Origin of the sequence: Aestuariibaculum lutulentum (assembly GCF_032926325.1) — a bacterium.
GTDB lineage: Bacteria > Bacteroidota > Bacteroidia > Flavobacteriales > Flavobacteriaceae > Aestuariibaculum > Aestuariibaculum lutulentum.
In genome coordinates this window covers 268,185-1,190,930 of sequence record NZ_CP136709.1, presented here as the reverse complement: position 1 = coordinate 1,190,930, position 922,746 = coordinate 268,185, and the positions used below count along the sequence as shown (strand labels likewise).

The following is a 922,746-nucleotide window of genomic DNA, read 5'->3' as shown; positions in this document are numbered from 1 at the left end:
CCCCGACCATCCGCGTAAAGCAGCTTCGGCCTTAAGGAATGCCACTTCAGCTGCAGTCATTAATTGTACTTTTGAGGTGTGTATATTATCATTAATCATTGAAAATCCTACATAATCGGCTTTTTGAGCAAGCTCATCAGCATATTTAGAAAACAGAGGTAAACCACCACGAATACCTTTTACTGTTCCTGAAACAGTCGTAGGAGCATCGAAATAGGCGTTTGCTCTTCCATCGTTGTAACCCACTAAAAACGATTCCATAGATGCATTCATTCTAATGTCGGCCCAGGCATTATCGAGTGTTGCTAAAGGGTGGTCTAAACTACCGTTAACAAAAAAGCCATCGGTATTTGCACTCATCACACCTAAGGATTGATTTAATGCTTTTTCGCCTTCAAGCTTGGCTTTTGCAGGGTCTACTTTAGAAATTCTAATCGCTAAACGTAGTCTTAAAGAATTTGCAAATTTTACCCATTGTGAGTAATCGCCATCATATGCTAAATCGAAAGCAGAAAATCGTTCACTATCAATATCTGCCATAAGATTTTCAACAGCCATATCTAAATCGGAGAAAAAGGCGTTGTAAGCAGTTTCCTGAGAGTCGTAAATACCTGCTTTTTCAAGGTCACCGAAACTCGTGTAAACTATAGGCCCAAAAACGTCTGATACTCTATGCATAGCCTCAACCTTTAGAATTAAGGCAATGGCATGCAACGTCGGGAATTCTCCTTCGGTTAGTTTTGTAATTCCATCAACATTATTCATAACGTTAGAATATGGTACATTCCAGATAAAATTATTCCATCCGCTAACAAGACTATACGTTGTATTGTTAGCACCTGCAACAAAGGGCCTTGGATTTGTCATATATCCAGAATATACATCAGCATTTAGGTTTTGTTGTAATTGGTAAGACCAGGCAGGGGTATATTGATAAATATTTTCGAAAATTGGTTTGTATTTTGATCCTACGTGTTGAAAATCGACTTCAAGTTGCTCTTGAGTTATATTTCTTTCGTTTACGTTAAATTGTTCTAAATCACTACAAGATGTTGATATAATTCCTGTGGCAACTAAACAAGATAACATGCTTTTTATATTTTTCATTTTCTGTTAAGTTTAGAATGTTAGATTAAGATTCAGACCAACACTTCTAGTTGAAGGAAGTGCTAAAACATCGACTCCTTGTAAGGCATTACCGGTACTAATCGATAAATTCGGGTCGTGCGGAGCATCTTTATAGAAGAAAAACAAGTTGTTTCCAACTATAGAAGCTTTAGCTTTTGATAAGAATGAATTTTCTCCTAATTTGAAATTATACCCAAGTGAAAATTCGGCAAGTCTTACGTTTGTTGCGCTATAAACATATTCTCCTGTGAAACCATTTCTACCAGAAACTTTCCCGTAATATTCTTGAGCCGTCATTGTTGTTGCCGTACCATCTATTTGTACATTAACATTGTTATTTGCTGTTTCTCTGGCAGAGTTATTACTGAATCCTTCAACAATAGCTTCGGTCATGCTCATGGTTTCTCCTCCAAATTTCCCATCAACTAAGAAATCAATTGAAAAGTTTTTAATTGAAAAAGAGTTGTTCCAGCCTAAAGTGAAGTCTGGATTGGCGTTTCCAACTTTTGTTAATCCGTCAATCGTGTTGTCGTCGTTTACCATAACGGCATCGCCTTCAATAATTGGTAAACCTTCATCGTTTCTTCTTACTACTTGGGCGTAGATGTCACCAAATGAACCGCCTTCTACTAAATAAGAACCAAACGTGTTAACGCCTTTTTGGGATAAGGTAAAGAATTCAGGTTCAATTAAACCTTCTAAAACCTGACCGTTATAAATTTTCTCAATTTTATTTTTGTTAGAAGCAAAGTTTATAGAAGTATTCCATGAGATGTTATCGTTTTGAACTGGAATAGCAAAAACTGTAGCTTCAAAACCTTTATTTGAGATTTCACCGGAATTTAAGTAGGCTTGCGGAGCACCTATAATAGCAACAGATGTTGAAAAGGCATAATATTGATCTGAAGTTTTAGTATTATAGTAACCTAAATCGATACCAAATCTGTTATTAGCAAATTTCCATTCGGTACCAATCTCAAAAGATTTTTGTCTTTCAGGTTTAGGTGTTGATCCAGGGAACGGTCTAATAGGTTCGTTTGGATCTACACCACCACCTCCAAATATAATTTGACGTTGTGGGTTAATTTGATCGGCAGCAAACCCATTTCCTACTTCGGCATACGATCCTCTTAATTTTGCAAAAGAGATACTTTCTGGTAATTCAAATATTTCGCTTAATACTCCTGTTAAACCAACTGAAGGGTAAAGGAATGAGTTGTTTTCTTTTGGAAGTGTAGAAGTCCAGTCGTTTCTCGCGGTTAAATCAATAAAGAATTTGTCGTTAAACCCAACGGTTGCACTTGCAAAAACAGAATTAACTCTGGTTTCTAAAGAATTTTGAGTAAAATTAACAGAAGGATTTCCGTTAAAGTTTTGGAAAGCAAATACATTAGCAAATTGTAAACCACCGTTGGTACCTGAGTCTCCAACAAACGATTCGGTAGTTGTTCTTGTTGTACTTGTACCAATAATAGCACTTAAACTTATGGTTTCGTTAAAAGTTGTATTTATGTTTGCGATAAAATCGCCATAGTATTGTGTGAAATCACTAGAGTTATAAATGTATCTACCATTTTCTGGGGCTAAGGTTGCATCGGTTGTTGCATAAATTTTTCTTTCAAATTCATACATCGATTTGTCGTAAGTTCCTCTGGTTTGAAAAGATAACCAGTAGTTAACTTCGTAATTTAAAGATAATGAAGAAATTAATTTTTTATTAGTGTCTTCAGAAGCATTGCGATTAAGGATCCAGTATGGGTTTTGTTCAATGTCTGAAGTTGCTCTAAACCAACGTTGAGACATAATGTTTCTATTCGCATCGTAGCTTTCAAAATCTGAATAGTCTGAAAGTTTTTCAGTGTCAGATTCAAAACCATAAACCCCCACTAATGGGTTGTAGTATAACCCTGAGATTGGTCTGTTTGTAATGTTTTGTGTTGATGCCATTACACTGGCATTCACGGTTAATTTGTCGTCGAAAAGTTTGGCTGTTTCTCGAACATTAAATGTATGTTGTTTTAAATTGTTTTCAGGCAAAATTCCTGAGGCGAAAGAGTTACTGTATGAAAAATAGGTTTGCGCCTTATCTGTTCCTCCGGAAATAGAAAGTGAATTTATATTTGTATATCCAGTGTTAAAAAAGTCGTCATTATTATTCTGAGCTTCATTATTGAATTCCATAGAATAGGCTGCGCTGTCAACAGTTAAATTCGTAGAGAAATCGGTTTTGAAGTTTCCAGAACGTCCTTTCTTGGTGGTAATTAATATAACACCATTAAGTCCGGCACTACCATAAAGTGCAGAAGCAGAAGCTCCTTTCAATACAGTTAACGATTCGATATCGTCTGGGTTAATAAGCGATAAGGCATCACCACCGTCTCTATTTCCTCCGTCAATATCTCCAAAAGATAAAGTAGGTTGACTAGCGGTTGGGTTCGATAAAGGAATACCATCGACCACATATAATGGTTGGTTATTTCCAATAGAAGAATTTCCACGAAGTGTAACCTTTACAGACCCTCCAACTCCAGAGCTACTTCTGGTTATGGAAACACCAGAAACTTTACCCGATAAGCTGTTAATAGGGTTAGTTTGTTTTGATTTGTTTAACTCGTCAGCATTAATGTCTTGTGCTGCGTATGTTAACGATTCGCGGGTTTTTTTAATACCCAAAGCAGTAACTACAACTTCAGCAAGTTGTTCGTTGTCTTCTGCTAATTGCACATTGATAGTGTTTGAATCGGCAACAGTTACCTTTTCAGTTGTCATTCCTAAAAATGAAAAGGTTAATACATCACCGGTTTTTGCCATAATGGTGTATTTTCCATCAAAATCGGTAAGTGTACCGGTAGTTGTGCCTTGAATAATTACGTTACCTCCGGCAATAGGCATGCCGTCTGCTTTTGAGGTAACAATTCCTTTAATTTCCTTTTCCTGAGCAAACAGTTGTATGCTGAAGAATAAGAAGGAAAACAAGAGTGTCGTTTTTAAGTAATACTTCATAATTTGAATTGTTTAGTCTTGTTATTTGCTATCAATGTTATTTATTATAAAAATTGTTTTAAAAAAAAATATCTGAACTACATCATTTTACACACAGAAGACAGATAACTATCGATAAGTGATTTTGCGAATATAAACTCTTAATGAAATTATTGTTAATTAATTATTATATTCTTAAAATTGCTTCACATAGTTTAAGCCTTTTGTCGATTTTTTAATAATAATTTAAACCAATACTCTTGATTAGACTTCAGATAAAGAATACCATTTCACTTAAATATCACGTGCTTTTTTGGTTAGTTTACTTCATGTTTAATGTCGTAAGGTGGGGGAGCTACTTTAATGATTACTGGTATTCTATCAAGTCTAACCTTGTAGAATTTCCTATTCACATCATTGTGGTTTACATAAATATTTACTACCTAATCCCCAGATTAATTTTAAAGCGACGGTATTTAACTTATGTGCTAAGTCTGATTTTTATGTTGGCCATGGTGTATCTGGTAAGAACAGGCTTAAATTATGTTTTAGTGACCAAAGATATTTGGCCTGAGGCTGGTGGTACGGGCGAGTTTATGCAGCTTAATCATATTATAGCCGTTGTATTAGGAGAACTTTATGTGATTGGGTTTGTGTCTGCAATAAAACTGGTTATTGACTGGAGTCTGGAAAAGCGCCGTAATGAAAAGTTGGCAAAGCTTCAATTAAGTACCGAATTGAAATACTTACGAACCCAGATACAACCCCATTTCTTTTTTAATACTTTAAATAATTTATATGCGCTTACATTGAAAAAGTCTGATAGTGCGCCACAAATGGTGATTAAAATATCAGATCTTATGCAATACGTGTTGTATGAAGTGAATAGTTCCAAGGCTGATTTATTAGAGGAAATCAATCATATTAATACCTATATTGATGTCGAACGTTTACGTTTTAATGAGCGTGTAGAATGTGAGATGGATATTATTGGCGATATTGAAGATGTTACCGTGCCACCCTTGCTTTTTTTGACGTTCATCGAAAATTGTTTCAAACACGGATTAAAAGGTTGCGAAAACGTAAGGGTAAACATGAGTTTTGAAGTACTTAATAAAGACTATTTAGAATTTAAACTGTCGAATACTTTTAATGCCAAATCTAGTATAAACAATAATCAAGGTATTGGTATTGCCAATACCAAACGCAGGTTAAGCTTATTGTTTAATAGTGATTATGAGTTTAAAACTATTGTAGAAAACAATGTGTATAACCTGTACTTAAAAATACCTATTCGATGAAAATAAAATGTGTAATCATTGATGATGAAGCCTTGGCTATTGAGGTGATTGAAGATCATTTAAAGAACTTCGATCATATTGAAATTGTCGGAACTTTTACCAATCCTTTGAAAGCCTATGGTGTTTTAGAGCAGGAAAAAATTGATGTGGTTTTCCTCGATATTAATATGCCACAGCTTAACGGTTTTGCATTTATCGAAAATCTCAGCTATAAACCTCACATTGTTATTACAACAGCGTACAGGGAATACGCCGTAAAGAGTTTTGAACTTGATGTTTTAGACTATCTTGTAAAGCCAATTCCTTTTAATCGATTTTTAAAAACCATTAATAAAGTCTATCAGCAGGTATATTTAAATAGTTCTTCATCTGATATAGGATTTCAGCAGGAACCGCATTTATTTTTAAAGGTGGGTAAGAAATTAGTTAAGGTGAATTTGAATGATATTTTATATATAGAAAGCTTAAAAGATTATATTAAAGTCATTACTACTTTGGGTGATTACGTGGTACATAAATCTTTGACGGCGATTTCGGAAGAATTACCACAATCCAATTTTCTGCGTGTGCATCGTTCCTATACCATTTCAATAAATAAAGTAAATTCGGTTGAAGGTAATATGGTAGAAATTTCAAATAGAAAGATTCCTATTGGAAGAAATTATGTGAAAATTACACGAGAACGCATTTTAAATACTGTTGAAGATTCTGAAAATTAAAGTGTTTTAAAATGTCTGCAAGCCAAAGAATTCAATCAGTAGATTTGTTGAGAGGTGTGACCATTGTTGCCATGATTTTAGTTAATAATCCGGGTACTTGGTCTAGTGTTTACGCTCCTTTGTTACATGCCGAATGGCACGGATTAACACCAACCGATCTTGTGTTTCCTTTCTTTTTATTTATTGTGGGAATATCGATTTACTATGCTTATAAAAATAAGAAAGGTAATATTCAGACCTATAAAAAGATTGGTATACGAAGTTTAAAGTTAATAGCTTTAGGGCTTTTTTTAAGGGCATTTATGCCAACGTTTCCTTTTATTCAGAGTTGGGAAAGCTTCCGTTTTATGGGTGTTTTACAGCGTATTGGTATTGTGTTTTTTATTACAGCAGTTTTGTATTTAAATTATAATTGGAAAGTCCTTTTAGGTATTGCACTTGGTATTTTGTTAAGTTATTGGTTGTTATTGGGATTTGTACCATTGCCAAATGGTATGGCTCCAAGCTTTGATAAAGTTGCCAATAATTGGTCGATGTACATTGATTCAATAGTTTTAGGAGGCCACATGTGGAAACCTGATTATGATCCTGAAGGCATATTGGGAACGGTATCAGCAATAGCAACATGTTTACTTGGCGTGCTAATTGGTAAGGTTCTAGATAAACCTATAGAGCGAAAAGCTTCAATATTAGTAGCAATAGGGTTATTGTTTTTGGTTGTAGGTTATGTATTTAGTTTGTGGTTCCCAATAAATAAAGCGTTGTGGAGTAGCAGTTTTGTATTGGTTACCGCTGGCTATGCTACAGTTATTTTGGCAATTATTTATTATATAGTAGATGTGAAACATTGGCATTTTGGTAGAGTTTTCAAAAAGGTTGGTATGAATGCCATAACTATTTATTTTCTATCAGGATTTATAGCAAAAAGTTTTTATTTAATTCCTGTAGGAGAACATTCCAATATTCATTCCTGGTTGTATTCAACGTTTTTTCAATATGATTTTTTAGAGGCTAAATTAGCATCATTATGTTATGCTCTAGTAGTTGTTTTGTTCTATTTAGCGCTAGGAAATTACTTGTATAAAAAAGGTATTTTTATCAAGGTTTAAGGACTGTTTTTCATTTTGTTGTGAATGTTGTAGTGCAAGTCAATTAAATCATTTAAATGTGTATATTTGAGGGAAATGCATGGTTATGATAGTAAACGATTCTAATAGCTTAACTTTTTTTACACCCGAAGCATCAGGCGAACTTGGTGCAATATTTTTTGATACAGGAATTTCTTGTGGATTTCCGGCGCCGGCAGAAGATTTTAGCGAACAACGGTTATCTTTAGATAAAGAGTTGGTTAGAAATAGGGAAACAACCTTTTTTGCCCGTGTTAGTGGACAAAGTATGATAGGAGCAGGATTAGAAGATAACGACTTACTTGTTATTGACCGTAGCCTTGAACCTCAAAATAACCGAATAGCCGTTTGTTTTTTAGACGGTGAATTTACAGTAAAGCGATTACGCGTAGAGCAGGGCGAAGTGTGGTTAAAACCCGAAAACCCAAATTACCCGATTATTAAAATTACAGATGAGAATGAATTTATTATCTGGGGTATCGTCACCAATGTGATTAAGAAAGTGTAACATTCTTCAAAAGATTTATAAAACAAAAAACGCGAAACATTTAGTTTCGCGTTTTTTTATTCTGAATAAAGGAAGGTTTAGTCAACTAAAACAATCACTTTATTATCTTTCATTTCAACAGTACCAGATTTGATTTTTAAGGTTAAAACTTTGTCATCATCATGGTGAGGATTAACTTCAGAATGTAACGCATCAAAAACCAGGTGGCTTTGTGTATGTGTATGAATTTTAATGGTTCCTTCAGTTAAAATAGACACGATTGCGGCGTGGTCATTTAAAATCTGAAACTCACCATTAATACCAGGTAATGCTACAGAATCAACTTCTGAGTTAAATAGGGTAGCTTCTGGTGATACAATTTCTAAATTCATAATGTTTTATAATTTTCTATTGAATATTAAGCTTCAGCTAACATTTTCTCTCCAGCCTCGATTGCTTCTTCAATAGTTCCTTTAAGGTTGAACGCTGCTTCTGGTAAGTGATCTAATTCACCATCCATAATCATGTTAAATCCTTTAATAGTTTCTTTAATATCTACTAACACCCCAGGGATACCAGTAAACTGCTCTGCTACGTGGAATGGTTGAGATAAGAAACGTTGAACACGTCTAGCACGAGATACAGCTAATTTATCTTCTTCAGATAACTCCTCCATACCAAGGATAGCAATAATATCTTGTAATTCTTTGTAACGTTGTAATAACTCTTTTACACGTTGTGCACAGTCGTAGTGCTCTTTTCCTAAAATATCAGCAGTTAAGATACGAGAAGTAGAATCTAATGGATCTACCGCAGGATAAATACCTAACTCGGCAATTTTACGAGATAATACGGTTGTTGCATCTAAGTGGGCGAAAGTTGTAGCAGGCGCCGGGTCAGTTAAATCATCCGCAGGTACGTAAACCGCCTGTACAGATGTAATCGATCCTTTTTTAGTTGAAGTAATACGCTCTTGCATCGCACCCATCTCTGTTGCTAATGTTGGTTGGTAACCTACTGCAGAAGGCATACGACCTAATAATGCAGATACCTCAGAACCAGCTTGTGTAAAACGGAAGATGTTATCTACGAAGAAAAGTACGTCTTTTCCTTGTCCGTCTCCAGCACCATCACGGAAATATTCAGCAATTGTTAAACCAGATAAGGCAACACGTGCACGTGCTCCTGGTGGCTCATTCATTTGTCCGAATACGAATGTTGCTTTAGATTCTTTCATTTTAGATTTATCAACTTTAGATAAATCCCATCCTCCAGCTTCCATAGAGTGCATAAAGTCTTCACCGTAACGGATAATTCCAGACTCTAACATCTCTCTTAAAAGGTCGTTTCCTTCACGAGTTCTCTCACCTACACCAGCAAATACTGATAAACCACCGTGACCTTTTGCAATATTGTTAATTAACTCCTGAATTAATACTGTTTTACCTACACCGGCACCACCAAATAATCCAATTTTACCTCCTTTTGCGTAAGGCTCAATTAAGTCGATTACTTTAATACCTGTAAATAAAACTTCAGTAGAAGTAGATAAATCTTCGAATTTTGGTGCTTCTCTGTGAATTGGTAAACCAGCTTCACCAGCTTTTGGTAAATTTCCAAGACCGTCGATGGCATCACCAATTACATTGAATAAACGTCCGTAAACATCATCTCCAATCGGCATTTGTATAGGTGCTCCAGTTGCAACAACCTCAGTTCCTCTGCTTAAACCATCAGAAGAATCCATAGCAATTGTACGTACGGTGTCTTCACCAATGTGAGACTGTACTTCTAATACTAATGTAGAACCATCAGCTTTCTTAATTTCTAATGAATCATAAATTTTTGGAAGTTCTGAACCAGCTCCAAACTCAACGTCGATAACCGGACCTACTATTTGTGCAACTTTACCTGTAACTTTAGACATTACTTATATGTTTAATATTATGCGTTTTAATTCAATGAAAACACTTCTAGTTTTCGGCTGCAAAGATAATTTTTTTAATTTAAAAAGAAAGTTGTTTTTTCAGGTTTTTTAGAATAAAAAAACACCCTCATTTTGAAGGTGTTAAATTTTATTATTAAAAGTCTTGTTATTGCAGTGTTGGCGAATAATTCGTTGGGTAATTTCCTATATCAACCAATTGTCCTGAATCTACAAAATTGGAATTGTAGGTCGCATCTATAGCTTTCATAAATTCGTTAGCTAAATAAGCATAACCTCTGGCAGTTAAATGCACCCCATCTAAAGAAAAGGCTCCACCAACAACTAAATTAGAGGTTAAAGTATAATCTCCACTTGTTACACCGCCATTTGCCAATTGATTTAGTATAGAATTGGTATCTACCATTGCTAATCCGGCTTGTTGTCTTACATTATCAATAATGGCATTAAAGGTTGAAGTTGCCGTAGCTATTTCTTCTTGTTCTTCAGGTGTTAAAACCCATTTATCGGCTAAAGGAATGGCAACTCCATTAACGGTTTGGGGATTTCCAGGAACAGCTTCGGTACCTATAAACGTTGAAGCCGTTAGCACTAATAAGTCATCGGCAGTTGCCTGTCTCATGCTTACTAAAGCTGGATTTAAACCCGTTAAATCAGTTAAGTATTCATCCATAATAACTACTGCATTGGTTGTGTCAGCTTCAAATGTTATGGTTCTTTTAGCAATTTCAGCATCTGCTGCATCCTGGGTCATTAAACCATTTCCAACGAGATAAGCAAATGCTTGAATAATACCCGCATTGTAAGCACCGTAAGCCGATGTACTATTTAAGTAAGTTGCAGTTGCAGCATCTAATGGAATTGGATTGTGAGGTACTGTTGTAAAGTGTGGAATACTGATCACATCGGGAATATTAGCCACAACACCTTTTGCTCCTTGTGAGGTTAGTGTTGCAATAATAGCTCCGTAAGTTTGAGTAAACCCAACGCCTATAGCGCCATCTAATGGTGTAATTGGATTGCTACCATCTCCTCCAGATAAGGCATAGCCTAAAACATCGTTATTTCCTATCCACAAAGAAAAGAATGTCGGCGATTGTGCCATAGCATCACCCAATACAGTAGCTGAGGTACTCGATGCCATTCGTACAAAATATGGATTGGCTGTCATTGGGTCTGTTAGTAACCCTGAAGGATTTCCTAAGCCATCATATAATAAATGATAGGATTTTGCTCCCGGCACCCCCATATTATTAAATGGCCCTGTTGGATTATTTAATGCTAAATCTGTTGAAACGTTTATAGAACCAATTACAGATTCTAAAGAAGCAGGACCTGAGCCGTTAAAAACTAAACGAGGATCTGCTATTCGGGTACCTCCGTAAGCTAATCCGCCGTAATTATCGTTCATTAAAGGTTGTTTAAATTCACCTCCTCCAGCTAATGCAAATTTTGAAGCCAGGATATTGGGAATTGAATTTTCCTGAGCGGCAATAAACAGAGCGTTATCGGTATAACCAGCCGTAAGTGAATTTCCTAAAGATACATAAGTTGAAAAATCGGCTGTTCCTGAGGTTAATGCCGGAAGAATAACTTCTGCTTCTTCACGGTTAACATCTTCCAAATCGTTACAAGCTGTAAGCCCGGTTGTAATTAATAACAGGGCAATATATTTTAATTTCATGATTTTCATTTTATAAGTTATTAATTACCCACGAAGCGTAGAACATAGACCCGATGTAACCCGTACCAAAGGCGGTATAATATTCTTTGCCTGTTAGGTTTGTTCCTCCTATTTTAAACTGAGATTTTAACTTAGGAACCGTATAACTAATTTGAGCATCTAACACATTAAATTCCGGAATGGCTCCATTTCCGAAGGTTGCTTCCCAATAGTAATCATCACTAAATCTATAAGAGATATTGAATCCTAAGTTTTTAATAACTTCCGGATTACCAAATGAAGCTTTGAATTTATGCTCTGGCGTATTGAAGAACGTAGTGAAGTCTGGATATTTACTTTGATCGAAATCTAATTTAGCATAGGTGTAACTTCCGCTTAAATCGTAATTACCAAAAAGTTTAGTCGATACACTTATAGATGCTCCATATGAATTAACATTAGCAGGCGAATTGGTATATGTGCTATAGGCCTGGAAGTCACTATTCGAAATTGCAGCTACTGATAAGCCTCCATCTCCCACAGTTCCATAGTAAGGAGAAACCACAACTTCTTGTGAAAGGAAGTCTTTGTAAGAGTTGTAATAAGCACTAAAGTCGATTACGAAATTGTTTATTTTTCCACGATAACCAATTTCACCTGAAGTTACTTTTTCAGGTTTAACAAGTTCTGGATTAGAAATTTCTAAAACACTTGGGTCTCCGGTTTCGCCTAATAAGGCAACTGAGCTTGATGTGTAAGAGTTGTTATAAGCGACAGCTCCTGTTTGGGTAATGGTTGCAGGTTGTCCGTACAGAGTTTGGCCTGTGGCGCTAACATTATAGGTTCTTGACCATCGGTCTAAATTCTCTGGTGCCGATCCTACCAAGATGGCACGTCCGGCATCAAGTCCGATGAACAAATCCTGAGTAGTTGGATTTCTAAACCCAGTTTGAACGGAGGCTCTAATGTTGTGGTCTTTATTAATCGTTAAACCTGCTGAAAGTCTTGGAGAATAAAATCCATCGAAAAATTCGGATTTATCATAACGAATAGACCCGGTTAATTTCAGATTTAAGCTTTCATTTAAATCAAAGGCTTTCTGAATTTGGGTGTAAATACCATATTCTGAGTAATCAATTGTTCCGTCGGTGTCAGTATAAATAGTTCCGAAGGAGTTTAAACTGTATTTTCTGTATGAACCACCAACCTGAATTTCAGCCCAGTCTATCAAATGGCTAAAGTTGTAATTGGCATCGGTATGGTAATATTCTGAGGCATCCTGGAATTTTGATCCGGTAGATAAATCAGGGTCATTAATACTTTTGTTAAACGCTGCGATGTATTGTGGAGTTCCAGGAAGGTAACGTCCTGTATCTGCAACAGACCTAGCCATAGCATGTGCCTGTTCTTCGGTAGCGCCACCAAGAGTTGCCTGAACAAAAGTTCCCGCATATTCACCAAACCAGGTTTCATCGTCCTTCCATGCACGGTTAATGTTTATTCCGGTAAATACCATGTCGTAAGAGTCTCCCGCTTTATCGGTTACAACATAGGTTCTAACGAAAAAATTATCGTTTTTAACTTCTAATTTATGTTGTTGTTGAAAGAAACCATCAATATAGTAGCGATTAGTGCCCTGATACAAGGTTGTTCCTGTACCTACTTTTCCAACATACTGAATTTCGAAATCGTTAGCCCAAGGTCTGAAATATAGTCCCCAGTCCGCTTTAACACTCTCAGCATTATAATCGGTCAAATACTTTTCGTTATATCCTGTTCTACTAACATCTACTGAAGGCACAAGGGCATTAGCGCCACTTGGTAAAATACCTAAGCCTTCTAAAGCAACGGCGACTTCTTTTATATTCGTAGAAACTTCATCACCATAAACATTAATACCATCGTAATTTGGATTTAGTCTGGTACCTCCAGGTGTCATTTTATCAGCTTCACTGGTTGCAGCCCAGTCTGTACCTTTTAAATATCCGAAATTCACTTTTGCAGCAAAGTGTTCTGTGAATTTATGAGCAGCTCTAAAACTAACATCAGTATATGGGTTGTCACCTGCGGCTTTTTGCGAAGTGATACCGCGTTTTACTGAAGCACTAATACCGTGGTGTTTAAACGGATTTTTACTTCTCATGAATAAAATACCGTTGAAGGCATTTGCTCCGTAAAGTGCCGAAGAGGCACCAGGAAGTAGCTCAACGCTTTCCACATCAGTTTCAGTCATTCCCACTAAATTTCCTATAGGGAAGTTTAAGGCAGGAGTGGAGTTGTCCATACCGTCTACCAATTGCATAAAGCGGTTGTTGGCAAACGTGGCAAAACCTCTTGTATTAACCGATTTAAAGGTTAAACTATTGGTGTTGATATCAACGCCTTTTAGATTTTCAAGGCCATCATAAAAATCAACAGATGTTGTATTCTTGATATCTCTTAACCCAAAACGCTCCACGGTAACGGGCGATTCAAAAATACGTTCAGGAGTTCGCGATGCTGAAATAACCACTTCATCTAATGAGGTTCCTTCTTTTAATATGAAGGTAATTATTTGCCCGTCTTTTGTTATTTCTTCTGTAGCCGTATCAAAACCAACACTACTGGCCTGTACTTTAAACGGCGGAGTCATATTTACAGTTAAACTGAAATTTCCATCAAAATCACTCACGGTTCCTGTAGAGGTTCCTACAACCACCACGTTCGCTCCTGGAAGCGGAAGGTTGTTATCATCCTTAACAATACCGGAAATTTTTGTTTGTGCATTGGATACAAAACACCATAGCAACAACAAGACAGGGAGAATTGTTTTCATTTAAAATTAGTTAAGTTTTAGTTTAGTAAGACACAAAAATCAATTGCGTATTGATAAAAATATAAAAAATTATGCATGCATAGTATATTTTGCAAAAAAAATCATGAAATTTTATCTATTCCATAATAGCTGTCGGAAAAATATAAAAAAAGCGCCAAAAGTAATTTTATTTTTGGCGCTTTTTATCTAAAATTTTACACTAATTTATAAATTGTTGATTGTCCACGAAATAAAGTATTGTTGCCCGATAAAACCTGTACCCACAGCACTTTGATATTCTTTTCCTCCTAAATTGGTTCCACCAATTTTAAAAATTGATTTTATAGCAGGTATGGTGTAATTTATTTGAGCATCGATAACAGTTCTTGAAGGTATGATGGCGTTGGCTATATTGGCTTGCCATAGGTATTCGTCACTCCAACGTCCGTTAACTTGAAATCCAAAGTTTTTAAAAAGATTGGGATTACCTAATGATAGTTTTACCTTATGTTCAGGGGTGTTGAATCCAGCACTGAAATCCGGATCTGAGGATTGATCGAAGTCGAATTTAGTAAAGTTATAACTTGCGCTTAATTTAAAATCTTTGGCTATTCGTGTTGATAACCCTATAATGGCGCCATAAGAACTGATGTCTGCAGATGAATTTGTATTCAATTGAAATATAGTATAATTTCCTGAAGCTATATCGGCAATACCGCTTAAATCACTAGTTGAACCTGAATTTGGAGTTATGACTACTTTCTCGGCAAGGAAATTGTCGTAATTGTTATAATAAGCACTAAAATCGATATCTACAGGGCCGATTGTACCGCGGTAACCAAGATCGAATGCCTTTACTTTTTCTGGCTCTACAAGCGGGGTTATTCCTGTTTTGTTTACTGGTTCTATGGGAGAAGCGCCTTGCGATGCGGCAAAAGCCAGAAAGGAAGCTAGCGAGTAGGAACCGGAATAGGCATCTCTGGCCGTTAAGTTAGTGTTTGGTAAGTTTCTATCTAGATTAGCTGGAGCACCTCCAACCAAAAGAACATCACCAACATTAAGTCCAATAAAAAGGGATTGCGTATGCGGGTTTCTAAAGCCCGTTTGAAAAGATGCTCTAATATTATGGTTTTTGTTGGCTCCTGCAAAATAAACTAAGGATACTCTGGGCGATAAATTCGCATCAAAAAATTCATTTTTGTCATAGCGAATCGAGGCTGTAACTTTTAATCGGTCATCAGCTAGTTTTTTTATCCCCTGAATATAAGCACCGTATTCATCGTACTTAATTGGACCATCATAATCTGTGAAAATAGTTCCTTGAGAATTCAATGCATACTGTCTGGCAGAACCACCTATTTGTAAATCCACAACATCCTTTAAAAGACTACTAAAGTTATAATTACCTTCAACAACATACATTTTAGAATTGTCTATAAATTTAGAACCAGTATTAACATCTGGATCTGACGTTATTTGATTAAACAGGGTTTTAAATTGGGGGGTTCCTGGTTGTATGGTTACTAATTGATCGGCAGCATTTCTGGAAGCGAAGTGTAATTGCTCCTGAATAGTTGGATCAAATGGATTGCCTCCACTTGCCTGAACTTGAGCCGCTCCTTGAAGGTAAGCACCGGCGTAGGTACCAAACCATTCTTCGGCGCCAACCTTATTCATATTAAGTCCTGTAAAAAACATATCATAAGAATCGCCAGCTTTTTCACTGGTTGTGTACCCTCTTAAAAAGAAATTATCGTTTTTAATTTCCAGTCGATGTTGCTGAATAAAGAAGTTTTTTAGCTGATACCTATTGCCACCCTGAAAAATGGTATTACCTCGACCTAATCTGGAATTCCAGATAATTTCTAAATCGTCAGCAAGAGGTCTGTAATGTAAAGCAAAGTCTGCTTTTAAACTATTGGCATTATAATCTGTTAAATCTTGCTCTCTGTATCCTGTTCTGGCAACATTGTCTTCAGGAACTAGCATAGATGAACCTATAGGGAACAGAAAACCTTCATAAGCTTGAACCAGTTCTTTTAAATTCATTCCCAGGGCAGCACCTAATGAAATTTCATCTCCATATATATTTAATCCGTCATGGGCGGGACTTGATCTAAAGGGGGAAATATTATCAGGTGTACCAACTAGACCTCTAGTATATTCATTATAATCTGTAGCATACCAATCGGTGCCTTTTAAAAATGAAAAGGAAGCTTTTCCGGCAAATTTATCACTGAATTTGTGAGCTGCTCTTATTCCGAAATCTCTGTAAGTGTTGTCGCCTGCTGCGTCTTGCGAAGTAATGCCTTGTTTGTAATAAGCACTAATGCCTTCAAAATTAAAAGGATTTTTACTGGTCATGAATAAAATGCCATTAAATGCATTGGCGCCGTATAAGGCGGAAGAAGCACCCGGGAGTAACTCTACACTGTGTACATCGAGCTCGTTCATACCAACAAGATTCCCCATAACAAAGTTGAGGGCTGGAGAGGCATTATCCATGCCGTCTATGAGTTGTACAAACCGGTTATTTGCGAAAGTTGCAAAACCACGCGTATTAACAGAGTTGAAAGTTAAACTACCATGATTGATATCAACACCTTTTAAATTTTCAAGACTGGTATAGAAATTTGGTGTTGCTGTACTTACTCTAATGTCTGTCGCGTCAAAAATTTCAATAGGCACTGGTGATTCCCGAACACTTTCTGGTTTTCTAGAGCCATAAACGACCGTGTCATCTAGGTCGGTTCCTTCGTCTAATATGAAATTAATAATTTGATTATCATTTAAAACTTGAATTGAAAGAGTTTTGTAACCTATTCGACTCGCTGAAAGATTAAAAGGAGGTGTTATATCCACTGTTAAAATGAAATGACCTTCCGTATCGGTATAGGTTCCATAAATAGAATTTTCAATAATAATATGTGCATCAATAAGTGGTTGGTTATTGGAGTCTACAACCGATCCTGAAATGGTGGTTTGCGCAAGTAATATTGCGCTAAATAGCATAATAAAAAGAGAGATGGTTTTGTTTAGAGTCTTCATAATAGCCGATTTTAGATTTTTACTAAAATTAAGTTTAGGCTATGTATGAGGTGTCCGAAATGATATCTGATAGATAAATTAGTACATGTTTTTAGTTGTTCTGATAAAAAGAAAAGCGCCAAAATTCATTTTGAACTTTGGCGCTTTTTATAATGTGTTCTTATTTTATTTATTCAACAGTAACCGATTTTGCTAAGTTTCTAGGTTGATCTACATTTTTGCCTAGTAATACCGCAATATGGTATGATAAAAGCTGAAGGGGAATAGTCGTTAATAATGGAGATAACGATTCTAAGGTTTCCGGAACTTCAATCACGTGATCGGCAAGGGCTCTTACCTGTTCATCGCCTTCAGTAACAATACCAATAATTTTTCCTTTTCTTGATTTAATCTCCTGAATGTTACTCACTACTTTTTCGTAATGCCCTTTTTTTGTTGCAATGACAATGATTGGCATGTTTTCGTCAATTAAGGCGATTGGACCATGTTTCATTTCGGCTGCCGGATAACCTTCAGCATGTATATATGAAATCTCCTTAAGTTTTAAGGCGCCTTCAAGTGCTACCGGGAAATTGTACCCGCGACCTAAATATAAACAGTTGCGAGAATCTTTATATAAATCTGAAATCTCTCTAATATGAGCATCGGCTTCTAAAGCTTTTTCCACCTTTTTAGGAATCATTTCTAGTTCTAATAAATGCTGACGGAATTCAGAACTACTAATAGTTCCTTTAGCTCTTGCTAACCTTAATGCCATTAGTGTTAATACAGTAATTTGGGTTGTAAAAGCTTTGGTTGAAGCTACTCCAATTTCTGGTCCCGCATGCGTGTAAGCACCTGCATGAGTTTCGCGAGCAATAGAAGATCCAACCACATTACAAACACCAAAAACAAATGCGCCTTTAGACTTGGCAAGTTTTATAGCAGCTAATGTATCGGCAGTTTCACCAGATTGTGAGATGGCGATAACAATATCGTTCTCGTTAATGATGGGATTTCTGTATCTAAACTCTGAAGCATATTCTACTTCAACCGGAATTCTTGCTAAATCTTCAAAAATATATTCAGCAACTAAACCAGCGTGCCACGACGTGCCACAAGCTACAATTATGATTCTGTTAGCATTAAGGAATTTCTTCATGTTATCCTCAACACCTGCCATTTTAATAATAGCTTCGTTTCTTAACAATCTACCCCGATAGGTATCGGTAATGGCTTTAGGTTGCTCGTGAATTTCTTTTAACATGAAATGCTCGTAACCCCCTTTTTCTATTTGCTCAAGATTTAGTTTTAATTCCTGAATATATGGATCGACTAAAGAATCGTCTTTAATTTTTCTGACTTTAATCTCACGATGCAGTCTCACAATAGCCATTTCTTCATCTTCCAGGTAAATGGCGTTTTTAGTGTATTCTAAAAATGGAGAGGCATCGCTGGCGATAAAGAATTCGTCTTCACCAACACCAACCGTTAATGGACTTCCTAATCGCGCAATAACAATTTCATCCGGGTTGTTTTGGTCAAAGACAGCAATAGCGTAAGCTCCGATAACCTGATTTAATGCAATCTGTACTGCCTTACCAAGTTTTACATCTTCTTGCTTTTGAATGTCTTCAATAAGATTGATTAAAACTTCGGTATCAGTATCCGATTTAAAGGTATAGCCTCTGGAGATTAATTCTTTCTTAAGCGATTCGTAATTTTCAATAATTCCGTTATGAATTATCGCCAGATTTCCTGAGTTTGATACATGAGGATGAGAATTGACATCGTTTGGGACACCATGCGTTGCCCAACGCGTATGACCAATTCCAATGTTTCCAAATGTGTTGTTTTCGTTTTTACAACGTTCTTCTAAATCGGAAACTTTCCCTTTTGTTTTAGATATTCTAAGGTTATCACCATCATAAAGCGCTACCCCAGCACTATCGTATCCTCTATATTCAAGGCGTTTTAAGCCTTCAATAATGATAGGATAGGCTTCACGCTTGCCTATATATCCTACAATTCCACACATAAATCTTATTCCTTAGGTTCAGTGAAAAATACTTCTAATTTCATTTTTACAGTTTCAGAAACATTATCGTTCGTTCCGTGTAAAATAGTCCCTCTTGGTGTAATAATGGAAGTAGCTGGCACATTTGTTACTTCGCTACCTTCACTATTTAATATTTTAGCATTTGTGGTTGAGTTTACATTAGTCGATAAAACCAAACCAACTTTCGTATTTGTTGAATCTCTTAATAAAATATTATTCAAATGTTCTGTGATGCGGATTTTGTATTTAGCTTGTCCGTTTTCGTCGTTTTCTCTGCGTTGCCCTAAATGTACAACAATAGAATTGAAAGGATCTGCTGTATTAGAAATTGGATCTACAGAATAGTCAATTAAAGGGATGTTGTTGTTAACATCATAAGCGTATAGGCGATCGTATTTGTGGAAATCTTCATCTCCTCCGGTATTCATACTCTGGTCTTCATAAACGATTAATTGCGCATCGTTAATTAGACGTTGTAAAATATAGTTGCCTCTTTCGTCTTTTTTGTATTCTCCGTTTTCAAGTAAAACTCTGTGGTTGTCAATGAATGTTTTTAAATCTTCATCTGTTGGGAATAAATCTACAACAGCCATGGAGCCTTCTGTACCCTTTAAATATAATTTATCATCCCCTTCTGTTGAGTTGCCATCCGCAAGAGTTTGTAAATTATAGTTGTTGATGAATGTATTTAAACGTTTACCAGAAAAACTAAGAGTATAAGTGCTGTTAGACGTCGTTGTTGTCGCATTATCACCAGTTCCTGTTGTGGTATTATACGAATAGTAAATAACGATATTAGCATCTGAAGAAGCTAAGTTTAGCATAAGCATATGTCCATCAGCAGAGACAGTTTCAGCTTTAAAGTATAATCCTCTGAAATAGTTTTTAAAGGCACTTGCATTTGAAAGCACGTCATTATCTTCTTGATCAATGATGTGTGATTGCCAAAAATCTGTATCTAACTTTACGCGAAACGAAGGCGCTAAATTGGTGCTTGAAGTTACTTCATTATCTTCATCTCTAGTAACCAATAGAATTCTCTTGGCACTTGGTATAAATGAAGGAATTGCTAAGATAGTATCAGTCGTGTATTTATGGTCATCAAAATTAATTGTAGACGATCCGTTTAAAGCAAAATTATCAGTAACATTTATTTCACCATCTGCTTTTGAATAGTAATACTGAACGTCGCCTAGCTCTGCCGTTGGGTCAAAATCTCTTAAGAAATATTCATTTTTAAAAACGGTTAATTTAATAGGAGCTTCGGCATTGCCATATAAAGAGTCGCCAATGGTATATTCGTTTAACCCTTCGTCGTCTAGACCTGTAATTCTGCTGTAGTAAGGAATGGTCATCACTACAGAATCAATAACGGTATCGTCACCAAAATCCGGACTGTAACTAGAAGGTGTAACCTGTGTTACTATACTTGCTGTGGTTTGACCAAAAGCAGGATCGTTAAAAACACCAAGAAGGTTAGATGTTAATCCATCAATTTGTAACGAGTTTAATTTTTTGTTATATGCTAGTATGGGTAAGGACTCTCTATTGGTTTGAAAGTTGGTATTGTCATCTCCAAGTACATCACTTTCTACAGAAGCAAAGTCTTTATCGCAAGCGAAAAAGGATGACATGATTACTGAACAAACTGCACAAAATTTAAGGGCGCTAATGGTCTTTTTCATATATAGTTTTGAAAGAATATTTGGTTACTTATAACACGTGTTCATTAAAGAATGTTGTGTAAGCGGTGCCAAATTCATCTTTTGGTTTGTATTCTAAAGTAGGTTTGTTCGATGCGTCTACATAGGCTTTTAAATCTGCAGGAATTTCCTCAGATCCAATAATAAGCGCATCAGAATAATCAACAGCTACTTTCATTAAATTCACGTACGAAGGCTCTTCAAGCACTTTGATGGCATCTTCGTTAATATTGTCAAATTTAACTTTATTAACCATATCTTCATTTAATGAATTGTTAAAACTTTGGCTGTAAACCGAGGTTACAATCTTACTTTCATTAAATAAAGGCTCATCTTTATAGTACTCTTTCAGATAGATTGGTAATAGGGATGCTAGCCAACCGTGAACGTGAATAATATCTGGAGACCAGTTTAGTTTTTTAACAGTTTCGATAACGCCTTTGGCAAAAAAGATGGCACGTTCGTCGTTGTCAGGAAATAAGTTTCCGTCTTCATCGGTCAACGTTGCTTTTCTTTTAAAATATTCGTCGTTATCAATAAAATACACCTGGATTCGCTCTTTTGGTATCGATGCTACTTTGATAATAAGTGGCATGTCTAAATCGTTAATCACTAAATTGATACCAGAAAGTCTTATAACTTCATGTAATTGATGTCTTCTCTCGTTAATGTTGCCGTATCGTGGCATAAAAATCCTTATTTGCCCACCTTGTTGATTGACTAATCTTGGTGCTTCAAAAGACATTGAAGAAATTTCGGTTTCCGGTAAATAAGGCACTACTTCAGATGATACATACAATATCCTCTTATCTTTCATGTGTTTTTATTTATTGCTTTATAAGTACTTAATTGTGTTAAAAAGGGACTAGCCTAAATAACTTTTATTTTTGGTTTATTGTTAGTGGCCTAAAGCAACAATAATGCGGTATTCCTGCGATTTTAGAAATACAATTTACTTGTTTTAATAGGGCGCTGCTTTTTTTAATTCAAAATAAAAAACACGCAAAAGTACAAAAATTTATGCAGATTGCTTGTAAAATCTTAAGTTTGCACCCGCTAAATTTAAATCGAACCGTGGAAGTTTATTCAGAAAAACAACAAATTACGAAAGTATTAAGTGCTTTTAAAGACCAAAACTTAAGCATTGGTATGGTGCCAACTATGGGAGCCTTACACCAAGGGCATTTGGCATTGGTAGAAAAGGCATTACAGGATAATGACAAGGTTGTTGTTAGTATTTTTGTGAACCCGACACAGTTTGATAATAAAGACGATTTACAGAAATACCCAAGAACATTAGAACGTGATGTAGGACTGTTAGAGGGTGTAAGTAAAGATGATATCTTGGTTTATGCACCAACAGTTGAAGATGTTTACGATGGAAAACTTGAAGCCGAGCATTTTGATTATGACGGATTGGAACATGAAATGGAAGGACGTTTTCGTGATGGACATTTTGATGGCGTTGGAACCATAGTGAAGCGTTTATTTGAAATTGCAAAACCGGATAACGCTTATTTTGGAGAAAAAGATTTTCAGCAGTTACAAATTGTAAAAAAACTGGTTGAAAAATATAATATACCTGTAAATATTGTGGGTTGCGATATTTTCAGAGAAGATTCTGGTTTAGCGATGAGTTCTCGAAATACACGTTTAAAGCCGGAATATCTTGAGGTAGCGCCTTTTATATACAAAACTTTAACAGCTGCCAAAGATCATTTTGGTACAAAAGGTGCTGAAGAGGTGACACAATGGGTTGAAAATGAGTTTAAAAGTCAGGAGTTGTTAGAATTGGAATATTTTATCATCGCCGATGTTGTAACTCTTAAAACCGTAACAGAAAAAGAAAATAACAAACAATACAGAGCGTTTATTGCAGTATATGCAGATGATATCAGACTGATTGACAATATTGCTCTAAATTAATTACCTTTGCCACATGCAAATTCAAGTCGTAAAATCTAAGATTCACAGAGTTAAGTGTACCGGTGCGGAACTTAATTACATTGGTAGTATTACTATTGATGAGGATTTAATGGAAGCTGCCAATATTATACAAGGCGAAAAAGTTCAAATTGTAAATAACGACAATGGTGAGCGTTTGGAAACGTATTGTATTCCTGGTCCTCGTAATAGTGGAGAAATTACCCTTAACGGTGCAGCAGCCCGTAAAGTGGCGGTAGGAGATACGTTAATTCTTATCACTTACGCTATTATGGATTACGAAGAAGCTAAAACCTTTAAGCCTTCTTTAGTATTCCCAGATGAAGCAACAAACTTATTAAAATAAAATATTCAATTATTTGAAGCTGAAGATAACTAAGGTCTTAAAAGTAGTACTTCCTTTATTGTTGGGGGTGTTTTTAGTCTGGTATTCATTATCTAAAGTTTCAATAGATGAAATATTTCAATACCTAAAAGAATCTGATTATGTTTGGATTCTTTTAGGTGTTTTTTTAGGGCTTCTAAGTCATATGTCCAGAGCGTATCGCTGGAGGTTTCAGTTAGATCCCATGGGATATCATGTTCGGTATGCGAATAGTTTTATGGCGGTGTTTGCTACCTATTTAATAAATTATACCATTCCCAGAGCCGGCGAAGTAGCTCGTGCTTCAATTCTTTCAAATTACGAAGACGTCCCGTTCGAAAAAGGGTTTGGAACCATTGTCGCCGAACGTATTGCCGATTTAATTGTTATGATGGGAATCATTGTAATAACCCTTTTTCTACAATTCGATTTTATTTACGGATTTTTTATTGAACGATTAGATCCTGTGAAAATAGGTGGTTTAGCCGTCGTTGGAATTTTAGGGTTACTACTGTTCTTTAATTATTTAAAGCGAAGCGATTCCAAATTTGCTCAAAAAATAAGAACCTTTGTTTCTGGTTTATTGGAAGGTTTACTGAGTATTTTTAAAATGAAGAAAAAGTGGGCTTTCATTTTTCATACCCTGTTTATCTGGGCGATGTACGTGCTCATGTTTTATGTCACGTCGTTTGCAATTCCCGATTTAAAAGGTATTTCTTTAGGAGTTGTTTTAGTAGGTTTTATTTCTGCAAGTTTTAGCATAGCAGCCACAAACGGTGGCATTGGGTCTTACCCATTGGCGGTTTATGCAGCTTTTTCATTATTTGGAATTGCTGAAGAACCTAGTATTGCATTTGGGTGGATTATGTGGGCTTCTCAAACCCTTATGATTATCATTTTTGGAGGTCTTTCATTAATTTATTTACCAATCTACAACCGAAAAAACAAAGGCTAACTCGTTTTGTAGTTGTAGTTTATTTCATAACTTGCCCTAATAAATCTCAAATCATTTTTTATCATGAAATGTATACTTTCTGTTTTAGTGCTGTTAGTTTCATTAAATGTTACGCAGGCTCAGGTAAAATTCGAGAAAATTGAATCGTCAAGATTAGGTGATACCCGTGAAATAAAAATTCAGTTACCTCGAGGTTACGGAAGTGATAAAAATAAAACCTATCCTTTGTTTATCGTTTTTGATGGTGATTATTTGTTTGAAGCAGTTGCAGGAAATACAGATTATTACTCGTATTGGGAAGATATGCCGGAAGCTATTGTTGTAGGTGTTAATCAGTATGGTAAACGTTATGATGATTGCCTGTATTCCGAGCAAAATTCATTACCCATAGAATCTGGAGCAAGTTTCTTTGAATTCGTAGGCATGGAGTTAATTCCTTATATCCAGAATAAGTACAAAATAGGTAATTTTAAAGTGGCTGTAGGTCATGGGGAAACGGCTAATTTTATTAATTACTTTTTATTGAAACCACAACCAATATTCCAAGGGTATATTGCCATGAGTCCGGTTTTAGCTCCGGGTATGATTAAGTATTTACCAGGGCAGTTGAGCAAAACAGCTTCAAAAATATTTTATTATTTGTCGTATACCAATAACGATATAGGTTCTGTAAAAGAGATGGCTAAGGTGTTAAATCAAGACATGTCTACAGTGAATAATAAAAACGTCGTTTATAAATATCAGGGGTTTGAAGGGCCTTCACATTATTCGGCTCCGGCACATGCCTTGCCAAATGCGATTGAAACTATTTTTAGTGTGTATAAGCCAATTAGTAAACAGGAATATCAGGATGTTATTTTAAAATTAGAAGATTCTCCTGTAGCTTATTTAGAAGCAAAATATCAGTCGATTTATGATTTATTCGGAATAAAAAAGCCAATTTTAGTAAACGATTTTAGAGCTATTGCTGCAGCAATAGAAAAGAAGGAAACTTTTGAAGATTTTGAAAGATTAGGCGATTTGGCGCGCGATGCCTATCCTGATACGTTGTTAGGAAACTACTATTTAGCTCGTTTTTATGAAGAAACTGGTGATGCTAAAAAAGCAATGAAAACCTATCAGTCTGCTTATATTTTGGACGAAATAGGAGGGATTACTAAAGATCTAATGGTAGAAAAAGCAGAGGCAATTAAAGCAGATTTTGGATATTAATGGCGAAAGTTAAAACAACGTTTTTTTGTCAGAGTTGTGGCTCACAATATGCTAAGTGGCAGGGGCAATGTAATGCGTGTAAAGAGTGGAATACAATAGTTGAAGAGGTTATTCAAACACCTGAAAAAAGTGACTGGAAATCGCCGAATTCCTCAGTTAAGAAGGCTGCGGTACCTTTACGTGTTAAAGATATCGATTTGTCACAGGAACCTCGATTAGATACAACTGATGAAGAGTTTAACCGTGTGCTTGGTGGAGGTTTAGTTCCGGGGTCGTTAACACTCTTAGGGGGGGAGCCTGGTATTGGAAAGAGTACCTTGCTGCTTCAAATTTCATTAAAATTACCTTATAAAACCCTTTATGTTTCTGGTGAAGAGAGTCAGAAGCAAATTAAAATGCGTGCTGAGCGTATTAATCCGAATAACAATAATTGCTACATTTTAACGGAGACCAAAACGCAGAATATCTTTAAGCAGATTGAAGCTTTAGAGCCCGATGTGGTGATTGTCGATTCTATTCAAACCTTGCACAGCGATTATATAGAATCGTCTTCAGGAAGTATTTCTCAAATTAAAGAGTGTACAACCGAGCTGATTAAATTTGCAAAAGAAACGACAACGCCTGTTATTTTAATTGGTCACATCACGAAAGATGGCAATATCGCAGGACCAAAAATTCTGGAGCACATGGTTGACACGGTGCTTCAGTTTGAAGGCGATCGCAATCATATTTTTAGAATTTTAAGAGCAAATAAAAACCGATTTGGTTCAACCAACGAACTCGGAATATATGAAATGCAGGGTTCGGGATTGCGTGAGGTTACCAATCCATCAGAAATTCTTATTTCCAAAAAAGACGAAGAACTTTCAGGTAATGCAGTCGCTGCTACTTTAGAGGGAATGCGCCCGTTAATGATTGAAGTTCAGGCATTGGTAAGTACGGCGGTTTATGGTACGCCACAGCGTAGTGCAACCGGATTCAATGCTAAGCGATTGAATATGTTACTGGCAGTTTTAGAAAAACGAGCTGGGTTCAGACTTGGGGCTAAAGACGTCTTTTTAAACATCACTGGAGGTATTACAGTAGATGATCCTGCAATTGATTTGGCGGTTGTTGCATCCATTTTATCATCAAACGAAGATGTGGCTCTGGAAAAGGATTTTTGTTTTGCCGCCGAGGTGGGATTATCTGGAGAAATTCGCCCGGTGCAGCGCGTCGAACAACGCATTTTAGAGGCCGAAAAATTAGGATTTTCAACCATTTTTGTATCGAAATACAATAAGATTTCTCTTAAGAATACGGCGATAAAAATTCAAATGATATCAAAAATAGAAGATTTGGTAGGTTTTATTGTTTAATTTACTTCTAATCGGCACGACTATTTTGTCAAAATTCCTTAATTTCGCACCTCGAAATGAAAATTGATAAAATGAGTTCTAAATTCCCTGAATATAAAGGTCTTGACTTGCCAAAAGTAGCAGAAGAAATTCTTAACTATTGGCAGGAAAACAATATTTTTGAAAAGAGTGTTTCTACAAGAGAAAACAACGAATCGTTTGTGTTTTTTGAAGGACCACCTTCAGCAAATGGTCTTCCTGGAATACACCACGTTATGGCGCGTGCCATTAAAGATATTTTCTGTCGTTACAAAACGCAAAAAGGATTTCAGGTAAAACGTAAGGCAGGTTGGGATACACATGGTCTTCCAGTCGAGCTTGGTGTTGAGAAAGAATTAGGAATTACTAAAGAAGATATTGGTAGGACGATTTCTGTTGAAGAATACAATGAAGCATGTCGTAAAGCGGTTATGCGTTATACTGACATCTGGAATGACTTAACAGAAAAAATGGGGTATTGGGTAGATATGGAAGATCCATACATTACCTACAAACCAAAATATATGGAGTCAGTTTGGTGGTTGCTAAAACAGATTTACAGCAAGAACCTGTTGTATAAAGGGTACACGATTCAGCCGTATTCACCAAAAGCGGGGACAGGATTAAGTTCTCACGAGTTGAATCAGCCGGGAACCTATCAGGATGTTACCGATACAACCATTGTTGCACAGTTTAAAACAAAGCAAGAATCGTTACCGGAGTTTTTACAAAATGAAGGCGATATTCATTTCCTAGCCTGGACGACGACACCTTGGACCTTACCAAGTAACACGGCATTAACCGTTGGGCCAAAAATTGAGTACGTTTTAGTTGAAACTTTCAACCAGTATACTTTCGAGCCGGTTAAAGTAGTGTTAGCTAAAAAATTAGTGAGCTATCAGTTTGCTGGAAAATTCAAGCAAGTTGAGGATCAGTCTGAAGTTGCAGCTTACAAAGAAGGTGATAAAAAAATACCATACTACATCGTAAAAGAGTTTGTTGGTAGTGATTTAGTAGGAATTACTTATGAGCAATTATTACCATATGCGTTACCAAACGACAATCCTGAAAATGCGTTTAGAGTTATTTCTGGGGATTTCGTAACTACCGAAGACGGAACAGGTATCGTACATACAGCACCTACTTTTGGTGCCGATGATGCCTTGGTAGCAAAACAAGCTACACCGGAAGTGCCTCCAATGTTGGTGAAAGACGAAAACGGAAACTTAGTGCCGTTAGTAGATTTACAAGGTAAATTCAGACCAGAAATGGGTGAGTATGCTGGTAAATACGTGAAGAATGAGTACTATGCTGATGGTGAAGAACCAGAAAAATCGGTTGACGTAGAAATCGCTATTCAGTTAAAAACAGAAAATAAAGCCTTTAAGGTTGAAAAATATAAACACAGTTACCCGAACTGTTGGAGAACCGATAAACCAATTCTTTATTACCCATTGGATTCTTGGTTTATTAAAGTTACCGATGTTAAAGAACGTATGTTCGAGCTTAACGAAACCATAAACTGGAAACCAAAAGCTACTGGAACAGGTCGTTTTGGAAACTGGTTGGCCAATGCGAACGATTGGAACTTATCGCGTTCACGCTATTGGGGTATTCCGTTACCGATTTGGAGAACCGAAGATGGTAAAGAGGAAATCTGCATCGGATCTGTAGAAGAGTTAAAAGCCGAGATGGCTAAAGCCGTTGAAGCCGGTGTAATGACTGAAGATATTTTCCAGAACTTTGAAGTTGGAAATAATTCTGAAGAAAACTACGCGCAAATCGATTTACATAAAAATATCGTTGATGAAATTGTTCTAGTTTCTTCATCAGGACAGAAAATGTTCCGCGAAAGCGATCTAATCGACGTATGGTTCGATTCTGGTGCGATGCCTTATGCGCAGTGGCATTATCCATTTGAGAATAAAGAATTAATAGATAACGGAACATCGTATCCAGCCGACTTTATTGCTGAAGGGGTAGACCAAACACGTGGTTGGTTCTATACACTTCATGCGATTGGTACTATGGTTTTCGATTCTGTAGCTTATAAAAACGTTGTGTCGAACGGATTGGTATTAGATAAGAACGGACAAAAAATGTCGAAACGTCTTGGTAATGCTGTCGATCCGTTTGAAACCTTAGGAAATTACGGTGCCGATGCGACGCGTTGGTACATGATTAGTAATGCGAATCCTTGGGATAACTTAAAATTCGATTTAGAAGGTGTAGAGGAAGTAAAACGTAAATTCTTCGGAACATTATATAACACGTATTCGTTCTTCACATTATATACAAATCTGGATAACTTCACATACGCTGAAGCCGATATCCCGTTAGAAGAACGTCCGGAAATAGACCGTTGGATTCTTTCAGAATTACATACTTTAATTAAGAAAGTAGATGAGTTCTACGCAGAATACGAACCAACCAGAGCTGCTCGTGCGATTTCAGATTTCACACAGGATTATGTAAGTAACTGGTTTGTACGTTTAAGCAGAAGACGTTTCTGGAAAGGTGATTACGAAAAAGATAAGATTTCGGCGTATCAAACGTTATATACCTGTATGGTAACCATTGCTAAGTTGGGTGCGCCAATTGCACCTTTCTTTATGGATCGTTTGTATTTAGATTTAAATTCTGTAACCAAGAAGGAAGAATTTGACAGTGTTCACTTAGCTGATTTCCCGAAATACGACGAATCGTTTGTTGATAAGTCATTAGAAAGAAAGATGGAAAGTGCTCAAACTATCTCATCTTTAGTGCTTTCGCTAAGAGCTAAAGAGAAGATAAAAGTGCGTCAACCGCTTCAAAAAATCATGATTCCTATCGACAGCGAAACTCAGAAAAATGAGATTTTAGCAGTGGCAGACCTTATAAAGTCTGAGGTTAACGTTAAAGAGATTGAAGTTTTAGAAGATGCATCAGATATTCTGGTAAAAAATATAAAACCAAACTTTAAAGTGTTAGGTCCAAGATTTGGAAAAGACATGAAAGCTGTGGCTCAGTTAGTTAATAACTTTACTGCCGATGATATCAAAAAAATCGAGCAAAATGGTATTTTAGACGTAGATATCAATGGAAAAAGTATTACTTTAGAGCGTGGAGATGTAGAGATAACATCTCAGGATATTGAAGGATGGTTAGTAGCAAATGAAGGGGCTTTAACAGTTGCACTGGATGTTGCCATAACCGACGACTTAAGAAAAGAAGGTATAGCGAGAGAGCTTATTAATCGTATTCAAAACTTAAGAAAAGATTCAGGCTTCGAGCTTACCGACAGAATAGACGTAATCCTTCAGAATGACGAGCAAGTTGCTAATGCTGTAGGTGCGAATATGGCATATATTAAAGCTGAAACATTAGCGAATGAACTCGAGATAATTGATGAATTAGAAAATGGTATAGATGTTGTGTTTGATGATGTAAATACCAAATTGTTTATACAAAAGCATTAAAGTTATGAGTTTAGATTTAAATGTTAGATATTCTGACAAGGATTTAGCGGAGTTCAAAGAACTTATTCAAGAGAAAATTGTTAAAGCACAGCACGATTTGGAGCTTATTAAAAGTGCGTATATGAACGACCATACCAATGGTACCGAAGATACGTCGCCTACTTTTAAAGCTTTTGATGAAGGTAGCGAAGTAATGAGTAAAGAGTCGAATTCGGCTTTAGCAATTCGTCAGGAAAAATTTATTCGCGACTTAAAAAATGCGCTTATTAGAATTGAAAACAAAACATACGGGGTATGTCGTGTTACTGGTAAGTTAATTAATAAAGAGCGTTTAAAATTAGTCCCTCATGCGACCTTAAGTATTGAGGCCAAAAATATGCAACAATAAATCTTAACGTATACAATATTAACGTCCCGGTTTAATTATCGGGGCGTTTTCTTTTATAAAGACACCCCTTTAAGTAACAGCTAAACTATTTATGTCCTTAAAAAAATCAATAGTCTTAATCTTCATTATTTTGCTTGTCGATCAGGTAAGCAAAATTTATATTAAAACACATTTTAAATTACAGGAGAATATTGAGATTTTTAGTTGGTTTCAAATCTATTTTATTGAGAACGACGGGATGGCATGGGGTACAAAAATTAGTGACTTTACTTCCTTTATATCAGAACGCACTGCAAAAATAGCGTTAACCGTTTTTAGAATAGTTGCCATTTTTGGTATTGGTTATTGGCTATACGATGCAACTAAAAAACAAGGGTCTAAAATTTTAATTTTGGCCATAGCACTAATCTTCGCTGGTGCTTTAGGAAATATTTTAGATTCGGTATTTTATGGAGTTTTGTTTGATGATAGTTTTAATCAGGTAGCACAGTTTTTACCCGAAGCCGGCGGTTACGATTCACTTTTACACGGAAAAGTAGTCGATATGCTTTATTTCCCTCTGTTTTCGGTCGATTTACCTGAATGGTTTCCAATTTCAGGAGGAAAACGTTTTAATTTCTTTGAACCTGTATTCAATATTGCCGATGTGGCCATAAGTACGGGTTTTATCATGCTTATTGTTTTTAATAAAAAAGCTTTCCCTAAAAACAATAAATAAGCAAAAAATACGTATATCTACTTATTTAAAAAGTTATAGAGTTTTTTAACTTTATAAATTAATTAATCCAATTTTAAAATCTCTCAACTAAATGAAAGGAAAATCCCTCCTCCTTCTATCATTATTGCTATTATCATATTTCAATGTTTTCTCTCAACATACCTACGACATTGTTTTTCCAAGTACCGATAGAAATCAGAAATGTAAAACGTGTTTTGATGCTTTCAGACAAAAGCCTAAAGAAGTAAAGTTCTCCGTTAAACGCGATGGGGACAAGCTGTTTTTTGAAGTTAACGACAAAGATTGGTTCAATACCTTGTTTGTTAATTCAGGAGATGGTATAGCTGTCGATATTGTTGTAAAGGATCGTTACGCTTGCGCTGAAGAAACTATTGCAAATACTCAATTAAGAGGTTTTTTATTAAAACCTGTTTATGCACAAGCTTTAAAAAGTGGATTAAGGACTTCTGGCGAAAATCGTTTTAGTGTTTTTATTGGAAATATTCCTGAAGGTTTGCTTAATGATGAGATGGAGTTTAATATTTTGTTTTTAAGTAATAGGAACCTGTGTCAGTATTATGTGATTTACGATTTGGAATCTTACGCTTGGGATTTACTGGATATGGGAATGTATCTTGACGATTTAACTTACGATACTAAAAAAATAGAATCGGAAACAGGTGAAGCGTATTCGATACGAAATAAAACCATGAAGTTTATTATCCCGTTTCAAAAGAATAAGTCAAATTATTCTCAAGCCGATATAAAACCCATTTATGACTCGTTGCGATTAACAGATTTTAATATAAAAACTATCGATATTAAAGCTTATTCTTCTATTGAAGGCATTCCGCAACGTAATATCGAATTACAGGAATTGCGCGCCAATAGTATTGTGGCAGCTTTACAAACATTTCAAAAATCGACAATAAAGACAAATGTAACGGCTTCAGAAAACTGGGTGGAGTTTTTTAATGATATTAAAGGAACCAAATACGATTATTTGTCGAATCTTACCAAAAAGGAAGTACGTTCCAAGATTGAAGGTGCGGTTTCCAGAGAGATGGAACCTATTTTGAAAAATCATAGGAAAGCGGTTATTGAACTGGAGTTGGAAAAAAAGGATAAGTATAGTACAGCATCAGCCGACCAATTATTAGCCAAGTTTAATGCTGCAGTTACTGCTAATAATTTAACTGAAGTCGAGGAGTTGCAAAATTCGATTTTCGAGAAAATACGATCTAAAGAAACGTCTTCCGATATTTTAAATAAAATGGAGATCCCACTTCAGGATAAGTTTGTGAAGATTTTTAATAAGAATTCGGCTTATAAATATATGAACGATTTTAGAGAAGCCTTAATCGTTTATGATGAGTTGCAACAGCTTGAAAAGTTAGTGCCAAAAGATGCTGGTGTTAAGTATAATATTATGGCGGTAAAGATTAAGTTATGGCGTTATAATGCTATTGAAATTGATGAGGTATCACTTAAAAATGAAATTAATGCACTTAAAAATTACGGCATCGGTAGCGGACTCATTGCCCGAATGTTGGTTAATTATCACATTATAAAAGCCGAAAATTATATGCGTTCCAGAGATTATGCTAATAAGGATAAAGCGGTTCAGTATATAAATGGTAACTATAAAAAGTTCCCACTTTCAGATTACGATTATTTGAGTTTAGCGCAGTTTTTTAGTTTTTATGCGAATACCGATTTAGCGGTTGAATTGTTAGAACGAAAAGCAAGGAGTATTGATATCGATGAAGACTTATTGTTTTACTATTTGAATTTAACTTTAGTCGATCCCGACTTAACCAAAGATCCTGATTACAGAACGGTATTACTTAATGCAACCAACATGAATAAACAGCGTTTTTGCGAATTGTTTAATGCGGTTGAAAAGGGTGGTGTTACCTTTCAGTTGTTGGAAGATGAGTATTTAAGAAAAAACTATTGCGAAAGTTGTAATAATTAAAACGTGTAAATGTTTTTAGGTGTTACACAATAGTCTAATGTAATGTCGTTGTTGTGAACATCTTGAATTTGAAGTTCGGCATCAAAAAAAGATAATCCTATTTTTATAGTTTCGGGTTTACATTGGCTTAAAAAGCGATCGTAAAATCCTTTGCCGTACCCTACACGATTACCTTTTTGGTCAAAAGCTAAAAGCGGAATAAAGACCACATCAATTTTATTTGCAGCAATTTCAATACCGTCAACAGGTTCGGGTATGTTGTAGCTGTTCTTTTTTATTAATGTGCTATCGGTTAAAAGATAATTAATCATCTCTCCAGTTTTAAAATCACTTTTCGATACGACAATGTGTTTGTCCTTACCGGATAGGATGTTTAAAATAAAATCGGTGTCTACTTCTTTTTGTTCAGATATAGCTAAGAAGATATGATAAAACGAATAGTCCCAAATAGGAAGTTTCAATAGCTTATTGGCAATTTCTAAACTAAGGTCTTCAATATCGTTTACCGATAAATTGTTGCGAAGCAGTTTATAGGTTTTGCGTAAATCCGATTTGAGCATGTTTGAGCTTTTAGCGTTTTAATTTTTTTGAAATATGAAAAAGGGCATCACCTTGATATACGATGGGCGCTTCATTTACATTAATTATAAAGCCTGAATTTGTTGCTTTTACTTCGTGGTTTAATTTGCCGTAAGGATCTGTAATATGTCCTAAAATATCACCTTTCTTTACCTGAGACCCAATAGGGATGGAAGCACGAAACATCCCGGAAAAGCTGGCACGAATCCATCGGCTTTCGTTAATAAATACCGTTTCTTTTTTAGGTTTTGAAGATTTCGATTTCAGATTCAGCATTCCAAAATGACTCAGTAAGCGTTTGGAGCCATTAACGCCTGAATTCGTAACCGATTCATCAATGTGAAACGATTTTCCGCCTTCAAAAAGGAGCATGGGCTTGCCTAATTTATAGCAGGTATTTCTGAACGATTTGTTTAGATTCTTTGAATATAAAACAAACGGAGCTCCAAAAACCTTAGCTAAATCATTTAACTGTTTGTTTTCTTTAGTAATTCGTATTTGCGGAGCATTAAAACGTCCTGAACCTCCCGTATGAAAATCGATAATATAGTCGACATAAGGTACAATCTCATTAATGAGCTTATGAGCAACCCGACTTGCTAATGAACCATCAATGCTTCCGGGGAATACCCGATTTAAATCACGCCCATCGGGGAATTCACGCTTTAAGTTTATAAAACCAAAAACATTAATAACCGGAATACAAATAATGGTACCGCATTTAGGTTTATTAATGCCTTTAGCTATAAGTTGTCTTACAATTTCAACGCCATTAACTTCATCTCCATGGATGCCTGCTGTAAATAATACAACAGGTCCAGGTTTTTTAGCACGTTCAATAATAACAGGAACATTAACCGGTGATGAGGTGTGAAGGTTGGCCACATCAAAATTAACTTCTCTGCTCTCCCCGGGAAAAATGCGGGTGTCGAGAATGGTTAAAATATCCGGTTTAGTAGTGTTCATATAGTTATTTACAGGCGACGATTTCTTTCAATATAGGTAATAATGTTTTTTGCGATATTTTTTCCGGTTGCTGCTTCAATACCTTCAAGACCGGGAGTTGAATTGACTTCTAGTAGTAAAGGACCACGAGCCGATTGTAGCATATCAACACCACAAACAGGTAGTTTAAGTACTTTTGAAGCGTTCATAGCCAGTCGTAATTCGGCTTCGTTTAGTTTTATAATATCGGCTGTTCCGCCACGGTGTAAATTGGAACGAAATTCACCTTCCTTACCTTGACGTTTCATAGCGCCTACAACTTGTCCGTCTACAATTAAAGCACGAATATCGGCACCTTTGGCTTCACCAATAAATTCCTGAACAATAACGCGGGCTTCCAAGCCATTAAAGGCTTCTAAAACCGATTCGGCTGCATTTTTAGTTTCAGCTAAAACCACTCCTAATCCTTGTGTGCCTTCTAGTAATTTTATAATTACCGGTACACCGCCAACATGCTCGATAACTTCTTCAACATCGCGCGAGTAGTTTGTGAAAACAGTTTTAGGCATACCAATCCCGGCTTTACTAAGGCGCTGCAAGCTACGTAATTTATCGCGAGAGCGCTGGATGGCGTCCGATGTGGCAATAGTAAATACCCCCATCATTTCAAATTGACGTACCACAGCACAACCATAAAATGTGATGGATGCCCCAATACGCGGAATTACCGCATCGACATAATCTAAATAACGATCTTTGTAAAATATGGTAGGTTTCTCTTTTTCAATAATGATGTCACATTTTAAAGGGTCAATAATTTCAATTTTATGACCTCTTTTTTCGCCTTCTTCAATAAGTCTTTCTGTTGAGTATAGATTAGGATTTCTAGAAAGAATAACTATGTTCATTTGTTTTTATAATTATAGGAAACATTTTCTAAATCTACATCAACTAAAAATTTGCGTTTTAAAAACTGTCTTCCAATTAATACGGGAAATCTCATGTCGTCGCGTGTGCTTAAAGTTAAGTTAATCTTGTAAGATTTACCAAAAAAGATAACCTCAGATTTAATTTTATATCTGTTTTCTTTAAAGCCGTTGCTGCTTTTTACGTTGGTTCGCGAATACTCGTCGAAAACGATTTCGGTTTTCCCGAAATTTTCATGAACGTCGCTATGAAACGTAACTTTAAGGGTTTTGTTCTCTTCAACAATTTCAGAACAATGAATTGCAGAGGTATAGGCACCCGTATCAACCTTAACATTGATATCGAATAAGCCTAATTTAGGGAAGCTTATAATGTCTGCCCTGCCTATAATTTTTTTGCTCATCTTGAGTTTTTAAATATGGGTGCAATGTACCAAATTAGTCGATTGAAAAATGATTTGCCCATAAAAGTTTGACAGATTTAATATAGTGAATTTTATCAATAAAAAATTAAATAATTACCTTTGAATTGATGGACAAACCTGCTTTAGAAATACAACTAAAAACCCTGCCAGATCAGCCGGGGGTTTATCAGTATTACGATGCTAACGGCACCATTATTTATGTAGGTAAAGCTAAGAATTTAAAGAAACGAGTAAGTTCTTATTTCACTAAAACACATGATAATGGTAAAACAAGAGTGCTTGTAAAGAAAATTGCAAGTATAAAACACATTGTGGTTGAAACTGAGACCGATGCACTGTTGTTGGAAAACAACTTGATTAAAAAGTATCAGCCCAGATATAACGTCATGCTTAAAGACGACAAGTCTTATCCGTGGATCTGTATTAAGAAAGAACGGTTCCCCAGAGTGTTTTCTACCCGTCGTGTGTTTAAAGATGGTAGCGAATATTTCGGACCATACACCAGTATGAAAACCGTTTCGACCTTACTTGATTTAATTAAAGGATTATATTCATTACGTACCTGTAATTACGATTTATCGAAAGCTAAAATTGACGCCGGAAAATATAAAGTCTGTTTAGAATACCATTTAGGAAACTGTAAAGGGCCTTGCGAAGGTTACGAGAGTGAAGACGTTTACCAGGGGCATATTCAGGATATTAAGGAAATTTTAAAAGGAAATTTTAAAGATTCACTCAATCAGTTTCGGGTGCAAATGAATGCCTATGCAGCTGATATGCAGTTTGAAGAAGCGCAACGCATCAAAGAAAAGATTGAAGTTTTAGAGAACTATCAAGCGAAGTCAACTATTGTTAATCCGAAGATTAGTAATGTTGATGTCTTTTCCATTGTTAGTGATGAAGGTTATGGTTATGTTAACTTTTTGCAAATTTCTTATGGATCAATCATTCGTTCGCATACACTGGAAATTAAAAAGAAACTGGACGAAAGTGATTTAGAACTGTTAGAGTTAGCCATTACCGAAATCAGACAACGATTCAATTCAAAATCAAGAGAAATTTATGTGCCATTTGAAGTTGATTTAGGTGATGATATTAAAGTAACGGTTCCTAAACTCGGAGATAAAAAGCATATTCTGGATTTATCGGTTCGCAATGCGAAATATTATCGCATGGAACGTTTTAAACAGATTAAAATTACCGATCCAGACAGGCATGCCAATCGTATTATGGCGCAAATGAAGGCCGATTTACGCTTGCATGAAGAACCCAGACATATTGAATGTTTCGATAACTCGAATATTCAAGGAACAAATTCGGTAGCAGCGTGTGTTGTGTTTAAAAACGGAAAACCAAGCAAAAAGGATTACCGCCATTTTAATATAAAAACAGTTGAGGGTCCCGACGATTTTGCATCGATGGAAGAGGTGGTGTATCGTCGTTACAAACGGTTATTGGATGAAGAGCAACCTTTACCGCAACTTATCATTATTGATGGAGGAAAAGGGCAACTCGGTTCGGCTTTGAAAAGTTTGGATGCTTTAGGTTTGCGTGGAAAAATTGCCATTATAGGTATAGCGAAGCGTTTGGAAGAGCTGTTTTATCCGGGAGATCCGGTGCCTTTGTATCTGGATAAAAAGAGTGAATCGTTGAAAGTTATTCAACAATTGCGAAATGAAGCACACAGGTTTGGAATTGAACATCATAGAAACCGTCGCAGTAAAAATGCATTGAACACAGAACTTGAAACTATTTCTGGGATAGGTGAAAAAACAATCGTAGATTTATTAAAGCATTTCAAATCGGTAAAAAGAGTCGCTAATGCCAAACTTGATGAGTTAGAAGCTGTGGTTGGAACTTCAAGAGCCGAAAAAATATATAACTATTACCATAATAATTAGCTTGAATATGAGATCCAATTTAATAGTGTGCTTTATTTGTATTTGTTTTGCAGGTTTTTCGCAAAACATACAAAACGAAGATGTTAAGGTGGGTTTGGTATTGAGTGGAGGTGGAGCTAAAGGCTTGGCGCATATTGGGGTTTTAAAAGTTTTAGATAGTTTAGGTGTTAAAGTCGATTATGTTGCTGGAACGAGTATGGGAGCGGTTGTTGGAGGGCTTTATGCTTCTGGATATACAGGCAAACAGCTCGATTCCGTTTTCAGAGAAATAGATTTTGACAAGTTGATAAACGACGACATTCCAAGATCGTCAAAGGCTTTTTTTGAGCGTAATAATTCTGAAAAATACGCTGTTTCACTTCCGTTTGAAGATTTTAAAATTAAATTACCTTCGGCATTATCAAGAGGACAGAATACTTATAATTTAATTGCAAAATTAACCTTGCATGCTAACGAAATGGAAGATTTCGATAAGTTGCCAATTCCATTTTTCTGTATTGCCACAAATGTTGAAACAGGTCAGCAGGTTGTTTTAGATCATGGCAATCTGGCGCAGTCGGTTATGGCAAGTGCAGCCTTACCTTCGTTATTTCAACCGGTAACCATTAACGATGAGGTTTTGATAGATGGAGGTGTCGTTAATAATTATCCTATTGACGAGTTGCGAGCTAAGGGTATGGATGTTATTATTGGCGTCGATGTCCAGGATGGACTTGCTAATAGAGACGAGTTAGGCTCAGCCCTTGATGTTTTACTTCAGATTAATAACTTCCGAACCATTCATGATATGAAGGAGAAGGGGAAACAGACCGATGTCTATATTAAACCTAACATCAAGGAATATTCGGTAGTGTCGTTTGATGAAGGTTCAAGTATAATTGAAAATGGAGTTCAGGCAGCCTTGGAGAAACAATTCGATTTAAAAATACTCATTCATAAAAATGCAAAACCTCATAATACTTCAATTGAAATCAAGCCGCAGGATTCTATTGCCATCAAGAGTATTGTAGTTCGTGGAAATGACAAATATACCCGTGCTTATGTTTTAGGAAAGCTAAAGTTGAAAAATAATGAAACCGTTAGTTATGATAAGTTTACTAGGGGAATAAACAATTTAATAGCAAGTGATAATTTTGATTCGTTTGAATATAAATTCAAAAAGCGACCAGGAACGGAAGGTTATGATTTGGTCACTTATTTAAAGGAAACCAAAACAACCACATTTTTAAAGTTAGGGCTGCATTACGATGAATTATATAAAAGTGCGGCGTTAGTAAATTTAACTAAAAAGCGTTTGTTTTTTGATAGTGATTTGGCTTCGTTAGATTTTATTCTGGGTGATAATGTGCGTTATAATTTCGAGTATTTTATCGATAAAGGCTTTTACTGGAGTATTGGCATAAAGTCCAGATTTAATCAGTTTAACAAAAGTATCAATGCTCAATTGCTGTTAGATAACGATTTTATTGTTGAACAAGACCTTAATAAAATAGAAACAAGCTTAGAAGATCAAACCAATCAAATTTATGTGCAAACCCTGTTTAGAAAAGATTTTGCTTTGGGGATGGGGGCAGAACATAAACGTCTTGAAATGAAATCGGAAACGCTATTGGTAGATAATCAGAAAAGAGAGGCTGTTTTTGAAAGCACCGATTATTTAAGTGTTTTTGGAACTTTAAAATTAGACAGTTACGATAATAAATATTTTCCAAAACGAGGATTGTATTTTGATGGCGATTTACACATGTATTTATGGGCTTCAAGTTTTAATGAAAATTTTGAAGATTTCACCATTGCCAAAGCAGATATGGGTTATGCTTTTAGTGTTTCTAAAAAACTGGCGTTTAACATTCAGTCAAGTGGTGGATTTAAAGTAGGAGACAAGTCTACTAAATCTTTAGATTTTGCTTTGGGCGGATACGGAAACAACTTTATAAATAATTTATCGCCGTTTCTTGGTTACGATTTTATTGAGTTAACGGGAAACAGCTTTGTTAAAGCTACTTTTATTGCAAATTTTGAGCTGTTCAAAAAACAGTACATCACATTGGAAGGAAACTTTGCCAATATTGAAGATGATATTTTCGATTCTGGTGAGTGGTTTACACTTCCGGATTATAGTGGTTATGCCTTAGGTTATGCTATCGATACCTTTTTGGGGCCGGTACAGGTTAAATATAGTTATTCACCCGAACTAAAGCACGGGCAATGGTATTTTAATGTTGGTTTTTGGTTTTAAAAACTGATAAATAATTATTATTTGCATCTTTTTTTTGCGATATTTGTAAAGCTATGCAGATATTTTGGCAAGACTTATTACTGTTTTTACACTTCCTCATCAAGAGAAATCCTGAGTGAATGGAGTTTTGTGTCTATGTATTATATGAAGTTTAATTGATTTAAACTTTTACTTTTCTTTTTAACTATAAACTTACAAATAATGCCTTTTTATCATAAATTAGGGAGCATTCCGCATAAGCGTCACACACAGTTTAGAAAACCTGATGGTAGCTTGTATTATGAGCAATTGTTTGGTACTATTGGTTTCGACGGGATGTCTACAAACAGTTATCATGAGCAACGCCCAACTCAGGTAAAAGCTATAAAAAATCAATATAGTGTGGCGCCTAAAATTGCGAAATCTAATAACATTCAATCGTACCGTTTCCGTGGGTTTCAGGTGAAGCCTGAGTCAGACTATTTAGATAGTAGAAAAACAATTTTAGTCAATAAGGATTGCGCCATTATTCTGGCAGCACCACAGCAATCAACTAACGATTACTTTTATAAAAATACTGATGCCGACGAGCTGATATTTATTCATAAAGGCTCAGGTAAACTGCGAACACATTTAGGAAATCTCGATTTCAAGTATGGTGATTATTTATTAATCCCACGAGGAATCATTTATAAAATAGATTTTGATTCTGAAGATAACAGGCTCTTTATCGTCGAGTCGCATCGTCCAATTTATACACCAAAGCGTTATAGAAACTGGTTTGGGCAATTATTAGAGCATTCACCGTTTTGCGAGCGTGATATCAGGCGCCCTGAAGAGTTAGAAACCTACAATGAAACGGGCGACTTTTTAATGAAGGTTAAGAAGCAAGGCGAGATTATCGAAATGGTTTATGCCACCCATCCGTTCGATGTGGTTGGTTATGATGGCTACAATTATCCGTATGCGTTTTCTATTCATGATTTCGAACCCATAACAGGTCGTGTACACCAACCGCCACCGGTACATCAAACTTTTGAAACCGATGCCTTTGTGGTTTGCAGTTTTGTGCCAAGATTGTATGATTATCATCCGCAAGCCATTCCGGCACCATATAATCATAGTAATATTGATAGCGATGAAGTGTTGTATTATGTAGATGGCGATTTTATGAGCCGAAACGATATTGAAGCAGGCCATATTTCATTACATCCGGCTGGTATTCCACATGGTCCGCATCCGGGAGCTACTGAGCGCAGTATTGGTAAAACTGAAACTGAAGAACTGGCCGTTATGGTCGATACGTTTAAACCGCTTATGGTTACCGAAGAAGCTATGAAAATTGCTGACGACGATTATTATAAATCCTGGTTGGAATAAGAATAAAACTAAATTAAACTCATAAACAGAAACATTAAACTAATGAGCAAAGACATTAAATCCGTTGATTACGGTTTAGAAAAAATATTTAAAGGAGCGAAGGATTTTCTTCCGCTTTTAGGAACAGATTATGTCGAATTTTATGTGGGGAATGCCAAACAGGCAGCTCATTTTTACAAAACTGCATTCGGTTTTCAGTCGTATGCTTACAAAGGTTTAGAGACAGGGTCAAGAGAAACTGTGAGTTATGTGTTAAAACAAGACAAAATCAAGTTGGTGCTTACCACGCCACTAAATAGTAAATCGCCAATAAACGACCATATTATAAAGCACGGCGATGGTGTAAAAGTAGTAGCCCTTTGGGTTGATGATGCAAGACAGGCGTATAAGGAAACAACTAGCCGAGGTGCCAAATCTTATATGGAACCTACTGTTGAGACCGATGAATATGGTGAGGTCGTGCGTTCAGGAATTTACACTTATGGTGAAACCGTGCATATGTTTGTCGAACGTAAAAATTATACCGGCACATTTATGCCTGGATTCCGTGAGTGGAAATCAGATTATAATCCGGATTCGGTAGGTTTAAAATACATCGACCATATGGTTGGAAATGTAGGCTGGGGACAAATGAATACCTGGGTAAAATGGTATGAAGATATTATGGGATTTGAAAATTTCTTGTCGTTTGATGATAAACAAATCCATACGGAGTATTCTGCCCTTATGAGTAAGGTGATGAGTAATGGCAACGGACGTATTAAATTCCCGATTAATGAACCGGCCGAAGGCAAGAAAAAATCACAGATTGAAGAGTATCTTGATTTTTATGAAGGTGCAGGTGTGCAGCATATTGCAGTCGCGACCGATGATATTATTAGTACGGTATCAAGTTTGAGAGCGAGAGGTGTAGAGTTCTTATCGACGCCTCCAGAAGCGTATTATGCAGCAGTGCCAGAACGATTACAGGCGCACGACCATCAATTAAGCGAAGATATTGAAACTTTAAAAAGTCTGGGTATCATGATCGATGCCGACGAAGAAGGGTACTTATTACAAATTTTTACTAAACCGGTTGAAGACCGACCAACATTGTTTTTCGAAATTATCCAACGTATGGGTGCTAAAGGTTTCGGAGCAGGAAATTTCAAAGCCTTGTTTGAATCTATAGAGAGAGAACAGGCCAACAGAGGGACGCTTTAATTATAATTTTAAGTTTGATGAAGAGCTATCATTTATTTGATAGCTTTTTTTGTTTTCGGGTGTAACAATTTAACTTAAAGGTCTTCTTAATATTACAGGGCGAACCACTAATTTTTATATTTTTGGAATAGTAATTGTAATTCCATAATTAAAACGCAATAAAAACTTAGTTGAAAAGTTAATTACAAGCACCCGAATCACATGAAAAAAACACTACTTATATTATCCGTTTTACTAACCATGCCGCTCTCATATGCTCAACAGGAGTCTTCCTTTGGCACCGGAGAATGGTTTAAGTTTAAAATGAGTTATAGTGGATTTTTAAAGGCAGGTAACGCGACACTTACGGTTAAAGACGCAAAGATAGATGGTAAGGACGTATATCATGTAGTAGGTAAAGGCTGGACCACCGGAATGATTAAATGGTTCTTTAGAGTAGAAGATCTTTATGAAAGTTACTTCGATAAGGAAGCTATTAAGCCTTATAAATTTATTCGTAAAATAGATGAGGGAGGCCACATAAAAGATATTGAAATTAATTTCGATCAAACTAAGAATAAAGCCCATGTGTTTAATAAAAAACACAATACCAAAAGGGTTTTTGATACGCCTGTGAATGTTCAGGATATGGTATCGACGTATTATTACTTACGTGATAATATCGATATTAAATCCTTAAAAAAAGGTCAGGAAATTAGAACAGATATGTTTTTCGATGAAGAAAACTATGGTTTTAAATTAAAGTATTTAGGTGAAGAAGTTATTGAAACCGATTTTGGGAATGTTCTCGCTTTAAAATTCAGACCATATGTTATGGCAGGTCGCGTGTTTAAAGAGGAAGAAAGTTTAACGCTTTGGGTTTCAAAAGATAAAAATAAAGTACCTTTACGAATCAAAGCAGACCTTGCTGTAGGGTCGTTGAGAGCAGACTTAGAAGCTTACAAAGGCTTGAAACATTCATTTAAAATTATCGCTGGAAAAAACTAGAGACTTTGGATAAAAAAATAACCGATCAACTAAAGGAAAAATATGAGGCAATAGACCAGGATGTCGAAGATTATCTGGAAGGTTTGTTGCAAAGTAAGCCTTTAAGCTATTGGGATTATATTCAAACCGATGCCTTATTAAATCTTCAGGTACAACGCACCACGTTTAAAGATGAAATGGTATTTATCATGTATCATCAGGTAAACGAATTGTTGTTTAAAATGATACTTTGGGAAATCGATCAGGTCGCTAAAACTAAAAAAGTTGAAGCTGATTTCTATACTACAAAAATCATGCGTATTAGTCGCTATTTCGATATGCTAACCTCGTCTTTCAGTATTATGAAAGACGGTATGGATTTAGAGCAGTACAATCAGTTTAGAAAAACCTTAACGCCAGCCAGCGGATTTCAAAGTGCGCAGTACCGAAAAATAGAATTCGCTTCTACTGAATTAATCAATCTAATCGACAAGCGTTTTAGAGATACAATTGACAGAAATTCGTCTTACGAGAATGCTTTTGAGCATTTATACTGGCAGGCAGCAGGAAAAGACTATAAAACAGGTAAAAAGAGTTACACTTTAACAGTTTTTGAAGAAAAATACAAAGACGAATTCATTAGATTTACCAAATTTTATTATAAAAACAATTTATACGCGAAATATAAGGCGCTTCCAAAGGAGGCTCAAGAAAATGAAGCGTTAATAAAAGCCATGCGTCATTACGATTATACCGTTAATATTAAATGGGTTATGGCACATTATAATACAGCAAATCATTATTTAAATATTGGCGGAAAGACCGCCGAAGCAACAGGAGGGAGTGAATGGGTAAAATACATGCACCCGAAATATCAAAAGAGAATATTTTTTCCAGAGTTATGGACAGAGCAAGAAAAAGAAAATTGGGGAACAGATATTTAACAATTATACCGCTATTGGCCTTAGGGTTGGTAAGCTGCAAAGACAAAGAAAAACCGGTAGTAGAGCAAAAAGAGATAGCTATAGTTGAACCAAAAGAACACATAGAGTTCGGATTTAACTTTAACGATTATGTAGTTAAACGCGATACAGTAAAATCGGGAGAGAGTTTTGGCCAGATTTTAGAACGTAATAAAATAGGATACCCTCAAATTTTTCATATCGCTGAAACAGCAAAGGAGACTTACGATATCGCAAGATATCTTCAAAAAGGGAGGCCTTATACGTTACTGTGTTCTAAAGATTCGTTAGAGATTCCTGAAAAGTTTATTTATCAGCCAAGTGTAGAGGAGTATATTGTAGTTAGTTTTAAAGATTCTATTCACGCCTACAAGAGTAAAAAGCCAATAAAGTATGTCGAAAAAGTCTACACAGGTGTTATTAATAGTAACATTTCGCAAACTTTAGATGACGATGGCTTAAGTTTGGTTTTAGCCTATAAAATGTCTGATATTTATGCATGGACTATCGATTTTACAAGACTTCAAAAAGGCGATCGTTTCAAAGTTATTTACACCGATAAGTATATCGATGATACCATTTATGCAGGTATTAATAGGATAAAGGCAGCTTATTTTGAGCATAATAGCGAACCTTTTTATGCTTTTAGATTTAAAACCGATAGCGTTAAAGGGTTAACCGATTTTTATAACGAAGAAGCAAAAACATTACGTCGTGCATTTTTAAAGGCACCGGTTGAGTTTAGCCGCATTTCTTCACGTTATAATTTAAACAGAAGAATCGCTTTGTATGGTAATAAAGTACGTCCGCATAAAGGAACCGATTTTGCTGCGCCAATAGGAACACCAATTGTAGCTACAGCAAATGGAAAGGTTACAAAATCAAGTTATACCGGCGGAAATGGTAATTATGTGAAGATTCGTCATAACAAGGTATACGAAACGCAGTATTTACATATGCAGAAACGTAAGGTAAAACCTGGTGATTATGTGAAACAGGGCGATGTTATTGGTTGGGTAGGTATGACCGGAAATACGTCGGGGCCTCATGTATGTTACCGTTTCTGGAAAAATGGTGTTCAGGTCGATCCGTTCAGACAAAAATTACCTGAAGCAGAACCTATTGCGGACAGTTTAAAAGACAAATATTTAGAGTTTATAAAACCAATAAAATATCAACTTGATAATACAAACTTTAAACCTCAAAAACTTGAGGAAGACGAACTAAAACAACCAGAAATCAGACAAGCAACTTCTTAATTATGGCATTACCAAACATTAATCCAACCGAAACAAAGTCTTGGAAAAAACTTCAAGATCATTTTGAGAACATAAATGATGTGCACATGAAAGATTTGTTTGCTCAGGATGACGAGCGAGCAAATAAGTTCACTATTAAATGGGACGACTTTTATGTCGATTATTCTAAAAACCGAATAACCGAAGAGACTATAAAGTATTTGTTAGAGTTGGCCGATGAGGTAAAATTAAAAGAAGCCATAAACAGTCAGTTTTCAGGAGAAACCATCAATCAAACCGAAGGGCGTGCCGTATTGCACATGGCTCTTCGTGCGCCTCAGTCTGCCGATTTTAAGGTAGATGGTGTAAATGTGATGCCTGAAATTTATGAGGTAAAAAAGAAAATTGAAAAGTTTACTAACGATGTAGTAAACGGACACCTAACGGGGTATACCGGAAAAACGTTTACCGATATTGTTAATATTGGTATTGGGGGGTCAGATTTAGGTCCGGCAATGGTTGTAGATGCGCTTCAGTATTACAAAAATCATTTAACCACACATTTCGTGAGTAATGTGGATGGTGACCATGTAAATGAGGTGATTAAAAAACTGAATCCTGAGACTACTCTTTTTGTAATTGTATCTAAAACCTTTACAACACAGGAAACACTATCAAATGCTAATACCATAAAAACATGGTTTTTAAAATCAGCCGATGAAACGGCGATTGCTCAACATTTCGTTGCTGTATCCACTAATATTACGAATGTAAAAGCTTTCGGAATTGATGAAAATAATATTTTCCCGATGTGGGATTGGGTTGGTGGTCGTTTCTCGCTTTGGAGTGCGGTAGGTTTATCTATTAGTTTATCTATTGGTTATAATAATTTTGAAAACCTGCTGAAAGGTGCTCATAAAATGGATGAGCATTTTAAAAATGAAGATTTCAGCCAAAACATTCCGGTTATTTTAGCTTTAATAAGTGTGTGGTATAACAACTTTTTTAAAGCCGAAAGCGAAGCCATTATTCCGTATTCGCAATATCTAAATCAGTTTGCAACCTATTTGCAGCAAGGTATTATGGAAAGTAATGGTAAAAGTGTTGATAGAAATGGAAATCCGATTGACTACCAAACTGGAACGATTATCTGGGGAGAGCCAGGAACCAATGCGCAGCATGCCTTTTTTCAATTAATACACCAAGGAACTAAATTGATTCCTGCCGATTTTATTGGTTTTACTCATTCGTTACATAATAACAAGGATCACCAGGATAAATTAATTTCTAACTTTTTAGCACAAACCGAAGCTTTGTTAAACGGAAAGACTAAAGAAGAAGTTTTAGCCGAAGGAACTACCGGTAGTTTGGTGCCTTTTAAAGTGTTTGAAGGTAATAAGCCTACAAATACGGTGTTTATTAACAAGTTGTCACCAGAGAGTTTAGGAAAATTAATAGCCATGTACGAGCATAAGATATTTGTACAAGGTATTATCTGGAATATCTTTAGCTATGATCAATTTGGGGTAGAATTAGGTAAACAATTAGCTAATAAAATTTTACATGAATTTAACAATAGTGCGGATTCTAAACATGATTCCTCAACACAGAATTTGTTGAATTATTATAAAGGAAATTCGTAAAACACAAAGAATTTCTCATCATAAATATGAAAACGCGTCAGTATATTTAATACTGGCGCGTTTTTTTTATCAACAATCGTTAAAATAATTAACATATTGGTAATGAATGTTTTCTGATTATCCGTATTTTTATGTCGACTAATTCAAATAATTAATTATGAAAAAAACCACTCAGTTTATAATGCTCGCGGTGGCATTATTATTTACTTCAGTTATTTTGGCACAAACTACAATTAAAGGGGTAGTTGTAGAAGCTGGAATAAACATGCCTCTTCCAGGCGCTAATGTTATAGAAAAGGGGACAACCAACGGAGTTGTGACAGATTTCGATGGAAACTTTACATTAGAAACGGAATCAAGTTCAGGAGAAATTTTAATCACTTATGTGGGGTATACTACAAAAACGATAGCTTTCTCTAAAGGCGGAGATTTAGGCACCATATCTATGGAGTCTAGTCAGGTAGGTTTACAGGAAATTCAAATTATAGCATCTGTAGCTGTAGATAGAAAAACACCTGTGGCTGTGTCTACAATTAAATCGGAAGAGATTTCCTTAAAATTAAGTACTCAGGAGTTCCCTGAAATTTTAAAAGCTACGCCAGGTGTTTATGCAACTCGTGCCGGTGGTGGTTATGGTGATGGTAGAATTAATCTTCGTGGATTTGATTCGGAGAATGTCGCTGTAATGATTAATGGGGTTCCCGTTAATGATATGGAAAACGGAGCTGTATACTGGTCTAACTGGGCTGGTTTAGGAGATGTTACATCGTCTATGCAGGTTCAAAGAGGTTTAGGGGCATCGAAAGTTGCCGTATCTTCCGTTGGTGGTACAATTAATATCATTACTAAATCTACCGATGCAGAACAAGGTGGAAATGTATATTCAAGTATTGGTAATAATGGTTATTTAAAATACGGAATGACCTATTCAACTGGATTAACGGAAAAGGGTTTTGCAGCAACTGTTAGTGCTTCTAAAATTTCTGGTGATGGTTATGTTGATGGAACCGAGTTTTCGGGATATAACTATTTTGTGAGTTTAGCACAACAGTTAAATGAACAACACAGGTTAACATTTACTGCTTTTGGAGCACAGCAAACACATGGTCAGCGTTATAATCGTTCAACAATTGCAGAATTGTTAGATACCGATTCTGGACCTAAAAAGGCCAATAAAGACTGGGGTTATAAAAATGGAGAAGTATACCATCAATCATTTAACTTCTACCATAAGCCACAAATCTCTTTAAATCATTTATGGGAGATTAATGAGAATTCTGCTTTATCTACTGCTTTATACGCATCATTTGGATCAGGGGGTGGTCGTAGAGATGAAGGTTCTAAAATTGGATCTAGCGAATATCGTATTGGAGGTTCAGGCTTACAACCTATAGATTTCGATAGAGTTATTGAAGAAAATATAGCTAACGGAGCAGCTGGTTCTACAGATATTATTTCGTCTTCCAGAAACTCTCATGAATGGTATGGTTTATTGTCAACTTATAAAAATAAAATCAACGATCAGTTAACCATTTCAGGTGGTTTAGATGGACGTTATTATATAGGGTCTCATTGGTACGAAGTTGATGATTTATTAGGTGGACAATTCTTTTTAGATAATGAAACTGATACTTTTGCGTATGGAAAGCCATTACGCGTTGGTGATAAATACAATAAAGATTACGATGGTGTGGTATTGAGAACTGGACTTTTTGGACAGGCAGAATATCAATTAACAGATGCGTTAAATTTCTTCGTTGCTGCTGATATTTCTAACAGCAGTTATAAGCAAAAGGAATTTATGAACAGTGAACTTACAGGAAGTCGTTCTTCAGATTATGTAGACTTCTTAGGCTTTGGTGTAAAAGGTGGTGGTAACTACAATTTAGACATTAATAACAATGTATTCGTAAACATTGGTTACTTCTCAAAAGCCCCATTTTTAGATAATGTATTCTTAGATGAAGATGGTAATGTGCCTAATGCCGATGCAGTAAACGAAAAGGTATTTAGTGCTGAGTTGGGATATGGATACAGAAGTGAAAAGTTATCTGCTAATGTAAATATCTATTATACGAAATGGTTAGATAAGGCTTACAGTGGATCGCTTCAAGGCGCAAACGATGAATTATATTTTTACAATTTATTAGGTATCGATGCTTTACACCAAGGTATTGAGGTAGATTTAAGATATAAATTAACAGATAAATTATCATTTACAGGGATGGCTTCATTAGGAGACTGGAAATGGAAAAGTAATACATCTGCCCAGGTGCAAGATCAAGGTGGTACTGTTATAGATGAAGTTGTTGTAATTGCCGATGGTATTAAAGTGGGTGATGCAGCACAAACAACATTTGCTTTAGGTGCTAAATATAAACTTGCTCCTAAATCTTCAATCTATGCTGATTATAACTTTGCCGGAGATAACTATGCTTCATACGACGTTACAAACAGATCTAGTGCCGATTTACCAGACGTTTGGAAATTACCTGATTTTGGACTTTTCGACCTGGGTTTAACTCATGCTTTTGATATGGGTGGGTTTGAAGCCGTATTAAATGGTAAAATTAATAACGTGTTTAATACTGAATATATTTCTGATGCTAATGATGTTGATGGCACAGCATCTACTGCTCTAGTTTACTATGGTGCAGGAAGAACTTACAGTGTTGGTTTAAAACTTAATTTTTAAAAAGAACGATGAAAAAGATATATTATTTATACACGATATTGTTAGGAGCAATCATGGTTGGTTGTAATCCTATGGAAGATATTCATAATGAAGCTAAATCGGGAGAAACCGGTGTGGTTGAAGAAGTGTCAATTACTTTAACGGACGATGATTATGACGAGTTGGATTTAGCCTACGGAAGTTTCAATTCCGAAGATGAAGCTAAAGAGTTGTTACCAGGCTATTTAGGTGAGCTTTATCCGTATTTATCAGATGGATCTTCAATTACCGTTGCCTATATGCTTTATGTAGGAGCTGCAGAAGGGGTAAGCGATTTGACAGGTTCAGATATTTATGAGTTGTCAAAAACAGATTATGCATCTGCAGGAAGTGATGCTTTTGGGTTTTACCCGAATGTTGATGCAACATCTATGATTCCGGATATTTTAGATGCTCAAATTGCAAGTCCTGAAGAAGGGCAAATAGTTTTAGCAAAATACGACCAATATTTAACCACACCGGAAGTAGGATTAGCCGATGTTGTGGCTTACGATTTTGCCGGAAGCCTTGAGGGGTGGACGCCTGCAGAAGGAGTCGGAAATTATGAAGTTTGGACATCTAATTCCAGTTATGTACAAGGAAATGCTTATGGCAGTGCCGAAGATAATACAGAATGGTTGGTGTCTCCATCTATCGATTTATCAGGAGAAAGCGATTTAAAATTCCAAATTGCACATGCTATAAAATATGCAAGCGATTTATCATTACTTCAAATTTTAGTTTCTACCGATTATTCAGGTGATGTAGCTACGGCGACATGGAATGAAATAAGTTTGGCAACGGCAGCAGGGGTTGACGATTATACAGCCTTATCTGAAGATTACGATTTTTCAGCTTATGACGGACAAACTGTAAATATTGCATTTAAATATTCATCTTTAGGTACAGATGTTGGACGTTGGAGAATATCTGGTTTAGCAATTAAAACCTTAGGTGTTACTGGCGATGCAAACTCTAAAGGAGAGTATTTTATGTATACCAGTGGTGCATGGGAGCTTATGGAAGGTGTTTATTATTTAAGTTCTGAAGATTTCGATTCTATGGGAGAAGGCTCTGGTCAGCCGGGTCAGTATAACAATTTTGGAAGTTCTATTCCTCCAAACAATTATTTACCAACTTTTATGAGCTTAAAGTTTCCTTATGGTCAAGAGGATGAAGAGAAGTTTGTAATTTATGATTATTATTCAAGCTCTAGCGGTGCTCAAAGACGCGGTAACTTATACACAGTAATTGATGGTATTTGGACCGGTGCTGAATCTACTATTGAAACAACATTACAGTTTGGTCTAGAAGACGGTGTTTGGGTTCCAGATAATACTATTCGTTACACATTGGTTCCTTCAGATTATGATTTAATCGTGGAATCATTAAGCAGTAAATATTCAGCAGCGACAACAAGTATGGATAATTATGGAAACTTTGAAAGACGTCCTGGAAATGCTGCAGAATGGACTGATGCTATGATTGCTGAAGCTATGGATTATGTGCTGAATGAATTAGATCCATCGGCGGAGGAAGGTCAAAAATATCTTGTAACTTTTGATATTTATAACGGATCCAGCGGAACTGAAAGCCTGTTGGTTATTAAGACAGATGGTGTTTGGCAACTTCCAACAGAATAATGGGATTTAATCTTAATAAATCTAGAAACCGCTTCATTTGAAGCGGTTTTTTTATGTTTTTAATTAGTACATTTGCTATTCAAAATTTAAAATAAAAAATTCATGTTCTACGAAGTTGTAAAAAGTCTGCACTCTTATTGGGCGTATTTAGTGTTTATTGTTTTAATTATTACGGTTGTAAATGCTATAATTAAAGTAACAGGTAAAAAGGAATACGAAGCAAAAGATTTCAGATTAGCGCTTTTTACATTAATTCTAACACACACTCAATTATTAATCGGTATGATTCTGTATGTGGTTTCGCCAAGATTAGAATTGTGGGGACAATTAGGAGGTGAAGTTATGAAGAATCCTATTGCTCGTTTGTATTTGGTAGAACATCCTTTTGTAAATATTTTGGCCATAGCTGCTATTACTATAGGCTATTCTAAACATAAAAAGAAATTAACGTCTCAGGCTAAGCTAAAACCAATTGCCATTTTTTACTCGATTGGTCTAGTATTACTATTATCAAGAATTCCATGGGATGCTTGGATAGGATAAAAAAACATAAACAAAAAAGGCAGCTATTAGCTGCCTTTTTTGTTTTTTAATCCACTTCTTTTATCACATAAACATATACAGGAAAATGGTCGCTATAACCATCGGTAAATCCACCATTGGCAAAACTGCGTAAGGGATATCCTTTGTACTGCCCCTTATTACCTATTAAATAGTTTTTGTTGAAAATGCCGGCTTTATACAATCGAAAAGAAGAATAATCTTTATCTAATAACGGTTTGGTCATCATGATCTGGTCAAATAAACTCCAGGCATCACGATAAGCTGTAGTTCCTAAACCTTCTTTAAAATAGGTTTCATAAGGATTATAGATGCCTTTTAGTTTTACTTTGTCGCGGTCTTTTTCAGCTTTTAAAACATCTTTTACACTGGCATTGGTAGGGTCGTCGTTTAAATCGCCCATAATAAATACTTTGGCATAAGGGTCAATAACTTGTAGGGAGTCTACCAAATGCTTAGTTAGTTTTGCCGCTGCCACACGTTTAGGTCTGCTTCGTGCTTCACCACCGCTTCGCGATGGCCAGTGATTTACAATAATGCTAATAGGGTCGTCTTCTAATTTTCCGCTAACAACTAATTGATCTCGAGTATAAACGCGTTTTCCATTTTGATCGTCGTAGATTTTTAATTCGTTACTGGTTGATGCTGTTGGTGTAAATAACTTTTTTTGATATAATAAAGCCACATCAATACCTCTGGCATCAGGCGAATGGTAATGAACAATACCGTAATCTTTGTCTATTAGTAAGGAATCGTTAACTAAATCTTCAAGAACCTCACGATTTTCAACTTCTGAAACTCCAATAATTGCTGGAGAATTATGAGTAACTTCATTACCAATATCGGCAATAACCTTCGCCATATTTCTCACTTTTTTCTTATAAACCTCAGAACGATTCGTTTTTAATTCCATCATCGGGCTGGCTTCGTCAAATTTATTCGGATCATTTATGGTGTCAAACAAATTTTCGAGGTTATAAAATGCTATGGTATGGACTTTAAAGTTTTTTTTAGACTGTGCAAAACTTAGGCTTGTTGCCACTAAAATGGAAGTGAAAGTTAAGAGTATAAGTTTGTTCATTACAAAAATGTTACGTTAATGTTATTTTGGCTACAAAGTTCTTATCAAATTTAAATATTAATTAGAAATAATGTAAATTAGTAGGATTAAATTGCTGTTAAATAGCATATTGACTAACTCTTATTATTAAGTATGAAAAAAAAACTACTCATGTCTTTTCTCGGGTTTTTTTCAGTTTTCATCACTTTTGCACAACAAACCATTATTACCGGTAGTGTTAAAGATGGTGTTTCCTTTAATCCTATACCCGATGTAACCATTTCAGTTGAGAAAACAATTTTATCGGCACAAACTGATGCTAAAGGAAAATTTGTTTTTTCGGGTAATGTTCCGCTTGGGGAACAAATGTTAAACGTATCGAAACCCGGATACATCACCAAGAGATTTCCCATTGTTGTAAATGAAAACAGAACGGTCGATCTTTCAGATATCACTCTGGATGTTGACATGACCACTTCCGAAGGGTTATTTACCATTACCTTGTCTGATGACGAATTAAATGATGATACCAGCGGTGCTGATAATATTTCGGGACTGTTAATGTCGTCGTTAGATGTGTTTCAGCGTACGGCAGCTTTTGAATTTAGTTCTTCCTTTTTTAGAGTTCGGGGCTTGGATTCCGATAATGGTTCGGTATTGATTAACGGTGTCGAAATGAATAAAATGTATAACGGAAGGCCGCAATGGAGTAACTGGGGTGGACTAAATGATGTTGTTAGAAATCAGGAATTAACCACAGGTTTAACACCTTCGGCCTATAATTTTGGAGGTGTTTTGGGAACAACAAATATTAATACCAGAGCCACAAATTACAGACCAGGAGGGCAATTAACATATTCGTCATCTAATCGAAGTTATACCAACAGATTGATGGCAAGCTATTCAACTGGCTTAATGGATGGCGGTTGGGCTATGACGGTGATGCTGTCAAGACGCTGGGGTAACGAAGGCTATCAGGATGCTACGTTGTACGATTCTAATTCGCTTTTTGCCTCTATCGAGAAGGTTATTAACGATAAGCACAGTATTAACTTTACATCGATTTATGCGCCAAACCGACGTGGAAAATCGGCACCGAACACCCAGGAGGTTTTCGATTTAAAAGGTATAAAGTACAATGAATACTGGGGCTGGCAAGAAGGAGAAAAACGGAACTCGCGTATTAAAGAAGTAGAAGAGCCTATTTTAATGTTGAATCATTACTGGGATATTTCAAGTAAAACCACGTTAAATACAAATATTGGTTATCAGTTTGGAAAAACTGGAAACAGCCGACTAGATTATGGAGGAACACGTCTTAATGATGATGGTTTTCCTGTTGGAGGAGGCTCTAACCCGAGTCCGGCATATTACCAAAAATTACCAAGTTTTTGGTTAGGATTAGATGATGGACCAAATTATACAAATGCTTATCTCGCTGAACAGGAATTTTTAAACGATGGCCAGATTGACTGGAACAGTTTGTACCAAACCAATTTAGAAAATATCGGGAATTATTCAACTTACGCGCTATACGAAGACCGAAACGATGATAAGCAATGGACATTCAATTCCATTCTAAATTCAGAATTAAATGAAAACATTGTATTAAATGCTTCAGTAAATTATAAGAAACTAAAATCTGAGAACTTTGCTGAAATTATCGATTTATTAGGAGGAAATGGCTTTTTAAATGTCGATTCTTTTGATGGTTTCCAGTTTGATTTACAAAACCCGAACCGTATAGCTATTGAAGGCGAAAAGTTTAAATACAACTATAATCTTTATGCAAATGTGTTATCGGGGTATGCTCAGGCACAGTTTAAATACAATAAAATCGATTTTTATGTAGCGGGAAGCATTTCAAAAACCGATTATCAACGGGAGGGGTTGTATGATAACGAAGCCAATACAGGTATTTCTTTAGGAAAAGGAGAAAAATTAGACTTTATTGGAATAGGAGCTAAAGGTGGATTTACTTATAAATTTACCGGAAAGCATTTGTTTGATGCCAATGCGGGTTATATTACTCGTGCACCATCCTTACGAAACACGTTTTCCAATGCTCGGGTTAATAATAACATTGTGCCTGATATTACGGAAGAAAAGATCACCTCCTTCGATGCGAGTTATATTTTCCGTTCCCCAACGATTAAAGCACGGGTTACCGGATTCTATATTAAAACAGAAGATGCCAACGAAATCTCGTTTTATTATGCCGATGGGGTAACTGGATTTTCTGATAGCTCGGAGTTTGTGAGTGAAATTCTTCAGGGGATTGATAAAAAACATTTAGGAGTTGAAACCGGTATTGAAGCTCAGGTAACACCAACGATTAAATTAAAAGGTGCGGCTTCTATCGGGCAATATACTTACGATAATAACCCTAATTTAATTTTAACAGCCGATGCCGCCACAGCGCCTCAGGGGCCAGCAAGTATGAAAGATTACAAAGTGGCAGGTGGTCCGCAAGGAGCGTATTCTGTTGGGTTTGAATATCGCGATCCGGATTACTGGTGGTTTGGTGCAACTGCAAATTTCTTTACGAATACATATTTGGATATTAGTCCAATAACAAGAACAGCAAACTTTTACACAGATCCGGTAGATGGTATGCCGTTTAACGATTACGATGAAGCTACAGCAAGAGAATTGTTAAAACAAGAACAGTTTGATGACTATTTGGTAGTAAACCTTATAGGGGGTAAATCTTGGAAAATAGACGATTATTATGTTGGGTTCTTTGCTAGTATTGGTAACGTGCTGGATAAAGAATATAAAACAGGTGGTTTTGAACAGGGACGTGCAGCGAATTACAGAGAGTTAAGAGATGATGTTAGTAACTCTACTCGAGTATTCGGACCAAAATACTGGTATGGGCGTGGTGCAAATTATTTCCTTAATCTTTATTTCAGATTTTAAAGTATAAAAACATAAAGTATATGAATTGCAAAGCATTCAAAAAATATAAAAAAAATAATATCATGAAAACGACGACTATATATTTAACTCTGGCACTAAGTTTTGTGCTGGCCTTGACATCCTGTGTGCATGACGACGATTATTCGATACCTAGTGTAGAAGTTGAAGAACCAAATATTAAGGATGAAGACAAGACAACGATTTCTATTGTAAAAGATATGTATGCCGGGGGTCTGGTAGATTTTGGAGAGTCTAATAATGGAGGGAAACTATATATAGAAGGTTATGTGGTATCTAACGATGAAGCCGGTAACTTATATAAAGTATTAATCATTCAGGATAAACCTGAAGATCCGACGGCAGCGATTCAGTTGGATGTTGATGTTACCTCCTTGTATGCCTTATATAAACCGGGGCAAAAAGTTTATATTGTTCTAAATGATCCTGATAGAAAGGATAGTTTAGGTAACAAGTTATCACCTTTAGGTATGGATGAGTTTAATGGTGTTTTACATATTGGAGCGATTGAAGGGACCAGTGTTGGCAGAATTTCTGCTTTTGATTTTAACAAGTATATTATTCGTTCAGCTGAAGTAGCTAACATTGTTCCAAAAGTTATTACCCCATCTGAGTTTAGCGACAATTATATAAACATGTTGGTTCAGATTGATAATATGCAGTTAAGTAGTTCTGAAGTAGGACAGCCGTACGGTAATGCGGATAATACCTTTACAGTTAACAGATATTTAAAAAACTGTGAAGATAATTCACAAACTATTATAAGAAACAGTGGTTTTGCTGATTTTAAAGGCAAACCTTTTCCTGCAGGTCAAGGGTCTATTGTAGCGGTTTTTAGCAAGTATAATTCAGATTATCAGCTGTTCATTCGCGATACCGAGGATGTGATGTTCGATGGAAGCCGTTGCGATCCGTTATTTGAAGATTCTTTTTCTTCCGGAAATTTGAATAAATGGACAACCTACAGTGTTGTTGGAGATCAGGTTTGGTATTACAATACCTTTGGAAATCCAAACGATAGTGCTACCATGTCGGGTTATAGTAGTGGTAACAAAGACAATGAAGATTGGTTAATATCAAAAGCTATTGATTTATCGAGTGTAACTTCAGCAACATTAACGTTCCAGACGGTGAAGCGTTATGCTGGTAATGATATTGAATTGTACATGTGCACAGATTATATGGGCGGCGACCCAACAACCGATGGTACCTGGGTGCAACTAACCGCCGATTTCGATACCAATATAAACAGCTGGTCCTCATGGACCGATTCTGGTGATGTCGATGTATCGGCCGCTGCCGGAGGAAATTTATTTATTGCGTTTAAATATACATCTACCACTTCTGCTTCTTCAACCTATGAAATTGATAATGTTCAGGTGTTTGGTGAATAGTCTGTTGGAGTTTAAATCATAAAAAAAACCGCCTGAAAAGGGCGGTTTTTTTATGTCTTAGTTTTTCTTAAAAATAGCGTATACCGGAAAATGGTCGCTGTAACCACCGTGATATTTAGTGCCTACATACGTTCTGAATGGTGTGCCTTTAAATTTTCCATCAAATTGTTTTAAAAAGTCTTCATCGAAAATATTTGCGGAATAAAATTCTAAGCTATTAGGGGTGTTTTCAAAGAAGTTTGTAGAAATGATAATCTGGTCGAATAAATTCCATTGGCGGCTATGGTACGTTGTTCCGCGGCTATACGAGCGAAGCGTTTCCATAGGGTTGTACAGGTTTTGTGCCTCAACCAACGATTTAATACTTATGCTTGATGGATCGTCGTTAAAATCGCCCATAATAATAAGTTTGGCTTCAGGTTGTACTTGTCTTAATTCATCAATAACTTCACTTAAACGTTTTGATGCCACAATGCGTTTAGGTTCTGTCTCTTTTTCACCTTCACGCCTCGACGACCAGTGATTAACAAGCACCTTAACTGGTAAGCCATCTAATAAACCAGAAACCAGTAAAATGTCTCGGGTATAATCCTGTGAGCCATCATCGTCAAATAAAGTTATGGTATAGGTTTCAGAATTGGAGACTTCAAATACATCTCGATCATAAATTAACGCCACATCAATACCGCGCTCGTCGGGTGAGTTATAATGTACATAACCGTAATTATAATCCTCTAAATGTTTGTATTTAATTAAGGCTTCAATGGCGGTAGCATTTTCAACTTCTGCGATTCCAATTAATGCCGGATGTTTTCCAGTTTCCTTCCGCCCGATATTAGAAATGGCATAACTTAATTTTCGTAGCTTATTTTCGTAACGCTTTGGTGTCCACTTTTTTTTAGAAATGGGTAAAAAATCGTTATCGTTGGTATATTGATCGTCGTAAATATCGAACAGGTTTTCAAGATTGTAAAATGCCGTAGTGTGTAACTCAGGTCTTACTTCAACATCATCAAAATCGGTCATAGTATGCTTTTATTTCGGACTAAAAATATAAAAATTAAAATGGATGCAATTATGTAACTTTGCATATTATTTATAAGTATGTTAGAGAAAAAAGATATAAACTTAGAGAAAGCTGTACTAATTGGTATTGTAACTAAAGATCAGGACGAAGCCAAATCTAAAGAGTATTTAGATGAGCTAGAGTTTTTAACTTATACCGCTGGTGGTGAAGTTGTAAAACGCTTTACCCAGAAAATGGATATGCCAAATTCTAAAACTTTTATTGGTACAGGTAAGATTGAAGATGTTAAAGAGTTTATTGAAGAAAATGATATAGGTACAGCCATTTTTGATGACGAATTATCGGCTGCTCAGGAGCGTAACATTAGTAAAATATTAAATTGCAAGGTATTAGATCGAACCAATTTAATTCTTGATATTTTTGCGCAGCGAGCGCAAACCAGTTATGCCCGTACGCAGGTAGAGTTGGCACAGTGTGAGTATTTATTACCACGTTTAAGAGGTATGTGGACCCACCTTGAGCGTCAAAAAGGGGGTATTGGAATGCGTGGACCTGGTGAAACCGAGATAGAAACCGATAGACGTATTGTTCGTGATAAAATTTCCTTACTTAAAGAACGTATAAAAACCATCGATAAGCAAATGTCTGTGCAACGCGGTAATCGAGGAGCTATGGTACGTGTGGCCCTTGTTGGATATACCAATGTTGGGAAATCGACTTTAATGAATGTAATAAGTAAAAGTGAAGTGTTTGCCGAAAACAAACTGTTCGCCACGCTTGATACGACCGTTAGAAAAGTGGTGATTCAAAATTTACCGTTCTTATTAAGTGATACCGTAGGATTCATTCGTAAGTTACCAACACAGTTGGTAGAGAGTTTTAAAAGTACACTTGATGAGGTTCGTGAAGCCGATTTATTATTACATGTGGTCGATATTTCACATCCTAATTTTGAAGAACATATCGAGTCGGTAAATAAAATTTTAGGAGAGATTGACAGTGTCAATAAGCCTACCATTATGGTGTTTAATAAAATTGATGCCTATAAACCAGAACCATTTGAAAGTGATGATGAGTTTGATATCGAACGCACCAAAAGACACTATTCGCTGGAGGAATGGAAGAAAACCTGGATGAGTAAAATGGGGGAGAATGCCTTATTTATTTCAGCTGTAAATAAAGAAAATTTAGAAGATTTTAAAAAGCGAGTGTATAATGAAGTGCGTGAAATTCATATCACCCGTTTCCCTTATAATAATTTTCTTTACCCTGATTACGACGAAAATATCGATTCCTAACGTATATAATCCAGGAACCCAAAAAGGTTAGATTAATGAAATTACTATTAAAGCGAAAGTGGATTAGATGGGCGGTAATAGTAGGTGTTTCGGTTGTTGGCTTTTTTGCACTTATTTATGCGAGTGTATTTTTAGGTGTTTTTGGAAAGTTGCCAACAAAGGAAGATTTAAGTTCTATTAAACAAGCTGAAGCAACGCAGCTACTTGATAAAGATGGTAAGCTTATCGGCAAGTATTACATTTACGATAGGCAACCATTGGAATTTGAAGATATTCCAAAAAATATAATTGATGCCTTAGTAGCTACTGAAGATGTTCGATTTTATGAGCATGACGGTGTCGATAATGTGAGTTTACTGCGTGTATTCGTTAAGAATATTATTCTTCGGGATAAATCTGCAGGCGGGGGGAGTACCATAACCCTTCAATTGGCTAAAAATTTATTCGGAAGGAAAAATTACGTTGTATTTAGTATGCTCATTAATAAGTTTAAGGAGTCTATTATTGCTAAACGTATCGAGGATATTTATTCTAAAAACGATATCCTCACCATGTATTTAAATACGGTACCCTTTCCTGATAATACCTACGGAATTGAAAGTGCTTCACGAAAGTTTTTCAATAAGCCAGCCATTGATTTAAATTATTCTGAAGCAGCTGCGTTAATAGGAACTTTAAAAGCCACCAGTTATTATAATCCAAGATTACATCGAGACCGCACGAAATCGCGCAGAGATGTGGTGTTTCAGCAAATGTATAAGTATGATTATTTAACAGAAGCCGAAGCCGATTCGTTAACTACTCAGGAACTGGTTTTGAATTACAAATCCTTTAATCACGATGTAGGTCTTGCTCCTTATTTCAGAGAAACTGTAAAAAAGGAACTCAAAGCAATATTAGATACATTGAAGAAACCGGATGGTGAATCTTACGACTTGTATCGCGACGGACTGGTGGTTCATACCACTTTAGATTCCACGATGCAGGCTTTGGCAGAAACGTCCATGACAGAACACTTAACCAGTTTACAGAAAGCTCATGAACTATCGTATGGGAAATATGCACCCTGGAACACAAAGAAAGTCGTTAATGCAGCTATAAAAACCTTACCAGCTTATAAAACGTACAAAGGTAAGGGCTTAACCGATAAGCAGATTCAGGATTCTTTATCGGTAAAACGAAAAACCGAATTGTTCGAATGGAGAGGTGACACCATAAAAAATGTTTCAACTATTGATAGTTTAAAACATTACCTGAAATTTTTAAATACAGGTATGCTATCTATTGAGCCACAAACTGGAGCCATTAGAACCTACATTGGTGGTATTGATTACCGATTTTTTAAATACGATCACGTATCGCAAAGTGAGCGTCAGGTAGGGTCAACCTTTAAGCCATTTGTATATACGGCGGCTATTGAAGACGGCATGAAACCGTGCACTTATTTTTCATTATCGGCTGTGACGTACACCGATTTTGACGATTGGACACCAACCAATGCCGGAATTGATGAAGATGACGACTATTTAAACTATAATCTGGAAACAGCGTTAAGTCAGTCGGTTAATACCATTGCCGTTAAAGTGCTGAATAAAGTGGGTATTGAAAAGGTAATTGAGCAGGCTGCTAAAATGGGTATTCAAAAGGAATTACCAGAAGAACCTTCTTTGGCTTTAGGGGTTGCTGAAATTAATCTGAACGAATTAACCGGAGCTTACGCCAGCTATGTAAACGATAGTAAACCAGTAAAACCGTTTGCGATTACAAAAATAACCGATAAAAACGGACATGTTATTGCAGAGTTTAAACCAGAAATAGCCGAAGAACAAGCCTACAGCGATTACACGCGCGAGGTGATGTTACAAATTATGCAATCGACGGTTAATACCGGAACCGCCACTCGTTTGCGTTCAAGTTATAATCTAACAAACGACATTGCCGGTAAAACGGGAACCACGCAAAATAATAAAGATGGTTGGTTTGTTGGCATTACGCCTAAATTGGTTACAGTAACCTGGGTGGGGAACGATAATCATAGCATTGGGTTTCGAACTACAGGGATTGGTCAGGGTGCCAATTCGGCATTGCCGATTTTTGCCAGGTTTTATCAAAAACTAAATGCTGACTCCAAATTTAATGGAATCACTAAATCGAAGTTTGAAACACCTTCAGATGAAGTTTTACAAGACCTGGATTGTGAACCCGAAAAACGAGATGGCTTTATAAAGCGACTATTTGCTAACAAGAAAAAGGAACGTAAGTTTAAGAGGAAGTAAATAAGGTTACATGTTAAAAAGATCCCAAAGGTAATTCATGATTTTACTTTGAAATCTAACAGGACGCTCGTTATTGGGGTCTTCAAGCCAATAGCCACATACGTCACAAATAACATTGTTTTTATAGGTTACATCTCCTGCCATACCTGAAAGAACGGCTACTTCATTTGCAAAGCCAGGAGCATTGGATGTATTTGTCCATTCAACTTTATCAGTACGAATTTTAGTAGAACAACATCGAGGACACATTTTTAGGTCTTTATTATAGTTTGCTTTAAGGTGCTTTTTATTAATTAGTTGTTCTATTTTATCTTCTGTAAGATTTTTGGTGTAGATATATTCTTTAATTATCTCTTGAGTTGGTTTAGTGTAAGTGCCAATTTTATATTTAACAAAGAAGGCTAACTCAACATCGTCAAGCGTATTAAGAAATTCTATTGTTTTACCCATACTGAATTTTTATTTTTCATTTAATTCTATTATTTCCAAAATTTCGGTCAGTTTATTTATGCTCGTTTTTGAAATTAATCGAAAACCAAACCCTATAAAAATAAATCTTATGAAAAGAAAACCGAATAATAGGATTGGAAGGAAGTTAATTCCTTTTTCCATTCCTTGGGTATATGAAATTATTCCAAATCCAATAAAGGGGTATGATAAAATAATAGAAAACATGACTTTAAAGGCATTATGGATTCTTACTTCGATTTCGCCAGTTTTTCCGTTAAAATTCCCAATTAACACGCAAACCGCGCCACGTCCTATTTCTGAAGAAATAATTTTAAATCCAACTTCATCCACAAGTCCACGAAACGCTTTATTAGTATGGTTTGAAACCAATGTATCTGTAATGTCTGTATTAGATTTTAGATTTTGCATTGAGATTAAATAATCGTTTCTCAATTCTGTTTTAAAAATTTTACTAGGAAATAGTTTCATTAAGTCTATCAGATTTTACGCAAATATGTCTGAATATTTTTTAAAAATACACAAATACTTGTAAAACAAAAGCGACTGCTTTAACAAATAAAACAGTCGCTTTTTTTAAATATTATATGTTCTTGGTTTAGAACTTATAACTTAACCCAAAGGTGTAATAACTTTGTAATTTGTTATCTAAATCGTTAAACCCTGTAGCGGTTGCAGGGTCTTGTGCTAAAGCGTAATCAAGCGCTTCCTGTCTGTTGTTACGTAATCCAAAATCGAAACCAACTCCAATCATTTTCCATAGCGTGTAGCTAAACGAGTTGGTCCAGGTCCAGTTTGAGTAGTCGTTACTCTTATAACTCTGGAACATTGATAAGTTGGTTTTAAAGTTTACAGCACCAAAAGTTCTGGTGTAATCGGCAACAATTTTCGCTCCCAGAGACGATTCGTAAATGGTTTCTCCTTTACTAAACACAAAGTTGTAGTTTAACGGGTGAATAACCACAACTAAATTGTTAATTGGTGTCCAGGTGGCACCAATACCCAAATCTAAATATCCCGGATTGTTGAAGTTGTCTAATAAGGTGGTGCGGTATTCCATTAATCCGGAAGCCGCCAACGATTTGGTAATGTTTCTACCGTAAAGCGACGATATGTTAAACACATCTGTCGTTGGGTCGAAACTACTATCGTCATTCGGGTCGTCTTTATCGTCTAATTTTACCCAGTTTAAGTTCGTGGTCAGGGCATTTCTCCAGAAGAATTTCTCCTGAATTAAATTAGCGTAGGCATTTAAAGTAAAGCCTATATTTCCCGACTGATTGTTTGGTGTGCCTTGTGAATACCAGTTGCTAAAGTTCGAGAGACTTCCCCCAATAGTACCAAAGGCACCTTTTCTCCAGCCCGGTAGGGCATCTATTTTTGCTTGTATGGCTTTAACTTCGGCAGCTAGGGCGTCGGCTTCAGCTTTTTTTTCTTTCTTTTGAGCTTCAAGTTCTTCTTTTGTTTGCGCATTAACTGATATCATACCAATAAATAATGCCAAGAGTAAAAGTGTTTTTTTCATATTGGTTTGTTTATGAATGGAGTATAAATATAATTTTAAATTAAAAGACTTACAACAGATACCGTAAATCATTACGACTTAAGACACCAGTTTTTTACGATGGTCACTTAAAATTATTTGTTTTTATAAAGTGGAACCGAAGAACAGGCCTCACCATACATAATAGACTTTGCAATAGGTTTTAATTTTGAAGCCAGCATGATATAGGCATTTTGTGGTACTGGTTTTTTAGAACAGCCTTTAATGATAATCGGCTTATCAGCGTATTCACTTACCTCTAAATTATTGATGATGTTTTGGTAAACACTGGTTTCTAAATCTTCTAACGAACCAATAACAATATGTTTAGCGAAAGGCTCTAAATGTAAACTGATAAGCATAAAAGCCCAACCCGGAATAATAGCGTCGCTACTGCAGGTTAAAGCCACATAACAGTTTTCGTATTGCGACCAGTTATGTGCAGCAACCTGATCTCTAAAATCTTTTTCACGAAGTACAAAGCCTTCAAAAAGCCAGTCTTTTATATCGAAAACGATACGTGGCCCTTTTGGATAGTAGTCTTCAAGGTCAATGGTTACCAGTTTGCTGTTCGCTACGCGATTTATAATCTCATCTGCCATAATGCAAATTTAAATAAATTAAAAAGAGTTATTGTAATAATTTGTAGGTCTCGACTGCGCTCGACCTGACACTGTTTTTTTATTGATACCCTTCAGCCTGAAGCGAAAATAAATGAGCATATAAATTGTCGTTTCGCATAAGTTCTTCGTGGGTGCCGAGTTCCAGAACTTTGCCGTCTTCTAAAACCAGAATGCGATCGGCTTGTCTTACAGTACTAAAACGGTGTGAAATAATGATGCTGGTTTTGCCTTCGGTAAGGCCAATAAAACGGGTAAACACATCGCTTTCCGCTTTGGCATCTAAGGCAGAAGTTGGTTCATCTAAAATCATCACTTCGGCATTTTTCATATAGGCACGGGCCAAAGCAACCTTTTGCCATTGCCCGCCAGAAAGGTCTTGTCCGTTGGCGAAACGTTTCCCTAATTGCTGATTGTAACCATGTTTTAATTCATTCACCACCGAATCGGCTAAACTTAATTCGGCAGCGTTTTCAATTTTTGTCTGGTTATCCAGTTCATCGATATCCCCAATCGCAATATTTTCTTTAATAGTAAATTCATATCTAAAGAAATCCTGAAAAATCACCCCAAAAAAGGCTTGGTATTCTGCTTTGTTAAATCGGTTAATGTTAATGCCGTCTAACAAAATGTCTCCCGAAGTTGGTTCGTAAAAGCGCAATAACAATTTGGTTAACGTGGTTTTACCGGCGCCATTTTGCCCTACAAAGGCCAATTTTTCTCCAGCTTTAAGGGTGAAATTAATATCCTTTAAAATTTCATGGTCTGAACCGGGATATGAGAAATGCACATTTTTAAATTCGAAACCTTGTTTAATGGTTTTTGGTAGTGGCATGTCTTCTTCGGTTTTCGAGGCTACTGAAATGTCAATAAAATCGAAATAATCTTTTAGGTATAAAGCACTTTCAGAAATTCGTGTGAAACGTGAAAAGAACTCCTGAAGGTTTTTCATTAAACGGTTGAATGACCCTGATAGGAAGGTAAGTTCACCAATAGAAATGGCACCTGAAAGAACACGGTAAATAATAAACACATAAGCGCCATAATAACTTAAAGAACCCAAAACGTTGAATAAAAATCCTAAAGCCGAGCGTTTAACGGCTAAGGTTCGGTTAAGTTCGTAATATTCTTCCGAAAGGTTTTTAAAACGATCAACAATAAAATCGGTTAAACCAAAGAGTTTAATTTCTTTAGCGGTTTTGTCGTTGGCGCCAATAAAACGTAAATAGTCTAACTGGCGGCGTTCGGCAGTCCAGCTTCTGGCCAGAGAGTATTCCTGTTGGCTAAAACGCACTTCGTTAATAAACGACGGAATAATACTCAGGATCAACAGTAAAATTAAATATGGTTCGAAATACACCAATCCGGCGATTAAAGTCGCTATTGATACAGCACTTTGTGCCTGACCAAGCACATTACTCATTAAACCAACACGGCCTGTGGTTTGTGTTCTGGCGCGTTCCAGCTTATCGTAAAATTCAGAATCTTCCAATAAACTAATATTAATTTGATTCGTTTTTTTAATAATGGTTACCGATGTAGCAATATTGTATTCATCACCCAATAGTCCATCGGTTAGCGAAATGGCTCTACTTATTAAATCGGATAAAATAACCAAGGCAAATTCAATAGCAACGTAAGTCCAAAGTTGGGTATAGTCGTTAACATCAAGAGCAATTTGATGTATAATTTCGTCGATAATTAATTTACCAACCCATAAAACAATAACAGGAAGCAGTGCGCCAATAAGTCGACAAAATGCCGAGAGCAGGAATAGTTTTTTATTGACATTCCAGATTTCTTTAAAGAACCTCGGAATGTATGTAAGTGCATTAAAAGACGACTTTAAATTTGTTTTTTTACCGCCGTCTTTTAATGATTTAGGTGTGCGTTTAGCCATCTAAAATTTGTTATTAAAGCATGCCCAATTCTAATTTGGCTTCTTCACTCATTAAATCCTGTGTCCATGGCGGATCGAAAGTGATTTCTACCTCGGCACTATTTACATCGTTTAATGATTTTATTTTTTCTTCAACCTCAAGAGGTAACGTTTCTGCTACAGGACAGTTAGGTGTGGTTAAAGTCATTAAGATTTTAACATCGTAATCTTCATTTACAAAAACATCATAGATTAACCCTAATTCATAGATGTCGACAGGAATTTCCGGGTCATAAATGGTTTTTAAAACGTTAACTATTTTTTCGCCTAAATCGGCAGTGTCAATTGCTTCGCTCATATTTTGAATGTTTAAAGGCTTAGTCGGATTCCGATAAGCGACTTAACGAATATTATTATTTTATTTGTGTCTGGTATGCGATGGCATACATTTTAAGTTGTTTTATCATGCTAACCAAACCGTTGGCTCGGGTAGGTGATAAGTGTTCTTTTAAACCAATTTTGTCTATAAAACTCATATCGGCATCGATAATGTCTTTAGGGTGCTGGTTTGAAAACACACGAATTAAAATAGCAATAATACCTTTGGTGATGATGGCATCACTATCGGCAGTAAATTCTACTTTGTCATCCTGCATTTCGGCATGTACCCAAACTTTACTCTGGCAACCTTTAATAATATTGCTGTCGGTTTTATATTGCTCGTCAATTAGGGGTAGGTCTTTCCCTAAATCAATCATATATTGATAACGTTCTTCCCAATCTTCAAACATTGAGAACTCGTCAATAATTTCATTCTGAATTTCTTCTATAGTCACAATCTCAAATTTTATGTAAAAATACAATAAGAAAATTAGCTATTCAATGTTTTCTGTAATAGATAGTATTTCTTTAACAAGTTGGACGATTTCCTGTGGCGGATTACCATGATCGAACGGCTGACTTTCATAAATCGAATCCTGATAAGTGATTTTAAGTTTTGCGATAGCAGCAGCATCGTACATACGTTTATCTGAAGGGGCTTTTAAATTTGGAATATTGGGAATATCGACAGTTTTTAAGGTGTTGTAAATGGAAGTCCAGTTTTCTTCAGAACAGGGGGTTACTAAAGCTTTGGAGGCTCTGTTTTTTTGAAATGATATTTCTTTTTTATTGATAATGATGTTCTTATATGTACCTCTTGATATTGCTGAATACTCTATAGAAATGGCCTCCTGAATAATGTTTGAATCCTTACAACCATTAAGATTTATGATAACAGATAAAATGACGAGAAATAGTTTCATAACATGATTTTGGTATTTAATAATACAAAAAAGACGCCAAAGTTGGCGTCTTTTATAATTTTATGAGGGTTTTATTTAGTTTCCAAGCATAGATGCTCTTGAGCCTCCATCGGTAAATATAGCACGCATTCTGTTGGTTTGACCATCGGTAAACATATACATACAGGCATCGTCGGTATAATCCATATAATTCATGGTCATATCAGGAGTTTGACAACTAACTGAAGGGTAGGTAGGGCAACCATAGTTGGCACCTCCGGCGCTTGGTGTATCTTCCACAAAATCATCTTGACGACATCTGCCGTCACCCCAGATATGTCTGAGGTTTAAGTAGTGACCAACTTCGTGAGTTGCAGTTCTACCTTCGTTATATGGAGCAGCCTTTCCACCAGGTAAACTTTCATGTAATAAAACAATACCGTCGGTTGCTAAATTCCCTCCAGGGAATTGGGCATATCCTAAAATACCTTCGCCAATATTACAAACCCAGATGTTTAAATGTGTTTCTGGAGTTGTTGGGGGATATGCAGCTTTGACTGCATCATTGGTTCCCCAAGAACTTTTTGGGTCGTCATATCTGTAGGTGCCCGCCAAGGTGAAATGAATGTCAGTTGTGGTAACATCGTTAATGAAGTCCGTAGCTCCACTTGGTAGTTGGTTTGTGTTTTTTGTGTTAAAATCATCATTCAATACTGCGATTTGTGCACTTATCTGCTGATTAGAAACTGCGTTAGCATCTGGCAAAACAATATGTACATATACAGGAATATTGATTGAACCTAAGCCATCTTCAGCAATAGTAACATCAACATCTGTGCTTCCGGTATCTCCACCGCCACCACCAGGATTGGTAGGTTTTCCTTTAGCTGTTAGAAATTTACGGGTATGATACTCAATAGCGTACATTTTTTGCTCTAAACCCGGATTTTCCTGAAGCTGACGGTTAAGGACGTTCATGGTGTAGCAAGGGGTGAGCGTGTTTTTTGAAGTGGCTGATTTTGCCATGGCATCATCAGACTCGGTGTAAACATAAAAATCACTCATGTCAATTTCTTGTTCCTGAGTGAGTTCGTTTTTTTCGCTCTCACAGGCTACAAATAGTAATCCTAAAGCAGCCATGCTTAAAATTAATTTTTTCATTTTTTAAATTTAATTTGAATTAGTCGGCTTTGAAGATAGGACATTTTTAGAGTTTAATCACTCTATAGAGAAAATTATTGTTAATAATTCGACAAAATACATGTTTTTGTTAATTATATAACAAGTATGAAAGAAAATTAGTGTGGTGCTAATTGTTACTGATTTAAAAATCAGTTGAATAAATAAAAAAGAAAATGATTCAGAATTTAAGAAAGCATCATTTTAGCTTTTTTAACAGCAGTAACTAAAGCATCGATTTCTGCTTTGGTGTTATAAAAGGCAAAAGAAGCTCTAACCGTACCCGGAATACTGTAAAAATTCATGATAGGTTGTGCACAGTGGTGACCTGTACGAACTGCAATGCCTAATTTGTCTAAAATGGATCCTACATCGTATGGATGAATACCATCCAGATTAAACGAAATTACAGATGTTTTGTGTTTTGAAGTACCGTAGATGGTTAAGTCTTCTATGGTTGACAATTGTTCGGTCGCGTATTCTAAAAGTTCGTGTTCGTAGGCAGCTATTGTATCGAATCCAATAGCATTCATATAATCAACGGCAGCTCCAAAAGCGATACCACCACAAATATTTGGGGTTCCAGCCTCGAATTTATGAGGTAAATCGGCGTAAGTGGTTTTTTCGAAGGTCACTTCGGCAATCATTTCGCCTCCACCTTGATACGGTGGTAATTTTTTTAACCATGCTTCTTTACCATAAAGCATACCCTGACCTGTTGGGCCACACATTTTATGTGCAGAAGCAACGTAAAAATCAACATCAAGTGCCTGTACGTCGGGTTTGATATGTGGTGTTGATTGTGCACCGTCAATTAAAACAGCAGCGCCAACTAAGTGAGCTTGTTTTATGATATATTCAATAGGATTTATTGTTCCTAAAGCATTAGAAATATGATTGACGAAAACCAGTTTGGTTTTATTTGAAAGCAGATTGTCGAATTCAGGAATCACCAATTCACCATCCTGATTCATTGGGATGACTTTTAAGGTTGCTCCTGTACGTTCACAAAGCATTTGCCACGGCACAATATTACTGTGGTGCTCTAAAGCTGAAACGATAATTTCATCGTCTTTTGTTAATAGTGATGAAAATCCGTTAGCAACTAAATTGATACCATGTGTAGTACCTGATGTGAAAATGATTTCGTGCGCATGTTTAGCATTAAAATGCGCCTGAATCTTTTGTCGGGCCTGCTCGTATTTATCGGTGGCTTCCTGACTTAACGTATGCACACCACGGTGAATGTTGGCATTGTAGTTTGAATAATAATCTACAATCGCATCAATAACCTGTTGAGGTGTTTGCGAAGTTGCAGCATTATCAAAATATACTAAAGGTTTACCGTTTACTTTGCGTGAAAGAATAGGGAAGTCTTTTCGTATGGTTTCTACATTAAACATAGTTGGTGAGTTTAGCCCCGATAGAGGTATTTGTTGAAGCTCTTCCCGACAGGTGTCGGGAAAGCGACTACCGATAGCGGGAAAAACTTCAAAATAATTTTACAGATCGAAACCAATATTAACGCCTAATTTGTTGGCGATAAGCTTGGTGATACGTTGTTTTATTTCTGGAATTTTAACCGAACTTAAAACGTTGTTACTAAACGCGTACATTAAAAGTCCTTTGGCTTCTTTTTCTGGAATACCACGAGAACGCATGTAGAACATTGCACTTTCGTCTAACTGACCAATAGTACAACCGTGAGAACACTTTACATCATCAGCAAAAATTTCTAATTGCGGTTTGGTGTTGATAGTTGCTTTGTCGCTTACCAAAATGTTGTTGTTAGCCTGGAAAGCGTTGGTTTTTTGCGCTTCTTTTTCAACAACAACCTTACCATTAAATACCCCAACTGAGCTATCGTCGAAAATACCTTTGTAATCCTGGTGACTTTCGCAGTTTGGCTCGATATGGTGCACTAAAGTATTGTGGTCTACATGTTGTTTGTCGCCAATAATAGTAACTCCTTTAAGGGTAGAATCGATACGTTCTCCATTCTGGAAGAAGTTTAGATTGTTTCGCGTTAATTTACCACCAAAACTGAAGGTATGTACTGAAGCAATACTTTCACGCTTTTGGTTAATAAACGTGTTATCTATTAATGAAGCGTTAAGATTATCGTTTTGAAGTTTGTAGTAATCAACAATGGCACGTTTGTTAGCAAATACTTCGGTAACGCTGTTGGTTAAAACAGGATTATCGGTTAAGCTTTGGTGACGCTCTATGATTTGTACATGAGAATTCTCGTCAACAACAATTAAGTTACGAGGTTGTAGCATAGTAGCCGCTTCACTTCCTGTAGAAAAATGTACAATTTGAATTGGTTTTTCTACCACTTTGTTTTTTGGAATGTGAATGAAAGCACCTTCGCTTGAAAATGCTGTGTTTAAAGATGTTAAACTGTCTTTGCTCGCTGCTTTGTTAAAGTAATTCTCGATAATCAAACGGTATTTAGGCTTGCTTAATGCCGCAGACATTAAACATACATCCATACCATCGTGCGTAGTTTGCGATAGGTGTGATGAATATTTACCATCGATAAAAACAATTTTATAACTGTCGATATCGTGAATGAAATATTTTTTTACATCGCTATATTCTATAGCAACTTCCTGTTTAGGGAAAATGCTATAGTCTTGTTTTAAAATACTGTTTAAAGAGGTGTATTTCCAGGCTTCGTCTTTTTTAGATGGAAAACCTTGTTCCTCGAATATTTTGATAGCATCGGTTCTAACATCGTGAACGTACGCATCGACATCGACACGGTTTTCGAAGGCTAGAAATGATGATACTAATTTATCTTTTAAATCCATTTGCTCGGTTTATTTAGCGTTCACTTCTTCTTTAATCCAGTCGTAACCTTTCTCTTCTAATTCGTGAGCTAATTCTTTTCCTCCAGATTTAACAATACGTCCGTTGTATAAAACGTGAACGAAATCCGGTACGATATAATCTAATAAACGTTGGTAGTGTGTAATAACTACAACCGCATTATTTTCATTTTTTAATTTATTAACTCCGTTAGCAACAATACGTAACGCATCGATATCTAAGCCAGAGTCAGTTTCATCAAGAATAGCTAATTTAGGATCTAACATAGCCATTTGGAAAATCTCGTTACGTTTCTTTTCACCACCAGAGAACCCTTCGTTTAAAGAACGAGATAAAAATTTGCGATCGATTTCTAAAAGCTCCGATTTCTCACGGATTAATTTTAGCATGTCTTTAGCAGGCATTTCTTCTAATCCCTGAGCTTTACGAGTTTCATTAATAGCTGTTTTCATGAAGTTTGTTACTGAAACTCCAGGAATTTCTACCGGATATTGAAATGATAAGAAGATACCTTTGTGTGCGCGCTCTTCGGCCGCTAATTCGTCAATATCTTCACCATCAAAAATGATGCTACCATCGGTAACTTCGTACTCTTCTTTTCCAGCGATTACAGATGATAAGGTACTTTTTCCAGAACCGTTAGGTCCCATAATAGCGTGTACTTCACCTGGTTTAACTTCAAGGTTAATACCTCTTAAAATCGCTTTATCCTCAACACGAGCGTGTAAATTCTCAATTTTTAACATAACTATTCTTGTCCTAGTTTTACAACATTGTTACTCTCTGGATTGGGTTTAGAAACGTTTAATATTTCAACCACTTCAACTTTATTATCCCAAAGAATTTTATCGTCTTTTTTATTTGTGATTTTTCCTCTTATTTCTACCGGAACCATATCAGTAGGTTCCTGTTTATATTTTTCGGCAAGCTTATTAAGCTCTTTCATTTTATCGGTAATAAATACTCCATAAATATCGGCATGTGTTTGTATTACAGCTGCACCATCGAAATACACAAAGTCACCTTTTAAAAGGGTTAACCCATCACTTTGTTTCGCAGTTCTTTCTGGACTATCGGCTGTGATTGTTTCTTCGGTAGTTTCTGTTTTTTTATCGCTTTTACACGCTGTTAAAACAGAAAGAGTTAACAGTAAAACAAATGTTTTTTTCATGCTATAGAGATTTATCCAACGCTTCCTTCTAAGCTTATTTCTAATAATTTTTGAGCTTCAACCGCGAATTCCATTGGTAACTTATTAAGTACCTCTTTGCTGAATCCGTTTACGATAAGTGCAATCGCTTTTTCGGTATCGATACCACGTTGGTTACAATAGAAAATCTGGTCTTCACCAATTTTACTTGTTGTAGCCTCGTGCTCGATTTGAGCCGTTTTATTTTTAGCTTCGATATACGGAAAGGTATGCGCACCACACTCGTTACCCATTAGTAAACTATCACATTGCGAGAAGTTACGAGCGTTTTCGGCACGACTTGCAATTTGTACCAATCCACGGTATGAGTTTTGTGATTTACCTGCTGAAATACCTTTTGAAATAATAGTAGATTTTGTGTTTTTACCAAGGTGAATCATCTTCGTTCCGGTATCGGCTTGCTGGAAGTTATTGGTTACGGCGATTGAGTAAAACTCCCCAACCGAATTATCACCTTTTAATACACATGAAGGGTATTTCCAGGTTACAGCACTTCCGGTTTCTACTTGAGTCCAAGAGATTTTAGCGTTCTTTTCACATAAACCACGTTTGGTAACGAAGTTGTAAACACCACCTTTACCTTCGGCATTACCAGGGAACCAGTTTTGTACGGTACTGTATTTAATTTCAGCGTCGTCTAAAGCGATAAGCTCAACAACAGCAGCGTGTAATTGGTTTTCATCACGACTTGGTGCTGTACAACCTTCAAGGTAACTTACATAACTGCCTTCATCAGCAATAACCAATGTTCTTTCAAACTGACCAGTTCCGGCTTGATTGATACGGAAGTATGTTGATAATTCCATAGGACATCTAACACCTTTTGGAATGTAACAGAAACTACCATCACTAAATACTGCACTGTTTAAGGCCGCATAGAAGTTATCTGTTTTTGGTACTACAGTTCCGATATATTTTTTTACTAATTCAGGGTGTTCTTTAATAGCCTCAGAAATCGAGCAGAAAATAATACCTTGTTCAGCTAAAGTCTTTTTAAAGGTTGTTGCTACCGATACAGAATCGACAACCACATCCATAGCTACACCAGCTAATTTCTTTTGTTCATCTAAAGAGATACCTAATTTTTCGAAAGTTGCCAGTAATTCTGGATCAACCTCGTCTAAACTATCGTATTTAGGCTTTTTATTTGGTGCTGAATAATACGAAATAGCTTGGAAATCTGGTTTTTCGTAGTGTACGTTAGCCCATTCCGGTTCGGTCATACCTTGCCAGATACGAAAGGCTTCTAAACGCCACTCGGTCATCCATTCCGGCTCCTCTTTTTTTACAGAAATAGCACGTACTATGTCTTCATTTAAACCAACAGGGAATGTTTCAGATTCAATATCGGTGTAAAATCCGTATTCGTATTCTTTAGTCTTAAGTTCTTCTCTTAAATCGTCTTCAGTATATTTACTCATCAGTCTTCAATTATAGATTTAAAGTGAAAAAGATTCACCACAACCACAAGTTCTGTTGGCATTCGGGTTGTTAAATACAAATCCGGTACCGTTTAATCCTCCAGAATATTCCAGAGTCGTTCCTATTAGGTATAAAAAGCTTTTTTTGTCAACAATAATTTGAACACCATTGTCTTCAAAAACTTTATCGTCTTCCACTTTTTCTTTATCAAACTTTAAATCGTAAGATAGCCCAGAACAACCGCCACTTTTTACCCCAACACGAATATAATCGGTAGTCGGGTCAAAGCCATCTTCCTGCATAAGCTCGATAACTTTTTTCTTAGCTGTTTCAGAAACTTTTATCATAATTATCTATATAAAAATATATATTGTCAAAATTGACTGCAAATATACAATATAAGTCGCGGATTACCATAGAGCCTAACATTATATTAGTATATAGTTTTATAGGTTTTTCTTATTGTTTGAAAAATCAGGTGTTTGTTGTATATTTTTAGTTATTAGGCGAATAATTTGAATTTTTATTAGGCTTTTGATATTCCATTATCTAAATAAGCTTCTTATTTTTGCAGCATGATAGAAGATAAAAACCAGCAACGTACAGATTTAAGTACTTTAGGAGAGTTTGGATTGATAGACCACCTGACTAAGAATTTTGTAATTAATCATAAATCGACAGTGAAAGGTATTGGTGATGATGCCGCGGTGCTTGATTTTAAGAAAAAAGTTGTTGTAACAACCGATTTATTAGTTGAAGGCGTACACTTCGATTTAAGTTATATGCCTTTAAAACACTTAGGTTATAAGTCGGTGATTGTGAATCTATCTGATGTGTATGCTATGAATGCTACGGCTACACAAATTACTGTTTCTATTGCAGTTTCGAATCGTTTTCCTTTAGAGGCTTTAGAAGAAATTTATTCAGGTATTGAAACGGCTGCCAAAATTTATAATATTGATGTGATTGGAGGTGATACAACGTCTTCAAATAAGGGCCTTTTAATTTCTGTAACGGCTTTAGGTGAAGTAGAAAATGAGGTATACCGCAGTGGAGCAAAACCTAACGATTTATTAGTGGTTACCGGAGATTTGGGAGCAGCGTACATGGGTTTACAAGTGTTAGAACGTGAAAAGGAGGTGTTTAAAGTTAACCCTAATAATCAACCGGATTTAGATCAGTATACATACTTAATCGAGCGTCAGTTAAAACCTGAAGCTAGAAAGGATATTGTTAAGTTGCTTAACGATTTAGATGTGAAGCCAACATCGATGATTGATATTAGCGACGGCTTGTCTTCTGAAATTATGCATATCTGTAAGCAAAGTAAGGTAGGTTGCGATTTATATGAATCTAAAATTCCTTTAGATCCTCAGGTGATTTCTACATGCGAAGAATTTAATATTGATAGTACTACAGTGGCTCTAAACGGGGGCGAGGATTATGAATTGTTAATGACGATTTCTCAAGACGATTATCCTAAAATTAAAGCAAATCCTAATTTAACCATTATTGGTTATATTACCGAGGAAAGCGCTGGAATGCATCTGGTAACAAGGGCAGAAACTAAAATTTCTATTAAAGCTCAGGGTTGGAAAAACTTTAACGAGTAATTAATTTTTAGGTATTATTTTTTTTTTGAAGCCTGATGTTTTAATTGAGGCGTAGGGAGATGTGTTTAGAGTGTTGTGAACCCTAAATCTTGTCGGAATAAAAAGCAAATTGGAATTCAGGAAGTTAATATACAGAAGAGGCGATAACTTTTCTTTGTTTACGTTCCATTCTTGAGTGGTGAATACGCTCTAAAATAGCGTTGATTTCCTGAAACTTTGGTGTTAATTCAATTAAATTGCCGTTGCTATTTGTTGTTAACTGCTTTTTGCAATGTGAACAGGTGTATTCTTTAACATGATACGTCACTTGCTTAGTTACTTTGTAGTTATGACCGAAAAGACTACAGTACATTTTCGGTATAAATGCTGGGGTGTTTGTAGTTGTTTTCATGATTTTTGTGGTTAATTTGTTGATTTAAACTTAGTTAAAAAAAGCAAACAAACGACAAAATGCTATAAATTTTCGATGAAATGCAATGTGTTAGATGAAAATTCTTTCATATTTTCAATATGAGCCATATGTCCGTCTGGAAATTCAACAACTTTTACATCTCTGTGTTTGGTTTGACTGATTAGGTTATTATAGTCAAGAACAGGGTCTTTTTTACTGATCATCATGAGTTTATCAAATTCATGAGCTTCCAGAATATGTTCCCGGTTTGGTCTTATTTTCATCCCTTCCAGAGCTGCAATAATCCCTTGAAGCGGTGTTAGCAAAGCATTGTCGACAACCTCTTTTATCTTTTCCGCGTATATTTTTCTGTTTTTTGGTCGGAATAAATTATTAACGGCAATCCTTATAAAGGTTCTATGGTTTTGTTTTACCGCTTCAATGGCTCGGTCTCTACCTAATTTCCGTTCAGGGTTGTCTTCTTTAGCTGTAGAATTCATTAAACAAATACCATTTACTCTTTTAGGATGTTTCTCAGCGAATGCTAAAGCTACATAGCCTCCCATAGAATGTCCGATAAATGTTGCTTTTTCAATATTTAAATGATTTAATAACGCTTCTACAGTTTCTGCCATAAGTTCCATAGAATGAACATATCCCAGACATCCGGTTTCACCATGACCTAAAAGGTCTATACAAATTATACGATGCTTTTTTGAAAATTCCGGAAGGAAAGGCTCCCACATGGTTTTGTTTTCTAAAAAGCCGTGAAGTAGAACTACCGCATTACCTGTCCCGTTATCGGTATAGCTTATTGAAGTGTTTTTGTAAACTAAATTCATAAACGGAGTTAAGCTTTAACCTTTTTAATGGCAGCAAAGGCTTTGTCTACAAATTCGTCTTCTACCAATATAGTAAACTCGTTTGTGGTTGAAATCACTTCATATAAAACAATGCCTTCCCAGGCTAAACGTTTAAAGAAGTGATAGTATAAACCTGCGATTTTAGAGTTGTCTTCCGGAAGGTTAACACAAATGGCCGATAACCCTGTTTGCGATGCTAAAAACGTTTCGTTACCTAAACATTCTTTAACAAAGCCATCCAAACTGCTAGAAACAATCAGATTACTTTCGTGAATACCGCGAGTAAAGGTGTAGAATAATTTTGGTTCCTGATTGATGCGCTCTAAAATCTTGGCGTGATTATCAATAATAGTATCAGAATTTTTAACTGTAAAATCGGTTAGGTTCGAGCGTACGGTAATATCTCCCAAATTTTGCATTACCTTTTTCATCTTTACCGAATTGGATAATGTTGTTGGCGGATTATAACGTCTTAAAGCCATCATAATAGCGCCAGGTTTCACGTCTTTCTTTAGCATTTTACTAATAGGTTCGGTGAGCTCGATAGCTAAGGCGCTAAAATTTATTATGTTCCGCGAAAGCGCTTCCTCTAAATAAGGTTGTGTTATTAAAATGTCTTCAACACAGTTTGATACAGTCTTCATGTTAATTATTTAACAATATGTGCAAAAGTAAACATATTTTTTAATAAATATCTTTTTTATAGAAAGGAGTTATAGTTTAGCACTCAAAATAATGAAAATGAAGCTGGTAATAGGAATTTTCAACATAGTGAAATAGTATTTACCAGTAAAGAACACTAAATACATTAAGTATTCATTAATATGAAAGTATTAAAATTTGGAGGGACCTCGGTAGGGTCGGTAGAGAGTATTAGTAATGTGAAAAACATTATTAATGATGGAGATAAGAAAATTGTGGTATTATCGGCAATGTCTGGTACGACCAATCATTTAGTGTCTATAGCCAAGGATATTGAAAAAGGAAATGCAAGTGAAGCGGCTAATAAAGTAAATAGCCTTCATGAAACATATAAAGTAGTTGTAAATAACCTGTTAAATACCAATACAGAATTAAATGCCGATGTTCAGGCTTATGTTTCTGAAGTATTTGCTTTGTTGTTAGGAGCGACTGAAAAAGCCTTTACTCAAGTTTTAGAAAATGAAATTTTAGCACAAGGTGAAATTTTATCAACTTATATGGTAAATGCTTACTTAAAGCAAGAAGGTGTAAGTTCTACTTTATTGCCGGCTTTAAGTTTTATGCGTATTGATGCTGAAAAAGATCCGGATTTAAATTATATAAAATCGCATTTAAAAACGGTTTTAGAAAATGCAGAGGATGCTGAGATTTATATCACTCAAGGATTTATTTGTTTAGATGCTGAAGGTGAAATTTCTAACCTGCAACGCGGCGGAAGCGATTATACTGCGACTATTATTGGAGCAGCTATTATAGCTGAAGAGGTTCAAATCTGGACTGATATCGACGGTATGCATAATAACGACCCGAGATATGTTGAAAATACCAGACCAATTTCAAATTTATCGTTTGATGAGGCGGCTGAGTTAGCATATTTCGGAGCAAAAATATTACACCCACAAACGGTAACGCCGGTAAGAGAAGATAATATTCCGGTGCGTTTAAAGAATACAATGAACCCTGAGGCTCATGGTACTTTAATTAACAACAATCATTCTGAAGTTGGTATTAAAGCTATTGCAGCAAAAGATGGTATCACTGCTATTAAGATTAAATCGGCGCGCATGTTAAATGCTCATGGTTTCTTAAAGAAAGTATTCGAAATATTTGAAGTTTATAAAACGTCAATCGATATGATTACAACTTCAGAAGTTGCTGTGTCGTTAACCATTGATGATGATAAAAACTTAGACAAGATTTTAGTTGAATTAGAAAAAATTGCAACTATTGAGGTCGATAAGGGACAAAGTATCGTATGTTTAGTAGGACACTCTGTGGTGAATCACCACGATACTTATAAGTTGTTCCAGATTTTACAAGATGTAAAAATTAGAATGATTTCATACGGGGGAAGTAACAATAACATTTCTCTATTAATCAATTCTAACGATAAAATAAAAACACTTAGCAAGCTAAACGATTATTTATTTGAATTAGTCACTCTGTAAATTATAATTTTAGTATTGTTAAAAAGGGTCGTTGCAAAACGACCCTTTCTTTTTTTTTATAGTATTTAGATTGATGAATTAACTGTTCATTAAATCTTCAATTTCTTCAACTTCAATCGGGATGTTAGCCATTAAGTTTAATGGTCCTCCTTTCTCTTGAACTACAACATCGTCTTCTAAACGAATTCCGAAACCTTCATCAGGAATGTAAATACCAGGTTCAACAGTAAATACCATATTGGCTTGCATTGGTTCGGTTAAAATACCGTAATCGTGCGTGTCTAATCCCATGTGGTGTGACGTACCATGCATAAAGTATTTTTTATAGGCTGGCCAGTCTGGATTTTCGTTTTGTACATCGGCTTTGTCTAAAAGTCCTAAACCTAATAATTCCGAAGTCATCATTTTACCAACTTCAACATGGTAGTCGGCCCAAATAGTTCCTGGCACAAGTAGTTTTGTAGCTTCGTTTTTAACACGTAATACAGCATTATAAACCGCTTTTTGTCTGTCGTTAAAACGACCGGAAACAGGAATTGTTCGACTTAAATCACTGGCATAGTTTGCATATTCGGCTGCAGTGTCAAATAAAATTAAATCACCGTCTTTACATTGCTGGTTGTTTTCAATGTAGTGTAACACATTGGCATTATTTCCTGCAGCAATAATTGGGGTGTAAGCAAATCCTTTTGAGCGGTTGCGTAAAAATTCGTGAGCCATTTCAGCTTCTATCTCGTATTCCCAAACACCTGGTTTTACAAATCCTAATACCCGACGGAATGCTTTTTCAGTAATATTACAGGCGTTTTGAATTAAGTCAATTTCAATCTGGTGTTTTACCGAACGTAGACGTTGTAAAATTGGATTGCTTTTCGCTACGCTGTGCGCTGGAAAAGTTTCCTTTAACCATTTGTTGAAACGATCTTCACGTGTTTGTGTTTCCACATTCGAGCGGTAGTGTTCGTTAGTGTTTACATAAACCGTATCACACTGTGACATCACTTCTTTGAAAATCTTGTTGAAATCCTGTAACCAGTATACGGTTTTGATTCCTGAAGTTTTAAAAGCCTGTTCTTTATCAAGTTTGGCACCTTCCCAAATAGCAATATGTTCGTTAGTTTCTGTTAAGAATAGTATTTCACGGTGTTTTGGGTTAGGACAATCCGGGAATAAAAGTAAAATACTTGATTCCTGATCGACACCGCTTAAATAAAAAATATTGCGATCCTGTTGAAATGGCATCGTACTATCGGCACCTATAGGGTAAATATCGTTAGAATTGAAAACAGCCAAACTATTCGGTTTCATTTGAGCTGTGAAATTCTTTCTGTTGTGAATAAATAGAGCGTTGTCTATTGGATGATATTTCATGTTCTGGAATATTAGATTTTGTGATTGACACAAAAGTAAAAAAATCAAATGTTAATAAATGTTATAATTGGAAATAAGGTACTTAGGTGTTTAATGGGAAATGAAATAGAAGGTTGATATTTAGGAAATTAAAGAAGTTGTAACATGTAAATTATGTAATCGATTACATAATTGAGTTTCAGTTTTTTTGTGATTCTTCTAAAGCGAATACTAAAGATTTGTTAAAGGAAATACTTAGGAATACTTGTTTAAGGTTTAAAGGGGTTGATTATTAAGGTGTTTTTATGCTGAAAATCTACGTATTTGCTTCTTTAAAACCATTCTAAATACGTAATAAAACAGACCTTAAAACTTGTCTAAATTAGGTGTCCTCATTACATTTGCATCCAGTATTAAACTAACTTCAAAATAATGAGCGGATTTTTTAAATCTTCGATTGGAAGAAAAGTAGCGATGGCATTATCGGCTTTCTTCCTAATGATTTTCTTATTTCAACATTTTGTAATAAACCTTTTATCTGTTTTTAGTGGTGACATCTTCAATGAAGTGTCTCACTTTATGGGAACTAACTGGTTAATTCAATTTGTAATGCAACCAGTTTTAATTTTTGGTGTGGTATTCCACTTTATCATGGGATTCATCTTAGAAATTAAAAACAAAAAAGCACAAGGAGTAGCCTATGCTAAAAATAATGGAGCTGCAAACTCAACTTGGGTTAGTAGAAACATGATTTATAGTGGTTTGGTTATTTTAGCTTTTATCTTACTTCACTTTATCGATTTCTGGTTTCCGGAAATTAACACAAAGTACATTCAAGGCGATTGGTCTGGGGTACACGAAGGTGTTGAAGGGTACAGATATTTCCATGAATTACAGGAGAAATTTGTTAACCCGGCAAGAGTAGCTGCTTACGTAGTTGCGTTTGTGTTTTTAGCATTACACTTGTTACACGGTTTTACATCGGCATTCCAATCTATGGGAGCTACGGCTGGAAGAAAGAAAACATTACAAAACATTGGTAAAGCATATTCAATTATTATCCCAGCAGGATTTGTAATTATTGCGTTATACCATCATTTTAATCATATCCATTAATCTTAGATAATATGGCATTAGATTCAAAAGTACCAAAGGGTCCAATTAAAGATAAATGGACAGAGTATAAAAATCATATTAACCTGGTTAACCCGGCTAACAAACGTCACATCGATGTTATTGTTGTTGGTACTGGTTTAGCAGGAGGATCTGCAGCTGCTACTTTAGCAGAGTTAGGTTATAACGTAAAAGCATTTTGCTACCAGGATTCACCTCGTAGAGCACACTCTATTGCGGCACAAGGTGGTATTAATGCAGCGAAGAACTACCAAGGTGATGGTGACTCAACTTACAGATTATTTTACGATACTGTAAAAGGTGGAGATTACCGTTCTCGTGAGGCTAACGTTTACCGTTTGGCTGAAGTTTCAGCAAATATTATCGACCAATGTGTGGCTCAAGGGGTTCCTTTCGCCCGTGATTATGGTGGATTATTAGATAACCGTTCGTTCGGTGGTGTATTAGTATCACGTACATTCTACGCTAAAGGACAAACTGGTCAGCAGTTACTATTAGGAGCTTACTCGGCAATGAACAGACAAATTGCTCGTGGTAAAATTCAAATGTACAACCGTCACGAAATGCTTGATGTCGTAAAAGTTGATGGTAAAGCACGTGGAATTATTGCTCGTAACTTAATAACCGGAGAAATTGAAAGACATTCAGCGCACGCTGTGGTTATAGCAACAGGAGGATACGGAAATGTTTATTTCTTATCAACTAATGCTATGGGATCTAACGCAACAGCTGCTTGGAAAATACACAAAAAAGGAGCGTATTTCGCAAATCCATGTTATACGCAAATTCACCCAACATGTATTCCACGTTCAGGAGATTATCAGTCTAAATTAACATTAATGTCTGAGTCTTTACGTAACGATGGTCGTATCTGGGTTCCTAAAAACATGGAAGACGTCATGGCTATTCGCGAAGGTCGTAAAAAACCAACCGATTTATCGGAAGACGAAAGAGATTATTATTTAGAGCGTCGTTACCCAGCCTTTGGAAACTTAGTACCTCGTGACGTTGCATCTCGTGCTGCAAAAGAGCGTTGTGATGCAGGTTACGGAGTTAATGCAACTGGTGAAGCAGTTTATTTAGATTTCGCTTCAGCTATCGAGCGTTACGGAAAAGAGCAGGCCAGAATTCAGAATATTGAAAACCCTTCAGCTCAAAAAGTATACGATTTAGGAAAAGCTATCGTAGAAGCAAAATATGGTAACTTATTCCAGATGTATGAGAAAATCGTTGACGAAGATCCATACAAAACACCAATGATGATTTATCCTGCAACACACTATACCATGGGTGGTGTTTGGGTAGACTATAACTTAATGACTACAGTTGATGGTTTATACTGTATTGGTGAGGCAAACTTCTCTGATCACGGTGCTAACCGATTAGGAGCTTCTGCTTTAATGCAAGGTTTAGCAGATGGATATTTCGTATTACCATACACCATTGGAGATTACTTATCAAATGATATTAGAACCGGAAAAATTCCAACGGACACTAAGGAGTTTGATGAAGCAGAAAAAGAAGTTAAAGACAGAATCGATTTCTTCGTAAATAATAAAGGACAACACTCAGTAGACTACTACCACAAGAAATTAGGGCAAATCATGTGGGATAAATGTGGTATGTCTCGTAACGAGCAAGGATTAAAAGAAGCGATGGCTGAAATTAAGGAGTTGCGTGAAGATTTCTGGAAGAATGTAAAAGTTCCTGGAAGTGCTAACGAAATGAATCCTGAATTAGAAAAAGCGGGTCGTGTTGCAGATTTCCTTGAGTTAGGAGAGTTATTTGCTAAAGATGCTTTAAACAGAAACGAGTCTTGTGGAGGTCACTTTAGAGAAGAATCTGTGGAGTTGGATGGTGAGCAAAAAGGAGAAGCTAAACGTAACGATAAAGAGTTTGCTTATGTTGCTGCGTGGGAGTACAAAGGCGAGCCTGCTGATGCTGTTTTACACAAAGAAGAATTAGAGTTTAATGATATAGAACTAAAACAACGTTCGTACAAATAAAAAAGACATTATGAATTTAACACTTAAAATTTGGAGACAAAAAGACTCGAATGCAAAGGGTCAAATGGTCGATTATAAAGTTACTGATATTTCAGAGCATATGTCTTTTTTAGAAATGATGGATGTTTTGAACGAACAACTTATTGCTGGTGGAGAAGAGCCTGTGGCCTTCGATCACGACTGTCGTGAAGGTATCTGTGGGATGTGTTCTATGTACATTAACGGTGAAGCACATGGTCCAGACAGAGGTGTAACAACGTGTCAGTTACACATGCGTATGTTTAAAGATGGTGATACTATTACTATCGAGCCATTTAGAGCTGCTGCATTTCCTGTAATTAAAGATTTAGTTGTAGACCGTACCGCTTTCGATCGTATTCAACATGCAGGAGGTTATATTTCTGTTAATACTTCAGGTAATACTCAGGATGCTAACAATATTCCAATCTCTAAGCATGCTGCCGATGAGGCTATGGATGCTGCGACTTGTATTGGTTGTGGTGCTTGTGTGGCAACTTGTAAAAACTCAAGTGCTATGTTATTCGTTGGTGCTAAAGTTTCTCAGTATGCCTTATTACCTCAAGGTCAGGTTGAAGCTGCCGATCGTGTACGTAACATGGTTGCTCAAATGGATTTAGAAGGTTTTGGTAACTGTACAAATACTGGAGCTTGTGAGATTGAGTGTCCTAAAGGTATTTCTTTAGACAACATCGCAAGAATGAACAGAGAGTTAATGAAAGCGCAATTCTAAAAATTGTTTTTTCAACATATAAATGAAAACCCAGGCTTAGGCTTGGGTTTTTTTGTTTAGCTTTATCAGGTTAATTTTTTGTGATGTATAAACTATTTTGCATAGCTGTAATTTGTTTTTTGTCGTTTGCTGATGGATTTACTCAGACGAAAAGTCAAATTTATGAACCCGCTTTTTTCGAGGAAACGCTGCTGAAGAATGTCGAAAATTTGTCTTCTGATGCTTTTGAAGGACGCAGAACTGGAACGCGAGGCGGAATCAAAGCTAGAAGATATATCATTAATGAATTTCAAAAATTAGGTGTTCAGCCGCTGTTAAAAAGGAAGTATGAACAGTCATTTTCTTTTGATTTTAAGGGGACATTTTATGAAGCAGAAAATGTTTTAGGACTAATAAAAGGTGAAAAGTATCCAGATAAATATATTGTTGTTAGTGCTCATTACGACCATGAAGGTATCAAGCAAGGAGTAATTTATAACGGAGCCGATGATAATGCTTCAGGTGTTGGAGCTTTATTCAGTTTTGCCGAATATTTTAAATATCACGCGCCACAATACTCCATTATTTTAGCGGCTTTTGATGGCGAGGAATTAGGATTGCAAGGGGCGAAATACTTTGTTAATAATTCCAAAGTACCATTAAAAAAAATCGTATTTAACATCAATATGGATATGATAAGCCGTAGTGATAAAAATGAACTTTTTGCTGTTGGAACTTCCCATTATCCGTTTTTAAAAGCGGTAATTAAAGGTCTAAAGACTCCGGAAAACTTTAAACTATCAATGGGACATGACGAAGGAAATTGGAAAGAGGACTGGACCCATGCTTCCGATCATGCACCATTTCATAAACAAGGCATTCCTTTTTTATATTTTGGGGTAGAAGATCACGGCGATTATCATGAACCGACTGACGATTACGAGAATATTCAGCCGGCTTTTTATACTAATGCGGTTAAAGTAATAATATCGGTTTTTGAAAGATTAGATCAAATAAAATTTTAATGCCTACTTTTTAATTGTTACATAAGAAGTTGGCATCCACCACATGTTAACTCCAAAAGCCACAGTTACGATTTCGTAGCCATCTTTAACCTTTTCATTGATTAATTTTTCTGTATCAGCTCTTAGAGTTTCGCTTGACCACATAGTGCTTAGTTTAATAATTCGATGTTCTTTCATTTTAATTTCTTTAATAATTTACAGATATAATATTAGTAGTCTAAAACGACATGTTGTTACAAATTAAAGAAAATTATTACAATTCAATGTAGCTTTTTTAATGAGAATGTCCACCACCTTCTTCGGCTAACAGCATGAATCCTCCTTGAGTTAAAATGGTTTTATTCATTAAATCTTCATGGTTTAAAATTTCAGCATAGGTTTCATTTTCTAAGCCTATATTCAGCTTAACTTTCTTAAAGCTATACGTGCCGTTTTCTTCATGTTCTAAAACCAAAACATATATGGCATCTTCATATTCAATAAGTGCATCTTTTGGTAAGGCTGATTTTTCGACAGATTCACTTATAATGCTGGCTTCAACAAACATACCGACAATAAAGTTAGCCTGTTCTTCATTTAAAATATGAGCATGTACTTTTATTACTCGGTTTTTTTCATCAACCGTAGTGCCTACTAAATGCACTTCGGCCTCAAAAGTTTGTTTGGATGCTTCAGGGATTTTAAAGTTTATTTTTTGTCCTTTTTTAATGTTTAAAATGTCTTTTTCAAACACCGATAATTCTAAATGGATATGGTCTGTATCTATAATTTCCATAATCATATCGGAAGGCGATACGTAAATGCCATTACTAACTTCCACCTTTGTAATATACCCGTTAATAGGAGAATATAAATTAACCGTAGATGTCAATTGGCCTTGTTCAACCGATGCAGGACTTATGTTTAACATGCTTAATTTCTTCTTTAAACCATTGTATTCAGCAAGCGCACTTTTGTATGTACTCTCAGCTTTCAGGAAGTTTTTTTGGGACGTTATATTCTCATCGAACAAACTTTTCTGTCTTGTGTATTCCGATTTTAGATAATTTAATTGTTCAGAAATCTCTAAATACTGTTGTTGTAGTTCAATAAATTCAGGATTCTCCATGCTCACCAACAGTTGTCCTTTTTTAACCTGGTCGCCAATTAAAAGTGGCGTTTTGGTTATGTAACCACCCATAAAACTACTTATTGTAGCCTTGTTATGTGGAGGTACGTCAATTATACCACTTACATTAATAGTGTTGTTAAAGGTGTGTTGTTCTAATTTGCCGAGTTTCATGTTTTCGGTTTCGAACTGTTTTTGTGTTACAGTAAGATGTTCTTCGAGAACCTCTTCAGTAACAGAATTTGTGTTCTTTTCTGAATTTTTACAGGCCATTACCGTGAATAGCGCAATAAGTATATATAAGTTTTTCATCTTTGTTTATTTTACAATAAGGTGGTTAATGGTAATGATGGTTTGGTTGTAATGATTTAAATTTTCCAGATAATTCAATTGAATATCGGTAGCGGTTTCAATACTTTGGATGTACTGAAAGAAATCAATTTCACCTTCCTTGAAACTTCTGTTCGCAGTTTTTATAATTTCTTTAGATAAAGCCTTGCCTTCATTTTCGTAATAATTAATGGACTCGTTGTATTGTTCCAATTGTGATAACAGTTTTTGGTGTTCGGTTTTTAATGTTACCTTGTAATTTTCCTGTTCTGCAACCGAGGCTTCCCGGGCTAATTTAGAAGCTTTTATTTTAGAGGCATTTCCGCTAAAAAGAATAGGGATTTTAATACCGAATTGATAACCAATCATGTTGTCGTTTAAGGAACTGTTGGAACCTTGAAAGTACTCTACACTTAAATCGGGTAACAGGTTTTGTTTTTCTTGTTGATTTAAGGCTGTGTAATAATCGTTATACGAATCGTAATATGCTAAGCCAATATTATCCTCGACAGATATGTTTTGTAATTCCAGTTTTTTAAAATTCGTGTCAATCTCGGGTAATGTATCTACTTGAACCATTTTTTTGAGTTGTTCGTTGGCCGAAGCCACTTCAAGAAGTGATTGCCTGTATTTGGTTTGTAACTGCTTTTGCTTCGATTTGGCACTTATCATTTCCAGGTAATTGGTTTCACCAAGTTCAAAACGGCGTTCGGCAGCTTTCGAAAAATTTTGATACAAGCTATCTAAAAAACGGTAAGATTCAGCTTTATTTTGAGCATAACATAATTGATAATAGGCTATAGAAACATCGCGTTTTAAGGTTTCCAGTTGTATATTATAATTTGTGTTTTGAAGGTTGTATCTGGCTTTGTTTACTTTCTTGTCTGCAAAATACAAGGTTGGGAATTTAAAATCCTGACTCACTCCAAAAACCTTTAACGGAACACCGTTTATCGCCATATTATTTTCGTCGTAGCTGTAATAGATTTGTGTTTTGTCGAAATCAAAAGCACTTCCAATAAGCGCTTTGCTTTCCTCGGTTTTTAGTGACGACGCTTTTAAACCTGCGTTATTTTCAATCGCCAGATTAATGGTTTCATTAAGCGATAAAGGTGCTGTTTGTGCATTCATTTTAAAACAGAATAAAAGAATGACAACCGAAGCGATACCGTTTTTATTCATTTTAATATGTTTTTTTTCTTCAAACCAGGCATAAAGTACAGGTAATACAATTAAGGTTAAAACTGTAGCCGTAATTAATCCGCCAATAACAACTGTGGCTAATGGACGCTGAACTTCGGCACCTGCATTCGGAGAAATAGCCATAGGAAGAAAACCTAAGGCCGCCGCCGAAGCGGTTAATAAAACAGGGCGCAAACGTTCTATAGTACCTCGTTTTATACGTTCTTCAATATCCAGAACACCTTCTTCTTTTAGTTCTTTAAAATGTTCTATTAGTACAATACCATTAAGTACAGCGATACCAAAAAGAGCAATAAACCCAATACCAGCCGAAATACTAAAAGGCATGTCACGAAGCCATAACAGGAAAATCCCTCCAACAGCCGAAAGTGGAATCGCAGAATACACCATGGCAGCTTCTTTTATAGAACCAAAGGCAAAATGTAACATAATGAAAATAAGAATTAATGCCACGGGTACAGCGACCATTAATCGGTTTTTAGCACTTTGCAGGTTTTCAAATTGTCCGCCGTAAGTCACACGGTAGCCCACCGGAAGTTTGACTTTAGTGTCGATTAAATGCTGAACATCATCGACTACCGATTGTAAATCGCGGTTTCTAACATTTATTCCAATTACAATTCTACGTTGGGTATTATCGCGAGATATTTTAGCTGGGCCGGTAGTGTATTTAATATCGGCAAGTTCGCTCAGTGGAATTTTAGCTCCGGTTGGGGTGTCGATGTATAAATTTTGAAGGTTTTCAATATTGGTACGTTTGTTTTTGTCTAATCGAATCACCAAATCGAATCGTTTTTCACCTTCAAAAATATTACCAACAGTGGCGCCTGCAAAGCCCATGGTAATAATTTGATTCACATCGGCAATGTTCAGTCCGTAGCGCGCAATTTTACTTCGGTTAAAATTAACTGTCATTTGCGGAAGACCTTCAACTTTTTCAATAACAATATCCGAAGCGCCTTCAACATCATGAATCAGTGATTTTATTTCGTTGGCTTTTTTTGCTAAAACCGACAAGTCTTCACCGAAAATTTTAATAGCTACATCGGCTCTAACACCGGTAATAAGCTCGTTAAATCGCATTTCGATAGGTTGCGTGAATTCCACTTCCATTCCAGGTATAATACTCAAGGCTTCCTTGAATTTATCGGCCAGTTCATCTTTACTTTCGGCGGAAACCCATTCATCTTTTGGTTTCAATTTGATAATGACATCGCTCTCTTCCATACTCATTGGGTCGGTAGGAACTTCGGCAGCGCCAATTCGGCTCACCACCTGATCGACTTCCGGGAAATTATCTAAAAGTGTTTTTTCAATTTTGGTAGTAATTTCAATAGTTTTTTTAAGAGAGGTTCCGGTTTTTAAAACGGGTTGAATAACAAAATCACCTTCATCTAAAGTGGGCACAAATTCGCCACCCATAGTTGTGAAAATATAAATGCTAGACGCCAAAAGTAAACCGGAAGCTGCAATCACTATTTTTTTGTGTTGCAAAGCCCAGTGAATGGAAGGTTTATAAAATGTGTTAAGACGGTTCATCAATTTCACCGAAATATTCTTCTCACTGTGTTTTACAGGTTTTAAGAACATAGAGGAAATAACCGGAACATAAGTTAAACACAATAACATGGCACCTATTAAAGCAAAGCTGAACGTAAGGGCCATAGGTTTAAACATTTTACCTTCAACGCCACTTAAAGATAGAATAGGAATAAATACAATAAGAATGATGAGTTGTCCGAAAATGGCAGAATTCATCATTTTTGAGGCACTTTTTTGTGTGATTTGATCTATTTTATCTTGTCGGTCATCTTTTGATAACGCGTTAATTTTAGAACTTTGGCTTGTAATTTGGAAGGCTATAAATTCTACAATAATAACCGCACCGTCAATAATAATTCCGAAGTCGATAGCACCCAAACTCATTAGGTTGGCATCGATTCCGAACATATTCATTAAGGAAATGGCAAATAGTAAACACAACGGAATTACGGACGCAACAACAAGGCCCGAACGGAAATTTCCAAGAAGTAAAACCACCACAAAAATTACGATTAGCGATCCTAAAATAAGGTTTTCGGCAACAGTGAATGTGGTTTTTCCAATCAGTTCACTGCGTTCTAAAAATTCATTAATATAAACGCCTTCGGGTAAAGAAGTTTGAATATTGGCAATACGTTCTTTAACGGCTTCAATAACTTGTTTAGAGTTACCGTCTTTAAGCATCATAACTTGCCCAAGCACTTTTTCGCCTTCACCGTTTCCGGTTATGGCTCCAAATCTAGTAGCGCTTCCAAAATCTACAGTCGCAACATTCTTGATATAAATAGGAACACCATCATTTTTAACAACAATGTTTTCAATATCACTTAAAGAATTAACTAAACCTTCTCCACGAATAAAATAGGCTTTATTGCTTTTTTCAATGTAACCACCACCAGCAATACTGTTGTTTTTTTCTAAAGCATTAAAAATATCAAGGTAGCTGATATTCATTGCTTTTAGCTTTTCCGGATTAATGGCAACCTCATATTGTTTTAAGTAACCGCCCCAGGTATTAATTTCAACAACACCCGGAATTCCTGAAAGTTGACGTTTAACAATCCAATCCTGAATGGTTCTTAAATCGGTTGTGCTGTACTGGTCTTTATATTCAGGTTTAACATCCAGAATATATTGATGAATTTCTCCTAAACCGGTGGTGATGGGGCCCATTTCAGGTGAGCCGAAACCTTCCGGGATTTTTTCTGTAGCGGATTTAATTTTTTCGGCAATAAGTTGGCGTGGCAGATAGGTACCCATCTTGTCGTTAAACACAATGGTAACAACTGATAAACCAAATTTTGAAACCGAACGGATTTCTTCAACACCCGGTAAGTTCGCCATCTCCAGCTCTACAGGGTATGTAATAAATTGCTCGACATCCTGAGTAGAGAGGTTGCGAGATGTGGTAATCACCTGCACCTGGTTGTTGGTAATATCTGGTACTGCCCCGATAGGAATTTGCGTTAAGGAGTAAATACCAAAACCGATGATAAATGCGGTAAAAAGTATAACGATTAGCTTATTTTTTAAGCTGAATTTTATAATGTTTTCTAACATAATTCAAAGTAATCAAATAATTAAATAGAGCTATTTTAAACCGAAGTGGTTTAAATAGTTTTAATAATGTCGTTAAAGAATTATGCTAATTTGGGTGGCTGAAAAACAGAAGGTTTTTCGAATAAAGAGACAGGTTCTTTGTAAAAGAAATTTACAGGTTTTTCTATAATTTCAACACGTTTAATATTATATGAAAAGTGCTGAGTAAGTAGAAATGTAGCGTTTAGATGGCACAACAAATGTTGATGCTCTTTAAATGGAAGATTTTTGTGTTCTTCGTGTTTATCGCCATGTGTTGCTACTTCATCACCGTAATGTTCTGATAAAAACTGAAGGAAATTATCGCCATACATTTCTTTGTGATAGCTGGCATGTTCCAATAACGCATTGAACTTTGAAAAATCGTCAAAGTTAATATTGAAACTCTGTATGAGTATCAGAAAGGAATAAACTATACTAATAGCCTGGCTCATAAGTATCGAAATTACAAAAATTATTAATGCTAAATGTTAAGAGTTGCTTAAAAGTAGGCTTTTAGCTGAACTGTTCCAGTGTGAATCGTTTTGCTGGTTTCGGTTTTTCTACCGTAATAGCTAAGGTTTAAATCTAAGAAAGTGGTTAGTTTTTTTTGTGCCAACAAACTCCAGGTAAAGTTTTTTCCGGGTTGTAAACCTTCAAGCATTTGGTAGGCTACAGGTGTGGAGGCACTACCGCTAAAATCGTTGGTTAAAAAGTTGAATTCTCCAATTACTGAACTTTTTTGACTGTTAGCCAGGGTAAAGGATGTGCCGTATTTTGATTGCTTTAAAGTTTCCAGACTACCAATGGTATTTTCCTTGTTGGCATATTGGTAATAAATGTCGAAGCGTGAATTGTCGTTAAATAAATATGAGAGTTTCGGGCTTAGACGTGTTTCATCAAAATTGTAATTTTTACTGATGAAGTTTTCACTTAAACTTTCATTGTTTTCAAAATCAGATTGTAAAGTGATTAACCAGATTTCGGCAATTTTATGATTGAAATTTAACTGATGACTTTTCAGCGCATTTTCAATAAATCCTGTTGATAGAATATTTCTTGTGCGATTTGATAAAAAGGTATACGATGTCGTATAGTGTTGTTTTCCGCGATTGAAAAACAAAATATTTCTTAAGTTAAGCTGAAGGCCTAACTGGTTTTCTTCATCATTTTCAAACGGATTTAAATTAAAGCGATTGCCATCACGCTTCAACTTTCTGTCAATTAAATAACTGGTTTGATTATAAAAATGCGACCAGAATTTTTTAGAAGCATTGTCGCTAACAGCCCATTGCGCTGGGTTAATGGTTACGGTTTGACTTAGCCTATTTTGATGTGTTTTTATATACACGCGATTAGGTAGCAGAACACGAATATATTTGCCCTGATCTTGAAATTGTGCAATCTCAAATTCTTCCAGTTCCTGAATACCATTGTTGTTATAATCGATCCAAGTGTAGGTGCCTTGTCCGGGCTCAACTTCTACATAAGTAAAATCCTGTTGCGGTAAGGTTCCCGAATTGGTTTCAAAAAGGGTGTTCCACAGAATAAGTTGTTTAAATAACTTTTGACTGAATTGCAATCTGGAGTTTATAGATTGTTCATCAGCTATGTCTTCTTCCGCACTTTTTAAGTTTCTGTAATTGGCGTATAATGCCAGATTAGTATTTGTGTTTTGAATGAGTCGGGTGTCTAAGTAAAACGTATTCGATGTATTTACTTTTTGTAATTGATTATTTCTAATACTGTCGTTTACACGATTTTTATAACCTATTTCGGTGAAAACTTTTGTACTGTCACCCACACCAAAAAAAACTTCGTACGATTTAAATTTCTGACTTAAAGGTGTTAGTGAATCGGTTAAAAGTTCACGTTGTTCATTATCTTCAATAGCCATTTTTGTTCCCAGCCAACTCTGTTTCATGCTATAAGTAACACGATTATATGACCTTAAAAATGTTGAGGTACTTAAAGTAGAATTGGCATCTAAAAAACTGGAATACGATCGAATATTGAATTTGTTTAAATTCAGATTTATCTGAGCTAAATGACGGTTTCCATTGAAAAAACCGGAATACCCTAAATGCTCAAACTGGTAATTTATACCTCCTTTTTCTGAGTGAAACAGGTTGATTCCGGAGCTTAATAAATTTTGGTTGTTATAGTTATTTATAATGGTCGTCCCGTTGAGGTCGCTTAAATTCCAATCCCGATTAAATTCGGCATTATACAAACGTTGAATGGTATTGAAGTTTTTTTGAATATAATCGCCATCGGCAAAAACGTTTAAATTCCAAAGACTATCTGTTTTTATAATACTTTGCGTGATTTTAAGTTTTCCGGCGAAGCCATCGTTATTGTTGTCATCCAGATTAGAGAATAAGTTTAAATCTTTTTTGCTTCCGGCGACTTCAAAGGCAATATTTGTTTTTTCGGTAGGGGTGTAACTTCCATTTAAAACTGCAATTTGCAGTTTGGTTGGTGCCACCAGTTGAACAACCGGTTCATAATCGCCTTGTGGAATACCAAGATTAGGTTCTACATATTCGTAAATATTGCTAATGGCATTGGTGCTGCTTAAATTATAATTTCCTTGGTTAGCACCCACCTGAGAAAACGTTACCCGGTATAATTCATCGTCAGGGTTGTTAGAAAACACAAAGGCTTCAACACCATTAATTACTTCTTTACGGTATAAAATGCGGTTATCGTTATAGTTTTCCTGAATTTCCGAGGGCGCTACCATTTGTGTACGGTCGTCTCCGGCTTGCGATAAAATTGTAACCTGTTCTTCCGATAGGTTTTGTTGCAACGGTTGATTTTTAGCATCGTTTTCAGAATAAACCGAAACACCAAGTTTTAGTTTTTTGCTTTCATAGTTACCGCCACCATAAGCGACCAATCTGGAATAATTGCGCTGGCTGTATTGATAATCGACAGTGATTCGCATTTCGGAAGTCATCGGAAATGTAGAGTTGAAAATGATTTCGCCGGCATTATAATCAATAATATAATCTTCATTTTCGCCACGCTTTAAAGCACTTCCATTAACATAAACGGTTTCGCTACCAGAAACAATAAGCACAAACAATTCACCGTTTTGCCCTTGTAGTTTATAAGGTCCCTGGTTACCTTCCTGAGCTGTAAACTGACTGCGGGTAAATTGTCCGCGCACCAAGGCACCAGCAGCAATTAATTGGGTTTGGTTGTCATCATTGCCTAAATTGGCATTTACAAGTAAGCCCTGAACGCGTTTCGAGAAATTAGCAAAGTAGGAGTTGTTATTTTCTAAGTCGATATCTCCCGCACGAATATTCCACTTGTCACTTAATAGTTCAATAAAAATTTGGTCGAATTCATCTAAGCGTTGGCTGTAACCACTTTCCTGAAGCGGAATGTTGGCATCCTGAATTGAGGCACGAAGCGAAATTTTGTCGTTCAGTTTTCCTGAGATTTGTAAATCCAGTTCACTATTTAATACCGAATTTTGGTTGTTACCAACTGTAACGCCCCGGGAAATACTTCCCGAAGTGGTTAAACCGTCAAACGGAATATAATTTTTATTAGTGTTAGGTTGTGATAGCTGGTATAACTTTTGAACGTTATCGGTGTTTTCTACAATAATGTTTTCATCTAACTGTTTGTAAGTCTTGGTTAGAAAATCTGGAAACTTTAAATAATATATGATGACGGAATCTTGGGCTATACTTTTTTTGAAGTGTAACATCGCTTTAGGGAAATCGACCGTATAATAAGAGGTATCAATAATGGAGCCATCTGTTCTTTTTATCGAAAAATGGTTCGGGTTAATACTTACAGAATCGATTTGTATGGAATCTTTTATAGCAACTTTCCTGTTTTTGTAATTCGTGTTTTGTTCTTGAGCCATAACCCAAAAACCAACAAAAAACATAAAAAGGCGTATAGTAGATTTCATTTGATACTTAAACAGTAAATTGTCTAATATATTTTGTTTGAGTTTTTGTTAAATGAACTGCAAAATTGTGGTGTAAAAGTAATGCATTATTTAATTTAGCAGAAATTCGGTAAACTTATTGGCTTTGGTGTTAGTACATTATTTGGTAAATAAGTGATTTATAAAACTTTAAATATAAACATGAAGATAATATCTTATAACGTAAATGGTATTCGAGCGGCAATTAATAAAGGGTTTTTAGACTGGTTAAAAAGTGCCAATCCAGATGTGATTTGCCTTCAGGAAATCAAGGCTTTAAAGGAACAATTAGATTTGAATGTGTTCGATGAATTGGGTTATAAATACAATTATTGGTTTAGTGCAGAAAAGAAGGGTTACAGCGGTGTTGCAATTTTAAGTAAAATTGAACCTAATCATGTCGAGTATGGCACGGGAATTGATTCAATGGATGCCGAAGGTAGAAATCTTAGAGCCGATTTTGACGGTCTTTCGGTAATGAGTTTGTACTTGCCTTCAGGAACGAATGATGCACGTTTAGATCATAAGTTTGAGTATATGGACATGTTTCAGGAGTATATAAATAATCTGAAAAAGGATATTCCTAATCTGGTTATTTGTGGTGATTATAACATTTGTCACGAAGAAATCGATATCCATAACCCAAAAGGATTAAGTAAAGTGTCTGGGTTTTTACCAGCCGAGCGTGAGTGGATTGGAGGTTTCATTAACAATGGATTTATCGATTCGTTCAGACATTTAAATAAAGAAGCGGATAATTACACCTGGTGGAGCTATCGTGCCAATTCCAGAGCCAATAATAAAGGTTGGCGTTTAGATTATGCTATGGTTGCAGAGCCATTACAAGAAAAAATAAAAAGAGCCGTTATACTAAAAGATGCAGTGCACAGTGATCACTGCCCTATTTTAGTTGAAATTGAATCATAGAAGTTAGTTAATAATACAAATCAAACAGAACCAAAACATGATTAAAAAATTTGTTTTAGCCATATTAATCTTATCGCTTTTTGCGTCGTGTGTATCCCCAAATGTGTACAAAGATTTAGAAAATAAATACAATAACTTAAAAAAGGAGAATCGTAAACTGCTTATTGACAACAATACGCTTTTAGAAGATAAAACAGTTTGTGAAAACGAACTTGGTAAACTAAAAGATTCTTATGCGGGTGCGGTTGAACAACGCGACCGTTTACAGAACGACTATAATGCAGCTAAAGCAAATTTAGAAAATTTACAGGCTTCTTATGAAGCTTTAGAGCAAAACAGTTCTAAAGCGATTGCTGCTAATTCACAAAAGAACCGTGAGTTGTTAGCAGAATTAGATGCCAAAGAACAAGCTTTAAATGCTGAAATTGCACGTCTGGCAAAATTAAGAACAGAGTTGGAAGAGCGTTCGGCTCGAGTAGTGGAGCTGGAGCGTTTAATTTCAGAAAAGGAAGAAGCTATGACGGCATTAAAAGATGCTATATCTAAAGCTTTAACCGATTTCGAAGGTAAGGGCTTAACCGTAGAACAACGCGATGGTAAGGTGTATGTATCTATGGAAAACAAATTGTTATTCAACTCAGGAAGTTGGGCAGTTGGTGTCGATGGGCGTCGTGCGGTGCAACAACTTGGTAGTGTACTTGGGCAAAACCCTGATATTGCCGTGTTAATTGAAGGGCATACCGATAACGTACCATATTCTGGAAACGGACCATTAATAGATAACTGGGATTTATCAACCAAACGTGCTACAGCAATCGTAAATATTTTAGCTGAAAACGATGATATTTATCCTGAAAATTTAACTGCAGCTGGTCGAGGTGAGTTCGCACCCGTTGCAAGTAACGAAACGCCTGAAGGTCGAGCTAAAAACAGAAGAATAGAGGTTATTTTAACGCCTAAGTTAGATGAGTTATCAAAGCTTTTAAACGAATAATACAATTATAAGATTAACATAGATTTAAGCCTTTCAGTTTCCGGTAAGCTGAAAGGTTTTTTTATCTTTAATGTTTAAATTTTTAAAAGAATTATTTAGAACAATGAAATATACAACGATACCAAAAACCGATATAGAAGTCAGTAAAATTTGCCTAGGAACCATGACCTGGGGAAACCAAAACACCGAGGCAGAAGGTCATGAGCAACTCGATTATGCTTTAGAGCAAGGGGTTAATTTTATTGATACTGCCGAAATGTATCCTGTTCCAGCAAGTCCGGAAACTCAAGGTGAAACCAGTAGAATTATTGGTAGTTGGTTAAAGAAGAGAAATAATAGAGAGCAAGTCATTATAGCCAGTAAAATCGTTGGCAGACCAAGCGATTATACGGCGCATATTAGAACATCAGGTTTGCAAGCAGATTCTATTGCAGAAGCGGTGGATAATGAATTAAAACGCCTGCAAACCGATTATATTGATGTGTATCAGATTCACTGGCCGGAGCGTGAAACCAATACATTTGGGAAACGCGATTACGTGCATAACGCCAGCGATGAGTGGACCGACAATTTTAACGAAGTTTTACATAAAATGGATGAGCAAATTAAAGCGGGAAAAATTCGTCATGTCGGGTTGTCAAACGAAAAAGCCTGGGGAACGATGCGTTTTCTTGAAGAATCGAAAAGTCATAGTTTGCCAAGAATGCGAACCATTCAAAATGCTTATTCATTATTAAACAGAACTTACGAAGGCGATTTAGCCGAAATATCTATGCGTGAAGATATTGGTTTACTGGCATATTCACCTATGGCATTTGGTGTGCTTTCCGGGAAATATATAAAGGGTACAGCGGCCGATAATGCACGTTTAAAGCTGTTTCCAAGGTTTGCACGTTACAGTAGTGAACAATGTACAGAAGCAACAAAACAATATTTAAAGATAGCTGAAGATAATAATATGACTTTGGCCGAAATGAGTCTGGCGTTTGTAAATCAGCAACCATTTGTTACGAGTAATATTATTGGAGCAACGTCTTTAGAACAGTTAAAGGAGAATATTAATTCTATTAATGTGACATTGAGTGATGCTGTTTTAGAGCAAATAAATGCCGTACATGCTCTTATTCCAAATCCGGCAACATAGAAAATATAAGTTGGCTTTATTCAATATGTTTCCATTTTGAATAACTTTTAAATGGATTAATTTATAATATAGAAAATATATGTAAATTGTTCTGGTTACACGTATTAAATTGATTTAAAATGAAATGGCAAGGTAGAAGACAAAGTTCTAACGTTGACGATCGCAGAGGGCAAGGAAGTTCCAGTGGGGGCGGATTTAATCCATTGTTGCTAAGACCACTTTTTAAACTCCTGTTTTCAAAAGTAGGATTATTTATAATTGGTGGGTTTTTAGTGATTTCTTTTTTAATGGGAAAAAATCCATTAAGCTTGATTGGTCAATTATTGGGTGGTGGTGTTCCAACCGAATCGTCATCGTCGTATCAGCCTACCGCAGAAGATGAAGAATTGGCTCAATTTAGTGCGACGATTTTAGCTAATACAGAAGATGTTTGGAATAAGTTATTAGATAATTACCGAGAGCCTACTTTGGTGTTATTTACGGGTTCGGTATCATCAGCTTGTGGTACAGCATCAAGTGCAACAGGGCCTTTTTATTGTCCTGGTGATGAAAAATTATATATTGATTTAAGTTTTTTTGATGATATGGAGCGTCAGTTAAATGCTCCCGGAGATTTTGCTCAGGCTTATGTTATTGCACACGAAGTAGGGCATCATATTCAAAAAATAATGGGAATTACAGATAAGATGAATCGATTGCGAAGTCAGCTTAGTGAAACAGAGTATAACAAATATTCGGTGCGTTTAGAACTTCAAGCCGATTTCTTAGCCGGTGTCTGGGCTCACCATTCACAGGAAATGACCCGAATGATGGAAACAGGTGATTTGGAAGAGGCTCTTAATGCGGCTAATGCCATTGGCGATGACAGGTTGCAGAAGAATTCGACAGGTAGAGTGGTTCCAGATTCCTTTACTCACGGTACATCGGCACAACGTATGCGATGGTTTAAAAAAGGTTTCGATACTGGAGATTTGTCACAGGGAGATACGTTCAATACGAGCTCTTTGTAGTTTATCTTCATCTTGTATAAATGTTTTAATAAAAAGCTTAGATGTTAGTCTAGGATTTTTATTTATCTAATTAGATATATTAATTATAACTCTCCGAAAACGAAATAGTTAATAAGTTTTATTGCAGATATATGATAAGCTGACAAAAGTTAGTTTTTATAGGAAATTCGATATGTAATTTTGATGATATTAACCATTTCATTTTAATTATGAATACTCGAATTATCTGTTATTTATGTTTTTCTATTATGTTGTTTTCATGTCAAGAAGCAGCTAAAAAGTCTAAAGATCTTGCTCTGAATATACATGAGAAAAGGCACTGGAGTTATTCTGGAGAAACCTCACCTGAACATTGGGAGGAAATTGAAAAGAATTCTTCTTGTGGAGGCGCATTTCAATCGCCAATTAATATTATTCATAGAGATGTCGATTCTTTACAACAAACAAACCTAAAAATACAGTATAACCCAACAACATTTATAAATAAGGTTGAAAATAATGGACATTCCATTCAATTTGATTTTGAGTTAGGAGATTCCATAAATTATAAAAACAAAACCTATTTTTTAAAACAGATTCATTTTCATGAACCTTCTGAGCATAAAATTAACGGGATTGTTTATCCAATAGAAATGCATTTGGTGCATATGAATAGTGATGGAGAAGTTACCGTATTAGGGGTTTTAGGAGAAGAAGGAGAAGGAAGTGTTTTGTTTGAGTTTTTTGAGAGCTTTTTACCAATTAAGGAAGGGGCTTTTAAGGAAATTAATCAGCATGTCGATTTGTCAAGTTTAATGCTAAATGAAAAACAGTATTATTCATATCAGGGGTCTTTAACAACACCCCCATGTACAGAAAATGTAAATTGGATTGTTTTTAAAGAGCCAATAATCCTTTCGGAAGCAGAAGTGTTGAAGCTGAGGTCTAATATGCCTGTTAATAACTACCGTAATGCGCAGCCATTAAACGGAAGAAGAGTTAATTATAATTATTAATTACAATATAAAATAGAATACCCCTGATAGAAATTAGCAGGGGTTTTTATTTGATTACATCTTGTTTTTTTAAGAGTTTTTAGCAATTTTAATGTGGGCTAAATGGTGTTCGCAGTGCCAGGCATAAATACCAATATTGGTTTTTAGGTTTACATAGGATTGAGATTCGGGATGAAAATAGCTTTTGTTTAAATCTGATGCATTTAGGCTGTCCAGTAGCAGCGTCCATCGTTGATGCAAACCCTCTAAAATGATTAGTGAGCTTTCTATTGAAGGATTATTAGCGTCGGGTAATTCCGCCCAGAGATTTTCGTGATATGGCTTTATTGTTGGGGTTTCTTCAGTAAGTGCAAGTTTGCATCTAATAAAGCTATTCATATGACTGTCAGCACAATGATGAACCACTTGCATAATGTTCCATCCGTTGGGTCTGTATGTTTTTTTTAAATCGGATGCACTTAGGTCTTTGACTTCTAATTTAAGTTGTGTTGGGAAATTGCGAATTGTTTTTATCCAGTCCTTTATTTGTGTTTCACTAATGATTTCTTGGGACTTAAACGTCCCTATTGGATATTTTAAGTGCTCGATATTTGTATTCATATTTAGAAATTGTTTAAGTGTTTTTCAAAGCATTTACTTTCTGCTACATTTGTGTATTGTCCGTAATTTGGGATGAGGTGATAACCATTTTTTGAGTAAAGTTTAATGGCTTCTGGCTGTTTAATTCCGGTTTCTAAAATACATGTTTTGTATGCTAATTCAGTGGCCCATTGTTCGAGTTCAGACAATAATTTTGAAGCAATGCCTTGGCTACGGTAATCTTCGGTGGTATACATCCGTTTTATTTCCATAGTAGTCTCGTTATATGGTTTTATAGCTCCGCAAGCCACGGGTGTATTATTGGAGTAAGCGACAACGACATGTTTAATAGAATCTATTTTATTGAACTGTGCATAAAAGGCGTGGTCGTCTCCATCACGTCTTGCTAAATCGGCATCGAGATGTTTGACTAATGCAATAAAATCGTTGTTTATTGAGGTGGTTCTTAATAAGGTAATCATAAAAACGAATTAAGGTAACTAAGATAGTTAATACCTTAGAATTTATCGTGAGAAATGCGTTAGGGATAGTAGTGTAAAGCTCGCAGAGAGTTACGAACGAAGACTTGCAGCGTATAGCCCGACCTGAAGCAGAGCGAAAGGTAACGCCATAATTATAAAAAAAGAAAACCCCAAACTAGAACTAGCAGGGGTTTTAAAAGGTTATTTAACCTGATTACCATCTTTATCGAAAAAGTGATATTCCAGGTATGTGTAAGCATCTCTTGGTAAAATTTTAACCCATTTCTTATGTTCAAAAAACCATTTTGAACGTATAGATGGAAAACCTTTTGTTAAAAAGGCTGCTATAAAAGGATGTGTGTTTAAAGTCAACTTTTTATAGTCTTTTTTTAATAGTTTTTCAAGATCGTGAGTTATTTTAGACACAATTCCTATTGGTGCCTCAACCTCAGAGTCGTTCATAAGTTCATCAGGGTTTTGTTCCCTGGTTTTTATGTTCATTTCTGGGCGTACACGTTGTCTTGTAATTTGTATCAATCCAAATTTACTTGGGGGCAGTATTTTGTGTTTCGCTCTGTCATCTTTCATTTCATCACGGAAATGATTAAAGAGCTTCTGCCTGTTTTCTGCATTAGTCATATCTATAAAGTCGACTACAATAATACCTCCCATATCGCGTAAACGCAGTTGTCGGGCAATTTCGGTAGCGGCTATTAAATTAACCTCTAATGCGGTTTCCTCTTGATTGTTGGCTTTGTTAGAACGATTACCACTGTTTACATCTATAACGTGCAGGGCTTCGGTATGTTCTATTACCAGATAGGCGCCCTTGGCCATAGATACGGTTTTGCCAAACGAGGTTTTAATTTGTCTTTCTATTCCATATTTTTCGAAAATTGGAACATTTGATTGATACTGTTTAACTATTGATTCTTTGTTAGGTGCAATTTCGTGCACGTAATCTTTAATTTTAAAGTAAAGCTCTTCATCATCAACATGAATTGCAGTAAAGGTGTCGTTAAAAATGTCTCGTAAAATAGACGAGGCTTTATTCATTTCACCTAATACTTTACTTGGATGATGGGCTTTGTGTAGCTTTTTGCACATTGCTGTCCAACGACTTAGCAAATTTTGCAAATCTTTATCTAGTTCAGCTACCTTTTTGCCTTGTGCTACCGTACGAACTATAATACCAAATCCGGCAGGAGTAATACTCTTTACCAGACGTTTTAGTCGTTCTTTTTCTTCTTTGTCTTCTATTTTTTGAGAAATAGAAATACGGTTAGAAAAAGGAACTAAAACAATATATCTACCGGCAATAGAAAGCTCTGAGCTTATTCTCGGGCCTTTGGTAGAAATTGGTTCTTTTACTATTTGTACTAATAGCGACTGATTTGATTTTAAGACATCGGCAATTTTACCGTCTTTATCAATATCCTTTTCAAATGGGAAATTTTTTAAAGAAAAATCTTTTAGTTTACCTGTGCTTACACTTTTTGTGAATTTTAGAAGGGAAGGAAGTTTTGGTCCTAAATCATGATAATGCAAAAAAGCATCTTTCTCATAACCTACATTAACAAATGCAGCATTTAGACCAGGAACAGCTTTTCTTATTTTGGCTATAAACACATCACCAACCGAAAAGTTATTACCACCTTCATCTTTCTGTAATTCAATTAGTTTTCCATCTTTTAATAAGGCAAAATCAACATCATCGGAACTAGATCTAATGATCAATTCTTTATCCATTTAGTTAATTTTTATCCATACTTTCTAGGCTATAGTTTATAATTTTCTGTTTTTTTAGCAATATGCTAATAGACTAAAAACCAGTAACTAGAACTTAATTGTACAGATGGATTATACTTAATTTTTTATCTGATGCCAGTAATAGCAACAGATTTCACAGGATTTTTTAAAATCCGTGGAGTTCAGGAAAGGCACAAAATGTACCCACATTCTCTTGAACTCATTTCAAAGAACGTTTTGTTTTGTAAAAACCAAAAAAAGTAGCTGTTAACTACTTTTCTTGACTATTTTTTCTTTTTGTGACGATTAGCGCGTCTACGTTTCTTACGCTTGTGCGTAGCAACCTTATGTCTCTTACGTTTTTTACCACTTGGCATAAATACTGTTTTTTAAATTAATAATTTCTTTTAAATGTTTCGTTGTTATTTAACCTCTACATTAGTTTTAACGCCTTCAACAAATACTTTAGCAGGCTTAAATGCAGGAATGTTGTGAGATGGTATCTTAATAGTAGTGTTTTTAGAGATATTTCTACCTGTTTTCTCAGCTCTTGTTTTGATGATGAAACTTCCAAAACCTCTTAAGTAAACATTATCTCCCGCCTCTAAAGATGATTTTACTTCTTCCATAAATGTTTCAACCGTCGCTTGAACATCACCTTTTTCAATTCCTAATTTCTCAGAAATTTTTGCTACTAAATCAGCCTTCGTCATTTTAATATATTTTTATTAGATTACTATAATTTTAAAAGGGATGCAAATATAGGAATTAAATATTCAATATTTCAAACCTAATTCATTAAAATTTAAGATTATAAACGTTTATTTTTGTTCGCTGTATTTATTTGGTTGATGATATTTTATAAAACTTTAAATAATTGGTATTCAAATAATAAGCGTGAATTACCGTGGCGAAAAACGGCAAATCCCTATTATATTTGGCTATCAGAAATTATTTTACAGCAGACACAAGTTGCGCAAGGACTGCCATATTACAGCGCATTTGTCGCCGAATTTCCGTCTGTTTTCGATTTGGCTAACGCATCCGAAAGCCAGGTGTTAAAATTATGGCAAGGATTAGGATATTATTCCAGAGCTAGGAATTTACATGCAACTGCGAAGTATGTAGCTAACGAATTAAATGGAAAATTTCCGGATAACTATAAAGACTTATTAAAATTAAAAGGTGTTGGCGATTATACAGCCAGTGCTATAGCTTCAATATGTTTTAATGAAGTTGCTGCGGTAGTAGATGGAAATGTTTATCGTGTGCTATCGCGTTATTTCGGTATCGATACTCCTATAAATACTACGAAAGGGAATAAAGAGTTTAAAGCCTTAGCACAGGAGCTTATCGATAAGAAGGATCCGGCAACCTTTAATCAGGCCATTATGGAGTTTGGGGCAATGCACTGTAAACCTAAAAACCCCAATTGTGACACCTGTCCGTTTATTAATAGTTGTATAGCGTATAACAAAAGTGAGGTTGAAAACCTTCCGGTAAAGTTAAAGGCTAATAAAGCCAAGGTTAAACATTTTAATTTTCTGGTTATTCTTTCAGATGATAATCAAACGGTTTTAGAGCAGCGTCAAGGGAAAGGTATTTGGCAAAACCTGTATCAGTTTCCTTTAGTAGAAACTAAAAATGAAGTCGGTTTTACTGAAATGAAAAGCTTAGCAGAAACGCACCAGTTATTAAAAGACAGGTCTTTTGAGTTGTCGTTATATAATAAGGAATCTATTGTACATAAACTTTCTCATCAGCATTTGCATACCAAATTCTGGATTGTAAAGCTTGAAGACGAATTAAAAAGTGGTGTTTCTATTGCTTCTGTAACCGATTATGCAGTACCTATATTAATAGGTAATTTTATAGAGGCTTTTAATTTTTAATTGGGTTATTTATTGCCGGTCGCATTTTTTTGTTAATTTTAAAAAAATGGAAATCGATTCTTAATAATGAAAAGCAATTCTTTAATTTTGCTTTTGTATAAACTATAAACATATATGTCTGGAACTTTAAATAAAGTGATGTTAATTGGTCATTTAGGCGACGAGGTGAAAATGCACTATTTTGAAGGTGGTGGCTGCGTGGGGCGTTTTCCTTTGGCAACAAATGAAACCTACGTTAGCAAACAAACTAACGAGCGTGTAACCAATACAGAGTGGCATAATATTGTAGTTAGAAATAAAGGAGCCGAAATTTGTGAGAAGTATTTAAGCAAAGGGGACAAGGTGTATATTGAAGGTCGTCTGAAAACCAGAAAATGGACTGACGAATCTGGTAACGAGCGTTACTCAACCGAAATTCAATGTACGGACTTTACATTTTTAACCACTAAAAAGGAAAGTGAAGCGCAAATGGGGAGCACCCCAAGTGCAGCACCGCAAGTTTCTAAACCGGTTGAAAGTAAACCTGTTTCCAGCGACCCTATTGAAGACGACGATCTTCCATTTTAAAGAAACGCCAAGTAGCGTTTATGTTTAACTTAAATTTTTGTATTTGGACCCTGAGCCCGCCAGTTTTAGTAGTTTAATAGCAGCAGTTGATTATTCAATTGTATTTGGTTTTGTGTTATTATTTGTACTGCTATGTTGTTCCGCACTTATTTCTGGTGCCGAAGTTGCTATGTTCTCGCTTTCGCGTAGCGATATAGAAAAAGGTTTAGAAGAGAAGTCTAAACGCATTCAAATTATTTCAGATTTATTAGACCGCCCAAAAAAATTATTGGCAACTATTCTTGTGGCCAATAACTTTATCAATATTGCGGTGGTTATTTTATTCGCCTACTTAAGTGGTTTTTTGTTTTCAGGAATAACATCGGCGTTAATTAAGTTTATTATCGAAGTGGTAATCGTAACTTTCTTAATCTTATTATTCGGAGAAATTCTACCGAAAATATATGCCAGTCGTAATAATATAACCTTTGCTGTTTTTATGGCTTATCCGCTAAAGGTTTTAGATGTGTTGTTGTCGCCGTTAAGTTTACCCATGCGAAGTGTTACCTTGGCGATTCATGACAGATTAGGAAAACAAAAATCTAATTTAAGCGTCGATCAATTATCGCAGGCTTTAGAGTTAACCAGTGAAGAAGATACCACAAAAGAAGAACATAAAATACTTAGAGGTATTGTACAGTTTGGAAACACAGATACCAAACAGGTTATGCGCCCTCGAATTGATATTTTTGCTTTAAATATTGAACAAAAATATGCCGATGTTCTAAATGAAATTATTGAAAACGGATATTCTCGTATTCCTGTGTATCAGGATAATATAGATACGATTAAAGGGATTCTTTACGTGAAGGATTTACTGCCTTATATTGACAGAAAACAGTTCGATTGGACAACGCTTCTTCGTGAACCATTTTTTGTTCCTGAAAATAAGAAGCTAGATGATTTAATGACCGAATTTCAGGATAAGAAAGTGCATTTGGCAGTTGTGGTTGATGAATATGGGGGAACCTCCGGTTTAATTTCTTTAGAAGATATTATAGAAGAAATTGTTGGGGATATCAGCGATGAGTTTGATGATGAAGATTTAACCTATTCAAAGCTTGATGACCATAATTATGTGTTTGAAGGCAAAACAGCACTGAAAGATTTTTATAAGATTATTAAAATTGAAGACGAAACTGTTTTTGAAGAAAACAAAGGGGAAGCCGAAACCGTTGCGGGATTTGTGTTAGAGATTTCAAAAAGCTTTCCTAAGTTAAATAGTAAAATAAATTTTAAAAATTTCGTTTTTAAAATTGAAGCTTTAGATAAGAAACGTATAAAGCTTGTAAAATTTACCATTCTAGATGAAGTATAATATTTACTTACTTTTATTTGTATTGCTATGTGTGTCTTGTGGCGAAGATTATGTGCCTAAGCCAAAGGCATTTTTACGATTAGATTACCCTGAACATAAATATAATCAACCGGATTTTACAGGTTTGCCATTTTCGTTTGAAACGAATAAACTGGCAACAGAAGTTAATGTAAAACCCATGAGAGCAGCTACAGAAAGTTATGGGATAGATCTTCAGTATCCTTCTATGAAAGGAACCATATTTGTAACTTATAAATCGATTAATAACGACAGGAAGACTTTAGAAAAGTATCTGGGTGATGCTCAGAAATTGACTTTAGAGCACACCATTAAAGCTGATGAAATTCCTGCATTTCCTTATGAAAATGAAGAACGAAAAGTTTACGGCGTTTTTTCTAAGGTTAAAGGCGATGTAGCTTCGCCGGCACAGTTTTATGTTACCGACAGTGTGAATCACTTTTTAACAGGCTCGTTGTATTTTTATGCCAAACCAAATTACGATTCCATTTTGCCAGCTGCAAACTATCTGGAAAAAGATATTCAACATATTATGGAAACCTTAAGGTGGAAATAAAAAAGCGTCTCGATTTCGAGACGCTTTTTTATATTTCATTTACAAGTAGTTAAGCTTTTTCGGCACAACAAGCTTTTTTACAATCTTTAGCACAAGCAGCTTTTTCTTCTGCAGTTTTGTTAGTACAACACGCTTTAGCACAGTTAGCGTTACATGCTTTTTCAGTTGAAAAACTATTAACAGTTTTCATGTCGCTTACTTTATAAGTGTCGCTAACAAGAGCAACAGTTTCTGTTAAATTTTCGGGAGTAACCATCGCTTCGTTGTATTCAACCATGGCTAATTTTTTGTCGAAATCTACTTTAGCAGATTTAACGCCTTCCATTTTAGCTAGTTTGTTTTCAATTGTTTTAGCGCATCCCATCATGCAAGTCATACCCTCAACGGTAAATTCAGCTTTAGCGTATTTTGCATTTGGGTCTAACTCTTGAGTGCTGGTCGTTGCAACTTCAACAGTTTTTACTTCAGATTCAGCTTTATTTTTACAATTAAAAGCAAGAAGAGATAATAGGGCAATAAAGAATATGTTTTTCATTTTCAATGGTTTTATAAGGGTATTATGAAGCACAAAATTACTAAATAATACGGTTTGTTGGTTTTAGAACTCTAATTTTGTTGTATAAATAAAATGCTGAGTGAAAAGTCAAAATTTAAAATGGGTATATTTATTTGTACTCTCGTTAATCTGGGGAAGTTCTTTTATTTTAATTAAAAAGTCACTTTTGGGATTAACTCCAATGCAACTTGGGGTATTAAGGAACTTAATAACATCATTAATTTTATTAGCATTAGGGTTTAGAGGGCTGAAAAGTGTAACACTCAACGAATGGAAATGGTTAGCGATTTCAGCGTTGGTTGGCTCTTTTATTCCTGCGTTTTTATTCGCTATAGCAGAAACCGAAATTGATAGTGCGGTAACTTCAGTCTTAAATTCTTTGGTGCCTATGCATACCTTTTGGTTAGGTTTGGCCTTTTTTAATATTCCTTCGTCTAAGCGTCAGTTTTTAGGGTTGGTTATCGGGTTTGTTGGTTCTTGTATTTTAATGTTGAATGGGGCAGAACTTAACCCAAATCAAAATTACTGGTATGCAGGTTTTATTTTGCTTTCCGGATTGATGTATGGATTAAATGTGAATATTATAAAACGATATCTTCATAATGTAAAACCTTTAACTATAGCTGCGGGTAATTATACAGTTATCTTTTTTCCGGCCATAATTATGTTGTTTTTTGTGGATTTCTTTTCTGAAAAGACATTTAGAAATCCGGAAATTAAAATGTCTATGGTTTATATTACAACCTTATCGTTTTTTGGAACGGCTATGGCTAAAATTATGTTCAATAAACTGGTTAAAATAAGTACGCCGGTATTCACATCTTCGGTAACCTATGTCATGCCAATCGTTGCTTTAATGTGGGGGTTTCTTGATGGTGAGCGATTTAGTTTAGTTCAGGGTGCAGCTAGTTTTGTTATTCTTTTAGGTGTTTTTTTAGTACACAAACGACAATAACTTTCAGATATTCAGTAGGTAATAATTTGATTTAAATTATTTTTTTTCAGGAATTTTCACGAAATTTAAGAGAATTAATTTTTAGTAAAAATGAAAAAAATAGCTCTTCCTATCCGATTTGGTCTGGTTACCAGTGCCGTTTTAATTGCGTATTTTTTAATTTTGGCTTTGTTTCACAGGCACATTTATCCGGCGTTTAGTTTTTTTAATGCCGTTATTACCGCTTTTGGTATTTACGAAGCCATTAAGCTCACTAAACTAGAAAAACCAGAAGCGTTTTCGTATGGTGAGGGTTTTAAAACCGGACTCATAACTGGTTTTATTGCGGCCATTTTATTTACTTTTTTCTTTTTGTTTTACATTACCGAAATCAATGCCGGATTTTTATCAGAATTATTTAAAGTCCTAAAAGGAGGTTTAGACGCTGATACAGGCTTAGTTACCTTTGTGGTTTTAATCATGGGATTCGCGACAACAGTTATTGCAACTCTGGCAGTTATGCAATTTTTAAAAAATAGTACGCAAACTAAATAAAACGTTTGTAAATTAATTAATTAGCAGTATATTTGCACCCGCCTTATATAAGGTTAGTAGTATTTATAACAAATTTAATTAATAAACGTTACGCTATGTACGCAATTGTAGAGATAGCAGGGCAACAATTCAAAGTTGAAAAAGACCAGAAAGTTTTTGTTAATCGTTTAGCAACAGAAGAAGGTGAAGCAGTATCTTTTGATAATGTACTTCTTTTAAGCGACGGTGACAATGTAACTGTAGGCGCCCCAGCTATAAACGGAGCTCAAGTAGGAGCAAAAGTTTTAAAGCACCTTAAAGGTGATAAAGTAATAGTTTTCAAGAAGAAACGTAGAAAAGGTTACCGTGTAAAAAACGGTCACAGACAAGCTTTAACAGAGATTGTTATTGAAAGTATCGTTGCTTCAGGTGCTAAGCCAGCTGCAAAAGCTGAGAAAAAAGTAGAGGCTCCTAAAGCTGACGCTTCTCAAGACTTAAGCGCTTTAACTGTTGCTGAATTAAGAGAACTAGCGAAAGCAAAAGATATTTCAGGATTTTCTACAATGAAAAAAGCTGAATTAATCGCTGCTTTAAGTTAATAACAAAATAAAATCGAAATAAAATGGCACATAAAAAAGGAGTCGGAAGTTCGAAAAACGGTAGAGAATCAGAATCGAAACGATTAGGTGTTAAGATTTTTGGTGGTCAGGCTGCATTAGCTGGAAACATTATCGTTAGACAAAGAGGTAACACACACCACCCAGGTGAAAATGTTTACCAAGGTAAAGATCATACTTTACACGCTCAAGTTGATGGCGTTGTAAAATTCACTAAAAAGAAAGACAACAAGTCTTACGTTTCTATCGAGCCTTTCGAAGCTTAAGAAACCGTTCTTTTTAAGATATTAAACCCTTTCTGTTTACAGGAAGGGTTTTCGTGTTTAATAATTATAAGTTAATATTAAATACATTTTCAAGTAATATAAGTTATGTTTCTTTAAAGTTTTATTTGGAAACTTGCGATGGTATATTACTTAAAATTACTTTTAACTTCATGTTTTATTATTCTGTCGGTTTTTGGGCAGGCTCAGGATTCAATCACTTCTTTTCAGGTCGATGTAAAATTCACTAATTTAAAGTCGCAATTAAAGGATGCTCGTTTTAAAGAAGATTCTCTAGTAATAGCGACAATTTACACAAAACTTGGGGACTTTTATTTGAATTTAGGTCTCGATAGTGAAGCTGTAAAAGAATACCATTTAGCGCAGGATTATCACAATAACAAAGATACTTTATTTGTATGGCTCAATGCGCGTTTAGCCCAAATTCATCTTGGTTTTAAACAATTTGATGAAGCTAAATCTTTTTTAAAAGAAAGCTTAGAGGTAGCAAATTATCTAGATTATAAAAAAGGATTAGCAAAGGCTAATGCCTTATTAGGAAGTGTTTCTGAAAAGGAGCAGAGATATGATGATGCGTTAAAATATCAAAACACTAGTTTAGAACTCTATCAAACCTTAAAAGACAGCACGGGATTGGCTATAACCAATGAAAATATTGGAAGTATTTATGAAGATCTTGAACAGTATGATGTAGCTTACAGATATTTTTTAAAAGCATTTAATTACGCAAAAAACAGCACTTCAGATACCCGAAACAATATTCTTAACAATCTTGGTGATGCCAATCGTAAATCGGGAATATATGATAAGGCATTGTTTTATACGGAGCAAGCTTTAAGTTTGGCCCTGCAAACTAAAAACGGATCGCAGCAGGAGAGTGCTTTAAAAGATATGGCGCGCACGTATGCCGAAATGGGTGATTTTGAAAAAGCTTACCAATATCTGAGTAATCAAACCGTAGCCAACGAACAGGAATTGAAACGCCACAACGCCGAATTGGTAAGTTCTTTACAGATTTTACATGAAGTAAAGGAACGAGAAAATCAACTTGAGCTTTTAAGTAAACAAAATGAAATAAGTAAGCAAAGGCAACTGGTTATTGTTTTGTTTGCTGTTGCTTTAACTGTTGTATTTTTTGCGATTTTAGTCTATTTTAAAAAGAAAAAGAAACAGGAAAAAACCATTCTTCAATTTAAACAGCAATTATTAAAAGCCGATTTAGAAAAGAAAACTTCAGAAGAAAAAGCATTAAAACGTGAAATCGACATTCAGGTGTCGGCATTAACGAATTACAGTTTAAATCTGGCGCAAAAAAATAAAATGCTTGCTGATGTTTCCAGAACTTTGATTAATGTAAAGGACAGAAATAGCGAGTTTATAAAAAGTAAACTAGAAAGTATGGCGAAAGATATCGATTTTGAACTGTCGCAACAAAACGAATGGAGTGAATTGTTAGGTTTCTTCGGGCAAATTCATCCAGGATTCTTTGATAAATTAAAAGCAGAAGCTATAGAAGAGCTTTCAACTTCCGATTTACGCTTGTGTATGCTTATACGATTAAACTTGTCTTCAAAAGATATGGCATCCATTCTTCATATTACACCCGATAGTGTTCGGATTGCACGTTACCGCATGCGAAAAAAATTACCGCTTCAGCCCAAAGAGAAGTTAGATGTGTTTCTGGCTAATGTATAGTGAAACTTAATGCAATGTTACCTGAATGTTAATGTTGCTTTGTAATATACCCTAGACACGGGAGGTTGTTACGGTTTGTTAACACAGGCTTTAGCTATTTAAAAGAGTTGGTTGGTAGTTTTGCTCCAAGAATTTAACTAAAATAATCAACTCAAAAATGAAACACTATTTAGTTTTTTTAATGCTGCTTGGATTTACTATAAGTAGCTTTTCACAAACCGGAAATATACAAGGGGTTATTACCGACGAAAATGGTATTGCGGTACCAGGAGCCACTGTGGCAGTTCAAGGTTTTAATAAAGGAGCAGTTACCGATTTCGATGGTACGTATACATTAGTAGAAGTACGCGAAGGTCTTCAGAAATTAATTGTTAGCTTTTTAGGTTATGCCAGCGTGGAGAAAGAAGTTACTGTTAAAGCAAACCAGACTGTAGCTTTAAATATTACCATGAGTTCTGAGTCTACCACTTTAGATGAAGTCCTTATTACAGGGTATGGTTTAGGCGGACAGGCCAGAGCATTAAATACGCAAAAGAACAAGCAAAATATTACCAATATCGTGTCTACCGATCAAATTGGAAAGTTCCCGGATGCTAATGTTGGAGATGCTGTAAAACGTATTCCTGGTATTACCATGCAAGTCGATCAAGGGGAGGCGAGAAACATTATTATTCGTGGTTTATCACCACAATTAAACTCTGTAACCTTAAACGGCAGTCGTATTCCTTCGGCTGAAGGTGATAACCGTAATGTTCAAATGGATTTAATTCCATCAGACATGATTCAAAGTATTGAGGTAAATAAAGCGGTAACTCCAGATATGGATGCCGATGCACTTGGTGGTTCGGTAAACTTAATTACCAGAACGTCACCTCAAGGTTTTCGTTTATCGGCAACTGCTGGTTCTGGTGTTAACTTTATTACCGATAAGCGTATTTTAAACGGATCGTTCTTATTAGGAAACCGTTCTAAAAACGATAAATTCGGTTGGATGGTTTCAACATCTATTAACGATAATGACTTCGGAAGTGATAACGTTGAAGCCGAATGGGAAGACGAATTCGAGTTCAATAATGGCGACGAAGACAACTTAGAAGAAGTTGCTGTTAATCCGTATGCTAAAGTATTTGAAATTAGAGAATATTTAGTGCAACGTGTGCGTCGTAGTTTTTCGGCTAACTTCGATTATAAATTAGATCAAAACAACAATTTATACTTCAAGTCAATCTATAACTGGAGAGACGACCGCGAGAACCGTTTCCGTTTAGAAAATGAAATTTTAGATGGGGAAGATATTGGTGCAGACGATTTCACTGTTGATGCTAACGGAAATTTAACCAGTTTTCCTGTTGAAGCGAAACGTCAAACCAAAGGTGGTATTGCTGGCGGACGTAACAAAAATGCACGTCTTGAAGATCAGCGTATGCAAAACTACAGTTTAGGTGGAGATCACTTATTTGGTAGTGTAAAATTAGATTGGATGGCATCTTACTCAAAAGCTTCAGAAGAACGATTAAACGAGCGTTATTTAGAATATGAAAGTGAATACGGTGTAGCATTCAACAATAACGGAGATAAGCCATTATTTACGCCATTAAACGCTGCCGATGCTGATTTTAGCTTATTTGAATTAGATGAAATTACCGAAGAAAATCAGTATACCGAAGAAGAAGATGTTAATTTCTTTGTAAACGTAAAAGCGCCTTTAACTTTGGTTGAAGATCAGGAAGGGTTTTTAAAATTCGGATTTAAAAGTCGTTTGAAAAATAAAAACAGAACCAATGACTTTATGGAATATAGCGATGAAACCGGAGCTTTAGATATTTTAGGTGATATTCCAACCAGAAATTATTCCGATAACGATTTCCTTGCCGGAAGTCAGTATCAAATTGGAAGTTTTGCTTCAGCAGATTATTTAGGAGGTTTAAACCTTTATGATAGTAGCCTTTTTGAAGGTGAAGATCTTCCGGATGAATATTTAACAGCTAACTTCGATGTAAACGAAAATGTTTATGCAGGTTACGCGATGTTAAGTCAGCAGTTTTCAGATAAGTTTACCGTATTGGCGGGTGTGCGTTTAGAGCATACAACCATTGATAGTGAGGGAAATACTTTAGTGTTTAACGAAGATGGTGACTACGACGGCACGCAAATTGTTAAAGATAAAGGCAACTATACAAACCTGTTGCCTGGTGTACATTTAAAATATAATGTGGCCGATAATACGGTGTTGCGTTTTGCATGGACAAACACTTTGGCGCGTCCTAACTATGTAGATTTAGTGCCATACCAGGAAATTAATAATGAAGATGAGGAGATTTATTTTGGTAACTCTGAATTAAACCCAACAACATCGATGAACTTCGATATTATGGCCGAGCAGTATTTTAAATCTGTTGGATTATTATCGGGAGGGGTGTTCTATAAAGATATTCAGGATTTTATCTATACCAATGTTTCTGAAGACGACAATGGATTTGAAGTTTATAAACCATTAAACGGAAACGGTGCAACAGTTTTTGGTGCTGAGGTGTCTTTACAACGTCGTTTAGATTTCTTACCAGGCTTTGCTAAAAACTTTAGTATTTATTTAAACTACACGTATTTAACATCTAATACCGATGGCATTTACAACGAAGATGGCGACGAGCGTACCGATTTAGATTTGCCAAATACAGCACCAAACATGTTTAACGGGTCGTTGGGCTATGCCGATAAACACTTTAGCGTACGTTTATCAGGAAACTTCTCTGATGCTTATGTTGATGAAATTGGTGGTCGTGCTTTCGAAGATCGTTATTACGACAAACAGTTTTTCTTAGACTTCAATGCTAACGTAGCTTTATCTAAACAGTTGAGTTTATATGTAAATTTAAACAACATCACCAACCAACCATTACGTTATTATCAAGGGGTTAAAGGAAGAACCATGCAAATGGAATACTACGAAAAACGCCTGAACTTTGGTTTAAAATACGATTTGTTTAAAAAGAAGTAAGATTAGAATATAAATGAAGAAATTAAAAATAAATTTAGTTTTAGGTGCCGCAGCGTTAATGGTAAGCTGCGGGCCTAAACTACCCGAAATTGTAGCAACAGCAATAACCGAAACTACACCTCATGATACCGACGATCCTGCGATTTGGGTGAACAAAGCCAATCCGGAACAAAGCATTGTGTTCGGAACCGATAAAGATGAGGTTAATGGCGGAGTTTATGCTTTTAACCTTGACGGAAAAATAATTCCAGAAAAGAGTTTAACAGGTGTAAGTTATCCCAATAATGTGGATGTAGAATATGGTTTTAAACTTAATGATTCTACACAAACCGACATTATGATTTTCACCGAAAGAGAAAAGCACCAGGTTCGTGTGTATTCGGTGCCAGACATGACCCCTTTAGATAACGGTGGTTTTAAAGTATTCGCCGATGAAACTGATGTGGAGATGAAACGACCAATGGGCGTTTCAATTTATAAAAATCCGAAAAGTGGAGCTATTTCCTTTTTTGTAAGTCGAAAAGTAGGACCAACCGAAGGGTATTTATATCAATACGAATTGATGTCTGATTCATTAGGTGTAAAAGCGAACTTGCTTAGAAAAGTAGGGACCTTTAGCGGACAAAAAGAAATTGAAGCTATCGCGGTTGATGATGCTTCAGGAACGCTGTATTATTCAGATGAAGGTGTAGGCATTAGAAAATACCATGCCAATCCGGAGCAGGGTAGTGAAGAAGTGAGTCTTTTTGGAGGTGAGCATTTTAAAGCTGATATCGAGGGAATCGCTATTGCAAATTACAATGATAAAGGGTTTTTAGTAGTGTCTAACCAGCAAGCCCACACGTTTAATGTCTTCGATTTAAAGACTAATACGTTTATTAAAGAAATTAATTTAGGAACTGTTGAAACCGATGGTTGCGATGTAACTACTATAGCTTTAGGAGGGAAATATCCTAGCGGATTGTTTGTTTCTATGAGCGACAATAAAACATTTTTATTTCATGACTTAAGTTTGCTTAAGTTAGTTGATTAGTTAGTTTTTTTGAATGTAAAGCCTTCCTTTAAACAGGAAGGCTTTTTTTATTGATTTTTTCGGAAGAATTGATTAATTTAATGCAAGTTAAATGAGTTGTTTCTCTTAAAATTCAAGCTTATGCATCTTCCGTTTAGATCTGAAATCAGAAATTCCCCAAAGCAACAAACCATTAAAATTTATTTAGGTGACGAATCGCTAGATGAAAAGATTAAAAAGCACTTAGAACATTTTAATGAAATCGATTTTATAGAAATAAGAGAAACTGTTGAGCAAAATCGGTCGAATGAAAATATTACGGTATTCCTTAAAGATGATGTAGATATAGTTAAGATGCAAAAGGCAATAGATTCCAGTTTATGGTGGTATTTCGAAGAGGATGTGGTTGATGAATAGTTGCGCAATAGCGATTGCAGCGGCATCCTTTTCTGAGAGGTTGAAATACATTCAGTACGAAGAAAAGATATAGCGGAAAGCGCGGTGCTTTAGTAATTGCCCAAAATAAAAAATCCCAAGCCTTGAAACTTGGGATTTTGTGTATAAAGAGATGCTGAATTTATTTCAGCATGACAAATTTTAATATCTGTAGTGTTCAGGTTTGTAAGGCCCTTCAACAGTTACACCAATGTATTTAGCTTGTTCATCGCTAAGCTCGGTAAGCTCCACACCAATTTTAGCTAAGTGTAATTTGGCAACTTTTTCGTCTAAGTGCTTAGGTAACATGTAAACTTCGTTTCCGTAAGCTTCGGCGTTAGTCCAAAGTTCGATTTGAGCTAAAGTCTGGTTTGTGAATGAGTTACTCATTACAAAACTTGGGTGACCTGTAGCACATCCTAAGTTTACTAAACGACCTTCAGCTAAGATAATTATATCATTCCCATCAACGTTGTATTTATCAACCTGAGGTTTGATTTCTACTTTCGTGTTTCCGTAGTTTTGGTTTAACCAAGCCATTTGGATTTCGTTATCGAAGTGTCCAATGTTACAAACGATGGTTTTATCTTTCATCGCTTTAAAGTGCTCAGCTCTAACGATGTCTTTATTTCCTGTTGTTGTGATGATGATATCAGCATTACCAACAACGGTTTCTAATTTTTTAACTTCGTAACCGTCCATTGCAGCTTGTAAAGCACAGATTGGGTCTATTTCTGTTACAGTAACAATACTTCCTGCACCTTTAAAAGAAGCAGCAGTTCCTTTACCAACATCACCATAACCACAAACCACAACGCGTTTTCCGGCTAGCATCACGTCGGTAGCACGACGAATCGCATCTACTGCACTTTCTTTACATCCGTATTTGTTATCGAATTTCGATTTAGTAACCGAGTCGTTAACGTTAATTGCCGGCATTGGTAATGTTCCGTTTTGTACACGCTCGTAAAGTCTGTGAACTCCTGTGGTTGTTTCTTCAGATAAACCTTTAATTCCAGCAGCTAACTCCGGGTATTTATCTAAAACCATATTGGTTAAATCGCCACCATCATCAAGAATCATATTTAATGGTTGTCTGTCTTCACCAAAGAAAAGGGTTTGCTCGATACACCAATCGAATTCCTCTTCGTTCATGCCTTTCCATGCATAAACAGCAGTTCCCGCAGCAGCAATAGCAGCAGCAGCCTGATCTTGAGTTGAGAAAATATTACAAGAACTCCAGGTTACTTCGGCACCTAAAGCCTGTAACGTTTCAATTAATACAGCCGTTTGAATAGTCATGTGTAAACATCCGGCAATACGAGCACCTTTTAAAGGTTGAGAAGCACCATACTCCTCGCGTAAACTCATTAATCCCGGCATTTCAGCTTCGGCTAATTCTATTTCTTTTCTACCCCAGTCTGCAAGCGACATATCTTTTACTTTATGTGCTACGTAAGGAATTGTTTTTGTACTCATATCAATCTTTGTTTTGTTTTTAAAACTAAACATTCTTGTGGTTAAAACATAAATAGTTAAATTCGCCTGTCAAGAATGTAAAATTGCCTTAGGCGGTGCAAAGATAACCATAACTTTTAGAATATTAAATGCCTCTTTATAAAACCATTACTCCAAATTCACAAACTACTGTTAAAATCTGGAAAATAACAGAGTCGTTTGATGATTTAATGCAGGGATTAACCTTAAAACCAGAAAGTTTGAATCGCGTTTTAGGAATGAAAAGTGAAATGCACCAGCGCGGATTTTTAAGTGTGAGGCATCTTTTAAAGGCTTTCGGATATGATGATTCTGATTTGTTTTATGATGAAAATGGCAAGCCGCATTTAAAAGATGGTAAACAAATATCTATTACGCATTCCTTTAATTTTTCGGCGGTGATTGTTAGTGATGGTATTATTGGAATTGATATTGAAAAACAAAGGAAAAAAATTCAGGTGATTGCTCATAAATTTATTGATTATGAATACAATTATTTAGATGAAAACGCCGAAAATTACATTAATAAGCTTACTATAATTTGGTGTGTTAAAGAATCGCTTTATAAGCTTTTTGCAACACCAGGACTTAGTTTTAAACAACACTGTTTAATGATTCCAGCTTCTGATAATGCCAGCGAAACCATTGCCTGGATTGATTATGAAGATAAAAAATACAGATATAACGTTCAGTTTTTAGAATTTGAAGGTTTTACCTGTGCCTATGCCATGGCTTAAATGAAAACGGTTTATAAAGACATATTCTCGGCTATTGATTCTGGTAAAAAGTTACTTGCCATTTTAATTGATCCTGATAAGTTTGCTGTTGAATCTGTTCCGGAGTTCATTACAAAGGTAAATGCTTCGGTGGCGACGCATATTTTTGTAGGTGGAAGCACCGTTGAAGATGACGCGACTCATATTTTGGTTGAAGCTATAAAAACATACACATCATTACCTGTGGTTTTGTTTCCAGGAGATGTCACGCAAATTACTCCTAAAGCCGATGCCTTGTTGTTTTTAAGTCTCATTTCAGGTAGGAATGCTGATTATCTTATAGGGAAACATGTCGCATCTGTTTCAAGACTTCGGGGTACAAATTTAGAAGTTATCCCAACAGGATATTTGCTTATTGAAAACGGCAAAGAAACCGCTGTACAACGTGTAACAGGAACCAATCCAATACCAAGGATTCAGATTGAAAACATTGTTGATACAGCCAAAGCAGGTGAGCTTCTCGGAATGAAATTAATCTATCTGGAAGCTGGTAGCGGAGCAGTGCATCCGATAACTTCTGAAATTATAACTTCAGTTAAAACTGAATTGAATATACCTTTAATCGTTGGTGGAGGCATTCGAAGCAAAGAACAATTACAATTGGCATACAACTCAGGAGCTGATATGGTTGTTATTGGTACTGCTTTTGAACAAGATGAATTGTTTTTTAATGATTTGTCTAATTAAGATTATTTAATTCTATATTTTTAAATATAACACTTCGGAATAATTAATATTATGAAAATATCAGTAGAACTTACACTAACCCCATTACACGACGATTACGAACCCGCAATTATTCATTTTATAAAAAAATTAAGAGCTTCAAATCTTACAGTTTTAGAAAATCCTTTAAGTACGCAAGTTTATGGTGATTACGATGAGGTGATGCGTGTTTTAACTTTAGAAATTAAAGAAGCATTTGAACTTTTAGAGCGTGGTTTGCTGTATATGAAAATTGTAAAATCTGATCGTCACGATTATGAGCCACATTTTTAATTGGTTGTTTTCGCAATATCAAGGGGTCGAAACTCATTTAATTGTACTTGAATTACTTGGTGTTTTCTTTGGGTTTTTAAGTGTCTGGTATTCCAAGCAGGAAAACATTCTAGTTTATCCAACCGGGATTGTAAGTACCGCGATTTTTGTGTATATTTTATGGGTTTTTAGCCTTTTGGGCGATATGCTAATAAATGCTTATTATTTTTTAATGAGTATTTATGGCTGGTATTACTGGACACGAAAGGATGGAGATAATCACCAAGTTCTTATAACAAAAATGACCAAAAAGGAACATATGTGGAGTGTCGCTATTTTTGTGTTTACCATGTTGTTCGTAGCTGTTGTTTATGTTATTAGCGATAAATTTGATAACTGGACGGCTTATGTTGATACTATTACAACAGCCATATTTTTTGTGGGAATGTGGCTTATGGCTAAAAAGAAATTAGAAAACTGGACGTATTGGATTATCGGTGATATTATTTCGGTGCCTTTGTATTTTTATAAAGGACTCATTTTTACGTCATTTCAATATTTGTTATTTACCGTAATTGCAATATATGGATATAAAGCATGGAGGAAGACTTTAAGCAACAGTCAAGTAGCTGCATAAAAATAGTTTTGTTCGGCCCCGAATCTACAGGGAAAACAACCTTGTCGAGACAATTGGCACGGTATTATAATTCGGTTTGGGTGCCAGAATACGCACGTGAATATTTGCAAAATAAATGGAATAACGAACGTAAAACCTGTGAGCCGGAAGATTTGCTTCCTATAGCTAAAGGACAAATAAAATTAGAAAATAAATTAGCTAAAAAAGTAGACGATATCTTAATCTGTGATACTGATTTGCTGGAAACTAAGGTGTATTCTGAAGCGTATTATTTGGGTTATTGTGACCCAGTTTTAGAAAAATATGCATTGGAAAACACTTACAGTTTATATTTTTTAACTAATATTGATATTCCGTGGGAAGCCGACGATTTGAGGGATAAGCCAAACGACAGGGAGGCAATGTTTGAAGCTTTTCATAATGCTTTAGTGAAGTATAAGCGACCTTTTGTGCTGCTTAGCGGGAGTAAAAAGGAGCGTTTGGAAACAGCAGTAAAGCATATTGATAAACTATTGAAAAAGAAAAATTAATGATTGCAGAAAAAGAGGTGATGTTTACCGATAAGGATATCCGTCAAATTGAAAGTCATGGTCTTACCCAAGATAAAGTTATTGACCAAATTGAGTGTATTAAATCTGGAATGGAGTACTCAAATTTGGTTGAAGCGGCTACCATTAATAAAGGTATTTTAAAGTTTGATAAACAAGGCATGCAGCAATACGTTGATTTGTACAACAGTAAGTTGAATGTTTTAAAAGTCGTGAAATTTGTGCCGGCATCTGGAGCTGCAACCCGAATGTTTAAATTTATCTATCAGTTTTTAAAAGACTATCATGAGGATGAAGAACGTTTGGGGCATTATTTAAAAACACATAAAAACTTTTGGGTGTTTGTTAATGGTTTAGAAAAGTTACCTTTTTTCGAGAATGTTGTTTCTAGAATTTCAAATTATTCTGAATTAGCAGTAGAGGAAAAATATATAGCTTTCGTAAAAGTTATGTTGGCTGATGATGGTTTGAATTGTAGTGCTTGCCCAAAAGGACTGTTGCCGTTTCATAAATATAATGATGAGGTATTAACGGCCTTTCATGAGCATTTGTTAGAGTCTACCTTGTATGCCTCTTCAAATAATATTTCGAATTTGCATTTTACTATTTCTGAAGGACATACTAAAAAATTTCAGAAAGAGTTAGAAAATGTTCAACAAAAGGTACAAGATAAAACCGGGACTAAATTTAACGTCTCGTTTTCTTATCAAAGTAAATCGACCGATACCATCGCCATAAAATCCAATAACGAATTATATCGAACTCCGGAAGGAAATTTATTGTTCAGACCGGCAGGTCATGGGGCGTTGTTAGAGAATTTAAATAGGCTTGACGCAGATTTAATTTTTATAAAAAACATTGATAATATTGTTGTTTTAGAACAAAATAAAAAGCAGAGCGAATATAAAAAGTTGTTGGCAGGTGTTTTGTTAGATGCTCAGGAAAAAGCTTTCCAGTATTTAAATGAATTAGATAAAGAAACGGTTTCGGAAAGAAAATTATTGGAAATAGCTATGTTTTTAACGCATAGAATGAATTTAAGATTAGATGCCGAATTCGATGATTTTAGTTTTAATGAGAAAGTTTCTTATTTATATAAAAAATTAAACCGACCAATTCGTGTTTGTGGAATGGTTAAAAATGAAGGTGAACCTGGAGGAGGACCGTTTTGGGTAAAAGATTCGGAAGGGCATGTGTCTTTACAAATTATAGAGTTTGCTCAAATTAACGTGGAAGATAAATCTCAAAAAGCTATCGTAAAACATGCCACGCATTTTAATCCGACAGATTTGGTTTGTGGAACAAAAGATTATAAGGGCAATAAGTTTAATCTTCACGATTTTGTAGATCCTAAAGCTGCTTTTATAACTATTAAATCTCAAAACGGAACGGATATTAAAGCATTGGAATTACCTGGTTTATGGAATGGAAGTATGGCCGATTGGAATTCTATTTTTGTAGAAGTGCCTTTGTCAACATTTAACCCGGTTAAAACGGTTAACGATTTGTTGAAACCGGCACATCAAGTAGTGTAATGTTTAAAAAAGAAGCTTTAATACAAGAATTAAATTTCAAAGCAATCAGAAGTTCTGGCTCTGGTGGGCAACATGTCAATAAAGTGGCTTCAAAAGTTGAGTTAAGTTTTAGTCTGAATGATTCGCTTGTTTTTGATGATATTCAAAAAAGCAGACTTCAAAACAAACTTCAAAATAGATTGACTAACGATGGGGTTTTAATCCTTCAATGCGCAGAAAGCCGAAGTCAGCATAAAAATAAAGAACTTGTTATAAAGCGTTTTCTTGATATAATGGAAAACGCTTTGATAGTTCAAAAGAAGCGTGTGCCGACTAAAATTCCTAAATCTGTAATTAGAAAACGCATAAAAAGTAAGAGGAATCAGTCTTTAAAAAAGGAAAATAGAAAAAAGCCAGATTTAGACTAAATAATCCGAAATTGCTTATTACCTTTGCGCCGTTCTCATAAAGGGGTGCCTATATCGGCTGAGATCATACCCATTGAACCTAGAACAGGTAATGCTGTTTAGGGAGGCGAAGAATCGCTGTTTGGATAAATTTATTTATCAAATTATTTAATCAAAATTAGTTAAGAATAATAACCTCTTTTTATTCGATTATAAAGTCATAATCGTAATGAAACATTTATTTATTGTTTTAACTACTTTGGTATTAGCTATTCAGGTTAATGCCCAAGAACAACAACAAGATTCAACTCAGGTTGAAAAATTAGATGAAGTTTTGCTCTCTGCAACCCGGGCAAAAGACAAAACTCCGGTAGCCTTCACTAACATATCTAAAGAAGAACTGGAGTCGACCAATTTGGGTCAGGATTTACCTATTTTATTAGACCAGTTGCCATCTGTTGTTACAACTTCTGATGCCGGAGCAGGTGTAGGTTATACAGGAATTAGAGTTCGTGGTACTGATGCAACTCGCGTAAATGTAACCATAAACGGTATTCCGTATAATGATGCTGAAAGTCAGGGGACATTTTGGGTAAATATGCCTGATTTTGTGAGTTCTGTTGAAGATATTCAGTTGCAACGTGGCGTAGGAACCAGTACCAATGGTTCTGGAGCATTTGGAGCAAGTTTAAACTTAAAAACTCTTAATCCTTCAACCGAAGGTTACGCAACAACCACAAATGTAGTAGGATCTTACGGTACACGTAAGCATAATATCAGTTTAGGATCTGGATTAAAAAATGGGTTTTATGCAGAAGGTCGACTATCTAAAATTATGAGTGATGGTTATATTGATCGTGCGTCTTCCGATTTATCATCATATTATGTTGAAGGTGGATTTTTAGATGAAAAAACATCGGTTAAAGCAATCGTTTTTGGAGGAAAAGAAAAAACGTATCAGTCTTGGTATGGTACGCCAGAAGCCGTTGTAAAAGGTGATTTACAAGGTATTCAGGATTTTATCGATAGAAATTATTCTTCGGAAGCTGAAGCTGAAAATCTATTGAATTCAGGCCGTACGTATAACTATTATACTTACGATAACGAGATTGATCATTACGAGCAAACACATTATCAATTGCATGTATCTCATCAGTTTAATACTCATTTTTCAGCAAACCTTTCGGGAAATTATACACGCGGAAATGGGTATTTTGAGCAATATAAAGATGGTGAGGAAGTAGGTGACTATTTTCCTGAAAGTGCCGATGCCAGTGAAGAAGGCGATGTTATTAGACGCCGTTGGTTAGATAACGATTTTTATGCAATCGTGTCTTCTTTCAACTATAAAAAAGATAATCTAAATGTATATTTAGGGGGAGGATATAATAAGTATGATGGCGACCATTTTGGTGAATTAATATGGGATTCGTTTCCGGTTTCTGTGCCAATTCGAACAGATTACTATACTAGTGTAGGAGAGAAAAATGATTACAATGCGTATTTAAAAGCTGAATATACTTTAAATTATACATGGTTTTTATTTGCCGATATACAGTATAGAGGTGTAGATTATAAGTCTAACGGATTGAGTTCAGATTTAATTCCTATAAATGTTTCAGAAACTTATAATTTCTTCAATCCAAAAGCAGGGGTAACATATACTATTGATAATTATAATTCGGTTTACGGGTCGTTGTCTTTAGCGAACAGAGAACCAAATCGCGACGATTTAACAAAGAATCCTGTGTTGCCACAACCAGAACGTTTATACGATTACGAGTTTGGTTATAAGTTAAAAACGCCAAAGTATTACGCGACTGCTAATCTGTATTATATGGATTATAAAGATCAGTTGGTGTTAACGGGCGATTTAGATAATGTTGGAGACCCCATTCGTGAAAATGTAAAGGAGAGTTACAGAGCCGGGATTGAGTTACAGGCGGGTTATAAGTTTTCAGAGATGCTACGAGTTGATGCCAATGCGACCTTCAGTCAAAACAAAATTAAAAATTTCGACTACGTGGTTTACGATGCCCAGTACGACCCGAATACTTGGGAAACCGTGTCTTACGATGCTATTACAACATCTTATGAAGATACCGACATTTCATTTTCACCAAACGTTGTTGCCGGAGGAACTGTTCGTTTTACACCTTTAGAAAATTTAAATCTGGCGTTTATTTCAAAATATGTAGGCAAGCAGTATTTAGATAATACATCTAGCGATAGCAAAAGTATGGATGCCTATTTTGTAAATAATTTTAATGCGACTTTTAAGATACAGCCAAACTGGATTAAAGAAGTAGCTTTTAATCTGTTAGTGAATAATATTTTCGATAACGAATATGTGTCTAATGGATATACTTATAGCTATTATTACAGACCACAAGGAAGTAATGATAATGCGATAACAGAGAATTTCTACTATCCGCAGGCTAAAATTAATTTCCTTTTAGGAATGACTTTAAAGTTTTAATGAAAGAGAAAAATAAGAAAATGAAAACGCTCCTAATCGGGGCGTTTTTTAATTGTTGTATACTCGAATAATATACCCGGAAACTTCAACATTATAACGTAATAAAGGATATTGTCCGGTAGTACCTTCGGCCATGTTTCCTGTTAGAATATCATAGGAGTTGTCATCATTGCAAGTGCATGAAGCAATAATCCCATCAATTGTTAATTTGGAGCAAGTGCTTAAAGCGTGATTAGGGTCCGATAATTCAAAGGCATTATAAATGTCACCTCCAGCATAAAACAATACCACACCATTTATACCATAACCTTCTAAAATCACATAATTCCCCGGTAGTTGAAGTTTGTTGTATTGTGGTAATCGAGTGTCAATAAAGTTGTTTGTGTTAAACTTGTAGTCCGGTAAATAAGGGTTTTTTATAATATCGTCGCTACTGCAAGACACGATTAAAAAAAGGGTAAGAATGTATAAAAGAGGCTTCATAAAATTCGCAAAATATTCTATCGCAATTTACAACAAAAAGGAAATTGAGATAAATATTTTGTATATTTGTTACTCAATCTCGTGAAAACGAGATTTTTTTTATGCAGAAAATCGATAGACATGTTTTCGGCATTTTTAATTATTAAATGAATGAAGTTATGAGTAAAGTATCGTACTATACACCGGAAGGATTAAAGAAATTAAGAGACGAATTAAAACAACTAAAAGATATAGAACGCCCAAAAGCATCACAGGCTATTGCCGATGCCAGAGATAAAGGAGATTTAAGTGAGAATGCAGAATACGACGCTGCGAAAGAAGCTCAAGGTTTATTGGAAATGAAGATTTCTAAACTTGAAGAAGTACTTTCTAATGCCCGTATTATTGATGAGTCGCAATTAGATACCTCTAAAGTTTTGGTATTATCTAAAGTGAAAATAAAAAACCAAACCAACGGTATGGAAGTGGTATATACTTTAGTGGCTGAAAGTGAAGCAAATTTAGCAGCGGGTAAAATTTCTGTAAATTCACCTATAGGTAAAGGATTATTAGGGAAATCCGTTGGTGATGTTGCTGAAATTCAGGTTCCTAATGGCGTTATGAAATTTGATATTATCGAAATTTCAAGATAAATAATAACATAATACAATGTTTTTAAAAGATTCCTGTCTTAACTTAGTCAGGAATCTTTTAAATTTATAATCTCTCATTTTTAATATTATGGCTTCAATTTTTACTAAAATAGTTAACGGAGAAATTCCTTGTTATAAAATTGCTGAGACTGATGAGTTTTTAGCATTTTTAGATGTTAATCCAAATGCTTCAGGACATACACTTTGTATTCCTAAAAAGGAAGTTGATAAAATTTTCGATTTAGATGAAGCGACCTACACGGGATTAATGCAGTTCTCAAGAAATGTAGCGATTGCTATCCAGAAATCTATTCCTTGTAAGCGAGTAGGTGTTACTGTTATTGGTTTAGAAGTGCCTCACGTTCACGTACACTTAATACCATTAACAACCATGGAAGACGCGCGTTTTATTAAAAAAGTATCGCACTCCCAAGAGGAGTTTGAGGCTTTAGCAGAAAAAATTAAGGCAGCTTTATAATACGCTATATATTATAACTGCGGTTATACACAATGCAATAAATACACCTGAAGTAATGGCAAGCCACGTCGCCTTTTTAAAATGTGTCGAGGCTTGTTTAGGGTTAAATCCTCTTTTGTGATATTCAAACACACGCTCAATATCTTCGGTCCATTTTACGGGGTAAATATGCGTATTACAGGTTAAGCAATCCATTTCGTATTTAATATCAGAAGTAATTTTTTTATAGAAGTTGGTTTCTATAAACTTTTGCTTAAAGGTAAGTTTTAAGCCTTCTTTACTGTAACATTCCGGGCAATTGTTGTTAAGATCAACAGCTTTAATTTTGATATAGTGTTCTGTCATAGCCTAAGCGCGTTTAAGAGTTATTTGTATGGTTGTGCCTTTATCTTTTTCAGAGTGTAAAACTTTAATCTTGCCATAATGAAAGTCTTCAATAATACGTTTGGTTAGCGATAAGCCTAATCCCCAGCCACGTTTTTTAGTAGTGTATCCCGGTTCAAAAATCTTATTAAAGTCTTTCTTGGCGATACCTTTTCCGGTATCGGTAACATTAATTTTTACGGTGCTATCAATCTCAACAATCTCAACAATTAGTTTACCTCTGCCTTTCATGGCGTCAATGGCATTTTTAACCAGGTTCTCAATGGCCCAACTGTAAAGTTGTTTGTTCAAATTTACTAAAATGCCACTTTCGGGCATAACAATTTCAAAGTCAATTAGTTTAGAAGCGCGCGCTTTTAAATAATCGTAAGAATCTAGGGTCTCTTTTTTAATATCTGCTAATTCTAAGGTAGGAATTGAACCAATTTTGCTAAAGCGTTCTGTTATAGTTTGTAAGCGGTCTATATCTTTTTCAATTTCAGAGATATAACTGGGATTTACATTTTCAGATTTTAATATTTCTGTCCACCCTATTAAAGAGGATAATGGCGTACCGATTTGATGTGCAGTTTCTTTAGCCATACCCGACCATAGTTTATTTTGAGTTGCATTTTTAGTGCTTCGGTAGAAAAAGAAAATCACAGCGCCAAATAAAAACACAATCAATAATAAAGCTAATGGATAATATTTAAGTTTATTTAAAAGTGGGGAGTTGCCATAGTAAATAGTGCTTGCAATGGAATTCCCTAATTTTACGGGGATGGGGCGGTTTTCTTCAGCAAATTTGGCAATTAATTTTTGTACGTATAGTGAATCCTGAATTTTCGTCTCATCTAAATTTTTGAAACTGTTTAAGCTGCCATCTTCATTAATAACCAGCATAGGTGTAGTTTCGTTGCTGCTCATAATTTTCAGGGTGAGGTCTAGGTTCGTAGCATCGTCATCAGAATTGATAAATTCGGTTTGCGCAAACGACCAGTTTTCCATTTTGGTACGTTCTTCTTCTTTAAAATGTTGAAAAAATTCGTAGGTTTTCCACAAAATCAGGGAAACGATAATAAGAGAAGCGGCTACAATAACCCAGCGTAGTGTATTACTATATTTAGTAAAAATCATGCGTTTTTAATTAGTATCTAATATAATGCAAATCTGTTAATATTATTGTTTAACTTGTTAGTAAATTGGTTTTTAGTTACAATTTAGATTAGTTACATTTGTTGAAACAAAACTAGATGCTGTCTATAGATCCCAAAGAAATAAGAACCAGTTTGTTACATGGTTATTTGTTAAGTGCAGTAGCACCAAGACCTATAGCTTTTGCCAGTACAGTTGATGCCGAAGGGCGTGTAAATTTATCACCATTTAGTTTTTTTAATGTATTTAGCTCTAATCCGCCAATACTTGTTTTTTCACCATCGCGTCGTGTTAAAGACAATACGATAAAGCATACATTAAAAAATATTGAGGCGACTCGCGAGGTGGTTATTAACACCGTTAATTACGATATGGTACATCAAATGTCGTTATCGAGTTCAGATTTTCCTGAAGGCGTTAACGAGTTTGAAAAATCAGGGTTAACCATGTTAAAGTCTGATATTGTTAAACCATTTCGTGTAGCCGAATCGCCGGTGCAAATGGAATGTAAGGTGAACGATATTATCGCTTTGGGAAGCGAAGGTGGCGCCGGGAATTTAATTATCTGTGAGGTTGTAAAACTTCATATTGATGAAGATGTTTTAGATAAAGACGGACACGTTATTCAGGAGAAATTAGATTTGGTTGCCAGAGCCGGAGGGAGTTATTATACCAGAGCAAACAAAGGTTTTTTTGAAATTCCGAAGCCTATTTCAACTGTAGGAATTGGAGTGGATAGTTTTCCGGAGGAGATTAAAAACAGTATGGTTTTAACCGGCAACGATTTGGGAATGTTGGGTAATGTAGAGGGTTTGCCAAGTAATGAAGACGTGACGGCGTTTGTAACCGATTTAGGCGAGCGTTATCCGAATATAAAAACAGCCTCGCACCGTGAAAAACATAAACTGGCTCAAAAGTATTTGAGTTATGGTGATGTTGATAGTGCCTGGAAAATATTATTAAGTTAAGTAAATAAAGTATAAATCTGAATAAATAGTAATACATGGAAGTTCAAGGAAGAATTAAAATGATTGGTGAAACTCAATCTTTTGGAAGTAATGGTTTTAGAAAAAGAGAAGTTGTTGTAACTACTGAAGAGCAGTATCCACAACACATTATGGTTGAGTTCGTACAGGATAAAACTGATTTATTAAACAGTTACCAGGTTGGACAACAGGTAAAAGTTAGTATTAACTTACGTGGTAGAGAATGGGTAAACCCACAAGGAGAAACGAAATATTTCAACACTATTCAAGGGTGGAGAATTGAAGCAGTTCAAGCGGGAGCTTCAGGAGATAATTTACCACCGGTACCTCCAATGGATGCTTTTGAACCGGCAGGAAGTTTAAATGAAGACGATCACGACGATTTACCGTTCTAAGTCGTTGTTATAAATTTTAAGAAACCTCAATATTAAATAATGTTGAGGTTTTTTGTTTTAATAGAAAGACTATGCATTTTTTAACCCAAGACTTATGGTTTCCTGATTATAGCGAAGCCAGTGCTGATGGCTTATTAGCTATTGGAGGAGATTTGTCGGTAGAGCGTTTGTTGTTTGCTTACGAGTACGGTATTTTTCCCTGGTATAGTCAGGATGAGCCCATTTTATGGTGGTCTCCCGACCCGCGTTTTGTGTTGTTTCCTGAAAAATTAAAGGTTTCAAAAAGCATGCGTCAGGTACTTCGTAATAAAAAGTTTAATGTTACCGTTAATAAAGAGTTTAAAACGGTCATGCAATCCTGTTCTAGAATAAAACGAGAAGGACAGGACGAGACTTGGATAACCAACGATATGATTGAAGCCTATGTTAAACTACATAAATTAGGCTATGCAAAGTCGATAGAGGTGTGGCAGGATGATAAACTGGTTGGTGGTTTGTATGGTGTCGATTTAGGTAATGGTGTGTTTTGTGGTGAGAGTATGTTTTCAAAAGTGAGTAATGCCAGTAAGGTTGGGTTTATCACTTTTGTTCAGCATAGTAATTATAAATTAATAGATTGTCAGGTGCATACTAATCATCTCGAAAGTCTTGGAGCAGAAGAAATTTCTAGAGCCGAATTTTTAGAATATTTATAATAAATTCGAGAAGCTGTATTAATAGGTCTTTTAAATGGAAAGGCTTAACGTATTTAAGAAGAAAAAGTAATTTCTGGAGTCGAGGTTAAAGCGTTCTAATCGATATTCAATTCCCGTTTCAAATTTTAGCTGTTTCCCAAAATGCCATCCCAGATATACAGCTGTACGCTGATCGATTTCGGGAGCGTCGGGCTTGCTAAAACTTAATAATCCTTCAAAATAACATAAAACATAAGGCGCTTCAACGCCTTCATTATGTCCGCTAATAGGGAAATTGGCAGAAAATCTATAACGCTGTCTAAAAATAGTTTTCGATTCTAATATCCGTTGTTCTGTTCTAAAGCGGTGACCAAAGCTTATTTTAGCTTTATGTTTTTGGTATTTAAATTGCTGCATAAACCGTAGCTCATCACTCCCAGATTCAAAAACGTCTCGATGTCTGTAATAGAGTCCGACTCCTAAACGATTTGAAGAACTTAAAGAGAAGGTGGACATGTGAAAAATATCTAATTGCTGTTGCTGAAAGCTAAATGTTTTGTTCTCAAACAAAAAATAACGAGAGCGCCCAGTAAAACTTAAGCTATAGTTTTTAGAAACACCATAATTGAGAACAAACGAAGTTTCACCAAGTACCCCTGAATGATCCTGCGCTTTTAAAATGAATGTGTTACAGGAGAGAAAGATACAAAGGAAAACATGTTTTAATTTCATAATCGTTCAATGCAGATCAACTGGTCATTTTTAGTTGAATATGCCAGTTATAGCTTTTAGCAAAGATATTATAACAAAAAGGAAAAATGATATGAAATTTATACTTCATTATATCTAAAACAGTTTATTTCATGGTCGTTAACCATACCGGTGGCTTGCATGTGTGCATAAATAACTGTCGATCCTACAAATTTAAAACCTCGCTTTTTTAAATCTTTACTTAAGGCATCACTAATGGCTGTAGTTGCTGGTGCATTTTTATAATTTTCCAGTTTGTTTTTAATAGGTGTACCTTGCACAAAATCCCAGATATACTTACTAAAACTACCAAATTCATCCTGTACTTTCATAAATGCAAGGGCATTGGTAACAGTTGCTTTTACTTTAAGTTTGTTTCTAATAATGCCGGCATCTTCCAGTAGGCTATCTATTTTATCCTCACCGTAGTTTGCTATCTTCTTATAGTCGAAATTATCAAAAGCTTTTCTGAAGTTTTCTCGTTTTCTTAAAATGGTAATCCAACTTAAACCTGCCTGAAAAGTTTCTAAAATTAAAAATTCAAAAAGAGTTGCATCATCATAAACCGGAACACCCCATTCTTCGTCGTGGTAGGCTTCATACAAGGAATCGCCAACGCACCAGCGACATCTATGTTTTTCGCTCATTGTAATTTTTGTAAGGATTTATGTAAAAGTATGACAAAAATCATTTTAAATGAAGGTATGAGCCTCTAATTTTGCCCAAGATAATAGCATAAACCATGAAGTCAATAATTAAAGATAGTTTAGATCGAAGCATGTCTTATGAGGCATATAGAGATTTAGTAAAACGTTTAGCCGAAGAACATTCCACAACAGGTGCAGAACAAACAAAAGATCAGGCGGATTTCACCAAATTAAATGAAAGACGCATGAAACGTTGGGATAAAACCATAAGAATTCCGGAGGTTTCACAAAAACGAATATCTAAATTTAAGCAGGATATTACCTGGTTGGTTATTGCTGAAAGTTGGTGTGGTGATGCAGCTCATGTTTTGCCAGTGCTTAATAAGATTGCTGAGGTTAATCCGCACATAACCTACAGGGTAGTGCTTCGTGATGAAAATCCAGATCTTATGGATGCCTTTTTATCCAAGGGTGCGCGATCAATTCCTAAAGTTATTATTATTGACGATAATACAGGCGAAGTATTAAGTACGTATGGACCACGACCAAGTGAAGCGACAACTTACGTGCAACGGTTTATTGCTAAAAACGGAAAATTAACTCCTGAATTTAAAGAGGATTTACAACATTGGTATAACAGTGACAAGGGACTAAACATTATTAACGATGTTACCGAAATACTATGTGGATTGGAAGCTAAGGTTTGCCTATAAAATTAAAGGTAATCGTTCCAACTTGAGAAGGTTTTGATGCGTCTTCGCTAAAAGTGGCTTCTCTGGCATATTCTAAAGCGTGTTCTTTCAGGCATTGATTGTCTGAATTCGATGAGCCGTTAATAGAGGCGTCGGTAACCGTGCCTTGAGAATTAACCGTAATATTTACAACAATTTTTCCGCCTACTTCACATAAATAAATTGGGGTAGGCATAAAGTTGTGTGTTCTGTCTTTAAGGGAGTAACTCATGGTACTCTTCTTATTTACGCCTTCACTTTTTTGTTTTTTTAAAAGCTCGCTTACTTTATTAAAGGCAGATAGTTCTTCTTCTTTAATCGCTTTATCTTCTGAAAAATTTTCACCTAAAGCATTCGAATTATCACTTTCTCCTGAATCTGTACTTGTATTTGTTTTTGGAACGTAATCTTCAGGAGGAGCAATGGTTTTAAACGCCTGAGCAAAATGTTTGCTATTATCTGTTTCGTTGAATGCCTGATTAGTTTCCGCTTTACTTCCTTGAAGTTGTTCTAAAGCCTCCAGAACCTTAATTTCTTCTTTGCTTAGTTCTTTTTCGGGTTCCATTTCATAATAGCTTTCAGCTATTTGTTCGCTTTGCTGTTTTAAGTGTAAATTAAAAACAAAAAGGATAACGGTTCCTGTAATAAGAAGCGTAATGAGTAGGGCTTTATGTTGATCTGTTAGGTGCAAATCTGGGTTGTTTTTGGGTGATTCTACTCGAAATATACGTAAAATTACTCAATTTGGTTGTTCAGAGAGCTAATGAAATCTTCAATGCTAACCCCGTTAGTAACATCAAAATCTCCGATTTTCGTACGTCTTAAAGCCGATAGATGGCCACCGGAATTCAAAGCTTTTCCAAAATCGTTGGCTAAAGAACGTATATAGGTTCCTTTGCTGCAAACCACTCTAAAGTCAACTTCTAAGCCTCTAATATTTGTAATTTCAAACTCCGCAATATTAATGTTTCGTGGTTTGATTTCGACCTCTTCACCCGCACGGGCAAATTCATATAAACGCTTACCGTCTTTTTTTAACGCCGAAAAAACAGGAGGATATTGTTCAATATCACCAATAAACTGTTTGGTAGTTTCTTTAATTAAATCTTCGGTAATATGTTCGGTAGGAAAGGTTTTATTAATCTCGGTTTCAAGATCGTATGATGGCGTCGTGCTTCCTAAAACAATGGTACCCGTATATTCTTTAATTTGTGCCTGAAACGAATCGATTTCTTTAGTCATTTTACCGGTACAAATAACTAATAATCCACTGGCTAAAGGGTCTAATGTTCCGGCATGACCAACTTTAATTTTTTTTAGTTTAAAGGCTTGCTTTATTTCCCAGCGCAGTTTGTTAACCACTTGAAACGAGGTCCAGTTTAAAGGTTTATCGATGAGTAAAACTTTACCAGCCTGAAATTCTTCCTGTAAATTCATATTAGCCGTTTAAAATTGAAAATAGAATAGCAATAATACCAACAATAGCACAGTACACTGCAAAGTATGTTAGTTTGCTCTTTTTTACTAAAGCAATCATCCAGGTACAGGCAAATAAACCAGCAACAAAAGCAGTAATAAACCCGATTGATAATGAAGTAATATGTGAGCTGTTGTATGCTAAATCGCCACTTAAAATGTCTTTTGCAATCTTCCCGAAAATTAACGGCACCACCATTAAAAATGAAAAGCGAGCAGCTTTTGTTTTATCGTTACCAAGTAAAACTGAAGTTGATATGGTTGCTCCCGAGCGAGAAATTCCAGGAAGCATCGCGATAGCTTGAGAAACACCTATGATCAATGCGTTCGAGAATGATACCTTTTTGTTAGTGTCTTTAGCTTTGTCGGCAAAGAATAATAATGCAGCAGTTATAATTAGCATACTACCTACTAATAGAATGTTACCTCCAAAAAGAGCTTCTAATTGTTCTTCGAAAAACAGTCCGACAATGACTGCGGGAATCATGGAAACAACAATCTTTGCAACAAATTGTAAATCGTCATTCCATTTAAATTTTAAGGCGCCTTTAATAAGTTCTAGAATGTCTTTTCGAAAAACAACAATAGTACTTAGAGCGGTAGCGAAGTGTAAAACAACAGTGAAAAGCAGACTTTCTTCCGGGACAGATTGATCGCCTAAAATGGCTTTTCCTATTTCTAAATGTCCACTTGACGATACTGGTAAAAATTCGGTAAGCCCTTGAATAATACCAAGAATGATAGCGTTTATTATATCCATGGGGCAAAAATATTAAAATAGCGTTATAATTGGTCGCCAATCATAGAAACTTTAAAAGGATTAATTAGTAATTTGTTCGATAATCGAAATTTAAATATTTTCATGTTTTTCTTTTTCTATGAAAATCATAATCGCGCCGGACAAATTTAAAAACTCACTATCTGCTTTAGATCTTTGTGATGCTGTTGAAGAGAGTATGCTTTCAGTAATGCCAGATGCTGAGATTTTGAAGTTGCCCTTGGCTGATGGAGGAGATGGAACTATTGATATCATTAACTTTTATTTAGGCGGAGAAACCGTAAAGGTTATGGTGCATAATCCGTTTTTTAAATTAATCGAGGCCTCATATTTATATGCTGAACATTCCAAAACAGCCTTTATTGAAATGGCGGAAGCTTCTGGGTATAAGCTTCTGAAAACTGAAGAACTCGATTGTAAACATGCAACCACCTATGGAACAGGTGAATTGATTTTAGACGCAATTAATAAAGGTGCTAAAACTATTATTTTAGGTATTGGAGGAAGTGCAACTAACGACAGTGGTATTGGAATGGCAAAGGCTTTAGGATACCGATTTTTAGATGATTTTGATGAAGGTGTTAAGCCGATAGGAGCAAATTTAAGTCGTATAAAAACAATAGATACATCTCGTGTGAACCCAAAATTAAAGGATGTTGAAATAAAAGTAGCCTGTGACGTTTCGAATCCACTATACGGTAAACATGGTGCTGCACAAGTGTATGCTAAACAAAAGGGAGCTACAAATGAAGACGTTGAACTGTTAGATCAAGGATTGAAAGATTTTTCAAAAATTATAGAAAAAACTTTCAATATAAATCCGCAAAAAGTAGAAGGAGCTGGTGCAGCTGGAGGTATGGGAATCGCTTCAAAAATATTTTTAAATGGCGATTTAAAACCGGGCGTAGAATTAATAAAAGAATTAGCCGATTTCGATAATAAACTTCAGGATGCCGATTGGATTATTACTGGTGAAGGCTGTTTAGATGTTCAAACTTTATCAGGTAAAACAATTCAGGGTGTGTTGTCTTCTGCGAAAGCGAAAAAAATAAAAGTTGCTGCTTTTTGTGGTGATATTCGTTTGTCTGAAAAGGAGATGCAGGGTTTAGGAATAGATTACTCCGATAAGGTTTTAAATTATAGTAAATCGACAGATGATGCTATGAAAAATGCAAAAGACTATGTGAACCAAATGACTAAAATATTTGCTAAAACGCTTCTTGAATAATTACTTTTCAGGGTTTAGTAAAATGGCATACATCTCGATACCAAAACCTAAAAGCACTAGCATAGGTGCTAAACGAATACGTCGCCAATGAAAAATTTCTGGGTTAAAAACATTAGGGTCGTCACTACCACCGCCAGACATTAAAATAAAGCCTAAAGCAATACAAGCCAAACCAATAAACATGAATTTGTAGTTCTTCTTTCCGAAAATAAACTGGCTTTTATTGGTGTCTTTTTGTTTTTCTTCTCCCATAATGTGTTTAAAAGTGTAACGCAAATTAACGTATTTATTTAAAAAATAAACGTTAACAGGTTTATAAATTATCTAATAATAAAGTTCGTCGGTTTTTAAATTCAGGAAACGTTGCGTCGCAAAATGCGTACTTATCCAGGTAATTACAATGCCTAATCCAAATACAAACGCAAATAGTAAAACCACTAAAATCGGGGTGTTAAGTAAGCCTAATTCCGGGAACATTTTGTTAACGTAATACAGAACAATGCCCATGCCTATTAAAGCTATTACCGCACCAATAACACCTAAACGAACACTTTTCCAAACAAACGGACGACGAATAAATTGCTTGGTCGCACCCACCATTTGCATAGTTTTAATGGTAAATCGTTTGGAGTAAACCGATAATCTTATGGAACTGTTAATTAATAATACGGCGATTAAGGTGAATATGCTACTTAATACTAATACCCAGAAGCTTATTTTTTTAACGTTTTCATTCATTAAGTTAACCAAATCGTTATCGTAAGTCACTTCATCAACAAAGTTTTTAGATAAGGCTTCTTCCGAAATTTTTTCTAAATGTTCCGAGGTTACGTAATCGGCTTTAAGATGCACGTCAATGGAGTTTTGTAACGGGTTGTAGCCTACAAAATCCATGAAATCTTCACCGTTTTCAGCCTTCATAAATTCTGCTGCCTGTTCTTTAGAAACATATTCGGTAGACTTTACGTAATCGGCCATAGCCAGACTTTTTTCAAGTTGTTTCGTCTCCACATCTTTCGCCGAATCTTTCAAATAAATGGTAACAACAACCTGTTCTTTAAAGTGATCGGAAACCTTTTTAGCATTAAGAACCAATAAGCCTAATAATCCTAATAAAAATAAAACCAAAGCAATGCTTAAAACTACTGAAAAGTACGATGATATAAGTCTGCGTTTTTGGTGTTTCTCGAAAGATGAACTCATATAAATGTGGGATTAACGACGTAAAAATACTAAAAGTAAAAGGAAAACAATAATTAAATTATTTGCATTCTAATTCTATAACTTTTAAAGATTGAAATTGTTGTTTAAACCTATTAAAAGTTTAGGTTTTCATGGGTTTCAGAATAATGAGGTTGTGGATTTTATTTGGGTTGGCATGGTTGTTGAAAACGTGAAAATAAAATTGAAAAACAAACATTATGAAGAAGAACATTTTAATTTTAGCCTTAGTCACATTTGCTGCATTTTTTAATCAAGCTCAGGCGCAACGTTATAATCAGAGGTATAGTAGTAACAGTAATTATGTTTTTGGACTGAAAGCCGGATTGAATGTATCGTCCTTTCAAGGGGGTAATGATGGTATAGCTCGCAATAGTTTGTTAGGATATCATATAGGTTTAACTGCTGAAAATAGAATCAATAGAAACTTTGCCATTCAACCTGAATTTTTGTTTTCGCGTGTTGGAGGGGAAGAAATGTATTCCGATGGTCTTCTGGCGCGATATTACTTAGATTATATTTCGGTACCGGTAATGGCTAAATTTTATTTGGGCGATCAGTTGAGTTTAGATTTCGGACCTCAATTGGGATTTTTGGTAAAAGACAGAGCGAACTATAGTGACGATTATTACGACTACGATGCGGGTGCCAATACCTTCGATTTAGGTTTTAACTTTGGCTTAAGTTTAAATCTGGATCGTTACTGGTTTGCTCAGGCACGATACAATATTGGAGTAACAAATGCTTTTGATAATCCGGACGCGCAAAACAGTGTATTTCAGTTTTCTATCGGACGTAGATTTTAAGCAGTATTAAAAATAAAGAGGATAAGGTCTAAATTGGTTAGGCCTTATTTTTTTGCGGTTTACTCACCAGATAAACACCAAGAGCAACAAGTCCACAACTTAATATTTTAACCAGATTAATATCTTGCGCATATTGGGTTTTCATAAAAACATAAGCCATGATACTCACCATAATGAAGCTTACCGCAGGTTGTAAATACACATAGCTGCTGGTTACCGATGGCGCTAAATGATTAAGTGCATAAATATTAAAAAAGTAGGCTAGGAACGTTGTGAAAATCACCACATAACCAATAGTTAAGTAGGTGTCTAAATCAAACCCAGCAAAATCAGTTTCTAAAAAGGCGTTAATGCCAAACGGGAAGACATATAAAAATCCGAAGAAGAAAATCCAGCTCACTACGGTCATAGCGTTGTATTTATGCATCAGCGTTTTGGCAAGTACCAGATATAGTCCATAGCTGCAAGCATTTAGTAAAATAAATAAGTTACCTAAAAACGAGCTCGTTCCAACGGCTTTGTTTCCATATAGAATCAATAAAACAGCACCAATAGCACCTAAAGTAATGCCGAGAATTTTATTTTTAGTAATGCGTTCTTTCAGAATAAAATAGCTGAATACTAAAACAATTACCGGTGTTGCCGTGGTAATAATAGAGGCATCAATAGGCGAGGTTAAGTTTATACCGTGAAAAAACAAGGATTGATTTAATGCCCCTCCAAACAGGCCGCAAAGGGCCAAGCGTAAAAAATCTTTCTTTTCAACTTTTTCCTTGACAAATAAGAATTTAATTAACCAGAACAATAAAACACAACAGGCTAAGCGAATAAATACAAAGGCTGTCGGACCAATCTTGTTGGGCATTACGCCTTTTGCAATAATGTAGTTGGCACCGTAAATAATGTTGGCTCCTAATAACGCTAAGTGTGCTTTGGTGGTATCTTTTATCAAGGTCAGATAATTTAAGCTGCGAAATTACAAATACTCTGTAAAATGGAAGCTTAAAGGATTGTTATAATACGAGCTTAAAATTCAATTTTATTAATTGTGTATAAAGGCTTTCTGTTTTCTGAAGAAACCGTAAATTTGCGCTTTTAAAAAGCAGAATTACAATAGGATGAATGCCTGTTGATAGAATAATATATAAGTAGATGAAATACGATTTCAATCAAATCGAGAAGAAGTGGCAAGAATACTGGGCCAAAAATCAAACGTTTAAGGCTGAAAATCATTCAGACAAACCTAAATATTATGTGTTAGATATGTTTCCTTACCCAAGTGGTGCCGGATTGCACGTAGGGCATCCGCTGGGATACATCGCATCAGATATTTATGCGCGTTACAAGCGCCATCAAGGGTTTAATGTATTACATCCGCAGGGGTACGATAGTTTTGGTTTACCGGCTGAGCAGTATGCGATTCAAACAGGGCAACATCCGGCTATTACTACCGAAACGAATATTGCAACTTACCGTCGCCAGTTAGATCAAATAGGTTTTTCATTCGACTGGTCTCGTGAGGTTCGTACGTCTGATCCTAGTTACTATAAATGGACGCAGTGGATTTTCATTCAGTTATTCAACTCTTGGTATAATAACGACGCTGAGAAAGCTGAAGATATTTCAACCTTAATCAACATTTTTGAAGCTGAAGGAAATGCAAACGTTAATGCCGTTTGTGATGATGCTGTTGAGTCGTTTACCGCTGAAGAGTGGAAAGCATTTTCATCGAAAGAACAACAGGAAATTTTATTACAATATCGATTAACGTATTTAGCAGAAACCGAAGTAAACTGGTGTCCTGCTTTAGGAACCGTGTTGGCAAACGACGAGATTGTTAATGGGGTTTCTGAGCGTGGTGGTCATCCGGTGGTTAGAAAGAAAATGACGCAGTGGAGTATGCGTATTTCTGCGTATGCCGAGCGTTTATTACAAGGCTTAAATACCATTGACTGGACCGATTCTTTAAAGGAAAGTCAGCGTAACTGGATTGGAAAATCGGTTGGTGCAGCTGTGACTTTCAACGTCATTGAGAGCGATGCGAAGCAATCTCACACTATTGAAGTCTTCACTACACGTCCTGATACGATTTTTGGGGTTAGTTTTATGACTTTAGCGCCGGAGCACGATTTGGTATCTAAAATTACAACTCTGGAGCAAAAAGCAGAGGTTCAAGCTTACATTGAAGCAACGGCGAAACGTAGCGAACGTGAGCGTATGGCCGATGTAAAAACCATTACAGGTGCTTTTACAGGTGCGTATGCTGAGCATCCATTCACCAAAGAACCAATTCCTGTTTGGATTGGAGATTACGTTCTAGCAGGATACGGAACAGGAGCGGTAATGTCTGTGCCTTGTGGTGATCAGCGTGATTATGATTTCGCGAAGCATTTCAATATTGCCATTCCAAATATTTTTGAAGGTGCCGATATTTCGGAAGAAGCCTTTGCCGATAAAGACAAAACCATTATCGCTAACAGCGACTTTTTAAATGGTTTAAATTATAAAGAAGCAACCAAAACGGTTATTACCGAGTTAGAAAAATTAGGTTGTGGAGAAGGGAAAACCAACTACCGTTTACGTGATGCTGTATTTAGTCGTCAGCGTTATTGGGGTGAGCCATTCCCTGTGTATTATGTAGAGGGGATGCCGCAAATGATTGATGCAGCGCATTTGCCAATTCAATTACCTGAAGTAGAAAAGTATTTACCAACCGAAACTGGTGAGCCGCCATTAGGTAATGCTACGGTTTGGGCCTGGGATACGGTTGAAAACCGCGTAGTAAGTAACGATTTAATTGATAATAACACAATTTTCCCCTTAGAGTTAAATACTATGCCAGGTTGGGCTGGAAGTTCATGGTATTTTAACCGTTATATGGATTCAACCAACACTGAAGCTTTCGCAAGTCAGGAGGCGTTGAATTACTGGAAAGATGTCGATTTATACATCGGTGGAAGCGAGCACGCCACAGGGCACTTATTATATGCGCGTTTCTGGCAAAAGTTCTTATTTGATAAGGGTGTTGTACCAGTTGATGAGTTTGCTAAAAAACTGATTAACCAGGGGATGATTCTTGGGACGAGTGCTTTTGTTCATAAAATAAAGGATACTGGCTTCTATTCTTATGATGAAGGAATAGATGAAGATGTTTTAAGAGAGAAGGATGAATTATTTGATAATATTTTTGAATTTTTGTTAGGTAATTCTGTTATTTCATATGATTTACTGGAAAATAAAAAGGAGTATGATGCTATTGCAGGTCCTAAATATAATTTGAAAGAAGTTGTAAGTGGATTAGATATTGATTTGACTGATTTTGAAAAGAATGGTTTTGATTTGAGTAAAATATCATTTACCACTTATTCAACGCATAGTTCATTAGAATGTGTTAATCTTCAAGATGAATTAGACTTTGAAGAATTTAATTTATGGTCCAGAGAGAATGATATCAAGAGACCGATTTTAAATTCAAAAGGAAAAATTAAAGTTTCTCGCGAAGTTGAAAAAATGTCGAAATCGAAGTATAATGTGGTGAATCCAGACCAGATTTGTATCGATTACGGTGCCGATTCTTTACGTTTATATGAAATGTTCCTTGGGCCGTTAGAGCAATACAAACCTTGGAATACAGCTGGTATTACAGGTGTTCACGGGTTCCTTAAAAAACTTTGGAAACTATATGTAAACGATAACGGATTACGAGTAGACGATAGCGAGCCAAGTAAAGACAGCTTAAAAACACTTCATAAAACAATTAAGAAAGTACAGGAAGATATCGAGAACTTCTCGTTCAATACATCGGTATCAACTTTTATGATTGCGGTTAACGAATTAACAGCAGAAAAATGTACATCGAAAGCTGTTTTAGAGCAGTTATTGGTTTTAATTTCTCCTTACGCGCCTCACATTGCTGAGGAATTATGGAGTCAGTTAGGGCATAATGAATCGATTTCAACGGCAGCATTTCCTAAATTCGACGAGAGTCATTTAGTAGAAAGCAGTAAGAATTACCCAATTTCATTTAATGGTAAAATGCGTTTCACTTTAGAATTACCGTTAGATATGAGTAAGGAAGATATCGAGAAAACCGTATTAGCTCACGAAAAAACTCAGGAGCAATTACAGGGAAGAGCCCCTAAAAAGGTGATTGTTGTACCAGGCAAAATTGTAAATATTGTAGGCTAAATCTTCAGTCTAAAATATTGATTATAAAGTTAAAGCATTGTGCATTTTAATATTGCACAATGCTTTTTTTTGTATCTAACTTTAAATCAGTGGTTTATGTGTTAGTGGTTTGAGTATTTTGATTGAAAAATCCTCAATATAAGCCTACTAAATCGATAGTATTTATTTAATTCATAATTTATTGTTAAAACCATTAATAATAATGTATTTAAAACGGAAATTTGCTGAAAATTACCAAAAGGACTTATTTGGTGTAAATAATTTATAACTAACATTTTAAATAAATTCAAAATGAAAATTGGTGTTCCTATAGAAATTAAAAACAATGAGAACAGAGTAGGTATGACACCTTCAGGTGTATTCGAGCTTACTAAAAGAAACCACGAAGTATTCGTGCAAAAAGATGCAGGTTTTGGTAGTGGATTTCTTGACCAAGATTATATTAAAGCTGGAGCAACTATTCTTGAAACCATTGAAGAGGTTTATGAGATAGCGGATATGATTGTTAAGGTGAAAGAACCTATCGAGAAGGAGTACAGCTTAATTAAGAAAGATCAGGTTGTATTTACTTATTTTCATTTTGCATCAAGTGAAACCCTTACTAAAGCAATGATCGAAAGTAAAGCGGTTTGTATCGCTTACGAAACTGTAGAAGATGCTGACGGGTCTTTACCATTATTAGTTCCAATGTCTGAGGTTGCTGGTAGAATGTCTATCCAACAAGGTGCTAAATATTTAGAGAAACCAATTAAAGGACGTGGAATTTTACTAGGTGGTGTTCCGGGTGTTCCTCCTGCAAATGTATTAGTTTTAGGTGGTGGTATCGTAGGTATCCAGGCAGCTAAAATGGCAGCAGGTTTAGGAGCTAACGTAACTATCATGGATATTAACATGAAGCAATTACGTTACATCTCTGATATCATGCCAGCTAACGTAAATACTGAGTTCTCTAGTGAGTACAACATTAGAAAACACTTACCAGAAACAGATTTAGTTATCGGTGGTGTATTAATTAAAGGAGCAAAAGCGCCTAAATTAATCACTAAAGATATGCTTAAAGATATGCGTCCTGGAACAGTAATCGTTGACGTTGCTGTAGACCAAGGTGGATGTTTTGAAACAACTCACGCAACTACACACCAAGATCCTACTTACATCATTGATGATGTAGTACACTACTGTGTGGCTAACATGCCAGGTGCTGTACCTTACACTTCTACTGTAGCTTTAACTAACGTAACTTTACCTTACGTAATTAGATTAGCTAACGAAGGATGGGAGCAAGCTTGTGCTAACAACGCGTCTTTAGCAAAAGGATTAAATGTTGTTAAAGGAGATATCGTTTATAAAGAAATCGCTGAAGCTTTCGATTTAGAGTTTGTAGCGTCTTAATAAATTATTTTAATAAAGCTTAAAACGGGATATTTAGAAATAGATATCCCGTTTTTTTATGTCCTTATTTTAACAATATTTTGGGTGCTGACAGAATATCATGCCGTTAAAAATGGCGCTATTTTTGTTATATTTAATTGTGAATTTAAATTGAAAACAATGATAGGATATTATATATTAATAGGTGGTATTGCTCTGGTAAGCTGGTTAGTGAGTAATCAGTTAAAACGAAAATTTGAACAATACTCAAAGGTTCAGTTAAGAAATGGGATGACAGGTGCTCAGATAGCTGAGAAAATGTTGGCCGATCATGGTATTACCGATGTTGAGGTTATTTCTACACCAGGTCGTTTAACCGATCATTATAACCCCAAAAATAAAACCGTGAATTTAAGTGAAGCTGTATACCATCAGCGTAATGCCGCAGCGGCAGCCGTAGCGGCTCACGAATGTGGTCATGCTGTGCAACATGCTCAGGCTTATGAGTGGTTGCAAATGCGTTCGGCTTTAGTGCCAATAGTTAGTGTAACTTCAGGAATGTCGCAATGGTTGGTTATTGGAGGTCTGGTTCTTGGTGCAGCTGAAAGTGCAGGCATGGGCTTTTATGTAGCTATTCTTGGTTTGGTTTTTATGGCAGCGGCAACTTTATTTAGCTTTATTACACTGCCTGTGGAATACGATGCAAGTAATCGCGCTTTAGCATGGTTGAAAAATAAAAATATGGTATCTCAGGAAGAGTATGCAGGTTCTGAAGATGCACTTAAATGGGCGGCAAGAACCTATCTTGTAGCAGCAATTGGAGCGTTAGCAAACTTATTATATTGGGGCTTACGCGTATTAGGAGGCTCAAGAGATTAGTTGATACAGAAAAATGTACTGAAACCGAATTTTTACGATTACGTAAGAATTCGGTTTCTTTTTTTATTACATTTATCATCTAACATTAAATAAAAAATAGTTTATGGAAGACATGATTCAAAACAAATTAATGGTCGCCGATTTATCTGAAGCAGATAAGGTCGCATTTTACAAAAAGACGTATTCTCATGTAGCAGGAGGCGTGTTGGCTTTTGTTTTATTTGAATATTTATTGCTTCAAAGTGATACTGTAATAGAATTTATGTTGTCTATGACAGAAGGTTGGCGCTGGTTAATTATGCTTGGCGGATTTATGTTAGTAACCAATTATGCTGAAAGTATGACTTTAAGAACAGCCGATAAAAATATGCAGTATTTAGCCTATGGGGTTTATATATTAGCTGAAGCCTTGATTTTTGTTCCTATTATTTACATTGCTGCGTTTTATATGGAGTCTGGTCCTGAAATATTAAATCAGGCGGCCATAGTTACATTGTGTCTGTTTACAGGGTTGTCGGCTATTGTATTCGTAACTAAAAAAGATTTCTCGTTTTTAAAGGCCGGATTAACGGTCGGATTTTTTATTGCAATAGGTTTAGTTATTGCAGGAAGTCTTTTTGGTTTCAATTTAGGACTTTGGTTTTCGGTAGCTATGTGTGTATTGGCAGCAGGTTCTATTTTATATCAAACATCAAATCTTGTTAATAAATACTCAGACGATCAATACATACCTGCAGCCTTAGGTTTATTTGCTGCGTTAATGCTATTGTTTTGGTACATACTGCGCATTTTTATGTCTAGAGATTAATAAAAACATAAAATAATAATAAAGCCCTGAAGTCATTCGGGGCTTTTTTGTTTCTTTACTTTGAAATCAAATATCTTTCAATAATTACCATGGAATCACCAGAATCTTACTATAAAAAACACCTAGATGTTTATACTTCTGAAACTCAGAAGCATTACCGAAAAATGACAGGGTTAAGCAGTTTGCGCTTACTGGTTTTTCTGTTGAGTGCTGGCGGAATTTATACATTCTTCGCGCAATGGCAGCTGGCACTTGCAATTGGTTTGTTGGGAATTATTGTATTTATTGTTTTGTTGACAAAATATAACGATGTTAAAGCCAAACGAAATTTTAATAAGGCTTTAGCAGAACTCAATGAAGAAGAACTTAAAATTTTATCAGGAGATTTCCACCATCGCAATCAAGGTTTAGAATTTCAAGATCCGAAGCATTTTTACAGTTTAGATATCGATTTATTTGGTCGGGGTTCATTCTTTCAGTTTATGAATAGAACAACAAATAATGAAGGTACTCAAACCTTAGCGAATTTGTTAAAGGCTAATAATATTGAAAATATTGAAGTGCGTCAGAAGGCCATAAAGGAACTTAACGAAAAACCACAATGGCGTCAATATTATTCGGCAACCTCAAGTTTAGTACATGTTGAAACCCCGACAGAGCAAATTATATCGTGGCTTAAAGGCTATGAATCGTTTTTGCCAAAATTTATAAAATGGTTACCGTTGGTATTCACAATTGTAACTTTGGGCTTGGGTATAGGTGCTTTTTTTGAATTTTCATTTGCGGCATATTTGGGATACTGGCTTTTGGTTGGATTAGGTGTAAGTGGTGGCTATTTAAAGAAAATTAATGTGCTGTCGTCCAACACCGATAAGGTAAAAGATACGTTTCGTCAATATGCTTTATTATTGGATTTAGTAGAAAAGGAAACATTTACTTCAGAATTATTAAAAGAAAAACAGCAGCAAATTCAGTTAGGCGAAGAAAAAGCGTCAGCTATTTTTAAAGCATTTTCAAGATCTTTAGATGCATTAGATAATCGAAATAATTTAATTGGTGCTATTTTCGGAAATGGCTATTTCTTGACTGATTTAAAAAATAGTTACCGCATTGAAAAATGGATTGAAAAGTATGGTCATAAAGTAACCGATTGGTTTGAGGTCGTGGCATTTTTTGATGCTTACAATTCCTTAGGAAATTTTGCTTTTAATCATCCTGAATTTGTATTTCCGAAGATTCATGAAAATGGACCAACAATTTTGGCAGAACAGTTAGGGCATCCGTTATTGAATAAAGAAAAACGCGTTGATAGCGATGTAACCATTAATAAAGAGCAGTTTTTTATCGTTACCGGAGCTAATATGGCAGGAAAGAGTACCTTTTTACGAACCATTTCATTGCATATTGTTATGGCAAATGTCGGTTTGCCCGTGTGTGCAAAATCGAGTGCCTATTCGCCAATAAAATTAATTACCAGTATGCGAACCACCGATTCGTTAACAGATGACAGTTCGTATTTCTTTTCAGAATTAACCCGTTTAAAATATATAGTCGATACTATAAAGACTGAACGCTATTTTATTGTTTTAGATGAAATTTTAAAAGGAACCAACAGTACCGATAAAGCGATTGGTTCTAAAAAATTTGTTGAAAAACTGGTGGCTTCCAATGCTACCGGAATTATAGCAACGCATGATTTAAGTTTGTGTGATATAGAACAGGAATTGGAAGCAGTAAAGAACTATTACTTTGATGCAGAAATTATAAACGACGAACTGTATTTCGACTATAAATTAAAAAGCGGTGTTTGCCAGAATATGAACGCCTCTTTTTTATTGAAAAAAATGGAAATTGTTTAGAAAATATAATCGGTATCTCTATGGCGTAAAACGATAAGTTACTATCTTTAGTTTAACTAACAACCACTTATATTATGCAAGATCAAATGAAACTAGCCCTTATTCAATCCGATTTGGTTTGGGAAGATCCGAAAGCGAACCGCAAGCAATTCAAAGAAAAAATTGAAACGATTAAAGGAGAGGTTGATCTTATTGTGCTTCCCGAAATGTTTACCACAGCTTTTACCATGAATGCTGATGCTGTTGCCGAAACTATGGATGGCAAAACGGTGTCCTGGATGCAAAAAGTGGCTCAGGAAACCAATGCGGCGGTGATGGGGAGTATTATTATAGAAGATAATAAATCCTACTATAATAGGTTGTTGTTTGTTGAACCTTCAGGAGATGTAGTGTCATATGATAAACGCCATACGTTTACGTTAGCAGGAGAAGATAAGGTGTTTTCTAAAGGAGATAAAAAAGTTATTATAGAGTATAAAGGCTGGAAAATTTGTCCGCAAGTGTGTTACGATCTGCGTTTTCCTGTTTGGGTAAGAAATGTAGAAGATTACGATGTGTTAATTTATGTTGCCAACTGGCCAAAACCGAGAATTTTTGCCTGGGATACCTTGCTAAAAGCGCGAGCTATAGAGAACATGTGTTACTGCGTTGGGGTAAATCGGGTAGGGCTGGATGATGCACAAAATGAGTATTGCGGAAACTCCGAAGTGTACGACGTGTTGGGGAATGCCATATCTAAATTAAAACCAAACAGAGATATGGTAGATGTGGTAACACTGGAGCGAAACCACATTAATTTCTACCGTAATAAGCTTAAGTTTTTAGAAGATAAAGACGTGTTTACTCTCCAGTAAAATTTAACGTTTCTTCTAATCCCCAATCGGCTCTAATTTCTATTTCTTTAAAGAAGCTTACTTCTTCAGGTTGTAATTTCTTTAAATAGTTTCCGGTATCGAAAATTCCGTTGCCATTACTATCGTGTATAACTCTGATATAAAAGATGCCTGCTGGTAAATTTTCAAAATCAACAGCGCCAGCTTTAGCAACAGCCTGTTCGTATTTAACTTCCCCTTTTTCGGTGGTTAACTGAATAATAACCGGTAATTTGGCGTTAACAAGATTAAAACGCACGTATCCAAATTCTGATGATTTTTTAGTTCTAACCGTGTAGTTAAGCGTATCAGCATTTTTATTCTCGAAAAAGTCGGTTAAAGCTTCAGGGAGAATCTGAATTTTATAGTTGTTATCTTCAGTTTTCTTAAAATCGATAGCATAGGTGTTGTTTAGGCTATCTAATTTTGTAGAGAACTCTACTTTAGCAGAATCCTTATCAATCAAGTTTACTTTTGAGGTGTCAAAATTTACAAAAGGAATGTTTCCTTTAATTTTAAAGATCTCTGAAATGCTATTAGCCGGAATACTTTTTATAATTAAAGAATCTTTATCCTGTGGACGAATTTTAACTGTATAGTCTTTTGAATAATCGGTATTCGACACTTTAAAAATAATAGAATCAACTTCAACCTTAGGTCTGTACCAATAGTTAAGTGTGTCTGTCTTTTCTTCTTTGGTAATGCGGTGTTCAAAGTACGAAGGAACTTCAGAAGCAACATTTATTTTCATTCCTTCAACTTTACCTTCATAACCAAAAGCAATTTTTTGCTGTGCAGCAATAAATGGTCGTGTCGCTTTAAAATCAAGAGTTTCTTTAAATAGTTTTAGGGTATAACTTGAATCTGAAGGTACGGTTATAATATGGTCGTAAAACCCGATTTGATCTGTTTTTTGCTGAAATTTATTATCCCCATTATTGTCTTTAAGCGCCATTAAAAGATATTTCCCTGCTTTTATATTTTCAATGTTGAAAGTCGTTACGCTATCTAAAGTGTTGGTGATATATGTTGGAACTTTGTTATAAACTATGGAATCGTTATACGTCGAGTCTACTTCATAAAGTCCGACATTAATAAAAGTTTCAGGTTTACTTTTTAAAGCATCAATAATGTTTCCTTTTACAGAAAGCGAATCGATATAACTCCCGGTTGAAAACACATAACGATAGTATGGGTATGGGTTACCTTCATTATTATCGGTAATACTATTTCCGAAATTAAAGGCGTAGGTTGTATTGGCTTTTAAGGTGTCTTTAATTTTTATGGTAATGAATTTACTTGCACCACCTTGTGGGGTTACCTCTGGTTGATATTCCATAGGAGGCGAAATAATAAGCTGTTTCTGTAAATCTTTTATTTTGATGTATTCGTCAAAATAAATTTTGATTTCGTTGCTTTTAAAATTGGTAGTATAGTTTTCAGGTGAAGATTTTATAATTTGTGGTGGTGTTTCGTCTTTTGGGCCACCATCAGGAGTTCCACGATTCGCACAGTTAGCCAACACCAAGCCTATTAAGGCCATTAAAATAACATTTGAAAACGTTTTGTTCATTACCTGTCTTAAATTTTTAGCAAACCTACATAATTTTAAAGATATAACGACTAACTGTTTAGGCTATTGCCATGGTGGCAATGCTTATTTTTATATTCTTAGCCTGATTCAAGACGCTAATACAGGCTTCTAACGTTGCACCGGTAGTAATCAAGTCGTCCACCAGTAAAATATGTTTGTTTTCTATGCGTTTGGGATCGTTCAGTTTAAAAAGTTCATTATTGTTATTCCATCGGGCAAACCGTATTTTATTGACTTGAGATGAGGTATTGGTGACTTTTACTAAAACATCATCATGATAATCGCAATGCAACGCTTCAGCAATATGTTGTCCGAATTTTGCAACCTGATTGTAACCGCGCTTTTTTAATTTCTTTTTGTGTAATGGTACTGGAATAACCACATCAATATTTTCATATTGCTTTAGTGTTTTAAGTTCTCCGCCCAACCAATCACCTAAAGTAATTCCAATAGTTTCGTAACCTTTGTATTTTAACCCGTGAATGAGATGCTGAACAGGACCTTTCTTTTCAAATCTGAAAAGGGCCGTAGCGTGTTCAATATTTGCCCTTCCATAAAGTACTTTTTTAACCGTATTGGCATTATCAAAATGGAAATTAGTGACAGGTAAATCGTGTCTGCAGGTTATGCAAATGGTTTCCTCGTTATCATTCAAAGTGTTCAGGCATGCATAGCACACTTTCGGGAATAATAAATTGATAACAGATTGAAACATTGATTGCGAAAAAATGGGTTCTATAAACTTAAACAAAAAATTAATGTATTGCACGCTTAATTTTTAATGAAGAATTCTCTTAGTTAGCAGCGGTTTTTTATTTTTGCAGCATGGCAAATCAAGATGATCAATTTAAAAAAGTAATCTCTCACGCTAAGGAGTATGGTTACGTGTTTCAGAGTAGTGAAATCTACGACGGATTAAGTGCAGTTTACGACTACGCACAAAATGGTGCAGAATTAAAGAAAAACATTCGCGATTATTGGTGGAAAGCCATGGTGCAGATGAATGAAAATATAGTAGGTATTGATGCTGCTATTTTTATGCATCCAACCACATGGAAAGCTTCAGGTCACGTTGATGCCTTTAACGATCCGTTAATTGATAATAAAGATTCTAAAAAGCGTTACCGCGCCGATGTTTTAATTGAAGACTACTGTGCTAAAATTGAAACTAAAATAGATAAAGAAGTTGCTAAAGCGGCAAAACGTTTTGGCGATGCCTTCAGTAAAGAAGAATTTGTTTCTACAAACCCTCGTGTTTTAGGATACCAGGAGCAAATAACTACTATTCTTTCTCGTATGGCAAAATCTTTAGAAAATGAAGATTTGGCCGATGTGAAAGCGTTAATAGAAGAGTTAGAAATTGCCGATCCGTTAACAGGAAGTAAAAACTGGACAGACGTAAAGCAATTCAACTTAATGTTCGGAACCAAGTTAGGCGCTTCAGCAGAGAACGCAATGGACTTATATTTACGTCCAGAAACAGCTCAGGGTATATTCGTAAACTTTTTAAACGTTCAAAAAACCGGACGTATGAAAATACCGTTTGGTATTGCTCAAACTGGTAAAGCATTCAGAAACGAGATTGTTGCAAGACAATTCATTTTTAGAATGCGTGAGTTCGAGCAAATGGAAATGCAATTTTTCATTAAACCAGGAACACAACAGGAGTGGTACGAGCATTGGAAAGATACCAGACTTAAGTGGCACTTAAGTTTAGGAATGGGCGAGGATAACTACCGTTTCCATGACCATGAGAAATTAGCGCATTATGCTGATGCTGCTGCCGATATCGAGTTTAAATTCCCATTCGGATTTAAAGAATTAGAGGGAATTCATTCAAGAACTGATTTCGATTTATCTCAGCATGAAAAATTCTCTGGTAAAAAATTACAGTATTTCGACCCGGAAGAAAATAAAAGCTATGTGCCTTACGTGTTAGAAACCTCAATTGGTTTAGATCGTATGTTCTTAGCTGTTTTCTCTAATTCATTACAAGAAGAAGAATTAGAAAACGGAACAACCAGAACCGTACTTAAATTACCAAGTGTATTAGCGCCTGTAAAAGCAGCGATTTTACCATTGGTAAAGAAAGATGGTTTACCAGAAGTAGCTCGTAAAATTGTAGATGACTTAAAGTGGGATTTCAACGTGGATTACGATGAGAAAGATGCTGTTGGTCGTCGTTACCGTAGACAAGATGCTAACGGAACGCCGTTTTGTATCACTGTAGATCACGATACTTTAGAAGATAACACCGTTACTATTCGTCATAGAGATTCTATGGAGCAGGAGCGTGTTAAAATTGAAGATTTACGCGACATCATTAAGAAAGAAGTTGATGTTCGAAATTGGTTATTAAAAATGAAATAATCTGAAAATACTTCAGAATTTATAAAACAAAAAGCCTGAGTGATTACTCAGGCTTTTTTTGTACCCCATATTAGATGAATTTGTAAGCCGATAGCCCAAGAGTTTTAGTTATTTTTAGCAATCATTTCAATCAAAACAATTTATATAATGAAAATATACAATTTAGTTTTTGCCTTTTGTTTAGCCTTTTTTAATCAGGTCGTGGCACAACATTCCGATTTAGAAACCCAACTTTTCGACCTTCCAGATGTGAGTTTTGAGAAAATTGATACGCCGGAAGGTTACCAATCGGCTTATGTTTTAAAAGTGAAGCAGCCCATCGATCACTCCGATGCATCAAAAGGGTATTTTCAGCAAAAAGTATATTTATCGCATTTAAGTTTTGATGCGCCATCGGTTATTATTACTCAAGGATATACCAAAGCCAAGAATAGTATTTTCGAATTATCTGATATTTTAAAAGCCAACCAAATTGATGTCGAGCATCGTTATTTCGGCGATAGTTCACCTGAAAATATAGATTACGACTATTTGAATTTAAAACAAGCCACGGCCGATTTACACCATATTAGAGAACTTTTAGGAGAAATTTATAAAGGAAAATGGGTAAGTACAGGCGTGAGTAAAGGTGGAGCGACAACTATTTTTTATCGTTATTTTTATCCAAACGATGTTACTGTTAGCGTGCCTTATGTGGCGCCAATTAATAACAGTTTTGAAGATGAGCGTATTTATAAATTTTTCGATACCATAGGTACAGCCAAATGCCGAAATAAAATTGAAAACTTTCAAAAAGATATTTTAAAACATCGCAAAGAAGTTTTGCCTTTACTTGAATTTTATAGTTTAGGGCAAAATGCACATTATACTTACGTTAACGATGAGCAGGCTTTTGAATTATCGGTTTTAGAGTACCCGTTTTCATTCTGGCAATGGGGCTCTGATTGTGACGATATTCCCTCGAAAAATGCGTCCATTGAAGACAAGGTGAAACATTTAATAAAAGTGGCCGATGTGACGTTCTTTTCAGATGAAATCATGAAAAAATACGCGTCACATTATTATCAATCTGCTGAAGAATTTGGGTATTACGGGTACGAAATTGAAGATTTTAAAGGGATGCTGAAAGCCTTACCAAAAGATAAAAATACCCATGCGGCTTTTACTCCAGACCATATGAAAGTCGATTTTAAAGGTGGTGAATTATTAACCGATATTGGGGAATGGTTAGAAACCGAAGGGAATCATTTTATTTATATTTACGGCGGAAACGATACCTGGTCGGCAACAGCTGTGCCTAAAAGTGATGCTGTAGATTCACAATGGTTTGTTTTAAAAGGGAAACACCACGGAAATGCCCGTATTAAAAACTTTACGGCATCGGAAAGAGAACGTTTTAATAAAACAATTAAAGATTGGTTAGGTATAAGCCTAAATTAAATTTGTATTTGTCGGTCTATTTGTTGGTCGAGTGAAATCATGGATTCGGTTCTTAAAACTCCAGGGATGGTTTGTATGCTGTTGTTTAATAAATGCATCAGGTGTGCATTGTCAAGGCATAGTAGCTTTATAAAAATGTTATACCCTCCGGTTGTGTAATGACATTCCAAAACTTCAGGAATGCGTTTTAAGGCTTTTACAATAAACTCATTATTAGTTGCATGGTCTAAATAAATACCCACAAAAGCAAGGGTATTATAGCCTAAAACTTTTGAGTTAAGGATAAACTTTGAACCTGAAATAAGTTTTGCTTTTTCTAACTTTCGTAACCGTTGATGAATAGCGGCTCCAGAAATGCCTACATTTCGTGCAATTTCTAAAATAGGTGTTCGGGCATCGGTAGTTAAAGCTCTTAAAATTTTTTTATCGATACCGTCAATAGTAATGGTTCTGTTTTTTGCTTTCATCCATTTCAGTTTAGAACATAAATGTAATTATTTCGTTTTAAAATGAAATAATAAAGCTGTTTTATATGTTTAAAGGGTTATAGCCGAAATAAGGAACGATTTCTTCATTAAAATGAATACCATGGGCTTCCAGTTCTTTTAAAATAGGAGTGTATACTTCTTTAGTAATAGGTATTTGAACTCCGGGTGTTTTAATTTTTCCATTCAATATAGCTAATGTAGCAATGGCAACTGGTAAGCCAACGGTTTTAGCCATAGCCGTATAGGTTTGATTTTCACCTAAAACAACCATGCTGGAATCTATCTGGTGTTTTTCACCATCTAGTTCATAGCCAAATTTGTGGTACATCACAATCATGTCTTTGTCGTCTTGATCTAAGGTCCAGCTGTCCATTAATATTTTTTGGAGAATCTGGGCAGGTGTTGCTTTTTTCAGTTCTACTTTTTTAGTGTTACTGAAAATGTCTAATTCAACAAGTTTATCCCACATAATATCATCCTGATCAATTTTTAATTGATGACGAAGTTTTAATTCTACCGAATCGGTTGGGCTGTAAGGTAAAAAGGCGTTTATAAAATCACGATAGCTCATATGTTCACTGTCGTCTATCGTGTAGCTGTCATCGGTCATTCCTAAGGCTACAAAAATATTCCAGGCACGACTAAAACCAACCCGGCGAATGGTGCCTCGGTATAAGGTTTTAATGTCATTTAAACCATAAACACTTTGATATTTTAAGGAATCGCGGTTGGCGTAAACTTCAAATCGACCGTAATTTTCAATATCAATAAATTCGGTACGTCTAAATAATCGATTATAAGGAATATATTTATAGGTGCCTTCCTGAAGAAATTTTGCAGCACCACCTTGACCGGCAGTTACCACATTTCTGGGGTTCCAGGTAAACTTATAGTTCCAAAGATTATTGTCGCTTTCCGGAGCGACTAAGCCGCCGGTGAAGGATTCAAATAAAATCATTTTTCCACCTTTAGCACGAATACGATCAATGACCTGCATGGCACTCATATGGTCAATACCAGGATCTACTCCAATTTCATTCATGAAAATCAGACCTTTCTGCTTAACTTCATTATCTAAAGCCTGCATTTCAGGGCTGATGTAAGAAGCCGTTACCATATTTTTATTCATTTTAATGCAGTCTTTGGCAACCTCTATATGAAAACGTGCCGGAAGCATGGAAATAACAATGTCTGCATTTTCTATGGCTTCTTTGCGAGCTACTTCATTGAAAATATCTAACTCAATTATGTCGACATTTTTATGAGAACCGACTATGTTTTTTGCAAGTTCGGTGTTTAAATCGCCTATGGTAATGTGGATGTTTTCAACTTCCGATTTGTCTAATAAATATTTAAGTAGATAGGAGGTAGATTTACCTAAACCAATGATTAATATGTTTCGCATAATGAGTTTAGTTGAGTAATTTTGTACGGACTAATTTAGTGAATACAAAACGTATTTATTTAAAAAATAGAATTTTGATATGAACAAACGAATATTAATTGCTGGGGCGGTTTTGGGTGCGTTGAGTGTTATTCTTGGTGCTTTTGGTGCTCATGGATTGAAATCTTTGGTTTCTGTTGAAGCCGTAAATACTTTTGAGACAGGTGTACGTTACCAGATGTATCATGCATTTTTATTGCTATTTGTAGGTATTGTCCCAAAAGTGCAAGAAAAGGCCAAAAATATCCTCTTTTATTTAGTGCTCATTGGTGTCATTTTATTTTCAGGTTCTATTTATGCTTTAGCGACAAATACGTTAACCACATTCGACTTTAAAACCATTGGATTTGTAACGCCAATAGGAGGACTTTTCTTAATAAGCTCCTGGGTGTTTTTGATTATTAATTTCGTAAAAAATAATTATTAAAAGAAGTTAAAATCAAGAATAATTAAAAATTATTATACTAGTTTTGTCAAGTAAATAATTTTAAACTAAACTATGGAAAACTATAGTCAAATTACGAAAACGATTTCGTTGGAGAAATATGGAATTAAAAATGCCGATGTAAGGTATCAATTAACACCAGATGAGTTGCATGAAATAGCTATTGAGAAAGGTCAGGCTGTTGAAGCATCTTCAGGAGCTTTGGCTGTTAATACCGGAGAGTTTACAGGACGCTCACCTAAGGACAGATTTATAGTTAAAGATGATGTGACTCGCGATCGCGTATGGTGGGGAGACATTAATATTCCATTTGAAGCAGATAAATTTGATGCTTTATATGATAAAGTAACAGATTATTTATCAAACAAAGAGGTGTTTGTTAGAGATAGCTATGCGTGTGCCGATGAAGATTACAAATTAAATATTCGTGTTATTAACGAGTATTCATGGAGTAATCAGTTTGCTTATAACATGTTTTTAAGACCTACTGAGGAAGAATTAGTTGGTTTCGATCCGGAATGGACGATTGTTAATGCACCAGGTTTTATGGCAAATCCTGAAGTAGATGGTACAAGACAACACAATTTTGCCATTTTAAATTTCACGAGAAAAATTGCATTAATTGGAGGTACGGGGTATACGGGAGAAATTAAAAAGGGAATTTTCTCAGCTCTGAATTTTATTCTTCCGGTTTATAAAAACACGTTGCCAATGCACTGTAGCGCCAATGTTGGAAAAGATGGAGATACAGCTATTTTCTTTGGATTATCGGGTACAGGTAAAACCACATTGTCTACAGATCCTAACCGCAGTTTAATTGGAGATGATGAGCACGGTTGGACCGCTGAAAATACAGTGTTTAATTTTGAAGGTGGTTGTTATGCTAAGGTCATTAACCTGTCGAGAGAGAACGAACCTGAAATTTACGATGCCATTAAAAAAGGAGCCATTCTTGAAAACGTGATTCTTGATGCTGATAAGAATGTCATTTTTGAAGATACCTCTATCACTCAAAATACAAGGGTAAGTTACCCGTTAAACCATATTGAAAATATTCAGGAGCCTTCAATTGGGAAGAACCCTAAAAATATATTCTTTTTAACAGCTGATGCTTTTGGGGTATTGCCTCCAATTTCTAAGTTAACACCGGCTCAGGCCGCTTATCATTTTATTTCGGGTTACACCGCAAAAGTAGCTGGAACAGAAGCTGGAGTTGTAGAGCCTCAGCCATCATTTTCAGCTTGTTTTGGTGCACCATTTATGCCCTTACATCCTGCAAAATATGCAGAGATGTTAAGTGCTAAAATGACAGAATCCGGAGTCAACGTATGGTTAGTAAATACGGGTTGGACAGGTGGTCCTTATGGTGTGGGTACACGCATGAAATTAAAGTATACACGTGCTATGATTAATGCCGTATTAAATGGTGATTTAGGTTTATATAATTACGACGATTACCACATCCATTCAGTGTTTGGTGTGGCACAACCAAGATCTTGTCCGGGAGTGCCAACATCGGTGTTAAGCCCGAGGGCTACCTGGAATGATGATGAGAAATATTATACAACGGCATTTAAACTAAGTAATGCCTTCCGTGAAAACTTCAAAAAATTTGAAGCACATTGCAGCGAAGAAATTCGTCGTGGAGGACCACAACGCTACGCGTTTTAACTTTATCAACTAAACTAAATACCAAAAGAAAAGGGCTGATTTTTAAATCAGCCCTTTTTTATTTGTTTATGAAAAGAATTATTTTCCTTTGTTTACTTTTTCAATGTATTTTTCTAAAGCCATAGTCATAGAAGGCGTTTCAGGAGTTGGTGCCGCAATATCTACACGTAAACCTTTTTCTTCTACAGCTTGAATGGTCGTGTTTCCAAAGACCGCAATTCTAGTATCGTTTTGTTTGAAGTCCGGGAAATTGTGGAATAATGATTCAATTCCTGATGGACTAAAGAATACTAAAATATCATAAAAAACATCAGATAAATCGGAAAGATCACTAATTACAGTCTTGTAGAAAATAGCTTGTTTCCAATCTACTCCTAAAGCATTTAAAGTGTCTGGCACTTCATCTTTCACCTTATCGGTGTTAGGTAATAAAAATTTCTCGTCTTTATATTTTTTAATTAAAGGAGAAAGTTCTGAGAAAGTACGTTTACCTACATAGATTTTACGCTTTCTGTAAACAACATATTTTTGAAGATAAAAAGCAACAGCTTCAGACTGACAAAAATATTTCATAGTATCTGGCACTTTAAAACGCATTTCATCAGCTACTCTAAAGAAATGGTCTACAGCGTTTCTACTGGTTAAAATAATAGCAGTGTATTTGCTTAAATCAACTTTTTGTTGTCTAACTTCCTTAGCAGGAACTCCTTCAACATGTATAAAAGGGCGAAAGTCTATTTTTACTTTTTGTTTCTCAATTAAATCGAAGTAAGGCGAGTTTTCTATTTTAGGTTCTGGTTGAGATACTAAAATGGTTTTCACTTTCATGGGCGCAAGTTGTTAGATTGTCATTTAAAAATAAACACCTTGAACAATATAATATAAGGTGCGATTTCAAGTGCGCAAAGATACAAAATAAAATAAAACAAGTTAGGTTTTATTAAACTTTGATGGGCTTTAAACGAAGTAATTAGTCCCACTACATTGATAATTAATAAAAAGATAATTATAAAATAAATGAAATTTAAACTTGGTGTAAAACTATAAAGTAAAATGGCATTTATGGGTAATAATAACAGGCCTAAATAGTTTTTGTAGGTAATCTTTTGAAACAGATAGAGGTCGGTTAATTTTTCAATTTCAAAAATACTGGCAACCAAACGTTCAATAAGCACTTTTATTAAAAAGAATACAGCAATTCCCGTTGCTAGTTTAATAATGGCATCAGGGTAAATGGTTGTAATGTGTGTCGTTTTAAGGTAAATGATGTAAACAAAAACCGAAACTGAAAGGATTAGATTGAAGAACAATAAGGCCTCAAACTTGTCTAAAAATTTTTGCTCTCGAGCGTAAATTTTCAGGTATTTCGAATTTCCAATAACGTAGGTGAAATCATTAAAACGTTTAGGGGCAATAAGTTTTGTGATGGCTACAGTAATTAGGCCAATAATAATAAAAATAGTGAATAAATCGTTTGATAGCGTTTCCCTAAGCATGTTGTAAAATTATTATAAAAATTTCATAAGAAAAGGTAATTATTAAGGAATATTTAAAATAAATAAACGCGTAATAGTGTACATTTGCTGAAATTAATTTTAAAGTCTCATTAACACCAAAGAATGACAAACGCTATTGTAATCATTCCTACTTACAACGAAATTGAAAATATCGAAGCCATTATTAAAGCGGTGTTTTCTCAATCTAATGGTGTTCATGTTCTTATAGTTGATGATAATTCCCCTGACCTAACCGCCTTAAAGGTGAAAGCACTGCAATCGGAATTTCCTAATCGTTTGTTTTTAGAGCAGCGTAAGGAAAAATCCGGACTGGGTACTGCTTATATTCATGGTTTTAAATGGTGTTTAGAAAGAACATACGAGTATATTTTTGAAATGGATGCCGACTTTTCACATAATCCTGATGATTTGGTGAGATTGTATGCGGCTTGTCATGATGAAGGTGCCGATTTGGCTATCGGTTCACGTTATGTTACCGGTGTAAATGTGGTTAACTGGCCAATGAGTCGTGTATTGATGTCGTATTTTGCATCAAAATATGTGCGTTTTATAACCGGTATGAAAATTCACGACACCACGGCAGGTTTTGTGTGTTATAAAAGGAAGGTTTTAGAAAGCATAGATTTAAATAATATTAAATTTATAGGCTATGCATTTCAAATAGAAATGAAGTTTAAAGCCTATTTAAAGGATTTTAAAATAGCTGAAGTGCCTGTCATTTTTACCGATAGAACACGAGGCGAGTCGAAATTAAGTTCTGGCATAATTTCTGAAGCTATCTTTGGAGTCATCTCAATGAAATTGAAAAGCTTATTTAAGAAGTAGATAAATAATGAAAAAGAAACAAACGTTAATAAAAAACGCTCACATTGTAAACGAAGGAACCATTTTTAATGGGGATATATTGATAGAGGGCGAATATATTAAGGAAATAAGTGACTCTATAAGTGCAAAATCATCCGATGTACATGTTATTGATGCCGAAGGTAAATACTTATTACCTGGTGCAATTGATGATCAGGTGCATTTTAGAGAGCCTGGTTTAACGCATAAGGCAAATATTGAAACCGAATCTAAAGCTGCCATTGCCGGAGGTATCACATCGTTTGTTGAAATGCCAAATACCAATCCGCAAACCACAACAGTTGAAAAGTTAGAAGAAAAATTTGCTATTGCAGCAGAAACATCGTCGGCCAACTATTCATTCATGTTTGGTGGTACTAACGATAACTTAGACGAAATTTTAAAGGTAGATCCAAAAAGTGTTGCCGGATTAAAATTGTTTTTAGGATCTTCAACAGGAAATATGCTGGTGGATAACCCTGAAGTACTTGAGAAAATCTTCAAAAGCACCAATATGGTTATTTCTGTGCATTGTGAAGATGAAGCGACGATTAAGAAAAACTTCCAGGAGCATTTAGATAAATATGGAGAGGATATTCCTGTAAGCTGTCATCCAATCATTAGAAGTGAAGATGCGTGTTATATTTCTTCATCGAAAGCGATAGAATTAGCAAAGAAAACTGGAGCACGTTTACATGTGTTTCATTTATCAACAGGAAAAGAAACTAAGCTATTCAGTAACAAGATTCCTTTAAAGGATAAAAATATAACCGCAGAAGTTTGTGTGCATCACTTGTGGTTTTCTGATGAAGATTACGAGAAAAAAGGAACATTAATCAAGTGGAATCCTGCGGTGAAAACTAAGGAAGATCGCGAACAGTTATGGGAAGCTTTATTAGATGACCGTATTGATGTTATTGCAACAGACCATGCACCACATACTATAGAAGAGAAAAAGAACGTTTATACAAGTGCGCCTTCAGGTGGACCATTAGTGCAACATGCTTTACCGGCCATGTTAGAAATGTATCACCGTGGTAAAATTTCAATAGAAAAAGTGGTTGAAAAAATGTGTCACAACCCGGCAATTTTATTTGAAATTGAAAAACGTGGTTACGTTAAAGAAGGTTATTTTGCCGATTTAGTATTAGTAGATTTGAATAATCCGTGGACGGTTAAGAAAGAAAATATTTTATATAAATGTGGATGGTCTCCATTTGAAGGAACAACGTTTAAGTCCAGAATTACGCATACATTTGTAAATGGTAGTTTAGTGTATCAAAATGCTAAATTCAGTAAAGAAAAAGCGGCTAAGCGTTTAACTTTTAATAGATAATGTTGAAGCAATTCATAACATATTTGGGTGTCATTCTTATTGCGACTTCTTGCGGTAATTTAAGCGGACCTAAAAAACCTGAGAATTTAATTCCGAAGGATAAGATGATTAATATTCTAATTGACGCTCGTTTGGTAGGTTCTGTAAATGGAACTAATAAACGGTTTTTAGAAGATAGAGGATATGATCTGAAAAATTATGTTTTTGAAAAGCATGGCATTGATAGTTTGCAGTTTGCCGAAAGTAACGACTATTATACTTATCACATAAAACAGTATCAGGATATTTTCGATAAAGCCATTGATAGTCTTGATCGTTTAAAAGAAGTTCTGGAAAAGAAACAGGACGAAGAACAAAAAATACGAAGACGTAAAGAGTTGGACTCTATTAGGAAATTAGAGAAAGTAAAAGACTCTTTAATTAATTCTGAAAAAAAGAAAATAGATAAAGAGGAGATAAAAGCTGAAGGTGTTTTAGCTAAACCTCTTTTAGAAAAAGATACCCTACCTCAGTAATTGTAGTATTAACAGCTTTAAATTTAAAATTTAGAGCTGTTTTTATTTTAGAACTGCTGTATTCCTTGTTAGATGATAATGTTGTTGTTAGATGCTTTGTTAATTGTCTGCGTTTTCCTGTCAACACATGTTTTAACCAGTCTAATCGCCATGCCATGCTTAACAGGCTTTTAGAGGCTAGTTTTTCAGGTATTTTGCCGTCTACCGAAGTTGCTAAAGCTTGTAAAAAGTTTTTGTAGTTCCAGGTTTCAGCAACCAAAACAAAACGTTCGTTTGAGATGTCACTTTTCATAAGCTGTGTCATAATCTCAATAACATCTTTTACATCGACTAATCCAATAGTTCCGGAGGTATAATATTTAATACCGTTTAGTGCTCTTTTAAATAAATTTCCTGTGCCGTATTTCCAGATGCCAGCTCCCAGAATAACTCCGGGATTAACAATAACAGTATTTAAGCCTTCTTGTGTGCCACGCCAGACTTCCATTTCGGCTCCATATTTTGTAATGGCGTAAACATTATTGTCATCTTCAGGATTCCAAACCGTTTCTTCATCAATAACAGCATTATTAATGGGTTTGCCCAAGGTAGCAATAGAGCTTACATAACACAGCTTTTTTATGTTTTTAGACAGGCATATATTAACAAGGTTGGCTGTGCCTTCAATATTGGTTTTTCGGAGAAGCTGATATTTATCGGGTTCGAACGATACAAAAGCAGCACAATGGTAAACATAGTCAATGTTTATAAATGCGTCTTCCAAGGCAGGAATGTCTAAAAGGTCGGCTTTAACCCAATCTATGGAGTTAAACAGGTTATCGTAAGATTCGGTGTAAGTAGAAAACACGTCTTTTACCTGAGCCAATTTAGCTTCAGTTCTGTAAATCGCTCTTACTTTTTCGTTGTTACTTACAAGCTTATAAAGTAAGTGTGAGCCAACTAAACCAGTACCTCCTGTTACTAAAATCATGCAACTAATGTAAAGAATTATTCATTATACTAAAGTAATTCTACATTGATTTTTATCTTTGCCATACTTTTATAAAAAATGAATACGTAATGATAAAGAATTTTGTTGAAGAATTAACTTGGCGTGGAATGATCCAGGATAGTATGCCAGGTACCGAAGAACACTTAATGGAAGCTATGCGTTTGGCATATGTTGGTATCGACCCAACGGCCGATTCGCTTCATATTGGGCATTTGGTAGGTGTTATGGGACTTAAACATTTTCAATTATCAGGACATAAACCCGTAGCACTTGTAGGAGGAGCAACAGGAATGATTGGTGATCCATCTGGTAAGTCTGCAGAACGTAATTTATTAAATGAAGAAACCTTAAGACACAACCAAAATGCGATTAAGGAGCAATTGTCTCGCTTTTTAGATTTTGATAGCGATGCCGAAAATGCTGCTGTTATTGTGAATAACTACGATTGGATGAAAGAGTTCTCATTCTTAGAATTTATTCGCGACGTTGGTAAGCATATTACGGTTAACTATATGATGGCTAAAGATTCAGTTAAAAAACGTTTGTCTTCAGAGTCTTCAGTAGGGATGAGTTTTACAGAGTTTACGTATCAGTTAGTTCAGGGGTATGACTTTTTACACTTATTCCGTGAAAAGAACTGTACCTTACAAATGGGAGGAAGTGACCAGTGGGGTAACATTACTACCGGAACGGAATTAATTCGTCGTGTAGATTCTGGTAAAGGGTATGCATTAACCTGGCCGTTAATTACAAAAGCCGATGGAACGAAGTTTGGTAAGACTGAAGGCGGAAACATTTGGTTAGATGCCGAAAGAACATCACCGTACAAATTTTATCAGTACTGGTTAAACACTAGTGATGTTGATGCTGAAAAATACATTAAGATTTTTACGTTCTTATCTCGCGAAGAGATTGAAGGTTTAATTGAAGAGCACAAACAAGCGCCGCATTTACGTGCTTTACAAAGACGTTTAGCCGAGGAAATCACCATAATGGTGCATTCAAAAGAAGAATTAGATAATGCTATTAAAGCAAGTGAAATTCTTTTCGGACAATCAACAGGAGATGATTTAAAAGGCTTAAGTGCTAAAACCTTTTTAGAAGTTTTTGAAGGTGTACCGTTAACAGAAATTTCAAGAGATGAAATTGAAAACGGATTAGATATTATCGGAGCTTTAGCTGAAAAAGGAGGGTTCTTAAAATCGAATAGTGAAGCCAGACGTGCTTTAAAAGAAAACTCTATTTCAGTTAATAAAGAAAAGGTGAAAGAAGACTACAGTATTACTGCAGATGACTTAATAAATGATAAGTTTGTGCTGCTGCAACGTGGTAAAAAGAATTACTTTGTATTAAGTATCGTATAAAGGAAAAAAGCCTGATGTAAACATCAGGCTTTTTAATTAACCAACCTAAAAATAATTAATCTTTTAGTTTTGCTTTCTCAGCAAGACTTTGGTCGTATATTTTAATTAAAACTTACAGTTATTTTATAAAACCATCAGATTGCACCCTCGAATATCAGAATTGTCAAAACGCCCAATCACTTCAAAAGAATTATCCTCGTAAACTTTACCTAAATCCTGAGTTGCGATAAACGAACAGGAATTAATATTTGCCAGGTCAATGACGTTAATACCACCGGCTTTTCCTTTTGGTAAAATGGTTAAGGCATCTTCGGTGTCACGCGTTAGAATACGCATCCACGGTGGACAATTAAAAATGCCATGTCCCTGAGAATATCCCTGACTTAATAGTTCGGTCATACCGTATTCACTGTGGATAGCATCGATACCAAACCCTTGTTTCAAAATATGATGAAGTTCGGCACGAATTAATTCTTTTCGGCGTCCTTTCATACCTCCGGTTTCCAAAACAATGGTGTTTTTTAATTGAAACTGATGCGCTTCAATTAAATCGAGAAGAGCAAATGAAACTCCGATAAGTAAAATCTTTTTTCCGGAAGCATCTAAGTTAATTAAGGTGTCTTTTAATTCCGAAAGGTTGTTTAAATAAAAGCCGCTTTCAGGGTGTTTAGATTCCTTAATCATGGCATCAACCATGTAAATTAATGAAGAGCCTTCACGTTCCAGATAAGAGGGCAAAAGAGCCAGTACTACATAATCTTCAACTTTGCCGTAAAACGATTCAAAACCTTTAAAAAAGCTGTCTTCATAAATGCTTAAATCTGTAACCAAATGTTTACTGGTTAAACTTCCGGTAGTGCCCGAACTGGTAAATGTGGTTTGAATGTCGGCATCGGAACTTAAAATCTCATGCGATTTAAAAAATTGAATCGGTAGAAAGGGAATGTCGTTTATCGAATTTACATCACCGGGATGAATGTAAAGTAAGTCGCAAAACGATCGATATACCCGATTGTTATTAAACTGAAATTTGAAAACCTCTAAAGCTAAGTTTTCAAATTCCTGATCGGTTTTTATCTTGAAAATGGCTGTTGTATCTATCATATCTAAATTACCTTAGCAAAAGTAGATAAAATAAAAAAGCGCCACCAAATGGCAGCGCTCTTAAATTTATAAAAGACGAAATTATTTAATCACCAATTTACGTGTTGAAACAGCATCATCCTGAGTAATTTTCATGATATAAACACCAGATTTTAGATTTGAAACATCAAGTTTGTTTGAAACAGATTGCTTAATCACTTGTTTACCTAATAAGTCGAAAACTGCGATATCCATTAAAGAAGTACTTTTAGCAGTAACATTTACAAAACCTAATGAGGTTGGGTTAGGGAACATTTTGAAACCAGCAATATCAAAATTTTTGTTTGAAAGAGCTGTTCCGTCATTTTTTGCTCCAGGGGAAAATTGAACAGAATTTGCGACTATTAAAGTATGAAGTACAAAATCTCCTGTAAAATCAGGTTCGCGAGAAATAGATTGGTTATCTCCTCCTTCACCGCCATAAGTATAAGTCACTACAACTACATCACTTGGGTTTTTTAAAGTTACGGTATCTCCACCATTGTTTAAGCCAAGAGCTCCGGAACTTGCTACTTGCGAAAGCCCTGGGATATTAGTAGGTGTACCTCCACCAAAAATTGTTATAAAGCTGTTTGCGGGAAGAATAGTTGAGGCTGGAAAAGTATGTCTCAAGGCAACTCCGTCTTCTAATGTGTAATCCGATAAATCAACGCTAGAAGTTCCATTGTTATATATTTCAACAAACTCATCGTCAGATGTATCTATGATTCCGTCTCCATTAGCATCACCCGTAGCTGCATCTGGATCAGCTAGTATTTCATTAATAATTAGATCTACATCTAAAGGATCACATATTGCTGATGGAATAGTGCCTGATATTGTCGTGCCATCACAATCTCCTCCTGTAATCAATAGATCCCATGAGTCACCTTCTGACAATCCAGAAATTGTTATTGTACCGTCGGTAGTAGTTGAAGGAGAGTCTCCTCCAATAGTTCCTCCTGATGTTGTACTTAAGTTAGAGTTTGATTCTATTCCTGTATAAGGGATTTCAATAATTACGCTGTCATTATCATTCCCTGCTGTATTAGATTGGCAATTGTAAGTTTCTGTACCAAATACTAGGTCACAAGTTCCACAATCAGAAGTTGGTCTTGAGCCAAGTACAGGACAATTGGTAGCATCTAAAATTATATTAGATAATTCCCAACTAGAATATCCATCAACACCATCATCTAAATATTGTATGCCAATAAATACTGTTGTTCCACTTGCTGTTGATAAATTAACAACTATTGAGCCTGCATCGGTAATTGATTGGGCAGTAGTCCAAGATGTTCCGCTTGGACATCCAGAATAAGAATTTGTGTAGTTTATATTTAAATCTGTAGTACCAAAACTTTCCGAAGCATTGAAAGAAAGAGTTAAATCAGTTACTGAAGTTAAGTCTAAAGGTCCAAAGACTAACCATGATTCAACTTCTTCCACACAACCACTTCCACAATATCCATTAACACTATATGTGCCTGATGATTCGGTCCATTCACTTGAAGAACCTGAATTAACGGTTACTGGTACAGATTCGAATTTTTCAGATCCTGTACTTAGGTTAAAACATGAACTTGGAGGAGTAGATTCTATTACTTGATAATCATCAATAATTATGGTTGATGAGCCATCAAAAGTTGCAGATACATCATAAAAACGAAGCCCAAATTCAATTGGACCATCTGCTGTAGCTACATATTGGTAGGTTATTGTTTGCCATTCATTAATTAAGGTTTCATCAGAATATCCTCTGTAATCACCTGCATAAATTCTTACTTGAGATTCATTATCTGTGTGATAAACTTTTACGCTAACATCATAAGTGTTACCATTTGTAACTGTGATTGTTTGTCTAAAGTCAGTATCTCCTTGGGTTGCAGTTGTTAATTCGAAATTGGCAGCATAGGTCCCCTCTGAAACTGTTGTTGTTTCTTGAGTAATGGTGGTGCCTGATTCTGAAGTCCAAGTGTCTAAAGCACCTCCGGTCCAACTTTCAAAATCACCGTTAATAACCACGTTTTGCGCAAAGGAGAGGGAAGTAATTAAAAAAGTAAATAATAAAAAGTAAAGTTTTTTCATGTTACGTAAGATTAATTATACATTAAGATGTAATAAAAATACGTATTATTTATGTAAAAACCTGTAAGTAAGAGTGTTAAAGTTTATTTTTAACGGTGATATAACAATTTGTTTACTTAATTACTAATTTGCGGGTTTCACTTATGCCGTTTTCTGTAATTTTTAGGATGTAAACGCCTTTACTAAACTCTGAGATATTTAATTCTTTGCCGGTAAGTGTTGTAGTAAATATGCGCTTTCCTAAAACATCAAAAAACTCAATTTTCTTTGTTAAGTTTTGTTTTGTGGTAATGTAAATGAAAGTTCTGCCGCTACTAACCGGATTAGGATAAATAGAAAGATTTTCGATAGTTTGTTGAATAGGATTTCCATTAGCACTATTTTGTCCCCAGTTTAATTGGCTGGTAGACAATGCTAAAGAAAGAAGTAGAATTAAAACGTAGTTTTTTTTCATAGGAGCTATTCGATATTGTAAATTTAAGAAATTATTGCAAAAGTGATGCCAAAAAACCGTTAAAGAAACTCGCTTTTGGTCGAAAATTTTAAGATTGTGTAATCTATTTGTTATCTTAGTGTTATTAAATATACGTAGAGTTAACAGTTTTGGTTTAAGTTATATCTTTGATGCAGAAATCAAAAAAGCAGTATTCTACATACTAAATAATATGAACAAAAAAGACATCAAAATTCTACTTGTAGATGATGAACCAGATATTTTAGAAATTGTTGGTTACAACTTATCAAGTGAAGGTTATCAAGTAATTACTGCCGAGAATGGTCAGGAGGGGGTAAAAAAAGCTAAAAAAGAATTACCTCAGTTAATCATTTTAGATGTTATGATGCCGGAAATGGATGGAATCGAGGCTTGTGAGCTTATTAGAAAGCATCCGGATTTACAGAATACACTGGTGGTATTTTTAACAGCCAGAGGCGAAGATTACTCTCAGGTAGCAGGTTTTGATGCCGGTGCCGATGATTATATTACCAAACCAATTAAACCAAAGGTTCTAGTAAGTAAAGTTAAAGCGCTTTTACGTCGATTTAAAGATGAAGAAGCTACCGATACGGTTAAATTAGGTAGTCTGGTAATTAACAGAGATGAATATAAAATTACTTCAAAAGGAAAAGAGATTATTTTGCCTAGAAAAGAATTCGAATTATTATCTTTATTAGCATCAAAGCCAGGAAAGGTGTTTAAACGTGATGAAATTTTAGATACAGTTTGGGGTAATGAAGTGGTAGTTGGCGGACGAACTATTGATGTTCATATTCGTAAATTACGTGAAAAAATTGGTGATGATAGTTTTAAAACCATTAAAGGAGTAGGCTATAAGTTTGTAGATTAATGCAACCAAAATTTAAAAAATCATATAGATTCGCGGTAATTACATCGCTATATATAACAGGTTTTATAACGCTCTTTACGAGTGTTTTTTTATATATTAATAACACCTACAGTTTTGGGTATATATTGCTTTTAGCTTTATGTACTTATGCTTTTTCGTTTCTAATGATTCAGTCAAGGATAGAACGTTTAATCTATAAACGTGTAAAGAAAATTTACGACGATCTAACGCTTTTAGAATCTACCAGTTTAACCAAGCGTACCATCACTACCGATATGCAGACATTAACTGAGGAAATTGATAAGTTTGCACGTGATAAGAAAATAGAAATTGAATCGCTTAAGGTGCGTGAAAATTACCGTAAAGAGTTTTTAGGAAATGTGTCGCACGAGTTAAAGACGCCGTTGTTTACTGTTCAGGGGTATATTTTAACTCTTTTGGATGGTGCGATGGAAGATAAAAACCTTCGTGAAAAATATCTTGAAAGGGCGAGTAAAGGTGTTGAGCGTTTAGGGTATATTATTAAGGATTTAGATATGATTACCAAACTTGAGGTTGGTGATTTAAGTTTAAATATCGAGGTATTTGATATCGTAGAGCTTGTTAAAAGTGTTTTTGATATGTTAGAGATGAAAGCCTCTAAAAAGAAAATTACTTTAACCTTCGATCGGGTTTATAAAGAACCTATTTTCGTTAAGGCTGATAAGGAACGCATTCAACAGGTGGTTGCTAACTTGGTGGTTAATTCCATTAAATACGGAAATGAAAAAGGAACAACCGAAATAAGTATTGAAAACCTGATAAAGAATAAAGTTATTGTTCGCGTTACAGATAATGGAGAAGGGATTGCCAAAATGCATTTACCACGACTGTTTGAGCGTTTCTATCGTGTTGATAAAAGTGGTTCGCGTAAAGAAGGCGGTTCAGGATTGGGACTCTCCATTGTAAAGCATATTATTGAAGCACACGACGAGAAAATCTACGTAGAAAGTGAATTTGGCGTAGGAAGTGAGTTTTCGTTTACTTTAGAAAAGGTTAAATAAACGCTTAAAGTCGGCTTCAAAGTTGAAGGCTGTCAAGCCTTTGAAGTCGGCTATAGTTTCTAATTTGTCCAGTGTAAATTTTTCTTGCTTGCAGCTAGGTACTAAGCCTTCTTCGGTTAAACGCGTGGCTAAATATTCCTGTTCAAATTGCCCCGGTGTCGGAATAAAAAAGGCCTTTTTGTTCAGCTTTGCTAAATCCATAACCGTTGTATAACCTGATCGGGAAATTACCAAAGCACTTTCGTTTATGGTTTTTTCTAATAATTCCGAAGTCATAAAGTTATACACCGTGATGTTGTCGAACTGCCTTTTAGTTTGTTTGGGCTGCATGAGTCCTTTTACGAAAACCACTTTCCCTTGGTAGTTTTTTAGCTCGTAAAGTATTTTGTCTTCAAGAATAGTGCGTTGAGGTTCCGGACCCGATAGTAACACCATTAAATCGTTTTTAAAAGGAATATCCTTTTTTTCAAATCGGCTTAACGGACCAATATATTCTGTTGGTATTTCAAAAGCGTCTACGTGGCCCAGCTTCCCACTTAAATTAACTTTGTCACTTGTGTCTGGTACCCAGCATACATTGAACTTTTTAATGAATTTTTCATGCATTTTTGTGCTAAGCCATGTTGTAGATCCGCTTAATACTTTTAATTGATGTGTAATAAAAACCGATGGCACCGCCTTATTGTAAACACCCAAACGGTTATCTGAAATAATTCCAGAAATGTTATGGTTTTTTACAATGGTTTCAGTCGCTTTTTTCTCATTGTAAATGGCCTGTAATAATCGTGGTGAATCTTTCAGAAGTTTTAATTTAAAGAATTTTCCGTTTTTAGCATAAGTCACATTGTAAGATGGTAATTCAATGTGTGTAAGCTTCGGGAATTCCTTTTTTAACAGCGAAAGGGCAACACCATCGCTGGCAATAATGGGTTCAAAACCATTAGCAGATAAAGCCTTTATAATAGGGATGCATCTTGTGGCATGACCCAAACCCCAGTTTAAGGGTGCGACTAAAATTCGTTTTTTCATTAAAATCAAAGGTATGTATATAAACGCTCTCGTATATTTCCTTAATTTTACCAAATATTTATTTTCTTCTTAATTGAAGGGTATTAATAACACTAAAAATAGTAATTATCTGTGGGAAGCAAGAACAAACTGAGACGATTTAGAGAGAATGAAACTTTTTCGAATGTGTATCAACCAACACGTGACGAATTGGTGAATGAGGAGTATGAATTAAAGGGGAACTGGAATCAAAAAGTTTTTAAAAATGATAACCCATTGGTATTAGAGTTAGGTTGTGGAAAAGGTGAGTATTCAGTAGCTTTAGCACAACGTTATCCTGATAAAAATTTTATAGGAATCGATATTAAAGGCGCGCGTTTTTGGCGTGGTGCTAAAACGGCTGTTGAAAATGGTATTCCTAATGTTGCCTTTTTACGTACACAAATAGAACTTATAGAGTATGCTTTTGGTGAAAATGAAGTGGATGAAATCTGGATTACTTTCCCGGATCCGCAAATAAAATATAAGCGTACCAAGCACCGTATGACGAATGCTGAGTTTTTAGCACGTTATAAGAAGATATTAAAGGAAGACGGTGTAGTAAATTTAAAAACCGATAGCGAATTTATGCACGGTTACACACTAGGTTTGTTACATGGTGCAGGTCACGAAGTATTATATGCTAACCATAATGTTTACAAACAGGAAGGAAGTCCTGAGGAAGTAACCAGTATTCAAACGTTTTACGAATCACAATATTTAGAGCAAAATAAAGCAATTACCTATATTCGATTTAAAATTAAGTAGTTGTGAATATTACGGTTATCTTTTTTTTAGGCTTAATTATTTCGTTGGTGGGCGTGATTCCGCCAGGTTTGCTTAATATGACAGCTGCGAAAATTAGCCTTAAGGAAGGGCATACACGGGGTATCATGTTTTCGGTAGGGGTTTGTGTCATTGTTTTGGTACAAACCTACATTGCTTCAGTGTTTGCTCAATATTTAAGTAAGCATACCGATGTGGTTGATATTCTTCAGCGTGTGGCTTTTGTAATTTTCGTGTTAATAACCATTTACTTTTTGTTTGTCGCGAAAAAAGATCCAAAGGAAGTGGCAGAGATTGAAATGCGAAGCAAACGCAGTCGCTTTTTTCAGGGTATGTTTATGTCGGTAATCAATGTATTTCCAATTCCTTATCAGGCGTACATGACTATTACTCTGGCTTCTGTAGGTTGGTTAACTTTCGATCAGATTGATATTCTGACTTATGTCATTGGAACGGGGATGGGGACTTTTGTGATGCTGTATATCTACATGTTTTTCTTCGATAAAATAAAGGATAAACCTATTACCTCTCAAAAAAGTATGAACTATTTGATTGGCGGCATTACGGGAATTATTTCCATAGTAACACTAATCAACATTATTAAAGAGTTGTAATATGAAGCCTGAAACCCTGAATTTTTTCGACAAAGTTTATGAGGTTGCCAGACAAATTCCATACGGTAGAGTAACTAGTTACGGAGCGATAGCAACCTTTCTTGGTGCGGTCAGAAGTGCTAGAATGGTTGGTTATGCCATGAATGGTTCTGCAGGAAAAGATGTCCCGGCTCATCGCGTAGTGAATAGAAAGGGACTGTTAACAGGGAAACAACATTTTGATGGCACCAATTTAATGCAACAACTTTTGGAAAGCGAAGGCATAAAAGTGATTGATAATCAAATTCAGGATTTTGAAGAGGTATTTTGGAATCCTTCAGAAGAGTTGTAATTCTTCAATATAACCACTTGTTTAACAGATAAAATGAGGTTTTATTCAGAATTCATCGTATAATCATTAAATAAAATTCATCCATAAATCATTTCAATACCTTAGGCTTTATATTCTGAACAATTCACAGTATATTTGTAGCCTTAGAATAAATCTAAATAGAGCATGAAGCTTAATAAAAAAGACATACTTAAAGCATTAGAATCTATAACAGTACCTGGCGAAGGACAAAACATGGTTGAAAGCGGCGCAGTAACCAATGTTGTTGTTTTTGGTGATGAGGTTGTTGTAGATATCACGATAAAAAATCCGAGTTTACAAGCTAAAAAACGTACCGAGGTGGATATTTTAAAAACCATTCACGAACAGGTTTACGAAAAAGCTAAAATTAAGGTGAATGTAAAGGTTGATGCACCGGAAAAGCCTAAAGCAAATGTTATAAAAGGAAACCCTATTCCGGGAATTCAGAACATTGTAGCTGTAGCTTCTGGAAAAGGAGGAGTAGGGAAATCTACAGTAACGGCAAATTTAGCGGTAACTCTTGCTAAAATGGGCTTTAAAGTTGGGGTTTTAGATGCCGATATTTATGGGCCATCTATTCCAATTATGTTCGATGTCGAAGCAGGAAGACCTTTAGCTGTAAATGTCGATGGAAAATCGAAAATGAAGCCTATTGAAAATTACGGCGTAAAAGTATTATCTATCGGATTCTTTACACAACCTAATCAGGCGGTAGTTTGGCGAGGACCAATGGCAGCAAAAGCGTTAAATCAAATGATTTTTGATGCACATTGGGGAGAATTAGATTTCTTATTACTGGATTTACCTCCGGGAACAGGGGATATTCACCTAAGCATTATGCAGTCGTTACCAATTACGGGTGCGGTTGTAGTAAGTACGCCTCAAAATGTAGCTTTAGCCGATGCTAAAAAGGGAGTAGCTATGTTCCAACAGGAAAGCATCAGCGTTCCTGTATTAGGAATTATTGAGAATATGGCTTATTTTACACCTGAAGAGTTGCCTAATAATAAATATTATATCTTTGGTCAGGAAGGTGCTAAAAATTTAGCTGAAGATTTAGAGGTGCCGTTTTTAGGAGAATTACCATTGGTACAAAGTATTCGTGAAGCTGGTGATGTAGGTCGTCCGGCAGCGTTACAAACGGCAACACCTTTAGAAAAAGCTTTTGAAAAAATCACACAAAATGTGGTTCAGGAAGTAGTAAAGCGTAATGAAGATTTACCACCTACAGAAGCAATTAAAATAACAACGATGGCTGGATGTTCAGCAGTTAAAACTAAATAAATGACATCAGAAGAAGTTAGACTTAATGTCGAGAAAGCGTTAGAAGAGATTCGTCCATTTTTACAAAGTGATGGAGGCGATATTTCTTTGTTATCTATTGAAGATAACGATACACTGGTAAAAGTTCAGTTGCAAGGTGCTTGTGTGGGCTGTAGTGTAAATCAAATGACTTTAAAATCGGGTGTGGAAATGACTATTAAAAAGCACGTTCCGCAGATTGAAAGAGTAGTCAATATTGCGGTTTAATTGAAGAGTTTCATAGAAAACGTTCAATTATAGCTCCATTTATATAATAAAGGAATAGAAAAAAATAAAGAATTTTAGTAATTCTTTATTTTTTTTGTTTTTCCTATCAAATTAATAGGGAAAAGATTTGCAAATTAATTTTAAGCATTACATTTGCACAAATAATTTTTCGGTTTTTATTAGAGAAAGAAGATGAGCGACATTAATATAAAAATAACAGATAGAGATGGTGTAACACATGATGTAGTAGCACCAACAGATATGGCCATGAATTTAATGGAAGTTGTCCGCAGCTACGAATTAGCTCCGGAAGGGACTATTGGAATTTGTGGTGGTATGGCTATGTGTGCCTCTTGTCAATGTTATGTACTTAGCGATACAGAATTGCCTGAAATGAGCGATGATGAGGAAGCTATGTTGTCTGAAGCTTTCGATGTTAAAGATAATAGCCGCTTAGGTTGCCAGATTCAAATGACACCGGAAATGGATGGTCTTGAAGTGGAATTAGCTCCTGAAAGTTAATTTTTATTTATTCTAAATAAATTCTATATTTGCCCTCGTGAATTTAGAGATAAATATAAATACAGGCTACCAGATTAAGCACCTTACGTTTTGTAAGTATGAGTTAATTACTCCTAACAAAACCATTAGCTTAAGTTTTCCGCAAGTTTTGGAATTACGCCGTAAAATAAACGGATTAACAACTTATAGTTCGCTGACTAGAATTGTTAATAACGAGAATTTTGTATTACTTTTTGTAGCCGGTAAAGAACATTTAGTCTTTTTAGAAATTCCTCAATTATTGGAATTAAAGGAGGAATTAGACTTACTTTTTCACACACCTTCCTTCGTTTTAGCATAAAATTTTAAGCTTATTTAGACTTTTTTTAAATTTTATGCATTCGTTTTAACGTTTTCATTTTATTGTAACTTTGTGTAAAAGCGCAATTATGAACACAATAGTTAGAAAACAAATGTCTATTCACCCGGACGTGATGGACTTATTAAATAATCAAATAGCGATGGAAATGAAAGCTTCTGCTTCATATCTGGCTATGGCATCTTGGTGCGATCAACGGGAATTGTTAAATAGTAAAGCTCTTTTTTACAAGCAAGCCGAAGAAGAAAGAGAACATGCTATGAAGATTTTCGAATTTATAAATGATAATGGAGGTGCTGCTATTTCGCCTAATGTTACCAATGTAAATAATGATTTTGAAAGCCTTATCTCTATTTACGAAACGGCATTAGAACAAGAAATAAGCGTAACACAATCCATTTTTAAAATATTTAAAGCTGCGAGAAATGCTGATGATTTTATAACTGAAGTATTTTTACAATGGTTTATTTCTGAACAAGCCGAAGAGGAAGATACGTTTAGAAGTATCTTAGATATTTTTGGACTAATGGAAGGGATGCCATTAAAGATGATTGATGAAAGAATTCTAACGGAATAGTTCAATACAATTCTAAAACATAAAAAACGCTTCTTTTTAAAGGAGCGTTTTTTATGTTTATAACTTACATAGCGGGAGGAATTGGCGCAGGAACCACATTTTCAACAGCTGGTAGACTTTTTAAGTACGTGAAAATCGCCCTGATGTCTTCATCGTTAAGTTTGGCAAAATCCTGCCATGGCATTGGTGGTAACAGCATTCTGCCACCATCCAGACCTTTTGATTTACCTTCACGTATAGCTTTGAAAAATTGCGCTTCACTCCATGTGCCAATACCACTTGCATCAGGTGTTAAATTAGCCGCAAAAGATGTGCCCCAAGGACCGGTTGTAGATGTTAATCCCATAGAGAAGAGTGCGTAACCTTTAGCGGTTTCCTTATCATATGGAGGCAAGACTTCATCGGACGGGTGACCTGATAGTAAACGATTAGAATCTGGAACAGGGCCATGATCTGTCATAACCTTTGGTGAGTGACAATGGTGGCATCCTCCTAAATCGACAAGGTATTCGCCACGTTCAACAAGATTAATAGGTTCTTGCTCTATGGTTTCAACTTCCATTTCTGTCGTTTTTTTCTCGGTACGAGAATTACAGGAGTAAGCGAGCATGCTCACTACGGCGAATAGTAAAATTTTTGATTTCATAGTTTAAAAGTTGGTTGGTGATTATAGTAAAGTTAGTGAAATTACTAATGTGTTAAACAATAGTAAATCAATAAGTTGAGTGTGAAATTTAGATTGTCAGTTATTTGTAAGAGTAGTCTGTTAGTTTTCTTGGCCCTTCAAGAACAACACGAACAATTTGAAGAACACCATCGTCATTGGTGTCGACAAGCCATTTTATTAGGCTGATGTTACCGTTTTCAATTTCAATACCAGTAATGCATCTTGGATGTACACAGCTGCCATCGTTGAAGAATGGAATGTCTCCTGGTTCCGGAAATCGTGGTCTGTGGGTATGTCCTGCTATAGTAATACGATTATTATTTTCTGTAATCCACTTTTTTGTTCGACGTTCAACTTTAATGAGCTCTTTGTGATTTTTTGCGGGACGGGTGGGATCTGAAATACCTATAACATTAAGTGGTTTCCATAGGATGCGAACTAAAAACCGACTCCATTTCCAGAAGGTGTAATTCCAAGGGTCGGCTTGATGGCCATGAGTTAAAAATAATTCCTGCCCGGTTTTAATATGTTTTAGAACAATACCTTCGTGGTATTTTAAATCGTTAAGCAGGGGTTTGTCATCTCCTGCTTCGGCATCAAAATACGTCTCTAAATGTTTTTTAACATAATTCGGGTTCCTGTAAACCATATCGTGGTTACCCCATATCATATGCAGACGTTGTTGCTCATGAAATTGCTTCATCAACATATATACATTTTTATGGGCTTCGAAAATAGGTTCGAAAGACAGGTTTTCCCAGAGTTCGTCGCCGTCGCCTAGTTCGCAATACTGAAAGCTTTGGGCAAAATAATGTTTTAAAGCATGAAAGTATATGTTGCGGTTATTTGCAAAGTCGTCGGCAAAGCTATTATCGCCTCGATGGCAGTCACTAAAAAGAATAAACTTACTATCATCATCGAAGTTGATGATTTTAGCTTTGTTATAGGCATTGTCTAATCTTTTTTTACTTGAAAACATTACAGTAAATGTAAATAAAAAAGTGTTTCAATACATATTGAAACACTTTTTCAAGTTAATTAATAATTAGTTGGTTTGTTATTTTCTGAACAGAGGATCTGCTCCTATGGTTCCCATTAAACTGTTTAAATAAGAATCGTTACTTGCATGGTAAAGTTTATCCTTTATTTGTTGCAGTTTTTCTAAAATGTTTAGTTCTTTAACCAGTACTATATTATGGTCAATAGAGGCAAAATTTGTGAGATATGTTTGTTGTTTTTGGTAAAAGGCGATGTCTTTCTTTTGTTTTAATTTCAAACGTTCCAAATACCAATCGCTTTTTATAACATAATCTCTTTCGAAATATTTTCTAAGTTCAGGATTGCTGATTTCTTTTCCTTCGTAGGTACCATAAGCCATGATATGTAGTAATATTTTTAATGGCGGTATGGCAGCTTCAATACTACCGTCTTCAAAATAGCGAAGCGCTACTTTTTTCTGAGCTTCAACAATATTATTAATACCATCTACATAATCTTCCATGCCTTGTAATTCTGGTTTCAGCATTCTTTCATCAAATACAATATTAGGTTCGTCAAACAATCGGTTTAAACATCTTAATGAGAATTGTTTGGTAATTCGATAACCTAATCGGCTGGCTAACACTTTTTGTCCGTTATATTCAAAATCATCAATTTTCTCAAGAGCGCCATCATTAATTAAGAAATTAGGATCGCGATCCTGAGGTTCTAGTCTGGCCCAGATTTCAGGAATTAAAATACTGATGTCGTGGTCGACTTTATTCTCGGCACCTACATAACCTGCGGCTGTACTAAAGGCATTAGATTCAGTTAAAATATGCGAAAGCAGAGCATTGTTTAAATCTGAGGTAGGCGTAAGCATGTTAAAAGGCCCTTTTGTTAAGGCGCCCTCAGAACCTGCTCCTGTTGTAGAAGGTGATTTTCCTGTAAGACTGCAAATGAAATCCATAAACAATTCAGGAGTTTCCTGATAGTGAATAGGGTTGTATACTGCCAAAGGACGAATGCCAGCTTTTTTATCGACAGGATTGTTTCGTCTGCCTGGTAAAACGGCATTAACAACATTAATAACCGGATCTTCAGATTTAATTTTACGATATAGACGAACTCCGATTTCACCTAAATAGCTTTCCTCGGTTTCATTGATAAATTTGTTATATTCTAGATAACGCGGATTTTTAGTAGGTTCGCCATCAACAATTCTTGTATGTGAAGGTAGTACGAAGTATTCTTCATCATTCTCGCTGTTCACAATACTTAAAACCAGGTCTTTTACAGGTTGTGTATACTTGTCGAAATTTATGGTGTCTTCATATATTTCAATAGCGTCCTTTTTTGTTAAAAGTTCGTAGTTTGTGAGGAAGGTATTTGGTGAAACAATATCGCGTTCGGCGTTTTCATCGTATCCTCTTACAACAGCTTCATCTGGTCTTTGAAACAAATGACTTTCGCAGTTTGCAACAACTTTTAAGCTTTTATTTGTGAATTCCGGGTTTAGGTTTTTAAACTGTTCTTTTGGTAAAGTTATAGTAGCTGAGATGTCGTCTTCCAGCTGAATTTTATGGCAGGCAGAAAAATCAGATCGTAGTTTGTTTAATAACCATTGTCCGTTTTGATTGAACCCAATTCTAACATAACTACCAATAACCGGTGTGTTATGGTATTTTAATCCTGTACCATTTTTACCGTTAATAATATCTACAGATATACAATCTTTCCAATTCAAATCACCATGATCCTGACGGTAAAGCCTTTTTACAAACAGAACCAAAGATCGAATATGTGGTGGAATGTTAGATACAAATTCGTTGTATTCGTCTTTAAACACCGGAAGCGGTGTAAGTAACCTAACGGCCGATCCTAATGTTCGTTTTGAACTTAAAAAGGGCTCGGAAGGCGGTAGGGTTGGGTCGTAATCTTTCCAGCGTTTTGAATAGTCGTATTCAATAATTTCATCAGCTTTTTTAAAATCTTCGTCAATATCAACAATGTTAAAGGTGCTATATGTAATGGCATTTAACATTGATTTTGAAATTTCAGATTTCCCACCTCCGGAAACAGTACAAGGTTTATGACAAAAAATGCCTTCAGGCGCTGTGTTAACAATACGCCACAGAGAGACAGCTTTATGTTTTTCTAACTTAAATTTATTTCCCGTTGGATGAATGTAGGTTTTATAAGGCGATAAAACCAGTTTTTGTTCTGCACCTTTATAATTCCAGGTTATGCTATTGGTATTCGTATTTATATAGGCATTTTCAGGGATGTATATTAAGTTCGGATAATTTTTATCAATGGCATAATTTTCTGGTTTTACATCAATACGATCCCCTAATAGTTTTTTTGTGTCTTTAAATGAAAACTTATTATCTGCTTTGTTAGAAAATGCGGTGCCATCTACAATATCGCCCATTACACCTCTAGGGAAAGCAATGGCTCCACCTGAGTGTTCTTCTTCAACTAAGCCATATAAATTGGCTGAATAACTAATTTGCGTTTTAATTTCTTTTTTTGAATATCCATAATAGTTGTCGGCGATAATTGTTACTACAACGCCACGATCGTCACGACAAGTTACTTTAAAAGCACCACCGTCATTATAGATTTCATTTTCGTTTTTCCAGCACATGCCTTCGCTTCTTTGGCGTTCGGTAGCTTGATCCCAATGTGGCAAGCCAACGTCTTTTTTCTTTAAAGTTTTAAGCTGCGGTGCCAGAATAATACATCCTGTGTGTCCTGTCCAGTGTTCGGTGTCAAGTGCGGCATCATTATGCGCTAGATTAGGATCTCCGGCATTGCCGAAAATGGACTCTACAAAGTCCAGATTGCTCACTAAGCTACCGGGAGCAAAAAATCGAACTTCCATGCTTTTTTGAGCAATAACGCCTTTAACTTCCGGACAAACTGTAGGTCGTAAAAGCAAAGAAACCATAACTTTGGCTTTATCTTCCTGACTCGCAGTAAGCGGTAATGTATTCAGGGCATCAGAAGGTGAAAATGCGGCTTTTAAAAAATGAGCAAACGTAAGTTTAGAAACCTCCTTTTTGTCTAACGGAACCGGTAAATTACTTTCTACTATATGAAAGGTACCTTTGGTAGTTCGTTTATCATGTAACGGATTGTTAAGAATACCTTGTTTTATGCGATACGACTTTACATTCTCACTTGAAAATGAATTTTCGTCGGGAGGTAAACTAATTTCTCTGGCATGTCCTTTTTGATTCAAGACCAAAGTGTCGTTTGGAATTGAAATTGTTTTTATAAAAGGAATGTCTTTTAAATAGTCGTTTATAAAGTCCTGTATTCTTTGATCTACAGGAGCAAGGTGGTTGGATAAGAGTCTTGATTTTTCTTTAAAACCTTGAGTGAAAGCTTTGGTTAGAGACTGAAGTTTAGGGTTGCAAAACTTTTGTGAAGCCCCTTCCTTATCTTTAAATAAAGGTTGTCCTAAAGCGGCCAGTTGTAAGTTGATGTATTGAACAGTGTCTTTTCTACTCTGAAATTGGTTTGAAGAGTTGGTTTTATTGGTTTTCATTATAACTTAAGTAATCAATTGCACGTACTGTGATAGAAATTCAGTCAAACTTACTAAGTTATATTTGGGGGTAATATGATATTTGTCATGCTTTAAGCGTTTTAGATACTTAAAGCATGATTGTTTTATTTAAATGCATTTAGCCCTGTAATATCCAATCCGGTTATAAGAAGGTGAATGTCGTGAGTTCCTTCATAAGTAATAACACTTTCTAAATTCATAGAGTGCCTCATTATTGAATATTCACCTGTTATACCCATACCACCTAACATTTGTCGGGCTTCGCGCGCAATGGTAATAGCCATTTCCACATTGTTACGCTTGGCCATAGATATTTGTGCCGACGTAGCTTTTCCTTCATTACGCAGAACACCTAATCGCCAAGTGAGTAATTGTGCTTTTGTTATTTCTGTAATCATCTCGGCTAATTTCTTTTGTTGTAATTGAAACTGACCAATAGGTTTGCCAAATTGCATGCGTTCTTTACTGTAACGCAAAGCAGTGTCATAGCAATCCATAGCCGCGCCAATAGCACCCCATGCAATACCATATCTTGCCGAATCCAGACAGCCAAGCGGCGCGCCTAATCCGGATTTGTTAGGAAGTATATTTTCTTTAGGAACTTTAACATTATCAAAAATAAGCTCTCCGGTAGCACTGGCCCGAAGCGACCATTTATTATGAGTTTCCGGAGTAGTAAAACCTGCCATACCGCGCTCAACGATTAAACCATGTATACGTCCGCTTTCATCTTTTGCCCAAACGACTGCAATTTGTGCAAAAGGAGCGTTGCTTATCCACATTTTGGCGCCATTAAGTAAATAATGGTCTCCCATATCTTTGAAGTTAGTAACCATGCCTCCCGGATTGCTTCCATGATCAGGCTCGGTAAGACCAAAGCAGCCTATCCATTCACCACTGGCCAGTTTAGGTAGGTATTTTTCACGTTGTGTTTCGTTACCATATTTCCAGATGGGGTACATCACTAAACTCGATTGAACAGAAGCCGTACTGCGCACACCAGAATCACCGCGTTCTATTTCCTGCATAATTAAACCATATGAAATCTGATCTAAACCAGCGCCGCCATATTCAACGGGTATGTAAGGACCAAAGGCACCTATTTCGGCGAGACCATTTATAATTTGTTTTGGGAATTCTGCCTTTTGAGCGTATTCTTCAATTATGGGAGAGACTTCTCGTTTTACCCAGGCTCTGGCAGCATCGCGAACTAATTTATGCTCATCGGTTAATAGCTCGTCTAAGTTGTAATAATCGGGAGCTTCAAATAAATCTGGCTTCATTAAATTTGAGTTTTAAAAGATTTTCAAAAGAAAATTTTTAATGATACGCTTCTTTTTTTAAGAATTTATCATTTTATGCTCTCAAATTTAAATAAATCTAATTTAGATAACTACATTTTTAAGTAGAAATCTTTTGTCAGATTAATATAATCTTCGGTGTATTGGTGGCGCTGTGTTTCAATAGTTAAAACCGATTTTTCTATGGTTTTAGCATTGTCATTGCCAAATGAAAAGTTTAAAAGGCTACGTTTAAAATCAGAATTAGGGTTGCCTTTTACATTCAGAATTTTAGTTGGATATAAATTGTAATTAGAAGCTAGTGCTATAAACTGTTCTTCTTCTTTAAAAGGAATGATGACGCAAAATTCACCGTTTTCAGAAAGTAATTTAGACGCACTTTCAATTAAATGCTCGAAAGGCATAGCATCACTGAATCGCGCTAAATCACGCTGTTCATTTTCAGATTTATAATCTTCAGAATAAAAAGGCGGATTCGATAAAATCAAATCGTATTTATCTTCAATTTCATCTGCAAATTCTTCCAATGAAGCGTGGTAGCAAAATAGGCGGTCTCCCCAGGGCGATTGTTCAAAATTATCAACACATTGTTCATAAGCAAGATCATCAATTTCTAAGGCATCAATAACTTCAGCATAACTACGTTGCGCTAACATTAGAGAAATAATACCCGTACCTGCACCAATGTCTAAAACCGAAAACGGATTGTTTTCTATTGAGGTCCAGGCACCTAAAAGGACACCGTCGGTGCCAACCTTCATGGCGCATTGGTCTTGATTAATAGTAAACTCTTTGAATTTGAATGGCTTATTAGACATGGTGAAATGTTAAAAAATTAAGAAGTAAGCGATTGAAATCGGATAAAATGCAGCCAAAAATACTAAACTGTGTTAAAATAATAAGTTAATTTTTATTTAAGTAGTAATTTTGCTTGTTAAGTGTAGAGTAGACACTCTTGTTTTTTTGGGGTGTTTATAATGAAAAAGAAAAAGATTGTTATGAATTCAGGAAGAGTTTTTTATAAGGTTAATGAGTTGTTGGTGTTTAATAGTGGCGTTGAAAAAGTATATTTAGAGGCTTATGATTCGGTTGAAAATGAAGAGTTAAAAGCTTTTTTTAATGAACGAGCTTTTGAAAGAAATCAGTTTTCGAAGGATTTAAAAACTGAGATGGAAAACATTGAAGATAAGTCGTCACAGCCAGCTGGACTTAGTACTAATTTCTATGAGATTTGGAGAAATTTCAGAAATTTAATTTTAATGGATAATGAAAGCGGACTGCTAAATGAAGTGTACCGTTTAAAGGAAGTAAGTGTTGAAATGTATAACCAATTACTTATGGAACCGAACTTACCATTGTCGGTTTGTAAGCTTTTAGGAAAACAACGCGACAGCATTCAAGCAGCAATGAATACGATGAAACGTGATCTTACTTTAGTTTACTAATTGTAGTTAAGTAAAGTAACTTTAAATAAAAAAGCGCGATCAAATTTAATTTGGTCGCGCTTTTTTATGTTTTCAATATGTTTATTCTAAGTATAAATCAATTAATCCTTCAGGTGTATCGACAAGAATGATTTTATTGTCGCGGTCTACTTTTACAATAAACTCGTCGTTCATAGGGATTAGAATTTCTTTACCGTTGTTTTCTACTTCAAACAAAGCTTGAGCCGTTGTGTCATTTACTGCAACTACTATTCCTACGGTTCCGTAATTTTTGTCCTCCATGGTGTATCCTATAATTTCATGAAAATAGAATTTATTACCATCCAGTTTAGGCAATAAATCAAGGGGTAAATACACTTCGGTTTTAACTAAAGCATCGGCATCTTCTTCTGTTTCTACATCTTCAAACTGTACTCGTAATAAATCGGATTTGTGAAGCTGTGAGTGTTCAATAAAAAACGGAATTAGATTGTGGTTTATGTCGAGGAACATAGCATCTAAGTTCTCGTAAAGCTCCGGTTGATCGGTGTCTAATTTTATTAATAATTCACCTTTAAAACTGTACTTTTTTACAATTTTACCTAAATAAAAGCAGTCTTCTTTTTTCATGACAATTATTTTGTCATCCTGAACTTGTTTCAGGATCTTATAATTTTAAACAGATGTGTATTTTCAAGATTTCCATTTTCATGGAAATAAAAAACTCCGATAGAAGCTATCGGAGTTTAAAAGTATAAAAAAATAGTTTTTTATTCTTCTTCGTTTGAAGCTTCTACTTCTTCAGCTGGAGCTTCTTCAGCAACAGGAGCTTTAGCAGCGATACGAGCTTCGTTTGCAGCTTTCTCAGCTTCTAATGCTTTAGCTTTAGCTTCAGCGTCAGCTTGAGCTAAACCTTCAGTTTTAGCACCAACTTTAGCAGTTTTAGCTTCAACCCATGCTTGGAATTTAGCTTCTGCTTGCTCTTCAGTTAAAGCGCCTTTTCTAACACCACCAGCTAAGTGATTTTTTAATAAAGCTCCTTTGTAAGATAAGATAGCTTTAGCAGTATCGGTTGGTTGTGCACCATTTTGTAACCAAGTTACAGCACCGTCAACATTTAAATCGATAGTTGCAGGGTTAGTGTTTGGATTGTAAGTACCTAATTTTTCTAAGTATTTACCGTCTCTTTTTGCACGCGAATCAGCGGCTACGATCCAATAAAAAGGTTTCCCCTTTTTACCGTGTCTTTGTAATCTAATTTTTACTGGCATAATAATTAATTATTTGAGGTTCTCGACCTCGGTTATTAATGAGGGTGCAAAGATACTACATTTTTTGAAAAAGCAACACTTTATTTGTTTTTTTAAACGGTTGTTTTTCAGTGTGTTTTTAGAATAATAAGCAAACGGGGCTTGGTACATCAAACGAATTTGAATATTTAAGTTTTCCGGTCTTCTTATTTATTGAAAAGATGCTGATATTGTTGGTTCTTCTATTGCCTACTAATAGGAAATTACCTGTTGGGTCTATAGTGAAATTTCTTGGCCAGTCGCCCTCTGTTGAAATGTTTTGGATCTTTTTTAATTTGCCGGTTACATGGTGTCTTTTAAAAACGACTATGGAATTTTCTCCTCTATTTGAGCCGTATAAAAATTGTTCGTCGGGACTTAAGTGAATATCGGCACAGTAGCTTTCTCCTTTAAAGTCATCGTCCAAAGTTGATATGTGTTCAATTAATTTGAAACCATTATTGGTGTTTTTGGCAACCGTTACGGTACTGTTTAATTCGTTAATAATATAGAAGTACTTATGGTCTTTGGTTACTGTGAAATGTCGTGGGCCGGCTTTAGGTTGCATGTTTACAATAGATTCGGTCTTTAGTTTGTAACCGTCACCAACATCGCTTTTTTGATATTTAAAAACGGAGTTTCTACCCAAGTCGGCAACAAATAAATAGTGGTCAATAAATTGTGCAGAATGCGCATGCGATACTTCTTCGTCTGTACTTTGCTTGAAAACCTGTAAGGCTTCAGTGAGACTTCCGTCTGAATTTATATTGAACAAAGCCATGGTACCTCCGCCATAGTTGGAAACAACAAGTTTTGTGCCTTCGTTATTCACGGCAACATGACAGGGGCTGCCGCCGTGGCTGTCAACACTGTTTATAAGTTCTAAATCCTCGTTGTTATTGATCTTAAAAGCTGAAATGATACCGTCGTTTTCCCGGCAGGTGGCGTACAAATAGTTTCTGTCGGGAGAAAAGGCTAAAAATGATGGGCTTTCGGCTTGAGCGATTAGTTTTGTATTGCTTAAAACACCGTGAATAGTATCGAATTGCAGTTTGTAAATGCCTTCGCTATCGCCATCTGTAAAGGTGCCAAGATACATGTTAATGTTTTGCGAATAGCCAGACAATGTGGAAAAAATAATAATAAATAGTGTAAAGTTAAGTTTCATGGTTAGGGTCTTTTAATTTCAAAAATAGGTTTTAAATCAACGTTATTCAAATGAAAATAAATAAGATACACGATTCTTGATTTTGTTGTTTACAACTCGTGATAATTTCGTTTTAATTTGGATGAATTTCTGTGTATTTTTATCCACTAAGATCGGTTTTTGTAACCGGCTTAATCACAATAAATTAAACTTTCAGAATGTACTTAATTTTCGATACAGAAACCACAGGTTTGCCAAAACGATGGGACGCACCCATTACCGATACCGATAACTGGCCACGTTGTATACAAATTGCATGGCAGTTACATGACAGTATGGGGAATTGTATCGATCATCAGGATTATCTGGTGCAACCGGAAGGCTTCAACATTCCTTATGATGCCGAGAAGGTTCATGGGATTTCTACGGAGTTGGCTCAGGAGCAAGGTGTGCCTTTGGTTGAAGTGCTTGAAAAATTTAATGCCGTGTTGGGAAAAACCAAATTCATTGTCGGACAAAATGTAAAGTTCGACTTGAATATTATGGGTGCCGAGTTTGTTCGTGGCGATATGGCAAACATATTGCAGGAACTTCCTGTTTTAGATACCTGTACCGAGCATACTGCAGAATTGTGTCAGATTCCCGGAGGTCGTGGTGGTAAATTTAAGTTGCCTACACTTACCGAGTTACACGAGTTTTTATTCAAACAACCCTTCGCCGAAGCACATAACGCAACAGCCGATGTTGAGGCAACCACGCGTTGTTTTTTGGAGTTAATTCGTTTAGAGGAATTTACAAAGGAAGAATTAGATGTCGAGGACGATTACTTCCAAAACTTTAAAGAGGCCAATCCGAAGGAGATTGAACTTATCGGATTAAAGCACATTAACCTGAAACAGGAAAGTGCTAAAATTCGTGAGCGCATAAAAAAGGCTGAAGGGACTCAGATTTCTTCTGAAGAAATTAAACAAAATATTTCCGATTTAAAGGATGTTGAGTTTGCTCATTTACATAACCACTCACAATTTTCTATTTTACAATCTACCATAAGTATTCCGGCATTGGTGGCCGAAGCAGCAAAGCATAATATGCCTGCCGTTGCGCTTACCGATCACGGAAATATGATGGGAGCCTTTCACTTTGTTAAAGCTGTTAGTGCACATAACAAATCGGCGCAGGCTAAAATTGCCGAAGCGCAGGAAAAAGGAGAAACCACAAACGTAAAAGAGATTAAACCGATTATTGGTTGTGAGTTTTTCGTTTGTGAAGATCATAAAGATAAAACCAGAAAAGACAATGGGTATCAGGTGGTCTTACTGGCGAAAAATAAAAATGGCTATCATAATATGGCCAAGTTATCGTCGCATGCCTTTGTTGACGGATTTTATTATGTACCGCGTATTGATAAAAAACTAATTGAGCAGTACAAGGAAGATATCATGGTACTTACCGGAAATTTATATGGTGAGGTGCCAAGTAAAGTCTTGAATGTTGGTGAAAATCAGGCCGAGGAAGCTTTGCTTTGGTGGAAAGAGCAGTTTGGCGACGATTTGTATATCGAATTGATGCGCCATAATCAGGAAGATGAAAACCGTGTCAATACGGTACTTGTCGATTTTGCTAGAAAACATGATATCAAGTTAATTGCTACGAATAATACATACTATTGCGAGAAAGATGATGCCAACGCACACGATATTTTGTTGTGTGTAAAAGATGGTGAAAAGCAGTCGACGCCAATTGGTCGTGGTCGAGGGTATCGTTATGGTATGCCAAATCAGGAGTATTATTTTAAGTCTTCGGAAGAAATGAAGACTATTTTTAAGGATATCCCTGATGCGATTAGTAATATTCAGGAAGTGATTGATAAGGTTGAATCTTTCGAGCTGGCTCGTGATGTCTTACTTCCTGCCTTCGGAATTCCTGATGAATTTAAGCATGATGAAGATTTAGTTGATGGAGGTAAGCGAGGAGAAAATGCTTATTTACGTCATTTAACTTACGAAGGTGCTAAAAAACGTTACGGCGAACCGTTAAGTGAAGAAGTTACCGAACGTCTGGATTTCGAATTGTCGGTAATTGAAAATACAGGGTATCCGGGGTACTTCTTAATTGTTGAAGATTTTATCCGTGAAGCCCGAAATATGGATGTGTCGGTAGGGCCGGGGCGTGGTTCGGCTGCGGGTTCGGTAGTGGCCTACTGTTTGTGGATTACCAATATAGACCCGATGAAGTACGATCTCCTTTTTGAGCGTTTCTTAAATCCAGATCGTATAAGCATGCCCGATATCGATATTGACTTTGATGATGAAGGTCGAAGTCGCGTTATGGATTATGTTATCAAGAAATACGGTGCCAATCAGGTAGCGCAAATTATTACCTACGGTACCATGGCTGCGAAGTCGTCTATCCGAGATACGGCGCGTGTACTGGACTTACCATTATTTGACGCCGATAGGATTGCGAAGTTGATTCCGAATATGTCTAAGCTTAACAAGATTTTTGCTTTAGATGAAAAAGGTTTAGCAGATAAATTCAGAGCTGAAGAATTAGAAAAAGTCAATGAACTTTTAAATATTGCCGATGGTGAAGGTTTAGATTCCGAAACCGTAAATCTGGCAAAAGTATTGGAAGGTTCGGTGCGTAATACAGGTATTCACGCCTGTGGGGTAATTATCACACCCGACGATATTACCAAGTTCGTTCCGGTTTCGGTGGCAAAAGACTCCGATTTGTATGTTACCCAGTTTGATAACTCGGTAGTAGAGGAGGCAGGACTGCTAAAAATGGATTTCCTGGGGTTAAAAACATTAACCCTGATTAAGGATACGGTTAAGATTGTAAAGGCGAAGCACGGTATTGTTTTAGATCCGGAAAATTTCCCTTTAGATGACGAAGAAACCTATGCATTATTTCAAAGAGGAGAAACGGTTGGAGTGTTCCAATACGAGTCACCCGGGATGCAAAAACACCTTCGCGATTTAAAGCCAACGGTATTCGAAGATTTAATTGCGATGAATGCCTTGTATCGTCCGGGACCAATGGAATACATTCCTTCTTTCGTTAGAAGAAAACATGGTGATGAGGAAATTGAGTACGATTTACCAGCGATGGAAGAATACTTGAAGGAAACTTATGGTATTACCGTGTATCAGGAGCAGGTAATGCTTCTATCTCAAAAGTTAGCGGACTTTACAAAAGGTGAAGCCGATATGCTTCGTAAGGCGATGGGTAAAAAGCAGATCGCCGTACTGGATAAAATGAAACCTAAGTTTATCGATCAGGCAAGTGCTAATGGTCATGATGCCAAGGTACTTGAAAAAGTATGGAAAGACTGGGAAGCCTTTGCGAGTTACGCCTTCAATAAATCGCACTCGACGTGTTATGCCTGGATTGCTTATCAAACCGCATATTTAAAGGCGCATTATCCTGCTGAATATATGGCGGCCGTACTGTCCAACAATATGAACGATATTAAGCAGGTAACCTTCTTTATGGAAGAATGTAAACGTATGAAACTAGATGTATTGGGGCCAGATGTAAACGAATCGTTTTACAAGTTCTCGGTAAATAAAGATAATGCGGTGCGTTTCGGGATGGGAGCTATTAAAGGTGTTGGTCATGGTGCGGTAATGACTATTGTTGAAAACAGAAAGAAAGACGGACATTATAAATCTATTTTCGATTTTGCTAAACGTATTGATTTGCGTGCGGCGAATAAAAAGGCCTTTGAAAACCTTGCGTTAGCAGGAGGTTTCGATTGTTTTGGTAAGACGCACAGAGCGCAGTATTTTCACGATGAAGGAGATGGGATTACCTTTTTAGAAAAAGCCATTAAATACGGAAGTAAACACCAGGAGAATGAAAACTCGGCGCAGGTAAGTTTGTTTGGGGAAGCTAGTGAAGTGCAGATAGAAGAGCCACAAGTGCCACCATGTGAAGAGTGGGGAACTATGGAGAAGTTGGCTAAAGAGCGCGAAGTTGTTGGTATTTACATTTCGGGACATCCACTGGATGATTTCAGAATAGAGATGAAAACCTTCTGTAATGCCAATTTAAGTTTCTTTAATACATTAGAACCTTATGTGAATCGCGAACTCGTGTTTGGTGGTGTGGTTACCGATGTGCAACACCGCGTTAGCAAGCAGGGGAAAGGCTGGGCGATGTTTACCGTTGAAGATTACACCGATAGTTATGAATTCAGAATCTTTGGCGAAGAATATTTAAAATTCAGGCATTTCCTGATGCATAACAATTTTGTGTTTGTTAAAACTTTTGTCAGAGAAGGCTGGGTAAATAAAGATACCGGAAAGAAAAGTGAACCACGTTTACAATTCAATAACTTTCAACTGCTGCATGATGTGATGGAGAGTTATGCTAAAAAGTTGTCGATTCAACTAGAGATTGGCGATTTAAAGGAAAGTACCATTTTAAGATTGAAAGAATTAATTGATATGCATCCTGGAAACCAAAGCTTGAATTTTGTGGTTTACGATAATAAAGAGCAAATAAAATTACATATGCCAAGCCGACGCCAGAAAGTAAAAGTGTGTCAGGAATTAATCAGCGAGCTTGAAAGTGAGCATGTTAAATTTAAATTGAATTAATTTGTGATTTTTTTCAAATAATAGGGTAGGAATTTTTAATCGGTTCCTGTTATACTATATATCACCATTTCGTGTTATACATAACAAAAATACCTATTATGAAAAAAGTAAAAATTTTATTAGCATTAGTAAGTTTAGGCTTTGTAGCCTGTAACAACGACAGCGAAACTACCAACGACAACTTAGCGACTTCAGAAAGCGTAAATTCCGAAATTGTTATTGAAGATGTAGAATCTGTTTTAGATAATATTTCTATCTATTCAGATGCTTCTTTTGGTGTTTCGTCAGTGTCTAAAACATCAACATTTGGTAAAGGTGATCACCGCGGTGAATCGCAATACTTTAATGATTGTGTAGACGTGACCGTAGAATTAGTAGATGAAACACTTACAACAACAATTGTATTTAATGGTGAGTGTGAAGACCACGATGGTAACGTTATTACCGGAACCATTACTAAAGTAAGATCTATTTCTGATGCAGGTAAGGAAAGAACAATCACTTTTCAGGATTTATCAATTAATGGTTATTTAGTTAACGGTACACAAACCTATAGCTATGTAATAGCAAACGTTAACGGAAATCCAGAGTTCACCAGTACCATTGATATTAGTATTGTAACCGATGAAGGCACCATTTCTAAAGTGGGAACAAAAACTGTTGAAATTACAGCAGGAGGCGATACCTATTCTTGTTTTGATGATGAAAAAACTATTACCGGATCTTCAACATTCACTGATGCTTCAGGAGCAACATTTACTGTAGAAATTACAACAGCTCTTGTTAAGCCTGTAGATTGCCGCTTTATTGCTTCAGGCGTTAAGACCTATACAACTGCAGAAGGAACAATTACTGTAGATTATGGTGATGGTACTTGCGATGATGTAGCAACAAAAACAGATGTGGAAGGTAATGTTACTGAAATTACCTTAGGAAGAAAAAGACATCACTAATTTTATTTAAAGATTAAAATAGATAAAAGCTTTCGCAAAATGCGGAGGCTTTTTTTGTTGCCTGTAAAAAAGTAAGAAGGTTGTTATGAGTATAAAACGTAAAAAAATCTTAAAATAAGCTTAAACAATCGAGTTATAAATAAAACAAATTGTTACTTTGTAAGCTTTAGGAGTTTTTTTGACTAATTTTGTAACATTAAAATAGTATTACAATTAAAACATAAATATTATGGCATTAGAAATAACAGATGCAACGTTTGAAGAAACGGTATTAAAAAGTGATAAACCAGTTATGGTTGATTTTTGGGCTGCTTGGTGTGGACCATGTAGAATGGTAGGACCAATCATCGAGCAAATTAGCGAAGAGTACGAAGGTAAAGCGGTAGTAGGAAAAGTTGATGTTGATGCTAACCAAGAATTTGCTGCTAAATACGGTGTTCGTAATATTCCAACAGTATTAGTATTCCAAAACGGAGAAGTAGTAGGAAGACAAGTAGGTGTAGCGCCTAAAAACGCTTATACCGATGCGATCGATTCGCTTTTATAGTCTGTAAAACATAAAGATTATGTAAAAAGGTTTGCTAGTAATAGCAAACCTTTTTTATTTTAGATACATCTTTTAAATAGAATAAGAGTTAAAAATGAATTTACAAAACGAACTTAATAAAGCTGAAGGTTTTAAAAACTTAGAATTGCTGGCAAAGCAAGTGGTTGAAGGATTTATTGCCGGAATGCATAAAAGTCCGTTTCATGGGTTTTCGGCCGAGTTTGCCGAACATAAAATATATAATCAAGGCGAAAGTACACGTCATATCGATTGGAAACTCTTTGCGAAAACAGATAAGTTATATACCAAATGTTACGACGATGAAACCAATTTAAGGTGTCATATTATTATCGATAACAGTAGTTCGATGCACTACCCGAGTATGAGTAATTTTTCCATTGATCATTTAAATAAAATAGCATTTTCAGCTTTGGCTTCGGCTTCTTTAATGGGAATCTTAAAAAAGCAACGTGATGCTGTAGGTTTAAGTGTTTATAGTGATGCTTACGACTATTATGCTCCAGAAAAGGGTAGCGAGCGTCATCATCAAATGTTATTAAGTCAGTTGTCTAATATGGTTACTCAAAAGCCTGTAAACAGACAGACAGATACCTATACTTATTTGCATCAAATCGCTGAAAAAATACACCGACGTTCGTTAATATTCCTATTTACTGATATGTTTCAGGCTATGGATGACCCTAATAAGTTGTTTGAAGCGCTTCGCCATTTAAAATACAATAAACATGAAGTTATTTTGTTTCATGTTTTCGATAAAGAAAAAGAGTTGTTATTCGATTTCGATAATAAGCCCAAACGCTTCGTAGATGTTGAAACCGGTGAGTTTATAAATTTATATGCCGATACTATTAAGCACAATTATAATGAAGCTGTAAGTGCATTTTTTAAAGATGTTCAATATAATTGTTTGAAATACAATATTAAATATGTTGAGGTTGATGTGAATAGTGATTTCAATAATATACTTTTAACTTATATGGTTGAACGGAAAAAGTTCGCTTAGATAAAAAACAGAAAAAAACTTAAAAAAATGTTTGCGGTAAACAAAAAGGGGTGTATATTTGCAACCGCAATACAGCAACGGTCTGGTAGTTCAGTTGGTTAGAATGTCGCCCTGTCACGGCGAAGGTCGCGGGTTCGAGTCCCGTCCAGACCGCAAAATTGCAGAGAAGCTCTAAGTGATTAGGGCTTTTTTTGGCACTATAAAGAAGTTGTGTTGTCCCAATGTAAATTGGGAGTAGTAGTGATTACCAAAGTTTTTTGGTGTTCCAATGAAAGGCTTTCCTTTTTTCTTAACAGAAAATCGGGATGCTTTTTTGTTTTAGATTAAATCCTTCCAAATTTTTAATCTCTTTCTGAATTTTTTTGGCAAACATAAGTAAATGAATATTGGTGAAGATATCATTACTACAGGGTTGATTACGTTCTCAAATATTATTTTGAAAGCATTATTTGTCCATTTGGAGATTAATATTGAAAGACCTGTCCCTATTATGCAGAATAGGATTAGAAAAGCAATGTAGTATAATAATATTTTAAATAATTCCTTCATTAATAATTATTGAGGATACAATTTAAATGCTTGGTTTTAAAGTAAAAAGGACATCCCTTTTTATGGTGTATTCCAATTATAAACGAATTAGGTTGTTATCTGTTATAAAAGTGTTATTTGTTAGTGTCAGGAATTTGAATAGTCTTTTGTTTTTCTAACATTCAGTGTTTTGCTTAATGCTAGAAAAAAAATCAAAAAATATTATTATATATTAAAAAGTATTGTATATTTGCACCCGCAATACGCAACGGTCTGGTAGTTCAGTTGGTTAGAATGTCGCCCTGTCACGGCGAAGGTCGCGGGTTCGAGTCCCGTCCAGACCGCAAAATTGCAAAAGCCCTTAGAAATAAGGGCTTTTTTTATGCTCTAAAGTGAACAAAAATTTTGGTAAATTATCTTATGACATCTTATGTCGTAAACCAACATGGATTTCTACCGTAAATTTGTAATGTAAAAACGTAGTAAAAAGTTTTTCATAAGTTGGTTTGGTTAGTTTAAAGCTACAGGTAAGCGTATTAGGGTGCTTTACTGTAGCTTTTTTATTATAGTAATTTTTTTATTTCATATATTGCTGTGTAATCATTCAAATCAACCTTTTTATGAAATTTAAGCTATTAACCAATAAATTAATTCCTTTAGCTCTTTTAGCCTTAACAGTTTCAACATTACAATATTGTAAATCTTCAAAAGAAACAACAGTAAAACAGGAAGAGCCTGCTGTGAGTTACGCTAAGCATATTGCTCCTGTTATGGAGCGCAGCTGTACACCTTGCCATTTTCCGGAAAACGGTAAAAAGAAGTATTTAGATACTTATGGTGCTGTAAAGAATAATATTGAGGATATAATAACTCGTGTGGAGTTACCTGTTACAGAAAAAAAATATATGCCTTTTAAAAGTAAGAAGCCGGCTTTAACTTCTGAAGAAATTACCATGTTAAAACAATGGGTTGCTAGTGGTTTTTCAGAATAGTTAATAATGGAAATAAATTATAGAATATAGAGCTCTTAGAATAGGAGCTTTTTTTGTGCAATAGAATTAAGTGAATAATTATTAAAAAGATGATGACATCTTATGTCGTAAACCAACATGGATTTCTAACGTAAATTTGTAATGTAAAAACGTAGTAAAAAGTTTTTTCATAAGTTGGTTTGGTTAGTTTAAGGCTACAGTAAGCGTATTAGGGTGCTACTGTGGCCTTTCTTCATTTTAAAGCGTTTTGTCGCACTTGTCTATTTAAACCAATTTCTTGAATTAATGTTTTCCCATATAAACACAACTACACTTTTTTAATGGCTTTTTTATGGATATAATAAAGGGAATGGGGACTAAAAGAATGATGACATCTTATGTCGTAAATTACCATGGATTTCTAACGTAAATTTGTAGTGTAAAAACGTAGTAAAAGTTTTTTCATAGTTGGTTTGGTTAGTTTAAGGCTGCAGTTTGGTATTGAAGGGTGCTACTGTGGCCTTTCTTCGTTTTGCGATAAATTATTCCAGTTTAGAAAAGAATTCTTCAAAGCTACCTTCCATAAATCGAGGAGGATGATCTAAATTTAATTCGTTTTGTAATTCTTTATCTTCCCATAAAATGTTAAACCCTATTTGTAAATTTAAATCGTAGGTATCGTCACGTTCTGTGTACGATGACATAATATAGTTTTTGTTTTCAATATTTTTAAAAAACCTAAAAAACTGGGCCATAACATAAAAAAGAGAGTCGTTACAGTCACCCGTTATGTCATATCTAAAGAAAATGGGTTGTTCTAAATTTTTATAATTTGTTAAATCGTTTGATCTTAATTGCTTTACGTTAATCTCCTTGTTTTTAAGTTTTAAATACGTCTCTTTTTTTAAGGGGAGTACTATACTGTGTCCGGCGTAGTAGCCACTTTTTCCTGTAAAAACAAAATTAAGTTCCGGTAGTAACCTTATAGCCTCTTTTATTAATTCATGATTTAGGAAGGTGTCATCTTTTTTCTGAGAATCAATAAAGTGTTCTAAGTATTTAATGTCGAAATCAAAATCTATGGTTCTTAAGTTGTTCGAAACGACATTAATTTGATCGAGATACCATTCTAATTTAGGTAAGTCGTTGGTTTGAGCTGAAAGTGAATATTTTCGGGTTTTAAAGTCGTAAAATGTCGGGATGGGTACAGCAGCATTTAAATTATGAATAAGCTGATAGGGCATAAGCGTGTTTAATACGATATCTTCTTCTTTTTCAGACTTGATTAATGTTAAGTCTTTTTCCCAGCGCTGAACCGTTCTTAAATCGACATTTAATTCAGATGCAAAATCAGATTGCGATAAATTGTAAAACTCCCTGTAATCTGTAAAAAGTTCACCTATGGAATTATATTTTTTCATGCTTATGAGTTAGTTATAAGGTAAATATAATTAAAATGATTGGTTGCAGACATCTTGTGTCGTATTCTAAAACGTATACCCTTATTAATTTTGCTTAAGAAAACAGGATATAACAAAACATGTTACTTTTTAAGTTGAAAGAATTAGAGTGTGCTTTTGAAAAGCAATTACGACCAGATGAAAAAATGAAGAAGGCTGTAAGTGCTTTAAAAATGCTGTTTTTGAAAATTGATTATAAAAATGAAATTCTACCGGAATTTTCTTTTGAAAAAGTGGTTGAAGTTTTAGAAGATGTTAATGGTAGAGAACTCACAGGTCGACAAAAACTTGTAGTAAAACATATCATGTTTTACGGGGATTGATTAATAGCAAGTTTAGATTGATTCTTTGAAGGAGCAGTACGAAAGTGCTGCTCTTTTCTTTTTAATACATACTTGATTTTCACCGGACATGCAATGTCGTAAAGTAATCTGTAAAGTGAGCGTATCTTTGTTATGTAATTAGAGCAAAGCACTACAATAGTTCTAATTACAGTTTTTCATATTTAATATTTTTTTGGTTAGTTTAATGGTTAATAAAGGTTGCTCAGTCCGAGTAACCTTTATTCTTTTTTAATCGTAACCTTAAATTTGCTTGCTATTTAGTAACTCATCAATAATAGCTTCTACACCTTCTTCAGAATTACTTTTAGTTTGAAAACGCGCTATTTTTTTAACATCGTTGTGTGCATTTTGCATAGCATAGCTAAAGTAGGCAAGCCCTAACATTTGTAAATCATTATTGTAATCACCAAAAACCATGGTTTCCTCTTCTGTAATACCTAATTGCTGTTGAAGAATTTTTAATGCGTAGGCTTTGTTGGCTTCAATATGTGAAATGTCTAACCAGTTTTGACCCGAAACAATAACCTGAAGTTTGCTGCTTAAGGCTTCAGCTTGTGGTAGAATGTAATGTTCTGAAGATTCGTTGTGATATACCGCAATTTTTAAAAACACGTCGTCTGTAACTTGTGTAAGATCTTCTACAATTCTGTATTCGGCATAATATGCTTCAAATTTTGAAATAAAATCGGGATTTGAAGTTTCTATATATGCTGCCTTTCTTCCGCATAACACAATATTAGCGCCATCTACCTGACGTAATAGGCTTACCGAAGTTTCAATATCTTCAGGAGTAAGTTGAAGTAAAATGTGCTCTTCACTATTGTATTTCATAATGCCGCCGTTTTCAGCAATAATTGAAATATCATCTTTAATAAGATTAAGCTTGTCTAAAATACTTTGGTATTGGCGACCGCTGGCAGCAACAAAATGAATGTTTTGCTTTTTTAGTTCGTTAAACTGATTAAAAAAACGATTGCTAACCTGGTTTTCTGGATTTAATAGAGTGCCGTCCATATCAGACACCACCAATTTTACTTGAGATAAATTCATAGACAATTTTAAAGGGTAAAAATACAATTATTTAATTCCTAATATGTTAATTATGCATTAAACTCCGTATTTTTGGGTGGTTTTTATGAAATCTATTTTTTTTGAATTGGTATTTTGAAAAATCTATTTTTGTAAATTGCGTAAACTAAATTTTATTCTTTAACACCCCTATGGTAACATTAAAACAATTGGCAAAAGAGTTGAATGTTTCAATTTCAACAGTTTCTAAAGCATTAAATAATAGTGAAGAAATTGGAGAAGAAACTGTAAGACGTGTTAAAGAACTTGCCGAACTTTATAATTATAAGCCTAACAAAGTAGCTTTAAGTTTAAAGCAAAATAAAACTAAAACTATTGGGGTTATTATTCCTGATATTTTAAATCACTTTTTAGCCAAAGTGCTTTTTGGAATTGAGCGTGAAGCTGCAAAATACGGTTATAATATTATTACATGTATTTCAAATGAATCGCTTGATAAAGAAAAGGAGAGTATGCAATTCTTAGCTAATGGTAGCGTTGATGGTTTTATACTGTCATTAGCCGAAGAAACTCAAATGAAAAATGAAGTGGAGCATTTTAAAAAAACCATGGCTCAAGGGTTACCAATTGTCATGTTTGATCGCGTTGCGCATGATGTGATGTGTGATAAGGTTATAGTTGATGATTTTGAAGCGATATATAATGCTACAAAGAACTTACAAGCCAAGAAGCGTAAAAACATTGCATTTATAAGTAGTATTGATGGTTTAAGTGTTGGGAAGCTTCGTGAACGTGGTTATAATAAGGCTATTTTAGAGCAGCAAGCCGCTAAGCCGTTGGTATTAAAGATTAAAAAGAAAGACGATAATCAAAAGAAAATCTATGGGTTTTTAAAGAAAAACCCGGGAATAGATGCTGTTGTCGCTGCCGATAGTTCTTCTGGTGTTATAGCAATAAATGCTGCTATTAATTTAGGTTTAAAAGTACCTAAAGACATTTCTGTTATTGGTTTTTCCAGCAAGGCAGATTCTAACTTAACATTTCCGAGATTAACGACTATTAGACAACATGCAAAGGAAATAGGAGCGAATGCGGCACAATTGTTAATTAATAGGCTTCAAAGCAAGGTGTTAGAGGAAGATGTTAAAACTATTATCGTGAAAACCAGCATTGTAAAGTGCAAATCTACCGTTTAAAAACACATACTTTACTTACAAAAGTGTTTTTTGTCGATAAAATAATACATTTTATCGATTATTTTGTTTTTGTTCTTACTCTTTATTATACTTTTGAGTAAGCGCATAAATCATTATACCCTCAGATTTATAAAGTGCTTGATTAATCCATTTTTAAGTTGGCCTGAAAAGGTTAACGATTCCCTCAAAAAAAGTAGTATATACCCATATGGTTATTGTATCCATTTGGTTTTAAATTAATTATTCCATTATTCCCTCAGCTAGAATTTCGAGTTTATCGAGATTGTGGTTTATGTTTTGTATTTAAAAATTTAGAGAAATAATAAAATAATTAACCTTAAAATCAAATATTATGAAAGCCCTTAGAATTACCTTTATCGCTGCAGCAATTTTCGCAACCTTAACTTCATGTACTAAACAAGATTTAAATGAAGATGATGTACTTATAGATGCAGCAAATGATATTACTATAGAGAAGCCAATTACTGGTGGAGGAATTGACGATTAATTCTTTCCTACCTGATATAAAATTTCAAACTCTTTGCTTTTGGTAAAGAGTTTTTTTATTGGTGTAAATTCAAAAATTATAAATACATTTGAAAGAATGCCGGTTAAACCAATATTTATTGAAATTACTATTTAAAATACTCTTCACTTTAAGTGTTGCCTTTTCGTATGGGCAAAGCGTAAATAATTTGAATAAAATTGACTCTATTAAAAAAAGTGTTTCAAACTTTAAAATTAATGATTCTACGTTATTAGCTAATGCACATTTTAATATTGGGGAGCTATACAGATACAGTTTCATTGGAGATAGTGCTTATTATCATTATCATCAGGCTCAAAAAATTTTTACAATTCAAAATGAAGATTACAAGCTAGCTAAAACGTTATACGGTCTAGCTGTAGTGTTAAAAAATGAAAAGGATTTAACGGCTAGTGAATTAGTTTCAATTCAAGCCATTACCATATTAGAATCATTAAAGCAAACCAATGATGTTAAGGAAACCAAGGCATTTTTGCTTAATAATTTAGGTTTGGTTTTTGGCGAGTTAGAACAATACGAAGAATCTATTTATTATTATAGTCAAGCTATAAGTTTAAAAGAAGAATTAAAGGGCGATTACAGAAGTAGCATTTATTTTTCAAAAAATAATTTAGCCTTATCTTATAAAAAATCAGGTAAATATAAAATGGCATTACAGCTGTATGATGAAATTTTATCAAATGAAGATTTCATTAAGGAGTTGATAAGCACACAACCTGATAGATATGCTCTAATTCTCGATAATTATGCCCATTCCTTGTACTTGTCAAAAGAGTATAGTGAATTGCCTGATTTGTACTTTAAAGCCTTGCATATAACAGATAGCGTTAATCTTAAAGGGTATAATTCTATTTCTATAAATCAGCATTTGGCTGAATTTTATAAAAATAAAAATAGTATGAATTTAGCCCGATATTATGCTAATCAGGCTAAAGATATTGCAGAACAGTATCATAACGATGAGTTGTTAAGTTCTTTGTTGCTGTTGTCTCAAATCGAAACAGGGGAAAAAGCGGCAAATTATTTAAAGTCGTATATCAAGTTAAGCGATAGTTTACAAAAGAACGAAAGAGGATTAAGGAATAAATTTGCAAGAATTCAGTTTGAGACAGAACAGATTGAACGTGAAAATGTTCAGATTGCAAAAGAACGCATGTGGTTGTTTGTCATATCTATAACTCTAATAATAACTTCATTTTTATTGTATTTGGTTATTGCCCAGCGCAATAAAAACAGACGCTTACAACTTGTTCAAAAGCAGCAGGAAGCTAATGAAGAAATTTATAACCTGATGCTTTCTCAAAATGAAAAAATAGAAGAGGCAAGAGCTTTAGAGAAAAAACGGATTTCTCAAGAGTTGCATGATGGGGTATTAGGACGCTTATTTGGTACGCGATTAAGTCTGGATAGTTTGAACTTTAACAATACACCAGAGGCCGTGATGACCCGAGGTCAATATATCGATGAGTTAAAAAATATAGAACAGGATATTAGAAAGGTTTCTCATGAATTAAATACCGATTTTGTTTCTGGGTCTGGATTCATAGATATCATTAAAACTTTAGTAGAAACTCAAACTCTTCTGTATAAACTGGATTATAAATTAGATCATGATAGTGTAATTGATTGGGATGAGCTTTCCAACAAAACTAAAATTCACATTTACAGAATTGTTCAGGAGTCACTTCATAACATCTATAAGCATGCTAATGCGACTTGTGTTGATATTAGCTTTACATTAAAAAATAATGTAATTTGCCTAGAAATTAAAGATGATGGTTCAGGATTCGATGTAAATAAATTGAAATCTGGAATTGGATTGAAAAACATGAGATCCAGAATTAATGATATTAACGGAACCATAGACATATCATCTGAAAAAAATAAAGGAACACAAGTAATTATAGAAGTCCCCATAGCTTAAAATTAAAATGAATACCGAAAAAATTAGAATATTAATGATTGACGATCACCCGATGATTATTGAAGGGTATCAAAACACGATTCTTTTTACAAAAAAAGAGCATCAGGAGTTGAGCATTGATATTGCGAATAATTGCGATGAAGCAGTAAAATTAATGGATAAATCTATTCAACAGGATAATCCATATAATTTATTGTTTGTCGATATTAGTTTGCCACCATCTTCTGATGGTAAAATGACCAGTGGTGAAGATTTGGCCATATATGCACGTGAAATATTACCCAAAGCCAAAGTTATTATCCTTACCATGTTTAATGAATCGTTTAGAATTCATAATATTATAAAAACCATTAATCCCGAAGGGTTTTTAATAAAAAGTGACCTAACTTCCAGTGAATTAGCCAGCGCATTTCAAGCCGTTCTGCATAATCCGCCATTTTACAGCGGTACGGTAAATAGTTACATCAGAAAAGTTGATTCCAGTGATATTGTAATTGATGAGAAGAATAGAAAAATTCTTCATTTACTATCACAAGGGGTTAAAACAAAAAACCTGGCGCCTCATTTAGATATATCGTTAAGTGCTGTTGAAAAGCGAAAAAAACAACTTCGTGAAATCTTTGATGTTCAGGATGGGCAGGATGAAACACTTATTGAAGAAGCACGAAAAAGAGGTTTTGTGTAGGAAAAAGATTTTACTTTAGGTTAACATATGTTAAAATTCGATTAAAATCAACTTTTTAAAAATCTTATGAAACCTTAATTTTTAACAGATTACGGTATTTTTTTGTTGCTATGTACGGGTTTCCCGCAGCTAGAAATAAAAAGTAATACTTAAATTTGTCTCATCAACACTTCAAAAAATTAATTAATCCCTCAATTTTTTTGTTGATAATAGCAATTTACAGGCCCTGTGGAGGTGAGAGACCCACAGGGCTTCTTCTTTTGTTAAAAAGTTGAAGGGGATTATTCTAACGAGTATTTTAAGCTTTTAATCTATATAAGTACTTTGAAACCAAAAAAATTGTACATTTCAGTTTTAATAAAATCCTCGGTGAAATGCATGTGAGGAGTTAAAAGGAGAAAAGTTTGATTTCGGAGTAAGTTTCGGAAACTTAAATCTCGATTATCGAGTAAAATCTATGAGGCTAATTAGTGTGTTTTTAATTTTTTCATTGGTCGTGTCTTGCGACTATTTTAATGTGAAAAAAACATCTTCTGAAGCTATTTTAAAAGAGGAATTAAAAACCTTTAACTGGAACGATGTTGATGAATATCCGTCATTTTCAGTTTGTGATTCACTCGTGTCTAATAGTGAAAAGCAGGCGTGTTTTTCAGAGGTGTTAACGTCTCATATTTTAGGTTTTTTACAACGTGAAATGATTATTGTAACTAAAGATGTTAACGACACGATTAACCTAGAATTTAAATTATCAGAACAAGGCGCATTAACTTTAGTTGATGCTAAAATTGATAGTTTAACTATTGCCGAAATCCCCAATTTACAACAGTTAATTTCACAAAGTTTAGACTCTTTACCTAAAATATTTCCTGCAAGTAAACATGGTCAGCAGGTAAAAACGGCATTCAATTTACCAATCATTATAAACGTAGAATAATTTACCTTTTAAACGTTCGTCCTTTCCATTGGTAGGTTGAAACCATTGAAGCCATTGCAACATAAACACTGAAAAGTGGATAAACAAGAAATCCGAAGATGTAAAATTTAATCACATGCTTCTGATTAAAAAACTGGGCACTTTTGTTAATCAAATATAAATCGATACTGAATTTAATCATCAGCATATAAATTAAAGTTTTAGAAGTTATAAACCCAAAAAAAGTGAGAAGGGAAGCTATTACAATTAGTAAGTTAGCTGACAAAACAATACTTCCAGTGAGTTTGCTAAACCAGTTGTTGTATTTGCTGGTTTTTGCTGCCCATCGTATGCGCTGCGAGATTAAGCTGTTCCATGTGGTTTGTGCATTGGTGCTAACAATAGCAGTTTCACTTTTTAAGTAGTGAACGGTGTTAGTATTGTGTTTTATGGCTTTTTCTAAAAGGAAAATATCATCGCCACTTGCAGTTTGTGTATTGCTTTCAAAACCATTTACCGCGTTGAATAAATGTTTGGCGTAGGCGAAGTTTGCGCCGTTACACAAAAACGGTTTGTTTATGCCAAAACCGCCAATGGTAGCGCCTTGTAAACTCAATAAATCTAAAATTTGGAAGGTGTTTAAAAAGTTGTTTTCGGGCATATATTTTACGGGAGCAACAATGCAATCCACATGGTTTTTCAGAATAAATGCATTAAAAGTGTCTAACCATAATTCGGGTAGAATACAGTCGGCGTCGGTGGTGATGATCCAATTATAATTTGCTTCTTTAATGGCAGTGGTAATAGCGTCTTTTTTAGGCGAAGAACTTAGTCTGTTATTATTTAAAATGTTAATTGAAGCAGAAGAGGATTTCATGAATTCTTTAATAATGTTAACGGAATCATCTTCCGAAGCGTCATCAACTAAAAGGATTTCAAATAAATTGGTCGGATATTGTAGTTGCTTGATGGATTCCAGTAATTTAGGCAGGTTTTTAGCTTCATTTCTAAACGGTATAACTACAGAAAATGAGGTACTCGGAGCGATATTCTGACTCTTAAAATGATTTACTTTATTAAATCCGACAGCAAAACTTCCAATTAGAATAACATAAATTAAGATAATGAAAAATGAAATTATGGTCATGCTGAAACAGGTGATTTAGGCCATTTAAAATTCAAAACAAAGTAACTCCCAATAAGGCTTGGTAAAGCAAAATTAAGCAACCACATTATAGTTGTTGTATAAATAATGAGAATAGGGTCTATTGATAAAAATGAAAACAGATATACAGCAATACTTCCTTTAATAGCAAAGTCGAACACAGCTATTGATGGGATTACTGAAGCTAATAAATACATAGATGAAATACCCATCATCGCATTAAGGTAACTTATATCTGTATTTAAAGTTAAAAGTAAAAAGTAAAACTGAAAGGAAAAGACAAGGTATCGTGTAATTGAGAAACAAAACGATAAACCAATTTTAGATTTTGGGTAGGTTTGTATAAAATTCAGTAGTTTATTAATCCTGATGTTTTTTTTGAGGTCTGTTTTATTGAGTAAAAAATAAGCTGAAAGGATGAGAGAGGTAAATACTAAAACTCCCATAGAGAGTTTTGTGTGGTTAAGTTCTAAATGGAAATTTTTAGAGAAAAACAGGAGTCCTGCAATTCCAAAAATAATAGTAGCTATTAGTTGTAAAAGGTTGTGTAAACCATTGATGGAAACAATTTTTGAGATTTCCGTTTTGTTATAGAATAAGGCTTTTGCTCCATATTCGCCAATGCGATTCGGTGTAAATAACGACACTGTTAAGCTACCTAAACTTTGTGTTGTCGCTTCAAAAAAAGAAATTGGTTTTAAAGGTTTAATAAGTGTTTGCCATTTTAAAATTTCGAGAAACCAATTTAGGGTAGTTAATAAAAGCAGAATAGTAGTAGGTTTCCAAGAAAACAGTTCAGGTTTTGACGTCAGCTCTAAAAATTTAGAAAATACTAATGTATTGTTAGTACTCAACTTGAAGTAGATAAAACAAAATGCAGCAATAACAAGGCTTAATTTAATAAGCACAAAAAAGAATTGTTTAGTTTTGTATGGCAACGCGTACATATGTTGCAAATTAAATCAATAATCGCGTATGATTTTATTTTTAAGCAGTAATAAGCGCTTAACTCCATTTTTTATCTTTCTTTTTTGTGTGTTTTCGGGGTTTTCACAAAACGATACAAGTACGCTAAAAGGACAAATAGCATTAGGTGTTAATAATCCATCGAGTGATGGTTTTGTTTCTGGTTTCGAAGGGAAGTCGTTAAACTTACCTACAGTAAATCTGGGTTTGCAATATATGTTTTCTCCAAATATAGGAGCTAAGTTGGATTATGGGTTCAGTAGAATGGCGAACGACAGTGATGCTCAGGAATTCAAATTAAATTATTCACGCATTAATCTGCAAGGCGTTTATAATCTGTCTAATATTATTTATATATCTAACAGAACTGGAATATTTGTACATGCGGGACCTGGTTATTCCATGGTAAAACCTTTGAATAATTACGGAGAAAATAAAACGTCTTATTTAAACGCAATGGCTGGTTTGGAGATTCATTACGGACTTTCAGATACCATGTCGTTGTATTTTGATACATCATATATTCACGGGTTTGCAAAAGAATTTAATCCGGTTTCAGAAGGTTACGGTTCTTTTAACGGCAATGTACTAACCTTTACTGTGGGACTTTCGTTATCTTTAAGTGGATGCTATTACTGTAATTAATATGCCTAAGGAAAGAATTATTTTAGGAATCGACCCAGGAACTACGGTTATGGGTTTTGGATTGATAAAAGTTGTTGGGAAAACTATGTCTTTTTTGCAGTTAAATGAGCTCGATTTAAAAAAATACGACGATCATTATTTAAAACTGAAACTTATTTTTGAACGTACCATTGAATTGATTGACACACATCACCCTGATGAAATAGCCATTGAAGCGCCTTTCTTTGGGAAGAACGTGCAAAGTATGCTGAAATTGGGGCGAGCGCAAGGTGTTGCAATGGCGGCTGGTTTAAGTCGCGAAGTACCTATTACAGAATACTCGCCGAAGAAAATTAAAATGGCAATTACAGGAAACGGGAATGCCAGTAAGGAACAGGTGGCAAAAATGTTGCAAAGTCTGTTAGGCTTGAAAACGCTTCCTAAAAATTTAGATGCGACCGATGGTTTAGCGGCTGCGGTTTGTCATTTTTATAATGATGGTCGTGTAGAGGTAGGAAAAAGTTATTCGGGTTGGGCGAGTTTTGTAAAACAAAACGAAGATCGCGTAAAAAAATAGTTTTACATGCTTTACAGATTTTCTGAAAGGCATTGCTAATAGATCACTTAAAACATGAGTGGAATATATATTCACATACCATTTTGTAAGCAGGCTTGCCATTATTGCGATTTTTACTTCTCAATATCTTTAAAGAAGAAGCCGGAATTGGTTTCCTGTTTAATTAAAGAATTGGAACTTAGAAAAGCTGAGTTTCAAGATCAGGTGGTTCAAACCATTTATTTTGGAGGTGGAACACCTTCATTGTTGAATAGCGAGGAGTTACAATCGATAATTCAAGCTGTATATTTAAATTATAAAGTTGTAAGTGACCCTGAAATTACTTTAGAATCTAATCCGGATGATTTAACGGCTGATGGAGCTGATGTACTTACTGTTTTTAAAAGCTATAAAGCTATAGGAATCAATAGACTTTCTATTGGTATTCAATCGTTTTTTGAAAGAGATTTGAAGTTGATGAACCGAGCACATAATGCATTAGAGGCAAAAGCGTGTTTAGAAGTCGCTACACAATATTTCGATAATATTTCACTTGATTTAATTTATGGTATTCCGGGATTAAGTCATGAAGACTGGATGGAGAACATTGATACGGCGTTATCGTTTAATATTCCGCATATTTCCAGTTATGCTTTAACGGTAGAGCCTAAAACAGCACTTGATGTTTTTATCGAAAAAGGAAAAGTACAAGCACCTGACGATGCTGTAGCACAGGAGCAATTTCATATGTTAATTGAAAAGCTGGAAGCAGCCGGTTTTGTACATTACGAGTTGTCTAATTTTGGGAAACCTGAGTTTTTTAGTAAAAATAATACAGCTTATTGGCAAGGGAAACGATATATAGGAATTGGTCCATCGGCACATTCGTTTGATGGTAAATCCAGAAGCTGGAATGTGAAAAACAATTCAAAATACATTCAGGCTATTGAAAAAGGGGAGTTGCCAATGGAAGTTGAAACTTTAACTAAAACAGATCAGTATAACGAATATGTTATGACGGGTTTGCGCACCATTTGGGGCGTGTCTTTAGAAAAAGTAGCTCAAGATTTTGGTGAGACTTACAGAACTTATATTTTAAAGCAGTCTGAAAAACATAGAAATCAACAATTGTTGTATATTGAAGATAATAAACTAATCGTCACAAAAAAGGGAAAGTTTTTAAGTGACGGTATTGCTTCAGATTTATTTAAAATAGACTAAAAATATGCTTGCAACCATTCAATATAATTCCAGAAAATTACAAATAGATCTAACCAAACCGCTTGATATTTCTATAGCCATTCGGTCGGGTCAGGAGAATGTAAATGCCTGGTATATTGGAAATCCTGAAATTGAACCGGTTGTGATTGAAGAAGAAGATTGGGTTGGGAGTGTAGTAAAGGGTTCGGCGGTTAATTTTAATACAATTATCTTCAATCCGCATGCGCATGGTACGCATACCGAATGTGTTGGGCATATTACTGAAACAGTTTATTCTGTCAATAAAAATCTAAAGCAATTTTTCTTTTTAGCTGAAGTAATTACCGTAGCACCTGAAAAGTTAGACGATGATTTTGTAATATCTAAAAAGCAAATTCAATTCGCCTTAGGGAATAAAAAACGAGATGCTGTGGTAATTCGCACTATACCTAATTTAAAAGAGAAGCTCACAAAACGGTATTCTAAAACTAATCCTACCTATCTATTGGAGGAAGCGGCTATATATCTTCGGGAAAAAGGCATCAAGCATTTGCTTATCGATTTACCAAGTGTCGATAAAGAAAGAGATGAAGGTAAGTTGTTGTCTCATAATGCCTTTTGGAATACTCAAGGTAAGTTGCGTTTAGATGCCACGATTACCGAATTTATTTATGTGCCCAATAAGGTAAAAGATGGCGAGTATATGTTAAATTTACAAATAGCATCTTTTGAAAACGATGCCACACCAAGTAAACCGGTTTTATACAAAATTATAGAGTAATGGATATTCTTTTTGGTTTAATATTAGGCGGACTTATCACGATGGCGGTGGTTACCTATTTAAAAATTCAGGCACAGAAAAAACGTGTGAATTCACAATCGGTAATCTTACTTGATAAGATTAAAAAAGTCTATAAATTCATAACTGTTGAAGGCGATTTTGCCGAGATTTACCATTACGAGGATGTTAAGGAGCGCTTCTTAAAACTTATTTCAAGTACCAAAAAAGCTTTGGTTATTGTTAATGCCAAAGCACACGTAGGTTTCGATTTTTCTAAAGTTATTCTGGAAGCCGATACTAAAAATAAAACCATAATTATTCATAAGTTTCCGCAACCAGAGGTGTTGACTATTGAAACAAATTTAAACTACTATGATAAAAAGGATGGTATGTTTAACAAGTTTGCAGCATCCGATTTAACCGAACTTCATAACGATGCCAAGAAACATATTTTAGATAAAATACCCGAGAGCGGATTATTTAATGCCGCGCAGCAGGAAGCTTTGGAAGCGATTTCACTTATAGAAAATATAGTGCAAACCATTGGCTGGAGTTTAGATTATAACGCTTTAAAAATAGAAGAGCAAATCAAATCAAAAGCTATAGAATGAACATCGAGCAAATACGAGATTACTGCTTAAAAAAGAAAGGAACAACCGAAGAATTTCCTTTTAATCCTGATACTTTAGTTTTTAAGGTGCTGGGAAAAATGTATGCGCTTATTGCTCTCGATCGATGGGAAACCGGAGAGAAGGCTATTAATTTGAAATGCGACCCGGAATATGCACTAGAACTACGTGCAGAATATGAGAATATCGATTCGGGTTACCATATGAGTAAGACGCATTGGAATACCGTTAAACTTCATGATGCTGAGATTTCATCCTCATTGTTATTGACCCTTATAGACCATTCTTACGAGATGGTTGTAAAAGGAATGCCTAAAAAATTAAAAGAGCAATTAAATTAAATAATTGATTGTTAATAAATTAATTTTTGTAAATTAGTAATGTTATTTCACTACCCTCTTGGAAATAATAATAGCAAAAATTAAATTTTACTTCCCCAAATTTTTTTACCCCAGGTTTTCAATTGCCCCGATTAAAGATTTAGTATTTAACGTTCAAAACTAATATACTAACCTTAATTAATTACAATTATGAAAACAACTAATCAACTATTAGCAGCAATGCTAACTTTGCTATTATTATTCAGTATATCTTCAGTCTTAGCTCAAGACGATTCACGCCCTATGTATATTACAGTAACGAAGGCCCACTGGAATATGGACAAGGAAGATTTTGATATGGATACCTGGAAGTCTGTAGAAAAGGAATATCTGGAAAAAGTTATCAAAAAAAATGATTTACGTGTGGCATCATCGGTGTATTTACATCAAATGACACCAGATAACAGTGAAATCCTGTTTGTAAATGTTTACAAAACCTGGGAAGATATAGTAAAAGCCAATGAAAAAGATGGTGAATTAGCTGAAGCAGCGTGGCCTGATAAAGACGCTAGAGAGGCTTTCTTTCAAAAGCAAAGGGCATATTATTCGCCAATTCATTCGGATGAGATTTATTATACCATGCCTTTAGCTAAGTATATTCCGGAGAACAACAAGAAGGATTTAATTCTTTATGTAAGAACCACACATTGGGCTTTTCCAAAAGATTATGATGGTGATGAAATTGAAGCTTTAATGAAAGAAAACTTCGAAGTATTTATTAAAGATAATGCATTAATTAAAGGGTATTATCCACACAGACACGCCTGGGGAAGTGATTCTTCTCAAATGGTGGAAGCCTTCTTTTTAGATTCCTTAGGTGATTTGGATAAAATGTTCGATGGTTTTACAGAAATGGCTAAGAAAAAATGGCCTAATGAGGCAGACCGTAAAGCACGTGGTAAAAAGATAGATAAGTATTTTACACCTGTACATGGTGATGCCGTATATAAGTTAGTAGCAGAGTTATCAAAATAGGTAGCTTAATTAGTGGGAAGAGGCATCTAATTTAGATGCCTTTTCTTTTGTAGCTTGCGGATGCTTTAATTTAGGCGTATTATTGCAATCTTAAAATACAAATTATGAGTATACTACAAACGTTAAAAGACAGAAGCAATAACACTTGCGAAATATGTAAATCGGATAAAGGATTAAGTCAATATACCTTGCCACCCTCATTAAATGAAAGTGTTGATAACAGTTTGTTGGTTTGTGGTACCTGTTTAAGTCAGATTGAAGGCGAAACAGAAATGGATGCTAACCACTGGCGTTGTTTAAATGACAGTATGTGGAGTGAGTTCGTGGCTGTGCAAATTTTATCATGGAGAATGTTACAACGTTTAAGAGGTGAAGGATGGCCTAAAGACTTACTGGATATGATGTATTTAGATGATGAAGCTTTAGCTTTAGCACGTGCAACAGGTGAAGATAAAGACGAAAGTGAAAAAGTAATACACCGCGATGTAAATGGTGTTATTTTAGAAAACGGTGATTCGGTTGTTTTAGTTAAAGATTTAAAAGTAAAAGGATCGAGCATGGTCGCGAAACAAGGAACGGCAGTTAGAAACATTCGTTTAGATCGCGACAATGCAGAATATATTGAAGGAAAGGTTGACGGACAGCAAATCGTAATTATTACGAAATACGTTAAGAAAACCTAATAAGATAGTTTTAAGCAGAGGTATCGGCGATAATTTTCCATTCGCCGTTTATCTTCTTAAATACCAACATAAAAAATCCGCTGGCATTACCTACTTCACGTTTTAAGTGAAATTCACCCAATACATAATAGGCGTCATCAGTAATTTTAGAGATATCATTTATTTTAAAACTTAATTTACCCGTGTGGTCTTTGCTCGGGTACGCTTTTTTGTAACGCTTTAAAGTATTCTCCCATCCATAGGTAACACCATTACTCCCGTAGAATTTAAGAGAGTCACTTTTCCAGTAGCCTTCCATAAATTCTTCAATGTTATTTTTAGACCACGCCAAACGTTGCGCCTTTAAAACCGCCTGAATGTCATTAATGTCTTTTTCTTCATTATTTTGAGAAAATACGGTGCAGGCACACATCAGGCAAAGTAAAAGAATAAGTTTTTTCATAATATTATAGTTACGCTTCTATGGGAGTTGTTGTAAAAATAAACAAACTCACTTAAAATTAGTATTTAACTACAATATATTCTTTTGTTGGTTGAAAAAGGCATCGGCTTGTAATTGGAGTAATTCTCTTGCTTTTTTACGTTTATAATTGTATAATTCGTCTTCTTGTTCAATGTCTTTATATACACGATCGTTAATAGCGAATTCAGTTTTCAGCAAGGCTTCCCGCTGATTTTTGTTTTGAAGTACATGTGTTTTGATGGCAGTTTCTTCATTTTCCAGTTTAAAATCGTAAGCGCCTTTTGGAGATAGTAGCTTCGCGAAAATAGGGGAGGTTTCAATGGCTAAAAACAACAGGAAAATAAAGAAAGACGGCAACCAAGGTAATTTATTTAAGGCGTCAACTCTAGCCATGAGTCCGTCGAAATTTGAAATGACAGGTTGTGATGTTGTTACCTGATTGTCGTAATCGCTTTTTAAATTGGCTATTTCAGATTCAATAGCTTTAATTTTTTCAGCATTATCAGTTTTCAGTTGTTGCAATTCGGCTAAAGCAGCGTCGTGTTTGTCGCGTTTCTCTTTATAAACAGGTCCTTTGCCTAATAGTTTTGTTCCAGCTGTACCTTCGGCTTCAGAAATATAGGTGTCGTAAAGCGCATTAACTTCGGTTTCTTTAGTTGTAATTTCATTTTGTAGACTAGAAATTGAGGCTTCCAGTTCTTTAATTTGAGGGGCGTATTGTTCTGCAATCTGGTTTTTGTTTGCTAGTGTAAATTCATTTTTTTGTTCTAAAAGTACACGGTCTATTTCCTTTTCAAAAATCTTAAGTTCTAAAGGTTTTGATATCACAACGGCGATGATAACTGCCAAAAGGATTCGTGGAGATGCCTGAATTACTTCATCTGCAAAATTCCCTGTCTTTTTAATGGTCGAAACTATATAGCGGTCCAGATTAAAAATGAGTAATCCCCAGATGAGTCCGAAGAACACAGCGGTGTAGTAATTGTCAAATACGGCGTATAAGGCATAGCTCGCCGCGATAAAAGCCATTAGTGCTGTAAAGAAAACTGTGGCACCTATCCCGGCATATTTGTTTTGTTCGCCTTTAGAGCAGGAGTTTAAAATATCTGTGTCTGAACCCGAGCAAATAATGAAGAATTGCTTTAACATAATGATTGATGATTTTGATTGATAATCTATAAAACGTTAAAAGCAAGATTTTGTTACATAATTATGAGTTTAATTGTTGGTTTCTAATTTATTATGTGAAATTGAATACAGGATATAGAGGTTGGTTATACACTATTATTAAGGACTTAAAATGTTTATTAAGCTTTTTATGGTATATGTTTTACCTATTTCTCGATCTTACGCTTTCAATAATTACGGTTGCCAGAATAAGCGAGCCCCCTAAAAAGGTGTTTAGCGTTGGTGTTTCGTTTAAAAAGAAGAAGGCAAGAATAATTCCGAAAATAGGCTGAATACTATTAATTATGCTTGCGGTGCTAACGGTAAAATGTTTTAAACTGTTCACTAACATAGAATGTCCAACAGCAGTGGTAATTAAACCAAGAAAAAGGATATAAGGAAACTGTTCTTTTAGTCCGTTGCTTTCTAAGATAAATAAAGCTGGCGATAAAATTAAACCGACCACCAAGCTTTGATAAAACATAACACTGGAGCCATTGTATTTGGCGGTTAGTTTTTTAGATAGAATATTACGTAAGGCATAAAATACGGCTGATAGTAATCCGAAAAGGACGCCTTTTAACAGGGAACTTTCTAAGTTAAATTCTGGAGCCAGAATGTAAAGCCCTAACAATACTAAGACACCTAAAATAATGTAAAACGGATCAAATTTTGTTTTAATAAATAAAGGCTCTAAAAACGCCGTTAAAATCGGGAAGGTGAATAAGGATAACATCCCTAGTGCTACATTCGAAAGTTTTAAGGCTAAGAAATAGGTAATCCAGTGACCACCCATGAGTAAAGCACTTATAATTACCGTGACAACATCGGTTTTAGAATTTAGTTTAAGATTGAATTTTTTATAGTTGCAAAACGCAAATAATGCAACACCGGCAATAATACAACGCCACCAGATAATTACCGGAATGGGTAAATCGATATACTTTCCTAAAGCACCCGATGTACTTATAAAAAAAGTAGCTAAAGTAAGTTGAATAAGGTGGTTAGAGTGTTGGTTTTTCATAAAGTAGTGCTTGTCGTGTTAGCGATTGAAGCTAACTACCATGTAGTGCGTAAAGCGCGACCCAGTGGTGTTTTAATCAAAACACCACTGGGTAACACCCTGAATATTATTTAGATAATTCTGTGAAATATTTGTAGAATAACGGAATGGTTTCAATGCCTTTTAAATAATTGAATACACCAAAATGCTCGTTAGGCGAGTGAATGGCGTCGCTGTCTAAACCAAAGCCCATTAGTATAATTTTGCTGTCTAATTCTTTTTCGAAAAGCGCTACAATTGGAATACTTCCGCCACCGCGTTGTGGAATTGGAGCTTTTCCAAAAGTATCGGTATATGCTTTTGCAGCGGCCTGATAACCAATATTATCGGTTGGCGTTACATACCCTTGTCCGCCGTGATGAGGTTTAACTTTAACTTTAACGGCTTTAGGCGCAATACTTTCGAAATGGTTTTTAAACAATTCTGTGATTTCTTCCCATTCCTGACCAGGAACTAAACGCATAGATATTTTAGCGTATGCTTTGCTGGCAATAACAGTTTTGGCACCTTCGCCAATATAACCACCCCAAATACCGTTAACATCTAGAGTTGGACGGATGGAATTACGCTCGTTGGTCGTGTATCCAGCTTCGCCATAAACATCATCGATATCTAATGCTTTTTTGTAGTCGTCTAAGCTGAACGGAGCTTTTGCCATTTCGGCACGCTCGTCTTGAGATAATTCTTCTACTTTATCGTAAAATCCAGGAATGGTAATATGATTATTTTCGTCATGTAAAGACGCAATCATTTTAGTAAGCACATTAATTGGATTCGCTACAGCGCCACCGTATAAACCAGAGTGTAAATCGCGGTTAGGTCCTGTAACTTCAACTTCAACGTAGCTTAAACCTCTTAGCCCTGTCGTGATTGATGGTGTGTCTTTAGCAATCATTCCGGTATCTGAAATAAGAATAACATCGTTGCTTAGTTTTTCACGATTTTCTTTAACGAAAGTTGATAAGTTAACACTGCCAACTTCTTCTTCACCTTCAATCATGAATTTTACGTTACAAGGTAACTGGTCTGTAGAAGTCATAAACTCTAAAGCCTTAACGTGCATGTACATTTGGCCTTTATCGTCGCAAGCGCCACGAGCAAAAATGGCTCCTTCAGGATGAAGTTCTGTTGTTTTAATTACTGGCTCAAAAGGTGCAGAGTCCCATAATTCTAATGGATCTGCTGGTTGTACATCATAATGTCCGTATACTAAAACAGTAGGTAAGTCGTTATTGATTATTTTTTCACCGTAAACAATAGGGTAACCTGCCGTCGGACAAATTTCTACAGTATCGCAACCAGCTTGTTCAAGACGTTCTTTTACAGCTTCAGCAGTTCTTAAAACGTCTGCCTTATAAGCAGAATCGGCGCTTATAGAAGGAATTTTTAAAAGCTCAACAAGTTCAGATAGAAATCTGTCTTTATTTTTTTCTATATAAGAAGTGGTGTTTTTCATAGAGTTATGCAAATTTTGATACAAAAGTATAAAAAAAAGAATGTTTTTTTTTGAGATAGGTGTTTGCAATTTCAAAATCTTGTTTATATTTGCAACCTCTTTGCGGGCGTGGTGGAATTGGTAGACACGCTAGACTTAGGATCTAGTGCCGCGAGGTGTGGGAGTTCGAGTCTCCCCGCCCGCACAACAAAGGGTAAGCTTCTCAATTTTGAGGAGCTTTTTTTATTTTTAGACCTTTTATTTCTTCTCAAATTATTATATAATTTTTGGTTTATCATTTTTTTTGTTGAAGCTTACTGTGTGAGATATCAAGTAAGGTAGTTCTGTGAATATTAAACAAATCAAGCTATTGTAAGATTTTAATTTATTAAATTTATGAAAGTCATAACTTTAATACATTATATTATGGGAAAAGGTAGTGGAGCCGTTTTAGGTTTTTTAGTAGGAACAGCCGTTGGAACCGTTTTAGGTGTTTTATTTGCTCCGGATAAAGGCACAGTAACTCGAAAAAAAATTGTAGATGAAGCGCAGAGTGTAAAAGACAAAATGTCTGAGAATATACATGAAACTGCTGAAAATATCTCGAATACCGTTAAGCAAAAACAAGCTTCGTTAGAAGATGAGTTAGAACAACTCATGTCTAACGCAAGTTACAAAGCTGATGATGCCATCAGTTTACTGGAAAAAAAATTAGCCGAACTTAAAGCTAAAAATAAAAAGTATCAAAAATCGTAATATGAAAATTTTAGATGCATTGAACGTGAAAGCTCAAGATACCTTTCAGCATGGCGACGAGTATTTAAAGTCTTCAGAAAAATATATTAAACTTAAGATTTTTGAGCAGTTGTCGTTAACCTTAAGTTTTTTGATTAAATTTTTTATTATTCTGGGTTTGGGTTTTGCGGGTCTGTTTTTCGTTTCTGTAGCTGGTGCAATAGCCTTAGGAGAATGGTTAAATAGCATGCCTTTAGCGTGTTTAATTATCGGAATTACGCTTATTTTGTTAATGGGGTTGGCTTTCGCGTTTAGGCGACGAATTGACAACACGGTAATTAGTAACGTATCAGATAATTTTTTTAATTCAGATAAAGATGAAAAGGAAATATAACAATATAGAAGAAGTACGGTTCGATTTAAAAGTACACGCTTTAGAGCGGCAAATCGCACTCGAAAAAATGAAACAAAGTGGCTATGAGTTGAAAGAAGTTATAAGTATGCCTTCTAATTTAGTGTCTTCAGTTTTTTCTAATAAATATGTGAAAATTTTGGCCTTGATTAGGTTGTTAAGAAAAGTGTTTTAAAAAGTCGAGATCAAGTTCTATTCTATTTCAAAATTAAATAGGATAATAATTTGCGGTATAATATTATTAAATTTAATTATGTTTGTGTTCGAACACAGTTAAAAAATAATTAATACTTACTATCAATGCGTTACTTACTTTGTTTGTTTTTTGTAACACTTTTAAGTGCTTCCGAAAAGAACAAAACTTTTACAGCTTCAGAGGTTACCTTATTGCCTAAACCTTTAAATGTGGTGCTGGGAAAATCTTCATTTTCGATTAAAAAAAGTATAAAGATTTCTTTTGAAAATTATGATCAAAAACAAACAGCTAACTACTTAAGCAATTTGTTAAAATCTAAAACAGGGAATCAATCTAAACTAGTTGAAGGTCGAAAAGCAGATATTGAATTTAAAAAAGACAATACGCTTCAAGATGAAGCATACACTTTATTAGTGACTCCAGAAACTATTATAATAAAGTCAAATAGTAGAGCAGGGGCATTTTACGCTGTTCAGACATTGAATCAATTACTGTCGGAAGGTGGTGGAGAAGGTGAAGATAAGGTTAAGTGGTTAATTCCTTCTATTGAAGTTAGAGACGCACCGCGATTTAAATGGCGTGCCTATATGTTAGATGAAGCGCGTTACTTTCATGGTGAAGCTTTTGTGAAACAAATGCTTGACCAAATGGCGGCTTTAAAAATGAATGTGTTTCACTGGCATTTAACCGATGATGCCGGATGGCGAATAGAAATAAAAAAATACCCTTTATTAACAAAAGTAGGAGCTTTTAGAACCGATAGCGAAATAGAAACATGGAAAAGTGGTAAAACCTCGGGTGAGCCTCACGGAGGGTTTTATACGCAAGAGCAAATAAGGGATATTGTGGCTTATGCTGCTGAGAGAAATATTAAAATTGTACCGGAATTTGAAATGCCAGGACATTCCAGTGCGGCTATTGCAGCATATACATGGTTAGGAACTAAAGGAGAAGATATTGATGTGCCGGTTAAGTTTGGACGTCATTATGATAATTATGATGTTTCAAAACCAGAGACCATTCAGTTTGTTAAAGATGTTTTGTTAGAATTATTTGATTTATTTCCGTCGGATGTTATTCATATTGGTGGAGATGAAGTGCCTTATGAAGTTTGGGAAAAGTCTTCAAGAGTACAACAATACATGAAAGAACATGGCATTAACACACCTGCCGATTTGCAAATCGATTTTGTTAATAAGATTTCGATATTTATGCAGGAGCACGGTAGAAGAATGATGGGATGGAATGAGATTATGGGTAAAAAACTGCACTTTGATTTTGAAGAGAAAAAGGATGATGAGGAAGCGGAAACTGAGTTGGCTAAGAATGTCGTGGTGCATTTCTGGAAAGGAGATATAAATCTTTTAACCGAGGCAGCAAGTAAAGGTTACGGCATAGTTAATTCTTGGCATAAATTTACTTACCTGGATTATAAGTATAAAGGTATTCCTTTAGAAAAGGCTTATCGTTTTAATCCGATTCCGGAAGGACTGGATGAAAAATATCATAAAAATATTTACGGATTAGGTTGTCAGATGTGGAGTGAATGGACGCCTACAAATAAAGATATAGAATATCAAACTTTTCCAAGAATAGCCGCTTATGCAGAGGTAGGTTGGACAGCTTTAGAAAATAAAGACTTTGAAAGTTTTAAAATAGCACTTACTGAAGTTAAAAAAGGATGGGATGCTTTAGGAATTAATAGTTATAAAATCGAATAAAAACCAAAGTTGTAAAGGAAATAAAAAGGGTTTTAATACCTTTGAAAGGTTGTCTGTATTTTAGCAAATTATGTTTTACAGTCAACCTTTTTTAGCTTATATATTTTTAGGTGTTATTTGAGTTTTAAATAATTGTATTGGTTTAATATTCTGTTAAGGTAATTTTTAAACCTTTTGTCATTACAATTTGCTTGATGAGATTAACAAATCACTCAATAATTTATATATTTACAGACTAATCTTTGAAAATAATGCTTTTTTTTAGTGATAATGTTAATTTAGGTAGTGAGTAATCCCTAAATTAATTATTTTTGCGTAATCGATTACGTTAGAATTTTTAGCTTAAACGATTAACTAAACTGAACGCTTTGTTTTTTAATAGATTAAAGCCTAAAATTATAAAGGATTTTTACTAAAGGAAACAAATTAATATAAGACAATGAATTTATTTAATTTAAAAGGAAAAAGAGCACTTATTACAGGAGGTACTCATGGTTTAGGAATGGCTATGGCCGATGGACTTGCAAGTGCTGGTGCCGAGCTTGTTATAACGGGAACAACCCCATCTAAGATGGAAGACGCTCTAAATCACTACAGAGGTCAAGGGTTTACTGCTTCAGGATATTTATTTGACGTTACAAACGAAGAAGATGCTAAAAAGCATATGGATATTATCGCAAAAGAAATTGGTGATATTCATATTTTGGTTAATAATGCCGGAATTATTAAAAGAGAGTTGGCAATTACTATGCCGGTTGAAGATTTCAGACGTGTAATAGATGTGGATTTGGTAGGACCTTTTATTATGTCGCAGTTGGTTGCTAAGCAAATGATTGAGCGTAAAGAAGGAAAAATTATCAATATCTGCTCTATGATGAGTGAACTTGGTAGAAATAGCGTTTCTGCTTATGCAGCAGCAAAAGGCGGCTTAAAAATGTTAACCCAAAACTTAGCTACCGAGTGGGCTAAGCACAATATACAAGTAAATGGTATTGGACCTGGTTATTTTGCAACCAGTCAAACAGAACCTATTCGTGTTGATGGTCACCCATTCAATGAATTTATTATAAACAGGACCCCTGCTGCACGTTGGGGAGATCCTGAAGATTTAGCTGGAGCAGCTATCTTTTTAGCTTCTAAGGCTAGTGATTTTGTAAACGGCCAGGTCGTTTATGTTGATGGTGGTATTCTTGCTACTATTGGAAAGCCATCAAACGAAGACTAAATAAAAGACAAATTATTATTAAGAAATTAAAATGAGCAAAACATTCATTCACGACAATTTTCTATTAGAAAATAAGTATGCTGAAGAGTTATACCACGAGTACTCAAAAAATCAGCCTATTATCGATTATCACAATCACCTGCCACCACAACAAATAGCAGAGGATAAGACGTTTAACAATATTACAAATGTTTGGATTAATGGCGACCATTACAAATGGAGAGCTATGCGAACTTTAGGTGTAAACGAAAAGTTTATAACTGGAGACGGTTCAGATAAAGACAAGTTTTTAAACTGGGCTAAAACGGTACCTTACACCATGCGTAATCCTTTATACCACTGGACGCATTTAGAGTTAACGAGATATTTTGGTATCACCGATTTATTAAGTGAAAAAACAGCTGAAAAAGTATGGGATCAAACTCAGGAGCAGTTAACTTCAGGAAGTTACAGCTGTCGTCAGTTATTAAATAAGGTAAATGCAGAGGTTGTTTGTACTACAGAAGATCCTATCGATACTTTAGAGCATCATCAAGCTTTGGCTAAGTCTGATTATAACGTAAAGGTAAGTACGGCATTCCGTCCTGATAAAGCTATTTTAATCAATGCCGACGGGTACAATGAGTATGTAAACGCCTTAGGTAAATCGGCTGAAGTTGAAATCAATTCTTATGATGATTTACTTAGCGCTTTAAGAAAGCGTATTGAATATTTTAATGCAAACGGGTGTTCTTTATGTGACCACGGATTAGATCAAATCTATTTCGAAGCTTATACTGAAGCTGAAGTTAAAGCCATTTTTGCGAAGAAAAGAGAAGGAAAAGATCTAACAAACGAGGAAGCATTAAAATTCCAAAGTGCTATTTTAGTATATTTATGTGAAACCTACCATGAATTTGGATGGGTACAACAATTTCACTTAGGAGCTTTAAGAAACAATAACGCACGTATGCACCGCATTCTAGGTCCTGATACTGGTTGGGATTCTATTGGTGATTATCCGCAAGCACAAAAATTATCTGCATTCTTAAATGCTTTAGATAGTAAAGATAAATTAACTAAAACGATTATTTATAACTTAAACCCTGCCGATAATGAAGTTATGGCAACCATGATTGGTAACTTTAACGATGGTAGTGTAAGAGGTAAGGTGCAGTTTGGTTCCGGATGGTGGTTCTTAGACCAGAAAGACGGGATGACAAAACAGTTAAACGCTTTATCTAATATGGGATTAATTAGTTGTTTTGTTGGTATGTTAACAGATTCAAGAAGTTTCTTATCATTCCCAAGACACGAATATTTCAGACGTATTTTATGTAATCTTTTAGGAGATGAAATACAACGCGGCGAATTACCAAACGATATGGAATGGATTGGTAAAATGGTTTCGGATATCAGTTATTTCAATGCAAAAGAATATTTCAAATTTTAAATAGAATTAAGAGCTTTAAGCTAAATAAGTTCAAATGAAAATTTTAAATTTATTTAAATACCAAATAAACTAATTTATTATGAATGAAAACACAAAAGTAAAAGCAACGAAGTATAGATGGACCATCTGCGGACTTCTATTCATGGCAACCACCATAAATTATTTAGACAGGCAAGTACTTTCCCTAACATGGAAAGATTTTATAGCTCCTGAATTTAACTGGACTAACAACGATTATGGAAACATAACGGCGTTATTCTCTATTTTTTATGCCATTTCTTTAATATTCGCAGGTCGTTTTGTTGATATTTTAGATACCAAAAAAGGATTTTTATGGGCTATCGGAGTTTGGTCTGTTGGTGCTTGTTTGCATGCTTTTGCAGGTATTGCTACTTCTGGATATATAACAGGACATTGGTTTGTAGGTTTTGAAGAAGCAAAGGAAATTATTGGTACAATTAACGATACAGGTTTAGTAATTTCTGTAAGTGTAACCTTGTTTATTTTTGCTCGATTTGTTTTAGCATTAGGTGAAGCAGGAAACTTTCCGGCAGCTATTAAAACAACCGCAGAATATTTCCCGAAGAAAGACCGTGCGTTCTCAACAAGTATTTTTAATGCAGGAGCAACAGTAGGTGCTTTAGCTGCGCCAATTTCAATTCCTTTTATTGCTGAAGCTTATGGTTGGGAAATGGCCTTTATTATTATTGGTGCTTTAGGTTTTGTATGGATGGGCTTCTGGGTGTTTATGTATGATAAACCAGAGAAAAGTAAACATGTAAATGCAGCCGAGTTAGAATATATTCAGCAAGATGATCTTGAGGATAGTAAAATTGAAGGTTATGTTCCTGAAAACACAAAGAAAATATCGTTAGCAGATTGTTTCAAATACAAACAAACCTGGGCTTTTGCTTTTGGTAAATTTATGACCGATGGTGTTTGGTGGTTTTTCTTATTCTGGACACCGGCGTATTTAAGTTCGGTTTATGGCATGGATTCTACCGAAGCAGCCTTCCCGTTATTTATTTTATACGCCATAACACTACTTTCAATTATCGGGGGGTGGTTACCAACGTATTTCGTTGAGAAAAAAGGAATGAATCCTTATGCGGGTAGAATGAGAGCGATGTTAATTTTTGCATTTTTTCCATTATTAGCTTTAGTTGCTCAGCCTCTAGGACATTACACTTACTGGATTCCTGTTATCATTATTGGTATAGCTGGTGCAGCTCACCAGGCTTGGTCTGCGAACATTTTTACAACAGTAGGAGATATGTTCCCTAAAAAAGCCATTGCAACCGTTACCGGAATTGGTGGTTTAGCTGGTGGTATTGGTTCAACTCTTATTAATAAAGGATCTGGTCTTTTATTCGATTTTAGTGCTAATACCAATATGTCTTTCTTTGGATTTAAAGGCATAGAAGCAGGATATTTTATCATTTTCTCAATATGTGCTGTTTGTTACTTAATAGGGTGGAGTGTAATGAAAACATTGGTTCCAAAATACAGCCCTATTACAGATATGTAACAAATAATTTCAATGAATAATTATTAATTAAATATGTCAACAATAAAAAAATTAAATAGAGCAAACGTTGGACTTGAAGAAAAACGTCCGATTAAAATAGTACAGTTTGGTGAAGGAAACTTTTTAAGAGCCTTCATCGGTTACGCGATTCAAGAGTTGAATAAGAAAGCAGATTTTAATGCCGGAATTGCCGTTGTACAACCTATCGACAGAGGTTTAGTAAACATGCTAAACGATCAGGATGGACTATATACGCTTTTCATGAAGGGTATTAAAAAAGGTGAAGAAATTCAGGAAGTTGAATTAATCGATAATATTGTAAAAGGGGTAGATCCTTACGCTAATTTTGGTGAGTATTTAAGTTTAGCAAAAGAAGAGACGTTAGAATTTATCATTTCTAATACTACTGAAGCTGGTATTGCTTACGTTGAAAGCGATACTGCCGAAATGCAACCACCAAGTTCTTTCCCAGCTAAGTTAACAGTACTTTTACACGAAAGATTTAAGCACTTTAATGGAGATGCAAGCAAAGGATTAACTATTATTCCTTGTGAGTTAATCAATCACAACTCAGAAACCTTAAAAGAAATCATTTTAAAATACATCGCCGATTGGAATTTAGGTGACGATTTTAAAAACTGGATTTTAGAGCATAATGCTTTCCACAGTACCTTAGTAGATAGAATTGTACCAGGATATCCAAAAGATGAAATTGAAGCATACAATGGACAGTTAGATTATGCAGATAATTTAATTGTAGCTGCAGAGGTATTCCTATTGTGGGTTATTGAAGGTGGAGACGATTTAAAAGCGAAATTACCATTCGATAAAACCAATCTTGATGTTAAGATTGTAGACGATATGCAACCTTACCGCACGCGTAAAGTACGTATCTTAAACGGAGCGCATACAGCAATGGTACCGTTCTCTTACTTATACGGAAACAGAACTGTAAAGCAATCTGTTGATAACGACTTTACTGGTGAGTTTATTAACAAAGCCGTTTTCAACGAAATTATCGATACTTTAGAAATGGATCGCGAGGAGTTAAATAGCTTCGCTGAAGAGATTTTCGATCGTTTTAGAAATCCATTCATTATTCATAACTTATCAAGCATTGCTTTAAATTCAATTTCTAAATTTACAGTACGTGTATTGCCAAGTTTATTAGGGTATGTAGATGTTCACGGAAAAGTGCCAGCAAACTTAACATTTGCATTTGCATCTTTAATTCGTTTCTATAAAGGTTCTTGGAATGGAGAAGAATTACCAGTACAGGATAGTGCAGATATCGTAGCTAAATTTGCTGAAATCTGGAAATCTAACGATTATACTCAGGTGGCAAACGATGTATTGTCTATTGAAGAATACTGGGGACAAGATTTAACAAAAGTTGAAAATTTAACTAATGCTGTTGCTTTAGCTTTAGAAGAAATTGAAGCTAACGGTATTGAAGCTGGTTACGCAAATTACAGCGCGAAACTTTAATTATTAAAAGTTAACGAAATACATTTTTTAAAATGCAAAAGAAAATCATAAAAGTAAATGCGCCCGATAATGTTGCGGTAGCATTGGTGGATTTAAAGGCTGGAGACGTTGTTTCTTTTGAAGGAGAAGATATAAAAGTACTTTCAGATACAAAATCGAAGCACAAAATTGCTTTACAACGTTTTGAGCCGGGAGACCGTATCATCATGTATAGCGTATTAGTAGGTTCGGCGAATGGCGTTATTGAAAAAGGTGATGTATTAACCACCGAAAACGTAAAACACCAAAGCGAGAAAGTATCAGGAAGAACAGAAACTGTTCAGTGGACAGCTCCTAACGTAGAGAAATGGCAGGATAAATCCTTTATGGGGTATCACCGCGAAGATGGGCAGGTAGGAACAGAAAATGTATGGTTGTTTTTCCCATTAGTATTTTGCGAAAACCGTAACATTGAAATCTTAAAAGACGTTTTTGAACGCGAACTTTTAAAACAAAAGGTGAACCCTCACCAGATGTTATTACGTTCTCTAGTTAGTGGGAGCGATGAATCTGCTGTTGCAGAACAGTCAACCGATGTTTTCGATAATATCGATGTGAAATTCATTACGCACCCGGGTGGTTGTGGAGGTATCCGTCAGGATTCTGAGAGCTTAGCGAAGTTATTAGCAGGGTATGTGAATAACCCGAACGTTGCTGGATGTACCGTATTAAGTTTAGGGTGTCAAAACCTTCAAATTAGTGTGTTCAAAGAAGCTTTAGATGCTATTAACCCAAATTTAAACAAACCTGTTTTAATTTACGAACAGCAACAAATGGGTACGGTAGATGAGATGTTAACAGCGATTGTTAAAGATTCTTTTGAAGCCATTAAAGAAGCCAATAAAATTGAACGTCAGCCAGCACCGTTATCGAAATTAAGAGTTGGTTTAGAATGTGGTGGATCTGATGGTTTCTCTGGTATTTCTGCAAACCCGACTTTAGGAGCGGTTTCAGATTTATTAGTAGCCCTTAACGGAACTGCAGTTTTAGCTGAATTCCCTGAATTATGTGGTGTTGAGCAGGAATTAGTAAACCGTTGTGTTGATGATGCCGATGGAGAGAAGTTCTTAGACTTAATGAAAGCTTACGAGAAATCGGTTGTTGATGCTGGTTCAGGTTTCGATATGAATCCGTCGCCAGGTAACATTAAAGATGGTTTAATTACCGATGCTATGAAATCGGCTGGAGCAGCTAAAAAAGGAGGAACTTCTCCTGTAAAAGACGTTTTAGATTACGGAGAATATATTTCTAAGCCTGGATTAAACTTATTGTGTACGCCTGGAAATGATGTAGAGAGTACAACAGGTCTTGTGGGTTCTGGAGCTAATGTGGTATTATTCACTACAGGTTTAGGAACGCCAACAGGTAACCCAATTGCTCCAATCATTAAAGTGTCATCTAACACTGAGTTAAAGGAAAAAATGCCGGATATTATCGATATTGAAACCGGAGCCGTTATTCGTGGTGAAAAGACCATTGATGAAATGGCAGAAGAGATGTTAGATTTCATCATTGAAGTTGCCAGCGGAAGAATTCAAACAAAAGCCAAATTATTAAATCAAAACGATTTTATTCCTTGGCGAAGAGGAGTATCTTTGTAATGGATATTTTAAATTTATAAACCATAAAAAAGCCACACTTTAAGTGTGGCTTTTTTATGGTTAATAAGGATTTTAGATAATTAAGCTTTGTCTGGTATCTGAGTTTTAAGTGATGATTTTCTAACGATAAGTTCCGGTGTTAGTACCACTTGTTTTTCAGACTTTATACGTTTATCATTATTAACTTCTTCTAAAAATACCTGAGCAGTAAGACGCCCCATTTCTATTGGAGACTGATCTACTGATGTAATAGAGAGTTCCATAAATCGGGTAAACGGCTCATTACTGAAACCAACAACACTAATATCTTCCGGAATTCTTAAGCCATGTGCCTTAATTTCCTGGATAGCACCTAATGCTGTAAAGTCACTTGAAGAGAACACTGCATCTGGCCTCTGTTTTATTTCCAATAATTTCTTCATCGTTTTTCTGCCTTCCAGTACCTTACTGTGAGTTTCTATAACCAAACTTTCATCAAAGTCAAGTCCACTATCTAAAATAGCCTGTTTATACCCTAGATAACGATTTTTAAAAATTAAAATTGATCGGTCGTTAGACAAATGTGCTATGCGTTTATAGCCTTGATCGATTAAATGTTTAGTTGCATCATATGCTCCTTTAAAATCGTCTATTGTTACCGAACTGATACCTTTAAGATCTTTTTTTCTATCGAAAAATATAAGAGGTACATTTTTTTTGATAAGGGCATTAAAACTATCATCATTTCCATTTTGTGCATTAGAAATAGACATTAAAATACCATCAACCTGAGCATTTAGTAGAGAATTGATGTTTTCTGTTTCTAAATCCTTTTGATCATGTGTTTGACAAATGATAACATGATAGCCTTGCGGGTAAAGTTCTTCTTCGATTCCCCTGATGACTGATGCAAAGAAGTTGCTATCTATACGAGGCACAATAACCCCAACATTATAGCTTTTTCCACTTTTTAGGGCCTGAGCAAGTTTGTTTTGCTCATAGTTCATTTCTTTTGCAGTTTCGCTAACTAATTTACGAGTGGCCTCGCTTATTTTTGAATTCCCATTTAAAGCTCTCGATACTGTAGCGGCAGTTATGTTAAGCCTTTTTGCTATATCGTAAATGGTGGTCTTTTTCTTCATGCACTTATTTGGTTGAGTTGGTAAAAGTACACTAAATAATAGTGTTTGTGGTGGTTATGTTTATTTTGACTGGCAGAAGTACAAGTATGTGCTTTAGATTTTTAAGCTAAGAGCTTTCTTTATGGTTTGTGAATATTATCAATTTATTAAGGTTTTAGATTAATATTTGTTTAGTTGGTATTATATTATGTAGTTTTTTTAGAATTTGTTGCAATATATAAATATTTTTCTATTTTTGTGTAATCGATTGCAAATTTAATTTAAAAATTTTGCCTGTAGGATTATTGATTAATTAAAATTGATTTTAAAGATGATTTTCTAATTATAAGTTCAGGAGCCAGAATGACTTGCTTTTCGGATTTAATCTTTGCGCTGTTTTGTACTTCATCTAAAAATACATTAGCAGCAATGCGTCCCATTTCCAAGGGTGATTGGTCTACAGATGTAATAGAAAGTTCCATGAACTGAGAAAAAGGTTCGTTACTAAAACCTGTAACACAAATATCTTCCGGGATTCTTAAGTCATTACCTTTAATTTCTTTAATAGCTCCAAGTGCCGAAAAATCGCAGGAGGCAAAAATACCATCTGGTCTTTGGTTCAGATTTAGTAGTTTTTGTGCGCTTTTTCGGGCTTCATCCACTTTACTTACCGTTTCAACAACTAAACGGTCATCAAATTCTAAACCTGCATCTAAAATAGCTTGTTTGTAGCCTAAAAAACGATTCTGGAAAATTTCTAAAGATCTGTCGTTACAAAGGTGAGCTATACGTTTACAGCCTTGTTCAACGAGGTGTTGCGTGGCTAAATAAGCGCCTTTAAAGTCATCTATAGTCACTGAACTTACTCCTTTGATATCTTTTTTTCTGTCGAAAAAAATGAGAGGCACATGTTTTTTTAATAAGTTTTTAAATGTTGTATTATTTTCAATATTTGAATTAGAAATCGACATTAAAATGCCATCAACCTGGGCGTTTAATAAAGAGGTAATGTTTTCAATTTCTAAATTCTCCTGATCATGAGTTTGACAAATAATTACATGATACCCTTTTGGGTATAATTCTTCTTCTATGCCTCTAATAACCGATGCAAAAAAGTTACTATTTATGTAAGGTACAATAACACCAACATTAAAACTTTTACCACTTTTTAGAGCCTGAGCAAGTTTGTTTTGCTCATAGTTCATTTTTTTTGCAGTTTCGATAATCAATTCTTTTGTCGCTTCTTTTACCCTAGGACTATCATTTAATGCTCTCGATACAGTGGCAGCAGTAATATTTAGTTCTTTAGCTATATCGTATATGGTTGTTTTTTTTGGCATGATTTCATGTGGATATACTAGCAAAGTATATTTTTAAAAATGACCTTAATATCATTAACTTTAATTATTTAATGATATTAAGGTCATTTTATTTATTCTTTATTTTTCAGCAAAGTAAAAACTTCTTTCATATTTAACTATTGTTTTTTTAATTTTTGAAATTCTTCTTGAGATATAGTAAAAACGGTTCCGTGTCTTGTGCCTTTAGGAAATTCGATTTTATCTGAAATATCTTCCCAGTGTTTTAAATCAGTTGATTGCACAGCACCGTATTTATGATCGGTATATTTGTCGAAATAAACCACCCATTTTCCATCAATATTTATGGCTGTTGGACCTTCTGCCCAATATTTTCCTGTGATTGGAGCGCTGGCTTCTGAATAATTACCATCTAGTTTGTTGCTAAACGCTACTTTTAAGTTCTTTTGAATTGGCTTTTTGGTTTCGTCTTTTAAGAACATCACGAATTTATCATCAATAACTTTTTTAATGGTCCCATCGATTACATTAAATCCTGGTTCGTAAAACAGCTTTGTAGGTGTGAATGTTTCAAAATCTTTTGTTTTCGTGAAATACATCCTGTGATTATAACCATTGTCTTCGGTAGATTGCGTTTCTGGAAATTTGCCAATAATGGTTGTCGCCCAATATATGATGTATTCTTTAGTTTTATTGTTATATGTTATTTCTGGAGCCCAGGTATTTCTGGCGCCTTCTTCGTGAGCCATTACAGGAATGAATTTTTGCTCAGACCAGTTAATTAAATCCTTTGAAGAGGCGTAACCAATACCTTTATCGGTCCAGCTTACCGTCCAGACCATATGGAAAAGTCCGTCACCACCTCTTATAATACAAGGGTCGCGCATCAATTTATCTTTTCCGACTTCGGGGGTTAAGAACGATTGGTCGTTTTTAAGTGATTGCCATTTATAGCCGTTTTCACTATAAGCCAGATGTAAGCCATCTTCTCCATTTCCTTTAAAATACGAAAACATATAAACCGGTTTTTCAGTAATAAATTTGTTATGTCTCAACCAGTTTTCGCAAGCTTCCGGCCATTGGGTGTGTGTACCTATTCTGCCTAAACCAAAACCGTGACCACCGTCTTCGTAAATATGCATTTCCGCAGGAACTTTATGTTCTTTTAAAGCCATATAATAGTTGATGCTGTTTTCAACCGGAACAGCACCGTCGTTGGTGGCGTGAATTAAAATGGTAGGAGGGGTGTTTTCGTTAACCTGTTTTTCGTTTGAATATTTTTCAATCAATGCTTTTGTAGCATTTTTGCCTAATAAGTTTACTTTAGAACCATTATGTGTAATGTCATCTTCCATAGAAATAACCGGGTAAATAAGCATAGAAAAATCTGGTCGCGCACTAATATCATCAGCTTTATAAACTTTTTCGTTAAAATGGGTAGACGCTGTTGAAGCTAAATGTCCACCAGCAGAAAAGCCTATAATGCCTATTTTATTAACATCAAGATGCCATTTATCTGCATTTCTGCGTAAGGTTCTAATCGCTTCTTGGGCGTCCTGCAAAGGGCCAATTGTTTTTTCTTTCATAATGGCATCACTCGGTAAACGATATTTTAATACAAAGGCCGAAATGCCTAAGGAATTTAACCATTCGGCAATTTTATCACCTTCTTTTATATGCGCTAAAACACTGTAACCACCACCTGGACAAATAATCACCGCTGGATTTTCTGGATTTGTATTTCCAACCAAAAATGGTTTGAGGGTCGGAATAGAAACTAAACGAATAGCATTGGGATTTCCGTTTGAATCTAATCGAAATTCTTCTTTATAATCTTTATTATCGATAGCGTTAGGAATGTTATCCCATAGTGGAATTTCATTATTTTGAGCATTGATCTTAATAATTATTGCGGAAAGTAGAAGCGTAATTAAGTAGTTAAGTTTAACCATTATTTTTATTTTCAATTCATTACTTCATTCTATAAATTTCGGCACCAGCTAAAAGAAAACAACCTAAACCATAATCTTCAAAATCTGGTACTTTGGTGTACGATAAAGGCATGCCATCTTTAGGTTCTTTTCCAGTAGATTGCAAATAACCAAGGAATCCGTTGTCGTTTAAAGCTTCATGAATAATACCATTCCAACCTTTTTCAATTACAGGCAAATACTTGTCTTTGCTTAAAATACCATTGTTAACCCCGTAGGCCATGCCGTAAATAAATAAGGCAGTCCCAGAAGTTTCTTTACCTCCAAAATGTGAAGGATCGTGTAAACTTACATTCCAAAAACCATCGTTACGCTGAATAGGTACTAAAGCTTCGGCCATAGCTTTTAAATCTTTTATGTATTGATCGCGGTGAGGCGCATCTTCCGGGATGATGGATAATACTTTTGCTAAAGCACCAATAACCCAGCCGTTACCACGACTCCAGTAGCAGTCTTCGCCATTAGGTTCGGTGTATGGCGGATCGAAATCGGCATCGCGCCACCAAAGGCCATCTTTAGGATTGTAAAGGCCGTTGTCGCCATGTTTATCTCTGGTGTACATATACATTTCGTACATTTTTTCGAAATAGCGTGTATCATTTTCTAAAACACCTAATTTAGCAAACACCGGCATGCCCATTTGTATAGCATCAATCCAAGACCAGTCGTCCAATTGAGGGGTATTCATAAGCATGTTTATACAAGCCTTCGTGTTTCTTAATTTTTTAGAATCGGGTTCTAAATTGTATAAATCAATATAGGTTTGCGCTGCGCAATAATCATCGGCATTGCGGTTGGCATTACCATTTCTAAAACCCCAGTCATGGAATTCTGCCCAGTCGTAAGCATATTTGTAATAGGCTTCGTCAGGGTATATTTCGTATAAGGCCATTAATCCTTCGTAATATACGCCACGTGTCCAGATGTTACTAGGACGTTCTTTATTTGTGATAATCGTTTTACCTACATCCTGCCATTTTTCCATAAAGTATTTGTTGGCAAGTTGCATGTCTTCCAAGACTTCTTTTTTGTTGAAAGGTTGCTGAGCAAAACTTAATCCTGAAATTAATAGTCCTAAACTGAATGATATAAAAAGCTTTTTCATAAGATAAATGTTATTGTAATGTCTTTGTTAGTGGTGTTAAGGTTACAGGACCTAAAAGTCCGGAAGGCATCGGATTCCATAATGTGGCATCAAATTTTTGATAATCTTTATTTACCATGTTAATCTCGTAAAAGATTTTCCATTCTTCGCCTCTTAATTCTTTAGCGCGAATTCTGTTTGCAGGCAAATTGGTGACTTTTATTTTTAATTCGTTGTTTCCTTTTTTCAATTTGCCTAATTGAATATTGAAAGGCGCCGACCAGACATCTCCAATATATTTGCCATTTAACCAGACTTTGGCACTTTCGCGAACATCTCCTAAGTTTAGTTTCCAGTTATCTGCATCAATATCAGGAGTATTAAATTGAATTGTGTAAGAAGCTGTTCCTGAAAAAGCTTCAGCTTCGGGACTTAAAGTCGTCCAGGATTGTAATGAATCTATTGTTGTAGAAGCAGGAAGTTGTGGTCCACCTTTTTCAAAGTTGATAGTCCAAGAACCATTTAAAGGAATAGCTTCCGCAGAAGCGTTAAAATAATTCCAGTCGTTTTGAGACTTGCTGTTTTCGCTTTTAAGAATGTAAGATTTACCAGGCTCAATTTGAAGTTTTACAAGCGTTTGGTTCTCTTCTTTTTTAACGATAGCATTTCCAACATTGCGCGTTAAAGGATCTAAAATAATGACTTCTTTGTTGCCAATAGCAATTGGAAGGAAATCGTCTATAGTTTTAGATGTATGATTTACCAGATAGTAAATCTTTTCACCATCAATATCTCTTCTAATAAATTTCAACCCGCTTTCAACTAAGGTTTCAGGGTTTACATTTGCTGCTTTTAAATCTCTATATAAATCTGATGTCGTTTCAAATTCGTATTGGTTTTCAGAAATTAAATCTGATAAAATTTTGTTCTGGTTTTCAAAGTCATGAAATCCAGGAACCGATTCCGGCAAGCCTTCAAAAATTATATGTGCACCGGCTTGTTTTAACTCAAGTAGTTTTTTTAAGGTTTCAAGTGGCATAAACTCAGAATCCGGAACCACTATCGATTTATAAGTTCCGCCAGGTAATACAATCGAGCCATCTTTAACCGAAGCTTCAGCAATAAATTGATCGGAAATAAAATCGGTGTTATAACCTTTAGCCATTAAACTTTTACAGGTTTCATAAAATGGTGTGTCGTGAAGCCATTCGTCTAATGAGTGAATTTTAAACTGAAAGAATAAAGAGTTTTTTAAGTTTTTGCCCCAGGTATCGTAAATAGGCCAGTACAATAAAGTTTCGTTGTCCGGTTGCCCCGATTGCAGTATGGATTGACAATTAGCTATATATGAAAAAAGTGATGGTACATCTTCCCAAATGGTATTATTTGGGTTAAAGTTAACCGAAGCATAGAATTTCCATCCCGGCCAGGCTGCACGTTCCGGTGAGTACGTGGAACCATGCAAAAATACGTGGTTGATACCGTTAAGCATTAAATCTTCAACTTCGGGTTTACATTGTGATAAGGCTGTTTTAAAATGGTCGCGTAACCAGGTGAAGGTTTCCGATGAGGTTAATGGTTTTCCGGCAATATGCGCTGCCGATGATGAGAATTTTAACATTACCGGATCGGCATCGCCTTCACGTATGTCTTCTAATTCACGTCTGAAGCTAGGAATATCGTAAGGCATAGAGCCAAATGTTTCACATTCCGGAATATCGGCTGAAGCATATAAATCGATAAGATTTCCAGGAGAACCATGCGCTTGCAATTTTGTTTTATATTGTTTTGAATTTGCCCAGTCTGTCCACGGAACATTGAATTTATTTAGTAATAAATCTGATAAGGTTTCTCTGTAATCACTTTTAATACGGTTGCTAATATCGTTATCGGTAGTGTCTAGCAATTGTTGTAAATGTGGTAATAAATCGTAACCACGACGCGTTTTAAATGCATCAAAGAATTGAGGTGTAAATGTTGTGCCGTAAACCTCGTAACTATCATTAAAAATAGCACGAATTTTTCCGTCGAATCCAGTTAAAGCTTCATTAAAAGGTACGACGTATTCGTTTAGAGCATCGGTAGAGTAGTGGTCTAAGGTATAACCTTTACCGCCCGGTGCAGCTCGCTTAACCTGTTGGCGTGTTTTTCCGCTAAATACTGCATAAATCGTGTAATCGGAGTTGGTTGCTTGCCAGTTTAGCTTTTCGTTTTCTAGTTTGTCTGTTATCTCGGTTGCATTTCCATCAGTATCAAAAGTAATAACATGCAATAGCCTTGCTAACATGTGTTGTTTTTCATCCTTAGGTTTGATGGTTGTATTGATAGTTGCGCCTTTTTTTACTTCGTATTTTTCAACTAAAAGTTGGGTTGCAGCATGTTCAGGCGTGACTTGTGGTCCACCATAAGGCCATCCTGTTCCTAAAACCATATCGACACCCATATTCAAACTATCGGCTATATGAATGGTATAATCCAGAATATCCATGTATTTGGGAGACAGGAAGTCTATGAAATTTTCTTCTTCGCCTTTAACACCGTAAATAGGCGTGATTTCTACACCACCTAATCCTGCTTTTTCAAAAGCTATTAAGTGCGATTTAATGTTTGGTTTATCGACCGCACTTCCCATCCACCACCAGCGTGTCCAGGGTTTTGTGGTGTTGGTTTGCTCTGGCCATGGCGATTTTGAATCGGTGTCGAGTTCTTTACAATTAACAAGCGTAACGCAAGCTAATAGAAATAATATATATGAGTGTTGAATTTTCATTTAAAAGAATTGAATATATTTAGTTTAATGTTGATGTTTTGCGATATCGACAGCGTAAATTTGTGCACTTCCTTCGAAGTTAGCTCTAAAGATAATTTGTTTTCCGTCAGGAGAAAAATGCACATTTGGTTCTAAATCGTAGTTATGGTTTTTCATGTTCACTAGTTTTTCAGAAACTAAACTGTCTCCTTTTGGTGTAAAATGGTATAACCACATGCCGTCTTTAGCACGCGCTACTTGACCAGAATCTCCGCCATCGCCAGCAAATGTTTTCTGGTCGGGTGAAATGTTGTAATGAATGGACCATTCGTCTCGTTTTAATCCGTAGCGAGTTTCTTTTCCCGTTGCTAAATATTTGCCAGCAAGGTAAAATGTAACGCTTCTCGGAATTTGTAAATCGAACCAAATGGTTTTTCCGTCTGGGCTAAAAAATTCGTGTCCTGCAATTTCGCGATCCACGGTTCTTTTGTGAATTAATGCCGTGTCTTTCGTTTTAATATTGATGTTCCAAATTCTATTAACTTTATGCCACGGCCCTTCGTGACAATACATTAACAAATCTGGGTTAGTTGGTGAAAACTGAATGTGATTTAACCAGGCATTTTCAGAATAGATGTTACTTAAAGCTTTAGTGTTTACGTTAATAGTGACTAAACTACGTTCCAGTTTGGCTTCGTAAATCTTATCGAAATAACTGGATTTTTTAGGGTTCTTTTTAAAGATGTCGTTTTCTTCTTTGGTAATTAAAGCACCACCGAGTAGGGTTTCATCGGCATTTAAAGTAGTAACCGACCCAATAACGTCATCACTGAATTTATAAATAAATTCGGTTTCGTGTGTGTCGATATGCGTGGCAAATACACTGTCTTTTATCATGTAAAAGACTTTTCGGGTTTTCGAACCTAAAATTTCACCGCGTTTGCTTCCGTTTTTGTGGGTGATTTGCTGAACTTCTTTAGTATTCAAATTGACGGTGAAAAACTGATTTCCAATTTCAGAAGAACCGGAAAAAATCATTAAATCTTCAGTCCCGTCTTCCGATTTTAAAAACGGGTTATTATGAAAGTAAAAACTTCGGTTGTCTCCTATTCTGTCTATTAGTTTTTCGACTTTATGACCAGTAATAGAATCGATCCAGATTTTTGCAACAGAACTTGCTTTGCCTGTTTCTATCACTGGAATTTGGTTTTCCGCTTTTGAATTATTCGATTTACATGAAACAGAAATAATTAGTAAAAGGGTTAATAAATATGTTAAAGGTCTCATTGGTTTAGTTTTAGTTGAAGGCGTATGTTTTATGTTTTCATTTGTAATTAATCAATTATTAGTTTTCCATGAAATTAATTACATTTTCATGTATGTGTTTCTCTTTTAGAATATTTTCTACCGAAACATTGTTTAAGAAAATATTCTCAATTGGAAGTTCAGCCTGACCAAATATTTTTGATAAATATTCGGTTTCTGTAGCCGATACATTTTTGAGATGCACGTCGCTAATAGGAGTTAGTTTCCTTTCTATGGTTGGAACTAAATCACGCCATTGATAGAGTACATCGGTTTCAATTCCTAAAACACCTTTTGAAATTTTACCGGCTTTAATGTTTTCAACAAAAACGTTTTTTACATAACCACCACGGCGTTCATTGGTTTTTATAAAGACTAAATGAAACATTTTAGCGCCATCATTTACGTTACAGTTGTCTACAAAAACATTCTCGATACCTCCAGAAAGTTCACTGCCTATGGCTACCAATTGATGTCCGTTTTTCATGGTGCAATTGCGCATAACAATGTTTTTTGAAGGTGTATTTAAGCGCCAGGCATCCTGATTTCTACCAGATTTAATCGCAATAGCATCGTCTCCTTGATCGAATACGCAGTTTTCAATTAATACGTTTTCACTCATTTCTGGGTCTACACCATCGTTATTATGTCCGTGAGCGTACACATTTAAATTTCTTATTACTACATCTTTTGAAAGATAAGGGTGAATGGTCCAAAACGGACTGTTTTCAATAGAAACACCTTCCAGTAAAATGTTTTCACTTCTATTGAATTGAATAAACTGCGGTCGGAAATGTGCGGTGTCATTTACCATTTGACGCTCCTCAACAGGCTTGTTATAAGACGCCAGATTGTAAAGTTGTTTTAAACTATTCATATGTGGCTCGGGACGAGGAAACCAGGTTTTCCAGACATCCATTTTAGCCTTTAACTTTCCCTCACCGGTAATGGCTATATTTTTACATTTATAAGCATAAATTAAAGGAGAATAATTATAACATTCCATACCTTCCCAAGTCGTATGAACCGCTGGAAGATAATCTTCAGGGGCTTCAGAAAATAATAAAACAGCATCTTTATTTAAATGCAGATTAACGTTGCTTTTTAAATGTATAGTTTTTGTTAACCATTCGCCTTTAGGAATAACTACAACGCCTCCTCCAATTTCATTAGCCTTACTTATAGCTTCAGAAATGGCTTTGGTGTTTATTTCTTTGTTGCCCTTAACAGCTCCGAAAGTTGTGATGTCAAATTGTTTGGAATGGTTAAAATCAGGGATTTCAATTGGAGGCATTGAAAACGGTGTTTCAACAATAACAGTTGTTGTTTGAATTTTATTATTGGGTTTGCTACATGAAACACATGAAATGAAAAGACTTATTAAAATACCCTTTAATATCTTCATAATTAGTGGTGTTTTTAGTTTAGTTGGATGTTAAAGGTATTTTTTAGGTTTATAAATAGTATCCTGTAGCGTCCTGTTTCTTTAAGTTTTTAGATTTAAAATAATTAAAGAAAATGCTTTTAAAATTATAGTTATTACTGGTGTTTACGGTGATTTATAGAATGGATCAATGATTCTTTTTGTAAAAATACAGGTAAGCACAGGATGCTTTAACAAGAATTTAAGATTTAATTTGGAGTGCCGGTTAGATGAAAAGAAGTGTTTTTTTTCATTAAACGAATTAAACAACTAAACTAAATAACATATGAAAAACAAATTAACTCATTTATTGAGTTTACTTGTGTTTACTCTTATGTATACAACAAGTTATGCTCAAGAAAAGACAGTTTCAGGAACTGTTACAGATCAATCCAACTTGCCACTTCCCGGAGTTAATGTCCTTGTAAAAGGAGCCAGTCGGGGAACCACTACAGACTTCGATGGGAATTTTAATATTTCTGTTTCTTCAGGAGAAACTCTGGTATTTTCTTATGTCGGGTTTAAAAGTGCCGAACAGGTTGTTGGAAGTGAAAGTGTGTATAATATATCATTAGAAACCGATAATGCTCAGCTTGATGAAGTTGTGGTTGTTGGATATGGTACGCAGAAAAAAACGAGTATTACCGGTGCAGTAGCTTCATTTTCAGCTGAGGGGTTAGATGAAAGACCTTTAGTTAGAATGGATCAGGCTTTAGTAGGTCAGTTGGCTGGGGTTCGCGTTAAACAAACCAGTGGTGTGCCAGGAGCAGGTTTTACGATTCAAGTAAGAGGATCCGGATCTATTAATGCTAGTAATGAACCTTTGTACGTTGTGGATGGGTTTCCTTTGGATACTGATGGTCAGCCATCAAATTTAAATCCTAATGATATTGAATCTATCCAGGTTTTAAAGGATGCATCTTCAACAGCTATTTATGGATCCAGAGGTTCAAATGGTGTTGTTTTAATTACTACTAAAAGAGGGAAATCAGGAAAGCCAAAAATTAGTTTTAATACCTATGCAGGATGGAATGAAACTGTAAAAAAATTAGATGTACTTTCTGCTGAAGAGTGGGTAGAGCGAGCCATAGAGCATCAAAATTATGCTTATGTTAGAAATTATGGAAATCAAGGAGCAACATCAAGTGATACTAACGACCAAAGACGTGCTATTTTAGGGTTAGGTCCAGATGATATTAATACTGCTTATATGTACGATGAACGTTGGTTAATGCCGGGACATCCTGGTCTTGATTATGTTGATTGGCAAGATCTTTATTTTAGAAAAGGATTAGTTCAAAGTTATCAGTTATCTGCAACGGGAGGAAACGATAAAGCACGTTATTATATATCAGGAGATTATTCAGATCAGGAAGGTATAGCTATTGGTGTGAATAATGAAAGATTTAATTTAAGGGCAAATGTTGAGGTTTCTCCTTCTGAAAATTTAAAATTTGGAATTAATTTAGCTCCTTCTTTCGGAACTATTGATGATCCAGGAGTTGAAGGAAAAGATGCAATTACTCATATTATTGTTGGGATGACCCCTGTTGTTGAATCTTCGGTAGGAGCTTTATACACTAATACAGGTGATTTCACTAGATATGCATGGGCTGGAAGTAGAGTGAGCCCTCTTGCAGAAGCGACGTTTAATAAAAGAACAACTAAGAGATTCAGAAATCTTGCTACAGTATTTTTAGAATATGAATTTTTAAAAGGTTTAAAGTATAAAGGAACCATAAATTCAGATCTTCAAATGAATACAACAAACAGGTTTACTCCATCCTGGATTACAAGAAATAGAACTGCTTCTGGTTCTAAAACGGGAGATACGAGAACATCTTTCGTTACAGAGCATACTTTAAATTATGTAAAGTCATTTGGAAACCATAACTTAAATGCTTTAGCAGGGTATTCTTATAATGAATTTAATTTTGAAGATTATTCTATTAGTGCTACTGGATTCCCATCAGATGATATCGAAACTTTAAATGTAGCATCTACAACAAGTGGATCAACCTCAAAAAGTAAAAACACTTTAATATCGTATTTTGGTAGGTTGCAGTACGATTATAATGAAAAATACTTCTTTCAGGCAACTTTAAGACGAGATGGATCTTCGAGATTTGGTGATAATACAAAATTTGGTACATTCCCTTCACTTTCTGCGGGATGGCGTATTACAGAGGAAGACTTTATGAAAGACAACGGCATTTTTAATGAGTTAAAGTTAAGAGGTAGCTGGGGACTTTCAGGAAATAATAATATTGGAAATTACGAATCTATTGCAAACTTAAGTAATACCAATTATAGTTTTGGAGGTTCATTTGCAAGTGGTCAATCACCATCAAATTTTGCAAACCCTGATTTAAGTTGGGAAAAATCAGAATCAATCAATATAGGTTTAGATATTGGATTATTTAATAGTAGAATTTTTACTTCATTAGAATATTATACGAAAAGAAATACTGATTTATTATTAAGCATTCCAGTACCAACATCAAGTGGTTTTGGCACGGCACTTACAAATATTGGAGAAGTGTTAAACAAAGGTTGGGAAGTTGAATTAACTACAAGAAATTTAGTAGGAGGTGATTTTACGTGGACAACAAGTGCCAATTTAAGTCATAACACCAACGAAGTAAAACAATTGGGGCCAAACAACACACCAATATTAGGTGGATCATGGGATATTACTCATAATATCTTAGAAGTAGGTAAGCCTATGTATACCTTATTCTTAGTTCAACAGGATGGATTGCTTACAACAGAAGATATTAATAATGGAGTACCTATGTATGGAAATCAGGAAGCTGGTGATCCTAAGTATGTAGATCAAAATGGAGATGGTGTTATTACAGCCGATGATAGAACCTATTCAGGACACCCGGATCCAAGTTATGTTTGGGGTATTACAAATACGTTTAAATACAAAGGATTTGATTTATCTGTGCAACTGCAGGGGCAATGGGGTGGTAAAATCTATTCAACATTTGGTCGTGCCATGTACAGAACGGGTATGGGAATACCAGATAATACTTTAGGGTTAGCCAGAGATCGCTATATCTGGCAGGAAGGAGCTATTGTAACTGAGGCAGATTTGGCAGGAAAAACTCGTAAGTCGCCTTCTAGTTTCGGAAGAATTAAAAATACCGATTGGCTTTATGATAACGATTACTGGAGAGTAAGAAACATTAGTTTGGGATATGATTTAGGTTCACAAATACAATCAGAGTTAATATCTGGGGCAAGAATATACTTCACTATGGAAAACTGGTTCGGAGGAGATAAGTATGATGGAGGATTTAACCCAGAAGCTGTGAACAATAGTGGAGACGACTATGGAGCGTTCCCGTTATCAAGATCTATCATCCTTGGTCTTAATCTTAACTTTTAGAAACAAAAAATTACACATATGAAAAAATATATATTACTAAGTCTTTTGTCAGTATTGGTATTTAGTGCTTGTGAAAGTGAGTTAGATCAGGCGCCTTTATCAAACAGAAGTGCTGCAGACTTTTATGAAAATGAAACAGATTTCGAACAAGCCATTGTAGGAGTTTACAATGCTATAAAATACCATTCTTCTGCTCAGTTTTATTTGTCAGAAGTGCGATCAGATAATGTTTACATCGCTGGATTAGCCGGGGTACGTGATTGGATTCCAGTAACTAATTTTTCCAGAACACTGGTAACGAATCCTATAGTTCGAGATGCGTGGAATGATCCTTATGTTGGAATACTTAGAGCAAATACAGTCTTAGGGCAATTAAACGATAATGTAGTTCCAGATCAAACAACAAGAGAAAGAATGGAAGGAGAAGTAAAGTTTTTAAGAGCTTTTTTCTATTTCGATTTAGTTAGATTTTTTGGAGGAGTTCCTTTAATTGATAAAATAATTACACCAAGCGAAGCTCTAGAAATTTCACGTGCTACCCCTCAGGAGGTATATGATTTAATTGTAGCAGATTTAGAAAGTGCGATTAGTTTATTACCAACAACTCCTCCGCAAGCAGGAAGACCATCCTCTGTAGTAGCTAAAGCTTTATTAGGAAAAGTGTATTTAACCATGTCAGGTCCAACTTATAGTATCGAAGGCCCAGGCTTGGGAGTAGATATGACGTCTCAGGCTTTAACGCTTTTTAATGATGTTATTTCAAGCGGACAATTTGGAGATGTAACGGATTATGCGACCATTTTTAATACAACGTCAGAGAATAATAAGGATATCGTTTTTGCAATTCAGAACATCAATGATGGTGTTGGTGGCGATAGAGGAATTGGAACCATTTTGCCAACGTTAATGTATCATGAAGCTTGGGCAAGAGTTCATTTACCATTTGCAGGTGGTAGCCCTAGTGATGGTATTGTTACACCTTCAAATGAATTATTAAATGCTTATGAAAGTGCCGATGTAAGAGATGATTATTCAATTTTAAGAAGCTGGGTAGACGATACAGGAGGCTTGAGTAACGATGCCATGATTGTTAAGTATTTAGATTTAGATGCAGATGATGAGCCGATAAGCTCTTTACTTCCTGTAGATCGTTTTAACTGGGGTGTCGATTTCCCTGTTATCCGTTACACCGATGTGTTAATGATGAAAGCAGAGATTCTTTTAAAAAGTGGTCCGAGTCAGCAAGTAGACGATATCGTAAACGATGTGAGAGCTAGGGCTGGATTAGGAACTGTTTCAAATGTTGATTTAGATGATCTTCTGGAAGAGAGAAGAAAAGAATTCTTTGGAGAAGGATTAAGATTTCATGATTTAGTTAGAACAGGTAAGGTGATAGATATAATCAATGCGTGGGAGGATGTTGATGATACAGCTGGAGTTATGAATCCAATGGAGGCTAACTTTATTATCTACCCTATAAACCAAAGTCAATTAGAAGTGAAACCAGGTTTGTATGAACAGAACCCAGGTTATAATTAAAGAGTTAGTTTGTTTAATATGTTTAAAGGCGCTGCAGTTTATTATTGTGGCGCTTTTTTATTTTACAGTATAGCACAGGATACTATTTAGTTTCCAATAAAATATCTTTATTGTCCAACTAACTTTTTAAACATAATTAATATTCATGAGTATTAGGTTATTACCATTTGCCTTACTGAGTTGCGCTTTTCTTTTGTTTACCTCTTGTAAAAACAAATCAGATCAAAAGGAGATTATAGAGAAAACGGATAAAGGACTTAACATTTTAGTCATTATCGCCGATGATGCTGGGTGGAACGACGTCGGGTATAACGGCTCTGAAATCCATACACCTAATATTGATAGTTTGGCTAATAAAGGAGTAAAACTTAACAGATTTTATGCCAACCCAACCTGTTCGCCATCACGCGTATCGTTGTTAACAGGAATGCCTTCCAGTCGTATTGGTATTGTTGCTCCTATTAGCGGCAAAAGCAATAAAACCCTGCCCGATTCGATTACGACTTTACCTCAGGCTTTAAAAAGGAAAAATTATCAGAATGCTCTATTCGGAAAATGGCATTTAGGTTTAGATATTTCTAACGGACCAAATGCTTTTGGTTTCGATTATTCTTATGGGTTTTTACATGGGCAAATCGATCAATACACACACCGTTATAAAAACGGAGATGCCAGTTGGTATCGAAACGATAAAATGATTGAAGAAGAAGGTCACACCACCGATTTAGTGACTAAAGAAGCCATCGAGTGGTTGACCAAAAAACGAGATACAGCTAAGAATTTCTACATACAATTGGCTTATAGTGCACCGCATTTTCCCTTACAGGAAGAAGAAAAATGGAAGCAACCTTATTACAAAACCATAAAAGATAGTAGTCGCGTGGACTTTGCTGCTGCCATGACACATATGGATGATGCCATTGGGAAGGTTCTGGAAACCTTAAAAGTACAACATCTGGAAGAAAATACATTGGTGCTTTTTATAAGTGATAACGGCGCTATGGAAAACTGGTATCCAACCTTTCAGTATGACGGAAAGTTTAATAAAGGCAACGATGTTTTAGGAAGCAATTTCCCATTGCGTGATTGGAAAACTTCAAATTACGAAGGCGCCATTCGTGTACCTGCGATAGCTTGTTTTAAAGGGAAGTTACAGCCTGAAGAGAATTCAAATTATATAGCGATTAGTGATGTTATGCCAACAGTTTTAAGTATGATAGGAGAAGACATTCCACAGTATGTAGAAGGTAAAAATGTTTGGCCGTCTATTGAAAATAGTGAAGTTGAAACTATTCACGATATTTATGTACGAGGTCATATTCAGGAAAGTTTAATTCATAAGCCTTGGAAAATGATTAGAAATCGTCATAAAGATGGTTCACCGGCTATATATCAACTTTATAATATTGAAACTGACCCTGAAGAAAAACATAATTTGATAGATGAGGAAAATGAAATTGCTGAAACGATGAAAGAGTTGCTTCAAAACCAGTTTAAAAAAGACGACAAGACGGTAAACGTCGAACTAAAATAGATTCTTATTCATGAAATTCAAATTACTTTACTTCATTCTATTGTTAATTCTTTTTTCAGCATGTAGAACTCAAAAAGCGAAAACAAATCAAACCAACATCGCCGATAAACCCTTATATCGAGACCCGGTTTTTGATGGTGCAGCCGATCCTTCTATTTTATGGAATGAAAATGATAAAGTTTGGTACATGTATTATACCAATCGTCGTGCAAAAGATTCAACGCTAAGCGGCGTGGCTTGGGTACACGGTACTAAAATTGGTATAGCCGAATCTAAAGATGGTGCCCACTGGACGTACAAAGGTACTTGCAATATCGATTACGACATTGAAAACGTGACCCATTGGGCACCCGATGTTTTAGAGCATGATGGCGTTTATCACATGTATTTAACCATTGTTCCGGGTATTTTTGAAGGCTGGTATCATCCGCGTTACATTGTGCATTTAACTAGTCAAAACATGGTAGACTGGGCATTTCAGTCTAAGTTGGAACTGGCTTCCGAACGTTGCATCGATGCCGATGTTTTTCAATTGCCAAACGGGACCTGGCGTATGTATTATAATAATGAGAATGATGGAAAATCGATTTATTATGCCGATAGTGACGATTTATACCATTGGGTAGACAGCGGTAAAAAAGTTGTTAAAGATCGGGGAGAAGGGCCAAATGTTTTCCGTTGGAAAGACAAAAACTGGATGGTTAATGATGCCTGGCGTGGTCTGGGTGTGTATTGGTCTGATGATTTTGAGCAATGGAACCGCCAAAAAAATAATATTTTACAAGTTCCGGGAACCGGAGCAGATGATAAAGTTATAGGAGGACACCCCGATATTGTGGTGAGTGGCGATAAGGCGTATGTGTTTTATTTTACCCATCCCGGTCGTACGCCTGAAAATAAAGGAAAAGACTCGTATAACACCAGACGGACTTCTATTCAAGTGGCTGAATTAAAATATGTAGATGGTGAAATTGTTTGCAATCGTAATCAACCTGTTCAGATTAATTTAAATATTAGATAGTCAATTAAAATGAAAAAAACCATTAGAAATGCCTTCAAAATGAAATTGAAACCGGGTTTTGAAGCCGAATATAAAAAGCGTCATGATGAGATTTGGCCGGAACTTTCAGAGTTACTTTCAGAGACAGGAATTGAGGATTACAGTATTTTTTTAGATGAAGAAACCTTAACCCTTTTTGCGGTTCAAAAAATTAGTGAAGATTTCGATCACGATTTGTTACCTAATCACCCTATTGTAAAAAAGTGGTGGGCATATATGGCGGACATAATGGATACAAATCCTGATAATTCTCCGGTAGCCATAGCATTAAAAGAAGTTTTTCATTTAGATTAGTAGTTTTAAATAATTTCTCATGCGTTTCTCATATTTCATTTTTTCATTCGTTACTTTATTTACACTTCAATTTTCCGGTCAAAATAGAAAGGTAATAGATTTAAAAGAAGACTGGAAATTCTCTAAAGGAAATATTCAAGCAGCTTCTCAAAAAGGCTTCGACGATACGAAATGGGAAACGGTAAATGTTCCGCACGACTGGGCAATTTACGGTCCGTTTGATAAGGAAATCGATAAGCAAACTGTTGCTATTGAACAAAACGGAGAAAAAATACCAACAGAAAAAACCGGTCGCACAGGAGCTTTACCGTATATAGGTGATGGCTGGTATCGCAAAACATTCAAACTTTCCGATGTTAATGAAAATCAAAAAGTATTATTAACTTTTGATGGAGCTATGAGTCAGCCTAAAGTTTATGTGAACGGCAAGAAAGTAGGTGAGTGGAATTATGGCTATAATTATTTTTATTTCGATATCACAGATGTTCTTGAAGAAGATAATGTTTTAGCCGTGCATTTATCAAATCAGGGTGAATCTTCCCGGTGGTATCCAGGAGCTGGATTGTACAGAAAAGTACAACTGATTGTAAAAAATAAAGAAAGCATCAATCATTGGGGAACGTTTATCACGACACCTTTGGTTTTTGAAGATGTTGCTAAAGTAAATGTGAAAACCAATGTAACAGGAAGCGATTTAAAGTTAGTGACGACTGTTTTTGATGCCGATGGAAATCAGGTGGTTTCAAATCAAACAATCACTTTGTTTGATAATCAATTTGAACAAAACATTCCGGTAAGCAATCCTAAATTATGGAGTCCGGAGTCACCATATTTGTACACGGCTGTTTTAAAGTTGTATAAGGATGAAAAGTTAATCGATGAGGTGTCGACTAAATTTGGTATTCGAACCATGGCTTACGAAGCGAATAAAGGCTTTAGTTTAAATGGTAAAGTCCGAAAGTTTAAGGGTGTTTGTCTGCATCATGATTTAGGCCCTCTTGGAGCAGCAATAAATAGATCAGCTTTGCGAAGACAACTTCGTATTTTAAAAGATATGGGGGTTGATGCCATTAGAAGTTCGCATAATATGCCGTCGCTGGAACAATTGGAATTATGTGATGAAATGGGCTTTATGTTTTTAGCTGAAAGTTTTGACGAATGGGCTAAAGCAAAAGTGAAAAATGGCTATCATCAGTTTTTTGAAGCTGATGTGGAGAAGGATTTAGTAAACTTGATTCATGCCACGCGTAATCATCCGTGTATTGTGATGTGGAGTTCAGGAAACGAAGTACCTGATCAGTTTGGTGCCGAAGGTGTAAAACGCGCGAAGCGCTTACAGGATATTTTTCATCGCGAAGATCCTACACGTCCGGTAACCGTTGGTATGGATCGCGTTGCACAAACCATGAAATCTGGTTTTGGAGCTTTGTTGGATGTGCCAGGATTAAACTATCGTCTGCATTTGTATGAAGAAGCTTTTGAGATGTTTCCACAAGGATTTATTTTGGGGTCTGAAACGGCTTCAACTGTGAGTTCAAGAGGGGTTTATAAGTTTCCGGTTGAAAAGGCAAGCATGAAACAATACAACGATTTTCAATGTTCATCTTACGATTTAGAATACTGTAGCTGGTCTAATGTTCCGGATGACGATTTTGTGCTTCAGGATGATAAACCCTGGGTCATCGGGGAGTTTGTTTGGACAGGTTTTGATTATTTAGGAGAGCCAACACCTTACGATGATAAATGGCCGTCGCGAAGTTCGTATTTCGGAATTAATGATTTGGCAGGACTACCTAAAGACCGTTTTTATTTATACCGTAGCCGATGGAATACAGAAGATGAAACCCTTCATGTTTTACCCCACTGGAACTGGGAAGGACGCGAAGGCGAAACCACTCCGGTATTTGTGTACACGAGTTATAACAGCGCCGAATTATTTGTAAACGGAAAAAGCATGGGGATTCAGAAAAAAAATAATGAAACCCCTCAAAACCGTTACCGTTTAATGTGGATGGATGTTAATTATGAACCAGGAACACTTAAAGTTGTGGCTTTCGATGATCATGGAAATCTATCTGAAGAAAAGGAGATTCATACAGCAGGAACTGCTTATAAAATAGTTCTGGAACCAGAAGAACAAAAGATAAAAGCTAATGGTGAAGATTTAGCTTTTGTTAGAGTTTCTGTAGTTGATAAAAACGGAATTCCTTGCCCTACAGCTACTAATCAATTAGAATTTAAAGTATCAGGAAAAGGAACTTATCACGCCGCTTGTAATGGTGATGCCACTTCGCTAGAGTTATTCCATTTACCTACAATGAAGCTGTTTAGTGGTAAATTAGTAGTACTTGTGCAAACCACGAAAGAAGCTGGAGATATTAAGTTAAAAGTGAGTGGTAAGGGATTGAAAACAGGACATGTAACTATACAATCTGTAATTCCGTAATTAAAAAATGAAGTATTTATTCTATTTTTTATTTCTTTTTTGTTTGAGTAATATTTATGCTCAGAGTGACTCTTTCAAGATTGAATGTTTTGAAAAGATGGAGGAAAATGATAATAGTTTAGATTCTGTAATTGTAAGGATATGTAAATTTCGCAATCATCTGTTTAAATCAATTGGAGAGCCTGATTATAAAGGTCGTTATTCTTATCAATATGAATTGTTTAGGATTGATAAGAAAGATACTTTGAGAGTTAATAATTTGAGTTTTTTTAATGAAAATAGTCTGGAATTAGAACAGTTATTAAATGATAAACTTAAAACTGAATTTCAAGCAGATTCTGAAATTTTCGAGCTTAAGAGTTGTTTAGAGCAAATTAATTTTCGGTATTTTAAATTAAACGAATTCGGAATATCGTTTTTAGATGATAATCACATGCAATTTATTATCAATTATGGGGTTGGAGGCGCATGTTTTAATATGAATTTAGGAATGGTAATTATGTCAATCAGGGAGGTTGAAAAGTATATAAAATAAAATGCTCCGATATAATCGAAGCATTTTTATTACTTGTGAAATTAAAATAGATTATTCAAAATAAATATAACTTCTTAATCCAAGGGTTCTAGATTTTTTAAAGAGTTCAGCTACGGTTTTAGCTGTAAATGTAGCGCCTTCCAAATTAGTGTGAGTATGGTCTTGAGGGAAAAAAGTTTTTACATACCCTTTTCCTAAAGCTTCGTATTTTGTGGCTACAATATCATTTAAATCGAAAAACGGTACATGTTCAGCTTCAGCAACTTCTTTAGCCCATTTTACATAGCTATCGGTACGCCTTTCAGCTTTACCGTTTGGCCATTCGTTACGTGGTGTTAGGCTTAAAATAATTGGTTTCGCACCTTTTTCCCGGGTGTCTTTAATCATCTTTTTTAAATACCAACCGTAGGTATGTACGGTTTCAAGTCCGGTGCTGTCTCGCATTACTTCCTGTGTTTCGTCTCCAATACCTTTTAAAGACCCTCTAAATTTCTTTTTATCAATATTTCCGGCATCATTATGTCCAAATTGAATAACAACATAATCACCTTCCTGAAATTCACTTTTTGCAGAATCCCATAGACCTTCGTAAATAAACGTTCTTGTGCTTCGTCCGCCACGCGCTTTGTTAATCACATTGACTTGCGTTGTATCGCAAAATTGCAGAAAAGGCACGCCCCAACCAATGGTATTCGGGTTGCTGCTGCTTGCCATAGTAGAATCTCCAATTAAGAAGATGTTTTTCTTTTTTGGAAGAACAACCTTAACATCACTAAGGATATAATTTTTGATGGAATTATCGGTTTGTTTTAATTCATTAATAATGATGGAAGCTGCCATGGCGGCTCCTCTTGCCGAAGGATGGGTATGGTCGCGTTTGTAGAAATAAGTTCCTGTCACTTTATTTTCGCCAAAACCTTCAAGCTTTTTAGCCATTTTTTCATTTAAATTAATGAATGTAGCTCCTGTTTTTTCTGCAATTTGTTTTGCCCATAAGCCATAAGACTTGTCGTTTCTAGGTACTTTACCATTATGCCAGTCATTTCTTGGAATTGGTGACATGATTATAGGAATAGCTCCTTTAGCTTGCGTTTCCTTAACCACTTTTTCTATATACCAGCCGTAAGAGTGAACAATTTCATGTTCTCCGGTAATCATATTGGTTATTTCTTCGGTTTCATCACCAATACCTTTTATAGTTCCACGGGCTCTAATGGTGTCATTAACGGGACCGTTATCATTATGTCCGAACTGAATCATCACATAATCGCCACGTTTCAGTTGTTTTTGAACAGAATCCCAAAGACCTAAATTTTGAAAAGTACGGCTACTGGTTCCTCCTAAGGCATGGTTTTCAACGTTAACTTTAGTGCTGTCTAAAAACTGACCAATAAAATCGCCCCAACCCCAAAGGCCGCCAGAGCCATCACCGCGACCATTTTTTACTGTAGAATCTCCAACGGTATAAACAGTAGGTTTTATATTGTTTTGCTGTGCACAAGAGGTTAGTGAGATGCACAGGCATAATAGTGTTAATAACTTAATTTTTTTCATTATGTTTTATTTAGTTGTCGGATCTAAAATCGAACCATAAAGTCATTGGAATCCCTTCGTCGCCACTTTTTATTCTAATATTGGTTGGCTGACTTTCAGGTCCCTGTTGTTCTAGAGGTTTAAAAGCACGCATTCCCGGGATTTCATACATAAATGAAATGTTTCCTGCCGGGAATTTCGGTTGCGGGGATACTTGAGAAACCGCATGTTTTGGTAAATCAGGTGTGAATAATCTGAAAAAGAGTTTATCATTTTCACTAAAGAATTTATAATCACCATGATTGGTTTTAAGGTTTCCACCAATGAAATTCGCATGGTAACCTTTAAATTCGGGATATACCAGGTTTTCAAAACTTTCACCTGTAACAGTGGTGTTGTAATCTTTCTCCCAAAGTCCCATAGTGGTTCCTTTAATTCGGTTTTTCCAAACGTGGTAAGGACCATTACCCATCCATTTCATACTTTCAACACCTTCTTCAGGAAAATCGAAAGAAACGCCAAACTGGTCGATAGCTCCTTCAAAAAAAGCACCATCGAAACCGCTGTTTCTTCCTGCATTTTTAAGGAATATGAAATCTAATTTTAAACGTCCATCGTTAAACAATGTCCAGGTTGCAGTTTCAATTCCGCCGGCATATTTAAAAATACAAATAGCAGCGTCTTTAGTTTGATTTATAGACGCGTCTTCAACTTCAGCTTTCATACCAATAGGTTTTGGTCCGTTTTTAAATGGCACATCACCTTTTTTATTTTTAATACTGATAATTTGTCCGGTTTTAGCATCGAGTTTCAGTGAAAGTTCTTTACTTGATAAAGTGATTTCGGTGCTTGTTTTTTCAGCTTTAGCTTCCTTTTTAATATCATTTTTTACAATGAGCTTGTTGGCTAAATACGATGCTTTGTGAATTGGCCACGACCAGGTGTAAATGTCTCGGCCATGTTTGTCGGTTGCTGAAATTTCCAGCCAATCGCCTTCAAAAAAGTTTGTTGGTAAATCAAAATGAAGGGTTCTGGTTTCTCCTGGTGCTATACTTTCAATGTTTATTGGTTTTGAAGCTATAACTTCAGATTTATTACTGGTGTATAAAATGTTGTTATTCACTTTTAAAACACGATACTCTAACTTGCAGGTGTTTAGGTTTGTGTAGATATAATCGTTAGTCACCAAGAAAGAACCGTCGAATTTTTGAGTAATCTGTTTTGGTGAAAATTGAATAGGAGACCAAACCTCTTTTACGGTAAAGAAACTCCCTTCTTTTTCTCGGTGAGGCCCTAAAACACCATCGGCAGCTAAATTTCCTTTAGAATCAAATTTTTGGTCTCCTGCCCAGTCGGTGCGTAAAACGGCTTCATCGAGCATAGCCCACATGAAACCTCCTGCGAATAACGGACTTTGTTTGTAGCGTGTCCAGAAATCTTCCAGTCCGGCACCAATACCGTTGTCGTAAGTACCATGCATAAATTCGGTTGGAAAAAATACATTTTCACCATTATTAAAGCGGTGCATTCCCGTTAAATATGTTGGGTAGTGATGTGTATCCCAACCACCGAAATCAGACCAAGGGTGAATAACGATACGTTTTTGAGGGTCGTATTCATGGAAAACATAATCAATCGCGGTGTTCCAACCACCTTCGTTACCATGATCCCAGATAATTACAGAAGGATGATTAACATCGCGCTGAACAGTTTCTTTTATAAGTTGCGTTCCGGTTTTGGTATCGTAACCATTTTGCCATCCGGCAACTTCGTTTAACACAAATAAACCAAGCGAATCACAAACTTCAAGGAAATGCGTGTCCGGGGGATAATGCCCGCGAACGGCATTCATATTCATGTCTTTAATTAAGTTCACATCTAAAATGCTAATGGCTTTATCGGTGCTTCGGCCAGATTCCGGCCAAATGGTATGGCGGTTAATGCCCTTCATGATAATCTTTTTGCCATTAACGTAAATACCGTCTTTTTTAAGAAATTCCAAAGTTCTGAAACCGATTTTGGTTTTTGAAGTATGAAGAGTTTTTCCACTGACTTTCAACTCCAAAGTTAAGGTGTACATGTTAGGCGATTCCGGATCCCACGTTTTTACATTATCCCACTTTGCTGAAATAGTTTGATGGTTGTTATCATTTTTCAGCGGAATTGAAATGGTTTTGAAAGATTCATCACTTCCAATCGGGCTTATTGACGCTTCAATTTTAGCGTTCTTCGGAAGATTAATAAGATCTAAATCCGCGTTAAGCGAACCATCCATTTTAGCATCAACAGCAACGTGTTCAATATACGATTTTGGAGAAACTTCTAACCAAACCGGTCTGTAAATACCGCCAAATAACCACCAGTCGGTTTTGCGTTCTGCGTTATTAACCGAATTATTGCTGGAGTGTTTAGACACATGAACTTCTAGCAAGTTGTCTGCACCATATTTTACCAGTGACGTGATATCGTATTTAAACTCATAAAACCCACCTTGGTGAATATCTCCAGCCGATGTTCCGTTAATTTTAACTTCGGTATCGGTCATGGCGCCACCAAAAACAATAGTTATATTCTGATTTTTATACGTTTCAGGAATACTGAACGTGTATTTGTAAAAGCCTTCTTCTTTGCTTGGTTCGTCTTGTTCTAGTTCTTTATACCAGCGGCCATAAGTGTATTCGCCAAAACCTTCCAGTTCCCAGTTTGAAGGCACATTCATAGTAGTCCAGTTGTTACTATTATGCCCATCGGTACACATAAACTCCCATTTTACAGGGTGTTTAAAATCTGTTCCTGAAAGGTAGATTTTTTGGGTTTCCTGTGCGTGACCGCAGAAAGCGATTGCAAATAGAGTAAAAAGTTTGTGTAAGGTATTTATTCTCATTTTGTTTAGTGGCGTTGATATTTTGTTAGCGTTTTTAAATAAAACGCATCTTGTAAATGTACTTTATACATTTATGAGAACTATCCTGCGGTATCATGTTTAAAATGCAGGATCATTTTAGTTTTATTTAATTGCCATCTGGTTTTTCAATCTCAAATCGGGTACTCATCGGCAAAGTCCAATTGCTAATCAGGTCAGGGGTTTTAGGGTTATACTCTGGAATATTAGGTCTTAGGAATTTTACCAAATCTAAGTTTAAATCTTTAATGCCCTGAACCACACATTTCGCAATTTCATTAGCGCCAAAACTATTAAAATGGGTATTATCTTGCAACTTTTTAGATTGCCCCGGAAAAGTATTGGCAGGATACTGCACAAAAGCATGTCTAGAAGATTCATCACCCCATGCTTCATACATATCTGTTGTCATTTTGGTAATATCAATAAGAGGAACGTTCAAATTTTTAGCAACTTTTCGCATGGCATGTGGAAAATGGCCATGTGTTTCTTTTAAAGACCCATCTGTGTTGAATGCTCTGCGCTGAGTTGGTGTACATAAAATAGGAATGCCGCCTTTTTCATGGGTTTTGGTAATGTATTCTTTTAAGTAGTTGGAATACGATTGCCATGGACCAATACCTTCTCCTTTTTGTTTTTCATCGTTATGTGCAAATTCTATAAACAGATAATCGCCCGGTTTCATAAGAGATAAAATTTTATCTAAACGTTTTACACCTTTAAAGCCGCTTAAAGTAGAACCCGACTCTGCATAGTTAGCAATAACGGCTTGGTCAGAAACGTAGTTTGTGAAAAATTGTCCCCATGATGCCCAAGGTTCTACATCCTGATCTGTTACTGTAGAATCACCTGCAAGGAAAATAGTCGTAATATTAGGGACAGAAGTAATGTTTAGACTTTGAATAGCTGGAGAACCAGAAAATTCCAAGGTTAATTTATCATCCCAGTTTAGTTGATTTTTATCACGGTCTTTAATGCGTATGGAGTTATGTTCATCTATTTTAGGTGTTCTTACATTTACCATAAAGGAATAATGAATAGTGTCTTTTTTGTTGATTTTGGATTCTTTTAGCATTAATCGTCTAGATTCTGCTTTTACAGTAGTTTCAGAGCATTTTTTATCGCCTAAAACCAAATCGATTTTATAAAATCCTTCGGGTAGTTTTACCGAAAAGTAAACAGAACTTTTAGAAGTTATAGCTTGCTTAGTAAATTTAATATTTTCGTCTGTGTCAAAATCAAAACCATAACCAGTCGTTTCAGCGTAAGCAATGGCTTCAGTTATGTTTATTGTGTTTAAAGCTTTGCTATTTGTTCCGAAGTTAAAAGACTTATTGAGATTAGATTGTGCAGTAACATAAAGTGTTGTTACTAAAAACAGAAGGTTTAGTAAGTTAGTTTTGTGGTGAATCATTAAAAATATTTTTTGACTAAAATATTAGTCTTATCGTAAAGATCCATCATGTACTATTCTGAAAACGAATCTTTTTAGACAGAATTTCGTTCAATATATTCAAAAACGTTTTTTACTTTTTCCTTTTTATCATTCAAAACAAGATAAGCAGCTGTCTCTCCCATAGCTTTAAAATGCGTGCTAACCACATTAATTCCTAAAAGATCTTTAAGCGGCGTATCGTTGTAAGAAATAATGCCTATATCTTCACCTAAAGTTAGATTTTTGGCTCGTACCTGACGTACTAAATTTACTAAGTCGTGCTCTTCAATAATGATGTAGGTATCTCGACTATCCAAATCCATATCATCATAAATTTCATTTAAAATCTCAAAATCAAAATTAAACTTCGAACAGAATTTTCTAAAGCCATGAACAATACGTTGTGGATAGGGATACACCGATTTTGAAGGGTATACCAATACGAGTTTATCGTATTTCTTTAATTTATCGACTCCTTTTTTTAAGGCTTCGTAAATATCCTCCTGAAAATCCTGATAAACGGCGCCGTAATTACCTTTAATTTCCAGTTTGTTGTTGTCTAAAATAATAAGCTTGTCTTTTGGCACCTTGTTTAAAACATCCTGAACCATATTGGTAGCACTAATGTGGTTAGAATCATCTGTTTTAAAGTGAGGCATGATCACATAATAATCGTAAGCACCAAGGTTACGCTCCAGGGTTTTAGCAAAGATGGTTTCTTCACAGTGGTAGACCGACAAGGTAACAATACTGTTCATGCCTAGGCTGTTTACAAAAGAATTGTATATCATCATTTTGTATGAGCTTAGTTTGTTAATCATGAAGAAGATTTGCTTTTTAGAAATCAAATCTGTTTTTGCGGTGTAATAGCCTTTTCCCTTTACGGAGATAATAACCTTTTGTTCTTTTAGTTGTTTATAGGCTTTCTCGACGGTATCGCGAGATAGATAGCAGGATTCACTAAGTTCATTGATAGAAGGGATTTTTTCTCCAACTTTTAATTTACCCTTTGAAATATCATTAATAATGGAATCGACAATTTGCTTGTACTTTGGTACACGAGACGATTCATTAATTTTTATTTCAATTTGTTGAGACATAAAATGAATTGCTATAAATTAAAACTCTGTTTGAAAGGGTTGATAGCAAAATTAGCATAAAAATATAATTGAAGTAGTGTTCTGCCGGGTTTTTTAAGGATTTACAAGGTTTTGTGTTTATATATTATGAAGTTCAAAAAGATAGTAAATCATAAGTTATAAAATATGCAAGAATAATTTCGTGTAAGTACAGGACACTAAACTTTTTGTAATCGATTATATTTACGTTTCACAACTTAACTAAACTATGAACCACATTACACTTAAAGGGCTTATTTTATTAAGCATCTTCACTATTTCCTGTCGTCAAAATGAAACATCTGAAAATAAGGAATTAACGTCTTCAGAAAGCTTTATTCCTGATTGGATAAATAAGGTAGGAGCCACATCTTTTGAGAATAAAAAGGAACTATTTTATGTTAATGATTATGGGGCAATTAATGATGGCGAAACACTAAACACTCAAGCCATCCAAAAAACTATTGATGCTTGTGCTCAAGCCGGTGGAGGTATAGTAACGTTTAAACCCGGTGAATACTTATCTGGTTCTGTTTTTATTAAAAGTGGAATAGATTTTATCGTACCAAAAGGTGCTATCATAAAAGGAAGCGAAAATATTAAGGATTACAAAGAAATTGATACGCGTGTAGCTGGTATTGAAATGGTCTGGCCGGCAGCTTTAATCAATATTGAAAATGAGAGTAATGTTGTTCTTGGAGGTGAAGGTGTTATCGATGGACAAGGAAAAGTGTTCTGGGATTACTACTGGGATTTAAGAAAAAATGATTACGAACCCCGAGGGCTAAGATGGATAGTCGATTACGATGCCAAACGCCCGCGAACTGTATTGGTTCAAAATTCTAAAAATGTATTTGTAAAAGATTTGAATTTACAACGCGCCGGATTCTGGACGGTTCAGGTGTTGTATTCTGAATATATTACCGTTGATGGATTGAAAATTAGAAATAATATCGGAGGTCATGGCCCAAGTACCGATGGCATTGATATCGATTCGTCAAAATGGATTTTAGTGCAGAATTGTGATATTGATTGTAATGATGATAATTTTTGTTTAAAAGCAGGTCGCGACTGGGACGGACAACGTGTTAATAAGCCAACCGAATATGTAGTGATTAAAGATTGTATTGCCCGACAAGGAGCCGGATTGTTTACTTTAGGTAGTGAAACCTCAGGAAGTATCCGTCATGTATATGTTTCCAACATAAAAGGTTTGGGAACAAAGAATGGATTGAATATTAAGTCGGCAACTAATAGAGGTGGTACTGTTGAAGATATTTATTTAGAGCATATTAAAATGGATAGTGTTCGTACCTTTATGCAAGTAGGTATGAACTGGAATCCTAATTACAGCTATTCAAAATTACCTGAAGGATTCAATAAGGATTCGATACCAGAGCACTGGAAAAAAATGTTAGAAAAAGTAGATCCGGAAAAAGGAATACCAACTTTTAGAAATATTACTTTAAATGATATTCATGTTGAGGGTGCAGGAACTGCAATCAACGTTAATGGTTTAGACCAGTCAGTAATTGATAATATCACCTTGAATAATGTATTTATTCAGGCACAAAAGGCAGGCAAAATTAGTTACAGTTCGAATTGGACAATTAATAACGTGAAAATTATGGCTGATGGAGGGGCGCATATTGAATTAGAAAATACGACAAGCATAGATTTACCACCTTCGGTTTATCAGGCAAATCAGGAATAATTTCAACTAAACCAAAACCAGGTAAGACATTAAATGAATGTATTCAAATCTAAAATAATCCATATTGGTTTATGTTTTTTTGTTGGTGTATTAAGTCAATTATCAGCTCAAGAAAATAGTAGTTACCAATCAACCTCAAGAAAAATTCACTATCTCCCTGAAGGTGAAAATTTCATCTTAAAAAATGGAACCAGAAAATTTAACAGGGCCCTCTATGGAACCAACACAGGTTTTAGGGTAGAGGCAGGCGATTTGCCGGAGTTTGCCATGTATATGCCAGGTATGGGAGGTAATTTTAGATTAGGAATTATTTCAGAAACATCCGGTAAGTGGCTTACCGAAAGCGATTTTATTGTTTCAAAATATATTCCGGGCACTATGATTTATGAAGTTCGAGATGAATGGCTTCATAATGGAATAATTAAATTAGAAGTTGCTGCTCATGCGGAAAATGAAGGCATGTTGCTTAAAGTTGAAACTGAAAATATTCCTGAAAGCATACAATTGGTTTGGGCATTTGGAGGAGCAACTGGAAAAAAGTTTCATCGTGATGGCGATATAGGAGCCGATCCTGAATATGTATTTTATATGCATCCGGAGTATTGCATTAATAATCAGTATGAATTTAAAGATGATGCTTTTTTATTGCATTACGGTTCTGAAAGCAACAAGCAGAAAACGGGTAATAACAGAACAATTACAGGTTATTTTCCAGAGTCAGAAGTAAAACTTGTTGAGGCCAATTTAAGCGCAAATCCTAAAGAGTTATGGCAATCTTCAGTAAAAGAATTACCGGTTATTGTTGGTCGCATGCCTTTAAAAAAGAGCAATACTTTATATTGGAAACTGGAGAATGATTCGGTAATAACCAAAACAAGCCAAAAACAAATTGCAACAGCTTTTATTGAAGCTTTAAATAAAGTTGAACAGTTACGTTCGCGAGTAATTTTAAAAACGCCGGATCCATTCATTAACACCCTTGGCGGGGCTTTAGCAGTTGCAGCTGACGGTATTTGGGAAGCTCCAGCCTATTTGCACGGCGCAGTGGCCTGGCGTATGCATTTAAATGCCTGGCGGGGTGCTTATGTAGCGAATCCGTTGGGGTGGCACGATCGAGCGAAATTACATTTTGAAAGCTATGGAAATTCGCAGGTTTTAGAGCCGGAAACAGGTCCTGTGGTCCTAGATAGTTCCAGAAATTTCGCCAGACAAAAAGAGGTATTGGGCACAGCGATGTTCAGTCGCGGTTATATAAGTCGTAGACCAAATAATAATACCATAGCACACCATTACGATATGAATTCGGTGTTTATAAATCAGTTGTTACGCGGTTATCAATGGACGGGCGATTTAGATTTTATGAGGAAAATGTGGCAGGTAGTTCAGCGTCATTTGGCTTGGGAAAAACGAAATTTTGATGCCGATGGCGACGGACTTTACGATGCCTATGCCACAATTTGGGCAAGCGATGCTTTGCAATATATGGGCGGCGGCGTTACGTATGCATCGGCTTATAATTATTCGGCAAATTTGTTGGCGGCGAGTATTGCCAAACTTTTAGGAGAAGATGAAACCGCTTATATCACTGAAGCAAAGCATATAAAACAGGCGATAGATAAAAAGTTATGGGTTTCTGAAAAGGGCGTTTTTGCCGAATATAAAGATTTATTAGGAAATCAATTGCTTCATGATTATCCGGGTATCTGGACCATTTATCATGGTTTAGATGAAGGTATTGCCAATGAGTTTCAGTCTTACCAATCCTTGCGTTATATCGATACTGAAATTCCGCATATTCCCGTAAAAGCTGAAGGCTTACCCCAAACCGATTTAGAATTGATTTCAACTACCAATTGGCAACCATATACGTGGTCTGTTAACAATGTGGCTTTGGCGGAAAATTTACATGCTGCATTAGCATATTGGCAGGGAGGAAGATATGAAGAAGCATATAAGCTTTGGGAAAGTGCCTTAATTGAAAGCATGTATCTTGGGGCTTCACCAGGTGGATTTCAACAATTATCGTATTACGATGCTATTCGAGGTGAATTATATCGCGATTTTGCTGATCCTATAGGTATGGCAGCACGTTCGTTAGTGGAAGGCTTGTTTGGAATAAATCCTGACGCTATTCAAAATACCCTGTTTATAAAACCGGGACTTCCAAAGTCTTGGGATAATGCGTCTTTACAAATTCCGGATATCAGTATAGATTTTGAGAAAAAAGATGAGGTCTCTGAGTTTAAAATCGATTCCAAGTTTGTTAAAGAAATGAAATTGAATTTGGAAGTTAATGTTTATAACTCAGGTGTAGAATATGTTGAAATTAATGGAGAGAAGCTTGATTGGAAATTTAATGAAAATGCTATTGGAACACCTAAATTAATCATTGAAAGTCCGCACCAAAAAAGTTATCACATAAAAATTAAATGGAAATTAGGTACTTTGGAACAACCTGTTTTTGAGTTCTCAGGAAAGCAGGGTGATATTAAATTGTTTAAAACTGAAACAGTAGAAATCCTTCAGATATTTAATCCGCAGCAGGCCATTTCAGAAGTGAGTAAAAGTCAACATCAGTTAAAGTTTAAAATTGAATCAGAAGAAGGCAATATAACTTTATTTGTTCAATTAAAACAAAACGACCTCGTTTGGTGGCAACCTGTTCATTTGAATGTTTCTAAGAATGAAACTGAATCCAGATTCCAGAATTGGGATGAAAAATTTTCTAAAGACACCAATTTTGAAACGATAGATTTACAGAGTGTTTTCAACAGCAAAGTGACTGATGTTTTTGAGGAGAAATATTTAAGTCCACGACCTACATCGCCTACGTTACAGTTACCAACACAGGGTATAGGTAATTGGTGTTATCCGTACATAAAACCGGAAATTGATGATTCAGGTTTGCGTAAAAATGCAGGCGAAAACAACACGATTATTAGTCCGCAAAATATTCCGTTTAAAACGCCTTCCGAATCAAAACTTAACAATATTGCTTTTGTGTCTCAATGGGATAATTTTCCAAAACACATTGAAATTCCGCTTAGCGGACAAGCTTCTCATGCCTATTTTATGATGGCCGGAACCACCAACCCGATGCAAAGCCGATTTACAAATGGAGAAGTGATTGTAAATTATACCGATGGCACTTCGGAAACTCTTCCTTTAAAAAATCCTGAAAATTGGTGGCCTATTGAGCAGGATTATTTTGTAGATGGATTAGCTTTTACAACCGATGCGCCTAAGCCTCCGCGAGTGTATTTTAAAACCGGAGATATAACCAGTGATTTTAAAGATTTTACCCCAATAAAGGGGTTTAGTGATTATGGAGTAGATGGCGGGGCAGGAACCATTTTAGATTTTCCTTTAGATGATTCTAAGACTTTAAAAAGCTTAGAATTGAAAGCTGTTGCCAACGATGTTGTTATTGGGTTAATGAGTGTCACTTTAATACGTTAATAGAATGAAAAGGAAGGAGTTTATAGCGACAGGTATTTTAGCGTCTTTAGGAAGTTGCCTTACTGCGTTTGGAGATGATTTAAAATGGTTGAATCAGGAACCCAAATTATCAGATTTTGAAAAGCGTTTGTCTCCGGTTGGCAGAGCCTTAGAGTTCGAAGATTATTACGTTTGGTGCAACAGCCCTATTGAAGCACCAGACGGTAAAATTCATGTGTTTTTTTCTCGATGGCCAAAAGCTAAAAGTATGAGCGGCTGGACACATGCGTCGGAAATTGCACATGCGGTCGCCGATAAACCAGAAGGGCCGTATACGTATGTAAGTACGGTTTTAGCCCCACGTGGCGAAGGATTTTGGGATGCTACAACGTGCCATAACCCTAGTGTTCATTTTGTAGATGGTAAGTATGCCCTTTTTTTTATGGGGAATTCTAATGGAAAGTTAGATACTCAACGCATTGGTTTGGCTACTGCCGATTCGCTTTATGGACCCTGGAAAAGACCAGATGAACCGCTTTTGTTGCCTGGAAAGGAAGGTGAGTGGGATGACCATTGTACTACCAATCCATCATTTTTTAAACATCCAAATGGAGAATATTGGCTATATTATAAATCTTTTGATACGGAAGGCTATATTCATCCTAAGTTTAAAATTAGAGGCAACAGAAAATATGGATTAGCCATTTCTAAATCGCTTGAAGGACCTTATGAGAAATATGAAGGAAATCCAGTTATAGATTTTCATACTATGGGCAATAATGAACAATGCGAAGATGCTTTTACTTGGTATGATGGAAATATGTTTCATATGCTGGCTCGAGATTTAGGTGTGTATGGTATTGATAAGGGACTTTATATGAGTTCTCGAGATGGAAAAGTTTGGTCTGAACCTGAAATTGGCTATCAGGAATTAAGTAAATATATTCAGCAACCACCAGCTCCAAAACATTTAAATCGTTATGGAAGGGCTGAGCGTCCGCAAGTATTATTTCAAAATGGGAAACCAACTTATTTGTTTACGGCTTCACAGGGCGGGAAATATGAAACAGCTTCAGCTTTTATTTTTAAAATCAACTAAACTAAAATATAAAATGAAAAAACGCAACTGGATTTACCTCTTAACTTTTGTTTGCGGAATAATGTGTTCATGTAAAGAAAAAGCGGAGTCTTTAAAAGAAAAAATAGACCGTAAGGCGGTAGTAGCAAGGCATAATGTTAAAATAACCAAAGTAGATACTTTGGGATCTTTAAACGTTGGAAATGGAGAGTTTGCCTTTACGGTAGATGTTACAGGATTGCAGTCTTTTCCAGAATATTATCAAAACGGTGTGCCTTTAGGAACGCAATCAGAGTGGGGGTGGCACACGTTCCCAAATACTGAAAACTATGGGTTTAATGAAACGTTAAAAGGCTACAATTTTAACGGAAATCCGGATGCGCTTTATGCAATCCAAAATAGAGAAGATGAGCGTAAGAATGATGCTGCCGATTATTTCAGAGCAAACCCTCATCGTTTACAGTTAGGGAATGTAGGTCTGGAAATATTAAAGTCTGATGGAACTTTAGCTTTTCCAGAAGATTTAAAAGATATCAATCAGGAGTTGAATTTATGGGAAGGGAAAATTGAGAGCCAGTTTAACATTGAAGGCATTCCGGTTAAAGTGATAACTTATGGTGATTCAGAAAAAGATGCCATTGCTGCTAAAGTAGAGTCTCCTTTGGTTAATGAAGGCAGAATTAAATTGAAATTCAGATTTCCGTATCCAACTAACGAATTTTCCGATCGAGGAACGAATTACGAACATAACGATTTACATGAAACCACAGTAAAAAAAGAGTCTGATAAGAGTTTTACATTTAGCAGAAAGTTAGATAATGATGTCTATTCGGTGCAGGCTTCCTTAAATGCAGAAGGAAGTGTAACTGAGGTGGCTCCCCATTATTTTACCATTCAACCACAAGCTGAAGATAGTTTTGAGGTAGCTGTTGAGTTTAGTTCGGAAGAGCCAAAAGAGACTTTGAATTTTACTGAAGTTGAAACGCATAGTCTTGCGGCTTGGGAGACATTTTGGCAATCGGGTGGTGCGGTTGATTTTTCGGAGTGCACCGATCCAAGAGCTTTTGAAATTGAGCGACGCGTAGTACTTTCACAATATTTAACGCGCTCGCAATGTGCGGGGCATTATCCGGTTCAGGAAACAGGGTTAACCTATAACAGTTGGTTTGGGAAACCACATATGGAAATGTATTGGTGGCACAGTGCGCATTATCCCTTATGGGGAAGAACTGAATTTTTGGAGAAAAGCATAGGCTGGTATTTTGATGCTTATGATAAAGCCAAACTTATTGCTGAACGACAAGGTTATAAAGGCGTGCGTTGGCAAAAAATGACCGATCATAATGCTGATGAAGCGCCGTCTAATGTCGGGTCGTTTTTAATTTGGCAACAGCCGCATGTGATTTATCTTGCTGAGTTGATTTATAGAAATAATCCAACAAATGAAAACTTAGAGAAATATCAAAAATTGATATTTTCTACAGCCGATTTTATGGCGTCGTACCCGAATTACGATAAGGAAAACGACCGCTATATTTTAGGAAAAGGGGTTATTCCTGCTCAGGAATGCTTTAATAAAATGGAAACTTACAATCCACCTTTTGAACTGTCGTATTGGAAGTGGGCTTTAGAAAAAGCACAACAATGGCGTGAACGTTTAGATATGGGAAGAGACCCGGAATGGCAAAAAGTAATTGATAAATTATCGCCATTGGCTCAAAGTGAAGATGTATATCTTGCAGCCGAAAGCGTACCAAATTCCTATTCAGCAACAAGCGAACATACCATCGATCATCCAGCTGTTTTAGGGGCTTTAGGGTTTGTACCGGATACGGGTTTTGTTGATGCTTCGATTATGAATAAAACCTTCGATATGGTTGATGACGTTTGGCACTGGGACCATACCTGGGGTTGGGATTTTCCTCTGGAAGCCATGACAGCAACCAGACTTAACAGACCGGAAGATGCTATAAAAGCGTTGCTGAGAGATGAAGTAACCAATACATATTTGCCGGGTGGACATAATTACCAAACACCAAGATTAACTTTGTATTTGCCTGGCAATGGCGGTGTTCTTTCGGCAGTTGCATTAATGTGTGCTGGTTATGACGGGAATACGGTTGAAAATCCTGGGTTTCCAAAGAACGGGAAATGGAACGTAAAATGGGAGGGGTTACAGCCCATGTTTTAAAATGGATTATTTAATTTAAACGATACACACATGCACTTTATTCGGAGTACGTGTGATTTGTATATAAGAACTATAATTTTGTAAATACAATTGAAGCCCAGGAATTGGTTATACTGATGAAGATTCCAATGGAATTTCTATAACACTTACAGAAAGTTCTAGTTAAAAATTTTTTATTAATTATATTTATTATTTAATATTGTGTAATCGATTGTATTTGATTGTCAACCAAACTAAATAAGCCACATATTAATGAGAAAACTAAAGAGACTATTAGTTTTGTCTTTAGGATTTTTTGCCCTAAACGCATGTAGTAGTGACAGCGAAGCTGTAGATGAGAATAAAACTATTTTTGTAACATCTGTAATAGTTAACGGAAGTGATATTACCGATGGTCAAGCTAAACAATTTACCACCGTTGTTTTACCCAACAATGCTACCAACAGAACGGTAACCTGGTCAGTATCTGATGAATCTATCGCTTTAATTTCTGACAATGGTATTTTAACACCACTTGACAATGGTACAGTTCAGATTACTGCTACAGCCAATGATGATTCTGGCTTATCTGCACAAAAAACGGTTAAAATTTCGGGCGTAGCTGGTCCGGTTGTATTAGTTGAAAGCATTAGCATTTCAGGTAGTGATATTACCGATGGTCAGGCAAAACAATTTTCCGTTACTGTATTACCAAATGACGCAACTAATAAAGTTGTTGTCTGGTCTGTTTCCGACACTTCAATGGCTGAAATTAATATAGAAGGGCTTCTTACGCCTAAAAAAAACGGAACGGTTAATGTAATAGCTACAGCCATTGATGGTAGTGGTATTAAAGGAGAACTAAATGTAAATATTTCTGGAGTTTCAATAAAAATAGCAAAAGCTGAAAATGTCCTGTTATTTCAACGTAATAATGGAGGATGGCCAAAATACCATAATGATTTTTCTGGATATGATAGAGAACAAACGTCTGCGGATTTAACAGAAGCATCTAAGAAAGACAAAGTAGATACAACCATTGATAATAACCATACGATAGGCGAAATAAGAATATTATTAAATGCTTACCAAGCCTCTGCTAATAACGACTATTTGGAAGCTGCAGTAAGAGGTATTGATTGGGTTTTTGAGGCGCAATATGAGAACGGTGGATGGCCTCAGGTTTATCCGTTAGAATCAGGGTATAGTAGATATATTACCTATAATGACAATGCTATGGGTAATGTAATGAATTTAATGCGTGATATCTTCCTAGAGCAAAATAATCTGGATTTAATCGATAATAGTTACATCAGTAAAGCACAAACCGCTTTCGATAAAGGTATTGATGTTATTTTACAAAGTCAGGTGGTTATAAACGGAATAAAAACGGCATGGTGCGCCCAACATGATGCGGTGACCCTAAAACCAAAGATGGCGAGATCTTATGAATTGGCATCAAATAGCGGGTCGGAGTCTGTTGGCGTTGTAAAATTACTTATGACTTTAGAAAGTCCATCAGCGGAAGTTATTAACGCCATCAATGGTGCGGTAGCCTGGTTTGAATCAGTTAAAATTGTTGGTTATGCTTTACAGGATGTAAATGGCGATAAAGTTTTAGTTGAATCTCCGGGAAACGTGATGTGGGCAAGATTCTACACCTTAGATGATTACACAGGAGATCAGTATGAATCCATGTTTAATGCATTCAATCCTAACGAGCCATTTTTCTGCAGTAGAGATACGGATCCTCAAGGAGGTGGCCCAAGAAAAACAATCGCTGAGATATCATATGAAAGAAGGAATGGTTATGCCTGGTATGGTACCTGGGCAAAAAATTTAATAAGTACAGAATATAGTGCTTGGAAAGCGAAGCACGGTATTTAAGTTTTGTTTGAGTTAGTCAAAAAAAAAAGTCGCTTTGTAAAAAGCGACTTTTTTATAAAAATTACTTTTCAAAGGCACCTATATCAGGAGCAGTACCTGTAAAATCTAATCCAACATTTACTCCGGCGTCAATTAAATCACTTCCGGTAGTAAGTTTCATAAAGTCCATATTTGGTAAACTTCCATCGGCATTTCTAGCTGTCGATAATAGGTCCATATTAAGACTAACAAAATCTGATGCATCGGTGGTGATACCATTTTGCCAACTGTTGTTTGTAATGTCTGTTGTTGTTGCATTCAGGCTATCGCCATTGGTACCATCTAAACTTACTGTGTTTTTTATGGTTAAGGAATTTGCAATATTAGTGCTGCTGAAACTTATATTTCTACCATTACTGTAAGCAGAGCAGTTGTAAAGCGTGATATCTCCTCTGTTACTATTATGGTCGAATCCGTCTACAACATTACCTGCGGCTATACAGTTTTTGTAGATAGCATTATGTTTTAGTAATTTATCATCACTACCTCCGGTTTTAAAACCGTTACCATCTCCAGCTCCAACAGAACCGTCTTTTAATATACCATTTTTAAATGCCCAACAGTTGGTGTAGGTAGTTGTTATATTATCGTTTCCTCTTAGGTAACCATCCCAACCATCGTCAAGATTTTGCCAAGCACGACATCCTATAAATTTATTAGCTGTTCCTGCATCTAATTTACAGGCAAAACCATCAGCATTTTCTAATGTAGAATCGGCGTTGTAGAATGAATCACAATTTAATATGGTGTTGTTTGAAGCACCGTTACCTAATTGTAATCCTGTATCCGAGTTTTCACTGAATGTACAGAATTCAATTAGGTTATTATTGCCTTCAATATACATACCGTTGTCTCCTGCTTTGTAAACATCTATACCATAAATGTACCAGAAAGATCCACTAAGTTGTATACCTCGGTTTGAAGAGCTTTCAGTCATTGCCGAAAAATCAAATTTGGGTCTGGTTACATCGTCAGGATGTGCTAATAAAGAAATTTCATTACCATAGCTTCCGCTATTTGTTAACTCAATTGTCGAACTGAAAGCGTAATCCCCTCCGTGAACATAAATTTTTTGTCCCGGTGCAGCAATAGCTACAGCATCAAGTAGTTCCTGTGCTGTACTTACAATAGTTCCTTCTAAGGCATTCGAATCGGCATCACCTGTTTTAAAGGTGTAGGTGGTGCTTATTGAAGTGTTAATACCATCGCTTACTTCAATATGCCAATAGTAAACTTTATCTTGTTCAACGTCGATTTCTATTGAAGTTTCTGTAATGTCTTTCCAGGCTTCAAGGGGTTCTTGTTTTCCATCAACGGTATCAGCATATACTGTAAAGGTTAAGTCATCACCATCGGTATCGGTGGTCGGACTTTCCCATGTAAGAGTAACTTTTCCATCTTCCGGTTTAACAGTAGCGCCTGAAAGCGGACTAACCAGTGTAGCAGGGATTGGCACGTTGTTTTCTTCTCCATCGGCAGCTAAATAGAATTTCCAAACTTCAGATTCAGTAACTTTATTTCCTGAATTTCTTGAGGTTACTTGCCAAACGTATGGGTACCCCCTTAACAGTTTAACTGTTGTTGAGGTTTCGGTTAAACCAATATTAAGAGTTGTATTACGTGTAATTAAATTGGTGATGGTAAGATTGTACTTTTCTGTATCGCTTGCCGGTTCCCAACTAAAGGTTACATCAGCTTTATCGTCAATAATATCACCAACTTCACATTCCTGATTGTTTAAAGGAAGTGATAATGCTGCTTCTCCAGGGGTACTTGTATAGGTTTTGCTAACCTCATCATCAGAACAGGAGGTTAGTAAACCAATGGTTGTTAAAACCATTAATATTTTAAAACTAAATATATTTTTTATGCTTTTCATCGTTGATTATTCTTTAATGATTTTAACTGATTTTTTAACGGTTTTACCATCTAAAGACAGAAGGTATGATCCTGATTTCATCATCGAAATATTAAGTTCTATAACTCTGTTTGAAGGGATGCTTTCAGATTTAGAAAGAAGATTTCTTCCGGTAATATCAAACAATCCAACATTTACCGAGTCGTCTGTTCCTCCTACATAAATTTGAATATAACCACGTGTAGGGTTAGGATATGCCGAAATGCTTTCTGAAACGAATATTTGTTCGAAGAATTTTCCTTGACAAACTTCATCTGTTGTTACAGCAACGGTATTGGTTCCTGAAGTAAGTTCAAGAACAATTTCAGATTTACTGGTTGATGTTGTTTTTCCATTATGTTCGATATGGTATACAGAGGCTCCGGACATCGTTAAAGTGATTGTGTTATTATCATGGTTAACGACTGAATAGGTGGTGAGTGGCTCCGGACCATTAAGGGTTACGTTGAAACATTGCTCGTAATCGTCTATACCTTCTATGGTTATACAAATTGTGTATGTTCCGCTTCCTAATTCAGAAACTCGTTGTGCAAAATCGTTAGAAGATGAAAGTGTCATAGTATAGTTTGCACTTCCGGTTATATTAACATTATAAGTGTAGTTGGTATTAGCTGCACTAACACTTATAGAACCGTTATTTCCACCATTACAGGTTGAAGCCGTAGTAACAATGCTATAATTATCGGCAGGAAGTTCAAAGACTTCACAACCAAAGACATCGATGTTAGCCCCTTCAGTTGAATTAGGACAGTTATCTTCGCTATCTACTAAACCATCACCGTCGCTATCGTCGCAAACATCGCCAATACCATCGTTATCCATGTCAGCTTGATCAGGATTGTAGGTGTCTATACAGTTATCAACAGCGTCGGCAACACCGTCGTTATCGCTATCTTCATTTTCAATTAACGTCGGGATTGGGTCCCAGTCATCATTTCCTTTGGTAAAATTAAAAGTTGTGATTTCGGTACCGTCGGTTAAAGTAGAGGAGCTTAAAATTGTAGACCATGATGCGCGATTAGCACTGTTGTCTTCTCCAGATTTTTCAATGCTTCCGTATTCGTACATTAAAGCCGATTCGCCTCCTAAAGTATTTCTCCAGCCTTCAGCATCAATTAAAGATTTTCCCTCGAAGCCATTAAAAGTTGAGACATCGATATTGGTTTTATAAAAAACAACTTCACTGGTGGTGGCTTGCCAAGGTCTTCCAAAGTATCCTGGTTTCGCACCTTGTGAAGAAGCCGTATTTATGCCCGGAATGGTTGAAATGACGTTGCATTCGTACATTAAGAACCCTCTTCCGCTTCCTTGTTGAGCAGCAGTAATGTATGCGGCGTCGCTACTCACATCACTTGTGTTTAATACAAAATCTGATTGGTAGAATACAGCAGTCATTCCTCCAAAAATGTAATCTACTGCACCCATGTATGCGCCTTTGTAAGCTACAACACGTGAATTGGAGCCACCATAGAAAGAATCTTGTCTTCCAACAATGCGACATTTGTTTAAAATAACTTGGTCGGCACCATTAGCAATACCTATGGCTGCAGCGCGTTCAACAAAACTGCGATCCTGAACATTAGTATTACCGTAATCCGTTGGTCTAACACCTTTGTTTCCGTTGCCTAATTCAACGATATCTTCTGATTCTTTTTTAGAAATATATTGGTTAAAGGAGTTTTCAATAATAATATCTTCAGCAATAAATCCTGTACTTTTTACAACTAAAGTTGCATTCCAGTATGATGCATTGGTGGTTCCTGAAACATTAGTGTATAACTGGTAACCATTTTCTTTGTTAACAGCTAAAGCTTCAGCATTCCATTTATTATCGGTTCCTTGACTAAAGTAGTTGTATCCATAACCGTAATACGATGTGATTCTAACCGCATTGTCATCGATATCAACACCTTTGTTTTTTAGTGCAATACTTGGTTCAGGTGAAGCGTTTTTAAGGGAGATATTTGGATTATCTATAACCACCATTTCTTCGTAATTTCCTGCATCTATTAATACGGTAACACGTTCGTTATTCGGACGATCCATTCTGGCAATGGCATTAAGTGCACCATTAATAGTTTGGTAATCTTTATCAACTCCAACTCGTAATTCTGGATTGTAATCTACAACTGGTACAACCTGAATGTTGGTGATGTAGGTCGTAGCTAAAATTGCGATAGTTGCCGTTCCTGCTGAGGTTCCTGTATATTTATATTCTACAGATTCAAACTGAGAGGTGCTGCCACTACTTGTTGTAATAGCGGTTCCGCCATCAATAGAGAAGTTAGCTGCATAATAATAGGTTACAATCATTTTTTCACCAAATTGAAGAGGCACGTTAATTTCTCCTCCGGCCGTACATGATAAATGCCCTTTTGCCCTTTCATTTTTTATTGTGCCCGCTGTTCCAGTAAACGATAACCCTTTATAAAATAAAGTACTTGTAGTGATGTCCGCATCGTTAAAAGGCCAGTTGCTAACTGGGTTAAATGTTAATGTCTTGGTTTGAGCGGCATCATTAATTTCTAAGTTAGAGGTTAATGCAAGCTCTATAGGGTATTCATCTAATCCTGAAGTTGAAATGGCATACACACCGTTTCTTAAAGTTACTGTGCTCACATCATTAAATGTATAACTGTAACCAGTTTCGTTTAAGTTTTCAAAAGATATGGAAAGTTTAGATTTTTGGTCGGCATCTAAACCAGGCGTTTCTACGGTAACGGCATAGGTTGGTTTGGCCTCAAAAGCAATGTCTTGGGCTGAATCACTTGCAGGAATGGTGACTGTGTTTAAAGGAATAAAATAGTCATTAACGCCTTCAGCAGTAATCGTGTATTCTAAATTAGCTTCAAGTTGTACAGTGTAGGTAGCTGCATTGGTATCAATATTTACTTGAGGAGTAAAAACAGTATTAGCATTTGGGTCTGGTGTAAATGTTAGATTAAGACTAGTTATGTTTGAATCTAAACCAGTGATTGCTCCGGTTACGTTATATAAATCTACTTTTTGAATTGAAATATTGTATGCGGTTGTAGATTCATCAATACTTAAACTCGTGCCATTAGAAATAATGTAGCCGTTGGCATTAGCTAAACTCATCTCGTACGTGTATCCTACAGGTAAATCAAGCTGATAATTGCCATTGTTTACCAACGTTTCCCAGGTTTTTCCTGCCTCGTTAGTGAATAGAATGCTATAGCCAGAAGGAATATCGGTCGCCATTGAAGTGTCTACGGCACCCGATAGAGATAAGTAAGTAGCATCTTTACGAACAATATGATAATAGCTTGGTTTATCTGCTGAATCATAAATATGATAGGTTCCTGCAGCTTTAGCAACAAAGTTGATTTCTGTAAGTGTTCCTGGTAAGTCAACAATGTCATTTTGGGCAGACGGATCCGGAACATATTCAAAATGAAGTTTTCCACTTCCATTTTGTGATAAGCCCCAAATAGTAAGTTCGTCGTCTTCGCTAAGTGCTATACTTAAATAGCGACCCGTAGCACCTGTGGCATTAACGTAAATTCTTCCAGTGTATTCACTAACTCCAGATAAGTTTTCATCGTATCGACTTAAGTTGGTATTAGAGGTTCTTAATCGGTCCGATGAGCCGCCTACCCAACTGAGTACACCAGCTGTAAAAGATGGTAATGTTACACCAGCTGTTCCTGGATTAATGGAAGCATCATACCAGGCATTAATAGCGTCTTCGGTAAGTTTGTTGTTGTATTGTGAGTCATCAAGCTGTACGGCTCCAAAATCCCATACATCCGGTAATCCGTTTGAAGGATTGATAGCGGCTGCATTTTCAATAGTTAAACCATGAAGATAGATTTCGGCAGTTGGAAAGTTTGTACTTTTTAAAGTTGCAGTAATTTTTCCAGCTGGTCCTGTATATGAAAAACTCGAGGCAAAAGCATCAGAAATGCCTATGTTTTGGGCGGCAATACTACCTAAAACATTGGAGTCTGCGTCGGTAAATTCAAAAACAGCATCAGTGGCACTTCCGTAGATATCAACAATAAAGCTAATGGTAGCATTACCTGCCACAACCATATCGAATGAATTCCCCGGAAAAGCAACCAATCCATGTGTGGCATCATGAAATCCGAATTTAGAACTTTCGGTAGTTGTATTACTGTTAATGGTAACAATACCGTCGCTGGTTACAAACGTAGAGTACCGTAGAGACGAATATGAAGTTTGCGGTATTTCAGACCCATCTGCAAAATTATATGTGTATAATGTGCCAGGCTCGGCTGTAACAGAAGAACTGTTATCTGATATTGTTATCTGGAATGACGTTGGGTTGCTGGCTTGGTCTGTAAAATTCAGAGTTAAAATATCACCTGAAATAGTAGCTGATGCAATATCTCCTGTAACAGCAGGAGTATATGATGAAAGTTCCTGACCAGCCAGATTGATTAATACAGAAGCAGCTTCGTTTGTAGCACTAATAACGGTACCCTCATTTAACGTAATAGTGGCATTACTACCATCATCTATACCAGAGGTAAAGCCAATTTCAGTCCCATTAATAGTTACGGTTCCTGATTTTTGTACCCATGGTGTTAATGAGACTTCATAAGGTACAGGAGAAATTTCTATATAAGGAAGATAGCTTGTACTTCCTGTATTTGTTAATGTTACAGTACCCGCAGTGCCCACGTAAAGAAAGTCTACCCATGGCCCTCCATCTGCTCCTTGTGGGTAAGTTGTTGCGGTTTGATGAGGTTGTGACGATATGTCGAAAGTTCCTGTGCTACTGGTAGCGGTTATAGTTCCTCCTGAATATTGATCTCCTGCTAATCTGATATAACTGTTTCCAGAAACTTGTAAAGTAATCATATTACCATCTTTAAATTGAATGCCGTGTTGCGTACCATGATATGCATATGCGTTGCAGCAGCCAGCATCAATTTTAAATAAGCCTAATTCATATACATTACCAGGGTAGGTGCTCGGTATGATACTTTCATCTCTTAAATCGAATTTATAAGCGATGTTTTTTTCGGCAGTAGGGAAGTCCTTGCCAAGTTGTACAGGAATCACTTCAATACTTGGTAAATACGTGTCGTTACCGGTCCCTGCAATTGTCTTGAAATTTAAGGTTGCAGCTGGGCCAGAATAAACAAAATCATAGGTGTCTGATTTGTCATTAACAACTTTTGTGACTTGTTCACCTAAGTCTCCTGTTGTAACGGCTGTTCCTACCATATTTAGGCCTGAATATTGAGAGCCCAAAAAGCGAATGGTGCAACTGCCATCAACATTAATGCTAATCTCGTTACCTAATTTTAGATCCAATCCGTAGGAGGTGCCATGATAAATATAAGTACCACCTAAAGTAAGCTTTCCATCAGCACTTGTTTGGTTGGTTATTATAGTTCCATCAGTGAAGTCGTAAGTGACGGAGTTTGTAATTTGCCCATGAGCCATAAAGGCAGCACAAAGCAATGAAATAACAAAAATAAAGGATAGTTTTTGTTTCATGTCTCATTTAGTTTAGTTGTGGTTTGTTGGTGAAAATTAATTTAGTTCGTCAATTAAGTAAGAATGGTCTTGTTAAGATATAGGAGAGTGCCTTGCATCTTCTACATATTAAATTGATATAAGAAATTCTAAAACTGTAATCGATTGCATAAATGTATGAAAAAATATGGTTTTAACAAATTTTAAATTCTGCTTTTTGTCAGGATTGAATAGATTAAGAGGTTCGTTTTTAGGTTGTTAATTTAATACAACGATCTCTTGAGTTGATTCAAGTATAAACTGAATTAGTTCAAAACTTTATTCAAGAAATTAACGGTATAGTTGAGTGCGGTTTCAAACCAAGGGTTTACCAACCAAAAGGAGTGGGGACTGCCTGGTAAGGTATGGGTTTCGTTATAAATATTATGCTGGTTCAGGATATGAAGCATATCGTCTCTTCCAGCGTGAAATCTAGGATGTGAACTGTTTATAAAAAGTGTAGGAGGGGTGTTCTTTCCAATATATTCTAAAGGAGAGGCTTCTTTCCAAAGGTTGAAATTTTCATCTTTTTCACCATTTAACCAAATACCAGCCATGGAGTGTTTTCCGGGTTTTGATTCGGCGGCAGCTTCAGGATGAATAAATGACACAACACCATCGATATTCACAATAGCCTGTACTTCATTTGAAATTTTAGAATTTGAATGATACAATGAAGCATTGGGCGTCACACCAATAAGCGTTGCTAGCTGTGCCCCAGCTGATGTTCCTAGAACTACAATTTTATCAGGGTTAATGTGATACTTTTTTGCATGTTTTTTAACCCATATAATGGCATCTTTTAAATCATTAACAGCTGCAGGATAAGGAGCTTCAAAACCTAAACGGTAGCTTACGGGAATACCAACATAACCATTTAAAGTCAGGTGCTGCCCCATAATACGCTGATTTTCCTTACTGCCTACCAGCCAGCCACCACCGTGAATGAGTAAAACAGCCGGATAGGTTTCTTTTTTATTATTAGATTTTGGTCTGTATACATCCAGCTTTAATTTTGAAGTCTCTGTTTTTTTATAGGTTACATTTTCACAATAAACGACATCGTTAGAAATCAAAGGCGTTATTGGTGTAATATCCGGATAATCCTTTTTTAGTTTTACAAATGTATTCTCTATGTTGTATGGTTTATAATCCTCTTTTTTTTGAGCCATTGAATTAAATACAACCAAAAGAAATAAGATGCTAAATAAAACAGAAGACTTCATCCGATTTAATTTTTAATATGAAACTCGTACACTTTTCCTTTTTTAGTTGGAATATCATACATGTGATATGTAGCTAATTCCAATGGCTTTATTTCGGCTTCCTCAGAAATTAAAGGCTGCTTAATATATGGTGTCTGGTAGAACGAATTCGGGTTTTCACCAGTAGCGATAGTTAATTCATTACCATCATCATTCACCAGAGTTTCAGTGGTTCTTAATCTTAGATTACCTCCTAATGTAGATGTGATTTTAACCGATTCTACACGATTAGCATTCCAGGTCAAATCGACTTCAAATCCGCCTCTTGCTTTCAAACCTTTTGCGTGGCCTTCACTCCAGTTATCAGGTAGTGCAGGTAACAGGTGTAATGCTTCATCGTGCGATTGGATAAGCATTTCTGCAATTCCGGCGGTGCAACCAAAGTTTCCATCAATTTGAAATGGAGGATGCGCATCAAAAAGATTTGGGTATGTGCCTCCTGATTCCGTACCATCTTCCACCAAAGTAAGCTGCGTTTTAATGAGTTGGTAAGCGCGGTTTCCGTTAAGCATACGCGCCCAAAAATTCACTTTCCAACCCATAGACCATCCCGTTGAAATATCCCCTCTAAACTCTAAAGTTTGTTCGGCGGCTTTAAATAAATCTGGATTTTTAAATGGCGAGATTTGAGCAGAAGGGTGCAGGCCATATAGATGCGAAATGTGACGGTGTTTATCTCCAGGTCTATCCCAGTCTTTTATCCATTCCTGTAACTGTCCGTATTTGCCAATTTGCATAGGAGGTAGTTGCGCTTTCATAACTTTAAGCGAATCTGTAAATTCGGAATCAATTTCTAATACTTCCGAAGCTTTTATAGTATTATTAAACACATCAAAAACCAACTGATTATCCATAGTGGTCCCATAGGTAATGCCGACACCTCCCATGTATTTGTTTTCAGGAGACATAGATGGTGCAACCACTAACCAGTCATTTTCCGGTTCGCGTTGTAATACATCTACATAAAATTGGGCATTCGATTTTAAAATTGGATAGTATTTTTCCAAAAACTTTTTATCGCCTGTAAATAAATAATGTTGCCATAAATGCTGACTTAACCAAGCGCCTCCCATTGGCCAAAAACCATAAAATCCGCCATCAATCATGCCCGTTACACGCCAGATATCTGTATTGTGGTGCATATTCCAACCTTTAGCATGATACATTTTTTGAGCACTTTCCTGTCCGGTAACGGCTAAATCTTCTAACATGGAGAATAGAGGTTCATGGAGCTCAGACAAGTTGGTTACTTCGGCGGGCCAATAGTTCATTTCAGTATTAATATTAACCGTGTATTTGCTGTCCCATGGGGGAGACAAACGGTCGTTCCAGATACCCTGTAAGTTTGCAGGTTGTCCACCTGGTCTTGAACTTGAAATTAAAAGGTAGCGTCCAAATTGGAAATATAGAGAGACTAATGACAAATCTTCCTGTGTGGCAAATTGTTCAAGACGTTTGTTTGTCGGAATAGAATCGTTAACCTGTTCGCTTAATTTAAGTGATACACGATGAAACAGATTCTGATAATCTTCAATATGATCTTCCTTCAAGTCTTTGAAGCTTTTCTTTGTGCTTTTTTCTAAGTAGTTGTTAGCTATTTTATCTGGAAGATTGCTAAGGTCTTTATAGTTTTTAAAGTTTGTTCCGATGCTTACTAATAAAGTTACTTCATCTGCATTTTTAATGCTTAATGTGTTTTCGTTGGTAATAAGATCGCCTCCCGTAAGTTTAGGATAAACCAAAGTAGAGAACTTTATTTTTCCCGTTTTATTTTCGTAATCACCTCCCGTTCCGGTTAATTTTAAAGCGCCATTTTCAGTTTTTACAATATGTGTGTTTTGAGGAGAATTTAAACCTAAACTAAAGTTTAGTTGTTTTGGCTTATCGGCGGTTAAGTGAATAACCATAACCTGGTCAGGAAAAGACACAAAGTACTCTCTTTTAAAGTTTACGCCATTAGAGGTGTAACTTACTGAGGAAACAGCATTTTCAATATCTAAATCTCGTCTGTAGTTTGTTGGGTTATTTAGATTGTTAAACGTGATGTTTAAATTACCAACGGTTTGATAAGGAACACCATAATTATTGTCCTCTGGAGTGCTTTTTGGAAATACTTCAAGCGCGGATTCTTGAGCTTCTTCATATTTACCGTCAAAAAGTAACTTTCTAATGTTTTCAACATCCTGATAGTAATCTTTCGTTATGTTATTTCCGGGTTCTCCGGCCCAAACCGTTTCTTCATTAAGTTTTATTCTATCGTTTTCAATACCACCAAATAGCATACCGCCAATTCTACCATTTCCAATAGGTAAAGCTTCATTCCAATTGTTTGCCGGCTTGTCGTACCAAAGTATATTTTCCGACGGTTTAGTAATCGCTACTTCAGTATTACAAGACATAAAACAGGAAAAGGTTAATAAACCTATACATGTTTTAAAAATGTAGTTTTTAGCTATAGTCATCATCGTTTAGTGTTGTTGTTATTTTATAAATTCCATTTCTTTCAACCATTTGGTTGAAATGGTTTTCCATTCATCGGTTAAGTCCGAGGCGTTATAAATGCCAATACTATGGCCGCCTTTCGGAAAAATATGAAGGGAGCCTTTTACATTGTTTTTTAACATGGCCTGGTAAAACAGAATGCTATTCATAGGGTTTACGGCTTCATCGTTTTGGGCGTGAAATAAAATGGTTGGCGGTGTGTTAGCTGTAACCTGATGCTCGTTAGAATAATAATGAATGTTTATCCATGTGCAGTGTTTTCCTAAAAAATTGGTTTTACTACCTTCATGAGTATAGGTCTCTAAACTGATAACCGGAGAGACTAATACCATAAAATTAGGAATAAATCTTTCGTTATCCATGTCGTCGCCAATTGCGGAGAAATCGGTAATGTGTGTCGCAATGGTTGAAGCCAAATGACCTCCAGCCGAAGATCCAAAAATGCCCACCTTATTAGAATCTAAATTCCATTCTTTGGCATTATGACGAATGATTTTCATGGCGCGTTGAGCATCCTGTACAGGACCTTGTTCACTAACAATTAAGTCCGGCGAATTTGGTAAGCGGTACAATAAAACAAAAGCCGTAATACCTTGTGTATTATACCATTTCGCTAGCTGTATACCTCCAAGATTATAAGTTAATTTTTGATAGCCACCAGATGGCAGAATTAAAACACTAGTACCGTTTTGTTCTTCCTTTGGCGGGAAAAACATGAGAAGTTTAGGTTCTGAAACCTGAGTAATGCGTTCACGTTCTTCTATGTGTTCTAAGGTTAATCCTTTAGAATTGGGCATTTTGCCTTTTGGCCATAAATTCATGCTTTCCTGTGCATAAATCATACAACTCGTTAATAAAACACAGTAAAAAAACATTCTTTTTTTCATTTCAATTATTTTAGTTTTACAGCTTTTTTATCTACTTCTTTCCCTTGAATTATTTGCTGTACTGGGTTTGATATATTGTTTTTGTTAAACTGAATTTTTTCAGTTTTATTACCTAATATTTTTATGTTAGACTGGCTTTCTGAAAACGACAAACCTTCCACATTTATATTTTTACTGTTGTAGATGGTTAGTGCGTAATCTTTTGATGCTTTTACAGTAACATTTTTTAAATTGATACCGTCTGAGTCTATGGCAGTAATCCCCTTTTTAGTTTCGAAAACAGCGTTTTCAATCGATACATTTTTAAGATTCATTTCAGGTAATCCCATAAAAAATACGGCAGTTTCAGAATCTGAAACCTTAATGTTTTTCATGAATATATTTCTGAACGAAGGTGTTTCTTCGGTTACAGGAACCAGGGTTTCATCGCGTTTTTCATCGTCGGCATTCTGGTCTTCTTCAAGAACAGGAGAGTTGCCGCCATAAAACATGTTGAAGCGGATGGCTTCTGTTGGAATATGCATCATATCGATATTGGAAATATAAATGTTTTCCACAATACCACCACGACCACGTGTGCTTTTAAAACGCAGCCCAACATCGGTTCCTAAAAAAGTACAATAAGACACATGAACATTTTTTACACCGCCAGACATTTCACTTCCAATAACAAATCCGCCGTGTGCGTGATACACCACATTGTTTTTAACAATAACATTTTCGGTTGGTATGCCACGGTCGCGCCCATCTTTATCTTTACCTGATTTAAAGCAAATAGCATCGTCGCCAACATCAAAAGTATTATTGTAAATTAACACATTCTTGCACGATTCTAAATCTAAACCATCTCCGTTTTGGGAATACCAAGGGTTTCTAACCTTTAGGTTTCTAATAATTAAATCTTCGCTCATTAACGGATGAATATTCCATACAGGTGAATTTTGAAACGTTGGTCCGTCAAGAAGGATACGTTTACTATTTACTAAACTTACCATTACAGGACGTAAATAATCTTTAATAGATTGAAATTCGGCATCGTTGATTAAATCCGGAACATTAAAGTTTGTAGTCCCCTCATAACCTTTTCGAGCGCCTTCCGAAGGAAACCAAATACGTTTGTCTTTTGAAAGCACACCACCAGAATTCACAAGTTTTTTCCATTGGCTTTCGGTCATTTTTGAAGCTTTAACCGGGCGCCAGGCATCTCCACTTCCGTCAATAATACCTTCGCCAGTAATGGCAATATTTTCAACATTATTTGCGGTGATAGGGGAGATGCATCTTACCGTTTCAAGGCCTTCAAAACTCGTTTTTACAAGTGGGAAATCGTCGAAATTTTTGCTAAAAACAATTACGGCTCCGGTTTCTAAATGCAAGTTAACGTTACTTTTAAAAATAATAGGTCCTGTAAGCCAAATACCTCGTGGTACAATTACCGAACCTCCTCCGTTGTTATTAACTGTACTTATAGCTTCTTCAAAAGCTTTGGTGTTTTTTGTAATCCCATCATTAACAGCTCCGAAATTAGCGATGTTAACACTGTAATCTGGAAATTGAGTTGTTTTTACTTTTGGCATATTAAATTCTATGCCGTTGTAAATGTTTTGCTCTGTAATTGTATTGGCCTGTTGTGCTTTTAAAAGGGAAGCACAAAAAAGGGTTAAACAAATTAACCCTTTTTTAGTTATTGATAAGTTTATCATTATTTGGTAATATTGAAATAATCGACATCGGCATAACCACCGCGTTTTGCTTCTTGCGTACTTATACTAAACAGACCTACTTTTGCGCCTATCCATTTACCTTCTCTAGCCTTAAAAGGCTTGCCAATTTTTTTGAATTTCTTACCATTTTCAGAATAGTAAAACTGGCATGTACTATCTGGTCCTGATACTTCAACTTTAAAATAGGCGTAATTGGATTTGATACGGTTTTGGTCGTTAACCTTTTCCTCACTGCCTTTAACCGCATTGATAGCTTCAGTTTGTTTTATGAAAAATCCTTTTTCGTCGTGAGAAATGCTAAGGGTAGCATAATCCATTCCCATAACAATTAAACCAGCCGTTTTTCCGCTTTCGGCTTCTTCGGGGTGCAGTGTAATTTTAGTTTCAGCTGAAAAATCGGGAGCAGGAAATTTTTGAAGTAACAGGTTTGGAACCATCCATAAATTTGGTTCGTTTTCAGGGACTTTAATAGAGAACAACCTTAAGTAGTCGTTACCAGGTAATTTAGCATGCCAAACCACATTATTGTTCGCACTCCATTGCCATTGCAAACCAATATTAAAGCCAGTAAAATCATCGGTTTCCACAGGGGTTTCAATAGGGTAGGTTTTGCCAACGTTTGGTTTTTTATAAGACATTACCGGTTCGCCAATACCATTACCGTCTAAGTCTTTCCCCATAACCGGCCAGTCGTTTTCCCAAGTCATAGGTTGCAGGTGAACAATTCGACCTACAGGGCCAACATCCTGAAAGTGGTAAAACCAGGATTCTCCATCAGGCGTATCAACCCATGCACCTTGATGCGGGCCGTTAATCTCAGTTTTTCCTTGTTCTAAAACTACTTTTTCCTCGTAAGGGCCATAAATGTTTTTCGAGCGTAGCACCAATTGCCATCCCGTAGCTACACCACCAGCTGGAGCAAAAATATAATAATAGCCGTTGCGTTTATAAAATTTAGATCCTTCTACGGTGTCATGGTTTTCATGACCATCGAACACATGAATACCAGGATCCAGTACTTTTGTACCTTCAGGATTCATTTTGTTAACGGATAACAAACTTTTCACTCCGGCACGACTTCCCGCGTAAGCGTGAACCAAATAGGCATCACCATTATCATCGAAAAGCGGACAGGCATCAATTAAACCTTTGCCTTCCATAACCAGCACAGGGTCGTGCCATTTGCCATACGGATCTTTGGTTTTAACCATGTAAATTCCGAAATCGGGGTCGCCCCAATAGATATAAATTTCACCTTTATGATAGCGAATAGAAGGCGCCCAAACACCATTGCCATGTTGCGGAATGCTGAAGGTGTCCAGTGGTACTTGCAGTGGTAAAGCATGGTTTATTAATTTCCAGTTTACCATGTCTTTGGAATGCAAAATTGGTAAACCCGGCGTGGCGTTAAAGCTGGAGGCGGTCATAAAATAATCGTCTCCAACTCTTACCACATCCGGATCTGAATAATCAGAATATATTATTGGATTTTTATAAGTACCATCGCCATTATCGGCAACCCAGACCTGAGAAACGTAAGGTTTTTCGGTTTGTGCTAACAGTAGCGATGCCCAAAATAAAGAAACTGCTATTATGGGTAGTTTCATTAAAATTAGTTTAGGTTATTGGCTTATTTGTTTAGTTCTAAGCTGGCCATGATAAATGGTCCAGTTCCTTTAGGGTCGTTGGCACGGATTTTTTCACCTATATAATATTCAAACGAACCATCGCGGTAAGGGTTTCCTCCTAATCCAGCAACTGCACAACATTGGTTTAAATTAACTACACCGTTTTCATCAACAGTAACTAGATTTTCTAAAAGTCCGTTATAAGCTTTGTTCGCAATCTCTAAATATTTTTCCGGTAAGTAGCCTTTATGTGCACCCTTCGCGAATGTATAGGTAAACATCGCTGTTCCTGTTGCTTCTAAATAGTTGCCTTCTCTGTCTCCTTGGTCAAGCACTTGCCACCATAATCCAGATTCATCCTGAACTTTAGTTACAGCTTCAGCATATTGATTTAAGTATTTGATTATTTTTTCGCGTCCTGGATGATTTTCAGGTAAAAGATCTAACACATCAACCATGGCCATACCGTACCATCCCATACCACGAGACCAGAAATGTTGTGAGTTCCCTGTTTCTTTGTTTGCCCATTGTTGTTCTTTGCTTTCGTCCCAACCATGGTATAAAAGACCACTTTTTTCATCACGACTATGTTTTTGAATTAAATCGAATTGAAGTACCACATGGTTATAGATTTCTTCTTTTTTTGCTTCATCCTGAATGTAATCGTTAGCGTATTTTGTATGGAAAGGCTCCGCCATATAAAGTCCGTCTAACCACATTTGGTATGGATAGATTTTTTTATGCCAGTAACCACCATCAGAAGTTGTTGGTTGCGATTCTAACTGACTATCTAAAGTTTCCATTGCTTTTAAGAAACGCTCTTCTTTCGTAATTGGGTATAAGAACAGTAAAACATCACCAGACTTAATCATGTCCAGATTTTGTTTTTCAAGACTGTAGGTGTCGATGGTTCCAGTACTATCGATTAAAGTATCGGCATAATCGTAAATGTAATCGTAGTATTCTTGTTTTTGTGTAGCTTCATATACACGTGCACAAGCGCTTAAAACCAAACCAGGAGTATACGTCCATCGAGCACGAGTGGCGAAGTCTAATTTGGTAGCTTCCGGAAAACGGTGAATTTCAGAAAGCATCATACGTTCAGACCATTTTAGATTTTCAGGAACTATTTTTTCAACAGTTGCTGTAGCTTCTTCTTGAGAGGTTTCTTTTTTTGCATCTTTACAAGAGGTGGCTGATAAGCCTAATGCTAATGTAAAAAGCGCAATGTATTTTGTTGTTTTCATGATAATTATTTTATCGAATTTGTGGTGTTTAATGCCGCTAATTTGCTGTCTAAATCTTTTACGAAATCTTCTTCGGTTTTAATACCGTTTAGTTCTTGTTCCCAGGCAGCTAAAAAGTAATAGGTAACTGTTTCGGTTGTTGGCTTGAAGATAACCAAGTGTTCGTAATCCCCTTTTTTCTGTTCGACAACTTCATTTAATTTGTAGAATAAAGCCATACCTAATTTATCGGCTGGTTCGGCCAAAGTTTGAACGCCATAAGTTGCAATGTATGCCCAAGTTTCACCTTCTTTTTTATGGAAATTTACATTATGGTCTACAATTCCTGTACATAGGCCTTCGATAGCTTTTGATGGTGTTAATTCGGCTTTTGTGTATCGGTCTTCAGGGTAGATGGTTAACTTCGATTTTAAATCGATGTTGTCTTTTCCTGATTCCCAACCTGTGTACATAATATCAATAGTTGAGTTAGTATCTGAATTTGTAATTTTAGCCTTCGTATCCTGTACTTTTTGGAAATGTACCATTGTGTCGGCCATAACGCGACCATAACCACCAATACCCATAGATTTTCCTGCTTTTAAAATATCTTGGCCCCAAGGCGCATCATGGTGATAAGAATCAAATCCATCCTGACCAACATAAGGTAATACTAAAGAATCTGTTTTTTTTCCATAAATGTCAATAGCATTTCGCCAGTCTAAATATAAACGGTAGCCTACCTGTGCGTTTTCCCAACCCGGTCCTTCGTAACGGATATACCACGTGTGGTCGGTGTGCTGTTCAGGAAGTTGCAGTTCAGCTACATTTTTAAAAGAAGTACCTCCTTTATATTCTTCATGCCCGTTTGGTCCATCAACCCATGTCCCGCCTTGTGCAATTGAAATTTCAGCATATGTTTTAGGTATTGATTTTACTTCAGTTACGACCTCTTTTTCATTTTTTTGTTGAGATTTGTTTTCTTTACAAGAGATAAGGCTTAATAAGACAATTGGTAAAATTGCTATTTTTTTCATGATTGGATGTTGTTTGAATGATTTAATATTGTTCACCATTTATGGTTGTGTTTTCAAAGATAACAGGTTCTGAGAATTCAACCGAAAGCGGCGTTTTTGCATTTTTAATATGAACATTTTTAAGTGACACATTTTTGATAGCCATTTCTTCTTCACGTCCTTTGATTAAAATACCGTATTTACCACTGTTTTCAACAGTGATGTTTTCTAAATGAATGTTATTTACTTTTGGCATAAATTCACCTTCCTGATTAGCATAAATTGCGTAGTGAAGATTAATTCTTAATAAAGCTTCTTTTACCTGACCCACCTGAATGTCTTTTACGAACAGGTTTTCAACAAAGCCACCACGTAGTGTATTGGTTTTTATACGTACGGCACGATCTAAATTAGGGCTATCCATTTTACAATTTCTGGCATAAACATTTCTAACACCAGCTGAAATTTCACTACCTAAAACCACACCACCGTGACCATCTTTCATGTAGCAATTTTCTATGACAATATTTTCACTAGGAATGTTTACGCGTCTACCATCGTTATTTCTTCCGGCCTTAATGGCAATACAATCATCACCCGTATCGAAAGTACAATTGGTGATATGAACATTTTTAGAATATTCTGGGTCGCAACCATCGTTATTTGGTCCGTGGCTGCTAACCGTAACACCATCAATGCGAACATAATCACTTTTTAACGGGTGAATAACCCAAAATGGAGCATTAGTAATGGTTACACCTTCAAGCAATACATTTTTACATTCAAAAGGTTCAAAAAACGTAGGACGTAAGTGGTGACCTTTACCAAAAACACGTTCAGAAACAGGTGTTTGTTTGTCGTTCATTTCACGTAAAGAAGGTAAATTGATAGAATCATGTTGTTTGGGAGCACCTTCAACCCAACCATAAGAATCTTTACCACACCAGGGCCACCAATTGGTATTGCTGGCTTGCCCGTTAAGTACACCTTTACCAGTCACCGCAATGTTATTTTGTTTATAAGCACGAATAAGAGGGGAGTAGTTCATAAGTTCTACACCTTCGTAGGATGTATGAACAACCGGTAGGTAATCGTCATGGTTAGTTGAAAACAGTACGTTAGCACCTTCTTCTAAATGTAAATTTACATTGCTTTTTAAAACAATTGGTCCGGTTAAAAAATCGCCGGCCGGAATAATTACTTTGCCACCACCTAATTGACTACAGCTGTCAATTGCTGATTTAATAGCATCAGAATTTAATGTTGTACCGTCAGGAACAGCTCCAAAATCTAGGATATTAAAGGTTCGATCCGGAAAATCTAAAACTTTAATGCTTTCAACAATTTTATCCGCAGCTGCAAAAGCATCGGGTTGTATTTTTTCTTCTTGTTTAGGTTTTTCTTTACACGAGTTAAACGTTAAAGCAACTAATGAAAAAGATATTAAAGCATAACGCTTTAAATGGTTACGTGTAATTTTCATATGATTTTTAATTTAGTTGTAATCGATTGTTAAAAATACTAAAGAAGTCTTGGTTGACATAATTAATATTGAATTATCAAATGTTAAAATTGATAAAATTTTGTTTTTAAATAGCTTATAGTTTAGGCTTCCAATCGTCATTCCCTCTTAAAACATTATCTAAACTGAATACTTCAGCTTCTTTTTTAGAAAGTTGTTTAGCCCATGTTACTCGTTTTGATGATGCTCCTGGTCCGGTAGAACCGTATTCGGCATAAAACGTGGTTTGTTCTGCTTGAGGTTTTCCCCAGTTGTGCCAGCCTTCAGTTTTAATATGTTTATCCATATAACAATCAATCCAAACGGTTTTGGCATAGTCGCGCCAGGGTCTTCCTAAATAAAAGGTGTTTTCTTGAGCGCTTCCTGTTATTTTACAATTTTTGAATACAAATCCGTAAGCAGTGTCTTCATTGGTTGAAGCAGCTGTTACGTAACCGGAATTTTTACAGAAAATTTCGCAATTGTCGAAATAAGCTGTAGACCAGCCAAAAATAAAATCAACAGTACCTTCAATATAGCAGTCTTTGTAATACTGTCTGCTATTGTTTCCATGGCAATATAGGGTGTCCTGATTTCCTAAAAAACGACAATTGTTAAATATGACCTTGTCGCCATCAACTCTTACGGCTACAGCTTGACCAACAGGACCGGCACTATTTTCGAAAGTTATGTTTTCAGCTTTAAAATTATCACCAAAAATGAAAAAGGACGTTGACCCAGTAGTACCCATTTCTTCTCCAAAGCTGTTGTGTTTTTGGGCAAAGTCGTCGTAGGTTAAAATGGTTTTGAACTTATCTTCACCTACAAAAGTGATATTTGTTTTTGAAGCTGGAAGTACCAATTTTTCTTTATAAATTCCGTTTTTTATAAAAATTCGGGTTTCATTTTTTCTAAAGTCGGGCACTGCGTTAATTGCAGCCTGTACAGTAGAGAAATCACCATTGTTATTAGCGTCTACGACAAAATGAAAGTATTTACCATTAATTAGATTTTTTTTTTTTTTTGCAAACCCATTAACTAATGAATTTGCATAAACTTCAATATTGGTAAAACTTTTATCGAGTGTAAAAAGGTTACTGTCGTTTAGATTTGGATTTAGTTTGTTTTCCTTTTCCCAATCGTCAGGCATACCATCTTCATCGGTATCTGTTTTTGGAGTTCCTAATTTTAATTCTGGCCATCCACCAACATTGTCTTGCGAATCTATGATACCATTCTTATAATTCGCACTGCCTTCACGGGTATTATGAATAATTCTGGCATCTACAGCATCTCTTGAAAGACTGTTTCCTGCTTTTTTAAGAACTTCTTCATAAGCTTCTTTAGCACTTTGAGTGGAAGTATTATCAGCAATATCGATTTCAGAATCTTGTTTTGTTTCTAATGGATTATCACACTGAACACCACCATTCCAGTTATTGTTGGAAACGGCATCAAATCCTTCCACATAATTCCCATCAACATAGAATTTTCCGTAAGGTTCAGAAGGGTTTATTATTCTATCTTGTTTCGATTTAGGTGTGGCAGGCCCAGATTTAAAGTAGTTGTTAACTACGTTGTATGTGCCTTTTTCGCCACCGTAAATATTGTTTTCTCCCCAGTTGTAAATGACATTGTTTCTAAAGTCAACAAATTCATTTTTTGAATTTTCAGTTGTCGAAGAACCACTAAATCTAGGGTTTCTACTATTGTTAGAGGCTATTAAGTTGTGATGAAAGGAAGCATTTACGCCACCCCAGATTCCGCCATATCCGTGAGCTCCTTTATGATGCACAGAATTATTTAAAGCTTCAGAAATGATACAGTATTGTAATGTGAAATTTGAATTGTTATAAAAGGAAGCATTTTCATCGGTTGCCCAACTTACAGAGCAGTGATCTATGATAACGTTGTTGGCATCTCGACAGCCTAAGGCATCGCCTTCAACTTTTTCAGCATCGCCCATTCTGAATCTTAAATACCGAATAATAACATTGTCTGCTTTTACTGTAAATGGATAGCCTTTTATGGTAATGCCATCACCGGGAGCGGTTTGTCCTAAAATGCTTAGGTCACCTCTGTTAACATCTAAATCTGATTTTAATTCAATAGTTCCAGAAACCGCAAAGACAATAATTCGAGGTCCTTTTTTAAGAATTCCTTTTCTTAAACTACCTTCTCCGTCATCGTTTAAATTCGTTACAGTATAAACCAATCCACCCCGACCACCTGAGGCATATTTGCCAAATCCTTCAGCGGAAGGGAAGGCTAATTCCTGAGCATGAGATAGGAATGTGATAAATAGAATAAGCGTAAATATGAGTTTGCTTTTTTGAAACATGTTATAAAGTTCATTAATTTATTTTAAATACATACAGAGTATTGTGGTTTTAACAAAAAGAGGTACGTAAAATACATACCTCTTTTTATTTTTATTAAATGTTAACATTGTTATTTATTACTGTCTCCATCTAGGGTCTCCAACCTGATTATCTAATAATGTTTGGTTTGAAATCGTAAAGTCACCAGAAGCAGCGTTTGCGAAACCTGGATCTAATGTGGTATACGATGTTGTAGCATCATAAATGGTTTGAGCGACATCGTAAAAACCAGGAGCATTAAAATAATTATTATTATCAAACTCAGGAGCAGCGTCTGTTCTACTTTGATTAGAATAGTATGCGGTAGTTTCGGCAAACAAATTGTTTCTCGCTATGATTTCATTAGTTTGGAATCTTACATACATGATTCTGTCTGTTGTATCAGAGCACTTATATAAAGTGCAATTTTCTAGTAAAACGTTACAAACTAACCCGCTTTGAGTTGATGTACCTGCATCGTCAATTCTAAAGAAATCTCTTCCAGGAGCACAGTTGTTAAATGTACTCGTGTTTACATTAACATTAAATACATCAGAATTTCTAAAATCGATAAAATCTCCACCACTAGTAAGAATGTTGGTAACAATACAATTTTCAACAGTTATAGTTTGTAGAATGGCATCGGTTACATTTCCCGCAAGAAATGAGCGATCGTAATCATGAATGACGCATCCACTAACTAAAAGGGAATTATAATTTCCGGCAGCGGAATAACGTACAACATCTGTTAATTCTGTTGCGGTATCACCAGTTAAATCCAGATCGATTAAGCTTACATCGGCTGCACCTGTTTCAATAGAGAAACTTACTTTTAACTGTGGTTTGAAATCTGTTCTTAAGCCTTGAATAGTGATAGATTTATCTAAAGTAATTCTTCCTATTTGTGCAGTGTAATCACCTTGTTCTAATAATAAAATATCACCAGAAGCAGCATCGGCAATCATTTGGAATAAATCGTCGTCTGGGGTAACCAGTGTATTGTCACCAATATCGATTCCTGTTGTGAATTCTGAAGTACCTCTAATTTTTGTATTATTATATAAAGTAGCTGTGTAATCAGTTTCAGATGTTAATCCTGTTATAGTTGCTACACCATTTGTTTTTTCTTCCGAAGTTATATCGTATTGAATATCTCCAGGTTGAAGAATAATATGGGTAACATTTAAACCGGCTTCCCAGCGAAGGGTTGCTTGAAGAGCTTCAATATCACCAGCTTCTGAAGGCAACATAATTTGCTCGGTTAGTGTAGTCACCTCGGTAAGGGACCATTTTGAATCTTGAAGATTTCTTGAGCTAACTGCTTTTACTCTAATGGAGTATAAAGTTTCACCTTCTAATCGTATTTGTACAGGAAGTTCTTCCGCAGAAACATCCTGACTTTTAAAAATAGTATTAAAGTCCGGATCATCAGCACTAAACTCAACAACGTAATGATCGATGTTATCATCTGTAGTCCAGTTTAATTCTGCTGTAGTTTGATTTCTAACTCTCGCAGTTAAGGCAACAGGAGCAAACTCTCTGTTTACATCCAGTTCTTCGATTAAATCTTCGTTGTACCCACAGTTATAGACGGTAAGCGCAACAAGCAAAGTAACCATTAATGTTTTTACTATATGTGTGTTTTTCATAATTCTAAAATGTTTAGGTGAAAATCTAGTAGTCGTAATCGTTTACTAACTGACCATTACTGTTATCTATAAAGATTTGCCATATTGGCCAGAACTGTCTGTCGTCTGGGTCAATACCTTCTTTAAATAATGAGTTAATCTCATCGTCATCTAAACCACTATCCCATGCTTTAGAAGAATATTCACTTCCCGGATCGGTAGTTTCTCCTCTGTTTAAACCGTAGATATCTAATGTTTCGTTATCATCTTGGTATTTGTAGTATAAGGTAGTTGGTACATCAGCGTAATCACCTTGTCTTAATTGTAAATCGGTCATTTTGGTTTTAGCTTCTCTTAGTTTATCACCAAGTAAGCCCCAACGAATAAGTGCTTGTTTACGCTGCATTTCTCCTGTAAATTCAAATAAATGTTCGTCAACTATAGCGTTAAACATGGATTGTTTAGTTGTTAGGCTATTTACATAGCTATCAACTTTTTCGGCCTGATCAGCACTATTGAATGCTCTCATTCGAAGTTCTTTAAGATAAGGTGCAGCAGCAGCAGCTCCATCTAATTCATTTGCGGCTTCGGCTGCCATTAAAAGTACTTCGGCGTAGCGCATATACATGAAGTTTACACCATCATCGTTCGTAGATGTTACATAGCGCTTCATCCATTCGTAACGATATTTTCCAAAGTACCAGGTATCTATTCCGACTAATTCTTGTTGAGAAATACTATTAACAGCAGTACCCCATTGGTAAGGCACACAGCTTATGTCTCTACGTGTATCGGCTTCATCAAAATCATAAAAAACGGTTGGTAATGGACCGGCAATTCCTCCTCTTGCTTGACCTGTATATTGGTCTACGCTTCGGTGTCTTACAGCAAAAGAGAAAAGGACACGACCACGACCATCAGCAAATGGTATTTGCCAAAGCGCTTCTCCTCCGGCGTTTATATCTTCTTCGTTTAGTTTTCTCCAAACAGTTTCGAAGGTAGATTCTAATTTTACAGTACCACTGTTAATAACGTCATTACATTCATTTAGTGCTAGACGATACATTTTAGATACTGAAAGATCAGGATCAGTACTTCTTCGAACACCGTCGTTAGGATATTGTTGGAAGCCACTTGCGGCTAACGCTAAGCGTGCTCTAAGTCCTTTAATAAAAGCTTTGTTTACATTTTCAACACTTGAGGTGGTTGAAGCTTCGTTCGGCCAAGGAACTAAAGTAGCGGCTTCACCTAAATCGGCTATTAATTGTTTATAAATAAGGTCTCGACTTGATTTAGCGATGTAAAGTGTTTCTGAGTTAATAGGTTCAAATCGAGCAGGAACATCACCCCATGCTTTAATTAAATCGGCGTAATAAACGGCTCTTAAAGTAAGGGCTTCACCTAAAAGCTGCCCTAATTCTGTACCTGGTTCTGGGTCACCATAGGTGCGAATACCGCGAATACATATATTGGCGCGCTCGATACCGGTATACATCATGGCCCAGGAACTGTTATCACGATTCATTTGATCGTTATTTGGTTTGGTATCGTATATCATTAGTTCACCTTGTGAGCTACCTACTTCATCAGAACTGTAATTCCATTCTGTATCTGTATTAAAACCGTAAAATGGAATATGACGACCTCTGTAAGAGTTGGTTTGCCCCATTGGTTCTAGAATACCATCAACTGCCCCACGCGCTAATCCTGCATTTGAAAAAATAAGGGATTCGTCTAAGGTTGATTGTGCTGGTGCATCTAAAAAATCTGACTCAATTTCCTGACAAGAAAATGATACTCCAGCTACTATTATTCCAAGTATTATTTTGATATATTTCATTTTTCTAAACAATTTTTAATTAAAAATTAAGGTTTAACCCAAAAACAAATTGTCTGCTTCTAGGATATGGAGAATAGTCTACACCTGGAGTTAAAGGTGTTTTTCTTCTGGTTGAAACCTCTGGGTCTAATCCTGAGTAGTCTGTAATAATGAAAACGTTATTAGCAGTAGCGTAAAATCTTAAATTTGAAATACCTATTTGAGACATATACTTTTCTGGTACTGTATAGCCTAAAGTCAGGGTGTTTAATCTTAAGAAAGAAGCATCTTCAACAGCCCAGTCACTAAATACATATCTAGACATGTACGGAGACCACATAGATGTATTAGCATTAAGAGCTTCAAGTTCTACTGGGTCGGTTACTAATGTGCCTGTTTCTGCATTTAAATTAGTCCATCGTTTTCCATCAGCCATTATAGAGCTTAAGTTTCTATACTGAGCATTATTGTTTGAAGTTGTAAATTCTATTTTATTGGCATTGTAAACATCATTTCCAACACTAAAGTTAAATGCAGCAGATAAATCGAACCCATAAGCACGAGCATTAAGTGTAAAACCTCCAGTGAAATCAGGTAGAGCATTTCCAATAATGGTTTGATCATCAGCAGTAACTTCACCATCATCATTAAGATCTTTTAATTTCATCATACCAGGAACAGCACCACCAAGCCATGAATTTTCTGTAACACCTGTTTTTAAGGTGTATTCTCCAGAGGCAGTGTCGTAATCGAAGTCTGAAACTTCGTAGCGACCATCACTTTTAAACCCGTACATAGCTCCTAAGGATTCTCCTACGTTAATAACATAGTCATTACCTATTTGTGTCGATGCCCAGTTGGTGTTAATTCCAAAATCGTCCATAATTCCTAAAGAGTTGATTTTGTTTCTATTCATACCACCGTTAATTGAGAAGTCTAAACCAAAATTAGGTTTGTCGACTGCAATTACACTTAAAGAGCCTTCAAAACCAGTGTTTTGGGTTTCTCCCATATTGCGATATTGTGATTCGTATCCTGTCCCAGGTACTGGAAAGTTAATAAGTAAATCTTCAGTAACATTTTTATAAACTTCTAAGGAACCTGTAAAACGGCTTTTAAATAAGCTAAAATCTAAACCGATATTTTGGGTTACTGTAGTTTCCCATTTCAAATCTGGATTGGCTAAAGTGTTTGATGTTCTCCAGTAGTTCGATACATTATTAATGTAGGTTGTATTTGAAGATTGGAAAGTTTGAACTGTTTGACCTGCAGGAATATTGTTGTTTCCGGCTTCACCATAACTTAATCTTATTTTAAGTGTATTAATCCAATCTGTGTCTTTTAAGAAGTTTTCTTCAGAAATTTTCCATGCAAAGGCAGCTGAAGGGAAGTACCCCCAATGGTTATTTCCTAAAAATTTACTCGATCCATCAGCACGGTATGTAGCTGTAAATAAATAACGGTTTTTAAAGTCATAATTTACACGTCCAAAGAAAGATAGTAATTTGTCATTTGGAGCATATGAGTTATCTACAAAAATAGGGGTTCCTTGAGATGTTAATTTTTTTGACGTATTGAAATCAAAGAAATCAGGAAAACCTTGAACTTCGTTAGTAAGTGTGTTGGTTTCTGTGATAATCATTTCTTCTCCAACTAATACTTTTAAACTATGATCTTCACTTAAGATCTTTTTAAAATCATAATTTAAAGTGTTGGCATTTCTAAATCTAACTTGTTTTTCATCTTCCCATTTTAAAGAAGGTAATCCTTGATTTTCAGCAGAAGGTCTATTGCTTGCGTAATATGTAGAGCGGCCAAAAAATCTGTAATCTAAGTCGTTTCTATTATCTAAACCTAAATCCATTTTGTATTTAAGGTTGTCTATAATTTCCCAGCCAAAACTCCCTACCATATTGAAGTTTTTTCTAAGTTTTTGTCTTTGATTGTCATCAACTGCAACAAAAGGATTTACTAAATAGCTAGATAAAGCCTCATCAGTATCGTCGGTTGTTAAACCTGGAAGTGGGATAGGTGAGTATCCTACACTGTGTCTCAATCTGGCATCAGCAGATGAAATTTCGTCCTGTTCGTTTGCCCCGCCACCATTAATTTCTGTGTCAGAATAACGTAAGGTGAAAGTTAAATCTACTTTATCACTAGGAGCACTTTTTAAAGATAGCGCTAAGTTATTTCTTTTAAAATCAGAACCTAACATAATCGCTTTTTCATCGTAAAGGGTGTAGCTAAAATTGAAATTAAGCTTTTCAGTACCTCCACGAACTGCTAAGTTACGATTTTGTACTTCTCCCATCTGACCATAAATTTGCTTTTGCCAGTTGTTACCTTTCATACCTATATATTGGTCGTAGTCTTGCCATTGACCAAAATATTTTTCGTAAGATTCAGCAGGGTCATCACTTCCATTATTTCTAAGAAGAGCATATTCGTATTGCCATTTTACAAAATCTTCAGGTGAAAGTACATCAATAGTGTTAGCTATTTTCTTTACACCATAAAACATATTAAAGTTGGCCGAAATTTTACCGTCTTTACCACTTTTAGTGGTAATAATGATAACACCATTAGCACCACGGGAACCATAGATGGCAGTTGAAGATGCGTCTTTTAAAACAGTTATGTTTTCAATATCGGAAGAAGAAACATCACTCATACTGTTAACAGGGAATCCATCTACAATTATTAAGGGAGAACTGTCTTGAGTAATAGATCCACCTCCACGAACACGAATATTAACTTCGGCATCAGGAGATCCTTCAGAAGCTGTTACTTGAACACCAGCAAGTCTACCAGTTAAGGCCTCAGCAACGCTTGCAATAGGTTGTTTTTCTAAGGTTTCACCCCCAATAGTTACAACCGAACCAGTTAAGTCCGATTTTTTAGCTGTACCATAACCAACTACAATTACTTCGTCTAAAGATTCTAAACTAGGTTGAAGTGTTATGTTGACGGTTTTTTTGTTATTTAAATTAATTTCTTGTTTTTCATAACCGACATACGAAAAGACAAGAATTGAGTTAGGACTTTCTACACTTAAGGAGAAATTCCCATCGAAATCGGTAGAGGTTCCATTACTTGTCCCTTTTACAATTACTGTAACTCCGGGAAGAGGACCTCCAAATTCGCCACCATCAGTTACAGTTCCGCTTACAGTAATAGATTGTGCATATATTACTCCGGAGAAAAGTAAAAAAACACCAAAAATTAAGCCTAAACGGCCTGTTTTATGCGGCGGTGTTTTTCTTCTCGCATTGAGTAAGAAAAATTCATGATCAAAAAATGCATAGTTTGCCATAGATAGTTTGTTTAATTGTTTATTAAAAGAGTGTTTAGTTTTTTAAAGAGGAAGAGGGGATAATTCATTAAGTCATAATTAGTTTGTTTTAGTTGTTGTTTTAATCAATCGCTCTTTTTTTGGTTAGAAAAAAGAGGTGGTGAAATTTCTAAGAAGCAGCTGTAAATACTAGGTTTTACTGAAGCTTACAGCGAATATTAGAACTTTATAATGTAATCGATTGCCTCAAATATAATTATTATTTTTTTCTCGGCAAATTATTATGAAATATTTAATCAATAGACTTTTAATTTGATGTATGGTAATATTTTTAATATAAAAATGAATAGTTGGTAATTCAAGTCTTTTTTAAGGATGTTTTATTTGAAAGCTTCTTGTTTATTGGCTTTTCAGTAGCCTTTAAGGTTGATTTTCTTTGTAGTTTATTGATTTTATGGTTTTTAGTTTTATTTTTTTTGTAAAAAAAGTTGGATGAATTAAAAAAAAGTGTAATTTTAGAACAATCGATTACATATTATTTTAACAATTAAACTAAATAACCATTTAACATGAAAAAACAATTACTTTTTAGTGCAATTCTGGGAATTGCTTTTTCTTTAACAACTTCCGCTCAAAAGGTTTGGGATTTGGCTAATGATACTACAAACTGGCCTGTGAGTGCGGGGATAACAGCGGCAGGAGGTCCTGTCGTAGTTGATAATTTGGCGATATATCCACATAGTTCGAGTGATAACATGGCCCAAATAGAATCGAGTTCTTCATCTTTTACGGATGGATTCACTGGAGCAAATAGATTTAAAACTAATGGAAGTGGAGGCGTAGATCCGTCTAACGGAGAATATTTGCCTTCTGTACGATATTTAAAATTTTCTGTTTTAGGGGCATGTACCATAAAAGTGTGGTGTAGAAGTGGAGGATCAAGTGCTCGTAGTTTATATATTACAGATGGGACATCACTAATAGCTGAACAAGCTGCGACTGACAGTAGTACTTATTATATTTTAGAGGGTAGTTATACTGGTGGAGCTGGTTCTATTTACATCTTTGGTTCTAATAACTTTAGCTTGTATAAAATTGAAGTAACAGCAAATATAGGAACTACAACTCTAAGTTTAGACAATGCATCTCCAGTTTCAACTAATTTAAAAGCTATTGGAAGTAAGGTTTATGTGTCTAATGTAATCTCTAAAACAGATATCAATATTTATAGCTTAACAGGGGCTTTGGTGAAAAGTATTTCAACAACCAGTGACATGAATTTTGATTTTAGATCAGGGTTATATATAGCAACTATAAAGACTAGTGAAGGGGAAAAGACTATGAGAATTTTCGTTAAATAGTTTGTCTTTTTATAGTAAAAAAAGGGTGTGCGATTTTCGCATACCCTTTTTGTTTTTAGTGTCTATAACAATTTTAATTTTGAAGTAATACTAGAATAATTGAGCTTGCTTTTTTAATGTAAAATTCTTAACTTGAAGAACTTATTTTTTAAAATTTATAAAATTGACCGCCGTTCAAAAATGTTTATCGATTGTTTTTAATTGAATACATTAGCTCTTTAATTTCTATACTATTGAAGAAATTATATTAAACTAAATTATAAATTAAACTATTTACTAAAATGAAAAAAAAATTACTATTATCCATTTTTTCAATATCTATTTTATCTGCAGTTTCGCAGGCGCAAATTAAATATTGGGATTTTGGAGCAAAAGAATTAGGAACAGGGTATGACAACATGATGCCCGTTAATTATTTAAATGCCTTTGCCAATTACAACAGACAGCTTGATTGGGTTGATGCAGGGGACAATGTTGTAACAAATTATGCAGATGGTGTAAAGTATAAAGCAAAAGTTGGTTTTGATTTAGAAGATGGTGAGAGTGCTGAGTCTTTATACTGGAAGTTTGGTACAAATTTTAGTGTTTATGCTGATTATTCGGGTAGTGCTCGTTTTCAAGTAACTTCAAAAGGATCTTCGCCAACACCTCCAGGTGGTACTTTACTAAGTGGAGGGAGTTTGTATACAAAACCTCAAATGATGCCCGACCTGGATGGTTCTGTAGATCTTGTGTTTAAAAGAGATAGTAATAGTGACAGAATTTTAACTGTAAATACAGGGGTTACACGTTTTGATGAGCGTACAGATATGCCTGATGGCATGGATGGAACCTTGTATCCTGGATGTTTACAATACACTACACCTGGAGAAAAGCGTTATAATAGAAGTGGAGGTAGAGGTCTTTTAATAAATCTGGAAGCAGGTCAATGGGTAACTGTTGTAGGTTCAGGACAATATGTAGATATTAATGGAGATGGAACTCAGGGATTTAGTACAGGTTACATTAAATTCGAAACTTTTGGAGGTACTGGAACGCCTGTAGATATTGATGATTGGGGAGATGGTACAGGGAGTGCTACTGGACCTATCGATGGATCAGATACAGGAGATGAAGCGGTTCGTGTAATGCAGTTTCAAGCGATTGATGCGGGAACTTATAGTCTTTCAAACAGAGGTGGTACGTTACGTATTTATAGAGTGTATCTAGGTAAAGTAGATGCTTCTTTAGGGGCTGGATTACAGACTAGAATTTTTGAAAATGGAGTATATGCTAGAACACTTTCTACAAAAGATAAAGTTTTAAAAGTATCTACAGATGTTCAAGCTAGAGGAAATAGAATTTATGTGTCTAATGTAATTTCTAAAACTGAAATTAATATCTACAGTATTACAGGAGCTTTAATTAAATCTGTTTCTACAAAAGAAGATATGGATTTCTCTTTCAGATCAGGTCTTTACATTGCAACAGTAAAAACAGCAGAAGGACAAAAATCAGTTAAATTATTAGTGAAATAAAATAATCTATTTAATAAATAGTAAACTAAAGGGATGTGCAATTGCACATCCCTTTTTGTTTATAATAGTACAGAGTTTAACAGTCCTGTTATGTGTTTTTCTGTGGTTTATGAAATTGTTCATCGTTCAAAAATATTATCAAAATATTAATAATTTAATAATATTGTGTAAAACGAATTAAATGTTCGTCAATTAAACTAAACTATTTATGCAAAAACGATTTTCGGGTGTGGTGGTTCCTATGATTACACCTCTAAATAAAGATTTAACGGTTGATTTAGGTTCTGTGTCTAAATTGATGAAATTATTTAGTCAAAACAATATACATCCATTAGTTTTAGGTACAACAGGTGAATCTTCTTCTGTTAACGAAATGGAGAGTTTAAGATTGTTGGATGCTGCAGTTGAAGCAAAGACTAAAACGCAATGTATTTATGCTGGTTTAGTGGGTAATCAAGTAGATGATGTTGTTCATAGAGGTAATAAATATATAGAGTTAGGTGCTGATTGCGTGGTTGCAACCTTGCCATCATACTATGGTTTAAGTTCTAAACAAATGATATTGTTTTATAAAACACTTGCTGATAATATTTCTGGACCTGTTATGATGTATAATATTAAGGCAACAACCCAAATGTCAATTCCTTTAGACGTAATAGAGGAGTTATCTGAACACCCTAATATCTGGGGCTTAAAGGATTCAGAGCGTGATGAGAAGCGATTAGAGACTTGTGTTGATTGCTATAAGAATAATGAAAATTTCTCCTTTTTCTGCGGATGGGGTGCTCAGGGAGCAAGTAGTTTAAAGTTAGGTGCAGATGGTATTGTGCCTAGTACTGGTAATTATGTGCCAGAAATGTATAATAATCTATATAAAGCGGCTCTTGATAATGATTGGGAAACTTGTTTGAACTGGCAAAAAGAAACAGATCGCGTTGCTTTGGAATATCAAAAGGATAAAACCTTAGGAGAGTCCTTAGCTTTTTTAAAGTTGCTCATGAGTAAAAAGGGCTTGTGTAATAAAACCATGATGCCACCATTAACCGAGGTGGAATAATTAAACTAACTAAACAAGACTAAACTATTATGTTAAACATTCATTGGGTTGATTACTTAATTGTAATTATATCTGTTCTGTTCACTTTAGGAGCGGGTTTTTATTTTGCGAATCGACAAAAGAGTTCAGATCAGTATTTTTCAGGAAGTAAAACGATACCAGCATGGGCTATAGGTATATCTATTTTTGCAACACTTATAAGTAGTGTAACATTTTTAGCTTATCCTGCAGCAGCCTATAAATCGAATTGGATTTTATTAGTTCAGGGGTTGATGGTACCAATTGTACTTATAGGTTTAATTTGGGTTATTGTTCCGCTGTTTAGAAAGGTGATTCGATTAAGTACTTATGAGTATTTTGAAAGACGTTTTAGTGTGTTTGCTAGGATGTATAGTTCCTTGGCTTTTATTCTAACCCATTTTTCTAAAATGGGAACGGTACTTTATCTTGTTAGTTTGGCGCTTGCAACATTAACAGGTTATAATGTTGTTTTGTTTATTGTTTTTTTAACTATTGTTGTCATTTTTTTAACCTTACTAGGAGGGATAGAAGCTGTTATTTGGATGGATGTCATTCAGGGGTTTTTGTTAATCGGAGGAGGGTTATTTTGTGCCGGCATTTTATTGTTCGGTTCAGAGCAAGATGCTGGATATATGCTGAGTGAAGCCATAACAATGAAAAAAATTGATTTTGGGCCTTATAACTTTAGCTTTTCAGAGCTTACTTTTTGGGTCATGGTTATAAATGGCGTATTTTATGCATTGCAGAAGTATGGAACAGATCAAACTATAGTACAACGGTATTTAGCTGCTAAAAGTGATAAGGATGCAAAAAAAGCGGCTTATATAGGAGTGTTAGGAAGTGTACCGGTTTGGGGGTTATTTATGCTAATCGGGTCCTTGTTATTTGTATATTACAATGCAGGACTAGGACATAATTTGCCGGAAGGAATCACAACCGATCAGGTGTTTACCTATTTCATAGGGACAAAACTACCGGTGGGAGCTGTAGGGTTAGTTTTGGCTGCATTAATAGCGGCTGCCGTTTCAAGTCTGGATTCAGATATGAATTGTCTGGCAGCTATTGGGGTTGAAGATTTTTATCAGCGATTTAACCCGAATTGTACCGATAGGCAACGCTTAATTGTTGGAAGGTTGCTTGTGTTGTTTTCAGGTTTAGCCACAGCGGGTGTTGCATTACTTTATGTGGCCTGGGAAGGACAAGGTGTATTAGGTGTGGTGTTTAAGCTGTATGCTATTTTTTCTGCTGGTATAGTGGGGATATTTATGTTAGGGTTGTTTTCTAAAAGAGCCAATAAGCAAGGGTTGCATCTAGGGATTTATACCTGTATACTGTTTACAGCTTATGCTATTTTAACAACTACAGAAATTGATGGCAAATTAATACTGGATTTAGGAAAATATAATTTCCCTCATCATAAATATATGCTAGGAGTTTATAGTCACCTTATCGTTTTAGTGATAGGGTATTTTGCGAGTTTGTTATTTAAATCAGATGATGCAGCAGATGAACTAACCATATTTGGTTATTTTAAATTAAAAGAGAAAAGTAACGTTTAAAGAGGATGGATTCAATTACTTTATTACAGCCACAGAAAATCATATTTGGGAGTGGGTCTTTAAAAAAGCTTGTCGAAGATAGAAATATAGAAAAGTCACAACGTATTCTGTTTTTAGTGGCACCACCATTGTTGGGGGTTGTGAAATCTGTAGTAGAAGAACTGACTGCTAATAGCAAGAAGGTTTATCTTGCAGAGTACAAATTTTTAGGGGAACCGACATTTTCACAATTCAATACCTTACTGGAAGAGAACAAATCTTTAAATCCGGATTGTATTGTTGGTGTTGGGGGTGGAAGTGTGTTGGATTGTGCTAAATTATTGGCGGCACTTTTAAAAAATGATCAGAAGTTAGAAGATGTTGTTGGGATAGGTTTTCTTAAAGAGAGAGTGCTAAATTTAATATGTATTCCAACAACTTCCGGAACAGGAAGTGAGGTCTCTCCAAATGCGATATTATTAAATGAAGCATCTCAGGCCAAAAGTGGTATTATTAGCCCGTATTTAGTGCCTGATGCATGTTACCTCGATCCTGCTTTAACCATTAGTTTACCACCTAAACTAACAGCCGAAACAGGAATAGATGCCTTATCACATTGTATCGAAGCATACACCAATAAATTTGCTCATCCAACGGTGGATGTTTATGCTTTAAAGGGGATCGAATTAATAGCTGCAAATATTGAAAAGGCTTATTTAAATGGGAATGATATTCAAGCGCGTTCTGCATTATTACTAGGTTCAATGTATGGAGGGCTTTGTTTAGGTCCGGTAAATACTTCAGCTGTACATGCCCTTTCTTATGGGTTGGGAGGTAAGTTTCATGTGCCTCACGGACTTTCAAATGCTATTTTAATGCCAGAAGTACTTCGGTATAATTTATCGGCGAGTCCCAAGCGACACGCAGAGGTAGCTCGAGCATTAGGGATAACTATAAAGGGGACAGATGAAGCCATATCCTTGGCTGGAATTGAAAAAATAGAAGCCATATCAAGAGTGTGTAATATACCACTGAGACTAACCGAGATAGGTGTTAATGAAGTTGTGATTCCAGAGTTGGCAGATATTGCGATGAAAGTAACAAGATTATTGAAAAATAATCCGAGAGAGGTTACGAGAACTGATGCCATAAACATTTATAAAAAATTACTTTAAAATATGAAACCTAAAGTAGGAATATCCATGGGAGATCCGGCAGGAATAGGACCGGAAATCATTATTAAAACCTTAGAATTAAAGGATGTTTATGAGCGTTGTTATCCTTTAGTTGTTGGTGATGCTAAAACGATGGATAGAGAGGTAAAAGCATTAAAATCATCTTTGAAAATCAATACTATTAAAAACGTTCAGGATGCTAAATTTGAGCATGGGACCATTGATGTTTATGATTTAGAAAATGTAGATATTGAAAAATTAAAACCAGGAGTAGTTTCTGCTATGGCAGGTAAGGCCGCTTTTGAAGCCGTTGTGAAGAACATTGCTTTGGCTTTAGATGGAGATATAGATGCAACAGTAACGGCTCCAATAAATAAAGAGTCTATTCATAAAGCTGGCCATAAGTATTCAGGGCATACCGAAATTTATGCGGATTATACTGATACAAAAAAGTATGCTATGCTTTTAGCTGATGAGAATTTCAGAGTGATTCATGCAAGTACGCACGTTTCGTTAAGGCAAGCTTGTGATTTATGTAAAAAAGAACGTGTTTTTGAAGTGATTACTTTATTGCATGATGCATGTAAAAATTTTGGAATTAAAAATCCTAGGATTGCAGTTGCCGGATTGAATCCCCATGCAGGAGAAAATCAATTGTTTGGAGACGAAGAGGTCAAAGAAATAATTCCAGCCATCGAGGAAGCTAATAGCAAGGGATATCATGTAGAGGGACCATTTCCGCCAGATACCATGTTTGTTAAAGCTGTACAAGGAAAGTTCGATGGGTGTGTGGCTATGTATCATGACCAGGGACATATTCCTTTCAAGCTGGAAGGCTTTAAATGGGATAATGAAAAAGGAACAATGAAGAGTGTAAAAGGCGTGAATATAACTTTAGGGTTACCAATCATTCGAACTTCGGTAGATCATGGAACAGCTTTTGAAATTGCAGGACAAGGTATCGCTTCTGCCGATGCCATGCTAGTAGCTATTGATTATGCCATAGTCATGGCTAAAAATAGGGTGTAGTATGATAACTGTAATTGCAGATGATTTCACCGGTGCAGCAGAGATTGCTGGTATTTGCCTTAGGTACGGTATTGATGTTGCTTTCGGAATTGATGTTGTTCCTGAAAACAATGCTTTAATCTCTGTAATAGCTACGGATTCACGTTCATTATCAGAAGATGAAGCTTATAATATTCATTTGCAATTAGTAAGTAAAGTTCTGAAAAGGAACTCAAATCAAATGATATTTAAAAAATGCGATTCTGTACTTCGTGGTCATATTTTAGTAGAGTTAAAGGCAACGATGAAAGCTACAGAAAAGAATAAGGTTATTTTACAACCGGCAAACCCAACGGGAGGACGTTTTATAGAGAAAGGAGTTTATTATGTAGAAGGTATAGAAATAGGAAAAACGGGGTTTGTTAATGATCCGGATTTTCCTGCTAAGACTTCTTCTGTTAAAGAATTACTTTTAAATAGAACTAAAAATCATGCTTTTAAAGCTGATAATATTCATTTGGAGGGATTCAATGATTTGGAATCTGATGGTATTTATATTTCAGATTGTAATTGTGAATCAGATTTAATAAAAGCGTTAGAGTATTTTGAAAAATCAACTTGCTTAGTAGCGGGGAGTGCTGCTTTTTTTGAACAATTTTTAATTAAAAATCAGTTAAGTCTTAAAAATAATTCAAAATCACATCAAGAATCCTTTGAAAATTATTTCCTTGTCTCAGGAAGTATACATCCAAATAGCGTAAAATTTGCTAGTGAGTTAAAGCAAAAAGGGTGTCCGGTATTACTGTTTCCTGATTATTTTCTGGAAAAGGAACTTGAAGAAAATCGTTTTAAAAGTTGGATATCCCTTATAGAAAAAGAGTTGGATTCAGTTGGAAAGGCGGTATTAAGGGTTTCAAATCAGGTGGTTAAATTTGAGAATAGTTCCTTGTTGTTAAAACAGAGATTATCTAGGGTTGTAAAGGAAGTTATAAACAGAACCAGAGTTGAAGAAATTTTTATCGAAGGAGGAGCAACCGCTTACAATATTTTAAAAACACTAGGATGGAATGAGTTTGTTCCACTTACAGAGCTGAGTCCTGGAGTTGTTAGGCTAAAAAAAAAGAATGAAGAAGTGTATATAACCGTAAAGCCAGGGAGTTATCAATGGCCCAAAGGGTTGTTACAATAATTAAGAATTGAAAAATAAATGATAAATTTAAAAGGAATTGCTTGGAATCATACACGTGGTTTTACCTCTGTAGTCGCCACAGCACAACGATTTGAAGAATTATATCCTGATGTTAGAATTACCTGGGAGAAGCGTTCATTGCAGGCCTTTGCCGATGCTCCACTGGACGTGTTAACAAGTGAGTATGATTTGTTAATCATGGATAATCCTCATGTGTCGATAGCTGCAAGAGATCAGGTGTTATTACCTTTCGATGATTATTTGAGTCAGGAATTTTTAAAGGAATTGGCCGATAATAGTGTGGGTAAGTCGAACGCGAGTTACAATGTAGATGGAAAACAATGGACCTTGGCAACCGATGCAGCAACACCAATAGCGACTTGGAGAGAAGATTTAATGTTGAAAAAAGGCTTAGACGTTCCCAAAACTTATGAGCAACTTATTGAACTCGCAAAAACAGGAGTAGTAGGTTTTGCTTCAATACCAATCGATACTTTAATGCATCATTATATGTTTTGTATTGCTTTGGGAGCCAATGTTTTTGAAAGTAAAACAGAAGCAGCACCCAGACAGATTATGATTGAAGCCATTAAGATGTACAGAGATTTAGTTAGTTTGATTCCTGCATATTGTTTGGAAATGAATCCTATTAAAATGGCAGAACACATGACGCAAACCAATGAGATTGTTTATAGTCCATTTAATTACGGGTATTCGAATTATTCAAAAAAGAATTATGCAGAGCATAACCTAAAGGCAGGAGGGTTAGTTACCTTTAATGGAAAAAGGTTACGGTCTACTTTAGGAGGAGCAGGTATAGCCGTATCGGCAACAACGAAACATGCTGAAGCCGCTATGAAATATGCTGAATTTTTAGCATCAGAGAAAATACAGTCAGGACTTTATTTTGAATTTGGTGGACAACCAGGACATAGAAAATCATGGTTAAATGAAGATGTAAATGCACAGTGTAAAGACTTTTTTAAAGATACTTTACAAACTTTAGATGAAGCTACTATGCGTCCGCAGTATTATGGCTATATGCATTTTCAGGATGAAGCCAGTCCGGTAATTCACGATGCGGTTACCGGAAAAGTAGCGGTTGAAAGCGCTGTAGATAAAATGAATGAAATTTATAGAGAATCACTAACACATTAATATTTTAATAAAGTGAAACCATTAGAAGGTTTGTTAGTATTAGAGTTTGCCCAGTTTTTAGCAGGACCATCGGCAGGATTAAAATTAGCCGATTTGGGCGCTCGTGTGATTAAAATTGAGCGTCCTGTAAAAGGAGAAGCTTGTCGTCAATTAAGTATTAAAGATCTTTTTGTTGATGAAAGCAGTTTGCTATTTCATACTATAAACAGAAATAAAGAATCTTATGCCGCTAATTTAAAAGATTCAGAAGATTTAGAACAGGTTAAAAAGTTAATAGCAAAATCAGATATTATCACCCATAATTTTAGACCTGGAGTTATGGATAAAATTGGTTTAACATTTCAAGATGTTCTCGCTATTAATCCTAAAATTATTTATGGTGTTATTACTGGCTATGGAGATAAGGGGCCGTGGGCTAATAAACCGGGACAAGATTTATTGGTGCAATCGCTTTCAGGTTTAACTTGGTTGAGTGGAAAAAGTATGCAAGGGCCTGTGCCATTTGGATTAGCTGTAGCCGATTTAATGTGTGGAAATCATTTTGTTCAAGGGATTTTAGCGGCATTACTTAAGCGAGCTAAAACCGGGAAAGGAGTTTTGGTAGAGGTGAGTTTGTTGGAGTCTATTTTAGATGTTCAGTTTGAAGCACTAACAATCTTTTTAAATAATGGAGGTGTTTTGGCCGATCGCGGAAATGTTCGAGGTAGTGCACATGCCTTTTTAAGTGCGCCATACGGTATCTATGAAACTCAGGATGGCTATTTGGCTTTAGCAATGGGAGATTTGAATTTTATGGCAAAGGTTTTAGATGTCGATTTAGGTGAATATGCCGAAAAGAAAACCTGGTTTAAAGAACGAGCGGCTATTCGAGAAATTTTAAGTGAAAAAATAATAACAAAAGATTCAGGTTATTGGATTGAGATCTTAAGAAGTAATGGACTGTGGTGTGAAAAAGTATTAGATTATAATCAGTTGAACAATAAGGCCTTTATGGGAGAACTTAAATTGAAACAGGAAGTGAAAAATGCAGAAGGAGAAACACTGATAACCACAAGGAGTCCTATTCAAATTGATGGACACATATTTACATCTGCAAAAGCAGCACCTAAAGTAGGTGAAGATAATGAAGCGATTTGTAACCAATTTTTAAATAATTAAATGAAGCCGTTAGAAGATTATTTAATAATAGACTTTAGCCAGTTTTTATCAGGCCCATCAGCTAGTTTGCGATTGGCAGATATGGGGGCTCGGGTTATTAAAGTAGAAAAACCACTTACTGGTGATATCTGTCGAAGTATGTATACTTCAGATTTGATTATGAATGGAGAATCATCCATTTTTCATACGATAAATAGAAATAAAGAATCCTTTGCGGCTGATTTAAAACATCCTGAAGATTTAAACCATATAAAAACGTTAATCACTAAAGCTGATGTGGTTATGCATAATTTTAGACCTGGCGTTATGGAACGTATAGGTTTAAGTTATGATGATGTGAAAGTACTAAATCCTAATGTGGTTTATGCCGAGATTTCAGGCTATGGGTTGCACCCGGAGTTGGTTGGTAATCCCGGTCAGGATTTATTATTACAGTCATTAACCGCACTTACATGGTTAACAGGAAATGCCGATGATGGTCCCGTTCCTATGGGTTTATCTATTGTAGATATGTTAGCCGGAGCCCATTTGGCTCAAGGTATTTTAGCTGCATTATACAAGAAAGCCATTCAAAACACGGGAGCCTTAGTGCAGGTGAGTATGTTGGAATCTGCTATCGATTTTCAGTTCGAAACCATTACAACATATTTTAATGACGGAGGCGAGTTGCCGGAAAGAACAAAAAGTAATAATGCACATGCGTATTTAGGGGCGCCTTATGGTATTTACAAAACAAAGAATGGCTATTTGGCTTTGGCTATGGGATCTATTCCTGTTTTGGCTGAGCTTTTAAGCTGTGAAGCTCTATTACAATTTCCGGAAAATAAATTTAGCCTTAGAGATGAGATTAAAACGGTTTTAGCGAATCATTTAGAAACACAGAATACATCGTATTGGTTGAACATTTTAGAGCCTGCGGATATCTGGTGTGCTGGTGTTTTGAACTATCAGGAATTGTTTGAAGAAGATGGATTTAAAGTCTTGGATTTTGTACAGAAAGTAACCATGGGAGATGGGTATTCTTATGATACAACGCGGTGTCCGATAAAAATTGATGGAGAGCTTTTAAAGTCAGATAAAGGGTCGCCTAAATTAGGTGAGCACACCGATAAAATTTTAAAAGAATTCATAGGTAATGGATAAAATAAGGATAGCTGTTCGGAAATTTGAGCCTTTTGAAACGACATTACAAAAACTATGGGATAGGTTTTGTAAATCTCGTAATATTAAAATAGAGGCTGAAATGATTCCGTTAGAGCTTCATGATTTATATGATGAAACATTAACAAAAAACGGATTACAAAATGGCAGTTGGGATATAGCCCATCTTAATACCGATTGGATTTTTGATGCCGTTAATGCTGGTGCTGTTGAAAACTTGTCAGCGTTTATAAAGGAGCAAGCTCCAGATAATTTTCCGGAAGGATGGCATGAGTCTTTATTACATCTTCAGCAAATAAATGAAGGTGTCTATGGGCTTCCGTTTCATGATGGTCCTGAATGTTTGATTTTTAGAAGAGATTTGTTTCAAAATGAAGCTGAGCAAAAGGAATTTAAAAAGCAGTATGGATATGATTTAAAGCCACCAAAAACTTGGCATCAGTTTGTGCAAATGGCTCAATTTTTCAATCGACCAGAGGAAAATCTGTATGGTTGTGTTTTTGCAAATTACCCAGATGGACACAATATGGTGTTTGATTTCTGTTTGCAGTTATGGACAAGAGGAGGGGCGCTTGTAGGTGACGAAAATAAGATAAATATCAATCAACCAGAAGCTATTAAGGCTTTAGATTTTTATAGAGCAATTGTTAACAATGAGACAACAACGCATCCTAAATCAAAAGAATTTGGTTCGGTAGAAGCAGGAATGGCTTTCGCTAAAGGAGAAGCCGCAATGGCTATCAATTGGTTTGGATTTGCCTCGATGTGCGAGGTTATAAAAGAATCGAAAGTTAAAGGTAAAGTTGATATTACCGAATTACCACATGATAGTAATTATAGTTCAGCATCCTTAAATGTCTATTGGCTATATACGATTGGCACGGGAAGTAATAATAAAAAATTAGCCTATGATTTTCTTCGGTTTGCAACCTCCGTTGAAAGTGATAAATTATTAACCAATGAAGGAGGTATTGGTTGTAGAAAATCAACTTGGAATGATTCTGATATCAATAAAATCATACCTTATTATCATAAATTGGGAATGTTGCATGAAAATGCATTAACATTACCTCAGACCCCTATTTGGCCTAAGGTAGCAGAACTTATAGATCAAATGGTTCTTAAGGCTATTAATGAAAACACCGCATCAAAATTATTATTAGAAGAAACACAAAAAAAGATTAACGAAATTACTAAAGAATGAATGTTACCTATAAACCATTATTGCCAGAAACAGAACAGCCTATTGTTATAATTGGAGCTAGTGGTATTGTTAAAGATGCACATTTGCCGGCTTATAAGATGGCCGGTTTTAAAGTATTCGGTATAACCAATAGAACGATTTCTAAAGCTCATACAATGGCTGAAGATCATGGTATAGAACATGTTTTTGATACGGTAGCTGATTGTGTTAAACATGCGCCCAAAAATGCGGTTTATGATATCACAGTCCTTCCAGACCAGTATGTTGAAATTTTAGAACAATTACCCGATGGGGCTGCTGTTTTGATTCAAAAGCCAATGGGTAACGATTACAAACAAGCCAAAGAGATCGTAGAGGTTTGTGAACGAAAAAAATTGGTTGCCGCTATAAATTTTCAGTTACGTTTTGCTTCATTTGTTAGCGCAGCAAGAAGCATTATCGATCAGGGGCTAATTGGCGATTTGTATGATTTAGAGTTTAAAATAACAGTGCAAACACCTTGGGAATTATTTCCGGTTATAAAACAACACCCACGTTTAGAAATTTTATTTCATAGTGTTCATTATATAGACTGTATTCGTTCGTTTTTAGGAGAACCTAAGCGTGTTATGGCAAGAACATGGAAACACCCTTTAAAGGATTTATCTTCATGTCGATCAACTATTATTTTAGATTATGGAGATACCATGAGTGTTAAAATAAATACCGATCATGATCATGATTTTGGAACAGATCATCAGGAAAGCTATATAAAATGGGAAGGAACAAAAGGTGCTATTAAGGCAAAAATGGGACTGTTAAAGAATTATCCTGATGGATTGCCGGATGAGTTTCACTATATCATAACAGAAGAAAGAAACCCTAATGAATGGAAAACACTTGATTTAGAAGGATCCTGGTTTCCGGAAGCTTTTGTTGGGACCATGTCTAATTTAATGCGATTTAAAGAAGGTTCTGATGACGTATTGCATACAAGTGTTCAGGATGTTTTAGGCACAATGAAAGTGGTGGAAGCTTGTTATCAAAGTAATAATGAAGGTGGCGTGCCATTAAATCAAATAGATTAAAATAAAAAATATAAATAAACTTACTATTATAAATTACAATGTATTTTAAATCAACATTTTTTGAAGATTATCAATTAAACGATAAACGTATTACTTTGGGCAGAACGATTACGGAAACCGATTTTGTGGTACATGCCGGTCATACTGGAGATTTTTTTCCGCATCATATGGATGAAGAATGGTGTAGAACTCAACCTTTTGGTCAACGTATTGCGCATGGAACCATGATTTTTAGTATTGGTATTGGTTTAACAGCTTCAGAAATAAACCCTGAGGCTTTTTCAAAAGGTTATGACCGTATGCGATTTGTTAAGCCTGTTCATATTGGAGATACTATTCATTCCGAGGTTACTATTTCTGATAAAGGAGATTCCAAACATCCAAATATGGGCACTGTTACCGAACATGTTGAAATCATAAACCAAAAAGGAGAAGTGGTGTTGGTTTGTGATCATTTGTTGCTGGTGAAAAAGAAATCTTAAAATTTAATCATCTAATCGTCAGGCATAATTTAAGCTTGATAAAACAATTTAAAATATAATGAGTGCACCTAATTCTTTACTAGGAACATTACTTCATGCAGTTGGAGGAATATCGGCATCGAGTTGTTATCTGCCCAGTACAAAAACTAAAGGCTGGTCGTGGAATACGTTTTGGTTAGCCCAATCTATTTTTGCGTGGTTTATAGTACCAACTTTATTGGCGTGGATAACTGTACCTGATTTTTTTAACATCTTATCTGAAGCTCCTTCGAAATCTTTTTGGATGGCACTTCTTTTGGGTGGAGTTTATGGTTTTGGAGGGATGTCTTTTGGGAAAGCAATTAATTATATAGGTTATTCGTTAACTTATACTTTAGCTATAGGTATTTCTGCAGTGGTTGGGACTATAATGCCACTGGTTGTTTTTGGTGGCTTAGACGATTTCTTTAATAAGCCTGGAGGAAGCATTGTGTTATTAGGAATGATACTATCTGTAGTAGGAGTATTTATTTGTGGATGGGCTGGTTTTAAAAAGGAAAAGGATTTAGATGCAGACAAACTAAACAAGGCCGGCTTTAATATGATGTTAGGTTTGGTGTTGAGTATTATTGCAGGAGTTTTATCGGGTGTGTTTAATTTGTCGTTAGAATACGGTCAACCTATTGCAGATATGGCTGCAGAACACGGAGCAGGTCAATTTGAGGGGAATGCTAAGTTAGTAGTATCTACGTTTGGATGTTTTCTGGTAAACTTTGTCTGGTATATTGTGGTGGGTTTTAAACAAAAAACGTTAGTTGAATTTCGACCTAGTAAAGAAAATAAAAACTCAAAAACCAGACTTATTAAGAATTGGTTGCTGTCCTCTTTAACAGGAATGCTGTGGTGTTTTCAGTTTTTCTTTTATGGGTTGGGTCACGTTAAAATGGGAGATTATCAATTTGCAAGTTGGGTGTTACACATGTCGATGCTTATTTTCTTTAGTTATATTGTAGGCGTTATTATGAAGGAATGGAAAGGTGTTAAAAAAGAGACTTATACAATTTTAATTATTGGGTTAGTCGTGTTAATTTTATCGTTTTGTGTGACTAGTTATGGTAGTTATTAATTTTAACGCTTTTTATTTGAAGACAGCGTTTATTTTAAATAACTTTGGTAATCGATTGCATTTTGTCGATAGTAAAAAAATAATAATCAATAATTGATAATAAACTAAACTAAATAAGTAAAAATGATTAATAAATTTACAAGTAAATGCAGAACTAAAGTTATCTGTCTGCTTTTATTTATTTCTATGATGGGTTATGCCCAAAATCCAGTTGTTAAAATAGATTTCGATCAGTCAGGTAGGTCTGAGTCAGAGGTTAATCAGGTTGGATATACCCCTTGGGTAATTTCAGGAGTAACAACTAGCAGTAAAACAGAGAATGGAGTTACTTTTACCGTTACAAAAGCTGGAAGTTTTGGAGATGTTATAGGTTCTAATTGGTATAAGGCAGGTATTCAGGCTAGTGATGATGGTAAATTGGTTAACGATGGACTTACAGTTAGAGATGGTACAGCAAATCAGGGAGGACAAATTGAATTTCGCATTAGCGGATTAGAAACAGGAACTCATACGTTATTGGCCTTTTTAAATGCTGTAGATAGTGGAGATACAAATACATTTAGTCCCATCGATATCTCAATAGATGGAAATTTAGTTGAAGATGATGTAATACCAACAGTTCGAGCAACAAATTCAGTAGAAGCAAAATCTGTGTATTTAACGTTCGAGGCTACAGAGGGTAATGATGTAGTTATTTTATTTGCTGCTGAAACTTCGGGAAGCGAAAATATAAAGAATGTGATGCTAAACGGATTTGAGTTGAATACGCCTAATATATTTTATCAGGCTACAAATCCTATTCCTGCAGACAATAATGAGCATGTTGAGTTAAATTCAGGAGGTGTGTTGTTAGAATGGACACCGGCTGCAAGTGCAGTAAATCAATATGTTTATTTTGGAACAGATGAACTGGCCGTTGATGAAGCAGATACAAGTTCATCTGAATATAAAGGAAATCAGGATAATACGAATAACAATTATCAGGTCAATAGCTTATATACAGGAGACACCTATTATTGGAGAATAGATCAGGAAACTTCTGAGGGTGAGATAACCAAGGGTAATGTATGGCGTTTTAGACCAGCACAATTGGCTTTTCCAGGAGCAGAAGGTTATGGTCGTTTTGCTCGTGGAGGACGTGGCGGAAAGGTCGTTTTAGTTACTAATTTAAATGATAGTGGTTCTGGTAGTTTAAGAGAAGCTGTTACAAATGATATAGGTCCAAGAACTATTGTTTTCAATGTTTCTGGGATTATTGAATTGCAGTCAAGATTAGTTTGTAATTCTCCATACGTAACTATAGCCGGACAAACTGCACCAGGAAAAGGGATTACCATTAAGGCTGCTCCTTTTGGTATTACAGGTGATGATAATGTTGTGCAAAACATTAGAGTAAGATTAGGAGGAGGACAAACCTATGATGGAATGGGGCTTACAGGTGCTAATCATAGTATAATAGATCATTGTTCTATTAGTTGGACAATAGATGAAGCATTTAGTTCACGAGGAGCTCATAATATTACTCTTCAGCGTACATTAATTTCGGAAGCTTTAAACGCAGCTGGACATCAAAATTATCCGGTAGGAACAGAGCATGGTTATGCTGCTTCTATTGGAGGTGATGTAGGGAGTTTTCATCATAATTTATTAGCTCATAATTACGGAAGAAACTGGAGTTTAGCAGGAGGGCTTGACGGAGATGGTTATTATTCTGGATTGCTAGATATAACGAACAATGTCGTATACAACTGGGGTGGTAGAACAACCGATGGAGGAACGAAAGAATTAAATTTTGTTGGGAATTACTATAAACCTGGTCCAGGTATGCAACTGGAAAGGTATGCATTAACTGTAGATCATGAGAATGTTGGAATGGGAATGCAAAGAGCTTATTTTGCAGGTAATGTGATGCCAGGATATTTTGATGAATCGAATCAAGACTATGGAAGAAGATCAAGAGATTCTAATGGGGCTGTTACTGAATATGAAACGTTTGTTGATACACCTTTTTTCCCTTCTTATGTAACAACACAGTCAGCAGACTTAGCTTATAAAATGGTGCTTTCAGATGTTGGTTGTACACAACCGGTTTTTGATGATCATGATATTAGAATGATTAATGAAACACTTAACGGGACATATTCGGTAACTGGTAGCTATACAGGAAAGAAAGGCTTTCCAGACGATGAAGCCGATGCAGGAGGGTATGAGAATTACCCGGTTATTACAAGAGCTGCCGATTGGGATTCTGATGGTGATGGGTTACCAAATTGGTGGGAAACCATTATAGGAACAAATATTAACTCGCCGTCGGGTGATTTCTCAGATGCTAATTCAGATGATAATTCGGATGGATATACTAATCTGGATTACTATTTGCAATGGATGTCTTTACCACATTTCAGTACAGAGACAGGAGAAGCAATTAGCGTTAATCTACAGGAGCTATCTAGAGGATTCACAAATAATCCAACCTATCAGGTGTTTAATGAAGAAAATGGGAATGCAAATTTAGCAGGTAATATAGTTCAGTTTACTCCTGGAGCTAATGGTTTTGCTTCATTTGATTTTAGAGTAACAGATTCAGATGGAGACAGTATGACCCGTACTGTTAATATGGTGAATGGATACGATTTAACATTAACTACTGAAATAAAAAAGCTAAGTGACGTTAAAATTTGGCCAATACCAAATAGAGGAACATTTTATGTGAACACGGGACAACGAGACGAAAACACGGAATATAAACTATTTGATATTTTAGGAAGAGAAGTTTCTAGAGGAATAATTAATGTGAATGAAACCAAGGAAATTAACCTCAATGCAAAAGGAGTATTTGTTGTTAAATTATATGAGCCTTCAGGGAAAAGAGTTTTACATACCCAAAAGCTGATTGTTAGATAAAATTTAATGTATAAATAAGAAAGAAAAGACAAGTGTAACGCTTTTTATTTAAGTAGTTAGTACTTGTCTTTTTTTATTAAGAAAATTTAAAAGCGTCAAGGAATAGTTAAATTAAATCTAATGAATTGTATAGTTTATCTTTTAATTATAGTAATTTCAAAAACAATAGTATATACTCAAATTGGCAGTAGGAATATTACCTTATTACCTTATGAAAATGCTAAAGTAGAGAATATTAAATATAATACACCTAAAAAGAAGCAAGAGCCTAAAGATCCTTATAATATGGTGGTTGCAAAAGACGGTACGGGCGATTTTACCACAATTCAGGAAGCTATGTATGCAGCAAAATCTTTTCCTTATGAGCGTGTAGTTATCAATGTTAAAAATGGTGTGTATAACGAGAAAGTACATATTTATTCATGGAACACCCATGTGTCTTTAATTGGGGAAAGCAAAGAGGGAACCATAATTACCTTTGATGATTATTTTAAGAAGATTGATTTAGGAAGAAATAGCACGTTTCACACGTCAACTTTACTTGTAGAGGGCGACGATTTTATTGCAAAAAACCTTACTGTTAAAAATACAGCTGGAGCAGTTGGGCAGGCCATTGCACTTTCTGTAAACGCAAATAGATGTTATTTCGAAAATTGTGCGTTCATAGGAAATCAGGATACGGTTTATACGGCTGGAGAAGGTTTTAAGCAGTATTTTAAAAACTGTTATATCGAAGGCACAACCGATTTTATTTTTGGTGAAGCTACAGTACTTTTTGAAGATTGCCAGATTCATAATAAATCCAATTCCTATATCACAGCGGCTTCAACACCCAAAGGTCAGAATTATGGATACGTATTTAAAAACTGTAATCTTACAGCCGATAGTAATGTGACTGAAGTTTATCTGGGAAGACCCTGGCGATTTTATGCTAAAACGGTTTTCATTAATTGCAAAATGGGAAAGCATATCAGAGCAGAAGGTTGGCATAACTGGAAAAAGGCTGAAGCTGAAAAATTTTCATTTTACGCAGAATATAATTGTTCAGGAGAAGGGTATAAACCGGAGAGTCGTGTGCCTTGGTCACATCAGTTAAAAAAATCGCAGGCAAAAAAATATACTAAAGAAAACATCTTAAAATCAACAACTAAATGGTATCAAAACCTATAAAAGCATTAAGAATAAATATGAAACGTATATTGAATTTAAATCTAATTATTCTATTGTTAATAACGTCGAGTTGTATGGCGCAAACCACAATTTATATGATTGGCGATTCAACTATGGCAAATAAAAAGAATCCTGAAACCAATCCCGAGCATGGTTGGGGACAAGTCTTACCAAATTATGTAGCAGATGGGGTTCTTGTAGATAACAGAGCCGTTAATGGTAGAAGTAGTCGCAGTTTTATAGGTGAGGGTCGTTGGGATTCTGTGTTGGAGACATTAAAGGCAGGTGACTTTGTATTTATTCAGTTTGGACATAACGATCAAAAGTTTAAATCGCCAGACCGATATACTAATCCGCATACAACATACCGCCATAATTTAATTAAGTTCGTTGAAGAAACACGATCAAAAGGCGCAACACCTATTTTGTTTTCTTCTATTGTAAGACGAAATTTCAATGAACATGGAACATTGATTGATACGCATGGTGAATATCCGCTGGAAACGCGTTTGGTGGCTTTGGAGTATAATGTTCCGTTTGTAGATTTACAATATTTCACAGAACATTTAGAGGAGACTTATGGTGTTGAAGGCTCTAAAAAGTTACATCTTCATTTTGAGCCGGGAGAAAATCCATTTTATAAAGATGGTAAACATGATGATACTCATTTATCTAATTTGGGAGCAAACGAGGTTGCTAAACTGGCCGTTGCAGAATTAAAAAAGAAAGCACCTAGTATGGTGAAATATCTAAAATAATTTCATTGAAGTGAAAGTAACGAAAGTGGTTGATTTTAGAGGTTAACTACTTTTTTTTCTTCATTACTTTTTAAAGCAGCTTCTATGATTTTTATAACGATCATGCCATCTTCTGGAGTTACAGGAACGGCTTTGTTATTTCTAATAGCATCGAAAATACCATTGTAATAAATCATGTAATTTCCTATGGCCGTAGGAATGTGTTCTTTTATGATTTTACCATCTTTTTCGGTGTGTAAAAGTCCGCGTTCAGTTTCAGGTTCTATTCCCCAATGATTACTATTCGGTTTTTTTTCAGCTTGTAAATCTTTTTCCTGTACGTCAGCTCTGCTTTTAATAAAAGATCCTTTTCTACCATGTAAAATACTTCCCGGTAAAGGTTCGCGAACAAAGTAACTGGATTTTAAAATAACTCGATATGTAGGGTAGAAAAGCTTGACGTCGAAATAATCACCAACCTTAGAATTGGGTCGGTAAATGTCTAAGTCCGCAAAAAGAGCTTCGGGCATTCCAAAAAGCTGTAGGGCTTGATCGATTAAATGGGATCCTAAATCGTATAGACTACCAACACCGGCAGTTGGTGTTTCTTTATGGGTTTTATAACTAAGCTGTGGATCGAAACGGTCGAAATGAAATTCAGCTTCAACCAACTCTCCAATTAAATTTTCAGAAAGTACCTGCTTTATCGTTAAAAAGTCACTATCGTAGCGTCTGTTATGGTATACAGATAGTGTAACGTTTTTCTCTTGAGCTAAATTAATAAGCTCTTCCGCCTCTGTAACAGTCGTGGTGAATGGTTTTTCAACTACAATGTGTTTGCCCGCTTCAATAACTTTTTTAGCAAATTCAAAATGTGTGACGTTAGGGGTGTTTACAACAACCAATTCAATATTGTCATCAGACAACATGGCTTCCAAAGATTTAAATGTTTTTATATTCGGATAATGCTTTTCAGCTTCGTTCTTAGTGCGTTCAAATACACCATAAAAATTGAAGTTGGGATTTGTCGAAATGAATGGTGCATGAAACACATGGCCACTCATGCCGTAAGAGCATAAAGCTGTATTGATAGGTTGCATAGAGTTGTTTTTATAAAAATAAGTATTGAAGATTAGAATGTTATCATAAACTGAGAAATTTTATAAAATATAAATGGGGTACAGAATTTCTGTACCCCATTTCAGTCAAAACGAATCAATTAGGATTCAATTAACTAAACTAAATTAAACAAGTGATTTTTGTATCTATTTATAAGCTTCATTTTGAGTAATTATATTGGGGTTTTGGTTGATTACTAAAAAAGGTATAGGTAGTAATAATTCATCATCAGTAATTGTGATGTTTTTACTGCTGTTCTTTATTACTGTAAGAGCTCTTCCTGTTCTTATTAAATCAAACCAACGATGAAACTCACAAGCAAGTTCTACTTGTCTTTCGTGTTCTAAAGCAAGATCGATTGTATTATATTCAATAGGGTATTCGGCAGTTCCATATGCAGGTAATCCGACACGATTACGAACTTCGTTCATGTATTTAGGGTCAGAAGTAGCTTCGGTTAACATTAGAAGAACGTCAGCATAACGAAGAATGATAAAGTTGTTATCTGAAGCTTCTCTTAATCCGGTGACAGGAGCATCTATATCTTGCCATTTAATAGGGAATTTTACATCCACAGTTGAGCCGTTAGCGGTTTGATACCCATCTTGAATAGAAATGTCTCTTCGAGGATCACTAGTTTCGTATGCATTCCACAAATCATCTGTGATTTGATTAAACCCTCCTCCCCAAGCTGTCACAACACGATTGTCAACAGGTGAGAACATAGCCCAGTATAGACTGTACGGATTAGAAAGACCTCCTTTATATTGAACTTCAAATATAGAGGAAGCGCTATTTTTTTTAGTTAAATCCCATAAATCGGCATAAGGTACCAAGCTAAATTTACCATAAACTTTTAATAAAGCTTCTTCAGCTTTAATGTTGTCTCCCAATGTTAAATATACCTTGCCAAGTAAAGTGTTTGCTGCTTCCTGACTCGCCGCACCTGCAAATCGTTCGTTGGTTTTTGCAGGTAAATTTTCTACAGCATAATTTAAGTCGTCAACAATTTGATTATAAACTAATTCTTGAGAAGTTCGTGCTTGTGCGTAAGCTTCGTCAATACTTAATGGGGTAGTTACTAAAGGTATATCTCCCCAAGCTCGAACCATATCAAAATAATATAAAGCACGGAGAAACTTAGCTTCTCCTACTAATGCATTACGGCTAGAAAAATCAAGCTTTTCTGCATTGGATATAATGTTGTTAATAATATAAATAGCTTCATAGTAATTGTTCCAAAAATTTAAGACTAACTCATTGTCTATAGACATAGTATGTAATTCAAAGCTTTCATAGTCTTGTATTCTTCCTGCAGCATTGTCACTATAGGCGTTATCGGACATTAGTTCGCCATAGAAAGAAGGTAAACTTTCTGGACCATAATTTATGTAAAGAGAATTATAAGCAGACCACAGAGCAACTTCTATATCTTCTTGAGATTTATAAAAATTTTCTTCGTTAGCATTTGAAAGCGGCGCCTTGTCTAAAAAATCATCACTACACCCTAATAGAAGTATATGACAAAAAAGTATTATATATATGTTTTTCATTATGTTATTTTTTTAAATGATTAATGTAAATGTTAGAAATTAACATTTATTCCAAATGTTGATGTGAAAGGATTTGGATAAGCTCCATAATCGAAACCAACCATCAAACCAGATTGATAAGTACTCCCTTCTGGATCAAAACCTGAATAATCGGAGAAAACATATACATTTTCCATGTTAACATACAGTTTTACATTGGTTAACTTCATTTTTTCTACTAATTTTTGAGGTAAACTATATCCTAAACGAATATTTTGTATACGAACAAATGATCCATCTTCAACCCAATAGCTCGATCCAAAATCGCGAACAGTAGTTGGCAGCATACGAGGTTTAGGAATCATACCGTTTCCAGGTTCGGCTTCAGATTTCCAATAGTTGTTTACAACCGAGTACATATTACGGTTACCACCCCCAACTCCAGATTTTAGATATCGGGCGTTATGGTTAAGAATTTCGTTGCCTTGAGAGCCTCGTAATAAAACCGAAAGATCAAATCCGGCGTAAGAAAAATTGTTGGTTAGCCCCCATTGAAAGTCTGCTTGATTATTTCCAAGGTAAGTACGATCATTAGAGTCAATTTGTCCATCATTATTAACGTCTCTTACTTTAGGATCTCCAGGTTCACTTCCAGGCCATACTGGATACGAGTTACTATCTAACTCTTCTTGAGACATAATAACACCATCAATTACATAGCCATAATACATTCCAATTGGTTCACCAACAGCTGTTCGAGATGTCATGCTACTTACATTAATGTCTATAGGCGCGTTGTTTGCACCAAGTTTTAGTACTTTATTACGATTTGCAAAAATATTAAAGTCGGAACTCCATTTAAATGCATTATCAATGTTACGAGTATTTAGGTTTATCTCAAACCCTTTGTTTTCAAGTTCTCCTATATTGGTCAAAGTAGAAGAGAATCCGGAAAGAATTGGTATAGGTACATTAAGTAATAAATCTTTTGTTTTTGAATAATAGATGTCGCCAGAAAACCTTATGCGTCCATTGAACATACTGAAATCTAAACCAAAGTTTGTTTGTCCGGTTTTTTCCCATTTTAAATTCTTGTCAGCAAAGTTTGTAGTGTAAATACCTTGGTTTACGGTGCCTGAACTTACGTATGAGTTGTATCCTAATACACCAATTGAACCATAATTTGGAATTTGATTATTACCTGTTACACCGTAACTTAATCTGGCTTTTAGGTTATTAACCCAAGTTAAATTTTCAAAGAAAGGTTCTTCAGAAATACGCCAAGCGAAAGATCCTGAAGGGAAATATCCCCATCTGCTATTAGCTCCAAAACGAGAAGAACCATCGGCACGTATTGCTGCTGAAGCTAGGTATTTTCCTTTGTATGAATAATTGGCGCGAGTTAAATAGGAAACTAGAGACCATTCTTCTGAAAATGTTTCGCCATTATTTACAACTCCAGCATTTAAAGTATGTACTAAATCATTTGGGAAATTAGAAGCAGACATACTACTTGTGTCTAAACGTTGCTCTTGAGCAGAATATCCAGCTAATACATTTAAATTATGATTTTCGTTGAATACTTTGTTGTAGGTTAAAGTGGTTTCTGAAATCCAGTTATTTGATTGCAGGGTTTTGAAATTGGCTTGTGCTGGTACCCAACCAGAATACCCCCAGTTTTGGCCTTCATTCCAGTAGAAATTATGTACGGTGTTTTCTATATTGGAACTTACTGAAGTTTTTAGGGTTAAGTCTTTTAGAACATCCCATTCTAAATAAGAGTTAACGGTAGAAACATTTGTGATTTTTTCCGTAGTAGCTTCTCTTGTAAGAGAATAAGGATGCCAGAGTTGAAAACCGTATTTAGCAAACGTATTCCAGATTGAATTAGGATCTTTAAAACCAAGACTACCTGTTTCAACATATAAAGGGAAAAAAGGGTTGCTTTGCAATGCTAAACTCACCACATCACTTTTTCCGCCTGTACCATAAGGAGCTTCTTTTACTCGGCTAAGTCCAACATTTACACCCATACGGATTTTGTCATTAAACTGATGCTTAATATTAGATCTAAGATTTATTCTGTCGTAAGTATTACTATCAACAACACCTTCAGAATCTAAATATCCTATCGAAGCCATGAATTGTGTGTTTTCACTACCGCCAGAAGCTGATAGTTGAAAATTACTGCTTTTTGCAGTTCTGAATACAACATCCTGCCAGTCTGTTCCATTGCCAATACGAGCTAACCATTCAGGATCTGAGAACTCTGCAGGAACAGTTATATTCAAACCTCTAGTAGCTGAGGGATTATCAGCTACAATTGTTGCCCATGAATTGTTTCTTGCAGCTGAGTTGAATTCAATAAATTCAGAGGCATTCATCATGTCGGTTTTACGATTAACATGTGAAAAGCCAGACTCAAAAGTTGTATTAATTTTGGTTTTGCCTGCTTTCCCCTGTTTCGTGGTAATAATGACAACTCCATTAGCTCCTCTTGAACCATAAATTGCAGCGGAAGATGCGTCTTTTAATATGTCAATAGATTCAATGTCGTTTGGGTTGATAAAGTTTAAAGGGTTTCGATTATAACTTAAATTACTTCCAGAACTGATTCCTGTTCCTGTTGAATTAGTTGTGTTGTCTTCTAGAGGAATTCCATCGATAACGTAGAGAGGAGTAGTACCAGCATTTATAGATGATGCACCGCGTATTTTTATTGTAGGAGCGAGTCCTGGAGCACCTTGTGATTGTGTAATTTGAACTCCAGAAGTTTGACCTGCAAGTGATTGTAGTACATTGCTGTTTGATCTTTCCTCTATTTTTTGAGCACCAATGGAAACTACCGATCCTGTTAAATCACTTTTACGCATGGTTCCGTAACCAACAACCACAACTTCATCTAAGCTAGCAGCGTTTTCTTCTAAGACGATAGTTAAGTTTTTTGCTGAAGAAACTTTTATTTCTTTGGTAACGAAACCCATATAAGAAATTACAAGAGTTGCATTTGGGTTGGATACATCAATGGTAAATTCACCATCAAAATTGGTTTGAGTTCCGTTGGAGGTTCCTTTTTCAATAATGTTTGTACCAGGAAGTGGTTGACCATTAGAATCTGTTACAGAGCCTGTAATAGTTTGCTGGCTTATCTTTGAACAGATAATAGGTGTTTTAAATGAGAAATTAGTTTTTTCTGAATTTAAAGTTTCTGCATTTGAAGTTAAGGCTGTAGCACATGCAAAGACTAAAGAGAACTTCGTTTTTAAGGTAATCTTAGGAATGAATTTTTTAATATCCGTCCTGTGGCGTTTTTTTTTCATATTTAATAGTTTAATTGTTTTATTGGTATAGTTGATTACTTCTGGTTAGAAGATTTTAGAATTTATTTTTAAGGAATAATGGATTGTATTAGATTTTCAAGTTGATAAGAGGGAATACCAAGGTGAATTTTAGTATTCCCAGCTCAACTTTAGAAATAAATTATTATAATTTATTTCAATTAACTAAACTAAATTAAACAAGTAATTTAATAACCTGGATTTTGAGGGTAATCTCCAGAATCCAGGGCTATAGCAGATAGTGGTATAGGTCTTAAAATTTTATAGTTTCCATCAGAACTCAAGAAAGGGTCAACACCTCCATCGACAAGGGTTTTGATATCAGGATTTCTTAATTTGGTGTATTCCATTAATTTTCGTGTACGTTTTAAATCTAACCAGCGCATGCCTTCTCCAGCTAGTTCACGGGCTCTTTCTTCTAAAATAAAATCTAAATCAACATTACTAACAGAATCAGCGCCAGCTCGCTGTCTCACAGTATTGACTCTTGCTAAGGCATTTCCTGGGTTATTAGACTGTAAATAAGCCTCTGCTGCTATCAAGTAAGTTTCACCCAATCTTGCTAAGTAGATATCGTGTGTGTATTGCACTGAAGATGTTTGAACTCTATCAAATTTTCTTAATGAGGGATAATCTGTTTGATTTAACCCATCCCACCAGTGTGGATCTATAGGTGAGATAATTGTATTTGATCTGTTGTTAGGGTCTTCAGCTATCCATGCAGCCACTCCTGCAATTTGAGCTGCAGTTCTTGGGTAGTAATATTGAACAGGTGTATTACTAGGGTCTAATAACCATCCAGAGTAAGGTGTTGTTTTAATATTTAAGAATGTACCTTCAAATCGCTTATCATTATCATCAAATAGAGTGAATAGATATTCTGTTGGGTGTAATGTGTTTTTTTTGTTTACGCCATCATCTGATCCTTGCACTAATGGACCCCAAGGATAATCCCAATTATGAGATACCTCTCCAGATTGTGATTTATTATATTGAATGGACCATAAAATTTCTTCATTATTATCATTTTGATAGTCAAACAACTGATTAAAAGATAGATTTAAAGATTGTCCTCCAATTGCAGCATCAGCTAGAGTTGCAGCTTCTGTAAAGTCTGAGGTTGAGCCGAATGTTTCATAGCCTCTGGTTAGATAAACCTTGGCTAAAATATGTTGAGCGGCTCTTTTTGTTAGTCTTCCAAAGTTAGATGGACTTGGAGGTAAATCGTTAATAGCGACTGTTAATTCATCAATAATAAATTCATATACATCACTAGATGCAGCGCGTTCAAAATGTGTTATAGGGCTATCTACCAAATCTGTTACTAATGAAGTGTCTCCGAATTCTTGAACTAGTAAAAAATAATAATAAGCTCTAATAACTTTAAGTTCAGCTATTCTGCTAGGTAGACTTGAAAAATTTTCAGTTTCATTAGCATAGTGTAAAGCGAGATTTGTTATTTGAATGCTTTTATAAAGATTGCTGAATAAGGTTTCGACAGCACCTTCACTTGGGGTTAAGGTTTGATAAGAGGCTAATCCTAACGGAACTTCTTGGTGGGCTGCAAAAAACAAGTCTGTGCCAGCGCAAAACATATATGGAGTTGGTTGATACACATCTCTTAAAGTAGCATATGCTGAATTAACTAAGCCTTCAAAACCTGTTTCTGTATTGTAAAAATTTTCGGCGGTTGTGTTTCCTAAGTTTTCCTCGTCTAAATATCCAGAACAGTTAAATAATATTAAACTTGAAATGGCCGTATATATATATAATTTTATTTTTTTCATGATCTTAAAATTTAATATTAACACCTAATTGATAGATTGAATATCCTGTATTATTGGCATCGGCACTCCAAGCCATACCTGCACCAGCCCATTCAGGATCAAATCCGTCATATTTTGTAAATGTAAATGGGTTTAAGGCATTTACGTAAAGGCGTAGATGTGATAGTCCTATTTTGGATAATGCATTTGAGTCAAAATTATATCCTAAGGTTATGTTTTGTACTCTAACAAAAGAGGCGTCTTTGTTAAATCCAGGATAGCCATAAGCTCCTGCATCCTCTCCCCAATACTGTCCTTGGTAACTTGCTTGAGGGTAGGAGTTTGAGTATCTAGATCCAGTTATAGGGTTGTCTCTTCTGTAGTAAGGCACATCTAAAATAACTTTGCTGTTAAAGTCTGTAAATTCTGTATGGAAAGGACTATACGTTAAAATCCCTTGTTTAGTGTAAACAGTGGCAGAAAGATCCCAGTTTTTATAGCTAAAAGTCGTTGAGAATGTGCCAATCCAATCAGGTGCAGGAGAACCTAAAACTTTCATGTCATTATTAATATCGATACTTCCGTCACCATTTAAATCTTTAACTTTAGCTGTTCCTTCCATAGATTGTAAATCTTCAGGAGCTAACTCATCTTTTTGCCAAACACCATCAAATACCATGGCATAAACAACGTTTACAGGTTGTCCTATAAACCATCTGTTAGGAACGTCGTCTTCTTTTCCTCCATATAAATCAACAATTTCATTGTTGTTTTTTGAAAAGATGAAATTGGTTTCCCATTTAAAGTCTTGGGTGTTAATGTTTACTGTTTTTAATTGAAACTCTATTCCTTTATTACTGATTGATGCAATATTATCCAGCATAGAAGCCCATCCTGTAGGCATTGCTAATTTGCGTTCTAAGATGGCGTCTTTAGATAGTCTGTCATAAAGGTTTATTTCTCCAGAAACTCTATTGTTAAATAAACCAAAGTCTAATCCAAAGTTCCATTCTCTGGTACGTTCCCATGTCAAATCTGAATTAGCTAAAGAACCAGGAACAAATCCATTGGCAGTTTGACCGTCCCAATCGTAATATTTTTGAGTAGATAGTGACGATTGTGTATCATAGGGATCAATAGGGCCATAACTTCCTGTATATCCATAACTTAATCTAGCTTTTAAATTGTTGACGTTAGAAGCATTACTGAAAAAAGACTCTTTATCTAATTTCCAAGCAACTGCTGCAGAAGGGAAAGAAGTCCACTTATTTCCTTCAGCAAGTCTAGATGCTCCATCGTATCTCATAGTGGCAGTAAATAGGTATTTGTCTTTAAACGAGTAGTTTAAACGATTCGTAAGCGATAAGATGGTACTTTTAGTAAATCCGGTTGCAGCATCTCGCTGAGGAGCACTTTGTACGTTGTAAAATAAAGATTTGAAAGGCACATCTCTACCATAGGCATAGGTGTTTTCATATCGATCGAAAGTAGCAGATTGGATAAAATCATACGATAGATTATGATCTCCAAATTGTTTAGTATAATTTAACTGGTTATCCCACACATAAGATAGTCTGTTGTTAGTCCAAAATCTGGCGATACTAATTGACCTTGTAGCTAATCGGTCTTTATATTCTCCTTCACGTTGTATTCTAGCATTTGGAGAAAATGTAGATTTTAAGGTTAACCCTTTGATAGGGTTGAACTTAAGGTAGAAGTTAGAAATGATATTATATTGTTCTACGTTCCAGGCTGAGTTACCGTTTAAAAATGTATAAGGACTCACATTTCCTGAAATTCCAATCATTGGAGATTGAATGATATTACCATCTAAATCAAATCCAGGGGCAAAAGTAGGCATTCTATAAAGCTGTTGAACGTAGTCTTGTCTAGATGTTAATTCTTGTTCTGAAAATGCTAAATTAATATTTGCTCCTATAGAGAAAAAATTATTGACTTTAGCATCTACGCTAGCTTTAAAATTGTATTTTTCAAAAGATTGCCCTTTGATGTTTCCATTATCTCCCTGGTATCCAAAGCCAACAACATAATTTGTGTTTTCGTTGCCTCCATTAGCAGAGATAAAATGGTTTTGTTGCGTGCTAGATTTTAGAAAGGCGTCTAACCAATCAGTACCATTTCTGTTAGCTAAGTTTTCTTCCCAGTAGTTAGTTCCGTCTTCTAAAATTATTTCCGGAAAGCCATAGGTTGGAGAGTTTACAATGGTATTTCCTTGGACAAGATCTCTTGCAACTTGTCTGTCTCTTTGCCATGTAACACTTTCATCGTAAGAATTCAAGAAATCTGGCATGTTAGCGATGTCTCTTATACCTACATACCCAGAGTATGATATTGAGGGTTTTCTATTTTTGAAACCTTCTCCAGTTTTAGTGGTAACAATTACAACACCGTTTGAACCTCTTGATCCATAAATCGCAGTAGAAGAGGCGTCTTTAAGAATGTCTATTCTTTGAATGTCTTGAGGGTTTAAGAAATCTATACTTTCGGTCATGATACCATCTACAACATAAAGCGGTTGTTGCTGTGAAAAGGAATTGGTTCCACGAATAGTGATGTCAAATCCAGCGCCCACAGTTCCTGTTTTTTGTGAGATATTAACCCCGGCTGCATTTGCTTGCAGCGCCTGCATTGGGCTTGTTGCTCCAAGTTTATTAATGGTTTCACTATCAATAGAAACAACAGAACCGGTAACATCACTTTTTTTAATTTCACCATAACCAACAATTACGACTTCGTCTAAAGCAGCAGCGTCTTCCTGTAGTGTAACCGATATGTTTTGTGATGATGATACTTGAATTTCTTGTGTTACAAAACCCATATAAGAAATGACTAAGGTAGAGCTTGCTTTTGAAATTTCTAATGAGAAATTACCATCAAAATCTGATTGAGTTCCGTTAGATGTACCTTTTTCAAGAATATTTGCACCCGGAAGCGGTTGGTTGTTTGCATCTACAATGTTCCCAGATACAGAAAGCTCTTGAGGGATGTTTTCTGTTTTAGATTTAGTAATTGTTTCTGCGGATTCTTGGTTTTTACCTTTAAGTATTATTTGAGTATCTAGGATTTCAAACGACGTAGAAGAGTTTCTAAATAAATCACTCAAAACATTTTCAATTTTGGCATTTTCAACCTTTATAGATACTTTTCGGTCGAGGTTTACAGATTTAGTATTGTAAATAAAGCGATACTCTGTAGTGATTTCAATTTTTTCAATAATTTGTAAAACGCTTGCATTTTCTGCATTCAATGTTATAGTCTGTGTATAACTTGTGTTTGCTAACATAGTCAAACATGATGCTAACATAAACAAAGCTGTCAGTCGCATTTTTAATTTATGTTTTAGGGAGACTTTTTTGTTGTTAAGTTTTTCCATATTTCGATGTTTAGTTGGTAAAATATTTTTTAAATCACATGATGTGTTCACAATGTGGTGGTACTCTTGTTTAATAAAAGTGTGGTGTGCTTTTTTAAATTGTTTAGTTCATTTTTGGTGAAGTTTAAATTAGTTGATATAGATGATGTTATTTTTTACCGTGTAATTGATATCAAAGCTTTTATTGAAATAGTTTAAAATATTTTCAATGGGTTCGTCTTTAAAACTCGCATTGAAAGTTTCCTGATTCAATTGCTTATTCTGCACGATTATTTTAATGTCGAAATGACGTTCCAGTTTTTTAACAATATTTTGGAAGGTCATGTTTCTAAAGAATAACTGACCTTGCATCCAAGAGGTGTAAACGCTTGTGTTGACTTGTTCTGTCTCGATGTTTGTGTTTGTACGATTAAAAGTGCCTTTGTCTCCTGGTTTTAGGCGTGTTTTGTTTTTTTGGTCGTTGGATTCTTCAAACATTTCAACAGCCCCTTCAACTAAAACGACATTAGTTATTGTGTCTTCGGTATATGCCGAAACATTAAAAGCAGTTCCTAATACTTTAATATCGAGATTTTGAGCATTAACGATAAAAGGATGTTTAGGATCTTTTGTTACCGAAAAAAAGGCTTCACCGGTTAAATAGACTTCACGACTTTTTCCTTTAATAAATTTGACAGGATATTTTAAGCTAGTACCCGCGTTTAAATGTACGGTAGTGCCATCTGATAATTTTAGTTGAAAGTGTTTACCGTAAGGAATAGTTAAGGTGTTGTAAACCAATTTTTCCTCAGCAGTTCCTGAATAAATTAACTGACCTTGGTTTTGGGAAGTGATAATGTTACCATTGGTATCTTTAATTTCGGTAGTGCCATCTTCGTTGATGTATTTTATACTTCCGTTGTCTAATTGAAGTGTAATTTGGTTAGTTGGTAAAGTGGTTCTATCTGTTGAATAAGTTACTATAAAATAATATCCGACAGATATAAAAAGAATAATAGCTGCAGCATATTTTAATACGTTTTGAGGTTTAAGCCATCTAATGTGATTAATAGGTTTGGTTGAATTGGTAATCGGGTTTTTAAGATTTGATAAGATTTTTTCCCACGCTTTGGTTGTATTTACCTGTTCGTTAAATTGTATTTGTTGTGAAATCTTATGTGCTTTTAAGAGGTCTGTAAAAAAGGTTTTGTTTTCCTTCGAGATATTTAGCCATTGCTCTAATTCATTAAACTCCTTTTGACTCATTTCTTTTGAAATGTATTTTGAGATGAGCAGTTCTATATGTTTGTTTTTGTTTTTCATGTTTTAGTTTCATCTATTCTATATTGATGAAAATATGTGTTATATTAACTATATAAGAAAACACGAAAAATGGGTGACAAAAAAATAAATTTTTTATTGAAGGAGAAGTAAAACGATAATGCTTAAAGAGCTTCGAAGTTGTTTTAAAGCTCTTGAATAGTGTGTTTTTACCGTATTAACAGATATGCCAAATAAATCCGCAACTTCTTTATATTTTAAGTTTTGGAGAACAATGGCTTCAAATACTTTTTTGCTTTTTTCAGGTAAAGCCTCTATTTCTTTTTGAAGTTTTTGTTTTTCTGTGGTCATGGAAACTATTTCGAATTCCGTATCAAAAATTAAGTTGTTAACCTGCTCTTCGATATCTTCGAAATAGTATTTGTTTTTTTGTTTAACCGCTAAAATGGAATTGTTTTTTACGGCTTTAAAAAGGTAAGGTGATATTGCATTTTCAAATTTCAAATAAAGTTTGTCATCCCATATTTTAACAAATAAATCTTGGACAACATCTTCGGCTAAATCAAAAGAATTACAATATTTTAATGCATAAGAGCTTAGTGGAATATAATACAAATCAAATAAATCTTTAAAAGCACTCGAATGGCCTTGCTTAAGTTGTTCAAGTAGTTTTAAGTCGTTTTTTTGCATATACCTCATTAAGAATTGTTATCTTATAGAGGCTAATATTGAGAAATTAACAATAACAGACTGTAAATTTTAAACGATGGTCAATTTTGTAAATGTTTTGCTAATTGGTAACCTTGTTTAAGAAATTACTTCTTTTTATATTTTCCGGGACTAATACCTATACGTTGAGAAAAGGTGGATGTAAAATGTTGAAGAGACGAAAATCCGCAGGCAAAAGCAATTTCAGACATGGTCATGTCGTTTTCTTCTTCAATTAAATCTATGGCTTTTTGTATTTTTAAATTAATGATGAAGCTGTTAGGAGGGTAACCGGTAAGGTTTTTTACTTCGTAAGTAAATTTCGTTTTTCCCATTCCAAATTGATATGCTAATTCATCAATTATCCATTTCTTACTTAAATCACTGTGGATAACTTGAGTCAGTTGATCTATAAATGTATCTTCTCGATGCGATTTTTGTTTTCTAAGATATAAATGGCGATGAATATCTATAAATAGGTTTTCAATAATATTGCCAACCATAATTTCGTAGCCTTCTTCCTGATTTGTTAGTTCCTTTTCAAGGTCAACAAAGTATTTTTTAAAAATCTTGGCCTTTTTTATAACGAACTCTTTGTCGTTTGCTAATAGAGTGCCGAAACTTTCCTGAAAATCTGCAGGTAGTTTTGTCCATTTACCAAGCTTTAAAGGTATTTTATCTGTATAAACTTCGGGTTTGATGACCAACCAGTTTATTTGGCCAATATCCATTTTCCCTGTCGGGCTCCCATTTAATTGCCAGGGAGCAGAAATAGATAAGTTATCGGGTAATAATTCAATTTCTTTATCATCAATAACCCAGTTGTATTTTCCGCTATGTACAAAATGGATTTCAATACCGTCATTAAGGTGAGGCAACATGTTTTCGTCCATTTTGACTTTCGAAAATTTCATGCTTCCAAAATGTCTTATATAAGGTAGTTTAGCTAATGGGCCTAAATTTTCATCGTACCACCAAACACCTTGATTTCCCGTTTTGTTTTTTTTGCTTGAATTTTCCAATACCTGTGACGTTAATTGATTAGTAATTAATGTAATGTCTGTTATGTGAACTTAGTTGGTTATTGATAATGTCCTTAAAATAGACTTATAAAATTGACCATCGTTTAAAAATAGCATTTTATTTTTGTTAAAATGACAATATTGCTACGTTTATACTAATTTCGTAGTTAGTCTTTTTTGAACGTTGTAAATATAATGTTTTAAAAATCAGATAAAAACATAAAAATCGATTGCAAAAATACAAACTTTCTTAAATGTTGAAGTTTGTATTTTTTGAAATCAGGAAAGGAAATTAGTAACCAACAAAGCTGTAAAAAATGTTGAAAACACGAATGAAATTGAATTTGAAAAATAGCAAAATCTTAATCTTAGTTATAGCTTTTTTAACCGTTTATTCTGTTAATGCTACCGAATTATGGGTAAGTAATACGGGTAAAGATTCAAATCCAGGAACTAAAGAACAGCCATTAGCAACGTTAAATATGGCCTTGAGGAAGGTGCGAGATTTACGTAGGTTAAATAATCCTGAGGTTAAAGAAGGTGCTCGAATTATTTTGATGGATGGCGTGTTTAGTTTGGAAGAACCGGTTTTTATTCGTCCTGAAGATGCCGGGACTGCCGAAAGTCCGACAATTATTGAAGCAGCAAAAAATGCAATTCCCGTGTTAAGTGGAGGTATGCAAATCTCTAATTGGGAAAAGGCTGAAGCGATAAACGGATTGTCAGCCGGAACGGTTTGGGTGGCTGATGCCCCTAAAAAAGCAGGTTCGGTTTTAAATTACAGACAGCTTTGGGTTAACGGAAATAAAGCAACAAGAGCAAAAAGTACGAAAGGCGATAAAATGGATCGCATTTTGTCTTGGGATAAAACTTCTGAAACTTGCTGGATTCCTTATAACGATAAATCGGTTGTTTTCGAACCGGGTATGGAAATGTTTATTATGCAGTGGTGGGCGATAGCTACGCTTCGTATTAAAGATATGGAGGTAAAAGGCGACAGCGCTAAATTGTATTTCGAGCAACCTGAAAGCCGCATTCAAAGCGAACACCCTTGGCCAGCACCTTGGATTTCTGAAAAAACAGGAAATTCGGCTTACTTTTTAAATAACGCATTGTGTTTGCTAGATGAACCAGGTGAATGGTATTTAGACCGTTTAAGAGGTAAGATTTATTATTATCCAAAACCTGGAGAAGATATGAATTCGGCTAAGGTTATGGCGCCGGTTTTAGAAAGTTTAGTAGAAGTAAAAGGAACTGTTGATACACCTGTTAAATATGTGTATTTTAAAAATATAGCCTTCGAATATAGTAATTGGTTACGTCCGTCAGAGCAAGGTCATGTGCCTTTGCAAGCCGGAATGTATATGTTGGATGCTTATAAATTGAAAGAGCCAGGAACACCAGATAAAGCCGGTTTAGAAAATCAGGCGTGGCTGGGCAGACCAAGAGCAGCCGTTGAGGTGAATTTTGCTAATAATATTTTGTTTGATGGTTGTACTTTTCAGCATTTGGCTTCAACCGGTTTAGACTTGCATAAAGGAACGAACAACAATACGGTTCAAGGTAATTTGTTTAAAGATATTGGCGGAAGTGCCATAAATCTGGGTGTGTTTTCAGATGAAGCTTTCGAAACGCATTTGCCTTACAATCCTTCGGATGAAAGAGAGGTTTGCTCAAACGAAACCGTAATCGATAATCTTATTACAGATGTAACTAATGAAGACTGGGGCTGCGTAGGTATTAGTGCTGGTTTTGTTAAAAATATTACGATTGCGCATAACGAGATTAGTGATGTTGCTTATACCGGAATTGGTTTAGGCTGGGGCTGGACAAAAACCGTTAATGCCATGCGTAATAATAAAGTGATTGCGAATAAAATTCACCATTACGGAAAGCATTTGTACGATACTGCCGGAATCTACACGCTATCGGCTCAGCCAGAAAGTGTGATTGAAGAAAATTACGTTTACGACATTTATTTCAACCCTTACGCTCACGATCCGTACCACTGGTTTTATTTGTATACCGATGAAGGCTCTGCGTATTTCGATGTTAAAAATAACTGGGTTCCGGCTGAAAAATTTCTTCAAAACGCCAACGGACCAGATAATGTTTGGGAGAACAATAATGCTTACGTAGATGAAAGTGTTAAAACCAATGCTGGTATTCGCGAGCCTTATAAAGCCTTATTAAAAGAGGTTGTGGTGGATGAAAATTGGCCTATGCAGGAGATTCCTCATTTTGCTGCCGTAGAACTAATAGGAAAAGGGTTCGATGCTGAAACAATTAAAAAAATAGCCAAAACCAATGGGGTGATTGATGCGCAATTGTATCAATGGAAAAAGCACTCGGTTTTATATGCTAAAATGAATCATATTGAATATTTAAAGCAGCAACTGGCATTAGAATATCCGAAAGCTGAAATTAAAACATACGATACGCCAGTTTATGATTTTAACAAGTTTGAGAGATGTGAGGATACGGCGATGGTAGCAGAATGGGATCATATTTTATTAACCGCCAATTTGGTTGATGATGTAAAACTTCAGGAAGAATATTTAGAGTATCACGATACGCAGTTTGAAAAATGGCCAGAAGTGGCTCAGGGTTTTTGTAACGCCAATTTTCAGCAGTTGCAAGTCTTTAAAAACGGGCGACAGTTAATGCTGGTTATCAGTATTCCGAAAGGAGCCGATTTGGATGAGTTAAATCCAAAAACAACAGAAAACAATCCACGTGTAGACGAGTGGAATGAAATAATGAAACGATACCAAACAGGAATTAAAGGAACCAAATCTGGTGAGACCTGGGTGTTTTTAAAAAAATTAAACGAATAATCAACATGTTAAGAATTGCAATTCTAGGTCTAGGAGAAGGACGCAGCACCATGTCGGCTGCATTGGAAAGTAAAAAATTAGAGTTAGTTACTATTTGTGATAAGAATGAAGAGCTGTGTAGGCAAAGAGCAACAGAATTCGATTTTAAAAATTATACAACAGAATACGACGATTTATTAAACGATGAATCGATTGATATTATAGCAATTTACACGCCCGATTATTTGCATGCCGAGCATGTGAAGCAGGCTTTATTAGCTGGAAAACACGTGGTGTGTACAAAGCCATTTATCGACGATTTGTCGAAAGCAAACGAGTTGCTTGAAATTAGTGAGCGTACTGGTAAAAAGGTGTTTGTTGGTCAGAGTTCAAGGTTTTTCGAGCCAATGAAACGCCAGCATAAAGATTTCACCGAAGGTGTTATTGGTGATTTAATAACTATCGAAGCACACTACCATGCAGATCACCGCTGGTTCTTGGAGAAAGGCTGGGCACTTTTAGATTCTTTCAAATGGTTGTATGGTGGATTAAGTCATCCGGTCGATTTCATTAGATGGTATTTGCCAAATATTGAAGAGGTAATGGGCTATGGTATGATCAGTAGCAATGCCAAGAAAGCCGGATTGAAAAACGAAGATACCATGCACTTTATTTTTAAAGCTCAAGATGGTCGTGTGGCTCGCGTAAGTGGTGTGTATACTTCACCAACGCAACCAACAAAACGCGATAGTGGTATGAGTTGTATTTTAAGAGGAACGGAAGGTGCGAGTCAGGCCGATTATCATGAATTGCGTTATTCGGTAACCACTAAAGAAGGTGAAGAAAAAATTATTCACTGGGGAGATGAGAAACTGAAGTATTACTTCAGATTTTCGGGACAAACTCACCATGCCGGAGAATATCAAAACTACTTGGAATATTTTGTAGATAGTATTGAGCAAGGATTTACGGCCTACCCAGACATGAAAGAAGGTATTGGAACGGTTGCCTTGTTAATTGCCATGGACAGAACGTTAAAAACGGGAGTTCCTGTTAAAATTTCTGATATTTTAGCAGAGTATAATCTTGTTAAATCAGAGGCTGTTTAATTATGGGGCAAATCAGTAGTTTTTTAGAACCAATAGACTATGGGGTTATCATAGGGTACCTTATTCTTTTAGTTGGTTTCGGATATTATATTTCATTCATAAAAAATAAAAAAACAGATGCCAGTTACTTTGTAGCTGGTAATACTTTGGGGTGGACCAGTATAGGTCTTAATATGTGGGGAACCAATGTGGGGCCTTCAATGCTAATTGCTTCAGCGAGTATTGGTTTTACAACAGGAATTGTAGCAGGTAATTTTGCCTGGTATGCTTTTGTGTTCATACTGTTACTGGCTGTGGTGTTTTCACCGCGTTATCTTGGGGCAAACGTCGTTACATTACCTGAATTTATGGGGAAACGCTTTGGCGATTCCACAAGAAATATTTTAGCATGGTACACGTTAATTACCATTCTAATTTCGTGGTTATCTTTAACCTTATTCGCAGGAGGTATTTTGGTGCAACAGCTGTTAGATATGCCAATGTATTTATCGGTAATTTTAATGGTAATTTTATCTGGATTCTTTGCTGCAGCAGGTGGACTTAAAGCCATTGCTTATACCAATGTATTTCAAATGCTATTGCTTATAGGTGTTTCTCTTTTATTAGTGATCTTAGGAATTAATAAAGCCGGTGGAATAGAACATATTTATAACAGTACGCCAGGTTCGTACTGGAATTTGTTTTTACCAGCCGATGATAGTAATTATCCATGGACGGCAATCATATTAGGGTATCCTATTATGGGAGTGTGGTTCTGGTGTACCGATCAATCTATGGTGCAATCCATCTTAGGAGCAAAAAATTTAAAACAGGGACAATTGGGTGCTAACTTTATTGGTTGGCTAAAGATATTAGATGTGCCCTTATTCATTTTGCCGGGTATTGTATGTTTTGTGTTATTCCCGGAATTACAAAATCCTGATGAAGCCTATATGACTATGGTAACGCAGCTATTTCCTGTAGGATTAAGAGGGTTGATTATAGTGGTATTAATCGCGGCATTAATCAGTACCATTGGCTCGGCATTAAACTCGTTAAGTACCGTGTTTACTATGGATGTATACGTTAAGAAATACAGACCAGATGCATCACAGAAAAGAATAGTTAAAACCGGTCGATTAGTTACCTTATTCGGGTCGATTTTAGCAGTTTTAATCACCCTGGCTATCAACAGTATCAAAGGGTTGAATCTTTTCGATATTTTTCAATCTATTTTAGGATTTATTGCGCCTCCAATGTCTGTAGTATTTCTTTTTGGAGTTTTATGGAAAAAAACCAGTACAAAAGCTGTAAATTTAGTGTTGACTTTAGGAACAGTACTTAGTCTTGGTGTTGGGGTACTGTATTTATGGGTGTTCCCAAATGGTGAATATCCGTGGCCTCACTTTTTACTGTTGTCTTTTTACATATTTGTAGCCCTTTGTGTTATGGTTGTGGCTATTTCATTAGCCGATAAAACCGTTCAGGAAAATCATGATGAGTTATTAACCATCAATCCAAAGGCACGACCAGATAAACAGGTGAAATTGTTGTGGGTACTGTTAACCATTGTAATGGTTTTGTTATACATCTTTTTCAACGGTCATTAAACCAAGATGAATTGGGTTTCCAGTTCACTAAAAATATAAACAACTAACATGTATTATAAGTCGTTAACGTCAAAAATTATATGTTCATTATTAGTGCTTTTCATTTCGGGAAGCACTTTGTCAGCTCAAGAAACTACTGCCGAAGAAGCGACCTGGATATGGTATCCTGGCGATTTTGAGGTTTGGTTAAGCAATAAAATGCAGGTAAGACGTACAGAGCGTGAAGCTGTTTTTCCACCGCTTTGGCAATATTACAGTCCGTATGCTTTGGTAACGTTTCAAACCGAAGTGGATATTCCTGAAGAAGATGAAGTGAAAATCTTTTCAGAAGGTCCTTTTCAGTTAATAGTCGATGGTGCTCAAATCCACGGACAGCCAAAATTGATAACAATTCCATCAGGAAAGCATAAAATATCTTTAAAAGTTTACAATCAGGAAGTATTGCCGGCCATTTTTATTGACGGAACATATGTGAACTCTAATGCGAGTTGGCAGGTAACAAACGAAGATAAATTATGGATTGATGAAGCCGGAAATGCACAACAATCAGGAACACCGTGGGTACCTGTAGGATCATGGAATTTTAATACACCGGAAGAAAAACCTTCAGAATTCCGTTTAGCCACCGAACCTTGGAATGCAAAAAGTACAGAGAAAATTGAAGGAGGCGAATTAGTAGATTTCGGAAAAGAAACCTTCGGTTACATTCAAATTCACGGTTTAAAAGGAAAAGGAAAGTTAGCCATGTATTACGGCGAATCTCGTGAAGAAGCTTTAGATTCTGCCAAGTGTGAAACTTTAGACCACTTGTCTTTCGACGGAAAACAAGCCGAAATCTACACACTTGAAGGTTCAAAAGCTTTTAGATATGTTCAGGTGCAGGCTGATGCAGGCGTAAAATACGATTCCATTTCTATGCTTTACGAATATTTACCGTTAGACTATCGCGGTAGCTTCAAATCGTCTGATGAATTACTGAATCAAATCTGGGATGTATCGGCATACACCATGCATTTAACCTCTCGTGAGTTTTTTATCGATGGCATTAAACGCGACCGCTGGGTGTGGTCTGGTGATGCTTATCAGAGTTATTTAATGAATTATTATTTATTCTTCGACTCGCCTTCTGTAGAACGTACATTATTAGCACTTCGCGGAAAGGATCCTGTCACGGCTCATATTAATACTATTATGGATTATTCGTTGTACTGGTTCGTGGGTATTTACGATTACTATTTATATACCGGCGACACGAAATTCATTCAGACGTTTTATCCTCGCATGAAATCCTTAATGGATTTCTGTTTAGAAAGACGAAACGACAACGGATTTCTGGAGCCTTTAGAAGGCGATTGGGTGTTTATAGACTGGGCAGATGGTTTACCTAAAACGGGAGAAACCAGTTTCGAACAAATGTTATTGGCAAGAAGTTTAGAGGCTATGGCGGTTAGTGCTGAAATTGCAGGCCAACAGGACGATTTTAAAAAGTATCAAACCCTTTCGGAAGAGTTAAAAGCGAAGTTGTTTGATGTCTTCTGGGATGAAGAGCAAGGCGTCATGAAACACCAACGTGTTGATGGGGAAATGCAGGATATGGTTACACGTTATGCTAATATGTTTGGTATATTCTTTAACTATTTCGATGAATCTCAAAAACAAAGTGTTAAAGATAAAGTCTTGTTGAATGACGATATTCTTCAAATCACAACCCCATACATGCGTTTTTATGAATTGGAAGCGCTTTGTGCTATGGGAGAACAAGAATTTGTTTTGGATGAAATCCGTGATTACTGGGGTGGTATGCTAGACCTTGGAGCAACATCGTTCTGGGAAAAGTACGACCCAAATCAAAGTGGTGAGGAGCACTTAGAAATGTATGGTAGACCTTACGGAAAAAGCCTTTGTCATGCTTGGGGAGCAAGCCCAATATATTTGTTCGGTAGATATTATTTGGGTGTGGAGCCTACGGCAGCAGGATATGAAACCTATACGGTGAAGCCTAATTTAGGCGGACTGAAATGGATGGAAGGTAAAGTGCCTACGCCAAACGGAACGGTAGACCTTTACTGTAGCACACGTGAGATAAACGTAAAAGCTTCAGAAGGTGAAGGAACTCTAATTATTGAAAGTAAAAGTAAACCTTCAACAAATGTGGGAGAGGTGAAATCGTTAAGTAAAAATAAATATCAGTTAACGATTAAACCTAACACTCAATATTCAATCAAATACAAAGCACTATAATTCTCTATAATGATTAAATTTATTAACAAGTTATCTTTTGTTTTGGCTTTAGCTGGATTTTCGGCTGTAGCACAAAACACCGAAATTCAATATTTATCTGGTACAGGATATCAAGACACGAAAGAATGGGAATTTAAAATTTCCGATGGACGCAAAAGTGGCGAATGGTCTACTATTAATGTGCCTTCTGTTTGGGAACAGGAAGGTTTTGGAAAATATCAGTATGGTATTCGTTTCTACGGAAAGCCATTTCCCGAAGGTATTGCAGATGAAGTAGGTGAGTATAAATACAAGTTCACCGTGCCTAAAGCATGGGAAAACAAAATCATAAAAATAGTTTTCGATGGCTCCATGACCGATACAAAAGTGCGTGTCAACGGGCGTTCGGCGAGTGATGATATACATCAAGGTGCGTTCTACAGATTCAAATACGATATCACCGATTTATTAAAATTCGGAAAAGAAAACGTACTGGAAGTTACCGTTAGCAAGGAATCGAAAAACGCGAGTGTAAACCTTGCAGAAAGACGTGCCGATTACTGGAACTTCGGTGGGATTTTCCGTCCGGTATTCTTAGAAGCGCTTCCAGCAACACATATCGATTATACATCTTTAAAAGCGGAAGCCGACGGAAGCTTTGAAGCAAATGTGTTTTTAGGAAAAGCAGGTCAAAATGTATCTGCTGAAATTACCATTTTAGATGAAAGAGGTAAAAAAGTAGGCTCTACTATGAAAGCTGAAGCCGTTAATGGCGCCGATAAATTGCATTTAGCTGGTCAGTTTGAAAATGTAAAACAATGGACAGCCGAAACACCTAATCTTTACACGGCTGAAATCAAGTTGTTAAAAGACGGTAAAGTGGTTCACGAAATTAAAGAAACCATTGGTTTCAGAACCATTGAAATTAGAAAAGGCGATGGAATCTACGTTAACGGACAACGTGTGTTAATGAAAGGGGTAAATCGTCACAGTTTCTGGCCGGAATCAGGGAGAACTTTAAACACCGAATTAAACTATGCCGATGTACGTTTAATTAAAGAAATGAACATGAACGCCGTACGTTTATCACACTATCCTCCAGATCCAGATTTCTTAAAAGCCTGTGATGAGTTAGGGTTGTATGTTATGAATGAACTTGGCGGATGGCACGGGCATTACGACGATGCTGTTGGTAAAAAGTTAGTAAAGGAAATGGTAACCCGGGATTTAAATCACCCGAGTATCATTTTCTGGTCTAATGGAAATGAAGGAGGCTGGAATACCAATTTAGATGACCAATTCGATATCTGGGACTTACAAAAACGTCCGGTATTGCATCCACAACAAGAACATAATGGTGTTGAAACCATGCATTACCGTTCTTACGGAGAGACTTTAGAGTATTTTAGAGATGATAATATTTTCATGCCAACCGAATACCTTCACGGATTATACGATGGTGGTCACGGTGCTGGTTTTGACGATTACTGGGAAGTGATGCGCAAGCACCCAAGAAGTGGTGGTGGTTACCTTTGGGTTTTTGCAGACGAAGGTATAGCGCGTACAGATCAAGATGGTCGTATTGATAACCAGGGTAACTATGGTGCCGATGGTATTGTTGGACCTCATCATGAAAAAGAAGGTAGCTTCTTTACGGTAAAAGAAGTGTGGTCGCCGGTTATGATTATGAATAAACCGGAATTGCCAAATGATTTCGATGGTACATTCTCAATTGAAAACCGTTACGATTTTACCAATTCAAACACTTGTACATTCGAATACGAATTAGTGAAATTTACCTCGCCATTAAACGGAAAATCAGAGCGTAAAACGGTTAACAAAGGCACGATTAAAGCGCCGAGTATTGAACCTCACGGAAAAGGGGAGTTAAAAGTAAACTTACCAGGTAACTGGAAAGATGCTGATGTGTTATATGTAAAAGCAACGAATGCTAATGGTGAAGAATTATGGACTTGGGATTTCACATGGGAAAAAGAAAGTGAAGCTAAAGTATCAGCTTCAGGAAACGTAGATTTAAATGAATCTAATGAGTTTTATACGGTTTCTGCTTCAGGAACAGTTGTTAAATTCGATAAAACTTCTGGGAAATTAGTTGAAGTTAAACAAAACGGAAGCACCATCAGTTTAGCTAACGGACCAAAAATTATTATGGCACGCCGTGGTGATCGTACGTTAGACGGAACTGTAAATCCTGAATTCTTAAAAGGAGAAGATCGTATTTATAAAGAATTTGCTTGTATTGATGAAGAAGTAAACTGTTCTGAAAACTTGTTAAACATTTCAGCTAAAGAAGAGGATGGAAAAGTTGTTGTTGAAGCCAATTATCACGGTATTCTTCAAAAAGTAGTTTGGACAGTTGATGCATCAGGATTAATTCAGTTAGATTACGAATACGAGTATAATGGTGTTGTTGATTTAGCAGGTGTGTATTTCGATTATCCGGAAGAAAAAATGCAACATAAAAAATGGTTAGGTGATGGGCCTTACCGTGTTTGGCAAAACCGTTTAAAAGGAACCACTTTAGATATCTGGGAAAACGATTATAACGATCCAATTCCGGGTGAGTCATTTAACTATCCTGAGTTTAAAGGCTATTTCAATAACTGGCAGTGGGCTGAGTTTACTACAGAAGAAGGTAAAATATATATCGAAAACAAAGGAACCGATACATACTTAGGGGTGTATTCACCTCGCGATGGTCGTGATGCTTTATTATACACGATTCCAAATACAGGAATTGCCCTGTTAGATGTAATTCCTCCAGCGAGGAATAAAGTAAATGCAACCGATTTATGTGGGCCATCATCACAACCAAAATGGTTAAGCGGACTACAAAAACGTACGGTTTATTTAAAGTTTGAAAAGTAACATAAAACGTCATTATGAGGAGTGAGGAACGAACGCAAAAGTAGTCTCATTCAAAGCGTTGAGATTGCTTCATTCCAGAAAAGGGATTCAAAATGACATACAAATAAAAAGTGAAAATGAAATCAAAAGGTATTTTACAATTTGCTGCAATAATCGGTATTCTGGTTTCAGTAATTTCCTGTGTTTCAAAACCCGAAAAGTTGAAGAAACGCGAGATTACCGATGCTGTAATGGAAGAGATTTATAACGAAATTAAAACACCATACAAATATGGTATGGTTATGGTTCCAACTGATAATTCATATAAAATGGATTGTCCGAGTATCTATAGAAAAGATAGCAAATGGTACATGACGTATTTAATTTTTGAAGGTCGTGGTTACGAAACCTGGCTAGCGGAAAGTGATGATTTATTACACTGGAATCACTTAGGAAAAGTCATGTCGTTTTCAAAAGATACCACCGAATGGGACGTGAATCAAAAAGCAGGATATATTGCGTTACAAGACCCAACCTGGGGTGGTTCTTATGCCTGGGAACCTTACGATGGTAAATACTGGGTAAGTTATTTTGGAGGAAATACAACAGGTTACGAAGCTGGAATTCTATCTATGGGAATGGCTTACGCCGATGAATTGCCAACCAAGCCTAAAGAATTTATACGTTTACCAGAACCTGTTCTTAGACCGAATGACGATAAGGCCAGATGGTGGGATAACAGCACCATGTATAAAAGCTCAGTGATTCGAGATGTAGAAAAAGAAACAGGTCATGAATTTATCATGTATTACAATGCCCGTGGCGATAGTATTAATCCGGCGAAAGGTGCTGAGCGTATTGCGATGGCAGTTTCAGACGATATGAAAAACTGGAAACGTTACGGAGATGCGCCGTTAATTAATCACCACAGAGGAATTTCGGGTGATGCTTATATTCAACGTATTAACGATACCTGGGTGATGTTTTATTTTGGTGCCTTCTGGACCGGTTGGGATCAGGGTGCTTTTAACCGTTTCGCGGTGTCTAACGATTTAATTCACTGGAAAGACTGGGAAGGTGAAGATTTAGTTAATTCAACCGAGCCTTACGACGATATGTTTGCACATAAATCTTTTGTAGTGAAACATGATGGCGTTGTGTATCATTATTACTGTGCGGTGAATAAAGCCGGACAACGAGGTATTGCTTTAGCAACGTCTAAAGATATTGGAACAAGCGATTTACATTTTGTGGCACCACCAAATGAAGAAAATAAAGCTGAATAACGATGTGTCACCCTGAATTGTCTCACTGAGCGGAGTCGAAGTGTATTTCAGGGTCTCATTAAGTTAGGTTACAAATTTCAAGAAGCCGAAATAAATTCGGCATGATAAAAAAGATGTATCGATGAGGAAAAGAATTAGTGTCATATTGTTTTTAATAAGTAGCACTTGGTTTGCTCAGGCACAAACAGTAACAGGAGAGCCAGCAGGAATTCCTGAAATTCCAAAAAAGTATAGCTACACACCATGGGAAGATCCATTGGTAACCAGTATAAACCGTCAACCGGCAAGGGCGACGGCTTATTCGTATAAAACGGTTGAAGATGCTTTAGAAGGCAACCGCGAGAAAAGCCGATTGGTCATGCTTAACGGCGAATGGGATTTTAAATATTCAGTGAATTTAGATCAGGCGCCAAAAGATTTTTATAAAACCGAAGTTAAAGGTTGGCATAAAATAGAAGTACCTTCTAATTGGGAATTAAAAGGCTACGACATTCCTATTTATAAAAGTGCCGTATACCCATTTAGACCGGTGAATCCGCCGTACGTGCCGAAAGATACCAATGGCATTGGTTCATATCAACATAAATTTAAGGTCCCTAAAGACTGGCAAAAAGATATGACAGTTACGCTTCATTTTGGAGGCGTAAGTTCTGCTTTTCAAGTGTGGTTAAATGGTGAGTTTTTGGGTTATGGCGAAGATAGTTTCTTGCCTTCAGAATTTAATATTTCACCTTACTTAAAAGAAGGCGACAATGTATTGTCGGTTCAGGTGATGCGTTACAGCGATGGTGCGTATTTAGAAGATCAGGATCACTGGCGCATGAGCGGTATTCAGCGTGACGTTTTTATCATGGCTGAACCTAAATTACGCATTCAGGATTTCTTCTATCAAACAAAACTCGATAAGCAATATAAAGATGCAGTGTTTCAATTGCGCCCGAAACTGGAAAATCTTACTGGCGATACCATTAGAAAAGCGAGTTTCGAGTTTCAGTTGTATAACGATAAAAACGAAGCCCTTTTTGAAAAACCTGTGGATACCTTAGCGATAGATATGCTTAACGAAAGTTATCCGCGTTTAGATAATGTGCGTTTTGGTTTATTCGAAAGAAAAATTGAAAATCCGAAGAAATGGAGTTCTGAAGATCCTAATCTGTACACGTTGGTCATGACCTTAAAAGATGATAACGGTACAATTACCGAAGTAAAATCTTGTAAAGTCGGCTTCCGTTCCATTGAATTTTCAAAAGAAAACGGCAAAATGCTCATTAACGGTAAGGAAACTTACATATACGGTGTGAATCGTCACGACCATCATCCGGTGCGAGGTAAAGCCTTAACACGTGCTGATATTGAGGAAGATGTTAAAACGATTAAGCAGTTTAATTTTAATACCATTCGAACAAGTCACTATCCAAACGACCCGTATTTCTACGAATTATGCGACGAATATGGAATTATGGTGATGGATGAAGCTAATCTGGAAACTCATGGTATTGGCGGGCAGTTAAGTAACGATGCCCGATGGACGCACGCTTTTGTAGAGCGTATGAGCCGCATGGTAGAGCGCGATAAAAATCACCCAAGTGTTATTATCTGGAGTTTGGGTAATGAATCTGGGAAAGGGCCTAACCACGCAACAATGGCTGCCTGGACACGCGATTTCGATATTACCAGACCAATACATTACGAGCCAGCACAGGGAAATCCAAAGCTGGATGGTTACATCGATGAACGCGACCCAAGATATCCAGCGACAAACGACCACTCACACCGATTTGAAAATCCGCAGGACGATTGGTATGTCGATATGGTAAGTCGTTTTTATCCGGGAGTGTATACGCCTGAATTTTTACTACAGAATAAGTCGGATATGAGACCAATATTATTTGTGGAATATTCACACTCTATGGGGAATTCAACAGGTAATATGAAAGAATTCTGGGACGAGTTTAGACGCTTGCCAAGAATGATTGGTGGTTGTATCTGGGATTATAAAGATCAGGGCTTATTAAAAGTTGATGAAAACACCGGACAGGAATTTTATGCCTACGGTGGCGATTTTGGTGAAGTACGTCACGATGGTAATTTCTGTATCAATGGTATTGTTGCTTCCGATGGACGACCAAAAGCAGCCATGTACGAAAACAAGTGGGTGTATCAACCAGTGACTTCAAGTTTTAAAGGACATCATCAATTAAAAGTGAAAAACCGACGAGCAGAAAAATCACTGGACGATTTAATTCCCGTGTTAAAGATATTGTTAAATGGGAAAGTTTTTAAAGAAGTGGTTTTAGAACCTTTTAATCTGAAAGCAGGTGATAGTACTGTTTTAGATTTGCGTAAATACGTGCCTATGTTTAAAACGAATGCAGAAATTCTTCTTGAGATTGAGTTTCAACTTTCGGAAGATACACCATGGGCTAAAAAAGGATTTGTAGTAGCAAAAGATCAATTCGATCCTAAACAATTAAGAGACAAATCGTATTTGTTTTCTAAAGAAAAAGGAAGTGTTTCAGCTGAAGAAAATAATAACGACATAGAAGTTTCAGGGGGAAATTTCAACATTAAATTTAATAAAGAAAACGGGGCTTTAGGTTCGTATGTGTTTAATAACGAAGAACAGGTGTTTGCCCCATTGCTACCAAATTTCACTCGTCCGTTTACCGATAACGACACTAAAGGATGGAAACCGCATAAAGTATTAAAACAGTGGTATGATAACAAACCAGTTTTAACTTCCGTGAAAACGGAACAATCAGGAAATGATGTGGTTGTTATTTCAAATTACGAGATGATTAAAGATAGCGCAAGTGTTTCTGTAACTTATAATATTAAACCGTCTGGATTAATTAAAGTGGATTATAAACTTAGCGCTTCAACCGATTTGCCGAATATTCCAAAAGTGGGTATGCAAATGGGTATAAAAGATGATTTCAGACAAATTTCTTGGTACGGAAAAGGCGAATTGGAAAATTATATCGATCGTAACTATGGCTTTTTTGTAGAGCGTTACAGTCTGCCTTTAGAGGATTTTATGGAACCATATGTTAGACCGCAGGAAAATGGTAACAGAACCGATGTACGTTGGATGGCGGGCACAACATCAACTAAAAATGAAGGGCTATTGATCGTTGCAAATCATCAACCTTTAAGTATGAGTGTTTGGCCGTATACCGAAGAGAATATCAATGCTGCAAAACATACTTACGATTTAATAGAATCGGGATATTTAACCATTAATATCGATTTAATTCAAATGGGTATAGGTGGTAACGATAGCTGGTCGCCGGTTAGTGCGCCATTGAAAAAATATCAAATTCCGTCGAAAGATTACGAGTATAGTTTCTTTGTGTTGCCTTTTAAAGGGAAAGACGGATTAAACAAAACATTAGAGAAATTTCAGTATTAATGACCTTATCTTTTAAACATATTTGCCTGATTCTGGTGCTGCTTTTAGTGTCTTGTAAAGAACAAGAACCGCAAAATCTATCTTATTTTGAACCAACCGAAGATTCTTCTAAACCTTGGGTGTATTGGTATTGGATGCGTAGCGCCTATTCTAAAGAAGGTATTACAGCCGATTTAGAAGCGATGAAACAAGCGGGTATTCGAGGTGCTTATTTAATGACGATCAAAGGACCGGATGAAGAGCCTTTAATGAATCCGCCAGTGGTGCAATTGAGTAAAGAGTTCTGGGATTTAGTACGTTGGGCTTTACAGGAAGCCGACCGATTAGGTTTGAAAATTGCCTTTCACCCGGCAGACGGCTTTGCAGTTGCGGGAGGTCCTTGGATTACCCCGGAATTATCCATGCAAAAAGTAATTTGGTCAGACACAATCGTGAGTTCAGAACAAACTAAAGGAATAAAATTACCACTTCCGAAGCATTACAAAGATTATTATCAGGACATTGCCACGTTCGCGATACCTGTTGATAAGGTGTTTAAAACATCGGTTGATATTCAACCTAAAATCACAACTACTTTAGAAGGTGTCGACGCTTCATTTTTAAGTGATAATTCAACTGAACAAACGCAATTCAGATTAGGAGAGCCGGGCTATATTCAATATGAATTTGAAACGCCTTTTGATTGTAAATCGCTTCAGGTTGAAACGCGTGGAAATAATTATCAGGCGCACCGCATGATTGTTCTAGTGAGCAACGACGGCAAAACCTTTAAAAGTCTTGGTCGTTTGGAAACGCCGCGTTCGGGATGGCAGGATACGGATGCGTTTTATACGCACAGCCTTTCCGCGAAAGCGAAATATTTCCGGTTTGTTTACAATCCTGAAGACTCAGAACCGGGAGCTGAAGATATTGATATGGCCAAATGGAATTCACCATTTAAGGTTACAAAAATTATTCTTTCTGAAGAACCGTTGATTGATAATTACCAGGGGAAATCGGGTGCCGTTTGGCGTTTAAGTTCTAGAAATACCGAAGCTCAAATTCCACAATCAGATTGTATGAGAACCAGCGACATCGTGAATGTCTCGGAATTTATTGATGTTAATGGTGTTTTAAACTGGGAAGCGCCAAAAGGAAACTGGCGCATTATACGTTTTGGACACACATCAACCGGACATGAAAATGCAACTGCCGGTGGTGGTCGTGGTCTGGAAGTCGATAAATTTAATAAAGAAGCGGTTCAGTTTCAGTTAGACCATTGGTATGGCGAAATGCGTCGTACTGCAGGTGAAGATCAGGCTTCGAAAGTGGTTGAAATTCTTCATATGGACAGCTGGGAATGTGGTAGCCAGAACTGGTCGCCGGTGTTCAGAGATGAGTTTAAAACCCGTCGCGGTTACGATATCGTTCAATATTTACCGGTTATGGCCGGAATTCCGCTGGATAATATTGAAAAATCGGAACAAATCCTTTACGATATTAGAAAAACCATTGCCGAATTAACGGCTGATAATTTCTTCGGAACTTTAAAAGAAGAAGCGATAAAAACGGGTGTGAAGTTCAGTACTGAAAATGTAGCGCCAACCATGACAAGTGATGGCTTGTTACATTTTAAATATGTCGATTATCCGAGTGGTGAATTTTGGTTTAGAAGCCCCACACACGATAAACCAAACGATATGCTCGATGCGATTAATGGCGGACATATTTACGGTCGCGATATTATTCAGGCGGAAGCTTTTACGCAATTGCGAATGGATTGGGATGAGCATCCAAGGAATTTAAAAACCATGGCCGATAGAAATTATGCTTTGGGTATTAATCGCTTTTTCTACCACGTGTTTATGCATAATCCGTGGTTAGATAGAAAACCAGGTATGACTTTAGATCCTATCGGAACATTTTTTCAACGTGATCAAACTTGGTGGGAACCAGGAAGTGCTTTTTTTGAGTATTGTAAAAATGTTCAGTTTCAGCTTCAAAAAGGACAACCAGTAATCGATTTTGCGGTGTTTACTGGGGAAGATATTCCATCACGTTCGGTATTGCCGGATCGTTTGGTGCCGTTTATGCCGAATATTTTTGGGGAAGAGCGTGTGGCTTCCGAAGCTATCCGACTAAAAAATGAAGGGCAACCAACGGCGAGAATGCCGAAAGAAGTAAAATATACCAAAAACAGCACCGATTTATCGAAATGGGTGAATGCTTTAAACGGTTATAAATACGATTCGTTTAACAGCGATGTGTTGTTAAATGCTGAAGTGAAAAATGGTCAAGTCGTTTTTAAAGATGCTTTAACTTATAACTTCTTGGTTTTTCCAGACCACCGAAAAATGATGCCGAGTAATATTATGTCATTACAGGTGGCTCAAAAATTAGTTAATTTGGTAAAAGCCGGAGCGACTATTTTGGTGGGAGAAAAACCAGATGAAAAGGCAGAATTAATGACTAGTCAAACTGAATGGCAAGGTTTAGTAGATGAGCTTTGGTCAGGTAACGGAGAAAAACAATGGGATTTAGGAAAAGGAAAAGTGATTCAATTGCCATATTTGGGAGCTACGTTTTCAGAATTAGGTGTTACGCCTAATGTTTTGGTTGATAAAGATATCGCCTGGACGCAGCGTCAATCTGTTGATGAATCGATTTATTTCTTGTCAAATCAATTGGAAGAGACACGTGATTTAGATGTGTCGTTTAGAATCAGTGGAAAAATTCCGGTGTTATATCATCCAATTTCAGATGAAACGGTGGTGTTAGAAAACTGGACGGTTGAAAACGGTAGAACCATTGTGCCTTTACAATTTCAACCAAACGAAGCGTATTTTATCATTTTTGAAGATGAAACCGATAAAAAGGCATCAACGGGAACGCCAAACTGGGAAAGTTTTAAAACCGTTGAAACTTTAAATGAAGATTGGACGCTTCAGTTTGATGCAGCTTACAACGGACCTTCAGAGGCTCTTCAAATTAATCAATTATTCGACTGGACAACTTCAGCTAATGATAGTATTAAATTTTATTCAGGAACGGCGACATACACGAAAACATTCAATTGGAATGAAAGTAAGTCTAACGATTTTTGGTTGCAGTTTGATGAGGTTAATTGCATTGCTGAGGTGATTTTAAACGACAGACCTTGTGGTGTTGTCTGGACGTATCCTTTTAGAATAAATATTTCTGAAGCCTTAAAAACAGGAGAGAATACGTTGACTGTAAAAGTTACAAACACCTGGGCTAACCGATTAATTGGCGATGAGAAATTACCAAAAGACCAACGCCTAACATGGACAACGGCGCCATTTAGACTCGATGATACCATGATGGTGAAATCTGGCCTATTGGGAGAAATAAAAATTATTAAGAAAAACTAAATAATTACGAATATGTCAGACTGAGCTTGTCGAAGTCTTGAGTCTAAAATGAATATTCATAAAAACTAAACGTAATTCATGAAAAATAAAATAGTATTAGTAATAGCTTGTGTTTTTAGCGTATTCACTTTGCAAGCCCAAATAAAATTACCGGCATTGTTTTCAGATCATATGATGTTGCAACAACAGGGCATTGCGCCTATTTGGGGCTGGGCTTCGAAAAATGAAAGTTTAAAAATTACCACGTCGTGGGATAATAAAGTTTACGAGGTAAAAGCTGATAAAACCGGAAAATGGAAAACCAGTTTGCAAACTCCTGCGGCAGGCGGGCCGTATACGATTTCTGTTTCTAACGGAAGTGAAACTAAAACGGTTAACAATGTGTTGATAGGTGAAGTTTGGTTGTGTTCTGGGCAGTCTAATATGGAAATGCCTTTAAAAGGTTTTCCTGGTCAGCCAGTGCAAGGCGGTAATGAAGCGATTGTGCATTCAAACAATAAAAATATTCATTTTATAACTGTACCACGAGCAACAGTTCTAGAGCCAAAACAAGATTTTGAAGGGGGATGGCAAGTGGCTTCACCAAAAACGACTGGCGATTTTAGTGCAACAGCCTGGTATTTCGGATCCTTATTACAAGACGTTTTAGATGTGCCTGTGGGTATGATTGTAGTGTCGTATGGCGGTTCGAATGTTGAAGCATGGATGAACGAAGAAATGCTTAAAGATTTCGATTTAGCTTTAGAATTGCCAAAAAATGAAAGTGATTTAAAAAGTAATCCTAACCGTGTGCCAACAACCTTATTTAACGGGATGTTGTCGCCTGTAATTGGTTATGGTATTAAAGGCGCGATCTGGTATCAGGGGGAATCGAATTACGAACGTTCGTTTCAGTATAAAGATCTATTTAAAAAAATGGTAACGTCATGGCGCGAATTATGGAATCAGGGTGAGTTCCCATTCTATTTTGCACAAATTGCACCATTTGACTATGCACGTTTTCATCCGAATGATAATAAAGAGGAATACAATTCGGCTTACTTAAGAGAAGCACAGTTAAAGGCTTCAATAGAAATTCCTAATTCAGGAATGGCGGTTTTATTAGATGTTGGTGAGTTTGGAAATATTCATCCGGCACAAAAAAATAAGGGCGGAGAACGTCTGGCATATCAGGCATTAGCCAAAACTTATGGGTTTGAAGGTTTCGAGTTTGAAAGTCCGGAGTTTAATGCTATGGAAGTTAAAGGAAGTACAGTAACCGTGTCGTTTAATAATGTACCGAACGGCGTAACGTCTTACGACAAAGAAGTAGTTGGTTTCGAAATTGCAGGAGAGAATAAAGTGTTCTATCCGGCGCAAGCGGTTTTAAGAAGAAAGTCGGTATTGTTATCGTCTCCGCAAGTTGAAAAACCAGTTGCTGTTCGATACTTATTTAAAGATTTCACTAAAGCTGAAATTTTCAGTACCGGTGGTTTACCAATGTCTTCGTTTAGAACCGATAATTGGTAGTTAAAAATACGCTTCGACAGGCTCAGCGTGACATCTTGTTCTGTTTTACTATTGTCAGACTGAGCTAGTCGAAGTCTATTTTGAAGTAATTAAATTCAATTAATAAAAAGGAAAGTGCTATTAACACTAAAAAAAATCAGTTCATTAAGTTTGTTTTTTCTGATGTTCTTTTCAGTAAAGGCGCAAATCCCCACGCTTGAAAATTACAATCAAGTGTGGACAACCCAGAGTAAAAACGCATCAGAATCTATGCCTTTAGGCGGCGGTGATATTGGCGTGAATGTTTGGGTAGAACAGGGGAATTTATATTTCTATTTTTCCAAAAGTGGTACCTTCGACGAGCATAATACGTTGTTGAAATTAGGGCGTGTAAAAGTTGAATTAACACCTAATCCGTTTAAAAATGATGAAGATTTTCATCAGGAATTGAATTTGAAGGATGGCTATGTTGCCGTGTCACAAAACAATACTGAAGTCAAATTGTGGGTCGATGTGTTCAGCCCGGTGATACATGTTGATGTAAAAAGTAAAGACGCTTTAACCATGCAAGCGTCGTACGAAAGCTGGCGTTATAAAAATCGAAAAGTAGAAGGCCGTGCGAATAATGCCAACTCTTACAAATGGGCACCGCAAGGCGATATTATGACATTCAAAGATTCTATTTCGTTTGAAGATAATACCATTCAGTTTTATCATAAAAACAGAGAATATACCGTGTTTGATGTTGCGGTGAAGCAGCAAAAAATGGAATCGGTTAAAGAAGAGATGATGAACCCTTTAAAACACCTTACGTTTGGGGGTGTTATGAAGGGAGCGAATATGAAATCGAAAGGCGTTTACACAGGTAAATATGTGAATATCGATTTTCAGGGTTATAGTCTGGTAAGCAGAAAGCCGAGTAAAAAGCACCGTTTAGAAGTGTATTTACATACGGTTCAAAATGAAGATATTTCAGTTTGGAAACAGGAAGTACAAAACTTATTAACTTCATACAAACCCAAAGAAAAGGAATCGAAACTTTGGTGGAACAATTTCTGGAATCGCAGTTTTATTTATACAAAAACCGATAACAAAGCACAGAAAGATTCTGTTTATCAAATAGGGCAGAATTATCAGTTGTTTCGCTATATGCTAGGTTGTAATGCTTACGGAAAATACCCAACAAAATTCAACGGTGGTTTGTTTACTTACGACCCAGTGTACATTAAGGAAGATCATACTTTTACGCCCGATTTTAGAAATTGGGGCGGCGGAACCATGACACAACAAAATCAGCGTTTGGTGTACTTTCCTATGTTGAAAAGTGGCGATTTTGATATGATGGTGTCGCAGTTAGATTATTATTTGACCCTTCAAAAAAATGCCGAATTACGTAGCAAAGTCTATTGGAATCATAACGGCGCAGCGTTTACCGAACAATTAGAAAATTTTGGCTTGCCAAATCCAGCTGAGTACGACTGGAAACGTCCAGCAGATTACGATCCGGGACTGCAATACAACGCTTGGTTAGAATACCAATGGGATACGGTTTTTGAGTTCTGTAAAATGATGCTCGAGCAAAAGGAATACGCCAATATCGATATTAAAAAGTATAATAATTTTATATTAAGTTGTCTGCGCTTTTTCGATGAACATTATCAGTATTTGGCAAAAAAACGCGGACGAAAAGCTTTAGACGGTAACGGGCATTTGGTACTGTTTCCGGGTTCGGCGGTTGAAACCTATAAAATGGCGAATAATGCCAATAGTACGATTTCAGCATTAAAAGTGATAAGTGAAAAATTATTAAAGCTGTCTTCAAACGATTTATCTTCAGAAGACGTTGAATATCTAAATGCGTTTCAAACGCGTATTCCGCCTTTAAATTTCAGAGAAATAGACAATAAAAAAGTATTGTCGCCTGCCAAAACCTGGGAACGTATAAATAACACCGAAGCTGCACAATTGTATCCTGTCTATCCATGGAAATTATACAGCATTGGGCAACCCGATTTAGAGGTAGCGCAGAATACTTATAAGCTCGATGAAGATTTAATAAAATTCCGAAGTCATGTAGGTTGGAAGCAGACCAATATCATGGCAGCCAGACTTGGTTTAACCGATGAAGCTTCAAAATACACCTTGTTAAAAATGGCAAATGCCGAACCACGATTTCCAACATTCTGGGGGCCTGGTTTCGATTGGGTGCCAGACCACAATTGGGGCGGTTCGGGTATGATTGGTATGCAGGAAATGCTCATGCAGGAAGTCAACGGGAAAATTTTACTATTTCCGGCATGGCCAAAAGACTGGGATGTACATTTTAAATTGCATGCCACGCAAAACACCACGGTAGAGGTAAAGCTTGAAAATGGTCGCGTAGATATTATAAAAGTGGTTCCAGAAAACAGGAGAAACGATATTCAAAATCTTTTAGATTTTACATTAACCGAAAAATTAAACTTAAACTAAAAATGAAAAAACTAAAATACACATTAGGCAATTTGTTGCTTTTAGCAGCAGTGCTTTTTAATGTGCAATGTCAACCTGATAAAAAAGTCGAAAAGCAAACGGTGAAAGTTGATTTCGATTTCTCAGGCAGACGCTTATCTGAGGTTCATGATCCGTTGTATAAAGAATGGGTGATTAATGAAGGAACTTTAGATGAGAAAAATTTTGAAGAAGTTACTGTAAAACTGCAAGGCAATTTTAAGTCTAATTGGGTTAAAATTGGCATGAGTGCGCCGCATTATGCGCAATTGGTAAGTGACGGTTTAATTTCAAATGAACCAGTTGAAGTTGTTATTTCAGGATTAAAACCGGGAAAGCATAGCTTATTAACCTTTCATAATACCTTCGACAAACTTGAAAATAAAGGGATATCGAATCTTAAAATATCTGTAAATGGCCAAGTGGTTGAAACGATAACCCCAAGTAACCGTGCGTTTTCAAAAGTTGATGCTGGTACAGCCTATTTAAAGTTTATTGCCGAAGCTAATAAGGATGTTGTTGTTCGTTTTGAAAGTGAAAATAATTCGGATGCATCGGAAATAGTGATTAACGGATTTGAAATTGATACCCCGGATATTAAAAAGCAAGCCAATACGCCTTATCCGGAAAATTTAGATGAACATGTTGTGGTTGAAAATGATTTGCAATTACAATGGCAATCACCAAAAGGCACAAAGTCGTATCAATTATATTTCGGAGATAATAAAGATGCCGTTTTAAATGCTGATGAATCTTCGGAATTATTTAAAGGTCAATTAACGACCAATAGTTATGAAGTTGGTGATTTATACAGCATGAGCACCTATTACTGGCGTGTTGATGCGATTGATGCGAATGGCGATATTACCCAAGGTAATGTTTGGGCATTCAGACCGGCACAATTGGCGTTTCCGGGAGCCGAAGGTTACGGACGTTTTGCTATTGGTGGCCGTGGAGGAAAAGTAGTAGAAGTTACCAACTTAAACGACGATGGTCTTGGAAGTTTCCGCGAAGCGGTAACACAAGATATTGGTCCGAGAACTATAGTGTTTAATGTTTCTGGAAATATTAAATTGAAATCTCGTTTAGTTATCAGTCATCCATATATAACTGTAGCAGGGCAAACCGCCCCTGGCGATGGTATTACTATAAGTAGAGCACCTGTTGGTTTAACTGGTGATGAAGGTATTGTTCGTTTTTTACGAGTGCGTTTAGGGTCTGGAACAACCTTTGATGGTATGGGACTTACCGGAGCAAACAATAGTATAATTGATCATTGTTCTATTAGTTGGACTATTGATGAATCGTTTAGTTCTCGTGGAGCGCATCATATTACACTGCAACGCACCTTAATTTCAGAAGCTTTAAACGTTGCTGGTCATGATAAATATGAAGCTGGTAAAATGCATGGTTACGCAGCGACTATTGGCGGCGATATAGGTAGTTTTCATCATAATTTATTAGCGCATAATTACGGAAGAAACTGGAGTATGGGAGGCGGATTAAACGGAGATGGATATTATTCAGGGCGTTTAGATATCCGCAATAATGTGGTGTATAACTGGGGGCACCGCACAACCGATGGTGGAGCTAATGAAGTTAATTTTGTTAATAACTACTATAAGCCTGGAGCAGCCACCGATATTTTTGTGGCTTTAACCGCCGATCACGAAGGTGTTGGAAAAGGAAGTCAGCGTTATTATTTTGAAGGTAATGTGATGCCTGGATATTTTGATGAAAACAGTCAGGAAAAAGGAAGACGTTCGCGTATTAAAAACAATGAAATAGTCGATTACGAAACCTTCGTTGATGAGCCGTTTTTTGAATCGTTCGTAAACACGCAATCAGCTAAAGCAGCTTATAAAAACGTGTTGTCCGATGTTGGCGCTATGCAACCGTATTTCGATAGACATGACCAACGAATTATTGATGAAACCCTAAAAGGAACCTATAGTTTTAAAGGAAGTAAAAGTGGGTTGCCGGGTATGATTGATACCGAACTCGATGCTGGCGGATTCCCAGATTATGGTAATGAAACCAGAACTGCCGATTGGGACACTGATCACGATGGTTTACCAAACTGGTGGGAGAACGCTAAAGGTTTCAATGTGAATTCAGTAGCAGGAGATTTTTCAGAAGCAAATAATGATGAAAATAAAGATGGCTTTACAGAATTAGAGCAATATCTTAACTGGATGGCACAACCGCATTATTTTATATCTAAAAACGAAACCTTAGAATTCAATGCAACCGATTATTTTAAAGGTTACGAAAACAAACCAGAATTTGGGTTTTCTCAAGTGATTAATGGTGAAGTCCAATTGGAAGATAGAAAAATTATTTTTACTCCTTTAGATAAAGGTTTCGCTTCATTCATTATTTCAGTGAAAGATGCCGATGGCGATTCGATGATACGATTGATAAATGTATTTGTGAAATAAAACATATTAACAAATGAAAAATAAAATAGTTTTACTCGGTTTATTTGCAGCGAGTGCTTTGTCTTTTTCTCAGGACAAAGGTTTGGTGGCAAACGCCGATAGTCCGCATACAAAATTGCATAGTGTGAATTTACATGATGTGCAATGGACAGGCGGATTTTGGAAAGAACAGTATGATGTTGGTGTTAATAACACGTTACCCTACATGTGGGATTTGTATCATAACGATTCCATTACCCATGCCTATGCCAATTTTAAAATTGCAGCAGGTTTAGAAAAAGGAAAACACAGCGGGCCTTCATTTCACGATGGCGATTTTTATAAAATTTTGGAAGGTATGGCAGCAGCATATGCTGTGACGCAAGATCCGGAATTGGATCAGGAAATGGATATTGCTATTGCCATGTTTGCAAAAGCTCAACGACAAGATGGTTATATTAATACGCCGGTTTTAATTGAAGAACGTTGGGGGACATTAGGGCCTGAAGAATTACAGAAGCAATTAGGTTTCGAGAAGTATAACATGGGGCATTTAATGACCGCCGCTTGTGTGCATTATCGAGCCACAGGAAAAACAAATTTTATGGAGGTAGCTAAAGGTGTTGCCGATTTTTTATACGATTTTTATAAAAAAGCATCGCCGGAATTAGCGCGAAATGCTATTTGTCCGTCGCACTATATGGGCATTGTTGAAATGTACCGCACGGTGAAAGATCCCCGTTATTTAGAGTTAGCTAATAACCTGATTGATATTCGCGGCACAACTGATGATGGTACAGACGATAATCAGGATCGTGTGCCATTTAGGGAGCAGACCACAGCTATGGGACATGCCGTAAGAGCCAATTACTTATATGCCGGTGTAGCCGATTTGTATGCTGAAACAGGCGAAGAAAAATTACTTGAAAATTTGGAGTCAATCTGGGAAGATGTGGTCTATAGAAAAATGTATATCACAGGTGCCTGTGGCGCGTTGTACGATGGCACTTCTCCTGACGGAACTGCTTACGATCCGGCAGTAGTTCAAAAAATACATCAGGCTTATGGGCGTCCGTTTCAATTACCAAATGCAACAGCGCATAACGAAACCTGTGCGAACATAGGTAATGTACTTTGGAACTGGCGTATGTTACAAATTACTGGCGATGCCAAGTATGCCGATATTGTTGAGTTGGCACTTTACAACAGCGTATTGTCTGGCGTTAGTTTAGAAGGGACTGAGTTTTGTTATAATAATCCGTTAAATGTATCGGAAGATTTACCATTTCAACAGCGTTGGGGAAGTAAGCGAGAAGGCTATATTGCCTTATCAAATTGTTGTGCTCCCAATGTAACACGTACACTGTCGGAAATTGGAAATTATGCTTATAATTTATCAGAAGATGGTTTATATGTGAACCTTTTCGGAAGTAATCATTTAACCACCGTAACATCAAAAGGAGAAAAATTAGAGATTGAACAGGAAACCAATTACCCTTGGGAGGGAAAAGTGACTTTAAAAATAAGCAAAGCCCCTAAAAAAGACTTTTCAATTTTTGTTAGAATTCCAGGATGGAGTCAAAATGCTGAAATAAAAATAAACGGCGTTGCCTTTACAGGAAAAATCGCTTCAGAAAGTTATGCAGTATTAACTCAAAAATGGAAAAAAGGCGATGTTATCGAATTAAATCTGCCTATGCATGTCGAATTAATGCAAGCCAATCCTTTGGTTGAAGAAACTAAAAATCAGGTAGCAGTAAAGCGTGGTCCTCTGGTATATTGCTTAGAATCTGATGACTTATCTGAAAAAGCCGAAATTAATTCCATTGTTTTGGATGTTAATTCAGATTTCGGTGTCAAAAAAGTAAATATCAATTCAAGAGAAGTTGTTGGTATTTCCGCGAAAGCTTTTGTTGAAAATGATGATTGGAAGAATACATTGTATCGTCCTATTTCAAAAGATAAAATGAAAATGGATATCACTTTAATTCCATATTATGCTTGGGGAAATCGTAAAAAGGAAGAAATGACAGTTTGGTTGCCATACTGATAAAGTTTACAAGGAAGTATAATCTTTAATTAATTAACGAAAAAGGCTAAAAATATATGTTTTTAGCCTTTTTCCTTTTATCTTTATTGGGTTTCATTTAAAGGCTATGCCTAGCAATAGAAATGCTTCAAATTTAATGTATTGATATAATTGACAGGACTTGTTGAAAATTACCATAACCTTGTAATTTTAGTAGTCGAACAATGCATAATCAGACGGGTTTAGTGTTGTTAAACGCCTTCGAGCGGTGAATTTCATAAAAATTGAAATTGAAATTTTACAGTTTTCTTTTTTCTCAATTATTCAGAGGTGGTTATAAGAGCTTATTTTAAAGGTGATTATTGGGTGATGTCATTAAATGCATAAAAAATGATTTACAAAATCGGTCGCAGTTCAAAATTAACAACAAATATTTGTTAAATTCACAATATTAGTACCTTGTTACTTAGGACATGTAAGTAATATTTTATAATTTAAACGAACTAAACAATTTAAACTAAACAAACAAGTATGAAAAAGACATTTACTAAGGTATTTATCTTGTTTTTTTTCTGTCTTAGTCTATCTGTTTTTGCACAAGGAACGAGTGGGAAAATAACTGTTTCTGGCGAGGTGGTAGATGCGACGGGTATTCCTTTGCCGGGAGTTAATGTGATAGAGAAAAATACGACGAATGGCGTTGTTACAGACTTTGATGGAAAATATGAAATTAAAGTAGGAGAAGAAAGCATCCTAGTATTCTCCTTTGTAGGGATGAAAAAAACTGAGATTTCTGTAAAAGGAAGAAGTGACTTTAATGTTACTCTTCAAGAAGACACAGCAACTTTAGATGAAGTTGTAGTTGTTGGTTATGGAACTCAGAAGCGTGAAGCAGTTACAGGTTCTGTGGCTACGGTAAAGATGTCAGATATTGAGGATTTGCCAGTTGGAAATATTGGTTCAGCACTTGTTGGACGCGTGCTTGGGGTTGGTGTTTCAGGAGGAGAATCAAGACCTGGTACTTCAGCTCAATTGCAACTACGTAATCCGCCTACGGGAAACAATATTAGGGCAAAAGATAGATTGTCAACAGCGCCATTATATGTAATAGATGGGGTTGTTCAAATTGACCCTAATACAGGTCTAAGTGATTCTACTCAATTTGATAATTTAGACGCTTCGGAGGTAGAAAGTATTTCCTTTTTAAAAGATGCTTCTGCCGCTATTTATGGTTCAAGAGCCGCACAAGGGGTGGTTTTGGTTACCACCAAAAGAGGGAAGAAGGGACCTGCTAGGTTTTCTTATAGCGGAAATTTTTCCGTGTCAGATGAAACGTATCGAACTAAAATGTTGAATGCTTACGATTTTGCCAAAGTGTGGAATATTATGAATGGTCCGAATGGGCATGATCATACCTATCAAGGGTCTACATATAATTATGCAGATCCAGTATTTAGCTCATATTTTTTCTCAGAAAACGAATTAGAGCATTTTAAGACGTCTAGTTATGATGCTTTGGATCAATATTGGGGTTCTGCCGGAACACAACGTCATAATCTTAATGTTTCTGGAGGTAGTGACGATGCTACATATTTTGGTGGAATATCTTATTTTACTCAAGATGGTAATTTAGGAACCTTAAATTATGATCGCTGGTCGTTTAGAGCAGGAACTAATATGAATTTAGGAAAAGGGTTTAAGGCAGGTTTTCAGGTGTCAGGATATTTTACCGATGAGAGTAAAACCACCAGTAAAATTGGGAGTGAAAATAATGAAAACGACTTTAGACAATTGCAAAATAGAGCACCTTTTTTACCTATGTATATTAATGGCTTTCCAACAGTTCAACCTGGAGCAGGAGCCAATGACGCCTTGGTAGGATATCATTATGGGGAAATACAGCGGTTACAAAATTTAGCTGAAAGTACAGATAATAATGTAACTGTTAACTTAGATGTAGAATATGAAGTGCCATTTATTCCTGGTTTGAAATTAAAAGCTAATTATGTGCGTCAAGCCGGTGGAGCAAGAGGAAATCAGGCTGGTACTAAATTTAGTTTGTATGATTTTTTTGGAGCAGGTCAACTTACAGCGGATCAGCCCCAAACGTATGTGTATTACGAAAGCGGTTCAGGACCCTTAGGAATTAATGAGTTAAAAATGGTTACGAATTCAGATGGAGATATTGTACCTGCTATTTATTTAGTAGAAAACGGAGATCGTTTATTAATTGATAATTATAGTAGAGGTAGTGAACAAATTCGATTTCAATCAACTTACGAAAGGGATTTTGGAAAACATAATATATCGGCATTATTTGCTATTGAAAGATCGGAAAGATATGAAACGCAAGAGCGTATTATAAAATTTGGTGTTCCTGAATATGCCGACGGGATGATTTGGCAAACAACGGGTAGTTTTGATGTGAATAATACTTATAACTGGAGGTATGAATCAGGTGATTTGGGGGCAATAGGAAGGTTGAATTATAATTATGACGGAAAGTATTATGCTGAGTTTTTATTTAGATCGGATGTTTCTGCAAAGTTTGCACCTGAGAATTATTGGGGGAATTTTTATTCTTTGTCAGGGGGCTGGATTCTCTCAAGGGAGGATTTTTTTAAATCGAATACTATAGATTATTTAAAACTAAGAGCATCTGTTGGTTCTGTTGGTAAAGATGATACAAGAGCCTGGGAATGGCGACAAAATTTTAGTACTCAACCTACTGGAGGTGTAGTTTTTGGAGGAGATTCTAATGTGTCAGCTGGTTTGTCTCCAGATCGAATTGCAAACCCAGATGTGCGTTGGGGTAGAGAACTTAAAACAAATTTTGGTATTGAAGCCCGCTTTTTGGATGATAGATTATCAACAACTATAGAATCCTTCTACAATATGGGGACAGAATTGTTGATTAATTTAAACTCAGGCGTTCCGTTTACAGTAGGAGGGGCTGCTGCATCTTCAAATTATGGTAAAGCAAATGCTTGGGGTACAGAGCTTTCAATAGGGTGGAGTGATACCATAGGAAAGGACTTTACTTATGCTACAACATTCAATATAGTGTCTTATAATTCAGAAATAGTTCAGGGTAATTTTGATAATCCAGCTAACTGGTTTCCTTGGACTACTAACCAACCAGGTTCACCAGATAGGGGAACTTGGGGTTACGATTATTTGGGGATGTTTAAAACTCAGGACGATATTGATAAGTATATTGCAGATAGTGGTGTAACTTCTGTATTTGGTACTCCTGTATCTGAATTAAGACCAGGTATGCTATATTATAGGGATGTTAGAGGTGCTTGGGATTCAGAGACCAGAACATTTGCAGAGAAGGATGGTATAATAGATATTAATGATCAAGTACAATTAAAAAAACGTGCGAAAGGGCCACAGGGTTTTTCTACTGCTATAAGATTAGGATATAAAGGTTTAAGTTTAAATACTGTACTTACAGTAGGTTGGGGAGGTTATAATGAAGTAGGTAGTGCTAAATCATCATTCAATTCAAATACAATTACTGGAAATTATGAAAATCGACCAGCGTTTTGGGCAAATATGTATGATCCGATTTTGAATCCTACAGGAACAATTCCTAATCTTTCATATGATAATAGAGCTATTAATACTGTTAGTTCTAAATATTGGCAGGTAAGTAGTTTTAGTTTGTTAATGAGGAATATAAATATTGGTTATGCTTTACCTAAGTCGATAACAGAAAAAGTAGGTGTAAATAGCTTTAGATTAAATTTAGTGGCTATGAATCCATTTATATTATTTAATCCATATAAAGACTATGGATTGACACCATATGGATCGTATAATAATTATCCAGTGTTAAAAACCTATTCTTTAGGGGTAAATATTGGTTTTTAACTAAAAAAAAGAAAGCATGAAAAATTTAAGCATAAAGAATCTAGCATTATTTTTAGCTGCGACTGTTATTGTTGGTTGTAGCACAGATTTTATAGAAGAAAAAAAGAATTATCAAAAAGTAGATGTTGAAATATATCAATATGAGCCATTAGCTATAAATTATGTTGATTATTTATATAATTTATTTTCACCCAGCGGTAGTGTAAATATGGCTATGTGGTCTAAGGCTGCAGTAGATAATTCTGATGTGCCTGGAAATGGAAATTCAACCATTTTTGTTAAAGCTACAGATGAGGTTGCTGGTGAGGTGGATTTGAATAAAGAATGGGCAGATATTTCACCGTTAAATGCACATTGTTTGAAATCCTTAGGTCAGCCAATTAGAACCAATCCTCAAAATGATGCCTGGACAAGAATACGCTATTGTAATTTGTATATAAATAACATTGATCAATACTCTAAGTTAGAAGAGGATTTTGAAAATCAAATTTTAGGGCAAATATATTTTTGGCGCGCATGGCAATATTTCGATTTGGTAAGATTATATGGAGGAATTCCAATTGTTTTAGAAGAACAAGCGTTAGCGGCAGAGGATCCAAGCAATCAAACACCTAGAAGTAGTGCGGCAGAAGTGATTGACCAAATTGTTGCAGATTTAGAGAAGTCACAAACACTATTGGAAAATGCAAGACCTTATGAGGATGCTGATGCAGGAAGAATTACAGCAGCAGCGGCTGCAGCTTTAAAGGGGCGTGTGTTATTAACCTGGGCAAGTCCTTTATTTAATAGAAATGATGATCAGTCAAGATGGCAGCGAGCCTATGATGCCAATTTAGAAGCCTATAATGTATGTTTAGCTTCAGGGAAAGGACTTAATCCAGATTGGCAAAATATGTGGTTTGATGACAATGGTATGGAGTCTGTATTTGGGTACGGTTTTAATGATTTTACTAATTCTTCTGGGGGTACGGTTAAAAATAATTATACCGAATATCAGACAAGATCGTATGATCAGGGTGGTAATAATTATTTAACAAATGGGTTGTCTCCAACAAAGAATATAGTTGATGCATTTCCAATGGCAGATGGTACACCTTATGATCCATCTGGAAATTTAAACCATTTTTATAGAGATAGAGATCCACGTTTTTATTACACGTTCGCTTATAATGGGGCAATTTGGCCTTACTCTGGAAATAGCAATTATAGAAACTGGACTTACTATTGGTACCCAATTGGAGCAGGGGAAGGTAGACCTAAAATTGCAACAAATGTACAACAGAATTCAACGGGTATATATTTAAGGAAATTTACAAACGGCAATTCTTCAAATACCAATAACTTTAGAAATAGTGGTGCGGACTACATGGATATTCGTTTTGCTGAGGTGGTGTTGAATCTGGCTGAATCGGCTATTGGTATAAATAGTTTGTCTGAAGGAAAAGGTTATATTGAAAAAATAAGAGAGAGAGCTGGAGTGACTAATGCCGATGGACATTATGGCTTGGCTTCTGTTTCGTCTAGAGATGAACATTTTGCTGCGGTGATTAATGAACGAAAAGTAGAATTTGCCTATGAAAATAAGCGTTTTTTTGATCTTCGTCGCTGGATGTTATATAATGATGATTTCGGAACGTGCACAAGATTAAATCAAACACCTATAGAAGGAAGTAGAAGGCAGGGGTATTATACTTACGTTAAAACAGATCCTGATAATTACTATGTTGGTATACCTGATCCCCTTAAAGGTAGTTCAGCGTCAATTATCAACAGAGACACGACAACATATCCGTCTGGTGTAAGTAATTATGATGAATTTGTTGATTATTTGTATGACAATCATTTTGAAGTAGTTGTTAGGGATAATGGTATTGAAAGTCCTGAGACTTTTGCCTTTAAATGGTATAATGAGTATTACTTTTTTGGGATTTATCAAAACTTGTTAAATTCAACACCTTATTTGCAACAGACTCAAGGTTGGGGTGGATCATTTATTGGTTATAATTAGTTAAATTATAAACTGAAAATCAAAAAAAGGAGTGAATTGTAATTACAATTCACTCCTTTTTTTTGTATGCTATATTGCAGGATTTTTAAAAAATATGTAATAATGGTTGTTAAAATTGTGTAATTCACAATTAATGGTTTATAAAATTGATCGTTGTTCAAAATTGGCACAGTTATATCGTTTAATTTCCAAACTTAGCACAGGATTTATTGGGGGGTATTACAGCCTCTGTATTTTCTTAAAAAAAATGTTATAAACTAAATAAATGAGTATGAAAAGGAAAATTGAAAATCTTATTATTGTGTTGGTTTTCAGTTTGGTTAATCTATTGGGTTATGCTCAAGAGACCAATGCAAAAAAAACTGTCACAGGAGTCGTGGTAGATGCAACAGGTATACCCTTACCAGGTGTTAATGTTGTAGAAAAAGGGACAACTAACGGTGTGGTAACCAATTTTGATGGAGAATTTGATATTTCTGTTTCTGAAGACGGATTTATTGTTCTGTCTTTTGTTGGAATGAAAACAACGGAATTGTCTGTTAAGGGGCAATCTGAATTTAGTATTACTCTAGAAGAAGATACCGCATCATTAGATGAGGTGGTAATTGTTGGTTATGGCGCTCAAAAAAGAGAAAATTTAACAGGAGCTATCGCAACAATTAAACCAAATGAAGTACAGGATTTACCTGTTTCTAATTTAGCCGAGGCTTTAGTAGGACAAGTACCAGGTATGTCCATTTCTGGAGGAGGAGCTCGTCCGGGAGAATCGGCATCTATTCAAATTCGTCAAACGTATGGTTTTTCTAAGGATGGAAGTACTACTATACCTCTTGTTGTAATCGATGACATGGTTCAGGTTGATCCAGAGTCGGGTAAGCCAACTTTAGAGACTTTCAACCGTTTAGATCCTTCAGAAATTGAAAGTATTACGGTGTTAAAGGATGGCTCGGCTGCCATTTATGGTTCTCGTGCTTCACAAGGAGCAATTGTTGTAAAAACAAAGCGAGGTAAAGAAGGAAAAACACAGTTTAGCTACAATAGCCAGTTTGCTATTAACGATGCGGTAAGCCATAGTAAAACGATGAGTGCTTACGAATTTGGATTGTTCAATAATAGATTTTTAAGAACTGCAATCAGAGACAATAATGGCGCTAATCTTTTTTCAACAGATGAGTTAGAAGAAATGAAATCATTAAACTACGATTGGTTAGATGAAGCTTGGTCTTCTGCTGTTCAACAAAGACATTCATTAAATGTTAGTGGAGGAACTGAAAAGGCTACATATTTTGCAGGTGCAACATACTTTACACAAGGTGCTAATTTAGGAAACCAAGATTTCGATAAATGGAACTTCCGTACAGGTGTTAATGCAAAAATCACAAGTAATTTAGATTTGTCGGCATCTATATCAGGTAATACAGGTTCTATAGAAAAATCGTTCACAAAGTCGGTAACTTTAAATGATGGAAGTTATGGCTCAAGAACAAGTGGCGAGCAAGCCGATTATGGTGTGCTATTACATATGCCAAAGTACGTACCTTGGGATACAACTGTTAATGGTGAAACTTACTGGATGTCACCTTTCCCAAGAACAGATGGGAATTTAAGAGGAACAGCCAATACCAATAGTACCATTGCTGGCTGGAATTACTTCGCAACTTTAGATAATGGTTCTAAACAAATTGAAGAAGACAATACTTTTAATGTTAATTTGTCATTAAATTATAAAGTGCCTTTTATTGAAGGTTTATCTTTAAAAGGGACATTCTCTAGAAATGAAATGTCTTCTTATACAGAGCAGATACAATTGCCTTATACGTTAGCTAGAAATAAAATCTTTAATACTCAGGGAAATCATTTGGCAAGTGCAGCTGATGATGACGATTATGATATTCAAGAGAATAGACAACGTACACGTGTATACTACGGGAATTACAGAAGCCGAAGCACGCAGTCTAACTTTTTTATGAATTACGTAAAAGATTTTGGCGATCACGATATTAGTGCCATGGTGGGTATGGAGCGTTCTGAAAGTGATTGGAAAAGTACACGTTTAGCTTACGAAGGTACATCTGCAGATTATCTTGGAACATTTGAAACAGCTGGTGAGATAACAGGTAATTCTACCGCTTATAAGGGAGAATCTGGGGTGTTGTCTTATTTAGGGCGAATCAATTATAGCTATAAAGATAAGTACTTATTACAGTTGTTATTCCGTAGTGATGCGTCAACCAAATTTGCACCAGAAAATTATTGGGGCTTTTTCCCGTCTGCTCAAGTAGGTTGGATTACATCTAGAGAAGATTGGTTTCAAGAGGCTTTACCTTGGGTAGATTATTTAAAAGTTCGTTACTCTATAGGTAAAACAGGAAACGATAATGTTTTAGCATGGCGTTGGAAGCAATTATATGGTTTAGGTGCTCAAAGTGGTTTCCAATTTGGATCAGATGGAGGTGTTTTAGGAGGTGGATTAACCCCTGAAGTAAACCCTAACAGAAATGTGGGATGGGATGCTAATCTAAAACAAAACTTAGGATTCGATGTTAATGTTTTAGAAAATAGATTAAAAGTTACAGCCGATTTTTATTATGACAGAACAAAGGATATGTTAACGGTTATGTCTTCAGCTATTGGGGTTCCTATTTCCGTTGGTGGAGGGTTTGCAGAGCAAAATTACGCAGCAATCGATACTTGGGGATCTGAATTTAGTGTAAACTGGAATGATAAGTTAGATTCTGGCGATTTTAGTTATAATGTCGATGTTAATTTTGGTTTCTCAGGAAATGAAGTTAAAAAATATATTGATCCAGGTATAAAACATCCTTCGCAAAATCAAAGAAGAGAAGGTGTCTCTTTATTTATGCCTGTTTGGGGATTTAAAACCTGGAAAGGGACTTCAACTGGTGATGGTATTTTACGAACAGATGAAGATATTACCAATTATTGGAATTATTTGGAAGGTCTTGCAAGTGATGCTGGAGTGGATCCGAAGTACTTAGACATTACTTCTAAAGATGGATTACGTAAAGGTATGTTAGCATATCAGGATGTTGCTGGCTTTTTTGATACAAATGATGGGTCACAAGCAGGTCGTGACGGGCGAATAACAAAAGAAGAAGATTATGTTAAGTTAGCTGACAATAGCAGAACTTATGGTTTTACAACAAATATTAGATTAAATTACAAAAGTCTTTATTTAAGATCTCAAATTAGTACATCTTGGGGTGGTGCTCGTTTTATAGATTTAATAAAACAAGGAACATCTTCTGCTCACAACATGTGGTCGCATGAAAGTTACTGGACCGATATGTACGACGAGGTTGATAATGTTGATGGAAAGTATCCTAATTTATGGTTTTATGATCAATCAGCTTTAGGTACTAATTCAGATTTCTGGCAATTAAATACTTTCCGTTGTTTTGTTAGAAATTTAACAGTTGGATACGATGTGCCTAAGGATATTTTAGAACCTGTTAATCTTCAAAAAGTATCTATAGGTATAACAGGTAATAATCTATGGGATTTCTATAATCCTTATCCAGATAAGTACAGAAATATGTACGATTCATCATACGAAAGATATCCAACTCTTAGAACATGGACAGTAAACTTAAGTGTGTCATTCTAAATAAATAAGAATTATGAAAATGAGAATAAATACATACATAGCATGGGCACTTTTATTAATTGTAAGTGTGTCATGTAGTGACGATTTTTTAGAAGAAAAAGGCGTTTATGGAAAATATGACGATTCGTTTTACGAAAGTGAAGAACGTGTAGATTGGTACATTAATAATGTTTATTATGACTTTTTTGGTTCATATACAAACCCTTTATCTACCGTTGTAGGAGCTTATAGCCAAACCAATTCTCGATTAACCGAGGAAATAGGGGGTATGCAAGATCTTATTAATTCAACAATAACATTAACAACAGCTAATGAAGGTTCTGGATATTATGGAACCAAATTAGAAGCTAAGGTTAAAAATGAGCCTTATCATAGAATTAGAGATATTAACGCTTTTTTAGAAGAAGTTGATGTAAAAGGCGCAAGTTTAGATGAAGATTATCGTGCAACTGCTAAAGGGCAAATGTACTATTTACGTGCCATTCAGTATTTCGAATTAATGCGTGTATATGGTGGTGTACCAATTGTAACATCTGTACAAGCAGCAAGTTCTACTGATGAATCTATAAAATTACCGAGAGCTAGCGTATCTCAAATGGTAGATCAAATTATAGAAGATCTTGATATGGCTGCGAGTTTATTACCAGGTAACTGGCCTCCATCAGATTATGGGCGTTTTACAAGAGGAGCGGCTCTAGCTCAAAAAGCAAGAGTATTATTAACTTATGCAAGTCCACTTTTCAATACGTCCTGGGATTCAAACAATGAACGCTGGCAAGCCGCATTACAGGCAGGTTTAGCCGCAGAGGTTCAATTAACAGAAGATGGTTACGGGTTATATGGTAACTCTGCTAAAGATTGGCAGGATATGTTTTTAATAGATAACTCGTTCTGTTCAGAGGCTATTACCGTACAATTACTAGGCAGTGGTAATAGTTCGAATATAATGAATAATACATGGGAAAACAGTGTTCGTTTGGCTAGTCAATTAGGAAGTGGAGGATTAGCAGCACCTAAAGAAATGATCGATTTATTTCCAATGGCAGATGGTTCAAAACCTACAACTGCTAATGGATATGATGAATTTTTATTCTTTGTAAATCGAGATCCAAGATTTTATAGAACGTTTTCTTTTTCAGGAAATAAATGGGGATATAAAGACAATGAAGATAATGCTGTTTGGGCTTACCGTTGGTTAGGCTTAGATGATAATGGTGTTCAGAGAGCTTATTTTAGTGACAATAACCAAGTGTCGAGCCCTGCCTTTGTTAGAAAAATGTCAGACATTGAAGAAAGCGAAGATAATTTCCAAAATTCAGGAACCGATATTTTTGAATATAGATATGCCGAATTACTATTAAATATAGCAGAAGCTTATGCGGGAGTTGGCGATTTACCAAACTGTGTAGCTTATTTAGGCAAAGTCAGAAATCGAGTAGGAATTCCATCTACTAATAACTACGGTATTGGAACATTAGCAGATAAATTTGAAGCCTTTAAGGCGTGTCTGTACGAACGTCAAGTAGAGTTAGCGTACGAAGGAAAACGTTTCTGGGATGTACAACGTTGGATGCTGTATAATGATGATGCTTCAGTCAATAATACAACTTGTGCTACGTTGGGACTTGACCGTATAAATGGAACAAAACGTACAGGTAATTATTTACAGTTTAAAGGAGGGGTAGTTACTTCAGAAGATCCTTTGGCTTCAGTACGACAAGGTGTTGTGGTAGATCCTGATGCTTCCGATTTTGATACACAGATTCAAACATTAGCAGGTATTTATACTGATAATTTTATGTTGGCCGATTTAGAAACACCACTTGATAATATTAATAATGTTGAAGCTAAAATAGATTGGAAACAAAATTACTATATTATGGGGTTAAAATCAGATGTTTTAAGTCTTAATCCTTGGCTTGAGCAAACCATAGGTTGGAAAGATACTTCCGATAATTTTGGAACTTTCAATTATCAAGAATAATTTGTATATTTAAGATTCTGAGATACTTGTATAAATCCTACAAATGAAAGCTTTGAAAATACCTGTGTTATTAAAAAAATACAGGTATTTTTTTTAGATGCAATTAAACCTTTATATAATATAAGTGTCTAAAAAACACATAACCTTTGAGTACAATATTGTAAAAAAATAACAAAGCCAATAGACGATGAAAAAGAGTAATATTATGATAATAGCTTTATCTCTGTTAGTAGGAAATGCTTATGCGCAATATCCTAAACTTACAGATGATGATAAAGCCAAAGAAGAAGCTATAAAAGCCGAAGCCTATAAGCATTCTGATGAAGCTTGGGAAAAGGCAAAAATTATAGTTCAAAAAGAAGCCAGAGAAGGTAAACCTTATATTCCGTGGGCGGGTAGACCAACCGATTTGCCACAAGCAGAAATTCCTGCTTTCCCAGGAGCTGAAGGTGGAGGTATGTACACGTATGGTGGTCGTGGAGGTGAAGTTTACACCGTAACAAGTCTTGCCGATGATGGGCCTGGATCTTTACGTGAGGCCTGTGAAAAAGGTGGAGCAAGAACTATTGTTTTTAATGTAGCAGGGATTATTAAACTAGAAACGCCTTTAATTATTCGCGCGCCATATATCACTATTGCTGGGCAAACAGCACCAGGTGATGGTATTTGTGTGGCAGGTGAGTCAGTATGGATTGATACCCACGATGTAATTATTCGTCATATGCGTTTTCGTAGAGGAGAGACCTTTGTGGGGCGTCGTGATGATGCAATCGGAGGAAATCCTGTCGGAAATATTATGTTAGATCACATCTCTGCAACTTGGGGATTAGATGAAAATATGTCTATTTACCGTCATATGTATAGTCCGGGTGCCGATTATAAGGATGAAAAGAAACCAACTGTAAATATTACTATTCAAAACTCTTTATTCGGTGAAGCTTTAGATACATATAACCATGCGTTTGGTAGTACTTTAGGAGGTGAAAACTGTTCGTTTATGAGAAATATGTGGGCGAACAATGCGGGTAGAAATCCTTCAATTGGATGGAATGGTATCTTCAATTTTGTAAATAATGTGATGTTTAACTGGGTACACCGTTCTATTGATGGTGGAGATTACACAGCAAAATACAACATCATTAACAACTACTACAAACCAGGACCGTTAACACCAAAAGATGAACCGATAAGTTACCGTATTTTAAAACCAGAAGCGGGTAGAAGTAAGTTAGATACTATGGTTTACGGTCGTGCATATGTAAAAGGAAATATTGTAGAAAATAATGCAAAAATTACTGCAGATAACTGGGCAGGTGGTGTGCAAATTGAAGGTAAAGATGGTGAGCTTTTAGATTACCAGGGAGCAAAACCATATTTCGATTATATGAATGCCAGTAGACCATTCCCGATGCCTTGGTTTCGTGAAATTATGGATGCTGATAAAGCCTTTGATTACGTAACAGAACACGTTGGGGCAACGCTTCCTATTCGTGATGTTGTAGATCAAAGAATTGTTAGAACGGTTAAGACAGGAAAACCTGAATATGTTGAAGGTTTAGACCCAGATTCGTTTTATCAATTCAAACACCGTCGTTTAGCAAAAGATTCATATAAACACGGTATCATTACCGATATCGCTCAGGTAGGTGGTTACCCTGAATACAAAGGAATACCTTATGTTGATACCGATAAAGATGGTATGCCAGATGCTTGGGAGAAAAAATACGGATTAAATCCAAATGACTATTCTGATGCTAAAGGAGATTTAAATAAAGATGGTTACACTAACATTGAGTCTTACATCAACGGCATTAATCCTAAGAAAAAAGCAGATTGGAAAGATCTTAAAAACAATAAAGAAACATTAACGGAGCCTTTATTAAAATAGGCTTCGTTACTTCTTAAAAAGTTCAAAAAAATTAAACTAAAAACATATGTTGATTAAACGATTAAGCATTGGAGTATTGTTTGTTGCATTAGCTTTTGGAACAGCATCTGCTCAACAATATCTAGATCCGGAATATATTAAAGTGACTAAGGAACGTGGGGCTAAAATAGTTGATGGATTAGAGTTAAATGATCCGGCTAAAGAAGAAGCTGTTACTGAAATTATCGCGAAGCAATATCAGAATTTAAGCAAGCTTCAAGACGAGCGCGACGCTAAAATTGAAGACGTTAAAAAGAGCGACTTAGCAAAAGACAAGCAAGATAAAAAGATTGAAAAAGCGAAAGCTAAATCAGAAAAATCAATAGATAAATTACATAAATCTTATGTGAAGCAATTGTCATCTCAGTTAACCGAAGAGCAAGTTGACGGGGTTAAAGATGGCATGACTTACGGTGTGTTACCAAAAACCTACAAAGCGTTTCTTGAAATGATTCCTACTTTATCAAAAGAAGAGCAGGATTACATTTATAACAATCTTAAGGAAGCGAGAGAGCATGCCATGGACGGTGGTTCTTCAAAAGAAAAACACGCTTGGTTTGGTAAATACAAAGGAAGAATAAACAATTATTTATCAGCTAGAGGCTACGACCTTGAAAAGGAGCGTGATGGATGGTACCAACGCATTGAAGAAGCAAAGAAAAAGTAATTTTTTTCTTTAAATATTAAACCAAAAACTAAATATCAATATGTATAGCATAACTAAAAATAAGGCACTAAAATATGCACTTACAGTAGTGTCTTTTTGTTCGCTGGTTCAAACGGCACGGGCACAGTATCCTGACATCCCTCATGAACTTCAGGCAAAAACCGATTCTGTTTTAGCTTTAGAAGAAAAAAGACTCAACGATATTTGGCAGAAAAATTATCACATTATTGAATCTGAAGCTAAACAAGGAAAGCCTTATATTCCTTGGGCTGCTTATCCGGCAGATTTAGTTCAGGCCGAAATTCCTGCATTCCCGGGAGCCCAAGGTGGAGGTGCTTTCACGCAAGGTGGCCGCGGAGGAAAAGTATTTGTGGTTACCAGTTTAGCCGATAGCGGACCTGGAACCTTACGTGAAGCTTTAGAAGCCGTGGGGTCAAGAACCGTTGTGTTTAATGTGGCTGGAATCATTCAGTTAGAAAAACCTATCAGCGTTCGTGCGCCTTATATTACAATTGCCGGACAAACTGCACCTGGCGATGGTATTTGTGTTGCTGGTGAATCTATCCTTTTAGATACACACGATATTATTATCCGTTATATGCGTTTCCGTCGTGGTGCTACCGATGTCACTCGTAGAGATGATGGTTTAGGAGGAAATGTTATAGGAAATGTTATTGTTGATCACTGTTCGGTGAGCTGGGGATTAGACGAAAATATTTCATTGTACAGACACCAGTTTCAAGCGAATGAAAAGTCGAAATTAGAAAAATTACCAGCCGTAAACGTAACCATTCAAAATACCATTTCATCGGAAGGTTTAGATACGTATAACCACGCATTTGGTAGTACTATTGGTGGGTTAAATAGCACATTTATTCGTAACTTGTGGGCTAATAATATTTCCAGAAATCCTTCAATTGGTATGTATGGTAGTTTCAACTTTGTTAACAATGTATTATTTAACTGGTGGAACCGCTCTTTAGATGGTGGAGATTACCGATCTATGTTCAATATCGTTAACAACTATTTCAAACCAGGACCAATAACCCCTACCGATGAGCCTATCCGTTACAGAATTTTAAAACCAGAATCTGGGTATAAAGTGCCAAAAGGTTATGGGCGTGCTTATGTAGCTGGTAATATCACAGAAGGTTCACCGGAAGTGACAAAAAACAACTGGAAAGGTGGTATTCAATTAGAAAATCGTTCGTTAGATGAGGCTCAGGAAGATTTAGAATTCATTAAACAAGACAAACCATTCCCAATGGCGCATATAACTATAATGGAAGCTGATGAAGCTTACGAATATGTGTTAGACCATGTTGGGGCAACATTGCCAAAACGTGATGCGGTTGACGAGCGTGTGATTAAAACCGTTAGGACTGGAAAAGTTGAATACAAAGATGGTCTTGAAAATACCATTGGAAAAGAATTTATTAAAAGACGTTTACCTGCCGATTCTTATAAAAAAGGTATCATCACACATCCTGATCAGGTAGGTGGTTATCCGGAGTACAAAGGGAAAGCTTATAAAGATTCAGATGGTGATGGTATCTCAGATAAATGGGAGAAAAAATATGGTTTAAATCCGAAGGATCCTTCTGATGCAAATCAGGATTTAAACGGTGATGGATATACAAATATTGAAAAATACATTAACGGTATCGACCCGACTAAAAAAGTAGATTGGACAAAATCTGAAAATAACGGCGATACCTTATCAGAACGATTATTACAATAAAATAGCAGATTCATAATGAGTTTTATTGGGTTAAAAAATACAGGGCTTTATCTTCAGGGTAAAGTCCTTTTGTCGAGTTTAGCGATATGTTTAGTGTCTAATGTTGCAGTTGCTCAGGCGTCTTTTCCAGATATCATAAAAGATAAAAATGGAAAGGTGCAGCATGTTGCCGATAGCTTAGGGAATCAGATTCCTGATTTCTCTTATGCAGGTTATATGGCTTCTGAAAAGGCGATTCCAACCGTTGATGCTAAAATTTTTGTGCCTAATCAAACTGAAGATGCTACCAAAACCATTCAGGCAGCGATTGATTACGTGAGTCAGTTAAAGCCTGATGCTAACGGTTTCCGTGGAGCCGTACTTTTAGATAAAGGTACTTTTAAACTTAACGGAACTCTATACTTAAAAACATCAGGTGTTGTGCTTCGCGGAAGCGGAAATGAAGACAACGAAACCGTATTGTTAGGAACCGGTTTAAAACGTGAAGCTTTAGTGAGTGTTTTAGGAGAAGATCACCGAATCTATGCTGATACTTTAGCATTCAAAACAACATATACACCCCTTGGATCTCTAAAAATTCAATTACAGAATACTTCAAAATTAAAAGCTTCAGACGATATTGTTATCCGCCAGCCTTTAACCGATAAATGGATTAAGACTTTAGGCATGGATTTCTTTGGTGCTGAAACTGGTTGGATAGGATGGAAATCCCGCGATTTCGATATCACCTGGAACCTTGTTGTAAAACAAATTAATGGTAGCGAGGTGACTTTAAATGCACCGCTAACCATGACTTTAGATGATACCTACGGAAAACCGGAAGTTATAAAATATAGCTGGACAGGTCGAATTGAAAACGTAGGTGTCGAAAATATTAACATGCAGTCAACCTTCAATCCGGCGAATGAGAAGGACGAAGAACACCGCTGGTTTGGTATTAGTTTGGCGAATGTAAAAAATGCCTGGGTACGTCAGGTAAACTTTAAGCATTTTGCAGGTGGAGCCGTAACCATTTTAAAAACAGCACAACAAATCACTGTTGAAGATTGTATCGCTACCGAACCTGTTTCAGAAATTGCAGCTTTTAGAAGGCATACATTTTACACAGAAGGACAACAAACCTTATTTCAGCGTTGTTATTCCGAATACGGATATAACGATTTTGCTGTTGGAGGTTTAGGAACTACCGGACCAAATGCTTTCGTGCAATGCCATTCGTATTTGCCATACAGTAACAGTGGTGCTATTGGATCTTGGGCAACAGGTGTATTGTTCGATGTGTCTTATGTAGATGGTGAAGGCATTAATTACAACAATAGAGAACAAACTGGTCGTGGTGCTGGCTGGACGGCAGCTAACAGTGTGTTTTGGGAAACTTCAGCTTCAAAAATATTAAATTATAGTCCGCCAACAGCACAGAATTGGGCATTTGGTGTCTGGGGAGGCATTATGGGCGGAAATGGGTATTGGAAAGATGTAAATAACCATATTACGCCAAGAAGTTTATTCTATGCGCAGTTAGAAAATCGTTTAGAAAAACTGCCAATGAATCCGTTTGTATACGATATGGGTTCAGAGCCAACCTCAAGTCCGACGGTAGATGAAGCTCAGGTGTTAACTCAGGAGGCTTTAATTCCGGTAATGAGCATGCCGCAATGGATTCAACAATCTTCAGAAGCCAATCCGATTCCGGTAGATGCTTCAAAATTAAAATCGGTAACCGATTTAAAATTAAAATCTGTAGATAAAACTTCAGAAAATGGCATTGTAAAAATCATCAATGGAAAACTAACCTTTAACGGGAAATTTATTGCAGGAAATCAACAAATGGTTGAATGGTGGCGTGGTAGTTTACGTAATCATGATTTAAATAATTCAAGACCTCATGTGACCCGTTTTGTTCCGGGAAGAACAGGAACAGGTTTTACCGACAATTTAAATGAGGTTGTTGATTACTTTAATCAGAATAACATTATTGCTTTAGAGCACAACTATGGTTTATGGTACGAACGTCGTATGGATGACCATGAGCGTACACGCAGAATAGATGCCGATGTGTGGCCACCGTTTTACGAACAGCCTTTTGCAAGAACAGGAGAAGGATTAGCTTGGGATCAATTAAGTAAATATGATTTAACAAAATTCAACGATTGGTACTGGAATCGCTTAGACCGCTTTGCAGATTTAGCAGAAGCTAACGGACAGTTATTAATCAACCAGCAGTATTTTCAACATAACATCATAGAAGCAGGGGCACACTGGTCGAGTTCGCCTTGGCGTTCAATTAACAACGTAAACGGAACAGGATTCCCTGAACCACCACCTTATGCAGGCGATAAGCGTATTTTTATGGCGGAACAATTCTACGATGTCACCAATGAAAACCGAAGAAAACTTCACGAAGGATTTATTAGAAAATCTTTAGAAAACTTCGCCGATAACAGTAATGTTATTCAGTTTACAAGTGCTGAATATACCGGACCACTTCATTTCATGGAATTCTGGTTGGATGAAGTTAAAAAATGGGAACACGAAACCGGAAAAACCGGTATTATAGGATTAAGCGCGACTAAAGATGTTCAGGATGCTATTTTAAAAGATGCATCCAGAGTTAATATTGTCGACTTAATTGATATCCGTTACTGGCATTACAGACAAGACGGAACAGCTTATGCTCCCGAAGGTGGTAAAAATTTAGCACCACGTCAGCATGCACGTAAAATGAAAACCGGTAAGGAAACCGAAGCACAAATTTATCGTGCGGTTCGTGAGTATCGTGAAGCCTACCCAGATAAAGTGGTGTTGTATTCTACAATGGCTTCACCTCGATTTGGTTGGCCTGTACTTATGGCTGGGGGGTCGTTGCCAAATATTCCATTTATAAATATCGATGGGTTTTATCAGGATTTAATCAACATGACTGTTAATAAAACGCAGGATTTAAATAGTGATATCTGGTCTTTAGAAGATGCTGGAAAAGCATATTTATTTTATCTAAGACATATTGAAACCGTAGAAATTGACTTAACCAGTTACAGCGGAAAGTTTGACGTGTTCTGGATCGATTCCGGTAACGGCGAAGTTATTTCAACAACCAATATAAAAGGTAAATCGAGGTACCAGTTAAAAAAGCCACAAACCAACAAAGCAGAATTAGTAGTTTACATTAGAAAGAAATAATTATTTATAAAAGATGAAAAAGCGAACAACAAAACTATTTAGGGGGTTATCTATTTTAGGAATGATAGCAGTCATGATTTCTTGTAAAGGAAATCAGGAAAAGAAAGTAGTAGAGGAAGAACTTATTGCCGAAGTAGGCATGCCAAACATTCAAGTTTCAGAAAATGGACATTATTTTCAAACCGAAGACGGAAAACCGTTTTTCTATTTAGGAGATACAGGTTGGTTAGCTTTTAACAAATTGAATAGAGAGGAATTAGGTGTTTACTTCAAAGACCGCAAGGACAAAGGGTATAACGTTATTCAAATCATGACCATTCATTCGTTAAATGCGGCGAACGTGTATGGTGATTCGGCTTTAGTAAAGAAAGACTTATCGAAACCCTTAGTAACAGAAGGGAACGATTTCAATAATGATGCCGCTTATGATTTTTGGGATCATGTTGATTATGCTTTAGATGTGGCTAAAGAAAACGATTTGTACTTAGGCATGGTGCCAATCTGGGGTTCTCCGGTTACTGCCGGAGAAGTAAGTATTGACCAGGCTAAGGCTTATGCTAATTTTTTGGCAGAACGTTTTCAAGATCGCGATAACATTATTTGGTTAGTTGGTGGAGATACTTTTGGTAATGAAAATACAGAATTGTGGAACGCCATAGGAAGTATCTTAAAAGCTAAAAATCCAAAGCGCATGGTAACTTTCCATCCTCGTGGTCGTACCGATTCCTCTGATGATTTTCATAACGAAAGCTGGTTAGATTTTAATATGTTCCAATCAGGTCACCGTCGTTACGATCAAGATGATACCGAGCGTAATTACGGCGAAGACAACTACAAATTTGTTAATGTCGATTTCAACTTAAAACCAACAAAACCAACCTTAGATGGGGAGCCTTCATACGAAGGTATTCCTCAAGGGTTACACGATACCTTACAACCACATTGGAAAGCTAAAGACCTACGTCGTTACGGTTATTGGTCTGTTTTTGCAGGTGCAGCAGGATTCACCTACGGAAACAACCACATCATGCAAATGCATGCCAATCACAAAATTCCTGAAGCTTACGGAAGTAAAACCTATTGGGTTGATGCTTTAAACGATCCGGGAGCAGGACAAATGGTTCATTTAAAAGATTTAATGCTGAAATTTGATTATTTCAACCGTGTTCCAGATGAAACTTTAGTGGCTAATCAAGGTGAGAAATACAATTATATTTCGGCAACTCGTGGTAACAATTACGCGTTGTTTTACACCTACACCGGACGAACTATTAAAGCAAATATGGGTGTTATTGAAGGTGCTGAAGTAGAAGCATCTTGGTTTAACCCATCAACGGGAGAAACTACCTCTGCTGGTACGTATAAAAATGAAGGTGTTTTAGATTTTGATGCACCAGGAGAATCACAGGAAGGAAACGATTGGGTATTGGTTTTAACTTCTAAAAAATAGCAATGTATCATGAAGAAATTAGTTTTAATATTAGCTGTATTTACAGCATTTACCTCATTAAGCTGGGCGAATAATGGCTGGTTTAATATTTTAGAACATGGCGGAAACAACAAAGGCGAATTATGTACGGAGGCCATTCAAGGGGCTATCGATAAAGCTTCAGAATTTGGCGGAGGTACTGTTTATTTCCCTGCCGGGGAATATTTAACAGGACCTCTTACTTTAAAAAGCAATATTGTTTTACACGTTGAAGCTGGAGCCTTAGTGAAGTTTTCAACCAATTTTGACCACTATTTACCATTCGTAGAAGTACGTTGGGAAGGTACCGTAATTCAAACCTTCAAACCACTTTTACATGCTCGCGATGCCAAAAATATTACCATTACTGGTCGTGGAACTATCGATGGTCAAGGACGTGCCTGGTGGGAAGAAATCTGGCGTATTGAGTCGGCTAAGGAAAAGTTAGAACCTACCAAATATCAAAAAATGACAGAGGAAGCTAACGGGCATATTCAAACGGCCGATTATTACAAACGTACCAGAAGTTACCTGTTTCACCGTCCGCCATTATTTCAGGCGTTTAAATGTGAAGATATAACTATCGAAGGGGTAACTATTCAAAATTCACCATTCTGGACGATTAATCCGGCGTTTTGTAATAACATTACTATAGATAATGTATCAATTTACAATCCGTATTCACCAAACACCGATGGAATAAACCCGACCTCATGTAGTAATGTGCGCATTTCAAACAGCCATATAAGTGTGGGTGACGATTGTATTACGATTAAATCTGGTCGTGATGCCGATGGTAGAAAATGGGCGACTCCAACCGAGAACGTTACCATTACAAACTGTACCATGTTAAGTGGTCACGGTGGTGTGGTTATTGGTAGTGAAATGTCAGGAAGCATCAAAAAAATTACCATTTCAAACTGTGTCTTCGATGGAACCGATAGAGGAATCCGTTTAAAAGCGGCCCGAGGTCGTGGAGGTGTTGTTGAAGATATTCGTGTGTCGAATGTGGTTATGAATAACATCCAAAAAGAAGCGTTCATGTTCAACTTATTTTATGATAAAAATACGGTTGAAGAACCAGTAACCGAACGTACGCCAATTTTTAGAAATATTCATATTAGTGGTGTAATAGCGACCAACGTAAATACGGCAGGTCGCGTCATTGGTATTCCTGAAATGCCAATTCATAATTTATCATTTACAAACATTAATATTCAGGCAGAGCAAGGCTTTTCAGTAACCACAGCTCGCGATATTGAATTTCACGATGTAAAAGTGAACACTACTATTGGTTCTGCTTTTAAAGTTGAGGAGTCTAGTAATATTATTTTAGATCATGTATCCACACAAACACCATTAAAAGATACGCCTGTTGTGAAATTGAATAATGTATCGAATGTATTGTTGAATAACAACTTCCCTATGCAACCAACCGATGTATACGTTGAAGTTGATGGGAAGGATACGAAAAGTGTATTCTTAAAAAATAATGTTTTTGAAAACGTTAAAACACCTTTAAAAACAGGTAAGGAATTAAAAGTAAAAATCAAAGTCGATTAATCGGCAGTAATTATAATAGCTCATGCCTGAATTTTTAGGTATGAGCTTACAACTAAAACTAAAAGATGCAAAAATTACTAATAATACTGCTTTTAGCTACGGTATTTAATTGTGCTCCTAAAAAGGATATTTATCTGTTTACGTCGTTTAGAGAACCAGCAACCGAAGGTTTGTATTTAGCATATAGCGAAGACGGTTATCATTGGAAAGACCTTAAAGGGCCGTACTTAAACCCAGAAGCTGGAGATAGTAAAATTATGCGTGATCCTTCAATTGTTCGTGGAAAGGATGATACTTATCACATGGTTTGGACTACCGACTGGAAAGGTGGCAATGGTTTTGGTTATGCCAGCTCAAAAGATTTAATCAACTGGAGTGAACAGCAATACATTCCGGTAATGAAACATGAACCAACGGTTGTTAATGTTTGGGCACCTGAAATTTTTTATGATGACGATCAAGATCAGTACATCATTATCTGGGCATCGACCATTCCGTATCGTTTTGAAAAAGGTATTGAAGAAGAAACTAACAATCACCGTATGTATTATGTAACCACTAAAGATTTTAAAACCTTTTCAGATACGAAGTTGTTTTTAGATCCAGGGTTTAGCGTTATAGATTGTGTGATTGTGAAGAAAGGTAAAGACGATTATGCTTTAATTATAAAAGATAATACCAGACCAAGACGCGATATTGAAGTTGGTTTTGGAACCTCACCAATCGGACCATTTACAGACATTACGGAGCCATTTTCAGGACATTTATCAGAAGGGCCAACCGTTTTAAAATTAAAAAATGAGTGGTTGATTTACTACGATAATTACGGAGAGAAAAATTATAAAGCCGTAAAGACTTCAGATTTTAAAACCTTTGAAGATGTGTCATCAGAAATCAGCTTACCAGAAGGACACAAACACGGAACCATTACAACTATTTCTCAAAAAGTATTGAATGGTTTAATTGAAGAAAAGAATAAAAAATAAAAATTAGTGTCATGCTGAATATATTTCAGCATCTCATAAAATAGAAAATAAACACATGAAGCGTAATATATTTTTAGCAGTGGCCTTGTTGTTAGCAGGAGGAACGGCAACCTTTTCTGCACAGCAAGACACCATACGTTATGTAGGGAACACATTATCGAATGTCGATTATCATCATGGACAATTGCCTCTAGCTGTTGGCGTGCATGCCACGCAAATTATGCGTGCCAGCCGTGAGCACCCAGAGAAAGCCGATGGTTTTGGTTGGACGTATAATCACGCCACCAATATGGCATATTGGAATGGTAAGTTTTACTTAAATTATTTAAGTGACCCTGTGGGGGAGCATATTCCGCCAAGTCAAACCTTATTAATGCATTCTGAAGATGGTGACAACTGGAGTTTTCCGGAAGTCGTTTTTCCTATTTATAAAATCCCTGATGGTTATACGAAGGAAGGTGTAGAAGGTGTGGCTAAAAATTTAACGGCGACCATGCACCAGCGCATGGGCTTTTTTACCTCGTCGGATAATCGCTTTTTTACTTTAGCGTTTTACGGCGTTTCTATGGATGAAAAAGATAGTCCGAACGACGGAAAAGGGATTGGTCGTGTGATTCGCGAAATTTACAAAGACGGTAGTTTAGGACCTGTTTATTTTATTCGTTATAACCACGGATGGAATGAATCCAATACCAACTTTCCATTCTATAAAAAGAGTAAAGACAGAGGTTTCAAAAAGGCTTGCGAAGAATTATTATCGCAACCATTACAAATGCAGCAATGGGTTGAAGAGGCCGATAGAGACGATCCTTTAATTCCGCTTCAAAAACAATACAAAGCCTTTAGCTATTATCATTTACCAAACGGAAATGTGGTAGGGTTATGGAAACATGCTTTAACCTCAATAAGTAAAGATGGCGGGAAAACCTGGGAATACACGCCTTTAAGAGCACCTGGTTTTGTTAATAGCAATGCTAAAATTTGGGGTCAAAAAACAACAGACAGACGATATGCAACCGTTTATAATCCTTCAGAGTACCGTTGGCCATTAGCCATTTCAACCAGTGATGATGGTTTAAATTATACCGATTTATTATTGGTTCACGGTGAAATTACACCAATGCGTTATGGTGGAAATTATAAGTCGTATGGTCCTCAGTATGTTCGCGGTATTACTGAAAATAACGGAACACCTGACGATGGTAAATTATGGGTGAGTTATAGTGTGAACAAAGAAGATATATGGGTAGCTTCGGTTCCGGTACCTGTTAAAAGTTCTGTTGATAGCGATGTAAACGACGTGTTTAACAACTTAGAAGACGGTAAAGAATTAGATCTTTGGAATGTTTATAATTTATCCTGGGCTTCCGCCGAAATTGAAAAAGCAAATAACCAAAAAACATTAACGCTTCGCGACCACGATCCGTTTGATTATGCGCGTGTTGATCGTGTGATTCCGTTTGCTCAAAAAATGAAAGCTGAATTTACAGTAACACCAGAGCAAAACGATCACGGATTATTACAGGTTGAATTTCAGAATAAAACCGGATTGCCATCTATTCGTTTAGTTTTTGATAACGATGGAATTTTAAAAACCAAAGCAGGATCGCGTTTCAGAACCATTTCAAAATACGAAGCTGGAAAAACCTATACGGTTAAAGTTATTTTAGATGCGACTTCGCGATCGTATACAGTAAGTGTTAACGGGGGTGAAGCATCACGCCAGATATTTTATGCACCGGCCGATGGTATCGAGCGTATCATGTTCCGTACTGGTGAGCAACGTCATTTCCCAAATCCGGATACACCTGCCGATAGAGAAGATTACGACGATTTACCAAATACCGGTTTACCAATTAAAGAAGCGGTATTTCACATACAATCATTAATTACTAAAAAGCAATAAGGTGAAGGTATTAAAAGCTATAGTTTTATTTGTTTTGGTGTTTATAGCCTGTAAACCATCAAACAATGCATCCGTATTTTTGTCTGATTTAACCTGTGAAATGGCTGAAAACCCATTGGCAGTTGAATCGACTACACCACGATTGAGCTGGCAGATTAAGGCTCCGGAATTACGCAATGTAACTCAACAGGCTTATCAGGTTTTAGTGGCGTCTTCTGAAGAAAATTTAAAAAATAATGTAGCCGATATCTGGGATAGCGGAAAGGTAGATTCAGATCAAAGTCAGTTGGTAACCATAGCAAAACCCTTAAATGCTGAAACGAAATATTATTGGAAAGTAAAAGTTTGGGCTAACAATAATAAGACAACCGATTGGAGTCCTACGTCATTTTTTAGAACTGTGCCTGAAGCTTCAAGTTTAAATCCATCATGGATTGGTGCAGTTAAAAAGGCTGATAGCCATTTACCGGAAGGTAGACATTATCATACGGCAGTTATTAAAAGATCCAGACGCGATAGCATCATTAATGCATCCGATTCTTTAGCGCGTAAAAGTATCATGCTTCGCAAGCCTTTCAATGTTGATAAAGCTATTAAAGAGGCTGTGGTTTACGTATCTGGACTTGGGCATTACGAGTTAAGTATTAACGGTAAGAAAATCGGAAATAGTGAATTTGCGCCGCTATGGACAGATTACGATAAAACCGTAAATTATAATACGTATGAAATTCCTTCAGAGTCCTTAAATAAAGGCGAAAATGTTGTAGGGGTATTATTAGGAAACGGGATGTACAATACGGTACAGGGGCGCTATACCAAGTTTTTTGTGAGTTTTGGGCCTCCGACTTTATTCTTTAAAATGGAGTTGACTTTTGAAGATGGTTCTGAAACTATTCTAAATTCAGATGAAACATGGAAATATAGTCTAAGCCCGATTACTTATAACGGGATGTTTGGTGGCGAAGATTACGACGCGAATTTAGAACAAAAGGGATGGAACACGTCAAATTTCGATGCTTCTAACTGGAATCCGGTTGTTATTCAGGAAGCACCAAAAGGCGAATTGAAAGCTCAGATTGCGCCGCCTATTACTGTTCAAAAACAATACGACGTTAAAGAATTTAATGAAGTTGCTCCAAACACCTATGTGTTTAACATGGGGCAAAACTTGTCTGGTTTTCCAACTATTTCTGTACAAGGAAAACAGGGGCAAACCGTTCGTGTTTGGGTTGGTGAAGGTTTAAAAGAAGATGGCACTATCAGTCAGGGACGTTCAGGAAAACCTTATTATTACGATTATACGCTGAAGGGTGAAGGGACTGAAACCTGGCAGCCTAAATTTAGTTATTATGGCTATCAGTATATTCAAATTGAAAACATCAATTATAAAGAAGCCAAAGTGGATAGTTTACCTACTTTGGTCGATTTAAAATCAAATTTTATATATAATTCGGCAGGGGAAATTGGGTCGTTCGAAAGTTCAAATGAGATTTTCAATAAAGCTCATGAATTGATTAACAATGCTATAAAAAGTAACTTTCAAGCCGTATTAACCGATTGTCCGCATCGTGAAAAATTAGGTTGGTTGGAAGAGGCGCACCTTAACGGACCAGGCTTAATGTTTAATTACAATATGAAAGCTTATTTCCCAACCATCATGCGAAATATTGAAGATGCGCAACGTGATAATGGTTTAATACCAACTATCGCACCAGAATATGTGGTGTTTGGTGGCGATTTTACCGATTCACCGGAATGGGGTGCATCAGGAGTTATTTTACCCTGGATGTATTACGAGTATTATGGAGACGATTCCTTAATTCGTGAGTACTACGACGTGATGAAAAAGTACGTCGATTACCTAACAAGTACATCCGATAATTACATTGTGTCTCATGGTTTAGGTGATTGGTACGATTATGGTGAGCATGCTGCCGGCTACTCTAAAAACAGCCCGATAGCTTTATCGGCGACAAGTCACTACTACTATGCGGCGTACTTGTTTGCAAAAGCAGCTAAGCATTTGAATAAAACCGAAGATATTGCGAAATATGAAGCCTTAACTCAGGATATTAAAACGGCTTATAATAATGAGTTTTTCAATTTAGAAACCAAGCAATACGGCACGGGGAGTCAGTTTAGTAATGCCGTTTCTGTGTTTATGGATATTGTTGAGCCACAGTATAAGCAAGCGGTGATGGATAATTTATTGGCTGATATCAAAAACAGAGGCTACCGCTTAACAACGGGTGATGTTGGTAACAGATATTTGTTTGAAGCCTTGGCAAGAAATGGTGAAAATGAAGCCATGTACAAAATGAATAACCACTACGATACTCCTGGTTATGGATTCCAGATAAAATTCGGATTAACGACATTAACCGAGCAATGGGATCCAAGAAAAGGGAATTCATGGAACCATTTCATGATGGGACAAATTGAAGAATGGTTTTATACCAGTTTAGCTGGAATTACACCAGATATGGAGCATCCAGGATTTAAACATTTCTTTATCGAACCGGAAATTGTAGGTGATATGACCTTTGTAAAGGCAAGTTACGAGTCACTTTACGGAACGATTGTTTCAGAATGGCATGTGTCAGATGATTCGATTACTTTTAAAGTAGAAGTACCTGCAAATACCACTGCAACCATTACGTTACCGGTAGATATGTCAATGCACATTCAAGTGAACGGAAAGGATTTTGAAAAGTCGAATGTAGAGCATAACAGACCAACTTATTTAGTCGGTTCTGGGGTGTATAATATAGTTTGCAAAAAATAATGATGAAATTAAAAAACATAGCGTTTGTTCTGTTTTTTGTAGCATGTTTCATGTTGCCGAAAGGGCATGCGCAAACCTCTGATACTAATTTTAAACAAGCTTTAACCGAAATGGTAAAAACCATTCAAACGGTTTTTCATATTGAAATTATAGATAACGATGGATTGTTAAAAGATAAAGAACTTGATTATGGCCAATGGAAAATTGATGCCACCAATCTTGAAGTGACTTTCGCCAATGTGTTGAGTCCGTTTAACCTGTCTGCTGTAAAGCAAAATAATGGAACCTATAAAATTAAGCCGTTTCAATACCATAAGTTAACTGAAGAAAAAGGGGCGGAGCGTCTTCAGTATTTAGCTTCGTTGTATTCAGATTTAAAATCTTGGGAAGGTCGTAAAGTCGAATTAAAAGCCTGTATGTTTTCAGCTTTTGGGTTGGATAAAGCTCCCGCCATGCCTAATTCCAAACCCATCCTAACAAAAAAGCGAAAGTATAAAGGTTACACGGTTGAAAACATTGGTTTAGAAATATTACCGGGAGTTTACGCTACCGGGTCGATTTACAAGCCAAATCCTATGCCCAAAAAGGCGGCCGTAGTTGTGTCGCCTAACGGACATTTTGGTGATGGTCGTTTCCGCGAAAGTGAGCAAATACGTTGTGCCATGTTGGCTAAAATGGGTGCCATTGTAGTGAATTACGATTTGTTTGCCTGGGATGAATCTCAGTTGCAATTCGATTCAAAATATCATAGAAACAGTATAGCCTCAACCGTTCAGGTACTAACAGGCATGCGTTTGTTAGATTATGTGTCTACTTTAAAACAGGCCGATATGTCTCGTGTGGGTGTTACCGGAGGTTCAGGTGGTGGTTCGCAAACGGTATTTTTAGCGGCGCTTGACGATAGAATTACCGTATCGGTGCCTGTGGTTATGGTATCGTCGTATCATTCGGGTGGTTGTCCTTGTGAAAGTGGTCGTGGGATTCATTTATGCGGTAACGGAACGAATAATGTTGAAATCGCAGCCATGGCTGCACCAAAACCACAATTGTTAGTTTCAGATGGTGGTGACTGGACCAATCATACACCTGAATTGGAGTATCCTTTTGTTCAACGTATTTATGAATTTTACGGGAAAAACCATTTGGTTGAAAATGCACATTTTCCAAAAGAAGGGCATAATTACAAGGAGTCAAAGCGTATGGCGATGTACCCGTTTATGGCGAAACATTTGAAATTGAATTTGAAAAAAGTATCCGATAAAAACGGAGGCATTAATGAATCAACGGTAACTGTTGAACCTTATGAAAACCTTTATGTGTTTGGAAATAACCCTGAAAACTTACCAAAAAACGCCATAAAAGATATTGAAGCATTATATGAATTGTTTGGAGAAAAAAATGAAAGAGTTTATGAATCGAAATAATATAATATTAAAAAGTTTTGTGTTGGTTTTCCTTTTTGGAATGCTAAAAGTGTCGGCACAAAATGAATTGAAACTTTGGTACGATAAGCCAGCCGAAATCTGGAACGAAGCTTTGCCATTAGGGAATGGCCGTTTAGGTGCCATGGTTTTTGGAGACCCTGCGGTTGAGCGTTTACAGTTAAACGAAGAGACCATTTGGGCAGGTTCGCCAAACAGTAATGCACACGAAAAAGCGTTGGTGGCTTTGCCAAAAGTACGTCAGTTAATTTTTGAAGGCCGCTATAAAGAAGCTCAGGATTTAGCAACATCCGATATCCGTTCTCAAACCAATAACGGAATGCCGTATCAGACTTTCGGAAGTGTGTATGTATCATTTCCGGGCCATCAGAATTATACCAATTATTATCGCGATTTAAATATTGAAAACGCTACGGCTAAAGTCAATTATACGGTGGATGGTGTTGAGTATACGCGTGAAATTTTAACCGCGTTTCAAGATGACGTTATTGTGGTTAAGTTATCGGCAAACAAACCGGGTATGATTACCTTCAATACCTTTATGAATAGTCCGTTTGATAAAACCTTAACAACGACTGAAGATGATCAAATCACTTTAGCCGGAGAAACAAGTACGGTTGAAGGCACCAGAGGAAAAGTGAAGTTTCAGGGGCGCATGACTGCCAAGCATGATGGCGGACAGGTTTCAGTTAAAAATGGTATCATTAGCGTTGAAAAGGCAAATGAAGTAACGCTTTACATTTCTATCGCGACCAATTTTGTAAACTACAAAGATATTTCAGCTGATTATATCGCGAAAAGCAAAGGGCTTTTAGATCAAGCCATTACTAAAGATTTTCAAACTATTAAAGATGCACATGTAAAATACTACCAGAAGTTTTTTAATCGTATGTCTTTAGATTTAGGAAAAAGTCATGTTGATAACGACCCGACTGAAATCAGGATTAAGAAATTCGACAGTCAGTTCGACCCGGAATTGGCGGCGTTATATTTTCAATTTGGACGTTATTTGTTAATATCATGTTCACAACCAGGAGGACAACCAGCAAACTTGCAGGGTATCTGGAACGATATGTTATTTCCGCCATGGGAAAGTAAATACACCATGAACATTAATGCCGAAATGAATTATTGGCCTTCGGAATTAACGAACCTTTCTGAAATGCACGAGCCGTTTATTCAGCTGGCAAGAGAAGTTGCTGAAACTGGTAAAGAAACTGCAAAAATAATGTACAACGCTAACGGTTGGGTATTGCACCACAATACTGATATCTGGCGTATAACAGGACCAATCGATATGGCGGCATCGGGTATGTGGCCAACGGGTGGAGCGTGGTTATGTCAGGATTTATGGGAGCGTTATTTGTACACGGGAGATACCGAGTATTTAAAGGAGATTTTCCCGATTATGAAAGGCGCAGCGCAGTTCTTTTTAGATTTCATGATTACCGATCCGAATTCTGGATATTTAGTTATTGTGCCTTCAAACTCGCCTGAAAACACCCATGGTGGTGAAGATGGAAAATCGACTATTACTGCAGGAACGACTATGGATAATCAGTTAATTTTCGATTTGTTTACAAATATTATGCGTGCCACCGATATTCTTTCGGAAGATAAAGGGTTTGCTAAAGAACTTCAAATAGCTTTAGATAAAATGGCACCAATGCAAATTGGACAACATGGTCAATTACAGGAATGGCTAATCGATTGGGATGACCCGGAAGATAATCACCGTCACGTATCACATTTATACGGATTATTTCCAAGTAATCAAATTTCACCAATTAGAACACCAGAATTATTTCAAGCGGCTAAAACCTCATTAGAGTTCAGAGGCGACGAATCTACAGGTTGGTCTATGGGCTGGAAAGTAAATTTATGGGCGCGTTTGTTAGATGGTGACCATGCCTACAAGTTATTACAAGATCAGTTACACTTAGTAACACCTGAACAAAGAAAAGGCGGAGGAACCTATCCGAATATGTTAGACGCACACCAGCCATTCCAGATTGATGGAAACTTTGGTTGTACTGCTGGTATTGTCGAAATGTTGATGCAAAGTCACGAAGGCGCTATTCAATTATTACCAGCCTTACCTTCCGTTTGGAAAGAGGGGGCAATAAAAGGTTTAAAAACCAGAGGTGGTTACGAATTGGATATGAACTGGAAAAAAAACAAAGTTTCAGAATTAAAAATTACAGCATCAAAAGATGGTAATTGCCGATTACGTTTAGAATCGCCTTTACGAGGAGCGGGTTTAAGCAAAGCGAAAGGCAAAAATGATAATCCGTTCTTTTATGAAGTAATGGTTAAAGAACCGATTGTTAATAATTCGGCAAAACTGGAAAAGTTAAAACTTCCGAAATATTACGAATACGATGTACCGATGAAAGCCGGAGAAACCTATACATTTTACGGTAAATAAAATATAGACAAATGAACATGAACAAGATAAAATCTTTATTACTGGTATTACCTGTTTTAATCGCAGGGTGTAAATCTTCAGAGCCGGTTTCAGAAGTAAAAACTACGGAGTCAAAAACGGTGTTACAGGCTGATGATTTTAAACATTACGTTGATTATTTCAACCGAATGGAAAAAGAAAATATTGCCAAGGCTGTGCCAAATGATAGTGCCTGGTCATGGATGAAAACCAATATTCCGCTGTTTGAATGTCCTCAGGATAATTTTGAAGAAATGTACTATTTCCGTTGGTGGAGTTTGCGTAAGCACATTACTGACACACCTGTAGGTTATGCGATTACCGAGTTTTTGGTAGACCGTTCGTATGCCGATAAGTATAATTTAATTGCCTGTGCTCTAGGACATCATATTTATGAATTCCGTTGGGCTCACGATCCGAAATATATCGAGCAGAATGTACATGTTTGGTATCGAGGAAATGAGGGTAAACCCATGGGGAAATTGCATAAATTTAGTAGCTGGACGGCCGATGCTTTATACAATATGTATCTGGTAAATAAAGATGAATATTATCTTTTAGACATGTATCCAGATATGGTAGCCGATTATGCGGCCTGGGAAAATGAACGTCAAAACCCTAACGGTTTGTTTTGGCAGCACGATGTTAAAGATGGTATGGAAGAATCGTTAAGTGGTGGGCGTCGTGTGCAAAATATGCGTCCAACTATTAATAGTTATATGTATGCTAATGCTAAGGCCTTATCAACTATGGCAAGAATGAAAGGCGATAGTGAGCAATCGGTGTATTTCGATAAAAAAGCGAAGACTTTAAAAGGTTTGGTTGAAACTAAACTTTGGAATACCGACCATGAGTTTTTTGAAACTTTAACCGAAAAAGATACCTCTTCACAAGTTCGTGAAGCTATCGGGTTTATTCCTTGGTATTTCAATTTGCCATCAGAAAATAAAGGTTTTGAAGTGGCCTGGGAACAGGTTAAAGACGAAGGAGGTTTTTTAGCACCTTATGGATTAACAACTGCCGAACGCAGACATCCGCGATTCAGAACACACGGTACAGGAACCTGTGAGTGGGATGGTGCAGTTTGGCCATTTGCATCGGCGCAAACCTTAACTGCTATGGCGAATCTTTTAAATAATTACAATCAGGAAGTTGTTGGTAAAGTCGATTATTTCACTCAAATGAATTTATATGTGGAGTCGCAATACCACAGAGGGCGTCCTTATATCGGAGAGTATTTAGATGAAGTTACCGGATACTGGTTAATGGGAGACCGCGAGCGTAGTTATTATTACAACCATTCAACATTTAACGATTTAATGATTACCGGTTTGGTTGGTTTACGTCCGCGTGCCGATGAAAAAATTGAAGTAAATCCGTTAATTCCGCAAGATAAATGGGATTGGTTTTGTTTAGATAACGTGTTATATCACGGTGATATTATTACCATCCTTTGGGATAAAACCGGAGAAAAATACCATAAAGGTCAAGGACTAAGAGTATTTAGAAACGGAAAAGAAGTGGCATCTTCAAGTAAGTTGGAGAAGGTGATTTCTGAATAAATCCAACATTTGTTAACCTGAACTGTCACCCTGAGCGGAGTCGAAGGGTATTTCAGGTTCACATTAGCAAAGAACTAATTATTATATCTGAAAGAAATGCAAATTCTAAAAAAGATAGAATCAAATAGAATTCAAAAAGCGTTTTCATTGGCATTAGCCTTTTTAATTTCATTGTCGGCTTTGGCTCAAAATGAAATTAAGTTGAATAATCTTCAATGCGAAATGCTAACCAATCCGTTAGGGATTGATGTGGTACAACCTCGATTAAGCTGGCAATTAGATACAGATGCATTTCAGGTACAACAAACTGCATATCATATTTTAGTAGCGTCGTCACCTGAAAAGTTAGCCAATAATGAAGCTGATTTATGGGATAGCGGAAAAGTAAATAGCGATACCACTGTAAATATTCAATATACAGGAAAACGCTTAAATAGTAAAGATGAAGCTTTTTGGAAAGTAAAAGTATCGACGAATAAAGGAGAAAGTAACTGGAGTGAAACAGCATTGTGGAGTATGGGAATTTTAACCTATGCCGAATGGAAATCAACACGATGGATAGGCTACAACCAATTATTTCCAGGAGATAGCGTAAGTCAGTTTGCAAAATTGTCAGCGCGCTATATTAGAAAACCCATCAACTTAAAAAGCAAGGTTAAAAATGCCAAGGTTTACATTATGGGAATGGGCTTATATGAGTTCTATATTAATGGTGAAAAAATTGGCGACCAGGTATTAGCACCGGTGCCTACCGATTATACTCAAAATGTAAAATATAATGTATTCGATGTAACGTCTCAGTTACAGGAAGGAGATAATGTGTTAGGAACCATTTTAGGAAACGGACGCTTTTTTGCGATGCGTCAGGAATACAAACCATATAAAATTAAAAGTTTTGGTTTTCCAAAAATGGCATTGCAGTTAGATGTGGAATATGAAGACGGTAGCAAAGAAACCATTAAAACCGATGAAAGCTGGAAATTTACACCATACGGACCAATTAGAAGCAATAATGAATATGATGGTGAAGTGTATGATGCGCGAAAGGAAATGCCAAACTGGAACAACGTTGGGTTTGATGATAGCGATTGGCTAAACATGATGTGGGTTCAAGAACCTGGCGGATTCTTCGAAGCACAAATGACACCCAACATGAAAATCATGGATGCCGTAAAACCGGTTTCTATTTCAGCAACTAACAGAGGAACTTATATTCTGGATATGGGACAGAATATGGTGGGCTGGTTACAAATAAAAGTGAAGGGTAATCGTGGCGATAAAATCACAATGAAATTTGCCGAGTCTTTACAGGACGATGGTTCACTTTACATTGCCAACCTACGTGATGCCCGAACTACTGATGAATACATTTTAAAAGGGGACGGCGAAGAAGTCTGGGAGCCAACATTCGTCTTTCATGGGTTTAGATTTGTAGAACTTACAGGCTTTAAATCGAAGCCATCTTTAGATCAGTTTTTAGGAAAAGTGGTTTACGATAACATGGAAACTACGGGAACGTTCGAGTGTTCTAACGAAACCATGAATCAGATTTTTAAAAATGCGTTTTGGGGCATTAGCGGAAATTACAAAGGCATGCCTATCGATTGTCCGCAACGTAACGAACGCCAACCATGGTTGGGCGATCGTACCACAGGCGCTTATGGCGAGAGTTTTATTTTCGACAATCAAACGCTTTATGCAAAATGGCTGGACGATATAAAATATTCACAAACTTTAGATGGTGGTATTCCAGATGTAGCACCTGCATTCTGGCGTTATTACGGTGATGGGGTAACCTGGCAAGGTGCTTACATGAAAGTAGCCGATATGTTATACACGCAGTTTGGAGATGAGAAAGTGATTAAAGATCATTATCCGTTTATGAAAAAATGGTTGTTGTATATGGAAGCCAATTATCTGAAAGATGATTTAATGACCAAAGATAAATACGGCGATTGGTGTGTGCCACCGGAATCTTTGGAAATTATCCGTTCCAGCGATCCAACGCGTTTAACCGATGGCGAATTGTTGTCGAGTGCGTTTTATTATCACTTGCTTCAAATCATGAAAAAGTTCGCGAAAATTGAAGGTAACAGTGATGCCGATATACCATATTACGATGATTTAGCCGAACGTATTAAAAGAGCATTCAATGCGAAGTATTTCAACAGAGAAAATTATAGCTATGCCAATAATACAGTAACCGCAAATGTGTTGCCTTTAGCTTTCGATATGGTTCCTGATGGATTAGCAGATAAGGTTTTTGAAAACATGGTATATCAAATTGAAGTGGTTAAAGAAGGTCATATTAGTACCGGGGTTGTAGGAACGCAGTTTTTAATGCGAACCTTAACCAATTTCGGTCGTGGCGATTTAGCCTTTAAACTGGCATCGAATAAAACCTACCCAAGCTGGGGCTACATGGTTGAAAACGGCGCAACTACCATTTGGGAATTGTGGAATGGTAATACAGCCGACCCAAAAATGAATTCTCAAAACCATGTGATGCTCTTGGGGGATTTAATGATTTGGTATTACGAAAACATGGCAGGCATTAAGAGCAATCCTGAAAAGCCTGGCTTTAAAGAAATCATCATGAAACCCGATTTTAAAGCTGGGTTAAGTTATGTAAACGCATCTTATAAGTCGATTCACGGAGAGATTAAAAGTCACTGGAAATTAAACAGAAATAAGCTTCATTGGGAAGTGACGGTGCCTGCAAATACTTCGGCCAAAGTGTATGTGCCAACCACCGATGCTTCAAAAGTGACGCTTAATGGGAAAAAAATAGATTCTGAAATATATCAATCAGAAAATGACAAGATAGTTTTAGGGCTCGAATCAGGAACTTATACCATTTCAGCGAAGCTTTAAAAAAGAGAAAACCAATTGAATAATAGATAAAAGAGATAAAATGAAAAAGTTTCAAATAGCTATGGTGCTTTTAGGAAGCATCTTTTTAGGGAGTTGTAAACAACCTGTTGAAAAGAAAATAGCTTTAGAAGATAAAACCTGGCGTGAAGGTATTGTTGTCGATGAGTTTATTTACGATAAAGCACCATACCTGTCTGCACATGCCGCAACTATTGTTGAAAATACCGATGGAGAATTGGTCGCGTCTTGGTTTGGAGGAACACACGAACGTAACCCTGATGTTTGTATTTACGTAAGTAAGCGTAAAAACGGGAAATGGACAGAAGCTGTTGAAGTAGCTAACGGAGTGCAAAATGACACCTTACGTTACCCAACTTGGAACCCTGTGTTGTATCAAATTCCAGGAGGCGATTTATTGTTATTTTACAAAATCGGGCCACATCCTTCAACCTGGTGGGGTATGTTAAAACGTTCTTCAGATGGTGGTGAAACCTGGTCTGAAGCCGAAAAATTGCCGGAAGGTTTTTTAGGGCCAATTAAAAACAAACCAGAATTATTAGATAATGGTAACTTGTTATTACCGTCTAGTATTGAAGGCGACAGTGGTTGGCATTTACGAATGGAATCAACATCAGATTTCGGGAAAACATGGAATATGCAGGATACCTTGCCAAAAGGACCAAATGATATTAACGCTATTCAGCCAAGTATTTTATTTCATGACAATGGAAAATTACAGCAAATAGGAAGAACGAAAAACAGTCATTTGTTTACAACCTGGTCTGAAGATAACGGTCAAACCTGGTCGCCTTTAGAGTTGTTAAATATGCCAAATAACAATTCAGGTACCGACGCGGTTACTATGAAAAACGGTGAGCATGCTTTAATTTACAACCATGTTTGGCCAAATAAAGACATGTTTAAAAGCTACAGAAGTCCATTAAATATTGCAACGTCAAAAGATGGTGTAAACTGGGACGCCGCTTTGGTTTTAGAAGATTCTAAAATCAGTCAGTATTCATACCCGTCAATTATTCAGGGATCCGATGGTATGTTACATTGTGTGTATACATGGAGACGTCAAAAAATTAAATATGTAAAAATTGATCCGTCACAGCTGGTAACTTTTCCAATTGTTGATGGTGTTTGGCCGGGTCCAACAAAGGAGCGTTACGAAGTTGCCGTTTGTGACTGGATGATTTTAAAACGTCAGAAATTAGGCGAATTCGAACGTGCTAAAGAAATTGGTGCTGATGCCGTTGAAATGGATATGGGCGGTTTAGGAGACCGTGAAACTTTCGATAGCAAATTTGTTAATGGCGATACCGCAAGCGTAAGGGTTTGGAATGAAAAAATGGCTGAAACCGGTGTGCGTATCAGTTCTATTGCCATGTCTGGATTCTACGGGCAATCGTTTGCCGAGCGTCCAACGTATAAAAAAATGGTGACCGATTGTATTGAAGTGATGAAAACCTTCGATGTACAAGTGGCTTATTTACCGTTAGGAACGAAATGCGATTTGGTAAAATATCCGGAATTGCGTCCAGCTATTGTTGAGCGTTTACGTTGGGCAGGTGAGCAGGTCGATAAGATTAACGGGATTATTGCTGTTGAAACATCGTTATCAGCCGAAGAAGAAAAGAAATTGTTAGAAGAAGTTGGTAACAGAAATATTAAAATTGCCTTCAATTTCGCTAATGCCATTAAAAACGGACGGGATATTTCAAAGGAATTAAAAACGCTTGGTCGCGATAATATTGGAGAAATTCATGCTTCGAATACCGATGGGCATTGGATTGAAAACGACCCGGCAATCGATCTTCCGAAGATAAAAGAAACGCTTGATAACATGCATTGGAAAGGTTGGTTAATTGTAGAGCGTTCTCGCGATACTACCGATGTTCATAACGTGGTGAAAAACTACGGAGCGAATGTCGCATACCTTAAAAAAGTGTTTCAGGGTGAATAAAAAATAAGATGAAGTATTTAAGTTTAGGTTTTCTTTTTCTGGTAGTATGCTGTGCTAAAACCAAGCATGTGGTTATTGTGGGCGATTTGGATTCGCCAAGATTGGCTTACGCTATGGATAAGCTTTCAGGCGTATTACTGGAGAATAATTACCATGTAACCATTTCCGATAGATTGCCCGAAAATAATACCGATAGAACCATTATTATTGGTGAAAAAGAAAGTGAAAACTGGAACTTAAATACTTCAGATTTAAATATTGATGATTCAAGCCTTATTAAAAAGGAAGGCTTTAAAATTACGACATCTGCACAGGTAACCTATATTGAAGGTACGGATGCTTCAGGTGTTTTATACGGCACTTTGGATTTGGTAGATCGAATTTCAGAAACCAAAGTATTACCAGATAGTATTAATAAAAAAGATGCTCCGGAAATGGTATTACGAGGTACTGTTATTGGCATTCAAAAACCAGAATATTTGCCGGGAAGAACAGTTTACGAATACCCCTATACACCAGAAAATTTCCCTTGGTTTTACGATAAAGACCTTTGGATTGAGTATCTGGATATGATGGTCGATAACCGTTTTAATTCACTTTATCTGTGGAATGGCCATCCGTTTGCGTCGTTAGTCAAGTTAGACGATTATCCGTTTGCGGTTGAGGTTAGTGACGAAGATTTTAAAAAGAACGAGGAGATTTTCAAATTCGTTACCGAAGAAGCCAATAAGCGTGGCATTTGGGTCATTCAAATGTTTTATAATATTCTGGTATCAAAACCATTTGCTGAACATTACGGAATAAAAACTCAGGAACGTTCAAGACCTATCACTCCGCTTTTAGCTGATTATACGAGAAAATCGATTGCGGCTTTTATTGAAAAATATCCGAACGTTGGTTTGTTAACTACCTTGGGTGAAGCCATGAACACCGTTGATGACGATGTTGAATGGTTTACAAAAGTGATTATTCCAGGGGTTCAGGACGGTTTACAGGTTATTGGCGAAACTAACGAGCCACCCATCATTCTTCGTGGTCACGATACCGATGCCCCTTTGGTTATGGAAAAAGCATTGCCGCTGTATAAGAATCTGTATACCATGAACAAATACAACGGCGAATCGTTAACCACTTACGAACCTCGCGGTCCATGGGCAGAAACCCATAGAAAGTTAAGCGAAGCGGGGTCAACGCATATTTCGAACGTACATATTTTAGCAAATTTAGAACCTTTCCGATATGGTTCACCAGACTTTATTCAGAAAAGTGTAAAAGCCATGCACAATGTTCATGGCGCTAATGCGCTGCACTTATTTCCGCAGACCTCGTATTGGGATTGGCCGTATGCCCCTGATAATACCGAACCGCGTTTACTGGAAATGGAACGCGACTGGATTTGGTACAAAGCCTGGGCGCGCTATGCTTGGAATAGTCAGCGTGATAGAACCGAAGAAATCGGTTTTTGGCAAGATCAGTTAAGTCAGAAATATGGTGTAGGTTCAGGAGCAGGTATATTAAAAGCTTATGAGGAAGCTGGTGAAATTGCACCTAAAACCTTACGCCGATTTGGAATTACCGAAGGTAACCGACAAACCTTATTATTGGGCATGTTCGCAAGTCAGTTAGTAAATCCATATAAATATCGTGTGTATCCCGGATTTTACGAATCTTGTGGTCCCAAAGGTGAAATTCTTCTGGAATACGCTAAAAAGGAATGGGAAGGCGAGCCACATATTGGAGAAACACCGCTTCAAATCATCAACGAGATTGTCAATCACGGTAAAGCGGCGGTTAAGGCTATTGATGCTGCAGCACCTCATGTTACTAAGGATGTTACCGAATTCAACCGCTTAAAAAATGATATCTATTGCTACAACTTGTTTGCTAATGTCTTTTCAGAAAAGGTAAAAGCAGCCCTGTTGATATTGCGTTATAGTTATTCAAATACTATTGAAGATTTAGACAAGGCCTTGCCACATTTAGAAAGAAGTGTTGCTTATTATCAGGAGTTGGTCAACAGAACAAAAGATACGTATTTATACGCCAATAGTATGCAAACCGAACTGCGCCGAATTCCTATTAGAGGTAACGATGGCAAAAATAAAACATGGGAAGAGTTGTTGCCACATTTTGAAAAGGAGCTCGAGGTATTTAAGCATAATATTGAAATGTTAAAATCAGATAATGCTGGAGAAATTATAAAAACGTTCAAGACGTTAGAGCCTGTTAAAGTCGATATTCTAAATAAAGACGCTACCCGTTTTTCATTAAAAAAAGGACAAAAAGTTTATACCGATAATGAAGCTGAAATAGATGAGGTTGCTAAAGAATTAAGACACCTGTCGGGCGTGAAATTTTCAGATAAAGACCAACAGGAAAACGGCAGCGTTTTACATTTTAAAACAGACAAAGCTGTTAAAATTTTGGTGGGGTATTTCAGTACCAACAGTTTTACTGTTTTAGCACCGCCAACTTTAGAAACCAATGCGCAAGCCAACAACAGGGGGCAAGCCGATATTAAAATAGCCAATGCCATGTTGGTTTCTGGATTATATCCGGTAAATATTTATAGTTATCGTTATGAACCTGGTGAACATAAATTGAAGTTAGGAAAAGGACGTGTTCTAGTTTTAGGATTTATCGACGGAAACGAAAAAATCGTAATTCACGATGCAGGTATTACCAATAAAGAAGAAGGTAAAGCCATAGATTGGTTATTTTATTAACAAGACACGTCTTGTCACCCTGAACTTGTTTCAGAGTCTCTAAATTTAGAATTTTATTAGAATCATTGTTTGATGAAAAAGTTACAATACATAGTTTTAGCAAGCATTTTAATGTTTATATCTTGTGGAAAAGATGTGAAGGTTGATGCTGTTCGAAAAGAAATTAGTTTAAACGATAATTGGTACACGATTCATTTAGATAGTTTGAATCAGTCGGAAGCCGATTTTGTTAAAAACATAAATATTAACGACAATTGGAAAGCTGTTTCTGTGCCGCACAACTGGGATCAGTATTATGGTTTCCGTCGTATGAAACATGGTAATTTACACGGTACAGCCTGGTATTATAAAACCTTAAAATTAAATGCTGAAGACCAAGGAAAACAACACTTTTTGTTTTTCGAAGGCGTAGGCTCGTATGCGACCGTTTGGGTAAATGGCAAAGAAGTGGGCGCTCACAAAGGCGGACGAACCACCTTTACTCTAGATATTACCGATGTGGTTGATTTTAATACTGAAAACAACATTGTAGTGAAAGCGGCACATCCGGCATTTATTGCCGATTTACCTTGGGTTTGTGGTGGCTGTTCGGGAGAATGGGGTTTTTCAGAAGGTTCACAACCAATGGGAATATTTAGACCCGTATCTTTAGTGGTTACCGATAAATTGCGTATTGAACCTTTCGGGGTTCATGTGTGGAATGATGCATCAACTAATAAAGAAAACGCTTTACTTCATACAACTACAGAGGTTAAAAATTATAGCGATTCAGCAAAGAAAATCACTGTTGAAAATATGTTGTTAGATACTAACGGAAAACAGGTTGTTTCAGTGAAAACTGATGTTGAAAATGTTTCCGGTTTAAAGGAAATTAAACAAACCTTGCCAGAGTTTTCAAATCCTAAATTATGGTCGCCTGAAGATCCGTATTTGTATCAACTGGTCACTAAAGTTTACGAAAATGGCGATTTAAAAGATGCATTATCCACACCATATGGAATTCGTTGGGTAAGTTGGCCAATTAATCGTGAAAGCGATGATAATCGTTTCTTCTTAAATGATGAACCAATTTTTATTAACGGTACTTGTGAATACGAGCACCTTATTGGCAGAAGTCATTCGTTTTCAGATAAAGATGTAAAAGCCAGAATCGGACAAATTAAAGCCGCTGGTTATAATGCCTTCCGTGAAGGTCACCAGCCACATAATTTAAGATATCAGCAACATTTAGATGAAGATGGTATTTTATTCTGGAGTCAATTTTCAGCGCATATCTGGTATGATACCCCTGAGTTTAAAGAAAATTTTAAAACCTTATTAAAGGAATGGATTAAAGAACGTCGAAACAATCCGTCGGTGGTGATGTGGGGCTTACAAAATGAAAGCACCATTCCGAAGGATTTTGCAGAAGAATGTACGCAAATTATCCGGGAATTAGACCCAACTGCAACGCAGCGTTTAGTAACGACCTGTAACGGAGGGGAAGGTAGTGACTGGAACGTGATTCAAAACTGGTCGGGAACCTACGGCGGCGATCCTTATAATTACGGTAAAGAAATGACCGAACATTTATTAAATGGAGAGTATGGTGCCTGGCGTTCTGCCGATTTACATACTGAAGGCGAATTCAATCAAAAAGGTGAATTAAGCGAAAATCGTTTTTCACAATTGATGGAAATTAAGGTTGCTGAAGCCGAATCGGTGAGCGATAAAATCGTAGGGCAATACCATTGGTTATTATATTCTCACGAAAATCCGGGGCGTTCGCAAAACGGTGAAGGGTATCGCGATATCGATAAAGTTGGCCCAGTTAATTATAAAGGGATTTTCACTATTTGGGGTGAACCTTTAGATGCATTTTATATGTACCGTGCTAATTATGTGTCTAACAAAAAAGAGCCGATGGTGTACATCGTTTCGCATTCGTGGCCGACCCGTTGGAATGAAGGCGGAACAAAAAATGGTATCGATGTGTATTCAAATTGTGATGAAGTGGAATTGTTTAATGATGTTGATGAAGTATCTTTAGGAAAACTAAAAAATACGGGATTAGGCAAACATTTTCAGTTTAATAATGTCGATGTTAAATACAATATATTGTACGTTGTTGGTTATGTTGATGGACAACCTGTTGCTAAAGATTATATCGTATTGAATAATTTACCAGAAGCACCACATTTTGATGCCTTGGTGAGCGAAACAAACGATATTTTAAAACCAGCCGAAGGTTTTAATTACTTATATCGTGTGAATAGCGGTGGAGCAGATTATACCGATACTTTCGGAAATGCCTGGTTAGCCGATGTGCATAAAACCGATGAAAATTCATGGGGCTCGTTATCATGGACCGATACTTTTGAAAACCTTCCGGCGTATTATGCGAGTCAGCGTACCACTTACGACCCGATTGCAGGAACGCAAGACTGGAGGTTATTTCAGGATTTTAGATATGGAGCCGATAAGTTACGTTACGAATTCCCTGTGCCAGATGGCGAATATCAGGTAGAATTGTATTTTAATGAGGCTTGGTACGGTACTGGAGGCGGTATGGATTGCGAAGATTGGCGCGTTTTTGATATCGCAATTAACAATAATATTGTTGAAAAGAATTTAGATATCTGGAAAACTGTTGGTCATGATGCGGCTTTGAAAAAAGTATATTCAGCAAAAAGTGACAATGGAAAATTAATCATTTCATTCCCGAATGTCGCTTCCGGTGAGGCGGTAATTTCGGCTATAGCTATTGCTTCAAAAGACTATAATGTAAATCCGGCAAACCCTTCCGATAAGAATATTTTAAATCTTTCAGCGAATACAGATGTTGAAGTATCAACCTGGCTAAATATTACCGATAAACAGTTTGTAAATTCAAAGGTTAGTTTTACCAAATTGCCTTCCGAAGTTTATGGGGCCGATTATTTAAAATTCCCGATTTCAGAAGAAAATAAAACTGTTTCAGGACATTTTACCTTGAAGACCGATGCCACGATTTACGCGTTTGTAAATTCAGAAATAAAACAATTAGAAGGCTATGAAGCGATGGAAGAATCTGCTGAAAATAGTTTAAATCAAACTTTCATCGTTTATAAGCGAGTAGCTAAGAAAGGTGAAAATATTGCCTTTAGTTCGGAAGAAGGAATAGCAACCATAGCCGTTGTGCCAACCTACTCCATGGAAGAGAAAGACGACCGAGTAATTGTAAAACTGGAAGCCGAAAGCGATGCTCAAACTACAGGGTCGGGCGTTAAAAAAGCATTCTTTAAGAAAAGTGATTACATAGAGTTTACCGAAAACACAAAAAACAGTATTACTTTTACAGTCACGCCGGGCGTTGCCAATATTTATTTGATGCGTTTCAGGTATATGAATATGACCGAAGGACCATTAAAAGTGCGGTTAAAAATTGAAGATGCTAACGGTATTTTATTGCGAAATGACGATATCGAATTTCCTGTTAGAAACGATAAATGGAAGGTTTTAAACACCACATCGGGCGGGTATATTAATGCTGGAACCTATAAAATTCAGTTAGAATCAGACAATATGAAAGGACTTCGAATTGAATCCTTTGAATTTCAATAAAAGCGATTATTAATTACGAGTATAGATAATGAACAAGACATTAAACCAAACAAAAATCTTTAGTCTGTTGCTGTTAGTCAGCTTAATTTTTTCATGTAGTAAAACCGAAGAAATTGTTGAAAGAGATGTGCGTATTGTTGAAGATTTTAATTTCAACTGGAATTTTAAATTAGGAGATGTTCCTGAAGCGACTCAAGCCAATTTTAATACTACCGATTGGAGAACACTTAACTTGCCACACGACTGGAGTATTGAAGGCGAATTTAGTGAAGATAATCCGGCAAAACCAGAAGGTGGTGCGTTGCCAACAGGAACAGGTTGGTACAGAAAAACATTCACTTTGCCAGCAGATTGGAATGGCAAATCGGTTTCTGTTGAGTTTGATGGCGTGTACAGAAATAGTGAGGTTTGGATTAATGGGCATTATTTAGGTAAACGTCCGTATGGTTACATTTCTTTCGCTTATAATCTGACCGATTATTTAAATTTTGGAACAAAGGAAAATGTCATTGCCGTTAAAGTCGATAATAGTGAACAGCCAAATTCGCGTTGGTATACCGGTTCTGGAATTTACAGAAATGTACGTTTAGTAGCTACCGAAAATTTATATGTTGACCACTGGGGAACCTATGTTACGACTCCTAAAGTATTAAAGGATAAAGCAACGGTTGCATTCGAAACCACGATTAAAAACGATAGCACGTCAAAACGAGTGTTTAAATTGGTAAATACCGTTTTAGATGCCGATAATTTAGAAGTTGCCGTTTCAGAGAAAATAGATAGTATTCAACCACATACATCTTATGTCACTAGACAACAAATGGAAGTTGTAAATCCTGTATTGTGGAGTGTTGAAAACCCGTATTTGTATACCGTGAAAACAAAAATTTATGAAGGTGAGAACTTAGTGGATAATTACGAAACGCCACTGGGTATTCGTTATTTCAGCTTCAATGCTAAAAAAGGCTTTTCATTAAACGGCGTTCCAACTAAAATTCATGGTGTTTGTTTGCATCACGATAACGGCGCTTTGGGAGCAGTTGCAAATAAATCGGCTATAAAAAGAAAACTTCAAATCATGAAAGATATGGGGGTGAATGCCATTCGTGTGGCGCACAATCCGTCGTCTTTAGAGTTATTACAATTATGTGATGAAATGGGACTGATTGTTCAGGTTGAAGCTTTCGATGTTTGGAAAAAACGTAAAGTGAAATTTGATTACAATGTAGAATGGGACGAATGGTATAAACGCGATTTACAGGATGTAATTCGTCGCGACCGTAACAACCCGTCGGTGATGATGTGGAGTATTGGTAACGAAATTCGCGAGCAGTTTGATAGCACAGGAATCGCGATGACTAAAGATTTAGTGAAAATTGTTAAAAGTTTAGACCAGACCAGACCAGTAACCTGTGCCTTAACAGAAAATATTCCTGAGAAAAATTTTATCTATCAGTCAGGTGCTTTAGATCTTTTAGGATTTAATTACAAACATGAAGATTACGGTACTTTCCCTGAAAATTTTAAAGGTCAAAAAATAATAGCTTCCGAAAGTGTATCGGCTTTAGAAACACGTGGTCATTACGATGCCACCTCGTCGGAAATTAAATTCTGGCCTCCGGCTCATAACGAACCGTTTGATGGTAATGACGATTATACAGTTTCAGCTTACGATAATGTAGCGGCTTACTGGGGAACTACCCACGAAGAAAACTGGAAAACCGTTAAGAAATTAGACTATATCGCAGGAACATTTATTTGGACAGGTTTCGATTATATTGGCGAGCCTATTCCGTATCCGTATCCGGCGCGTAGTTCATATTTCGGAATTGTCGATTTAGCAGGTTTACCAAAAGATGTGTATTACATGTACCAAAGTGAATGGAGCGATAAAACTGTATTACACGTTTTACCACACTGGAACTGGAATGCAGGTCAGGAAGTTGATGTTTGGGCCTATTATAATAACGCTGATGAGGTAGAACTTTTTGTAAACGGAACATCGCAAGGCGTAAAGTCTAAACAAGATGAAGAGTTGCATGTATCTTGGAAGGTGAACTACGAACCAGGAACCATTAAAGTCGTATCTCGAAAAGCCGGACAAGTGGTTTTAGAGAAAGAAGTACATACGGCAGGGACTGCTTCGCAATTAGCTTTAGAGGCTGATAAAAAAGCGATTTCAAACGATAATTACGATTTAGTTTATGTAACTGTGAGTGTGAATGATGAGGAAGGTAACTTATCTCCAAGAGCCAATAACCTCATTCAGTTTGAAGTTACAGGTGGTGGAAAAATAGTAGGTGTTGATAACGGTTATCAGGCGAGTTTAGAATCATTTAAAGCCAACTACCGTAAAGCGTATAACGGAAAATGTGTGGTTATTATTCAATCGAATGGTAAAGCAGAAAATATTCAGTTAAAAGCCACTTCTGAAGGCTTAAAAGAGGTATCTGTTCAAATTGATGTAGAATAAAAATAAATATTAAAAATAATGAAACTTCATTTACTTGATAGGAGTACACCAAGCGACACGTCGTTTACGGCTAAAGTACATGAAGATTCTAATTTTTTAAAACTTTGGCATTACCATCCCGAGCTGGAACTGGTCGTTATTTTAAAAAGCAACGGCAATTGTTTTGTTGGGGATGGTATTGAAAAGTTTGAACCCGGCGATGTGTTTTTAATAGGAAAGAACACACCTCACATGTGGCTGAATCAGGAGGCCTATTTCGCAGACGATTCAGAGTTGGTTGCCAAGTCCATAGCTATTCACTTTAAAAAGGATTTTTTAGGAGAACATTTTTTTGAAACCCCCGAGATGCATCATCTGTCTGAGTTGTTTGATAGAGCGCGTTTTGGTATCAAGTTTTTAAATCTAAAAGGAGAACTCATAGAAACGGTTCAAAACATGTTAAATCTTAACGGATTTCATAAAACCATTGCGTTTTTAAATATCCTGAATAAGCTTTCAAGTCATAAAAACTTTAAGCTATTGGCAAGTTCGGGATATATGAAAACCTTTAAAGTAAAAACGAATAAAACACTCGATAAGGTATATGCCTATATCTTTAAGAATTTCAATAGAGATATTTCTTTAGATGAAGTCGCTAAGATTGCCAATATGAATGCGACGGCGTTTAGCCGATTGTTCAAACGTGTTAATGGTAAGCCATTTTCACGTTATGTATCCGAAATCCGAATTGGGTATGCCTGTAAGTTGTTGTTGGAGCAGAAGGTGAATATTTCTCAGGTTTGTTATGAAGTAGGATTCAATAATATTTCAAATTTTAACCGACAATTTAAAATTGTAATGGACTGTAATCCATCAGAATATATAAAACAACATGTTAATTCTTATCAAGAGAATGAACTGGTTTAGAGGTATATTTATTGCTTTTAAATCAACTTGGTGAGATTTTAAGCAAAAATAATATCATGTTTAGTCATGATTTAGGAAGATTTGATGATTTAATATTTATAGTATTGCAATTATTAATCTTATTTATAAATGATAGGAAATAGACAAGAAATACTAAAAATACATGCGAAAGATAATGTATTAGTGGCTTTAACCGATTTGGTAAAAGGCACCGAACTTTCGTTTGAAAATCAATCATACACGTTGGTAGATGCTATTCCTGCCAAACATAAATTTTCAACCGAAAACTTTAAGGTTGGCGATCCAATTTACATGTATGGCGTTTTAGTAGGAAGAGCTAAAATCGATATCCCTGAAGGTGGGCTTATTACTACCGAAAATTTAGAACATGACACCGAGCATTACAGTGCCGACCATGTTGTTGAAAAAGTACAATGGCAGGCACCCGATATTTCAAAGTTTAAGAATAAAACCTTTTTAGGATATCATAGGACTAATGGAACCGTTGGAACTGAAAATAATTGGTTAATCATTCCTTTGGTATTTTGTCAGAACAGAAATGTTGAGGTGTTAAAAAGTGCCTTAGTCGATAAATTAGGTTTTGGTAAACAACAGCATTTAGGTTTAAATGTCGATACTTTAATTGAAACCTATAAATCAGGTGGTTCAGTTGAAGCCATTTTAGAACAAGATATTTTAAAGGAAGCTGACGAGGTTTATAAAAACCCATTATTCCCAAATGTAGATGGTATTCGGTTTTTAACCCACGATGGAGGTTGCGGCGGCTCAACATCTGATGCTATTGCTTTATGTCATTTGTTGGCCGGTTATATCAACAATCCGAATGTGGCTGGAGCAACAGTCTTAAGTTTAGGATGTCAGCATGCACAGTCTAAAATTTTACAGGATGCCTTAAGTAAAATGGCACCAAATAACGATAAGCCGGTATATTTTTTAGAGCAGCAGCACATGAATTCTGAAAAAGAATTATTGGCTGAAGCTGTAAAGAAAACCTTTGTCGGATTAATCGAAGCAAATAAAGTCGAGCGTCAACCAGCGACATTAGATAAATTGGTTATCGGTCTGGAATGTGGAGGTTCTGATGGGTTTTCAGGTATTTCAGCGAATCCTGTTTTAGGTTATGTGTCCGATTTATTAGTCGGACTTGGAGGTGCAACTGTTTTAGCTGAGTTTCCGGAGTTGAACGGAGTAGAACAGGAATTAATCAATAGATGTCAGTCGAAAGAGAAAGCCGATAAGTTTTCAAATATCATGGCTGTTTATAATGAAAAGGCGACGTTGTTAGGCGGCGGATTTTCAGCAAATCCTTCACCAGGAAATATAAAAGATGGATTAATCACCGACGCGATAAAGTCGGCAGGTGCTGCAAAAAAAGGCGGAACATCGCCAGTTGAAGACGTTTTAGATTATACTGAACAAGTGGTTAAACCGGGACTGAATTTGTTATGTACACCGGGTAACGATGTTGAGTCGACTACCGGATTGGCAGGTTCAGGAACCAATATTATTTTATTTACAACTGGTTTGGGAACGCCAACAGGAAACCCGATTACACCAGTGATTAAAGTGTCGTCAAACACAAAATTATTCAATAGAATGAACGATATCATCGATTTTAACACAGGAGGTGTTATTGATGGCGAAGCGACTATTGAAGAAACAGGTGAACAATTACTGGAATTTGTAATAGAAGTTGCCAGTGGAAAACAGGTTAAAGCAAGAAAATTAGAACAGAACGATTTCATTCCTTGGAAACGAGGAATGTCGTTATAGAGAAAAGAGAGTTAGTATAATTAAGTATTCAGAAATAATGAACTATATAGTTTGCGAAGAACCAACAAAATTCGCGTTAAAAGAAAAAGAACAACCGGTTCGCGAGGCGAATCAGGCGTTAATTAAAATTCACCGCGTTGGAATTTGCGGTACCGATTTGCATGCCTATTCAGGAAATCAGGCATTTTTTACTTATCCTAGAATTTTGGGTCACGAGTTGGCTGCAGAAGTTTTAGAGGTTGGAGAAAACAATCAGAACTTAAAAGTAGGCGATAAGGTTATCGTTATGCCTTATGTAAGCTGTGGAGAATGTATTGCCTGTAGAAAAGGAAAAACCAACTGTTGTAGTAATATAAAGGTTTTAGGTGTTCATGCCGACGGCGGAATGCAGGAAGTTGTAGCGGTAAGAACCGATTTATTAATTCCGGCAAATACCTTGTCTTATGAAGAAATGGCTATCGTAGAGCCTTTAGCTATTGGAGCACATGCCATTCGTAGAGCCGATGTTGAAGCTGGTGAATTTATAGTAGTTGTTGGTTGTGGACCAATCGGAATTGGTTTAATGAAACTGGCACAAATTAAAGGTGCTGAAGTGATTGCTATCGATGTTGACGAGTCGCGTTTAGCGTTTGTAAAAAATGAAATTGGTGTAAAACATGTGGTGAAAGTTTCAGAAACAGCAGCCGAAGAAGTGTCTAAAATTACCAATGGCGACTTAGCTACTGCGGTTTTCGATTGTACAGGAAACAAACGCGCGCTTGAAGGTGGTATTGCTTACATGTCTCATGGCGGACGTTACGTATTGGTAGGACTTTCAAAAGGCGAGTTGGTGTTTAGTCACCCGGGAATTCACGCTAAAGAGTCTACGATTATGTGTAGTAGAAATGCGACTTTAGAAGATTTTCAATTTGTTATTGATAACCTTCCGCAGTTTCCGACAGATAAATTTGTAACTCATCAGGTACCTTATACCGAAATGATTGCTAACTTCGATTCTTGGCTAGATCCAAAGAACGGGGTGATTAAAGCGATGGTTAATTTTAGTGCAGAGTAAATTCGTAATCCTGAGAAAAACATAAAACAGATGAAATTTAGTTTAAAAAACAAAACAGCTATTGTTACCGGAGGCGGAAGCGGGATAGGTAAAGCTATTTCTAAAACATTAGCTGGTCAAGGCGCTTTTGTTCATATTTTAGAATTGAATGTTGAAAATGCCGAAGTGACTAAAGCCGAGATCGAAGCCGATGGCGGAAAAGCAGCGGTACACCAATGTAATGTGGTAAATCAAGCCGACGTTGTTGAAGTCATTAATAAAATTGCTGAAGAAAGCGGACTTGATATTTTAATAAATAATGCAGGAATCGCACATATTGGTAATGTTGAAAACACACCAGAGGCCGATTTAGATCGCGTGTATAGTGTGAATGTAAAAGGTGTTTATAACTGTATTTTTGCATCGGTTCCTCACATGAAAGCTAAAGGTGGTGTGATTATTAATATGGCATCAATTGCATCGTCTGTAGGACTAAACGATCGTTTTGCTTACTCGATGTCTAAAGGAGCGGCGTTAACCATGACCTATTCGGTGGCTAAAGATTATATTAACGACGGTATTCGTTGTAACTGTATTTCTCCAGCACGTGTGCATACGCCATTTGTTGATGGTTTCTTAAAAAATAATTATCCGGGAAGAGAAGCTGAAATGTTTGAAAAACTTTCAAAAACGCAGCCAATCGGTCGTATGGGTAAACCTCAGGAGATTGCAGATTTAGCACTGTTTTTATGTTCAGATGAAGCATCATTTATCACAGGAACAGATTTTCCAATAGATGGTGGATTTATAAAGTTAAACGGATAAAACTAATAAACTATAAAAGATGAAATTAATACGATTTGGAGAAGCTGGTAAAGAAAAACCAGGAGTTCAATTACCAGACGGAAAAAAAATAGATGTATCAGCTTTCGCTGAAGATTATACGGAACGCTTTTTCGAAACTAACGGATTAGCGCGTTTAGAGGAATGGTTAAAAATTAATCAGTCGAAATGTGAGGTAGTTGAAGAAGATGTTAGATTGGGGTCACCAATTTGCCGCCCTTCAAAGTTAGTTTGTATCGGACTAAATTATGCAAAACACGCCGCTGAAGCAGGTATGAAAATCCCAAGTGAGCCTGTATTGTTTTTCAAATCAACAACAGCTATTGTTGGTCCTAACGACGACGTTATCATTCCTAAAGGCAGTGAAAAAACCGACTGGGAAGTAGAGTTAGCTGTGGTTATTGGTAAAAAAGCCTCTTATATTTCACAAGACGAGGTTATGGACCATATCGCTGGTTATGTGTTGCATAACGATATAAGTGAGCGTGCTTTCCAGATTGAAAAAGAAGGACAATGGTGTAAAGGAAAGGGTTGCGATACGTTTGCGCCGCTTGGACCATTCTTAGCAACTAAAGACGAAATTAAAGATCCGAATAACTTACACTTATGGCTAAAGTTAAATGGTGAAATGATGCAGGATAGTTCTACTTCAGATTTTATTTTCAATATTCAGGAGTCGATTAGTTATATCAGTCAGTTTATGACGTTATTACCAGGTGATGTGATTTCAACAGGAACGCCATTCGGTGTTGGTTTAGGTTTAACGCCTCCACTTTATTTAAAGCCTGGCGATGTTATGGAATTAGGTATTGAAGGCTTAGGAGTATCAAAACAAAACGTTATCGCATACCCAGGAAAATGATTATAGATAGTCATCAACATTTTTGGAAATACGAACCCGTAAAACATGCATGGATTGATGATAACATGGCTGTAATTCGTAAGGACTTTATGCCTTCCGATTTACAGTCTGTTTATCAGGAAAATGGTGTTGACGGTTGTGTGGCGGTTCAAGCCGATCAAACCCTTGAAGAAACCGACTTTTTACTTCAACTTTCAAAAGACAACAGTTTTATAAAAGGCGTTGTAGGTTGGGTAGATTTACGAGCCGATAATTTAGAAACGACACTGGAAAAATACAGCGAAGCCAATAAATTAAAAGGGTTCAGACATGTGGTTCAGGGCGAACCGGATCATAATTTTTTGTTACGCCCTGATTTTTTAAGAGGTATTGAGGTGCTTCAGAAAAGGAATTATACTTACGATATTTTAATTTTTCCGCATCAATTAGGGGCTGCTTTAGAATTTGTAAAGCGTTTTCCTAAAATGAATTTCGTTATCGATCATATCGCGAAACCTTATATTAAAGATGGTTTTTACGATGGTTGGGCTGCTTTAATGACGGAAATAGCAAAGTATGAAAACGTGTATTGTAAAATGTCTGGGATCATTACGGAAGCCGATTATAATACCTGGACGCCTGAGCAAATTCATCCATACATGGAGTTGGTTTTAGAAGTTTTTGGTCCAAATCGTGTGATGTATGGTTCAGACTGGCCAGTGTGTTTGGTAGCAGGCAACTACACAAAAGTAAAAGAATTAACAACAAATTTTATTGCAACATTAAGTGCCTGTGAGCAACAGCAAATTATGGGGACTAATGCGGTAAAATTTTATAAACTATAAGACATGGATTTACATTTAAAAGACAAAGTAGTTGTAGTTACTGGTGCTGCCGGAGTTAAAGGTAGTATTGGTGAAACTATTGTTCAGCGTTTAGCTGATGAAGGCGCTATTCCAGTGATTGTTTGTAGAAACGATCGTGGTTTTGGTTACGAAAAGGAATTACAGGAACGTGGTGTCGATTCAATTTTTGTGAAAACCGATTTAACCGATCCTGTTCAAATTGAAGCGGCAGTAAAAACCATTGCTGAAAAATACGGACGAATTGATGCTCTGATTAACAACGTTGGGGTTAATGACGGTGCAGGATTAGATGCGTCAATCGACGATTTTATGTGGTCGTTGAAACTAAATTTAGTTAGTTTCTTTGCAATGACGAAGTATTGTTTACCATACATTAAAGCGTCTAAAGGAAATATCTTAAATATCGGTTCTAAAGTTGGAATGACGGGACAAGGTGGAACATCGGGTTACGCAGCTTCAAAAGGAGGCGTACTTGGTTTAACACGCGAGTGGGCTGTCGATTTAATTAAAGAAAACATCCGTGTAAACGCGATTATTATTGCAGAAAGCTGGACACCGGCTTACGACACCTGGATTAAAACTCTTGAAAACGGTGAGGAGAAATTGCAGTCTATCGTGAAGAAGATTCCTTTAGAACACCGTATGACAACGCCTGAAGAAATTGCAGATACCTGTTTGTTTACCATTTCAGACAGATCGTCGCATACTACAGGACAATTCATTTTTGTAGATGGTGGTTATGTTCACTTAGACCGATCGTTATTAACCGAATAATTAAAAATTCAACAAAACTAAATAAGACATTATGGCTAAAGTACCAGTGGTAGCGAAAACTGTTATCGTTCCGTTTATATTAATTACTTCTTTATTTGCCCTTTGGGGATTTGCAAACGATATTACAAACCCCATGGTTTCAGCATTTAAAAAAGTATTAGAACTCGATAATTTTAAGGCTTCTCTGGTTCAAATGGCATTTTATGGCGGGTATTTTACCATGGCGCTTCCCGCGGCAATTTTCGTAAATAAATATTCTTATAAGAAAGGTGTTTTATTGGGGTTAGCACTGTACGCGATTGGAGCACTTTTGTTTTATCCGGCAGCCGAATTTGAAGCTTTTGGATTCTTCTTAGCTGCGCTTTATATTTTAACTTTCGGATTGGCGTTTTTAGAAACCACTGCGAATCCGTATATTCTTTCTATGGGAGCGGAGGAAACAGCTACCCAGCGTTTAAATCTGGCACAGGCGTTTAACCCAATGGGAGCGTTAGGCGGATTAATTGTAGCTCAAAAGTTTATTTTAGGTTCGCTTCAATCAGATGATTTAAATGCTGATGGAACTTCGGTTTTTGAAACTTTAAATGAAGCTTCCAAGTCAGTGATTAGAACTGCCGATTTACAGGTTATTCGTAATCCGTATGTATTATTAGGTGTGGTTGTTATTGGCTTTTTTATTCTGATTGCCATGATGAAAATGCCTCAAAATAAAGAGCAGGAAACCAAAGTGTCTGTAGTCGGTTCTATAAAACGTTTATTTTCTTCAAAGAAGTTTGTTTGGGGTGTTATTGCCCAAGCGTTTTATGTGGGTGCACAAATCATGTGCTGGACATACTTGTACCAATATGCGGAGTCTATCGGTATCGATAATCAATCGGCAGTGACTTATGGTATAAGTGCCTTAGTGATATTTTTGACCGGTAGATGGGTTGGTACAGCCCTTTTAAAATATATTAACAGTGGAAGGCTGTTGTTTTATTTTTCAATAGGTGCATTGATTTGTACTTTAACTACAATTTTTGTTCCCGGCATGATCGGACTTTACGCTTTAGTTGGTATTTCATTCTTCATGTCAATAATGTTCCCAACCATTTATGGTATTGCGCTTGAAGGACAAGGTGAAGATGCTAAGTTTGGTGCAGCCTTTTTAGTTATGGCTATTGTTGGTGGAGCTTTAATGCCTACGTTACAAGGCTTAATTTTAGATATGGGTGGCGTTGGTTATACTGATATTAAAATTTTAGGCGTACCTGAAGTTAATTTTTCATTCATATTGCCAGCTTCATGTTTCCTCATTATTGGTTATTATGGTATAATGGTATATAAAAAGAATTTTTAAAAGATGAAAACAAAACGATACGCACTCGCCTGTGATTTAAAGGATAATCCTGAATTAATAGCTGAATATATTAAGCTTCACAAAAACGTATGGCCTGAAATATTAGAAAGTATAAAGGCAGCCGGTATAGAGGACATGGAAATCTTCAATATTGAAAATAGATTGTTCATGATTATGGAAGTGAACGATGATTTTTCTTTCGATAAGAAAGCAGAAATGGATATAAATAATCCAAAAGTTCAGGAATGGGAAAATTTTATGTGGAAATTTCAGCAGGAATTACCTATGGCAAAACCCGGTGAAAAATGGATGCTTCTCGATAGTATTTTCAAGCTTTAACAGAATTTTACTTTAATAAGTTTCAAATAAAATTTTAGTTTTTTTAAAAACTCGTCAAAAATTTTATAAGTGTTTATAGTACACTTATAAAATAAATGTTATATATTTGTGAATATCAAATTCTAATGCGTTTAAAATAGGCTTTAGGTAAAATGTTTTTTTATTTTTGCACAATTATTTTAAATGCGTTCAACAAACTAAGACGTTGACTATTAAATTAACTAAATTAAAATGAACAAAAAATTAGATCAGCAGGCAGCAGATAATATCAGAGCATTGGCTGTAGCGATGGTAGAAAAAGCAAATTCAGGACACCCTGGAGGACCAATGGGAGGTGCAGATTTCATGCACATTCTTTATTCAGAGTTCTTTAACTTCGATCCAACCGATATGGAGTGGCCGTTTAGAGACCGCTTTTTCATGGATGCAGGGCACTTATCTACATTAATGTATGCTCAGTATTATCTATTAGGGAATTATGCAAAGGATGATGTAGCTAATTTTAGACAATGGGGTTCTATTACACCAGGTCACCCAGAGGTAGATGTTAAAAGAGGTATTGAAAATACATCTGGACCATTAGGTCAGGGACACACTATGGGAGTTGGAGCTGCAATCGCTGCTAAATTTTTACAGGCACGATTTGGAGACTGGATGAACCACAAAATCTACGGATTTATTTCAGATGGTGGTATTCAGGAAGAGATTTCTCAAGGTGCTGGTCGTATTGCAGGTCACTTAGGATTAAGTAATTTTATCATGTTCTTCGATTCTAACGATATTCAGCTATCAACTTCAACAGATGAGGTAACAACTGAAGATACTGCAATGAAATATGAAGCTTGGGGATGGAAAGTTGTAACCATCGATGGTCACAACCACGACGAAATTCGTAAAGCATTACAAGATGCTAACGCTGAAACAGAAAAACCAACCTTAATTATCGGTAAAACGATTATGGGTAAAGGTTGTGTAGCTGCCGATGGTAGTATGTTTGAAGGTCACTGTGAATTACACGGTCAGCCAATCGGACACACAGGTGCAGATTATGCTAAAACCATGGAAAATTTAGGTGCAGATACAGAAAAACCGTTTGATATTTATCCGGAAGTTGAAGCATTCTACAAAGATATTCTTGCTCAAAAAACAGCTCAGGCAGCAGAGAAAAAAGCTGAAATTAACGCTTGGAGATCTGCAAATCCTGCATTAGCTGAAAAATTAGATTTCTTCTTCTCTGGTCAATTGCCAGAATTAGATTTCTCGGCAATCGAGCAAAAACCAGGTGTAGCTTCTCGTGTGGCATCTTCAACAGTTTTAGGTTATTTAGCTGAAAACGTTGAAAACATGATTGTGTCTTCTGCCGATTTATCAAATTCAGATAAAACAGATGGTTTCTTAAAGAAATCACACGCACTTAAAAAAGGTGATTTCTCTGGAGGATTCTTGCAAGCAGGTGTTGCCGAGTTAACTATGGCATCTATCGCTAACGGTATTGCATTACACGGTGGTATTATTCCTGTTGTGGCAACCTTCTTCGTATTCTCAGATTACATGAAGCCAGCCATTCGTTTAAGTGGTATCCAAGAATTACCAGTTAAGTATGTTTGGACGCACGATGCGTTCCGAGTAGGAGAGGATGGTCCAACACACCAGCCAATCGAGCAGGAAGCTCAAATTCGTTTATTAGAAAAGCTTAAAAACCACAGCGGAAAACCAAGTTTCTTAGCGTTACGTCCTGCTGATGCTGCCGAGACTTCTGTAGCTTGGAAAATGGCTTTAGAAAATACAACGACACCTTCAGGTTTAATCTTATCGAGACAAAACATTAAAGATGTTCCGGCACAGGGAGATTCAAGATATAACGAAGCTTTAGCTGCTGAAAAAGGTGGATATTTAGTGAAAGAAGTTGAAAATCCAGACGTAGTATTAATCGCTAACGGATCGGAAGTGTCAACTTTAGTAGCTGCTGCTGAAATTTTAGAAAACGAAAACGGATTAAAAGTGAATATTGCTTCAGTAATTTCAGAAGGGGTATTCAGACTTCAATCTAAAGAGTACCAAAACAGCGTGATTCCTAAAAACAAACCATTGTTTGGTTTAACAGCTGGTTTACCGGTAAACTTAGAAGGTTTAGTAGGTGATGCAGGTAAAGTATTCGGATTAGATCACTTCGGATATTCTGCCCCTGCAGGTGTTCTTGATGAGAAATTCGGATTTACAGGACCACAGGTAAGCCAACAGGTTTTAGAGTATTTAAAAGCATATAACAACTAATAAAATAGGATATAAAATGAAATTTTTTATTGATACAGCAAACCTAGACGAAATTGCAGAAGCACAGGCTTTAGGGGTATTAGATGGTGTTACAACTAACCCATCTTTAATGGCGAAGGAAGGCATTACTGGTGAAGCAAATATTTTAGCACACTACCAAAAGATATGTGATATTGTTGATGGTGATGTTAGTGCTGAGGTAATTTCTACAGACTTTGAAGGAATGGTAAAAGAAGGAGAGGCTTTAGCTGCTCTTCACCCACAAATCGTGGTTAAATTACCTTTAATTGCTGATGGTATTAAAGCATGTAAATATTTTTCAGATAAAGGCATCAGAACAAATGTAACATTAGTATTCTCTGCGGGGCAAGCATTATTAGCTGCTAAAGCAGGAGCAACTTATGTATCTCCTTTCTTAGGGCGTTTAGATGATATCTCTACTGATGGATTAAACTTAATCGCTGAAATCAGACAGATTTACGATAACTACGGTTTCGAAACACAAATTTTATCGGCTTCAATCCGTCACACAATGCACGTTATCGACTGTGCTAAAATTGGTAGTGATGTGATGACAGGACCTTTATCGTCTATTACAGGATTATTAAAACACCCTTTAACAGATATCGGTTTAGCTAAGTTCTTAGAGGATTACAAAAAAGGAAATCAATAATAGTAAGACTAATTTGTTGTGAATAAGATATTGGAACAAAAACAACAAATTAAGCTCGCTGTAGATTGTATCATTTTCGGGTTTAATAACAACAGGCTGGAGTTACTTCTGGTACATCGTGGTTTTGAACCCGAAAAAGGTAAATGGTCTTTAATTGGTGGTTTTGTTGGTAACGATGAAGATATTGACGATGCTGCTAATCGTGTTCTGTATGATTTATCCGGATTAGAGAATATCTATATGGAACAGGTAAGAACATTTGGTAAGGCAGATAGAGACCCTTCAGGGCGCGTAGTATCTACCACGTATAGTGCGATGATTTTAAAATCGGAGTATAACGAGGAACGTGTAGGTAAATACGATGCTAAGTGGTTTCCAATTGAAGAATTACCAGAGCTTATTTTCGATCACAGTGAGATGGTAGGATCCGCAATTCGACGTTTAAGACGTCGTGTTAGAAATTTCCCGATAGCGTTTAATTTATTACCGGCTAAATTTACTTTACCGCAGTTACAGATGCTGTATGAAGGTATTTTAAGTGAGCAACTTGATAAAAGAAACTTCAGAAGGAAAGTATCACAGATGAATTACTTGGTTAGATTAGAAGAAAAAGACATGTCTGAATCCAGAAAAGGTGCTTATTTCTATCAGTTTGACGAAGAACTTTATAACAAAGAATTGAATTTCAATTTATAACACAAAAAAAATAACTTTTAATAAGTTATTTTTTTTGACTAAATTTTTAAAAGTGTGAGTGTTACACTTTTAAAATAAATGTTATATTGCAATGCTTATTTCTTTAGAAAAGAAGAATAATTAAAATTGTTATATTCATATTATGAATAATGTAAAATACACCATAGGAATGGACTTCGGGTCAGATTCGGTTAGAGCGTTAATTGTTAACACAGTTACCGGTGAAGAGTTGGCTACAGCAGTTCATTATTATGCACGATGGAAAGAAGGGAAATATTGCGTTCCATCGGAAAGTCAGTTTAGACAACATCCCTTAGATTATGTTGAAGGTATAGAGGCTACCATTAAATCGGTAGTAGCTCAGGTTAGTGAAGATGTTGTAAATAACATTGTAGGTATTGGAGTAGATACAACAGGTTCTACGCCAGTAGCTGTTGATAAAACTGGTACGCCATTAGCATTGTTGGAAGGTTTTGAAGAAAACCCGAATGCGATGTTCGTACTTTGGAAAGATCACACAGGAATTAAAGAAGCAGACGAAATTAATGCCCTTTGTGCAAAATGGGATATTGATTATTCTAAATATGAAGGCGGAATCTATTCTTCAGAGTGGTTTTGGTCTAAAATATTACACATTTCAAGAGCAGATAAGGCCGTTCATGAAGCAGCCTATTCATGGGTAGAACATTGTGATTGGGTTCCGTTTTTATTAACGGGAGGAGACGATGTAACACAAATGAAACGTAGCCGTTGTGCTGCCGGTCATAAAGCCTTATGGCATGAGTCTTTCGGCGGATTACCACCAAACGATTTCTTTGTAGCTTTAGATCCTGTTTTAGATGGATTAACCGATAGATTGTTTAAAGATACCTACACCTCTGATGTCTCAGTTGGAACACTTTCAGAAGAGTGGACAAACCGTTTAGGGTTACCTGCCAATGTAGAAGTTGCTGTTGGAGCTTTCGATTGTCATATGGGAGCTGTTGGGGTGAATATTGAACCTTACCACTTAACAAAAGTGATGGGAACGTCTACCTGTGATATCGTGGTAACACCAATGCAGGATGAAGAACATTTGGTAAAAGGTATTTGCGGACAAGTAGATGGTTCTGTTATTCCAGGTATGTTAGGTCTTGAGGCTGGTCAGTCAGCTTTTGGAGATATTTACGCATGGTATGAGCGTTTAATTGCCTGGCCAATTAAAGAACTTATTGGTGGTACAAATTTAATTTCAGAAGAAGTTAAAGCACAATTAGTTGAAGAAGCTTTAGGAAACATTTTACCAAAATTAAGCGAAGCTGCGGCAAAAGAACCAATTGGTGCTTCAGGTGAGTTGGCTTTAGATTGGATGAATGGTAGAAGAACGCCAGATGCAAATCAGAACTTAAAAGGTGTGATTTCAGGAATTAACTTAGGAAGTACATCTCCAAAAGTATTCAGAGCATTAGTAGAAGCATCTTGTTTCGGTGCTAAAAAAATTGCCGATCGATTCGTTGAAGAAGGTATCGCTATTAACGGTGTAATTGCTATTGGGGGTATCTCTAAAAAATCAGATTTAGTGATGCAAATCATGGCCGACGTTTTAGATGCACCAATAAAAGTAGCTAAGTCAGAGCAGGCTTGTGCTTTAGGTGCTTCAGTATTTGGAGCTGTTGCTGCTGGAGTTCATGCTAATACAGAAGCAGCTATGGATGCAATGGCAAGTCCGTTTGAGAAAGTGTATGAGCCAATTCAAGAAAATGTTGAGGCTTATAAAAAAGTATATAACGACTATAGTGAACTATGTGTTGCTATGGAAAACCACATAATGAAAAAATAAGATTATGAGTAGCTATAAATCATTAAAAGAAGAAGCTTACGAAGCAAATATGCAGCTTCCGGAGTTAGGCTTAGTGCTATTTACATTTGGTAATGCCAGTGCTGTAGATCGTGATAAAGGCGTTTTTGCTATTAAACCAAGTGGTGTACCATATTCGGAATTAAAACCTGAAGATATGGTGATTTGTGACTTCGATGCTAAGATTGTTGAAGGATCTATGCGACCGTCTTCAGATACTAAAACACATGCCGTTTTATATAAAGAGTGGGATAAAATTGGAGGTGTAGTACATACACACTCAACCTATGGTACTGCTTGGGCTCAGGCTATCAAGGATATTCCGATTTTTGGAACCACACATGCCGATCATCTAATTTCTGATATTCCATGTGCTCCGCCAATGAAAGATGAGTATATTGCGGGTGATTATGAGCACATGACAGGGTATCAAATTATAGATTGTATTAATGAGCGTAATTTAGATTACAACGAAGTAGGTATGATACTTGTTGGAAATCACGCGCCGTTTACTTGGGGTGCGACAGCGGCAAAAGCAGTATATAATAGCGCCGTTTGTGAAGAAGTAGCAAGAATGGCTTACTTAACCTTGCAAATTAACCCTAATGCAGCTATTTTAAAAGATGCCTTGAAGAAAAAGCATTTTGAACGTAAACACGGAAAAGATGCTTATTATGGTCAGGGGTGCTAATGGCGTAATAATTTCTAATAACTAAAACTAAATAAACTATTATGAGTATTTTATCTTTTGTCGCTTTTACTTTGTTGGTTGCTGTAATTGCATGGTGGTCAACAAGAAAAACAGATGAGAATTCATCTGATGGGTATTTCTTAGGAGGAAGGAGTCTTACAGGGCCTGTAATTGCAGGGTCGCTATTACTTACTAACTTATCAACAGAACAAATTGTGGGAATGAATGGTGTGTCGTTTAGAGACGGTATTCCAATTATGGCTTACGAAGTTGTAGCAGCCATTGCAATGGTGTTCACAGCGTTTGTTTTATTACCTAAGTACCTTAAAAGTGGTATTGCAACCATTCCTCAGTTTTTGGAAAACCGTTACGGTAAGAGCACAAAAACAATTGTCTCATTATTATTCTTGTTAGGGTATGCTATCTCAATGCTTCCTACAGTATTGTACTCTGGGGCATTAGCTATTAATACCATGTTTGATATTCCTGAAATGTTAGGAATGGATCCGGAACCAGCATTATGGGTTACGGTTTGGGCTATCGGTATTATTGGTAGTATCTATGCGATTTTCGGTGGATTAAAAGCGGTAGCTGTATCCGATTCTATTAATGCCGTAGGTTTAATCATAGGAGGGTCGTTAATTCCAATTTTCGGTTTAATGAAAATCGGCGATGGAAGTGTTTTTCAAGGTTTAAAAACATTAACAACAACATTACCTGAGAAATTTAATATTATTGGTGGACCAGATTCTGATGTACCCTTCGCAACCTTATTTACAGGCATGTTAATTGTAAATTTCTACTATTGGGGGACCAATCAGGCTATTATTCAAAGAGCCTTAGGAGCTAAAAACTTAAAAGAAGGTCAGAAAGGATTATTATTAGCTGCATTCATTAAAATTTTAGGACCATTTATCGTAGTACTTCCAGGTATTATTGCATTTTATTTATTTAATGGAGACTTAGCAAATGCCGATGAAGCTTATCCAATGGTGGTAAAAGCGGTATTACCGGTAGCATTTATCGGGTTCTTTGCAGCTGTACTTTTCGGTGCGATTTTAAGTTCTTTCAATAGTGCCTTAAACAGTTCGGTTACTTTATTCGGTTTAGATTTCTATAAAGAATATATCAACCACGATGCTTCAGAAAGACAAGTGGTAAAAGCCGGTAAAATCTTCGGAATTGTTTTAGCTGTATTCTCTATGGCAATTGCGCCATTATTATATGGTGTTGAAGGTGGAATTTTCACGTATTTACAAGAGTTAAACGGAACACACAGTGTGCCAATTTTAGCTATTATTTTAGTTGGAATCTTTTCGAAGAGAGTATCAGGAAAGGCGGCCAACATATCGATCTTATTTAGTGTGGTAACATACTTAACAACTTTATACGTTATTAAGCCAGATATTAGTTTCTTACACTTAATGGGTATTTTGTTTGTATTGACAGTAATCATCATGTACGTAGTAAGTTCTTTTATACCAAGAGAAACAGACTACAATCAGGAGTATACAAAACAAGTGGATATTACGCCTTGGCAGTATTTAAAGCCAGTTGGTTTTGCTGTTGTTGCGGCTGTGATAGCGCTTTACATTTATTTATCATAACAATTAACAAAAACTATTTTTTATAAATAATGATTAATTTTAAACAAGGCGAAGTTTGGTTTGTAACAGGAAGTCAACACCTGTACGGACCTGAAACCTTAAAACAGGTTGCTGAACATTCACAAGAAATTGCAAATGCCTATACGGCAAATGCTGAGATTCCGGTAAATGTAGTTTTTAAGCCAACAGTTAAGACGGCAGATGAGATTCACGCGATTTGCAAAGCTGCAAATAACGATGATAACTGTATTGGTATTATTACTTGGATGCATACGTTCTCTCCGGCAAAAATGTGGATTGCTGGTTTAACGGCTTTACAAAAACCATTTTTGCACTTACATACGCAGTTTAATAGAGATATTCCTTGGGGAACTATCGATATGGACTTTATGAACTTAAACCAATCGGCACATGGTGGCCGTGAGTTCGGGTTCTTAGTATCGCGTTTACGTAAAAACCGTAAAGTGGTTGTAGGTCACTGGAAAAATGAAAAAGTTATCAAACAAGTAGCAGACTGGTGTCGTGTGGCTAATGCCGTAGCAGATAGCCGTCGTATGAAAGTGGCTCGTTTTGGTGATAACATGCGTCAGGTTGCTGTAACCGATGGAAACAAAGTATCAGCTCAAATTAAATTTGGATACGAAGTTAACGGTTACGGAATTGGAGATTTAGTAGATTTCGTTGATCAAATTACCGATGCACAAGTAGACCGTTTAGTACAAGAGTACGACGATACTTATGTAATGGCTCAAAAAATTAAAGCTGATGGCGCGATGCGTCAATCGTTAAGAGATGCGGCTAAAATTGAGCTAGGTATGCGTGCATTCTTAGAGAACGGTGGGTATTCTGCATTCACTGATACATTCGAAGATTTACACGGTATGAAACAATTACCAGGTATCGCAACGCAGCGTTTAATGGCAAGCGGTTACGGTTTTGGTGGCGAAGGCGACTGGAAAACGTCTGCTTTAGTGCGTACTATGAAAGTTATGGGAGCTGGTCTTGAAGGTGGTAACAGTTTCATGGAAGACTACACGTACCACTTCGATCCAGAAAATACGACGTGTTTAGGATCACACATGTTAGAAATCTGTCCTACAATTGCTAAAGGCGATGTGTCTTGCGAGATTCACCCGTTAGGAATCGGTGGAAAAGAAGATCCTGTTCGTTTAGTATTCAACAGTGCAGCTGGTAAAGCTTTAAATGCTTCTGTTGTTGATATGGGTAACCGTTTCAGAATGTTAGTAAACAAAGTTGAAGCTGTTGAAATTAAAGACGAAATGCCTAACTTACCAGTAGCTCGCGTGCTTTGGGATGCGAAACCAGATTTACAAACAGCTGCTGCTGCTTGGATTCATGCTGGTGGTGCCCACCATACATGTTACAGTCAGAATATATCTGCAGAGTCCCTAGAAGATTATGCTGATATTATGGATATTGAATTCTTATTAATCGATGAGAAAACCGATTTATACAGATTTAAGCAAGAGTTACGTTGGAATGACGCAGCTTATGCAATAAACAAAGGATTCTAATAAAAATAGAATTTTTGAAAATAAAAAAAGCCACTAGGAGTTTAAATCTTAGTGGCTTTGTTTTTTTTGTATGTCTTTACCAAAACAGACTATACAATACCGTTAGAATAATTAAAATTGCAAAGGCGCCAACATTAAAAAGTGGTGACGTTTGAAATAGTTGTTTTGTTAGTTTTATGCCTTTAGCGTCATCTTGACCGTTATGTTCTAAGTAACTCACCAAAACAATTATTAACATGGTTAATAATGCGGTAATACCCATTTGATGCATCCATGGTTCTAAACCAGGGATAGGTAAAAATTTTAAACCTAAAGCGATTGGTATAGATGAAAGGGCTCCAAATATGGCTGCTTTATTTGTTGTTTTTTTCCAAAATAGTCCGAGAATAAATACCGCTAAAATTCCTGGGCTTACAATACCTGTATATTCTTGAATAAACTGGAATGCCTGATCGATTCCTCCTAATAAAGGTGCCATTATTACACCAATAAGTAAAGCTATAGCTGCGGTTATACGTCCAACATTAACCGTGGTTTTATCGTTGGCATTTTTATTAATGTATTGTTTGTAAATATCCATTGTAAAAATGGTAGCGGTAGAATTAAGCATAGAAGCTAACGAGGAAACTACAGCTGCAGCTAAGGCTGCAAATGCCACACCTTTAAGTCCAGTGGGTAAAAATTGTAGTAACCAAGGGTAGGCTTTATCAGCCTGGGTTTCACTTGGCATATTCATTTGGGCTAGATCTCCCAAATTCGACATAATCTCAGGGTCATTAACCATAACATACGCTGCTATACCAGGAATAACCACAATTAATGGAATTATTATTTTAAGAAATGCTGCTAAAAGAATTCCTTTTTGCGATTCTCTAAGTGATTTCGCAGCCAATGTACGTTGAATAATATACTGGTTGAATCCCCAGTAATAAATATTGGCAACCCATAATCCGCCAATTAATACCCATATTCCAGGCAAATCCAGATAGTTGGAGTTTACACTACCATCGGAATTAAATTCATCAAGAACCATATGAAATTTTTCCGGAGCAGCTTCAACAACCTTTGAAAAGCCTACTAAAATGCCTTCCCCATTAGAAACCGTATTTAAAGCTAGATAGGTAGTAATTAGACCTCCTAAAACCAAGAAAACTACTTGTATGACATCGGTCCAGGCTACAGCCGATAAACCACCGTATAGCGAATAGGCAGCTGCAAAAAGGGCTAGCCCAATAATGGCATACATCATATCAATACCCATTATTGTTTCGATGGCTAAGCCTCCTAAGTATAAAACAGATGCTAAGTTTACAAATATGTAGAGAGCAATCCAAAATACAGCTAATATGGTTTTTAGGTTCGTAGAGAATCGTTTTTCAACAAATTCTGGAATTGTGTAAAGACCTTTTTCGATGAAAATGGGCAGAAAATATTTTCCTACAATAATAAGTGTTAGGGCTGCCATCCACTCGTAGGAAGCTATGGCAATACCAACGGCAAATCCAGAGCCAGACATGCCAATAAACTGTTCCGCAGAAATATTTGCAGCAATAAGTGATGTACCAATGGCCCACCAAGGTAGCGATTTACTTGCTAAAAAATAGTCTTCTGCATTTTTTTGATGTTCGCCTTTGTCTCGCGATACCCATAGGCCTACACCTAAAATTAATATGGCATATGCTATAAATACAGCATAGTCCCATGTTTCAAATCCTGATGTCATATTGATTTTTTAGTTTAATTAAGGATAAAATAAAGTTGGTTTTTGTAGTTGAAATATAGGGTTTTAAATTCAAATTCTCTTTTAATTTCTCTGTAAATAATGAGGAATTATTTTACATACAGGCAAAAGGATTTTTGGTAGATGATTTTATGCTTTTTTACCTGTGAACCTCTCAAAAAAATGAAAAAAATCCAATTTTAATAGATTATGTCTTGCATTTAGTAAAACGTACAGCTTTTTCCTTTGGTATAATTCAATGAATAATAGTAAGGAAGCTCTAGTTCTATCGACTATTCTTTAACTTTGTGAAGCATTAATATTAAAGAAACAAAACAAGCCTATGTTGACTTGGAAAGACATTATAAATTTTGCGGTTAATGGTAACCCAGAACCAGATACTCGAGTTGAAAAAACAGAAGAAGCATGGAAGGAGCAATTAACACCTGAACAATATAGAATTACACGCCATAAAGGTACCGAAGCGCCACACACCGGAGCGCTTTGTTTATCTTATGAAGAAGGGAAATATAATTGTGTATGTTGCGATACGCCGTTATTCGATTCTACGATTAAGTTTAGTTCAGGAACAGGGTGGCCAAGTTTCACACAACCTATTAAATCCAATGCTGTTAAATATGAAAAAGATGTGTCATTCGGAATGGTTCGCGTAGAAATTATGTGTAATACCTGCGATGCACATTTAGGTCATGTATTTCCAGATGGACCGGAACCAAGTGGATTGCGTTACTGCGTAAATTCCGAATCATTAACATTACAAACCGTAGAAGAATCAAATTAATGGGAAATAAAGCATTACAATTAATGACTGTTGGTGGAGGTTGCTTCTGGTGTGTCGAAGCTGTTTTTAATGAAATAAAAGGTGTTGAAAAGGTTGTGTCGGGCTATACCGGTGGAACAGCTCCAGGAAAACCAACATATCGCGAAGTGTGTTCAGGGTTAACCGGTCACGCTGAAGTGGTTCAAATTACGTTTGATGCAAATATGGTATCATATCAAGATTTATTACTTGTGTTTATGACGAGTCATGATCCGACCACTTTAAACCGCCAAGGAGCCGATGTTGGGACACAATACCGTTCAGTGATTTATTTTCATAACGATTTGCAAAAGGATATGGCTGAAGTTGTTGTTGAAGAAATGGCGCCATATTATGATAATTCTATTGTAACAGAAATTAGTCCGTTAGGTGTTTTTTATGAAGCAGAGGATTATCATCAAAATTACTACGCTAACAATCAGGAACAAATGTATTGTAGTGCCGTAATTACACCTAAACTGGTGAAGCTTAGGAAAATCCATGCCGAAAAATTAAAATAAGAATGAACCTTAAAATAGATAATACATTCATAAATAGTTTACCTGCCGATGCGATACAGGAAAATTCAAGGCGTCAGGTAGAACAGGCGTGCTATTCGTTTGTTGCACCAAAACAGACAGCTAACCCAAAGTTACTTCATGTGTCTGAGGCGATGTTGGATAACCTGGGTTTGTCAAAAACGGATGTTGAAAGCGACACGTTTTTAAAGGTGTTCACAGGTAATGAAATCTATCAAAATACAAAACCTTATGCCATGTGCTACGGCGGACATCAGTTTGGTAGCTGGGCAGGGCAATTAGGTGACGGGCGAGCCATTAATTTATTTGAGGTTAATCATAATAATCAACGTTGGGCCGTTCAGCTAAAAGGAGCAGGAGAGACACCGTATTCCAGAACAGCTGATGGATTAGCGGTCTTGCGTTCATCTATTCGAGAGTATCTTTGTAGCGAAGCGATGCATTATCTGGGCGTACCAACTACTCGTGCTTTGTCTTTAGCTTTGTCAGGCGATCAGGTTATGCGAGATATGTTGTATAATGGTAATTCCGCTTACGAAAAAGGAGCCATTGTTACGCGTGTTTCACCAAGTTTTTTACGTTTTGGTAACTTCGAAATTTTTGCTGCTCGACAAGATGTTGATAACTTAAAGAAATTAGTTGATTTTACCATAAAAGAGCATTATCCAGACTTAGGTGAACCAGGTAAAGAAACCTATCTGGCTTTCTTTAAAGAAGTAACGAATCGTACGTTGGAAATGATTATTCACTGGCAACGTGTAGGTTTTGTTCATGGGGTTATGAATACCGATAATATGTCTATTTTAGGATTAACCATAGATTACGGACCTTATGGTTGGTTGGAAGGCTTCGATTATGGCTGGACGCCAAATACAACCGATAGAGAGCATAAGCGCTATCGCTACGGTAATCAACCCAACATCGGTCTTTGGAATCTCTTTAAGCTGGCAAATGCATTGTATCCATTAATTGAAGAAGCAGAACCTTTGGAAGCTATTTTAGATGCTTACAAAATAGATTTTGATAAGAAATCTTTTGAAATGATGCGAAGCAAACTTGGATTAGAAAATGAAGATGTTTTCGATAAATCATTAATTCAGGATCTCGAAGATAATCTGTTGTTGTTAGAAACCGATATGACCATTTTCTTTAGAAACCTGGGGCTGTTTAAAAAAGAAAATTATCTGGAAGGTACCCGATTGGTTGAGCAAGCTTTTTATGCGCCTTCAGAATTAACCGGTGAAGTTATTAATAAATGGCAGGCATGGTTTCAACGTTATGCAGACCGATTACAACAGGAATCTTTATCTGATGAAGAGCGTCAGGTAAAAATGAATAAGATAAATCCCAAATACGTACTCCGAAATTATATGGCACAACTGGCTATCGATGCCGCCAATAATGGAGATTATAAATTAATAGACGAGTTGTTTCAGCTGTTAAAACAGCCTTATGACGAACAACCAAGTCAGGAAAAATGGTTTGTGAAACGCCCAGAATGGGCAAGGCACAAAGTTGGCTGTTCTATGTTATCCTGTAGTTCTTAATTTTGTAACTTTGCTGCATCTGTAAAAGCTATGATAGATATCAACGAAAATACACCATCGCCTTTCGATTTGCGAATAAGTTTCAATAAACTTATTGAGCATTATGAGCGCTTAGCAACAAGCGAAGACGAATTTATTGCTTCAAAAGCCCGTAAAGTTTTAGAGGTACAGGAACCGTATCCTATTTTAAGAGATGGTTTCAGTGATCCTGATTATTTTGAAACTTATAAAAAGGAAATTAAACTTATTTTACAGGATTCGTTTAGTGAAGTGTTAAGCAATAATGAAATTAAAACAGCATCAATGCCTTTTAAAGATGTTGTGTTTAATGCGTCAAATCGATTTAAAAAAATAATTGAAGAAGCAGGCGAAGGTTTTGAGTTGAAAATGAAAAATATGCCTGAGAATGATATTTATATCATGTCTTGTGCGGTTATTTTAAATGCGTGTTACGGGTATAATTTAAATTTTAAGCGTCCTATTTTATACGAAATACCGGATGCTGAAGGGATTATGCGTTTTTATAAAATTGCGTATAATGCCGATTTCATAGAAATTATTCCTACCGAAAATGCACCTAAAATTACTCAGGATGACTTTAATGAGTTAATCGATAATTTTAAAGATATTGAACTTTGGAAAACGAAGTTCCCACCAAAGAGTTACCTGTTTAAAGGTTTTGTGATTTCGAACATGTTCGATGTCACCGATGATCAGTCGATATCGAATATGAAGTCTACTTTAATAGCCGAAAGTAAACATGAAAGCAAACAGTTTATGGGCGAATTTCAGTCTATATTTCAGTCGCTTTTAGGGATTAAGGATTTACAGGTTGGTTTTTCGATTTACAATAAAACAGATGATAGTTTCGACTGTGTTCACGAGCAGGGCATAGAAAGTTTTTTATTAAAAGATATAGAAGAGTCGCCTTGTAAAACGGTATTGTGTGAGGCTTCTTATAAAGCATTAATTAATAAAAATACCTCATATTCTATTTCAGATGTCGACAAGTATTACGAGATGTCTAAAGGGAAGGTTGCTCAATTTAGAATACTAAAGGAGCAGGGCATTAAGAGTGCTATTTTTGCGCCTATTTCAGATAAAAATGAATTGTTAGGTATTTTAGAGATCGTTTCGAAAACCCCTAAAATTCTAAATAGCGTTAATGCGAATAAGCTGGTAGATGTGATGCCGTTTATTTTATCGGCTGTAAAGCGTTCTAAGCGTGAATATGAAAATTTAATCGAGGCAGTTATTCAGCAGGAATGTACTTCAATTCATAGTAGTGTAAGCTGGAAATTTGAAAATGCAGCACGTCAGTTTTTAAAGGATAAACAAGAGGTTGGTAATAATGCTGTGTTTAGTAAAATTAGCTTTCAAAATGTGTATCCGTTATTCGGACAAATAGATGTTAAAGGTTCTTCAGAAGTAAGAAATCTGGCGACTAAACGCGATTTAGAACTTCAGTTAACATTGGTGAATAGTATTATTCATGATGTACTTGCAGAAGAAACACTACCCATTTACGGACAATTAAAATTTCAAATAGATAGTTATAGAAAACAGCTTAATGAAGATTTTAAAGTAGATAGCGAACAGCAGATAGCTAATTTCCTTAAACAGGAAATAGAGCCGTTGTTTAAGTTTTTTATGGCTAAAAAGGAGATGTATCGCGAAACGATAGAAGATTATTTTAGTAAGATAGATCCGAATCTAAACGTAGTGTATCATTACCGAAAGGATTTCGATAAAACCATTGCGCTTATCAATAAAAATATGGCTTCTGTTCTGGATGAAAAGCAGAAAGATGCTCAGCAAATGTATCCGCATTACTTCGAACGTTTTAAAACCGATGGGGTAGAGCATAACATGTACATTGGTGAAGCTATTACCAAAGAAGAAAGTTTTAATACTATATATCTGTATAATTTAAGGTTATGGCAGTTACAGGTGATGTGTGAAATGGAGAATGATTATTACCAAAACCGTCATAAGTATCCGGTGCAGTTAGATGTTGCTTCCATGATTTTGGTGTTTAATCAGCCGTTAACCATTAGTTTTAGAATGGATGAAAAACAGTTTGATGTTGATGGGACTTACAATGCACGTTACGAGGTAGTTAAAAAGCGTGTAGATAAAGCCGTTATTAAAGGTACAGGAAAACGTGTTACCGAAAAAGGTAAAATAACCATTATCTACTCTCAAAAAGCAGATGAAATAGAATATTTAGAATATATTAAATTCCTTCAGCATAAAAAGTTATTAAATAATGAAGTTGAAATTGTTGAATTGGAAGACCTACAGGGCGTTACCGGTGTAAAAGCCATTCGTGTAGGGATCTTATACCAACAGGAGGAAAATGCCAAAGAATTTTATTCGTACGACGATTTAATGAAAACTATCAAGGCTTAGCGAAACAACAATTACTTTAATTCATTAGTTTAAACGAAATAGCGAAAGCTAATACTGATACAATAATGCCTATCATAAAGCAAGAGTAGGTAATACGTAAAATACGGTATTTGCGGTCAAGTACTTTTCCTAAGAAGTATAAGTCTTTGGTTAAAGCTGTGTATAAATAGTCTTTGTCTTTTAAAAGCTCACTAATAGCCCATTCAAACTCGTTTAATTCCATTTTATGGAAGTTTCCAAAGAAGGCTAAATTTACATTTTTGTTAGCAACGTCTTCTTTTGAAAACTGGCCACGTGTTACATTTGGTCGGGTCGCGATAATAGATAAAACCATAGAAATAACACTCGAAGTTGTAAATATGGCGGTAGGTATAATTAAATAAGCGTTACTCGGATTATCTAATTTTGAAAACAGATTAGATAACACCAACGAAATAATAATGGCATTTACCGAAAGCAGAATGTTGGCTTTAGTATCGGCAATATCGCTCAATTTAATATGGTTTCTTAAAGCAACACGATAAAAGGTTTGAATACCGCGCTCCGGGCTTTCACTTTTGTATTGCGCTTTGTATCTGGCTTTAAGCTTTTCTTTGTTTAATTGATCTTTTAATTTTTTCTTTTGCTTAATAAGCTTACTTAAATTCTCTTCTTTTTGTTTTTGCCAGTTTTGTAAAGCGTAATCGGTGTAAAACTCGTGTTTTTTAGTTAATACTTTAATGTTTTCATCCAACCATTCTGAAGTTGAATAGTTTTTTACACCTTGAATTTCAAGTTCTTTCCTTAAAAATTCACTGGCTTCATCAAAATAAGGTTTGCCAAAGTGTGATGAGTCGGCATCTCGAATAATTTTTTCTAATTCGGTTGTTGGTTTGCCTTCAAATTTGGTCGCCAGGATACAATTACTAATAGCTTCAATGGTAGACTGATTAACCTGATTTTCTTTCAAAAATTCGGTCGCAATTTTTACACTTTCTTCTTCATGATTTTCTCTGGAATTAATATAACCCGTATCATGAAGTAAGGCAGCTAACTGTAGCATTTCAGCGTCTTCCTGACTAATATCTGAATTTGATATGATTTCTCGAAGGCTTCTTAAAACACGTTCGGTATGTGTAAGGTTATGATATAAAAAGGTCTGGTCTAATTGCGATTTAAACAAATTAAAAACAAACGATTCGGTGGTTTCTATTAATTGCGACATAAATACTCTTGAATTTACACGGGTACAAATTACTAAATAAAACTAAAAGAGATGTAATTTTACTTGATAATCGAGGATGCATAAAGCCTTCGGTGCGTTCTTAAATTAATGTTTTTCCATTAAAAAATCTTCTTAACTTAATTAAGCGAAGTTTAGTTATCTTTAAAGAGATGTGATTTTACGGGTTTTATAACCTAGAGTATCACAAATTAGTACCTTTATAGTTTAAAAATAACCTTAATGAAGTTATACGTTTCAACCATTTCAGTTTTAGTGAGTTTCACTATTTTAACAGCCTGTGCTACAAAAAAGGCACAGTATAAAAGTGATAATTCTGCGCAGTTGGCTTTTCCTGAGAAAGAGGTTGAAACTAGGTTTTACTTGATTGGAGACGGTGGATTAGTATATAATAATGAAGCTTCGTCAGCTGTTAAAGCCTTTCAGAATTTTATAAAAGGGAAGAAAACAGAGAATGATTATGTGCTTTTTTTAGGTGATAATATCTATCCGGCCGGAATGCCCAAAAAGGATGAAAAGGGAAGGGCAGAAGCCGAACAAAGTTTGAATGTTCAAGTGCTGGCGGTTGAAGGGTTTCAAGGGGAAACTATTTTTATTCCTGGAAATCACGATTGGTATGCCAACCGACTTGTAGGATTAAAAGAGGAAGAAAAATATATAGAAAAGGCCTTAGGTAAAAATACGTTCTTACCCGCAAATGGTTGTCCTTTGGAAAGTATTGAGGTTAGCGATAAGGTACAATTAATTATTATAGATACCCAATGGTATCTTGAAAACTGGAATAAAAATCCAACGATAAACGACGATTGTGAAATAAAAACTGAAGCGCTCTTTTTCGATGAGTTAGAAGGTGAAATCAAAAAGGGACAGGGAAAAACGATAGTGATTGCCATGCACCATCCTATGTTCTCAAATGGAGCCCACGGTGGTGAATTTGCAGCAGCAAAACATTTGTTTCCTACTCAAAAGCCAATTCCACTTCCGGGGTTGGCGTCTTTGGCAGTACAGTTACGAGCACAGGGAGGAGTCTCTCCTCAAGATCGCTACAACAAACGGTATAACCAATTGATGCAGCGCATAGAAACCATGTCTATAAATAACGGAAACATTGTATTTGTTTCTGGGCATGAGCATACCTTACAGTACATAGAGCATGACGATATAAAACAAATTATTTCCGGAGCGGGTTCAAAAGAGTCTTATGCTGCATTAGGCGATGACGGATTGTTCTCTTACGGAAAACTGGGTTTTGCCGTGTATACTGTTTTTAAGGATGGAAGTAGTCATGTGCAATTTTATTCATCAGAAGGAGGGACTGCCCAATTATTGTATCAAAAGGAAGTGTATCCAACTTACAAACCACTTGATGTGTCCGATTTAGAAGAGCATTTTCCGCAAACACTTGATGTTTCAGTTTATACCGAAGAAGAAACCAATCGTTCCGAAGCGTTTAAAACTTTCTGGGGAGACCATTATCGCGATTTATACAGTACAAAAATCAAGGCGCGCGTAGCAACTTTAGATACCCTTTACGGCGGATTGGAAATTGTTAGAAAAGGCGGAGGACACCAAACCCGGTCCTTGCGTTTAAAAACCAAAGACGGTCGTCAGTTTAATATGCGTGCTCTTAAAAAGAGTGCGACACAATATCTACAAGCCGTCTTGTTTAAAGATATTTATATTGAAAACGATTTTAAGCAAACCGAAGTAGAAGAGCTTATTTTAGACTTTTATACTGCGGCTCATCCTTATACATTTACAATTATTCCGGAGCTTTCAAAAGCAGCAAAGGTGTATCATACCGAACCAGAACTGTATTACATTCCAAAACATAAATATTTAGGTGATTTTAACGATGAATACGGTGACGAGTTGTATTTAATTGAAGAACGTCCAGAGGAAAATCAGGCGTATAAAGAGAGTTTTGGTTATGCCGCTGATATTGAAAGTTCTCACGATATTATTGCTAAAATTAGAAAAGACGAAAAATATAAAATTGATGAAGAAGCTTACATAAGAGCACGTTTATTCGATATGCTTATAGGCGATTGGGATAGGCATCAGGACCAATGGCGTTGGGCACAATTTAATCAGGAAAATGGTGATAAATTATACAGACCAATTCCGAGAGATCGCGATCAGGCATTTTCAAATTTTGATGGCGGATTATTAACACTTTTGAAAAAAATAAGTAATCCGGTTAAACAGCTTCAGGTTTACGATGCCGAACTGAAAGATATAAAGTGGGTAAACAGTGCTGGAATTCGTTTAGATCGTGTATTGATTCAGAATGCAAAAGAAGATTTATGGTTACAGCAAGCTGAATTTCTTCAGAAACACATTACTGATGAAGTTATAGAAAAAGCTTTTGAAGATGTACCTGATGAAGTAAAAAATGAGCAACTTCAGGACATCAAAGCCAAATTAAAAGGAAGACGTGGAAATCTTAAAGATATTGCCAGTCGCTATTATGTCTATTTAAACGAGTTGGTAGTTATAACAGCAACAGATAAAGACGATTATATTGAAGTACAGCGCGTTGAAGATTATAAAACCAAAGTGGTCATATCTCGTATTAAAAATGGTAAAAAAGGAGAGGTTCTTGTCGATAGAACCTTCGATAGAAATATAACCAAAGAACTTTGGATTTACGGTCTGGATGATAAAGATGTTTTTGAAGTTTCAGGAGAAGGAAAGCATCCTATTTTTACGCGGTTAATTGGCGGACAAAATAACGATATCTATATCATAAAAAACGGAAATCGTATTAAGGTTTACGACCATAAGAGCAAGAAAAACACCATTGAAAAAAATAATGGCGCCGGAATCAATTTTACAGATATTTATAACCTGAATCTTTTCGATTTTGAAAAAGGCATTACCAGAACCAATTTTATAGCCCCCGGTATTGGTTATAATCCAGACGATGGAATGAAATTAGGTGTGTCCTTTACAAAAACTACTAAAGGATTTAAACGGAATCCATTTTCAACACAGCACCGTTTTAGAGCAGGTTATTACTTTGCTACCGAAGGTTATGATATTCGTTACAACGGACAATTTGCAAATGTTCTTGGAGAGTGGAATTTAGCGGTTGGAGGTGTGTTTGCAAGTGAAAATTTCACCAATAACTTCTTTGGTTATGGCAATGAGACCCAAAATAATGATGACGATTTGGGCTTAGATTACAACCGGGTGAAAACCGGAATTTATGGTTTCGATATTGGGTTGTTAAAAACTACTAATTACGGGAGTGCTTTTGGAGTAAAATTAATGTTTGAAGGCATAGAAATTCAAGATACACCTAACCGATTTATTTCAGAGTTTGAACCACTTATCAATCTTGATTTTTACGAAAGACGTTTTTTCGCAGGAGCGGAAGTAAATTACAGTTACAACAGTTTTGATAAACAGTTAAACCCTTTGCGAGGTATGACGTTTTTAGCTGAAGTTGGCGGAAAAACCGAACTTAAGGAATCAACCTTTACCTATGGTTATATCAATTCAAATTTAGGGTTTTATAATGCGCTATCGGTAAATAAAAAATGGGTTTTGAAGACAGATGCCAGAACACAATTTCGTTTTGGTGACGACTTAATTTTTTATCAGGCAGCCAACATTGGAGGTGAAAACGGATTTAGAGGTTATCGCACGCAGCGTTTTACAGGTCGTAATTCGTTTATTGGTAGTGCCGATTTGCGATATAGCTTTAATTCGTTTAAAACCGGATTTGTACCGTTGCAAATTGGCGTATTTGCAGGTGGCGATGTAGGTCGTGTTTGGTTGCGTGGTGATTATTCAGATAAATGGCATAACGATTACGGTGGTGGTTTTTGGGTAGCCGCTGCAGAAACCGTTTCGGCAACATTTAATCTGTTTAACGGAGAAGATGGTATGCGTTTTTCTTTCGGTTTTGGGATGAAGTTTTAATAGATAAAATTAGTAGGTATTCGTCCGAACAGAGGTGAGAAGTGAACTCTTATTTATTCAGCTCAAAGCTATAAATGTTACTGCCTAAATCGTCGTTACTTTCATCGGTAATCAGAATAGTATTGTTGTCTTCAAAACAAACGCCTTCTTTTTGAGAATCGTGCTCAAAAGGTAGTTTTGTTAGTTTTCCTCCAAAGAAATTATCGTCGGTGAAATTGGTTAATATCCAGACTTTTTCATGGTTAAGTAAAACCACGGTTTTGCCATCATCACTTATGTCTGCCGATGTGATTTGGTTGTTTTTTCCGTTAAGGTTAAATTCGGTCAAAATTTCAGCGGTATGTTTTCCTATGATGTTTGGCACTTTTATTAGAATAGCTTTTCCCGGTTCTTTGCTAAATAAATAGAAGAAATCGTTGTAAAAAAACATAGCTTCAAAGTCTTTAGGACTTTCGCCTTTAGGAAGTTTAAACTTTATCACTTCAGCTGTGGTTTCGTCTTCAATTATTTCCGGATTAGATATTTTTAAGATGCTCAACCATTTTCGGTTTTTATCGTTGTTTCCAATATCGCCAATATACAGATTTCCTTCATTGTCGGTCGTTAAATCTTCCCAATCCATGTTATTGGCATTTTTAACGTCGATGTCTTTTACAATGTAACCTTTGTCGTTTAAGCCATATACATTGTTGCGGTTTCCAGCGTCTTCAATCACCCAGATTAAATCGGAATTGGTGGTAATTTCGTTTCCTGAAACTTCTTTTAATTCGTTAGGAATATCGGCTACAACAGTAAGTTTTCCGGTGCTACAAGCAATAAATAAGAAAGAGAAAAAAAGGATATATTGAATTCTTAAGGGCATGATTAATGATTTTCGGCAAAATTAAGTATTTAAAAAATATGGTCGGCTTATTTTCATTTATTAGATTTATAGATTCATTAGAAAAACGAGCGCATGACAACGGTTAATCAGTTAATAGATCTTATAAAATTAGGAAAAACAGGAGATACTACTTTTGTTGGTAACAGTGTAACGATTGGAAGTCCGCATGTGTTTGGTGGTCAGGTTTTGGCGCAGGCCATTAATGCCGCAAGCAGAACAGGTGTAAACGATAGAATTCTACATTCTATGCATGCTTATTTCTTAGAAGCGGGGGATTTAACAAAACCCATTGAATATAATGTAAGCATTGTCCGCGATGGTGGAAGTTTTTCGGTTCGTCGGGTTACAGCCGCTCAGGAAGGCACGACCATTTTTATTTTGTCAGCATCCTTTCATAAGGAAGAGGAAGGTTATAATCATCAAATAGATATGCCGGAAGGTATAAAACAGCCGGAAGAATTACTAAGCTGGACTGATATGCTCGATCAGTTTGGTGATGCCATTCCATCTCGTACCAAAAGTTTTATTGAAGTCGAGCGACCAATAGAGTTTAAGCCGGTGGAAGTGGTGAATCCGTTTAATAAAGAAGATTTGCCCTCTTTTACCCATGTTTGGTTTAAACTAAACGGGGATGCCACATCCTTAGATCATGCCACAAAGCAACAAATTTTAACCTACATATCAGACTATAATATTCTGGCAGCAGCCATGAACCGTCATGCCAGTAAAGCACATTATGGGAATACTCAAACGGCCAGTTTAGATCACTCGATGTGGTATTTTAGAGATTTCGATTTCGATGACTGGATGCTGTATTCTATAGAGTCGCCCAATACATCAAATGCTCGAGGTTTTGCACGAGGTAATATTTTTACCCGAGACGGCAAGCTTGTAGCGTCTGTAACTCAGGAAGGTTTAATGCGACCAATTAAAAAGAAATAATGAATTACAAAGGTTTAAAAGTGGGACATCGAGGCGCTTTGGCATATGTAGCAGAAAACACTATCGAGTCGATACAAAAAGCATTGAGTTTTAATGTTGATGGTATTGAAATCGATGTGCATGGATGTGCTTCGGGAGAATTGGTTGTGTTTCACGATTTTACTTTAGATAGAATGACCAATGGCACAGGTGAAATTGGTAAACGGACTTTAAAAGAACTTAAAGAAATTAATGTTAACGAACATTATAAAATACCAACACTTGAAGAAGTTCTGGATTTAATAAACAAAACTTGCTTGTTGAATATTGAATTAAAAGGAAAACACACTGCAGCTAAAACCTGTGACATAATTGAAACTTATGTTAATGAGAAAGGCTGGAAGTATTCCGATTTTATCGTGTCCAGTTTTCAGCATCACGAGTTGGAAGATGTTTATAAACTGAATAAGCAAATTCCGTTGGCAGTTTTAACGAAAGCCAATGTTGCTGAAGCTATTGAATTTGCTGAAACTATTAATTCAAAAATTATTCATCCCAATTTTGCTTTATTAACTCGCGAGAACGTTAATTTTGCCCAATCAAAAGGGTATAAAGTAAATACGTGGACGGTTAATGATGAAGAAACTATAGCCAGAATGAAAAGTTATGGTGTAGATGGTATCATTTCCGACTATCCAGATAGAATATGAAGCAATACGATGTTATTATAGTTGGCGGTGGTGCAGCTGGTTTTTTTGCGGCAATCAACATTGCGGAGCAGAATCCGGAGTTAAAAGTCGTTATTTTAGAAAAGGCAAAAGAAGGACTTCAAAAGGTGAAAATATCTGGTGGTGGTCGCTGTAATGTGACGCATGCCGAATTTATTCCGCAGGAATTAATAAAGAATTACCCGCGTGGTGAGAAGGAACTTTTAGGACCTTTCCATCAGTTTATGACAGGTGATACTATTGAATGGTTTGAAAAACGCGGCGTGCCTTTAAAAATTGAAGATGACGGACGTATGTTTCCGGAGTCGAATTCTTCACAAACTATTATCGATTGTTTTTTAAATGAAGCTAAAAAGCATCAGGTTGAGATATTGTACAGTCAGAATGTTTCAGATATTCAACCTTTAGATGAAGGATTTGAGATTCATACCAAAGACGAAATGTTTCAGTGTGAAACCTTGTTAATTGCAACCGGAAGCAGTGTGAAATTCTGGAAACTTCTTGAGAATTTAGGGCATGCCATTTCGCAACCCGTTCCGTCGTTATTTACGTTCAATATAAACGATAGCCGTATAAAAGATATTCCAGGAGTTGTGGCTTCGCATGTTGAGGTTTCGGTTTTAGGAACCAATTTGTATAGCGAAGGTCCATTGTTAATTACGCATTGGGGAATGAGTGCACCGTCTATTTTAAAGTTGTCGGCCTTTGGTGCGGTGGAGCTGGCTAAGCTGGATTATAAATTTCAAATAGAAATTAATTTTATCAGACAGTCGTTCGAAGATTGTCTGGAAGAATTAAAAGTTTTGAAACAGGATTTGGCTAAGAAAACTGTGTTCAAATCGACACAATTCGATTTGCCAAAACGCTTATGGCATCAGTTGGTGTTGGCATCTAATATGGATGAAGAAACCCGTTGGGCCGAATTAAATAAACAACAATTAGAAGCGTTGGCTGGTCAGTTAATCAAAGCCGTTTTTAATGTAGACGGAAAAAGCACCTTTAAAGATGAATTTGTAACCGCTGGTGGTGTCGATTTAAAGGAAATTAACTTTAAAACTTTTGAAAGCCGAATTCATAAAAATCTGTTTTTTGCTGGAGAAGTATTAAACATAGATGCCGTAACTGGCGGATTTAACTTTCAAAATGCCTGGACAGGCGCGTATATTGCTTCAAAGGCTATAGCAAAATGAAACCCTACATCGCATTACTTCGAGGGATAAACGTTAGCGGTCAAAAGAAAATTCCGATGGCAGATTTACGTAAGTTACTCACTGAAGAAGGATTTAATAATGTTAAAACCTATATTCAAAGTGGTAATTTGGTGTTTCTGTCGGGTTTAAATGATGAAAAAACAATTGCAGAAACTATTTCAAAAGCCATTTTAAAGCAATTCGGTTTCGATGTTTCTGTTTTGGTGAAAACTCCTGAGAATTTTCAAACTATTTTCGAAGCGAGTCCGTTCTCCGAAGAAGTATTAAAGAAAAGCTATTTTATGTTGTTGTTTGATGAGCCAAATGCTGAATTAGTTAAAGGAATTCAGAAATTAAGTGCTTCCGAAGAACAATTCACTATTACCGAAAATTGTATTTATTTCTTCAGTTCAAACGGATATGGTAAAACGAAATTCAATAATAATTTTTTCGAGCGTAAATTAAACGTCATAGCAACGGCAAGAAATTATAATACTATGCTAAAGTTGTTATCTTTGTCGGCAGAATATTAAGACATGACCGAAGCACAATTTATTCCTCAAACATATACAGAAACAGTAGCTCAGGGTAAGGTAACCTGGGAGTCGCCAAGTAATATTGCCTTAGTGAAATACTGGGGGAAGAAGAAAAATCAGATTCCGGAAAATCCATCTATCAGTTTTACGCTTAATAACTGTAAAACCATAACGACGTTAACTTTTGAAAAAAAGGATGACGCGTCCGATTTTGATTTTGAAGTGTATTTAGATGGCGAAAAAAAAGATGATTTTAAGCCTAAAATTGAAACTTTTTTTAAGCGCGTTGAAGCGTATGTGCCCTTTTTAAAGGATTATAAATTTGTAGTTGAAACACGAAATACATTTCCGCACAGTTCGGGGATTGCTTCGTCTGCAAGTGGGATGAGTGCCATGGCTTTGTGTTTAATGAGTATTGAAAAACAGTTGGTTTTAGAAGAACTTTCAGAAGAATATTTCAATCAAAAAGCATCGTTTTTAGCCCGTTTAGGTTCAGGAAGTGCTTGTAGAAGTATTGAAGGCGATTTAATTGTTTGGGGTGAAAACGAAGTTGTTGAAGGAAGTAGTGATTTGTTTGGTGTGAAATATCCGTATGCTGTTCATGAGAATTTTAAGGAGTATCAAGATACCATTCTGTTGGTTGATAAAGGCGAAAAGCAGGTGAGTAGCACGGTTGGTCATAATTTAATGTTTAAACATCCGTATGCACAAAACCGATTTGCTCAGGCCCATGATAATTTGGAAAAGCTAAAGCCTATTTTAGAGTCCGGTGATCTGGATGCGTTTATCAGCTTGATTGAAAGTGAGGCCTTAACGCTTCATGCCATGATGATGACCAGTATGCCATATTTTATTTTAATGAAACCAAATACTCTGGAAATTATTAATAAAATCTGGGCGTTTAGGAATGAAACTGGGGCGCATATTGGGTTTACTTTAGATGCCGGAGCAAATGTACATGTGTTATACCCGAAACAGGAATCTGAGCAAATCCTTGAATTTATTAAGAACGAGTTAGTTGCATATTGTCAAAACGAGCAATATATTTGCGACCAGATAGGTTTCGGTGCGAAACAAGTACAATAAATATTCTTATCTTTGTATAAAATATTGGTTTTAAGCGCTTAGCTAATTGAATATAACTTATGAAAGGACCTCTTTTTTACTCGAAAATTTTACTTTTTGGTGAGTATGGAATCATCAAAGACTCCAAAGGTTTATCTATTCCTTATAATTTTTATAATGGGGCGCTGAAAGTTTCAGAGAACCCTACCGAAGAGGCTATTCAATCGAATAAAAGCTTAAAGCGTTTCGCTGATTATTTAGAAACCATTAATCCTGAATTAGTAACCTTCGATATTGAAGCTTTAAAGAAAGATGTTGAAGAAGGTATGTACTTCGATTCTTCTATTCCTCAAGGGTATGGTGTAGGAAGTAGTGGGGCTTTAGTAGCTGCTATTTATTATAACTATGCTCAGGATAAAATAACGGTTTTAGAAAATCTAACTCGTGAAAAACTGTTACAACTTAAAACCATTTTTTCTGAAATGGAGTCGTTTTTCCACGGTAAATCATCAGGGTTAGATCCGTTAAACAGTTATTTAAGTATTCCAATTTTAATCAATTCTAAAGATAATATTGAAGCGACTGGAATTCCGTCGCAAAAACCAGATGGTAAAGGCGCCGTATTTTTATTAGATAGTGGTATTGTTGGTGAAACCGCACCAATGATTAGTATTTTTATGGAAAACATGAAACAGGAAGGTTTCCGTAGTATGCTTAAAGATCAGTTTATAAAACATACCGATGCCTGCGTTGATGATTTCTTAAAAGGCGATGTGAAATCCTTATTTCAAAATACAAAGCAGTTATCTAAAGTGGTGTTAAGTCATTTTAAACCCATGATTCCAAAACAATTTCACGGGCTTTGGAAAAAAGGCCTGGAGACTAACGATTACTATCTTAAACTTTGTGGTTCTGGTGGTGGTGGCTATATTTTAGGGTTTACCGAAGATATTGAAAAAGCCAAATTAGCTCTATCTGAATATAAATTAGAGGTTGTTTATAACTTCTAAAACTTCTGTCATTCTGAAACTTTTCAGAATCTCATAAACATTTTACCCTATGCTTAACCGAAGACAGAAACATATTTTAATTAAATTTTTTAGTATGTTTTCTGTGGTTCGTGGTTACAACATTCTTATTGTTGTTATCGCGCAGTATTTAGCGAGTATTTATATTTTAGGAAATCATTTACCGGTAAAGTCGGTGGTTTTTGATTTAAATTTATTCATGCTGGTAATGGCTAGTGGGATGACCATTGCAGGGGGGTATATTATTAATAATTTTTACGATTCGGAGAAAGATTTAATCAACAGGCCACAAAAATCCATGCTAGATAGGTTGGTGAGTCAGAATACGAAGCTTTCGTTGTATTTTGTTCTTAATTTTCTGGCTGTTATTCTGGCGAGTTATGTGTCGTTTAGAGCAGTCGTGTTCTTTTCGGTGTATATTTTCGGTATCTGGTTTTATTCACATAAACTTAAGAAGTTGCCATTCGTTGGGAATTTAACATCGGCAATTCTAACCATCACGCCATTTTTTATCATTTTCATTTATTATAAAAATTTCGAGCATGTCATATTTGTACACGCCATGTTTTTGTTTTTAATGATTTCAATGCGTGAGCTCACCAAAGACCTGGAAAATATAAAGGGCGATATGGCACAGGATTATAAAACGATTCCAATAGTCTACGGCGAGAAAGCTTCAAAAGTAATGTTGACTATTCTTGGCGTTCTAACCGTGATTCCTGCGTATTTGTTAATAGATAAATTTCATGTGGGGAAGATGAGTTATTTCTTTTATGCGAGTATCTTTCTTTTAGTCGTGTTTCAGTTTTTACTCTGGAAATCAAATAGTAAATTACAGTATTTAATACTTCATAATATTTTAAAATTCATTATTCTCGCTGGTGTTTTTAGTATTCCACTTATTGATATTTCGCTGGTTTTGAATAAAATTACATTAATGCGTTAGGCAACGAATTATAGATTATCTTTGCACAAAATAATTAGTAAGCAATGAGCAGAAATCAAGGGACAAATAGAAAAGGAAAACCTTCAGGAAGAGGGCAGCAAAGTGGTGCAAAAAAGAACAGCAGCCGAGGTGTTGCTAATTCAAACACAAAAAGCTTTGCAAGAGGAAATGCACCTGTAAAAAAGACAAGCTCAAATCAAAAAGCATCGAATCCGGACGAGATTCGTTTAAATAAATATGTCGCTAATTCTGGTATGTGTTCTCGAAGAGAAGCCGATGTACACATTGCTACCGGTCTTGTTACTGTAAATGGCGTTGTGGTTACCGAAATGGGATACAAAGTAAAGCCAGGAGACGAAGTACGTTACGATGGTTCTCGCATTAACCCTGAGAAAAAAGCCTATGTTTTATTAAATAAACCTAAAGGATTTGCAACAACAACAAGTGAGGGTAAAGGTAGAACCGTGATGGATTTAGTTGCTAACGCAACGAGTTCAAGAATTAAGCCTATTGGTCGTTTAGGACGTAACTCGAAAGGCTTAATCTTATTTACAAACGATGAAACGATTGTTAATAAGTTTACAAATTCTAAGAACGGTGTGCCTCGTTTATTCCATATTGAATTAAGTAAAAATTTAAAGTTAGAAGACTTAAAGAAGATTCAAGCAGGAATAAAAGTTGAAGATAAATTAATCACTGTAGAAGAGATTAGCTATATCGAAGGAGCTTCTAAAAAAGAGGTAGGTTTAAAAATTAAAAATACCGGAAATAATATCATCCGTACTATTTTTGAACACCTGAATTATGATATTGTAAGTTTAGATTGTGTAGCTATTGCACATTTAACGAAAAAGGATATACCTAGAGGTCACTGGAAGCATTTAACAGAGCAGGAACTGAACAGTTTAAAAATGCTTTAAGAAGTAAATACCAGTGCCAAAAAATATAAAGACCGGTGAATTTTTATACGCTGGTCTTTTTTTTGATTAATACTAAGGAGTTTTGTAGTAAAAACTACAAGAGATAAAAGTGTCTGAAGGCAGTATAGGAGCGGAATGTCCCGTGTTTACTGGTTGAAAAAAATATTCAAAAAAAATATTCAAAAGAGTTTGAAATTCATTTTTTTGTAGTTCATTTGTAACTTATTTAGCTGAACAATTGAAATCTGTTTTTATGTTCGGGCTTTTGAACAATAGGGAGTCATTTTCAAGAGCAGCTTATAGATTAAGTAACCGAATTTTAGAGCTAGCTTCCGCATGTTATGTTTTTTTAAGCCAACATTTGTTTGGCTTTATTCCTACGACCCATCCTCAACTACAAGTTTGATATATTTTATTTGATATTAACTTAATAATGAATTATATTATAATTCTCATTTTTAAATATTTAAAATAAAATAATGAATACCAAATACATAGATTTAATTAATCAAACTTTCGATTTTCCACAAGAAGAATTTAAACTGGAAGAAAAGCACTTACAGTTTCATGATATAGATTTAATGGCGTTAGTAGAAGAGTATGGTGCGCCTTTAAAGTTTACTTATTTACCGCAAATTTCAAATAATATTAACAAGGCAAAAGGGTGGTTTAAAAAAGCTTTAAAAAACAATAAATACAAAGGAAAATACCATTATTGCTATTGTACAAAAAGTTCACATTTTAAGCACGTATTAAACGAAGCTTTAAAGAATGATATTCACATAGAAACATCATCAGCATTTGATATTGATATAGTTGAAAACCTTAAAAAGGAAGGTAAAATTACCGATGAAACTTATGTGATTAGTAATGGTTTTAAGCGTTCACAATATGTAACTAACATTGCGAGGCTTATAAATAATGGTCATAAAAATGCGATTCCAATTATTGATAATTACGAAGAATTAGATTTATTGTCTCAGGAAATTGAAGGTAAATTTAACGTAGGTATTCGTATAGCATCAGAGGAAGAGCCAAAGTTCGAGTTTTATACCTCAAGATTAGGTATTGGATATAAAAACATCGTTCCGTTTTATAAAAATCAAATCCAGGGAAATAAAAAGGTAAAACTTAAAATGTTACACTTTTTTATTAACACAGGTATTCGCGATAACGCTTATTATTGGAACGAGTTACATAAATGTTTAAAAGTTTACACGAGTCTTAAAAAGATTTGTCCGTCGTTAGATAGTTTAAATATTGGAGGAGGTTTCCCAATTAAAAATTCATTAGCATTTGAATTTGATTACGAATATATGGTTGATGAAATTATCAATCAGATTAAATTAGCTTGTGAAGATGAAGAAGTTCCAGTACCACATATTTTTACTGAGTTTGGTAGTTTTACTGTTGGAGAAAGTGGTGGAGCTATTTACGAAGTGTTGTACCAAAAGCAACAAAACGACCGTGAAAAGTGGAATATGATTAATTCATCGTTCATTACCACACTTCCTGATACCTGGGCTATTAACAAGCGTTTCATTTTATTGCCAATTAACCGTTGGCATGAAAGTTATGAGCGTGTGTTATTAGGAGGTCTAACCTGTGATAGTGACGATTATTACAACAGTGAACAGCATATGAATGCTATTTACCTGCCGAAGTATAACAAAGAAAAACCTTTGTATCTTGGTTTCTTCAATACAGGAGCATACCAGGAAACGATTGGTGGTTTTGGTGGCTTACAGCACTGTTTAATTCCGTCGCCAAAGCATATTTTAATTGATAGAGATGAAGATGGAAACATCACAACATCATTATTTAGTGAACAACAAAAAAGTGAAGATCTGCTTAAAATCTTAGGTTACGAGAACTAAAGCATAAACGAATAAGAAATGCGTATTTATTGAATTAAGGTTTTAGAATGAATACAAATTTCAGAATTGTTTAAAAGCAAGATTGTATTATAAAAGGTTAAGTTATAAATTTATACATGTAGATTTAGGATGTGATTATCTGAGATTCTACAAAAACAATATTAAAGAGTTAAGAAAATGAGTACTAAAGGACCAATTTCACAATTTATAGAAAAAAATTATTTACACTTTAACGCAGCTGCTTTAGTAGATGCCGCAAAGGGTTATGAAACACACTTGTTAGAAGGAGGTAAAATGATGGTGACCTTGGCGGGTGCAATGAGTACTGCCGAGTTAGGAAAGTCGTTAGCTGAAATGATTCGTCAAGATAAAGTTCATATCATCTCTTGTACAGGGGCAAATCTTGAAGAAGATATCATGAATTTAGTAGCGCACAATTCTTATAAACGTGTGCCAAATTACCGTGATTTATCGCCACAGGAAGAGTGGGATTTATTAGAAAACCACTATAATCGTGTTACAGATACTTGTATTCCGGAAGAGGAGGCATTTAGAAGATTACAATCACATTTATACGATATCTGGAATAAAGCCGATAAATCTGGAGAGCGTTATTTTCCACATGAATTCATGTATCAAATGTTAAATTCAGGCGTTTTAGAGCAATACTACGAGATTGATCCTAAAGATTCTTGGATGATTGCTGCTGCCGAGAAAAATTTACCAATTGTTGTTCCAGGATGGGAAGACAGTACTATGGGTAACATTTTTGCATCATACTGTATTAAAGGCGAATTTAAAGCTTCAACCATGAAAAGTGGTATTGAATACATGATGTGGTTAGCCGACTGGTATCCAAAAAATTCTTCAGGAAAAGGCGTAGGGTTTTTTCAAATTGGAGGAGGTATTGCTGGAGATTTCCCAATTTGTGTGGTGCCAATGCTATACCAGGATATGGAAATGCATGACGTACCTTTCTGGAGTTATTTCTGCCAGATTAGTGACTCTACAACAAGTTACGGTTCTTATTCTGGAGCAGTACCAAACGAAAAAATTACATGGGGTAAATTAGATATCGACACCCCTAAATTTATAATAGAAAGTGATGCAACTATTGTTGCTCCGTTAATTTTTGCATATTTGTTAGATCAATAATATAACCAACCCTTAAAAAATAAAATGTTACGTAGAATTGTAGATTACAAAAAGTTGAATCAGGATATTTTAAATCTTCTTGTAGAGAAGTTTCCTGATGGATATGATGACACCGATGTGATTTCATTTAGAAATGCTCAAAATGAAATTATAGAGGCGGTTGAGGTGCGTACCGATGATACTATTTATTTAGTAAAAGTTGGTAAACGTCTTGTACAGGCAATGGAAGACTTTGGTGATGATGACAACGACGGAAATGATACTGACGTTGATTTTGAAAGCGTAAAAGTTGAAGATGGAGAAGGAGACGACGACGATGACGATGATTCGGCTAACGATGTGGCTGATGACGAAGAAGAAGATGATGACGACGATAACGAATAAATTATTGTAGTATAAAATGAGAACAGCTGTTTTTAAGTCTTACAAAAAAGGGTATTATACTTTTTGGTTTGAAAATGGAGAGGAATTGGTGTTCGAAGAAGTACATCCAAGAGTGCTAAAACAATACGATTTAAAGAACGATAAAAGTTATATAGATCAGGAATTTAAAATAACTTTTGTTGAAGATTTTGAAGATGACGATGAAGAAATTAGTATTTATAGAATTGAAAGTTTAAAACCAATTCAATAATTTCAAGTCATTAAAAAGTCAAAACTTATATTAAAAGTCTGTCGTTTATTTTTCGGCAGACTTTTTTAGTTTTAAAGGTTTATTTAAAATGACTTCCCAAATATAAACGGTATACACAATAAGGTATTCCAAGGCAATAATCCACAAGTTTTCAATATTGTTGGTATTGGCATAAGCCAAATAGCTTAAAATAATAACAAAGCTCCATACTAAAGGAAATTTATAATTTGTAAATACCGATAATATTAAAAGCGTGGCAATATACCACGGGTGCACAGTTGTTGCCGTAAAAAGGTAAAAGCTCAGCGCAAATAGCATACTTATTATTAGTTGTTGTATTGATTTATTATTTCTGAAGTATGTTAAAATCAAAATGAAAAGAATAACCAAAACTGGAATAAATGTCCCAATGACGCCGATTTCATTATAGCCTCTAAACATATATCCAATAGCTCGAGCTATATAATACAAACTGGCATTAAATTCGAAGCGTTGAAACCATAGACCAACGGTTTGTGCATAGTTGTTAACAAAATCTGTTGAGTAGAACGGTAGAAAACTCGTCATGGTTATTAAAAGGACCAATGCATAATACGTCATTAATTTTATTAATCCTTTACTTTTAGAAGTATCTCTTTTAATAAACCATTGAAATAATAAAGGTAAAAACATTAAAGGGATAAGCTTTGTAGAAACCGATAATGCAAAAACAACTGCCGACAGCATCCATTTACCTTTTTGGAGTAGATACAAACTCCAGATTAAAAGGAAAATCATGATGCCTTCAAAATGTAGATTTCCTGTTAATTCTATTATTATAAAAGGGTTTAGTACGTACAAAAAGATGTTATGAACAGGAATGTTAATAACCTTTAAAAGTTTCTTTCCAAAGTGTAAGGTTCCAAAATCAGCAGCAATAATAAGTAGACGCATTACAACAACAGAGCCTAAAATATTCGTTTTAGCAAATAGGGCAGCAATTAAAAAACACAACTGATTTAATGGCGGGTAATTGGTTAAATGACTGGCATTGAGCTCGCCCATGCCATGAAATAATTCTTCAGCTTGTGCTACAGGGTATTCATGACTGTTAATAAACGATTCTACTGTAAATAAGTAAGGGTTATAGCCTTCTAATAGCATCCGGCCATCCCATATAAATCGATAAAAATCCTGAGAAAGATTAGGAATAGCCAGAATAAATAAGGCTCGGAAGCCAAAGGATATTAGCGTTAATAAACCAATGTTTTCTTTGTAAACTTGTATAAGTTTATAAAACAGAATAAATAATGTGCTATAAAGTAAAATCAGCAAATTGTAATCTGTTCTTTTTGAATAATATGCAAATACAAAAAACAAAATCGTTGAAGCTAGAACGAACAGAAATCCGCTTTTTCTATAATTCGTAAATTGTAAGTTATTCAGCATAGTTCAAATATAATATCATTTTCGGTGTCCTATAGGTCTAAAAACATTCAACTTCCTTAATTTTTTGCTTCATTTTTTTACAGACATTTTAATAGAATTGCCTTAATAAAGTCAATTAGCTAATTCTTTGAATGAAAGGATTTTTTTGGAAATAAAAAACTTAAATTTATGTGAGTCCGTAACAGTTCTTAGTTGACGTTTAGAGGCTTAATCCCTAACCAAAAGAAAGATTGATATGAAGCAAAAAGGACCTGAAGCACAACGATTGCATACCGAAGATAATTATAGAAAGTGGAAACAATGGGGGCCGTATTTAGCGGAAAGGCAATGGGGAACCGTTCGAGAAGATTATAGTTTGTATGGAGAATCCTGGGAGTTTATAGATCATGATAAAGCGAGGAGTAATGCGTTTCGTTGGGGAGAAGAAGGTATTGGTGGCTTTTGTGATTCACGTGAAATTTTATGCATGGCACCTGCCTTTTGGAATGGTAAAGACCCTATTTTAAAGGAGCGTTTATTCGGGTTAACCAATAATCAGGGAAATCATGGCGAAGATGTTAAAGAGCTTTATTTTCATCAGGTATCTACACCAACACATTCATATAACAAATATCTTTATAAGTACCCTCATAATGCATTTCCATATAGTGACTTGGTGGATAGAAATCGTAGAAGTCGTGACGAAGCGGAATATGAAATTCTTGATACCGGCTGTTTTAAGAATAATGCGTATTTCGATTGCTATATTGAATATGCCAAGGCTGATGTAGATGGTATTTTGCTAAAAGTTACGGTTGTAAATCGAGGAGAGAAGGCTGCAGACATTCATGTTTTACCACACCTTTGGTATCGAAATTTCTGGAAGCATAACAAACGTTTTGAGCGCCCAAGTATGAGGTTGTCTACCTCGCAAGACGAAACAGTTATTGCGAGAAGTGTTAGAAATGGGCGTTATTATTTTTATCATGAAGGCGGCGAACAGTTGTTCTGTGAAAATGAGACTAATAATAAACGAATTTACAATGTGCCTAACGATGTCGATTATGTGAAAGACGGAATAAATAATCATGTTATTAATGGTGAGGCATCTGTAAATCCAGATAAAACAGGATCTAAACTAGCCATTTGGTATAAGTTTAGTTTAAAACCTGGTGAGGAACGAAGTGTGAAGGTCAGACTGAGTAAAGATAAAATGGAATCTCCTTTTCAGGGTTTTGATGACATTTTTTTACAACGATTACAAGAATGTGAAGCCTTCTATAATGAGACAATAGAAGCTCATGTTCCGGAGACACATCAAAAGGTCGCTAAAGCTGCTTTTTCAGGATTATTATGGACCAAACAGTTTTATTACTACGATGTGTTTAAATGGTTATTTGGAGGTCCAGGAGAGCCTAAACCCGATAGAATAAACCTAAGAAATTACAGTTGGCAGCATTTAACCAACAGGCATGTTATTTCTATGCCTGATAAATGGGAATATCCTTGGTATGCGGCTTGGGATTTGGCGTTTCATATGGCATCGTTTGTTGAAATAGACCCGTATTTTGCTAAAGAGCAATTGCAATTGGTACTTCAGGAAAATTATATGCATCCCAACGGACAAATTCCGGCTTACGAATGGAATTTTAGTGACGTAAACCCACCCGTACACTCTTGGGCAGTTTGGCAGGTTTACGAAAAAGATAAAGAATATACCGGAAAGGGAGATACCAAATTTTTGGAGACTGTGTTTCAAAAATTACTTATAAATTTCACCTGGTGGGTTAATCAAAAGGATAAAAACGGTATCGACTTATTTGAGGGAGGATTCTTGGGATTAGATAATATTGGTGTTTTCGACCGTAATCATATGCCTCCTGGAATTACCAGAATGCAGCAAGCCGATGCAACAAGCTGGATGGCTATGTTTACTTTAAACATGCTGCGAATGTCTTTAGAATTGGCTAAAACCAACAAAATATATGAGGAAGTAGCAGCTAAGTTTTTCAGACACTTTTTAAATATAGCGTGGGCCATGCATCATATTGGTCAAAAAGATATATCGCTTTGGGACGATGAAGATAATTTCTATTACGACGTTGTTGAAATGGAATCTGGTGCAACCGAACGATTAAAAGTAAGATCGCTGGTAGGTGTTATTCCTATGTTTGCTGTAGAAATTATGCATGAAGATTTGTTTGAAGAGTTGAAAAAGTTTCGACGTAAAGCCAATGAGATTATCAGAACGCGTCCGGATTTGGCTTCGTTGATTTCTAATTTAGATCACACCAACGAGGAAGGTAATTACCTGTTTGCAATAATGAGAGGATTCAGGTTGGAGCATTTATTAAAGCGTTTATTGGATGAAGATGAATTTCTTTCTGATTATGGTATTCGGTCACTTTCAAAATATCATGAAAAACATCCGTTTGTGTTTTTATACCATGGTCATCATCAAATTCAGTATGAACCCGGTGAAAGCCGATCGAATATGTTTGGTGGTAATTCTAACTGGCGCGGCCCAATTTGGATGCCATTAAATTATATGATTATTCAATCGCTTAGAAAGTATTATAAATTTTATGGAGATAAATACACCTATGAATTTCCAACAGGTTCAGGAAATAAATTAACACTAAAGCAAATAGCGAATGAATTAACTAAAAGATTGGTAAAGCTTTTTGAACGTAATGAAGATGGAAAATATCAATACCATTCTGATGATGAAAATCATATGTTCGCAAAAGAAGAACATTTTAAAAGCGAGCATTTGTTTTATGAGTTTTTCGATGGCGATACCGGAAAAGGGTTAGGAGCTTCTCATCAAACAGGCTGGACAGCTTTAATAGCTAACTTAATAATGGAAATGGATGAAGATTAAATCAATTGAAACTTTTGAATAATAAAAAAGGCTCGCTATTACTTAGCAAGCCTTTTTTTATGGTTTTATCTTGAACCCTCTTAATTATACTTTAGAGGTTAATGATTTAATAAATACATATCCAAATCCTACGAATAACATTAAGTGGAAAGGGAATAGTCCGAAGTCTCCACCTTGGTTTCCTACGATGAAAGCGCTGTACATTCCAAATCCGAAATAAAGCATAAGTAAACCTTCAAAGACAACGTGAATTGAAATCGTTTTCTTAAGGTACTTGTTTTTCTTCCAGCTGTCTTTTAGTGTATTGATGTTGAACTTTGGCGTACGTACAAATTCACTTTTCTTACCCCAGTGACCTTCTAATACAGCAATTGAGTTGTGTAAAGAAAAGCCCATAGCTATTGAGAAGAATACAAAGAACATACCTATGTATCTAATGAAATTCTTTATACCACCACCATACGTGTTCTTATACATAAACCAGTAACATACAAAGAAAATAATGGTACTAATCACAAAGAAACTCATCACGTAGAAGTAAGGTTTTAAATGCGTGTACTCATTTTTAATATATAACATCGGGATACTTAAAATACCAACGATTAATACGTTTAAGAACATCGTGCTGTTTAAAAGGTGTAATAAACCATGAAGTTTGGTTTTAGCAGAAATGTTTTCGCTTTTTAATACACGCCAAAGCATTTTTCTAAAGTTTTCAGCACCACCCTTGTTCCATCTAAATTGTTGAGAACGTGCAGCACTTATTACTACTGGTAATTCGGCAGGAGTTTTAACATCTTCTAAATACTTAAATTTCCAGTTTTTTAACTGTGCACGGTAACTTAAATCTAAATCTTCCGTTAAGGTATCGCCTTCCCAGTTTCCGGCATCAAGAATACATTCTTTACGCCATACACCAGCCGTACCGTTAAAGTTAATGAAGTGTCCTTTAGAGTTTCTTCCAACTTGTTCTAAAGTAAAGTGAGCATCTAAAGCAAACGCCTGAATTTTTGTTAATAACGAATAGTTACGGTTTAAGTGCCCCCAGCGGGTTTGTACAACACCAATGTTTTCGTCTTTAAAAAACGGAATAGTACGTTTTAACCAGTCTGTTTCAGGTAAGAAGTCCGAATCGAAAATGGCAATAAATTCACCTTTGGCGATTGTAAGACCTTCTTTTAAGGCTCCGGCTTTAAAACCAGTTCTGTTAGTTCTGGTAATGTGCTGAATATCTAATCCTGTTGCTTGCAGTTTTTCAACATGCTCGCGAGTAGATTCTACTGTTTCGTCGGTTGAATCGTCAAGGACTTGAATTTCAAGTTTGTCCTTTGGATAATCGATTTTAGCAATATTATCTAATAAACGCTCCATAACGTACATTTCGTTATAAACCGGTAATTGGATGGTGACGAATGGCACTTCGTCTGAATTCGATAAATCGAACGTCTCACAACTTTCTTTACATCGCTTTGATGACAGATAGTTGAAAAGAAGATTTAATTGCGCTAAAGCATACATAAAGATTAGCAGTAGTGCAACACTATAAATAATGATAACTGTTGTTTCTAAAATCATTTCTTAATACTATATTTAAAAATCCAACCTAAGATTTTAATGCCTGCAAATATACTACCTTTTATGGTTCCTGAAACTTTTGAGACACCAATTCTATTTCTATAATTTACAGGTATTTCTGTGTACGATAATTCTTGCTGCAAAGCCTTTAGTTGCATCTCTATAGTCCAACCGTAAGTCTTGTCTATCATGTTTAAATTCAATAGTTTATCATATTTAATAGCGCGAAAAGGTCCCAGATCGGTATACTTCGCAGAAAAGAATAAAGCCATCAGGTTTGTGGCCAACCAGTTGCCAAAAATTTGCGGTCCTGTCATGGACCCGGGTTCACGTAGATTTTTTACGCGAGAACCAATAACAAAGTCTACATTTTTTTCGATAATAGGCTGCACTATTTTGGTTAATTCTTCTGGGTAATCGCTATAGTCTCCATCCAAAAATACAATAATATTTGGTTTTTCAATCTTATTTTCAATGTATTGCATGCCTTTCAAGCAGGCATAGCCGTAACCCCTGTTGTTTTCGGTTAACACGGTGGCGCCAGCATTTTTTGCATTCATCTCAGTAAGATCAGTGGAGTTATTGCTAACAACAATAATTTCATCAACAATATCAGGAATGTCATTAATAACTTTTGCAATGGAATCTGCCTCGTTGTAGGCAGGAATGATAACGTTAATTATGGTCATATTGGGTGAAATACAAAGAGAAAATATGATTTAGTTTTAATTTGTTTGGTGCTGCTGAAGATATTCTTTTTGCTGGGCAGGAACAATATGCTTGTCAAAATACCAAGACGACCATTTTTCTAAAGAAAGAAAAATACCAATACCTAAAATTATTATGATTAGGGTAACTAAAATTAAATTTTTTCTTTTACGTTTTGGGTCAATAGAACATTGGTTTTGTTTTTTTCTAAACATAAAAATGCCATAAACACCTATTAGGACTGCGATGACACGTAAAATCCAAGAGCCTAACCCAACCGAGCCATCTTCAGCATAAAAAAAATCGGCAAACGATATGGCATAAATGCCTCCCATTAGCCCAAACATAAATAAAACTGCAGGTGCAACACAGCATAAAATGCCGGCAATACCTGCTGATGCAGCAAATTTAAAAGCCCATTTAAAAATATTAGGTTCTTGATTTTTGGTTTTTAATTCGCTCATAATTTTTTTCAATTTGTCATATAATGCATGGCTACCTTTCAAAAAAAGGTTTAATAAACATTTATGTTAATTAAATATAGCATTATTTTTCAGGTATGAAATGTTTTATAATTATAGGTTTAATGGTTTTGCTGAGTAGTTGCGATATAACTTCCAATGCAAACAAAAAGATTAATGGTGTTAGTTTTGTTGCATCGAGAGATTCAATAAACAACGGACATATAAAACCGGTTCTTGAACTTCATGCAAATTATGTCGCAATAATGCCTTTTGGGTTTATACGTAATTTAGAGCACCCTCGGATTACGTACAATTCAAATAGACAATGGTTTGGTGAAACCAAAGAAGGAGTAGAGCAGTATGTAAATGCTTTTAAAGCCAAGCAATTTCGGGTGATGGTGAAACCTCAAATATGGGTAAGTCGAGGCGAATTTACCGGAAAAATAAAAATGAGTTCTGAAGAAGCCTGGAAAGAACTTGAAGAAACTTATTCGAATTTTATTTTAGATTTTGCTAAAGTAGCTGAAGAGACAAAAGTTGAATTATTTTGTATAGGCACCGAACTTGAAACCTTTATAGACCATCGTCCTGAATTCTGGTTCGAATTGATTAAACATATTAGAGAAATTTATTCAGGGAAATTAACCTATGCCGCCAATTGGAATGAATATAATAGGACTCCGTTTTGGAATGCGTTAGATTATATTGGAATTGATGCTTATTTTCCTGTAAGTGATTTGCTGACGCCTACAGTTGAAGATTGCAAACAAGGTTGGACAAACTATAAAGCTGATTTAGAAATGTTTTCAGAAAATTTAAGGAAACCCATTTTGTTTACCGAGTTTGGTTACCGAAGTGTAGATTATGCAGGGAAACGTCCTTGGGAATCCGATAGACAAATGAATACCGTTAATTTGGAAGCCCAATTAAATGCAACACAAGCTTTATTTGAAACCTGTTGGGATGAAAACTGGTTTGCGGGCGGTTTTCTCTGGAAGTGGCATCATAAACATGAAACATCAGGAGGAAGTGAGAATTTTATGTTTACACCACAAAATAAACCCGTTGAGGTTTTTATTAAAGATTGGTACGCTCGTTATTAATTTTTTAGCGCTTGTTTTGTGTATTCATGAAATCTTCAATTTTAACTTAAAATAACTTTTCATTCTTATTAGTTTTAAGGGAATCTCTTAGTTTTGCATAAAAAAGAAAGCATGAGTACATATGCCATTGGTGATATTCACGGAGGTTTTAAAGCTTTAATTCAGGTATTAAATCAATTAGAAGTTAAAGAGGAGGATACTTTAATTTTTATGGGCGATTATGTTGATGGTTGGAGTGAGTCCGCTCAAATTATCGAGTTTTTAATCGATTTATCTGAAAAAATAAACTGTGTTTTTATCAAGGGAAATCATGATGTGTGGTGCGAAGACTGGTTGAAATCCGATTACGTGAATCCGACCTGGTATATTCATGGTGGAAAGGAAACCATGGACAGTTACGCTACTTTTTCAAAGGAGGAAAAACTACTGCATCATGAATTCTTTAAAGCCATGCCTTGGTATCATATAGATGATGAGAACAGGTTGTTCATTCATGCCGGATTTACTTCAATGCATGGGGTGAGTAAGGAGCCAATGGTTAGTAGTTTTTCAACAGATCGAACACTTTGGGAAATGGCTTTAGGTCTGGATAAAAGCATCGATGAGAATTCATCAAGATACCCAAATAGGTTAAAGCATTACAACGAAATTTTTATCGGGCATACTCCAACCATAAACTTTGGATCGTTTGAACCTATGAATGCGGCCAATGTATGGAATATTGATACCGGTGCTGCTTTTTTCGGACGCATTACCTGTATGAATGTAGAAACCAAAGCTTATGTTCAAAGCGATATTGTTAAAGATCTGTATCCTGGCGAAAAAGGACGAAACAGAGGATAATTATTCCATGATTTTAAAATCTTTGATAGCCTGATTGGGTTCAATAACGTTGTAACCCGCCCAGAAATCTGGATCATATTTGGGTAAATAGGTTGGTTTTACTTTTGGGTTTTCCTTAAAATTATTGAATTTGCTTTCAGATATCATTTGGGTTTCAAAAATAACAAGAACCTGTTTCGATGAACTTGAAAGGATGAAATGAATATCTGAAACCAGTTCGTTTTGTTTTCTTCGGCCTTGGGTGTTTTTATTCTTTTCAACAATTTTTAAAGGTCTTTTAATGCCTATATTATGACCTTGTATGTTTTCAGCAAATCTTAAAGTATAACTATGGTCTTCATTTTTACCATAAATTAAAGTGCCTTCTTTTTTATATTCTTTGATTGAAATACCAAGTAAACTAAAGTCTCTTAAATCTTTTACATTTCTGTAATCAACACGAACCACAGCAAAATCATCGGTATTAATATATAGAATGCCTTGATAATCGGCACCACGCTTAGGTGTGAAACTTATTTTATAAACAAAATCGTCGTTCAAAAAAGCATAATCTAAAAGCTGAAATTCATATTTGCTGGATTTATGGATGAAGTTGAGGTCGCTTTTTTCGGAAATAAAGCTTTTATTAATTAAGTTGGATATAGCTTGCTTATTGCTCATAAAAAAGAGTTCTTTTCGAGTGTTTTCATCTGTTTCCTGCTCGTCGAGCAATGCCTTGGATTGTTTAGCTTCTTCAGTTTCAAAAAACGAAGAGTCTATACTTTCCTTGGTACCAAACCAACCCGATTTTATTTTTATATACGAATCCCGTTTTATGTGTTTTTGAGCGATATCTTTAAGTTTGGTTTCAAAACTTTTTAAATTGATTTCGGTGTCTTTATTATATAATTTTGAGGCTTTAATGACTTCGAGTTTCTGAGAATGGCTATAGTTGTTAGTATATAGATTGCCTAAAAGTTCGGTATGGTAGTCGTTGTTTTTTGGAAGTGATTGAATCACACTGTCAATAAAGGCCTGATTAAGTTCTGGAATACTACTTTTTTCAATATCAATCTCCTGTTTCTGCATTTTTGTATTGAAAGACGTTCTCGAAAACAGCGTATTTTTGGAAATATCTGTACTATAATTTTGTAGCAGGTTATCTTTTACTTTATCAATGATTTCTTCTGCAGTGTAATGTTTGTTGGAAACCAGCACTTCATCTAATTCAATGGATTTAGGATGAAGCAAAACAATACTGTCTTTAAATGTTTTTAACGGAATAATTTTGCTTTCGTAACCTAAACACTGAATAGTTAAATCGATTTGGTCTGTACTGTTGAGATTAATTTGGAATTCACCATATTCATTACTTATGACACCAAAATTGTTGGTAGTTGAAATGGTTGCAAATGGAATGGGGCTTTTTGAAATGGAATCTAAAATAGTGGCCTTAATAGTTTCCTGGGCAGTTACAGAAAAATGAAGCCATAAAAAGCAAAAAAAGAAGGTGTAGGTGAGTTTCATAGTATTGCTGTTTACTATAAAAATAGACGATTCACCGTTTATAATGTAATAATCAGTTGATTATTTTTTATTTAGGGGGTACAATTCCTGATTTAAAAAATCTTTTGGGAAGTCTTCGTCACCTTCAAAACCTAGTTCAATATCGCGACCGTTGTATGGTATATGAGCCGTTTTAAACAGGTAATCCCAAATGCTTAAAGTGATGCCGTAGTTAATACCATATTTAACTTGTTTAGGTAAATCTTTAACATGATGCCAGATGTGCATTTTCGGATTGTTTAAAAGGTATTTTAATGGGCCGTAGTTCCAACCCAGATTGGCATGATTTAAATGCCCGATGGTAATATTGAAAAAGTGGATGATTGCTACATCCTGAGCGTCGAAACCACCAATAATTGCCATAGGGATATAAAGTAGTGATTTATAAACTACAGGTTCCATCCAGTGGTAGCGTAAATGTGCTGCAAAGCCCATCTCTTTAACAGAGTGATGTACTTTATGAAAGTTCCAAAGTAAGGGAACACGATGTAAAAGTCTATGCGTATTCCACTGAATAAAATCGCCAACAATAAAGAAGATAAATAGGCCTAACACTTTTGGAAGGGCATCAACATCAAAAAGTTGGAAGCTGGAAATGCTTAATCCAAGAACAGATAAGAAATCGTTAAAAAACTGAGCCGCTGTATTCGATAAAGCAATGAGTACGATTAAATTCAGAAGAAAAAAGTTGAAAAACATATAAAAGGTATCCAACCAAAAGTCTTTTCTAAATATGGATTGTTGTTTTCGCCACGGGAAAATAATTTCTAAAAGCCAAACCGCTAACGAAATAAAAATGAGACCATAGAAGTAATTGTCCCAATGGTTAATGGTAATTAATTCGTGCTTTAGGTAATTCCAGTAACCGGTGTAAGACTTTTGTATTATTTCTATATATTTATCCATAGCGACTAAACTAAACGTAAAAATAAGACATTATGAGGACATTAAATAGCCTTTTGGCTGAGTATTCCGAAAGCCATCAAACAGCATACAATAAACGGATTCATTATGTATGCGTACCTGCCATTTTCTTTTCAATTGTTGGTTTGTTGGCTTGTATCCCAATAGGAAATTTGTTTGCAGATTTCAACCCTGAATGGATAAAATCTTATTTGCATTTCGGGACTTTAGGAATTTTATTGGTGATGTTCTATTATTTGAAATTGTCTTTTAAATTGTTTGTTGTCATGCTTCTGTTTTCTGTTTTGGTACTTTTTGGAATTCAGGTTGTAGATGGTTTTGGTATTGCTCCTTTATGGGTGATTATGTTAATTGTTTTTGCCATAGCATGGGTGTTTCAGTTTATTGGTCACAAGCATGAAGGAAATAAACCTTCCTTTTTAAAAGAACTTCAGTTTTTATTAATTGGCCCAGCGTGGACACTGAGCCATATTTTTAAATTTTAAAACGGAAAATTAACAGCAGCCACCACCATCGTAATGGTAGGTAGATTTACTTATAAAGATGTCATCTCGGTTTAAAGACGCCAGAGCATTGGCTGTTTTGTCGCATATAGCTAAAGGTTGATTTTTTAGGAGAATATGCCCTTTTTTATCATTAAAATAACCGCTTTCACCAAAGTATATAGCAGCTTTTCCTGTAAATACACATGGACCATCTTCAGGCATTGGGTCTTTAATAGCTGCCACTTCTATAGATTCAATGTATATAAGTTCGTCGGTTGCGTAATTTTTTGGGTCAAGAATTCGGTAAGGCTTTCTGGCGCGAATTTCAATGGTTCCAAAACCGGCATCAGTAAGCATTTTAATATAATCGTTAATTGGCAGGCTTCCACTTAGACAAAGAGCTCGTAATCTTTCGTCGTTTCGAAGGATGTCGTTCATAGGCTGTTCGCAAGTTGGGTCACTCATAACTAAACGTCCGTGAGGTTTTAACACACGGTACATTTCTGAGATGGCTTTTTTTAAATCTTCAGCTTTAAAAATATTAAAGAGACAATTCTGAGCTGCAACATCAATAGAATTATCTTCAACAGGAAGGCTTAAGGCATCTCCTTTTTTAAGGTCGATAAATTCACTTTTAAACCATGGGTTTATAGTTTCGGCTACCTTAAAATTTTTTCTTGATGCTTCCAGCATTTCATCTACCACATCAATTCCAATAACACCACCAATCTCACGGTTAAAATAGGAAAACTGTAAAAGTTCCATACCACCACCAACACCCACATAAAGCATTTTAGGGTTGTTGGTTAAATCGCGAGCATGAACTGTACTGCCACAACCATAATTCATTTCCTGCATAATCTTCGGGATTTTTAATCCAGGCAGCTCCCAAATGGGGTTAGTGGTGCAACATAAACCAACATCTGGTGTTAGAGCAGCTTCTTTGTAAACATTGTGGGTGGTTTCAAGGTAACTCATTTGGTGTATTAATTTTTAATAAAAGTTAGGTCGGGATGCCGATGTAAAAATAACAGTGAAGTTCATCAAATTTATAATGGATAACATCTTTTTTTTCGGTCATCTCGTAAATACAGGGTCGGGTTTGCAATTTCATGTCATTCATCGAATAACTCAAAGGAAAAGCAATATGAGTTGTTGTTGTGACGTTTTAAATAACCTAAAATTGCTAATTTCGCCAGCCCTAAATTTATTAATATTTAACTGAAAAGTATGAAAAAGATTTTTTTGAGTTTATGTTCAATGGTGTTTGTTTTATCTGCATTTGCCCAAAAATATGGAGGCAGTCCATGGGTTTTTGAAGCAGGAATTAATGCGGTAAATGTGTATTCGGTGGGAGAGGATGCGCCCCAAGGTCCGTTTTTAGATGAGTTCTTTAATGTTAACGATCACTGGAATATTGGTTTACCAACTGTTAAGGTTGCCAGATACATAAATGATGATGTTTTTGTAAGTGTAAGAGCCTCTTTTAATAAATTAAGAAAATGGGGTGAATTTACAGGTGATTCTCGAGTTGAAGTTGATAAATTGACTTATTTAGGCTTCGATGCCATGATCAATACAAATATCAATAACCTGTTTGATTCTGAAAAAGTAGAGCCTTTTGCTGGTTTAGGTTTAGGATATACTTGGATTCAGGAAGGAGAGTATAATATGCTTTCGGCAGCTAACGGAACTGATGATTTAGTTGGCGCTGCAACTATCAATGCAAGTGTAGGTTTAAAATACTGGTTTTCTGAAACCATTGGTTTAAGTTGGGAAACCACTTACAAGCATTCGTTTGAAGATTATTTAACTAAACACTGGCAACACAGTTTAGGTATTATTTTCAAGATTGAGGATTGTACGTGTTACTAATTTTTAGATATAAAAAAGAAAGGCTTGGTGAAAACCAAGCCTTTCTTTTTTGAGTTATATGTTGAAGTTTATAACGACTTAATAAGATCACGGAATAAGGTAATCATGTTAGGTTCAGCTTTTTTAGCCATTTCAATAATTTCGGTAATGTCAACAGGTTGTAAGTTGTCAGGGTCACACTCATCGGTTAAAACAGATACAGCAGCTACTTTTAATTTTAAGTGGTTTGCAACAATGACTTCAGGAACAGTACTCATTCCCACTGCATCTGCACCAATAATTTTCAGCATACGGTATTCGGCTCTGGTTTCCAATTGCGGACCTAAAACACTGGCATAAACACCTTCGTGTAAAGTAATGCCATGATTTTTTGCAATGGTTTTAAATTTCGAGTTAATCTCGCTACTGTACGGGGCACTCATATCTACAAAGCGCTCACCTAAATGTTCAACACCTTTAAAAGCTAATGGCGAATCACCCTGAAGGTTAATATGGTCGTCGAGAAGCATTAATTCACCTTTTTTAAAGTTGGTGTTAATTGCACCAGCAGCATTAGAAACTAATAGGGTATTTATCCCCAATTTTTCCATAATACGAACCGGGAACGTGACGTCTGGTAAGCTATAGCCCTCGTATAAATGGAAGCGCCCTTGCATAACCATAACCTTTTTCCCTTCTAAAACGCCATAAATTAATTTACCTTTATGAAATTCTACGGTAGCAGTCGGGAAGTTTGGAATGTGGTTATAGCTAACCTCGTGCAAAATTTCAATTTCATTAACAAGCTGGCCAAGACCTGTTCCCAGAATAATACCTATTTCAGGATTGTCGAAGCCTTTGCCTTTTAAGTAATCTGTAGTTTCGTTTATTATCTTAATCATTGGGTGTAATACGGTTTTAATTCTTGATAGTCTTCAATATCTTCAAAGGTATCAATATCGTTTAACTCTTGTAATATGTAAACGTTGTTGTTTTGTAAATTTTCTAAAGTATCCTTTAAAACGGTTTCGGTTCCCCAGTTTTTATTCTTGAAAACTTCTGAATTTAAACGTGTCATTCCTAACAGATAGTATCCGCCATCCTTTGCTGGACCAATAACATAATCGCTATTATTTAATTGGAGAAACGCGTCGTTTATAATATCGGCATTTAAATCTAATACATCGCTTCCTACAATAACAATTTTGTGGTAATCTAAGCTGAAAAGTTCGGTGAAAGCGTGTTGCATACGTTCTCCTAAATCGTTGCCGGTTTGTAGTTTCTTTTTAAAAATGTCTGAGTTCCATAAATCATCCTTCATGATGTTTTCAGAATAGAAAACAAATTTGTCGACAGATAATTTTTCAGTGACTGAAGCGGTATGTTTTAGCAGGTGTTTGTAAATGTTAAGAGCCGCTTCGTTACCAATGGTTTTAGCAAGTCGCGTTTTGCATTTGCCTAATTCCGGATTGCGGGTAAAAATAATTAAAGCCTTTTTCGATGTTGGAAAATGAAAATCAAACGTCATGTCGTTATCATCATCTTGTCCTTTTTTGTTTAAAAATGCCATGTTTTTGTGAATTAAGCGACAGTGCCCTGGCAACTGCTTCCAGCGCCAGCCGTACAACCGTAACAATGTTGAGAAATAACAATGTCGCGCCCTTCTAATAAGTTTTCGTTGTATTCTGAAATGTGTTTAGCTATACTATTTACAGGAAGTTCCAGCATTTGATTGAAATCGCAATCGTATAAATAACCATCCCAACTTACTGAAATCGTGTTGGTGCACATCACATTTTTAACTGCATTCGGATTAAAAGCCTCAACCAAAGCATACATATAATCTTCATAATTTTCAGAAGCAATTAAATAATCTAAAAACCGACTAATAGGTAAATTGGTTAAAGCGAATAGATTGTGAAAGTGAATACCAAAGTCTTCAAACAAGGCTTTTTTGAAATCTTTTTCCATGGCTGCTTGATTGCCCGGTAAAAATGCCCCCGACGGATTATAAACTAAATCTAATTTTAGGTTGCTGTCTGGTATGCCGTAACCAACATCATTCAGCATTTTTAAAGCTTTTAGAGAAGCATCAAAAACACCATCACCACGTTGTTTGTCGGTTTTCCCTTTGGTCCAGTGTGGCATCGAACTTACCACATGAACATTATGATTTTTAAAAAATTCTGGTAAATCGTTATATTTTTTATTGGCGGTAATGATGGTAAGATTCGATCGAACAATAAAATCTTTAATACCAGCTTTTGAAGCTTCATCTACAAACCAACGGAAATTAGGATTCATTTCAGGAGCACCTCCAGTTAAATCTAAAGTGTGAGCTCCTGTTTTTTTAATCGCTTCTAAGCATTGAAGCATGGTATCCTTACTCATAATCTCTTTTCGATCTGGACCGGCATCAACATGGCAATGACTACAGGTTTGGTTGCACATGTAGCCTACATTAATTTGTAAAATTTCAAGCTTTTTTGCTTTTAAAGGAAACTGATTGGTTTCTGAAATTTTAGCTTTAAAGGTTGGTAATTCGCCTTGTTGGAAAATACCATTAGATAGGATTTCAACCTGCCTTTTTGCGTTAGCTAAGTCACTTTCTCGCTTGTGAAGGGATTTAATCATAAATACTAAGTTCTTTTACACTTTAAGAAAAGATGTAAGTTGTATTACATGTCCAGTTTATTCACTTTGTTCATCATTTGAACGCCGTGTACTAATGAAGCACCACCACGAATAGCAGCAGCCACGTGTAAAGCTTCCATCATTTCTTCTTTGGTAATTCCACGCTGTAAACCGTCACCGGTATAAGCATCAATGCAATAAGGGCACTGAATAGTATGAGAAACGGCTAAGGCGATTAAAGATTTTTCGCGTTCGGTTAACGCGCCTTCTTCAAAGACTTTGCCGTAGTACTCGAAAAATTTAGCGCCAAGTTCTTCATTCCATTCCGATATTTTTCCGAATTTCTTTAAATCGGCTGGGTCGTAATATGTTTTTTGCATGATTCTTTTTTGTTTAAAGATAGAAATCTACAGTTTTAAAGTCGAAAGGTTTTAAAATTCTTAACAAAAAAAGTCCATTATTCACAATGGAAATAACGGACTTAAAAACATTTCGGTTTTTTGATCTAGAAATTGAAAAGTGGAACTTAATTTTTAGTGATACTTCTTGAGATAACAATTTTTTGAATCTCAGAAGTGCCTTCGTAAATCTGAGTAATTTTAGCGTCACGCATTAAGCGTTCTACATGATAATCTTTTACGAAACCATTGCCTCCAAATATCTGAACGGCTTCTGTAGTATGCTGCATAGCTGTTTTTGAGGCCTGTAATTTAGCCACAGCACTAGAAACGTCGTAATTAGCACCCTGGTCCTTATCCCAGGCAGCGCGCATGACTAAGTAACGAGCAGCTTCAATATCAGAATACATATCGGCTAATTTAAAAGCAATAGCTTGATGGTTGCAAATTTCGGTACCAAAAGCTTTACGCTCTTTTGAATATTTTAAAGCCAGTTCGTAAGCACCGGAGGCTATTCCTATGGCTTGTGCTGCAATTCCAATTCGTCCGCCAGAAAGCGTTTTCATAGCGAAACGAAATCCAGAACCATCATCGCCAATGCGATTTTCTTTAGGTACTTTCACATCGTTAAACTGAAGGGTGTGCGTATCGCTTCCACGGATGCCTAATTTGTTTTCTTTCGGTCCAATATGGAAGCCTTCCATGCCTTTTTCAACAATAAAGACGTTAATGCCATGAGAACCTTTGTCTCTGTCGGTTTGTGCAATAACCAGATAAACATCGGCGCGCCCACCATTGGTAATCCAGTTTTTTGTTCCGTTTAAAATATAGTGGTCGCCTTTATCTATAGCTGTTGTTTTTTGAGAGGTTGCATCACTTCCGGCTTCAGGTTCACTTAAACAAAAAGCACCAACGAATTCGCCGGTGGCCAGTTTTGTTAAATATTTTTGTTTTTGTTCTTCGGTACCATAGGCTTCTAAACCATAGCAAACTAAAGAATTATTAACCGAAACAATAACCGAAGCCGAAGCGTCAATTTTAGAAAGCTCTTCCATAATAAGAACATATGAAATGGTATCCATGCCACTTCCGCCGTATTTCGGGTCTACCATGATGCCTAAAAATCCAAGGTCGCCCATTTTTTTAACGAGTTCATCAGGAAAGTGTTGTTTTTCATCACGTTCAATAACACCGGGAAGCAATTCGTTTTGAGCAAAATCGCGAGCGGCATCCCGTATCATTTTATGTTCTTCGGAAAGATTAAAATTCATAATTCTTAGTTATTTTGTTTATTTGGTAAAAAATATACACAAATATAGCTTTTTAATGATAATTTATTAAAAACCATTCTTATTTTTGTTGGGTATGGCAAAAAATAAATTTAAGGTAATAGGTGTGATGTCGGGAACATCGTTAGATGGTATCGATTTGGTTTATGTAATTTTTGAAAAAGGAAAGCAATGGCAGTTTGATATTGTTTATAGTGAAACTGTTGCGTATCCTAAATTTTGGGAGGAGCAATTGACAGGTTTGGTTGCCAATACTTTTGAAGAATTAAAAGTTATAGATGTCGCGTATACCAAATATATTACAGGTGTAATAGGTGACTTTATTAAAAAGTATAATTTAAATGATATTGATGCGGTGTGTTCGCACGGGCATACGGCGTTACATCAGCCGGAAAAGAAGTTAACTTACCAAATTGGAAATTTACAGATGCTTGCTGAGGTTTTAGGGCAAAAAGTCGTTTGTGATTTTAGAGTTCAGGATGTAGAATATGGAGGGCAAGGAGCGCCTTTGGTCCCGATAGGGGATAAGCTATTGTTTTCTGATTACGATTTCTGTTTGAACTTGGGTGGTTTCGCCAATATCTCAACAGATGAAAACGATAAGCGTATTGCTTACGACATCTGTCCGGTAAATATTGTTTTGAATCACTATGTAAAGCAATTAGGATTTGATTATGATGATTCTGGTACTATCGCAGCTTCGGGATCTGTCAATGCAGAATTGTTAGATAAGTTGAATGCTTTAGGATTTTATAAGGAAGCATACCCCAAAAGCCTGGGCTTAGAATGGGTGAAAGTAAATATTTTTCCTTTAATCGATGCTTTTCAACTTGAAATTAAAGATATTCTATCCACGTTTGTTGAACATATTGCCATACAGTTGGCAGCTGAAATTAATAAAAAGGAACTGGCTTCGGTGTATGTTACAGGAGGTGGCGTTTACAATGCCTATCTAATAGAAAGACTAAAGCATTATACAAATAATACTATTTTAATACCTGAAAATGCCATAGTGGAATTTAAAGAAGCTTTAATTTTTGGGTTCTTGGGAGTACTTAAACTTCGTAATGAAAATAACTGTCTTCAAAGTGTAACCGGAGCAAATAGAGACCATAGTTCCGGCAAAATCTACCTTCCTGAAAAATAATCTAAAATTAATCTGTTAGGATTTTTAGTTTTATATATTTGTGGATTAATAATTTTAAACTGTTTAAAAATGACTCAATTATAGCTACGCTTTAGTTTATTATCCATGGAATGTATATCAATCAAAACTTAGCTAAAACGAATCAATTTTTAAATATCAACAATGAAAGAATTATTAAAAAAATACGAAAATAAAACTCCCGAAATTATATTCAACTGGAAAGATTCAGAAACCGAAGCCGAAGGCTGGGTAGTGATTAATTCGCTGCGTGGTGGTGCTGCCGGTGGAGGAACCAGAATGCGATTAGGCCTTGACGTAAACGAGGTGTTGTCTTTGGCAAAAACCATGGAAATTAAGTTTACAGTGTCTGGTCCGGCAATTGGAGGTGCAAAGTCTGGAATAAATTTCGATCCTAAAGATCCTAGAAAAAAAGGCGTTTTAGAGCGTTGGTATAAAGTGGTATCCCCGTTACTTAAAAGTTACTATGGTACCGGAGGCGATTTAAATGTAGACGAGATTCATGAAGTAATTCCAATTACCGAAGAAAGTGGCGTTTGGCACCCGCAGGAAGGTGTTTTTAACGGACATTTTAAACCAACCGAAGCTGATAAAATTAATCGAATAGGTCAGTTACGTCAAGGTGTTATAAAAGTAATTGAAAATCCACAGTATTCACCGGACGTTTTGAGGAAATATACCGTTGCAGATATGATTACAGGTTTTGGTGTGGCTGAAGCTGTAAGACATTACTACAATATTTACGGCGGAGAGGTACAGGGTAAACGTGTTGTAATTCAGGGGTTTGGTAATGTTGGGGCGGCGGCTGCATATTATTTAGCTCAAATGGGTGCAAAAGTGGTTGGAATTATCGATATTGCAGGCGGTTTAATTAATGAGGAAGGATTTACGTTTGAGGAGATTAAGGCCTTATTTCTTGCGAAAAAGGGCAACACTTTAGAGAGCGATAATTTAATTCCTTTTGAGGAAATCAACGATGAAATTTGGGGTATTCAAGCCGAAATTTTCGCGCCATGTGCTGCATCTCGATTAATAACAGAAAGTCAGATTAATCAATTAATAGATAGTGGTCTTGAAGTGGTGTCGTGCGGTGCTAATGTGCCGTTTGCTGACAAGGAAATTTTCTTTGGACCAATTATGGAACATACCGATAATAAGGTGAGTTTAATTCCCGATTTTATTTCAAACTGTGGTATGGCACGTGTATTTGCATATTTTATGGAACGCCGTGTACAAATGACAGATGATGCGATATTTAATGATACATCAAATAAAATTAAAGAAGCAATAGAAAACGTATATAGTAAAAACAAAGATAAAACCGGTGTGAGTGCCACGGCATATGAAATCGCACTCAGCCAACTTGTGTAATTTTTAAATTTTTTATGGAAACAGCGATTATTTTAGTATTTGTATTAGGCTATTTGGCCATTACTCTTGAACATAACTTAAAAATAGATAAACTTATCCCGGCATTAGTAATGATGGCTATTTGTTGGGCTTTAATATCTTTAGGTTTAGATAGCTTTCCAAATTGGTTCGATTCTGCCAAACATGCCTTGTTAGATGGTTTTGGCGATTTTGGTCATGATGAGAAGCTTCACCTAATGGAAGAAACTTTATTACATCATTTAGGTAAAACAGCAGAAATCTTAGTATTCCTTTTAGGTGCTATGACTATTGTTGAAATTATTGATTATTTCGATGGTTTTTCAACAATTAAAAGCTTTGTTAAGACAAAGAAAAAGAGTAAAATTTTATGGATTTTCTCAATTTTAGCTTTCGTATTATCTGCAATCATCGATAACTTAACAGCAACAATTGTTTTAATTTCAATTCTTCAGAAAATAGTTAAAGAAAGAGATATTCGTATTTGGTATGCTGGTTTAATTATTATTGCAGCTAACGCGGGTGGTGCTTGGTCTCCAATTGGAGACGTTACTACAACCATGTTATGGATTGGTAAAAAAGTATCTTCAGATCATTTATTTGTTTATCTTTTTATTCCATCATTTTTATGTATGGCAGTGCCTTCTTTTATCGCGTCATTCCTGCCAGTATTTAAAGGTAATTTAGAAATAGAAGAGGATGAAGACGATAAACCAAAGTCGAAGTATAGTGCAACGATGTTATATTTAGGTTTAGGTGCTATTGTGTTTGTGCCTGTATTTAAAATGGTAACGCATTTACCTCCATACGTAGGTATGATGTTATCTTTAGGAGTAGTAGCTGTTTTTGCTGAAATATACAGCAGTTCAAAATTCAGTATGACTGAGTTTGGAGCCGAGGAGAGTGATGCACATGCACACCATAGTCCGGTTCACCATTCATTATCAAAAATTGAGTTGCCTAGTATTTTATTCTTCTTAGGTATTTTAATGGCTGTTGCAGCTTTAGAATCTTTGGGGATTTTATTCAATTTCGCAGGTGCATTACAAGATACCATGCCAATGTTAGGAACTGAAATTCACGTAGGTGAAGGAGTTTCAGATTTAGTGGTGTTATTATTAGGAGTAGGTTCTGCAGTTATTGACAACGTACCATTAGTTGCTGCGTCTTTAGGGATGTTCCACGAACCGATGGATAATGAATTATGGCACTTTATAGCTTATGCTGCTGGAACCGGAGGAAGTATGTTGATTATTGGATCGGCGGCTGGAGTTGTAGCTATGGGAATGGAAAAAATTGACTTTTTCTGGTACTTTAAAAAGATTTCTTGGTTAGCTTTAATAGGGTTTCTGGTAGGTGCAGCTGCATTTATGGTTACCAGAACATTATTCTAACATACTTTATTTAGAAAATTAACGTTATACAATTGCCCAAAACTTAATTATATGCTTAACACTTTATTACAAAACACTCAAGAAGGCGCCGAGTTATTAACCGATGAGGTGCCTGTTGAAAAAACACTCTCTATTATTGAGCTTATCAGTAGTGGGGGAGTTGCTGGTCAAGTAATTATTCTACTTTTGTTTGTGTTGCTCGTTGCAGCGATTTACATTTATTTCGAGCGTTTGTTTGCTATTAAGGCAGCCGCTAAAATAGATGCAAATTTTATGAATCAGATTAAAGACCATGTAACGCATGGTAAAATTGATTCAGCACAACTGTTATGTGCTCAGGCCAATTCGCCGGTATCAAGATTAATCAATAAAGGAATTTCAAGAATTGGAAAACCACTTGCCGACATTAATACAGCTATTGAAAACGCTGGTCGATTAGAGGTTTACAGTTTAGAGAAAAACGTAAGTGTGCTTGCAACCATTTCAGGAGCAGCACCAATGATTGGTTTCTTAGGAACGGTTATTGGTATGATCTTATCTATCTTCGAGATTGCTAACTCAGGTGGTCAAATCGATATTAAACTGTTAGCTGATGGTTTATATACAGCGATGACAACTACGGTAGCAGGTTTAATTGTTGGTATTGTCGCTTATATGGCTTACAATCACCTGGTAGTTAAAACGGACAAAGTGGTGTACCAGATGGAAGCACACTCGGTAGAGTTTTTAGATCATTTAAATGAGCCTATTTAATGAATTTAAAAGGAAGAAATAAAGTTACGCCAGAGTTCAGTATGGCATCAATGACAGATATTGTATTCCTGTTATTGATATTTTTCATGTTGGCCTCTACTTTAGTAACAACTAATGCTATTGATATTTTATTACCAAAAGCGAGTGGTAAAACGGAGAATAAAAAATCAATTGCTGTTAGTATCAAGAAAGATTTAACCTATTATATAGACCAAAAACGTGTTGGTGAAAGTGTATTGGAAAACGAATTGTTAGCCTTACTGTCTTCAGAAGAAAAACCAACCATTGTTTTAAGAGCTGAGAAATCGGTTCCTGTGGAAAATGTAGTAAAGGTTATGGATATTGCGAATAGAAACAAGTTTAAAGTTATTCTGGCGGTAAGACCAAATAACTAAGGTTTCTAAAACTCGATAACACTTAATTGTCGAGGAGACTTATAAAAGAAATGTCTATGGTTTGTAGACTTTAAAATCATGGACATTTCTTCTTTTTAATACATTAAAAAAAGATATTAAAATTAACTGATGAAATATTTCGAAACCAAGCACGAAAAAGATTCAGCAAAGTTAACAGTTTTAATTACTGTTATCCTTTTGTTATTGTTGTTTGTTGTAGGAGCTCCTTATATGGATCCGCCTGAGGAATATGGTGTTGCAGTTAATTTTGGAACTACCGATTTCGGTTCAGGCCAGGTTCAACCATTAAAACCTATAAAATCTGAACCAAACGAAATTAATCGTCCAACAGAACCTGAAGTTACTAAAACTGAACCAACAAAAGCCGCTGTGGCAAAAGAAGAAGTTTTAACGGCTGATAATGCTGAAGAAATAGCTATCAAGAAGCAAAAGGAAGCAGAAGCTAAGGCGCAAGCTGAAGCCGATGCCAAGGCAAAAGCAGAAGCAGAGCGTGTTGCAAAGGAAAAGCGTGAGCAGGAAGAAAAGAAAAGAAAGCTCGATGCGTTAATTGGTGGGGTTAGTAAATCTGAAGGAACAGCAACAGGAGGAGAAGGAGACGACAATAAAGCAGGCGATAAAGGTCAGCTTGATGGCGATCCGTATGCTCCAAGTTATTTTGGATCTGGAGGATCAGGAAGTGGTGGTGTAGGCTACGGGTTAAATGGAAGAGGAAAAGCTAGTTTTAAAACCTACACACAAGATTGTAATGAATCTGGCATGGTTATCGTTGAAATTGTTGTTAACCAAAATGGTAATGTTATTGAAGCTAAACCAGGAGCGAGAGGAACGACTAATACCGCAGCTTGTTTACTGGAACCAGCAAGAAAAATTGCCTTATCTCATAAATGGCAAGCAGACTCTAATGCGCCTACAAGGCAAATAGGGTATGTAAAAGTAAACTTCAAATTAGGTCAGTAATATCATGACATATCAAGATACAATCAATTGGATGTTTACCCAACTACCAATGTATCAGCGCCAGGGCCAGTCGGCTTTTAAAAAAGACTTATCGAATACCATTAAACTGGTTGAAAAGTTAAATCATCCGGAACAGAATTTTAAATCTATTCATGTGGCTGGGACCAACGGAAAAGGTTCTACAAGTCATATGCTAGCTTCTATTTTACAGGAAGCAGGCTATAAAGTTGGGTTGTACACATCTCCGCATTTAAAGGACTTTAGAGAGCGTATTAAAATTAATGGTAACGTGGTTGGCGAATCATTTGTTATTGATTTTATTGAAGAAAACAAACCATTTTTAGAAAGCAATCAGTTGTCCTTTTTTGAAATGACTGTTGGTATGGCTTTCGATTATTTTTCGAAGGAGCAGGTAGACATTGCGGTCGTTGAAGTGGGTATGGGCGGACGATTAGATTCTACTAATGTCGTTACTCCGGAAGTTTCGGTGATTACCAATATAGGTTTAGATCATACACAGTTTTTGGGAAACACACTTGATGCCATTGCTTTCGAAAAAGGAGGGATAATAAAGCCGCATGTTCCTGTAGTAATAGGAGAAACGCAAAAGGAGACTACAGCTGTTTTTGCAATGTTAGCTCAGGAAAATCAATCTGAAATTATTTTTGCAGATCAACAACCGTCAAAAACATACGTTTCAGATTTAATTGGAGATTACCAGTCGAAGAACATAGTAACTGTTCAGCAAGCTATAAAACAATTACAGTTAAAAGGTTTTAATATTTCAGAAACACACATTACTGAAGGATTTAAACATGTTGTTGATAATACGGGCCTATTAGGGCGTTGGCAAACCTTGCGAACAGAACCTAAAGTCGTTTGTGATACCGGGCATAATCGAGACGGACTTACTTACGTGATGAAACAACTATCAAAAGAAACTTTTGATGCTTTGCATATTGTTTTTGGAGTGGTAAATGATAAAGATATTAGTTCCATTATCGATTTACTACCTAAAAAAGCTGAGTATTATTTTTGTAAACCAGATATTCCTCGTGGTTTAGATGCCGAAGTTTTAATGAATACTTTCGCTCAGCATAATTTGAAAGGTCAAACATATGGTTCTGTTAATGAAGCGTATAAGTCGGCTTTAAAAAATGCCGGAGAAAACGATTTTGTTTTTATTGGGGGAAGCACTTTTGTTGTTGCCGAAATAATTTAAATTTTTACAAAAAATGTTTTTGTAGAATCAAAAACTAGCTTATATTTGCACACCTAATTGAAGGGCGCGTAGCTCAGTTGGTTCAGAGCACTTGGTTTACACCCAAGGGGTCAGGGGTTCGAATCCCTTCGCGCCCACAAAAGTTCAAAATACCTGATATAAGAATCAGGTTTTTTAATGACATATTGTGAGGCTAATTTCAATTGGAAATTTACTCAAACCCGAAAATATTCGGGCGCGTAGCTCAGTTGGTTCAGAGCACTTGGTTTACACCCAAGGGGTCAGGGGTTCGAATCCCTTCGCGCCCACAAAAGTTTAAAGCTTAAATAATAATTAAGTTTTAATGACATATTGAAAGATTAATTTCACTTAGAAATTATCTAAAAACCCGAAAATATTCGGGCGCGTAGCTCAGTTGGTTCAGAGCACTTGGTTTACACCCAAGGGGTCAGGGGTTCGAATCCCTTCGCGCCCACAGGAAAAATCCTAAAGTATAATATACTTTAGGATTTTTTATTTTATACCATTTTTTATTTGTAGTTCGCTTATATCTTACCATTCAGCATATTTTTAATACATTTAGAACAACACATAAATTGCTATTATGGATTTAAATGAAATTAAAGGGGTTTACAAAGAAGTGTTCCGGTGTTACGAACATCCTTCTTTAGAAGAGCATATTCAAAAAATTATAGAGTTAGATGAGTATCTTCCTTATAGTTCTACATTTTTCTGTATTACCAATACTCGAGATCTTACTTTTGAATATGTTAGTAAAAATATGACTGCTTGTTTAGGATTGGATAAAAATTTATTCGATTCTCAAGGTATGCGGTATTTTTGGGCGAGAATGCATCCTGATGATGTTGAGCAATGGCTTCAGGCGTTAAATGAGTTAATGAAATTTACATTAAGTGAAATAGCTTTGGAAGATAGAAGTAAGATGAGTTATACCTGGAACTATCGTTTAATGAACGGAGATGGCATTTATATGAATATAGTGCAAAATACCACGCCTATTGAGTTTGATCTTGCTAATAAGCCTATAATTGGTTTAGCGCATTATACTGTATTGGCTCCGGAAATTAAAATGAGTATATGTGCTACGGCTAAGAAATTGAATGATAAAAATGAGTATGAAACGGTATACTTTAACAACTTTTCTCAAAAGTTATTAACAGATGCAGTAAGTAATCGAGAACGCGATATTATTAGATTATTGGTACTGAATTATTCCAGTAAAGAAATAGCAGAGAAGCTAAATATAAGTTCCAATACAGTTGATACTCACCGTCGTAATATTTTGAAAAAATTCAATATTTCTTCCACAGGAGAGCTCATCGGAATTATAAAAATGAATAATAATATCATTTAAAAGTTATTTTTAACACTACTTATAGTTGAAAATACTCAAATTGAGTATTGTTCTACAATCGATAAAGTGCAATCTTTGCTAAGCTATTAATTAATTCTTAGGGAGAGTTAAGTAAATACGTGCCTGTTATATTTATATATTTCAGGCACTTTTTATATCTGATTATAATAAGTCCAGTATTCTTTCCATAGCCATACCTCTGGAGCCTTTTATTAAAAGCGTACTGTTGAATAAATCTGAAATGTTCATTTTAGATTTAAAGTCTTCAAAGGATTGGAATTTTAACAGGTTTTCAACAGTGGTTTCAGTGTTAAAGAAATTTTCTCCAATAACAATTACCTTGTCAATGTTAAGAGATGTTGATAACTTAACAATGTTTTGATGTTCTTCTTTAGCTTCCTGGCCAAGTTCAAACATATCTCCAATAATGGCTATTTTATTAGTATCCTTTAGTTTATCAAAATTGGTAAGTGCTGCTAGCATACTTGTTGGATTTGCATTGTATGCATCCAGTATGATTTTACAGGTACCTTTGTTAATAACCTGTGAACGATTATTGGTTGGAGAGTAGTTTTCAATTGCAGATTTTATATCATTATCTTCAACTTCAAAGTAATTTGCAATGGTGATTGCGGCAGCAATATTATTGAAGTTATAAGCACCTATTAGCTGACTTTGAATGGTTAAACTGTTATAATTAAGCTTAACGTTGGGCTGTGCTTCAATAAAATTGATAGTGACATTGAATTCGTTCGTGTCTCCAAAAACGATTCTGTTAGTATTTGCTGTTTTTTCTAGTTGAATAGAGTCATTACCGTTAACAAATATGGTTTTGTTGTTTGAAATGAGATAGTCGAACATTTCACTTTTTCCTTTAATGACACCTTCTACACTGCCAAAACCTTCTAAATGGGCTTTTCCGAAGTTGGTGATATAGCCATAATCGGGTTGGGCAATAGCACAAAGCATTTCAATTTCTTTTAGGTGATTTGCTCCCATTTCAACAATGCCTATTTCGGTTTCGCTGTTCATGGATAAAAGCGTTAATGGCACTCCAATATGATTGTTTAAATTACCAACCGTTGCTGTTGTTTTAAATTTTTTAGACAGCGTTGCGTTAATTAATTCTTTAGTTGTGGTCTTGCCATTGCTACCTGTTAAAGCGATGATAGGAAGTTTTAAATAATTTCTATGATATGTTGCTAAGTTTTGCAGGGTTTCAAGAACATTATCAACAAGAATGGTGTGTGTAGATGTGTTGAATGCTTCTTCATCTATAACACAATATTTAGCTCCATTTTTTAGTGCTTGTTCTGCGTAAGTATTACCATTGAAGTTTTCACCTTTTAAAGCAAAAAACATGTCGTCATGGTCAATTTTGCGGGTGTCGGTACTTACTTTGTGACATTCTAAGAAAAGACTGTGTAATTGTGCGATTTTCAATGGAGAAATTGTTTTTTAAATTGAAAATTAAAAGTATTAAAAAAGTCCTAACTGTGGGTTAGGACTTTTAATATTATTTCAACAAGTTGTTTAACTAGTTTTTGGTTTTGAATTTTTGTTGAGATTTTGAACCTACTCTCGACATAGCACATCTAAACCCGATGTAATCTGTTGCCATATCTTGCGGGTAGTAACGACGTTGAGAAGGGTCTAACCAGTATTCTCTGTCTTTCCAAGAACCTCCTTTGTAAACTCTAACTTCGTCATTAATTAAAGACGTTCTGTTATTAGATTTATCGTATTCTCTAACAATATTACCTAATGAATCTCTTGTTACAACATTTTTAGGAGAGTTGTACATTTTTCTTGTAAGGGCATCTGGATTTTCTTCGCCCTCTTCGTCGTTAAAGCTCTCGAAATAACGAGAAGATCTTCTATCACCGTCTCTGTAGTTTACCTGATTACTCTTGTCGAAATTCGTACGTAAATAGGTCTCATTTTCATCAACAGGAACTTGTAAAATTTCACCCGGAAGGTTTCTTGCAATAATTTTTCCGTTAGAAAGTGTATCGTAAACAATATCTTCAGGAGTAACTACTTTTACAGTACCATCATCGTTTAATGCGTTTTTAGTATATACGTTACCGCGGTAGTAGTTGAAATCGTTGAATTCATCATCAACAATTGGACGGTAAACATCGGCAACCCATTCTGCTACGTTACCAGCCATATCATATAAACCGTAATCGTTAGGCTCGTAAGATTTTACAGCGTTAGTGATATCTGCTCGGTCATCAGACCATCCTGCGATTCCACCGTAATCACCTTTTCCTTGTTTAAAGTTAGCTAACTGATCACCACGGTATTTACGTTTTCCGTTACGAGTGTATTGTCCGTCCCATGGATATTTTTTACGTCCACGGTATAAGTTATAACTTCTAATTTCACTTAAACCTAAAGCAGCATATTCCCACTCTGTTTCAGTAGGGAGTCTGTACTTCGGTGTAATAAGTCCGGTTTCTCTTGTTGCATAGATGTTAGTTTCATTGCCTTCAGCATCCGTTCTGGCGTATCTATTTCTTCCTTGATTAGGGTTGATTACTTCTTCATTACCACCATACGTTAAAGTAGGAGAATTGATGTAAGTATCTGTATTAAACGTGGCATCAGCACCAACATCGGTAATTTTAGCATCACGTTTTAAGTAACCAGCTTGTTCTAAGTTGTATTCGTTAACACGATCTGTACGCCAGTTAGCGAACTCAACAGCTTGAATCCAGCTAACACCAACTACAGGATACTCACCATAAGCCGGGTGACGCAAGTAGTTGTCTGTCATAACTTCGTTATACCCTAAACGATTTCTCCAAACTAAGGTGTCTGGTAAAGCTCCGTGATAAATGGCTCTGAAGTTTTCATCTGAAGGTGGATAAACGCGTTTAATCCAATCTAAATACTCCATATACATGGCATTAGTAACCTCAGTTTCATCCATATAGAACGATTGAACGTGTTGCTGGTTTGGCGTATTGTTCCAATCGTGCATTACGTCGTCCTGTACTCGTCCTTTGGTAAAGGTACCTCCTTCAATAAAAACTAAACCAGGAGAAGTTTCCTGTTCTTTAAAGTCTGTATTGTATTGAAAACCTCCTTCACGTGAGTTGATTTGCCATCCCGTAGCTCTAGAAGTGTTCTTCGAGCTCGATGATTTTTTACAACTAGTTATGGTCGCGGTTAGGGCTAAAACTAGTAAAACCTTGAATGCTACTACTTTTTTCATATTCATACGTTTAAGTAAGCTAATAATATTTTTGGTGATGCAATATAAGAATTAAACCTAACAATGCAAGCTCTTTTTTACATTTTACCCAAAAAAATGTGCATTTCAACCTATTTTTTGGTTCTTACATCGATGTTTTTGAGGTTTTTCGATCTTATTTTGTGTTTTATTAACGTGTGTATTGCTAAATTATTATTGTATTTTTGAATCAGTTTTTAAAATTGTAGGCTATAGTCATACTATATAAGGGTTATTCACGTTATTTTTAGCAATGAAAGAGAAAATTTTACTCGTCTTATTATTTATATGTGTTTTTGCTTTTGGGCAACAAAAACAGTTTACCATTACATGGGAATCTTCTAAAAAGATTTCCAGTGATACCTATTCTATAGAACTTCCTGGTTTTAACGATGAAAATTTTAGTTATGATTTTTCAGAAGGGTTACAGTTTGTTTCGCAGTGGGTTACTTCTGGAGTAGTTAATGAATCTTCTGTTGCTGTTAGTAATGTGGTATATGCCTCGATTTCAAAACAGGAATTCAAAGATTTAGATGAGTCAACTATTCCATCAAAATTAAAATTTAGTTTAAAAAATGCAATAGCTCGAGATAAACGTTTTGTGCTTTTTCAAATATCACCTATAATAAAGGATACGAACGGAACCTATAAAAAGGTTATGTCTTTTCAAATTAATTATACACTTGGAGTCAGTACTTCGAGAACTAATGTATCTAGTAAGACTTATGCAACTAAAGCCAGAACTAATTCGGTGCTTAGTAGTGGAGAATGGTATAAGTTTTATGTTGATACAACAGGGGTGTTTAAACTGTCGAAAAGTTTTTTGCAACGCTTGGGGGTAAATGTTAATAGTGTCGATCCAAGAACAATAAAGTTATATGGTAACGGAGGACGAATGATTCCGTATTCTAATGCAGAACCTTATCCTTTCGATGTTCAGGAGAATGCCATAAAGTTTGTAGGGGAAGAAGATGGCGTGTTTGATAGTAACGATCATATCTTGTTTTATGCCCAAGGACCTCGTATGTATAATTCTGAAAGTAATACCAATATTAATTGTTATACCGATAAGACTTATTATTATATAAATGTAAGTTCTGGCTCAGGAAAACGCATTCAGCCTTTTACCCAACCAACAGGAACCGTCGATATGGTTATTAATACCTATCAGGATTATAAATTCTATGAAAAGGACGAACATAATATTGCATTTTTAGGGCGTCGTTGGTTTGGTGATCGTTTTGATGTGGATAATAGTAAAACGTATTCGTTTGAATTTCCTGATTTAGTAACGACCGAGCCGGTTACTTTAAAAGTTTATGTTGCGGCAACATCAGGTTCTATGAGTTCTATGGCACTTACAGTGAATGGATCTCTTATCACTACTATGAATTTAAGTGGAGCAAGTTCGCCGACTTTAGCAAGTGGTGCATCATATTTTAATGATATTACGGTGAATTCTTCTACCTTAAATGTGGGTCTTAATTATAATAATCAAGGCAACCCGAGTGCTGTTGGGTATTTAGATTATATTTCTGTTGAAGCGACTCGAGCACTTAAATTCTATAATAAACAGTTTCAATTTAAAAACGATGTGGTAGCATCAGCTTCGGGAATTGGAGAATATCAAATTAGTGATGCTTCCGGGATTTCAGAAATTTGGGATGTGACCGATATATTTAATGTGTTAAACTATGAGCATGCTGAACAAGCATCTACGTTAAGCTTTACTACAACATTAGGTGAATTAAGAAACTATGTAGCTGTAACAGCAAGTAATTTTTATGAGCCTAAATATGACACAAATACAACAGTAAGTAACCAGAATATTAAAGGAACTGTTTTTCGAAATAGTTTTGGGGAGGAGCAGGATGTAGATTATATTATTGTTTCACCAAATAATATGTTAAGTCAGGCTAATCGCCTAGCACAGATAAATGCAAATCAATATGGTTTGAATGTTAAGGTGTTTGGTTTAGATGAAATATATAATGAATTCAGTACAGGGAATCCGGATATAGGTGCCATAAGAAATCTGGTGAAGTATGTTTACGATAACCCTGTTAATCCTGGAGGTGAAATAAAATACCTGTGTTTATTTGGAGATGGCTCTTTCGATTATAAAGATAGAATTCCTAATAATACGAATATTGTACCATCATGGCATTCCTATAATAGTTTCAACTTGACTAATTCGTATATCTCAGATGATTTTTATGGGATGATGAATGAAAATGAAGGAACGATGTTAACAAGTGATAAACTTGATATTGCAGTTGGAAGGATTATTGCCGATAACCCTCAACAAGCAAAAGAACTTGTAGATAAAATAGAATCGTACTATTCGAAAGAAGCTTACGGAAGCTGGCGAAATAACTTTGTAGTTGTTTCAGATGATGTCGACCAAGATTGGGAAGGCATTTTGCAGTCTACTACCGACAATCTTGGTAATATGGTAACCGAAGCCAAGCCTTTTATGAATATAGTGAAAATTCATAGCGACGCGTTTAAGCAGGAGACTTCGGCAGGAGGTGAGCGTTATCCTCAAGCTAATACAGAGTTTTTAAATGCTATTGATAATGGGGCTTTAGTAATTAATTATTTTGGACATGGTGGTGAAGATGGTTTAGCGCAGGAACGTATTTTAACCAAACCGAATATTGAATCTTTCAGAAATTATAATAAACTCAATTGTTTTGTAACGGTAACTTGTGAGTTTACAAAGTTCGATAATCCATACAGGCAAACAGCAGGCGAATTTACCTATTGGAATAAAGAAGCAGGAGCTATTGGTTTAATCACGACAACCCGACAAATATTTGTGAGTTTTGCTATCGCTTTTAATAATGTTTTGGGGCAATATCTTTTCTCTTTTAGCGATAATGATACTTATGGTGATTTTGAATATCCGTCTATGGCAGAAGCCTTGAGACTGACAAAAAATGACCCGACGTTGTCAGGGCAAAGTCAGCGTCGTTTAATATTTTTCATTGGAGATCCGGCTATGAAATTAGCTTTCGCTAAACCAAATATTAGTTTAACTAAAATTAATGATGTGCCGATTACTCAGGCGACAGATACTTTAAAAGCCTTGAGTTATGTTAAATTGGCCGGAGAAGTAACCGATTTGTCAGGAAACATACTTTCTAATTATAACGGTGTGCTGTCTACGACTATTTATGATAAGGACATTGATAGACAAACTTTAGCTAATGATGGAACCACATTGAACGGACAATTAGTCAAGTTAAATTTTAAAACCTTAGGTGAAGTTATTTTTAGAGGTCAGGCATCTGTGACTAACGGTCAATTCGAATTCGATTTTATTGTACCAAAGGATATTGGTATTCCTGTTGGTTCAGGTAAGGTGAGTTTTTATTCAGAAAATGGCGCGCTGTTAGAAGATCAGACAGGTGCGAGTGTTGATATTGTTAAAATTGGTGGTTTAAATGAAGATGCTGAGGAAGATAATATTGGGCCGGTTATAACGCTTTATATGAATGATGAAACCTTTGTTTCAGGAGGAATTACAAACGAATCGCCAACTTTACTGGCTAAATTAGAAGATGCCAACGGTATTAATACGGCGAGTGGCATTGGTCATGATATTGTGGCTATTATTGATGGTGACGAAACGAATCCTTATATATTGAATGATTATTATCAAACCGAGTTGGATGTATATACCAATGGAATAGTGAGTTTTCCGTTCCGTGATTTAGAACCCGGATTACATACCCTGACACTTAAAGCCTGGGATGTGTATAATAATTCTTCAATAGCCGAAATTCAGTTTGTGGTTTACGATCAGGATCAGGAACTGGTAATAGATAATGTCTTAAATTACCCAAATCCATTTGTAAATTACACCGAATTTTGGTTTAATCACAATAGTTCGGCACCTTTAAACGTTTCTATACAGATATTCACGGTTTCAGGAAAATTGGTGAGAACCTTAAATGGTCAAACATCAGGGGGAGGAATTATAAATAGCACGCTTTCAAGAGATATTGTATGGGATGGTCGTGATGACTTTGGAGATAGAATCGGAAAAGGCGTGTACATTTATAAATTAACAGTCCAGTCTGAGCTGTTAAATAAAAAGGTTGAGAAAATAGAGAAACTTGTAATACTCTAATAAAAATATATATTTGTCGAATTAAAATTAACCAATGAAAAACCAATTATTACTTCTTTTAGCGCTAATGTGTGTCTTAAGTGTTAGTGCACAAACAACTATAAGGCCTAATCCAAATGATTCCAGAGTTATAACAACTGGTATGCCATTCACCTTAATTGCTCCAGATGCACGTGCTGCAGGTATGGGTGATATGGGGGTTGCAACTTCAGTAGATGCATTTTCTCAACAATGGAATTCATCTAAGTATGTGTTTTCAGAAACTAAATCTGGAATCTCATTAAGTTATACGCCATATCTTAAGAAATTAGTAAACGATATGGGAATCGCCTATTTGTCGTATTTTAATCGTCTAGATGAACGTAGTGCTTTTGCAGCCAGTTTTAAATACTTCGGACTTGGGGAGATTGAATTTGTGAACAATGAATTTGATCAGCCTGTAATTCAAAAACCAAATGAATTAGCATTCGACGTATCTTATGCTTTAAGATTAAGTGATCAATATGCCATGTCGGTAGCTATGCGTTATTTATTATCAGATTTAAGACTGAATTATGATAATAGTGATGCCAGTGCAGCGAGTTCTTTTGGTGTTGATATTTCTGGATACTATCAAAGTGAAGAAGAGGTTTATTCAGATTTTAACGGACGATGGAGAGCTGGTTGGGCAATACAGAATATCGGACCAAAATTTAAATATGATGATGGTGGAGCAGATAATTTTCAACCAACAAACTTACGTTTAGGAGGTGGTTTCGATTTCATTTTCGATCAGTATAATAAATTAGGGGTTACTCTGGAGGTGGCTAAACTTTTAGTGCCAACGCCCCCTATTATGGGAACTGAATATAATTTTACGGATAATAATAGTAATGGGGTATATGATGAAGGCGTTGATGAGTTAGGAGATCCTGTGTCGTCAGAAAGAAACAATATTATTTACGACGGAAAATCTCAAGATGTAAATTTCTTGTCAGGTATATTCCAGTCATTTGGTGATGCCCCAGGAGGATTTAGTGAAGAGATTAAGGAGTTCACTTGGGCATTAGGAGCTGAATATATGTATCAGGATTCATTTGCATTAAGAGCTGGTTATTTTAATGAGAGTGAAGAAAAAGGTGCTAGAAAATTTATGGCACTTGGGGCTGGATTTAAAGCGAATGTGGTAAACATCGATTTATCATACCTGTTCTCAACAGCAAAAGTTCAGAGTCCTTTAGAAGGAACATTACGTTTTTCGCTGACACTTAATATTGGCTCAGGAACGTATATGGAATATTAAAATATTTTTAAAATTCAGAATAACAAAAAAACTATTGCCAGCAGCAATAGTTTTTTTGCTTGTAATAGTTTCTTAACTTTATTGAAGCGGGGCTGTACTTCGCTGAAGTTGACATAAAGCTTATGAAGGAAATAAAAATAGAAACTGTATTGCAGGTTTACGATACAATAAATGAGTTGCCAAAGGATATTATAAATTTAATGGAAAGGGCGGTTGAAGCAAGGAATAAGGCTTATGCGCCGTATTCTAAGTTTAATGTAGGAGCTGCATTGTTATTAAATAACGGCGAGATAGTCTCGGGTAATAATCAGGAGAATGCGTCTTATCCTTCAGGGCTTTGTGCCGAACGAACCGCCATTTATTATGCGGGAGCCAATTATCCTGAGGCAGCCGTACTAAAAATGGCTATATCGGCCACTTCAATAAATAAACCAACTTTGGAGCCTATTCCGCCCTGTGGCGCTTGCAGGCAGGCAATCGCAGAATATGAGATTAAGCAAAATCAGCCCATTGAAATCTATTTTATGGGTGAAACCGGTAAAGTGGCTATGTCTAAATCTCTCGAGAATTTACTCCCTTTCGTTTTTGATAAATCAGCACTTTAATTTTCTAAAAAGTGCAAATAATAGGCTTGGTTAAACGTTTGAAATTTTAAAAAGTATAACGTTTTTTACGAAATGTTGAAAAAATGACAAAGTTGAGGATCAAGCGTTTTTTTTTTGACATTTTTTTTTACTTTAAGTAGTTTCTGTTTTTGCAATAGCTGTCAATGTATTACTTTTGTATCTCGCTTAAGTAAAACCTAGAAATTAGTCGATGCAAAAAATCACAAAAGAGGTTTACCTCAAATGGTATGAAGACATGTTGTTCTGGAGAAAGTTTGAAGATAAACTAGCTGCAGTTTACATACAACAAAAAGTAAGAGGATTTCTTCACTTATACAATGGTCAAGAAGCAGTGTTAGCAGGAGCTTTACACGCTATGGATTTGACAAAAGATAAAATGATTACTGCTTATAGAAATCACGTTCAACCAATAGGTATGGGAGTAGATCCTAAACGTGTTATGGCAGAGTTATATGGTAAAGGAACCGGAACATCTCAAGGTTTAGGAGGTTCTATGCACATATTTTCTAAAGAACACCGTTTTTATGGTGGTCACGGTATCGTAGGAGGACAAATTCCATTAGGAGCAGGTATTGCTTTTGGAGATAAATATCACGGAAGTGATGCTGTAACACTTTGTTGTTTTGGTGATGGTGCTGCTCGTCAGGGATCACTTCACGAAACATTCAACTTAGCGATGCTTTGGAATTTACCAGTGGTATTCGTTTGTGAAAACAACGGATATGCTATGGGTACTTCAGTAGAGCGTACAGCAAACCATACCGATGTTTGGAAATTAGGTTTAGGTTATGACATGCCTAGTGCTCCGGTTGATGGAATGAATCCTATCAAGGTAGCTGAAGCATTCGATGAGGCAATTCAACGTGCTCGTAAAGGTGGAGGGCCGACGTTCTTAGAGCTTAAAACATACCGTTATAGAGGTCACTCTATGAGTGATGCTCAGCACTACAGAACTAAAGATGAAGTAGAAGAGTACAAAAAAATAGATCCTATTACTCAGGTATTAGATGTTATCCTTGCTGAAGGATATGCTACCGAAGAGGAAATTAAGGTTATCGATAAGCGTGTTAAAGATCGTGTTTCTGAATGTGAGAAATTCGCAGAAGAGTCTCCATGGCCAGAAAAGAGCGTGATGTACGATGTAGTTTACGAACAAGAAGATTATCCATTTATTCAACATAAATTATAAGATATGGCTATAGTAGTAAATATGCCGCGTTTAAGCGATACAATGGAAGAAGGAACTGTTGCAGCTTGGTTAAAAAAAGTTGGTGACAAGGTTGCAGAGGGTGATATTTTAGCTGAAATTGAAACAGATAAAGCCACTATGGAATTTGAATCTTTTAATGAAGGGACATTACTTCATATTGGGGTTCAGGAAGGTGAAACTACTAAGGTAGATGAACTTTTAGCAATTATAGGAGAAGAAGGTGAAGATATTTCTGCACTTTTAAGCGGAGGTTCAGCGCCAGCTGCTCCGGCAAAAGAAGAAGCTCCTGCTATTGCTGAGACTGCTCCTGCAGAAGTTAAAGAAGAAGCTCCTGCTGTTGCTTTACCAGAAGGTGTTATCGTGGTAACGATGCCACGTTTAAGTGATACTATGGAAGAAGGAACCGTTGCTACTTGGTTAAAGAAAGTAGGTGATCAGGTTTCTGAAGGTGATATTTTAGCAGAAATTGAAACAGATAAGGCGACTATGGAGTTCGAATCGTTTCAATCAGGTACTTTATTACACATAGGTTTACAGGAAGGTGAATCTGCAAAAGTAGATTCATTATTAGCTATTATTGGCCCTGCAGGAACTGATGTTTCTGGTGTTGCTGCTAACTTTACTGTTGCTGCTCCTGCTGCAAAAGCAGAAGAAGCTCCTAAAGCTGAAGTTAAAGCAGAAGCCCCTAAAGCTGCTCCTGTGTCAGCTCCGGTAGCTGAGAAACCAGCGAAAAGAGCTGCTACACCTGTTACTGAAAACGGACGTGTATTTGTGTCGCCATTAGCTAAGAAAATTGCTGAAGAAAAAGGTATCAACTTAACTAAAATACAAGGTACTGGTGAAAACGGACGTATTGTGAAATACGATGTTGAGAACTACGAGCCAGCTCAAGGAGCTGCAGCTGTTGGTAAATTTGTACCAGCAGGACAAGAAGATTTTGAAGATGTACCAAACTCGCAAATGCGTAAAGCAATTGCTAAGGCATTAACAAATTCTAAATTCTCTGCACCTCATTATTACCTAAGTGTAGAATTCGATATGGAAAATGCTATGGCATTCCGTGCACAATTCAACACAATTCCAGATACTAAAATATCATTCAACGATATGGTCGTTAAAGCTTGTGCTTTAGCATTAAAACAACATCCGCAAGTAAACTCTCAGTGGTTTGCAGATAAGATGCGTTTAAATAACCATGTTCATATTGGTGTTGCTGTAGCTGTGCCAGACGGATTAGTTGTGCCTGTTGTGAAATTTGCTAACGAGCAAACTTTACCGCAAATTGGTGCTGCTGTTAAAGAATTAGCTGGTAAAGCAAGAAATAAGAAATTAACACCTGCTGAAATGGAAGGTAGTACATTTACTGTTTCTAACTTAGGTATGTTTGGTATCGATACATTTACATCAATTATCAATCAACCAAATTCAGCAATCTTATCTGTTGGTAATATTGTAGAAAAACCTGTGGTTAAAAATGGTCAGATAGTTGTTGGTCACACAATGAAATTATCATTAGCTTGCGATCACAGAACTATTGATGGTGCTACAGGAGCTCAATTCCTTCAAACTTTAAAAGGATATATTGAGAACCCTGTTACAATGTTAGTGTAATCCTTATTCTGAATAATTTAATTCGGAATTTAGTTATATAATATTTAAAAAGCCTGATTCAATTTTGAATCAGGCTTTTTAATTTTTCATTGAAAAGTTATATGTTTTAAACTATTCAGAAGTCACGGGATCTATAATAGTAGAAACCGTACTTATCATATTTGCTGGAAATCCACCCTGTTTTGCATGTTCTTCTACGAGTTCTTTATTTGGAGCTATGTACACACAATAAATTTTATTTTCGGTAACATAACTGTGTACCCAGTTAATTTCAGGACCCAGATTTTGAAGGACCTTGCACGAGGTTTTCGAAATCGATTTTAAGTCTTCAGCAGAAAGTTTACCAGCTCCTGGTATTTCTCTTTCTATAACGTATTTTGGCATAATTTAAAAGGTTTAAAAAGGTTGTTATTTAGCGATAATCATTCCTTTTAAAGACCATAAAACAGCGAGAACATCTTTTTTTGTGTCGTCGTCAATTTTATGTTCGTCTAAGGCAATAAAAATATCATCAATGGCACACATGTACTCCTTAGGGCTTATGTTCATCCCACGGTGAGCTGTTTCCATGTCCCTGCCTTCATATACGGCAGGACCACCACTTCCTGAATTGAAAAAATTGATGCTGTGTTGCACAACCGTTTCAAAGTATTCAGGTCGTTCTTTGTAGGGTAAAAAGCGTGCATTAATATCAGGATTTTCCATATGAATACTAATGGCTCGTCTAACTATGGCTGAAATACCGTCATTTCCGCCTAATCTTTCGTAAAGTGATTTTGACATAATTTTATGGTTTTATGTAGCAAAAGCATCACTAGTAGAATAGAGACAATGAAATGAAAATTAGCTCATTATTTAGGACAATAACATAAGATTTTAAATTTCTAGTAAGTTTCGCCTGAAGTGGAAGGATCGATTACGGTTGAAACTTTTGCAACATAATTTACAGGAAATCCTCCTTTTTCGGCATGCTCTTTTACCAGATCTTTACTTTCTGCAAGATAAACGCAATACATTTTATCTCCAGTAACATAGCTATGAAGCCAAGTAATTTTTGGTCCCATTTTTTTTAGAACTCCACAAGAGGTTTGTGAAGCTGCTTTAAGGTCTTCGGCAGACCATGACTCTAAGTTAGGAATTTCTCGCTCAATAACGTACATACTTTGACTTTTTAATGTCGTATTTTCTCGTAAAGCATCCGGAATTGACTTTTCCTGAGCGAATAATTGAAATGAAGTAAGTGCTAGGGCTAAGAGTAAAACAAATTTAAAAGTTTTCATAATTATTGGTTTTAGGGTTAAATAATTTGGTTACATCTCAAAATTATACCCTTGATATGAAAATTATTTCTACAAATAATTCAAAAATTATAAATTTTAAGTCATTGGTAATTAGCGGTTTGTTTATTATTGAGCGTGTTTTGAAGGGAGAATACCGTATTTGTTTTTGAAACATTTTGAGAAATAAGCTAAGCTGTTAAAACCTGTTTCAAAAGCTATTTCTGAAATGTTGCCTTGTTGGTCATTTATTAATTTTAAGGCTTGATTCAAGCGGTAATCTCTAATAAAAGAGTTAGGAGATTTTCCTGTTAGATTGGTTAGCTTTCTGTAGAGTTGACTTTTACTATAACCTAGATTTTCACTGAAACGATCAATATTAAATTCCGGATTTTGCCAGGAGGTTTCAATTTCATCCGTTAATTGATTCAGAAATTTTTCTTCAGAAGGGGTTAAAACCCGGATTTGTGAACTTTTAGAAATGGAATGTATTTGTACACTTTCGTAAAGGCTTTTCACCTCGTAAGAAACGCTAATGTTTGCATTTACAAAGCTGCACATTCTATTGGTTAACGTAATGGTTTCCTGGAATATTTCAGGTTTGTTGGTTACAGGTTCTCCTGATGCAATACCTATTTTTAAATTCCCCGATGATGTTAAATGATTAGGAATTATATCTGATTCGATTTGAAGTGCACTGTTAATAGCATTAATTACAGATTTAAATGAAACTAAATAAGTAGTGTTATCTTTCTTTACAATATTACCATGACTATTTTCCAATAGTTTCTTTATTTTCCTATTTAAATTTTTAGAAATAGCCTTTAATTCATTGGTTTTATTTAATTGGGTATTAATGTGAATAACCATTAAAATTCGATATGCAGAATCGTTAATTAAATTTAGTTCGGTATTTTTGGTTTTTTCCGGATCTGAAATTCTGCCAAGAAAAGATTCTACAATTGTAGGTTCAACTTCTATGATGGTATTAGGGACATCTCCATGAGCATGTTTGTGCATGCGTGTAATAGCCTCTTTGTTTGGTGCTTCAATAAGGCAAAACACATTTTTACGTTTCTGGTCAAACCAATAGGTAAAACCACGGCAACCATATTCGTGTTCTATTTTTAAGTCTTCCAGATGTATCTCTGCCAACACTTCAGCCGAAACGCTTTCCGAGACATCGTGACGATCCATAAATATAGGCATGATTCAAAATTTTCATACAAATTAATGATTTGCAGTTAGTTATGCAATTCTATTCGATGTAATACAACAATAATAAATACTAAGGTTTAAATTTTAGTGGCATATTGAACTTTTTTATCTTTATCCACAAATTCAAAGAGATGCAAAAAAATGTCATTATAACAGGAACAAGTAGAGGGATTGGTTTTGAATTGGTTCAATTGTTTGCCAAAGCAGGACATAAGGTATTGGCGCTTTCGCGGAATGAAAAACCAATAGCTCATTTAAATCTGGAGAATGTAACGGCATTTTCGTTTGACTTAAGTAATGCTGAATCTTATAAACAAGTTGAAGATTTTATAACTACCAATTGGCAACAAGTGGATGTTTTAATCAACAATGCCGGTATGCTTGTTAATAAACCGTTTTCTGAAATTACAATGAATGATTTTGAAGCGGTTTATAAAACCAATGTTTTTGGTGTTGCTGAATTAACCAGAGTAGTTTTACCTTTTATGAAAGCCAAAAGTCATGCGGTAACTATTAGTTCTATGGGCGGTGTCCAGGGCAGTATGAAGTTTCCCGGATTGGCTGCATATAGTTCAAGTAAAGGTGCTGTAATTACCCTTACAGAATTGTTAGCCGAAGAGTATAAAGAATCTGGAATTTCCTTTAACGTATTAGCTCTTGGAGCCGTACAAACAGAAATGTTAGAAGAAGCTTTTCCTGGTTACCAGGCCTCAACTTCAGCTTTAGAAATGGCAGAATATATTTTCCACTTTTCATTAACCGGACATAAATACTATAACGGTAAAATGTTACAGGTGTCTAATTCTACACCATAGTTTTTTTAATTATTGCCCTTTTTCTATTTTAGCTTATATGAAGAAAATTCTGTCTGTTGTAATTTGTTTTGTTACAATAAATCTACTAGCTCAAGAAATTACATTAACTCATAATGTGGGTAATGTGCCTATAGATACAGGTATGTTTTCGTGTGAAGATAGAGATGAAGGTTGGTCGAAAATTTTTAAATTATCAGATTTTGGAATTGCAGCTAATGAACAGTTTTTAATTAAATCTCTACAAGTGGCTTTAAGTGAATCTAATACAGGAGCCACTTTACAAGTTAGTGTTTATAGTATAGATGATAGTTTTCCAGTGTTTTTTCAATCATTATACCCAAGAACTGTTTTAGGAACCCGTAGTATTGGGATAGCCCCAGAGATTAAGGGATCACCAGAAATTATTCAAAAAGATTTTGATGAACCTATCGTTGTGCCTGCCGGAACAGAAAGAATACTGGTAACAGTTCATAAGAATGTTGATTTTTATAATCCTGAATCTGCTAGGGTTGTAATTGCAGGAACACAGGAAGATTCTGGAGAATCTTGGTACCATGGTTGCGATGAAAATTATGGCTTAACGAAAGTATCTGAACTTAATAACCCAGTTCCAAATGCTAATTTTTATATTAATGTTACTGGTGTAACCTTTAATAATAAGGGTATTGGAGGGACAACAACTTTAAATCATAACACCTGCGATTTTATTGAATATAAAAGAGTGTTTAGCTGTAGCTGGGGTGGAATGAGTTGGTCGAGAGATTTTTATTTGAAAGATTTTGGGATAAGTACTAATGAAGAATATTCTATTAATACTGGTCAAGTTGCTCTTAGTTCAGCTGGGTGGGGAACTGTTTTGGAGTTTAGAATTTTTAAAATAGATGATAATTTTCCTGAATCATTTTCAGAAGCAGATCTGATAGGTAAAAGTCAAACTATAGATATTCCTTATTTTAGTGGGATTAGTCCTAGGCTTTTTAATGTTGAATTTGAAACATCTATAGTTGTACCCAAAGATGTTGAAAGGGTTTTAGTGGAAGTAATTCAGTTACCAAGTTATAGTAGTGGAGCAGCTTTCATTGCTGGTTCAATTGGTGATAGAGGAGTCTCTTGGATAAAATCTTATAGTGGAGGTTGCGTGCCGTTTATGGAATTTAAGGATGCAGAAGCAGAGTTAGGCTATGAAGAGGCTAATTTTTACATTAATGTTACAGGAAGCGTCAATCATGTTACCAATAATTTCGAAATGAATATTTCTAATATTTGTTCAGAGTTTTTAAAAGAATTTAGTGTTGAGAAAAAAGAAGAAATAGCATCAGTAGCTTGGGATTTTGGAGACCCTAATTCAGGCTTAGATAATACATCTACCGATTTATCCCCATTTCATGATTTTTCAGAAGATGGAACGTACACCATAACAGTAACAGTAACTGGAAATAATGGTAATGTTGAAGTATTAAAAGAAACCATCGATGTTAAAGAACCTCCAACAGCTTATGGAATAGATAATATATTTGGCTGTGAAGATGAGGGGAATCCCGGGTTTTCTTCTGATTTTGATGTGTCGAATATTGAATCCTATATATTAGGAGGACAAGTCGATAAAGTAATTACTTATATTGATGGTTCAGGAAACAAGTATAGTACACTACCCAATCCATTTACTAATACCGTTAAAGATAGAGAAACCATATTAGTTCGTGTTTCACATAAAGATAATCCTTGCTGTTATTCTGAAACATCTTTCGATTTTATTGTAAACACCTTGCCAGATTTATCAGTTATAGATGATTTGACTGTTTGTGATGATGATTATGATGGTTTTACCGATTTTAATTTAAAAAAGTTAAAGGAAGATATTATAGGTAGTGAATTTAATATTCAGGTGGAGTTTTATCATCAAAATGGAATGCCAATTGAGAGTGATTTAGAATTTGTAAAAAACACGGTCATTAATCAAGAAGAAATAACTTTTAAAGTTTTAAATACCGATACAAAATGTAGTTCTGAAGCAACGTTTAAATTAATCGTTAACCCGTTACCAATAGCAAATGCTTTAAATGAACTAATAGGTTGTGATGATAATGGCGATGGTATTTCCGAGTATTTTGATACCGCTCAAGTGGAAGAAGAAGCCATAGGAAATCAAACAGGATTTGAAGTCCAGTATTTTGATGCAGACGGAAAACAATTGCCTAGCCCTTTACCAAATCCGTACACAAATACAGTATTTTTTCAAGAGGTTTTAACTGTACGCGTTTTAAATACTACTACCGAGTGTTATGCAGATATGCCATTGCTTTTAAGGACTTCAAATAAACCTCAAATAAATACGCCTTCAGATATTTATGCTTGTGATGAAGAAGGTGGTTTTGGTTATTTTGATTTGAGTGATTTAAAAAATACTGTAATAGGGAATCAAAGTAACTTAAATGTATTTTATTTTGATGAAAATGGAAACGACATAACAATGACAATATCTTCGAACTATAGGAATATAAAACCTTGGTCGCAAAACATTACAGTTAGGGTTGAAAATGCAATTAATAATTTATGTTTTTCAGAAACCAATTTTAATCTGTTTGTAAATGAATTACCAAAAGTTGACTTAGAAGAAAGTTATTTTCTATGTAATCTTGAACCATTTTTAGAATTGTATGTAAAGGAAGTATTTGATAATTATGTATGGAAATATCAAGATGGTACAACGATTTCTTCATCAAACGTTGTAAAATTAGAAAAGGCAGGAAATTATACATTAATAATAGGTGAAAATACAAATGGAATATATTGTGAAAATAGTTATAGTTTTGAGTTAGTACGTTCTGTACTTCCAAAGATAGAGCGTGTTGATTTTGCAGAATTATCCGATCGCAACTATATAGAAATTATAGCTTCAGGTGATGGAGATTTTGAATACTCAATAGACGGTTTAAATTATCAAAACAGTAATTTGTTTAGTAATGTTCAAGGAGGAATTTATTCGGTAACTGTAAAAGATAAGTTAGGCTGTGGAGAAGACTTTAGTTCAGTGACAATTGTCGATTATCCTAAATATTTTACACCTAATAATGATGGTTTTAACGATTTTTGGCAAATAAAAGGAATACCGAATTATCCCAATGCTAAAATCTTTATTTATGATAGGTATGGTAAATTTATTAAACAATTTGGAGCATCAAGTAACGGGTGGGATGGGACGTTTAATGGAAAGAAAATGATGGCAACAGATTACTGGTTCATTGTTAAGTTAGATGAGGAGAATGAATTTAAAGGACATTTTTCGTTAAGAATATAAAAAATGAAAAAATACAAGTGTATTATTTTTGATTGTGATGGTGTTTTGGTCGATACCGAAGTTATAAGTAATCAATTGTTGGTAGATATGGCTAATCGGTATGGAGCTAATATCGATTTAAATTATGCCATGAAATATTTTAAGGGCAGTCATTTTAGGCATTGTTTAGATCTTATTAAAACATTGGTAACAGAGCCTGTTCCTGATAGCTTTGAAAAGGATTATAGAACAGAATTGGATAGACAATTTACCGAATCGGTTCAGCCAATTAAAGGAATAAAGGAGGTTATTAGTCAATTAAATATCCCGTTTTGTGTCGCTTCAAGTGGTACGGTTGAGAAAATTCGATTAAATCTTGGTTTAGTTGGACTTTTAGATGCCTTTGAAGGTAAAATATTTAGCTGTTATACCATTGGAAAATGGAAACCAGAACCCGATGTGTTTTTACTTGCCGCAAAAACTATGGGATTTAAGCCGGAAGATTGTCTGGTAATTGAGGATAGTAAATTAGGTGTTCAAGGCGCTAAAAATGGTGGCTTCGATGTTTTTGGTTATACAGAACATGATTATTATAATGACCTAGAAGGATTAGCAAATCAAACGTTTCAGAGTATGGACGATTTAATCGGAATGATTCTGTAATAGATAAAAAAACCGCGATATCCAATTTTTTATATCGCGGTTTTTTATTCATATTAATTATTTTTTTAATATTATTTTATCAGAAGTTCCTAGTTCTGTATAAATTTTTACTAAGTAACTTCCGGATGTTAAATCATTGACATCTATATTGTTTTCAGTCGATTTAAATGTTTTAACTAACATACCTAACATATTATAAATTTCTATTTTTTCAATTTTGGAATTAACAGAAAAATAAAGCAGATTATCTACAGGGTTAGGATAAAGTTTGAATTTATTAGCTTCAAATTCAGCAGTACCTAATGAGCTGGTTTGATAACTTGCGTAGAATAGGTTGGCAACATCTGTTTTCGAAATAGTGTGTTCGCCTGGTTGTAATGTTATTTCAACAATTCCGGCAGTGGCATTATAATCAACACCATCAATTTTTATTCTTCCTGAAAAATCAGAGTTAAAAACTAAAGTTAAAGTACCTGCAAGGTTAGTTGTAAAGGTGATACTTGTTGCCGATTCTATTTTTAAACATTGCGTTAAGGTGAGCCCGTTATAATTTACAGTACCTTTTGTAGTTGACAAGTTTCCAACAATGGTGTAATAGGTGCTAACCAAACCTGAAATTGTAAAGTTATGAACTTCCTCTCCCGCATTTACAGTTCCTCCTTCTGTAGGTGTTGCTGAATCAGAATTCGATTCAATGTTCCCATCGGCTACCACCCAGTAATAGTAGGTTACATCATTTAAAGCTGTATTATCTGAATAACTTAAAGTGTTGGCGTCGTTAATATCTGTGATTTTAACACGTCCAGTTGGATCAGAATCGGTGTCTCTGAATATTTCATATGCAGAGGCAGTATAATTGTTAACTTGCCAGCTTAATTCTACTAAAGCATCACCAGCATTGGCCGTCAATATTATTTCAGGGTCTGGTCCAGTTTCACCTTGAACAGAAACAAGAGATGAGGAATAATTAGTTAATGCACTTTTTAAAGCCGTATTAACATCATATGAGGTATCATCAACAGCATTGTTAAACGTCCAGCTAAAGTCTCCGTTGTGCATACGTCCTGAATATTGCATTACTTTTGTTTTTGCATCTTCTGGCGTGTCAGGTGTGTAGCTGTACATAACGCCTGTGTTAGTGTCAAAATTGTTGTAGGTATTTGTTCCGTAAGCAGAAGTAACCGTATTGCTTATAGATTCTTCTCTTGTTGAAGCAACATAGGCATCAAAATCTACTGTGGGATTAGGGTAGTTTGTGTCTCCGTAAGGAACAAAACGATTTGCTCCGGTAATATAGTTGTTAAAGGCTTTTATAGTACCTCCATCTTCTTTTGAAAAGGTTGGGTAATTTGCATAATCATTAGTTCCGGTAGATGAATTGTATACATCAGACCCTTGCATGGAGGTTAACATAGGATATTTACAGTTTCTGAAATAATTAGCTTCCACAAATACAGAAGAACCATTGGTAGAACCAACCCCGTATTTAGAGTTTCCATCGTAATAATTATTATAAACATGGGCCGAATAAAAACGCACACGAGGATGACGAGAATCGGAGTGGTCATACCAGTTGTGATGGTAGGTAATATACAATCCATCTGTAGTATCTTCACTTAAACCTAATAAGTTGGATTTACCTGAATCCCAAAAGTGATTATATGAAAACGTTACGTAGGTAGAGCGTTTACAGTCTAAGGCGCCATCTCCTTTAGCTTGGTCGGCATCACCTCCAGCATCACCATAAAAGAAATCTACGTTATGAACCCAGATATAGTCGTTGTCCTGTTGAAGTCCAATATTATCACCTTCACTACTGTTACAGTTCATGGAGCCGATGTTTCTAATTTCAATATTGGTTGCGTTCTTAACGCGTATTCCCCAGCCGTCAGAAACAGCATCGTTTCCAACACCCTCAAAGGTAATATGGCTTGAAGCATTTTGTTTATTTTCAATGACAATATCGCCGTTAAGCATATAGTCGAAATCTGTAATTTGTCCTATTAGTCTAACAATTAAAGGGCGGGTATCATTACCTTTTTTAAAACCATCTAAAATGGTTTGAAGTCCAACACATGGATTACTGTTAGCTCCAGTAACATTCAGTTCAATAGTGTTTTTTGAATTTTCTGTGATGTACAAAATAACAGCATTGTCTTTTGGTGTACCGTCCATTTTATAAGCTCCTGGAACACGATTATTAGAAAAGGCAAAGCCTGTTCGGTCATGAGCTTCTACATTAATAACACCAGTAGATGTAGTTGTGCCTTCCGAACCAGAAATAACAGGAGCAACTTTAAAGGTGTAACTTCCGGCTTTTAAACCCAAAATATCTGCACGAAAATAGCTTCCGTAATTTCGAATAAGCTGATCGTCAATTTTTTGGTCTGTAATACCCTCGCCGCTAAAATACACATTGTAGCTTTCGGCATCAGTTACGGGTTGCCATTTTAGATAGGCTGATTCAAGCCAACCAGCAGATTCATCAATAGTTACTGTTTGAGCAAATCCTAAATTTACCGACAGCAGAAGAGATAAGGAGAAAAGTAATTTTTTCATCATTAATTTAATGTCTTATTAGTTTGTAGTTTAGTTGATTACAAATGAATTAGTGGTTAGTTAATTTTATATTGTAATCGATTACCTTAAATGTATGATTTTTTTTAATATGAATGAAAAAAAAATCAGAAAACCGATGAAATACATTGACTTAAAGTTTTAGATATTGTTTGAGTGCTTTTTTAAGAGGTTTTAAAAACGCTTACTTTTATTAACACTTTAAAATAAAACCCTTATTTTTGTGTATATGCATGAAAAACTTCAAGATTACATTCCGGTAAATGCTATTCCACAAGTTATAAGTCTTTTAAATCATGATGATTTAGTTGTTAAAGTAAAAAAGGAGCGTAAAACCCGTCATGGGGATTACATGAGATTGCCAAACGGCAAGCATCAAATTACCGTAAACTCAAACTTAAATGAATACCGGTTTTTAATAACCTTAATTCATGAGATTGCTCATTTTGAAGCTTACAGGACTTATGGCAGATTGATTAAACCACACGGAATAGAATGGAAGAGAACCTTTCAGCATTTAATGTTACCATTTTTGAATCCTGAAATTTTTCCAGATAGTCTTTTGCCTTTGTTAGCAAGGCATTTTAAAAACCCTAAAGCGTCTAGCGATACTGATGTTAATTTAGCGTTAGCATTAAAACAGTTTGATGAAGCTAACGACAAAACTTATATATTTGAAGTGCCTTTAGGGAGCATATTTAAACTTTACAACGGGCGGGTTTTTAAAATGAGTGGTAAACGAACCAAGCGTTTTGAATGTGTTGAAGTTAAAACCGGACGGTTGTATTTGTTTAATCCAAATGCAGAAGTAGAATTAGTAACCAATAATTAGTTTAAGGTAAATAAAATGTTGAAAAATATATTGGCTTTAAACAAAATCAACATAAATGAATAAAAATTATTATGCCATATTAATGGCAGGAGGAGTAGGATCTAGGTTTTGGCCCGTAAGTACAGAAGAATTTCCAAAGCAGTTTCACGACATGCTGGGAACGGGTGATACCCTTATTCAAAAAACATTTCAACGTTTATCACGATTAATTCCAAAAGAGAATATTTTCATCTTAACCAACGAACGTTATAACGATTTAGTGTTAGAACAGTTACCTGAAGTCAATCAGCGTCAGGTGGTTTTAGAACCAGCCATGCGAAATACAGCTCCATGTATATTATATGCCTCTTTAAAAATTCAGAAAGAGAATCCAGATGCCGTTATGATTGTGGCCCCAAGTGATCACTGGATTGAAGATGAAGCCGCTTTTACTAAAAATGTGGAGCAGGCCTTTAGCTTTTGCGAAAAGCATGATGCCTTGATGACATTAGGTATTCAGCCAACATTTCCAAATACTGGATATGGTTATATCGAATTTGATAAATCTTCAACTGAAGATATAAAATCGGTAAATCAGTTTAGAGAAAAGCCAGATTATGAAACGGCTAAGGCTTTTATAGAGCAAGGGAATTTTTTGTGGAATGCGGGTATCTTTATGTGGAGTGTGAAAAGTGTGGTTGAAGCGTTTAAAAATAATCAGCCGGGCTTATATGCGCATTTCGAAAAAGGTATTGAGACTTATAACACTGAAGCCGAAAAAGCGTTTATTGCTGAAAACTATCCATTAGCAGATAATATTTCGGTGGATTATGCGGTTATGGAAACCTCTAAAAATGTGTATGTAATTGCAGCTGAGTTCGATTGGAATGATTTAGGAACCTGGGGAAGTTTATACGATAAGTTGGGTAAAGACAGTGCTAATAATGCTGTAGTTAATGCCAGAACGCTTACCGAGGATGCTTCAGGGAACATGATTAGAACTAAAAATAATAAAATTGTTGTTGTTGATGGTTTAGAAGATTATATTATTGTAGATAAAGAGGATGTGTTGCTTATTTATCCAAAGGCCAAAGAACAGGATATAAAACAAGTGCTTAAAAAGGTAAAAGATACTTACGGCGAGCAGTACGGATAGGTGTCAAAATAATACAGAATTATAATGGTTCGGTTTTTAATTGAAAAGATTAATAACCGAACCATTTATTTTTTATCTTAGTGTATTACTAGTAATCTCACACCAATGGAAGAAAACAAGTTCAGTTTTTCTGAGGAAGAACAAAAAAAGGAACATATTGTTGATGAACGAAAAGAAGCTGTTAAAAAGGACGCTCAGGGCCTGCTTTTAAGTATTAAACGCTTTTTTAGTGAATTACTCGATTTCCGTGATGATACCGATAGAGAAGCCACGATTCAGGCAATAAAGAACGATATTCCGTTTAAAGGAGCTACGGCTTGGATTTTAGTCTGTTCCATCTTTGTGGCATCTATTGGACTTAATGCGAATTCAACCGCAGTTGTTATTGGTGCCATGTTAATATCGCCGTTAATGGGCCCTATTTTAGGTATTGGTCTTTCGGTATCTATTAATGATATTGATACACTTCGGAAATCATTAGTCAATTTTGGGGTGATGATTGTATTGAGTGTGATTACTGCCTTCCTGTTTTTCTGGTTTTTCCCTTTAAGTGAAGAGTCTTCAGAGCTATTGGCACGCACGCAACCTGATATTCGAGATGTGCTTATCGCATTTTTTGGTGGTTCGGCTTTAATTATTGCCAGAACTAAAAAAGGAACCATTGCATCTGTAATTTTTGGTGTAGCGATTGCTACGGCGTTAATGCCTCCGTTATGTACCGTTGGTTATGGATTGTCTGTCGCTTTCGAACAGGATTTTGCTAAAGGAGGTCGTTATGCTTTGGGAGCGCTTTATCTTTTTATTATCAATACTATTTTTATTGCATTGGCAACCTTTTTAGTGTTGAAGGTTTTAAAATTCCCAATGCTTAAATATGCCAATTCAGCCAGACGCAGACGTATTAGTCGATTTGCGATGACTTTGGCTATTGTAGTAATGATTCCGGCCATTTGGACGTTTATAAACGTTTTGCAGCAAAGTCGTTTTGAAGTAGATGCCCGTAATTTCATTAAAAGGGAATTAGCAGCATTACCTCATGCCGAGTATATTAGAAAAAATGCTTCGTACAGGTATTCTGAAGATAAAAAAGTGCCGTCGGCAATAGAATTAAACACCTTCGGATTAGATGAGGTTCCGGAAAGCACCATTGCTTTATTAAAGGATAGAATGCTACAATATGATGCCTTAAAAAGCAGTAGTTTAATCTTTAATCAGAATAAAAGTAAGAATTTGGATAACCTAAAGTATATGGAACAAATTCGTTACAGAGACTCTATTGATTTACTGGGGCAATCTCAAAAAATTGTATTTCTTGAAAGTAAACTAAAAAGTTTAGAAAAATTAGAACGTTTACAAATTCCGTTTGATGAATTAACTAAGGAAGTGAAAATTCTGTATGATGGTATAGATAAATTATCGTATTCAAGTGTCATTACGTCAAACTTTAATAAAACAGATACCTTATCGGTTATTACAGCGAAGTGGGACACTAAAAAAATAAAGGAAAAGGATATTGCCAGTCAGCAGGAGAAACTTGAAAAATGGCTAAGACAAAAATATAAACTGGATAGTTTAGTTGTAACCCGACAATAGTAGTCGGGTTTATTTTTATGTGAAATTTAAAAGGAATTACTCGTTTTCTTCAATGTACATACGTCTTACTTTTTTAAATAAGTTTGACGAGTAAACAAAGTCTGTTACCGATGCATTATCGGTTTTAAAGATGGTCTCTTTAGAACCTTCCCATTCTTTATAACCATTTTTAAGAAATACGATTTTTTCACCTATTTCCATCACCGAGTTCATATCGTGAGAGTTGATAACTGTAACAATTTTATATTCGTCTGTTATCTCCTGAATTAAATTGTCGATAACTATAGAAGTTTTTGGGTCTAATCCAGAGTTTGGTTCGTCACAAAACAAATATTTAGGGTTATTAACTATGGCACGAGCAATAGCAACACGTTTTTGCATACCTCCGGAAGCTTCACTCGGCATTTTGTTGTGTGCATTTTCAAGTTTTACTCGCTTTAAAACAAAGTTTACGCGATCTTCCATTTCGCTTTTACTTTGCTTGGTAAACATTTTTAGCGGGAACATTACGTTTTGCGCAATGGTCATAGAATCGAATAACGCACTGCCTTGAAATACCATACCTATTTCGGCGCGTAAATCACGTTTTTGAGCATCAGATAATCGAGAAAATATCTTTCCGTCGTAAGCAATAGAACCTTCTTCGTATTCAAAAAGGCCTAATAAGCATTTTAAAAATACAGTTTTACCCGAACCACTTTGCCCAATGATAAGGTTGGTTTTTCCTTGTTCAAAAGTAGTTGTAATACCTTTTAGAATTTCCGTGTCTCCGAACGATTTATGTAAATCTTTAACCTCAATCATTAACTCAATAGCATTTGGGTTAGTAAATAGTTTAATACAATAATAACAACACTGGTCCATACAAACGAGGTTGTACTGGCTTTACCAACTTCAAGAGCGCCACCTTTCATATAATACCCGTAAAACGATGGTATGGTAGCTAAAACAAAAGCAAATACAAAAGTTTTTATAAAGGCGTAAGTAACGTGAAATGGCGTAAAATCGGTTTGTATACCTAGGATATAATCTTCTAGCGATGTAAAGCCTCCAAAAACACCAGCTGCAATTCCGCCTAAAATCCCTAAAAACATACCAATAGCAATTACAAATGGGTAAAGCATTAAGGCTACAGTTTTAGGAAACACAAGGTAGTTTAAAGAGTTAATTCCCATAACTTCTAAAGCATCAATTTGTTCGGTAACACGCATGGTTCCAATACTTGATGTTATGAAAGATCCCACTTTTCCTGCCATAATAATAGAAGTAAACGTAGGAGCAAATTCTAAAATTATAGATTGCCTGGTAGCAAAACCTACAAGGTATTTCGGAATTAAAGGATTGTCAATGTTTAATGCGGTTTGAATAGTAATAACACCACCAACGAAAAATGAAATAAAGGCAACAATACCTAAGGAGCCTATAACTAAATCGTCAACATCTTTAAGTATTAAAGTTTTCATTACCGACCACTTAGTTGGTTTGCGAAACATATTAACAACCATTAAAGAATATGCGCCAATATTGTGTAGATAAGTCATATGCAAATTTAATAGTGCTAAAGTAAAAAAAAGTAACAGGTAATTAACGTTAAATTTAAATTATGATTTCATTTAACGAGTATTTTTGGCATCTTTATAAAAATTTTATCATGAAAAAAATTTCCACTCTTTTATCAGTCGCAATATTTGTAATGGCGTGTAAAGCACAGGAGCAGCCTAAGGTGCCACAAACTACTGAAAAATCGTCTTATTACTTTACGCATAAGCCTAAATTGGTTGTTGGAATTATCGTAGATCAAATGCGTTACGATTACTTAACGCGTTTTTATAACAAATATGGCGAAGGCGGATTTAAACGCATGATGAATGAAGGATTTAACTGCAAGAATAATCATTTTAATTATGTGCCAACAAAAACAGCACCCGGTCATGCTTCTGTATTTTCTGGTACAACACCAAAATATCACGGTATTATAGCTAACGATTGGTATGATAAAGATTTGAAAAAATCGGTGTATTGTGCCGGAGACGAAAGCGTAAATCCGGTAGGAACAACAAGTAGCGCAGGAAAAATGTCGCCACACCGTATGTTAACCACCACGTTCGCAGATGAAAATAGATTGTTTACGCAAATGCGAGGAAAATCAATTGGAGTTTCGGTAAAAGATCGTGGAGCCATTTTACCAGCAGGACATTCAGCGAATGCTGCCTATTGGTTCTACGGAAAAGATCAGGGCGATTTTATTTCAAGTACATATTATATGAACGATTTACCACAGTGGGTAAAAGATTTCAATAAATCTGATGCGGCTGAATCGTATTTAAAGCCTTGGGATACCTATTACAATATTGAAACCTATACCGAAAGCGGAACCGACTTAAACGATTTTGAAGAAGGTTTTGAAGGAAAAGAAACAGCAACTTTTCCATACGATTTAAATGTGTTAAAAGATAAAAACGGCGGATTCGATATTATTAAAGCAACAGCTTACGGAAACAGCATTGTAGCAGATTTTGCCATTGCAGCATTAACCGGAGAACAATTAGGGCAAGATGAGCATACAGATGTGTTAACGGTTAGTTTTTCAAGTACCGATTATGTTGGACATAATTTCGGTGTAAACTCTAAAGAAATTGAAGATACTTACATTCGTTTAGATTTAGATTTAGAACGTTTTTATAAGGCTTTAGATGAAAAAGTGGGTAAAGGAAACTATACGGTGTTCTTAACTGCCGATCATGCAGCAGTTGATGTTCCTGCTTATTTACAAAGCGTGAAAATTCCGGCGGGTTATGTGAATACAAAGGAAGAAAGAGCACAAATGGAAAGCTTTTTACAAAACAAATACGGAGCAAACTTTATTGAGAATATCAGTAATAATCAAATCTTTTTAGACCGTGCTAAAATTGCTGAAATGAATTTAGAGTTAGAAGATGTTCAGGAAACTTTAGTGAATGAAATTATTGGTTACGAGAATATTTACAAAGCGTATTCTGCAACAACTATGAGTACAACCTCGTTCCCAATTGGTCTTGAAGCTTTGTTTCAAAAAGGATACAATCAAAAGCGTTCGGGAGATATCATTTTCGAATACAACGCCGCATATATTTCCTATGGAAGAAAAGGATCTACCCATGGTTCAGGTTTCGATTATGATACCCACGTGCCGTTACTATTCTTTGGAAAGGGTATTAAGCATGGACAAACTTTTGATAAAACCGAAATCACCGATATTGCCCCAACTATGTCTGCTTTGTTAGACATTAGCTTTCCTAACGGCGCTATTATTGGAAAACCTTTAGAATTTGTTTTAGAGTAATTTGAAAAACAAAAGTATATACACGCTATTTACCGTTGTACTTGTTTTAGGTGTTTACGGTTACGAACACTTTTTAAAAGAAGAAGAAAAGGCTGAAACCATAGAGCAAGGGAAAATCGTTAAAACCGAAACTAACGAATATTTTTTGCCAACAAGTACAACGGGACAAATAGTACATCATGATGGGTATTCGTTAAGTTATAATGAAGCCTATGAACAGGCTGAATGGGTAGCTTACGAATTAAAAAAGGCGCATTTATCAAATACAAATTTTAAGCGTCCGTATTTTGAAATTGATGATGCAGTAAAAACTGGTGCGGCAAGTTGGCGCAACTATAAGAATTCAGGTTACGATAAAGGGCATTTATGTCCTGCAGGAGATCGGCGCTACAGTCAGGCGGCACATGATGAAACTTTTTTAACCAGTAATATTACGCCGCAGGAACATCAATTTAATGCTGGTATTTGGAATACTCTGGAACAGAAAGTAAGATATTGGGCTAATAAGTATGATGGTGTGTTTGTGGTTACCGGAGGGGTTTTAGAAAAAGGTTTAAGAACTATCGGAAGTGAACATGTGGCTGTGCCAAATCAGTTTTACAAAGTGTTGATTGATATGAATTCGGGGCAACCTAAAATGATAGCCTTTTTAATGCCGCATAAAGATTCAAACAAACCGTTATATGACTTTGTTGTTTCTGTAGATTCTATAGAAAAGCTTACAGGAATAGACTTCTTTCCAGAACTTGATGATGCTATTGAAAATAAACTGGAAGCCTCAAGCAGTTATAAAAATTGGAGTTTTTAAGGTTGAACAGATTCCGTTTGCTGTCCAAGAATATAAGCACCTCGTCCAGAACTTATACAACATCCAATATGTTCTTCAGGGGTGTTTGAAGTACTACATTCTTGTTGTGCGTTTGCTTCTTTTACCTTTACAATCTTTGGTTTTGATTGTTCTTTAGTGATGAATATAACACCAAAACTAAAAAGGAAAAGGAGTATAAGTCCCAAAGTTTTCATCTTACAAATGCTATTTTGAATATAGGTTCAAATTAATTTTTTTTATGAATAAGCAAAGTGTTAATTTTAACTGAACTTATTCAGCATACCTTTCCATCGCAAGTCGCGAATAAATTGTCCTTCTTCAACGGAAACTAATGGTTCAATATTATTGTGTTTTGCTTTAAAATAGCCAGCCATGTAATCTCTAAATAGCGAAACACTTTTCTTTTTATATGCTAATTTTAGTGCCGAAATTAAAGTAATGGTAAAACCGTAACGCATTTTATACATGGCTTCACCTTGCAAGTATTTTGAGGCTTTATTGTAACTGATTCCGGTAGGTTTTAAATGCTTAACATGTAACGATTCGTCTGTTAAAATTGACCAGCCATAATATTTCGCCAACAGCTCATCTACCGTATCCCAACCCATTGAAGGCTTTAGTTTGCCTATTTGCAGAAAACAGTCTTTGGTATAGGCTTTTAAAGCGCCACGAATGTGATCTTTGTTAGTTAAATTTTCTAAAATCCAATCCCCATTTTTTTCGATATAGCAGAAGCCTGCAGCCATTCCTAACTTAGGGGTGTTTTTAAAATGATTGGCGATTTGCTCTAAATAGTTTTCAGGGAAAATCAGGTCGGCATCGAACTTACAAATAATGTCGTAATCTTCATCTAGAACCTGGTAACCTTTATAAAAGGCATTAATAATTTTAGAACCCGGTAAGTGTTGGTTTGAGGACTGTGAATTTACCAATTGAACCCAATTGTGTTTTGCGGCATAAGATTCTACAATAGCTTGCGTGCCATCGGTAGAATTATCGTTAACAATTACAACCCGTTTAGGGAGTAAGGTTTGTTTGGTTAAAGATTCTAAAGTTAAGCCGATAGAATCCTCTTCGTTATGCGCTGGTATGATGATGTAGAAATTCAAAATTGAAGTTTTAGGTTTTCAAAGTTAAATTCTTTCAGCATAAACAATATAATATCTTGGCGTAAACCAACGAAGCATAGGGCGAATCCCTATTTTTTTTGTTGGATTGGTCCATTTTTGACGGTCAATAATTTTCCATCCGGCTTTTTCCAGTAACCAGTCGAATTGCCAGTCTTCAAATTCATGGTAATGTCTGTCTAGCATATCTGTTTTACTTCTGTATGCTGATGAAAACCATAATTTAAGAGGAACACTAGCTACCAGTTTATCCGCTTTAATAGATTTTAAAACCGTAAAAGGGGATAAGAGATGCTCGAAAATTTCAAAGGCAGTTACGACATCTGCAGATGAATTGTCAATAGTTGAGGTGTCCAGATCTAAATCTTCACCTTTAGTGTTTTCAACAGTGTAGCCTTGTTGCGACATGATTTCAGAAAAGGGATTAACAACCCCTAAATCTAAAATCGTTTCAGAGGTTGATATATGTTTTCTTAGAAATTCCAGTGTATGTTTAAAGCGTTTGTTTGGAAATGTGTTTTCGTACATTTGGCATTTCCGCTTTAGCGGTGTTATTAATATTTGTAAACAATAGCGTTAATATGCATTCCTGCACCAACACTTGCAAATATAATAACATCACCTTTGTTAAGGCTATGGTTTTCTAATTTATTGTTCTTTACCAAATCAAACAGTGTAGGAACCGTAGCAACCGAACTATTACCTAAAGTTTGTATACTCATAGGCATAATATGTTTCGGAATTTCGGTGCGATATAATCGATAAAAGCGTTTTAAAATGGCTTCATCCATTTTTTCATTGGCCTGATGGATGAAAATTTTCTTAACGTCTTTAATGTCGACACCACTGGCATCTAGACAGCTTTGCATAGCTTTAGGAACATTAGTCAGGGCGAATTCGTAAATTTTACGACCATCCATTTTAATGTAACGGGTGTCTTTATCTAAAGCTTGGTTATTTGAATTTCCAAAGTAGAGGAAGTATGCCTCATCATAAGTGAAGCTTGCTGTTTCATGGGCTAAAATACCACCTTCGTCATTGGTAGCTTCAATAATTGTTGCGCCGGCACCATCGGAAAAAATCATAGAATCTCTATCGTGCTTGTCTACGACACGAGATAAGGTTTCCGATCCGATAACCAAACAGCGTTTCGCCATACCGGCTTTTATGAACGCTTGCGCTTGAATAACACCTTCTATCCAACCGGGACAGCCAAAAAGAATATCGTAAGCGATACATTTCGGGTTTTTAATGCGTAAGCTATGTTTAATACGGGAAGCTAAAGAAGGTAAAACATCACTTTGTATGGTACCGTGTTTTACATCACCGAAGTTGTGTGCTACAATAATGTAATCTAAAGTTTCAGGGTCTATTTTCGCATCAGCAATGGCGCGTTCGGCAGCAAAAAATCCTAAATCTGAAGAGTTTAAATGGGGTTTGGCATAACGACGTTCAGCAATGCCTGTAATGGCTTTAAACTTTTCAATAATAACTTCGTTAGGGTGGTTAATAACCGATCCATCGGTGTTAAGAAATTGGTGTTGATGGAAAGCGTCGTTTTTTTCTATAGTATCCGGAATGTAGCTTCCAGAGCCTGTAATTTTAATATTCATAAAAAGAAAATGCCTTTTATTGTAGCAGGTATACCAAGATACAAGCTTTCAATAAAAGGCAAATTCAATTTTAAATTATTTTACGATGTTCAACGCCTGTTTTAAGCTTCAATATAAGCTTCAATAGGCGCACAAGAACAAACTAAATTTCTGTCTCCAAAGGCATCGTCTACACGTCTTACGCTTGGCCAGAATTTATTATCAGCGATATAATCTAATGGGTAAGCAGCAGTTTCTCTTGAATATGGTAAATCCCAGGTATCTGCTGTTAACATAGCTAATGTATGAGGTGCATTTTTCAATACGTTGTTTTTATCATCAGCAGTAGCAGCATCGATTTCTTTTCTGATTGAAATCATAGCATCACAAAAACGATCTAACTCAGCTAAATCTTCAGATTCAGTAGGCTCAATCATTAATGTTCCAGCTACCGGGAATGATACTGTTGGCGCGTGGAAACCGTAGTCCATTAAACGCTTAGCGATATCACCCACTTCAATTCCGTTTTGTTTAAATTCACGACAATCTAAAATCATTTCGTGAGCCGCTCTTCCACATTCTCCTGTATAAAGAATAGGGTAGTGCCCTTCAAAACGAGCTTTCATATAGTTTGCATTCAAAATAGCATGTTCAGTAGCGCTTTTTAATCCTTCAGCACCCATCATGGTGATATAACCATAAGAGATTAAACATACTAAAGCCGATCCGTAAGGCGCCGATGAAATAGCAGTGATAGCTTGCTCACCACCAACGTTTAAGATTGGGTTAGTTGGTAAGAAAGGAACTAATTTTTCATTCACACAAATTGGTCCAACTCCTGGTCCACCACCACCGTGAGGGATAGCAAATGTTTTGTGTAAGTTTAAGTGACAAACGTCAGCTCCAATTGTAGCAGGGTTTGTTAAACCTACTTGAGCATTCATGTTAGCACCATCCATATAAACTAATCCGCCGTTATCGTGGATTAATTGTGTTATTTCAATGATAGATGATTCGTAAACTCCGTGAGTTGAAGGGTACGTTACCATTAAACAAGATAAATCATCTTTGTGTTCAATAGCTTTTGCTCTTAAATCTTCAACATCGATATTTCCTTCTGGAGTTGTTTTAGTAACGATAATTTTCATTCCAGCCATAGCTGCAGAAGCAGGGTTTGTTCCGTGAGCCGATGATGGAATTAAACATACGTTACGGTGTCCTTCACCACGAGACATGTGGTAAGCACGGATAGCCATTAAACCAGCATACTCTCCTTGAGCTCCTGAGTTTGGTTGTAACGTTGTACCAGCAAATCCTGTGATTACGTTTAACTGTTGCTCTAATTTTTTAAGCATAGTAATGTAACCTTCTGCCTGATCAATTGGAGCGAATGGGTGAATGCTGTTCCAGTTTGGCATTGATAATGGCAACATTTCAGAAGCAGCATTTAATTTCATGGTACAAGAACCTAAAGAAATCATTGAGTGATTCAATGATAAATCTTTACGCTCTAATTTTTTGATGTAACGCATCAACTGACTTTCAGAGTGATGGTTATTGAAAACATCATGCGTTAAGAAAGACGATGTTCTTTCTAAAGAAGCTGGTAATTTGCTGGCAGTCGATAATTCAGTAACTGTGAAAGCCTCTTTACCTAATGCTTCAGCAAAAATCGCGATGATTTGGTTGATGTCTTTTATTGAAGTTGTTTCGTTGAATGAGATTGAAATCGTTTCTGCATCTACATAGAAGAAGTTAACTTCGTTTTTTTCAGCAACAGCTTTTACTTTTTGAGCGTCAGCTTTTACTAAAATGGTATCAAAATATGCGGTATTCGTTTGATAAACACCTAATTTATTTAAAGCATCGGCAGTTGTTACAGCCGAAGCGTGCACTTTATTTGCGATGTATTGTAATCCTTTTGGACCGTGGTAAACAGCGTACATACCAGCCATAACAGCTAATAATACCTGAGCAGTACAGATGTTTGAAGTTGCTTTTTCACGTTTAATGTGTTGCTCACGAGTTCCTAAAGCCATACGTAATGCACGGTTTCCGTTGGCATCGATAGAAACACCGATGATACGACCTGGCATAGAACGTTTGTATTCTTCTTTCGTTGCAAAGTAACCTGCGTGAGGTCCACCGTAACCCATTGGTACACCAAAACGTTGTGTAGTACCTACAACAACAGCAGCTCCCATTTCTCCTGGAGAAGTTAATGTAGCTAATGATAAAATATCAGCAGCAACTGCCACTTTAATGTCATTTTCTGCAGCTTTAGCGATAAATGAACTATAGTCGTTTACTTGGCCGTATTTACCAGGATATTGAAGGATAGCACCAAAGAATTCGTTAGAGAAATCGAAAGTTTCGTGGTTTCCAACAACTAATTCAATTCCAACTGGAGTAGAACGCGTTTGTAATATAGATAAAGTCTGTGGTAAAATTTCTTCAGAAACGAAGAATTTATTCACCTTATTTTTCTTTTGGTCACGTGTTCTTACGTCGAACAATAATGACATAGCTTCTGCAGCTGCAGTTCCTTCGTCAAGTAACGAAGCATTTGCAATTTCCATTCCTGATAGTTCTGTAACTACAGTCTGGAAGTTTAAGATAGCCTCTAAACGTCCTTGTGCGATTTCGGCTTGGTAAGGCGTGTAAGCCGTATACCATCCTGGATTTTCGAAGATGTTTCTTTGAATTGCAGCAGGAACGATAGTTGGGTGGTACCCTAAACCGATATACGATTTGAAAACTTTGTTCTTTTTACCTAATTCCATAATATGAGCAGCGTACTCATACTCAGACATAGGTTCATCTAAGTTTAAACCATTTTTTAACTTAATATCATCCGGTAAAGTTTCGTAAATCAACTGGTCTAAAGAGTCCACACCAATAGTTTGTAACATTTGGTTTTGATCCTCTTCTCTAGGCCCAATGTGACGCAATGCGAAAGCGTTTGTATTCATTAAAATTGAATTTTGTTAAATATTCCGCAAAAGTACATAATATTAAGTGTGTTTTCTTGTCTAAAAGGGGGTGTTTTTATTCACAGGCTATTAACTTTAACACTTTGTTTACATTTGTGTTATGAAAGTTTTTAAGCAACTCCTGAATTTCTATATCAATAGTAGTTTTCATGTGGCCTGTGCAGTGGTGGCGTTAACATGGATTACCTTGTTGGAATTTCATTTGATATTAGATAAAAACCTTATCATTTTTGTATTCTTTGCATCGGTTACAGGTTATAATTTTGTAAAGTATTTTGGTATTGCCAGGTTTCATCACAGGGGTTTGTCTAACTGGTTGAAAGCGATACAAATATTGTCCTTTTTTTGCTTCGTGTTGATGTGTTATTATGTGTTGAAACTGAAGTTGGAAACCTTACTTTTTATAGCCGGATTTGGAGTGGTAACGTTCTTTTACGCGATTCCATTTTTGCCCAGAAGATTTTATCTGGACAGTAAACAAAATTTAAGAAATATAGGAGGATTAAAGGTGTACCTAATTGCGTTGGTTTGGACAGGTGTTACCGTATTCTTACCTGTAATTAATAACGATTACGGCATAGATAGCGATGTTATTTTAACAGCTATTCAGCGCTGGATTTTTATTATTGTAATCATGTTACCTTTTGAAATTCGCGATTTAAAATACGATAGCTTAAAGTTGGCTACCATTCCGCAGAAAATAGGGGTACAGCAAACAAAAATTATGGGGATGCTGTTACTTGGCGTTTTTTATATGATGGAGTTTTTTAAAGATAGCATAGCTTCGGGGAGTTTGCTCGTGATGTTTTTAATAAGTGCAATAACTTTGTTTTTTGTGAAGTATGCCGAAGTTAAACAAGGGCCTTATTATTGCTCGTTTTGGGTGGAAGGATTACCCATTTTATGGCTGTTACTTTTACTAATGTTTAACTGATTTCCTGTTCTTTTAAAGCTTTATCGAATTTTGCTTTCAGTGCTTCCTTACACGTTTTGTCCATACATTTAACGTTTGAAGATTTTATAACTTCAGTCAGTTTTTTGTTGTTTTTAGTGTAGTTTCTGCAGCAAGGGCATAGTGCCAGGTGAATGTTTAATTTTAGTTTTTCCCAAAGTGAAGCTTCTTCGTATTGTGCTTTATCGCAAACGTGGTTTGCTTTAAGACAAGGGTTTGTACTGTTATTTTTGCTACTCATATTAAAACCAATTTTCTTTTAAACATTCTGCCATTGCCGTACGTGCTCTGTGAATAATAACCCAAAGGTTAGACGCAGTGATATTGAGTTCATTACAAATAACTTCGGTATCTTGTCCTTCTATAGTTTTCATTCTAAACACCTGAGCTTGCTTTTCAGGTAGTTTACTCAGGCAGTTGTAAATAGCATCACCAAGCTCGGTGTTTTCCATGGCGTCTTCAGCTGTTTTATCGAACGGATCGGCAACGCGCTCTTCCAACCAGTCACCTTCGTCTTCATCGGTGTTGAAGGTCATGCGCACTTCGGCTTGACCTTTATTTGAATTAATCTTGCGGTAGTAATCAATTATTTTTCGCTTTAAAATGGAAATCAGCCAGGTACGCTCGCTCGATTCTCCTTTAAAGTTTTTCATCGATTTTAATCCGGCAAAAAAAGTATCTTGAACTAAATCCTGAGCAACCTCTCTGTCGTTAACACGTGAAATCGTGTAATTGTAGAGGTAATCGGAATATAAATCGATCCACTTATTCGGATTAATTTTATGGTCAGACATTGGTCAGGCTATTTGTTGATGCCTACCAAAAATAGAATAAAAAAATGGATTCTTCTACTTTAAGAAGAAGGAAGTAAATTTAAAGTATAAATAGAAAAAATGGATTTAGGTTTTCGGATTTAAAACGGCATTTTCTTCATCGGTTAATAATCGGGAATGAATAATAAAACGAAGTCCTAAAGGAATTTCCAACGAAAAACTGGCACCTCGGCCTTTTGTGATGTCAACTGTAAGGTGGGTATGTTTCCAATATTCAAACTGGTCTTGATTCATGTAGAAGTTAACGCCTTCTAACGTGCCAAGAAGAATATCGCTTTCATCGAGATACATATCGTCTTTTTCAAAAATCATTGGAGAAGAACCGTCACAACAGCCACCACTTTGATGAAAAATAAGTTCACCATGTTTCGCTTTTAATTGATTAACCACTTTAGCGGCTTCTTCTGTTATTGCAATGCGTTCCATAATAATAGAATTAATGAGAGGCCGAATCGAGCAATAATCCGACCTCTGCATTAAGGTAGTCACCCTATTAAAAAAATCCTAACTTATTTTTATCGTAAGAGATTAACATGTTTTTGGTCTGACGGTAATAATTGAGCATCATCACATGATTTTCACGGCCAAATCCTGATTTTTTGTAACCTCCAAAAGGCGCATGTGCCGGATAGGCATGGTAACAATTTACCCAGACGCGACCTGCTTTTATGGCTCTTGGAATTTGATAGAGTTGATGCGCATCTCGTGTCCAGACACCAGCACCTAAACCGTAAAGTGTGTCGTTGGCAATTTCTAAAGCTTCGGCCTCATCTTTAAATTTTGTAACACAAACTACGGGACCAAAAATTTCTTCCTGAAAGACACGCATTTTGTTATGGCCTTCCAAAATGGTTGGTTTTATATAAAAGCCGTTGGCTAAATTGCCACTAAGTTTATTGGCTTCGCCTCCAGCTAATACTTTTGCGCCTTCTTCAATACCAATTTTTAAATACGATTGAATTTTTTCATATTGGTCATTCGAAGCTTGAGCTCCAACCATGGTATTAACATCGTATGGATTATCCTGAATAATAGCATTGGTTCTGGCAATAACACGTTTCATAAAAGCCTCGTAAATATCTTCCTGAACCAATAAACGCGACGGACAGGTACAAACTTCACCTTGATTAAAAGCGAAAAGTACGGCGCCTTCAATGGCTTTATCCAGATAAGCATCATCGGCATCCATAACGGAATTAAAGAAAATATTGGGCGATTTACCGCCTAATTCCATGGTTACGGGATTTAAGTTTTTCGACGCGTACTGCATGATGAGTTGTCCGGTAGTCGTTTCGCCAGTAAATGCAACTTTATCTACCTTAGAGCTTGAAGCCAGAGGTTTTCCTGCTTCAGGGCCAAACCCATGAACCACGTTAATAACACCCGGAGGAAAAACATCGGCTATCTTTTCCATGAGTAAGGTTGCCGATGACGGTGTTTGTTCAGCAGGTTTTAAAACCACGCAATTTCCTGTTGCTAATGCAGGAGGTAATTTCCAGGATAACATTAACAATGGGAAATTCCATGGGATAATTTGTCCCACAACACCTAAAGGTTCTTTAATATTCATGGACAAGGTGTTGGCATCGAGTTCGGTGGCACTACCTTCTTCTGCGCGGATACAAGCAGCAAAATAACGCCAGTGGTCTACAGATAAAGGCACATCGGCATTTAAGGTTTCGCGTATAGGTTTTCCGTTATCGCAGGTTTCTACCAATGCAAATTCTTCTAAATGTTCCTGAATAATGTCAGCGACTTTATTTAATAACGTAGCACGTTCGGTTGCTGAGGTATTTCCCCATGATTCTTTAGCGGCGTTGGCAGCATCTAAGGCTAATTCTACATCTTCTTTTTGCGAACGTGGGTATTTTGCTATCAAGCTATTGTCTATGGGAGAGGTGTTTTCAAAGTATTCACCAGCAACAGGAGGAACAAATTTTCCGTTTATAAAATTATAATACGTTTCTTTAAATTTAGGTTTAGAATAACTCATTTCTTATTTAGTTTTGTTGTTAAATGTTTAAAAATATGGTTAGTTTTTTAGTTAAAGTTTAGTTTTTATAAAATTATATTGTCATTTTCTTATTATCTTGAACAGAAATATCATTGTTTTGAACATATCTATCATTTCAAATTTTTAAAGCGATTTTTTTGTACTATTGAATATGAGACAGTTATTAAACCACCACAGAAGTCACAGAAAACTATCCACTCTAGTAGAAAATAGAACCACTTATAGCGCAGCATATGCTGAGCTGAATATTTTTGAAACTCATGAATATGCGGAGAAAGTGTCTTTGATTTTCGATTTTCCGGTGATAGCAAGTATGCTTACTGGAAAAAAAGTGATGCATATTGATGGTTTGGAAGCTTTTGAGTTTTTTCCGGGAGAATCGGTGGTGATGCCAACAAGAAAGGAAATGGTGATTGACTTTCCCTTAGCAACGCAAAAAGACCCAACACAATGTTTAGCTCTAGGAATTGATGCCGATAAAATTAATGAGGTGGTTGAAAAGTTTAATTATGAAGTAGCCATTGAAAACGAAAACAATAACTGGGATTTAGATAACAATACCTCGCATTTAACCAATCATCAGGATGTAAATCATTTAATAGAGCGGTTAACATCCACCTTTCTTAATAATAGTAAATCTAAAGATGTGTTGTTGGATTTAATGATTCAGGAGCTAATCATTCGGTTATTACAAACTAAAGCCAAAGCTTTAATTATTGATGATCCGAATCAGGCGTTCAGTGATACCAGAATAGGTACAGTGATTAAATTCATAAAGGAGAATTTAACTAATAAAGATATAACGGTAGACTTGCTCGCTGAGAAAGCGTATATGAGCACGTCGCATTTTCATAAGAAGTTTAAAAACACTTTAGGTGTGTCTCCAATAGATTATATTAATTCTGAAAAAATTAAGTTTTCAAAGAAATTGATAAAGGAAGCTAAAGATTTTAGAATGTCTGAAATTGCCTTTAAATCTGGTTTTAATAACACAAGTTATTTTAACCGACAATTTAAAAAGATGGAGATGATGACGCCGCAGCAGTTTAAAAAAATGATTTCCGCTTAACTGAAGATTGAGTTATTCAATTAAGCGGAAACCTTAGTTTTTATTTTATTAATCCAGCACGTCTAAGTAACGCTTCTGGTTGCGGTTCTTTTCCGCGGAAGCGTTTGTATAAAGTCATAGGATCTTCTGTGCCACCTTGCGATAGTACGTTGTCTTTAAATTTCTGAGCCACTTCTGAACTAAAAATACCTTCTTCTTTAAAATACTCAAAAGCATCGGCATCTAAAACTTCCGCCCATTTATAGCTGTAATATCCAGAACTATATCCTCCTTGGAAAATATGTGAGAATGACGTGCTCATACAGTTTTCTGCAACATCAGGATATAGTTTTGTGTTTTCAAAAGCATTAGTTTCGAAATCTTTTACTGAAGTAATGTGTTCTGGCGAATCACTACCATGCCAGCTCATATCTAATAAACCAAAACTTAATTGGCGTAAGGTTTGCATGCCTTCGTGAAAGGTTGCAGATTCCTTAATTTTTTCAACCAGTTCCATAGGAATGACTTCGCCTGTTTCGTAATGCGTAGCGAATAATTCAAGCGCTTCTTTTTCGTAACACCAGTTTTCCATTACCTGACTTGGCAACTCTACAAAATCCCAGAATACGCTGGTTCCGGAAAGGCTAGGGTAAGTCGTGTTGGCTAACATGCCGTGTAGCGCATGACCAAATTCGTGGAATAAAGTGGTTACCTCGTTAAATGTTAATAACGACGGTTTGCTTTTGGTTGGTTTGGTAAAATTACAAACAATAGAAATATGCGGACGACTGTTTTCGCCATCTTTTACATATTGTGGTTTGTAAGAGGTCATCCATGCACCGTTACGCTTTCCTGGTCTTGGGAAAAAGTCGGCGTAAAGAATAGAAATGTAGTCACCGTTGGTATTAGTTACTTTATAGGTTAGTACATCGTTGTGGTATTTGTCGATGGTATTTATTTCTTCAAATTGTAAACCGAAAAGTTTTTCGGCAACCGTAAACGCACCATTAATAACGTTTTCTAATTTGAAATATGGTTTTAGTTTTTCATCATCTAAATTGAATAATTTCTGTTTCAATTTTTCTGAATAATATGCTGAATCCCATTTTTGAAGCTGATCGATACCATCTAAATCTTTGGCGAATTGTTCAAGATTAGCAAACTCGTCTTGAGCGGCAGGTTTTGCTTTTTCAAGAATATCGTTTAAGAAGGTTTGAACGGTTTCCGGGTTTTTAGCCATACGTTCTTCCAGCACGAAATGTGCATGGGTTTTGTATCCTAAAAGATTCGCGCGCTCATGACGTAATTTTACGATGTTTAAAACAATTTCTTGATTATCTAATTCGTCGTTTTGAAACGATTTTGCGCCAAAGGCAATGGCTATGGTTTTACGTAACTCGCGATTATCGGCGTAAGTCATAAACGGAATATAGCTCGGGTAATCTAAAGTGATTAACCAACCGTCTTTGCCTTTGCTTTCTGCTAACTGAGCAGCAGCTTCTTTAGCGCCTTCAGGTAAACCAGCTAAATCGTCTTCATTTGTAATATGAAGCTCATATTTATTAGTTTCGGCTAAAACATTTTCTCCAAAAGTTAATTTCAGTTTGCTTAACTCTTTATCTATCTCACGTAGCTGTTGCTTTTTATCATCAGTAAGATTGGCACCATTTCTTGAAAAGCTTTTGTATTTTTTATCTAAAAGGGTGGCTTGTTCGGTTGTTAAATCTAATGTGTCCTTTGCATCGTAAACAGCTTTTACGCGTTTAAAAAGCGCATCGTTTAAGGTAATGTCATTACTGAATTCGGATAACAGCGGAGATACTTCCTGTGCTATTTTTTGAATCTCATCGTTAGTCTCAGCAGAATTCAAATTGAAAAAGATACTCGACACACGGTCTAACTGCTCACCAGAAAAATCTAAAACTTCAATGGTATTTTGAAAGGTTGGAGCTTCTGGGTTATTAGTAATGGCGTCTATCTCTGCTTTAGCATTTTCAATGCCTTCTTTTATGGCCGGAAGAAAATCACTATTATTAATTTGTGAAAATGGCGCAGTATTAAAAGGAGTTTGAAATTTTTTTAATAGGATGTTTGTCATTTTAGTAATAAATATGTTAAAACAAAAAATATATTATGCATACATAGTATAATTTTTGTAGATTTGACGCAGTTCAATTGAAAGAGTGACTAACTCAAATGAATTATTCTTAATAGCACTAAACCCCGAATCTCTTCGGGGTTTTTTGATTTATAAGCCTTTTGCTGACTCGTAAACTATTTGCTTTAAGCTTTCTTTGTAGTCTACAATTTTGTTTAAAACCGCTTCGTCTGCAGAACCTATTATTTGAGCTGCTAAGATTCCGGCATTTTTAGCACCGTTTAATGCAACCGTTGCTACAGGTACACCACCGGGCATTTGTAAAATAGATAATACAGAATCCCAACCGTCTATTGAGTTGCTGCTTTTCACAGGAACACCAATAACCGGTAGCGGTGATAAAGATGCGATCATACCAGGTAAGTGGGCTGCACCACCGGCACCAGCGATAATTACTCCAATACCGCGAGTATGGGCATTTTTACCATAGTCGAATAATTTTTCAGGAGTTCTGTGAGCAGACACGATATCTACTTCAACTTCAATATTGAAATCTTTTAAAATGTCTACAGCGTCTTGCATTACCGGCAAATCGCTTTTGCTTCCCATGATGATTCCTACTTTATTCATCTATATTTTAATTTATGTTTTTGTCTTTAAATTTTGATTAAGCGTTTATTCGCTAATCACTTTTATGGTTGATTTTACTTCTTCAGCAATTTTTCGAGCTTGATTGATGTCTTGGTCAACAATAGTAACGTGTCCCATTTTTCTAAATGGACGCGTTTGCTTTTTACCATAAATATGTGGTGTAACACCATCTAAGCCCATAATGGTTGAGATGTTTTCGTAAATCACATTTCCACTATAACCTTCTGCTCCTACCAGATTTACCATAACACCACCAACTTTACTGTCGGTACGTCCAAGAGGTAAATCTAAAATAGCTCTTAAGTGTTGTTCGAACTGAGAGGTGTAGCTCGCTTCAATTGACTGGTGACCTGAGTTGTGAGGTCTTGGAGCCACTTCGTTAATTAAGATCTCGTCGTTATGAGTTTGGAACATTTCAACGGCTAATAAACCAACGTGGTTAAAAGCTTCCGAAGTTTTTAAAGCGACATCAATCGCTTTTTGCGCTACGTCTTCCGGAATTCTTGCAGGACAAATAACGTATTCTACCTGATTGGCTTCAGGGTGAAATTCCATTTCAACTACCGGGAAATTTTTACTTTCTCCAGAAGGTGTGCGAGCCACAATTACTGCAAGTTCATTTTTAAATGGTACTAATTCTTCAGCAATACATTCCACATTTGGTAAACCTTCTAAATCTGAAACCGATTTTACAATTTTCACCCCTTGTCCGTCGTAACCAAACTGAGCTGATTTCCAAACGAAAGGCACAGTTAAACTACCATGGTCGATAGCTTCTTTTACTTCAGAAGTATAAGCAAAACGCGTAAAAGGAGAGGTTGGTAAATTATTGTCTTTATAAAACAATTTTTGTCTCGCCTTGTTTTGAATAGTTCTAAGGGTTTTAGATGCCGGATATACTTTGATACCTTCTTTTTCAAGGGCTTCTAAAGCATCAACGTTAACGTTTTCAATTTCAATAGTTAATACATCAACCTGTTTGCCAAAATTGTAAACGGCATCATAATCCATTAAATCACCTAAATGAAATTCGTTGCTTGCAATTTTACAAGGCGCTTCGTTACTTGAATCTAATACACAAGTATATATGTCAAACTTTCTGGTATCGTTAAGAAGCATTTTACCTAATTGTCCGCCACCAAGAATACCTAGTTTAAAATTTGAAGAAAAATAGTTCATTGTTTATCTTTAAAAATGAAATTAAATTGTCTAACCGACAAAATATGATGCAAAAATACACTTAAATATTAATTAGTATCTAAATCGTAAATCAAAAAATGGTGATTCCTTAATCTATTGATTATCTTTGCACCTTTATTAAAATAAGTTTCAGTGGTAAAGTTACACGACAAATTTTTTAAACCGTTTATTTCTGCCGAAGAAATCGATCGGGCTATGACGCGAATGGCAAGCGAGATAGCGAAAGATATTGGAGATGAAATTCCTGTGTTTATTGGTATTTTAAATGGATCGTTTATGGTAGTAAGCGATTTTGTAAAAAAGTATCAAAAACCATGTGAAGTAACATTTATTAAGTTAGCCTCTTATGAAGGCGTAAAGTCTACAGAAGACATTCAAAGACTTATTGGCTTAACACAAGATTTATCCGGACGTACTGTGGTTATTCTTGAAGATATTATCGATACTGGTAATACTTTAGCCGAGGTACACCGTATTTTTAAGAATGAAAGGGTAAAATCTTTAAAAATTGCCACGTTATTTTACAAACCTGAAGCTTATAAAAAAGATTTCAAACTTCATTACGTAGGTATAGAGATTCCTAATAAATTCATTGTAGGCTATGGATTAGATTACGACGGACTGGGAAGAAACTTACCCGAAATATATCAAATCAAACAAACAGAATACATGACAAATTTAGTGCTATTTGGCCCTCCAGGTGCTGGTAAAGGAACACAAGCAGAATTTTTAAAAGAGAAGTATAAGTTAGTACATATTTCTACTGGCGACGTTTTTAGATACAACATTAAAAACGAAACCGCTTTAGGAATGCTAGCAAAATCATACATCGATAAAGGTGAGTTAGTTCCAGATCAGGTAACTATTGATATGCTTGAAGCTGAAGTAGAAAAAAATACGGATGCTAACGGATTTATCTTCGACGGGTTCCCTCGTACAAGTGCACAGGCTGAAGCATTAGATAAGTTGATGGAAAGCAAAGACTCTGCAATTAGCGCTATGATAGCTCTTGAAGTAGAGGATGAAATTTTAGTAGAGCGTTTAGTAAAAAGAGGTGAAACCAGCGGAAGAGCTGATGATGCCGACGAGTCTATTATTAGAAATAGAATTACTGAGTATTATAACAAAACAGCCATCTTAAAAGATTACTATTCTGCTCAAAATAAATATTTTGGTGTAGATGGTGTAGGATCTATTGAAGAGATTACTCAGCGTTTAAGCAGCGTTATAGATAACTTATAAAATCTTAATCCGTAAGGATTTAAAGCAATAAAAACCATATCTTTAAAGTATTAAGGATATGGTTTTTTTAAAATAGAATTAGCATTTAATAGAAAATCCACTGTGGTGGAAGATTAAAATAAACAACAATGACAGAAGGAAATTTCGTTGATTATGTAAAAATGTATGTGAGCTCGGGTAATGGAGGAAAAGGATCAGCACACTTACATCGCGAAAAATATATAGCTAAAGGTGGACCCGATGGAGGAGACGGTGGTCGTGGAGGTCATGTTATCGTTCGCGGAAAATCAAACCTATGGACCCTTCTGCATTTAAAGTTTAAAAAACACATTCGTGCCGGTCATGGAGAGCATGGTGCTAGTGCACGTAGTTTTGGTGCCGATGGCGAAGATGTGTATATCGACGTGCCATTAGGAACGGTAATTCGTGATACTGAAAGCAATGAAATTCTTTTTGAGATTACCGAAGACGGACAAGAAAAAATATTAGCTCAAGGAGGTAAAGGTGGTTTAGGAAACTGGCATTTTAAAAGTGCTACAAACCAGACACCTCGTTACGCACAACCTGGAATGCCTCTTGAGGAAAAATATGTAACCATGGAGCTTAAGGTGCTTGCCGATGTTGGATTGGTAGGTTTCCCTAATGCAGGTAAGTCAACATTATTGTCTGTGGTAACCTCGGCAAAGCCAAAAATTGCAGATTACGAGTTTACAACCTTGAAACCTAATTTAGGAATCGTAAAATATCGCGATTATCAAACCTTTGTGATGGCTGATATTCCTGGAATTATAGAAGGAGCAGCCGAAGGTCGTGGTTTAGGGCATTACTTTTTACGCCATATTGAACGTAACTCTATTCTATTATTTTTAATTCCAGCCGATGCTGAAGATATTAGAAAACAATACGATATTTTGTTAGACGAATTGCGTCGTTACAATCCTGAAATGCTTGACAAAGAGCGCATCATAGCCATATCAAAATGTGATATGCTGGATGATGAGTTAAAAGCAGAATTAAAGGAGGAATTAGACAACGAATTACCAATACCTTATATGTTTATTTCATCGGTAGCACAGCAAGGTATTCAGGAACTTAAAGACAAGCTTTGGAAAATGTTGAATGATTAATTGATGAATAGTGAGACATCATATCAAAAATATGGTTGAAATAAATAATAGCAAAAGAAGTAAATTCTATGCGTTATTTATTCAACTGTTGATTTTGATATCGATAATCATTTTTTCAATTGAAACCATTCCAGATTTAAAACCGCATACCCGAAAGGTTCTGCATTATGTAGATCTTTTTATTGTAGCAGTTTTTACAATTGAATATTTTCTTAGAATTTATTTAGCCAGACATAAGTTTAAATTTATTTTTAGTTTTTTTGGACTTATAGACTTGCTGGCTATTCTGCCTTTTTATCTTTCTATTGGCGTCGATTTACGTGCTTTAAGAGCATTGCGTTTTCTTAGTGTATTCCGGATATTAAAGCTAATACGTTACAGTAAGGCTATACATCATTTTGTAAGAGCCATTAAGTCGGCGAAGGAAGAAATTTTACTATTTATTTTTGCTACCCTTATTTTAATATTCTTTTCGGCGGTCGGTATTTATTATTTCGAGCATGAACAACAACCTGAATATTTTTCATCTGTATTTGACAGTCTTTGGTGGGCTGTTATTACTTTAACAACCGTTGGGTATGGCGATGTATATCCTATAACGGTTGGTGGACGTATTTTTACCTTTTTTATTTTAATGATAGGCCTTGGAATAATTGCCATTCCGACGGCTATTATTTCTGCGGCACTCACAAAATCAATGGATAGAAAAGGAGAAAAGTAATTTTTTCGTTATTTTGAAGTATCTAAATCTATTCAATAATGAAAACCTTTCTTTCTGCTTTTTTTGTTCTATTTTTAATTTCTTGTGCCTCTGTTCGTGTAAATTTTGATTACGACCAAGAGGCTGATTTTTCAAAATACAAGACTTATAATTATTATGCCGATATGAATACCGGTTTAAGTGAGCTGGACACTAAGCGTTTTCTTGATGCTTTAGATAATCAGTTGTCTCAACAGGGTTATACCTTGGCAAAAGAACCAGATTTCTTTATTGATGTGAGTAGTAATGAATATGAAGAAGGACCAAAAAGTTCTTTTGGTATTGGTTTAGGAGGTACAGGAAGGCATGTTGGTGGTGGCGTATCTATAGGTGTGCCTGTGGGGCAATCTAATATAAACCGACAAATAACATTAGAGTTTGTTGACGAAAATAAAAAACAACTGTTTTGGCAGGCGGTAAGTGAATCTACTTTTAAACCTAACGAAACACCTGAGAGTCGAGAGGCTCTTTTTAATGCGATAGCAGTTAAAATGTTAGCCGAGTTTCCTCCTAAGTAATAATTTTTAGATTATCATAACATTTTAGATTCTTAAATTGATTTTTCGTTTTGTAGCTTTACAAAAATCACTAAAAATAGTTATGAAATCATTACAAGATAAAGTGGCCTTTATAACCGGAGGCACAAAGGGAATAGGATATGGAATTGCACAGTCTTTATTAAACGAAGGTGTAAATGTAGCCATAACAGGAAGGGATTTAGCAACTGCACAAAGAGCGGCTGATGCTTTAAATTCAAATGCTACGCAAGGTGCTAAAGCTATAGGTATTCAGGCCGATGTAAGAAGTTATGAGAGTCAGCACGAAGCCATTCAGCAGGTTTTAGAAACGTTTCATAAAATTGATGTCGTCATTGCTAATGCCGGTATAGGGCATTTTGGAAGTATTGAAGACCTAACTGTAGAGCAGTGGCAGGAAACCATTGATACGAATTTAACAGGTGTATTTTATTCTATAAAATCCAGTATTGAAGCTTTAAAACAATCTCAGGGTTACTTTATTACCATTTCCAGTTTGGCTGGAACGAATTTCTTCGCAAAAGGGTCGGCTTACAATGCCAGTAAATTTGGATTAACAGGGTTTTCGCAATCGGTAATGCTAGATTTGCGTCAGTATGGAATAAAGGTAAGTACTATTATGCCAGGTTCGGTGTCTACCTATTTTAATGGTAATACGCCAGATGAAAGTGATGCCTGGAAAATTCAAATTGAAGATTTAGGTGAAATTGTTGTGGATTTATTGAAGCTAAATCCAAGAACCTTACCGAGTAAAATAGAGGTGCGACCTACCATGCCGCCAAGCAAATAAAAAATGTTTATTATATTAGTAAAAACGCCAACTTCAGGTTGGTGTTTTTATTTGATTCAAAAGAATTATTTTTGTCAAACTAAAATTGTGTAATGCCTCGAATTCTTTTTTTACTTTTCTTTCCGATATTAACAATAGCTCAGGTCGATTCTAAAAAGATCCAAGACCTTTTAGTTCAAGAAAAATTTTTCGAAGCCGAAGAGGTTTTAAATACGTATTTAAAACAACATCCCAATGATATGGAGGCTGTAGAGTTGTTAGGAGATACTTATGGTCATCAAAAAAAATGGGATGAAGCGATGAATAGCTATCAGACTTTAATTGAATTTGATGGCAAGAATGCGAATTATCATTATAAATTTGGTGGTGTATTGGGAATGAAAGCCTTATCGGTTAGCAAAATTCGAGCGTTAACTTTAATTGATGATCTGGAGGAAGCTTTTTTAAAAGCAGCTAAACTAGATCCGAAACATATTGACGCACGTTGGGCTTTGGTTGAATATTATATGAAACTACCCGGTTTTTTAGGAGGAGGTGTTTCAAGTGCTTTACCTTATGCCGAGGAGTTGGAAAAGTTATCAAAAGTAGATGGTTATTTGGCAAAAGGTTTTATATATGAAAATGATAATGAACCTGAGTTAGCCGAGAAGTATTATAAACTGGCGATAACTGAAGGAGGTTCGTTGGTATGTTACGATAAATTAACCAAGTTCTATATTGCCCAAGACGAACCTGAAAAGGCGATTTTAAATCTTAAAGCAGCTTATGAAAGGCATCAGGATGCCGATTTGTTAATTCAAATTAAAGCCTTGGAAAAGCCATAAATTCCAAAAAATTAGAGGATTCTATTACCCTAAAAAAGTAGCAATCCTTATCTTTACAAACTACAAAAGTAACTTATGAACGTACATTTTATAGCCATTGGTGGTTCGGCGATGCATAACCTCGCTTTAGCTTTACATAACAAAGGATATCAGGTAACAGGAAGTGATGATGAGATTTTTGAACCTTCAAAATCACGTTTGGCAAACAAAGGTTTACTGCCGGAAGCGTTTGGTTGGTTTCCAGAAAAAATTACTGAAAGTTTAGATGCTGTTGTTTTAGGAATGCATGCTAAGTCCGATAATCAGGAGTTGTTAAAGGCCCAGGAATTGGGACTTAAAATTTACAGTTATCCGGAGTTTTTATACGAACAATCCAAAAATAAAACGCGTGTAGTTATTGGTGGAAGTCATGGGAAGACTACGATTACATCTATGATTCTTCATGTGATGCATTACCATGATCGTGATGTCGATTATATGGTAGGTGCACAACTGGAAGGTTTCGATGTGATGGTAAAATTAACCGAGGAGAATGATTTTATTGTTCTGGAAGGTGATGAGTATTTAAGTTCACCAATCGACAGACGCCCAAAGTTTCATTTGTATAAACCTAATATAGCTTTGTTAAGTGGAATAGCCTGGGATCATATTAATGTTTTTCCAACCTACGAAAACTATGTAGAGCAGTTCAAGATTTTTGTAGATTCTATTGTTAAAGGCGGAAGTATAAATTATAATGAAGAAGATGCTGAAGTAAAACGTGTTGTTGAAGCTTCTGAAAATCCGATACGCAAGATAGCCTACAATACACCAGAATATACTGTTGAAGATGGCGAAACCTATTTAGAAACTCCTGAGGGTCCAATGCCAATGGAGGTTTTTGGTAAACACAACCTTAACAATCTTGCAGGAGCAAAATGGATTTGTCAACACATGGGTATTGATGAAGATGATTTCTATGAAGCGATTTCAACCTTTAAAGGCGCAAGCAAACGTTTGGAAAAAATAGCCGAAGGGAAAACCAGTGTTGCTTATAAAGATTTTGCCCATTCACCAAGTAAAGTAGAAGCAACAACCAAAGCAGTGAAAGAACAGTATAGTGACAGGCAATTAGTAGCCTGTTTAGAGCTTCACACTTACAGCAGTTTAAATGCTGAATTTTTAAAGGAATATAAAGGTGCTTTAGATGCAGCCGATACAGCAGTTGTATTTTATTCGCCGCATGCGGTAGAAATAAAAAAACTGGATGCTGTTTCACATGATCAAATCGCTCAGGCATTCGAGCGTGACGATTTAATTATTTATACCAATCCGGACGATTTTAAGAATTTTTTATTCTCTCAAAATTTAGAAAACAAAGCCTTATTACTGATGAGTTCTGGTAACTACGGCGGACTTAATTTTGATGAGGTAAAAGCTTTAATAAAATAAATAAATACCTTTTTCTTTAAGACTTAGTATCTTCAAGTGTATTGTTATTTGGCATACTCTTGATGTGTATATCTCTTTGAGGAAAAGGTATTTCTATATTAGCTTCTTTAAAGGCATTATAAACCGCAACAGAAACCTCACTTTTGGTTACTAAACTCACTTCGTAATGCACCCAGCATTGTAGAACAAAATTAAGTGAGTTATCACCAAATTCAAGAAATAATCCACGTGCTGGAGGTGTTTTTAGTACGTTGGGATGCGATGCTCCGGCTTTAGCCAGGATTTCTAAAACCAGATTTGGGTCGGCATCATAAGCGGCGCCAATAAAAATATCAATACGTTTTATGTTATCTGATAGTGTCCAGTTTATAAGATTGTTAGACATTAAATTGTAGTTAGGAACAATTACTTCGGCACCATCAAAGGTTCTTATTTTTGAAGAACGTACACCAATTTTATGCACACGCCCTAATAGGTTGTCGACTTCAACGGTGTCGCCTTGTAAAATGGGTCTTTCGAACACTAAAATCAATCCGGAAACGAAGTTCGAAATTAAGGTTTGCAAACCAAAACCAATACCAATACCCATGGCACCTGCTAATAGATTGAATTTGCTTAAATCCATGCCTAACGACGACAATGCAAACACAAATCCGAAAGCCACAATAAAATAACGAATCACTAAGGAGACAGCTGCGGGTATACCTTTAGGTAATCGTAACGATTTTAAAATGCCTTCACCATCGCCATCATCAATCATAAAAGAAATTAAGGTTGTTAGTAAATATGAAGATGCAAGAATGATAATGAATGATAAAATGGAGCCAATTGTTATGGTTATGGTTCCGAGGCTATAAGGTTCTGAAAGTACATCGGTTAAATAATCTTTTAAAGGCCTGTAAACTTCAATCATATTCAAGAAAAACAGAAACCAAAAAATGAGAACAACGACTCTTAAAATTTTCATCAGTTTAATTTCCAAAGCTAATTTTCTAGAGTGATCAATTACAGCTTTTGAACTAAAATGTCTGTGAATTAAACTGGTTGATATTCCCTCAAGGATTAATAGTAAACTATAGAAAATAACGGTTATTACGCCTATATGGGTACATATTTTAAGAGTGATATCGGTTAGGTTGGTATAGCCTAAAATGTTTGACATAACGGCAATAAAAACCAGAATATAAATGACTGGACTTAATTGAATTAAAAATTTACTAAGCGGATTGACTTTAGAGTCGCTCATTTTGTAAAGTTTTTTGAGTAATAAATAAAGTGCTACTCCGATAAGTGTGGCTTCTAACAGGAGATAAATTCTGTAAACTCCTGGATGAAACCATAAAAATGTTTTTAGCGAATCGATAACATAGAAAAATGTAATAACATAGTATATGTTTTTAAACTGTGTTTTTATTTGTGGTCTAACAACGTACGAAGAGGCAATGATTAACCCTAGAATTAGAAAGCTTTCAAAAAGTTTAGGAGTCCCTGTAAAAAATATATTCCCAAGAAGTAACGATAGAAAAATGAATGTAGCGACCGGATGTTTTAAAATGACATCTTTAGAGATGAGTAAATTAGGGTCGTTTGTTACGAACTCATATTTCTCAAATCCTCGCTTTAAGAAATAAACAATTCCAAATAAGAACAAAATAAGAGCAAAGTAAAGATAAAAAGAGCTTTTGTTTACCTTAATAAAACTAACCAGTTCTTTAAAGCTATCGGAAGCGGTTTCTAAAACTGAGGTATTACTTGATTTTTTAGTTTTTGAAAACGATGTTTTCCATAAGGGTTCATTTCGCAGGTGAAACAAATCGTATGTTTCCGAGGTTTTAAGCGTTAATATTTCCTCCATAATTTCGTTAATCAATTCCACTTTAAAATTGATTTTCGATTCCAGTTTTAACGCTGTATTATTTTCTTCAATAATAGCTTCGTTTACAGTTTCAATGTCTTTTATTAAATCGGTAATACGTGTTAATATTTCCTTTGGAGCTTCTTCGTTTTTAGCATTTTCAAGTGTTAAATCCCATGTTTTATGATGTAATTCTATGGTTTCAAGAAGGCGTGTATTTTTGGATACATAGTTATTAACATCGTCCTCAATACCTGTTAAATAAATTCGGTTTCCATTCCACTTGGTATACAGGTTTTCAATTTTTTGTCTGTTAGGATTTGAGGTTAATACTTTTTGAGTTTGCTCCTGCTGTTTGTCTATATATTCAGCATATGTTGGGTACAGCGAATCCACCCTATGTACAGCTTTATTCGCTTCAAGTTTACGCTCAATAAGTTTTAAATCCTCATTCGTTTTTTGGATATTTTGAATAATGGCCGTTAACGGAATCGCCTTTGGAGCATTAACAATTAAAGAATCAATAGTATTTTCTGAGTCTTGCGCTTGCGAGGAGGTAAAACCAAAACATATCAGAAAAACTGAAAGTATTGTGGTTTTTATTGAAGCCGATGATAAAGTAAAATGCATAAATTTATAGTTGACCTGTGCTATAAATTTATGCATAAAAAGTTAATAAATTAAATGATTTAGGTCTTATAAATTAGCTCAATCAGGATGGTAATATGGGGTAACTGTAATATTATATGTTTATGTAATTTTAAAAGAGCTTTTAAAAAGGTATAAAATGAGTGATTTTCATTTAATTGATTTGTTCTGGTTGTATCAAGTTGATTAAGTAAAAAAATAACAGTAACATTGTAAGTATAATAATATAAGATATGTTAGAAAGGAAAACATTATTGGTTGTTGTGTTACTTTTAATAGTTGCATGTAGTAGTGAAAGCAATAATACATATAAGGCTGATAGTTCTGATATTGAAATCTATTTAACGTCTTTGGGAGTTATTGATAAAGAGTTTTTAAGTGAAGAAAATATATCGGTTTCTAATACCATTAATGTTATAATAGCAGAAGAAGTTGAATTATTATTTGTAGAGGTTTTTCTAGATCAAAAGTTATATAAAACATTTGATAAATCTACTTTTTCCTTTTCAATAGATACCAATCAAATGGATGATGGCATCCATTTACTTTCCATCCGATTCCATACAAATACAGAAGATGTAATAGAAAAATCTGTTAATTTTAAGATAGATAAAACAGGCCCTAAGTTAAAAAAGTCAGAAATTGATAAAATAAATGTTTGTAAAGAAACTTTAATACAACCATTAATTAGTGATGCTTTATCGAATGTAAAAAGTGTAAACGTGTTTTTAGACGATGAGTTAATCGCTCAATTTAATAATGAAACAGAGTATTCAGTTCTATTAAATCCTGAAAACTATAATTTGGGAACAAAATATTTAAAATTTATAATGACAGATGAATTTGAAAACGTTTCAAAAGATTCGTTAGAAGTTGATATTCAAGAAGGACTTTTAAGCATTAATTTTCCTGATAATTTTACAAGAAAGGATACTGATAAGTTTTATGTGATTTTATCTGATTCAGATGGGAATTTTATCGAAAGTCATACCCATTCTGACAAGGCAGAGATCCTTGATTTATGTGTTTCCGAAGTTTTTGATGAAAATAATAGTTATACCCTTAGTTTTGTTGAAGAATTTCAAAGCTCCATTTACCGTTTTTACATATACAGTAATCTTACAAAAGATAATGTTGGAGAAATATTAACATTTAAATCTCGGCCTAATTTTTTAAAAAATTCTATTTTAAATATTGACATTCCTTTTTATCAAAATGGCTACGAGATTAGTGCAAGAGGATTAGGTTATTCAATGATGAAGCAAAATGAAAATAGTATAATGTCAGGCCATTATACTACATCTTACAATGATAATTTAGGCTCCGAAAAAGTATTTGTTAAATATTATAATAAAAATAATTTAAACGATTATAAATGGATATTTTTAGATGATGTACAAAATCGAAATACTTTAAGTATTGAGGATTTTTCAGAAGATAACGTTGACTACAAGACCATTTTAGTTAATAATAACAATTATAATTTAGCACCGTTATTATATATTTATGGGTTTGAAAATGAAGCTCATTATAATACTATTAATGGGCATCAATTGTACGGTGATTATTTAGCAGATGGCATATATAATAGTTATAGATATTTTTATGCGAACATTTTTCACGAAACATTTTATACCCTTACTACAAGTAATTATTCTCATACAAGTAATTATTCTATACAGGGCATTGGGATACCTCCTCAAATTTTGGATGTTCCAGATGATATTGTAACCTGTAACTTTTCAAATAATAAATTGACTTTTTCAGGGTTGCCTGATTACGAAGTAGGGAGGGTTATGTTGAATAATAGAGATGTCGAAAATATTACGGCTATTTGTACTTTTAATGGGAAAGCTAATGAAATTAATTTACCTAAATTACCAGATCATTTGTTCTCTCAAAATGTTAGAGATGTATTTAATTCTTCAAGGCTAAATTTAGCTCAGGCGATGGCGGAAGATTACTCAGATTTTAATTCTTATGAGGATTATTTGTCTAAAGTACTGGTGACTTCAACACCGTTTTACATTTCTTCTGCTCAAAGGCAAAGAGTTTATTTTAATGCAAATGGTATATATAGTTATTTTCCTTTAACAGAGTTTCCTTATAATCAAGCCTTTTAATTTATTTTAAATTTTCTTTAAAAAAATCAATGGTTCTTTGCCAGGCTAAGGTTGCGGCTGCTTCATCGTACCTGGGTGTGGTATTGTTATGAAATCCATGATTTACGCCCGGGTAAATATAGGTTGTATACTCAATGTTATTGGCTTTTAAAGCTGTTTCGTACGCGCCCCATCCCGCGTTAACCCGCGTGTCTAATTCGGCGTACTGAATGAGTAACGGTGCTTTAATATTTGCAGTTTCTTCAGCTGAAGGTTGTCCTCCATAAAACGGTACAGCAGCCGATAAGGTTGGGACTTTAACAGCCATCATATTGGCTATCCAACCTCCAAAACAAAACCCAACCACACCAACTTTTCCATTGCAATCTTTATGATTTTTTAAGTAATGGTAAGCAGCAATAAAATCTTCGAGCATCTCATTTCGGTCACGCTGACGTTGTAAAGCACGACCGTCATCATCATTTCCAGGATAACCACCAAGTGGCGTTAAGGCATCGGGAGCTAAGGAAATAAAATCTTCTAAAGCTGCGCGTCTGCCAACATCTTCGATGTAAGGATTAAGTCCTCGATTTTCATGAACCACAATAATTCCGGGTAGTTTACCTTTAGCTTTTTTTGGTTTTGAAAGTAAGCCTTTAATTGTGCCTCCTCCATTAGGAGATTCATATGTAATATATTCTGAATTTAATTTAGGATCTTGCGGGTCAACCAACAAGGTGTCAATATAATTCGGCGTTATAAAACTTAGAAGGGAAGACACTGTAATACCGCCAACAGCAAAAACCGATAGTTTTTCAACAAACTGGCGTCGGTTTATTTTGTTGTGTGCATAATCGTCATATAAATCGAAAACTTCCTGATTAATATCTTCTTTTTTAAGTGGTTTCATTTTTCTGTTGTCTTATTAATTGATTTTCAGTGGTTCAAATGTTGAAATATAAATTTACAATATTTATATTTACTGTATGCACGAAAAATCAACATCATTTTCTATAAAGAACTGGAGTCAGGACGATCAGCCTCGCGAAAAATTGTTATACAAAGGAAAGTCGGCTTTGAGTGATGCCGAGTTAGTTGCTATTTTAATAGGTTCAGGAAATCGGGAAGAAAGTGCAGTGGCCTTATGTAAACGCATTCTGGCCAGTGTTGATAATAATTTAAGTGCTTTAGGAAAGCTGACGGTGAAACAATTAATGCAATTTAAAGGCATTGGAGAAGCTAAAGCTATTACTATTGCTGCAGCGTTGGAATTAGGACGACGAAGACGAGGTGAGGAGGCTTTAGAAAAAAAGCAAATATCTTCAAGTCTGTCGGTATTTGAGCTTATGCAACCCGTTATTGGAGAATTACAACACGAAGAATTCTGGATTATCTATTTGAATAATTCTAATAAAGTTATTCAAAAGAATCAGTTAAGCAAAGGTGGTATTACCGGAACTTTAGTCGATGTTCGACTTGTACTAAAAACAGCTTTGGAGGTTGGAGCAACAGGGTTAATATTAGCTCACAATCATCCATCGGGAACATTAAAGCCTAGTGAAGCCGACAAGCAAATTACATTAAAGTTAAAAGGGGCAGCACAAAGTTTAGATATTAAAGTGTTAGATCATCTTATTATAACAGAAAATGCATACTTTAGTTTCGCAGACGAGGGAATTCTGTAATTTAGCATAAATACTTCTCGTTATACCATATGCTGTTAGTTTATACCCATAAAATATCACCACGTTTAAAGTATGTTTTTAAGCATATATGTACCCGTATTTTAGGAGTTGAGGTCGATTTCACAACTCAGATAGAAAGCTTCATTGCACATGGTAGTCTAAAAATGTCTTATACCAAACAGCAGTTGGGCAATGAGTTTTTTATAAGAAGCCACGATATTTTATTCGAGCAGGGATTAAGCGATATTGATGTCAATGTACACACCTGGGAAGATACCAAAGGTTTCTTTTCGGCAGGAGATAAAAGTGCGATTCCTTTCGATATTTTTGCGGCTTCATTTTATTTGTTGTCGAGATATGAAGAGTATTTACCGCATGTAAAAGATCAATACGGACGCTTTCTAGCTACAGAAAGTATCGCTTACAAAAACGGATTTTTAGAACAACCGGTGGTTGATATCTGGGCATATAAATTCAGAGATGCGCTTCAAAAACAGTTTGAAGATTTTAAATTTCCAAAACGCGAGTATAGCATCAAACCAATTATAGATGTACCTACAGCTTATCATTTTAAGTTGAAGGGCGTCATGCGCGGTGTTGGCGGGACATTAAAGGAATTATTTCAGCTGAAATTTAAAACACTTTACATCAGGTTTATGGTAATCTTCGGGTTGCAACACGACCCTTACGATACGTTTAAATATATCATCAACAAACAAAAGCAAAGCAATTATAAGTTTTTGTTCTTTTTTTTACTTGGTGATTTTTCAACATTCGACAAAGGCACAAACCCAAACAGTAAACATTTTATTTCTCTAATAAAGCATGTTGCTGATTATTGTTATGTTGGGTTAAAAGCATCTTATTTTGCTCTTGAAAATGCTGAGGTTTTAAAAAAAGAAAAGATGCGTATGGAAGATATTTTAAATGTGCCTTTAAAAGCATCTCGCCAGTCGTTTTCAAAATTAAATCTTCCGGAGTCTTATAGAAACCTAATAGAGTATGAAATTCTGGAAGATTACACTATGGGATATGTAAATTACATGGGATTTCGTGCCGGAACCTGTACACCGTTTTTGTTTTACGATTTAGATTACGAGGTACAGACGCCATTAAAAATTAATTCATATCATGTGATGGATTATACCTTACTTAAACAACATTCGTTATTAGATAAGAAGAAAGCCCTAAATGAAATTATTAAACAGGTTAAACGGGTAAATGGTGAATTTATTCCTGTTTTTCATAATTACACGTTTAGTGATGTCGAGCGTTGGAAAGGCTTTAAAGAATTATTTAATATTGTTTTAGATTCGCCAAATGAAAATTAACGGAATTACAGATATATTTTTCGATTTAGACCATACTTTATGGGATTTTGACAAAAACTCAGAACTCGCTTTTGATAAGATTTTAAAGCTGAACAAGGTTGAAGTCGATTTACAGGAGTTTTTAACACATTACAAAGCGATTAACCTACAATACTGGAAATTGTATCGCGATGAAAAAGTCGATAAGGCTTTTATGCGCTTCGGAAGGTTGAATGATACATTTTCGGCGTTAAATATGGTTGTCGCAGAAGTAATTATTCATCAATTAGCAGAAGATTATATTACCTATTTAACCGATCATAATTTTCTGTTTGAAAACACGGTTGAAATCTTAGAGTACCTATCAGGTCAATATAATTTACATATTCTTTCAAATGGATTTGAAGAGGTTCAGACTAAAAAATTAATGAAGTCTAACATTAGTCACTTTTTTAAAACGGTCACAAATGGAGAAACGGTAGGAGTTAAAAAGCCTAACCCTAAAATTTTTCAACATGCCATAGAAAAGGCAAATACATCAATTGAAAAAAGTATCATGATAGGCGATGGATTTGAAGCCGATATACTTGGTGCTATGAGTATTGGTATGGATGTTATTTATTTTAATGAATTCAATCAGGAAGTAGAAGCTCATATAAAACAGGTAAATCACTTGATAGAGTTGAAAAAGTATTTGTAAATTATAGGGTATGCGATTTTAAGATTTTTTACGTTTCAGAAAATAGAAATAAATAACAAAACGTATATTTACTCAATCATAAAAAAATAATGCTCACAACATTTATAATTTCAAATTAACAGATATTACAACAATGAAAACTAAATTTTTATCACTCTTAATAATGTGTTTAGTGGCGGGTAGTGTGTTTGCTCAGGCAAATTTAAACGCTTATAAATATGTTATCGTTCCTAATAAATACGACTTTCTAAAAGAAAAAGATCAGTATCAGTTAAATTCGCTAACTAAATTCTTATTTGAAAAATACGGATTTAAAGCTTTAATGGAAGGTGAAACTTATCCTGACGATTTAGTTAAAAACCGTTGTTTAGCTTTAAAGTCTGATGCTTTGAAAGATTCAGGTTTGTTTAAAACTAAACTGACAGTTGAATTAAAAGATTGCAATGATGCCGTTGTGTTTACTACAAAGTTAGGGGAGAGCCGTGAAAAAGATTTTAACAGAGCCTACACCGAAGCATTAAGAGATGCGTTTACCGATATTGAGGCTTTAAATTATACCTATCAGCCAAGTGAAGCTATTGCGACTCAAACTACTGTGGCTGCAACAAGTACAGAACAGGAAATTCAACAGTTAAAACAAGAACTTGAAACTTTAAAAGCTAAAGAAGCAGAAAAAGCTGCGGCAGCAACTGTAGTTCCTGTTGTTGCTGTTGAAAAAGTAGAGCAAGTTAAAGATGAAAAGGTTGTTGAAGCCGAAGTAAAAGAAGTAATGAGTAGTGTGTTGTACGCTCAGGAAATTGACAACGGCTATCAGTTGGTAGATGCGACTCCTAAAGTGGTTTACAAAATCACTAAAACGGCTCAACCTAATTTATTTATGGTTAATGGAGAAAATGCCATTATCTATAAAAAGGGAGATGCCTGGATTATTGAGTACAACACTTCAGAAGGTACAAAACAGAAAGAACTTAATATTAAGTTCTAATTCAAATTATAAAATAAAAAAAAGGGAACCAATTGGTTCCCTTTTTTTTATTGGTCTAATACCCGTATTTATCTTTCCATCTCTGTTTTAAAAAGTCACGATGTGCATTTTCTCTCGCATTATTACCTGGGTCGTAAAGTTTTGTGTTTTTAATTTCATCCGGTAAAAACTCCTGAGGTGCAAAGTTGTTTTCGTAATTATGTGCGTACATGTAATTATCACCATAACCCAGCTCTTTCATAAGTTTGGTAGGCGCATTTCTAATATCTAAAGGCACCGATAAATCACCGGTTTGTTTGACCAGTTGCTGCGCTTTACCAATAGCCATATAAGCAGCATTGCTTTTAGGAGAACACGCTAAATAGGTGGCACACTGACTTAAAATAATTCGTGATTCCGGATACCCAATTGTAGATACAGCCTGAAATGTATTATTCGCAATAACTAAAGCTGTTGGGTTGGCATTTCCAATATCTTCACTGGCTGATATTAACAAGCGTCTGGCAATAAATTTTACATCCTCTCCGCCTTCAATCATACGTGCTAACCAATACACAGCACCGTTAGGATCACTACCTCGAATCGATTTAATAAATGCCGAAATAATATCGTAATGCTGGTCCCCGGTTTTATCGTAACGAACGGTGTTGTTTTGAATTTTTTGCAACACGTCGTCATCTGTAATGATAATATTATCCGATTCTTCAGAGTTAACTATCAGTTCAAAAATATTGAGCAGTTTTCTGGCATCTCCACCAGAAAGTTTTAAAAGGGCACTGGTTTCTTTAAGTGTAATGTTCTTTTGAGACAAATAGGTGTCTTCCTTAATGGCACGCTGTAAAAGCGTTTCTAAATCGGTTTTTTCAAAAGGTTTTAAAATATAAACCTGACAGCGCGATAATAGCGCAGAAATAACCTCGAAACTAGGATTTTCGGTAGTCGCCCCAATTAAGGTTACCCAGCCTTTTTCAACAGCTTGTAATAACGAATCTTGTTGCGATTTACTAAATCGATGAATCTCATCAATAAACAAAATTGGGTTTTTCGTTGTAAACAACCCGCCGCTTTGTTTAGCTTTATCAATAACCTCACGAACATCTTTAACACCAGAACTAATAGCACTTAAGGTGTAAAACGGTCGGCCAGATTCCGACGCAATAATATTAGCCAGTGTAGTTTTTCCAATACCCGGAGGTCCCCAAAAAATCATTGAAGGAATCAAGCCTTGTTTAATCTGGTTGGTTAAAACACCATGCTCGCCAACCAGATGAGTCTGGCTAACGTAGTCCTCTAAAGTTTTTGGTCTTAAACGCTCTGCTAATGGTTCATTCATAGCTGTAAAATTAAAGCAATTTTTTAAGTTATTGGCGTGCCCTTGCAAAAAAGCAAAGTTGGTTTTTTCTCTATATATTTTTTGAAATTTCAAAAAAGGATGCCGCTACAATACCTCACGCAAGTTATCTGCCAATTTAGCATTACCGATAAAATTGGTTAACAATTTGCTATATTTAGTCCTATGAAGCAGCATAGACATTTCCACTTTTCAACAAGCGTTATTGCATACCCCATATTTTTTGTGCTTATAATTTGGGTTATGTTTTGGGCAGATGTTCGATTTGGATTGCGACTGAGTAAATTCGGAATTTATCCGCAGACCTTAAAAGGATTAAGAGGTGTTTTGTTTAGTCCGTTTATACATGGAAGCATAAAACATCTTGCTCATAATTCGGTACCCTTACTTGTGCTAAGTTCTGCCTTGTTTTATTTCTATCGGCCAATTGCATGGAAAGTGATTGGTTACGGTATTCTCGTATCGGGATTTTTAACCTGGTTCATAGGCAGACCCTCATATCATATTGGAGCCAGTGGACTCATTTATGTTTTGGTAAGCTTTATATTCTTTAAGGGGGTTTTTGCCAAATACTACCGATTAATTGCTTTATCGCTTTTAGTGGTTTTTCTTTACGGTAGTATGATTTGGTATACCTTGCCTATAGAAAAAGGGATTTCGTGGGAAGGACATCTTGCCGGGTTAATAACAGGTTTATTATTTGCTTTTATTTTTAAAAAGTCTATTGCCAAACCTAAAAAATACGTTTGGGAACAACCCGATTATAACGAAGATGACGATCCGTTTTTAAAACATTTTGATGAAAACGGAAACTTTATAGAAAACCTCGAACCGGAAATAGAGGAGGAGGAATCTATAATAATTCGATACTCATATAAAGAGTATAAAGAGAATGACGATTAGCTTATTTTAAACGTTGTCTTACGGCTTCGTATAAGAAGGCACCACAAGCCACAGAAACATTTAAAGAACCTATTTCTCCTAATAAAGGTAGTTTAGCTTTAGCATCCACAACTTTTAATGTAGACGGATTAATACCACGATCTTCCGATCCCATAATAATGGCACATGGTTCTGTAAAATCTACATCGTAAAGGGTGGCATCAGTTTTTTCGGTTGCCGCAACGACTTTAATACCTGAAGCCTGCATATAGAACACAGCATCTTTAATGTGATCTACTTTACAAATAGGAATTTTAAATACAGCACCAGCACTGGTTTTAATGGTGTCGCCATTTACTGGGGCACCACCTTTTTTCTGAATGATAATACCGTTAACACCAGTACATTCAGCCGTACGGATAATGGCTCCAAAATTACGTACATCACTTAATTGATCCAATAAAAGAAATAAAGGTGTTTTTCCCGATTCGGTTACCTGCAAAACTAAGTCCTCTAAATCGTAAAAAGCGATTGGTGATATTTGTGCAACAGCACCTTGGTGGTTTCCTTTGGTAAGGCGGTTTAATTTTTCAACAGGAACATACGACGAATTAACAGCATTCTTGCGAAGTACAGATTCTAGTTCGGTAAACAAGTCACCTTTTAATCCTTTTTGAAGGAATACTTTATCAATTGTTTCGCCAGCATTTATAGCTTCTATAATGGCTCTGATACCAAATATTTGTGTTTGTTCTTGCATGGCGCAAAGGTATAAAAAAACCACTTCACATTTGAAGTGGTTTTTTAATTACTTTATAACTGTTGAAATTTTAATTGGTGTCAAAATCAGTTGATTCACTAGACCCAAAATCTCCCCCACCAGAAGCCTTTACAGTTCCATCAATAGTAAGGGTATAAGTCCCGTTAGCGGGATAACTTAAACCATCACCATAAACATCTTTGATAGTGAAAGTGTAATCTCTACCAGAACAAAGTGTTATGCTTTCAGTCGCAGAAACTTGCCCATCAGCATAACCTCCTCCAGAAACAACAACACCTCCAAGAGCATCTGTTATTTCCCAAGAGGTTTCACTACCATACCCATCAAAAGTAATAGCTAAAGATCCTGAAACTTCAGTACAGTTTTGAATATATGATACAGTGGTAGAATTACCAACAGAATTTATACCGTCATTTTCAATATCAATAACAAGATTATTAACACCTATCCCTAAATTGTTATCAGATAATGTTACTGCTATAACCCCTTCATTGGTGCCTTTAGGAATAGTAACTGTTGAAGGGACTTCATAGGAACCATCTGCGGCTCCTGAACCATCAACAATTATATTAAAAGTCTTGTCAGAGCCAGCGATACTACCTGTATATACTGTAACATCTAAAGTTGTCGTGCCTCCTACATCAACTCCCGTAGAATAAGCTGTTTTTGCGAAGGTAATATATTTCAGTTCCGGTGGTAAATAAGTGTCTTCACAGTTTTGTAGTGATGCTCCTGTTATAAGCATCATTAATATATATGCTAGTTTTTTCATAATTTAAAATTTAAGTTTATAAAGTACTAGTTATTTTGAGTACTAATAAACGGGTTATTTTGAATTTCTGATTCAGGGATTTCGAATGTCATTCTTTCATCATCATAAGAAATAGGAACCCCTACAAATGACAAGTGATTTGTTCCTCGAGTTCTGGTTTCTTTATTTCTTTTCATAGATAAATAACTTTTTCCTTCCCCCCATAGTTCTATTCTCGTTTGAAGTTTTATTTCGTCTAATAAAGCAGCTCCAGACAAAGCATCTACATAAGAAACGTCTGGTAATCTATGTGTTAAAATGGCTTTTAAGCTAGTTTTAGCATCCCCTTCCGCACCTTCTTTAGCAGAAGCTTCGGCATTTAATAAATACATCTCTGCAACTCTCATATAAATGTAGTCAGCCACAACAGAGGTTGCTGCTCCGAAAGGAACCCTACTGGCGTCATAAAATTTGAAGTTAGGTTGTAGGTATCTAGCTGAAGCTGTATTATCGTAAAATTGGCCTTTTCTTACATCATCAGCAGGGATGGCATCATATAATGCTTTGTCGATAACTTTATAATCGCCATAAGCTGCATAACTATAAGAAAAGTAGTCCATTTGTCCCCACCAAGAAACAAGGTCTAATCCAGAATCTATAGTAATGTCAGCTCCCCACATCCAGCCAGGTGTGTTTACGTCATTAAATCCGCCTAAAACTTCTTCTTCATTCATAAGTGTAAATGCTCCACCTGAAATTATTTCTCCTGTCAAAGTTTTTACTTTATCGTTTTGTCCCATTGCTCCATAGACGTATGCTAAAATACCTTTGGCAACATCTTGATTAATTTCAATTTTGCTGGCTCTTTGATATCCATTTAATAATGATATAGCAGATACCAAATCACCTTCAATTAAGCTGTAAATTTCGGAAGCAAGAATCTTTGGCCCATTTTGATCTAATAAATCATCGTATACAGGTAAAATTTCTTCGCTAGGATCATAAGTTTTTTGAAAGTATTGTGCTAGATAGAAATAAGAATGAGCTCTTATCGCTTTTGCTTGACCCATGATATATTTGTTTTCATCTAAATCAGGAACAATATCATTACCTCCTAATGCATCGATTACTGTGTTTGCAGATCTAATAATACGATAGTAATAACGCCATACCTGATAGTTGTCTGTATATGTATAGTCTTGCGTACATTGATACTCTGTAATACTTGCTCTGTACCAACCATAAGTACTTACGGAAAGAGCCATGTCGCTGGATAACATATCAGCAAAAATATCATAACCTTTTTGACCGAAATCGTCATGTCCGGTGGTGCCTCCAGTGCCTGTTTCAAACATAAGGGCATAAATCCCTGTCATTGTCCCACGAATTACATCTGGATTTTTAGATGCGGCATCTGCAATTTGGTCTGTGTTAATTACTCTAGAAGGTTCTTGTTCTAAAAATTCTTCACTACAGCTATAATTAACAATTAATGATGCTGCAGCTAATGCATATTTTATTATATTTTTCATTGTCATTTTTTTTAAAATTTAACTCGAACACCCATTGTGAATGTTGTTAAAGGAGCATATAATCTACGACCCGTATTACCAGTTTCGCTTGTTGTAGGATTAAATCCTTCACGTGCAGATTTAACAAATAAATTGTCTCCAGATGCCCAAATATTAACACTACTAATTCCAGAATCAGCAAGGAATTTTTGAGGGAAGTTATACCCAATCATAGCGTTGTTTAGTGCTATATAATCGGTTTTTGTTAAAAAACGAGTAGATGTTGCTGTACTGTTTTGATCGTAACCATCAGAAAGCCTAGGAACATTTGTAATATCTCCTGGTTGCATCCATCTATCAGCAATGTCAGAGTGGTAGTTGTTTCCCAGAGTACCAAAACGGTCACTCATTAACTCACCATATTGCGCATCGTACGCCCATCCTCCAATACTATATGTAAATTGTGTTGAGAAAGTCCAATTTTTTAAACTAGCTCCTAATCTAAATGCACCTCTAAGGTCTGGGATAGCACTTTTGTTAACATACACTTGTGTTGCATCAGCATAAGTATGTGTCGTTGTTTTTTTGATGTTTGCATCTGCAACTCTTTTTTCATATTCTACAATCGAGCCTGTTTGGTTAGGTTCGTCTCCATCAACAACAGAAAAATCACCTTCTCCAGAATCTAAAATGCCATTGTCATTTTTGTCATCATAGTATTGGTACCACATAGGACTACCATCCGCAGGATCAACACCAGCCCATTCTCTCATGTAAAAATCGAAAATAGAACGTCCTTCTGAATAACCGTAATAAGTGGCTGAATTATCTAAATATTTAGGGGCACCAGTTGCAGGATCGATAGGCATTGCTGTTAATTTATTAGCTAAGATTTCTCCATTAAAGCCTAAGTTTAATTTGAAATTTTTAGTATCTACTAAATGAGTAGTAAGGTCAAATTCTAAACCTTGATTGGTTAACTCTCCATCGTTTACTTTTATTATAGCAATACCAGCAGAAGGACCTACGCGACGATCGAAAAATTGATCTACCGTACGTTTTTGATAATAATCAATATTTCCATCTAAGAATGTGCCTAAAGAGAATTCAAGTCCGGCCTGGAACATTTTTGATGTTTCCCAAGTTAAATCAGGGTTACCGTTATCAGCAGGTGAAATTGCAATTCCTCCAACGTTAGATGTGTTATATGTGTCATAACCATCATAGTATGAAATTCCATCCTGATCACCGGTAATTCCATAAGAAGTCTTTAACTTTAAGAAAGTTAAGAAATCACTTTTAAGAAAATCTTCATTAGATGCTACCCAGGCAGCTCCAACTGAACCAAACGTTCCCCATTTATCGTTAATAAATCTAGAAGAACCATCTGTACGTATAGATGCTGTTAGGTAATATTTGTCTTTATAATCATAATTGATTTGTGAAAAGTATGATTCTAAAGTTGTTCCTTCGCTAAAGCCACTTGGAGGGCTTAAGTTGAATAAAAAGTTATCTAATTCTAATAAACCATCTACAACAACTAGAGCTTTTGATTGAGATGTTTGCTTTAATGTATATTCTTGAGATTCATGAGCTCCTAAAACTTCAAATGAATGATCCCCAAACTGTTTTTTGTAACGTAGTAATTGTAAAAAGTTACTAGATATTCTTTCGCGGTCTCTGGCAAATAAGCTACCTGGATTCTCACCGGTAGATGAGCCTCCGTAAAAAGGGTTTCCATAATTGTGATAGCGTTCTATAGAATATTGCATTCCATAACGAGTCTCAAAAGTTAAATCCTCAGTGAATTTAATGTTCATTGAAAAATTTCCTGAAACCTCATGTCTTTTAAATCCAACTTTATCATAAGAAGCTGTACCTATAGGGTTTAAACCGTCAGCATTGTTTCTAGCTCTATAACCAGATATATTACCAAAATCGTAAACATATCCACCAAATATTGGGTCGTTTACTAATTGGTAATTATCATCTCTTAAATAAACAGGAAAGATTGGAGCCATTTTATCTGCAAATTCGAATAAGTTTTCAGAACCAACCGTTTGTCCATTATTTTTACTTTCAGCATAAGCATAGCTAATATTGGCTCCAACGTTAAGCCAGTCTTTAATATCTGAATCAAGGTTTAATCTGGAAGTATATCTATCATACCCCGTATTTATAGCATAGCCGTCATCATTTAAATAACCTAAAGAAAAATAGTACTTAGATTTGTCATTTCCGCCTCCCATACGTAAGCTACCTTCATTACGATATCCAGAGTCAAAAGCGGCGTCAGAATATAACATCGGAGTGTAACGTCTGGTTACACCTTCGCGAACTTTATGTGTGGCCGGGTCTATTAATTGACCTGGAGTATCAACATTCCACATATTGTAACCTGGATCTAAATAACCTGCACCAAAAAAATTTGCATTTGTGTAGCTTACAGGATCAGCTTGCCCAGAAATAACAGCTCTATTATATAATCCTTCCCAAGCATAACCAATATATTCTTCAGGAGATTTAATAACGTTATAACGAGGAATTATTTGTGTATTAATACCTGACTTAACTTCTGCCTCAATATAGGTGTCTTTACGAGAACCGTTTTTTGTTGTTATTAAAATAACCCCGTTAGCCCCTCTGGAACCATAGATAGCAGTAGCTGTAGCATCTTTTAATACAGTGGTGCTTTCTATATCTGATGGATTTATGGAGTTAAGTACTCCAGAAGAGTAGGTGTTACCATCAGAATCTCTATCAGATGAAATTAAAGGGACACCATCTACTACGTATAATGGATTACGGTTTCCGTTTACAGAACCAAAACCTCGAATTCTTATTGTAGAAGTCGTTCCTGGTTGTCCGGATGTATTAATAACTGTAACGCCCGCTACCTCACCTGCTAAGGCTTGAGATAAATTGGAAACGTTTTTTATTTCTAAATTTTCACTGGTAACCGTTGTTGCTGTACCAGCAAAAGATTGTTTGGTTGAAGTTCCATAACCTACAATTAAAACTTCTTCTAATTTTGCTGCATCTTCTGTCATGGTTACATTAATTGTATTTGAAGACCCAACCACAATTTCTTGGCTTGTATATCCAACAAAGCTGAATATCAAAGTAGCACCTTGACTTGCTTTAATTGCATAATTACCATCGAAATCTGAAGAAACCCCAGAAGAAGTTCCTTTAACTAAGACTGTAGTTCCAGGTAAAGGTAAACCAGTTTCATCTGATACCGTTCCTGAAATTGTCTTTTCCTGTGCAAAAGATAATTGCACAACAAACGCTAATAGTAGCGTTAGAATTCCACTAAACTTTGTTTTCATTTTATAATTATTTGAATTAGTCAAAACCAAAAATCTTAATAAAATCTTAATAAAACAAGTAAGAAGCTGTTAAAAATCGATATAAATATTTGTCTTTGTTGTTATTGTGGAATATTTTTAAAAAAAAGAAGGTCGAATAAATTAATTTATACGACCTTCTGAGGTTTGTTTTAATTATATTATTACAATCGAACTAATTTTTGTAAAAATTCTCTTGTTGCACCTGCACCTCTGAAGTAACCAACGGTTAATTCAACAATGTGATGACCATCTGGACTTAATGTTCTTTTATTTGTAGTTTCATCACAAGTAACCATTTCGAATTGACCACCAGCACAAGTCATGATTGGTGAACCATTCAATAAGGTGTCTTCACCTTCAGGATCCTGCGGTAAAACAGTTATTACTCCTGTAGCTTCGTCTACTGTAAAATAAAAATCATTATCGTCTGGCCAGAATGCAATTCCTTCGTGTCTGTAAAGACCAGGAGCTATTGCTGCGATTACATAAGTAGATCCTGCATAACTACTTCTGTAAGTTCCAGAGTTCCAGTATTCACCAACTTCGGCTTCATAAGTTCCTGCCAAGGTGTTTGCGTCAAGAGCTTTAACGGTTAAAACAATTTTATTATTCTCAGCTATAGATTCAGTAGATTCTACAATTTCAAGTACAATATCTTTAAAATCAAAAGGAACTAAAGGTTCTGTTAATACTCGAACCGAAGCATTTACAGTTGTCTCTCCAGCAGGAATAGTAAATGTTTTTGTAGGTAATTCAAATTCTACTCCTTCTTGCAATTCAGATTCTGTGCTAGTTGCAAGTGTTAGAACCAAATCTTTATCTAAAGGTACATTTCTTCCTCCATAAAAGGTAATTGGTATTTCATAATCAACTGGAGTGTTTTCAGCATCTTTAATAATGTTAAGTTCGTCTGTAGTGTTAACAAATGTTGCTAAAACAGGACCTTTTCCAAAATCAGTTTCATAGTCGTCTAGTATTTCATTACATGAATTTAAAACAACCATATTGCTAATTAAAGCCAGAACTAAAAATGTTCTTATATGTTTTATATATTTTTTCATCATCAATTTTTTTATTTCCAAAACGGATAGTTAGTAAATACATCGTCACTAGATTGCGCAGGAACATTATCACTATTTCTTGCAATTTCAGAACTAGGATATAATAGTCTTACAGGTCTTGTTCCTGGTGATTCTACAGGAATTGGTAACCCACTAGGGTATCCAGTTCTTGTTAAATCAATCCATGATTCGATAGAAGAAGTTCCATTTAAAGCAACCCATTTTTGAGTAATAATAGCCTCTATTTTATTTGGTGAGTTATCCCAAGAAACGTTTAATATAGGTTGATCGTAGTAATCTTCAGCATCTGTTGTAACACCTAAGTAATCAAATGAAGCTTCAATTGCCGATTCATATAAGTCTCTGGCTACGCTATCGCCACCTGAAATATAACCTCTTACAACTGCCTCGGCTTGGATAAATAGCGCTTCACTTAGAGTCATAACCACTTGATCTTCCTCTGCACTTACTAAAAGACCTGGACCAACTTTAGAAACATCTTCAGAAGTGAATCCGGTACCTGGTAGTGTTGTGATTTGTTGAGTACCCTTAAATGCTCCGCTCGCAGAAGCTGGGGCGTATAAGCGAGATAATCTTGGATCGTTTGTTGTCGTTTCTAAATAAGTAATAGCGTATTCTGAAGCTACAGTATAATCACCTCTACTATTTTGAATTCCTGTTACAGCTGTACGATAATAATCCCAGAAAGGTTGTTGTTTGTTAGCTGAAGAGGAATAACCAGGATTAGCAGCAACATCACCCGTAATGTATCCTCCACCGTTTGCATCAATTGAAGCTATTTGGTTTGTGATATAGCTATCTTGACCAGTATTGCTTAGGCGCACTAACATTCTTAGTTTGATAGTGTTAGCAAATTCAACCCAATGATCCATATCTCCACCATAGATAATATCTTGAGTTCCTGGATCTACGGCATTGTCTGGTGCATTTTGTATTAAATCTACAGCAACAGCTAAATCTTCAATAACAGATTTGTAAACGGTTTCCGCATCATCGTAAGCAGGTGTTGTATTTTCGCCTCTTAAATTAGCTTCAGTATAAGGAACATCACCGTATAAATCTACTAATAATTGATATTGAAATCCTTTGATAATTTTACAAATTGCTTTGTAGTATGAGTAATCTACTGCACCGGTAGCATCCTCATAAGTTTCTACATATGTTAAATCTTTAAAGATACCGGCATATGATGTTTCAAAAATTGTAGTAAAGTCACTTGAAGTGAAATTGTATCTAGAATAAATGGCGTTAGCAGACCAGTTTGAAGGAGTCGACCAGTTTACAACTAAATAGTTCCCTAATGTTGTCATAGTTCTTGCATTTAGCGCAACGAAACTTTGTTGAGCTACTGGCAATGTCAAACTTGGAGTAGAAATAGCAGGATCGTTAGGGTTGTCATTAACGTCTAAGAAATCATCACAACTTACACTTAGAAACGCTAATGCGAACAAGAATATGATTGTTTTTTTCATCTTTATATTTTTCATAATTTTTTTTTTAGAAGGTTGCGTTTATACTTAAACCAAACTGTCTTGTAGGAGCTGTTTGTTGTTGCGTACCAAAACCTACAGCATTACCTGTAGTGTAGTTAAACTCAGGATCTGTATAAACATTATCTTTTGGACGTAGTGTTAATAAGTTTCTACCGTACACTCCTATAGCTAAATTGCTCATTCCAATGGCATCTAAAGTTTTATCTCCAAAATTATAAGACAGAGAAACTTCTCTTAATTTAAGAGTAGTAGCATCAGTTACATAATTTTCTTTTACTTCATTGTAGGCATCCCAGAAAGCATTACCACCACCAGAAGTTAGTCTATTTTCGTTTGCAATGTACCCCCCATTTCCGTCAGAATAAGAGGAATTAGGGAATACAAAAGGTTGTCTGCCTGCAGTAGCACTATGTTTTGTTAAACCTGTAAACTCTAAAGCATCTACTAGGTTATTGTAAAACACATGCCCTGTTCTATACTCTGCAACTGCGTATAAACTAAAGTTTTTAAAACGGAAACTAGTATTCATACCTAAAATATAATCTGGTGTTGTTTTACCTTGGATTTGGTTTTGAGTATCCTGAATAGGATCTCCATCAGCATCAACTATAACACGACCTTCAGGATCTCTAAGATAAGAACTTGTTTTTAATAAAGGGTAAGGTTGACCAACTTGAGCAACAATTTCGGCTCCATAACCCGCACCATCAGCATAGTAAGATCCGATACCAATTTCATCAACACCATCCGCTAACTCAAGTACTTCAGAATGGAAATAAGCATAATTACCACCAATATCCCATTTAATTTTATCGGTTAAAAGAACGGTTGCGTTGAAATCGAACTCAATACCTTTATTTTCAATTTCTCCAACGTTGATTACTGCAGATTCTGCACCAGATGATAAGGCTACATCGATTGGAACAATTTGATCGGTAGAATTAGACTTATAAACAGTAATATTAGAAAGTAATCGGTTGTTAAAGAAACCTAACTCTAAACCAGCTTCTAATGATGCAGTAAACTCGGGGCTTAAGTTAGGCGAAGCCACTCGACTAGCTTGGGTTAAACCAACTGTTGAGCCGTAAGGGAAATTTGCTGGAGCTGAAAAAGTAGATGAAGTTTGGTATGCTCCTGGGTCATTACCTGTCTTAGTATAGTTTAATCTCGCTTTTAAATAATTAATTCCTTTATCAGAAACCATTCCTGGGAAAGCATTTGTTGCTACAAAAGAAAGTCCTGTACCCCAATAGAAAAATGAGTTATTGTCTTGAGGTAAAGAAGAAGACCAGTCATTTCTACCAGTACCAGTAAGATAAAGATAATCTTTAAATCCTAAAGTAGCTTCACCATAAACACCAGTTTTTCTGTAGTTTGAAGTGTATTCGCTTCCGGTTAAATCGCCAGTTCTTGTAGATACATTGTAAAAATCAGGAATAATTAAATCACCACCTGCAACACTTATAGATTTAGAATCTTGTATTCTTACGTTTTGTCCTATAGTTGCTTTTAAGTTAAAATCTTCAGATAAATCTTTATTCATTTTTAAAAGGAAATCTGAGTTTACTCTTGATGAGTTAGAAGAACCATCTGAAGTTTCAGCTCCATAAGGATCTATTTCTGAATATACGTGATCTAAGTGAAATGCGTAAGTAAATGCATCGTATTCTCTTTTAGAGGTAGAAGCACTTCCTGTGTATCCCATTTGTAAAGTAGCTGTTAACCAATCTGTAATGTTATAATCAGCAAAAGCTAATACATTGAACTCATTATAATCAGTTTTATTTCTTCGAGCATCAACAATGAAGTAAGGGTTTTCGTAGAATCTGAAATAAGACACCTCATTTCTTGTAAATTTACCTGTTTGCCAGTTTTTAATTTGATCGAAAGGAATGTGTAGAGGTGTGTTGATAATAGCCCAGTATAAAGGTCTTCCTTGACGACCTGTTCCTACAGTATTACTGTGGTTTCTGTAGAATGATAAGTTACCACCAACATTTAATTTGTTAAGTGATTTGCTAGCTTTTAACCTGAAATTTGTTTGGTTGAAAGCATCTTTAGGAACAGTACCTGTTGTATTTGTTTGGTCAAGAGATATATAGAAAGTACTATCGTCATCCCCACCACTAGCACTAACACCGTGTCTTAGAGATGTTCCTGTAACAAAGAAATTTTTGTAGTGATTTTTAATTGGAGAATAAGGAACTTGCCATACTTCACCATTGTCTAACGTTTCAGAGGCATCTACTAATTGACCATCGAATCTTGGTCCCCAAGCCACATTTTCTAAAGGATACAGTGTCCCATCAGGAAATCCACCAACTCCAAATTGATCCTGTACTTCTGGTAAATAAGAAACATTTTCAAACTGTACTGAACCGTGATATGAAACTTTTAAAGGCCCTTTACCTAATTTAGTAGTTACTACAACCACACCATTAGCTGCCTCAGAACCATAAAGAGCGGCAGCATTTGCTCCTTTTAAAACACTAATATCTTCAATATCGTCTGAGTTAATGCGGTCTAAAACTCCACGTGAAGAAGGGAAACCATCAACAACAATAAGTGCTTGGTTGTTTCCTAATAAAGATCTGTTACCACGTAATACAACTCTGGTATTAGGATTAACACCATTACTAGTTGTGTTAATTTGCATACCTGCAATTTTACCAACCATTGCTGTAGCAACGTTAACAGCTCTGGTTTGAGTAATTTCCTCAGTTTTTAACTGTGATACGGAGTAAGATAATTCTTTAGGGTTTTTCTTAATACCTAAAGCTGTTACTACGACTTCTTCAAGTGCAGCTGCATCTTCTATCAAAGTAACATTAATTGAGTTGGACGAACCAACTACTAAGGATTTAGATGAATACCCAACAAAACTGAAAATAAGGGTAGCCCCTTGACTTGCATCAATCGAGTATTTTCCATCGAAATCGGTTGAAGTACCTGTAGTTGTACCTTTTACTAAGACAGTTGCTCCGGGCAATGGTAATCCAGATTCATCTGAAACCACACCTGAAATTGTCTTTTCCTGTGCAAAAGTTAATTGCACGACAAACGCCAGTAATAGCGTTAGAATTCCACTAAACTTTGTTTTCATTTTAAAATTATTTGAATTAGTCGGGGGCTAAAGTGATAATAAAAAGTTAAAAAAACAATAATTAAAGGTTAAAAATTAATTTTCACTTGTTTAATTAAAGTATTCTAATATTAACTTTTTATAAAAAGGGAATATGATAAAAATTGTACATTTTAATGTCTGTTTTATGGTCTCTATTCAATTTTTATGCTTAGCGGATTTTGATTTTAAAGGGTAAATACGTTTAGATATAAATTTTTTTAATATTTGTTTGGAATGGGAGTTTCAAAAAGTGAAAATTTTATTGTTATTTATTTCTTATGTCATATTTAAAAAAGAAATAATTACAATGTAATGAAATATAGATTGTTGAGAGAAGTTTTTTTCTTTTTACTAAACCATTTGTAAGAATAATATTGTTTTATGTGCTATTGTATAGGTCTATAATTGGTTCTCTATATTTTCAATAAAAAAAAGCTACTCTAGAGTAGCTTTTTTTTATTGAATTTGATTTTTTTTTTAAAATTTGTCGAAAAACAATTTTGTTTCTGCCATATCGCCTCCAATAGCAGTAGAAGCTTCTTGGTAATTATCGCCATTAATGGTTTGTTCAACAATAGGGTAGGTGTATCTGTTAGGGAATCCAGATACAGCTTCTTCTGGTTCGGCCATAGCTGGAAAATCCATTATTCTAATAGATAACCATGCTTCAACACCTCTATTAAATAAAGAAATCCAACGCTGTGTACCTATAACCTCACGCCATGTTTTTGTAGCAGTTAGAGTTGTGTAGTCCACGGTTGGCTGTGCTAAATATGTAGTGGCGTCTGTTGTAGAGCCACCCCATTCAAGAATAGAAGCCGTTATACCAGCAGCGTAATGGTTGGCTGCTGTGTCCCCTGTGGTGTATCCTCTTGCTGCTGCTTCTGCTAATAGAAATTGAACTTCGGAATAAGACATGATTACTCCGGGAGCATTGGCTTTTGCAACTTCTTCGGATAATGGTGAATGACTGGCATAAGATGATGGTGAACCGATATCTCCTCCAACATAATCACCATCTACCGTTTGTAACCATAAAGGTCTTCTTGGGTCATTTAGATTATTTAATATATCGGTAAGTGTAACTGCTGCGACAAAATCGTTACGTCCACTTAAGACTACTTCTTTATGTACAGGGTGTGTGTTTGGAGCAGCTGATAAATATTGCATATTAGCATTTTGATCGCTATTTGTTATTAACCCAGAACTTATAGCGTCTTCAACTGTTGTTTGTGCAAAGCTATTATCAGCATCAGCTAGTACTATCCCCATTCTTAATTTTAGAGAACTGGCAAATCTTTTCCAGCTGGCTACATCCCCATCAAAAATGTTATCTTCTTTGTTAATGAAGCTATCCTTTGTTGTGTCCAAATTATCTATAGCAGTAGTTAATCTTGAGATTAAATCTTTATAAATAGTCATACCATCGTCGTATTTAGGTGATAGTATATCTATATTTAATGCTTCAGAGTAAGGTACATTTCCGAATGTTTCTACTAAATGAGCAAAGGTGTACACTTTTAATATTTCAATAATAGTAAGTTTATTGTCTGTAAATGTAGCTTCCTCGTCACTTAAATAATCGGTTTCAGAAATGATTTTTTCGGCTTCATCGAAATCCTTTAATACATCACGATACATGGCACTCCATAGATTTTCAGGAATGGTACGTGTTACCTGGTCGTAGTTACTTTCATCGGTATATGTTGTTTCCTGGAGAAACTGTGACCAAAGTTTGGTATTATTTTCATTAACCTCCAACGTTGTTATTTGGTCAACCAGAGCTTTTTGAGCACTTGTAAATAAGGATTCTCCAGATACTGAATCGGGATCCTTAATGTTTTTATTCAAGTCTTCTAAGTTGTTTGAGCACGATGCAATAATTATTGCTGTCGCTATTAATATTATTTTTTTCATAGTAAATTTTTAAAATTGTAATTTAACATTAAACCCAAAGTCTCTTGTAGAAGGTAATGAACCTGTTGAGTACCCTTGTAAGTTACCTGCCCCAAGACCAGATTCAGGATCGGCATGAGGTAAGCTTTTGTCAATTATCCATAGGTTAGAGCCTACAAACCCTAGGCTTGCTCCAGTAAAGAAGGTGTTTTTTAATAGACTTTCAGGAAATGTGTAAGTGAGAGTTACTTCTCTTAATTTCACAAATCCCGCATCATAAGAAAATGCTTTGTCGGGTAAACCTCTTCTATAACCAAAAGCGCCATATCTGTTAGCGTTTATTCTAGTTTCATTTACAGAACCATCTGGATTAACACCTTTATTAATAAAACCACCACTATCGGAACCGTAATTGCCAGGTGTTCCGGTTATTGGGTCTCTTACAGGATTTCCAAGGTCGTTAGTAAATGCAGTTTCGGTATATAAACCTGTTGCTAATCCGTAATATTGGTCAAGAGACCAGATGTTACCACCTTTCTGAATATCAATTAAGAAACCTAAAGTAAAATTTTTATAGGTAAAGCGGTTGCTTATACCCATTAACCATTCTGGGTTACTGTCGCCAATAACATTATCGGATGTAGATGTTTTTAAATATTCACCGGAGTCTGGATCAACAAGTCTGGTTTCTGGGCTTGGATTGTCTGGGTCTAGATAAGTGTAGTCAGTTCCGTATATTACACCATAAGGTTCACCAACTTGAGCATTTATGGTTACGCCGCCTTGGAAATCTCCTAATTGTAGTGTTTTTAGACCTTCAGGTAATGCTAGAACTTTGTTACGGTTACGTGTCCAGTTAATATTTATGTTCCAGACAAAATCTTCGGTTTGTATTGGTTTACCATTTAAAGAAAATTCTACCCCTTTGTTCTCAATTTCACCAGCGTTTACTGTTTTGTATAGATAACCTGTAGATTCAGAAACTCGGACATCAACAATTTGGTCGATGGATTTAGAATTGTAGTATGCGAAATCGAAACCAACTCGACTTTTAAAGAAATTCATTTGTAGTCCAAACTCATAACTTTTTGTTCTTTCAGGTTTTAAATCTGGATTACTTTTTGTGTCGTTAACAGATGTGCTGGCTGATCCAAAAGGTGTATTTACATCGTAAAAGTCTTGAAGTCTGTTACGTCCTCTGGCTCCATTACCTACTTCTGCATAATTAGCACTAAACTTACCAAACGATAACCAGTCCTGATCTATAAGTTTACTGAATATGAAACTTCCTGAAACACCAGGGTAATAAAATACACTGTTATCTTCCGGTAATGTTGATACATGGTCTCTACGAATGGTGGCATCTAAAAAGTATGTGTCCATAAATCCGAAGGATAGACTGGCGTAAGTTCCATCTACACCATTTTTCCAAACTGTTTCAACAGGAAGTGCTAATGGGTCTCTTGTGTTTTTAAGAGTGTATAATCCAGGAACGCTAATTCCTCCTTGAGTAGCAGAGGTGAATCGGCTGAACTCAGTTCTATTGATATTAACCCCAAGGATACCTTTAATGTTAAAGTCATCAGTAATATCTTTATCTACATTAAAAAATAAATCATAGTTGGTTTCTGAAGCAAATATGTCTCTTCTTAGATATCCCGAATCAACAGTATTTCTGTTGATACTACCATCTCGTCCTGTTCCGATACCAAAATCGGCGGGTACACTTCCTACCTGACGTCTTTCTTCTTGTAGTTCATTATAAGTATCTGTAGCAATACGGCCTGTAACCGTCAACCATTCAGTTAAATCATAAGTTAGTGACATATTTCCTATAAAGCGATTTCTTTCATCGCTTTGGTAGTTTTCATAGCGAGTCCAATATGGGTTATCCCAATAAATAGGAGTTAAATCGTCAACGTAAGTTGGGTTCCAGGTAACGTTTCTTCTTGTTGCAAAATAAATATCTTTTTGATCTTGTACATCGACATTGGTTTGCCACCATTGTCGCATATTTCCTAGGATATTATCATTGTAACCGGTAGAGTTTCTTCCTAATCCGTTTGTTTTTAAGTAGTTTGCAAACGCAGAAGCATGGAGTTTTTCATTAAACTTATAACTTCCACTCATTGAAAAATTATGTTTATCTATAGAGCTGTTAGGTAGTAACCCCGTTTGGTCAAATTTGGTATAATTTAATCTAAATGTACCATCGTCACTTCCTCTGTCTAATGACACCGAATTGGTTAAGGTTACCGGTGTTTCGAAAAATGAAATAGCACCTCTGTTTCCTGCACTTACCCAAGGAGTTGCTTTACCGTAATTTGGGCTGTCTACATCGAAAGCATCCCATTGATAAACCAGTAGATTTGGATCGAAGGCTGGACCATAAGAAGCGTCTTCGCCTAGCCCCGCAACTAAATCTGGATTTCCGTCACCATCAATATCTTCATAATACCATTGGTCTCCGGGGCCATCATAATATGGTCCATATCCTGCACCATATTGATTTTGGTATTTTGGAAAAGTTGATTTATCTATAGAACCAAAAGTAACCCCTGAACTTACTGTTACTCCAAAACCTTTAGATTTTTTACCTTTTTTGGTTGTAATCATGATGACCCCATTGGCAGCTCTGGATCCGTAAAGTGCAGAAGCGGCAGCTCCTTTTAAAATGTTTATAGATTCGATGTCGTCTGGGTTGATATCTGAGGCGGTGTTACCATAATCATAATTTCCACCACTAGCTTGTTCCTGTCCTCTGGTGTTGGTGTTAATGTTGTTAATGGGAACCCCATCTATAACAAAAAGTGCTTGGTTATCTCCTGTTAAAGAAGTGTTACCTCTAATTAAAACGTTTGTAGAACCTCCCATATTGGTTGTTCGGGCTATTTTAATACCCGATGCCTTACCAGAAAGGTTATTGGTGAAGTTGCTGCTTTGAACAGAAGTAAGCTCATCACCTCTGACTTCCTGTGTAGAGTATCCTAAAGATTTTTTATCTCTAGATATACCAAGAGCTGTTACAACTACCTCTTCAAGAGATTCTGCAGATTCTGATAATTTGATGTCAATGATGTTAGATGTTCCAACTACAATTTCCTGATTGGAATATCCAACATAACTAAAAACCAAGGTTTGACCTTGGCTTGCTGTTATGGAATAATTACCATCAAAATCTGTTGAAGTACCTGTTGTGGTCCCTTTAATTAGGATTGTTGCTCCTGGTAAGGGCATCCCGGTAGGATCTGTTATTTTACCTGATATCGTTTTTTCTTGGGCAAAAGTTAATTGCACAACAAACGCTATCAGTAGCGTTAGAATTCTACTGAACTTTGTTTTCATATTGGTGATTATTTAGGTTAGTACAATGTAATTTCTTAAATTTTTCTTAAAAAAACAATTAAAAATCAACTTAATAAACATGTAATCGATTGCAGTTCAAGGCTTTGAGTTTTGTTTTGATTAAAACATAGCTGTTAAACTTATATGAATTTTAGAATTTGAGAGTTTAAATGAGGTATTCTCATTTTTTCCGTTAGCGTAGTTTAGTTTTAAAAGTCCTGCTTTTGTGAGAATACCGAAGCCGAATCCGAATCCGTAGAGTTTTTCTTTGGTGTCCGTAATTTGATTTTCGTAGTAAGCGAAATCCGTGATAGAATGAATGTAAATCCCATTACTAAGTTGATAACGGTATTCTGTATTTATTACATTAAACAAATTAGCATAAATACTGTTTTCTTCAAAACCTCTAATAGAGTTAATGCCCCCGAAACGCATGAGCTCATTTTCAAGGTAGGTGTCGGAAGATAAAAGGCTGCTATTTATTTTAAAGAATAAAGAGTTTTTTAAATTGATATTTAGAATTTTAAATGCTTCTAAATTGAAAAGAGACTGTTTTTCTGTAGTTTCATTTTGTTTTCTGTTTCCAAAATTAGTTTCTAAATAGAATCGGCTATTTATAGGAAATAGGGAATTGTTTATTTGGTATTTGTTGAATTCGTAGGCAAATGTGTAAAAGTTGGTTTTGTAGTCTGTTAAAGTTGTAGGTAGGTTTGTTGAAAGTAAATTGTTCGATTCTGTAAAGTTAAGTCCAGAATAAATTTTGTGTTTGGGGTTTATTTGGTAGTGCAGTTTTGCCGATTGATTTACGGTGGTGAACGAAGAGTCTTTTTTGAATATTCTTAAAGCTAAGTCAAGTCCAATAGGGGTTTTGAATAAATAAGGTAATGTGATGTTGGCTTCAAAAGTTTTTTGTTCATTTTCATCACTCTTGTATAAAAGTCTTAAGCTTTCACCGTAGTTTAAATTGTTTGTTAGGTTCAAGTTTAAATAACCGTCAAATTGTAGTTGGTTGGTGTCTTCGCTGGTGCCAAAGCCTAAAAATCCATCAAAAGCATTGCTCTTTTCTTTTTCTAAATATAAATATAAAGTGGTGGAGTCTTTAGAAAATAAAACCTCAGGTGATTTGTTTTCACTGGCAAACCTTAAATTATTTAGTTGGGCTGTTTTTTCTTTTATGTCGGTTAGATTAAAAGTTTTTCCGGGTTTAATTTTTAGGTAATATTTTAAATACGACTCCGGGAATTTGTCATATCCTTTAATAATAATATGGTTGAGCTGTCTTTTTTTTAATTCGGTACTAGTTACCAAAGTTCCTTTTAAGGTAGAATTATTTACAATGGATATATCGCTAAGTTTTAGTTGTGAAAACGGATAACCTTTTTCGGTCTGTTTTTGGTTTATGAAATTTAAAGTGTTCTCGATTTGAGAAAATTCAATCGAGAAATATTCTGGGGTGATGTCTTTAGATAAAGGTTTTAAAATATCTTTTTCAATGTTGTTGTAATATATATGTATAAGTCTGTATTTGTTTTTGAGATTGAAAATTGTTGAAAAAGTAGAGTCGTTAATTCTTGAAATTTCATCATGTTCACTTTCTATGTATCCTTGTTTGTAAAGTGTTTTTTGTAAAGTGTCAATTTCCTTTTTTATTGATAAAAAATTAGGATGAGAAGATGTGTAGGTTAAAGAATCTATTTTGGCAGTTTCTACTTTATTGCTTCCGGTAATAGTTAAATGTAAGTTTTGGCTAATCAACTTGGTAGCTAAAACAAAGAAAAAAAGTAATGTGATGATAATTTTTTTTATCACGGTAAATGCAGACGGTTTTTTGTTGTAAATCTAATTGAAAAGGCACAGATAAAATTTAAGATGTAATTTTTTTTTAAATTCTATTGAAAATTAATGATTTAGGATTTGAATTATTAAATTAAATTTCTACCTTTGCAGCCCTCTTAAAAGAGGATTGAATAATTTATATAATATTTATATGCCAACAATTCAACAATTAGTACGAATAGGAAGAGCCAAAATAACCAAGAAGAGTAAATCGGCTGCTTTAGATTCGTGTCCACAAAGACGTGGGGTTTGTACGCGTGTTTACACCACAACGCCTAAGAAACCAAACTCAGCAATGCGTAAAGTTGCAAGGGTAAGGTTAACTAACGGTAATGAGGTGAATGCTTACATCCCAGGTGAAGGTCACAATCTACAAGAGCACTCGATAGTATTGGTTAGAGGTGGAAGGGTAAAAGATTTACCAGGAGTTAGATATCACATCGTTCGTGGTGCTTTAGACACAGCAGGTGTACAAGGTAGAACGCAACGTAGATCTAAGTATGGTGCAAAACGCCCTAAGAAGTAATTTAAAACTTTAAGAAGAAGACATGAGAAAAAGACAAGCGAAAAAAAGGCCGCTTTTACCAGATCCACGTTTTAACGATCAGTTAGTAACGCGTTTTGTTAACATGATGATGTGGGATGGAAAGAAGTCTGTAGCTTTTAAAGTGTTCTATGATGCTATTGATATTGTAGAGTCTAAAAAAACTGACGAAGAGAAAACAGCTTTAGAGACTTGGAAAGATGCTTTATCTAATGTGATGCCTCACGTAGAAGTACGTAGCCGTCGTGTTGGTGGTGCAACGTTCCAAATTCCAATGCAAATCCGTCCAGATCGTAAAGTTTCTACTGCTATGAAGTGGTTAATCGGGTACGCTCGTAAAAGAAACGAAAAATCTATGGCACAACGTTTAGCTTCAGAAATTTTAGCAGCAGCTAAAGAAGAAGGAGCAGCGGTTAAGAAAAGAGTAGATACTCACAAAATGGCGGAAGCTAATAAAGCATTCTCTCACTTTAGATTTTAATAAGAAATGGCAAGAGATTTAAAATTCACAAGAAATATTGGTATTGCTGCTCATATTGATGCTGGAAAAACAACAACAACTGAGCGTATACTTTATTATACTGGAGTTTCTCACAAAATAGGTGAGGTGCACGATGGTGCTGCAACTATGGACTGGATGGAGCAAGAGCAAGAGCGTGGTATTACTATCACATCTGCTGCTACAACTTGTACTTGGCAGTTCCCGTTAGAGAATGGTCAACCAACAGATGAAACTAAAGGTTACCACTTTAACATTATCGATACTCCAGGTCACGTTGACTTTACTGTAGAGGTAAACCGTTCATTACGTGTATTAGATGGTTTAGTATTCTTATTTAGTGCAGTTGATGGTGTTGAGCCACAATCTGAAACTAACTGGAGACTTGCTGATAACTATAAAGTACCACGTATTGGTTTCGTTAACAAGATGGACCGTCAAGGATCTAACTTCTTAGCAGTTTGTCAACAAGTAAAAGATATGTTAAAATCTAACGCGGTGCCAATCGTATTAAACATTGGTGACGAAGCTGATTTTAAAGGTATCGTAGATTTAGTTAAAAACAGAGCTATCGTATGGCATGATGAAACTCAAGGGGCAACTTTTGATGTTATCGAGATTCCAGAAGATATGAAAGAAGAAGCGCGTAAATATCGTGCACTTTTAATCGAGGAGGTAGCTTCTTACGATGAGAACTTATTAGAGAAATTCATGGAAGATGAAGACTCTATTACAGAAGAAGAAGTGCACGCTGCACTTAGAGCTGCTGTAATGGATATGGCTATCATCCCAATGATCTGTGGTTCTTCATTTAAAAATAAAGGTGTACAGTTCTTATTAGATGCTGTATGTCGTTACTTACCTTCACCAGTAGATAGAGATAGTGTAAAAGGTATTAATCCTGATACAGAGGCTGAAGAATCTCGTAAGCCTTCTGTTGATGAGCCTTTCGCTGCATTAGCATTTAAAATTGCTACCGATCCTTTCGTAGGTCGTTTAGCATTCTTCCGTGCTTATTCTGGTCGTTTAGACGCAGGTTCTTATATCTTAAATAACCGTTCAGGTAAAAAAGAGCGTATCTCTCGTATTTACCAAATGCACTCTAACAAACAAAACCCAATCGAGTTTATCGAAGCTGGTGATATTGGAGCTGCTGTAGGATTTAAAGATATCAAGACTGGTGATACTATGTCTGATGAGAAACACCCTATCGTATTAGAGTCTATGGACTTCCCTGATCCGGTAATTGGTATCGCTGTTGAGCCTAAAACTAAGGCAGACGTTGATAAAATGGGTATGGCTTTAGCTAAATTAGCAGAAGAAGATCCAACGTTTACAGTAAGAACAGATGAGGCTTCAGGACAGACTATCATCTCTGGAATGGGTGAGCTTCACTTAGATATTATTGTTGACCGTTTAAAACGTGAGTTTAAAGTAGAGGTTAACCAAGGTCAGCCACAGGTTGAGTACAAAGAGGCCGTTACTGCAAAAGCACAACACAGAGAGGTTTACAAGAAACAATCTGGTGGACGTGGTAAATTCGCTGATATCGTATTTACACTTGAGCCAGCTGAAGAAGGTAAAGATGGTTTAGAATTCGTTTCTGAAATTAAAGGTGGTAACGTTCCTAAAGAATTTATCCCTTCAATCGAGAAAGGATTTAAAGAAGCTATGAAAAATGGTCCGTTAGCAGGATACGAAGTTGATGCTATGAAAGTAACATTAACAGACGGTTCTTACCACGATGTGGATTCGGATCAGTTATCATTCGAATTAGCTGCTAAGTTAGGTTTCAAAGCTGTAGCTAAAGCTGCTAAGGCTGTAATCATGGAACCAATGATGAAACTGGAAGTTATTACTCCAGAAGAAAACATGGGTGACATTGTAGGAGATTTAAATAGAAGAAGAGGTCAAGTAAGTGACATGAGTGATAGAGCAGGAGCTAAAGTTGTTAAAGCTATCGTTCCGTTATCAGAAATGTTTGGTTATGTAACAACATTAAGAACATTATCTTCTGGTCGTGCAACATCTACTATGGAATTTTCACACTATGCTGAAACTCCTTCTAACATTTCAGAAGAAGTAATTAAAGCAGCTAAAGGCGTTGAAGCTTAAAATCTAAGAAAATGAGTCAAAAAATTAGAATAAAATTAAAGTCATACGATCACAATTTAGTAGACAAGTCTGCTGATAAGATTGTAAAAACAGTAAAAAATACTGGAGCTGTAGTAACTGGACCAATTCCATTACCTACTAACAAAAAAATCTTTACTGTTTTACGTTCTCCACACGTAAACAAGAAGTCAAGAGAGCAGTTCCAATTAAGCTCTTACAAGAGATTAATGGATATCTACTCTTCGTCTTCTAAAACAATTGATGCTTTAATGAAACTTGAATTACCAAGTGGAGTTGAAGTAGAGATTAAAGTTTAAGTAGAACAATCGACATGTCCTTAACGACTGGTTAAGGAAAAACGGAAAAATACAATTCAAGGCTGAAACGTATTTTTGGCCTTGAGTTTTTTTAATAACAAATAGTAATAATTAATAAATAATTTAATATGTCTGGGTTAATTGGAAAAAAAATCGGTATGACCAGCATTTTCGATGAAAATGGGAAAAACATTCCATGTACAGTAATCGAAGCGGGTCCATGTATCGTTACCCAAGTCAGAACCACTGAAGTTGACGGGTATGAAGCTCTTCAATTAGGTTTCGATGACGCGACAGAAAAAAGCGCAACTAAAGCTGACTTAGGTCACGCTAAAAAGGCTGGAACTTCTGTAAAGCGTAAAACCGTTGAGTTCAAAGGTTTTGGTGAGGAGTACAAATTAGGTGATGCGATCACTGTAGATCACTTTATTGAAGGAGAGTTCGTTGATATTTCAGGAACTTCTAAAGGTAAAGGATTCCAAGGGGTTGTAAAACGTCACGGTTTTGGTGGTGTAGGTCAAGCGACTCACGGTCAGCACAACCGTTTAAGAGCTCCAGGTTCTATTGGTGCTGCTTCATATCCTGCAAGAGTATTCAAAGGAATGAAAATGGCTGGAAGAACAGGAAATGATCAAGTGAAAGTTGAAAATTTAAGAGTTTTAAAAGTAGTTCCAGAAAAGAACTTACTTGTTGTTAAAGGATGCGTTCCTGGACACAAAAACGCTTATGTAATTATTAGAAAGTAATGGAAGTAGCAGTTTTAGATATAAACGGAAAAGATACTGGAAGAAAGGCAAACCTTTCTAATGAAGTATTTGCTATTGAGCCTAATAATCATGCAGTATATTTGGATGTTAAGCAATACTTAGCAAACCAAAGACAAGGTACTCACAAAGCAAAAGAAAGAGGTGAGATCTCTGGAAGTACTCGTAAGATTAAAAAGCAAAAAGGAACAGGTACTGCTCGTGCGGGTAGCATCAAGTCTGGAGTGTTTAAAGGTGGTGGACGTATGTTTGGTCCAAGACCAAGAAACTATAGCTTCAAACTTAACAAAAACGTTAAACGTTTAGCTCGTAAATCAGCGTTAAGTATCAAAGCAGGAGAGCAATCAGTAGTTGTGTTAGAAGATTTCAACTTCGAAACTCCAAAAACTAAGAACTTCACTGCGGTGCTAAAAGCCTTAAACTTAGAGAATAAAAAATCTTTATTCGTGTTGGGTGCGTCAAATAATAATGTATATTTGTCGTCACGCAATTTACAAGGCTCTGAAGTTATAACTGCTTCAGAATTAAACACTTACAAGATTTTAAATGCGAATCAAGTAGTTGTTTTAGAAGGTGCTTTAGAAGGAATTGAATCAAATTTAAGTAAATAGAAACCATGAATATCTTAATTAAACCTATAATCACAGAGAAAGCGACTGCAGATAGCGAGTTAAGAAACTGCTATACTTTCGCAGTGAACACTAAGGCGAACAAGATAGAAATTAAGAAAGCAGTAGAAGCTGCTTACGGGGTTTCTGTTGAAAAAGTTCGTACTATAAATGTCCGTCCAGAAAGAAGAACTCGTTACACAAAAACAGGTCTTCAACATGGTAAAACAAATGCTGTTAAAAAAGCAATTGTACAACTGGCGGAAGGTGAAATGATTGATTTATACAGTAACATGTAATTAAAGACAAATGTCAGTAAGAAAATTAAAACCAATCACACCAGGGCAGCGTTTTAGAGTAGTAAATGGTTATGACGCCATTACTACTGATAAGCCGGAGAAAAGTTTATTAGCTCCGAAAAAAAGGTCTGGTGGTAGAAACAGTCAAGGAAAAATGACCATGCGCTACATTGGTGGTGGTCATAAAAAGAAGTATCGTATTATCGATTTCAAACGTAACAAAGCTGGAATCCCTGCTGAAGTTAAGTCTATCGAGTACGATCCAAACAGAACCGCTTTTATCGCATTATTGAATTATCAAGATGGCGAGAAAAGATATATCATTGCTCAAAACGGTTTACAAGTAGGTCAAACTGTAGTTTCAGGAGAGAACATCGCTCCGGAAATTGGTAATGCAATGCCTTTAAGTCAAATTCCTTTAGGAACAATTATTTCTTGTGTTGAGTTACGTCCAGGTCAAGGAGCTGTTATGGCTCGTAGTGCTGGTGCATTTGCTCAGTTAATGGCAAGAGATGGTAAATTTGCAACTGTAAAATTACCTTCAGGCGAAACAAGATTAGTTTTAGTAAACTGTTTAGCAACTGTAGGTGCGGTATCTAACTCAGATCACCAATTGTTAGTATCTGGTAAAGCAGGTAGAACAAGATGGTTAGGAAGAAGACCTCGTACTAGACCAGTAGTAATGAACCCGGTTGATCACCCAATGGGAGGTGGTGAAGGACGTGCATCAGGTGGACATCCACGTTCTAGAAACGGTGTTCCAGCTAAAGGTTACAGAACACGTTCTAAAAAGAACCCAACAAATAAGTATATTGTAGAACGTAGAAAGAAATAAGACATGGCAAGATCATTAAAAAAAGGACCTTACGTTCATTATAAATTAGAGAAAAAAGTTGCTGACAATGTTGAGTCTGGCAAGAAAACAGTAATCAAAACTTGGTCTCGTGCTAGTATGATTACTCCAGATTTCGTTGGACAAACAATCGCAGTACACAATGGCCGTCAATTCGTTCCAGTATACGTTACTGAAAACATGGTAGGTCATAAATTAGGAGAATTTTCACCAACACGTTCATTCCGTGGACATGCAGGTGCTAAAAACAAAGGTAAAAAGTAGTAAGCTATGGGAAGTCGTAAAAAACAAATGGCAGACGCTATTAAGGAAGAAAAAAAGCAAGTTGCTTTTGCTAAGCTTAATAATTGTCCTACGTCACCAAGAAAAATGCGCTTAGTAGCCGATTTAGTAAGAGGTGAAAAAGTTGAGAAAGCACTAAACATTTTAAAATTTAGCCAAAAAGAAGCTTCAAACCGTTTAGAGAAATTGTTATTGTCTGCAATTGCAAACTGGCAAGCTAAAAACGAAGATGCAAGCATCGAAGACGCTGAATTATTTGTTAAGGAGATTAGAGTAGATGGTGGATCTATGTTAAAAAGATTACGTCCAGCTCCTCAAGGTCGTGCACACAGAATTAGAAAACGTTCTAACCACGTAACTATCGTTGTTGGAGCTAACAATAACACACAAAGCTAAGATAGAAGTATGGGACAAAAAACAAATCCAATCGGAAATCGCTTAGGTATTATCAGAGGATGGGAATCTAACTGGTACGGAGGTAATGATTACGGAGATAAGCTTGCCGAAGACGATAAAATTAGAAAATACGTTCACGCGCGTTTATCTAAAGCTAGTGTAAGTAGAGTAATTATCGAGCGTACTCTTAAACTTGTAACCGTTACTATCACTACTGCTAGACCTGGTATTATTATCGGTAAAGGTGGACAAGAGGTAGACAAGTTAAAAGAAGAGCTTAAGAAAATTACTGGAAAAGAAGTTCAGATTAACATCTTTGAAATTAAAAGACCTGAACTTGACGCATTCTTAGTAGGATCTAGTATTGCTCGTCAAATTGAGAACAGAATCTCTTACCGTCGTGCAATCAAGATGGCTATTGCTGCTACAATGCGTATGAACGCTGAAGGAATTAAAATCGAGATTAGTGGTCGTTTAAACGGAGCTGAGATGGCACGTTCTGAACACTACAAAGAAGGTCGTATTCCTTTATCAACCTTTAGAGCCGATATTGACTATGCTTTAGTTGAGGCACACACTACTTACGGTAGATTGGGTGTTAAAGTATGGATCATGAAAGGTGAAGTATATGGTAAAAGAGAGCTTTCTCCGCTTGTTGGATTATCTAAGAAGCAAGGAAAAGGCGGAGCGCCAGGACGTGGTGGAAACGCAAAACCTCGTCGTAGAAAGTAATTTTTTATAAAGTAAAGAAAAATGTTACAGCCTAAAAGAACAAAATTTCGTAAGCAAATGAAGGGCCGTATGAAAGGTCTGTCTCAAAGAGGACATCAACTTTCAAACGGAACTTTTGGAATAAAAGCATTAGACTCTGTGTTTATCACATCTCGTCAAATAGAAGCTGCACGTATTGCTGCTACTCGTTACATGAAGAGAGAGGGGCAACTTTGGATTAAAATATTTCCAGACAAGCCTATCACTAAAAAGCCTCTTGAGGTACGTATGGGTAAAGGTAAAGGTGCTGTAGAATATTGGGTAGCAGTAGTTAAGCCAGGAAGAGTATTATTTGAAATTGGAGGGGTGCCATTAGACGTAGCTCAAGAAGCATTACGTTTAGCTGCACAAAAGCTTCCAGTAAAAACTAAGTTTTTAATTGCTCGCGATTACGAAGCATAATTTATTTGATATTATGAAACAATCAGAAATTAAAGAATTATCAGTAGCCGAGTTACAAGAGAAACTTGGTGAAACAAAAAAGAGTTATTCAGACCTAACATTAGCTCATGCAATATCTCCTTTAGAGAATCCAATTCAATTACGTTCATTAAGAAGAACTGTAGCTAGAATTGCGACAGAATTAACTAAAAGAGAATTACAATAATTCTGCTAAAAGATGGAAACAAGAAATTTAAGAAAAGAACGTATAGGAGTTGTTACTAGTAACAAAATGCAGAAGTCTATTGTGGTTTCTGAAGTTAAAAAAGTAAAGCACCCTATGTATGGTAAGTTCGTGTTAAAAACAAAGAAATACGTTGCGCACGATGAGACAAACGATTGTAACGTTGGAGATACTGTAAGAATCATGGAAACAAGACCTTTAAGTAAATCTAAATGTTGGAGATTAGTTGAAATCATAGAAAGAGCTAAATAATTATGGTACAGCAAGAATCAAGATTAAAGGTAGCAGACAACACTGGAGCTAAAGAAGTTTTAGTAATCCGTGTTTTAGGTGGTACAAAAAGAAGATATGCTTCTGTTGGAGATAAAATTGTAGTTTCTGTAAAAGATGCTACTCCTAACGGGAACGTAAAAAAGAAAGCAGTTTCTACTGCGGTTGTTGTACGTACTGTAAAAGAAGTAAGAAGACCAGACGGATCATATATTAGATTCGACGACAACGCATGTGTACTTTTAAATGCTCAAGGAGAGATGAGAGGTACTCGTGTATTTGGTCCTGTTGCTAGAGAGCTTCGTGATAGACAATTCATGAAAATTGTATCATTAGCACCAGAAGTGCTTTAATACATTAAAATTAAGATGACAAAGCTTAAAATAAAAACTGGAGATACTGTAAAAGTAATTGCTGGAGACCACAAAGGTGCTGAAGGTAAAGTACAAAAAGTATTAATAGAAAAGAACAAAGCGATCGTTGAGGGGGTTAACTTGGTTAAGAAACACACTAAACCAAGTGCCCAAAATCCTCAAGGAGGAATCGTTGAAAAAGAGGCTCCTATCCATATTTCAAACTTAGCGTTGTTAACTTCGAAAGGAGAAACAACAAGAGTAGGTTATAAAGTAGAAGGGGATAAAAAAGTAAGATTTTCTAAAAAATCTAATGAAGTATTATAGTTATGGCATATTCACCTAGACTTAAAGAAGAGTATAAAAGCAGAATAATTGCTGCTCTTACAGAAGAATTTGGATATAATAATGTAATGCAAGTTCCTAAACTTAAAAAGATAGTAATATCTAAAGGTGTGGGAGCTGCAGTTGCAGACAAAAAGTTAATTGACTACGCAGTAGAAGAGTTAACAACTATATCTGGACAAAAAGCGGTAGCAACATTATCTAAAAAAGACGTTGCAACGTTTAAATTACGTAAAGGTATGCCAATTGGTGCTAAAGTAACTTTACGTGGAGAGATGATGTATGAGTTTTTAGATCGTTTAGTAACATCTGCTTTACCTCGAGTAAGAGATTTTAACGGAATTAAAGCTACAGGATTTGACGGACGTGGTAACTATAACTTAGGAATCACTGAGCAAATCATTTTCCCAGAGATAAATATTGATAAAGTTAATAGAATCTCAGGAATGGATATTACATTTGTAACATCTGCTGAAACCGATAAGGAAGCAAAATCATTATTAACCGAATTAGGATTACCTTTTAAAAAGAACTAAGTTATGGCTAAAGAATCAATGAAAGCCCGCGAGGTAAAAAGAGCTAAAACAGTAGCAAAGTATGCTGAGAAACGTAAAGCTTTAAAAGAAGCTGGAGATTACGAAGCATTACAGAAGTTACCAAAAAACGCTTCTCCAATTCGTCAACATAATAGATGTAAATTAACAGGAAGACCTAGAGGTTACATGAGAACATTTGGTATCTCTCGTGTAACTTTTAGAGAAATGGCCAACCAAGGTCTTATTCCTGGAGTTAAAAAAGCAAGTTGGTAATATTATTTTAAATAATCAGATTTAAGGTTCGGCCGCCAACGCCGAAAACCGAAATCACAAAATCAATTCATTATGTACACAGATCCAATAGCGGATTTTTTGACAAGAATTAGAAACGCAGTGCGTGCAAACCACAGAGTGGTTGAAATCCCTGCTTCTAATTTAAAGAAAGACATCACTAAAATATTATTCGAGCAAGGATATATTTTAAGTTACAAGTTCGATGATTCTACAGTACAAGGAACTATTAAAATAGCTCTTAAGTACAACAAAGAAACAAAAGAGCCTGTAATCAAGAAGATTGAAAGAGTAAGTAAACCAGGTTTACGTAAGTATGCTAGTTCGAAAGAACTTCCTAGAATTCTTAATGGTTTAGGTATTGCCATCGTTTCTACTTCTCACGGAGTAATGACAGGTAAACAAGCCAAAAGAGATAATGTAGGTGGTGAAGTTTTATGTTACGTTTACTAAAAAGAGAAGAATATGTCAAGAATAGGTAATAACCCAGTAGTAATTCCAAACGGAGTTACCGTTGATGTAAAAGACAACTTAATTACAGTAAAAGGAAAGTTAGGAGAATTAACTCAAACTTTCGAATCTGTAGAAGTTAAAGTTGAAGATTCTAATGTTTTAGTAACACGTTCTTCTGATCTAAAAGCTGAAAGAGCTAAACACGGTCTTTACAGAGCTTTAGTAAACAACATGATTAAAGGTGTTTCTGAAGGTTGGACTAAAGAATTAGAATTAGTAGGTGTAGGTTATAGAGCTAGTAACCAAGGTAACAAACTTGAATTAGCTTTAGGTTTTTCTCATGCTATAGTTATGGACTTAGCTCCAGAAATTAAAGTTGAAACAGTATCTGAAAAAGGGAAGAACCCAATCGTAAAATTAACATCTCACGACAAACAGTTGGTTGGACAAGTAGCTGCGAAAATCCGCGGATTTAGAAAACCAGAACCTTACAAAGGTAAAGGTATCAAGTTTGTTGGTGAAGTATTAAGAAGAAAAGCAGGTAAATCAGCTTAATAATTAAGTTATGGCATTGACAAAACACGAAAGAAGAATAAGAATAAAAAGCAGAATTCGTAAAATTGTTTCTGGAACAGAAGCAAGACCAAGATTAACTGTTTTTAGAAGTAATAAAGAAATTTATGCTCAAATTGTAGATGACGTAACTGGTAAAACTATCAGTGCTGCATCTTCAAGAGACAAAGATATTAGTTCTGTAACAGCTACTAAAGTAGAATTAGCTAAGTTAGTAGGTAAAACAGTTGCTGAGAAAGCTATGAAAGCTGGTGTAGAAACTATCGCTTTTGATAGAGGTGGATATTTATACCATGGTAGAGTAAAATCATTAGCTGAAGGAGCTAGAGAAGCAGGACTTAAATTCTAAAAATTATGTTTCAAAAATATAAAAGCGCAGAGTTAGTAAAACCAGGTGGATTAGATCTTAAAGATCGTTTAGTTGGTGTACAAAGAGTTACCAAAGTAACTAAAGGTGGTAGAGCATTTGGTTTTTCGGCAATCGTAGTAGTAGGTGATGAGCACGGTGTTGTAGGTCAAGGTTTAGGTAAATCTAAAGACGTTGCAACAGCTATCGCTAAAGCTGTAGAAGATGCAAAGAAAAACTTAGTGAGAATTCCTTTAAAAGGAAAAACTTTACCTCACGAGCAAAAAGGTAAATTCGGAGGAGCTAGAGTAAACATTATGCCTGCTGCAGAAGGTACAGGTGTAATTGCCGGTGGTGCTGTAAGAACAGTACTTGAGGCAGTTGGTGTACACGACGTATTATCTAAATCTCAAGGATCATCTAACCCTCACAACGTAGTAAAAGCAACTTTTGATGCTTTATTACAGTTAAGAGATGCTAACACGATTGCTAGAGATAGAGGTATTTCACTTGAACAAGTTTTTAAAGCTTAAAAATTTAAAGAGATGGCAAAAATTAAAGTTACAAAAGTTAAAAGCGCTATTAACAAGCCGCTTAGACAAAAAAGAGTACTTGAGTCTCTTGGATTAAGAAAGATTGGTCAAGTAGTAGAGCATGAAACCACACCAAGTATTCTTGGTATGGTTGCTAAAGTTTCACATTTAGTTTCTGTAGAAGAAGCTTAAAAATATAAACTGAAAAATGGATTTAAGTAATTTAAAACCTGCAGAAGGTTCAGTAAAAAACCAAGGGAAAAGAGTAGGTCGTGGACAAGGTTCTGGAAAAGGTGGTACTGCTACACGTGGTCACAAAGGAGCTAAGTCTCGTTCTGGATACTCTAAGAAAGTAGGATTTGAAGGAGGTCAAATGCCTATTCAAAGACGTGTTCCTAAGTTTGGTTTTACTAATATTAACCGCGTAGAATATCAAGGTATTAACTTAGATACTTTACAACAGTTAGTAGATGATAACAAAGTTACAGATACAGTAGACTTCGAAACTTTATTCTCTAATCGTTTAGCTGGAAAAAATGATCTAGTTAAAATTTTAGGAAGAGGAGAATTAAAAGCTAAGTTAAAAGTATCTGCACACAAATTTACTGCTTCAGCAAAGGCTGCTATCGAAGCTGCAGGAGGTGAAGCTGTAACATTATAAGACCTTATTACAAGTATGAAGTTTATAGAATCGTTAAAGAATGTTTGGAAAATAGAAGAACTAAGAAACAGAATTACCGTTACACTTGGTTTGTTATTAGTTTATCGTTTTGGTACTCAAGTTGTACTTCCTGGTATTGATGCTGCTCAATTAGAGGGCTTAGCAGATAGTACCGACTCAGGTATATTAGGATTACTAAATGCCTTTACTGGAGGTGCATTTGCAAATGCTTCAGTATTCGCTTTGGGTATTATGCCATACATTTCTGCTTCTATTGTGGTTCAGTTAATGGGAATTGCTATTCCTTATTTACAAAAATTACAAAAAGAAGGCGCAAGTGGTCAAAAGAAGATTAATCAAATTACACGTTGGTTAACTATTGCTATATGTTTATTACAGGCTCCAGGTTACCTGGCAAGTTTACCGGCATTAGGGATTCCTACAAGTGCATTTTTATTAGGTCAAGGGCCATTATTCTATTTCTCATCTGTTTCTATCTTAGTAACCGGGTGTATCTTTGCGATGTGGTTAGGAGAAAAAATTACGGATAAAGGTATAGGCAATGGTATTTCACTATTAATTATGGTGGGTATCATTGCTCGTCTACCAGCCGCTTTTCTTCAAAACGCTGCGACTAGATTAGAAGGAAATAACGTGATGTTAATTCTTTTCGAATTAGTACTATGGTTCGCAATTATCTTAGGTGCAATCATGCTTGTTATGGCTGTTAGAAAAATAGCTGTTGAATACGCAAGAAGAACCGCAACTGGTGGCTATGAAAAAAGTGCTGTAGGGTCTAGACAGTATATTCCATTAAAGCTTAACGCTTCTGGAGTAATGCCTATCATATTTGCACAGGCTATCATGTTTGTTCCAGGTTTAATTGGTGGATCTTCTTTATTAAAGGAGACTGCAACCGGAATGTGGTTACAAACAAACTTTGCAGATATCTTTGGTCTTTGGTATAACGTTGTATTTGCATTCTTAATTATTGTATTTACATATTTTTATACTGCAATTACAGTACCAACGAACAAAATGGCTGACGATTTAAAACGCAGCGGAGGTTTTATTCCAGGTATTCGTCCTGGTTCAGAAACTTCAGAATATCTAGATAAGATAATGTCTCAAATTACCTTACCAGGTTCATTATTCTTAGCACTTATAGCTATATTTCCAGCTTTCATTGTTAAGTTAATGGGTGTACAACAAGGATGGGCATTATTCTTTGGTGGTACTTCACTAATCATTTTAGTAGGTGTTGCTATAGATACTATGCAACAGGTAAACTCTTACTTGTTAAATAGACATTATGATGGCTTGATGAAAACAGGTAAAAATAGAAAAGCAGTAGCTTAAATATTATACTATGGCAAAACAGGCAGCAATAGAACAAGACGGAACAATTATTGAAGCATTATCAAATGCGATGTTCCGTGTTGAATTAGAAAATGGTCACATTGTGACAGCACATATCTCTGGTAAAATGCGTATGCACTATATCAAACTTTTACCGGGAGATAAAGTAAAATTAGAAATGAGTCCTTACGATTTGTCTAAGGCTCGCATAACTTATAGATACTAATACGATGAAAGTTAGAGCATCCGTTAAAAAAAGAAGTGCAGATTGTAAAATCGTGCGTAGAAAAGGTAGACTTTACGTGATAAACAAAAAGAATCCTAGATTTAAACAAAGACAAGGTTAAATTGTACATGAGTTATTAGGGCTTAGAAGTTAGATGAGAATCTGTTTGAAATAGAAATGTTTAGGATTCTAACAACTAAAAACTAGCAACTAGAAACTAAAAACAATATGGCAAGAATTGCAGGTGTAGACATACCAAAAAACAAAAGAGGAGTTATCTCTTTAACTTATATCTACGGAATAGGTAGAAGTAGAGCAAAGGAAATATTAGCTCAAGCTAATGTTGACGAAAGTATTAAAGTTCAAGACTGGAACGACGACCAAATCGCTGGTATTCGTGAAGCTGTTGGATCTTTTACTATCGAAGGTGAATTACGTTCTGAGATTCAATTAAACATTAAACGTTTAATGGATATCGGTTGTAACAGAGGAATTCGTCACAGAGCTGGACTTCCATTAAGAGGTCAACGTACTAAGAATAACTCTAGAACAAGAAAAGGTAGAAGAAAAACTGTTGCTAACAAGAAAAAAGCAACTAAATAATTAAAGTCAAGTTAGTATTTAGCTGTTAGATGAATCTGTTTGAAATGTAAAAGTCTAGGATTCTATCACTAACAACTAACAACTAGAAACTAAAATAATATGGCAAAATCAAATACAAAGACTACTAAAAAACGTAAAGTTATAGTAGATTCTGTTGGAGAGGCTCACGTAAATGCTTCTTTTAACAACATCATCATCTCATTAACTAACAAAAAAGGTGACGTAATTTCTTGGTCATCTGCTGGTAAAATGGGATTTAGAGGTTCTAAAAAGAATACTCCTTATGCTGCTCAATTAGCCGCTGAAGATGCTGCAGCTGTAGCTTCAGAAGCTGGGTTAAAGAAAGTAAAAGTATATGTTAAAGGTCCAGGTAATGGTAGAGAATCTGCTATTCGTTCAATCCACAATGCTGGTATCGAAGTAACAGAAATCATCGATGTTACGCCACTACCACACAATGGATGTAGACCTCCAAAACGTAGAAGAGTATAATTTTTACTCAACATATTTTTATAAAGAAATTAATATCAGCTTAATATACAGCTGGTATTAATTTTTTTTATATATTTGCACACCGAAAAAAACAAGTATTAACGAGAGATTAACGATTATCGGAGGATAAGATTTAGACCTTAATCCATAGTCACTCTCAAAAACAATTAGAAATGGCAAGATATACTGGTCCTAAAACTAAAGTAGCTCGTAAATTTGGAGAAGCTATTTTTGGAGACGATAAGTCTTTTGAGAAAAGAAATTACCCTCCTGGGCAACACGGAAACGCTAGAAAGCGTGGAAAAAAATCTGAGTACGCTATCCAGTTAGAGGCTAAGCAAAAAGCGAAGTACACTTACGGAATCTTAGAAAGACAATTTAGAGGTTTATTTAAGAAAGCAAGAGCTGCTCAAGGTATTACAGGTGAGGTTTTATTACAACTTTGTGAATCTAGATTAGATAACGTAGTATACCGTATGGGTATCGCTCCATCTAGAAGTGGTGCTAGACAATTAGTATCTCACAGACACATTACTGTAAATGGTGAGTTAGTAAACATTCCTTCTTACCAATTAAAAGCTGGAGATGTTGTAGCTGTAAGAGAGAAATCTAAATCTTTAGATGTTATCGAAAGATCTTTAGCTAACTCAAGCAACGTTTATGAGTGGATTACTTGGAATGACGATACTAAACAAGGAACTTACGTTTCTGTTCCTGCTAGAATTCAAATTCCAGAAAACATCAACGAGCAATTTATCGTCGAGTTATACTCTAAATAATAAAAATAAATTATTAACAACATTGGTATTTGGCCAAAGGGTTTGTTCGTACTTCTTCAAACTTATAAACCGCGCAACCAAGTAACAATTAAAACGAAGAAAAAAAATGGCAGTATTTAATTTTCAGAAGCCCGACAAAGTAATCATGATTGATTCAACAGATTTTGAAGGGAAATTCGAATTTCGTCCTTTAGAACCTGGATACGGTTTAACAGTTGGTAACGCATTAAGAAGAGTACTTCTTTCTTCATTAGAAGGGTTTGCTATTACTTCTGTTAGAATCGAAAGTGTAGATCATGAGTTTTCAACGATTGCTGGTGTAGTAGAAGATGTTACAGAAATCATCTTAAACTTAAAGCAAGTTCGTTTTAAAAGACAAATTGAAGATATCGACAACGAGTCTGTATCAATTTCAATTTCAGGTCAAGAGCAAATCACTGCTGGAGATTTTCAAAAGTTTATTTCTGGATTCCAAGTGTTAAATACAGAGTTAGTTATCTGTAACTTAGATCCAAAAGTTAACTTTAACATGGAAATTACAATTGAAAAAGGTAGAGGATATGTACCTGCAGAAGAAAATAAAAAAGCTGCTGCGCCAATAGGAACAATCTTTACAGATTCAATTTACACACCAATTAAAAACGTTAAATATAGTATTGAGAACTACCGTGTTGAGCAAAAAACTGACTACGAAAAGTTAGTATTTGAAATCATCACAGACGGTTCTATCACTCCTCAAGATGCATTAACTGAGGCTGCCAAAACGTTAATTCACCACTTCATGTTATTCTCTGATGAGCGTATTACATTAGAAGCCGATGAAATTGCACAAACTGAAACATATGATGAAGAATCATTACATATGAGACAGTTACTTAAAACGAAGTTAATCGATATGGATTTATCGGTTCGTGCACTTAACTGTTTAAAAGCTGCAGAAGTTGATACATTAGGTGACTTAGTATCATTTAACAAAAACGATTTAATGAAATTCAGAAACTTCGGTAAGAAGTCTTTAACAGAGCTTGAAGAGCTTGTTAATGTTAAAGGTTTAAACTTCGGAATGGATTTAAGCAAATACAAATTAGATAAAGATTAATTACTTCATAATTTGCTCCTCAATAGTGGGTTGAAGCAAGATGAAGTTTAAAACCAAAAGTCATGAGACACGGAAAAAAAGTAAATCACTTAGGTAGACAAACTGCACATAGAAAATCTATGTTAGCTAATATGGCTTGTTCTTTAATCGAGCACAAGCGTATTAACACTACTGTTGCTAAAGCTAAAGCTTTAAAACAATTTGTTGAGCCTTTAATTACTAAGTCTAAAGAAGATACAACTCACAACAGACGTGTAGTTATGTCTAGATTAAGACAAAAAGACGCAGTAACAGAATTGTTCAGAGATGTTGCAGCTAAGATTGCAGATCGTCCAGGAGGTTACACAAGAATTATTAAACTTGGTAATCGTTTAGGTGATAACGCTGATATGGCTATGATTGAACTTGTAGATTACAACGAGCTTTACACTGCTGGTAAACCAGAGAAGAAAACAACTCGTAGAAGTAGAAGAGGTGGTTCTAAACCAGCTGCTGCTCCTGCTGTAGAAACTCAAGCTTCAAACGAAGAAGAATAAATGATTGAAAGCATTTTAAATATTAAAGGATAAACTATTTTAGTTTATCCTTTTTTTTGCGCAATTTTGCAAAACTTTTTTAGCGAATACATGAAATATCAAAAAAGACAAAAAGCCATCATTCTTTTAGCAGATGGTACCATTTTTTATGGTAAGGCAGTAGGAAATAAGCAAGGAACGGCGTTCGGTGAAGTATGTTTTAATACTGGTATGACCGGATACCAAGAGATTTTTACAGATCCTTCTTATTTCGGACAAATTATGGTGACTACCAATGCGCACATTGGTAACTACGGAACTAATGCAGAAGAAATTGAATCTGATTCAGTAAAAATCGCTGGGTTAGTAGTTAAAAACTTTAGCTACGAGTATTCAAGAGATGCAGCAGACAGTTCTTTAGAGGAGTTTTTAGATAAAAATAATTTACTAGCTATTTCAGATGTAGATACTAGAGCATTAGTAAGCTACATTAGAGATAATGGTGCTATGAACGCTGTTATTTCAACAGAGGTTGATAACATTGAAGGTTTAAAAAAGCAATTAGCTGAAGTGCCAAATATGGAAGGTTTAGAATTAGCTTCTAAAGTTTCTACAAAAGAGCCGTACTATTTTGGTGATGAAAACGCGACTTATAAAATTGCTGCTTTAGATATCGGAATTAAAAAGAATATCTTAAGAAACTTAGCAAAGCGTGATGCTTATATCAAAGTATTCCCATACAATTCTAAATTTGAAGATTTAGAAGCATTTAATCCAGATGGATATTTCTTATCTAACGGACCTGGAGATCCAGAACCATTAGCAGATGCACAAGAAGTAGCTAAAGAAATTATCAAAAGAAATTTACCATTATTCGGTATCTGTTTAGGACACCAGGTTATTGCATTGGCAAATGGTATTTCTACCTATAAAATGCATAACGGACACAGAGGTATTAACCACCCTGTAAAGAATATGGTAACAGGAAAAGGAGAAGTAACTTCTCAAAACCACGGTTTCGCGGTAAATAGAGAAGAAACTGAAGCACATCCAGATGTAGAGATTACTCATGTACACTTAAATGATAATACCGTTGCAGGTATTGCCATGAAAAGTAAAAATGTATTCTCGGTACAATACCACCCGGAAGCGAGTCCTGGACCACACGATTCATCGTATCTTTTTGATCAGTTTATAGAAAATATCAAAAATAAATAGTATTAAATCCTCAAAAAACATTAAGATTTTTTGAGGATTTTCTTTACTAAAACGTTATAGCGAATATTTTGAATATTTCTTAAAAAACATCTTAAATAAGATAAGATTTAAACGTAAATTTGAATAAATAAAAGATTTAAAAATAACCAATTATGAGTGTAATAATTAATATTCACGCAAGACAAATTCTTGATTCTAGAGGGAATCCTACTGTTGAAGTAGATGTAGTTACTGAAAATGATGTTTTAGGAAGAGCTGCTGTACCATCAGGAGCATCAACAGGAGAACACGAAGCTGTCGAGTTACGCGATGGTGGTAGTGCATATATGGGTAAAGGTGTTTTAAAAGCTGTAGAGAATGTAAACTCTATTATTGCTCCTGAATTATTAGGAGTGTCAGTTTTCGAACAAAACCTTATCGATCAAATTATGATTGATTTAGATGGAACTAAAAACAAATCTAAATTAGGAGCTAATGCTATTTTAGGAGTGTCTTTAGCTGTTGCTAAGGCTGCTGCTGGAGAATTAGGTTTACCATTATACCGTTATGTAGGTGGTGTTTCTGCTAACACATTACCGGTACCAATGATGAATATTATTAATGGAGGTTCTCACAGTGATGCGCCTATCGCATTCCAGGAGTTCATGATTATGCCTGTTAAAGCGAAAAACTTTACACACGCTATGCAAATGGGAACTGAAATTTTCCATAACCTTAAAAAAGTATTACACGACAGAAACTTAAGTACGGCTGTAGGTGATGAAGGTGGATTTGCTCCAACTTTAGACGGAACAGAAGACGCTATCGAGACGATTGCTAAAGCTGTTGAAAATGCTGGATATAAGTTTGGTGAAGAAGTTAAAATCGCTTTAGATTGTGCTTCTGCTGAATTCTACGAAGGTGGTGTTTATAACTACGCTAAATTCGAAGGAGAAACAGGTGTAACCAGAACAAGTAAAGAGCAAGCTGAATACTTAGCAGAATTAGTTTCTAAATACCCAATTATCTCAATCGAAGATGGTATGGATGAAAACGACTGGGAAGGATGGAGCTACTTAACAGAGTTAGTTGGTGATAAAGTACAGTTAGTTGGTGACGATTTATTTGTAACTAACGTAGAACGTTTATCGAGAGGTATCGAAAACGGTATTGCAAATTCAATCCTTATTAAAGTAAACCAGATTGGATCTTTAACAGAAACTATTGCAGCTGTAAACATGGCGAAAAACGCAGGATACACTTCTGTAATGTCTCACCGTTCTGGCGAAACTGAAGATAACACGATTGCCGATTTAGCTGTAGCTTTAAACTGTGGACAAATTAAAACAGGATCTGCATCACGTAGTGATCGTATGGCAAAATACAACCAATTACTTAGAATTGAAGAAGAATTAGGTGATGTTGCTTATTTTCCTCAAGAAAATGCTTTTAAAGTAAAGTAATACAAAGTCATAAAATTTTCAAAAAAAGGCGGTTATTGTTTAATAATCGCCTTTTTTTATACTTAGATTCTAAACAATATGTTAATTGGTGAAATCTTTGGTTTGATCTCCTTTATAAGTAGATAGATATTTATTAAATTAGCGATCCAATAAAATTAAATTAAACAATCATTAAATACATATGGCTAATACTGCTACCATTGAAATAAACGGAGAAAAACATGAATTTCCGTTAATTGAAGGAACAGAGAAAGAAGTTGCAATAGATATTACAAATTTAAGAACAGCGACAAACGGAGTAATAACTATAGACCCGGGATATAAAAATACAGGCGCATGCGAAAGTGGGGTTACTTTTTTAGATGGTGAGCAAGGTATTTTAAGATATAGAGGTTATAGTATTGAAGAATTGGCCGAAAAGGCTGATTTCCTAGAGGTTGCTTATCTTCTAATTTTCGGAGAACTTCCAACAAAAGAACAAAACGAAAAATTTCATAACGATATTAAGGCAGAAGCTGTTGTAGATGAGGATGTAAAGAAAATTGTTGAAACATTCCCAAGATCTGCACACCCAATGGGTGTAATAGCCTCTTTAACGAGTGCGTTAACAGCATTTAATCCATCTTCAGTGAATGTAGATTCAGAAGAAGATATGTACAGGGCTATTGTGAAAATTTTAGGTAAATTCCCTGTTTTAGTAGCATGGACTTTACGTAGAAAGCAAGGCTTACCATTAAATTATGGTAGTGATGAAATTGGTTATGTAGAGAACATCTTAAAAATGATGTTTGAAAAACCTAATCACCCATATGAACAAAATAAAGTTTTAATCAATGCTTTAGATAAATTATTGATTTTACATGCAGATCATGAGCAAAACTGTTCAACTTCTACAGTAAGAATTGTAGGGTCATCGCACGCTGGATTATTTGCTTCTCTTTCAGCTGGTATTTCAGCTCTTTGGGGACCATTACATGGTGGTGCCAATCAAGCGGTTTTAGAAATGCTTGAAGCTATTAAAGCCGATGGTGGAGATACTAAAAAATATATGGCGAAAGCTAAGGATAAAAGCGATCCGTTCCGTTTAATGGGATTCGGACACCGTGTATACAAAAACTTCGATCCAAGAGCTAGAATCATTAAAAAGGCTGCTGATGAAGTGTTAGGAGACTTAGGTGTTCAAGATCCTATTTTAGATATAGCTAAAGGTTTAGAAAAAGAAGCATTAGAAGATACCTATTTTGTAGATAGAAAATTATATCCGAACGTAGATTTCTATTCAGGAATCATCTATAGAGCTATGGGAATCCCAACCGATATGTTTACGGTAATGTTCGCATTAGGTCGTTTACCAGGTTGGATTGCACAATGGAGAGAAATGCGTTTACGTAAAGAACCAATTGGAAGACCAAGACAAATTTATATTGGGGCTACCGAAAGAAAATTTGTTCCAGTAGACGAGAGATAATATTTTTGAAATATTAGTGTATAAAAGAAAGGCTTTATAAGATTTACTTATAAAGCCTTTTTTTATATTTACACCATGCTAAAACTGAATATACAAAACGAAATTTCTAAGCTTAAAGCAGTTGTTCTAGGAACAGCAGAAAGCAACGGCCCTACACCTAAGGTTGAGGAATGCTACGACCCTAAAAGTATCGAACATGTGCTGGCAGGGACCTATCCAAAAGAAGCAGATATGATTCAGGAAATGGATGCTGTTGCCAAAGTTTTTGAGAAGTACGGGGTTCAAGTGTTTCGTCCTGATGTTATTAAGGATTGTAATCAGATATTTTCTCGTGACATTGCTTTTGTTATAGAGGATAAAATGATTCGGGCCAATATATTACCTAATCGCGATAAGGAAGTGCATGCCATAGATTATATCTGGAATCAGGTGGAAGAAGAGAATAGAATTATTCTTTCGGAAGAATGCCATGTTGAAGGTGGCGATGTCATGCCATGGGACGATTATATTTTTGTTGGAACTTACTCAGGTGAGAATTACCCAGATTTAATTACTGCGCGTACCAATATGGATGCCGTTATTGCTCTGCAAGAATTATTTCCGGAAAAGACCGTGAAGTCATTCGAGCTAAGAAAATCTAATACTAATGCTAAGGAGAATGCTTTGCATTTAGACTGTTGTTTTCAACCTTTAGGAAAAGGAAAAGCAATTCTTCATAAAAATGGCTTTTTAATTGATCGGGAATACCAATGGTTGGTTGACTTTTTCGGAGAAGAGAATATATTTGAAATCACGAAAGACGAAATGTATAACATGTATAGCAATGTGTTTTCAATTTCGGAGGATGTGGTAATTTCAGAGAAAAGTTTCACGAGATTAAACGATTGGTTACGAAAAGAAGGCTTTACTGTTGAAGAAGTGCCTTACTCGGAAATTGCTAAACAAGAAGGTTTGTTACGTTGCTCAACGATGCCTTTAATTAGGGAATAATATGTTTACAACTATCCAGACTGCAATCGTTTGGTTCAATGTGAATGGAAATATTTCCTAAGTTGGTTATTTCGCTATGCAGATAGTCTTTTAGTTTATGCGATAAATCATGTCCTTCTTTTACGGTTATATTGCTGTTTACCATGGCATGCAGGTCTACATGATAACGCATACCAGACTTTCTAATGTAGCATTTTTCGGTAGCTAAAATTCCTGGGACTTCAAGCGACTTTTCTCTTATCTCAAGAATTAGGTCGTCGTAAAGATGTTCATCCATTATTTCACCCAAAGCAGGTCTGAAAATCAAATAACTATTGTAAAGGATAAAACCTGAAGCCAGAAGAGCAGCCCAGTCATCGGCAGTTTCATAACCTTCACCAAAAATTAAGGCAATAGAAATACCAATAAAAGCCATGACTGATGTGATAGCATCGCTTCGGTGATGCCAGGCATCAGCCTTAAGTGAAGAACTATGCGTCTCTCTGCTTTTTCTAATGACAATTTGAAACGAGATTTCTTTCCAGATAATAATAGCTCCCAGAACAATTAACGTCCATGGTTTTGGAGTCTTGTGTGGCGTTTGTATATGTTCAATACTTTCGTAGCCAATAATCGTAGCCGAAGTCACTAAAAAAGCCACTACAATAAATGTAATTAAAGGTTCTATCTTTCCGTGCCCATACGGGTGATTGTCATCGGCTGGTTTTTTTGCATATTTAAGTCCAAGTAACACCAGAACAGAAGAAAAGATATCGGTGGTCGATTCAATGGCATCGGCAATTAAAGCATACGAATTACCAAAAACTCCAGCAAGCCCTTTTATTAAGGCTAAACTAGTGTTGCCTATAATGCTGAAATATGTGGTTTTTATGGCAGTTTGTTCGTTGCTCATTTAACTATCTAGACCTCTTTCTTTAATCGAAAAATTTTAATAAAACGAAGTTAATTTTTTTATGGCTAAAATCACGAATCTTCTTTGTTAAATACTAAAACAGATATGTTTTTATACTGTAAATAATTATACTTTTGTATTGAAATTTATAGATATGCAACAGACAACAAATACCATTTTAATGATTCGTCCAATAAACTTCAGGATGAATGAACAGACCGCTGTGAATAACTATTACCAAAAGGTTATTGATAATTTATTACCTCAAACGGTAAACGCAAAAGCACAGGAGGAATTTGATGCTTACGTTGAAAAACTACGTGGTATTGGGTTGAATGTAATTGTTGTTAATGATACTGAGGAATATGATACTCCAGATTCTATTTTCCCAAATAACTGGGTGTCTTTTCATGAAAATGGAACGATTGCCTTATACCCCATGTTTGCAGAAAACAGACGTTTAGAACGTAGAGAAGAGGTTCTTTTGGCTGTTGAAGAAGCCGGTTTTGTTATTCATGATGTTGTAGATTATACCGAAGCTGAAGATGAGGGCGTTTTTTTAGAAGGTACCGGAAGTTTAATTTTAGATCGTGTAAATCGTAAAGCTTACTGTGCGTTATCACCTCGTGCAGATGAAGAGTTGTTTATTGAGTTTTGTGAAGATTTTGAATATTTTCCTGTAATATTTACTGCAAATCAAACGGTAAATGGCGAGCGTAAAGCCATATATCATACTAATGTTATGATGTGTTTAGGAGAAACCTTCGCGGTAGTGTGTTTAAGTAGTATAGACGATAAAAAAGAACGTAAAAATTTATTAACGCATCTAAAATCTGATGGTAAAGAAGTTATTGATATTACCGAAGATCAGGTAAATAATTTTGCTGGTAATATGCTTCAGGTAAAAGGCGATAATGATGAGCCTTATTTGATTATGAGTGCGGCCGCTCATGCCTCGTTAACCGAACAACAAATAAGTAAACTTGAAAAGCATACTAAAATTTTATCAAGTTCTTTAGATACTATTGAAGCTTGTGGTGGAGGAAGTGCGCGTTGTATGATGGCGGAAGTATTCTTGCCTAAAGCTTAATTAATAGGTTTAGATTTTGGTAGTTGAATGTAGAATGTAGTTCCAACATTTAAAGTGCTTTCAACCCAGATTTTACCGTTATTAAGTTCTACAAGTTCTTTGCAGATAGACAGTCCTAATCCAGTGCCTTTTTCGTTGTTGGTGCCTAAAGTGGTGAACGAACTGTTTTTAAATAGTTTGTCCATGTTTTCTTTTGAAATGCCGATGCCAGTATCGGCTACGCTAATAATACAGCTACCATTACTAATGTGGTTATTAACTGTTATGGTGTCTCCTTTTTTACAGAATTTTAGTGCATTGGCCAATAGATTCTGAATAACGATTTCAATCATACTTCTATCGGCATAAGCAAAGTCACGTAAAGAATGGTCTATAAGTTCGATGCCTTTGCTTTCAAGGCGCTGTTCAATAAGTTTTACTTTAGCTTCAAAAACTTCCTGAATATCAAATAATGAAGGTTTTGGGTCTAATGACTGCATTTGAGATTTAGACCAGTTTAGTAAGTTGAAAAGTAGTAAAGAAGCATTATTTGCGTTTTCACTTAATTCTGGAATTAAATTATCGAATTCTTCACGAGTTAATGAACCTTCTTTCATTAAATTGATAAAGCCGTTAATTGAAGATAAAGAGTCTTTTAAGTCGTGAGATATAATAGAGAATAATTTGTCTTTTACATTGTTTACATTTTCCAGATGCTGAGTCTGTTCAGCGAAAGCTTCGTTTTGTAATTGAATTTTAATGTTTTTTTCTTCTAATTCCTGAGTGTATTTTATATTGCTGTTGCGCTTAACGTAAATTAAAATTAAAAATGTTGATACAATGGCTAAGGCAGCTAACAATCCGTAAAGAACAACTTTAAATTTGTTTATACCCGTTTGCGTTTCCTGAACTTGACTTTCAAAGTTATTAACAGGTTCTTGAGTGGTTGTTGAAACCTCTTTGTCAAAATTCGGGTTAAATTCTAAATCGGAAGCTTTAATAGTTTTAATTTCGCTGGAACCTTTTTGTTCTATGTTTTGTTTTAAATCGTAATATTCACGTTGCCAAATGTAAGCTCTGTCAAATCTATGTTTAGTAGAATCCAGATCTTTCATGAGTTTGTAATAGGTTAATAACTCATTGTTGTTACTAATGCTTTTTGCAATTGTACCCGCTTCATAAAGTTGCTGTTCGGCAAGGTTTAATCGGTTTAAGCGCAAGTTTAAGTCTCCTAAACCATTTAAAGCCAGTAGTAAACCGGCTTTATCATTAGAATTTCTGTTTAGTGTTAACCCTTCAAGGAGGTATTGAGAGGCTTTGTCGTAGTCATTGAATTTTAAATATTCCCGACCGAGCTTCGGGTAAACCCTTCCTCGAATGGAGTCGTTATTTTTATTTGTCCGATTGAGGACTGTTTCATAAAATTCTATAGACTTTCGGTATTCTTTATTACTCGAATATAATTCAGCTAATTGTAAGTTGGTTTTTAAAATACCTTCATTATCGTTTAACTGTTCGAGAACATCGAGAGCTTTCAAATTAAATTTTATAGCATAATCTGTGGCTCCGATATTGTAATAAGCTTCAGCTAAATTGGTATAAGCCAGAGATAGATCGGATTTTAGATTTAAACTTTCTAATTCCTTAATAGCAGCTAAACAATATTGTAAACCTTCAGAATAATTGCCTCGTTTAATTTCTAAAAGCCCAATACTATTGTTCACTTTAGCAACGCCCGTAGAATCGTTAAGGTCCTGATAAATAGATTTAGACTTTTTATATCCGTTTATAGCGTTAATATAATCGCCTTTTTGGGCATAGATTAAAGACTTGTAGTAAGTACTTGCAGCAATACCTTTAGTGTAATTTAAACTATTGGATAATTTTTCACTTTCAACTATATACTTTACAGCCTTATCGTAATTTTTGTTGTTATAAAGTAATTCAATGATTTTAAGAGAAGTTTCTACTTTAAGTGAATCCTGTGTTTCGAAAGCCAATTGTATAGAAAGACTATCTAACTCTTGAGTTTGTGAAAAACCAAGCAGTGTAGATATAGTAAGTACAATTAAAGTAATTATTCTCCTCATACAATATTCAAGTTACAAAAATGAATAAAGCAGTAACTAAAGTCATCTTTATTGAGGGAATTAAAGATTTGCTTTATTAAGCTGTAATGTTAATATGTTTGTTTTTTGTTTAGAGTCTAAAAGGGACTTGGATTAATAGCTTTACATAACAAAATTAGAAAATGCTATGTTATAATCTAATTTCTCTGTTTTAATGCCAATATTTTAGATAAAACGACAAGGTGCTATTTTGAAAAACATCGACGAATAGATGAACGGTAAAAATCATGGAAAAACGACGAAATTATCGATGAAATGCACCCGTGTTTATTGGGGTTGTCGAATGTTCTTAGTAAATTATTGTTGTTGAGTTGTTTGGGTAATTTTGAAGCAGGTTTTGATTAAAATTTCGTTAGGCTGAGATAAGCTTAATTTTTAAAGCTATTTTATGAGGAAATGCTTTAAGAAAAGTTTTATCTTTGCTGACCTAAAAAATGACCATAAATGAGCCTTCAACAGACTTTACAAAATCAAGTAAAACAAGCCGTTTTAGCATCTTTTGATGTATCGATTGATACCGTAGAATTTCAAGCAACAAGAAAAGAATTTGCAGGAGATATTACAGTCGTAATTTTCCCAATGTTACGCTATGTAAAAGGAAATCCTGTGCAAATAGGGGAAACTATAGGGAATTACCTTGTTGATAATGTTGAAGAAGTAAAAGCTTTTAATGTCGTTAAAGGGTTTTTAAATGTTGAAATCAGTGATGCTTACTACATGAACTTTTTCAATGGAATAAAGAATGCTACAGATTATGGTTTTGTAACACCAAGTCCGGAAGATAAAGCCATAATGGTTGAGTATTCATCTCCAAATACGAATAAGCCATTACACTTAGGACATATTAGAAACAACCTTTTAGGTTATAGTGTTTCTGAAATTTTAAAAGCTTCTGGAAAGAAAGTTTATAAAACACAAATTATTAACGACCGTGGTATTCATATCTGTAAAAGTATGTTGGCCTGGGAGAAATTTGGTAACGGAGAAACTCCTGAAACGACAGGTTTAAAAGGAGATAAGCTGGTAGGAAACTATTACGTGAAATTCGATCAGGAATATAAAAAGGAAATAGAAACTTTAGTTGCTGAAGGTAAATCACAAGAAGAAGCAAAAAAGGAAGCGCCTTTATTATTGGAAGCTCAAAACATGCTTCGTAAATGGGAATCTGGAGATGAAAAAACAGTTGCTCTTTGGAAAACCATGAACGGATGGGTATATGACGGATTTGCCGAAACTTATACCAACATGGGAGTAGATTTCGATACGTTATATTACGAAAGTAATACCTATTTATTAGGTAAAGAATTTGTTGCTGAGGGGCTTAAATCGGGTGTATTCTTCAAAGAGGAAGATGGCTCGGTGTGGTGTGATTTAACCGAAGAAGGATTAGATAAAAAAATTGTTCAACGCGCCGACGGAACAGCGGTTTACATGACACAGGATATTGGAACGGCAATTCAGCGTATTAAAGATTTTCCTGATGTTGGTGGGATGGTTTACACTGTAGGTAACGAACAGGATTATCACTTTCAGGTATTATTCATCATTCTTAAAAAATTGGGATTTGAATGGGCTAAAAATCTTTACCATTTAAGCTACGGAATGGTAGATTTACCAAGTGGAAAGATGAAGAGTAGAGAAGGAACCGTTGTAGATGCCGATGATTTAATTGATGAAATGGCGACGACAGCCGAAGAAATCTCAGAAGAATTAGGTAAACTTGATGGTTATACTGAAGAAGAGAAAAAGGCATTGTATAAAACGATTGGTTTGGGCGCTTTAAAGTATTACATTCTTAAAGTCGATCCTAAGAAACGTATTTTATTCGATCCTAAGGAATCTATCGATTTTCAAGGGAATACAGGGCCTTTTATTCAATATACTTACGCTAGAATTCAGGCGATTTTAAGAAGAGCAGATTTCGATTATTCTAAAAATTTAACTGTTTCGGAAATTACTTTACATGAAAAGGAAAAGGAACTTTTAAAACAGTTAGAGTTATTTCCGGAAGTGATTCAAAATGCGGCAACACAACATAGTCCGGCTTTAATTGCAAACTATACGTACGATTTAGTAAAAGAGTTTAATTCATTTTACCAGAATGTATCCATTTTAGGCGCGGATAATGATGATGAAAAAATATTTAGAGTTCAGCTTTCTAAACAAGTAGCCAATACTATAAAAAATGCATTTAGTGTTTTAGGAATTCAGGTTCCTGAGCGTATGTAGGTTTTTTAAAATTATAGAAAAGTAATGGGACCAATTTGGTCCCTTTTTTGTTTTACTTAATTAATTTATATAACTGATTATGAGTTTTTTGTATTGATTAGTCATTTTTAGGGGACAAATTCATCAATCTTAAGTTTTTGTTTTGAAAATTATAACTTGTTTGTTTTCTTTAAGTTAAGAAAATATAAAATGAAAGTCGTTCAGAATATTTACAGACAGCATACGTTTTCAGATAAAGGGCAAAATGTACTTATACATCCCATATCCTTATCGGTTTACAATAAAAAGAAAAGAATAAAATTGTACTGGATTTTAGTAACAATAGTATTGTTACTAAATGTAAGAGCCTTAGGGATTTATATAATGGTATTTAAAAAGTAAAAGAATTATTTACCGTACAAAAAGTAATGGTTAGCTAAATCTATGTATTGGCGTTTAGCTTCATTTTCACTTATATTTTTCACCTGAAATAAAGCATTCGTTTTAAATGCATTTATAATGGCTTTTTTACTATTAGGTTTACTATATGAATTAGTTGCCTTTTTGTAATAGGCATAAAGACTTAAAAGCACATCAGCTGGAAACGGATCGGTGTAAGCATTTACACGATCTACAGCATCTTGAAACTCTTTATCTAATTCTTCAGTACTACTCATTGGTTTCTGCAATAATACTTTCTCCACCTCTTACTTTTTGGTTTAATTTTACTTTAATATTGGTGTCTAAGGGTAAAAATAAGTCAACTCTTGAACCAAACTTTATAAAACCAGAATCAGCACCTTGAATAGCGGCATCATCTACTTTTGCGTAGTTAACAATACGTTTAGCTAAAGCACCTGCAATTTGTCTGTAAAGTACTTGTCCGAAAGTTTTGTTTTCAACAACAACCGTAGTACGTTCGTTTTCTTCACTGGCTTTTGGATGCCATGCAACTAAATATTTTCCTGGATGGTATTTGCTAAAAACAACTTTACCGCCAATAGGGTAGCGTGTAACGTGCACATTTATTGGAGACATAAAAACACTTACCTGAAGACGTTTTTCGTTGAAAAACTCTTTTTCAAAAACTTCCTCAATAACTACAACTTTACCATCAACAGGTGATACTACTTGTTTGTCGTTAGGTTTTGTATGTCTTTTTGGGTTTCTGAAAAACTGAAGTATAAGTATTAAAAATACTAAAAGAATTAGCCTTAAAGCCAATTTTAACCATTCAATAGTTACAAAATTATCAACTAATACAGTAGATGAAATTACCAGTATAAACGTAACAATAATTATCTTATAACCCTCTTTATGAAACATAATGTAACAATCTTAAAAATAAATAAATAAACGGGGCAGTAAATATAATGCTATCTAATCGGTCTAATAATCCACCGTGTCCAGGCATAATAACACCACTGTCCTTAACGTTAGCTTGTCTTTTAAATTTAGACTCTACCAAGTCTCCTAAAGTCCCGAAAACACTAATGATAATGCTTAAGACTAGCCAGCTTGTAAAGTTTAAAGTTTCCGCAAAGGTACTAATAAAATAACTTGCTATGCACGAAAAAAATAGTCCGCCCATAAAACCTTCAACAGTTTTTTTCGGAGATATTTTTTCGAAAAGTTTTTGCTTGCCAAAATTCTTTCCAACCAAATATGCGAATGAATCGTTAATCCACACTAAAAGAAAGGATCCCAATAAAATATTAGGGTTATAGGTATCGTGATAGCCGGCTATTAAAATTAAAAATACGAAGGCACTCGACAGATAGAATGTGGTTAGAAGAAATCGTTTAGAGCTGAAAAGGGGTATTGTTTTTTCGGAGAACAAATCTTTAATCAAGAATAGATTCACAAAAATACTAAGTACCATAAGTATCTGCGTGGCTTCATCAAGTCCTTTTGTGTTAATGATTAAATGCCAGTAACCAAAAATGGTATAAAGGATAACGAATATGATATAAGGGACAAAGTTTTTTAATTCAATTAGCTTATTGAATTCGTTCAAGGATATCAAACCAAAAATAAAAAACAGGCCTATTAGTAAATGCTCGAATTGCATGCAAACAAGCAAAAGCAGGACGTAAAGTACGCCGGAAAGTGATCGAGTTAGAATTTCTTTCATTCTATAAATCTTCTAAAAGGAGTAAGTATAAGTTTTTGGCGCTACTACCGTAACTAAGAAAATCTTTTTCGTGACTCGATTTAAAATGTTTTATGGTCGTGATATTTGTTGGTATTTTTTGTTTGTTTTTTGCCTTAATGCCTCTTAAGCCTTCACCTATGTTTTCAACAATTTGACTGGTTGTGGCAAAAACGACAAAATTTTCAGGTAATTCAGGTAATTTCTTTTCGAAAATTTGTTTAGAAGAAATAAGTAAAGAGCCATCGTTGGCAATTAAATTTTCGCAAGTGGTTAAGAAAAAAGAAGCTTCGCTAACTTTATTTGACATCTTAAAACCAAAACTTTTAAATTTTGAAATTAAATGTTCGTCGACGACTAAAGCTGTTTTGTCTTCCCAAGCATTTTCTTCAAGTATACTTTGTAGGTTCTGAAAGATTTCATTCAAATTCTCACAATACAGAAATTTACCACCATTAGCTTTAAAATTTATAGTAAACCTTTCATCTATAGGGAGTTTTATTTCAGGCATGTATTTGCCTCTTTCATCCGACTTTATTTCGTCGTCTGACGTATTAGATTTTGAACCAAAAATTTTTCTAAAAAGACTCATTAGTAAGCTTGCTATTAATACATTGTTTCCTGAGGACAACCAAATATAAAAAATCTTAAATTAACCGTACGGTTAATTTAAGATTTTTGCTAAAAGGTTTATAAAATAAGGCTAGAGCCTATTCTTGTTTTGTTTCAACTTCTTCTTTTACAAACTGACGTTCCCCAAATATTTTTTCAAGATTGTCTTTAAAGATCACTTCTTTTTCGAGAAGAACTGTAGCAAGTTCGGTAAGTTTATCTTTGTTTGCCTCAAGTAATTTAACAGCTCTTTGATATTGGTTTTCAATAATATCTGAAATCTCTTTATCGATCAGCTCTGCTGTTTGTTCACTGTAAGGTTTTGTAAAGCCGTACTCACTTTGTCCTGATGAATCGTAATATGTTAAGTTACCTATTTTATCACTTAAACCGTAAATGGTAACCATGGCTCTGGCTTGTTTGGTAACTTTTTCTAAATCGCTTAAAGCTCCTGTAGAAATTTTACCAAAAATAACTTGCTCGGCAGCACGACCACCTAAAGCAGCACACATTTCATCTAACATTTGCTCCGGACGAACGATTAAACGTTCTTCTGGTAAATACCATGCAGCTCCTAATGAACGTCCACGAGGTACAATTGTAACTTTCACAAGTGGTGCAGCATGCTCTAGCATCCAGCTTACAGTGGCGTGACCAGCTTCGTGGAAAGCAACAGCACGTTTTTCACTTGGTGTAATGATTTTATTTTTCTTTTCTAAACCACCAATAATTCTATCGACAGCGTCAAGGAAATCTTGTTTGTCAACCGATTTTTTACCATTTCTCGCAGCAATTAAAGCAGCTTCGTTACAAACGTTTGCAATATCTGCACCGGAGAATCCTGGAGTTTGTTTCGATAGGAAATCTAAATCTAAATCCTGTGCTTTTTTAAGCGGACGTAAATGCACTTCGAAAATTTCTTTACGCTCACGAATATCCGGAAGGTCTACATAAATCTGTCTGTCAAAACGACCGGCACGCATTAATGCTTTATCAAGGATATCGGCACGGTTGGTTGCTGCTAATACAATAACATTAGTATTAGTTCCAAAACCGTCCATTTCGGTTAATAATTGATTTAAGGTGTTTTCACGCTCGTCGTTACTTCCAGACATGGCATTTTTGCCTCTGGCACGACCAATAGCATCAATCTCATCGATAAAAATAATAGATGGTGATTTTTCTTTAGCCTGCTTAAATAAATCTCTAACACGAGAGGCACCAACACCAACGAACATTTCAACGAAATCAGATCCTGATAACGAGAAGAAAGGTACTTTAGCTTCACCTGCAACAGCTTTAGCTAATAAAGTTTTACCTGTTCCCGGAGGCCCTACTAATAAAGCTCCTTTAGGAATTTTACCTCCTAATGTGGTATATTTTTCAGGGAATTTTAAAAAGTCTACAATTTCCTGTACTTCTTCTTTTGCGCCTTCTAAACCAGCAACGTCTTTAAATGTTGTTTTTACTTCGGTATTCTGGTCGAATAATTTGGCTTTAGATTTTCCAATATTAAAAATTTGTCCGCCTGCACCACCACCGGCACCTCCAGACATACGTCTCATAATGAAAACCCAAACCGCAATTAGTAAAATAAACGGAAGGATACCCATTAACAGGTTTGTCCAGTTATCGTGTTCCTGATCGAATGAGATAACAGGTGAATTAGGAAGATTTTCCTTAGCTTTATCTATGTCGCCTTCAAATTTTTCAAGACTACCAAATTCAAAAGTATAGTTTGGTAACTTCGTTGCCGAGGGGATAAAGCTTGTAGATTTAGAATTTTTGTGAATGTCTTTTTCTAAAGCTTCATCGGTAAGATATACTTTAGCAACATGTGTATTAGTAATCACATCTACTTTTTCTATATCACCTTCTTGTAAATATTTGAAAAAGTCGCTTGGTGTTATTTTTTTACCTTCTTCGTAACCACTGTTTCCAAATAGTTGAAACCCTAAAAAAAGAGCAATTAAAATACCATAAATCCAGTACGGACTGAATTTAGGTTTGTTTTCTTTTGTATTTTTTTTGTTGTTTGCCATACGTTTTAGTAACTCGTTTCTATAACCGTTGTTTTTGCATCACCCCAAAGACTTTCAATGTCATAATATTGTCTGATATGTTTTTGGAACACGTGTACAACAACGTTTACGTAATCGATTAATACCCATTCAGCATTGTCTTCTCCTTCAACATGCCACGGGTTATCCTTAAGTTCTTTGCTTACTTTTTTCTGAACAGAATTTACTATAGCGTTTACTTGCGTATTTGAAGTACCTTCGCAAATTATAAAGTAATCACAAACCGTATTTTCAATTTCTCTTAAATCTAAGATACTAATACTTTGCCCTTTTACATCTTCGATACCACTAATTATAACCGATATCAACTGGTCTGCGCTTATGTTTTTTTTCGCCATTAAATTATTTTGAGTTTATGCAAAGTTATTATTTTTTTATTTCTTTATACCTTAAAAAAGTATTAAGATTTTATCTACTAATAATAACTCTTACATGCATATAATCAAACTTAGTGCCATCGATTCGACAAATACTTATTTGAAGAAACTTTGCGCTGAAATGCCTGTTGAAGATTACACTGCAGTTATTACAGAAAATCAGACTGAAGGTCGAGGGCAAATGGGAAGTGTATGGAGTTCTCAATCGTCAAAAAACCTTACGTTTAGTGTGTTTAAGAGTCTTATGGGTTTTCAGGTTGAGTACCCTTTTTATATTAGTATGGTAGCTTCATTGGCTGTTGTTAAAGCATTAGAAGGGTTTGCGATACCGAAATTGCATGTGAAATGGCCTAACGACATTTTGGCAGAAAATAAAAAGGTTTGTGGCATTTTAATTGAAAATGTATTTAAACAAGGTCAGTATGCCAGTACCGTTATCGGTATGGGCTTGAATGTAAATCAGACTGAATTTGAAAACTTACCCAAGGCTTCATCGCTAAAATTGATTTCAGGACGATCTTTCGATTTAGATGAAATTGCTCATAATATTATAGAGCAACTAAAGTTTTATTTTGAAATTTTAAAGTGCGGGGAGTTAACAATTTTAAAAGAAGAATACGAAAGTTATTTATTTCGAAAAAATAAACCTTCAACATTTAAAGATGCTGAAGGTTCACTATTTTTAGGAATCATTAAATCGGTATCTGATACAGGAATGCTTCAGGTATTGTTAGAAGACGATGTTGTAAAAGAATTCGATTTAAAAACGATTACGTTATTATATTAAATTGATTTCGGAATACTCGTAGCTAACGTTTCAATAAACTTTTTGATAGGGCCTTTAATCATCATGGCCATCATTGGGTTAAAGTCTCCGCTAAATTCAAGTTGTACTTCACTTGAGGTGTCATCAATTTTGTTAATGTTTCCAACAAGTGAAAAATCGATTTTTCCTCCTGCAGCACCTAAAACAATTTTGTTTGGTGGTGTTACTTCTTTTTTCTTTAAGGTAATTTCAGGCATTCCGCTTAAGGCAAAAAGAAAGGTGTCATCACTTAAAACTTCAAATTTACTAATGTTTTCAGGCATTAACGATTCAAAGTTTTTTATGTTTTCTAAAAAGTCAAAGATGTCTTCCGGAGATTTTTCAACTTTAACCTTTGGAGATTCTAAATTCATAGGTTGTTATTTTTTTTGTTGTTGAATAAGTCTAAAAGGACTTATTCGGCATTCCACTCGCTTGGATTAGAATTCCACACAGAAAGTGTTGCTAAATCTTTTTCAGAAATGTAATTGGTTTCCAGGGCTTGCTCTAAAAGCACTTCGTAACTACCAAGTGTTTGTAAAAACACGTTTTCTTTTTCAAAATTTTCGGTAGCGACGTTAAAACCGTAGGTAAAAATAGCAATCATGCCTTTTACGTTAATACCAGCATCTCTTAATGCTTTAACAGCATTTAAACTGCTTTTTCCGGTACTAATTAAATCTTCTACAACAACAACATTCTGGCCACTTTCAATAAAACCTTCAATCTGGTTTTTTCTTCCGTGTCCTTTAGCATCAGGTCTTACATATATAAAAGGAAGTCCTAAATACTCGGCAACAAGCATACCAATACCAATAGCTCCGGTTGCAACACCAGCAATAGCGTCGGGTTTGCCATATTGTTTTTCAATTTGTTTTGCCATGGTTTCGCGAATGTAATTGCGAATTGGCGGAAAAGATAAAATAATACGGTTATCACAGTAAATTGGTGATTTCCATCCAGATGCCCATGTGAAAGGCTCTTTCGGACTAAGTTTTATGGCATTAACCTGTAATAAAACTTCAGCCGTTTTTTTAGCGGTATGTTTATTAAATATCATAGCTGCAAAAATAATCATAAATTTAATTTTTTTATAGGATTACCGTCACAGGAATGAAAAATATTTTTTATGATTGTAATAGGTTGTAACTAAAAATGATATTTTTACCAACAATAACACATTAAGGCAAGGTATGTATAAAATTTTTGTTGGCGATAAACCTATAATTTTAACTACTCAAATAGAGGAGGAAACCAACTTCAAGAATTATTTGCTGGACACTGTAAATATAGGAAAGGTTATTCGGGAACTCAATACGACTAATTTACAGGAAGTCCGCTTAATACATAGAAAGGAAGAAAAGCTTCTGAAGAAATTTTTGAAAAAATTACCTAATGTGGTTGCTGGAGGTGGGAAGGTGTATAATGATGATAACGAAATCTTATTTATATACCGAAACGATAAATGGGATTTACCTAAAGGAAAGGTAGAAGGTGCAGAGACAATCGAAAAAACAGCGATTCGAGAAGTATCGGAAGAAACTGGTGTTGCTGGTTTAGAAATTACAAAACCTTTAGAAACGACTTATCATATATTTAAACGCAACGGTCGTTATAAAATAAAAGTTACCTATTGGTTTGAAATGAAAACCAGTTTTCGAGGTAATCTATATGCACAGGAAGAAGAAGGTATTACAAAAGTAGCCTGGTTGGATTCTAATGAAATTAGTGAGGCACTTCAAAATTCTTATGCGAATATTCAGGCATTAGTAAAATAGTTATAAAATTCAAGAGTTTATAGAGGTTTGTTGATTAAATCTAATTAGATTTGTCTATGGTTTTCTTAGAAAAACCTTGTTGTTATTCTGCATTGACAGCAAATTAATTAAAGCGCTCAGTTATAAAATTTAATATGAAAGGTTATAGGCTTTCGTTTGGAGAAATTATTATTCATAATAATAGTTTAGCCGAAGTTATTGTTGATGAAGGTGAGATTATGTGTGAACTTAAAGTTGATGAGTATCACGATTTTTTACTTAGCAGTTTAGTTGCTCCTTTTAAATTATTAATCAATAAGATTAACTCGTACAGTTATACTTTCGAAGCTCAGAAAATAGTAGGCAATTTAAAGGAAATCGCCGCTATGGCTGTCGTTATTTCTTCACAAGCGGGTTTAATGTCAACTGAAACTTTAATGAGTGTAGGTAATAGTAGCGATTGGAATATTAAGTTGTTTCGAGGTCGAGATGCTGCATTATATTGGTTAGAATCGGTCGATGTTAACGCAAACGTTGTAGTGTTATAGCGCTTAAATAAAGGCCTATCCTGTTGCTTATCTGTTTTTAAGCTGTAAATTTGCACCCTTAAAAACCGACAGAGTATGACAGATTTTATAAGAAAAATCACTCCCAATTCTAAAGATGATATTTTAGCGGGAATTACGGTGTCTTTGGCCATGATTCCGGAAGTCGTTGCATTTGCCTTTGTAGCGCAAATCGACCCGTTAGTAGCACTTTCAGGAGCTTTTATTATTGGCTTAATTACTGCAGTTTTTGGTGGTAGACCAGGATTAATATCTGGTGCAGCCGGTGCTGTTGCTGTTATTTTTGTGCACTTAATTTCTGAAGGACATACTAAAGGGATGCTATTCAATCAGCCCATCGAAAATATGGGATATTTTTATTTACTAGCAGCTGTTATATTAATGGGAATTATTCAAATTCTGGCAGGAGTCTTTAAATTAGGCCGCTTTGTTAGGTTAATTCCGCATCCTGTAATGCTTGGGTTTGTTAACGGTTTAGCTATCGTTATCTTCATGGCGCAGGTGCGTATGTTTTCTCATAAACAATTAAATATTACAGCTGAAGGCGTTAAGGAATACCTTAATATTCCAATGCAGGGCGGAGAACTTTGGACGATGATTGCTCTGGTGGCTTTAACTATGGGAATTATTTGGTTATTGCCTAAAATTACCACTAAACTTCCGGCTGCATTAACGGCTATTTTAGTAACTACAGGTATTGTCGTTTTTGGAGGATTAGATGTAAGCACCGTTGGTTCGTATATTGTTGAAGGTGGCGGAAATGGTTTAAAAGGGGAATTTCCAACGCCTAACTTGGAGTTGTGGCAAAACCTGCCTTTTAATTTAGATACTTTAAAATTCATTTTACCATATGCTTTTTTAGCTGCTTCTGTTGGATTAATCGAGTCTTTAATGACTATGAATTTAGTCGATGAATTAACTGAAACACGAGGAAACGGAAATCGCGAGTGTATTGCTCAAGGAGCTGGAAATATGATTAGCGGATTGTTTGGTGGTACCGGTGGATGTGGTATGATTGGGCAAACCGTTATTAATATTAATGCCGGTGGTCGTGGTAGATTATCAGGTATTATGATGGCGGTGACTTTATTAACCTTTATTTTGTTTACAGATAAATACATTGAGCAAGTACCTATTGCTGCTTTGGTAGGTGTTATGTTTATGATGGTAATCGAAACGTTTGCATGGTCAAGTTTTAGAATTATTAGAAAAATACCAGTTGCCGATGCTGTAGTTTTGGTTATCGTTTCAGCGGTAACCGTTATTTACGATTTGGCTATTGCAGTATTTGTAGGAGTTATTATTTCGGCTTTAGCTTTTGCCTGGGAAAATGCCAAACGCATTCGCGCCAGAAAGCGTATTTCTGACGATGGTAAAACAAAAACTTATGAAATCTGGGGGCCTTTATTCTTCGGGTCAATTACCGCTTTTAATGAAAAGTTTGATGTGAAAAATGACCCGGATGAAGTGATTATCGACTTTGTAGAGTCTCGAGTTAGTGATCATTCTGCTTTAGAAGCGATTTTTAATTTGGTTCAAAAATATGAGGCTGAAGGGAAGACGATAAAACTTAAGCACTTAAGTGAAGATTGTAAAGTGATATTGTATAAGGCTAGTCCTAAATTTAAGGAAGTTATTATTGAAGCAGTTGATGATCCACGTTATCATTTGGCTGAAAATCCAGAGGAATTTCCTAAGCCATTATCAGAATATAAGTTTTTCTAAACTGTTAAAAATAAACAGAAAACGCACATCGAAAGATGTGCGTTTTCTGTTTATGATAATAAAGGATTATAACCGAACACTATCTGGAACAAACTTGGTGTAGTCTCCTTGGTTTTTAATGACATCACGAACTATCGACGACGATATAAATGATGTTTTTGCAGAGGTTAGTAAAAATACCGTTTCAATAGTGGCCATACGTCTGTTGGCATGTGCAATGGCTTTTTCAAATTCAAAATCGGCGGGATTTCGTAAGCCACGAAGGATAAATTCAGCGCCAATCTCATGACAGAAGTCAACCGTTAATCCGGTATAGGTTACTACTTTCACTTTAGGTTCATCAGCAAAGGCTTTTTCAATAAAAGCTTGACGTTCTTCTAAGGAGAACATGTATTTCTTGTCTGAATTAACACCAATGGCAACAATAACTTCATCGAAAAGGGTAACACCTCGTTTAATAATATCGAAGTGACCTAATGTAATGGGGTCGAAAGAACCTGGAAATAAAGCGCGTCTCATTTTAAATACTTTGTATAAAGATAGTTATAAATTATTTTAGCGCTTCTTCAATAGCATTATCAAATAGCTCACTTAAGCTAATTCCAGCAGCAGCAGCCTGCTGAGGTAATATGCTTTCACGTGTTAACCCTGGAATAGTATTCATTTCTAAAAGATGAGGTTCGCCATCTTTAAAAATATATTCACTACGGCTGAACCCCTTCATTTTTAAAATGTCGTAAACTTTTTTTGCAACAGCAGTAACTTTTGTTTCCTGTTCAGGAGTAAGCCTTGCAGGAGTTATTTCTTGGGATTTTCCTAAATATTTGGCTTCATAGTCGAAAAAGTCGTTTTCACTAACAATTTCTGTAATTGGTAAGACTGTGGTTTCACCTTTAAAAGAGATAACACCAACAGAAACTTCGGTACCATCTAAAAACGATTCAATAATAATTTCATCGTCTTCTTTAAAAGCAACAGCTATGGCGTTTTGTAAATCCTCCTTTTTATGCACTTTACTTACTCCAAAGCTACTTCCTGCTTTGTTTGCTTTTACAAAACATGGTAAACCTACTTTTGCAATTATAGCGTCTTCATCAATCGTATCGCCAAGGTTTAGGTAAAATGATTCAGCGGTTTTTATTCCGTAAGGTTTTAAAACGCTTAAACAATCACGCTTGTTGAAGGTTAAACCAGCCTGATACATGTCGCAACTGGTATGTGGAATATTTAGAAGTTTAAAGTAGCCTTGCATAAAACCATCTTCACCAGGTGAGCCATGAATCGCGTTGAACACACAGTCGAAGGTGATTTTTGTATCGTTAACAAGAACAGAAAAATCATTTTTGTTTACCGCAAATTCTTCATTGTTGCCATCAACATAAACCCATTTGTCTTTAAAAATGTGGATTCGGTAGGCGTTGTATTTTTCAGGGTTTAATGTATCGTATACTACATTTCCACTTTTTAATGAGATTTGATATTCACTCGAATAGCCTCCCATAATAATGGCAATATTCTTTTTCATTGAAGTATAAATAGTTAAGTGTAAGTCTAAATATGTATAATAAAACGTATGTATTATTAGTTAAGCTAAAATATCACATAAATTGCAAAAGAAAAAACAGTTCGGTTTTTATATATTTGCCTAATCGAAAATTTTACAAATGAGCCTCATTAAATTTCTAACAAGTAAAGCATTTTTTAAACAAATATTAATAGCTGTTATAGCAGTTTTTGTATTGGTTTATATTATTTTAAAATGGTTAAATGTCACTACTAATCACGGTGAATTTGAAACTGTACCTGAGTTAAAAGGGAAGTCGATTAGTATTGCAGAAATGGAATTGAACGATAATCATTTGGTAATGCAAATTCAGGATTCGGCTAATTACAATCCAGATTACCCAAAGTTTTCAGTTATCGAGCAGGAACCGCCTGCAGGAAGTAAAGTTAAAGAAAACAGAAAAATATATATCACGTTAAATCCATCAGGTTACCGAAAAATTGCAGTGCCTGATTTAAACGAACGTACATTCAGACAAGCTAAACCAACGCTTGAAGCCTTAGGTTTTAAAGTCGGTAAATTAACTTATGTTGATAACATTGCCAAAGATGTGGTTTTAAAAATGCAACATAAGGGAGAAGTATTAAACCCAGGAGATCAGTTGCCTAAAACATCTACAATAGATTTAGTTTTAGGAAATGGTAATAGACCATAAATTATGCAAGATTATACACCAGAGAATTTTGATGAGGAAAGCGAAATGTACGAGCATTTTGCGTTTACGGTAAAGGAGGGACAAAAGCCACTTCGTGTCGATAAGTATTTAATGAATTTTATTGAAAATACAACCAGAAATAAAATTCAGGATGCAGCGAAAGATGGTGGTATTTTTGTGAATGATGTTGCTGTAAAATCGAATTATAAAGTGAAACCCGGCGATAATATTCGCGTTATGTTTGCTCATCCAACCTACGAAAATTTATTGGTAGGAGAGGATATTGATTTAGATGTGGTTTACGAAGATGACGATGTTCTGGTGGTTAACAAACCTGCCGGAATGGTTGTGCATCCGGGACACGGAAATTACTCTGGAACACTTATTAACGCTTTAATTTACAGATTTGATAATCTGCCAAACAATTCCAGCGATCGCCCGGGATTGGTTCACCGTATTGATAAAGACACCAGTGGACTTCTTGTAGTAGCCAAAACTGAAGAGGCTATGACGCATTTGGCGGCTCAATTTGCTGAAAAAACCAGTGAGCGGGAGTATGTGGCTATTGTCTGGGGTAATATTGAAGAAGAGGAAGGTACCGTGGAAGGGAATATAGGTCGTCATCCTAAAAACCGATTACAAAACACCGTGTTCTTAGATGAAGAAGCCGATAAAGGAAAGCCTGCAGTAACGCATTACAAAGTATTAGAGCGTTTAGGTTATGTTACTGTAGTGTCTTGTAAACTGGAAACAGGTCGTACACACCAAATTCGAGTGCACATGAAGCACATTGGTCATACCTTATTTAATGACGAGCGTTATGGAGGTGAAAAAATACTTAAAGGCACTACATTCACAAAATACAAACAGTTTGTTGAAAACTGTTTTAAAGTGTTGCCTCGTCAGGCATTACATGCAAAGACTTTAGGCTTTGAACATCCTCGTACGGGTGAATTTTTAAGATTCGAAGCGCCTGTTCCGCAAGATATGGTAGACTGTATGGAGAAATGGCGCGTCTATGCCAAGCATCAGTCTTTAGAAACAGGTTCGGAAGAGGTTTAAAAATTAATATCAATAAGATCTGTTTATAGTTCTATCATAAATAATTGTTGTTTCTTATTTTTAAAGTAGAGCAGTAGTTGTAAATTTGAATTGAAATTATAAATCCATAATAATAGATTTAAACTGATGAAATTAGTCATATCTCCAGCCAAGTCGCTTGATTTTGAAAGTCAATTACCCACTACAAAAAGTTCAGAAGCTCAATTTTTAAATCAATCAGAGCGTATCAATAAGCTTTTAAAGAAGAAATCGGCAAAAAGCCTGTCTCAGCTTATGAGTATTTCTGATGCTTTGGGGCAGTTAAATTATGAGCGAAATCAGGCATGGGAATTACCGTTTACAACCGATAATGCAAGGCCTGCAGTTTATGCCTTTAATGGTGATGTGTACAAAGGTTTAGATGCTTATGGTATAAAAGAGGATAAATTGGAAAGTCTTCAAAATACTGTGCGTATTCTTTCAGGATTATATGGTTTGTTAAAACCTTTAGACTTGATTCAGCCATATCGTTTAGAAATGGGAACTAAATTTCCTGTGGGAACCAAAAAGAACCTTTACGAATTCTGGAAAAAGGATATTACAAAAGCATTAAATGATGAACTGAAAGATGATGAGTTGTTCTTGAATCTTGCCAGCAACGAATATTTTAAAGCTATCGATAAAAAAGCATTAAAAGTGCCAGTAATTACTGCGAATTTCAAAGATTTAAAAAACGGAGAATATAAAGTCATTTCGTTTTTTGCAAAGGAAGCTCGCGGACTTATGGCGCGTTATGTAGTTGACACCAATGCACAAACCGTAGACGATTTAAAAGGGTTTAATTACGAAGGTTACGGTTTTAGTGAAGCGATGTCTACCGATACCGATTTGGTTTTCATTAGATAAACAATTGTAAGGAAATCCCTTTTTTATTTTGAAATAATCTTTTAATTTAGAGAGGAAAATTAAGGTTGATAACGATTCTTAATTTTCCTCTTTATTATTTTATTTCAATGTTATACTATCTTATTCTGGCCTTTCAGGCATATTGTATTTATCATTTGTTTAAAAATGGAAACGCATACTATTGGGTATTTGTTATCCTGTTTTTACCCGTTGCTGGCTCAATAATTTATTTAGTTACTCAGGTTTACAATAAACGCGATGCAGAAAAAATTCAGGATGGTATTGTATCGATTATCAATCCAACCAAAAAAGTAAAAGATTTAGAGAAACGGCTTCGTTTTTCAGAAACATACCAGAATCGGGTAAATCTTGCCGATGCTTATTTAGCAAACAGAGATTTTTATAGTGCCATAGCACAATATGAAGAAGCTTTAAAAGATAAATCTCAAAATCACTTTTATATCATTACTAAACTTATAGATGCTTATTTTAAAGTTGAAGATTATCATAAAGTTATAGCTTACGCCGAAATGATAAAAGATAAGCATGAGTTCGATAAATCGAGAGCACAGTTTGTATTTGGTTTGGCCCAGGACAAATTGGGGAATTTTGAAGCAGCAGAATCTAGCTTGAAACAAATAGATATTCGATATTCGTTTTATGAAGAACGATTGCAACTGGCTAAACTTTTAATAGAACGTCAAAAGGCTGATGAAGCCAAAGAGATACTTCAGGATATTGTTAACGAATCTCAGAACATGACAGCTCCCAACAAACGCATGTATAGAAATACGGTGAGTGAAGCCACCAAAGTTTTATCTGAAATAGAAGTTTAATAGATGTTATTTGGCAATCGCCTTTTTGTTGATGTCTATTTTAGTCTCAACCGAAGGTTTCTTTTTTATTCGAGGGCGTCTTGCTCCAAAAGTACCTCGGTTAATTTTGCCACGTTTTGTTTTTTTATCCCCTTTTCCCATAAAATTATTTTTTTCGATAATTTATAATACAAAAATTAACCTTAATTTCCAAAGTAGATTTGTATGCAGTTGTAATAAAAGTTTTATTTGTGTGTGATTAGATGTTATATAATGTGTATATTTAATACAGATAATCTGTTGCAAATTAAATTAATACATTAGTCGAGTTACATCTTATGGCAAAATTTAAACCACCTTCCAGTTCGCTTATAGTAGGAGGACTTTTTTTCTTAACTCCCGTATTATTTATTATTCTTTTAGGGTCAAAAGCCATTGCCTTATTAACACCAATAGCAGTTAAAATATCCGAAGCGTTTGGTTTACATTCTGTATTTGGCGGAGCCGCCGTTTTAATTGTATGCGTGTTAATTATTGTTGTAATCTGTTTAATTAGTGGCTATTTTATTCAGCGGGGTGTTTTTAGTAAATGGAGTAATAATATAGAAGAAAAACTCTTTGTGCATTTCCCGTCAATTCAAATTTTAAAATACCGGATGATTGGTGATCAGGAAACGGTAATTAATGAATTTTGGGAGGCCATTATTTTAGAAGAAGAAAAGGATCGATATAATATTGCCTTTATAACAGAACGAACTAATGAATTTATCACACTATTTATTCCTGATGCGCCAAGACTTGATGCGGGAGAGGTGAGGTATGTGCCTAAAGAATCAATAACTTATTATCCGATAAGCATGAAGCAGGCCATGTCTGGTTTATATAGTTTTGGTAAAGGTATGGGGATTGAAAATATTGTTAATAAGAAGTAGTTTATAGCTCTGTTTTTTTTATTGAAAAGTATAACCACTTAAAATGAAATAGTATGAAAAGAATATTACTTTTTTTAAGCTTAGCCCTTTTCGTGTGTACTTGTGTTTTTGCTCAAGAGGAATCATTTGAAGGCGAATCAGAAGAAACATTAAAACACCAGGTTGGCTTTTTGTTGGGACATGCACATGTGCCAAGTGTCTATGCTGAAGGAAAAAAGGAATGGAAAGCATTGCCATCATTTACACTTTACTATAACTATTGGTTGAATGAGAAATGGGCTGTAGGGTTACATACCGATATTATCATAGAGAATTTTGTTGTTGAAAAAAACCTGTCTTCAGAGGAGGGTGAAGCAGCATTTTTAGAAAGAGAAAAGCCGATTGCTCCGGCATTAATGGCGGTTTATAAACCGGGAGAGCATTTTAGTTACTTGTTGGGTGTTGGAGAAGAGTTTGCTAAGGGTGAAAATTTATTTCTAATTCGAGCTGAAGTTGAGTATGCTATTGAGATGCCAAAGGAGTGGGAATTTGAAGTGTCCCTAGGTCATGATTTTAGATGGGATGCATATAATACCATTAATTTAGGATTAGGGGTTTCAAAGAAGTTTTAGTATTTTGGGTAATTATAATATAAAAAAAGCACCTGATTTTGTCAGGTGCTTTTTTTATAGGTGTAAGTCTATTATTTATGATTTTGTAGGGAATAATAAAGTGATTCCTGCGCGAATTCCCCATTCAGCGGCATTACCACTTCCGTAGTGTATTCTTGGTCCTGCAAATATTTGTGTCATTTGCGAACCAAATGAAACGACTTTAGAAGCAACTATATGAAATGTTCCCGAAGTTAAATCGTAATCCCAGTTTTGTGTTAACTCAGTATTAAATGTTAAAGCATATCCTCCGGAGAAGTTTTTAGCAATAAAAGGTTGAAAGAATGTAGCATTAACGTCGGCGCGATCGTCCTTTCCTGCAACCGACCAAATATGATTTATTAGACATCCAACAGTAACGGAATTTATTTGTTTTAATGCTACAGCAGTCGGGCCTAAACCAAATTTTTCAGAACCCAATTCGTCTTTAGTTGCTGTAGGAGCTAAAATTACAGGGCCAACACCCCAGATAAGCCCGCCTTTTGTTGGTGCTTTTGGAGAAAAGAAGCCGCTAACAACCATATCACCTAAGCCGCTTTGTTTTCCGCTATTTCCATTAACATCGCATTGCTTTATGATAGGGATAATGGCACGTCCAATTAAATTCCAGTTTTCGCTTATGCTTATAGGAATGACTGGTTGTACGTTAGTTAAAAACTTTGTTCCGTCGTTTGGACCAACATTTAAATCGTAATTAGCCTGAAAAGGAACGCTAATTAAATTAGCTACAGGATTTTGTAGTTGTTTTGCTAATGCGTCAGCACCATCGCCATCTTGAGCGATTAAGTTTAGTGAGCATAATGAAAATGCAGCAATAGTTAAAATTTGGTAAAGACTTTTCATATGATTTAAAATTAAAAGTGTTTCTGGTTTTTGTAAATGGTTTATTACTAAGGTAATAAAAAAAACGTTGTAAAATGTTAATGTGCAGCCTTCTCCTTTTTTTTACGTTTGTTATAAAACATAATGGTTACAATTTTAGCAGTAAAAGCAACAAAAGAGCCAATGGCCATAAAGGAATAAATCATAGTGAAAATTTTTCCCATAGTTGTTGTTGGGGTAAGGTCGCCGTAGCCAACGGTAGACATAGTCATGACTGAAAAATATAAAGCATCTAAAATATTCCAGTGTTCCGTCTGGTTATAAAAAAGTGTGGCCCCAATTAGTAGAAGGAGGATGGTAAAAAGTAAAAATCTAAACTCGTGGTCGTATTTTACACCTTTGTACAGAATTTTACTTAACCGAAATATATTTACAAAGAAAGCTATCATAGATTTATGAATTAAATTAGAAGTAATACTGACGTATGTTAAATGATAATTACTTTAAATTTAATAAATTATTTTATTGAAATTTGAGGTTTATTCAGGAGGTTTTAGTTTAATCATTTTTAAATTTTTGTTGGGATATTAATATTTTGTAAACTTGTTTTTGTAAGATTTTTTATTTGTTTAAATAGGATTATTCGGAATGATTAAAAGTGTTGTTTTTGAGTGATTTAGTTTTAAGATAAACTTCACAAATTGTCATGATATTCTATATAACTTTGCTAAACTTGCAATAATTTTACATAGAGATAATAAATAAATAAATAAATAAAACAAAGAATGAAGTTAAGTTTTTGTTTTTGAGTGGTTTAAGTCTGTGTAAATTGTTGGAAAAGAACAATAATGAGGGTTTCAGGTATAACGATTCAGTATAACAGTAAGGAGTTCAAAGCTATTTTTGAGCGTCTTTTTCCGTCAATGTATATGTTGGCCTCTCGTATTTTGAAGAGCGAGGAGAAGGGAAAGGATGTTGCTCAAGAGGCTTTTGTGAAACTTTGGCAAAAGGATACTGAAGAATTTGCCAGTGAAAAGGCCCTGCAAGCTTATTTGTATGTTTTGGTAAAAAACGCTTGTATAAGTGTGTTACGAAAAGAGAAAAACATCAGTAATACTTCTCTGGATGAAGGTCTAACAATTGCTCAAAAATCATTTTTAAACGAAATTTTAAGAGAAGAAACTTATAAGCTTCTGCATGAAGCTATAAAAGAATTGTCTCCTCAATCTGAACGCGTTGTTAGATTAACATTAGAAGGATACCGTAACCAAGATATTGCAAATGAGTTGGATATAACTATAAATTCTGTTAAAACTGTGAAAAAAAGAGCTTATAACAGGTTGAGGCAGATGCTTGGTTCTCAGTTTGTTGCTTTTATTTTAGGGAGTTTTATAGAATTCTTTTAGTTTTTTTTAACAAAAGTGTCACTCTCTGCTTAAAATGTTGCGTCCTTATTAATGTACAGCGTTATTCTTTGTTGTAATTATAAGGATATGGATGAAATAAATAAACAATTCGAATATTCGGAGCTTTTAGCGGGTAAAGTTTTAGACTCTTTAACCGATGAACAAAAAGAGGTGTTATACGAATGGGAGCAGCAAGATGAAAATAAAGGAATTGCTGAAGATATTCTTAATGCCTATACCTTTGATGAGTGGCAGGAAAAATTAAAAAGTATTGACACGACGGAGGAGTGGGCGTCTTTTTTAGATCGCATGGAGATCGCTTCCGAAAAACCAGGTAAAGTTTTAAGATTAAAAGCTATTAAGTGGATGTCTGCTGTGGCGGCTGTTTTGGTTGTTGGTTTTTCCGTGTTCACTTTTACAGATTCAAATAATGACCGTTTAAAACCTATAGCAGCTTCTAGTATCGCGCCTGGAACCTCTCATGCAGAACTTGTTTTATCTACTGGAGAAGTTATTGATTTGGAGCAATCAAAAGATAATCAAATTCAAGAGGGAGAAGTTGCTTTAGAAAATGTTAAGGGTATACTTCAATATAAAGATGCTAAGTCCAGAAGACGAGGCGATAATAAAGTAAAAACAAATACATTAAAAGTACCAAGAGGTGCTGAATACCAGTTGGTGTTATCTGATGGAACTAAGGTGTGGCTAAATTCAGATACAGAATTAACTTATACGGTTCCTTTTGTTGGGACCGAGCGTCGTGTGGCTTTAAAAGGAGAGGCCTATTTTGATGTAACACCTAATAAAGAGTTGCCTTTTATAGTAATGACGGGAAATCAGGAAGTTCAGGTTTTAGGAACTGAATTTAACGTTTCAGCCTACAGAGATGATAGTGTTATTACGACTACTCTGGTAGAAGGTAAAGTAGAGGTTACAGATAATATTTCTAGAGATAAAAAATATTTGTTGCCTAATCAACAATCGATTCTAAATAAGCAGACCGATGCTATTAAAAAGCAGGAAGTCGATGCGTATCCATACATTGCCTGGAAAGAAGGGCGTTTCGTATTTAATAACGTAACCTTAGAAGAGTTTTTATATAAAGTGTCGAGGTGGTACGATGTTGAGGTTTACTACGATAACGACAGTTTAAAAAACTTAAGCTTTACAGGAGATCTTCCTAGGTACAGCAATATGACAAGTATCTTAAAAATTATCGAAGCGGAAATGTCTGTGAACATTAAAGTAGAGGATAATAAAAAGATATATGTTTTCAGATAAAATTTTATTAAATTAAGGCTATCAATGAGTTAGCCTTTTTTTGCTTTTGCTTCAAGAGGGAAATTAATTAATTCAACTTAAAAATTGTTATGAGAAGAAAGAGGATTTTACTAACCAACGGTTTTCAGTTTTCGAAGGCCACTAAAAACAATGGTAAAAAATGAGGATATCCATTATTTTAATTTTTAGTGCTGTTTTTACAATTAACGCAGCCACATATTCACAATCAAAACGAGTTAGCTTAAGTTTAACTAATGTTAGTTTTTCGAAATTGTTCGAAGAGATTAGAAAACAAACTGACTACAGTTTTTTCTTCAACGACGAGAAAATTAACGAATTAGCCGATATTTCGGTTAATAAAACTAATGCGCCAGTTGAAGAAATTTTAGATGAGGTTTTAAAAGGAACCGATTTATCATATAAAGTTGTTGATGGCGTTATTGTTATTGTAGAAAATGGTAAAGTTATACCAGTTCAAACGATAACTGTAACAGGAACGGTAATTGATGCCGCAACAAATGAAGCTTTACCAGGAGTTAATGTTTTAGTGAAAAACAGTAAGCTAGGAGTGGTGACCGATTTCGATGGAAATTTTGTAATTAAACTTCCACAGGCATCAACGTTAATAGTTTCTTATCTAGGTTATGCTTCACAAGAGATAGTTGTTGAAGGTTCTGAAACTATAAAAGTAAAACTTGAGCCAGAAATAGAGAATCTTAATGAGGTAATTATTAATACTGGGTATCAAAAGATTGATAAAAGAGAATCTACAAGTGCTATTGCAACTGTAAAAGAAGAAGATTTAAATATAGCAGGAGCTATTAGTGTTGATAAAATGCTTGAGGGTAAAGCGCCTGGTTTACAGATTACTAATTTAAGTTCTACACCTGGTGCTGCAGCTAAAATTAGAATTCGTGGTGGTAGTACTTTCACAGGAAACCAAAGTCCGCTTTGGGTTGTAGATGGTGTTATTTATGAAGACCCAGTGCCACTTTCTGCAGATGAAATTAATAGTTTCGATAATGTTAATATTATTGGTAATGCGTTGTCAGGTATTAACCCATCAGATATTGCTAAAATCGATATTTTAAAAGATGCATCGGCAACAGCAATTTATGGTATAAGAGCTGCTAACGGAGTTATCGTAATTACCACTAAAAGAGGTAAGACCGGAGAACCTTCTTTAACATATTCTGCAAATTTAAGTTTTGTTCAGGCACCTAAATATTCAAATTTTAATTTGATGAATTCTAAAGAACGTATCGATGTATCTAGAGAAATGTATCAAAGAAACCTTGGTTTTGCAAGTAACTATGATAATATTGATCGTTTAGGTTACGAAGGCGCTTTAATGAATTTATGGGATGGCACTTATAATTATCAGGAGTTCCAAAATCAGGTTAATTATTTAGAAACCTTGAACAGTGATTGGTTTGGTGAGTTATATAATAACTCCCTTACCCAAAGACATGCTGTGAGTGTTTCAGGTGGTGGTGATAATATGAAATATTATTTCTCCTTAGGTTACGACGACCAGCAAGGTGATGAGAAAAATGTAGATTTAAACCGTATTACAGCCCGTTCAAATTTAGATATTAACCTAAAAGATAACGTTGTTTTAGGATTAAGAATGAGTGGGTCTGTGCAGAAGGCAACTTATAATCACAACTCAATAAATGCTTTTAATGAAGCGTATTACACCAGTAGAACGATTCCTATTTACAATGAAGATGGCAGTTATTTTTACCAAAGTAGAGCATTGCTAAATGATGCTTACGGAACGGCCTATGGAGGATACAATATTTTAAACGAAATGGATAATTCCGAGAGAAATATCAATAATAAGAGTTTAGATATTGCAGCTTCATTACAATGGGATCTTTCAGATGCGTTTAGATTTACAAGTCAGATAAGTTATAGAAATACAACCAATTTAACTGAAGAGTGGATTACCGAAAATACCTTTTATTCTGCTAAATTAAGAACTTATGATGCTTTTGAGGATTTATTGGATGAACGTGTAGATAGATATTCAACATTACCTTTTGGGGGTGTTTACAGTGGAGGTATGGTTAGTCAGGATAGTTATTCTATTACCAACCAGTTAAATTATAAAACCTATTTAGACGAAGACAATAAGCATAATATTAATTTAAACTTAGGTCAGGAAGCACGTTCAGTGAATTATTGGGGAGCGACAGGTTTCACTGTTCCGGGTTATAACCATTATCAAGGACGTGGATTTATTTCATTACCAAGAGTGGGTGTTACAACAAATGATGATGGCCAGTCTATAATAAATTATGAAGGATATGATTACGATGCGATGATTAACTGGTTAACAACCGATGGTCAATCGGTTTATCCATCAATTACAGATCGTGTTCAAAATACAATGTCTTATTTCGGAATTTTTAGTTACGTATACGATAAGCGTTATGTGTTAAACTTTAATGCACGTAGCGATGGATCTAATACCTTTGGTCAATACGAACGTTATAAGTTTAAACCAGCATGGTCGGCATCTGGACGTTGGAACATTCATAATGAAAAATTTATGGAAAACAGCATGACTATTAATGAGTTAGCTTTAAGAGGGTCTTACGGTGTTAGAGGAACTATGCCAAATGCGAGCCCATATTTAATAATTCAAAATTATGGGAAAAATAACGCAGTATATTATCCAGAAAATACAGCAAGTCTTTCAAGTTTTCCTAATGCTAATTTACGTTGGGAAAAATCTGAGACTGTTAACGTTGGTTTAAACTATAGTTTGTTTGATGGACGAATTAGTGGAGCGTTGGATTATGCTTATTCAAAAAGTACCGACTTATTACAGAATCGTCCAATTTCATTAGTTAATGGATCTACTACACAGTTGTATAATTCAGGTAGTAAATCGGTTAATAGTTTTGAGTTTGCCATTAGAACCGTAAACTTAAAACTTAAAGATTTATCCTGGAGTACAAACTTTAACTTCTCGTACGACAGAGACCGTGTGTTGAGTGGTTTTGAAGAAGGGGTACAGTTTCAGGGATTAACAGTAAATGATTACTTGTCAGGAAGCATTTACAGGGCAGGATTCCCTACAAACGGATTTTTCTCATACCAGTTTGATGGTTTAACAGATGAAGGTTTACCAACGTTTAAACATCTTGTGGAACCAGGTATGACACCAGAGCAGCAATTAGAAGCAGCTTTAGTTTATGAAGGTAGTAGAACACCATTATATTATGGAGGTTTTGGAACACAAATAAAATCTGGAAACTTTACAATATCTGCAAGTTTTACTTATAAGTTGGGGTATAAAACAAGGTTATTAGGTTTGTATAATGGCAATCAGAATTTACCATTACCATACGAAAATATGCATGGAACCTTCGTAAATAGATGGAGACAACCAGGTGATGAGGCATTTACAAATATTCCTACCTTGTCTAATTATAACCAAAGGTTTACGTCAGACGCCTTGGCTGATGGATATAACAATATTTACGTAACTAATTTAGGGCAAGCAGTTCCAGATGGACGAAATGCCTGGTGGATGTACGATAGAAGTGATGCCAGAGTTGTAAGTGCTGATCATATTCGTTTTCAGTCTTTAACTTTGTCTTATAATGTGCCAAGTAAATTAATTGAAGGAACAGGCATAAAGCATTTAAATTTAGGAGTACAGGGAAGTAACTTGTCTTTCTGGGCTTTCGATAGAGATTTAAAAGGTCAAGATCCTGAGCAAGTGTCGGGTGTAGGTTTACCAACTTTACCAAACTATAGTTTAAGTTTAAACATGTCATTCTAAAAAATAAAGCAATGAAAAAAATACTATTTATATTACCTCTAATAACATGTTTTGCTTGTAGCGATTTTTTAGATGAACGCGATCAAGATAAATTAGTTCCGGAACAGCCTGATCATTTTGCAGCGTTGTTATTGCAAGAGTTTAGTTTTAGTTATCCTTTGTTTAAAACTATAGATCATATGACAGATAATGTGGTCGAGAATGCTTTAGCAAGAAGCTCAACTAAACAAGGGGCTAAAACAACATATTCCTGGCAGCGTGAAATTGAAATTGACGAAAACGGAAATGAATTGTCAAATATCAATAATGCTTGGCAAAATACTTATGAAGATATAGCTATAGCAAACTACGTTATAGAACTTATAGATGAAGCATCAGGTGAACAAACCGAAAAGGATTTTGTAAAGGGAGAGGCTTATTTTATTAGAGCGTTATCTTATTTTAATCTGTTAAACTTATATGGTCAACCATTTAATGCCTCTACTGCAGATACCGATTTAGGTGTGCCATTACGACTTAATATTGGTGTTGAAATGGTGTATTCAAGAAATACTGTTGCAGAATGTTATGCACAGGTAGAATCGGATATTTTAATGGCTAATGAGCTTTTTGATTTAAGTGGTATTACAAAAGGAAAATTTCATCCAAGTCAAGCCGCCTGTAATTTGTTAATGTCCAGAGTAAAACTTTATCAGGAAGAGTGGGATGAAGTTATTTCATATGCCGATTTAGCTATTGGTTCAGGAAGTTTAACCAAAATGACATCGACTACACCATTTATAACAGAGACTAATCCTGAAGTGTTATATTCATATTACACTATTGGAAGAGTAGTTTGGGAAAATGCTACGTATGTTGCAAATACAGAATTGATAAATCTTTACGATGATGCTGATATTCGTAAAGAAGCTTATTTTGCTACTTCTGATAATGGTTCTGGTAATGTATTATATATACCAAAGAAATATGATTTAGATGGTTTCTCAACTTTAGGTTTCACTAATTTAAGGATTGGAGAGGCATATTTAAATAGAGCAGAGGCTTACGCTCAAAAAGAAAATTTAACTAATGCTGTTAACGATATTAAAGCATTACACGCAAAACGATACACAAGTACAGCTTCTGTGGTTTACCCAACCAATGTAAGTGAAGTATTGTCGTTTGTGCTAAATGAGCGTAGAAAAGAATTATGTTTCGAAGATCACCACAGATGGTTCGATTTAAGACGTATGGCAAACAGACCTGAAATTAAACATGTATTCACCTTAATAGGAAGTGATGGGGTTAAGACAGGAACAGAAACATTTACGTTACTTTCAGATGATATTAACTATACTTTGCCTATTCCGTTAAAGGAAAGACAGAATAATCCGCTAATTAGAAATAATGAGCGTTATGAGAAGATACCGGTAATTGATGAAGAAGTTATCATCGATTAATTAGGTGTTCACTGTTAACAATTTAAATAAATAATTATGAAAAAATATAGCATTCTATACATCATGTTATCCGCAGTTTTAGCGGTTTCTTGTGATGTAGAAGAAAACTTAAAGCCTTCAAATTTAGATGAAGACCGTGTTGCTTCTCAATTAGATTTAACTATTCCTACAGTTAAAAATCTATATGAAAATTATAATACGGGCGTATTATATGAGTATGACAACGTAATGGATTTTGCATATGAGGCCTCTACAAGTGCGGCAAGTGACAGATGGGGAAGTGTAGAAATTCCTATGTTAAGAACCTTGTTTGAAAACGAAGAGGGACAATTACCTGCAGAAAATGTAGCCGATTATAAAGCCTATACTACAGAGGCTGTAAATTTTTTAAACGATAATGTGTTTAAATATTTTATTGCCGATAGTCGTATAGCAGCAATGATGCCTTACAAGGTATTAATCAGCGAATCCATTTTTAGTGATAATAAACTTCAGGGTGAAGTTGCCCGTGTAATTATCGAGTCAGATTCAAGACAGGTGTCAAGTCCTGAAAACAGCTTAAAAACAGTTTATAATAGCCATTCTATAGTTTTTAACTTAAATCTTGATAATTACGGTACAGCATCAAGAATAGATGCTTTTTCGAAAGATAACTTTTATGTTTTGTTATCCAGAATTATGGGGATGCATAATTTATATGATGAAGTGCCAAGTTCTTTCTCGCTTGGTAAAGATGAGTATTATGGGTTAGAAATGGAACCTGTATTTAGAGAAGAAACAGGAATAGCAGATGAAAAATTGGTTTTTGTAATCGATAAAGATTGGTTTTATGAGAAAGGATTTATAGATGCAAAATACTTCTACGATTCAGAAATTGGTACTATTCAGCAGAATTATGATGAGGATGGTAATTATCTAGGCGTAATTGGTCGTATTTATCATTATAATGCCATAGCACCAAGCGATGAATTTGTGGCAAGTAAAGAGTTAGACGTTCGCTCTTATTTGAATGAAATGATTCATAACAGTAGTGCTGAGATTACGGCATATCCGCAAAATATTCAGGATAATATGAAAATATTATTAGACTTATTTGTTGGATGGGGAGTAGATATGTTAAGTGTGAATCCAGATCTGGAAGTGTTAAATTAAAAACTAAAAATTATATCATGAAAATGAAATATATATATAGCGCAGTATTAGGTTTACTTGGTTTGGCTATGTTTCAGGCTTGCCAAAGCGATCCTGTTTTCCCTGATCCAGGTTTTGAAATAGGAGATCAACGTGTTGAAGTTCGTCGTGATACAGCCGATTATTACGATATCAGTTTTAAAATGAATGTGCCTAATGGTGTAGACCATATTGATTTGTTAGATGCTACAGATTATACATTATTGGACGAAATTGATGAGTTTAACGGTAAAACTAATTTCGATTTTAATTATCGCGTAGATTTAACTGAATTTGAAAAAGATACTGTTTTAAATTACATAATAAAAGTAGTTGATAAAGATGCACGTTCTACCAACCGTGGTATTAGAATAGATGTTAAAGGCTTTTCTTTTCCTGAAATTAGATTGGTTGGTGGTACAAGTATTGCTGTAGCGGCACCGGTTTATAATGTTAGAGGGATTATTTCTACAGGTTTAAACACTATTAGTACAGTAAAAGTTTTATTTGAAGGAGAAGAGCAGTACAGTTTTACGGCCACACCGGAAGATATGCTTTATGAGATGACTCTAAAAACACAAGTATTTGTTGGTGAGTTAGAGGAAGGTCAGGAATATACAATAGAAGTTATTATTACTGATGATAAAGGACAGGAGTCAATTACACCTATAACTGTAAGAAAAAGTGATTTTGTCAAGAAACCAAAATATATTAATTATTCAAATTATCTAGGTTCCCTAATTACAATAACTCCAACTTATGACGATCAGGATAGACTAGTTGTTTTTGATTATACCTTTAGCAATGGAACTAATCATCACAATGAATTTAGCTATAATGAGTTGAATATGGTTGATACTATTAGTTACCGAACTATAAATTCCAGTGGAACCTATTCGCGTATAACTTATACTTATATTAATTATGTAGAAGGAACAACGCAGATTTCAAGTATAGAAGAGCAAATATTCAATACTGATGACAACGGAAATGTTACCTCTATAGGTAGTGTTAACGTAGAGTCTGATGAGTTTGTGTATAATGAAAAGGGTGAAGTGGTTTCTTTCTTTACCAGTTCAAGATGTGAAAATATCGATTACCAAGATCCATTTGGCTTGGGAGAAAGTATTTTTAGCGAGTTCTGGCAGGATGATTCGTATTTAGGTAGTAATACAGTACGAAGACAACATCGTGAGGGTTACGATCCTATATTAATTCCAACTTTTGAAGCAGGACTACCTCCATTTGTAAAATATAACGATATAATGCTAAATGCATTTAACGACTTGTTATGGCATAAATATATTATGACTAAAACAGTACCTACTGATCCAAGTTATTCAAGTAGCTATTTAAGAGAACCGTCGTATACCTACCAGGCAGATGCCGATGGTAATATTACTTCTATCAATAAATTATATAATAAAGGAACAAGTTTTTATTATCAGGCAACAGAAGTTTATTCCTTCTTTTATTAAGTAGGTTTTATAAAAATATAAACTATGAAAGTTAGTGTAAAACACATATTACACTTTCTAAGCATTATTATAATTTCTGCCCATTCTTATGGGCAGAATTTTTTTATGCCAGAAGGTATTACATATAAACAATTACCAAACGGGTTTAGATATTACATTATTCCAAATGGTGAACCAGGGAAAATTGGTCTATATCTGCTATCTGATACTGGTTGTTTTGTAGAGAAAAAGGAAGAGCGTGGCGTAGCACACTTTTTAGAGCATATGGTGTTTAAGGGAAGCAAAAACTACCCTGGTAATGAAACTTCCGAAGCTTTAGAACGTATGGGCTTACGAATTGGGCGGGATTATAACGGCTCTGTAAATGATACCCATACCGAGTACCGTATTTTTATTCCAGAAAATAATGATGCTACTCTAAAAGAAACGCTGCGATTGATGAATGATTGGTGTTTTAATCTTCAAATGGATTCCACCGATTTAGAAGTCGAGAAGAAAGTAGTTATTGAAGAAATTAAACTTAGAAAAGGAGAAGGCACCCCCTTTGTTATTGGAACTTATTTAGAGGGACATAATGGTTTGGGGTCTGAAGAACAGATAAGAAGTGTCACCTCAAAAGATGTTAAAGATTTTTACAATAAGTATTACACTCCAGATCAATTAGCACTTGTTATTTATGGTAAGGTTGATGAGAAAAAGGTTTCAAAGTACATCGATAAATTATATGGTAAACTTGCTCATGCAACTGGTAAAAGCAATAACAAATATTTAGACCTAAGCCAGGAGACAATTGTTAAGGGAGATTACGAAAATAGAAACTCCGAAATGCTGGTTTTAGGGTTTAAAACCAGAGATTTTCCTGTTATCGATTTTGATTCGTATAAAAGGGATTTGATTTATAAAGTGTTTTGCGAAATGCTTCAAAATAGATTAAATCAATTACCTGACTCAAATATTGAGAAAGTTACTGCTAATGTGGCTTATCCGTTTACAGGTAATTTGTGGTTTAATTTCAGGCTTGAGGCCAAAGACAATGCTTCATATAAAACCATGCTTAGCAATTTTAATTATGTTGTTGCGCAGGCAAGACGTTATGGCTTTCTTCAGGAAGAAATAGATTTTTTCGTAGATAAATTATTAAAGCGTTATGAAAGTAATCTTGGTAATCCTGATAATTATTTTGGTGCCGTACAAATGCATTTCTTTAAAGGAGAAATGCCATTATCTACATCAGATAAGGTAAAATACATGCAGGAAATTGCTAATACCATTACCTCTAAAGATTTTACAGAAGTTCTTAAAGGTTTCACAGATTTAAACAAAACCATTTTGTTTGATAAACATGCTAAAGCTTTTGATGCAGCGTTTAATGAAGCTTATATTTTAGGAGCCATTAAGCATATTAACAAAAACACGAAGGTTGCACCTTATAAATTTGCAGAACCATCTAATCAGTTTGAAATAAGAAGTAATGCAAACTTACCTGAAGTTAGAATTCAGAATTTTAATCCTAAATCAATTAAAAAGAAGGTAAAGCTTGGCGATTATCTGTACCTGTTAAAGTATGATAACGGTATTAAAGTTGTTGTGAACTATGCTCCAAATTCAGAAACACAAATAAAAATTGTAAGTAAGCACGGTTTGAATAATATTCCTGAAAAGGATAGAGCTATGTTTAAGTTTGTTGCCGATAATTTTGATGAGTCTTTTGCTGATTATTCAGAAAAAGAAGCCAAAGATTTATGCCGAAGCACTAGAGTATATAAAAGTGTTACTTTTAATAATTACGATTATGAGTTCCAGTTGAAAGGGACTAATAACAACTTTTCAGAATTGGTGAAAATCTTTAACCTTATGGTTAATAATGAAACTTTACCAAAAGGAGACCGTATTTCTGAGAGTTATAAACGTTATTTAAAGCGATCAGGAAATTCTAAAGATGAGTATGCCGATTATGTAAATGAAATTTTAGGAAAAGGCTTAAATGTACCAACAGTTACAGATACAACTATTACTGAAGAAACTGTAAATAGATACTTCGACTATTATTCCATGTTTAAGCGTAGTTTTAGAGATTCATATATTTATGTTGGAGGTGCATTACCTGAGAATGTTGATGAGTTAATTTCAACATATATTGGTACTTTAAAACCAGTTGATTTTAATACATCTGTAAATGAAACCAGACCACCTTTATTGGCAAAATCAAATATTGTAGAGACAATTGACTGGGGGAAAAAGTCTTCAAAATCAAGCTTTATATTTTCAAGTGTAGATAATAAGGCAATTTCGTTTAAAGATAAATTGATTAGTGAAGGTATAGCAGAATATGGTTATAAACGCATGTTTCATATTTTGAGAAAGAAGTATGGTTATATTTATTCTTTAGGAGCCTCTGGATATGCCAATGTATCTCAAAATTTAAATGCAGTTAGTATTCGTTATATTGTGGAGGATCTGGCCAATGTAGAGGCAGCACAAAAGGCAATGCAGGAAGAGGTCTTGCCATCTATGAGTCAAGGTATTTTGACAGACGACCAGGCAATTGGAATTAAGGCCCTTTTGGAAAAAGATTATGTGGCTTCTTTTTACGAAACCAGTCGTGTGAGTTCTGATTATTTAAAATGGGGATTAGATTATGGGAAATTATACACCATGAAGGATTTCCAAAAGATGATTCGTAACATTTCAAAAGAAGATATCGAGCATCACATGAAACGCTTAATCAATCTGGATAAGTATTTTATTCTAATTCAGAATTAAAGCTTACCAATTTGTAATTGCATATTAATCAAGTTTGTAAAAAAATCGAAAAGCTGTTATCTTTATAGGTAACAGCTTTTTTTGTTGTTCTGTCACTCTAAACGGTAAAAAATGCGTCTTAATAATATGTAGCCGGCTTTGGCTATTTCCTAAACTTAATGAAAAAATATGAAAAGAAATGTTTTAACCCTTGCTGTTATCTTCTTAATAGGGTTTTTAAATTTATCTGCACAAGGCATCGAATTTCAACACATATCTTTAGAAGAAGCACTTGAAAAGGCTAAATCTGAAGATAAATTAGTGTTTATTGATTTTTACACCACTTGGTGTGCGCCTTGTAAATCAATGGCAAAAAATGTATTTACCTTGCCGGAAGTTGGTGCAGTATATAACAAAGAATACATAAACATTAAGCTTGATGCCGAAAAGGAAGGATTACCTGCGGCTAAAAAATATTTGGTAAATAGTTACCCTACTTACGTTTATTTAAATTCAAATGGTAATATAGTGTATAAGGAATCAGGAACACGTATGCCTGATGATTTTATTCAATTAGGACGTGATGCTGTAGCTTCAGAAAACAGCCAGTTTAGTCTGGAGAAATTACAGGCTAAATTTCCAAACAAACAGGATGATGCCGATTTTTTAAAAGTTTATTTTACTAAACTCTTAGAGTATGGGCAAAACCCAACTGAAGGGATTAATGCCTGGTTAAAAGTACAGAATGAAATAGAAGAGGCCGATGTAGACATGATGGAGTTTTTGTTAAAGTATAAAGACTATATTTTACTTAATTCTAAAGGAGCAGAAATCTTGATGGCCAATTTCGATGAATACATGGATATCGCAACCAGAAAAGAAGAAGAGGAATTAGAAGTTTTTAAGGAAGTACGTTTAGCAAAAAACACAAGAGATTATGCTTTTCAAACTAAAAACCCTGAGTTGTGGTTAACCTTTATGGAAGCCTTCAATGAATTACCAGAAAAATATAAGAAAAGAGGGAATTACTTAGACTATAAAATAACCTATTATGCGTTACTTAAAGATTCTAAGTCTTATAAAAAAGAGGTTGAAAATTACGTAGATAGCTTAATGGTTGAAAACACTTCAGGTAAAACTAAATCAGGAGCAATTGTCCAGGACCTTAGCAGCAAAGGAGAAGCGTATTTAAAATATGCCGATTCAAAAAGTGATTATAAAAAACTTGAAGGTTGGGTAGAATATGGTTACAAGTTGCAAAGCAGCCCATATTTAATGGATAATCTTACGAGTAATCTCTTTTATAAAAAAGGAAAAACAAAGAAGGCTATAGAGTACAAAGAAAAAGCCTTAGCTAATTGGCCTGCAGACGATAAAAAATTATCGGCTAAAAAGTACGAATTAGAGCAAATGAAAAAAGGTGAATTAATCTAAATACTTCATTGTACAGACTATGATAAACAAAAAAATATTAGTATTCATTCTTTTGCTGATGCCCTTTTTAGGGATTGCACAGGGAATGAATTTCGAACATATAACCTTAGAAGAGGCATTAACCAAAGCTAAAGCCGAAAACAAATTAGTGTTTATCGACTTTTATACGGTTTGGTGTGGCCCTTGTAAAAAAATGGCTCGAGATATATTTCCACTATCAACAGTAGGAGAGATGTATAACAAAAACTTTATAAACTTAAAGTTAGATGCCGAGAAAGAAGGCGAAGCTGTTGCCAAGCAATATAACGTAACAGGGTACCCCACTTTATTGTATTTAGATACAGACGGCAAAGTACTTCTTATGGATACGGCTTACAAACCAGAAGACGTTTTTTTAGATATGGCAGAAAGAGCGATATCATCTATAAATAGTGAGTATAGCTTAGAAAACCTTCAAGACATGTTTGTTGATAAGCAAAACGATGAACAGTTTCTTAAGATGTATATCAAAAAAATGGATGAATTCGGACAGGATATTTCAGTTGGAGTTGATGCTTGGTTAAAAGTGCAAACTGAAATGGACGAGTCGAGCCCTGAGATGTTAAAATATTTGCTTAAAAATTCGAGAAATATTTTAATAGGAGGAAAAGGTGAACAGATTCTTGATGAAAATTACGAAACATTTATGAAACAAGCTTCTTCTTTTGAAGCTAAGATGTTACCAAGAATTAAGACTCAAATTCTTAATGGAACCTTCGATACTGCTGTCCGTAACAAAGACCCTGAGTTAATGAAAACTTATATTGAAGCTTATAAAAGTCAGCCGGAAGATCGTATTCGCGAAGATTATTTAGTCGAAGCAGAATTAATATACTTTGATATGTTAGATGATGATGCATCATATAAAGCCACTGCAGCGAATTATATTAACATGCTTATTACTAAAACCTCAATTGAAGACATTCATCAGGAAGATAAAAAAAGCTATGAAATGTATAAAAAAGCTTATGATAGAGATCCTAAACCTGAAAGAGTATCTATGTTAAATGCTTCAAAAGAAGGGTTAAAAGCTTTAAAACTTCTTAAGGAAATTGACGAAAAAGGTAAAGAATATTTAAAACGTGTAACTTCTAATTCAGAGTATAAAGTTGTTAAAACATGGATTAAGTATGGTTACGAGTTAAAAGCAGATAATTGTTTTACAGACGATCTTAAAGCTGAAATGTATTATAAAAAAGGTAAGACTAAAAAAGCAATTCAGCTTAAAGAAAGGGCCATTAAAAACTGGCCAACTTCTGATAAAAAGTTTGTAAATAAAGCATACGAACTGGAACAAATGAAAAAAGGAGCATCAATTTAAACAACTAAAGACATATTCATGATTACTAAAAAATCAATCTTATATACCTTACTTCTCTTACCTGTTTTAGCAATTGCACAGGGTATCCATTTCGAAAAAGGAAGTTTTCAACAAGCGTTCGATAAAGCAAAAAAAGAAAATAAAGTGTTGTTTGTAGATGGTTACGCCGACTGGTGTGCGCCATGTAAAAAAATGGCAAAAACTGTTTTCATGGAAGAAGAGGTAGGCGCTTATTTCAACGAGCATTTTGTATCCTATAAATTAAACATTGAAAAAGGTAACGGACCAAAACTTAAGGAAAAATACGGAATTCAAGGGCTGCCAAGTTATGTGTTTATAGATGCAAATGATGAGGTGGTATACAGATCATCAAGTGCGATGCCTGCTGAAGAGTTTTTAAGTGAGGCAAAAGCAGCTATGGCTTCAGCTAATAATCCTAACAGTATAGCACGCTTATCAGAACTTTACAATAAAAATAAAGAAGACGAAGCTTTATTAGCAAAATATTTAGATAAGTTATTAGAAGTAAAAACAGATAAAAACTACACAGATATTCTGGAACAGTATTTAAAAGTTCAAACTTCTATTGCAGATTCAAGTCAGGCTATGGTAAACTTATTAGCTAACCATAATAAACAACTTGTGTTTGGAGGAGAGGCAGATCGTATTATTAACGAAAATTTAAAAACCAAGGCTTGGAAAAAGTACGTTAGAAAAGACATTAGAGAAATCTACCAGGGTTTGCCAAAAAAAATGATTACGGCAACCACAGAGTATGCCATTGTTAAACGTGATACAACGTACCTGGAGTTAACTTTTCAAAGAGCAGGTGAAGCTGGTTTTACTGCTAATGATGCGCAAAGAAAACGCATGTATACGTACTATTATTTAAACTCTGGACAAGGCGAAAAATATAAAGCTTTAGTGCATGACGATATAGCAAAATATGTTGCAGCAATAGATAAAGAAGGTTCCAGAACCTTTTATTTAGATTGGTTACAGAAACGAGCAGAAGGTGATCCGGAAGCCTTAAGAATGATTAGACCAAATGCTGTTAAGTATAGCGAGGATCTTTACAGAATGTTAAAAGATTATGTCGGTTTTGTAAATACCGAAGAAGAGAAGAAAGAAGTGTTATCATGGATGGAAGTAGCTTATTATATTCGTCCTAATTCAGCTGAAAACACTAGTAACTATGCCAATATTCTTTATGTTGCTGGAGATAAAAATAAGGCAATAGAAGTTAAGGAGGAGGCCTTTAAATTAGGACAGGAAGAAAACCTTAAAAGATTATCGGCTATTAAAGGAGAATTAGATTTAATGAAGGCAGGCGAAGACATTTTGCTTTAAGCTTTTAAATTTATAGAATTATAAAAAATCAAAAGGCAATATGTTTATTTCAACCATAAACATGTTGCCTTATTTTATTCAAAAACATGCGTAAATTTTTAATATTCATTTTAACAGGATTCATTTCCTTTTTAGGGTTTTCACAAAACACTTTAGATTTAACTCAAGAGGTTCCGTTCGATAAAACGATTCGAACTGGAGTCCTTCCAAACGGATTAACGTATTACATTAAACATAACGAAATACCGAAAGATAAAACCAGTTTTTATTTGTATCAAAACGTAGGTGCTGTTTTAGAAAGTGATAAGCAAAACGGTTTGGCCCACTTTTTAGAGCATATGGCTTTTAACGGAACTACCCATTTTCAGGGGAATTCAGTGATTGACTGGTTAGAAAAAAAGGGAGTGAAGTTTGGTAAAGAAATTAATGCCTATACCTCTACCAACGAGACCGTTTATAATTTAAGTGAAGTGCCTACTGTTAATGAAAAGGTTATTGATTCCTGTTTGTTGATTTTAAGCGAATGGTGTAACGAACTATCATTAACCAATGAAGAAATTGATGCCGAACGTAACGTGATTCAGGAAGAATGGAGACAGCGCTATAATGCTAATTACCGTTTAGAAAAACAACTTAAAGGTGTTAAATATAACAACAGTGTATATTCTAAGCGTGATGCTTTAGGCAGTATGGATGTGGTTAAAAATTTTAAATATAGAGCATTAAGAGATTTTTATCACGATTGGTACCGTACCGACTTGCAGGCAATTGGTATTGTGGGTGATTTTGATGTCGATATCATGGAAGAAAAAGTTAAAGCGTTGTTTTCTAAAATACCAACTATTAAAAATCCTAAGGAACGTAAATATGTAACTATTCCAGATAATGAAAAACCGCTGTATAAAGTCGCTACCGATAAGGAAGTTAAAAATGTAGGATTGACTTTAGAAATCAGACAGTTTTATAGAAAAGATAATTCACTGGCACAGCAAAGAGAAAACTTTGTGCATACCGTTTTTAATAGTTTAATGAATGCGCGTTACAAAGAAGCTATTATGAAAGGTAAAACACCTTTTAAATCGCCTCGTGCATTGTATACCGATTTTGAGAAAAATTACAAGGCCTTTAATTTAAGTCTTTCAGCGAATGAAAGTGAAGTAGAAAATGCCTTTAAAGCAGTATATACCGAATTGCAGCGTGTAGTTCAGCATGGTTTCACTCAAGGTGAAGTCGATCGTTTAAAATCTAAAATGCTTCAGAATAACGACATCTGGTTACAAAGAAGTAAAAACAGTAGCTCCGATAGTTATGCAAAGAGTATTAAAAGTGCGTATTTAGATGGTTTAGCTGTACCAACACATGAGTTTAGTTACAATTTTGCCAAGACTATTATTCCAAGCATTAGCAAAGAAGAAGTATCGGCTTTAGCAAAACAATACTTAACTGAAAAGAACCGTGTATTTACAATTACTGCACCAGAAAAGGAAAATTTACAAGTACCTACGTTGAAACAAATTCAGTCCATTATGGCTGAGGTTGAAAAAAGTAAACTCGAGCCTTACGTCGATCAGTTTCCTGTTGATATGGCTCTATTAGATTCCATTCCTGAAGGTGGAAAAATTATTAGCGAGAAATTAATTAAAGATTTTAAAGCCGTAGAGTGGCAATTGTCTAACGGAGCTAAAGTGGTGTATAAATTCAGTAATGCACAAAAAGGACATCTTGAACTTAATGCCGTTAGTCAAGGAGGTGCTTCTGTGTACGATATTAAAGATATTCCGTCGCTACAGGCAGTAAGTTTGGTAAACAGGTTTGGTATAGGAGATTTAGATCCGTTAACCTACAGTAAGGTCATGGCCGATAATTCAGCAAAATCTAATGTGAGTTTAGAAACCTACAACGAGCGTATTACTGCCAGTGCATCAACTAAAGATATAGAATCGATGTTTCAATTAGTTTACATGCGTTTTGAAACTCCTAGATTTGATGAAGCTGAGTTTAATGAATTGATGACTGGTAATTACAACAGTTTGAACAATGCTGTTCAAAATCCGAATACGGTAATGAGTAATACCTATAAAACATTAGTGGCAAATGGAGATCCAAGATATTTTGAATTTGATAAAGCTTATCTCGATCAAATTAATTTCAATAGAATGAAAGAAATCTATGGTGAGCGATTCAGTAATGCCGGTGATTTTACATTTTATTTAATTGGAGATGTACCTTTCAATACGGTGAAGTCGATGGTTGAAAAATACATCGGTGCTCTTGAGGGTGAAGATGCAAAGGAAACCTATAACGCATTAGATGATTACTTTCCGAAAGGATTAAATAAACATCGTGTTGAGATACCAATGGAAGCGCCAAGAGCCATGGTAGTCATTAAAATGGAAGAGAATGTCGATTACAATCGAGAGACTATTGTACATCACAATATTTTAGGAGATATTCTTAACATTCGTTTTATTGAAAACATTCGTGAAAAAGAAGGTGGTGTATATACTATTTCTGTTAATGCGAGAGATGTGCGTGTACCAACCTCTAAATTAAATATGGATATATCATTTAGTTGCGACCCGAATAATGCCGAACATTTAAATGATTTGGTGTATAATGAATTAAAACAAATTCAAAAGGATGTAAAACAATCCGATTTAGCTAAGGTGGTCGAGAATTTAAAGAAAACCAGACCACTTATGACGCAGTCTAATTCATATTGGATGGCGACTTTAGAAGCCTATTACAATTATGATGAAAACATGATGGCTCCGGAGTATTATGATGCCATTTTAGATAAAGTAACAACCGAAGATATAAAGAAAGCAGCGCAAAACTTTTTTAATAGTGCTAATACTTTAGACATTATTTTTCTTCCTAAAGCTAAATAATTCATACAAAGAAATTTAATAACAAAAGGGAGTGGTTTTTTAAATTACTCCCTTTTTTATTGGGGTTTCAACGACTTTTAGTTTCGTTTCTTTAAGTTGTTGTTTGTTAGATGCTTTCTATTGAAATACTTTTTTTAATTGATAAAATTTATGTTCGAATAAAAACTATCAATCCTGTTTCTGGATTTGGTTTCGCTTTATACGTTTTTTTTGCAGTCAAGATTTAAGATAATTAATCATATAAAAGACGATGAAAAAAACACTATCACTTTCTTTGCTTGTAGCCATATTAATGCTATCGGCATGTCAAAAAGGTAAAGAGCACGATGCTCAGGTAGATGCCAGTTCTGGTGCTACAAAAAGTAAATCAAACAAAGCAGCTACGAGTAACAGCGATTGGTGGCCAAACCAATTAAACTTAGCTATTCTGCGTCAGAATTCTTCATTATCAAACCCGATGCATGAAGACTTCAACTACATCGAAGAATTTAACAGCTTAGATTACGAAGCGCTTAAAAGTGATATTAGAAAAGTGTTAACCGAATCTCAGGATTGGTGGCCAGCAGATTTCGGTCACTACGGAGGTTTATTTATTAGAATGGCATGGCATAGTGCAGGTACGTATCGTTCTGCCGATGGTCGTGGTGGTTCGCGTGCCGGACAACAACGTTTTGCACCGCTTAACAGCTGGCCAGATAATGCTAATTTAGATAAGGCTAGACGTTTAATCTGGCCGATTAAACAGAAATACGGAAATAAAATTTCTTGGGCAGATTTAATGGTGTTAACCGGAAATGTAGCTTTAGAAGATATGGGCTTCGAAACGTTTGGTTTTGCCGGCGGTAGAGAAGACGTTTGGGAACCGGAAATAGATGTGTACTGGGGTGCTGAAAAAGAATGGCTATCTGACGAAAAGCGTTACTCAGGTGATCGCGAGTTAGAAAGACCTTTAGCTGCTGTACAAATGGGATTAATTTATGTAAATCCGGAAGGTCCAAACGGCGTGCCAGATCCTTTATTAGCTGCCGATGATATTCGCGCAACCTTCGGAAGAATGGGAATGAATGAAGAAGAAACCGTTGCTTTAATTGCAGGAGGACACACTTTAGGAAAAGCCCATGGTGCGGCTTCTGCCTCTCACGTAGGAGCAGATCCTGAGTCAGCGGGAATTGAAGAGCAAGGTTTCGGATGGAAAAGCAGCTACAAATCTGGTAAGGGTGCAGACGCTATTACTTCTGGTTTAGAAGTAACATGGACGGCAACACCAACACGTTGGAGTCACCAATTCTTCTTTAGTTTATTTGAAAACGAATGGGAATTAACAAAAAGCCCAGCAGGTGGTCACCAATGGGTCGCTAAAGGAGAACCAAAAATGTTAGTGCCTGATGCTTTCGATCCTGAAAAACACCACAAACCAAGTATGTTTACCACGGATTTATCGTTAAGAATGGATCCAAGTTTCGAGAAAATTTCAAGACGTTTTTATGAGAATCCAGAATTATTTAACGAAGCATTTGCTCGTGCATGGTTTAAGTTAACCCACAGAGACATGGGACCTAAAACTACCTATTTAGGACCTGAAGCTCCAACTGAAGATTTAATCTGGCAAGATCCTATTCCAGCGGTAAATCACGCATTAATTAATGCTAATGATGTAGCTTCACTTAAAGCAAAATTATTAAACTCAGGTTTAACCATTAGTGAAATGGTAACAACGGCTTGGGCATCGGCTTCAACCTACCGTCATTCAGACAGAAGAGGAGGAGCAAACGGTTCAAGAATTAGATTAGCACCACAAAAAGACTGGGAAGTTAACAATCCAGCGCAATTAGCTAAAGTTTTAGCGGTTTATGAAACGATTCAGAATGATTTCAACAGTAAATCTGGAGCTAAAAAAGTATCATTAGCAGATATCATCGTGTTAGCAGGTAATGCAGCAGTAGAAAAAGCAGCAGCTAATGCTGGATACTCTGTAAATGTACCATTCACGCCTGGTCGTATGGATGCTACACAAGAGCAAACTGATGTTGAGTCTTTCGGATTGTTAGAGCCAATGGCTGATGGTTTCAGAAACTATTTAAAAACGCAATACACAATTCCTACGGAAGAGTTATTAATTGATAAAGCACAGTTATTAACACTTACAGCACCAGAAATGACTGTTTTAGTTGGAGGTATGCGTGCTTTAGGAGCAAATTACAACGGTTCTAAACACGGTATTTTCTCTGATGCTACAGATGTGTTAAACAACGATTTCTTCGTGAACTTATTAGATATGAGTACTGAGTGGAAAGCGACTTCAGATACTAAAGAAGAGTTTCAAGGTTTAGACAGAGCAACAGGTGAAGTTAAATATACTGCAACTCGTGCTGATTTAATCTTCGGATCAAATTCAGAATTAAGAGCGCTTGCTGAGTTATATGCAAGTTCAGATTCTAAGGAGAAATTTGTTAAGGATTTCGTTAAGGCCTGGGAGAAAGTTATGAAATTAGATAGATTTGATTTAATCTATAAATAAATCGTTTAATTGTAGTCGATAAAAAAAGCCAGTGCATTTGCACTGGCTTTTTTTTATTTGTTATTCAGCTGAGATGCTTTCTTTTTTCAAGGCTTTATTTGCTGCTTTGAAACTTAATCCAACAAATATTAAAATAACTCCAAAAGTTAAATAATCCCAGTTAGCAGGTAAACGCTTTCTCCCCATTTCTAAAAATAATACGTTTAAAACATTTCCTATGATAAATCCAAACCCGGAAATAAAAAACAACTTATTTAATAGTATTAGCAGCACATTGATTTCTACTTTCTGAGAGTTATCGACTTTGTTTATAAACTTATCTTTTAAGAAGTTGATGATAAGAATAATGGTATAAATTAAAATTACGGTAATAACAAGTTTTACAAAAAGTAGAGAATAGTTATTTAAGATATTACTGCTTAGATTGAATGTTTCCGTGGTTTTCATTAGTTGTATTAAAATTTCATGATTGGTTAAGCCATCTAATATATAATAATTTTAAGATGTGAGAAATATTTGTCTTGTCGAAAGAGAAAACCTATTTCTTAAAAAGACTTTTAATGATATTTATTGGGTAGACTATTTGACTAAAAAGTACAATAAACGAAACCAGATAAATGGCATTAGTTAAATGGTCACTGGTATTGTATTGCATAATGGAAACTCTAAGGCAAATGGATATAATCCAAACGGTAAATATGCCTCCAAATGTTAAAGTTATGTGCAGAATACTTAAGGGTTGACACAAGCATTTTCCGGCTTTATGCATAATCCAGTAACCTAAACCCATAAAAGCAAAAGCAATAGTTATTGATAGAAATAAATGAAAGCGGCTAAAAATGTAATAGGTGTCGTATACATTAAATTGCATAGTATCGTTTCTACTATATGCTGCATTCAATATTATGATAGGGATAGAAATCCAAAATATCAGATAGGGTCTGTCTAATAGTTTGTACAACATGTCAAGTAGGTTTTGGTTTAAGTTAGGGGCGTGTATGATTTTACGCATTCACAAACCAAAAATAGAAAATGCGACAGTATTTTCGTATAGCACGTTAACTTTTTCGTTAAACGGTAGATAGTTAAATCGTTAAGATGTAATTTATAGAATTACTTCTGGTTTTCAACAATGGTACGAAAGGTTAAATTAACTCTGGGTGTTTTAATGAGTTTAGTCGGTGGAAGTCGGTGCAACCAGTGAGTTTGGGTTTCACCTTTCATAATGAGTAAACTACCATGTTCTAAAGCCAATTCAACCTTTTCTTTAGTGTCCTTGTGTTTAAACGCAAATTTACGTTCGGCTCCAAAACTTAGTGAGGCTATGGCACCGTTTTTTTTTAAATCTTTTTCACCATCGCTGTGCCATGCCATGCCTTCGCTGCCATCATGATAGAGGTTAAGCAGGCAGGAATTAAAGGTTTCGCCTGTTTTTTGTTCAATTAGATTTTTTAAGTCTAATAAACTTTTAGTCCAAGGTAAGGCATGTTTGGTGGTATTCGAATACGTGTAAGAGAATGGTTTTTCACCGTACCAGGCCACTTTCCGTTTGGTAATAATTAGTTTTCCGAAGATGATCGCTTCATCGTTACGCCATTCAATTTCATTCAGAAGGTTGTTAAAATAAAAATCTGCCTCTTTTTTATTGAATAACTTTCCATAATAATTAACTGTACCGTCATACGGAAGCCAGTTTTTCAAAGGGTCGATTTCGGGTTCAAAAAGATTCATGTGTTATAAGATTTCCTTTTGATAGAGATTGTAAGTTGAGATTGTTAATGTTTTTTCTCCTACTTTTTTAAATCCTAAACTTTCGTAGTAATTACAAAGTCTAGGGTTTTTAGAATCGGCATCAAGTCTTAAATACTCACATTGCTTCATTTTAGCCTGATGTTCTATGGTGTCGAGAATTAATTTACCAATACCCTGACCGTTATACTCTTCCTTAACTGTTAATGAATGCACATATAAGGCAGACGCTTGCTGTAGGCCCCAGTATAAAATATCTTCATTTAAAATACGAACCATGCCTATTGTAGCATGGTTCGTATTTTTTATAAAGAAATATTCGTTATTGTTAATACCGTCTTTAACCCACTTAATTTTATCTGCCGGTGGATTTTTCCAATATTGCCAATGGTCAATTTTCATTTTAGCAATCTTTTCGGCAGCTTCTTTAAATAATCTTAAAACGGTTGGTAAATCATCGTTATGAATTTGATGAAAAGATAAAGTCATTAAATCTATTATTTCTTATTGCCTTTTCCGGGATTATTTTTTTTGTCGTTTCCTGAGCTGCTTTTAAACTTTTTACCTTTATATTTTACCATATGGTCGTTGTTGTATTTCTGTGGCGAATCGCTATTTAAGTCCAGTTCTATTTTTGCAGCTCTTCCTAAATCGAAACTCGCATAGATAGAAGGGAGCTTAGCACTTACTTGCCACCTGTCTCCACTTAAATAAATATATGAACTCTTTTGAAGATCGTAATAGAAATTACGGTCTGGGAAATATATGTGTCTTGTTTTAGCATTGTAGCCGTGTGCCGGAGCCCATTTTGGTGGCTGGCTGTATCCTTCAAACGAGAAGGAGAGGGTTAAAGCTAAAAAGAAGAAAATTGTAAGTAATCCGTGTTTTGTTTTCATTGTCTGTTAATTTATGGGTTAAAATGATTTTTGTGGTTGTAATACTGCGCTATTACTTTACCTAAACATCTAAATTTGGGGCTTTAAATGAAAAAACTAAGATAATCATTTTAGAAGGATTTTATTAATGCTTCAGGAAATATCAAATTAGTTTATTGTGTTATATACGTACAAAATAACTCTGAACGATGTAATCGAGATATATTTTTGTATCGATACATTTAAAATGAAGTTGTTGTGAAGTATTCGAAAACAGTGGGATGCCTTTACCCAAGAGCACCGGAATGGTAGTGATAATCATCTGGTGTATTAAATCGTCATTTAAAAAACTTTGAATCACTTTACCACCGTCAATATATAATTGATAGTGCCCACGGCTATGTATATAATTCAGGATGTTTTTCAAATCACCTTTTAACAGAAATGCTTTATCCTTATAGATTTCAGGAATCGAATTCAGACTATTACTTAACACAAACACAGGTTTATCGTATGGCCATTCTATGTCAAAACTCATAACAGTTTCAAAGGTGTTTCTACCCATAACCAAAGCATCGATTCCTGTCATAAAAGTCAGGTAACCCATATCGTCCTGATCAGGGTTTGGGATTGATGTTAACCAGTCGATACCATTTTGTTCGTCGGCTATATATCCGTCCAGGCTAGTGGCAATAAATACTTTGTTTTGTTTTTTATCCATCGATCTGTGCTCTTTCAGTTTTTTTATAAATATATTCCATGATAAAGCACATGATTATTATTCCGATGGCAATAACAACACCTGCAAGATTGGATTGGTATTGTTGGCTGATTAAGATAAATAAGGCAATTAGACATAAAATAAAGCCAGCAAACGGAATAACTTTATTTCCATTAATATCTTTTGAAAGTTTATAACCTACAAAATTAACCACACCGAATATAAGCAGAAAACCGACACTTCCAGCAGTTGATATGCTTTCCAGTTTTAACAGGTTTACTAAAACTAAAGTGCTTATAGAGGTAATTAATAACCCTATAGGTTGATTCCAGAATTTTGATAAAAAGTGATGCGGTAATTCGTCGTCTTCAGCAATTTCATAATTCACTCGGCTACCCCCATAAAGCGATGCATTAATTGCAGAAAACGTAGAAATTAATGCCGCTACGGTAATAATACTAAACCCAAGTTTTCCAAGCATAGGTTTTGCTGCTTCGGCTAAAGCATAATCCTGGGCGTCTGCAATTTGTTTAAACGGTAACGAGCCTACTGTTACAAACGCAATAATGATGTATAAAATAATTACAAAAACTACGGAGTAATAATAAGCTTTAGGTATGTTTTTAATGGGATTAACAATGTCTGGTGCTGCATTGGCAATAAGTTCAAAACCTTCGTAGGCTACAAAAATAACCATCCCGCCAGCAAATAATTTGACTGGAGTTTCCCATTCATTTATGGCTAATTGTTCCATGTTAGGGTTTCCGAACAAACCATAAGCACCGATGCCAATAAAACCAAGAAGAATTATTAGTTTTATAATAACTGCATAAGATTCTATTTTTCCAACTATGGTAATGCTGTAATAATTAATTGCTGTCGCAATAACAATAATGGCACTGGCATAAATATGAAAATCGATAGTTTTGTTACCTGTTAACACGATGAGGTTTGGCGCATACGAACCAAATGCCGAAGCGTATAACGATAACATAATAATATAACTAACCCAGAGCAAATTATTCATCGCCCCACTAAAAACTGATTTGCCAAAACCTTGATTAATAAATTTAACGGTTCCACCTTGGTCAGGATAAGATTTTGAAAGGTTTACATAACTATACGAAGTGATTAAGGCTAACAGTCCGGCGAGTAAAAAAGCAACAGGAGTACCACCTTTAGCTAAAGATACAGCTAAACCTAATACTGCGAAAATACCACCTCCTACCATGCCTCCAATACCTATGGAAATAGCTTCCTTAAGTCCAATGCTTGCCTTAGATTTACCCATTAATTACTCGTTAGGGTAAACTTTGTTCCATTCTGTTTTCATGTCAATAATGGTCCACCCACGTCTAAGTGCAACATCCATCCCTTTTTTTAGTGTTCCCATGGCGGTATGTTCATCGTATAAAAACTCACGGTCACTATCGGTATGGTTTACATAAATGAGTAGATGAGGTAGGGGATTGTTAGTATCGCAATATTGCATCATTTCTAAATCTCCATCAGAGTTTCCTCCAATAAGAATAGGTTTTTTGCCAATAAATTTACTGATAGCAAGTACCTTTCCTTCATGATCGTCATTAAAGTCAAATTCTGTATTTTGAGTAATCGTAATTGAATCGCCCTGGATAATCACTTCTCTTTTAAATGTAGAGCCAATGATTTGTTCTTTGGGAATCCCATAGACCTCAGGAGCCCAGGCTCTCATAAATTCCTGACTTCCTCCTGAAACAATGTAGATTTTAAATTGGTGTGCTCGTAAATAATCTAGTAGTTCAAGCATGGGTTGATAAACCAATTCGAGATATGGCTTTTTCATAACCGGATGTTTTGCCGTTGCCAGCCAGTCGGTAACTACACTGTCAAACTGGTCGACATTTTCAGAGGCTTGAGCTGTACCCACCAGTTTAAGGATATCTCCAGTATGAAGGGTTTTGATAGTTTCTAAGTCATCTTCAATAACCGCTTTAAAAGGCATCTCATTAGCCCACTCCGGGTGGTCTTTAGCCAAGCTTTTTATTCTTTCGAAAACAAAAAATATCTGTGAAGGTAAAGGTTGTTCTACCCAAAGGGTGCCATCGTTATCAAAGCAGGCTATGCGATCTTCTGGTTTTACGAAACTATTACTTGTAGAGTCTGAAATGGTTTCAACGAATGTAATAATATCGGTTTTAGAAGTCCCTTCGTTAAATGATGGTAATACATCAATTTTTTCTGTTACTCCAGTTGTTTGCTGGTTTTTGCTTTGTTCTTTACAAGACCAATAAAGATGTGACGTCGTTAATAAAATGAAAAGTAATATGGCATTTTTAGAAAATGATTTCATGACTTTTATAGTTTAGGTATTCTATAAAGATAATAGAAAAATAAGAATTAACCTATACACTTTGAGGACTATACATTGTATACTTGGATTAAGATCTTAATATTTTTTCCATAGACTTTCCTTTAGCCAGTTCATCAATAAGTTTATCTAAATATCTGATTTTTTGCATCAGGGGATCTTCGATATTTTCTACGCGGTAACCACAAATAACTCCGGTGATTTTAGAAACATTAGGGTTAAGCTGAGGAGCTTTATTAAAGAATGTTTCAAAGTCGGTTTTGTTATCTAATATTTCTTGAAACTGTAATGCGTTGTATCCCGTTAACCAAAAAATAATAGTATCAACTTCCGTTTTGGTACGTCCTTTTTTCTCAGCCTTATTTATATAATGTGGGTATACGCTGGAAAAAGCCATAGAGAATATTTTATGCTTGTTCATGGTTTTATCTTTTTTTTGAAGAGTATTTATCGTGTAGACCAATACCATTTAGAATGTTATCGGCACATTTTTCTATGCGGGATAATCTGGTTTTAGACTGCTTAGGTGCTGAAAAAAACAGAATATAACCACGATGTCTTCCAGGTGTTAGCGCTTCGAATGCCGATTTTAAAACCGGATCTTCATTAAATTTTTGTTCTAGCTCTTCGGGTAGTGGTTCCAGTTGTTTCTTAGCAGGAAGGCTTAAACCTTGTTTTTCAATTTCAATGGCTTCAAAAATATAGCTTTTTATATCTGAAGACAGCGATTTCAATTGTGCTAAATTTGTGAATTTTAATAGACGTACAGCTTGTGAGTTTGCTCCTGGAGCTACCAAAAGTCCTTTATTATTACTGAGTAATACACCTTTAAAAAAGTTTAGTGAGCAGTAGTTTTTAAAAGCACTAAGCATAAGGATATTGCTGTTGTTGTAGGTGTAGCAGGGCACGCCCCATTTGCAGGTTTCTGTTAAGCCGCAATCTAAAATAATGGTGCGTAAGGTTTGTAGTTCACTTTCCCAAGTATGGACTTTGCAATCGGCTGTGCCTCCAAGGGAACAGCGACCACAGCCTTCTAAAAAATAGGTTTCTACATTGGTAGTCATCATTATTTGTAGTCTTTAACAATACTAAGATACTAACTTAATAAAAAAGAAAACACCCTAATTAGGGTGTTTCGAATGTATGGTAATAGTTATTTATTTAACGTTTAATTTTAAGGCATCATGATGAAAGGTTTTTATGCCTGTTAATCCATATTTAGATTCTCCCTGCTTTATAACTTGTCCGTTGAGATTGTATTGTTCTAATTCTGTTTTAAATTTTTTGTTAGCTGAGCCAGATTGAATCATATTTCCTATGGCAAGACCTGGGCCGACAACTAATCCTATTGGGGTAGAACTGGTTTGTTCTTCAACACCATACGAATTGGTTGTAGAGGTGTAAAAGTTTAAAGGCGTTAATAATAAGTATAATAAGTAAAGTGGTGTTTGTTGTTTTAATGTTTTAAAGGTCTGTTCTGGTCGTAGAACGTTAACCGCTTCATTATTGGCATAGTTTAATGTTACATCGTCACCAAAAACAATGTCTTTGTCTGAATTGTTGGTAATCTTAAACGAAACTACTTTTACACCTTTTTTAGTTTCCTTTTTAGCGTATTTCTTTTCCAGTAAACTGTATTGATATTCTAACTTAATATTGTTTTTTTCGGTTTGTGAAACATACTTTACAGAAGTAGGATTAATGTTATTATAGCGCGATGCACAGTTTGTTAAGCTTAATGTGGTTAATAGAATTAAGGAAAATTTGAATAATTTCATTTTGAAAGGTTAGTGATTATTATAATGTTGATTTTGTAATTAGACTTTTGTGTTATTTATTTAAAGGAATAGCAACGCCTATGGCCATGGCACCAGAAAACTGTTCTTGATTAAAGTGGTCGTAAAAAAAGAAAGCAAAAGTTGTTTTACGGTCTTTCCCTAGTTCTAAACCTAATGTAATCGGGATATGAAAGCTTAGTCCGCTATGATTAATATCGGTATAAGGGGTGTAGGTTCTGAATTTTCCAATCGATGTTCCAATCCCCAATTCAATAAAAGGAGCGACATAAGGAATAGGAATGGTTAGTCTGGCTTTACCTCCAAGCAAAAGTGCTTTTGTTGAAGAGTTATATATGCTCCGGTTTCCATCTAAATCGGTTGCTTTATTTCCAGTTATAAACAAGCCGGCATAAGGACGTACATCAAACCATTTAGAGGCTTCAAGAACATATTCGCCTTGCGCATAAAATCCTTTAGTTGAAATATCGATGTCGTCGTATGGAATAGTTGAAGCATAGCCAATTTTAGCATCGATAGCCGTAGGTTTAAAAAATTGAGCATGCAATTCTACTGTGGTTATTATAACCAAAAGAGCAAAAAGTCGTTTTTTCATGAGTCGTTTAGTGGTAAGATTGTGTGATGTTTTTCGGACTCAAATATAGATGATATTCTTTCGGAATTAATGAGGGTTTTCCGTAAAATGTTATTGGAAAAACTATTTATCTTTTTAGGTTAATCCCATTCAGAGGTTGGACGTGTAAAGGGTTCAGACAGAAACTTTTCAATGATAGCATTAAAATAGTTTGGATTAGAACCAGGTGTATAATGCGTTTCGCCAGGCATGATGCAAAGTTGGGCTTTTGGGATATTCTGATATATTTCAACTGCATGTTCATTTTTTATAATATCGCTATCTCCATTTACAACCAAAACTGCGGCTTCGATTTGTTGTAGTTCTTCATGAGTGATATTAGGCTGAAACAATACTAATTCATCTAATTGTTTAAATTTTTCCCAGTCTCTGGATTTATCATTTAAAGAAATCATACGCTTTACATAATCTAAATCTTCCCTAACACTTTTTGGTGCCCAGCTGTTAACTGCTGTGGTATCTGGTCGTAAATTAGCGCCCATAGTTATAATTTTTTTAATGTTGGCTTGTCGGTTAATGCCCATTTTTAAACTAATAATACCACCGTCGCTCCATCCAAGAATATTTATAGAATCTAATTTTAAATATCGTACCAAGCCTTCCCAGTCTTTTGTCATCTGGTCATAGGTTAGTGAGTCTGTTTTTAATTCCGATTTTCCTTGGCCTCGGCTGTCGGCAACAATCACATGGTATTTATTTTTAAAATATTCAATCTGGTTTTCCATAGATTTTATGTTCGCACCACAACCATGAATAAGAAGTAATGGTTCTCCAGTGCCATAGGTTTCGTAGTATATATTGGCTCCATTAATTTCAGCAAACTTTCCAGTAGTTGTGTTGTTGCCATAAGGTGTATCGAAATTGGGTTGCATCATGGTTTGAGCATCCATAAAACCCAATGATAGAATTATACATGTAAGGAGCAGTGTTTGAAAAACTTGTTTCATAGATTGACTTCGTTAGTATTAAGCAGTAAGGTAGAAAGGGCTTTACAATATAGGAATAATCTGTTGATTTTAAGCGTGTAAAATTCAGCTCTTAAAGCCTTTTGAAGGTTCTTTTTTTTGTTATTTATCTAATTCTAATTTTAACAAACTATCAATAAACTGCTGTTCGGTGTATTTTTGATCTTTAGGTGAATGACTGTTAGACATGTATAAATACGGGATAGAATCTCCCTGGTAGAAGTAATAGCTATTATCTTCAAATCCACCATTCCAGCGATCTGGAGAAAATATACGAATCTTGTTGCTGAGGTATAAGGATTGGTTTAAGTGTATCACATTTTCATTTGATTTTAATTCTTTACTAAAGAGGTCTGTTTTACTAAAGCGATCCATTGAATTTTCTTTGGCATCGTAAATAATTAAAATATACTCTTTGTCGGTTGTAAAATGAATATCGTTGGTGCCATTCATGTATTTAAAACCAATATAACCACCTATTGATAATATTAATTCTATGATAAAGATGATGTAGTAAGGCGTGCTTTTAATAAAGAATCGATCTAAAACATAGATAGCAAAAATAAAGACTACAATAGGTATAACCATAATGGGATAAAGAATCATCGGACTTTCATATGTGAGTCCGATGTAAATGGATTGTATGGCGATTACGATGCCTAATATGGTAACGATGGTAAATGGGGTAACCGGGTAAAACCAGGATTTGAGTTTTTTTAAAGTTGCCATGATTTCTAAATTTAGTATTCAGTCAACCCCATTTATAAAGGTACGAATTATTATGTCTGCTACCCTCTAAAAAGCGGACTTATTGGGTATAAAAAAACGCCCTGTGTTAGGGCGTTTTTGTTCTTAAGGTTTTACGAGTTTATTGTATGCTTAGAATTAGATTTGTTGGTTTTTGATTGCGAACAACACGTAGTTTAATCTTTCCATTTAGATTTTTGCTGTTGTATTTTTTTAAGAAATCTGCAATATGCTTCACTTTTTCTTCTTCCATTCCAACAATAACATCACCTTCTTTTAATCCGGAATGAATCAGTTTACTATCACTATTTATTTTTAAAACAATTACACCATTCATGTCAAATAATCCTGATGCCGATTGCTCCTCTGGCGTTTCAATATTTTTAAGTGTAGCACCCAGCCATTCTTGAGTTTTACTGTTTGTTTTGTAAATTGATTTAATCTTTAATTGAGGAATATTAGGTTGCTTAGCCAGGGCTTTTAGTTCTGGTTTTTGAACTCCAAACTGATCCATAGGAAAGTTTTTGAAGCCTACTTGTAATGCAATTGAGTTCTGTGACACGTTAAAGTCTCCCTGTCCGGGATTTATAAACATTGGATTACCATAAACACTATGTTTGTCGGTGTAGTTTTGGTTAGCTAAAGCCAAGGAAGTACTATCAGGAAACACATTGTAATCAACTTCTTTTCCCCAGCCTTTAAGGCGAATCGGGAAATGTTTGGTCATAGAAATGTTGTGTTTAAATACGTCTTCACTGTTATCAAACCAAACGTGAGGATGAAATCCGTTATTTACCATGATATTGTTTTCTATCACTCGATAAAAACCTTCACGAAGTTTTATACCTCCGTTTAAACACAGGTTGTTGTATATGTGATAGTTTGAAGAACCATCATCTAAGTCAATATCCCAGCCATGGTCACAGCGAAAACGGTTGTTTCGAATTACAGTCGTATACATCGCGTCCCAGTAGGGCATTTCAGGATTTGCATGTACAAGGCTATCAATAACGTTATAGGTAGGATGCCAGAAACGGTCACGTCCCCAAGAATTAAATGCGCCATGATCACTGGTTTCTAAAACGGTATTAAATACATCGTTGTACTCAATAATATGTCCTCCCCATGTGCCTTCATTAGCATTTATTCCGGCACGCGGTACATCATAGATACTATTATTTTTAATATGAATTTTCATCGACATAGACAATTGTACCCCAGCAACTTGTTTTTCTATTGTGCCTATATCATGAATAAGATTGTTTTCAACAATGCATTTTGAAGGATATAAGTTGTTGGCAGGTCCTTTAATAGTATCTATGTCTTTTGCAGGAACAAATTCCTCATATTTAAAAGAAGGTGAACGTACTGCCGAAGCATCGCCGACAAAACTTATTGCCGAAGCCCCGCAATTATAGATGTGGTTCCCACTGAAATTATTCGACAGGTTATAACCATTCACGAAAATAACATTACCACCAAGGTTAGTAAATGTGCAATCTTCGATGCTGCAATGTTCGGTGCCGTTCATTGTTATAGCCCCACCACGATAAATCGTCCAGTCACTGCGGAGTAAGGGCTCGTACTCTTCCATAAAAGTACGTTTGGCATGTTGAAAGGTAATATCAGAAATAAGAATGTTTTTGACAGGATGTTCTAAACTTCCTTTTATGTCAATCAAGTGTTTTAGAACAGAAACTTCAACTTGGGCAGTATTTAAATCTATTTCTGGTTGAATCCATAAGTAAAGTTTTTTATCTTGTTTGCTATAGTACCATTCATTTTCACTATCTAATTCCTCGAATATATTTTCAACCATGCGCAATTTTTGATGCATGGCAGAGGGGCGATTGTTTTGATGGCCGCCGGTAAGTTGTAGGTCTCCATCCTCAGATATACCGGTAATTTCATAATGGAATCCACCCCATCGTCCGCTGTGCATGGCATGTACAAAACCGCCAATAGGATTACTCCAACCATTTACACGTTCTTTAGAAATAGCATCGGCCGCATGACCTTGCCATGCACCACCTTGTTTATTGTAATTAGGATATCGAGCTAAAATCTGCTGTTTACCATTAATGAAAAGTTGGTTAAATTCAATGTTTTCATTGATCTCGGTTACCCAGATATTATCTTTATAAATACTCCATTTGGTTTTTATAATTTTCGAACCTTTAACATTAACCTTATTAGTGCCTTCTCCAATAATTTCAAGATTATTTAATTCTGGAGTTATGGTTAAAGGTTCAGTTAAGTAATAATCACCAGCTAATAATTTAATAGTAACTTTATCATCAGCACGAGTTTTGGCTGCTTTTGCTAAATCAAGTGCTTTTTGTATAGTTTGTATAGGAGATTGTTTAGAGCCTCGATTAGTGTCATTTCCGTTAGGACTGACGAAAATTTCATTGGGTTGTTTATGACAACTAGTTAAGGTAAGTAGACATAGAATAAATAACGGTGTAATGTGTTTTTTAATCATTTGGTAATATTGCAGTGTGCTGGAGCACATATTTGTTTAGGTGATTTTAATTTGGCACAAGATATCATGTTTTTTACAACTTCAAAATACTTTTATATTTAATAATAGGTATAAAAAAAGCCCTTTTTAGGGCGTTTTTTTATTGTAATTAAGAGTCTTATTTCAACTTGACAAAAACAGGGAGATGATCTGAAACACAAAGTCCGTTGATGCGTCGGTCGTCTATGTGTCGGTAGCGAAGCACTGTGGCGTTTTTGGTAAAAATATAATCGATACGTTTGTTTAACTCAGCCATAGGGTCGAAATTATTAAAGGTACCCAAAGGTCCATAAAACGGACTTGAGGTTGTTTCTAAACCATCGTTCAGTTTTGTTTTTAAGGTTTGTATCGGAGGGCTTTTAGGTTCACTGTTTAAATCGCCCATAACCACCAGCTTTTCTTTAGTAATACCTAATTGTTCAATAGTTTTTAAAATAAGTTTTGAAGATTCTTCCTGAGCTTTAGGACCAATATGGTCAAAATGCGTATTGAATATATAAATAACCTCTCCGGTATTTCTGTTTTTAAATAACCCGTAGGTGCAGATGCGTTCCATAGAAGCATCCCATCCTACAGATATTTGTTCAGGCGTTTCCGAAAGCCAGAACGTATCCTGTTTTAATACGTCGTATTTACTACTATCGTAGAACAACGCTGAATATTCGCCTTTGGTTTTTCCATCGTCGCGCCCAACGCCAATAAAGTCGTAATTTGTCATGTGGTCTTTTATAAAAGTAACCTGATGGTGCAACCCTTCCTGAATACCTAAAAAGTCAGGATGGTAGTAGTCTATTAGTTTCGCGACTTCCGTTTTACGGTATTCCCACCAGTTGGCTTTATCGTTAGCATTGTCGTAACGAATATTAAACGACATTACTGTAGTTTGTGCCTGTATTGCCAAACTTGTAAACACAATGCTTAAAAGAAGGTATTTAAAAGCTGAAAACGTATTGTTTATTTCCATTTTGGATGTTTCTCTAATTCTTTTTCTAAGGTGTTTTTAATGTCTTGCTCGTTGCTGTCAAGGGAATCTAATGCTAACGGATGTTGTTCCAGTTTATCGTTATTGAGATTATAGAAGTTGTTATTAGGGTATAATTTATAATCTAAAGAACGTACGAACTGGTTTCTATACTTACTAACATTTGCTCCCCATTGCGGATCGTAATGCACAAAAGCAGTTTCTCTTGGTTGATACTCTTTGCCAGTTAGCAGCGGATAGAAACTTTTACCATCTGATACAGCTTTCGATTCTGTTAATTCGGCCAGAGTAGGGAAGAAGTCACTGAATTCAATAAGGTGATTGTAAACGGATTTTTCCTTTATTTGTTCCGGCCAGTATACGATAAGTGGTACATGGGTTCCGGCATCAATGGTGTTACCTTTTCCACCAACAATAAGTTCATTGTTAATATGCGATTGAATAGTAGGGTGGGTACCGTTATCACCGGTAAAGATTAAAATAGTGTTATCTGTCAATTTTAACTCTTCCAGTTTATGGGTTATTTTACCGACTATTTTATCGGTATATGCTACCATGTCTTTAAAGTAGGTTGTGTCGTTTTTATAACGGTTTTCTCGGTCATTCCAGGTGTTGGAATCTGGTGTTGGTACAAACGGATCGTGAACTAATACCATAGGGTAATACACAAAAAATGGCTGGTCTTTTTTACGCTCTATAAAATCTAAAATATAATCTGAAAAAATATCAGGGCCATAATCGTCTGCGTTTCGTTTTAGGAATTCACCATTTTGTTCAATTAACGGGTCACTGTATCGGCCACCATCGGCTCTGGTTTTGGTAAGTTGCCATAAACAATACTCGTCGAAACCAAATTTGTTGGGACGGGTATTGTCATTCCAATCGCTAATACTGTCTTTAAAAGATAACCCGTTTAATTGCCATTTGCCGGCAATACAGGTTTCGTATCCTGCATCCTGCATCAGGTTCCCAAAGGTGTATTCCGAATTGTTTAAATGCCCGAAATAATCATAGTTTCGGTAGTTATATTTCCCTGTCATGATTTTTACTCGCGATGGGGTACATAAGGGTTGTGATACACAGTTTCCAAACAACATACCCTTTTCTGCTAATTTATCAATATTAGGCGTGTTATACGAAGTGGAACCGTATGCACTCAGACATTCATAGCCCATATCGTCAACCATAATAAGTACGACATTGGGCTGTTTTTTTTCTTCTTGTTTTACACAGGAAAAACTAAGGGAAGCTAAAAGTAGAAGTAGCGTTTTTTTTATAAGTTTCATCTAATTTGGTTTGCAGTAAATTTGAAATATCGATAAAACTACATATAAAATTTAAATCTCTAGTTAAATTATTATTAGGCGAAATGCTTAGTTAACAATGTTTAGTTCTTTTTCCAATTCTAATTTTCTGGTGTGTAATTGTTTTAACTTTTTACCATCCTGGTATTTTATACTGTAATGGGTAAGAACGCAAATTACGGTGAACACAATGGCTGTAAGTAAAACCAATTCATAATAACTCAGGTTACTAATATCTAAAGCCGATTTACGTCTGCTTAAAGAATGACGATTAGAATATGTAGGTGCCCATAAAGACACTATTATTCCAAATCCTATAACCTTCCAGATGTTTTTTTGAATGAAGTTAGATTCTCTTATTATGGTTTCTATTTTACCATTAACTGCACTCAGCTCTTTTTCTTTGTAATAATGGGGCATGCTAATTAATCGTTTCTGAAAAGCTTAAATCCAAATTTTAATAAAAAATAATCCAGAATACCAATGGGAACATATATGGTTAGTAACCCTGCAAAGGACCCCCAGTCGCCTCCTTGTTGATTTATCATGGCCTTGCTAAAAGCAGTAATGATTAAAGGGATTTTTGGAATTAATGAGATCAGAAGGCTTATGCCTATAAAGATTAATACAACACTTAATAGTTTTTTTAACATGTTCGTTATTATGAAGGTTAAACTACAAATTCTGATAATATATTTTAGCAGATTCTGCTAGTTCTTCCGAGATGTTTGTATCAAAACTAAAAGAGTAAATAACCCATTTATCTTTTGGTTTATAAAACTGAAAAACAAAGCGAATGGGTTGACGGTCGTATTTTGCCATATAGCTCAAGTGTACAAAGCTACTTCCTAAAGATTTACTATTTATTTTTTCATAACCATAATATTCACCAACATAATCAATATTCAAGCCTTCCATTTGGCTTTTTAAATTAGTAATAGCGTCAGCATTTCTCGAAATCCAAGAGTTACTTGAGTATAATTCATCAAGCGCTTTTGAAGCACCTTCTTTTTGAAAGGTGTTAAAAAATACATCTGTCAATTCTTGAGGTGTATTTTGTGCAAATGCAAATGTCATTGATGTTAAGAAAAGTAATGCGCTTAAGTAAGTTTTCATAAATATTGGTTTTTTTGGGTTGTAATTTTTCTCACAATATAAATTGCTTTTTTCGAACTTCAAAACGGAAATCTTAACAAAGTTTAATTCATAAAAAAAACACCCTAAAAGGGTGTTGAGGTTATTCATGTTTTTCATTTTTAGCTTTAATCCAGATGTTCAATAATACGTTTAAGCTTTTGCTGAATCTCGATAGCCACGCTTCCAAGATTTTCATTTTTTACAGCCATCATAGACGCGACCGGATCGACTGCTGCCACTTCAATATCGCCGTGGTCATTCTCCATAACCACGACATTACAGGGCAAGAAGAGCCCTATTTTATCTTCATTACTTAATGCCTGATAGGCGTATGGCGGATTGCAGGCGCCCAGTATGCGGTACTTCTTAAAATCGACATCTAGTTTGTTTTTCAAGGTTTGGGTTATATCTATCTCGGTAAGCACGCCAAAACCTTCTGTTTTTAAGGCGGCCGCTACTTGTTCAATAGCTTTATCGAAGTCTTTTTCTTTTAAAACGGTACTAAAATAATAACTCATAAGTCGCTTAATTTATAGATGGTTATTTGCCTCTATAAGATACTTATTTTTTAACATATATCAAGTCCGATGCTTCAACCGTCATGGAAGGGAGAAGTATTGGAATGTTTTTTCCCTTTTCTTTCAGTTCATTATATTTTTCAAATCCTCTTACAATAACATCGGCCATTTCTAATTGTAGAGCGTCTAATTCATCCTTTTCAAATATTTCGGCATCCTTTTTTTCTAAAAGTTTTTGAATAGGCTTTAATTTATAATTGTTTTTATCAACAGGAGTTAATATAACACTTGCTTTTAATCCTCCTAAGGTTGGTATAACATCAATGATGTATGTTTTTCCACCTAACAGTTCTGCTTCAACAAATGATTTGTTTTCTGATCTTGCCCAAAACAGATGCTTGCCTGGTTCGCATTCATACTTCATATACTTCGAACCATTAAACTTCCCTATGGCTTTTTTGCCGTCAAAGTAAGTGAAGTTTACTAAGCCTCCCAATCCACTTGATCTGGTGAAATAAACTGCTGCCCGCCCTTCAGAAATAGAATCTGTTTGCGAAAATAAAAGAGTGGTCTGTGCCAATAACAATAATAATAAGACGCGTTTCTTCATGAGTTGCTGTTTTAATTGGTTAATGCCTTTAGGGGCGCATACTTTAGTGTTAAGTTAATAAAAAGATAGGTATAAAAACGATAAATTTATTGAGATAAGAATTTTTAAAAAGTAGGCGAGAAAGAGTTATGAGTTAAGGCTATTGTTAATAATAAGCATTAAGTTGTTGGTAAAACCATAAATGGTATTTCTTATGCCACATGGTTTATTTAATAAATCAAGCTAAGGCTTTATTTCGTATCTTTAATAGAATCAAGGCAATAATCCTGATATTACGTTATGGTATTTAGAAAATATATGAGCCGAATTGTTCTTTCTATTGTCATAATTTTGCTTTGGCAATGCAAGGAGAAAGAGAAGGAAGAATTTCGGTTGCTTACTTTTCAGGGTGCAGACATAGGGCATTTTATAGATGTAAAGACTAGTTTTTCTGCTATAGACAGTCTTGGTTATGTTAATCTTTTGACCCGCAATGGCGACTGGCTTAATACAGACGAATTTTTATTCTCTGTTCACAGGGATTTCGAAGATACCCTGCACATCCGTGAATTAGATTCAGTCATGTATATCAATGGAAATTTAGTTGCAATTTCCATCTCAAAAGACAGTCCGTCAATTCCCTTTTTTGATCAACTGACTTCAGAAGACATTTCCCGACTTCGAACCATACAATTTAAGGAGCCTATTGCAGATGCCATTAAACCTTATTTAGAAAACATTGGTCGTATAAATCCTGGGCTTGATATTGTTTTTTTTCCTGAAATAGACTCCGTAAATCTATTAAATAGAGATTTGCGCTGGCTTTCACAATATTTTCAACCAAGAGCCTTACTCTTTCAGAATGAAATAGATTCTGTTTCTGTATCCAGTCTTGCAAATTTCCCTTCCTTAGAAACACTCTTTGTTGGCTTGCCTGTACATGGAGCAGTTTCTTTTCCTCATCTCCCGCATTTAAAAGAAATCATTCTGTATAATGAAGAAGATAGTACTTTTATTGGTGATGCGTTTTTTGCGCAAAATCCTAATATAGAATCTTTAACCATACTTAATGAAAGTGAAGCACATGTAGACTGGACTGCTTTAAATACCTTGAAAAAGCTTCAAAATCTTTATATCGAGTCAGATAGTATAATTCTTAACGATTTATATGTACATCACCCTGATTTGAAAGCTCTGCACCTAGGATTCAATGAGAATAAAGTAGCGTCCATTTCAGATGTTTTTAAGAAAAATAAACTTAAAAGGCTTTCTCTTTATTCAATTGGAGACTCCCTTATGGGGTTAAATTCTAAAGTGGTACCGGATGCTTTTCCTGAACTGGAATCTCTTGAGTTTAAAAATAATGACAGCCTGCTGGATTACAGTGATATTAAAAACTTCAAAAAATTAAAGTATCTCACGGTCTTTGGTAAAGTAGGATTAGATTCAACGCTTTATCATTTAAAGCAGCTTCGTTACCTTTCGCTTTCAGAGGAGTTTTTAAAGGATTCTATCAATGTGGTGAAATTACAGAAGGCATTGCCCAATACGGTTATTGCTCCAAATTCAGGCGCTTGTCTTGGGTCAGGCTGGTTGTTGCTCATCATGCCTCTGGCGGGTCTCTGGTTTTATTTTTTAAAGTCCAAAAAGGTTAGGGGTAATGATTGAAAAGTCTAACAAAGTCTTATTTAAACCCCTTGCTCTTACCGGAACCTTATGGCTTTTTTCGTTGCTTATCAATTTTGAATTTCCTTTAAAAGCAGTTGCCTTATTGGCTTTAATTCTGGCAGGTTACTGGATGAGTGCTATACATAGAGATATTCCAGAGTCTGTTTTTACTCCTGACTTATGGCGTTTTAAGAAATCCCGTAACTGGATTGTTATAGCCTTTGTTTTTTCTTTGGCTCTTTCGGTTTATTCACGAATAGAAGATGGCTTGCCGGCCATACCATCTAAAATAGGCGTATTTGTAATCGTTGCTGTTTTTATAGGTTTTGTAGAAGAAGTTATCTTTAGAGGATTTGTGCAGGGAGCTGCGCAACGATGGAGTCCAACAGGAGCTGTCATACTGGCTTCCGTGTCGCATGCCGGATACAAAGGGCTATTGTTTGTATTCCCTTCGCAACTTCTTAATAATAGCGCTTTAGAGTTATTTGGATATACTTTTCTGGCAGGACTGATTTTGGGTTATTCCCGCAAAGCAACAGGATCGTTATGGCCTGCTATTTTAGCACATTGTTTTTTTGACTTTTGGTTATACATGGAACAATCTTCTGCTCCCTGGTGGGTGTGGTAAATATGTTAGGGTATTTTATTGAACTACTTGGGTTATGTATGCCATGATTATTTGAATTCTGGTTCAATTCAAAAACGAAGTTACGCACAGTTTTTCAGAGTTATTAACAAAAGGAGTTAACCTTTTATTTAATATTTACCAGCTTAAAACTATGCCACACCCAAAGCAAACGATCTTGCAGGGTAGAGAAGTTATGCAACTCGTTAGGTACGCCACGTTCAGACAGGTACATACTGGCTGTGTTGCCTTTGCCTTTTTCGTCGGTCCAGAAGAATACAATATGAACAGAGCGCATAAGTAGTTCAGTAGTTTCAGGCAGCATGGCACTCGTATTCTTGTTTTCAATAGCCAGCATTCGGGCATAGCTTATACCCTTTGGTAAAGATACCGGCGTTAGAGTGATGCCGGTTAAGGTGTCGTGTTGTTTGTCTAAAATGGTTTTTATAAATGTTGTGTTGCAGTAGTTATCGAAGGCTTCTATTGTCGTACATTTTTTTAAGGATAAATTCGTAATACCACCAGCTTCAGAATAGGTGTTTGAAATTAAAGGGTTTCTGAAGGCAAATGCCGTATTTGGGCTATCCTGACCCAGTATTTCCCAGGAAGGTAAGGGTCTAAAAAGGTAGTTGTGTGTTTTGTCGGCATACCAGGGTATGGTATCGTTGTATATATTTTCACGGAAGTCATAATTACCAGTCATAGGAACAATGCAATACCGGTCTTGAATATGGCCGGTGTAGGCCTGTAGTCTGGCTTTTCCTTCGGCGTTATCCAATGGTTTTAAAGACCCCAAAAGGCCCTGAGTGTTTCGTTCAGGTTTTAGCGAGACATAGTAGTCATTACCAGGTTGCAGGATAAGATTTAATTCGATGTATGCATTCTTAATTTTTGTGTGCAGTTTTGTCGTGTCTGTTAGTCTGGTATGAACCCGATACACGTTATTCATTTTAGCTTTTACACAAAATCCGGCATCATCATTAAGTATTACGGCTAACCAGTTATCGGGGAAATCGTCATCCTGTTCTCTCAAAAAATAAATATGCGCAAAAGTGTCGGGGTTCAGGTTTGCAGGACCTGGTGTATAGACCAAAGGTTTTTCCTGTGCTATTAGTATTGGTATAGCAAAAAGGAGAAAGAATATGAGGGTTATATGCGTTGTATTCGGTTTCATATTCGTTGTAAGGCACACTTGAATGCACTACTTTAAATTACGCATTTTTTTGTCAATAAGCTAAAAGGGGGAGGTAATTTGTAATAATAAATCAAGGGATGTTGAGCCATCCTTCATTTAAAAATAATGTTACCATGTCATTTTGGTTTAGGCTTTTCTTAAAGTCAAATACCCGGCAATACCACACAAAAGTGAAGCTGCAAAAATACCTATTTTGGCTTGCAGAATATAGGCTGGATCGGCAAATGCCAGATCTGTTATAAATAAAGACATGGTAAAACCAATACCTGCCAGTAAAGCTGTTCCATAAATTTGCCTCCAGTTAACACCTTCGGGAAGTGTTGCTAATTTTAGTTTTATTAAGATTTTAGAAAAACCGACCACTCCAATAAATTTACCAAACGCCAGGCCAAATATGACACCCAGGCTAACATGACTACCCAAATTATCGAAAAAACTTCCGGAAAACGTTATGCCAGCATTGGCAAGCGCAAATATGGGCATAACCACATAACTAACCAATGGGTGCATACCATGTTCAAGACGTTGAAGCGGAGTCATAGCTCCTTTCGAGTAACGACTTATTTTTTCTAAAATATGAAGCTGGTCTGACGTAATAAGAGAAACATTGTTAGGCGCACTTCTTTCAAACTCATTAGTAAGTTCATTCATTTTTTTAACAAATAAAGTGTCTCCAATTTTAACATTTCCAGGAATTGTAAGAGCTGCAATTACACCAGCAATGGTAGCATGAATTCCAGAGAGCAAAAAAGCCATCCATAAGCCACCAATGCCAACAACTCCATAAAATACAGTGCTTCTCACCCCTAAAATATTAGCTAATAAAAGCACAGCAAAAAAACCGGCCCCTATCAATAGGCTAATTGTGGAAATATCGGAAGTGTAGAAAAAGGCTATAACCAATACTGCTCCCAAATCGTCAACAATAGCCAAAGCCGTTAAGAATATCTTAAGTGATATGGGTACTCTATCTCCTAATAAGTAGAGGATACCTAATGCAAAAGCAATATCTGTTGCCATTGGAATCCCCCATCCATTGGAAGCTTCGCCTGATGAATTCCATAACCAGTATAGTAATGCAGGAACCACCATACCGCCTATGGCTGAAAAAATAGGTAGCATTGCATTTTTAGGTTTCGAAAGTTCGCCAGCCATAATTTCTCTCTTTAATTCTAAACCCACTACAAAAAAGAATATCGACATCAACCCGTCATTAATCCAGTGATGCAAAGATTTAGACACTTTAAAATCACTAAAACCAATAGTAAAGGTATGCTCCCAAAAATGATGGTAAGCATCTTTAAGCGGCGAATTTGCAAGTATTAATGCCAGTATCGCAGATGCAAATAACAGAATGCCACTGGTTGTTGAATTGCTAATAAACCGATTTATTGGAATTAACAAATACTTATCTATGGGATCTAGTCTCATTAAGGCCGTTTTTTATTTTGAAATATTCAATTAAACATGAGTTGGTAAGCATAGTGCTTAACAGCTTATAAGGTCGGGGTACATGAATATCCAATAGGATATCTGGTTTATTAACTAAGATAGTGAAATTGCGAGGATTTTCATCTAGTAAAATGGGATGAATAAACTTTGCATGGTTGTTTACGTTATTTTATTTTTTCCAATGGATTTTTAGGGCAGATATGTTATTTAATTCCAATCGTTCCATTGTCATTTTTTTAAATCCATTTTTAATATAAAAGTTTAAAGGTGAATGATAAAACTCTCCGTTTTTCTTTTTATCTCTGTTATGGTCAATTACCCAACCGTTCAATTCATTCTCTTTTTTTTGTGCAAGCTTCAATATTTTAGTCCCAAGACCCTTGCCCTGAATGCTAGTGTCTAAAATAATTGCAAACCATTTTGCGTTTTCACGTTTAAAGTCAAAATACCAACCCTTAATTTCATGATAAGAATCAATAAGAAGTAAATGAGATTGTTCAGTCAGTTTCTGAAGATATTCATCAAGTTCCTCAATAGACTCGTAAGACAGGTTTTCAGGATATTCATTATTCCACAATTCTAAAACCTGAAGTTTTTCAGATTCAGATAATTTAAAGCGTTCAATGAATTTCATTCGGTCAGGTTTGACTAAACTGTGTTTTAATGCAGTTTATGGTGTATGTTATATTCTTTTTAGTCAATCATTAATTATAAGACTTCTAAATGCTTCCCATTTAATTGGATCTCCATTGATTTGGAATGTCCTAGAGTTTTTACCAATAGCAGTAATTCCCCCAATTCCCGTACCACCTAGGGTCAATAATAAAAACCCAATTCCTGTGAGGGTATCATAATTATCTGCCGATGTTCCTGATGTTCCAATAAGAATCATTGCAGCCCCAGCACCAATTGATGAGCCTATTAATATGTTATGACCTGCAGATCTTTTAGTTTTAATTGAACCTATACTATCAAGAGCGATAGTTATATGATTCTTATTTCTTTTTAATTTTAAATTGAATTTATCTGTCGATAACAACTTCCCTTTCGCTATTTTTTTACCGTTTAAATTGTAAACTCTCAAAAAAGTTTTTGATTTTAGTTCATCCTCTTGAGCTCCTAAACTATAAACCAATGAAAAAGCCAAAATGAGGATTAGATATTTCATGATATTAGTTTTAATCATTCATTCTATTATTTGGTTAGATTAACTTATTACAGAAAACGGTTCGTATAAGGTCTATGATCTCAGAAAATATATCTGATTTTCAGGTTTATTAACTAAGATAGTGAAATTGCGAGGATTTTCCGAGAAGAAAATTAGAAGTCATGAACTTTATGAGGTGTTACAAATCGTTTTTATTTCATTTTATTCCTGGCAATTGGTATAATTATCCCTATTAATATCGCTAAGAAAAATGATGTTCCCCAATCAACTATTGCTCCATTTTTTTCGATTAACAAATTCCATAACAATGTAACTAGGCTTGCCGCCGCAAAGGCAATTAGAAATGCAATCACTACTTTAAAAAACATACCGTTTGTTTTCATACTTGCCGGGTTTAGTTTAGTGAATGTTTACTTTTATATAGCTTTATCATTAGTTATTTAGTGCTTATCATTTTTTGGGTAAAGGTTCTAAATTTCTTCAATGTTATGCTGCATCCTTTCACTCCTTGCAATTGTGCTCTACCTTTGTGATATTAGGTCGAGGCAATCATTCGATTAGCCTGAATGTCAATCTGTATTACGGAAATTTAATTGCGATACTTACAAGGGGCAAAGATTGTGGTTATGTCTTTTACCACGTGTTGTCGTACGCTTTTTTTCTTTTTTTTGATTCGTCTTAAACGTTCTATGTTTTGCTTAACGGATAGTTATTATCATTTTTATTAAGATAATATCCCAATATTATAAACACTGATATCGCACCAAGAATATCTAAAAACATATCTTTTTGTGCATCCCATATATCTCCCTGTGATCCAAGGAAAGCAGCTCCAGAGTTACCTCCTTTTAATACTGCGTAATACATTTCTATTATCTCATATAGAGCACCCCAGAATCCCATAGCAAGAATTCCAAGAATAATAGCAGTCGTTTTATTATTAACCCAACCTTTTCTTAAAAAAAGTTCGGCAATAGGATAGGCAAGAATACCAACTAAAAAATGGCCAACTCTGTCAAAATTATTTCGATCACTTGGAAATAAGAAATCCATATTGAGATTAGCTAATATTTTATTTCCTAAATTGAAGGGAGCTAGTTCAAAAGTGAAATGGCCCCCATATGTATGAAACATGAAGAATAAAGTTATTAAGAAGTATGATAAATTCGAAAACCTAAATTTCTTAAAAGTAAAAACCAAGAGCACTACAGGTACTATAATGGGTAAATTTTCAGCAAACCATACGGCTCTGTCAATTGGGTTTATTGCTAATGCAATAAATTCGATAATGTAGACTAATAATAAAACATATGGTAGATACTGCTTCAGTTTCGTCATATTATAGATGTATTATAGTTTGTTCCGATTTAATTTTCCTTTAAATGTATTTATCCTCCTTTTCTAAAATACACAACAGCCGTTTTGCTTAGGTTTGTTACAAGAAAATCCGATAGGATTCTCAGATTACATAACTAATATAGTGAAATTGCGAGGATTTTTCGAGAAGAAAATCCGATTCAACAAAACTTATATAATACAGGGAAAAGTTTTTATTTTATTTGTTCATACTCTCGAATCCCTATCTTATTATCAATTACATACATATCTGGTCTTCCAATAGCTATACCCATATTTATTCCGCATTTTACAAAATATTCCTGACCTTTTTTAATGTTTATAACTACAGAGTCTTTTGCTTCAGTAACTCCCCAGAAGGTATGTTTACCATAATTTGATGTTCTATATTCAAATTTTTCACCACTACGAACTCTTCCAATTATGGAATCGTTATTAAGTTTAATTTTATATCCGATTAATGAACCATTAAATTTCTTTGGTCTATAAAAATAGACAACCGAATAGTTTACACTGTCAGGTAATCTGGATTTATTTCTCCTTTCATCTTCATTAATTAAATCTATTAGTTTTTCAGTTTGTATATTTCTATACATTTTGGCTTTTATACGATAACATGTACTTTCAAAACCTGGTTTTTTAATTTCAACTAATTGTACCAAATTAGCTCCGGATTTTTTGGCTGTTAGCTTGGCATTTTCAATAACCGTTTCGTATCCACAATCTGTAGAGAACCCAGAATCTCCAATTTTTAAATCACCAACAAATAGTGAGTTTTCTGGAATCTCATCCTCACGACCTAAAAGAAAAACCTGTTCGGTATCTTCTAATTGGGGGAATTTAGTATCGGTTAAGCTACTTCTAATTTTAGGAGAGCATGAATGCAGAAAAAGTGCAATTAATAAAATGATTGGGGTTTTATTCATTTTAAATTTTTAACGTTGATGTATAAGATTAGTTGCGTGTTTAAGCACCTAATTTAACAAATACAAACCGAATAGAAAATCCGCGAGCATTTTCGTAAATAAGCTTGAACTAGCAATTAATTTTATACGGTGTTGTATGCTGTGCTTTTACTCAACTTTAAGGAGAGCAAAATACTTTTAGTTTAGCGTTTACAGTACCTACACTTTGCAAAGTTGAGTGCAATAATAAAGTAGCTTGAATAGCCTCCGCTTTGCCTTTTTCTAATGCCTTAATAAGTTCTTTATATTCTAGAGTTTTTCCTAAAACTAACCATACTTCTTTAGTAGAATTTGGGTTTTGAATTATTTTCTCCAACCTTTCAAGTGTTTCTTTACCTTTAATATTAGGTTTTCTAATTCGTTTGTCTACAACAAGACCTCTACTCTTCCATTTACTATTCCACTTACGAATTCTTTCCTTTGGAAGTTCATTGTAAGAATTTAAATATTTGATATTTTTAGTTGCTTGTGAAGTTACTTCTTGCAATGCTGTAGCAGAATATAATGAACCTGAACCACATTTAGCATGGATAAAAATAACTTTACTTTCAGTTTTCGATTCATATCCGTAAATGACATCTGCCATTTCGGTATTCATATCATCAAAAACAACAATATCCGGAGTTTTAATATGGATTTCTAATTCTGATTTTACACCTAAATCATCTAAAAGTCCAAAAATAGAATCTTGTACCCAGGAACCTCCAGCGTTTCTAGTTGTAGTTTTTCCTTTTTCTGAATTAATTGTATTCAATTCTTTAATTGGAATAATTATATCTCTTAAATTAAAAGTTTCTTCTTTGAAACCTTTACCAAAGTTTGAATGAACTTCATAAAATTCACCATAGGCATATATAACATTTGGTTCTTCAGGAATTATCTTAAAAGATTGTCTAGTGTTTAAGAATTGGGTAATAGTGATGAACTGAACATTGTTGTTCGGTTGATAATATTTGTCTAAATCATCTCCATCTACATGATAAGTTTTCTTTTTTGAATCATATGATAATTGAAGCGTAACACTTATATCATCTGATATCTTTATATTGAATTCAAATTCATTTGCTGAACTACCTTGACTGACTTCTGAACAAACATCTTCGATGACAAGATGCTCATTTTTTTTATACTTAATATCATTAATAGTTAATTCTTCTGTTAGTTTAAAGTCATTAGAAATTTCACCTATATCCAGAAGTATGTGCTTTGGATTAGTTTCTTTGACTGTATTCACTGCTTTAGCATATCTTGCAAAAGTACTTTTCGGGTTCAAACTTGAATCATTCATAATAGTATGAATATTGTTAACCCAATCAACATAATCATCAAGTTCAACCCATTCTGCTCTTTGAGAAACCCTGCCTTTAGATAAACCAACATATCGACTTATATTTTGAGTGATATTAGTATCTTCAATTCCTTTCTCCGTTTCTTTTTTCTTTTTTATAAGTTTTCTATGCTTCCCTGTAGCTGTTGAGACTATTTGAGATTTATCGTCAAGATAAGAGACAGTATTATCAATCGAATTAGCCGATATAGTATGTGCTCTAATACTATTAGTTCCTAAATTAGAGTTTTTTAAGGAAACAGAACTAATCCAAGAATCTTTTTCCTCGTTGAAAAGACGCTTAAAAAAATCCGCTTCTTTTACTTTACCCAAGCCCAAATCTTCTTCTCCAATTGGTAAAAATCCAGTGCTATCAAAATAAGAAAGAACATCATTGAATTCGAAGAAGACTATTAATTCGTTGCCAATGTTAATAGAATAATAGTCATCTAAATATGGAGATAAAGAAATATTTAAACAAAAGTAAACTTGAAGCTTTATTTTATTAAAAGTTAACTCCTCGTAAATATATCGTTTATCATCTTCTTCAAGTTTTTCGGATATAAACTCTTTGAAATTTTCTAAATCAAAATTTTTATGTTTTTGAATGAAATTAGTCCTTAAAGGTATCTTAATACTTTCAGGTAATTTGTTCGAATTAAAATCAAATTTCTTTTTAAAACCATCTAATAGATATTCATAGTCTTCACCAATACCATAAAACTTTTCAAGGATTTTATCTGACATTGGTTTAAAAGAAGATTTATCTAGTTTCTTATCAAATTCCAAATAATTATTCCAAATTTTCTCGTGACGCCCATTACTAAAATCTATTACATAAGCCTTAAATTGTTCATTTGTTTGTGCGACTCTTACTAATCGACCAATTTGCTGAATTAATGCTCTATCATTTTTAAAATCGTCATAAATAGCAAGCATTTTAAATTGGTTGTCATCAATACCTTCCAATAATTTATTCTGGTGAATCCAGATTTTGGCAGAATGTTTTGCTGGTTTTTTAGGTACAGAGCTAACTAAATAGGGTTCTTTTGATGATTTAAAAGTTTCATGAATAGATACTACTTCAATTGATTTATAATCTTTCTTAATTTTATTAGTTAATCTGATTATGGTAGACCTTTGTGAACACCTAATAATAATTTTAGGTGAGTCTTTTGTGAAAGAACCAAATTTAAACTTATAGTGAGCTAATACTTTTTTAAGAAAAGAATCATCATCCTTTTCTCTGTTTTCTGATTTAAATTCTACCTCTCGAAGATATTTATCTTTTATTCCATCTGCATATTTATAAGGAAAGATGAATTTATCCAAAATATCAAAAGGTTTCAGGTCATTTCTAAATGGAGTGGCAGTAAAAAGAATCTTTTTGGACTTAAAACCTCGGATGGTTTGACTCCATGAGTAAGCTGGTTCATAGTGACCTTCATCAAAGATTACCAATTTTATTTCCTTTATCAAACTTTCATAAAGATGAATATTGTTTTTTCTTATCCAATCTAATTTTTGTATTGTTGAAATATAGATGATATCGTCGTAATTTCCTTTATCATCAAGTGGTATTTGGTCTGACAACAAGTCTTTAAATATCTTATTGTTCGGGTTTGCTTTTTTCTTTAAAACGTCTTCAAAAAAATCTTTTTCAACAGCAGATTTTATTTGGTCTGTTAAGGCTATTCTTGGTGTAACTATTATAGTACATTTATCGAATTGTAAATTACATATTGTAGCAATAATTCCAGATTTTCCGCTACCTGTAGGCATATGAATTAAGCAAGCGCCAGATTCTATTGAAGTGAGATATTTTTCCGTCAGTTCAAGTGACTTAATTTGCGGTTTTCTTAAATCTTTTTTTATGTTAGTCCACTTCATTTAATGAATGATTACTTTTTCAGGCATTGGCTACAACTTGTTTATATGCGTTATTATTTGTTTGATAATATCCTAACGAGGTAGGATAACAACATATTTCAGATTTTAAATATAACGCTTATTCTTACATTTTTAAACCGAAGTTACGCACAATTATAACGACTTATTAACAGTTGTGTATAATGTGTATCCCTGTTTAAAAGCATGGTTATTCCACCCATGTTCAGCTAAAGTCGATTTTAAAAATATAACCCTGAGCGAGAGCTGAACAAACCTCGAACAAAACTGCAACAAAACCCCTGTTTTTTTGGCTTCAGTCTCAAATCGTCCCAAACTGTCTCAAATGGTCTCATGCTGTGTTAATGTGTGTCAAATGGTGTCATGGGTTTGTAATTCATTGTGTTGTGTGCTAGTTTCGAACTGTTTAACCCCTAAAAATCATATATCATGGGAAAATTTAGTAAAGGCATCCTTGGAGGGTTCTCCGGAAAAGTAGGAAACGTGGTGGGTGCACGTTGGCGCGGACAAGATATTATGCGCAGTTTACCGCAACGGGGTAATTATGTGCCAACAACGGCACAGCTCGATCAGCGTGTGCGGTTTAAAACGGCTATAGGTTTTGTAACGCCTATAAAAAATGTCTTGTCGTCGTATTATGGAAAACAGCAGGGCGACAAAAGTGCTTTTAATCTGGCTACGGGTTACGTGTTAAAAGAAGCTTTGTTACCCGATGGGTTGGGCGACTATACCATAGATTACCCGAAGGTACTTATTGCCAAAGGTGATTTACGTGGACTGGCGAATGGGGCCGTGGTAGCTGCTGCCAGTCAGGAACTCACCATCACCTGGGATGATAACAGTGGGCAGGGTAATGCCGCCACTACCGACGAGCTGGTGGTAGTCGTGTATTGCGAGGCGCTCGATTTGTTTGAAACAGCTAACCCGGCAGGAACCAGAGACCTTACCACGGTACAAATGCCACTGCCAGCATACTGGGCAGGCCAGCAGGTTCAGGTATGGGCGACTTTCGTAACAGCCGATAAGCAACTGGCTGCGACGAGTACGTTTTTAGGTGCGGTGACGGTATCCTAAGGTGTAAGGCGTATGTCGTGAGACGTGAGTTTTAAATAGTGAGGGGTGTTGTGCTTCTCACTTTTTTTGTGATATGCCTGTTCAAAAGAGATAAACTTTGTCACCCTGAACTTGAATCAGGGTCTAGCTGCAAAGGGGGTATAGATACTGAAATCAAAGATTCAGCGAAGCTAAATAAATTCAGTATGACAGTTGTAGTGGTGTCACCCTGAACTTGATTCAGGGGCTATCCAAAAGGGGTATAGATGCTGAATCAAGTTCAGCATGACAGGGGGATTTTGTCATTCCGAACTTGTTTCGGAATCTATTAGATAAACCACTCTGTGTTTGCTAACTAATGCGGTTATTTTGCTTGGTTCGGGGGCTGGGTTCTGTAGATGCTGAAACAAGTTCAGCATGACAGGATAAATATGATAAACAAATATTGTCATTCCGAACTGGTTTCGGAATCTCCATCTTTAGTTTCCACAGCTACCTACAAATCTTCCCAACGCATATTATGCTGCATCAAATTCAGGGTAAAATACTTCGGGTAGTAGCGCGTGCCTCCCATAGTGGTGTAGGGCAGTTGTTTTTGTTTGCACCAGCGGTACAGGGTGCTTCGACTAATTTTAAAGAAACGTTGTACTTCGTCGGCGGTCATCCAGTGCTCATCTTTAAAGGCACTACTTTTAGGGTGTTCAGGTTTCATAATAGAGGGGTTTGGGTGCTGTTATGTTGACGATTAGGTCATGAATACATGGATTAATAAATTGTAAATCACATAGTTAATAAAAATCTTACAAATAAAAAATACTTACTTCTACGTATTTTTTTAATTCATATTTTACAGATATAAAAAAACACCCGAACCAAAAGGCCGGGTGTTTTGCAATTATTTGTGTGGTAAAGTGATTACTGTCTGGTGTCGCTATTCATAATAGATTCAATGGCTTTGTTAATGTCTAAAGACGCTGAAGCCTGACGAGGCGGGAAGTCTTTAAAAGTCATTAAATGCTCGGTTAACATCCCGATAGCTGGCTGGAATACCCATGATTTTTCCATAATCATATGGAAACCTGTAATGTCGTCGTAATGCTCAAACGGATCTTTTCTTAGGTTAAATAACCTTGGCATGGTGTGTACTACCATATCGTCAAAATAACGCTCTTTAGTAGCAAAGTGCATTTTCCAAGGGCCTACACGCATTGCTGTTAAACCTGATTCGTAGTAGTAAAAGAAATAGTTTCTGGCAGATTCATCTGTTTTACCAGTCCAGTAGTCTAAATTCTGGAAGCCGTCTACATAAACTTTATAAGTCATATCGCCGGCTTTATAGCCTTTCTTTAAGTCGTCTTTAATATTTTCTTTTCCAACGGCAGCCATAACCGTTGGTAATACATCTTCGTGAGCTGAGATACCATTTCTAACTAAACCAGCAGGAATGTTTTTAGGCCAGCGTACCATAAATGGCGAACGTACACCACCTTCGTAAGTGGTCATTTTTTCGCCTCTAAACATCGTTACACCAGCGTGTGGGAAGGTACTTTGTTCCGGGCCGTTATCGGTGGTGTAAATCACAATGGTATTTTCATCGATACCTAAATCTTCCATATAATCTAACAGTTGCCCTACATGCCCGTCATGCTCCATTAAACCAGAACCAAATAAGTCCATATCGGTACTAATAGGTGTGGCAAGGTTTCGAGATGCTTCTTTTAGATGCGTATACACGTGCATACGGCTGGTGGCGTGCCAGATAAAAAACGGCTTTTTAGCATCTTTAGCGCGTTTCATGAAGTCTTTGGTTTTGGCTACCAATTCTTCATCAAAGGTTTCCATACGCTTAGACGTTAATTTACCTATATCGGTAACTTTTTGTTTTCCTATAACGCCAAAACGCGGATCTTCGGTGCTGTCATATTTGTCTGTTGCGTAAGACTCAATAATACCACGAGGTCCGTACTTTTCGTAGAACTCTTTGTTCTTTGGATAATCGGCTTGTTCTTCTTCTTCCGATACATTTAAGTGATACAGATTACCAAAAAATTCATCGAAACCATGAACCGTTGGTAAATGCTCGTTACGGTCACCTAAGTGGTTTTTACCGTACTGAGCTGTCATATAGCCCATTGGTTTTAATAATTCAGCTAACGTAGGGTCTTCTTTTTTAATCCCAAGTGGGTTACCTGGCTGCCCTACCGTAGTTAAACCGGTACGTACTGGTTTTTGTCCGGTAATAAAGGCGGCACGCCCTGCAGTACAACTAGGTTGTGAGTAGTGGTCGGTAAATATGGCACCTTCTTTAGCGATGCGGTCGATATTTGGTGTTGGGTATTGCATACCTAAACTATAGCACCCTAAGGAGTTAGGGGCTACGTCGTCGACCATAATAACTAAAATATTGGGTTTGTCTTGAGCGAGTGCCAATAAAGGTAATACGAATGCTGAAAACAATATTCGTTTAAATAGTGGTTTGGTTTTAATCATAATTATAGAAATTAAAGTTTAATATTTAAGTGTTACTCTATACTTGTAAGATAATGCTTTAAAAATACGTAAAAGAATATTTATCGACAAAGTAAATTAGGCGTCTATTTTGTTAAAATTCAGGATACTTTGTAACCGATTGTATGACCTGATTAGGTTAAAAATGTTGGGTTTTCTTTTAATTATTATGTTTTGCAGGGAGTGAAAACTGATATTAAATAGGTGCTATTAGCAAACAAAAAGGTCTGGATTATATCCAGACCTTTTTAACTTGTTTATGTGTGTTGTGTTACTGATGGCCTTTTTTAACCACAGCATCCATAACGCTGGACATATCGAAACTCTTACCGCCTTGTACCGGAGGGTAGTCGAGTAAAGTTTTAATATGCATATTCATTTGTTCGCCCATAGGTGCCATAAGCCAGGATACTTTTTGCATCAGGTGGCCGTAAGCATCTTCGGTATCGTAACTTTCAAATGGATCCATTCGTAAGTTAAAGATTAATGGTGCTGTTCTGGCTTCGGCGGTGCCATAATAGGTTTCTTTATAGATGAAATGGAATTTCCAAGGGCCCATACGTACGGCATTCAGTTTACTTTCATAATAGTAGTAATACATATCTCTGGCCGATTTATTGGTTTCGCCTTTCCAGTATGGTAAGTTGTTAACCCCGTCGATATATTGTTTTTTCTCTTTCATCATTTTATCGGCAACATTATCTACACCAGCTGCAGCAGCTAAAGAAGTAAACATGTCCATATGTGCCTGAATACCGTTTTTAATTTGGTTAGGCTCAATTACGCCTGGCCATTTTACCATACTTATAACGCGTACACCACCTTCTGTAGTTCCCATTTTTTCACCGCGCCAAGGTGTTGTACCACCATGAGGCCATGCATTGTGTTCTGGTCCGTTATCGGTAGAATACCAGATGATGGTATTTTTATCTAAGCCCTGATCTTTTAACCATTTTAAAATGGTGCCTATGTCGTAATCGTGCTGTAACATACCACTACCATGTACGTCTGCCTCAGAGGTATAGTTTTCTGCAGCATAACGCCATTTGTCATCTAAGCGTGTGTACAAGTGCATTCTTGAGGTGTTTAACCAAACAAAGAATGGTTTCTTATCGTCTTTAGCTTTCTTCATGAATTTTTCTGCCATAGGAATCACTTCTTCAGAATCGAATTCTTTCATGCGCTCCTGAGTTAATGGTCCGGTATCTTCGATACGCTGTTTACCTACTTTACCAAAACGTGGATCATCTGTACTGTCTTCTGAATTGGTTGCCCATGAGTGAATCACACCACGCGTACCAAATTTCTTTTCGTACTCCTCTAAGCTTCCTGAGTAGGCTTTAGCAAAGTTTTGATAATCGCGTTGTTCTGATTCTTCCTGAGTATTTAAATGATAAAGATTTCCATAAAATTCGTCGAAGCCATGTGCTGTTGGAAGGTGCTCGTTACGGTCGCCCAGGTGGTTTTTACCAAAGTGTCCTGTAGCATAGCCTTCTTCTTTTAACACTTCGGCTAAACATGGTGAAGCGGCCTGAAGACCTAAGGCATCACCTGGTTGTCCTACAGTAGTCATACCACTTCTTATAGGGTATTGCCCGGTAATAAACGAAGCTCTACCAGCAGTACAGCTGGGTTGTGCGTAATGATCGGTAAATCGGATACCGTCGTAGCCAATCTGGTCAATGTTAGGTGTGGTATAGCCCATGGTGCCCATACCGTATGCGCTAACGTTTTGCCAGCCAATGTCGTCACCCCAAATAACTAAAATATTGGGTTTGTCCTGAGCGAATACGCCCATAGTCACACTTAAAATTAGTGTAGTAGCAATAGTTTTTAAATTCATAATTTAAAACAAGTTAAAGGTTAATAAATAAATTAAAAAGTGACTAACTTATATTTAAAACCAAAGTGTAGGTTTGTTTTGTTGGTTTTTCCTAAAGATACAAATAATTGTGTAAATAATTGTAAGCTAATGTTTTGTTTGTGTTATGATAACATAAAGTTGAAAAGTCTCCTGTATTTGTTAGTTTAAAATATGCGAATAAAAAAAGGCCCGAGCATTGCCCGGGCTTTTTTATGATTTATAATAAAAGGGTTATTGCTTACCTGCCTGTAAACCTTTCATTAACTCAGAAAAGTCTAGAGTAGCTGCTTTTTGTACAGGCGGATATTCCTGAAGTGATTTAATATGTTCTCCAAGAATTTCCTGAACAGGTTCATTTAAGAATTGTTTTTTTTGTACGATATCGGAACGATCTGTCAGGTTATCAAAACTTTCGTAAGGGTCGAAATGGATATTATACATTATTGGAAACTTTTGTTTTTCATAAGGCGCGTAATAGTTTTCGCTGGTTTCAAAATGTAATTTCCATTGGTTAATTCTTATCGCTCTTATTGTAGATTCGTGATAATAAATGAAATTATTACGCTCACTTTTGTCGCTTTTGCCTAACCAATAATCTAGATTGTTAACCCCATCGATATATTGTTTTTTCTCTTTCATCATTTTATCAGCAACATCTGGCACACCTGCTGCGGCTGCTACGGTTGAAAAGATGTCCATGTGCGATTGAATACCTTTTAGTACTTGTCCTTTAGGGATATGATCCTTCCACATCACCATCATAGGTACACGAACACCACCTTCGTAGGTGGTCATTTTTTCACCTCTAAACGGTGTGGTACCACCATGTAAGCGTGCGCTATGTTCCGGACCGTTATCGGTAGAATAGATAACTATAGTGTTCTCTAAAGCACCCATTTTTTCAAGTTTATCTAACATGTCCCCTATCATCATATCATGCTCCATCATACCGCTGCCATAAAAGTCGTGCTCGGTAGTATGCTCAAGTGCTAAATAGCGGCTCTCAGGTTTTAAATGTGTATACATGTGCATTCTACTTGGGTTAAACCAAACAAAATACGGTTTGTCATCTTTTTGAGCACGTTTAATGAAATCTAAAGAAGCTTCTAGAAACTCTTCGTCTACAGTTTCCATGCGTTCTCTTGAAAGTTGCCCTGTATCTTCAATACGTTGTTTACCAACTTTACCAAAACGCGGATCTTCAGTCGTGTCATCTTTATCTGTAGCCCAGGTATGTAAAACACCGCGGGTACCATATTTTTTAAAGAATTCAGGATCCTGAGGGTAGTCTTTTTGTTGGTATTCTTCCTGAGTGTTTAGGTGATATAAATTTCCGAAGAACTCATCAAAACCATGAACGGTTGGTAAATGCGAATTAAGATCACCTAAATGGTTTTTACCAAATTGCCCTGTGGCGTAACCTTGCTCTTTAAGCACTTCGGCAAGGGTTGGCGATTCCTTTTTCAATCCTAACGGACCACCAGGTCTACCAACGGTGGTCATACCACTTCTAATAGGGTATTGTCCGGTAATTAATGCGGCACGCCCCGCTGTACAGCTTGGTTGCGCGTAGTGCTCTGTAAACATGGCACCTTCTTTAGCAATACGGTCTATATTAGGTGTTGTATAACCCATAACGCCATTGCCATAGGCGCTTACGTTACTCCAACCCACATCATCCGGAAAGATGATTAAAATGTTGGGCTTGTCTTGTGCCAGTGTAACTAACGGTAATACAAATACCGTAAATAGTATTCGTTTAATTAAGTGTTTAGTTTTAATCATAATATGGAAATTAGAGTTTAAAAATCAAGTGTTAATCGTAATTTGTAGACTAATTCTTAAAAATACAAATAAAAATAAATCTAGACAACAGCATATTGATTGTTAAATTGTTAAAGTTTATTGGAGCTTGTTAGGTGAGATGTTCAAACATACATAAGAAAACCCCCGTTTTTATAAATTGTTACAGGCTTCATATTGGTGTTTTTTAAATAAATCCTGTGAAGCCATAAATTAGCTGTACCTTTGTGCCTTAACAAAAGGAGGTGGTCTACAAGAATGCATGTTCATCTCAACAACCCGAAAAGGGTTTACTAAATTATTTTTATGTCATTTACCACCTTAGGCTTATCTGATGCCTTGCTAAAAGCGATTAGCGAAAAAGGATACACAACCCCAAGCCCGATTCAACAAAAAGCCATTCCACCAATATTAGAAGGGCATGATGTGTTGGCTTCGGCACAAACCGGAACCGGTAAAACCGCCGGATTTACGTTACCGTTATTACATACCTTATCGGAAAACCCAAAACAAAAGTTTCGTCCTATTCGTGCCTTAATACTCACACCAACTCGTGAGTTGGCTGCGCAGGTTTACGAGAACGTTAAAGAATACAGTACTTATTTGAATTTGCGGAGTGCCGTTATTTTTGGTGGCGTGAATCAAAAACCACAGGCCGCAACCATCCGTCAGGGTATTGATGTATTGGTGGCTACACCAGGACGTTTGTTAGATTTGCAGCGTCAGGGCTTAGTGTCTTTAAAACGCGTGGAAATTTTTGTGCTTGATGAAGCCGACCGTATGTTGGATATGGGGTTTTTACGCGATATAGAACGCGTCATTAGCATCATGCCTGAAAAGCGCCAGAACTTAATGTTTTCGGCAACCTTTTCACCAGAAATAAAAAAGCTGGCACATGGAATTTTAAGACATCCTGTGCAGGTTGAGGCTACACCCGAGAACACAACAGTCGATGCCATTAACCAAAAGGTATATCGTGTAGCAAAAGGCTTAAAAACCGGACTGCTTACCAAACTGATTGCCGACGGGAACTGGAAACAGGTACTGGTATTTACGCGCACCAAACATGGCGCCAATAAGCTAAGTGAAAAACTGGGGAAAGCAGGGATTACTTCTGCTGCTATTCACGGAAATAAAAGTCAGGGTGCAAGAACTAAAGCCTTGGCTGGATTTAAAAACGGAAGCGTACGCGTACTGGTAGCAACCGATATCGCGGCTCGCGGACTTGATATTCCGTTATTACCTCATGTTATTAATTTTGAGTTGCCTAATGTGTCTGAAGATTATGTGCATCGTATTGGTCGTACCGGTAGAGCAGGAGCCAGCGGTGAAGCTTTATCTTTAGTAAGTGCCGATGAAACCACCTATTTACGTGATATTGAAAAACTGGTAGGGATAAAGTTGCCTGTTGAAATTATGGAAGGTTTTGAACCAGATCCGAATGCCTCAACCAAACCCGAGAAACGTCAGCAAGGGCAACGTGGCAACCGTCAGCCTAAAACAGAAGCAAAGGCCAATGCCGGTAATACCGATAAAAGTCAGGCTCGTGGCAGACGTACGCGGAACAGAAGAAGAAATTAAGAAACCATGGAAGCACAACCCAATAATCCGATGCATGGCGTTAAGCTGGAGCAAATTATTAATGATTTAGTAGCGCATTATGGATGGGAATATATGGGGCATACCATAAACATTAATTGTTTTAAAAGTAACCCAACGGTTAAATCCAGTTTGAAATTTTTAAGACGTACGCCCTGGGCAAGAGCTAAGGTTGAAGCGATGTATTTGAATATGCTGAAACAGAAAAAGCGATAAAAAAATAAAAACCCCATACTATTTAGCATGGGGTTTTTATTTACTTTGAGTTAAAGTTTAGTCTACCTGAATCTGACCAATCTGGTCAATTTCTTCTGCAGTTATATTTTTAGGGTCTGGACCGTAGGCGTTAGAACCTTTTTCGCCTTCAGTAATTAATAAAAATAATAACCAGAAAGTTCCAATAAAAGGAATAAAAGCTACTAGATAATACCATCCGCTTTTACCAATGTCGTGTAAACGTCTAACACTTACAGCAAGGCTAGGTATAATCATTGCTAAAATGTAAATGAAATAAAGCGACAGAAATCCGAGAGCATCAGAAGTTACACTAATAGCAACCGATATAGCGATGAGACCAAACAGAATAAGAGAATTAATCAGTGTAAACATCCAATACTCTTTACGGCGCGCACGACCATCAAAATTTGCGTAATTATCTTTTACGACTTTTAAATACCAATTCATAAAATTTGGGGTTAGTTAATAATACGTTTTGAAAGTAAATATATTCAAATTACCATTTAATATACAACTTATCTGTCGTCATTTGTATTAAAAAACTTTAATTTATGATTGTTGCTCACGTAATTCAATAATGTCGTTAATATAGTCTTTTATGGTTTCGTGGCATTCCTTTTTAGGGTCTTCGCCATATTTGTTGGTTCCGGTTTCTCCAGCCGATACAGCTAGTATAAAGCTATAAACCGGGATGAGTAAAAACCAGCCGGGTTTACCTACATCGTGCATTCGGCGTACACCAACAGCAATAGTTGGGATAGTGACGGCGATTAAGTAAATAATAGGTAACCACATAAAATAGACGAAGTCTGTAAGTTCAACCAGTATACTTGCTATATAAGCAATACTGTACGTAAAGAGTAGATTAAAAGCGAAGAAAATCCAGTAGGCTTTACGACGGGCTCTGCCATGAAAATTGGCGTAATTGTCCAGAATGACTTTTAGATACCATTTCATAATGTTAGGAGTTGGTTAATACATAGATTTGGATTAACAAGATAATCAATTTATTTTTAACTCTATGTATTAACCTTCTTTTATTGTAGTAAAATACACTGAAAGTCTTACGGTTGCTTACGTAATTCGAAGATGTCTTTACGGCGGTCTTTCAGGTTTTTTACGCTACCAAACTGGTTAAGTTCTCGCAGCAAATCGATATCCACATCGGCAATAAGAATCATTTCGGTGTTAGGTGTCGCCTCAGCTTTAATGCCATTGGTAGGGAAGGCAAAATCGCAAGGTGTGAACACCATGGACTGTGCGTATTGAATATCCATATTTTCAACGTTAGGAAGGTTCCCCACGCTACCGGCAATGGCAACATAGCACTCGTTTTCTATAGCGCGTGCCTGAGCACAATGGCGAACGCGCGAGTATCCGTTCTGCGTGTCGGTTAAGAAAGGAACAAACAGGATATCCATACCTTCGTCGGCCAGTAATCGGCTCAACTCCGGAAACTCTGAGTCGTAGCAGATTAATATACCTATTTTACCACAGTCGGTGTCGAAGGTTTGCAGCTTGCTGCCACCTACCATACCCCAAACCTTAGCTTCATCAGGGGTAACGTGTAGTTTTTCGTAACGCTCACTTGTACCATCACGTCGACATAAATAGCCCACATTGTATAGTTTGTCATTGACCATCTCCGGCATACTTCCGGTGATGATGTTAATGTTATAGGAAATGGCAAGTTTTGAAAAGCGACTCACAATTTCGGCCGTATGCTTTGCCAGTTCCCGAATAGCATCGGGTGTAGACATGTGGTTGTTTTCAGCCATTAGCGGAGCATTAAAAAACTCAGGAAATAAAGCGAAATCGCTGCGATACCCGGAAACGGCATCGACAAAAAATTCCGCCTGATGCATCAGCTCATCCAGATCTTTATACAAACGCATCTGCCATTGTATTAAGCCCAGTCGTACAATCTTTTTAATGATGGCGGCCTGCTTGGTTTGCTTTTCATAATAGATGTTATCCCACTCAAGAAGCACTGCATAGTCTTTGGAGTCGGCATCGCCTTCCAGATAATTTTTAATGATTCGTGTCGGGTGAAAGTCGTTCGAGATTTGAAAGTTCAGTACCGGATCGTTAATCTCTTTACTTCGCACTTTTCCAATATATTCTTTCGGACTTAAGGTGTCGGCATATTTTTTATAATTCGGAATACGTCCGCCAAAAGCCAGTCCTCTTAAATTAAGACGTTCACAAAGTTCTTTGCGATAGTCATACAAACGACGGCCTAAACGCAGACCACGAAATTCCGGCTTGATAAATATTTCAATACCATAAATAATATCGCCATTAGGGGTATGGGTATTAAAAGTGTAGTTTCCGGTAATATCCTTATACGTGTGATTGTCGTCAAATTTATCGTAGTCAACAATAATACTTAAAGCACATCCGGCAATCTGGTTATTCACTTTTATAACCACCTGACCTTCGGGAAACATGTCGATAAGTTTCTTAATTTGAAACTCACGCCAATACGCATCGGGCATGGAGGCGTAGGAAGCAATCATGGCTTCTTTCAATTCGTCGTAATCGTCTAAACTCAGGTAGGCTAATTCAATGTTTTCTATCTCTTCCATAAAATTTTAGGTATGCATTAAATAACTAGGTATGCTATGAAATGGTCTTTATTAGTTGATTATAAATCAATCGAAAATGATAATAAAGGCATTCCTTCTGCGTATTTAAAATAAAAATAACAGATGAAATTTAATGAAATTATAGTGAAGAATCAGGACTTTAGCTAAAATTTAATATTAGTCAATAAGATAGGTGAGCTTCATGGTAATCGATGCGGTCTTCTCTTTTGATGCTGTATTGAAAGCACCACCCCAGGAGTAATCTTCGGTAGAGTTTTGTCCTGTAATCTGGAAGATACCCATTTGGGCTGTAGATAATTCTCCCAGTCTGGCGCCTGAATTTTCCGCAATACTTTTTGCGCGAAGTCGGGCATTCTCTGTTGCCTTAGAAACCATTTCTATTTTTAGGTCCTCTAGTTTGGTGTAATAGTAGCGTGGTGCTACCGAATATAACTGAATGCCTTTGTTTAAAAGTTCGGTAACTTCTCTGGATAATTTTTCTACTTTCTCAACATCTTTAGAGTTTATTTGCAATGTCTGGCTTAGTGTATAACCTGTAAATTCCTGTCCCATATATTTGCCTTCTGAAGAGTAGTTCTGTTTCATGTTTTTATTGGTTTCCACAGCGCTAAAAATGATGGCATCTTCGGCAATACCTTTGGACTTAAAATAAGAAACAATAGCTTCCTTGTCTTTTTTGAGGTCGGCGTAGGCTTGTTTTAAATCGGCATTAACCTGTGAAAAACGGGCTTCCCATACAATAAGATCTGAAGTGAAATCTGTTTTACCAAGTCCAGTGACCGAAATGGTTCCGGCTTTTTTATTTCGATTGATTACGGCGTTTCCAAAAATAACGGATGCGATAACGATGGCGATAGCAAAAACAAGGGCACTTAGATGCTTTTTCATGAGAAGGGAATTTATGGTTTATGTGTTTGAATTTAAGTTGACTAACACAATAAACATGCCAACTAATTAAAATAAATAGGAGTATTTGTCCTATTAAATAAAAACCGATAAGATTTTATGTCTTATCGGTTCTTGTTATGTGTATTTTGGTGACATTTTATTGAAGAATGCCGCTTACGAAATCTGGAATAGTGTCTAATTTTTCTGAAGACACATGTTTTATAAATGCGCTTCCAATGATGGCGCCTTTTGCGTAAGTGGTAGCCTGATTGAAGGTTTCGTTGTTGTTAATTCCGAAGCCGACAATTTGTGGGTTCTTCAATTTCATATCAGCTATACGTTTAAAGTAAGCCGTTTGCTCATCTCCAAAGCCTGACTGACTTCCGGTAACGCTGGCGCTACTTACCATGTAGATAAATCCGTTAGAAATTGAATCGATATAACGAATACGTTCTTCGCTGGTTTGTGGTGTAATTAGGAATACATTAACCAATCCGTATGTGTCGAAAATAGCTTTGTACTCATCATGGTACACATCCACTGGTAAATCCGGAATAATTAATCCGTCGATACCTATGGCTTGACATTGTTTACAAAAGGCTTCTACACCATATTGTAACATGGGATTGAAATAGCCCATAATTATTAATGGAATATTCACCGTTTTACGAATATCTTTCAACTGATTAAATAATATTTCGGTAGTCATGCCATTTTTAAGCGCCTGTGTAGAGCTGGCCTGAATGGTAGGTCCATCGGCTAACGGGTCGCTAAATGGTAAACCGATTTCAATTAAATCGACACCGCTTTTTTCTAGGTCTTGAATAATACTTACGGTATCATTTAAATTTGGATAACCGGCTGTAAAATATATAGATATTAACTTTTTATCTTCCTGTAGTTTTTGCTGTAATCTGTTCATAAATTAATTTGTTTTATCATTCCCTTGAAGGAGGGAATCCTTTAAACATACTCTGAAAGGTCTTTCCAATCGGGATTTAATCCATTAATTAGATTTATCTTCCATTGGCGATTCCATTTCTTTATTTGTTTTTCACGTTTAATGGCATTATTAACATATTTAGTTGTTTCAAAATAAACCAGTTTGTGAACATTTTATCTTCCTGTGAATGTTTTTTGACTATTGTTTCTATGTTGTTTTAGAGTAATATTTAATTGTTTTGTACGGCCCACATAAAGAACAGTATGATTTTTATTTGTTAATATGTACACGTAATAAACATCCATAAATATTAAATAGATTTCCGCCTACGCGGAAATAAAAAAACTAAATCTCAAAATAATCGATGTAGTTCTGTAAATCTTTGTCACCACGTCCTGATAAGCTTACCACCACAACGTCGTCTGGTTTAAAGCTTTTTTGTTCGAAGATGGCTAAGGCATGAGAGCTTTCTATAGCAGGGATAATACCTTCTAATTTACAAAGTTCTAATCCTGCATTCATGGCATCATCATCGGTGATGGCCATAAATTCCGCACGTCCGGTTTTACAAAGATGTGCGTGCATTGGTCCAACACCAGGGTAATCTAGACCAGCAGATATTGAATAAGGCTCAGTAATTTGTCCGTCTTTGGTTTGCATCAATAAGGTTTTACAACCGTGAATCACACCTTCTTTACCTAACACCGAAGTCGCAGCACTTTCGCCTGAATCGACTCCGTGACCAGCAGCTTCAACAGCGATAATGTTAACGTCTTCTTCATGTAGAAAGTGATAATAAGTTCCGGCAGCATTACTACCGCCACCAATACAAGCAACCACGTAGTCTGGTTTTTCGCGACCTTCATGTTCTTTTAACTGCCATTTAATTTCTTCTGAAATTACTGCTTGAAAACGGGTAACCATATCCGGATAAGGGTGTGGCCCAATGGCTGAACCAATAATATAATGGGTGTTCACCGGGTTGTTAATCCAGTCGCGAATAGCTTCGTTAGTGGCGTCTTTAAGTGTACGACTACCTGATTTTGCAGGAACCACACTGGCACCCAGCATTTTCATTCTTGCTACGTTTGGTGCTTGTCTGGCAATGTCAATTTCCCCCATATACACAATACATTCCAGTCCCATTAAAGCACAAACCGTAGCAGTAGCCACGCCATGCTGTCCGGCACCGGTTTCAGCAATAATACGAGTTTTACCTAAGCGTTTTGCCATTAGGATTTGCCCGATGGTATTGTTGATTTTGTGTGCACCTGTATGATTCAGATCTTCACGTTTTAAGTATATTTTAGTGTTGTATTTTTCTGAAAGACGCTTGGCGAAATATAAAGGCGAAGGACGCCCCACATAGTCTTTTAACAATTGGTTGAATTCCTCCTGAAACGAAGGCTCAGCCATCACTTTTAAATAATTCTGGCGTAATTCTTCTACATTCGGGTAAAGCATTTCTGGAATAAATGCACCTCCAAATTCGCCGTAGTACCCTTTTTCGTTGACGTTATAGTTCATTTTTTTATTGTCATCCTGAATTTATTTCAGGATCTTTTTATTTTAGTTATTAGTTTATAATAGATTGCGTATCAAGTACGGAATGACAGATTTGTTTTAAATTGTTTTAGTTGTTCAATATCTTTTAATCCGGGTTCTATTTCAAATTTACTGTTTACATCAATAGCATAACAGTATTTTGATGCAGGGCTTAGTTGAAATTTATTTAGTTTTTCAGCTTCTTCAAGACCAATGCCTCCACTTAAAAAGAAGGGTTTGGTTGATGGATAATCGTTTAATACATTCCAATCGAAGGTATAGCCATTGCCTCCCGGAAGTTTTCCTTTGGTGTCAAATAAGAAGTAATCGCAAACTGTTTCGTAAGGTTTTAAAACATCGAAATTGAATTCATCTTTTATGGAAAAGACTTTAATGATTTCTAATGATTTGTCAACCTGAAGGTGTTTCGGGTTCTCTTGATGAGATTCCGAAATAAATTCGGAATGACGACGTCTTAAGGTTTTGCAATATTCCGTAGATTCTTCACCATGTAATTGTACTGCCTGTAAGTCGTATTTTTGAATTTGTTCAAGTACAAACTCTAAAGTTTCATTAACAAAAACACCGGTCTTTTTGATGTTTTTAGAAATGTCAGGCATGGAGGTGTTGAAACATCTTGCTGATTTCTCGTAGAAGATAAAACCAAGGTAATCTGGTTGCAAATCTGCTACCGCCTGAATATTATCCTGATATTTCATACCACAAACTTTTAACTTCATCTTTTTGTCAACCTGAACTTGTTTCAGGTTCTATTTATTTAATTGTTCTATAAATGTTTTAGCACTGTCGCCGGCATTATCAGTTTTCATAAAGTTTTCACCAATTAAGAAACCTTGGTAACCAAATGGTTGTAGCGATTTTATAGCTTCAATATTGCTAATGCCACTTTCTGATACTTTAACGAAATCATCAGGAATCAATGCACTTAATGATTTACTGATATTTAAGCTAACATCGAAAGTTTTTAAGTTACGGTTATTAACACCTAACATATCTAAACTCGGCATGATACTTTTGTTTAGTTCTTCTTCGTTGTGCACTTCTAACAGCACATCAAGATTCAGGCTTTTAGCAAATTCTGAAAACTGCTTGATTTCATCACGTGTTAAGATGGCTGCGATAAGCAGAATCACATCGGCACCATAAGCTTTAGCTTCCAGTAACTGATATTCGTCGATAATGAATTCTTTGCGTAATAATGGTAAATTACAGGAAGCGCGAGCCAGTAGTAAGTCGTCTAGCGAGCCTCCAAAATACTTACCGTCAGTTAAAACAGACATGCCGCAAACACCAGCCTCTTCATACCCTTTAGCAACATCATTAACATTGAGGTTATGGTTGATAACCGATTTAGAAGGCGAACGACGTTTATGTTCAGCTATAATACCAGTGTTGCTGGTTCTTAATTTTTCAGCTAAAGACACTGTTGGTCTTTCGAATAACACCGATTGTTCTAACTGTGAAATCGGAATCAAAGATTTTCTTAAAGCGACTTCGGTTCGTTTATCGGCTGTAATTTTATCTAATATATTCATTACTTACTTAATGCTACTAATTTATCTAAACTCGCTTTGGCTTTTCCAGAGAATAAAGATTCTTTGGCCAATTCAAAACCTTCCTTGTGACCAATTTGTTTGGTGGTTGCAATGGCTAATCCTGCATTGGCGCACACCACATTGTTTTGCTGTTCAGTACCTTTTCCGTTAATGACATTCACAAATATTTTAGCTGCATCTTCGATAGTATCTCCACCGTAAATAGATTCCTGGGTGATTTGAGCAATGCCTAAATCTTCCGGCGTGAACATGGTTTCTTTATTATTTGAAATGACTTTCGTTCCTCCGGTTAAAGAGATTTCATCGTACCCATCTAATGCATGAACCACGCTGTAATTTTTATCTGTACTTTGATATAGATATCCATACAGGCGCAATAATTCCAAATTGAAAACCCCTACCATTTGATTTTTAGGAAACGACGGATTTACCATAGGCCCCAACATATTAAAAAAGGTTTTAACACCTAATTCACGACGAATTGGGGCTACGTTTTTCATGGCCGGGTGGAACAGTGGCGCGTGAAGTACACAAATTCCCGCCTGATCGATACATTTCTTTAAGAAATCTTCATCGTTTGAAAACTTTATGCCCAAGTATTCCATCACATTTGATGACCCGCATGCCGATGATACCCCATAGTTACCATGCTTTGCTACATGAACACCGGCACCGGCTGTTACAAATGAAGCAAGGGTTGAAATATTGAAGGTGTTTTTGCCGTCACCACCAGTACCACATAAATCAATCGCGTTGAATTCTTTTAAATCAATTGGTATACATAATTCTAAAAGGGCATCCCTAAAGCCTTTCAATTCGTCTAAAGTGATGCTACGCATCATATAAACTGTTAGAAATGCCGCAATCTGACTTTGGTTATAATCTCCTTTGGAAATATTAACCAAGACTTGTTTGGCTTCGTCGGTAGAGATGCTTTCGTGATTTATAAGTCTGTTTAAAATGTCTTTCATAATTTAATGTCTTAAATCTTGGTTTAGTTCTCTATCCAGTTTTTAAGTATTTGTTTTCCTTGTGGAGTTAGAACCGATTCCGGATGGTATTGCACACCTTTTACGTCGTAAACTTTATGGCGTAAAGACATGATTTGTCCGTTATGGTCTACAGAGGTGGCTTCTAATACTTCGGGTAAGTTGGCGTTGACAACCCAGGAATGGTAGCGACCGACTTCAATTTCCTTGTCTAAACCTTTAAATAGAATTTCGTCGTCTACCGTTATGTTTACTTTCGTGGCTACACCATGATAAACGTCTTCTAAGTTTTCCAGAGTGCCACCAAAGACTTCTCCAATGGCTTGCTGACCCAAGCACACGCCTAAAATGCTTTTTGTTGGTGCATAGGTTTTAATAATTTGTTTTAATAAACCCGCTTCGTCTGGGATTCCTGGGCCAGGCGATAGTACAATTTTATCGAAGGCTTCAACATCTTCTAAGGTAAGTTTGTCGTTTCGTAAAACGGTAACATCACAGTTTAAATCTTCTAAATAATGTACAAGATTGTAAGTGAAGCTGTCGTAATTATCTATAACTAATACTTTTTTCATTTTTATATAGTCCTGTTTAACAGGTGTTTTTTTGCTTTGTAGTTTATATGGTTTCAGCTAATTCAATGGCCTTTGTTAAAGCGCCTAATTTGTTATACACTTCCTGTAATTCGCTTTCGGCACTTGATTTTGAAACAATTCCAGCTCCTGCACGCCAGTGTAGTTCGTGATTTTTGCTTAAAAAAGTTCTAATCATAATGGCGTGATTAAAATTGCCATTAAAATCCATAAACCCGATGGCGCCACCGTAGAACGATCGGCTTGTTTTTTCGTAATCTTCGATAAGTTGCATAGCGCGATGTTTTGGAGCGCCGCTTAACGTTCCGGCAGGGAAGGTGTCGGCAACGACTTGCATTGTTGGTGTGTTGGTGTGTTTTTTACCGGTGACCTTGCTCACTAAGTGAATAACGTGCGAGAAGAACTGCACCTCACGATAGGTGTTTACGGTTACGCCGCTACCATGACGACTTAAATCGTTTCGGGCTAGGTCTACCAGCATGACGTGTTCTGCATTTTCTTTGTCATCGGCTACTAGTTTTTGAGCCAGTTCGGCATCTTTGGTATCGTTTCCGGTACGCTTAAACGTTCCGGCAATAGGGTGAATTTCGGCTACGCCTTCGCTAACAATAAGTTGCGCTTCGGGCGAACTACCAAATATTTTAAAGTTACCATAATCGAAATAGAATAAATATGGAGACGGATTAATGCTGCGTAAAGCACGGTATACATTAAACTCATCGCCTTTAAATTCCTGAGTAAAACTTTTTGAAAGGACTAACTGAAACACATCACCTCGGGCGCAGTGTTTTTTGGCTAACTCAACGTGTGTTTTATATTCGTCGTCGCTTAAATTGGATGAAATATCTCCGTTTGAAGCAAAGTTGTAAGAAGCAAAGCTTCGTACTTTAATAAGGTGATCGATTTCTTCAATGTTACTTTTGGTATTGTGACAATGCGCAAAAATATAAGCCTCATTTTTATGATGATTAATCGCAATGATATTCTGGTAAACCGCATAATACACATCGGGAATTGTGATGGAATTCTCTTTTTTAGCAATGTCGACATCTTCAAAATAACGTACGGCATCGTAAGCGATATATCCAAAAATACCATTGTTAATAAACTTGAATTCCTCGTCTGAACTTACTTCAAATCGTTTGGTGAACTTATGAATTTCTTCAGCGACATCGGTTGTGTTAGTAATAGCTTCTATAGAATTGCTCCCATCTGGGAAAGTTTGTGAAATAGTTTCGTTTTCTACTTTTATAGAAGCAATCGGGTTAAAACAGATATACGAAAAACTATTATCGTTGGCATGGTAATCACTACTCTCTAGTAATATGCTGTTTGGATATTTGTCTCTTATTTTTAGGTAAATACTAACAGGTGTAATGGTGTCTGCTAGAATTTTTTTGTAATGCGTGTATAAGTTATAAGTTGTCATTTATGCTGAAATTTGTTCAGTGTTTAATTGTTTTTCAATTTTTTTGATACTAAAAAAGGCTTGTCGTGAATGACAAGCCTTTTTCTAATATTTTAATTTAAATATATAAGGGGTCTACTTCACGAACGTAAGTTTGTAAAGCTCCACCACCAAATAGTATTTAAAGTTGTAAACATGTTTTTGTTATTGTTTGCCTCAAATATAGAAATGAAAATAAAATTACACAATACTTCCGGATGATTTTTACATAAAAGATTGTTAAACTGATTTCTAACTACAAAGTATTAATTAATTTTAGGATTCTATTAACAGATTATTAAACCATTTCATTAATAGTTGGTCTAACACATAAATTTTAAATGATGAAATTTAATATTTTACTTGTTGCTTTCTTGCTGATTATAAGTTGTAAATCAGATGGAAGAAAAAACAAAACGGCCTTAGTGGATAACAGGGAAACCGAATTTGTTGTTCAGAAGGAATTTGAATCCGATTTAAAAGTTTATGATTTTGATGGGTTAGAACCATTGCTGAACAAGAAAGACGGGAAAGTACATGTTATAAATTTCTGGGCGACCTGGTGTGTGCCTTGTGTAAAGGAGCTACCTTATTTTGAACAGTTACAAAAAGAATATGCCGATAAGAATGTTGAGGTGTTGTTAGTAAGTTTAGATTTTCCACATCAATACGATACCAAACTGAAACCTTTTATAAAAGAAAGAAAAATAAAATCTGAAGTCGTAGCATTGGATGATGCCGATATGAATACATGGATTCCGAAAGTTAATGAATCATGGTCTGGGTCTATTCCTGCAACGATTATATATAAAGACGATGAGCGCCAGTTCTTTGAACAGTCGTTTACTTTTAAAGAGTTAGAAAACCAAGTTAAACCATTTTTAAATTAATTCCGTATGAAAAAACTAATGAAATTTATGCCGCTTGTACTACTTGTACTTGTTGTTAGTGCGTTTACTGTTAAGAAAACGACTGTTGAACCCGGATACAAAGTAGGGGATATTGCAGAAGATTTTTCCCTTAAAAATATAGATGGAAAGATGGTGTCTTTAGCCGATTATAAAGATGCCAAAGGTTTTATAGTTACGTTTACCTGTAATACCTGTCCGTTTGCAGTAGCTTACGAAGATCGTATTATTGCTTTAGATAAAAAATATGCTTCAAAGGGGTATCCGGTAATTGCTATTATGCCAAACAATACGGATATAAAACCGGGTGATAATTTAGATGCTATGAAAGCACGCGCAAAAGAAAAAGGATTTACGTTTCCGTATTTAATAGATAGTGAGCAAACTGTTTTTCCAAAGTATGGTGCAACCAAAACACCGCATATGTTTGTATTGCAAAAAACAAAAAAAGGAAATGTTGTTAAATACATTGGTGCCATTGACGATAATTATAAAGATGCTGAAGCCGTGACTACAAAATATGTAGAGGACGCCGTTGATGCGTTATTAAAAGGAAAAGAAGTAGAGCAAAAAGAAACTAAGGCTATTGGTTGCTCCATTAAAGTTTAAGTTTGAGAAATATATCGTTTTAATAAGTAAAAATCTAAAGTGTAATACTTTAGATTTTTTTTCGTCTATAACGGTTATAAATATTAATTTTGTGATACACTAAATACATTATAATGGAAGATTTAACACAAGAAGAGTGGGCAGAACAATTAGCTAACGATGATAACGCGGTGGTTTTAGATGTAAGAACCGATGGCGAAGTTGCCGAGGGCGTTATTCCAAATGCTATACATATCGATATTTTTAAAGGGCAAGGATTTATTTATGCACTTGAAGAATTAGATAAGAGCAAAAATTATTATGTGTATTGTCGTTCAGGAAACCGCAGCGGACAGGCGTGTTCTATTATGGAACAACTAGGTTTTGAAAATGCTTACAACCTAGAAGGTGGTATTATGGCCTGGACAGGCGATATTGTTGATTTCAAATAATTAAAAATTAAATACTATGAGACGGATAATTGTTTTAGTAAGTGTAATACTTATCAGTTTTTTTGGCTGTAAAGGATTATCGACTCAGAAGGATATTGCAAATGTCCCGGTATCTTCAGCTATTGAGCTGGTTGATAACACCAGTAAGTTACAACTCATAGATGTAAGAACACCAGAAGAGTATCAGGCAGGGCATCTGGAAGGAGCTGCAAATATTGATTTTTTCTCTGATAGCTTTAGGGCGGAAATTGAAAAATTAGATAAGCATAAGCCAGTACTTGTATACTGTAAATCTGGTGGAAGAAGCAGTAAAAGCGCAGCCATTTTTAAAGAGCTTGGTTTTACTAAAATCTATAACATGGAAGGTGGTATTACCAGTTGGAATGAAGCGGGTTATAAAACCGTTAAGTAGCTGTTTTTTGTTGTTCAACGAGTGGGAGTTCAGTGCTTTATGATTTTATCTTTTTTTTAAGCACTTTAACTTGTTTATTTTTTAACAACCTGTCTTTTTGATAATTTTGAGGTAGTAAAGATGTTACTTTTAGATAGTTGCATCTATTTGTTTAACTCCCTTTTTAATTAGTAAATAAGACTTATGGAAAATGGTTATGTCATTTTAGGTATCATTGCTCTATTATTTCTTTCTATGTATGGGTTCTCTTATTATTCTGTGTTTAAGGAAAGAGCTCAGCAGAAAAAGGAACAGCAATTAGAAGCTGAAGCCGAAGCACAACGCGTAATAAGACGCCAGAAAATGCAAGCGGAAATTGATGCCAGAGTAGAAAAATTCAATAAACGCAAAGAAGAGATTCAACACGAATTAGAGCTTCTTAAAAAAATTAAAGAACAGCAAGTAGGTTAATCTATTTGCTGTTTTTGTTTATAAAGGGTTTATAAAAGTTTCTATATCGGAATCCGATAGTTTGGGATTTGCACCTTCACTTTGAGCAACTAAGGCGCCAACGGCACAGGAAAAATCTATAGCTTCCTGCGGGTGGCTGTTATTTAAAAGTTTGCTAATTAAAGACCCTAAAAAGGAATCGCCTGCGCCTACTGTATCGACGACCTTAATTAAGTAGCCACTATTGTAGAATAACTTGTTATCGTATAATAAGACGGCACCATGTGAGCCTTTGGTAACACAAACATGTTTCGTGTTGGTTTGTTGGGCTACAAACATGAGATTTTGTTCTAGAGAATTGTATTTCGATCCTAAATATTTACTTACTTCAAAAAGTTCGTCATCATTAAACTTAATGAAGTCAGCTTTATTCATTAAATAAATCAAGAGATCTTTAGTATAGTATGGGGGGCGTAAATTAAGATCGAAAATTTTGTATTTGGCAACATCAATTAGTTTATATAACGTGTTTTTCGAGGTGTAATCTCTGGCGACTAAACTACCAAAAACAAAAGCATCGGCATTTTTTACGAGATTTTCGGCATCATAATGTAAATCGATTTTATCCCAGGCACAAGGATATTTTATGTCGTAACTTGCCGAACCTTTTTCATTCAGACTAACATGCACTTCGCTGGTAGGGTATTCTTTAATGGTTTGTATACAGCTTGTGTTTATTTCGTTAGAGTTTAAATACTCTAGTAATTCTTTTCCGGGTACATCATCGCCAATAGCGCTAATCATAGCAACTTTATTGCTAAAGGATTTTAATCGGCTGGCCACGTTTAATGGTGCGCCACCAATTTTTCGATGCTCAGGAAAAACATCCCATAAAATTTCACCATAACAAACAATATTTGCCATATCTATAAAGTAATATTTAAGTCTTCAAAAAATAAAACTACTAAAATAGTATGTAATAACGAAATGATACAGGTGTATTAAATGGCGGTATATACACTACATTAGAATAATGCTCTAGATGGAGTCGTGAAAAGGTTTTTATTACTAAAATATGATAAAGTCATACGCTTTTGCAAAGTTTGCCTACCATAGTTTTTTTAGATTAGTCTATTTTTACTGAAGACAATATTTAAACAGATATGAAAAAACTATTGAAGCGAACTCTAATATTCTTGATGTCTTTAATTTTGGTGTCATGCCTGCAGGTTAAGAATAGTGAAAAACAAAATGTCAATATTAAAACTAGGCAAAAAACATCACCTAATTTAATAGTGATTTTAGCTGACGATTTAGGTTATGCTGATGTTGGTTTTAATGGGTGTAAAGATATTCCAACTCCAAATATTGATAAAATTGCAAATCAAGGGGTTAAGTTTACTAATGGTTATGTAAGTTATGCGGTTTGTGGGCCTAGTCGAGCAGGATTAATAACAGGCCGTTATCAGGATCGGTTTGGGTTTTCAAGAAATCCTTTATTTACTCCTAATGATCCTGAAATGGGTTTGCCTTTAACAGAGGAAACTTTAGCTGAAGCTTTGAAAAAGGCGGATTATAAGTCTGTAGCTTTAGGGAAATGGCATTTGGGAGCTCATGAATCTTTAAAGCCATTGACGCGAGGTTTTGATGATTTTTATGGTTTTTTAACTGGAGGGCATCATTACTTCCCTCAAAAATGGATATTAAATGATGAGTTTGATGTGAAATCTCAGTATGATGCCTATAAAACAAAACTTTTAAGAAATAATCAAAGAGTTGAGGAAAAAGAATATTTAACCGATGCCCTTTCTCGTGAAGCTGTTCACTATATCGATAAACATAAAGATCATCCGTTTTTTATGTACTTGGCATATAATGCACCGCATACGCCACTTCAGGCTACTGAAAAATATTTAAGCAGAGTTGATACCATTCAGGATAAAAAACGGAGAACTTATGCCGCAATGGTTAGTTCTGTAGACGATGGAGTGGGGTTAGTTTTAGACCAGTTGGATGCTTTAAATTTAACGGAAAATACAATTGTTGTATTCTTATCTGATAATGGAGGGCCTGAACCTCACAATGGGTCAGATAATGGTGTTCTAAGAGGGATGAAAAGCGATTTGTTTGAAGGAGGTGTACGAGTACCTTTTGCTATGCAATGGCCTGGAACAATTCCCGCAGGAATGGTATATAATAAACCAGTTATTTCTTTAGATATTTTTGGAACAATAGTTAATCAAACTAAAAAAGAGATTAAAACTAAAAACAAAATTGATGGAGTAGATTTAATTCCTTTTTTATTAGGAAGTAATAAGGGGCTGCCGCATGATTTTCTATTTTGGAGTAAGTTTGATGAGCAAATTTATGCAACGCGTCATGCTAACGGCGATAAATTTTTAGTGAAAGATCAAGATACGATGCTCTTTAATTTGGATGTGGATATTTCTGAAACTGAAAATATAGCAGGAACTAATCCTCTTGCTTTAGATAGCTTAGCAAGAACATTTAATAATTGGAACGCAAAAAATATAGACCCTGTTTTTATGGGGTTATTTCAGGATAAGGAATACAGTGAGTTACATCCAGATCGATTCGAAAGATTGGAATGATACAACAAACAATTAATTTAAAAGTTCTTTAGATTCGGTAACTCTGAAGCATTGTTCTTCGCCTAAACAAAGTGGGTTACCGTGTTTTTCAGACCAAAAACCATCTAACAGATTCTTGTTTATACATCTGTAAGCAACTACGCCTTTGTATGTATTGTAATCGTTGCCTTTATAGTTAAAGTTAATAACCAGGATGTTATCTTTAAAAAAACCAGAGCCTATTTGTTCTTGTTCGTCATTAATTAGCCATTTAGCTTTAATTCTATAATTCATGTCAAGAGACAGGGTAAGGGTGCCGGTATAAGGCGAGGCCTCCTCGTCCTGATTGCTGCCGATAATATTATAAGTGCCTACAAGGTCTTCAATAGTCATTTTACAAAAAGTTTTTCTTGCAAAAATACGTTATTGATTTAAGTAGGAGTTGTAGTTTTCAGAATTTATAATGTCTATAGGTAACAGCAATTCTTCTGTAATTGGTTTGTCAAACAGAAAATGTTCTGCTAACTGACTTAAACCAAGGTAGATTTGTTGTTTTGGATTTTGATGAATCAGAAAATCAATATTACCACTGTTTAAGTAGTTAAGGTTTTTTTCAAGTAAATCGTAACCAATTATTTTGATGGATAAATTTGGGAAGTCTTCCAGCATTTTGGCAACTTTATAAGTTTTGGAAGTTGTAACGAAAATACCAGAAATATTTTTTGAGTTATTTATGGCGTCGTATAAGGTTTTATAGTGATTAGATTCTATTGAATTACAGGTTGTAAGAGTGTAGTCGCTTGTTAAGGAATTTTCGAAATAGTCTCTAAATCCTTTCTCTTTTTGCTGCATAAACGATGCGTTATGAAAAAATTCATCAAGGTGAGCAATAATAATTTCAGAGTCTTTTGGAGTAATCATTTCCATCAGGCGTGCTGCAATACGTCCACTTTGAACTAAGTCCTGACCCACAAAATTGTTAATATCATCAGAACCTATGCGGTTATTTATAATGCTAACCAAAATATTGGCCTCACTATATGTAGATATCGATTTTTTAGCTTCGTTATAAAATAAAGGAGCCATAATTACTGCGTCAGGATTTAGTTTTAAAACCTTAGCATTGACTTCCAGAAAAGATTCGGTATCGGTAGGGTCGAACAAATGTGTGTCAATGGTAATTCCAAGGGATTTATATTCATTGTAAGCCTGGTCTATACCTTTTTTACAAGGTTTCCAATACGGATCAATATCAGGATTTGGCAATAGGGCGCAAATAACATAGTCCTTGTTGTTTTTTAGACTTCTAGCCATTAGGTTGGGTTGATAGTCTATTTCAGCAAGTATTTTATTTACTTTTTCTAAAGCTTTTTCCGATACTTTCCCTCGTTTATGAATAACGCGATCTACAGTTCCTTTTGATACGCCTGCTAATTGAGCAATATCTTTGATGGTATATTTTTTCATTACTACAAATATAATATAAAAGTTGTATTGAATTACAAAAAATGTGCTCGAACACATTTAAAAATGTTGTCGAGCACATTTTTTTGTGGTTTTTCTTTTTTTTGTAAAACTTAATACATACTTTCGCAAAGTTGATAGTTGAAAATGCTTTGAAATGAATTTGAAAAGTGTTGATTTTTAACTATTTGATGACTTGTTTAATGTCTTGAAAATTTAAATGATTAAAACAGATATGGAAAAACCAACGTTAGTAGTTTTAGCGGCAGGAATGGGGAGTCGATATGGAGGCTTGAAGCAGATGGATTCGTTTACTCCGCAGGGAGATACAATTATTGATTTTTCAATTTACGATGCTTTGCAGGCTGGTTTTGGGAAGTTTGTTTTTATTATTAGAAAAAGTTTTGAGGCAGAATTTAAGGAAATCTTTAATAAGAAATTAGAAGGTAAGGCTGAGGTAGCTTATGTTTATCAGGAGTTGGATTGTGTACCTGAAGCTTATGTTAATCCGGAGCGTACAAAACCTTGGGGAACCGGTCATGCTTTGCTAATGGCTAAAGATGCTGTAAAGGAAAATTTTGCCATTATTAATGCTGATGATTTTTACAGTAGAGAGGCTTTTGAGAGTATGGCGAAGGCTTTAAAGGAAACGGATAAGGAATCTTATGACTTCAAGACTATGGCTTATTTGTTGAAAAATACCGTTTCAGATCATGGTTTTGTGTCAAGAGGAGAATGTCAAGTTGATGAAAACGGGTTTTTATTAGATGTGACGGAACGAACCCATATTGAAAAAGTTAATGGAGAGTTGATGCGTAAGGATGATGATGGTGAGTTTGTATCTATAAATCCGGATACTGTAGTTTCTATGAACTTTTGGGGTTTTACACCTAAATGCTTTGAATTTGGAGAGGAGCTATTTTTGCAGTTTTTAGAAGAAAACAAAGCTAATTTAAAGGCGGAATTTTATTTGCCATCCATTGTTAATGAGATTTTGAAGTCAGGTAAAGCAACGGTTGAGGTGTTAAAGTCTGATGCTAAATGGTTTGGTGTTACTTATCAGGAAGATAAGGCTATCGTTCAAAAAGCGATAGAAGAGTTGAAAGAAGCAAATGTCTATCCTGAATATTTATGGTAATATGAATCAGGAATCATTAAAATATATTTTTGATCAATTTCAACATGAAAGTCAGTTCGAATCATTTTCCGAATTGGCTTCAGGGCATATTAATGATACCTATTTAATAAAAACAGAAGATAAACCCTATTATGTGCTTCAGCGCATTAATCATGGTGTTTTTCCTGATGTACCGGGTTTAATTAATAATAAGGTAAGTGTCAGTAATCATTTAAAAATGAAGTTGTCACATTTGCCAAAAGGAGAACAGGAACGTCGTGTTTTGTCTTTCATTTCTACTGTTGAAGGTCAATCATTTTATGAAGATAAGTCAACGGGATACTGGAATTTAACACAATTTATAGATGATAGTGTCACTTTCGAACGAGTTGTAGATGATGAAATTGCGTATGAAGGCGGAAAGTTATTTGGAGAATTTTTAAATCAAACCAGCGATTTTAAAGTGGATGATTTGATAGAAGTGATTCCAAATTTTCATGATATGTCGTTTCGCTATAAACAGTTTGATGAGGCTTTAAAAGGAGCATCTCAACAGCGAAAAGAGGAGGCAATATCTTGCATAGAACTGGTTGAATCGTCAAGAGAAGAAATGCATATTCTTCAAACGTTAAAAGAGTCGGGAGCAGTTCCAACAAGAGTGACGCATAACGATACAAAAATATCAAACGCTTTGTTTGATACAAACAATAAAGGACTTTGCGTTATTGATACCGATACGGTTATGCCTGGAATTATTCATTATGATTTTGGTGATGCAATCAGAACGATTTGTAATACAGCAGCCGAAGATGAACAAGATTTAGATCAGGTGAATTTCAATATTGACTATTATAAATCTTATGTGAAAGGGTTTTTAGAAACGGTAGGGGAATCTTTAACGTCAACCGAATTGGAGTATCTCCCATTAGGAGCTAAAAGCATTATATTTATTATGGGATTAAGGTTTTTAACCGATTTCCTAAACAACGATATTTATTATAAAGCGGCTTACAGTCATCATAATTTAGATCGGGCCAAAAATCAATTTAAACTATTAGAAAGTTATTCAAAGCAGTATGAAGAAGTAAAACAGATTACGAAATTGGCATAACGAACAAATACTAACAAAACGAAAATATTAACTAATAACACACGTATATGGTATCATTAAGTCCATTAGATTACACGTTAATCATCATTTTCTTCTCGTTAACCTTGGGTATCGGGATTTGGGTGTCAAAAAAGTCAGGAAAAAACTCATCAGAATTCTTTTTATCGGGGCGAAGTATGCCATGGTGGTTATTAGGGGTGTCTATGGTAGCCACTACCTTTTCAACCGATACACCTAACTTAGTAACCGATATTGTAAGAACACACGGTGTGTCAGGAAACTGGGTTTGGTGGGCCTTTTTGCTTACCGGATTATTAACGGTGTTTGTGTATGCAAAGCTGTGGCGTAAATCTAATGTAAATACCGATTTAGAGTTTTATGAATTACGCTACGGCGGAAAGCCAGCCTCGTTCTTAAGAAAGTTCAGAGCGGTGTATTTAGGGGTGATTTTTAATGTCATTACCATGTCGGCAGTAACCTTGGCAGCCATCAAGATTGGTGGAATTATGTTAGGTTTAGAGCCTTGGCAGACCGTAATTAGTGCTGGAATCATTACGGTGACTTTTAGTGCACTTGGTGGTTTTAAAGGTGTTATTTATACCGATTTCTTATTGTTTTTCGTGGCGATGGGTGGTGCGATTGGTGCTGCATATTATTTAGTGAACCTGCCGGAAGTAGGTGGTGTTGCGGCTTTAATTACTAATGAGCATGTTGCTGATAAACTATCTATACTTCCTGATTTTAGTGATACAGAATCTTTAATAACCTTATTAATAATTCCATTAGCGGTACAGTGGTGGAGCTCGTGGTATCCTGGTGCAGAGCCAGGTGGTGGTGGTTACATCGCACAGCGTATGTTAGCGGCTAAAGATGAGAATCATGCTATTGGAGCAACATTCTTTTTTAATATCATGCATTATGCTTTACGTCCTTGGCCATGGATTTTAGTAGCCTTGGCATCGTTAGTGGTGTTCCCGGATTTAGCAAGTATTCAAGAGGCGTTTCCTAGTATTGCAGATGATAAATTAGGTCACGATTTAGCCTATTCAGCTATGTTGACCAAATTACCTAGTGGGTTATTAGGATTGGTTTTAGCATCATTAATTGCAGCATATATGAGTACCATTTCAACGCAGTTAAACTGGGGGTCATCATATATTGTTTTCGATTTTTATAAAGAACAAATCAACCCGGAAGCTTCAGAAAAGCGTCTGGTAGCCGTAGGTAGAATATCAACAATTGTATTAATGGTATTTAGTGCATTGTTAGCGTTGTTGCTTCAAAATGCATTGCAACTATTCGAGGTATTATTAGTATTTGGTGCAGGTACAGGACTTATTTTTATTTTACGTTGGTTCTGGTGGCGTATAAACGCTTGGAGTGAAATAGCAGCGATGTTTGCTTCAGGAATCATTTCAATCATTTTAAAATTAACACCTGCGGGAGCATTTTTCTTTGCTAAAGAAACTGGAGTGTTTGCAAGTTATTTGGAATATCCTTTTGTAGTGTTGATAACCACCGTTATTTGGTTAGTGGCAACGTATATGACTCAGCCAGAAAGTAAAGCGGTATTACAAAGTTTTTATAAAAAGATTCAACCAGGAGGACCAGGATGGTCTCTTGTGTTAAGTGAAGCTGAAGCAGATGGTGTGGTTTTAGAAGATAACAAACAACCTTGGTCAGTGCCTGCAGGTATTATGGCTATGGTGTTAGGATGTGCCTTAATCTACAGTGCCATGTTCGCTACAGGATACTGGATTTACGGAAAAACAACATTGGCGCTCGTAATGACTATTATCGCTCTAATATCAGGAGTATTATTAGTGCGCATTTGGAAAAAGATTAAAGCAAACATATTGTAAGGATTAAACTAGATTAAAAAGGAGATAGGTTATGATTAAAAGTAGTGCAGATAAGGCCACAGGTTTTGAAAAACGTTTTGAAAACGCAGATACTGTAGTTTTTGAAGATTCGTTAGCAGCATCGAAAGCAGTAGCAAAAGAAATAGCAGAGCTTATAAAACAAAAGCAATCGAAAAATGAAAATTGTATTTTGGGATTAGCAACAGGATCAACCCCAAAGGGTTTGTATGCTGAACTGGTACGATTACACAAAGAGGAGGGCTTAAGTTTTAAGAATGTAATCAGTTTTAATCTTGATGAGTATTATCCGATGGAGCCGGATTCAGTGTTTAGTTATGTCCGCTTCATGAAGGAATTACTGTTTAATCAGGTTGATATGTTACCTGAGAATATTCATATTCCAGATGGTACCTTATCTAAAGAAGAAATATCAGCATATTGTAATGCTTATGAAGCTAAAATAGAAGCTTTAGGTGGTATCGATCTACAGATTTTAGGTATTGGGGGTAATGGACATATCGGATTTAACGAATCAGGATCATTACAAAATTCAAAAACCAGATTGGTAGCTTTAGATCATATTACCCGTGTGGCTGCAAGTAAAGATTTTGGTGGGCTAGATAAAACTCCAAGAACAGCAATTACGCTTGGAGTTAAGAAAATTATGGAAGCTAAGCGCGTGGTATTAATGGCTTGGGGTGAAGGAAAATCGAACATTATTAAGGCTTCGGTGGAAGGACCTGTAACCAACCAGGTACCGGCGTCATTTTTACAAGAGCATAGAAATGCAACCTTTGTTATTGATAAAAGTGCAGCTTCAAAATTAACCCGTATTGATACGCCATGGTTGGTAGAAAAAGTAGAGTGGACCGATAAAATGGCAAGAAAGGCTGTATTGGGTTTAGCCTTAAGCTTGAAGAAACCTATTTTAATGCTTACCGATGCTGATTATATCGAGAATGGAATGAGTGATTTATTAGCCGATTCAGGACCTGCTTACGACATTAATATCAACATCTTCAATAAAGTTCAGCAAACCATTACCGGATGGCCAGGAGGAAAACCAAATGCTGATGATACAAACCGTCCTGAACGTGCTGAGCCAGCTAAAAAACGTGCCTTAATCTTCTCGCCACACCCAGATGATGATATCATTAGTATGGGAGGAACATTCAAACGTCTTCAAGAGCAAGGTCACGACGTGCATGTCGCATACCAGACTTCTGGAAATATTGCTGTTGCTGATGATGAAGCGTTACGTTTTGCTGCTTTCGTTTGTGATTACAATGAGAAATTCGGAATTGAAAGTCCGGAGGCTAAGGCGATTTATGAAAAAGCGATTGACTTTTTAAAGAATAAAAAAGATAGTGAAATCGATATTCCTGAAGTACGTTACATAAAAGGAATTATTAGAAAGGGTGAGGCAAGAGCTACCGCTCAATTTGTTGGTTTACCAGATGAAAATATCCACTTCATGGAATTACCGTTTTACGAAACCGGTACCATTGAAAAGAAACCGATTGGAGAGGAAGATATCAAAATCACCATGGCTCTTATCGAGAAGGTTCAACCACATCAAATTTATGCAGCCGGAGATTTGGCCGATCCGCACGGGACACATAAAGTGTGTTTGGATGCCATTTTCGAATCAGTAAAGCGCTTAAAAGAAAAGCCATTTATGGCAGACTGCTGGGTTTGGTTATACCGTGGCGCATGGCAGGAATGGGGAATCGATGAAATCGAAATGGCGGTACCGATGAGTCCGGGTCAGGTATTGGAAAAACGTCACGGAATCTTCAAACACCAATCGCAAAAAGATGGTGTAGTATTTCAAGGAAGTGATAGTAGAGAGTTCTGGCAACGTGCAGAGGATAGAAACAGAGAAACAGCAGAATTATATCATCAGTTAGGTTTAGCGCACTATGCAGCTATGGAAGCCTTTGTAAGATGGATATTCTAATCATATAAATTTAAATGTTAGCATTAAATACAAACACTAAAACTAAGCCATCCAATTTCCAAATACAGGAAATGGCATCAGTAGATAGTAAAATAGCCTATTGTCGGTTTTTAAATTGGGTTATTGGTGAATTTGATTTATTCCTTAAGAACGAAGAATCAGAAGCATTGAAAGTGTTTTTTCCTAATGGATGGTTTAGTATTAGTTGTTTTCAGAATGCTGAAAATAAAATTAATGTAACATTAGTAGTAGAAGGTAAGACTGAAGCGACTTGCCAAAATATGATGAAACATTTAAAGCGTATACATAAACATGTGTGCGAGTTTCATGAGAACCAAGCTTAAATAGTATAAAGTACAATGACATTAATAAAATCAATCTCAGGGATTCGTGGAACCATTGGTGGAAACGTAGGCGATAATTTAACCCCTGTAGATGCTGTGAAATTTGCCGCAGCTTATGGTATGTGGTTAAAGGAGCAAAATCCAGATAAAAAACTAACCGTTGTTATAGGGCGAGATGCCCGAATTTCGGGGGCAATGATAAGCACATTAGTGAGTCAGACTTTAATTGGTTTGGGTATTAATGTGAAAAACTTAGGCTTGTCTACAACCCCAACCGTTGAAGTCGCTGTGCCTTTAGAAGGTGCAGATGGTGGAATTATCATCACGGCAAGTCATAACCCAAAACAGTGGAATGCTTTAAAATTATTGAATAGCAAAGGCGAATTTTTAGATGGTGTTGAAGGCGCTAAAATTTTAAAAATAGCCGAAAATGATGCTTATGCTTTTGTAGAAGTTGACCATTTAGGAGTTTATACTGAGGTTGAAGGTTATATAGAAAAACATATAGAAGAAGTTTTAAAACTGGAATTAGTCGATGCTGAAGCGATAAAGCAAGCAGGTTTTAAAGTGGTAGTTGATGCGGTAAATTCAACAGGAGGCATTGCTATTCCGTCATTATTAGAGCGTTTAGGTGTAGAGTGTGTTAAGTTGTATTGTGAGCCTAACGGACATTTTCCTCATAATCCAGAACCTTTAAAAGAACATTTAACGGATATATCTAAATTGGTTGTAGATGAACAAGCAGATTTTGGTATTGTGGTCGATCCAGATGTTGACCGCTTAGCACTTATTTGTGAAGATGGTTCTATGTTTGGCGAAGAGTACACCCTTGTTGCTTGCGCCGATTATGTGTTGGGTCGATTAAATGGCGGAAACACCGTTTCTAATTTATCATCGTCAAGGGCTTTACGAGATATCACTCAAAAACATGGCGGAACCTATACGGCTAGTGCTGTTGGTGAAGTAAACGTAGTTATTGAAATGAAAGCCGCTCATGCCGTAATAGGCGGTGAAGGTAATGGCGGAATTATTTATCCGGATTCACATTACGGAAGAGATTCTCTGGTGGGTGTGGCTTTGTTTTTATCGCATTTGGCGCATCAAAAAATATCATGTAAAGCATTACGTGATTCTTACCCAAATTATTTTATGAGTAAGAAGAAAATAGAGTTAACGCCAGAAATAAATGTTGATATTATTTTAGATCAAATAGCTGAACATTTTAAAAATGAAGCCGTGAATACGATTGATGGCGTGAAGATTGATTTTGAAACCGAATGGGTACACCTTCGTAAATCAAACACCGAACCGATTATCAGAATTTATACAGAAAGCACATCTCAGGAAAGTGCCGATGCGTTAGCTGATACTATAATTGAAAAAATAAAGACTTTAATTTAGAGTCTTTATTAAATGTTATTAATTTAAGGTCCGTTTTAACGGACCTTTTTTTGTTTTACTTCACAACTACTTTAGGGAATTATTTTTTTCTGCTTATTAAAATACTGTGGGTTTCTTCAGATCCATTTCTTTTTGCGTAAGATTTTAAAATAAGTTTAGGAGATTCAAAACCGTGAATAGTTAATTCGTTTTTAAGGTCTTTTAGGTTGTGATAATAGAAATACATACGGTCTCCTGTACTTCCGGAAATATATCCTGAATTTTTGGTGTCACCTTCAACAAAACTTAGATATAGAATGCCGTTTTTATTTAGTAATAGATTACAGTCTGAAATGAGTTTGGAGTAGTCTTTTTTAGATAAATAAGGGAGACAAAAACCGCAAATAATACCGTCGAAGCTATCTTGTAGTGAATCTAAATTTCTAATGTCCATGATTTTAAATTCAGCTGATTTGTTATTCTTTTGAGCTAAAGCAATCATGTTTTTTGAAATATCTATGCCTTTAATTTTTAGGTTTGGACTTTTGTTTAACAGGTAGTTCGTAATATTTCCAGGTCCGCAGCCCACATCTAAAATTTTTGATTCTTTATCTGGAAGATTGTCTAAAAAGAAATCGTAAGTGTCGTTATATAAATGCAGGTCAAAAAACGCTTCCTCATAGCGGTTGGCTATGCTATTCCAGGTGTTAAATGTCTCCTGATATTTATTCATTTTATTTTAAACTAAAAAACTTCTATTTGTCAATAAAGATAACGAAAGTGTTGGTTATTGTTTGTTTCGTGTGTTGATAAGCAGATATGTTTGATTGCTTGATGAACTTTTGTAAATTTAGTAGATGTTAAATGTGTTTGTTTTATTTTGAAATTATCGCAATTAAATTTTTATAAAATTGACCATCGTTTAAAATTAACAGTATTTTATTATTAAAATGTAAATATTAGAGCCAACAAACTTACAAATAAGCATGTCGAAACAATTATTAAGCCTAGGGGTAATTATAGGTAATAGGGATTTTTTTCCTGATAGTTTAGTAGAAAAAGCTAGAACAGAAATTATTAATGTTCTTTCAGAGCTAAGTATAAAACCTATTTTATTAGAAACTACAGATACTAAATTAGGAGGTGTAGAAACTTACAAAGATTCTCAGAAATGCGCAGACCTCTTTAAAAAATACAATGAAGAAATAGCAGGAGTACTGGTGTTGCTTCCAAATTTTGGGGATGAACGAGGAGTGGCCGATACATTGAAACTTGCAAATTTAAACGTGCCAGTTCTTGTCCAGGCCTATCCGGATGAATTATCTAAAATGAATGTTGCTAACAGACGAGATTCTTGGTGTGGTAAAATATCAGTTTGTAATAACCTGTATCAATACGGTATTAAATACTCGTTAACAAGTCAGCATGTGTCTTTCCCGTCAGAGAAACCATTTCAGAACGATTTAAAAGACTTTTTAGCGGTATGCCGCGTGGTAAAGGGGATGAAAAATATTCGTATTGGAGCTATTGGAGCCAGACCTGGAGCTTTTAATACGGTACGCTTTTCAGAAAAGATTTTACAAAGAAATGGTATTACAGTGGTTACTGCCGATCTTTCAGAAATTTTAGGTAGGGCCAATAAGTTGACCAAAGATGATAAACCTGTCAAGCAGCATTTAGAAACTATAAATGCTTATGCCCCTAAGGGGGAAACTCCGGATGAGGCTATGATTCAAATCGCTAAACTGGATGTGGTTTTAAATGAGTATGTAGAAGAATATGCCTTGGATGCTACAGCCATTCAGTGTTGGACGTCACTACAGCAAAATTACGGATGTAATGTGTGTACAAGTATGAGTATTATGTCTGAAAACATGTTGCCTTCGGCCTGTGAAGTTGATGTTACAGGAACTTTAAGTATGTACGCCATGCAATTGGCATCAGGTTCACCAAGTGCTTTGGTAGATTGGAATAATAATTATGCCGATGATGAAAATAAGTGTGTTTTATTTCATTGTGGAAACTGGGCAAAATCATTTTTACCAGACATAGAGATCAGTAATGCGCCTATTTTGGGTACCAGTATTGGAGTGGAAAATACCTATGGAGCATTAGACGGAAGAACTCCGGCCATGCCGCTTACCTTCGGAAGAATTAGTACAGACGATCCTAAAGGAATAATAAAAGCCTATGTTGGAGAAGGGGAACTTACCAACGATCCTCTAAACACCTTTGGAAATAGAGCCGTTGCTCAGATAGGTGATTTAAACGGATTAATGCATCACATATGCAGAAATGGTTTTGAGCATCATGTGGTTATGAATGCTTCTAAAACAGCTTCAATTCTGGAGGAAGCTCTGGGGAATTATATGGGGTGGGAAGTCTACAATCACAAGGGATAATATTAAACTTCAAATTAGAGAGATGATGACAAACAAAGAAATGAAATTGAAGTCAGTTTATCTACGGAAGAACCTTCTTAAATATATATACCATGCGAAGGCTGGGCATACAGGAGGGAGTCTTTCTTGTGTCGATACGTTGAATGTGTTGTATAATCGTGTGTTAAATGTAGACCCTAATAATTTTAAGAACCCGAATAGAGACCGCTATGTACAAAGTAAAGGCCATTGCGTAGAAGCTTTGTTTGTGACTTTGGCAGATCGCGGATTTTTTCCTGAATCAGATTTAGAGACCTTATGCCGTTATCAATCCCATTATATAGGACACCCTACAAAAAAAGTAAACGGTGTTGAGCAGAATACCGGGGCATTAGGGCACGGATTGCCTATTTGTGTAGGAGAAGCTATAGCAGCAAAATTAGATAATAAATCACACCGGATTTTTACATTGTTAGGTGATGGTGAATTACCAGAGGGCTCTAATTGGGAAGCTTTTTTGTCGGCTTCACATTATAAATTGGATAATCTGTATGCGATTCTCGATTATAATAAACAACAAATCACCGGAGACAATAAAGATGTGATGAACACCGATTCCGTTCGGGAAAAGTTAGAAACTTTTGGTTGGGCAGTAAAAGAAGTTGACGGACATAATTTAGAAGATTTAGAGAACGCCTTAAATAACGGGCCGTTTGAAGCAGGTAAGCCTAATTTTATTATTGCTCATACCATTAAAGGAAAAGGGGTGAGTTATATGGAAAGAAATATAAAATGGCATCACGGTGTGCCTAGTCCGGAACAATACGAATTGGCTTTAAGTGAACTAAATCAGGCGGAAGCATTAATTGAATAAGATAATGGAGCTAGATAAAATAGAAGATAAATATTTAAAAATGGGTGAGGCTAATCAGATTGTGTTTTCTGAAACACTTCAGGCTTTAGCAGAAACCGATAAGGATATTATAGCTGTAACCAGTGATTCCCGAGGGTCTGGTAAATTGGTTCCTTTCGCTCAAAAATATCCCAAACAAATTGTAGAAGTAGGTATCGCAGAGCAAAATCTTGTAGGAGTTGCAGCTGGGTTAGCTTCCGCAGGAAAAAAATCATTTGCTGTATCTCCTGCGTGTTTTTTAAGCGCTCGGGCATTAGAACAAATTAAAAATGATGTGTGTTATTCTGATAACCCCGTTACATTGGTTGGAATCAGTGCTGGGGTAAGTTATGGCGCTTTAGGAACAACGCATCACAGTTTACACGATTTTGCAGCTTTACGAGCTATTAACAATATAACGATAGTAGCGCCAGCTGATAATTTTGAAACTGAGCAAGCTGTGAAGTTAGCAGCTAAGCACGATAAGCCTGTTTATTTAAGGTTTGGAAAAAAAGCCATGCCTTTTCTAAGCGAAGAGAATCAAACGTTTCAATTTGGGAAAGGTCGCGTTGTAAAAGAAGGTAAAGATATTACCCTAATCGCAACCGGAGAAACAGTTTACCCCGCGTGGCTAGCTGCCAAAAGGCTAGAGGAAGATCATAATATAAAAGCAACGGTTGTTAGTATGCATACTGTTAAGCCTTTAGATGTTAAATTGTTAGAAAATTTGGCTTCAAATAATTCACCAATTGTTACTGTGGAAGAACACATGATTAATGGAGGGCTGGGAGAAGCCTGTGCTTCTCATCTGTTTCAAAAAGGTTTTACTAACCCCTTTAAAATTATTGGAATTCCTGATGAATATACTATTACGGGTTCTCAGGTTGAAATATTTAACCACTACGGTATTTCGGAAGTTGGGTTGTATGAAACCTGTAAAACTTTGTTGAATCTTAAAATTTGATGTTATGACTTTACCAACTAAACTAATACCACCACTACCAATAAAATATTTACTGCTTTTTCTTTTTTTATTTTTAATAACATCTTGTAATAATGATAAAAAGGAATCCGCAAAAAAAGTAGCCGTAGTTATATCTACGCTTAATAATCCATGGTTTGTCGTTTTGGGAGAATCGGCTGCAGAACGAGCAAGGGAATTAGGCTACGAAGCTACCATTTTCGATTCCCAGAATAATACATCTAAAGAAGCAGAACATTTTGAGAATTTAATTGCTGCAGGTTACAGTGCCATTTTATTTAATCCTACGGATTCAGAAGGATCGGTATCCAATGTTAAACGTGCTAAGCAGGCTGGTGTACCTACATTCTGTATGGACAGAGAAGTGAATTCTCTAGACGATCCAGCTTCCCAAATTATTTCTGATAACTTTTCTGGTTGTGTAGAGCTTGGTGAGTATTTTGTTCGAAAGCTTCATAAAAAAGGAAAGTATGTGGAACTACTTGGTTTGGTTGGAGATAATAATACCTGGAACCGATCTAAAGGGTTTCATAGTGTGGTCGATCATTTTCCGGACTTAAAAATGGTGGCTCAGCAAAGTGCAGACTTCGACAGGAGTAAAGCTATGGAAGTGCTGGAGTCTATTTTACAATCCAACCCAGATATTGATGCTGTATTTTGTGGTAATGATGCTATGGCTATGGGAGCCTATCAGGCATTAGTAGCATCTGGAAAAGCTGATAGCGTAATGGTTTTTGGCTTTGATGGCGCTAAAGATGTTATGGATGCCATTAACAACAAAAGAATAATGGCAACGGCTATGCAATCGCCCAAGCAAATGGCAAGAACCGCAGCAGAATTAGCCGATGAGTATATAAAAGGTAGGCGTGATTTTGGAGCCAAAACACCTCTTGAAGTCGAGGTGGTTACTCAGGAGAATATCAATCAGTTTAATGCATACGGATCAAACGAATAAGCTATGAAAAGAGTCATTAAATATATCCTTGTTGGTGTCATAATTTGTGTGTCGTTATATAATTCGATATACATAGAGAATTTAACTGAAGTAAAAGAAAAACATGGTAAATCTAAGTTTGATGCTAAAGGTTTTGCCAATGCGTTTATGACCTCGGAAGCTAAATCGCTAAAAGGCATATCAACGGCTGTGTTTTTGGATGAATTAGCAAAAGATGTTACGGCTTATTGTGAAACACAAGGACATAAATTAGGTATCAGTAATAGCTATTATTTTATTGTTGAAAGTGATGCCGTAGTTCGTTATATAGGTGATGAAAATGTCATAGTATCATTAATTGACGGTAAAGATCAAAATGTTAAAATCGCTACCGATTTTATATTCGGAAATGCTATTCGTGAAGGAACCAAAATAGCTAATATTAGCGATTACCAAAATACTATGGACTATAATAATATATCAGTTGAACTAAATAATTATGTTCGTGAAAATATTATTCCTCCCTTTAAAGAAAACGTAAAAATAGAAGATACTATCCATTTTAAAGGAGCAGTAAAAGTGAACGTAAAACAGGTAAATCTCGATGATTTAAGAGTAATTCCTATTGATGTTAAATTCAAAAACGAATAGCATTGAAGAATCAACCAGATATTTTGCTTCAAGCTAAAAACATTACCAAAAAGTTTGGAGGTATTACTGCATTAGATAACGTAAACCTGAATGTACATACTGGAAAGGTAAATGTTATTGTAGGTGAAAATGGAGCAGGTAAATCTACTTTAATGAAAATTCTATCTGGTGTTTATCCAGATTATGAAGGGGAACTTATTTTAAATGGTGAGATTGTGAATTTTAGTAATCCTAAAGAAGCCATGAAGAGTGGCATTGCCATTATTCATCAGGAACTCAACTTGATTCCTTACCTATCTATTTACGAGAATATTTTTTTAGGAAGGGAATTACAAGATCGTTTTGGAATGCTGGACACCAAAACCATGATAAGCAAAACCAAGGAACTGCTGTTGCGCTTAGATTGTCAATTAAATCCTAAAACTCGGGTTTCTAAATTAAGAGTAGGAGAGCAGCAGCTCGTAGAAATAGCTAAAGCACTTTTAGAAGAAGCTAAAGTGTTGATAATGGACGAGCCGACTTCGGCGATTTCAGATTCAGAAATAGAGGTGCTTTTCAGGATAATCGGTACGCTAAAAGATCATAATGTATCCATTCTTTATATTTCACATAAGTTAGATAAACTATTTGCCATAGCAGATCGGTTTACAGGTTTGAGAGATGGTAAATCGGTGGGTACGATTGAAGATGTTACAAACACAAAAAGAGACGATCTTATTCGTTTAATGGTTGGAAGAGATATTGATAATAAATTCCAAAAGGACGATGTGGTTTTAGGTGAGGAGGTTTTAAGGGTGGAAAATATTAGTCTTCCGCGAGTAAATGATAAATCTACCTTTTTAATTAAAGATGTAAGTTTCAATGTGAAGAAAGGTGAGGTGCTGGGCATTTTTGGTTTGATGGGTGCAGGGCGCACCGAACTTTTGGAAACTATTTTTGGATTACATTACAAACATATGTCTGGCGCTGTTTTTATTGAAGGAAAACAGGTTAAAATTACTTCTGTAATTGATGCTATAAAATACGGTATAGCTTTGGTTCCCGAAGATCGAAAAGAAGATGGTTTGGTTTTACAAATGCCTATATGTAAAAATATTAGTATGGCTAGTATTGATAAGGTTGTAAAGAAAGGGTTTTTAAGCACTATTCTCGAGGCTGCACTTTCACTAAAATATATAACAGCATTAAAAATAAAAACGCCTTCTGAGAAACAACTGGCTAAAAATTTAAGTGGAGGAAATCAGCAAAAAGTAGTTTTATCTAAATGGCTGGCAACAAAGCCCAAAGTGTTGTTTCTCGATGAACCAACAAGAGGGATTGATGTTAATGCTAAAAATGAAATTTATCATTTAATAAATAAACTGGCTAAGGAAGGATTAGGTATCGTGGTTGTTTCTTCAGAATTACCTGAAATTATGGCAATAGCAGATCGTATACTGGTGTTAAGTCAAACCCGAATTTCCGGTAGTTTTAATCAGCAAACAGCAAGTGAAGAATCAATCATGTCTGCTGCCACATCATAAAGAATTTTTTAAATAATATAAATAAGATTACAAGATATTATGGCCAATGTTAAATCTACTTTAGTACGATTTCAGTCAATCATTGCACTTTTAGTATTATGCATTGTATTAACAATTTTATCCGATAAGTTTTTCACCTTAGAGAATGGATGGAATATAGCACGACAAATTTCCATTAATGTATGCATCTCCGTAGGGATGACACTCGTTATTTTAACCAAAGGTATCGACCTTTCTGTTGGCTCCATATTAGCTTTCAGTGGCGCAATAGCCGCAGGTGTTTTAAAATATGGACTTGAAATACCAGTTTTAAATGCCTACATAGGTTTTACCCTTTTTGGAACTATTCTGGCTGGTGTTATTACGGGAGGAAGCCTTGGACTGTTTAATGGCTGGATGATTACGAAATTTAAAGTGCCTCCATTTGTAGCTACTTTAGCGATGCTTACCATTGCCCGGGGAGCCACAATGTTATGGACGGGAGGGTTTCCTATAACTGGATTTGGTCATAATTTTTCTTTTATAGGAACCGGATGGTTTTTAGGTATTCCCATGCCAGTGTGGATTACGATTCTGGTGGTTGTTATTGCTGTAATTGTAACGAGGAAGACCAAATTCGGGAGACATATTTACGCCATTGGAGGTAATGAAAGTGCAGCACGCTTATCAGGTATAAATATCAATCGTGTTAAGATTTGGGTATATGCGATAGCAGGTGTTTTGGCAGCTGTTGGAGGTATAATCCTTACATCTAGATTAGATTCGGCCCAACCTAATGCAGGTATGAGTTATGAGTTAGATTCGATTGCTGCTGTTGTAATAGGAGGAACTTCTTTATCCGGAGGTCGCGGATCTATTATGGGAACCGTTCAGGGGGCACTTATAATAGGTGTGTTGAATAGTGGTTTGGTATTGCTGAATGTATCTCCGTTCTGGCAGCAAATTATAAAAGGTTTTGTAATCCTTATAGCAGTAATAATGGATAGGTTGAATTATCCAAATGAAGATTAAAAGTTAAAATTTCAGTTACATGTCTAAATCTTATTTTTTATCTATAGACCAAGGAACCAGTGGGTCAAAGGCTATTATTTTTGATTCGCAGGGTCAAGTAATAATTAAAAGTACAACCCCTCTAAAATCTTTCTATCCGACCTCTGGATTTGTTGAGCAGAAACCAGAAGAAATTTATCAATCGGTTATTAGTGCGGTTAAAAATTGTATTACTGAGTTTAAAGAGAAATATATTGGTGAAGTAGATAAAATTATTGCGTGTGGCATTTCAAACCAGAGAGAAACTTTTGTTTTATGGGATAAAGAAGGCAATCCATTATGTGATGCAGTAGTCTGGCAGTGTAAGAGGTCAATTTCAATTTGTGAAACACTAAAAGAAAAAGATTTAGAAAGTTTAATTAGTTCTAAAACCGGATTAACAATAGACCCTTATTTTTCAGCAACTAAAGTTATGTGGCTTTATGAAAATAATGGAAAAATTAAACAAGCTATAGATAAGGGAGAAGCTTGTTTTGGAACAGTAGATACTTGGTTGTTATACAAATTGACCCATGGGAATTGTTATAAAACGGATTTTACTAATGCGTCTCGAACTTTGTTTTTTAATATTTATGATTTGGAATGGGATTCTGAATTATTGAAGTCGTTTAATCTTGAATCATTGAAATTACCAAAAGTAGCCTCTTCGGCTGATGATTATGGAGACTCTAACTTCGAAGGTGTTTTCGATATTTCAATTCCAATAACTGGAGTCATTGGAGATTCTCAGGCTGCATTTTTTGGTGAAAGGTGCTTTAAAAATGGATCTGCAAAGGCAACTTTAGGCACAGGTTCTTCAATATTATGGAACTCGGAAAATATTAAAGGGCAAACCGAAAACGGTATGTTAACCACTATAGGGTGGAGTATTCGTAATCAAGTTAATTATGCTTTAGAAGGGGTTATTGTAAGTTGTGGATCTACGTTAGAATGGTTAAAAAATCAGTTAGGTGTTTTTGAAACATATGATCAGATAGAGATCATGTTAACATCTTTGGTTACCAACGAAGGCGTGTATTTAGTTCCTGCTTTTAGTGGAATGGGAGCCCCTTATTGGCAGGATCAATGGAAAGGTTCTATTCACGGACTAACGTTTGGAACTAATAAGTCACATTTGGTTCGTGCCGCTTTGGAATCAATCGCATTCCAAATTAAGGATGTAATAACTTCCATAGAGCAGGAAACGCACACAGAATTAAAGGAATTAAAAGTTAATGGCGGAATAACAGCGAATTCCTTTTTAATGCAGTTTCTAGCAGATTTATTAAAAACTCCTGTTGTTAACATGGGAATTACTGATGTGTCAGCATGGGGGGCTGCCCTCATGTCTGGGCTCGGTATAAAATTTTGGTCTGGTTTAGAATACTTACCTGAACCTATGGAAGAAAATGTTAAAACTTTTAAACCTAACTTAAGAGAGTTTATACCGCATGAAGCTTACAAGGGGTGGAATAAAATTTTAGAAGAAAAAATGTCTTAAAGTTTAACTAAGAAAGTTGAGATTAGATTAGAACCCATAATCTCGTTCTACCTTAGTAATTCTTACTTTGTAGGCTTTATACCATTCTTTTTTACCTCCCTTTTGGGCAACTTTATGATCGACGTGGTTTTTCCAGTTTCGTATAGATTCCAAATCTTTCCAATACGATACGGTAATTCCTATTTCGTTTCTGGCGCTTTCAATACCTAAAAAACCGTCTTGTTGTTTGGCAAGAGCAACCATTAGTTCTGCCATTTCTTTATAACCTTTGTCATTATTGGTTTTAACGGAAGTGAATATTACGGCGAAATAAGGTGGTTTTGGAGTTTTTGCTATAGTCATACTTTAAAGATAAGGAAAAGTCTGAAAAGGTTAGTAAACTTCATGATTCAGATGTCTCTAATTTTAAGGAAGACAAAAAAAGCGGGAATTACCCGCTTTAAAAATAAATTAAGTATTAGCACATTACATTTCTTCTTCTAAACTATAAGCTATAGCTCCTTTGTAATATCCTGTAATTGTTTTTCCGTTTTCATCAACACCTTCAAAAGAAATTTCATATTGAGTTTTTGAGGAATTTTTAACTGTAAGTGTTCCACTTACAAAAGCAGCTTCGTAGGTAGACGATAGGTTGTCAAATTGATAAATATATCCTTCGTCAAAAGAGAAGGTCGTAATAGGATCTTCATAATTAATCCAAGAATAAATACCTGGCTTCAGAACTTCTGGAGTTTCACTAAAAATTTCAAAATACATTAAAACTCCGCTTCCGTTTGGTTCAGAATTACCATCGTAAGTTACATTTGAAGAGTATAAAGTAAGGTCTAAATTATAAGTTCCGTTTCCAAAGTCACCATAATCTTCGATAATTCCACCTTTTAAACCTAAATCTTCTGTGTCAATTTTAATGTAATTTGATGATGTTTCTTTTTCATTGTCATCATCTTTGCTACAAGAAAATAGTGTGATTGTAAATAAGATTAAGGGCAATAAATGTTTTAAATGTTTCATAATAAAATAAAGATTTACATTTTTAGAGGAGAACATTTAAGTTTAATTGATTTCTATAAACATACTAATTCTATAAACAGTTATAATTGTCATCTAAATTGTCACCTTAAAAACAAAACCCTCATAAACATTAGTGTTTTGAGGGTTTTTAGTGGAGTCATGGTTCTTGGAATTTTGATTTCGAGACTTCTATATTTGGAAATACTTGTTTAAGAGTAAATACATATAGAATTCTGTTAACCAGAGGGCGAGATGGTGTTGTGTTATTTTTTCCTCCAGTTTGGAATTTTAATAATACTTATGAGTTTTTTAAAGAATTAGGGGCGGATTTGATATAAAAATTAAAACTCGTCTTTAAAGATTTTATTAAAGCAGTTATTTAAATCGGATTTTTATTCAAAAGTTCATTGTGAGAAACCATAATACATTCTTAATTAAATAACTTATTTTTAGTTTTTGAAATAACTTACAACCAATTTATGCTATTCGATAAAGTAACAAAAGAACATATTCTTCAAGGGATTAAAGACTTTAAACAATTAGGAGTGCCAAGCGGATTTGGTCAGTCATCTACGTATGATGTGTCTTTTGAAGGGGAGTATTTTCCTCCTAAGGCAGTTATGGCTTATGCTAATCATCACGCAACTGGAAATGAGATTGATAATAATTTTGCAGGAGGCGATAATACAGAATGTTTTGATGTTTTTAGGAAAAATGGATTTGTGATTGTTAAGAAGGAATCAAGTGAGAAAAATTTGAGGCTATATGAATTAAAAGAAAGTTTTCTAGAAAATTGGCCTATCCAAAAACTGGAAAGCATGTACCTAGAAGAGTATACTAATTTAGATAAAGACTCTTTTTGTTACTGGGTTGAGCACATTACAAGAGATTTGGGAAGTATTGTTGGAGGGAGTTCTTATAAGTTCGGAATTTACAAGAGAAGTAGTTATAGTGATGTAAAGGAGGAAAGTAATCGAACTACAGATGGGGAATATGCATGGTTTAAAAAGTATGGTGAAAACTCCAAAGAAGAAGCTTTCAATTCGATTAAGAGTTTAATTATTAGAATTGCAAAAGCAGCAAGGAATAATGATCTAAAACAAATAGATGATATTGATTTAGGGGATGGCTACAAATGGAAAATAGCGTTTTTGTATGGAGATTATAATTGCTTAAATATGTTTAAGCTAGATGCTCTTAGAGTTGTAGCTACTAATCTTAATATAGATTATACTAATAAAACATCAATTAGTGAGTTTCATAGAAGTATACTTGCTCAAAAGCCAAGTGATAAAGATTATTTCAAATATACTTCAGAATTATGGGAACAATACCAATCTCGTTTGATTAATGTAAAAAGAGATTTTGCTAAATGGCTTGATAAAAATACTTTCGATTCTTACAGAGCTTATTTAGGAAATACAGTAGGAAATATAGAAAATAGATTAGACGAAGTAAATAACTTCTTTGATGATATAGATTTTTTTGAAGTAGATCCTAATAATGTAAATGGATTGATTAGTACTATTCAGTTCATGATGAGCAAGAAGGAACGTGTTAAACATCCAGATTTTGTAGAATACGATTCTAAACACAGTAATGGTATACCAAAAGCCTTATTGGGAAAGAATAATTATTTGAAATTTTTAAATGATAAGTTTAGTGTAAAAACAAACTATTGGGTATTTCAAGGAAGTCCGAAAGTGTTTGATTTTGAAGAAGCACTAAATGGAAGCGTTTTAAATGATTGGACTGTTACTGCTCATAAGGACAAAATAAAAGTTGGAGACAAGGTTATTCTATGGATTACAGGAAGCAAATCTGGGTGTTATGCTTTAGCCGATGTTACAAGTGAACCGACTAAAAAGGAATATGTATCTACAGATAGTCATTTATGGTCAGGAGAAGAAATAGATTCATTAAAAGCAGGTATCCGAATAACACATAATTTGGCTAATTCACCCATTTTAAAGAAAGAGGTTGAAAAGTATCGAGAACTTCAAAATTTAAAAGTAGGACATCAGGGAACTAATTTTAGAGCTACTGAAATAGAGTATTATACCTTGTTAAATTTAATTGAAAAAGCAATGGAGTTGAATGTAGATAGCGTTAATGAAACTCATGAAAAATATACACCTTTGTATAGAACGACTCCGGTAAACCAAATTTTATACGGCCCCCCAGGAACGGGAAAAACATTTTATCTTAAATCTGAATTATTTGATAAATATACTTTAAGAGAAACTTCAATAACAAAAGATCAATATTTACAAAATGTTGTTGGAGGCTGTTCATGGTGGCAAGTAATTACGATTGCATTAATGGATTTAAAAAAGGCAAAGGTAAGTGATATTTCAGAGCATTTATGGGTTCAGATAAAAGCAAATTTGTCAAGTTCTAATACGGTAAGGCCTACGCTTTGGGGACAGTTACAGAGTCATACAATTAAAGATTGTGAATATGTAAATGTGAGTAATAGAATGCAGCCATTAATTTTTAATAAAACTAAAGATTCATATTGGGAATTACTAGAAGAAGAAGCTAAAGAATTAGTGCCTGAATTATATGATTTAAAGAGCTCAGTAGATAATTATAATCCTAATCCAGATAAAATTGTTAAGAATTATGATTTTGTGACTTTTCATCAATCTTTTGCCTATGAAGATTTTATCGAAGGTATAAAGCCGTTGCTAGATGATAATGAGGTTGTTGAAGACGAATCTTCAAAGGAATTAGGTTATTTAATTGAGGATGGTGTTTTTAAATCATTATGTAAAAAGGCAGAAAAGGATCCAAGCAACCGATATGCGATTTTTATAGATGAAATCAATAGAGGAAATGTGTCTGCTATTTTTGGGGAGCTTATAACTTTAATAGAGGTGGATAAGAGGCTTGGAGCTAAAAATGAAATAAAGATTAAACTTCCTTATTCAAAAAAGGAATTTGGTGTACCAGCGAATTTAGATATTTATGGAACTATGAATACGGCTGATAGATCTGTAGAAGCTTTAGATACAGCTCTTAGACGTCGTTTTGAGTTTAAAGAGATGATGCCTGACCTAAGTGTTATTAAAAATGAAACTATCGATGGTGTTAAGTTGTCGGTTATTTTGGAAAAAATTAATCAGAGAATTGAATTACTGGTAGATAGAGATCATACCATAGGGCATTCGTACTTTGTAAATATTAATACTAAAAAAGGTTTAGCTGATGCTTTTAATAATAAAATAGTACCATTGTTACAGGAATATTTTTATGGTGATTATGGTAAAATTGGACTTGTTTTAGGAAACGGTTTTGTTGATAAAATAAGGAATAGCAATGTGCAGTTTGCAGATTTTGATTATGATCATGCTAGCGATTTTAAAACACCAACTTTTATATTAAAACGAGTTGATGAAAATAATGTCATGGATGCAGTGAAAACTTTATTAGGAGAGAAAACTAATAATCAAGAAATTTAATTGAAAAGCCTAAAAATCATATCAGTTTTTGAGCATCAACGCCTTTGCATTGGTGAGCAAGGGTTTAAACAAATGCATTTAGATGCCTTGTTAAAGCTAAATGACTATCATGAAGGTAAATATTTCGAGCCTATAGCTAAAGGGGTAAAGTTTAATCAGTATGTTGGTGTGATTCAGGTTGATGGTTTAACGATAGAAATCAATCCCAAAGCTGATAAGGATGATAATGATAATCAGTGGAAAGGGGTGTTACTTAAAATGCTTCAAGCTTGTGGTAAGCTAAAGCCTGACTCTTCAGGTGCTGCTCATGTAAAAAGACAGCATTTAAACTTGTTGGAGGTATATTTTGAGTTGTATTTGTTGGAACTGGAAAGTTTGACAAGAAAAGGACTCATCAAGCAGTATCGAAAGCAAACTGAAAATTCTAAAGCATTAAAAGGAAAGTTAGAATTTGCAGGACACTTAAATAGAAATATTGTTCATAAGGAAAGGTTTTATACAACACATCAGGTTTATGATACAAACCATTTACTACATCAAATTTTAAGAAAGGCTTTATTGATAGTTGATCAGTTTACATCTGGTTCACGGTTATATGACTTATGCCGAAGAGTTTTATTGAATTTTCCAGAAGTTGATAATAAAAAAATAACCGCAGCACATTTAAATAATCTTAAATTAGATAGGAAATCAGGAGGTTATAGCTATGCTTTAGAATTGTCAAGACTTATTATTCTAAATTATTCACCTGATATAGCTAGTGGCAATGAGAAAATGTTATCACTTCTTTTTGATATGAATGAATTATGGGAAGAATACATTTTGAAGCAATTACAAAAAGCATCAATTGGAACGGATATTTTGGTGTCTGGTCAAGAAACAAAATCATTTTGGGGTAATAATACATTAAGGCCAGACGTTGTAATTCGATTAAATAATAAAACCTATATAATAGATACAAAATGGAAGCGTCCTTTGAAAAGTGTAGCTTCTGTTAGTGATTTAAGACAAATGTATGCCTATTGTCGTTTTTGGGATGCTGATAAGGCTCTATTGCTTTATCCTGGTAAACTAAAAGACTCAGACTTCAAATCATATTTAACAGATGATTATTCTAAGGATGATTTACTAAATTATATTGAAGTTGATCATCAGTGTAAAATGGGTTTTGTTTCTGTCTTAGAGGAGGATAGTAGGGATTTGGATAATCAAATAGGACAAAAAGTTTTGGAGATGTTAAGGCTTAAAATATAATAAACAAGCCCTAATGCAGTAATTATTTATTTTAGAATAGCAAAAGGGCTGCTTAAATAATTTTAGGTTTCTAACAATGAGGGGTTTAAGTTATTGGTGCTTGAGGTTTTTGATATGCGTTCAGCGGTTAAGTACTTTTGTAAATGATCAGCCCAAGCCCTAGATAAGAGGGGAGGAACTGCATTTCCAACTTGAACATAATAGTTTCTCTTGGTTTTAGATATTAAATGAAAATCATCAGGAAAAGATTGAAATCTTAAACCCTCTCGTATTGTAATCATTCTATCTTCCTCATAGTGAATATTACATCCTATATTCGGTCTATTGAAATGTGTGTTTAATGTGTAATTAGGCATTTTAGGGTCTAATCTCCCATATGTGGTTGTTCTTCCCCCTGTGCTCTTGAAATACATTATTCGCTTAGTGGAAACCTCATCAGGAATGTCCATATAGTTTCCTCCAGGTTTCACGTGTTTAATAATCTCCTTATCTGTTGGGCTTGAATAAGGAGTGATCTGCAATGTTGTTTCAGTTGAATTTTTTCGCATCAAGGACTGATACTCACAACTTGGTTGTTTAGTGTATTTTACAAGTCCATCATCAGTTGGTGATTCTAAATCAGAAATAGCTTCAAAAGATGAAATCCATTTCTTTTTATTTGAATCTTTTTCAGAATGAGTTTGGGTTGGGGCATTAATATCAACTTCAAATTTGTTACCAATTATAAATACTCTCTTTCTTTTTTGAGGCACACCATAATCGGCAGCATTAAGAGTGTGAATGTTTATATGGTATCCAATTTTTTGAAATGCTTCATTTAGATTATCAATTACTTTAGTTCCATCAGCAGCCTTTGATGACTTAATTCCTGTTACATTTTCAAAAAGGAAAATTTTAGGTTGAACTTTGTTTACTACGTCTAAATAGGAATATACCAATGCAGACCTATTGTCATTAGGGTCTCTTTTTCCTATACCTGAAAATCCCTGACAAGGAGGACCACCAATTATTACATCAGCCTTAGGAATAGAGTCTAAATCTACTTTAGTAATATCCTCATTAATAATATGGTCGCCAATGTTTACCTTGTATGTTTCACAAGCATCCTTTAAAATATCATTTGCCCAAATGATATCGTAACCTGCTTGTTTAAATCCTAAATCTAATCCACCGCAGCCAGAGAATAATCCAACTACCTTAATTTTATTTTTTTTCATAATCTTCTATCTTCTACTAGGTCAGCTAAAAAGAGTTCGAAGAAATTCGTTAATTGAATACTTGAACTAAATCCTAAATTGTTTTTGGTATAAATTATTTTCGCTATTTCCTCATCTAATTGCCTTCTTTGAGTTGATAATCCTTCATCTCCGCTAACTGTTATATTTTGAGTACTTAAATTTTCAAATGCGGTGACCACCGTATCAATTTCTGTTTTAGACAAAAGTCTTAAGTCAGGCACTTTTAATTCGTCTATGTGGAACCCTTCAAGTTTTCTCATTCCTTCATGGTTGTTTGAATGTATTTCGAATTGTATTTGACCAAAGCAAGAATTTAAATAAGCTGTTATAAATTTTATTTGATTTTCTAAAGATATTGTAGAGTCGGTATTTCCATTTTGAAAACCTGATAAATAGAAAAAATTAGTTGTTAGTACTACTGGAGAAGAGATAGGATTATAATAGCAAGAATGTTTGGTTCTTTCCGCTCTAGGAATTAATATGTCAAATGAAACTTTATTTCTAAATGCTGCATTCACTATTCTTTTCCATCTCGAAGGATTGGGAATATTATTGGTATTGAAAACTGCATTAAGAGATGTGTCAGTTTGATGCATCACATCTAATCCATTACTTGAATTGTCATCATATCTACTTGGGAAATGTATTGCAGGTTCCTCTTCTAAATTTGATTGATCTAAAATTAATTTTCTTGCACTTCTACTATTTTTTATGCCAAAGCCTTTATTAGAATTATCAATGCCAGAATATGGCAACTCATTAAAATCAGGAAAAATAATCGAAGAACCTCCACTATTTTCTGCACCTCCACGCTTTTTAACAGTGAAAAAGGTATCTAAAGGTTCTAAAAATGTTAGAGAATCTAAATCTTGAAATTTACCTTCAGGATCGTTAAAATACATTTTCCAATTACCTGAAGGGCTAATGCTTCTATCAGTTACTTTTAAAGTATAATCAGAATTAATCGTTGTTGTTGTATTCGAAGAAATAATGGATTTTATATCATCTGGTCGTGATAATAAATCTGGATTTATTATCCTTAAAAACTTTATTTCGTTGGTAGGCTGTTTACTTAATACAGTTATTACAGTTGTAACTTTGAAATCTTCAAAATAATTTCTCGGATATAAAATAATTGCATCTACTTTGTCTAAAATAAATTGTTTTAAATGTTCTCCTTCTTCGTTGTTTAAGAATTTGGCCATTAATATTAAACCAGCTCTTCCTTGAGGATTTAAATAGTGCCAAGTATAATTTACAAAGTAGAAATATAAATTTGGTTGAGAAGCTAGAGTAACAAAGTTTGATAGCCCATTACTTGTTATTGCATTATTCATTAAGGCTTTATCTGCAATTGTTATTGGTGCATCTGGGTTATCGTTTCTTAAAAACGGAGGATTCATTAACAGGACATCAAAGGCAGAACTATTTGGTTTAGTAAATGCATTACCGGTTTGAATATTTGCATTAGTACTATTATCAACACCAGAAAGGTTTTTGGAAACCAATCTAAATGTTGCTAATTGAGCTAAAAAAGGGTCATATTCAATGCCTGAAACTTGATTAAGTAGTTGATTATGACTTTTCGCAACACCATTGTTTGAAAGGTTAAGAATATTTAAATAATCATAAGCTGCATCCAATAAAGCACCATCTCCAGAACAAGGGTCAATGACGATTGAATCTGTGTTTTCGATTGTTACAGTTGCCAGTAAAATGGACAATTCTGTGTCTGACATTATTTTACCTTTCTTATGAAGTGTTTGTTTGTCATAAACTTTCGAAGTCAATAGGTTGAATATGTATTCTGGTAAAGGATTGTCAGAAACAGCTTGTGAGCCAAAGTTATTTAAGGCTTGGATTGTATTCTTGAAATATTGTAAAATAGAAGCACTAAAATTTTCTGGAAAAATTCTGTCTGCTGAATTTGGATGATTGGAAAACACCTGATTAAAATCAAGTTGTATTACTCTATTATAATTATTGGATAGTTTGCTCCTGAAATTTTGTAGGTTATCACTAGCAGGTGGAAAAGTTCTAAAATAACTTTGATTGGGATTATTAGTCTGATTATAATAATCTTTCAAATAAGTAAATGCTAGAAGTCTAAAAAGTTCATATAATGACAGTTCATCAGATAACTCTTTGTTATGGGGTAAACTACTACTAACACTTTGGAAATTTTGATAAAATGAATCAATAATTGGTTGCCAATTATTATCCCAATCGGGTTGTGTCCTATTATAAATAATCGGTAAAAGTTGCTCGAAAGTTGATTGAAACTCATTACTAGTTTTTGTAGCATCTCGAGTTTGAGGATTGAAACGAGTGTGTGATTTAGGATTTCCTTTTAAAATACAAGTTGATATTGGTCCTTGTCTGTCGGCAAAAAGAATTAATTCTTCAATATTTGTTAAACAAAAGTATTTCGGATAATTTGGAGCCCAATTAGTAGCAAGGTCTGTCACGTAGTTTCTAGATTGATTTTGAAACCTCTGAGATGTTATATCGCGTGCTGTCTTTTTTACTTCAATTACAAAAATGTATCTATTATTAGACTTTAGCTTAATCGCAAAGTCTGGAACAATTGTACTATTTGGAATCGGAGGGTGATGCTCTAACTCTAATAAAGAGTCATAACCACAATTTGTTATAGCGTTTTCTATTGCAGTCTTAACAACTGGATGAAAGCCTTGAACTTCATCAGAGTCATACCATAGGTTTATCATATTATTTGATGTATTCTTTTAATTCATTTATCAACTCATCAATCCCAATAGAGGAGTTATTGTAATTGTTATATTCATTCAATAAAATTGAATCAATTTGCTTAATTATTTCATTTTGTTGGTTGTCATATCGATTCGAAGTCATTAATGATTTACCTAATCCTTCAAGTTCTTTGATGGTTTCACTTGAGATATTTTTTATATCAATGACTTTAACTTCTTTAAATTCATAAAGTTGTATTTTTCTTAAACCGTTACCTTGACTTCTAGAATTATTTAAAATATTTAATCTAGTAAACGATGAGTTTAATATAGCTAAATATGCTAACTCTGATTGTTCAATATTTACAGAATAGAAATTATCAGAAGAAAGGTGTTTATTTGGGTTGTAAATAAAATCGATATTGTTCCTTAAATAGTAATTGAAAATAAAATTCCCAGATGATTTTATTTTAACCTGATACCATTTTTTGTTTTGTGCAATATCTTGTTTAACAGCCTTGTATTTATCTTCTGGCGCGTTAAGAATATTGTTTTTTACAGAATTTAGATATTGTTTTGTCTTATCCGAAATTGAATTATTTAAAGCTAAGATATATGAATTATCCTCAGCTATTTTATAAGTTTTTATTTTAGAAATATTCTTGACTATGGGTTTGAGTTCTGGATATATTTTTTCTGAAAAAATAAAATAATTATTTACAATAGCAGATGTGCCGCGTTGTATAGATTTAGAAACAATTGACTTAAGAGGTTTAAATAAATTAGATTTAAAATTTATTACACTAGTATTGTTAAATGAATAAGCTAAAAATTCTTTGGAGTCGAGTTTAAGAGGTTTGTCCTTAAGTCCATTGTATGTTTTTAAATCATTTAAATCGTTTAAAGAATAATATGAAGTTGATTTTCGATTATTTTTCTTCTTAATAAACTTGATTACAGTTGCTCCAACATCAGCATTATCAAAAGCACTTTTTTTAAAGTGATAAATGCTTTCTAAATGGCCTAATTTTAGAAATGAGTTCTTTAAAAATTTTCCGAAACTACTGTAAAGCCAACTGTCATAAATTACAGCTACCATTATTCCATTATCATTCAGATGTAAAATACTTTTAAGTAAAAAATAGATGTACAAATTTGATTGAGATGGAATTGATGAATAATTTATTGAAAGGTCGTTTTTAATATTTGATTTTGAATTCACTCCATTTGCTAACAATTCTTGTCTCACATATGGAGGGTTTTGAATTATTAGGTCAAACTTTTCCTTAGAATCTAAGTCAAAAAAACTTCCTTTAATCAGTGTTCTTTTTGAGTTGTTATAGAATTTTTCAATCTCATCGTTTATAAGACTTTTATCAATTTCAATACCTTTCAAAAAGCAATTTGAAACTTCTATGGGTAGTAATTTGAAAAACGTATTTGGACCTATACAAGGATCAAGTATTTTTGAATTTGATTGAATTTTCTCCTTAAAAAGGCTAATCATAAATTTAGCTAGTACAGGAGAGGTGAATACTTGCCCAAGATTTTCATCTAATTCAGGAGTTTTTGATTTGGATTCAAAATTTTTTGAAAAAAACAGTTCTAGTTGCTCCTCAAATGATTGGACTAAATCATCAACTTTATATGGTTTTGAAATTGTATCAGTCATTATTTGAGTAGTATTTGTTTTTTGTTTCTAGACTTATTTAATTTACTTGTAATATTGGGATTAAAAAATTTTATAAACCAATATTTTTTCAAAACTCTAGCTGTTTTGAAATTTTTAGAATTTATATTTGACAAGGACAAATCTATTGATATTTTTTAAAATTAAATGGAGATTTTAATTTCATTAAAGTATTACAGTGGTGTTTAAAAATAATTAATTTCGGTGTGTTTTAATTAGTTGTATCGTACATAAATCGTACAATTGTATGAAATAAAAACCCATAAAACATTAATTATTAATGTTTTATGGGTTTTTTAAGTGGAGTCGGAGAGAATCGAACTCTCGTCCAAACAAGTAACCAAAGGGCTTTCTACACGTTTATTCTTTTCTTAAGTTTTCGACTAAAAGCTGGTTAAAGACAACCTACTTATTAGCTTAGCTTCTTAAGTTTCGAAAGGGCATCGAAGCAGGACCCAATCTATGTCAACATTTACGATGCCTCTAAAAGGAACGCCGTTAACCAAGGCTTTCCGGAGACATTTAGCTTGCGCACCTTGTGCGCCTAGGCAATCTTACTATAATTCAGAATTAAGCAGCTAAAGCGTAGTTATTCTCGCCGTTTAAAGTTTGATTTAGCCTTTAACGTGTTTCAAAATCATTACACGACGTGCTTACCGTTCAATTAATCTCGCTGTCAAAACCAGTCGACCCCAGTATTAATGTAATAAGTATGGCGTTACCCTGTCGGGTCAGGCTTTCGGCAGTCGCTCTTTTCAAGGTGCTCCAACAATGCCTTAATCCTTAACGCGAACGCAAAGTTATCAAAAACTTTGTAATTCAATAATAATCCACCTATTTTAGAGCAAGAATTATTCCAAATTCATTTTCAACTAAACTTAAATACCAAATAAACCAGTAGTTTATGCCTATAACATTTGCTATTATAAAAGAACGTAAAAACCCACCAGACCGTCGTGTGGTATTTTCTCCATCAAAATTAACCGAAGCTAAAGCCCAATTTCCTGATGCCATCTTTAAAGTCGAAGCTTCAGATATTCGAGTGTTTCCTGATGTAGAATATAAAGAAATGGGATTTGAGGTTACTAACGATGTGTCTGACTGCGATGTGTTTATTGGTGTAAAGGAAGTGCCCATTGATGCTTTGGTACCTGACAAAAAGTACTTTTTCTTTTCGCATACCATAAAAAAGCAACCCTATAACCGAAAACTGCTTCAGGCCATTTTAGAAAAGAACATCGAACTTTACGATCATGAAACCATAGTTAATGAGAAAGGCTTTAGATTAATTGGTTTCGGACGTTATGCAGGAATTGTAGGAACCTACAATGGATTTAGAACCTGGGGATTGAAATATAATTTATGGGAACTGCCTAAAGCTGGGACCTTGACAAATCAGGAAGAACTCGTTCAGCAATTAAAAACATTAAAACTTCCTAATATAAAAATCTTGTTGACGGGTAGTGGAAAGGTGGCAAATGGTTCACAGGAAATGTTAGAAGCTATGGAGATTAAACAGGTTTCTGTAGAGGACTATTTAAATAAAACATTCACCGAACCGGTGTATTGTAAAATAGATGTTTTAGATTATAACAAACGAAGAGACGGACAAGTGATTGATAATTTCGACTTTTTTAATCATCCTGAAGCTTATCAATCCGATTTTATGCGCTTTGCAAAGGAGACCGATTTCTATATCGCTGGTCATTTTTATGGAGATGGTGCACCATTTTTATATACCCGTGATGATGTGAAATCTAATGATTTTAAAATAGCAGTAGTGGCAGATATTAGCTGTGATGTCGACGGGCCAGTGGCAACTACATTGAGAGCGTCAACCATAGCCAATCCTATTTATGGTTACGATCCACAAACCGAGTCTGAAACCGATTATATAAGTCCAGGAGCTATAGCCGTTATGGCAGTAGATAATTTACCTTGTGAATTGCCAAAAGATGCCAGTGAAGGCTTTGGAGAAATGTTTTTGCAGCATGTTATCCCGGCATTTTTCAACAACGATAAGGATGGTGTATTGCAACGCGCAAAAATCACCGAAAATGGCAAATTAACTCAACGTTTTTCGTATTTACAGGATTATGTGAATGGAAAACATTAGATTTAGCCTTTTAACGCCCCAATTATTTTAAAAATTTATGACAAAAACTGCATTAATAACCGGAGCAGCTTCGGGCTTAGGTTACGAACTTTCATTACTATTAGCTAACGATGGATATGATTTGATTTTAATAGATATTAACAGTCAGAACCTAATTCAAGCTCAAAACCATATTCAAGAAACCTACAATTGTAAGGTTGATGTTTTAACTAAGGATTTGAGTCAACCCAATGTTGCAGCAGAAATTATGAAAGCAATTAATGACATTACAGTTGATGTTTTGGTTAATAATGCTGGTTTCGGACTCTTCGGGTCATTTGTAGATACCGATTGGGAACGGGAGTTGGCTATGTTACACGTGCATATTTTGGCTACCACCCATTTAACGAAACTCATGTTAGAGGGTATGGTAAAGCGTGGTTCAGGGCGCATTTTGAACATGTCTTCCCTGGCAGCTTTTCAGCCGGGACCATTAATGTCAATTTATTATGCATCAAAAGGATATATGTTGTCCTTTTCTGAGGCGATTGCCAATGAACTAAAAGGCACTGGTGTTACAGTAACTGCTTTATGTCCCGGGCCCACAAAAACAGCTTTTCAACAAACGGTTTCAGCCGATAGCTGCGACAATAAAATTACCTTTAATATGGGGTGTGCTAAAGCTGTTGCTACCTACGGATACAAAGCCATGCTGAATGGTAAGAGTTATGCTATTCCGGGTAGATTCAATAAATTTCTTGCCGTAATTCCTCGATTTATGCCCAGACGAACAGCGACTTCGATTGTTCGTAAAATTCAGGAAAAAAACAGGGAAACAGTTTAGTTTTTATTTAAGGTATTATTAATCCAGTATAGCAATCCTAAAAATATACTGAATACAAATGTGAATATCCAAGCCTGAAAATGGACATTTGGATTGGTTGTAATATTAAAAATATCTAAAAATAATTCAATTGGGTTTAGAATAATTTCCCATGAGTTATAGCGTAAAAAACGACCTAAGTATACACCGAATGCTGTTAAAGGAAAAACAGATGTTATGATGTAGTTAGACATATTAGCACTAAAATGTTGAAGGAGTATATGTTTCATCTCTTTTACAGATAGAAGAAATAGTAAAACCCCGTTTCCAGAGAAAGAAGCTAACATTAAAACATCTAACCATAACAAGTGGTAATCTCCGAATCGCAAATGTAGAAAATCGGTAATGATATAAGGCGCATTAGGTAAAAAGGCAAGCCATGTGAAAAAGTATAAAGCAAAAGAAACTTTGTGTTGTTTTGGTCTTGTTGATAAGTAGCTTGTTAAAGTAAATGGGATACATGCTAAAAATAAATTCCAGATTAAAAACAGATAGAAAAAAGATTGATTCAATTTGATTCTAATCATTAATAACACGATGCTAAAAAGCACGGATAAACTGATTAAGACTAAAATATTAAATTGATTATAGATATAGGTTTTGAGATTATTCATGGTTAAAAACTTTTATTTTGTTGATGATTAACTGAATTAAAAATAGAATAGTGCCATACCAAAAAAGGTAAGGGCAATTTTAAGGCTTAAATGTAACTTGTTCATAAGATGAGATTTTATGTTGGAAATAGGATTTAGAAAAAATAACTTCTCTAAAGTCATGGATATTGACAAGCAGTAATTTTTTATAATCGTAATGATGAAAGGAATTTGCGGTGCGGCCTAATTTGTATGATTTGTAATAATAAGGTAAGTAATCAGGTAAAATGATAATGCCTACAATCATGGCGCCATATAAATAAATACTTCGTTTACCATTTCCAAAACAAAGGCACTGTAAAGCAATTTCATCTTCTACAAGAGTGCTATATCCGGTTATGGTATGATAAGCATCATGGCGTTCGACTTTGGCAATTAATTCAAAATTATTCTGATCTAAAAACAAACCTAGATGTTTTCCAATACTGTCGCTAGGGTAGTTAAGAAGGTCATGTTTGGTTATTCCCCAAGGCTTATGATGTTTAAACATATCAGTATATACTTTCTGAGATATATTAAACAACCATTCAATAAGTTTTTTTCTTAAATTCATTTTAAAAGTACTTTGTTTTTCAAAGTTAATGTGTAAAAAAATAGAGCTATTGTTTGTGTATCAGTTTTTCAAGAGCATCAATATGCTTTTTAAATTCGATTTCACCCAATTGAGTTGTGCTATATCTTGTATTGGGTTTTTTTCCTATAAATTGTTTCTCTATGGTAATATATTCTGCTTTTTCAAGAGCTTTCGTGTGGCTAGCTAAGTTGCCATCGGTGGCCCCCAGCAACTCCTTCAACGAATTAAAATCGGCATATTCATTCACCATTAAAATAGACATAATGCCTAAGCGAATACGATGATCGAAAACTTTATTTATGTTATTAATAATACTCATAGTGTATTTTTAAAGGCTCATACTTGTGGGGTTAACTTCCGGCGAATGGTGTTCCAAAAATGCCAACGGCCAATTCGGCCCATGTTAACAGAAAGAGCAAAAATAGTATAACTATTAGAACTATCTTAACAGATGGCCTTCGGAATGTTCCTAGAATTAATTCAAGGAAAAGTCCGACGATTAATAATAAACCACCCATAACAATAAAATCGAAAAGACTCCAGTTTACCTCATTGCTAAATTGCATGGCAATAAACGGAATTACAAGCAATACAGAAATAACACCTAAAATGATAAGCATTCTCTTGTAATTAGTTAGCATAGTATTCATTTTTAAAGTTAATTTTTGTCGTATTTAAAATGCATCCACGTTCCGTAAACAATGTGCATGATTCCAAAGCCTAAGACCCAAAACCAAAAGCCGTAACCCGGTAATAGGGCAGCAATTAGTCCTAAAATAATTTCAATGATTCCCAGATATCTGATATCGCCAATGCTGTATTTTGAAGCATTAATTAATGCTAATCCATAAAAAATAAGCATTAATGCTCCAGTTTGACCGTATTTTTGGTTTCCTAAAATAATAAGAATGTAAAGACCTCCTGAAACTAGAGGAATTAAAAAATTTATAAGCAGACGTTTTGACGAAGCATCCCAGATTTTAGAACCGTTTTTCTTTGCTTTTCGAGTGGTTAATATAACAGCCGTAATAATACTGAATAGGGCAACCAAAAATAAATCCAGAAGTACCAATGTAAAAATAGTGCCATCTAAAATTAAATACTCATGTTTTGAGTTGCTCACCAACCAATACACATAAGCTGCGCCAATAAGGGCATAAATTCCGGCCATAACACCAGACAAACCACTAAGTGAAATAAATCGAGAGGATTTATTCATTAAATTTTTAATTTCACTAATGTCTTTTAAATAGTCTTTCGGTTCCATATTAAAGTACTTTGAATTACAAAGTAAATGAATTAATTTTAATATTTCCAAAAAAAATATAATTAAGATTAAACGATTTTTTTGTAGCGTTTTCTTCGTTTAACAATTGTTAATATGAATAATAATAAAAAAAAGTCCCCAAACTGGAGACTTTATAAGGTATATATGTTATCCGGGAAATTAAATTCTAAACATTCCCCCAATAGCAATAACGTTTTGAATAAACCAAAAGTGTTGCGAAGCACTTTCGGCCGTGTTACTGGTTGTTCTAATATCGGGCATATTAATATAACCACCTCTTAAATCGGTTTGAATAAAGAAATGCTTAAAGAATAATAAATTCAATCCGGCAGTTGCCGAAATACCATAACCCGATAAATGAAACTCATCATAACGGTCTTTCTGTAATAAAGTCGTATTGGTTTTAGGGACTAATGCACCTGCAGCTAATCCTTCAGTAAAATTAATCTGAAATTTATCGGTATTGTTAATGCCAAAAATAGAGGAAATATCATCAAATCGAGCAATTTCGGCATATACATAGTTTAAACCGTTTGTGTGCTCGAATTTCAAAAAGTCTTCAGATACTAAAAAGGCATCGTTGTTATAGTTGCCGTTATATATCGATCCTGGTTCGCTTTCCGGTAAATCGATATACCCATCTAATCGTCTGGATTCATTTCTATCCATAACATATTTCATATGGTCAATACCCAACGAAACGGTGTATTTATCAGAGATGAAATAACCCACTTTTACATTGGTTTGCGGAATAGTAATGCGCGTAGGGTTGATATAATCGATATGCCAGCCTTTAGGTTTGTCGTGCGCTGTGGCATTATTAATGGTGAAGTTGTAGTCTTCGCCTTTAAAGGTGATATCTGATTTTGAATAACGTTCACGGTTACCTCCCCAGCTAATAAAGAATTTTCCTTTGTTGTTTGCAGTGTATTTTATTGGCGTGCTTTCTTGAGCATTAATTTTGAAACCAGACAATAAAAATATTGCACCTAAGAGAATAGGTTTTATGATGTTTTTCGTCATTTTTATGACTTTAAATTATAGGTTGTTAATGGTTTTTCTAATGGCAACTAAATTGCTCATTAGTTTTTCAAGGTTATCTAAATGAAGCATATTAGCCCCATCGCTTTTGGCATTGGCAGGGTCGAAATGAGTTTCAATAAATAAACCATCAACATTGTTAACCACACCAGCTCTGGCAATGGTTTCAATCATATCAGGTCTGCCGCCTGTAACACCGTGACTTTGGTTAGGTTGTTGTAACGAGTGAGTCACGTCTAAAACCGTAGGTGCGTATTCACGCATGGTTGGAATACCACGGAAATCGACAATCATATCCTGATAACCAAACATGGTGCCTCTGTCGGTTATCCAGACTTTGTCGTTTCCTGAATCTTTTACTTTTTGTACGGCATGTTTCATCGCTTCTGGACTCATGAATTGTCCTTTTTTCAAGTTAACCACTTTCCCTGTTTTAGCAGCTGCAACAACTAAATCGGTTTGGCGAACTAGAAACGCCGGAATTTGTAGTACATCAACATATTGTGCGGCCAGTGCAGCATCAGATACTTCATGAATGTCTGTTACCGTAGGTACATCAAAAGTTTCAGATACTTTTTGAAGAATTTTTAATGCTTTTTCATCACCAATACCGGTAAAGCTATCAACACGGCTTCGGTTGGCTTTTTTAAAACTTCCTTTAAATACATAAGGAATCTCTAATTTGTCTGTAATCGATACAACTTTTTCAGCAATACGTAACGCCATATCTTCTCCTTCAATGGCACATGGACCACAAAGCAGGAAAAAGTTGTTAGCATCTACGTGTTTTATTTTTGGGATCTCTTGAAGATTCATCTGCTTAATATTTCATAAAATTAAGCGACAAAGATAGTTATTTTTAGAACGCTCTATTTAAACTATTTCTAATAATCCATAAGGCCATTAGTAGGTTACAAACTATAAAACCAATACCATTAAATATAAAAGTTTGCGAATGTTGAAAATAACTAATTATACCCGATATGTCTAATAAGTAGCCGACAATTAAATACGATGACAGACACACAAAGGTAATGCCTAATGTAAAATTTAAGCTTTTGTTAGGTTTTATAAGTTGCCATAAAAAGGGAATACCTAAAAGTAAAATAGGATAAGCTGTTATACCTTGAGTTCTGTTAATTAATGTGAACCAGTAGGCGGTAGCAGCTAAAAAGTATAGATAGGGTACAAACTTTGAATATTTGTTTAACGTTTTCATTTTTGTGAGAGATGTTAATTATAAACTGTATAAGATTATACGTGTGGTTTTTGATTTTGGATCTCTAATATACAGTTAGTTAACGTTAAAAGGGCGTTAAAATTATAACTGATTTTAATTGTAACATTTTATTAACTAAATCAAAAAAAATAGACGTACCTTTGCAGCCTTAAATTCAGGCACTACTATGGCTAATATTAAAAACATTGCAATTATTGCACACGTTGACCACGGAAAAACGACTTTGGTTGATAAAATTATGTATCACTGTCAGTTATTCAGAGAAAATGAGAATACAGGTGATTTAATTCTAGATAATAACGATTTAGAGCGTGAAAGAGGTATTACTATTACATCTAAAAACGTATCTGTAATTTATAAAGACACAAAAATCAATATTATTGATACTCCTGGTCACGCCGATTTTGGTGGAGAAGTAGAACGTGTACTTAATATGGCTGATGGTGTATTGCTGTTAGTTGATGCTTTTGAAGGGCCAATGCCTCAAACCCGTTTCGTATTGCAAAAAGCAATCGATTTAGGATTGAAGCCATGTGTGGTTGTAAATAAAGTAGATAAAGAAAACTGTACGCCTGATGAAGTTCATGAGAAAGTATTCGATTTAATGTTCGAATTAGGAGCAGAAGAATGGCAGTTGGACTTCCCAACAGTATATGGTTCGGCGAAGAATAACTGGATGAGCGAAGACTGGACTAAGCAAACGACCAATATTGAGCCATTATTAGATATGGTTATCGAGCATATTCCAGCGCCAAAAATCGAGGAAGGATCTACTCAAATGTTAATCACTTCTTTAGATTACTCGTCGTTTACAGGTCGTATTGCTATTGGACGTTTAACACGTGGGGAGCTTAAAGTAGGACAAAACATTTCGTTAGTAAAACGAGACGGAGCTGTTGTAAAAAATAAAATTAAAGAACTTCACATTTTTGAAGGTGTAGGCCGTAAGAAAGTAGATGAAGTACAAGCTGGAGATATCTGTGCTGTTGTGGGGCTTGAAGGTTTTGAAATTGGTGATACTATTGCCGATTTTGAAAATCCGGAAGGATTAAAAACCATCGCTATTGATGAGCCTACAATGAGTATGTTATTTACTATTAACGATTCACCTTTCTTTGGTAAAGATGGTAAATTTGTAACATCTCGTCACATTAAAGACCGTTTAACTAAAGAGCTTGAGAAAAACTTAGCATTAAGAGTAAACGAAACCGACAGTGCCGATAAATTTATGGTATTTGGTCGTGGGGTACTTCACTTATCGGTTTTAATCGAAACTATGCGTCGTGAAGGTTACGAACTTCAAATTGGTCAGCCACAGGTAATCATTAAAGAAATTGATGGTGTAAAATGTGAGCCGGTTGAGGAAATGACTATCGATTTACCAGAAAACGTTTCAGGAAAGGCTGTAGAAATGGTAACCTTACGTAAAGGTGAAATGTTAAGTATGGAAGCCAAAGGTGATCGTATGGTTTGTGAATTCATTATCCCATCTCGTGGTATTATCGGATTAAGAAACCAGTTATTAACAGCAACTGCTGGTGAAGCTATTATGGCTCACCGTTTTAAAGAATATCAACCGTTAAAAGGAGGTATTCCTGAGCGTCAAAATGGATCTTTAGTATCTATGGAAAAAGGTACAGCTATTCCTTATTCGATTGATAAATTACAAGAGAGAGGTAAGTTTTTTATCGATCCGGGAGAAGATATTTACGAAGGTCAGGTAATTGGAGAGAACTCTCGTGGAGATGATATGACGGTTAATGTTACAAAGACTAAGAAACTGAGTAACGTACGTTCGTCAGGAGCAGACGATAAGGCTAAAATTGTACCTGCAATCAAGTTCAGTTTAGAGGAAGCTTTAGAATACATTCAGAAAGATGAGTATGTAGAAGTTACACCAAACTTTTTACGTATTCGTAAAATCTTTTTAACTGAAGTTGAGCGTAAGCGAAACAAAACAGTTTAAGCTTAAATAAGAAATATAAAAGGGGATTACTAAATTGGTAATCCTCTTTTTTTATGTTCTCAGAGGTTATTAAATATTGAAATAAAAATCCTTAAATTGCAATAAGGCACTAATAAAATATAAATTAAATATGGATTTTCTTGGAGTTTCATTTACAGAATGGGTTGGATACGCAGCGATGGCCATGCTATTGCTTTCGTTTACAATGAAAGCTGTTACAAAATTAAGGATAGTAAATTCTATAGGCTGTTTGCTTTTCGTTATTTATGGTTTTATGTTGGATCCTATAGCTAAGCCTATTATTATCACTAATGGCGCTATTCTTTGTGTAAATTTATATTACCTTTTAAAAAAGTAAATCGTTTGTTTGTTGTTAACCGATAGTGTTTGTACATTTAAACTAAATTGCTACATTAACAAACCAGTTAACTTATTTCGATTAATTGAAAAAATTAATAGATTACATAAACGATAACGTTTTAATTAAAGTTACTTCGTTACAAACGACTTCTGTTGTTACCCGATTAATAGCTGGGATATTAACATCTAAAGCTATTGCGGTGTTTATTGGTCCAGTGGGGTTGGCCTTAATTGGAAATCTTCAGAATTTTGTAAGTGCATTTCAAACGGTGTCTGTCGTAGGTTTGTATAATGGCACTGTTAAATATATTTCAGAATTAAAAGAAAGTGTTACCGAGTTAAGTAAGGTGGTTTCCACTGTGTTTTATGTGGGTTTTATTTCTACGGTGTTGGTTTCTTTCTTTTGTTATTTCAACGCCGATTTAATAAATAATCTCATATTTCCTTCCTATAATAATTACGCATTTGTTATAAAAGTATTCGCATTTGTTTTGCCGTTTTATACGTTGAATATGTTTTCATTTTCTATAATGAATGGGTTTTCGAAGTATAAAATTCTTATAGTTATAAATATTATAGGACAGATATTAAGCATGTCCGTCGCACTGTTGTTAATTTATCAAAATGCGATAAAAGGGGCTTTAATATCAGTAGCTATTGCTGAATCTTTGATATTCTTGATAACCTTAGTTGGAATTATAAACAGAAGAAGCTTAATACCTCTTATAAAGGTAAAAAGTGTGAGTTTTAGGTTTTTAAAACAAATGAGTTCATACTCGTTAATGGCATTGTTTTCAGCTGTTCTTCTGCCTTTAGTTGCCATTGCTATACGAATGTATATCATGGAACATGTCGGATACAAAGACGCTGGATTTTGGGAAGCTATGACACGAATATCGAAGTACTATTTAATGATGGTTACATCTCTAATGGCACTTTATATTTTGCCTCGTTTTTCAGAAATTGAAGATGTGAAGGAATTTAGAAAAGAAGTTTTTGGTTTTTATAAACTTATAATTCCTGTTTTAGTTGTCGGATTTATAGCTATTTATTTCCTAAAGGGTATTATTGTAAATGTAATTTTAACAGAAGAATTCCGCCCGGTAGAAGACTTGTTTTTATGGCAGTTGTTGGGTGATTTCTTAAAAGTGTTATCAACTGTTATTGCCTATCAGTTTCTTGCAAAGAAAATGTTCTGGCATTATATTTTAACGGAAGCTTTTTTAATTATAGCGCTGTATACAACCAGTATATTTTTTATCGATTTGTTCGATAGTGTTGAAGGTGCTGTTGTAGCTCATTTTGTTACTTATATAATGTACTACGGAATAATTTTGCTCATTTTTGGAAGTTCATTGTTTGGGGTTGTGAGTCATGAAGAATAACTTAAGAATTTAGCAATGCAAGGACATTTTGATGATTTTAAAGTTGTAAAGTATTCTAAGGAATATTATGAACAATGGAATGATTTTGTTGCTAAGTCAAAAAATGGAACCTTTTTATTTCATAGAGATTTTATGGAATATCACAGTGATCGTTTTGAAGATTTTTCACTGCTGATATTTCAAAGGAATAAATTGCAAGCTATTTTACCAGCTAATAAATCTGGACAGGAAATATATTCACATCAAGGATTAACTTATGGAGGAGTGCTATTACCAAATAACATATCGGTAGTTAAAGTATTTTCTGTTTTTGAAGTAATTCAAAAATATTGTAAACAAATTAATATTTCCAAAATTACAATAAGGGAAATTCCTGAATTCTACTGTGATAAGCCTACTTCAGAGATTTCTTTTATAATTGGCCAAAAATATAGTTTGTTTCAGCGTCAAATGGTTTTAGCTATTGATTTTGAAAAAGGGTTTAGTATCCATAAAACTAAACTTAAACATTATAAAAAGGGAAGGGATGTTGGTTTTGAGATTAAAGAAGATGATACTTTTGATGAATTCTGGATAAATGTTTTACAACCCAGATTGTTAGAAAGATTTAATTCAAAACCTGTTCATAGATTAGAAGAAATAACTCTGTTAAAAAGAAATTTTCCTAAGAATATAAAACAATTCAATATTTATTTAGGGAATCAAATTTTGGCAGGTATTACTATTTTTGAAAATAAGAATGTTGTTAAATCTCAGTATGGAGCAACAACTTCAGAGGGTGAAAGATTTCGGGCATTAGATTATTTGTTTTTATTTTTAATAGATAAATATAAGGAAGAGGGCAAAAAGTTTTTTTCTATGGGGACTATTAGCGATAATAGTATTAAAGGGTATAATGAGGGCTTATTAAAACAAAAGGAAGAGTTTGGTTGTAATGTTTATTTACAAGATTCCTTTAGCATAGATTTATAATGATTAAGTTTTTAGATTTACATAAGCTAAATAGCAGATTTGAAAACGATTTTTTAACAGTTTTCAAGTCTTTTCTAGATTCAAGCAACTACATTTTAGGGGAAGAGGTTGAAGCTTTCGAAAAGGAATTTGCCCAATTTTGTGGTGTGCAATATTGTATTGGAGTGAGTAATGGCTTGGATGCTATTATGCTTATTTTTGAAGCATATAAAATTCTTGGTTATTTAAGAGAGGGAGATGAAGTTATAGTTCCTGCAAATACTTATATCGCTACGATATTAGCAATAAGTAATTCTGGTTTAAAACCTGTTTTAGTTGAGCCTCTTTATTCAACATTTAACATTAATCCTCAAAATATAGAACAGAAAATTAATTCTAAAACAAGGGCAATACTTGGTGTTCATCTATATGGCCAGTTATACGATTTTGATTCCTTAGAAAAAATTTGTAAAAAGTATAATTTACTTTTAATTGAAGACGCAGCCCAGGCTCATGGGGCTTCGAGAAAGGATGGACGAAAAGCAGGTAATGTTTCAGATGCCGGGGCTTTCAGTTTTTATCCTACAAAGAATTTGGGGGCTTTAGGTGATGGAGGAGCTGTAACAACAAATAATAAAGATCTGGCCGAGTTGGTTGTGAAACTTCGAAATTATGGAAGAACATCAGCTTACATTAATAAAGAAAAAGGGTTTAATTGTAGGTTAGATGAAATACAGGCTGCGTTTTTAAGAATAAAACTAAAGGAATTAAATAGCGATAATAGTAAGCGTCGTGATATTGCCAAATTTTATTTTAATAGGGTAAAATCGGAAAATATTTTACTTCCTTTTGTTTCGAATATTGAAGAGCACGTTTTTCATTTGTTTGTTGTAAGATGCTCTAAAAGAAACGAACTTAAAAAATATTTATTAAGTAAAGGCGTTGAAACGGCAATCCATTATCCTATTCCCGTCCATAAGCAGGAGGCGTACGCTGATTTAAAGGATTGTGAATTTCCTATTACCGAGCAGATTCATGATGAAGTTTTAAGCTTGCCAATGAACCCATTGTTATCGGATAAGGATTTGGAGATAATAATTAAAGCATTGGTAGAATTTGATTAACGTTTGAATTACGATAAAACATCATATAAACAAATTTTAAAATCAACTTCATTATTTGGAGGAGTACAGGTTTTTACTATTTTAATATCAGTCATCAAAACCAAGGTAGTTACTTTGTTAATAGGAGCTACAGGCTTTGGTATTTTAGGATTACTTACTACAACACTTAGGGTGGTGGTCGATTTTACTAAACTCGGGTTAGATACAAGTGCTGTTAAAGAGGTTTCTGAATACTATTCTGGAGAGAAAAAAAAGGAGTATAAAAAGTTTGTTTATATTTTAAAAAAGTTATTTTGGATAACAGGAGTTTTTGGGGCATTACTAACAATAATCTTTTCCAAATGGCTAAGCTTATGGACTTTTGGTGATTCAAAATATACTTATGCATTTATTTGGTTGTCTATTTCCGTTTTATTGGCTCAGTTAGCAAGTGGAAAAAAAGTTATACTTCAAGGCACTCATAAGTTAAGAAGATTGGCAAAGGCAAATTTATGGGGTAGTTTCTTAAGCCTTATTGTATCGGTCCCTTTATATTATTTTTTTAAACTTAATGGGATTGTACCTTCAATAGTAATAAGTTTCTTTATTAGTTACTTAGTTTTTTATTACTATGAAAAGGAAAAAGATAATGAAGTTCAGGATGAAAAATTGGGTCTTAAAGAGATTATTACAAAAAGTAAAGATGTTATTTTGCTGGGAGCAACAATGAGCCTTAACGCGCTTTTGGTGGCTTTAACATTATGGTTAATTCAAGTATATATTAGAGATAGTAGTGGGCTGGATACTGTTGGGTTTTATAATGCTGGTCTTTTGGTAATTAATTCATATGTAGGTATGGTTTTTAATGCTATGGGTACCGACTATTATCCTAGATTAGCTGCGATTAATAAAGATAAAGAGTTAATCAGTCGTTATGTTAATGAGCAAGCTGATATAGCTGTTTTAATAATTACTTGCGTTATTACTGTTTTTTTGACTTTTATACCTCAGATAATAACAGTTCTTTATACTAAGGAATTTTTTGGAATTAAAGGTTTGTTAACTTTTGGTATTTTAGGGACTTTATTTAAGGCAGTATCGTTTTCCTTAGGCTATGTAATAATTGCTAAAGGAGACAGAAAAGTTTTTTTGAAAACTTCGATAGGCTTTAATTTATTGATGTTTTTTTTATGTATTTACTCTTTTAGTTTAGGAGGATTGACAGGAGTTGGTGTAGGCCTATTAATTTATTATGTAATACATTTGGTTTCATTGAAGGTTATAATTCATAATTTGTATGGAATAACTTTGAGTAAATCTTTTTATAGAACATTCTTAATATGTTTTTGTATTTGCCTAATATCTTATTTAACAACATTTATTTCTCGGGGTATTCTTCGCTATCCAGTAATGCTAGTAGTGGTGGTTATATCTGTAATTTTTACGTGGAATGAGCTCCAAAAGAGAATTGATTTGAATTCAATTTTAAAGAATATATTTAACAGTGATAAAAATTAATCAAGGAATGTTATTGTCAAGAAAAAATATAAAGTTGATTTTATCTGTTAATTGGATAAAAACATTTTATTTTAATTTAAAAATGTTTCCTTTTGATGTTGCTATAAAATTGCCAGTCTTTTTTTATGGTAAAGTTAAATTATCAAGTCTTAGGGGAGAGGTGATAATTGATGCGCCGATAAAGAGAGGTATGATAGGTTTTGGGCAAAGATTCGAAAAAATGTCAGTGGAGAAGGGAATCTCTCAAGTTATAGTAAATGGTAAATTGGTTTTTAAAGGTCACGCTCATTTCGGTAAAGATGTTTTTTTTTGTGTAGAGGATAATGCATACTGTGAGTTTGGCTTTATGGGGTGTTTGGGATCTGATGTAAAATTGGTTTGCACTAAAGAGATAATTATAGGGGAGTGGGCTGGTATAGGTTATGAGTCTCAAGTAATTGATACCAACTCTCATCCTATGAAAAACACTCTTACAGGTCAGTATTATCCAATGAGTTCTTCAATTAGGATAGGAAATTATAATGCAATTTCCAATAGGGTATCAATTATGGGGGGGACAAAAACCCCAGATCATTGTGTAGTGGCTTCAAATAGTTTATGCAATGCTGATTACAGGCAATTTGAAAATAATGTATTGTTGGGAGGAATCCCGGCAAAATTAATTAAAACTAATTTCGCACGAGATTGGGAGATTGAAAAGGAGATGCTGAAAAAAGCTAAAAGGGTGTTATAGATTTATATTTTCTTATGTAACTTAGCAGGGTTACCAAACCAGATTTCATTATTTGGGATGTCCTTGTTTACATAAGTTAAAGCTCCTAAAATACTATTGTTTCCTATTGTGATTCCTTGATGGATAACACAATTGGTGCCTATAAAAACGTTTTGTCCAATATTGGCCCCACCAATTTGTTCTTTGTTAGTGTCAAGGTTGTTGGTCATGACCTTAGGGCAAATGTAAGTGTTGTCACCAACCTTCAATCCTCTGGCTAAAATACTATCATAGCGTATTGTTACGTTATTTCCAATTGTGCAGTTTCCCGAAGATGATACTCTAGAGTCGATATAGCAATTTTCTCCTATTATTGTTCCCTTTCTAAGTTCTACATAATTTTTTAAGATAGTATTGTCTCCAATGACTACATCATCTTCTATAATACAAAAAAAACCGATTTCAACATTTTTTCCAATTTTAGCTTTATTGGATATAATACTATTATTTATCATCATTTATTTTTCCAAGTTTTTAAATATGTGTTGGCAATATTAACATAATTATGTTCTTTTTCAATAAAACTTCTGGCGTTCCTTGAAATATTTTTAATCATATTAGGATTAAGAATAAGCCATTCAATTTTTTCGGCGATTTTATTAGAGTCTGGTAAGGCGTTAATAGCAACTGTATCTTCCTCAAGTTTGTAGTAGTCTAACCATTCTTGTTCTGCACCAGTAAAAACAACTTTTCCCTTAGCCATAGCTTCTAAAGCATTGTAGCCCTGATCGTAGGCATAAACCTGATCAAGCAAAATATGACAACTGTTGTATATTTTAATATATTCATTGTATGGAATATTTTCGGTAATAATAATTTCAACTTCATCAGGATACTTTTTTTTGATGATATTTAAAGCTTCATCGAAGAATTTATTACCTTTTTTTATGTAATTCATTCTGTTTATTCCATGAAAGATTTTAATTTTTCCATCGAAATTATTTTCAAGATATTGAATTTTATTGGTATTAATTGGGTTTGGGATTAACCCCAGATACTTTGGGTTATGTTTCAAGGGTAAATGGTAGTCTAAATCAGAAGCGATAACCCCTTTTGTGTTTTTATATAAAAATAAATGTAATTTTTTGTAGTGTTTATTTAGGTACATTAAAATAAAACGAAACTGTTTTTTTAATCTTGGGTCGTTTTGTAATGGGGTTAGAATAGAGTATTTGAATTTATTGTCGTAAGCGTATTTTACACTTATGTAATCTGTGCCACATGAAAGTAAAAATACTTTTCCGTTTTGTTTAAAAAGTTTTTTTAATAGCCAAATTTCTAATTTTGGGTGAGTTTTTAAGCTATTCTCATTAATGAGCTGAACAATGTCATAGTGCTTTAATTTTGGTAATATTTTATAAAATCTATAAGCATTTTCTAATTCTATAAAACTAATATTGGTGAGCCTATGTACAACTTTAGATAAATTAAAAAGAAATGATTTTGTAAAAAGGGAAGGGCTTATATCAATATCTATGGGGTAGTTTTTAAAATCATCTCCGCTACCAATTAGAGTAACATCATGATTTAATTTGGTTAGGCCTTCTTTTAATGAATTGTGTAATCTGCTATATTCACCTACTAATAAAATCTTCATTTAATTTTATACATTTGTTTCAAATATAGGTTTTAAATGGTTAATGTTGAAAATAAAGAAAAAGATCTGGAAATACTTATTTCAACAATGAATAGAACCTCATTAGGATTTCTTTCAAATATGTTTCCAGACGATTATATAAATTACAATATTTTAATTGTTAATCAGACTTCAAAGGCGAACATTTTAAAATCCAATTATTCAAATATTCGGGTAATTAATTCGTTTGAAAAAGGAATTTCGAAAAGTAGAAATTTAGCTATTCAAAATGCAAAAGCAGTGTATTGCTTGTTAGCTGATGATGATATACAATATCAGCAAAGTTTTTCTAAGAAAATATTAGATGCTTTTGTTGATTATAAAGAAGCAGATATTGTTACTTTTCAAATGATTAATGATAAAGGGGAATTATATAACAGATACCCAGATACAGTTAAACATGATAGAAAAACGGTTAGTACTGTAAATTCTGTGGTAATTGCATTTAGAAGAAAAAGCGTTGTTGAACATAATTTGTTTTTTAATAATTATTTTGGATTGGGATCTATATTTGAAACGGCTGATGAATACGTTTTTTTAAGAAGTTGTTTAAGAGCAAATCTTAATTTGTTTTATAAACCAATAATAATTTTAAAACACCCTTGTTATAGTTCAGGAACAGATGTGTCAAGTGATAAAGTTATTTTTGCCAGAAGTGCTGTTTTTTATAAATATAATGGAATTGTAACTTATTTTAAATTAGCTTATCATTTATTGTTGTTGTTAAAAAATAATGATTTATACTTCAGTCAACTTTTTATAAAGTACAAAGCAGGTCTTAAAGGGATTTTAAAATATAAATCTTTGCTAAGACAAGGATTAGAAATTAGAAATAGTTAATATGCATATTGAAAAGAATACATTTAGTTTAATAGAAATTCCTAAAATTATTGATGAAAAAGGTAGAGGAAACTTATCCGTTATAGAGAAGGATGGTGTCCCTTTCGATATTAAGAGAGTATATTATCTGTATGATGTGCCTAGCGATGCGTATCGAGGGGGACATGCGCATAAAGAGCAATTGGAATTGTTAATTGCTCTAAGCGGAAGCTTTGAGGTTGTTTTAGATAATGGTTTTGAGAAGAAAAAAGTAATGCTCAATAAACCAAATATTGGGTTGTTAATTCCAACTGGCGTCTGGAGAGAATTGGAGAATTTTTCATCTGGATCTGTATGCTTAGTGTTGGCGTCTGATGTTTTTAATGAAAATGACTATATTAGGAATTATAGTGACTTTAAATTATTTGTAGGCGCTTAAATAGATGTTGTTTTCTAAAAGAATACTCTGAATTTTTTTTATGAGTCTTAGAATATTATTGGGGCAATGTAATAATACTTTTTGCTTTAGATTAATATTATTAAAATCTATTTCAGATTTCAACTTTTCATAAAGTTGTTTTTCGTTATTCATTTTACATCTTAAAGCAACAGCATATCTATTTACATCAAGATATAGTTTTAATGATTTATTTTCCAGTTCATATGAACGATAGTTGTTTATAAAATTATAGCGTATCTCATTTCTTTCATATTTGGATAAACTGTTTTCTATGTTTTTTTTGTAGATCATCGTTATTCTGGGGTTGAAACAAACGTCATATTTAAGAGCAAATCGAATCCATAAATCTATATCTTCGGCGATTTCAAATTTAGAATTGAAAGCACCGATTGCTAAAAATGATGTTTTTTTGAAAGCCACTGCAGAAGTCCAGGCTACAGAATTTATAATGCTACTTTTAAAATAGTCTTTTATAATAATAGGAGAAGAGCTATAATTAAAATTAAATAGCGCAGGTTTAATAGTTTTGTTCTTGAATTCTATTTCATAATTATTGCAATATAAACCTGCATCAGGAAATAAATGAATTTGCTTTTTTAATTCTTCAAGATGGTTTGTGTGCCAAAAATCATCAGCATCTAGGAGGGCTATGTAATTTCCTTGTGATAAGCTTATACCATTGTTTCTCGCCGTTGACGCTCCTGAATTTTCCTGATTTATAATTTTAAATCTTTTATCACTGATTTCTTGTACTTTGCTTAGACTAGAATCTGTGGAGCCATCATTAATAATTATAACCTCAAAATCAGTAAAGGTTTGATTAATAACACTATTTAATGTTTTTGTTATGTTGTCTTCCTTGTTGAATAGAGGGATTATTACTGAAAAGAATGGCATTATTTTTTTAGATTAATATATGAAAAGTAGGTAATTCTAAAAAGGTCAAATAAGAAAAGATATGGTCGCCTTGAAATTAAATTGTATTTTAAGAGACCATCGAAAATAACGTGAAATCCTGCAAAAAGATAATTTAATTTAAACTTTTTTAAGGATATAAAAATGTTTAAAAAGGTTACAAAGTTGGGGTCGATAATTCCTGTTCGATATATTGAATTTAAGTTATTTAAAGCTTTTTGCGTTTTAACATAGTATACAGTATTTAAGTCTACGTCGTTATGCAGAACTGGATTGTCAATGTGGTACACCGAAGCATGATGTTTTTTTAAGTTAAATGCAAATATGGTGTCTTCATGCCCATATTCCTTAATGGTTTTATCAAAACCAATTTTGTTAAAAATCTCTTTTTTTATTAAAGTGTTATTAAAAAGTGTAGATTTATAAATGTTTTTATTTCTTTGGGTAGAGGTTGTGTCTTCCCTGTATGTTCCATATTTCCATCGCAGTTTTCTTGATGAGGATACAGTTTTTGGATGAATTCTTCCACCGTACACAACATCTGTATCTTTTTTTATAGCTTCAATATAATTTGAAATATAATTGTTATTTGGAAGTAATGAATCTCCATCTACAAATAAAAGTAAATTGTATTTTGAAGCATCGGCAAGTATATTTCGATTATTACTTAAGCCAACATTTTCAGAAAGCGTTTTAAATCTTGAATTATGTAGTTGGTTGATTTTGTTATTGTCTTTATTCAGGTCAGATTGAGAGCCATCATCAATACATATTATTTCGAACTCTATGTTGCACTCAAGAGCTTGTTTTTCCAATTGACAAGCAAGCGGATATACATTGTAATTATATGTAGGGATTAAAATTGATAGCATTTACTTTGTTACGATTAGAGTTGTTTCAGGAGAAAGAAAGCCGTAAATAACGTCATCATCAGTTTTTAAGAAATTAATAACTTTAACTTTAAAACCTGTTTGTTCCAATCTTAATTTAAGACCTTTAATTGAATAAACTCTTACATGATCATGTTGTCCGAAGTGAATATTTCTTTCTTCAGGAGTAACAACGGATACGTCTTCATAAATATCACCATCTTTAAAAGGGGTTTGAATATAAATTGTTCCTGTTGAATTTAAAACTCTGTAGAGCTCTTTCATGGCTTTTAGATCATCAACGATATGTTCTAAAATGTGATAACATATAATGGTGTCAAATTTAGAGTTTTCTTGGTTGATATCTGTAATATCAAATTTATATTCAGCTAAAAATTCATCTTCATAATCTGTGCTGAAATATGAAAGGGATTCAATTTTTTTAAGGTTTCTATACAGGCTTCTTGATGGTGAAAAATGAAGAATATTACCTGTTATGTGGTGGTTGTCATTTAATAGTTTCCATAAGCGTCGGTTTCGTGACAAACTACCGCAAGACGGACATAGCAAATCTCCATTCTTTAGTCTAATAAATTTACGTAGTTTATAATTGCAAATATTACATGTATGGTTATTGCCTAAATATAATAAACTATAAACCGATCTAAAAAACAATTCATTTTCAAAAAGTAATTTTTTTGGAATTAAAGCTGCAATGCTGTTTTTAATGAAGTCATACATAAACTACCCCTTCCTTTGCACCACTTCATACACCTGATTCTCGTCACATTTTAAGGTCTTGCTTGGGTATTTCAATAACAACGCATAATCGTGGGTAGCCATTAAAATAGTGTTGCCATTTTTGTTGATATCCTGAAGCACTTCCATCACCTCAATACTCGTTTGCGGATCTAGATTTCCTGTAGGTTCATCGGCAAGAATAAGCTCAGGATTATTAAGTAATGCTCTTGCAATGGCAATGCGTTGTTGTTCCCCGCCCGATAATTCGTGTGGAAACTTAAAGCCTTTTGTACTCATGCCAACTTTGGTTAAAACTTCTTCAATTCTGTTAGTCATCTCTTGCTTGTCTTTCCAGCCAGTTGCTTTTAAAACAAATAGTAAATTATCATTAACAGTACGATCTGTTAGAAGTTTAAAATCCTGAAAAACGACACCAAGTTTTCTACGTAAATAAGGGATGTCTTTCTCTTTTAAACCATTCAGGTTAAAATCTACAATATGTCCTTCACCTTTGGTAAGTGGTAAATCTCCATATAGTGTTTTCATAAAACTACTTTTACCAGTTCCTGTTTTTCCAATTAAGTAAACAAAATCTCCTTTATTTATTTCAACGTTTATGTTAGATAGTACTAAACTCTCTCCCTGAAATATAGAAGCATCTTTTAATTGTAAAATAGGATTTGACATAGGTTTTAAATGAAAAGTTTTTATGTGTTGTAAATGTATTATTTATAAGTTGAAACTTAAAAATTAATGTTTAAAAAGTTTTTTGGCTATAAGTTAAAACGCTGATTATCTCTCGTTATTTTTCAATTTTTAATAAGTCGGTTTATAATTATAGCACGATTATTGCGTTATACCTTTTATATAAATTATCTTTGATTTTAAATTAAAAAAACGAATCGTTAATGATTAAAATAAATAGTGTTTCTCTTTTGATGGCCCTCGGAATAAGCTATCAGATTTCAGCACAACAATCGGCTGTGTATACCAGCGATTTAGTAGATTATCAAAAGGCTTTGTCGCTTTATAATAATCAACAGTATATGGCAGCTCAGGCATTATTTAGTAATGTTAAGAAGCAGCATAAAGAAGAAGGTTTACAGTCTGATTGTACCTATTACATTGCCAATTGTGCTGTGCGTTTAAATCAGCAAAATGCCGATAAACTTGTAGAGCGTTTTGTTGAAGACTACCCAACAAGTACCAAAAGAAATACCGCCTATTTAGATGTAGCCGATTATTATTTTGCCAACGGAAAATATGCTTATGCCAGGAAGTGGTATGATAAAGTAGATGAAGGTGGTCTTGCTTACAGCGATAAAGAAAAGTTTTATTTTAATAACGGATATTCAGCTTTTGCAGCAAAGCAATATGGTGATGCCAGAAAGTATTTGTCGCGTGTAGAAAGCTCTAAAGAATATGGCTCTCAGGCTAAATATTACATTGGGTATATGGCTTATGAAGGAGACGATTATAAACAAGCGAATCAGTACTTCGATCAGGTTAGTGACCAGGAGCGTTACAAAGAAAAGCTGTCGTATTATCAGGCCGATTTAAATTTCAAACTTGGGAATTTTCAGAAGGCTATCGATTTAGCTAAAGCTCAGTTGAAAAAGAGTAATCGGGATGAGGTTTCCGAACTTTCAAAAATTATAGGAGAGAGTTATTTCAACCTTGAACAATATGCAGAAGCCATCCCATATTTAAAAGCCTATAAGGGTAAAAAAGGGAAGTGGAATAATACCGATTTTTATCAGTTAGGTTACGCGTATTATAAGCAAGGGGATTACGAAAATGCGGTTTCAGAATTCAATAAAATTATTGGTGGAACCAACAGCATTGCCCAAAATGCATATTATCATTTAGGAGAAAGCTACATAAAATTAGGTAAAAAGCAGGAGGCATTAAATGCTTTCAGAAATGCGTCTCAAATGGATTTCGATTTAAAAATTCAGGAAGATGCCTATTTAAATTATGCCAAAATTAGCTACGAGATTGGTAATGCGTATCAGTCGGCACCTCAGGTGTTAACCGGGTATTTAGACAAATATCCGAAATCGACACAACGTGAAGAAATAGAAACTTTATTGATCGATTCATATATTACTTCTAAAAATTATCAGGAAGCTCTGCGTTTATTAGAAGGGAAAAATAGTTTTGAAAATAAAGTGGCATATCAAAAAGTAGCATTTTATCGTGGTTTGGAATTGTATAACGATAATCAGTTTTTGGAAGCTCAGAAGATGTTTGAATCATCTCTTAAAGAACCACGTGATGCCAATTACACAGCCAGAGCAACATTCTGGAAAGCCGAAACAGATTATAATTTAACAAATTATGATCTTGCTTTAGTGGGTTTTAAGCAGTTTAAACAACAAAGTGGAGCAACGACAACACCTGAGTATGAAAATATTGATTACAATTTAGCTTATACCTATTTTAAACTTAAAAGTTACGATCAGTCTGCGAAGTTTTTCAGTTCCTTTATTGCTGCAACAAAGCAGCGCGATAATGTAAGGTTGAATGATGCATATCTACGTTTGGGAGATGCGTTTTTTGTGTCAAGTAGCTATCAGAATGCTATTAACGCCTACGAAAGTGCCATTAAATTAAACGCTATTGAATCGGATTACGCCTTCTTTCAAAAAGCGATTAGTGCAGGATATATAGGTAAAGATTCTAAAAAGATTAGCGAACTTGAAGAATTTATTTCAGCTTATCCAAAGTCTAAATTACGTGACGATGCCATGTACGAATTAGGTAATACTTTGGTTAAGGTGAATCAATCGGATAAAGCGATGCGTGCTTACGATCGATTAAATTCGGAATACCGAATGAGCTCGTTTGTGCCAAAATCATTATTGCGCCAAGGGTTAGTTTATTATAATGGAAACCAAAACGAACAGGCTTTAACTAAGTTTAAAAAAGTGGCAGCGGAATATGAAGGGGCACCTGAAGCCGTTCAGGCGGTAGCGACAGCACGACTTATTTACATAGATATGGGACGTGTTGATGAATACGCAAGTTGGGTAAAAACCTTAAATTATGTAGAGGTTACCGATGCCGATTTAGACAATGCAACCTATGAGGCAGCCGAAAAACAATATTTAGATAATAATGCCGATAAGGCTATTAAACAATTCAATGGGTATTTAAATCAGTTCCCTAACGGATTACATGTGTTGCAATCGCATTTTTATGTGGCTCAGTTGTACTACAAACAAAATTTATCGGCTAATGCAGCACCTCATTACGAGTATGTTGTTGGTGTGCCACAAAATGAATTTACAGAAGTTGCACTTTCTAGATTATCACAATATTATTTAGAACAAAAAGATTGGAACAAGGCCATGCCTTTACTTGAGCGTTTAGAGAGTGAGGCCAGCTTGCCTCAAAATGTCGTGTTTGCACAATCGAATTTAATGAAAGCTAATTACCAGTTAGAGCATTATAATGAAGCCGTTTCTTATGCCGAAAAGGTATTGTCGAATTCTAAGATTGATAATAAAATTCAGGGTGATGCCCATATTATTATTGCACGATCAGCGATGAAAACGGGTAATGAAGCTAAGGCTAAAACGGCATATGCACAGGTTGAAGCTGTGGCCACCGGCGAAACAGCAGCCGAAGCTCTTTACTATAATGCTTACTTTAAAAATAAGTCAGGTAGTTATGAAGCTTCAAATGTTGCGGTGCAAAAATTGGCTAAAGATTATTCAGGGTATAAGTATTATAGTGCCAAAGGTTTGGTGTTAATGGCAAAGAATTTTTATCAGCTAAACGATGCTTTTCAGGCGACTTATATTTTAGAAAGTGTGATTGAAAACTTTAAAGAGTTTGACGATGTGGCAGAAGAAGCAAGTAAAGAATTAAGGGCTATAAAGGCAAATGAGGCCAAAACCAATTCGTCTGTTCAACCTGAAGGTAATTAACCCCGAAATCTAAAAACGAAAACAAGAACTTATGCGAAAGCAAATCAAACATATTTTAACTGCTGCGGTAACCTTTACAGGTGTGGCAGCATTTTCACAAAATAACCCGAAAGATACTTTAAACACAGGAGTTATTGATGTAGTTAAACCGTATACACCAACAATTTCCGATGCGTTTAAGGTGAAGGAAGTGCCAACTTTAGATGATAAAACTACCGAAACTAAAAAGGATATTAAATATAATATTTTTTCATTTCCGGTAGCTTCAACATTCACACCGGCAAAGGGGAAGGCAGAAGGTATTGAAAAGGCTAAACCAATAAAATTATTTGATAATTATGCTACTTTGGGTGTAGGCTCTTATACAACACTTATAGGTGAGTTGTATGTAAACCATGCGTTAAGTAGAACTGAAACCGTAGGAGGGTATTTTAGCCATCATTCTTCTGGTGGAGGAATTGCCGATCTTGTTTTAGATGATAATTTTTCAGATTCTAAAATCAACGTGAATTATGCTTCGCGTTTACGATACATGTCCTGGAAATTGGAAGGAGGCTTCCAGCATCAAAACTATAATTGGTATGGTGTTCCAGAATCTCAGATCGATCAGGTGCAGCTTGACGGTATTCAGGTAGATCATAAATTTAATAATGCTTATGTTGGCGGAGACATCACCTTTGAAGATACCTATTTAAACTCAGGAACTGCGTTGTTCAGGCATTTTGGAGATAATATGGGGTCTGGTGAAAATCGCTTTGTTTTAACTGGTAAAGCCGATATTCCTATTAATTATGAAGAAATAGCAACCGAACTTAAAATTGATTATCTAGGGGGGCGTTTCGATAGAAGTTATAATCTGGAAGAAGAAATAAAATATAGTAATTTTCAAATAGGCTTGTCGCCAACCTATCAGTTAAAACAAGACGATTTAACTTTAGATTTGGGGGTGTCTGTTTATTTTATGAGCGATATTGAAGCCAGCGATAATAAACTGTTTATTTATCCAAATATTTCGGCAAGTTACAGATTGGTAAGTGAGGTGTTAATTGCATATGGGGGAATTCAAGGTGACTTACAACAAAATTCATATTACGATTTTGCTAAAGAAAATTCGTTTGTGTCTCCCACATTATTTGTTCAGCCTACCGATCAGTTATATAATGCATTTGCTGGAATAAAAGGAAAAGTTACCAGTAATATGAGCTATAAGTTTGCCGGCCACTATATTTCAGATAAGAGTAAAGCCTTATTTAAAAACAATGCTATTCAAACAGAAAATCAAATGAATTATTCTTACGGAAATTCTTTTGGTGTTGTTTACGATGATATGAAATCGTTTGGTGTATCTGGAGAATTAAGTGTCGACCTAAATCGAAACTTTACGGCATCGTTGAAAGGACAGTATTTCGCATATTCAACTAATAACGAGGAGGAGGCCTGGAACTTGCCAGATTTTAAAGGTTCGTTGTTCTTAGATTACCAGATAGATGAAAAATGGTTTGCAGGAGCTAATATTTATTTTGTAGGTAAACGTAAGGATCAATATTACGTTGCCGATCCACTTGTAAATTCAACACCGATAACAATTAGTTTAGATGGCTATTTTGATGCTAACGCTCATGTAGGTTATCATATCACAGAACAGCTTTCCATTTTTGCTAAAATGAATAATATGGTGAGTCAAGGTTATCAACGTTGGCAAAACTTCCCGGTACAAAGTTTTCAGGCCTTGGCCGGAGCAACTTATAAATTCGATTTTTAAAAAAAACTTTTTCATATACTCAAAGAAGCCTGCGATGAGTCGCAGGCTTTTGTGTTTGTAAGGGTTTTTGTGTTATTTTGTCCACCTGGATTTTTATCTTTTAAAAATGTTAGATTGACACTTTGTTTTAATAAAAGAAAATTTATATTTATTAAATTTTTAACAAAAGCCTTAATTCTATAAACTAATTTAACTTGATAGCTGAAAATTCAGAAATTACAGCAAAATCATTCAAAGGGATATATTATTCCATGTATCCACGATTACTTTCATTTAGTTTAAAATATGTAAACGATCAATTTGTTGCAGAAGAGGTTGTGGAGGAATGCATGCTGTATTTATGGGAGAGAAGAAAGGACCTGCAAAACATAAAAGATTTAAAGTCTTACCTGTACACTATGGTAAAAAACAGGTGTTATGCTTATCTTAGAAATAACTATAAAGAAATACCATTAGAGGCTGTAAATACCGAGTTGCTTTCTCAGGAAGATCAGTTTATCATCGAAGAAGAAACTCATGCTATTTTGATGAAGGCTGTTGAGGAATTGCCAGAAAAATGCAAAAAAGTATTCAAAATGTCTTGTATTGATGGTATAAAATATAAAGATATCGCAGCAGAGATGGATATTACAGTAAATACTGTTAAATCTCAGAGATCAAGGGCTATTGAGCTTCTTAAACGAAGCTTAAAAGATCAATCATTTGTTGTGATTTATTTATCAATTTTGTTAAAAACACAAATTTTTTAAAAATTTTTTCCACCCATTCCGTATTTATTTTACTCTTACTATAAAAACATTGTATTATTAATAAATTGATAATGTTTTAGTGAACTAAATATGAGCAGAAAATTGTATTCAAAATATAAAATTGCCGAGTTGATTAGTAAATCTCTAATGGGGACTATAGAATCGACGGAACAAGCAGAGCTTGATACCTGGCTGCAGAATGAAGAAGCTTCCAAGTTGTACAACGAAATTTGCAATCAAAACAAATTGAGCGATAAATATGAATTTTATCAATCTTTAAATACCGATAAAAATTTCAATCAACTTCAACAAAAGATTAAAAAATCTAGCAGGGTAAGACAAATTAAAAGCGTATTAAAGTATGCAGCTGTTGTGGTTATCCTTCTTGGGGTAACTTTTTATTGGCAAAATCGAGCTTCAGAGCAAGAACAGAAAGTATCTCAGGAAATATTAAATGAAATTAAACCAGGGTATTCTCAAGCGACCTTGATTTTGGCTGATGGTACCGAAATCGCTTTAGATTCACATAAAAATGAGAGTATTCAAACCAATGGAGTAAGTTCTATTCAAAATAAAGATAACGTTCTTGAATATAAAGAATCAAATCAAGAAGCTTTAGCTTCGGTAGGTTATAATACCTTACATGTGCCACATGGTGGAATTTATAGTGTGGTATTACCGGACGGAACCAAAGTTTGGGTGAATTCGGCATCATCAATTACCTATCCAGAAGCTTTTACAGGAAACACCAGAGAAGTTGAATTGTCTGGGGAAGCTTATTTTGATGTGGTTAAAAGTGATAAGAAGTTTATTGTTAAAACAAATACGTTAAATGTTACTGTTTTAGGTACTTCTTTTAATGTAAGTGCATACGATGATGACGAATTTTTCGCAACAACTTTGGTAGAAGGAAAAGTAGAGTTAACATCTCAACACGCTGGTAGTATTGTGTTAGAGCCAAATCAGCAAGGTTATTACATAAAAGGAAACAATCATATTCAATTAAACCAAAAAATAAGTGTTAGAAACTATACATCATGGAAAGATGGTAAATTTTATTTCGAACACGAACCACTGGAAAACATACTAAAAAAATTAGGCAGATGGTATGATTTTAAAGTGAATTTTGAGGAAGACAAAATTAAAAAAGTGGTATTTACTGGGGTTGCTCGAAAGGATAATGAGTTGAGAAGCTTAATGGATATGATTGCAAAAACAGCACGAATAGATTATAAAGCATATAAAAACCAAAATAAGACTATTGAAGTGAAAATATTGAAAAAATAACAGTGAAAAAAAACCGATTGATATTGGCAGTATCAACCGGTTGTAAAATGCTGTTGATTAACTAAGTGACTAAAAATAATTAACCAATTTTAACACGTAAATGTATGAAAAAAAACTTTTCAAGAGAAACGTATTTTCTTCTCAGGCGATTCATGCCACAAATTCTAAGCATTATGAGGCGATCAATGTACTTGTTTATTATTTTATTCAATATCGGTGCTTTTGCATTTTCACAAAAAATCACATTAAATCTCAATGGCGTTACTCTCCATGAAGCCTTAAGAACAGTTGGGGATAAGGCTAATATCGATTTCTTTTATAGTGATGATGAGTTAGATATTAATAGAATTGTTAATGTAGAATTTGTTGATACTGATGTAGAAGTAATTGTTACATCTTTAATAGGTGCTGGTTTCAGATTAGAAGAGCAAAGTAACGGCTTATATTTAATTGTACCAGTGGAAGAAATACAACAGGGAACCCTGGTTAGTGGTGTGGTTACCGATGAAATCGGTCAGCCTTTACCGGGAGTAACTGTTTTAGTAAAAGAAACCAAAAAAGGTGTTAGTACCGATTTTGATGGTAATTATAAGATTATAGTTGAAAAGGGACAAACGCTGGTATTTAGCTATGTTGGTTTTAAATCTCAAGAATTAGTTTACGAAAATCAAAAAAGTATAACTGTCAAGCTTTCCGAAGATATCTCGGCTTTAGATGAGGTCGTTGTTACGGGTATTGTAGAGCGTAAAAAAGATACCTACACAGGAGCAGTAAATACTGTAAGTGGAGAAGAACTTAAAGCTATTGGTAATGTTAATGTAATAGAAAGTTTAAAAACATTAGACCCTTCCTTTATAGTTCTCGAGAATAATCTTCAGGGATCTAACCCTAATGTGCTGCCAAACATTGAGGTAAGAGGGAAAACGAGTATTTCTAACGAAGACTTAAGAGACGAGTATGGAGCCGATCCAAACAGTCCTTTATTTATTTTAGATGGATTTGAAACCAACCTCCGTACCATTGTAGATTTAGATATGAACCGTGTGGCTTCCATTACTATTTTAAAAGATGCTGCTTCTACTGCTTTATATGGTTCTAAAGCTGCAAATGGTGTTGTTGTTGTAGAAACGATTAAACCCAGAGAAGGTCAAATTCAAGTAAGTTATACGGGTGATTTTACTGTAGAGGTTCCAGATTTAAGTGATTATAACTTAATGAATTCAACAGAGAAATTAGAATATGAGCGCTTAGCAGGTATGTGGACTTATTATATACCAGATATGCAAGTACAAATAAGATATGATGAATTATATAACGAAAGGTTAGCCGATATCCTTAGGGGGGTTGATACCTATTGGTTAAGTGAGCCGGTTCGTACAGCGGTATCGCAAAGGCATTCTGTTACAGGAAGTGGAGGTTCTGAAGCACTTCGTTTTAATGCAGGATTTAACTATCGCGATGGTCAAGGTGTTATGAAAGGTTCTGGTCGTGATACCTGGGGAGGTAATGTCGATTTAATTTATCGTAATGGTAAAGTGAATATATCTAATAGATTATATGTAAGTGGGTATCAAGCCGAAGAATCTAATTATGGTTCATTTTCAAATTTTGCCAATGCTAATCCTTACTATAGAAAATATAATGAGTTTGGTGAAATTACACGATATTTAGATAATTCACTACGAGGTGATTTGGTAAATCCGTTATATCAAACATTATTAAATAGTAGCGATCAAACGAACGGGTTTAGCATCCAAAATAACTTTGGGGCGATTATAGATCTTACTTCAAAATTAAGATTGCAAGGAGGGCTTCAAGTAAGAAAGTCTTTAACAGAAAGAGAAGTATTTGTCGATCCGGAAGATCCAAGATTTGACGATAATAGTTTTTTCGAAAAAGGAACTTACAACAATACAGAAACTCAGGCTTTTAGTTATATGGCTAATGCGATGTTAGTTTATAACAATGTTTTTGCAGAAAAGCACAGTTTAACCGTTAACTTTAGAACTGAAATTGAAGAACAAAATAATGAGGTTTATGGTACTAAAGCTGTAGGATTTCCAGCGGGAGCAAATCCTAACCCTAGTTTCTCATTTAGCTATAGTCCCGATTCAAAACCTAGCTATTCAACAAGAAAATACCGTCGTAATAACGTTATGGGATCTTTAAATTATTCTTATGACAAACGTTATTTAGTAGATTTTAACTATCGTTTAGATGGATCAACAGCTTTTGGGTCTAACGAACAATTTTCGCCATTCTGGTCGGCAGGTTTTGGTTGGAATATTCATAATGAAAAAGGATTTAATTCTAATACTATAAACTTATTACGTTTAAAACAAACCTTTGGTTATACAGGTAATCAAAATTTAGGTAGTGTTGCTTCAACATCTGTATATGCTTACGGAAATACTATTAATATACTTGGTGTAGGGACAGAGCTGGTGACTTTTGCAAACGCTAATCTGGAATGGCAACGTACCTACGATACCAACTTAGGTTTAGATTTTGGTCTATTTAACAATAGGTTAGACGGACAGTTTAACTTGTATAGAAAAAATACCGATCCGTTAATTGTGCCAGTTAGTTTAGCATCATCAACAGGTCTTGTAGGTTACCCATTAAATGTAGGTCGATTAGAAGTTAGAGGTTTTGAAGCACTTATAAATTATAAAGTGATTAACAATACCCAAAAAGACTTTATGTGGCGTGTTGGTTTAACAGGAGCTACCGCTAAAACAGAATACGATGGTTTTGGAAACAAACTTCAGGATTTAGATGAAGATGCTATTGCAAGTGGCTCTTTATTAAGATACAGAGACGGTTATAGCCCAGACGATATATGGGCAGTACCATCTATGGGTATCGACCCTGCAACAGGTAAAGAAGTGTTTTTAAAGAAAAACGGACAAACCACTTTCGATTATGATTACCAAGACGAAGTGGTAGTTGGAAATTCAAGACCAACGTTTGAAGGTGTGTTTAGTAATTTTGTTAGTCTTAAAGGATTCACCCTTGGTGTAAATTTAAGATACCGTTTTGGTGGTCAACAATTTAACAATGCCCTATTTAATAAGGTAGAAAATATTGGTTATTGGGGCGTTATTAACAACCAGGATAAAAGAGCACTTTACGATAGATGGCAACAGCCTGGAGACCTGGCTCAATTCAAAGATATTTCAGATACCGATTCAGTGCCAATTTCTTCACGATTTGTACAAGATGAGAATGTCATCATTGGTGAGTCTATCAATTTTGGATATAGAGCAACAAATAAAGGCTGGATTGAGGCTATCGGAATGAAATCGTTACGTTTTAACGCATACATGAACAATATATTTAGAGTGTCTTCGGTATTAGCAGAAAGAGGTATAGATTATCCTTTTGCACGTTCGGTATCGTTTAGTATTAACGCAACATTTTAATAAGTAAACTATAAAAATATTATGAAAAACATCTTAAATAAAATAACATGTATAGTAATGATAGGGGCATTTACAGCCTGTAGTGATTACTTAGATGTTACACCTGAAGATAAGTTGTTGGAATCGCAGCTTTACAGTACCGAAGCAGGTATTAATAATCAACTTAACGGGGTCTATCATAAATTAACTTCAGAACCATTATATGGAGGAAGATTAACAATGAGTACCATGGAAGTGCTGGGACAACGTTATACATTTCCAAGAACAGATTCGTACTATACACCTTTTAGAACCTATAATTATTCTAACGGAAGTGTTAGAGGTGCTTTCGAAGGTATCTGGACAAACGCGTATAATGCTATTCTTAATTTAAACGACTTAATTACGAACATTGATAAGTATAATGTTTTAAATGAAGAGACATCTCAGCTTTATAAAGGAGAAGCCTATGGGCTTCGCGCCATGATTCATTTTGATTTATTACGAATTTTTGGTCCTGTTTATAGTTTAAACCCAGATAATATTGCCATTCCGTATTATACTGAAGCTAAGGCTGAAAACGGAGAATTGTTATCGGCAACCGAAGTCATTAATTTGGTACTGGCAGATTTAGATATGGCAGAAGAATTCTTAGCTAATGATGCCATTATAGGTAGTACGCCTCCATCATCGAATTACGATTATAACGTGAGACAACTACGTTTTAATTATTATGCGGTAAAAGCACTTCAGGCCAGAGTAAATTTGTATGCAGGAAATACAGAGGAAGCTTATACAGCAGCAAAGTTTGTTATCGATGAAACTGCCGCGACTTTCCCATGGACGGCACCAGCAGCTATTATTTCGGCAGGTGGAGATCCAGATCGTGTTTTTTCTAAGGAAGTTATTTTTGGGCCACAGAATGTTGAACTTTACAGAAGACATGATGCTTTGTTTTCAGATAAATTAAGAGCAACGTCTGTATTGTATTATAGCGAAGCGCGTTTAACTCAGTTGTTTGAAGATAATGAAAACGATTATCGTTACAATTCAACATGGATTAGACCAACTTCAGGTGAAATTACTTTTAAAACCTTCTACAAATTTGCCGATGTAGCCGAAAGTCGTATGAACTTTAGGTATATGCAGCCTTTAATCAGAAAATCAGAGATGTATTATATTTTGGCAGAAACAGAAACCGATGAAACTAAAGCTTTAGAGTATTTAAATACAGTTAGATATAATAGAGGTTTAATAGATGTAGAGGCAGGTGTAGATATTCAGGCTGAAATTCAAAAAGAGTACATGAGAGAATTTTATGGTGAAGGACAAATATTTTTCTATTACAAAAGACTTAACATAGAGAAAATAACAAATGCCAATTCAAACTCATCAAGATCGTTTGTAACAATGACACCTGAATCTTATGTGGTCCCATTACCAGAGTCTGAATTAAAATACCAATAGAGTTAAAAACAATTTATATGAAAAAAATCATTCTATATATAACAGCAGTGTGCTTGAGTTGTTTTACAATGGCATGCGATGAAGACACTTTAAATACGTATAGTGCAAAGGATAATATTTATTATACCTGGCCTGTTGAAGGGGTTAGATTAGAAGGGGCAACGGTTTATCCAGATAGTCTGGGGAATACATTTGCTTTTCAGCCTGCCGAAATAACTGAAACAGTTTTTAACTTAAAAGTTTCAGTGCAAGGTAAAGTTGTAGATTACGATCGAGAAATAAAAGTAAATATTGGGGCAAATAGTACAGCCAAACAAGGTGTACATTTCGATTTGCCGGAAAAAATAATTTTTGGAGCGAACAAAGCTTCCGATGTTATCCCTATTACATTTTATAGAACTTCAGATATGAAAGAGAATTCATACACTCTAGTTTTAGAACTTGTAGAAGGTGGAGACTTTTCAGTAGATATGAAAGACGAAGTTATCGACCCTTTAACCCAGGAGAAAAGAAGCTTTTCAGTATTTCAGTTAACCATCAACGATATTTTACGAACGCCAAAATTTTGGTACTGGTATTATTTAGGAGATTTTTCGGCTAAGAAAATGATTTTATTAACTGAACTTTTTGGAATTCCCTTAGATTTTTATGAAACTACCGATGGATACGAATACGATTTGATGAAATATCAAGGACTTTATACACAACGTTATTTAAACGAAAGGGAAAAAGCAGGAGAACCTATTTTAGAAGATGATGGAACCCCAATGATTATGGGACCTAATGTTCAAAATTAAAAAACGCAGATTATGATAAACAAAATAAAATATTTAGCAGTACTCGTTTTAAGTGTTTGCCTAATGCAATCTTGTTCTGAAGATTTGGGTAATTACGATTATACCGATATAAATGAAGTGATTTTTGGAAATATCGAAGAAAGTTACAGCGCCCTTTTAGGGGAGCCTTTCGAGGTGCGACCAGAGCTTAGCTTTACCAAAGATGAAATTGGCAACGAAGATGATTATGAATACGAATGGATTGGTATAAAATTAGGAGGACAATTAATAGCCTCTGAAAAAGATGTGGCTCTCGGAACAGATAAAAATTTAATAATGGAAGCTGTTCAAATTCCACCTGGAGAATATACCATTCATTATCGCGTAACCGATAAAAAAACAGGTGTACAATGGAAAACAGATTTCGATTTAAGCGTAGCCAGTACAATTTACGAAGGGTACATGTTACTTTGCAACGATAATGGTACGGCGCGTTTAGATATGTTATCACTAATTAATGGGGAATACAAGTCTATTAATGATGTGTTAGCGTATTCAGGATCATCACTTAAGTTAGAAGGTGCGCCAAAATTTGTGTACTGTTATCCTTATGAGTACGGTTTTTATGGAATTTACGTGACTTCTGAAGGTACAGGAACAACAAAAATCCATCCTGATACTTTCGATTGGAAACCAGAGTATTATTTGTCTTATGAGATGATGGATTTAAGTGTACCTACAGATTTGGGAGCAGATTTTATAAATATAACTTCTTTTGGATCTAATTGCTCTATAATGGGTAAAGATGGTAATTTGTATTACTATTTAAGAGTACTGGGGTTTAGATATTCTGTGCCTATAAATATTGTGGTAAGTGAAGCACAAACCTTTAAGGCGTCGCCTTATATTGCCGAGTGTTTATTATTTATTGATATTGTTTACGATGAAGATAACCAACGTTTCTTAAAACATACCTATAACCAGCAAAGCTGTAGTTTATTACCTGAAGGGACGTTATTCGATTATAATACGGGTAAAGATTTGGTTTATATGACCCGTACCGAATATAATGGTGGTGAAGTACACGCTATACTTAAAGACCCGGCAGATTCTAAGATGTATTTAGCCAGAATGTCTGTTGGTATAACAGGAAGTGTTAAGCAGGTATATTACGAAGAAATTCCAACCGAAGTTGCACAGGTTATGGCACAGTCTAAAGATTTCGCTATTAGCCCTGAATTTGGTTATCTGTTTTATAATGATGGAAGTAAAGTTTACGAGTACGATTTTAGTTTAAAACAATCAAAAGTGGTTTTAGATAAAGGATCGGAAGAAATAACATTAATGAAATTTGAAAATAAAGGTAATGTGCCAAGTAGTGTTGTTAAGCAATTACACGTATATACTTACGATGATGCTACACAAAACGGAGCTGTAGAGCGTTACATTGTACCACCAGTTAATGGTGATTTAGAATTATCTACAAGATTTGATGGTTTTGGTAAAATAGTGAGTGCTTCTTACCGTAAACGTTAAAAGTTATATTTAGAAGAAAGGAGAAGTTTCTCTTCTCTTTTCTTCTTTTTTTATTCAGATAAAATTAATCTTTAATTTATTCAATTTTAAACACTTTATACAAAGTGTAATGGAAATCTACATTCCTAAGTCAACCACTAATTTGTGTATTAATAAGGTTGGTTTATGTGAAGCAGAAACGTATTTAATTAATTTAAAACAAAATTATTAAAACCAAAAATATAATGAAAAAACAAATTATTTATGTGTTGGCTTGCTGCATGTTTATGTTAAACGTAGTACAAGCTAGGTCAAAAACAAGTACAGCAACCATAAACGGACATTTAAGTTTTGAGTCTAAAACAAACAAAATAACATTACATCATGTGGTAAATGGGCAATTAGCAGAGCACACAACAACAACTATAAATGCAAATGGCGATTTTGCGTTCCAATTATTAATTATAGAGCCAGGGTTTTATTATTTAGACTATGGACAATATAATAATAACCTTAGAGGACAAGTCATTCGCTTTTACCTGGAAGAAGGTCTGGAAATTAAGGTAGACGTAAATGAGGAATCCTACGAACTTTTAGGTAAAAATAACGGATACAATAGTTTGGTTCAGGAAGCAAATAATATGGTTAATAAATTTAGAGGGTATAACCGAATTACTGCGATGAAAACCTATGAGGATTTTTTTCCTTTTTTAGAAAATGAAGGTCAGAAAATGGTTGAAGATTTTAAAAACTCTATTAACACGAAAGATCAAGCGTTTAACGATCTTTTAAAGCTGGCTGTTCAGGCAGATTATGAGTCTGAAGCTTTCTTTTTCTTTAGACTGCCACGAATAGCACATCCTAAAAAAGATAATAGACCAGCTCTATACGCCGAGTTGTATACCGATGGTGTTAAATTTTCTAACCCGGATATTTTAAAACTTGATAATGGGGTAAAATGGATGTTAGGCTATTGCTATTATTATAGATATAATTCAGGAGAAAAGCCAGCGAGAGTAGATGTTATTAACAACGAAATTAAGCATGTTTCAGGAGACGAATTAACTGAAGTATTTGTTTTAGAATCTCTGAAGAGCTTAAGGTTAAAACCAGAAGAATATGAAGTTGTTATTCCTCCACTTTATAAGTATTTAACATCTGAAGAAAGTAAAAACTATATTTTGCAATTTGAAAAACAAATGCATACAAACAAAGGGCAGGCTGGATATGAGTTTACTTATAACGATGTTAACGGTAAACCAGTGTCGTTTTCAGACTTTCGAGGAAAGTTTGTTTATGTAGATGTTTGGGCAACCTGGTGCGGACCATGTAAAGGAGAAATTCCACATTTAAAGAAATTAGAGCACGACTACCAGGGGCAGGATATAGTGTTTTTAAGTGTATCGGTTGATAAATTAAAAGACCAACAAAAATGGAAAGACTTCGTTAAGAATGAGAAGTTAGGAGGTATTCAATTAATGGCGGATAACGCATTTAGTTCTGGAATTGCCAAAAACTACGATATTACTGCAATACCACGCTTTTTATTATTTGATAAAGAAGGAAAAATTATCTCAACCGATGCCTTAAGACCTTCAAACGAATTATTAAGAAATCAATTTGACGCATTATTAGGGCTTGAAGAATAGGTGAGTTATGAGGAATATACATTTAGTTTTAGGACTTACTACAATAATAAGTTTAGGGTGTTCTTCATCAAAAAAGGTAGGTGAGATTACTCAGGAACAATTAAATCAAATGAACTTAAAAGAGGCCGAAATAAACATAAAACACCTCTTGAAGAGTGAAGACGAAAAGGATTTTGAAAAGGTTGTTAAGTATTATAATTTTAAAAAGGATACAAAAAAATATTATGAAGTAAAAAATAAGGCTATTGAAAAATTTCCTCAGGGTTATTATGCTTTTAGCCAAAGTTCTGGAGCTTTTGTATTAGAAACAGACCTTGAATTAAAAAAGAAAGGTTTAGAAGAGCTGAAAGCAAATTTTCCTGCTCATAATTTTGACGTTGTTTACTTTGCCTTCATAAAATTTTTTCTTGATAAAGATATGTGTAAAGAGGCTTTGGAATATCAACAAGAAATGATAAAAACAAGTCGAACGCGGTACTATTTGTTAATTAGTATTTTAAATAAGTCTGAAGGCAAGATAGATAAAATTAATTATCTGAAATCTGATATATCGGCATTTAGTGAAATTCTGAGGTCAACTAAGAAAAATCAAAAAAATGAAGACTCTCTATTAAGGATGTTAAAGTTTCAACTGGCAAAAGCTTATTACGAGGTTGGAGATAATAAACATTCAATTGAAGTTATTCAAGAGTTAAGACGTGAAGAAAGTACAGTAAAAGGTTTGAGTTTACAGTATGCAATTTTGTTGGCAAAATGTGGTAGTTATAATGAAGTGTTACCTGTGTTGGAAAATGCAATAATTGAAGGTAAAAGCACAGATGAAATAAAACATTATTTAGAACAAGCCTATAAGGCAACTGGAAAAACTGATTTCAATCTTTATTTCAAAGGGTTAATTAATCAAATGAATTCAAACATATTAAGTCACGTAAATGACATAAGGATAAATGAACCTGCACCAGATTTTATATTAAAAGACAAAAATGGTAACGATGTAACAAATAAAGATTTAAAAGGAAAAACTTTAATAATAGATTTTTGGGCTACATGGTGTGGTCCTTGTAAACAATCGTTTCCTGGAATGCAAGCCGCAGTAAACAAATACAAAAACGATGATAGTGTTAAATTTTTATTTGTACACACGTTTGAAAAGGATCATAATCCATTAACATTGGCTAAAAACTATTTAAGTGAAAATCAATACGATTTCGAGTTGTTTATGGATTGTAAAAATAAAGAAACTAAAAAAAATCAGGCGGCAAATGCTTTTGGAATTACTGGAATTCCAACAAAAGTGGTTATAGATCCTAATGGAAATATAAGATTTAAGGTTGTAGGATTTAAAAGGAATATAGATAGTATGGTTGCAGAATTGTCTGCCATGATAAATCTTTCACAAAGTGAATTTGTAGAATAATAAACAAAATTATGAAAAAGAAATATTTAATATTAGGACTCGTTGCAATATTGGTAATTGGATGTTCATCAACAAAAAATACAGGCTCAATAACACAAGAACAATTAAAACAATTAGAACCAGATGATGCCAGTAAAACAATTAAGCAGCTTTTAAAGAGTAAAAACGAAGAAGACTTTAAAAAAGTTGTTATTTACTATAATGCTCAAAAAGATAAAGTAAAAACTTACGAGACTATAGATAAGGCCGTAGATAAATTCCCTAGAGGGTATTATGCTTCGCGTAAGGCTTCTTCTGAAATAATAGGTGAAAACAATCCGGAGGAGAAAATCAGACTTCTTAACGAAGCTCTAGAAAAATTCCCAGATCAAAATTTCGATGGTGCTTATTATTCCATGATTAAGTTTCAGGTTGATATAAAAAATTATAAGGAAGCCATTACTTATCAACAACAAATGGATGAGTCAAACCAAATGAGATACTTCGCTTTAGACCTTATTACTAGGGGGGAGGACAAATCAAAAGTGGATTTAAAGCTATCAGAATTAATTCAGTCTGAAATAAACAAGTTACAAACAAACCACGGCAAGTCCAATAATCAATTATGGATGAAAGATGGCCAATTAAACAAAAGATTGAAATATAGTTTAGCTGAGGCTTTTTATCAAGAAGGGAAGAAAAATGATGCCATTCAGGTTATTCATGAATTAATAAGTGAGTCAGGTGATAAATCTACAGGGGTAAGTCTAAGTTATGCAACGATGTTGGCCAAATGTGGTAGTTACGAAGATGCTTTACCTGCATTAGAAAAATCGGTAATTAATGGTAAAGCAACCGAAGAGACTAAAGCGTACTTAAAAACTGCGTATACCGCATTAGGTAACACCGATTACGACACCTATTTAGATGGATTAATGAATAAAATGAATGATGAAATTCTTAATCATTTAAAAGAAATCGTGATTAATGAGCCTTCGCCAAGTTTTACATTAAAAGATGTATACGGTAATGATGTGACTAACGAAGATTTAAAGGGAAAAACCTTGGTTGTTGATTTTTGGGCTACCTGGTGTGGGCCTTGCAAGGCATCATTCCCGGGGATGAAAGCTGCAGCTAATAAATATAAAAACGATAAAGATGTCATGTTTTTATTTGTACATACTTTCGAGAAAGATAAAGACCCTTTAACCTTGGCTAAAAATTATTTGAGTGAGAATAATTATGATTTTGATTTGTATATGGATTATAGAAATGCAGAAACAAGAAGAAACCAGGCAGCTAATGCTTTTGGTGTAACAGGTATACCAACAAAAGTAGTAATAGACCCTAAAGGAAACCTTAGATTTAAAGTTGTTGGTTTTAAAGGGGGCATTGATGCTATGGTTGCAGAGTTATCCGCAATGATTGAAATGGCACAAGGTAAAGATTTAAAATCTTAGAGTTTAAAATTGATTAGCAAGCTAATCAAAGTGTTAGTCGAAAAGCACCGTGATTACGGTGCTTTTTTTATTCGTATTTTATTCTAGCCAGATAATCGAAATGTTCGCCTTCTAAAACCAATCCACAGCTTAAACCGACAGATTTACAGGTCATTTTTAAATTATTGAAGTCAAGATAAAGCCATTTCATAGGGTCTTCGTCTTCACCTTTATAGCTTAAATAATAATCCAGTTCACCGTAATATTCAGCATTGGTGTCAATCCAGAATCCGCCGTCTTCTTCATCTTCATACATATATTTAATATCTGAAGAATCAATTAAAATTTGTCCGTTTGGGTTTAGTAAGCTTTTTAAGTGTTCTAAATATTTTGAAACCTGAGAAGCCTGCTGAAAAATTCCGGTACCATTCATAAGTAATAAAATGGTATCAAAAGTTTCGGTTTCATCTAAAATGTCTTTTACTTCAGCTTTTAAAACACCACGTTTTTTAACAACGGTAATTGCACCTTCTGAAATATCAATCGCTTTAACGTCTATTCCTATTTCTTGTAAATACAAACTATGACTTCCTGCACCGCAACCCACATCTAAGGTTTTGCCTTTAGTAAATTGTAATGCTTTTTGTTCCAGTTTAGGCATATCTTTATAGCTTCTAAACAGGTAAGGAATAGGCAATTCATCTTCATCTGAAATGCTTGTTGAGGTAATGATATCTTCAGTGTAATTTCCGTTTTGGAAGTCTAATAAGGCCTTTCCGAATAAATCCTTCATAAGTTGATGGGATATGAGATTCAACATCTCGTTCAAAGTCGTATTTTTGCACTATGCAAGACATTATTAAAAATCTTCCAAAGCTCGCCAAAGATAAGCAAAACGAGAACAAGAAATTCTTTAAGAAGCTAAAAAGTAAGCCACCAAAGGATTTAGATTATATTATGCAGGAGCTGCATGATGAGGAGTTTCAGCGTACCGACTGTTTGCAGTGTGCTAATTGCTGTAAAACAACCGGGCCTTTATTTACAGATAAAGATATTGAGCGTATTTCTAAGTTTTTTAAAATGAAACCGCAGCAGTTTATCAATCAGTATTTACGAATAGATAGTGATAACGATTATGTTTTACAAAGCGTACCTTGTACGTTTTTAGATGCAGATAATTATTGTATGATTTATGACGTGCGCCCGAAAGCCTGTCGTGAATATCCGCATACCGATAGAAAGAAGTTTCAGCAAATATCAAATTTGACTATTAAAAATGTCGCGATTTGTCCGGCAGCTTATAATATTGTAGAAGAAATGAAAAAGCGAATCAAATAATTGATTCGCTTTTTAGTTTTTAATTAATTCTCCTTACATCTTATTTTTTAGGATGAACTAATTTCATTTCTTTAATAAGTCTTTTGGCATTGGCGTATTTATCAACTATAAATAACACGTAACGCGCATCGACCATGATGTTTCGGCAAATATCCGGGTCGTAATTCATGTCGCTCATGGTACCTTCCCAAACTCGATCGAAATTTAAACCAATTAAATTACCGTAAGCATCAAGTACAGGACTACCTGAATTTCCTCCGGTTGTATGATTTGTTCCTATAAAACATACTGGCATTTTACCGTTGTTATCGGCATATTTTCCGAAGTCTTTGTTGTTGTATAATTCAATTAGTTTTTCAGGAACATCAAACTCGTAATCGCCTGGAACGTATTTTTCCAAAATACCATCTAAGTAACTAATGTGGTTGTAATAAACGGCATCGCGAGGGGCATAGCCTTTAACTTTGCCATATGTTACACGAAGGGTACTGTTGGCATCAGGGAAATAACGCTCGTCTGGTAAAGCAGTCATTAAAGCCGTCATGTACTCGGTTTGTAATGCCGAAATAGCTAAGTTTTTCTCTTCAAATTCAGGGTTTATTTTAGAATAAAATTCCTGAATAATAGGCTTTGCATAGGCATAAGCAGCATCGCTATTTAGTTTTTGTAACACCTCTTCTACCGATCCTTCGAATAAAGCTAAAGCCTGATCTAAATTGGTGAATGCTGTATGTTCATAAATTGAAGCATTTACATGGTCTTTTTTGTATAAAGGCATTACAACTTCGAAAATACCTTTGTCTACATTGGCATCGTAGTTTTTGTGAATTTTTTTAAGTGTTCCTTCTATGGAAGCTTTGGCTTTTTCTAAAACGGAAGGATTTCTAGCAATGGTTTGTTCGAACTGATATGATCTAAACGTCATTTGCATCAATTCGTTAGTTGTTAAAAACACTTCAATAAAATTTCGACGCATGATATTTACGTCGGCAAAGCTTTCGTATTGGCTTTCAAAGTCGGTAAGAATGTGTCCGTATTCGTCTTCCAGGTCTTTCTTTTTTAGAGCTTTTTTAAATTTTTCTTCAAAGGCTCTGCGTTTAGCAATGGCATTCGATTTTTCGATACCTAAATTCTCACCAACCCATTTTTTCCAATAGTTGGCAATAGAAGCTTGTTTTGCAGCGTATTTAATTCGAACCTCGTCGCTGGCTTTCATATTTGCATTGATAACGCCTAAAGCCGCTTCGCGAATCGCAATATTACTTGGATTAAATTCTTGTGTAATGTGCTCGATAGCTACGGCTGGCAAATATTCTTCGGTTTTACCCGGGAAACCAAATACCATAGTGAAATCGTTTTCTTCAATACCATCTAGAGATACAGGTAAGAAATGTTTAGGCTTGTAAGGTACGTTGTCTTTACTGTATTTTGCCGGACGGTTGTTTTTATCGGCGTAAATTCTAAAAATAGAAAAGTCGCCTGTATGTCTTGGGAAAACCCAGTTATCGGTGTCGCTACCAAATTTACCAATGCTCGAAGGTGGAGCACCCACTAAACGAACGTCGTCGAAACGCTCGGTAACAAATAAAAAGTACTGGTTGCCATTATAAAACGACTTAACTTTGGTGTCTTGCCAGCTTTCTTTCTCAACTTTAGTTTGTAAAGTGTTGCTGTTTTTGTCGATTAATGACTGCTTTTCTTTTTCAGTCATATTTTTAGTTACGCCCGCCAGAACCTGACTGGTCACATCTTCGATACGAACAATAAATTCAACAAATAAACCTTCATTCGGTAATTCTTCATCGTAATCCATAGCCCAGAACCCATTTTTCAGGTAATCGTTTTCTAATGAAGAATGTGATTGAATTTGACTAAAACCACAGTGGTGATTGGTTAAAATTAGTCCTTTCGGGGAAATGACCTCACTGGTACAGCCGCCATTAAAATGTGCAATGGCATCTTTAAGGCTTGATTGATTAACATCGTAAATGTCTTTAGCTGATAGTTTACCACCTAAACTTGTTATTTCTGCTTCGTTCATGCCTTCTAAAAGAGAAGGAATCCACATACCACCTTGTTGAGCGGTAGCCTGAATACAGATAAACAGGATAAATAATTTGAAATATTTCATGTGCTATTTTTAAAAAGTTTTCAAAAATACTAAGTATTGCGCGAACAAAAAGGCTAAGCAGAGATGGTTACAGTTAAAAGTTTCATAAAATAGAATAGTTTAAAACTATAGCTTGTAGCTGTTTTCCTTGAAGGCTGTAATTTTTTAAATTAAATGAAAATTATTTAGTGGTTTTATTTCAGAAAAACTTCTTCCAAAGCATTGCCAAATTCTACCATACTTACACCGCTAAGGTTGGTTAAAACACAGATAACAATTCCTTCATCTGGATAGACGCATAAAATACTGGAGGATCCCATGCCGCCACCTGTGTGGTAGTATTTTGGTGTATTATTAATTGATGTTCTAATAGAAAGTCCCATGCCATAACCTGTTTTATAACCATTGCCAAGGCGTTGCGAGGTAGTAAGTTTGGAGAGTGTTTTTTGGGTAATAATTTTAGGCGTGATAAATTCATTTCCGAATAAAATTATGTCTTCCGATGTTGATAGAAAACCGCCGGCACCTACCTTATATTCGTTAGAGACAGGTTTTGATTCTACAGGTTTACCTGCAATATTTAACTTATGAAAGTTAGTTAGGTTTTGAACAGGAGCATCTGAAAATTCCATGCTGGTATGATGCATTTTTAGTGGGGAAAAAACAGAATCACATACTAAATTTTTAAAAGGAATTTTAGCAGCTGTTTGTATGACCTCGCTTAATAATACAAAACCTAAGCTGGAGTATCGGTATTTTGTTCCTGGTTTCCAAAGTAAGGGGTCCTGTTTAAAGAGATTAAGTCCTTCTGTGATGCCCATTTTTTTATTTAAAGCATATTCTTTATTGTTTTTATAATGACGAATACCGGAGATGTTTCCAGCCAGTTGTTTCACTGTAAAATCGTATTTTTTTACTGGGTAGTCAGGCAGATAGTAGTAAACACTTTCATTTAAATCTATGATGCCATCATCAACGAGTTTACCTAAAGTAACGGCTGTAACCGATTTTGAAATACTGGCAATTCGAAAAATGGTTTCATTTGGTTTTACAGGTGTTTTTGTTTTTAGATTAGAATAACCAAACCCTTCAGACCAAATTAATTTACCGTTGTGCGACACCGAAATCGCCATGCCCGGAATATGTTCTTTTTTCAGGAAGTCGTTGGCAATGGTCTGTGCTTTTTGAATCCTTGCTGGTTCAGTTTGGGCAACAGTTATGAAAACCGAAAAAAGGAATATAGGGGCAAACAGTAATTTCATGGTCTTTAATTATAAAGGAGATACTTTTTTCGTGTTTGTTTGAATTTAATTAAATCGTTTTGCCAAGTAGCTTCAATAGCTTCATTAGTTAAACCGGCTTCAATTTGTTGCTGAAGTTTATCGGTTCCAGCCAATTTAATAAAGAAATTGTTGAAAAAGGCAGACTTGTCTTTTGTGTTCTGATAAGCCTTAATCAGCCATTGTAGATTTAAATGATTTAAAGGTTGAGTTTGCGTTAGATTCATGCCGTAACATAATTTGTTTTCATGTTTTGGGTATTTTGCCCCTTCGTTAGATTTTGGAGTGTAACTATATTTAAAGACTTCAGAATTTAAAAACGGACTGCCAAAAACCTGAAATTGATTATTAGTTCCGCGACCGGCATTAACGTTTGTGCCTTCAAAAAAGCAAAGACTTGGGTAGAGATTAATAGCTACCTCATTTGGTAAATTCGGACTCGGTTTAATAGGTAGGCTGTAAGGTGTTTGATGTGTATAATTCTTGACAGGAATTACATTTAATTCACATTGAATACCTTTTTCAAGCCATTGTTCTCCATTAATCATTTTTGCATATTCCCCAATGGTCATACCGTGAACAACAGGAATAGGATGCATGCCCACAAAGCTTTTGTTTTTAATGTCTAAAGTGGGCCCGTCAATATAGTGTCCGTTTGGGTTTGGTCGATCTAAAATAAGCACAGGAATATTTTGTTCGGCACAGGCTTCCATAACATAATGCAAGGTGGAGATGTACGTGTAAAAACGGGCACCAACATCCTGAATATCGAAAATAACCAAGTCTAAATTGTTAAGTTGTTCCGGTTTTGGTTTTTTGTTATCACCATAAAGTGAAATAATAGGAATCCCGGTTTTTTTATCGATACCGTCTTTAACGTGCTCGCCGGCATCAGCCTGACCTCTAAAGCCGTGTTCTGGTGCAAAAACGGTTTTCACATTAACTTTTAAAGCAGCTAAAGAGTCAACCAGATGCGTATATGAATTATCCGTTTTAAAAATAACAGAGGTTTGGTTGGCGACAATGCCAATACGTTTCTCTTGTAGGAGTGGTAAGTAGTTTTCAGTTTGATTGGCGCCAACAATTATAGTGTTGGCATTCTGAACATGTTTCAGAATCTCCTGTTTTTCTGTTTGTTCTGAGGGCAAATGTTCGGGCTTTTTATCACCTTTTTTATTCGCACAGGAAATCATGACTAAAACAAATAATAAAACTGTATTTTTGAAAACATTAAATCGCATATATAATTTTGAATTACGAGTATTTTATAGCTAAACGCATTATTGGTAGCAAAGCGTATAAAAGTAGTGTATCGGCACCAATAATAAAAATTGGTATAGCGGCAATTACCATTGGAATTGTAGTGATGATGATCGCCATTGCAACCGGTATTGGGCTTCAGCAAAAAATACGAGATAAGGTGGTGGCCTTTAATGGGCATGTAACGATTACCAATTACGATAGCAATAATTCGCAGGAGAGTCTGTATCCTATTTCTAAACATCAAGATTTTTATCCAGAGTTTACTTCGGTTGAAGGTGTAAAACATGTGCAGGCCGTGGCGGCAAAATTTGGTGTGATTCGTACCGAAACCGATTTTGAAGGTGCTTATCTTAAAGGCGTGGGAGCCGATTACGATTGGGAGTATTTTAAGGACTTTTTAATTGAGGGGCAATTACCAAATTTTACAAAGAAATGGAGTGAAGAAGTTTTAATCTCTGAATATCTGGCCAATCGATTAAAGTTTAAGTTAGGCGATAAATTTCAAATGGTATTCCCAAAGGACGACCCGGAAAAGTTGCCAAATATTATAACCTTCCATATTGTAGGTATTTATAATTCCGGTTTTCAGGATTTAGATGCCCAGTATTTAATTGGGAATATTAGACACATTCAACGTATCAATAAATGGGATGAAGATCAGGTTGGTAATTTCGAAGTTTTTATTGATGATTATAATCAAATTCAGCAAAAGGGTATAGAAATTTATCAGAACACACCATCTACTTTAAATAGTCAGACGATAACCGATAAGTACGCTTCTATTTTTGAGTGGATAGGTATTTTCGATACCAATATCTATGGTATCATTGGAATCATGATTTTAGTAGCAGGCATTAATATGATAACCGCATTGCTGGTTTTAATTCTGGAGCGTACACAAATGATCGGTATTTTAAAAGCCTTGGGGAGTAATAACTGGAGTATTAGAAAACTATTTTTATTTAATGCCAGTTACCTCATTCTTTTGGGGTTATTCTGGGGAAATCTAATTGGTTTAACACTTCTTCTGGCTCAAAAATATTTGAAATTATTTCCGTTAGACCCAAGTGTTTATTACGTAACCGAAGCACCAGTTTATATTAATGTAGGATATATTTTAGCCTTAAACATTGGCACCCTTCTTCTGTGTTTGTTTATGTTATTGGTGCCGTCTTACATCATTACCAGAATATCTCCGGTTAAAGCTATTAGGTTCGAATAATTTGGGCGTTACCCTTCGGGTCGGGTCTTCAGCTATATCTTTTGCAAAAGCAAAAGGATACCGCTTCAACCCCTAACGCAAACAAAAGTGAAAAACGAGAAGTGCTACCATACTTTACTATTCACTATTCTTTCTCAATATCACTAATATGATGTTCTAAAGCCTTTACAGAAATTTGAATTTCCATAATCAATAAAGAAAGCGATATAATAAGAAGGATTAAAGCAATTCCGAAGACCCAAACGGCAGCCGTGTGTTGTTGTATGTAAATTAAAAACATAGTCAAGACACAAAGTAATAAGCTGCTAATGCCAAAAATTTGCATCGATCGGGTAAGGTACAATCGTGTTTTAATGTTTTTAATTTGGGCGTAGAGCACACGGTCTTTATTTTTTTGATATTTACTGTGTAAATCCCTAATGGTTGCAGCATAAGCTAAAAAACGGTTGGTGTAAGCTAACATGATTAATGAAATAGCTGAAAATAAGACTGCTGGTGTGGTAAGTGTTAATTCTTCCATGGAGATATAATGTTTACTCAAATTTACCAACTTTAATTGGGATGTGTGTTATAAATTTCGTCAAAAAAGTTTTACATTAGTATATGCGTGAAGACTTTCTACATTATTTATGGAAACATAAAAAGTTTCAGTTAAGTCCGTTGAAAACGACTCGGAAGGAACCTGTTTTTATTTCTTCTGTTGGTGAGCATAATTTAAACTCTGGCCCAGATTTTTTTAATGCGCAGATAAAAATAGGAGGGCAGCTTTGGGCTGGAAATGTAGAAATCCATGTAAAGTCTTCCGATTGGTATTTGCATAATCATGAGCAAGATCCTGCTTACGATAATGTTATTCTTCATGTGGTTTGGGAGCATGATACAGAAATTTTCAGGAAAAACAACACCAGTATTCCAACTTTGGTTTTAAAAGACTTTATTTCTCAGGAAACTTTAAGCAGCTATAATAATTTATTTTCGAAAGGAGATAAGTGGATTAATTGTGAAAATGATTTTGCTTCGGTTAACGATTTTGATTTAAGTCATTGGTTAGAGCGTTTGTATTTTGAACGTTTAGAGCGCAAATCGAAAACCATTCACAAGCTTTTAGAGGAAACCAAAAACGACTGGGAAGCCGTTCTGTTTATTATGCTGGCTAAAAATTTCGGACTTAAAGTGAATGGGGAAGCATTTTTAAGTATGGCGCAGTCGGTAGAATATTCGGTTGTACGGAAATCTCAAACACATGAAATCGCTCTTGAAGCTTTATTTTTTGGTCAGGCCGGTTTATTGGAAAGGGATATTCAAAGTAGTTATTATCAAAATTTAGTAAAAGAGTATCGTTTTTTAAAACAGAAATTCGGTTTAACAAATCAATCGGTATTGCCAGTACAATATTTTAGATTACGCCCTTTAAATTTTCCAACCATTCGGTTGTCGCAATTAGCTGGATTATACGTAACTCATAAAACCTTGTTTTCAAAAGTTATTGAGATTGATAATGTAGAGGAGTATTATGAATTGTTTAAGGTAGCGACTTCAGAGTTTTGGAAAACGCACTACACTTTCGATAAGGAATCAAAACCTTCGGCAAAAGTTTTAACCAAATCTTTCATCGATTTATTGCTTATTAATACTGTGTTACCTTTAAAGTTTTGCTATGCAAAGGCACAAGGAAAAGAGGTTGATGAAGAAGTTTTACGAATAGCTTCAGAAATTAAATCAGAGAAGAACTCTATTGTAGAGGCGTTTAATAATTTGAAAAAAATATCCAAATCATCATTCCAGTCGCAGGCGCTCATTCAGCTTAAAACCGAATATTGCGATAAAAATAAATGTTTAGCGTGTAGTATTGGCAATAAATTGATAGTGAAAAATATTGGATAGGAGTAAGGGGTATAGGTTTGTTAAGCGTAACAGGCATAGTATTGTTTATTTGTCAAACTTTATAACTAAATTGCGACAGGGATTAATAAATAGAAAAAGGAAAAAATGAATACAGTTTACAAACCATTATTGTTTTTTCAAAAGCATGGGTATTACGTTTGTCAGCGTATTGCCGATCGTTTAGGCATACGAGCTAAAGTGGTGAGAATATCGTTTATGTATCTAACTTTTGTTACTTTAGGATTTGGTTTTGCATTGTATTTGTTTTTAGCGTTTTGGATTCGTATCAAGGATTTATTGTATACCAAGCGCTCTTCGGTTTTCGATTTATAAAATTAATTTTTTAATATATTTTTGAATGAGTTACATCTGTCTTAAAACCCATAAAATCTAACAGATGAATCCACTATTGAAATTTTTTAGAACTAAAATTTACACGGCTATTTTTCTTTTAGCAGGAATGATAGTTTTAGGAGTTATTGGTTATAAAATAATTGCCAATTACTCATGGATTGACGCTGTTTACATGACGGTGATTACTATGACTACCGTAGGTTTTGGAGAAGTGGTGCCTTTAAATCAGGAATCAAAAATTTTTACGGTATTTTTAATCTTAGCCAGTGTGGTGATTATGGGTTATGCACTTTCCGTTATAACCGAATACATTTTAAGTAAAAATAATGTTGAAGAACTAAAACAAAAAAAGATGCAGAAAAACATTGATAGCTTTAAGAATCATGTGGTGATTTGTGGCTATGGAAGAAATGGTAAACAAGCTGCAAGAAAATTGTTAGCGCATAATAAACAGTTTGTGGTTATAGAAAGAAACAAGGAACTGGAGGAGCGTTTGCAGCAGGATGAAGTGCCTTATATTATAGGTAACGCTAATGACGATGCTATTTTAATTCAGGCAGGGATTGACCGTGCGTCCAGTTTTATTTCAGCATTACCTAACGATGCCGATAATTTGTTTGTTGTGCTTTCAACGCGCCAAATTAATAGTGGTATAAATATTATCAGTCGTGCGTCACACGAATCATCTTATAATAAATTAAAATTCGCCGGAGCGAATAATGTCATTCTACCAGATAAAATAGGAGGTGATCATATGGCGTCTTTGGTGGTTGTTCCTGGATTGATGGAGTTTATTGATAATCTTTCAATTGTTGGAAAATCAAATATTAATATTGAAGAGGTGGCTGTTGAAAAACTATATCGTGATGACCAATCGGTAAAAACCATTCGGGACTTAGACCTGCGTCGTAGAACAGGTTGTACCATTATTGGGTATAAAGATGAAAACGGAGAATATGTTGTAAATCCTGAGGCAGAGATGGAATTGGCCGCGAATTCTAAAATTATTGTTTTAGGAAGACCGGAACAGATTGAAACCCTTAACAGTGTATATAATATTAGCTAACGAAGCTACTATTTTACCCTATATTACTATTTTAACAACAGATGTTTTAGAAATCGATTTTTTTTTAGCATCTTGCCGACTTTTAATAAGAATACTTCAAAAAACTTAATCTAAAAAATTATCTTATGAAGAGATATCTTCTTTCCCTATTAACATTAATACTTCCAATTTTATCATTTGCACAAGAGTCAACTTCGGAAAAATTCGACCGCGTTTTCAAAGAATATACCGGGTGGTTCGTTGAAGGTATTTTTTATGAAATTCCATTTTCTGACGACTACCGTATTCCTTGGGTGTTAATTGTGTTAATTGGAGGCGCTTTGTTCTTTACCTTTTATTTTAAGTTTATAAACTTTACAGGTTTCAGAACGGCTTTACTTGTTGTTAAAGGAAAGTATGAAGACATCGAGAAACATGGAGCAGATACATTATATGGTGATATGACTCACAATGAGGAGCATAACATTATTGAAACCTTAAGAGATGACAGTGTTCATGGTGAGGTGTCACACTTCCAGGCCTTAACGGCAGCTTTATCGGCCACAGTAGGTTTAGGAAATATAGCTGGGGTAGCCGTGGCCTTATCTATTGGTGGTCCTGGTGCAACTTTCTGGATGATAGTAGCTGGTCTTTTAGGGATGGCTTCTAAATTTGCAGAGTGTACTTTAGGGGTTAAATATAGGGATGTAGGTGAAGATGGAACTGTTTACGGAGGACCAATGTATTACTTAACCAAAGGTTTTGCTGAAAAAGGTATGAAACCACTAGGAAAAGTATTAGCCGTAGTTTTCGCTATTTTCGTCGTAGGAGGTTCTTTCGGTGGAGGAAACATGTTCCAGGCGAATCAGGCTGCAGCGCAGTTTACTAAATTATTCAATTTACAAAGTGAAAATGCAGGAATGTATTTCGGCTTTATTATGGCAGCTTTGGTTGCGGTTGTAATTATCGGAGGTATTAAGCGTATTGCTTCGGTAACCGAAAAAGTAGTGCCTTTTATGGCTGGAATCTATGTGTTTGCGGCTTTAATTATTTTGGGCGCTAACTGGCATTTAATAGATGATGCTTTCATGTTAATATTTGAAGGCGCATTTTCTGGATTAGGTATTGCCGGTGGATTAGTTGGTGTTATGATTCAAGGGGTTAGAAGAGGAGCCTTTTCTAATGAAGCTGGTGTAGGTAGTGCGGCGATTGCGCACTCGGCAGTAAGAACAAAGTATCCTGCAAGTGAAGGTATTGTAGCACTTTTAGAACCGTTTGTTGATACCGTTGTTATTTGTACCATGACAGCTTTAGTTATTGTAATTACTAACTTCGATGGTGCATTCATGGAATACGGCGTGCCAATTAAGGAAGGTGTAGAGTTAACAGCAACTGCTTTCGACTCTGTTATTCCTCACTTCTCAATTATCTTAACCATTGCAGTAATCTTATTCGCTTTCTCAACAATGGTATCTTGGTCTTACTATGGTATGCAAGGTTGGGTGTTTTTATTCGGAAAGGGTAAGAAAACCGATTTAATATATAAAATATTATTCTTATTTTTCGTAATCGTAGGATCGTCTATCAGCCTTGGAGCGGTAATTGATTTCTCTGATGCAATGATTTTCGCAATGGTAGTGCCAAACATTATCGGTGTTGTTGTGCTATCGCCAATTATTAGAAAAGAATTGAGAAAATACATGAGAGCTATTACTGTAAAAGAAGACGCTCTTGAAGAGGGGGCTGAAGATCTTACCAAGCATATGTAAAACTAAAAACTAACTCAATATGAAATCCCATTTCACGTTTACTAAAAAACAGCGAAATGGGATTTTTTTATTGCTATTAATTATCGTAGTTCTTCAGGTGGGATATTTGTTTGTTAACCGCCCGCCGTCTCAGGATGTTTTGGTAAATCAAGAGGCATTAGAAGCCTTTACTCAGGAACTGGATTCGCTTCGTTTGGTTCAACTTGAAGAAAGCAAACCTAAGATTTATCCGTTCAATCCTAATTACATTACCGATTATAAAGGGGCTCAGCTAGGGATGACAAACGAAGAAATCGATCGATTATTAAACCATAGGAAACAAAACAAGTGGATAAATTCCGTTGAAGATTTTCAAAAGGTCACTCAGGTATCCGATTCGCTTTTAAATGCATTGTCTCCTTATTTTAAATTTCCCGAGTGGGTAAGTAATCCAAAACCAAGTGTTCTTTCAGCATATGTCAAACAAGAGAAGACATTTGCCGAAAAGCTAGATTTAAACAAAGCAACAGCGGCGCAGTTGAAAACGGTTAATGGGGTTGGAGATGTTTTATCTGATCGCATTGTAAAATTCAGAAACAAATTCCCGGGAGGGTTTATTGCAGATATTCAGTTGGAGGATGTTTACGGTTTAACACCTGAAGTTATTCAGCGTATCACTTCCGAATTTACTGTGAAAACACCACGGAACTTTGAGAAAATAAATGTAAATACCGCTACGTTGGAACAATTAGTTACCATTCAGCATATCGATTACGATTTAGCTTATCGTATTATTGAACAGCGACAGTTGCGTGAGGGCTACAAATCGATAGACGAATTAACAAAAGTTAAAGGCTTTCCTATTAATAAAATAGATATAATTAAATTATATTTGTCGCTCGATTGAAAAAAAAGACAGATTAATGAATAGTATGTACTTCACCGAAGAACATCACCTTTTTAGAAAAAGCCTTCAAGATTTTTTACAAAAAGAAGTTGTACCTCATATAGAAAACTGGGAGAAAACCGGAACCATCGATAGATTCATTTGGAAGAAATTTGGAGATATGGGATTCTTCGGAATCAATTATCCGGAAGCTTATGGTGGTTTAAATTTAGATTTATTTTATACTGTAATTCTTTTAGAGGAACTTCAGAAAATTAATTCTGGCGGATTTGCTGCTGCTATTTGGGCCCATATGTATTTAGCCATGACACACCTAAATGCAGAGGGCGATGAGTCTATTAAAGAAAAGTATTTAGCACCTAGTATTTCTGGAGATAAAATAGGATGCCTGTGTATTACAGAGCCTTTTGGGGGAAGTGATGTGGCGGGTATGCGAACTACAGCAAATAAAGAAGGAGATCATTATATTTTAAACGGGTCAAAAACGTTTATTACCAATGGGGTGTATAGCGATTATTTAATTGTTGCTGCTAAAACCAATCCGGAGTTAGGAAATAAAGGAGTAAGTATTTTTGTGGTTGATCGTGAAACTGCAGGTATTACAGCAACCAAACTGGATAAATTAGGTTGGAGAGCTTCAGATACTGCCGAAATTGCTTTCGATAATGTAAAAGTTCCTGTAACTAATTTAATGGGGGAGGAGAATAAAGGGTTTGCATATATTATGCAGCACTTTTCTTTAGAGCGCTTAATTATGGGAATCAATGCCCATGCCAGAGCCGAGTTTGCTTTAGAGTATGCGTTACAATATATGTCAGAGCGTATGGCTTTTGGGAAGTCTATTGATCAATTCCAGGCTTTACGTCATTCTCTGGCCGATTTATATACTGAAATGGAAATCTGTAAAGAGTTTAACTATTCCGTTGCTTTTCGATTAAATAAAGGTGAGTATGTTGTAAAACATGCAACCATGTCTAAATTAAAATCGACAAAAATGGCAGATGACGTTATCTATCAGTGTCTACAGTTTTTAGGAGGTTATGGTTACATGGAAGATTATCCAATGGCACGTTTGTTACGAGATAGCCGTTTAGGACCAATTGGAGGAGGAACATCCGAGATTCTTCGTGAAATTATAGCTAAAATAGTGATTGATAAAAAGGAGTATAAACCAGCGACCTAGATTGTTAGTTTGACAGTCTTTGAAAAAAATATAGCTATAAAAACCAGTTCATTTGAGCTGGTTTTATTTTTTTTATTTTTTTAATTGTTTATAAAAAATTACTTTTTATATTTGCAGCCCGAAATGCTAAAAGAGAGGAGGTTAAGACACTATGTTAATTATACCAATTAAAGAAGGAGAAAATATAGATAGAGCGCTAAAGCGTTTTAAAAGAAAGTTCGATAGAACTGGTGCTAAGCGTCAATTACAGTCGCGTAAGCAATTTACAAAGCCTTCAGTTGAACGTAGAGCGCAAATTCAAAAAGCACAATACATTCAAAGACTTAGAGATGCAGAAGATATCTAATAGATTCTAACTCATACATAAAATCCCGCTTAAATAATTAAGCGGGATTTTTTTTGCCCTTAAATCACGATTAGTAAAATCTGTTTCGAAGAAACTTCTAGATGATTGGTCTATACATCTTTAGAGTTGGTCTGTTTTATTAGTTTGACAATCAGTTTGATATTAATATTGAAGCCTGATTTAAAACTAAGTAAACTATGAAAAGATTTTTTAATTATGTTGTTATTATGCTCATGTGTCCTATGTTGGTTTTAAGCTGTAGTAGTGATAACGGAAGTTCAAGTTCGGAAACAGAAGAGGAAACAGGAAGTACAACAGCCGACCCTATAGATATTACAACCTGTGATTCTGAGACGGGCATCAATCAGTTGGTTTGTATTGCAGAGGCCTTTCTATCGCAGTTAAGTTCATCAGAACAAACAACGGTGCAATTGTCTTACAGTACAACCACAGCTAAAAAGTGGTCTAATTTTCCTGAATCAATCTACAGAAATCGACCAGGGCTATCTTTTGGAGAAATGACCGATACTCAGGTGTCTTATGCGAAAGCTTTGATTAAAGCGGCCGCAGGAACAACAAGTAATGAAGGTTGGGAAGAGATTGAACAGACACTAAATGCTGATGATTATTTGAATGCTGCAGGAGGAGGTAGTGGTTATGGTGCTGGAAATTATTACATTGCTATTTTGGGAACACCTTCAGCAACAGGCTTATGGGAGATTATGTTTGGAGGGCATCATTTTGCTTTTGCTAACACTTATGAGGGTGGCGTGCTAGTCGGGGCGACACCATCGTTTAGAGGTATAGAACCTTACGGAACCTTTACTTACAACAGTGAATCTAATCAGCCTTTAAATCAAGAACGCGATGCATTTTCAGAGATGTTAGAAGGGTTATCAAGCTCAGAATTAGCCACTGCTAAGTTAAGTGGAACTTGGAACGATTTGTTATGTGGCCCGCAATCAGATGATAATTTTCCATCAACGGCTTCTGGTGTTCAGGTAGGAACTTTAACCAGTGCTCAGCAGGAGTTGGTTATGGCAGCGATAAAAACTTATGTATTAGATATCGCTGATGATGACGCTGCAGATATTTTAACAACTTATGAAAACGAGTTGAGTAATACCTATGTGTCTTATTCGGGAACAACAACCATGACTACTAAAGGAGATTATGTTCGCATAGACGGCCCTTCGGTTTGGATTGAATTTAGTGTTCAGAATGGTGTGATTCTTTCAGATCCACATCCGCATTCAGTATGGAGAGATAAAAATGGGGATTATGGCGGGAATTAATTTGAAGCAATACATAATTACGCTATGCGGCGTCTTGTTAATAAGTTGCTATGCATTTGCACATCCTTTACCAGGAACTAAAGTTTCTTTAAAACTAGACGGAGCAGATATTATTGGAAAAGCTGTGCTTCCTTTAGGAGAGTTGGAGTCTGCAATCAAACAAACAATAAAACCAGAGCATATAGATACAGCTTTTATGAAAGAATACTTTCAAAAGCATGTTCATGTCCAAAGTGAAAATCAGGATTGGAAGGTTGATGTGCTTTCTTTTTCTACCTTTAATGAAGACGATTCGCATTATGGAGGACATCATGGTGTTATTCCTTTCCTGGTTGTAAATTTTAAGCTGGAGCCAAGTAAAGAGATACCAATAGAGACGTTTACATTTAATTACGATGCTGTAATTCATGAAGTGATGACTCATGATATAGATGTGTATCAGGTGTTCAACAATCAGGCCGATAGCCTTATGTTGGGAGAAATTACTTTAGATGTAAGGTCAGAAACTTTTAAGCCGTTAGTAATTCAAATGCAAAGTGTAGAACCTGTAGTAAAATCAAGTAGTCTTTTTGCAGGTTTGGGGTTAATGTTAAGTTTGGTTGTTATTTTTTTACTGTATAAAAGTATAAGGGGAATGTTTTAACAAGCATATGATTTGTGTTGAAAAAAGAAAATCGATTCAGGGAATAGCATCATCTGAATCGATTTTTTATTTTAATTATGTACCTTGTAATTATAAACCAGAATAGCATATGCCCTTTAAGTCTTTTATAGATTATTTGTTGTTAGAAAAGCATTACTCGGCATTAACGGTAAAAGCCTATCAAACCGATTTAAATGAATTTTTAGAATTTATTCAGACCAATTACCAAATGCAGCATCTTAAAGAAGTTCATTACGGTCAAATAAGAGCTTGGATTGTGACTTTGGTAGAAAAGGGCTTATCAAACCGAAGTGTGAACCGAAAAATATCCTCTTTAAATTCCTATTATAAGTTTCTTCTAAAAACCGAAACCATTCAGGTTAATCCTTTAGTCAAACACAAAGCATTAAAAACAAAAAAGAAAATACAGGTACCGTTTTCGGAAACTGAAATAGAGCAGGTGCTTGAAGATTTTAATTTCGAAGATGATTTTGAAGGGATACGAGACAAGTTAATTATAGAGTTATTTTATTCAACCGGAATACGTCGCATTGAATTAGTACAGTTAAAAATGAACAGCATCGACTATAATAATAAAACGTTAAAAGTATTAGGTAAAAGAAATAAAGAACGCATCCTCCCGTTATTAGGTTCAGTATTGAAAACATTGCATCAGTATTTAGAAGTGCGAAATACGTTGGATATTGTGGTAGACAACGAAATTCTTTTTTTAACAAAAAAAGGTGCTAAAATATACGAAACACTTGTTTACAGAATAATAAATGATTATTTTAGTAAAGCATCTTCTAAGGTAAAAAAGAGTCCACATATTCTAAGGCATTCTTTCGCAACACATTTACTAAATCAAGGTGCCGATTTAAATGCTGTAAAAGAGCTTCTCGGGCACACGAGTTTGGCGGCCACTCAGGTCTATACACATAATAGTATTGCCGAGTTAAAAAAAGTGCACGTTAATACACATCCCAGAAGCAAGAAATAGTTTGAATTAATGTTTAACCAAAAAACTAAGTAGTATGAAAGTAAACACGCAATCCGTTAATTTTAATGCTGATAGAAAATTAATAGATTTTATCCAAAAGCGTATGGATAAATTAGATTTGTTTTATGACAAAGTCATTCAGTCTGATGTGTTTTTAAAAGTTGAAAATACCAGTGATAAAGAGAATAAAATATTTGAAGTGAGGCTTAGTGTGCCCGGTGATAGTTTTGTTGTTAAAAAGCAATGCAAAACCTTCGAAGAGGGTGCAGATACCGCTGCAGCATCGTTAGAAAGACAACTTAAAAAGCGAAAAGAGAAATTAAGAGCACATTTATGAAAATATTTTTCAAAAAATGTTTTGAATAATGAAATTTATATATACATTTGCAGTCCGTTAGAAATAGCGGACTTTTTTATGCGTAAAAAAGGAAAAAATAAGCCGATATAGCTCAGCTGGCTAGAGCAGCTGATTTGTAATCAGCAGGTCGTGGGTTCGAGTCCCTCTATCGGCTCAAGTTCTTTAAAATAAAGTAAGATAAAATAAGGTAAAATTGGGGAGATACTCAAGCGGCCAACGAGGGCAGACTGTAAATCTGCTGACTATGTCTTCGCAGGTTCGAATCCTGCTCTCCCCACAATTTATTTTGTCTCAACTAAACAAGGAATTGTTAAATAATTGCGGGAGTAGCTCAGTTGGTAGAGCGTCAGCCTTCCAAGCTGAATGTCGCCGGTTCGAACCCGGTCTCCCGCTCTAATATTTAAGGCCGGTGTAGCTCAGGGGTAGAGCGTTTCCTTGGTAAGGAAGAGGTCACGAGTTCAAATCTCGTCATTGGCTCTATTTTAGAAGAAGAAAGATTAGAATACACTAATATTATTATATAACTAAGATTAAATTATTTAAAAAACATGGCAAAGGCAACTTTCGATCGTTCAAAACCACATTTAAATATTGGTACAATTGGACACGTAGATCACGGTAAAACAACTTTAACTGCTGCTATTACTAAAGTATTAGCTGATGCAGGTTTATCAGAAGCGAAATCATTTGATCAAATTGATAACGCTCCGGAAGAGAAAGAAAGAGGTATTACTATTAATACATCTCACGTAGAATATTCAACTGCAAAACGTCACTACGCACACGTTGACTGTCCAGGTCACGCCGATTACGTTAAGAACATGGTAACTGGAGCTGCGCAAATGGATGGTGCTATCTTAGTAGTAGCTGCAACTGATGGTCCTATGCCACAAACTCGTGAGCACATCTTATTAGGTCGTCAGGTAGGTATTCCTCGTATCGTAGTATTCATGAACAAAGTGGATATGGTTGACGATGAAGAGTTATTAGAGTTAGTAGAAATGGAAGTTAGAGATTTATTATCTTTCTATGAGTACGATGGAGATAATGGTCCTGTAATTTCAGGTTCTGCTTTAGGAGCTTTAAATGGTGAAGCAAAATGGGTTGATACTGTTATGGCGTTAATGGATGCTTGTGATGAGTGGATCGAAGAGCCATTAAGAGAGATCGATAAGCCTTTCTTAATGCCAATCGAAGACGTATTCTCTATTACAGGTCGTGGTACTGTAGCAACAGGTCGTATCGAAACAGGTATTGCTAAAACTGGAGATCCAGTAGAAATCATTGGTATGGGTGCTGAGAAATTAACTTCTACTATCACTGGTATCGAGATGTTCCGTCAAATTTTAGATAGAGGTGAAGCTGGAGATAACGCTGGTATCTTACTAAGAGGTATCGATAAAAACCAAATCTCAAGAGGTATGGTTATCGTTAAGCCAGGTTCTGTAACTCCACACAAACAATTCAAAGCTGAGGTTTATATCCTTAAGAAAGAAGAAGGTGGACGTCACACTCCATTCCACAACAACTACCGTCCACAGTTCTACGTACGTACAACTGACGTAACTGGTAACATTTCTTTACCAGAAGGAGTTGAGATGGTTATGCCAGGAGACAACTTAACTATCACTGTTGAATTAATTCAACCAATCGCAATGAGCGTAGGTTTACGTTTCGCGATCCGTGAAGGTGGTAGAACTGTAGGTGCTGGTCAGGTAACTGAGATTTTAGACTAATACAGTTTAATAGACATAATGTTAAGGTATCTTTAGAGATACAGATACCTTAACATATCTACGGGTTTAGCTCAGTTGGTAGAGCACTGGTCTCCAAAACCAGGTGTCGGGAGTTCGAGTCTCTCAACCCGTGCAATAAGGAACTTAATTTTAGGTTCCTTTCAATAAATAAGGATGTAAGAGTTTTGGGTAGCTTTTTTAGAGCGAATAACTGAAATTTTAATCTGTTGATAAAAAATAAATAAATGGCTGGAATTGTAAATTACATAAAAGAATCATTTAGCGAACTTAAAAACAATGTAAGTTGGCCAACTTGGGCAGAAGCACAAAGTTTAACTGTTTTAGTGGCTGTGTTCTCTATCGTATTTTCCTTAGCAATATGGGGAGTTGATACCGTATTTAGCAAGTTTATGGCTTTTTATTTTCAACTGATTAACTAACGGGAAAACTGAAATTTTATGTCTGAGGTGAGTGAAAAAAAATGGTACGTTGTTAGAGCCGTAAGTGGTCAAGAAAATAAAATTAAAACCTATATCGAGAATGAAATCGCTCGTTTAGGAATGCAGGATTATGTTGATCAGGTATTGGTTCCTACAGAACGTGTTGTTCAGATAAGAAACGGAAAAAAGACACACAAAGAAAAAGTATTTTTTCCTGGCTATATTATGATTCAAGCCAACCTAACGGGAGAGGTTCCTCACATCATTAGATCAGTTACTAACGTAATTGGATTTTTAGGTGAAACAAAAGGAGGAGATCCTGTGCCGTTAAGACAATCTGAAGTAAACAGAATGTTAGGTAAGGTAGATGAGTTATCTGTTGAAGAAACATCAAATGTAGCTATTCCTTTTACAAAAGGAGAAACAGTAAAAGTTATCGATGGACCATTCAACGGGTTTGATGGAACTATCGAGAAAATAAATGAAGAAAAGCGTAAGCTTGAAGTAATGGTTAAGATATTTGGAAGAAAGACACCATTAGAGTTAAGCTATATGCAGGTTGAAAAAGTATAATAATTGTTACACTATATAAAAGGATAGGCTTTTTGCTTCCAACTAAAAGTTTATCACACTAAATTATTAAAAATGGCAAAAGAATTAAGTAAAGTAGTTAAGTTACAAGTTCGGGGAGGTGCTGCGAATCCGTCGCCACCGGTTGGACCCGCTTTAGGTGCTGCTGGGGTTAACATCATGGAGTTCTGTAAGCAATTTAATGCTAGAACTCAGGATAAAGCTGGAAAAGTTTTACCTGTTGTTATCTCGGTTTATAAAGACAAGTCTTTCGACTTCGTTATTAAAACTCCTCCAGCTGCAGTACAATTATTAGAAGCGGCCAAAATTAAAAAAGGTTCAGGAGAGCCTAACCGAAAAAAAGTAGCTAAAGTTTCATGGGATCAAATCAAGACTATAGCAGAAGATAAAATGCAGGATTTAAATGCATTTACATTAGAATCTGCTATGACTATGGTTGCTGGAACAGCAAGATCAATGGGTATCACCGTAACAGGTCAATTCCCTTCTTAATCTTTAAAAACATTAGAAAATGGCAAGATTAACAAGAAAGCAAAAAGAAGCTTTAGCAAAGATTGAAAAAGGGAGAATTTACTCTCTTAACGAAGCATCAGAGTTAGTAAAGGAAATTACTAATACTAAATTTGACGCTTCAGTTGATATCGCTGTACGTTTAGGAGTAGATCCTCGTAAAGCTAACCAGATGGTAAGAGGGGTAGTATCATTACCTCACGGAACTGGTAAAGACATGAAAGTATTAGCATTAGTAACTCCAGATAAGGAAGCAGAAGCTAAAGAAGCTGGAGCAGATTACGTAGGTTTAGATGAGTACCTTGATCAAATCAAGAACGGATGGACTGACGTAGATGTTATCATCACTATGCCAAGTGTTATGGGTAAATTAGGTCCATTAGGACGTGTATTAGGTCCTCGTGGTTTAATGCCTAACCCAAAAACTGGTACAGTAACTATGGACATCGCTAAAGCTGTAACAGAAGTGAAAGCTGGTAAAATCGACTTCAAAGTTGATAAAACTGGTATCGTTCACGCTGCAATTGGAAAAGCATCTTTCAGTGCTGATAAAATCGCAGATAACGCAAATGAATTAATTCAAACATTAATAAAACTTAAGCCAACTGCTGCTAAAGGTACTTACGTAAAAAGTATTTTCCTTTCTAGTACTATGAGTCCTAGTGTTGCTGTTGATCCTAAAGTTAGTTAATTAGTTAAATACTTTTATTATGACAAGAGAAGAAAAATCACAAGTAATTGAGGAGTTAACATTAGAATTAGCTAACAATGCAAATATCTATTTAGCAGATATTTCTGGATTAAACGCAGGAACTACCTCAGATTTTCGTCGTGCTGCTTTTAAAGCAAACGTGAAAATGGCAGTTGTTAAAAACACATTACTTGAAAAAGCAATGGAAGCTTCAGAGAAAAATTTCGAAGATCTTCCTTCTGTTTTAAAAGGAAATACAATCGTAATGTATTCTGAAACAGGTAATGCGCCAGCTAAGTTAATTAAAAACTTCCGTAAAAAAGCTGAAAAACCTTTATTAAAAGGAGCGTTTATTGAGGAAGCAGTTTATATCGGCGACAACCAATTAGACGCCTTAGTAGACATCAAGTCTCGTGAGGAGTTATTAGGAGAGATTGTTGGATTATTACAATCGCCTGCTAAGAACGTTGTTTCAGCGCTTAAATCAAGCGGTGGTAAATTAGCTGGTATTCTTAAAACACTATCTGAAAAAGAAGGATAGTATTAGCATAGTACGCACTATATTACAATTATATTAAAATTAAAAATTTATTAAAAACGATAGAAAATGGCAGATTTAAAAGATTTCGCAGAACAATTAGTTAACTTAACAGTAAAAGAAGTAAACGAGTTAGCTACTATATTAAAAGAAGAGTACGGTATTGAGCCTGCTGCTGCTGCTGCAGTTGCTGTTGCTGGTCCTGCTGCTGGTGGTGAGGCTGAAGAAGCTCAAACTGAGTTTGACGTAGTATTAAAATCAGCTGGTGCATCTAAATTGGCAGTAGTTAAATTAGTTAAAGAATTAACTGGTTTAGGATTAAAAGAAGCTAAAGAATTAGTTGACGGAGCTCCAAGTAACTTAAAAGAAGGAGTATCTAAAGACGAAGCTGAAGGCTTAAAAGCATCTTTAGAAGAAGCAGGAGCTGAGGTTGAGCTTAAATAAGCTTAGCTTTTACAAAACATAAAGGTTTAGGTCTGGAGGTTACCTTCAAGACCTAAACCATTTTGCGTATATAACATTTACATACGCCACAACTTTTATTATTTTTAATCATAATTCCGTCCATTGATGTTGTCAACACAAGCTGAAAGATTAAATTTCTCGTCTATTGTTAATAGAACAGAATACCCAGATTTCTTGGATATTCAGATTAAATCCTTCCAGGATTTTTTCCAGTTAGAAACTAAATCGGAAGAAAGAGGTGATGAAGGTTTATATAACACCTTCATGGAAAACTTTCCAATTACAGATTCACGTAATCAATTTGTTTTAGAATTTTTAGATTACTTCGTAGATCCACCACGATACGCTATAGATGAGTGTATAGAAAGAGGACTTACTTACAGCGTTCCGCTTAAAGCAAGATTAAAGTTATATTGTACAGACCCTGAACACGAGGATTTCGAAACTATTGTTCAAGATGTGTACTTAGGAACTATTCCTTACATGACTCCAAGCGGTACTTTCGTGATTAACGGAGCAGAGCGTGTTGTAGTATCTCAGTTACACCGTTCGCCAGGTGTATTCTTCGGACAGTCTTTCCATGCTAATGGAACAAAGTTATACTCAGCCAGAGTTATTCCTTTTAAAGGATCTTGGATTGAGTTTGCTACCGATATTAACCAGGTAATGTATGCTTACATTGACAGAAAGAAAAAGTTACCTGTAACAACATTATTTAGAGCAATTGGTTTTGAGCGTGATAAGGATATCTTAGAGATATTCGATCTTGCTGAAGAAATTAAAGTTTCTAAATCTGGATTAAAAAAATACCAAGGAAGAAAACTTGCAGCACGTGTACTTAACACATGGCACGAGGATTTTGTTGACGAGGATACAGGAGAGGTAGTATCTATCGAGCGTAACGAGATTATTCTTGATCGTGATACTATTCTAGATAAAGACAACATAGAAGAAATCATCGATGCAGACGTAAAAACTATTCTGTTACACAAAGAAAGTGCAGAACAGGGTGATTACGCCATCATTCACAATACATTACAAAAAGACCCAACAAACTCTGAAAAAGAGGCTGTTGAGCATATCTATAGACAATTACGTAACGCTGAGCCGCCAGATGAGGAAACAGCACGTGGTATTATAGATAAATTATTCTTTAGTGACCAACGTTACTCTTTAGGTGAAGTAGGTCGTTACAGAATGAACAAGAAATTAAATCTTGATATCGAAATGGATAAGCAAGTGCTTACCAAAGAAGATATCATTACCATTATAAAATATTTAATCGAGCTTATCAACTCTAAAGCAGAGATTGATGATATTGACCACTTATCTAACCGTCGTGTACGTACTGTAGGTGAGCAATTATCTCAACAGTTTGGTGTTGGTTTAGCACGTATGGCACGTACTATCCGTGAGCGTATGAACGTTCGTGATAACGAGGTATTTACACCAATCGACTTAATTAATGCAAAAACATTATCGTCGGTAATTAACTCGTTCTTTGGTACAAACCAGTTATCTCAGTTCATGGATCAAACCAATCCATTAGCCGAGATTACACACAAGCGTCGTCTATCGGCTCTTGGACCTGGAGGTCTTTCTCGTGAAAGAGCAGGTTTCGAGGTTCGTGACGTTCACTATACACACTATGGTCGTTTATGTCCGATTGAAACTCCTGAGGGACCAAACATTGGATTAATTTCGTCATTATCTGTTTACGCGAAGGTAAACTCAATGGGATTCATTGAAACACCTTACCGTCCAGTTGATAATGGAACTGTTGATATTAAAAACGATCCTATTTACTTAAGTGCTGAAGAGGAAGAAGGTAAATTAATCGCGCAGGCTACTGTAAAAGTAGATAACGATGGTAAAATATTACACGATAAGGTAATTGCTCGTATGGAGGGTGATTTCCCGGTAATTGAACCAGAGCACATCCACTATACAGACGTTGCGCCTAACCAGATTTCATCTATTTCGGCTTCGTTAATTCCGTTCTTAGAGCATGATGATGCGAACCGTGCGTTGATGGGATCGAACATGATGCGTCAGGCAGTACCATTATTATTGCCAGAGTCGCCGATTGTTGGAACAGGTTTAGAGCGTCAGGTAGCTTCAGATTCTCGTGTATTAATTAATGCCGAAGGAAATGGAGAAGTACTTTACGTAGATGCAAACGAAATTCAAATACGTTACGAGCGTACTGAAGATGAAGCAAAAGTAAGCTTCGACAGCGACGTTAAAACGTATCAATTAGTAAAATATAGAAAAACCAACCAGGGAACTTCTATCAACCTTAAGCCAATTGTTGTTAAAGGTGATGTTGTAAAGAAAGGTCAAGTTTTATGTGAAGGTTATGCGACACAAAAAGGAGAACTTGCTTTAGGTAGAAACATGAAGGTTGCCTTCATGCCTTGGAAAGGTTATAACTTTGAGGATGCGATTGTAATTTCTGAGCGTGTTGTACGTGAAGATATCTTTACATCTATCCACATCGATGAGTACTCATTAGAGGTTAGAGATACTAAATTAGGTAACGAAGAGTTAACTAACGATATCCCTAACGTATCTGAAGAAGCTACTAAAGATTTAGATGAAAACGGAATGATTCGCATTGGAGCTGAAGTTAAGCCTGGCGATATCTTAATTGGTAAGATTACTCCAAAAGGAGAAAGCGACCCAACTCCGGAAGAAAAATTATTAAGAGCTATCTTCGGTGATAAAGCCGGTGATGTAAAAGATGCCTCATTAAAAGCATCTCCATCATTAAACGGTGTTGTTATCGACAAGAAATTATTCTCTAGAGCCGTTAAAGATAAACGTAAACGTGCTCAGGATAAAGATGATATCGTTGCATTAGAAGGTATTTACGATAGAAAATTTGATGAATTAAAAGAAGTTTTAATCGAGAAATTATTCAACGTCGTAAATGGTAAAACTGCTCAAGGTATTTACAACGATTTAGGTGAAGAAGTATTACCAAAAGGTAAGAAATTCACGCTTAAAATGTTAAATGCTGTTGATGATTATGCACACTTAGTGTCTGGTAAATGGACGACTGATGATCATACAAATCAACTTGTTGCAGATTTAATTCACAACTACAAGATTAAAGAAAACGACTTACAAGGTTCTTTAAGACGTGAGAAGTTTACAATCTCTGTAGGAGACGAGTTACCATCAGGTATTATTAAATTAGCAAAAGTTTATATTGCTAAGAAACGTAAACTTAAAGTAGGTGATAAGATGGCAGGACGTCACGGTAACAAAGGTATTGTTGCACGTATCGTTCGTGAAGAAGATATGCCATTCTTAGAAGACGGAACTCCTGTAGATATCGTTCTTAACCCACTTGGTGTACCTTCTCGTATGAACATTGGTCAGATATACGAAACTGTACTTGGTTGGGCAGGTCAAAAATTAGGTCGTAAGTTCGCGACTCCTATTTTCGACGGTGCAACTATCGATCAAATTAATGAACTTACAGACGAAGCAGGTATCCCAAGATACGGTCATACTTACCTTTATGACGGAGGTACTGGAGATCGTTTCGACCAACCAGCAACAGTAGGTGTAATCTACATGCTTAAGTTAGGTCACATGGTAGATGATAAGATGCACGCACGTTCTATTGGACCATACTCATTAATTACTCAACAACCATTAGGAGGTAAAGCTCAGTTTGGTGGTCAGCGTTTTGGTGAGATGGAGGTTTGGGCACTTGAAGCATATGGTGCATCAAGTACTTTAAGAGAGATCTTAACTGTAAAATCTGATGACGTAATTGGTAGAGCTAAAACTTACGAAGCAATCGTAAAAGGTGAACCAATGCCAGATCCTGGATTACCAGAATCTTTCAACGTATTAATGCACGAATTGAAAGGTCTAGGATTAGACATTAGATTAGAGGAATAATATACAGCATACTGCTTAAAGCAATTTAAGCAGTATGCTAAAAGTTTACAAATAATTCGATAGCACCATATATTATGGCAAGAAAACAAGATAAGAATACAGTAAAGAGATTTAACCAGATCTCAATTGGTTTAGCGTCACCAGAGTCTATTTTAGCAGAGTCTAGAGGTGAGGTTTTAAAACCTGAAACTATCAATTATCGAACTCATAAACCAGAAAGAGATGGTTTATTCTGTGAGCGTATCTTTGGTCCTGTAAAGGATTACGAGTGTGCTTGTGGTAAATATAAAAGAATTCGCTACAAAGGTATCGTTTGTGACCGATGTGGTGTTGAAGTAACAGAAAAGAAAGTACGTCGTGATAGAGTTGGACACATCAACTTAGTTGTGCCAATCGCTCACATTTGGTATTTCCGTTCGTTACCAAATAAAATAGGTTATTTATTAGGGTTACCGTCTAAGAAATTAGATATGATTATTTACTACGAGCGTTATGTAGTAATTCAGCCAGGTATCGCTAAAAATGAAGAAGGAGAACCATTACAAAAAATGGACTTCTTAACAGAAGAAGAATACTTAAATATTCTTGAAACCCTTCCGAATGATAACCAGTATTTAGATGATACAGATCCAAACAAGTTCTTAGCTAAAATGGGAGCTGAGTGTTTGATTGAATTATTAGCTAGAATTGATTTAGAATCATTATCATACGAATTACGTCATAAAGCAAATACAGAAACGTCAAAACAACGTAAAACTGAAGCTTTAAAACGTTTACAAGTTGTAGAATCGTTACGTGAGTCTAACAATAACAGAGAGAACCGTCCGGAGTGGATGATTATGAAAGTAATCCCTGTTATTCCACCAGAATTACGTCCGTTAGTGCCATTAGATGGTGGTCGTTTCGCAACGTCAGATTTAAATGATTTATACCGTCGTGTAATTATCCGTAACAACCGTCTTAAGAGACTTGTTGAGATTAAAGCACCAGAGGTAATTTTACGTAACGAAAAACGTATGTTACAGGAATCTGTAGATTCGTTATTTGATAACACACGTAAATCATCAGCGGTAAAAACAGATTCTAACAGACCGTTAAAATCATTATCAGATTCATTAAAAGGTAAACAAGGGCGTTTCCGTCAAAACTTACTTGGTAAACGTGTTGATTACTCGGCGCGTTCGGTAATTGTTGTTGGACCTGAGTTAAAACTTTATGAGTGTGGTTTACCAAAAAATATGGCGGCGGAGCTTTACAAGCCTTTCGTAATTAGAAAATTAATTGAAAGAGGTATTGTAAAAACAGTTAAGTCTGCTAAGAAAATTATTGACAAAAAAGAGCCTGTGGTTTGGGATATCTTGGAAAACGTTCTTAAAGGACATCCAGTATTACTAAACCGTGCTCCTACGTTACACCGTTTGGGTATTCAAGCGTTCCAACCTAAGTTAATCGAGGGTAAAGCGATTCAATTACACCCATTAGTGTGTACGGCGTTTAACGCGGATTTCGATGGTGACCAGATGGCAGTTCACTTACCATTAGGCCCAGAAGCTATTTTAGAGTGTCAGTTATTAATGTTGGCCTCTCACAATATCTTAAATCCAGCAAACGGTTCACCGGTAACAGTACCTTCTCAGGACATGGTTCTTGGTCTTTATTATATGACTAAGCACCGTAAATCTACACCTGAGTTAGTTGTTAAAGGTGAAGGATTAACATTCTACGCACCAGAGGAAGTAGAAATTGCTTTCAACGAAAAGCGTGTAGACTTAAATGCTGGTATTAAAGTAAGAACTTTAGATATTAACGAAGATGGTAAGTTAGCTCCAACAATTATTGAAACAACTGTTGGTCGTGTATTATTTAACCAACACGTGCCACAGGCCGCGGGTTATATAAACCAGGTACTTACTAAAAAGTCGTTAAGAGATATTATTGGACAAATTCTTAAATATACTTCAGTTCCTGAAACCGCAGATTTCTTAGATGCGATTAGAACTTTAGGATTTAAGTTTGCATTCCAGGGTGGATTATCATTCAGTTTAGGTGATATTATTATCCCAGCTGAAAAACAAGGTATGATCGATAAAGCTAACGGTTTAGTTGAAGGTATTACAGGTAACTATAACATGGGACTTATTACCAACAACGAGCGTTACAACCAGGTGATTGACATTTGGACATCGACCAACGCAGAGTTAACCGAGTTGTCTATGAAACGTATTCGTGAAGACCAACAAGGATTTAACTCGGTATTCATGATGCTTGATTCTGGGGCGCGTGGTTCGAAAGAGCAGATTCGTCAGTTAACAGGTATGCGTGGATTAATGGCGAAACCTAAAAAATCGAATGCAGGTGGTGGAGAGATTATCGAAAACCCGATTCTTTCGAACTTTAAGGAAGGTCTTTCAATTTTAGAATACTTCATCTCTACGCACGGTGCTCGTAAAGGTCTTGCGGATACCGCTCTTAAAACGGCCGATGCTGGTTACTTAACACGTCGTTTAGTAGACGTTTCTCAAGATGTTATCATCAACTCTGAAGATTGTGGTACATTAAGAGGTGTAGAAGTAGAGCCATTAAAGAAAAATGATGAAGTTGTTGAAACTTTAGCTGAAAGAATTGAAGGTCGTGTATCATTAAACGATGTTTACCACCCATTAACAGATGAGTTATTGGTTGCTTCAGGACAATTAATTGAAGATCATATTGCGAAAGCTATTGGAGATTCTCCATTAGAGAAAATCGAAGTACGTTCTGCTTTAAGTTGTGAAGCTTTACAAGGTATTTGTGCTAAATGTTACGGTCGTAACCTTGCAACCGGTAAAATGGTTCAAATGGGTGAAGCAGTTGGAGTTGTGGCAGCACAGTCTATTGGTGAGCCTGGTACACAGTTAACACTTCGTACGTTCCACGTAGGGGGTATTGCTGGTAACATTTCAGAAGAAAATAAATTAATCGTTAAGTTTGACGGTATCGCTGAAATCGAAGATTTAAAAACGGTTAAAGGTACTGATAGCGAAGGTAACGAAGTTGATATTGTTATTTCTCGTACAACTGAGATTAAGTTGATCGATAAGAAAACTGGTATTGCATTAAGTACGAATAACATTCCTTACGGTTCTACTTTAATGATCGAAAACGGTCAGGAATTAAGTAAAGGTGATGTGGTTTGTTCTTGGGATCCATATAACGGTGTAATTATTTCAGAATTCGCCGGAAAAGTGAGATATGAAAATATCGAGCAAGGGGTAACTTACCAAGTAGAAATTGATGAGCAAACAGGTTTCCAAGAGAAAGTAATCTCTGAATCTAGAAATAAGAAGTTAATTCCAACACTTCATATCGAAGATTCTAAAGGTGAAACAATGCGTTCTTATAACTTACCGGTAGGTTCTCACTTAATGATTAATGATGGTGATAAAATTACTGTTGGTAAGGTATTAGTTAAGATTCCTCGTAAATCTGCTAAGGCAGGGGATATTACAGGAGGTTTACCACGTGTAACCGAGTTATTCGAAGCACGTAACCCATCTAACCCAGCTGTGGTAAGTGAAATTGATGGTGTGGTTTCTTTCGGTAAAATCAAACGTGGTAACCGTGAGATTGTTGTAGAATCTAAATTAGGTGAAGTTAAGAAGTACTTAGTTAAATTATCGAATCAGATTCTTGTACAAGAGAATGATTACGTTAAAGCAGGTATGCCTTTATCAGATGGTTCTGTAACTCCTGAAGATATCTTAAACATTAAAGGACCTTCAGCTGTTCAACAATACTTAGTAAATGAAGTACAAGAGGTATACCGTTTACAAGGGGTGAAAATTAACGATAAACACTTCGAGGTTGTTGTTAGACAGATGATGCGTAAAGTACAAATTATTGATTCTGGTGATACGTTATTCTTAGAAGATCAATTAGTTCACAAAGCAGATTTCATTCAGGAAAATGATGCCATTTTCGGATTGAAAGTAGTTGAAGATTGTGGAGATTCTACCAACCTTAAAAACGGACAGATTGTTTCTGCTCGTCAGTTAAGAGATGAGAACTCATTACTAAGAAGAGAAGATAAAGCATTGGTATCGGCTAGAGATGCTAGACCAGCAACCGCTACGCCAATATTACAAGGTATTACAAGAGCGTCGTTACAAACGAAATCATTTATTTCGGCAGCGTCGTTCCAGGAAACTACTAAGGTACTTAACGAAGCAGCAGTAGCTGGTAAGATAGATAACTTAGAAGGCTTGAAAGAAAATGTAATTGTAGGACACAGAATTCCTGCAGGTACAGGTTTACGTAAATACCAAGACATTATCGTTGGTTCTAAAGAAGAGTTCGACGAAATGATGCAAGTAAAGCAAGAATTAAATTATAACTAATAAGATTTCCTGCGAAGGCAGGAGTCTTTAAACATAAAAGCCTTCTTGTATTTTTATACTCGAAGGCTTTTTAATTTTAAAAATATATCAAACATGACTGACGAAAACGATAAACCAAAACAAGGACAAATTAATATTGAATTAGATGAAAAAATTGCTGACGGGCAATATTCTAATCTGGCCATCATCAATCATTCGGTATCTGAATTTGTTGTTGACTTTGTAAATATTATGCCTGGTGTACCTAAGAGTAAGGTAAAATCCAGAATTATTTTAACGCCACAACACGCAAAGCGATTATTAAAAGCCTTAGCTGAAAATGTATCTCGTTTTGAAAATGCTCACGGTGAAATTAAAGATTACGAACAACCACCAATTCCATTGAATTTCGGACCAACAGGTCAGGCTTAAGGGCAAAATTAGAAGACTTGTCATTCTGAAATCGAAGATTCAGCGGAGCTAATTTATTTCAGAATATTACATTTTATATGAGTTTTGATGTTTACAGCAAACAATTCAGGCTAAAAAAAAAAGTCCCATTGAAAATTTCAATGGGACTTTTTTCTGTTTAAACAGCTGTTTCAAGAACTGGCTTTTTCTTAATCTCGGCCTTTTTTACAATCAGTTTTCTTTTGAATTGTAAGGCACCAGACGGACAGCGGTTAACTTGTTTAATGATGCGTTCTGCATCACTTCCGTCCAAATCAATCCAGGGAATTATAGATGTTCTAAAAACATCTGATAATTCTTTTATACACTTCTCAGCGTGTATGCAAACATTCGGTTCATAAGTCACAGTAATTTCCGAATTACTGAAAGTATTAGCTTCTGTTTTCATAGGTTTTAGCAATTTTTCGGGGTATGAACGAGCTACAAATTTACTTAACTACAACGTTGTAGTGTAATTTACTTGACCAACGTTCTATATACCCGATAATATGCCGGAATTAAAGTTGATGAATTATAATAATTTAGTATTGTTCTAATTTAAAATTCAGATGTAAAATGGAATTTAATACTCGGGTAGGTTTGCTGTGTCATTTGCAGCGAAAATGCCGAGTCTGCTAAAAAGACTAACTGTTCGTGTTTGTCTTTGGCTAAGTAACGTTGTTTTACGCGCAAAAACTCTTTGTATTCTTCACTTTTTTCGTCTTCAGCCTGTACCCAGCATGCTTTATGAACGTTTAAATTTTCGTAAGAACACTTCGCACCGTATTCGTGTTCCAAACGGTACTGAATAACTTCGTACTGTAAGGCACCAACGGTACCAATTACTTTTCTTCCATTTAATTCTAAGGTAAATAACTGCGCAACCCCTTCGTCCATTAACTGATCGATACCTTTGTATAATTGTTTAGATTTTAAAGGATCGGCGTTGTTAATATATCTAAAGTGTTCCGGAGAGAAACTAGGTATTCCTTTGTAGTTTATAGTTTCTCCTTCGGTTAGGGTATCTCCAATTTTAAAGTTTCCGGTATCGTGTAAACCAACAATATCACCAGGGTAAGAGATGTCTACAATTTCTTTCTTCTCTGCAAAGAAAGCGTTAGGACTTGAGAATTTTAATTTCTTGCCATGTCTAACGTGTAAATAAGGTTTATTTCGTTCGAAAGTACCTGAAACAATTTTTATAAATGCCAGACGGTCTCTGTGATTAGGATCCATATTGGCGTGTATTTTAAATACAAATCCGGTAAAGTTTTTCTCGTCAGGATTAATTAAACGCTCTTCACTTTGTTTTGGTCTTGGTTTCGGTGCAATCTCAACAAAGCAATCTAAAAGCTCGCGAACACCAAAGTTATTTAAGGCCGAACCAAAGAATACAGGTTGTTGGTTTCCGCTTAAATATTCGTCTTTATCGAATTCAGGATAGATTCCTGAAACAAGTTCTATCTCGTCACGTAAGGTGTTGGCCGATTTTTCACCAACCAATTTATCTAATTCAGGAGACGATAAGTCTGAAATTTCAATGGTTTCTTCAATGTTTCTGCGGCTATCACCACTGAAAAGGTTTACGTTTTTCTCCCAGATATTATAAATACCTTTAAACTCGTAACCCATACCAATAGGGAAACTTAAAGGCACTACTTTTAATCCTAATTTTTGTTCTACTTCATCAAGTAGGTCGAAAGCATCTTTACCTTCACGGTCTAATTTGTTAATGAAAACAATCATAGGAATGTTTCGCATTCTACAAACTTCAACTAGTTTTTCGGTTTGTTCCTCAACCCCTTTTGCAACGTCTATAACCACAATAACGCTGTCTACAGCGGTAAGTGTTCTAAAAGTATCTTCAGCAAAGTCTTTGTGACCAGGTGTATCTAAAATATTAATTTTAGTGCCATTGTATTCAAAGGCCAATACAGAGGTTGCCACCGATATACCACGCTGGCGCTCAATTTCCATAAAGTCACTCGTAGCACCTTTTTTGATTTTATTACTTTTTACAGCTCCAGCCTCTTGAATAGCACCACCAAAAAGAAGTAATTTTTCGGTTAATGTTGTTTTACCGGCATCGGGATGTGAAATAATACCAAAGGTACGACGTCTGTTAATCTCTTTTTGAAAACTCATAATTATAATTTGCAAATGGGCTGCAAAGATACTATTAATAAATGCAAATTAAATAACAATAATAGCTTTAACTTAAAATTATTATAAATACTGATTTCATTGTTTTTAGAGAATTAAACATGTGTATTCAAGTGGGGGCTTGAGTTAAAAAAAGATATTTTAAACCATTAGTAAACCTCGTTGTATTTTGTACTTTTGTTACACTATGAAAGAAGAACAAGTCATCTTAGTCAATGAAAACGATGAGCCAATTGGTTTAATGCCAAAAATGGAGGCTCACGAAAAAGCATTATTACACCGCGCATTTTCTGTATTTATATTTAACGATAAAAATGAACTGATGTTACAGCAACGTGCAGCTCACAAATACCATTCGCCTTTATTATGGACCAACACCTGTTGCAGCCACCAGCGCGATGGTGAGTCTAATTTAGCAGCAGGTAAACGCCGTTTACAGGAAGAAATGGGTTTTGTAGCAGACCTAAAAGAAACAACTTCGTTTATTTATAAAGCGCCTTTTGATAATGGTTTAACCGAACATGAGTTCGATCATGTTATGGTTGGATATTATAACGATAGTCCTAAAATTAACCCGGATGAGGTTGAAGCCTGGAAATGGATGCCTTTAGAAGCTGTAAAGGAAGATATAGCCGAGCAACCGGAAATTTATACCGAGTGGTTTAAAATTATTTTCGATAAATTTTATCAGCACATTAACGTCACAAAATAATGAAAGTAACGGTAAACAGAAAAGCGCATTTTAATGCAGCTCACCGGCTTTTTAAGGAAGGCTGGAGCGACGAAAAAAATCTGGAGGTATTTGGCAAATGCAGCAATCCTAATTACCACGGACATAATTACGATTTGGTGGTGAGTGTAACCGGAGAGATAGATGAAGAAACAGGGTTTGTTATGGATATGAAGATCTTAAAAGATATTATAAGAGAAGAAGTTGAAGAACCCTTGGATCATAAAAATTTGAATTTGGAAGTTGAAGCGTTTAAAACCTTGAACCCAACAACCGAAAACATAGCAGTATATATTTATAATCAAATTAAACCTAAACTAAAACAAGATTTAAGTCTTGAGGTTACCTTATACGAAACACCTCGAAACTTTGTAACCTATTCAGGAACCTAAACTATGAGTCAATTGTATCCATTAAAATTTACCCCGATATTGAAAGATAAAATCTGGGGAGGTCAAAAATTAAAAACAGTATTAAATAAAGAGTCTAATCTGCCTAATATTGGCGAAAGCTGGGAGATTAGCGATGTTGAAGGCGATACTTCAATAGTTTCTAACGGAAGTTTAAAAGGGCAATCATTAAAAGAATTATTAGAAACCTATAAAGGTGATTTAATAGGTGAAAAGAACTATAAAGTTTTCGAAAATAAGTTTCCGTTATTAATTAAGTTTATTGATGCAAAGGAAGATTTATCTATTCAGTTACATCCAAATGATGAGTTGGCAGCGAAGAGACATAATTCGTTTGGTAAGACCGAAATGTGGTATGTATTTCAAGCCGATGACGATTCAAATTTAATAGTAGGTTTTAATCAGGATATGACGCCTGAAAAATATCTGGAACATTTAGAAAATAAAACCTTAACAAAAATCTTAAATTTCGATAAGGTACAAACCGGAGACACTTATTTTATTGAAGTGGGTAGAGTACATGCCATAGGTGCCGGTGTTATGGTTGCCGAAATTCAGCAAACCAGTGATATTACATACCGTGTATACGACTGGGATCGCGTAGACGATCAAGGTAACGAACGTGAGTTACATAACGATTTGGCAATCGATGCTATCGATTTTAATATGCCGGACAATTTTAGAGTGACTTACAAAAAGACTGAGAATACCTCTAATGAAATGGTAAGTTGTCCATACTTTACAACAAGTTATTTAAAAGTTACCGAAACCTTAAAAAAGGAGAATAAAGAAGATTCTTTTTTAATTTATATGTGTGTTGAAGGTGATGCCGAGATTTCTGCAAATGGCGTTACAGAGACTATAAAAAAAGGAGAAACATTATTATTGCCGGCGGCAATAAAAGATTTCGAAATACACGCCAAAGATGCTACATTGTTAGAAGTTTATGTATAAAAACAAAAAATCCCAAGTCGTTTACTTGGGATTTTTATTTAACAAGCCGTTTTGCTTTCGTTAAACTGGACGTTATCTACCGGGAAATTAAATAAAGCACTACAAATTCTCTCGTGATGATTTAAAGTGTTTTTTGGTTTTGTTACCAGAATATTTACCAGATAGCCATTAGTGGTTTGTTTTACTAATTGCGCTTGTATGGTAAGTTTATCTTTCACAAAGGCATTTTTATGCATTTTAAATTTGTAATCTGTAAATTCAGGAACCTCCTGTAAATAAAATCCTTTAACAGGAATTGCAGCAATATTTTTTACGGTATCGTAAAGTGTGCTTGGTAATAAAAATCCGTTAGCGTTACTTATTTTTTTTGTTACTATAAATGGAACGTTTGTATGTGTGTTAGTGTTCATAATTTTAAATTTTAAGGGTACAACAATATCGGTATGAGTCTGTGGTTATCGCGCATAGAACATAAGGTCTTGGCCGAATAAAATAACTTAATAATAGATTGGACGGTTTGGGTAATGGATTTGATTGTTTTCATAATTCAAAAAATTAATGTTAAAAATTGATTTAAAATAAAAAAGGTGCCTTTTGTAAAAAGCACCTTTTGTTGTTTATCGTTGTAATATAACTTTACATGTATTCAAGATGCTCACAGAATGGTTTAGATTTTAACATAGCAAAAGCGACCGCTTTCCACTGTTGTGAAGTACGGGTACAAATCTGCTTATATGACATTCTTAATGTGTTCATCGAAGTAAATTTAAGTATAATTTTTTTATTATTAATTATTTAAATTAAAAATATGTGATTTTATTTAGGATTAGTGTAATTTTGCGGCAAATAAAACACATATAATTATGGCAAATAAAAGAGACCTTAAAAAAGACATCAACTATGTATTAGGAGACATTATTGAGGCAGTTTATGTTTGGGAGTATGCTAATACAGATAAGGATACTAAAGAAAGTTCTGCTATTATTGACGAGGCAATTGCTACGTTTGATGAATTAATCGCAAGGGTAAATGAAAAGCCTGCAGATACTGCAAAAGCTCATTTTAAAGCAATTACGAATGAGTTAGAGAGCAAAGGAAATGCATTGATTGAAAAAATTAATAAATTAAGTTAATTTTTTTTGACGGATTGTTTGCAGATTTAATTTAAGCGATTATATTTGCACCCGTCAAAAACGCCGATATAGCTCAGCTGGCTAGAGCAGCTGATTTGTAATCAGCAGGTCGTGGGTTCGAGTCCCTCTATCGGCTCTAAAGCTTCACGAAAAGTGAAGCTTTTTTATTGACAAAGTTACATTCAGTTTATGTTATTTAAAATGAGTGTTTTAGTAATGCCGATGTAGCTCAGCTGGCTAGAGCAGCTGATTTGTAATCAGCAGGTCGTGGGTTCGAGTCCCTCCATCGGCTCAAAAAAGCTTCACCTAAAGTGAGGCTTTTTTATTGGGATTTATTAATGAAGATACTATTAGATATTAGTTCATAATATAGAATGGTAAGGGTTAGACAAAAAAAAGACATTCAGTTTCCTGAATGTCTTTTTTTATAAGTGTTAGTTAAAGTTGTTATTCGGTAGCTTTAATTTTATCAACAAACTTTTGTAGTTCTTTACCATATTTAGATGCTTTAACTTCAGGTGATAAAGAATTGTTGATGGTATCTAATAAATTTACTTTAGCATTATAGATTTCAGATAAAGCCAGATATGGTGCTACCTCACTGTTTTTGTTGTTAAGAGCGAAATTAACTGTAAATAAGTAACGTCTTTTAATCAAGTTTTGCGACATTTTGTTAACGCTGTCTAACTTATCTTGATTATTTTCTTTTCTAGCTTCAAATTCAGCTTTTATTAGTTCAAGATTTTGGTAGTTAAGACGAGAGATCATGTCGTTATAACTTTCTAAAACCTTTTGTTGCTCCGATCCTTTAATTTTAGCATCTACAGCAAAGTTTTTCACAGTAGTGTTAATTTCCGTTACGCCTTTATCTGCAAAAAATGAGATGCGTTCGTTTTCGGCTGTGTTTTTATTTAAGTATAGGAAGAACATTTCCGGAGATTCAATAGGACTGTGTAGTTCTAATTCTGAACTACCATTTACCACAACAGAATCTACTGTTACTAATGCGGTATCCTGAATTTTCTTTAGATAAACGGTTCCTTTTTTTAAGCCTTTAATGTTTGTTTTTACAACTAAGTCGTGTTGTTCTTTTCCGCAAGAAATAATAGATAATGCTAAAATTAAAAATGCAATTTTTTTCATGTATTAGTTTGTATTAAGTGTCGCAAATATGCTAATAAATTTGGTAATTATTAAGATGCTGAAGCCAATTCCATTAAAATAGTACAGACTATAGCAGAAATAGTACCTATGGCATAACCAAACACAGCAAGTAAGACACCAACGGTAGCTAACGACGGGTGAAAAGCTGAAGCAACAATGGGGGCAGAGGCAGCTCCACCAACATTAGCCTGACTTCCTACGGCTAAAAAGAAATAAGGAGCTTTAATCAGTTTAGCCACCAATATTAAAAGTGCGGCGTGGATAGTCATCCAAACTAACCCTACAGCAATAAGTCCGACATTATCGAAAATCAGTCTTAAATCCATTTTCATTCCTATAGAAGCTACTAATATATAAATGAAAACACTACCAATTTTACTGGCTCCTGCGCCTTCGTAATTTTTAGCTTTTGTGTAAGACAATAAAATAGCAAAAATTGTTGATAAGCTTATCATCCAGAAAAATTCAGAATCCAAGAAGGTAAACATGTTTCTGGTTGTTGCATTTTCGATGGTTGAAACTAAATTTCCGAAAAAGGGCCCTAAATAACCTGAAAGGAAATGTGATATACTTACAGTTCCAAAAGCAATGGAAAGCATAAGCATATAATCGGTTAGGGTAGGATTCTTTTTAATACTCTCGGTAAAATCAGATACTTTAACTTTTAGGTTTTCAATGGAAGAGGTATCTGCTTTAAACCATTTGTTAATTTTATCACGTTTTCCAATACCTATTAAAATAATGGCCATCCATATGTTAGCTACAACAATATCTACGAATACCATACCTCCATATAGTTTTTGATTATATCCGTAAATTTCAAGCATGGCAGTCTGGTTGGCACCACCACCAATCCAGCTTCCAGCTAATGTAGATAAACCTCTCCATACAGCATTAGGACCTGCACCACCAACCGTTTCAGGAGAAATTATTGAAATTAAAAGAATAGCGATAGGACCGCCAATGACAATACCTACAGTACCAGTAAAAAACATGATTAGCGCACGCCATCCTAAATTAAATACAGCTTTTAAATCGATGCTCAATGTCATTAATACAAGCGCAGCTGGTAATAAAAATCGGCTTGTAATGAAATATATGCTGCTTTTATGTTTTACAATCTCGTTGGCCTCACTTAAAGTTTCCCATTCCGGAGAGATGAGTCCGGCCGAAGTTAGTATAGCGGGTACCATATAAGCCATAAATAAGCCTGGAACAATTTTATAAAATTTTGGCCAGAATCCGCTAGTTCTGGATTCTGTATAGAATACAAATCCTAAGGCAAGCATTAATAGTCCAAAAGTGATTGTATCGCTAGTAATTAAAGGCGCGTTATCCATAATTATAAATGTGTTTTGAATGAGGGCAAAATAACAATAATATTATGATAGAGACAATCTTTAAGGCATTGATTATGGATTTTCAGTTTATAAAAAAATGGAATAATTGTTATTTGAATCTGGTTTGGCACAGTAATTGTCATTGAATAATCAGTTGCATTCTAAAAACAAAGTTTATTGAGTGGTTACTTTAAACTATAGAAATGCATTTCATATTTTTGGTTGGTTAGTTAAAGAAAAAAGCATCCTGTGTAGGATGCTTTTTTTCATATTATTATTTTATTCTTCCTTAATCGTAAGGACAGGCGCAATATTTTTTCTTGAATAAATCGCTAAGTTTCATGTCTGTTCTTAATATATCAATAAATAAACTTAGTCTTAGAGAGCTGGCTTGATAGGGTTTTAAATCAGCTAGATTAGTACCATAATCACTATAAATAATATCAAGTAATTCTTCTTCGGTTGTATTGGTTGCTTGTTCGTAGCGCAGGTCTAAACCAAATCTGTTATACCTAACCATAATACCAAAATTTAAACTCATGGTGTTTTTTTCTAAATCCGGACCGCCATCACTGTACGAGGTTACTTGTACACCTTCTAATTCAGTATCTTTATAAAAGTTGAAACTTGGACCAAAATATAAACGCACAGGTTTAATAATTCTAACACCAGCAAGAATAGGAATTTCCATTTTAGACGTTTTCCATTGGGCTTTACTTCTAGGTAATTCGTAATTATTGTTAAATGTAACGTAATTAAATTCAGGTTGCACAAAGAATATTCCAAATTCTCCTGTAACATAAGCACCAAGCTGATACCCTAGTTCTTTATTGGGTTGGTGATTAATAGCTGGTTCATTATTATAGGCTCGCTGGTAAAGAGTTCCTATCTTATTATTGTTTATTCCTCCTTTAACTCCGAAGGCATATTCCTGTGCAAAAGAATAAGAAAAAATGAAAAGAGAAATAGTTAAAAGTAGTTTTAGTTTCATATGTTGATAGTTTTCAGGGCTTTCGTGCTAAAATTAACAAGCATGTAAGTGTAAGAGGTAATTTAATCGTTGAAAGCGATTTTTTTTCGACAAGGCTTTAGTTTTCGATTAAAATTAGGAAGAAAATCCGCCTGTTTTATCGTTTGCACATCAAACTTGGTGTAATTTTGATGTAAAATCAAATGTGCATTTCGTCGATTAAATTGTATTTTTAATCAGTAAATGTTAAAATTATATGTATTTCGTCGAATATTAGTGTATTTTATCGTTGGTAATGATTAATAATTATATCTTTGAAGAGTACTAAATAATATACTTTTTAGTTCAATGGATTAATTAATTAATATTTGCATTATGTTGTTATTAAGGAAACCCTAAATCTACATCGTAATATAAAAGCAAATTAGAAGAAACCGAGTTTGAGGGAACTCGGTTTTTTTGTATTCTTTAGTTTGATGTAGTTCTATTTTACTTATTTTAGCTAGCATGAGCAACTTAGTAAAATACCTTTTTATTTTCTTTATTTCTTATTCATTTGCGCAATTACCAACCGGGTTTGTATATGCCAATGAGGTTATTCCTGATTTAGATGTAGATTTAAGATATTACTCCTCAAATAATTTTGTAGGCAAACCTGTAACGGGTTATTTATCGAACGAATTGATTTTGACACGTCAGGCCGCCGAAGCTTTAAAGTTGGTGCAGGAAGAACTGCAAAGTCAGAATTTATGCTTATTAGTTTTCGATGGTTACAGACCGCAACAGGCCGTTAATCATTTTATGAGTTGGGCTAAAGATTTAAATGATACGGTTAATAAACAGAGGTTTTATCCTGATGTAGCTAAGCAGGATTTGTTTAAAGAAGAATACATTGCAACCCGATCTGGCCATAGCAAGGGAAGTACCGTCGATTTAACGATTATAGATGGTAACACCGGAAAACCTTTAGATATGGGAAGTGATTTTGATTTCTTCGGAGAAGCTTCATGGGTGAATTATGCTCATATTACAGAAGCACAAAAAGCTAACCGCATGTTATTACAAACGGTAATGTTAAAACATGGTTTTAGAAATTACCCAAAAGAGTGGTGGCATTTTACGTTAAGAAACGAGCCATTTCCTACGACCTATTTTGATTTTCCTGTTGAATAAGTCTTAATACCAGCGCTTCTTTTTCTTTTTAGAGCCCTCACTTTTACGTCCTTTCTTATGTTTACTGCCTTGGTTTTTAGATTTGTGAACTTCAGGCTTGGTCTTAGGGTCTAAAGGATATGGGTGATCTTCAATAACATCTAATTGTAATTGAATTAACTGTTGAATATTGGTGATATATGTTTTTTCGTCGGCAGAACATAAAGAATACGCGGTTCCGCTTTTTCCAGCACGTGCTGTTCTACCAATACGATGTACATAAGTTTCAGGTACGTTTGGTAAATCGAAATTAATAACAGCGTCCAATTCATTAATATCAATACCACGAGCAGCAACATCGGTAGCTATTAAAATATTAACATAGCCATTTTTAAATTTGTTCAAGGCTTCCTGACGCAGATTCTGGGTTTTGTCACCATGAATACTATCTACTTTATAGCCGTTTTTTAATAAGGTTTGTTCGAGTTTTTCAACGCCAAACTTAGTACGTCGGAAAATGATAATACTCCCTTTTATAGTATTTCTAAGCAAGTGTAAACACAACTCAATTTTATTACGTTTAGGTACATAATAAAGGACTTGATTGATGTTTCTTGATGTAAATGAATTTTGAGCGACTTCAATACGCTCTGGATTTTTTAAAATGGTATTTGCTAGTTGTTCCACTTTGTAGGGAATCGTAGCCGAAAACAATAAAATTTGTTTTTCTTTAGTACATAAACGCTCTATTTTCTTAACGTCATCAATAAAGCCCATGTCTAACATTAAATCGGCTTCATCTAAAACTAACGTCTCAACATAATCGAGATTAAGAAGATCTTGTTTGTGTAAATCTAAGAGTCTACCTGGAGTTGCAATTAAAATATCAACACCTTTATTTAAAATATCTTTTTGAGGCTCAATAGATGTTCCTCCAAAAACAACTGCTGTTCTTAAATTGGTATACGTACTATAGGTTTTAAAGTTATCGAGAATCTGAACTGCTAATTCTCTTGTTGGACTTACAATTAATGCTTTAATTTTTTTCCCGTTTTTCGGCGCATCCTGATAATCGAAAAGCGATTGCAAAATAGGAAGGGCGAATGCAGCAGTTTTTCCTGTTCCTGTTTGTGCAGATACAATAACATCTTTTTTCTCTAATACAAAAGGAATTGTTTTTTCCTGAACTAGTGTAGGGTTATCGTAACCAGCTTCTGCGATGGCTCTTAAAATAGGCTTATTTAATTGTAAGTCTTTAAATGACATAGTATAATTTTATGCCACAAAGATAAGGTAATTTTAAATGAGGAGTTTTTTTATTTTAATCGCGTTCCAAGTGTTGTCTACAGCAAGGAGTTTTGTGGGTTTTAATCGGTAGTCTCCTAAAAAATCCCAGTCGAATTCGATATGTAATTTAGAGATTTCACTAATGGTGGTTTCATTAGGATAAAACACCCAAAGAATTGAAGAATCTAATAGGCGAGGGAATAGGGTTAACATTTGATTTACAAAATCTTCTTTGGTATTAACAAACACTAAAGCGCATTCCACACAAGAGGTGGTAACTATGGATTCAGAATGACTAACATCATCAAAAATATCACTAAAAGATTCTGGTTTATTTAAAATATAAACGTCTTTAAAATTTTGAAGCTTTAATTTTTTAGGTAGTGTTCGCATATCTTAAATATACAAAAAAAATCAAAATGTTATACCAGCAATTAAGGTTTACTAATACAGTACAAATTGTTTTAAATCTTTTCTTTTTTTCGGAGGAATAGAATCACTTTTAATGATTTTCTTGAGTAAATTCTGATCTTTTTCAGAAGAAAAAAGCAAATTGAAAAACTGGTATACTGTTATACTGTTTGAAGCTTGTTCTATAAGTTGAAACTGGTCACCTTTTGTGACGTATCCTTCTTCTAAAACACGAACATAGGTGCCGGGAAAGCCTTTTTTTATAAACTGCTTTATAATACCTTGAGAGCCAAATTTAATACCCAGTTTCCAGCATGGTTCACGTGGTTCGGTAACTTGTATTACAGCAGAACCTACCTTGTAAATATCACCTACATAAATTTTAGTTTCATCAAAACCAGATACAGTCAAATTTTCACCAAACATTCCCCAATCCCAATTCAGATTGTGGTATAGAGATTTCCAGTAAGCGTATTGATTTTCAGAAAACAGATAACATGCTTTAAACGCACCGCCATGGTATTTTCTATCGATAACGCTATCATCTTTTACATCGCTTTTGCCTAGAAAAATAGGGGTGTTTGTTGGATGCTTATAGATGCCTGTTTGTACGGGTTGGTCATTCCAGATAACGGTTTTTGGAATGGAAATATTAGTAGATTTAATTTGCATGTAAGACACTTTTGCTGATACACATAAAGGTATTAAAAATTGCTCGTTGAAAAAAATATGCAGAATTTAAAAACCACACTTTCCTTTTTTTCGTAAGTCTCGCCAAAGCCCCGAATATTGAAATAGTCATTAATCCACTAAATTATAAATTATGAAAACAATTCAATTATTCACATGTGGCTTTTTAGCCTTAACACTTACTAATTGCCAAGATGAATCTGTAGATACCTCAACTATGGATGATTATAATAGCATGGCAAATAAAACACTTAAGATGTCTGAAAAAATGAAAGGACATTCTGTTTATGTTTCTTCAAATAATTCAGGAAAGTTAAGTGTTTTCGATATTCAGGAAAGTTTGGAAATGCCAAGTATGAAGTCTTTAAGCTTGCCTTATATGGATGCCGACGGGGTCGAGTATGATGTTAATAGAGATGCTATTTATCAGGTAAATCGATCAGATAAAGCTTTGGTAACTTTATCACATATTTCGCAAACCATGGATGGCGATGAGATAATGCCTACAGCAATGGGCCCTTCAACATTCGAAAATGGCAGAGGCTCTGCATTATATAATAATAAAGTAGTAGTTGTAGATGATGTAACTCCTGGTAAATTGGTGAGTTATCATGTGAATGAAGATGTTATTTCAGATTTCAGACAATACAATGTTGGCTTTGAAGTCTGGGATGTGCATGTAAATGGTAAAGATTTATGGGCTATTGAAGACGTGTCCAGTAATCTGGTGTACTTTAAAGATTTTCATAATGCTAAAAGCGGCGATTTAATGTATAGTGCTAAAGTGTCAATTGAGGGTTTAATACGCACGCATGGTTTGGATTATGATGCCATGACAGATACCATGGTGTTAACCGATATAGGTTCTGCTGCTGTTCCCGATGACGGAGCATTGGTTATCATTAATGAATTTTCTAATAAGTTTATGGCGGCGATGGATAGTGGAATAATTCCTATGGAAGACCAAATAAGAATAGAAGGGGATATGACTGAATTAGGTAATCCAGTAGACGTTGCAGTAAGTCCTGCTAAACAGGCTATTTTTGTAGCGGAGCGTGCACAGCAAAAATTATTGATTTTTGAAATGCCTGTGAGTAGTGGTAATTATGCTCCTATGTATTCAACTTCCGTTCCAGGAGCAAGTTCTGTAACAATTGATTTCTAATGCTTAGAACAACTCTTGTATTGTTTGTATACTAAAGTAAAAAGTCACCTTAAATTTATAAGGTGACTTTTAAATTTTTAGTGGTAATTCTTTTTGTTTTAATTAATAGACTTTAATTCAATGTCAAAAATTAAAACAGAACCACCAGGTATTGGATAATTATCGAAATTACCATAACCTAAGTGGGCTGGAATAAAAAGTGTTCCTTTACTACCTTCTTTAAAATATGGAATGCCTTCTGTAAACCCTTCAATTACTTTGTCTAAATCGAATGATTCGCCGGAAACAGTTGATTCACCAAATATTTCACCATTAAGTAAGTAACCTGAATAGGTAATAGTAACATTGTCTGTTGAGGTAGGGTAAGCGCCGGTTCCTTCCTCTGTGATTGTATAATATAAACCTGAATCTGTGCTTTGAGCTATTATTTCATTTTCGGTTAAATATTCCTGAATTTGAATGTCGTTTTCAGTTTTATAGTTCACATAAACCAATTCAATATCAAAAATGATAACTGATCCCCCAGGAATATCATTATATTTATTACTTCCGTAAGCTAAATGCGACGGAATTAATAATTTACCGCGTCCACCTTCATTAAATTTTGTTAATCCTTCAGCAAAACCTGGAATAACATATTGAAGTAGAAAAGAAGCACCTTCTGTGCTTTCATCAAAAACCTCCCCGTTAGTAAAGTAACCTTTGTAAATGACTTTAACACGGTCTGTGGCGTTCTCGGGCATTTCTCCGGTACCTTGTTCATCAATAACGTAGTACAAGCCTGTAGCTGTTTTTTCAGCATTTAAATTGTTTTCTGTAATGTAAGCCTGAATTTCTTCATCATTTTGAAGACTGTAATCCACAGGATCATCACTGCTACAAGACATAAAAAAGATGAATGCCGTAGCTAATGCAAATAATTTTTTCATAGAATTTTTTAGGACAAATATAAAAGAACTAAATGTTTTAGTCTACCTTTTTAAGTGCAAGTGTTTCATTGCCATTAGCATCATAAAAAGTTAGTGTTAAATTTTCTTTTTTATAGCTTACCGATACGTTCAATGCTTTGTTAAATTGATTAGGAATAGTCATATCCATGCACATTTTACGTGTTGAAGCAATGGGCCCGAATTCTATATTTCTGGCTGTAATATTTTTAATTTCTCCGGTGAAATTATTACAACCATCGGTTCCTGAAATCTGCATTTTAGCAATGTTGATTTCCAAATTAGGTGTTTGTCTGGATTTAGCAATAGGAGAACCATTGATGCCTGTCACCATCCAGATGTCGTTTAGAGTCATTTTAGGATCCTGTTTTTTTTCTAAAACTTTAACTAACTTATATTTAATTGAAGAGGCATCGGCAGGAACATCTTTGGGGTCTAATTGCGTTTCGGTAACTTCAATTTTTTGAAAATATCCGAATTCAAATTCAAAGCCCTCAATAGGTGCATAAAACGAACTCCAGGTTGCTTTGTCAACATCAACGCCTTTATAAACCTGTAAACACTGCATTTTTCCTGCTCCAGCGCTACAGTCTGTTTTTACACTGTTAACCCAGTAGGTTGTTGTTTTAATAGAGTTACAAGAAGTGAAAAGTGTTGCTATTATGGTTATTGGTAACATGGTTTTTAGTAATGACATATCTCAATGTATTTAAAAGTTATTCTCTATATCTTTCAAATGTCTTGCCAATTTTGACATTTATAAGTTAATGAAATGTTATAAATTATCAAAAGACTTATTTTTATTAAAAACAGACCATAATTTTTAATCTGTTATTTCTTCTATAGGTTTTAAATTATCGTCAGGTATTCTGTCAATCATTTTATTGTAAGGATCAATGCCGGCTTTAACAGGAATTTTAGTTGTTGTAAATTTCAAAGTTGAATGTCCGGGTGCAATCCACATTTTTTTAAGCATAATGGGAGATTTAATGGTCATACCATTAGCATTAATTGTGTCTGAATTGAAAATTCCAATTTCTAGAATATTGGGTTTGTCTCCGGTTTTTAAAAGTTTACCATTACCATCGAAATAATTTTTAGAACTTTCAATATCAAGTGTAACTTCATACGTGTTATCATTTGTTTTCTTATACGTTGCACTTGAAATTTTGTTGTTATAAAGCGTAATGTTCTCAAAACTGTCGCTTAGGTAATATTGTAAAGAATCTGGTGTTACCGATTTCATATAGTTATACCATTCTGTAGTTGTGGTAAATGGTGCTTCCGGACGAAAACGAGCCGCTTCTGTATAGGCTTTGAAACCTTTATTTAAATTGTCTTCACCAATTAAATCCTGAAGTGCATATAAAATAAGGCCGCCTTTTTGATACCAAACGTATTGTTGATTATCGTTATCAAGTAATGTTTTTTCAAATTTACTTTCATTTGCTCGTCTTCTTAAATACGTATCTAATTCCCTTTTTAAGAATTTTTGCATCGCATCTACTCCATATTCATTTTTCATCACCATTAGAGAAGAATATTCTGCCATAGATTCTGAAATTTGATTGGAGCCTCTGGTTGCCGATGGGGTTATTTGATGTGCCCACCATTGATGTGCGACTTCGTGCGCAGTAACGGTAAACAGGTAATCCAAATCGTTGGGATCGCTAAAATCGCCCACCCAACCAAAACTTTCGGCGTAGGGAACGGTATTAGGAAAAGATTGCGCAAAGGTTGAATAGCGCGGAAATTCCAAAATACGCATTTGGCGGTATTGGTAAGGACCGTAGTTTTTTGAGAAATAGTCCATAGACTTTTTAACGCCTTTTACAAACCGGTCAATGTTGTAGGTATGTGTCGGATGGTGAAAAATCTGGATAATTACTTTTTCACCAGAGCTGCCAATCCATTCGTCTTCATGAACGCTGTAATTTGCAGATGAAATATTGTAGAAGAAATCTAATTCGCCCCGCATTTTGTAGGAGTAGTATTTTCTTCCGTTTTCTTCCCATTCCTTTTGAAGGTTTCCAGGTAAAATAGCAATTTGGTCTGGAGCAGTGCTTACGGTGCCTTCAAAAGTTATATAATCGGCGTCATCGTTAAATAACAGATTACTGGTTCCCCAAGGGTCGGTTTGTTCTGGTAACTGATAATCTTTAATTGGTAAATCGTGTTTTTTGCGATCAAGATCCCCTGTAATTTCACTATTGGCACTATATCCGAATGACGGGAAAAAGTCATTGTTTAAAAACGTACCATTGTATACAATATCCGACCCTGTACCTTCATTGGGGAAGCCTTTGTATTTTCCGGTGACTTCCAGAGTCATGTGTATAGTGTCATGAGGTTTTAAAGGACTATTGAAGACATATATTTCGTAGCCGTAGTCATCATACCGATGACCAAGTTTTGGGTTCACTCCATTTAAGGTAAATGTATTGACTTCTTTTTTTATTAAACCTTCGGCGCCCCAGTTTAAATGTAATGAATCAATAATTTCATTGGTTTTGTTAACCAGTATGTAGTCCACCTTAATTTTAGCTTTTCTTTCTTCGGGATATAAATCAGCAGTTAATTTGACATCAATAACTTTGGGTTGCGCGATTTTATCGTATTTGCTGAGCTCTTTTTCATAATTAGCTTGTGCCAAAGTGCCTTGATCTTTGGTTTTATAATGGTTTATGGTTTTGGTGTTATAGTTTATAAACGCTCCGGAGCCTATAAAAACGATAAATAGAACGACAAATGTTCCAACAGTTTTAAGGTTTAATCTGTCTTTTAATATTTGCCATCTTGTTTTTATACCAGAATCCGTACCGCGAATCCAGTATAAATACCCTATAACAACAAGCACACTTCCGCAGGCCAGCCAATACGTTCTAAACCAGAATAAAGCAGTTCCGAAGTGTCCAAAGCCATTCATGTCAGAGACTGTATAGCGTGGGGCATAGCTGTATAGGTATAAATTGTTATCGACATCGGCTAATGCATTCAAACCAAATAAAAGTGCCCAGATGGCTATGGCAATAACATGCCCTAAAAACTTTTTGGTAACCAAAGAATGCACAAAAAAAGCAAGCATAACAAAGGTGATGTATTTTGGGAATTCAATTAAATATAAGTCAATAAAGTATTTGTCGAATTCAAAGTTGAAATAACCTTTAAGGATTTGAGTAAGTACCCCGCTGACTAAAACTAAATTTACCAGAAGAAAACTTATAATGACCAAAGCAATAAATTTTGATCCGTAAATTATTCTATTTGGGATGGGGAGTGCTCCAAAAATCTGATTGTAATTAACATGTTGCTCCCTGTGTATTACTTCGCCGGTCATGAATACAATAAGAACAAAGATTAAAACGATGAAATTAAAATCTTTAACTTCTAACATATAATAGGTGAGTGGTAGTGATGGTGTGCCGTAAACAGGAAAGCCATACCAGGCATCGAACAGTAAAAAAGCAACGGCAGCAATTAAAATGGCTTTAAAGAAATGGTCTCTAATAATGTTTTTTATTTCCATAAAGGCCAGACTAAATAGTAGTTTAAAGTTTAAACTGGCCGAATATACTTTACTCACTTTAGGGATTTTTGTAAGTTCTGCAGAGTTATTTGTTTCTGCTAAATCTTCTGTTTTCTTCTTTTTAGCGTCATAGTTTTTATTCAGGAATTTCTGAAAATCGAATTTAAATAAAGCAAAGGTAAACGCCAGTAAGCCAATACCAACCCATAGTAATCTGTTCCAAAGTAAAAGACTGGAGGAGAACGGCACAGTTAAGGTATTCTGTTCTTCTGGAGTCCAGTATTGTGTTATATTGCTAAATGCTGAAAGTCCAAAGGGGTCGAGGATACTTACCAAATCTTTGTTTTCAATGTCTTGGGTTAAGGTAAGTGTCACCAAATAGGTTATGAATAATACAGCTCCACCAGCATACGCAAGCATAACTTTTTTTGTGATACTAACCAGTGTAAAGAAGATGCTTCCTGTAAATAAAAAGTTAGCCCAGTATAATGTGAGTGTTGGTTGAATATAACTCCATAAATTAAGAGTTGTAAACCTGTCGGCTTCCACATACCCGGCAAAAGGGCCAATGGCAAAACCAATAATAAGTCCCAGATGAAGACCAAAACCAACAAAAAACAAAGTGAATAATGAACCTAAAAACCGACCTAAAATATAGCCTTTTTCGGTTATTGGGTAGGAGAAGTAATAGTTTTCGGTTTTGTGTTCGATATCTCTGTAAACAGGTACTCCAAGAATTGCGCTGGATAACATGGTTCCAAAAATGCTTACCACACATAACATTCTGGCAATGGCAATAGGTGAGTTTACAAAAACTTTCTCTGAAGCTGGCCCGTTACCTCCAATAGCCAGAATAAGACCGAAAACTAACAGGATGCCAAAATAGGCCCAAGTAGCAGGTCTTTTAAATCTGTACTTAATCTCGAATAAAAAGATTTCTTTAAACATAATACAAAGTTTTAAGGATTAATTATGCTAAAGCAGAATCGATACGAGATGAGATTTCTGAAAAATAGACATCTTCTAAATTAGCAGGGCTCGATTCAAAAGTAGCGTCAGGTTGTACATCACTTAACACATGAATAATAGTTTGTCCGCTTTTCAGGTGAGTCGAAATCACCTGAAGATCTGTTTTATACTGTTCTAAATCTGATTTTTCAATGGCTTTCTTCCAGATTTTTCCTTTTACTTCCTGAGTTAAAGCAATAGGGTTTCCTTGTAAAACGACTTCGCCTAAACATATTATAGCCATATTGCTGCATAAGTTTGAAACATCGTCTACAATGTGGGTGGATAGGATAACAATGGTGTTTTCGCCAATTTCACTTAAAAGATTATGAAAACGCACACGTTCAGCAGGGTCTAATCCAGCTGTAGGTTCATCAACTATAATTAATCGAGGGTCGCCAATGAGAGCTTGTGCAATACCAAAGCGCTGTTTCATTCCTCCGGAATAGGTGCCTAAACTTTTATTTCGAACATCCCACAGGTTTGTTTTTTGAAGTAAGGATTCCACTAAATCTTTTCGTTCACCTTTATTTGAAATGCCCTTTAAAGCGGCAATATGAGAAAGCATGTTGTACGAGCTAATTTTCGGGTATACCCCAAATTCCTGAGGTAAATACCCTAATATTTTCCTCACTTTATCTTTTTCTTTTAATACATCAATATCGTTAAGTGTCACAGAACCTGAATCGGCTTGTTGTAAAGTGGCTAAGGTTCGCATTAATGAGGATTTTCCTGCTCCGTTAGGTCCAAGTAGTCCAAACATACCTTGCGGAATGGTTAAGGTGACGTTTTTTAGGGCTTGTACTCCGTTTGAATACGTTTTACTTAAATTATTGATGTGTAGCGCCATAGAAGAAGTTGTTTAAAGGTTAGTGCTACGCTAAAGATAAGTAAAAATGTAGTATTTATCTGTTAATGAGTAGGTTGTTTGTAGGGTTGAGGTATAAAAAAACCACTTTACATTTGTAAAGTGGTTTCCTTTATATAAAAAGTAAAAGTGAAATTACTTTAAAATCTCGTAGCTGCGTTTAATGAAGTTTGTTAGTTCTTCACCTTTTAATAGACCTTGAGATAAACGTGCTAAATCTAAACTTTGGTTAATTAAGCGTTCTTGTTCGGCTTTATCACCTTTGTTTAAAATATCGCTAACTAAATCGGAGTTGGTGTTAACAACTAAGTTGTACATTTCTGGCATGTTACCAAACATGTTCATACCGCCACCTCCGGTAGCCTGCATTTCTTTCATACGACGCATAAATTCCGGTTGCGTGATAATAAAAGGCGATGCATTACTGTCCATAGCTTCTAATTGTACCATGAATTTTTCAGAAGGAATAACTTCTTTTAATAATTCATCTAAAACTTTCTTCTGGTCGTCATCTAATTTAGAAATTGTAGTTTCATCTTTCTTAATTAAATTATCGATGTGGTCACCATCTACACGTGCAAAAGAAATGTTTTCTTTAGTGGTTTCCAGTTTTTGGATTAAATGCGAAACAATTGGAGAATCTAATAACAGAACCTCATAGTTTTTCGCTTTGGCAGCTTCAATATAACTGTGTTGTGCATCGGTATTTGAGGCATAAAGCACCACTAACTTACCATCTTTATCGGTTTGGTTTGCTTTAATTTTATTGTAAAGCTCTTCGTAAGTGTAATACGTTCCATCCACCGTTGGGTATAAAGCAAATGCATCGGCTTTTTCGAAGAATTTTTCTTCAGAAAGCATACCGTATTCAATTACCACTTTAATGTCGTTCCATTTCGCTTCAAAATCTTCACGGTTATTGTTGAATAAGGATTTTAATTTATCGGCAACTTTACGGGTAATGTACGATGAAATCTTTTTAACGGCACCGTCAGCCTGTAAGTACGAACGCGAAACGTTTAATGGAATGTCAGGCGAATCAATAACACCACGTAACATCGTTAAGAATTCAGGCACTATACCTTCAACATTATCGGTTACGAACACCTGATTTTGGTATAACTGAATTTTATCTCTTTGGATATTCATATCCTGTCCTAACTTAGGGAAGTATAAAATACCTGTTAAGTTAAACGGATAATCTACATTTAAATGAATGTGGAATAACGGATCTTCAAACTGCATTGGGTACAACTCACGGTAGAAGTTTTTATAATCCTCGTCTTCTAAATCGGTTGGTTGCTTTGTCCATGCCGGGTTTGGGTTGTTGATAATATTATCAACTGTAATTTTTCTGTGTGGCTCTTTAGTTTCTTTACCGTCTTTATCGGTAATGGTTGCAGGTTCATGCTCAGGATCGTTTACTTCCTTAGTTCCAAATTTAATTGGAATAGGCATGAACTTGTTGTATTTTAAAAGTAACTCACGAATACGAGATTCTTCAAGGAATTCGGTAGAATCTTCAGCAATGTGAAGAATAATTTCTGTTCCTCTGTCTTCTTTAGTTCCTTCTTCTAAAGTAAATTCAGGAGAACCATCACAGGTCCAGTGTGCAGCAGGTGCACCAGTATGAGATTTAGTGATGATTTCCACTTTTTCAGCCACCATAAATGCTGAGTAGAATCCTAAACCAAAGTGACCAATAATACCAGAATCTTTAGCAGAATCTTTGTATTTGTCTAAAAACTCTTCAGCACCAGAGAATGCTACCTGGTTGATGTATTTCTCAACTTCTTCAGCACTCATACCAATACCTTGATCGATAATGTGAAGTTTTTTTCCTTCTTTGTCTATTTTAACTTCAATTTGTGGGTTGCCATATTCTGAAGTTGACTCACCTATACTGGTAAGGTGTTTTAATTTTAAAGTGGCATCGGTACCATTACTTATTAATTCACGTAAAAAGATTTCGTGGTCGCTGTATAAGAATTTTTTAATGAGCGGGAAGATGTTTTCAACCGAAACATTAATATTTCCTTTTGTCATGATATATTGTTTTTATTCTGTTTATAATTATATGTTTTTGCTTTATTCAACAAAAATGCCAACCCAAAAAATGTGACAAACTGACATTAAAAAAGGTCATTCTGTAACTTTGAATGACCTTTTTGTGAATTTTATATGTTTTATAATTTATTCTTCTACTTTCCTGTTTTTTACGTGTTTTTCTAACCATTGGTCTTGTTCCCATAACAGGTGAAGTATAGATTCTTCAGCTGCATAACCATGACTTTCTTTAGGTAACATAACTAATCTTACAGGAGCGCCTAATCCTTTTAAGGCATTAAAATAACGCTCACTTTGTAGTGGGTATGTTCCGGAATTATTGTCTGCTTCACCATGAATTAATAATAATGGGGTTTTCATGGTATCGGCATGCATAAATGGCGACATATTATAATATATTTCCGGGGCTTCCCAGTAATTGCGTTCTTCACTTTGGAAGCCGAATGGGGTAAGTGTTCTGTTGTAAGCACCACTTCTGGCAATTCCTGCAGCAAATAGGTTAGAGTGAGAAAGTAAGTTAGCGGTCATGAATGCCCCATAGGAATGTCCGCCAACAGCCACTTTATTTCTGTCTATATAACCTAAGTCGTCAACAGCATCAATTGCAGCTTTAGCATTTCCAACTAATTGTTTAATAAAGGTGTCGTTAGGTTCTTCGTCACCTTCACCAACAATTGGGAAAGAAGCATCGTCTAAAACCACATAGCCTTTTGTAATCCAGAAAATTGGTGAGCCATAAGAAGGATACGTAAATTCGTTAGAGTTGGAGGTGCTTTGTCCGGCACTGCTTTTGTCTTTGTATTCTCTGGGGTACGCCCACATCACCATAGGGTACTTTTTACCTGGTTCGTAGTCGGTAGGTAAGTATAAGGTTCCGGTTAGTTCTAAACCATCATAGCGTTTGTATTTGATGATTTCTTTATGAACATCCTGAATACTTTTAAACGGATTTTCAAACAGAGTAAGAGGCACGGGAGCCATACGTTTCTTAATATTTCTTACATAGTAGTTTGGGTATTCGTTTTTAGATTCTACTCGAACTAAAATTTCACCTTTGTTAATATCTATAGCCATAGCTATATCTTCTATTTTGTCTTTGAGTGAAGATTGATATAGTCTGGTTGTTTTTTTTGTGTTTAAATCGAATTCATCAACAAAAGGAAATTTCCCGTTTTCGGTATAACCATCACCAATTAAAAATATTTTATTTCTATTAATATTTAATGTATAACGTCCGTATTCATTTCTGGACGTTACAGGATTACCAGGATTGCTGTATACATCCTGATAATTTCTATCGTAAATAATCTCTGGTTTTAATTTATTGTTGGAAGGATTAAAGATATAAGCTTTAGTGTTTCTGGTGTTCCACCATCTATCAAAAGCGATAGCGGTAGTTTCATTACCCCATTCAATACCTGCATAGCGATTAATGGTTTTTAATAACGATGTTGGCTGGTCTGAAAAGGGTGCTTTTTGTTGGAATATCTCGTCTCTAAAGTCGACTTCTACAGCAGGGTCTCCTTGATCTAAGGCTTCTGCCCAAACAAGTGTTGCCGGCTGGTCGTCTCTCCAGGATAGATTACGCATACCTGTTCTAACAGCCATAAACCCCTGAGGTAAATCTTCAATTAAAGGAACTTCTAAAATGTTTTTAATAAGTTTGGCATTGGTGTCATAAATTTTAGTTGCCGAGGGGAATCTGGAATAAGGAACCAGATATGAAAAGGGTTTTTTTATGGTTTCTACCATAATGTAATTCCCATCCGGTGAAAAGGAAATGTCAGAATACATATCACTAGCCATCCATGATGATTCTTTACCATTTAAATCTACTTTGTGTAATTCTGAAGTTACCAGCTGTTCAAAATTATGTTCGTCAGTTTTGTTTTTAAGTAAATCCTGATACGTTCTGTTTTGTGCCATAACACCAGCTTCACTTTCGGAAATTGTAGGACCGGTTGGAACAGCTGTTTTTGTGTCAATAAGATCTTGTCTTGTTTTAGGTAAAACTTTAATTAGCAAAGAGGCATTATCTTTAAACCAGTAAAAAGGATTTCCTGTATTAGCGTTTAAATTATCGTTCGTGATTTTTTTAGCTGATTTTGTGGCAATATCCAATACCCAAAGTTCAACACCGTTAGAGGTTGTATTTGTAAATGCCATTTTTTCCTGATTAGGAGACCATGAAAAATTAGAAAATCTTGGGTTTGTAGGTAATCCTGAAACGTCACTTTCCAAGCTTTTTCTTCCAACACGAACTTTTAAATGGTTATAATAACGTTCTCTACTACTTATGTTGGTTTTCGGATTAATACGTAAACCACCTAAACGCATTTCGGTTTCCGATAATGTAGCAATGCTTTTGAAATTACTGCGGTATAGAAATACCATATTTGCTCCTTTACTATCAATTCGAATGGAAGGAGCCAAAGGAGCAGTCGCAAGTTCTAAGATTTCTTTAGAAGGTTTTTGATAGGTTAAGTTTTCTTGCCCATGAATAGTAAGTCCGGTGACAAGAAAACAGTAAAATAGAATTTTTTTCATTTTGAATGATTTGAATTAGTCAAGTTTTAAATTTAATTAAAACGGGGTAATAAAATTAAAAAGTAATGTTAAAAGGTCTGGTATGCTCACTTGAGATGTTAGAATAGATTTTAATGGCTTTTTGTAGTTTTGATAGTAAATAATATATAACTTGTAATGAGTATAACTAAACTAAATTCAAAATAATGTATAATTCAAAAATTATTGGCTTAGGAAAGTATGTACCGGATCATGTGGTAACCAACCAGGATTTATCTAAAATGATGGATACCAATGATGAATGGATTCAGGAACGTACAGGAATACAGGAGCGCCGATGGGTGAAAGAAGGAAGTGGAGATACCACGGCCACCATGGGTATTAAAGCCGCTAAAGTGGCGATTGAGCGCGCAGGGATTGATAAAGATGATATCGATTTTATCATATTCGCGACCTTGAGTCCGGATATGTATTTCCCAGGACCGGGTGTTCAGGTGCAACATGCCTTAGATATAAAAACTGTGGGAGCTTTAGATGTTAGAAACCAGTGTTCAGGTTTTGTTTATGCGCTTTCTGTTGCCGACAATTTTATTAAAACCGGTATGTATAAAAATGTTCTGGTTATAGGTAGTGAATTGCATTCTCACGGATTAGATAAAACAACTCGGGGACGTGGAGTTTCGGTGATTTTTGGAGATGGAGCAGGTGCAGCTGTATTAACCAGAGAAGAAGATAATACAAAGGGCATTTTATCAACCCATTTACATGCTCAGGGAGAGCATGCCGAAGAATTGGTATTAATGGCTCCTGGTATGGGAACGCGTTGGGTAAATGATATTTTGGCAGATAACGACCCGAATGATGAAAGTTACTATCCGTATATGAACGGACAGTTTGTGTTTAAAAATGCCGTAGTTCGTTTTAGCGAGGTGATAATGGAAGGTCTACTGAAAAATAATTTAACGTCTGAAGCCATCGACATGCTTATTCCACATCAGGCGAACTTACGTATCGCTCAGTTTATTCAAAAGAAATTTAATTTGAAGGATGATCAGGTATTTAATAATATCCAGAAATATGGTAATACAACGGCAGCATCAATTCCTATTGCGCTAACGGAAGCTTGGGAAGAAGGCAAAATAAAAGAAGGAGACACGGTGGTTTTAGCTGCTTTCGGAAGCGGTTTCACCTGGGGTAGTGTGATTATCAACTGGTAAAAAAACAATAAAAAAACCCAAAACGATAAGTTTTGGGTTTCAAAGCTATTAATCAACTTCAAATTAACACAATCTGTATGTTTTGAAGAATGTACTATATAAGACGTTGTAACTTGTATTTTATTGCAATGGTCTTTCTGTTTAACGTCATTTTAACAGAATAAAAAATCCGGAAGTTTGAGAACAACCGGATTTTGTTTATACAATTCTTACATGTGTAATGTTATAATAATGTGTAGACGACTAACTCTAAATAATTATTTTTTTGAATAATAGCAAGATTGTATAGAATCGTAACGTATAGGATTTCTAATTATTGTGTAACAAATGTAATTTTTTTAAAACTTTAACATTTTGACAATTAATTAGTTATAATTTAATAAAAATAAAGCCTCAAAGTATTTATGCTTTGAGGCTTCTTTTCAGCGATAAAAAGGAATCACTAATCAAAAATTTTTATTTAAAGATTTTTAATGTTCATTTTACATAAATCCGCCACCACCAGATTTGGTATTATTATCTCTGTTTTTTCTTGATTTTGCTTTGTATTTTCCTCCACCAAATCTATAGGATAATCCAACATTCCAGGTGTTGCTTTCCCAGTTAAAGGCACCTTCCTGTATAAACGGTTTCTCTCCATAAAAGGCGAATTCCATGGTGTTGAAAATATCGTTGTAATTTAAACTCAACATGCCTCGGCCTTGGGCAAATGCCACACGAGCTCCAAGATTAACAAAATACATTGGTTTTCTCTCAAACTGAATGGTTTTGTTTTTTCCACGGTAAAATCCAAAGGCGGTTAGACTAACTGTTTTACTAAGACTAAAGTTGTTGTACATTCTTAAATTCCATAGCACATTGTCTACTTCATCAATATTGGTTTCTATATCGTTAACAGTTGCATTTTCAATAGGTACGGTTAATTCTTCAGCAATACCCTTTTGGGTTTGAGAGTATAAATCGAAGCTACCATTAATATTCCACCATTTAAAAGGACGGTAATTACTCGATAGTTCCATTCCAAAGGCTGAGGTGTCGTCAAAATTGTCGTGAGTTAAAATGACTCTTCCCGAAGTCACATCACTTCTGTCGATAAATAGGGCTCTATTAATTTCATTCGAGATTATTCTGTAAAACACACCGCCGGTAACGGTTCCCTTGTGTTTGTTAAGGGTTCTGGTATAATTGGCTTCGATGGAATTGGTGAATTGAGGTTCTAAATTAATATTACCGTAAGACGAAATTAATGGCGTACTCCATTCTTTAATTGGGTTGACCTGACCAATGCCTGGACGATCAACACGACGACTATAACTGAGCTGATAGGCATTTTTTTCTGAAGGCGTATAGGTGAAAAATGCTGAAGGATATAATTCAAAATAATCATTTTTAAATCGTTGCGTACTTTCAGCTTCTGAAGATAAAGCATAGGCATCTTCTTTTACATTTTCAGCACGCAGGCCGATTTGGTAGTTCAATTTTTCGAAAGATTTACTGTAAGTTGCATACGCCGAATAAATATCTCTGGTGTAGTCGAAATTAGTATCTGGTGTTGGTCTTAAAATACCTTCACTATTTAGGGTTTGCCCGGTTGATGAATAAGCAATCTCCGAATTAAACAATCGTGCTTGCAGACCGGCTTCTAATTTTGCAGTTTCAGAAAGTGGGTTTACATAATCTAAGTTTAGAGTAATACTTTCTCGATCGGTAAAATTAAAATCTTTATAATCTTCATTTGGGCCAAGAAGAAAGGTGAAATCAACTGGGCTTTCATCGTCAAACACATTGTAATCGGCTTCAAATTCAATATTGTGTCCTTCTTTTTTAAAATCTAATTTATAGTCAAAATTGTATTGAGACGAATTGTTGTTTCCGGTAGAATTGAAAATCTGACTTTGGTTATAGATTTCATCATCGTAAAAAATGGCATCTGTTTTACCATAAGTGCTATTTTCAGAGGTGTTTTGTGTGGTGAAAACAGAAATGGTGTTTTTCTCGTTTAAATAAAAATCAACCCCAACTTTGTATAGATGTGATTTCCTTTTGTCCAGAAAATTGAAAAACTGTTCAGAATTATTTTCAGGTCTGTAAACGTAGCCGTTATTTCTGTTTTTTGAGATGTCGTTGCTATAACTTCCGTAAAAATTAAATTTCCCGTTGCGATAATTTAAATCCAGAGAACTGTTGAATTTCGCTTCATATTCATGAGTAAGTCCTACAGAAACATTGCCGTTAAAACCTTGCATGGTGTTTTTATGAAGAATGATATTGATAATACCACTCATACCTTCAGGATTATATTTTGCCGAAGGATTGGTAATAAGTTCTATGGATTTAATAGCCGTTGAAGGAATTTGTTTTAGTAACTGGGCTGTTGGAATATTAGATAGTTTACCATCGACCATAACCCGAACGTTTTGGTTTCCGCGTAAGCTAATATCTCCGGTTTGCTCATCGATACTTACAGATGGAATCCCAACCATAAGTTGTGATGCGCTTCCGGTTGCTGCCAGATCTTTACCAATGGTTATTATTTTTCTATCCACTTTTTGTTGAATGGATGAGACATCGGCAACGACAGTAACTTCGTCTAAACCTTCGGCTTCTTCCTCCAAAAGAATATTCCCTAAATTAATGTCGTAGCTGTTTTTTCCTATAAAAATGGGTTTGTTTACAGTTTTGTAACCAATATATTGAATATTGACAACGATATTGCCTTCCTCTAATTTTTCAATTTTAAACGACCCGTTTTCCTGGGTGATACCGCCTGTGATAATTGATCCGTTGGATGATTTTATAACGATATTTACATAAGGTAAGGGTTGGTTTAAATTAGCGTCTAATACGGTACCGAAAATAGTACCTTTTTTGTCTGTAGATAAAGCAAAAGCTTCAATAGTAGACAGGACAACTATTAAGCATAGTGCCAGTAGTTTTTTCATTTTGATTGATTGATTTTTTGATTGATGTATAATTAAGACGTTCCAATTCAAAATCTGTTACTATATTTAAAAAGTATTAACAGTTTTTAACATATGAATAAGAAAACACTTGTGCTTGGCGCCTCTTTAAAACCCGGTAGATATTCTAATTATGCAATTCATAAATTAGTGGAAGAGAATTTTGAAGTCGTGGCTATCGGAAACCTTAAAGGTGAGGTCGAAGGAGTTAAAATTGATACTGACCAATTACCTTATGAAGGTATTCATACCGTGACCTTATATTTAAATCCGAAGAATCAGATACCCTATTACGATTATATTGTTTCGTTAAAACCACAGCGCATAATATTTAACCCCGGAACAGAAAATCCGGAGTTATTTGTTATTTTAAAGGAGAATAATATTTATTTTGAAACAGCCTGTTCGTTAGTGCTGCTTTCTACGAATCAGTATTAAACCTAAAAAGGTAAGTAGTCCGTTAATGATTAATATTTCAAACCCAATTTGGTAGCCGTTAAGCAATTCAACGGAATATTCATTGATGAAATAAGAGAATATTGGAGCTACCAAAGCGATAATCCAAACGTACTTGTCTTTTAGATTTTGTTTGGTGAAAATACCGAAAGCGAACAAGCCAAGTAATGGTCCGTAAGTATATCCCGCAGCTTTAAACAGTTCCCAAATCACGGAAACGTCTTTAAATAAAGCATCGAAAATAATAATGACAACAACAAGAAGTGCACTAATAAAGGCATGGGCTTGCTTTCTAATACGTTTTCTGTTGGCTTCAGGTTTTTTATCTAATTCAATAATATCTATACAAAACGATGTTGTTAAAGAGGTTAAGGCAGAGTCTGCACTACTGTAAGCCGCCGCAATTAAACCTAGGATAAAAAAGGCTGAAGTGGCGAAGCCGATGTCTGGTAACATGGCAATGGTCGGAAATAAATCGTCCTTTCTTGCTGTAATATTATTTTGAATGGCATATTGCGTTAGCAAAAGTCCTAAAACCAGGAATAGGATATTTACAAAAATTAAAACCACACTAAATGAAAGCATATTTTTTTGAGCTTCCTTTATATTTCGGCAGGTTAAATTTTTCTGCATCATATCCTGATCCAGTCCGGTCATGGTAATGGTGATAAACATACCAGATAAAAAGCTTTTTATAAAATACTGTGCATCGTTAACATCATCAAAAAAGAAGACTTTACTCATAGCATTCGATGTTACATTGTTGTACACATCAGAAATACTATGAAGTTCTAAAGCATTAGCTAAAAAGAAAATGGTAACCACAACCGATATGAGCATGAATAAGGTTTGAAGCGTATCGGTAAAAATGATGGTTTTTATGCCGCCTTTAAAGGTATAAAGCCAAATAAGTAATACGGTAATAATTACAGTAATCGAAAAAGGAATGCCATATTGGTCGAATACCAAAAGCTGTAAAACTTTTGCAACTAAAAACAATCGGAATGACGCCCCAACGATTCTGGAAATTAAAAATGCAACCGATCCTGTTTTGTAACTGGTGTTTCCAAAACGGTCTTTTAAATACGTGTAAATAGAGGTTAAGTTAAGTTTATAATAAATAGGAAGCAATACATAGGCAATAGCCAGATAGCCAAAGAAATATCCGAAAACAACCTGTAAATATCCAAATTGTTTGGTTTCAACGGCTCCAGGAACCGAAATGAAGGTCACACCCGAAAGCGAAGCGCCAATCATCCCAAAAGCAACCAAATACCATGGAGCAGATTTGTTGGCCTTAAAAAAGGCATCGTTAGAGTCTTCCTTTCCTGTGAAATAGGAGATTAAAATTAAAACACTAAAATAAGCTGCAATTAAGATTAAGATTTGAGTTGCCGACATTTAAATTTGTTTTAGCGACCAAAATACAAAATTACTTTTCAGTCTCAGGAATTCATATAGTTTTATTAATTTGATACTTATTAATTAAGATGTTTAAAAAATATTAAATTCGCGGCATGGAATTCTCATCAAAATTATTGGAACGCGCAGTTAATGAAATGTCTCAGTTACCAGGTATTGGTAAACGCACGGCCTTGCGTTTGGTGCTCCATATGTTAAAGCAGCCCAAAGAACAAACGTCAATGCTTGTAGCGGCTTTACAGACAATGCGAAACGATATCAAGTTTTGCAAGTCCTGTAATAATATTAGTGATGTGGAATTGTGTGAAATATGCTCAAATCCAAACCGAGATGAATCGGTTGTTTGTGTTGTTGAAGATATTAGAGACGTGATGGCTATTGAAAATACAAGTTCATTTAAAGGCTTGTACCATGTGCTTGGTGGTAAAATTTCTCCAATGGATGGGGTGGGACCTCATGATCTTAATATTCAGCCTTTAATAAAAAAAGTTCAGGAAGGTAAAATAAAGGAGCTTATTTTTGCGTTAAGTTCTACTATGGAAGGCGACACCACTAATTTTTATATCTATAAACAGATACAGGAATATAATATTTACACCTCTACAATTGCCCGTGGTATTTCTGTTGGCGACGAATTAGAGTATGCTGATGAAATTACCTTAGGTCGGAGTATTGTGAATCGAGTCCCTTTCGAATCATCTTTAAAATCTTAATAGCTAACAAAAACCAAATAAATTGCAACCTCCCAAAAGCTGTATTAATCATCCTTTGAAACTCTCAATAGTCATTTTAAATTATAACGTACGCTACTTTTTAGAGCTCTGCTTAAAAAGTGTACAAGCTGCTGTCACAGATATTGACGCAGAAATCATTGTTGTCGACAATAATTCTGAAGATGATAGTTGTAAAATGGTTAAAGAGTTATTTCCGGAAGTAAAACTTATAGAAAATAAAGAAAATTACGGATTCTCTAAAGGAAATAATATAGGTGTTGCTAAGGCAAAGGGAGAATACATATGTATATTAAATCCCGACACAGTAGTTGCTGAAGATACTTTTAGCAAACTATTAAGTTTTGCAGATAATACCACCGATTTAGGTATTGTTGGTTGTAAATTGATTAATGGTGTAGGTGAGTTTTTACCGGAAAGTAAGCGTAATGTGCCTTATGTGAAAGTGGCATTTAAAAAAATGCTTGGCAAACCTGAGCTATATTATGCGAATCATATTGATGAAAACGCAATAGGAAAAGCTAAAATATTAGTAGGAGCCTTTATGCTGATGAAGCGAGATGTTTTTCTTCAGGTTGGCGGGTTCGATGAGGAGTATTTTATGTATGGTGAAGATATCGATTTGTCATACAGTATTTATAAAGCAGGATATTCTAATTATTATTTTGGGGAAACTACCGTTTTACATTATAAAGGAGAAAGTACCCTAAGAGATAAACACTATGTAAAACGCTTTTATGGGGCGATGCAGATTTTCTATCAGAAGCATTTTAAAAAGAATTTACTTTGTGATTTCACGGTTTGGTCTGCCGTTAAAATGGCTTATCTAATAAATAAAGCGCCGGTAAGTAAGGCAAAACAGGTTAATGAGTACGCCTTCATGTCATCTCAAATGAACGACAGTTTAAAGGCTGTATTGCCAAAAGAGGTCGTTCTGAAAAATTGTTTGGAAAGTATTCAGGATACCACCGAAATTATATTTGATGGAAATACCTGGTCTTATAAAGAAATTATAACAGCCATTGAGAAGAAAAAGGCTTATAAATCGGTTACTTACAAAATCTTACCTAAAGACAGTTCCTTTATTATAGGAAGTGATAATGCCATCTGCAGAGGTGAAATTATAAATTTAACTTAGTTTTAATTGAAAATTATTTAAAGGAATTGATGATTTTTAAGTAATTTTGCAAGCGCAAATTAAAAACTAAGTATTACTTTATTGATATGGCAAAATTCGAACTTAAGTTACCAAAAATGGGAGAAAGTGTTGCAGAGGCAACCATTACATCTTGGTTAAAAGAAGTAGGAGATACGATTGAACTGGATGAAACCGTCTTAGAAATTGCAACAGATAAAGTAGATAGTGAAGTGCCAAGTGAAGTAGAAGGGGTGCTTATCGAAAAGTGTTTCGATGTTAACGATGTGGTTCAGGTAGGACAGGTTGTTGCAATAATAGAAACAGAAGGAGAAGGAGTTATTGCGAAAGAGGCAACTGAAACTTCAGTTGTTGAGTCTAATGATGAAGAAATTGTTGCGGTAGAGGAAGTTGTTGAGTCTATAAAGAAAGTAAAGGAAACTTTGGCACCTGTTGCTGTAGCTTCAACTGAAGATAGATTTTATTCACCGTTAGTTAAGAATATCGCAAAAGAAGAAGGTATTGCTCAGGAAGAGTTAGATGCTATTACTGGAACAGGGAAAGAAGGAAGAGTAACTAAAAACGATATTTTAGACTATATCGCTAATAAAGAAAATGGTACAGTTGTAGCTCAAAAAGTTGAAACTAAACCTGTAGCCCAACCTAAAGCTCCGGAAAAACCAAAATCGGCACCGGCTCCGGTAATCAGTAGCGATGGTGACGAGATTATTGAAATGACGCGTATGGGTAAAATCATCGCGCATCATATGGTAGAATCTGTGCAGACATCTGCTCACGTGCAAAGTTTTATTGAGGCCGATGTGACAAATATCTGGAACTGGAGAAAGAAAGTTAAAGATAACTTTATGAAACGTGAAGGTGAAAATCTGACTTTTACACCGATCTTCATGGAAGCGATTGCTAAGGCTTTACGCGATTATCCGTTAATGAATATTTCTGTGCAAGGCGATACCATTATAAAGAAAAAGAATATCAACCTGGGTATGGCAGCATCTTTACCTGATGGAAATTTAATTGTACCGGTTATTAAAAATGCCGATCAGTTAAACTTGGTTGGTATGACAAAGCAGGTTAACGATTTAGCAAAACGTGCTAGAGCAAATCAGTTAAAGCCAGACGATATTCAGGGTGGAACGTATACAGTTACTAATGTGGGAACCTTTGGCAGTATCATGGGGACGCCAATTATCAATCAGCCACAAGTAGGTATTTTAGCGCTTGGAGCGATTAGAAAAGTGCCTGCGGTTATTGAAACGCCTGATGGAGATTTTATCGGTATCCGTTATAAAATGTTCTTATCGCACTCTTACGATCACCGTGTAGTTAATGGTGCTTTAGGAGGAGAGTTTGTAAAAGCGGTTAAAGACTATCTTGAAGCCTGGGATGTGAATAGAGAAATCTAAAGAAAAATAAAAATTAAATTATATCGAAACCAACCTATAAAAGGGTTGGTTTTGTTTTTTACGCTTACTCAATTTAGTATCTTTACCGCAAAGTAATTGTTCTCTTTTTCAAATAGAGGGAAGAGATAAGAGATTGATGATTCGAATCAGGTTTCGAAGGAATCTAGTCTCATTTAATGAGTAAAAATTATAGAATGCAACTTAATTTAAATAAGCCCATTTGTTTTTTCGATCTAGAAACAACAGGTGTAAACATTACAACCGACAGAATTGTTGAAATTGCCATTTTAAAAGTACATCCTAACGGAAAGGAAGAAAGTAAGCGTTGGTTGGTCAATCCAACCATTCCAATTCCTAAAGAAGTAACCGCAATTCATGGAATTTCAGATGAAGATGTAGCCGATAAACCAACGTTTAAGGAAGTAGCTAAAGAAGTTTATAACCTGATAAAGGATTCCGATTTAGGCGGATTTAACAGTAACCGATTTGATATTCCCTTGTTAGCTGAAGAAATGTTACGTGCTGAGGTAGATTTCGATATGAAAAACAGATTGGCGGTAGATGTGCAAACCATTTTTCACAAAATGGAACAACGGACTCTAAGCGCAGCTTATAAATTTTACTGCGATAAAAACTTAGAAGACGCGCACACAGCAGAAGCAGATACTTTGGCGACTTACGAAGTGCTGAAAGCGCAGATTGCCAAGTATGACGATTTAGAAAACGACACCAAGTTTTTGGCAGAATTTAGTTCAAGAAAACAGTTTGCAGATTTTGCAGGATTCATAGCTTATAATAAAAATGGAGAAGAATGTTTCTCTTTTGGAAAACATAAAGGGAAATTAGTAACCGAAATTTTAGAGTCTGAACCAGGCTATTTTGGATGGTTGCTTAATGCCGATTTTCCGCTTTACACTAAAAAAGTATTAACATCCATTAAGCTAAGAAGCTTAAATAATAAACTTGGGTAATCTCTATTTCAATCTGTTTTAATTATGAAGATTATTTGCATCGGTAGAAATTATACCGAACATATTAAGGAGTTGCAAAATGAAAAACCAACCGATCCGGTGGTTTTTTTGAAACCTGACACCTCGGTATTGTTAAAGAAACAACCGTTTTTTATTCCAGATTTTTCAAACGATGTACACCACGAAGTTGAGATTCTTGTTAAAATCAATCGCATAGGTAAGCATATCGACAGAAAGTTTGCTCATAAATATTATAGTGAGATTGGTCTGGGGATTGATTTTACAGCGCGCGATCTGCAAAGCGAATTAAAAGCCAAAGGCTTACCCTGGGAAAAAGCAAAATCTTTTGATGGAGCAGCAGTAATAGGTGAGTGGTTACCGGTATCTGATTTCGAGGATATTAATGCCGTTGAATTTTCGTTAAAAAAGAACGAAAAAATTGTGCAATTAGGAAATACCAGCCACATGCTTTGGAAAATTGATGAATTAATAGAATATGTTTCTAAATATTTCACTTTAAAGATTGGAGATATTATATTTACGGGAACTCCATCTGGCGTTGAAAAAGTGAATGCAAACGATAAGCTCAAGGGCTATATAGGAGAAAAAGAAATGTTTTCAATAACAGTTAAATAAATGGAACAGCATTACAAATTAGAAAGAGTACGCGAATTAGCAGATAACGACGAAGATTTCATAAAAACTTTGGCTGAGGCGTTTTTAGAAGAAGTGCCGGAAGATGCCGAGCGTTTAAAAAAAGCCGTTGCCGAAAAAGATTATCACGAAGCGTATCAGGCGGCACATAAAATGAAACCTACAATAGATTTATTCGAATTAGGGGTTTTAGAAACGTTAATAGAAGTACAGGACTGGGGTAAGTTTACAAAAACAGATTTAGATATCTCGAATCAACTTGAAATAGTAATAGCAGCTGTCGATAATGCCGTTGCTGAAATAAAATCAGACTTTAATATATAGAGAATTACATGTTAGCCGAAATCATCACCATAGGAGACGAACTTCTAATTGGTCAAGTTATTGATACCAATTCTGCATTTATTGCAAAGCAGCTCAATAAAATTGGGGTGTCGGTGTATCAGATAACCTCGGTTCAGGATGATAAGGATCATATATTAAAGGCGCTTGAAGATGCTGAAAAACATGTCGATGTCGTTATTCTTACCGGAGGTTTAGGACCAACGAAAGACGATATTACTAAAAAAACGATAGCCGAGTATTTTGGTGATACTTTAGTGAGGAACGAAGCTGTTCTAAAAAATATAGAGACTATTTGGAGTGGACACGTAAGTGGGCTTTTACTTCAGGTAAATAAAGATCAGGCTTTAGTGCCTTCGAAATCTAAAGTACTTATGAACCGTTTAGGAACGGCACCAGGTATGTGGATGGAAAAAGGAGATAAGACCTTTATTTCCCTTCCAGGTGTACCACATGAGATGCAGGCTTTGGTTGAAAACGAAGTTATTCCAAAAGTTAAAGGCAAATACAATTGTCCGTTTATTTTACACAAAACTTTATTGGTTTATGGCTTAGGTGAAAGCGCCCTTGCCGAACGTATTGAGGCCTGGGAAGATGCTTTGCCTAAATATATTAAACTGGCGTATTTGCCAAGTTTGGGTAAAATGCGTTTGCGCCTATCCGCGAAAGGATTTGATGAAGCTGAGTTAAGGAAAAATGTAGATGCCGAAATCGCTAAAGTTATTCCTTTAATTAAAGACGAGTTTTTCGGATTAGAGGATGAAGAGGGTTCTGTTGAAGTGGTCATCGCTAACAGATTGACCAAAATAGGGAAGACCCTGGCTATGGCCGAAAGTTGTACTGGAGGAAAAATTGCCGAGCAATTCACATCACACCCGGGGGCATCAGCTTATTTTAAGGGTGGTGTTGTAACGTATTCTACACAATCGAAAATTAATATTTTAGGAATTTCAAAAGAACTTGTTGAAGAGCATTCGGTGGTTAGCAAAGCTGTTGTTGAAGCGATGGCTAAAAATGCTTTAGAATTATTTCAATCAGACTTTGCCGTGGCCACAACAGGTAATGCCGGACCAAGTAAAGGCGATTCTGATGCCGAAATAGGAACGGTTCATATTGCCATTGCTACAAAAAATGGGGTCTATTCAGAAAAATTTATGCTTGGAAATCAGCGTGTGAAAGTGATTGATAAAGCAGTAAATAAGGCCTTGGAAATGCTTTTAAAAGAAATTTTTAAAAATTGATGAAATTTAAGTTGTTACAAATGAAAGAATTTGTATATTTGCACCTCGATTTTAAACAATAAAGAAAATTTAAAGTTATATAATAATGTCAAGAGTTTGTGAACTAACAGGAAAGAAGGCAATGGTTGGAAACAACGTGTCTCATGCTATGAATAAAACTAAACGCAAATTTAATGCGAATTTAGTAAAGAAACGTTTTTACATTCCAGAAGAAGACAACTGGATAACTTTAAAGGTTTCTACATCTGCATTAAAAACTATCAATAAAATTGGTATTTCTGCAGCGTTAAAAGAGGCAAAGTCTAAAGGATTTTTAAAATAATAGCCACATTTAATACGATAGAAAAATGGCAAAGAAAGGTAATAGAATACAGGTAATTTTAGAGTGTACTGAGCACAAAGAGTCTGGACAACCAGGAACTTCAAGATACATCACTACAAAAAATAAAAAGAATACGCCAGACAGAATGGAGATTAAAAAATTTAATCCTATCCTTAAGCGTATGACTGTTCACAAAGAAATAAAATAATTATTAGTCATGGCAAAGAAAACAGTAGCATCGTTACAAACGTCTTCTAAAAGATTAACAAAAGCGATTAAAATGGTAAAGTCACCAAAAACTGGTGCTTATATGTTTGTTGAGTCTATCATGGCTCCTGAAGTAGTTGATGATTACTTTAAACAAAAGTAAAAACAAACTTTTTTGAGATATACAAAGCTGCTTTCATTTCGAAAGCAGCTTTTTTATATTTATATTTGACAGGTTTCTGCCATAATTTCCGAAAATAATTGTGGTAGGGAATTTGACAATAGTGTTGTAGTCGTTTTTTAACCAACCAGGGCTTTAAGACGCTTAACATAGTAACCAACCAATAAAAGTGAACAATGAGCTTTTTTAAAAAAATATTTTCTTCAGAAAAAAAGGAAACTCTTGATAAAGGGTTAGAAAAATCAAAAACCAGTTTTTTTGGTAAGTTAAGTAAAGCCGTAGCAGGAAAATCTAAGGTAGATGATGAAGTTTTAGATAACCTGGAGGAAGTATTGGTTAGTAGTGATGTTGGTGTTAATACCACATTAAAAGTTATTGAGCGTATAGAAGAACGTGTATCTAAAGATAAATATTTAGGTACTGAAGAGCTCAATCAGATTTTACGTGAAGAAATAGCTGGGTTATTAAGTGAAACAAATACAGGAGAAGAAACCGAATATACGATTCCTGCATTAGCTCCTCAGGCAGACGGAACAAAAACACCGTATGTTTTAATGGTTGTAGGGGTTAATGGGGTTGGAAAAACAACAACCATTGGTAAATTAGCATATCAATTCAAGAAAAAAGGGTTGAATGTTGTTTTAGGAGCAGCCGATACCTTTAGAGCTGCAGCTATCGATCAGCTTCAGGTTTGGGCCGATCGTGTAGATGTGCCATTAGTAAAACAAGCTATGGGAAGCGATCCGGCTTCAGTGGCTTTCGATACCTTAAAAAGTGCTGTGTCGCAAAATGCAGATGTGGTAATTATCGATACTGCCGGTCGTTTACATAATAAAGTTAACTTAATGAACGAGCTAACCAAGGTGAAGCGTGTGATGCAAAAAGTAGTTGCCGATGCACCTCACGATGTCTTGTTGGTGTTAGATGGTTCTACGGGGCAGAATGCTTTCGAACAGGCAAAACAGTTCACAGCAGCAACCGAAGTAACATCATTAGCGGTAACTAAGTTAGATGGAACAGCCAAGGGTGGTGTGGTTATTGGGATTAGCGATCAGTTTAAAATTCCGGTGAAGTATATTGGCGTAGGAGAAGGAATAGAAGATTTACAGGTCTTTAATAAGTACGAGTTTGTAGATTCATTCTTTAAATAATCACAAATATATAAATGATATAAAGGGTAGTTGATTTTAAATTAACTACCTTTTTTTGTAGATATTTAGTAAATTTAGGTATGAGTTTTAATATTTACCATAACCTGATAATTAATGCGTCTCAAAAGGAGGTTTTTGATGCGGTGTCAAAGCCAGTACATCTCGATAACTGGTGGTCACTAAAAAGTACAGGAAATCCGGAGCTTGAAGCAGAATATAATCTGAATTTTACAGAGGAGTATAATTGGTTTTGTAAGGTATCAAAAATTGAGCCTGACAGTATCATTGCTTTTAAAATGATGGTGTCTGATAAAGATTGGAATCCTACCACCTTTCAATTCGAATTAGAACCATATAAAGAAGGAACCATGCTAAAGTTTAGCCATGTGAACTGGCCGGAGGCAAATGATCATTTTAAATATTCTTCGTTTTGCTGGGCGATGTTATTAAACGGATTGAAAAATTATTTAGAAAAGGGAATTATCGTTCCTTTTGAAGAACGTAATTAATTAATCACTTCATTTATTTTAGCCCACAACTCATTATCAAAATTAGATAGAGCAAAATTGTCAGCATCGGCAGCATCACCCATTCTAATCACTACAATTTTCTTACTGGGCACGACATAAATTTTCTGATCGTTTTTTCCAAGAGCGGCATACATGTCATTTGGAGCATTCTGAATTAGAGAGCCACTAAATTGCAACTGAGTTTGTGGTAAATGATAACTTGATTTTCCATTTAACCACCATAAATAACCATAAGCTTCATTAATGGATTGTGAGGTTTTAATGGCATCATCAAAATAGGATTCAGGTATAATTTGAGTATTGTTCCATTTGCCTCTATTGTAAGCTAATAATCCAAAACGAGCCATACTTCTCGTGTTACTGTAGTACACACTTAGGTTGTCAAGATTTAACCACGTACCAGACATACCAATTTTATCTCTTAGCTTTGTGTTGAAGTAATTACTCCAGGTATCATTTGTTGCTTCAGCTACAACATCCTGTAATTTGACATAAACATTATGATAGGCCCAGCGAGTTCCGGCATCAGCCTTGTAAAATAGGTTTTCAGGAGAAACAGCATCACCGTAATTATCGTCTATACCTGAAGTCATGGTTAACAGGTGTTTGCAGGTAATCAGGTTTTCCTGTTCTAAAGTCGTACTGGTCCATCCTGTTCCTATATAGTCCGATACTTTGCTGTTAATGTTTATAGAGCCTTCAGCTTCGGCAATACCGGTAACAGCAGAGGTTAGGGTTTTTCCGGCACTGGCCCAATACCAGGGTTTTGTTGCATTATGATCATTAAAATAGGCTTCCACAACAATTTTACCGTTTTGTAACATGATAAAACTCTTGGTGTTTTTTTCGGCAAGGAAATCTAGTAGGGGTTGTACTTCCGAAGTATTCCAGTTAGCATCAGTAACAGATATGGTTTCCCATGTATCAGAATTTATGGGTGGAAAATAAAGGCTAATATCTTCGGTTTGATCATCCTTAACGGTTTCATCTTTAGAACAATTAAAGAGAAGGAAAAATAATATTATGATTAAGTAGGGCAGCTTTTTCATAATCAGTGTTTTAGGTTAAGGTAGTTAAATATACTAAAGGTTTCTTAATATCAGGAGTTAATCGCACTAAAAACAAAATCTAGGCATAAAAATCGACTATGATTATGTATCTTTGCGCCCTGATTTAATAAAAATTATGCGTACAAAATCACTTAAAAAGAACAGGATTAATGTAGTAACCTTAGGTTGTAGTAAAAATGTTTACGACAGCGAAGTTTTAATGGGGCAACTGAAAGCCAGTGGTAAGGATGTTGTTCATGAAGAAGAAGGTAATATTGTTGTGATTAATACCTGTGGATTTATTAACAATGCCAAGGAAGAAAGCGTGAATACTATTTTAGAGTACATGCAGAAAAAGGAGGATGGCGAAGTGGATAAAGTCTTTGTTACAGGATGTTTAAGTGAACGCTACAAGCCGGATTTAGAAAAGGAAATTCCGAATGTCGATCAGTATTTCGGAACCACTGAATTACCGGGGTTATTAAAAGCTTTAGGAGCTGATTATAAACACGAATTAATAGGTGAGCGTTTAACGACAACACCTAAAAATTATGCGTATTTAAAAATAGCCGAAGGTTGCGACCGTCCGTGTAGCTTCTGTGCCATTCCGTTAATGCGCGGTAAGCACAAAAGTACGCCTATTGAGGAGTTGGTGATTGAAGCTGAAAAATTAGCAGCTAATGGAGTTAAGGAGTTAATACTTATCGCTCAGGATTTAACCTATTACGGACTTGATTTATACAAAAAACGTAATCTGGCTGAATTATTAGAGGCTTTAGTAAAAGTTGAAGGTATCGAATGGATTCGTTTGCATTACGCATTCCCTACAGGTTTCCCAATGGACGTGTTGGAGGTGATGAATCGTGAGCCAAAAATCTGTAATTATTTAGATATTCCGTTGCAACACATTTCAGATGCTATTTTAAAGAGTATGCGTCGTGGTACAACCAAAGAAAAAACTACGAAGTTGCTTAAAGACTTTAGAGCAGCTGTGCCAAACATGACCATTCGTACCACATTAATCGTGGGATATCCGGGAGAAACTCAGGAAGATTATGAAACTCTTAGAGACTGGGTGAAAGAGATGCGTTTTGAGCGTTTAGGTTGTTTTACGTATAGTCATGAGGAAAATACGCATGCGTATACTTTAGAGGACGATGTGCCGGAAGAAGTAAAACAAGAGCGTGCTAACGAAATTATGGAAATCCAGTCGCAGATTTCTTGGGAATTAAATCAGGAGAAAATCGGTCAGGAATTTAAAGTGGTTATCGATAGAAAAGAAGGAAACTACTTTGTAGGTCGTACGGAATTCGATTCTCCGGATGTAGATAACGAAGTGTTAATCGATGCCAGCACTACCTATTTAAAAACTGGTGAATTTGCTACTGTAAAAGTAACTGATGCTGCCGATTTCGATTTATACGCTGAAGTGGTTTAATCAAGCAGTTAGATACATTAGAATTTAAGAAAATTAGAAATGGCGTCAGTTCAAGTGACTCCGAGTAATTAGAGATTGTATAGAGGTTTATACTTTTTTGAGTTTCTTTTTTCTTTAACCGTTATTAGTTTTTCTATCTTTTTTGTCAAAACACATGAGTGAGCTACGGGCTATTTTCAGTCATAGGTCGTTTTTATTTCTTATGGGAGGCAAAATTTAGGATTGAAGGAGAATTGTGAAGAGAAGTTAAGTATAGACAATCATCAGAACGATCGGTGCGAAGCAATGACCTAAAATAGTCTTGACTTTTTGGGTTCGTTTTTGTGTCAAGACAAAATGAACATATCTAAACCATTTCTTTGTTTAGATTTTCTAATTTAGATTATTAAATTTTGACATCAAGGAACATGAAATTATTCTCAGAAACGCTGAATACTTCGATAATAAAACCAATAAGTGTTTTAGATATTCCAAATACTGGTGAAAACTATGTGTCTATAGACTTATCTGAAACCAATACTGTTTTAGATCAAGTGGATGTATCTTCTTCTGAAAAATTCAGTCAATATATTGAGTCGTATCTGACATCTAATAAGGCCGATGTGGCTTTTGGTGGCTATTTGGAGCCTAGAAACATTTATAAGCGTAGTTTACATTTTAATCGGGAAGATAACCTTACAGAGCGCAATATCCATTTGGGGATTGATTTATGGTATTCGGCCGGAACAGCTGTTCTGGCAGCTTTAGATGGGGAAGTGCATAGTTTTAAAAATAATACCAATTATGGAGATTATGGTCCCACCATTATTTTAAAACATCAGGTTGCCGGTATTGAATTTTATACCCTTTACGGACATTTAAGTTTAGAGTCTATTACATCTATAACAGTTGGTGAAAAGGTTAAACAAGGACAATCTATTGGAAGTTTAGGAACACCAGGAGTCAACGGCGATTATCCGCCGCATTTGCACTTTCAGATTATAAAAGATTTGCAAGGTTACGTAGGTGATTATCCAGGCGTTTGTAATATAAGGGATTTAGAGTTTTATAAGATGAACTGTCCAGACCCTAATATACTACTCAAGTTATTTGAAAAATAATATTAAAATAAAAATCCCGACCATTTTGGCCGGGATTTTTATTTATAAAGTATGTTTATATTAATCTTCAACAAGAACCCATTCACCTTTAGCTAATAAAGGTTCGGCTTGTTTGTATTTTACAGATTTGCTTTCACCGTTCATAACATTTTTAATAGTTACATGATCGTTACGACCAATTTTTGCATGGTCGCGTACAATAGTTTCAGTGACTTGAGGTCGCTGCTGTTGGGTATTTGCTACAGCTCTGTTTTGTGCAGAACGCTCATCTAAATTAGGAATTTCCTCTTTTTCGATGTTTAATTTTTCCTGTCTGCGTTCTCTGGCTTCCTGAATGGTTTCCTGAGTTTCCTGAGGTAATTCACCTTTAAATAAGAAGGAGATGACATCTTTATTCACTTGGTCAATCATCGCTTTGAATAGCTCAAACGCTTCAAACTTGTAAATTAATAACGGATCTTTTTGCTCGTGAACGGCTAGCTGTACCGATTGTTTCAACTCATCCATTTTACGTAAATGGGTTTTCCATGAATCGTCTATAATTGCTAACGTAATGTTCTTTTCGAAATCGGTAATTAATTGTTTACCGTTGGTTTCGTAAGCTTTTTCAAGATCGGTAACCACATTTAAACTCTTAATGCCATCAGTAAATGGTACCACGATACGCTTGAAACGGTCGCGTTGGTTTTCGTAAACATTCTTAATCACAGGGAAGGCGATTTCAGCGTTACGAGTCATTTTTTCTTTGTAGTGATCAAATGCAGCACGATATACTTTCGCGGTAATTTCCTGAGCAGAAAGTTTACCAAATTCATCTTCAGTAATTGGAGATGTTAAAGAGAAATAACGAATCAATTCAAACTCGAAATTTTTAAAATCGTTAGCACCTTTGTTGCCTTCAGAAATACCTTCAGCAGTATCGAATATCATATTCGCTAAGTCTACACGTAAACGCTCACCGAATAAGGCGTGGTGACGACGTTTGTAAACCACTTCACGCTGTGCATTCATCACGTCATCATATTCTAATAAACGCTTACGAACACCAAAGTTGTTTTCTTCTACTTTTTTCTGAGCACGTTCGATAGATTTAGAGATCATAGAATGCTGAATCACTTCACCTTCTTTAAGACCCATTCTGTCCATCATTTTGGCAATACGCTCACTACCAAATAAACGCATTAAATTGTCTTCAAGCGATACGTAGAATTGAGAACTTCCCGGATCTCCCTGACGACCAGCACGACCACGTAACTGACGGTCGACACGACGTGAATCGTGACGCTCAGTACCAATAATGGCTAAACCACCGGCTTTCTTAACCTCGTCGGTTAATTTAATATCGGTACCACGACCTGCCATATTTGTAGCAATGGTAACCTGACCCGGACGACCTGCTTCGGCAACAATGTCGGCCTCGCGTTTATGTTGTTTCGCATTTAAGACGTTGTGAGATATTTTGCGAATACTAAGCATTTTACCAAGCAATTCACTAATCTCAACCGAAGTGGTACCAATTAATACTGGTCTGCCAGCTTCGGAAAGTTTTACAACTTCATCAATAACGGCGTTGTATTTTTCACGTTTTGTTTTGTAAACTAAATCATCTCGGTCATCACGAGCAATTGGGCGGTTAGTTGGAATTTCAACAACATCTAATTCGTAGATTTCCCAGAACTCACCAGCTTCAGTAACCGCTGTACCCGTCATACCAGAAAGTTTACGGTACATTCTAAAGTAATTTTGAAGGGTTACCGTTGCGAAGGTTTGCGTCGCATCTTCAATTTTTACGTTTTCTTTAGCTTCAATCGCTTGATGTAAGCCGTCTGAATAACGACGACCATCCATAATACGACCAGTTTGCTCATCGACAATCATAACTTTGTTGTCCATAACAACATACTGAATGTCTTTTTCAAACAGTGCGTAAGCTTTTAATAACTGATTTAAAGTGTGAATACGTTCAGATTTTACACCAAAATCTTTATAAAGCTCTTCTTTTAATGCCGCTTCTTCTTCTTTAGATAGGTTTTGCTGCTCGATTTTAGCAATTTCTAACCCAATTTCAGGAAGAATAAAGAAGTTTGGATTGTCTGCTCCAGATAAGAAATCAACCCCTTTGTCGGTTAATTCTACCTGATTATTTTTTTCTTCAATAACATAGTACAACTCGGCGTCAACCTTAGGCATCTCGCGGTTATTGTCCTGCATGTAGAAGTTTTCGGTTTTTTGTAAAAGTTGTTTTACACCTTCTTCACTTAAGAATTTAATAAGCGCTTTGTTTTTCGGCATACCGCGATAAACACGTAATAGTTGGAATCCACCCTCTTTGGTGTCACCTTCTTTAATAAGCTTTTTAGCTTCAGCTAAAACACCGGTTAAATATTTGCGTTGAACCGATACAATGTTATCAACTTTTGGTTTTAATTCAATAAACTCATGACGTTCACCTTGCGGAATAGGACCAGAGATGATTAACGGCGTACGTGCGTCATCGACTAATACAGAATCGACCTCATCGACAATCGCATAGTGGTGCGGACGCTGTACTAAATCGTTTGGCGAGTGTGCCATGTTATCACGTAAGTAGTCGAAACCAAATTCGTTATTAGTTCCGTAAGTGATATCGGCATTATAAGCATTTCTACGGCCTTCAGAGTTTGGCTGATGATAATCAATACAATCTACCGTCAAACCATGGAACTGAAATAAAGGTGCCATCCAGGCGCTATCACGTTTTGCTAAGTAGTCGTTTACGGTTACTAAGTGCACCCCTTGACCAGCTAAAGCATTTAGGTAAACCGGTAATGTAGCAACCAAAGTTTTACCTTCACCCGTTTGCATTTCGGCAATTTTACCCTGGTGCATCGCCACACCACCAATAAGCTGTACATCGTAGTGAATCATATCCCAGGTGATGGCTTTTCCGGCAGCATCCCAGGAGTTCGCCCATGTGGCTTGTTCGCCTTCAAGAGTTACATAATCTTTAGATCCCGATAATTCTCTGTCGAAAGCATTAGCAGTAACGGTAATTGACGTGTTGTTGGCAAAACGCTTGGCTGTTTCTTTAACAACGGCAAAAGCTTCAGGTAAGATGTCGTTTAAAACCGCTTCGGTTTTTTCGTAAACTTCATCTTTTAGTTTATCGATATCGGCATAGATATCTTCACGACGATCGATATCATCGGTATTTTCAGCTTCTTCAAGAAGTCCGTTTATTTTATCATTTAGAGGTTTAATCGCTTCAGCAATAAGACCTTTAAATTCGGTTGTTTTAGCACGTAAAGCATCGTGTGAAAGTCCTTCTAAAGAGGCTTCGAAGGATTTAATTTTATTAACTATAGGTGTGATGGCTTTAACATCTTGTTTCGATTTGTCGCCAACAAATACCTTAAGTACAGAATTTAAAAAACTCATGTGTTTATATGTTATTTAATTCCAGGGCTTGCCTGGAGGTGTTTCAGTTAGTTAACTGTATTTAGTGAATTGCTTCAAAGATACAGTTTGTAATGTGTTTTTATAAAGGTTAGGAACAAAAAAAAGCCTCGAATCGAGACTTTTTAACTTTTCCTTATACTTTATATTAATATTCGTCCTCGTTCCAGAGGTAATCTTCATCTGAGGGATAGTCTGACCAAATTTCCTCTATTGAATCGTAAGCGTCTCCTTCGTCTTCAATAGACTGCAAATTCTCAACAACTTCTAAAGGTGCACCAGTTCTAATAGCATAATCGATCAACTCATCTTTTGTTGCTGGCCAAGGAGCATCGCTCAAATAATTTGCTAATTCTAAAGTCCAATACATGTTAAATGTGTTTTAATTTTGTGCAAAAATAAATTTTTGAGTTAAACATGCAAGAAAAAAATCATTTATTTAACGGTAATTTAAAAGAACGTATTTTTTTACAGGAAAAACTTAGAAATTAATAGTTGCGTTACTAAAAATTAATAATTTGATTTTTCTTTTCGCTTATTGAAAATATTTAGGATTGTTTTTCGGGAATCCATTTAATTTCATCGGCTTGCAGGTCGTAGGACAACTTCCGTGCCAACACAAAAAGATAGTCAGATAGGCGGTTTAAGTAGATTAAACAGTTCGCATCAACGGGTTCGATGTCATTAAGGGCAGTCGCTAAACGCTCGGCTCTACGGCATACACAGCGTGCTATGTGACAGAATGACACGGTTTGGTGACCGCCTGGAAGTACAAAGTGTGTCATAGGAGGTAAAGCAGCATCCATAGTATCCATTTCCTCTTCCAGACGTATAATGTTTTCTTCAGAGATCTTAGGAATATTTAAACGCTCTTTACCATTTTTTAGCACCGCCTTCTCTGGGTCGGTAGCCATGATAGCGCCAACGGTAAATAAGCGGTCCTGAATATGGATTAAGGTTTCTTTATAATCTGCATTAATATTCTGGTCTCTGATGAGACCAAGATGTGAATTTAATTCATCGACAGTGCCGTAGCTTTCAATTCTTATATGGTGTTTAGGTACGCGAGTGCCTCCAAACAGTGCTGTAGAGCCTTTATCTCCGGTTTTGGTGTAAATTTTCATAAGTTTATTTTAAAACTTTTTGGGATGATACGAAATTATGGGTTATATGTCAAAACTTAAAATGATTTGTTCGAATTTTAAAAAGCTAAACCAATGTACAATGATCCCGTGTTGTGTTTATGTTATTAATTGAATTTTGCTTGTTTTCAATGTAAGAAAAAGATACGTTTGTATAAGTGAATTTAAACAAAACCAACAGTTTATGAGAAAAATTACAATTTTTTTGGTGCTTGTACTGGGCTCCTGGTGTGCCAGATCACAATCGTTTCAGGGGTTTTTAGCCGATAATTATAGTGGCGTTAACAGTGTGATTGTTAACCCGGCCAATGCAACAGATTCTCGTTTTAAAACCGACATTAACTTTATTGGGGTTAGTGGTTTTGGAGGAAATGATTACTATGGTGTAAATATTTTAGATGCCTTAAAAGGGGATTACGATTTTGATTTGGATTCAAAAAAACATCCCAGCGAAAGCAATAACGGGGAGCTGAATGTTGATGTTATGGGACCATCATTCATGTTTAATTTAACTGAAAAAAGTTCCCTGGCGATTTTTACCAGAGCGCGATCATTTGTTAATGTAAATGATATAAACGGTAATACCATTGATGAAATTGATAACGATGAAACCGATGATTTCATGGTGAACGAAGGCGATTTTAATGCTTTCGGTCAGGCTTGGGGCGAATTAGGAATTACTTATGCCAGAGTATTATTTAACGAAGAGGAGCACTTTGTAAAAGGAGGTCTTACCTTGAAATATTTACAAGGAGGAGGAAGTGCCTATGCTACCGGAAAGAATGTTTCTGTCCTTTATGATGCCGATGGTGCGGGACCGGATTCAGGTAGTATTACTACAACCGGACAATTAACTTATGGGCGTTACGCTGAATTAGACAATGATAATTACGATTACGAAATTCCTAAAGCCAGTGGTTTTGGTGCCGACCTGGGGTTTGTATATGAATGGAGACCACATTACAACGATTATGTGTCAACCAATGCACAGGGAGAGACTTATGTTCGTAAAGATAAAAACAAGTATCAATTAAAACTGGGCTTATCCATTACCGATATTGGAGCCATAAAGTATAAAGAAGGTCAGGAAGATGTATACGACATTAATGCCGCAAATGTAAGTGAAGATGATTTCGATAATGCAGATGATGTTAGTAGTTTCCTGAATGATCATTACAATAATATAAGTAGCAAAACAGGGTATAAAACTTATTTGCCAACGGCATTACATTTTAATGCAGACTGGAGTTTCAGTAGTAAATTCTATGTAAATTTAAATACCGATTTATCTCTGGTGTCAAAAGATAAATTAAACACTAGTCATGTCTCTAATATAGTTTCGCTGGCGCCACGTTTCGAAAGCAAGTGGTTTAGTTTTTACTTGCCCTTAAGTGTGGTTCAGAATATCGGGTTTCAAATGGGAACAGGCTTACGTGCCGGACCACTATATATCGGTTCGGGTTCTGTGATTTCAGCTTTAATAAGTGATGATACCAAAGGAGCCGATGTGTATGCGGGAATTAAAATTCCGGTTTATCAGGGGAAAACCAAAGATAAGGATGGTGACGGTGTTATCGATAAGTTAGACGGATGTCCTAAAGAAGCAGGACCAGCTGAGAATAACGGTTGTCCATGGGGAGATGCGGATGCTGATGGTGTTTTAGATAATGAAGATAACTGTCCGGATGTCGCAGGACCAGTTGAAAATAACGGTTGTCCGTGGGGCGATGCGGATGCTGATGGTGTTTTAGATAATGAAGATGATTGTCCGGATGTTGCAGGACCAGTAGAACAGCAGGGTTGTCCTGATACTGATGGTGACGGTATTTTAGATAAAGATGATAAATGTGTTGATGAGCCTGGTGTTCCTGAAAATAATGGTTGCCCATTAGATACAGATGGAGACGGGGTGTATGATAAAGATGATAATTGCCCTGAGAACTTTGGTACAGTAGCTAATAATGGTTGTCCTGAAGTTACCGAAGCGGTGCAGAAGGCACTTAACAACTATGCAAAAACCATTTTGTTTGAAACAGGTAAAACCACAATTAAATCGGCGTCAGAAAGCGTTTTAAATGATATAATTGCTATTCTTAATGAATATCCAAACGCTAAATTCTCAATCGAAGGGCATACCGATAGTGTTGGTAGCGAAGCGAACAATATGAAACTTTCAGAAGGGCGCGCAAGTTCTGTAATGAACTATTTAATTGAAAAGGGTATTGCTTCAGGAAGGCTATCCGTTAAAGGCTTTGGAGAAAGCATGCCAAAAGACAGTAATGCTACAAAAGAAGGACGAGCAAATAACCGTCGTGTAGAGATTAACTTAGTGAAGTAAGTATTAGATATATATTATATTCTTAGGTACAAAAAAACTCAGGGCTTCTAGCTCTGAGTTTTTTGTTTTTGTCATGCTGAAGATGTCACACTGAGCTTGTCGAAGGGTCGTTTCAGCTTCTAACCTTTCAGCATCTCATTTTGTTGTGAGAACGTCATTACGAAGAAGGCACGACTGCAGTAATCTGTCAAATTTGAGTTTCCTTTCGAAAGATTGCTTCACGCTACTATCGTATTGTTCGTAATGACGGCTTTTAAATAGCTCTTTTTTTTGTCATGCTGAATTTATTTCAGTATCTAATTCCAGAAGTCTAAACCCGAATAGTAAAATGTTCCTTCTCCTGTTCTTTTCTAAAGAACACAAACCCCCAGTAAAAGGTGTCGATAGTCACTTTTACTTTAGGATGCTGTTTAATGGTTTCCCAGGCTTCAGTCATATCTTCAGACCAGTAAATGTCGTCAAAAATAAATACCGAATCGTTGTGGGTTGATTCTAATAAAGCTTCAAAATAAGCTAAAGTCGGCTGTTTTGTGTGATGGCCATCAAAGAACACCAGATCGTAGGCATTTGATTTTAGGTTTTCAATAGCCGAACTAAAGTCGGAATGTATTAGTGTGGTATTCGTAAAACTTTTCAGGTTTTCCTTAGTGAAATTATAAATATTCGGGCAACCTTCAACGGTCGTAATCTTTGAGTTTTCTCCTAATGCCAAGGCATGAGTTCCTATACCTAAAGAGGTTCCTAGTTCTAAAACCGACAGGCATTCTAGATAATTCACTAAGCGGTATAATAATTTAGCACGCTTTAATGAGGTGCCGGAATGTTTGGCAATCGACCTAATGGGTCTGGTATTTTGATTGGTAGTAAGGGAACCGGCTCCTAAATCGGTGATGGTGATGCTTTCTTTGTTGTTCGTTAATGCCTTTTTGTAAGCAGTAATAATTTTGTATACAGGGTAGGTTTTACGGTCGTAAAAGCATTTAGTAACTAAATTGTATACAAAAGGGGAGTGCACCCCATGCTGATTGCTGGAGCGGATTAAGAATTTCAGGTATTGTGAAACTTGGTATTTCATAAGGTATGATACTTGAACTAAAAAGATGCTGAAATAAATTCAGAATAACAAAAAGTGCTGCCATTCCGAACTTGATTAGCTACTCTGAATCTTCGATTTCGGAATCTCAATCTTGTTTTACTCTTCCAGTTTAGACGATAACTCAAACCAGCGTTCTTCCTTGGCTTCAATGGCATCAATAATATCCTGAAGTTTTAAAGACAGCTCATTAATTTCATCTTGAGTTAAATCCGGATTATTGAATTTAGCTTCCATCTCCTTTTTGTCGTAAGCTAAGGAATTCAGTTTACTCTCTATGTTTTTAAGCTCCTTTTCCTCATTATAACTCAGCTTACTCGCTTCATTCTGTTTCCAGGATTTCTTTTCTTTTTTATCTTCAGTAACCGTTGGCTCGACAGGCTGACTGTCTTCATACACACGGTAGTCGGTGTAGTTTCCAGGAAAATCTTCAATCTCACCTTCACCCTTAAAGACTAAGAGGTGGTCTACAACTTTATCCATAAAGTAACGGTCGTGCGATACCACAATAATACAACCTTGGAAGTCCATTAGGAAGCTTTCCAGTACATTAAGGGTGACGATATCTAAATCGTTGGTAGGCTCATCGAGAATTAAAAAGTTAGGATTCTGAATAAGCACCGTACATAAATATAAACGTTTACGTTCCCCGCCACTTAGTTTCTCAACAAAGTCGTATTGTTTTTTTCTGCTGAATAAAAAACGTTCTAGAAGTTGTTGCGCACTAATTTGTCTTCCTTTTTTTAAAGGGATGTAATCGCCAAACTCGCGGATGACATCAATAACCTTTTGTTCAGGTTTTATTTCAATACCATTCTGGGTGTAGTAACCAAACTTCACGGTTTCACCTAAAATCACTTTTCCTCCATCGGGCTCTGCAGTTTGGGTAAGAATGTTCAGGAAGGACGTTTTGCCGGTTCCGTTTTTACCAATAATCCCCACACGCTCGCCTTTTTGAAAGGTATAGTCGAACTTGTCTAAAATGATTTTCTCCTTAAAGGCTTTCGAGACTTTATGGAACTCCAGAATCTTACTGCCCAGACGTTCCATATTCAATTCCAGTTGCACCTGATGGTCTTTACGGCGCTGATGTGCACGGTGCTTGATATCGCTAAAATCGTCGATGCGTGATTTCGATTTGGTGGTACGTGCTTTTGGTTGGCGACGCATCCACTCCAGTTCCTTTTTAAAGAGCTGTTTGGCTTTGCCGGTTTCGGTTTCGAATTGCTCGATGCGCGCTTCGCGTTTTTCTAAATAGTAGGAGTAGTTGCCTTTATAGCTGTATAATTGCCCCTCATCAAGTTCGATAATTTCATTACACACGCGCTCTAAAAAGTAACGGTCGTGTGTCACCATAAATAAGGTGATGTTTTCCTTGGCAAAGAAAGCTTCCAGCCATTCAATCATTTCCAGATCCAGATGGTTGGTAGGCTCATCCAGAATCAATAAATCGGGTTTATTGATTAAGGCATTGGCTAAGGCCAGACGTTTTTTTTGACCTCCGGAAAGCGAACCCACTTTCTGATGTAAGTTGTCCAGTTTCAATTTAAAAAGAATCTGCTTGTACTGGGTTTCGAAGTCCCAGGCCTGATGCAGTTCCATTTGCTCGAAGGCTTTCTGGTAAGCATCGGCATCTTCAGGGTTTTCCAATGCCTTTTCGTAATTTCCTATAACTTTTAAAATATCGTTATCGCTGGCAAATATGGTTTCTTCTACAGTAAGGTCCGGATTAAAATGCGGATCCTGAGATAAGAAGGACACGGTAATATCTTTTCGATAGATCACCTGACCAGAGTCCGGGGTGTCTTCACCGGAAATAATACGTAAAATAGAGGTTTTTCCCGTTCCGTTTTTAGCAACAAAGGCTATTTTCTGGTCTTTGTGTATACTAAATGAAATGTCTTGAAACAGTGAAAGTTCGCCGTAGGATTTCGATATATTTTCGACAGTTAAGTAATTCAAAAGCTATAATTTTTTGCAAATAACGTATAAAAAACCAAAAATACGGGTATATATTTTATACTTCCCCCTTAAAAGTTATATTTGTGATAAAGCTAAGCTCCATATGATAAAACAATTGTTCGGTATCTTCTGCCTTGTTATGACTGTATTGTGCAGCTCATGTATAACCAATAAGGATATTGTGTATCTTCAGGATAAGGGCAGAACTTCGGCAAGCGACTCTCTTCAAATACAGGCCTTATCGAAACCTTATCGTGTACAGATTAACGATGTGTTAAGTATTAATGTGAAGGCCTTGGATAAGGAACTGGTACAAATTTTTAATCCCACCAATAGTGGTACGGGAAATACCAACTCTGAACAAGCCATGTTCTTTAATGGATTTACGGTAGACTTACATGGTAATATCGAATTTCCTGTATTGGGGCAGATCAATGTTTTAGGCTATACCGTGGAAGAGATTGAAGCGATGGTGAAAAAGGAGCTTTTAGCACAGTATTTTAAGGAAACTGCACAGATATTTGTAACCGTTAAGTTAGCCGGATTAAAATATACAACCCTTGGAGAAATAGGAGCAGGTACGCGTGTTATTTACAGAGATCGTGTTAATATTCTTGAGGCTATTGCCAATGCCGGAGATATACGGGTTACGGGCGACCGTAGGGATGTGATGATTATTCGACAATATCCGCATGGACAAAAGATTCATCATATCGATTTAACCGATATTAATGCCACGAAGTCGGAGTTCTATTATATTCAGCCTAACGATATTATCCTGGTGAAACCTTTAAAACGTAAAGCTTTAGGTGGCGGACAAACCGCTGTGCAAAACCTAACGACTATTGTAAGTGTGTTTTCGGTATTGGTGAGTACCTATTTTATTATTAAGAGTTTATAAGCTATGGAAGGAGAGTATGCATCACAACAATATGGGCTTAACTTCGATTTTAAAGCGTTTATATTTCGTGTTATCAGCTATTGGAAATGGTTTATCCTGGCGACCTTAATAGGTATTTATGTGGTATACCAGCAAAACATACGTCGTGAGTTTCCCTATACGCTAAGTGCATCAATATCCATTCAGGATGATAAAAATCCCTTATTCACTTCCAGTACCAATTTAATTTTTAATTATGGCGGTATTTCTGGTAAGATTCAGGATGTGCTGTTAAACTTAAAGTCTCGCAAACACCATGAGCAGGTGGTGGATAGTCTGAATTTATGTTTAAACTATTTAAAAGATGGTCGTTTTCGTAAACAGAATGTATATAAGGGAACGCCATTCACGTTTGTTGGTGATGAGACCGCATTTCAGGTGATTGGTCACCCCATTAAAATAAAACTTCTCGATGAGGAACGCTTTGAACTGTCGTATGATTTTGGAGAGGCACAACAGGTGTCGGTTCAGAATTTTAAAACCAAGGAGATAAAGCGTGTGCCGGTGCCGGCATCGGTTTTTAGTCAGGTTTTTAAATTTGATGAGTATATAAATCTGGATGTGTTTAAGGGAAGTCTGGTTACAGTGACGGGTGCCAGAATCGTTCCGGATCAGGAATTTTACATTCAGTACAATAGTTTTAATGGGACAGTGTCGCAGTTTATGGGGCAGTTTTCTGTAGTGAGTGAAGGAGGATCTTTGGTGGTCTTAAGGCTTACCCATGGAAACAAGGCTCAGATTGTAGATTATTTAAATGCATCGGTGTTTATTTTAGATCGTGATTTGTTGCATCGTAAAAACCAGTATGCTATAAACGCCGTGAATTTCATCGATAAGCAACTGGCCAGGGTACGTGCCGAACTTGGAGAAAAAGCCGATTCGCTGAATAACTTTAAACAGCAGACTAAAATATATGATATTCAGAATGAAAGTTCTACCTTAACAAAGAAAATCGAGGCCTATGATGTCGAAAAGCAATCGCTTGAAGAATCTTTGTTATATTACGATTTGTTGAAGAACTATCTGGAGACCAGTAAAGACTTTACTAATTTTCCGGCCCCGGCTGTTCAGGGTATTGGTGATGGGAATATTACCACTGCTATTTCTAAAATTATAGATTTATCAGGAGAGAAATCCAAGCTGGAATATTCGGTGCGAAGTGACGCTGCAGTGTTTGATGATTTAAACCGAAAGATTGAGGGATTGAAGCAGGTTATTTACGAAAGTATATCGGCTAACAAGGCGAATATCCGTTTTCAGATTCAAACTATAAATAGAAATGTAGCGGCTTTAGAACGTGAGTTTTCTACCCTACCAGAGAATCAGCAAAAATTGATGGGGATTGAACGCGAGTATTTGTTGAGTCAGAATACCTATAATTTATATCTGGCGAAACGAGGTGAGGCCGATCTGGTGAAGGCGAGTAATACGTCTGATATTATTTTAATAGAACCCGCTAAAGATATCGGTCAGGGGCGTAATGTGGTGAATTTAAATATTCGCTATGTGTTTGCGGTTATAGCAGCCTTTATTCCTGTTATTTTAATAGCCTTTATCATCACCTTTTTTGATAGAAAAATCCATGAGCCAACCGACCTGGAAGGTTTGAATAAAATTCCTTTACTGGGGGTTGTGGGACGCAGTGAGACCGATACGAATCTGGTGGTGCTGAAAAAGTCGAACGCTCCGGTGGCTGAAGCCTTTCGTGCCATTCGTACCAGTTTACAGTTTATCTATAAAAAGCAGGAGGTGCCCGGTGCTAAGACCGTATTATTAACCTCTTCGATTAGTGGGGAAGGAAAGACCTTTTGCTCCATTAATATCGCTTCGGTATTTGCTTTAAGTGGTAAAAAAACGGTGTTGGTAGGTCTGGATTTGCGCAAGCCTAAAATCTTTGATGATTTTGAAATTAAAAATGACGTAGGAGCGGTTAATTATTTAATCGGTCAGGCCTCGTTAAAAGATATTGTTCAGGAGACAGGAGTGGATCATCTTGATGTGATAACTTCGGGCCCCGTGCCGCCTAATCCTTCGGAATTATTGATTGGGGATTATATGCATGATTTAATTACTGATTTAAAAACACAGTACGACTATATCATTCTGGATACGCCACCAGTCGGCTTGGTATCGGATGCCCTGGAATTAATGCCTTATGTTGATGCGACCTTATATGTGGTGCGTCAGGATTATACGAAGAAGGATATGTTGAAGCAGATTAATGATAAATATAAAAAAGGAGAGGTTAAGAATATTAGTTTGCTTTATAATTTTTACGGTCAGAAGTCTAAGTATGGCTATGGTTACGGCTATGGCTATGGATACGGGTATCACGGTGAAGATTCGAAGAAACGAAGCTGGTTTGGTAAATTGAAAAAGCGATTTAAAGATTAGGGGTTGCCAGTTCTTAGTTGACAGTTGTGAGAAGTTGTTGGCAGTGTGATTCAGAAATAACCTTTCGACAAGCTCAAGGTGACATCTTCGGAATGACAGGATGAAGTAGTTTGTTGTGAGACTTGAGAGGCGAGAAGTGAAACGATTATTTTGTCAGTCTGAGTTTAGTCTGTTCTGAGCCCAGTCGAAGAATCGAAGACTAATCAGTACTTAAGCGCACCAAAGATATCCTACAAAATGCTTCGACAAGCTCAGCATGACAATTTTATAGGATTTGATTTAAGATGAGGAGAGGGTTTTGAGTGTTGTCTATTGTGATAATTGAGAGGTGTCCCTTAGATATGTTAACAGGGATCAGTACAGGAGGAGCTTAGTATATTAATGAGAATTAATAATACGTGACGTCATACCGAGCGCAGTCGAGGTATCTGATTAGAAATAGAGCCATAGCAATTATGAATTTTTGTTATTGTGTTTAAATGTTGTGAATTTTAAGTCATAATGGGTGAAAAAGCGAAAGTGCATCGCAAGGCGATAAGCATGCAGCTTTGAGAACTCATGGTGCTGCACAATGACCTATAAATTCACTTGATTTTTTGTTTCGTTTTTTATCAAGAAAAAATGAAAGTATTAAAATATTATGAATAAATACTTGCTTATAGCCATAGAAGCAGCCGTTGCAGCAGGAGCCGAAATCATGCAGGTCTATTCCGGAGATTTTGAGGTACAGCTTAAGGATGACGATTCCCCTTTAACGGTAGCTGATGAAAAAGCCAATACCGTTATTAATTCTTATTTGGTAGAAACCGCTATTCCTGTGATTAGTGAGGAGAATAAACAGGTCGATTATGCCGTGCGTAAGGATTGGACCACCTGCTGGATGGTCGATCCGTTGGACGGTACCAAGGAGTTTGTAAAGCGCAATGGCGAGTTTACTGTAAATATCGCCCTCATCGAAAAAGGAAAACCTGTGCTGGGGGTCATTTATGTGCCGGTTACAGAGACCTTGTACTATGCTGAGGTTAAAACTGAAAAGGCCTATAAGTGTAACGTTCCCGGTCATATCTTTAGTGAAGCCAGTTTAAAAGATGCTACGCCGATTAGTCCGGACTGGAATTTAACATCGACCCTTCGCGTTGTGGCCAGTAAATCCCATCAGAGTCCGGATACCGATGTGTTTATTAAGGAACTCAAGCAAGAAGGTTATGACGTGGAACTGCTATCTAAAGGAAGTTCGCTGAAGTTTTGCTTAATGGCTGAAGGTGTTGCCGATATGTATCCTAGATTTGCTCCCACTATGGAATGGGATACGGCCGCCGGGCATGCTTTGTGTCTGGCTGTGGGGTTAGAAGTGTCCCAGGTCGATAATGACAAGCCTTTGGTGTATAATAAACCTGAGTTGTTGAATCCCTATTTTATAGTTCAGTAATGTATTATGGAGCATAATAAAAAGCAAGACTACAGCATCACCAAAAGTAATCGTGTTGACTTAAATAAGCACAAACCCTGCTTAATCTGGTTTACAGGCCTATCTGGTTCCGGGAAATCGACGATAGCAAATCTTTTGGAAAAGGAATTGCATAAACAGGAGATACGAACCTACACGCTGGATGGTGATAATTTACGTCGTGGCTTAAATAAGGATTTAGGGTTTGCAAAAGAAGATCGGGAAGAGAATCTGCGCCGCACCGCTGAGGTGGCGCGCTTGTTTATTGATGCTGGTATGGTGGTGATTGCTGCCTTTATTTCGCCATATAACAGTATTCGGGAGATGATAAAAACCATTGTAGGGGAGTCTTATTATATTGAAGTGTTTGTGAATACGCCACTGGAGGTTTGTGAACAACGTGATGTTAAAGGCTTATATAAAAAAGCGAGAGCCGGTGAAATAAACAATTTTACAGGGATTAGTGCGCCTTTTGAGGAGCCTCTGAATCCAACAGTAGAGATTAAAACGGTAGAGGTTCCTCCTGAAGAAGCGGTAAAACGGATTTTGGAAGTGCTGGAGGGAAGGATTTAGTTGTCTGCCATCAATAATCAGTGGTCTGTTGTGAGAAGTAAAACGATTGTTTTGTCATGCTGAACTGAGCCTGTCCTGAGCTAAGCCGAAGGATCGAAGCATAATGCAGGATGTTTGTAGTTTTGAATTCATGACAGGCTAAGACTTCGACAAGCTCAGTCTGAAAATTTTTATATATCTGTCACCCTGAGCTTGTCGAAAGGTGGTTTCAGGATCTCCTTGAGTATTTGGCATAAAGAAGAGTAAACACAGTTTCCAGTCTTACGCCTCACACCACACGCCTCACACTTTGCATCTGTCATCCTGAGCACGGCCTGTTCTGAGCTAAGCCGAAGGATCGAAGGGTCTCTTTGACTATGTGAATGAATAGAAGTGGACACCGTTTGCGTTCTAATGGAGACGCAGTCCACATCTTATACTTCACACTCAACTGTCATTTCGCACGTGATGCGGAATCCATTTGTTTGAGATTCACAAATGATGACAAACAACCCTCAACTGCAAACTGCAATTGAACACCTCACGTCTGTCATACTGAGCGCGGCCTGTCCTAAGCTAAGCCGAAGGATCGAAGGGTCACGTTTCCCGACTCACAGTAGACAGCATCTTACGCTTTCACCAATAAACCCCGTATTTTATCGAATTAGTTAATGAATGATTTTTTTACATGGGTTCACGTGATTATATTTACTTCTTTAGGTGAGTCATTTTAGTATTTTGTGCTATTTATTATTGTATGCCCTCATTTTAATTGTATTTTATGATCAATGTTACCAAGACCTTTTTACCACCTCAAAAAGAATATCAGGCTATTTTGGAGAGAGCCTGGGAAAGAGGGTGGATGACAAATCGTGGTGTTTTAGTACAGGAGCTGGAAATGAAATTAAAATCTTTTCTAGACAGCTTTCATATAATTAATATGACTAATGGTACGTTGCCATTGCAAATAGCTATAAAGGCTTTAGGGTTAACAGGTGAAATTATTACAACGCCATTTAGTTATGTAGCTACCACCAGTAGTATTGTTTGGGAAGGGTGTGTTCCGGTTTATGTAGATATTCATCCCGAGTATTTGACCATTGACGAAAGCAAAATAGAAGCTGCCATAACATCTAAAACATCTGCAATTTTAGCGACTCATGTGTTTGGTAATCCTTGTGCGGTTGATGTTATTCAAGCAATAGCCGATAAGCATGGTTTAAAAGTTATTTATGATGCCGCCCATTGCTTTAATGTTAAATACAAGGGCCAGTCTATTTTTAATTATGGCGATGTGAGTACCTGTAGTTTTCATGCTACCAAATTATTTCATACCGGTGAGGGTGGTGCTTTATTTTGTAAACCTGAATATTATGATAGGATGTTTTATCATCATAACTTTGGTCATCAAGGACAGGAAGCTTTTCAGGGCTTAGGTATTAATGCTAAGATGAGTGAGTTACAGGCCGCTATGGGCTTAGCAGTATTGCCTTATGTTTCCAATATTATGGAAATACGTCATAAGGTGGCTTCCATATATAATGCAGCTTTAAAAGGTTGTGATTTAGACTTGCTTAAATTACGACCCGAGACAGCATGGAATTACAGTTATTACCCTGTAATTTTCAATTCTGAGCATGCATTGTTAGAGGTAAAAAAAGCTTTAGAAGCCATAAATATTTATCCAAGGCGTTATTTTTATCCGTCATTAAATCTATTACCTTATATAAACTCGGTAAGTATGCCAATTGCAAATTCTATATCTAAACGGGTACTGTGTTTACCGCTTTATCCAGAGTTGGATGAAGCTATATTAACTAAAATAATAACAACTATTCAATCTATTACACTATGATTATAGTAGGGGCTAAAGGATTTGCTAAAGAGATTTTGCAAATAGTATCGGTAGATATGGGAATTACAGATGAACATATTGTTTTTTTTGATAATGTTAGTTCCGATTTGCCAGATAAAGTTTATGACAGGTTTCAAATTTTAAAATCTTTCGAAGCATTGGAGCAGTATAAAAAGCAAACTGCAGATATATCATTTGTTCTTGGACTTGGGAATCCAAAGTTTAGAGAAAAATTATTTAATGTATTTATTGAGCGTGAATGCCAACCTGTATCGGTGTTTTCTAAACATACAGATATTGGTAGCTTTGATGTGGAGATTGGCGAGGGGACTTCAGTAATGTCTGGTAGTATTATTACTAATAGCATTAGTATAGGTAAGGGATGTTTGATAAATTTAAATACCACTATAGGTCATGATAGTACCATTGGTGATTTTGTAGAAGTGTCTCCTAATGTAAATATTTCAGGTCGATGTTGTGTTGGTAAAGGTTCGATTATAGGTACTAATGCTATTTTATTACCTGGAATACATGTAGGCATGAATGTTGTGATTGGAGCGGGAAGTGTTATTACTAAAAATGTACCGGACAATTGTACTGTTGTAGGCGTTCCAGGGCGCATAATTTCTAAAGACTAAACATGGTGACTGTTTCGGTATGTATACTTACTTATAATCATGAAAATTATATTGTTCAGACTTTAAAAAGTGTTTTTGAACAGGTATGTGATTTCAAGTTCGAGATTATATTATCTAATGACTGTTCTACTGATGGTACTCATGAGATTATAACATCATTTTTAAAAGAATATAAGCAAAAAGCTTGTGTAAACTATTTTAATCATGTTACTAATTTGGGCATGATGACCAACTTTAAGTTTGCGTTGAAACAATGTAAGGGTAAATATATTGCTTTATGTGATGGTGATGATTTCTGGATTGACCCATTAAAACTGCAAAAGCAAGTTGATTTTATGGAAACTCATCCGAATTATGCCATACATAGTGGGATCGCTAAAATTGAATTTGCCAAACCGAGCCATGACCTTAGGTTTATAGGAGAAGAAGCTGCTGATAAATCTTATGTTCTTGAAGATTTCTACGGTAGAAACCATTTGGTTACCTGTACAGTTTTGTTTAGAAATTGTATTACGCATTGGCCAAGGGTTTTTGAAGATGTTACTCTGGGCGATTGGTTTTTGTATGTTTTAGTACTTAATCACTCAGGGTTAAAAGCCTATAAAAGTAAAACGGTATATTCGGTGTATAGGGTATTGTCCAGTGGGGTTATGAATTCACTCAAACCCATAGCTAAGCATAATGGGCGACTTAAGCAGATATTTATTATTAAGGATTATTTAGGTTATAAAAGTTATCCTTTACAAGTGAAAAAATGTATAAACGCCAATTCTATAGCTAAGGTTCGGGTTGAGTTATCTCATAAGATGTACAAGGCAGCATTGCTCACCTTTTTTAAGAATTTATATTATTGTAAGCATCGTATTTCTGTAAGAAAATATTTTAGTGCCTTAAAGCATGATTTCAAGTAGTTTTAGTTGACTTGAGTTGTGATTGATTAATTTTTATTTGAGTGAATCCCTTACAAAAGAAGGTGAACTCATGACAGGTTTTATTTAAGACATTGGAAAAGAAATATTATTTTTAAACAAAATTAAATATTAAGATTGGAAACCCGAGTTTATTCTAGTACCAACACCTACAGCTTAAGTCAAATTTTAAGCGCCAGTATCAGGGGCTATAAAAAGTCTTTTTATTTGGCTAAACAATTGGCGAAGCGAGATATTACTTCACAGTACCGACAATCGGTACTGGGGTTTTTCTGGGCCTTATTTCCTGCGGTTATGAGTGCGTTAGTCTGGATTGTTTTACAAGGTACCGGTACGATTAAATTAAGTGCTACCGAAGTACCTTATCCTTTATTTGTATTTATAGGAACGACTTTATGGACTGTTTTTAGTGACTGTTTAAATATGCCAACAAGTGCGGTAAACGGTAATAAGGGACTTATTAGTAAGATAAATTTTGATAAGGAAGCATTAATAAGCTTAGGCTTTTTAAAACTCAGTTTTAATTTGTTGTTTAAGTTTCTGTTGATCGGCTTTTTTATGCTGTATTTTAAGGTGACCTTAAGTATGTCTATCTTGTTATTTATACCCTTACTTATTATTATCATGTTATTTTTTATAAGTGTAGGGGTTATTTTGGTGCCTTTAGGTGTTTTGTATAGCGACATTAGTCGGTTTGTCCCTATTGTTATGCGTTTATTGATGTATGTTACCCCAGTATTGTACGCGGTGCCTGAAACCGGACTTATAAGTCGGGTTATGTACTATAATCCTTTAAGTTATTTTATGATGGATTTACGGCATGGCTTAACGGGGTTTAGTATAGCCTATCCTTTGTTTTGGATTAGCTTAACAGGTGTGACTTTATTTTTAGTAGTTATAGCCATGATTATTTATCGGGTGTCGATACCTATAATAACGGAACGTATGGGGTAGTGTGGATGTGTAAGGGGAGACGTGACCCTTCGATACTTCGGCTGGGCTCAGTACAGGCAGAGTTCAGGATGACAGTGAGATGTGAGACGATTTACAAATTATGAAAAGTTAAGTCATCGATTGGCTACATACCATTCATGCTTTACGTTTCACGATTTATAAAAAAATGAATATAAAAAGCGAACATATAGAAACAAATAACAACGATGTGCTGGTGCGTGTAGAGGGCGTGTCGAAAAAGTTTGCCAAAAGCTTAAAACGTAGTCTGCTTTACGGCGTGCAGGATGTGTTTTACGGTATTAGCAGGAAAGCACAGGATAAAAGCTTGCGTAAGGATGAGTTTTGGGCAGTAAACCATGTGAGTTTTGAGCTGCGCCGCGGCGAGTGTCTGGGACTTATAGGGCATAACGGGGCGGGTAAAAGTACCTTGCTTAAAATATTAAACGGGTTAATTAACCCCGATGTTGGAACGGTTACAATTAAAGGGCGGGTTGGTGCTTTGATTGAATTAGGAGCTGGTTTTAACCCGATATTAACGGGGCGTGAGAACATTTACAATAATGGCGCTATACTCGGGTTTAGCAAACAAGACATAGATGCTAAAGTAGAGGATATAATAGACTTTGCCGAGGTACGTGAGTTTATTGATATGCCAGTACAAAATTATAGTTCAGGTATGAAGGTACGCCTGGGCTTTGCGGTGGCAGCTCAAATGGAACCAGATGTACTTATTATTGATGAGGTTTTGGCTGTAGGAGATGTAGGATTTAGAATGAAATGTTTAACCAGAATAGGTGAGTTGTTGCAAAATACAGCAGTTATTTTTGTGTCTCATGCCATGCCACAGGTAGCAAGGATAGCTAATAAAATATTGTTAATGGACCATGGAAAAGAGCTTGTAGGAGGTGATGAGGTCTCAGAGGGAATCCAGCGGTATTATCAATCTTTTCAAAATACCGATAAAATTGTTGGAGGTAATGGTTTGGTTAAGTTAAAAAGTATCAAAATATTGAATAATGAAAGCAAAGAGACTGTAAACACTAATGGTTTTGTTGAATTAATACATAATGAAGCGTATAGTTTTGAAATTAACTTAGATATAGATGATAAAGTGAGCAAGTATTGGGTTAACTATTCCTTTATTGATAAAGATGCGAAACAGGTCGCTAATTTATTTTCTTTGTTTTCAAAGAGTATTTTTGAAGATAAAGGGCAAGTCTCTATAAAAAGCAAAATAGAAAATTTCATATTAGGGCAAGGTACTTATACTATTGGTATAGCTATTACGGAAGTTAGAAGTGATAATTCTAGAGGAGAAATATATTTATTTAATACGAATATTATGTCTATTAGTATTGTAGGAGTACCAACAGGATCTTCACCTGTTCAGTTTTTAGGTAATTGGGAAATTTTAAAAACGAATGAATAAGATCCATATAGGTTACCCTAAAACAGCTTCTACTTTTTTGCAGAAACATATTTATACCCAATTGAGATACCACAAATTTATAGGGCATAAGGAATTTGTAGAATCTGGAATGTTTGATATGTTGTGGAAGATAGAAAGAAGTATAGATTATGAGAAGATTACAAGGTATTTAAAAGGGCGAGCATACTTTATTTCATTTGAGGAAATTACGGGGCCATCTTTGCAAGGAGCTATAATTATGGATGAAATGCCTTTACGTCTTAAGAAAGCTCTAAACGAAGATGTAAAAGTATTGATTACAATTCGCAGACAAGATGATTTGATAAAATCTATATATTTACAGTATTTGCATTTAGGAGGAACCTTAAGACTAAAAAAAGTTGTTAATAATCCTAATTTTGGACAAAGTAGGATAGATGTAAATGCATATAATTTTTATGAAACTTATAAGAATTATTGTAGACAATTTGGACCAGAGAATGTCAGAGTAATTCCTTATGAATTACTTAAATATGATAAGTTAGTTTTTAAAGATTTACTAGAAGACTTTTTTGAATGTGAAAGTTTTAATTTTGAAATAAGTAAGGATGAAAATAGGAGCATTAAAGGAAGTCAAATTAATTTTTTGAGGTTCGTAAATAATTTTTTAAGTTCTTGGGTCTCTGAAAAGTATATTTTTCCTTCAAAAATTTTCAATCAAAATAATTTTAGATTAAGACTTCAAAGATCTAATTTCTTAAGATTTGGAAAATCTTTTAATAGTGAGGAAGCTGTTTTTTTGAAGGATATTTTAGAATCATTTCATTCTTCAAACAAGTTATTAGATGAAGAGCTGAAATTGAATTTAAAACAATATGGATATTATTAATAGCTATAAATTTTCTTGTACTTTAGATTACACTCCTATTATGGGAGTGCAAACGGTAATTTGGCTTAATAATCTACTCGCAATAAATATCCGTCCATGTGACATTTTCATTCATATTGTGAATGATATTCCAAAAGAGTTTCTAGATTTTCTGAAAAGTAAAGAAGTAAATATTATTAAAAAACAAGTGTTTGATTGTAGAAATGGGTATTGCAATAAGTTGGTGCAACTAGATACCTTTAGTAAACTAGAAGATTACGAGTATGTCTTTTTAATGGACTGCGATACAGCTATTGTAGATTTGGAAGGACTTGATTTGGAAGTTAAGGTTTATGCTAAAATAGTTGATTTCCCTAATCCTCCATTAATTATTCTTAAAACAATTTTTGATGCTCACCAGTTACAGGTTTCTGAGACCTTGACCACATTTCCAAGCAATAATGAACAAGTCACTGATTGGAACAATTGCAATGGAGGGGTTTATGTTATCTCCAAAGACTTTCTAAAAGAGTTAAAGCCCTTGTGGAAGAAATATACTTTATGGAGTATTGATAATGCTGAGCTTTTTGGAAAGGAGTATGACAAACATGCCGATCAAGTAGGGTTTGCTTTGGCAATGGCAAGTTTAAATACAAAGGTTTCTCATTTAGGTATAGAATGGAACTATCCTACACATGTTAATAGTGAAAAAAATATTTCACCTAAAATTGTTCATTACCATCAGAATTATGATGATGAATTTAATTTAAAAAAGATAGGGCTATCAAACGTTGATGAAGCCATTGACGTTATTAATAACAGATTGGATGCTAAATGGTATGATAAAACATGTCTTAAAAAACTAATCATGCGGAAACCACATCCAAGGGATATTTCAAGAGATACACTTGAGAAAGCCTTTACTCAAGTAAAAAGAATCGATTTACTTTATAGGATAGTAGATGTTTCTAGGTTTCATTTCGGTTTTTACACAGCGCATTATCCAAGAGTGTTTGAATATACCTGGATATTGGAACAATTTGAAAATAAATCTTCTTCTAAAGTTTTGGATATTGGAGCAGGGGTGTGTCCGGTTCCGTTATGTCTAGATGATATGGGCATGCAAGTAACTACAGTTGATTTGCATCCAACACTTAGACTTGCTAAGGATAAAGAGTCATGGAATGAATGGGGCTTTTTGGATTATGGAACACTAAAGCCAAGCATTAAATCTATTCATAAAGATTTTACTAAAGTAAAGACTTTTAAAAGGTTTGATTGTATTTATTCCATTTCCGTTATTGAGCATATGCATCAATCAATGAGACTTAAAATGCTAAAAAAAGCTTCTAAGTTGTTAAGGCAAAATGGGGAACTTTTATTGACGATTGATATTGCCCCTGACACAGAAAATATATGGAATTATTCTGAAGGGAAGTTGGTAGAGAGCCAAGAAATGCACGGTACCATGAGTAGTTTTAGAAAAGAATTAATAGCTTTTGGTTTTGAAATTGTTTTTGAAACTATCCAAAGAGATATATATGAGTCTAGGACTGATGTTTGGTATGTAAAAGCGGAATTAAAAAGAAAAAGGTTGTTATGATATCTCACGAACATAAATGTATTTTTATCCATATTCCTAAAACGGCAGGTTCAAGCATAAAGGAGTGTTTGTTTAAAGGAAAACATTTTAACTGGAGAGTAGCGGATTATAATTATTTATATGGCTGGTGCCCTAAAAGAAGGCTCCATCTGCAACACGCCACGTCTAAACAGCTTCTCGAAACTGAATTGATTACAGAACATCAATGGAATACATATTATAAGTTTGCTTTTATTCGAAATCCGTGGGATCGTGCTTATTCGGATTATATTTGGTTAACAAATGATTGTGGAATAAAGGATTCTTTCTATAATTTTATTTTAAAGCAAGGGAAATTTAAAGAGTTATTAAGAAACAATGAAACAATGATGTATAGAGGGGATCATTTGTGTTTACAATCAAGTTTTTTTGATAAAGAAGGAGAGTTTTCACTAGATTTTGTGGGTAAGTTTGAGAATTTCAAGGGTGATTTTGAGTCTGTGAAAAAATATTTAAAAATAACAGATGATAAGGAATATTTTGAGAAGAAAAGTAAACAACGACTACAGCATTATTCGTTGTTTTATACGAAAACTAAACAAGAATTAATAGAAAGAGTTTATTTTGATGATATTATAAATCTGGGATACAGTTTTAAAGATCAAAAAAAAGGAATATTTAAATTAAAAAACTTTTTTTAACTATACTATTTTCTTAATGAAAAGTGAAACTTAAAAAAGGGTGATATTACAAATAATTATACTAAATTATAATTCAGCTAAGGATACAGTTGTTTTATATGCCTTATTATTAGAACAAGCATTGACTAATACCTTAGTGTTAGTTATAGATAATAATTCTAAGACAGAAGACAGGCTTTATTTAAAGCAAAATATACCTGTTACTAACTTGAGATTGCTGAGTAAAAATGGAGGATATGCAGCGGGTAATACTGTAGGTATTAAAGAAGCCATTAGAAATAAAATTCCATATGTTTTACTTTTAAATCCTGATATTCGTTTAGATTCTAATTGTATAAAAAAGTTACAGGAAGTACTTTCGAAAGATGATACTATTGCAGCTATAGGCCCCAGGATTTGTTTTCGGGATGCTCGAGAAATTATTTATTCCGATGGCGGTCTAATTTCTCTGGATGCAGGTTGTGTTACTACGCACCGACATTATAACGAACCAACAAATACGGTTGAGAAAGTAGTTGGCGCCATAAGTTGCGATTATGTAAATGGCAGTGTATTTATGTTTAAAACCGACGTTATGGAAAAAATTGGATTTATGCGCAGTGATTTTTTTCTGTATTTTGAGGAAACAGAATGGTGTTTACGTGCCAAAGCGAGAGGTTATAAGCTTTTAACATTACCAAATGCTACTGCTTATCATACTTCGAGTGAAAAGGGGCGTTTATATTACTATTATATGACACGAAACCGGTTGTTATTATCTCGGTTGTATCCAGACTATTACAAGAAAACTCGTCGGGTAATCTGGTTTGCTATAAAACATGATTTAAAAAATGCTTTGAAGCAAAGACGTTTTCCGTCCACAGAGTTATGTTCTAGAATTTATGGGTTTATAGCCGGTAACTTTAAACCATTAAAAAGATGATGGGTCATGTTTTGATGCCTGTAAATAAGCCTGTTAATCCGTTTTTTGAAGGTGTGGTTAGACATAGTAAATGGCAGTTTACTTATGGTGGCTTAGAGACTCCAGTAGAATCTTATAAGGCTATACTAATACATTGGCCAGAGCAGTTGTTTGACTGGCGTGAGCCCAGTGAATCTGAATTAGAATGGCTAGCAAAACGATTTAGCTATTGGCATCATCATGTTAAAATTATTTACGTATTACATAATGAGGTACGCCATTATGGTATGAGTAGCCATTTTGAAAGATTATATGATATGGTGCTCTTGAATAGTGATGCCATTGTGCATTTGGGGCGTTATAGTTTAGAAAAGTATAAAAAAAAATATGTTAATAAAAAGCATGTCTATATACCCCATCCCTTATATGAAACTTCTTTTGAAATTTATAATAAAGTCTTTGCTAGAAAGAAGTTAGGAATTGATTTAAATAGGCAAGTAATAGTTGTTCCTGGAGAAATTAGAAGTATGGGAGAGCGGCATATGATGATGAAAGCCTTTAAACAGCTTAAACAAAAAGATAAGTTGCTAATTGTCCCACGCATGTTATATAAAAAAGTCGATTTGAATTTTCCGGGACGATATGTATTAAAGCGTTTTATTGATATTAATAAGGTGCTAGAACGTTATTTTAATAAAATTGGTAATATTAATTTTTGGATGAATAATGAATACCAAGATTATAAGGATTTGTCTTTGTTAATATCTGCTGCTGATGTTGTATTGATTCCCAGAATTAACACCCTAAATTCTGGAAATGTATTTTTAGGATTAACATATAATAAAATTGTTGTAGGGCCTGATATAGGAAATATATCTGAAGTATTGAGTTTTTTTAAATTGCCTGTGTTTAATGTGAAAAGAAGCAGCAGTGTTGCGCATGCCCTAAAGAAGGGAGTGAAACTGGCTTCTGATAACTTTAGTTATGATGACACTATGTTGGAGCATTACAAATCTGCAGTAGTAGCTGAAAAGTGGGATGCTTTTTTAGAAGCATTAATTTGTGAATTGCCAAAGAAGTAAATGGCATAAGACAAAAATTGTTAGTCTTTAATTCATTTTTAAATTGTATATCTTAGCCTTAGCTTAAAGATAATGATGAATCACCTACCATTAGTTTCTCTTATTATTCCCACATACAATCGTGCGCATTTAATTGGGCAAACACTGGATAGTGTGTTGGTCCAGACCTACACAAACTGGGAGTGTATTGTAGTTGATGATGGTTCCAGTGATGATACGGAAAAGGTTTTACAAATCTACCAAAAAAAGGATACTCGTTTTGTTTATTATAATCGGCCTTTAGATACTTTAAAAGGGGCTAGTAGTTCTAGAAATTATGGATTACAGAAAGCAACCGGTGCCTATGTAATTTTTCTGGATTCTGATGATTTGCTTTTAGATTATTGTTTGTTAAACCGAGTAAAAGTCGTTTTAGAAAACCTTTCTTGTGATTTTTGGGTGTTTCCCATGTATATTGAGCGAGGTGAGGAGCGAAGTTTGGTATCTATACCTTATAATGACGATTATTTAATAGACTTCTTGAGTTGTAATTTATACTGGCAGACTATGTGTACCATGTGGAAGCTTGAATTTGTGAGGAGTATTGGAGGATTTAATCCGGAGTACCCTCGTTTAAATGACCCAGAGATTCATATTAAGGCTTTGATACAATCTAAAGGAAATTATCTGGTTTGTAATAACACCGTTCCAGATAGTGTTTATAGAGAAACCCCTATTAAAGATAAAGCGTTATTCGTTAAAAATTATTTATCGGCATTGCATGTTTTTATACCTGATATATCTGGCAGACTTGTAGCGGCTTGTAAAACAGAGCAACGTTATTTTTTAAGAGGGTATTTGGAACATTATATGAAAGACTTTAAGCATAATACGACCTGGAGGCAGATGGTAAACCTTTTTGGTGTTTTTTATGCTTGCAGAGTTATTGGTTTTATTGAGTATTATTCTAGACTGAGTAAATATTTGGGAGCAAAATTATTTAGAGTCATTTTTAAAATGATAAAGCATTAACTTTATTGCATCTTATAAGTTTAGACGTATGATTTATAATAAAGAGTAAAGATTTTTATTTTGATTAAAAAAAGAATAATCGTTTTATTTATTCCTTATCATCATATCGGTGGGGCTGAGCGGGTACATTTAGAGATTATAAAATCTTTAAAATATAAACCACTTGTTTTTTTTGACACTACTGATGGTTCCGAGCTTTCGGAAGCTTTTCGGAAGCATGCTTACTGTTTTTTTGTAACTAATAAAAAACGAAAAACATTTGTGCTGAGTGGGTTTAAGTGGTTGTCTTATATACTTCCCTTAACTTTATTTGGGTGTAACAGCACTTTTTTTTATCAGGTAATATCAAAACTTAATGGCAGGATAAGGACTGTAGATTTAACACATGCTTTTTCATATTCTAATCAAGGAATAGAAATGGTTTCTTTACCATATGTCCATTTGTTAAATTATAGGGTTGTTATTAATAATAAAACTCTAGGTGATTATAAGCAATTATATAGAGAGCATCATATAGGTAATTATCTTTTAGACCGGTTTGTTGTTATACCCAATGGCGTTGAAATTAAAAGCTTTGATAAAGCTTCTGTTCTTTCGAGACATAATGCTTTTACAGTGGGTTTTGTGGGTAGAAATTCTGAAGAAAAACGTCCTCGGCTTTTTTTTGATATAGTTAAAGGAATTAAATGTCATGTCAAGGTGATTGGTGATGATTTTAGAGCGTTTAAAAAAGAATTTCCAAAGGTAGCCTACTTTGAAAATTGTAATGATGTGGAATTGATTAGGAAGGAGTTTTTTAACATATCTGTGTTGGTGGTCTCTTCCAGCCGAGAAGGATTTCCTTTGGTGATTATGGAAGCGATGGAGTTAGGTATTCCAGTAATTTCTACAAATGTTGGTAGTATAAAAGACCATATAAAAAATGGGTGGAATGGTTTTATTGCTGATAACCATTTAGAAGATGAGTTTTTACATTTCGCCCAAGATAAGATTTTATTGCTTTCTCAAAATAAGGAATTATATGTTAAATTAGCTGTTAATGCACGAATGTATGCCCAAAATCATTTTGGCTTAAGTTTATTTAAAGAAAAGTATAATACATTATTTTATGGTTAAGGTTTCTGTTATTGTTCCCTGTTACAATCATGCTCAGTTTTTAGATGAAGCCTTACAATCGGTATTAGAACAAAATTATACCCATTGGGAGTGTATTATTGTTAATGATGGCAGCCTTGATCATACAGAACAAGTGGCTAACGTTTGGTTGGAAAAAGATACTCGTTTTAAATATGTTCATCAAGACAATAAAGGCCTGGCAAATGCACGAAATGTTGGAATAAGCCGAGCACAAGGTGAATTTATACTGCCATTGGATGCTGATGATAAAATTTCTAAAGATTATGTGGCTTTGGCACTTGAAGCATTTCGAAAAAACGATTCATTAAAAGTGGTGTATTGTAAGGCTGAAAAATTTGGAGCGGAGACAGGACTTTGGGAGCTAAAACCGTTCACCCTTTTTAATTTAAGTCAGGAAAATATAATATTTTGTACGGCACTGTATAGAAAGAAGGATTGGGAGGCTATTGGGGGGTATGATGAAAACATGCGTTATGGCTGTGAAGATTGGGAGTTTTGGATTGCACTATTAAAGCAAGGAGGAAATGTAAAACAATTAGAGCATGTGGGCTTTTATTATAGAACACAACAGAATTCCATGCTTAATAATATGAGCAATGCTCATTACAAATACTCATTGGATTACTTGAGTATAAAACATGCCGATTTTTTTGTGGAGCAACAAGGTTCTTTTTTTGAATTGAGAGCAAAAATTGAACAAGTTAAAAAGAAGGAATTGAACAAGCTGAAAAGTGAAAAATATATAATAGATGTATTTTGCAAACGGTTTTTAGGTTTTACTCTGTTTGGGCTTTATAAAGTAAACGATTAGTTATGTTAGCAATTGTAATTCCCTTTTATAAAATTACTTTTTTTGAGGAGACTCTGGAGTCCTTAGCCAATCAAACGGATAAACGATTTAAGGTGTATATTGGTGATGATGCCAGTCCTGGTGATTCAAAGCATATAATAGAGAAATATGAGGGAGCATTAGACTTGGTATATCATAGGTTTGAAACTAATTTGGGAGGTGTATCGCTTGTAAAACACTGGGAACGGTGTATTGCATTGATGAAGCAAGAAGATTGGTTTATGGTTTTAGGGGATGATGATGTGTTGGGAGCTGAATGTGTACAGCAGTTTTATCATAATCTAGAAGAGGTTAATGCCTGTAGGTTGTCTGTTATTCGATTTGCTACAGTAATAATTAATGATGAAAGTCAGGTTGTATCGGAGGTTTACAAGCACCCTAATTTGGAGAAGTCAACCGATTTTTTTTACAGACGTTTTTCTAATAAAACACGAAGTTCGTTCTCAGAGTATATTTTTTCTAAAGCTGTTTATGATGACATTGGTTTTTATCATTATAATCTGGGGTGGTTTACAGACGACAGAGCGTGGTTAGAATTTTCCGGATTTGGAAATATTTACACCATTAATGAAGCTTGTGTACAATTTAGATTGGGTGCAACCAATATTTCAAGAGATACTTATTTAATGAACGAAAAGACCACAGTAAGACTAATGTTTTTTAAATACTTACTTACCGATCGCCTCCAGCACTTTAGTATAAAGCAGCGTAGGTACTTATTATTATCCTATGAGCAATTGGTTTATAAAAATGATAAGTTGAGTTTTAGCTTTTGGTGGTTAGTGTATTTCTCATTTATAAAGCAGCTCAATTTTGTTCAAAGTATTAAATTTACCCGACGTGTTATTTTACAAGTTTTTAAATAATGATTAAAGTCCCTGAAATATCTATTATTATTCCAGTTTATAATCGCACAACCTTATTGTCTGAGACTTTAGATAGTATTATTGCCCAAACCTTTACGAGCTGGGAGTGTATACTGGTAGATGATGTAAGTGAAGATACTTCATTTGAAGTCATGGAATTGTATGCTAAAAAAGATAGTAGGTTTAAAGCGCATAAACGACCGGTGCATTTAAAAAAAGGGGCTAATGCCTGTAGAAATTATGGGTTTTTAAAAAGTAGCGGTCGATATATTAAATGGTTTGATAGCGATGATATCATGTTACCTAAGCATTTAGAAATTTCATATAACGCCATAATAACTCAAAGTCTGGATTTTGTGGTAACAGACACTGTTAATTTTAGTCATGAAAATGGTATGTTATTAGGTAAACCTTATGAGTTTGAAAGGAATATGGCGATTATTTCATCAATGAATTTTGCTCAAAATAAGATGGGTTGGATAACGGATGATTTTTTAGGTACTCGTCAAATAGTTGAGAATGTTAAGTTTAATGAGCTCATTATAACCGATGGTGATGAATATAATTTTTTTGTTAAATTGTTGAAACAACCATTTAAAGGAAGGTTGCTTGAAGATGTATTAACACATAGACGGGTGCATAGCAATTCTCTTACTAAGATGAATGATGAGAGTTCTAATCTTTTTTTAGCTAAGATTGCTAGCATAAAGTACCTTACAGCTCAAGATTTAGTGGTGTACAAAGATAAAGAATTAATACAGTGGTTTTTGAGTGGTTATATGCGAAATTCATATGAATTAGCTATATCTAAACAGAAAGTGCCCTTTAAAAACCATGCTTTTAAATTGATTTGTAAGTATTTTGCAATTTTTAATGGATTTGTTTTTTTACAGGCGCTTTTTATGGCTCGGTATTTTAATAGAGGATATAATATTATGAAATATGCCAGAAGCTAAAAAGCAAAATAAGCCATTAGTATCTGTGGTCATTCCTTGTTACAATGATCCTGAATATATTAAGCAATCGGTAAAATCGGCTTTAAAGCAAACCTATCCGTATACAGAGGTTATAGTAGTAGATGATGGTTCAAACGAAAAAACAAAAGGCGTTTTAAAGGCAATAGAACCCAAAATAACAAAGCTAATCACTCAAGAAAACCGGGGGCAAAGTACAGCAAGGAATGTGGGGATTAAACAAGCCCAAGGCGATTATATTTTGGTGCTGGACTCAGACGATTATTTTGAGCCTACTTTTTGTGAAAAAGCCATGTTACGTTTTGAACAGGATGATTCAATTAAAATGATTACCTCTAATGTAACACGTTTATTCTCTAATGGAAAAAAGGAACTTTTTAAGCCTTGTGGCGGTACCATTAAAAACTTTATAAAATTTAACTGTGCTACAGGTAGTGTCATGTTTAAGAAATATGACTGGCAAAGCGTGGGCGGTTATGATGAAGCCATGCGACAAGGTTTTGAGGATTGGGAATTTTATATACGTTTGGTGAAAGCCGGAGGCTATGCTTATATTATTCAAGAACCGCTTTTTAATTATAGAATTAAAGAGCATTCTACAACCACAAAGGCTAATAAAGTTAAATATGACTTATTAAAATATATTTATTATAAGCATAAAGATATTTATACCGCCCATTTTGAATTGTTTGTTGATTACATGTTGCATAAAATTAAAAGTGAAGAATTTGGAAAAAAAATGAAAACAGAACGATTGGAGTACAAAATAGGGCATGCTGTTTTGAAACCTTTTAGATATATTAAATCATTTATAAAATAATGAATCCAAAAGTTTCTATCATCATGGCGACCTACAACAGGTCGGGTTACATTTTAGAATCTCTAGAGTCCATTAAGAACCAGACTTTTAAAGATTGGGAATGCTGGATAGTCGATGATGGTAGTACGGATGATACCCATAAGGTATTGAGGCCTATTTTGGATAAGGACCATCGGTTTAAATATATTCTTAGGACATCGGACTATGTGAAGGGGTTACCAGGTGCTAGAAATTATGGATTGGATTTAGCCAAAGGTGATTATATCATTTTTTTTGACGATGACGATATTGCGCACCCACAAAATTTGGAATTGTGCGTAAAGGAATTAACCAAAGATTTGGAAATATCATTTTGTAGATATATCAGAGGAGTTTTTAAAGGTGATTTTGATTATCAATTTGATTATACTAGGGCATATGATACTTTTTATATTGATAAACATGATATCAATAAGATATTGAAGAATGAATTGCAGTTCAATTCCTGTGCTGTTATGTGGAAAAAGGAATGTTTTTATAATAATAGATTTCAGGAAAATTTGATGTTTGCGGAGGAACTGGAACTTTATACAAGAATCATTTCTACTGGTTTAAAGGGGATTTCAATAAAGAAATGCTTGTTCTATGGTAGAAAGCATCTAGATTCCAATACAGGGGAATTTCATAATAAAGACGCAATCCGAAGAGCTTCTTTTGCTGATGCCATCCAGTTGGTGGTTGCGAATTTAAAAGAAAAAGATTTGGTGTCTGATAACATAGTACGCTATTTTATTCAAATATCTTTAAAATACAAGCGGTATAATTTGTTTGAACGTATTATGGATGCCTTGGAATTGACGTCTTTTGAAAAATTGAAATGGCAACTGTTTTATAAACAATTACCGCTACGGTTATTTTTTTATAGAATTAAAAAAAGACTATTAAATTAAACCACATACCAAGTCATGAAATTTTTAATTATAGCTCAGGATTTAAGAGTAAGCGGTACCAGTGAAGGAGTGGTTTCCAGGTCTTTTGTGGCGAAGTTAAAAACTGCTTACCCACAATGTGTTATAGATGTGATGTATTTAAGGCATGGAACCAATGAAGATGCGCTTAACCTGCTTCCCGTTAACCATATTGAAGTTTATAATATCAATCGTAAGGTGCCGTTTTACATGAAATGGGTTAATAAAGTGTATTGGCGTATATGCCACAAATCATTAAATGAATGGTATATTCAGAATAAGTACAAAACAATAATTTCAAAGATTTCCTATAAAGCTTACGACCATATTTTTATGAGAAGCTGTGGCTTGCAATTTGAAGCCATATTAGCAATTAAAAATTTACCCATATTAAAAAAAACTTATATCAATTTTCACGATCCGTACCCTGTGTTTTGGTGTGCTGGTTCTAATAATAAATTGAATAATTTAGAACTTTTTCGGCTAAAACAAATGAACCAGGTTGTTAGTAATTCAAAAGGATGTATAAGTCCAGCCAAAATACTGTCAAATGACCTGGAAGTTTTATATGGTTCAAGAAAACCATTTAAAGTGCTTCCACATCAATATGATAAAAACGTTTTCGATTTTTCAGATACTTCCAGAGTTAGGAAGAAAACCAAAAAGGTAACCATTTCATACCATGGAATCTTGCAGTTTGGTAGAAATATAGATATTTTGTTAGATGCTTACCTTAATTTAATTTCTGGTAGTCCTTTGTATAAGGAAAACACAGAATTTTTACTTCGAATTAAAGGGAAGCAAGCCAAAAGACTAAAAAATAAATATGTAGATTGTGAGAATATTATTTTGTTAGAACCATTGAATTTTTCAAATGCTGCTATAGAACAAGAAACAGTATCTGATATTTTGATAATCTTAGAAAATGGTCCATTAAAAAGTAATATTTTAGTTGGCAAAGCGCCATTTATAGCATCATTAAATAAACCCATTTTGTGTTTGTCTCCTAAAGTGAGTGAGTTGAGAGGTATAATAAAGGAAGACCAATTTATAGCTGATTGTGATGACGAAAGTCAAATAAAGAATAAACTCGAAAATTTAATTGAGAATAGGCTGAGGTTAAATGAACCGTTGTATCCATTTGGAGATTATTTTAGTGATGCCAATTTTAAAAAAATGCTTAATACAGTACTGGAAGCTTAAAATGTTATAAAACTATGAGAAAACTGGCGGTTTTATTGCCGACCTACAATGCGGCACCTTTTTTAAGCGATAGTATTGATTCGGTTCTAAACCAAACGTTTCAAGATTTTGATTTGTATGTGTACGATGATTGTTCAACCGACAATACCAAAGAAATAATAGAGTCGTTTAAAAGTTCTAAAATTCATTATATAAAGAATAAATTCAATATAGGTCTTACTAAAACACTGAATAAAGGATTGTCTCTTTTACTTCCAGAGTACGAATATATTGCAAGAATGGATGCTGATGACTGGTGTTTTCCGGAGCGTTTTGAAAAGCAACTTCATTATTTGGAAACCTTTCCTGAATTTGTGATGTGTGGCACACAAGGGTATTGGTTGAAAGACATGACACAAACCCCTCAAGATGGATGGATATATCCTACAGAAATGTCCTATATAAAATATAATCTGCTTTTTGGAGCTACCTTTGGGCATTCATCAGTTATTTTAAGAAGCCAAAAAATACTGGAATATAGTTTAAGATATGATGAGTCTAAGATTAATTGCCAGGATTGGGAATTATGGACTCAGATATCAAAAGTTGGTAAGATGGCAAACTTGCCTGATTTTTTGATGAAGTACCGTATACTGGAGCATAGTAACCATCGTTCGCCCGAGAAGCAAAAACTGAATATAGAATACCGATCTAATATTATAGCGTCCTATTGGAAGCATTTTGGTTTCTCATTTTCTGAAAAAGAGATTTATCATTTGTATTATAGTGAAATAAATATAGATAAGGGTGTTTTTAAGATGAAAGCGGAGAAAATGATTAATGCTTTTAATGGCATTTTTGAACAAAGCATATCGGAGCTTTCAAAAGCAAACCAAAAAAACTTTAGTTACAAATTGGCCAGAAGGGTTTTGAGTTATTGGAAGCGTTCGGGCGTAAATAGGATGAACCCATTCATTTGGTTTTTTATTTTAAAGAAAATAAGGTTTATGGGGAAAATGAGATTGATAAAAAGTTTAATAAGGTAATTGATGCAGGCATCCATTTTAATTGTTTCAAAAAATAGAAAGGAAACGCTTGAAAAAACATTGTTGATTCTCAAGAATCTGATAGATTTAACCTCTCAGGAGGTTTTGGTTTATTTGGATGGTTGTACTGATAATTCATTCATTTTAGAAGATGGGTTTGATTGGGTAAAATGGTTCGGGGGCAAAGATAGTATAGGGGCTTCAGGGGCTAGAAATATACTGTTTAAAAATGCCAAAGGAAATATTTTAATTGGTCTGGACGATGATGCCCATCCTTTAAGCAATGATTTTGTGGTATTGTCTCAGCAACTTTTTAAAGAGTTCCCTAAAGTTGGTATTTTAGCGTTTCAGGAAATAAAAGGGGTTTTTAAAACAGATGAAGATGCTTTAAATAACAGCCCAAAACTGGTTGAAGAATATTTTTGTAGGGAATTTGTTGGTTGTGGTTTCGCCATCAGAAAAGTAGTTTATGAGGCCACAAATGGATTTCCTGATTGGATAGATATTTATGGTGAAGAATCCTGTTTGTCAATCGAGGTACTTGCCGAAGGTTATGAAATACTGTATACCACCAAAATTAAAATAAACCATAGGGTTGATAGGAAAGAACGTATTCAAAAGGGGCGAAATTATTTTAGGTTTGGGAAACAACTAAAAAATACGGCCTTTTATTATTTAGTCTATTACCCCAATCCAATTTTTAGGATAATAAAATTGTTCAGACATAACTTCAAAAAATATGGGTGTAAAGACTGGAGTTATTTTAAGGTGTACATAATAGCGCTGTTCAAAATATTGTTTTTTTTACCAAAATTAAAAAGGTACAGAAATCCCATAGCCAAAAAAACGATAAAAAAAAGTGTAGCGTTGCCATTGCCTAAATATTATTAAATTTTAGGTTATATTGTTGTGGACAAGTAGTTGTTTAAGCTATAACTTCGTTTTACGAAAACCATTTTAAAATGCTAAATTTGAATTATAAATAGGATAGGTTGATAAAAACAATAGCAGAAATAGGCCAAGCGCATGATGGTAGTTTAGAATTGTTATATGCATATATAGATGCTGTTGCAATTACGGGAGCCGATGCCGTTAAGTTTCAAACGCATATAGCTGATGCCGAGAGTAGTATTTATGAGCCTTTTAGGGTGAAATTTTCTGAAGATAAGACTCGGTTTGATTATTGGAAACGCATGGAGTTTTCGTTGACTGAATGGATAGATATTGGAAAGTACTGTAAAAAACAGGGCTTACAATTTATTAGTAGTCCATTTAGTAATGCAGCGGTTGATATTTTAGAACAAGCTGGGGTTGATATTTATAAAGTAGGTAGTGGTGAGGTAACTAATCATTTATTGTTAAAAAAAATTATAGAAACAGGAAAACCTATTATTATTTCTAGTGGAATGAGTTCTTTTGAGGAACTGGATCATACGGTGGCTTTTCTAAAGCAGCATAAGGCCGATTTTTCTATATTACAGTGCACTACAAGTTACCCCACGATGCCCGAGTCTTATGGGTTAAATGTGATTAACGAACTAAAATTAAGATATGGTGTGACAGTTGGGTTTTCAGATCATTCTGCGAAGGTGGCCACTGGGATAGCTGCTGTTGCTTTGGGAGCCGAGATATTGGAATTTCATGTTGTACTGGATAGAGACCAAAAAGGACCTGATGCATCGTCTTCGTTAACAATTGAAGAGTCTATTAGTTTGATAGCCTCTGTAAAAGAAATTGATACAGCACTTACAAATCCTGTGAATAAATATGACAATTCTTCTTTTTCAGATTTAAAACAAATATTTGAAAAATCATTAGCTGTAAATAAGGATGTATCAAAAGGGCATATCTTGCAGTTTGGTGACTTAGAAGCCAAAAAACCAAAAGGTTATGGTATAAACGCTGGTGACTATAAAAAAGTGATAGGAAGAGCCATTAATAAAAATTTAAATAGGTGGGAATTCTTGAATGAACAAGATTTAGTTTAAGTAAAGAAATCGAATGAAAAGTTTAAAACAAAGTGCAGTAGAGACCTATCTGGAATTTTCAAGTTTTGAAGGTAGCCAGCATATTGCCAGTCAGTTTGCCATTTATAAAACGCTACAAATTATAAGAAAAAACAAGGTAATGAATATTTTAGAGATAGGTTTAGGTATTGGTACATTGCCTAGTGCGGTTTTAAATTATTTTGGAAGTGACATAAATTACTCAGGGACTGAAGACAATGAATTTTGTCTAAAAAGTTTAAAAGAACATTTGAAATCTAAAAAAATAGAAATTTTTAAAAATTTAGATGACGTAAATTTAGAAAAGAAATACGATTTGTTGATAATTGATGGTAAAGAGCCTAACCTTAAGAAAATTGCAAATTCGTTGTCCCAAAATGCCGTTATAATAATTGAGGGTGATAGAATGAATCAATATCAGGAGATATTACATATGTTTTCTAAATCACTTTTTGTTCACATGACAAGTAATAAAAAAAACCACCCTAAGGGGGTTTTTGATGAAAATAATTGGCAAGGGGGCGTAAAAGTGTTTTTTATTAATCCAACCATAAAACAAAAAATATATTGGTTTAAAGAAAAGTTAAACACAAAGTTTAATTATTTAAAAAGAAAGAACTTTTAAATTGATGAAACGTAAAATTTGTATAGTAATTACTGCTCGACCTTCTTATAGTCGTGTTAAAACAGTTTTACAGGCTATTGATGCTCATGACGATTTGGAGTTGTTGCTGGTGGTTGCGGCTTCAGCACTGTTACCACGTTATGGGTCGGCTGTTAATTATATGGAACGTGATGGGTTTAAGGTGGCAGCTAAGGTGTTTAATGTGTTGGAGGGTGAGAATTTAACCGCAGCAGCCAAAACGACGGGGATTGGTATTCTGGAATTATCTACCGTTTTTGAAAATTTAAAACCGGATATAGTGGTTACGGTGGCAGACAGGTTCGAAACCATGGCCACGGCTGTGGCAGCGTCTTATATGAATATACCTCTTGCTCATATTCAGGGCGGAGAGGTTACGGGTAATATTGACGAAAAGGTGCGCCATGCCATTACGAAACTGTCAGATTACCATTTTGTGGCTTCCGAAGATGCTAAATCTAGAGTGATTAAACTGGGGGAACAACCTGATATGGTATTTAATACAGGCTGTCCGTCTATAGATTTAGCTTTAGATATAAAAAATATAAAACACTTATCGTTTAATCCCTATGAAAAATATGGTGGTGTTGGATCTGAACCCGATTTGTCGGAGGGCTATTTGGTGGTGATGCAGCATCCTGTAACGACAGAATATAAAGAGTCTAGAGCCCATATAGAATTAACCTTAAAAGCTGTAAATAGGATTAATAAGCCAACCTTGTGGTTTTGGCCTAATGTAGATGCAGGGGCCGATGGAACATCAACGGGTATACGGGCTTTTAGAGAGCATTTTGAATTGCCGCAGGTGCATTTTTTCAAAAATATGGAGGGTCAGGATTTTCTGGAACTATTACAATGCAGTAGCTGTTTGATAGGGAATTCGAGTGTTGGCATACGGGAATGTGCTTATTTGGGCGTACCTGTGGTAAATATTGGTACCCGTCAAAACAGGCGTTTAAGAGGAGAAAATGTTTTGGATGTCCCTTATGATGAAACTAAAATAAAGGAAGCTATTGAACTTCAGTTGTTCAACCCCAAAAACCAAAAGAGCAGCGTATATGGTAATGGTGATAGTGGTAAAAAAATAGCTGATATTTTGGCTGACATTGAATTTAGATTTCATAAAACCATTACATATTAATGAAAGTATTAGGGATTATACCGGCTAGAGGTGGTTCTAAAGGCATACCGGATAAAAACAAAAAAAATCTCGCAGGAAAACCATTGATGCAATATACTATTGAGGCTGCATTGAAATCAAAATTATTGGATGATGTTATTTTCTCTTCAGAAGATAAAACACTTATGGAAATGGCCAAAATGTTGGGAGTGCAGGTGCCTTTTGTTAGACCATCAGAATTGGCAACTGATACAGCTGGGACTATTGAGGTTGTAAAACACAGTTTAAAAGCATTATCAAAAATAGGTAAGCATTATGATGCGGTTTGTTTGCTGCAAGTAACAAATCCTTTTAGAACTAGTGCTTTTATTGATGAAGCAATTTTAGAATTTACAAAGTCTAAAAAAGATGCTTTAGTTTCTGTATTGAAAGTGCCCCATCAATTTAATCCGCACTGGGTGTTTGAAGTTAACGAAAATGGTGGGTTAAAAATAGCTACAGGAGATGAACAAATTATAAAACGACGTCAAGAACTTCCTACTGCTTACTATCGTGATGGCTCAATCTATTTAGTAAAAACAAGTGTTGTGTTAAATCAGAATTCACTATATGGGGAAACAACGGCATTTATAGAAGCCAATCCAGAATGGCATGTTAATATTGACACGATGGAGGATTGGAAAAAAGCAGAGGATTTTATAAGGAGAAAGCAGAGTAATTCTAAAACATAAGATTAATGAAACACAATAAGGTTTTTGTTTTGTTACCGGATGGTATTGGATTGAGAAACTTTGTTTTTTCTTCTTTTCCTGCTATTGGAGATCATATGGGTTTTGAAGTAACGTATTGGAACCAGACGTCGTTTGATCTTTCCGAGCTAGGGTGTCGTGACTTAAAACTTTATGGTAAGGCATCTTCCAAAACAGATCTGTACAAAAGGGCAAGGAAAGAAATCGAATTAAAAAAATTTGAAGGGCAGTTTCAAGATGATATATATAGAAAATATAGTTTTAAGCCGTTAATAACAACCTTAAAGCAGCGCATAAAAAAGGGTTTAGTTCAATATTATATTTTAAAATATAAAGGAAATAAACTAAGTAGATTGCGTGATAAAATAAAAGCATCGGAGCGAAAAACTGCGTTTTATAAATCTTGCGTTGAAACATTAAAAAAAGAAAAACCAGATTTTGTGTTTTGCACAAATCAACGGCCTGTTAATGCCATTTCTCCAATTCTTGCAGCTCAAGATGTAGGTATTCCAACAGCGACATTCATATTTTCATGGGATAATGTACCTAAAGCTACTATGGTTTTAGAAACAGATTATTATTTTGTTTGGAGTGTTCATATGAAAAATGAATTATTAACCTATTACCCTTATATAAATGAAGCGCAGATTCATGTAACAGGAACACCTCAGTTTGAATGTCATTTTCAAAAGGAATTAGTGCTTTCCAAGGATGAATTTATAAATTGGAATAATTTACCGAAAGGAGTCGATTATATTTGCTTTTCTGGGGATGATGTTACAACATCTCCATACGACCCACAATATCTTGAAGCTACGGCCAAAGCTGTAAGACAATTAAATGATAAAGGATATAATATTGTAATTTTATTTAGAAAATGTCCTGTGGATTTTTCAAATAGATTTGATTTGGTTTTGAAAACCTATAAGGATGTTGTTTATGAGGTTAGTCCAAAATGGGAAAAAAGAGGTGTCTATTGGAATGAAATAATGCCTTTAAAAGAGGATGTATTGCAATTGTTTAACACAATATATTATTCTAAATTGGTTATTAATGTCGGGTCATCTATGGTGTTTGATTTTATATGTCATAATAAACCATGCGCCTATATGAATTATAACCCCAAGGCGATTGAAAATTTAAAAGATATTCATACGATTTATAAATACGTTCACTTTAGGTCTATGCCAACTAGAGAATCTGTGGTTTGGTTAAATAATTCAGATATGATATCAGAACAGTTAGAAACCATGCTAAATGATGAAAACCAGACCGTATTAAGTAGCGCAAAAAAATGGTTCAATATCATTGCTGGAGAAGAACCTCAACGGGCATCAGAGAATATTTGGAAAACGATTAAAGGTATTTTAAATGCATAAGAAAATTATTTTTTCAAATTCATATTCACCTAGATCAGGTCATAATTTTCATGAAATTAAAAATATTAAATAAATAAGCAGGGGGTTTTAAAAACAAGTGTTATAAGGAAACTGGATTCTTGATATGAAAATAAGGTTGCTTCAGAGAATTACTTTTTTATTTGAAAATGAGATTAGTAATTATAAGACCTTCTTATTAAAGTTAAAATGAAAGCCTATATTATGGAGGGATATGATATAAAAAAATTAGTTGAATTTTTGTTAAATTCCAAATGGAGTATTTATTTGATAATTTTTATTACGACATTAATTGTTTTTCCTAATATTGGTCGGGAATCCTTGGAGTTGGATGAGATATTTTCGGCAACCGTAACTTTAAAAACATCAGGAATTAAGGAGATGTTTACAAATTATCTTAGTTTAGAGGGGAGTCCTCCCCTATATCACTTGTTGTTGTTTTATTGGGGAAAGAATTTTGGAGGAAGTGAGGTGGTACTTCGATTTATGAGTTATGGAGTTGTTATTTTAGGTATTACCTGTTCTTATATTTTATTATGTAAATACTTCGGTAGAAGAATAGCCCTAATTTTTTCTGCTTTGAGTGCATTTACTCCTGGAGTTATGTTTTATGCACAACAAGTTAGGATGTATGCTTTACTTTATAGTTTATCCTGTGTTTTAAGCATTGCTTTTAGTATCTACATTTTAAATATTAAGCGGGGTCTTCATTTTAATAAAAAATTTTATTTTTTATGTTTTTCTGTAGTGATTTTGACGTGTTACACCCATCATTTTGGGAGTATTTTGGTGTTTTCCCTATTAACGTTTCTGATAGTGTATTTGTTAACAGTAAAAAGGAGAAAAGAGGCTGCTCATATACTGTTAGGTTCTATAATTATTGGTTTTTTTGCCATCTTATGGCCCATATATCAATTTTTATATGTTGACATGGGAAACCATGTAAAGGAATTCTCTTGGGAAAGAAATAATATGTGGACAATTATGTTGAATTTTTCTACATACTTAGCTTTAAATAAATTTGGATTTTTGTTTTTATTGTCTTTGTTGTTCCCATTTGTTGTAAAATATCAAGTACTATTTGCTTCAATTTCGAAGTATTTTATATTATTAGTCCCCGTGATACTAATAATAGCAGTGGCTTATTTATTAGGGTTGAAATTATTTGTTTTATCTGAAAGGTACTTTATCGTAATAATTCCTTTAATATTATTGTTTTTAACGTTTGTTCTATACGAACAATATTATGATAAAAGAAATTATATAATTAATTACCTGTTGGGATTATTGATTATTACAAGCTATAAAAGTTATTCATATAAAAAACAGAATTGGAAAGCCGCTTCAAAATTCATAAGTGATCATTTTAGTCCTTCGACATGTATTGTGCCGTTACAATCTGCCAAGGATGGAGGATTTAGTAAATTAATGTATGCATCTTATTACCTTGGAGATGAATATGATTATGTTTCAGATGGACCAGTATTAGAAAAAAACTGTGGATTGGTTTATTTCGACGGGCATACTAATTTAGAGTCTATAAAGTTAACACTTCAAGCTTATGGTATTAACAAACCTTATGAAATTATTGACTTTAACAAGGTTTATGTGGTAATAAAGAAATAATAATCATGTGATTTTATCAAAAAATATTATGAAAATAGCCTTTGTAACACCAGAATATCCACATCAAAATTTTGGAAAATCAGGAGGTGTCGGGACCAGTATTTATGGATTAACCAAAGCCTTGAAGGAACTGGGGCATACGGTAAGCGTTCTGGTGTATGGGCAAAAGAAAGATGCTTATTTTGAAGAACAGGGAATTCATTTTTATACCATAAAGAATATAAAACTCAAAGGCTTGTCTTTAATCCTGACACAAAAAAAAGTAGAGCGTTTAATCAATGCCTTATATGATCAGGGGAGACTGGAACTTGTGGAAGCTCCGGACTGGACAGGATTCACGGCTTTTGTGAAGCCGAAATGTCCTGTAGTAATTCGTGAAAATGGTAGCGATACCTATTTTTGCCATTTGGAACAAAGACCGGTAAAGTTTAAAAATAAATTTCTGGAGCGACGGGCCTTAAAAAGGGCAGACGGCATCATAAGCGTAAGCAGGTTTACCGGTGAACTGACGAATAAAGTGTTGGGGTTAAAACGGCCTTTTGAGGTGATTCCTAATAGTGTTAATATAAATGAGTTTAACCCGAATCATTCAGATAAACAGCCTCTAACCATTTTGTATTTTGGAACCCTAATACGAAAGAAAGGCTTGTTTGAATTGGTGGAGATATTTAACAGAGTACATGAGAAAAATAAGGAGGTAAAACTCGTTTTGGTGGGGCATGATAGTGGGGATATAAAAACCGGAAAGACATCAACCTGGTCCTTAATGCAACCAGTGTTTACGGCATCGGCGATTAAACAGGTACAGTATCTGGGGGGGGTTAATCATCAGATGATTCAGGAGGTAATTAACGCGGCAACGGTATGTGTGTTTCCTAGTTTTGCTGAGGCTTTTCCTTTATCCTGGTTGGAAGCTATGGCCATGGAAAAGCCGATTGTGGCATCAAATATAGGATGGGCAAAAGAAATGATCAACGATGACAAAGAAGGGTTTCTGGTTCATCCAAAAGCACACGATAATTATGCGCATCGTATTTTAGAGTTGCTGAATAATCAACAAAAAAGGGAAGACTTTGGAAAGGCGGCTCGAAAGCGTGTCATAAAGGATTTTAGTCATATGGAGATTGCCGGAAAAAGTGTGGAATTTTACAAACCGTTTATTAAGTAGTCAATGGTCATAATCTATCATGAACATAATAAGCCAATAGAAATTCAGGATACTGAAGGTCGGAATATCAGGTTTGATGAGAATGCTTACATGTCCGTTGTCTTATTTGAAATTGCTGAAAAGTATCCTGAAGAAACTTTGGTTTGGTGTCATATAGCTTGTAAATCCAATTTGAATACTTCAGCTTTACCTACTATAACTGCTAACAAGAGGGAGCTACAATCTTTTTCAGCAGGAGAATGGAATTATCTGGGAGAAGCCATAGGGTATGTGGATGAGTCGGTTTTTATAAAAGTGAATAAAGGCGTAAAGTATCCAACCTGGCAGATGAGCAGTCTGGTCGGAGCTGTACAGGCTTCAATATTGCTGAGTGTAAAAGCTCAGATTCATCCCAGTGAAAACTTTGATTATGTTTTGAATTCTCTGGCAAAAAGGTGTATGTCTCAGGGTGTCTTTTGTTATTCTAATCCGGAACTCATCAAAGGGAACATGGAAGTTGCTCATGTTAAAGCTAACGCATATGAACTTTTTCGTTTTGTAAAGCAACATTATAAGGCAATCTGGGTGTTTTTGTTATTCATGAATTTATTGGTTTATAATAAACGCATGCCATTTTTGCCGTGTATATATGCCTTATTTTTCAGGAGAAGAAAAGATTTAAAATTAGAGAACAGGTCTTTACAACTGGATAATCAGGAACCAAATGTTAAGAGAGACAGTGTAGACGTTATTATCCCAACCATTGGAAGGAAAAACTGCCTATACGATGTATTATGCGATTTAAGGGAACAAACCTGTATTCCTGAGAAAATAATTATCGTTGAGCAAAACCCAAAAGAAGGAAGTGAGTCGGCATTAGATTATTTGGAAACCGCGGATTGGCCTTTTAAAATAAAGCATATGTTTACACATCAGACGGGAGCCTGTTATGCCAGAAATTGGGCTTTAGAACAGGTGGATAGTGAATGGGTATTTATGGCTGATGATGATATAAGATTGAAAACGGAATTTATAGAAGAGGCTTTTCAGATTATAAAGCAGCATACTTTTAATGTGTTTACATTTGCTTGCCATTCTCCAGAAGATATTAATGATTTGAAAAATCAAAAGCAATGGGAGACCTTTGGTTCTGGTTGCAGTATTGTTAATGCAAATATCATTAAAAATTGTTCTTTTGATATGGGGTATGAACATGGTTTTGGAGAGGACGCCGATTTCGGGATGCAGTTGCGTAATATAGGGGAAGATATTTTATACGTGCCTAAGCCCAGCATTTCGCATTTAAAAGCACCTCGAGGAGGTTTTAGGACGGTTTTTAAACAGCAGAGGCATGATGATCTGATTCAGCCGAAACCGTCACCTACGGTGATGTTATTTAAATTAAAACACCAGACGAGAACCCAGTTGTTAGGGTATAAGACCACGTTATTTTTTAAGTACTATAAACAACAGCCGATTAAAAATCCATTGAAGTACCTCAAGAATTTTAAGAAACAATGGGATAGAAGTGTGTACTGGGCTGAGGAATTGAGGTCTTTAAATTAGAACAGGACTTGGATAAACTCAATCTTACAGTATGAAGAATAGATTTTTGTCAGTCTGAGCTTGTCGAAGACTCACTATCCTGAGCTCAGTCCGATATCAAAGGTTGTCACCTGGATTAGAGCTTGTCATGAGCCCAGTCGAAGGGTCGAAGTGTTGAGTATAACCTAAGAAGCGAAGTACATAATAGAAAAAAGAGTAGAGTATGAAAACCTATTTTGTATACATCCTAAAATGTAGTGATAATTCCTTCTATACGGGAATAACAAATAGTATGGAAAGACGGTTACATGAACATCAGGTAGGAAAAGACATAGAGGTTTATACCTATACGCGTCGCCCTGTTACATTAGTTTGATTTGAAATGTTTACAACAACAGATGAGGCTATAAAAATAGAAAAACAAATAAAGGGGTGGAGTAGAAGAAAGAAACAGGCTTTAATTGATAAGGATTGGGAGAAACTTGTTAAATATTCTAAGAATTATACTCAATTTGGAAAGGGAGGTAGGACTTCGACCCTTCAATAAACTCAGGACAGGCTAAGCTCAAACTGACGGAGGTTTCGTTACTTTGGTAATTTAAGATGAGTTCTTGTGTTTTTTTGAAGTATAGAGTTTGTCACACTGAGTGTAGCCTGTCTTGAGCCCGGTCGAAAGGTCGAAGTGTTAGGTTAGAAAATAAAAATGATTAATGAACTGTAATTAATGTGAGAGTTTAAGGCTAGACTTCGATTCTTTGGTTATGACTTTGATCCTTCGATAAACTCAAGACAGGCTAAGCTCGGCCTGACAATGGTTTCGTTACTTTGGTTATTTAGGTTAGGTCTTATATTTTCTTGATAAGCTCCGACTGAAAGTGTTTTGGTTTTGAGTAATGGATTGAGCCTTAGTTTTTTGATGAAATCAGGATAGGACTTCAACTACCCTTAGCCAGACAAGAAAGCACCTTGCTGACATTCCGCACTTGATGTGGAATCCAATTGTAGCGACTTATGTTTCACAACCACAACGTTCTGGCGAGGTACAAAAGCCTGTACTGAGCGTAGTTGAAGTAAAGCCATCTTTAAAAAGGAGCAGAGAAGTACAATGAAACAGATTACTTTGTCTCTATTTTCCGCAAACCATGTTTGCTCCTCTTAATATCAAATCCTCGTAAAGACGTTGCAATACGTGTGAAGAGCATTTGGGAATAGCAGCCTGTCCTGAGCATAGTCGAAGGATCACCCTTCACGACTCAAACTTTGTAAACCCTCCAAACATCAAAATCAAGAAAAGAGTCATAATTCTGTTAAAACTCAGAAATAATAAGAGTAGAAATGAAATTGGGATGCGTAGCATCAAAAAATAAATCCTAAAAATGGCCTACGATTAATTTGGTAATAATTTCAGGTTCAAGGTGAGGTATGGGCAGCGGAGCATGGCCTAGCGTAGCGTTTGACATGCGCAGGCAAAATCTTGAAGCCAGAAATTCAAGAAAATTATCGTAAGCCTAGACTTTTTTGTTACTATTTTAGGCAATGTAAAAAAGTAAAAGAAATGAACAAACCCTCATTATAATACCAATTTCAATATGAACCAAATCATAAGTTCCTCAAAACAATAGGCATATATGAATATAAGAAATAAACAAAAATAAATTTTAAAGAACTAATAACTTTCTAAATTTTAAGCAATCATTAATTTATTAAATTAGATGCTTAAAATTATATAAGAAATAGCTTCCTCAAAATATGACCTTTACCTTAATTGTATGCACTTATATGCGCCCAAAAGCTTTACAGAGTTTATTAGATTCGGTAAAGGAGCAAACGGTGTATCCTGATGCGATTTTAATAATAGATGGGTCTGACGATGATGATAGTAAAGACCTTATTTCTCAAAATAAGTTTGAAAATACAACCTATTATAAAGTCAGTGCATCGTACAGAGGCTTAACCAGACAACGTAATTTTGGAATTTCTCAATTGCCTGAGAATACAGATGTAGTTTGTTTTTTAGACGATGATGTGATTTTAGACCCCGATTATTTTAAACAGTTGCTAAGTACATATGAGGTGTTTCCAAAAGCCTTGGCGGTAGGTGGTTATATTACGAACGAAGTAAAATGGGAACATTCAGATGGGAAAAGGAATCCTGAAAAGTTTTATTTTGACGGCTGGATGCGTAATGAACCATCACGATTTAAAATGCGCCGTAAATTTGGACTGTTACCAGATGTCAATCCTGGGTTTATGCCGTCGTTTTCGCATGGACGCTCGGTTAGTTTTTTGCCGCCTTCAGGCAAAGTGTATCAGGTGGAACTAATCATGGGAGGGGTATCATCCTATAAAGCCGAAGTTTTTAAAGCCTGTAAGTTCTCAACCTATTTTGAAGGGTACGGCCTATATGAAGATGCAGAGTTTTCATTGCGATTAGCGAAAAAGGGAAAACTATACATAAATACGAAGGCGCAATTAGAACATTATCATGACGGTTCGGGACGCCCAAATCGTTTTAAATATGGTAAAATGGTTATCAGGAACGGATGGTACGTATGGCGTGTAAAATATAGAAATGCGGATTTCAAATCCCGATGGAAGTGGCATGCCACAGCTTTACTGTTAACCGTAATCCGTCTAACGAATGTTATAACTTCTAACAGTAAAAAGGAAGCTTTTACCGAGAGCTTTGGTCGCATTACAGGCTGGTTATCTTTATTTTTATGTCCTCCAAAAGTTAAGCAATGAGGTTTTTAATTATAACACATGTATTGCATAAAAAAAATCAAAATCAATATTTTGGTTATGCGCCCTATGTTCGTGAAATGAACCTTTGGTTTAAACATGTCGATCAGGTAGAAGTTTTGGGGGCTTTAGAGGATGGAATACCGACAGACATAGATTTACCCTATGTACAAAGGGATATTCAGTTTACAACAATACCTGAGATTTCTCTTATTAATCTGAAGCAAATAGTAAGAACGCTATGGTTTTTGCCTTTGATATTCATGCGGTTATGTCAAGCTTGCAGGCGGGCAGATCATATACATTTGCGGTGCCCGGGAAATATAGGACTGCTCGGGTGTCTGGTGCAGATGTTGTTTCCAAAAAAAATAAAAACGGCTAAATATGCTGGAAACTGGGATCCGAAGGCAAAGCAACCGTTAAGTTATCGCTTGCAAAAGTGGCTGTTATCAAATACATTTTTAACCAGAAACATGCAGGTACTGGTTTATGGCCATTGGCCGGAACAAACAAAGAACATTAAACCGTTTTTTACAGCGAGTTATACTGAAGGAGAAAGGGAGATTTTAAAGGAACGGAAGTACGATGGTCGGTTATATTTTGTTTTTGTTGGTAGTCTGGTGTCAGGAAAACGGCCCTTATTGGCTATACAAATGGTGGAAGCCTTAAATAAACAAGGTAGAAAGGTGCAACTGGATCTTTATGGAGACGGGATTTTAAAAAGCGAACTGGAAGCCTATATAAAAGCAAAGCATTTGGAAGCGGTGGTTCGTCTTCTAGGGAACCAGTCTAAAGAGGTCCTTAAAAAGGCTTACAAACAGGCACATTTTTTAATATTGGCATCTAAGTCGGAAGGATGGCCAAAAGCCGTTGCAGAAGGGATGTTTTTTGGAGTTATACCCATAGCAACCGATATTTCCTGTGTTTCGGATATGCTTGATGGAGGTGAACGAGGCATTTTAATTAAACCCGAATTGGAACTGGCAGTACAATCCATAAACAACGCTTTGATAAAATTAGAAACCTTAAAAAAGATGTCTGCCTTAGCGATGGAATGGTCTCAAAAGTTTACCTTAGACCGTTTTGAAAAAGACATAAAAGCATTGATACAATCAACTCCAAAATGATATTTTAATTTGCGCGTATTACAGTTAATAGATAGTTTAGAACCAGGTGGTGCCGAGCGTGTGGCTGTTAATATGGCAAATGCATTGGTGTCCAGAGTAGACAGGTCTTACTTGTGTACGACGCGTAAAGAAGGCGATTTAAAAGGGCTTTTGAAAGATGAAGTTGGGTATTTGTTTTTGGAAAAGCAGTTTGTTTTAGATGCCAATGCTGTGTTGAGGTTACATCGCTTTATTAAACAGGAAGCGATTGATATTATTCACGTACATGCATCATCCTTCTTTTTGGCGACCTTAGTTAAATTTGTAAACAATAGTATTAAAATAGTCTGGCACGATCATTATGGAAATAGTGAATTTTTAGATCTGCGCAGAACACCAACGCTTAAGTTTTGTTCAGGATATTTCAGTCATATAATCAGTGTTAATAATAGATTAGTGAACTGGGCTAAAGAAAACCTGAAAGTAAAAGAGGTGGAATACCTACCTAATTTTGCGGTTTTAGATAAGAGTGCTGGTCAGAAAACAGAATTAAAAGGTGAGCCAGGGAAAAGAATAATTTGTCTGGCTAATTTAAGACCACAAAAGGATCATTTAAATTTATTAAAGGCTTTTAAATGGGTTGTAAACAAATATCCTTTATGGACATTACATTTGGTGGGTAAAGATGAAAATGATGCTTATTCAGAAGAATTAAAAGATTATATAGGTGACCATAATCTGGAAAATAATGTTTTTATTTATGGTAGCAGAAATGATACGGACAATATATTGTCGCAATGTGATATAGGGGTTTTGGCATCTAGGTCGGAAGGGCTGCCGTTAAGTTTACTGGAATATGGTTTAAGTGGTTTAGCCTGTGTAGTAACCGATGTAGGGCAATGTGCTGAGGTTGTATTGAATGGACAAATAGGAAATATCGTGCCTGCAAATGATGATGCAACGCTGAGCAAGGCTATAAGTCACTATATTGCCCATTCATCATTAAGACAGGAACATGCGATGTTGTTTAAATGGCATGTTGAACATACCTATTCAGAAGAAGTGATTACGGATAAAATAACAACGATTTACAATAGGTTATAAATTTGGTTTAAGTGCAAAATGGTTATTTAAAAATAGTAGGTTTACATATCCTGATAGGCATATTGGTGTATTTTTCTAGGGCATTAGGTGATGTCTATTTTTATGGCATTGTAGCCTATTTTTTCTTTAAGATATTTACCGCGGCGGTTCCTATGAAATCTTTTGAGATTATAAAGGCCTGCGCTTATGTTTTGGGAGCAGAAGTGCTGTTACGAATGACAGGTAGTGGGTTGTTTTATGAATCCAGTAAGTATCTGGTCGTTGTATTTACCATTATGGGATTGTTTTACAAAGGGTTTAATTTACGAGCCACACCTTATGTGCTTTATGTGTTGTTATTAATTCCAGGAATATATGTATCCTTATATGCTCTTGATGTAAGTGCGGATATTCGAAAGGCCGTGGCATTCAATTTAAGCGGGCCGGTGTGTTTGGGATTGGCGGCTTTATTTTGTATGGGGGTGAGTATTACCAGATCACAATTAGAACAGATAATAAACTTTGCTGTGTATCCTTTAATAAGTACGGTAATTTATATTGTTGCCTTTAATCCTAATGTGTCCGAGGTGGTGGCCAGTACAGGGTCTAATTTTGTAACCTCCGGAGGCTTTGGGCCCAATCAGGTCTCGACAGTGTTAAGTCTGGGGGCTTTTTTTATGACGGTTAAGTTTTTTATGTTTACTAAGACCAGAGTTATGCGATACGTAGATCTGGCATTCATATTATTGTTTTCATTTCGAGCCATTGTTACCTTTAGTCGGGGAGGCGTGTTAACAGCGATAATCATGGTGGCCTGTTTTATATTCTTTCAGTACCGCTTTATGGATAGGAATAAAAAGAGTAGCATGTTAATATCCATAGTATTGTTCATTGGAGTGATTACGGCAACTTGGGTATATTCGTCAATCCAGACCAATGGCTTGATTACAAATCGCTATGCTAATGAAAATGCTCGAGGTGAGGAAAAGCAGGATGTAACAACAGGCCGAGTATTTCTGATTAAAAAAGAACTGGAAGAGTTTTTTGAAAACCCCTTTTTAGGTGTTGGTGTGGGAAGAATTAAGGATTTACGGTTTCAGGAAACCGGAATCCAGGCAGCGTCGCATAATGAAATGAGTCGTATCGTAGCCGAACATGGATTACTTGGGGTCATTGCTTTTGCGATTATATTGTTTGTGCCTTTGCTTTTTAGACTAAGAGATCGCAATAACGTCTTATTTTTTTCGTTTTATTTCTTCTGGTTTTTAACGATTAACCATTCAGCGATGCGTATTGCTGCACCGGCTTTTATATACGCATTAAGTTTATTACACATCAGACATGACCAACCTCGTTTACATAGGGAACAAATTAAATAATACTAAGGCGACGGTAACGTCCATTGATGTTCTGGGACCTTTGTTGGAAAGCGAAGGGTTTAATATAAATTATGCGTCCAGTAAATCGAATAAAGGGCTTCGACTTCTGGACATGGTTTTTACTCTAGTGAAACACCGAAAGTCGACAGATTATATGTTGATGGATACCTACAGCACACTTAACTTTTATTATGCCTATGTTATTGGTCAGTTGTGTAGGGTATTGAAGCTAAAATATATTCCTGTTTTGCATGGAGGGAATTTACCAGACCGGATAATAAAGAATCCTAAAATGTGTCAGTCGATTTTCAATCATGCGTTTAAAAATGTCGCACCGTCGCAGTATTTAAAGTCGAGGTTTGAAAATGAAGGCTATTCCAATATTTTAAATATCCCGAACAGCATCAACATAGAAGCTTATAGGTTTCAACAGAGAACGATTGATACGATCCATCTGCTTTGGGTACGTGCTTTCGATAAAACCTATAACCCCTTGTTGGCCATCGATGTTTTAAAAGCATTACAGGATCGTGGAGAATCAGCAACCTTAACCATGGTTGGGCCGGATAAGGACGGAACCTTGCAACAGGCCAAATATTATGCTGATAAACTGGAGGTTACCGTGAATTTTACTGGTAAATTGGAAAAGCAAGATTGGATTAAATTATCGCAACAGTGTAATGTGTTTATGAATACCACGAATTTCGATAATATGCCTGTGAGTGTTATTGAGGCCATGGCTTTGGGATTACCTGTGGTGTCTACTAATGTAGGCGGGATGCCTTTTTTAATTGAAGATGAACAGGATGGGATTCTGGTGCCGCCAAATTCGGTTAAACCTTTCGTGGAAGCGATTATGGGTTTAAAGAATGATTCTGATTTCACAAAAAAAATCACATTAAATGCACGTAAAAAGGTTGAACAGTATGATTGGGAAGTAGTTAAAAGTTTGTGGCTTAGTTTGTTGGTTTAAACAGTGTTTCATTCAATAAACTTGCTATCTTTACACTATCTCAAATCATGACCTACATAAAAAATGTTCAAAGGGGGAGTACATTTTAATATCTCAGAGCGCAAAGTGTTATTGCGTTTGCTTGATGTTGCCTCAATATTATTCGTGTTGTGCTTTGTAAGCAGTACCTTCAGTTTTGATTATTTTACCATTTCCGAAGACCGCTGGCGTTGGGTATTTGTATTGATTCTTTACATTAGTATTTTCGGGACGATTTTTGAACTGTACGATTTAAAAAAGTCCAGTAAGTTGGATAAGATTTTTACCAGTATCGTTTTTACGGTATCCACAACGGTATTGTTTTATTTTTTAACACCTTTTTTCACGCCGGAACTCCCTAATAATAGATTGCAGATTCTTTACTTTTATTTTTCCATACTGTTTGCTTTACTGGTGTGGCGTTGGATTTATTTAACATTTATTGTGTCGCCCAGGTTTTTTAAACAGGTGTTGGTAGTAGGTGAGGTTTCGGATCTGGATGCCATCATTGATGTTTTTAAACAATCAGATCCGAATTATAGGATTTCGGGGTTTGTAAATTGTGAAACAGGAAAAAAAATATCCTTATCCCATGAAGATGTCATGGAATATCAAACACACGAAATTATAGAAGTCGTGAAACGGGAAGGGATTATGGAGATTGTGGTGGTTAGTTATAAGCCCGACACGATCACACCTGAGGTTTATCAATCCTTGATAACCTTACTGGAATCTGGTTTTCCGGTTCGTGAGTATACTCAGGTGTATGAAGATATGACCTACCGCGTTCCTGTTCAGTTTATAGGTAAAGATTTTTATAAGTATTTCCCATTCAGCCGGAACAATCAAAACCGTTTATACCGTTTTTTTCAACGGGTGTTTGATATTGTTATTTCAGTAGTTGGTCTTTTGTTAAGTCTTATTTTTGTGCCTTTTATAGTTTTAGGAAACCTTATCGCTAATCGGGGGCCGTTATTTTATACTCAGGAACGTGTAGGAATGAATGGTAAGGTGTTTAAAATCATTAAGTACAGAACCATGGTTAAGGATGCGGAAGCCAATGGGGCTGTGTGGGCAGTGAAAAAAGATGGGCGTATTACACCTTTCGGACGTTTTTTAAGACATTCTCGGTTAGATGAAATACCACAGTTTATTAATGTATTGTTAGGGGATATGAGTTTTATTGGTCCCAGACCTGAACGTCCTGTGTTCGTCAAGCAATTATCGGAAGTCTTACCGTTTTATGAAACGCGCCACATGATTAAACCCGGATTAACCGGCTGGGCACAGGTGAAAACACGATACGGCTCATCGTTGGACGACAGTTTGTTAAAACTGCAATATGACCTGTATTATATAAAACACCGTAGTTTATTCCTGGATATCAACATCATGATAAAAACCTTAACCACCGTTATTTTCTTTAGAGGTCAGTAATGCTAGGTACAAAAATTAAAAGTGCTAGTTGTTAAACAACGTACAACACCATAACAATTCTCGACTCACGTTTCAAGCCCACACCCCAATGTTATTCCGCACTTGATGCGGAATCCATTTATTTTAAATCTTACAGGTTACAGCAAACAAGACTTCGGCCTATGCTTTATTTTGTAGTAAGATCAGTTTTAAGGAGTTGTAAAGGCAGAGGAGCATGGCCTAGCAGAGCGATTGCCATGCGCAGGCAAAGCCTTAAAACCAGAGATTCAAGAAATAAATCATTAGCCTAGATTTTTTTGTTACTTTTTTTAGCAATGAAAAAAAGTAAGGAGAATAATGAACTAGAGAAGTAAATCATCTGTTTAAAATAGTAGCACAAACTACGACTTAACAACTTATGGCTAATGTTTCAACTCTCAACTCTCACGACTTATACTTGTCAAATACACATACCTTACAAGCAAAGCAATTAATAACGGAATTAATCCAATAGTAAAGACCTGCACACCAATAATCCAGTGAAGTGTTAACAGGCATAACAAAATCACTAAAAGCTTCAAATACTTTACAAACCAAACGCTGGGTTGAGGTTTTACTAACTGACCAACAAAAAAAACATTGAATGCAAAAGCCCATAGCAAGTTATAATTCTGATGGGTTCCAGTATGGTCGGTAGCAAACCAAAGCAGTAAAAGAAGAATACCAACAATGCCGGTTACAGAAAATAGAATAACATCCAGCCATTGACTTCTTTTATTAGTTTTTTTATCCTTATAGGTGATGTATAAAATGAAAATAGCAAGAATACCAAATACAAACAGCGGACTTGTAAAAAAGGTGGTTGCTTCTGGTGTTTCAATCTTAGTATAGATGATTCTGCTGTCTTTCACCAAAGGTTTGTTGTTTATCGTAGCGACTTCAAAAAAGCGGTAGATGTTTTCGGGTAAAAACATATGGTCTTCGGCAGGAGCCTGGCGATCGATGACCGATCCTAAGGCCACATTAATACCAAAACTACCCCAGGAATTCGCGTTTAAATTATTGTTGATTAAGGTTCGGAAGCTGGCATCTTTAAAATCTTCAGGTTTATGAAATACAATAGTATTGTTTAATGCAATATTGGCAACGTCTTTTATTTTAGTAGCGCAGTTGTCGTAAAAGAAATCGTAAAGGTAACGTCTGTTAGCTGGCTTGATATTGTTTTGAAGGAAATCGAAGAGCTTTTGTTTCTCAGAAGCGTTTAAGTTTAAAATCTGTTCTTTTATGCTTCGGTTTTGCGAAATATAGGCATTGTAAAAGTCTTCATAATAATTCATGCCACACAAATAATTCAACTTCCCTTGCGCAAACTTTAGGTAGAAATGCGGCGTGTTAAAATCATAAATACCATAGTTAAACACGAAGTCAATCCCTTTAATAGGATCTTTTACTCGAAACCCGCTATGACCAAAGGAATCGTTTAACAAAGTGCCGGGGCCAATGGTTAAAACACTAATTTCGGCACGTTCAGAAAGTTGTTTGGATTGCGCAAAACTAAGCTGGGTTATTGCGAAAATGATAAGGGAGTAAAGAAAGTGGTTCATCAATTTATTCTTGTTTATAGACTGATACGTGGTAACTAAAAGCCCGTTATGGGCTTATCTAAAGATACTAAAATCGAGTTTTAATGAAAACACATTAGAGTATAAAGCCACACTTTGGTCGCCAATATCGGTAAACGCATAATCAACCTGAATGCCGTTGTATTTAAAACCAACACCAAAACTTGGCTGAAAGCTTAACTGCTCGGTATCGTCTATTTGCAATTCATTTTGGAAATTCCCCACGCCACCTCGTAAATACACCATATCGATATAACCAAACTCAAACCCGAATGCCGGATTAACACTGGCAAACGATGATGAAATGATGTCGTTGTTTTCTTCAAACCGCACATTTAAATTCGCTGCAGCCAATAAAGTGTAATCGTAATTAAAGGTGAACAGTTTAGATACCCCTAATTGTAATTTCGGAATAGTAATTTCAGTTGTTTCGGGTAATTCCTGATTCTGACCTTCAACCGCATCCTGAACTTTTTTAAATTCATCTTCATCAATTGCCCAGGCATTAAATGTGGTGGTAATATCGCGGGCCATCAACCCGAATTTCCAGTTACTGTCGGTTTCAAACTGAACGCCGGCATCAAAACCAAACCCCCACGACGATGCAAAGTCTCCAATGATTCTGCGAATCACTTTGGCATTGATACCATAATTTAAACCTTCCACAGGCAACGCGCGCGCATACGAAAAAGTTAAGGCGTAATCGGCAGTAGAAAACAAACTGATGCGATCGTAATTAATATTGCCTTGTTCGTCAATTAGCTGTGTGGTATTTAAAATATCATCAACAGCAAAGCGAATTAAGGAAACAGCAAAAGCACTTTGGTTATCTATAGGTTTGGCAAAAGCCGCATAGTCATAATTGGCAATATTGGCAAAATAGCTGGAGTGCATTAATGCCATCTGGTTGTCTTCAAGTTTAAGTAGCCCTGCAGGATTCCAGTAGCCCGAATTCACGTCGGCAGAATGTGACGTTACGGCATTACTCATACCTAAAGCCGCTGCATCAACACCAATATTCATAAACTCGTTAGAATATTTTCTAACCGTCTGGCTATAGATGGAGGCCGTAATAAAACAAAACAGGACAGTAAGGGATGTTCTCAACCGCAAATTTTTTTTACAAAGATGCATATTATTTATAATCTTTTAAAACTTGAAAATGGATTAGATATTGTTTTAGACGAAAATTGTTTGCTATTTTTACCGAAACAAAACACATTTTATGAAGAAACACATCCCAAATGCTTTAACGCTTCTTAATTTATTCTGCGGAAGTATTGCCGTGATTTATGCTGTTAACGATAATTTTTCATCGGCTGCCTTATTTGTGTTTTTAGGGATTTTCTTCGACTTTTTCGACGGATTTGCGGCCAGAAAATTAGGAGTGTCCAGCGAATTGGGCTTACAGCTGGATTCTCTTGCCGATATGGTAACCAGTGGCGTGATTCCGGGAATTGTGATGTATAAAATGCTGGAGTTAACTCAGGAGAAATCGCTGGTCATGCAGGTGCTTCATGATTGGAATTCAGATATAGAGTTAACCGGTTTTAAATTATCGGCTTTGCCGTTAATAGGTTTGTGTATTACACTGGCTTCTGCCTATCGATTGGCAAAATTTAATTTAGACGACGAACAGAAAACCTATTTTAAAGGCTTGCCAACACCGGCAAATACGCTTTTAATTGTGTCCTTACCGCTTATTCTGGAATTTCAGAATAGTGATGCTATTAATAGTATCATTATCAATAAATGGTTTTTAATCGGATTGACAGCCTTAAGCTGTTATTTGTTGAATTCCAATATTAAATTATTTGCTCTAAAGTTTAAAGACTTTAGTTTTAAGGCTAATGCATTGCGTTATACCTTCATCATACTTTGTGTGGTGTTATTAATTGTGCTTCAATATGCCGCTATTCCATTAATCATATTGACCTATATTTTGTTGTCCTTATGGGATAATGCAACTTCAAAATAACTTTCTTTTAAACTCAGAATTAATTTTATGGCCTCAGGTTTTTTCGCATTATTAGACGATATCGCTGCATTAATGGATGATGTAGTGGTAATGAGTAAAATTACAACCAAAAAAACGGCAGGCATCTTAGGTGATGACCTGGCAGTAAATGCCGAAAAAGCCACCGGATTTGTATCGTCGAGAGAGTTACCGGTATTATGGGCGATTACAAAAGGATCGTTTTTAAACAAGCTGATTATTCTGCCAATTGCTTTTTTATTAAGTACGTTTTTACCCTGGGCGGTAACACTTATTTTAATATTAGGGGGTGTTTATCTGGCGTATGAAGGCGTTGAAAAAGTTATGGAATATTTTTTTCCGCATGAACATAAAGTTGAAACTGTAAGTCATGAAGATTTATCGCCGGAGGAGCAGTTGAAAGCGGAGCGGAAGAAGGTGAAATCGGCGATATTTACAGATTTTATCTTGTCGGTGGAGATTGTGATTATCGCTTTAGGAACCGTTTTAGGAGAACCTTTGGTGTTTCAGGTAATCGTAGTTTCAATTGTAGCCATTATTGCAACGATTGGGGTTTATGGTATTGTCGCACTTATTGTTAGAATGGATGATATGGGGTTTGCTTTGATTCAAAAAAGTGACGATCAAAAGGGACTGTTATTTAATGTGGGAAATGTTCTGGTAAAAGCCTTGCCGATAGTGATTAAGAGTTTATCGGTAATCGGAACCATTGCCTTGCTTTTAGTTGCAGGTGGTATATTTACACATAATATTGAAGCCTTGCATCATGTTGCAGAATCAATTCCTGCATTTATTAAGGATTTTGCAATCGGTATTGTTGTTGGATTGTTGGCTTTGTTGATTGTGAAGGTGTTCCGCAAGATTATTAAGAGCCTTAAAAAGCAATAAAGATCAAACCTAGATAGGCTTAACCCGTTTCTTTCGAGTCACTATTTTTTAAATGTCGCTTCGCTTTTTTTAAACTTTCGTTTAGCATCCATTCTATTTGTCCGTTGGTGCTACGAAATTCGTCTGAAGCCCATTTTTCAATAGCTTTGAGCATATCCTCATTAATTCGCAATGCGAAAGCTTTTTTTTTAGACATAGTTATATTTTATTCGAGTACATGGCAAGAACAATGTTGGCATCGTTTTGCTTTTGTGTTCCTATGAGTATCTTTTTGTCGGTTTTAAGGATTAACTGAATGCCTATATCTCCGGAAACATTAATAGCCAGCCCATTCCTTTTTCCAAAAATGCCTCCTGATTTTAAACCCCAGCCACCATATTCAGTTAGGGCATTATATTTTCTGGTTTTGGCTTGTTTGATGTTTTCCCAAAGTATGGTTTTCATTTTAAAGTGAAAAGGGAAAAATTGATAATGAATTCCAATATGGTCAATCCTTGTTTTTAATTTAAATATAAATATGAATCCACAGGCTATTAAAACAAGGATAATATGACTTACGTATTTATGAAGAGGGATGTTGCCCTTAAAAAAACCATCGGTGATTATTATAATTGAAATAATTGCAGAAATACTTAACAACAGGATTAGCCAAGTTTGTGTAAACCGTTGTTCTTCTTCAAAAACTCTCATAATTAGTTATTTAAAGTGCCGGTGTTTAATACTGGTGAAGCATCTTTATCACCGCATAAAATAACCATTAAATTGCTAACCATGGCAGCTTTGCGTTCTTCGTCCAGATTTACGATGTCTTTTTCTCCTAATTTTTCAAGAGCCATTTCTACCATGCTTACGGCGCCTTCAACAATTTTATGTCGGGCAGCTACTATGGCAGTGGCTTGTTGGCGTTTTAACATGGCATTTGCTATTTCTTGAGCATAGGCGAGGTAGCCAATTCTGGCTTCTAAAACTTCTATACCGGCAATCGATAAACGTTCGTGAATTTCTTTTTCAAGGGTTTCGCTTACTTCATTGACACTGGAACGTAAGGTGATATCTTCAGTATGACCATCATCAGCAAAATTATCGTAAGGATACATACTCGCTAATTTTCTAACAGCCGCATCGGTTTGTACACGCACAAAATTCTCATAATTATCGACATCGAAAGCCGCTTTATAAGTATCGGAAACACGCCAGACTAATATGGTACTTATCATAACGGGGTTTCCTAATTTGTCGTTAACTTTTAAGCGTTCACTATCAAAATTACTGGCGCGCAACGATATTTTCTTCTTTGTATAAAATGGATTTACCCAATAAAAACCATTTTGATTAACGGTTCCTATGTATTTTCCAAAAAGCAATAAGACTCTAGAGCTGTTTGGTTGAACCATTATAAAGCCTAGCGCAATAATCACACATAAAATGCTTACTAATAAATAGGCAGGTTCTTCTTTAGTAAAAGTTAGAAATATGCTGCCAAGTAAAAGGGTTATCAGAATAAATAAGATGATGTAGCCATTTGCGGGAGTAATTACTTTTTCTTTTTTCATGATGAAATATGATATTAATATGATATCATAAAGATATGAAAATATTTTTAATTTTTTTGTCTATGTCTAAGATTTATAAGGAGTTAGTTTTAATTGTGGTTTTGGTTTTGATATTTATGCAGGAGACGAAAGCAGCAAAATGTGGAGAAAGTGTTGCTGGGATTGGATGATGGAATCTGATTTTTGAAAGTGATATGAAAAAAGGGTATTCAGGATAAAACAGGGAAACTTGTTTTGGTGAGTATTTTTTTCGAAGAGGCTCTTATCAGTAAAAAAAAAGTCCGGTTGATTTAACCGGACTTTTTTATATGTCATTAAGAACTTAATCTCTGATTTTCTTTTTACGTAACTCGAAGTTCTGACCAAGGTAAACCTTACGCACCATTTCGTCATTGGCTAATTCCTCAGGTTCGCCGGCCTTAAGAATACTTCCTTCAAACATTAGGTAGGTTCTGTCGGTAATCGCCAGAGTTTCCTGTACGTTGTGGTCGGTAATTAAAATACCAATGTTCTTTTTGGTTAATTGTGCTACAATACGCTGAATGTCTTCAACCGCTACCGGGTCAACGCCTGCAAAAGGCTCATCTAATAATATGAAACTTGGGTCGGTTGCTAAAGCTCGTGCAATCTCCGTACGACGGCGCTCGCCACCCGATAATAAGTCGCCTCGGTTTTTACGAATGTGCCCTAAACCAAACTCCTCGATTAGCGACTCCATTTTATGAAGCTGTTCTTTTTTGCTCAGTTTGGTTAGCTGTAATACACTTAAGATATTGTCTTCAATACTTAATTTTCTAAATACAGAAGCTTCCTGTGCTAGATACCCGATACCATTTTGAGCACGTTTGTACATAGGGAATTGCGTAATCTCGGTATTATCTAAAAATATATGTCCGCCGTTAGGTTTTATAAGACCTACAATCATATAGAACGACGTTGTTTTACCGGCACCGTTAGGTCCTAATAATCCAACAATTTCCCCTTGATGCACTTCAAGAGAAACGTCTTTAACTACTTTTCGTCCGTTGTAGGACTTCATTAAATTTTCGGCTTTTAAAATCATATGTTTAACTCACAAGGTGAGAATTTAATGTTCAGATTTATCTGAACTTATAATTGCTTTTCAAGTTAAAACGCTAAAAATAGAAAAATACTATAAATACGTTCTTTTAATTTACTAACTGTTGTTATTCTTTTGAGGCGTCTTGTGCTTCTAAGGCATCCCAAAATTCATAGGCACGACGCAAATGCGGGATAACAATGGTACCACCAACCAGAGTGGCAATACTTAAAGCTTCAACCACTTCTGCTTTAGTTAAACCTTCTTTGTAGCTGGTTTCTAAATGGTATTTTACACAGTCGTCGCAACGTAATACCGCCGATGCTACAAGACCTAATAACTCTTTGGTTTTTACATCTAAAGCACCTTCCGCGTAAGCGTTGGTATCTAAATTGAAAATTCGCTTAATAACTTTATTGTTATCAGATAGAATTTTGTCGTTCATTTTAGAACGGTATGCATTAAATTCAGAAACGATATCAGACATGTTTTTTATATAAAAGTTAATTATACTTAATATTTTTACTTTTTACGATTCAACTGCCACCCTGAGCTCCGCCTGTACTGAGCATAGACGAAGTATCGAAGGGTTATTTTCTCACCGCTTGTGTTGCAGCTTTCTGGTTTCTTACAACCATTTTAGAGATGTAAATACTCGCCTGGTATAGAATTAGAATCGGAATGGCGACAATAACCTGGCTCGCAATATCAGGAGGTGTAATAACAGCCGATAAAATCAAAACGATAACCAGGGCAAACTTTCTGTATTTCTTTAATATTTCAGGAGTTACTAAACCTATTTTAGTTAAAAAGTAAATAACTATAGGTAACTCGAAAATTAAACCGGAGGCCAGTACAGACGATCGTACTAAGCCTATGTAAGAGCTAATGTCAATTTGATTTTCAACAACGTCAGAAATGCTGTAATTCGCCAGGAAATTAATAGATAATGGGGTAATAATATAATAGCCAAAAAGCGCTCCTGAAAAGAATAGTAACGAGCAGATGATGATAAATCCACGGGAATGTTTACGTTCATTTTCATGCAATCCTGGGCTAACAAATTTCCAAAGCTGATAAATAGTATAAGGAAATGAGATGATGAAACCGGCCAGAATAGCCGTCCAGATATCGGCAGAAAACTGCCCCGCCATGGTTCTACTTTGAATCATCATCGGGATTTCGTCGTTACAGAACGTAGTCTCAACACCAATAAGGCGTCCCATATTACATAGGAATTCGTAAGTCGGGAAATTCATGCGAATAGGTGCAAAAATAATATCCTCGAAAATAAAACGACTAAATGTAAAGGCTAAAACCGCAACAATCATAATACCGGCACAGATACGAATAAGGTGCCAGCGTAAATCTTCAAGATGGTCTAAAAAAGACATCTCATTTATATTCTTTTTTTCTTTTTTAGCCATTATATGATGCCTTCTTTTATTAAATCGTGAATGTGAACCACACCAGCGTAGTTGCCGTTGTCTTCAACCAGAATCTGAGAAATTTCATTGGCTTCCATAATTTCTAAAGCATCAATGGCCATGGCACTGGCTTCAATACGTTTTGGGTTGGTACCCATAATATCTTTGGCAGTCAGGTTGGCGAAACTATCAACTTTGGTAAGCATGCGACGTAAATCTCCATCGGTAATAATGCCGATAATTTTATCATTTTCAACTACAGCTGTTACTCCAAGCATTTTTTCTGTGATTTCAATAATCACATCTTTTATATTTGTAGAGGCTTCAACCTTTGGTTTTTTGTTAACCGATGAAATATCCTGAACACGTAAATACAGTTTTTTACCTAAAGCACCGCCTGGGTGAAATTTAGCAAAATCGTTACTGGTGAATCCGCGTAATTCCAGCAAACAAACCGTTAAAGCATCGCCAATAACCAATTGAGCAGTGGTACTTGTGGTAGGGGCTAAATTGTTCGGACAAACTTCTTTATCTACATAGGCGTTTAAAACGTAATCGGCATGTTGCCCAAGAAATGAATCTTTATTACCAGTAATGGCAATCATTTTATTGTTTACACGCTTAATAAGTGGTACAAGTACTTTTATTTCAGGTGTGTTTCCACTTTTAGAAATACAGATTACCACATCGTCTTTTAAGATTAAGCCAAGATCGCCGTGAATGGCATCGGCAGCATGCATAAATACAGCAGGTGTACCAGTGGAATTTAACGACGCAACTATTTTACTGGCAATAATGGCGCTTTTTCCAATACCTGTGATAATAACACGACCTTTAGAATGGTATATGAGCTCTACAGCTTCGGCAAAATCAGAATCGACAAGATTCGATAAATTTAAAATAGCTTGACTTTCGGCTTCAATAGTTTCTTTAGCTATTTTAATAATTGAATGTTTGTTATTCAAAATTTATGAAATTTTTTAGTTGATGCTTTTGAAGAAATTCTTAACTTTAAATGTAAATAGAATTTAATTTTATAGTAATTTCGATTTTTTTTTACAAAGCTAACGAAAAAAATACGAGGGTTTTCTTAATGCACTATTAAAAAGTCAATTCAAATTTGAGTTTGACGGGGCATGATATAATTAATTAAAATAAATTTTAAAGTTTTCTGATTGATGGAAAAGAGTGACTTGCATTCTGCACTAAAAAAATATTTTGGGTTTAGTAAATTCAAGGGACTTCAGGAAGATGTTGTAGAAAGTATATTATCGGGCAACAATACATTTGTTATAATGCCAACGGGGGGCGGGAAATCGTTATGTTACCAGCTGCCCGCGTTAATGCAGGAGGGGACAGCCATTGTTGTTTCGCCCTTAATTGCATTAATGAAAAATCAGGTAGACGCCATTCGTGGCGTTTCTAATGAAGAAGGTATTGCACACGTACTGAATTCTTCATTAAATAAAACAGAAATTAAACGGGTTAAAGAGGACATTGTTAACGGGGTAACCAAGTTACTTTACGTGGCTCCGGAATCCTTAACCAAAGAAGAAAATGTTGAGTTTTTACGTTCGGTAAAAATATCGTTTATGGCCATTGATGAAGCACACTGTATTAGTGAGTGGGGGCACGATTTTAGACCGGAGTATCGAAATTTAAGACACATAATTTCTCGAATAGGAGATAATATCCCCATTATCGGGCTTACCGCTACGGCGACGCCTAAAGTACAGGAAGATATTATTAAAAACTTAGGAATTACGGGAGCAAGAACCTTTAAAGCGTCTTTTAACCGTCCTAATTTATACTATGAAGTACGTCCGAAAACCAAAAATGTTGATGCCGATATTATTCGTTTCATCAAACAAAATGCAGGGAAATCGGGTATTGTTTATTGTTTAAGCAGAAAACGAGTTGAAGAACTGGCTCAGGTACTTCAGGTAAATGGTATTAATGCGGTGCCATATCATGCGGGATTAGACGCCAAGTCGCGTTCGAGTTTTCAGGATAAATTCCTGATGGAAGAGGTTGATGTGGTGGTTGCAACCATCGCTTTTGGTATGGGTATCGATAAGCCAGACGTACGTTTTGTAATTCATCACGATATTCCTAAAAGTATAGAAAGTTACTATCAGGAAACCGGGCGTGCTGGTCGTGATGGTGGCGAAGGACACTGTTTGGCATACTATTCGTATAAAGACATTGAAAAATTGGAAAAATTCATGTCGGGTAAACCCGTTGCCGAACAGGAAATCGGACATGCCTTGTTACAGGAAGTGGTCGCTTTCGCGGAAACATCAATCTCACGTCGTAAATTCATCTTGCATTACTTCGGTGAAGAATTCGATAACGAAACCGGTGAAGGTGGGGATATGGATGATAACATCAGACACCCGAAAAAGAAACACGAAGCACAGGACGATGTGGTGGTATTGTTGGAAACCATTGCCAAAACCAATGAAAAATATAAATCTAAAGATTTGGTTCAGGTGATTACGGGTAAAGAAAATGCCTTAATTAATTCACATAAAACCAACGAGCAGCCATTCTTTGGAAAAGGGAAGGATAAGGATAAAAAGTACTGGATGGCCTTATTACGTCAGGCATTAGTTGCCGGATTGTTAAAAAAGGATATCGAGACTTACGGTGTTATAAAATTATCTCCTGCCGGTAAAGCCTTCCTTGAAACTCCGGAATCATTCATGATGACCGAAGATCACGAGTTCGATAGTTCTGTAGACGATGGTACAATCGTTTCAGCAGCAAAAGCGCAGGCTGCCGTTGCAGATGCCTTACTTATGGATATGCTTAAAGACTTGCGTAAAAAGAATGCGAAGAAATTAGGCGTACCGCCGTTTGTAATTTTTCAGGATCCGTCGTTAGAGGATATGGCTTTAAAATACCCGATAAATTTAACCGAATTAGCCAATGTTCATGGTGTAGGTGAGGGGAAAGCTAAAAAGTATGGAAAAGACTTTGTGGAATTGATAGCCAGGTATGTTGAGGAACACGACATCATTCGTCCGGATGATTTAGTGGTGAAATCTACAGGAACCAATTCAGCAAACAAATTATATATCATCCAGAATATTGATAGAAAATTGCCGCTTGACGACATTGCTTCGGCAAAAGGTCTTCAAATGGATGAGTTTATTAAAGAAATGGAAGCCATTGTATATTCGGGTACGAAACTAAATATCGACTACTGGATTGATGATATTTTAGATGAAGACCAGCAGGAAGAACTGCACGATTATTTTATGGATTCAACAACCGATAATATAGCCACGGCTATTGAAGAGTTTGATGGCGATTACGATGATGAGGAATTACGTTTATACCGTATAAAATTCATCAGCGAAGTAGCCAATTAATTGTCATTCTTTTTATTGAACCATTTTGTTTTTAAGTTTCAGAGTTAAAAGGTGTTCCTTAGTGTGCGTCCTGATGATTCTGAAACTTATTTGTTTATGGACATTATTATGAGGAATACTTCAGTTATTATATACTAAATCAGAGCTATGGTTAAAGCATGGATGTAGTATGGATATAGTATGAAATATACGTTTTCTTGGTAGTACACTTTTACAAAAGCATAATATTGAGACCTCTTAATTGTCAAATGATAATTAATTAAGTACCTTTGCACTTTCTTAAAAATTAGAACCATGCAAGACGGATTATACGCAAAATTCAATACAACAAAAGGAGAAATTCTTGTGGCTTTAGAATACAAAAAAACACCTGGAACAGTAGGTAACTTTGTGGCTTTAGCAGAAGGAAATTTAGAGAATAAAGTAAAACCTCAGGGAACACCTTACTACAACGGATTAAAATTCCATAGAGTTATTCCTGATTTTATGATTCAGGGAGGTTGTCCTCAAGGTACAGGTTCTGGAAATCCAGGTTACCAGTTTGACGATGAGTTTCACCCGGAATTAAAGCATGATGGCCCAGGAGTTTTATCTATGGCAAATGCAGGTCCAGGAACAAACGGAAGTCAGTTCTTCATTACTCACGTTGAAACACCTTGGTTAGATAACAACCATACAGTTTTTGGTAAAGTGGTAGAAGGACAAGATGTTGTTGATGCTATTGCTCAAGGTGATGTTATCGAGTCTTTAGAGATTGTTAGAGTTGGTGCTGAAGCTGAAGCTTATAATGCTGTTGAGGCGTTTAGAACATTTGAAGGTTCAAGAGAGAAGCGTTTAGCTGAAGAGAAAGCAGCTATCGAAGCAGAATTAGATAAATTAGCTACAGGTTTCGAGAAAACCGAAAGTGGTTTACGTTACCAGATCATCCAAAAAGGAAGTGGAGCAAAAGCTACAAAAGGTAAAAATGTTTCTGTTCACTACAAAGGACAGTTAGCAGACGGTACCGTTTTCGATTCATCTTACAAACGTAATCAACCAATCGATTTTCCTGTTGGAATGGGACAAGTAATCTCTGGTTGGGATGAAGGAATTCAATTATTAAGCGTTGGCGATAAAGCGCGTTTTGTTATTCCTAGTCACTTAGGTTACGGAAGTCGCGGTGCAGGTGGTGTAATTCCTCCTAATGCTACTTTAATTTTCGATGTAGAATTAATGAACGTAAAATAAGAGAGTCCTCTTTTTATAATATGTTAAAGCACTTCATTTTTGAAGTGCTTTTTTTATATTTACTCAATTCGAGATACTTTCCAATCTCGAAGGGAACCTTATTTTATATCTTTAGAATGATACGACCTATTCATTATACCGATGCGCAGCAATTGTTGAATATTTATAACTATTATGTTATTAATACCGATGTAACTTTCGATTTGGAACCAACACCATTAAAAGTATTTCAAGAGAAAATTCACAGTATCAGTAAAGATTTTCCGTTTATTGTTTACGAAGAAAATAATGAAATTTTAGGTTATGCTTATGCTGGAAAATTCAGAGAACGTCCAGCTTATAATCATACTTTAGAATCTACAGTCTATGTTAAGAGCTCAGCTCATGGAAAACAAATAGGGTCTAAGCTCTATGCTGAATTAATTGCTCAATTAAAACAAACCAATTGCCGTGTTGTTTTAGGTGTTTTAACACTTCCCAATGACGCAAGTGTGAAACTGCATGAAAAATTCGGATTCGAGCTCGTGGGGCATTTGAAAGAAGTTGGTTTTAAATTCAATACTTGGTTAGATGTTGGTATTTTTGAGTTGAAACTGGCTTAACGCTTCCATTTAATGTTACAGCCAATACTTGGTTTTTGAGTCTTTGTGTTTTCGATGCCCTCAATTAAACAATCTAAAGCATGTGCTAAATCAGCTCCTGTAACAGGAAGTCCGTTGCCTGGTCTAGAATCATCTAATTGTCCGCGATAGGTTAGTTTTAAATCCTTGTTAAAAACATACAAATCTGGTGTGCAGGCGGCATCATAAGCTTTGGCAACTTCCTGTGTTTCATCATATAAATATGGAAACGGATAATTTTCAGCTTCAGCGTGTATTTTCATTTTATCCGGGCCATCCTGTGGGTAGTTAACAACATCGTTACTTGAAATAGCTATAAAATTAATTCCTTTTTTCGCGTAAGCGTTAGCCATATTAACCAAAGTGCTGTTAACATGAATAACAAATGGACAGTGGTTGCAAATAAACATGATAACTGTTCCTTTTTCTCCTTTGGCGTTTTCTAAACTTACCATTTTGTTACTAACCGTGTCATGAAGTGAGAAAAGTGGCGCTTTGGTGCCTAATGGAATCATGTTTGAAGGTGTGTTTGCCATAGCTTTAGTTTTATTCAAAGTTCGTAATTATTTATATTTTTGAGAAATGGAACAAAAAATAACTTTCGAAGATTTCTCGAAAATAGATTTACGTGTCGGGACGATTATTGAAGTAAACGACTTTCCGAAAGCCCGAAAACCTGCTTATCAATTAACTATTGATTTTGGAGATTTGGGAATTAAAAAGACCTCGGCGCAGATAACGACACTTTACCAAAAGGAAGATTTATTGAACAAACAAATTGTTGCTGTTGTAAATTTTCCGAAGAAGCAAATTGCTAATTTTATGAGTGAGTGCTTAGTTTTGGGGGCTGTAAGTGGTAAAGATGTTATATTACTTAATCCTGAAAAAAAGGTTAAGAATGGTAGCGTAGTGAGCTAAAAACAAAAAAACCGTTAAATGCTTAACGGTTTTATGTTTATTTTAAACAGGATATCTTAAATATCGTCGAAATCAATATCTGTAAAACTATCTGTAGATTGGTGTAATTCACCATTTTCACTGGCTACTGTATCGTACTCTTTTTTGAAGTCTTTTTGGTGACGCTCACTAATCACTTCGTCGCCTCTTTCATTTACTATGAAATCGGTCATTTCATTTAAAATTTCTTTAAACTCGGCAAAATCCTCTTTGTAAATATAGATTTTATGTTTCTTATAGTGGAATGACCCGTCGTCGTTGGTAAACTTTTTACTTTCTGTAATGGTTAAGTAATAATCGTCTGCTTTTGTCGATCTCACATCAAAAAAATATGTACGTCTTCCTGCTCTTAATACCTTAGAAAAAATCTCCTCTTTCTCCATCATGTCATTATTGCTCATAGTTGTTAATAGAAATTATTTAAATATTCTTTCAGTACCAAAAATCTAAAAAAAAGTGTTATTAACCAACATTTTATAAGATTTCTTTTTAAAATCTCAATATTTGTTGCATTTTCCTAAAAGAAAACCAGGCTATGTTGTTGATTGTTAATAATTTAATTTTTTAAGCAGAAGTGGTTTCGCTTAACTGTTTCAAATAAAGGTGTTTGTAATAACCGTCTTCGTTGATAAGCGTTTCATGAGTACCTTGCTGAACAATTTTACCGTCGTCTAAAACAATAATCTTATCGGCGTTTTTAGCTGAAGATACACGATGACTGACAATCACAGATGTTTTGTCTTTCGTAATTTTATTAAGTGTTTTTAGGATTTTCTCTTCGGTTTCGGTATCTACAGCAGACAAACAGTCGTCGAATAACAGGATTTTAGGCGATTTTATAATGGCACGTGCAATAGAAACACGTTGTTTTTGTCCTCCCGAAAGTGTAATGCCACGTTCTCCTAAAACGGTATCGTAACCGTTGTTGAATTTTACAATATTTTTATGTACCTGCGCATTTTTTGCAGCTTCAATTACCTCTTCGTCAGTGGCGTTTTCTTTACCGAACTTAATGTTGTTTTTTATAGTATCTGAAAACAGGAAGGCATCCTGAGGGACATAACCAATGCTGTCTCTTAAATCGGTTAAGTTATGTTTTTCAATAGAACGTTTATTGATGGTTATTTCTCCCGAATTAATATCGTAAAGCCTTCCAATAAGATCAAGAATGGTCGATTTACCAGAGCCTGTTTTACCGAGGATGGCTAAAGTTTCTCCGTTTTTAATGTCGAAGCTTACACCTTTTAAGGCCTGAATATTGGTGTCATCGTAAGTGAAAGTAACATCTTTAAAAACGATATCACCGGTAATTTCTGTATGGTTTTCAACATTGTTTTGTATTTCAGGCTCAATTTTTAAAAACTCGTTGATCCGTTTTTGAGAAGCCTCAGCTTGCTGGACAATTGAGGTCACCCAACCTACAGTAGCTACTGGCCAGGTAAGCATGTTGACGTATATAATGAATTCGGCAATAGTCCCCAAACTTTCTATTTGTCCGTTTATATATTGCATGCCACCAATGTAAATTACCAAAAGGTTACTGGTACCAATAAGTAGAATCATCATCGGAAAAAACCAGGCTTCAACTTTAGCTAAATTCACCTGTTTGTTTTTACTTTCTTCGGCTAAAACTTCAAAGTTTTTAGAGGTTTGCGGTTCTATACCGTAGGCTTTTATTACCGAAATACCACTGAATGATTCCTGTGTATATGTTGATAATTTCGATAAATATTGCTGTACAATCGTACTTCGGTTATGAATCTCTTTACTTAATTTGTAAATAGCTACAGATAAAACAGGTAATGGGATTACAGTATACATAGTTAGCAGCGGAGCCTCATTATACATGTAAATGATGGCGATGATGAATAGCGTAATAGTATTTATACTATACATAATGGCCGGCCCTGCATACATACGTACACGACCCACATCTTCACTAATACGATTCATTAAATCGCCAGTTCTGTTTTTCTTGTAAAAGTTAAGAGAAAGTTTTTGGTATTGGGCATACACTTCGTTTTTTAAATCGTACTCAATATAGCGGGAAATGTTAATGATATATTGACGCATGAAAAACGTTAAAATAGCCCCAATAATAGCAGCTCCTACAATGTAAAGGATGATTTCAATAAGTTCACTTTTTATTGTTTGTTCTGTAATTTTACCATCTAGATAATTTTCTACAACAACAAATATTTTGCGAACATAACGAGGAGTATAAAGTAAAAAAATACGCGCAATAATGGTGATTAAAATCCCCAGAATTAACTTCGTTTTATATTTTAAAAAGTATTTATTTAAGTGTTGTAATTCTTTCATTGAAATAGATAATCTGCTATGAAGATGTATTTTATATACTAACAGGCAAATATACACCATTCAAACAACAAAAGCAGAATGAAGCTGTAAGCCTTTTGTTAAATATAGTTTAAAGTTCCTATAGAAAAGGGCGCTATAATTTTGGGTTAAGCTTAAAATGAAGAAATAACCAAAAACATGAAGTAAATGTTTGAAAATAGTATTATTTTTGCAGCCTGAAACCAAATGAGTTTTTAGGTTAAAATAAATTTAAGTTCCTTGTAATTATGTTAAACAGAAGACATATACGTGTAAAAGTAATGCAAACCCTTTATGCTTATAAAGGAGGAGAAAGTGACGATTTTAGTAAAGATCAAAAGTTTTTACTGTTTAGCATAGACAATATGTACAATTTGTACTTATTGAGTATTTCCCTACTTTTGGAGGTGCAAAAACGCGCTGAAAGCGACTTAGTAAAAAAGCAAAACAAAATTTTAGCAACTAAAGAGGATAAAGATCCAAACCGTAAGTTTGTTAATAATGAGGTACTGAATCTGCTTCAGGAGAATTATCAGTTAAAAAATCAGTTAGAAGTTCATAACATTAATAACTGGCAGTTAGACGACGAGTATGTAGAGGTTATCTTTAAAGCCATTACATCGAGTGAATTGTATGAAGAATACATGAAAACGCGTGTGTCTGACTTTAAAGAAGATAAAGAATTTATCGTTGATGTATTTAAAGATATTATAGCCCCTAACGAAAAGCTTTACGAATATCTGGAAGATAAAAACCTAACCTGGTTAGACGATCTTCCAACGGTTAACACGACTATTTTAAAGTTATTGCGTAAGGTGAAGCCATCGTCTTCAGAGACACATTTTACACCAAAACTTTACAAAGATTTAGACGATAAGCAGTTTGCTATCGATTTATTCAAAAAGACCTTATTAAACCGTACAGCGGTTAATAAGGAAATCGATGAAAAAACTCAAAATTGGGATTCCGACCGTATTGCGAATATTGACTATGTGTTACTTCAAATGGCCATTAGCGAGATTAAGCATTTCCCGTCTATTCCGGTAAAAGTTACCATCAATGAATATTTAGAAATCGCGAAAGAATACTCGACGCCTAAGAGTAGCATTTTTATTAATGGTATTTTAGATAAACTTGTAAAAGAGTATGAAGATGCCGGAACCCTTAATAAAGTAGGGCGCGGCTTGATGTAGAAGACTTTAATAAAGTCAGAATAGAAATAAAAAATCATTTTTAAGTAAAATAGTGTTAACGCTTAAACAAAAGTTTTTAAACGGGTAAATAATTTCTATTTTTACATCATTAATACTAAATAAATTTTACAATGAAGAAATTAATATTAGGATTAAGTGCATTAAGCTTAATAGCATTTACATCTTGCAAAGAAAACGCTGCTCAAAAAATAGAAGAGGCTAATGTAATTGCTGCGGCTGAAAGAGATGCAGTAGCGTCAAAATTCCCAAAAATTGAGTTTAACGAAACAGAGCACGATTTTGGTGAAATTGAAAAAGGAACGCCGGTTGAAACAACTTTTACATATAAGAACGTTGGTGAGGCTCCTTTAGTTATTACAGATATCAAAAGTTCTTGCGGATGTACTGTGCCAAAAGACTGGAGTAGAGAACCTTTAGCTCCGGGTGAAACAGCTGAGTTTTCAGTGAAGTTTAATGGTAGTGGTGCTAATAAAATTTCAAAAACTATTACTGTAACAGCAAATACAGAAAAAGGTTCGGAGATTGTAAAAATCACGGCCTTCGTAAAACCTGACGCTGCTCAGTAATTAAAAAGTAACCAAGCTGTTCAGGCAGCAATTTAAATACATAAAATAATGGGAGAAGGAATCGGTCAGTTTTTACCGTTTTTACTAATGTTTGCGGTGGTATATTTCTTTATGATTGCACCACAAATGAAAAAGGCTAAGAAAGAGAAAAAATTCGCTTCAGAATTAAAAAAGGGCGACAAAGTAATTACCAAAAGCGGTATGCACGGTAAAATTTTAGAACTTAACGATAAGGACGGAAGTTGCGTTATTGAAACGTTGTCTGGTAAAGTTAAGTTTGAACTTTCAGCTATTTCAATGGAATTAAGTGCAAAACTAAATCCTGTAGAAACTAAAAAGTAATTCGTTACTCAATTAATATAAAAAAGGCTTTCCAACAGGAAGGCCTTTTTTATTTGTCAAAATCAGGTCTGGGGTAGGGTAAATTTTACTTAGGTGTCTTGCTTACAGAAAACTTAAGGTAAGTGTCTAACAAACCCCTAAATCTATGAAAGCCGTTTCTGTACTATTTTTTTAATGGTTATCAACTTAATTTGTTTTTATAATTTTATAAATGATGATGGATATCAAGCCGACTATACTGTTGTAGCTTCATCTTTCGATAAATTTTTTTATCAGGTTTTAAAGAAGAAGAAATTACCCGGTTTAGCTAATAAAAGCAAATCTTAAGTTTGTAAATTCAACGTGTTTAATCCGTCAAATAGTGTTAAAATGGTCGTACATTAAATTTTTTTTAAATTTTTTTTCCTTTCGTTTTATCTGGATTTTTCAAGGGCTGTTTTTCTGTTCTAAATCTATTTTACATAATCTTTGTTAAGTATTATGGTTACACGTTTTAGAGGGTATTCTTATTTGTAAGAAATCATTCGAAAAGCACGCGAAATATCGACCCCAAATTAACAGCTGTTAACAACATCTTAGCCTTGTCTTAACGTCTTCGATTTGCGTAAAGCCTTGTGTTTTCGTACATTTGCAGTATGGAAAAAGGGATTCATGAAATACAAAACAACAGAATTTTTAATTTTAACTTTCTAGTTTTTAGAAACCAGTCCGATAAATTTATTCCTCCTAGCACTTCCAATTAAGTATTCTATTTGTAAGACATTTTTGTCTTACCCGAACACGTTATCGCCTTTGGATATTTAAGTTTTTTAAGTATCTGCAGCTTTAATTAATTCTAACATGATTATTGCGCGTCTGAGCATCAGGTGTGCTAAAAACATATATCTGTTAATGACTATTAAAACTTTTGATGCCTTTTCGAGGCTGTCAATTATTGATATCAATCGAATAACTAATTTTTTGTACCGTTATTCAGGAGAATTCAGAGATACAAAAAGTGCTATAAAGAAATCTATTCTGTATGCCGCCAAAGAAATTCCCGGGTTGGGAGGTTATGTATTTGTTGTAGAACAGCATAACGAGATTATTGGTGCAACGGTAGTAAACCGTACGGGTATGAACGAGTATATTCCCGAGAATATTCTGGTTTATATTGCCGTAAAGGAAGAGTATAGAGATCAAGGTATTGGAAGCGAATTAATTAAGTATACAAAAACGTATTGCGATGGCGATATTTCAATTCATGTAAATAAAGATAATCCGGTAATTAAATTATTCGAAAAACAAGGGTTTAAACCCCGAAATATCGAAATGCGACTGGTTAAAGACTAGGTTTTATTAATTACAAACAAACAACGACAGATGAAAATTTTATATATCAAAAGAGAAACGAAATACGAAAAGCGCCATACAGTTAAAATGGGTGAGTTAACCACTAAGGTCACTTACATCAAAAAATACTTATTAGGCCTGCCTATTGCAACGCTTCACAAATATCGTGAGACTTATTACGGTGAAGTTAAAGATTGTAACGACTGCATGCTTTTTGTTTAACATTCAATCATAACATATTAAATATAAATAACTAATGGCTTTAAGTAGTTGCTGTAATTGGCTTCTACCGAAGCGTTATGTCTAATCACTAAACAAAAAATAAGTAAACAAACAACACATGAAAGTACTAGTAATTGGAGCAGGTAACATGGGATTAACCTATGCAGAAGGGATGTCTAAATCCAAACTGTTAAAAAAGAAAAACATTATGGTTTTAGATAAGTCTGAAGAGAAGCTGGAAGAGCTTCACCAAATTTCACACTTTGATGCCTTTAGCGAACTTAAAGATTGTGTGCCACAGGCCGATATTATCTTTATCGCTGTAAAACCATACCATGCCGAAGGCGTATTTAAAGCCATTAAACCGCTTGTAAATTCGCAGCAAATACTTGTTTCCATTATGGCAGGTGTGACGATCGCATCTATACAAGAGATTACAGGCTTAACAAAAATTGTTAGAGCCATGCCAAATTTACCGGCACAAATAGGTAAAGGATTAACATCGTATGTTATTTCTCCAGACGTTTCAAGAATTGAAATGTTAACCGTAGAGAGTTTATTAGATACCACCGGAAAATCCATTCAAGTAAGCAACGAGCAATTTATAGATGCTTCTACAGGTATTTCGGGTAGTGGTCCGGCTTACGTTTTCTACTTTATGCAAAGTATGATGGAAGCCGCGCTTCAAATGGGCTTTTCGAAAGAAGATTCTACCATTTTGGTAAGACAAACCTTTACAGGAGCTGTCGAGCTGTTCAATCAATCCAACTTATCACCTAATTCATGGATGGAACGCGTAGCTTCAAAAGGAGGAACAACACGAGCAGCATTAGACTCGATGGAAGACAATAATGTAAACGAATTAATTAAAGATGCGGCATTTGCTGCTTTTAACAGGGCAGTAGAATTAGGTAAAGAATATTAAAATGTACAAAGAAAAAATAGTAATAAAGGTCGGGACAAACGTCATGACCAACAGAGATAATAAAATTGTTAGACCTGTACTTAAAGAGTTGGTGAGACAAATCGCCGAGCTTTACGAACGCGATATTATGACCATTCTGGTATCCTCAGGATCGGTAATCGCAGGTAAAGAAGTACTGGGGAAATCACAAATAGAAAACAAAACACAAAAACGTCAGGTGTATTCGGCTATCGGTCAACCGCGAATGATGCGTTTGTATTATAATATTTTCCACGATTATGGAATGAAATGTGCCCAGGTATTACCAACTAAGAGGGATTTTAGCCCGGGTGTACATCGCCAGAATATGATTAATTGTGTGGAAGGGTTACTGTCTGAAGGTGTAATCCCTATTGCGAATGAGGATGATGCTGTTTCGGTAACCATGTCGATGTTTTCCGATAATGATGAGCTGGCCAGCTTAATTGCTCAGTTAGTGAATGCTGATAAGTTAATTATCCTAACCGATATTGACGGATTATATACCGGTCACCCCGATCTGGAGAGTAGTAATTTAATAGAAAACGTTAATCCAGACGAAAATTTAGAGAAATATATAAAAGACAGCAATAAAAGTGAAGGAGAAGGCCGTGGTGGTATGGGGTCGAAATTAGATTACGCCCAGCAAGCCGCCTCGAAAAATATCCCAACTTATATTGCCAATGGTAAAAATAATAATACCATTATTGATATTATAGAAGGCAACTTTGTGGGAACCAAAGTATCTCTATAAACAAAACAAAAACAGACAGATGAAATTATTATCAGAAGATAAAAAGAATGATGTATTAGTAAGTATGGTTAAGCTTATTAGAGCCAATGCCCATACTATACTGGAAGCGAATAAAAAAGATATAGAAGCCTTTAATAAGGAAGATCAGGCCATGTACGACCGTTTAATTTTAAATGAAAAGAAAATTGACGGCATGATTCAGGCTATTGAAGAAGTGCATGTACAAGCGGATCCGGTAGGGAAGGTTATTGAAAGTAAAACATTAGACAGTGGTTTAGAAATCATTAATAAAACAGCACCTTTCGGAACGATTATGATTATTTACGAATCGCGTCCTGATGTGACTGTTGAAGCTACTGTTTTGGCATTTAAAGCCAATAACAAAATTTTACTGAAAGGAGGTAAAGAGGCCATCAACAGTAACAAAGCCATTGTTGAACTCTGGCATCAGGCCTTAGCTGAAAATGATCTAAACACGGGATATATTCAGTTATTGACTATGAATCGAGAGGAAACACAAGAGTTCTTAAAGAACCCTAGTGAGCCTTTAGATTTAATTGTGCCTCGTGGAGGTGAGCGCTTAATTAAGTTCGTTAAAGATCATGCCAAATGTGCCGTCTTAGTGAGTGGACGTGGGAATAATTTCCTTTATGTCGATACCGAAAGTGACTGGCAACAGGTCATTAAAGTGATTTTAAATGCCAAGACCCATAAAATATCGGCCTGTAATGCTTTAGATAAAATAGTGGTGAATAAAAATATCGCTGATTATGAAGCTAAACTAAAGGATTTAAACGCTGTATTGAAGTCTAACGGAGTTTCGGTTTTAGTTGATGAAAATGCTCATAATGTTTTAGCTGAAAATACCTTAATTGAAAATGAATCAGTTTGGTATGAAGAGTTTTTAGAGATGAAATGTCTTGTAGGAACGGTAGCTTCACTTGAAGAAGCCATCAATCAAATTAATACCTATTCAGGAGGGCACTCTGCGACCATTATGACTACAAATACCACTACGGCACAACAGTTTATGGAACAGGTAGATTGTGCAGCAGTGTACCATAATGCCTCCACTCGTTTTACCGATGGCGGTCAATTAGGAGCAGGAGCAGAACTAGCTATCAGTACCGATAAATTACATCACCGTGGTCCATTAGGACTTAAAGAACTGGTGACCAATAAATATTATGTATATGGCGATGGCCATGTAAGAGTGTAATCAGGACTTAACGATATTTATCGTTGAGACCGATACCCTGCAAAACCATAGGGATAATTTTTTCTAAACGCGACAGTTTAGTCATTTCCCGTTTTGCAGTACTAATGTATTCACAATATTCGCGTTGTTTGTATGTGGTAAGTGAAGCGAAGCCGGCTTTAAAGTCGGTATTATTACTTATCAAATCTTTTAATTCCATAGGCATGCTAAGTTCTTTAGCGTGCCTTTTTGGTTTTAGTTCTTTCCCTAGTTTCTGATTTTCTATGGCTTCTTTTATATAGCTTAACACAAGGTTTTTATTGATGTCGTTTTTTGATTCAAACCTTAATTGCCGTAATGCTTTGGTTTTATCTTCCTGAGCATTCACTAAAACATGATGTTTGTCTTTTAAGAATACGCCGTTAAAAAACCAGATGCCAAAATGGTTTTTGAAGGCGCCCAGTCCAATTACATTTTTTCCGTTTAAGGTGTAAACAGGTGAATTCCATTTTATAGTTTCTTCCAGTTCTGTTGAAGTGATAATATTGTGAAGTAGTTGTAATTCCTGTTGAAAATGTGTATGACGTTCTATGTATTCTTCTACCGAAGTAATTTTATTCATAATAATTGTTTAGTTGAAATCCAACGTTTTTAAAATACGTTCCTTATCATCAAATACCGAAGCATCTGCTTTTTTTATTAAGCGTTCTTTATCGGTAAAATAATATTTGTATTTGGCTTTTACTAACTTTATATGGTGTTCAGAAAAATTGCTTCCACTAATATCAACACCCATTTTAATAGGGATGGGGGACTTGAGTACCGAAACGTGGTACTCGTAGCTCATATCCAGACGTTGCACACCACCCAAAGCAATCCGGTATTTATCCACTTCCAATAGCGCCGGAAGAATATCGACTTCACCTTCTTTAAACTCAATCTCTACATCAAAGGTTTTTACAGGATTTTTCTGTTTAGGTTTAAAACTTATGGCTTTAGCCACATCGTTAAATGCCGGGTCGTTTACCACCATTATATTTCGGGCTTTTAGAGCGGCAACTCCGCGTAAAGTAGGAAGTTTAAAGTCTAAATTTTCATTTAAAAGGACATTGCCTTTTATTCTGAAATCGGCTTTGCCCTCAAATGATTTAATGGCCGGGAATAGCGTATCCATCACCGGAACGACATCGTTAATCTGATTCATATCAATCTGACTAATATAAAATCTGAAGTCTAAACTCGCCTCGGTATTACTTTGTGGATTGTATTTCATGTAGGCATCCATATTGGCTGAAAGGGTCGTAAGTTTGATACTATTCATATTTACAACGCCATCTTTCACGGTCATTTCCCCCTGAATATCATTCATATTAATAAAACCCATTCTGAAGGCTTTTACATAGGTCGAAAATTTAAAATCACACTGTTTAGGTATTCTAAAAATACGTTTACCCGTTGCACTGGCTGCTTTTACAGAGTCTATTACAACTTCATTTTTAGCTGTTACAATTTCTCCTGTTTCAGGTGGTGCTAAGGCCAGCATAAGTTGGTTAGCGTCGGTAAAGTTCGATTCTACCTTTAAATTTGCTGTTACCAATTCGCCATTTTGAAAACCTCTGGCGTGTTTTAATTCCCCCGTAAGGGTCATATCAGTATCTCCAAAATTAATTTTTGTGCGGTTTAGGGTGATATCATCATTTACAAAAGCAATACCTGATTGCGATGTTTTTAAGTTATAAACGTACTCTGGTGCATGGGCATAAATACTTTTAAACGATAGATTGCCTGAAGGTTCCCATAAATTAGAAGGTGTTTTGGTAACCTTCAATTGGGTTTGTGCACCCATAATGGTTACAAAGGCTGTTTTTTGTGATAAGGTTAAACTGTCGGTTGCAATTTCTGAGGTCATGTGTGCTGAATGCTTATCCGATTTCGGAATGAATTCAGCATTCATTTTAAGGGTTTTAATATAGCTGTAAATGGAATCGGTGGCTTGCATTTCAAAATTCTGAAATTTAATATCGGCTTTAAACTGCGGTAAAGTAGTAGGTTTGTCATCGGCTTTAAAATCGATGTTGACTTGTTTCATACTGGTGTCTAACCATTGTTTATACTTTGCTACAGTATTGTTAATTGTCAATGTAGACTTGAGTAGTTTGGCGGCATCTTCACCCTTATGAATTTTAAAATTGATATGATCTGAACTAATCAATGCGGAATCTTTTTGAGAGCTCAGTTGTAAATCGTTAACTTCAAGAAGGGCATCTAAATTTACTTTACTAAAATGAAAATCTTCCAAATCGGCACTATTGAATTCTGCCATAAGATCTGAATGAATTGTTCCATTTAGTTTTATTGAAGGGTGCACCGGAAAATTATTGGTAATGGTATTAAAATCAATATCGGCAATAGATTGTAAATTAACAATAGGCTGCTTGGTAAGTTGCTTAATATCTCCCGAAACATCAACATTTATGCCTGTTCCCAGAATGTTGAAGGTTTTAATTTCTGAAAATGATTCCTCGGGGCTGTTTAAATTGATGTATGTATGAATATCGGCATTCATGTCTTCAATTTCGCCATTAAATTTTTTGTAGGCAATAGAGCCATTATCGAGTTTAAAGTAACTGTTAACCACCGGAAAGCTGTCTTTGCTGTAAATGCCTTCGGTATGTGTTTTTAAATCCACAGATCCTTTAGCTTTTAAGCCTTCCTGACTTAAAAAACGAGGAGGTATGGTATTCGCTATATTTTTAAGTGATTTGGTAGAGAGTTCGCTGTCTATATTCACTTTTATTTTTTTGTGATGCGGAAAAAACTTGACGTAACCCTTGTTTTCAAAATGAACATCGTTAATGGCTACATCGCTGTTTTTAATAGTAAGCAGGGTATCTGCAAAGGTAAGTTCAAGATTAGATGTTACCGAAACATGATCCAAATTGTAAGGACGTTTTCCTGTTTTTAACAGACTAATCCTGTCACTGTTTTTTTCAATATTTAGTTTTATGCTCGTATTCGTGGTTTTCGATTTAATGAATAAGTTGAGGTTTTCAACCGCGTAATTCAGTTTCGACAGACCATCTACGGCATGAGCTTCAGCGTTAGTTATAATGATTTTTGGAATATATATTTCTGAAGCTTTAATTGTTTTTTTCTCTTTTGAAGCACTGGTTGTGTCTGGTGAAATTTTTGCTAGATTGTTCCAGTTCGAGTTTCCTAAGGAATCGACATAAAAGAAAAGTTTCGGACTGTTAAGTTCGATGCTGTGTACGGCTTCTTTGCTTTTTTTGATCAACCCAAAGACACTTAGGTTTACTTTGGCTTTTTTAAAACTGATTAAGGTGTCCTGTTTGTAAAAGTCCTTGTTGGGCAACAGTGCGCCATTGGTAAGTTGCAACGAGAATTTTGGGAAACTGGAAAAATAGGTGAGTTCGATACGCTCGCAATCTACCTTACCCAATAAATCCTGATTAAGAAGTTCAAGGGCTTTTGGAGTAACTTTTTCAGGAGTGACAATTACATTAAGCACAATGGCAATAACAAGGAAAACCAATAAAACAATACTTAATAGTGCTATAGAAATGCGTTTAATCCATTTTTTCATGTTAGAATCTATTAGTTGATTACCAGTTATTAAGGACTAATAAATTTAAGAAATATTACTGAGGAAGTCGATTAATCACACAAGTTTGTTAATATGAATATTAATAAAAAAAAGCACACCTTAGGAGAGGCATGCTTCTAATACAATTGTGTATTTGTTTAATAATTATTGCATTTTATAGACGGTTTGTCCTTCTTTAATAGATTCTAAAACTTGAATGGTGTTAATTTCTAAAGGATCTATTTTTAGAGGATTTTTATCCAGAATTACAAAATCGGCAAGCTTGCCTTCTGTAATGGTTCCTTTGTTGTTTTCTTCAAAATATTGATAAGCTGCCCAATCGGTTAAAGTTTTTAACCCTTCGTAGGCAGAAATTCTTTGGTCTGGTCCTAATATTTCTCCGCTTCTGGTAATTCGGTTTACCGTAGCATCTAAAACACGCATAGAATTAGGAAACGTTACTGGGGCATCGTGGTGAGATGTGATTTTTAAACCGGCATCGATAGCATCGCGACATGGTGAAATGTAATCGGCTCTGGGTTCTCCTAAAACCGATTCTACATGCCAGTCTCCCCAGTAAAAGGTATGCATAGGGAAAAGAGAAGGCATAATATTTAATCTTACCAATTCAGGAATTTGATCTTTACGCAATGTTTGTCCATGGATAAGCACGGTTCTATGGTCTGGGTATCCAAACTCTTTTTCAGCAGCATCAACAGCCTTAATGTATTGGTCTATGGCTGCATCTCCGTTGCTATGACATAGTATCTGCCATTTGTTGTTGAAAGCTGTTTTGACATAATTGATAGCTTTATCATCATCCATAATGGGGTAGCCTTCGTAACAACCTGTTCTGCCTTCAGGGTTAACATGGTAGCATTTGGTAAGCCATGCCGTTTTGCCTTGAGGAGAACCGTCCAATGTTAGTTTAACACCACCTACTCTAAATTTGTTTTTGTATCTGTGGTTTGGTGCGTATTCCCCCTCTGAAATATAGTCTGTGCCCAGAGTAATATCTGGATAGGCTACTACATCCATATAATAAGCTTCATTGGTTGCAGCTTTTCTTAATGCGGCTAACTGTTCCTTTGTTGTCCGTCCGTCCTGTGCAGTAAGATATCCTTTTTTAGCATACTCATCTTGTCCTTTTTTGATACATTTAGCCGCCATTTCATCATCCATTTTGCCTAATAGAGGAATTAAAACTTTGAAAAAAGCAGCTTCTTCTAAAACACCATTAGGATTTCCCTGGTTATCCTTTCGAATTACACCGCCTTCAGGATTTGGAGTGCTAGAATTGTAATTCATTAATTCTAATCCTTTGGTATTAATCGATGCTAAATGTCCTGATTGGTGAATGATAAGAACAGGTATATCTGTGCTAACTTTATCTAAATCGGTTGCTTTAGGATGGTCTTTTTCAGCTAACTGGGAATCATCATAACCGTTACCAATAATCCAGCCTAATTTAGATAACATATACTTACCATCCTCTGTGTTTTGGTAAGTTTTTAGTGTTTGAACAATGCTTTCGTAATCTTTTCCTGATCCATCAGGAGGAGGTAATACATTTGCTGCAAGTGCTGTGAACCCTACATTGTAAAAATGACCATGTCCGTCTAAAAATGCGGGTACCATAGTTTTACCCATTAAATTCACTTCTGAAGCTTTACCCTGGTAGGTTTTTAAAGCTTCATTTTTCAAACCTACGAAAACAATTTTTCCTTCGCGTTCTACAACAGCTTCAGCATAAGCAGGAGAATCTCCTTCCATTGTTAAAATATCACCACCAAAAAAAATGGTCTGTCTTAATTGGTAGGGTTCGGCAACTGGCGTTACTTTTTGTTGTTTTTCTTTACATGATACTAGTAGTAGTGGGACAAATAGAATAGTGAAAAGTTTTTTCATGATTTGTTAAGTTTTATAAAAGTAATCATGAAGTTAATTTACGAAAATTAAGTCGGTTTTATTTATTTTTGATATTGTATTTGAGGTAGTTAGGTTGGGTTTAAGTGAAGTGTATTCGTTTTAGGGTGTATATGAGTTGGTATGTGCTTTTGAATATTAAACAACAGCAAGTATGGAAACTACAATTATTAAATTTATAGTAATGGCCGCAATGTTTATACTGAGATGCGATTGATAGTTTTTTAGTCTTTTTCTGAAAAGAAAGTCCATGACTATAAAAAATAAGGAAGTTAAAATAATGAGTACTGGGATTACAAACCCAAGTGGAGGTGTATGGCTACCGCCAATACCATCAGTTATTATAGAGTATATGGTAAATAATAAACTGATGGTATAAAGAAAATATTTTAGGGCTTTGTAGTTTTTGTTCATTTCAAATATGTGCTCTAATACATAAAAAAGAAAACGTTTATTGGTTTACAAAATCGATTTGTTTCCAGGTAAAGTTAATGGGGTCGTTAGGTTGTGGTACACCGGGTGTACTTCGACCTTCTTTAATATATCTTATTAATAAGGCTTTTAAGGCTTTTACTTTTTCTGGATGATTTACCTCTAAGTTTGTCGTTTCTCCAGGGTCGGTTTTTAAATTGTATAGCTGTATTTTAGGTAAGGTTTCAATAACTTCTTTATTGCCTGGTTTAGGATAACTCCATCCTCCAGAACCCGGACACATTGCTAATTTCCAATCGCCTTGTCTGATGGCAAAACTTCCATTAATAGAATGATGAACTGTAGCTTCTCGCGTTGGTTTTTTAGGGTTCGGTTTTTTAAATAAGGGCAGCATGCTGTAGCTGTCTTCGCCTTCGTTGTCTGATAATTTGTAGTTTGTAATATCAGCAGCTGTTGCCATAAAATCGGTAGTACAGATAATATCGTTAGATACCATGCCTTTCTTAATATAATCCGGCCATTTTACAATAAAGGGTACACGGTGTCCGCCTTCAAAGATATCAGCTTTGTGCCCGTGGTACTTGTCACTTGGGTAATGACCTAATTCTTCCAAGCCTTTAATATCCGCTGCAGGAGAGCAGCCGTTGTCACTTGTGAACACTACTAAAGTATTGTCTTCAATGCCAGCGTCTTTTATAGCTTTTATAAGTTGTCCCATATAATCATCCACCATCATAACGAAATCACCGTAAGGATTCAAATTACTTTTACCCTGCCATTCTTTGGTAGGTAAAATAGGGGTGTGGGGTGATGGTAATGCCAGATATAAGAAAAACGGTTGGTCCGTTTTTGCTTGCTCTTCAATATGTTTAAACGATTTTCTGAAAAAATTAGGGGTTACATCTTCATGAATAAAGTCTCTGGAAGTGGGGCCTTTTCGCCACCAATGAAATTTACCACCTCTTGCGGAAACTGTATCGGGAACCTGAGTAGGCATGCCATTTTCAACATACACATATGGTGCCATGTCCAGAGAGCCGCTATGCCCATAGGAGTAGTCGAAACCAAGTTCTTTCGGGCCATTTTGTATCGGCTTAGAAAAATCGATATTATCGAAATCTTTTGGGTTCCAACCTTCTTTTTCAGGTGCGTTTTTATCTTTAAGACTCCAGTCCCAGCCTAAATGCCATTTACCAATAAAAGCGGTATGATAACCTTGCTGTTTAAGCATGGATGCAACGGTAGTTCTGTCAGGTGAAATTAGCGCTTTGGAATTTCCAGTAAGAACACCCGATTTTAATGTACTACGCCAGTTATATCGACCGGTAATAATACCATATCGAGTTGGTGTACAAACAGAAGATGAGGTGTGAGCATCGGTAAACATTAATCCATCTGCTGCTAATTGGTCGAGTTGCGGGGTTTGTATTTTACTGTCCTTATTGTATGCTGAAACATCACCGTAGCCCATATCATCTGCTAGAACGTAAATGATGTTTGGTTTTTTTGCTTTTTTAATGTCGTTTTTTAGAGGGGTAATACTTGTAAATGTTATAAAACTTATAAGCAAAGTGATGATTTTCATACTGAAAGAAAAAAATTATGAATTAATGTAGTTCAAGTTTATAAAATACGTGACGGTTTAGCAATAAACTTCGACGGACAGAGCGTTTAGAACAGTGAAAGTGTTATTTAATGTATTTTATCTTAATTATTATTGTACAAGGCTATTGTGTCTATTAATACAATTACAAAGAAAACAATAAATAATAAAAATCCAACAGGAATAGTAAACATGCCTAGCCAAGGCAGCATCATCCAGCTGCAATTGCCTTCATGACAAGGTTCTCCTGTATTTAATTCGGTTATCCAGGCTCCAATTAACCCAATAATAACGGGAGCTAAACCAATAAAGACAATAAGAAAAGTTAAGAACGGTACTCGTGTTAACAGGTGTTTTTTGCGTTTTATAATAAGGGGCATAGTGTAGGTTTGATAGTTTGGGTATCGGGTAAAAATACTATTATTCTAATAATTCGATATTATTTTACATTCTATTTGTAGATATTATCGCTGTTGTTTTAAAATCGTTGATGTTTATTTTGTAAACATTAGAAGACGGCGTCTTTGTATACTCATCTTCTATATTTCCACCCAAAAGATACAGATGATTGTCATAGTAATGCATTTGAGCATTTTTTAAATATAGGTTGATCTTATAGGTGTTAATGACGTTGTTTTCGGTGTTATAAGTGAGTATTTTATCTTCATTAAAAATGTAAATAATATTTTCGTAAAACGCCAGAGAAGGGCGTTTCATGGGGAAAGGTAAATGAGGTTCGTGTTTCCAAATACCAGACTTTAGATTGTAAGATTCAATTGTATTTAAAGGGGTTTTGTTAAATCCACCTATCAGATATATTATATCTTTTACAAGGATGCCATTAACTTCTTTTGGGGTTTTCATAGGTGCTAGTTCATACCATTTTCCTGAAGAGATATTAAAAATATGAGAGCTATTGGTGCAGACTTTTTCTCCATTAGATTTTTGTCTTACGGAGCCTCCTGTAACAATAATGTTATCGTTAAATGAAAAGGCAGCGAAATTTACGGCCTTGTGCGGATTGGTATGGTCTACTATAATCTCATTAGAATTTATATCGAAAACTTCTATGTTATCACCCAAATATTCACGCTTTCTGCTTAACGATAAAGTTTTACCTCCCAAGACGTAAATTTTATTATTTACATTTACTAGTTTATGATATGCTCTTGGTTCGAATTCTAAATCTTTACTTTCCCAAGTATCGTTTTCTATGTTGTAGATTTGAAGTAAATCACTATAGTTTTCCCAGGTAAAGTTGTCTTTAAGTGTTCTTAAAAACTCTCCATAAGTAAGTGAGTTGTCTTGCGCCTCTTTTTCTGTATCATGATAAAAACTAGCGTCACCACCAATAACATATAATTTGTTTCCAACTCTTGTGGAACCAAAATTATATATGGCTCTTTTTAGTGGGGCTAATTTTTTAAAGGGTATTGAAGGTTTTAATTCATTTTTGTTGTAAACGGTTATTTCATTTAATAATTCCGTTTGTTTTGATAAATGAACAATGAAATTGATAGTCTTAAGTTCTGAAACTACATATTGCTTTGTAGTATAACCAATAGAAGAAAAGATAATGGTGTCTGAAAGGGTTAGGTTTATTTGAACAGGTACATTATAAACCCCTTCTTTATTTGTTGTTGTTCCTGTATTTTGTTTTTTTAAGTAGATTGTTACATTTTCCAGAGGTTCATTGGTTTGATCATCTAATACCTTCCCGCTTATCGTTTGTGTATAAGCTGACAACGTAGATAACAGTATGAGTACCAATAATTTCATTTAGAAAAGCGTATATCATAATTTGTTAAAAAATCAACTTAAAGATACGTAATATTCTTACTTAAATAAAATTTAATGTCTTGATATTTAGTTGTTTGGGTTTTTGTAGGTGAGTTGGTCTAACAAAAAAACGCCTAAGATTTTAGTCTCAGGCGTTTTAAAAATATAGTGAAATATGTTTATTGTTGTTTTAAAGCTGTAAGTTCTGCAATTTTGCAAATCACTTCGGTTGCTTTAATCATACTTTCTACAGGAACGTACTCGTAACGACCGTGAAAGTTGTGCCCACCAGCAAAAATATTTGGGCAAGGTAAGCCCATATAACTTAACTGAGATCCATCGGTACCGCCCCGAATAGGTTTAATAAGAGGTGTAATATCTAATTGTTTCATAGCTTCTTCAGCGATATCAACAATATGCATTACCGGCTCTACTTTTTCGCGCATATTAAAGTATTGGTCTTTAATTTCGGTAGTAATCACTTCACGACCGTATTGCGAGTTTAACTCATCGGTTAATTTTTTCAGAACTTCTTTACGGGCTTCAAAGTGTCCTAAATCGTGGTCACGAATAATATATTGTAAGGTTGTTTCTTCTACTTCTCCTTCAATAGAACATAAGTGAAAAAAGCCTTGGTAGCCTTCTGTATGTTCTGGAGTTTCAAAACGAGGAAGTGAACTGATAAATTCCTGAGCAATGTACATCGAGTTTACCATTTTGCCTTTGGCATACCCTGGATGTACAATTTTCCCTTTTACTTTTACTACCGCTCCAGCTGCGTTAAAGTTTTCGTATTCTAACTCCCCAATCTGGCTGCCATCCATAGTATAAGCCCAGTCTGCACCAAATTTTTCGACATCAAACTTATGGGCGCCACGACCAATTTCTTCATCGGGAGTAAAGCCTACGCGAATGGTTCCGTGTTTAATTTCCGGGTGGTTAATCAGGTATTCCATTGCCGAAACAATTTCGGTAATCCCGGCTTTATCATCGGCACCTAAAAGGGTTGTTCCGTCTGTAGTAATTAAGGTCTGACCTTTGTATTGTAATAAATCTTCAAAATAATCCGGAGATAAAACTATGTTTTCAGCTTTGTTTAAAACAATATCTTTTCCGTCGTATTTTTCAATAATTTGTGGTTTTACATTGGCACCGGTAAAGTCTGGCGAGGTATCGAAATGTGATACAAATCCAATAACGGGCACATCGTAATCTACATTACTCGGCAGAGTTGCCATAATGTAAGCATTCTCGTCGATACTAACATCTTGCATACCAATAGCTTTAAGCTCTTCGGCTAGTTTGTTAGCAAGATCCCATTGTTTTTCAGTACTCGGGGTGGTTTCAGATTTTGGATCCGATTCGGTATCTACAGTTACGTAACTTACAAATCGGTTTATAATATGTTCTTTAGAAATCATATTAAAGACAATTAAATGGATTAAATTTGAGTGTTCTGGTATAAATTATACCTAGTGTTTTTCAGGCTTCAAAAGTACGATTAATAATTTTTTTGCTTTTAGAATTTACTGATTTTTTATTTAGAAGAAATAAGAGTACTTTTGCACAAATAATCGAGATGTATAAATTACTACTTCGCCCAATATTTTTCGCGTTCGATCCGGAAAAGATCCATCACTTTACGTTTTCATTAATAAAAATAACCTCTAAAATTCCTGGTTTTAAAGCTGTTTTTAGAAGTTTGTATGTGGTTAACGACAAACGCTTAGAGCGCAATTTGTTTGGTTTAACTTTTAAAAACCCTGTGGGACTGGCTGCTGGTTTCGATAAAAATGCTGTGTTGTATAACGAACTGGCTAATTTTGGTTTTGGTTTTATTGAAATTGGAACCGTGACGCCCAAAGCACAACCAGGAAATCCGAAAACCCGTTTATTTCGTTTAAAAGCCGATCAAGGAATTATTAATCGCATGGGCTTTAATAATGAAGGTTTAGAAGCTGCGATTGAAGCATTAAAGAAAAATAAAGGTCAGTTAATTATTGGTGGAAATATTGGTAAAAATACCAATACGAAGCCAGAGGATTATACGAAAGATTACTTGGAATGTTTTAATGCACTGCATCCTTATGTCGATTACTTTGTACTTAATGTAAGTTGCCCTAATGTGGGAAGTCACGCTAAGTTAAATGATAAAGATTATTTAGAAGAATTGATTGGCGCTGTGCAACAGGCGAACAAGAACTTTGAAAAACAAAAACCGATTCTTTTAAAAATTGCTCCCGATTTAAATAATAATCAGCTTGATGAAATTGTAGAATTGGTTCAAGATACTAAACTTGATGGGGTAATAGCAAGTAATACCTCTACAGATAGAAGCGGACTTAAAGCGACTAAAGAACAGTTAGTCGAAATTGGTAACGGTGGTTTAAGTGGACAGCCGATTAAAGCCAAGAGCACAAAAACAATTAAGTATTTAGCCGACAAGAGTAATAAATCGTTCCCGATTATAGGGGTAGGAGGTATTCATTCAGCGGAAGATGCTTTGGAAAAGATAGATGCTGGTGCCGATTTAGTTCAGGTGTATACTGGATTTATTTACGAAGGACCGAGTTTAGTTAAGTCGATTAACAAAGCCATTCTTCAAGGGAAATAAATCAAATTACTTGTTGCTTTTCTAAATTTTGATGCAAAAATTGTAGTATTTTTATCTTCAGTTTATTCTCTAAAAATCAATGTCAAGTCCGATAAAAATTATTGAATGTCCGCGTGATGCCATGCAAGGTATCAAGACTTTTATTCCTACCGAAAAAAAGGTGCAATATATTCAGTCTTTATTACGTGTAGGCTATGATACTATTGATTTCGGAAGCTTCGTATCACCTAAGGCTATTCCACAAATGGCTGACACAGCTGAGGTTTTGGCACAATTAGATTTGAGTAAAACGACTAGTAAATTACTGGCAATTATTGCGAATACCCGAGGCGCAAGCGATGCCAGTACCCATAAAGAAATTGATTATTTAGGTTATCCGTTTTCTATTTCTGAGAACTTCCAGATGCGTAATACGCATAAAACCATTGCACAGTCGGTAGTGACCCTTCAGGAAATTTTAAATATAGCCGATAGAACCAATAAAGAAGTCGTTGTTTATATTTCTATGGGCTTTGGTAATCCTTACGGAGATCCTTGGAATGTTGATATAGTAGGCGAGTGGACCGAACGTCTTCATAAAATGGGTGTGAAAATTTTATCCTTAAGTGATACTATTGGTAGCTCCAATCCGGAGAGTATCAATTATTTATTTTCAGAGTTAATTCCGAAATATTCACATATTGAATTCGGGGCGCATTTGCATACCACGCCTTCAACCTGGTTCGAAAAAATTGATGCGGCTTATAAAGCCGGATGCAAACGTTTTGATGGTGCTATTCAGGGATTTGGTGGTTGCCCCATGGCAAAGGATGAATTAATAGGGAATATGCCTACCGAAAAATTACTATCCTATTTTACTTCAAAACAAAATAACAACTTAAATGCTTTAAGCTTTGAGAGTGCTTATAATGAAGCTTCTAAAATATTTAAAACGTATTTTTAAATTCGTTAAAAGATTCTAAAATATATCGTTATTTTTTTGAAAACATCACTTTATTTATTTTTAATCTAAATAAACTTTGTTAATTTGATTTAGTATTTTAAATTTGCTGCTGTCAATTAATTTATACTAAGTCTAAATAAAAAAAATGAAAAAATTTTTATCGATGGCAGCCGTAGTGGCAGTGCTATTCACATCGTGTTCAGATGATAATGAATCAAACAATGTAGAAAATCCGGCAACTTATACGTTTACTAGAAATGGAGTTTCAACAGTTGATTTTAATGGCCAAACCACAAGAATAGCCATGGCAACCGAATTGGTTTCTGCTTTAAGTGATAATACTAAAACAAAAGCACAGCTATTAGCAATGTTTAATCATGAAGTAGGTAATGACGATTTTTCGGATGATAACTTAGATGCTTCAGATAAAAATGTACGTAGTAAAGTAGCAGCTTCTAACGATTTCTTCGCTGCAAATACTACAGTTTCAAATGAAATTAAAACAGATTTTGATGCTTGGATTTCTGAGCAGGCAGATGTCGTATTTGTAAACTGGAGTGTTACTGCTCAGGCTGGTGTAGCTGGAAATTTACAGCAATTAGGAAGTACAACAGTTCGTTATTTTAATGCTAAAGGTTTAGAATTAAACCAGGCGGTAGCTAAAGGTTTAATAGGAGGTTTAATGGCAGACCAGATGTTAAATAACTATTTAAGTGATGCGGTACTAGATGCAGGATCGAATGTTGCTAATAATGATAATGGTGTTGTTGAAGCGGGTAAGTCTTATACAACAATGGAGCATAAATGGGATGAAGCTTACGGATATTTATACGGAGCTGAAGTTGACCCTGCAAGTCCGGTTTTAGATGCCGACCGTTTCCTAAATACTTACCTAAGACAAGTAAATGATGACGCTGATTTTGCAGGTATTGCCGATGAAGTTTATCAAGCTTTAAAATTAGGACGTGCAGCGATTGTTGCAGGAGAGTATGGAGTTAGAGATGCACAGGTAGCTGTAATTAGAGAAAATATTTCTAAAGCCATTGCAGTTCGTGCCGTACATTATTTACAAGGGGCTAAATCAGATTTAGAAGCAGAGACTGTAGATTATGCACATGCATTTCATGAGTTATCTGAAGGATTTGGTTTTGTTTACAGTTTACAGTTTACAAGAAAACCTGGTACTGATGCACCTTACTTTACACATAACGAAGTTAACGCTTATGTTGATGCGTTATTAAACAATAATACAAATGGATTTTGGGATGTAACTCCTGAAACATTAGATACAATTTCAGCAGAGATAGCAGCAGTATTTGGCTTTACGGTTGAGGCGGCAGCTAACTAAGCGAATAATATTAGTTTTTTTCTAAAATAAAGCAGTTGGAATTTTTAATAATTCCAACTGCTTGTTGATATTTGCAAAATATTAAAGAACACAATAGGTTATGATTAAAAAAGTTGTTTCTGTAGTCCTTTTAGCGCTCGTTATTATAGCGTGTAGTAGCTCTGACGGTGGGGAAAGTAAGCCGACAGATAATTTTGATAGACAAACCATGTTGGTTAACTGGGCTGATAATATTATTATTCCGGTATATCAGGATTTAGATAGTAAATTAAGTGTTTTGGCTGAAGCTAAAAACACTTTTACAACAACTGTAAATCAAACCAATCTGGAGGCACTGCGCACAGCATGGTTGGAAGCTTATAAAGTTTGGCAATATGCTGAAATGTTTAACATTGGTAAAGCTGAAGGAATCTATTATAGTTCTCAAATGAATATCTATCCAGCCAGTGTTACTGAAATAGAAGAAAACATTGCAAGTGGTACTTACGATTTAACTCATACTAATAATCAGGATGCTGTTGGTTTTCCTGCGTTAGATTATTTATTATACGGTGTTGCTTCTGATGATTCAGCTATTTTAGAGATTTATACAATAAATACAAATGCTAACGGATATAAAACGTATTTAAGTGATTTGGTTGATAAAATGAAGTCGTTAACTGAAACTGTGTTAAACGATTGGACAACCTCGTATAGAGATACTTTTGTGAATAGTACAGGAAATACAGCCACCAGTTCGACAAACAAATTAACAAACGATTTAATTTATTATTTCGAAAAGGGATTAAGAGCGACCAAATTTGGAATTCCTGCTGGAATTTTTTCTGCTGGAGTTTTGTATCCTGAGAAAGTAGAAGCCTACCACAATCAGGAAGTTTCTAAAGAGTTGGCATTAGCAGCGTTAAAGGCTAGTCAGGATGTGTTTAATGGTAAAGCTTATAATGGAACTACAGATGGAAGTAGTTTCGATGATTATCTAGATTATTTACAAACCATTACAGATGGTGAAGATTTAACTACTTTAATCAATAATCAAATGAGTGCTGCTCGTACCCAAATTCAAGCATTGGATGTTAATTTTTCTAATCAGGTTAATACCGATAATACAAAAATGACTTTGTCTTACGACGAGTTACAAAAAGTCGTGGTGTTACTTAAATTAGATATGGTACAGGCTATGAATATTAGTGTTGATTATATTGATGCTGATGGCGATTAGTTTGATAATAAAATAAATGATTTAAAGATTCCCTGATACGTTAGGGAATCTTTTCATTTTTATATGGGGTTTAATACAAAAGCATATCTACAAAGCAAAACAGATGCAGCACCCTTAGCGGTGTTCAGAATACTATTCGGTATCATGATGCTGTTTAGTATTATTCGTTTTTGGACTAATGGCTGGATTGAAAAGCTGTATATTACACCTAAATTTCATTTTTCCTATTATGGTTTTGAGTGGGTAAAACCTTTAGGAGATTATACCTATTTACTATTCGTTATTTGTGGTTTGGCAGCCCTTTTTATTGCAATGGGGTTAAAGTACAGAATAGCGATTATAGTTTTCTTTTTGAGTTTTACTTACATCGAACTCATGGATAAAACCACGTATTTAAATCATTATTACTTTATTAGTTTACTAAGTTTTTTAATGATTTTTTTACCTGCCAATGCTTATTTTTCAGTAGATAATTTATTAAGGAAAACGTCTTATAAAACCATTCCAAAGTGGTGCGTAGATAGTGTAAAACTCCTTTTAGCAATTGTTTATTTTTATGCGGGATTGGCAAAGATTAACTCCGATTGGTTATTTCGAGCCATGCCATTAAAAATATGGTTGCCCTCAAAATACGATTTGCCTTTTATAGGCGAAAGTCTCATGCAACAGGAGTGGTTTCATTATGCTATGAGTTGGTCTGGTATGCTTTACGATTTAGCCATTCCGTTTTTATTACTTTATAAACGTACCCGCTGGTTTGCTTTTGCTTTGGTTGTATTCTTCCATGTATTTACCAGGGTGTTGTTCCCAATAGGTATGTTTCCGTTTATCATGATTGTATCGACCTTAATTTTCTTCGAACCCGATTTTCATCATAAAATAATCAATAGTATAAAAGGTTTTTTAAAACCGAAAACAACGGTAGATTTGAAGCTTGTTTTAGAGGTTAAAAAGGAAAAAGTCCTGGTGCCATTTTTAACGGTATTTTTTGTCATTCAGTTATTGTTCCCTTTTCGATATATATTGTATCCGGGCGAACTGTTCTGGACCGAAGAAGGTTATCGATTTTCCTGGCGTGTGATGCTTATGGAAAAAATGGGTCATACCACATTCACCATTAAAAATGCAAAAACGGGAGCGTCGTTTGTAGTTAGAAACAGAGATTTCTTGAGTTCCTTTCAGGAGAAGCAAATGAGCTTTCAACCCGATTTTATTTTAGAATATGCACACTATTTAGGCGATCATTTTACATCGCAAGGACATAAAAATGTACAGGTGTTTGTCGAAAGTTACGTGGCGCTTAACGGAAGGTTGAGCAAACCGTTTATTGACAATACAGTCGATTTATATAAAGAAAAAGAATCATTCTGCCATAAGGCATGGATATTACCATTTACCGATGAAATTAAAGGACTTTAAGTTATTAGTAGTATTATTTTTGTTTGTAAGTGCAGTACAGGCACAACACAAAATTTATGGAACAGTAACCAATACAGGAACTAAACAGCCGGTTGCAGGCGTTGAAATTTACGATAAAACTTCCGGCTTAAAAGCAACTACGAATGCTTCTGGGTATTACCAGTTTAATACCGATAAGCAGAATTTAGATTTAATCTTTTTTTCTTATGAATTTCAAGTGAAAGAACTACCTGTTGCTGTAGCCAATGACGCGGAAATAAACGTGGAGTTAGTTTCTATTTCGGTTAATCTTTCTGAAGTAGAAATCACTGCGAGAAAAGCTAAACTTTTCGAATTATCGCGTTTAAAAGATGTTGAAGGCACGGCTATTTATGCCGGAAAGAAGACGGAAGTGGTTTTGGTAGATCAGTCTATGGCGAATTTGGCATCTAATAATGCACGTCAGATTTTTAGTCAGGTGGCAGGTCTAAACATTTATCAAAATGATGATGCTGGTTTGCAGTTGAATGTTGGTGGTCGTGGATTAGATCCGAACCGAACAGCGAATTTTAATACCCGACAAAATGGTTATGATATTAGTGCAGATGTGTTAGGTTATCCGGAGAGTTACTATACGCCTGCATCGGAAGGATTAAAGGAAATTCAGGTGATTCGTGGGGCGGCATCGTTGCAATACGGAACGCAGTTTGGAGGTTTAATTAACTTTAAAATGAAAGAGCCTAATCCGAACAAACCGTTTGAATTAATAACAAGAAACACTTTAGGAAGTTTCGGATTGTATACCAACTTCACAAGTATCAGCGGAACGAAGGATAAGTTGAGTTACTACAGTTATTTCAACTACAAAAAAGGTGATGGATTCCGACCAAATTCAGAATTTGAATCTAAAAATGCCTTTGCACATTTAGGGTATCAGTTTACAGATAAAACTAAAGTCACTGGAGATATAACGTATATGCGTTATCTGGCACAGCAGGGCGGTGGTTTAACCGATAATATGTTTGCCACAGATCCTTACCAAAGCAATCGTGAGCGCAACTGGTTTCAGGTAAATTGGTTGTTATATAATTTAAAATTAGACCATAAGTTTTCAGATCAAACCAATTTCACATTTAACTTTTTTGGTTTAAATGCGTCCAGAGATGCATTAGGTTTTAGGTCGAACCGTGTGGATCAGGTGGATTCTGGAGAGGAACGAGATTTAATAAAAGGCGATTTTAAAAATTTCGGATTTGAAGCGCGTTTATTAAGTAAATATAATATTGGTGAAAAGGACGCGACGTTTTTAATAGGGAGCAAATTTTACACGGCTAACAACTATCAGCAACAAGGGCCGGGAAGTGATGGTAGCGATGCAGATTTTAACTTTTATAATGATGAGTTTTCAGATTACCCGAGTCAATCGCAGTTTGATTTACCGAATTTGAATGTTGCTGTTTTTGGAGAAAATATCTTCTATTTAAATGATAAATTATCTATAACACCAGGTTTCCGATTTGAATATATTAGAACCCAAAGCGAAGGGTTTTACAGAAATATCAATACAGATGCAGCGGGCAATGTAATTTTAGATGAAGTGGTTGAAAATAGTAGAGATGTCGATCGTGCATTTGTTCTATTAGGTTTGGGAGTGAGTTATAAGCCGTTTAATGGAATTGAAGTTTATGGAAATATTTCCCAAAATTATCGTTCGGTAACATTTTCAGACATCTATATTAACAACCCAGCTTTTGCAATTAATCCTGATATTTTTGATGAAAAAGGTTTTACAACCGATTTAGGAATTCGTGGTAACATGAATAACATAGTATCTTATGATTTGGGGGTTTTTGCTTTGTTTTATCAAGAACGTATTGGACTTAAACAAATTGAAACCAGTCAGGGAATAAAGAGTGAACGTGGCAATATAGGTGAGGCTGTGATGTATGGAGTAGAATCCCTTTTCGATTTTAATCTGAAACAAGTGTTAGGATTAAATAACGATTTTAGTTTTAATTATTTTATTAATACATCTTTTATAAATTCTGAATATACGTCTTCAGAAGCGACCGGAGTTGAAGGAAATAAAGTGGAGTTTGTGCCAGATGTGAACTTAAAAACTGGTTTAAGGTTTGCCTTTAAAGACTTGTCTTCAAGCGTTCAGTATACCTATTTATCACAGCAATTTACCGATGCAACGAATTCTGTAGAAGGAGGGATAAGTGGTGTGATTGGTGAAATACCTAGCTACGATGTGTTAGATGTATCTTTAGCTTATACCTATAAACGCTTTAAACTGGAAACCGGAATAAACAATGTTTTGGACAATGCTTATTTTACAAGACGAGCAACAGGATATCCGGGTCCAGGTATCATTCCATCGGCACCAAGAAACTGGTATACAACACTTCAAATAAAGTTTTAATGCTTGAAATCTTAGGTTTTTTTTAACATAATTAGGTTAAACTTTACAAATAAAGTAAGGTCTAAGCTACCATTAACCTAACTATAAATATGTTGAAAAAATTATTGTTTGTTTTAGCATTATGCTTCACTTCGGTTCTTTTTGCCCAAAAGTTTACTTTAGAAGGAATTGTTAAAGATGAGTACGCTACTGTTTTAGAAGGTGCTACAGTATATCTTCAAAGTATAAAGGATAGTGTACCTATGGCTTATGGTATTACCAATAAAAATGGCGAATTTTCCATTAATGTTAATGCTGAAGACGATAAAAAGGCAATTTTTAACATTGCATATTTAGGTTACCAACCTTACATGAAGGATATCGATGTTCCTGAAGTAAATAAACTGAATTTAGGCGTAGTAACTTTAAAAGATCAGGTTGAAGAGCTTAATGTGGTATCAATTGTTGGAAAAGCACCTCCTGTGGTAATAAAAAAGGATACCATTGAATATAACGCCGATAGTTTTAAAACTTTACCAAACGATAAAGCTGAAGATTTATTGAAGAAATTACCAGGTGTTGATATCGATATCGATGGAAATATTACAGTAAATGGTGTAGAGGTAGAGGCTGTAAATGTTGATGGTATGCGCTTTTTTGGTGAAAAGCGTGGTGATATAGCCTTAAAAAATATACCGAGTCAAGCCATAAGTAAAGTTCAGGTGACCGATTATAAAACCGATATGCAAAAGTTTACCGGTGAAGAATCGACTTCTGGCACTAAAGAAATCAATTTAAAAATTAAGAAGGGACAGAATCGAGCAACCTTTGGAGATATTAAAGGCGGCTATGGAACCGATGATAAATACCAGGCCAATGCCAATTTGTTTCAAATGATTGATGGTAAACAAATAGGGATTATCGCCGGAACCAATAATATAAATATGTCTCGAGGTTTTAATGCTTTACCAGATACCGATACCAGTAACGGGTACATAGAATCGGATTTTGTTGGAGCTAACTTTTCCAAAGGAAGATGGGACGAAACCCGTATTAACGCAAATTACAGGTATAGCGCCCAAAGTTCAGATACCGAGCGCAAAAGTACCAGAGAAACCTTTTTACCAGATTTAAATTACTTAACCGAATCTACTAACAGTGGGTTTAGCGATTCAGATTCACACAATGGAAGTTCAGACCTTAAATTTATTGTGGAACCTAAAAATAAGGCTTCAAATAATAAAGTTCAAATTTCCAATGAAACCTCGTTTAATACTGCAAATACCGACTCTGGGTCAACCTCTCAGAGTACTTCAGAATATACTAATGGCGATTTGGTAAGTGATTATACAAGTACTAATGCATCCAGCTCATCAAACTACGATATTAGTAATAAGTTTCGTGTAACGCCAGTAAGAGGTGGTGGTGGAAACTATTTCAATATTGGTTTAAATACCGATTTTAGTAAGTCGTCTTCAGATAGTAAAAAGTATTCAGAAAATATATTATACAATAGAGGAGAAACGGTTATACAAGATCAGATAAGTAATAACGACAGTAATAGCAGTAATATTGGTATTGATGCCGAATGGAGTGCCGAATTATTTGAAGATTTTAGAATCATACCAAGCTATAATGCAAGTGTGAATTCACAAAGTAGTGAGCGCTATATTTACGATTTTGATGAAGATAGTCAGACCTATGATAGTTTTAATGATTTGTTAAGTAGCGATAGTAAATATATTGCCACGACTATCAGACCGGCATTAAAATTAAGATATAACCTTAACGATTTCCGTTTTGAAGTTGAAGCCGGACATACAACCACCTACAGAAGTTATAGGGATCAAATTGTGGAAGCACGTAACTTTAAAGCCGATTTTCAATATTTGACCTATTCAGGACGTATTCGTTATCGCGATCAAAATGGTTATAAAAATATTAGTTTAGATTATAATCAAAATGTGAATTTGCCATCAATGAGTCAGCTGCAACCTGTAGAAGATGTAAGCAATATTACACATATTCGTGTGGGTAACCCACTTTTAGAACCACAGATTGATCACAGATTACGATTTAGATATCAAAACAATTTGGCGTTTCATAACATTAATATTTCAGGAAATGCCAATGCGGGAATCACCCAGGATAAGATTATTAATTCAACAACAACCGACAGCGATTTAAATAAGTTAACGACTTATACCAACATTAACGGGGATTATTCTGTTGACGGGAATGCGTCGATTTCTAAATCTATTTACAGTAAAAAGACAAATATTAATATTAATGGGGCATTTGCAGCAAGTTTTAATAATAGTTTGTCAATGCAGAATGGTGTTAAATTTACCGGCCAAACAACAAGATTGAGTCCGTCGGTATCGTTCAGATATGCGTATGACAATAAAATAGATTTAAGTGCGCGATACAGTTATTCGGCATTTAAAAATGTGTATGATACAGATGCATTTAACGATAATGATTATTTTGTACAAAACGTGAATTTCGATTCATCCATCTTTATCATTAAAAACCTGTTTGTTTCTAACAAAGTGTCTTATCGTTATAACAGCCGTGTAGGTGATGCTTTTGACGGTGATGCGGTGTTTTGGAATGCCGGAATAGGCATGGAGCTTTGGAATAATAAAGCAACGGTAACTTTAGTAGGGTACGACGTTTTAGGAAAGAACAATGGATACAGACGTAATGTCACGGAGACTTATATCGAAGATGTTGAGAATAAAATATTGGAGCAGTATTTTATGCTTAATTTTACTTATAAATTCGGAAGCTTTGCCGGACAACCAATGAATGTTGTTGAAGGAAGTCCACAAGGCCGAGGTGGTGGTCGAGGCGGTTACCGTCGTTAATAAATAGATGTTTAAACGTCCGGTTGCTAATTTGTAATCGGACGTTTTCGTGTCCATTTAACACTAAAAGCCAATCTTAACATTAATTTAGTTTATTATTATACAGAATCAACTTAAAAAATGTGTATATTTGCACGCAATTAAAATGTAATTGCATCATGATCGCACATCAAAATAAAATAGTAGGAGAAGGACTAACCTACGATGATGTCCTTTTAGTTCCGGCTTATTCAGAAGTTCTTCCTCGCGAAGTAAATATCCAAACAAAATTTACCAGAAACATTACCATAAACGTGCCAATTATTTCGGCAGCTATGGATACGGTTACCGAAAGCAAAATGGCTATTGCTATGGCGCAAGAGGGTGGTATTGGTGTGTTACATAAGAACATGACAATTGAAGCGCAGGCTTTAAAAGTAAGACGTGTTAAACGTGCAGAAAGCGGTATGATTATCGATCCTGTTACTTTACCACTTACAGCTAAAGTTAAAGATGCGAAATCATTCATGGCAGAACACGGTATTGGTGGTATTCCAATTGTTGATGACGAAGGTACATTAAAAGGTATCGTTACTAACCGTGATTTACGTTTCGAGCACGATAACAAACGTCCTATCGTTGAAGTTATGACAAGTGAGAACTTGGTAACGGCTGCTGTTGGAACGTCTTTAAAAGATGCCGAAACTATTCTTCAAAAACATAAAATTGAAAAGCTACTTATCGTAGACGACAATTATAAATTATCAGGTTTAATCACCTTTAGAGATATTACTAAATTAAAGCAAAAGCCAATCGCTAATAAAGATGAGTTTGGTCGTTTACGTGTTGCTGCAGCTTTAGGAGTTACAGCTGATGCAGTGGTTAGAGCTGAAGCTTTAGTTAATGCCGGTGTTGATGCTGTTGTTATTGATACGGCACACGGACATACTCAAGGTGTGGTTAACGTATTAAAAGAAGTAAAAGCTAAGTTTCCAAAGTTAGATGTTATCGTTGGAAATATCGCTACAGCAGAAGCTGCTAAGTATTTAGTAGAAGCTGGTGCCGATGCAGTTAAAGTTGGTATTGGTCCGGGTTCTATCTGTACAACACGTGTTGTAGCAGGTGTAGGTTTCCCTCAGTTTTCTGCGGTATTAGAAGTGGCTGCTGCTATTAAAGGTTCAGGAGTTCCTGTAATTGCAGATGGTGGTATTCGTTATACAGGAGATATTCCAAAGGCGATTGCTGCTGGTGCAGACTGTGTGATGTTAGGATCGCTTTTAGCAGGTACTAAAGAATCTCCGGGAGAAACGATTATCTACGAAGGACGTAAATTTAAGTCTTACCGTGGTATGGGGTCTGTAGAGGCTATGAAAGAAGGTAGTAAAGACCGTTATTTCCAGGATGTAGAAGACGATATAAAAAAATTAGTTCCGGAAGGAATCGTT

The 922,746-nt window shown here is 35.4% G+C and carries 770 protein-coding genes, 13 tRNA genes and 1 other RNA gene (2 of these 784 running past the window's edge); 486 read left to right on the top strand and 298 right to left on the bottom strand.

What is annotated here, in order from left to right; all coding sequences use genetic code 11:
- Both R1X58_RS05040 and R1X58_RS05035 read right to left on the bottom strand, forming a co-directional pair.
- Positions 1 to 1,107: the 5' portion of a RagB/SusD family nutrient uptake outer membrane protein gene (locus tag R1X58_RS05040; protein WP_240572263.1), read on the bottom strand. It extends 480 nt beyond the left edge of the window; 1,107 of the gene's 1,587 nt are visible here — the first part of the coding sequence; its start codon is at positions 1,105 to 1,107; the stop codon falls past the left edge of the window.
- A gap of 12 nt (positions 1,108 to 1,119) precedes the next feature.
- Entirely contained in the window at positions 1,120 to 4,131 is a 3,012-nt protein-coding gene (locus tag R1X58_RS05035; protein ID WP_240572262.1) for a TonB-dependent receptor domain-containing protein, read from the bottom strand.
- A gap of 239 nt (positions 4,132 to 4,370) precedes the next feature.
- On the opposite strand from R1X58_RS05035, the gene R1X58_RS05030 reads away from it, so the two are divergent.
- The 4 genes from R1X58_RS05030 (at position 4,371) to R1X58_RS05015 (ending at position 7,765) form a co-directional block, all read left to right on the top strand.
- Positions 4,371 to 5,411: a sensor histidine kinase gene (locus tag R1X58_RS05030; RefSeq protein WP_240572261.1), complete on the top strand. Its 1,041-nt coding sequence runs from the start codon at positions 4,371 to 4,373 to the stop codon at positions 5,409 to 5,411.
- Positions 5,408 to 6,130 carry a LytR/AlgR family response regulator transcription factor gene (locus R1X58_RS05025; RefSeq protein WP_240572260.1) on the top strand — a complete coding sequence of 241 codons (723 nt, stop codon included), beginning with the start codon at positions 5,408 to 5,410 and terminating at the stop codon, positions 6,128 to 6,130. Before R1X58_RS05030 ends, R1X58_RS05025 begins: the two co-directional genes overlap by 4 nt.
- An 11-nt stretch (positions 6,131 to 6,141) precedes the next feature.
- Positions 6,142 to 7,239 (top strand): acyltransferase family protein, encoded by a 1,098-nt coding sequence (locus R1X58_RS05020; RefSeq protein WP_240572259.1) that lies wholly within the window; start codon positions 6,142 to 6,144, stop codon positions 7,237 to 7,239.
- 85 nt (positions 7,240 to 7,324) lie between these two features.
- Positions 7,325 to 7,765 (top strand): LexA family protein, encoded by a 441-nt coding sequence (locus tag R1X58_RS05015; protein WP_240572258.1) that lies wholly within the window; start codon positions 7,325 to 7,327, stop codon positions 7,763 to 7,765.
- 77 nt (positions 7,766 to 7,842) lie between these two features.
- Here the strand turns inward: R1X58_RS05015 and R1X58_RS05010 are convergent, their stop codons facing one another.
- From R1X58_RS05010 to R1X58_RS04975, 8 genes are all read right to left on the bottom strand, one after another.
- A complete protein-coding gene (locus R1X58_RS05010) occupies positions 7,843 to 8,136 on the bottom strand; it encodes a FoF1 ATP synthase subunit delta/epsilon (RefSeq protein ID WP_188214463.1) in 294 nt (97 codons plus the stop codon).
- Positions 8,137 to 8,162: 26 nt separating this feature from the next.
- Positions 8,163 to 9,671, bottom strand: a complete 1,509-nt coding sequence (gene atpD, locus R1X58_RS05005) for a F0F1 ATP synthase subunit beta (RefSeq protein ID WP_240572257.1) — start codon at positions 9,669 to 9,671, stop codon at positions 8,163 to 8,165.
- Between the two features lie 166 nt (positions 9,672 to 9,837).
- A complete protein-coding gene (locus R1X58_RS05000; RefSeq protein WP_240572255.1) occupies positions 9,838 to 11,373 on the bottom strand; it encodes an SGNH/GDSL hydrolase family protein in 1,536 nt (511 codons plus the stop codon).
- A 10-nt stretch (positions 11,374 to 11,383) separates the two neighbouring features.
- The gene (locus R1X58_RS04995) at positions 11,384 to 14,167 is read right to left on the bottom strand and encodes a TonB-dependent receptor (protein ID WP_240572254.1); all 2,784 of its coding nucleotides are present in this window, start codon (positions 14,165 to 14,167) and stop codon (positions 11,384 to 11,386) included.
- Positions 14,168 to 14,371: 204 nt separating this feature from the next.
- Positions 14,372 to 17,194 carry a TonB-dependent receptor domain-containing protein gene (locus tag R1X58_RS04990; protein ID WP_240572253.1) on the bottom strand — a complete coding sequence of 941 codons (2,823 nt, stop codon included), beginning with the start codon at positions 17,192 to 17,194 and terminating at the stop codon, positions 14,372 to 14,374.
- Positions 17,195 to 17,363: 169 nt separating this feature from the next.
- Positions 17,364 to 19,211, bottom strand: coding sequence for a glutamine--fructose-6-phosphate transaminase (isomerizing) (gene glmS / locus R1X58_RS04985; protein ID WP_240572252.1), 1,848 nt, complete (start codon positions 19,209 to 19,211; stop codon positions 17,364 to 17,366).
- Positions 19,212 to 19,216: 5 nt separating this feature from the next.
- The gene (locus R1X58_RS04980; RefSeq protein ID WP_240572250.1) at positions 19,217 to 20,917 is read right to left on the bottom strand and encodes a DUF4270 domain-containing protein; all 1,701 of its coding nucleotides are present in this window, start codon (positions 20,915 to 20,917) and stop codon (positions 19,217 to 19,219) included.
- Between the two features lie 28 nt (positions 20,918 to 20,945).
- Positions 20,946 to 21,752, bottom strand: a complete 807-nt coding sequence (locus tag R1X58_RS04975; protein ID WP_240572249.1) for a glycogen/starch synthase — start codon at positions 21,750 to 21,752, stop codon at positions 20,946 to 20,948.
- 257 nt (positions 21,753 to 22,009) lie between these two features.
- Here R1X58_RS04975 and panC point away from each other — a divergent pair, with 257 nt between their 5' ends.
- From panC to R1X58_RS04930, 9 genes are all read left to right on the top strand, one after another.
- Positions 22,010 to 22,861, top strand: coding sequence for a pantoate--beta-alanine ligase (gene panC, locus R1X58_RS04970; RefSeq protein ID WP_240572247.1), 852 nt, complete (start codon positions 22,010 to 22,012; stop codon positions 22,859 to 22,861).
- A 13-nt stretch (positions 22,862 to 22,874) separates the two neighbouring features.
- Positions 22,875 to 23,225, top strand: coding sequence for an aspartate 1-decarboxylase (gene panD, locus R1X58_RS04965; protein ID WP_188214471.1), 351 nt, complete (start codon positions 22,875 to 22,877; stop codon positions 23,223 to 23,225).
- Positions 23,226 to 23,238: 13 nt separating this feature from the next.
- Positions 23,239 to 24,198, top strand: coding sequence for a lysylphosphatidylglycerol synthase transmembrane domain-containing protein (locus tag R1X58_RS04960; protein WP_240572246.1), 960 nt, complete (start codon positions 23,239 to 23,241; stop codon positions 24,196 to 24,198).
- A 63-nt stretch (positions 24,199 to 24,261) separates the two neighbouring features.
- The gene (locus R1X58_RS04955; protein WP_240572245.1) at positions 24,262 to 25,410 is read left to right on the top strand and encodes an alpha/beta hydrolase; all 1,149 of its coding nucleotides are present in this window, start codon (positions 24,262 to 24,264) and stop codon (positions 25,408 to 25,410) included.
- Positions 25,410 to 26,768 carry a DNA repair protein RadA gene (radA, locus tag R1X58_RS04950; RefSeq protein WP_240572244.1) on the top strand — a complete coding sequence of 453 codons (1,359 nt, stop codon included), beginning with the start codon at positions 25,410 to 25,412 and terminating at the stop codon, positions 26,766 to 26,768. Before R1X58_RS04955 ends, radA begins: the two co-directional genes overlap by 1 nt.
- Positions 26,769 to 26,839: 71 nt before the next feature.
- Entirely contained in the window at positions 26,840 to 30,244 is a 3,405-nt protein-coding gene (gene ileS / locus R1X58_RS04945) for an isoleucine--tRNA ligase (protein WP_240572678.1), read from the top strand.
- Positions 30,245 to 30,248: 4 nt separating this feature from the next.
- A complete protein-coding gene (locus tag R1X58_RS04940) occupies positions 30,249 to 30,632 on the top strand; it encodes a TraR/DksA family transcriptional regulator (RefSeq protein WP_188222823.1) in 384 nt (127 codons plus the stop codon).
- A 91-nt stretch (positions 30,633 to 30,723) separates the two neighbouring features.
- Entirely contained in the window at positions 30,724 to 31,350 is a 627-nt protein-coding gene (locus R1X58_RS04935) for a lipoprotein signal peptidase (RefSeq protein WP_240572243.1), read from the top strand.
- Between the two features lie 91 nt (positions 31,351 to 31,441).
- Complete coding sequence (locus R1X58_RS04930) at positions 31,442 to 33,328, top strand: hypothetical protein (RefSeq protein ID WP_240572242.1); 1,887 nt, start codon at positions 31,442 to 31,444, stop codon at positions 33,326 to 33,328.
- Here R1X58_RS04930 and R1X58_RS04925 read toward each other — a convergent pair.
- From R1X58_RS04925 to R1X58_RS04910, 4 genes are read right to left on the bottom strand one after another with little or no spacing between them, the layout of a single operon-like run.
- On the bottom strand, positions 33,325 to 33,888 hold the full coding sequence (locus tag R1X58_RS04925; protein WP_240572241.1) for a 5-formyltetrahydrofolate cyclo-ligase: 564 nt from the start codon (positions 33,886 to 33,888) through the stop codon (positions 33,325 to 33,327). The genes R1X58_RS04930 and R1X58_RS04925 overlap by 4 nt on opposite strands.
- A gap of 10 nt (positions 33,889 to 33,898) precedes the next feature.
- Complete coding sequence (locus tag R1X58_RS04920; protein WP_240572240.1) at positions 33,899 to 34,873, bottom strand: succinylglutamate desuccinylase/aspartoacylase family protein; 975 nt, start codon at positions 34,871 to 34,873, stop codon at positions 33,899 to 33,901.
- A gap of 8 nt (positions 34,874 to 34,881) precedes the next feature.
- Positions 34,882 to 35,760 carry a 30S ribosomal protein S6--L-glutamate ligase gene (rimK, locus tag R1X58_RS04915; RefSeq protein ID WP_240572239.1) on the bottom strand — a complete coding sequence of 293 codons (879 nt, stop codon included), beginning with the start codon at positions 35,758 to 35,760 and terminating at the stop codon, positions 34,882 to 34,884.
- Complete coding sequence (locus R1X58_RS04910; protein ID WP_240572238.1) at positions 35,757 to 36,182, bottom strand: ATP-dependent zinc protease family protein; 426 nt, start codon at positions 36,180 to 36,182, stop codon at positions 35,757 to 35,759. Before R1X58_RS04910 ends, rimK begins: the two co-directional genes overlap by 4 nt.
- Before the next feature lie 128 nt (positions 36,183 to 36,310).
- Between R1X58_RS04910 and uvrC the strand changes: the two genes are divergently transcribed.
- From uvrC to R1X58_RS04855, 11 genes are all read left to right on the top strand, one after another.
- Positions 36,311 to 38,104, top strand: a complete 1,794-nt coding sequence (uvrC, locus tag R1X58_RS04905; protein ID WP_240572677.1) for an excinuclease ABC subunit UvrC — start codon at positions 36,311 to 36,313, stop codon at positions 38,102 to 38,104.
- A gap of 7 nt (positions 38,105 to 38,111) precedes the next feature.
- A complete protein-coding gene (locus tag R1X58_RS04900) occupies positions 38,112 to 40,343 on the top strand; it encodes a patatin-like phospholipase family protein (protein WP_240572237.1) in 2,232 nt (743 codons plus the stop codon).
- A 201-nt stretch (positions 40,344 to 40,544) separates the two neighbouring features.
- Positions 40,545 to 41,702 (top strand): homogentisate 1,2-dioxygenase, encoded by a 1,158-nt coding sequence (locus R1X58_RS04895; protein WP_240572236.1) that lies wholly within the window; start codon positions 40,545 to 40,547, stop codon positions 41,700 to 41,702.
- A 42-nt stretch (positions 41,703 to 41,744) separates the two neighbouring features.
- Positions 41,745 to 42,905, top strand: coding sequence for a 4-hydroxyphenylpyruvate dioxygenase (gene hppD, locus R1X58_RS04890; protein ID WP_240572235.1), 1,161 nt, complete (start codon positions 41,745 to 41,747; stop codon positions 42,903 to 42,905).
- Positions 42,906 to 43,106: 201 nt separating this feature from the next.
- Positions 43,107 to 43,892 carry a DUF3108 domain-containing protein gene (locus R1X58_RS04885; protein WP_240572234.1) on the top strand — a complete coding sequence of 262 codons (786 nt, stop codon included), beginning with the start codon at positions 43,107 to 43,109 and terminating at the stop codon, positions 43,890 to 43,892.
- A 5-nt stretch (positions 43,893 to 43,897) separates the two neighbouring features.
- Positions 43,898 to 44,815, top strand: coding sequence for a tryptophan 2,3-dioxygenase family protein (locus R1X58_RS04880; protein ID WP_240572233.1), 918 nt, complete (start codon positions 43,898 to 43,900; stop codon positions 44,813 to 44,815).
- Positions 44,773 to 46,092 carry a peptidoglycan DD-metalloendopeptidase family protein gene (locus R1X58_RS04875; protein ID WP_240572676.1) on the top strand — a complete coding sequence of 440 codons (1,320 nt, stop codon included), beginning with the start codon at positions 44,773 to 44,775 and terminating at the stop codon, positions 46,090 to 46,092. The genes R1X58_RS04880 and R1X58_RS04875 overlap by 43 nt, the downstream gene beginning before the upstream one ends.
- Positions 46,093 to 46,094: 2 nt before the next feature.
- Entirely contained in the window at positions 46,095 to 47,714 is a 1,620-nt protein-coding gene (gene pgi, locus R1X58_RS04870; RefSeq protein ID WP_240572232.1) for a glucose-6-phosphate isomerase, read from the top strand.
- Positions 47,715 to 47,871: 157 nt separating this feature from the next.
- The gene (locus R1X58_RS04865; RefSeq protein ID WP_240572231.1) at positions 47,872 to 50,409 is read left to right on the top strand and encodes a TonB-dependent receptor; all 2,538 of its coding nucleotides are present in this window, start codon (positions 47,872 to 47,874) and stop codon (positions 50,407 to 50,409) included.
- An 8-nt stretch (positions 50,410 to 50,417) separates the two neighbouring features.
- Positions 50,418 to 52,070 (top strand): choice-of-anchor J domain-containing protein, encoded by a 1,653-nt coding sequence (locus tag R1X58_RS04860; protein WP_240572230.1) that lies wholly within the window; start codon positions 50,418 to 50,420, stop codon positions 52,068 to 52,070.
- 102 nt (positions 52,071 to 52,172) lie between these two features.
- A complete protein-coding gene (locus tag R1X58_RS04855; RefSeq protein WP_240572229.1) occupies positions 52,173 to 52,613 on the top strand; it encodes a hypothetical protein in 441 nt (146 codons plus the stop codon).
- 46 nt (positions 52,614 to 52,659) lie between these two features.
- On the opposite strand, the gene R1X58_RS04850 is transcribed toward R1X58_RS04855, so the two are convergent.
- The gene (locus tag R1X58_RS04850) at positions 52,660 to 53,712 is read right to left on the bottom strand and encodes an endonuclease/exonuclease/phosphatase family protein (protein WP_240572228.1); all 1,053 of its coding nucleotides are present in this window, start codon (positions 53,710 to 53,712) and stop codon (positions 52,660 to 52,662) included.
- 132 nt (positions 53,713 to 53,844) lie between these two features.
- Here R1X58_RS04850 and R1X58_RS04845 point away from each other — a divergent pair, with 132 nt between their 5' ends.
- Together R1X58_RS04845 and R1X58_RS04840 are read left to right on the top strand one after the other, a co-directional pair.
- The gene (locus R1X58_RS04845; RefSeq protein ID WP_240572227.1) at positions 53,845 to 56,613 is read left to right on the top strand and encodes a TonB-dependent receptor domain-containing protein; all 2,769 of its coding nucleotides are present in this window, start codon (positions 53,845 to 53,847) and stop codon (positions 56,611 to 56,613) included.
- A gap of 62 nt (positions 56,614 to 56,675) precedes the next feature.
- On the top strand, positions 56,676 to 58,025 hold the full coding sequence (locus R1X58_RS04840; protein WP_240572226.1) for a DUF5689 domain-containing protein: 1,350 nt from the start codon (positions 56,676 to 56,678) through the stop codon (positions 58,023 to 58,025).
- A 57-nt stretch (positions 58,026 to 58,082) separates the two neighbouring features.
- Here the strand turns inward: R1X58_RS04840 and R1X58_RS04835 are convergent, their stop codons facing one another.
- The gene (locus R1X58_RS04835) at positions 58,083 to 59,051 is read right to left on the bottom strand and encodes an endonuclease/exonuclease/phosphatase family protein (protein ID WP_240572225.1); all 969 of its coding nucleotides are present in this window, start codon (positions 59,049 to 59,051) and stop codon (positions 58,083 to 58,085) included.
- A gap of 78 nt (positions 59,052 to 59,129) precedes the next feature.
- Here R1X58_RS04835 and hflX point away from each other — a divergent pair, with 78 nt between their 5' ends.
- Together hflX and R1X58_RS04825 are read left to right on the top strand one after the other, a co-directional pair.
- Positions 59,130 to 60,350, top strand: coding sequence for a GTPase HflX (gene hflX, locus R1X58_RS04830; protein WP_240572224.1), 1,221 nt, complete (start codon positions 59,130 to 59,132; stop codon positions 60,348 to 60,350).
- A 35-nt stretch (positions 60,351 to 60,385) separates the two neighbouring features.
- Positions 60,386 to 62,626: a transglycosylase domain-containing protein gene (locus R1X58_RS04825; RefSeq protein WP_240572223.1), complete on the top strand. Its 2,241-nt coding sequence runs from the start codon at positions 60,386 to 60,388 to the stop codon at positions 62,624 to 62,626.
- Between the two features lie 6 nt (positions 62,627 to 62,632).
- Here R1X58_RS04825 and R1X58_RS04820 read toward each other — a convergent pair whose 3' ends face one another.
- From R1X58_RS04820 to R1X58_RS04750, 15 genes are all read right to left on the bottom strand, one after another.
- Positions 62,633 to 63,076: a hypothetical protein gene (locus tag R1X58_RS04820; protein ID WP_240572222.1), complete on the bottom strand. Its 444-nt coding sequence runs from the start codon at positions 63,074 to 63,076 to the stop codon at positions 62,633 to 62,635.
- A gap of 9 nt (positions 63,077 to 63,085) precedes the next feature.
- The gene (locus R1X58_RS04815; RefSeq protein ID WP_240572221.1) at positions 63,086 to 63,565 is read right to left on the bottom strand and encodes a hypothetical protein; all 480 of its coding nucleotides are present in this window, start codon (positions 63,563 to 63,565) and stop codon (positions 63,086 to 63,088) included.
- Positions 63,566 to 63,692: 127 nt separating this feature from the next.
- Positions 63,693 to 64,619, bottom strand: a complete 927-nt coding sequence (locus tag R1X58_RS04810) for a DUF3078 domain-containing protein (RefSeq protein ID WP_240572220.1) — start codon at positions 64,617 to 64,619, stop codon at positions 63,693 to 63,695.
- A gap of 113 nt (positions 64,620 to 64,732) precedes the next feature.
- On the bottom strand, positions 64,733 to 65,239 hold the full coding sequence (locus R1X58_RS04805) for a DUF2480 family protein (RefSeq protein WP_240572219.1): 507 nt from the start codon (positions 65,237 to 65,239) through the stop codon (positions 64,733 to 64,735).
- Between the two features lie 79 nt (positions 65,240 to 65,318).
- Positions 65,319 to 67,157 (bottom strand): ABC transporter ATP-binding protein, encoded by a 1,839-nt coding sequence (locus R1X58_RS04800; RefSeq protein WP_240572218.1) that lies wholly within the window; start codon positions 67,155 to 67,157, stop codon positions 65,319 to 65,321.
- A gap of 13 nt (positions 67,158 to 67,170) precedes the next feature.
- A complete protein-coding gene (locus tag R1X58_RS04795) occupies positions 67,171 to 67,494 on the bottom strand; it encodes a DUF59 domain-containing protein (RefSeq protein ID WP_188214502.1) in 324 nt (107 codons plus the stop codon).
- 55 nt (positions 67,495 to 67,549) lie between these two features.
- On the bottom strand, positions 67,550 to 67,972 hold the full coding sequence (locus R1X58_RS04790) for a SufE family protein (RefSeq protein ID WP_240572217.1): 423 nt from the start codon (positions 67,970 to 67,972) through the stop codon (positions 67,550 to 67,552).
- A gap of 39 nt (positions 67,973 to 68,011) precedes the next feature.
- Positions 68,012 to 68,440, bottom strand: a complete 429-nt coding sequence (locus tag R1X58_RS04785; protein WP_240572216.1) for a hypothetical protein — start codon at positions 68,438 to 68,440, stop codon at positions 68,012 to 68,014.
- A 75-nt stretch (positions 68,441 to 68,515) separates the two neighbouring features.
- Positions 68,516 to 69,580, bottom strand: a complete 1,065-nt coding sequence (locus R1X58_RS04780; protein WP_240572215.1) for a zinc metalloprotease — start codon at positions 69,578 to 69,580, stop codon at positions 68,516 to 68,518.
- A 206-nt stretch (positions 69,581 to 69,786) separates the two neighbouring features.
- On the bottom strand, positions 69,787 to 71,001 hold the full coding sequence (locus R1X58_RS04775) for an aminotransferase class V-fold PLP-dependent enzyme (RefSeq protein ID WP_240572214.1): 1,215 nt from the start codon (positions 70,999 to 71,001) through the stop codon (positions 69,787 to 69,789).
- A 99-nt stretch (positions 71,002 to 71,100) separates the two neighbouring features.
- On the bottom strand, positions 71,101 to 72,414 hold the full coding sequence (gene sufD / locus R1X58_RS04770) for a Fe-S cluster assembly protein SufD (RefSeq protein WP_240572213.1): 1,314 nt from the start codon (positions 72,412 to 72,414) through the stop codon (positions 71,101 to 71,103).
- A 9-nt stretch (positions 72,415 to 72,423) separates the two neighbouring features.
- Positions 72,424 to 73,179 carry a Fe-S cluster assembly ATPase SufC gene (gene sufC, locus R1X58_RS04765; RefSeq protein ID WP_240572212.1) on the bottom strand — a complete coding sequence of 252 codons (756 nt, stop codon included), beginning with the start codon at positions 73,177 to 73,179 and terminating at the stop codon, positions 72,424 to 72,426.
- A gap of 2 nt (positions 73,180 to 73,181) precedes the next feature.
- Positions 73,182 to 73,604, bottom strand: a complete 423-nt coding sequence (locus tag R1X58_RS04760; protein WP_240572211.1) for a hypothetical protein — start codon at positions 73,602 to 73,604, stop codon at positions 73,182 to 73,184.
- A gap of 11 nt (positions 73,605 to 73,615) precedes the next feature.
- The gene (gene sufB, locus R1X58_RS04755; protein WP_240572210.1) at positions 73,616 to 75,064 is read right to left on the bottom strand and encodes a Fe-S cluster assembly protein SufB; all 1,449 of its coding nucleotides are present in this window, start codon (positions 75,062 to 75,064) and stop codon (positions 73,616 to 73,618) included.
- An 18-nt stretch (positions 75,065 to 75,082) separates the two neighbouring features.
- Positions 75,083 to 75,412 carry a HesB/IscA family protein gene (locus R1X58_RS04750; protein WP_240572209.1) on the bottom strand — a complete coding sequence of 110 codons (330 nt, stop codon included), beginning with the start codon at positions 75,410 to 75,412 and terminating at the stop codon, positions 75,083 to 75,085.
- A 228-nt stretch (positions 75,413 to 75,640) separates the two neighbouring features.
- On the opposite strand from R1X58_RS04750, the gene thiL reads away from it, so the two are divergent.
- Positions 75,641 to 76,678 carry a thiamine-phosphate kinase gene (gene thiL / locus R1X58_RS04745; RefSeq protein ID WP_240572208.1) on the top strand — a complete coding sequence of 346 codons (1,038 nt, stop codon included), beginning with the start codon at positions 75,641 to 75,643 and terminating at the stop codon, positions 76,676 to 76,678.
- Positions 76,679 to 76,802: 124 nt separating this feature from the next.
- Here thiL and R1X58_RS04740 read toward each other — a convergent pair whose 3' ends face one another.
- From R1X58_RS04740 to R1X58_RS04730, 3 genes are all read right to left on the bottom strand, one after another.
- Positions 76,803 to 77,069 carry a hypothetical protein gene (locus tag R1X58_RS04740; protein ID WP_240572207.1) on the bottom strand — a complete coding sequence of 89 codons (267 nt, stop codon included), beginning with the start codon at positions 77,067 to 77,069 and terminating at the stop codon, positions 76,803 to 76,805.
- A gap of 62 nt (positions 77,070 to 77,131) precedes the next feature.
- Positions 77,132 to 77,911, bottom strand: coding sequence for an alpha/beta fold hydrolase (locus tag R1X58_RS04735; RefSeq protein WP_240572206.1), 780 nt, complete (start codon positions 77,909 to 77,911; stop codon positions 77,132 to 77,134).
- Between the two features lie 8 nt (positions 77,912 to 77,919).
- On the bottom strand, positions 77,920 to 78,576 hold the full coding sequence (locus R1X58_RS04730; protein ID WP_240572205.1) for a hypothetical protein: 657 nt from the start codon (positions 78,574 to 78,576) through the stop codon (positions 77,920 to 77,922).
- A gap of 180 nt (positions 78,577 to 78,756) precedes the next feature.
- Here R1X58_RS04730 and R1X58_RS04725 point away from each other — a divergent pair, with 180 nt between their 5' ends.
- Positions 78,757 to 80,082: an aspartate kinase gene (locus tag R1X58_RS04725; protein WP_240572204.1), complete on the top strand. Its 1,326-nt coding sequence runs from the start codon at positions 78,757 to 78,759 to the stop codon at positions 80,080 to 80,082.
- A gap of 78 nt (positions 80,083 to 80,160) precedes the next feature.
- Here the strand turns inward: R1X58_RS04725 and R1X58_RS04720 are convergent, their stop codons facing one another.
- On the bottom strand, positions 80,161 to 81,453 hold the full coding sequence (locus R1X58_RS04720) for an aminopeptidase P family protein (protein ID WP_240572203.1): 1,293 nt from the start codon (positions 81,451 to 81,453) through the stop codon (positions 80,161 to 80,163).
- 411 nt (positions 81,454 to 81,864) lie between these two features.
- Between R1X58_RS04720 and R1X58_RS04715 the strand changes: the two genes are divergently transcribed.
- From R1X58_RS04715 to R1X58_RS04700, 4 genes are all read left to right on the top strand, one after another.
- A complete protein-coding gene (locus tag R1X58_RS04715; protein ID WP_240572202.1) occupies positions 81,865 to 82,548 on the top strand; it encodes a succinate dehydrogenase cytochrome b subunit in 684 nt (227 codons plus the stop codon).
- Positions 82,549 to 82,559: 11 nt separating this feature from the next.
- Positions 82,560 to 84,572 carry a fumarate reductase/succinate dehydrogenase flavoprotein subunit gene (locus tag R1X58_RS04710; RefSeq protein ID WP_240572201.1) on the top strand — a complete coding sequence of 671 codons (2,013 nt, stop codon included), beginning with the start codon at positions 82,560 to 82,562 and terminating at the stop codon, positions 84,570 to 84,572.
- Positions 84,573 to 84,582: 10 nt separating this feature from the next.
- Entirely contained in the window at positions 84,583 to 85,323 is a 741-nt protein-coding gene (locus R1X58_RS04705) for a succinate dehydrogenase/fumarate reductase iron-sulfur subunit (protein WP_240572200.1), read from the top strand.
- An 83-nt stretch (positions 85,324 to 85,406) separates the two neighbouring features.
- On the top strand, positions 85,407 to 86,327 hold the full coding sequence (locus R1X58_RS04700; protein WP_240572199.1) for a M28 family peptidase: 921 nt from the start codon (positions 85,407 to 85,409) through the stop codon (positions 86,325 to 86,327).
- A 3-nt stretch (positions 86,328 to 86,330) separates the two neighbouring features.
- Here the strand turns inward: R1X58_RS04700 and R1X58_RS04695 are convergent, their stop codons facing one another.
- From R1X58_RS04695 to R1X58_RS04675, 5 genes are all read right to left on the bottom strand, one after another.
- A complete protein-coding gene (locus R1X58_RS04695) occupies positions 86,331 to 86,504 on the bottom strand; it encodes a hypothetical protein (RefSeq protein ID WP_240572198.1) in 174 nt (57 codons plus the stop codon).
- Between the two features lie 97 nt (positions 86,505 to 86,601).
- On the bottom strand, positions 86,602 to 87,747 hold the full coding sequence (locus R1X58_RS04690) for an efflux RND transporter periplasmic adaptor subunit (RefSeq protein WP_240572197.1): 1,146 nt from the start codon (positions 87,745 to 87,747) through the stop codon (positions 86,602 to 86,604).
- A gap of 6 nt (positions 87,748 to 87,753) precedes the next feature.
- Complete coding sequence (locus R1X58_RS04685) at positions 87,754 to 92,070, bottom strand: CusA/CzcA family heavy metal efflux RND transporter (protein WP_240572196.1); 4,317 nt, start codon at positions 92,068 to 92,070, stop codon at positions 87,754 to 87,756.
- Positions 92,071 to 92,150: 80 nt separating this feature from the next.
- A complete protein-coding gene (locus R1X58_RS04680; RefSeq protein WP_240572195.1) occupies positions 92,151 to 92,543 on the bottom strand; it encodes a hypothetical protein in 393 nt (130 codons plus the stop codon).
- 47 nt (positions 92,544 to 92,590) lie between these two features.
- Entirely contained in the window at positions 92,591 to 96,025 is a 3,435-nt protein-coding gene (locus R1X58_RS04675) for a hypothetical protein (RefSeq protein WP_240572194.1), read from the bottom strand.
- Positions 96,026 to 96,205: 180 nt separating this feature from the next.
- Between R1X58_RS04675 and R1X58_RS04670 the strand changes: the two genes are divergently transcribed.
- The 5 genes from R1X58_RS04670 (at position 96,206) to R1X58_RS04650 (ending at position 101,113) form a co-directional block, all read left to right on the top strand.
- Positions 96,206 to 96,970, top strand: coding sequence for an exodeoxyribonuclease III (locus R1X58_RS04670; RefSeq protein ID WP_240572193.1), 765 nt, complete (start codon positions 96,206 to 96,208; stop codon positions 96,968 to 96,970).
- Between the two features lie 37 nt (positions 96,971 to 97,007).
- Entirely contained in the window at positions 97,008 to 97,964 is a 957-nt protein-coding gene (locus tag R1X58_RS04665; protein WP_240572192.1) for an OmpA family protein, read from the top strand.
- A gap of 103 nt (positions 97,965 to 98,067) precedes the next feature.
- Entirely contained in the window at positions 98,068 to 99,108 is a 1,041-nt protein-coding gene (locus R1X58_RS04660; protein ID WP_240572191.1) for an NADP(H)-dependent aldo-keto reductase, read from the top strand.
- A 119-nt stretch (positions 99,109 to 99,227) separates the two neighbouring features.
- Complete coding sequence (gene ypfJ, locus R1X58_RS04655; RefSeq protein ID WP_240572190.1) at positions 99,228 to 100,118, top strand: KPN_02809 family neutral zinc metallopeptidase; 891 nt, start codon at positions 99,228 to 99,230, stop codon at positions 100,116 to 100,118.
- A 209-nt stretch (positions 100,119 to 100,327) separates the two neighbouring features.
- The gene (locus tag R1X58_RS04650; RefSeq protein WP_240572189.1) at positions 100,328 to 101,113 is read left to right on the top strand and encodes a carbonic anhydrase; all 786 of its coding nucleotides are present in this window, start codon (positions 100,328 to 100,330) and stop codon (positions 101,111 to 101,113) included.
- A 69-nt stretch (positions 101,114 to 101,182) separates the two neighbouring features.
- Here R1X58_RS04650 and R1X58_RS04645 read toward each other — a convergent pair whose 3' ends face one another.
- The 4 genes from R1X58_RS04645 to R1X58_RS04630 all read right to left on the bottom strand — a co-directional run bounded on the left by R1X58_RS04645 (position 101,183) and on the right by R1X58_RS04630 (position 104,636).
- Positions 101,183 to 101,713 carry a YfiT family bacillithiol transferase gene (locus tag R1X58_RS04645; RefSeq protein ID WP_240572188.1) on the bottom strand — a complete coding sequence of 177 codons (531 nt, stop codon included), beginning with the start codon at positions 101,711 to 101,713 and terminating at the stop codon, positions 101,183 to 101,185.
- Positions 101,714 to 101,715: 2 nt separating this feature from the next.
- The gene (locus R1X58_RS04640) at positions 101,716 to 102,174 is read right to left on the bottom strand and encodes a GNAT family N-acetyltransferase (protein ID WP_240572187.1); all 459 of its coding nucleotides are present in this window, start codon (positions 102,172 to 102,174) and stop codon (positions 101,716 to 101,718) included.
- A gap of 201 nt (positions 102,175 to 102,375) precedes the next feature.
- Positions 102,376 to 103,923 carry an Rne/Rng family ribonuclease gene (locus tag R1X58_RS04635; protein ID WP_240572186.1) on the bottom strand — a complete coding sequence of 516 codons (1,548 nt, stop codon included), beginning with the start codon at positions 103,921 to 103,923 and terminating at the stop codon, positions 102,376 to 102,378.
- A gap of 422 nt (positions 103,924 to 104,345) precedes the next feature.
- Positions 104,346 to 104,636 (bottom strand): HU family DNA-binding protein, encoded by a 291-nt coding sequence (locus R1X58_RS04630; protein WP_188214535.1) that lies wholly within the window; start codon positions 104,634 to 104,636, stop codon positions 104,346 to 104,348.
- Between the two features lie 138 nt (positions 104,637 to 104,774).
- Here R1X58_RS04630 and mutY point away from each other — a divergent pair, with 138 nt between their 5' ends.
- The 4 genes from mutY (at position 104,775) to gldD (ending at position 108,313) form a co-directional block, all read left to right on the top strand.
- Positions 104,775 to 105,815 carry an A/G-specific adenine glycosylase gene (gene mutY, locus R1X58_RS04625; RefSeq protein WP_240572185.1) on the top strand — a complete coding sequence of 347 codons (1,041 nt, stop codon included), beginning with the start codon at positions 104,775 to 104,777 and terminating at the stop codon, positions 105,813 to 105,815.
- A 114-nt stretch (positions 105,816 to 105,929) separates the two neighbouring features.
- Entirely contained in the window at positions 105,930 to 106,382 is a 453-nt protein-coding gene (locus tag R1X58_RS04620; RefSeq protein WP_240572184.1) for a single-stranded DNA-binding protein, read from the top strand.
- Positions 106,383 to 106,425: 43 nt separating this feature from the next.
- Entirely contained in the window at positions 106,426 to 107,739 is a 1,314-nt protein-coding gene (locus R1X58_RS04615; protein ID WP_240572183.1) for a gliding motility-associated protein GldE, read from the top strand.
- On the top strand, positions 107,729 to 108,313 hold the full coding sequence (gldD, locus tag R1X58_RS04610; protein WP_240572182.1) for a gliding motility lipoprotein GldD: 585 nt from the start codon (positions 107,729 to 107,731) through the stop codon (positions 108,311 to 108,313). Before R1X58_RS04615 ends, gldD begins: the two co-directional genes overlap by 11 nt.
- Before the next feature lie 49 nt (positions 108,314 to 108,362).
- Here the strand turns inward: gldD and R1X58_RS04605 are convergent, their stop codons facing one another.
- Entirely contained in the window at positions 108,363 to 108,848 is a 486-nt protein-coding gene (locus R1X58_RS04605) for a heavy-metal-associated domain-containing protein (RefSeq protein ID WP_240572181.1), read from the bottom strand.
- A 100-nt stretch (positions 108,849 to 108,948) separates the two neighbouring features.
- On the opposite strand from R1X58_RS04605, the gene R1X58_RS04600 reads away from it, so the two are divergent.
- From R1X58_RS04600 to R1X58_RS04565, 8 genes are all read left to right on the top strand, one after another.
- Entirely contained in the window at positions 108,949 to 109,824 is an 876-nt protein-coding gene (locus R1X58_RS04600; RefSeq protein WP_240572180.1) for a DMT family transporter, read from the top strand.
- Between the two features lie 90 nt (positions 109,825 to 109,914).
- Positions 109,915 to 110,358 carry a DUF4199 domain-containing protein gene (locus R1X58_RS04595; protein WP_240572179.1) on the top strand — a complete coding sequence of 148 codons (444 nt, stop codon included), beginning with the start codon at positions 109,915 to 109,917 and terminating at the stop codon, positions 110,356 to 110,358.
- A gap of 95 nt (positions 110,359 to 110,453) precedes the next feature.
- A complete protein-coding gene (rplU, locus tag R1X58_RS04590; RefSeq protein ID WP_240572178.1) occupies positions 110,454 to 110,936 on the top strand; it encodes a 50S ribosomal protein L21 in 483 nt (160 codons plus the stop codon).
- Positions 110,937 to 110,959: 23 nt separating this feature from the next.
- Positions 110,960 to 111,220 (top strand): 50S ribosomal protein L27, encoded by a 261-nt coding sequence (gene rpmA, locus R1X58_RS04585; protein WP_188222886.1) that lies wholly within the window; start codon positions 110,960 to 110,962, stop codon positions 111,218 to 111,220.
- A 138-nt stretch (positions 111,221 to 111,358) separates the two neighbouring features.
- Positions 111,359 to 112,933 carry a tetratricopeptide repeat protein gene (locus R1X58_RS04580; protein ID WP_240572177.1) on the top strand — a complete coding sequence of 525 codons (1,575 nt, stop codon included), beginning with the start codon at positions 111,359 to 111,361 and terminating at the stop codon, positions 112,931 to 112,933.
- Positions 112,934 to 113,090: 157 nt separating this feature from the next.
- Positions 113,091 to 115,931 carry a TonB-dependent receptor gene (locus tag R1X58_RS04575; RefSeq protein ID WP_240572176.1) on the top strand — a complete coding sequence of 947 codons (2,841 nt, stop codon included), beginning with the start codon at positions 113,091 to 113,093 and terminating at the stop codon, positions 115,929 to 115,931.
- A gap of 13 nt (positions 115,932 to 115,944) precedes the next feature.
- The gene (locus R1X58_RS04570; RefSeq protein WP_240572175.1) at positions 115,945 to 116,964 is read left to right on the top strand and encodes a phytase; all 1,020 of its coding nucleotides are present in this window, start codon (positions 115,945 to 115,947) and stop codon (positions 116,962 to 116,964) included.
- Between the two features lie 120 nt (positions 116,965 to 117,084).
- Positions 117,085 to 117,360, top strand: coding sequence for a hypothetical protein (locus R1X58_RS04565; RefSeq protein WP_240572174.1), 276 nt, complete (start codon positions 117,085 to 117,087; stop codon positions 117,358 to 117,360).
- A 180-nt stretch (positions 117,361 to 117,540) separates the two neighbouring features.
- Here the strand turns inward: R1X58_RS04565 and ahcY are convergent, their stop codons facing one another.
- Positions 117,541 to 118,857, bottom strand: a complete 1,317-nt coding sequence (ahcY, locus tag R1X58_RS04560) for an adenosylhomocysteinase (RefSeq protein WP_240572173.1) — start codon at positions 118,855 to 118,857, stop codon at positions 117,541 to 117,543.
- Between the two features lie 128 nt (positions 118,858 to 118,985).
- On the opposite strand from ahcY, the gene R1X58_RS04555 reads away from it, so the two are divergent.
- The 8 genes from R1X58_RS04555 to R1X58_RS04520 all read left to right on the top strand — a co-directional run bounded on the left by R1X58_RS04555 (position 118,986) and on the right by R1X58_RS04520 (position 126,214).
- A complete protein-coding gene (locus R1X58_RS04555; RefSeq protein WP_240572172.1) occupies positions 118,986 to 119,612 on the top strand; it encodes a 4'-phosphopantetheinyl transferase family protein in 627 nt (208 codons plus the stop codon).
- Positions 119,613 to 120,338 (top strand): geranylgeranylglyceryl/heptaprenylglyceryl phosphate synthase, encoded by a 726-nt coding sequence (locus R1X58_RS04550; protein WP_240572171.1) that lies wholly within the window; start codon positions 119,613 to 119,615, stop codon positions 120,336 to 120,338.
- Between the two features lie 51 nt (positions 120,339 to 120,389).
- A complete protein-coding gene (locus tag R1X58_RS04545; RefSeq protein WP_240572170.1) occupies positions 120,390 to 120,650 on the top strand; it encodes a thiamine-binding protein in 261 nt (86 codons plus the stop codon).
- Positions 120,634 to 121,266 (top strand): nicotinamide riboside transporter PnuC, encoded by a 633-nt coding sequence (gene pnuC / locus R1X58_RS04540; protein WP_240572169.1) that lies wholly within the window; start codon positions 120,634 to 120,636, stop codon positions 121,264 to 121,266. Before R1X58_RS04545 ends, pnuC begins: the two co-directional genes overlap by 17 nt.
- Positions 121,227 to 121,796: an AAA family ATPase gene (locus R1X58_RS04535; RefSeq protein WP_240572168.1), complete on the top strand. Its 570-nt coding sequence runs from the start codon at positions 121,227 to 121,229 to the stop codon at positions 121,794 to 121,796. Before pnuC ends, R1X58_RS04535 begins: the two co-directional genes overlap by 40 nt.
- Positions 121,796 to 123,349 (top strand): DUF4301 family protein, encoded by a 1,554-nt coding sequence (locus tag R1X58_RS04530; RefSeq protein WP_240572167.1) that lies wholly within the window; start codon positions 121,796 to 121,798, stop codon positions 123,347 to 123,349. Before R1X58_RS04535 ends, R1X58_RS04530 begins: the two co-directional genes overlap by 1 nt.
- Positions 123,349 to 123,756: an alternative ribosome rescue aminoacyl-tRNA hydrolase ArfB gene (arfB, locus tag R1X58_RS04525; RefSeq protein WP_240572166.1), complete on the top strand. Its 408-nt coding sequence runs from the start codon at positions 123,349 to 123,351 to the stop codon at positions 123,754 to 123,756. The genes R1X58_RS04530 and arfB overlap by 1 nt, the downstream gene beginning before the upstream one ends.
- 208 nt (positions 123,757 to 123,964) lie before the next feature.
- The gene (locus R1X58_RS04520; protein ID WP_240572165.1) at positions 123,965 to 126,214 is read left to right on the top strand and encodes a TonB-dependent receptor; all 2,250 of its coding nucleotides are present in this window, start codon (positions 123,965 to 123,967) and stop codon (positions 126,212 to 126,214) included.
- Between the two features lie 48 nt (positions 126,215 to 126,262).
- Here R1X58_RS04520 and R1X58_RS04515 read toward each other — a convergent pair whose 3' ends face one another.
- Positions 126,263 to 126,697, bottom strand: a complete 435-nt coding sequence (locus tag R1X58_RS04515; RefSeq protein ID WP_240572164.1) for a hypothetical protein — start codon at positions 126,695 to 126,697, stop codon at positions 126,263 to 126,265.
- Positions 126,698 to 126,855: 158 nt separating this feature from the next.
- Here R1X58_RS04515 and greA point away from each other — a divergent pair, with 158 nt between their 5' ends.
- Together greA and R1X58_RS04505 are read left to right on the top strand one after the other, a co-directional pair.
- Complete coding sequence (gene greA / locus R1X58_RS04510; protein ID WP_240572163.1) at positions 126,856 to 127,329, top strand: transcription elongation factor GreA; 474 nt, start codon at positions 126,856 to 126,858, stop codon at positions 127,327 to 127,329.
- A gap of 88 nt (positions 127,330 to 127,417) precedes the next feature.
- On the top strand, positions 127,418 to 127,807 hold the full coding sequence (locus R1X58_RS04505; RefSeq protein ID WP_240572162.1) for an HIT family protein: 390 nt from the start codon (positions 127,418 to 127,420) through the stop codon (positions 127,805 to 127,807).
- On the opposite strand, the gene R1X58_RS04500 is transcribed toward R1X58_RS04505, so the two are convergent.
- Entirely contained in the window at positions 127,802 to 128,152 is a 351-nt protein-coding gene (locus R1X58_RS04500; RefSeq protein ID WP_240572161.1) for a hypothetical protein, read from the bottom strand. The genes R1X58_RS04505 and R1X58_RS04500 overlap by 6 nt on opposite strands.
- A gap of 3 nt (positions 128,153 to 128,155) precedes the next feature.
- Entirely contained in the window at positions 128,156 to 129,307 is a 1,152-nt protein-coding gene (locus R1X58_RS04495) for a sensor histidine kinase (RefSeq protein ID WP_240572160.1), read from the bottom strand.
- Between the two features lie 116 nt (positions 129,308 to 129,423).
- Between R1X58_RS04495 and R1X58_RS04490 the strand changes: the two genes are divergently transcribed.
- The 3 genes from R1X58_RS04490 to aat all read left to right on the top strand — a co-directional run bounded on the left by R1X58_RS04490 (position 129,424) and on the right by aat (position 131,401).
- The gene (locus R1X58_RS04490; protein ID WP_240572159.1) at positions 129,424 to 130,293 is read left to right on the top strand and encodes a flavin reductase family protein; all 870 of its coding nucleotides are present in this window, start codon (positions 129,424 to 129,426) and stop codon (positions 130,291 to 130,293) included.
- Between the two features lie 35 nt (positions 130,294 to 130,328).
- Entirely contained in the window at positions 130,329 to 130,706 is a 378-nt protein-coding gene (locus R1X58_RS04485; RefSeq protein ID WP_240572158.1) for a DUF3127 domain-containing protein, read from the top strand.
- Between the two features lie 71 nt (positions 130,707 to 130,777).
- On the top strand, positions 130,778 to 131,401 hold the full coding sequence (aat, locus tag R1X58_RS04480; RefSeq protein WP_240572157.1) for a leucyl/phenylalanyl-tRNA--protein transferase: 624 nt from the start codon (positions 130,778 to 130,780) through the stop codon (positions 131,399 to 131,401).
- Positions 131,402 to 131,431: 30 nt separating this feature from the next.
- On the opposite strand, the gene R1X58_RS04475 is transcribed toward aat, so the two are convergent.
- Positions 131,432 to 132,112 (bottom strand): DUF2490 domain-containing protein, encoded by a 681-nt coding sequence (locus R1X58_RS04475; protein ID WP_240572156.1) that lies wholly within the window; start codon positions 132,110 to 132,112, stop codon positions 131,432 to 131,434.
- A 98-nt stretch (positions 132,113 to 132,210) separates the two neighbouring features.
- The gene (locus R1X58_RS04470) at positions 132,211 to 132,777 is read right to left on the bottom strand and encodes a DNA-3-methyladenine glycosylase I (protein ID WP_240572155.1); all 567 of its coding nucleotides are present in this window, start codon (positions 132,775 to 132,777) and stop codon (positions 132,211 to 132,213) included.
- Positions 132,778 to 132,872: 95 nt separating this feature from the next.
- Between R1X58_RS04470 and R1X58_RS04465 the strand changes: the two genes are divergently transcribed.
- A complete protein-coding gene (locus R1X58_RS04465) occupies positions 132,873 to 133,490 on the top strand; it encodes a thioredoxin family protein (protein WP_240572154.1) in 618 nt (205 codons plus the stop codon).
- Here the strand turns inward: R1X58_RS04465 and R1X58_RS04460 are convergent.
- The 3 genes from R1X58_RS04460 to R1X58_RS04450 are packed head-to-tail and all read right to left on the bottom strand — an operon-like array spanning position 133,474 to position 135,744.
- Positions 133,474 to 134,199 carry an energy transducer TonB family protein gene (locus R1X58_RS04460; protein ID WP_240572153.1) on the bottom strand — a complete coding sequence of 242 codons (726 nt, stop codon included), beginning with the start codon at positions 134,197 to 134,199 and terminating at the stop codon, positions 133,474 to 133,476. The genes R1X58_RS04465 and R1X58_RS04460 overlap by 17 nt on opposite strands.
- 44 nt (positions 134,200 to 134,243) lie before the next feature.
- Positions 134,244 to 134,945, bottom strand: a complete 702-nt coding sequence (gene truB / locus R1X58_RS04455; RefSeq protein ID WP_240572152.1) for a tRNA pseudouridine(55) synthase TruB — start codon at positions 134,943 to 134,945, stop codon at positions 134,244 to 134,246.
- Between the two features lies 1 nt (position 134,946).
- On the bottom strand, positions 134,947 to 135,744 hold the full coding sequence (locus tag R1X58_RS04450) for an undecaprenyl-diphosphate phosphatase (protein WP_240572151.1): 798 nt from the start codon (positions 135,742 to 135,744) through the stop codon (positions 134,947 to 134,949).
- Positions 135,745 to 135,862: 118 nt separating this feature from the next.
- Here R1X58_RS04450 and R1X58_RS04445 point away from each other — a divergent pair, with 118 nt between their 5' ends.
- Positions 135,863 to 136,990: a glycerate kinase gene (locus tag R1X58_RS04445; RefSeq protein ID WP_240572150.1), complete on the top strand. Its 1,128-nt coding sequence runs from the start codon at positions 135,863 to 135,865 to the stop codon at positions 136,988 to 136,990.
- Here the strand turns inward: R1X58_RS04445 and R1X58_RS04440 are convergent, their stop codons facing one another.
- Both R1X58_RS04440 and R1X58_RS04435 read right to left on the bottom strand, forming a co-directional pair.
- Complete coding sequence (locus R1X58_RS04440; protein ID WP_240572149.1) at positions 136,991 to 137,242, bottom strand: DUF3098 domain-containing protein; 252 nt, start codon at positions 137,240 to 137,242, stop codon at positions 136,991 to 136,993. It abuts the gene before it with no gap.
- Positions 137,243 to 137,314: 72 nt separating this feature from the next.
- Complete coding sequence (locus R1X58_RS04435) at positions 137,315 to 138,193, bottom strand: cell division protein FtsX (protein WP_240572148.1); 879 nt, start codon at positions 138,191 to 138,193, stop codon at positions 137,315 to 137,317.
- A 218-nt stretch (positions 138,194 to 138,411) separates the two neighbouring features.
- On the opposite strand from R1X58_RS04435, the gene R1X58_RS04430 reads away from it, so the two are divergent.
- Positions 138,412 to 139,017, top strand: a complete 606-nt coding sequence (locus tag R1X58_RS04430) for a porin family protein (protein WP_240572147.1) — start codon at positions 138,412 to 138,414, stop codon at positions 139,015 to 139,017.
- A gap of 37 nt (positions 139,018 to 139,054) precedes the next feature.
- Here the strand turns inward: R1X58_RS04430 and R1X58_RS04425 are convergent, their stop codons facing one another.
- Entirely contained in the window at positions 139,055 to 139,969 is a 915-nt protein-coding gene (locus tag R1X58_RS04425; RefSeq protein WP_240572146.1) for a DMT family transporter, read from the bottom strand.
- A gap of 200 nt (positions 139,970 to 140,169) precedes the next feature.
- Here R1X58_RS04425 and R1X58_RS04420 point away from each other — a divergent pair, with 200 nt between their 5' ends.
- The 6 genes from R1X58_RS04420 to R1X58_RS04395 all read left to right on the top strand — a co-directional run bounded on the left by R1X58_RS04420 (position 140,170) and on the right by R1X58_RS04395 (position 148,976).
- Positions 140,170 to 143,205 carry a leucine--tRNA ligase gene (locus R1X58_RS04420; RefSeq protein ID WP_240572145.1) on the top strand — a complete coding sequence of 1,012 codons (3,036 nt, stop codon included), beginning with the start codon at positions 140,170 to 140,172 and terminating at the stop codon, positions 143,203 to 143,205.
- Between the two features lie 291 nt (positions 143,206 to 143,496).
- Positions 143,497 to 144,597, top strand: a complete 1,101-nt coding sequence (ald, locus tag R1X58_RS04415) for an alanine dehydrogenase (protein WP_240572144.1) — start codon at positions 143,497 to 143,499, stop codon at positions 144,595 to 144,597.
- Positions 144,598 to 144,756: 159 nt separating this feature from the next.
- Positions 144,757 to 145,455, top strand: coding sequence for a zinc metallopeptidase (locus R1X58_RS04410; protein ID WP_240572143.1), 699 nt, complete (start codon positions 144,757 to 144,759; stop codon positions 145,453 to 145,455).
- Positions 145,456 to 145,558: 103 nt separating this feature from the next.
- Complete coding sequence (locus R1X58_RS04405; RefSeq protein ID WP_240572142.1) at positions 145,559 to 146,263, top strand: Bax inhibitor-1/YccA family protein; 705 nt, start codon at positions 145,559 to 145,561, stop codon at positions 146,261 to 146,263.
- Between the two features lie 89 nt (positions 146,264 to 146,352).
- Positions 146,353 to 148,122, top strand: coding sequence for a MutS-related protein (locus R1X58_RS04400; protein ID WP_240572141.1), 1,770 nt, complete (start codon positions 146,353 to 146,355; stop codon positions 148,120 to 148,122).
- A 74-nt stretch (positions 148,123 to 148,196) separates the two neighbouring features.
- Positions 148,197 to 148,976: an amidohydrolase gene (locus tag R1X58_RS04395; protein ID WP_240572140.1), complete on the top strand. Its 780-nt coding sequence runs from the start codon at positions 148,197 to 148,199 to the stop codon at positions 148,974 to 148,976.
- Here the strand turns inward: R1X58_RS04395 and R1X58_RS04390 are convergent.
- Complete coding sequence (locus R1X58_RS04390; protein ID WP_240572139.1) at positions 148,963 to 150,567, bottom strand: Ig-like domain-containing protein; 1,605 nt, start codon at positions 150,565 to 150,567, stop codon at positions 148,963 to 148,965. The two genes, R1X58_RS04395 and R1X58_RS04390, sit on opposite strands and share 14 nt — an antisense overlap.
- A 58-nt stretch (positions 150,568 to 150,625) precedes the next feature.
- The gene (locus R1X58_RS04385) at positions 150,626 to 151,303 is read right to left on the bottom strand and encodes a ComF family protein (protein WP_240572675.1); all 678 of its coding nucleotides are present in this window, start codon (positions 151,301 to 151,303) and stop codon (positions 150,626 to 150,628) included.
- 110 nt (positions 151,304 to 151,413) lie between these two features.
- Between R1X58_RS04385 and R1X58_RS04380 the strand changes: the two genes are divergently transcribed.
- Positions 151,414 to 152,958: a glycine--tRNA ligase gene (locus tag R1X58_RS04380; protein WP_240572138.1), complete on the top strand. Its 1,545-nt coding sequence runs from the start codon at positions 151,414 to 151,416 to the stop codon at positions 152,956 to 152,958.
- Between the two features lie 147 nt (positions 152,959 to 153,105).
- Complete coding sequence (locus R1X58_RS04375) at positions 153,106 to 154,398, top strand: S28 family serine protease (protein ID WP_240572137.1); 1,293 nt, start codon at positions 153,106 to 153,108, stop codon at positions 154,396 to 154,398.
- On the opposite strand, the gene R1X58_RS04370 is transcribed toward R1X58_RS04375, so the two are convergent.
- Positions 154,395 to 154,865, bottom strand: coding sequence for an Lrp/AsnC family transcriptional regulator (locus R1X58_RS04370; RefSeq protein WP_240572136.1), 471 nt, complete (start codon positions 154,863 to 154,865; stop codon positions 154,395 to 154,397). The two genes, R1X58_RS04375 and R1X58_RS04370, sit on opposite strands and share 4 nt — an antisense overlap.
- 61 nt (positions 154,866 to 154,926) lie before the next feature.
- Positions 154,927 to 156,291 carry a saccharopine dehydrogenase family protein gene (locus tag R1X58_RS04365; RefSeq protein ID WP_240572135.1) on the bottom strand — a complete coding sequence of 455 codons (1,365 nt, stop codon included), beginning with the start codon at positions 156,289 to 156,291 and terminating at the stop codon, positions 154,927 to 154,929.
- Between the two features lie 79 nt (positions 156,292 to 156,370).
- Between R1X58_RS04365 and R1X58_RS04360 the strand changes: the two genes are divergently transcribed.
- Together R1X58_RS04360 and pckA are read left to right on the top strand one after the other, a co-directional pair.
- Entirely contained in the window at positions 156,371 to 156,757 is a 387-nt protein-coding gene (locus tag R1X58_RS04360) for a DUF423 domain-containing protein (RefSeq protein WP_240572134.1), read from the top strand.
- Positions 156,758 to 156,829: 72 nt separating this feature from the next.
- Positions 156,830 to 158,446 carry a phosphoenolpyruvate carboxykinase (ATP) gene (gene pckA / locus R1X58_RS04355; RefSeq protein ID WP_240572133.1) on the top strand — a complete coding sequence of 539 codons (1,617 nt, stop codon included), beginning with the start codon at positions 156,830 to 156,832 and terminating at the stop codon, positions 158,444 to 158,446.
- Positions 158,447 to 158,524: 78 nt separating this feature from the next.
- On the opposite strand, the gene R1X58_RS04350 is transcribed toward pckA, so the two are convergent.
- Entirely contained in the window at positions 158,525 to 159,274 is a 750-nt protein-coding gene (locus R1X58_RS04350) for a uroporphyrinogen-III synthase (protein WP_240572132.1), read from the bottom strand.
- 20 nt (positions 159,275 to 159,294) lie between these two features.
- Complete coding sequence (locus R1X58_RS04345; RefSeq protein ID WP_240572131.1) at positions 159,295 to 159,942, bottom strand: DUF4271 domain-containing protein; 648 nt, start codon at positions 159,940 to 159,942, stop codon at positions 159,295 to 159,297.
- A gap of 123 nt (positions 159,943 to 160,065) precedes the next feature.
- On the opposite strand from R1X58_RS04345, the gene R1X58_RS04340 reads away from it, so the two are divergent.
- The 3 genes from R1X58_RS04340 to R1X58_RS04330 are packed head-to-tail and all read left to right on the top strand — an operon-like array spanning position 160,066 to position 162,657.
- Positions 160,066 to 160,788, top strand: a complete 723-nt coding sequence (locus tag R1X58_RS04340; RefSeq protein WP_240572130.1) for a polyprenol monophosphomannose synthase — start codon at positions 160,066 to 160,068, stop codon at positions 160,786 to 160,788.
- A gap of 7 nt (positions 160,789 to 160,795) precedes the next feature.
- A complete protein-coding gene (locus tag R1X58_RS04335) occupies positions 160,796 to 162,142 on the top strand; it encodes a dihydroorotase (RefSeq protein WP_240572129.1) in 1,347 nt (448 codons plus the stop codon).
- Positions 162,142 to 162,657, top strand: coding sequence for a DUF4296 domain-containing protein (locus tag R1X58_RS04330; protein WP_240572128.1), 516 nt, complete (start codon positions 162,142 to 162,144; stop codon positions 162,655 to 162,657). The genes R1X58_RS04335 and R1X58_RS04330 overlap by 1 nt, the downstream gene beginning before the upstream one ends.
- Here the strand turns inward: R1X58_RS04330 and R1X58_RS04325 are convergent.
- On the bottom strand, positions 162,620 to 163,627 hold the full coding sequence (locus tag R1X58_RS04325; protein WP_240572127.1) for an NAD-dependent epimerase/dehydratase family protein: 1,008 nt from the start codon (positions 163,625 to 163,627) through the stop codon (positions 162,620 to 162,622). The genes R1X58_RS04330 and R1X58_RS04325 overlap by 38 nt on opposite strands.
- An 89-nt stretch (positions 163,628 to 163,716) precedes the next feature.
- Here R1X58_RS04325 and tyrS point away from each other — a divergent pair, with 89 nt between their 5' ends.
- Positions 163,717 to 165,012 carry a tyrosine--tRNA ligase gene (gene tyrS / locus R1X58_RS04320; RefSeq protein ID WP_240572126.1) on the top strand — a complete coding sequence of 432 codons (1,296 nt, stop codon included), beginning with the start codon at positions 163,717 to 163,719 and terminating at the stop codon, positions 165,010 to 165,012.
- A 123-nt stretch (positions 165,013 to 165,135) separates the two neighbouring features.
- Here tyrS and R1X58_RS04315 read toward each other — a convergent pair whose 3' ends face one another.
- The 3 genes from R1X58_RS04315 to R1X58_RS04305 all read right to left on the bottom strand — a co-directional run bounded on the left by R1X58_RS04315 (position 165,136) and on the right by R1X58_RS04305 (position 168,676).
- A complete protein-coding gene (locus tag R1X58_RS04315; protein WP_240572125.1) occupies positions 165,136 to 166,116 on the bottom strand; it encodes a LuxE/PaaK family acyltransferase in 981 nt (326 codons plus the stop codon).
- 81 nt (positions 166,117 to 166,197) lie between these two features.
- Positions 166,198 to 168,222: a lamin tail domain-containing protein gene (locus R1X58_RS04310; protein WP_240572124.1), complete on the bottom strand. Its 2,025-nt coding sequence runs from the start codon at positions 168,220 to 168,222 to the stop codon at positions 166,198 to 166,200.
- Positions 168,223 to 168,334: 112 nt separating this feature from the next.
- Entirely contained in the window at positions 168,335 to 168,676 is a 342-nt protein-coding gene (locus tag R1X58_RS04305; protein ID WP_240572123.1) for a T9SS type A sorting domain-containing protein, read from the bottom strand.
- Between the two features lie 211 nt (positions 168,677 to 168,887).
- On the opposite strand from R1X58_RS04305, the gene R1X58_RS04300 reads away from it, so the two are divergent.
- A complete protein-coding gene (locus R1X58_RS04300) occupies positions 168,888 to 169,568 on the top strand; it encodes a response regulator transcription factor (protein WP_240572122.1) in 681 nt (226 codons plus the stop codon).
- Positions 169,568 to 170,611, top strand: coding sequence for a sensor histidine kinase (locus R1X58_RS04295; protein WP_240572121.1), 1,044 nt, complete (start codon positions 169,568 to 169,570; stop codon positions 170,609 to 170,611). Before R1X58_RS04300 ends, R1X58_RS04295 begins: the two co-directional genes overlap by 1 nt.
- On the opposite strand, the gene R1X58_RS04290 is transcribed toward R1X58_RS04295, so the two are convergent.
- The gene (locus tag R1X58_RS04290) at positions 170,594 to 171,640 is read right to left on the bottom strand and encodes a glycosyltransferase (RefSeq protein WP_240572120.1); all 1,047 of its coding nucleotides are present in this window, start codon (positions 171,638 to 171,640) and stop codon (positions 170,594 to 170,596) included. The two genes, R1X58_RS04295 and R1X58_RS04290, sit on opposite strands and share 18 nt — an antisense overlap.
- Before the next feature lie 111 nt (positions 171,641 to 171,751).
- Between R1X58_RS04290 and trmB the strand changes: the two genes are divergently transcribed.
- From trmB to R1X58_RS04250, 8 genes are all read left to right on the top strand, one after another.
- The gene (trmB, locus tag R1X58_RS04285; protein ID WP_240572119.1) at positions 171,752 to 172,426 is read left to right on the top strand and encodes a tRNA (guanosine(46)-N7)-methyltransferase TrmB; all 675 of its coding nucleotides are present in this window, start codon (positions 171,752 to 171,754) and stop codon (positions 172,424 to 172,426) included.
- Between the two features lie 2 nt (positions 172,427 to 172,428).
- Positions 172,429 to 173,058: a LysE family transporter gene (locus R1X58_RS04280; RefSeq protein WP_240572118.1), complete on the top strand. Its 630-nt coding sequence runs from the start codon at positions 172,429 to 172,431 to the stop codon at positions 173,056 to 173,058.
- Position 173,059: 1 nt separating this feature from the next.
- Positions 173,060 to 173,389 carry an MGMT family protein gene (locus tag R1X58_RS04275; RefSeq protein ID WP_240572117.1) on the top strand — a complete coding sequence of 110 codons (330 nt, stop codon included), beginning with the start codon at positions 173,060 to 173,062 and terminating at the stop codon, positions 173,387 to 173,389.
- A gap of 165 nt (positions 173,390 to 173,554) precedes the next feature.
- A complete protein-coding gene (locus R1X58_RS04270; protein WP_240572116.1) occupies positions 173,555 to 174,694 on the top strand; it encodes an Mrp/NBP35 family ATP-binding protein in 1,140 nt (379 codons plus the stop codon).
- Entirely contained in the window at positions 174,695 to 174,940 is a 246-nt protein-coding gene (locus R1X58_RS04265) for a NifU family protein (protein ID WP_240572115.1), read from the top strand.
- Between the two features lie 192 nt (positions 174,941 to 175,132).
- Entirely contained in the window at positions 175,133 to 175,462 is a 330-nt protein-coding gene (locus tag R1X58_RS04260; protein ID WP_240572114.1) for a 2Fe-2S iron-sulfur cluster-binding family protein, read from the top strand.
- A gap of 37 nt (positions 175,463 to 175,499) precedes the next feature.
- Entirely contained in the window at positions 175,500 to 175,802 is a 303-nt protein-coding gene (locus R1X58_RS04255; protein WP_240572113.1) for a hypothetical protein, read from the top strand.
- An 88-nt stretch (positions 175,803 to 175,890) separates the two neighbouring features.
- A complete protein-coding gene (locus tag R1X58_RS04250) occupies positions 175,891 to 176,397 on the top strand; it encodes a ferritin (RefSeq protein WP_240572112.1) in 507 nt (168 codons plus the stop codon).
- Between the two features lie 64 nt (positions 176,398 to 176,461).
- Here the strand turns inward: R1X58_RS04250 and R1X58_RS04245 are convergent, their stop codons facing one another.
- The 5 genes from R1X58_RS04245 to R1X58_RS04225 all read right to left on the bottom strand — a co-directional run bounded on the left by R1X58_RS04245 (position 176,462) and on the right by R1X58_RS04225 (position 183,738).
- The gene (locus R1X58_RS04245) at positions 176,462 to 177,043 is read right to left on the bottom strand and encodes a c-type cytochrome (protein ID WP_240572111.1); all 582 of its coding nucleotides are present in this window, start codon (positions 177,041 to 177,043) and stop codon (positions 176,462 to 176,464) included.
- Between the two features lie 100 nt (positions 177,044 to 177,143).
- Positions 177,144 to 178,043 carry a metallophosphoesterase family protein gene (locus tag R1X58_RS04240; RefSeq protein WP_240572110.1) on the bottom strand — a complete coding sequence of 300 codons (900 nt, stop codon included), beginning with the start codon at positions 178,041 to 178,043 and terminating at the stop codon, positions 177,144 to 177,146.
- Between the two features lie 78 nt (positions 178,044 to 178,121).
- Positions 178,122 to 181,598: a hypothetical protein gene (locus tag R1X58_RS04235; RefSeq protein ID WP_240572109.1), complete on the bottom strand. Its 3,477-nt coding sequence runs from the start codon at positions 181,596 to 181,598 to the stop codon at positions 178,122 to 178,124.
- Between the two features lie 125 nt (positions 181,599 to 181,723).
- Positions 181,724 to 182,902 carry an acyl-CoA dehydrogenase family protein gene (locus R1X58_RS04230; protein ID WP_240572108.1) on the bottom strand — a complete coding sequence of 393 codons (1,179 nt, stop codon included), beginning with the start codon at positions 182,900 to 182,902 and terminating at the stop codon, positions 181,724 to 181,726.
- A 110-nt stretch (positions 182,903 to 183,012) separates the two neighbouring features.
- A complete protein-coding gene (locus R1X58_RS04225) occupies positions 183,013 to 183,738 on the bottom strand; it encodes a tRNA1(Val) (adenine(37)-N6)-methyltransferase (protein ID WP_240572107.1) in 726 nt (241 codons plus the stop codon).
- A gap of 180 nt (positions 183,739 to 183,918) precedes the next feature.
- Here R1X58_RS04225 and R1X58_RS04220 point away from each other — a divergent pair, with 180 nt between their 5' ends.
- Positions 183,919 to 184,365 (top strand): PA2169 family four-helix-bundle protein, encoded by a 447-nt coding sequence (locus R1X58_RS04220; protein ID WP_258226416.1) that lies wholly within the window; start codon positions 183,919 to 183,921, stop codon positions 184,363 to 184,365.
- 81 nt (positions 184,366 to 184,446) lie between these two features.
- Here the strand turns inward: R1X58_RS04220 and rimM are convergent, their stop codons facing one another.
- From rimM to R1X58_RS04205, 3 genes are all read right to left on the bottom strand, one after another.
- Positions 184,447 to 184,974: a ribosome maturation factor RimM gene (gene rimM / locus R1X58_RS04215; RefSeq protein WP_240572105.1), complete on the bottom strand. Its 528-nt coding sequence runs from the start codon at positions 184,972 to 184,974 to the stop codon at positions 184,447 to 184,449.
- 140 nt (positions 184,975 to 185,114) lie between these two features.
- The gene (locus R1X58_RS04210; RefSeq protein WP_240572104.1) at positions 185,115 to 185,615 is read right to left on the bottom strand and encodes a 30S ribosomal protein S16; all 501 of its coding nucleotides are present in this window, start codon (positions 185,613 to 185,615) and stop codon (positions 185,115 to 185,117) included.
- Positions 185,616 to 185,733: 118 nt separating this feature from the next.
- The gene (locus tag R1X58_RS04205) at positions 185,734 to 186,801 is read right to left on the bottom strand and encodes a lactonase family protein (protein ID WP_240572103.1); all 1,068 of its coding nucleotides are present in this window, start codon (positions 186,799 to 186,801) and stop codon (positions 185,734 to 185,736) included.
- 197 nt (positions 186,802 to 186,998) lie between these two features.
- Here R1X58_RS04205 and dnaE point away from each other — a divergent pair, with 197 nt between their 5' ends.
- The 7 genes from dnaE to R1X58_RS04170 all read left to right on the top strand — a co-directional run bounded on the left by dnaE (position 186,999) and on the right by R1X58_RS04170 (position 195,431).
- Entirely contained in the window at positions 186,999 to 191,387 is a 4,389-nt protein-coding gene (dnaE, locus tag R1X58_RS04200) for a DNA polymerase III subunit alpha (RefSeq protein WP_240572102.1), read from the top strand.
- A 98-nt stretch (positions 191,388 to 191,485) separates the two neighbouring features.
- On the top strand, positions 191,486 to 192,340 hold the full coding sequence (locus tag R1X58_RS04195) for a hypothetical protein (RefSeq protein WP_240572101.1): 855 nt from the start codon (positions 191,486 to 191,488) through the stop codon (positions 192,338 to 192,340).
- Between the two features lie 229 nt (positions 192,341 to 192,569).
- Positions 192,570 to 192,887 carry a thioredoxin gene (trxA, locus tag R1X58_RS04190; RefSeq protein ID WP_188214618.1) on the top strand — a complete coding sequence of 106 codons (318 nt, stop codon included), beginning with the start codon at positions 192,570 to 192,572 and terminating at the stop codon, positions 192,885 to 192,887.
- 94 nt (positions 192,888 to 192,981) lie between these two features.
- Positions 192,982 to 193,911, top strand: coding sequence for a DUF58 domain-containing protein (locus R1X58_RS04185; RefSeq protein WP_240572100.1), 930 nt, complete (start codon positions 192,982 to 192,984; stop codon positions 193,909 to 193,911).
- 79 nt (positions 193,912 to 193,990) lie between these two features.
- Positions 193,991 to 194,064 (top strand) — tRNA-Asp (locus R1X58_RS04180).
- A 645-nt stretch (positions 194,065 to 194,709) separates the two neighbouring features.
- Positions 194,710 to 194,783, top strand: a tRNA-Asp gene (locus R1X58_RS04175).
- 276 nt (positions 194,784 to 195,059) lie between these two features.
- Positions 195,060 to 195,431, top strand: a complete 372-nt coding sequence (locus R1X58_RS04170) for a hypothetical protein (protein WP_240572099.1) — start codon at positions 195,060 to 195,062, stop codon at positions 195,429 to 195,431.
- A 521-nt stretch (positions 195,432 to 195,952) separates the two neighbouring features.
- Here the strand turns inward: R1X58_RS04170 and R1X58_RS04165 are convergent.
- Positions 195,953 to 196,831: a helix-turn-helix domain-containing protein gene (locus tag R1X58_RS04165; protein ID WP_240572098.1), complete on the bottom strand. Its 879-nt coding sequence runs from the start codon at positions 196,829 to 196,831 to the stop codon at positions 195,953 to 195,955.
- Between the two features lie 119 nt (positions 196,832 to 196,950).
- On the opposite strand from R1X58_RS04165, the gene R1X58_RS04160 reads away from it, so the two are divergent.
- Complete coding sequence (locus R1X58_RS04160; protein ID WP_240572097.1) at positions 196,951 to 197,193, top strand: hypothetical protein; 243 nt, start codon at positions 196,951 to 196,953, stop codon at positions 197,191 to 197,193.
- A 261-nt stretch (positions 197,194 to 197,454) separates the two neighbouring features.
- Here R1X58_RS04160 and R1X58_RS04155 read toward each other — a convergent pair whose 3' ends face one another.
- Positions 197,455 to 198,264, bottom strand: a complete 810-nt coding sequence (locus tag R1X58_RS04155) for a Cof-type HAD-IIB family hydrolase (RefSeq protein ID WP_240572096.1) — start codon at positions 198,262 to 198,264, stop codon at positions 197,455 to 197,457.
- Positions 198,265 to 198,434: 170 nt separating this feature from the next.
- Between R1X58_RS04155 and R1X58_RS04150 the strand changes: the two genes are divergently transcribed.
- The 5 genes from R1X58_RS04150 (at position 198,435) to R1X58_RS04130 (ending at position 203,529) form a co-directional block, all read left to right on the top strand.
- On the top strand, positions 198,435 to 199,439 hold the full coding sequence (locus tag R1X58_RS04150) for a LacI family DNA-binding transcriptional regulator (protein WP_240572095.1): 1,005 nt from the start codon (positions 198,435 to 198,437) through the stop codon (positions 199,437 to 199,439).
- Positions 199,440 to 199,791: 352 nt separating this feature from the next.
- On the top strand, positions 199,792 to 199,947 hold the full coding sequence (locus tag R1X58_RS04145; protein ID WP_240572094.1) for a hypothetical protein: 156 nt from the start codon (positions 199,792 to 199,794) through the stop codon (positions 199,945 to 199,947).
- A gap of 118 nt (positions 199,948 to 200,065) precedes the next feature.
- Entirely contained in the window at positions 200,066 to 201,910 is a 1,845-nt protein-coding gene (locus R1X58_RS04140; protein WP_240572093.1) for a tetratricopeptide repeat-containing sensor histidine kinase, read from the top strand.
- Between the two features lie 7 nt (positions 201,911 to 201,917).
- Positions 201,918 to 202,595, top strand: a complete 678-nt coding sequence (locus R1X58_RS04135) for a response regulator (protein WP_240572092.1) — start codon at positions 201,918 to 201,920, stop codon at positions 202,593 to 202,595.
- A 457-nt stretch (positions 202,596 to 203,052) separates the two neighbouring features.
- Entirely contained in the window at positions 203,053 to 203,529 is a 477-nt protein-coding gene (locus tag R1X58_RS04130; protein ID WP_240572091.1) for a hypothetical protein, read from the top strand.
- 1 nt (position 203,530) lies between these two features.
- Here the strand turns inward: R1X58_RS04130 and R1X58_RS04125 are convergent, their stop codons facing one another.
- Entirely contained in the window at positions 203,531 to 204,655 is a 1,125-nt protein-coding gene (locus R1X58_RS04125) for a glycosyltransferase (protein ID WP_240572090.1), read from the bottom strand.
- The gene (locus R1X58_RS04120) at positions 204,652 to 205,527 is read right to left on the bottom strand and encodes a lysylphosphatidylglycerol synthase domain-containing protein (RefSeq protein ID WP_240572089.1); all 876 of its coding nucleotides are present in this window, start codon (positions 205,525 to 205,527) and stop codon (positions 204,652 to 204,654) included. The genes R1X58_RS04125 and R1X58_RS04120 overlap by 4 nt, the downstream gene beginning before the upstream one ends.
- Positions 205,528 to 205,648: 121 nt before the next feature.
- Here R1X58_RS04120 and R1X58_RS04115 point away from each other — a divergent pair, with 121 nt between their 5' ends.
- The 8 genes from R1X58_RS04115 (at position 205,649) to R1X58_RS04080 (ending at position 211,467) form a co-directional block, all read left to right on the top strand.
- On the top strand, positions 205,649 to 206,284 hold the full coding sequence (locus R1X58_RS04115; protein ID WP_240572088.1) for an outer membrane beta-barrel protein: 636 nt from the start codon (positions 205,649 to 205,651) through the stop codon (positions 206,282 to 206,284).
- Between the two features lies 1 nt (position 206,285).
- Positions 206,286 to 206,840: a crossover junction endodeoxyribonuclease RuvC gene (ruvC, locus tag R1X58_RS04110; RefSeq protein ID WP_240572087.1), complete on the top strand. Its 555-nt coding sequence runs from the start codon at positions 206,286 to 206,288 to the stop codon at positions 206,838 to 206,840.
- A 54-nt stretch (positions 206,841 to 206,894) separates the two neighbouring features.
- The gene (gene hemW / locus R1X58_RS04105) at positions 206,895 to 208,040 is read left to right on the top strand and encodes a radical SAM family heme chaperone HemW (RefSeq protein WP_240572086.1); all 1,146 of its coding nucleotides are present in this window, start codon (positions 206,895 to 206,897) and stop codon (positions 208,038 to 208,040) included.
- A 4-nt stretch (positions 208,041 to 208,044) separates the two neighbouring features.
- The gene (locus R1X58_RS04100) at positions 208,045 to 208,800 is read left to right on the top strand and encodes a cyclase family protein (RefSeq protein ID WP_240572085.1); all 756 of its coding nucleotides are present in this window, start codon (positions 208,045 to 208,047) and stop codon (positions 208,798 to 208,800) included.
- Complete coding sequence (locus R1X58_RS04095) at positions 208,800 to 209,411, top strand: DUF4230 domain-containing protein (protein WP_240572084.1); 612 nt, start codon at positions 208,800 to 208,802, stop codon at positions 209,409 to 209,411. The genes R1X58_RS04100 and R1X58_RS04095 overlap by 1 nt, the downstream gene beginning before the upstream one ends.
- On the top strand, positions 209,408 to 209,770 hold the full coding sequence (locus tag R1X58_RS04090; protein WP_240572083.1) for an MmcQ/YjbR family DNA-binding protein: 363 nt from the start codon (positions 209,408 to 209,410) through the stop codon (positions 209,768 to 209,770). Before R1X58_RS04095 ends, R1X58_RS04090 begins: the two co-directional genes overlap by 4 nt.
- A gap of 189 nt (positions 209,771 to 209,959) precedes the next feature.
- On the top strand, positions 209,960 to 210,784 hold the full coding sequence (locus R1X58_RS04085) for a hypothetical protein (RefSeq protein WP_240572082.1): 825 nt from the start codon (positions 209,960 to 209,962) through the stop codon (positions 210,782 to 210,784).
- A gap of 104 nt (positions 210,785 to 210,888) precedes the next feature.
- Positions 210,889 to 211,467, top strand: coding sequence for a PhnA domain-containing protein (locus tag R1X58_RS04080; protein WP_240572081.1), 579 nt, complete (start codon positions 210,889 to 210,891; stop codon positions 211,465 to 211,467).
- Positions 211,468 to 211,477: 10 nt separating this feature from the next.
- Here the strand turns inward: R1X58_RS04080 and R1X58_RS04075 are convergent, their stop codons facing one another.
- The 4 genes from R1X58_RS04075 to R1X58_RS04060 form a co-directional block, all read right to left on the bottom strand.
- Positions 211,478 to 211,909 (bottom strand): YybH family protein, encoded by a 432-nt coding sequence (locus R1X58_RS04075; RefSeq protein ID WP_240572080.1) that lies wholly within the window; start codon positions 211,907 to 211,909, stop codon positions 211,478 to 211,480.
- Between the two features lie 69 nt (positions 211,910 to 211,978).
- Positions 211,979 to 213,079, bottom strand: coding sequence for a DUF4407 domain-containing protein (locus R1X58_RS04070; RefSeq protein WP_240572079.1), 1,101 nt, complete (start codon positions 213,077 to 213,079; stop codon positions 211,979 to 211,981).
- A 181-nt stretch (positions 213,080 to 213,260) separates the two neighbouring features.
- On the bottom strand, positions 213,261 to 214,121 hold the full coding sequence (locus tag R1X58_RS04065) for a DMT family transporter (protein WP_240572078.1): 861 nt from the start codon (positions 214,119 to 214,121) through the stop codon (positions 213,261 to 213,263).
- A gap of 106 nt (positions 214,122 to 214,227) precedes the next feature.
- On the bottom strand, positions 214,228 to 215,616 hold the full coding sequence (locus R1X58_RS04060) for a dipeptidase (protein WP_240572077.1): 1,389 nt from the start codon (positions 215,614 to 215,616) through the stop codon (positions 214,228 to 214,230).
- A 102-nt stretch (positions 215,617 to 215,718) separates the two neighbouring features.
- On the opposite strand from R1X58_RS04060, the gene R1X58_RS04055 reads away from it, so the two are divergent.
- The 9 genes from R1X58_RS04055 to R1X58_RS04015 all read left to right on the top strand — a co-directional run bounded on the left by R1X58_RS04055 (position 215,719) and on the right by R1X58_RS04015 (position 225,972).
- A tRNA-Leu gene (locus R1X58_RS04055) sits at positions 215,719 to 215,800 on the top strand.
- 191 nt (positions 215,801 to 215,991) lie between these two features.
- Positions 215,992 to 216,351 carry a YtxH domain-containing protein gene (locus R1X58_RS04050; protein WP_240572076.1) on the top strand — a complete coding sequence of 120 codons (360 nt, stop codon included), beginning with the start codon at positions 215,992 to 215,994 and terminating at the stop codon, positions 216,349 to 216,351.
- Position 216,352: 1 nt separating this feature from the next.
- Positions 216,353 to 216,724, top strand: a complete 372-nt coding sequence (locus R1X58_RS04045; protein ID WP_240572075.1) for a hypothetical protein — start codon at positions 216,353 to 216,355, stop codon at positions 216,722 to 216,724.
- Positions 216,725 to 217,042: 318 nt separating this feature from the next.
- The gene (locus tag R1X58_RS04040; protein ID WP_240572073.1) at positions 217,043 to 218,659 is read left to right on the top strand and encodes a beta-N-acetylhexosaminidase; all 1,617 of its coding nucleotides are present in this window, start codon (positions 217,043 to 217,045) and stop codon (positions 218,657 to 218,659) included.
- A 439-nt stretch (positions 218,660 to 219,098) separates the two neighbouring features.
- Positions 219,099 to 219,884, top strand: coding sequence for a gluconate 5-dehydrogenase (locus R1X58_RS04035; protein ID WP_240572072.1), 786 nt, complete (start codon positions 219,099 to 219,101; stop codon positions 219,882 to 219,884).
- A gap of 31 nt (positions 219,885 to 219,915) precedes the next feature.
- A complete protein-coding gene (gene uxaC, locus R1X58_RS04030; protein ID WP_240572071.1) occupies positions 219,916 to 221,316 on the top strand; it encodes a glucuronate isomerase in 1,401 nt (466 codons plus the stop codon).
- A 79-nt stretch (positions 221,317 to 221,395) separates the two neighbouring features.
- Positions 221,396 to 222,844: an MFS transporter gene (locus R1X58_RS04025; RefSeq protein ID WP_240572070.1), complete on the top strand. Its 1,449-nt coding sequence runs from the start codon at positions 221,396 to 221,398 to the stop codon at positions 222,842 to 222,844.
- A 42-nt stretch (positions 222,845 to 222,886) separates the two neighbouring features.
- Positions 222,887 to 224,332, top strand: coding sequence for a tagaturonate reductase (locus R1X58_RS04020; protein ID WP_240572674.1), 1,446 nt, complete (start codon positions 222,887 to 222,889; stop codon positions 224,330 to 224,332).
- A 32-nt stretch (positions 224,333 to 224,364) separates the two neighbouring features.
- A complete protein-coding gene (locus tag R1X58_RS04015; protein WP_240572069.1) occupies positions 224,365 to 225,972 on the top strand; it encodes a UxaA family hydrolase in 1,608 nt (535 codons plus the stop codon).
- Positions 225,973 to 226,052: 80 nt separating this feature from the next.
- Here R1X58_RS04015 and R1X58_RS04010 read toward each other — a convergent pair whose 3' ends face one another.
- From R1X58_RS04010 to R1X58_RS03980, 7 genes are all read right to left on the bottom strand, one after another.
- Positions 226,053 to 227,093 carry a LacI family DNA-binding transcriptional regulator gene (locus tag R1X58_RS04010; RefSeq protein WP_240572068.1) on the bottom strand — a complete coding sequence of 347 codons (1,041 nt, stop codon included), beginning with the start codon at positions 227,091 to 227,093 and terminating at the stop codon, positions 226,053 to 226,055.
- A gap of 281 nt (positions 227,094 to 227,374) precedes the next feature.
- Positions 227,375 to 228,412: a LacI family DNA-binding transcriptional regulator gene (locus R1X58_RS04005; protein WP_240572673.1), complete on the bottom strand. Its 1,038-nt coding sequence runs from the start codon at positions 228,410 to 228,412 to the stop codon at positions 227,375 to 227,377.
- Positions 228,413 to 228,549: 137 nt separating this feature from the next.
- Complete coding sequence (locus tag R1X58_RS04000; protein WP_240572067.1) at positions 228,550 to 230,343, bottom strand: prolyl oligopeptidase family serine peptidase; 1,794 nt, start codon at positions 230,341 to 230,343, stop codon at positions 228,550 to 228,552.
- A gap of 19 nt (positions 230,344 to 230,362) precedes the next feature.
- Positions 230,363 to 231,487 carry a glycoside hydrolase family 88/105 protein gene (locus tag R1X58_RS03995; protein ID WP_240572066.1) on the bottom strand — a complete coding sequence of 375 codons (1,125 nt, stop codon included), beginning with the start codon at positions 231,485 to 231,487 and terminating at the stop codon, positions 230,363 to 230,365.
- A gap of 10 nt (positions 231,488 to 231,497) precedes the next feature.
- Complete coding sequence (locus R1X58_RS03990) at positions 231,498 to 234,236, bottom strand: glycosyl hydrolase (RefSeq protein ID WP_240572065.1); 2,739 nt, start codon at positions 234,234 to 234,236, stop codon at positions 231,498 to 231,500.
- A gap of 24 nt (positions 234,237 to 234,260) precedes the next feature.
- A complete protein-coding gene (locus tag R1X58_RS03985) occupies positions 234,261 to 235,502 on the bottom strand; it encodes an oligogalacturonate lyase family protein (protein ID WP_240572064.1) in 1,242 nt (413 codons plus the stop codon).
- Positions 235,503 to 235,560: 58 nt separating this feature from the next.
- Positions 235,561 to 236,925, bottom strand: a complete 1,365-nt coding sequence (locus R1X58_RS03980) for a glycoside hydrolase family 28 protein (RefSeq protein WP_240572063.1) — start codon at positions 236,923 to 236,925, stop codon at positions 235,561 to 235,563.
- 304 nt (positions 236,926 to 237,229) lie between these two features.
- Here R1X58_RS03980 and R1X58_RS03975 point away from each other — a divergent pair, with 304 nt between their 5' ends.
- From R1X58_RS03975 to R1X58_RS03945, 7 genes are all read left to right on the top strand, one after another.
- A complete protein-coding gene (locus tag R1X58_RS03975; RefSeq protein ID WP_240572062.1) occupies positions 237,230 to 240,340 on the top strand; it encodes a SusC/RagA family TonB-linked outer membrane protein in 3,111 nt (1,036 codons plus the stop codon).
- Positions 240,341 to 240,358: 18 nt separating this feature from the next.
- The gene (locus tag R1X58_RS03970) at positions 240,359 to 241,879 is read left to right on the top strand and encodes a RagB/SusD family nutrient uptake outer membrane protein (RefSeq protein WP_240572061.1); all 1,521 of its coding nucleotides are present in this window, start codon (positions 240,359 to 240,361) and stop codon (positions 241,877 to 241,879) included.
- A 145-nt stretch (positions 241,880 to 242,024) separates the two neighbouring features.
- Complete coding sequence (locus R1X58_RS03965; RefSeq protein WP_240572060.1) at positions 242,025 to 243,413, top strand: sulfatase-like hydrolase/transferase; 1,389 nt, start codon at positions 242,025 to 242,027, stop codon at positions 243,411 to 243,413.
- Positions 243,414 to 243,423: 10 nt separating this feature from the next.
- Positions 243,424 to 244,434, top strand: a complete 1,011-nt coding sequence (locus R1X58_RS03960) for a family 43 glycosylhydrolase (protein ID WP_240572059.1) — start codon at positions 243,424 to 243,426, stop codon at positions 244,432 to 244,434.
- Positions 244,435 to 244,443: 9 nt separating this feature from the next.
- Positions 244,444 to 244,767 (top strand): L-rhamnose mutarotase, encoded by a 324-nt coding sequence (gene rhaM / locus R1X58_RS03955; protein WP_240572058.1) that lies wholly within the window; start codon positions 244,444 to 244,446, stop codon positions 244,765 to 244,767.
- 19 nt (positions 244,768 to 244,786) lie between these two features.
- Complete coding sequence (locus tag R1X58_RS03950; protein ID WP_240572057.1) at positions 244,787 to 247,213, top strand: DUF4982 domain-containing protein; 2,427 nt, start codon at positions 244,787 to 244,789, stop codon at positions 247,211 to 247,213.
- A 7-nt stretch (positions 247,214 to 247,220) separates the two neighbouring features.
- Complete coding sequence (locus R1X58_RS03945; RefSeq protein WP_240572056.1) at positions 247,221 to 247,748, top strand: hypothetical protein; 528 nt, start codon at positions 247,221 to 247,223, stop codon at positions 247,746 to 247,748.
- 51 nt (positions 247,749 to 247,799) lie between these two features.
- Here the strand turns inward: R1X58_RS03945 and R1X58_RS03940 are convergent, their stop codons facing one another.
- The 4 genes from R1X58_RS03940 to R1X58_RS03925 all read right to left on the bottom strand — a co-directional run bounded on the left by R1X58_RS03940 (position 247,800) and on the right by R1X58_RS03925 (position 254,718).
- Positions 247,800 to 249,302 (bottom strand): rhamnogalacturonan acetylesterase, encoded by a 1,503-nt coding sequence (locus tag R1X58_RS03940; protein ID WP_240572055.1) that lies wholly within the window; start codon positions 249,300 to 249,302, stop codon positions 247,800 to 247,802.
- Between the two features lie 10 nt (positions 249,303 to 249,312).
- On the bottom strand, positions 249,313 to 252,165 hold the full coding sequence (locus R1X58_RS03935) for a glycoside hydrolase family 2 protein (RefSeq protein WP_240572054.1): 2,853 nt from the start codon (positions 252,163 to 252,165) through the stop codon (positions 249,313 to 249,315).
- Positions 252,166 to 252,292: 127 nt separating this feature from the next.
- Entirely contained in the window at positions 252,293 to 253,597 is a 1,305-nt protein-coding gene (locus R1X58_RS03930) for a rhamnogalacturonan acetylesterase (protein ID WP_240572053.1), read from the bottom strand.
- Between the two features lie 74 nt (positions 253,598 to 253,671).
- The gene (locus tag R1X58_RS03925) at positions 253,672 to 254,718 is read right to left on the bottom strand and encodes a GntR family transcriptional regulator (protein WP_240572052.1); all 1,047 of its coding nucleotides are present in this window, start codon (positions 254,716 to 254,718) and stop codon (positions 253,672 to 253,674) included.
- A gap of 247 nt (positions 254,719 to 254,965) precedes the next feature.
- Between R1X58_RS03925 and R1X58_RS03920 the strand changes: the two genes are divergently transcribed.
- From R1X58_RS03920 to pelA, 5 genes are all read left to right on the top strand, one after another.
- Positions 254,966 to 256,450: a glycoside hydrolase family 28 protein gene (locus R1X58_RS03920; RefSeq protein ID WP_240572051.1), complete on the top strand. Its 1,485-nt coding sequence runs from the start codon at positions 254,966 to 254,968 to the stop codon at positions 256,448 to 256,450.
- A gap of 33 nt (positions 256,451 to 256,483) precedes the next feature.
- Complete coding sequence (locus tag R1X58_RS03915; protein ID WP_240572050.1) at positions 256,484 to 259,909, top strand: DUF4450 domain-containing protein; 3,426 nt, start codon at positions 256,484 to 256,486, stop codon at positions 259,907 to 259,909.
- Between the two features lie 4 nt (positions 259,910 to 259,913).
- Entirely contained in the window at positions 259,914 to 260,987 is a 1,074-nt protein-coding gene (locus R1X58_RS03910; RefSeq protein WP_240572049.1) for a glycoside hydrolase family protein, read from the top strand.
- Between the two features lie 13 nt (positions 260,988 to 261,000).
- Positions 261,001 to 263,157 (top strand): hypothetical protein, encoded by a 2,157-nt coding sequence (locus R1X58_RS03905; protein WP_240572048.1) that lies wholly within the window; start codon positions 261,001 to 261,003, stop codon positions 263,155 to 263,157.
- Between the two features lie 252 nt (positions 263,158 to 263,409).
- On the top strand, positions 263,410 to 265,023 hold the full coding sequence (gene pelA / locus R1X58_RS03900; RefSeq protein WP_240572047.1) for a pectate lyase: 1,614 nt from the start codon (positions 263,410 to 263,412) through the stop codon (positions 265,021 to 265,023).
- Positions 265,024 to 265,084: 61 nt separating this feature from the next.
- Here pelA and R1X58_RS03895 read toward each other — a convergent pair whose 3' ends face one another.
- The 14 genes from R1X58_RS03895 to R1X58_RS03830 form a co-directional block, all read right to left on the bottom strand.
- Complete coding sequence (locus tag R1X58_RS03895) at positions 265,085 to 266,941, bottom strand: right-handed parallel beta-helix repeat-containing protein (RefSeq protein WP_240572046.1); 1,857 nt, start codon at positions 266,939 to 266,941, stop codon at positions 265,085 to 265,087.
- A 6-nt stretch (positions 266,942 to 266,947) separates the two neighbouring features.
- A complete protein-coding gene (locus R1X58_RS03890) occupies positions 266,948 to 272,473 on the bottom strand; it encodes a pectinesterase family protein (RefSeq protein WP_240572045.1) in 5,526 nt (1,841 codons plus the stop codon).
- 284 nt (positions 272,474 to 272,757) lie between these two features.
- A complete protein-coding gene (locus tag R1X58_RS03885; RefSeq protein WP_240572044.1) occupies positions 272,758 to 273,717 on the bottom strand; it encodes an alpha/beta hydrolase in 960 nt (319 codons plus the stop codon).
- 5 nt (positions 273,718 to 273,722) lie between these two features.
- Complete coding sequence (locus R1X58_RS03880) at positions 273,723 to 276,155, bottom strand: glycoside hydrolase family 95 protein (RefSeq protein WP_240572043.1); 2,433 nt, start codon at positions 276,153 to 276,155, stop codon at positions 273,723 to 273,725.
- 81 nt (positions 276,156 to 276,236) lie between these two features.
- On the bottom strand, positions 276,237 to 277,145 hold the full coding sequence (locus tag R1X58_RS03875; protein ID WP_240572042.1) for an alpha/beta hydrolase: 909 nt from the start codon (positions 277,143 to 277,145) through the stop codon (positions 276,237 to 276,239).
- A gap of 5 nt (positions 277,146 to 277,150) precedes the next feature.
- Positions 277,151 to 278,848, bottom strand: a complete 1,698-nt coding sequence (locus R1X58_RS03870) for a glycoside hydrolase family 28 protein (protein ID WP_240572041.1) — start codon at positions 278,846 to 278,848, stop codon at positions 277,151 to 277,153.
- Positions 278,848 to 280,476, bottom strand: coding sequence for a glycoside hydrolase family 43 protein (locus R1X58_RS03865; protein WP_240572040.1), 1,629 nt, complete (start codon positions 280,474 to 280,476; stop codon positions 278,848 to 278,850). Before R1X58_RS03865 ends, R1X58_RS03870 begins: the two co-directional genes overlap by 1 nt.
- Positions 280,477 to 280,499: 23 nt before the next feature.
- On the bottom strand, positions 280,500 to 281,744 hold the full coding sequence (locus R1X58_RS03860) for a glycoside hydrolase family 88/105 protein (protein ID WP_240572039.1): 1,245 nt from the start codon (positions 281,742 to 281,744) through the stop codon (positions 280,500 to 280,502).
- A 5-nt stretch (positions 281,745 to 281,749) separates the two neighbouring features.
- Positions 281,750 to 282,760 carry a DUF4861 family protein gene (locus tag R1X58_RS03855; protein ID WP_240572038.1) on the bottom strand — a complete coding sequence of 337 codons (1,011 nt, stop codon included), beginning with the start codon at positions 282,758 to 282,760 and terminating at the stop codon, positions 281,750 to 281,752.
- Positions 282,761 to 282,782: 22 nt separating this feature from the next.
- The gene (locus tag R1X58_RS03850) at positions 282,783 to 284,222 is read right to left on the bottom strand and encodes a glycoside hydrolase family 28 protein (protein WP_240572037.1); all 1,440 of its coding nucleotides are present in this window, start codon (positions 284,220 to 284,222) and stop codon (positions 282,783 to 282,785) included.
- Positions 284,223 to 284,337: 115 nt separating this feature from the next.
- On the bottom strand, positions 284,338 to 286,581 hold the full coding sequence (locus tag R1X58_RS03845) for a pectinesterase family protein (RefSeq protein ID WP_240572036.1): 2,244 nt from the start codon (positions 286,579 to 286,581) through the stop codon (positions 284,338 to 284,340).
- Positions 286,582 to 286,698: 117 nt separating this feature from the next.
- Positions 286,699 to 288,249 (bottom strand): DUF5123 domain-containing protein, encoded by a 1,551-nt coding sequence (locus R1X58_RS03840; protein ID WP_240572035.1) that lies wholly within the window; start codon positions 288,247 to 288,249, stop codon positions 286,699 to 286,701.
- A gap of 25 nt (positions 288,250 to 288,274) precedes the next feature.
- Positions 288,275 to 290,068, bottom strand: a complete 1,794-nt coding sequence (locus R1X58_RS03835) for a RagB/SusD family nutrient uptake outer membrane protein (RefSeq protein ID WP_240572034.1) — start codon at positions 290,066 to 290,068, stop codon at positions 288,275 to 288,277.
- Between the two features lie 19 nt (positions 290,069 to 290,087).
- Positions 290,088 to 293,360, bottom strand: a complete 3,273-nt coding sequence (locus R1X58_RS03830) for a SusC/RagA family TonB-linked outer membrane protein (protein ID WP_240572033.1) — start codon at positions 293,358 to 293,360, stop codon at positions 290,088 to 290,090.
- 548 nt (positions 293,361 to 293,908) lie between these two features.
- On the opposite strand from R1X58_RS03830, the gene R1X58_RS03825 reads away from it, so the two are divergent.
- The 17 genes from R1X58_RS03825 to R1X58_RS03745 all read left to right on the top strand — a co-directional run bounded on the left by R1X58_RS03825 (position 293,909) and on the right by R1X58_RS03745 (position 314,372).
- Complete coding sequence (locus R1X58_RS03825) at positions 293,909 to 294,700, top strand: T9SS type A sorting domain-containing protein (protein WP_240572032.1); 792 nt, start codon at positions 293,909 to 293,911, stop codon at positions 294,698 to 294,700.
- 281 nt (positions 294,701 to 294,981) lie between these two features.
- Entirely contained in the window at positions 294,982 to 296,217 is a 1,236-nt protein-coding gene (locus R1X58_RS03820) for a T9SS type A sorting domain-containing protein (RefSeq protein ID WP_240572031.1), read from the top strand.
- Positions 296,218 to 296,425: 208 nt separating this feature from the next.
- Positions 296,426 to 297,274, top strand: a complete 849-nt coding sequence (locus tag R1X58_RS03815; protein ID WP_240572030.1) for a dihydrodipicolinate synthase family protein — start codon at positions 296,426 to 296,428, stop codon at positions 297,272 to 297,274.
- A 29-nt stretch (positions 297,275 to 297,303) separates the two neighbouring features.
- Positions 297,304 to 298,854, top strand: a complete 1,551-nt coding sequence (locus tag R1X58_RS03810; RefSeq protein ID WP_240572029.1) for a sodium:solute symporter — start codon at positions 297,304 to 297,306, stop codon at positions 298,852 to 298,854.
- A 5-nt stretch (positions 298,855 to 298,859) separates the two neighbouring features.
- Positions 298,860 to 300,008: an iron-containing alcohol dehydrogenase gene (locus R1X58_RS03805; protein WP_240572028.1), complete on the top strand. Its 1,149-nt coding sequence runs from the start codon at positions 298,860 to 298,862 to the stop codon at positions 300,006 to 300,008.
- A gap of 3 nt (positions 300,009 to 300,011) precedes the next feature.
- The gene (pdxA, locus tag R1X58_RS03800) at positions 300,012 to 301,037 is read left to right on the top strand and encodes a 4-hydroxythreonine-4-phosphate dehydrogenase PdxA (protein ID WP_240572027.1); all 1,026 of its coding nucleotides are present in this window, start codon (positions 300,012 to 300,014) and stop codon (positions 301,035 to 301,037) included.
- Position 301,038: 1 nt separating this feature from the next.
- Entirely contained in the window at positions 301,039 to 302,205 is a 1,167-nt protein-coding gene (locus R1X58_RS03795) for a four-carbon acid sugar kinase family protein (protein WP_240572026.1), read from the top strand.
- A gap of 18 nt (positions 302,206 to 302,223) precedes the next feature.
- Complete coding sequence (locus tag R1X58_RS03790; protein ID WP_240572025.1) at positions 302,224 to 303,363, top strand: ABC transporter substrate-binding protein; 1,140 nt, start codon at positions 302,224 to 302,226, stop codon at positions 303,361 to 303,363.
- 12 nt (positions 303,364 to 303,375) lie between these two features.
- Positions 303,376 to 304,521, top strand: a complete 1,146-nt coding sequence (locus R1X58_RS03785) for a CaiB/BaiF CoA transferase family protein (protein WP_240572024.1) — start codon at positions 303,376 to 303,378, stop codon at positions 304,519 to 304,521.
- Entirely contained in the window at positions 304,522 to 305,664 is a 1,143-nt protein-coding gene (locus R1X58_RS03780) for a CaiB/BaiF CoA transferase family protein (RefSeq protein ID WP_240572023.1), read from the top strand.
- Positions 305,657 to 306,886, top strand: a complete 1,230-nt coding sequence (locus R1X58_RS03775) for an extracellular solute-binding protein (protein ID WP_240572022.1) — start codon at positions 305,657 to 305,659, stop codon at positions 306,884 to 306,886. Before R1X58_RS03780 ends, R1X58_RS03775 begins: the two co-directional genes overlap by 8 nt.
- A complete protein-coding gene (locus R1X58_RS03770; protein WP_240572021.1) occupies positions 306,883 to 307,953 on the top strand; it encodes a Gfo/Idh/MocA family protein in 1,071 nt (356 codons plus the stop codon). The genes R1X58_RS03775 and R1X58_RS03770 overlap by 4 nt, the downstream gene beginning before the upstream one ends.
- A 38-nt stretch (positions 307,954 to 307,991) precedes the next feature.
- On the top strand, positions 307,992 to 308,435 hold the full coding sequence (locus R1X58_RS03765; protein ID WP_240572020.1) for a MaoC/PaaZ C-terminal domain-containing protein: 444 nt from the start codon (positions 307,992 to 307,994) through the stop codon (positions 308,433 to 308,435).
- A 58-nt stretch (positions 308,436 to 308,493) separates the two neighbouring features.
- Positions 308,494 to 309,540, top strand: a complete 1,047-nt coding sequence (locus R1X58_RS03760) for an L-rhamnose/proton symporter RhaT (protein ID WP_240572019.1) — start codon at positions 308,494 to 308,496, stop codon at positions 309,538 to 309,540.
- Between the two features lie 123 nt (positions 309,541 to 309,663).
- On the top strand, positions 309,664 to 312,444 hold the full coding sequence (locus tag R1X58_RS03755) for a T9SS type A sorting domain-containing protein (protein ID WP_240572018.1): 2,781 nt from the start codon (positions 309,664 to 309,666) through the stop codon (positions 312,442 to 312,444).
- 120 nt (positions 312,445 to 312,564) lie between these two features.
- Positions 312,565 to 313,614 (top strand): pectinesterase family protein, encoded by a 1,050-nt coding sequence (locus R1X58_RS03750; RefSeq protein ID WP_240572017.1) that lies wholly within the window; start codon positions 312,565 to 312,567, stop codon positions 313,612 to 313,614.
- Positions 313,615 to 313,631: 17 nt separating this feature from the next.
- Entirely contained in the window at positions 313,632 to 314,372 is a 741-nt protein-coding gene (locus tag R1X58_RS03745) for a rhamnogalacturonan acetylesterase (protein WP_317293008.1), read from the top strand.
- A 35-nt stretch (positions 314,373 to 314,407) separates the two neighbouring features.
- Here the strand turns inward: R1X58_RS03745 and R1X58_RS03740 are convergent, their stop codons facing one another.
- From R1X58_RS03740 to R1X58_RS03705, 8 genes are all read right to left on the bottom strand, one after another.
- Entirely contained in the window at positions 314,408 to 315,451 is a 1,044-nt protein-coding gene (locus R1X58_RS03740; RefSeq protein ID WP_240572015.1) for a Gfo/Idh/MocA family oxidoreductase, read from the bottom strand.
- A gap of 165 nt (positions 315,452 to 315,616) precedes the next feature.
- The gene (locus tag R1X58_RS03735) at positions 315,617 to 317,023 is read right to left on the bottom strand and encodes a RagB/SusD family nutrient uptake outer membrane protein (RefSeq protein WP_240572014.1); all 1,407 of its coding nucleotides are present in this window, start codon (positions 317,021 to 317,023) and stop codon (positions 315,617 to 315,619) included.
- A gap of 32 nt (positions 317,024 to 317,055) precedes the next feature.
- The gene (locus tag R1X58_RS03730) at positions 317,056 to 320,322 is read right to left on the bottom strand and encodes a SusC/RagA family TonB-linked outer membrane protein (protein ID WP_240572013.1); all 3,267 of its coding nucleotides are present in this window, start codon (positions 320,320 to 320,322) and stop codon (positions 317,056 to 317,058) included.
- A 206-nt stretch (positions 320,323 to 320,528) separates the two neighbouring features.
- Positions 320,529 to 322,127 carry a RagB/SusD family nutrient uptake outer membrane protein gene (locus tag R1X58_RS03725; protein WP_240572012.1) on the bottom strand — a complete coding sequence of 533 codons (1,599 nt, stop codon included), beginning with the start codon at positions 322,125 to 322,127 and terminating at the stop codon, positions 320,529 to 320,531.
- A 4-nt stretch (positions 322,128 to 322,131) separates the two neighbouring features.
- A complete protein-coding gene (locus R1X58_RS03720; protein ID WP_240572011.1) occupies positions 322,132 to 325,500 on the bottom strand; it encodes a TonB-dependent receptor in 3,369 nt (1,122 codons plus the stop codon).
- Between the two features lie 129 nt (positions 325,501 to 325,629).
- Positions 325,630 to 326,802 carry a FecR family protein gene (locus R1X58_RS03715; RefSeq protein WP_240572010.1) on the bottom strand — a complete coding sequence of 391 codons (1,173 nt, stop codon included), beginning with the start codon at positions 326,800 to 326,802 and terminating at the stop codon, positions 325,630 to 325,632.
- Between the two features lie 93 nt (positions 326,803 to 326,895).
- On the bottom strand, positions 326,896 to 327,450 hold the full coding sequence (locus R1X58_RS03710) for an RNA polymerase sigma factor (protein ID WP_240572009.1): 555 nt from the start codon (positions 327,448 to 327,450) through the stop codon (positions 326,896 to 326,898).
- A 125-nt stretch (positions 327,451 to 327,575) separates the two neighbouring features.
- Positions 327,576 to 328,490 (bottom strand): helix-turn-helix domain-containing protein, encoded by a 915-nt coding sequence (locus R1X58_RS03705; protein ID WP_240572008.1) that lies wholly within the window; start codon positions 328,488 to 328,490, stop codon positions 327,576 to 327,578.
- 317 nt (positions 328,491 to 328,807) lie between these two features.
- Between R1X58_RS03705 and R1X58_RS03700 the strand changes: the two genes are divergently transcribed.
- From R1X58_RS03700 to araA, 49 genes are all read left to right on the top strand, one after another.
- Positions 328,808 to 331,327: an L-rhamnose mutarotase gene (locus R1X58_RS03700; protein WP_240572007.1), complete on the top strand. Its 2,520-nt coding sequence runs from the start codon at positions 328,808 to 328,810 to the stop codon at positions 331,325 to 331,327.
- Between the two features lie 5 nt (positions 331,328 to 331,332).
- Positions 331,333 to 332,415 carry a Gfo/Idh/MocA family protein gene (locus R1X58_RS03695; RefSeq protein ID WP_240572006.1) on the top strand — a complete coding sequence of 361 codons (1,083 nt, stop codon included), beginning with the start codon at positions 331,333 to 331,335 and terminating at the stop codon, positions 332,413 to 332,415.
- 2 nt (positions 332,416 to 332,417) lie between these two features.
- Positions 332,418 to 334,004, top strand: a complete 1,587-nt coding sequence (locus tag R1X58_RS03690; RefSeq protein WP_240572005.1) for a sodium:solute symporter — start codon at positions 332,418 to 332,420, stop codon at positions 334,002 to 334,004.
- A gap of 48 nt (positions 334,005 to 334,052) precedes the next feature.
- On the top strand, positions 334,053 to 336,245 hold the full coding sequence (locus R1X58_RS03685) for an alpha-L-rhamnosidase-related protein (protein WP_240572004.1): 2,193 nt from the start codon (positions 334,053 to 334,055) through the stop codon (positions 336,243 to 336,245).
- 9 nt (positions 336,246 to 336,254) lie between these two features.
- A complete protein-coding gene (locus R1X58_RS03680; RefSeq protein ID WP_240572003.1) occupies positions 336,255 to 339,113 on the top strand; it encodes a glycoside hydrolase family 2 protein in 2,859 nt (952 codons plus the stop codon).
- A 116-nt stretch (positions 339,114 to 339,229) separates the two neighbouring features.
- Complete coding sequence (locus R1X58_RS03675) at positions 339,230 to 340,378, top strand: glycoside hydrolase family protein (RefSeq protein WP_240572002.1); 1,149 nt, start codon at positions 339,230 to 339,232, stop codon at positions 340,376 to 340,378.
- A 121-nt stretch (positions 340,379 to 340,499) separates the two neighbouring features.
- Positions 340,500 to 343,790: a glycoside hydrolase family 2 TIM barrel-domain containing protein gene (locus R1X58_RS03670; RefSeq protein ID WP_240572001.1), complete on the top strand. Its 3,291-nt coding sequence runs from the start codon at positions 340,500 to 340,502 to the stop codon at positions 343,788 to 343,790.
- Positions 343,790 to 347,161, top strand: coding sequence for a glycosyl hydrolase (locus R1X58_RS03665; protein WP_240572000.1), 3,372 nt, complete (start codon positions 343,790 to 343,792; stop codon positions 347,159 to 347,161). The genes R1X58_RS03670 and R1X58_RS03665 overlap by 1 nt, the downstream gene beginning before the upstream one ends.
- A gap of 78 nt (positions 347,162 to 347,239) precedes the next feature.
- Positions 347,240 to 348,670 (top strand): sialate O-acetylesterase, encoded by a 1,431-nt coding sequence (locus R1X58_RS03660; protein ID WP_240571999.1) that lies wholly within the window; start codon positions 347,240 to 347,242, stop codon positions 348,668 to 348,670.
- A 162-nt stretch (positions 348,671 to 348,832) separates the two neighbouring features.
- Positions 348,833 to 351,121, top strand: a complete 2,289-nt coding sequence (locus R1X58_RS03655; RefSeq protein WP_255802792.1) for a DUF5703 domain-containing protein — start codon at positions 348,833 to 348,835, stop codon at positions 351,119 to 351,121.
- Between the two features lie 2 nt (positions 351,122 to 351,123).
- The gene (locus R1X58_RS03650) at positions 351,124 to 353,580 is read left to right on the top strand and encodes a pectate lyase family protein (protein WP_240571997.1); all 2,457 of its coding nucleotides are present in this window, start codon (positions 351,124 to 351,126) and stop codon (positions 353,578 to 353,580) included.
- Positions 353,581 to 353,593: 13 nt separating this feature from the next.
- The gene (locus R1X58_RS03645) at positions 353,594 to 355,609 is read left to right on the top strand and encodes an aceric acid hydrolase (RefSeq protein ID WP_240571996.1); all 2,016 of its coding nucleotides are present in this window, start codon (positions 353,594 to 353,596) and stop codon (positions 355,607 to 355,609) included.
- 510 nt (positions 355,610 to 356,119) lie between these two features.
- Positions 356,120 to 359,467, top strand: a complete 3,348-nt coding sequence (locus R1X58_RS03640; protein WP_240571995.1) for a SusC/RagA family TonB-linked outer membrane protein — start codon at positions 356,120 to 356,122, stop codon at positions 359,465 to 359,467.
- Between the two features lie 16 nt (positions 359,468 to 359,483).
- Positions 359,484 to 361,475, top strand: coding sequence for a RagB/SusD family nutrient uptake outer membrane protein (locus tag R1X58_RS03635; protein WP_240571994.1), 1,992 nt, complete (start codon positions 359,484 to 359,486; stop codon positions 361,473 to 361,475).
- Between the two features lie 271 nt (positions 361,476 to 361,746).
- Positions 361,747 to 365,103 (top strand): SusC/RagA family TonB-linked outer membrane protein, encoded by a 3,357-nt coding sequence (locus tag R1X58_RS03630; RefSeq protein WP_240571993.1) that lies wholly within the window; start codon positions 361,747 to 361,749, stop codon positions 365,101 to 365,103.
- Between the two features lie 13 nt (positions 365,104 to 365,116).
- A complete protein-coding gene (locus R1X58_RS03625; protein WP_317293007.1) occupies positions 365,117 to 367,087 on the top strand; it encodes a RagB/SusD family nutrient uptake outer membrane protein in 1,971 nt (656 codons plus the stop codon).
- Positions 367,088 to 367,274: 187 nt separating this feature from the next.
- Entirely contained in the window at positions 367,275 to 368,975 is a 1,701-nt protein-coding gene (locus tag R1X58_RS03620; protein WP_240571991.1) for a polysaccharide lyase domain-containing protein, read from the top strand.
- 46 nt (positions 368,976 to 369,021) lie between these two features.
- Positions 369,022 to 369,681: a DUF3826 domain-containing protein gene (locus R1X58_RS03615; RefSeq protein WP_240571990.1), complete on the top strand. Its 660-nt coding sequence runs from the start codon at positions 369,022 to 369,024 to the stop codon at positions 369,679 to 369,681.
- Positions 369,682 to 369,721: 40 nt separating this feature from the next.
- Complete coding sequence (locus tag R1X58_RS03610) at positions 369,722 to 371,422, top strand: polysaccharide lyase (RefSeq protein WP_240571989.1); 1,701 nt, start codon at positions 369,722 to 369,724, stop codon at positions 371,420 to 371,422.
- Between the two features lie 15 nt (positions 371,423 to 371,437).
- A complete protein-coding gene (locus tag R1X58_RS03605; RefSeq protein ID WP_240571988.1) occupies positions 371,438 to 374,602 on the top strand; it encodes a DUF6298 domain-containing protein in 3,165 nt (1,054 codons plus the stop codon).
- 13 nt (positions 374,603 to 374,615) lie between these two features.
- Complete coding sequence (locus tag R1X58_RS03600) at positions 374,616 to 376,052, top strand: glycoside hydrolase family 140 protein (protein ID WP_240571987.1); 1,437 nt, start codon at positions 374,616 to 374,618, stop codon at positions 376,050 to 376,052.
- A gap of 9 nt (positions 376,053 to 376,061) precedes the next feature.
- A complete protein-coding gene (locus R1X58_RS03595) occupies positions 376,062 to 377,633 on the top strand; it encodes a glycoside hydrolase family 28 protein (RefSeq protein WP_240571986.1) in 1,572 nt (523 codons plus the stop codon).
- 65 nt (positions 377,634 to 377,698) lie between these two features.
- Complete coding sequence (locus R1X58_RS03590; RefSeq protein ID WP_240571985.1) at positions 377,699 to 378,619, top strand: glycoside hydrolase family 43 protein; 921 nt, start codon at positions 377,699 to 377,701, stop codon at positions 378,617 to 378,619.
- A gap of 55 nt (positions 378,620 to 378,674) precedes the next feature.
- Entirely contained in the window at positions 378,675 to 380,525 is a 1,851-nt protein-coding gene (locus R1X58_RS03585; protein WP_240571984.1) for an exo-alpha-sialidase, read from the top strand.
- A gap of 1 nt (position 380,526) precedes the next feature.
- Complete coding sequence (locus R1X58_RS03580) at positions 380,527 to 383,310, top strand: glycoside hydrolase family 78 protein (protein WP_240571983.1); 2,784 nt, start codon at positions 380,527 to 380,529, stop codon at positions 383,308 to 383,310.
- Complete coding sequence (locus R1X58_RS03575) at positions 383,310 to 384,734, top strand: acetylxylan esterase (RefSeq protein WP_240571982.1); 1,425 nt, start codon at positions 383,310 to 383,312, stop codon at positions 384,732 to 384,734. The genes R1X58_RS03580 and R1X58_RS03575 overlap by 1 nt, the downstream gene beginning before the upstream one ends.
- Complete coding sequence (locus R1X58_RS03570) at positions 384,721 to 387,180, top strand: glycoside hydrolase family 95 protein (RefSeq protein ID WP_240571981.1); 2,460 nt, start codon at positions 384,721 to 384,723, stop codon at positions 387,178 to 387,180. Before R1X58_RS03575 ends, R1X58_RS03570 begins: the two co-directional genes overlap by 14 nt.
- A gap of 17 nt (positions 387,181 to 387,197) precedes the next feature.
- Positions 387,198 to 388,760, top strand: coding sequence for an MGH1-like glycoside hydrolase domain-containing protein (locus tag R1X58_RS03565; protein WP_240571980.1), 1,563 nt, complete (start codon positions 387,198 to 387,200; stop codon positions 388,758 to 388,760).
- A gap of 96 nt (positions 388,761 to 388,856) precedes the next feature.
- Positions 388,857 to 391,634, top strand: coding sequence for a glycoside hydrolase family 78 protein (locus R1X58_RS03560; protein ID WP_240571979.1), 2,778 nt, complete (start codon positions 388,857 to 388,859; stop codon positions 391,632 to 391,634).
- Between the two features lie 40 nt (positions 391,635 to 391,674).
- Positions 391,675 to 393,603 (top strand): exo-alpha-sialidase, encoded by a 1,929-nt coding sequence (locus tag R1X58_RS03555; RefSeq protein ID WP_240571978.1) that lies wholly within the window; start codon positions 391,675 to 391,677, stop codon positions 393,601 to 393,603.
- Positions 393,604 to 393,611: 8 nt separating this feature from the next.
- The gene (locus R1X58_RS03550; protein WP_240571977.1) at positions 393,612 to 396,329 is read left to right on the top strand and encodes an alpha-d-galacturonidase; all 2,718 of its coding nucleotides are present in this window, start codon (positions 393,612 to 393,614) and stop codon (positions 396,327 to 396,329) included.
- A 72-nt stretch (positions 396,330 to 396,401) separates the two neighbouring features.
- Positions 396,402 to 399,911 carry a malectin domain-containing carbohydrate-binding protein gene (locus tag R1X58_RS03545; protein ID WP_240571976.1) on the top strand — a complete coding sequence of 1,170 codons (3,510 nt, stop codon included), beginning with the start codon at positions 396,402 to 396,404 and terminating at the stop codon, positions 399,909 to 399,911.
- Positions 399,912 to 399,939: 28 nt separating this feature from the next.
- Positions 399,940 to 402,384, top strand: a complete 2,445-nt coding sequence (locus tag R1X58_RS03540; protein ID WP_240571975.1) for a sugar-binding domain-containing protein — start codon at positions 399,940 to 399,942, stop codon at positions 402,382 to 402,384.
- Between the two features lie 18 nt (positions 402,385 to 402,402).
- Entirely contained in the window at positions 402,403 to 403,290 is an 888-nt protein-coding gene (locus R1X58_RS03535; RefSeq protein ID WP_240571974.1) for an AraC family transcriptional regulator, read from the top strand.
- Positions 403,291 to 403,419: 129 nt separating this feature from the next.
- Positions 403,420 to 405,084 carry a UxaA family hydrolase gene (locus R1X58_RS03530; protein ID WP_240571973.1) on the top strand — a complete coding sequence of 555 codons (1,665 nt, stop codon included), beginning with the start codon at positions 403,420 to 403,422 and terminating at the stop codon, positions 405,082 to 405,084.
- 37 nt (positions 405,085 to 405,121) lie between these two features.
- The gene (locus tag R1X58_RS03525; protein WP_240571972.1) at positions 405,122 to 406,138 is read left to right on the top strand and encodes a zinc-binding alcohol dehydrogenase family protein; all 1,017 of its coding nucleotides are present in this window, start codon (positions 405,122 to 405,124) and stop codon (positions 406,136 to 406,138) included.
- 30 nt (positions 406,139 to 406,168) lie between these two features.
- A complete protein-coding gene (locus tag R1X58_RS03520; protein ID WP_240571971.1) occupies positions 406,169 to 406,942 on the top strand; it encodes an SDR family NAD(P)-dependent oxidoreductase in 774 nt (257 codons plus the stop codon).
- A gap of 19 nt (positions 406,943 to 406,961) precedes the next feature.
- Entirely contained in the window at positions 406,962 to 407,822 is an 861-nt protein-coding gene (locus R1X58_RS03515; RefSeq protein WP_240571970.1) for a fumarylacetoacetate hydrolase family protein, read from the top strand.
- Entirely contained in the window at positions 407,819 to 408,646 is an 828-nt protein-coding gene (locus R1X58_RS03510) for an amidohydrolase family protein (RefSeq protein ID WP_240571969.1), read from the top strand. Before R1X58_RS03515 ends, R1X58_RS03510 begins: the two co-directional genes overlap by 4 nt.
- A 3-nt stretch (positions 408,647 to 408,649) precedes the next feature.
- Positions 408,650 to 409,441: an SDR family oxidoreductase gene (locus R1X58_RS03505; RefSeq protein WP_240571968.1), complete on the top strand. Its 792-nt coding sequence runs from the start codon at positions 408,650 to 408,652 to the stop codon at positions 409,439 to 409,441.
- 31 nt (positions 409,442 to 409,472) lie between these two features.
- Positions 409,473 to 410,780: an L-fucose:H+ symporter permease gene (gene fucP / locus R1X58_RS03500; RefSeq protein ID WP_240571967.1), complete on the top strand. Its 1,308-nt coding sequence runs from the start codon at positions 409,473 to 409,475 to the stop codon at positions 410,778 to 410,780.
- Positions 410,781 to 410,783: 3 nt separating this feature from the next.
- Positions 410,784 to 411,119, top strand: coding sequence for an L-rhamnose mutarotase (locus tag R1X58_RS03495; RefSeq protein ID WP_240571966.1), 336 nt, complete (start codon positions 410,784 to 410,786; stop codon positions 411,117 to 411,119).
- 231 nt (positions 411,120 to 411,350) lie between these two features.
- A complete protein-coding gene (locus R1X58_RS03490) occupies positions 411,351 to 413,393 on the top strand; it encodes a transketolase family protein (protein ID WP_240571965.1) in 2,043 nt (680 codons plus the stop codon).
- Positions 413,394 to 413,409: 16 nt separating this feature from the next.
- Positions 413,410 to 414,066 (top strand): fructose-6-phosphate aldolase, encoded by a 657-nt coding sequence (fsa, locus tag R1X58_RS03485; RefSeq protein ID WP_240571964.1) that lies wholly within the window; start codon positions 413,410 to 413,412, stop codon positions 414,064 to 414,066.
- A gap of 18 nt (positions 414,067 to 414,084) precedes the next feature.
- Entirely contained in the window at positions 414,085 to 414,762 is a 678-nt protein-coding gene (locus R1X58_RS03480) for an NUDIX hydrolase (protein WP_240571963.1), read from the top strand.
- Between the two features lie 142 nt (positions 414,763 to 414,904).
- The gene (locus tag R1X58_RS03475) at positions 414,905 to 416,581 is read left to right on the top strand and encodes a ribulokinase (protein WP_240571962.1); all 1,677 of its coding nucleotides are present in this window, start codon (positions 414,905 to 414,907) and stop codon (positions 416,579 to 416,581) included.
- A gap of 1 nt (position 416,582) precedes the next feature.
- Positions 416,583 to 417,290, top strand: coding sequence for an L-ribulose-5-phosphate 4-epimerase (locus R1X58_RS03470; RefSeq protein ID WP_317293017.1), 708 nt, complete (start codon positions 416,583 to 416,585; stop codon positions 417,288 to 417,290).
- A gap of 41 nt (positions 417,291 to 417,331) precedes the next feature.
- Entirely contained in the window at positions 417,332 to 418,897 is a 1,566-nt protein-coding gene (locus R1X58_RS03465; protein ID WP_240571960.1) for a solute:sodium symporter family transporter, read from the top strand.
- A gap of 29 nt (positions 418,898 to 418,926) precedes the next feature.
- Positions 418,927 to 420,432, top strand: coding sequence for an L-arabinose isomerase (gene araA / locus R1X58_RS03460; RefSeq protein ID WP_240571959.1), 1,506 nt, complete (start codon positions 418,927 to 418,929; stop codon positions 420,430 to 420,432).
- A gap of 76 nt (positions 420,433 to 420,508) precedes the next feature.
- Here the strand turns inward: araA and R1X58_RS03455 are convergent, their stop codons facing one another.
- On the bottom strand, positions 420,509 to 422,155 hold the full coding sequence (locus tag R1X58_RS03455; protein ID WP_240571958.1) for a sodium/sugar symporter: 1,647 nt from the start codon (positions 422,153 to 422,155) through the stop codon (positions 420,509 to 420,511).
- A gap of 340 nt (positions 422,156 to 422,495) precedes the next feature.
- On the opposite strand from R1X58_RS03455, the gene msrB reads away from it, so the two are divergent.
- The 4 genes from msrB to R1X58_RS03435 are packed head-to-tail and all read left to right on the top strand — an operon-like array spanning position 422,496 to position 427,470.
- Complete coding sequence (msrB, locus tag R1X58_RS03450; RefSeq protein WP_240571957.1) at positions 422,496 to 422,954, top strand: peptide-methionine (R)-S-oxide reductase MsrB; 459 nt, start codon at positions 422,496 to 422,498, stop codon at positions 422,952 to 422,954.
- Positions 422,954 to 423,493 carry a peptide-methionine (S)-S-oxide reductase MsrA gene (gene msrA / locus R1X58_RS03445; protein ID WP_240571956.1) on the top strand — a complete coding sequence of 180 codons (540 nt, stop codon included), beginning with the start codon at positions 422,954 to 422,956 and terminating at the stop codon, positions 423,491 to 423,493. Before msrB ends, msrA begins: the two co-directional genes overlap by 1 nt.
- A 2-nt stretch (positions 423,494 to 423,495) precedes the next feature.
- Positions 423,496 to 425,058: a protein adenylyltransferase SelO gene (locus R1X58_RS03440; RefSeq protein ID WP_240571955.1), complete on the top strand. Its 1,563-nt coding sequence runs from the start codon at positions 423,496 to 423,498 to the stop codon at positions 425,056 to 425,058.
- 30 nt (positions 425,059 to 425,088) lie between these two features.
- A complete protein-coding gene (locus R1X58_RS03435) occupies positions 425,089 to 427,470 on the top strand; it encodes a GAF domain-containing protein (protein WP_240571954.1) in 2,382 nt (793 codons plus the stop codon).
- Between the two features lie 16 nt (positions 427,471 to 427,486).
- Here R1X58_RS03435 and R1X58_RS03430 read toward each other — a convergent pair whose 3' ends face one another.
- On the bottom strand, positions 427,487 to 428,674 hold the full coding sequence (locus tag R1X58_RS03430) for a Pycsar system effector family protein (protein ID WP_240571953.1): 1,188 nt from the start codon (positions 428,672 to 428,674) through the stop codon (positions 427,487 to 427,489).
- A gap of 240 nt (positions 428,675 to 428,914) precedes the next feature.
- On the opposite strand from R1X58_RS03430, the gene R1X58_RS03425 reads away from it, so the two are divergent.
- Complete coding sequence (locus R1X58_RS03425) at positions 428,915 to 432,622, top strand: metallophosphoesterase (protein WP_240571952.1); 3,708 nt, start codon at positions 428,915 to 428,917, stop codon at positions 432,620 to 432,622.
- 49 nt (positions 432,623 to 432,671) lie between these two features.
- On the opposite strand, the gene R1X58_RS03420 is transcribed toward R1X58_RS03425, so the two are convergent.
- Positions 432,672 to 433,484 carry a hypothetical protein gene (locus tag R1X58_RS03420; protein ID WP_240571951.1) on the bottom strand — a complete coding sequence of 271 codons (813 nt, stop codon included), beginning with the start codon at positions 433,482 to 433,484 and terminating at the stop codon, positions 432,672 to 432,674.
- Positions 433,485 to 433,577: 93 nt separating this feature from the next.
- Between R1X58_RS03420 and R1X58_RS03415 the strand changes: the two genes are divergently transcribed.
- The 12 genes from R1X58_RS03415 to R1X58_RS03360 all read left to right on the top strand — a co-directional run bounded on the left by R1X58_RS03415 (position 433,578) and on the right by R1X58_RS03360 (position 444,505).
- Positions 433,578 to 434,447 carry an acyl-CoA thioesterase gene (locus R1X58_RS03415; RefSeq protein WP_240571950.1) on the top strand — a complete coding sequence of 290 codons (870 nt, stop codon included), beginning with the start codon at positions 433,578 to 433,580 and terminating at the stop codon, positions 434,445 to 434,447.
- Positions 434,447 to 435,136 (top strand): glycerophosphodiester phosphodiesterase, encoded by a 690-nt coding sequence (locus R1X58_RS03410; RefSeq protein WP_240571949.1) that lies wholly within the window; start codon positions 434,447 to 434,449, stop codon positions 435,134 to 435,136. The genes R1X58_RS03415 and R1X58_RS03410 overlap by 1 nt, the downstream gene beginning before the upstream one ends.
- Positions 435,133 to 436,344 carry a BaiN/RdsA family NAD(P)/FAD-dependent oxidoreductase gene (locus tag R1X58_RS03405; RefSeq protein WP_240571948.1) on the top strand — a complete coding sequence of 404 codons (1,212 nt, stop codon included), beginning with the start codon at positions 435,133 to 435,135 and terminating at the stop codon, positions 436,342 to 436,344. The genes R1X58_RS03410 and R1X58_RS03405 overlap by 4 nt, the downstream gene beginning before the upstream one ends.
- Positions 436,341 to 436,877 (top strand): DUF1697 domain-containing protein, encoded by a 537-nt coding sequence (locus R1X58_RS03400; RefSeq protein ID WP_240571947.1) that lies wholly within the window; start codon positions 436,341 to 436,343, stop codon positions 436,875 to 436,877. The genes R1X58_RS03405 and R1X58_RS03400 overlap by 4 nt, the downstream gene beginning before the upstream one ends.
- Positions 436,878 to 436,880: 3 nt before the next feature.
- Positions 436,881 to 437,966 carry a diphosphomevalonate/mevalonate 3,5-bisphosphate decarboxylase family protein gene (locus R1X58_RS03395; RefSeq protein WP_240571946.1) on the top strand — a complete coding sequence of 362 codons (1,086 nt, stop codon included), beginning with the start codon at positions 436,881 to 436,883 and terminating at the stop codon, positions 437,964 to 437,966.
- A gap of 59 nt (positions 437,967 to 438,025) precedes the next feature.
- The gene (locus R1X58_RS03390) at positions 438,026 to 438,955 is read left to right on the top strand and encodes a mevalonate kinase family protein (protein WP_240571945.1); all 930 of its coding nucleotides are present in this window, start codon (positions 438,026 to 438,028) and stop codon (positions 438,953 to 438,955) included.
- Between the two features lie 49 nt (positions 438,956 to 439,004).
- Complete coding sequence (locus tag R1X58_RS03385) at positions 439,005 to 439,919, top strand: geranylgeranylglycerol-phosphate geranylgeranyltransferase (RefSeq protein ID WP_240571944.1); 915 nt, start codon at positions 439,005 to 439,007, stop codon at positions 439,917 to 439,919.
- A 44-nt stretch (positions 439,920 to 439,963) separates the two neighbouring features.
- On the top strand, positions 439,964 to 440,839 hold the full coding sequence (locus tag R1X58_RS03380; RefSeq protein ID WP_240571943.1) for a pseudouridine synthase: 876 nt from the start codon (positions 439,964 to 439,966) through the stop codon (positions 440,837 to 440,839).
- 479 nt (positions 440,840 to 441,318) lie between these two features.
- Complete coding sequence (locus tag R1X58_RS03375; RefSeq protein ID WP_240571942.1) at positions 441,319 to 442,716, top strand: type III PLP-dependent enzyme domain-containing protein; 1,398 nt, start codon at positions 441,319 to 441,321, stop codon at positions 442,714 to 442,716.
- A 177-nt stretch (positions 442,717 to 442,893) separates the two neighbouring features.
- Positions 442,894 to 443,871 (top strand): deoxyhypusine synthase family protein, encoded by a 978-nt coding sequence (locus R1X58_RS03370; protein WP_240571941.1) that lies wholly within the window; start codon positions 442,894 to 442,896, stop codon positions 443,869 to 443,871.
- Positions 443,872 to 443,895: 24 nt separating this feature from the next.
- A complete protein-coding gene (locus tag R1X58_RS03365) occupies positions 443,896 to 444,255 on the top strand; it encodes a hypothetical protein (protein ID WP_240571940.1) in 360 nt (119 codons plus the stop codon).
- A 16-nt stretch (positions 444,256 to 444,271) separates the two neighbouring features.
- On the top strand, positions 444,272 to 444,505 hold the full coding sequence (locus tag R1X58_RS03360; protein ID WP_240571939.1) for a hypothetical protein: 234 nt from the start codon (positions 444,272 to 444,274) through the stop codon (positions 444,503 to 444,505).
- Positions 444,506 to 444,550: 45 nt separating this feature from the next.
- On the opposite strand, the gene R1X58_RS03355 is transcribed toward R1X58_RS03360, so the two are convergent.
- Positions 444,551 to 445,933 (bottom strand): mannosyltransferase, encoded by a 1,383-nt coding sequence (locus tag R1X58_RS03355; protein WP_240571938.1) that lies wholly within the window; start codon positions 445,931 to 445,933, stop codon positions 444,551 to 444,553.
- A 235-nt stretch (positions 445,934 to 446,168) separates the two neighbouring features.
- Between R1X58_RS03355 and R1X58_RS03350 the strand changes: the two genes are divergently transcribed.
- Positions 446,169 to 448,796 (top strand): MGH1-like glycoside hydrolase domain-containing protein, encoded by a 2,628-nt coding sequence (locus tag R1X58_RS03350; RefSeq protein WP_240571937.1) that lies wholly within the window; start codon positions 446,169 to 446,171, stop codon positions 448,794 to 448,796.
- Between the two features lie 84 nt (positions 448,797 to 448,880).
- Here R1X58_RS03350 and R1X58_RS03345 read toward each other — a convergent pair whose 3' ends face one another.
- Genes R1X58_RS03345 through R1X58_RS03335 form a run of 3 tightly spaced genes read right to left on the bottom strand, consistent with a single transcriptional unit; the run spans position 448,881 to position 451,543 of the window.
- Positions 448,881 to 450,371, bottom strand: a complete 1,491-nt coding sequence (locus tag R1X58_RS03345) for a cellulose synthase family protein (protein WP_240571936.1) — start codon at positions 450,369 to 450,371, stop codon at positions 448,881 to 448,883.
- Positions 450,368 to 451,060 (bottom strand): glycosyltransferase family 2 protein, encoded by a 693-nt coding sequence (locus R1X58_RS03340; protein WP_240571935.1) that lies wholly within the window; start codon positions 451,058 to 451,060, stop codon positions 450,368 to 450,370. The genes R1X58_RS03345 and R1X58_RS03340 overlap by 4 nt, the downstream gene beginning before the upstream one ends.
- A 36-nt stretch (positions 451,061 to 451,096) precedes the next feature.
- Complete coding sequence (locus tag R1X58_RS03335) at positions 451,097 to 451,543, bottom strand: hypothetical protein (protein ID WP_317293006.1); 447 nt, start codon at positions 451,541 to 451,543, stop codon at positions 451,097 to 451,099.
- 95 nt (positions 451,544 to 451,638) lie between these two features.
- Between R1X58_RS03335 and R1X58_RS03330 the strand changes: the two genes are divergently transcribed.
- Positions 451,639 to 452,646: a glycoside hydrolase family 113 gene (locus tag R1X58_RS03330; RefSeq protein WP_240571933.1), complete on the top strand. Its 1,008-nt coding sequence runs from the start codon at positions 451,639 to 451,641 to the stop codon at positions 452,644 to 452,646.
- 111 nt (positions 452,647 to 452,757) lie between these two features.
- Positions 452,758 to 453,489 (top strand): metallophosphoesterase family protein, encoded by a 732-nt coding sequence (locus R1X58_RS03325; protein WP_240571932.1) that lies wholly within the window; start codon positions 452,758 to 452,760, stop codon positions 453,487 to 453,489.
- Here the strand turns inward: R1X58_RS03325 and R1X58_RS03320 are convergent, their stop codons facing one another.
- Together R1X58_RS03320 and R1X58_RS03315 are read right to left on the bottom strand one after the other, a co-directional pair.
- Complete coding sequence (locus R1X58_RS03320) at positions 453,490 to 454,995, bottom strand: carboxypeptidase-like regulatory domain-containing protein (protein ID WP_240571931.1); 1,506 nt, start codon at positions 454,993 to 454,995, stop codon at positions 453,490 to 453,492.
- Between the two features lie 60 nt (positions 454,996 to 455,055).
- A complete protein-coding gene (locus R1X58_RS03315) occupies positions 455,056 to 455,940 on the bottom strand; it encodes a sterol desaturase family protein (RefSeq protein WP_240571930.1) in 885 nt (294 codons plus the stop codon).
- A 32-nt stretch (positions 455,941 to 455,972) separates the two neighbouring features.
- On the opposite strand from R1X58_RS03315, the gene R1X58_RS03310 reads away from it, so the two are divergent.
- Positions 455,973 to 456,443: an Mpo1 family 2-hydroxy fatty acid dioxygenase gene (locus tag R1X58_RS03310; protein ID WP_240571929.1), complete on the top strand. Its 471-nt coding sequence runs from the start codon at positions 455,973 to 455,975 to the stop codon at positions 456,441 to 456,443.
- 9 nt (positions 456,444 to 456,452) lie between these two features.
- On the opposite strand, the gene arsM is transcribed toward R1X58_RS03310, so the two are convergent.
- The gene (arsM, locus tag R1X58_RS03305; protein ID WP_240571928.1) at positions 456,453 to 457,421 is read right to left on the bottom strand and encodes an arsenosugar biosynthesis arsenite methyltransferase ArsM; all 969 of its coding nucleotides are present in this window, start codon (positions 457,419 to 457,421) and stop codon (positions 456,453 to 456,455) included.
- Between the two features lie 252 nt (positions 457,422 to 457,673).
- On the opposite strand from arsM, the gene R1X58_RS03300 reads away from it, so the two are divergent.
- A complete protein-coding gene (locus R1X58_RS03300) occupies positions 457,674 to 458,318 on the top strand; it encodes a hypothetical protein (protein WP_240571927.1) in 645 nt (214 codons plus the stop codon).
- Positions 458,319 to 458,386: 68 nt separating this feature from the next.
- On the opposite strand, the gene R1X58_RS03295 is transcribed toward R1X58_RS03300, so the two are convergent.
- From R1X58_RS03295 to R1X58_RS03275, 5 genes are all read right to left on the bottom strand, one after another.
- On the bottom strand, positions 458,387 to 459,199 hold the full coding sequence (locus tag R1X58_RS03295; protein ID WP_240571926.1) for a purine-nucleoside phosphorylase: 813 nt from the start codon (positions 459,197 to 459,199) through the stop codon (positions 458,387 to 458,389).
- Positions 459,196 to 459,867 (bottom strand): TIGR04282 family arsenosugar biosynthesis glycosyltransferase, encoded by a 672-nt coding sequence (locus R1X58_RS03290; RefSeq protein ID WP_240571925.1) that lies wholly within the window; start codon positions 459,865 to 459,867, stop codon positions 459,196 to 459,198. The genes R1X58_RS03295 and R1X58_RS03290 overlap by 4 nt, the downstream gene beginning before the upstream one ends.
- Positions 459,868 to 459,878: 11 nt before the next feature.
- Entirely contained in the window at positions 459,879 to 460,931 is a 1,053-nt protein-coding gene (arsS, locus tag R1X58_RS03285) for an arsenosugar biosynthesis radical SAM (seleno)protein ArsS (protein WP_240571924.1), read from the bottom strand.
- Between the two features lie 44 nt (positions 460,932 to 460,975).
- A complete protein-coding gene (locus R1X58_RS03280) occupies positions 460,976 to 461,311 on the bottom strand; it encodes an arsenosugar biosynthesis-associated peroxidase-like protein (protein WP_240571923.1) in 336 nt (111 codons plus the stop codon).
- A gap of 146 nt (positions 461,312 to 461,457) precedes the next feature.
- On the bottom strand, positions 461,458 to 462,600 hold the full coding sequence (locus R1X58_RS03275; protein WP_240571922.1) for an acyl-CoA dehydrogenase: 1,143 nt from the start codon (positions 462,598 to 462,600) through the stop codon (positions 461,458 to 461,460).
- Positions 462,601 to 462,694: 94 nt separating this feature from the next.
- Here R1X58_RS03275 and R1X58_RS03270 point away from each other — a divergent pair, with 94 nt between their 5' ends.
- The 11 genes from R1X58_RS03270 to R1X58_RS03220 all read left to right on the top strand — a co-directional run bounded on the left by R1X58_RS03270 (position 462,695) and on the right by R1X58_RS03220 (position 471,289).
- Entirely contained in the window at positions 462,695 to 463,765 is a 1,071-nt protein-coding gene (locus R1X58_RS03270) for an anhydro-N-acetylmuramic acid kinase (protein ID WP_240571921.1), read from the top strand.
- A 162-nt stretch (positions 463,766 to 463,927) separates the two neighbouring features.
- On the top strand, positions 463,928 to 465,154 hold the full coding sequence (locus tag R1X58_RS03265; protein WP_240571920.1) for a Glu/Leu/Phe/Val dehydrogenase dimerization domain-containing protein: 1,227 nt from the start codon (positions 463,928 to 463,930) through the stop codon (positions 465,152 to 465,154).
- A gap of 14 nt (positions 465,155 to 465,168) precedes the next feature.
- Positions 465,169 to 466,566, top strand: coding sequence for a sodium:proton antiporter NhaD (gene nhaD / locus R1X58_RS03260; protein ID WP_240571919.1), 1,398 nt, complete (start codon positions 465,169 to 465,171; stop codon positions 466,564 to 466,566).
- Positions 466,567 to 466,617: 51 nt separating this feature from the next.
- On the top strand, positions 466,618 to 467,319 hold the full coding sequence (locus R1X58_RS03255; RefSeq protein ID WP_188214739.1) for a MotA/TolQ/ExbB proton channel family protein: 702 nt from the start codon (positions 466,618 to 466,620) through the stop codon (positions 467,317 to 467,319).
- Positions 467,319 to 467,714 (top strand): ExbD/TolR family protein, encoded by a 396-nt coding sequence (locus R1X58_RS03250; protein ID WP_188223425.1) that lies wholly within the window; start codon positions 467,319 to 467,321, stop codon positions 467,712 to 467,714. Before R1X58_RS03255 ends, R1X58_RS03250 begins: the two co-directional genes overlap by 1 nt.
- Before the next feature lie 129 nt (positions 467,715 to 467,843).
- Positions 467,844 to 468,692, top strand: coding sequence for an energy transducer TonB (locus R1X58_RS03245; RefSeq protein ID WP_240571918.1), 849 nt, complete (start codon positions 467,844 to 467,846; stop codon positions 468,690 to 468,692).
- Between the two features lie 4 nt (positions 468,693 to 468,696).
- Entirely contained in the window at positions 468,697 to 469,914 is a 1,218-nt protein-coding gene (locus R1X58_RS03240) for a bifunctional folylpolyglutamate synthase/dihydrofolate synthase (protein WP_240571917.1), read from the top strand.
- Positions 469,915 to 469,976: 62 nt separating this feature from the next.
- Positions 469,977 to 470,051: transfer RNA gene (locus tag R1X58_RS03235), tRNA-Val, on the top strand.
- Between the two features lie 96 nt (positions 470,052 to 470,147).
- Positions 470,148 to 470,222: transfer RNA gene (locus R1X58_RS03230), tRNA-Val, on the top strand.
- 92 nt (positions 470,223 to 470,314) lie between these two features.
- A tRNA-Val gene (locus tag R1X58_RS03225) sits at positions 470,315 to 470,389 on the top strand.
- A gap of 165 nt (positions 470,390 to 470,554) precedes the next feature.
- Positions 470,555 to 471,289, top strand: coding sequence for a LuxR C-terminal-related transcriptional regulator (locus R1X58_RS03220; RefSeq protein ID WP_240571916.1), 735 nt, complete (start codon positions 470,555 to 470,557; stop codon positions 471,287 to 471,289).
- Between the two features lie 162 nt (positions 471,290 to 471,451).
- On the opposite strand, the gene R1X58_RS03215 is transcribed toward R1X58_RS03220, so the two are convergent.
- Positions 471,452 to 472,732, bottom strand: a complete 1,281-nt coding sequence (locus R1X58_RS03215) for a UDP-N-acetylmuramoyl-tripeptide--D-alanyl-D-alanine ligase (RefSeq protein WP_240571915.1) — start codon at positions 472,730 to 472,732, stop codon at positions 471,452 to 471,454.
- Positions 472,733 to 472,826: 94 nt separating this feature from the next.
- Complete coding sequence (gldJ, locus tag R1X58_RS03210; protein WP_240571914.1) at positions 472,827 to 474,518, bottom strand: gliding motility lipoprotein GldJ; 1,692 nt, start codon at positions 474,516 to 474,518, stop codon at positions 472,827 to 472,829.
- Positions 474,519 to 474,783: 265 nt separating this feature from the next.
- Between gldJ and porU the strand changes: the two genes are divergently transcribed.
- From porU to R1X58_RS03185, 5 genes are all read left to right on the top strand, one after another.
- Entirely contained in the window at positions 474,784 to 478,668 is a 3,885-nt protein-coding gene (porU, locus tag R1X58_RS03205; protein WP_240571913.1) for a type IX secretion system sortase PorU, read from the top strand.
- Positions 478,669 to 478,702: 34 nt separating this feature from the next.
- Entirely contained in the window at positions 478,703 to 479,950 is a 1,248-nt protein-coding gene (porV, locus tag R1X58_RS03200; RefSeq protein WP_240571912.1) for a type IX secretion system outer membrane channel protein PorV, read from the top strand.
- A 122-nt stretch (positions 479,951 to 480,072) separates the two neighbouring features.
- Positions 480,073 to 480,555, top strand: coding sequence for a cytidine deaminase (gene cdd / locus R1X58_RS03195; RefSeq protein WP_240571911.1), 483 nt, complete (start codon positions 480,073 to 480,075; stop codon positions 480,553 to 480,555).
- A 211-nt stretch (positions 480,556 to 480,766) separates the two neighbouring features.
- The gene (gene pdhA / locus R1X58_RS03190; protein WP_240571910.1) at positions 480,767 to 481,765 is read left to right on the top strand and encodes a pyruvate dehydrogenase (acetyl-transferring) E1 component subunit alpha; all 999 of its coding nucleotides are present in this window, start codon (positions 480,767 to 480,769) and stop codon (positions 481,763 to 481,765) included.
- A 3-nt stretch (positions 481,766 to 481,768) separates the two neighbouring features.
- Positions 481,769 to 483,397: a pyruvate dehydrogenase complex dihydrolipoamide acetyltransferase gene (locus R1X58_RS03185; protein ID WP_240571909.1), complete on the top strand. Its 1,629-nt coding sequence runs from the start codon at positions 481,769 to 481,771 to the stop codon at positions 483,395 to 483,397.
- Positions 483,398 to 483,508: 111 nt separating this feature from the next.
- Here R1X58_RS03185 and R1X58_RS03180 read toward each other — a convergent pair whose 3' ends face one another.
- The 4 genes from R1X58_RS03180 to R1X58_RS03165 form a co-directional block, all read right to left on the bottom strand.
- Positions 483,509 to 483,781, bottom strand: a complete 273-nt coding sequence (locus tag R1X58_RS03180; RefSeq protein WP_240571908.1) for a DUF4242 domain-containing protein — start codon at positions 483,779 to 483,781, stop codon at positions 483,509 to 483,511.
- A gap of 24 nt (positions 483,782 to 483,805) precedes the next feature.
- Entirely contained in the window at positions 483,806 to 484,180 is a 375-nt protein-coding gene (locus R1X58_RS03175) for a group I truncated hemoglobin (protein ID WP_240571907.1), read from the bottom strand.
- A gap of 101 nt (positions 484,181 to 484,281) precedes the next feature.
- Positions 484,282 to 484,677: a DUF4242 domain-containing protein gene (locus tag R1X58_RS03170; protein ID WP_240571906.1), complete on the bottom strand. Its 396-nt coding sequence runs from the start codon at positions 484,675 to 484,677 to the stop codon at positions 484,282 to 484,284.
- 126 nt (positions 484,678 to 484,803) lie between these two features.
- Positions 484,804 to 485,883 (bottom strand): nickel-binding protein, encoded by a 1,080-nt coding sequence (locus tag R1X58_RS03165; protein WP_240571905.1) that lies wholly within the window; start codon positions 485,881 to 485,883, stop codon positions 484,804 to 484,806.
- A gap of 140 nt (positions 485,884 to 486,023) precedes the next feature.
- On the opposite strand from R1X58_RS03165, the gene R1X58_RS03160 reads away from it, so the two are divergent.
- From R1X58_RS03160 to R1X58_RS03150, 3 genes are read left to right on the top strand one after another with little or no spacing between them, the layout of a single operon-like run.
- Positions 486,024 to 486,707, top strand: coding sequence for an SDR family NAD(P)-dependent oxidoreductase (locus R1X58_RS03160; RefSeq protein ID WP_240571904.1), 684 nt, complete (start codon positions 486,024 to 486,026; stop codon positions 486,705 to 486,707).
- 37 nt (positions 486,708 to 486,744) lie between these two features.
- The gene (locus R1X58_RS03155; protein ID WP_240571903.1) at positions 486,745 to 490,005 is read left to right on the top strand and encodes a T9SS type B sorting domain-containing protein; all 3,261 of its coding nucleotides are present in this window, start codon (positions 486,745 to 486,747) and stop codon (positions 490,003 to 490,005) included.
- 3 nt (positions 490,006 to 490,008) lie between these two features.
- Positions 490,009 to 490,647: an HAD family hydrolase gene (locus R1X58_RS03150; RefSeq protein WP_240571902.1), complete on the top strand. Its 639-nt coding sequence runs from the start codon at positions 490,009 to 490,011 to the stop codon at positions 490,645 to 490,647.
- Positions 490,648 to 490,704: 57 nt separating this feature from the next.
- Here the strand turns inward: R1X58_RS03150 and R1X58_RS03145 are convergent, their stop codons facing one another.
- Positions 490,705 to 493,209 (bottom strand): pectate lyase family protein, encoded by a 2,505-nt coding sequence (locus tag R1X58_RS03145; protein WP_240571901.1) that lies wholly within the window; start codon positions 493,207 to 493,209, stop codon positions 490,705 to 490,707.
- Positions 493,210 to 493,453: 244 nt separating this feature from the next.
- On the opposite strand from R1X58_RS03145, the gene R1X58_RS03140 reads away from it, so the two are divergent.
- The 3 genes from R1X58_RS03140 to R1X58_RS03130 all read left to right on the top strand — a co-directional run bounded on the left by R1X58_RS03140 (position 493,454) and on the right by R1X58_RS03130 (position 496,784).
- Entirely contained in the window at positions 493,454 to 494,056 is a 603-nt protein-coding gene (locus tag R1X58_RS03140) for a SprT-like domain-containing protein (RefSeq protein ID WP_240571900.1), read from the top strand.
- 55 nt (positions 494,057 to 494,111) lie between these two features.
- Entirely contained in the window at positions 494,112 to 495,191 is a 1,080-nt protein-coding gene (locus R1X58_RS03135; RefSeq protein WP_240571899.1) for a mannose-1-phosphate guanylyltransferase, read from the top strand.
- Positions 495,192 to 495,296: 105 nt separating this feature from the next.
- Entirely contained in the window at positions 495,297 to 496,784 is a 1,488-nt protein-coding gene (locus R1X58_RS03130) for a DUF389 domain-containing protein (RefSeq protein WP_240571898.1), read from the top strand.
- A 36-nt stretch (positions 496,785 to 496,820) separates the two neighbouring features.
- On the opposite strand, the gene R1X58_RS03125 is transcribed toward R1X58_RS03130, so the two are convergent.
- Together R1X58_RS03125 and R1X58_RS03120 are read right to left on the bottom strand one after the other, a co-directional pair.
- A complete protein-coding gene (locus R1X58_RS03125) occupies positions 496,821 to 497,588 on the bottom strand; it encodes an ABC transporter ATP-binding protein (protein ID WP_240571897.1) in 768 nt (255 codons plus the stop codon).
- Positions 497,588 to 498,325, bottom strand: a complete 738-nt coding sequence (locus R1X58_RS03120; RefSeq protein ID WP_240571896.1) for an MlaE family ABC transporter permease — start codon at positions 498,323 to 498,325, stop codon at positions 497,588 to 497,590. Before R1X58_RS03120 ends, R1X58_RS03125 begins: the two co-directional genes overlap by 1 nt.
- 110 nt (positions 498,326 to 498,435) lie before the next feature.
- Here R1X58_RS03120 and pafA point away from each other — a divergent pair, with 110 nt between their 5' ends.
- Positions 498,436 to 500,106, top strand: coding sequence for an alkaline phosphatase PafA (pafA, locus tag R1X58_RS03115; RefSeq protein WP_240571895.1), 1,671 nt, complete (start codon positions 498,436 to 498,438; stop codon positions 500,104 to 500,106).
- A gap of 1 nt (position 500,107) precedes the next feature.
- Positions 500,108 to 500,914 (top strand): DNA/RNA non-specific endonuclease, encoded by an 807-nt coding sequence (locus R1X58_RS03110; protein ID WP_240571894.1) that lies wholly within the window; start codon positions 500,108 to 500,110, stop codon positions 500,912 to 500,914.
- On the opposite strand, the gene R1X58_RS03105 is transcribed toward R1X58_RS03110, so the two are convergent.
- The 5 genes from R1X58_RS03105 to gcvP all read right to left on the bottom strand — a co-directional run bounded on the left by R1X58_RS03105 (position 500,911) and on the right by gcvP (position 506,626).
- Positions 500,911 to 501,129 carry a hypothetical protein gene (locus tag R1X58_RS03105; protein WP_240571893.1) on the bottom strand — a complete coding sequence of 73 codons (219 nt, stop codon included), beginning with the start codon at positions 501,127 to 501,129 and terminating at the stop codon, positions 500,911 to 500,913. The two genes, R1X58_RS03110 and R1X58_RS03105, sit on opposite strands and share 4 nt — an antisense overlap.
- Positions 501,130 to 501,195: 66 nt before the next feature.
- Positions 501,196 to 502,044: a glycosyltransferase family 2 protein gene (locus R1X58_RS03100; RefSeq protein WP_240571892.1), complete on the bottom strand. Its 849-nt coding sequence runs from the start codon at positions 502,042 to 502,044 to the stop codon at positions 501,196 to 501,198.
- 24 nt (positions 502,045 to 502,068) lie between these two features.
- Positions 502,069 to 502,590: a class I SAM-dependent methyltransferase gene (locus R1X58_RS03095; RefSeq protein ID WP_240571891.1), complete on the bottom strand. Its 522-nt coding sequence runs from the start codon at positions 502,588 to 502,590 to the stop codon at positions 502,069 to 502,071.
- 26 nt (positions 502,591 to 502,616) lie between these two features.
- Positions 502,617 to 503,675: a 3-oxoacyl-ACP synthase III family protein gene (locus R1X58_RS03090; RefSeq protein ID WP_240571890.1), complete on the bottom strand. Its 1,059-nt coding sequence runs from the start codon at positions 503,673 to 503,675 to the stop codon at positions 502,617 to 502,619.
- 101 nt (positions 503,676 to 503,776) lie between these two features.
- Complete coding sequence (gcvP, locus tag R1X58_RS03085) at positions 503,777 to 506,626, bottom strand: aminomethyl-transferring glycine dehydrogenase (RefSeq protein ID WP_240571889.1); 2,850 nt, start codon at positions 506,624 to 506,626, stop codon at positions 503,777 to 503,779.
- Between the two features lie 121 nt (positions 506,627 to 506,747).
- Between gcvP and R1X58_RS03080 the strand changes: the two genes are divergently transcribed.
- A complete protein-coding gene (locus R1X58_RS03080) occupies positions 506,748 to 507,581 on the top strand; it encodes a UbiA prenyltransferase family protein (RefSeq protein WP_240571888.1) in 834 nt (277 codons plus the stop codon).
- On the opposite strand, the gene R1X58_RS03075 is transcribed toward R1X58_RS03080, so the two are convergent.
- The 4 genes from R1X58_RS03075 to R1X58_RS03060 all read right to left on the bottom strand — a co-directional run bounded on the left by R1X58_RS03075 (position 507,574) and on the right by R1X58_RS03060 (position 510,425).
- The gene (locus R1X58_RS03075) at positions 507,574 to 507,840 is read right to left on the bottom strand and encodes a hypothetical protein (protein ID WP_240571887.1); all 267 of its coding nucleotides are present in this window, start codon (positions 507,838 to 507,840) and stop codon (positions 507,574 to 507,576) included. The genes R1X58_RS03080 and R1X58_RS03075 overlap by 8 nt on opposite strands.
- A 1-nt stretch (position 507,841) precedes the next feature.
- Positions 507,842 to 508,393 (bottom strand): sigma-70 family RNA polymerase sigma factor, encoded by a 552-nt coding sequence (locus tag R1X58_RS03070; RefSeq protein WP_240571886.1) that lies wholly within the window; start codon positions 508,391 to 508,393, stop codon positions 507,842 to 507,844.
- 105 nt (positions 508,394 to 508,498) lie between these two features.
- On the bottom strand, positions 508,499 to 508,858 hold the full coding sequence (locus R1X58_RS03065) for a DUF779 domain-containing protein (protein WP_240571885.1): 360 nt from the start codon (positions 508,856 to 508,858) through the stop codon (positions 508,499 to 508,501).
- 67 nt (positions 508,859 to 508,925) lie between these two features.
- On the bottom strand, positions 508,926 to 510,425 hold the full coding sequence (locus tag R1X58_RS03060; protein ID WP_240571884.1) for an aldehyde dehydrogenase family protein: 1,500 nt from the start codon (positions 510,423 to 510,425) through the stop codon (positions 508,926 to 508,928).
- 172 nt (positions 510,426 to 510,597) lie between these two features.
- Between R1X58_RS03060 and R1X58_RS03055 the strand changes: the two genes are divergently transcribed.
- The gene (locus tag R1X58_RS03055; RefSeq protein ID WP_240571883.1) at positions 510,598 to 511,515 is read left to right on the top strand and encodes an AraC family transcriptional regulator; all 918 of its coding nucleotides are present in this window, start codon (positions 510,598 to 510,600) and stop codon (positions 511,513 to 511,515) included.
- Between the two features lie 40 nt (positions 511,516 to 511,555).
- Here R1X58_RS03055 and R1X58_RS03050 read toward each other — a convergent pair whose 3' ends face one another.
- From R1X58_RS03050 to R1X58_RS03040, 3 genes are all read right to left on the bottom strand, one after another.
- Positions 511,556 to 513,592 carry a M3 family metallopeptidase gene (locus R1X58_RS03050; RefSeq protein ID WP_240571882.1) on the bottom strand — a complete coding sequence of 679 codons (2,037 nt, stop codon included), beginning with the start codon at positions 513,590 to 513,592 and terminating at the stop codon, positions 511,556 to 511,558.
- 150 nt (positions 513,593 to 513,742) lie between these two features.
- Complete coding sequence (purE, locus tag R1X58_RS03045; protein ID WP_240571881.1) at positions 513,743 to 514,222, bottom strand: 5-(carboxyamino)imidazole ribonucleotide mutase; 480 nt, start codon at positions 514,220 to 514,222, stop codon at positions 513,743 to 513,745.
- A 45-nt stretch (positions 514,223 to 514,267) separates the two neighbouring features.
- Positions 514,268 to 515,422: a 5-(carboxyamino)imidazole ribonucleotide synthase gene (locus tag R1X58_RS03040; protein ID WP_240571880.1), complete on the bottom strand. Its 1,155-nt coding sequence runs from the start codon at positions 515,420 to 515,422 to the stop codon at positions 514,268 to 514,270.
- Positions 515,423 to 515,575: 153 nt separating this feature from the next.
- Here R1X58_RS03040 and R1X58_RS03035 point away from each other — a divergent pair, with 153 nt between their 5' ends.
- The 7 genes from R1X58_RS03035 (at position 515,576) to R1X58_RS03005 (ending at position 522,153) form a co-directional block, all read left to right on the top strand.
- Positions 515,576 to 516,685, top strand: a complete 1,110-nt coding sequence (locus tag R1X58_RS03035) for an adenylate kinase (RefSeq protein WP_240571879.1) — start codon at positions 515,576 to 515,578, stop codon at positions 516,683 to 516,685.
- 128 nt (positions 516,686 to 516,813) lie between these two features.
- Positions 516,814 to 517,812 (top strand): GTPase ObgE, encoded by a 999-nt coding sequence (gene obgE / locus R1X58_RS03030; RefSeq protein WP_240571878.1) that lies wholly within the window; start codon positions 516,814 to 516,816, stop codon positions 517,810 to 517,812.
- 31 nt (positions 517,813 to 517,843) lie between these two features.
- The gene (locus R1X58_RS03025) at positions 517,844 to 518,533 is read left to right on the top strand and encodes an ion transporter (RefSeq protein ID WP_255802835.1); all 690 of its coding nucleotides are present in this window, start codon (positions 517,844 to 517,846) and stop codon (positions 518,531 to 518,533) included.
- Between the two features lie 38 nt (positions 518,534 to 518,571).
- Positions 518,572 to 519,090: a DUF4136 domain-containing protein gene (locus R1X58_RS03020; RefSeq protein ID WP_240571876.1), complete on the top strand. Its 519-nt coding sequence runs from the start codon at positions 518,572 to 518,574 to the stop codon at positions 519,088 to 519,090.
- 82 nt (positions 519,091 to 519,172) lie between these two features.
- Positions 519,173 to 519,898 carry an SDR family oxidoreductase gene (locus R1X58_RS03015; protein WP_240571875.1) on the top strand — a complete coding sequence of 242 codons (726 nt, stop codon included), beginning with the start codon at positions 519,173 to 519,175 and terminating at the stop codon, positions 519,896 to 519,898.
- A gap of 92 nt (positions 519,899 to 519,990) precedes the next feature.
- Positions 519,991 to 520,722: a tetratricopeptide repeat protein gene (locus R1X58_RS03010; protein WP_240571874.1), complete on the top strand. Its 732-nt coding sequence runs from the start codon at positions 519,991 to 519,993 to the stop codon at positions 520,720 to 520,722.
- A 75-nt stretch (positions 520,723 to 520,797) separates the two neighbouring features.
- On the top strand, positions 520,798 to 522,153 hold the full coding sequence (locus tag R1X58_RS03005; protein ID WP_240571873.1) for a UDP-N-acetylmuramate--L-alanine ligase: 1,356 nt from the start codon (positions 520,798 to 520,800) through the stop codon (positions 522,151 to 522,153).
- 16 nt (positions 522,154 to 522,169) lie between these two features.
- Here R1X58_RS03005 and R1X58_RS03000 read toward each other — a convergent pair whose 3' ends face one another.
- Positions 522,170 to 524,638 carry a mechanosensitive ion channel family protein gene (locus R1X58_RS03000; protein WP_317293005.1) on the bottom strand — a complete coding sequence of 823 codons (2,469 nt, stop codon included), beginning with the start codon at positions 524,636 to 524,638 and terminating at the stop codon, positions 522,170 to 522,172.
- A 251-nt stretch (positions 524,639 to 524,889) separates the two neighbouring features.
- Between R1X58_RS03000 and R1X58_RS02995 the strand changes: the two genes are divergently transcribed.
- Positions 524,890 to 526,779 carry a hypothetical protein gene (locus tag R1X58_RS02995; RefSeq protein ID WP_240571871.1) on the top strand — a complete coding sequence of 630 codons (1,890 nt, stop codon included), beginning with the start codon at positions 524,890 to 524,892 and terminating at the stop codon, positions 526,777 to 526,779.
- A gap of 1 nt (position 526,780) precedes the next feature.
- Here the strand turns inward: R1X58_RS02995 and R1X58_RS02990 are convergent, their stop codons facing one another.
- On the bottom strand, positions 526,781 to 527,668 hold the full coding sequence (locus R1X58_RS02990) for a dienelactone hydrolase family protein (protein ID WP_240571870.1): 888 nt from the start codon (positions 527,666 to 527,668) through the stop codon (positions 526,781 to 526,783).
- A gap of 76 nt (positions 527,669 to 527,744) precedes the next feature.
- On the opposite strand from R1X58_RS02990, the gene radC reads away from it, so the two are divergent.
- From radC to R1X58_RS02970, 4 genes are all read left to right on the top strand, one after another.
- The gene (radC, locus tag R1X58_RS02985; RefSeq protein WP_240571869.1) at positions 527,745 to 528,443 is read left to right on the top strand and encodes a RadC family protein; all 699 of its coding nucleotides are present in this window, start codon (positions 527,745 to 527,747) and stop codon (positions 528,441 to 528,443) included.
- A gap of 29 nt (positions 528,444 to 528,472) precedes the next feature.
- Positions 528,473 to 529,774 (top strand): polysaccharide deacetylase family protein, encoded by a 1,302-nt coding sequence (locus R1X58_RS02980; protein ID WP_240571868.1) that lies wholly within the window; start codon positions 528,473 to 528,475, stop codon positions 529,772 to 529,774.
- Positions 529,764 to 530,453, top strand: coding sequence for a YjjG family noncanonical pyrimidine nucleotidase (locus R1X58_RS02975; RefSeq protein ID WP_240571867.1), 690 nt, complete (start codon positions 529,764 to 529,766; stop codon positions 530,451 to 530,453). The genes R1X58_RS02980 and R1X58_RS02975 overlap by 11 nt, the downstream gene beginning before the upstream one ends.
- A gap of 133 nt (positions 530,454 to 530,586) precedes the next feature.
- Positions 530,587 to 531,438: a hypothetical protein gene (locus tag R1X58_RS02970; RefSeq protein WP_240571866.1), complete on the top strand. Its 852-nt coding sequence runs from the start codon at positions 530,587 to 530,589 to the stop codon at positions 531,436 to 531,438.
- A 55-nt stretch (positions 531,439 to 531,493) separates the two neighbouring features.
- On the opposite strand, the gene R1X58_RS02965 is transcribed toward R1X58_RS02970, so the two are convergent.
- Positions 531,494 to 532,771: a replication-associated recombination protein A gene (locus R1X58_RS02965; protein WP_240571865.1), complete on the bottom strand. Its 1,278-nt coding sequence runs from the start codon at positions 532,769 to 532,771 to the stop codon at positions 531,494 to 531,496.
- A 183-nt stretch (positions 532,772 to 532,954) separates the two neighbouring features.
- Here R1X58_RS02965 and R1X58_RS02960 point away from each other — a divergent pair, with 183 nt between their 5' ends.
- The gene (locus R1X58_RS02960; RefSeq protein WP_240571864.1) at positions 532,955 to 533,692 is read left to right on the top strand and encodes a rhomboid family intramembrane serine protease; all 738 of its coding nucleotides are present in this window, start codon (positions 532,955 to 532,957) and stop codon (positions 533,690 to 533,692) included.
- A gap of 1 nt (position 533,693) precedes the next feature.
- On the opposite strand, the gene rlmB is transcribed toward R1X58_RS02960, so the two are convergent.
- The 10 genes from rlmB to R1X58_RS02910 form a co-directional block, all read right to left on the bottom strand.
- Positions 533,694 to 534,431: a 23S rRNA (guanosine(2251)-2'-O)-methyltransferase RlmB gene (rlmB, locus tag R1X58_RS02955; protein ID WP_240571863.1), complete on the bottom strand. Its 738-nt coding sequence runs from the start codon at positions 534,429 to 534,431 to the stop codon at positions 533,694 to 533,696.
- Positions 534,432 to 534,501: 70 nt separating this feature from the next.
- A complete protein-coding gene (locus tag R1X58_RS02950) occupies positions 534,502 to 535,224 on the bottom strand; it encodes a hypothetical protein (RefSeq protein WP_240571862.1) in 723 nt (240 codons plus the stop codon).
- A gap of 26 nt (positions 535,225 to 535,250) precedes the next feature.
- Positions 535,251 to 536,735 carry a RagB/SusD family nutrient uptake outer membrane protein gene (locus tag R1X58_RS02945; protein ID WP_240571861.1) on the bottom strand — a complete coding sequence of 495 codons (1,485 nt, stop codon included), beginning with the start codon at positions 536,733 to 536,735 and terminating at the stop codon, positions 535,251 to 535,253.
- Positions 536,736 to 536,746: 11 nt separating this feature from the next.
- Positions 536,747 to 540,046, bottom strand: coding sequence for a SusC/RagA family TonB-linked outer membrane protein (locus R1X58_RS02940; protein WP_240571860.1), 3,300 nt, complete (start codon positions 540,044 to 540,046; stop codon positions 536,747 to 536,749).
- 182 nt (positions 540,047 to 540,228) lie between these two features.
- A complete protein-coding gene (locus R1X58_RS02935) occupies positions 540,229 to 541,128 on the bottom strand; it encodes a hypothetical protein (RefSeq protein WP_240571859.1) in 900 nt (299 codons plus the stop codon).
- Between the two features lie 11 nt (positions 541,129 to 541,139).
- Complete coding sequence (locus R1X58_RS02930; RefSeq protein ID WP_240571858.1) at positions 541,140 to 542,636, bottom strand: SusD/RagB family nutrient-binding outer membrane lipoprotein; 1,497 nt, start codon at positions 542,634 to 542,636, stop codon at positions 541,140 to 541,142.
- Positions 542,637 to 542,646: 10 nt separating this feature from the next.
- On the bottom strand, positions 542,647 to 545,745 hold the full coding sequence (locus R1X58_RS02925) for a SusC/RagA family TonB-linked outer membrane protein (protein WP_240571857.1): 3,099 nt from the start codon (positions 545,743 to 545,745) through the stop codon (positions 542,647 to 542,649).
- Positions 545,746 to 546,243: 498 nt separating this feature from the next.
- Positions 546,244 to 547,683, bottom strand: coding sequence for a SusD/RagB family nutrient-binding outer membrane lipoprotein (locus R1X58_RS02920; RefSeq protein WP_240571856.1), 1,440 nt, complete (start codon positions 547,681 to 547,683; stop codon positions 546,244 to 546,246).
- Between the two features lie 9 nt (positions 547,684 to 547,692).
- On the bottom strand, positions 547,693 to 551,007 hold the full coding sequence (locus tag R1X58_RS02915) for a SusC/RagA family TonB-linked outer membrane protein (RefSeq protein WP_240571855.1): 3,315 nt from the start codon (positions 551,005 to 551,007) through the stop codon (positions 547,693 to 547,695).
- A gap of 120 nt (positions 551,008 to 551,127) precedes the next feature.
- On the bottom strand, positions 551,128 to 552,816 hold the full coding sequence (locus tag R1X58_RS02910) for a POTRA domain-containing protein (protein ID WP_240571854.1): 1,689 nt from the start codon (positions 552,814 to 552,816) through the stop codon (positions 551,128 to 551,130).
- A 178-nt stretch (positions 552,817 to 552,994) separates the two neighbouring features.
- Between R1X58_RS02910 and rpsL the strand changes: the two genes are divergently transcribed.
- The 36 genes from rpsL to R1X58_RS02730 all read left to right on the top strand — a co-directional run bounded on the left by rpsL (position 552,995) and on the right by R1X58_RS02730 (position 575,468).
- Entirely contained in the window at positions 552,995 to 553,369 is a 375-nt protein-coding gene (gene rpsL / locus R1X58_RS02905) for a 30S ribosomal protein S12 (RefSeq protein WP_188214797.1), read from the top strand.
- A gap of 22 nt (positions 553,370 to 553,391) precedes the next feature.
- Positions 553,392 to 553,868 carry a 30S ribosomal protein S7 gene (rpsG, locus tag R1X58_RS02900; protein WP_188228492.1) on the top strand — a complete coding sequence of 159 codons (477 nt, stop codon included), beginning with the start codon at positions 553,392 to 553,394 and terminating at the stop codon, positions 553,866 to 553,868.
- 6 nt (positions 553,869 to 553,874) lie between these two features.
- Complete coding sequence (gene fusA, locus R1X58_RS02895) at positions 553,875 to 556,001, top strand: elongation factor G (protein ID WP_240571853.1); 2,127 nt, start codon at positions 553,875 to 553,877, stop codon at positions 555,999 to 556,001.
- A gap of 11 nt (positions 556,002 to 556,012) precedes the next feature.
- A complete protein-coding gene (rpsJ, locus tag R1X58_RS02890) occupies positions 556,013 to 556,318 on the top strand; it encodes a 30S ribosomal protein S10 (RefSeq protein ID WP_188214800.1) in 306 nt (101 codons plus the stop codon).
- A 128-nt stretch (positions 556,319 to 556,446) separates the two neighbouring features.
- Positions 556,447 to 557,064, top strand: coding sequence for a 50S ribosomal protein L3 (rplC, locus tag R1X58_RS02885; protein WP_240571852.1), 618 nt, complete (start codon positions 556,447 to 556,449; stop codon positions 557,062 to 557,064).
- Entirely contained in the window at positions 557,064 to 557,693 is a 630-nt protein-coding gene (gene rplD / locus R1X58_RS02880) for a 50S ribosomal protein L4 (protein WP_240571851.1), read from the top strand. The genes rplC and rplD overlap by 1 nt, the downstream gene beginning before the upstream one ends.
- A gap of 5 nt (positions 557,694 to 557,698) precedes the next feature.
- Positions 557,699 to 557,989 (top strand): 50S ribosomal protein L23, encoded by a 291-nt coding sequence (gene rplW / locus R1X58_RS02875; protein WP_240571850.1) that lies wholly within the window; start codon positions 557,699 to 557,701, stop codon positions 557,987 to 557,989.
- Between the two features lie 10 nt (positions 557,990 to 557,999).
- Positions 558,000 to 558,824: a 50S ribosomal protein L2 gene (gene rplB / locus R1X58_RS02870; protein ID WP_188214804.1), complete on the top strand. Its 825-nt coding sequence runs from the start codon at positions 558,000 to 558,002 to the stop codon at positions 558,822 to 558,824.
- A 3-nt stretch (positions 558,825 to 558,827) separates the two neighbouring features.
- The gene (rpsS, locus tag R1X58_RS02865; protein WP_240571849.1) at positions 558,828 to 559,106 is read left to right on the top strand and encodes a 30S ribosomal protein S19; all 279 of its coding nucleotides are present in this window, start codon (positions 558,828 to 558,830) and stop codon (positions 559,104 to 559,106) included.
- A 6-nt stretch (positions 559,107 to 559,112) separates the two neighbouring features.
- Positions 559,113 to 559,520 carry a 50S ribosomal protein L22 gene (gene rplV / locus R1X58_RS02860; protein WP_240571848.1) on the top strand — a complete coding sequence of 136 codons (408 nt, stop codon included), beginning with the start codon at positions 559,113 to 559,115 and terminating at the stop codon, positions 559,518 to 559,520.
- 9 nt (positions 559,521 to 559,529) lie between these two features.
- Positions 559,530 to 560,252: a 30S ribosomal protein S3 gene (gene rpsC / locus R1X58_RS02855; protein WP_240571847.1), complete on the top strand. Its 723-nt coding sequence runs from the start codon at positions 559,530 to 559,532 to the stop codon at positions 560,250 to 560,252.
- Positions 560,253 to 560,273: 21 nt separating this feature from the next.
- Positions 560,274 to 560,693: a 50S ribosomal protein L16 gene (gene rplP / locus R1X58_RS02850; protein WP_240571846.1), complete on the top strand. Its 420-nt coding sequence runs from the start codon at positions 560,274 to 560,276 to the stop codon at positions 560,691 to 560,693.
- 13 nt (positions 560,694 to 560,706) lie between these two features.
- Positions 560,707 to 560,898, top strand: coding sequence for a 50S ribosomal protein L29 (gene rpmC / locus R1X58_RS02845; RefSeq protein ID WP_188214809.1), 192 nt, complete (start codon positions 560,707 to 560,709; stop codon positions 560,896 to 560,898).
- A gap of 12 nt (positions 560,899 to 560,910) precedes the next feature.
- A complete protein-coding gene (rpsQ, locus tag R1X58_RS02840) occupies positions 560,911 to 561,168 on the top strand; it encodes a 30S ribosomal protein S17 (RefSeq protein WP_240571845.1) in 258 nt (85 codons plus the stop codon).
- 2 nt (positions 561,169 to 561,170) lie between these two features.
- Positions 561,171 to 561,539: a 50S ribosomal protein L14 gene (gene rplN / locus R1X58_RS02835; protein WP_240571844.1), complete on the top strand. Its 369-nt coding sequence runs from the start codon at positions 561,171 to 561,173 to the stop codon at positions 561,537 to 561,539.
- A 15-nt stretch (positions 561,540 to 561,554) separates the two neighbouring features.
- Complete coding sequence (rplX, locus tag R1X58_RS02830; RefSeq protein WP_240571843.1) at positions 561,555 to 561,866, top strand: 50S ribosomal protein L24; 312 nt, start codon at positions 561,555 to 561,557, stop codon at positions 561,864 to 561,866.
- Positions 561,867 to 561,868: 2 nt separating this feature from the next.
- Entirely contained in the window at positions 561,869 to 562,420 is a 552-nt protein-coding gene (gene rplE / locus R1X58_RS02825) for a 50S ribosomal protein L5 (RefSeq protein ID WP_240571842.1), read from the top strand.
- Between the two features lie 3 nt (positions 562,421 to 562,423).
- The gene (rpsN, locus tag R1X58_RS02820) at positions 562,424 to 562,693 is read left to right on the top strand and encodes a 30S ribosomal protein S14 (RefSeq protein WP_019386280.1); all 270 of its coding nucleotides are present in this window, start codon (positions 562,424 to 562,426) and stop codon (positions 562,691 to 562,693) included.
- Between the two features lie 72 nt (positions 562,694 to 562,765).
- On the top strand, positions 562,766 to 563,164 hold the full coding sequence (gene rpsH, locus R1X58_RS02815; RefSeq protein WP_240571841.1) for a 30S ribosomal protein S8: 399 nt from the start codon (positions 562,766 to 562,768) through the stop codon (positions 563,162 to 563,164).
- Positions 563,165 to 563,176: 12 nt separating this feature from the next.
- Complete coding sequence (gene rplF, locus R1X58_RS02810; RefSeq protein ID WP_240571840.1) at positions 563,177 to 563,719, top strand: 50S ribosomal protein L6; 543 nt, start codon at positions 563,177 to 563,179, stop codon at positions 563,717 to 563,719.
- 10 nt (positions 563,720 to 563,729) lie between these two features.
- Positions 563,730 to 564,086: a 50S ribosomal protein L18 gene (rplR, locus tag R1X58_RS02805; RefSeq protein ID WP_240571839.1), complete on the top strand. Its 357-nt coding sequence runs from the start codon at positions 563,730 to 563,732 to the stop codon at positions 564,084 to 564,086.
- A gap of 5 nt (positions 564,087 to 564,091) precedes the next feature.
- A complete protein-coding gene (gene rpsE / locus R1X58_RS02800) occupies positions 564,092 to 564,616 on the top strand; it encodes a 30S ribosomal protein S5 (RefSeq protein WP_188214817.1) in 525 nt (174 codons plus the stop codon).
- Positions 564,617 to 564,628: 12 nt separating this feature from the next.
- Positions 564,629 to 564,808: a 50S ribosomal protein L30 gene (gene rpmD, locus R1X58_RS02795; RefSeq protein WP_240571838.1), complete on the top strand. Its 180-nt coding sequence runs from the start codon at positions 564,629 to 564,631 to the stop codon at positions 564,806 to 564,808.
- A gap of 16 nt (positions 564,809 to 564,824) precedes the next feature.
- Entirely contained in the window at positions 564,825 to 565,277 is a 453-nt protein-coding gene (rplO, locus tag R1X58_RS02790) for a 50S ribosomal protein L15 (protein WP_240571837.1), read from the top strand.
- 15 nt (positions 565,278 to 565,292) lie between these two features.
- Complete coding sequence (secY, locus tag R1X58_RS02785; protein ID WP_240571836.1) at positions 565,293 to 566,636, top strand: preprotein translocase subunit SecY; 1,344 nt, start codon at positions 565,293 to 565,295, stop codon at positions 566,634 to 566,636.
- Between the two features lie 10 nt (positions 566,637 to 566,646).
- On the top strand, positions 566,647 to 566,862 hold the full coding sequence (gene infA / locus R1X58_RS02780; RefSeq protein WP_028289261.1) for a translation initiation factor IF-1: 216 nt from the start codon (positions 566,647 to 566,649) through the stop codon (positions 566,860 to 566,862).
- Positions 566,863 to 566,866: 4 nt separating this feature from the next.
- Entirely contained in the window at positions 566,867 to 566,983 is a 117-nt protein-coding gene (gene ykgO, locus R1X58_RS02775; protein WP_013305171.1) for a type B 50S ribosomal protein L36, read from the top strand.
- A 107-nt stretch (positions 566,984 to 567,090) separates the two neighbouring features.
- Positions 567,091 to 567,465, top strand: coding sequence for a 30S ribosomal protein S13 (rpsM, locus tag R1X58_RS02770; protein ID WP_188214821.1), 375 nt, complete (start codon positions 567,091 to 567,093; stop codon positions 567,463 to 567,465).
- Between the two features lie 99 nt (positions 567,466 to 567,564).
- Positions 567,565 to 567,957, top strand: coding sequence for a 30S ribosomal protein S11 (gene rpsK, locus R1X58_RS02765; protein ID WP_240571835.1), 393 nt, complete (start codon positions 567,565 to 567,567; stop codon positions 567,955 to 567,957).
- Positions 567,958 to 568,130: 173 nt separating this feature from the next.
- Positions 568,131 to 568,736, top strand: coding sequence for a 30S ribosomal protein S4 (rpsD, locus tag R1X58_RS02760; RefSeq protein ID WP_240571834.1), 606 nt, complete (start codon positions 568,131 to 568,133; stop codon positions 568,734 to 568,736).
- Positions 568,737 to 568,842: 106 nt separating this feature from the next.
- Entirely contained in the window at positions 568,843 to 569,835 is a 993-nt protein-coding gene (locus R1X58_RS02755) for a DNA-directed RNA polymerase subunit alpha (protein ID WP_240571833.1), read from the top strand.
- Positions 569,836 to 569,897: 62 nt separating this feature from the next.
- Positions 569,898 to 570,371, top strand: a complete 474-nt coding sequence (rplQ, locus tag R1X58_RS02750) for a 50S ribosomal protein L17 (RefSeq protein WP_188214825.1) — start codon at positions 569,898 to 569,900, stop codon at positions 570,369 to 570,371.
- Positions 570,372 to 570,461: 90 nt separating this feature from the next.
- On the top strand, positions 570,462 to 571,568 hold the full coding sequence (gene carA / locus R1X58_RS02745) for a glutamine-hydrolyzing carbamoyl-phosphate synthase small subunit (RefSeq protein WP_240571832.1): 1,107 nt from the start codon (positions 570,462 to 570,464) through the stop codon (positions 571,566 to 571,568).
- A 152-nt stretch (positions 571,569 to 571,720) separates the two neighbouring features.
- Entirely contained in the window at positions 571,721 to 573,010 is a 1,290-nt protein-coding gene (eno, locus tag R1X58_RS02740) for a phosphopyruvate hydratase (protein ID WP_240571831.1), read from the top strand.
- Between the two features lie 181 nt (positions 573,011 to 573,191).
- A complete protein-coding gene (locus R1X58_RS02735) occupies positions 573,192 to 574,478 on the top strand; it encodes a citrate synthase (RefSeq protein ID WP_240571830.1) in 1,287 nt (428 codons plus the stop codon).
- A gap of 75 nt (positions 574,479 to 574,553) precedes the next feature.
- Positions 574,554 to 575,468 carry a dimethylarginine dimethylaminohydrolase family protein gene (locus R1X58_RS02730; RefSeq protein WP_240571829.1) on the top strand — a complete coding sequence of 305 codons (915 nt, stop codon included), beginning with the start codon at positions 574,554 to 574,556 and terminating at the stop codon, positions 575,466 to 575,468.
- On the opposite strand, the gene R1X58_RS02725 is transcribed toward R1X58_RS02730, so the two are convergent.
- On the bottom strand, positions 575,458 to 576,360 hold the full coding sequence (locus tag R1X58_RS02725) for a cation diffusion facilitator family transporter (protein ID WP_240571828.1): 903 nt from the start codon (positions 576,358 to 576,360) through the stop codon (positions 575,458 to 575,460). The two genes, R1X58_RS02730 and R1X58_RS02725, sit on opposite strands and share 11 nt — an antisense overlap.
- 154 nt (positions 576,361 to 576,514) lie before the next feature.
- Here R1X58_RS02725 and ctlX point away from each other — a divergent pair, with 154 nt between their 5' ends.
- A complete protein-coding gene (gene ctlX, locus R1X58_RS02720) occupies positions 576,515 to 577,450 on the top strand; it encodes a citrulline utilization hydrolase CtlX (RefSeq protein ID WP_240571827.1) in 936 nt (311 codons plus the stop codon).
- Here ctlX and R1X58_RS02715 read toward each other — a convergent pair.
- The gene (locus tag R1X58_RS02715) at positions 577,447 to 579,519 is read right to left on the bottom strand and encodes a tetratricopeptide repeat-containing sensor histidine kinase (RefSeq protein ID WP_240571826.1); all 2,073 of its coding nucleotides are present in this window, start codon (positions 579,517 to 579,519) and stop codon (positions 577,447 to 577,449) included. The two genes, ctlX and R1X58_RS02715, sit on opposite strands and share 4 nt — an antisense overlap.
- Before the next feature lie 483 nt (positions 579,520 to 580,002).
- Here R1X58_RS02715 and argS point away from each other — a divergent pair, with 483 nt between their 5' ends.
- Complete coding sequence (argS, locus tag R1X58_RS02710) at positions 580,003 to 581,787, top strand: arginine--tRNA ligase (protein ID WP_240571825.1); 1,785 nt, start codon at positions 580,003 to 580,005, stop codon at positions 581,785 to 581,787.
- 189 nt (positions 581,788 to 581,976) lie between these two features.
- Positions 581,977 to 582,168, top strand: a complete 192-nt coding sequence (locus R1X58_RS02705) for a hypothetical protein (protein ID WP_240571824.1) — start codon at positions 581,977 to 581,979, stop codon at positions 582,166 to 582,168.
- A gap of 5 nt (positions 582,169 to 582,173) precedes the next feature.
- On the opposite strand, the gene R1X58_RS02700 is transcribed toward R1X58_RS02705, so the two are convergent.
- The 6 genes from R1X58_RS02700 to rsfS form a co-directional block, all read right to left on the bottom strand.
- Positions 582,174 to 582,443 carry an acyl-CoA-binding protein gene (locus R1X58_RS02700; protein WP_240572672.1) on the bottom strand — a complete coding sequence of 90 codons (270 nt, stop codon included), beginning with the start codon at positions 582,441 to 582,443 and terminating at the stop codon, positions 582,174 to 582,176.
- On the bottom strand, positions 582,436 to 583,092 hold the full coding sequence (locus tag R1X58_RS02695) for a phosphatidylserine decarboxylase family protein (protein ID WP_240571823.1): 657 nt from the start codon (positions 583,090 to 583,092) through the stop codon (positions 582,436 to 582,438). The genes R1X58_RS02700 and R1X58_RS02695 overlap by 8 nt, the downstream gene beginning before the upstream one ends.
- Positions 583,082 to 583,900: a phosphatidate cytidylyltransferase gene (locus R1X58_RS02690; protein WP_240571822.1), complete on the bottom strand. Its 819-nt coding sequence runs from the start codon at positions 583,898 to 583,900 to the stop codon at positions 583,082 to 583,084. Before R1X58_RS02690 ends, R1X58_RS02695 begins: the two co-directional genes overlap by 11 nt.
- A gap of 1 nt (position 583,901) precedes the next feature.
- Positions 583,902 to 584,510, bottom strand: a complete 609-nt coding sequence (locus R1X58_RS02685) for an LUD domain-containing protein (RefSeq protein ID WP_240571821.1) — start codon at positions 584,508 to 584,510, stop codon at positions 583,902 to 583,904.
- Between the two features lie 118 nt (positions 584,511 to 584,628).
- Positions 584,629 to 586,572, bottom strand: a complete 1,944-nt coding sequence (gene ftsH / locus R1X58_RS02680; protein WP_240571820.1) for an ATP-dependent zinc metalloprotease FtsH — start codon at positions 586,570 to 586,572, stop codon at positions 584,629 to 584,631.
- A 5-nt stretch (positions 586,573 to 586,577) separates the two neighbouring features.
- Positions 586,578 to 586,949, bottom strand: coding sequence for a ribosome silencing factor (gene rsfS, locus R1X58_RS02675; RefSeq protein ID WP_240571819.1), 372 nt, complete (start codon positions 586,947 to 586,949; stop codon positions 586,578 to 586,580).
- 94 nt (positions 586,950 to 587,043) lie between these two features.
- Between rsfS and R1X58_RS02670 the strand changes: the two genes are divergently transcribed.
- Positions 587,044 to 587,775, top strand: coding sequence for a biotin--[acetyl-CoA-carboxylase] ligase (locus R1X58_RS02670; RefSeq protein WP_240571818.1), 732 nt, complete (start codon positions 587,044 to 587,046; stop codon positions 587,773 to 587,775).
- Here R1X58_RS02670 and R1X58_RS02665 read toward each other — a convergent pair.
- Positions 587,772 to 588,167: an SRPBCC family protein gene (locus R1X58_RS02665; protein ID WP_240571817.1), complete on the bottom strand. Its 396-nt coding sequence runs from the start codon at positions 588,165 to 588,167 to the stop codon at positions 587,772 to 587,774. The two genes, R1X58_RS02670 and R1X58_RS02665, sit on opposite strands and share 4 nt — an antisense overlap.
- A gap of 41 nt (positions 588,168 to 588,208) precedes the next feature.
- Positions 588,209 to 588,853, bottom strand: a complete 645-nt coding sequence (gene pyrE, locus R1X58_RS02660) for an orotate phosphoribosyltransferase (RefSeq protein WP_240572671.1) — start codon at positions 588,851 to 588,853, stop codon at positions 588,209 to 588,211.
- 133 nt (positions 588,854 to 588,986) lie between these two features.
- Here pyrE and R1X58_RS02655 point away from each other — a divergent pair, with 133 nt between their 5' ends.
- The 3 genes from R1X58_RS02655 (at position 588,987) to R1X58_RS02645 (ending at position 591,841) form a co-directional block, all read left to right on the top strand.
- Positions 588,987 to 589,571: an NUDIX hydrolase gene (locus R1X58_RS02655; RefSeq protein ID WP_240571816.1), complete on the top strand. Its 585-nt coding sequence runs from the start codon at positions 588,987 to 588,989 to the stop codon at positions 589,569 to 589,571.
- Between the two features lie 134 nt (positions 589,572 to 589,705).
- Positions 589,706 to 590,098: a hypothetical protein gene (locus R1X58_RS02650; protein ID WP_240571815.1), complete on the top strand. Its 393-nt coding sequence runs from the start codon at positions 589,706 to 589,708 to the stop codon at positions 590,096 to 590,098.
- Between the two features lie 75 nt (positions 590,099 to 590,173).
- Complete coding sequence (locus R1X58_RS02645; RefSeq protein WP_240571814.1) at positions 590,174 to 591,841, top strand: SulP family inorganic anion transporter; 1,668 nt, start codon at positions 590,174 to 590,176, stop codon at positions 591,839 to 591,841.
- A 66-nt stretch (positions 591,842 to 591,907) separates the two neighbouring features.
- Here R1X58_RS02645 and coaD read toward each other — a convergent pair whose 3' ends face one another.
- Both coaD and R1X58_RS02635 read right to left on the bottom strand, forming a co-directional pair.
- The gene (gene coaD / locus R1X58_RS02640) at positions 591,908 to 592,360 is read right to left on the bottom strand and encodes a pantetheine-phosphate adenylyltransferase (protein ID WP_240571813.1); all 453 of its coding nucleotides are present in this window, start codon (positions 592,358 to 592,360) and stop codon (positions 591,908 to 591,910) included.
- A 31-nt stretch (positions 592,361 to 592,391) separates the two neighbouring features.
- Entirely contained in the window at positions 592,392 to 593,366 is a 975-nt protein-coding gene (locus tag R1X58_RS02635; protein WP_240571812.1) for a D-alanine--D-alanine ligase, read from the bottom strand.
- Positions 593,367 to 593,505: 139 nt separating this feature from the next.
- Between R1X58_RS02635 and R1X58_RS02630 the strand changes: the two genes are divergently transcribed.
- The 4 genes from R1X58_RS02630 (at position 593,506) to R1X58_RS02615 (ending at position 596,843) form a co-directional block, all read left to right on the top strand.
- Positions 593,506 to 594,060: a PASTA domain-containing protein gene (locus R1X58_RS02630; RefSeq protein WP_240571811.1), complete on the top strand. Its 555-nt coding sequence runs from the start codon at positions 593,506 to 593,508 to the stop codon at positions 594,058 to 594,060.
- 3 nt (positions 594,061 to 594,063) lie between these two features.
- On the top strand, positions 594,064 to 595,122 hold the full coding sequence (locus R1X58_RS02625) for an RluA family pseudouridine synthase (RefSeq protein WP_240571810.1): 1,059 nt from the start codon (positions 594,064 to 594,066) through the stop codon (positions 595,120 to 595,122).
- Positions 595,123 to 595,248: 126 nt separating this feature from the next.
- Positions 595,249 to 596,007 (top strand): peroxide stress protein YaaA, encoded by a 759-nt coding sequence (yaaA, locus tag R1X58_RS02620; RefSeq protein ID WP_240571809.1) that lies wholly within the window; start codon positions 595,249 to 595,251, stop codon positions 596,005 to 596,007.
- Positions 596,008 to 596,114: 107 nt separating this feature from the next.
- Positions 596,115 to 596,843, top strand: a complete 729-nt coding sequence (locus R1X58_RS02615) for a hypothetical protein (protein WP_240571808.1) — start codon at positions 596,115 to 596,117, stop codon at positions 596,841 to 596,843.
- 6 nt (positions 596,844 to 596,849) lie between these two features.
- Here the strand turns inward: R1X58_RS02615 and R1X58_RS02610 are convergent, their stop codons facing one another.
- Positions 596,850 to 596,984, bottom strand: coding sequence for a 30S ribosomal protein THX (locus R1X58_RS02610; protein ID WP_240571807.1), 135 nt, complete (start codon positions 596,982 to 596,984; stop codon positions 596,850 to 596,852).
- A 176-nt stretch (positions 596,985 to 597,160) separates the two neighbouring features.
- Between R1X58_RS02610 and R1X58_RS02605 the strand changes: the two genes are divergently transcribed.
- A complete protein-coding gene (locus R1X58_RS02605) occupies positions 597,161 to 597,754 on the top strand; it encodes a hypothetical protein (RefSeq protein ID WP_240571806.1) in 594 nt (197 codons plus the stop codon).
- Between the two features lie 53 nt (positions 597,755 to 597,807).
- Positions 597,808 to 598,365 (top strand): hypothetical protein, encoded by a 558-nt coding sequence (locus tag R1X58_RS02600; protein WP_240571805.1) that lies wholly within the window; start codon positions 597,808 to 597,810, stop codon positions 598,363 to 598,365.
- A gap of 75 nt (positions 598,366 to 598,440) precedes the next feature.
- Here R1X58_RS02600 and R1X58_RS02595 read toward each other — a convergent pair whose 3' ends face one another.
- Positions 598,441 to 599,247 (bottom strand): hypothetical protein, encoded by an 807-nt coding sequence (locus R1X58_RS02595; RefSeq protein ID WP_240571804.1) that lies wholly within the window; start codon positions 599,245 to 599,247, stop codon positions 598,441 to 598,443.
- A 77-nt stretch (positions 599,248 to 599,324) separates the two neighbouring features.
- Positions 599,325 to 599,675, bottom strand: a complete 351-nt coding sequence (locus R1X58_RS02590; RefSeq protein WP_240571803.1) for a potassium channel family protein — start codon at positions 599,673 to 599,675, stop codon at positions 599,325 to 599,327.
- A 399-nt stretch (positions 599,676 to 600,074) separates the two neighbouring features.
- On the opposite strand from R1X58_RS02590, the gene R1X58_RS02585 reads away from it, so the two are divergent.
- From R1X58_RS02585 to katG, 12 genes are all read left to right on the top strand, one after another.
- Entirely contained in the window at positions 600,075 to 600,632 is a 558-nt protein-coding gene (locus R1X58_RS02585) for an RNA polymerase sigma factor (protein WP_240571802.1), read from the top strand.
- 87 nt (positions 600,633 to 600,719) lie between these two features.
- A complete protein-coding gene (locus tag R1X58_RS02580) occupies positions 600,720 to 601,913 on the top strand; it encodes a FecR family protein (protein WP_240571801.1) in 1,194 nt (397 codons plus the stop codon).
- A gap of 160 nt (positions 601,914 to 602,073) precedes the next feature.
- Positions 602,074 to 605,712 carry a SusC/RagA family TonB-linked outer membrane protein gene (locus R1X58_RS02575; protein WP_240571800.1) on the top strand — a complete coding sequence of 1,213 codons (3,639 nt, stop codon included), beginning with the start codon at positions 602,074 to 602,076 and terminating at the stop codon, positions 605,710 to 605,712.
- 11 nt (positions 605,713 to 605,723) lie between these two features.
- Positions 605,724 to 607,151, top strand: a complete 1,428-nt coding sequence (locus R1X58_RS02570; RefSeq protein ID WP_240571799.1) for a RagB/SusD family nutrient uptake outer membrane protein — start codon at positions 605,724 to 605,726, stop codon at positions 607,149 to 607,151.
- 36 nt (positions 607,152 to 607,187) lie between these two features.
- A complete protein-coding gene (locus R1X58_RS02565) occupies positions 607,188 to 608,303 on the top strand; it encodes a hypothetical protein (protein ID WP_240571798.1) in 1,116 nt (371 codons plus the stop codon).
- 23 nt (positions 608,304 to 608,326) lie between these two features.
- Positions 608,327 to 609,799, top strand: coding sequence for a hypothetical protein (locus R1X58_RS02560; protein WP_240571797.1), 1,473 nt, complete (start codon positions 608,327 to 608,329; stop codon positions 609,797 to 609,799).
- 24 nt (positions 609,800 to 609,823) lie between these two features.
- A complete protein-coding gene (locus R1X58_RS02555; protein ID WP_240571796.1) occupies positions 609,824 to 612,562 on the top strand; it encodes a M16 family metallopeptidase in 2,739 nt (912 codons plus the stop codon).
- A gap of 168 nt (positions 612,563 to 612,730) precedes the next feature.
- Positions 612,731 to 613,975, top strand: a complete 1,245-nt coding sequence (locus R1X58_RS02550) for a thioredoxin family protein (RefSeq protein ID WP_240571795.1) — start codon at positions 612,731 to 612,733, stop codon at positions 613,973 to 613,975.
- Between the two features lie 19 nt (positions 613,976 to 613,994).
- A complete protein-coding gene (locus R1X58_RS02545) occupies positions 613,995 to 615,335 on the top strand; it encodes a thioredoxin family protein (protein ID WP_240571794.1) in 1,341 nt (446 codons plus the stop codon).
- Between the two features lie 18 nt (positions 615,336 to 615,353).
- Positions 615,354 to 616,685, top strand: a complete 1,332-nt coding sequence (locus R1X58_RS02540) for a thioredoxin family protein (RefSeq protein WP_240571793.1) — start codon at positions 615,354 to 615,356, stop codon at positions 616,683 to 616,685.
- Between the two features lie 86 nt (positions 616,686 to 616,771).
- Complete coding sequence (locus R1X58_RS02535) at positions 616,772 to 619,576, top strand: M16 family metallopeptidase (protein ID WP_240571792.1); 2,805 nt, start codon at positions 616,772 to 616,774, stop codon at positions 619,574 to 619,576.
- A gap of 250 nt (positions 619,577 to 619,826) precedes the next feature.
- Positions 619,827 to 622,094, top strand: a complete 2,268-nt coding sequence (katG, locus tag R1X58_RS02530) for a catalase/peroxidase HPI (RefSeq protein ID WP_240571791.1) — start codon at positions 619,827 to 619,829, stop codon at positions 622,092 to 622,094.
- A 60-nt stretch (positions 622,095 to 622,154) separates the two neighbouring features.
- On the opposite strand, the gene R1X58_RS02525 is transcribed toward katG, so the two are convergent.
- The 22 genes from R1X58_RS02525 to R1X58_RS02420 form a co-directional block, all read right to left on the bottom strand.
- Positions 622,155 to 622,541, bottom strand: a complete 387-nt coding sequence (locus R1X58_RS02525) for a hypothetical protein (protein WP_240571790.1) — start codon at positions 622,539 to 622,541, stop codon at positions 622,155 to 622,157.
- A gap of 91 nt (positions 622,542 to 622,632) precedes the next feature.
- A complete protein-coding gene (locus tag R1X58_RS02520) occupies positions 622,633 to 623,058 on the bottom strand; it encodes a hypothetical protein (protein WP_240571789.1) in 426 nt (141 codons plus the stop codon).
- Positions 623,059 to 623,207: 149 nt separating this feature from the next.
- Positions 623,208 to 623,825 carry an alpha-ketoglutarate-dependent dioxygenase AlkB family protein gene (locus tag R1X58_RS02515; RefSeq protein ID WP_240571788.1) on the bottom strand — a complete coding sequence of 206 codons (618 nt, stop codon included), beginning with the start codon at positions 623,823 to 623,825 and terminating at the stop codon, positions 623,208 to 623,210.
- 3 nt (positions 623,826 to 623,828) lie between these two features.
- Entirely contained in the window at positions 623,829 to 624,332 is a 504-nt protein-coding gene (locus R1X58_RS02510; RefSeq protein WP_240571787.1) for a GNAT family N-acetyltransferase, read from the bottom strand.
- A gap of 8 nt (positions 624,333 to 624,340) precedes the next feature.
- Entirely contained in the window at positions 624,341 to 624,739 is a 399-nt protein-coding gene (locus R1X58_RS02505) for a hypothetical protein (protein ID WP_240571786.1), read from the bottom strand.
- Between the two features lie 160 nt (positions 624,740 to 624,899).
- Positions 624,900 to 625,439, bottom strand: coding sequence for a dihydrofolate reductase family protein (locus R1X58_RS02500; protein WP_240571785.1), 540 nt, complete (start codon positions 625,437 to 625,439; stop codon positions 624,900 to 624,902).
- Positions 625,432 to 626,730: an APC family permease gene (locus tag R1X58_RS02495; protein ID WP_240571784.1), complete on the bottom strand. Its 1,299-nt coding sequence runs from the start codon at positions 626,728 to 626,730 to the stop codon at positions 625,432 to 625,434. The genes R1X58_RS02500 and R1X58_RS02495 overlap by 8 nt, the downstream gene beginning before the upstream one ends.
- 3 nt (positions 626,731 to 626,733) lie before the next feature.
- Positions 626,734 to 627,771 carry an HAD family hydrolase gene (locus R1X58_RS02490; RefSeq protein WP_240571783.1) on the bottom strand — a complete coding sequence of 346 codons (1,038 nt, stop codon included), beginning with the start codon at positions 627,769 to 627,771 and terminating at the stop codon, positions 626,734 to 626,736.
- 88 nt (positions 627,772 to 627,859) lie between these two features.
- Positions 627,860 to 628,210 (bottom strand): DUF2200 domain-containing protein, encoded by a 351-nt coding sequence (locus R1X58_RS02485; protein WP_240571782.1) that lies wholly within the window; start codon positions 628,208 to 628,210, stop codon positions 627,860 to 627,862.
- A gap of 4 nt (positions 628,211 to 628,214) precedes the next feature.
- On the bottom strand, positions 628,215 to 628,856 hold the full coding sequence (locus tag R1X58_RS02480; protein WP_306468580.1) for a YdeI/OmpD-associated family protein: 642 nt from the start codon (positions 628,854 to 628,856) through the stop codon (positions 628,215 to 628,217).
- 90 nt (positions 628,857 to 628,946) lie between these two features.
- Complete coding sequence (locus tag R1X58_RS02475) at positions 628,947 to 629,567, bottom strand: hypothetical protein (protein ID WP_240571781.1); 621 nt, start codon at positions 629,565 to 629,567, stop codon at positions 628,947 to 628,949.
- A gap of 52 nt (positions 629,568 to 629,619) precedes the next feature.
- Positions 629,620 to 630,180 carry a hypothetical protein gene (locus tag R1X58_RS02470; RefSeq protein ID WP_240571780.1) on the bottom strand — a complete coding sequence of 187 codons (561 nt, stop codon included), beginning with the start codon at positions 630,178 to 630,180 and terminating at the stop codon, positions 629,620 to 629,622.
- A 119-nt stretch (positions 630,181 to 630,299) separates the two neighbouring features.
- Positions 630,300 to 631,166 (bottom strand): alpha/beta fold hydrolase, encoded by an 867-nt coding sequence (locus R1X58_RS02465; protein WP_240571779.1) that lies wholly within the window; start codon positions 631,164 to 631,166, stop codon positions 630,300 to 630,302.
- A gap of 120 nt (positions 631,167 to 631,286) precedes the next feature.
- Positions 631,287 to 631,913, bottom strand: coding sequence for a hypothetical protein (locus R1X58_RS02460; protein ID WP_240571778.1), 627 nt, complete (start codon positions 631,911 to 631,913; stop codon positions 631,287 to 631,289).
- Positions 631,914 to 632,052: 139 nt separating this feature from the next.
- Positions 632,053 to 634,416 (bottom strand): PDZ domain-containing protein, encoded by a 2,364-nt coding sequence (locus R1X58_RS02455; protein ID WP_240571777.1) that lies wholly within the window; start codon positions 634,414 to 634,416, stop codon positions 632,053 to 632,055.
- A gap of 157 nt (positions 634,417 to 634,573) precedes the next feature.
- Positions 634,574 to 635,419 (bottom strand): endonuclease/exonuclease/phosphatase family protein, encoded by an 846-nt coding sequence (locus R1X58_RS02450; RefSeq protein ID WP_240571776.1) that lies wholly within the window; start codon positions 635,417 to 635,419, stop codon positions 634,574 to 634,576.
- Positions 635,410 to 636,723 carry a sulfatase-like hydrolase/transferase gene (locus tag R1X58_RS02445; protein WP_240571775.1) on the bottom strand — a complete coding sequence of 438 codons (1,314 nt, stop codon included), beginning with the start codon at positions 636,721 to 636,723 and terminating at the stop codon, positions 635,410 to 635,412. Before R1X58_RS02445 ends, R1X58_RS02450 begins: the two co-directional genes overlap by 10 nt.
- 87 nt (positions 636,724 to 636,810) lie before the next feature.
- Positions 636,811 to 637,161, bottom strand: coding sequence for a hypothetical protein (locus tag R1X58_RS02440; protein WP_240571774.1), 351 nt, complete (start codon positions 637,159 to 637,161; stop codon positions 636,811 to 636,813).
- 5 nt (positions 637,162 to 637,166) lie between these two features.
- Entirely contained in the window at positions 637,167 to 637,394 is a 228-nt protein-coding gene (locus tag R1X58_RS02435) for a hypothetical protein (RefSeq protein ID WP_240571773.1), read from the bottom strand.
- Positions 637,395 to 637,416: 22 nt separating this feature from the next.
- Complete coding sequence (locus R1X58_RS02430) at positions 637,417 to 637,986, bottom strand: hypothetical protein (RefSeq protein WP_240571772.1); 570 nt, start codon at positions 637,984 to 637,986, stop codon at positions 637,417 to 637,419.
- Between the two features lie 17 nt (positions 637,987 to 638,003).
- Positions 638,004 to 638,396, bottom strand: coding sequence for a DUF302 domain-containing protein (locus tag R1X58_RS02425; protein ID WP_240571771.1), 393 nt, complete (start codon positions 638,394 to 638,396; stop codon positions 638,004 to 638,006).
- A gap of 43 nt (positions 638,397 to 638,439) precedes the next feature.
- The gene (locus tag R1X58_RS02420) at positions 638,440 to 639,006 is read right to left on the bottom strand and encodes a hypothetical protein (RefSeq protein WP_240571770.1); all 567 of its coding nucleotides are present in this window, start codon (positions 639,004 to 639,006) and stop codon (positions 638,440 to 638,442) included.
- Positions 639,007 to 639,285: 279 nt separating this feature from the next.
- Between R1X58_RS02420 and R1X58_RS02415 the strand changes: the two genes are divergently transcribed.
- Positions 639,286 to 640,653, top strand: a complete 1,368-nt coding sequence (locus tag R1X58_RS02415) for a hypothetical protein (RefSeq protein WP_240571769.1) — start codon at positions 639,286 to 639,288, stop codon at positions 640,651 to 640,653.
- Entirely contained in the window at positions 640,646 to 641,281 is a 636-nt protein-coding gene (locus R1X58_RS02410) for a CPBP family intramembrane glutamic endopeptidase (RefSeq protein ID WP_240571768.1), read from the top strand. Before R1X58_RS02415 ends, R1X58_RS02410 begins: the two co-directional genes overlap by 8 nt.
- Positions 641,282 to 641,405: 124 nt before the next feature.
- Here the strand turns inward: R1X58_RS02410 and R1X58_RS02405 are convergent, their stop codons facing one another.
- From R1X58_RS02405 to R1X58_RS02370, 8 genes are all read right to left on the bottom strand, one after another.
- The gene (locus R1X58_RS02405) at positions 641,406 to 642,452 is read right to left on the bottom strand and encodes a hypothetical protein (protein ID WP_240571767.1); all 1,047 of its coding nucleotides are present in this window, start codon (positions 642,450 to 642,452) and stop codon (positions 641,406 to 641,408) included.
- Between the two features lie 147 nt (positions 642,453 to 642,599).
- The gene (nhaA, locus tag R1X58_RS02400) at positions 642,600 to 643,904 is read right to left on the bottom strand and encodes a Na+/H+ antiporter NhaA (protein ID WP_240571766.1); all 1,305 of its coding nucleotides are present in this window, start codon (positions 643,902 to 643,904) and stop codon (positions 642,600 to 642,602) included.
- Between the two features lie 190 nt (positions 643,905 to 644,094).
- The gene (locus R1X58_RS02395) at positions 644,095 to 644,559 is read right to left on the bottom strand and encodes a GNAT family N-acetyltransferase (protein ID WP_240571765.1); all 465 of its coding nucleotides are present in this window, start codon (positions 644,557 to 644,559) and stop codon (positions 644,095 to 644,097) included.
- 63 nt (positions 644,560 to 644,622) lie between these two features.
- Positions 644,623 to 645,093 (bottom strand): hypothetical protein, encoded by a 471-nt coding sequence (locus tag R1X58_RS02390; RefSeq protein ID WP_240571764.1) that lies wholly within the window; start codon positions 645,091 to 645,093, stop codon positions 644,623 to 644,625.
- A 191-nt stretch (positions 645,094 to 645,284) separates the two neighbouring features.
- Positions 645,285 to 645,476 (bottom strand): hypothetical protein, encoded by a 192-nt coding sequence (locus tag R1X58_RS02385; protein ID WP_240571763.1) that lies wholly within the window; start codon positions 645,474 to 645,476, stop codon positions 645,285 to 645,287.
- Positions 645,477 to 645,780: 304 nt separating this feature from the next.
- The gene (locus R1X58_RS02380) at positions 645,781 to 646,431 is read right to left on the bottom strand and encodes a DUF2238 domain-containing protein (protein WP_240571762.1); all 651 of its coding nucleotides are present in this window, start codon (positions 646,429 to 646,431) and stop codon (positions 645,781 to 645,783) included.
- Positions 646,432 to 646,643: 212 nt separating this feature from the next.
- Positions 646,644 to 647,375: a DUF2846 domain-containing protein gene (locus R1X58_RS02375; protein ID WP_240571761.1), complete on the bottom strand. Its 732-nt coding sequence runs from the start codon at positions 647,373 to 647,375 to the stop codon at positions 646,644 to 646,646.
- A 157-nt stretch (positions 647,376 to 647,532) separates the two neighbouring features.
- On the bottom strand, positions 647,533 to 650,631 hold the full coding sequence (locus R1X58_RS02370; RefSeq protein ID WP_240571760.1) for a DEAD/DEAH box helicase: 3,099 nt from the start codon (positions 650,629 to 650,631) through the stop codon (positions 647,533 to 647,535).
- Between the two features lie 447 nt (positions 650,632 to 651,078).
- Between R1X58_RS02370 and R1X58_RS02365 the strand changes: the two genes are divergently transcribed.
- A complete protein-coding gene (locus tag R1X58_RS02365; protein ID WP_240571759.1) occupies positions 651,079 to 651,723 on the top strand; it encodes a DUF6266 family protein in 645 nt (214 codons plus the stop codon).
- Positions 651,724 to 652,198: 475 nt separating this feature from the next.
- On the opposite strand, the gene R1X58_RS02360 is transcribed toward R1X58_RS02365, so the two are convergent.
- The 4 genes from R1X58_RS02360 to R1X58_RS02345 form a co-directional block, all read right to left on the bottom strand.
- Entirely contained in the window at positions 652,199 to 652,414 is a 216-nt protein-coding gene (locus R1X58_RS02360) for a helix-turn-helix domain-containing protein (protein WP_240571758.1), read from the bottom strand.
- Between the two features lie 203 nt (positions 652,415 to 652,617).
- Entirely contained in the window at positions 652,618 to 654,192 is a 1,575-nt protein-coding gene (locus tag R1X58_RS02355; protein ID WP_240571757.1) for an arylsulfatase, read from the bottom strand.
- Positions 654,193 to 654,481: 289 nt separating this feature from the next.
- Positions 654,482 to 656,053: an arylsulfatase gene (locus R1X58_RS02350; RefSeq protein WP_240571756.1), complete on the bottom strand. Its 1,572-nt coding sequence runs from the start codon at positions 656,051 to 656,053 to the stop codon at positions 654,482 to 654,484.
- Positions 656,054 to 656,305: 252 nt separating this feature from the next.
- On the bottom strand, positions 656,306 to 657,859 hold the full coding sequence (locus R1X58_RS02345) for an arylsulfatase (protein ID WP_240571755.1): 1,554 nt from the start codon (positions 657,857 to 657,859) through the stop codon (positions 656,306 to 656,308).
- Positions 657,860 to 658,183: 324 nt separating this feature from the next.
- On the opposite strand from R1X58_RS02345, the gene R1X58_RS02340 reads away from it, so the two are divergent.
- On the top strand, positions 658,184 to 659,458 hold the full coding sequence (locus tag R1X58_RS02340; RefSeq protein WP_240571754.1) for a DEAD/DEAH box helicase: 1,275 nt from the start codon (positions 658,184 to 658,186) through the stop codon (positions 659,456 to 659,458).
- Positions 659,459 to 659,464: 6 nt separating this feature from the next.
- On the top strand, positions 659,465 to 659,692 hold the full coding sequence (locus tag R1X58_RS02335; RefSeq protein WP_240571753.1) for a VF530 family protein: 228 nt from the start codon (positions 659,465 to 659,467) through the stop codon (positions 659,690 to 659,692).
- Between the two features lie 57 nt (positions 659,693 to 659,749).
- Here R1X58_RS02335 and R1X58_RS02330 read toward each other — a convergent pair whose 3' ends face one another.
- From R1X58_RS02330 to R1X58_RS02275, 12 genes are all read right to left on the bottom strand, one after another.
- Positions 659,750 to 660,160, bottom strand: coding sequence for a DUF805 domain-containing protein (locus R1X58_RS02330; protein ID WP_240571752.1), 411 nt, complete (start codon positions 660,158 to 660,160; stop codon positions 659,750 to 659,752).
- 102 nt (positions 660,161 to 660,262) lie between these two features.
- Positions 660,263 to 660,670: a DUF805 domain-containing protein gene (locus tag R1X58_RS02325; RefSeq protein ID WP_240571751.1), complete on the bottom strand. Its 408-nt coding sequence runs from the start codon at positions 660,668 to 660,670 to the stop codon at positions 660,263 to 660,265.
- Between the two features lie 107 nt (positions 660,671 to 660,777).
- Positions 660,778 to 662,301, bottom strand: coding sequence for a carbon-nitrogen hydrolase family protein (locus tag R1X58_RS02320; RefSeq protein ID WP_240571750.1), 1,524 nt, complete (start codon positions 662,299 to 662,301; stop codon positions 660,778 to 660,780).
- Positions 662,302 to 662,478: 177 nt separating this feature from the next.
- The gene (locus R1X58_RS02315; RefSeq protein ID WP_240571749.1) at positions 662,479 to 663,210 is read right to left on the bottom strand and encodes an SIMPL domain-containing protein; all 732 of its coding nucleotides are present in this window, start codon (positions 663,208 to 663,210) and stop codon (positions 662,479 to 662,481) included.
- Positions 663,211 to 663,367: 157 nt separating this feature from the next.
- Entirely contained in the window at positions 663,368 to 664,132 is a 765-nt protein-coding gene (gene trpA, locus R1X58_RS02310) for a tryptophan synthase subunit alpha (RefSeq protein WP_240571748.1), read from the bottom strand.
- A 194-nt stretch (positions 664,133 to 664,326) separates the two neighbouring features.
- Positions 664,327 to 664,458: a GIY-YIG nuclease family protein gene (locus R1X58_RS02305; protein ID WP_306468579.1), complete on the bottom strand. Its 132-nt coding sequence runs from the start codon at positions 664,456 to 664,458 to the stop codon at positions 664,327 to 664,329.
- A gap of 40 nt (positions 664,459 to 664,498) precedes the next feature.
- Positions 664,499 to 665,680, bottom strand: coding sequence for a tryptophan synthase subunit beta (gene trpB, locus R1X58_RS02300; RefSeq protein WP_240571747.1), 1,182 nt, complete (start codon positions 665,678 to 665,680; stop codon positions 664,499 to 664,501).
- Between the two features lie 71 nt (positions 665,681 to 665,751).
- Positions 665,752 to 666,438 carry a phosphoribosylanthranilate isomerase gene (locus R1X58_RS02295; protein ID WP_240571746.1) on the bottom strand — a complete coding sequence of 229 codons (687 nt, stop codon included), beginning with the start codon at positions 666,436 to 666,438 and terminating at the stop codon, positions 665,752 to 665,754.
- Between the two features lie 30 nt (positions 666,439 to 666,468).
- The gene (gene trpC, locus R1X58_RS02290; protein ID WP_240571745.1) at positions 666,469 to 667,254 is read right to left on the bottom strand and encodes an indole-3-glycerol phosphate synthase TrpC; all 786 of its coding nucleotides are present in this window, start codon (positions 667,252 to 667,254) and stop codon (positions 666,469 to 666,471) included.
- A complete protein-coding gene (trpD, locus tag R1X58_RS02285; protein WP_240571744.1) occupies positions 667,254 to 668,246 on the bottom strand; it encodes an anthranilate phosphoribosyltransferase in 993 nt (330 codons plus the stop codon). Before trpD ends, trpC begins: the two co-directional genes overlap by 1 nt.
- A 23-nt stretch (positions 668,247 to 668,269) precedes the next feature.
- Entirely contained in the window at positions 668,270 to 668,836 is a 567-nt protein-coding gene (locus R1X58_RS02280; protein WP_240571743.1) for an anthranilate synthase component II, read from the bottom strand.
- 43 nt (positions 668,837 to 668,879) lie between these two features.
- Positions 668,880 to 670,283, bottom strand: a complete 1,404-nt coding sequence (locus R1X58_RS02275; protein ID WP_240571742.1) for an anthranilate synthase component I family protein — start codon at positions 670,281 to 670,283, stop codon at positions 668,880 to 668,882.
- 359 nt (positions 670,284 to 670,642) lie between these two features.
- Here R1X58_RS02275 and R1X58_RS02270 point away from each other — a divergent pair, with 359 nt between their 5' ends.
- From R1X58_RS02270 to R1X58_RS02250, 5 genes are all read left to right on the top strand, one after another.
- On the top strand, positions 670,643 to 671,191 hold the full coding sequence (locus tag R1X58_RS02270) for a TlpA family protein disulfide reductase (RefSeq protein WP_306468578.1): 549 nt from the start codon (positions 670,643 to 670,645) through the stop codon (positions 671,189 to 671,191).
- A gap of 6 nt (positions 671,192 to 671,197) precedes the next feature.
- Entirely contained in the window at positions 671,198 to 671,818 is a 621-nt protein-coding gene (locus R1X58_RS02265; protein WP_240571741.1) for a thioredoxin family protein, read from the top strand.
- Between the two features lie 113 nt (positions 671,819 to 671,931).
- A complete protein-coding gene (locus R1X58_RS02260; protein ID WP_240571740.1) occupies positions 671,932 to 672,249 on the top strand; it encodes a rhodanese-like domain-containing protein in 318 nt (105 codons plus the stop codon).
- Positions 672,250 to 672,265: 16 nt separating this feature from the next.
- Positions 672,266 to 672,661 carry a rhodanese-like domain-containing protein gene (locus R1X58_RS02255; RefSeq protein ID WP_240571739.1) on the top strand — a complete coding sequence of 132 codons (396 nt, stop codon included), beginning with the start codon at positions 672,266 to 672,268 and terminating at the stop codon, positions 672,659 to 672,661.
- A gap of 183 nt (positions 672,662 to 672,844) precedes the next feature.
- Positions 672,845 to 673,111 (top strand): hypothetical protein, encoded by a 267-nt coding sequence (locus R1X58_RS02250; protein WP_240571738.1) that lies wholly within the window; start codon positions 672,845 to 672,847, stop codon positions 673,109 to 673,111.
- Positions 673,112 to 673,129: 18 nt separating this feature from the next.
- Here the strand turns inward: R1X58_RS02250 and R1X58_RS02245 are convergent, their stop codons facing one another.
- The gene (locus tag R1X58_RS02245) at positions 673,130 to 674,014 is read right to left on the bottom strand and encodes a carbohydrate kinase family protein (protein ID WP_240571737.1); all 885 of its coding nucleotides are present in this window, start codon (positions 674,012 to 674,014) and stop codon (positions 673,130 to 673,132) included.
- A 239-nt stretch (positions 674,015 to 674,253) separates the two neighbouring features.
- On the opposite strand from R1X58_RS02245, the gene R1X58_RS02240 reads away from it, so the two are divergent.
- Positions 674,254 to 675,702, top strand: coding sequence for a sulfatase-like hydrolase/transferase (locus R1X58_RS02240; protein WP_240571736.1), 1,449 nt, complete (start codon positions 674,254 to 674,256; stop codon positions 675,700 to 675,702).
- A gap of 12 nt (positions 675,703 to 675,714) precedes the next feature.
- Here R1X58_RS02240 and R1X58_RS02235 read toward each other — a convergent pair whose 3' ends face one another.
- Complete coding sequence (locus R1X58_RS02235) at positions 675,715 to 676,074, bottom strand: hypothetical protein (RefSeq protein WP_240571735.1); 360 nt, start codon at positions 676,072 to 676,074, stop codon at positions 675,715 to 675,717.
- A gap of 30 nt (positions 676,075 to 676,104) precedes the next feature.
- Positions 676,105 to 677,148 carry a LacI family DNA-binding transcriptional regulator gene (locus tag R1X58_RS02230; RefSeq protein WP_240571734.1) on the bottom strand — a complete coding sequence of 348 codons (1,044 nt, stop codon included), beginning with the start codon at positions 677,146 to 677,148 and terminating at the stop codon, positions 676,105 to 676,107.
- A gap of 217 nt (positions 677,149 to 677,365) precedes the next feature.
- On the opposite strand from R1X58_RS02230, the gene R1X58_RS02225 reads away from it, so the two are divergent.
- The 6 genes from R1X58_RS02225 (at position 677,366) to glmM (ending at position 684,940) form a co-directional block, all read left to right on the top strand.
- The gene (locus R1X58_RS02225; RefSeq protein WP_240571733.1) at positions 677,366 to 678,283 is read left to right on the top strand and encodes a nucleotidyltransferase family protein; all 918 of its coding nucleotides are present in this window, start codon (positions 677,366 to 677,368) and stop codon (positions 678,281 to 678,283) included.
- Positions 678,258 to 679,373, top strand: coding sequence for a phosphotransferase enzyme family protein (locus R1X58_RS02220; RefSeq protein ID WP_240571732.1), 1,116 nt, complete (start codon positions 678,258 to 678,260; stop codon positions 679,371 to 679,373). Before R1X58_RS02225 ends, R1X58_RS02220 begins: the two co-directional genes overlap by 26 nt.
- Positions 679,374 to 679,420: 47 nt before the next feature.
- Positions 679,421 to 681,235 carry a sodium:solute symporter family protein gene (locus R1X58_RS02215; RefSeq protein WP_240571731.1) on the top strand — a complete coding sequence of 605 codons (1,815 nt, stop codon included), beginning with the start codon at positions 679,421 to 679,423 and terminating at the stop codon, positions 681,233 to 681,235.
- Between the two features lie 31 nt (positions 681,236 to 681,266).
- Entirely contained in the window at positions 681,267 to 683,195 is a 1,929-nt protein-coding gene (gene nagB / locus R1X58_RS02210; protein ID WP_240571730.1) for a glucosamine-6-phosphate deaminase, read from the top strand.
- Between the two features lie 71 nt (positions 683,196 to 683,266).
- On the top strand, positions 683,267 to 683,539 hold the full coding sequence (locus R1X58_RS02205; RefSeq protein ID WP_240571729.1) for a hypothetical protein: 273 nt from the start codon (positions 683,267 to 683,269) through the stop codon (positions 683,537 to 683,539).
- 15 nt (positions 683,540 to 683,554) lie between these two features.
- Positions 683,555 to 684,940 carry a phosphoglucosamine mutase gene (glmM, locus tag R1X58_RS02200; RefSeq protein WP_240571728.1) on the top strand — a complete coding sequence of 462 codons (1,386 nt, stop codon included), beginning with the start codon at positions 683,555 to 683,557 and terminating at the stop codon, positions 684,938 to 684,940.
- 79 nt (positions 684,941 to 685,019) lie between these two features.
- Here glmM and R1X58_RS02195 read toward each other — a convergent pair whose 3' ends face one another.
- The gene (locus R1X58_RS02195) at positions 685,020 to 685,652 is read right to left on the bottom strand and encodes a class I SAM-dependent DNA methyltransferase (RefSeq protein WP_240571727.1); all 633 of its coding nucleotides are present in this window, start codon (positions 685,650 to 685,652) and stop codon (positions 685,020 to 685,022) included.
- Between the two features lie 253 nt (positions 685,653 to 685,905).
- Here R1X58_RS02195 and R1X58_RS02190 point away from each other — a divergent pair, with 253 nt between their 5' ends.
- The 8 genes from R1X58_RS02190 to R1X58_RS02155 are packed head-to-tail and all read left to right on the top strand — an operon-like array spanning position 685,906 to position 694,812.
- Positions 685,906 to 687,321 carry an L-fucose/L-arabinose isomerase family protein gene (locus tag R1X58_RS02190; protein WP_240571726.1) on the top strand — a complete coding sequence of 472 codons (1,416 nt, stop codon included), beginning with the start codon at positions 685,906 to 685,908 and terminating at the stop codon, positions 687,319 to 687,321.
- A 22-nt stretch (positions 687,322 to 687,343) separates the two neighbouring features.
- Positions 687,344 to 688,174 (top strand): transketolase, encoded by an 831-nt coding sequence (locus R1X58_RS02185; protein WP_240571725.1) that lies wholly within the window; start codon positions 687,344 to 687,346, stop codon positions 688,172 to 688,174.
- 4 nt (positions 688,175 to 688,178) lie between these two features.
- The gene (locus tag R1X58_RS02180) at positions 688,179 to 689,156 is read left to right on the top strand and encodes a transketolase family protein (protein ID WP_240571724.1); all 978 of its coding nucleotides are present in this window, start codon (positions 688,179 to 688,181) and stop codon (positions 689,154 to 689,156) included.
- Positions 689,157 to 689,160: 4 nt separating this feature from the next.
- Entirely contained in the window at positions 689,161 to 690,129 is a 969-nt protein-coding gene (locus tag R1X58_RS02175) for a D-ribose ABC transporter substrate-binding protein (protein ID WP_240571723.1), read from the top strand.
- A 3-nt stretch (positions 690,130 to 690,132) separates the two neighbouring features.
- Positions 690,133 to 690,759, top strand: coding sequence for a DUF2291 family protein (locus R1X58_RS02170; RefSeq protein WP_240571722.1), 627 nt, complete (start codon positions 690,133 to 690,135; stop codon positions 690,757 to 690,759).
- Positions 690,760 to 690,761: 2 nt separating this feature from the next.
- A complete protein-coding gene (locus tag R1X58_RS02165) occupies positions 690,762 to 692,282 on the top strand; it encodes a sugar ABC transporter ATP-binding protein (protein ID WP_240571721.1) in 1,521 nt (506 codons plus the stop codon).
- A 39-nt stretch (positions 692,283 to 692,321) separates the two neighbouring features.
- Positions 692,322 to 693,293, top strand: a complete 972-nt coding sequence (locus R1X58_RS02160) for an ABC transporter permease (protein WP_240571720.1) — start codon at positions 692,322 to 692,324, stop codon at positions 693,291 to 693,293.
- A 19-nt stretch (positions 693,294 to 693,312) separates the two neighbouring features.
- The gene (locus tag R1X58_RS02155; RefSeq protein WP_240571719.1) at positions 693,313 to 694,812 is read left to right on the top strand and encodes an FGGY family carbohydrate kinase; all 1,500 of its coding nucleotides are present in this window, start codon (positions 693,313 to 693,315) and stop codon (positions 694,810 to 694,812) included.
- Positions 694,813 to 694,839: 27 nt separating this feature from the next.
- Here the strand turns inward: R1X58_RS02155 and R1X58_RS02150 are convergent, their stop codons facing one another.
- Together R1X58_RS02150 and R1X58_RS02145 are read right to left on the bottom strand one after the other, a co-directional pair.
- Entirely contained in the window at positions 694,840 to 695,154 is a 315-nt protein-coding gene (locus tag R1X58_RS02150) for an antibiotic biosynthesis monooxygenase family protein (protein WP_240571718.1), read from the bottom strand.
- Positions 695,155 to 695,277: 123 nt separating this feature from the next.
- Positions 695,278 to 695,823 (bottom strand): hypothetical protein, encoded by a 546-nt coding sequence (locus R1X58_RS02145; RefSeq protein ID WP_240571717.1) that lies wholly within the window; start codon positions 695,821 to 695,823, stop codon positions 695,278 to 695,280.
- 479 nt (positions 695,824 to 696,302) lie between these two features.
- Between R1X58_RS02145 and R1X58_RS02140 the strand changes: the two genes are divergently transcribed.
- Together R1X58_RS02140 and R1X58_RS02135 are read left to right on the top strand one after the other, a co-directional pair.
- Positions 696,303 to 699,287 (top strand): AAA family ATPase, encoded by a 2,985-nt coding sequence (locus R1X58_RS02140; protein WP_240571716.1) that lies wholly within the window; start codon positions 696,303 to 696,305, stop codon positions 699,285 to 699,287.
- Complete coding sequence (locus R1X58_RS02135) at positions 699,288 to 700,541, top strand: McrC family protein (RefSeq protein WP_240571715.1); 1,254 nt, start codon at positions 699,288 to 699,290, stop codon at positions 700,539 to 700,541.
- A 62-nt stretch (positions 700,542 to 700,603) separates the two neighbouring features.
- On the opposite strand, the gene R1X58_RS02130 is transcribed toward R1X58_RS02135, so the two are convergent.
- From R1X58_RS02130 to ssrA, 4 genes are all read right to left on the bottom strand, one after another.
- Positions 700,604 to 701,758, bottom strand: a complete 1,155-nt coding sequence (locus R1X58_RS02130; RefSeq protein ID WP_240571714.1) for a DNA cytosine methyltransferase — start codon at positions 701,756 to 701,758, stop codon at positions 700,604 to 700,606.
- Positions 701,755 to 704,508 carry a BpuSI family type II restriction endonuclease gene (locus tag R1X58_RS02125; protein ID WP_240571713.1) on the bottom strand — a complete coding sequence of 918 codons (2,754 nt, stop codon included), beginning with the start codon at positions 704,506 to 704,508 and terminating at the stop codon, positions 701,755 to 701,757. Before R1X58_RS02125 ends, R1X58_RS02130 begins: the two co-directional genes overlap by 4 nt.
- A 1-nt stretch (position 704,509) precedes the next feature.
- Positions 704,510 to 706,162, bottom strand: a complete 1,653-nt coding sequence (locus tag R1X58_RS02120; protein WP_240571712.1) for an Eco57I restriction-modification methylase domain-containing protein — start codon at positions 706,160 to 706,162, stop codon at positions 704,510 to 704,512.
- A 316-nt stretch (positions 706,163 to 706,478) separates the two neighbouring features.
- Positions 706,479 to 706,874: a transfer-messenger RNA gene (gene ssrA / locus R1X58_RS02115) on the bottom strand.
- Positions 706,875 to 707,090: 216 nt separating this feature from the next.
- On the opposite strand from ssrA, the gene R1X58_RS02110 reads away from it, so the two are divergent.
- On the top strand, positions 707,091 to 708,296 hold the full coding sequence (locus R1X58_RS02110; protein WP_240572668.1) for an NAD(P)-dependent oxidoreductase: 1,206 nt from the start codon (positions 707,091 to 707,093) through the stop codon (positions 708,294 to 708,296).
- A gap of 37 nt (positions 708,297 to 708,333) precedes the next feature.
- Positions 708,334 to 709,119, top strand: coding sequence for an SDR family NAD(P)-dependent oxidoreductase (locus tag R1X58_RS02105; RefSeq protein WP_240571711.1), 786 nt, complete (start codon positions 708,334 to 708,336; stop codon positions 709,117 to 709,119).
- Here R1X58_RS02105 and R1X58_RS02100 read toward each other — a convergent pair.
- The 8 genes from R1X58_RS02100 to R1X58_RS02065 all read right to left on the bottom strand — a co-directional run bounded on the left by R1X58_RS02100 (position 709,116) and on the right by R1X58_RS02065 (position 713,933).
- Positions 709,116 to 709,772, bottom strand: a complete 657-nt coding sequence (locus tag R1X58_RS02100) for a DUF1361 domain-containing protein (protein ID WP_240571710.1) — start codon at positions 709,770 to 709,772, stop codon at positions 709,116 to 709,118. The genes R1X58_RS02105 and R1X58_RS02100 overlap by 4 nt on opposite strands.
- A 79-nt stretch (positions 709,773 to 709,851) precedes the next feature.
- Entirely contained in the window at positions 709,852 to 710,364 is a 513-nt protein-coding gene (locus R1X58_RS02095; protein WP_240571709.1) for a hypothetical protein, read from the bottom strand.
- Positions 710,365 to 710,410: 46 nt separating this feature from the next.
- Positions 710,411 to 710,704, bottom strand: a complete 294-nt coding sequence (locus R1X58_RS02090; protein WP_240571708.1) for a winged helix-turn-helix domain-containing protein — start codon at positions 710,702 to 710,704, stop codon at positions 710,411 to 710,413.
- A 31-nt stretch (positions 710,705 to 710,735) separates the two neighbouring features.
- The gene (locus R1X58_RS02085; protein ID WP_240571707.1) at positions 710,736 to 711,026 is read right to left on the bottom strand and encodes a hypothetical protein; all 291 of its coding nucleotides are present in this window, start codon (positions 711,024 to 711,026) and stop codon (positions 710,736 to 710,738) included.
- Positions 711,027 to 711,043: 17 nt separating this feature from the next.
- On the bottom strand, positions 711,044 to 711,652 hold the full coding sequence (locus R1X58_RS02080) for a hypothetical protein (protein WP_240571706.1): 609 nt from the start codon (positions 711,650 to 711,652) through the stop codon (positions 711,044 to 711,046).
- A 180-nt stretch (positions 711,653 to 711,832) separates the two neighbouring features.
- Positions 711,833 to 712,696, bottom strand: a complete 864-nt coding sequence (locus tag R1X58_RS02075; RefSeq protein ID WP_240571705.1) for a hypothetical protein — start codon at positions 712,694 to 712,696, stop codon at positions 711,833 to 711,835.
- A gap of 15 nt (positions 712,697 to 712,711) precedes the next feature.
- Complete coding sequence (kdsA, locus tag R1X58_RS02070; RefSeq protein ID WP_240571704.1) at positions 712,712 to 713,530, bottom strand: 3-deoxy-8-phosphooctulonate synthase; 819 nt, start codon at positions 713,528 to 713,530, stop codon at positions 712,712 to 712,714.
- 43 nt (positions 713,531 to 713,573) lie between these two features.
- On the bottom strand, positions 713,574 to 713,933 hold the full coding sequence (locus R1X58_RS02065) for a hypothetical protein (protein WP_240571703.1): 360 nt from the start codon (positions 713,931 to 713,933) through the stop codon (positions 713,574 to 713,576).
- 187 nt (positions 713,934 to 714,120) lie between these two features.
- Here R1X58_RS02065 and typA point away from each other — a divergent pair, with 187 nt between their 5' ends.
- The 7 genes from typA to R1X58_RS02030 all read left to right on the top strand — a co-directional run bounded on the left by typA (position 714,121) and on the right by R1X58_RS02030 (position 721,970).
- Positions 714,121 to 715,920 carry a translational GTPase TypA gene (typA, locus tag R1X58_RS02060; protein ID WP_240571702.1) on the top strand — a complete coding sequence of 600 codons (1,800 nt, stop codon included), beginning with the start codon at positions 714,121 to 714,123 and terminating at the stop codon, positions 715,918 to 715,920.
- 130 nt (positions 715,921 to 716,050) lie between these two features.
- The gene (locus R1X58_RS02055; protein ID WP_240571701.1) at positions 716,051 to 716,278 is read left to right on the top strand and encodes a uroporphyrinogen decarboxylase; all 228 of its coding nucleotides are present in this window, start codon (positions 716,051 to 716,053) and stop codon (positions 716,276 to 716,278) included.
- An 85-nt stretch (positions 716,279 to 716,363) separates the two neighbouring features.
- A complete protein-coding gene (locus R1X58_RS02050; RefSeq protein ID WP_240571700.1) occupies positions 716,364 to 717,665 on the top strand; it encodes an O-antigen translocase in 1,302 nt (433 codons plus the stop codon).
- A gap of 15 nt (positions 717,666 to 717,680) precedes the next feature.
- Complete coding sequence (locus R1X58_RS02045) at positions 717,681 to 718,637, top strand: FemAB family protein (RefSeq protein WP_240571699.1); 957 nt, start codon at positions 717,681 to 717,683, stop codon at positions 718,635 to 718,637.
- The gene (locus R1X58_RS02040; RefSeq protein WP_240571698.1) at positions 718,637 to 719,740 is read left to right on the top strand and encodes a DegT/DnrJ/EryC1/StrS family aminotransferase; all 1,104 of its coding nucleotides are present in this window, start codon (positions 718,637 to 718,639) and stop codon (positions 719,738 to 719,740) included. Before R1X58_RS02045 ends, R1X58_RS02040 begins: the two co-directional genes overlap by 1 nt.
- A 3-nt stretch (positions 719,741 to 719,743) precedes the next feature.
- Positions 719,744 to 721,237: an oligosaccharide flippase family protein gene (locus tag R1X58_RS02035; RefSeq protein WP_240571697.1), complete on the top strand. Its 1,494-nt coding sequence runs from the start codon at positions 719,744 to 719,746 to the stop codon at positions 721,235 to 721,237.
- Positions 721,224 to 721,970, top strand: coding sequence for an acyltransferase (locus R1X58_RS02030; RefSeq protein WP_240571695.1), 747 nt, complete (start codon positions 721,224 to 721,226; stop codon positions 721,968 to 721,970). The genes R1X58_RS02035 and R1X58_RS02030 overlap by 14 nt, the downstream gene beginning before the upstream one ends.
- A gap of 2 nt (positions 721,971 to 721,972) precedes the next feature.
- Here the strand turns inward: R1X58_RS02030 and R1X58_RS02025 are convergent, their stop codons facing one another.
- Together R1X58_RS02025 and R1X58_RS02020 are read right to left on the bottom strand one after the other, a co-directional pair.
- Complete coding sequence (locus R1X58_RS02025; protein ID WP_240571693.1) at positions 721,973 to 722,467, bottom strand: DapH/DapD/GlmU-related protein; 495 nt, start codon at positions 722,465 to 722,467, stop codon at positions 721,973 to 721,975.
- The gene (locus R1X58_RS02020) at positions 722,464 to 723,606 is read right to left on the bottom strand and encodes a glycosyltransferase (RefSeq protein WP_240571692.1); all 1,143 of its coding nucleotides are present in this window, start codon (positions 723,604 to 723,606) and stop codon (positions 722,464 to 722,466) included. Before R1X58_RS02020 ends, R1X58_RS02025 begins: the two co-directional genes overlap by 4 nt.
- A 36-nt stretch (positions 723,607 to 723,642) precedes the next feature.
- Here R1X58_RS02020 and R1X58_RS02015 point away from each other — a divergent pair, with 36 nt between their 5' ends.
- Both R1X58_RS02015 and R1X58_RS02010 read left to right on the top strand, forming a co-directional pair.
- The gene (locus R1X58_RS02015; RefSeq protein ID WP_240571689.1) at positions 723,643 to 724,485 is read left to right on the top strand and encodes a glycosyltransferase family A protein; all 843 of its coding nucleotides are present in this window, start codon (positions 723,643 to 723,645) and stop codon (positions 724,483 to 724,485) included.
- Position 724,486: 1 nt separating this feature from the next.
- Positions 724,487 to 724,903 (top strand): sugar 3,4-ketoisomerase, encoded by a 417-nt coding sequence (locus tag R1X58_RS02010; protein ID WP_240571688.1) that lies wholly within the window; start codon positions 724,487 to 724,489, stop codon positions 724,901 to 724,903.
- Here R1X58_RS02010 and R1X58_RS02005 read toward each other — a convergent pair.
- Genes R1X58_RS02005 through R1X58_RS01990 form a run of 4 tightly spaced genes read right to left on the bottom strand, consistent with a single transcriptional unit; the run spans position 724,886 to position 728,136 of the window.
- Positions 724,886 to 725,821 carry a glycosyltransferase family 2 protein gene (locus R1X58_RS02005; RefSeq protein WP_240571687.1) on the bottom strand — a complete coding sequence of 312 codons (936 nt, stop codon included), beginning with the start codon at positions 725,819 to 725,821 and terminating at the stop codon, positions 724,886 to 724,888. The two genes, R1X58_RS02010 and R1X58_RS02005, sit on opposite strands and share 18 nt — an antisense overlap.
- A complete protein-coding gene (locus R1X58_RS02000; protein ID WP_240571686.1) occupies positions 725,821 to 726,711 on the bottom strand; it encodes a glycosyltransferase family 2 protein in 891 nt (296 codons plus the stop codon). The genes R1X58_RS02005 and R1X58_RS02000 overlap by 1 nt, the downstream gene beginning before the upstream one ends.
- Positions 726,712 to 727,449 (bottom strand): class I SAM-dependent methyltransferase, encoded by a 738-nt coding sequence (locus R1X58_RS01995; protein WP_240571685.1) that lies wholly within the window; start codon positions 727,447 to 727,449, stop codon positions 726,712 to 726,714. It abuts the gene before it with no gap.
- A 3-nt stretch (positions 727,450 to 727,452) separates the two neighbouring features.
- Positions 727,453 to 728,136: a cell division ATP-binding protein FtsE gene (locus R1X58_RS01990; protein ID WP_240571684.1), complete on the bottom strand. Its 684-nt coding sequence runs from the start codon at positions 728,134 to 728,136 to the stop codon at positions 727,453 to 727,455.
- Positions 728,137 to 728,357: 221 nt separating this feature from the next.
- Here R1X58_RS01990 and R1X58_RS01985 point away from each other — a divergent pair, with 221 nt between their 5' ends.
- The 11 genes from R1X58_RS01985 to R1X58_RS01935 all read left to right on the top strand — a co-directional run bounded on the left by R1X58_RS01985 (position 728,358) and on the right by R1X58_RS01935 (position 746,849).
- Positions 728,358 to 731,384 carry a tetratricopeptide repeat protein gene (locus R1X58_RS01985; protein ID WP_240571682.1) on the top strand — a complete coding sequence of 1,009 codons (3,027 nt, stop codon included), beginning with the start codon at positions 728,358 to 728,360 and terminating at the stop codon, positions 731,382 to 731,384.
- A gap of 31 nt (positions 731,385 to 731,415) precedes the next feature.
- On the top strand, positions 731,416 to 733,146 hold the full coding sequence (locus tag R1X58_RS01980; protein WP_240571680.1) for a porin family protein: 1,731 nt from the start codon (positions 731,416 to 731,418) through the stop codon (positions 733,144 to 733,146).
- 194 nt (positions 733,147 to 733,340) lie between these two features.
- The gene (locus tag R1X58_RS01975) at positions 733,341 to 733,895 is read left to right on the top strand and encodes an RNA polymerase sigma-70 factor (protein WP_240571678.1); all 555 of its coding nucleotides are present in this window, start codon (positions 733,341 to 733,343) and stop codon (positions 733,893 to 733,895) included.
- Positions 733,896 to 733,985: 90 nt separating this feature from the next.
- Positions 733,986 to 735,182: a FecR family protein gene (locus R1X58_RS01970; protein ID WP_240571675.1), complete on the top strand. Its 1,197-nt coding sequence runs from the start codon at positions 733,986 to 733,988 to the stop codon at positions 735,180 to 735,182.
- A gap of 173 nt (positions 735,183 to 735,355) precedes the next feature.
- The gene (locus R1X58_RS01965) at positions 735,356 to 738,607 is read left to right on the top strand and encodes a SusC/RagA family TonB-linked outer membrane protein (protein WP_240571674.1); all 3,252 of its coding nucleotides are present in this window, start codon (positions 735,356 to 735,358) and stop codon (positions 738,605 to 738,607) included.
- Positions 738,608 to 738,628: 21 nt separating this feature from the next.
- Positions 738,629 to 740,053 carry a RagB/SusD family nutrient uptake outer membrane protein gene (locus R1X58_RS01960; RefSeq protein ID WP_240571672.1) on the top strand — a complete coding sequence of 475 codons (1,425 nt, stop codon included), beginning with the start codon at positions 738,629 to 738,631 and terminating at the stop codon, positions 740,051 to 740,053.
- A gap of 17 nt (positions 740,054 to 740,070) precedes the next feature.
- The gene (locus R1X58_RS01955) at positions 740,071 to 740,850 is read left to right on the top strand and encodes a DUF4843 domain-containing protein (protein WP_240571670.1); all 780 of its coding nucleotides are present in this window, start codon (positions 740,071 to 740,073) and stop codon (positions 740,848 to 740,850) included.
- A gap of 12 nt (positions 740,851 to 740,862) precedes the next feature.
- Entirely contained in the window at positions 740,863 to 742,365 is a 1,503-nt protein-coding gene (locus R1X58_RS01950) for a PKD-like family lipoprotein (protein WP_240571669.1), read from the top strand.
- A 224-nt stretch (positions 742,366 to 742,589) separates the two neighbouring features.
- On the top strand, positions 742,590 to 743,993 hold the full coding sequence (locus R1X58_RS01945; protein ID WP_240571668.1) for a TlpA family protein disulfide reductase: 1,404 nt from the start codon (positions 742,590 to 742,592) through the stop codon (positions 743,991 to 743,993).
- A gap of 7 nt (positions 743,994 to 744,000) precedes the next feature.
- Positions 744,001 to 745,410 (top strand): TlpA disulfide reductase family protein, encoded by a 1,410-nt coding sequence (locus tag R1X58_RS01940; RefSeq protein ID WP_240571667.1) that lies wholly within the window; start codon positions 744,001 to 744,003, stop codon positions 745,408 to 745,410.
- Between the two features lie 11 nt (positions 745,411 to 745,421).
- A complete protein-coding gene (locus R1X58_RS01935) occupies positions 745,422 to 746,849 on the top strand; it encodes a redoxin domain-containing protein (protein WP_240571666.1) in 1,428 nt (475 codons plus the stop codon).
- A gap of 67 nt (positions 746,850 to 746,916) precedes the next feature.
- Here R1X58_RS01935 and R1X58_RS01930 read toward each other — a convergent pair whose 3' ends face one another.
- A complete protein-coding gene (locus R1X58_RS01930; RefSeq protein WP_240571665.1) occupies positions 746,917 to 747,621 on the bottom strand; it encodes a class I SAM-dependent methyltransferase in 705 nt (234 codons plus the stop codon).
- Between the two features lie 53 nt (positions 747,622 to 747,674).
- Here R1X58_RS01930 and R1X58_RS01925 point away from each other — a divergent pair, with 53 nt between their 5' ends.
- Positions 747,675 to 748,166 carry a YkgJ family cysteine cluster protein gene (locus R1X58_RS01925; protein WP_240571664.1) on the top strand — a complete coding sequence of 164 codons (492 nt, stop codon included), beginning with the start codon at positions 747,675 to 747,677 and terminating at the stop codon, positions 748,164 to 748,166.
- Between the two features lie 40 nt (positions 748,167 to 748,206).
- On the opposite strand, the gene R1X58_RS01920 is transcribed toward R1X58_RS01925, so the two are convergent.
- The 3 genes from R1X58_RS01920 to R1X58_RS01910 form a co-directional block, all read right to left on the bottom strand.
- The gene (locus R1X58_RS01920; RefSeq protein ID WP_240571662.1) at positions 748,207 to 750,297 is read right to left on the bottom strand and encodes a S46 family peptidase; all 2,091 of its coding nucleotides are present in this window, start codon (positions 750,295 to 750,297) and stop codon (positions 748,207 to 748,209) included.
- Positions 750,298 to 750,470: 173 nt separating this feature from the next.
- Complete coding sequence (locus R1X58_RS01915; protein ID WP_240571660.1) at positions 750,471 to 751,538, bottom strand: serine hydrolase domain-containing protein; 1,068 nt, start codon at positions 751,536 to 751,538, stop codon at positions 750,471 to 750,473.
- A gap of 5 nt (positions 751,539 to 751,543) precedes the next feature.
- Positions 751,544 to 752,797 carry an exo-beta-N-acetylmuramidase NamZ family protein gene (locus R1X58_RS01910; protein ID WP_240571658.1) on the bottom strand — a complete coding sequence of 418 codons (1,254 nt, stop codon included), beginning with the start codon at positions 752,795 to 752,797 and terminating at the stop codon, positions 751,544 to 751,546.
- An 8-nt stretch (positions 752,798 to 752,805) separates the two neighbouring features.
- Between R1X58_RS01910 and R1X58_RS01905 the strand changes: the two genes are divergently transcribed.
- Positions 752,806 to 754,041, top strand: coding sequence for an ABC transporter permease (locus R1X58_RS01905; RefSeq protein ID WP_240571657.1), 1,236 nt, complete (start codon positions 752,806 to 752,808; stop codon positions 754,039 to 754,041).
- Positions 754,042 to 754,165: 124 nt separating this feature from the next.
- Here the strand turns inward: R1X58_RS01905 and R1X58_RS01900 are convergent, their stop codons facing one another.
- Positions 754,166 to 754,561, bottom strand: coding sequence for a DUF2721 domain-containing protein (locus R1X58_RS01900; RefSeq protein ID WP_240572667.1), 396 nt, complete (start codon positions 754,559 to 754,561; stop codon positions 754,166 to 754,168).
- Positions 754,562 to 754,644: 83 nt separating this feature from the next.
- On the opposite strand from R1X58_RS01900, the gene R1X58_RS01895 reads away from it, so the two are divergent.
- From R1X58_RS01895 to R1X58_RS01770, 26 genes are all read left to right on the top strand, one after another.
- Positions 754,645 to 755,925: a DUF2851 family protein gene (locus tag R1X58_RS01895; protein ID WP_240571656.1), complete on the top strand. Its 1,281-nt coding sequence runs from the start codon at positions 754,645 to 754,647 to the stop codon at positions 755,923 to 755,925.
- A 105-nt stretch (positions 755,926 to 756,030) separates the two neighbouring features.
- Positions 756,031 to 756,258, top strand: a complete 228-nt coding sequence (locus R1X58_RS01890; RefSeq protein WP_240571655.1) for a PspC domain-containing protein — start codon at positions 756,031 to 756,033, stop codon at positions 756,256 to 756,258.
- Between the two features lie 64 nt (positions 756,259 to 756,322).
- Positions 756,323 to 757,345, top strand: coding sequence for a potassium channel family protein (locus R1X58_RS01885; RefSeq protein WP_240571654.1), 1,023 nt, complete (start codon positions 756,323 to 756,325; stop codon positions 757,343 to 757,345).
- A gap of 125 nt (positions 757,346 to 757,470) precedes the next feature.
- Positions 757,471 to 759,093, top strand: coding sequence for an alanine/glycine:cation symporter family protein (locus R1X58_RS01880; RefSeq protein ID WP_240571653.1), 1,623 nt, complete (start codon positions 757,471 to 757,473; stop codon positions 759,091 to 759,093).
- 19 nt (positions 759,094 to 759,112) lie between these two features.
- Positions 759,113 to 759,979: a ComEA family DNA-binding protein gene (locus R1X58_RS01875; protein WP_240571652.1), complete on the top strand. Its 867-nt coding sequence runs from the start codon at positions 759,113 to 759,115 to the stop codon at positions 759,977 to 759,979.
- A 16-nt stretch (positions 759,980 to 759,995) separates the two neighbouring features.
- Entirely contained in the window at positions 759,996 to 761,162 is a 1,167-nt protein-coding gene (locus R1X58_RS01870; protein WP_240571651.1) for an acyl-CoA dehydrogenase family protein, read from the top strand.
- A 151-nt stretch (positions 761,163 to 761,313) separates the two neighbouring features.
- Complete coding sequence (rpsU, locus tag R1X58_RS01865) at positions 761,314 to 761,508, top strand: 30S ribosomal protein S21 (RefSeq protein WP_240571650.1); 195 nt, start codon at positions 761,314 to 761,316, stop codon at positions 761,506 to 761,508.
- A gap of 197 nt (positions 761,509 to 761,705) precedes the next feature.
- Entirely contained in the window at positions 761,706 to 762,803 is a 1,098-nt protein-coding gene (locus R1X58_RS01860; RefSeq protein WP_240571649.1) for a DUF3500 domain-containing protein, read from the top strand.
- Positions 762,790 to 763,446 carry a hypothetical protein gene (locus R1X58_RS01855; RefSeq protein WP_240571648.1) on the top strand — a complete coding sequence of 219 codons (657 nt, stop codon included), beginning with the start codon at positions 762,790 to 762,792 and terminating at the stop codon, positions 763,444 to 763,446. Before R1X58_RS01860 ends, R1X58_RS01855 begins: the two co-directional genes overlap by 14 nt.
- 109 nt (positions 763,447 to 763,555) lie before the next feature.
- Complete coding sequence (locus R1X58_RS01850) at positions 763,556 to 764,446, top strand: tyrosine-type recombinase/integrase (protein ID WP_240571646.1); 891 nt, start codon at positions 763,556 to 763,558, stop codon at positions 764,444 to 764,446.
- 34 nt (positions 764,447 to 764,480) lie between these two features.
- Complete coding sequence (gene hpf / locus R1X58_RS01845; RefSeq protein ID WP_240571643.1) at positions 764,481 to 764,783, top strand: ribosome hibernation-promoting factor, HPF/YfiA family; 303 nt, start codon at positions 764,481 to 764,483, stop codon at positions 764,781 to 764,783.
- Positions 764,784 to 764,884: 101 nt separating this feature from the next.
- Positions 764,885 to 764,958 (top strand) — tRNA-Thr (locus R1X58_RS01840).
- A gap of 41 nt (positions 764,959 to 764,999) precedes the next feature.
- Positions 765,000 to 765,081, top strand: a tRNA-Tyr gene (locus tag R1X58_RS01835).
- 43 nt (positions 765,082 to 765,124) lie between these two features.
- Positions 765,125 to 765,197 (top strand) — tRNA-Gly (locus R1X58_RS01830).
- Positions 765,198 to 765,209: 12 nt separating this feature from the next.
- Positions 765,210 to 765,281, top strand: a tRNA-Thr gene (locus R1X58_RS01825).
- A gap of 71 nt (positions 765,282 to 765,352) precedes the next feature.
- Positions 765,353 to 766,540, top strand: coding sequence for an elongation factor Tu (gene tuf / locus R1X58_RS01820; protein WP_240571641.1), 1,188 nt, complete (start codon positions 765,353 to 765,355; stop codon positions 766,538 to 766,540).
- Between the two features lie 60 nt (positions 766,541 to 766,600).
- Positions 766,601 to 766,673 (top strand) — tRNA-Trp (locus R1X58_RS01815).
- Between the two features lie 112 nt (positions 766,674 to 766,785).
- Entirely contained in the window at positions 766,786 to 766,980 is a 195-nt protein-coding gene (gene secE, locus R1X58_RS01810) for a preprotein translocase subunit SecE (protein ID WP_188215006.1), read from the top strand.
- Between the two features lie 18 nt (positions 766,981 to 766,998).
- A complete protein-coding gene (gene nusG, locus R1X58_RS01805; protein WP_240571639.1) occupies positions 766,999 to 767,553 on the top strand; it encodes a transcription termination/antitermination protein NusG in 555 nt (184 codons plus the stop codon).
- A gap of 72 nt (positions 767,554 to 767,625) precedes the next feature.
- A complete protein-coding gene (gene rplK, locus R1X58_RS01800; protein WP_240571638.1) occupies positions 767,626 to 768,063 on the top strand; it encodes a 50S ribosomal protein L11 in 438 nt (145 codons plus the stop codon).
- A gap of 19 nt (positions 768,064 to 768,082) precedes the next feature.
- Complete coding sequence (gene rplA, locus R1X58_RS01795) at positions 768,083 to 768,772, top strand: 50S ribosomal protein L1 (protein ID WP_240571637.1); 690 nt, start codon at positions 768,083 to 768,085, stop codon at positions 768,770 to 768,772.
- 19 nt (positions 768,773 to 768,791) lie between these two features.
- On the top strand, positions 768,792 to 769,313 hold the full coding sequence (rplJ, locus tag R1X58_RS01790) for a 50S ribosomal protein L10 (protein ID WP_240571636.1): 522 nt from the start codon (positions 768,792 to 768,794) through the stop codon (positions 769,311 to 769,313).
- A 66-nt stretch (positions 769,314 to 769,379) separates the two neighbouring features.
- On the top strand, positions 769,380 to 769,754 hold the full coding sequence (gene rplL / locus R1X58_RS01785; protein WP_240571635.1) for a 50S ribosomal protein L7/L12: 375 nt from the start codon (positions 769,380 to 769,382) through the stop codon (positions 769,752 to 769,754).
- 126 nt (positions 769,755 to 769,880) lie between these two features.
- Positions 769,881 to 773,693 carry a DNA-directed RNA polymerase subunit beta gene (rpoB, locus tag R1X58_RS01780; RefSeq protein ID WP_240571633.1) on the top strand — a complete coding sequence of 1,271 codons (3,813 nt, stop codon included), beginning with the start codon at positions 769,881 to 769,883 and terminating at the stop codon, positions 773,691 to 773,693.
- 74 nt (positions 773,694 to 773,767) lie between these two features.
- Positions 773,768 to 778,069 carry a DNA-directed RNA polymerase subunit beta' gene (gene rpoC / locus R1X58_RS01775; protein WP_240571630.1) on the top strand — a complete coding sequence of 1,434 codons (4,302 nt, stop codon included), beginning with the start codon at positions 773,768 to 773,770 and terminating at the stop codon, positions 778,067 to 778,069.
- 93 nt (positions 778,070 to 778,162) lie between these two features.
- On the top strand, positions 778,163 to 778,480 hold the full coding sequence (locus R1X58_RS01770) for a DUF3467 domain-containing protein (RefSeq protein WP_240571628.1): 318 nt from the start codon (positions 778,163 to 778,165) through the stop codon (positions 778,478 to 778,480).
- 157 nt (positions 778,481 to 778,637) lie between these two features.
- On the opposite strand, the gene R1X58_RS01765 is transcribed toward R1X58_RS01770, so the two are convergent.
- Both R1X58_RS01765 and R1X58_RS01760 read right to left on the bottom strand, forming a co-directional pair.
- Entirely contained in the window at positions 778,638 to 778,907 is a 270-nt protein-coding gene (locus R1X58_RS01765) for a (4Fe-4S)-binding protein (RefSeq protein ID WP_240571626.1), read from the bottom strand.
- Positions 778,908 to 779,056: 149 nt separating this feature from the next.
- Positions 779,057 to 780,643 (bottom strand): peptide chain release factor 3, encoded by a 1,587-nt coding sequence (locus R1X58_RS01760; RefSeq protein WP_240571623.1) that lies wholly within the window; start codon positions 780,641 to 780,643, stop codon positions 779,057 to 779,059.
- A gap of 205 nt (positions 780,644 to 780,848) precedes the next feature.
- Between R1X58_RS01760 and idi the strand changes: the two genes are divergently transcribed.
- The 3 genes from idi to R1X58_RS01745 are packed head-to-tail and all read left to right on the top strand — an operon-like array spanning position 780,849 to position 782,755.
- Complete coding sequence (gene idi / locus R1X58_RS01755; protein WP_240571621.1) at positions 780,849 to 781,373, top strand: isopentenyl-diphosphate Delta-isomerase; 525 nt, start codon at positions 780,849 to 780,851, stop codon at positions 781,371 to 781,373.
- Positions 781,373 to 781,783, top strand: coding sequence for a 6-pyruvoyl trahydropterin synthase family protein (locus R1X58_RS01750; protein WP_240571619.1), 411 nt, complete (start codon positions 781,373 to 781,375; stop codon positions 781,781 to 781,783). The genes idi and R1X58_RS01750 overlap by 1 nt, the downstream gene beginning before the upstream one ends.
- A 3-nt stretch (positions 781,784 to 781,786) precedes the next feature.
- Positions 781,787 to 782,755 (top strand): type I phosphomannose isomerase catalytic subunit, encoded by a 969-nt coding sequence (locus R1X58_RS01745; RefSeq protein ID WP_240571617.1) that lies wholly within the window; start codon positions 781,787 to 781,789, stop codon positions 782,753 to 782,755.
- Positions 782,756 to 782,793: 38 nt separating this feature from the next.
- On the opposite strand, the gene R1X58_RS01740 is transcribed toward R1X58_RS01745, so the two are convergent.
- A complete protein-coding gene (locus R1X58_RS01740) occupies positions 782,794 to 783,165 on the bottom strand; it encodes a hypothetical protein (protein ID WP_240571615.1) in 372 nt (123 codons plus the stop codon).
- A 453-nt stretch (positions 783,166 to 783,618) separates the two neighbouring features.
- Between R1X58_RS01740 and R1X58_RS01735 the strand changes: the two genes are divergently transcribed.
- The 3 genes from R1X58_RS01735 (at position 783,619) to R1X58_RS01725 (ending at position 784,180) form a co-directional block, all read left to right on the top strand.
- Complete coding sequence (locus tag R1X58_RS01735; protein WP_240571613.1) at positions 783,619 to 783,888, top strand: hypothetical protein; 270 nt, start codon at positions 783,619 to 783,621, stop codon at positions 783,886 to 783,888.
- A gap of 62 nt (positions 783,889 to 783,950) precedes the next feature.
- Positions 783,951 to 784,024, top strand: a tRNA-Thr gene (locus R1X58_RS01730).
- Between the two features lie 82 nt (positions 784,025 to 784,106).
- Positions 784,107 to 784,180 (top strand) — tRNA-Thr (locus R1X58_RS01725).
- Positions 784,181 to 784,335: 155 nt separating this feature from the next.
- On the opposite strand, the gene R1X58_RS01720 is transcribed toward R1X58_RS01725, so the two are convergent.
- The 3 genes from R1X58_RS01720 to R1X58_RS01710 all read right to left on the bottom strand — a co-directional run bounded on the left by R1X58_RS01720 (position 784,336) and on the right by R1X58_RS01710 (position 787,383).
- Positions 784,336 to 785,031 (bottom strand): DUF4369 domain-containing protein, encoded by a 696-nt coding sequence (locus R1X58_RS01720; protein ID WP_240571611.1) that lies wholly within the window; start codon positions 785,029 to 785,031, stop codon positions 784,336 to 784,338.
- Between the two features lie 50 nt (positions 785,032 to 785,081).
- Positions 785,082 to 786,392 (bottom strand): DUF819 family protein, encoded by a 1,311-nt coding sequence (locus tag R1X58_RS01715; protein ID WP_240571609.1) that lies wholly within the window; start codon positions 786,390 to 786,392, stop codon positions 785,082 to 785,084.
- 289 nt (positions 786,393 to 786,681) lie between these two features.
- Positions 786,682 to 787,383: a porin family protein gene (locus R1X58_RS01710; RefSeq protein WP_240571607.1), complete on the bottom strand. Its 702-nt coding sequence runs from the start codon at positions 787,381 to 787,383 to the stop codon at positions 786,682 to 786,684.
- Positions 787,384 to 787,869: 486 nt separating this feature from the next.
- Between R1X58_RS01710 and R1X58_RS01705 the strand changes: the two genes are divergently transcribed.
- A complete protein-coding gene (locus tag R1X58_RS01705; RefSeq protein ID WP_240571605.1) occupies positions 787,870 to 788,535 on the top strand; it encodes a M15 family metallopeptidase in 666 nt (221 codons plus the stop codon).
- Between the two features lie 3 nt (positions 788,536 to 788,538).
- On the opposite strand, the gene R1X58_RS01700 is transcribed toward R1X58_RS01705, so the two are convergent.
- Genes R1X58_RS01700 through R1X58_RS01690 form a run of 3 tightly spaced genes read right to left on the bottom strand, consistent with a single transcriptional unit; the run spans position 788,539 to position 790,884 of the window.
- Positions 788,539 to 789,780 (bottom strand): DEAD/DEAH box helicase, encoded by a 1,242-nt coding sequence (locus tag R1X58_RS01700; RefSeq protein ID WP_240571603.1) that lies wholly within the window; start codon positions 789,778 to 789,780, stop codon positions 788,539 to 788,541.
- 33 nt (positions 789,781 to 789,813) lie between these two features.
- Positions 789,814 to 790,194 (bottom strand): hypothetical protein, encoded by a 381-nt coding sequence (locus tag R1X58_RS01695; RefSeq protein ID WP_240571601.1) that lies wholly within the window; start codon positions 790,192 to 790,194, stop codon positions 789,814 to 789,816.
- Positions 790,195 to 790,245: 51 nt separating this feature from the next.
- The gene (locus tag R1X58_RS01690) at positions 790,246 to 790,884 is read right to left on the bottom strand and encodes an MOSC domain-containing protein (protein WP_240571599.1); all 639 of its coding nucleotides are present in this window, start codon (positions 790,882 to 790,884) and stop codon (positions 790,246 to 790,248) included.
- A gap of 151 nt (positions 790,885 to 791,035) precedes the next feature.
- Here R1X58_RS01690 and R1X58_RS01685 point away from each other — a divergent pair, with 151 nt between their 5' ends.
- On the top strand, positions 791,036 to 792,067 hold the full coding sequence (locus R1X58_RS01685; protein WP_240571597.1) for a hypothetical protein: 1,032 nt from the start codon (positions 791,036 to 791,038) through the stop codon (positions 792,065 to 792,067).
- A gap of 98 nt (positions 792,068 to 792,165) precedes the next feature.
- On the opposite strand, the gene R1X58_RS01680 is transcribed toward R1X58_RS01685, so the two are convergent.
- The 6 genes from R1X58_RS01680 to R1X58_RS01655 all read right to left on the bottom strand — a co-directional run bounded on the left by R1X58_RS01680 (position 792,166) and on the right by R1X58_RS01655 (position 803,030).
- A complete protein-coding gene (locus R1X58_RS01680; RefSeq protein WP_306468577.1) occupies positions 792,166 to 792,996 on the bottom strand; it encodes an FKBP-type peptidyl-prolyl cis-trans isomerase in 831 nt (276 codons plus the stop codon).
- A 37-nt stretch (positions 792,997 to 793,033) separates the two neighbouring features.
- A complete protein-coding gene (locus R1X58_RS01675; RefSeq protein WP_240571596.1) occupies positions 793,034 to 793,711 on the bottom strand; it encodes a DUF4377 domain-containing protein in 678 nt (225 codons plus the stop codon).
- Positions 793,712 to 793,837: 126 nt separating this feature from the next.
- A complete protein-coding gene (locus R1X58_RS01670; RefSeq protein ID WP_240571594.1) occupies positions 793,838 to 797,488 on the bottom strand; it encodes an ABC transporter permease/M1 family aminopeptidase in 3,651 nt (1,216 codons plus the stop codon).
- A 22-nt stretch (positions 797,489 to 797,510) separates the two neighbouring features.
- Positions 797,511 to 798,398 carry an ABC transporter ATP-binding protein gene (locus R1X58_RS01665; RefSeq protein ID WP_240571592.1) on the bottom strand — a complete coding sequence of 296 codons (888 nt, stop codon included), beginning with the start codon at positions 798,396 to 798,398 and terminating at the stop codon, positions 797,511 to 797,513.
- Between the two features lie 153 nt (positions 798,399 to 798,551).
- Positions 798,552 to 800,462 carry a molecular chaperone HtpG gene (gene htpG / locus R1X58_RS01660; RefSeq protein WP_240571590.1) on the bottom strand — a complete coding sequence of 637 codons (1,911 nt, stop codon included), beginning with the start codon at positions 800,460 to 800,462 and terminating at the stop codon, positions 798,552 to 798,554.
- Positions 800,463 to 800,609: 147 nt separating this feature from the next.
- Positions 800,610 to 803,030, bottom strand: coding sequence for an alpha/beta hydrolase family protein (locus R1X58_RS01655; RefSeq protein ID WP_240571588.1), 2,421 nt, complete (start codon positions 803,028 to 803,030; stop codon positions 800,610 to 800,612).
- A 185-nt stretch (positions 803,031 to 803,215) separates the two neighbouring features.
- Between R1X58_RS01655 and R1X58_RS01650 the strand changes: the two genes are divergently transcribed.
- Positions 803,216 to 804,226, top strand: a complete 1,011-nt coding sequence (locus R1X58_RS01650; RefSeq protein ID WP_240571587.1) for a 3-oxoacyl-ACP synthase III family protein — start codon at positions 803,216 to 803,218, stop codon at positions 804,224 to 804,226.
- A 482-nt stretch (positions 804,227 to 804,708) separates the two neighbouring features.
- Here the strand turns inward: R1X58_RS01650 and R1X58_RS01645 are convergent, their stop codons facing one another.
- Positions 804,709 to 807,168 carry an outer membrane beta-barrel family protein gene (locus R1X58_RS01645; protein WP_240571585.1) on the bottom strand — a complete coding sequence of 820 codons (2,460 nt, stop codon included), beginning with the start codon at positions 807,166 to 807,168 and terminating at the stop codon, positions 804,709 to 804,711.
- A gap of 93 nt (positions 807,169 to 807,261) precedes the next feature.
- On the opposite strand from R1X58_RS01645, the gene R1X58_RS01640 reads away from it, so the two are divergent.
- Entirely contained in the window at positions 807,262 to 807,624 is a 363-nt protein-coding gene (locus tag R1X58_RS01640; RefSeq protein WP_240571582.1) for a CoA-binding protein, read from the top strand.
- Here the strand turns inward: R1X58_RS01640 and R1X58_RS01635 are convergent.
- Positions 807,595 to 809,043, bottom strand: a complete 1,449-nt coding sequence (locus R1X58_RS01635) for a sodium:solute symporter (RefSeq protein ID WP_240571580.1) — start codon at positions 809,041 to 809,043, stop codon at positions 807,595 to 807,597. The genes R1X58_RS01640 and R1X58_RS01635 overlap by 30 nt on opposite strands.
- A 116-nt stretch (positions 809,044 to 809,159) precedes the next feature.
- On the opposite strand from R1X58_RS01635, the gene recR reads away from it, so the two are divergent.
- From recR to R1X58_RS01575, 12 genes are all read left to right on the top strand, one after another.
- Complete coding sequence (recR, locus tag R1X58_RS01630; protein ID WP_240571578.1) at positions 809,160 to 809,777, top strand: recombination mediator RecR; 618 nt, start codon at positions 809,160 to 809,162, stop codon at positions 809,775 to 809,777.
- A gap of 55 nt (positions 809,778 to 809,832) precedes the next feature.
- Entirely contained in the window at positions 809,833 to 810,933 is a 1,101-nt protein-coding gene (locus R1X58_RS01625; RefSeq protein ID WP_240571577.1) for a glycosyltransferase family 2 protein, read from the top strand.
- 86 nt (positions 810,934 to 811,019) lie between these two features.
- A complete protein-coding gene (locus R1X58_RS01620; protein ID WP_240571576.1) occupies positions 811,020 to 812,354 on the top strand; it encodes a dihydrolipoamide acetyltransferase family protein in 1,335 nt (444 codons plus the stop codon).
- A gap of 194 nt (positions 812,355 to 812,548) precedes the next feature.
- The gene (locus R1X58_RS01615) at positions 812,549 to 813,325 is read left to right on the top strand and encodes a 3'-5' exonuclease (RefSeq protein ID WP_240571575.1); all 777 of its coding nucleotides are present in this window, start codon (positions 812,549 to 812,551) and stop codon (positions 813,323 to 813,325) included.
- Positions 813,326 to 813,349: 24 nt separating this feature from the next.
- Positions 813,350 to 813,961 (top strand): fumarylacetoacetate hydrolase family protein, encoded by a 612-nt coding sequence (locus R1X58_RS01610; RefSeq protein ID WP_240571574.1) that lies wholly within the window; start codon positions 813,350 to 813,352, stop codon positions 813,959 to 813,961.
- Positions 813,962 to 814,303, top strand: coding sequence for an Hpt domain-containing protein (locus R1X58_RS01605; protein WP_240571572.1), 342 nt, complete (start codon positions 813,962 to 813,964; stop codon positions 814,301 to 814,303).
- Between the two features lie 8 nt (positions 814,304 to 814,311).
- Complete coding sequence (locus R1X58_RS01600; protein ID WP_240571571.1) at positions 814,312 to 815,562, top strand: competence/damage-inducible protein A; 1,251 nt, start codon at positions 814,312 to 814,314, stop codon at positions 815,560 to 815,562.
- Between the two features lie 85 nt (positions 815,563 to 815,647).
- Complete coding sequence (gene rpmB / locus R1X58_RS01595) at positions 815,648 to 815,884, top strand: 50S ribosomal protein L28 (protein WP_188215045.1); 237 nt, start codon at positions 815,648 to 815,650, stop codon at positions 815,882 to 815,884.
- 25 nt (positions 815,885 to 815,909) lie between these two features.
- Complete coding sequence (gene rpmG / locus R1X58_RS01590) at positions 815,910 to 816,092, top strand: 50S ribosomal protein L33 (protein WP_007648529.1); 183 nt, start codon at positions 815,910 to 815,912, stop codon at positions 816,090 to 816,092.
- Between the two features lie 9 nt (positions 816,093 to 816,101).
- Positions 816,102 to 816,254 (top strand): DUF4295 domain-containing protein, encoded by a 153-nt coding sequence (locus tag R1X58_RS01585; RefSeq protein WP_240571570.1) that lies wholly within the window; start codon positions 816,102 to 816,104, stop codon positions 816,252 to 816,254.
- Between the two features lie 194 nt (positions 816,255 to 816,448).
- The gene (gene ftsY / locus R1X58_RS01580; protein WP_240571569.1) at positions 816,449 to 817,423 is read left to right on the top strand and encodes a signal recognition particle-docking protein FtsY; all 975 of its coding nucleotides are present in this window, start codon (positions 816,449 to 816,451) and stop codon (positions 817,421 to 817,423) included.
- Between the two features lie 80 nt (positions 817,424 to 817,503).
- Complete coding sequence (locus R1X58_RS01575) at positions 817,504 to 817,932, top strand: SRPBCC family protein (protein ID WP_240571568.1); 429 nt, start codon at positions 817,504 to 817,506, stop codon at positions 817,930 to 817,932.
- Here R1X58_RS01575 and R1X58_RS01570 read toward each other — a convergent pair.
- Positions 817,929 to 819,002, bottom strand: a complete 1,074-nt coding sequence (locus R1X58_RS01570; protein ID WP_240571567.1) for a serine hydrolase domain-containing protein — start codon at positions 819,000 to 819,002, stop codon at positions 817,929 to 817,931. The genes R1X58_RS01575 and R1X58_RS01570 overlap by 4 nt on opposite strands.
- Before the next feature lie 136 nt (positions 819,003 to 819,138).
- Between R1X58_RS01570 and rimO the strand changes: the two genes are divergently transcribed.
- Complete coding sequence (rimO, locus tag R1X58_RS01565; RefSeq protein ID WP_240571565.1) at positions 819,139 to 820,440, top strand: 30S ribosomal protein S12 methylthiotransferase RimO; 1,302 nt, start codon at positions 819,139 to 819,141, stop codon at positions 820,438 to 820,440.
- A gap of 407 nt (positions 820,441 to 820,847) precedes the next feature.
- A complete protein-coding gene (locus R1X58_RS01560; protein WP_240571563.1) occupies positions 820,848 to 821,540 on the top strand; it encodes a peptidoglycan DD-metalloendopeptidase family protein in 693 nt (230 codons plus the stop codon).
- Positions 821,541 to 821,600: 60 nt separating this feature from the next.
- On the opposite strand, the gene secA is transcribed toward R1X58_RS01560, so the two are convergent.
- From secA to R1X58_RS01545, 3 genes are all read right to left on the bottom strand, one after another.
- A complete protein-coding gene (gene secA, locus R1X58_RS01555) occupies positions 821,601 to 824,957 on the bottom strand; it encodes a preprotein translocase subunit SecA (protein ID WP_240571562.1) in 3,357 nt (1,118 codons plus the stop codon).
- A gap of 166 nt (positions 824,958 to 825,123) precedes the next feature.
- Entirely contained in the window at positions 825,124 to 825,345 is a 222-nt protein-coding gene (locus R1X58_RS01550; protein ID WP_240571560.1) for a DUF2795 domain-containing protein, read from the bottom strand.
- Between the two features lie 178 nt (positions 825,346 to 825,523).
- Positions 825,524 to 826,099, bottom strand: coding sequence for a cob(I)yrinic acid a,c-diamide adenosyltransferase (locus R1X58_RS01545; protein WP_240571557.1), 576 nt, complete (start codon positions 826,097 to 826,099; stop codon positions 825,524 to 825,526).
- Positions 826,100 to 826,301: 202 nt separating this feature from the next.
- On the opposite strand from R1X58_RS01545, the gene R1X58_RS01540 reads away from it, so the two are divergent.
- The gene (locus R1X58_RS01540) at positions 826,302 to 828,455 is read left to right on the top strand and encodes a DUF5723 family protein (protein ID WP_240571556.1); all 2,154 of its coding nucleotides are present in this window, start codon (positions 826,302 to 826,304) and stop codon (positions 828,453 to 828,455) included.
- A 310-nt stretch (positions 828,456 to 828,765) separates the two neighbouring features.
- Here R1X58_RS01540 and R1X58_RS01535 read toward each other — a convergent pair whose 3' ends face one another.
- Positions 828,766 to 829,530, bottom strand: a complete 765-nt coding sequence (locus R1X58_RS01535) for an O-methyltransferase (RefSeq protein ID WP_240571554.1) — start codon at positions 829,528 to 829,530, stop codon at positions 828,766 to 828,768.
- A gap of 117 nt (positions 829,531 to 829,647) precedes the next feature.
- Positions 829,648 to 831,510: an ABC-F family ATP-binding cassette domain-containing protein gene (locus R1X58_RS01530; RefSeq protein WP_240571553.1), complete on the bottom strand. Its 1,863-nt coding sequence runs from the start codon at positions 831,508 to 831,510 to the stop codon at positions 829,648 to 829,650.
- A 103-nt stretch (positions 831,511 to 831,613) separates the two neighbouring features.
- Here R1X58_RS01530 and R1X58_RS01525 point away from each other — a divergent pair, with 103 nt between their 5' ends.
- The 40 genes from R1X58_RS01525 (at position 831,614) to R1X58_RS01330 (ending at position 875,565) form a co-directional block, all read left to right on the top strand.
- Positions 831,614 to 832,411: a polysaccharide biosynthesis/export family protein gene (locus R1X58_RS01525; protein ID WP_240571552.1), complete on the top strand. Its 798-nt coding sequence runs from the start codon at positions 831,614 to 831,616 to the stop codon at positions 832,409 to 832,411.
- Between the two features lie 3 nt (positions 832,412 to 832,414).
- Positions 832,415 to 834,844 (top strand): exopolysaccharide transport family protein, encoded by a 2,430-nt coding sequence (locus R1X58_RS01520; protein ID WP_240571551.1) that lies wholly within the window; start codon positions 832,415 to 832,417, stop codon positions 834,842 to 834,844.
- A gap of 640 nt (positions 834,845 to 835,484) precedes the next feature.
- Positions 835,485 to 836,273: a 3'(2'),5'-bisphosphate nucleotidase CysQ gene (cysQ, locus tag R1X58_RS01515; protein ID WP_240571550.1), complete on the top strand. Its 789-nt coding sequence runs from the start codon at positions 835,485 to 835,487 to the stop codon at positions 836,271 to 836,273.
- Between the two features lie 6 nt (positions 836,274 to 836,279).
- Positions 836,280 to 836,864, top strand: coding sequence for an adenylyl-sulfate kinase (gene cysC / locus R1X58_RS01510; RefSeq protein ID WP_240571549.1), 585 nt, complete (start codon positions 836,280 to 836,282; stop codon positions 836,862 to 836,864).
- A gap of 760 nt (positions 836,865 to 837,624) precedes the next feature.
- Positions 837,625 to 838,698: a DegT/DnrJ/EryC1/StrS family aminotransferase gene (locus tag R1X58_RS01505; RefSeq protein ID WP_240571547.1), complete on the top strand. Its 1,074-nt coding sequence runs from the start codon at positions 837,625 to 837,627 to the stop codon at positions 838,696 to 838,698.
- Positions 838,695 to 839,336, top strand: coding sequence for an acetyltransferase (locus tag R1X58_RS01500; protein WP_240571545.1), 642 nt, complete (start codon positions 838,695 to 838,697; stop codon positions 839,334 to 839,336). Before R1X58_RS01505 ends, R1X58_RS01500 begins: the two co-directional genes overlap by 4 nt.
- 2 nt (positions 839,337 to 839,338) lie before the next feature.
- The gene (locus tag R1X58_RS01495; protein ID WP_240571542.1) at positions 839,339 to 840,247 is read left to right on the top strand and encodes a glycosyltransferase family 2 protein; all 909 of its coding nucleotides are present in this window, start codon (positions 839,339 to 839,341) and stop codon (positions 840,245 to 840,247) included.
- Positions 840,248 to 840,472: 225 nt separating this feature from the next.
- Positions 840,473 to 841,219 carry an ABC transporter permease gene (locus R1X58_RS01490; protein WP_240571540.1) on the top strand — a complete coding sequence of 249 codons (747 nt, stop codon included), beginning with the start codon at positions 840,473 to 840,475 and terminating at the stop codon, positions 841,217 to 841,219.
- Positions 841,220 to 841,385: 166 nt separating this feature from the next.
- Positions 841,386 to 842,648, top strand: a complete 1,263-nt coding sequence (locus R1X58_RS01485) for an ABC transporter ATP-binding protein (RefSeq protein WP_240571538.1) — start codon at positions 841,386 to 841,388, stop codon at positions 842,646 to 842,648.
- A complete protein-coding gene (locus R1X58_RS01480; protein ID WP_240571536.1) occupies positions 842,641 to 843,516 on the top strand; it encodes a hypothetical protein in 876 nt (291 codons plus the stop codon). The genes R1X58_RS01485 and R1X58_RS01480 overlap by 8 nt, the downstream gene beginning before the upstream one ends.
- A complete protein-coding gene (locus tag R1X58_RS01475) occupies positions 843,503 to 845,098 on the top strand; it encodes a class I SAM-dependent methyltransferase (protein WP_240571534.1) in 1,596 nt (531 codons plus the stop codon). The genes R1X58_RS01480 and R1X58_RS01475 overlap by 14 nt, the downstream gene beginning before the upstream one ends.
- Positions 845,095 to 845,778 carry a sulfotransferase family 2 domain-containing protein gene (locus tag R1X58_RS01470; protein ID WP_240571532.1) on the top strand — a complete coding sequence of 228 codons (684 nt, stop codon included), beginning with the start codon at positions 845,095 to 845,097 and terminating at the stop codon, positions 845,776 to 845,778. Before R1X58_RS01475 ends, R1X58_RS01470 begins: the two co-directional genes overlap by 4 nt.
- Positions 845,779 to 845,818: 40 nt before the next feature.
- Positions 845,819 to 846,700 carry a glycosyltransferase family 2 protein gene (locus R1X58_RS01465; RefSeq protein WP_240571530.1) on the top strand — a complete coding sequence of 294 codons (882 nt, stop codon included), beginning with the start codon at positions 845,819 to 845,821 and terminating at the stop codon, positions 846,698 to 846,700.
- On the top strand, positions 846,697 to 847,761 hold the full coding sequence (locus R1X58_RS01460; RefSeq protein WP_240571527.1) for a glycosyltransferase family protein: 1,065 nt from the start codon (positions 846,697 to 846,699) through the stop codon (positions 847,759 to 847,761). The genes R1X58_RS01465 and R1X58_RS01460 overlap by 4 nt, the downstream gene beginning before the upstream one ends.
- A gap of 72 nt (positions 847,762 to 847,833) precedes the next feature.
- Complete coding sequence (locus R1X58_RS01455; RefSeq protein WP_240571525.1) at positions 847,834 to 848,772, top strand: glycosyltransferase family 2 protein; 939 nt, start codon at positions 847,834 to 847,836, stop codon at positions 848,770 to 848,772.
- A 60-nt stretch (positions 848,773 to 848,832) separates the two neighbouring features.
- Complete coding sequence (locus R1X58_RS01450; protein WP_240571523.1) at positions 848,833 to 849,888, top strand: glycosyltransferase family 4 protein; 1,056 nt, start codon at positions 848,833 to 848,835, stop codon at positions 849,886 to 849,888.
- Positions 849,881 to 850,720, top strand: coding sequence for a glycosyltransferase family 2 protein (locus tag R1X58_RS01445; RefSeq protein ID WP_240571521.1), 840 nt, complete (start codon positions 849,881 to 849,883; stop codon positions 850,718 to 850,720). Before R1X58_RS01450 ends, R1X58_RS01445 begins: the two co-directional genes overlap by 8 nt.
- Positions 850,721 to 850,722: 2 nt before the next feature.
- The gene (locus tag R1X58_RS01440; RefSeq protein WP_240571519.1) at positions 850,723 to 851,625 is read left to right on the top strand and encodes a glycosyltransferase family 2 protein; all 903 of its coding nucleotides are present in this window, start codon (positions 850,723 to 850,725) and stop codon (positions 851,623 to 851,625) included.
- Positions 851,625 to 852,581 carry a glycosyltransferase family 2 protein gene (locus R1X58_RS01435; protein ID WP_240571518.1) on the top strand — a complete coding sequence of 319 codons (957 nt, stop codon included), beginning with the start codon at positions 851,625 to 851,627 and terminating at the stop codon, positions 852,579 to 852,581. Before R1X58_RS01440 ends, R1X58_RS01435 begins: the two co-directional genes overlap by 1 nt.
- Positions 852,568 to 853,419, top strand: a complete 852-nt coding sequence (locus R1X58_RS01430; protein WP_240571516.1) for a glycosyltransferase family A protein — start codon at positions 852,568 to 852,570, stop codon at positions 853,417 to 853,419. Before R1X58_RS01435 ends, R1X58_RS01430 begins: the two co-directional genes overlap by 14 nt.
- Entirely contained in the window at positions 853,419 to 854,348 is a 930-nt protein-coding gene (locus R1X58_RS01425) for a glycosyltransferase family 2 protein (protein WP_240571514.1), read from the top strand. Before R1X58_RS01430 ends, R1X58_RS01425 begins: the two co-directional genes overlap by 1 nt.
- Before the next feature lie 15 nt (positions 854,349 to 854,363).
- Positions 854,364 to 855,569, top strand: a complete 1,206-nt coding sequence (locus R1X58_RS01420; RefSeq protein ID WP_240571513.1) for a glycosyltransferase family protein — start codon at positions 854,364 to 854,366, stop codon at positions 855,567 to 855,569.
- 14 nt (positions 855,570 to 855,583) lie between these two features.
- Entirely contained in the window at positions 855,584 to 856,594 is a 1,011-nt protein-coding gene (locus R1X58_RS01415; RefSeq protein ID WP_240571511.1) for a glycosyltransferase family 2 protein, read from the top strand.
- Between the two features lie 3 nt (positions 856,595 to 856,597).
- A complete protein-coding gene (locus R1X58_RS01410) occupies positions 856,598 to 857,485 on the top strand; it encodes a glycosyltransferase family 2 protein (protein WP_240571508.1) in 888 nt (295 codons plus the stop codon).
- A 101-nt stretch (positions 857,486 to 857,586) separates the two neighbouring features.
- Positions 857,587 to 858,582 carry an N-acetylneuraminate synthase family protein gene (locus tag R1X58_RS01405; RefSeq protein ID WP_255802784.1) on the top strand — a complete coding sequence of 332 codons (996 nt, stop codon included), beginning with the start codon at positions 857,587 to 857,589 and terminating at the stop codon, positions 858,580 to 858,582.
- A gap of 13 nt (positions 858,583 to 858,595) precedes the next feature.
- Positions 858,596 to 859,225, top strand: coding sequence for a hypothetical protein (locus tag R1X58_RS01400; protein WP_240571507.1), 630 nt, complete (start codon positions 858,596 to 858,598; stop codon positions 859,223 to 859,225).
- A 1-nt stretch (position 859,226) separates the two neighbouring features.
- Positions 859,227 to 860,384, top strand: a complete 1,158-nt coding sequence (gene neuC, locus R1X58_RS01395) for a UDP-N-acetylglucosamine 2-epimerase (protein ID WP_240571506.1) — start codon at positions 859,227 to 859,229, stop codon at positions 860,382 to 860,384.
- Complete coding sequence (locus R1X58_RS01390) at positions 860,384 to 861,094, top strand: acylneuraminate cytidylyltransferase family protein (protein ID WP_240571505.1); 711 nt, start codon at positions 860,384 to 860,386, stop codon at positions 861,092 to 861,094. Before neuC ends, R1X58_RS01390 begins: the two co-directional genes overlap by 1 nt.
- 5 nt (positions 861,095 to 861,099) lie before the next feature.
- A complete protein-coding gene (locus R1X58_RS01385) occupies positions 861,100 to 862,491 on the top strand; it encodes a glycosyltransferase family protein (protein WP_240571504.1) in 1,392 nt (463 codons plus the stop codon).
- A 207-nt stretch (positions 862,492 to 862,698) separates the two neighbouring features.
- The gene (locus R1X58_RS01380) at positions 862,699 to 864,135 is read left to right on the top strand and encodes a glycosyltransferase family 39 protein (protein ID WP_240571503.1); all 1,437 of its coding nucleotides are present in this window, start codon (positions 862,699 to 862,701) and stop codon (positions 864,133 to 864,135) included.
- Positions 864,136 to 864,163: 28 nt separating this feature from the next.
- The gene (locus R1X58_RS01375) at positions 864,164 to 865,303 is read left to right on the top strand and encodes a glycosyltransferase family 4 protein (RefSeq protein ID WP_240571502.1); all 1,140 of its coding nucleotides are present in this window, start codon (positions 864,164 to 864,166) and stop codon (positions 865,301 to 865,303) included.
- A gap of 3 nt (positions 865,304 to 865,306) precedes the next feature.
- Positions 865,307 to 866,848: a glycosyltransferase family 2 protein gene (locus R1X58_RS01370; protein ID WP_240571501.1), complete on the top strand. Its 1,542-nt coding sequence runs from the start codon at positions 865,307 to 865,309 to the stop codon at positions 866,846 to 866,848.
- 202 nt (positions 866,849 to 867,050) lie between these two features.
- Positions 867,051 to 867,203, top strand: coding sequence for a GIY-YIG nuclease family protein (locus R1X58_RS01365; RefSeq protein WP_306468576.1), 153 nt, complete (start codon positions 867,051 to 867,053; stop codon positions 867,201 to 867,203).
- A 6-nt stretch (positions 867,204 to 867,209) separates the two neighbouring features.
- Entirely contained in the window at positions 867,210 to 867,374 is a 165-nt protein-coding gene (locus tag R1X58_RS01360; protein WP_317293004.1) for a hypothetical protein, read from the top strand.
- Positions 867,375 to 868,576: 1,202 nt separating this feature from the next.
- Positions 868,577 to 869,572, top strand: a complete 996-nt coding sequence (locus tag R1X58_RS01355) for a glycosyltransferase (RefSeq protein WP_240571500.1) — start codon at positions 868,577 to 868,579, stop codon at positions 869,570 to 869,572.
- On the top strand, positions 869,569 to 870,696 hold the full coding sequence (locus R1X58_RS01350; RefSeq protein ID WP_240571499.1) for a glycosyltransferase family 4 protein: 1,128 nt from the start codon (positions 869,569 to 869,571) through the stop codon (positions 870,694 to 870,696). The genes R1X58_RS01355 and R1X58_RS01350 overlap by 4 nt, the downstream gene beginning before the upstream one ends.
- A 9-nt stretch (positions 870,697 to 870,705) precedes the next feature.
- Positions 870,706 to 871,779 carry a glycosyltransferase gene (locus tag R1X58_RS01345; RefSeq protein WP_240571498.1) on the top strand — a complete coding sequence of 358 codons (1,074 nt, stop codon included), beginning with the start codon at positions 870,706 to 870,708 and terminating at the stop codon, positions 871,777 to 871,779.
- An 11-nt stretch (positions 871,780 to 871,790) separates the two neighbouring features.
- On the top strand, positions 871,791 to 873,137 hold the full coding sequence (locus R1X58_RS01340; RefSeq protein WP_240571495.1) for an O-antigen ligase family protein: 1,347 nt from the start codon (positions 871,791 to 871,793) through the stop codon (positions 873,135 to 873,137).
- The gene (locus tag R1X58_RS01335; protein WP_240571493.1) at positions 873,100 to 874,110 is read left to right on the top strand and encodes a glycosyltransferase family 4 protein; all 1,011 of its coding nucleotides are present in this window, start codon (positions 873,100 to 873,102) and stop codon (positions 874,108 to 874,110) included. The genes R1X58_RS01340 and R1X58_RS01335 overlap by 38 nt, the downstream gene beginning before the upstream one ends.
- Before the next feature lie 63 nt (positions 874,111 to 874,173).
- Positions 874,174 to 875,565 carry a sugar transferase gene (locus tag R1X58_RS01330; RefSeq protein ID WP_240571491.1) on the top strand — a complete coding sequence of 464 codons (1,392 nt, stop codon included), beginning with the start codon at positions 874,174 to 874,176 and terminating at the stop codon, positions 875,563 to 875,565.
- A gap of 416 nt (positions 875,566 to 875,981) precedes the next feature.
- Here R1X58_RS01330 and R1X58_RS01325 read toward each other — a convergent pair whose 3' ends face one another.
- Together R1X58_RS01325 and R1X58_RS01320 are read right to left on the bottom strand one after the other, a co-directional pair.
- Complete coding sequence (locus R1X58_RS01325; RefSeq protein WP_240571489.1) at positions 875,982 to 877,148, bottom strand: lipoprotein N-acyltransferase Lnb domain-containing protein; 1,167 nt, start codon at positions 877,146 to 877,148, stop codon at positions 875,982 to 875,984.
- Positions 877,149 to 877,202: 54 nt separating this feature from the next.
- Positions 877,203 to 878,273 (bottom strand): putative type IX sorting system protein PorV2, encoded by a 1,071-nt coding sequence (locus tag R1X58_RS01320; protein ID WP_449500948.1) that lies wholly within the window; start codon positions 878,271 to 878,273, stop codon positions 877,203 to 877,205.
- Positions 878,274 to 878,391: 118 nt separating this feature from the next.
- Between R1X58_RS01320 and R1X58_RS01315 the strand changes: the two genes are divergently transcribed.
- Together R1X58_RS01315 and R1X58_RS01310 are read left to right on the top strand one after the other, a co-directional pair.
- Positions 878,392 to 879,144 (top strand): CDP-alcohol phosphatidyltransferase family protein, encoded by a 753-nt coding sequence (locus R1X58_RS01315; RefSeq protein ID WP_240571487.1) that lies wholly within the window; start codon positions 878,392 to 878,394, stop codon positions 879,142 to 879,144.
- A 27-nt stretch (positions 879,145 to 879,171) separates the two neighbouring features.
- Entirely contained in the window at positions 879,172 to 880,050 is an 879-nt protein-coding gene (locus R1X58_RS01310) for a DUF808 domain-containing protein (protein ID WP_240571485.1), read from the top strand.
- 19 nt (positions 880,051 to 880,069) lie between these two features.
- Here R1X58_RS01310 and R1X58_RS01305 read toward each other — a convergent pair whose 3' ends face one another.
- The 7 genes from R1X58_RS01305 to R1X58_RS01275 all read right to left on the bottom strand — a co-directional run bounded on the left by R1X58_RS01305 (position 880,070) and on the right by R1X58_RS01275 (position 885,055).
- A complete protein-coding gene (locus R1X58_RS01305; RefSeq protein ID WP_240571483.1) occupies positions 880,070 to 880,246 on the bottom strand; it encodes an Arc family DNA-binding protein in 177 nt (58 codons plus the stop codon).
- A 2-nt stretch (positions 880,247 to 880,248) separates the two neighbouring features.
- Entirely contained in the window at positions 880,249 to 880,740 is a 492-nt protein-coding gene (locus tag R1X58_RS01300; RefSeq protein ID WP_240571481.1) for a hypothetical protein, read from the bottom strand.
- Positions 880,741 to 880,742: 2 nt separating this feature from the next.
- A complete protein-coding gene (locus tag R1X58_RS01295; RefSeq protein WP_240571480.1) occupies positions 880,743 to 881,603 on the bottom strand; it encodes an SPFH domain-containing protein in 861 nt (286 codons plus the stop codon).
- A gap of 322 nt (positions 881,604 to 881,925) precedes the next feature.
- Entirely contained in the window at positions 881,926 to 882,666 is a 741-nt protein-coding gene (gene lptB / locus R1X58_RS01290) for an LPS export ABC transporter ATP-binding protein (protein WP_240571479.1), read from the bottom strand.
- A 124-nt stretch (positions 882,667 to 882,790) separates the two neighbouring features.
- Entirely contained in the window at positions 882,791 to 883,150 is a 360-nt protein-coding gene (locus tag R1X58_RS01285; protein ID WP_240571478.1) for a carboxymuconolactone decarboxylase family protein, read from the bottom strand.
- A 103-nt stretch (positions 883,151 to 883,253) separates the two neighbouring features.
- Positions 883,254 to 884,090, bottom strand: coding sequence for a twin-arginine translocase subunit TatC (gene tatC, locus R1X58_RS01280; RefSeq protein WP_240571477.1), 837 nt, complete (start codon positions 884,088 to 884,090; stop codon positions 883,254 to 883,256).
- Positions 884,090 to 885,055 carry a KpsF/GutQ family sugar-phosphate isomerase gene (locus R1X58_RS01275; protein ID WP_240571474.1) on the bottom strand — a complete coding sequence of 322 codons (966 nt, stop codon included), beginning with the start codon at positions 885,053 to 885,055 and terminating at the stop codon, positions 884,090 to 884,092. Before R1X58_RS01275 ends, tatC begins: the two co-directional genes overlap by 1 nt.
- 213 nt (positions 885,056 to 885,268) lie before the next feature.
- Between R1X58_RS01275 and R1X58_RS01270 the strand changes: the two genes are divergently transcribed.
- From R1X58_RS01270 to R1X58_RS01260, 3 genes are all read left to right on the top strand, one after another.
- A complete protein-coding gene (locus tag R1X58_RS01270; protein WP_240571473.1) occupies positions 885,269 to 887,467 on the top strand; it encodes a RecQ family ATP-dependent DNA helicase in 2,199 nt (732 codons plus the stop codon).
- Positions 887,468 to 887,761: 294 nt separating this feature from the next.
- The gene (locus tag R1X58_RS01265) at positions 887,762 to 888,694 is read left to right on the top strand and encodes a peptidylprolyl isomerase (RefSeq protein WP_240571469.1); all 933 of its coding nucleotides are present in this window, start codon (positions 887,762 to 887,764) and stop codon (positions 888,692 to 888,694) included.
- 116 nt (positions 888,695 to 888,810) lie between these two features.
- Positions 888,811 to 889,296: a GNAT family N-acetyltransferase gene (locus tag R1X58_RS01260; protein ID WP_240571465.1), complete on the top strand. Its 486-nt coding sequence runs from the start codon at positions 888,811 to 888,813 to the stop codon at positions 889,294 to 889,296.
- Here R1X58_RS01260 and R1X58_RS01255 read toward each other — a convergent pair.
- A complete protein-coding gene (locus R1X58_RS01255; RefSeq protein ID WP_240572663.1) occupies positions 889,293 to 889,850 on the bottom strand; it encodes a thioredoxin family protein in 558 nt (185 codons plus the stop codon). The two genes, R1X58_RS01260 and R1X58_RS01255, sit on opposite strands and share 4 nt — an antisense overlap.
- 46 nt (positions 889,851 to 889,896) lie before the next feature.
- Between R1X58_RS01255 and R1X58_RS01250 the strand changes: the two genes are divergently transcribed.
- Positions 889,897 to 890,232, top strand: coding sequence for a tRNA-binding protein (locus tag R1X58_RS01250; protein WP_240571463.1), 336 nt, complete (start codon positions 889,897 to 889,899; stop codon positions 890,230 to 890,232).
- Positions 890,233 to 890,288: 56 nt separating this feature from the next.
- Here R1X58_RS01250 and R1X58_RS01245 read toward each other — a convergent pair whose 3' ends face one another.
- A complete protein-coding gene (locus tag R1X58_RS01245; protein WP_240571461.1) occupies positions 890,289 to 890,672 on the bottom strand; it encodes a PUR family DNA/RNA-binding protein in 384 nt (127 codons plus the stop codon).
- A 163-nt stretch (positions 890,673 to 890,835) separates the two neighbouring features.
- A complete protein-coding gene (locus tag R1X58_RS01240; protein WP_240571459.1) occupies positions 890,836 to 892,593 on the bottom strand; it encodes an ABC transporter ATP-binding protein in 1,758 nt (585 codons plus the stop codon).
- A 299-nt stretch (positions 892,594 to 892,892) separates the two neighbouring features.
- On the opposite strand from R1X58_RS01240, the gene nusB reads away from it, so the two are divergent.
- From nusB to R1X58_RS01200, 8 genes are all read left to right on the top strand, one after another.
- Complete coding sequence (gene nusB, locus R1X58_RS01235) at positions 892,893 to 893,804, top strand: transcription antitermination factor NusB (protein ID WP_240571457.1); 912 nt, start codon at positions 892,893 to 892,895, stop codon at positions 893,802 to 893,804.
- Between the two features lie 131 nt (positions 893,805 to 893,935).
- Positions 893,936 to 894,391 (top strand): DUF1573 domain-containing protein, encoded by a 456-nt coding sequence (locus tag R1X58_RS01230; protein WP_240571455.1) that lies wholly within the window; start codon positions 893,936 to 893,938, stop codon positions 894,389 to 894,391.
- Between the two features lie 48 nt (positions 894,392 to 894,439).
- A complete protein-coding gene (gene yajC, locus R1X58_RS01225) occupies positions 894,440 to 894,733 on the top strand; it encodes a preprotein translocase subunit YajC (RefSeq protein WP_240571452.1) in 294 nt (97 codons plus the stop codon).
- 891 nt (positions 894,734 to 895,624) lie between these two features.
- Positions 895,625 to 896,065: a GNAT family N-acetyltransferase gene (locus R1X58_RS01220; protein WP_240571449.1), complete on the top strand. Its 441-nt coding sequence runs from the start codon at positions 895,625 to 895,627 to the stop codon at positions 896,063 to 896,065.
- A 30-nt stretch (positions 896,066 to 896,095) separates the two neighbouring features.
- Positions 896,096 to 896,287 (top strand): hypothetical protein, encoded by a 192-nt coding sequence (locus R1X58_RS01215; protein ID WP_188217364.1) that lies wholly within the window; start codon positions 896,096 to 896,098, stop codon positions 896,285 to 896,287.
- Between the two features lie 118 nt (positions 896,288 to 896,405).
- Positions 896,406 to 897,212 (top strand): pyrroline-5-carboxylate reductase, encoded by an 807-nt coding sequence (proC, locus tag R1X58_RS01210; protein WP_240571445.1) that lies wholly within the window; start codon positions 896,406 to 896,408, stop codon positions 897,210 to 897,212.
- A gap of 1 nt (position 897,213) precedes the next feature.
- Complete coding sequence (gene proB / locus R1X58_RS01205) at positions 897,214 to 897,984, top strand: glutamate 5-kinase (RefSeq protein WP_240571443.1); 771 nt, start codon at positions 897,214 to 897,216, stop codon at positions 897,982 to 897,984.
- On the top strand, positions 897,959 to 899,203 hold the full coding sequence (locus tag R1X58_RS01200; RefSeq protein ID WP_255802776.1) for a glutamate-5-semialdehyde dehydrogenase: 1,245 nt from the start codon (positions 897,959 to 897,961) through the stop codon (positions 899,201 to 899,203). The genes proB and R1X58_RS01200 overlap by 26 nt, the downstream gene beginning before the upstream one ends.
- Positions 899,204 to 899,210: 7 nt before the next feature.
- Here R1X58_RS01200 and R1X58_RS01195 read toward each other — a convergent pair whose 3' ends face one another.
- From R1X58_RS01195 to pepT, 7 genes are all read right to left on the bottom strand, one after another.
- Positions 899,211 to 899,804 (bottom strand): YdeI/OmpD-associated family protein, encoded by a 594-nt coding sequence (locus R1X58_RS01195; RefSeq protein ID WP_240571439.1) that lies wholly within the window; start codon positions 899,802 to 899,804, stop codon positions 899,211 to 899,213.
- Between the two features lie 9 nt (positions 899,805 to 899,813).
- A complete protein-coding gene (locus R1X58_RS01190) occupies positions 899,814 to 902,786 on the bottom strand; it encodes an AsmA family protein (RefSeq protein WP_240571438.1) in 2,973 nt (990 codons plus the stop codon).
- Positions 902,787 to 902,951: 165 nt separating this feature from the next.
- Entirely contained in the window at positions 902,952 to 904,694 is a 1,743-nt protein-coding gene (locus R1X58_RS01185) for an amidohydrolase (protein WP_240571435.1), read from the bottom strand.
- Positions 904,695 to 905,163: 469 nt separating this feature from the next.
- The gene (locus tag R1X58_RS01180) at positions 905,164 to 906,729 is read right to left on the bottom strand and encodes a sulfatase family protein (RefSeq protein WP_240571433.1); all 1,566 of its coding nucleotides are present in this window, start codon (positions 906,727 to 906,729) and stop codon (positions 905,164 to 905,166) included.
- Positions 906,730 to 906,851: 122 nt separating this feature from the next.
- A complete protein-coding gene (locus R1X58_RS01175) occupies positions 906,852 to 907,127 on the bottom strand; it encodes a hypothetical protein (RefSeq protein ID WP_240571430.1) in 276 nt (91 codons plus the stop codon).
- Positions 907,128 to 907,191: 64 nt separating this feature from the next.
- Entirely contained in the window at positions 907,192 to 908,526 is a 1,335-nt protein-coding gene (locus tag R1X58_RS01170; protein ID WP_240571427.1) for a Kelch repeat-containing protein, read from the bottom strand.
- Positions 908,527 to 908,705: 179 nt separating this feature from the next.
- On the bottom strand, positions 908,706 to 909,947 hold the full coding sequence (gene pepT / locus R1X58_RS01165; protein WP_240571424.1) for a peptidase T: 1,242 nt from the start codon (positions 909,945 to 909,947) through the stop codon (positions 908,706 to 908,708).
- A 158-nt stretch (positions 909,948 to 910,105) separates the two neighbouring features.
- Here pepT and R1X58_RS01160 point away from each other — a divergent pair, with 158 nt between their 5' ends.
- The 8 genes from R1X58_RS01160 to guaB all read left to right on the top strand — a co-directional run.
- Complete coding sequence (locus R1X58_RS01160; protein WP_240571420.1) at positions 910,106 to 911,140, top strand: quinone-dependent dihydroorotate dehydrogenase; 1,035 nt, start codon at positions 910,106 to 910,108, stop codon at positions 911,138 to 911,140.
- Between the two features lie 79 nt (positions 911,141 to 911,219).
- On the top strand, positions 911,220 to 912,083 hold the full coding sequence (locus tag R1X58_RS01155; RefSeq protein WP_240571418.1) for a hydroxymethylglutaryl-CoA lyase: 864 nt from the start codon (positions 911,220 to 911,222) through the stop codon (positions 912,081 to 912,083).
- A 145-nt stretch (positions 912,084 to 912,228) separates the two neighbouring features.
- Positions 912,229 to 913,431, top strand: a complete 1,203-nt coding sequence (locus R1X58_RS01150; protein WP_240571415.1) for a DUF4856 domain-containing protein — start codon at positions 912,229 to 912,231, stop codon at positions 913,429 to 913,431.
- Positions 913,432 to 913,531: 100 nt separating this feature from the next.
- A complete protein-coding gene (locus R1X58_RS01145) occupies positions 913,532 to 914,650 on the top strand; it encodes an imelysin family protein (RefSeq protein WP_240571412.1) in 1,119 nt (372 codons plus the stop codon).
- Between the two features lie 63 nt (positions 914,651 to 914,713).
- Positions 914,714 to 916,069, top strand: a complete 1,356-nt coding sequence (locus R1X58_RS01140) for an HTTM domain-containing protein (RefSeq protein ID WP_240571409.1) — start codon at positions 914,714 to 914,716, stop codon at positions 916,067 to 916,069.
- Positions 916,050 to 918,473, top strand: coding sequence for a TonB-dependent receptor domain-containing protein (locus R1X58_RS01135; RefSeq protein WP_240571406.1), 2,424 nt, complete (start codon positions 916,050 to 916,052; stop codon positions 918,471 to 918,473). The genes R1X58_RS01140 and R1X58_RS01135 overlap by 20 nt, the downstream gene beginning before the upstream one ends.
- A gap of 89 nt (positions 918,474 to 918,562) precedes the next feature.
- The gene (locus R1X58_RS01130) at positions 918,563 to 921,322 is read left to right on the top strand and encodes a TonB-dependent receptor (protein ID WP_240571403.1); all 2,760 of its coding nucleotides are present in this window, start codon (positions 918,563 to 918,565) and stop codon (positions 921,320 to 921,322) included.
- A gap of 158 nt (positions 921,323 to 921,480) precedes the next feature.
- Positions 921,481 to 922,746: the 5' portion of an IMP dehydrogenase gene (gene guaB / locus R1X58_RS01125; RefSeq protein WP_240571400.1), read on the top strand. The gene runs 207 nt beyond the window's last position; only the first 1,266 of its 1,473 coding nucleotides appear in the window; its start codon is at positions 921,481 to 921,483; its stop codon lies beyond the right edge, outside the window.

Bases quoted from the DNA above. Each gene is read 5' to 3' on its own strand.
- R1X58_RS03820 (WP_240572031.1), top strand. From the start codon at position 294,982: ATGAAAAAAAAATTACTATTATCCATTTTTTCAATATCTATTTTATCT.
- rplO (WP_240571837.1), top strand. From the start codon at position 564,825: ATGGATTTAAGTAATTTAAAACCTGCAGAAGGTTCAGTAAAAAACCAA.
- R1X58_RS01445 (WP_240571521.1), top strand. From the start codon at position 849,881: ATGGTTAAGGTTTCTGTTATTGTTCCCTGTTACAATCATGCTCAGTTT.
- R1X58_RS02960 (WP_240571864.1), top strand. From the start codon at position 532,955: ATGAAGCAGCATAGACATTTCCACTTTTCAACAAGCGTTATTGCATAC.
- R1X58_RS04995 (WP_240572254.1), bottom strand. From the start codon at position 14,167: ATGAAAACAATTCTCCCTGTCTTGTTGTTGCTATGGTGTTTTGTATCC.
- R1X58_RS04780 (WP_240572215.1), bottom strand. From the start codon at position 69,580: ATGAAAAAATTAATTTTAAGCATGGCTGCTTTAGGATTACTATTTGTA.
- R1X58_RS02275 (WP_240571742.1), bottom strand. From the start codon at position 670,283: ATGACAACTTATAACTTATACACGCATTACAAAAAAATTCTAGCAGAC.
- R1X58_RS03590 (WP_240571985.1), top strand. From the start codon at position 377,699: ATGCAAAAATTACTAATAATACTGCTTTTAGCTACGGTATTTAATTGT.
- secE (WP_188215006.1), top strand. From the start codon at position 766,786: ATGGCTGGAATTGTAAATTACATAAAAGAATCATTTAGCGAACTTAAA.
- R1X58_RS01390 (WP_240571505.1), top strand. From the start codon at position 860,384: ATGAAAGTATTAGGGATTATACCGGCTAGAGGTGGTTCTAAAGGCATA.
- R1X58_RS04640 (WP_240572187.1), bottom strand. From the start codon at position 102,174: ATGATTACCTTATTAAGAACCACCTCAATAAACAACGATTTTATTGCA.
- R1X58_RS02085 (WP_240571707.1), bottom strand. From the start codon at position 711,026: ATGCTAACTAATTACAAGAGAATGCTTATCATTTTAGGTGTTATTTCT.
- arsS (WP_240571924.1), bottom strand. From the start codon at position 460,931: ATGATTAAATCCCTTCACAAGCGAGAAAGTGACTTAGCTAACGCAAAA.
- R1X58_RS04420 (WP_240572145.1), top strand. From the start codon at position 140,170: ATGAAATACGATTTCAATCAAATCGAGAAGAAGTGGCAAGAATACTGG.
- R1X58_RS01520 (WP_240571551.1), top strand. From the start codon at position 832,415: ATGGAAGGAGAGTATGCATCACAACAATATGGGCTTAACTTCGATTTT.
- R1X58_RS03730 (WP_240572013.1), bottom strand. From the start codon at position 320,322: ATGAAAAAAAAACGCCACAGGACGGATATTAAAAAATTCATTCCTAAG.
- R1X58_RS02650 (WP_240571815.1), top strand. From the start codon at position 589,706: ATGAAAGGTTATAGGCTTTCGTTTGGAGAAATTATTATTCATAATAAT.
- R1X58_RS03105 (WP_240571893.1), bottom strand. From the start codon at position 501,129: ATGAAAACTTTGGGACTTATACTCCTTTTCCTTTTTAGTTTTGGTGTT.
- R1X58_RS03680 (WP_240572003.1), top strand. From the start codon at position 336,255: ATGATTAAATTTATTAACAAGTTATCTTTTGTTTTGGCTTTAGCTGGA.
- R1X58_RS04245 (WP_240572111.1), bottom strand. From the start codon at position 177,043: ATGAAATCAAAAATTTTACTATTCGCCGTAGTGAGCATGCTCGCTTAC.
- R1X58_RS01170 (WP_240571427.1), bottom strand. From the start codon at position 908,526: ATGAAATTATTGGTACTCATACTGTTATCTACGTTGTCAGCTTATACA.
- R1X58_RS03930 (WP_240572053.1), bottom strand. From the start codon at position 253,597: ATGATTCACCACAAAACTAACTTACTAAACCTTCTGTTTTTAGTAACA.
- R1X58_RS04335 (WP_240572129.1), top strand. From the start codon at position 160,796: ATGAAAAAGAAACAAACGTTAATAAAAAACGCTCACATTGTAAACGAA.
- rpmC (WP_188214809.1), top strand. From the start codon at position 560,707: ATGAAACAATCAGAAATTAAAGAATTATCAGTAGCCGAGTTACAAGAG.
- R1X58_RS02130 (WP_240571714.1), bottom strand. From the start codon at position 701,758: ATGAAAAAAAATAAAATTAAGGTAGTTGGATTATTCTCTGGCTGCGGT.
- R1X58_RS01410 (WP_240571508.1), top strand. From the start codon at position 856,598: ATGCAGGCATCCATTTTAATTGTTTCAAAAAATAGAAAGGAAACGCTT.
- R1X58_RS05020 (WP_240572259.1), top strand. From the start codon at position 6,142: ATGTCTGCAAGCCAAAGAATTCAATCAGTAGATTTGTTGAGAGGTGTG.
- R1X58_RS03055 (WP_240571883.1), top strand. From the start codon at position 510,598: ATGAGACAGTTATTAAACCACCACAGAAGTCACAGAAAACTATCCACT.
- R1X58_RS04210 (WP_240572104.1), bottom strand. From the start codon at position 185,615: ATGCCAGTAAAAATTAGATTACAAAGACACGGTAAAAAGGGGAAACCT.
- R1X58_RS02150 (WP_240571718.1), bottom strand. From the start codon at position 695,154: ATGACTATAGCAAAAACTCCAAAACCACCTTATTTCGCCGTAATATTC.
- R1X58_RS04350 (WP_240572132.1), bottom strand. From the start codon at position 159,274: ATGAAAGTGAAAACCATTTTAGTATCTCAACCAGAACCTAAAATAGAA.
- R1X58_RS02305 (WP_306468579.1), bottom strand. From the start codon at position 664,458: ATGGATGTTTATTACGTGTACATATTAACAAATAAAAATCATACTGTT.
- R1X58_RS01350 (WP_240571499.1), top strand. From the start codon at position 869,569: ATGAGGTTTTTAATTATAACACATGTATTGCATAAAAAAAATCAAAAT.
- R1X58_RS04000 (WP_240572067.1), bottom strand. From the start codon at position 230,343: ATGGTTAAACTTAACTACTTAATTACGCTTCTACTTTCCGCAATAATT.
- rpoC (WP_240571630.1), top strand. From the start codon at position 773,768: ATGGCAAGAAAACAAGATAAGAATACAGTAAAGAGATTTAACCAGATC.
- aat (WP_240572157.1), top strand. From the start codon at position 130,778: ATGCATTTTTTAACCCAAGACTTATGGTTTCCTGATTATAGCGAAGCC.
- R1X58_RS01635 (WP_240571580.1), bottom strand. From the start codon at position 809,043: ATGTCGGCAACTCAAATCTTAATCTTAATTGCAGCTTATTTTAGTGTT.
- R1X58_RS01970 (WP_240571675.1), top strand. From the start codon at position 733,986: ATGAGCAGAAAATTGTATTCAAAATATAAAATTGCCGAGTTGATTAGT.
- R1X58_RS04405 (WP_240572142.1), top strand. From the start codon at position 145,559: ATGGAAGACATGATTCAAAACAAATTAATGGTCGCCGATTTATCTGAA.
- R1X58_RS01705 (WP_240571605.1), top strand. From the start codon at position 787,870: ATGAGCAACTTAGTAAAATACCTTTTTATTTTCTTTATTTCTTATTCA.
- R1X58_RS03400 (WP_240571947.1), top strand. From the start codon at position 436,341: ATGAAACCCTACATCGCATTACTTCGAGGGATAAACGTTAGCGGTCAA.
- R1X58_RS03885 (WP_240572044.1), bottom strand. From the start codon at position 273,717: ATGAAGTCTTCTGTTTTATTTAGCATCTTATTTCTTTTGGTTGTATTT.
- R1X58_RS01185 (WP_240571435.1), bottom strand. From the start codon at position 904,694: ATGAAAAAACTTTTCACTATTCTATTTGTCCCACTACTACTAGTATCA.
- R1X58_RS02970 (WP_240571866.1), top strand. From the start codon at position 530,587: ATGAAAACTAAATTTTTATCACTCTTAATAATGTGTTTAGTGGCGGGT.
- R1X58_RS02980 (WP_240571868.1), top strand. From the start codon at position 528,473: ATGCTGTTAGTTTATACCCATAAAATATCACCACGTTTAAAGTATGTT.
- R1X58_RS01855 (WP_240571648.1), top strand. From the start codon at position 762,790: ATGGCGGGAATTAATTTGAAGCAATACATAATTACGCTATGCGGCGTC.
- R1X58_RS01610 (WP_240571574.1), top strand. From the start codon at position 813,350: ATGAAGATTATTTGCATCGGTAGAAATTATACCGAACATATTAAGGAG.
- R1X58_RS03915 (WP_240572050.1), top strand. From the start codon at position 256,484: ATGAATGTATTCAAATCTAAAATAATCCATATTGGTTTATGTTTTTTT.
- R1X58_RS03875 (WP_240572042.1), bottom strand. From the start codon at position 277,145: ATGAAAAAAAGAATGTTTTTTTACTGTGTTTTATTAACGAGTTGTATG.
- R1X58_RS04855 (WP_240572229.1), top strand. From the start codon at position 52,173: ATGTTCTACGAAGTTGTAAAAAGTCTGCACTCTTATTGGGCGTATTTA.
- R1X58_RS03720 (WP_240572011.1), bottom strand. From the start codon at position 325,500: ATGGAAAAACTTAACAACAAAAAAGTCTCCCTAAAACATAAATTAAAA.
- R1X58_RS04300 (WP_240572122.1), top strand. From the start codon at position 168,888: ATGAACAAAAAAGACATCAAAATTCTACTTGTAGATGATGAACCAGAT.
- R1X58_RS04435 (WP_240572148.1), bottom strand. From the start codon at position 138,193: ATGAGTTCATCTTTCGAGAAACACCAAAAACGCAGACTTATATCATCG.
- R1X58_RS02420 (WP_240571770.1), bottom strand. From the start codon at position 639,006: ATGAAGAAACGCGTCTTATTATTATTGTTATTGGCACAGACCACTCTT.
- R1X58_RS01880 (WP_240571653.1), top strand. From the start codon at position 757,471: ATGAAGAGATATCTTCTTTCCCTATTAACATTAATACTTCCAATTTTA.
- R1X58_RS01295 (WP_240571480.1), bottom strand. From the start codon at position 881,603: ATGAAAAAAGAAAAAGTAATTACTCCCGCAAATGGCTACATCATCTTA.
- R1X58_RS01740 (WP_240571615.1), bottom strand. From the start codon at position 783,165: ATGAACACTAACACACATACAAACGTTCCATTTATAGTAACAAAAAAA.
- nusG (WP_240571639.1), top strand. From the start codon at position 766,999: ATGTCTGAGGTGAGTGAAAAAAAATGGTACGTTGTTAGAGCCGTAAGT.
- radC (WP_240571869.1), top strand. From the start codon at position 527,745: ATGCACGAAAAATCAACATCATTTTCTATAAAGAACTGGAGTCAGGAC.
- rpsH (WP_240571841.1), top strand. From the start codon at position 562,766: ATGTACACAGATCCAATAGCGGATTTTTTGACAAGAATTAGAAACGCA.
- R1X58_RS04500 (WP_240572161.1), bottom strand. From the start codon at position 128,152: ATGACAGAACACTATATCAAAATTAAAGCTGTTGATCTTAACAACAAT.
- R1X58_RS01890 (WP_240571655.1), top strand. From the start codon at position 756,031: ATGAATACAGTTTACAAACCATTATTGTTTTTTCAAAAGCATGGGTAT.
- R1X58_RS04575 (WP_240572176.1), top strand. From the start codon at position 113,091: ATGAAACACTATTTAGTTTTTTTAATGCTGCTTGGATTTACTATAAGT.
- R1X58_RS01860 (WP_240571649.1), top strand. From the start codon at position 761,706: ATGAAAAGATTTTTTAATTATGTTGTTATTATGCTCATGTGTCCTATG.
- ahcY (WP_240572173.1), bottom strand. From the start codon at position 118,857: ATGAGTACAAAAACAATTCCTTACGTAGCACATAAAGTAAAAGATATG.
- R1X58_RS02695 (WP_240571823.1), bottom strand. From the start codon at position 583,092: ATGTTTCATAAAGAGGGTTATAAGATAATTATTGTTACGTTTATACTG.
- R1X58_RS03345 (WP_240571936.1), bottom strand. From the start codon at position 450,371: ATGATTTTAGAAACAACAGTTATCATTATTTATAGTGTTGCACTACTG.
- R1X58_RS01270 (WP_240571473.1), top strand. From the start codon at position 885,269: ATGGAAAAGAGTGACTTGCATTCTGCACTAAAAAAATATTTTGGGTTT.
- fusA (WP_240571853.1), top strand. From the start codon at position 553,875: ATGGCAAGAGATTTAAAATTCACAAGAAATATTGGTATTGCTGCTCAT.
- R1X58_RS04875 (WP_240572676.1), top strand. From the start codon at position 44,773: ATGGACAGAGCAAGAAAAAGAAAATTGGGGAACAGATATTTAACAATT.
- trpD (WP_240571744.1), bottom strand. From the start codon at position 668,246: ATGAAAGACATTTTAAACAGACTTATAAATCACGAAAGCATCTCTACC.
- R1X58_RS01655 (WP_240571588.1), bottom strand. From the start codon at position 803,030: ATGAAAAAAATTCTATTTTACTGTTTTCTTGTCACCGGACTTACTATT.
- atpD (WP_240572257.1), bottom strand. From the start codon at position 9,671: ATGTCTAAAGTTACAGGTAAAGTTGCACAAATAGTAGGTCCGGTTATC.
- rplR (WP_240571839.1), top strand. From the start codon at position 563,730: ATGGCATTGACAAAACACGAAAGAAGAATAAGAATAAAAAGCAGAATT.
- R1X58_RS01955 (WP_240571670.1), top strand. From the start codon at position 740,071: ATGAAAAAAATCATTCTATATATAACAGCAGTGTGCTTGAGTTGTTTT.
- R1X58_RS04630 (WP_188214535.1), bottom strand. From the start codon at position 104,636: ATGACGAAGGCTGATTTAGTAGCAAAAATTTCTGAGAAATTAGGAATT.
- R1X58_RS04920 (WP_240572240.1), bottom strand. From the start codon at position 34,873: ATGAACACTACTAAACCGGATATTTTAACCATTCTCGACACCCGCATT.
- R1X58_RS03095 (WP_240571891.1), bottom strand. From the start codon at position 502,590: ATGTACGAAAACACATTTCCAAACAAACGCTTTAAACATACACTGGAA.
- R1X58_RS04940 (WP_188222823.1), top strand. From the start codon at position 30,249: ATGAGTTTAGATTTAAATGTTAGATATTCTGACAAGGATTTAGCGGAG.
- R1X58_RS04535 (WP_240572168.1), top strand. From the start codon at position 121,227: ATGGAGGAAGACTTTAAGCAACAGTCAAGTAGCTGCATAAAAATAGTT.
- R1X58_RS04935 (WP_240572243.1), top strand. From the start codon at position 30,724: ATGTCCTTAAAAAAATCAATAGTCTTAATCTTCATTATTTTGCTTGTC.
- R1X58_RS01325 (WP_240571489.1), bottom strand. From the start codon at position 877,148: ATGAACCACTTTCTTTACTCCCTTATCATTTTCGCAATAACCCAGCTT.
- R1X58_RS01915 (WP_240571660.1), bottom strand. From the start codon at position 751,538: ATGAAATTACTGTTTGCCCCTATATTCCTTTTTTCGGTTTTCATAACT.
- R1X58_RS03090 (WP_240571890.1), bottom strand. From the start codon at position 503,675: ATGAATATTAAAATTACAGGCTCTGGAAGCTACATTCCGGATACTATA.
- R1X58_RS02935 (WP_240571859.1), bottom strand. From the start codon at position 541,128: ATGAAAAAATATATAAAACATATAAGAACATTTTTAGTTCTGGCTTTA.
- R1X58_RS02520 (WP_240571789.1), bottom strand. From the start codon at position 623,058: ATGTTGTACAAACTATTAGACAGACCCTATCTGATATTTTGGATTTCT.
- R1X58_RS04080 (WP_240572081.1), top strand. From the start codon at position 210,889: ATGAGTATACTACAAACGTTAAAAGACAGAAGCAATAACACTTGCGAA.
- htpG (WP_240571590.1), bottom strand. From the start codon at position 800,462: ATGACAAAAGGAAATATTAATGTTTCGGTTGAAAACATCTTCCCGCTC.
- R1X58_RS02480 (WP_306468580.1), bottom strand. From the start codon at position 628,856: ATGATGACTACCAATGTAGAAACCTATTTTTTAGAAGGCTGTGGTCGC.
- R1X58_RS04260 (WP_240572114.1), top strand. From the start codon at position 175,133: ATGAGCGACATTAATATAAAAATAACAGATAGAGATGGTGTAACACAT.
- R1X58_RS03980 (WP_240572063.1), bottom strand. From the start codon at position 236,925: ATGAAGATATTAAAGGGTATTTTAATAAGTCTTTTCATTTCATGTGTT.
- rpsJ (WP_188214800.1), top strand. From the start codon at position 556,013: ATGAGTCAAAAAATTAGAATAAAATTAAAGTCATACGATCACAATTTA.
- R1X58_RS02490 (WP_240571783.1), bottom strand. From the start codon at position 627,771: ATGAAATCATTTTCTAAAAATGCCATATTACTTTTCATTTTATTAACG.
- gldD (WP_240572182.1), top strand. From the start codon at position 107,729: ATGAAGTATAATATTTACTTACTTTTATTTGTATTGCTATGTGTGTCT.
- R1X58_RS03040 (WP_240571880.1), bottom strand. From the start codon at position 515,422: ATGAACTATTTTTCTTCAAATTTTAAACTAGGTATTCTTGGTGGCGGA.
- R1X58_RS04205 (WP_240572103.1), bottom strand. From the start codon at position 186,801: ATGAAACTTAACTTTACACTATTTATTATTATTTTTTCCACATTGTCT.
- R1X58_RS04555 (WP_240572172.1), top strand. From the start codon at position 118,986: ATGCCTCTTTATAAAACCATTACTCCAAATTCACAAACTACTGTTAAA.
- R1X58_RS01310 (WP_240571485.1), top strand. From the start codon at position 879,172: ATGGCCTCAGGTTTTTTCGCATTATTAGACGATATCGCTGCATTAATG.
- R1X58_RS03850 (WP_240572037.1), bottom strand. From the start codon at position 284,222: ATGAAAATTACACGTAACCATTTAAAGCGTTATGCTTTAATATCTTTT.
- R1X58_RS01575 (WP_240571568.1), top strand. From the start codon at position 817,504: ATGAGTTTTAATATTTACCATAACCTGATAATTAATGCGTCTCAAAAG.
- R1X58_RS03080 (WP_240571888.1), top strand. From the start codon at position 506,748: ATGAAAGTTTTTAAGCAACTCCTGAATTTCTATATCAATAGTAGTTTT.
- trxA (WP_188214618.1), top strand. From the start codon at position 192,570: ATGGCATTAGAAATAACAGATGCAACGTTTGAAGAAACGGTATTAAAA.
- panD (WP_188214471.1), top strand. From the start codon at position 22,875: ATGCAAATTCAAGTCGTAAAATCTAAGATTCACAGAGTTAAGTGTACC.
- R1X58_RS02260 (WP_240571740.1), top strand. From the start codon at position 671,932: ATGGAAGATTTAACACAAGAAGAGTGGGCAGAACAATTAGCTAACGAT.
- R1X58_RS04240 (WP_240572110.1), bottom strand. From the start codon at position 178,043: ATGTTTTCAAGTAAAAAAAGATTAGACAATGCCTATAACAAAGCTAAA.
- R1X58_RS02195 (WP_240571727.1), bottom strand. From the start codon at position 685,652: ATGAATAAATATCAGGAGACATTTAACACCTGGAATAGCATAGCCAAC.
- R1X58_RS03440 (WP_240571955.1), top strand. From the start codon at position 423,496: ATGAACCTTAAAATAGATAATACATTCATAAATAGTTTACCTGCCGAT.
- R1X58_RS03565 (WP_240571980.1), top strand. From the start codon at position 387,198: ATGAACAAGATAAAATCTTTATTACTGGTATTACCTGTTTTAATCGCA.
- R1X58_RS01135 (WP_240571406.1), top strand. From the start codon at position 916,050: ATGAAATTAAAGGACTTTAAGTTATTAGTAGTATTATTTTTGTTTGTA.
- R1X58_RS02645 (WP_240571814.1), top strand. From the start codon at position 590,174: ATGACAGATTTTATAAGAAAAATCACTCCCAATTCTAAAGATGATATT.
- R1X58_RS02010 (WP_240571688.1), top strand. From the start codon at position 724,487: ATGCATATTGAAAAGAATACATTTAGTTTAATAGAAATTCCTAAAATT.
- msrA (WP_240571956.1), top strand. From the start codon at position 422,954: ATGGGAAATAAAGCATTACAATTAATGACTGTTGGTGGAGGTTGCTTC.
- R1X58_RS04220 (WP_258226416.1), top strand. From the start codon at position 183,919: ATGAATTCAGGAAGAGTTTTTTATAAGGTTAATGAGTTGTTGGTGTTT.
- R1X58_RS04375 (WP_240572137.1), top strand. From the start codon at position 153,106: ATGAAAATATACAATTTAGTTTTTGCCTTTTGTTTAGCCTTTTTTAAT.
- R1X58_RS02945 (WP_240571861.1), bottom strand. From the start codon at position 536,735: ATGAAAAATATAATAAAATATGCATTAGCTGCAGCATCATTAATTGTT.
- porU (WP_240571913.1), top strand. From the start codon at position 474,784: ATGAAAGAGAAAATTTTACTCGTCTTATTATTTATATGTGTTTTTGCT.
- R1X58_RS04925 (WP_240572241.1), bottom strand. From the start codon at position 33,888: ATGCTCAAATCGGATTTACGCAAAACCTATAAACTGCTTCGCAACAAT.
- rpmA (WP_188222886.1), top strand. From the start codon at position 110,960: ATGGCACATAAAAAAGGAGTCGGAAGTTCGAAAAACGGTAGAGAATCA.
- rpsU (WP_240571650.1), top strand. From the start codon at position 761,314: ATGTTAATTATACCAATTAAAGAAGGAGAAAATATAGATAGAGCGCTA.
- R1X58_RS04305 (WP_240572123.1), bottom strand. From the start codon at position 168,676: ATGAAAAAAAACTACGTTTTAATTCTACTTCTTTCTTTAGCATTGTCT.
- R1X58_RS03540 (WP_240571975.1), top strand. From the start codon at position 399,940: ATGAACAAGACATTAAACCAAACAAAAATCTTTAGTCTGTTGCTGTTA.
- R1X58_RS02495 (WP_240571784.1), bottom strand. From the start codon at position 626,730: ATGGGTAAATCTAAGGCAAGCATTGGACTTAAGGAAGCTATTTCCATA.
- pgi (WP_240572232.1), top strand. From the start codon at position 46,095: ATGGCATTACCAAACATTAATCCAACCGAAACAAAGTCTTGGAAAAAA.
- R1X58_RS03860 (WP_240572039.1), bottom strand. From the start codon at position 281,744: ATGAAAACAACAAAATACATTGCGCTTTTTACATTAGCATTAGGCTTA.
- R1X58_RS04095 (WP_240572084.1), top strand. From the start codon at position 208,800: ATGGATATTCTTTTTGGTTTAATATTAGGCGGACTTATCACGATGGCG.
- R1X58_RS02605 (WP_240571806.1), top strand. From the start codon at position 597,161: ATGGCAAAATTTAAACCACCTTCCAGTTCGCTTATAGTAGGAGGACTT.
- R1X58_RS02615 (WP_240571808.1), top strand. From the start codon at position 596,115: ATGTTATACTATCTTATTCTGGCCTTTCAGGCATATTGTATTTATCAT.
- R1X58_RS03830 (WP_240572033.1), bottom strand. From the start codon at position 293,360: ATGGCAAACTATGCATTTTTTGATCATGAATTTTTCTTACTCAATGCG.
- R1X58_RS03950 (WP_240572057.1), top strand. From the start codon at position 244,787: ATGCGTTTCTCATATTTCATTTTTTCATTCGTTACTTTATTTACACTT.
- R1X58_RS03665 (WP_240572000.1), top strand. From the start codon at position 343,790: ATGACCTTATCTTTTAAACATATTTGCCTGATTCTGGTGCTGCTTTTA.
- R1X58_RS01620 (WP_240571576.1), top strand. From the start codon at position 811,020: ATGGCAAAATTCGAACTTAAGTTACCAAAAATGGGAGAAAGTGTTGCA.
- R1X58_RS04930 (WP_240572242.1), top strand. From the start codon at position 31,442: ATGAAAGGAAAATCCCTCCTCCTTCTATCATTATTGCTATTATCATAT.
- R1X58_RS03340 (WP_240571935.1), bottom strand. From the start codon at position 451,060: ATGACCATAATTAACGTTATCATTCCTGCCTACAACGAGGCAGATTCC.
- nagB (WP_240571730.1), top strand. From the start codon at position 681,267: ATGATTAAAAGTAGTGCAGATAAGGCCACAGGTTTTGAAAAACGTTTT.
- R1X58_RS04685 (WP_240572196.1), bottom strand. From the start codon at position 92,070: ATGTTAGAAAACATTATAAAATTCAGCTTAAAAAATAAGCTAATCGTT.
- R1X58_RS01145 (WP_240571412.1), top strand. From the start codon at position 913,532: ATGATTAAAAAAGTTGTTTCTGTAGTCCTTTTAGCGCTCGTTATTATA.
- R1X58_RS03420 (WP_240571951.1), bottom strand. From the start codon at position 433,484: ATGCCCTTAAGAATTCAATATATCCTTTTTTTCTCTTTCTTATTTATT.
- R1X58_RS03520 (WP_240571971.1), top strand. From the start codon at position 406,169: ATGAAATTTAGTTTAAAAAACAAAACAGCTATTGTTACCGGAGGCGGA.
- R1X58_RS01495 (WP_240571542.1), top strand. From the start codon at position 839,339: ATGGTGACTGTTTCGGTATGTATACTTACTTATAATCATGAAAATTAT.
- arsM (WP_240571928.1), bottom strand. From the start codon at position 457,421: ATGAGTTACCTTGAAACCACCCACAATGTTTACAAAGAAGCTGCTCTA.
- R1X58_RS03550 (WP_240571977.1), top strand. From the start codon at position 393,612: ATGAAGTATTTAAGTTTAGGTTTTCTTTTTCTGGTAGTATGCTGTGCT.
- R1X58_RS04440 (WP_240572149.1), bottom strand. From the start codon at position 137,242: ATGGGAGAAGAAAAACAAAAAGACACCAATAAAAGCCAGTTTATTTTC.
- R1X58_RS04735 (WP_240572206.1), bottom strand. From the start codon at position 77,911: ATGAATTTAGTTTACAAAAACACTTCAATAAGCTATACCGATAACGGG.
- R1X58_RS03935 (WP_240572054.1), bottom strand. From the start codon at position 252,165: ATGAGAATAAATACCTTACACAAACTTTTTACTCTATTTGCAATCGCT.
- R1X58_RS04040 (WP_240572073.1), top strand. From the start codon at position 217,043: ATGCGTTACTTACTTTGTTTGTTTTTTGTAACACTTTTAAGTGCTTCC.
- pnuC (WP_240572169.1), top strand. From the start codon at position 120,634: ATGAGCCACATTTTTAATTGGTTGTTTTCGCAATATCAAGGGGTCGAA.
- R1X58_RS02540 (WP_240571793.1), top strand. From the start codon at position 615,354: ATGATTACTAAAAAATCAATCTTATATACCTTACTTCTCTTACCTGTT.
- R1X58_RS04955 (WP_240572245.1), top strand. From the start codon at position 24,262: ATGAAATGTATACTTTCTGTTTTAGTGCTGTTAGTTTCATTAAATGTT.
- R1X58_RS03960 (WP_240572059.1), top strand. From the start codon at position 243,424: ATGAAATTCAAATTACTTTACTTCATTCTATTGTTAATTCTTTTTTCA.
- rpsD (WP_240571834.1), top strand. From the start codon at position 568,131: ATGGCAAGATATACTGGTCCTAAAACTAAAGTAGCTCGTAAATTTGGA.
- R1X58_RS03300 (WP_240571927.1), top strand. From the start codon at position 457,674: ATGAAAAAGATTTTTTTGAGTTTATGTTCAATGGTGTTTGTTTTATCT.
- rpoB (WP_240571633.1), top strand. From the start codon at position 769,881: ATGTTGTCAACACAAGCTGAAAGATTAAATTTCTCGTCTATTGTTAAT.
- R1X58_RS02270 (WP_306468578.1), top strand. From the start codon at position 670,643: ATGATGAAATTTAATATTTTACTTGTTGCTTTCTTGCTGATTATAAGT.
- ypfJ (WP_240572190.1), top strand. From the start codon at position 99,228: ATGAAATGGCAAGGTAGAAGACAAAGTTCTAACGTTGACGATCGCAGA.
- R1X58_RS02705 (WP_240571824.1), top strand. From the start codon at position 581,977: ATGAAAGTCGTTCAGAATATTTACAGACAGCATACGTTTTCAGATAAA.
- porV (WP_240571912.1), top strand. From the start codon at position 478,703: ATGAAAAACCAATTATTACTTCTTTTAGCGCTAATGTGTGTCTTAAGT.
- R1X58_RS01895 (WP_240571656.1), top strand. From the start codon at position 754,645: ATGCGTGAAGACTTTCTACATTATTTATGGAAACATAAAAAGTTTCAG.
- rpmD (WP_240571838.1), top strand. From the start codon at position 564,629: ATGGCAAAAATTAAAGTTACAAAAGTTAAAAGCGCTATTAACAAGCCG.
- R1X58_RS01720 (WP_240571611.1), bottom strand. From the start codon at position 785,031: ATGAAAAAAATTGCATTTTTAATTTTAGCATTATCTATTATTTCTTGC.
- R1X58_RS03925 (WP_240572052.1), bottom strand. From the start codon at position 254,718: ATGTCTCAACAAATTGAAATAAAAATTAATGAATCGTCTCGTGTACCA.
- R1X58_RS03255 (WP_188214739.1), top strand. From the start codon at position 466,618: ATGCTTAACACTTTATTACAAAACACTCAAGAAGGCGCCGAGTTATTA.
- R1X58_RS03630 (WP_240571993.1), top strand. From the start codon at position 361,747: ATGAAAAGGAAAATTGAAAATCTTATTATTGTGTTGGTTTTCAGTTTG.
- R1X58_RS02385 (WP_240571763.1), bottom strand. From the start codon at position 645,476: ATGAAAACAAACGGTATGTTTTTTAAAGTAGTGATTGCATTTCTAATT.
- R1X58_RS01765 (WP_240571626.1), bottom strand. From the start codon at position 778,907: ATGAAAACAGAAGCTAATACTTTCAGTAATTCGGAAATTACTGTGACT.
- R1X58_RS02925 (WP_240571857.1), bottom strand. From the start codon at position 545,745: ATGAAAACAAAGTTTAGTGGAATTCTAACGCTATTACTGGCGTTTGTC.
- rpmB (WP_188215045.1), top strand. From the start codon at position 815,648: ATGTCAAGAGTTTGTGAACTAACAGGAAAGAAGGCAATGGTTGGAAAC.
- hpf (WP_240571643.1), top strand. From the start codon at position 764,481: ATGAAAGTAAACACGCAATCCGTTAATTTTAATGCTGATAGAAAATTA.
- R1X58_RS01500 (WP_240571545.1), top strand. From the start codon at position 838,695: ATGATTATAGTAGGGGCTAAAGGATTTGCTAAAGAGATTTTGCAAATA.
- R1X58_RS01600 (WP_240571571.1), top strand. From the start codon at position 814,312: ATGTTAGCCGAAATCATCACCATAGGAGACGAACTTCTAATTGGTCAA.
- R1X58_RS03155 (WP_240571903.1), top strand. From the start codon at position 486,745: ATGAAGAAAATTCTGTCTGTTGTAATTTGTTTTGTTACAATAAATCTA.
- R1X58_RS04005 (WP_240572673.1), bottom strand. From the start codon at position 228,412: ATGCCAAAAAAAACAACCATATACGATATAGCTAAAGAACTAAATATT.
- R1X58_RS03735 (WP_240572014.1), bottom strand. From the start codon at position 317,023: ATGAAAAACATATATATAATACTTTTTTGTCATATACTTCTATTAGGG.
- uvrC (WP_240572677.1), top strand. From the start codon at position 36,311: ATGGACAAACCTGCTTTAGAAATACAACTAAAAACCCTGCCAGATCAG.
- R1X58_RS02250 (WP_240571738.1), top strand. From the start codon at position 672,845: ATGGAAAATGGTTATGTCATTTTAGGTATCATTGCTCTATTATTTCTT.
- R1X58_RS02435 (WP_240571773.1), bottom strand. From the start codon at position 637,394: ATGTTAAAAAAACTATTAAGTGTTGTATTAATCTTTATAGGCATAAGC.
- R1X58_RS02080 (WP_240571706.1), bottom strand. From the start codon at position 711,652: ATGGAACCGAAAGACTATTTAAAAGACATTAGTGAAATTAAAAATTTA.
- R1X58_RS01995 (WP_240571685.1), bottom strand. From the start codon at position 727,449: ATGTATGACTTCATTAAAAACAGCATTGCAGCTTTAATTCCAAAAAAA.
- R1X58_RS03150 (WP_240571902.1), top strand. From the start codon at position 490,009: ATGAAAAAATACAAGTGTATTATTTTTGATTGTGATGGTGTTTTGGTC.
- R1X58_RS04495 (WP_240572160.1), bottom strand. From the start codon at position 129,307: ATGATTTTTACTAAATATAGTAATACACTACGCTGGGTTATTGTAGCC.
- R1X58_RS01130 (WP_240571403.1), top strand. From the start codon at position 918,563: ATGTTGAAAAAATTATTGTTTGTTTTAGCATTATGCTTCACTTCGGTT.
- R1X58_RS02185 (WP_240571725.1), top strand. From the start codon at position 687,344: ATGATGACAAACAAAGAAATGAAATTGAAGTCAGTTTATCTACGGAAG.
- R1X58_RS04395 (WP_240572140.1), top strand. From the start codon at position 148,197: ATGCAAGATCAAATGAAACTAGCCCTTATTCAATCCGATTTGGTTTGG.
- R1X58_RS02965 (WP_240571865.1), bottom strand. From the start codon at position 532,771: ATGAATGAACCATTAGCAGAGCGTTTAAGACCAAAAACTTTAGAGGAC.
- R1X58_RS02415 (WP_240571769.1), top strand. From the start codon at position 639,286: ATGGTATTTAGAAAATATATGAGCCGAATTGTTCTTTCTATTGTCATA.
- R1X58_RS03690 (WP_240572005.1), top strand. From the start codon at position 332,418: ATGGGGCAAATCAGTAGTTTTTTAGAACCAATAGACTATGGGGTTATC.
- R1X58_RS04550 (WP_240572171.1), top strand. From the start codon at position 119,613: ATGAAAACGGTTTATAAAGACATATTCTCGGCTATTGATTCTGGTAAA.
- R1X58_RS04155 (WP_240572096.1), bottom strand. From the start codon at position 198,264: ATGAATTTATCTCAAGTAAAATTGGTGGTGTCTGATATGGACGGCACT.
- R1X58_RS01925 (WP_240571664.1), top strand. From the start codon at position 747,675: ATGCAAGACATTATTAAAAATCTTCCAAAGCTCGCCAAAGATAAGCAA.
- R1X58_RS03410 (WP_240571949.1), top strand. From the start codon at position 434,447: ATGAATTACAAAGGTTTAAAAGTGGGACATCGAGGCGCTTTGGCATAT.
- R1X58_RS04135 (WP_240572092.1), top strand. From the start codon at position 201,918: ATGAATACCGAAAAAATTAGAATATTAATGATTGACGATCACCCGATG.
- R1X58_RS03995 (WP_240572066.1), bottom strand. From the start codon at position 231,487: ATGAAAAAGCTTTTTATATCATTCAGTTTAGGACTATTAATTTCAGGA.
- R1X58_RS01485 (WP_240571538.1), top strand. From the start codon at position 841,386: ATGAATATAAAAAGCGAACATATAGAAACAAATAACAACGATGTGCTG.
- R1X58_RS01535 (WP_240571554.1), bottom strand. From the start codon at position 829,530: ATGAAATACCAAGTTTCACAATACCTGAAATTCTTAATCCGCTCCAGC.
- rlmB (WP_240571863.1), bottom strand. From the start codon at position 534,431: ATGCAAGAACAAACACAAATATTTGGTATCAGAGCCATTATAGAAGCT.
- R1X58_RS03140 (WP_240571900.1), top strand. From the start codon at position 493,454: ATGCATGAAAAACTTCAAGATTACATTCCGGTAAATGCTATTCCACAA.
- R1X58_RS01920 (WP_240571662.1), bottom strand. From the start codon at position 750,297: ATGAAATATTTCAAATTATTTATCCTGTTTATCTGTATTCAGGCTACC.
- R1X58_RS03175 (WP_240571907.1), bottom strand. From the start codon at position 484,180: ATGTCAAAATCACTTTACGAAAGATTAGGCGGAAATGACGGTATTTCA.
- R1X58_RS03185 (WP_240571909.1), top strand. From the start codon at position 481,769: ATGGCTATAGTAGTAAATATGCCGCGTTTAAGCGATACAATGGAAGAA.
- rpsL (WP_188214797.1), top strand. From the start codon at position 552,995: ATGCCAACAATTCAACAATTAGTACGAATAGGAAGAGCCAAAATAACC.
- R1X58_RS01335 (WP_240571493.1), top strand. From the start codon at position 873,100: ATGACCAACCTCGTTTACATAGGGAACAAATTAAATAATACTAAGGCG.
- R1X58_RS02470 (WP_240571780.1), bottom strand. From the start codon at position 630,180: ATGAAAAAACGACTTTTTGCTCTTTTGGTTATAATAACCACAGTAGAA.
- R1X58_RS01980 (WP_240571680.1), top strand. From the start codon at position 731,416: ATGCGAAAGCAAATCAAACATATTTTAACTGCTGCGGTAACCTTTACA.
- radA (WP_240572244.1), top strand. From the start codon at position 25,410: ATGGCGAAAGTTAAAACAACGTTTTTTTGTCAGAGTTGTGGCTCACAA.
- R1X58_RS03010 (WP_240571874.1), top strand. From the start codon at position 519,991: ATGCCTCGAATTCTTTTTTTACTTTTCTTTCCGATATTAACAATAGCT.
- R1X58_RS04785 (WP_240572216.1), bottom strand. From the start codon at position 68,440: ATGAAACTATTTCTCGTCATTTTATCTGTTATCATAAATCTTAATGGT.
- R1X58_RS01330 (WP_240571491.1), top strand. From the start codon at position 874,174: ATGTTCAAAGGGGGAGTACATTTTAATATCTCAGAGCGCAAAGTGTTA.
- R1X58_RS03250 (WP_188223425.1), top strand. From the start codon at position 467,319: ATGAATTTAAAAGGAAGAAATAAAGTTACGCCAGAGTTCAGTATGGCA.
- R1X58_RS04365 (WP_240572135.1), bottom strand. From the start codon at position 156,291: ATGCGAAACATATTAATCATTGGTTTAGGTAAATCTACCTCCTATCTA.
- R1X58_RS03145 (WP_240571901.1), bottom strand. From the start codon at position 493,209: ATGATGAAAAAATTACTTTTCTCCTTATCTCTTCTGCTGTCGGTAAAT.
- R1X58_RS01875 (WP_240571652.1), top strand. From the start codon at position 759,113: ATGAAATCCCATTTCACGTTTACTAAAAAACAGCGAAATGGGATTTTT.
- R1X58_RS01760 (WP_240571623.1), bottom strand. From the start codon at position 780,643: ATGAGTTTTCAAAAAGAGATTAACAGACGTCGTACCTTTGGTATTATT.
- rplN (WP_240571844.1), top strand. From the start codon at position 561,171: ATGGTACAGCAAGAATCAAGATTAAAGGTAGCAGACAACACTGGAGCT.
- R1X58_RS03495 (WP_240571966.1), top strand. From the start codon at position 410,784: ATGAAAACAAAACGATACGCACTCGCCTGTGATTTAAAGGATAATCCT.
- R1X58_RS02585 (WP_240571802.1), top strand. From the start codon at position 600,075: ATGAGGGTTTCAGGTATAACGATTCAGTATAACAGTAAGGAGTTCAAA.
- R1X58_RS01885 (WP_240571654.1), top strand. From the start codon at position 756,323: ATGAATCCACTATTGAAATTTTTTAGAACTAAAATTTACACGGCTATT.
- R1X58_RS04570 (WP_240572175.1), top strand. From the start codon at position 115,945: ATGAAGAAATTAAAAATAAATTTAGTTTTAGGTGCCGCAGCGTTAATG.
- purE (WP_240571881.1), bottom strand. From the start codon at position 514,222: ATGAATAAAGTAGGAATCATCATGGGAAGCAAAAGCGATTTGCCGGTA.
- greA (WP_240572163.1), top strand. From the start codon at position 126,856: ATGAGTAAAGTATCGTACTATACACCGGAAGGATTAAAGAAATTAAGA.
- R1X58_RS02950 (WP_240571862.1), bottom strand. From the start codon at position 535,224: ATGAAAAAACTAGCATATATATTAATGATGCTTATAACAGGAGCATCA.
- pyrE (WP_240572671.1), bottom strand. From the start codon at position 588,853: ATGATATTTAATAAACATACCGCTAAAAAAACGGCTGAAGTTTTATTA.
- R1X58_RS02090 (WP_240571708.1), bottom strand. From the start codon at position 710,704: ATGAGTATTATTAATAACATAAATAAAGTTTTCGATCATCGTATTCGC.
- R1X58_RS02295 (WP_240571746.1), bottom strand. From the start codon at position 666,438: ATGAAGTTAAAAGTTTGTGGTATGAAATATCAGGATAATATTCAGGCG.
- R1X58_RS02205 (WP_240571729.1), top strand. From the start codon at position 683,267: ATGGCATCAGTAGATAGTAAAATAGCCTATTGTCGGTTTTTAAATTGG.
- rplJ (WP_240571636.1), top strand. From the start codon at position 768,792: ATGACAAGAGAAGAAAAATCACAAGTAATTGAGGAGTTAACATTAGAA.
- R1X58_RS02345 (WP_240571755.1), bottom strand. From the start codon at position 657,859: ATGATTAAAACTAAACACTTAATTAAACGAATACTATTTACGGTATTT.
- R1X58_RS02140 (WP_240571716.1), top strand. From the start codon at position 696,303: ATGCTATTCGATAAAGTAACAAAAGAACATATTCTTCAAGGGATTAAA.
- R1X58_RS04815 (WP_240572221.1), bottom strand. From the start codon at position 63,565: ATGAAACTATTTCCTAGTAAAATTTTTAAAACAGAATTGAGAAACGAT.
- R1X58_RS04700 (WP_240572199.1), top strand. From the start codon at position 85,407: ATGTATAAACTATTTTGCATAGCTGTAATTTGTTTTTTGTCGTTTGCT.
- R1X58_RS04865 (WP_240572231.1), top strand. From the start codon at position 47,872: ATGAAAAAAACCACTCAGTTTATAATGCTCGCGGTGGCATTATTATTT.
- R1X58_RS03390 (WP_240571945.1), top strand. From the start codon at position 438,026: ATGAAAGGACCTCTTTTTTACTCGAAAATTTTACTTTTTGGTGAGTAT.
- R1X58_RS02170 (WP_240571722.1), top strand. From the start codon at position 690,133: ATGAAAAGAGTCATTAAATATATCCTTGTTGGTGTCATAATTTGTGTG.
- R1X58_RS02430 (WP_240571772.1), bottom strand. From the start codon at position 637,986: ATGAATAACCTCAACACCCTTTTAGGGTGTTTTTTTTATGAATTAAAC.
- R1X58_RS04715 (WP_240572202.1), top strand. From the start codon at position 81,865: ATGAGCGGATTTTTTAAATCTTCGATTGGAAGAAAAGTAGCGATGGCA.
- R1X58_RS04315 (WP_240572125.1), bottom strand. From the start codon at position 166,116: ATGATAGATACAACAGCCATTTTCAAGATAAAAACCGATCAGGAATTT.
- R1X58_RS03920 (WP_240572051.1), top strand. From the start codon at position 254,966: ATGAACCACATTACACTTAAAGGGCTTATTTTATTAAGCATCTTCACT.
- R1X58_RS04710 (WP_240572201.1), top strand. From the start codon at position 82,560: ATGGCATTAGATTCAAAAGTACCAAAGGGTCCAATTAAAGATAAATGG.
- R1X58_RS04275 (WP_240572117.1), top strand. From the start codon at position 173,060: ATGAAGCCTGAAACCCTGAATTTTTTCGACAAAGTTTATGAGGTTGCC.
- msrB (WP_240571957.1), top strand. From the start codon at position 422,496: ATGTTGACTTGGAAAGACATTATAAATTTTGCGGTTAATGGTAACCCA.
- R1X58_RS04085 (WP_240572082.1), top strand. From the start codon at position 209,960: ATGAAAACAACTAATCAACTATTAGCAGCAATGCTAACTTTGCTATTA.
- R1X58_RS02510 (WP_240571787.1), bottom strand. From the start codon at position 624,332: ATGACTTTATCTTTTCATCAAATTCATAACGATGATTTACCAACCGTT.
- R1X58_RS03945 (WP_240572056.1), top strand. From the start codon at position 247,221: ATGAAGTATTTATTCTATTTTTTATTTCTTTTTTGTTTGAGTAATATT.
- R1X58_RS03660 (WP_240571999.1), top strand. From the start codon at position 347,240: ATGAAAAATAAAATAGTATTAGTAATAGCTTGTGTTTTTAGCGTATTC.
- R1X58_RS04900 (WP_240572237.1), top strand. From the start codon at position 38,112: ATGAGATCCAATTTAATAGTGTGCTTTATTTGTATTTGTTTTGCAGGT.
- R1X58_RS03060 (WP_240571884.1), bottom strand. From the start codon at position 510,425: ATGAGTTATTCTAAACCTAAATTTAAAGAAACGTATTATAATTTTATA.
- R1X58_RS02365 (WP_240571759.1), top strand. From the start codon at position 651,079: ATGGGAAAATTTAGTAAAGGCATCCTTGGAGGGTTCTCCGGAAAAGTA.
- R1X58_RS01695 (WP_240571601.1), bottom strand. From the start codon at position 790,194: ATGCGAACACTACCTAAAAAATTAAAGCTTCAAAATTTTAAAGACGTT.
- rpsC (WP_240571847.1), top strand. From the start codon at position 559,530: ATGGGACAAAAAACAAATCCAATCGGAAATCGCTTAGGTATTATCAGA.
- R1X58_RS04195 (WP_240572101.1), top strand. From the start codon at position 191,486: ATGAAAAAAGTAAAAATTTTATTAGCATTAGTAAGTTTAGGCTTTGTA.
- rplK (WP_240571638.1), top strand. From the start codon at position 767,626: ATGGCAAAAGAATTAAGTAAAGTAGTTAAGTTACAAGTTCGGGGAGGT.
- R1X58_RS04125 (WP_240572090.1), bottom strand. From the start codon at position 204,655: ATGACCATAATTTCATTTTTCATTATCTTAATTTATGTTATTCTAATT.
- R1X58_RS01940 (WP_240571667.1), top strand. From the start codon at position 744,001: ATGAGGAATATACATTTAGTTTTAGGACTTACTACAATAATAAGTTTA.
- R1X58_RS03650 (WP_240571997.1), top strand. From the start codon at position 351,124: ATGAAAAAACTAAAATACACATTAGGCAATTTGTTGCTTTTAGCAGCA.
- R1X58_RS01380 (WP_240571503.1), top strand. From the start codon at position 862,699: ATGAAAGCCTATATTATGGAGGGATATGATATAAAAAAATTAGTTGAA.
- R1X58_RS04545 (WP_240572170.1), top strand. From the start codon at position 120,390: ATGAAAATATCAGTAGAACTTACACTAACCCCATTACACGACGATTAC.
- rplD (WP_240571851.1), top strand. From the start codon at position 557,064: ATGGAAGTAGCAGTTTTAGATATAAACGGAAAAGATACTGGAAGAAAG.
- tyrS (WP_240572126.1), top strand. From the start codon at position 163,717: ATGATAAAGAATTTTGTTGAAGAATTAACTTGGCGTGGAATGATCCAG.
- tuf (WP_240571641.1), top strand. From the start codon at position 765,353: ATGGCAAAGGCAACTTTCGATCGTTCAAAACCACATTTAAATATTGGT.
- arfB (WP_240572166.1), top strand. From the start codon at position 123,349: ATGTTTAAAAAAGAAGCTTTAATACAAGAATTAAATTTCAAAGCAATC.
- R1X58_RS03625 (WP_317293007.1), top strand. From the start codon at position 365,117: ATGAAAATGAGAATAAATACATACATAGCATGGGCACTTTTATTAATT.
- R1X58_RS04515 (WP_240572164.1), bottom strand. From the start codon at position 126,697: ATGAAGCCTCTTTTATACATTCTTACCCTTTTTTTAATCGTGTCTTGC.
- argS (WP_240571825.1), top strand. From the start codon at position 580,003: ATGAGCCTTCAACAGACTTTACAAAATCAAGTAAAACAAGCCGTTTTA.
- R1X58_RS01990 (WP_240571684.1), bottom strand. From the start codon at position 728,136: ATGTCAAATCCTATTTTACAATTAAAAGATGCTTCTATATTTCAGGGA.
- R1X58_RS02610 (WP_240571807.1), bottom strand. From the start codon at position 596,984: ATGGGAAAAGGGGATAAAAAAACAAAACGTGGCAAAATTAACCGAGGT.
- R1X58_RS02125 (WP_240571713.1), bottom strand. From the start codon at position 704,508: ATGATAAACCTATGGTATGACTCTGATGAAGTTCAAGGCTTTCATCCA.
- R1X58_RS02410 (WP_240571768.1), top strand. From the start codon at position 640,646: ATGATTGAAAAGTCTAACAAAGTCTTATTTAAACCCCTTGCTCTTACC.
- R1X58_RS03545 (WP_240571976.1), top strand. From the start codon at position 396,402: ATGAAAAAGTTACAATACATAGTTTTAGCAAGCATTTTAATGTTTATA.
- R1X58_RS03505 (WP_240571968.1), top strand. From the start codon at position 408,650: ATGGATTTACATTTAAAAGACAAAGTAGTTGTAGTTACTGGTGCTGCC.
- R1X58_RS03280 (WP_240571923.1), bottom strand. From the start codon at position 461,311: ATGCAAAAAACATATTACGACCCAGCCGATTTAAAGAAATTCGGAAAA.
- pdxA (WP_240572027.1), top strand. From the start codon at position 300,012: ATGAAACCTAAAGTAGGAATATCCATGGGAGATCCGGCAGGAATAGGA.
- R1X58_RS03515 (WP_240571970.1), top strand. From the start codon at position 406,962: ATGAAATTAATACGATTTGGAGAAGCTGGTAAAGAAAAACCAGGAGTT.
- R1X58_RS04595 (WP_240572179.1), top strand. From the start codon at position 109,915: ATGAAAAAAATAGCTCTTCCTATCCGATTTGGTCTGGTTACCAGTGCC.
- nusB (WP_240571457.1), top strand. From the start codon at position 892,893: ATGCAAACCCTTTATGCTTATAAAGGAGGAGAAAGTGACGATTTTAGT.
- R1X58_RS03435 (WP_240571954.1), top strand. From the start codon at position 425,089: ATGATAGATATCAACGAAAATACACCATCGCCTTTCGATTTGCGAATA.
- R1X58_RS02930 (WP_240571858.1), bottom strand. From the start codon at position 542,636: ATGAAAAATATAAAGATGAAAAAAACAATCATATTCTTGTTCGCATTA.
- R1X58_RS04750 (WP_240572209.1), bottom strand. From the start codon at position 75,412: ATGATAAAAGTTTCTGAAACAGCTAAGAAAAAAGTTATCGAGCTTATG.
- rpsS (WP_240571849.1), top strand. From the start codon at position 558,828: ATGGCAAGATCATTAAAAAAAGGACCTTACGTTCATTATAAATTAGAG.
- R1X58_RS04740 (WP_240572207.1), bottom strand. From the start codon at position 77,069: ATGAAAACAACTACAAACACCCCAGCATTTATACCGAAAATGTACTGT.
- R1X58_RS02240 (WP_240571736.1), top strand. From the start codon at position 674,254: ATGAAAAAACTATTGAAGCGAACTCTAATATTCTTGATGTCTTTAATT.
- R1X58_RS04050 (WP_240572076.1), top strand. From the start codon at position 215,992: ATGAAAGTCATAACTTTAATACATTATATTATGGGAAAAGGTAGTGGA.
- R1X58_RS04390 (WP_240572139.1), bottom strand. From the start codon at position 150,567: ATGAACAAAACGTTTTCAAATGTTATTTTAATGGCCTTAATAGGCTTG.
- R1X58_RS01770 (WP_240571628.1), top strand. From the start codon at position 778,163: ATGACTGACGAAAACGATAAACCAAAACAAGGACAAATTAATATTGAA.
- R1X58_RS01870 (WP_240571651.1), top strand. From the start codon at position 759,996: ATGAATAGTATGTACTTCACCGAAGAACATCACCTTTTTAGAAAAAGC.
- R1X58_RS01370 (WP_240571501.1), top strand. From the start codon at position 865,307: ATGGTCATAATCTATCATGAACATAATAAGCCAATAGAAATTCAGGAT.
- R1X58_RS04360 (WP_240572134.1), top strand. From the start codon at position 156,371: ATGAACAAACGAATATTAATTGCTGGGGCGGTTTTGGGTGCGTTGAGT.
- ileS (WP_240572678.1), top strand. From the start codon at position 26,840: ATGAGTTCTAAATTCCCTGAATATAAAGGTCTTGACTTGCCAAAAGTA.
- R1X58_RS03635 (WP_240571994.1), top strand. From the start codon at position 359,484: ATGAAAAATTTAAGCATAAAGAATCTAGCATTATTTTTAGCTGCGACT.
- R1X58_RS01180 (WP_240571433.1), bottom strand. From the start codon at position 906,729: ATGAAAATCATCACTTTGCTTATAAGTTTTATAACATTTACAAGTATT.
- R1X58_RS04605 (WP_240572181.1), bottom strand. From the start codon at position 108,848: ATGAAAAACATATTCTTTATTGCCCTATTATCTCTTCTTGCTTTTAAT.
- rplW (WP_240571850.1), top strand. From the start codon at position 557,699: ATGAATATCTTAATTAAACCTATAATCACAGAGAAAGCGACTGCAGAT.
- R1X58_RS01385 (WP_240571504.1), top strand. From the start codon at position 861,100: ATGAAACACAATAAGGTTTTTGTTTTGTTACCGGATGGTATTGGATTG.
- R1X58_RS03910 (WP_240572049.1), top strand. From the start codon at position 259,914: ATGAAAAGGAAGGAGTTTATAGCGACAGGTATTTTAGCGTCTTTAGGA.
- dnaE (WP_240572102.1), top strand. From the start codon at position 186,999: ATGTACTTAATTTTCGATACAGAAACCACAGGTTTGCCAAAACGATGG.
- R1X58_RS02685 (WP_240571821.1), bottom strand. From the start codon at position 584,510: ATGAGTCTTTTTAGAAAAATTTTTGGTTCAAAATCTAATACGTCAGAC.
- R1X58_RS03360 (WP_240571939.1), top strand. From the start codon at position 444,272: ATGAGAACAGCTGTTTTTAAGTCTTACAAAAAAGGGTATTATACTTTT.
- R1X58_RS04705 (WP_240572200.1), top strand. From the start codon at position 84,583: ATGAATTTAACACTTAAAATTTGGAGACAAAAAGACTCGAATGCAAAG.
- R1X58_RS01540 (WP_240571556.1), top strand. From the start codon at position 826,302: ATGAGAAAAATTACAATTTTTTTGGTGCTTGTACTGGGCTCCTGGTGT.
- R1X58_RS04470 (WP_240572155.1), bottom strand. From the start codon at position 132,777: ATGAGCGAAAAACATAGATGTCGCTGGTGCGTTGGCGATTCCTTGTAT.
- R1X58_RS02755 (WP_240571833.1), top strand. From the start codon at position 568,843: ATGGCAGTATTTAATTTTCAGAAGCCCGACAAAGTAATCATGATTGAT.
- R1X58_RS01985 (WP_240571682.1), top strand. From the start codon at position 728,358: ATGATTAAAATAAATAGTGTTTCTCTTTTGATGGCCCTCGGAATAAGC.
- R1X58_RS04730 (WP_240572205.1), bottom strand. From the start codon at position 78,576: ATGAAGACTGTATCAAACTGTGTTGAAGACATTTTAATAACACAACCT.
- R1X58_RS02590 (WP_240571803.1), bottom strand. From the start codon at position 599,675: ATGATAGCTTTCTTTGTAAATATATTTCGGTTAAGTAAAATTCTGTAC.
- R1X58_RS01245 (WP_240571461.1), bottom strand. From the start codon at position 890,672: ATGAGCAATAATGACATGATGGAGAAAGAGGAGATTTTTTCTAAGGTA.
- R1X58_RS02355 (WP_240571757.1), bottom strand. From the start codon at position 654,192: ATGATTAAAACCAAACCACTATTTAAACGAATATTGTTTTCAGCATTC.
- R1X58_RS02450 (WP_240571776.1), bottom strand. From the start codon at position 635,419: ATGGAAATAAACAATACGTTTTCAGCTTTTAAATACCTTCTTTTAAGC.
- rpsG (WP_188228492.1), top strand. From the start codon at position 553,392: ATGAGAAAAAGACAAGCGAAAAAAAGGCCGCTTTTACCAGATCCACGT.
- R1X58_RS02600 (WP_240571805.1), top strand. From the start codon at position 597,808: ATGAAAAGAATATTACTTTTTTTAAGCTTAGCCCTTTTCGTGTGTACT.
- R1X58_RS01560 (WP_240571563.1), top strand. From the start codon at position 820,848: ATGAAATTATTCTCAGAAACGCTGAATACTTCGATAATAAAACCAATA.
- araA (WP_240571959.1), top strand. From the start codon at position 418,927: ATGATTAATTTTAAACAAGGCGAAGTTTGGTTTGTAACAGGAAGTCAA.
- R1X58_RS01195 (WP_240571439.1), bottom strand. From the start codon at position 899,804: ATGAATAAAATTACTTCGGTAGAAGAATACATAGAACGTCATACACAT.
- R1X58_RS02245 (WP_240571737.1), bottom strand. From the start codon at position 674,014: ATGGCAAATATTGTTTGTTATGGTGAAATTTTATGGGATGTTTTTCCT.
- R1X58_RS01615 (WP_240571575.1), top strand. From the start codon at position 812,549: ATGCAACTTAATTTAAATAAGCCCATTTGTTTTTTCGATCTAGAAACA.
- hflX (WP_240572224.1), top strand. From the start codon at position 59,130: ATGTTAGAGAAAAAAGATATAAACTTAGAGAAAGCTGTACTAATTGGT.
- R1X58_RS01900 (WP_240572667.1), bottom strand. From the start codon at position 754,561: ATGGAAGAATTAACACTTACCACACCAGCAGTCTTATTTTCAGCTATT.
- R1X58_RS01945 (WP_240571668.1), top strand. From the start codon at position 742,590: ATGAAAAAACAAATTATTTATGTGTTGGCTTGCTGCATGTTTATGTTA.
- R1X58_RS01220 (WP_240571449.1), top strand. From the start codon at position 895,625: ATGACTATTAAAACTTTTGATGCCTTTTCGAGGCTGTCAATTATTGAT.
- R1X58_RS04520 (WP_240572165.1), top strand. From the start codon at position 123,965: ATGAAACATTTATTTATTGTTTTAACTACTTTGGTATTAGCTATTCAG.
- R1X58_RS04825 (WP_240572223.1), top strand. From the start codon at position 60,386: ATGAAATTACTATTAAAGCGAAAGTGGATTAGATGGGCGGTAATAGTA.
- R1X58_RS03780 (WP_240572023.1), top strand. From the start codon at position 304,522: ATGAAGCCGTTAGAAGATTATTTAATAATAGACTTTAGCCAGTTTTTA.
- R1X58_RS03880 (WP_240572043.1), bottom strand. From the start codon at position 276,155: ATGTCTTGTAATACTGAAGTAGCGATTACTAAACCGTCGGAAAATATA.
- yajC (WP_240571452.1), top strand. From the start codon at position 894,440: ATGGGAGAAGGAATCGGTCAGTTTTTACCGTTTTTACTAATGTTTGCG.
- R1X58_RS02940 (WP_240571860.1), bottom strand. From the start codon at position 540,046: ATGAAAACAAAGTTTAGTGGAATTCTAACGCTACTATTAGCGTTTGTT.
- recR (WP_240571578.1), top strand. From the start codon at position 809,160: ATGGAATTCTCATCAAAATTATTGGAACGCGCAGTTAATGAAATGTCT.
- R1X58_RS04100 (WP_240572085.1), top strand. From the start codon at position 208,045: ATGCTTGCAACCATTCAATATAATTCCAGAAAATTACAAATAGATCTA.
- R1X58_RS04475 (WP_240572156.1), bottom strand. From the start codon at position 132,112: ATGAAATTAAAACATGTTTTCCTTTGTATCTTTCTCTCCTGTAACACA.
- R1X58_RS02455 (WP_240571777.1), bottom strand. From the start codon at position 634,416: ATGATTAAAAAACACATTACACCGTTATTTATTCTATGTCTACTTACC.
- R1X58_RS02180 (WP_240571724.1), top strand. From the start codon at position 688,179: ATGGAGCTAGATAAAATAGAAGATAAATATTTAAAAATGGGTGAGGCT.
- R1X58_RS02525 (WP_240571790.1), bottom strand. From the start codon at position 622,541: ATGAAAACCACGGAAACATTCAATCTAAGCAGTAATATCTTAAATAAC.
- R1X58_RS04445 (WP_240572150.1), top strand. From the start codon at position 135,863: ATGAAAATCATAATCGCGCCGGACAAATTTAAAAACTCACTATCTGCT.
- R1X58_RS02670 (WP_240571818.1), top strand. From the start codon at position 587,044: ATGCATATAATCAAACTTAGTGCCATCGATTCGACAAATACTTATTTG.
- R1X58_RS01685 (WP_240571597.1), top strand. From the start codon at position 791,036: ATGAAAACAATTCAATTATTCACATGTGGCTTTTTAGCCTTAACACTT.
- R1X58_RS03815 (WP_240572030.1), top strand. From the start codon at position 296,426: ATGCAAAAACGATTTTCGGGTGTGGTGGTTCCTATGATTACACCTCTA.
- R1X58_RS03725 (WP_240572012.1), bottom strand. From the start codon at position 322,127: ATGAAAAAAATAAAATTATATATATATACGGCCATTTCAAGTTTAATA.
- R1X58_RS03555 (WP_240571978.1), top strand. From the start codon at position 391,675: ATGAAAAAGTTTCAAATAGCTATGGTGCTTTTAGGAAGCATCTTTTTA.
- R1X58_RS03975 (WP_240572062.1), top strand. From the start codon at position 237,230: ATGAAAAACAAATTAACTCATTTATTGAGTTTACTTGTGTTTACTCTT.
- R1X58_RS03315 (WP_240571930.1), bottom strand. From the start codon at position 455,940: ATGGATAAATATATAGAAATAATACAAAAGTCTTACACCGGTTACTGG.
- R1X58_RS03940 (WP_240572055.1), bottom strand. From the start codon at position 249,302: ATGAAAAAAATTAAGTTATTAACACTATTATGCCTGTGCATCTCACTA.
- R1X58_RS03695 (WP_240572006.1), top strand. From the start codon at position 331,333: ATGTTAAGAATTGCAATTCTAGGTCTAGGAGAAGGACGCAGCACCATG.
- R1X58_RS03270 (WP_240571921.1), top strand. From the start codon at position 462,695: ATGGCAAAAAATAAATTTAAGGTAATAGGTGTGATGTCGGGAACATCG.
- R1X58_RS01460 (WP_240571527.1), top strand. From the start codon at position 846,697: ATGATGGGTCATGTTTTGATGCCTGTAAATAAGCCTGTTAATCCGTTT.
- R1X58_RS02155 (WP_240571719.1), top strand. From the start codon at position 693,313: ATGTCTAAATCTTATTTTTTATCTATAGACCAAGGAACCAGTGGGTCA.
- R1X58_RS01305 (WP_240571483.1), bottom strand. From the start codon at position 880,246: ATGTCTAAAAAAAAAGCTTTCGCATTGCGAATTAATGAGGATATGCTC.
- R1X58_RS01645 (WP_240571585.1), bottom strand. From the start codon at position 807,168: ATGAAAAAACTACTGGCACTATGCTTAATAGTTGTCCTGTCTACTATT.
- R1X58_RS02040 (WP_240571698.1), top strand. From the start codon at position 718,637: ATGATTAAGTTTTTAGATTTACATAAGCTAAATAGCAGATTTGAAAAC.
- R1X58_RS03600 (WP_240571987.1), top strand. From the start codon at position 374,616: ATGAAAAAGCGAACAACAAAACTATTTAGGGGGTTATCTATTTTAGGA.
- R1X58_RS01265 (WP_240571469.1), top strand. From the start codon at position 887,762: ATGCAAGACGGATTATACGCAAAATTCAATACAACAAAAGGAGAAATT.
- R1X58_RS04145 (WP_240572094.1), top strand. From the start codon at position 199,792: ATGAAAGCCCTTAGAATTACCTTTATCGCTGCAGCAATTTTCGCAACC.
- R1X58_RS03180 (WP_240571908.1), bottom strand. From the start codon at position 483,781: ATGCCAAAATACGTTATAGAAAGAGAAATACCAGGAGCTGGTAAACTT.
- R1X58_RS03740 (WP_240572015.1), bottom strand. From the start codon at position 315,451: ATGCAACCTATCAATACAGCTTTATGCTCTTACGGCATGAGTGGCCAT.
- R1X58_RS03805 (WP_240572028.1), top strand. From the start codon at position 298,860: ATGGATTCAATTACTTTATTACAGCCACAGAAAATCATATTTGGGAGT.
- R1X58_RS01430 (WP_240571516.1), top strand. From the start codon at position 852,568: ATGCCAGAAGCTAAAAAGCAAAATAAGCCATTAGTATCTGTGGTCATT.
- R1X58_RS03760 (WP_240572019.1), top strand. From the start codon at position 308,494: ATGAGTGCACCTAATTCTTTACTAGGAACATTACTTCATGCAGTTGGA.
- R1X58_RS02535 (WP_240571792.1), top strand. From the start codon at position 616,772: ATGCGTAAATTTTTAATATTCATTTTAACAGGATTCATTTCCTTTTTA.
- rplQ (WP_188214825.1), top strand. From the start codon at position 569,898: ATGAGACACGGAAAAAAAGTAAATCACTTAGGTAGACAAACTGCACAT.
- R1X58_RS01710 (WP_240571607.1), bottom strand. From the start codon at position 787,383: ATGAAACTAAAACTACTTTTAACTATTTCTCTTTTCATTTTTTCTTAT.
- R1X58_RS02280 (WP_240571743.1), bottom strand. From the start codon at position 668,836: ATGAAAAAAGTATTAGTTATAGATAATTACGACAGCTTCACTTACAAT.
- R1X58_RS02485 (WP_240571782.1), bottom strand. From the start codon at position 628,210: ATGAACAAGCATAAAATATTCTCTATGGCTTTTTCCAGCGTATACCCA.
- R1X58_RS02100 (WP_240571710.1), bottom strand. From the start codon at position 709,772: ATGAATAATCTCAAAACCTATATCTATAATCAATTTAATATTTTAGTC.
- R1X58_RS02995 (WP_240571871.1), top strand. From the start codon at position 524,890: ATGTTAGAAAGGAAAACATTATTGGTTGTTGTGTTACTTTTAATAGTT.
- R1X58_RS04410 (WP_240572143.1), top strand. From the start codon at position 144,757: ATGATAGGATATTATATATTAATAGGTGGTATTGCTCTGGTAAGCTGG.
- R1X58_RS04430 (WP_240572147.1), top strand. From the start codon at position 138,412: ATGAAGAAGAACATTTTAATTTTAGCCTTAGTCACATTTGCTGCATTT.
- R1X58_RS02425 (WP_240571771.1), bottom strand. From the start codon at position 638,396: ATGAGTTATTATTTTAGTACCGTTTTAAAAGAAAAAGACTTCGATAAA.
- R1X58_RS03670 (WP_240572001.1), top strand. From the start codon at position 340,500: ATGAGGAAAAGAATTAGTGTCATATTGTTTTTAATAAGTAGCACTTGG.
- R1X58_RS03700 (WP_240572007.1), top strand. From the start codon at position 328,808: ATGTTGAAAACACGAATGAAATTGAATTTGAAAAATAGCAAAATCTTA.
- R1X58_RS03075 (WP_240571887.1), bottom strand. From the start codon at position 507,840: ATGAGTAGCAAAAATAACAGTACAAACCCTTGTCTTAAAGCAAACCAC.
- R1X58_RS02360 (WP_240571758.1), bottom strand. From the start codon at position 652,414: ATGAAACCTGAACACCCTAAAAGTAGTGCCTTTAAAGATGAGCACTGG.
- ruvC (WP_240572087.1), top strand. From the start codon at position 206,286: ATGCCTAAGGAAAGAATTATTTTAGGAATCGACCCAGGAACTACGGTT.
- R1X58_RS02095 (WP_240571709.1), bottom strand. From the start codon at position 710,364: ATGAATTTAAGAAAAAAACTTATTGAATGGTTGTTTAATATATCTCAG.
- R1X58_RS02975 (WP_240571867.1), top strand. From the start codon at position 529,764: ATGAAAATTAACGGAATTACAGATATATTTTTCGATTTAGACCATACT.
- R1X58_RS01240 (WP_240571459.1), bottom strand. From the start codon at position 892,593: ATGAAAGAATTACAACACTTAAATAAATACTTTTTAAAATATAAAACG.
- R1X58_RS02915 (WP_240571855.1), bottom strand. From the start codon at position 551,007: ATGAAAACAAAGTTCAGTAGAATTCTAACGCTACTGATAGCGTTTGTT.
- R1X58_RS03430 (WP_240571953.1), bottom strand. From the start codon at position 428,674: ATGTCGCAATTAATAGAAACCACCGAATCGTTTGTTTTTAATTTGTTT.
- R1X58_RS04045 (WP_240572075.1), top strand. From the start codon at position 216,353: ATGAAAATTTTAGATGCATTGAACGTGAAAGCTCAAGATACCTTTCAG.
- R1X58_RS04295 (WP_240572121.1), top strand. From the start codon at position 169,568: ATGCAACCAAAATTTAAAAAATCATATAGATTCGCGGTAATTACATCG.
- R1X58_RS04250 (WP_240572112.1), top strand. From the start codon at position 175,891: ATGAACACAATAGTTAGAAAACAAATGTCTATTCACCCGGACGTGATG.
- yaaA (WP_240571809.1), top strand. From the start codon at position 595,249: ATGAAATTAGTCATATCTCCAGCCAAGTCGCTTGATTTTGAAAGTCAA.
- glmS (WP_240572252.1), bottom strand. From the start codon at position 19,211: ATGTGTGGAATTGTAGGATATATAGGCAAGCGTGAAGCCTATCCTATC.
- R1X58_RS02315 (WP_240571749.1), bottom strand. From the start codon at position 663,210: ATGAAAAAGCATCTAAGTGCCCTTGTTTTTGCTATCGCCATCGTTATC.
- R1X58_RS03870 (WP_240572041.1), bottom strand. From the start codon at position 278,848: ATGATAAACTTATCAATAACTAAAAAAGGGTTAATTTGTTTAACCCTT.
- R1X58_RS03475 (WP_240571962.1), top strand. From the start codon at position 414,905: ATGAATAATGTAAAATACACCATAGGAATGGACTTCGGGTCAGATTCG.
- R1X58_RS03295 (WP_240571926.1), bottom strand. From the start codon at position 459,199: ATGATTAAGATAATAAACGAAACTACAGATTACTTAAAAGGCAAAGGC.
- ftsH (WP_240571820.1), bottom strand. From the start codon at position 586,572: ATGGCAAACAACAAAAAAAATACAAAAGAAAACAAACCTAAATTCAGT.
- rsfS (WP_240571819.1), bottom strand. From the start codon at position 586,949: ATGGCGAAAAAAAACATAAGCGCAGACCAGTTGATATCGGTTATAATT.
- R1X58_RS03765 (WP_240572020.1), top strand. From the start codon at position 307,992: ATGTATTTTAAATCAACATTTTTTGAAGATTATCAATTAAACGATAAA.
- truB (WP_240572152.1), bottom strand. From the start codon at position 134,945: ATGAATTTACAGGAAGAATTTCAGGCTGGTAAAGTTTTACTCATCGAT.
- R1X58_RS04800 (WP_240572218.1), bottom strand. From the start codon at position 67,157: ATGGCTAAACGCACACCTAAATCATTAAAAGACGGCGGTAAAAAAACA.
- R1X58_RS01715 (WP_240571609.1), bottom strand. From the start codon at position 786,392: ATGGATAACGCGCCTTTAATTACTAGCGATACAATCACTTTTGGACTA.
- R1X58_RS02690 (WP_240571822.1), bottom strand. From the start codon at position 583,900: ATGAAAGAAATTCTAACTCGATCACTTTCCGGCGTACTTTACGTCCTG.
- R1X58_RS02065 (WP_240571703.1), bottom strand. From the start codon at position 713,933: ATGAAAACGTTAAACAAATATTCAAAGTTTGTACCCTATCTATACTTT.
- R1X58_RS01675 (WP_240571596.1), bottom strand. From the start codon at position 793,711: ATGTCATTACTAAAAACCATGTTACCAATAACCATAATAGCAACACTT.
- R1X58_RS02340 (WP_240571754.1), top strand. From the start codon at position 658,184: ATGTCATTTACCACCTTAGGCTTATCTGATGCCTTGCTAAAAGCGATT.
- R1X58_RS03325 (WP_240571932.1), top strand. From the start codon at position 452,758: ATGAGTACATATGCCATTGGTGATATTCACGGAGGTTTTAAAGCTTTA.
- R1X58_RS02550 (WP_240571795.1), top strand. From the start codon at position 612,731: ATGAAAAGAAATGTTTTAACCCTTGCTGTTATCTTCTTAATAGGGTTT.
- R1X58_RS04580 (WP_240572177.1), top strand. From the start codon at position 111,359: ATGGTATATTACTTAAAATTACTTTTAACTTCATGTTTTATTATTCTG.
- sufB (WP_240572210.1), bottom strand. From the start codon at position 75,064: ATGAGTAAATATACTGAAGACGATTTAAGAGAAGAACTTAAGACTAAA.
- proC (WP_240571445.1), top strand. From the start codon at position 896,406: ATGAAAGTACTAGTAATTGGAGCAGGTAACATGGGATTAACCTATGCA.
- R1X58_RS04010 (WP_240572068.1), bottom strand. From the start codon at position 227,093: ATGAAGAAAAAGACCACCATTTACGATATAGCAAAAAGGCTTAACATA.
- R1X58_RS03290 (WP_240571925.1), bottom strand. From the start codon at position 459,867: ATGGCATTTTTAAACAAAAAAGGACAAGATGATGATAACGACATGACG.
- R1X58_RS02735 (WP_240571830.1), top strand. From the start codon at position 573,192: ATGGCTAATACTGCTACCATTGAAATAAACGGAGAAAAACATGAATTT.
- R1X58_RS03455 (WP_240571958.1), bottom strand. From the start codon at position 422,155: ATGACATCAGGATTTGAAACATGGGACTATGCTGTATTTATAGCATAT.
- R1X58_RS03710 (WP_240572009.1), bottom strand. From the start codon at position 327,450: ATGCAAAAAAACGACTTAAAACTACTTGAACAACTTAAGCAAGGCCAT.
- R1X58_RS01400 (WP_240571507.1), top strand. From the start codon at position 858,596: ATGAAAAGTTTAAAACAAAGTGCAGTAGAGACCTATCTGGAATTTTCA.
- R1X58_RS01525 (WP_240571552.1), top strand. From the start codon at position 831,614: ATGATAAAACAATTGTTCGGTATCTTCTGCCTTGTTATGACTGTATTG.
- R1X58_RS04345 (WP_240572131.1), bottom strand. From the start codon at position 159,942: ATGCTTAGGGAAACGCTATCAAACGATTTATTCACTATTTTTATTATT.
- gcvP (WP_240571889.1), bottom strand. From the start codon at position 506,626: ATGAATACAAACGCTTTCGCATTGCGTCACATTGGGCCTAGAGAAGAG.
- R1X58_RS03330 (WP_240571933.1), top strand. From the start codon at position 451,639: ATGAAATGTTTTATAATTATAGGTTTAATGGTTTTGCTGAGTAGTTGC.
- R1X58_RS03535 (WP_240571974.1), top strand. From the start codon at position 402,403: ATGAAACTTCATTTACTTGATAGGAGTACACCAAGCGACACGTCGTTT.
- R1X58_RS03350 (WP_240571937.1), top strand. From the start codon at position 446,169: ATGAAGCAAAAAGGACCTGAAGCACAACGATTGCATACCGAAGATAAT.
- R1X58_RS03165 (WP_240571905.1), bottom strand. From the start codon at position 485,883: ATGCCTATATTTATGGATCGTCACGATGTCTCGGAAAGCGTTTCGGCT.
- typA (WP_240571702.1), top strand. From the start codon at position 714,121: ATGGCTAATATTAAAAACATTGCAATTATTGCACACGTTGACCACGGA.
- R1X58_RS02560 (WP_240571797.1), top strand. From the start codon at position 608,327: ATGAAATATATATATAGCGCAGTATTAGGTTTACTTGGTTTGGCTATG.
- R1X58_RS03570 (WP_240571981.1), top strand. From the start codon at position 384,721: ATGAATCGAAATAATATAATATTAAAAAGTTTTGTGTTGGTTTTCCTT.
- tatC (WP_240571477.1), bottom strand. From the start codon at position 884,090: ATGGCTAAAAAAGAAAAAAAGAATATAAATGAGATGTCTTTTTTAGAC.
- R1X58_RS03685 (WP_240572004.1), top strand. From the start codon at position 334,053: ATGTATTATAAGTCGTTAACGTCAAAAATTATATGTTCATTATTAGTG.
- R1X58_RS01585 (WP_240571570.1), top strand. From the start codon at position 816,102: ATGGCAAAGAAAACAGTAGCATCGTTACAAACGTCTTCTAAAAGATTA.
- R1X58_RS01435 (WP_240571518.1), top strand. From the start codon at position 851,625: ATGATTAAAGTCCCTGAAATATCTATTATTATTCCAGTTTATAATCGC.
- rimM (WP_240572105.1), bottom strand. From the start codon at position 184,974: ATGAAAAAAGAAGACTGCTTTTATTTAGGTAAAATTGTAAAAAAGTAC.
- R1X58_RS03365 (WP_240571940.1), top strand. From the start codon at position 443,896: ATGTTACGTAGAATTGTAGATTACAAAAAGTTGAATCAGGATATTTTA.
- idi (WP_240571621.1), top strand. From the start codon at position 780,849: ATGAAAGAAGAACAAGTCATCTTAGTCAATGAAAACGATGAGCCAATT.
- R1X58_RS03130 (WP_240571898.1), top strand. From the start codon at position 495,297: ATGGAAGAAAACAAGTTCAGTTTTTCTGAGGAAGAACAAAAAAAGGAA.
- R1X58_RS01935 (WP_240571666.1), top strand. From the start codon at position 745,422: ATGAAAAAGAAATATTTAATATTAGGACTCGTTGCAATATTGGTAATT.
- R1X58_RS02570 (WP_240571799.1), top strand. From the start codon at position 605,724: ATGAAAAAAATACTATTTATATTACCTCTAATAACATGTTTTGCTTGT.
- kdsA (WP_240571704.1), bottom strand. From the start codon at position 713,530: ATGAATCTTCAAGAGATCCCAAAAATAAAACACGTAGATGCTAACAAC.
- R1X58_RS02255 (WP_240571739.1), top strand. From the start codon at position 672,266: ATGAGACGGATAATTGTTTTAGTAAGTGTAATACTTATCAGTTTTTTT.
- R1X58_RS02390 (WP_240571764.1), bottom strand. From the start codon at position 645,093: ATGAAATATCTAATCCTCATTTTGGCTTTTTCATTGGTTTATAGTTTA.
- R1X58_RS03265 (WP_240571920.1), top strand. From the start codon at position 463,928: ATGAAAGAATTATTAAAAAAATACGAAAATAAAACTCCCGAAATTATA.
- cysC (WP_240571549.1), top strand. From the start codon at position 836,280: ATGGAGCATAATAAAAAGCAAGACTACAGCATCACCAAAAGTAATCGT.
- R1X58_RS01360 (WP_317293004.1), top strand. From the start codon at position 867,210: ATGTTTACAACAACAGATGAGGCTATAAAAATAGAAAAACAAATAAAG.
- R1X58_RS01930 (WP_240571665.1), bottom strand. From the start codon at position 747,621: ATGAAGGATTTATTCGGAAAGGCCTTATTAGACTTCCAAAACGGAAAT.
- R1X58_RS03020 (WP_240571876.1), top strand. From the start codon at position 518,572: ATGAAAACCTTTCTTTCTGCTTTTTTTGTTCTATTTTTAATTTCTTGT.
- R1X58_RS04690 (WP_240572197.1), bottom strand. From the start codon at position 87,747: ATGAAAAACTTATATATACTTATTGCGCTATTCACGGTAATGGCCTGT.
- R1X58_RS02990 (WP_240571870.1), bottom strand. From the start codon at position 527,668: ATGAAACCACTTAAAAAAGAAGATATTAATCAGGAAGTTTTCGATTTA.
- R1X58_RS04760 (WP_240572211.1), bottom strand. From the start codon at position 73,604: ATGAAAAAAACATTTGTTTTACTGTTAACTCTTTCTGTTTTAACAGCG.
- R1X58_RS04895 (WP_240572236.1), top strand. From the start codon at position 40,545: ATGCCTTTTTATCATAAATTAGGGAGCATTCCGCATAAGCGTCACACA.
- R1X58_RS03395 (WP_240571946.1), top strand. From the start codon at position 436,881: ATGACCGAAGCACAATTTATTCCTCAAACATATACAGAAACAGTAGCT.
- R1X58_RS04665 (WP_240572192.1), top strand. From the start codon at position 97,008: ATGATTAAAAAATTTGTTTTAGCCATATTAATCTTATCGCTTTTTGCG.
- R1X58_RS03425 (WP_240571952.1), top strand. From the start codon at position 428,915: ATGAAGTTATACGTTTCAACCATTTCAGTTTTAGTGAGTTTCACTATT.
- rplU (WP_240572178.1), top strand. From the start codon at position 110,454: ATGTACGCAATTGTAGAGATAGCAGGGCAACAATTCAAAGTTGAAAAA.
- R1X58_RS02575 (WP_240571800.1), top strand. From the start codon at position 602,074: ATGAGGATATCCATTATTTTAATTTTTAGTGCTGTTTTTACAATTAAC.
- R1X58_RS04165 (WP_240572098.1), bottom strand. From the start codon at position 196,831: ATGAAAAAATATAATTCCATAGGTGAACTTTTTACAGATTACAGGGAG.
- rpmG (WP_007648529.1), top strand. From the start codon at position 815,910: ATGGCAAAGAAAGGTAATAGAATACAGGTAATTTTAGAGTGTACTGAG.
- hppD (WP_240572235.1), top strand. From the start codon at position 41,745: ATGAGCAAAGACATTAAATCCGTTGATTACGGTTTAGAAAAAATATTT.
- R1X58_RS04150 (WP_240572095.1), top strand. From the start codon at position 198,435: ATGGTAACATTAAAACAATTGGCAAAAGAGTTGAATGTTTCAATTTCA.
- katG (WP_240571791.1), top strand. From the start codon at position 619,827: ATGAAAAAAACACTATCACTTTCTTTGCTTGTAGCCATATTAATGCTA.
- R1X58_RS01260 (WP_240571465.1), top strand. From the start codon at position 888,811: ATGATACGACCTATTCATTATACCGATGCGCAGCAATTGTTGAATATT.
- R1X58_RS04810 (WP_240572220.1), bottom strand. From the start codon at position 64,619: ATGAAAAAAACACTTTTACTCTTGGCATTATTTATTGGTATGATATCA.
- obgE (WP_240571878.1), top strand. From the start codon at position 516,814: ATGACAGAAGGAAATTTCGTTGATTATGTAAAAATGTATGTGAGCTCG.
- R1X58_RS02405 (WP_240571767.1), bottom strand. From the start codon at position 642,452: ATGAAACCGAATACAACGCATATAACCCTCATATTCTTTCTCCTTTTT.
- R1X58_RS03840 (WP_240572035.1), bottom strand. From the start codon at position 288,249: ATGAAAAACACACATATAGTAAAAACATTAATGGTTACTTTGCTTGTT.
- R1X58_RS01680 (WP_306468577.1), bottom strand. From the start codon at position 792,996: ATGAAAAAATTATTTGCATTAGCTACGGCATTCATCTTTTTTATGTCT.
- R1X58_RS05025 (WP_240572260.1), top strand. From the start codon at position 5,408: ATGAAAATAAAATGTGTAATCATTGATGATGAAGCCTTGGCTATTGAG.
- R1X58_RS04650 (WP_240572189.1), top strand. From the start codon at position 100,328: ATGAATACTCGAATTATCTGTTATTTATGTTTTTCTATTATGTTGTTT.
- R1X58_RS03790 (WP_240572025.1), top strand. From the start codon at position 302,224: ATGATAAATTTAAAAGGAATTGCTTGGAATCATACACGTGGTTTTACC.
- R1X58_RS01470 (WP_240571532.1), top strand. From the start codon at position 845,095: ATGATATCTCACGAACATAAATGTATTTTTATCCATATTCCTAAAACG.
- R1X58_RS04635 (WP_240572186.1), bottom strand. From the start codon at position 103,923: ATGGATAAAGAATTGATCATTAGATCTAGTTCCGATGATGTTGATTTT.
- R1X58_RS01250 (WP_240571463.1), top strand. From the start codon at position 889,897: ATGGAACAAAAAATAACTTTCGAAGATTTCTCGAAAATAGATTTACGT.
- R1X58_RS03990 (WP_240572065.1), bottom strand. From the start codon at position 234,236: ATGAAAATTCAACACTCATATATATTATTTCTATTAGCTTGCGTTACG.
- R1X58_RS04070 (WP_240572079.1), bottom strand. From the start codon at position 213,079: ATGTTAAAGCAATTCTTCATTATTTGCTCGGGTTCAGACACAGATATT.
- secY (WP_240571836.1), top strand. From the start codon at position 565,293: ATGAAGTTTATAGAATCGTTAAAGAATGTTTGGAAAATAGAAGAACTA.
- R1X58_RS04835 (WP_240572225.1), bottom strand. From the start codon at position 59,051: ATGACCGATTTTGATGATGTTGAAGTAAGACCTGAGTTACACACTACG.
- uxaC (WP_240572071.1), top strand. From the start codon at position 219,916: ATGAGCAAAACATTCATTCACGACAATTTTCTATTAGAAAATAAGTAT.
- R1X58_RS03655 (WP_255802792.1), top strand. From the start codon at position 348,833: ATGTTCTTTTCAGTAAAGGCGCAAATCCCCACGCTTGAAAATTACAAT.
- R1X58_RS03000 (WP_317293005.1), bottom strand. From the start codon at position 524,638: ATGCATTTTACTTTATCATCGGCTTCAATAAAAACCACAATACTTTCA.
- rimK (WP_240572239.1), bottom strand. From the start codon at position 35,760: ATGAACATAGTTATTCTTTCTAGAAATCCTAATCTATACTCAACAGAA.
- R1X58_RS03065 (WP_240571885.1), bottom strand. From the start codon at position 508,858: ATGGAACGCATTGCAATAACAGAAGAAGCCGCTAAAGTGGTTAATCAA.
- R1X58_RS03465 (WP_240571960.1), top strand. From the start codon at position 417,332: ATGAGTATTTTATCTTTTGTCGCTTTTACTTTGTTGGTTGCTGTAATT.
- R1X58_RS04490 (WP_240572159.1), top strand. From the start codon at position 129,424: ATGCTGTCTATAGATCCCAAAGAAATAAGAACCAGTTTGTTACATGGT.
- R1X58_RS04130 (WP_240572091.1), top strand. From the start codon at position 203,053: ATGAGGCTAATTAGTGTGTTTTTAATTTTTTCATTGGTCGTGTCTTGC.
- sufC (WP_240572212.1), bottom strand. From the start codon at position 73,179: ATGTTAAAAATTGAGAATTTACACGCTCGTGTTGAGGATAAAGCGATT.
- R1X58_RS04620 (WP_240572184.1), top strand. From the start codon at position 105,930: ATGTCTGGAACTTTAAATAAAGTGATGTTAATTGGTCATTTAGGCGAC.
- R1X58_RS01670 (WP_240571594.1), bottom strand. From the start codon at position 797,488: ATGTTTAAAGAAATCTTTTTATTCGAGATTAAGTACAGATTTAAAAGA.
- R1X58_RS01285 (WP_240571478.1), bottom strand. From the start codon at position 883,150: ATGTCTGATATCGTTTCTGAATTTAATGCATACCGTTCTAAAATGAAC.
- R1X58_RS02505 (WP_240571786.1), bottom strand. From the start codon at position 624,739: ATGAAAACAAAACACGGATTACTTACAATTTTCTTCTTTTTAGCTTTA.
- R1X58_RS04795 (WP_188214502.1), bottom strand. From the start codon at position 67,494: ATGAGCGAAGCAATTGACACTGCCGATTTAGGCGAAAAAATAGTTAAC.
- R1X58_RS03240 (WP_240571917.1), top strand. From the start codon at position 468,697: ATGACATATCAAGATACAATCAATTGGATGTTTACCCAACTACCAATG.
- R1X58_RS04090 (WP_240572083.1), top strand. From the start codon at position 209,408: ATGAACATCGAGCAAATACGAGATTACTGCTTAAAAAAGAAAGGAACA.
- R1X58_RS04065 (WP_240572078.1), bottom strand. From the start codon at position 214,121: ATGAAAAACCAACACTCTAACCACCTTATTCAACTTACTTTAGCTACT.
- fucP (WP_240571967.1), top strand. From the start codon at position 409,473: ATGGCTAAAGTACCAGTGGTAGCGAAAACTGTTATCGTTCCGTTTATA.
- R1X58_RS01700 (WP_240571603.1), bottom strand. From the start codon at position 789,780: ATGTCATTTAAAGACTTACAATTAAATAAGCCTATTTTAAGAGCCATC.
- R1X58_RS04325 (WP_240572127.1), bottom strand. From the start codon at position 163,627: ATGATTTTAGTAACAGGAGGTACTGGTTTAGTTGGCTCACACTTACTT.
- pelA (WP_240572047.1), top strand. From the start codon at position 263,410: ATGAGAAAACTAAAGAGACTATTAGTTTTGTCTTTAGGATTTTTTGCC.
- R1X58_RS03615 (WP_240571990.1), top strand. From the start codon at position 369,022: ATGTTGATTAAACGATTAAGCATTGGAGTATTGTTTGTTGCATTAGCT.
- R1X58_RS05015 (WP_240572258.1), top strand. From the start codon at position 7,325: ATGATAGTAAACGATTCTAATAGCTTAACTTTTTTTACACCCGAAGCA.
- R1X58_RS01160 (WP_240571420.1), top strand. From the start codon at position 910,106: ATGTATAAATTACTACTTCGCCCAATATTTTTCGCGTTCGATCCGGAA.
- R1X58_RS01960 (WP_240571672.1), top strand. From the start codon at position 738,629: ATGAAAAACATCTTAAATAAAATAACATGTATAGTAATGATAGGGGCA.
- R1X58_RS02700 (WP_240572672.1), bottom strand. From the start codon at position 582,443: ATGAGTAGTACTGAAGAATTAGATAAAGAGTTTCAAGATGCTGTAGAT.
- rplP (WP_240571846.1), top strand. From the start codon at position 560,274: ATGTTACAGCCTAAAAGAACAAAATTTCGTAAGCAAATGAAGGGCCGT.
- trpC (WP_240571745.1), bottom strand. From the start codon at position 667,254: ATGAATATATTAGATAAAATTACAGCCGATAAACGAACCGAAGTCGCT.
- R1X58_RS03905 (WP_240572048.1), top strand. From the start codon at position 261,001: ATGAAAAAACGCAACTGGATTTACCTCTTAACTTTTGTTTGCGGAATA.
- R1X58_RS04720 (WP_240572203.1), bottom strand. From the start codon at position 81,453: ATGAAATATCATCCAATAGACAACGCTCTATTTATTCACAACAGAAAG.
- R1X58_RS03610 (WP_240571989.1), top strand. From the start codon at position 369,722: ATGTATAGCATAACTAAAAATAAGGCACTAAAATATGCACTTACAGTA.
- R1X58_RS03770 (WP_240572021.1), top strand. From the start codon at position 306,883: ATGAATGTTACCTATAAACCATTATTGCCAGAAACAGAACAGCCTATT.
- rplA (WP_240571637.1), top strand. From the start codon at position 768,083: ATGGCAAGATTAACAAGAAAGCAAAAAGAAGCTTTAGCAAAGATTGAA.
- R1X58_RS03745 (WP_317293008.1), top strand. From the start codon at position 313,632: ATGAAACGTATATTGAATTTAAATCTAATTATTCTATTGTTAATAACG.
- R1X58_RS01745 (WP_240571617.1), top strand. From the start codon at position 781,787: ATGAGTCAATTGTATCCATTAAAATTTACCCCGATATTGAAAGATAAA.
- R1X58_RS01570 (WP_240571567.1), bottom strand. From the start codon at position 819,002: ATGAAAAAGCTGCCCTACTTAATCATAATATTATTTTTCCTTCTCTTT.
- R1X58_RS04380 (WP_240572138.1), top strand. From the start codon at position 151,414: ATGGCAAATCAAGATGATCAATTTAAAAAAGTAATCTCTCACGCTAAG.
- R1X58_RS03755 (WP_240572018.1), top strand. From the start codon at position 309,664: ATGATTAATAAATTTACAAGTAAATGCAGAACTAAAGTTATCTGTCTG.
- R1X58_RS03750 (WP_240572017.1), top strand. From the start codon at position 312,565: ATGAATTGTATAGTTTATCTTTTAATTATAGTAATTTCAAAAACAATA.
- R1X58_RS05010 (WP_188214463.1), bottom strand. From the start codon at position 8,136: ATGAATTTAGAAATTGTATCACCAGAAGCTACCCTATTTAACTCAGAA.
- ald (WP_240572144.1), top strand. From the start codon at position 143,497: ATGAAAATTGGTGTTCCTATAGAAATTAAAAACAATGAGAACAGAGTA.
- R1X58_RS02015 (WP_240571689.1), top strand. From the start codon at position 723,643: ATGGTTAATGTTGAAAATAAAGAAAAAGATCTGGAAATACTTATTTCA.
- carA (WP_240571832.1), top strand. From the start codon at position 570,462: ATGAAATATCAAAAAAGACAAAAAGCCATCATTCTTTTAGCAGATGGT.
- R1X58_RS02075 (WP_240571705.1), bottom strand. From the start codon at position 712,696: ATGACGAAAAACATCATAAAACCTATTCTCTTAGGTGCAATATTTTTA.
- R1X58_RS03490 (WP_240571965.1), top strand. From the start codon at position 411,351: ATGAACAAAAAATTAGATCAGCAGGCAGCAGATAATATCAGAGCATTG.
- R1X58_RS01150 (WP_240571415.1), top strand. From the start codon at position 912,229: ATGAAAAAATTTTTATCGATGGCAGCCGTAGTGGCAGTGCTATTCACA.
- R1X58_RS04725 (WP_240572204.1), top strand. From the start codon at position 78,757: ATGAAAGTATTAAAATTTGGAGGGACCTCGGTAGGGTCGGTAGAGAGT.
- R1X58_RS01425 (WP_240571514.1), top strand. From the start codon at position 853,419: ATGAATCCAAAAGTTTCTATCATCATGGCGACCTACAACAGGTCGGGT.
- R1X58_RS02120 (WP_240571712.1), bottom strand. From the start codon at position 706,162: ATGACTGATACAATTTCAAAACCATATAAAGTTGATGATTTAGTCCAA.
- R1X58_RS02325 (WP_240571751.1), bottom strand. From the start codon at position 660,670: ATGAAATGGTATCTAAAAGTCATTCTGGACAATTACGCCAATTTTCAT.
- R1X58_RS04265 (WP_240572115.1), top strand. From the start codon at position 174,695: ATGACATCAGAAGAAGTTAGACTTAATGTCGAGAAAGCGTTAGAAGAG.
- R1X58_RS04990 (WP_240572253.1), bottom strand. From the start codon at position 17,194: ATGAAGACTCTAAACAAAACCATCTCTCTTTTTATTATGCTATTTAGC.
- nhaA (WP_240571766.1), bottom strand. From the start codon at position 643,904: ATGAGACTAGATCCCATAGATAAGTATTTGTTAATTCCAATAAATCGG.
- R1X58_RS02440 (WP_240571774.1), bottom strand. From the start codon at position 637,161: ATGCCCCATTATTACAAAGAAAAAGAGCTGAGTGCAGTTAATGGTAAA.
- R1X58_RS04695 (WP_240572198.1), bottom strand. From the start codon at position 86,504: ATGAAAGAACATCGAATTATTAAACTAAGCACTATGTGGTCAAGCGAA.
- R1X58_RS04450 (WP_240572151.1), bottom strand. From the start codon at position 135,744: ATGGATATAATAAACGCTATCATTCTTGGTATTATTCAAGGGCTTACC.
- R1X58_RS02230 (WP_240571734.1), bottom strand. From the start codon at position 677,148: ATGAAAAAATATACCATCAAAGATATTGCTCAATTAGCAGGCGTATCA.
- R1X58_RS04385 (WP_240572675.1), bottom strand. From the start codon at position 151,303: ATGTTTCAATCTGTTATCAATTTATTATTCCCGAAAGTGTGCTATGCA.
- R1X58_RS02215 (WP_240571731.1), top strand. From the start codon at position 679,421: ATGGTATCATTAAGTCCATTAGATTACACGTTAATCATCATTTTCTTC.
- R1X58_RS01550 (WP_240571560.1), bottom strand. From the start codon at position 825,345: ATGTATTGGACTTTAGAATTAGCAAATTATTTGAGCGATGCTCCTTGG.
- R1X58_RS03415 (WP_240571950.1), top strand. From the start codon at position 433,578: ATGACAACGGTTAATCAGTTAATAGATCTTATAAAATTAGGAAAAACA.
- R1X58_RS01505 (WP_240571547.1), top strand. From the start codon at position 837,625: ATGATCAATGTTACCAAGACCTTTTTACCACCTCAAAAAGAATATCAG.
- rpsN (WP_019386280.1), top strand. From the start codon at position 562,424: ATGGCTAAAGAATCAATGAAAGCCCGCGAGGTAAAAAGAGCTAAAACA.
- R1X58_RS03675 (WP_240572002.1), top strand. From the start codon at position 339,230: ATGAAATCAAAAGGTATTTTACAATTTGCTGCAATAATCGGTATTCTG.
- R1X58_RS02025 (WP_240571693.1), bottom strand. From the start codon at position 722,467: ATGATGATAAATAATAGTATTATATCCAATAAAGCTAAAATTGGAAAA.
- mutY (WP_240572185.1), top strand. From the start codon at position 104,775: ATGATATTTTATAAAACTTTAAATAATTGGTATTCAAATAATAAGCGT.
- R1X58_RS03965 (WP_240572060.1), top strand. From the start codon at position 242,025: ATGAGTATTAGGTTATTACCATTTGCCTTACTGAGTTGCGCTTTTCTT.
- R1X58_RS02105 (WP_240571711.1), top strand. From the start codon at position 708,334: ATGACAAAAACTGCATTAATAACCGGAGCAGCTTCGGGCTTAGGTTAC.
- R1X58_RS03620 (WP_240571991.1), top strand. From the start codon at position 367,275: ATGAAAAAGAGTAATATTATGATAATAGCTTTATCTCTGTTAGTAGGA.
- R1X58_RS04270 (WP_240572116.1), top strand. From the start codon at position 173,555: ATGAAGCTTAATAAAAAAGACATACTTAAAGCATTAGAATCTATAACA.
- rplL (WP_240571635.1), top strand. From the start codon at position 769,380: ATGGCAGATTTAAAAGATTTCGCAGAACAATTAGTTAACTTAACAGTA.
- rpsM (WP_188214821.1), top strand. From the start codon at position 567,091: ATGGCAAGAATTGCAGGTGTAGACATACCAAAAAACAAAAGAGGAGTT.
- R1X58_RS04075 (WP_240572080.1), bottom strand. From the start codon at position 211,909: ATGAAAAAACTTATTCTTTTACTTTGCCTGATGTGTGCCTGCACCGTA.
- R1X58_RS03855 (WP_240572038.1), bottom strand. From the start codon at position 282,760: ATGAAAAAAATAGCAATTTTACCAATTGTCTTATTAAGCCTTATCTCT.
- R1X58_RS01545 (WP_240571557.1), bottom strand. From the start codon at position 826,099: ATGAAAATTTACACCAAAACCGGAGATAAAGGCTCTACAGCACTGTTT.
- R1X58_RS03135 (WP_240571899.1), top strand. From the start codon at position 494,112: ATGAATAAAAATTATTATGCCATATTAATGGCAGGAGGAGTAGGATCT.
- R1X58_RS01190 (WP_240571438.1), bottom strand. From the start codon at position 902,786: ATGAAAAAATGGATTAAACGCATTTCTATAGCACTATTAAGTATTGTT.
- trpA (WP_240571748.1), bottom strand. From the start codon at position 664,132: ATGAACAGATTACAGCAAAAACTACAGGAAGATAAAAAGTTAATATCT.
- R1X58_RS03380 (WP_240571943.1), top strand. From the start codon at position 439,964: ATGAGCAGAAATCAAGGGACAAATAGAAAAGGAAAACCTTCAGGAAGA.
- R1X58_RS04660 (WP_240572191.1), top strand. From the start codon at position 98,068: ATGAAATATACAACGATACCAAAAACCGATATAGAAGTCAGTAAAATT.
- R1X58_RS01735 (WP_240571613.1), top strand. From the start codon at position 783,619: ATGGCAAATAAAAGAGACCTTAAAAAAGACATCAACTATGTATTAGGA.
- R1X58_RS03985 (WP_240572064.1), bottom strand. From the start codon at position 235,502: ATGAGACCTTTAACATATTTATTAACCCTTTTACTAATTATTTCTGTT.
- R1X58_RS01965 (WP_240571674.1), top strand. From the start codon at position 735,356: ATGAGGCGATCAATGTACTTGTTTATTATTTTATTCAATATCGGTGCT.
- lptB (WP_240571479.1), bottom strand. From the start codon at position 882,666: ATGATTTTAAAAGCCGAAAATTTAATGAAGTCCTACAACGGACGAAAA.
- infA (WP_028289261.1), top strand. From the start codon at position 566,647: ATGGCAAAACAGGCAGCAATAGAACAAGACGGAACAATTATTGAAGCA.
- R1X58_RS02515 (WP_240571788.1), bottom strand. From the start codon at position 623,825: ATGAATCTTTTTGAACCCGAAATCGACCCTTTGAAAAACTGGCTTCCG.
- R1X58_RS04015 (WP_240572069.1), top strand. From the start codon at position 224,365: ATGCAAAAGAAAATCATAAAAGTAAATGCGCCCGATAATGTTGCGGTA.
- R1X58_RS02445 (WP_240571775.1), bottom strand. From the start codon at position 636,723: ATGAAACTTATAAAAAAAACGCTACTTCTACTTTTAGCTTCCCTTAGT.
- rplX (WP_240571843.1), top strand. From the start codon at position 561,555: ATGACAAAGCTTAAAATAAAAACTGGAGATACTGTAAAAGTAATTGCT.
- R1X58_RS04680 (WP_240572195.1), bottom strand. From the start codon at position 92,543: ATGAGCCAGGCTATTAGTATAGTTTATTCCTTTCTGATACTCATACAG.
- R1X58_RS01355 (WP_240571500.1), top strand. From the start codon at position 868,577: ATGACCTTTACCTTAATTGTATGCACTTATATGCGCCCAAAAGCTTTA.
- rplV (WP_240571848.1), top strand. From the start codon at position 559,113: ATGGGAAGTCGTAAAAAACAAATGGCAGACGCTATTAAGGAAGAAAAA.
- R1X58_RS02175 (WP_240571723.1), top strand. From the start codon at position 689,161: ATGACTTTACCAACTAAACTAATACCACCACTACCAATAAAATATTTA.
- R1X58_RS03845 (WP_240572036.1), bottom strand. From the start codon at position 286,581: ATGTTTCAAAAAAGCAAACTCATATTTACGCTTATTCTATTTATCACA.
- ykgO (WP_013305171.1), top strand. From the start codon at position 566,867: ATGAAAGTTAGAGCATCCGTTAAAAAAAGAAGTGCAGATTGTAAAATC.
- R1X58_RS02225 (WP_240571733.1), top strand. From the start codon at position 677,366: ATGATTAAAACAGATATGGAAAAACCAACGTTAGTAGTTTTAGCGGCA.
- R1X58_RS04670 (WP_240572193.1), top strand. From the start codon at position 96,206: ATGAAGATAATATCTTATAACGTAAATGGTATTCGAGCGGCAATTAAT.
- R1X58_RS03310 (WP_240571929.1), top strand. From the start codon at position 455,973: ATGAGGACATTAAATAGCCTTTTGGCTGAGTATTCCGAAAGCCATCAA.
- R1X58_RS02145 (WP_240571717.1), bottom strand. From the start codon at position 695,823: ATGAAACATTTAAAACATTTATTGCCCTTAATCTTATTTACAATCACA.
- R1X58_RS02375 (WP_240571761.1), bottom strand. From the start codon at position 647,375: ATGAATAAAACCCCAATCATTTTATTAATTGCACTTTTTCTGCATTCA.
- R1X58_RS03320 (WP_240571931.1), bottom strand. From the start codon at position 454,995: ATGAAACTCACCTACACCTTCTTTTTTTGCTTTTTATGGCTTCATTTT.
- R1X58_RS04160 (WP_240572097.1), top strand. From the start codon at position 196,951: ATGTTACTTTTTAAGTTGAAAGAATTAGAGTGTGCTTTTGAAAAGCAA.
- rpsQ (WP_240571845.1), top strand. From the start codon at position 560,911: ATGGAAACAAGAAATTTAAGAAAAGAACGTATAGGAGTTGTTACTAGT.
- R1X58_RS03825 (WP_240572032.1), top strand. From the start codon at position 293,909: ATGAAAAAACAATTACTTTTTAGTGCAATTCTGGGAATTGCTTTTTCT.
- R1X58_RS02475 (WP_240571781.1), bottom strand. From the start codon at position 629,567: ATGAAATTATTCAAATTTTCCTTAATTCTATTAACCACATTAAGCTTA.
- R1X58_RS03510 (WP_240571969.1), top strand. From the start codon at position 407,819: ATGATTATAGATAGTCATCAACATTTTTGGAAATACGAACCCGTAAAA.
- rplC (WP_240571852.1), top strand. From the start codon at position 556,447: ATGTCTGGGTTAATTGGAAAAAAAATCGGTATGACCAGCATTTTCGAT.
- R1X58_RS01475 (WP_240571534.1), top strand. From the start codon at position 843,503: ATGGATATTATTAATAGCTATAAATTTTCTTGTACTTTAGATTACACT.
- R1X58_RS01420 (WP_240571513.1), top strand. From the start codon at position 854,364: ATGAAATTTTTAATTATAGCTCAGGATTTAAGAGTAAGCGGTACCAGT.
- R1X58_RS04840 (WP_240572226.1), top strand. From the start codon at position 56,676: ATGAAAACGACGACTATATATTTAACTCTGGCACTAAGTTTTGTGCTG.
- rpsK (WP_240571835.1), top strand. From the start codon at position 567,565: ATGGCAAAATCAAATACAAAGACTACTAAAAAACGTAAAGTTATAGTA.
- secA (WP_240571562.1), bottom strand. From the start codon at position 824,957: ATGAGTTTTTTAAATTCTGTACTTAAGGTATTTGTTGGCGACAAATCG.
- R1X58_RS03405 (WP_240571948.1), top strand. From the start codon at position 435,133: ATGAAGCAATACGATGTTATTATAGTTGGCGGTGGTGCAGCTGGTTTT.
- R1X58_RS02335 (WP_240571753.1), top strand. From the start codon at position 659,465: ATGGAAGCACAACCCAATAATCCGATGCATGGCGTTAAGCTGGAGCAA.
- R1X58_RS02265 (WP_240571741.1), top strand. From the start codon at position 671,198: ATGAAAAAACTAATGAAATTTATGCCGCTTGTACTACTTGTACTTGTT.
- R1X58_RS01300 (WP_240571481.1), bottom strand. From the start codon at position 880,740: ATGAGAGTTTTTGAAGAAGAACAACGGTTTACACAAACTTGGCTAATC.
- sufD (WP_240572213.1), bottom strand. From the start codon at position 72,414: ATGGATTTAAAAGATAAATTAGTATCATCATTTCTAGCCTTCGAAAAC.
- R1X58_RS01650 (WP_240571587.1), top strand. From the start codon at position 803,216: ATGTATAATTCAAAAATTATTGGCTTAGGAAAGTATGTACCGGATCAT.
- R1X58_RS03795 (WP_240572026.1), top strand. From the start codon at position 301,039: ATGATAACTGTAATTGCAGATGATTTCACCGGTGCAGCAGAGATTGCT.
- R1X58_RS01665 (WP_240571592.1), bottom strand. From the start codon at position 798,398: ATGGCGCTACACATCAATAATTTAAGTAAAACGTATTCAAACGGAGTA.
- R1X58_RS04235 (WP_240572109.1), bottom strand. From the start codon at position 181,598: ATGAAAACCAATAAAACCAACTCTTCAAACCAATTTCAGAGTAGAAAA.
- R1X58_RS03070 (WP_240571886.1), bottom strand. From the start codon at position 508,393: ATGTCTGACCATAAAATTAATCCGAATAAGTGGATCGATTTATATTCC.
- R1X58_RS03775 (WP_240572022.1), top strand. From the start codon at position 305,657: ATGGATAAAATAAGGATAGCTGTTCGGAAATTTGAGCCTTTTGAAACG.
- R1X58_RS02380 (WP_240571762.1), bottom strand. From the start codon at position 646,431: ATGACGAAACTGAAGCAGTATCTACCATATGTTTTATTATTAGTCTAC.
- R1X58_RS01455 (WP_240571525.1), top strand. From the start codon at position 847,834: ATGATGAATCACCTACCATTAGTTTCTCTTATTATTCCCACATACAAT.
- rpsE (WP_188214817.1), top strand. From the start codon at position 564,092: ATGTTTCAAAAATATAAAAGCGCAGAGTTAGTAAAACCAGGTGGATTA.
- R1X58_RS02465 (WP_240571779.1), bottom strand. From the start codon at position 631,166: ATGAAACAAGTTTTTCAAACACTGCTCCTTACATGTATAATTCTATCA.
- R1X58_RS01605 (WP_240571572.1), top strand. From the start codon at position 813,962: ATGGAACAGCATTACAAATTAGAAAGAGTACGCGAATTAGCAGATAAC.
- R1X58_RS02500 (WP_240571785.1), bottom strand. From the start codon at position 625,439: ATGGATAAAAAACAAAACAAAGTATTTATTGCCACTAGCCTGGACGGA.
- trpB (WP_240571747.1), bottom strand. From the start codon at position 665,680: ATGAACTATAACGTCAACGAAAAAGGGTACTACGGCGAATTTGGAGGT.
- R1X58_RS04975 (WP_240572249.1), bottom strand. From the start codon at position 21,752: ATGAAAGATAAGAGGATATTGTATGTATCATCTGAAGTAGTGCCTTAT.
- R1X58_RS04675 (WP_240572194.1), bottom strand. From the start codon at position 96,025: ATGAAATCTACTATACGCCTTTTTATGTTTTTTGTTGGTTTTTGGGTT.
- ctlX (WP_240571827.1), top strand. From the start codon at position 576,515: ATGCAACAGACAACAAATACCATTTTAATGATTCGTCCAATAAACTTC.
- R1X58_RS02920 (WP_240571856.1), bottom strand. From the start codon at position 547,683: ATGAAAAAAATAATATTAATAGCGACAGCAATAATTATTGCATCGTGC.
- R1X58_RS04885 (WP_240572234.1), top strand. From the start codon at position 43,107: ATGAAAAAAACACTACTTATATTATCCGTTTTACTAACCATGCCGCTC.
- R1X58_RS04115 (WP_240572088.1), top strand. From the start codon at position 205,649: ATGATTTTATTTTTAAGCAGTAATAAGCGCTTAACTCCATTTTTTATC.
- R1X58_RS02330 (WP_240571752.1), bottom strand. From the start codon at position 660,160: ATGAATTGGTATTTAAAAGTCGTAAAAGATAATTACGCAAATTTTGAT.
- R1X58_RS02190 (WP_240571726.1), top strand. From the start codon at position 685,906: ATGTCGAAACAATTATTAAGCCTAGGGGTAATTATAGGTAATAGGGAT.
- gldJ (WP_240571914.1), bottom strand. From the start codon at position 474,518: ATGAATATGAAAAAAGTAGTAGCATTCAAGGTTTTACTAGTTTTAGCC.
- R1X58_RS02395 (WP_240571765.1), bottom strand. From the start codon at position 644,559: ATGAAATTCATTGAACGCTTTAAATTATCTGAATCTGAAAAACTTCAG.
- pckA (WP_240572133.1), top strand. From the start codon at position 156,830: ATGGAAAACTATAGTCAAATTACGAAAACGATTTCGTTGGAGAAATAT.
- R1X58_RS04170 (WP_240572099.1), top strand. From the start codon at position 195,060: ATGAAATTTAAGCTATTAACCAATAAATTAATTCCTTTAGCTCTTTTA.
- R1X58_RS04400 (WP_240572141.1), top strand. From the start codon at position 146,353: ATGGAATCACCAGAATCTTACTATAAAAAACACCTAGATGTTTATACT.
- R1X58_RS01440 (WP_240571519.1), top strand. From the start codon at position 850,723: ATGTTAGCAATTGTAATTCCCTTTTATAAAATTACTTTTTTTGAGGAG.
- R1X58_RS03160 (WP_240571904.1), top strand. From the start codon at position 486,024: ATGCAAAAAAATGTCATTATAACAGGAACAAGTAGAGGGATTGGTTTT.
- cdd (WP_240571911.1), top strand. From the start codon at position 480,073: ATGAAGGAAATAAAAATAGAAACTGTATTGCAGGTTTACGATACAATA.
- R1X58_RS03385 (WP_240571944.1), top strand. From the start codon at position 439,005: ATGCTTAACCGAAGACAGAAACATATTTTAATTAAATTTTTTAGTATG.
- R1X58_RS03355 (WP_240571938.1), bottom strand. From the start codon at position 445,933: ATGCTGAATAACTTACAATTTACGAATTATAGAAAAAGCGGATTTCTG.
- R1X58_RS03835 (WP_240572034.1), bottom strand. From the start codon at position 290,068: ATGAAATATATCAAAATAATACTTGGAATAATAGTAGCTGGAGTATCA.
- R1X58_RS03370 (WP_240571941.1), top strand. From the start codon at position 442,894: ATGAGTACTAAAGGACCAATTTCACAATTTATAGAAAAAAATTATTTA.
- R1X58_RS03335 (WP_317293006.1), bottom strand. From the start codon at position 451,543: ATGAGCGAATTAAAAACCAAAAATCAAGAACCTAATATTTTTAAATGG.
- R1X58_RS02725 (WP_240571828.1), bottom strand. From the start codon at position 576,360: ATGAGCAACGAACAAACTGCCATAAAAACCACATATTTCAGCATTATA.
- R1X58_RS04565 (WP_240572174.1), top strand. From the start codon at position 117,085: ATGCATCTTCCGTTTAGATCTGAAATCAGAAATTCCCCAAAGCAACAA.
- R1X58_RS04465 (WP_240572154.1), top strand. From the start codon at position 132,873: ATGAAGTCAATAATTAAAGATAGTTTAGATCGAAGCATGTCTTATGAG.
- R1X58_RS03645 (WP_240571996.1), top strand. From the start codon at position 353,594: ATGAAAAATAAAATAGTTTTACTCGGTTTATTTGCAGCGAGTGCTTTG.
- R1X58_RS01480 (WP_240571536.1), top strand. From the start codon at position 842,641: ATGAATAAGATCCATATAGGTTACCCTAAAACAGCTTCTACTTTTTTG.
- R1X58_RS03015 (WP_240571875.1), top strand. From the start codon at position 519,173: ATGAAATCATTACAAGATAAAGTGGCCTTTATAACCGGAGGCACAAAG.
- R1X58_RS04370 (WP_240572136.1), bottom strand. From the start codon at position 154,865: ATGAAAGCAAAAAACAGAACCATTACTATTGACGGTATCGATAAAAAA.
- R1X58_RS03595 (WP_240571986.1), top strand. From the start codon at position 376,062: ATGAAGAAATTAGTTTTAATATTAGCTGTATTTACAGCATTTACCTCA.
- R1X58_RS01255 (WP_240572663.1), bottom strand. From the start codon at position 889,850: ATGGCAAACACACCTTCAAACATGATTCCATTAGGCACCAAAGCGCCA.
- rhaM (WP_240572058.1), top strand. From the start codon at position 244,444: ATGAAAAAAACCATTAGAAATGCCTTCAAAATGAAATTGAAACCGGGT.
- pafA (WP_240571895.1), top strand. From the start codon at position 498,436: ATGAAAAAAATTTCCACTCTTTTATCAGTCGCAATATTTGTAATGGCG.
- R1X58_RS04330 (WP_240572128.1), top strand. From the start codon at position 162,142: ATGTTGAAGCAATTCATAACATATTTGGGTGTCATTCTTATTGCGACT.
- R1X58_RS04775 (WP_240572214.1), bottom strand. From the start codon at position 71,001: ATGTTTAATGTAGAAACCATACGAAAAGACTTCCCTATTCTTTCACGC.
- R1X58_RS02635 (WP_240571812.1), bottom strand. From the start codon at position 593,366: ATGAAAAAGAATATTGCCATTATTATGGGAGGCTATTCGAGTGAATAT.
- R1X58_RS04225 (WP_240572107.1), bottom strand. From the start codon at position 183,738: ATGTCTAATAAGCCATTCAAATTCAAAGAGTTTACTATTAATCAAGAC.
- rplB (WP_188214804.1), top strand. From the start codon at position 558,000: ATGTCAGTAAGAAAATTAAAACCAATCACACCAGGGCAGCGTTTTAGA.
- R1X58_RS04035 (WP_240572072.1), top strand. From the start codon at position 219,099: ATGAATTTATTTAATTTAAAAGGAAAAAGAGCACTTATTACAGGAGGT.
- R1X58_RS02005 (WP_240571687.1), bottom strand. From the start codon at position 725,821: ATGCCATTCTTTTCAGTAATAATCCCTCTATTCAACAAGGAAGACAAC.
- R1X58_RS04645 (WP_240572188.1), bottom strand. From the start codon at position 101,713: ATGAATACAAATATCGAGCACTTAAAATATCCAATAGGGACGTTTAAG.
- R1X58_RS03970 (WP_240572061.1), top strand. From the start codon at position 240,359: ATGAAAAAATATATATTACTAAGTCTTTTGTCAGTATTGGTATTTAGT.
- eno (WP_240571831.1), top strand. From the start codon at position 571,721: ATGAGTGTAATAATTAATATTCACGCAAGACAAATTCTTGATTCTAGA.
- thiL (WP_240572208.1), top strand. From the start codon at position 75,641: ATGATAGAAGATAAAAACCAGCAACGTACAGATTTAAGTACTTTAGGA.
- R1X58_RS05000 (WP_240572255.1), bottom strand. From the start codon at position 11,373: ATGAAATTAAAATATATTGCCCTGTTATTAATTACAACCGGGCTTACA.
- R1X58_RS01415 (WP_240571511.1), top strand. From the start codon at position 855,584: ATGAGAAAACTGGCGGTTTTATTGCCGACCTACAATGCGGCACCTTTT.
- fsa (WP_240571964.1), top strand. From the start codon at position 413,410: ATGAAATTTTTTATTGATACAGCAAACCTAGACGAAATTGCAGAAGCA.
- R1X58_RS03890 (WP_240572045.1), bottom strand. From the start codon at position 272,473: ATGAAACAAAAACTATCCTTTATTTTTGTTATTTCATTGCTTTGTGCT.
- R1X58_RS03005 (WP_240571873.1), top strand. From the start codon at position 520,798: ATGAACGTACATTTTATAGCCATTGGTGGTTCGGCGATGCATAACCTC.
- R1X58_RS03865 (WP_240572040.1), bottom strand. From the start codon at position 280,476: ATGAAACTACCCATAATAGCAGTTTCTTTATTTTGGGCATCGCTACTG.
- R1X58_RS04845 (WP_240572227.1), top strand. From the start codon at position 53,845: ATGAAAAAAAAACTACTCATGTCTTTTCTCGGGTTTTTTTCAGTTTTC.
- R1X58_RS04980 (WP_240572250.1), bottom strand. From the start codon at position 20,917: ATGAAAAAGACCATTAGCGCCCTTAAATTTTGTGCAGTTTGTTCAGTA.
- R1X58_RS03125 (WP_240571897.1), bottom strand. From the start codon at position 497,588: ATGATTGAGGTTAAAGATTTACATAAATCGTTCGGAGACACGGAAATT.
- R1X58_RS01950 (WP_240571669.1), top strand. From the start codon at position 740,863: ATGATAAACAAAATAAAATATTTAGCAGTACTCGTTTTAAGTGTTTGC.
- R1X58_RS03525 (WP_240571972.1), top strand. From the start codon at position 405,122: ATGAACTATATAGTTTGCGAAGAACCAACAAAATTCGCGTTAAAAGAA.
- R1X58_RS02555 (WP_240571796.1), top strand. From the start codon at position 609,824: ATGAAAGTTAGTGTAAAACACATATTACACTTTCTAAGCATTATTATA.
- R1X58_RS04485 (WP_240572158.1), top strand. From the start codon at position 130,329: ATGGAAGTTCAAGGAAGAATTAAAATGATTGGTGAAACTCAATCTTTT.
- R1X58_RS02160 (WP_240571720.1), top strand. From the start codon at position 692,322: ATGGCCAATGTTAAATCTACTTTAGTACGATTTCAGTCAATCATTGCA.
- R1X58_RS01690 (WP_240571599.1), bottom strand. From the start codon at position 790,884: ATGCAAATTAAATCTACTAATATTTCCATTCCAAAAACCGTTATCTGG.
- cysQ (WP_240571550.1), top strand. From the start codon at position 835,485: ATGAATAAATACTTGCTTATAGCCATAGAAGCAGCCGTTGCAGCAGGA.
- R1X58_RS04230 (WP_240572108.1), bottom strand. From the start codon at position 182,902: ATGAAGCCAGATTTATTTGAAGCTCCCGATTATTACAACTTAGACGAG.
- R1X58_RS02630 (WP_240571811.1), top strand. From the start codon at position 593,506: ATGAGCCTCATTAAATTTCTAACAAGTAAAGCATTTTTTAAACAAATA.
- R1X58_RS01365 (WP_306468576.1), top strand. From the start codon at position 867,051: ATGAAAACCTATTTTGTATACATCCTAAAATGTAGTGATAATTCCTTC.
- R1X58_RS02020 (WP_240571692.1), bottom strand. From the start codon at position 723,606: ATGAAGATTTTATTAGTAGGTGAATATAGCAGATTACACAATTCATTA.
- R1X58_RS01140 (WP_240571409.1), top strand. From the start codon at position 914,714: ATGGGGTTTAATACAAAAGCATATCTACAAAGCAAAACAGATGCAGCA.
- R1X58_RS04060 (WP_240572077.1), bottom strand. From the start codon at position 215,616: ATGAAAAACACCACTTCTTATATAGAAAAAAATAAAGACAGATTTCTA.
- R1X58_RS03895 (WP_240572046.1), bottom strand. From the start codon at position 266,941: ATGAAAAGCATAAAAAATATATTTAGTTTTAAAATATTAATGGTTTTA.
- R1X58_RS03585 (WP_240571984.1), top strand. From the start codon at position 378,675: ATGAAGCGTAATATATTTTTAGCAGTGGCCTTGTTGTTAGCAGGAGGA.
- R1X58_RS02220 (WP_240571732.1), top strand. From the start codon at position 678,258: ATGTCTATCCTGAATATTTATGGTAATATGAATCAGGAATCATTAAAA.
- R1X58_RS02655 (WP_240571816.1), top strand. From the start codon at position 588,987: ATGTATAAAATTTTTGTTGGCGATAAACCTATAATTTTAACTACTCAA.
- R1X58_RS04910 (WP_240572238.1), bottom strand. From the start codon at position 36,182: ATGAGCAAAAAAATTATAGGCAGGGCAGACATTATAAGCTTCCCTAAA.
- R1X58_RS02625 (WP_240571810.1), top strand. From the start codon at position 594,064: ATGCAAGATTATACACCAGAGAATTTTGATGAGGAAAGCGAAATGTAC.
- R1X58_RS04820 (WP_240572222.1), bottom strand. From the start codon at position 63,076: ATGGGTAAAACAATAGAATTTCTTAATACGCTTGACGATGTTGAGTTA.
- pdhA (WP_240571910.1), top strand. From the start codon at position 480,767: ATGCAAAAAATCACAAAAGAGGTTTACCTCAAATGGTATGAAGACATG.
- R1X58_RS03605 (WP_240571988.1), top strand. From the start codon at position 371,438: ATGAGTTTTATTGGGTTAAAAAATACAGGGCTTTATCTTCAGGGTAAA.
- R1X58_RS01175 (WP_240571430.1), bottom strand. From the start codon at position 907,127: ATGCCCCTTATTATAAAACGCAAAAAACACCTGTTAACACGAGTACCG.
- R1X58_RS02045 (WP_240571699.1), top strand. From the start codon at position 717,681: ATGCAAGGACATTTTGATGATTTTAAAGTTGTAAAGTATTCTAAGGAA.
- R1X58_RS04505 (WP_240572162.1), top strand. From the start codon at position 127,418: ATGGCTTCAATTTTTACTAAAATAGTTAACGGAGAAATTCCTTGTTAT.
- R1X58_RS02000 (WP_240571686.1), bottom strand. From the start codon at position 726,711: ATGCTATCAATTTTAATCCCTACATATAATTACAATGTATATCCGCTT.
- R1X58_RS04805 (WP_240572219.1), bottom strand. From the start codon at position 65,239: ATGGCAGATGAGATTATAAATCGCGTAGCGAACAGCAAACTGGTAACC.
- R1X58_RS02235 (WP_240571735.1), bottom strand. From the start codon at position 676,074: ATGACTATTGAAGACCTTGTAGGCACTTATAATATTATCGGCAGCAAT.
- R1X58_RS03275 (WP_240571922.1), bottom strand. From the start codon at position 462,600: ATGAATTTTAATCTTTCCGAAGAACATAAAATGATACGGGATGCCGCT.
- R1X58_RS03575 (WP_240571982.1), top strand. From the start codon at position 383,310: ATGATGAAATTAAAAAACATAGCGTTTGTTCTGTTTTTTGTAGCATGT.
- pepT (WP_240571424.1), bottom strand. From the start codon at position 909,947: ATGATTTCTAAAGAACATATTATAAACCGATTTGTAAGTTACGTAACT.
- R1X58_RS01230 (WP_240571455.1), top strand. From the start codon at position 893,936: ATGAAGAAATTAATATTAGGATTAAGTGCATTAAGCTTAATAGCATTT.
- R1X58_RS03810 (WP_240572029.1), top strand. From the start codon at position 297,304: ATGTTAAACATTCATTGGGTTGATTACTTAATTGTAATTATATCTGTT.
- R1X58_RS03245 (WP_240571918.1), top strand. From the start codon at position 467,844: ATGAAATATTTCGAAACCAAGCACGAAAAAGATTCAGCAAAGTTAACA.
- R1X58_RS02730 (WP_240571829.1), top strand. From the start codon at position 574,554: ATGCTAAAACTGAATATACAAAACGAAATTTCTAAGCTTAAAGCAGTT.
- R1X58_RS02715 (WP_240571826.1), bottom strand. From the start codon at position 579,519: ATGAGGAGAATAATTACTTTAATTGTACTTACTATATCTACACTGCTT.
- R1X58_RS02370 (WP_240571760.1), bottom strand. From the start codon at position 650,631: ATGAAGTGGACTAACATAAAAAAAGATTTAAGAAAACCGCAAATTAAG.
- R1X58_RS03025 (WP_255802835.1), top strand. From the start codon at position 517,844: ATGGTTGAAATAAATAATAGCAAAAGAAGTAAATTCTATGCGTTATTT.
- proB (WP_240571443.1), top strand. From the start codon at position 897,214: ATGTACAAAGAAAAAATAGTAATAAAGGTCGGGACAAACGTCATGACC.
- ftsY (WP_240571569.1), top strand. From the start codon at position 816,449: ATGAGCTTTTTTAAAAAAATATTTTCTTCAGAAAAAAAGGAAACTCTT.
- R1X58_RS03715 (WP_240572010.1), bottom strand. From the start codon at position 326,802: ATGAAAAACAAAAACAAACATATAGAACTGCTCATCTCAAAATACATT.
- R1X58_RS02460 (WP_240571778.1), bottom strand. From the start codon at position 631,913: ATGGCAACTTTAAAAAAACTCAAATCCTGGTTTTACCCGGTTACCCCA.
- R1X58_RS01315 (WP_240571487.1), top strand. From the start codon at position 878,392: ATGAAGAAACACATCCCAAATGCTTTAACGCTTCTTAATTTATTCTGC.
- R1X58_RS03375 (WP_240571942.1), top strand. From the start codon at position 441,319: ATGAATACCAAATACATAGATTTAATTAATCAAACTTTCGATTTTCCA.
- rimO (WP_240571565.1), top strand. From the start codon at position 819,139: ATGCGTACAAAATCACTTAAAAAGAACAGGATTAATGTAGTAACCTTA.
- R1X58_RS03560 (WP_240571979.1), top strand. From the start codon at position 388,857: ATGCAAATTCTAAAAAAGATAGAATCAAATAGAATTCAAAAAGCGTTT.
- R1X58_RS04340 (WP_240572130.1), top strand. From the start codon at position 160,066: ATGACAAACGCTATTGTAATCATTCCTACTTACAACGAAATTGAAAAT.
- R1X58_RS02320 (WP_240571750.1), bottom strand. From the start codon at position 662,301: ATGGAAGAGATAGAAAACATTGAATTAGCCTACCTGAGTTTAGACGAT.
- R1X58_RS03640 (WP_240571995.1), top strand. From the start codon at position 356,120: ATGAAAAAGACATTTACTAAGGTATTTATCTTGTTTTTTTTCTGTCTT.
- hemW (WP_240572086.1), top strand. From the start codon at position 206,895: ATGAGTGGAATATATATTCACATACCATTTTGTAAGCAGGCTTGCCAT.
- R1X58_RS04310 (WP_240572124.1), bottom strand. From the start codon at position 168,222: ATGAAAAAACTTTACTTTTTATTATTTACTTTTTTAATTACTTCCCTC.
- R1X58_RS02595 (WP_240571804.1), bottom strand. From the start codon at position 599,247: ATGAAAAGTCTTTACCAAATTTTAACTATTGCTGCATTTTCATTATGC.
- R1X58_RS01640 (WP_240571582.1), top strand. From the start codon at position 807,262: ATGAATAAGAAAACACTTGTGCTTGGCGCCTCTTTAAAACCCGGTAGA.
- R1X58_RS03050 (WP_240571882.1), bottom strand. From the start codon at position 513,592: ATGACAAACATCCTATTAAAAAAATTTCAAACTCCTTTTAATACTGCG.
- R1X58_RS01750 (WP_240571619.1), top strand. From the start codon at position 781,373: ATGAAAGTAACGGTAAACAGAAAAGCGCATTTTAATGCAGCTCACCGG.
- R1X58_RS02565 (WP_240571798.1), top strand. From the start codon at position 607,188: ATGAAAAAATATAGCATTCTATACATCATGTTATCCGCAGTTTTAGCG.
- R1X58_RS01850 (WP_240571646.1), top strand. From the start codon at position 763,556: ATGCCCTTTAAGTCTTTTATAGATTATTTGTTGTTAGAAAAGCATTAC.
- nhaD (WP_240571919.1), top strand. From the start codon at position 465,169: ATGGAAACAGCGATTATTTTAGTATTTGTATTAGGCTATTTGGCCATT.
- R1X58_RS02580 (WP_240571801.1), top strand. From the start codon at position 600,720: ATGGATGAAATAAATAAACAATTCGAATATTCGGAGCTTTTAGCGGGT.
- R1X58_RS02350 (WP_240571756.1), bottom strand. From the start codon at position 656,053: ATGAATTTAAAAACTATTGCTACTACACTAATTTTAAGTGTGACTATG.
- R1X58_RS02545 (WP_240571794.1), top strand. From the start codon at position 613,995: ATGATAAACAAAAAAATATTAGTATTCATTCTTTTGCTGATGCCCTTT.
- R1X58_RS01375 (WP_240571502.1), top strand. From the start codon at position 864,164: ATGAAAATAGCCTTTGTAACACCAGAATATCCACATCAAAATTTTGGA.
- R1X58_RS05035 (WP_240572262.1), bottom strand. From the start codon at position 4,131: ATGAAGTATTACTTAAAAACGACACTCTTGTTTTCCTTCTTATTCTTC.
- R1X58_RS04185 (WP_240572100.1), top strand. From the start codon at position 192,982: ATGAATTTACAAAACGAACTTAATAAAGCTGAAGGTTTTAAAAACTTA.
- glmM (WP_240571728.1), top strand. From the start codon at position 683,555: ATGACATTAATAAAATCAATCTCAGGGATTCGTGGAACCATTGGTGGA.
- R1X58_RS03530 (WP_240571973.1), top strand. From the start codon at position 403,420: ATGATAGGAAATAGACAAGAAATACTAAAAATACATGCGAAAGATAAT.
- R1X58_RS03170 (WP_240571906.1), bottom strand. From the start codon at position 484,677: ATGAAAACTTTTAAATTTGTTTTACTCTTAGCCCTAGCACTTACTTCA.
- R1X58_RS04860 (WP_240572230.1), top strand. From the start codon at position 50,418: ATGAAAAAGATATATTATTTATACACGATATTGTTAGGAGCAATCATG.
- coaD (WP_240571813.1), bottom strand. From the start codon at position 592,360: ATGAGACGCGCTTTATTTCCAGGTTCTTTCGACCCCATTACATTAGGT.
- rplE (WP_240571842.1), top strand. From the start codon at position 561,869: ATGGCATATTCACCTAGACTTAAAGAAGAGTATAAAAGCAGAATAATT.
- R1X58_RS03120 (WP_240571896.1), bottom strand. From the start codon at position 498,325: ATGACTTATCTACACAATATTGGCGCATATTCTTTAATGGTTGTTAAT.
- R1X58_RS04025 (WP_240572070.1), top strand. From the start codon at position 221,396: ATGAATGAAAACACAAAAGTAAAAGCAACGAAGTATAGATGGACCATC.
- R1X58_RS04530 (WP_240572167.1), top strand. From the start codon at position 121,796: ATGATTGCAGAAAAAGAGGTGATGTTTACCGATAAGGATATCCGTCAA.
- R1X58_RS04290 (WP_240572120.1), bottom strand. From the start codon at position 171,640: ATGAAAAAACGAATTTTAGTCGCACCCTTAAACTGGGGTTTGGGTCAT.
- R1X58_RS04850 (WP_240572228.1), bottom strand. From the start codon at position 53,712: ATGAACAAACTTATACTCTTAACTTTCACTTCCATTTTAGTGGCAACA.
- R1X58_RS01215 (WP_188217364.1), top strand. From the start codon at position 896,096: ATGAAAATTTTATATATCAAAAGAGAAACGAAATACGAAAAGCGCCAT.
- R1X58_RS01910 (WP_240571658.1), bottom strand. From the start codon at position 752,797: ATGCGATTTAATGTTTTCAAAAATACAGTTTTATTATTTGTTTTAGTC.
- R1X58_RS01155 (WP_240571418.1), top strand. From the start codon at position 911,220: ATGTCAAGTCCGATAAAAATTATTGAATGTCCGCGTGATGCCATGCAA.
- rplF (WP_240571840.1), top strand. From the start codon at position 563,177: ATGTCAAGAATAGGTAATAACCCAGTAGTAATTCCAAACGGAGTTACC.
- R1X58_RS02055 (WP_240571701.1), top strand. From the start codon at position 716,051: ATGGATTTTCTTGGAGTTTCATTTACAGAATGGGTTGGATACGCAGCG.
- R1X58_RS02665 (WP_240571817.1), bottom strand. From the start codon at position 588,167: ATGAATTTAGAATCTCCAAAGGTTAAAGTTGAAAAATCTCCGGAAGAC.